The sequence below is a fragment of the Mycetocola spongiae genome, from assembly GCF_020424085.1.
Taxonomy (GTDB): domain Bacteria; phylum Actinomycetota; class Actinomycetes; order Actinomycetales; family Microbacteriaceae; genus Mycetocola; species Mycetocola spongiae.
This window is the reverse complement of record NZ_CP080203.1, coordinates 684,058-1,606,803: the sequence shown is the minus strand read 5'-3', so window position 1 is coordinate 1,606,803 and position 922,746 is coordinate 684,058. Positions and strand designations below refer to the sequence as shown.

Here is a 922,746-nt window from a genome sequence, read left to right as displayed (position 1 = left end):
TCGACCACGCGGCTCACGCTGCGCTCGCGCCACATCGCCGTCTTGGTGGCCGGGTCATCAAAGACCGCGGGCACGGGGAACTGCTGGATGGCCGCGCCAAAGGCGGCACCAAAGCGCTGCAGGATCTCGCTGGCATAGGCGATGCCGGTGGTGCGCGGATTGGCCGCGCCGTTGAGCTGCACGATGCGCGAGTTATGGGTGGGCTTGGAGGAGAGATTGCGGGAGATCGCGCTCATCGTGGAGCCCCAGGCCACACCCATCGACATATTGGAGTCAAAAAAGCCACCGAGAATCCGTGCAGCGTAGAGCGCGACCCGGTCGAGACGATCCACGTCGCTGATCTGATCGGGCACGGATACCACGTGGGCGACCACACCAAATTTTTGACGAATATCGTTTTCCAGCTGGCGCGGTGCGTCGAGCGGGGAACGCACCTGGATCTCCACGAGGCCCGTATCGCGGGCGTGGCCGAGGAGCCGGGAAACGCTGGAACGCGAGGTGTGCAGCTCCGCCGCGATCGCGTCCATCGTCAGATCCTGCAGGTAGTAGAGCTGGGCAGCGGTGAGCGCGTCGCGGGTCTTCCCGCTGAGCGAGAACGAGTCCGGAAGTGACATTATTGCTCCTTGCACGTTTGTGCACAGACTTTGCACGTTGTTGAATGGGGGGTGACAATCGAGGGGAACACTTAAAACTCTAGTGAAGGGCCCGCACGTTATGTCGTCTCAGTCGGAGAACCAGGGGATCACCCGAGCCTCGATCGAGGTGCTGCGATCCCACCCCGAATCTCAGGTTCTGATCATCGGGGGAGGGATCAACGGTCTAGCCACATTTCGCGACCTGGCTCTCCAGGGAATCGATGTGACTCTTATTGAGCGTAACGACTTTTGCTCGGGAGCGTCGGCCGCGTCGAGTCATATGATCCACGGCGGCATCCGCTACCTCGAAAATGGCGAGTTCCGGCTCGTGAAGGAATCGGTCCAGGAGCGCAACGGCCTGCTTAAGATCGCGCCCCATTATGTGAAGCCCCTCGAGACCACCGTGCCGATTTTTTCGACCTTCTCCGGCATCATCACCGCGCCGCTGCGCTTCCTCACCCATAAGCAGGGCAAGCCCAATGAGCGCGGCGCCCTCCTGATCAAAATGGGCCTGATGATGTACGACTCCTTCTCCCGCGATGGGGGCACCGTGCCGCGCCACCGATTCCACGGAAAAAAGAAGTCGCTCGCGGCGCTGCCGCACCTCAACGCCGACCTGAAATACACGGCCACATATTTTGACGCCTCGGTGCACGATCCCGAGCGCCTCGCCCTGGACGTGCTGCACGATGGTCTCGCCGCGGGCGAGCACGCGCGCGCCGCCAATTATCTTGAGGCCGTGGGGGCCGCCGAGGGCGGGGGAGTGCGCGTGCGCGATACCGTCAGCGGCGATACCTTTACGCTGCGCGCCGATGTGATCATCAACGCCTCCGGTCCCTGGACCGACCTCACCAATGCGGCACTCGGCGAGGGCACCACCTATATGGGCGGCACCAAGGGTTCACATATCGTGCTGGATAACCCCGAGCTGCTTGCGGCCACCGCCGGGCGCGAGATCTTCTTTGAGCACAGCGATGGCCGCATCGTGCTGATCTATCCGCTGAAGGATCGCGTGATGGTGGGTACCACTGACCTCGAGGCCGATCCCGCCGAGCCCGCGCGCTGCACCGAGGAGGAGGTGGACTACTTCTTTGAGTTGATCAACCACGTCTTCCCCGCCGTGGCCGTGAGCCGCGATGAGATCGTTTATCGCTTCTCGGGGATTCGCCCGCTGCCCGGCCACGGCGATACCCAGCCCGGATTTGTCTCGCGGGACTACCGCATCGTTCCCACCGAGCTCGGCGGCACCCCGCTGCTGAGCCTCGTGGGGGGCAAGTGGACCACGTTCCGCGCGCTCGCCGAGCACCTCGCCAATGAGGCGCTGGAGCGGCTCGGCCGCACCCGCACCTCCTCAACCGCGGGGCTGGCAATCGGTGGCGGCCGCGATTATCCGGCCACCGATTCCGCCCGCGAGCAGTGGGTGCGCTCGCGCGCCTCCCACCTGTCCACCGCGCGCGTGGAGCAGCTGCTCACGCGCTATGGCACCCGGGCCGAGCCGCTGATCCTGGCGCTCGCCGCGGGGGATACCGCGCTGCGCAGCGCACCGGATTATGGCGTGCAGGAGCTTGCGATCCTCGCGGCCGAGGAGCGCGTGGTGAGCCTGAGTGACATGATGAAGCGCCGCACGAGCCTGGCCTTCACCGGGCGCGGGCACCGCCCCGTGCTGGAGGAGGTGGCCGCGGCAATCGCGCCCGCCCTGGGCTGGGACGCGGAGCGCACGGCCGCCGAGGTGGCGGCCACCGTGGCCGAGCTGGCCGAGGATCACGGCATTCTTGACGCCGGTTGGGTGCGCCCGGCGCCGCGGCACGAGGATCTGCCCGTCGCCTAGGTAACTCCCGTGTGATAAATCACGCGGGAATATCCAGTCATACGCGGTTATCGCCCGGAATCCCGGGGGATAACCGCGTTTTGGCGTTCCGGGGTAAATATCTCACGAACGCCGCTTCGCGCCGCCTGGGGCCGAAAATCCGCGAGTTTCCGGGGGGTTATCCCTCGTTAACGGTTAACCCTTGTGTTAACTTACTCCCGATTTCACGCAAAATATCACGATTAGACACCGTTATCACGCTTCTGGTGCCGGTAAGCCTCACGAGTTGTGTTAGTTTGGGATAAGTAGATAACAACCAGATGACGCCGGACCACCCCAGTCTCGACGTTGACACCCGCGACAGTCGCCAATCAAAGCTGAATTGGTGACGGAAATGGCATTGACGAAGATGCGAGCAATAGTTTTCGATAAGGCACACGAGCTTTCGCTGACCGAGGTTGCGACCCCGAAGGCCGGGCCCAAGGACGTCATCATCAAGGTGGCCGCGGTTGGTATCTGCGGCACCGATACCCACGTCTTTGACGGCGAGTTCGAGGGCACCATCTACCCCCTGATCCCGGGCCACGAGGCCACCGGTGTGGTCACCGAGGTGGGCTCCGATGTGCACGACCTCAGCGTGGGCGACCACGTGGCGATCAACCCCTCCACCACCTGTGGCGAGTGTGAGTTCTGTCTCACCGGCCGCGGAAACCTCTGCCGCGCCTGGAACGGCCTCGGCGTGGTTGCCAGCGACGGAGCCTCCGCCGAATACGTCTCGGTGCCCCGCGCCAACGCCTTTAAGCTGCGCCCCGAGACCGACCTGAACTATGCGGCCCTGATCGAGCCCCTCGCCTGCGCCATCCGCGGCTATGACATCCTGCCCCGCAAGATGGGTGAGCACTACCTCATCTACGGTGCCGGCACCATGGGCCTCCTGATGGCCCAGCTTGCCCCCCGCGCCGGCGCCGCGAGCGTCACCGTGGTGGACCTCAACGAGAACCGCCTGCAGGCCGCCCGCGACGTCGGAGTCGAGCACACCCTGACCAACGCCGATGACTCCGAGCGCGAGAACTGGGACGTCGTTATCGACTGCACCGGCGTGATCGCCGCGATCGAGAACGCGCTTCCCCGTGTCAAGGCCGGCGGAACCTTCCAGCACTTCGGTGTGGCCCCCGCCGAGGCCAAGGCCGGCTATTCGCCCTTCCGCGTTTACCGCGACGAGATCAACATCGTGGGCACCATGGCCGTGCTGAACTCCTTCGGCCGCGCCGTCGAGATGTTCGAGGCCGGAGCCATCAAGCCCGAGGCCATGATCTCGCACTCCTTCACCCTGGACGACTATGAGCTCGCGCTCGAGAAGTTCCGCGCCGGAACCGGCCGCAAGCTCCAGATCCGTCCGAATGACACGCAGTCTCGCGTGTTCATGGACCTCTAAGCCCTCACGCAGCACGCTCACCCCCCCCAAGCAAATACTCGCAAAGACGCAGGCAGGAGATTTTACGTGTCTCAAGGAACGAAGAAGAAGTCCCATCGCGGGGCCTGGATCACCTCGGGGGTGATCGTGGTGCTCCTCGTCGCGATGGGAACATTGGGTACCAAGGTCATCAACGAGAACGACGTGGCCGCGGCCACCGCCTCGGGGCTTGACCCGCAGACCTTTGTCACCGAAAGCTATGACGACGTGATCGTCGGCGGCATCACCGAGCGCGCCGAGGACGTTGTGACCGTGGCCGAGGCCCTCCAGGCCGACCCGGCACAGGCAGCAAAGGACTTCGCCGTGGGCAGCGGCCCGACCGCGACCTACTCGGTGAAGTTCACCGGTATCGCCGGCGAGCTGGCCCCCAGCGGCTACCTCCCGATCACCGTGGAGGGCATGCCCGAGGGTGTGGGCGTCTCGGTGCAGACCGGACCCGCGCTGCTGGGAACCGCCCTGCGCGATGCCACCGGCAAGGCCACCTTTGAGATGTTCACCAACCAGCTCGACTTCCAGGGTGTGGGCGATAAGCTCAACGCCCAGATGAAGACCGAGCTGCTGGATAAGCTCGACATCAAGTCCCTCTCGGGCCAGGAGATCACCGTGGTTGGCGCCTTCCAGCCGCTCAACCCCAAGCTCCTGCTGGTCATGCCCGTCTCGATTGAGGTGGCCAAGTGACCGACTATAACGTCGGCGACGTCATCCTCCGGGCCCACGACATCACCAAGAACTACGGTGGTACGCGGGCGCTGAAGGGCGTGAACTTCGAGATTCACAAGGGCAAGGTCACCACGCTCTTTGGCGAGAACGGTGCCGGAAAGTCCACGCTCATGCGCATCCTCTCGGGTGTGGAGCAGCCCTCCAGCGGAACCCTGGAGCTCTACGATCGCCCCGTGACCTTCGACTCCACGAGCGAGGCCTCGGCGCAGGGTATCGGCATCATCCACCAGGAGCTGAGCCTGGCCCCGAACCTCAACGTTCGGGACAATATCTTCATGGGTCGCGAGATCATGACCCCCTTCGGAACCGTGGACTACGCGGCCGAGGAGAAGATCGTGCGCGAGCTCATGACGCAGCTTGAGGAGGACGTGGATCCCCGCACGCCCGTCTCGGACCTGCGCCTGGGCCAGCAGCAGATTGTGGAGATCGCCCGCGCGATCTCACAGGAGGCCCGCATCCTGATCATGGATGAGCCCACGAGTGCACTCTCCGCCGCCGAGGTTGAGGTGCTCTTTAAGGTCATCGACGATCTGACCGCCGCCGGTGTGTCGATCGTATATATCTCCCACCACCTCGAGGAGGCCCTGCAGGTCTCCGATTATGTGGTGGTCTTCCGTGACGGCTCGCTGGTCGCCACCGAGACCGCCGCGGATGTGGACCTGCCCTGGATCGTGGGCCACATGGTGGGAGCCAACTTCGACCTCGGAACCCCTCCCGATGAGGCAGGCTTCGGCGCGACCGCGCTGGAACTGACCGATATCAGCGTGGCCGATAAGAATAATCCCGACCGTATCGCCGTAAAAAACGTGGACCTCACCGTCCGCCGCGGCGAGATCGTCTGCATCTACGGCCTGATGGGTGCCGGCCGCACCGAGCTGCTGGAGGCCCTCGCGGGTCGCGGCGAACTGCTCACCGGAAAGATCGAGGTGGACGGCGAGAACCTCGTGGGCCTCAGCATCTCCGAGCGCATCGGCCGCGGACTGGCCCTCGTTCCCGAGGACCGTCAGCGCGACGGCATGGTCCAGGCCCTGAGCGTGGGACGTAACCTCTCGCTCGCGAGCCTCGGTGCGATCACCAAGCGCCTGGTCCTGAACCAGGGCAAGGAAAAAGAGCGCAACCTGAAGTCCATCGCGGATATCCACATCAAGACCGCAGGCCCCGATGCCCCGGTGACCTCCCTCTCGGGCGGAAACCAGCAGAAGGTGGTCATCGGCAAGATCCTGCAGACCGGCCCCAAGGTCATCCTGCTGGACGAGCCGAGCCGCGGCATCGACATCGGCGCAAAGACCGAGGTCTTTGCACTCCTCGCCGAGCTCGCTGCCGAGGGACTGGCCGTGGTCTACACCACATCCGAGGTCGTGGAATGCCTCGGTGTGGCCAACCGCGTCCTCGTGATGCGCAAGGGCGAATTTGCCGCCGAGTTCAGCTCGGCCAACGCCATCAAGGAAGACATTATGGCCGCCTCCGGTGAGGCTGTCGACATCGAAGACATGAACGGATCCGACAAATGACCAGCTCAACCGCTGCTACCGGGGGCAAGAAGGGCCTTCTCCCGGAGGGCATGACCATCGGGCGCCTGCTCCTTGAGGGACGCGCCTTTATCGCCCTGCTCGTCATCATTATTATCTTCTCCTCGCTGTCGCCGAACTTCTTCACCGCCGATAACCTCGTGGTGATGACCCGGCACGTGGCCGTGAACGCGATCCTCGCGATCGGTATGCTCATGGTGATCCTGAACGCCGGTATCGACCTCTCGGTGGGTTCCACCGTGGCACTCTCGGGCGTGGTGGCCGGTTATCTGCTGCAGGGTGTGAACCTGCCGTTCTGGGAGGCCGTGGCCTATCCCGCCGTCTGGGTTGTGGTGATCATCTCGATCGCCATCGGAGCCGCGGTCGGATACGTGAATGGAATACTGGTCTCCCGGTTTAAAGTGGCGCCGTTTGTGGCCACCCTGGGAATGATGTACGTGGTGCGTGGTATTGCACTGCTCATCACCAACGGCCTCACCTTCCCCAAGCTGGGCGGATCCGAGAGCCTCGGCAATACCGGTTTTGACTGGGTCGGCTTTAACACCGTCTTGATGGTTCCGGTCGGCGTGATCGTGATGATCATCATCGCCGGTGGCTCCAGCTTTGTCCTGAATAAGACCGCCTTCGGCCGCTGGCTCTACGCCTCCGGTGGAAACGAGCGCGCCGCCGAGCTGTCGGGTATCCCCGTGAAGCGCGTGAAGATCAGCGTTTATGTGATCTCGGGTGCCTTTGCCGCAATCGCCGGTCTGATCCTCACCTCGGAGCTCACGAGCGCCACCCCGCAGGCGGGTAACTCCTATGAGCTCACCGCAATCGCCGCCGTGGTTATCGGTGGAGCGAGCCTGATGGGCGGTAAGGGAACCATCCGCGGCACCCTGCTTGGTGCCTTTGTGATCGGCTTCCTCTCCGACGGCCTTGTCATCATCGGAATCTCCGAGTACTGGCAGATGGTCTTCAAGGGCGCGGTAATCATCCTCGCCGTAATGCTCAACGCCGTGGAATATAAGGCGAAGAAGTCCTCCAAGAAGGACAGCGCACTCAAAAAGGTCGGGGCCGCACCGGCACCCGTACCCACCCAGACCCCCGTGGCCGCCGCAGGCACCACGGACACCCCGAACAGCACCACCCGAAAGGAATAACATGTTTCGCTTGAAGGCAGCAAAGGCGCTGGCGATTGGTTCTATCGCCGCACTCGCACTCGCAGGATGTTCCTCGACCTCCGATGACAAGCCCGCAGCGGGCGGCGACACCAAGGGCGGACTCATCTCGCTCGTGACCTCGCCCCTCGACAACCCCTACTGGACCACCGAGGCAAACACGGTGAAGTCCGAGGGCGAGAAGCTGGGTTATAAGGTCAACGTGGCCTCGCATAACCAGGACCCCAAGAAGGAGTCCGACCTGATCGACACCGCGATCAGCAATAAGTCGGTTGCGATCGTCCTGGACCCGGCCGGTGCCGATTCCTCGATCGGTAACGTGAAGAAGGCCACCGACGCCGGAATCCCCGTATTCCTCGTCAACGCCGAGATCAACGAGTCGGGCATCGCCAAGGCTCAGCTGGTATCGAATAACGCGCAGGGTGCCGTGCTTGGCGCCCAGCAGTTTGTGGAGGCCATGGGCTCCACCGGTAAGTACGTCGAGATCAAGGGTCTGTCCACCGATACCAACGCCGAGGTTCGCTCGAGCGGTTATGCATCGGTGCTGGGCCAGTACCCCGACATGGAGCTCGTGCAGCAGGAGACCGCTGACTGGGACCAGAAGAAGGGCTTCGACAAGATGCAGCTGATGCTGCAGGCTCACCCCGACATCACCGGCGTAATCTCCGGTAACGACCAGATGGCCCTCGGTGCGATTGCCGCCCTGAAGCAGGCCGGCATGCTCGATAAGGTCGTTGTGGGTGGCTTTGATGGCGCCCCCGATGCCGTGACCGCGGTTGGTGCCGGCGAGATGGCCTATACCGTTGTGCAGCCCGTTGTGGACTTCTCCACCGCCGTGGTTGAGCAGATCGACTCCTACCTGAAGACCGGCAAGACCGGCGTGGACAACGAGAAGCAGAGCTTTGACTGCTTCCTCGTGACCAAGGACACCGCCTCCGAGTGGGTTGACTTCCAGCACAAGGGCTAGCTAGCCCCGGGTGGGGCGGCGCCCCGTGCGCCGCCCCACTCACCCCCGCAATACCCGTAATACCGCGTCTCAACACGCTCTGCCCCAGTACCTCATTTTCGAAGGAGCCCACCGCTCATGGCGTATATCTTCAACTCCGCAAGTGAATTCGCGGAGGAATCGATCGAGGGATTCCTCGACATCTATTCCGATATTGTTCGTCCCGTGCACGGCGGTGTGGCCCGCTCCTCGAAGACCCCGCGCGGAAACGTCGCCGTGGTCATCGGTGGAGGCTCCGGCCACTACCCGGCCTTTGGTGGCCTCGTGGGCCCCGGCCTCGCACACGGTGCGGCGATGGGAAACGTCTTTGCATCGCCCTCCGCACTCCAGATTTATTCCGTAGCCAAGTCCGTGGAAAACGGCGGCGGCGTGCTGCTCACCTATGGCAATTACGCCGGTGACGTCCTCAACTTTAACCAGGCCCAGGAGCGACTGCGCTCCGAGGGAATCGCGTGCGAGACCGTGGCCGTGACCGATGACATCTCCAGCGCCTCGCTCGCCGAGATTCATAAGCGCCGCGGCATCGCCGGCGACCTGGCCGTGTTTAAGGCCGCCGCCGTGGCCGCCGACGCCGGCCTCTCGCTCGAGGAGGTTGTGGCCGTGGCCGCCCGCGCCAATGCCCGCACCCGCACGTTTGGTGTGGCCTTCGGCGGCGCCACCCTCCCCGGTGCCGAGGATGCGCTCTTCAGCGTCCCCGCCGGCAAGATGGCCCTCGGCATGGGAATCCACGGCGAGCCCGGTATCGGCGAGGCCGATATGATGCGCGCCCGCGAGCTGGCCGACCTGATGTGGACCCGCGTCCTGGCCGAGAAGCCCGCGGAGGCCGGCGACCGCGCCGTGATCTTTGTGAACGGCCTCGGCTCGGTCAAAAACGAGGAACTTTTTGTCCTCTATAACGAGTTCCGCCAGCTTGCCGCACGCGATGGCGTCACGCTGCTCCAGCCCGAGGTGGGCGAGCTCGTGACCAGCTTCGAAATGGCCGGAGTATCCCTCACGCTGTTCTGGACCGATGAGGAACTCGAGTCCCTGTGGTCCGCCCCCGCCTATACCCCCGCCTACCGCAAGGGCTCGGTGATCGATTCCGGCGAGGCCGCAGACCGCACCGCCGAGGCCGAGGAGGAGCTGATCGTGGCTCCCGCAACCGATGACTCGCGCGGCGCCGCCGCGCGCATCGGCGAGCTGATCGCGCTGGTCGCCGCAACCGTGGACGAGCACGCCGAGGAGCTGGGCCGCCTCGACTCGATTGCCGGAGACGGCGATCACGGCATCGGTATGCAGCGCGGTTCGCGCGCCGCCGCCGCAGCCGTGGCACCCTACCTCGCCGCCGGAGCCGGCGCGCAGGGACTGCTGGTGGGTTCGGGCGATGCCTGGGCCGATCACGCCGGCGGAACCTCGGGAGCGCTCTGGGGAGCGATCCTCGGCACCCTCGGCCGCAGCCTCGGCAACGAGTCGACCCCGGACGCAGCGTCCGTCTCCGCCGCCGTGCGCGCCGCGAGCGATGCCGTCATGAAGTTTGGTGGCGCCCGCCCGGGAGATAAGACGATGGTTGACTCCCTCGTGGCCTTCGCCGATTCGCTCGAAAACCGCGTGGGTGCGGGCAGCGACCTGGTGCCCGCCTGGGTCGGAGCCGCCGCCGATGCCACCCGCGTGGCCCGCGAGACCGCCGACATGATGCCGAAGATGGGCCGCGCCCGTCCGCACGCCGAGAAGGCCCTCGGGACCCCCGATCCCGGCGCGATCTCCCTCGCGCTGATCGTGACCGCAATCGCCGAAAATCTTGAGAAGGAAGAGAACTAACATGACCGAAAAACTGCGTATTGTCGTCGGCTCGGACGAGGCCGGATTTGACTATAAAGAGGTCCTGAAGGCCGATCTTGAGGGCAATGACCTCGTGGCCTCGGTGACCGATGTGGGCGTAAACGCCGACGGTCACACCGCGTATCCCACGATCGCGATCGCGGCCGCCGAGATGGTGGCGCGCGGCGAGGCCGACCGCGCGCTCCTGGTCTGCGGCACCGGCCTGGGTGTGGCAATCGCCGCCAATAAGGTATCCGGCATCCGCGCCGTGACCGCCCACGATAGCTTCTCCGTGGAGCGCGCCATCCTGTCCAATAACGCCCAGGTTCTCACCTTCGGCCAGCGCGTGGTGGGCCTGGAGCTCGCCCGCCGCCTGGCCCGCGAGTGGCTCACCTACCGTTTCGACGAGACCTCCGCCTCGGCCGAGAAGGTTGCCGAGATCGTGGCCTATGAGTCCACGCACGGTACCCCCGGCGAGGGCGAAGGGCAGGGCTGCTAGGTGGCGGCACACCATACCTTCGTGGGTATCAGCCTCAAGATGTACCTGGGGCACCGCGCTACCCTCGACTGGACCCGCGCGGTGGTAGACATCGCACGGGCCGATCCCGGCGTGAGCGCCGGCCGCACCACCGTGGCGCTTCTGCCCACGTTTGTGTCGCTGGATGCCTCGCTCGCCCTGGCCGCGGGAACCCCCGTGGCCATCGGCGCCCAGGACCTGTTCTGGGAGGATAACGGAGCCTTCACCGGCGAGGTGAGCGGTCAGACGCTCGCCGAGATCGGCTGCGGCTACGTGGAGATCGGCCATGCGGAGCGTCGCTCGCTCTTTGGCGAGGACGAGGGTGTGGTGGCCCGCAAGCTCGCGGCCGCGGCGCGTAACGGCCTCGCGCCGATCCTGTGCGTGGGCGAGCCCGCGCACGGCAGCGCAGCCTCGGCCGCCGCCGTGAGCATCGCCCAGCTGCGCTCGGCCCTGTCCGAGCTTGAGGGCACCCTGGATCACCTCGTGGTGGCCTATGAGCCCGTCTGGGCAATCGGCGCGGCCAAGCCCGCCGATCCCGAGCATGTGCGCGCTGTCTGCCGCGAGATTCGGGCCGAGCTGGATTCCCATCCGCGCATCGGCCGCGGCACGGTAATCTATGGGGGAAGTGCCGGACCCGGTGTGCTGGACACGCTCGGCGAGGACGTGGATGGCCTGTTCCTGGGCCGCTTCGCGCATGACCCCGAGGCGCTGCGCAGCATCCTGGTGGAGGCCGATGCACAGCACGAAACGGTCTCACCGGCACACTAAAAACCAGCCACGGAGAAATGCAGGGACGCAGAGATGAGCATTATGGCGACGAATTCGCGTAACCATAAGAGAGACGACCGCCGCAAGGGCATCGCCGAGGCCGTCATGGAGCAGGGTGCCGTGCGCATCGAGGATCTCGCGGAGCGTTTTGATATCAGCCTGATGACCGTGCACCGCGACCTGGACGACCTCGAGGAGCGCGGGATTCTGCGCAAGTCTCGCGGTATCGCCACGGCCCTGGCCTCCACCCTGGTGGAGTCCAGCATCGTCTATCGGCAGGGGCAGCGCCTAGATAATAAGCGCTCGCTCGCGGCCGCCGCGCTGGACTATGTGGAGGCCGGACAATCGGTATTCCTCGATGATTCCACCACGGCCCATCAGCTGCTTCCCTTCCTCAAGGACCGCACCCCGCTCACCGTGATCACCAACTCCCTGGTGGCGATCAACGAGGTGAATACCATGTCCCGGATCTCCCTGATCGCGCTCGGCGGCACGTATCACAACTGGTGCTCCTCCTTTATGGGGCGGATGACCAATGACGCGATTCAGAAGCTGCGCGGCGACGTGGTGATCATGTCCGCCCCGGCCGTGACCGGCGGCACCCTGTATTTCCAGGCGCTGGAAACCGTGGATACCAAGCGGGCCATGCTTGATGCCGCGGCCACCCGCATCCTGCTGGTGGACCACACCAAATTTGCCAAGCGCGCACTGCACGCCCTCGCCCACCTGCGGGAGTTTGACGTGGTGATCGTGGACAGCCTCACCGAGACCGGCGAGATCGAGGCCCTGCGCGCCGAGGGCGTAAATATCGTGGTGGCCCCGCCCTATACGGGCCACCCCTAATCCCCCCAGCCTTATCAAGAACGAAGGAGAACACCCATGAGCCAGCTTCCCGAAACCATGCGTGCGAGCGTGCTGCTCGCCGCGGAGGAGCTCGAAATCCAGGACCGTGCGGTACCGGTTCCCGATGCCGACCAGGTCCTGGTGCGCATCGAGGCCGTGGGCGTGTGTGGCTCCGATGTTCACTTCTATCACGAGGGAAAGCTCGGCGACTGGATCGTTGAGGAGCCCCTCGTGCTGGGCCACGAATCGGCCGGTGTGATCGTGGCCGTGGGCGCCGATGTGGACCCCGCCCGCGTGGGCGAGCGCGTCTCGATCGAGCCGCAGCGTCCCGACCCCACCTCGCGCGAATCGCTCTCGGGTAATTACAACCTCGACCCGCACATGGAGTTTTATGCGGTTCCCGGCGTGGACGGTGCATTTGCGCAGTACGCCACGATCCAGAGCCACTTCGCCCACACGGTTCCCGATCACGTGAGCCTCGAGGCCGCCGCCCTGCTGGAGCCGCTCTCGGTGGCCATCGCCACCGCCCGCAAGGCCGGGTTCACCGTGGGTTCGCGCGTGCTGATCACCGGTGCCGGCCCGATCGGCATCATCACCGCCCAGGTGGCCAAGGCCTATGGCGCAAGCGAGATCATCGTGACCGATGTGGACGCCCGCCGCCGCGAGCAGGCCGAGCGCTTTGGTGCCACCAAGACCATCGACCCGATTGCGGAGCCCGTGGGCACGCTGGGCCTGGACGTGGACTCCTTCATCGACGCCTCGGGTGCCGCCGCCGCGGTGCGCTCGGGCTTCGGCGAGGTGCGCCCCGGAGGCACCGTGGTGCTGGTGGGTATGGGAGCCAGCGAGATTCCGCTGCCCGTGACCACGATTCAGAATAACGAGCTCATCGTTACCGGGATCTTCCGCTATAACAACACCTGGCCCACGGCCATCGAGCTGGTGGCCAGCGGCAAGGTGGACCTGGACGCCCTCGTGACCGGTCGCTTCGACCTGGATCACGTCGCGGATGCGCTGAACTCCACGCGCAACCCCGATACCCTGAAGTCCGTGGTCACGCCCAACGCCTAGGCCACACCCGTTTTACCCGGCGCGCCCGCCCCGCATCCCTCTCTCCGGATGCCGGGCCGGGCGCGCTGTGGTTTCTGCCGGGTGGGGGCGTCACGGAACGCCGTTTTTGAGGGGATTTATCCAAATCCCTTGCCAAAGGGTGCCTAATTTCGCAGAATCGGTGCACGGGGGGAAATAACTCACGGCCGTTCTGACAGCGAATGCGGGCGTGTCCCCTGAGAACGTTTTCCACAATACAGATTTGGGAAAGGCACCTCATGGACATAACGCTAGGGACGGTATTTATCTCGGAGGCGGTGGGCACCGCGCTGCTGACACTGCTCGGAGGAGGTGTGGTGGCCAATGTGCTGCTCACCAAAACCAAGGGCTTCGCCGGCGGCCCGCTGATGATTAATATCGGCTGGGGCCTGGCCGTATTTGCCGGTGTGATCGCGTCCTATGCCTCGGGTGCACATCTGAACCCCGCGGTTACGGTGGGCATCATCACCTCGGGTAATGAGTGGTTTGTGGACGGACAGATCGCCATCACGCTCGGGGCCACGCTGGTCTATTTTGCGGCTCAACTCCTCGGCGCCTTCCTGGGCGCCGTTTTTGTTTTCCTCGCCTATAAGAAGCATTTTGATATCACCGAGGACCCGGCACTGAAGCTCGGCGTCTTCTCCACCGGCCCCGAGATTCGCTCCTATGGCTGGAACCTGATCACCGAGATCATCGGCACGTTTGTGCTGGTCTTTGTGATTATCGGCTTTGGCCGCAACGGCGATGCCGCGGGTCTCGCGGCGCTCGGCGCACTGCCCGTGGCGCTGCTGGTGATCGCGATTGGTGTCTCTCTGGGTGGCCCCACCGGCTATGCGATTAACCCGGTGCGTGACCTGGGTCCGCGCATCGCACACGCGATCCTGCCCATTAAAAACAAGGGCACCAGCGACTGGTCCTATTCCTGGGTCCCCGTAGTGGGCCCGCTGATCGGCGGGGCCATCGCGGGATTTGCCGCACCGGTATTGCTCCCGTTGCTGAGCTAGACTGCGCGAACCGCGCCTTCATTATTTTTTATCATCGATAAGGGAGTAACTCATATGGCCGACTACGTTATCGCCATCGACCAGGGCACCACCTCCTCGCGGGCGATCATCTTTGATCACTCGGGAAATATTGTGTCCTCGGGACAGCTGGAGCACGAACAGATCTTTCCGCGGGCAGGCTGGGTGGAACACGACCCCAAGCAGATCTGGGACAATACCCGCGAGGCGATTGGGCAGGCGCTGTCCAAGGCCAATCTGACCCGGCACGATATCGCGGCCATCGGCATCACCAATCAGCGCGAGACCGCCGTGGTCTGGGATAAAAACACCGGCGAGCCCGTTTATAACGCGATTGTCTGGCAGGATACCCGCACCCAGGACATCGTGGAGCGACTCGCGGCCGATGGCGGCATCGAGCGCTTTAAAAAGACCGTGGGCCTGCCCCTGGCCACCTATTTTTCGGGCACCAAGATCGTCTGGATCCTCGAAAACGTGGAGGGTGCGCGCGAGCGCGCCGAGGCCGGGGACCTGATCTTCGGCACCACCGATACCTGGATCCTGTGGAACCTCACGGGCGGTGTGGAGGGCGGGTTGCACGTGACCGATGTCACCAATGCCAGCCGCACGCTGTTCCTCAACCTGGAAACCCTGGAATGGGATCACGAAATCCTGGAGGCCTTTGGAGTTCCCGCCTCGATGCTGCCCGAGGTGCGCTCCTCCTCCGAGGTATATGGCGAGGCCGATACCCATAGCCTGCTGCGCGAGGTACCCATTGCCGGTATCCTCGGCGATCAGCAGGCGGCCACATTTGGTCAGGCCGCGTTTGAGAAGGGCGAGGCCAAAAACACCTATGGCACCGGTAACTTCCTGATCTTTAACACCGGCACGGATATCATCCATTCGGAGAACGGGCTGCTCACCACGATCGGCTATAAGATCGGCGATGGCCCGACCCACTACGCGCTGGAGGGGTCGATTGCGGTGACCGGATCGCTCATCCAGTGGCTGCGCGATAACCTCGGGCTGATCAGCTCGGCCGCCGAGGTGGAGGAGCTGGCGCGCGGCGTGGAGGATAACGGCGGGGCGTATTTTGTCCCCGCGTTCTCGGGCCTCTTTGCGCCGTATTGGCGCTCGGATGCGCGCGGCGCGCTGGTGGGCCTGACCCGCTATGTCAATAAGGGCCATATTGCCCGGGCCGCGCTGGAATCGATCGCCTATCAGACGGCCGAGGTACTGGATGCGGTGAATGCCGATGCCGGGGTGGACCTGACCGAGCTGCGCGTGGACGGCGGGGCCACGGCCAATGACCTGCTGCTGCAGTTCCAGGCCGATATGCTCGGCGTTCCCGTGGTGCGTCCGGTGGTGGCCGAGACCACCGCGCTGGGGGCCGCCTATGCCGCGGGCCTGGCGGTGGGGTTCTGGAAGGACCTGGACGAGCTCTCCGCGAACTGGCAGGAGGATAAGCGCTGGCTGCCCGAGATGGACCGGGCCGAGCGCGACCGCCTCTATCGCTCGTGGAAGAAGGCCGTGACCAAGACCTTCGACTGGGTGGACGAGGACGTAAACTAACCTCCACCACGCGGGCAACGGCCCGGTATCCCGCGAGGGATACCGGGCCGTTGTGATGGGAGGACCCGCCGGCGCCCGGACGGGGGAGTGGCGCCGGAGGGTCGTGCGGGGACCTAGCCGACGGTGGTATCGATGCGGACGTCGATATTTCCGCGCGTGGCATTGGAATACGGGCAGACCTGGTGGGCGGTGGCCACGAGGCGATCGGCGGTGGCCTGATCGATATCGGCGAGCTCCACGTGGATCGCGGCCTCGAGGCCGTAGCCGCCCTGGCCGTTGGGCTTAATGCCGATATCGGCTACCACCGCGGAATCGTTCAGGGTGATCTTCTCGGCCGCGGCCACACCCTTCAGGGCCGAGTGGAAACAGGCGGCCCAGCCCGCGGCAAAAAGCTGCTCGGGGTTGGTTCCACCGCCGCGGCCACCCATCTCGGTGGGCACGGCGAGGGTGAGATCCAGTACGCCGTCGCTCGAGAGCACGCGGCCCCCGGCGCGGCCGTCTCCGGTGGACGTGGCAACGGCGGTATAGAGGGTATCTGTCATGATGATGCGTTCCTTTGGTCGAAGACGGGCGATGCGTGCCGGAAAAGCTATGTAGACGAACTAGTAACTCTACCAACGTGTTCTATACTGGAACAGGAATCAGCAAAACGCAAGTCACTGGAAAAACTCGGGGCAAAATGACATCTACGATCCGGAGCGCACCCGCTCCCGCCGCGGCGGTGGGCACGCGCGAGCGCATCCTCGAGGCCGCCTCCGAGCTGTTTTATCGCCAGGGATTGCGCGCGGTCAGCGCCGATAAGATCATCGCCGAGGTGGGCATCACCAAGGTGACCTTCTACCGCCATTTTCGTTCCAAGGACGACCTGATCGTGGCCTATCTGGAGCGGCTCGGGGAGCACGAGCGCCGCGCGGCCGAGGAGGTGGCCGAGCGCGAGGAGCGCCCCGAGGACGTGCTGCGGTCAATCGCGGAGGCCATCGGCTCGCGCAGTTGCCAACCGGGCTTCCGCGGTTGTGCCTTCCTGAATGCGGCGGCGGAGTTTGCCGATCCCGGGCATCCCGTGCGCCTCACCGTGCAGCGGCACCGGGAGTGGTTTCACGGCCTGCTTGCCGGGCTGCTCACCGAGATGGGCGTGGCGGAGCCCGCGGCGGTGGCCACGCAGCTGGTGATGCTCCGGGACGGGGCGATGATCGCCGGGAATCTCGATGATCCGCGCGCGGTACGGGAGGCGCTGCTCGCCTCGGGGCGCGCCATTATCGGGCGCTAGGAGCCGCCGCCGTTCCCGGCGGCGGGTCGGCGGCTCAGGGCGTGACGTAGGACGTGCGGGCGTGCTCCAGGAGGCGCACCACGCCGTTTTGCCAATTGGCCAGCAGGGCGGCCTTGGCCGCGGGCACATCCCCCGCGATCATGGCATCGGCGATCAGGGTGTGTTCGGCCGCCTCGCGCTCGATGGTATCCCGGTCGGCGGTGAGAACCGATTCATAGCGGTGCACCAGCTCGCGGTTATTGGCGATGACCTCGAGGAGGCGCTGATTGGGGCAGCCGCCAATCATGGTCTCGTGCCACTCATCGTCGAGGGATACGGCGAGCGAGGGCTCGGCCTCGCGGGCCTCGTTTGCGGCGGACATCGCGAGGAGGCGACGGCCGATGCCCTCAAGCTCCGCGGCGGGGGTGAGCTCGATTGCGAGGGCCTCGAGCGTGGCCATGATCGGGCCCAGCTCTGCAAAATCGGTGGCGCTCAGGCGTACAAAACGAAAGCCCTTGCCATTTTCGCTGGTGATCTGGCCCTCGGCCTCGAGGCCGATCAGCGCCTCGCGCAGCGGGGTGCGGCTCACGCCCAGCTCGGTGGCAAGAAGGACCTCGTTGATGCTCTCTCCGGGCTGCACGGCACCGGTGCGCATGCGCGCGAGGATCTCCTCGCGTACCTGGGAGCGAAGAGTTTTACGTTCGATGACCAATGCATCCTCCGAAATGAGTGGGTGCCCTTATTTTAGGGGGACTTTCGGCCGGTTTCTCGCCACTTTAGTGGGCAAAACGTGCAAAGTGGGGGCGGGAGGGCCCAAAAACCTCCCCGCAGCCCACTTTGGGGGGCGGGTTGCGGGGGTCCGGCCCGGGGAAGGCCCGCGGCGAGCAGCCGTTATGCACAGGGCGTGGCCCGTGGCCGGGTTCTCCACAGCGGCGCCGCGAGCCGTGCCCGGGCCGCGCGGAGGTGCTGGACTGGGGGCATGAATCATTCTCCCCTGAGCCCCACCCCGAGCGGTGCGCCGCTCCCGCTCCCCGTCCCCGCGGGTATCGGCCGGCCGCGCGGCCCGGGTTCTCGGTGCGTGCGCCGCCGGCTGCAGAAAACCTCCCGCGGCGGGGCCGCGCGGGCCCTACCGGGGAGGTCTTCTATATCGCTCGGTGCCGGGCGTTCGGCACCGGGTGTTCGGCGCCGGGCCGCGGCGGTTAGCCGCGGCGGAGCAGGCCCACCGCGTCATAGGCAGCGGCCAGGGTGGTCTGGGCCGCCTCATTTGCGCGATCGGCATTGCGCGAGAGCAGTCGATCCAGCTCCGCCGGGTCGGCCATCAGCTCGTGGGCGCGCTCGCGCACGGGGCCAAACTCGGCCACAACCAGCTCCGCGAGGTTTTTCTTCAGCGAGCCATAGCCCTGGCCCTCGTATTCCGCCACGATCTCGGGGATCGCCCGGCCGCTGAGCGAGGAATAGATCGACAGCAGGTTGGACACCCCGGGCTTCTTCTCGCGGTCATAGGCCACAACACCCTCATCATCGGTCACCGCGCGCATGATCTTCTTGGCGCTCACCGCGGGCTCGTCCAATACCCAGATCACCCCGGCCATCGACTCGGCCGATTTAGACATCTTCGAGGTGGGGTTCTGCAGGTCGTAGATGCGGGCGTCATCGCCGCCGATCAGCGCCTTGGGAATGGTGAAGGTCTTGCCAAAGCGGGAGTTAAAGCGCTCCGCGAGGTCGCGGGTGAGCTCCACGTGCTGGCGCTGATCGTCTCCCACCGGCACCACCTCCGTCTGATACAGCAAAATATCCGCGGCCATCAGCACGGGATAGGCAAATAGCCCCACGCTGGTGGCATCCGCTCCCTGGCGCGAAGACTTGTCCTTAAACTGCGTCATCCGCCCGGCCTCGCCAAATCCGGTGATGGTATTAAGAATCCAGGCCAGCTCGGTATGGGCGGGCACATGTGACTGCACATAGAGCGTGGACTTCTCGGGGGAGATTCCGGCGGCAATATACTGCGCGGCGGTGCGGCGAATCTTCTCGCGCAGCGTTGCCGGATCCTGCGGCACGGTCAGGGCGTGCAGATCCACCACGGAGAAGAACGCATCGTGCTCCTCCTGAAGCGCCTTCCAGGGCTTGAGCGCACCCACATAATTACCGAGCTGAAGGGAATCCGCGGAGGGCTGCATTCCGGAGTACAGGCGAGGCTTGGTCATCACAAATCCAATACTAAATAAAACGCGAAAAAGAGGAGAAAAGCGTGGTGTTAGAGCGCGTAGTCCACAACCACGGGGGAGTGGTCCGACCAGCGCTGGTCATAGGCCTCCGCGCGATCCACCCCATAATCCACCACGGTATGGGCGAGCGCGGGCGAGGCCATGTGATAGTCGATGCGCCAACCCGCGTCATTATCAAAGGCCTGTCCCCGGTAGGACCACCAGGTATAGGGGCCGTCCACCTCGCCGGCCCAGTTGCGGCCCACATCGGCCCAGCCGAGGCCGGTCCCGGTGCTGCCATCCACACACTCCACGGGCTGGCCCTCGGGGCCAAAGAACCGATCAAAATAGGCGCGCTCCTCGACCAGGAAGCCGGCGTTTTTACGATTGCCCTTCCAGTTTTTAATATCGAGTTCGCGGTGACCCACGTTCAGGTCGCCCACCACCACAACATGCTCCGAATGGGCACGCAGCTCGGGCAGGCGAATCAGCATGGCCTCGAGGAACTTATATTTCTCCACCTGCTTGGGGGTATCCACCTCGCCGGAGTGCACATAGGTGGAGACCACCGTCACGGCCTTGCCGTTAAATTCATAATCGGCCTCAAGCCAGCGGCCCGCGCTATCAAAATCATCGGCACCCAGCCGGGTGCGGTGCGCGAGCGGCGCGCTGCGGCTAATCAGGGCCACACCGGCGCGGCCCTTGGCGCTGGCCTCATCGTGCAGGATAAACCAGCCCTCGCCCACCAGCTTTTCCAGATCGGCATCGCCCGCGCGCACCTCCTGAAGCGCCACGATATCGGCGCCGCGGCCCTCAAGCCACTCACCCATACCCTTGCGATAGGCGGCACGGATGCCGTTGACGTTTACCGAAACCAGACGAAGAGGCGCGTGAGACATGCCCCCAGTTTAGTCCGTGGCGTCCCGCGCCGCGCGAAGACCTGCCCGCGCCCGTTCGAGGCGGCGGCGGGCGCGCAGCTTTCCCAGCCCGCGGGCCGCCCGCGCCTGCGCGCTGGCCTGCTCCAGCTCGGTCTTGGCCAGCAGCACCCGGGCCTCGCGCAGCGCTGCCAGGCGCTCCTCCTCGGTCTGCTCCTGCAGGACCACCCCGCGGCGGGCGAGGCCCTCCGCGATCCAGGCCCCGGCAATCAAAATCACGCGGCAGACGAGGTTAAACCAGATCAGCAGCGCGATAAACACCGCAAACGTGGCCAGCAGGGGGTTACGCGAGGCCCCGCCCAGCACCGCACCGCTCGCAATCGAGAGCACGGAGAGCGCCGCACTGCCGATCAGCGACCCGATCACCAGATCCTTCAACGGAATGGGGATGCGCGCCAGCACCCGGTAGAGCGAGGCAAGCGTCACGAGGTTCAGCCCCACCGAGACCGTCAGACCCACCGCACCCACGGCAAGATTGCCCCAATAGGAGTGCGAGTCCACCCCGATGAGCCCCAGAAGCCAGCTCACCGCCTGCGTGCTCAGCATCGAGGCAATGGCGGCGAGCACCAATACCACCCCAAAGCTCAACGCCAGCGCCAGGTCGCTCAGTTTTTTCAGGAAAAAATTGGTGCTGATCTTGGGCAGCTGAAAAATCGAGCGCACGGCCTGCCGCGTATAGGCCAACCATCCGATGGCCGTATAGAGCAGACCCACGAGGGCGATCGAACCGGTCCACCCAAAAATACCCAGGCCGGTCAGCGCGCTTTTTTGGATCAGCCCCTCGCCATTGGTGCCGATCAACCCGGGGATGGCCGTATTGATGATGTCGATCAGCGTGTCAAAGAGTTCCGAATTGGTGCTGATCCAAATGCCCGCCACGGCAAAACCCACATACAGGGCGGCAAATACCGCAAATACGGCCTGAAAGCTCATGCCCGCGGCCAGCAGATTTCCCTCGGCGGCGTTAAAGCGCAGGACGGTGCGCACCACGCGGGTCTTGGTCACCGTCTCCACCGCCCCCGAGGCCTTTTCGATGGGCTTCTCCAAGCGCTGCACCAGGGCGTTATCGCTCTTCCGGGCGGCGGCCATTAACGCGTTATCGTGCGCGGTGGGTGCAGGCTCGTCCCGGGGGAGACTGTGTTGGCGCTCGGTCATCCCAATACTGTATCGGCCCGCGGCCAGCCGTGCCCAGGATTACCCCGCGCGCGGGCAGCGCGAGGATGAATTGCCCGACACGTTTGCATCGGGAATCAAGACCGGGCATAGTCTGAGGACACGCGGAGTTTCCCGCGGGAGGAGTTCGGATGCGGTTACAGGGTGTGGGTGTGGGGCGCGGTGTGGTCACCGGACCCGTTCTGCGCATGCCCGAACCCCTGCCCGAACCCTCCGATAGTCCGCGCACCGTGAGCGCCGATGAGGAATACGAGCGGGCCGCGGCCGCGCTCAGGGCCACGGCCCTGGACCTCACCGAGCGGGCCGATCGGCTCGGCGGGGAGGGCAAGGATGTCCTGGAGGCCCAGGCGCTGATGGCCCAGGACCCCACCCTGCTGGAGGATGTCCGGGCGCGCATCGATGCCTCCAAAACGGCCGAAAGGGCCGTATTTGAGGCCTTTAATACGTTCCAACAGATGCTGCTGTCCATGGGCGGCTATATGGCCGAGCGGGCGAGCGACCTGGGGGATCTCTCCCAGCGCGCGATCGCCCACGTCCGCGGGGTGCCCATGCCCGAGGTGCCGCAGGTGGACTATCCGTTTATCCTCGTTGCGCGCGACCTGGCCGTGGCCGATACCGCCGATCTGGACCTCACCAAGGTTCTGGGGCTGATCACCGCGGGCGGCGGCCCCACCTCGCATACCGCCATTCTGGCCCGCTCCAAGTCCATCGTGGCCGTGGTGGGCGTGGCGGGGGCCGCCGATCTCGACGATGGTGTGCGGGTGCTGGTGGATGCCGGCGAGGGAGTTGTCACCACCAACCCCAGCGAGAAGGCCATCGAGGCGGCCCAGCGTCGCCTCAACCGGAGGCGGCTGAAGGTGCCGATTGGCCCGGGCTGCCTCGCCGATGACGTGGCGATTCCGCTGCTGGCCAACCTGGAGCGCGTGGAGGACGCCGAGCGCGCTCGCGAGCTGGGGGCCGAGGGGGTAGGCCTGTTCCGCACCGAGTTCCTCTTTTTGGGCTCCGAGGTCGCGCCCAGCCGCGAACGGCAGCACGAACACTATGCGCGCCTGCTGCGCGCCTTCCCCGGGCAAAAGGTTGTGGTGCGCACGCTGGATGCCGGGGCCGATAAGCCGCTGCCCTTCCTGCGTGGCGGCCCCGAGACCAATCCCGCACTGGGCCTGCGCGGGATCCGTGCAATGCGGGATAACGAGCAGATCCTGCGCGATCAGCTCGCGGCGCTTGCCCTGGCCGCGGCCGAGTCCTCGGCCGAGCTCTGGGTCATGGCCCCCATGATTGCCGATGCCGCCGAGACCGCCTATTTTGTGACGCTCGCGCGCGAATACGATCTGCCCGTGGCCGGGGTGATGGCGGAGGTGCCCTCCTCCGCGCTGCTGGCCGCGCAGATCCTCGGCATCGCCGATTTTGTGTCCATCGGCACCAATGACCTCACGCAGTATACGCTCGCGGCCGATCGGCTCCTGGGCACCGTGGCGCACTATCAGGACCCGTGGCATCCCGCCGTGCTGCGCCTGATCAAGATGCTCGGCGATGCGGGGGCCCAGTCCGGTCGTTCGGTGGGGGTCTGCGGGGAGGCCGCGGCCGATCCGCTGCTCGCCGTGATCCTCGTGGGCCTGGGCGTGACGAGCCTCTCGATGACCCCCGAGGCGATGGCCGATGTGCGCACCGAGCTGCGCCAGCACACCCTGGAACACGCCCGCGCGCTCGCCGTCCGCGCGCTCGCCGCCTCCACCGCGGGCGAGGCCCGTGCCGTGATGCTCGAAAGCTAGGCGGCATCCCGCGGCGGGTTTTGCGCCGGGAGATGGCGCTCGGGCCGCGTGGGATCGCGGGGGAGCCGGGCCGCACGCAGCCCGTTGGCGATGATCGCCACCTCGGCGAGCTCGTGAATCAGGACCACCTGGGTGAGGCCCAAGATCCCGAGGAACGCGAGCGGCACCAGGACCAGGATGATCGCGAGCGAGAGCAGAATATTCTGGGTCATGATGCGACGGCCGCGACGGGCGTGATCCAGGCCGCGGATCAGCAGCCGCAGGTCCGAGCCCGTGAAGACCACCTCGGCGGATTCGATCGCCGCCGCGGAGCCGCCCGCGCCCATCGCGATGCCCACATCGGCGAGGGCCAGCGCGGGTGCGTCGTTAATGCCATCGCCGATCATCGCGGTGACGGATCCGGGCGGGGCCTCGCGGACCGCCGCGGCCTTATCCTCGGGGAGAAGCTCCGCGCGAATATCGGTGATCCCGAGCGCATCGCCGAGGGCGCGGGCCGTGCGGGCATTATCCCCGGTGAGCATCAGCACGCTGCTGCCCCGCGCCCGCAGCGCGGCCACTGCCTCCGCGGCCTCCGCGCGGGGTTCATCGCGCAGGCCCAGCAGGCCCGCAACCGCGCCCCCGATCTCCACCACGATCACCGTGCATCCGGCGTCCTCCAGCCGGGAGGCAGCGGCTCCGAGGCCGCGGGGCGGCACCCAGCGCGGGCTGCCGAGGCGCACCTCGTCTTCGCCCACGATGCCCGTGAGACCGCGGCCCGGGTATTCGTGTACCCCGCGCGCGGTCGGGGATTCCGGGCCGCCCGCGGCCTCCCGGCCGGCCCGTTCGAGGACAGCCGCGGCCAGCGGATGGGTGCTCTCCGCCTCGAGCGCGGCGGCCGCGGACAGGAGCCGATCCGCGCAGACGCCCCCGGCGGTGACCACCTCCACCACGCGCGGCCGGTTGCGCGTGAGGGTGCCGGTTTTATCCAGCGCCACCCGGTTCACGGCCCCGAGCGTCTCGCAGGCCCGCCCCGAGGAGATCACCAGGCCCATGCGGCTGGCCCCGCCGATCACCGAGATCACCGTGACCGGGACGGCGAGGGCAAGCGCGCAGGGCGAGGCGGCGACCAGCACCACGAGGGCCCGCTCGGTCCAGGTGCCCGGATCGCCGCTCAGCAGCCCCCAGAGGAATACGGCGAGTGCCGCGAGGAGCACGGCCGGGACCAGGGGGCGTGCGATCCGATCCGCGAGGCGTGCCCGGGTGCCTCGGCGCTCCTGCGCGCCCTGCACCAGCTCCACGATGCGGGTCAGCGAGTTATCGCTTCCCGCGGCGGTGGCCTCCACCAGGAGCGGAGTTCCCCATGCGATCGACCCCGCGGGCACGGTATCGCCCGCGCCCACCTCGCGCGGTAGCGATTCCCCCGTGACCGCCGAGATATCCAGGGTGGCCGATTCCCCGCGCAGGATGCCATCGGTGGAGACCCTCTCGCCCGGGCGCACCCGGAGCAGATCACCCACCCGCACCTCGGCGCTCGCGACCGCGAGCTCGCGGCCATCACGCAGCACCCGGCTGCGATCGGGAATGAGCGCCAGGAGCGCGCGCAGCCCACCCTGCGCGCGCGAGAATGCGCGTTCCTCGAGGGCCTCCGCGAGCGAAAAGAGGAAGGCCAGGGCCGCGGCCTCCCCGGGATGGCCCAGCGCGAGTGCCCCCGCGGCGGCGATGGTCATCAGCAGGCCCACGCCGATCTTGCGGCGCAGGAGGCCCCGGATCGCGCCGGGGATAAACGTGCTGCCCCCGGCGATCAGGGCCAGGACCCAGACCGCGGCGGCCGCCGCCGGGGCCGGGGCGAGGCCATAACCCAGCGCCAGGAGAAGCCCGGAGAGCGCGGGGAGCAGAAGTGCCCGATCGCGCCACCAGGGGGTGGATCGCGGCTCCTCCCGGTCGGCGCTCTCCGCGGGGGAGGTGCCGCAGCACTCCTCGCTCATCGTTCCTCGGGGGCCGTGTTCGGCGCGGCGCAGCACTCGGAGGGGAGGCACTCGGGCCGGGTGCAGACGGTGCCCTCATCCACGGCAAGAACCACGTCCATCAGGAGGGAGAGGGCGCGCGTGAGGTGGCCATCGGCGATCTCATAGCGGGTGCTGCGTCCCTCGGGAACGGCCACGATGATGCCGCAGCCGCGCAGGCAGGCCAGGTGATTGGAGACATTGCTCCGGGTCAGCCCGAGGTCCCGTGCGAGCGCCCCGGGATAGCCGGGGGCGTCGAGGAGCGCCAGCAGGATGCGGGAGCGCGTGGGATCGGAGAGGGCGCGGCCGAGGCGGTTCATAACGTCCAGGCGGGCGGGAATGGTCAGCATACGCTGACTATACGTCGCGGGGCGGTGGCGCGCAATCCGCGAGGTTGGTGCCCGCGCGGGCCCGGGCTACTCTCTTGCGTCGAGCCGGCGGAGCACGCCGTGGGTGCCAAAATAGCCGGGAACGGTGGCGGCAATGGCCGAGAGGAGCGGAATCCAGCCCGGTTCCACATCGGCGGCGACCCCGCCCACAAGCACCAAAACGATGCCAAAAAGATTCAGGGCGACCAGCAGTGCGGCCAGATCTCCGCGGCGCTCGCGCAGGGATTTACGGGCATGGCCGCTGCGGAAGGACCAGACGGTGACCGCCGAGACGAGGAGGATAAACACCGCGATCAGCCAGGTGGGCGCATGGGTGGGGATGCCGGGACGGTCGGAGCCAAACTGGATGCGCACCGGGCCCGGGACCCAGAGGGCCAGGATGAGCCAGGCGAGCAGGCTCAGGGAGAGCAGGGTGGGGATGAGTCGGGTGCGCTCTGTGCGTGCGGTCACGGGAATCGGCTCCGAGGTAAAACGGACGCCGGATGCGACCGGCCCCCAGTTTATCGGGATCCGTCGCGGGGGCCGCCGGGCGGCGCGGGTCACAAATACATAACAAGTTACGTGAATTATGGGTGGCGGTCGTGCTTGGAGTCTGCTGTGAATTTAAAGCCCATTAGCATAAAACCCATAATGACTAATAATGAACCGTATTATGCACCCCCGGTAGCCCCCAATTATGCTCCGGGCACCGTCCCGAACCAGGCCAAGGGGCTCGCGATTGCCGCCCTCGTGGTGGGCATCGTGGCGTTCCTGCTGGGCCTTGTCCCGATCGCGGGAATCATCGTGGGAGCCGTGGCCGTGGTCCTCGGAATCATCGCGCTTGTGAAGAAGCAGCCCAAGGGCTTTGCCCTGACCGGTACCATCCTCGGTGGAGTCGGCCTGATCGTCTCGGTGATCGTGACGATCCTCGCCACCATCGTTGCCGGTGCCGTGGTGAGCTCGGTGGGCGAGCTCGCCCAGCAGACCCAGGTGGCCGTGGACGAGAACGCCGGAACCACCGGTTCGGGCGATGCCGGAACCCGCGAAAACCCGCTGGCCCTCGGTACCGAGGTTGCCGGCAAGGACTGGACCGTGACGATCAACTCCTTCACGCCCGATGCCACCGCCGATGTGATGGCCGCAAGCCCCATCAATAGCGAGCCCGAGGCCGGCATGGTTTATGGCCTGCTGAACGTATCCCTGGCCTATACCGGCGAGGGCTCCTCGAGCGTGCTGCTGGTTCCGTTCTCGTTTGTCACCACCGATGGCACCGTATATGACGCCTCCGTATTCCTGCCCGAGGCACCCGCCCCCGCGCTGGGCACGGGTGAGCTGTTCGCAGGCGCCGGTACCACCGGAAATATTGTGATCAGCCTGCCGGCCGGAGCCGAGGGTGCCCTGCGCGTATCCCCCGGAATCTTCGCCGATGACGTGTTTTATAACACCAAGTAGTAACCCGGCACCATAACACCGCCGCCCGGGGTGGGACAGCATTCTGTCCCACCCCGGGCGGCGGTGTTTTAAGTCGCGGGCCTAGAGCCGGGTGGCGTCCTCCACCTCGCCCACCAGCTCCTCGATAATATCCTCAAGAAATAGCACCCCCGTGGTCTCGCCCGCGGCATCCAGGACCCGGGCCACGTGGGTGCCCGTGCGGCGCATCGACGCGAGTGCATCCTCGAGCTCGCTCTCGCGGAATACCGCGGCCAGGCGGCGGATACGCTTGGCCGGGACCGGCAGCTTAAAGCGTTCCGGCTCGGTCAGGGTGAGGACATCCTTCAGGTGCAGATAGCCCGAGGGCACGCCCGCGGTATCGGTGAGGATATAACGCGAGAATCCGTGCTCGGCCACGGCCGCCTGGATATCGGCCGGCGAGGCGTTTTCGGGCAGCAGGACCATCTGGGAGATGGGCACCTCCACCTCGGCCACGCGCTTGCTGGTGAACTCAAATGCGGCGCCGAGTGCGCCCGTGGAATCCACCAGCACACCCTCGCGCGTGGACTGCTCCACGATGGTGGCCACCTCATCCAGCGTATAGGCGCTCGTGGCGCCATCCTTGGGTTGCACCCGGAACAGGCGCAGCACCCCGTTGGCGATGGTATTCAGCGTCCAGATGATCGGTCGCACGATCTTGGAGACCAGCACCAGCGGCGGGGCGAGGATCAGGGCGGCCCGGGTGGGCACCGAGAAGGAGATATTTTTGGGTACCATCTCGCCCAGCACCACGTGCAGGAAGGTCACCAAGAGCAGCGCCACGATAAACGCGATCACCCCGATGGCCTCCCCCGAGAGCGTGGTGAAGCCCAGCGGAATCTCCAGCAGGTGATGGATCGCCGGCTCGGACACATTCAGGATCACGAGCGAGCAGACGGTAATACCCAGCTGGCTTGTGGCCAGCATCAGGGTGGCATTTTCCATCGCCCAGAGCGTGGTCTGCGCGGCGCGGCTGCCCGCCTCGGCGCGCGGTTCGATCTGCGAGCGGCGCGCGGAGATCACCGCAAACTCGGCGCCCACAAAAAAGGCGTTAACGATCAGCAGGACAAAAAGCCAGATGATTCCGGGCAGATACTCGCTCATCGGGTGCGACCCTTCTCGGGGGTTACGGCGGGGATCGGGGCGGGGATAAAGCGGATCCGCTCCACATGGGTGCCCTCCACGCGCTCCACGCGCAGCATTCCGCCGTCGATGGCGACCTCCTCGCCCACCGCGGGAATGCGGTCCAGGCGGTCGGTCACAAAGCCGGCCATCGTGTCATAATCGCCGTGGGCGGGCACGCGGATACCCGCGCGTTCGGCCAGCTCATCGGGACGAAGCGAGGCATCAAAAACTACGGTGCCGGAGCTGCGCACGATATCGATGCGGGCGCGGTCATGCTCATCCTCCAGCTCGCCCACGATCTCCTCCACCAGATCTTCCAGGGTCACGATTCCGGCGGTGCCGCCGTGCTCATCGGAGACCACCGCGATCTGAAGACCCTGCTGGCGCAGCAGGCCCAGGAGCGTATCCACGCCCATCGACTCGGGCACGCGCAGCGCGGGCACCATCAGGCTCGCGGCATCCACGGCCGCGGCCTCGGCCAGGGGGACGGCAAATGCATGCTTGACGTGCACGACCCCGAGGATGTCATCGGTATCGCGCCCGATCACCGGGAAGCGCGAGTACCCGGTGGCCACGGCGGCCGCCAGGATCTCGTGGGCGTTTGCGGTGTGCGGCACGGTTGCCACCCGCACGCGCGGGGTCAGCACATCCGCGGCGCTGCGATCGGAGAAGCGCAGCGTGCGATGCAGCAGCTCGGCATGATCCCGGTCGAGGATTCCCTCGAGGGCCGAGCGGCGCACAAGCGAGGTGAGTTCCTCGGCGCTGCGGGCCCCGGAGAGCTCCTCGCGTGGCTCTATGCCCACGGCGCGAATCAGCGCATTTGCGGTGTTGTTAAACAGTCGGATCACGGGGCCAAAGACCGTGGTGAATGCCGCCTGGAACGGCACCACAAATTTTGCGGTGGCGAGGGGCAGGGCGAGGGCGAAGTTTTTGGGAACCAGCTCGCCGATCACCATCGAGAAGAACGTGGCGAGCAGGATACCCACGACCGAGCCCACTCCGGGCACGAGGCCCGCGGGAAGCCCGGCGGATTCGAGGGGGCCGCGCAGGAGGGAGCTCACGGCCGGTTCAAATGTATAGCCGGTCAGCAGCGTGGTGAGGGTGATCCCGAGCTGCGCGCCGGAGAGGTGCGTGGACGTGATCTTCAGGGCCTTGATGGTGGGGCCCAGGCGTTTTTCGCCGCGGGCCTGCCGGGCCTCAAGTTCGTGCCGGTCGAGGTTGACGAGCGCAAACTCGCTGGCCACAAACATTCCGGTTCCGGCGGTCAGCACGAGGCCGATCGCTACGAGGAGCCACTCATTCATGGGGGAGGCGCTCCTTCCGGGCGGTGGCCGCATGCGCGGTCAGGGGCGGAAGGAGCCTGGGACTATGAGAAGGAATATCATCCATTATGGGACCGATATTAGCGGAGGTTTCCTGAAAAAGTTCCCAGAAAATCTTCAGGCTCGGGTCGGCGCCGACCCGCGGCGTACCCGCGGCACGCAAAACGCCCGCCTCCCCGCAAAACTTCGCGGGGAAACGGGCGTCGAGACGGCGAGCGTTAGGGCTTGCCGCGCATGATTGCCGACTTGACCTCGGCGATCGCCTGCGTGACCTGGATGCCACGGGGGCAGGCCTCGGAGCAGTTGAAGGTGGTGCGGCAGCGCCACACACCCTCCTTATCGTTGAGGATGTCCAGGCGCACCTTGGCCTGGTCGTCGCGGCTATCAAAGATGAAGCGGTGGGCGTTGACAATTGCGGCCGGGCCGAAGTACTGGCCATCGGTCCAGAACACGGGGCAGGACGAGGTACACGCTGCGCACAGGATGCACTTGGTGGTGTCGTCGAAGCGGGCGCGGTCGGCCACCGACTGCACGCGCTCCTTGCCCGCACCCGGGGCCGAGGAGGCCTGCAGGAACGGCTGAACCTCGCGGAAGGACTCGAAGAACGGCTCCATGTCCACGATCAGGTCCTTCTCGAGGGGCAGACCCTTAATGGCCTCAACATAGATCGGCTTCGAAATATCGAGGTCCTTGATCAGCGTCTTGCAGGCCAGGCGGTTGCGGCCGTTGATGCGCATGGCATCCGAACCACAGATGCCGTGGGCGCAGGAGCGACGGAACGTGAGCGTGCCGTCCTGCTCCCACTTGATCTTATGCAGCGCGTCGAGCACCCGGTCGGTGCCGTAGAGCTCCACATCGAAGTCCTCCCAGCGCGGCTCATCGTCCACCTCGGGGTTGAACCGGCGGATGATGAGGGTCACGGTGAAGGACGGAATCGCGTCGGAATCCGGGGTGGCGACGGCGGAGGCAGCGGTAGCCATGATTAGTACTTCCTCTCCATGGGCTGGTAACGCGTGACAACCACGGGCTTCCAGTCCAGCGTGATGTGGTCACCGGCGTCGGCGGAGTGCGGGTCACCCGTGAGATACGCCATGGTGTGCTTCATATAGTTTTCGTCGTCACGGTTCGGATAGTCGTCGCGCATGTGGCCGCCGCGGCTCTCCTTACGGTTCCGGGCGGAGAAGACAACAACCTCGGCGAGGTCCAGCAGGAAGCCGAGCTCGATGGCCTCAAGCAGGTCGGTGTTAAACCGCTTGCCCTTATCCTGCACACCGATGTTTTTATAGCGCTCGCGCAGCGTGTGGATGGTCTGCGTGACCTCGGCCAGCGACTCATCGGTACGGAATACCTGTGCGCTGCGGTCCATGTGCTCCTGGAGCTCGCGACGCAGGTCGGCGATGCGCTCGGAGCCGTCGTTGCTGCGCACGTGCTCGATGAGCTCGCGCACCTCCTTGGCGGGATCCTCGGGCAGCGGGACAAACTCGGCGGTCTTGACATACTCGACGGCGTTATTGCCGGCGCGCTTACCAAAAACGTTGATATCCAGCAGCGAGTTGGTGCCCAGGCGGTTGGAGCCGTGCACCGAGACACACGCACACTCACCCGCGGCATAGAGGCCGGGGATGACGGTGGTGTTATCGCGCAGGACCTCGGCGTTCACGTTGGTCGGGATGCCACCCATCGCATAATGAGCGGTGGGCATCACGGGGACGGGCTCAACCACGGGGTCCACGCCCAGATAGGTGCGCGCAAACTCGGTGATATCGGGCAGCTTGGTCTCCAGCACCTCGGCACCGAGGTGTGTGCAGTCCAGGTAGACATAGTCCTTATGGGGTCCGGCGCCGCGGCCCTCGGCCACCTCCTGAACCATGCAGCGTGCGACGATATCGCGCGGTGCGAGGTCCTTAATGGTGGGGGCATAGCGCTCCATGAAGCGCTCACCCGAGGCATTACGCAGGATGGCTCCCTCGCCGCGGGCACCCTCGGTGAGGAGGATTCCCAGGCCGGCCAGGCCGGTCGGGTGGAACTGGAAGAACTCCATGTCCTCCAGCGGGAGGCCCTTGCGCCAGATGATTCCCACGCCGTCACCCGTGAGGGTGTGGGCGTTGGAGGTGGTCTTATAGATCTTTCCAAAACCACCGGTGGCGAAGATCATCGCCTTGGCCTGGAAGACGTGCAGCTCACCCGTGGACAGGTCATAGGCCACAACGCCGGAGGGCTGCTTAACGCCGTCCACCTCGGTCATGATCAGGTCCAGCACATAGAACTCGTTAAAGAAGTTGATGCCGTGCTTCACGCAGTTCTGATACAGCGTCTGCAGGATCATGTGCCCGGTGCGGTCGGCGGCATAGCAGGCGCGGCGAACCGGGGCCTTACCGTGATCGCGGGTATGGCCACCGAAGCGGCGCTGATCGATCTTGCCCTCGGGCGTACGGTTGAACGGAAGGCCCATGTTTTCGAGGTCGATGACCGCGTCGATGGCCTCCTTCGCGAGGATCTCGGCGGCATCCTGGTCTACCAGGTAGTCGCCACCCTTCACGGTGTCAAACGTGTGCCACTCCCAGGAGTCCTCCTCGACGTTGGCGAGGGCGGCGGCCATGCCGCCCTGGGCCGCACCGGTGTGGGAGCGCGTGGGATAGAGCTTGGAGATAACGGCGGTCTTGGCGCCGGGACCGGCCTCGATCGCGGCACGCATACCGGCGCCACCGGCACCGATGATGACGATGTCGAACTGGTGATAGTGCACACCGTCGATGATCGTGGAGTCTGAGTTCTCGTTAGTCACTGATGTATCCAATGTTGAAACTATTTGCAGAACGACGGGAGAAGCTCGGCCGGGCCACCGGTCGGGCAGGGATCAAACGTGAATACCACGAGGGTACCCAGGATGATGAGGATGGCGACGGCGGCCAGGATGGCCACCTTGAGGACGCCGCGCGTGGTCTTGCCCCGGGCGTAGTCGTTCACGATCGTGCGCATGCCGTTGCCGCCGTGGATCAGGGCGAGCCAGAGCATGGCCACATCCCACCACTGCCAGAACGGCTCGGCCCACTTACCGGCCACAAAACCAAAGTTGATGGCGCTGACGCCGGTGCCCGACCACAGGTTCACAAAGAGGTGACCGAAGATCAGGACCACGAGGATAACGCCGGAGACTCGCATATAGAGCCAGCCCCATTTTTCCCAGTTAACACCGGTGGAGCGGCCGCGCGCGCTGCGGGGGGCCTGGAGTGCTGTTGAAGTCATAATGAAGCTCCCCGTTCTAGTGACTGAACACGTTGATCAGGTGCCGCGGCACAAAGGCGAGCATCGTGATGACCCAGAGGGCGATCACGACCCAGAACATCAGCTTCTGATAGCGCGTTCCCTTGGACCAGAAGTCCACGAGGATGATGCGGATACCGTTAAACGCGTGGAAAACGATGGCGCCCACGAGGCCCACCTCGCCCAGACCCATGATCGGCGTCTGATACGTTCCGATGACGGCGTTATACGCCTCCGGCGATACTCGCACCAGGGCAGTGTCCAGCACGTGTACGAGGAGGAAGAAGAAGATAGCCACACCGGTAATTCGGTGCAGTACCCACGACCACATTCCCTCGCGACCCCGGTACAGAGTACCCGCGGGTCGAGGTGCCTTTTTATTTGCCTTCGGCGGAGTCCCTGCAGTCTGCACTGACACGAACGGCCCTCCCATTTTTGAAGCCTCAATACGGCTGCCACACGGGCCGCCGTGCGTCTTTTAGGCGCTAGTGCCTAATTGTAGGCCGACAGTGCGTCGGTTACAGCTAAGGCGACCCTTAGTTGTCGGGTTTTGCGTGGCCGGATTTCCGCGGAAAACGGGTGTTCTTGGCCCCGGGCGGCCCGCCGCTCCGGCGATTGCCCGGGCCGCCGGTTAAGCTAGGGCCCATGAGATCCGCACTAGATCGTTTCTATAGCGTTATTCCGGCCGGGGGAGTGGGGTCCCGTCTGTGGCCGCTCTCCCGGGCCGACGCTCCCAAGTTTTTGCACGACCTGACCGGATCGGGCAGCACCCTGCTGCGCGCCACCTGGGATCGGCTCGCGCCGATCGCGGGTGACCAAAAAATCATGGTGGTCACCGGCCGCGCGCACCGCGCCGCCGTGGAAAAGCAGCTCCCGGGGCTGGCCGATAGCAATATTGTGCTCGAGGCAGACCCGCGCGATTCCTCGGTGGCCATCGGCCTGGCCGCCGCGATCCTCGTGCGCCGCGACCCCGATGTGATCATCGGCTCCTTCGCCGCCGACCACGTGATCTCGGGCGACCGGCTGTTCCGCGCCGCTGTAAACGAGGCCGTGCTGGCCGCCGATGCCGGCTTCATCGCCACGATCGGTATCACCCCCACCGAACCCGCCGTGGGCTTTGGCTATATCAAGTCCTCCGGGGCGCTGGATATCGCCGGCGCCGGCAGCGCCCTCGGCGTGGAGTGCTTTGTGGAAAAGCCCGATCTGGCCACCGCGCAGGGCTATCTGAGCGATGGCGGCTACCTCTGGAACGCCGGAATGTTCATCACCCGCGCGGATGTGCTGCTGGAGGAACTGGGCCGCAATCAGCCCGAGCTGCGCGATACCCTCCTGGAGCTCGCGGCCGCCTGGGACGATGCCGCTACCCGGGGCCCCGCCGTGGACCGGCTCTGGCCCACGCTCAAAAAGATCGCGATCGATTATTCGGTGGCCGAGCCCGCCGCCGCCGCGGGCCGCCTCGCGGTGATCCCCGGCGAGTTTAAATGGGACGATGTGGGAGATTTTGCCTCGCTCGCGAAGCTGAATACCAATGGCAACTCCGGGGACCTCGCGATCCTCGGCGAGAATGCCCGCGTGCTGGCCGATTCCTCGAGCGGAATCGTTGTGAGCGAAACCGGCCGCGTGATCAGCCTGATCGGCGTAAAAAACATCGTGGTGGTGGATACCGAGGATGCCCTGCTGGTGACCACAAGCGAGAATGCCCAGCGCGTAAAAAGCGTGGTGGACGCGCTGAAAATCTCGGGACGTAACGACCTACTCTAAATACCTTCGGGAGGGGACCCCATGTCGCAGAACCGGAACGAGCCCTTTGCGGCCGTGGATATTATCGGCATAAAGCGCGAGGGCGGGGTGCTCTCCGGCGAACAGATTCGCTGGGTCGTGGACGCGTTCACGCGCGGCTATGTGGCACCCGAACAGATGTCGGCGCTCGCGATGGCGATCCTGCTTAACGGCTGCGACCGCCGCGAGATCCGCGATCTGACCCTCGCGATGGTGGACTCGGGGGAGCGGCTGGACTTCTCCGGCCTCGGAAAACCCACCACCGATAAACACTCCACGGGCGGCGTGGGCGATAAAACCACGCTGCCCCTGATGCCGCTCGTGGCGAGCTTTGGCGTGGCGGTGCCCCAGCTCTCCGGCCGCGGCCTGGGGCATACCGGCGGCACCCTGGATAAGCTCGAAGCGATTCCCGGCTGGCGCGCGGATCTGACCCGCGAGGAGATGTTTGCGGCGCTGCGCGAGGTTGGCGGCGTGGTCTGCGCCGCGACCGCGGAGCTGGCCCCCGCCGATCGCGAGCTCTACCGGCTGCGCGATGCCACGGGAACCGTGCGCTCGATCCCGCTGATCGCCTCAAGCATCATGTCCAAGAAGATCGCGGAGGGCACCGGCGCACTGGTGCTCGACGTAAAATTTGGCGCGGGCGCGTTTATGGTGGGACGCGCGGATGCGCGCGAGCTGGCCCGCACGATGGTGGAGCTGGGAACCGACGCGGGCGTGAGCACGCGCGCGCTACTGACCCGGATGGACTCCCCGCTGGGCCTGGCCATCGGCAATGCCAATGAGGTGCGCGAGGCGGTGGAGGTCCTGGCCGGGGGCGGCCCCGCGGATGTGCGCGAGCTGGTGCTGGAACTGGCCCGGGAGATGCTCTCGGCGGCCGGGCGCGATGGCGAGGACGTGGCCGCCGCGCTGGATGACGGCCGCGCGATGGACCGCTGGCGGCGCGCGGTGCGCGCGCAGGGCGGCGATCCCGATGCGCCGCTGGCCCGCGCGCCCGAGCGCCACGAGGTGCGTGCGGCGCGCGATGGCATCCTCACCCGCCAGGACGCGCTGGCCTTTGGCCTGGCCGCGTGGAGGCTGGGCGCGGGCCGGGCCCGCGCCCAGGATCCGGTGCTGCACGATGTGGGAATCGACCTCGCGGCCAAGCCCGGGGATGCCGTGCGCACGGGGGATCTCCTGTTCACGCTGTCCGCGCGCTCGGAGGATCGTTTCCCCGCGGCGCTTGAGGCCCTGCAGAATGCCTGGGATATTTCCCCCGTGGGCACCAATTATCGCGCGGAACCGCTGATCGCCGAGCGCCTCGCCTGACGCCGCGCGGGGCGCGCGTGCACACCCTGTCGAATGAGTTAATTTACCGCCATCACGGGCGTGTCGCGCACTAGACTAATTACGTGAGTAATTCAGCGAAGTACACCCTGCCCGGCGGTATCGACCTGGGCGCCCTGCCCAAGGTATCCCTGCACGACCACCTCGACGGTGGCCTGCGCCCGCAGACCATCCTCGACCTGGCCGCGGCCATCGACCTGGACACCCCCGCCGATAACGCCGCCGACCTGGCCGAGTGGTTTCTCGACCAGTGCAACGCGGGCAACCTCGTGGACTACCTCAAAACCTTTGACCTCTCCACCGCCGTGATGCAGACCCGCGAGGGCCTCACGCGCGTGGCCCGCGAATTTGTTGAGGACCTCGCGGCCGATGGCGTGATCTACGGCGAGGTGCGCTGGGCCCCCGAGCAGCACCTGGCCCGCGGCCTGAGCCTGGACGAGGCCGTCGAGGCCGTGCAGGAGGGCCTGGAGCAGGGCGTCGACGCGATCCGCGCCATCGGCCGCGATATCGAGGTGGGCCAGCTGGTCACCGCGATGCGCCATGCCGACCGCGCGCTGGAGATCGCCGAGCTCGCCGTGCGCCACCGCGACCGCGGAGTGGTGGGCTTTGATATTGCCGGGGCCGAGGACGGCTTCCTGCCCTCCAAGCACCGCGTGGCCTTTGATTATCTGGCCCAGGAATACTTCCCCGTCACCGTGCACGCGGGAGAGGCCGCGGGCATCGAGTCGATTAAGAGCGCGCTCTTTGACGGCCGCGCCCTGCGCCTGGGCCACGGCGTGCGCCTGGCCGAGGATATCAACGTGGAGCGCAGCGACGACGATAACGTCTATGTGACCATGGGCAATCTCTCGCACTGGATCAACGACCGCGAGATCGTCCTGGAGCTCAGCCCCTCCTCCAACCTGCAGACCGGCGCCATCGAGGCCTGGGGCGAGGAACTGATCGACCACCCCTTTGACATGCTCTATCAGCTCGGCTTTAAGGTCACCGTCAACGTGGATAACCGCACGATGAGCGGCACCACCCTCACGCGCGAGCTGGCCCTCCTGGTCGAGGCCTTCGATTATGACCTGGAGGATCTGGAGATCCTGCAGCTCAACGCCGCGGCCGGAGCGTTTATGCCGGTCGAGGATCGCGAGTTCCTGATCGAGCAGATCAAGGCCGGATTTGATGCGGCGGCCAACGCATAGCGTCGATATACCCGAACTCCCAGGTCGGAACGGGTAGCCTGTTGCACAGAGAGCCCTAACCCAGGGTTCTCTCACCCGATTCGTCAGCATCACACAGCCCGTTTGAGGATCACAATGCCGTTGCCCCCGCTTCCCGATTCCGCCATCAGCCTGCACGCCGCCGCCGAGGACTGGCGCTCGGCGGTGCGCCTGGCCGGGGACGCGCTGGCCCATGCCGGGTTCACCACCGAGGAATACTCCGCCCGCATGGTGCAGGTGGTGGAGGAATACGGGGCCTATATTGTGATCGCTCCGGGCCTCGCGCTTGCCCATGCCCGGCCCGGCGCGGATGTGCTCTCCCCGGGCGTGAGCGTCGTGACGCTCTCCGAGCCTGTCAACTTCGGGCACCCGCATAATGATCCGGTGAACGTGCTGATCGGGCTGGCCGTGACCGGCGCCGAGGAACACGTCACGAGCGTGGCCGAGCTGGCCAATGTTTTTAACGATGCCCGGTCGATCCCGGCACTCGCGGAAGCCACCACCCCCGAACGCGTGCGCGAGATTCTGGGCGCCCGCGCGACCTCCGAGGAGTAATCATGATGCATATCGTGGCAATCTGTGGCGCCGGCGTGGGCACCTCCGGCATCCTCAAGGTGAATGCCGAGCGGGTATTGCAGCGCCTCGGCATCGAGGCCGAGGTCACGGCCTCCGATGCCGCCTCGGTGCAGACCGCCGCGGCCGATGCCCAGGTGATTCTGACCTCGCCCGAGCTGGTCTCGGCGATCGGAAAAACCTATGCCGATGTGGTTGTGATTAATAACTATTTTGACCTGGAGGAGCTCTCCGAGAAGCTGCTGCGCGCGCTCGGCTAGCCCCGCGCCGCGGCGGGCCGCCGGGCTAGAGCGTGCCCAGCGCCTCGGCGAGCGGCGCGACCTCGGGGTCCTCGCGGGCCTCGGCGAGCACGCGCTTCAGTGTGGCCTCGTGTACGGGGGCCGCCCGCGCGAGTAGATCGCGTCCCGCGGCGGTGAGTTCGGTATAGATTCCGCGGCGGTCATCGGCGCAGAGAATGCGGGTGAGGAGCCCCCGATCCTCGAGCCGGGTGACCAGGCGCGTGGTGGCGCTGGGGCTCAGGGCGGCCGCATGCGCGAGCTGCTGCATGCGCATATGCCAGCCGTCCTGGCGCTGGAGCGCGTCGAGCACTGTATATTCCACGACCGAGAGGGAGAGCTCCTCGCCGAGCGCGCGTTCGAGCGCACCCTCGATGCGGCCGTGCAGCGCGGCCAGCGTGCGCCAGCCCCGGGCGCGTAATTCCACGGCTCCGTCGGCGATACCCATGTGCGCTCCTTGGTATTTGGGGCGGGGGAGGACCCCGCCACGCAGATAGTTGCTTGCGCTGGATAGTTGCGTGTGCAATGATTTATCCCGCGCCTGCAACTAACTCTATCAAGACGGGGAAAAATCCGCATGACTTCCACTCGCTCGCTCCCGGCCGGGCTGATCGCCCTCGCGCTCGGGGGCTTTGGCATCGGGCTCACCGAATTTGTGATCATGGGTCTGCTGCCCGAGGTCGCCCGCGATTTTGCGGTCAGCGAGGCCGCCGCGGGCTGGCTGATCTCGGGCTATGCGCTGAGCGTGATCGCCGGGGCGCTGGGCCTCACCGTGCTCACCATCCGCCGCCCGCGCAAGGGGGTGCTCGCCTGGCTGTTGATCCTCTTTATCCTGGGCAACCTGATCAGCGCCCTCGCCCCGACCTATACGATCATGCTGCTCGGTCGGATCGTGGCCGCCCTGTGCCACGGCGCATTTTTTGGCATCGGCAGCGTGGTGGCCGCCAACCTGGTGGCCCCCGAGCGCCGCAATTTTGCCGTGGCCGTGATGTTTGGTGGGCTCACCACCGCCAATGTACTCGGCGTGCCTCTGGGAACCTTCCTCGGCCAGGCGGCCGGCTGGCGCTCCACGTTCTGGGCGATCACCGTGATCGGCGTGATCGCGCTGCTGGGCGTGCTCGCCCTGGTGCCACGCTCGGTTAATACCGGGGCGACGCCCTCGCTGCGCCGCGAGCTCTCCGCGTTCCGCAGCTCCCAGGTCTGGCTCACGCTCGGCGTGACCGTCTTTGGTTTTGGCGGCATGTTTGGGGCCTTCACCTATATCGCCTATACCCTCACCGAGGTGAGTGGATTCGCGGTGACGGCGGTGCCCTGGCTGCTGATCGTTTTTGGGCTGGGGCAGTTCCTGGGCAATATCGGCGGGGGCTGGGCCGCGGATCGTTTTGGCGACCGCGCCCTGATCGCCCTCTTTGCGCTGCTCGCGCTTGTGCTGGTGTTTTTTGCCCTCAGCGCGGCCTCGCCCCGGCTCACGATCCTCTCGCTGCTGCTGATGGGAGGCATCGGCTTTGGCTCGGTGCCCGGCCTTCAGACGCGCGTGATGATCTCTGCGCCGGGCGCACCCACGCTCGCCTCGGGCGCCAATATCGCCGCGTTTAACCTCGGTAATGCGCTGGGTGCCTGGCTCGGTGGGCTGGGCATCGCGGCGGGCCTGGGCTATGTCTCGCCGCTGTGGCTGGGGGCCGGGCTGGTGCTGATCGCGCTGATCCTGATGCTGCCCGCCGCGCGCGGGGCCGCGGCAGCGCGCGCACACGCCGCGTAGCCTCCCGCGGCGCGCGGCTAACCGAGCGCCGCGACCAGCTCGCCCACCGCTGTGCGCAGCTCGGCGAGCCGGATATCGGCCTCGGCCGCGCGCTCGGCCGGGGCCTGCACGTCCAGATAAAACTTAATCTTCGGCTCGGTGCCGCTCGGGCGGGCCATCAGGCGCGAACCATCGGCGAGGCTAAAGCGCAGCGCATCCGTGCCCGGGCCGCCGCCCGCGGGCCGCAGCATATCGGTCACGCCCGTCACGGCGGACCCGGCAAACTCGGTGGGAGGGGCGGCCCGCAGCGCGGCCATCAGGCGCGGAATCTTGGCGGTATCGGATACCCTGATTGCCACCTGATCGCTCGCAAAATAGCCAAAGAGCCGCGTGAACTCGGCCAGCAGATCGTGCACGGTTTTACCGGCCCGCCGGGCGCGCGAGGCGAGCGCTAAAAACGCCAGGCCCGCCGAGATGCCGTCCTTATCGCGCACTGTCTGCGGGTTTACCAGATAGCCGATGGCCTCCTCATAACCAAAGATCAGCCCGGGCACACGCGATACCCACTTAAAGCCGGTGAGCGTCTCGACAAAATCGAGACCATAGTGTGCCGCGACCGTGCCGAGTGCGGGGGAGGACACGATGGTGCACGCGAGCGTGCCCGTGCCGCCCGCGCCGCGGGCCGCCTCCCAGCCCAGCAGCAGGCCGATCTGATTGCCCGTGAGCTGCAGATAGCCCTCGGGCCGGGTGGGGTCGGGGATCGCGATGGAGCAGCGATCGGCATCGGGATCATTCGCGATGATCAGATCGGCACCCACCTCGCGCGCCCGCCGATAGCTCAGCTCCAGCGCGCCGTCCTCCTCGGGATTGGGGAAATCCACGGTGGGGAACGCGGGATCGGGATCGCGCTGGGCGGGCACCACCTCGGGCACCGGGAACCCCGCGGCGGGCAGCACCCGCGAGAACGTCTCCCAGCCCACGCCGTGCATCGCGGTATACACCACGTTCAGCGGAACCTCCGGGTGCACGGGGGCCTCGCCGATCAGCGCCGCGGTGGCCCGCACATACTCCTCCAGCACCGCATCATCGGCTGTGTGATACTCCGTGGAACGCGGCAGGTCCCCCACCGGGCCCGCCGCGGCCACCGCGCGGATATGCCCGGCGATCTCCGCATCCACGGGGGAGATGATCTGCGAGCCGGCATCGGCATCACCCAGATAGACCTTATAGCCGTTATCGGCGGGGGGATTATGGCTCGCGGTGACCATGACCCCCGCGGATACCCCAAAATAGCGCACCGCAAACGCGAGCACGGGCGTGGGCAGCGCGCGCGGAAGCAGGATCACGTTCAGGCCCGCGCCCGCCGCAATCTCGGCGCTATCCAGCGCGAAGATCCGCGAGTTTTTGCGGCCGTCATAGCCGATCACGAGGCTCGGGCGCTCATCCAGCGGGCGCGCATTCAGATAGGCCGAGAGCCCCGCCGCGGCCCGGGCCACCACGACCCGGTTCATCCGGGTGGGGCCGGCGGCAAGCGCGCCGCGCAATCCGGCGGTACCAAAGCTCAGGGTGCCCGCAAAACGCTCGCGCAGCACGGCCAGCGCGACCTCGCCCTCCGCGGCCTCGGCGATCAGCTCGGCGAGCTCGGCGCGGGTCTCGGGATCGGGATCCTCGGCCAGCCACCGCTCCGCCTGCGCGAAGAGTTCCGCGCGCTCCGCGGCGCTCATGCCCAAAATCCCGCGCCGCACGGGCATACGACTCGGGGAGCGGGGAGCGGGTTTAAGAACTGTTCTGACATTGAAGATACTCTAACGGGCCCCGCGCCCAAACGGGCCGACACCGGGCGAAAAATCAGGAAACCGCGGCCGGTAATCCACACCCATGTGACCGCCCATGGTGCACTACGCGCACTTCCGGCCCCGAGGCCGCCAGACTCACATACCCTGCAACGGTGTTCGTCTATGCCGATTCCGCGAGTTCGCAGCCGGGTTATGCCGTTGCCACGGGCCCGCGACTGTGTTTATTGCCGCCCTCCGCCTCGCCCGAAATCGCGCGCGAGGTCTTTTTGCTGCTCGCGCGCGCGAGGCACGATGCTGAACTCACGGCCGAAAATCTGGTGCGCCAACTCGCCTCCCGTTGCGGCGAGATTCCGTTTGGACTCGTGACGCTGGTGCCCCAGGCCCAGGGCGGCGAACGGATGGGGCTCGCCGGGGATCTGGAACTCCACGGTTATGCCGAGCGCCCGCTGCTCTCCCTCCCCGGCCACGGCGAGGACGGCCCCTCCGCGGAGCTGAGCCTGCTGCCGCTGGGACACGGCATCGTCCGCGCCGCCCTGGTGGGCGTGCGCACCGCCGAGCGGGGAGGCTATGGTGCCGCGCGCGCCGGCATAGGCAACCCCGGGGCCGTGGCGCTGGCAGCCCCGGCCGCCGCCCCCGTGCTGGACCCCAATGCCTTTGCCGTGATGTTCCCCTCGGATGAACCCGCGCCCTGCACCGATCCCGTGCCCACCGAGAGTAACTGGTGGCTGGGATTCCCCGATGGGCGGGAACTGCTCGTGGATCAGCGCATCCGCTTCGGTCGCCGCCGCGGGTCCCCCGATGACGGAACGCGCGGCGGCGACGGGCTGATTCGGATCCGGATCGGGTCACCGCGCCGCGAGATCTCCGCCCGACACCTCGAATTGGTGCCCACTGCGGTGGGCCTGCTGGCGCGCGACCTCGCCTCCAAAAACGGCACCCTGGTGAACGGCGCGCATGGCACCACCCACCTGATCGAGGGCGCCGAGACCACCCTGCGCGATGGCGACCGGCTGGAACTCGGCGAGGATTTTGAGATTCGCGTGATCGACCGGAGCGGGGAGAGTACCGAGGGCCCGCGCTCGCCCGAAACCCAGGACACCGGGGAGGACCCGAAATGACCCGCCGCACCCCGCGCACCCCACCGGTGATCGCCGGCCATACCTATGTGCGCCCGCTCGGCGCCGGGGGCTTTGCCGAGGTATTCCTCTATGAGCAGGACATGCCGCGCCGCGTGGTCGCGGTGAAGGTGCTGGACGGCACGGCGTGGACCGAACGCACCCGGCATGCCTTCCAGGCCGAGGCCGATGTGATGGCCCGGCTGAGCGCGCATCCCGCGATCATCTCGATCTATCAGGCGAGCATCTCCGCGGATGGGCGCGCGTTTATCGCGATGGAGTTCTGCCCCGAGACCATGCGCACGCGGATGAAGGCCACCCCGCTGACCCTGGAACAGATCCTCGACGTGGGCGTGCGCCTATGTGGCGCGCTGGAAACCGCGCATCGCAGCGGCGTATTACACCGCGATATTAAACCCTCCAATGTGCTGGTCACCGCGCTGGGCCGCCCGGTCCTGGCCGATTTTGGCATCGCCGAGGTGCGCGGCGCCGTGCGCGAACACGAGCAGATCGCGCTGTCCTATCCCTGGGCCGCCCCCGAGGTGGTGGAGACCAAAATCTCCGGTTCTGTCGCGAGCGAGATCTGGTCGCTCGGCGCCACCCTCTATACCTTCGCCGCCGGAAGATCGCCGTTTGAATCCCCGGACCGGGAACAAAACGAGCGCCGCCGCCTCGCGGCCCGCATCAGCCGCGCCCTCTATGTGGGGCTGCCCAATGGCGAATCCTATGGCCAGCTGGACGAGGTACTCTCGCGGGCCCTGCGGAAAAACCCCGAGGAACGCTATGGCAGCATGCTGGAATTTGCCGAGGCGCTGCGGGCGATGCAGCGGCTCTACGGCTATGACGTGACCCCGGTGGATGTGATCTCCGAGGAGTGGGCCGGCGCGGCCCCGCGCGGCGATGACGATCGTTTGCGCGGCCCCGTGGTCTCCACGGTGCGCCCGGATTCGCGCCGCGTGGCCCGCGAAAATGCCCGCGGCCAGGCCACAACCTCGCGCACAGCGACGCGCGCCCGGCCCGAGAAAAAACGTTCGCTGTCCACGGGGGCCGCGCTGGGCCTCGGCGCCGGCGGCATGCTGATCCTGGGCCTCGCCGGATTCCTCCTGACCCGCGTGCTCGGCGGGGGTGCCTAGTGTCCTGGCTCTCCACGCGCGGCGCGCGCAAAGCCCGCATCGGCGGCAGAAAAAAACTCATCGCGGGGATCGCGGGCGGCGTGGCCGTGCTGATGCTTGTGACCCTCGCGGTTTTTGCCGAGGGCTTTGATACCCGCGAGCTGCCCCGGCTGGAAACCTCCGTCTGGGTGACCCGGGACTCCGGCCAGTATGCCCGGGTGAATACCGAAACCGGCGAGATTGATACCGTGCGTCAGGCGGTGGAGCCCGCGCAGGTCCTGCAATCGGGAGAAAACGGCATCATCCTGGGTTCCGGGCTGAGCCGGGCCTGGCCCATCAACCCGGCATTCCCCGCCGATTTTGCCCTGGATACCGCGGGCTCCGGCGATTCCGAGGCGGGGGATCAGGGCGCCAGCGCGGCGAGCGAGGCCCGCTCCACCCAGGCCGAGAACACCCCGAGTGGAACCCGCGAGGTGCTGAGCGCGGGACCCTATTTTGCGCTGCGCACCGAAAACGGCGAGGTTTATGCCGGGCGCCTGGAGGATAATCCCGGGCAGGCCGCGGAGGGGGGACTCTCGCTGCGCGAGGGCACCGCCGCGGGCCGGATCGCCGGGGCCACCCGGATCGACCCGCTCGCCGGCACCGCGGCGGCGGGCCCCGAGGAACCCGACGCCGAGCAGTCGGCGGGGGATACCGAGAGCGCCGGTTCGGGCGAGAGCAACGCGGGCTATCTGGCCACGGCCATCGCCCTGGACGAGCGCGGGCGGCTGGCCCTGTTCTCCGCGGAGGAACGCGCCGTGCGCACCTATGACGCAGCCAGCGGCGAGTTCACGGGCGGCACGCGCGCGGTCCCCCGGGAGGCCGCCGCGGCACGCGACCCCCAGCTGACCCTGAGCGGCGGCGACTGGGCCCTGCTGGAACCCGAATCGGGCACCCTCTGGCGGCAGGGAATCGGCCAGCCCGTGACCCTGGAGCTGGGCGAGGACGCCAAATTACAGCATGCCTCGGCGGGCAGCGAGGAACCGCTCCTGATCGCCGATAGCCGCGGACTCTGGCAGGTCGCCGGCGGCGAGGCCCCCGAACGCCTGGTCGAGGCCGCGGGGATTCCCGCGCGCCCGCGCGGCGTGGACGGGCAGCGCTATGCCGCGTGGCTCGACGCCGCCGAGGGCACCCTGTGGTCCTCCGCGAGCGGCGCGACCACCACCCTGGACTATGACCCCGAGGCCGGGGCCGCGGGCCGCCGCCTGAACCCGGTGATCCAGAGCAATGGCAGCCGAGCGGTGCTGAGCGAACGCGATACCGGAATGCTGTGGACCCTGCCCGCGGGCACCCTGATCCCGCTCTCGCTGTGGACGCTCGCGCAGCCCCCGCGCGAGGACAGCGGAACCGTGGTGGTGGAGGATGTGAGCGAATCGCTGCCGCCCGTGGCCGTGCCCGATAGCTTCGGGGTGCGCGCGGGAGGACACGCGCTGCTGCCCGTGCTGTTGAATGATTATGACCCCAACCGCAAGGACATCCTCACGATTATCCCCGAGCTGATCGGAGCGATCAGCCCCGCCGAATTTGGTGCCGTGGAGGTGCTCCCGGGCGCGCAGGGACTCGCGATCAGGGTGGCCGAAAACGCCGGTGGAACGGCGAGCTTTAGCTATCAGATCACCGATGGCACCCACGTCTCGGAACCCGCGACGGTCACGCTCACGGTGGCCCCCGAGGGCACCGATAGCGCGCCTGAATGGTGTGGCGTGGAGGGCTGCCAGCTGGCCTGGCCGAGCCCCGAACTGACCCCCGGCGGCACGCTGGTGCTGCCGATTCTCGCCGGCTGGGTGGACCCCCAGGGCGATCCGCTATTTCTCGCCTCGGCCCGCGCGCGCGATCCCGAGGCCCCCGTGCGCGTGGTGGCCACCGAGGACGGCCGCGTCGCCGTGCGCCATACCGATCCCAATGCCGCCGATGCAGCGATTGCAGTGGATATCGTGGTGCGCGATGCCAATGGCAACGAGCGCGAACGCACCCTGATGTTGAATATTCTCGCTGCAGCGAGCGCCCGGATGGAATCCGCTGCCGTCACGATTCCCGTGGGCCAGCGCCTGAGCCTGCACCCGCTGGAGCAGGCCAGCGGCGGCTCCGGTTCGTTCCAGCTCGTGGACGCCGTGCTGCCCCAGGGGGCCGGGTCCTCCGAGCTGCGGCTCACCCCGCAGCCGGGCACCGCGACCCTCGAGGTGGAACCCTCCGTCGCGGGCTCCTTCGACGTGCAGCTCACGGTGCGCGATACCCTCACCCAGACCGAATTTGGCGGGCAGCTGCGGGTGATCGCGACCGAGACCGCGCCGCGGCTGACCCTGCCGCCCACGCGCGCCTATGTGCGCGCCCAGCAGGACACCATCGTGAACGTGCTGGACGCGGTGCCCGATCCCGGCGACCGGGTGCTACTACTGGAAGACGCGAGCGTGAGCTCGGGCGATCTGGCCGTGCAGACCCTGAACCAGGAGCGGCTGCGTGTGACCGGCTATAGCCCCGATGGGGCGGCGGGCCGCGTGGGCACCGCCGAGCTACGCATCGGCGATGGCTCGGGGGAGCAGGCCACGGGCCAGCTCACCGTATTTCAGCTCCCCGAGGTGAGCGATTCCGCGGTGATCGCCGTGGCCGATTATGCCACCGTGCGCGCCGGCAGCGTCGTGGATATCGACGTGCTTGCCAATGATGTCAGCACGGGCGCCGAACGCCTGCTGCTGGACCCCGTGGTGGGCGGCTCGGGTGCGGAGGGCGAGCTCGCCTTTATCTCCGGCGATACGCTGCGCTATCTGGCCCCGAATCGGCCCGGCGTTTATACCCTGACCTACTCCAGCTATCTGGAAAACTCGCCCGAGCGCCGCGATACCGGCCAGGTGCGGGTCAACGTGATCGCCGAGGATAATAACCGCGCGCCCCAGCCCGCGGTGCTCACCGCGCGGCTGGTGCCGGGACAAAATACCCGCGTCGCCGTCCCGCTCACCGGGGTGGACCCCGATGGGGACCGCGTGCGCCTGATCGCGGTGGACTCCTCCGAACGGATCACCGCGACCGTGGCCGCCACCGGCGATGAGATCCTCGTGGAGGCCTCCGAGGATGCCGAACCCGGCGTGCTCCGCCTCGGCTATACCGTGCGCGATGGCTTTGGGGCCGATGCCACCGGCGAGCTGCGCGTCGCCGTGAGCGCCGCCGCCGAGCGGGATAGCGCGCCGATCACGGTGAGCGATCAGGTGCGCCTGATGCGCGGAACCTCCGCGACCACCACCGTGGAACCGCTGCTAAACGACGTGGACCCCACGCTGGGCACGCTTGAACTGATCTCGGTGGAACCCAATGTTTCCGGTGCCGCCGGCACCCCCGAATACGATCGCCTGCGCGCGATGATCACCCTCGATGACCTCGCCTCCGGCCGCGTGGTACTGCACTCCGGGCCGGATGCCGGAAGCCACTCCTATCGCTATACCGTGCGTTCCACGCGCAGCGGCAGCACCGCGGAGGGCCTGATCGTGGTGCAGATCTCGGACCGGGTGGGAACCCAGGCCCCGATCGTGGCCGATACCACGCTCACCGCGCGCGATCGCGCGGTGCTCGCGGGGGCCGGCGTGGATGTGCTGACCGGCCGCGTGCGCTGGTCCTCGGGAGATCCCGAGGGGCTTGCGCTGAGCGTCTGGGGAGACGCGGCCTCGCGCTTCCGGGTGGCCGGACCGCGGCTGATCGGAGAGTATCGCGCGAGCGGCGACCTGGTGCCCTTCCGACTTGCGGGAACCGATAATACCGGGGCCGCCGTGGAAACCTTCGGCTTCCTGGTGGTGCCTCCGCTCGAGGAGATCCGGGTGGGCCTGCGTGCGGGCCTGCGCCCGATTGAGGTGGACGAAAATAACTCCGTGACCGTATCGGTGGAGGACGTGGTGGAGCGCGTCCCGGGGGAGCGGATCGAGCTGCGCCCGGGCGCCCTGCCCACCCAGCGCGCCGCCGCCTCCTGCAGCGCCTCCGGCCAGGATATTCGCTATTCGGCGGGGGCCGAGGCCCCGTGGCAGGACCGCTGCCTGATCGATGTTCGGCTGCCGGGCCAGAACCGCTGGACCGCGCTATCCCTGCCGATCCAGATCAGCCCGCGCGAACCGCAGGTGGAACTGGACGGGCTGACCCGGGTGATCCGCCCGGGCGGCGAGGAGAGCGTGGATCTTGCCGCCGATATGGTGCGCTGGCAGGGTGGCCGCGTGGGCGATATGTCCGCGCTGCGCTTCTCCCTCGGCGAGCGGGGCTCGCTCTTCCAGCTCAGCCAGGAGGGCACCGTGCTGCGCGTGGTGGCGCGCGCGGATGCTCCGCCCGGCTCCGAGGAGCGCGTGATCGTGGACGTGCGCGGCGCCGGCGAGGGCCGGGCCACGCTGATCCTGCGCGTGGGGGATGCCCCGCGCGAAACCCCGCGGGGCGCCACCGTGTCCTCGCAGTGCACGGTGGGCGCGGGCGGATGCCGCGTGCGCGTCGTGGGAGTTCCGGGGGAATTTGATCCCTTTGCCGGGCGACCCGGCGGCGGGCTGGTGCTCGACTCGATCAGCGGCTCCTCCTGCCCCGTGGCCCGTTTTGGCCGCGCGGGCGAGGACGCCGTGGAGATCACCTGGCCCTCGGGCCAGACCAATGGGGCCACCTGTACCGTGCCGTTTACCGTGCGCGATTCGCAGGGTCGCCTGGGTGAGGGCCGCATCGAATTTGATGCCCAGGGCCTGCCGCAGGCCCCCGCCGCGATCACCACGGCCGCCTATACCGGCTCCTCACTCACGCTGGACGTGGCGCTCGGCGAGGCGCTGGGCGCCCATCCCGAGGTGACCGGCGTGCGCCTGGGCGGGGACGGATCCTCCTCCGCGAGCTGCGCCCCGTCCACCCCGGGCACGTATCGCTGCGAGGTCACGGGACTGACCAACGGCCAGCAGCATCGCTTCACCGCGCGCGCGGTGAACGCGGTGGGAGCCTCGGCGGAGACCAGCCCGGTCACCGCCTGGGCCTATCAGGCCCCGCGCATCGACTCCGTGAATGCCGCGCCCCGCTATGAGCCGGGCGTGACCTCCGAGTCGCAGGGCTCGGTCCGGGTGAGCATCGCCGCGGCCGCGGATACCCGAGCGTTCCGCATCGACGGACGCGAGGGCGAGGTGCCGCGCTCGGGCGGGACAACCATCATCGATATGACCCTGCCCGTGGGCTCCACCCAGATTCGGGTGACCCCGCTGAGCGCCTTTGAACCCCCGATGCCGGGGGGAAACGCGGAGGGCGACCGCGGAACCGCCGCGGTCACGGTGGCCGGTGCGCCGCGGATCACGGGCCGTCTCGGCGTGCGCGCCGAGGGAGATACCGGCCTCGTGGCCTCGGGAATCGGCGGCGATGCCAATGGCAGCGACCGGCCCCTGAGCGTGATCTATCGGGTGGCCGAGCGGCCCGCCGCGGTGCCCGAATGCCGCGTGGACGATGGCGGGGCGCTGATCGCCGAGAGCGGCGATCTGGCCTCGGGCGAGTTCTCCGGGCTCAGCCGCCGCCGGCATCACGATGTGCGCGCCTGCGTGAGCAACGGCTATGGCGTGGTGGGCAGCGACGTGGTGTCGATGCGCACGGGAGGTAAACTCCCCACCCCGGTGGTGGTCTCCGGCTATGAGGTCGCCACCACGCCCACGCGCACCCCCGAGGGGGACTATGCATATCGCCTGCGCACCGCCCCCGTGGTGGAGGTGCTCTCGGATATGGTGCTGCAATACCGGCAGCAGGGCGCCGACTGGCGATCCGAGCTGGTGCTGGACCCGAACTCGCGCGCGACCCGCGTGGAGGCACGGCAGTGTTTTGCCGATGAGCTTACGCGCTGTTCCGATCCGGTCCCGGTGGGGGCGCTCACGGTACCCACCGAGGTGATCGTGAGCGGCATCGCCGAGTGTGTGGCCGCGGATCAGACCGTGCTGCGGCCGCTTCCGACGGTGACCGCGGGCGCGAACCGCGATGCGCGCGTCTCCGATCTGATGAGCGATCCCTCCCGCCCCGGGCTGCGTTTTGCGATGATCACGTGGAGCGGCGCGTTCTCCGCGCTGCCACCCCTGGAACTGAGCTTCCCGCTGTGTACTGTCCCGCCCGAGGACCCGGACGAGGACGATAAATGATTCACCACTCGTGGTATTCCCGAAAGGACACCCCCTCATGACCGCATCCGGCGCACTCAGCACCGAACAGGCAGCCTGGATTCACGGCGTGCAACGCGCCGTGGTGGATAATATGGAGCAGGCCATCCACGGTAAACGCCGCGTCCTGCAGCTGGTATTTGCCACGGCCCTGGCCGGCGGCCACGTGCTGCTTGAGGACGTGCCCGGCACCGGAAAAACCGCGCTCGCGCGGGCCCTCGCCCAATCGGTGGAGGGCACCGATTCGCGCATCCAGTTCACGCCCGATCTGCTGCCCGGGGATGTCACCGGCATCACCGTATTTGATCAGTCCGCGAATGTTTTTGAGTTTCATCCGGGGCCGATCTTCGCCAATGTGGTGCTGGCCGATGAGATTAACCGGGCAAGCCCCAAAACCCAGTCGGCACTGCTGGAGGTCATGGCCGAGCGCCAGGTGACCGTGGACGGCACCACCCACCGCATCGACGCACCCTTCCTCGTGATTGCGACGCAGAACCCGGTGGAGCAGGCGGGCACCTATCGGCTGCCCGAGGCCCAGCTGGACCGGTTTATGATCAAAACCTCGATTGGCTATCCCGATGGTGCGGCGATGATGCGCATCCTGCAGGGGCTCAACCGCGATCAGGACGACCTGAACCCGGTGATCTCCACCGCTAACCTCGTGGAGGCAGCGGCACTCGCCCGGCAGGCCTATGTGAGCCCGCTGATCTCCGATTACATCATGCGGATCGTGGACGCCACGCGCGCGGCCACCGAGGTGCGCCTGGGCTCGAGCGTGCGCGGCGCGGTTGCGCTCTCGCGCCTGGCGATGGCCTGGGCCGCCTGCCAGGGCCGCGCCTATGTGCTGCCCGAGGACGTGCGGGAGCTGGCCGTGGCGGTGCTCGCGCACCGCCTGGTACTGGAACCCGAGGCCGAGTTTGACGGTGTCAGCGCGGTGGACGTGATCGGTCAGGTATTGATGGACGTGCCCGTGCCCGAGGAGAACCCGGCGGAGTGAGCGAGAACACGGAGCGCGGCACCGGCTCGACCCGGCACCGCACGCGGAGAAAAACCTCGACCACCCGGACCCGGGGTGCGGGGGAATATACGGCCACCGTGACCCGGACCGCGGTGCGTTCGGCCGCGCCGGGACGCGGCGAGCTGCTGCGTCGCCGCGCCGCAAGGCTGCTGCGCCGCGCGCGCGTGCGGCTTATCCGCGTGCAGAAAAACATCGCCGAGCTGGTCACCGCGACCGGCTGGTTTGTGCTGGCCTGCGGCGCGGCCGGGCTGCTGGCCGGCGCGCTGCTGGGCTGGGTGGAGGGCTGGTTTTTGGCGGGGCTCAGCCTCGCGCTGGTGCTGCTCGCGGGACCGTTTTTGCTCGGCGGGCGCGCCTATGCCATGACGCTGGGGCTGGAACGGGACCGGGTATTTGCGGGCGAGGACACCGCCGCCTGGCTCGAGGTGCGTAATCTGGCCGCGGGCCCGGCGCTGCCCGCGATTGCGGAGCTCGGCGTGGGCCCGGCGATCCTGCAAATCCCGGTGCCGTTGCTCGGGCCGCGGGCCGAACGCCGCATCCCGGTGCCGCTGCGGGCGCCGCGGCGCGGGGTGATCCCGGTGGGCCCGGTCACCGTGTCCCGGCGCGATCCGATTGGGCTGTTTCGTCGCGCGGTCACCTGGAATCAACGCCACCTCCTGCACGTACATCCAGCGATCGCGGCCCTGCCCCAAAATAGCGCGGGGATGGTGCGCGATCTGGAGGGCCAGTCCAGCCGCCGGCTGACCGATTCCGATCTGTCCTTTCACGCCGTGCGCGCCTATGTGCGCGGCGATTCCTTCCGCCACGTGCACTGGCGTTCCACCGCGAAGACCGGCGCGCTGATGGTGCGCCAATACGAGGAGTCCCAGCTCTCCCGCGTCGCGGTGCTTTTTGATGCGGTGCGCGCGGAATACGCCTCGGATGAGGAGTTTGAATTGGCCGTGAGCGCCGCCGCCTCGCTCTCGGTGCAGGCAGTGCGCAACGGGCGCGATCGGTATATCGCCTCCGCCTGGTGCCCCGACCGCGGACGCCCGGGACCGCTCGGGGTCACCGAGATCGGCGGGCTGGGGGTGCCCGCGCTCCTGGACTCCTGGGCCGAGCTGGAGGCGGTGGCCTCGGGGCCGCGGCTGGAGCGCCTCGCCGCGACCGTGGCCCAGGGCCAGGCACACCTGTCGATCGTATATATCGTGACCGGGTCGATCCCGGATATGTCCCGGCTGCGCCGCGCCGCCTCCGCCTTTGCCGCGAATATCGGCGTGGTTGTGGTGCGCGCGCAGCAGCTGGCCGAACCGGCAGCGCTGCGCGTGGATACCGGAACCGTGCTGACCGTGGGGGCCGTGGGCGACCTCGGACAGCTGCTGATCCGGGGGAATAACTGATGTCAAAGCGTACCCGGGAGACCCCCGCGCTCTCGCGCTATCTGGCGCAGGTGCTGCTGATGCTGGCCTTTGCCGCGCTCGCGGTGGCGGCCGCCTGGCCGATCTATCGCAGCGAGCGGCTCTGGCTGATCGCCGCCACCATCAGCGTGATGGCCGCGGCCCTGCTCTGGGCGCGCACCCGCCTGGGCTGGTCGCCGCGGCGGATCCTTCTGATCGCCCCGCTTATTTTTGTGCTGGCCGTGGTGCCGCTCGCGGTGCCCTCGGCGCTCGGCGGCAGCCCGCGCGGGATCCTCCTGGGGGAACGCGACGGGCTGGTCACCGTGGTCACCGGCTGGAAACAGCTGCTCACGCTGGGCCTGCCGGTGGGCGAGTATCAGGCCGTGCTGGTGCCGTTTTTTGTGGTGCTCCTGGCCGCCCAAACCGGCGCGGTGCTGCTGCTGGGCGGCGGGCCGCGGGCCTCCTCGCTCGCGGTCCTTCCCCTCTTTGCCCCTCTACTATTTGGCCTGATCTGGGGCGGGAGCGAGCTGAGCGCCCCGGTGCTGATACCGGGAATCGGGGCGAGCATCCCCGCGCCCCGGGAGATCGGCCTGTGGGGGATGGCCTTTATCCTGGCGCTGGCCTGGGTGCGGGTGGCCTCGGAATCCGGGCGGCGTGCGGCGCTGCGCCGCGGCCGCGGGCTGGCCGGTGCGGATACCGCGTCCGCGCGCCGGACCCGTGGTGCCCTCTGGCGGCCCGTGGCCGGAATCCTGCTGCTTGCGCTCGCCGTGGGGGCCGCGCTGACCGCCGCGCCCGTGCTGGCCGAGGCGGGTGAACGCCGGGTACCGCGCGAATATATCGATCCCGATCTGGTGGTGCAGTCCCAGCCGGGCCCGCTCGCCGGCTATCGCATCTGGAAGCGCGATATCGAATTTGATCGGCCCCTGTTTCGGGTGTCCTCCTCGGGGGCGCTCCCCGAGCGGCTGCGCATCGCCGTGCTGGATAGCTTCGATGGCAGCGAGTTTCATGTGGCCGATGGCGCCTCCGGGGGCGAGCGCTATACGCGCTATCCGGGCGGGATCGGCGGCGAGGATACCGTGGAGCTGAGCGTGCAGATCGAGGCCGGCTATGAGCAGATCTGGTTGCCGCTGCCCGCGCAGATCGCCGAGCCGCCGCGGTTCCGCGGCCCGCGCGCCGAGGCCCTCGCGGATACCTTTTATATTAACCGCGCCACGGGCTCGGGCATCGTGACCCCCGTGCCCGAGGACCCGGAAAACGGCGTGCGTGACGGGGATGGCTATCGGGTGCGCGCGGTGCCCACCGCTCCCGGCGCGGGCGCGCTCGGCGCACCGGCGCATTCCGGGCCGCAGATCGATGCGGAGGCGCTCCCCGAACTGACCGCCTGGATTCGGGCGCAGGATCAGCCGCGCGATGAGCGCGGCCTGCTCACCCTGATCGAGCGGCTGCGCGAGCGGGGATTCCTGAGCCATTCGATCACCGCCGAGGAGGGCAGTTCGCGCTGGATCGCCGCGCTGGCCGAGACCGATGGTTACCGTTTTGCGCCGAGCTTCGCGGGCCATAACGGCTCTCGCCTCGAGGGCCTCTTCTCCGATCTGAACCGGCAGCAGCGCGTGGTGGGCGACGGCCAGGACGGCGCCCAGCTGGTCGCGGCGGTGGGCGATGACGAACAATTTGCCGCCGCCGCGGCGCTGATTGCCCGCGCCCTGGGCTATGACTCCCGCGTGGTTGTGGGCGTGCGGCTCGGCGAGAACGCCGGCGTTCCGGGGGTCCCGGCATGTATCGAGGAGTGCACGGGCGAGAATATGGCGGCGTGGATCGAGGTGCGCGGCGCGGATCGGAACTGGCGCAGCATCGACGCGACCCCGCAACACGATAATATTCCGATCGAGCTGATCGAGGGTGAGCAGCTGCCCGAGTTTGCCACCGTGCCCGAGGACCTGAACGCGCAGTCCAGCGATCCGCTGCTGAGCCAGGGCGAGGGTGAGGCGGGCGAGGCCGATGCCGATCGTGGCCCCTCCTGGTGGCTCGCGGTATGGCCCGTGCTGCGCCCGATCCTGCTGGGGACGGGGGCGCTGCTCCTGCTCCTGCTGCCGGTGCTGTTCCTGCCGGTGGCTAAACGGATCCGGTATCGGCGGCGACGCGCGCAGGGCTCCCCGGAGATCCGGGCGCTCGGCGCCTGGGCGGAGCTGCTGGATAGGCAGCGCGATGCCGGAATGGCGGTTACCGCGGGGCTGCCGCGCGCGGCCCAGGCCGAACAGATCGGCGGCCCGCGGGCCGGGCAGATCGCGGCCGGGGTGGACCGCGCGGTTTTTGCCCGCGGCGATATCTCCGAATCCGCGGTGGACCGCCTCTGGGAGGACACCGAGGCCGAATTGGCCGAGCTGGACGCGGAGACCACGCGCCGCGAACGGCTGCGGCGGGCGCTGAGCCCGCGGTCGCTGCTGGGCGGAATCGATCCGCGCGCGATGCTGCGCGGGCTACCCTCCGCGATCCGCCGGTCAGCGCGCCGGCCCCATCAACCCACAGCCGCGGATACCCCCGCGGATTAAAGGAGACACAGGTGAAAAACACATATCCCGGACAGACTCCGGGCGCGATGGTCCCACCCCCGCCGCCCCCCGCCGAAAACGACTGGGAGATTTCCGGTCCGGCCGTGCTGGAAAACTCCTATTGGAGGGCCGCGCCGCCCCTGCCCACCTATGTGGATCCGGGCGAGGGCGGGGTGGCTCCCGAGGAGGGCACGGTGATGATCGCGCCGCTGTCGGCGGGGACCGAGGAGGACGATGCCACCGTCTTTGTGGATCGCACCCCGCCGCCGCGCTGGCGGCTGGTGCCGGAGGAGGGCGCGGCGCTGGAGCTGCCCGCGGAGGACCTGATCCTGGGCCGCAAGCCGCGCGCGCTGGCCGGGACCGAGGCGCTGATCATTCCCGATCCCAGCCGCACCATCTCCAAGACCCATGCCCGGCTGCGGTTTGTGGAGGACTCCTGGCTGATCACCGATCTGGGCGCGACCAATGGTGTGCTGCTCTGTGCCGACGACGGCACGGAGGTGCCGATCGAGCCGCATATTGAGACGCCGGTGCTGGGCAGCATGCTGATCGGGACCGTGTGTATGCGCATCGAGCGGATAGCCGATGCGCCGGCGGACGGGGCGGCGCGTTGAGTGCCGCCGCGGTGCCGTGGAGCGGGGAGAGTGTGCTCTCGGAGCGGGTGTCCTGCGAGGCCGCGGCGCTGAGCGATGCCGGGCGCACGCGCACCCGGAACGAGGATTCGATCGCGGTGGGCGGTCCGTATTTTTTGGTGGCCGATGGGATGGGCGGCTACGATGCGGGGGATCGCGCGAGCCGAGCGGTGACCGAGGCGTTTTTGGCGGGTTTGCCGGAATCGGCGCCGGCCACGCTGGATCAGGTATGGGCGGCGCTTGAGGACGCCCGGCGCGAGGTGCGTGGCGTGGCCGCGGATACGCCGCGCGGCGCGGGGAGCACGGTTTCGGGGCTGATCCTGATTCGGCACGAGGAGCGGCTGAACTGGCTACTGTTAAACGTGGGGGATTCGCGGGTATATCAGCATGTGGGCAGCGAGCTGGTGCAGCTGACCGCGGATCATTCGCTGCGTGCGGAGATGATCGCGCGCGGGGTGACCGGGGATTCCCCGAGCCTTCCGGCGCGCAATATCATCACCCGGGCGATTGGTTCGGAGGAGAGCGTGCCGGATTCCTGGCTGCTGCCGCTGGTGCCGGGGGTGCGCTTTTTGATCTGCACGGATGGCCTGCACGATGAGCTCACGGAGGAGCGTATTCGCGCGGTCCTGACGATGTCGGGGCGGCCGCGCTCGGCGGTATCGGAGCTGGTGCGGCTCGCCAATGAGGCGGGGGGTCGGGATAATATTTCGGCCATCGTGGTGGATGTGCATGCGCGCGAGGGCGCGCCCATGCGCCGCGAGAATACCTCCGGGGGTACCGCCTCGGGCTGGGAGCACTCGGTCACGGCGACCGCGGAGGTACGGAGGACCGATGACTAACCGGGACGAGGCCACGCCGGGGGAGTCCGGGTCCGGGGAATCCTCGCGCCGCGCGGCACGCGAGCGCGCGCGGGCGGTCAGGGAGACGGAGGGGACCGCGGGGATCCCCGCGACCGCAGACGGCGGAGACGGCGCAGACGCCGGAGCGGGCAGCGCGCCGGGATCGCGTCGCTCCCGGGGCGTATCCGCGGGGGAGCAGGAATCGGCGTCCGCCGCGGTTCCCGCCTCCGCGGAGGCTGCGGAGCCCGAGGAGGCGACGGTCTTTGTGGCGCGCCGCGGTGGTGCCGTTGACGAGGCGGTGCCGGGCGCTGCCTCGGCAGAATCCGGGGATGAGTCCGGTGCGGATGAGGCGACAGTGTTTGTCCAGCGGATGCGCGCGGAGGCGGCGGTGTCCGTCGAGGCTTCTGCTGCGGCGGAGGCGGAAGATGCGGAGCCCGAGGAGGCGACGGTCTTTGTGGCGCGTCGTGGTGATGCCGTTGACGAGGCGGTGCCGGGCGCTGCCTCGGCAGAATCCGTGGATGAGTCTGATGTGGATGAGGTGACCGTTTTTGTCCCGCGGATGAGTGCCGCGGCGGTGTCCGTCGAGATGCCCACTGGTGCGCAGAGAGAAGATGCGGAGCCCGAGGAGGCGACGGTCTTTCTCGCGCGTCGCGATGATGCCACCGGCGAGGCCGTGCCAGACGTCGCCTCCGGGGAGCCCGTGGATGAGGCCGGTTCGGAGGAAGCGACAGTGTTTGTCCCGCGGATGCGCGCGGAGGGCTCGGCATCCGTCGAGGTTTCTGCTGCCGCGGAGATGGAAGATGCGGAGCCCGAGGAGGCGACGGTCTTTGTGGCGCGTCGCGGTGGTGCCGTTGACGAGGCCGTGCCGGGCGCTGCCTCGGCAGAATCCGCGGAAGAGTCCGGTATGGATGAGGCGACCGTTTTTGTGCCGCGGATGCGCGCGGAGGGCTCGGCGTCCGTCGAGGTTTCTGCTGCCGCGGAGGTGGAAGATGCGGAGCCCGAGGAGGCGACGGTCTTTGTGGCGCGCCGTGGAGCCACCGTTGACGAGGCCGTGCCAGATGTTGCTTCCGGGGAGCCCGTGGATGAGGCCGGTTCGGATGAGGCGACCGTGTTTGTCCCGCGGATGCGCGCGGAGGCGGCGGTACCCGTCGCGGTTCCCGTTTCCGCTGAGAACGACGGTGAACCCGAGGAGGCCACGGTCTTTGTGGCGCGTCGTGGTGCCGCGGGCGAGGCCGGGCCAAACATCGCGTCCGGGGAGTCCGCGGAAGAGGTCGGTTCGGAGGAGGACGGCGGGGGAGAGGCGACGGTGTTTATCCCGCGCCGGGACATCGAGGCCCCCGCGCCCGCCGCAGTCCCCCAGGCCCCGTCCGATGAGCAGGGGGAGGCGACGGTGTTTATCCCGAGCCGCGGAACCGCCGGTGCTCCCGCGGAGCGGATAACCGAAGAGGGCGAGGAGCCCGCCGAGGAGGCCACCGTTTTTGTCCCGCGGGACGTCGCGACGCGCGATGCGCCCGCCGCGGATCGCGCCCCGGTGATGTCGGACGAGTCGAAAGAGGAGGCCGAGGCCGGGGAGGCCACGGTCTTCATCTCGCGCCGTGCCGCCGCGGGCAAGAAGACCCCCCTGCCCGTCTCGCCGCCGGACGGGGAGGAGCCGGGCGAGGCGACCGTGTTTATCCCGCGGGAGGCTGCCGGATCGACGCCGGGGGAGACCCCGGGCGAGATACCGGCAGGGTCCGCGTCGGCCGCGCAGCCCACCCCGGGCCCGGAATCCCCGGGACCCGCCGAGGCCGGCGCCTCACCCGCGGGCGGCGCCGATCCCGCCCCGGCTTCAGCCGGGCCGAACGGTTCGGCGCCCAAATCCGAGCACGAGCCCGCGTCTGTTCCCAAGTCCGAGCCCGAAACGGACCTTGTTCCCGAGTCCGAAACGGACCCTGTTCCCGAGTCCGAGTCCGAGCCCGTTCCCAAGTCCATCCCCGAGCCCAACCCCGAAACGGACCCCGAACCGACCCCCGTGGCATCGGCCTCCGCACCCGCCCCGACCGCGTCCGCGGCCGCACCCTCCCCGAGCTATACCGTGCAACCGGCCACCCCCGCGCTGCCCGCGGCCCATCCGGCCCCGGTGGGCCCGCCGCCCGCGCGCTCGCCGTTTCAGCGCGCGCCCGATACGGATGCCGGGACCGCGGCCCGCGCGGAGCCTGCCGCCGCGCGCCGCATCCTCGGCCCCGGCGTGGGAAGCGCTCCCTCCCCGGTGCCGCCGCCCCCGCCGCGCGCGGGTGCGGGTCCCGTCTCGGCGCGGGCGCGCGATGACCGCTTCCGGGTGCTCACCCTCGCGGGTTTCGCGGGCACCGTGCTGCTGTGCGCCGCGGGGCTGGCCGGGATCGTTATCGCGTTCCTCAGCTAGCCCGCGCGCCGCGTCCTAGCGCGCCGCCGCGGCCTCGCGGCGGCGGCGCAGGATGCGCGTGCCGAGCCCCAGCATGGTGAGTACCGCGAGCAGCGCGGAACCGCCGATCACCGCGATCGTGGTTGCTGCCTCGCGCGGCCGCGGCGTATCGCCCACCGTGAGGTGCACCGCGGGCGGGATGATCGCGCTCCCGGCGTTTTCCATAAACGGGCTCGCCGGGCCGCGGGTATCGCTCGCGGGCAGCAGCGCAATCGCATCAAACGGTCGGATCATGCCCCAGCCGCGCTCGGTATCGGAGCGGTCGGCCTGGGGCCGGTCGGCGGTGGCCTTAAGCCGATACGCCCACTGCTCGGGGGTCTCCCCGGGGTGTTCCTCCACGATCAGTGCCGCGGCGGCCGCCGCATAGCCGGTCGCGAAACTCGTGGACGGGGCCTCCACCGCATAGCGGCAGTCCCCGGCGCCGGTGGCCGTGGTCAGCACGTCCTGCCCCGGCGCGGCCACGTCGATATGATCGCCGTGAATCGAATCGGTGGTGGGCAGCCCAATCGCGTTTACAGCGGTCACGCTGAGCACCCCCGGATATGCCGCCGGATAGCGGGTGCTGTCGATCTGATTGGTGGTGGTGGCCCGGTTTCCCGCGCTGGCCACCACGAGGGCCCCGGCCGCGGTGGCCTCCTCCACGGCGGAGCGCAGCTCGGCGGTCTCCACATCGTCACTCATCGCCACCGTGATCACGCGCGCACCGTGGGCCGTGGCATAGCGGATGCCCTCGGCGATGCGCACGGCATCGGGCCCAACGCCGTCCTTTTGGCTCTGCTCATCGCTGCCGCGGAAGACCCGCACCGAAAGCAGCTGTGCCTCGGGGGCGAGCCCCACCACGCCGGACCCGGCGGCGGCGCGCGCCCCGATAATCCCGGCGATGGCCGTTCCGTGCCCGTTGGGATCGCCAAAACCATCGGGTCGTTCGCCGTCGTTGATCAGCGAGACGCCGCCGATCACGGCCTCGGCCAGCTGGGGCCGGGTGATATCAATCCCGGAATCCACCACCGCGACGATCACGCCGCTTCCGCGCGGGCCGGGCTCCATCGGATCGGCCTCAAGCAGGTCAAAGGCCGCGGGAGGCCCGGGAATGCGCCCGATAATCCCGGGCGTGCAGTCATCCGCCGCGCGTGCGGCACCCAGGGCCGGCGGCAGCGGGTTCAGGACGAGTCCCGCGCCCAGCAGCGCGGAGGCCCCCACCACGCCGAGCAGGCGCCGCGGCAGGCGGGTCATCCCGCGGCCGCCGGGGTGCTTGCGGCCGCGACCGCGGTGAGCTCGGGACCGGAGGGGATCAGCCGCAGCCACGGGGCCGGCACCACACTAATATCCTCTGAGGTATAGCCCAGCTGGATCACCACATCCTCGGTGGCTCCCGGGACGGCATAGGCGATTCCGGTGGAGTCGATCACCGTGACCGAGCCCGCGGTGCCGCCGCGCACAAGCGCGCCGCCGCCGCGCGCCACGCTGACGGTATTTACCACGCGCTCCTCGCTGCCGCTCTGGGTGCGGATCGTGGATTCCGCGAGCATCGTGCCGCGGATAGTGCCCTCGCCGAGGGTCGCGCACGGCAGCGTGCGTTCGGCCTCGGCAAGCGGGGTGAGCAGCCGGGTGGGCCAGTCGCTGCCGCCCGCGGCCTCGGCATTGCGCAGCGCGGCCAGGTCGGCGGGCGGGCGGGCCACGGCCTCGCCCAGGCTCCCGGCATTACCCAGCAGGAACAGGCGATAGGCCACGGGGCCCAGCGGCGCGAGGGAACCATCGGCGCGCAGCAGATAGCGTTCCTCCTCGGGGCTGCCCACGGGGTGAATCACGCTGCCCGCGGGCAGGTTGATCCCGGGCACGGCCGATCCGGCGCCGTCCAGGTTCAGGGGGGCCAGATCGGTTCCGGGCTCAAAGAGGTTCAGCCAGTCGCCGGTCACGGGCACGGGCCGCTGGGCGTCCAGGCCCACGGCGCGCAGCACCGCGGCGCTCTGCGCGGGGTCCACGGCAAAGCGGTGCCCGCCGGAAATAACAAAAATATCCTCCTCGCGGGTCACCACGAGCCCGCGGTCGCTCGCGGCCGGGCGCGGATTTTTCCCGCCGATGCGCAGCTGCGTGGAGCGGTCGGCTACGCAGGCCTCCCAGGCCCCGTCCTCGAGTGCCGCCGAGGAGGGCAGCGCATCCGGGCCGCCGAGGATTCCGATGGTCTCGCCGATTGGAACGCCGGAGAGGGAGCCCTGCGAGACGGTGACCACGGAGAACTCATTGGCGGGGATCAGCAGCCGCGCACTGACGGTATTGATCACGGGATGCAGGGTGCCGTCCACGGAGAGATAGCGGGCCCCGGTGTCCTTGGCCACGATCAGGCGGTTATTTTCCCACCCATCGGGCAGGCCCGGGCTGATCAGGCCAAAAAACAGCCCGCCCAGCACCACCATGGCCGAGAGGGCCACGCCCGCGATGACCGCGCGCAGCGGCTTGGCCGGTTCCAGCTCCTTGCCGCCCGGGGCCCCGCCGGTGAAGGCCGAGAGCAGCCGGCGGCGGCTGAAACCCTGGGCCTCGGTCAGGTCTTTTTTGGTCGCCATGATTAGGCGATCCCGGCCGCGATAACACCCAGCGGCAGCAGCAGCGTGAGCAGGATGATCTCCACGGTATCGGCCAGCGTGCTCAGCCGCAGGCGGACCCGATCGCTGAGCAGGGTGAGGCCCACCACGAGCGCGGTGGCCGTGATCAGCACGATCAGCAGCAGCGTGGTCTGTTCGGGATGGGCCAGCAGCGTGACCAGCCCCGCGGCGCCCACGATTGCGGTGCCGCAGGTCAGCAGCGCGAGCACCGAACCGCGCGCGCCCGATTGCCGGGACTGGAACATCAGCACGGCCCCGCACAGCACGCTGAGGATCGCCCCGGCCCAGGACTCCGCGGCCACGAGCGGAATCGCGGCGAGGATCGTGAGCCCCAGCGCGAGGCGCAGCGCGATCAGCAGGCGCTGGCCGGAACGGATGCGTTCGGCCACGCGCTCGGCGTTAATGGGTTCGGGGGTATCAAACATTTCCTGCTCGCTCTGCGGCGAGAGCACGGTGATCCGGGTGCTGGCGAGGGCCAGCCAGGGCAGGCTTCCGGCGAGGGCCCCGCAGGCGGCCACGGCCACGGCAAAGCTCGCGGCGGCGGGCGCGTCAAAGGCGGCATGCACCGCGGCGGGGATGCCCAGCGCCAGGCCCAGGGTCATCGGGGCCACGAGATATTCGATCGGGCGCACGGCGATAAGCATCGCGAGTGCACCCCCGAGTACCGCGCCGAGCCCGGCGGCGGCCAGCGGCCACCCCCAGAGATCCCCCGCGGGCACCAGCAGATAGCCGGTGAGCCCGGCAAATACCGAGGCGGAAATCCCAAAGGCGATGCCCGCTCCCTGCTGGCCGAGGCGGCCCAGCGTCGCGGTGAGGGTGAGCAGCACGGCGGTGCCGGCCGCGGCGATCAGCGCGGTGATCAGGTTGCCGGGGCCCTGCGTGGTGAGCACGAGGGCGCAGAGCGCGAGCAGGGTCAGGCTCACGGCGGTCGCGGTGCGCGCGGCATCCTCGGGACGCCAGACGCCGTGCTGATCGGCGCTGGCGTCGATCACGGCCTCCACCACATCGTCATAAACCTTGCTGGTGGCGACAAGCTCACCGCGCATCAGCGTGAGGACCTCGCCGGGGGTGATGCCCTGGGCGAGCGCCCCGCCCGTGGGGCTGAGCGGCCGACCATTGGCGCGGATCAGCCCATAACCGCCGTGGACAAGCGTGGGATCCAGCACCCCGAGGCTGCGGGCCATGCCCGGTATTAATTCGATTAACGGCAGCTGCCCGGGCACGGCCAGGTCGATTCTGCGGTCGGCATGGACCACGGATACACGAATGATCGTATCCGCGTCCTGAGTCATATTCTGCGCCACGTGGGTCCCCCTTGATGAGCTTGCGGAGAGGCCTGTGCGAAACGACAACGTTCTTTCGGTGACAGGGGCCTCGTCAACGTGCCACTTAGAGAATAGGTTTACGCGCGATGGTTTGTTCGTTTTATGGGGCTAAGTGACGCATCACGCGACGCATCGACGGGGCAATTCTGCTCAGGCCACGGCCATCCACGGAAAAAACTAGCAAAGGAGGCAGAGTTGGCAAACGTCATCTCCGCAGAAGAAGGAGCCCTGCGCCGCGGTGCGCAGGCAGTCAACACGACCAAGGCCGGCATCGACCAGCACGTGAAGAAGGTGCGGGGCGAGATTGAACAGCTCCGTGGTTTCTGGACCGGTGGGGCGGCCACCGCATTCACCGGCATGATGAACCGCTGGGACGAGGAGGCACGCAAGCTTAACGACGTGCTGATCACCCTGGAGGACGCCCTGGCCGGAACCGAGCGCGATCAGGCTCGCAGCGAGCAGGATCACCAGCAGGCCATTTCCGGCCTCGGCGCGATGATGTCCGGCGCCTAGGCGCACGGGTCCGATCACCACAACTAAGGAGTCATTTTATGATGCAGTCAATGTCGGTTCAGTCCGCACAGGTAAGCGCACTCTCGCAGGAGATCCGTGGCGGTGCCCGTAATATTCGTGCCGAGCTCGATGGTCTCGAATCCGAGATCGGTCGCCTGCGCTCATCGTGGAGCGGTGAGGCACAGAACGCCTATGACGAGGCACAGCGCCGCTGGAACGCGTCGCTTTCGCAGATGCAGGAGCTGCTGGAGCGTATCTCCACCAGCACCGAGCAGATCGCTCAGGGATATACCCAGACCGATAAGAACGCCGCCGGACGCTTCGCGCTCTAACGGTAACCGGTCGGGTATCCGCGATCCTATGATCGCGGATACCCGGCCTCCCAGGTTTTGAGGGTGCACTGCGTGTGCCCAATTTCAGGTGAAGGACCCCAGTGTTTAACGTCTTATCGCGCGGTTTCCGCGCCCGTACCCGCAGTGTCGCGGGGACGGCTGGCGACCCGGGCGCTCGCCGCGGGGCCGGGCTGCCCGTGCGCGCCGGAGCGCTCGCCGCGGTGATGCTGGGGGCGCTGGCCGTGGAGGTGCCGGTGCAGGCGGTGCCGCGGGGTGTGCCCTCGGCGCAGGAGCGTGAGGCGGGGCTGTGGTATTTGGATGCGTTGGGTATTGATGCCGCGCGCGAACGAGGTCTAACCGGTCAGGGGATGAAGATCGCGGTGGTGGATACCGCAATTAATCTTTCTGCTCCGGAGCTGGCGGGTGCGAATATTCGTATTGGTGCGAGTGTGTGTGTTGATCCGAAGACGGGTTCGCCGTATCCGGCGGATACCACGGACCCGAATATGGCGAGTCATGGCACGTCTGTGGTGGCGATGTTGGTGGGTAGTGGTGTGGCCGCGGATGGTGGTCAGGGCACGGTGGGTATTGTTCCGGATGCGGAGATCGTGTTTTATGCCACTGGACCGGGCGAGCCGCAGGGATATGAGCGTTGTTTTGTGGATGATGCCAAGAACGATGTTCGCGAGCCGTCGATGATGAATGCGATTCGTCAGGCTGTGGATGATGGGGCCGATGTGATTTCAGTGTCACAGGGTGATGGACATAGCAATACTAAGGAAGTGCTGGCGAGAGCCGCGGTAAAGGGTATTGCCGTGGTTGCCGGGACAATGAATCCTCAGACTCCGCCCGATGCAGGGAGATTCCCCGCAGCGGCGAATGGTTCGGTGGCTGTGGGGGCGGTGGATTCCGATGCCGAGATTATTGGAAAAAAGACAGGCTTGACCCCGACCCCGTTGCGGAATATGGCTGTGATGGCTCCGGGTGTGGGGTTATTGACCACGAGTCAGTTGAGTTGGGATCCGGAGATTGGTGAGGGGACGTCTTTGGCGACGCCGTTGGTGGCGGGGGCTTTGGCGTTGACGAAGCAGGCGCATCCGGAGGCGTCGATGTTTCAGGTGATTCAGTCGCTGATTCGGACCACCGATGCCGGGAGCCATGCGGAGCTTTCTCATGATCGTGATTATGGCTATGGTGTGATGTCGTTACGGACGATGTTGGATTCGGATCCGCTGTCCTATCCGGACGAAAACCCGCTGTTTGTGACCAGTGCGGAGGATCCCCGTTGTGAGGGCGGGCTCTTTGATGTGCACTCGGGGGACGGCCTGGAACGTTGCGTATGGGCGGATATTCCGTCGCCGGCGGATGTGCAGGCGGTTAGGGATGCCGATGCAGGGATCGTGCCCAGTGCCGAGCCCGAGGAAAATAACGGCGGCGAAGATGTGGCTGCCCCGTTTGTGCTGATGGGTATTGCCCCGGGCGTGGTTGTGCTGGCGGGGATTGTGGTGGCGCTGGTGTTGATCCTGCGTGCGCGTTCGCGCCGCCGGGCCGCCGCGCCGGTCGCGGCATCGTATCCGCCGGCACCCGTGCCCGGAATACCCGCGTCCGCGCAACCGGGCGCCGCTCACCAGCCGCCGTCCGCGGCCCGCGCGCAGCCACCCGCGGGAGGCTATCCGCCCGCGGATCGGCCCGCCGCCCCGCCCGCCGTGCCGCCGCCGGGTTATCCACCCGCGGGTGCGCCCGGCCCGGGCTATCCGCCCTGGGTCGCGGCGGGACCACCGGCCGCGCCGGGTCCCCGCCCGCCCGCGAACCCCCAAGATTTCACCCCTCAACAACCCCCTATCCAAGGAGAGCACCAGTGACTGCCAAGAAAAAGATCGGCTACCGGGACGAATCGCGCGCACTCGCCCGCAAAACCGCCCAGGTCGCCGAGGTGATCCCCTCCACGGGCGAGATTCGCCAGCACTACGGTGTTCGTGTAGGGACTGCTCAGGTTTATCGAGATTCGATGGAAGGAACCCTGGACTTTCTTGCGACAGAAGTCGAAAAGGCCACGCGCGAACTTGCGGAGTTCTCGACCGCCGCCGAGGCCACGATCAACCAGCTTCAGGTTGCCGATGAATCCAATCTTGAGCACCTGAACTCGCTCCTGGCCAATTTTGAGGATGTTGACCTGCCGCAGGCCCAGCCGGTGGCGCAGGCCCCGGCCGCCTCCGGTGTGGGTTCCGATGAGCCGAAACGGACGTTCTGATGTTGGGTATGGGGGTTGCTGTGCGTCGTGGTGTGATCGCGGCGGGTGCCGCGGCGATGCTGGGTGCGCTGTCCGTGGCGGTGCCGGTGCAGGCGGTGCCGCGGGGTGTGCCCTCGGCGCAGGAGCGTGAGGCGGGTCTATGGTATTTGGATGCGCTGGGCATTGATGCCGCGCGCGAGCGTGGGCTGACTGGCCGGGGGATGAAGATCGCGGTGGTGGATACCGGGATTAATCTTTCTGCTCCCGAGCTGGCGGGGGCGAATATTCGTATCGGTGCGAGTGTGTGTGTTGATCCGAAGACGGGTTCGCCGTATCCGGCGGATACCACCGATCCGAAAATGGCGAGTCATGGCACGTCCGTGGTTGCGATGCTGGTGGGCAGCGGTGTGGCCGCGGATGGTGGTCAGGGCACGGTGGGTATTGTTCCGGATGCTGAAATCGTGTTTTATGCCACTGGTCCGGATGAGCCGCAAGGATATGAACGTTGTTTTGTGGATAACGAAAAAACGGGGGAACAGGAAATAGCCCTATCCAGTGCGCTACGACGTGCGGTGGATGACGGTGCCGATGCGATCTCTATCTCTCAACTGGACGGTCTTGGAAGTACTCGGGAGGTGCTGGCGAGAGCCTTTAATAAGGGCATTGCTGTGGTTGCGGGCACCTTGAATCCCCAGACTCCCCCAGATGTGGGACGTTATCCGGCTGCGGCCAATGGCTCTGTGGCTGTGGGTGCGGTGGATTCGGATGCCGAGATTATTGGGGAAAAGCAGGGCTGGACGCCGACCCCGCTGCGGAATATGGCGGTGGTGGCTCCGGGTGTGGGGTTGTTGACCACGAGTCAGTTGAGTTGGGACCCGGAGATTGGTGAGGGGACGTCTTTGGCGACGCCGTTGGTTGCCGGAGCCTTGGCGTTGACGAAACAGGCGCATCCGGAGGCGTCGATGTTTCAGGTGATTCAGTCGCTGATTCGGACCACGGATGCCGGGAGCCATGCGGAGCTTTCTCATGATCGTGACTATGGCTATGGTGTGATGTCGTTGCGGATGATGTTGGATTCGGATCCGTTGTCTTATCCGGATGAGAATCCGCTGTTTGTGACCAGTGCGGAGGATCCCCGCTGCGAGGGCGGTCTTTTTGATGTGCACTCGGGGGACGGCCTGGAGCGCTGTAAATGGGCGGATATTCCGTCGCCCGCGGACGTGCAGGCGGTCAGGGATGCCGATGCGGGGATCCTGCCCAGTGCCGAGCCCGAGGAAAATAATGGCGGCGAAAACCTGGCTGCCCCGTTTGTGCTGATGGGTATTGCCCTGGGCGTGGTTGTGCTGGCGGGGATTGTGGTGGCTTTGGTGTTGATCCTGCGTGCGCGTTCGCGCCGCCGGGCCGCTGGCTCGCTCGCGCCGGTCACGGCACCGTATCAGCAGATGCCGCAGCAGGGCGGCTATCAGCAAAACCCGTTGCCGCCCCACGTTTCGGGGGAGCCGCCGCTACCGGGACGTCCGCCGCAGGGCCCACCCCCGGCCGCGTCCGCCCCCCGGCCGTTGCCACCCGAGACGGACAACACCTTTCCCCATAACAACCCCGAACAGGGAGGACACTAATGGTTTCGCGGAGTTCCGCCGAGGGAATCCTCGCCGAATACGCCCACGGCACGGCCTGGACCGCGCCCAATCTGACCCAGCTCGAAAACGCGCTGGAAAAGGCACGCACCGACCTGGAGCGCATCAGCACCGAACTACTCGCGGGCTGGACCGGCGAGGCCGCCGATCAGGCCCGGGAAATCGCGATCCCGAAGCTGCGGCAAAAGCTCTATGCGCTGGAGCAGATGAGCGATATCGCCAGGAAGAGAATTAAACGCGATGATGCGGAGCGCGCCGCGATGGCGGCGGGGGCGCTAAAATCGCTGCCGAGTGCCGAGGTACCCCAGAGCTGGCTGCGCTCGCTCGCCGAGGGCGCGACGATTGTGATCCCCGCGCTGGGGCCGATCACCGAGACCGGACTTTCTGTTGTGGGAGCTCATCTCGCGGGTGAGCGGGCAAAGGCCGCGCAGGAGGCACTAGATCGGATCGATAATCAGATTCGCGCCCGTGCCAACGAACTGCCCAAGCGCGCAGCGATTAAGCCGCTCCCCGACCTGGACTTCCCGGGCCCCGCTGCGGTCGGCCCCAATTTCCCCGGCCCGGGGAAACTCGGCGGCGGCCCCGGCGGCGGTTGGGGTTCCGGCAGCGGAGTCGGCGGAGGAAGCCTCGGTTCGCCCGTGCTGCCGGGAATGGTTCCGGGCGCGGGCGCGGGTGCAGGTGCCGGTGCCGGTTCGGGCGCGGGTCGCGCGCCGGCCGGCTCGGGTTCCGGTAACGGTTCCGGCAACGGTTCGGGAGATCGCGACGGTTATAACCCCGGCGGCGAGTGGTCCGGCGGGCGTGTTCCCGGCGGTTCGGGCGGCGGGCTGATGCCCGGGCTGCCCGAGAGTCGACCGGGTGGCGGTTCGCTGCCCGAGTTTGGTGGCGGATCCTATCAGCCCGGCCGCGGGCCGAGCGTGGACTCCGGGATGAGCGGCATCGGCGGTTCGGGTTCCGCTGACGGCCTCGCGGGTGGCCTGCGCGGCGGCGTGATGGGGGCCGCCGGGCTGGCGGCGGGCAGCAAGCTCGCCGGTGGCGGCCTGATCGCGGGTGCCGGTGGCCTCCTGGGCGGCGCGGGTGCCGGCGGGGCCGGGCTCGCGGGTGGCCCCGGCGGGGCCGGTGCGGGCGGTGCCGGCGCGGGTGGCATGGCCGGTTCGAGTTCCGCGGGTGCCGCGGCCGGAAAGGCGGGGGGCGCGGCGGGCAGCGGCGGCTCCTCCTCCGGTGGCGCCCGCCCGGGCGGCATGATGGGCGGCCAGGGTGGCGCCCCCGCCGAGAAGAAAAACAGCAAATCCGGTGGCGGCGGCTATCTCGCCCCGAAGTTTGAGGAGGCCGCGGAGCGCGGCCCCGCGGCACTCGCCTCGCGTGCCGGAAGTCGAAAGAAGAAGGAGGACCGTTCATGAGTGCAACGACGTTTTCTGTGACATCAGATGTACTGGATGATTCGGCCAATTTTCAGGGCGAAATCTCCGAGCAGTTTATGGCGGTGAATCAATATCTGAACCGGCACTGCGTGCTTGAGGGAAGCTTCGGGTTGTTTACCGCGGGTTTTATCCAGCCGCACCTGGCCTGCCGCAATGCGATCATGGACAATTTTGATGCGCTACACGACATGTTCGCCACGAGCCGCCGAGAGATCACGGAATTTAAGCGCGAGCTGAAGGAATACGAAGACAGCGTCGAACAGAAGTGTGACGACATATGTAAGGAAATTGCAGAGACCTGCAGCCCGGCCGGGTCCGGTAGTGGGACCGGCGGCGGCGGTTTTGGTGGCGGCGGTGGCGGCGGTTTTGGCGGCGGGGCCCCGGTATCGGGCCTGCCGGAGTTTGAGGCCGCGCCCCCTGCCCCCGGGCTGACCGAGGACCTCGATATTCCGGATATTGCGGTGCCGACCGTACCCGAGAACTGCATCGACCCCGAGGATAAGGACGATATCGGCTCGGAGGACGGCGACGAGAACGAGGACGGCGACGAGGACGAGAACGAAGACGAAGACGGCGAAGACGACGGCGACGAAGACGGCGAAGACGACGGCGACGAAGACGGCGACGAAGACGAAGACGGCGACGAAGACGAAGACGGCGACGAAGACGAAGACGGCGAAGACGACGGCGAAGACAACGAGGACGAGGACGATAAAGACACAGACATCCCCGGCCTCCCCGACCCCGAGGAACGGTTCCCCGAGGGCGCCCAGATCGACTGGAACTCCATCGTGGCAAACGACCCCCTGGGTCGCTCCCCGGAGGAGCTGCTTGCGCTCTGGGAGCACCGCGAGCCGATCGTCGTGACCCTCCCGGAGTCCAACGTCATCGGATTTGATCAGGTAGACGTTGATACCCACTTCACGGCAGGTCTGAATGTCAATCTCAATTTTAGTTCGCAGGTCTTTGCGGCCTATGGAAAGAATCAGAGGAACTGAGCATGAGTTTTAGCCCAGCCGGCGATGTGCACGCCGTACTCTCCGCACCCGAGGTGTCCCAGGAGGCCCTCGATAAGCGTCTTATCTCCCAGGCCGGCAATATCTTTGGTCTGGCGGATAGCATCGCCCAAATTTTATTGAACTTCAGCCCGCTGAACGAGTGGGTTCTGAAGCCATTTATGGGCGATTGGCAGGCCTTCGACCGTTCGTCCACCGCCTGGAACCGCGCCGGTGACGCGCTGGAAATGGTGGAGTCAAACGTCTATCAGGTGCTCTCCGATGTGGGGGAGGACTGGCAGGGCGACGCGGCCAATGATTTCCGGGAAACGCAGCGGACCATTGGGGAACTCCTCCCCCCGCTCACCCAGCAGTGCCGGAACGCCTCGATGCTGTGCGCCGAACTGGTGAATTTTTGTACCGCGGCGGGCGACTTCATCCTGTCGGTACTCGACTACCTCGCCCGCACCCTGATGCGGCTCATGGCCGAGGCGGGTGTTCCCATCGTGGGCTGGGCCGTGATCGGCGGCGAGGTCTCCGTTCTGGTAGCGAAGTGTTTTCAGTGGACAAGCCAGATCCTGGACATGATCGCCAGCGCGGTCGCCTTCGCGGATCAGGCAAACGCCATCCTGACCGGAGTACAGAACGCCTATGCACAGTGCACGGATATTCTCCGACGCATGAACGTCCTGGTCCAGGTTGCGGGCAAGGGCGCGAGCCTGATTAAGCCGCCGAAGGCTAAAACCCCCGCGGGCTCCTCCTCCACGGGTGGTGGCTCCAAGACCACGGGCGGCACCCCGCCTCGCTCGGGTGGCAAGTCCTCCACGGGCGGCGGGGATGACTCGGACGATAGCTAGTTCCGGCATCGTGCATCACTCACCTTTCCAGCGGCCGGGAGGCTCACACCATGAATAATAATTTTTCCGAAGCTATTGAGCGTATGCGCGCCGCCACGGAGGATGTGCGCGCTCAAACCGCGGCGTTTGAGAAGCAGAGCCAGGCGGAACGCGGGGACTATGACGCCGCGATGAAGGAAATCGCGCGGGCCCGTCGCGCCGGGGAACACGGACAGGACTGGCGCGTTTTGCAGCAGCGCATCGACGTGTTTCAGACCACCGAAAGCGACATCATGAACGGCCTCGATCTGTCTCCGGAGGCGCGCGCCGTGCGGGAACTCCTGGGCAAGAATCTCGGCGTCCTGCGGCAGCAACAGCTCGACGCCGGGCCCGATGAGGATCAGATGCTTGCCGCGCAGAAGCTGCAGGAGGTTCAGGCCCGGCTGCTGAAAACCATCCAGGATCTGCGCCAGCCCTAGCCCCTTCCCGATTACCCCACCCCTCGAAACGGAGACCCCGCGATGAGCGAACTCACCGGCACGCGGCCCGCGCTGCGCCGCATCGTGGTTCGCGACGCCAAAAACCGGCATGATCTGGTGATCCCGCTGGGCAATACGCTCGCCCATGCGCTCGCGGTGCTGGGCACCGATCCGCATGCGGGGGACCGGGTGCTGGGCCCGTCCGGGGTCGAGGTGGGGGTGCATACCCTCGCCGCGGATCTGCGCGAGGGCGGGCTATATACGCTCACCGGCGCGGGCTCCCGGGCACAGCCGCGCGGTCGCGGGCGCACGCCCGGGGGCGCCGCCGCGCGGGGCGCGGGCATCGGACCGTGGTGGCCGCTGCTGGGCTGTGGCCTGCTGCTCGCGGGGCTGAGCGGGTTCAGCGCCACGGCGGTGCTGCCCGCGGCGCTGCTACTGATTTTTGCGGGCCTCTTCGGGGCGATTTTTGCGGTCCTCCGCGATGATGCCCGCGATCTTTTGCCCGGCCGCGCACTGCCGCTCGGGGCCTCGTTTTTTGTGCCCCCGGCGCTGGCCGCGCTCGGCACGGCCCTGCTGATTCCGCCCGCGATTACCGGCGCGGGACAGCTCGCGGTGGCCGCGGGGGCGGGGGCCGCGGCCCTGATCTGCTCGCTGATCACGGTGCTCTCCACCCGGCGTCCGCAGCGCGCCGCCGCCGGAACCCTCGTGGTGTTTTTGACCGCGATCGCCGTGGTCTGGGCGGGCAGCATCCTGATCGGCTGGACCCTGCCCCAGATCGCGATGATCAGCGCGGGCTGCGTGCCGCTGCTCCTGCGCGCGCTGCCGAGCATGTTCATCGAGGTGGACGAGGGCTATTCAATTGATTTTGGGCGGTTTATGACCGCCCGGTGGACCGTGCGCGGGCGCGTGCCCGCCTACCGCCCCACCGTGGACGATGCCGAGGTGCGCGAGATTGTGCAGGCAGCGAGCGCCCGGCTTCAGGCCGCAACGATCCTGCTCTCGCTGCTCGTGGCACTGTGCCTGCCCGCGGTTGTGGGCGCGCTGGCTGCCCCGGGCGCGATTCTGCGCTGGGCCGGCCTGGCCGAGACGATCCTCGTGCCGCTCGCGCTGCTGCTGGGCAGCCGGCGCGCCACCACCGCGATTTTGCGGCATCCCCCGCGGATCGCCGTGCTGCTGGCCCTCCCCGTGATCGCGCTGCTCGCGGCCCCGGCGCTGACCGAGCTGGGTGGCCTGGCCCTCGCGGGCGGGCTGCTGCTGGCCGCCACGATTGCCGCCGCCATTATCCTGCCGGTGGCCCGCGGCGGGCGCTCACTCGGCCTCTCCCGCACGGGCGATATTCTCGACAGCTTCACGCTGGCCTTTGCCCCGATGGCTGCCCTCCTGGCCGCCGATACCCTCACCCTAATGCAAGGAATGTTCTCCGGATGAGTGACTCTCGTTCCCCCGTTCGCGGCGTGCAGCGCCTCGATGAGGCCCTGCGACGCTCGCGTTCCTGGGCACGCCCCGCGCCCGTGGGGATGCGTCTGCTTGCCTTCACCCTGGACGTGATAGCGGTGGCGCTCCTCGCCGCCGCGGTGGGCGTATTTGCCCAGAGCTGGGTTTTGGCCCTCGTGGTGGCACTGGAACTCGCGGTGCTCCTGGGTGTGCTCGAGGCGCGCACCGGCCTGACCGTGGGAAACGCGTGCCTGCGCCTGCGCACCACGCGCGATGACTCCCCGTTTTCCCCGGGCGTGGGGGCGTCCGCGCTGCGCGCAGTGATCCACGGGTTTGGCCTGCTGATCGCGGGAATCGGCGGTTGGATCGTGGTGGCCACCGGCTGGGCCGATCCGCGCCGGGTGGGACGCAGCATCGCGGATCGGGCCGCGCATACCCTCGTGGTGAGTGTGCCCACGGCGCGCGAGCGTGAGGCTCAGCGGGATATGCCGGTCGTGGACTGGTCCCAGATTCCGCAGCCCGTGACCTCCGCCCCGGTCACGATGCAGGCGAGCGGCACCCCCTCGGCCACGACGCTGCTGGCCGGCCCGGCCGCGCCCGTGGCCCCGGCCGCGGCGGGGATGATCGCCGAGCACTCGGCGGTCATGGCCACCCGGGCCCCGCTGCGCGGTGGCGCGGGCGAGTCCACGGAGACCGGAAAACGCCGCGGGCGTCGCCCCTCGGCGCGCGCCCAGGAGCGCGCGGCCGCCGCGGCGGAGGCCGCGGCCCGGATGGGCGGGCAGCCCGCCGTGCCGGGAGCCCCCGCACCCGCCGCGGTTTCGGCCGCGCCGGGCAGTCAGGTGCCGGGAATGGGTATGGGGATGGCCGCACCGGGTATGCCACCCGCGGCGGGTGTCCCGGCCCCGGGTGTATCCTCGCAGCCGCCGGCGATGCCCGCGCAGGCTCCCGTCCCGGCCGCGGGCCCCGGTCCGGTCGCCCCCGGTCACGTCGCCCCCGGCCCGCACCCGGGTATGCGGCCCGAGTTTGCCGCGCCCGCCGCGGGCCCGGAGACCCCCGCACCCGTTCCTGTGCCCGAGGCTCCCGCGGTGGTTGACGCCCCCGCGCCCGTGCAGGCCCCCGCGCCCGAACCCAAGCCGGCCCCGTCTCCTGCTCCCGAGCCCGTGCAGGTCCCGGCTCCGGCTCCCGAACCCGTGCAGGCTCCGGCTCCCGAGCTCGAACCCGCGCAGGCCCCGGCTCCGGCGCCCGCGCCCGAGCCCGTACAGGCTCCGGCCCCCGAGTCGATTGCCGCCCCCGCACCCGCGGAGGCTCCGGCCCCCGAGGCGACCCCCGATCCCGATCCGGCCCCGCCGCGCTCCCGCGCGGCCGCCCGGGCACGCGCCGCCGCCACGCAGGCCGCACCCCCGATCCCGGTGCCGATCCCGCAGGGACCGCCGCCGGGTGCCGTGACCGCGATGCCCTCGGGCGGGGAGGATACCGGCACCGGTACCGTGCGCGAGGGTGAGCGGCTGCCCACCGGCGTGGTGCCCGTGGCGGCACCGATCGGCCAGGCCCGCCCCGTGCTCGCCCGCGCGGGCGAACTGCTCCTCGTTTTTGATAGCGGACAGCAGGCGCGCCTGCCCATCCCGGTCACCGTGAATCTCGGCCGCAAACCCGACCGCCGCGGCGACGGGGATCACCTCGTGGCCGTGATCGACTCCGAGGGCACCGTATCCAAGAACCACGCCCGCATCGAGTTCCAGCGCGGCAGCGCCTGGATCACCGACCTGGGCTCCACCAACGGCACCCGGGTGCTGGTGGATGATACCCAGACCGACGGCGAGAATATCCCCTCCGGCAGCCGCGTGCGCCTGGAACCGGGCTCGCGCATCCGCATCGGCAACCGCACGTTCACCCTGTCCACCACCACCAACGGAGAAGGCAATGCATAACAGGATTGCTCCGCCCCGCGTTCCCGGCGGCAATATCACGCTTCAGGTTCCGCCCGAGCTGGAGGCCTCCGATGGCGGTTCCAGCATCCTCACGTCCCTGATGCCGATGCTGGGCAGCGTGGGCGCGATTGTGATGGTCAGCATCAGCAATTCGGGCCCCACCGGTTTTATCACCGGCGGCATGTTCCTGATCTCCGCGCTTGGATTTGTTTTTGTGAACGGATGGCGGCAGCGCTCGCAGCGCCAGGCCTCCGTGCTCACGAGCCGCCGCGAGTATCTCGCCTATCTGAGCGATCTGCGCGCCACCGTGCGCGGCGCGGGCCGCGCCCAACGCCAGGAACGCAATTGGCGCTATCCGGCCCCGGAAACGCTGAGCTATTTTGCCGAGGAGGGCACCCGGGTCTGGGAGCGCACCCCCGGCGGGGAGGATCATCTCTCGGTGCGGCTGGGCACGTGCGATCAGCCGCTGTGTATCCGGTTGGAGGCCCCCGAGCTGCCGCCCGTGGCCAAGCTCGATCCGGTGTCCACCACCGCCGCGCACCGCTTTATCCTGACCCACGAGACCCAGCGCGCCCTGCCCAGTTCGCTGGAACTCTCCGAGTTTTCGGCGGTGCAGATCGTGGGCGAGGACGAGGATCGGGTGCGCGGCCTGGCCCGCGCCCTGGTGATGCACCTGGCCACGCTGGAGCATCCCGAAAACGTGCAGATTGTGATCGCCGCGGCCCCCGAAAACCTGCCGCTCTGGGAATGGGCGAAGTGGCTGCCGCATACCCAGTCCACGCGCGCCCACGACGCCCTGGGTGCCGCCCGGATGATCTCGCATGATGTGGAGGCCCTGGGCCGGATGATGCCCGCCGATGTGCGCGATCGCCCCCGGTTTTCCTCCTCCGCCACCGCCTCCCCGCTGCCGCACCTGATCATCGTGGTGGATGGCGTGGCCGTGCCGCCCACCGATCCGGTATTTGCCGGCGGGCTCCAGGGGGTCACGGTGCTGGATCTGCCCTCCAGCTGGGACGAAAACGACGATCCGCGCATCGCCCGCCTGATGATTAATGGTGCCACCACCCAGGTGGCCGCGGGCGTTGTGGCCCAGCGCGAGATCGCCCAGGACGAGCTGAGCCTGGTCGAGGCGGAGGCCGCCGCGCGCCGCCTCACCCCGCTCTATCAGGGCGGCGAGGAGGACCCCGGTGCAGGCAGCGCCCGCGGCTCCAACCGGCAGCTGGAACTCGTGGAACTGCTGGATATGCCCGATGTGCGCAATATCGACTTCGATACCGCCTGGGCGCTGCGCCCCGAGCGCGACCGGCTGCGGGTCCCGATCGGCCAGGACGTGAACGGCGTGCCCCTGGTGCTGGACATTAAGGAGTCCGCGAAGCAGGGTATGGGCCCGCACGGTATCCTCATCGGCGCGACCGGCTCGGGTAAATCCGAGGTGCTGCGCACGCTGGTGCTCTCGCTGGCGCTCTCGCACTCGCCCGAGGAACTGAACTTTGTGCTTGTGGACTTTAAGGGTGGTGCCACGTTTGCCGGAATGTCGGATATGCCGCATGTCTCGGCGATCATCACCAACCTCGGCGAGGAGATCAGCCTCGTGGACCGGATGCAGGATGCCCTGACCGGGGAGATGGTGCGCCGCCAGGAGCTGCTGCGCGCCACCGGCCCGTTTGGCAACGTCACCGAATACGAGAAGGCCCGCCGCGGCGGCCGCACCGATCTGGCGCCGCTCCCGGCGCTGCTGATCGTGGCCGATGAGTTCTCCGAGCTGCTGGAGGCCAAGCCCGAGTTTGTGGAATCCTTCGTGAATATCGGCCGCCTGGGCCGCTCCCTGCACGTGCATATCCTGCTCGCCTCGCAGCGCCTGGAGGAGCACCGGCTGAAGGGGCTGGACACCTATCTGTCCTATCGGATCGGTCTGCGCACGTTCTCCGCCGCGGAATCCCGCAGCGTCCTGGGGGTGCCCGATGCCTATCACCTGCCGCCCGAGCCCGGTGGCGGATTCCTCAAGGCCAATACCGAGGACCTGGTGCAGTTCCGTGCCGCCTATGTCTCCGGCCCGCCCAAGGGTCGCACCACGCAGACAGCGATCACCGCGGAGGCCGGCCCCGGCACGGTGCAGATCAGCCCGTTCACCGCGGCCCCCGTGATTCGCGAGGAGCCCGTGGTGGAGGAGGCCCCCGCGCCCGCGGCGGATACCGCCGTGGTGAAGGAAACCCGCAATACGTTTGAGATCGCGGTGGAGCGGATGTCGGGCCGCGGGCCCGCCGCCCACCAGGTATGGCTGCCGCCGCTCGAGGTGCCGCCCACCCTGGACGAGCTGATGGGGGAGCTCACCGTGACCTATGAGCTGGGCCTGCACTCCACCGCGTGGCGCACCGCACCGGCGCTGACCGTGCCGCTGGGCATGGTGGATGTGCCGCTTGAGCAGCGCCGCGATACCCTCACCGTGGACCTCTCGGGGGCCGCGGGACATATGGCCATCGTGGGTGGCCCGCTCTCGGGAAAGAGCACGCTCGCGCGCACGCTGGTCTCGGCACTCTCGCTGCGGCATACGCCCTATGAGGTGCAGTTTTTTGTGATCGATTTTGGTGGCAGCTTTGTGGGCTTGCGGGATCTGCCGCATCTCGCGGGCCTGGCCACGCGCACCGAATCCGATATCGTGCGCCGCACGGTGGCCGAGATCACCGGCCTGCTGGATGCCCGCGAGGAGTTTTTCCGGGTGAACGGAATCGACTCGATTGATACCTATCGTTCGCGTCGCGCGGCCGGGGGTGCCGATGACGGCTATGGCGATATTTTCCTGATCGTGGACGGCCTGGGCACCCTGCGCAGCGATTATGAGAGCCTGGAAACCCCGATCCAGCTGATCGCCGCGCGCGGCCTGAGCTACGGTGTGCACGTGATTGTCACGGCCAACCGCTGGATGGAGATCCGCCCCAACCTGAAGGACATGCTGGGATCGCGGATCGAGCTGCGGCTGGGTGATCCCACCGACTCCGAGGTGAACCGCAAATCCGCGCAGAACGTGAACGAGGGCCGGCCCGGCCGGGGCCTCGCGCCCTCGGGCCTGCAAATGCTCACCGGGCTGCCGCGCATCGACGGGGTCAGTACCGCGGCGAATCTGGTGGACGGCGTGGACGATCTGGTGGCCAAGATGGCCACCGCCTGGGTGCGCGAGCCCGCCCCCAAGCTGCGCCTGCTGCCCGAGGTCCTGCCGCTGGAGCAGATCCTGGCCAATCCGGCCGCCGATCCCGAGCGCCTGCTGCTGGGCATCGACGAGGCCTCGCTCGCGCCGTTTGGGCTGGACCCGCGCACCGAGCCACACGTATTCCTCTATGGCGATTCGGGTTCGGGTAAGTCCTCGATGCTGCGCGCCTATATTCACGAGATCATGCGCCGCTATGAGCCGAGCCAGGCGCGCATCTTTATGATCGATTATCGCCGTGCAAATCTCGGGGAGATCCCCGAGAACTATCTGGGCGCGTATATGACCGGGCATGAGCAGACCACCGATTCAATCGCGCAGCTCGTGGAGTTTTTCCGCGGCCGCCTGCCGGGCCCCGATGTCACGGCCGAACAGCTGCGGGCCCGCAGCTGGTGGACCGGGGCCGAGGGCTTTGTGCTGATCGACGATTATGATCTGGTGGCCACCTCGCAGGGTAACCCCGCGGCCCCGCTCGCGCAGCTGCTCGCGCAGGCCGCCGATGTGGGCCTGCACGTGGTGGTCACGCGGCGCTCGGGAGGTGCCTCGCGCGCGGCCTATGATCCGATCCTGCAGGGCATGACCGATCTGGGGGTCACCGGTATTCTGCTCAGCGGTAATCCCGAGGAGGGGCAGCTGATTGGCAAGGTCAAGGCGATGCCCGCGGTCCCCGGCCGCGCGCAGGTGATCAGCCGCGAGCGCGGGCACTTTATCGCCCAGCTGGGTTATGTCCCGGCCTCGGATGAGGCCACGACCGAGACCGAATAGCGGTTATCCGGTGGGGCGCGGGTCGGGGATTTTCCCGGCCCGCGCCCGCCTGTTTCCGGGTCCCGCCCGATTCCGGGCTAGGCCGGGTCCAGTGCCGCGATGATGCGCGCGAGCAGCGCGCCGATCACGGGTTCGGCCGCGCGCCCGGCCTCCACCACCTCGGCATGGCTGAGCGCCCCCGAGCCGATACCGGCGGCGGCATTGGTGACCAGCGAGAGCCCCAGTACCTCCAGGCCGGCCTCGCGTGCCGCGATGGCCTCAAGCGCCGTGGACATTCCGCAGAGGTCGCCGCCGATGATCCCGGCCATGCGCACCTCCGCGGGGGTTTCATAATTGGGTCCGCGGAACTGGCAGTACACGCCCTCGGCCAGGCCCGGATCGATCTGCCGGGCGATGCCGCGCAGCCGCCGCGAATACAGATCGGTGAGATCCACAAACGTGGCTCCCTCCAGCGGGGAGGACGCGGTGAGGTTGATATGGTCCGAGATCAGCACCGGGGTGCCGGGTGTCCACTCGGGGCGGATCCCGCCGGCCCCGTTGGTGAGCACCATGATGCGGGCGCCCGCGGCCGCCGCCGTGCGCACCGAGTGCACCACGCGGCGCACCCCGTGTCCCTCATAAAAATGGGTGCGCGCGCCGATGATCAGCGCGTGGCGGCCATCGGGGAGGCGCACCGAGGAAATCTTCCCGCCGTGTCCGGGCAGCGCGGGCCGGGAAAACCCGGCGATCTCCTCGGCGGGAATCTCGGCGATGGTCTCGCCGATCAGCCCCGCGGTGCTGCCCCAGCCCGAGCCGAGGGTCAGGGCGATATCGTGTCGCGGGACCCCGGTCCTCTCGGCGATCTGGGCGGCGGCGAGGGCGGCGAAGGCGAACGGATCGGTGGCGGGATCCTCAAGCGGATGCGGCGTGGACTCAGACATTCCCCCACTCTAATCGGCGCGCCCGGAAAATCCCACGGTCCGGCGGCCGTGCGCCACACCCCGCGGGCTTTGCCGTGCCCACGACACCTGACAGAATGGAGTTCATGGTCTACGACTTTGAACGCACCCAGAGAATCGCGGTAATTGGTGGAGGCCCCGGCGGCTATGAGGCCGCGCTGGCCGGGGCACAGCTGGGGGCTCAGGTCACCCTGATTGAGCGCATCGGGGTGGGCGGCTCGGCCGTGATCACCGATGTGGTTCCCTCCAAGTCCCTCATCGCTACCGCGGAGGCCACCACGGCGATCCGCGCGGCCAATGAGCTGGGTGTGCAGTTTTTCACCAAGGCCGAGGGCTCGGGTCGACCCGTGAAGCCCGAGGTGGCCGTGAACCTCGGGGCGGTGAATAAGCGCCTGCTGGGGATGGCCCACGCGCAGTCCGAGGATATGCGTGCCAACCTGCTCGAGGCGGGCGTGAAGATCATCGACGGCAATGGCCGTCTTGATGGCCGCGATGCCGTGATCGCGTCCACCGAGGCCGGCGGCACGGGGGCCGATTTTGATCGCATCGAGGCCGATACCGTGGTGGTTTCGGTGGGTGCCAGCCCGCGCATCCTCGATACGGCCGCTCCCGATGGGGAGCGCATCCTCACCTGGACCCAGCTCTATAACCTCAAGGCCATTCCCGAGCATCTGATCGTGGTGGGTTCGGGTGTGACCGGTGCCGAGTTTGCCTCGGCCTATCGTGCCCTGGGTTCCACCGTCACGCTGATTTCCAGCCGCGATCAGGTTTTGCCCGGCGAGGATGCCGATGCCGCGGCCGTGATCGAGAAGGTCTTTAAGCGCGGCGGCATGACCGTGCTGAATAAGTCCCGGGCCGAGTCGGTGGTGCGCGCGGGCGATGGCGTGATCGCCACCCTGTCCGATGGCCGCACCGTGGAGGGTTCCCATGCGCTGATCGCCGTGGGCTCGATCCCCAATACCGCGGGCCTCGGTCTCGAGGACGCCGGCGTGCAGATGAGCGAGACCGGTCATATCCGCGTGAACCGCGTGGCGCGCACCTCGGTCCCGAATATTTATGCCGCGGGCGACTGCACCAATTTCCTGCCGCTGGCCTCGGTGGCCTCGATGCAGGGCCGCACGGCCATCTATCACGCGATGGGTGATGCGGTGAACCCCACCGAGCTGCGCAATGTCGCCGCGAATGTATTTACCCAGCCCGAGATCGCCACGGTCGGCTGGAGCCAGCGCGAGATCGAGGAGGGCCTGGTGCGCGGGGAAATCTATAAGCTGCCCCTCGCCCAGAACCCGCGCGCGAAGATGATGGGCATCAAGGACGGCTTTGTGAAGCTCTTTGCGAGCATCGGTTCGGGTACGGTGATCGGCGGCGTGATCGTGGCCCCGAAGGCCTCCGAGCTGATCTTCCCGCTTGCGCTGGCCGTGGAGCATCGCCTCACGGTGGACCAGGTGGCCGAGGCCTTTGCCGTATATCCCTCCCTCGTGGGGTCGATTACGGACGCCGCGAAGGCCCTGCACCGCGTGGACTAATCCCCGCGATCGCGCTCCGCGCCCCGCCCACCCCTCGGGGAGGGCGGGGCGTTTTCGTAGCGCAGGTTCCTGAACGGGCCCCGACCGTGGGCGGCGTGATAACGGGATAGGTTATGGGGACCGCGGCCGCGGTAGATCCGTTTTCCCGAGAGGAGCCCCCGATGACCGACACCAAGAATAAAACCACCACCCCCGCTCCCGAGCCCCTCGCCTCCGATCCCGCGCTCTCCGATGAGCCCGGCCGGGACTGGACCGACGAGGGCGGGGCCACCGCCTATGGGGCGGCCACCGACGTGACCGAGCCGGTGCCGAGCGCCCGGCAGGCGCTCGCCGAGGACAGCGAGCTTCCCTAAGAAAAACGGGCCCCGCGCAGTGCGCGGGGCCCGTTCCAATTCCTATGCGGCGCTAGCCGGCAATCGTGAGCAGCTGGTGTCCGGAGGACACCGTCTCGCCCACGGGGGCACTGATATTGCCAACCACGCCATCCTTATGCGCGGTGATGGGCTGCTCCATCTTCATGGCCTCCAGCACCAGCACCAGGTCGCCCTTCACCACCTTCTGGCCCTCCTCCACCGCGAGCTTCACGACGGTGGCCTGCATCGGGGAGGTGACCGAATCACCCGTGGCGCGTGCGCCACCCGAGGCGGCCCCGGCACCGCGCCGCGGCGGCGGGGTGGCCGAGCGGCGGGCCGCGGAGCCCTGCGCGGGAAGCACGGACTCGGGCAGGCTCACCTCGAGGCGCTTACCCTGCACCTCCACCACCACGGTATTGCGGGCGGCGGGGGCCGAGGGGGCGGCCAGCTCGCCGTCCCAGGGCTCGATATCGTTTACAAACTCGGTCTCGATCCAGCGGGTATACACGCCAAAATGACCATCGGCCGCCACAAACGCGGGATCGCGCACGATCTTGCGGTGGAAGGGCAGGACCGTGGGCATACCCGAGACCTGGAACTCGTCCAGCGCGCGGCGCGAACGCTCAAGCGCCTCCTGGCGGTTCTTGCCGGTCACGATGAGCTTGCCGATCAGCGAGTCAAACGCGCCGGAGATCTCGTCTCCCGCGGTCACACCCGAGTCCAGGCGCACGCCGGGGCCACCGAAGGTTTTAAACTGGTGGATCGGGCCGGGCTGGGGCAGGAAGCCGCGACCCGGGTCCTCGCCATTAATGCGGAACTCGAAGGAGTGACCCAGTGCCTCGGGGTCGGCATAGTCGATCAGGCCGCCCTCGGCGATGCGGAACTGCTCGCGGACGAGGTCGATTCCGGTGATCTCCTCGGAGACGGTGTGCTCCACCTGCAGGCGGGTATTCACCTCGAGGAAGGAGATCGTGCCGTCCTTACCAATCAGGAACTCGCAGGTGCCGGCACCCACATAGCCCACGTCCTTAAGGATGGCCTTGGAGGCCGAATAGAGCAGGTCGTTCTGCTCCTGCGTGAGGAACGGCGCGGGGGCCTCCTCCACAAGCTTCTGGTGGCGGCGCTGCAGCGAGCAATCGCGCGTGGAAATAACCACCACATTGCCCTCGGCATCGGCGAGACACTGGGTCTCGACGTGGCGCGGCTGATCGAGGTATTTCTCGACAAAACATTCGCCGCGGCCAAAGGCCAGGACGGCCTCGCGGGTGGCCGACTCAAACATCTCCGGCACCTCCTCGCGGGTGCGTGCCACCTTGAGGCCACGACCGCCGCCGCCAAACGCCGCCTTAATGGCCACGGGTAGACCAAACTCATCCACAAAATCGAGGACCTCATCGGCGCCCGAGACGGGGTTCAGGGTTCCGGGGGCGAGGGGGGCTCCCACGCGCTCGGCCACGTGGCGGGCGGATACCTTATCGCCGAGCAGCTCGATCGCATCGGGGGAGGGCCCGATCCAGGTGAGGCCGGCACCGATTACGGCGCGGGCAAAATCGGCGTTCTCGGCGAGGAAACCATAGCCGGGGTGTACAGCATCGGCGCCCGAGCGGCGGGCCACCGAGAGGATCTTATCGATCACCAGATAGGTATCGGCGCTCGTGGAGCCGCCCAGCGCATAGGCCTCATCGGCGAGGCGCGCGTGGAGGGAGTCGCGGTCCTGATCGGCGTAGACCGCAACCGACCCGATTCCGGAGTCGCGGGCGGCACGAATCACGCGGACGGCGATCTCGCCGCGGTTGGCTATAAGAACTTTAGAAATACGAGGCACAGTTCTCTAGCATAGGCCCACCCGCGGGGGTTGTTTTGGTTGCCCCCCACAAAAAAGCGCGGGAGAATCCGTGAAACCCTACAGTCCGGCGTGGTTCCACAGCGTGGGCCACGACACACCAAGCTCCAAAAAGGACCCGCGCAGCGCGGGCAGGGATAAACCGATCACGGTGGAGGGATGCCCGGAGATCTCCCGGATGAAGGGGCCCGCGAGGCTATCGAGGGTAAACGCCCCCGCGACCTCCAGCGGTTCGCCCGAGGCCACATAGGCGTGGATCTCTTCCGCGCCCAGATCATCGGCAAAGGTGACGGTCGCGGTGGCCACCGCCCCCACGGCCGCGCGCGGGCTGCCGCCGCGGTGATCGATCAGCCAGTGCGCTGAATAGAGGGTGCCCGTTTTTCCGGCCTGCGCGCGCCAGCGCTCGGTCGCGGCCTCCGCTGTATGCGGCTTGCCATGCGCGATTCCATCCAGCTCAAAGGAGCTATCGCCGCCCAGGATAAAACCGTCCAGGGCGCCCCCGTGCTCATCGCGATCCACGGCCTCGGCCTTGGCCCGCGCCAGCAGCGCCACCATATCGGCCGTATCCAGGTGCCCGCGCAGCGCCTCGGCGGCGCGCACCGCGGCCGGTTCGTCCACATGCGAGGGGATAATCACGGGCTCGATTCCGGCCGAGCGCAGCAGCATCAGCCGGGCGGGGGAGGTGGAGGCAAGATACAGCGTCATGATGATTCTCCGGGTGTGAAATAGGCGGCAACCGGTATTCCGTGGGAAGCTCATAGTGTGAGTGAGCAATCCGAAACAAAACTGGTCGAACTAGACGTAACCAACGTAGCCCACGGCGGGGTCTTTATTGCCCGGCACGAGGGCCGTGTGGTGTTTATCGCCGACGCCATTCCCGGGGAGCGCGTTCTCGCCCGGGTCACCCAACAGAAGTCGAGCTTTTGGCGCGCCGAGACCGTGCAGGTCATCACCGCGTCCGAGCACCGGCGCGAGCACATCTGGTCCGCCGCGGGAATCGATCGCGATCCGGAGAACCGCGCCGGTGGGGCCGAGTTTGGGCATATCGCCCTCGCCCATCAGCGGGAACTTAAGCGGCAGGTGCTCTCCGAGGCGCTGGAACGCTTTGGCGGCATCGCTGATCTGCCCGTGGCCGTCGAGGCCCTGCCCGGGGACGATGAGGCAAACGGCCTGCACTGGCGCACCCGCGTGAGCCTGCAGATCGACGATGCCGGCCGCGTGGGCCCCTATGCCTCGCGCACCCATAACGTGATCACCGTCTCCGATCTGCCGCTGGCCACGCGCGCCGTGCAGCATGCAGCGCCCCTGGATCAGCAGCTGCGCGGGGCCGCCGGAGTGGATGTCCTGAGCACGTCCACCGGTGATACCCGTGTGCTGCCGCGCCAGGCCCCGCGCCGGCGCGGTTCCGCCCCGGCCCCCACCGGGGGAGCCCCGATCATCGAGCGCGTGGGTGACCGCGAGTTCTCGCTCGCCGAGGACGGCTTCTGGCAGGTGCATCACGGTGCCGCGCAGGCGCTCACCGGCGCCGTGCAGGATGCCGTGGACGATGCGCTATTTGATCCGCGCGCGGCAAACCTGGACCTCTACGGCGGCGTGGGCCTTCTGGCCGCGGCCCTCGGCGACCGCTTTGGTGCGGGTACCCGGATGACCTCGGTGGAATCCTCCACCGTGGCCACCGAGCACGCCTCGCGCAACCTCTCCGAATGGGTGGGGGCGCAGGCCGTGACCGGCCGCGTGGACCGCTATCTGGGCGAGCTGCTGGCCACCGCGGAGCGCGAGGACCGCTCGCGCCTGGCCGCCGGTACCGTGGTCCTGGACCCGCCGCGCTCGGGTGCGGGACGCCAGGTGGTGGAGCAGCTTGTGGAGCTGTCCCCGGCGCAGATCGTGTACGTGGCCTGCGATCCGGTGGCCCTCGCGCGCGATCTCGCGCTGCTGACCGCCGCGGGTTATGAGCTGCGCGGTGTGCGCGGACTCGATATGTTCCCGCATACCCATCACGTCGAGGCCGTGGCCTCGCTCGTGCGGGTCTAGCCGCGCCCGCCGGCGCCGGGCCACTCGCCCGGCGCCGGTCATGTGCGTACATTAACGACGGCGGCATGGACAACCGGCGCGGCGTTGCCGATAATGGGAATCGGCCGCCCGATCGCGGTCGCTTCCGGAAGATTAGGGGAACGTCCCATGGAGCGAGTCATTCGCGTCGCCGTCATCGACGATCACGAGTCCGTGCGGCTGGGGCTCTCCGCGGTCTGTGCCGCGGCGGGGCACCGCATTGTGTCCAGCACCCCGGATGTGGCAGGCTTCCTGCGTAATACGCTTCCCGTGGACGTTGTGGTCCTTGACCTCTCGCTGGGCGACGGCAGCTCGATCGCCGAGAACGTGCGCGCGGTATCGCGCGGCGGGGCCTCGGTCCTGATCCACAGCATCGCCGACCGGGTATCCCTCGTGCGCGAGGCCCTGGCCGCGGGTGCCGCCGGGGTGATCCCGAAGTCCTCGCCCGCCCATGATGTGACCGCCGCGATTGCCACCGTGGCGCGCGGCGAGGCCCTGAATAACCTGGAGTGGGCCAGCGCGATCGAGGCCGACCCAAATTTTAGCGTGGCCGCCCTCGGGCCGCGCGAGCGCGATGTCCTGAACCTCTACGCCTCGGGCCTGCCGCTCAAGGATGTGGCGCTGGAGCTGGGCATCGCGCCGTCCACGGTTAAGGAATACCTGAACCGGATTCGCGCCAAATATATCGAGGTGGGCCGCCCCGCGCGCACCAAGATTGATCTGCTGCGCCGCGCCGTGGAGGATGGCATCCTCGACGATATCGCGGGCACCGTTCCCGATAACGGCTCCTAGTGTCCACCGGGCGCGGCGGGTCCCTCGAAACCGTCCTCTCCTCGCTCGCCGCCGTCTCCTCGCTGGGCACGATGCGGGTGGAGCGCTGGATCGCGCGGGCCATCGGCATCATCGGGCTGCTCTACGGCTATTTTGCGCTGAGCGTGGCGCTGCCCGAATGGGATACCCGCTTTGAGACCCCGCAGCTCGGGGCGCTCCTGCTCACGATCGAATTGCTGCCGCTGGCCGTGGTGGTCGCCACCACGTCCTGGCCGCGCGTGCAGCGCCGCGCGAGCCTGCTCTTTGCGGGCACGTTCCTGCTGTCCATCCTGCTCTGGATCGCGCTGGTCCCGGATCCGCAGGCCGGTCCCTCCTGGACCTGGAACCTGTGTACCGTCGCGAGTGCGTGTGCCGCGCAGGCGATGGGCCGCCATGCCGCGGCCGCCTATACGGTGCTGATCGGGGTGCTGGTGGGCGTGGCCGGGGTGGTGGGGGAGCCGCTCTCGCGGCCGCTCGGGGCGCTGGCCCTGATGGACGCCGCCTATGTGCTGGGGCTGGGCCTCGTGGTGGTCACCCTGATCGATTTTTTCCGCGCCTCGGTGCTGCGCGCGGACCGGGCCGCGCGCGGGGCTCTCGAGGAGTATCGCATCACGGCGCTCCAGACGGCGGAGGAGAACGAACGCGCCGAGGTGGACGCCCTCGTGCACGATACGGTCCTCGCGGCGCTCCACGCGGCCGTGGAGGCCGATTCCGAGCAGCGGCGCAGCGTGGCCGCCGGGATGGCCCGGGACGCGATCACGCGCCTGGCCCAGTCCGTGGACCGCGCGAGCCCCGAGGAGGATCGGGTGCCACTCACGGTGCTTGTGGAGGAACTGGTCCTCTCGGCACACTCGCTCGGGGTGGAGACCGAGATCGATGACCGCGGGGTGCGCGATATGATCCTGCCCGGCGGCGTGGCCCGCGCGCTGCACCTGGCCGCGGTGCAGGCGCTCACCAATAGTGTGCAGCATGCGGGTGCGGGGCCGCGCGTGCGCCGCGTGCTCGCGGTGCGCATCGCGGCGGCCGGGGAGCTGATCGTGGAGGTCTCCGATAACGGGGTGGGCTTTAACCCCTCGCTGATCCCGCCGGGCCGCCTCGGTGTGCGGGTCTCGATTATTGCCCGGCTCGCGGCGGTGGGCGGCGAGGCGCGCATCCTGTCCGGTCGCGGCGCGGGTACCCGCGTGCGCCTGTACTGGCCAAGCCAGCAAACCGGGGGCATTCGATGAGCGGATTTTGGCACTGGCTGCCCGGCCCGGGCTCTCCCGAGTCGAGCCCCTCCGCGGCGGAGGAGTCTCCCGCCGAGCACGGGGCCGAGCGCGCGAGCGTGATGGATGCCGCGATGAGCGCGGATCGTACGCGGCTGCTTATTCTGGCGGCCGGGTTTTGTGGATTCCATCTGATCCCGGCGGCCCTGACCCTGCACCGCGCGGCCTCGCCCGGGCCCGTGCAGGTGGCGATTGCCCTGTATGTGCTGTGCAGCGTGCTGTGTGTTCTTCCCGGCTGGCGGCGCGGTATTCCCGCGGCCGTGGCATGGCCCGTGCTCGCGGGGACCGTGTTGATCACCTCGCTCGTGACCTCGCAGCTCACCGGCTCGGAGGTGAACGGCTATGCCACCTGGCATGTGGCGGCCGTCGGGACGCTCCTGGTGATTCTCCTGGTGCGCGGGCAGGAGCTGGTGGCCTGGATCGGGATGGCGTTTTTGATCGTGCAATCGGTGCTCTGGGCGGGCCCCGCGCATGCGGTGCTGATGGGCGTTCCCGGCTCGGCCGTCTGGGTGATCAGCGCGAGCCTGCTGACCCACTCGATGGTGCGGCTCTCCCGGGATAACCTGCGCCTGGCGCGCGCCGAGCGACAGACCACCCGGCTGCGCGCCCTGCGCGAGGCGCATCGGCGCGAGCGCCTGCTGCGGCTGCGGCAGACCGAGTCGCGGGCCGTGCCGATGCTGCGGCTGATCGTGGAATCGGACGGGGTCTTGGATGTGGCCGCGCGCCGCGAGTGTGTGCTGCTGGAGGCCGCGCTGCGCGATGAGATTCGCGGCCGGGTGCTGCTGAATGAGCGGGTGCGCGCGAGCGCGCAGGAGGCCCGCCGCCGCGGCGTGATCGTGCAGATGCTGGACGAGGGCACGCTGGATGGATTGGGTCCCGAGGAGCTGCACCGGATCGCTGAATCCGTGGCCGATGCACTGGATGCGATGGTGACCGAGACCGTGGGCAGCCGCGTGGTGGTGCGCACGGGCATCGGTTCCACGGCGGTCACGGTGGTGGGGCTCGCGCGCGATCGCGGCAGCAATGAGGACCGGCTGGTGCTGCGGCGCAGTATCCCCCGGGAGGATGCGCCGAGCGCGGGCGAACCGCCCGCGCCGGAAACGAAATAACCGGGTCGATTCTTGCGAATCGACCCGGTTATTCGGGCGAGAAGGGCTAACCCGAATAGCCTCTTCTCATCCTCCCCCCAAGACGCTGTCCTTACCCTAGAACGGTTGTCTTGGCAGATGCGGTTCGATGAACCGACACCTTGCCACCATTGTGGTGCAAGAACCGCCTCTTGCCTAGTCTGAATATTTCCTGCACGTCGACCGTGGGGAAAAGAACGGGGCTATTCCGCGAGTTTTCGCGAAATAGCCCCGTTAAAATATTTTCAGTTATGCATTGAATCCGCGCCAGTGGCCGCGGCCGGGCGTAATATTTGTTCGGATCGCGCGCTGCGAGCGGGCCCAGGCCGAGGGCGCGGTGCCCTCGGGAATCTCGGCGTGTGCGCGCTCCTCGGCCACGACCACCGCGAGCACCGCCGAGACCGCGGCGATCTCCTCCTCGGTGGGATTACCCGAGGTGATGCGAATATCCAGCACGCCCGTGTCTTCCTGCTCCGGGATCACAGCGGAATATTTCCGTGCTTCTTGGGCGGCAGGCTCGCGCGCTTGGTCTTCAGGGCGCGCAGGGCCTTGATCACCGAAACCCGCGTGGTGGCGGGCTCGATCACGCCATCCAGCTCGCCGCGCTCGGCCGCGAGGAACGGGCTGGCCACGTTATACGTGTACTCATTGGCCAGGCGCGTGCGCACGGCGGCCACGTCCTCGCCGTTCTCCTCGGCCTTTTTGATCTCGCCGCGATAGAGGATATTCACGGCACCCTGGCCGCCCATTACCGCGATCTCGGCGGTGGGCCAGGCGAGGTTAATATCGGCCCCGAGCTGCTTGGAGCCCATCACGATATACGCGCCGCCATAGGCCTTGCGCAGGATTACCGTGACCAGGGGCACGGTGGCCTCGGCATAGGCGTAGAGCAGTTTTGCGCCACGGCGGATCACACCGGTCCACTCCTGATCGGTGCCGGGCAGATAGCCGGGCACGTCCACAAGCGTGAGGATCGGGATGCTGAACGCATCGCAGAAGCGGACAAAGCGCGAGGCCTTTTCGCCGGCCTCGATATTCAGTGTGCCGGCCATGGCCTGCGGCTGATTGGCGACGATACCCACGGTGCGGCCCTCGACGCGGGCAAAACCGATCACGATATTCGGGGCAAACAGCGGCTGGACCTCCAGGAACTCGCCGCCGTCCACGACATGCTCGATCACGGTTTTTACGTCATAGGGCTGATTCGGGGAGTCCGGGATGACCGTGTTGAGCTTGCGGTCCTCATCGGTGGTCTCCAGCTCCACCTCGGTGGGGTACTCGGGGAGCTCGGCGAGGTTATTATCCGGCAGATAGCTGATCAGCGAGCGCGCATAGTCCAGCGCATCCGATTCGTCCTCGGCGAGATAATGGGCCACACCGGAACGGGTGTTATGGGTCAGGGCCCCACCCAGCTCCTCCATGCCCACGTCCTCGCCCGTGACGGTCTTGATGACATCGGGGCCGGTCACAAACATCTGGCTGGTCTTATCCACCATGATGACAAAATCGGTCAGCGCGGGGGAGTAGACGGCGCCACCGGCGGCCGGACCCATGATGATGGAAATCTGCGGGATCACCCCGGAGGCGGCGGTATTGCGGCGGAAGATCTCGCCGTATTTGCCGAGGGCCACCACACCCTCCTGGATGCGGGCCCCACCCGAGTCCAGGATGCCGAGGATCGGCACGCCGGTCTTCAGCGCAAGGTCCATGATCTTAATAATCTTCTCGCCGGCGACCTCGCCGAGCGAACCACCAAATACGGTGAAGTCCTGGGAGTAGACGGCCACCTGGCGGCCGTGGATCGTGCCGGTTCCGGTGACCACCGCATCGCCATAGGGCCGCGAGCGGTCCATGCCAAAGGCGGTGGTGCGGTGGCGCACGAACTCGTCGAGCTCCACAAAGCTTCCGGGGTCGAGGAGCTGCTCGATGCGGTCACGGGCCGTCTGCTTGCCCTTCGCGTGCTGCTTCTCGCGGGCCTTCTCGCTGGGGGCCGTGACGGCCTCCTCATAGCGACGCTTCAGGTCGGCGATGCGGCCGGCGGTGGTGGAGAGTTCCTCCATGGTGGCAGGGGGCTGCTGGGCTAGGTTGTCAGTCACACATTTCACTCTAGCCCGCCCGGACCCCCGACGGGGGCTAAACGATCCCTACAACGTGTTTGGTCGGTCGTTGTCGAAACCCCCAACGGTGAGTGTTTTTCGCCCCGGCGCGTATCCTGGGGGCATGACTGCCGACGCCCCCGCCCTTCCCCAATCCTCCGCCCTGGCCGCGCGCCTGGTCTGGCGCGCCGAATCGGAGTCCACCAATACAGAGCTGGTGCGCGAGGCCGGTGCCGACCCCGCGCAGTGGCCGCATTTTTCGGTTCTCCTGACCGATACCCAGCTTTCCGGCCGGGCGCGCCTGGACCGCACCTGGGCCTCGGCGCCCGGCTCGGGCCTGGCCATCTCCGTCCTGATTCGTCCGCAGTTCCCGGTGGAGAGCTACGGCTGGATCGCCCTGCTGGCGGGCATCGCGATGACCGAGGCCGTGGCCGCGGTGCTTGCCGAATCCGGCCTGGAGCCCGAACGCGCGGCCCTGAAATGGCCCAATGATGTGCTGGTGGATGGCAAAAAGATCTGCGGAACGCTCGCGGAGATCACGGGCGAGCGCGCCGTCGTGATCGGTGCGGGCCTGAATACCGAGATGAGCGCCGAGCAGCTGCCCGTGGCCCATGCCACCTCGCTTGCAGTGCTTGGTGCCCGGGTCACCCCCGATGCGATTGTCTCGCTTTATCTCTCGCGCTTCCGCGAGCTCTACGACGGCCTCGTGGCCGCGGGGGGCGATGCGGTGGCCTCGGGCCTGGCCGCGCGGGTCACCGCGCGCTGCGATACCCTCGGCCGCGATGTGCGCGTGGAGATGCCCGCGGGGCGCACCCTGCTGGGCCGTGCCGAGGGGATCGATCCCGGCGGCCGCCTGATCGTGCGCGATGCCACGAGCGGGGAGTCGACCCCGATCGCCGCGGGAGATATCACCCACCTCCGGTTCCCCACCCCGGGCGCGTAACCGGCACACCCGGTATCCCGGGGAGAACACCCCGAAGTTAGCGGGCTCCGCGGCGTTCCGCGGGGTCTCGCGGCCCGCAACCTGATAGGAATAGGTCATGGTCGATTCAACACGTGGATATCTCGGCGATGATCCCGCCCTGCAGATGAACCCCGTCGTGCCGACCGAACGGGTGGTTGCCCGCGTGCGCCGCCACGGTCGCGTGCTTATTCTGCCCGCGCTCTTTCTGATTCTGATCGCCGGGCTTTCCGCCTATGGGGTGGGGCTCTATCCCGAGGGCTGGGAAATGTGGAGCATCCTCGGCGGGGCAGTAGTGGCGTTTTTGCTGCTGGTGCTGTGGCCGTTCATGAACTGGCTGAATCGGCGTACCACCATCACCACGCGCCGGGTGATCGTGCGCAAGGGCTTTTTTGTGCGCGAGCGGCGCGAGATTTTTCATTCCCGCGGCTATGAGATCACGGTGCGCCGCGGGGCGCTCCAGGCCCTCACCGGTTCCGCCACGATCCTGCTGACCTCGGGCGTCGAGCGCCCGCTGGTGATTAAGAGCGTTCCGGGGGCCACTCTGATCGTGGATACCCTGCACCACCTGATCGAAAAAAACCAGGTGCTGATCGGCGGCACCTCGGCGCTGGGCGCCACCGGCCTGATGGCCCCGCCGCGACGCTAGGCTTCGGCGGGCGGCCGCGGCCTAGGAGGCGTGAACGCGGACGGTACCGGTATCGGTGTCGATCTCCGTGGTGGACGCGGTTTCCGCGGCGATTCCGCGGCGCTTGGGCGAGAAGACCCAGTAGCGGTAAAGCGCAAAGCGGAAGATGGAGCCGAGCGCGAGGCCCACAACATTCAGCGCGATATTATCGGCCAGCTGCGAGGTGAACCCCAGCACATCGTGGGAGATCCAGACACAGGCCGTGCCGATGCCCATTCCGACGAGGCTCACGGCAAAAAACTCCACACCCTCGCGGAACGTGCCGGAGGCGCGATGGGTCGCAAACGTCCAGAAGCGGTTTCCGAGCCAGTTGGTGATGATCGCGAGCGTCTGTGCGATGATCGTGGCGATGATCGAGCCACGGTGCACCACGCCCGGGGCGAGCGGACCGGTGATCAGAAGGTTAAACGTGACGATGGTGACAATCAGTCCCGCGCCACCCACCGCCCCGAATCGAAACAGCTGGCTAAAAAACGGATACCACCGGTGCGCTTTCAGATCGGAAAACGACATAGACCCTCCTCGGGGCTGAAAAACCATCCGCGCGGAGGTTGAAGTTAGCTGTGACGGCACACATGAGGAAAGATGGGTACCGAGCAGCTAGTGTAACCCGAGTTTTATAACATGAGCTTTGAATAGTCTGCGTGACCTCAGTTTAGACCTATGGCGGGAGCCCAAAAACGTGATACGAATCGGTGTAATCGGTGGCGGACAGCTGGCGCGCATGATGATCCCCGCCGCGATCAACCTCGGGCTGGACCTGCGGGTGCTCGCCGAGGCGGAGGGTTCCCCCGCCGCGCTCGCCGCCACCGCCGTGGGAGACTACCGCGACCTGGATACCGTGCTGGCCTTTGCCCGCGACGTGGATGTTGTCACGTTTGACCACGAACACGTCCCGCAGCATATCTTGGAGGCCCTGCTTGCGGCCGGTGTCGCGGTGCGCCCCGGACCCGGCGCGCTCTTCCACGCCCAGGACAAAATCGTGATGCGCACCCGGCTCGACGAGCTGGGTGTTCCCGGGCCCGCGTGGGCAGCCGTCCGCAATATTTCCGAGCTGGAGGCGTTCCTGGCCGAGCACGGCGGGGCCGCGGTCCTCAAGACCCCGCGCGGCGGATATGACGGCAAGGGTGTGCGCGTGGTGCGTGCCGCCCACGAGGCCACCGACTGGTTTGCGACCGTGGCCGAATCGGGTATCCCCGGCGCCCTCCTCGTGGAGGAACTGGTGGACTTCACGCGCGAACTCGCGCAGCTCGGCGCACGCCGCCCCGGGGGACAGGCCGCGTATTGGCCGCTCGCCGAGACCGTGCAGCGCGGCGGCGTATGTGCCGAGGTGGTGGCCCCGGCCTCCGGCTCGGCCGGCGCCCTCGCCGCCGAGGCGCGACGCATCGCGGAGCTGCTCGCGGACGGGCTGGACATCACCGGCACGTTTGCCGTGGAGCTCTTCGAGACACGCGATGGACGTCTGCTGGTGAACGAGATGGCGATGCGCCCGCATAACTCCGGGCACTGGACCCAGGACGGCGCGATCACGAGCCAGTTTGAGCAGCACCTCCGGGCCGTGGCCGATCTGCCGCTCGGGGCCACCGAGACCCGCGCCCCCGTGACCGTGATGGCCAATATTCTCGGCGGACCCGAGACCGGAACCCTCGAGGATCGCTATCCCGAGGCGATGGCGGCGTTCCCCGATGCCAAGATTCATAATTACGGCAAGACGCCGCGCCCGGGCCGTAAGGTGGGCCATATTAATGTCACGGGCACCGAGGAGACGGCCGTGCGCGAGCGCGCCCGGGCCGTGGAATCAGTATTTCTCAATCGGCGTGACTAAAATAACCCCCATGCCCTATCACGCCAGCAATTCTCCCCGGGTCGGCCTTGTCATGGGAAGCGATTCCGATTGGTCGGTCATGGCCGCGGCCTCGGCCCAGCTCACCGAATTTGGAATCGACCACGAGGTCGAGGTGGTCAGCGCGCACCGCACCCCGCATAAGCTCATCGCCTATGGCGAGGAGGCACGCGGCCGTGGGCTGAGCGTGATCATCGCCGGCGCCGGCGGTGCCGCGCACCTGCCCGGGATGCTGGCCTCGGTCACGGCCCTGCCGGTGATCGGCGTGCCCGTGCCGCTGAGCACGCTGGACGGCATGGACTCCCTGCTGTCGATCGTGCAGATGCCCGGCGGCATCCCCGTGGCCACGGTGTCCATCGGCGGGGCCAAAAACGCCGGAATCCTCGCGGCCCGAATCCTCGCCACCTCCGATACCGCGCTCGCCGAACGCCTCGAGGCGTATCAGCGCGAGCTCGCCGCGATGGTCGAGGAGAAAAACGCGGCCCTTAAAGCGCGCCTATGACCCTGCAGCTGGGCGAACCGATCCGCCACCCCAATACCGCCTCCCCCGAGGTCATGGGCCGCCGCGCCTGGTGGCTGGTGGTCCTGAACTTCCTGATCCCCGGATCGGCGCAGGTCCTCGCCGGCAACCGGCGGTTTGGGCGCTTTGGCCTGGGCAGCACGCTGCTGCTCTGGGTGCTGGTTCTGGCCGCCGTGGTGCTCTATTTTGCCTGGCCCACCCAGCTCTATTCGCTGCTCACCAACCCCTGGTTTCTGATCGGCGTGCAGGCGGTCCTGATCGCCTATGCCCTGATCTGGCTGGTCTTCGCCGTGGATACCTTCCGGCTGCTGCGCGTGGTGAAGGCCCGGCCGCTCGCGCGCGTTCTGGTGATTTTGCTGGCCCTGCTGCTCGCGGTGCTGTCCACCGGGGTGGCCTCCGCCGGCGCCTATTATGCCAATGTGGCGGGCCGCACCCTCGGGTCGATCTTTGGGCCGGGGGCCCCACCCGAGGAACCCACCGACGGTTATTATAATATTTTGCTGCTGGGCGGCGATGCCGGCCCCGACCGCGCGGGCCTGCGCCCCGATAGCCTCTCGGTGGTCTCGGTGAATGCCGATACCGGCCAGGCCACGATGATCGGCCTGCCGCGGGACATGCTCAACGTGCCGTTTGTGGAGAGCTCGCCGATGCATAAGCGCTATCCCAACGGCTATAAGCGCTGCGATGTCAGCGCGTGCAAGCTTAATTCCATTTATACCGAGGCCGAGACCTGGCATGCGGATTGGTATCCGGACGCCAAGGCCGAGGGCTCAACCCCCGGTATCGAGGCCACCAAGGATGCCGCGGAGGCCCTCACCGGGCTGCGCATCCCGTATTACGTGCTTGTGGACATGCAGGGCTTCGCCGATCTGATCGACGCGCTGGGCGGCGTGGAGGTCACGGTGGATAAGCGCCTGCCCATCGGCGGCGATGAGCAGCTGCGCGGGGTTGTGGAGTGGATCGAGCCGGGTGTGCAGCGCATGGACGGCTATCACGCGCAGTGGTTTGCCCGTTCCCGCCACGGCACAAGCGATTTTGATCGCATGGAGCGCCAGCGGCAGCTGCAATCGGCAATCATCGCGCAGTTCACCCCGCAGAACGTGATGTCCAAATTTGATGCCATCGCGAGCGCCGGAACCCAGGTGGTCACCACGGATATCCCGGGGGATATGCTCGGGTATTTTGTGAACCTGGCAACCAAAACCAAATCGGAACCGATCCAGACGCTGGAGCTGACCCCCGCAAACGGGATCAACCAGGATAATCCGGACGTGCCCGATATCCACGCAAAGATCAACGCGCTGCTGCACCCACCCGCCGCCGAATAGGCGCGGGTGGGGCAGCGGAGCTACATCTCGGCGTGCAGCGCCCAGACCCGCTCGGCGGAGTCGTTCCAGCCGAAGGCCTGGGCGCGATCCTGGCCCAGCACACGCAGGTGAGCGCGGCGCTCCTCATCGCCCAACACCTCGGCGAGGGCCGCCGCGAGGCGCTCGGGATAGCCCGGCCCGCCGGCCTCCACGGGATAGCCCGCGCCGCCGGCCACCTCCAGCAGTGCCGGATCATCCGAATGGATCACCGGGGTGCCCAGCGTGAGCGCCTCAAGCACGGGCAGGCCCGAGCTCTCGCGCGTGCTGGGATAGATAAACGCGCTCGCCCGGGCATACACCACGGCCAGATCGGCATCGCTGAGATAGCCGAGGGTGCGTACCCGGCCCTCGGCCAGGCCCGCCTCATCGGCGGCCTGCGCGACCGAGACCGCGCCCCACGTGGCCGGGCCCAGAATCAGCAGCGGCAGGTCCGGGGCATCGGGCAGCGCCAGAGCCTGCAGGAGCGGTTCGAGGCCGCGCCGCGGATCCAGGCTGCCCAGCGTGAGGATATAGTCAGCGGGTAGGTCGAGATTTCCCGCACGCCACTTGGCATCCGCGGGTACCACAAGCCCGGGGGAGACCGCGGGCGGGATGACCCGCACCCGGTCGCCCAGGTCCACGATCTGCGCGAGCTGCTCCGCGACCGCATGCGAGGGCACAATCACGGCATCGGCGTGTTTGCGCACGCGCTTCATGCTCTGCTTTTGCCATGTGACGCTGGCATGGGTCAGGGTCTTGGGCGCGTTCCAGGCCAGCGTATCGTGCACGGTGACCACCACCTGGGTGTGATCCAGTGAGCGATTATGGCGGCGCAGCGGGGCCAGCAGACCCGGCGCATGGATCATGCCGTCCCCGGCGCCCGAGGCCAACCCCAGCTGCCAGGCCGCCGCGAGCTCGCGCCGCGGCAGGGTGACCCGGTGTAGCTCGCCGAGGCCCGGAAGCCGGGCGGCGAGGGCCTCGATGCGCTCGGTAGGCTGCGCCGAGATGATGCCCTCGACCCGACAGCCGCGCGGGGCGGTGGCGATCAGCGCGCGCGTGAGCTCCTCGGCATAGCGGGCGATGCCGCCCGGCTCCGGGGAGATCGCCTGGTCGAGGACCATCTTAAGTACTGCACTCACGGGGTACCGCCCTTCGGTTGGTCGGATCGGGGAACGGGGCTAGGAGGCTTCCGGGGCCGCGACCGCGCCCGAGGCCACGGCCTCGTGCAGGGCCTCGCGCCACGGACGCATCGCGGGCAGGCCCACGGCCGCCCAGGCATCGTGACCCAGCACCGAGAACGCGGGGCGCGGGGCGGGACGCACAAAGCTGGCGCTATCGGTCTTCAGCACGCGCTCGGCATCCAGACCCGCCTCGGCAAACGTGGCCCGGGCGAAGTCGTACCAGCTTCCCGCGCCGGAGTTGGTGCCGTGATACGCGCCCGCGGGGGCATCGGACTCGGCGAGGGCCCGCAGCTGCCGGGCGAGGTCGAGGGTCCAGGTGGGCTGACCCACCTGATCGGCCACCACGGAGACCGTGGGGTTGCTGCCGGCCAGGCGCAGCATCGTGGCGGGGAAGTTTCCGCCGTGCTCGCCGTAGAGCCAGGCGGTGCGCACAATATAGGTGCCCCCGGGGTGCTCTGCCTGCGCAAATTCCTCGCCCGCGGCCTTGGTGCGGCCATAGGCGGAGACGGGCTCGCGCGCGGTGTCCTCGGGATAGGGCTCGGTGGCGGTGCCGTTAAACACATAGTCGGTGGAGACTTGGAGCAGCTTAGCCCCGGCCTCGCGCGCGGCAATCGCGAGGTTTTTTGCGCCCAGCGCATTCACCGCAAATGCGGCATCCTCATCGGTTTCGGCGTTGTCCACGGCTGTATACGCGGCGGCGTTAATGACCACATCGTGGCCGGCCACGGCGGCGCGCGTGGCCTCCAGATCGGTGATGTCCAGCTCGGCGCGGCCCAGGGCGGTAACGTCGCGGTCGGCCAAGACACTCTGCAGGTCGCGGCCGAGCATACCCGCGGCACCGGTAATCAAATATCGCATGTTTTCCTTCGATCGTGTTCGCTTCCGAGTCTAGGCGCTGTGGCCCGTCACGGGCGGGAGGGCGGCCGTGCAGGTAACGCCCAGAAGAAACGAATAACGTCACTTTTCGCACCCATAATTTTATGCCGTGGTGTTCTATTCGGGCCCAGACGCGGGGAGCTACAGAAGTGTTTGAACATCTACTGGACGTGAATATCATCTCCGGTGTGGTGCCCGTGCTGAGCTATGCGCTCTCCGCGGCCCTCCTGATCTATCTGCTGTGCCGGCGGCCCACCCGGCGCTGGCTATTCACGCTGGGCATCGGCCTCCTGGCCGGGATCGTCGTGGCTATTACGCTCCTGATCCTGGTGGAGCGCGTCTGGCATAGCTTTGGCGATCCGATCGGCACCCCGTCCCGCTTCTGGGTGGTGATCACGTGTGCCGCGCTCGCCGTGGCCGTGGTGAACCTCTGGCGCAGCCGCTGGTGGCGTAAGCTCCTCGCGATCCTCGCGATGCTCTCCTTCGCGCTGAGCTCGACCCTGCTCGTGAACGCGGCCTTCGGGCTGAACCCCACGGTGGGCTCCTTCCTGCATATCGTGCAACATAAGCCGCTGACACTCGCCGGGGGTGCGGCAATAACCGTCCCCGGGCCGCTTTATCGCAGTTGGAAACCACCCGCAGAAATGCCCTCCATCGGACAGACGGGGACGCAGGAAATACCCAACCCGGAATCGGGCTTTCAGGCGCGCCCCGCGGGAATCTATTTGCCCCCCGCCGCGCTTGTGCCCAACCCACCGGCCCTGCCGTTTGTCCTGATGATGATGGGGCAGCCGGGGGACCCCACTCCGCTCTATATTCAGCAGACGCTTGATGTCTATGCGCAGGAACATAATGGGCTTGCGCCCGTGGTGGTCGTGGCGGATCAGACGGGCAATCCCGACCAGGACCCGATGTGCCTGGATACCGCAAAATACGGAGCCGTGGAAACCTATCTCACAAAAGATGTGCTGAACTGGGCAAAACAAAACCTGCCCATCTCGCAAAATCCGGCGGATTGGACCGTGGCGGGATACTCCAATGGTGGGGAGTGTGCGATCTACCTGGGGGCAAAATATCCCGCGGTTTTCCATAATATTCTCGATATTTCGGGGGAACAGTCCCAGGGCTATGCCGTGCCCGACCTGGTGCTCCGGGATGGATTTAACGGTGATAGGGCCGCCTTTGAAGCGGCCAAACCATTGAATATTCTCGCCGCGCACCACTATCCGAATAGCACCGCAATCTTCACATTCGGCGGTGACGATCCGGTCTATGGTGCACAGGCCGCGGCGGTGGAAGCCGGCGCGCGCGCATCCGGAATGAAAACCACCCTTGCCGGGATCCCCGGGGCGGGGCACGGTGCGGACGCGCTGCTGGGAGGGCTCAGGATCGGCTTTGACGTGCTCTACCCCCGGCTGGGGCTCTCCGCTCCGCCGGAATAGGAGATGCCCGGTTGCCGCGTGTGTCCAATGTGGCTCGTCGTTCCCTCCCTCCCTCCCTCCCTCCCGAATCGGCATCGCATCCGGGCGGTATAAAATTCAGGTGCGGCCCGCGTCCGCGCTCCCATCCCCATTTACGAGGAGTATTTTCCCCATGACCGATCTGGCCACCTTCGCCCAGGGCCTTCCCAAGGCCGAACTGCACCTGCACCTCGAGGGCACCCTCGAGCCCGAACTGAAATTTGAGCTCGCCCGCCGCAATGGCATCGAGCTGGCCCAGAAGACCGTGGACGAGGTGCGTGCCACCTATAACTTCCACGACCTGACCAGCTTCCTCGCCGTGTACTATCCGGCGATGGATGTGCTGCGCACCGCCGATGACTTCCGCGATCTGGCCTATGCCTATCTGAAGAAGGCCGCGAGCCAGGGCACCAGGCACGCCGAAATGTTTTTTGACCCGCAGGCGCATACCGGCCGCGGCGTTCCCTTTGCCGATGTGATCGGTGGCTATCGCCGCGCGATCATCGAGGCGCGTGCCGATTTTGGCATCTCCGGGGAACTCATCCTGTGCATGCTGCGCGACCTGTCCGCGGAGTTTGCCATGGCCACGCTCATGGAGGCGCTGCCCTATCGCGAGTGGATCCTCGGCATCGGCCTGGACTCCGATGAGCGCGGCAACCCGCCCGCCAAATTTGCGGCCGTTTTTGCCCGGGCCAAGGCCGAGGGTTTCCTGCTCACGATGCACTGCGATATCGATCAGGAGGGATCGATCGAGCATATCCGTCAGGTCATCGAGGAGATCGGTGTGGACCGCATCGACCACGGCACCAATATTCTCGAAAACGAGGAGCTGGTGGAGGCTGCCAAGGCCCGCGGCCTGGGCTTTACGGCCTGCCCCGTGTCTAATTCCTTTGTCACCGAGCAGATGAAATCCGATGAGATTGTGGAGCTGCTGCGCCGCGGCCTGCGCGTGACCATCAACTCCGATGATCCCGCATATTTTGGCGGCTATATCGGCGATAACTATGTGGCGCTCGCCGAAAAGGCCGCCCTGACCCGCGAGGATCTGGCCCAGCTGGCCCGTAACTCCTTTGAGGCCTCCTGGCTGAGCGCCTCGCGCCGCGATGCCTATCTTGCCGAGGTAGATGCCTACCTCGCCGCCCACCCGGCATAGCCCGGCCGCCGGCCCGATACCTCAGCGGTATCGGGCCAGCAGTTCGGTGGCCTCCGCGCGGCTCCCCACGCCGAGCTTGGCGTAGAGATTATTCACATGGGTTTTTACCGTGGATACCGAGATGAAGAGCTCCTCCGCGATGACCCGATTGCTGCGGCCCTCCGCGAGCAATTCCAGCACCCGGGTCTCCCGCTCGGTGAGTCCGTGCTCGGAGGCGAGGCGTTCGCGCTCCCCGCGGGCCCGCATTCCGCGGCGCAGCAGCCCGGCCACCTCGGGGGAAAACGTGGACTGTCCGGCCGCGGTGGCCCGGAGTGCCGCGAGGATCTGCTCTCGCCCCGCGCTCTTGGTTAGGTAGCCACTCGCCCCGGCCTCCAGCGCGCCGAGGATCGAGGCGTCATCGGCATAGGTGGTGAGCACCAGGATGCCCATGGCGGGATGCTCGGCCCGGATCGCGGCGGTGGCCGCGACCCCGTCGGTTCCGGGCATCCGCAGATCCAGCAGCACAATATCCGGCCGCAGCTCGCGCGCCCGGAGGATGGCCTCGGCGCCGTCGCCGGCCGTGCCCACCACGCTCACGCCGGGCGCGAGCGAAAGAATCAGTTCCAGCCCGTCGCGCACGGCCGCCTGGTCATCGGCGATCAGGACCCGCAGTTCAGACCCGCTCATGTGTTCTCCGTTCGGTGCTCTCCCGCGGCACCCGCGCCTCGACGGTCCACGCGCCGTCCTCGATGCCGGCGCTGAAGGTGCCGCCCACCAGCAGGATGCGCTCGGCCATTCCCTCCAGCCCGTGTCCGCCCGAGGGCAGGCCGGATGATCCGCCGTGCGCGAGGGTGGTGATGCGCAGCGCGGTCTCGTCCCGGCCCCGGGTCACGAGGATCGCGCTGGCCGTGCCGGGGGAGTGTTTACGCGCATTGGTGAGTGCCTCGACGGCCACCGCGTATAGCGCATCGGCCTGCGCGGGGGCGGGCTCGGCCTCCCCGCGCACCTCGATGCGCACCTCGTGGCCGAGAGCGGCTGCCGAGTGTGCCAGGGAAAGAAGCGAATCGTCCAGGGGGCCCACCGGGGTGCGCAGCGCGTCCACGGCGCCGCGGGCCTCCTCCAGCCCGCCCAGCGCGAGGGTGCGCGCCGCAAGAATGCGCCGGCGCACCTCGGGATCGCCGGGCCGTGCCTCGGCGAGGGCGTCCAGCGCGTCGAGCTGCATCACCAGCCCGCCGAGGGTATGGGCCAGGACATCGTGCAGGTCCCGCGCGAGCCGGGCGCGCTCACCCAGGACGGCGTTCTCCGCGCGTTCCCGGGCGAGGGTCGCGGCGGCGCGGCCCAGGCCCGCGGAACGCCAGCGCAGGAGCCCAATCACCAGGCCCGCGGCCGTGCAGGACAGGACCGAAACCGTATTATCCGGTGTGGCCATTTCCGTGAGCCTGCCCAGCCCGTAGAGCAGCGTTGCGAGTATGAGGAGCAGGATTTTTTGCCGCCCACCGAGGCGCAGATCGGAGATCGTCAGGGCCAGGGCCACGGTGAGCACCACGCTGGCGCCGAGCGAACCCAGCCCACACGCGAGCGCGGCCGCCGCCAGAATCGCCGGCCAGGCCCAGGGCGCGAGGCCGCCGGGGAGCCCCCGGGAAAATAGGGCGAGTAGGGCCCAGAGCGCGAGTGCGGCCCCGAGGGCCCAGCGCTGGAGCGGGTCGTGCGCGCCCGCGCCGAGCTCCAGGGAGAGTGCGGATCCGATGCCCACCGCGTGCAGGCCCAGCCGGATCACGCGCCCGAGGGGTGTCTCCGCGCTATCGTTCATTCCCCCATTTTCCCCCGGATTGGACAGAAACCGCGCCCGTGCCACCCAATTCTGTACAACTTGATAGACTGCCCGGGTGCAGATCCGTGAATTGAAGATCCCAGACAGCTACGAGATCACCCCGAAACAGTTCGGTGATGAACGCGGCGCGTTCCTTGAGTGGTACCGTTTTGACCGCCTTGAGGAGGCCACCGGACGGTCCATCGACCTCCGCCAGGCCAATACCTCGGTGTCCAAGCGCGGTTCCGTGCGCGGCATCCACTTCGCCGATGTGCCGCCGAGCCAGGCTAAATACGTCACCGCCATGCACGGTGCCGTTCTTGATTTTGTGATCGATATCCGCGTGGGCTCGCCCACGTTTGGTGAGTGGGACTCGGTGCTCCTGGACGATGTGGATCGCCGCGCGATCTTCCTGTCCGAGGGTCTGGGACACTGCTTTGTTGCCCTGACCGAGGGTGCCACCGTGAGCTATCTGGTGAATGATGTCTATCGTCCCGATCGCGAGCACGGGATCAACCCGCTCGATGCCGAGATCGGTCTGGTCTTCCCGGAATCCGCCGGTCAACCGCTGCTGTCCGCAAAGGACACCGACGCCCCCGGACTGGCTCAGGCGGCCGCCGAGGGCCTGCTTCCCACCTGGGAGGCCACCCGCGCCTATTACGAGACCCTGAAGGGGAACTAACGCCATGAAGGGCATCATTCTCGCCGGTGGATCCGGCACCCGGCTCTGGCCGATCACCAAGGGCATTTCCAAGCAGCTCATGCCGATCTACGATAAGCCGATGGTGTACTACCCCCTGTCCACCCTGATGATGGCGGGAATCAACGAGATTCTTATCATCACCACCCCGGAATATAACGAGCAGTTCCGCAACCTCCTGGGCGATGGTTCCGACCTCGGTATCCGCCTCGAGTACGCGGTGCAGCCCTCCCCGGACGGCCTGGCCCAGGCCTTCATCATCGGCGAGGAGTTTATCGGCGACGATAGCGTGGCCCTGGTGCTCGGCGATAACATCTTCCACGGCACGGGCCTCGGCTCGGCGCTGCGCAACCACCACGAGATCGATGGCGCGGTGATCTTTGCCTATCCCGTAGCCGATCCCACCAGCTACGGTGTGGTGGAGTTTGACGAAAACTTCAACGCGATTTCCATCGAGGAAAAGCCCGTCGAGCCCAAGAGTACCTATGCGGTTCCGGGGCTCTACTTCTACGATAACTCGGTGATTGAAATCGCTAAAACCATCGAGCCTTCGGCGCGTGGCGAGCTGGAGATCTCCACCGTCAACGAGCGCTACCTTAATCAGGGAAACCTCTACGTACAGGTACTTGATCGAGGCACCGCCTGGCTGGACACCGGAACCTTTGAGTCCATGATGCAAGCGTCGGAATACGTCCGGGTCATCGAGGATCGTCAGGGTTTCAAGGTTGGTTGCATCGAGGAGATTGCCTGGCGTGCGGGCTGGATCAACGACGCCCAGCTCACGGCGTTGGCGGCTCCGCTCGTGAAGAGCGGCTACGGCAAATACCTCGCGGCCCTGGTTGAGCGCAAATAGCCTATACCGATAAGGTCGGCGGTCTTTCCCACCACGAGTGGGGAGGCCGCCGGCTTTTATTTTGCCCCGGTCCGGATCTGTGACAGGGCAAATCGAGTTCGAAGTCCGACGCGGATCACGAGGCGTAACGGGAACTGCCACCATCGAGAGTATTTTTTGCTCACAAAACGATACGCACTCTCGTGGTGGATGCGGAGCATTTGTGACGCGTTGGTGCGCGTGGATTCCCCACCTATATGAGTAGCGCGTGCTGCGGGCAGATAATCATTACTCCAGCCGGCGAGGCCCAATCGATACCCTAGATCTACGTCCTCGAAGTACATGAAATACTCCTCGTCAAAACCCGACAGCTGCTCAAATGCGCTTCGCCGCACGAGCAGACAGGCCCCGGAAAGCCAACCGGCCTGGCGAGGAGTTTCCGTATACTGGGCATCGGCCCGGTAGCGCTTGGACCAGGGATTTTTTGGCCAGACACCGGCAAAGAGTGCATGACCAATACCGTTGCGCAGCGAGGGTATAAGTCGGGCAGAGGGATAAACCGTGCCTGTTTCATCGAGGATCTGCGGGCCCACTGCGCCTGTTTGCGGATGGGTATCAAGCCAGTCGGCCATCAGCTTCACCGCGAGTGGCTCGAGGACCACGTCTGGGTTGCTGAGGAGAAGATAGCCGTCCTTCATGCTCAGGGCGGAGGCTCCACGATTCATCGCCGCCCCATAGCCTAGATTTTCGGGCAGGGCGATGAAACCCACCCCGAGCCGTTCAGCCTCACTCCGCGTTGCGGAGGACTCGGGGGAGGCATTCTCTACTACGAGAATCGACGATGCCGGAATACCTGCCTGAATCGTGGATTCAAGAAATGTGCCAATGAGAGCCTGTGAGTTATAGGTCACGGTGATCGCGCTCACGGGTGTGGGCCTGATTTTGGGCATCATTTTCTTCCGGCAGAGAGGGGCAACGTGGAGCTCATCAGGGGCGGCGAGGATCACCGTTCGCCGAAAAACTCCGATTCAAGATACATTGCTCCCCCAGCGGGGATCGGTGTCTCCGAATTAAACGAACTCGCCTGCGGTCGATCAAATAGATGCTGACCGGCGCGGTTGAGGATGGAAACGTTCACAAAATACTTGCCGTCACCAAAATTACAGTTTTTAAAGATAAAGCCAACGCGACGCTTTCCCTGAAGCGGAGCAAGCTCAACATCAAGAATAGCGGTTTTGGTGCCGGCCGCGGCGTGACCGCGGCTATCGTCGATCTGAACGGCGCATACCCAGTCGTCGATTACCTGGTCCACCTCGAAGTCCATGGTGATAATAAGGTCGTCCCCCAGACGGACGGTTCCGGGGTCCGCGGAATTATTCGAAACAGACGTCGTGCGGACGCTGTAGAAGGGCTCATGCGTGATCGGCTTTTGCTGTTCCGCATGGCGAGCTTCTTCGTCTTCGATCTCGGCAAGCCGACGCTCCTCGAGGAGGTCGCGGAATGCGGCGACAGCCTTCCGCGAATCTCCCGTATAAACGACCTCACCGCGGTTGAGTACTACGGCGGAGTCGCACAGCTCAACCACGGTGCCGAGGCTGTGGGTGACGAGGATAATTGTCCGGCCCTCCTCCTGGAACTCCTTGATTCGGTCCATGCATTTCCGCTGAAACGCCTCATCGCCCACCGCGAGGACCTCATCGACAAGGAGGATATCGGGATCTGTGTGTACGGCGACGGCGAAAGCAAGGCGCACATACATGCCGGAGGAATAGAATTTCACCTGGGTATCGATAAAATCGGAGATACCGGAGAACGCGAGAATATCGTCAAATCGTTCGTCGGTTTGTTCGCGGCTTAATCCGAGGATTGCCGCGTTTAGATACACATTTTCCCGGCCCGACAGATCGGGATGGAATCCCGCACCAAGTTCCAATAGGGCGGCCATGCGGCCCCGGCGCATCACCCGACCCGATGTGGGATCGATAATTCCGCCAATTACTTTGAGTAGCGTGGACTTTCCCGAACCGTTATGCCCGATAAGGCCGATCGTAGTTCCTGCTTTAATCTCCAGCGATACATCGCGCAGCGCCCAGAAATCCTCCTTATGCTTCTTCCCCCGGCCGGCGTTCACCACGCGTTCCTTGAGGGAGTTGTCCTTGCGAATAACAAATCGCTTGGAGACTGCTTCCACAGAGACCAGCACGGGAGCGTCCGTGTTCACGGATGATTCAGCCATTGGGAATACCTTTGAAAAGCGGATATCGGAAATTTCATTCTATCTTGCTGCGTCTGCGCTTGCCTGAGCGTATGGCTATCGAAGTTGGTGCAATTGCGTATCGCTGCCGGCGAAAACGGGTTCAGTGACGTATTCTCAGAGGGTGTCCATACAGTCTTTAAAATCACGACCCTCGGCGTCCTTCCTGGGCGTACTCGGTCTTATCGGCGTGCTGGCCGGTTTGTTCACCGGCGTGTCCTTCGTAAATGCCGGCTCGGCGAATGCTGCGGACCTGAGCAAATTCGATCCTGCCTACATCATTTCGGACGAAAACTTCTATAATTCCGGTTCGATGAGCGAACAGGATATCCAGCGGTTCCTGGAGTCTAAGGTTCCTAGCTGTCGGACCGGAAATACCTGCATGATTAACTATCGTGCGAGCACTGCGTCGCGACCAGCCGATACCCGATGCTCGGCATATGCGGGTGAGGCCAACGAGAGTGCGGCTCGGATCATTGCAAAGGTCTCGGCCGCCTGTGGGATTAACCCGCAGGTATTGCTTGTGCTGCTCCAAAAGGAGCAGGGTCTTATTCTGAACTCGGCACCCGGAACGGCAAACTCTAGCCGATGGCTCATCGCCACCGGTTATGCGTGCCCGGATACCGCGGCCTGCGACACCAGATATTACGGTTTCTATAACCAGGTATATATGGCTGCATGGCAGTTCAAGGTCTATACGAGTTCTTCGTTCTTCACCTGGTTCCCCGTGGGCCGGCCTTCGCAGGTCGGATACCACCCGAATGCCGCATGTGGTTCCAGCTCAGTGACCATCCGCAACGGGGCGACCTCGGCGCTTTATTACTACACGCCCTATCAGCCGAACCGCGCTTCATTGGCGGCGGGATACGGTACGGGCGATTCATGTTCCTCTTATGGAAATAGAAACTTCTATAACTACTACTCGGACTGGTTTGGTTCGCCCACCGGACAAAACGGTGACCGTCCGCCCTTTGGTGCATTTGATGTTGTTATTCCGGCTCCCGGAATGATCACGGTGCGGGGTTGGACGATCGATCCCGATACCACGGGTCCCGTGAACGTGCGGGTGGCGCTTAACGGTGTGACCCAGATCTATCCGGCGGAAGCCTTCCGTCCCGACGTGGGTGCCGCGTATCCCGGATTTGGGAATAATCATGGATTCGACATCGTGATCCCAATTATGAACGACCGAAACGTTAACGTTTGCGTGGAGGCGCTAGGGGATAAAGCGGGAGTAACTCCGGTGCAACTCGGATGTAAATCCGTTGCAATTCCCGACGGCCCGGCACCGGAACTTGGACGCGCACCCCTGGGCTCCTTGGATAGCGTGAACACCGGAATCGGCGAAGTTACCGTTGGTGGTTGGACGCTCGACCCCGATACCTACGACCCGATTAGAGTGCACGTCTATGTGGGGGAGCGTGGCACCGCCGCAATGGCAAACGGAGCTCGGTCCGATATCGCTCGTGCCTATCCGAAGTACGGTCCCAACCACGGATTTAACGTCCGAGTCACCGGTGTTTCTGGCACGCAAAACGTTTGTGCATACGGTATCGATAGCGCCGGAAAAATCAATACCACGCTGGGCTGTCGGGTCGTGACCATTGAAGCGCCGCTACTGGAAGAGGGCCGGGCACCGATCGGTAACCTTGAGGTCGTCCGTACCGGGGCCGACTCGGTAACGGTTGTGGGCTGGGCTATCGACCCGGACACCAGGGAACCGATCAGCGTGCACGTCTACGCCGGTGCACGAGGCCAGGCTTTCCGTGCCGACGTGCCGCGTTCGGATATTGCGACGCACTACCCCGTCTATGGCGCAAATCATGGGTTTAATGCCACGATGACGGGGCTCAGCGGAACACAAAATATTTGTGTCTATGCGATCGACTCCGCAGGGCGGGCTAATACGACGTTAGGTTGTCGTACCGTACAGATCGAGGCGCCGAATACGATGCCGATCGGTTCGCTGGATAATATCTCCGGCGGAAACGGCACCGTGGAGGTATCCGGATGGACGCTCGATCCCGATGCATGGACGTCGCAGCTCGCGGTTCACGTTTATGTTGGGGGCGCGGGGTATCCCATCCGAGCCAACCTTCCGCGGCCTGACCTGGTTCGGCACTATCCCGCGGCAGGCCCTGACCACGGGTTCTCCCGCAGCATTCCGGCTGTGGCAGGCAACCATAACGTGTGCGTGTACGCGCTAGACAGCGTGTCCGGCAACACCATGCTTGGATGCAAGGTGGTAACGGTGAACTAGTAGTTTCCTCGCCAGCGTGGGCACAGGCGGCCGTCACAGTATGTGGCGGCCGTTTTGTGTCGTCTAGGAGCCTGTGAAATGAGCGGAGCCCGGAGCCCGGAGCCCGGAGCTTGAAACACGTCGCAGGGGCGGATAGAAAACAGGCCGGAGGGCTCTCCTATCCATAGCCGAAATAAGAGCGCCGTGGAGCCCGTATAGACGCGCATACGCTGTGTTGTGCGGAGGTAGGGCGACCTTGGGACGCCGCTCGCTACACCCCGCCTAGTGCGTGCGGAACGAATGATCGGTCGGAATGACTCGGGAGGTGTTGACGGGTTTCCTAACAGAGAAGGCCAGCAACGTAAAACGTTGCTGGCCTTCTCTGTTAGTTCCCTAAAGAACGGATGTTGAGCTAGAGCATCTGGGCGAAGTTTCCTTGCAGACGTGCAAAGACACGCTGTGCGAGATAAACACATACGCAGCCGATAACCCCGGCGATCATGAGGCGCAGGGCAAGATCGGCAGGGTATTGTGCAAGCTGATCGGCCGCGGGGACACCGGGGACAGGCTTGCCCGCCATCCAGAACGAGCGCTGGAAGCCAAGAACAGCGAGCGTAATGGGGTTATTGGTATAGATATCAACGATCCACTGATGATTTACCAGCTTATCGGCGACCATCTTCCAGCTATACAGGATGGGCGACGCCCACATCATGACCATGATGATCACTTCAACCAGGTACTGAACGTCCCGCAAATATACGTTGAGCGCGGACAGCAGGAGCGCAAGCGCGGTGGAATAGAGGAGAAGTACGATAAGCGAAGGCAGGAAATAGGCCATGCCGGGGGAGATCGGGAATGCGCCAACGAGGAGCGTGGCGATAAGAAGAATTCCCAGTTGAATCAGGAAGTTAAAAAGGGCTCCTCCCACCGCGGCGAGCGGAAATAATTCCCGCGGCAGGTATACCTTTTTTACCAAGCCGGCATTTCCGAGAATAGAGGCGGTGCCGCCCATCACGATCTCGGAGAATAGGCCGTAGGCGGTGAGTCCGGTAAAGATGTAGATGGCGAACTGCGGGATACCACGCTCGGCACCGAGGAACTGACCGATCACTAAATAGTAGATCATGATCTGAGTCAACGGCTTGACCAGCGTCCAGGCAAAACCCAATGCGCTGTCCTTATACCGGGACTTCAGATCTCGCTTCACAAAGAGGCCGAGCATCCCGCGATTCTTGAGGATCAGGCGGGTCTGCGCCCAAAAGCCACGGGCGCCCTCCGCTGGAGTTCCAATCTCTTCGAATGGGAGCTTCGAGAGCGAAGCCATCCGCTCTTCAGGAGTCATATTTTTCTACTTCCTTACCGCGGAAGAAAATCGCGCAGTGATCGAATGTCTAGTCTAGCCGCCGGTTTGCTCGCGCAACGTGCACGGACGAATATCGGAACCCCGGCGAGAGCTAACGACTGAGACGGTTCTTAACCGAGTCCGCGAAACGAATGAGACGGCGAGACTTAAAAGCTTCGACCATCGCCTGGAGTTGCCGCGTTTCCGCTTTTAAACCGGCGATTTCTTCCCTCGAGTCGACGAGTGAGGACTCGAGCTGGACCATCCGCTCCTCTTTTGCTGTGAGTTGCTTCCGAAGGTCCCCAACCGCGTTCTCCGCAAGGTCGAGCCGCGCGAGTGAAAGTCCAACGGTCCTCTCATAGGTTTCCGTGTCGCCGTCAAACGAGGTATCGGGGACGGAGGACACGAGCGCCGAGCGCAATCTATGATCGGGCGTTAGATACGGATGCACGCCGCTTTCAGCCTGCTCAATTTCCGCGGTTGAAAGTGACCTCGCGATATAGCGTGCCCGAAGAGTTCCGTCTTTCAGGCTTCTATAGTCGCGCATTCCGTGGTGGTTAGGGCTTGGGGTCAGCTCCGGATTAGCCTCGTAGGCTCGTCCAGCGTTTTCCACCTTATGTCGGAATTGATCCCAGGATCGCCAGGGGAGGTGATACACCTCGAGTGCAAAGGCGGGATCGGGTGATCCCGCGGAAGAAATACTCACATAGTGATTGCCCTGGGCCACATTAATATCGGCAACGCCAATATGGACGCTGTCGTGGGTCGAATGGGCCCGGAGGCCAATGCTGCGAAGCTGTTCCTCGGGGCGGGTATCGCGGTAAAGAAGTCGTTCTATGCCACTGCCACTCTCGGCGGGCGCCCCCGTCATATCGATCACGGGAACAACAAAAGATCGCAGCGTTTTGGGGATATGTGAAAACGCATCGCGCAGGGTGAGATTGTGATCCTGGGCAACCCAGAACTCGTCGGCGTCTGCATTGAGTACCCAGTCTGCCCCGTAGAGCGTAAACGCATCACGGGCCATCTGAGTGACGGTGACCGACTGCTGTTTCCGGTGAACCGGGTCGTGTCGTAGATCCACCACTCCCGTATCGGCATAACCCTGGAGAACCTCTGTGGTGCCGTCGGTGGAGCCGTTATCGGTGACAATGAACTTATCGACCCCTTGGCCTAGATGATGGGTAATCATCGAGTCGATGATGTCTACCTCATCGCGCACCATAATTGTCATCACGATTTTCGAAGCCGTGAGGGAATCGTTAGTCATTTCATAATCCTATCTCGATCGCCTCGTAATGATCAGGCTGTTGGCGCCGCGCATTAGACTGGACCGTATTCATCGTTGACTGAAAGTGGATTATTGTGACTGAAACTGAACCGGCAAATATGTTTGAGGCGCCGGCAGACACACTAGATGAGGACAGCCTCCGCGACGGTTTCCGACGCCTGCAGCATGCACAGCTGGCGCTACGTGACCGTGTATTTGGGCTTGAGCAGGAAAATGCTCGCCTCCGCGAACTCATTCCTATGGTCAACTCCGTCTCTGCTTCCGAACGGTTAGAGGCGGGATGGCTTTTGGCCGAGAAACGCGAGGCCGAGATGAATGCGATGCGACACGAGATGGGTCAGGCCCTGAAGGCGCAGGAACAGTCGTTCCGAAACAGCGCCCGATGGAAGCTCGGTAGCGCGCTATTACGACCCGTCAACGCGCTTCGAGGCAAGCGATGATGAATATCACATCCGCTGTCATCGATGGAAGATTTTCCCCCGCCACCGCTCTGGAGGCGTCCCGCACCTCCCTGGTAAACGCCGGGCTTTCCCCCTCCCATATTTTTATGGTCGGTGACCGGGCAGACTACCCGGAAGGTGATTTTATACTCCTTCGTGCAGGGACACTCGTCACGGAAAAAACACTGCGGGTGCTCGGCGACGCTCTCGCCGAGCCCGGAACGATCCTGGCATATTCCGATTCGCTCGACGCCGATTCCTCGGATGAGCGTCTTCGACCCGAGTGGTCCCCCCACCGCCTAAAAAATAATTATTATCTCGGGACGCTAATAGCCATTTCGGGCAGCGTTGATGAGGCCACCCGCGTGGCACTGGGAACGACGGGGGCCGCATATGAGTGGGCTCTGGAGCTGGCCGTATCGACGGATGCAGCGCGGGTAGTGCATGTGAGCGAGCCCCTTTATCGCGAGCCCGGCGCCCGGATGAGCGCCGAAGAACACGCGGTTAATAGACGCCAATTACAGAGCCATCTCGTGCGTCACGATATGGCAGTCGTGGCCGACGATTCCGGGACGGCCGGGGTATTTCGGCTGGCGCGCGAGAAACAAGCTCAGAAACGCACCAGCATTATCATTCCCACTCGGGGCACCTCCGGGGTAGTTTTTGGCACGGAGCAGGTATTTGTTGTTGAAGCCGTCCGTTCGGTGCTTGAGCAGCACGTATTTGGCGACCTCGAGTTTGTGGTCGTTTACGACCCCTCAACACCCGATTCTGTGCTTACCGAGCTGAGGGAATTGGCGGGGGACCACCTCATCACGGTGTTATATGAGAAGCCGTTTAACTTTAGTGAAAAATGCAACCTCGGAATGCTCTTTGCCACGGGGGAGTACTTGGTGATGCTGAACGATGACGTACGAGCCGAGAGCCTGGACTTCATTGAGGAACTCGTCGCCCCCCTAGCGGACCCGCGGGTGGGTCTTACCGGCGGCTTTCTCAATTTCGAGGATGGAACCATCCAACATGTTGGGCACTGGTATGCGGGGCCTAGCCCCCGCCACTCGATGATTACTCAGGGCGCGCAGCAGGCAGGACCGCTGGACTCCCTCCTCGTGGAGAGAGAGGTCTCCGGGCTCACCGCGGCATGTATCGCTATGCGGCGCGATACATTCATCCGCGTGGGGGGCTTTTCCGAGGCTCTACCGGGCAACTATAACGACGTCGATTTTTCGTTAAAGGTCCGCAGCCTCGGGCTAGACCTGCTTTGGCTACCCCAGGTACGCGCATTTCATTTTGAATCAAAGACCCGTGATGGGACCGTTCATCAGTGGGAGCGCGACCTCTTGCGCGCACGCTGGGGTATCCCGGAATCTGACCGTTACTGGCCCTATCCCTCCTAGGAAGTTAGCGTCCCAGTCGACGCATTACGGCACGCAACGGTGCCGTGAGCTTCCACGACGTGCTGTTCTCGAGCCCCGCAACGCGAATCTCGAGGGCAGCACGTTGGCGGTTGCGTACCGTGGTTGCACCCGCAACCAGGTCGGGGGCGCGGCGAGGACTTGCGCAAAACTCCACCAGGGGCGCGAGGGAATCGGCCCAGGTCATTTTGCGAGCGATCCGTCGGGCGTTTTCGGCGTACTCGGCATAGTTATCGCCGTAAACCACGTCATCGATTGCGCGGGCGAGCGCGTCCACATCCTCAGGATCCACGGTGGCGCCTAGGCGTTCCCCCGTAATGATTGCATCGAAGGTGTCTCCGCCGGTTGCCACGATTGGGAGGCCGGCCCAGAGATAATCAAGAATCCGGGTGCGGAAGCTGAACGCGGTTTCGACATGTTCAAAATGTGTGGACACCCCTAGATCGGAATCGAGGAGATAGTTCACACGGTCGGCATACGCTACCCACTCGTTGTTAAAGAAGACGTGAGTGCCGTTAAGGCCCAGCTCATCGGCAAGTTCGCGAGCCTGCACGGACATTTCCATGATCGGAACATCCGGGTTGGGGTGGGCCATTCCGAGGAAAAAGAGGCGAAGGTTCGGACGCGTGGCGCGCAGAAGGTCTACGGCCTTGATCAGGGTGAGCGGATCAAACCAATTATAGATTCCGCCGCCCCACAGCAGCACCTTATCGTCCTCGTTAATCCCGGGCACGGTGCCTTTAAGCGCATGCCGAAGTTGCACCGGTTCCTCGTTGGTTACCCCAAAGGGTGCGACGGCGAGCAGGGAGCGAAGGCTCGCATCCTCGTCATAGGTGAGGGGGTTAATGCGCCCCATTGCGGCGAGCTGCCCGAGCCAAAAATCGCGCTGCTTCTCTGAGGCACAGAGCATAAAGTCCGCGCGTTCAATCTGCACATTCAGTACCTCGGTGGTCTGCAGCGTAAAGTCCATGCGGGCCTCATCCGCGAAGAACTTGCCCTGTTCAAGCGTCTCAAGGTGCATCGGGTCGTAGATATCCGCGACGATGATTTTATCCGTCTCCGCGATCCACGGGTGGTGGTGAATCACATGCCCCTGGAAAATAATCACCTCGCACCACTCGATCTGACGTCGAAGTTCGGCGTCATCCGCATAGAGGGTCATAAACTCTTCGGTCGCGATATCGCTCTTAGTAGTGGAGACCAGACGAACCTCCGCGACGGTCGATACTTCCTGGGCAATATGCCAGGCGCGCATGGCAGGACCGGCCATTTTGGCCCCCAGGGTATCGCCCGTGATGACGAGAATCTTATGGCGATAGTCGGTAGAGGTGAGGCTCATCATTAGCTTTCGTCGTGGCCGAGTACGGAGGAAATGCGACCTGGCTTACCGGGCTGGAAAACAGCGGCACCAGGGAAAGCGTGTTCCCAGGTACCAATCATAGCGGGCGAGGCTGCGCAGGGGATGAGCGGGCGCATTGCTAGGATTCAACGAGGGCATATTGGTAACGAGTAGTGAGGTATGGCATGGCCGAATGGCGAGCAGGGGTAGTTTCGGTAGTCCTAGTGAATTTCCGGGGTACCGATGACACCATCGATGCCATTCGCAACCTTCAGGCACTGGACTGGCCACGCGAGAGGCTCGAAATCATCGTGGTGGAGAACGCCTCCGGCGATGACAGCCTGGAGCGTCTCCGGCGCGAGGTGGACGGTATATCGCTCATCGTTTCAAAGGAGAATCTGGGTTTTGCCGGCGGCTGCAACCTCGGTGTGGCACGATCTCATGGTGAATATGTCGCCTTCCTGAATAACGATGCTCGACCCGATGGCAACTGGATCTCCGCAGCTATCTCCCGGTTTGAAAATTCGTCAAAGATCGGTGCAGTAGCGAGCCGGGTCCTGGACTGGGACGGTGAACTGGTCGACTTCATTGGCGCCGCGCTGACCTGGTACGGAATGGGCTATAAACCGCTCACCGCCGAGCCTGTTCCTTCGGTTCCGGATAAGGCCCACGATGTTCTTTTCGGAACGGGCGCCGCGATGTTTGTACGTCGCAGCGTTTTTGACGAGCTTGGCGGATTTGATGAGCGTTATTTCATGTTCTTTGAAGACGTTGATCTTGGATGGCGCCTGAACCTCGCGGGGCATCGTTTTGTGTATGAGCCGGGATCGGTGGCGTTCCATAAGCACCATGCCTCGATGAGTAAGTTTGGTTCTTTTAAAGAGACCTATCTCCTGGAACGAAACGCGTTATTCACCCTGTATAAGAACTTAGGTGAGGAGTCGCTGCACGAGAACCTTGCCGCGGCATTAGCCCTTAACGCACGGCGTGCTGTCGCAAGAGGAGAGCTTGATTCGCAGGAGTTCGACCTTCGCCGCGGCGGCAGCGACGCGGAGAGCACGGAAGTGGCTAAGTCCGCGCTCGCCACGCTCTACGGCGTTGACCAATTCGTCGCCAACCTCCCCAGCCTGCGGGAATCCCGGGCGCAGATCCAGCGCGATCGGGTGACGGGTGACGGTGCACTATGGAAGCTGTTTGGTGAGACGGACGCCCCCGCATTCCCCGGTGACTATTTCCACGAGGGGTACTCAAATATCGTTGATACATTCGCGGTGCTTGACGGCCCGCCCACCCGGAAAGTCCTGATCATTACGGGCGATCCGATCGGGGTAAAAATGGCGGGACCTGCCATCAGGGCATGGCATATGGCAGAGGCGCTGGCCGTGGAAAACGATGTCACGCTGGTCTCACTCGCCTCCGTTGAGCCCCTCGAAGCCGGTTTTGATATTGAGCATGTGGCGCCCGGGGACGAGCGGAGTATGCGCGCACTCGAGGCAACTGCCGACGTTATTATCTTCCAGGGCCTCGCGATGGCGTTGTTTAAATGCATTCGGGAGACTCGCAAGATCTTGGTCTGCGATATTTACGATCCGATGCATTTGGAGCATCTGGAGCAGGGCCGCGAGCATAATAACGCGGAGTGGACCCGACAGGTGTCATCGGCCACGGACGTCTTGAACGAGCAGCTGGAACGTGGCGACTTCTTCATTTGTGCCTCCGAACGGCAGCGTCATTTCTATTTAGGTCAGCTGGCGGCCCTTGGCCGGGTGAATCCCGCGAATTATGAGGATGATCCCGACCTTACCGGTCTCATCTCGGTGGTTCCCTTTGGTCTCTCCAGCGTTCCCCCGAAGCATGAGCGCCCGGTGCTCAAGGGCGTCTGGCCCGGTATCGGCGTGGACGATAAGGTGTTGCTATGGAGCGGGGGACTCTATAACTGGTTTGACCCGGAAAACCTGATTCGTGCGGTCGGCAAACTCGCACAGACCCGCCCCAACGTTCGTCTTTTTTTCCAGGGAACAAAGCATCCTCACCCCGGCGTACCGGAGATGGCCATTGTGGCCCGCTCGCGGGCGCTGGCAACCGAACTGGGGATTCTCGATGTCAACGTGTTTTTTAACTCATCTTGGGTTGACTACGCCGATCGACAGAACTATCTGACGGAGGCCGATGCCGGCGTCAGTACCCATTTCTCCCATATCGAAACCACGTTCTCTTTCCGTACACGCATTCTTGACTATCTCTGGGCAGATCTGCCCATGGTGGTGACGGAGGGCGATCATTTCGCGGAACTCGTGGAGCGACGTGAGCTTGGTGTTTCGGTGCCCGCGGAGGACGTTGAGGCGCTGACCGAGGCCTTGGAACGGGTGCTCTTCAACGACGACTTCGCCCAGAAGGCACGTAAGAATGTTGCCGAGGTGGCCTCGGAATACCGCTGGGAGAATGTACTGGCGCCGCTCACGGATTTTGTGCGCGAGGCACATTTTGCGGAGGACCGGGTGGCCGCGGGCGACGCCCGCGTGGGCGCACCGGCAGCGGGAGGCCGTTCTGTGCGTAAACGGAAACACGGCATCAGCAAGGACATTGAGCTAGTGGCTTTCTATCTGAAAAACGGAGGGCCCCGGGTTCTTGTGCATAAGGTGCGTGCGCGGCTCAGGCGCGGACGCAGTAAATGATCGGTGATGTCCTCAATGGCTGAGTCGCAGACGGTGGCCTCCCGCGGGCGGCGTTCCGGACTTCCCGTGGTTCTCGGCGCGACCGCGATTGCCGGTCTGCTGGGCTACGTGATTCAGGTTGGCATGGGTGCAGCCCTTGGCGACACCCCCAAATACACCATTTTTATGGCATTTTGGGCCGCGTTTTACCTGATCATCGGTGCTCTGGCGGGAATTCAACAGGAATTCGCGCGCGCCTTTTCGCGGATAGACGCGGAGCCCGCGGTGGGCACCGTGGGTGTACGACCTCAGAATTTTCTATTCGGCCTTGCCGGTACTCTCCTGGTAGTACTCGTAGGTTCCGGGTTTTTCTGGGGACCGCTGGTATTTGGTCAGGACGGGCAGATCGCGGCCGCCGTGATCGCGGTCGGCGCGGCAGCCTACGTTATTTTCTCGGGGCTCAGCGGCCAGCTATACGGCCAGGAACGCTGGGGTGTACTGGCAGTGGCCATCATCGCCGATCCGCTTCTGCGGGCGGTGCTTCTGGGGGCTGTTGTCTTAATCGGTGGGGGAATTCTTGACCTGCAGCTCGCGGTCACTATCCCCGTAGCTCTCACCACGATCGCCGTAGCTCTCCTCATGGTGCGGCGTCGACGTCCCGCTACCCGGATGGGCATGAGCGCCCGCGCACTTACCTGGAACTGTAGCCGTACCGTGGCCGGGTCGGTTTCGACCGCGGCGTTGATCAGCGGATTTCCGCTCTTCCTGAAGCTCGTGGGTGAAAACGACCCAGCGCTGGCAACAATCATTTTTGTGTTCACCGTGGTGCGGGCCCCCGTGGTCATCCCCCTGTTGGCACTTCAAAACTTCATGATTGTGCATTTTTCGAAGAACGCACAAGACCGGTTCGCCCGTGTAATTAAGCTGATTCTGGTGGTGGTGTTGGGCGCCGTGTTCCTGGGCGTGGTGGCCATGATCATCGGACCGGCTCTTGTGCAGTGGGTCACCGGTGGCGCATTCCTACCCGATCCGCTTCTCGTGGGGGGCATGGTCGCCGCCGCCGGCCTGACGGCGGCGCTCTGCGTGAGCGGGGCGGCGGTTCTTGCCGCCGATCTGCACGGGACGTTTGCCGCCGGCTGGACGGTAGCCGCGGTTGTCAGCATCGGATTGCTTCTTATCCCCGGACAACTCAGCACGGTAGCCCTCGTGGCCCTCACCGTGGGCCCCCTTCCCGGGCTTGCCTGCCACCTATTTGTGTTGCGGCGGAACTCCGCTGCTCCTTCTCCCTCCGCCGCCGAGACCGGCGCGGCTCTGGGTTCCTAACCGAGGCTCCTCGTCGAGGCTCCTCGGCGTCTTGCCCGGGCGGGTGCCGGGCCTATGACCCGATGCAGTTGTGCCGGCAATAGTCTGTTGACACCGCGCCCGTGGGACCCGATATAGCCGGGTGCCTATCGAATCCACGGGACGCCGTTTTCTGGCCCTTAGGGAGGCGGACGGCGGCGGTTTGCGTGGCGTGGCGAATACGCAAGGCCGGTGTACCCCGGCGCGAAAACGGCGCTCGCGATAATCGTCCAGGTGAGCCGGGACCGCAATAGCCCAACCCGTCGATCGCATAGACGACGGAGACGAGTTATCTAGCGTGTGTCCGGTTGAGCAACCGTTGCTTACGGTCTCGGCTCGCGTTTATTCTTTCTGCGACGTCGGTAGGAAACTGGATCGGACACGGGCGAGCGAGCCTGAGGCGAAATCTCGTTGAGCGCGGATACCGACGACTCCGGGAAACTCCGTATGGCCAGGCACGGTGCTCGGCCCGAGGAAGGGAGCGTTGTCAGCAGATGAGGTCCCTCGCCGGGTGCCGCGGGCGCGTCGGTGTGAAAGCCGGCGCGCTGCGGCCCGGGCGGCGCCCCAGAGCCTCTCCGAGGCTCTGGGGCGCGTTGTGCCCGCGTTGTGCCCGCGAGGTGCCCGCGTTCTGCCCGCGAGGTGCCCGGAGGCGCCGTTAGTCCTCGGCGCCCGGGGTCTCCCGTTCGCTGGGGAGCTCGATATCTGCCCGCGGGCTCTGCTCACCTAACGCCGATTCCAGGGCAACCAGGCGCATCTGATGAAGTGCGCTCTCCTCGGTAAGCACCCGTACGTTTTCCTCAAGGGTCGACAGCTCGGAACTGTGCTGGAGACACACGAGGAAAAGTACCGCTGCGCACGCAAAAAATACCAGGTTCAGAGGGATCGTGATGCCGAGTACTCCGGAAAACCACTCCAGAGTGCTCGGGGCCAGACTAGCAACCAGCGCAATGGTACCGGCGAGAAGCCACCAGGTCGCATGGCGTTCTTTTAGTCTGCGACGACGGAGCATTTCGATAACCAGGACGAGTATCAGGAGCGCCGCAAAAATCGCAAGCAGATGGGGGAGCCAGGTCACGAGAGTTTTCCTTCAGTCGAGGCAATCGAGATGGGCGGGCGAATCATCGCGAAGAGCAGGGCGATGAAAGCGCGACCGAGGTAGATCGCCGCCTTGATCGGGTTATGTGAGGGCACGCCTCCCGCACGGGGCCTCATCGAAACCGGGACCTGATGGACAACACATCCTGCCCGTGCTGCAATCACCAGAGCTTCGATCGTGTCTCCGAGGTATTCTGCGGGATAGTGCTTCGCGAATAGTCTCAGGGCCCGGGGGCCCGTGGATTTAAAGCCGCTGGTTGTATCGGTCAGCTTGGTCCCGCAGATTTTGCTGAGTATTGCCGACAGCACCTTCATTGCCCAGCGCCGAGGGCCGCGTACCGAATACTCGCCCTCTCCCGCAAACCGTGCGCCGATGACGATATCGGCGTTGGCGAGACCCGCGATGAGCTGGGGAAGCGCGCTTGGGTCATGCTGACCGTCTGCATCTATCTGCACGACGCAGTCATAGCCGTTTTCCAGGGCATAGCGAAAGCCAACCCGCATGGCGCCGCCCACTCCGAGGTTCAGCGGCAACGTTGCCACGAGGGCTCCTGCGTCGCGGGCCACCTCGCTTGTGCGGTCCGCGGAACCATCGTCAATAACCAGGCAAGGGATAGCGCCGAGCTTGGCCTGGATCTCCCGAAGAACATCCCCGAGTGCTTCCTCTTCGTTATACGCCGGAAGCACAATAAGGGGATTGGTCGGTGCGGTAATCATATGGCCTATCTTATCCAGGGTTTAAGGATGCGGAGTTTATGCGTTTAAGCTGTGGCTAGCGCCCAAAAGTGTGCCGAAGAAGTGATTTCACGGCCGCACCGGAACGCAGTTTAATCGCGACAGGAACTTCGCTCAGCGAGTTTGCCCGAGAGGTAATCCGCAATCGCGCCGCACGGCGAGTGCGTGACCAGCCGAGGAGTCGAGCTCGCTCGGCGGTCTCGCGAAAGACCAATCGTTCCTCAATGAACTTTTTCCCATCGGGGCCTCGCTTAGCCGACAGAGACTCCTCGTGGCGCCGGTATTGAAAAACTATTTTTTCATCCACAAGAAGCGACTCACCCGCCTCCACGATACTCATGATCATGTCGAGGTCCTGGACGACATCAAGGTCGCTGCGGAACCGACGTGATTCAAAGACATCCGCTCGCCAGACGAGGGAAGGGAAATAGAGCCAATTACCCCGTAACAGGCTGGTCGCTAGTCGCTCCCCGGAAAGGAGCCGGGTGCCGGTTCCTCGGGGACGACACCAGGCCTTGATCCGGTCGGCCAACGGTAATACAACCGTGCCGGAGGAATCGATGACTTCGACCCCGGGCTGGATGAGTGCTGCCTGCGGGTACTCCGCAATGAGAGCAGACACTCGAGAGACGTATTCCGGAAGGAGGATATCGTCGCAGCCCAGAATTACGGCGTGATCGTTGGCAATGAGGCGGATACTTTCGTTGAAGTTTCCACTAATTCGTAGGTTTACCTCATTGCGTTGATATGTGATTCGCTCATCGTCGAGGGCCTGAGCCCATTCGCCGGGACGAGGGTCGGGATACTGATCGTCGATGATGACCAGCCGCCAGTTGGGATCGGTCTGCGCTAGTACGCTCGACACGGCTTCCTTGAACTGACCAAAATCGCCATAAAAGGGCAACATAATGTCGAGGGGCATTATGCCACGATAGCAGGCAATCAATTCGACTATCATGGGGTGTTCGTAGGATGTCCCCTGGGAGGAATTGACGTGCAAAGGACCCCCGCGGTTTCTGTCGCTCTCGCCACGTATAACGGGGCGCGATACATTGAGGCCCAGCTTCGAAGCATCTGTTCGCAGACGATTCTCCCCGCCGAGATCATCCTTTCCGATGACGGATCCCGGGACGACACCATCGCATTAGCGATCGCCACGGTCTCCGATAGCGTGCCGCTTCGCATACTTCGGCACGACCGCAAGCTGGGGGTCCGGGGGAACTTCTCGGCCGCCATAGAAGCGGCCACGCATCCCATCGTCATCCTCGCGGATCAGGATGATTATTGGTACCCCACTCGCGTCGAAACGGCCGTGCAGGCGTTTATTGCCCAGCCCGAAGTTGATCTGCTGTTTGGCGACGCGGATCTCATCGATGGGCAGGATGGTTCCCTCGATACAACACTCTTCGAAACACTGCCGGTAACCGAATCGGAGCGCCAACAGATTCACGAGGGGCACGCATTCGGCCCGTTTTTGCGGCGGAATCTTGCCACCGGAATGACGGTGGCATTTCGCCGTAGTCTTTGGACGCGTGCCGCACCTATCCCGAGTGATTGGTTGCACGATGAGTGGCTCGCCATCATTGCTGCGGCAGAAAACCGTATTGGGATCATCGAAAAGCCGCTGATGGCCTATCGCATTCACGATCAGAACGCGATTGGTGTGAGACGTCCCACCGTGTGGGTGAAGACCAAGCGGGTATTGAGCCCGCGGGGTGAACGAAATGTGGTTTTGGAGCGACGAACCGCGGAGCTGGTGAACTATCTGGAAGCACGTCCCGCGCTTTTTGCGGCTCCCGTGCGTGAAGCAGCCCGAGGCAAACTGCGGGTGGAGGCCTTTCGGGCGGCACTTCCCCGTCGCCGCTGGGCCCGGATTATTCCGGTGCTTGGCGAACTGCCGCGTGGCGACTACGCTCGATATACATCACAGGGGCGGGTTGAGATTCTCAGAGATCTGTTTCAGCCCTCGTAGAGCGGTCGACGGCCTTCCGGCTCGATCGTGATTTTGGACTTTCGTCCGCGTGAATCTGCCAGGATTTCTGCTGGACCCAGTGGGAATTGGTAAACGATGACCAGACAGACACCACCAAAATCCGCACAGATGGCCGAGGCGGCGGCACAGCGTTGGGCCCGGATGGATGCCGCGACCCGGGAGATCGCCGCGCCCCTGCTGGCCGTGGATATCGACGCGTTTATCGCCAACGCCCATAACCTGGTGGCCCGGGCCGGCGGCAAGCCCATCCGGGTGGCGAGTAAATCGGTGCGCAGCCGGGACCTGATCCGCACCGTGCTGGAGATTCCCGGGTTTTCGGGAATCCTCGCGTTTAGCCTGCCCGAGGCCCTGTGGCTGGCCGAGGAATTTACCGATATTTTGGTGGCCTATCCCTCCCTAGATCGGGAGGCCTTCGCGCGCCTGGGCGCCTCCGAGACGCTGCGTGAACGCGTCTGCATCATGGTGGACGATATCGCGCACCTGGACGCCGTGGATGCCGTGCTGGGCTCCGGGCACGCCGAGATCCGGGTGGCCATGGACCTCGATGCGGCGGAGGACGTGCCGCTGCTGCCGCGGCTCGGCGTCTGGCGCTCGCCCATCCGCCATCCCGAGCAGGTGCTGGCACTCGCGCGGGAGATCGCCGCGCGGCCCGGCTTCCGGCTGATCGGGGCGATGAGCTATGAGGCGCAGATCGCCGGGGTCGGAAACGCACCCCCGGGACGCCCCGTGCGCGGCGCCCTGGTCTCCGCGATGCAGGCCCTGGTCTGGCCGCGGGTGCAGGAGCGGCGGCGTGTGCTTATCGCCGCGCTGCGCTCCGAGATCACCCCGGAGTTTATTAACGGTGGTGGCACCGGTTCCCTGGAGCTGAGCACCGCCGATCCCTCGCTCACCGAGCTCGCGGCCGGCAGCGGGCTCTACGGCCCGCACCTCTTTGACCACTATTCGCGCTTTCGACCGCTGCCCGCGTTTGGTTTTGCCGGCGAGGTGGTGCGTCGTCCCGCGGACGGGATCTCCACGGTACTCGGGGGCGGCTGGATCGCCTCCGGCCCGGGCGCACCCGATCGACTTCCCATCCCGGTATGGCCCGCGGGGCTGAGCCTGGTGGGGAGCGAGGGCGCGGGGGAGGTGCAGACGCCGCTGCGCGGATTGCCCAGCCTGCCGCACGGATCGCGGGTATGGTTCCGCCCGGCCAAGGCGGGTGAAACCTGCGAGCGCGTGAGTGAACTGCAGCTGGTATCGGGCACCCGCGTGATCGGTGTGGTTCCCACCTATCGCGGAGAGGGAAAGGCATTTTTATGAGCGCACCGGCACCCGTGGCCAACTGGGGACGCACCCAGGTATTTCGCCCGGTCCGGGCTCGCTCGGCCCTGAGCGAGGCCGAACTCTCGCAGATTATGCGCCGCGCGGCTCAGGAGCGCCTGCCCGTGAAGGCGGTGGGGGCCCGGCATAGTTTTTCGGGGGTGGCGCTGACCGAGGGTATCCAGGTGGATGTCGCGGCGCTGAGCGGACTGCTGCGGGTGGATGCCGACGCGGGCCTGGCCACATTTGGTGCGGGTACCCCGCTCAGCAGCGTGGGCCCCCTGCTCGCCCAGCACGGCCTGGCCCTGCCCAATATGGGCGATATCGATCGCCAGAGTCTGGCCGGGAGCCTGGCCACGGGCACCCACGGCACGGGCCTGGCCGCGCGCGGCATGTCCGCGAGCCTCGCCGCCGCGCGCGTGGTGTGTGCCGATGGCGAGGTGCGCGAGGTCAGCGACACAGATAACCCGTCCGCGCTCCCCGCGATCCGGCTCGGGCTCGGGGCCCTGGGGATCCTCTCGGAGATCACGCTGCGCTGTGTTCCGTCTTTTATGCTGGCCGCCCGGGAACGGCGAGAACCCGTGGACCACGTGATCGAGAGCTATCTGGAGCGCACCCGCACATCCGATCACTTCGAGTTTTTCTGGTTCCCGCATACCGATACCGTGCTGACCAAAACCAATACCCGGCTCGCCCCGGATGAGCCCGCGCGTCCGCTCGGACGGCTGCGCGGCTGGGTGGATGATCACGTCATGGCCAACCGCTTTTTTGCCGCGACCTGCCGCCTCGGCGCCGCCCTGCCGGGCACCATTCCGGCGATCAACCGGGTGGCCGCCAGGCTCACCGCGAGCCGGGAGTTTTCCGGCACCTCCTATCGGGTTTTTGTCTCGGAGCGTTCGGTGCGCTTCGCGGAGATGGAATATGCGGTGGAGCTGGAGCGGGTCCCCGAGATTCTGCGCGAGATCCGGGCGCTGATCTCCGCCCGGGACTGGAAGATTTCCTTCCCCGTGGAGGTGCGTTCAGCGGCGGCCGATGATATTTGGCTCTCCACCGCGCAGGGCCGGCAGACCGGCTATATCGCGGTGCATCAGTATTACCGCAGCGAGCCCGGCGAATATTTTCGCGCCGTGGAGGCGATTTTCCGCGCCCACGGCGGTCGGCCACACTGGGGCAAAATGCATACGGCGGAGGCCGAATACCTGCACTCGGTATATCCGCACCTCGCCGATTTTGTGCGGCTGCGATCCGAATGGGATCCCGAGGGGCGCTTTAATAACGACTATCTGCGCCGGGTGCTTGGCACCTAGCCCGTCGAGAGCGTTTCCGGGATTTTTCACACCGCGTCCGGAGTGCGCCGGCCGGAGCCAGGATGCCCGAGTTTTCTGGGCGAGTGGCGCCCCGAGCACAGCCGCCCCCGCACAACAAGGACCGGATGACGGGGCAGGCCTCGTTTTATCCCGGGTCCATAAAAGGCAGGAATGGCACGGGTCCCTTTTCCCCCGAAATAACACGCTCGGAGGAAAAGGGACCCTGAGGGGTTTGGGCCGGAAGCCACGCAACGCGCAGCCCCGATATACGAGGGAATATCCCGGTCCCTGCTCCGCCACACGGCTGCGCCGTTATCTCAGGCGCTACTCGCCGGCCCAGTACGCGGGAGGCCGGGATCACGGGTTCTTATCTCGCACAGAACATCCTCGCGAAGCCCCTGGGGGAGGGCCTTGCCGATTACACCCTTCCCGTGGAGCCCTCGCGGGGCCCGATACCGCACCGCGAACTCATGTCCACCCTCATCCCACAAAACTCCGCGGTGCGGCTTCAGCCACGCTCATGAGGCCCGCGAATGCTCAATATGATACGGATGCTCCGGGGATACCGATATTTCGGCGGAGCGCTGTTCCTCCCCGTCGGAGAGGGTAACGCTGTAAAGACCCGCTATTGCGATCTCCACGGTGCGAATATGGGGGGCCTCCGCCGTGTCAATGAGCAGTTCCCCGCTGTGAGGCTTGGAGATGCGCGCGATACAACGCCCCCCGGATTCGTTCACGCGCCAGAGTTCCCTTTCCTCACCGGTAGCTTCGCGGGTGATATCACAGGAACCCACCGAGATTAGTTTCTCCGTGTTGCCTGCGCCGGGGACGGGCTGGCCGAGGATCACCTCAACTTGAGCGTGTGAAGTGGCGACGGTTTCGTCCGGCAGCGTCGAGAGCGCTATCCAGATCCCCCCGGCCGCGACCGCGATCGGGACAGAGGCGATAGCAATTTTTGTGGGTAGGCGCAGGCTGAGAAACGTCGCGAGTATCCCACCAAAAACCGGTACCGCGGCTACCGCGGCGGGGGGCGCAAAGGTGAATCCCGAACCAACGAGCCCCGCGACCACGACGCCTGCGAGGAGAGTGCGTTCGCTGACTCCCAGTCGCTTTACGACGACGGAGCAGGTGGGGCATTCGCAGATATGTCGCGTGAGCGGGGTATCGGGTTTTGTGATCAGGGTGAGCAGGCGATCGCGGTTTAACAGACATTCCGGGTCCTCGCTCTTATGTACAGCGTCGTAGACGAAGGCTCGCCTGAGTTTCAGAATCGAACGCTGGTATATCCGTGTGGCCCGGACCGGGGTAATCGAGAGCTGCTTGGAGATTTCCACGGAGGGTATTCCCTCGACGACACGCAGCCAGAGAACACGTTGTTCTAGCTCTTCGAGCGCGTTAAACGAGACGGCCAACCACTCGGCGCCATCCGGTAATTCGGAGGCGTAGTCGACCGCATCTCTGCGCCATATTTCTTCGGCGAGGACGGTGAGCTCCTCGGGAGCATGGGTGCTCTCCAGGGATTTTTTATCAAGGAGGCGGAGTGCCGTGCTGCGCACCGTGCTGCGCAGATAATGGCTAAAAGAGACGGTTGGGCCCTTGCCTCGCCGAATCGCTTCAAGAATGCGAGTAAAAGATTCGAGGACAATGTCTTGAGCCTCGGTTTGGGACGATGTATAGCGTAATGCGATAGAAAAGGCCGCCGCCTCATATCGCTGATAGATCTCGCTGAAGGCTTCGGGGGCTCCCGAGCGGTGCCTTGCCAGCATTTCTTGGTCTTCAATAAATTGGCCAGTGAATTCCACCGATGAGGTTTTCTTCTTCATCCGCTATGCCTTCTTGCTCCTGCAATATTTGTTTGCCTGTTCGGTGGACGAATAATGCGGACGAGGGCTTCTTGGCCCTCGTCCGCAAGTGCCGCGTGGTTCCCTCCAATGAGGGAGCCACGCGGCATATTTATTGCGTCTTATAGGGGATTTACCTACTAGACGTTTTCTTGCTCCCTGGAGGTCCGGCGACGCTTGGCAAGGAACGAAGCCCCAATTCCAGCCAGCAATAGCAGCCCGGCCAGCAGGGTCAATACGGTCACTCCCTGCGCACCGGTGAGGCTGAGTCCGCCGAGGGGGCCGGAGCCGTTCTCGCCGGGCACGTTACCCCCGGAACCGTCTCCCGTGTTGACGGCCAACACCTCGAAGGCGATGTTTCCGCGCAGCTCCCGGGCGCCGTTCAGCAGCACGATTTCGTGCTTACCGGTCTCGGCCTGGGCCGGTACCTGCACCGTGAGCTTCCCGGTTCCGTCCGCCGCTGCGGTGAAAACACCCAACGGCAACGGCGACGAGTGAAGCTCTACGGCATACTCGGCTCCCGGAACGAGTCCGCCTGCGGTGAGGGTAACCTCGGTGTCGCCGGAGAACCCGGAGACAATATCGGAGGCGAACGTGGGGGCGGCGACGGTGAAGGTAGCGGTGATCTCCACTTCCTGTCCCAGATCATCCGAGATGGTTACCGTGGCCGTGTTCTTCCCCGCCCAGTTGCTTCGGTCGGTGGCGAAGACCACGCCCTCCTTATCCTTATCGATGCTCAGCTCTCCAACAAAGCCTTCGGGCTGCTTAACCGCGGTGACGGTCAACTGCTCGCCGGTGATACTGGCGGGACCGGTGAGATCGTTAATCTCGAGGTCGCCGTCCATCGGTACGGTGTAGTCGAAGGTCGCGCCCTCGGCCACGACGGGAGCCGCTACCACGATGAAGTTATACCCCACGGTTCCCGTTTGTCCGAGGGTGTCGGTCACCGTGATGCTGAACGATTCGGGGCCGCTATAGCCCTGTGCCGGGGTATAAACGACCTTCCCGTCAACGAGTTTCAGGCTTCCACCCTGGGTGGTTTGGCCCAGGCTTGCCTCCGAGAGGGCCTCCAACTTACCGGTTGTGGTGGATACGGACAGGGGGTCAAGCTTCACACCACGCTCTTGCGGGATGCGCTTTTCCTCCTGGGCCGAGCTGGTAGGCGGAGCCTGAACAACAACCGTGACGGTCACGGTATTCGAATCGTTTCCGGCCTTATCCTTCACCGTAAAGCTCACCGGATAGTTGCCGGCCGTGGTGTAGTCCACCGTCTGGGAGACGGCCCACGTATCGGCATCGATTCCCGAGCCCGCGGTATCGGTGGCCGATACCTGGAAGGCATCCAGCCACTGCTGCGTGGTCCACGCGGTTTCGGGCTGCGTCATAGCCTGGGCGAGCGTGTCGACCTTGGCCGAGGCCTTGGGCTTCTTGGTATCCACAACCAGCAGCTGCACGGTGGCGGTTGCCTTATTGCCGAGATTATCGGTGGCAGTGAACGTCACGGTATAGCCGGGAGCCGGGTTCCACGTGGTGAACTCCACGGCCGAGGAATCCGCCGTGATGCTCTTCAACGTAGTTCCCGCTGCAACCTCGGCGGTAACGCCGAACAGCTCGGCCCATTCCTTATCGGTGGTCGGCTGGGTGCCGCCCATCTCCCAGGATTTCTGGGTCGACACGATGTTGATCTTCGGGTCGCCCGCGAATTCAACCTTATAGCTGAGCGTCAGATTCGAGGTGTTTCCAGCCTCATCCGTTGCGGTGAAGACCACTCCGTAGTTACCAGCGGCGGTATAGGTCACCTTGCTGGCGTCTGCCGTCAGGGACTTGAGGCCGGTTCCACCGGTATCGGTTGCCCGAACACCAAAGAGATCAATCCAGGCCTGCGAGTCCGTCGGGTCGAGCTGAGTATCGCCCTTCTTATAAACAACGGTCTTCTCGGCGGAGCTGATCACCGGTGCGGTGGTGTCCCGCACCGTAATCTGTCCGGTTGTGCTTCCAACGGCTCCCAGCGAATCGGTGACCGTGAACGTCACGGGATAGGTGCCGGGGGTGCTGAAGTCAACCTGATCCGAGTTGATGACCCGGGTCTTTTCGCTCACACTCGAGTGCCCAAAGCTGACGGTTAGGTCCCCAAAGAGCTTCGTCCAGTCCGCGTTGGTGCTGGGCTCGGCATCTCCCATTTCGAACGTGGCGGCATTATTTTTCAGGACCAGCACGGGGTCTCCGGCATAGGCGACCGTATAAGTCACCTTCAGAGCATCCTTTGCGGCGGTGGTATTGCCCACGGAGTCAACCGCGGTGAATACTACCTCGTAGCTACCAGGCGTTGTCTTAACCTTGCTGGAGTCCACGGTGATGCCGCCATTTGCCGGCAAACCTGCTCCGGCGTCGGTGGCGGTCACGCCGTAGAGAGTGATCCAGCCGGCGGCGGTTGCGGGAGCCGCGGGGCTATCCTTCACAAACGTCTGCTCGGTGCTGGTGCTCGCCAGGTTCGGCGCGGACTTATCCACATTGAACGACACCAACGGAGCCGGTGCTGACACGTTGCCCACGAGGTCGGTGGCCGTCGCTTCCAGGGTATAGCTACCGTCGGCAAGGCCGCGGGGCATCACGAAGGAACCATCGCCACCGGCGATCGTGCCGCTGCCCGCCGTCTCATCGTTCTTTATGAGCTTCCAAGACTGCGTTGCAATCAGGGTTTCAGCATCGGTGGCCTTCAGCGATGCGCCGGTCGGGTTGAACGGAACACCACCCACATCGATGGCTCCGGTCAGCACCGGGGTCTGGCTCACGGGGAGCTTATCGTCCGTGTAGTAGACACGAATGCCACTTGCACCGATACCCGGCTGAAGGTTGTTGAGAGTGTACTCGCCATTGGCGAAGACCTGATCGTTATTCAGATCGGACTCAACCAGAACGCCGGCCTTGGACCCGGAAGCAAAGCTCAGGGTGTACTTACCGGGCACAACGCGGTCAAGATCCTCGAAGGAGAATACTCCGGAAGAGTTTGTCTTCACCGATTTATCTACGCCCTCGCCCTTAAGCGTGACGGTGTAGTCGTCCAGATAGGGGCCCATGGCACTATTCGGGGTCATCGGGGTTCCGTTTGCAGAGACAAGCTCCACGGTCCCCGATACGTTGGTGACGGCCTCTACCGGGAGCCGCAGGTCACGGATCCATTCGGACGCAACGCCGGCGGCCGTGCCTACGGCGAACTCCGACTTGCCGTTATAAGGCTCGGTATCCACAGAGCCGCCCGAGGAATTATTATTGATCGGGTCGTTGGCCAGCCAGTTGTATTTCAGGAAGCCCTCGCCGTCCAGCGCGTCAGCGTGGAACGAGATATTTGCATTGCTGCTGAGGGGCTTGATCTTATAGATGCCCTCTTCAAGCGCAACAAACGGGAAGATTCCATCAATACCGTTGTTCATATTCGGGGTGACCGGGCTGCCCTCGGCAGCGAATTTATTATCGGTTCCCTTCTTATACAGCTGCAGGCTGATTCCGGCGCCGTTAACTCCGGGCTCGCCATCGTCGAGCTTTCCGTTACCGTTGAGGTCCAGGTAGGCAAGCCCACTGAGCTCCACGTCTCCACTCGGTGCGGTTGATTTCAGCGAAACCAGCGGTGCCTCGGAGGCAATCCACTCACCGGAGGGGGTGGCAAAACGATACGGGATGGAGTTATTTGCCAGTTCCCCGTCACGCGGGGCGTTTGCCGGCAGAGTCGCGTCAAACGAGAGCGTGATCTTATCGCCGGGCAAGAATTCCACACCGTTTGCCAGGGTGACACGCAGCGCCTTGGCGCCGTTCACTGCTCCGGTATAGGGCAGCCAGCGAGCGTCGCCGACCACGTCCGCACCTGTTTGATCAAAGCGGTCGGGCTTCTCCGAAGTTGAGTATTCCAGGGTGGCCCCGGAAGAGACCTTCCCGTTCACCGCAACCCTCACGTTTCCGGACAGGGTCGTGGGGAACTGCGATCCTCGGGGAGTATTTTCCTCGATGGTATAGGTATCCCCAACATAGGGGAGCACATCAATGAACTGGAAGTTTTTATACGCGACGGAGCCCGTATTGGACACATCAACCTGATAGCCGACGGTTCCGCCGGGCTTAGCAACCGCAACCTTTCCGTTTCCGGGAGGAACGGGCTTGCCGTCCTCGCCGGTCACCGTGATCGAAGAGCCCACCGTGGTCGTTTGCGAGGCAGTGAAGCCCCGCTCACCCATCATTGCCAGGCCCTCGGTGTTAATACCAACGCCCGACAGCGCGTCCCGGATCTCCCCCGAAATCCCGGAAAAGGAGCCATAGGAGGCATCCTCGGACAGGGATTTTTTACCGTATGCGGCATGACTGCTGCGGCTTGAGGAGATAGTGAAATCGTCCGAGGCGGCCGAGCCGGCGCCAATCAAGACCTGGTGTTCTCCCGCCAACACGTGGTTCAGCGTGAACGTGGGGGCAACGTGCATCTGCGTCACCTGAAGGCGGCCGCCGTTGTTCAGCTCGCTATTTGTATCTTGGAAATAGTACAGCGTGGAACCATCGGAAAGGGTGATGCTCCCGTCCTCAAGCTCGGGGGTGGGAAAGAGCACCGGCGTACCATAAATACATCCTCCGTACGCATAGGGCCACGTAACGGGCTGACAGGTCTCGACCAGCTGCGTGGCGGCAGTCATCCCCTTGGGAACCACAAAAAATGTATAGGGCTTCGCGATCGGCTTGGTGCCCGTGGAACCGAGGAACAGCCTGCTCCGGAAGGAGTTGCCGTTGGCGAGTGTCTGATCGAAACTCGGGTCGGCACTGAAACCGGTGTCCTGCAGGGCGATTTCCATTTTGGCGTCTTTAGCCGGAATAATCGTGGTGCTTCCGCCCCAGTTTGCCGCCGCGGTCAGGGAGCTCTCACCGGCGACCGGGTCGATATAGGTAATCGACGACGCCTTCATCGAGATGGTGTCTCCGGCCTGCGGCGCATTGGGCTGCAGCGTCAGCGAGAAATAGGAGTATTCGGGGGAGGCCGTTGAGGTGATGTCGTTCATCACAAAGCGAATCCCGGTAATCTTCTCGGGGTTTGCCTGCGTAATCTCCCCGGAAACCCCGTTGGAAAGCTCCAGCGGCTTCCACCCTTCACTGGCTGCGGGATCGGCGGTCGTGAATTCCACGGACTTCGGTGCAACGCTCACATAGAGCGACGCCGCGAAAGCCTTCGGGGTGGTACCCTCCGGAATCGGGAGCGTTACCTGAAGGTCCTTGAGTGCCGCGGGAGGCGCGGGGACGCCGATAAACCCGCCCCATTCAAACGAGCTACCGATGGCCGTTTCGGCGGGAATGCGTGACCCGTTAAACGTGACTCTGGACTCGGTCGGTTCGGACACGGTGATCCGCAGTACGGACGTGGCCACAACCACTACGGTGCCATCGGCTCGGGTATCTTCCAAAGTACGCGTTACCGAGTAGGTGCCCGGCTTTGCATCGGCCGGTACGACAAAGGTCAGGTTGCTGAGTCCAGCGGCTACCAGGGGGCCGCCCTGGCTGCCCACCGAATAACGATTTTCCTCGTCATCGTTTCGCGTGGTCTCACCGATGGCCGTGACGCCACCCATGGCGGCCACCATGTGTCGACGCATCCAGCTCCTGGGCAATAGCTCATCGCCCTCAATACCCACGGACTGCCAGTGCACGGCCGTCTCGAGGTTATTAAAGGAGCGCGCCCCATCAACCACCTGAGTCAAACGGGGGTAAACCTGATCGGTTGCCCCCGGGAATAGAGTTCTCGAGATTCCGGCGATGGTCCAGTCACCGGCGGACACAGGCATAGTCCCCTCGGCGAAGACGCCCTCCTTAGCCTTCAGCGGGAGGCTGGTGGTGCGGGTATCGACCGGTCCGGTCGCTCCGGAACCATTCTCGGCGGTACCCACGGTCACCGCGGTGGCCGTGAAGGAGGAGGAAGCCACGGCAAGGGCCGAGGCCTTGGCGTTCAGGTTAACGCCGTAGAAGCCGCCGGAGAGCAGCGTATCCCAGGTCACGGTGAGTGTGCCGGTTGGTTCGTCCCAAACCTGCGATTTCGCGCCGGAGGGCAGGGTACCAAAGTTTGCCAGTTTCAGCGAGGGATCAAGGGTAAGCGTGGTGACACCACCGGCAAGAAGCGTATGTCCCACGGGCAAGCTAATGAGTGCCTCGATGGACACCACATCAGAATAGCCATCGATCGTGGTGCGGCCCCCGGTGCCAACGGTCTGGTTAACCGTCATTCCCGCTCGCTGATCATCGGCTTTCGAAACCTGTGTTGTGTCGGCGCCGGAAGAATCCGAGGCGCCGGGTGCGCCAGTGGCATAGGCCGCTGACGGGGAGCCCGTGAGCTGCCCGGTGAAAGCAAGTAACGTCACCATTGTGACGCCGAGTATGCTGTTCCGAAGTTTTTGGGTGCGTGGTATCGCAACCGGTGGCTGGTATGTGTTCCCCAAGCTGTTCCGATCTCTAGTAAATGTAGCTCAGCCGCTACTCATGACTATGTGCAACACTTGCGCGTTGCCACTAATAGAAGACCCGTCTCGGTTTCGAAAATTTCACCCCCCGAATGGGTTTCATGTTTTTGCCGCTTTAAGCCCGCCCAGACCCGCCCCGAGGAATCATCCGACTTACTGTCATGGCACCACTCAGCGTGGCCGATTGGGACTTTAACTCACGGACTTTGGCACAAAATGTCCCGTCGTTCGGCCCCGTCCTCCCGGATCCACCCGTTTATTGCGCCCCGGAAGCCGCGACGAAGCACGGACTTTGCGTGCCCACCCGGTCACTCTCTCCGGCGGGATAGTGCAGGGTCCACGCCCGATAATCGTGCAGCACACCCTGGTTTGAGTCGGTGGCGCATCCGCAAATTCAGGAGATCGGGTAGCCACCTCAACGCGCGCCGTTCGCCCGGGCGCCGTGACGCGGCAAAGGTGCTTCGGGGAGTGCGGCCGGGATATTCAACCGCGCCACACGTTCCTGGGGAGCGCATTTTGTCGAGCTGCTCTGCCATATCACGGGCGCGGGCGGGCTTAAACACGGTGGGTCCTCGGTGGCAGGCAGCGCTAGCGGAGAGCGCTCGCTCGATCCGCGGCCATCGGTTTAAACCCGGCTAACGGGGGAGGCGCTGCGGCCCGAAGCCCCGGGATCCAGCGCAATATGCAATTGCCCCGCACCTCGCAATGTGGCAGCTCCCGAAAAATGCCGGGTTCTCCGGTGATACCGGCGAGCGGGCATTCGGCGATAATGACCCGCCCCGTGTGTATCCGCGGGAAAAAGGACCTTCTGGCCGCCGCACAACCCTGATATCGCTCCCGAGCCGGGGGTGAACGTCGTTCGCCGGACCCAAAATATCCCCGGTTTTGCGGTGCCGCAGGGCGAGCTACTCGCGCGGAACCGGATCCATCGAGCGCCGGGTCTCCCGGAAGCGCAATAACCAGCCCGTGGAGCGCGAGGCCTGGGTGGCGCAGATCACCAGCAGGAGCCAGCCGCCCGAGGTCAGCACAAAGCTCTCGGCCACGCTCGTGACGATCAGGATCACCATGATCAGCGCGGGCCAGGTATAGGTGACCGTGCGCCGATTGCTGGCCAGCAGCCAGGAACGGATAAACGCCGTGACCACAAGCGCCAGAAACAGCAGGATTCCCACGATGCCCACCTGGATATAGACGTCCAGGAAGCCGTTCAGGCCCGAGCGGTGATTGCGCACCAGCAGGTAGTTGATGGTGTTATACGGGGCAACATCGGCGCGCCAGATGCCCACCCAGCCCCAGCCCTCCACGAGGTTCACCGGGATCAGCCGCCACATCTGGATCCAGAGCCGATAGCGGGTCAGGAACTCGCCGTTATTATTCAGCGCCGTGAGGATGGCCACGCGGTTGAAATAGATCAGGGCGATGCTCACCCCGGTCACGCTCAGGAGGGTCCACTGCAGGCCGCTGCGGCGGTCGGCGCGGGCCTTACGAATGCCATAGAGCGCCGCGGTGGCCACGAGCAGCATCAGCGCCACGAGCAGCATCACGGGGGAGCGGCTCAGCAGAAGCGCGGAGAGGGCGATGATCGCCGAGTAGATCGTGACCCCGCGCGGGACCGAGCGTGTGCGCCACTCGATCACAAACGTCACCAGCGCGATCATCGCGGCAAACGCGAGGAAATTACGGGTTCCGAAGACGCCCTGGATCGGTCCGCCCGCGGCGATCGCGCCGTCGATGCGCAGGAACTTAATCGGCACGTCGATCAGGATGCCGGAGAAGATCTCCAGCAGCAGGGATGCGGTCAACAGAATGCGCATCGCGGTGCCCACGGCGCGCACGATCTGGATGGTATCCCGGCTCAGCGCCACGGCCACCCCGAGGAAGGCAAAACCACACTGATAGGCGGCGCCCACCAGCGAGCCGGATGCGGTAGAGGACCACACCACCGAGAGCGCACACCAGGCCAGGAACAGAATAAGGGTGAGCGGCACGGCGCCGCCCCACTCGATATAGTCGCGCCGCGCCACGAGCAGCAGGCCCGCGAGCAGCATCAGCGTGATCAGGGCCGCGGCGACCCCGGCCCAGCCGAGAAACGCGCGGGTGAGCGGAACACAAAAGGACCACGCGATGATCGTGACCGCGAGGGCCTGGGCGCCCGGGGCGCCGGTCACCAGGGTGCGCAGGTGCAGGAGTGCGTCCCGACCCGGGCGGCGCGGAAGAATCACTCCGCCCGCTCCGTGCGGGTATAGCGTGCCGAGGCCGCGGCCGCGGCCTCGGGGGCAAGCGGCCCAAAGGCATCCATCAGCGGGCGGCGCTTACTGGCCACGGCCAGCAGCACGATCAGGACCCAACCCCACTCGATCAGCGGGCGGCTCTCGGCCGCGGACTGCACGAGCAGCACGATCAGCAGCAGCAGGGGCAGCATCGCGAGGGGCGTATAGGGGCGCGAGGCGTCCAGGTCCACGCGCGGGCGATCCACGGCCATGAACCAGGTGCGCCATAGCGTGGATACGCACACTGCCCCGAGCAGGACCACACCAATCACGCCGAGCTGCATCCAGATATCCAGCCAGGCATTATGCGCCTGCAACTGGACCACACCGTGGCGCACCACCAGCGAGTCGAAGGGCTCAAAGGCGGGGATCCAGGGGCTGGCATAACCATTGCCCACCACCGGGCTGCGCCGGGCCACCCCCGCGACGATATCCCAGATCTCGGAGCGGCCGGTCAGGTCCGAGCCCTTACCAAGCAGGCCAAATACGGTATCGCGCAGCGCGAGGGCCGCGCCGCCGCCGATCACCACAACACCGCCCACCCAGAGATAGACCCGCGTGCGGGCGGGGCCCGGGGCCGCGCGCCGGATCAGCAGCACGGCCGCGGCCACCACGATCACGGCGCCCAGCGCGAGGATCATCGTGGAGGAGCGGGACAGGGCAAACAGCAGCACGGCCAGCGCAAGCCAAAAAATGCCCCAGCCGCGCCCGCCCTCGCGCACCAGCAGACTCGCGGGCATCACGCGGCGCTGTGCGAGCTGGAGGGAAAATACGATGATGCCCAGCAGCGCAAGCGCGCCGAGCAGATTGGCATTGCCCACGATGCCCTGGATGCGGTCGCCGCCAAAGAGCTCATTACGCGACCAATACATCAGCAGCGGGGGCTTGGCCGGGAAGGCCTCGCCGGTGAGGGGGAAGACCGGCAGGACCGGGCGACGCAGCACCACCGAGACAAAAAGTTCAAAAAGAATCGAGAGCCCCAGCAGGGCCTTAAGCGCCAGCGAGAGCGCCGAGACCAGCTCGGTCCACGAGGTCACGAGCGCCAAAAAGAGGCCCAGAACCGTGCACAGGAGCATGCCCAGCAGCGTGATAACGGTGGCACCGGGCCAGCTGGACCATGCAAGCGAGGCGATCGCATACAGGATAAAGGCGGCGAGGGACCACGGCCAGGGGCCACGCAGGCCGCTGTGCCGCAGCTGCCTGAAGAGGAACGCGGCACTCGCGATTCCGAGCGCCGCGGCCACCACGATAAAGCCGGTGAGCCCGAGCGTATTGCGGATGGCATCGCCGCCGAGCGCCACAAATAGGGCCGCGGTGGCGATCGCGCGGATCCACAGTCGCTCCGTGGTGAGCGACGGGGGAGGAGACACGCGGTATTGAGCCATAACTACCAGGGTAGCGCTACCTCTCCGGATTGCGGTGGGGCCCGGCCGGGCGATCCCGGCCGGGCCCCACCGCGCTCCCCGCGGGGTTAAACAAATGCCGCCTTGCCGGTGATCGCGCGCCCCACGATCAGGGTATTCATCTCGCGCGTCCCCTCATAGGAATACAGCGCCTCGGCATCGGCGAAGAACCGGGCGGCACCATAGTCCAGCACGATGCCGTTGCCGCCAAAAATCTCCCGGGACCAGGCGACGGTCTCGCGCATGCGCGCCGTGCAGAAGGCCTTGGCCAGGGCCGAGTGCTCATCGGCCTGCACCCCCTGATCCTGCATCTCCGAGACCCGCACACACATCGCGATCGACGCCGTGATATTACCCAGGCACTTGGCCAGCAGATCCTGGATCAGCTGATGCGCGGCGATCGGCTTGCCAAATTGAACCCGCTCGGTGGCATAGCGCACCGCGGCCTCATAGGCGCCGATCGAGACACCCACGCTGGACCAGGCCACACCCGCCCGCGTCAGCCGCAGGACCTTCGCGGTATCGGCAAAGGAGTTTGCGTTTTCCAGCTTCAGGCTCGCCGGGATGCGCACGTTATCAAGCACGATATCGGCGTTCTGCACGATGCGGAGGCTAATCTTGCGCTCGATCTTGGTGGCGGTATAGCCGGGGGTATCGGTCGGCACGATAAAGCCCTTAACCTGCCCGTCGGCGGTGTCCTTGGCCCAGATGATGACAATATCGCTCCACGTGGCATTGCCGATCCAGCGCTTTTCGCCGTTGAGCACCCAGGTATCACCCTCGAGCGTGGCCGTGGTGGTGAGCCCGCGGGCGCTATCGGAGCCGGAGAGGGGTTCGGTGAGCCCAAAGGCCCCCACGATCTCGCCCGAGGCCAGGCGCGGCAGCCATTCGGCGCGCTGCGCCTCGGAGCCGCACAGGCCGATGGAGCCCATCGCGAGGCCCTCGGTCACCCCGAGGAACGTGGCCACCGAGGCGTCGATGCGGGAGAGTTCCAGGGCGATAAACCCGCGGAACACGGCGGAGTTTTTAAACGGGGCGGTCTCGGGCCAGGCCCAGCGCGCAACATCCGTGGCCATCAGCGGCTGCACGATCTGGTGCGGGAACTCGCCGCGATCCCAATAATCGGTGACCACGGGGGCGACCTCGGCCTCCAGATAGCCGCGCAGCGCGCCCAGTGCCTCGCGCTCGGGCTCGCTCAGCTGCGTCTCAAATCCGTAGAAGTCACTCGCGAGAGGGGTAAAAGACATCGTCTGCTCCTATGCATCCTGTGGGGGCGGACCCCCGGGAGGGCACCGCCGATGCGGCCAGCCTAGGGTTGCGCGGCGGGAGAGGAAAGATCATTGGCCGATCCGGCAATACGCTCCCGGAAGTTTTGGCACACGCTTGTATGGTGTTCATAACGGTTTGTGAAAGAGGATTTTTGTGTTTATAGAGCTGGAAAACACTCCCCGCGATTATGCGTGGGGCGCGCGGGATGCCGTCTCGGCCCTGCTCGGGCTCCCACTCACCGGGGCGCGCGAGGCCGAGCTCTGGATGGGGGCGCATGCCGGATCCCCGGCGCGCATCCTCGCCCCCGAGGCGGCGGCCGCCCACGGCACGTTGGATCGTTGGATCGCCGCCGATCCCGCCGCCGCGGGCCTGGACGAGGCACACCTTCCCTTTCTCTTTAAGATCCTGGCCGCGGGTGAACCGCTCTCGATTCAGGCGCATCCCGATGCCGCGGGCGCGCGCGAGGGTTTTGAGCGCGAAAACGCCGCGGGGATCGCGCTGGATGATCCCGCGCGCAATTATCGTGACCCCTATCCGAAACCCGAGCTGATCGTTGCGCTCGAGGATGGTTTTGAGGCCCTGTCCGGGTTCCGGCCGTTTCCCGGGATCCTCGCCGACCTGGACGACCTACTCTCGGCCGAGCTTTCGGGGGAGGACCGCGCGGCGCTGGGCGCGCTGCGCGCGCGCCTGGCCTCGGCCGGAACCGGCGAGAGCGAGCTGCTGCGCGGCGAGATTGTGGCCGCGCTCTCGGGTGAGCGAGGCGCGGCGGTGGCGGCCCTGAGCGCGGCCGCGCAGGCCGCGCCCGATCTGCGGATCTCGGATACCGTGCAGCGCCTGGCCACACGCTATCCGGGGGATCCGGGCATCCTGGTGGCGCTCTATCTGAACCGGGTGACGCTGGCCCGCGGCGAATCCCTCTTTCTAGACGCCGGAAACGTGCACGCCTATTTGGAGGGCCTCGGCCTGGAACTGATGACGGCCAGCGATAACGTCTTACGCGGCGGGATCACACCCAAGCACATCGACGTCGCCGAACTGCTGGGCGTCCTGAACTTCGGCACCGGCCCCGCGCCGTATCTGCCCGCGCGGGAAGAGGCGCCCGGGGTGTTGGCCTATCGGCCGGCGGAGGCAAATTTCGCACTATTACGCCTGGATCCGGCCGTCGTGGGAAGCTTTGAGGCCCCGGGACCGGCCATTTTCTTGCAGCTATCGGGCGTGTCGCACCTGGGGAACTCCTGTGAGAATCTGACCCTCGATCGAGGGGGGATTTGCTACCTTACCCCGCGGGAAAACCCGGTAGGAATCGCCGGTCACGGCGAGCTTTGGGTCGCGACCATCGCGGGCTAAACACCCTTTTGCGATTAATATTGACGTTCCGGCGCGTCGTGAACTCTCTACTGAATCTTGAGGGTTTACGATCTGCGACTTGACGTAGCCCTAACTACACGGGTGTAATTATGTAGGTGCTTCTACCGAATACACCGTAATACATTGGGGAAGGGGGTCGATATGACGTTGGATTATCGACAAGGGGTTCCCGACGACTGGTTCGTAGATCCGGTCCAGTTGGGGGTTCCGGGTGTTCGTCAGACGGAGGAGGAGAATCCGCTCGCCTGGCAGGCCGATTCTCTCTGCGCTCAGACGGACCCCGAGGCATTTTTTCCGGAAAAGGGCGGCTCCACGCGGGATGCCAAGCGCATCTGCACGTCCTGCGAGGTCCGGTCACAATGCCTGGAATATGCGCTCAAAAACGATGAACGTTTTGGCATCTGGGGTGGACTCTCCGAGCGCGAACGCCGCAAGTTGAAAAAGCGCGCGGGCTAGGTCTTTGGGGGTCGGTAGCGATTATGGCCGGCCCCACCCGCATTCCCGGGCGCGCCTAATTTCGGGGCACGCCGCCCTCATCGGGGGCACAATGGCCCCCCGCAACATAGTCTGGGACCAATGTCTCCTCGTGTTACCGCCATCATCGTCGTCCAAGACGGCGCCCGCGATGCTGCCCATTTACGGGTAACGCTCGCCGCGCTGGCCGCCCAGACCCGCCGTCCCGACCATATTATTGCGGTCGCGATGGCCTCTCCCACGCCCGTTCTGGAGCTGCTCACCGCCTCCGTTGTGGACCAGGTGGTGGCGCTGCGCGAGGTGCTGCCGTTTGGGCAGGCCGTGGCCGCGGGACTGCGCGCGAGCGCGGCCGGCCCCGCGGAAGACCCCACCCGCGAGGCCTATTGGCTGCTCGCGCAGGACACCGCCCCCGAGCCCGAGGCCCTCGCCCGGCTGGTCGGCGCGCTGGAACTCTCTCCCTCGGTGGCCATCGTCGGCCCAAAACTGGTGGACTGGGACCTCGGACAAACCATCATCTCCTTCGGGGAGTCGATGACGCGCCTCGGCGCGACCGTCTCCCTCGTGGAAAACGAACTCGATCAGGGCCAGCACGATACCGTGACCGATGTGCTGGGCGTTCCCGCCGCGGCACTCCTGATCCGGCGCGGGGCCTGGGAGGAAATCTCCGGATTTGATCCCGCGCTCGATCGCGCCGATGACGGGCTGGACCTCTCGGTGCGATCGCGCCTGGCCGGGCATCGTGTCTCCGTCGAGGGTCAGGCGCGCGTGCGCTGGGCCGGCGATGGCATCGTGGGGCCCTCGCGCTCGCGAAAGGGAGCGGTCCTGCGCCGCCAGGCGGGCCTCGCCCGCTCTGGGCAGCTGCATCGCCGCCTCACCTATGCCCGGGTCTCCGTGCTCTGGCTGCACTGGCTGAGCCTGCTGCCCATCGCCCTGTTCCGTGCGGTCTGGCGCCTGATCTCCAAGCAGCCCGAGGTTATCGCCCCGGAGGTGGGTGCCGCCCTGCGCGTGGCCTTTTCCCCGGGCCGTGTGCGTCGTTCGCGGAGGGTTCTTGCCGCGAGCAAACACGTCGGCTGGGGTGCGCTGAGCGAGCTGCGGATCCCACAATCCGAGGTGATCCGCCGCAGCCGGCTGCGGCGCGAGGCCGGGGCGGCACCCGTGGTGGTACACCGCGAGGACCTCAACTTCATCGGCGGGGGCGGCGGGTGGCTGGTATCCGGCGCGCTCGTGGTCTCGCTCATTCTCTTCTTTGGCATGATCGATGCGCGTGCCGTGGCGGGCGGGGCGCTGCTGCCCCTCTCCGACTCGGTCGCGCAGCTCTGGGGTAATACCGGATTTGGCTGGCGCGAGCTGGGCCTCGGATTCCTCGGTGCCGCCGATCCGTTTGCCTCGGTGCTCGCGGTGCTGGGAACGCTGACGTTCTGGAACCCGTCCTCGGCGCTGGTATTCCTCTATATTTTGGCCCTGCCGCTCGCGGCCCTCGGCGGCTGGTTTGCCGCCACCCGGCTCACCGAGCGCTCCGGCTATCGGCTATTCGCGGGTGCCCTCTGGGCGCTCTCGCCGAGCCTGCTGATCTCGCTCGCCGCGGGTGAGCCCGCCGCGATTATCGTGCACCTGCTGCTGCCGTGGCTGTTTTATACGGTGGCGGTCCTGGGCCGTTCCTGGGGTGCCACGGCGGTGGCCTCGATCCTGCTGGCCGGCATTCTGGCAAGCGCACCCTCGCTGATCGGCGCGGTGGCCGTGCTCTGGATCGTGCTGCTGGTCACCAATTGGCGTCATCTGGCGCGCGTGATCTGGCTCCTGATCCCCACGTTGACCCTCTTTGCCCCGCTGATCTGGCAGCAGGGTGTGCGCGCCGGAAACTGGTGGGGCCTGCTCGCCGATCCCGGCGCCGCGATTGCCGGTGCCGCCTCGACGCAGGGCTGGCGCATCGCGCTGGGTCTGCCCTCCTATACCGGGACCGTCTGGCCCGAGCTGACCTCCTCGCTGGGCATCGGCGGCGTGGCCGCCGACTGGCTGCTGCCCGTGCTGCTTGCACCCCTGGCCCTGCTGGCATTCTCCGCTCTCTTCCTGCGCGGATCGCTGCGCTCCGCGACCCTGCTGGGCGTGGCCGCGCTGGGCCTGGTCTCGGCCGTGGCCGCGGGGCAGATCCTCGTGACGCTGAGCGGACCCACGGCCCTGCCGATCTGGGCCGGCCCCGCGCTGAGCCTGTACTGGCTGGGACTCGTGGGCTCCTCCGTGGTGGGCCTGGACGCGATGCGCCGGGTGGGGCTGATCCCGGCGATTGTGGTGGGAGCCACCGTGGCCCTCGTGGCCGCCCCGCTGATCGTGGCCTTCCCCGCGGGCAAGACCCCGATCCACGCGAGCGATGGACGCACCCTTCCCGCCTATGTCACCGCGACCGCGGCCACCGACCCGCGCCAGGGCACGCTCGTGATTCGCCCCGAGGGCAGCGATGCGATCTCCGCGACCATCGTGCGCGGCTCGGGAACCACCCTCGACTCGCGCTCAACCCAGGTCTCCACGCGGCTCACCGAGACCCCCGAGGATCTGCGCATCGCCGAGCTCTCGGGCAACCTGATCTCCGCGAGCGGCCTGGATATCCAGGGCCACCTCGCCGATCTGGGTGTGCGGTTTGTGCTGCTGGCCCCGGCCGCCTCGGGCCTGGACGCCGCGGATGCGGCGGGCGCCGAGAATACGCTGGCCCGCGCCGCCTCCGCGCTGGATAGCGAGGGCGCACTGGGCCGGGTTGGCCCCACCGATCAGGGAACGCTCTGGCGTTTTGACGGCGAGATTCCCGCGCCGGCACCCGTGCCCACCTCCTGGGCCACGCCCGTGGTGGGCATCCTCACCGGGGTGATTTTCCTGGTGGCCCTGCTGATGTCGCTACCCACCGCTGCCTCCCGCCGCGTGGCGGAGTCCTCCCCGCGCACGATCGGCAGGCTCGCCCAGCCCGCCGCCACCGGGAGGCGCGCGCGCCGTTCCGGTCGCGAGCCCGGGCAGGGTCGCCGCGCCCGGCTGCGCGCCGAGCGGATGGCCGAGGCCCAGGCCGTGGCGGCCGTGGAGGCCGAGATTGAGGCCAAGACGCTGGCCCCCGAGGAACCCGAGCTGGCCGAGGCCATGCTGGAGGACGCCGCAATCGTGGACGCCGCGGAGGAGGCCCTCGTGGCCGAGGACGCTCATACAGCCGAGCGCGAGGAGGATGCCCGCATCCTGACGCGGGAGGACACCCCCGCCGCACCGGAGAGTGCGGAGCCCGCGCCCGAAACCCCGGAGCCCGCCGCGGAAAACCCCACCCCCACCACCGGTAATGACGCCGCGGACCCCGCCACCGGGAAGGACCGGATCTAATGCCCAGTTCCAAGAGTGTCGCCGTAATCTCCGGACGCATCCTCGCGGGTGTGGCCGGGGTGGGCATCGCCGGCCTGCTGGCCCTGACCCTCGGTCGCGTGGACCTCCCCGAGGTGCGCGCCCAGGCGCCGAGCGTGGAGATTAACCCGCTGGCCGCCGATCAGAGCCGGGTATGCGCGGGCCCGCTCCTGCAGCCCGCCTCCGTGGGGGGATCCGCCGCGGCCTTTGGCACCCCGGCCGTGGCCGTGACCGGCGATACCGATCCCGCGCTGACCGCCCTGACCACCCCGGATAACTCCACACCCGAGTTTGGTGCCCCCGGCGCCTATTCGCTGCCCGCAACCGGCTCCACCGTGCCGCTGCTGGCCGCCGCGCAGTCCCAGGCCGCGGGCCTGCCCGATCTCTCGGGCTTTGCCGCGAGCGCGTGCGCCGAGCCCGGGGCCGATGGTTGGCTCGTGGCCGGAAGCACCGCCGTGGGCCGCACCTCCCTGGTCCTGCTGAGCAATCCCGGGAAGGCCGATGCCACCGTGACGCTGGATATCATCGGCGAGGCCGGCGCCGTGGACGCACCGGGCGCCGGCGGCATCATCGTGCGCGCGGGGGAGCAGAAGGTGGTCTCGCTCGCGAGCCTCGCGCCGAATGTGGAAAAGCCCATCGTGCACGTGCAGACCGCGGGCGGCCACGTATTTGCCTCGCTCCAGCACTCCTCGGTGCGCGGGCTGACCCCCTCCGGGGTGGAGGTGGCCGGATTCTCCGCGCCCCCCGCACTGGAACAGAACATCGTGGGTGTGACCATCCCGGGCGAGCCCGCCCCGCTGGAATCCGATGACCACTATGACGACCGCGCGACCGCGCTGCGCCTGCTGGTGCCCGGCACCGAGCCCGCCAACCTCACCATTTCCTTTGTGAACGAGGGCGAGGGGGATACCCCGCTGCCACTCACCGCCGAGGGTGTTGAGCCCGGAATTGTGCACGAGATCTTCCTGGCCAATCTGCCCGGCGGAAGCTTCGACGTGAAGATCACCAGCGATCAGCCCACGGTATCCAGCGTGCGCGTGACCGATACCTCGGGGGCCGATTTTGCCTGGTTCCCGTCCTCGCTGCCCGTGGGACCCACCGCACGCCTGGCCGTGGCCGAGGGGGCGAACCCGGTGCTGCACCTGGCCAACCTCGGCACCTCCAATACCGATGTGCGCCTGGAATCCGAGGGCCGCGATACCGTGATCGTCTCGGTGCCCGCGGGTGGTGCCGCCACCACCGCGGTGGCCCCCGGCGCCGGCTATCACCTGTCCGGAACCGCCGATATCGCTGCCTCCGTGAGCTATACCGGCGAGGGCATCTTCTCGGCCTTTGCCGTGCAGCCCGCGAATCCGGGGGCAAGCACCGTGACGGTCTATCCGCGCTAGAGTGCCTGGGCCACCCAGCGGCCATTATGCTGTGCGATGCGGATCGGATAGTCAAAGCACTCGCTCACGCGCTCACTCGTGAGGACCTCCTGCACCGGGCCCGCGGACGTGAAGATCCCATCGCGGACCAGGAGCGCGTGCGTGGTGCTGCGCGGCAGCTCCTCGAGGTGATGGGTCACCAGGAGCGTCGCGAGCAGGGGATTATCCTCCACCAGCACATCCAGCGTGGCGAGGAGGCGCTCGCGCGCGGCCACGTCCAGCCCCGTGGACGGCTCGTCCAGGAGCAGGAGCGCGGGCTCGGTCACCAGGGCGCGGGCGATCAGCGTGCGCCCGCGTTCACCCTGGGACAGCGTGTCCCACGTGGCATCAAGCTTGGATTCCAGGCCCAGCAGCGCCGCGAGCTCGCGCGCGCGGACGCGCTGCCCCGCGCTGGGCTCCCAGCGCAGCATGCGCTCCACGGTGCCGGTCAGCCCGGTGAGAATCACATCCTCGATCCGCAGCCGGCTGTGCAGCGGATGGCGGGGATTTACGTGGCCGATCAGGGCACGCAGCTCGCGGATATCCACGCGACCCAGCCTCCGCCCGAGCACCGATACCTCGCCGCGGGAGGGGTGAACCACCGCCCCGCATAGGCTCAACAGCGTGCTTTTACCCGCACCATTGGCCCCGATCACGGCCCAGCGCTCGCCCGGATTCACGCGCAGGCTCACCCGATCCAGCAGGGCCCGGCCGCCGCGGATCAGCGAGACCTCCTCGATGTTCAGGACGGGGGTGGGGCTGAGGGATGACGCGGTCACGGGACGCCTTTCGCGGCAGGCACAGCCCGGGCGGGCGTGCGGCGGAGGGGAACCCCGGGCCGGGGGTTCGTGGGTCCGGTTCGCTGCGGGGCCGCCGGATGGGCGCACCGAGGATCTCGGAAAAAACGGGATACCTCAGTGTGTCATGAACCCGCCGCCCGCGCATGCGCCCGGGGCGTCGGCCTAGAGGAAGCGGAACCGTTCCGGGCCAAGATCCCAGGGATCGCGGTCCAGGTATTCGGCGGTGGCGCGGAATACGCAGCTCTCGATATACATCTGGCGGTGGATCTCATCGTTGACATGCAGGCGCGCGAGGCGCTGAATCGGCACCCGATAAAGGATGATTCGACGCTCGTTTTGCAGCGTATCCCAGCGCCGGATTCCCCCGGCCGCGGGCTCGCCCAGCGGCATTCCGCCGATCTCGAAGCTCACATCCTGGAGCTCATCGGGCCACATGCCGCGCAGGAAATCGGCGGTGCTGCCCACGATCAGGTCAAAAAAATCGATCCTTCCGCGCAGCGGCGGCAGGTGCGGGCCGGTCACGGAGCTGCGCCCGGAGCGACCGTGGCGGTCGTGGCGCACGGCCCGGCGCGGATCGGTGCGGGACGAGCGGGGGTGAGCAGGCATGGCTCCATTCTAGGCACTGTCACCGCGCGTCCGGGCGGCACGGGCTATCCTGAACTACGAAATGAGTGAACGCTACTGCTCCAAAATGGGGTGCGGCCGCGAGGCGGCGCATACCCTGACCTACGATTACACGGATTCGATGGCCGTAATCGGTCCGCTGGGCGCCGAAAAACGGCCGCACTGCTATGACATCTGCGCGTATCACGCGGCGCGGCAGACCGTGCCGCGCGGCTGGCAGCTGATCAGCTCGGTGCCCTCCACGCGCCGGCACTGACCGTTCCCGCCCGAGAAATTATCCCGTGAGATAGGCTTGATCAAATGAATAACACCGCAGCAGGAGACGCCCTCCGCGCCATCGTAAAGGCCTATGACGTCCGCGGGCTCGTGGGCAGTCAGCTCACCGCCGAGGTGGTGGCGGCACTCGGTGCCGGCTTCGCCGATGAGGTGGGGGCCGCCGGGGGCGACCTGATCGTGGGGCACGATATGCGCGATTCCTCGCCCGAGTTTGCCGCTGCCTTTGCGCGCGGCGCCGCTGCCCGCGGCGCGAATGTTATTTCGATCGGGCTGTGCTCAACCGATGAGAGCTATTACGCCTCGGGTGCGCTGGGTGCCCCCGCCGCGATGTTTACCGCAAGCCATAACCCCGCTGCCTATAACGGCATCAAGATGTCCCGCGCCGGGGCGCAGGCGATGAGCATCGATACCGGCCTGTCAGCGGTGCGCGATCGCGCAATCGGCTATCTGGACTCGGGCATCACCGAGGTGGCCACCCCGGGCACCGTGGGGGAGCGCGATGTGCTCGCCGAATATGCCGAATATCTGCGCACCCTCGTGGACCTCTCCGGTTCGCGCCCGCTGCGCATCGTGGTGGACGCCGGAAACGGCATGGGTGGGCTCACCGTCCCGGCCGTGCTGGGCACCGCCGCGGGGCTCGCGGCGCTGCCGTTTGAGATCATTCCCCTGTATTTTGAGCTGGACGGAACGTTCCCCAATCACGAGGCGAACCCGCTGGACCCCAAAAACCTGGTGGACCTGCAGGCGGCCGTCATCAAGCACGGCGCCGATCTGGGGCTGGCCTTTGACGGCGATGCCGATCGCTGCTTTGTGATCGACGAGCGCGGCGAGCCGGTATCGCCCTCCGCCGTGGCCGCGATTGTGGCCGAGCGCGAGGTGGCCCGCGAGCGCCTCACCCACCCGGACGAAGATATTTATGTGCTGCATAACCTGATCACCTCCCGCATCGTGGCCGAGACCATCGAGGCCGTGGGAGCGATCCCGGTGCGCACGCGCGTGGGTCACTCGCTGATTAAGGACGAGATGCGCCGCACGGGTGCGGTTTTCGGCGGCGAGCACTCCGCGCACTATTATTTCCGCGAGTTCTGGGGAGCCGATAACGGCATGCTGGCCGCGATGCATGTGCTCGCGGAACTCGGCTCGCAGCCGGGCACGCTCTCCGGTCTGGCCGAGCGCTTTGACCCCTATGCCGCCTCGGGAGAGATCAACTCCACCGTGGCCAACGTTCCCGAGGCCTATACCCGCATCGTGGAGGCCTTTGCCGATCGTGCCGAGTTTGACGAGTTTGACGGCCTGACCGTGACCGGAACCGGCCTGCCCGAGGACGAGTTCTGGTGGTTTAGCGTGCGCCCGTCCAATACCGAACCGCTGCTGCGCCTGAACGTGGAGGCCGCAACCCCGGCCATCATGGAGCGCCTGCGCGATGAGGCGCTTGCGCTGATTCGCGCCTAGGGAAATCATGCGGATTAAATACCTCATCTTTATGGCCTTCGGGGCGATTTTTATCGTCCGCGCGGGCTGGATCCTCGCCTCCGGGGAGACCGAGGCGATGAGCATCGTCACGGGCATCGTGCTGGTGCTTGCGGGGGGAATCTGCCTGTCCCGCGGCATCCGCGGCTGGCGGGCCACCGCCCCCGGGCGGGCCGGGGACGAGGCTCCCACACCCCGCCCGTAACATCCCGCGGGCATCTGCGAGAATAGGGACCATGACTCTTAGTCCCGAACTCACCACCGCCCTCCCCTTCCGCGTGGCGGATCTCTCGCTCGCGGAGGCGGGGCGGCACCAGCTGCGTCTCGCCGAAAACGAGATGCCCGGCCTGATGAGCCTGCGCGAGGAATTTGGCGCCAGCCAGCCCCTCGCCGGTGCCCGGATCGCCGGCTCGCTGCACATGACCGTGCAGACCGCCGTGCTTATCGAAACCCTCACCGCGCTGGGCGCCCAGGTGCGCTGGGCAAGCTGTAATATTTTCTCCACCCAGAACGAGGCCGCCGCCGCCGTGGCCGTGGGCCCCCACGGCACCCCGGAAAACCCCACCGGTATCCCCGTATTCGCCTGGAAGGGCGAAACGCTTGAGGAATACTGGTGGTGCACCAGCCGCATCTTCGACTGGTCGGCCGAGGCCGCCGCCGCGGGTGCCGACTGGATCGGCCCGAACCTGATCCTCGACGACGGCGGAGACGCCACGATGCTCGTGCACAATGGCCGCGATTTTGAGCTCGCCGGTGCCGTGCCCGCGACCACCGAGGCCGATAGCCACGAATACGGTGTTGTCCTGGAGCTGCTGCGCGGCTCGCTCGCCGAGAGCGGCGACCGCTGGACCCGCATCGCCGCCGAGCTGCAGGGCGTGACCGAGGAGACCACCACGGGTGTGCACCGCCTCTATGAGCTGGAGCGCGACGGCAAGCTGCTGTTCCCCGCGATCAACGTGAACGACTCGGTCACCAAGAGCAAATTTGATAACCGCTATGGCATCCGGCACTCGCTGCCCGATGGCCTCAACCGCGCCACCGATGTGCTCATCGGCGGCAAGGTGGCCTTTGTGGTGGGTTATGGCGATGTGGGTAAGGGTGCCGCCGAGGCGCTGCGCGGCCAGGGTGCCCGCGTGATCGTCTCCGAGGTTGACCCGATCTGCGCCCTTCAGGCCGCGATGGATGGCTTCCAGGTGGCCCGCGTGGAGTCCGTGGTGGAGAAGGTGGATATCTTCGTGACCACCACCGGAAACTTCAACGTGATCCGTCCCGAGCACATCCTCGCGATGAAGCACAACGCGATTGTCTCCAACGTGGGACACTTCGATAACGAGATCGACATGGCCGGCCTGGAAAAGATCGAGGGTGCCACGCGCATCGAGATCAAGCCGCAGGTGCACGAGTGGGCGCTGCCCAATGGCCGCAGCGTGCTCGTGCTCTCCGAGGGTCGCCTGATGAACCTCGGCAACGCCACGGGGCACCCGTCGTTTGTGATGAGCAACTCCTTCGCCAACCAGGTGCTGGCGCAGATCGAGCTGCACACGCGCCTGTCCGAGTATCCCGTGGGCGTCTATACGCTGCCCAAGCACCTCGACGAGAAGGTGGCGCGCCTGCACCTGGACGCCCTCGGTGTGGAGCTCACCCGCCTGAGCCCCGAGCAGGCCGCCTATATCGGTGTGAGCGTGGACGGGCCGTTTAAGCCCGAGCACTACCGCTACTAGCCCCGGGCCATCAACGCCCGTTCCTCCCCTCGGGGCGGGACGGGCGTTTTTGCTGGGGGCTAGCGCTCCACCCGATAGGGCAGGTCCAGCTCATCGCCGGGCAGCCCGCGAATACCCCAGTTTTCGCGCGGGGTCTCGGTGAGGGTGATCTCCACATCCCCGGGGGCGATGCCCAGTTCCGTCTCGAAGCGGCGGAAGATCTCGCCCATGAGCAGCGTCTTGGTTTCCCGGGTGCGCCCGGCAAAAAGCGAGACCTCGATGATCGTATAGTCCTCGCCGCGATCAGCGGGGATAATCAGATTCTCGCGCTGCATCGGAAAAAACCGGTGGAAGCGCTTGGTCTCGGGCAGGCCCAGCGCCGCCATCGCGGCCCCGTGCAGGGCGTCCGAGAGGGCCTCGCGGCGCGGGATCAGCGCCCGATCCAGGCCAAAAATCTTAAACTGTGCCATCCGCCCAGTATGGCAGGGGCCTAATAGCGGGAGAAGCCGTGCGGATTGCCGGTGAGCGCGGGACCGACCGCGGCCAGGCGGCGGGCCTGGGCGTCCAGGGAGCGCGCATCGCGGTCGCGGCGGATCGCGGCAATCGCGACCAGCAGCGTCTCGGGGTGCACGGGCGGAATGGGGGAGGTATAGGCGGCCGCCTCGCCCGCGAGCTCGGTGGCCAGGCGCTGGCGCGACTCGGGGGTAAAACGATCCGCCTGGGCCAGGAACTGCGAGATGCGCCGCTCCAGGGGCTCGGGCATGCGCGCCACATCGGCCACCGTGGCCCAGCCGGCGAGCTGGGGCGGCAGGGGCCGCACCATCCGGCGCACATGCGGAACCCGCTCGTGCTGGCTATAGGTGCCCGCCACCATATCGCCCAGGCGCTTGGAGCGGTCGCTGAGCAGCCCCACGATCGCGGCGAGACCCCCCAGGGTCATATACAGCTCCAGCACGCCCACGAGGGCGCGGGTGAGTGCGTGGCGATACTGGATGGCCCCGCCGTCATCGCGGACGATGCGCACGCCCACCGCGAGCTTGCCCAGCGAGCGGCCGCGGGTGAGGATCTCCACGGTGGAGGGCAGAATCACCAGGCCAAAGACCACGATGATGATGGACAGCGCGGTGCCCGTGGGCTCGTCGATATTAATCGACATCGCGATCCGGCCCAGAAACCAGAACAGGCCGATGATCACCAGAATCGACACCAGCACGTCGATGATGGTGCCGGCCGCGCGCAGGAGAAAGCTCGCCGGGCGGACGCTGAGCGCCACGGCCTCACCCGTAATCAGCTCATTCTGATCGATTATCGGGTCGGTGATGGGCGAAAAGGTCGCGGTCATGTCTATTATCTAATCAGATGGATCTTGACGCGTATCGTGCCGCGCACGAAAAAGAATGGACCCGCCTTGAGCAGCTCTCCTCAAAACGGGCGCTCAGTGGTGCCGAGGCGGATGAACTCATTGCCCGCTATCAGTCGGCAGCGAGCGATCTGTCGGTGCTCCAGGCCACGGCCGGTTCCACCGTGGATGGTGAACGCCTGAGCGTATTGCTCTCGCGTGCCCGGCTGCGCTTCACCTCGCCCGGCGCCAATGTGTGGACGCAGCTGGGTGAGTTTTTTGTGCTCCAGCTGCCCGCCGCGCTCTATCGGCTGCGCTGGCTCACCCTCGCGGTGGCGCTGGCCACCGTGGCGATCGCCGCCGCCTGGGCCATCTGGCTGATTAACGATCCCCAGCTGCTGCATAACCTCGGCAGCGAATCAGAGCTGCGGCAATTCGCCGACCACGATTTTGTGAATTATTATTCCGAGCACGCCTCGGCCTCCTTCGCCGGCCAGGTCTGGACCAATAACGCCTGGATCGCCGCGCAGTGTGTGGCCTTTGGCATCACGGGCATCTGGGTGCCCTATGTCATTGCGCAGAACGCGCAGGGCCTCGGTCAGTCCTTCGCGATCATGCACAGCTTCGACCGCGGCGGCGAGTTTTTCCTCTATATCGCCCCGCACGGAATGCTCGAACTTACCGCCATTTTTGTGGCCGCGGCCGCGGGCCTGCGCATCTTCTGGGCCTGGGTGGCCCCGGGCACACGCACGCGCGCGGCGGCGCTCGCCGAGGACGGCCGGGCGCTGATCACGGTGGCCCTGGGCCTGGTGATTGTGCTGTTTATCTCCGGACTGGTGGAGGGATTTGTGACGGGCTCCTCCCTGCCCTGGGCGGTCAAAATTGGCATTGGCGCGGCGGTGCTCGCGGCATTCCTGTTTTATATGATCGTGATCGGACGCCGCGCCACGCGCCTCGGCGCCACGGGAGACCTGAACGAGCAGGATGCGGGCGCGCGCCGCATCTACGCCGGATAGCGGGAGGCCCGATGCGGGAAATACCGGCGGACGCCGCTTCGCGGCGGGCTCTCTGGCGCAATCGCCTCGCGGTTGCGGTTATCCTCCTCGCCCTGCCCGCGATTATTTTCCTGACCGTATGGCTGCTGGGCCTGCTGCTGCCGGCCGATCTCTCAGCGCTGCGCGCGGTGCTCGGCTTGATGCTGTGCGTGGTGCTGATCTGGCTCTGGGGGCCGCGCGCTCAGGAGCGCCTGCGCGCGCTGAATCGGGAGCGTCGCGCGCTGCTGCATCCCCCCGCCACTCCCGGGGACGACGGCCTATAATTTGGGGATACCCCCAACCCGGTTTTGTCCTCCCGTGAAAGCTGCGCCATGAGTACCGCCCCCGCCGCGCATCCCGCGGAAACTGAGATTCATCCCGCGCATGTGCCGGAGCCGTTCCTGCTGACCACCCGCATCCTCGACGCGCCCACGCGCCGCGATTGGCGGCCGCATGTGCACGCCGAACACCTGCTGATCTGGGCCCAGGACGGCCCCGTGAGCGTCTCCGTGGCGGGCCAGACCTGGGCGCTGCTTCGCGGCTATGGGCTCTGGATTCCGGCGGGCACCACCCATCTGGGCATCACCGGTCGGGGGGCGCGGTTTGGGAGCACCTATTTTGTGGCCGGGCAGGCGGATCTGTTTTCCGCCGTGACGCTGGTGAGCGTGGGCGCCGTGCAGCGCGAGCTGCTGCTGCACCTGGCCGAGACGCCGATGCCCGCGGAGCGGCGCCTGCGCGCGCAGCGGGTCATCATGGATCTGACGCTCGCGGTTACCCCCGGCACCTTTGCGGTACCGCATCCGCAGGATCCGCGGATTCGGGACCTGGCCGATCGGGTGCTCGCCGATCCCGCGGATGACCGTTCGCTGGAATCCTGGGCGCGCGAATACGGGGTCAGCGAGCGCACGATGACCCGGGCGTTTAATGCCGAGCTGGGGCTGAATTTTGCGCGCTGGCGACTGCTGGTGCGAATCCGCGCGGCCCTGCTGCTGCTGGGTTCGGGGGTGCCCGTGGCCGAGGCGGCGCGGCTCGCCGGCTATTCCACGCCGAGCGCGTTTAGTGCCGCGTTTCGCCGCGTGCAGGGCGAAACACCCACGGAGTTTCTGGCCGGCCTGGAGCCATAATCCTCCCCGGGGACAACGGGCGGCAACGGAACGGTTAATTTCCGCCTATTTTTGAATTATTCAAAATAAGGGTGTTAGGGTGGGGGCATGACCACCACCGATGAGATGCTCTCCGACGCCATTCGTGGCGCCGGCCTGCGCCTCACGGCGCCGCGGCTTGAGGTCTTGCGCGCGCTGGGTGATCGGTCCCATGTCGACGCCGGAACGGTCTTTGCCACCGTGGCCCGCACGCTGCCGGATACCTCGGTGCAGGCGGTCTACGGGGTGTTGTCCGCCCTGACCGACGCGGGCCTGGTGCGGCGCATCGAACCGGCCGGGTCCCCGGCCCGGTATGAGCGCCGCGTGGACGATAACCACCACCACGTTGTCTGTTCCCGCTGCGGCGAGATCGCCGATGTGGACTGTGTGGTTGGCCAGGCCCCGTGCCTGGTGCCCAGCAATACCGCGGGCTACGCCGTGCATACCGCCGAGGTCACATTCTGGGGCATCTGCCCCGAGTGTCAGGCCGCGACGGCGGGGCATAACGCAGCCATCCCCGCGCCCTGAACCGCGCGCCAAACGCAGGACCTCATACCTTCCGTTTCACACTAAGGAGAGCTCACCATGACGGGTGTCCCCGCAAATATTCCCACCACGACCACCAACTCCGGTGCGCCGGTCACCGCCGACTCGCACTCGCTGGCCATCGGTGTTGACGGCGCGATTCCGCTGCACGATCACTACCTGGTCGAGAAGCTCGCCCAGTTCAACCGCGAGCGTGTCCCGGAGCGCGTGGTGCACGCCAAGGGTGGCGGCGCATTTGGTACCTTCACCACCACCCACGACGTCTCGGCCTATACCAAGGCGGCGCTGTTCCAGCCCGGCAAGACCACCGAGATGCTCGCCCGCTTCTCGACCGTCGCCGGTGAGCAGGGAAGCCCCGATACCTGGCGCGACCCCCGCGGTTTTGCGCTGAAGTTCTATACCGAGGAGGGAAATTACGACCTCGTCGGAAATAACACCCCGGTGTTCTTCATCCGCGATGGCATTAAATTCCCCGATTTCATCCACTCGCAGAAGCGTCTGCCCGGCAGCCACCTGCGCGATAACGACATGCAGTGGGACTTCTGGACCCTGTCCCCGGAGAGCGCCCACCAGGTCACCTGGCTCATGGGTGACCGCGGAATCCCCGCCAACTGGCGGCACATGGACGGCTTCGGCTCGCATACCTACCAGTGGATCAACGCCGCCGGCGAGCGCTTCTGGGTGAAGTACCACTTCCGCACCAACCAGGGCAATGCCTCGCTGACCGGTGCCCAGGCCGATGAGATCGCCGGCCACGATGCCGACTATATGATCCGCGACCTGCACTCGGCCATCGAGCGCGAGGAGTTCCCGAGCTGGACCCTCTCGGTCCAGGTCATGAGCTATGAGGACGCCAAGTCCTATCGCTTCAACCCGTTTGACCTCACCAAGGTATGGCCCAAGGCCGATTACCCGCTGATCGAGGTGGGCCAGATGCAGCTCAACCGCAACCCGGAGAACTATTTCGCGCAGATCGAGTCGGCCACGTTTGCCCCCTCGAACTTCGTGCCCGGAATCGGCGCCAGCCCCGACCGCATGCTGCTCGCGCGCATCTTCTCCTATGCCGATGCACACCGCTACCGCGTGGGTACGAACCACGCGCAGCTGCCGGTGAACGCCCCGAAAAACGAGGTGCACTCCTATTCCAAGGACGGCGCCGCACGCTATACGTTTAACTCCGCCGAGACCCCGGTCTACGCGCCCAACTCGCGCGGCGGTGCCGCGGGAGACCCGAGCCAGGCCATCAACGAGCGCGGCTGGGAGAACGACGGCGAGATGAGCCGCGCCGCCGTGACCCTGCACGCCGAGGACGATGACTTCGGTCAGGCCGGAACCCTCGTGCGCGAGGTCATGGACGACGCCCAGCGTGATCGCCTCGTGGAGACCCTCGTGGGTCACGTGGGTGCCGTGCAGGACGACGAGATCCGCGCCCGCGCCATCCAGTACTGGATGAACGTGGACGAGGGCATCGGCGGACGCCTCGCGACCGCCCTGGCCACCCGCTAGGTCATACCAATAGAAGGGCCCCTCCGCCGCGGCGGAGGGGCCCTTCTGCGTGTGGGGGTGGGCTAGAGCCGGCCCGCCGCCTTCAGCGCCAGATAATGATCGGCCAGCAGCGGGGGCAGCGCCTCGGGGGAGGCCGAAATGGCATCCGCCCGCACCTGGCGCAGCGCCGCCGAGACGCGGCTCGCGTCCACGAGCGCGCGCTCAGCGGCCGCGGCCTCATAGACCTGCTCGCGGTCCTCGCGCAGGGTGCGTGCCTCGAGGGCCTCGGGATCGGAGACCGAGGCCACCACCACGAGGTGGCGTTCGGTGAGCTCGGGGAGCGCGGCGATTAGTCCCGCGCTTGAGCCCGGGCTATCGGCAGCGGTCAGGATCACCACAAGCGAGCGCTGGGTGGTCACCGCGCGCACCTGCGCCGGGATCTCGGTCCAGTCGGTCTCCAGGATTTCAGGCTCGATATCGGCCATCGTATCAACCATCTTGGCCAGCAGATCGGCGCCCGTGGCCCCCTGTACGCGGCCGCGCACGCGGCGATCAAAACAGATCAGATCCACGCGGTCGCCCGCGCGGGTGGCCAGCGCCGCGAGCAGCAGCGCCGATTCAAATGCCGTATCCAGGCGCGGCTCATCGCCCACGCGCGCGGCCGAGGTGCGGCCCGTATCGATCACGATGATCACCCGGCGGTCCCGCTCGGGACGCCACGTGCGTACCACGAGGTGTTCGCCGCTATTGGCCTGCGGGCCCTGCCGGCGGGCACTCGCGCGCCAGTCGATCGAGCGCACATCATCTCCGCGCACGTAATCGCGCAGCGAATCAAACTCGGTGCCCTGGCCGCGCACCATCAGGCTCGTGGCGCCGTCCAGCTCGCGCAATCGGGCGAGCCGGGAGGGCAGGTGCTTGCGGGAGTTGAACGGCGGCAAGACCCGCAGCGTTCCGCGGCTGAGCAGCGTGGCCTGGCGTGCGCCGAGGCGCAGCGGGCCCAGCGAGCGCACCGTGAGCGATTCGGAGCGGCGCTCCCCGCGCCGCGTGGGCACCAGGATTGTGCTCAGTAGGCGGCGCTCACCCGCGGGAATGTCCAGTCGGCTGCGGGAACTCTGCGCGCCGGCGGAGGGTTGCCAGGCATCGCGGATGATTGCCGAGACGCGGCGGGAACCGGTATTGGTGAGATAGACCCGGGCCTCGGCGGGCACGCCTAGCCGCGTGCGCTCGGTACCCGAGCGCACGAGCCGGAGCGCACGCGGCGAACCCGCGAGCGCGATATCCAGCGCCAGCAGGGCCAGGCAGAGCAGGATCCAGGCCAGGAGAATCAGGCCGGGGGATAGCCCGGCCTCCCCGCCGAGGATCACCGGGATCACCCCGAACCCCAGCAGGATCACAAATACTCCGCTGATGACCATTTAGATGGGCACCTGTACCTGCTGCATGATCGAGCGCAGGATGGTGTCCGAGCCCACGCCCTCCAGCTCCGCCTCGGGGCGCAGCTGCAGGCGGTGCCGCCACACGGGAAGCACCATCGCCTGAACATGATCGGGGGTGACCGAGGAATAGCCGCTGAGCCAGGCCCAGGCCTTCGCGCTGGCCAGCAGCGCGGTGCTTCCGCGGGGGCTCACGCCCATCCGCACGGAGGGGCTCATTCGGGTGGCGCGGGCCAGATCCACGATATAGGTGAGCACGTCATCGCCGATTCCGATCGCCGCGGCGGCGTCCTGGGCGGCCGTGAGGTCCTCGGCGCTGAGCACGGCACTCACGCCGGCCCCCGAGAGATCGCGCGGGTTAAAGCCCGCGGCATGGCGGCGCAGCACCTCCACCTCGGCCCCGCGCTCGGGCAGGTCGAGGACAAGCTTCAGCAGGAAGCGGTCCAGCTGGGCCTCGGGCAGGGTATAGGTGCCCTCATATTCGATCGGGTTCATCGTGGCGGCCACGAGGAACGGGCTGGGCAGCGGCAGCGAGACGCCGTCCACCGACACCTGGCGCTCCTCCATGGCCTCCAGCAGAGCCGACTGGGTCTTCGGGGGTGTGCGGTTGATCTCATCCGCGAGCAAAATATTGGTAAAAACCGGGCCGCGGCGGAACTCAAAATCCCCGGCCTTGGCATCGTAGACGAGCGAACCGGTGACATCGCCGGGCATCAGATCGGGCGTGAACTGCACACGCTTGGTATCCAGGGAGAGCGCCTCGCTCAGCGTGCGCACCAGCAGGGTCTTGGCCACACCGGGCACACCCTCCAGCAGCACGTGGCCGCGGGCGAGCAGGGCGATGATCAGGCCGGTCACGGCCGCGTCCTGTCCTACCACGGACTTGCCAACCTCGGTGCGGACCTGGGCGAGCGTGCCGCGCAGGCGGTTATCGCGCTCGATACTCTCGGCGGGGGTCATGGTCATAGCTGTCAACTTCCGATCGATGGCGGGGTAGTGGGCGGGGCGGGGCAATCTGCACCGAGGCGTTAATGGCTGCCTCCAGTGCCGAGAGCGCGGCGGAGCCGGCCATGAGGTCGCGCTCCCCCCGGGGCAGGGTGTCAAAGAGGATGGCGTGGACCTCGGCGCGGGGCCGGCCCAGGCGGTCGGCCGCGGCGGCACTGACCTCGGTCACCGTGGCATGCCGGGGCAGGCCCAGGGCCGAGGCGATACGGTCGATAGTGCCGATGCGCAGCGCATCCAGGGCCCGCTCGCGGGCACCGAGCGATTGATAGAGCCGGGCCCGGCCGCGCATGGTCTCGGCGGCCGGCACAATCACGGGCAGGTCCTCGGCCACGAGCGCGCCAAAGCGGCGGCCGCGCCAGGCCATTGCGCCGAGCGCGGTCAGGAGGATCAACCCCAGGACCGACGTGAGCCAGACCGGGGTGGCCTCCGCCGCGGAGACCCCGGCGCCGCCGGTGACCTCCAGATCGGCCGTGGTGGGCTGATACCAGACGAGGCGCGGGGTGGAGCCCAGCAGGCCCAGGGCAAAGGCGGCGTTTTCGTGGTCCGCGATGCTCTCGTTTTGCAGGATCGCGGAGGCCCCGAGCAGGGCCGTGCGCCCGCCCGCGGGCGTTAGCAGGAGATAGCCCGTATCCGGGTCACCAAAGCAGCCGGTATCCGCGGGCGTGCCGCGATAGGCATTGCCCCCCGAGATTGAGGTGGCACGCGTGCACGCGGAGGCTGTCTGCTCGCCCAGGGTCCCGGCCATCGTGACGCCCGGGAAGAGCGCATCCAATACTAAAAAGCCCGGCTCCACCAGCACCGAGCGGTCGGCCTCGCCCAGGAGGCGCTCCACGCGTTCGGCGTTCAGATAGCGGTTTTCATCGGCGAGTAGCAGGGTGCTGCCGCCGCGCGCGAGCAATTCGCGGGCGGCGTCATAATCGGTGGCGATCTGCACGTCCACACCGCGATCGCGCAGGACCTGCACCACGGCGCGTGAGCCGCCCGGGCTGGAATCCTCGGCGCCCAGCCGGGTGCCGCGGGAGGCATCCGGGCGGGTCAGCGAGAGGGTCGCGGCGATCACCAGCAGGCCGCCGAGGACCACGATGATCCAGAACGCGGTGCGGCGCAGGGCCGCGCGCACCGTGGGGGTGCTGGAGTCCGGTCCGGGCGGGGTGTCCGGGTCGGGGGCCACCGCGGTGGGGGCGGCGGAAAACGCGGCGGGTGCGGCAAATCCGCGCGCGGCCTCGCGGGCTGCGCGGCGGGCGCGGCGGCCCTCGGGTACGGGGGGAGTACTCACGCCGGAACCATCCCCTCGGGAGCGTGCAGGATCGGGGTGGTGTTCTCCAGGGTGTGATCCAATTCGCTCAGAAACTCCCAGTCCGCGGTGCTCGCGGAGCCGTCCAGATAGCGCACCGCGTCGAAGAGCGCGGCGGAGCGGGCCAGGGCGGCGGCGTGCGCGGGGAATGCGGCCGAGGCCCGGGTGGTGGCCTCGCGGGCGGTCGAGCCGGGATCCAGCACGATGATGGTGCGTTCGGCGAGGCCGCGCGCGAGGGCGCGGAAGCGCTCGATCACCGCGAGGCTATAGTCTCCGGCCGCGGCCGCCGCCGCGGCGGCGCGACGAATCTGGGCCGCGCTGCGGCGATCCGTCTCGCCAAAGAGAATATTGCCCGCGGCGCGGACCCGGGCGCGGGCCCGCGGGCGGCCCCAGATGATGATGGCCACCACGATGCCCGCCACGATGACCAGCAGCAGGATCACGGGCAGCCAGTCGGTGGGCAGCGCCTTCCCGGGCGTGAAGAGCCGGCCGATCCAGTCCAGGAACGCGGTGACCGCGCGGTCCCACAGGGTGGGCCGCGCGGCGGCATATTCCGGCTTGGAGAGTTCGCGCAGGATCCACTCGTGGGCCTCGGGCCCGTCGGGGGTCACCGGGATGGCGCGCGGCGGCGCCGGAATCACGCATCCTCCCGCGGCGGGGCCGGGGGAGCCTGCTCGGGGCCGGGCTGTCCATAGGGGCTGCGCTGGCCATAGGGGCCGCTCGCGCCGGGCTGGGCGGGCGCGCCATAGCCGGGGGCGGCCTGCGGCGATCCGGGGTAAGCGTTCTGTCCGGGATAGCCTCCCGGTGCCGGATAGCCGCCCTGTCCGGGGTAGCCGGGCTGGCCCGGATAACCCTGTCCGGGGTAGCCCGGGGCCGGCGGATAGCCCTGGCCCGGATAGCCCTGGCCGGGACCCGCGGAGCGGTAGGCGCGGGCCGAGGCGGAGGTCTCGGGACGCACGGTCTCGAAGGGGTCGGCCATATCGGTGCGGCCGGCCTGGCGGTCCTCCACAAAGCGCAGCAGATCGATATCCAGGCCCTCCTTACGCATCCGCAGATCGATATAGATCAGGGCGGTGGCGGAGGACTGAATGACCATCGCAATCGAGCCAACCAGCAGCGAAATCACGCCGGTGATGATCGTGGAGACAATAAACGAGGTGCCCAGTTCGGTGGTGGCCGTTGCGGAGGTGGGATCCAGGAGGAACGGCAGGAACGAGCTAAAGAGCGTGACGGGCGTGAGCACCACATTCGAGGCGACCGAGACGATCACGCCGATCAGCAGCTGGATGCCCAGCGTCTTCCAGAAATAGCCATTGGTCAGCCGCCAGGAGCGCGCGATGGCCGCCACGGCCCCGCGCTTTTCCAGCACAATCACGCTGGGAACCAGCGAGGTTTTCACCACCAGCCAGGAGATCAGCACAAAGAGCACCAGGACGGTCAGGATTATGGTGAGCACGGTGACGGCGGTATTGCCATCGGTGGACCACAGAATAAACGCGATTGCGAGGCCCGAGAACAGACCCAGCACGGCCATTCCGATCGCCTGGAACAGCACAAAGAGCAGCAGCCAACCCAGGCGCGGCCACACGGCCTTCCAGAGCTCGGACATCCGGCGCTTTTCGCCCAGCGTGCCGCGGGAGACCTCGCTGATCATGACACCCTGCAGGAACGAGGAACTCACGACCTGCAGGAGCAGGGGAATCAGCGCGGAGAGCAGGATCGCGGCCATGCCGCCGGCCGAGACGGCGTCCAGATCGGTGCTCGTGGCGGAATCGATGCGGCCCAGTACCAGCGCGGTTACGACCCCGATGATCAGCACCGAGATCACGGAGATGCCGCCCTGCAGGATCAGCGCGCTGCCAAACGTGGCGCGCGGATTGCGGCTGAGCACCTGGAACGGGGCGCCCACAAAGGAGCCAAAGGACAGGGGACGCAGCGGGATCAGCCCGGGCTTGGGGGCTGCCTGCCAGGCGCCGGGGCCCGCGGGCGGGGGATAACCGCCGCCGGGCTGGGCACCCGGGGTGGGATAGCCGCCGGGGGCGGGATAGCCGCCGCCACCCGCGGGCATACCGGGGGCGGGATAGCCGCCGGGAGTCACGGTGGGACGATCGGTGGGGGCGGCCCAGGAGGGCAGATCCGAGGCGGGTGAAGACAAACCCGGATCCCCCTGCTGGGGCGCGCCCAGCGGGTCGGTATTTTGATCGCTCACCGGGTGACTCCTCTAATTGGTGGAAAACTCCTGGCTCCATCGTGTCATATCGGCCCAAAATCCGCGGTGAGCGACGACAAGAAATACTTAATACGTGCGGATGCGGGCGCGTCCGATAGTCTGGATGGAACTGTGCTTCCGCGTTTCACTCGGAAGGGGCACGCGGCAAGGAACGAGAACGAGATCGATGAACCCACGCATCCTGGTGGTAGATGACGACACGGCGCTGGCCGAGATGATCGGAATCGTCCTGCGCACCGAGGGCTTTGAGCCCGAGTTTTGCGCGGACGGCGCCGCCGCCGTGGGCGCGTTTCGCGAACATAAGCCCGACCTGGTGCTGCTGGATCTGATGCTTCCGGGCATGGACGGGATCGAGGTATGCCGCCAGCTGCGCCTGGAATCCGGCGTCCCGATCATCATGCTCACCGCCAAATCCGATACCTCCGATGTGGTGAAGGGCCTGGAATCCGGGGCCGATGACTACATCATTAAGCCGTTTAACCCCAAGGAACTGGTGGCCCGCGTGCGCACGCGCCTGCGCCCCGCCGCCGAGGATGCCCAGGACGAACTGGCCATCGGCGACCTGGTGCTGGACGTGGCCGGTCACGAGGTGCGCCGCGGATCCGAGCGCATCAACCTCACGCCCCTGGAATTTGATCTGCTGCTCGCCCTCGCCACCAAGCCGCAGCAGGTATTTAGCCGCGAAATGCTCCTGGAGCAGGTCTGGGGCTACCACTATAAGGCCGATACCCGGCTGGTGAACGTACACGTGCAGCGCCTGCGCTCCAAGGTGGAACTGGACGCCGATAACCCCCGCATTGTGATGACGGTTCGCGGCGTGGGCTATCGCGCCGGCGCCACGAGCGCCTAGGTCCACCCCGGCCATGTCCGAGGGGTTTTTTAGCGAGAGCCGCCTCCGGCGCTGGCGTCAGATACCGGAGCGGCTGGGGCTGAGCTGGCGGCGCTCGCTGCAGTTCCGCGCCGTCACGATCACGCTGATGCTCTCGGGCCTGGCGATCATCATCTCGAGCGGTTATATGACCATCTCGATCGGTAGCGATCTTTTCCAATCCCGCGCGGCCCAGGCCCAGGCGGATTCGCGCCGCGCGCTGGATACCGCGCAGCGCATCTTTGACTCCTCCACCGCCGAGACGCAGGTGGACCTGCAGGCCATCATGGAGACCGCCCGCAACGAGATTGCGCAGGCCTCGGAGAGCCGCCTGATCGCGGGATTCCGGGTGCCGGGTCAGGGCTTTAGCTCGGTGGCCCCGCAGGACTTTGTGAGCGCCGGATTGCAGGGTGATGCGATCAGCGAGGAGCTGCGCACGGCGGTGCAAAAAAACGCCGAGGGCCTGTGGTGGCAATCCACGGCGCTGAACGTGGGCGCCGAGCACGCCGCCCCCGGGGTGATCGTGGGCTCCCAGATCCTCCTGCCCGAGGGCAGTCATTATGAGCTGTATATCGGCTATGACCTCTCCGATACCGAGGAGACCCTGCGCTTTGTGCAGCGCTCCCTGGTGATTGGCGGCCTGGTGCTGCTGCTCCTGGTGGGTGGCGTGGCCTGGATCGTGGTGCGGATGGTGGCCGATCCGGTGCGGGTGGTGGCCGAGACCTCGGCGAAGCTCGCCGCGGGTGACCTCGAGGTGCGCATCCCGGTGCGCGGCGAGGACGAGCTGGCCACGCTGGCGCGCTCGTTTAACCGGATGGCCGAGAGCATGCAGGGGCAGATCTCCGAGCTGGCCGATCTCTCCCAGGTGCAGCAGCGTTTTGTGTCCGATGTCTCGCATGAGCTGAGGACACCGCTCACCACCATCCGCCTGGCCGGGGATGTCCTCTACGACCAGCGCGATACGTTCCCGCCCGCGACCGGGCGCACCGCCGAGCTGCTGCATACCCAGACCGAACGCTTTGAACTGCTGCTCGCCGACCTCCTGGAGATCAGCCGCTATGACGCGGGCTCCGTGCAGCTCGCGCTGGAACCCACCAACCTCGTGCACCTCGCCGAGGACTGCGTGCTGGGAATGGAACAGCTCGCCGAGCAAAAGGGTTCCGAGCTGCGCATCCTCGCGCCCGGCGGACACTCCGCGATCGAGATCGATCCACGCCGGATTCGCCGGATCGTAAATAACCTCGTGGGCAACGCGATCGAGCACGGCGAGGGCCGCCCCATCGTGGTGGCCGTGGACTCCACCGCCGATACCGTGGCGCTCACCGTGCGCGATTATGGCCTGGGCATGAGCGAGGATGACGCGGCACGCGCCTTTGACCGCTTCTGGCGGGCCGATCCCTCGCGTCGGCGCACCATCGGCGGAACCGGCCTCGGCCTGGCCATCGCCCTCGAGGACGCCCAGCTGCACGGCGGTACCCTGGAGGTGTGGTCCGAACCTGGGCGGGGATCCTGCTTCCGGCTGCTCCTGCCGCGCCACTCCACCCGACCCTATGGGCGCTCGCCGCTTCCGCTGCCGCCCGATGACGCCGGCGCGGAGGGCCCGGGCGATTCCGGCCAGCAGATCCTGAAGGAGGGGGACACCCCGTGAAACGCTCCAGATTCTCCGCCCTCGCACTGACGCTTGTGGCCGTGCTGGCCCTCGGCGGCTGCGCCAGCATCCCCCGCAGCGGCGGGGTGAATGCGGGCCACCCGATCGATCGCGCGCAGGACCCCGATGTTTTATATATCCCCCGCGGACCCGAGCGTGACGCCTCGCCCGAGGAAATCCTCAACGGCTTTATCGAGGCGGCATCAAGCCCGGCCAATAACTATGCCACCGCCCGCGAGTTCCTGGACGAGCGCCTCGCGGGCTCCTGGAAACCCGATGCCCGCGCGATCCTCGAGGAGGCCGAGCATCGCCGCCTGGAATTTGACGGCGAGGATCCCACGGCGGCCCGGCTCTCGGTGGTCCCGGTGGCCAATGTGGATGATCGTGGACAGTACACGGCCGAGACCAACGGCAGGCCGATGGTCATGGACTTTGGATTCCGTCAGGTGCAGGGTCAGTGGCGCATCTCCAAGGCACCCGATGGCGTGATCCTGGATCCGATTAAGTTCCGGGATGTATTTAAGCCCTATAGCCTGCGCTTTTTTGATCCGACCTGGACCCACCTGGTGCCCGAGGTGCGCTGGTTCCCCTCGCGGGCCTCCACCAGCACCAATATCGTGAAGGCCCTGCTCGCGGGCCCCAGCGAGTGGCTTGCCGGGGCGGTCTCCTCGGCGTTCCCCGAGGGTACGCGGCTGAGTGCCGATAGCGTGCCCACGGCCAATAGTGTTGCCGAGGTGGACCTGACCCGCGAGGCCTCGGGAATCGACGATCTTACGCTGCGCCGAATGCAGCTACAGCTCACCGCGAGCCTGTCCGATGTCACCGCGATCGACGCCGTAAATATGCGCATCAACGGGGTCCCGCAGGAGATCGCGCCGCTCACGCTCGCGGCCCCGCGCACCGATTCCCGCCCCCTGGTGCTGACCGAGGCCGGGTTTGGATTCCTGACCGAGGACATGCTGGAGCGGCTGCCGGTCGCGGCCCCCGCCGTGGAGGCACTAGACCCCGGGGCCGCCGCGGCCGGACCCGATCAGGAGGTCATCGCGGTGCGCTCGGCGGCGGGCGTCTCGGCCGTGCGGGCCGGGGCCGCCGTGGTCGTGGATGCCCGCGGCGGGCTGATCGGGCCCGCGGTGGACCCCTCGGGAATCATCTGGACGGTTCCGCAGGAATCTCCTAACGAGCTCTATGTGATTAATGCCGCCAATGAGCAGAAGCGGCTGCCGGTGAGCTGGCCCGAGGCCTCCGAGATCGTGTCGCTGCAGGTCTCTCAGGACGGTGCGCGCGTGCTTGCCCTCGTTCGCACGGGCGGAAAAAACTCGCTGCTGATCTCGGGGATTGAACGCGATAATACCGGGCTGCCGGTGCGGCTCGGGGAGCCGATCCGGGTGGCGGCGGCGGCCGGTAAGCCGCTCTCGGCCACATGGGTGGATGAGACGAGTGTTGCCTCGCTGGCCTCCTCGGAGAGTGGGCTGGGACAGATTGTGCACTCCACGGTGGGGGGCCGCAGCGATTCGCTGGTCTCGGTACCGGGGGCGGTGCAGCTCGTGGGGGGAAGCACGATTCAGCAGTTTCGGCTGCTGACCGAGGCGGGAGACCTGAAGGTGTGGCGCTCGGGGGCCTGGCAGGATGCGGCGGAAAATATTCTGTTGATCGCGCCAATGCAGGGGTCGGTGCGCTAGTACCCGGCGGCGGCGCTGGATCGGGGCAGGGGTCCGTGCGCTAATACCCCGCAGCGGCGGATCGGGGCGGGGATCGTGAGCCGGGGTCGGGGTGCCGGGGCGCGGGGTCGCGGGGTTTGCGGCGCTGGGTCGCGGCGGCGAGTAATTGCCGGGCCCGTTCTCCACAGCCCCGCCCACCTCCCCGTGTTTTCCACCGCATTGCCCGCCCCCTTCCCTCCCCGGCGACTCCCGCATTTACTGGGAACATGACCGTTTCAGCCCTCCTCCCCGTGTCCTCATCCACCGCCCCCGGCCCCGGCCCCGGTGCCGACCTCGACCTCGCCCCCGGTGCCGCCCTTGGTGCCGGCCGCAGTGCCGGCCCCGGTGCCGCGTCCGCCGCGCCGCGTGCCGTTTCCGGTGCGCCTCCCGGCTCCGCGGCAGCCCGCGGTGGCGCCCCGCCCGGTGCCTCCACCGCGGGCACGCCCGTCAGTGTCGTGCCCCCGCCTATAAGCCTCGCGCCCCTGCCTGCCAAGGCCGAGCCCCCGCCCGGTGCCTCCACCGCGTGCACGCCCGTCAGCGTTGTGCCTCCGCCTACCCGTGCCACGTGCCCACTCGGCGCCTCCATCATCCGCACACCCTCGCGCGTCATCACCGCGTCCCCGCCCGTGAGCGGCACGCCCTTGCCCGACCGGGCGGCGCCCCCTGCTGTCGGCGTCGTGCCTCCGCTGGCTCGTGCAGTGCCTCAGCCCGCCGGGGCTGCGCGAATACCGGGTGTGGTGAGGCGGGGCGGGCTTGCGCCGCGCGCCGCGTCCCGCTGCGTCTCCACGCTCCTGCCGCTGCCCTGCGCGGGCTGTGGCCGGCCCGGGTCCGGCCTCTGCCCCGCGTGTGGATCCGTCCTGGCCCGTTCCCCGGTGCTCTGCTCCGAGGGCAGCCCGCCCGTCTGGAGCGCCCTGCGCTATCGCGGCGATATCGCGCGCTGCGTGCTGGCGTTTAAAAACCACCAACGCACCGACCTCGCCGCCGCGCTCGCCCCGGCGCTGGCCCGCGCACTCAGCGCCGCGAGCCGGGGCCGGCGCGGTCCCGCGCTGGCCGTGGCCCTCCCCGCCCGGCGCGCATCCCTGCGCCGCCGCGGCTATGCGCCCGTGCCCCTCCTGCTCGCGCGGCTGGGCCTTCCCCGGGTGCCGCTGCTGGCCTGGGCGCGGCAGCCGCGCGAGCAGATCGGGCTGGGACTTGCCGCGCGCGAGGCAAACCTGCGCGGCGCCCTGCGGCTGCGCGGCCGCCCCGGCGGATTTCCCGGTGACACGCGCGGGCCGGTCACCCTCATTTTGGTAGACGACGTCCTCACCACGGGCGCCACCATGCGCGAGGCCCTGCGCGTCCTGGGGCGCGGAAACCTGCGGGTCGTGGGCATCGTCACGCTCGCCCGCGCGGGCGATCCGCGGGCCCCCCCTGAACCGTCCGCGGGCCCCCTCCCAAAAGTTTCTAATGACATCCACGGGGAGAGGGACTACGGTGGGGTCAAAGGCGTGAAAGGACCGCCCGGAACTACTGGCGGCACGTCCCAACAGGAGGTCTCCGTGGAAACAAACATCGTCGGATTTGGCCTAGGAATCACCGATCGCTTTCGCGATTATGCCGAGGAAAAATCGGAAAAGGTAGCCCACCTCGCCGACCGAGCCATCTCATTTGAGGTTAAGGTTTCGCGTCACGCAGAGAAGAGCGGAAAACGCGGGGGTGAGGATCGCGTGGAGCTCACGCTGATCGGCCCCGGTCCACTCATCCGCGCCGAGGCTTCCGGGTCGGATAAATATGTTGCGTTGGACCTGGCCATGGCCAAGCTCATGGAACGCGTGCGTCGCTCCAATGACCGCCGCAAGGTATTGCGTGGCAAGAAGCGCACCTCCCTGCACGAGGCCTCGGCCCAGGGCTTTGCCTCCAAGGCCATCGAGCCGGCCGATGCCGAGCTCATCCAGGCCGTGGCCACCGGCGCCGTCCCCATCGACGGCGTCGTCGAGGAAGACGAGGTCTACTCGCCGGTAGTCATCCGGGAAAAGCTCTTCCCCGCCGAGTGGATGACCACCGAGGAGGCCGTGGACCGCATGGAACTTGTGGGTCACGACTTCTTCCTCTTCATCGACGCCCGCACCGATCGCTCCAGCGTGGTCTACCGCCGCAAGGGCTGGGACTACGGCGTAATCGGTCTTGACGAGGAGGCCGAGGAGGCCAGCGCCTAGCGCCCCGAGTAATTAGTACCGGGTAATGGCGGGCGTTCGCGCACGGCATATCACCGGGAGATGGCGGCAATGTCGGGGAATTTTCCCCGCATTGCCGCCTCTTTTTCGACAAAAACACCCACATTCAGGGTGTGTGCAGTCGGCATCCCGCTAACATAGACATGGCCCTCGATGGTCCCATCGATGGCTGACCCGTACATCCGGTACGGCGATGCGCCACAGCGGCGCCCAAAGACAAGTGGAGAGCAAGTCGTGGCCTCAGTCCTGGAAAAAGTCCTTCGCGTTGGTGAAGGCCGAGTCATTCGGAAGCTGCAGAACCTGACCAAGGCGGTCAATGCGCTGGAGGATGACTTCACCGGTCTCAGCGATGATGAACTGCGCGAGGAAACCGCCGAGCTGCGCGGTCGCTATGCCGATGGCGAGACCCTGGACGACCTGCTGCCCGAGGCCTTCGCCGCGGTGCGCGAGGCCGCCAAGCGCACCCTCGGCCTGCGTCACTTCGACGTGCAGATCATGGGTGGAGCCGCGCTGCACCTCGGCAATATTGCCGAGATGAAGACCGGTGAGGGTAAAACCCTCGTGGCCACCCTCCCCGCCTACCTCAATGCCATCGCCGGCAAGGGTGTGCACGTGGTCACCGTGAACGACTTCCTCGCGAGCTATCAGTCGGAGCTCATGGGTCGCGTCTTCCGCGCCCTGGGCATGACCACCGGAGTCATCATCTCCGGCCAGACCCCCGCCGAGCGCCGCGAACAGTACCTCGCCGATATCACCTATGGCACCAATAACGAGTTCGGCTTCGACTTCCTGCGCGATAACATGGCGTGGCAGTCGCAGGACCTCGTGCAGCGCGGCCACTTCTTCGCCGTGGTAGACGAGGTGGACTCGATCCTCATCGATGAGGCCCGTACCCCGCTGATCATCTCCGGCCCGTCCTCGGGAGAGGCCAACCGTTGGTTCACCGAGTTTGCCCGCATGGCGAACCGACTGAAGCCCGGCGTGGACTATGAGGTGGACGAGAAGAAGCGCACCGTGGGTGTGCTGGAGCCCGGTATCGAAAAGGTCGAGGACTACCTCGGCATCGATAACCTCTACGAGTCCGCCAATACCCCGCTGATCTCCTTCCTGAATAACTCGATCAAGGCCGTGGCCCTGTTTAAGAAGGATAAGGACTACGTCGTGATGAACGGCGAGGTCATGATCGTAGACGAGCACACCGGCCGTATCCTCGCCGGCCGCCGCTATAACGAGGGTATTCACCAGGCCATCGAGGCCAAGGAGGGTGTCACGGTTAAGGCCGAGAACCAGACCCTCGCCACGGTGACCCTGCAGAATTATTTCCGCCTCTACGAGAAGCTCTCCGGCATGACCGGTACGGCCGATACCGAGGCCGCCGAGTTCATGTCCACCTATAAGCTCGGCGTGGTCCCCATCCCCACCAATAAGCCGATGCAGCGCATCGACCAGCCCGACCTCGTATATAAAAACGAGCAGGTCAAATTTGAGCAGGTGGCCGAGGACATCCAGGAGCGCCACGAAAAGGGCCAGCCCGTCCTGGTGGGAACCACCTCGGTGGAAAAGAGCGAGCACCTCTCCCGCCTGCTGGCGAAGAAGGGCATCCGCCACGAGGTCCTGAACGCCAAGAACCACGCCCGCGAGGCCGCGATTGTCGCGCAGGCAGGCCGCTATGGTTCGGTCACCGTGGCCACCAATATGGCCGGTCGTGGAACCGACGTGATGCTCGGTGGAAACGCCGAGTTCCTCGCCGTGGCCAAGATGACCGAAAAGGGCCTCAACCCCAACGAGACCCCCGAGGAATACGAGGCCGCGTGGGATGACGTCTTCGCCGCGGTGAAGGCCGAGGTAGCCGAGGAGGCCACCAAGGTGGTCGAGGCCGGTGGCCTCTATGTTCTGGGCACCGAGCGCCACGAATCGCGCCGCATCGATAACCAGCTGCGTGGTCGTTCCGGCCGTCAGGGTGACCCGGGCGAGAGCCGCTTTTATCTGTCGCTCACCGATGACCTGATGCGCCTGTTCAACTCGGGAGCCGCCGAGGCCCTGATGAACCGTTCGGGTACGCCCGATGATGTGGCCATCGAGTCCAAGATTGTCTCCCGTGCCATCCGCAGCGCACAGTCGCAGGTTGAGCAGCGCAACGCCGAGATCCGCAAGAACGTCCTGAAATACGATGACGTCCTGAACCGTCAGCGCGAGGCAATTTATGCCGACCGCCGTCACATCCTCGAGGGCGATGACCTGCACGACCGCGTGGATACCTTCCTGGAGAGCGTGGTAGACGAGGTCCTCGACGTGCACGTGAGCGAGGGTAACGGCGATGACTGGGACTTCGACGCGCTGTGGGTCGACCTGAAGCAGCTCTATCCCGTGGGTGTCACCATCGACGAGGTTATTGCCGAGGCCGGGCAGAAGGGCCGCGTGAACCGCGACTTTATCCGCCGCGAGATCCTCTCCGATGCCCGCGTCGCCTATGACCGCCGCGAGGCCCAGCTGGGCGAGAAGGCCATGCGCGAGCTCGAGCGCCGCGTGGTGCTCCAGGTGGTGGACCGCCGCTGGCGCGATCACCTCTACGAGATGGACTACCTGAAGGACGGCATCGGCCTGCGCGCCATGGCCCAGCGTGACCCGCTGGTCGAGTATCAGCGCGAGGGTTTTGCCATGTTCCAGCAGATGATGGGCCAGATCCGCGAGGAGTCCATCGGCTTCCTCTTCAACCTGGAGGTTGAGGTGAACGCCGCCCCGGTGGAGTCCGCCGATGCCCCCGTGGAGGTTGTGGCCAAGGGCCTCGAGCGCAATGAGCCCGAGCAGCAGAAGCTCAGCTATACCGCTCCCGGCGAGGACGGCGATGTTGAGGTGCGCGGTGCGGCCGGCCAGGTGAATAAGACCGCCACGGCCAAGGCGCAGCGCGCCGCCGCGGGCGAGGACGAGCCCACCTCGCGTGGCGCGTTTGGACAGAACACCGGCGGCAACCGCGCGGATCGTCGCAAGCGTAACTAACCCCGCGGGCCCCGCCCCAAACTGACGTCCGTTCCAGGCACCCGGTGCCTGGAACGGACGTTTTTTATAGGACGTGTATGGCGGTGGCGAGCCAGCGCGCCTGCGTCCCCTCGAAGCGAATTGCGATGGCCCGCGCCCGCACCCGATCCCGCACCACCACCGCGGCCTCAACCACTCCGGGGGCCGGGGAGCAGCGATGCACGGGCCCAAATCGATATGCCGGCACGGGGATCTCGGTGCCACGTAATTGGCGACCGCGTGCGGCCAGCGTGACCCGAATCCTTAATCGGTTAAACACCGGTTCGGCGATCCAGCGCGCAAGCTGTTCCACGGGCCGCGCCCCGCCCAGCACCTCCAGCAGGCTCGCGCAGAGCGCGCAGATCGTCTCGCCCGAGGGCTCGGGTATGGGGGGCGTAGCCACACCCGGCGGCGAGGGTGGGCGGAGGGGGCGTTCCGCGGGTGGGCGCGGGCGCCCGCCGCGCCGGGGGCCGCGGGCGGGTGCGCGGGGACGCGTGGGCGCCGGGACTGTGCGCTGCGGGGAGCGCAGCCCCGGCCCCGGAAGACGTGGATGCGCGGCGGGGCCCTCGGGGCGGGAAGGGTCGCCCCAGTCCAGGAGGTCGAAGCCCAGCAGGATCTGATCGCCGGATCGCGGCGCGGAGATCCGGGGTTCCCCGCGGGGCGCGGAGATCGGCCCGGTGGGGCGGGGCCGATAGGCCGAGCTGGCCGGTGCGGGCGGGGGAGCGGGGGAGAGCCCGGCATCCGCGAGCGGGCGAGGGTCCCGATCGCCGAGGTGGGCGCGGGCAGGTACGGGCCGGGGGAGGCGTGGCAGGCCCCCGGGTGGTACCGGTCTGGCGGGGTTGGGGGCGGCCGCCGGCGGGGAAAAATCGGGCCGCGGCGGCACATCCGGTCCGCCAAGTTCCGGCTTGCCGCCGGAGGGGGACGCGGCGCTGCGTCCGGGCGGCTGAATCCGGAGATCCGGCGGCGGGTATTCCGTGGCCCCGGTGCGGGATGCGGCGGCATCGCCCGCCCGCGTGCTGGCCGCGGGGGCATCGCCGTCCCCCGCGGCCGGATCGGCCCGCGCAGAACCCGGGGCCGCGCCCGGTGGCGCGCCTCTCCCCGGGGAGGATTCGGGGAGGCGGGCTCCCCGGGACGCGGCGGCGCGCGGCCGATCGGGCGGGCGGGGAAGCGGGGTATCACTCATTGCTGCTCCTCTCGAGGGCGGGCATACCCCTCGGGGATACCGGGGGTACCCCGGGGTGCCCGGCGGTTGGTTTGTCCACTCCACCAGCCGGGGGCGGCCGGGAACAGACCCGGGGTGCACGCTGTGGAAAACTCCGGGGCCCGCCCGCCGCGCCCCCAACCCGTCATTAAGACGCATATCGGGGGCCCGCGATCCCATCGCGGGCGGCCCCGGTGGGGCGTGCCTGCCCGCGCGGCGAGCCCATCGCGCGTGGCCTCGGTGGGGCATACCGGCCCGCGGTGCGGGCCCATCGCGCACATCACCGGCCCGCACCGCCGCCGATCCCGGCCGGGCCCGGAATATTGGGGCGGATATCGCGCGCCGCGTGCACACCTCACAACGTTTGGCATCCTAGACTGGAGCAATGTCAACACTCAGTGACCTCATCCACAGTCAGGGCCTCGCGGGCGAGGAAGATATCGACTGGTTGCACATGCTTGTGGGTGATGCCCAGCTGCTCGCCGATCTCGCCTTTGCCGATATCGTGCTGTGGGCCCCCACCGCCGATGGCAGCTTTGTCTCGGTCTCCCACTATCGACCCTCCAGCGCCGCCACCCTGTTTTATCGCGATGTTGTGGGTCAGCGGATTAAGCCGCAGTGGGCCACCCAGGTGTCCACCGCCTTTGAGACCGCCCATATCGTGGACTCGGCCTCACCCGATTGGTATGAGGAGACGCCCACGCGCGTGCGCGCCGTCCCGGTGATGCGCCGCCTGGCCTCCAATTCCTCGGTGAACGCCCCGAGCCCCATCGCCGTGCTCACCCGGCATACCAATCTCTCGGAGACGCGTACCCCGAGCCGCCAGGAGCTCACGTTTAACTCCTGTGCCGATGACCTCTTTGAGATGATTGCCGCGGGGGATTTCCCCGATCTGGGCGCACCCAGCGGACCGCGCCGCGGGGCACCGCGCGCCAATGACGGCCTGATCCGTCTTGATGTGGAGGGTGTCACCACCTTCGCAAGCCCGAATGCGCTCTCCGCGTTTAACCGGATGGGTTTTGTGGATGAGCTGGAGGGGGAATCCCTCGCCGAGGTCACCACCCAGATCCTGCCCGGCAAGCAGGATATCGACGAGTCCCTGCCGCTGGTGGTCACCGGCCGCGCGCCGTGGCGCACCGATATCGAGGCCCGCGGCGTGACCGTTTCGCTGCGCACGATCCCGCTGCGTCATCGGGGCGAGCGTAATGGCGCAATCGTGCTGTGCCGCGATGTATCCGAGCTGCGCCATCAGGAACGTGAGCTGATCACCAAGGACGCCACGATCCGCGAGATCCACCACCGCGTCAAAAATAACCTGCAGACCGTGGCCTCGCTGCTGCGCATCCAGGCCCGCCGCGCGCATACCGAGGAGGGCCGCGAGGCGCTGAGCCAGGCCATGCGCCGCGTCTCGGCAATCGCCGTGGTGCACGATACCCTGTCCGAGGGCCTGAACCAGGCCGTGGATTTTGACGATGTTTTTGAGCGCGTCCTGATGCTCATCGCCGAGGTCGCCTCCTCGCATAACACCAAGGTGCACCCGGTGAAGACCGGCACCTTTGGCGTGCTGCCGAGCGAATATGCCACGCCGCTGGCGCTGGCCCTGACAGAGCTGGTCACCAATGCCGTGGAGCACGGGCTCGCGGGTCGCGAGGGCAAGGTGGAGATCGTCGCTGCGCGCGATGCCGAGACGCTCACCGTGCTGGTGCGCGATAACGGCGTGGGCCTGCCCGAGGGCAAGGTGGGCGCGGGCCTGGGCACGCAGATCGTGCGCACCCTGATCCAGGGTGAGCTCTCGGGCCAGATCGACTGGCATACCGTGATGGGCTCGGGCACCGAGGTGACCATCGAGATCCCGATGCGCTTCATCACGGCCTAACCCGCGCAAAATACTGCCGGGCCTCCCCATGGGGAGGCCCGGCAGTATTGGTGAGGGGGCGCCTAGCCCAGGCGCAGCTCCTCCACGAAGCGCTGCACGGCGACCCCGCCGGGATCGCGCCGACCCACGGTGCGCTCGCCCTGCCAGGCCGCCCGGCCGCGCGCCGATTGCAGCGCCGTGGTACGGGTGACCGCCTCGGCCGCGGCCGAGCGCAGCGCGCCGGGTAGATCGGTTTCGGGGGTGGCCCCGGCGAGCACCGCGATCAGCGGATGCAGCACGTCCAGGAATGTTTTATCCCCGAGCACGGCCCCACCACGCTCCGAGATGCGGTTAAAGACCGCATTGAGGAAGCGCGCGGCGGCGGATGCATCCAGCGGGGTCCCGGGCTCGAGCACATCGGCGCCACCCATCAGCCCGCCACCCACGAGGGCGGCAAAGGTGGACGGGTTTGCGGTGGCAAAGGCCACCGCGGCGGTGCGAATGACCCCGGCCTCATCGGCATCCTCGGGTAGCGCCTCAAGCGCGGCGAGGATCGCGGCGCTGCCGGAACCCACGGTGATCCCCAGGTCGCCATCGCCCAGGGCTGCGTCCAGCTCGCGCAGTTCCTCGGTATGCGCGGCCATGCCCGGCAGCGTCGCGAGCAGTAGGGCCCGCGCGACGCTGGGCACGCCGGTGCCGCGCACGGCGGGGGCTAGCGGTGCCAGCTCGGGCACCTCCGCGGGGGCGGGTGCGGTCGTGGACTCATCCACGCTGCCCTGCCGGAAGAACGGGGAGGAGGCGGGATCCTCGATCAGCTCCTCCAGCTCCTCATCCAGCAGCATGATCGAGAGCGAGGCCCCCGCCATTTCCAGGCTGGTCACGTATTCGCCCACATAGCGGCGCACGATGCTCACCCCGCGCGCCTCAAGTTCGCGATGCACCCGGCGATACATCACATAGAGCTCCTCGAGCGGGGTGGATCCCAGCCCGTTGAGGAGCACCGCGACGCGGGCCCCGGCCACCAGGTCCAGCTCGCGGGAAATCTCGGCGAGGAAGCGGTCGGTGATCTGATCCGCGGTTTCCAGCGGCCCGCGATGCGTGCCCTGCTCGCCGTGGATGCCGATCCCGATCTCCATCTCGCCGGGTTCCAGCGTGAACGTGGCCTCGCCCGCGGCTGGGAGGATCGTGGGGGAGAGCCCCACGCCCATGGTGCGGGTGGCATCCGAGGCCTTCTGGGTCACGCGGGTCACCTCGGCCAGCGGCCAGAGGCGATCCGCGGCGGCCCCGGCCACCTTATACACCAGGACCAGCCCGGCCACGCCGCGGCGCGAGGCCGCCCTCTCGGGCGGGGCGGAGAGGATATCGTCGGTGCCCAGCACCGTGGCCACCTCGATGCCCTCGGCCCGGCACAGGTCCGCGGCGAGGTCGAAGTTATATACGTCTCCGCCGTAATTGCCATATAGGTAGAGCAGCCCGGCGTCCCCGGATACCGCGCGCGAGGCCGCATAGACCTGCGCGGAGGAGGGGGAGGAGAATACGTTTCCGATCGCCACGGCCGAGCATAGGCCGCGGCCCACATAGCCGAGGAAAAACGGCAGGTGTCCGGAGCCGCCGCCGGTCACGATGCCCACGCGGCCGGCCGCGGGTGCATCCGCGCGGATCAGCGTGCGCCGATCCGCGGTGGCGGGCCGCACCTGATCGGGATAGGCGAGGAAGATGCCCTCCATGACCTCGTCCACAAAAACCTGCGGGTCGTTAATGATCTTGCGCATGGTCATGACGGGGCTATCCGGCCTGGCGCTGCGCAAGCGCGATGATCGCGGCGCGGTCGGCATCGTCGGTGGGGGCCACGGCCGAGCGCACGGGGCTGCGCTGGAATCCGCGCGCCTCGATTCCGGCCTTGAGGTGGGTGAGGCTGCCCGCGCGCACGGCGCGCACGGCCTCGACCACGCGCTCCTGGTGGTGTGCGATGGCCTCCTCCTCGCCCGCGATGAGGGCATCGCGCAGATCGCGGAATGCCTCGGGATAGGCGGAGGAGACGCCCGAGACGATGCCGTGGCCGCCGGCCTGGATCAGCCAGCGGAAGGAGATATCGTTTCCGGAGAACACGGCAAAGCCCTCGGGGGCGGCGTCAAGATAGCGCTGCACCGACTCATCGGATTCCCCGCTGAGCTTCACCCCGGCCACGCCCACGGCCGCGAGGCGCTCCAGGATGCTCGGATCGGATACCGTGCTTGTGCGTGCCTCAAAGAGATAGGCGAAGATCAGGGCCTTGCCCTCGGCGGCCCGCACCAGGCGGTCATAATATTCCACCACCTGATCCGCGGGTGCGGGCTGGAAGAACGGCGTGATCGCGGCCATCCGGGTGGCGCCGCGGGCCACGCTGGAGCGCACGAGGTTTTCGGCCTGGCGGGCGGTCGCGGCACCCACGTGGATATATACGGAATCGGCGGGGAAGATCTCCAGCGCGATATCCAGGATCTGCAGCCGCTCGTCATCGGTCAGGCTCGGGAACTCCCCGGAGGTGCCGGCGGGAAAGAGCGCGTCCACGCCGGACTCGCGCAGCCAGGTGAGGTGGGCACGGGTCTGGTCGAGGTTCAGGGATTCATCGGCCCCGAAGAGCGACGGGGTGGCGGTGATCACGAGGGGGGTTGCGGGAATGGCAATCATGAGGGTTCTTTCTACGGGGTTAAACGGAGACGGTGGTGCGCGCGAGTCGGCGGGCCTTGCGGCGGGCCAGGAGCGGCGGAACGGTGATGGCGAGCACGCTGAAGATGAGGATGCTCATTGCGATGGGGCTGGTGAGGATATTTTCGATGCCGCCGATTTCCAGCGAGCGGCGCAGGTTTCCCTCGGCGAGCTTGCCCAGGATCAGGCCCAGGACCACGGGCCCGGCGGGGAAGCCATTGCGGCGCAGGAACAGCCCCACGAGGCCAAAGACCAGCATGATGCCAACATCAAAGACGCTGTTATTCACGGCGAAGGTGCCGACCATGCAGAATACGATGATGACGGTCCAGAGGAACGCGGGCTTGAGCTCGAGGAGCTTGGTGACGCCGCGCAGGCGCAGCAGGCTCAGGGCGAGCGTGAGGACCGTGGCGATGGCCATGATGCCCGCGATCGTATAAACCATATCGGGCCTGGTGGTGAAGAGCGCCGGGCCGGGCTGGATGCCCCAGACGATCAGCGAGCCGATCAGCACGGCCATGACCGAATCGCCGGGGATGCCCAGCGCCAGCGTGGTGGTGACCGAGGGGCCCAGCGTGGCATTGGAGGCGGTATCGGAGGCGGTGAGGCCCTCGAGCGAGCCCTTGCCAAATTCCTCCGGGGTCTTGGAGGCCTTTTTGGCGGCGGCCCAGGACATGATTCCGGCGATGTCTCCGCCGGCGGCGGGCACAATACCCACCACGCTGCCCACGCCCACACCCACGGCGGTGGGCTTGACCATCTGCTTTACCTCGGCCCGGTTGGGCCACCAGCGGCCGAAGTTCTTAATCGCGGTGAAGGTCTCGGGGCGATGGGTGAGCATCTGATCAAAAACATCGGCGATGCCAAAGAGGCCGATGATCGCGGCGATGAAGGGGATACCATCGCTCAGCTCCACCTGGCCAAATGTGAAACGGTCGGTTCCGGTGATCGGATCCCGGCCCACGCTGGCCAGGGCCAGGCCGAGGGCTCCGGCGATCAGGCCCTTGCCGATCTTGCCACCCGAGACACCCACCATCATGGTGAGTCCAAAGACCACCAGCGCAAACATCTCGGCGGGCCCAAATTTCAGGGCCACCTTGGCGAGGGGGACGGCGGCAAATACCAGCAGGATCAGGCCGCACAGGGTGCCGATGGCCGAGGCAAACGCACTGGTGGTCAGGGCCACCCCGGCGAGGCCCTTCTTTGCCATCGGGTAACCATCAAATGTGGTGGCAATCGAGGCGGGGGTACCGGGGGTATTAACGAGGATCGCGGGGATGCGATCGCCAAAATTCGCCGCAACATAGATGGTCAGCAGCACGGCGATGCCGGGGATCGGATCCATCGTAAGGGTGAAGCTGGAGGCCAGCGCCACCGACATCGTGGCGGTGATCCCGGGGAAGGCTCCCACGAGCATTCCCACGAGAGAGCCGATCAGGATACAGAGCAGAACAAAGGGGTCGGCGATCTGGCCCAGACCCTCGGCAACGGCATTCATAGTGGCACCTTCAGGAGAAGACCAAACAGGACATAGAGTACGCCCGTGGCCACGGCGGGGAAGAGCAGCAGGGCCTTCCAGCCGCGCTCGCCGAGGACCCAGACCATCGCGGCGAAGAGAATAAACGTGGCGATGGGGAAGGCGATGAAGTACCACAGCACGCCGTAGACGGCGATGGTGGCGAGGAAGGAGATAACCCGGATCACTCCGAGGCGGGTGGGCTCCTCGATATCGGAATCGGGGGCACCGGGGGCCACCACTTCTTTAATGGTCACCCCGATGCTCAGCAGCGTGAGCAGGATGCCCAGCATCTGGGGCCACCAGCGCGGGCTGAGCCCGGTGGGGATCTTCGGCTCGGCCACCGTGAGGGTCAGCGCGAGGAGGGCAAGACCGGCGAGGATGCCGGCCACGGGACCGATGAGCCGGCGCAGCAGGGATTCCTGTGCGCCGGCCTCGGGGGCCCGTTCGGTGACAATGGGGGAGGTCATGAACGGGGGTTATTTCTACTTCTCGGCGAAGAGGGTAGCGAAGCGCGAGGCCTCGGCGTTGTAGAAGGTCAGGAACTCGGCGGGAGCGGTATATACCGGGAGGTTTCCGGACTTATCGATCACGGCGGTGAAGGCCTCGGACTGGGCCGCGCTCTTAACCGCCTCCACGAGCTTCTTCTTGACGTCCTCGGGCAGTCCGGCGGGGGCGCCGATGGCTCCCCAGCCGCCGATGACCACGTCGGTGCCGAGGTCCTGGGCGGTCTTCACGCCGGGCAGGGCCTCGCTGGTGCTGGCATCAAGGATCGCAAGTACGCGCAGGCGGCCATCGGCTGCGGCCACGCTGGTCTCGGAGATTCCGGCGGCCACGGCATCCACCTGTCCACCCACGGCGGCGGTCACGGCGGGGGCTCCACCGTCGAAGGGAACGGGCTTAAGTTCCACACCCGCGGCCTCGTTCAGGGCGGTGGTGGCTGCCTGCCAGATCGATCCGGCGCCGGAGTTGGATACGGTCACGCCGCCCGGGTTTGCCTTGGCCGCGTCCAGCAGGTCCTGCAGGGACTGATACGGGCTATCGGCGCGCACGGCGATCGTGGCCGGGACCGACACAATCTGGCCCAGCACATCAAATGCGGCGGGGTCCAGGTCATAACCCTGGTGGCCGAGCATCACGGTCTCCACCGGCAGATAGCCGATGGTATATCCGTCGGCGGGGCGTGCCGAGAGATAGGTGAGGCCCACCGAGCCGGCGCCGCCGGTGCGGTTCTCGACCACGATGGACTGACCGAGGGTTTCCTCCATCTCCTTGGCCAGGGTGCGGGCCGAGAGATCGGAGGCGCCTCCGGCCTGATAGGGAACGATCATCGTGATGGTTTTGGCGGGGAAGTCCTCGGAGGAGGTGGTCTCGCCGCCGCGGTTGGCGCAGCCGCTTGCGGTCAGGGCGAGCGCGGCGATGGCCACGAGGGACAGGGGCTTCATGATCTTCATGAGGGAAATACCTTTCACGTCGGTGTGCTAGGGGTGGTGCTGTGGGACGGTGCCCGTGGGGGAAAAGCGTGCCGGTTAGTCGGCGTACTCGCGGCGCACGCGCACGCGAGAGTTATTGAGGTGGGTCTCGATCTCGGAACACACCAGGTCGGGGGAGCCCGCGGCGATCAGGTCGCGCAGCTCGAGGTGGCTCTGCAGGGAGGGGGCCAGGTCCACGTGGTCGAGGTTGGCCACCAGCAGGAGGTTTTCGATCGTGGGCTGATATTGCGACCAGACATCGCCGAGGCGGCGGTGGCCACTCGCGGCGAAGGAGGCGCTGTGGAACTGGAGGTCGGCGCGGGTGAACGCGTCGGGGTCCCCGGCGGTCACCGCGGCGGTCATCGCGGCGAGGGCCTGTTCGAGGGCCGCGGCGAGCCCGGCCGCGTTATCGCGCAGCGCGGTTTTCATGGCCAGCTGCTCCAGCGAGGTGCGCAGCGTGAATAGCTCGTCGATATCCCCGGCGTGCAGGCCCACGACGCTGGCGCTGCGCCCGGCGGTGGTCACGAGGCCCTCCTGGGTGAGGATGCGGATGGCATCGCGGATGGGGCCGCGGCTGACCGAAAAATCGGCCGCGAGTTTTTCCTCAACCAGCAGCGAGCCGGCGGCGCGTTCCTGGGTGACGATCTGTCGGCGGAGCACATCGGCGATCTGGTTGCCGAGTCCTACGGGCCGCTGCGGGAGCAGAGGTTGCATCATTGATTCCTCTCGTGTTTACGGTAAACAGTAAACAGTGAGGTGAATCTAACCCACGCGGGTTCCCCGTGTCAACCACGGATGGCACCCCGCGGATGGCCCGTTGCGTATGTCGCAACGGCGCCCGGGTGGCCGGTTGTGCGCGGCGCGGGGGTGGGGGGAAGGGCCAGATGAGCGCGTAATTTTGGTGGATATTTTGATGGCGCAGATTGGGATGAATCGCCGCGTATCCGGGGCGAATCCGATGGCGGTCCGCGCGCGAGTTGGCCCCCGCAGAGGGGGCAAAATTGGGGCCCGCGCGGGGGTCAATCCGCGGGCAGGCGGGAGGGAAAATCCAAAAAACCGCCCCGGTGGGCCCGGCCGAAGGAGCGGCCGGGCCCGCCGGGGCGGCGGGGGAGGTGATGCTAGGCGGAGGCCACCGGGGCCGGGGATACCGAGGTATTCAGGTCCACGGCCTCCGGGCGCTCGACCGTGGAGGCGATGCTCACGCCCGTACCTGACTGGGCCGAGAGAAGCACCGATTCCATGATTTCCAGGGCGTGTAGGGCCAGCTCGGCACCGGCCCGGTGCGGGCGGTTCTCGGCCGCGGCCACCGCGAGATCCTCGAGGCCCACCCCGCGCGAGGCGTCCACATAACCGGCCGAGACCGGCAGCACACTCCAGTCCTCGGCACCGATCTCGCGGATCGAGACATCCCCCGCAAAATGGTTGGGATCGGGCACGATGAGCGAGGCATTTTCCCCGTGCACCTCGATATTTGAGGAGCGGGTCGCGGCCGCATCGAAGCTCATAAACAGCGTCGAGAGCGCACCCGAGGCGTGGGTGAGGATGCCCGTGACATGGGAATCTGTGGTCACCGGAATCTTCTCGCCCGCGCGCGGACCGGTTTTGATCTCGCGCTCGCTGCGGGTATGGCTGGCCGCGCCGATCACCGAGACCACGGGACCCAGCAGGGTCACCAGGGCGGTGACATAATACGGGCCCATGTCCAGCAGCGGGCCGCCGCCGGGCACATAATAAAAGTCCGGGTTGGGGTGCCAGCGTTCGTGGCCGGGGGTGACCATCGTGGCCGAGGCGGAGATCGGGCGACCGATCAGGCCGTCATCCACCGCCCGGCGGGCGGTCTGCACACCGGTACCCAGCACGGTATCCGGGGCGCATCCCACGCGCACCCCCGCGGCCTGCGCCGCGGCGAGCACCTCAACGCCCTCGGCCACGGTGGCCGTGAGCGGCTTTTCGCCATAGACGTGCTTGCCCGCGGCAATCGCCTGCAGGGCGATCGGGGCGTGGGCGCGCGGAATCGTAAGGTTCAGCACGATGTCCACATCGGGATCGGCGATCAGCTCGTCCACGCCGAGTGCGCGCACGCCGGGGATGGTCTCATCCACCGAGCGGGCCACGGTCTCGGCCCGTTCGTGATCCAGGTCGGCCACGGCCACAAGCGTGACGTGATCCAGGTGCGGGAACGTGTTCAGATACTGCTGGGCGATGGCTCCCGCGCCCACCATACCCACGCGCAGCGGCGCGCCCATCAGCGGCTCGCCCACAGCAGGCCACGCTCGATGATCGTGCGCACATTGGGGTCCTCGAGGATCTCCACGCGGTGCCCCGGGGTCGAGACGAAGATGCGTCCCTTGCCCCAGGAACGCGTCCAGATCGCGGGGGAGGTCACCGGGCGGTTCCAGGCATCCCAGGGACGCACGGCCTGCGTGGTGGTCGCCAGCACGTCGATATAGTCATCGGTCAGTACCCAGTACTGCTCGCTGATAAGATCAAAATCCGAGAGGCCGGCCACGATCGGGTGCTCACTCGCCTCGGGCAGGATATTGATCGTATGCGGCATATAGTTATCCGCCTGCTCGCCCGTGAGCTCCTCGGGGGACTTCCCGGGGTGGCACGCAAACTGGCCACCGATCAGGTGCAGGTAATCGGAGTTATTGCGGTAGGAATCGGCGATTCCCCCGTGCCAGCCGCCCAGGCCGGTACCGGCCTCCACGGCCGCCCGCAGGCCCTCAAACTCGGCCTTTTCGATCGTGGTCATGGTGTTGCACTGCAGGATCAGGTCCACGCCCGCCATATAGTCGGCATCGGCATAGACGGCGGTGGACTCCTCCACCCGCACGCTATAGCCGTTTTCCTCCAGGAACGGGATGAATAGATCGGTGGCTTCGACGGGCTGATGTCCGTCCCAGCCGCCGCGCACAACCAGCGCGGATTTGGTGACCGAGGTCATAGCAACAACTTTCTTTTTATACGGAATGAGAGTTTTTAGAGGGCGGTGAATGCGCTATTCGCGGCGGCGCTGGTTTCCACTGCCTGCAGCACCCGCTGCACGCCGAGTGCATCGCGGAACGAGGGCGTGGGGGCCGTCTCCGAGCCGATTGCGCGCACGAGGTCCACCACCTGATGGGTGAATCCGTGCTCATAGCCGAGGCCGTGGCCCGCGGGCCACCAGTTCGCGGTATAGGGGTGTTCCGGCTCGGTCACGAGGATGCGCTGGAAGCCCTGCACGTGGGCGGGCAGTGTGGCGTCAAAAAACTCCAGCACGTTCATATCCTCAAAATCAAAGGCGAGGGAACCGAGGGTGCCGTTGATCTCCAGCCGGATGGCGTTTTTGCGGCCCAGCGCAAAGCGCGTGGCCTCGAAGATTCCCACGGCGTTATTCTCAAAGCGCGCGGTGAAGAGCGCGGCATCGTCCACGGTGACATCGGCATATTCGCCTGCGAGGTCGCCGCTGCCGCCGAGGCCCACCTTGGCCCCGGCCAGCGGGCGGCGGGTCACAAAGGTCTCGAGTAGGGCGGAGACCCCGGCGATATCGCTGCCGGTGACAAACTGGGCGGCGTCGATGATATGGGCGCCGATATCGCCGAGCGATCCGGAACCGGACTTGGTTTTATCCAGTCGCCACGTCATCGGTGCGTTCTCATCGCTGAGCCAGTCCTGCAGATACTGCGCCCGCACCTGGCGGATGGTGCCGATACGGCCCTCGTCCACCAGCTGCTTGGCGAGGGTCAGCGCGGGGGTGCGCCGATAGCTGAAGCCACACATCGAGTACACGCCGCGGGCCTGCGCCTCCTCGGCGGCGGCGGTCATCTCCTCGGCCTCGGCCACGGAATTTGCCAGCGGCTTTTCGCACAGGACGTGCTTGCCGGCGCGCAGCGCGGCGAGGGCGATCTCGCGGTGGGTATCTCCCGGGGTGCAGATATCGATCAGATCGATATCGTCCCTCTCGATCAGCTCGCGCCAATTAGTGCTGGACTCGGCCCAGCCGTATTTGGCCGCGGCCGCCGCGGTGCTCTGCGGATCGCGGCCGGCAATCACGGCCAGCTCGGGGGTGAGCGGGAGGTCAAAAAAGCGCGGTGCGGTGCGCCAGGCGTGGGAGTGCATGGCACCCATGAAGGCGTGGCCGATCATGCCAACGCGCAGTGTGGGGGAAGCGGACATGCGGGGTCCTTTCTATTTTCCGAAGCCGGCGGTGAGGCCGCTGAGCAGCTGGCGGCGACCCACCAGGTACAGGATCAGCAGTGGGATGCTGGAGAGCACCACGCTCGCGAGGATGGCGGGAATATTCACGGTGAACTCGCCCTGGAACGACCACAGCGAGAGCGGCAGGACGCGCGAGGCGGGGCTCTGGGTCAGCACCAGCGGGAACAGGAAGCCGTTCCATACCTGCAGGCCCTGATAGATACCCACCGTGACCAGTGCGGGCTTGGTCAGCGGCAGCGCGAGGCGCCACAGCATCTGCCAATTGGAGCAGCCGTCGAGGCGCATCGATTCAAAAAGCTCCTGCGGCACATTGCGCATGAAGGTATTCAGGATGATGATCGACAGCGGGATGGCAAACGCGATCGAGGGCAGGATCAGCGCGGGCAGGGTGTCATAGAGACCCGCCTTGGAGATCATGAAATAGATCGGCACGATCGTGGCCTGCACGGGAATCGCGAGCCCCAGCAGGAACAGCGTATTGGTGCCCGTGATGAAGCGGCTCTTTCCGCGCACCAGCGCATAGGAGGCCATGAAGGACACCAGCAGGATCGGGAATACCGAGCCCACGGTCACGATCGCGCTATTAATCAGATACCGGAAAAAATCGTTTTCCAGGACCAGCAGATAGTTGTCCAGCGTGGGCTGCGTGGGCGGCAGCATCGGGTTGGTGGAGAAATAATCGGCCTGCGGCTTGAGGCTGGTGATTACCACATAGTAGATGGGGATGATGATGATCGCGAGCCATATCCAGCCGCCGAGCCCGCCCAGAATATTGGGGCGGCCCACGGCGCGGGAGGTATCGGCGTGACCCTCGGTGGCCCTCTTGCGCGAGCGCGCGGTTGCCTGGCTGGTCATTATGCTCCCTCGGTCTGGTTCGCGGCGCGGTCCTTGCCGCCGAGGCGCTGCAGCATGAGTGCGAGCGCAAGCCCGATCACCACAAGAATCACGCCGAGTGCGCTGGCGGCACCCATGTCATTGGCTTTAAAGCCGGTCAGATACATCTGCAGCGGCAGCAGACGGGTGCTATAGCCCGGGCCACCGCCGGTGAGCACAAAGATCAGGTCAAAATAGGTGAGTGATCCCACGACCATCAGCGTCGAGGACGTGATGATCGTATATTTCAGCTGCGGCAGCGTGATGTGGAAGAACTGGGCCACGGTGCCGGCGCCGTCCAGGCGCGCGGCCTCATACATGCTCGCGGGGATCTGTCGCACGGCACCCTGATAGATGAGGGTATGGAACGGGACAAACTGCCAGGCGATCACAAAGATGACCACAAAAAGAACGAGGTCGGGGTTACCCAGCCAGTCCTGGGCGAGGAGCGGAATGCCCAGCCCGGCGCCGAGACCAAAATTGGGGTCCAGGAGGGCCTTAAACGCGATGGCCACGGCGGCCGAGCTGAGCAGTAGCGGGACAAAATAGAGCACGGCGAGCAGGGCCCGATAGCGCTGCTTCCCGGCCACAAACGCGCCAAGAAGGATACTGATCGGGGCCTGCACGACGTAGGAGAACACCATGATTTTGAGCGTTACCACGAGGGCATTTCCGGTGACCGGATCGGTGAGGACGTTGAGCCAGTTCCCCATACCGGCCCAGGTGATGGCGCCGATTCCGTTCCAGTTGGCAAAGCTCAGGGCGAGTACGCCCACGAGCGGGACGATGGCAAAGACGGTGAAGAAGATCAGCGCCGGTGCCGCGAACCACCCCGAGGGGCCCGTATCGCGTACCTTGCGGCGCGTGTCACGGGTCCCGCGGGTGGCGGGCTGTGTTGTTGAAGTCATGGTGTTTTCCCGGTAGGTCGGCTATTTGCCGAGCGTGGCGTTCATGGCGGTGGCAAACTGCTCGGGCGAGATCTGCTTGAGGAAGATCTGGTCGAGGTTTGTCAGCATGGCGTCTCCCTGGGAGGAGGGGAGGGCCTGGTCCCAGGACAGCTGGAAGTGCGGCGCATTGGACGCGAGCTCATAGGTGAAGGTGAGGAAATCGGCGTCGGGGCTCTTCTTGAGCTGGTCCTCGATACCGGTTACCACGGGAACGGCACCCGAGTCGATCAGACCCTGGATATATTCCTTATCAAACATGCCGTCCTTGATATAGGCCAGCGCGGTCTTCTTCTGCTCCGGGGTGGCCTTGCTGGACACCGAGAAGAAGTTGGAGGGGTTACCCACCACGTTGGTGGGGTCGCCCTTACCGCCGGCCACGGAGGGGAACGGCAGGAAGCCGAGCTTATCCTCCTTCATGAAGGCGGGGGCCTCGGTCACAAACGACTGATAGGACCAGGCGCCCTGCATCAGCATCGCTGCCTTACCGGTGTGCAGGAGGGCGCGGTCGGCGCCGCTATCGGCGGCGATCGAGGAGAAGCCGGTGATGAATCCGCCGGCGTCCACCAGCTCCTGGATCTTGGTCAGGGCCTCGATGATTGCGGGGTCGGACCAGGCATCGGGCTTGCCGTCGATGACGGCCTTAAAGACCTCGGGGCCGCCGATGCGGTCGGTGAGGTACTGGAGCCACATCAGGTTCGGCCACTTGGACTGACCGCCGAGGGCAAACGGGGCCACGCCCTGGTCGTTAAAGACCTTCACGAGGTCCATCAGTTCTTCCCAGGTCTTGGGCGGGGTCGCGCCGGCCTTCTCGAAAACGTCCTTATTGTAATAGATCATGACGGGCTGGTTATTGGTATTGGGGACCGCATAGGTCTTTCCGTCTACCTGGCCGGTCGCGAGCACGGAGGGGATATAGCGGTTGGCCACCTCGGGGTTTTCGGCGAGGAAATCGGAGAGGTCCTCGACCTGATCGGCCTCGACATAATCCCGCAGCACTCCACCGCCCCAGCCGTAGATGAACGTGGGGCCCTCGCCGGCGCCGATGGCGGTGCGAACCTTGGTCTTATAGGCGTCGTTGGCGAAGCTATCGGTCTTAATCTGCAGGGTCTCGTTGGCCTTATTCCAGCGCTCAACGGAGGCCTGGATAATGGGCTCGTTGCCGCCGGATACGGTCCACATCGTGGCCGAGCCCGAGGGCGCCGAGTCTCCGCCGCTACATGCGGAGAGGGTGAGGGCGAGGGCGGCCGCCCCGGCCACCAGCATGGGTATGGTACGTCGCTTCATATTTGCTCCATTGCTAGATCCGCGGCTGCTCTGCCGCGGATGAGTGAAACGTGATTCACCGGGGACCCGTGCGGCGGTGGGCCGCGGCGGATTTACCCGGGGGTGAAGGGGGCCTTCCCGGACACCTGCGTCGAAACTATTTCGCAAGTGTTTAGGAAGATTACGGGTACCCTATCCCCGGGATTGCATCCGCGTCAAGCGCCATTTCGGCGCGGTTGCGCCAAAAGATGTTGGCATCCGTCAAAATTCGCGGAATGGCCGCTACACTGGGACACCACTGAAACTATTTCGAACTTTAAGCCGAGGACTGTGATGACGGAAAAACGCGCGACCCTCGCCTTCGTGGCCGCCCAGGCCAACGTGTCCACCGCGACGGTATCCAAGGTTCTGAACGGCCGCGATGATGTGGCCCAGGACACCCGGCGCCGCGTTCAACTCGTTCTGGACCGCGTGGGATACGAGGCCCCGGGCCGGCGCAGGGTTGCGCCGAGCACGGGAAAACTGGTCAATTTTGTCTGCGAAAAACTCTCCAGCGATTATGCGTTGGAGGTGCTGCGCGGCGTGGTGGAATACGGCGCCCAGGCGGGCGTGGAGGTGGTGGTCTCCCAGGAGAGCGCGGCCGGACGCGATCCCGAGGAATGGGCCCAGGGGCTCGCCGATGCCGGGCGCACCGGGCTGGTCCTGATCACCTCGCATATGAATAGCGCCGCGCTGCGTTCCTTCCGCGATCGCTGTATTCCCGTGGTTGTGATCGACCCGCTGAGCCCCATCGACGATGGTTTTGTCAGCGTGGGGGCCACCAATTGGGCGGGCGGACGCGAGGCCGCTGACCATCTGATCGGGCTCGGGCATACCCGGATCGCCTATCTGGGTGGGCCCGAGGCCGCCGAGTGCCACGTGGCCCGCCTGCATGGCTATCTCGCCTCGCTGCGTGCGCATGACATCCCGGTGCGGCCCGAGTATATTCTGCCGGGCACGTTTGAGCAGGAGGCCGGGGTGCGCGGGATGGCCCAGCTGATGGATCTGCCCGAGCCCCCCACCGCAATCTTCGCCTCGGCCGATAGCATCGCCGTGGGGGTATTTGAGGAGGCCGCGCGCCGCGGCATGGTCATCCCGCGTGATATCAGCGTGGTCGGCTTTGACGGCACCGCGCTGGGCACCCGCACCCTCCCGCCGCTGACCACCGTGGCCCAGCCCCTGCGCAATATGGGTGAGACCGCGCTGCGCCTGGTGCTGCGCCAGGCCCAGGACGGCCTGATGGGTTCGCACCGGATGGAGCTGGCCACCACGCTGATCGAGCGCGCCTCGACCCGCGCCCTCTAACCCCGCTCGCGGGATTGCTCCGCCCGGGTGGGGCGCCATTGGGCATCCCCGCCGGGCGGTGCTGAGTGTCTCCTCCCGGTGCGGAAAATTTCCTTGACGCACGCGGAGGCGTCCGCTGGTGCTGGGAAAGGCGGCGGCGAGGCCCCGGTGACCGCCGGGCTCCTGGTGGCCTCGGGTCTCGGCCGGGCGGGATATGCGGGCTCGGCCGTGGTGCTGACCCTCGTGGCGGGGATCACCGCCACCCGGGGTGCCCTGCGCGGGCTGGGCCGGGCCGGCGAGGAGGACGGCTAGCGCCGCCACCCCTCCCGGTCCACGAGCGGGCTAGCGCCCGGGGTACACCATGGTCTTCAGCGAGGATTCCCGCGTGCTGACGCCCAGCGCCTCCTCAACCTCCTCCAGCCCAAAGCGCCCGGTGACCAGGCCGTCCAGGTCCACACGGCCCGCCGCCACCAGTGCGATCGCGAGGGGCCAGGTATTGGTATAGCGGAAGATGCCGGTGACAATGAGTTCGTTATTCTGGATCACCGAGACCGGCAGCGAGATCTCCGGGGCACCCATGCCCACCAGCACCACGCGGCCCGCCGGGCGCACGGCGCGCAGCCCCGCGGTGATGGCCGGGGCCGCGCCGGAGGCATCGATGAAGGCGTCCACCGCGAGGGTCGTGACGTCCTCGGTGCGCGGGTCCAGCGCCCGGGTAGCGCCAAATTTGAGGGCCTGCTCGCGGCGGGCCTCGCTCAGGTCACTGATGATGATCTCCAGCGCACCATAGGCACGCGCGACCTGGGCGATGATCACCCCGATGGGTCCGGCACCGGCGATCAGCACGCGCGAACCAGCGGTGATCTGGGCCTTGCGCGCCGCGGCGATTCCCACCGAGAGCGGCTCCATCAGGGCGGCCGCCTCATCGCTGACCTGCTCGGGGATATCGTGGGCGAAATGGGACTGAATCACCGCAAACTCGGCAAACGCGCCGTCGATCGGCGGGGTCGCATAAAACTCCATCTCCGGGTCGAGGTTATAGTTTCCCTCAAGCGTCTCGCGCGAGGTTGCGCCCGGGCGCTGGGGCTCGATCGAGACCCGGCTGCCGATGCGCGCGGGGTCCACGGCCGAGCCCACGGCGGCGATCACGCCCCCGGCCTCATGGCCCAGGATCATCGGGGCGTCCACGATAAAATCGCCGATTCGCCCCTCGTGGTAATAGTGCACATCGGAGCCGCAGATGCCCACGGCGCCCACGCGCACCAGCACCTGATCGAGGTCGAGCGCCGGGACGGGGCGCTCCTCGAGGATCAGCGAGCGATCGGGCAGGAGCACGCTCGCGCGCATCGTGGCCGGAGGGGTGGGGGAGTCTGTCGTCATTGAAGCGTCCTTGATCGTGACGGTGGAGCGACCCACCGCAATATGTTGTCTAAAACGCGTAATTGCGTTCAGGACTGAAACACTACCCGTAAACGGGCGCGGGCGACAGCCCCGGAAAGGATTTGAGGCCGGATTTTGCGCGCAAAAAACCGTCGGTCCCGCCTTCGCTCATAAACGAGCGGGGGAAAGGCGGGACCGACGGTTAAAACCTCGGTGACGGAAGGCGCGGATGGGGGATGCCGTGGCGGGGAGGCCAGGCGGCGTGACGCGCTCCCGGAGGGGAGGGTGCTGGAGCGGTGGTGCGGGTTAGGAGGCGCGGCGGGCGCGGGCTGCGCGACGCTTCAGGGCGCGACGCTCGTCTTCCGAGAGGCCACCCCAGACGCCGGAGTCCTGACCGGTCTCGAGTGCGTACTGAAGACAGACCTCGGTCACATTACAGCGACCACAGACGGCCTTAGCCTTCTCGATCTGATCGACGGCAGGGCCGGTGTTGCCGACCGGAAAGAAGAGTTCCGGGTCTGCGGTCAGGCAGGCAGCTTTATCGCGCCAATCCATTATTTTGCTCCTTTTTTGTTTACAGTTTCTAACCGGGTAAGGTCGGTTAGGATAGTGATTTCCGAGTCTCAGAGGTCGCGATCAGTTTTTACGCGGATCTGCTCACGACCCTGTGAGCGGCGACTCGGCCTCCAATATGCTCGCATAGTGGCCACCTCAAATCAAGAGTTTTCTAGGGGTTCATCAATGAATTATGGCCAGGACAGAGAGAATTCACACGGGGGTGGATCGGAAGGTGTCGCAAATCGTCCGATACCCGGTCGGAAAGTTGTACTTTATTTGCGCCTGCTCTCCCTGATCCTCGCGGTTGAGGCCCTGGTTATGGTCGGCGCGGTGGTGGTGCTCCTGGTTGACCTGATGACGCAACGCCCCGCCTCGATGAGCTCGGCCGTGGCGCTGACCGTTCTCGTGGGCCTGGGAGCTGCCTGGGTAGTTGCCCTGTTTTTTGCCTCGCTCCGTGCGAAGGTCTGGGTGCGCGGTGGGGCCCTGATCTGGCAGCTGATCCAGTTCGCGATCGCCGTGGGAACCTTCCAGGGGGAGACCGCGCAGCCGCTGATCGGCGTGCTCATTCTGATCCCCACGATCGCCGGCATCCTGATCCTGCTGAGCAAGCCCATCACCGTCGCGCTGCGCCGCGAGGTGCCCGGCGGATATCAGATGGAAAAGGATATTCCCTAACGGCATGGAAAAAGGGGGCGTCACCACAACCGTGGTGACGCCCCCTTTCTCTTGCCCGAATTAGCCGGCGAGGCCCAGCTTCTTGCGCAGCCCGGCAACGTGGCCGGTGGCCTTGACGTTATACCAGGGCAGCGTGACCACGCCGTTTTCGTCCAACACGATTGTGGAGCGAATCACGCCCTGCACGATCTTGCCGTAATTATTCTTTTCGCCATATGCGGCATAGGCGCGGTGCACCGTGAGCTCGGGATCGCTCAGCAGCGGGAACGTGAGGTGCTCGGCCTCCTGAAACTTCTTCAGCTTGGCCGGGGTGTCCTTGGAAATGCCCAGGACCACATAGCCCTCTCCCGTGAGGGAGGAGAGATTATCGCGGAAATCGCAGGCCTCGGTGGTGCAGCCGGGCGTCATCGCCGCGGGGTAGAAGTAGACGATGACCTTCTTGCCGCGGAAATCGGAGAGTGAGACGGGCGAGCCGTCCTGATCGGTGAGCGTAAAATCGGGGGCCGTTTCGCCGACGGTGAGGCGCGCGTTTTCAGTCATGATCCCAGCCTAGCGAGAATCCCGCGCCACCCCACGAAAAGAAACCGCGCGGTTCTCCCGCGGGGCCGGTGGCCTCGCGGATACCGGATCGGCCGACGCCGGGACACCTCGGTGCCCGCTCCCTGATCGCCTCTGCCGTGGGCCGGTTCTTCCGGGGTGCCCTCGCGGAACGCTATGGGGGGCGCCGGATCGTGACCCTCGGCTTGTTCGCCTCGGTCCGCGCGGCGCAACTCATGGGGATCGTGCCCGCGCTGCTACTGTTTTTCCCGCCAATGATCCTATTGGGGCTCGCGCAGGCCAGCGGCTGGGCTCCGCTTATGTCTGGGGCCGCTGCTGATGGCCCCTTCGGTCGGGGGCGTGAGCCTCCTGGTTGGCACGCCGATCCCGGCAGCCTGTGCCGCGGCGGGACTGCTCTCACCCGCGCCCGTGGCCGCGGGCTGGGCCTCCGACACACTCCTCGCAAGCAGCCGGATGCCCCGGCCATCCTGGTCCTGTGTGGCACCGTCCTGACGCCGCTGCAAATGGTCCCCGCCGCACGCACCGGGTTAGCGCTCGCCGCGGGGGAGTCCGGCACCCCCCGGGACCGCGGCGGGAACCGGGGGAATCATCGGCGGCCGAGGCGGTGCCGGGCGGCTGGCTCCCCGGGATCATCGGCGAGGATATCCTCTACCCGGCATTTGCCGGCGGAGGGGTGCTCGCGATCCTGCTTTTGCTCCCCGGCTGGCGGCGCGGGGCGCGGGCTATTCGTCCTTCTTCTGGCTCGCCGGGGCAAAAGTCTTCAGCAGGCGCTGCAGCGAGTCAAGGCGGGCGAGGCCGGAATCGCCCAGCGCGCCCGAGTGTGCCGCCGCGATGATCGCACAATCGCCGGCATCCTCCTGATGGGTACACCCGCGCGGACAGGTCGCCGCGATATCCGCAAAATCCCCAAAGGCCCGCAGAATATTCTCGGTGTTGATATGGCCGAGGCCAAAGGAGCGCACCCCCGGCGTATCCACGACCCACGCATTGCCCTCGGGCTGCGTGATCCGATACGACACCGTGGAGGAGGACGTATGGCGTCCGCGGCCGGTCACCGCGTTCACATGCCCCGTGGCGCGCTGGGCGGAGGGTACAAGGGCGTTTACGAGCGTGGACTTGCCCACACCCGAGTGGCCCACAAAGACCGTCTCATGCCCCACCAGGGCCTCGCGGATCTCCGCGAGCGGCATATCATCGCTGCCACTCGTGAAGACCTGAAGATCCAGGCCCACAAAATTGGCAAGGAACTCGCTCGGATCGGCCAGATCGGTCTTGGTCATCACCAGCATCGGGGTGACACCCGCATCAAATGCGGCGATCAGATAGCGGTCCACGAGCCGGGCGCGCGGCTCGGGATTGGCCGCGGCCACCACGATCAGCATCCGGTCGGCATTGGCCACGATGATCCGCTCCACCTCATCGGTATCATCTGCGCTGCGGCGCAGCAGCGTGGTGCGCGGCTGAATGCGCACGATGCGCGCGAGCGAGCCGGCGTCCCCGGAGAGATCACCCACCAGATCCACGCGGTCGCCCGTGACCACCGCCTGTTTGCGCAGCTCGGAGGCGCGCGTCGCGGTGATCGTGCGCTCGCGCTTGGTGTCCTCGTCGATCATGACCGCATAGCGGCCCCGATCCACCGAGAGCACGCGCCCACCCTCGGCATCCTCATGCTTGGGACGGGTCTTGGTGCGCGGGCGATTGGCCTTGGGATTGGGGCGGGTACGAATCCGGGACTCGTCAAAATAGTCCTCGTCCTCGTCCCCGCTTACCTCATCCCACCACGTCACAGGCTGCTCCCGAGGGTGAACCCCGTGGCGGCGGGGGCACCGCCGCCCGCGAGCATGCGGTGCCACATCTCGGGGAAGAGCGGCATGGTCTTCGCGGTGGTGGCGACGTTTTCGATCTCCACCCCCGGAACCCGCAGGCCGATGATCGCGCCCGCGGTGGCCATCCGGTGGTCGTGATAGCTGAGCCACTGGCCGCCGTGCAGGGGCTGCGGGGTGATGCGCAGGCCGTCCTCAAGCTCCTCAACCCGGCCGCCGAGCTTCTCGATCTCGGTGCGCAGGGCCGCGAGGCGGTCGGTCTCGTGATGGCGAATATGCCCGATACCGGTGAGGGTGGTGGGGGTTTCGGCGAGGGCCGCGAGGGCCGCGAGCGGGGGCGCGAGCTCCCCGCCGATGGTCAGGTCGATATCGGCACCCGTGATGGTTCCGGTGCCGCGCACCGTGAGTACGCCATCCTCCAGGCTCACCTCGGCGCCAAAGAGCGGAAGCAGTTCGGCCAGGTGCGCGCCCACCTGCGTGGTCTGGCTGGGCCATCCCGGGATGCTCACGCGGCCCCCCGTGGCCACGGCGGCCACGAGGAACGGTGCCGCATTGGAGAGGTCGGGCTCAATATCCACATCCGCGGCCCGGATCTCCTGCGGGGTCACGATCCAGTGACCGGGCTCGGGATTCTCCACCGTGACACCGTGCTGGGCGAGCACATCGATGGTCATATCGATATGCGGGATGCTCGGCAGGCGCTCGCCGGTATGGCGCAGATCCAGGCCCTCGTTAAAGCGCGCGGCCGAGAGCAGCAGGCCCGAGACAAACTGGCTCGACGCCGAGGCATCCACGGCCACCTCGCCGCCGCGGACGGAGCCCGTGCCGTGCACCGTGAAGGGCAGGGCGGCCCGGCCGTCGTCGTTAATATCCACGCCGAGGGTGCGCAGCGAGGCGATGATCGTGCCCATCGGGCGGCCGCGGGCGGCGCTATCGGCATCGATCATGGTGGGGCCCAGCGCGAGCGCCGCCACGGGAGGCAGGAAGCGCATCACGGTTCCGGCGAGGGCGCAGTCCACGGTGGTGGAGCCCATGAGCTCCTCCGCGGGAGTGATCCGCAGATCGGGTCCAAACGCCCCGGAACCGGCCGCGGGCACCTCCTCGATCCGGGTGCCCAGTGCGCGCAGCCCGGCGACCATGGCATCGCTGTCCATCGAGTGCAGCGGCGCGCGCAGCAGCGTGGGGCCATCGGCCAGCGCCGCAATAATCAGCTCCCGATTGGTGAGCGATTTGGAGCCGGGGAGCGGCACAATCGCGTCGATCGGGGCCTCGGCCGTGGGCGCGGGCCAGTCGCCGCCGTCCTCGCTGGGACGGTGGCGCGCGTAAATATCGAACTCAGGTGCGGAATATCGTGACTCAAGCATTGGTTATACAGTAACGGGACTTCGACAGAGATGGAGAAACGGTGTCGATACAGATAATTGAGGACACGACGTTTGACGACGTTGTGCGGGGCCTCGGCGACCCCGATCCGGGTATCGATTCCGGTTTCGACGTAGACTTAGCCCCGATGTCAGAAGAAGAAGCCACCGCCGCCTCGGCGCCCGCGCTCAACCCGCAGGCGCTCTTTGAGGAGCAGGCGCTACCCTTTATTGATCAGCTCTATGGAGCGGCGATGCGGATGACCAAAAATCCGCCCGACGCCCAGGACCTCGTGCAGGAGACCTTCGTGAAGGCCTATGCGGCGTTTGGGCAGTTCCGGCAGGGGACCAACCTCAAGGCCTGGCTCTATCGCATCCTGACCAATACCTATATCAACCAGTACCGCAAGAAGCAGCGTGAGCCCTATCAGGGCACAATCGATGATCTTGAGGACTGGCAGCTGGGTGGCGCCGAGTCCACCACCGCGCGCGCATCGCGCTCCGCCGAGGCCGAGGCCATCGACCGGATGCCCGATAGCGCCGTGAAGAACGCCCTGCAGTCCATCCCCGAAGACTTCCGCCTCGCGGTGTACTTCGCGGATGTGGAGGGGTTCGCCTATCAGGAAATCGCCGACATCATGAAAACCCCGGTGGGTACCGTGATGAGTCGGCTGCACCGCGGGCGTCGCCTCCTACGCGACCTGCTCGCCGATTATGCAATTGAACGCGGAATCAACACCGATCCCGCCGAGGCAAGGAGCGCCCAATGAGTGACTGCGGTTGCGAACAGGCCAAACGTAATTTGGAAGAGTATCTGCGCGATGAGGTCTGCAAGACCAACGCCGCGGATATCCGTCAGCACCTCGAGACCTGCACCGAGTGCCAGGACGAGGCCCATCTCGCGCGCACGCTCACCGAGGTGGTGCAGCGCGCCTGCCGCGAGCAGGCCCCCGAGGTTCTGCGCGATCAGGTGCTCTCGCGCCTGCGCAGCATCCAGGCGGAGCACGCCTAGCGGCCGAGTACCGAGCCCCCGCTGCGGCGTGGGTTCGGGGATATGGCGCGCGTAGCGCGCCCAATATGGCGAGCGTTTTGAGGTGCCGTGTCCGGTGTTTTCCGGACGTACTCGGGTGACTCCCGCCTGCGCGGGAACGCGCGGTGTTGCCCGGAGTTACACGCACCCGGGCGCGCAAGCCGATGGTCCCGGCCGGGCCCCGGGAACGGCGCGCGCCGCTCGCCGGGTTCCGCCGTGCCGGGTTCCGCCGTGCCGCGGCGGAAAGGCCCGCGGACACGCCCGTGATCCGGCCGGGAATCCGGCGCGATATATCGGTGCGGGACCCCGCGGGGCCTCAGGCAATGCGGGATGCCGGAATTGCCTAAAACGAGCCGCGGGCACCCGGGGCGACACCCACCGTCATAGTATGCGGGCTTCCTCCAATTACGAACTAAGTGGGGTAGGGTCGGAGCACAACACCGCCCTCACCATCGCTCATTTTTCTGGAGAACCCCGTGAATGCTTCCGCGTCCCGTCTGCCCGATACCCCCATCACCGGGCTCGGGCAGGGGGCCTGGAGTGCCGGCGCGCTCTTCCAGCTGGTGCGCACCGAACGCGCCGGATCGCGGGCCGAGCTGGCCCGAATCTCCGGGCTCTCCGCCTCGACCGTGGCGATGCGCGTGGAGGAACTCATCGACGCGGGCTACCTCGAGGAGACCGGCAAGGGGGAGTCCACGGGGGGCCGCAAGCCGCGTGCGCTGGCGCTGAAGGCGAGCCGGCACGTGGTGGTGGGCATCGACCTCGGCGAGCATCACGCCTCGCTCGGGGTGCTTGACCGCCGCGGGGAAATCATCGCCGATTCCCTCGAAACCGTCTCGCTCGCCGATGGCCCCGAGGCCGTGGTGACCCAGCTCGTGGAGCGCAGCCGCGCGCTGGTGGCCGCCCACGGCGAGGGCACGCTGGAGCTGACCGGTATCGCGATGGGCCTGCCCGGACCCGTGGATACCCGCACCGGCAAGCTCGTGGCCCCCACGCGGATGCCGGGCTGGAACGGCGTGGCCGTGCGCGAACTCCTGGAAAAAATCTCCGGGCTGCCCGCGCGCGTGGATAACGACGCCAATATCATGGCGCTCGGCGAGTTTGTCCATCGCGGGCAGGACATCGACAACCTGGTTTTTGTGAAGGCCGGCACGGGAATCGGTTGTGGCATCATCGCCTCCGGCGCGCTCTATCGCGGCTTCCGCGGGGTGGCCGGGGATATCAGCCATGTCACGCTCGCGGATGCCGATCCGGTGCCCTGCTCCTGCGGTCGCCTCGGCTGCCTCGACGTGATCGCAAGCGGCTCGGCCATCCTCGATAAGCTGCGCGAGCAGGGCGTGGAGCTGGAGAGCATGAACGACCTGATCAGTGTGGCGCGCGATGCGCACCCGCTGGCCACCCGCTATCTGCGTGATGCCGGGCGGCGCACGGGCGAGGTGCTGGCCACCATCGTGAACTTCTTTAACCCGCAGATGCTGGTGCTGGGCGGCAAGCTCTCGCAGTCCGAGGCCTTTGTCGCGGGGGTGCGCCAGGCGATCTATACCCAGTGTCTCCCGATGGCCACCGATTTTCTCGACGTCACGGTGAGCGAGGTGGGCTGGCTCGGTGGGGTCACCGGAATCGGCTGGTCGCTGCTGCAGGAGATCCTGGATCCCGCGCGCATCGATGAGGATCTGCGCTCGCGCGCCCGGGCCTGACCCAGTTTTTTCGAGTAGGGCCAAACTTACTTCGATTTTCGATCAAATATTACAGACATGTTACGTTTTGCCGTTTTGGGCCCGTTTCTGTTGTATCCACGCGGCGCGGCCCCAATGCTGGAGGTATGACTACCAAAACCGCGCGCAAGCCGCGCATCGCCATTGCCGGTTTTGCCATCGAGTCGAGCACGTTCTCGCCGCATCGCGCCGGGTTCCGGGACTTTCCCATCGTCGACGGCGACGCCCTCGTTAGCCGCTATGCCGTGATCGCCCCCGGCACACCCCTGCGCGACGCCGCGCACTGGCTGCCCGTGCTCGGCGCGCGCGCCATCCCCGGCGGTCCCGTGCTCGCCGAGGTCTACGCGGATATCCGCGGGCGCATCCTCGACGGCCTGTCCGCCCTGCTGGCCGAGGGTCCGCTGGACGGCGTCTTCCTTGATATCCACGGCGCCATGAGCGTGGACGGAATGGACGATGCCGAGGGCGAGTTCGTCTCGGCCGTGCGCGCCCTGGTGGGCCCCGATACCGTGATCTCCGCCTCGATGGACCTGCACGGAAACGTCACCAGGCCGCTCCTGGAGTCCGTGGACCTGATCACGTGTTTCCGGCTCGCGCCGCATGAGGACGCCTGGGAGACCCGCGATCGCGCGATCGTGAACCTCGTGGACTGCCTGCGCCGCGGCACCTCGCCGCTTAAGGCCTGGGTGCGCGTGCCGATCCTGCTCCCGGGTGAGAAGACCAGCACCCGGGTGGAGCCCGCGAAGGGGCTCTATGAGCGCATCCCCGCGGTTGAGGCCGATCCCAGCGTGGTGGACGCCGCGATCTGGGTGGGTTATGCCTGGGCCGATGAGCCGCGCTGTAATGCCACCGTGGTGGTCACCGGCTATGACGAGGAAATAATCGCCGCGCATGCCGAGAGCCTCGCCCGCGCCTTCTGGGACGTGCGCGAGGAATTCGAATTTGTGGGTCCCCCCGGCACCCTGGAGGAGGCCGTGCAGCGGGCACTCGCGAGCGAGACCACCCCGTATCTGATCAGCGACTCGGGGGATAACCCGGGCGCGGGCGGCACCGGGGACGTGACCTGGACGCTCGCCCACCTGCTGGATACCCCCGAGCTCACCGGCGAGGATTCCCCCACCACGTTTATCGCATCGATCTTTGATGCCCCCGCGATCGAGATCCTGGCCGGCCATGAGATCGGCGATGCCGTGAGCGTGGACGCCGGGGCCCGCGTGGACTCCGGCCCGCACGGCCCCGCCCATATCGAGGGCATCCTGGAGAACTTCACCGCGGGGGACCCCGCCGGGGGCCGCATCGCCGTGATCCGGGTGGGTGGCCTGCGTGTCATCGTGACCGAGTTCCGCAAGGCATATCACGATGTTGCCGATTTCCTGGCGCTTGGCCTGGATCCCGAGGCCGCGGATATCATCGTGACCAAGATCGGCTATCTGGAGCCCACGCTATATGACGTGCAGCGCGGCTGGACGCTTGCGCTCACCCCGGGCGGCGTGGACCAGAACCTGGAGCGCCTGGGCCACCACCGCATCGATCGCCCGATGTTCCCGTTTGACGGCTTTGATAGCGAGCCCGCGCTCGACGCGGTCATCCTGCCCTAATGCAGGGATAAACGGGGCCGGGGCGCGATCGCGGCCCGGCCCCGTTCTCCGTACCGGGGCGGCGCGCGCCACCCCCGCGCGAACCCGGTAGCGTGATATTCATCACCCACCCGAAACGGCCCCGGCCAAGAGGAAGAGCCCATCATGACCCAAAACACCGCCGCCCCCGTCACGCTGGAGCTTGCCATCGGCGATCCCCGCGGTGCCCGCATCGCCGCCGATCTGGGCATCGACCGGGTTGAGCTGTGTGTGGCGCTGGAGGTGGGGGGACTCTCTCCCTCGGACGGCCTGGTGGAGAGCGTGCTCGCGGTGGCCGCCGAGGCCCCGCGCCCGCTCGAGGTGCATCCGCTGGTGCGCATGCGCGCCGGCGGCTTTGACTATACCGACGAGGAGATCAACGTGATGGTGGCCGAGGTGGCCTCCTATGCGCGGCGCGGCGTGGACGGGGTGGTGATCGGGGCCCTGAAGAACGGCGCGCTGGATACCACTGCCATCGCGCGCCTGGTCGACGCGGCCGCGGGAATCCATGTGACCCTGCACCGCGCATTTGACTATCTGGACGACCGGCTCGCGGCGCTGGATGTGCTGCGGGAGGCCGGTATCGGTCGCGTCCTCACCTCGGGTGGGGCCAATACCGTGGGCGAGGGGCGCGAGCAGCTGCGCATCCTCGCCGAGAACGCGGGCGATATCACGATCATGGCCGGCGGCGGGCTGCGCCCCGAAAATGCCGTGGAGATCCGCGAGACCGGGGTGGGTGCGCTGCATTTTTCGGCCCGCACCTCGCGCGCCGCGGAGGCCGGAGCCTCGCTGGGTTCGGCCGCCGAAAACGGCCCCGGCCTGATCTGGGAGACCAACCGCGAGCTGGCCACGCGCTTCGTGGGCTTGCTCCGCCCGTAGCCTCGTAGCCCCGATAGCCGCCCGCCGCTGCCCGTGCAGCGGCGGGCGGTATTTTTTATGCCCGGCGGGTTCCCGGGGTGATTTCCCCGCATATACGCGGCCAGAAGTCTCTCTTGCGGCCGGTCGGCCGGGGAGCATCGGGGGAACCCGGGATACGTAACCGGATAATCGAACGCCGCGTCCACGCCGCAACCGGGTTCCGCGGCCGGGCACACCGAGGGGCTATCCGCGAGAGGGGCGTTAGGGAAACCGGCGGCGGTCGCGAATCGCGGCCAGGCCGCACCACGGCAAAGCGCGGGTGGCACCGAGCCCTATCGACGCCCCCGTATTTCCCCGCGGGGTGCGTCCCGCAGCGGGCATGTGCTCTCCGCGGGGCGGCGGCCGCACCCGCGAATTATTCCGCGCACCCCGCGTGTTGTTACCGGACCGTAACACGCCCGACTTCTCCGCGCGGTTTTTTCGTGGCATTGTGTACTTATCCCATTAATCGAAGTAACTTAGTGGAATTGATCACATTGTCAAAACAAGGAGGTTTGATGCGTACTGTAACGACGCGCAGCTGGCTGGCAACGGCCGCCGCTCTGACCGCGGCCGCGCTTGTGCTTACCGGCTGTGGCTCGGCCGATAACGCTGGCGGTAACGGTGGTGAGTCCAAGGACTCCGTGAGCTACGCGCTCCCGGCGGGAACCGGCCCCAACTGGCTGCTCCCGATGTCCCCGCCCGATAAGATGGCCACGCATAATAAGGCCCTGAAGTCCACCATGTGGGTTCCCCTCTTCGAGTTCGACGGCACCTCCGGGGTCATGGAGTGGGATAAGAAGGCATCCGCAACCGAGAGCTATAAGTTCTCCGAGGACGGCCAGTCCGTCCAGATCACCCTCGCCGACCTGGACTGGTCCGACGGAACCCCGGTCACGAGCCGCGACGTCGAGTTCTGGTACAACCTGGCGCGCTATAACAACACCAAGATCGGTGGCTACTCCGCGGGCAATATGCCCGATAACATCACCGCGTTTGAGATCAACGACGAGAAGAACTTCACCCTCACGTTCGATAAGGTCTATAACCAAGACTTCCTCCTCGCCAACCAGCTGACCCTCATCTACCCGATGCCTCAGCACGTGTGGGATAAGACCTCCGCCGATGAAAAGATCGGCGATTACGACCGCGATGAAGCGGGCGCACAGAAGGTCCTCGACTACCTCTTCTCCGAGGCCGAGGACATGTCCACCTATGCCAGCAACCCGCTGTGGAAGACCGTCTCCGGTCCCTATACCGTGGCCAAGTGGAGCGACGCCGGACAGGTGGAGCTCGCCGCCAACGAGAAGTACACCGGAACCGATAAGCCCAGCATCAAGAACGTCACGTTCATGCCCTTCACCTCGGCCGATGCCGAGATGAACGTCGTGCGCGCCGGCGATGTGGACTACGGCTATATCACGAGCGCCCAGCTCGACTCGAAGAAGCAGTTTGAGGACCTCGGCTACCGCGTGGACCCCTGGACCGGCTGGTCGATCACCTATATGCCCTATAACTTCGCCAACCCCGTGATGGGCCCGGTGTATAAGCAGCTCTACGTGCGTCAGGCACTGCAGCACGCTATCGACCAGGAGTCGATCTCCGAGGTCATCTGGAAGGGTGCCGCGAAGCCGGGCTATGGCCCGATCCCGCAGGAGCCGGCCACCGACTACCTCTCCGATGAGCAGAAGAATAACCCCTACCCCTTTGATACCAAGGTCTCGGAAAAGCTCTTCACCGATAACGGCTGGGCCAAGAACTCCGCCGGTGTCCTCACCTGTGAAAACGCCGGTACCGGCGCCGGTCAGTGTGGCGAGGGAATCCCCGCCGGCCAGGAAATGAACATCGTGGTCACCACCCAGAACGGCTCGCAGGAGACCGATAACATGATGGCCGAAATCCAGTCCTCGCTGCAGAAGATCGGCGTGAAGATGACGATTGACGCCGTGCCGCTGGACTCGGTTCTCACCGAGGCCCAGTCCTGCAAGACCGGCGGCGAGTGCAAGTGGGAGCTGGTGTTCTTCGGAACCGCCGGTAGCTGGTATTTCTCCGCCTACCCCAACGGTGAGCGCATCTTTGCCAAGGACACCAAGTGGAACGCCGGACAGTACGATAACCCGGCCGCCGAGGAGCTCATCACCGCGCTGACCTTCTCCACCGATAAGGACATCGCCAAGAAGTACTCGGCCCTGCTCGCCGAGGACCTCCCCGTGATGTGGATGCCGAACCCGGTTTACCAGGTCTCGGTCATCAAGAACGGTCTCGACCTGGGCGGTTCCCAGGACCCGGGTGCCTCGTTCTACCCGCAGCGCTGGTCCTGGAAGTAATTTCCGGGTCCTAATATCCACCACTAAATAAGCAGAGGGAACACCGTGAGCAAGATCAAAAAACCGAGAGGGTCGATCGGGACCTTCCTGGCCCGGCGTCTATTCCAGGCCGCGATAGTCATCCTGATCGTCACGCTCATCGTGTTTGCCCTGCTGCACCTCGCCCTACCCAACGGTCCCGCACTCGGGATCCTCGGAATGCAGGCAACCCAGGAGCAGATCGAGGCCTTCAACCAAAAGAACGGCTTCGATCTGCCCCTGTGGCAGCAATATCTGAACTTCCTCGCGCAGCTGCTGCGCGGCGACCTCGGGACCTCGTTCACCCTGAACCGGCCGGTATCCTCGGCCATCGGTCAGCGCCTCCCGAAGACCATGGTGCTGGCTCTGCTGTCGATGCTGGTGGCCCTCGCCGTGGCCCTGCCCATGGGAATCTTCCAGGCCACCCGCCGCGGCAAGGGCGCCGATGTGGCCCTCACCGCGTGGAATTTTGTGATCTACTCCACGCCCTCCTTCTTCCTGGGACTGATCCTCGTGATCGTCTTTGGCCAGTGGCTGCGCTGGTTCCCCTCGCAGGCGCCGCAGGGCGCCACCGTGGGCGAGGTGCTCTCCCAGCCCGCGGGCCTGATCCTGCCGATCCTCACGATGTCGCTCGGTATCATCGCGACCTTCTCGCGCTATATGCGCTCCGCCACGATCGATAACCTCTCCGAGGACTATGTGCGCACCGCGCGGGCCAAGGGCACGTCCTATCGCCGCGTGGTCACCGAGCACGTGGTGCGCAACTCCCTGACCCCCGTCATCGCGATGTTCGGCTACTACCTGCCCGTGATGTTTGGTGGCATGATCGTGGTCGAATCGCTGTTCAACTACCCCGGAATGGGCCTGCTGTTCTGGAGCGCCGCCCAGACCTCGGACTATCCGATCCTGCTCGGTTGTGTGCTGATCATCGCGATCGCCACGGTTATTGGATCGCTGCTGGCCGACCTGATTCAGGCCCTGCTGGATCCGCGTACCCGGGGGGAGCTGTCCTAATGACCCGTGTATTCCCCCAGTTCACCGCAGCACTCGCGCGAGGAGAAAAATCGTGACCGCAACACCCGCGCTGAGCGCGAAAAAACCCGGAAACCGCGCGCTGGCGCGCTTCACCTCCAACCGTCTTGCGCTCTTTGGCGTGGTTGTCCTCGCCTTCTTTGTGCTGTTCTGCTTCCTCGGCCCGCTGTTCTATCAGACCGATCAGGTGCATACCAACCTCTCCGAGGCATCGCTTAAGCCCGGCGTGAACGGCCACCCGCTGGGCACCGACGACGTGGGCTATGACGTGCTCGGACGCCTCATGATCGCCGGCCAAACCTCGATCACCATCGGCCTTGCGGCGGGTGTGCTCGCGACCCTCGTGGGCTCCCTCTGGGGCGCCGTCGCCGGCTATGTTGGCGGCTGGGTGGACGCGGTCATGATGCGCATCGTGGACGCCGGTATCGCGATCCCCGCGACCTTCCTGCTGCTGATCATCTCCACGATCGCCCGGCCCAGCGTGCCGCTGATGATCCTGGTGATCGGCCTGGTGTCCTGGCTGGTTCCGGCCCGCCTCGTGCGCGCCGAGTCCATCTCGCTGAAATCCCGCGAATACGTGCTCGCGATTAAGGCCATGGGTGGCACCCACTCCCGCGCCGTGGTGCGACACATCATCCCCAACTCGGTGGGCACAATCATCGTGAACGCCACGTTCCAGGTGGCCGACGCCATCCTGCTTGTGGCCTATATCTCCTTCCTCGGCATGGGCGTGCAGAAGCCCGCGACCGACTGGGGTGCCATGCTCACCAGCGGCATCTCCTATACCTATTCCGGGGCATGGTGGCTTATCCTGCCCGCCGGATTCTGCATCGTGCTGGTGGTCGTGGCCTTTAACTGCATCGGCGACGGCCTCCGTGACTACTTCGACGTGAAGGGACGCCTCAAGTGAGCACCCCCAAGGAAGCTCAGGACCGCACACCCGTGCTGAGCATTAACGATCTCACCGTGGACTTCCACACCGATAACGGCGTGATTCCCGCCGTGAAGGGGCTTAGCCTCGACCTCTACCCGGGCGAGGTTTTGGCCCTGGTGGGCGAATCGGGCTCCGGAAAATCCGTCACCTCGATGGCGATCCTGCGCCTGCTGCCGGGCACCGCCCGCGTGGGCGGCAGCATCACCTTCGACGGGAAGGACCTGGCCACGCTGAGCGAGCACGAGATGAACGACGTGCGCGGTGGCGATATTTCGATGGTCTTCCAGGAGCCGATGACGGCCCTGAACCCCACGATGCGCATCGGCGATCAGCTCACGGAATCGCTCCTGAACCATAAGATCTGCCCCAAGGACGAGGCCTGGGATCGCGCCGTGGAGCTGCTGCGCCGCGTGGGTATCCCCGAGCCCGAGCGCCGCGCGCAGGGCTTCCCGCACGAGATGTCCGGCGGGCAGCGCCAGCGCGTGGTCATCGCGATCGCCCTCGCCTGCAACCCGCGCGTGATCATCGCCGATGAGCCCACGACCGCCCTGGATGTTACGGTGCAGGCCGAGATTCTTGACCTGATCCGCGAACTCGCGGCCGGCTCCTCCAATACCGCGTTCCTGCTGGTCACCCACAACATGGGCGTGGTCGCGGATGTTGCCGACCGCGTGGCCGTGATGTACCGCGGAGACCTCGTGGAGGAGGGCCCCGCGCGCGAAATCCTGCTGCACCCGCAGGCCGAGTATTCGCGCCGCCTGCTGGACGCCGTGCCGCGCCTGCCCGAGGCGGCGTGGAACGAGATCGCCGGTACCGAGATTCCCGCGGGCAGCGCCGTTCCCGGCGAGGCCGAGGCCCGCGCGGAGGCACAGGCGCTGCTGATCCGCGAACGCGAGGAGCCCGTGCCGGCCCCCGCGCAGCGCACTGAACTCGCGCTGGATATGCGCGATGCCACCGTGGAATATACCCGCAAACGCTCCACGTTTAAGGCGCTGGACGGCGTGAGCCTGAGCATCGCCACGGGCGAGATTCTGGGCCTGGTGGGCGAGAGCGGATCGGGCAAGTCCACGCTCGGCCGCGCCGCGCTGGGGCTTGCGCCGCTCGCCTCCGGCAGCGTGGAAATCTTTGGTCGGCCCGTGCGCGATCGCGCGCTGCTGAACCGGGCCGAGCGCGAGGCGCGCTCCCGCGTGGGCGTGATCTTCCAGGACCCGGGTTCCTCCCTGGACCCGCGCATGACCATCGCCCAGTGCATCGCCGAGCCGCTCGCGGTTCACGGCTGGCGCGGCAAGCGCGCGAGTGCGGCCCTGCGCCGCGAGCGCGTGGCCGAGCTGCTTGACGCCGTGGAACTCCCGCGCGATTTTGCCGATCGCTATCCGCATGAGCTCTCGGGTGGGCAGCGCCAGCGGGTGGGCCTGGCGCGCTCGATTGCGCTGGAGCCCGGCCTGATCATCGCCGATGAGCCCACAAGCGCCCTGGACGTATCGGTGCAGGCCAGTGTGCTCGCGGTGCTGCGCGAACTCCAGGAACGCTATGGCTTTGCGTGCCTGTTCATCAGCCACGACCTCGCCGTGGTGCACGATATTTCGCACCGCGTGGCCGTGATGCTGCAGGGGCAGATCGTGGAGACAGGCCTCGGAGACGAGGTGCTGGTGCGCCCGCAACACCCCTATAGCAAGAGGCTGCTGGCCTCGGCACCCTCGCCCGATCCGGTTGAGCAGGCGCGCCGCCGTGCCGCCCGCGGCGTGCTGAGCGGACAGACCGCGTGAGCGGATACCCCGAGGTGGTCGCCGGTGTGGACATCGGCGGCACCTCCACCTCCGTGGTGCTGATCGACGCGGCGGGCGAGGTGCTGGCCGAGGCCTCGGCCGCGACGCCCGCGGCCGAGAGCGGCCGCGCCATGATGAACCTCGCCGTGGGCCTCACGCGCGATCTGGCCGCCGACCGCGGGCTCACCGTGACCGCGGTGGGGATCGGTGCGGCGGGCGTGGTGGATCCGATCACGCGCACCGTGGTGGCCGCGAGCTCCACGTTCAGCGGCTGGGCCGGATTTGATGTGGGGGCCACCCTGGATCACGCATTCGGGGTGCCCAATGCCCTCGTGAACGACGTCAACGCGTTCCTCTTGGGCGAGGTGGCCCACGGCTCCGCGCGCGGGCTGAGCAATGTTGCGGGCATCACGCTGGGCACCGGCGTGGGCGGGGCCCTCTATCTGGATGACCGGCTCTGGGACGGCCCGCACGGCGCCGCCGGCGAGCTGGGTCATACCCCCGGTTTTGTGGTTCCCGGGTTCCCCGAGGAGCCGTGCACATGTGGCCAATACGGACACCTGGAATCGATCGCCTCGGGCAGGTCGATCGCGCGGCGCTATCGCGAACGCGGCGGAGCGGACCTGGGCGGTGCGGAGATTGCCGCGCGCTCGGATCACGATGCCGATGCGCGTGCGGTGCTGCACGAGGCCGGCCTCATGGTGGGCCAGGCGGCGGTCAGCCTCGCCGTGATGCTGGATATCACCCATCTCGTGGTGGGTGGCGGCGTGGCCGGAGCCTGGGCCCAGATCTCGGGCGGCATCGACGCCTATATTGCCGAGCATCCGCCCGTGACCGGCGGCGTGGTCAGCGTGACCCCGTCCCTGCTCGGTGGCCGCGCGGTGGCCGTGGGCGCGGCGGCACAGGCGCGCGCCCTCCTCGGCTAGCCCCGGCGCCATAAAACGGCCCCCGCCCGCCCCGCTCTGCGGGTGGGCGGGGGCCGTTTTGGGCGGGGCTAATGCTCCTTGCTGCCCGAGGCATCCAGCACGATATCCTCGTTGTCCAGCAGATGCTGCACCACCGAGAGCCGCGGCGAGCTGTAATTTCCCGTGGACCGTGCATCCAGCAGGGCGCTGCGCTGCACGTCGAGGATCTCGCGGCGCAGCGCGCGATACTCCTCCGCGGCGGTCATTCCGGCCTCGGCCGCGGGGGCCGTGGCGGCGTTGATCCACTTATTTTGCACGTGGGTTTGCTTGCGCACCCGCTCGATCACCTCGGGGTGATAGCGCTGACCATCGGGCCGGCGCAGATCGGGGTTATCCAGCGCGGCATCACTCACGCTGGTGATCTCCTCCAGGAGGCTGGTCAGCTCGCGCTTCTGCGCCTCCGCGGTGGGGCCGGAGACCCCGAGCGTGCGGATCAGCCATGGGAGCGTGCCGCCCTGCACCATGAGGGTCATAAACGCCACGGTGAACGCGATCAGCACCAGCTCGGCACGATGCGGGGTATCCAGCGGAAGCGATTGAGCGGCCGCGAGCGTGACCACACCGCGCATGCCCGACCAGGCGATTACGGCCCCACCGCGCCAGCTCAGGCCCTCGCGCGTGAGGAAGGAGATATCGGCGCTGCGGCGGTTAAGCATGCGCCGGGCCTTGGCCTTGCGCTTATCGTCCCAGCGCTCACCACTGACCTGCTCCAGCTTGCTGCGGACGCTGTCCAGCCGCGGCCCCATCGCCTCGGCCCGGCGGCCCTCGGAGCGCATCTTCGCGATCATCGGTGCCACAAAAACGATGCGCATCACGATGAGGACGCCCGTGACGATGAGCCCCACCACGATGGTCCAGACGGTGCCGGTATCACCCGCGCGGGAATCGGCGAGGAGCCCGTTAAGCTGCATTCCCATCACCAGGAACACGCCGTTTTCGAGGAGGAACTGCACGGTGCGCCAGTTCAGGCGCTCGCTCACCCGATCCTGCGCGCGGAAATATTTGGCCCCGCGATGGCCCGTGATCAGCCCGGCCACCACCACCGAGAGCACACCCGAGGCATGGATCTCCTCGGCGGGAATATAGGCCACAAACGGCACCGCAAAGGACAGCGCCGTGGTGAGGACGGAATCGCTGATCTTGGAGCGAATCCAGACCGTAAGATAGCCCACCACGATGCCCATCGCGATGGCGGCGAGGGCCGCATAGATAAAGTCGCCCGCGGCGCCCCAGAGCGAGACGGCACCCGCGGTGGCGGCCACCGCGGTGCGCAGGAGCACCAGGGCCGAGGCGTCGTTCACGAGGCTCTCACCCTCGAGTACCGTGACCAGCCGCGGCGGCAGGCCCAGCCGCTTGGCAATCGAGGTGGCGGCCACCGCATCGGTGGGGCTCACCACGGCACCCAGGGCGATGCCCAGCGCGAGGCCCAGGCCAGGGATCAACCAGGTGAGCAGCAGCCCGATCAGGACGGCAGTGATGATGACCTGGACAAACGAGAGCCAGCCGATCGCCCCCACATTGCGGCGGAAATCCAGCAGCGGGACGTTCACCGCGGAGGAGTACAGCAGCGGGGGCAGCACCACCACCAGGACCACCGAGGGGTCCACCTGGAAATGATCGGGCATCCAGGGGAGGAAGCTCATGCCCACCCCCACCAGGACCAGGATCAGCGGGGCGGCCACGCCGAGCCGCTTGGCAAAAACATTCACCAGGACCAGGATGAACACGCCAAAAACGAGGATGAGGGCAAATTCCATGGGTTTAGTTTAGGAGACCGCCGCCCGCGCGCGCGGAGTATTTTCACTCGCTGATGCCGCAGAAGCCTGGCAATATACACGGAAGCGGGCCCCGAACCAGGGGTTCGGGGCCCGCTTCACGGGAAGACACAACCGACTAGAGGGTCAGGGCGCGCTCCATGATGTCTGCCTGCTCGGCCGCGTGACGCTTGGCCGAACCCGTGGCGGGCGAGGCCGCCGCGGCCCGGGAGATCACGCGCACCGGGCGACCGCCGAGGTGCTTCGTGGCCTCCAGGGCGATAAACGGCCAGGCTCCCTGGTTTTCCGGCTCATCCTGAACCCAGACCAGTTCCGCATTGGGATACTCGGCGATAACCGATGCCAGCTCGTCCTTGGGCAGCGGGTAATACTGCTCAACCCGCACCAGGGCGATCTTCTCGTTGGGGTTCTTCGCGAGCTCCCCGGCCAGATCCCAGTGGATCTTGCCGGCGTGCAGCAGCACGCGGGTCACGGCCGACTTATCGGAGATCCGGGCATCATCCAGCACGGGCTCAAACTTGCCGGTGGTGAAATCGGCAATCTCGCTCGTGGCTCCGCGCAGACGCAGCATGGCCTTCGGGGTGAAGACGATCAGCGGGCGGCGGGGACGCGCATAGGCCTGACGGCGCAGCAGGTGGAAATACGAGGCCGGGGTGGACGGGCGCGCCACGGTCATGTTGTTTTCCGCCGCGAGCTGCAGGAAGCGTTCGATCCGGGCCGAGGAGTGGTCGGGACCCTGGCCCTCGTAGCCGTGCGGCAGCAGCAGCACAACGCTCGAACGCTGGCCCCACTTCTGCTCGGCCGAGGCGATGAACTCATCGATGATGGTCTGCGCGCCGTTGGTGAAGTCACCAAACTGCGCCTCCCACAGCACGAGTGCATCGGGACGCTCCACCGAATAGCCGTATTCGAAGCCCATGACCGCATACTCGCTCAGCAGCGAGTCGTAGATCCAGAACCGCGCCTGCGACTCGGATAGGTTCACGAGGGGCAGCCACTCCTGACCGTTTACGCGGTCGTGCAGGACGGCGTGACGCTGCACAAACGTACCGCGGCGGCTGTCCTGGCCGCTCATGCGCACCGGGGTGCCCTCAAGCAGCAGAGAACCGAGGGCGAGCAGCTCGCCAAAGCCCCAGTCGATATTGCCGTTGCGGCTCATATCGAGGCGCTTCTGCAGCAGCTGCTGCAGCTTCGGGTGCACCGTGAAGCCCTCGGGCTTGTTGTTAAAGGCGTCACCGATCTGCTGCACAACGGCCTCGGCCACACCCGTGGTCGCGGGCTCTCCCGTATAGCCGTCGTCGTCCTGCTCCGTGGCAGAGGGAAGAACGATGGTATTCGAGGAGGTCTGCGCGGCGTGCGTCTCCATGAAGGCCCGCTCGAGGCGCTCCTGGAAATCGCGGTGCGCGGCGTCGTACTCGTCCTGAGTGATATCGCCGCGACCAACCAGGGCCTCGGTATAGAGCTTGCGGACGCTGCGCTTGGCCTCGATGAGGTTATACATCAGCGGCTGGGTCATCGAGGGATCGTCACCCTCGTTATGACCGCGGCGGCGGTAGCAGATGAGGTCGATGACAACATCCTTATGGAACTTCTGACGGAACTCAAACGCGAGTTCGGCCACGCGCACCACGGCCTCGGGATCATCGCCGTTCACGTGCCAGATCGGCGCCTGAATGGTCTTGGCCACATCGGTGGAATAGGTGGAGGTGCGACCCTCACCCGGCGTGGTGGTGAAGCCCACCTGGTTATTAACCACCACGTGGATGGTGCCACCCGTGCGGTAACCGCGCAGCTGCGACATCTGCATGGTCTCGAGGACCACACCCTGTCCGGCCATCGCGGCGTCACCGTGCACGAGGATCGGCAACGTGGTGAACGTGCCGATGGGCTGGCGGTCCTGCTTGGCGCGGACGATACCCTCCAGGACGCCGTCCACGGCCTCCAGGTGCGAGGGGTTCGCGGCCAGATATACCGGCAGCTCCTCACCCTCGGCGCTGCGGAAGATGCCCTCGGTACCGAGGTGGTACTTTACGTCACCCGAGCCGGAGGAATTATCGTTGACCTTGCCCTCAAACTCGCGGAAGATCTGACCGTAGGTCTTTCCCGCGATATTGGTGAGCACGTTCAGGCGACCGCGGTGGGCCATACCGATGGCGGCGCCATCCAGGCCGGCACCGGCGGCACCCGCAAGAATGGCATCCAGCAGGGCGATGGTGGACTCGCCACCCTCCAGGCTGAAGCGCTTCTGCCCCACGTATTTGGTCTGCAGGAAGGTCTCGAAGGCCTCGGCCTCGTTGAGCTTGCCGAGGATACGCAGCTGCTCATCGCGGGTGGGCTTGGCATAGGGCCGCTCCACCTGCTCCTGCAGCCACTTACGCTCGGTGGGGTTCTGGATGTGCATATACTCCATGCCGATGGTACGGCAGTAGGAGTCGCGCAGCACGCCGAGGATATCGCGCAGCTTTGCGGTGGGGGTGCCACCGAGGCCGCCCGTGACAAACTCGCGGTCCAGGTCCCAGAAGGTGAGGCCGTGGCTTGCGATATCGAGGTCGGGGTGGCTGCGCTGCACGTATTCCAGCGGATCCACATCGGCCATGAGGTGGCCGCGTACGCGGAATGCGTTGATGAGCTCCTGCACACGAGACGTCTTATTGAGGTTATCGCTCACGTCCACGGAGATATCCGGTGCCCACTTGATGGGGTCATAGGGAATGCGCAGAGCGGCAAAAATATCGCTATAGAATTCGCGCTGGCCCAGCAGCAGCTCGTGCACACGCTTCAGGAACTCGCCCGAGCCGGCGCCCTGGATCACGCGGTGATCGTAGGTGCTGGTGAGGGTGATGGTCTTGCCGATGCCGAGATCGGTGAGCGTCTTCTGGCTCGCGCCCTGGAACTCGGCGGGATAGTCGAGTGCTCCGGCACCGATGATGCATCCCTGGCCCGACATCAGGCGCGGAACCGAGTGCACGGTTCCGATTCCGCCGGGGTTGGTCAGTGAGATGGTGGTACCCGCATAATCGGGCATTCCGAGCTTATTGGCCCGGCCCCGCTTGATGAGGTCCTCATAGGCAGCGAGGTATTCGCTGAACGTCATCGTATCGGCGGCCTTGATGGACGGAACCACGAGGGAACGCGTGCCATCGGGCTTGGGAACGTCGATCGCAATGCCGAGGTTCACATGGGCCGGGGCCACCACGCTGGGCTTGCCGTCTACCTCTGCGTAGAAGACATTCTGGGTGGGGGTTTCCTTGAGCGCCTGGATGAGCGCCCACCCGATGAGGTGGGTGAAGCTGACCTTGCCGCCGCGGGTGCGGGCGAGGTGGTTATTGATGACGATGCGGTTATCGATCATCAGCTTGGCCGGGATGGTGCGCACACTGGTGGCGGTGGGGACCGCTACCGAGGCATCCATGTTTTTGGCCAGGGTTTTTGCCATTCCGCGCAGCGGCGTGACAACATCCTCCGGCGCCTGTGCCGGCTCATCGGTTGCGGCGGGCTCGGCCTTCTTCGGCGCGAGCGGCGCATCCGCGGGGATGGGAGCGGGCGAGGGACCACGAGACGTGGTCTTCGCGACGGGTTGGGCCCCCAGCACCGGAATCGGGGCCGTGACCGGGTGGGCTTGGGCAGCCCCCGCCGGTTCGGCCGCGGTGGACTTCTGCTGGTGATAACTCTCCAGCGTGGGCCACCATGACTTATCTACCGAATTTTTATCGACAACGAACTTTTCATAAAGTTCATCGACGAGCCATTCGTTAGCTCCGAACTCTCCGGACGAACCGTCTTGGGCTCCGACTCCGGTCAACTGGCTTGACACCGCCAGACCACCACTCTCTCCGTGACTTGCGAATTCAGCATCGTTGATCGCGACACTGCACTTCTAACTAACTAGCCTAAACCTTTTTCCGGGTACGCGGGCAAGTCTGGCGCGGCCAGTTCGCGAATTATCCCGTGCATTCGCCCTCGGGATTGACTATGCTTGGGGGCACAATGGACGACCCTCCTCCTTCTTCTTCCCGGCCCGGCCATCAACATCGCCCGGCATCTGCTCCTACGGCCACGCCCGTGACCCCCCGAGGGGAGGCGATCCGGTGTCCGAATGGGTATTGCTGGGCATAGGTCTGCTTCTCACCGTGGGCACCGGTTTATTTGTGGCCTCCGAGTTTGCGCTCGTGAATCTTGATCGCTCCGAGCTTGAGGCGCGCCGCGATCGGGGCGAACCCAAGCTGGGTCGCACCATCGGTGCGCTAAAACACACCTCCACGCATCTCTCCAGCGCACAGCTGGGCATCACGCTCACCACGCTGCTGGCCGGTTATACGCTTGAGCCCGGTATCTCCCGGCTCCTCGCGGATCCGTTTATCTCCTGGGGGGTGGACCCCGCCGCGGTGGGGCCGCTGTGCTCGGTCCTGGCCATCGTGATCGCCACACTGATCTCGATGATCATCGGCGAGCTGGTGCCCAAAAACCTGGCGCTTGCGCTTCCCCTGGCCACGGCCCGGATCGTGATGCCGTTCCAGACCACGTTTACCTCAGTCTTTAAACCCGCTGTCAGTGTGCTTAACGGAAGTGCCAACGGCGTGTTGCGTTCGTTTGGCATCGAGCCCAAGGAGGAACTCTCCGGTGCGCGCACCGCCGAGGAGCTCTCGAGCCTCGTGCGCCGCTCCGCGGGCGCCGGCACGCTGGAAAAGGACACCGCGACCCTGCTGGATCGCACCCTGCAATTCTCCACGCACGATGCCTCCGATGTGATGACGCCGCGGCTGCGGGTGGTTGCCGTGGAGCGCACCGCCCCGGCACAGGCAGTGCTGGATCTCGCGCGCGAGACCGGCTTTTCCCGGTTCCCCGTGATCGACGAGGACATCGACGATATCGTGGGGCTGGTCCACATTAAGCAGGCCATCTCGGTGCCGCGCGAAAAACGCGCCGATGTGCCCGTCTCGGCCCTGCAATTTGAGGTGCTGCGTGTTCCCGAGACCATGCGCCTGGACACCCTGCTGGGGGAGCTGCGCGGGCGCGGCTTCCAGATGGCGATTGTGGTGGACGAATACGGCGGAACCGCGGGGGTGGCCACGCTGGAGGATCTGGTGGAGGAGATCGTCGGCGAGGTCTCCGATGAGCATGACCGCACCAGCGCCGGGGTTGTGCGCTCGATCGAGGGTGTGGTGTTCCCCGGCAGCCTGCGCCCCGATGAGCTCCTGGAACGCACCGGAATCCACGTGCCGGAGGACGGCCCCTATGAGACCGTGGCCGGTTTCCTGATCTCCGAACTGGGGCGCCTGCCCGAGGTGGGTGCCGAGGTGGCCGTGCCCGAGGGTACGTTCCGGGTGGAGCGCATGGACGGCCACCGGGTGGACCGCATCCGGTTCCGTTCCTCCGAGGCGATTGCCGCCGAATCACATCCCGCGGCCCCCGCCGAGCTGATGCCCGCCGAGGGCCTGCGCGATGCCGAAAATAGCCCCGCCACCGATACCGTCGCGATTCCCCCGGGTTCGCGCGGGCGGCCGCAGCGTAAACGCGGCGAGGGTTCTCGAACGGGGGAGAAGCGATGAGCGACTGGGCGGGAATAGCCTGGCTGGTGGTGCTGCTCCTGGGCAACGCTTTCTTTGTGGGTGCCGAGTTTGCCGTGATTTCAGCGCGGCGTTCGCAGATCGAGCCGCTCGCCGAGCAGGGCAAGCGCAGCGCGATCACCGCGCTCTGGGCGATGGAACACGCCACGCTGATGCTCGCCGCCTGCCAGCTGGGTATCACGGTGTGTTCGCTGCTGATCCTGAACGTCTCCGAGCCGGCGATTCACCACCTGCTGGGATACCCGCTGGCCCTCACCGGCTGGCCGGAACCGGTCATCGGCACCATCGCGTTTATCGTGACGCTGCTGCTGGTGTCCTATCTGCACGTGGTCTTTGGCGAGATGGTGCCGAAGAACCTGTCGTTCTCGGTTCCGGATCGCGCGGTGCTGATCCTCGCGCCGCCGCTGGTCTTTATCGCCCGCATCTTTAAGCCGGTGATCTGGACGCTTAATGCCACGGCCAATGCGATCCTGCGCGCGCTCAAGGTGGTGCCCAAGGACGAGGCCAACTCCACGTTCACGCTGGATGAGGTGGCCACCATCGTGAGCCAGTCCACGCGTGAGGGTGTGCTGATGGATGCCTCGGGCGCGCTCACCGCGGCCTTTGAGTTCACGGGCAAGAAGGTCGCCGATGTGGCGGTCTCGCTCACCGATCTGGTGACGCTGCCCGAGGGCGTGACGGCCTCGGGGCTGGAGCGCGCGGTGGCCAAGAAGGGCTATTCCCGCTATGTGATCGTGGATGCCGAGGGCACCCTGCTGGGCTATCTGCACCTGAAGGACGTGCTGCGCTTTGATACCGGAGGCGATGAGGACGGGCCCGAGGAGCCGATCCCGGGCAAACGCATTCGCCGCCTGGTCTCGATCACCGAGGATACCGATCTGGAGGATGCGCTCGCGATCATGCGTCGCTCGGGGTCTCACCTCGCGCGCGCGGTGGACGCCGAGGGGCATACCACCGGGGTGCTCTTCCTGGAGGACATTATCGAGGAGCTCGTGGGCGAGGTCCACGACGCGACCCAGCGTCAGAACGGCCGCTAGTCCGGGGTCGATCCCCGCGGCCATCCGTCGCCCGAGCGACGGATGGCCGCGGTTGTTAAATATTCGTAATTTCGGCGTAGAAAGCGATCCTCATGACCCGGTTATCTCCCCTCCCCGAGCCCCGCGTGGGCATCATCGGCACGGGCCATATGGCGCAGACCCATGCCGCGGCCTGGAACCGCATCGGGGTATCCCCGGTGGCCGTATTGGCCCGGAGCGAGAGGCCGGCCCCCGAGGGGCTCGAGCGCGCGCGGGTATTCACCGATACCGTGGCGTTTTTCGCGGCCGTGGATGTGGTGGATATCTGCACCCCCACCGATAGTCACGTGTCCTATGCGCTCGCGGCGGCCGATGCGGGGCTGCCAACGATGTGCGAAAAACCCCTCGCGCGTACCGCGGAGGAGGCCGCGGATGTGGTGCGGGTTTTTGCCACGCGCGGGGTGCCGTTTCAGGTGGGACAGGTGCTGCGTTTCCACTCGGCCTATGCCGCGGCGCGCGAGGCGGTGGCGCTGGGGCGGATCGGCGAGCCGATCCTGCTGCGGCTCACCCGGCTCTCCTCCTCACCGACGGGCACGCGTCCCTGGTTTGCCGATGCCGCCAAATCCGGGGGAGTGATCGCGGACCTGATGGTGCACGATATGGACTTTGCGCGCTGGGTCGCGGGCGAGGTGGAGAGCGTCTCGGCCACGGTCTCGGGGCGCTCGAGCGTGCATCCGGGCCTGGCGACCTCGGCGGTGGCCGTGCTGACCCATCGGAGCGGTGCGGTGAGCCGGATCGAGGGCTCCTGGGACGCGCCGTTCCCGGGGTTTGAATCCGGGTTTGACGTGATCGGTGATGCCGCCACGGTCTCCTTTGAGGCCTCGCGTCGCCCGCTCCCGGGGCTGTGCCGCGCGGGAAATGACCGGTATGAGCCGCTGATCGAGCGCGCCGATGACCGCCTGGCTCCGTTTGCCCGCGCGGCCGCACACTTCCTGGCTACGCTGCGCGATCCGGAGCTTCCAGGTCCGCTGCTCCCGGCGGATGCCGTGGCGGCGGTGCGCCTTACCGAGGCCGCGCAGCGTTCGGCCGCGGAGGGACGCCCGGTTCGCCCCTAACCGCGCTTGCCGGACCGGGACGGCGGGGCCCGGGACGTGGAGGCATAACTAATACCGGGAGGGGCTGGGGCTCGGGGAGGTGCGGGCGCGTTCCTCTCGGATGAGGCGAGATTGGTAATCGCTGATCAGGCCGGAGTTGCCGCGGAAGCAGCCGGTATCGGCGGCGATGGTGGTCAGCATGTCCTGTTTGAGGCGGTAGGTGGTCACCGTGATGTTCCAGCCGTTGGCGTCCCGGGCAATGATGGCGTGGTGGTTGGGGGCGAAGGACTGGGGTGTGACGGTATAGCCGAGTTGTGAAAAATAGGTGGTGAGTTGTTCCGCTCCGGCGATGGGGTCGGGGAGGGCCTCGCTGCGAATGCGATCTCCGCTGTATTTATAGGTTTCTCTGTTGCTGCCCGGGCAGCTATTGGCGAGTGGGTCGTCGTGTTTTTCCCAGGTGCCGCCGAGGAGGTTTTGGATGTCGTCGAGTTCGGCCCAGAATTTGCCGCGTTGTTCCATGGCATCGGCGATGACCTGTTCCGTGGGGCGGGTCTCTGCGGGGGTGGTGCAGCCGGTGGGCAGGGTGGTGGCCAGGGCGAGGGTGCCCAGAATGCGCAGGAGGGTCGTGTGGAGTCGCGGGGTGGTTTTGTGTGGTGGGCTCATGGGGCTCAGTATCGGGAGGGGCTGGGGCTGGGGGAGGTGCGGGCGCGTTCCTCGTCGATGAGGCGTGATTGGTAGCGTGCGATGAGGACGGTTTTGCCGCGGAAGCAGCCGGTGTCGGCGGCGATGGTGGTCTGCATTTTTTCTTCGACGAGGTCGGTGGTGACCGTGATACGCCAGCCGTTGGCGTCCCGGGCAATGATCGCGTGATGGTATTTATCAAAGGACTGTGGTGTGACTGTATAGCCGAGTTGTAAAAAATACGTGGTGAGTTGTTCCGCTCCGGCGACGGGGTCGGGCAGGGCTTCGCTGCGAATGCGATCTCCGCTGTATTTATAGGTTTCTCTGTTGCTGCCCGGGCAGCTATTGGCGAGTGGGTCGTCGTGTTTTTCCCACGTGCCGCCGAGGAGGTTTTGGATATCGTCGAGTTCGGCCCAGAATTTGCCGCGTTGTTCCATGGCATCGGCGATGACCTGTTCCGTGGGGCGTTCCGGGCCCGGGGGAGGCGTGACCCGGGCGCATCCCGGCGCAGCGGCGAGAAACACGAGGGCCAGCGGGAGGCCAATAAGCAGCCGCGCCATAGTGCCGGGAGCCGCGGTTCGCGGGTATCGAGACGCGCGCGAGGCTCGCCGCGCTGCCGGGCCGCGCCACTTCCGGAACCCGCTAGTCATATTCGGACTCCTCCATCGAGTCCAGGGCGTCTTCGGTATCTCCCGCGGTGAGCCGATCAAAGTGCCCCGTGGTGATGAGCCGCAGGTTCCACAGGGCCTCGGTATCAGCATCCAGATAGGCGCCCGTATAGTGCCCGTCTCCGGCCACCGCCGCCCCGTGATCGGTGGTGGGCAGGAGCACCTCCCCGGTGGGGAGGGTGGTGCCGTCCGAACCAAAGGCAACCGCACCAAATTGGGGGTCCTCCGGGTTTTCCCGGAGGCTCCCGAGGCGCCCCAGATCGGCGGTGAAATCGCCCCACGGCTCGGTCACAAATACCCGCTCATCGGGCACCCCAAAATCCTGTACGCTAAAGCCCTGCGGGACACCCGCGGAGCCGAGCAGCGTGACCGAGTCCAGGCCCACCCGATTATCCGGAAGCGCATAGGCAAGCAGGGTGGTGCCATAGGAGTGCGCAATCACGCTCAGGCGGATCCGATCGCTGGAGCGCGCGGCGGCGATGCCGCTCAGCAGGGAGTTCAACCGGGGCGCGCCGGCCCGGGCCGAGTGCGGGAGGAATACGGTGGCCAAATTGGGGGCGTTATACCCCAAAAACAGCACGCCCGCCTGATGTGGTTTACCCTTGATCAGGTTTTTTATGCCCTCCAGGTATCCCTCGGGCTCGGCCGTGGAGCTGGACATTCCGGGCACAAATACCGGGATTTCGCGCGCCGCATCCAGATCGCCCAGGGCGATCGAGGCCAGAGGCGGCCCCGCCTCCGAGGGATCGTAGGCGATCAGGGTGCGCGGCGGGTCATAATTATGGGCGAGATCGGTACCAAAGATCTCCCAGAGTGCATTCATATCGGACAGGCTGGCCCGCAGCTCGTTCCGCTGCCTGCCGAGCTTCTGATACTCCTCGCTCCCGGTAACGGCGTTTTCCCGCAGGGCCTCCACCGTGGCAAGCTGCTCCGTGAGGCGCTCATGCTCGCGTTCGAGCGCAAGCACATTGCCGCGATGGCGCACGGCAAAGGGAATGCCATTAAGATTTCCGATATAGAGCGGAACCTTATCGATGAGCCGCTCGACCAGCCGCCCGGAAAGCAACGGCCAAAATCGCGCGCGCTCCTCCTCGCCCAGGGAATCCAGATACTCCCGCACCTGATCGGGGGTGCAGCGTTCCAGCGCGGACGCGAGGGCAACCGGGGTCAGCGAGGCGGGGTCCACCCGCGCGATACTGCCCACCCGGGAGACCGCGGCCCAGTCCGCGGGCAGCGCCGCGCGGAGCCGGGCCGCGCACGTGTCCTCGGACTCGTGGCGGCGGGTGGCCAGGCGGGCGATCTCGCGATCGGCGGCGCAGTATTCCTCCCAGCCGTTTATCGCCGGGGCGGGCCCGGGGGTGGGGGTCGGCGGCAGATCCAGGTGTTCCCCAAAGGCCTGCGCCGCGCGCAGTGCTGCCCGATACTCATCCAGCGCGCCCTCCCGCAGATGCTGCTGGCGGTGTACCCGGTAGAAGATATCGTCCAGGTCATAGCCGAACTCGCGCAGGATCCGGGCGAGGTTTTCCGAGACCTCCACCCGCCGCGCGATTTCCGCTGCCTGCTCGGCGATCAGCACGCGCCAGTTCTCGGCGCCAGGGCCCGTCCACACGGTCTCGGAAAAGGCGATCGCGGCGTGCAGGGATTCGATGGGATAGGCGAGCTCCTCCGCCTCGTTCTTCAGCGCGAGGGCCGTGCGTTGTAAACCCTCCAGCTCGCCCACGCCGGGGTCGTCCTCCGGCCACATCATCCGCCGGCCTCCTCCACCGAATCCGCCACGTGCCGGTCCTGGGCCACATAATACTCAGCGGTCTCCCGGGCGCGGGCCCACAGGGTATTCAGCGTCTCCTCCTCGGTGGCGCCCTCGCGATGCCGCCAGACCAGGACCTCGTTCAGTGCCTCCATGACCGGATCGCTGCGGGTCGCATAGCCATCATCCAGGCGCGGGGCGGCGAGCATCGGCGGGAGCGCCCCGAGCCCGGAGAGGAGCCCACCAAACTCATCGGTGTTAATCCAGAATTCCATAAAATACCCCGTTCTCCGCGGCCCGCCGCGCGGACCGTGATTCACGTATTTATGGAGATAAACCTAGACACCTACCGCGGATTTTTCACGAAAAACTTTTGGGGATACCGCCAAAATCTCTCGCGGGATGAGAGGCCGTGCACCGTGTTTTGCGGCGGAAACTCGGGGGACCCGGCGGCGGGGCTGCCCGATCGACATGACGCGCGCTCCCGGGGTCGGGCTGTCCTTGTTTTTCCTGTCGATCCGGGTGGGAGCCGCCGATCCGGAACCCTCGTGCGTATAAAAGCGGGGAGTGCCGCCGCCACGTTTCCGTGGCGGCGGCACTCCCCGCCGGGGGACGCCGCCGGCCTAGGCCCGCGGGCTCCGCACGTTCCGCCTCCGCAGCAGGAACCCGATACCCAGGAGCGCGACACCGAGCGCTGCCAGGATTCCCAGCGGGCCGCCGTCCAGACCCGTCTGCCCGAGGGCGGGCGGGAGTGCCGTGCCCGGGGTGGGCCCGGGGGTTCCCGGGATGCCGGGGGTCGGCGAGGGATCGGGCGCGGTGAACGTATTGGTGACCGCGAGCCGGGCGATCTCACCGCGCTGCACATTATTTTTATCGATCATAAAGTGCACCGGATCGGCAGTCGGGTTGCTGGATTCGCCACCCGCGGTATTGCTCTCCCAGAGGTCACACTCGGCACCCGCGGGGATACCCTGCACGTTTCCGGTCCCCTCTCCGGTGAGGGTCAGCGCCCCCGAGAGTACCGTGCGCTTTTCCTTTTCATCGGTCAGGGTACACAGATATTCGAATTCGAACTCCAGCGCCGCTGTGTTTAATCCGGAGCCGTTATCCACGATTTTCTTGCTGAGCTCAAACGCGCCATAGGCCACACCGATGCCCACCTTCAGCGGTTCGCGAATCGGCACGATCTCCGGGTCGCCGCCCACGTCGATCGTGCGTGCGCTGCGGGCAAGCGAGTTCCAGGCAATCGTGGGTCCCGTGGCCTGCTTCTGCGCGATCTGTTCCGGAGCCGTCATCTCGAACGTGATCGGGAAGGATTCTCCGGGCTCCAGCAGATCATTGGCGGGGAAGTTCATCTCCGCCTGGAAGGCCGTGGCCGTGGTGCTAAACGCGGGTGACCAGGCATCGGCGCAGCGCTCGGGGGTGGCCAGATCCAGATCGTCCAGGCACAGGTCCTGGGTGCTGGCATAGCCGAGGGTATTACGCGAGCCCTCGTGGTGAATCTCGGGGGCCGCCACGAGGGTGGGTGCGTTATCCCACTCCGTGCCGCGGCCCGTGGAGATCACGCCGTCATCGCCGGGCGCGGGCAGGCGATCCACGATCACCACGGTCTCGGCGGGCTGTGTACCCGAGTTGATCACATTAATCAGGTAGCGATAATCGCTGCCGGGGTGGGTCAGCGCCACACAGGGCGTGGTGGTATAGGTGATGCCCTCCACGGTGAGCACGGGGCAGGAGGCATCCCCGGTGGGGATAAACGCCTTGCGCGAGTTGTGATACCAGCCGAGGTCTGCATCGCCCGCTACCCACTTGCGGGTATCAAAGGCGGACCCGGCCTCGGTGGTGACCACCGCCGTATCGGTGCAGTACAGGCCCTCGCCCACGGTTCCGGTCTGACCGGACTCCGGGCGCTCGCACACCAGGCGATCGTTATCGGTCGAGGTTGCGCCGAGGGTATTGGTGATCCGATCGCCCGCGTGCACACCCGGGGCCAGGCCCGCGGCGATCTCGATCACAAACTCGCCACCCGGCGGCAGGACCCAGTCGCCGGGGAACGTCCAGGTGGCGGCGCTCACGTGATCGCCGTCGCGCGTGAGGCTCAGCGCGGGCGTGGGCACCGCGGGGGTTCCCTCGGGCAGGACCTGATCCACGATGCGATAGGGAAGCACCACGCCGTCCACGCTATCGCCCACAAAACTCTCGTCGAGCACGAGCTGATCGGGCAATGCATCGGTCACCCGCAGCCGGGGAATATCGCCCGTCCCTGTATTGCGCACAAGCAGCTTAAAGACCTGGTTGCTGCCCGGCTTGAGATTGGTATCGGGGGTCTTCTGCACGTCCAGCGTGACCGAGCCCGGCACCAGCGCGAGCGAGGCGTTCACATCCGGAATCGGCTTGGGGGCGGGGGCCTCGCCGGATTCGCTGAGCGTGGTGAACGTGCCGTTCACGGTATTCACGAGCGTCTTCGGGATGGCCGTGCCGGGGGAGCTGCGCAGATCCCCGCGCGGGTGCACGGCGAAGGTGAGCTCGCCGCGGCAGGCCGCGCCGTCCTTACACGGGGTGAGTACCGTGCCGCCGTTTTCCCCCAGGGGATCGCCGCTGAACTCGCCGCGCACCCCGCGCACGCGGTCCGCGCTGATTCCCTCGGGCAGCGCCTGGGCGCCGGTTTTTACCCCGGGGACCGGATCGGTCCAGGAGCCGTCCTCCAGCAGATAGCTCAGCGCCACCCGATCGGAGCCGGCCGGATAGCGCAGCTTGGTGATCTGCACAAAGTCCACGGCATCAAAAAATGCCTCGGTCTCATCCTTGACCATGAGGTTCTTGGCGTTGAGGTTACCCAGGTTGGTCACCGTCAGGGTGACATTGGCGGTCTGCTCGGGGCGACCCGGCACATATTCGGGCAGCGTCTCGGGAGAGATCGACTTTTTCAGTGCGGCCGCGGAGGAACGCGCCCCCGTGCTGACCTCGGGGGCACAGCTGGGGTCCACGGCGGCGAGGTTGCCGGAGTCAAACTGGAAACAATTGGACAGGGTGGTACCCAGCGGCTTACCGGGACGCAGCTCAAAGCGCAGATCCACGGTGAGCGACTGGGCGGGGTTTAGATTGCCGTCGAGGCTTGCCCGGATCGCGATGGCCCGGCTGAGAACCGCGGGAGAACTCTCATAATCGCGCCAGGTCTGATCGGGCATCAGGATCTCCAGGTGCACTGCATCCTCGGTCTTGGGGCTGATGACCGTGGCATTTTGCAGCACGAGGTTTTCAAAGATGCTGGTATAGCGCGGGTCCGGAATATTGGGGGAGCCCGGGGTCATCGGCGGATCCGAGAGCACGGGGGTGGTCATCGGAATAGTGCCGTTATTGGTGATATTCAGGCGGTAGGTCACCGGCTGGCCATCCACCACGACCGTCTGATTGGCGGTTTTTTTGCCGTTATATTCGGTGAACGGTTCGCTCACGGTGAGGTCCACGCAGACATCGCCGGCCACGCTGCCCGCACCGTTATCGGGATTGGCCACGCCGCTCACGGCCGCGCAATTGGTCACGCCCGGATCGGTGCCACCCGGCAGGTTTTCCGCGGTGAGCCGATCGCCCGGAATGATGCCGTGCACGTCCAGCCCCGCGACCGCATCCGGCGCGATGCTCGGATTTCCCTCGGCATCCACCCCGGTATAGGTGACCGAAATCTTCACGGGGCGCTCGCCCTCGGGCAGCTCCACGCTGCCATTTTTGCTGAACGGATACTCCCGCACCACGCCGCCGGGATACTCAACCTTGACCACGGCCGCGGTGGCACCCGCGGGGAAACGCACCCGCACATCGGTCACGGTGAGCTTATCGAAGTCGCCACCCGGGGTGGCCGGCTCGGTGATGGTCAGCTCGGACAGCGGGAAGGGCGCGGTGTTCTTGGCGTCGATCACCGCGCTAACGCCCGAGTCCACACCCACCACGGCATATTCGCCGGCATCGGCCGAAAAATTGCCGTTGCTATCCGGGAAATACTGCTTGGAGGGTTCCAGGGTGACGCTATTGGGATATACCGAGTGCACCACGCACGCGGGATCGCGCTGGATCACGCCGAGCTCGGCCTCATGTGCCTCGGGCACGGCACAGTTATTTACCGGCTGGCGCTGATCGGAGGCGATGGGCGTGCCGTTTGTGCGATGGGTATCGCGCAGCACCACGTCGAAGGATACGGCTCCGCCCGTGGGATCCACGGGCAGGACCTCGCCCGCGGAGTTGCTGAAGTCCACGGCCACGCCGATGATATCGGCGGCGGTGGCCGGCGGCGGGATGGTGAGGGCGCCGGTGTTGGACACGGCCGCGCCGGAGATCCAGCCGGTGGCGGTTTTTACGCGCAGCACCGCGCGATCGGCGCCCGCGGGGAAGGAATCGAGCGTGATCGAGGAGACATCAAAAAAATCGAAGGTCTCGGCCGAGTCATCGCTCACGCTCAGCCGGTCCACCTCGGCCGTGGCGGAGGAGGAGTTTTTTACGCCGAGTGTGATTGTGCTGGGATCATCGTGTCCGATAAACGAACCGGTGGGGGACCAGGACTTGGTGGCCTGCGGGAGCGCGATGCGCTCAACCTGCACGGTGACCGGGTTGGTATCGGTATCGGTCGAGCCATCGGCCGTGATCACCGCGGTGTTATCAAAGGATTCACCATCGGCCAGGGTGGTATCGGAGGGGATGCCCACCTGCACGGTGATGGTCTCATCGCTGCCCGCGGGAAGCCCGATGCCCTCGGGATTATTGGTGGGCGTGAGGAATTTCACGCGCAGCTCTCGGGTGTCCTCGTTATAGGTCACGGTATAGGCGGTGGTGCTCGCGGGCACCTGCTCCAGCGTGACCCACTCGGGCAGCACATCCACGATCTCGGCGTTGAGGCAGTCCACCTCGATGCCCGAGCAACCTGCCTTCAGCACATAGGAGAATTTTCCGCCCGGGGCCGCGGGCTGACCCTTGAGGGTATTGCTCTTTTCAATCGTGACACCCTGCGTGGGTTCGGCGGCGTTGACCGCGGGACCCCCCAGGACCAGTGCCCCCGCCGCGAGGAGTGCCACGGCCGCCCGAAAACTTTTTCTCATAGTGTTGATATTCCCCAGATCACGACAATTTCGACTCCGGGAAACGCCTGAGTGCCACCGGATACTTTTAATTTAGGGGTAATCCCGCGGGGAATACAGAATTGCCCCCGAAATATGACTAAAAATCCCGTTCAGGGGTCATATTGCGGGGGCACTGTGCCCCGAAATGGGGCTGGTAGGGGCGCTCTAGTTAGTGGCCATAGGCCCGCTCATAGGGCCCGGGAATAAGGCCCTCGGACCGGCCCAGCGTGGTGGCGGCCTCAAGCGCAAAATGCGGATTACGCAGGGCCTCCCGGCCGATCAACACCACATCGGCATCGCCCGAGGCAACGATCTCCTGGGCCTGCTCGGCCGTGGTGATCAGCCCCACCGCTCCCACCGGAACCGATACCTCGGCGCCAATATGCGCGGCGAGGGGCACCTGATAGCCCGGGCCCACCGGGATCCGGGCGCCGGGGATCAGCCCACCCGAGGAGATGTCGTAGAAGTCGGCGCCCGCCTCAACCGCGAGCCCCGCCACCGTGGCGATATCCTCGACGCTCAGGCCGCCCTCGGTCCAATCGGTTGCGGAGAAACGCACCAGAATGGGCACCTCACCCACGCGCGTGCGCACCTCGCGGATCACCGTGAGGAGCAGGCGCGCGCGGTTTTCCAGGCTGCCACCGAAGCTATCCCGGCGCAGGTTTGACAGCGGGGACAGGAACTGGTGCAACAGATAGCCGTGGGCCGCGTGGATTTCCAGGAGCTCAAATCCGGCATCCACCGCGCGCCGCGCGGCCGACGCAAAATCGCGGGCCACCCCGGCGATATCGGTCAGCGTCATCTCGCGCGGGACGGCATAACCCTCGAAGGCCACCGCCGAGGGTGCGAGGGTCTCCCAGCCGCCCTCGGCGGCGGGAACCGAGCCGGAACCCGCACCCTCGCCCCAGGGGGCGCGCGTGGAGGCCTTGCGGCCGGCATGCGCGAGCTGAATGCCCGGGGTGGCGCCGTGCGCGGAGAGGAACGCGGTGATCGGGGCCCAGGCCGCGGCCTGCTGATCGTTCCAGATGCCGGTATCCCGCGGCGAGATCCGGCCCTCGGGGCTCACCGCGGTGGCCTCCACGATGACCGCCCCCGCGCCGCCCAGCGCAAACTGGCCCAGGTGCACGGCATGCCAGGCGGTGGGTACGCCGTCCCGGCGCTCCACGGCGTACTGGCACATGGGGGAGATCCACACGCGGTTGCGCACGGTCACCGAGCGCAGGGTCAGGGGATCAAAGAGGTGGGTCATGGAGGCGGGGAGCCCTTCGGATCGGGATTAGTGTGTGGCGGAAGCGAGGTCGGAGAGGAAGGCACGCAGGCCCTCGGCCCCGGTGAAGACGTGGCCGGTGATCCCGAGGGAACGTGCCGCCTCGATATTCTCCGGCCTGTTATCAATGAACACCATGCGCTCCGCGGTAATTCCCAGCGCGGCGAGCGTGTACTCGTAGATATCGGCATGGGGCTTCACGAGGCCAATCTCCCCGCTCACGATGAACTCATCAAAATGATCGGCGAGCGGGCCAAAGCGGAAATATCCGCCAAAATCTGCCCCGGCATTGGAGAGCAGTGCCAGGCGCGTGCCTCCCGCGGTGAGATCCTCGATGATGCGAAATACCTCGGGGTTAATCGATAGCCAGCTGCGGTAATCGCTGATCCAGATCTCCTGAATCAGCGCGCGATCAAACTCGCGCCCGGATTCCCGGGCGATTTTCTGCCAGTACTCCTCGATGCTCAGGGTGCCGCAGTCGAGGGCCTCGCGATGACGCCAATAGGCGGGCCAAAACTCCGCGGCGGGAATGCCGGTGAGGGCGCGGGTATGCTCGGCCTCCGCCGGAATCTGCTCGCGGGAGATGACATCGCCGTAATCAAAAACCACGGTGCGGGGGTGCAGTGACAGGGAAGACAATTTTTGGGTCCTTTCCGGAAAACGGATGACGCAGGTTTCCCCAGAATCTAACGGTTCCACCTGCAAACCGGCCGTAGCCGTGCCGAGACGGGACACAACGGCACGGGATTCTTGGGGTGTGTCTCCTAGGATGAGACAGTGACTAGCCGAAACGCCCCCTATTGGGCCATCTTTGCCATCGTTCATCTCTGGACAATCTGGCTCTCCCTGAACGCAACCGGCTATCCCCTGGGGGACGTCACCGCCGTGTATCAGCCCTGGGCGGCCACCGCCCTGCAGGGCGGCGCGATCATGGGGATCACCCAGCCCTGGGTCTATCCGATCGCCGCGCTGCTGCCGATGCTGCCGCCGATGCTCCTGGGCGTCGCGGGCTATCCGCTGGGCTGGCTCCTGCTGGTCACGGTGCTGAACGCGGTGGCCTTCGCGTTCCTGATCGGCGAGAACCCCAATCAGGCGCGCCGCCGCGCGGGCCTGTGGTGGATGGCCTTCACCGTGGTGCTCGGTCCGATCGTTTTTGGCCGGGTGGATTCGATCACCGTGCCGATGGCGATCGTGGGGCTGCTCTTGCTGATGCGGCATCCGCGGGCGGCCACCATCGTGCTGAGCATCGCCACCTGGATGAAGATTTGGCCCGCCGCAATCATCGGTGGCGCGCTGCTTCTGCTGCGCGAACGCCTCCAGATTTTTTGGGTGGGGCTCGCGACCAGCGCCGCGATCGTGGTGCTGGCCATCGCGATCGGTGGCTTCCCAAACGTGTTTTCCTTTATCACCGAGCAGACCGGCCGCGGCATCCAGATCGAGGCCCCCGTGGCCGTGCCCTATCTCTGGCTCGCGGCGCTGGGCGGACCGGCCGAGGTTTATTATGACCGCGGCATCCTGACCTATCAGGTGCTGGGCTCGGGGGTGGACGTGCTCTCCGCCGTGATGACGCCGCTGCTTGTGGTCACCGTGGCGCTGATCGCGTTCCTCGCCCTGCGTGCCCGCCGCTTTGGCACACCCGTGCTGCGCATCCTGCCCGAGCTGGTGCTGGCGCTGGTCCTCGCGATGATCGTGATGAATAAGGTGGGTTCGCCGCAGTTTATGGTGTGGCTGATCGCGCCGGTGGTTTATGGGCTTGTGGTCTCCGGTCGGCGTTTTATGTTCCCGGCGATAGCCTCGCTGGTGCTCGCGGCGCTGACCCACCTGTTTTATCCGTATAACTACGGTTACGTCATCGGCGTCGAGACCTGGGCAGTCCTGGTGCTGACGCTGCGCAATATCGGTTCGATCGTGCTGCTGGTCTGGGCGATCCGCGAGCTCTGGCGCGCGGGAGCGGCCGAGCGGGCGGCCGTGCCGGGGCTCTGGGCCACGCTGCTGGGCCCGGACGAGCCGGCGGCGCCCGCAACGCGCGCCCCCGCCGCGACCGTTGCCGAGGCGCCCGTGGTCTGGGACGAGGAGATCCTGAACACGGTGCAGGAGAATGTGCGCGAGGAGCTTGAAGCCCAGAGTGCCGGGCGTGGGCTGGGGCTGGATCCCGCCACGACGGCGGCGCTCGCCGCCTCGGTCACCGCAAATCTGCGACATAGTTTTGAGATTCGCTGGGCCCCGCGCTGGACCCGGACGCCCCCGGCTGCCGCGGCCCCGCCGGAAGATTCCCCCGTCCCCGCCTCCAGCCGAGCCGCGGGGCCGCTGACCAACCCCGTTCACCTCACCACCGAAGAAAAGGGAAACCCCTCATGATCGTTGCATTCTCCGTTGCACCCTCCGGAACCGGCCGCGAGGACGGCTCCGTCCACGATGCCGTGGCCGCGGCCGTGAAGATCGTCCGCGACTCGGGCCTGCCCAACCGCACCGATTCGATGTTCACCACGATCGAGGGTGACTGGGATGAGGTCATGGCCGTGGTCAAGGCCGCGACAGAGGCCGTGGGGGCCTTTGGCTCGCGGGTCTCGCTGGTGTTAAAGGCGGATATCCGCCCCGGGTTCAGCGGTGAGATGACCGGCAAGCTGGACCGGCTCGAGCGCGCACTCGGCGACGCCTAGCCGCGCGGACGCCGCCGGGCGCTAGCGCGCGCCGGCGGCCCCGATATCCCGGGCCAGCGCCAGGACCGCAGCGGTAAATCCCGCGGGGTCCTCCTGCGGCGGGTTATGCCCGGCCCCGGGCAGCACCACGGTGCTAAAGGCCCCCGAGAAATGTGCGGCGTGTTCCGAGGAATCAAACCAACCGAACCCGTCCGCGCCGCTGTCTAGCGATACCGTGGGGGCGGCAATGGTGGGTGCCCCGGCGAGAATGCGCTCCAGCTCGGCATAGCGCGGATCGCCCTCGGCCAGGCCGCAGCGGTGCCGATAGGAGTGCACCACCACGTCCACAAAATCGGGGTTATGCAGGCTCGGTGCGGAGGCGGCAAACGCGGCCTCGGCGCCGGCCCACTCGGGCGACCACTCGCGCCAGAGCATCCCGCACAGGTCCTCGCGATAGCGTTCCAGGCCGCGCCGGCCGCGCTCGGAGTGGAAATAATACTGATACCAGGACAGCTTTTCCTCGGCGGGGGAATCCGGTTCCACCGAGCCGGCGATGTCCTGGATCGGATAGCCGGCGGCGGTGATCAGCCCGCTCACCCGCTCCGGAAACAGGGCCGCGGCCACACTCGCGGCGCGGCCGCCCCAGTCATAACCCGCGAGGATCGCGCGGTTGATCCCCAGCGCATCCAGGAGGTCAATCACATCGCGGCCCAGCGCCGCCTGCTGTCCCGAGCGTGGGGTCTCCCCGGAGAGGAAGCGCGTAGGCCCGTAGCCGCGCAGATAGGGGGCGATCACCCGGAAGCCCTCGCGGGCCAGCCGCGGGGCCACCTCGTCATAGGAGCGCACGTCATAGGGAAATCCGTGCAGCAGAATAATGGGCGTGCCGTCCGCCTCGCCCAGGCTCTCATAGCCGATGCGTAGCACGGGGGTATCCACGTAGGTGATCTCGCTGATGGGCATTCCGTGTTCCCTCGCTCTCCGGCGCGGCCCCGGTTTTGGGCCACCCTCCCTAGATTAGGCCCCGCGGGGCGGCCGCGACCGCGGGCGGCGGGCGCCCCGCCGATAGGGCGCGGTTGGGCTGCCCGGAGTGTGGATCGGCCCGCGCGCGGGATCCGCGCAAACAGGGGGATCGAATCGATTTGATTCGTCCCGTAGAATAGGACAAATGTCCCGTACATTTACTGATCCCGCCACGATCACGCCCGCGCGCGTGCGGCTATCCCTGTTTGTTTTGGCCATCGGATCCTTTGGCATCGGGACCACCGAGTTTGTGGCGATGGGGCTGCTGCCCAATATCGCCGCGGATCTGCTCCCCGATATCTACGCCGTGGATCCCTCCCAGGCCAATGCGCACGCCGGCTGGATGATCACGCTCTATGCGCTGGGTGTGGTGGTGGGGGCCCCGACCATCGCGGCGGCCGTGGCGCGCTGGTCGCGCAAGAGCGTGCTGTTTTGGCTCGGCGTGAGCTTCACCCTGGCCACGGTGGCCACCGCGCTCCTGCCCAGCTTCGGCGGGGTGCTGGTTGCGCGCTTTATTGCGGGCCTGCCGCACGGCGCCTATTTTGGCATTGCCGCGCTGGTGGCCGCGCAGCTGATGGGGCCCGCGCGCCGCGCCCGCGGTGTGTCCCTCGTGATGCTGGGACTCACGATCTCCAATATCGTGGGTGTCCCGCTGGGCACCGTGGTGGGGCAGCAGCTCGGCTGGCGGGCCGCCTATCTGCTGGTCGCCGTGATCTTTGCGGTCTCCACAATCGCGATTGCCCTCGTGGTGCCGCGCTTCCCCGGAAACCGCGAACAGACGATCCGTCGCGAGCTGCGGGTATTCCGCCGCGCCCAGGTCTGGTTTGCGCTGGGCATCGGTGCGATTGGATTTGGCGGCTTTTTTGCGGTGTACTCCTATCTCACGCCCCTCGCAACCGAGGTGGCCGGGGCCGCGGCGAGCACCGTCCCGTGGCTGCTGGCCACGATGGGAGTGGGCATGACCGCGGGTAACCTGATCGTGGGGCGCTTCGCCGACCGGAACCTGAAGGCCGCGCTTTATATCGCGTTCTTCTCGATGCTCGGCGTGTTTATTGTGCTCTATTTTGTGGCGTCGATCCTGCCGCTGCTCTTCCTCTTTGTTTTCCTCACCGGCGCGGCCTCCTCGGGGCTGGGCCCGGTGGTGCAGACCCGCTTTATGGATGTTGCGGGCGATGCCCAGTCGATTGCCGCGGCGCTGAACCACTCGGCGATGAATATCGGTAATGCCGCGGGGGCCTTCCTCGGCGGCCTCGTGATCGCCGGGGGACTCGGCTATCTTGCGCCGATCACGGTGGCCTGCGTGCTGACCACCCTCGGCATCCTCATCGCGGCGACCGGATTTCTGGTGGAAAAGCGCGAACGCCGCCTCGCATAACTGCGTGGCGGCGTTCGGGGCCGGAAACCGGCGGGGTCTTAGTCGACGATGATGCCGTCGATGATGGCGCGCTTGCGCAGCGCAACCTTGGTGCCCACATCGTGGCCCGCGCCGCGGTACTTCTCGCGGATGCGCTTAAGGTAGCTCTTGGCGGTCTCCTCGGAGATGCTGAGCTCAAAGGCCACCGATTTTACGGGCTCGCCCGCGGCATAGAGTGCCATGACCCGGCGCTCCTGCGCGCTGAGCTTGGGGACCCCGGAGCCGGTGTCCTCGCTCAGTGCGGTGTCCAGCTCGGCGGAGATAAAGCTTTCGCCCGCATAGGCCGCGCGGATGGCCTCCACGATCATCGTGGCATCCTCGCTCTTGGCCAGATAACCCATCGCACCCGCGGCGAGGGCCTCGCGCACCACGGCGGGCTCGGAATAGGTGCTCATCAGGACCGTGCGCACGCCCGTGGTATTCAGCGTGGCGATCTTCAGCGAGATCGGAATATTATCCTTGAGGTCCAGGTCGAGGAGAACCACGTCCACGGGGAACTCGGGGTGACCAAGCAGCTCGGGCCACGTGGTGACGGCGGTGACCATGTGAATATCATCGGCCGCGGCCCGGATCCACTCGGTGAGAGCGGATAGCAACATCCGATGATCGTCGACAATTGCCAGGCGTATCGGTGTGTCAGCGCTGCTCATGTGGGTTTCCTCTCCTCGGGTACGGCGGCGGGGCGAATTAGCGAAGGGCACTGCGCAACATAATCTTTACCCCGGTTGCGGTGCTTGTTACACCATATCGCCCAACCCGGTCTAAACCGGGCCAAGTTGCGGGTTCGATATTGAGTCGTGTCATACCCGTGAACGTCAATGTAATGCGCAGCGAGTCTGAACGCGGGCCGATACCTTCCCTAGAGAATTCTAAAGTTCCCTGAGGGGTTGTGTCACCGTCTGTGACGGAAAGAAGCCAGATTGCGGATAATAAACCATCGCGCTGCCCGGGATCCATCAGCCCGGCCAGGCCCTCCGGGTCCTCCACGGTGATCCGGCCGCGCAGCACATCGGACTCGTTGATCGCGTGTGCCAGCCAGGTATTCACGCGCCCGGCAATCAGGTGCGCGCGCAGCTCCGTGGCCAGCTCCCCGGCGCGCCGCGCACGCTCGGGAGACAGCGGCAGTGGCTCGCTCCCCGCCGCGACCGCGTCGAAGAGCTCCTCCACCTCCAGATCCAGCGCGGAGAGCTCCTGCTTCGCCCGCAGGCTCACGCCATAGGCCGGATCCTCCACCGTGCTCAACAGCAGGACCCGGTCCAGGGCCTGCGTGAGCATATTGCGATAGGTCCCCACCACCACGATCCCGATGCCCAGCGGCACCAGCGCAAAAACCGCCATTAATAACTCGGGTGCGCTGGTGCTGGGGGCCTGCGCCCCCTGGGCGATAAATACGGCGATAAAACCGATGGAAAGAATCGCCGAGACCCAGACCATCTCGCGCGTGGGGCGCAGCGTGGTGAGGGCCAAAAACACGCCACCCACCGCGACCGACGCGGTGGGATATACCCGGGTGGCGGTGAGCTCCCAGACCCCGGCCAGATCCAGCACGGAACACAGGATCAGGATGGCCGCAAAGATGAAAAATGCCGGCCGAGTCAGCCGCGCGGAGGTATAGCGCACCCAAAAAATCAGTGCCACCAGGGTCAGGCCCAGCAGGATCCAGGCCAGGAACGACAGATTACTCACCCGATATCCGGCCCAGTACTCGGCCACCCGGAGGAAGGACACCAGCACCACGATGCCGCCGGCCGCTGCCAGCCCGGTACCGAGCTGAACCGTGCTCAGCTGGGCCTTGGTCGCCGGTCCGCGCGGGCTCATGCGCCGACCCCCGCCCCGGGAGCGGGAACCTCCAGCATGATCGTGGTGCCGGCCCCCGGGGCGCTGAATACCCGGGTGGACCCGCCCACGGAGCGCAGGCGACCCACCACGGACTCGGCAAAACCGAGCCGGCCGGAGTCGATCGAGTCCGGGTCAAAACCCACACCGGAATCGGTCACCACGGCCCGCAGCAGATCGGCGGTGGCGCTAAGGGTGACATCCGCGTGATCCACGCCCGAGTGCCGGCGCACATTTTCCAGGCATTCGCCGATCGCGAGGATAAAGGCCTCGCCCGCGGCGGAGGACGCATCGATCTCGCCGGTGCCGTGCCAGGTCACGTTTAACCCCACCCGTTCAAAGCGCTCGCGCACCGGGCCCAGCGCATCCCCGGGGCTCGCGGCATCGGCGGTGGTGAGGCTATAGGCGCCCGAGGCGGAGGGGTTCACGTCCTCGCCCAGGCGCAAGCGGGTCAGCAGATCGCGATCCGATGCCGCCTGCGCGCGCATCGCCTCCTCGCTCACGCCGCGTCCCGAGTGCGCCAGCAGGGAGAGCGTGGCCAGCACGGTATCGTGCAGCAGGCGCGCATCGCGGTGCCGCTGCGCCTCGCTCTCGCTCGCGCGACGCTCGGTGGAATAGGCGCGGCCGATGCTGGAGATGCGGCGCATGCTGCGCGGGAACGTGCGCAGCAGCCACAGGCCAAAGGCCGTGGGGATCGCCCAGGCACCCACCAGCAAAATGGTGGGGGCGATGATCTCGCGCCCGAGGGGCCAGAGCGGAATCCAGAGATGGAATACGGTCACCATAAACAGGGCGATCAGAATCGCGACATGGCCGCGCGTGGAGACCAGCATCGTGGCCATCGACCCGATGCCCCAGCCGCCCACCGCGATCATCGCCGTCACGGTAGCCAGGTTCAGCCCCATGCCGGGATCGTTCCAGAGCGTCAGCATCAGCGCGCTGCCCACACAATAGGTGCTGATCGCCCAGAACGCGGTCTGGGTCAGATAAAGCGCAATATGGCTGGCGAGAAAACAACCCAGCAGGACAAGGGCCAGCGCGCGCGCACCCGGGGACATCACGCTGCCGGGCAGGATACAGACCAGGGTGGTCACCACCGAGGCCAACGCAAAGCCAAACGTGCTGCGCGTGATCAGTCGCGCGCGCTGCCACGTGAAGCGCTCCTGCTCGGCCTCGCTGATACCCTCGCCCGGCGATCTGCGGGGAGGGCGACCCACCCGGGTGGAGGGGAAAACATCCTCCGGGACTTTCGCGGTGACCATAGCCGCAGTATACGGCCGATTCCCAGCCTTATTCGAGTAGGCGCGCTATCGCGTCGCCCACCGCATCAAACTCGATCAAAAACCCGTCGTGGCCAAAAATCGAGGAGATCACGTGGGCGCTATCGCCGTGCAGGGTATCGCGGATACCCGCCGCGATCCGATGCTGACCCTCCACCGGAAACAGGCGATCGGAATCGATGCCAAGAACCAGCGTGCGGGCGGTGACCGTGGCCAGGGCCGCCTCGATGCCGCCGCGATCGCGCCCAATATCGTGGGAGTTCATGGCCTGCAAGAGCGTCAGATAGCTATTGGCGTCAAAGCGCCGCGTGAACTTATTGCCGTGGAAGTCCAGATAGGATTCCAGCGCAAAGCGGCCACCATCCCCGAGCGGGCTGATCGGGGACTGCCACGCGCGGTCAAAACGCTCATTCAGCTCATCGGGGGCGCGATAGCTCAGCAGGGCGATGCGCCGCGCGAGCGCGAGCCCCGCATGCGGACCCTCGCCGTCATCGGCGTCATAATAGCGGCCGCCCGCCCAGTGCGGATCCATCGTGATGGCCTGCATCTGGGTGAGGTTGCTGCCGATCTGATCCGAGCCGGTGGCCGGGGGAGCGGCGAGCACGCCGAGCCGCCGCACCCGCTCGGGATAGCTCACGGCCCATTCCAGCGCGTGCATTCCGCCCATCGAGCCGCCGATCACCGCATACCAGGAGTCGATCCCGAGGCTATCGGCCAGCAGGGCCTGCGCGCGCACCTGATCGCGGATGGTCACATAGGGGAAACGCTCGCCCCATTCGCGGCCATCGGGGGCAAAGGAGGACGGGCCCGTGGACCCCTGGCACCCACCGAGGATATTGGGGATCACCACAAAATACCGATCGCTGTCGATCGCGAGGCCCGGGCCCACAAGCTGCGACCACCAGCCGGCCGTATAGTGGCCCGGCCCGGCCTCGCCCGCGACATGGCTATCGCCAGTGAACGCGTGATCGATCAGGATCGCATTGGAGGCATCGGCGTTAAGCGTGCCGAGAGTCTCATAGGCCAGCCGGACAAAGGGCAGCGCGCCGCCGCGCTCAAGCTCAAACGGCCCGAGGCCCGCAAAAAGACGGCGCCCGGGGTTATCCCCATCGCGCCAGGCCCCCGTGGCCGGGGGCTTGCCCATGAGCGCCCGGGCGAGTTCCTCGGTGATAAAACTCGAGGGCACGGATTCTTCGGGTGTCTGCCAGTCCATGTCCTCATTCTGGACCACCCCGATACAACCGGCCACATTATGACGGGGCGGCCGGGGTTCCCGCGGGAAAGGCCCCGCTTCCGTGCGCCAGATGACGGCGCGCGGCGGGGGCGGGCGCCGCGGCTAGACTGGGGGGATGGCACCGTTGCGTACCCCGTTCCCCTCTCTGCGTTCACTCGGGAGGATCCCGCGCGCGCTACTCGTGCCCGCACTGACCATCGCCGCGGCCGCCTCGGTGGTCTCGGCAGCCTCCTGGGGGATGAGCCGCGTGCTGCGGCGCACCCGCGCGGGTGAACCCCGCCTCGAAGACCTCACCCCCGGCGCCCGCGCCCTGATCGAGGGCATGCTGGAATTCACGGGAGATCACGGCTCGGCCGCCCTGCGCGCGCAGCTGGCACTCGCGCGCGAGCGGGTTTATCCCGAGGGGGGACCCGAGGTCTGGCTCAGCGTGGACGAGCCCGCGGGGGCCGCGCTGCCGCTGGCCGTCCCGCACCGCTATACGTTCCCCGTCTCGGCACGGTTTATCAGCGATGGCGTGCCGATGCGCGCGCGGCTGGATATCGAGGAGGGGCGGCTGGATATTCTGCTGCTGGAGCCCGATCCCGAGGCCGGCGGCGCAGCGTCCTTTAGCGCACCGATCCCGTGGCCCGTGCGCGCCGATGTGACCTATTCCATCGATACCGCGGACCCGCGCTCGCTGCGTGATTAAAAACACCCGTGCCCGGTGGGACATCCTGGGGATGTCCCACCGGGCACGGGCGTTGAGGGCGTGGGCCTAGCGGCGCGATTCCACCAGGGCGCGGGCGGCCGCAAAACCGGCCTCCAGGTCGGCCTTGATATCGTCGATATTTTCCAGGCCCAGGGACAGGCGCACGAGGCCCGGGGTGACACCCGCGGACAGCTGGGCCTCGGGGCTCAGCTGCGAGTGCGTGGTCGAGGCCGGGTGAATCACGAGCGAGCGCACGTCACCGATATTGGCCAGGTGGGAGAACAGCGAGAGGTTATTTACCAGCTCGCGGCCGGCGTCCACCCCGCCCTTGAGCTCAAAGGAGAGCACGGCACCCACGCCGCGCGGCGCATATTTATTGGCCGCGGCATACCACGGGCTGGAGGGCAGCCCCGAGTAGTTGACCGAGGCCACATCCGGGTGGGCGTCGAGCCACTCGGCGATCTCCTGGGCATTGCTCACGTGGCGCTCGATACGCAGCGAGAGGGTCTCGATGCCCTGGATCAGCTGCCAGGCGCTATTCGGGGAGATGGCCGCACCGAGGTCGCGCAGCAGCTGCACGCGGGCCTTAATGATAAACGCAATCTCATCGCCCACCGCCTGCGAATAGGAGATGCCGTGATAGCTGGGGTCGGGCTCGGTCAGGCCCGGGAACTTCTCGACGTTCTGCGACCACTTAAACGTGCCGCCGTCCACGATCGCGCCACCCACCACGGTGCCGTGGCCGCCGAGGAACTTGGTGGCCGAGTGCACCACGATATCCGCGCCGTGCTCAAACGGACGGATCAGATACGGGGTGGCGATGGTGTTATCCACGACCAGGGGGATGCCCGCGACATGCGCGATATCGGCCACGAGGCGAATATCAAGCACGTTGATCTGCGGGTTTCCGATGGTCTCGGCAAAGAGCAGCTTGGTATTGGGGCGAATCGCGCGGCGCCACTCCTCGGCGTCGTCCTGATTGGCCACAAACGTGGTCTCGATGCCGAGGCGGGCGAGGGTATAGCGGAAGAGGTTAAACGTGCCGCCGTAGATGGACGAGGAGGATACGATGTGGTCCCCGGCCTGGGCGATATTTAGCACGGCATTGGTGGTGGCGGCCTGGCCCGAGGCCAGAAGCAGGGCGGCGGTGCCACCCTCAAGCGCGGCGATGCGCTGCTCCGCGACATCCTGCGTGGGGTTCTGGATGCGGGTATAGATATTGCCGGCCTCGGAGAGGTTAAAGAGGTTCTTGGCGTGATCGGCATCGCGGAACACATAGCTGGTGGTCTGGTAGATGGGGGTGGCCCGGGCACCGGTGACCGGGTCGGGGGCAGCGCCGGAGTGGATCTGCTTGGTTTCAAACCGCCAGTTTGCGGATGCTTCGGTCATGGTGGTCCTCTCAAAAACGTGCGTGGGGGAATGGGGGAGAAAATTTATCGGCTGAACAGAGGTTAGCGCGCCGGGCGGGCGCGTGCACCCCGAACGGACACGCGGCGTAACGCGTATCCTAAAGAAATGAGTGAACAGCGCAAAAATGCCCCCGGTCGTGTGATCGTCACGGGTGCCAGTTCGGGTATTGGTGCCGCCACCGTGCGGCTGTTTTGTGAGCGCGGCTGGGACGTGCTGGGTGTGGCCCGGCGCGCCGATCGGCTGAGCCAGCTCGCGCGCGAGACCGGTGCCGATGTTTTTGCCGCCGATCTCACCCGCGAGGACGACGTATCCGCGCTCGCCGAATACGTGCGCTCCAACGGTGGGGCGCAGGTGCTGGTGAATAACGCGGGTGGCGCGTTTGGGCTCGATAGCGTGGAGAACGGTTCGATCGAGGACTGGCGGCGGATGTTTGAGATCAACGTGCTCGGCACCAAGCGGGTGATCTCCGCGCTGCTGCCGATCCTGCGCCGCAGCACCCCCGCGGGCTCCTCCGCGTCGATCGTGGGGGTCACCTCGATCGCCGGACACGTGGCCTATGAGGGCGGCGGCGGATATAACGCGGCCAAATTTGCCGAGCGGGCCATGCTGGAGGTGCTGCGCCTGGAGCTCTCCGGCGAGCCGATCCGCGTGATCGAGGTGGCACCCGGAATGGTGCATACCGAGGAGTTCTCGCTCGTGCGCTTTGGCGGCGACCGGGAGCGCGCGGACGCCGTGTACTCCGAGGTTCCCGAGCCGCTCACCGCGGGGGATATCGCCGAGGCGATTGTGCACGCCGTGGAGCTGCCCGCGCACGTAAATATCGACTCGCTGATCGTGAAGCCCGTGGCCCAGGCCGCCCCGAGCAAGCTCGCTCGCGGCCCGCTGGCCATGAAAAAATGAGCGCCGGAACCACCCTGGAGGGCCCCGGAACCACGGTGCTGCGCCCGGCTACCCGGCGCGATGCCGCGTGGATCGCCGAGCTGCGCGCCGCCGCGATGCGCCCCGATCTGGAGCGCCTCGGCCGCTATAACCGGGTTTTTGTGCGCCGCCGTTTCCTGGACAGCTTTGACCCCGCCGATGCCCGCGTCCTGGAACTGGACGGCCGCGCGATCGGCGTGATCGCCGTGCGGGTGGCCGGGGAGCGCGCGTGGATTGAACACTTCTTCCTGGAACCGGCGCTCCAGGGGCGCGGGCTGGGCTCGATCCTGCTCGCCGATGCCCTGGCCCGGGTGGATGCGCTGGGGCTGGACTGCGAGCTGATTGCGCTCGCCGAAAGCGGTTCGATCCGGCTCTATCTGCGGCACGGGTTTCTGCCCACCCACCTCGATGGCGTGGATCAGCATATGTTGCGCGCGGGGGCCGGCCGCAACTAGGCCGCGGCCGGCACCACGCTCAGGGGCCGGTGCGTGGAGCGGGGTCCCGGGGCTCGGCGGCCGCGGTGCCCAGCTCAACCTCAAGCTCCAGGCCATCGCGCGGGGCCTGCGCGGCGGAGTCCACCGCGGGCTCCTCGGGGGCATCCGAGAACGAAAACTTCGGAACAAAAAACAGCAGCACCACGGCGACCGCCGCGGCGAGGCCACAGACTGCCCACACCGTCATATATCCCGCGAGCGAGGATGCCCCGGCGGTCACGGTGGTGGCCGCCCCTCCGATCAGCACGATGCCAAAGATCGCGGAGGAGAAGGAGCCTCCGATGGTTTTGGTGGTGCTGGTCATCGCCGAGGCGATACCTGTGCGCCCGGGGGGAGCCGCGGCCGCGGCGGCGGCCGGCAGGGCACCCACCAGCGCGCCCGAGCCGATTCCGGCAATCACCATACACATCAGCACCTCCCAGATTTCCAGGTGGAACGGGATCAGCAGGAGATAGCCCACGGCCACCAGGCCGGAGGCCCCGATCAGCGCAAGCCGCGGGGTCAACCGGCGCGAGACCATGGGGAAGAGCAGGGCGCCGATGATCATCGCGATCAGATACGCGCCGATCAGAATCGACAGCGAGCCCGCGCTCATTCCCAGGCCGTAGCCGTTCTCGCGCGGGGTACCGGCATAGGTGCTCAGCGGAACCTGCGCGCCGAGCACGCTGATTCCGGCGAGGCCCGCGGTGAGCTGAATGGGCCACATGCGCGGCTCGCGCATCAGGCGCAGATCCACGGCGGGATCCTTTTGCCGCAGCTCATAGCGGCCAAACGGGATAAACCCGAGGATGCCCACGAGGATCGGAATCCATACCCACCAGGTCTCCGCGCCGTTAAGCCGCAGCATCGACAGACCACCCGTGATCAGCACGATATTCACGCTCAGCATCGCAAAACCGGCCAGATCCAGGCTGCGCTCCTCGGGCCCGGGCACGGACTCCTTCACGCCAAAGAGGATCGCAAAAAATACCAGGGTCACGGCCACGGCGGGCACGGCCATCGTGACGGGGATATTGCCGCCGAGGGCCTCGAAGATTCGGCCGCCGCCGAGGGCGCCGAGGATCGCGCCGGTTTCCAGCGCGACGACCAGCAGGCCGGCCGCGCGACGGGTATCACCCGCGGCATTGCGGTTGCGGCGCCCGCGATCAAAGATCAGCGCGATCTCCAGCGGCAGCCAGACGGCATAAAACCCCTGAATGGCCCAGGCCGCCAAAAAAGCCCAAAAATTATCTGCGAGCACCAGGGCCCAGCTGCCGAGGGCCGTAAAGACCGTGGCGATCAGCAGCATGCGTTTATGCCCGTACATATCGCCGAGCTTGGCCATGACCGGGACGATCATCGCGGTCAGGAGCAGCTGCGCGGCCTCAAACCAGTTAAAGTCGGCATCATGAATACCCAGATGACGCACGATATCGGGTATCAGGGGGACATAAAATCCCTGGATGATTCCGCTGCAGATTTCGACCAGCACCAGGAAGCCGATCAACCCCGCGGTCACTCCGAGTGCGGTGGATTTACGGCTACGAGTACTTCGCTGTGCTTCGCCCATGTCGAAATAGTAGACCCATAACGGAGGTTTGTTTATCTGCGGCACGGGGTGTGCGATTCGAGGTGTGGACCAGGGATGGGTACGGTTAACCCATGAGCTCCGAAATCGACGCCTCGTCGTCTGTCGCGCCGGCCGTACCCGAACGCGAGGTACTGAGCTGGGACCTATTCGGCGAGGCCAGCCGCGAGCTGGCCGGGCAGGTGGTCCTGAGCGAGTTTGATCCCGAGATCGTGGTGGCCATCGCGCGCGGCGGGCTGCTGCTCGCGGGGTCGATCGCCTATGCGCTGGGGGTCAAGAGCTGCGGCAGCATGAACGTGGAGTTTTATACCGGAGTGGACGAGCGCCTGCCCGAGCCCCTGGTGATTCCGCCAATGCTGGACGGCCCCTCGCTGCGCGGCCGCCGGGTGCTCCTCGTGGACGATGTCTCCGATTCGGGCCGCACCCTCGCGCTTGTGCGCGGGATGCTCACCGCCGATAACGTCGATGTGCGCACCGTAACCCTGTACTCCAAGCCCCGCACCGTGCTGGTCCCGGACTTCGTCTGGCGCCATACCGATCGTTGGATCACGTTCCCGTGGTCCGCGCTCCCGCCGGTGACGCGGGCCGAAGCCCTAACCGCCCGGGAGGCGTAATACACATGGGAATCTATCTCTCCGGCGGACAGAACTCCGCCGCCACCTCGGCCGAGCTCTGGGGCCGTTTCATCTCCGAGGCGCGCACCCACGACGGTGAGGACACCACGGTGGCCGTGCTCGCCGCGGGTCCCGAGGCCGTGGCCGCCGCCGAGGCCATCATCGCCGAGGCGGAAAAGCACGGGCAGGCGCGGTTTATTGCCGTGACCTGCCAGGGCTCGTTTGGGTTGCCCGATATCGCCTCCGCCACCGCGCTCGTGGTGGCCGATGGTCCCGTGGCCGCCCTGCGCGCCGCGCTCGCCCCGCTCGAGGGTGAGATCCGCCGCCGCGTCTCGGGAGACGCCCCGTATTTTGGTATCGGAGCGGGGGCCCGCGTGGCCGCCGAGAAGATGATCGTCGGGGGCCACCTGATCGGCGGCGTTCCGGTCTGTCCCGCGGCCGCCGCCGCGGGCCTGGACGAGGTCACCGTGGAGCAGGGCCTGGGGCTGCTGGATCTGAGCATCGAGATCGCGCCCGCCGCCGAGGGTGTGCTGGGCCGGCTGGTGGCCGCGACCGAGGGCACCCTGATCGAGGGTGGCGTGGGCATCGATCACGATACCGCGCTGGTCATCGCCGATGGCAAGCTTGAGGTTGTGGGCTCGGGTAGCCTGTGGCAGGCCATCGCCTCCGAATACGGCGTAAGCGTGTCCACCCGCGGCGCATGAGTTTTTTCCCGGGCACGCTCGGGGAGCTGACCGAGCGGGGTTTTTTGCACCCCGAGTGGGCGGCGGAATTTGCGCCGGCGGCCGAGGCCTTTACCGAGGTGAGTGAGTTCCTCGCGGGGGTTCCCGAGTTTTTGCCGGGGCCCGAGCGCGTGCTGCGCGTATTTCGGCGACCCGTGTCCTCCACCCGGGTGCTGATCGTGGGCCAGGACCCCTATCCCACGCCCGGTCATGCCGTGGGGCTGGCGTTTGCGGCCGAACCCACGGTGCGGCCGCTGCCGCGCAGCGTGGCCAATATCTATCGGGAGCTCGGCAGCGATCTGGGGCTCCCCGCCCCGGATACCGCCGATCTGGGGCCCTGGGCGGAGCGCGGCGTGATGCTCCTGAACCGCGTGCTCACGGTGGGCCCGGGCGAGGCCGGCTCCCATCGTGGCCACGGCTGGGAGCGCATCACCGATCGCGCTATCGACGTGCTGGCCGCGCGGGACGCCCCGCTGGTATCGATCCTCTGGGGCCGGGATGCCCGCACACTCGCGCCGCGGCTCGCGCCCGCGGGGGCGGTCATCGAGGGAGTGCATCCGAGCCCGCTCTCGGCCTCGCGCGGATTTTTTGGGTCGCGGCCGTTTTCCGCGGCCAATGCGGCGCTGATCGCCGCCGGTGCCGAACCCGTGGACTGGGCGCTGCCCGCGACGCAGTCAGCGACCCTGTTTTAGCCGGGCGGATCGGATCGCGTATTCTGACTGAATGATCGAAATCCGCGCCGCCCGCGCCTCCGATGCCCCGGCCCTCGCCGAAATCTATAACGGCTATGTGGCCTCCTCCACCGCCACCTTCGACGAGGTTCCGCGCGATCCCGAGACCTGGGCGGGCAAGATCGCCGATGCAGATCGGGCGGGCCTGCCATTTCTTGTGGCGGTCGAGGGTTCGGCGCTGCTGGGCTATGCGCTGGTGACCCCGTGGAGCGATAAATCGGCGTTCCGCTATACCGTCGAAAACTCCATCTATCTGGCCCCGGAGGCCGCCGGGCGCGGCCTGGGTACCGCGCTGCTGGACGCGCTACTGACCGCCAGCCGGGATGCCGGGCTGCGGCAGATGATCGCCGTGATCACCTCCGAGGGCACCGAGGCCTCCCTCGCGCTGCACCGCCGATTTGGCTTTATCGAGACCGGTTCGCTGGAACGGGTGGGCAAAAAATTTGACCGTTGGCTCGGTGTGCGCTTCCTGCAAAAGGACCTCGCCGAATCCGAAGAGCACTAGTCTGGACCAATGGCAGAACTGCACGAACTCACCGCCCGCGAACAGAGCTTCCTCCTGCGCACCGGGGCCCTGAGGCCCGGCGAGCTGGTGGAGCACTATCTGTCCCGGATCGAAAAATATAACCACGACCTGGGCGCGTTTATCGCGCAGGATGCCGAGGGTGCGCGCGCGCGTGCCGCCGCGCTGGAGGCCGCGGGACACCCGCATGCCGCCCCCACCGGGTCCTTCACCCGGGTGGCCCCCAATTCCTTCCGGATCGAATCCCCGGGGGCCGAGCCCGAGCAGATCCTCTGGGGCCTGCCGCTGGCCGATAAGGACCTGACCGAGCGCGCCGGCCTGCCCACCACCTTTGGCTCGCGCGCCTTCGCGGGGCACGTCTCGACCCGGAGCGAGGAGCTGGTCCAGACGCTGGATGCCGCGGGTGCGGTGAGCCTCGGCAAGACCAATACACCCGAGTTTGGCCAGCATGGGTTCACCGAAAACCTGGTGGCCGGCCCCACCCGCAATCCCTATAACACCGCGCTACACGCGGGCGGATCCAGCGGCGGTGCGGCCGCCGCGGTGGCCGCGCGGCTGCTGCCCTTTGCGCCGGGCTCGGACGGCGGCGGCTCGATCCGCATTCCCGCCGCGGCCACCGGCCTGGTGGGTGTGAAGCCCTCGCGCGGCCGGGTCCCCGGGGGCTCCGCGATCGGCAGCGTGGGTGGCCTCGCGGTGGCCGGGCCGCTCGCGCGCACCGTGGGGGATGCCGCCCTGCTGCTGGAGGGCATGATTGGCACCCCCGATCCCGCCCGCTATGCGCTGCGCGCGCCCGAGCTCGCCCCGGGTGCGCTGCTGCATGCAGCGGATAACCCGCAGGGCCGGTTCCGGATTGCGGTGCTGCGCGATAGCCCGTGGGCCGATGATTATGAGATCGGCCTGGATGCCGCGGGGGAGCGATCCTTTGCCGAGGGCATCGAGCATCTGCGCGCGCTGGGTCACGTCCTAGAGGAGATTCCGCTGCTGCGCAGCGAGGGTTATTCCGCGGCGTTCCGCGTGCTCTGGCGCATGTTCCCCGCGGCCGTGCCGCTGGGGTCCGGCGGCGAGGCTCTCCTGGAACCGGTGACCGCCGCGCTGCGCGAGCGGGGGCGGCATGTGCCGGCGCTGGATCTGATGGGGGCCCTGGGCTTCTTTGCGCGTTTTGAGCGCGATGTGATTGAGCAGTTCTCGGGCTATGACGCGGTGCTCACCCCCGCGCTGGGGCAGAGCCCGCGGCCCGTGGGCTTTTATGATCTGGAGGATCCCGATGAGAGCTTCCGGCAGCAGGTGCTCTATTCCCCGTGGACCTCATTTGTGAATGTGGCGGGGCTTCCCGCGGTCTCGCTCCCGGTCTCGGTGGACGAGCAGGGCCTGCCCTCGGCGATTCAGCTGATCGGGCGACCCGGCGATGAGCCCACGCTGTTGCGGGTGGGTGCCCAGCTGGAGGATCGGATCCGCTGGCAGGAGCGCACGCCGCCCGGTTTCGCCTAGGCATCATCTAAAAAGGGCCTGTCCCCGACCGTGGTCGGGGACAGGCCCTTTTTCTCTGAGTGTGTTATGCGTTCCGGCGGCGGAGCGCATAGGCTCCGGCGAGCAGCAGGCCGAGGCCGCCGGCCAGGGCCGGCCAGGTCAGCTCGGCGCCGGTGCGGGCGAGGGTATCACCCGCGGTGCTGGTTCCGGTGCCACCCGCGGTGGTGCCGCCGCCGGTGACGGTGCCGCCGGGCGTGGTGGCACCGGGGGCCGGGGTTCCCGGAACCTCGGGCTCAACCGGGGCGGTGGACGCGGCGATGCTCAGGTCAAATGCCCGGCTCGCGCTGCCGAGGGAATCGGTCACGGTGATGGTCACGGCATAATCTCCCGCGGCGGTCGGGGTGCCGCTGAGCACACCCGTGGCGGGATCCAGCTCGAGGCCCGCGGGCAGCCCGGCGAGTGCGCGCTCGGCGCCGCCGATCGACCAGGAGAGGTCGGACTGTCCGCTCGCGGTGATACTCACGGGGCCATAGGCCTCGCCCTGCACACCGGCGGGCAGCCGGGTGTCCTCGAGCGTGATGACCGGGCCATCGGCGAGGGCCTTGGCGGGCGCGCTTTCGCCGCGGATTCCCCAGAAATCGTCGTTAAAGCGCAGGCGATAGGAGTCGTTCAGGTTCTCGGCGGTGACGGTGACGGTGAGGTCATTGCCCACCGCGCCCTCGATATCGGTCCAGGTTTCCCCATCGGGCGAGCTCTGCCAGATGACGCCGCCGCCGTGGCCGCGCTTGACGCCGGTCACGATGGAGGAGAAGGTGACCTCCTCGCCGAGGGCGCCGATGGTCACATCCGCGGGGTCGCTCACCGAGGGACGGTTGACCACGGTGATCGTGCTGCCGGGGATATGCCAGAAGCCGCGGTCGGCGGAGATGAGCTCCTTGGTCACGGGGTTGCGGACCAGGGCCGAGCCACCGTGCGGGTTCTCCCGCACACTCTCGGAGCGCTTGCCGGTGTTAAAGTCGGCGGCCATGATCATGTCCCAGTACAGCGAGACGGAATAGGCGCGGTTCAGCGAGTCATCGCCCACCGCATCCACCATGATGCTGCCGACCTCCATGCGCTGCTGCGCGATGCCGGTTGCGGGGTCGAGGATACCCACATACGCGGATCCACCGGCGCTATAGAGGGTATTGGGGTCCCGATCAAAACCAAACCCGGCAAAGCCATAGCGGGTGGGCTGGGGTGCGTCGAGGATGATCTCGAGGGTTTCCGCGTCGAAGATCGTATAAACGGCGCCCTCCGAGCCCTGACCCGAACGCCCCATGATGAAGCGGCTCTCGTCCGGGGTGAGGATTCCAGAGGAAGCGTTATTGGTTGGAACCCGCTGCGAGGCGAGGACCTTGCCCGTGGCGGTCTCGACCCGGGTGGCACCCCCGGCCATCTCCACCAGATAATACGAGGAGCCATCGGCGGTGAGCACGATGTCATTTGCTGTGCCCTCAAACGGCGTCTGCAATTCGATGATCGTCTCGGTGGTGAGGTCGAGGACAATCACGCCGAGGGCATCCACCAGGTTCTTCCCCACGACCACAACCGCGCGGGTGCCATCGGCACTGATGCTGATCTCACTGGAGGTGATGCCCGGCAGCTCGATGGTTTTTTTCAGCGTGCGGGTCGTGAGATCCACGATGAAAAAAGTATTGCTATCCAGCGAGGTGACATAGGCGGTGGTTCCGTCGGGAGAAACCGCGAGGCGGTGCGGCATGACGTTCTCGCCGAGGAAAATCTCGGTGGTCAGCTCGGAGACCAGCGGGGGCAGCGGCGTGCCCTCGCGGGTTGCGGGGGTTTCGGCGATATTGCCGAAGCTATCGCTGGGTACCGCGCTGGTGGACTCAACGGGTTTGCTCAGTGAGGTGGCGCCGCGTGCGGCCGATTTTTCGGCGTCCACGGCCTGGGCAGAGAGTGTGCCGCCGGCGATCAGGCCGACCGTCAGGAGACCACCGAGGGTGATCCTGGAGGCGCGGCGATTTTTCGTCAAAGACGTCATGCTGAAGAAATTTCCCATCTGTGCGTTGCCTCGACCCGGTACGCGCCTTGCGCGTCTGTGGGAGGGGGTGGGCATTCGCTCCGGGGTCTTGCGGGGCTTCCCTACGAGCTTCCACAAAACCATGTCCCCCGGAAGGGGGGCTACTACAAACGTAATATTACGTTCGTCATGCATACGAGGTCTGTCGCAAAATGGCCCATCTCGCGTCGCGTAATTACCCATCGTGATGCGCCCGCGATAACGCGGAAACCCCCGCCGTGACGGGGATCACGACGGGGGCTGCTGGTGGGCCGCGGGTTAGGCGGTGCGTCCGCGGCGGAGCGCATAGGCTCCGGCGAGGAGTAGTGCGAGTGCTCCGGCCAGCGCGGGCCAGGTCAGCTCGGCACCGGTGCGGGCGAGGTTACCGTCCACGGTCGGGGTGACCGGGGTGGTGACCTCGGGTGCCGGGGTTTCCGGGACGACGGTGGTGGGCGGGACGGCCGCCGCGGCCACGGTCAGGGGGAAGTCGCGGGTGGCGGTTCCGAAGACATCGGTCACGGTGATCGGGACGATATATTCGCCCGCGGTGGTCGGGGTTCCGGTGATCTCACCCGTGGTCGGGTTGAGTTCCAGGCCCTCGGGGAGGGCGGCCACGGCGCGTGTCTGATCGGAGCCGATCGACCAGGTGAGGTCGGGCTGTCCGGTGGCGGTCACAATGGTGGGGGTATAGGCGGTGCCCACGGTGCCGTCGGGCAGTGCGCCCTCGAGCGTGATGACCGGGCCGTCGGCGAGGGCCTTGGCGGGGGCGCTTTCGCCGCGGATTCCCCAGAAGTCGTCGTTAAAGCGCAGGCGGTAGGAGTCGTTGAAGTTTTCGGCGGTGACGGTGATGGTGAGGTCATTGCCCACTGCGCCCTCGATATCGGTCCAGGTTTCCCCGTCCGGGGAGCTCTGCCAGATGACGCCGCCGCCGTTGCCACGCTTGACGCCGGTGACGGCGGAGGAGAAGGTGATCTCCTCGCCGAGGGCGCTGATGGTCACGTTCGCGGGGTCACTCACCGAGGGCTTGGTGATCAGCGTGATTGAACTACCCGGGGCGCTATCGCTACCGCGGTTGGCGGTGACCAGTTCGCCCGTGACCGGGTTCTCCTCCAGCTTGGTGGCGCCGGCGCCGGTGTCGCGCACGCTCTCGGAACGGACTCCCTTGGCGAAATCCGCGGCCATGACCAATTTCCACTCCATTGCGGTCCCAAAGGCACGCTGCTCTTTATCGTGACCAATTACATCGGTCATCCGGCCTCCAACACCCACCGAGGCGGTGGGGTCTCCGGTGACGGGGTTGAGCTTCTTTAGGGCGACCCCGGAATTGGCAAGATAGAGCGTATTTGGGTCCCGATCAAAATCGAAACCACCATAAAGCCAGGTGGTTTTCTGGTCAGTGTCCAGAATGGTATCGAGTGTCTGGGCGTCAAATACGCTATAGATGCCTCCTCCTCCCAGGCCGGGATGGGTGGAGCGGCCGGTAATCAGGCGGCTCTGGTCGGGGGTCAGGATTCCGGTGGTGAGGTTACCGGGGGAGAGTCGGATATCGGCCATGACCTGGCCGCTCGCGGTGTCCACGCGGGTGATGCGTCCGTTTGAGTGCAGCAGGTAATAGGAGGCTCCGTCGGCCGTCATGATGATGTCACTGGCCGAGGAGGTGGGATCGATCTGGGTATCGATAATCTCGCCGGTTTGGAGATTCAGCACGGCCACCCCGAGCATATGGGTGTCATCCTGATCCAGCGTGACTACCGCGCGCGTGCGGTCGGCATTCATGGCCATATGGCGAGCGCCGGTCCCGGGAACGGGAATCTTCTTCTCGACTGCGCGGGTCTTCAGGTTAACGACATAAATGCCTGCGCTTTGACTTCCGGATACATAGGCTCGCGCACCATCGGCCGTGATGAGGACCCCGGCCGGCATGGCGTTTTGCTCCAGCATGATTTCCGCGCCGAGGTCGGAGACCAGCGGCGGAGCCGGGGTATCCGCGCGCGGCGAGGCGGCGGGCAGCGTGCCGTTTTCGGTGGATGGCGTGGCGGCCCGGGAGTCGACCGGGCGCGTGGACGGATCGGGGGACTGTACCCCCGAGGTTCCCGCGGCGGAGGTGCTGGAGGACCCGGCGGCCTGGGCGGAGAATGCGCCTCCGGCAAGCATTCCCGCGGCCAGGAGGCCACCGATGGCTATCCGCGAGCCACGGTGTTTTTTCGTCATGGACGTCATGTGTATAAAACTTTCCCCTCGTTGCGGCGTATCGTCCGGCGGCCGCGGTATTCGCGGGGCCGAAGGGAACGAACGCTCGCTCTGAGGATTTCCGGGGTTTCCCTACGAACACCCGAAAATCCGCCTCCCCCATCTGGGGGGTAGACGGAATAAATGTAAATATTTCCTTTTCCCTCGTCATCCCCTATGTCTCTTATGGGGTGTGATTTTGGCGTATCCCGTAGTTTTTTCCCGATATTTCAGTATTTACTGAGGCTGCTGGAGGGCTAAAGATGCCCGCCGGTGGTTATCTCCCGGCGCGTGGAAATATAAAACCCCCGCCGCGACGAGTGTCGCGGCGGGGGTGTTATCGGGCCGTGGGTTAGGCGGTGCGTCCGCGGCGGAGCGCATAGGCTCCGGCGAGGAGTAGTGCGAGTGCGCCGGCCAGCGCGGGCCAGGTCAGCTCGGCACCGGTGCGGGCGAGGTTACCGTCCGCGGTGGGTACACCGGTTCCCGGGGTGGTGGTGCCGGGGGTCGTGGTGCCGGGATCGGTGGGGGTGGTCGGTGCGCCGGAGGCAACCACGTTCAGGCCGAAATCGCGGGTATCGGTGCCAAAGGCATCGGTCACGGTCACCGAGACGATGTACTCGCCCGCGGTGGTCGGGGTTCCGGTGATCTCGCCCGTGGCGGGGTTGAGCTCCAGGCCCTCGGGCATTCCGGCGGTGGCGCGGGCCACCGCATCGCCGAGCGACCAGGCGAGATCGGGCTGTCCGGTCGCGGTCACGATCGTGGGGGTATAGGCGCCGCCCACGGTGCCGCCGGGCAGGTCACCCTCGAGGGTGATCGAGGGGCCGGTGGTGATGGCCTTGGCGGGGGCGCTTGCGCCGCGGATTCCCCAGAAGTCGTCGTTAAAGCGCAGGCGGTAGGAATCCGCGAAGTTCTCGGCGGTGACCGTGACGGTCAGGTTATTACCGAGGGCTCCCTCGATATCGGTCCAGGTTTCCCCGTCCGGGGAGCTCTGCCAGATGACGCCTCCGCCGTTGCCGCGCTTCACGCCGGTCACGGCCGAGGAGAAGGAGATCTCCTCGCCCACGGCATCCACCACAACATCCGTGGGGTCGGTCACGGCGGGCTTGGTGATCAGCGTGATCGTGCTGCCCTCATCGCCCCAGTACCCGCGGTTGGCGGTGACCAGGTCACCGGTCACGGGGTTCTTGCGAATCGTGGTTGCGCCCACCTCGGTTGCGCGATAGCTCTCCGAGCGCTCGCCCGTGTTGAAGTCGGCGGCCATGACCATGTCCCAGTTCAGCGAGGGTGAATAGGCGCGGTTCAGTGCGTCGTCACCGATGACATCGGTCATCATGCTTCCCACGCTCACGCGCTCCAGGGGGTCTCCGGTGGTGGGGTCGAGGATGGCCACCGAGGTGCCCGACTCGGCCAGGTACATCCGGCCGGGGTTCTGATCAAAATCGAATCCGCCATAGGCCCAGGTATCGGGTTTGGGAGCATCCAGGATCACGTCGAGGGTCTTGGGGTCCAGGACCGCATAGACGGTTCCGGTCAGGCCCTGGCCCGTGCGTCCCACGATCAGCCGGCTCTCGTCCGGGGTGAGGATCGCGGCGGTCGCGTTATTGGTGGGCATTGTGACCTGGGCGAGGATCTCGCCGCTGGTGGTATCCACGCGGGTCACGCGCGCATTCACGCCGATGGTATAGAAGGACGAGCCATCCGCGGTCATGACGATGTCATTGGCCCAGTCGGTCAAGTCCAGATAGGTCTGGATGACCGTGCGCTTTTCGAGGTCGATCAGGGCCACGCCGAGGGTGGTGGTGGGGGTGCCCTCCATGACCACCACGGCGCGGGTGCCGGCGGCGTTCATCGCGATATCGCGCGCGCCCGCGGCGGGGATCGCGATGGTGCTCTCGAGTGTGCGGGTCTGCAGGTTCACCACATAAACGAGTGCGGTTTCGGAGCCGGTGACATAGGCGTAGCGGCCATCGGGCGAGATGACGAGGTCATCGGGCATGGCCTTATCGCCGAGGAAGATATCCACGCCGAGGTCGCTGACCAGGGGCGGGGTGGGCGCGGCATCGCGGGTGAGGCGGGGCTCGGCGCTATTCCCGAAGGCGTCCACGGGCGAGACGCCGGTGGGCTCCAGGGGGCGCACGGTCGCGGTGGGATCCTGCGGGCCGGAGCGGTCCAGGCCGATCGCCTGGCTGGACAGGGCGCCCCCGGCGACCAGGCCGACGGCCAGAAGGCCGCCGATGGCCACCCGCGAGACGCGGCGGTTATTCGTCAAAGACGTCATGGTGGAGTTTTTCCCCTCGATGCGTTCCGATGTCCCGTATATGTGGCTGTGGGCGGGTGGACCTACGCGTGATGAAGGATGCGGCTTTCCCTACAAAGAACCACGATCCAGTGACCCCCAAACAGGGGTTATATATTCACCGTAATATCACGCCTGTGATGTTCGCCGAACCTGTCGCAAAACGCATGTTATCTTGGCGCCTAAACGGGGGGTATTTTGGTGGGCTTCTCGCCCGTTATCTCGGGCGAGGGGGCGCCCGTGGGGGAGGGGAAATTCGGTTGCATCCCGCGGTCTCGGTATGGGGAAAACCTGAAAAATGTGTGCGCGCACGGTGGCGGGCGCTCGCCGCGGAGGCATCGGTGCCGGAAGGCCGCGGGCAAAATAAAAGCACCCCGCGCCGTGGGGCGCGGGGTGCTTTGGGGTGGAGCCTAGTCGCGGAACGTCTCGATCGAGGCGCCGAGCGAGATCAGCCGCTCCTGCAACTGCTCATAACCGCGAGAGATGATATCCACATTGCGCAGCACGCTCGTGCCCTTGGCCGCGAGCATCGCGAGCAGGATCACCACGGCCGGGCGCAGCGCGGGAGGGCAGGAGACCTCGGCGCCGGACCAGTGGGTCGGGCCGGTCACGTCCAGGCGGTGCGGATCGCGCAGGCGCACCTGGGCCCCGAGGCGGGTGAGGTCGGTGAGGTGAATGGCGCGCCCCTCATAAACCCAGTCGTGGATGAGGGTATCGCCCGTGGCGCATGCCGCGATCACCACAAAAAACGGCAGGTTATCGATATTTAGCCCGGGGAAGGGCATCGGGTGAATCTTATCGATCGGCGCAATCAGCTCCGAGGGGTAGACCGTGACATCAACCAGCCGGGTGCGGCCGTTATGCGCCATATATTCGGCGGTCTGGCTATAGCGCAGCTTCATCTCCCCGAGGGTGGCCAGCTCGATCTCCATAAACTCGATCGGCACCCGCGTCACGGTGATCTCGGAGCCGGTCACGATGCCGGCGGTCAGCAGGCTCATGGCCTCCACCGGGTCCTCGCTGGGCCAGTAGTCCACATCGGCATTAATCGAGGAGCTGCCCGTGATGCGCAGCGTGGTGGTGCCGATGCCCTCGACGGAGATGCCCAGCAGCTCCAGATAGAAGCACAGGTCCTGCACCATATAGTTGGGGCTCGCATTGCGGATCACGGTCACGCCATCGCGCACGGCCGCGGCCATGATGGCGTTCTCGGTCACGGTATCACCGCGCTCGGTCAGGACCACGTTCAGCTCGCTCGGGACGTCGCGGTTTACGCTTGCGCGATACCAGCCGGTGGTGGCCTCCACGTCCAGGCCAAAGGGGCGCAGCGCGATCAGGTGCGGCTCCACGGTGCGGGTGCCTAGATCGCAGCCACCCGCATAGGGCAGCGAGAAATTATCAAAGCGGCCGATCAGCGGGCCGAGAAACATCAGGACGCTGCGCGTGCGGCGGCCGGCATCCTCGTCGATCTCGGCGAGGTTCAGATCCTCGGGGACCACGATCTCCACGCTGTTATCGTCGCCATACCAGGTGACCTTCACTCCCATGCTGCGCAGGACGTCGATGATGCGGTCCACCTCGACGATGCGGGCCACGCGGTGCAGGCGGGTGGTGCCGCGGTTGATCAGCGCGGCACAGAGCAGCGCGACCGCGCCGTTTTTGCTGGAGTTCACGGCAATCGAGCCGTGGAGTTTCTGGCCGCCGTGCACGCGGATATGGGAGGTCTTGGGGCGCTCGCCGAAGGAGATCAGCTCGCTCTTCAGCGCCACGCTCAGGCGGGCGAGGAGTTCAATCGAGATATTTTGGCTGCCCTGCTCGATGCGGTTGATCGCGCTCTGGCTGGTGCCCACCCGCTCGGCCAGCTGGGCCTGGGTGAGTTTGCGATCCACGCGGGCCGCCCGGATGAGTGCGCCCACCTGGCGCATCGGGTCGGCGGCGGTGATATCGACGGAACCGGTCTCGGTCTTGGCCGGTCCGATGATGTCGATGGAGGTGGTGTCCGTTGAGATAGCCATACCCCGATGCTATACCAGATTTGAGATATCGCCAGTGTCATTTTGGCTCATATCCCCCGATTGGGGGACCCGATGGGCCTAAATGGGGTGGAGGATAACTCGGATGCGGCATAAATTATGCGTCAGGTGGGTATCGTGGCGCGGTCGGGGGTGCGCCGCCCGGATAGGATGCCTGACGTCGTGACATCGGAAGGGGAGGCGGGGGATGAACCTGGGGGAGCTCGGCGCGCGTGCGCTCGGAGGAGGTGGCGCCGCACTGCTGATCATCCTCCTGATCTGGGTGCTCCTGCACGTGCTGGTCTCGATCCTCTGGGCGCGGGCCCTGGCCCCGGCGCTGGACCCGCTGGGATCTCCCCTGATTGCGCTGCTCCTGATCATCCTGCCCGGGCTGGGGGCCGCGATCTTCGCCGGCTATGCCGCCCTGCGCTCCGCGGGTCGCGGCGGATCCGCCCCCGCCCGCTGGCGGCCTGAACGCCCGCTCCGCGTGGGGATGCTGCTGAGTTTCGCTTTGCTGTTCTGTACTGTGCCGTTCCTCGGCTGGGCAGTGATCCGGTTGGGGCCGTTTCCCAACCTGCGCCTGGATGCCGTCCCGATTCTGGCGCTGTTTATCTGCGATGCGCTGCTCCTGTGTATCGCCGGCTATCTGGCCCGCGCCCGCGCCTCGGCCCGGGGCAGCCTGCTGCTGAGCGCCGTGGGGAGCGTGACCCTCGGGTTTAGCCTCACCATTCTGTGCGCCCTCACCGCCCTGAACTCCATCGCGGATTCCCTGAACGGGATGGGCCCCACCCTCGGGCAGGCCCTGGAATCCCAGGGGGTGCAGGCCCGGGAGATCGGGATCAGCATCTGGGGCCTGCGGCTCGACGGCGGCCTGCTTCCCCTGGATCTACCGCTCGGCGAGCTGAGCCTCGCGCCCGGGCCTGGGCTGATCCTGGCCGCGCTGCTCTCCGCCGCGCTCCTGGTCTGCGCCGCCGTGGATACGCCCCGCCGCGCGCCGCGCCCCGGCCCGGCGCCGGCTCCCGCGCCCGCCGCCTAGCCCGGGACCGGCCCGGCCCGCCGCGCCCCGACTTGTTGTGCGCGCCAAATATCCGCTATCATCGCCCACATGGCTATCTCACGCACTGCCCGCCCGGTTCAGGTTCTCTCACCTGCCACCGCGCGACGCCGCAGCCGCGTGCTCGCCGAGCGACGATAGTAGCAACGTACACTCCGCTCATCCTCACTCCCGGTGATGCCCCACCCTCCGCCGCACCGTGACCTGCGCCGCGTTCCCCATAATCGGAACGGACCTAGGGACACACGATCCGCGTCCGCGTCGAGGCAGGCCCCGGAAGGACCCCGGTACCGTTACCGGGGCGCGATGATGGGATCCGTGTCCGTTGCCGATACCCCAACTCTCTCCCTCGACCCCGAGCATTAAGGTAGTGTCATGTCCTTTACCGTTGCGGTAGCCGGTGCATCCGGTTACGCCGGAGGTGAGCTGCTGCGGCTTCTCGCGGCCCACCCCGAATTCATCCTGACCACCGTCACCGCGCATTCCAATGCCGGTCAGAGCGTGGGCAGCGTGCATCCGCACCTGCGCTCCCTGGCCGATATGGTGTTTGTGGAGACCACCCCCGAAAACCTCAACGGACACGATATTGTGTTCCTCGCCCTCCCGCACGGGGCCTCCGGCGCGCTCACCGCCCAGCTGGACGAGGGTGTCCTCGTGGTGGACTGCGGCGCCGATCACCGCCTCGAATCCGAGGAGGACTGGGCCGCGTTTTATGGCGGCGAGTTTTATGGCGCGTGGAGCTATGGCGTTCCCGAGCTTCTGCACGCGGACGGCACCCGCCAGCGCGATCGCCTGATCGGGGCCACCCGCATCGCCGCCCCCGGCTGCAATGCGTCCACCGTGGAACTCTCCCTGGCCCCCGGCATCGCCGCGGGCGTGATCGAGGCCACCGATATCGTCAGCGTTCTGGCCGTGGGCCCCTCGGGTGCCGGCCGCGCGCTGAAGACCAACCTGCTGGCCAGCGAGATTCTGGGCAGCGCCAATCCCTATGCCGTGGGCGGCACCCACCGGCATATCCCCGAGATCATCCAGGGGCTGCGCTGGGCCGGGGCCACCGAGGCCACCGTGTCCTTTACCCCCGTGCTTGTCCCGATGTCCCGCGGAATCCTCGCCACCACCACCGCGCGCCTCGCGCCGGGAGTGGATGCGGACGGTATCCGCGCGGCCTGGGAGGCGGCCTATGCCGAGGAACCGTTTGTGCACGTGCTGCCCGCCGGCTCCTTCCCGCGCACCGCGGATGTGCTAGGTGCCAATACCGCGCTGATCGGCCTCGCCGTGGACGAGGCAGCGGGCCGCGTCATCATCGTGACCGCCGTGGATAACCTGGCCAAGGGCACCGCGGGTGCCGCGATCCAGTCCGCGAATATCGCGCTGGGCCTGGCCGAGACCTGCGGCCTCAACATTAACGGGGTAGCCCCGTGATCGCATTCATTCAGAACGGAGTAGCAGCATGAGCGTCACCACACCCCAGGGATTTCTCGCCGCGGGCGTCGCCGCCGGGCTAAAGAGCACGGGCAAACCCGATCTTGCACTGATCGTAAACACGGGCCCCGCGCGCGCCGCCGCCGCGGTCTTCACCAGCAATCGCGCGCTGGCCAACCCGATCCTGTGGTCACGGGAGGTGATCCGGGACGGCCGGGTAGACGCCATCGTGCTGAACTCGGGCGGTGCCAATTGCTTCACGGGCTCCCAGGGTTTCCAGACCACGCATGCCACCGCCGAGGCCGTGGCCGCCGCGGTGGGGGCCTCCGCGACCGATATCCTCGTCTGCTCCACCGGACTGATCGGGGAACAGCTCGACCGGGATAAGCTCACCGCGGGCGTGACCGCTGCCGCCGCCGCCCTGAGCGAGACCGGCGGGGAGGATGCCGCCGCCGCGATCATGACCACCGATACGGTTCCCAAGACCAGCGAGTTCCTCGCCCCCGAGTGGTCCATCGGCGGCATCGCCAAGGGCGCCGGAATGCTCGCGCCCGGCCTCGCCACGATGCTTGTGGTGATCACCACCGATGCCGTCCTGGATTCCGCGGCACTGGATGCGGCGCTGCGCGAGGCCACCCGGGTGAGCTTTGACCGCCTCGACTCCGATGGCTGCATGTCCACCAACGACCAGGTGACCCTGCTGGCCTCGGGCGCCTCCGGGATCACCCCCGACCTCGCCGATTTCACCGGGGCACTCACGGGTGTTTGCCGCGATCTGGCCGAGCAGTTGCAGGGTGACGCCGAGGGAGCCAGCCACGATATCGCGATTGCCGTCTCGGGCGCCGCAACCGAGGAGGACGCCGTGGAGGTGGGCCGCTCGGTGGCCCGCAATAACCTCTTTAAGGCAGCGATCTACGGCAACGACCCCAACTGGGGCCGCGTGCTGGCAGCGATCGGAACCACCTCGGCCCCGTTTGACCCCTATAACGTGGACGTCGTGTTTAACGGTGTGCGGGTATGCCACGAGGGTGCACCCGATGCCAGCCGCGACCTCGTGGACCTCACCCCGCGGGCCGTGAATATCGAGATTCACCTGAATAACGGGTCGGCCTCGGCCACCATCCTGACCAATGACCTCACGCATGATTATGTGCATGAGAATAGCGCCTACGCGAGTTAGAGCATGCCCACTACTATCGAGGTTTCCCCGTCCGAGGCGGCCGCCAAGGCCGCCGTCCTGATCGAGGCCCTGCCCTGGCTGAAGCGCTATCACGGCGCAATCGTGGTCGTAAAATTTGGCGGCAACGCCATGGTCTCGCCCGAGCTGAGCGCCGCATTTGCCGAGGATATGGTGTTCCTGCACCACGCCGGCCTGCGCCCCGTGGTGGTCCACGGCGGCGGCCCGCAGATCTCCGCGGGCCTGGCAGAGAAGAATATCGCCAGCGAGTTCCGCGGCGGCTACCGCTATACCAGCCCCGAGGCCATCGGCGTGGTGCGCGATGTGCTGCGCAACCGCGTGAATAAGGAACTCGTGGCGCTGATTAACGAGCACGGCACGATTGCCCGCTCGATCGCCGGCGAGCACGGCAATCTATTTGGCGGCCGCACCCGCGGCGTGATCGTGGACGGCGTGGAGCTGGACCTCGGCCGCGTGGGCGATATCCTCGAGGTGGATCCCTCCTCCGTGATGGATGCCCTGGACGCCGGACGCATTCCCGTGATCACGTCGATCGCCTATGACCTCGACGATCCCGAGAAGCTGCTGAATATTAATGCCGATTCCGCGGCCGCCGCGGTGGCCGTGGCCCTGCAGGCGCAGAAGCTGCTGGTCCTCACGGATGTCGCGGGGCTCTATAGCGATTGGCCCAACCGGGATTCGCTGGTCTCGGTGATTAACACCGTGGAGCTGCGTGCCCTGCTGCCCGAGCTGGAATCGGGCATGATCCCCAAAATGAACGCCTGCCTGGACGCGGTGGAGGGTGGCGTGCCCAATGCCGCCATCATCGACGGCCGGATCGAACACTCGATCCTGCTGGAGGTCTTCACCCAGAACGGCATCGGCACCCAAGTAGTGAGCGAAGACGCATGATCACCTGGCACGATACCGAAGCCCAAAACATGATGAATACGTTTGGCCCGACCCAGGCGCTCCTGGTGCGCGGATCGGGCGCCCACGTGACCGATATCGACGGCCGCACCTATCTGGACTTCCTCGGCGGCATCGCCGTGAACTCCCTCGGGCACGCCCACCCCGCCGTGGTGGCCGCGGTCTCCGAGCAGGCCGGACGCCTCATGCACGTATCCAATTTTTTCTCCTCGCTGCCGCAGCTGGCCCTCGCCGAGAAGATTAAGCAGCTCGCGGGAACCGGCGAGAGTGGAAGGGTCTTTTTCACCAATTCCGGAACCGAGGCCAATGAGGCCGCGTTTAAGCTGGCACGGCTGCACGGCGGCACCGCCCGCCCGCGCATCCTCGCGCTGGAACAGGCATTCCACGGCCGGAGCATGGGCGCGCTAGCGCTCACCGCGAAGGCCGCGTATCGGGATCCGTTTGGCCCGATGCTCACCGGGGTGGAGCATATCCCGGCCACCATCGAGGCACTCGGGGAGGCCCTGGACGATACCGTCTCGGCGCTAATCATCGAGCCGATCCAGGGCGAGGCCGGGGTGGTTCCGCTGCCCGAGGGCTATCTGAGCGCCGCGCGTGAGCTCACCCGCAGCCACGGAGTCCTGCTGATCGTGGATGATATCCAGACGGGCGTGGGGCGCACGGGCGAGTGGTTTGGTTTCCAATCCGCGGGCATCATGCCCGATGCCTTCACCCTGGCCAAGGGCCTCGGCGGCGGTTTTCCCGTGGGGGCCCTGATCACCACGGGCGCCGCCTCCGAACTGCTTAAGCCCGGAAATCACGGCACCACATTTGGCGGCAACCCGCTCGCCACGGCCGTGGCCCTCGCGGTGCTCAACGAGATTGAAACCGCCGATCTGCTCACAAACGTGCGCGAGCGCGAGGCGCAGATCCGCGCCGAGATCGCCGCGCTGAACTCCCCGCTGATCTCCGGGATTCGCGGCAGCGGCCTGCTCCTGGGCATCGCCCTGACCCAGCCGATCGCGGCGGATCTGGCGCGCGAGGCCCTCGCCACGGGACTGATCATCAACCCGCCCAACCCGGATACGCTGCGGATCGCCCCGCCGCTGAATATCACCTCCGCGGACGTCACCGAGTTCACCACGCTGCTCGGTTCCGTTCTCGCCGCCCACGCATGACCCCCACGATAGGAGCCGCTATGACCCGCCATTTCCTTCGCGATGACGACCTCTCGCCCGCCGAGCAGGCCGAGGTTCTTGACCTGGCCATCGCGCTGAAGGCCGACCGCTATGCCCGCACGCCGCTGGCCGGCCCGCAGACCGTTTCGGTGTTTTTTGATAAGACCTCCACGCGCACCCGGATCTCCTTTGCCACCGGCATCGCCGATCTGGGCGGCTCGCCGCTGATCATCACCTCGGGGGATAGCCAGCTCGGGGCCAAGGAATCCGTGGCCGATACCGCGCGCGTGCTGGAACGCCAGGTCGCCGCGATCGTCTGGCGCACCTTCGCCCACTCGGGCCTCGAGGAGATGGCGGAGGGCACCACGATCCCCGTGATCAACGCGCTCTCCGATGATTTCCACCCGTGCCAGCTCCTCGCCGATCTGCAAACCATCCGCGAGCACCGCGGGGAGCTGGCCGGCCAGGTCCTGGCGTTCCTCGGCGATGGGGCCTGCAATATGGGTAACTCCTATCTGCTGGCCTGCGTGACCGCGGGAATGCACGTGCGCGTGGCCGCCCCGGCCGGGTTTGCCCCCGCCGCCGCGGTCATCGCCGATGCCGAGGCGATCGCCGCGACCACCGGGGGATCGGTCCTGATCACCACCGATCCGGCCCTGGCCGTGGCCGGTGCCGATGTGGTGGTCACCGATACCTGGGTCTCGATGGGTAAGGAGGACGAGAAGGCCGACCGCGAGGCGGCGTTCCGTCCCTATGCCGTGACCCAGGAGCTTTTTGACTCCGCCAAAAACGACGCCATTTTTATGCACTGCCTGCCCGCCTATCGCGGCTATGAGGTGGAGGCCTCCGTGATCGACGGCCCGCGCTCGGTGGTCTGGGACGAGGCGGAGAACCGCCTGCACGCGCAGAAGGCCCTCATGGTCTGGCTGCTGGAAAAGAACGCGGCCTAGTGTCCGTTTCCTCCGGCACACGAATCCGCGGCCTCGACCTGGCCCGGGGTCTGGCGATCCTGGGCATGTTTGTGGCGCATATTCTTGTGCCGGAGGAGCCCGTCGGGGCCTCCCCGGATACCTGGATCTCCCTCGTTAACGGGCGCTCGGCGGCGCTTTTTGCGGTGCTCGCGGGCGTCTCGCTGGCGCTGCTCTCGGGCCGGCAGACCCCGGCCACGGGCGTGGATCTGCTGCGCGCGCGGCTGCGCATCGGCACCCGGGCCGTGCTGATCTTTGCGCTGGGGGGAATCCTGGCGCTGGGCCCGCACTATATCGCGGTGATCCTGGAATATTATGCCGTGGCGTTTATTCTCGCGATCATGTTCCTGAGCTGGCGTCCGCGCAACCTCTTCCTGCTTGCGGGAGGTATCGCGCTCTTTGGTCCGCCGATTCAGGTGGGCCTCGCACTGGCTATCCGGGAGTGGGCGGGCCCCGGCAGCGCCTTCACCGAGCTGATGTTCACGGGCTATTATCCGGTGATCCTCTGGCTCGCGTTTATGCTCCTGGGCCTGGGTATCGGCCGCCTCGACCTGGGGTCTGCCACCATCCGCGCCCGCCTGGCACTCTTCGGGGCCGCGGGCACCGTGCTGGGTTATGGCGGGGCCGCGCTGCTGGGCAGCCTGGTGCGGGTCGAAACGCCGCAATACGTCCTGGGGATGCCCGATTGGGCCAACCTGCTGGGGGCGACCCCGCATAGCGGCAGCACGTTTGAGCTGATCGGCGCGGGCGGGGTGGCTCTCCTGGTGATCGCCGCGTGCCTGAGCCTGCCGGCGCCGGCCCACAGCATTCTTTTCCCCGTGGAGGCCACGGGAAAGATGGCGCTCACCGCCTATAGTGTGCACCTGATTGCCCTCGCGATCATCAACGCGAGTGGCTATTACGGCGTGGATACCGCGGCCCAGTTATTCTGGTTCATCGCGGTCACGCTGGTGATCTGCCCGCTCTGGATACTGCTCCTGAAGCGCGGCCCACTCGAGGCCCTGCTGACCCGCGCCAGTCGGGCGGCGGCCTCCGCGCCCGCACCCGCGGTCGCACCTCACTAGACTTACCTATTAACACCAAAATCAAGGAGAACAAGGACATGGCTGAACGCGTTGTACTCGCATACTCGGGCGGGCTCGACACCTCGGTAGGTATCGGCTGGCTCAAGGATGCCACCGGTAAAGAGGTTGTAGCACTCGCCATCGACGTCGGACAGGACGGCGAGGACATGGACGTGGTCCGTCAGCGCGCCCTGGACTGTGGCGCCGTGGAGTCCGTAGTGGTGGACGCCAAGGACGAATTCGCCAATGACTATCTGATGCCCGCGCTGAAGGCAAACGCGAAGTATCAGAAGCAGTATCCGCTGGTCTCGGCCCTGAGCCGCCCGCTGATCGCCAAATACCTCGCGCAGACCGCCCAGGAGCTGGGTGCCAACTCGGTGGCCCACGGTTGCACCGGTAAGGGCAACGACCAGGTGCGCTTCGAGGCCGCGGTCACCGCGATCGCCCCCGAGCTCACGAGCATCGCGCCCGTGCGTGACCTCGCGCTCACCCGCGATAAGGCCATCGTCTATGCGGCCGAGCACAACCTGCCCATCGAGCAGTCCAAGAAGAGCCCCTATTCGGTGGACCAGAACGTCTGGGGCCGCGCGGTCGAGACCGGTTTCCTGGAGGACCCGTGGAACGCCCCGATCGAGGACATCTACACCTATACCAAAAACCCCGCCGAGGCCGGTGCACCCACCGAGGTCATCATCACCTTTAACCAGGGCATCCCGGTGGCCATCGACGGCGAGAGCGTCACGCCGCTGCAGGCCGTGGAGATCATGAACCGTCTCGCGGGCGACCAGGGTGTGGGTCGCCTGGACATGGTTGAGGACCGCCTGGTGGGCATCAAGAGCCGCGAGGTTTATGAGGCCCCCGGCGCGATCGCCCTGATCGCCGCACACGAGGCCCTCGAGGACCTCACCGTGGAGCGCGACCTGGCCCGCTATAAGCGCGGCATCGAGGCCAAGTGGTCCGAGCTGGTATACGACGGCCTGTGGTTCTCGGGTCTGAAGCGTGCCCTGGACGTATTCATCGACGAGAGCCAGAAGTATGTCTCGGGCGATGTGCGCCTGAAGCTGCACGCCGGTACCGCCGTGGTCACCGGACGCCAGTCCAAGCAGAGCCTGTACGACTTTGAGCTGGCCACCTACGACACCGGCGATACCTTCGACCAGTCGCTGGCCAAGGGCTTCATCGACCTGTGGTCGCTGCCGAGCAAGATCGCCGCTCGTCGGGATCTCGCAAACTAGTGAGCGCCGAAAACACGGGAAACCGCGCGGGCGAATCGGGTGCCCTCTGGGGCGGCCGGTTCGCCAGCGGGCCCTCGCCCGAGCTCGCCCGGCTGAGCAAGTCCACGCAGTTTGACTGGGCCCTCGCCGGCTATGACATCGACGGTTCCAAGGCGCATGCAGTGGCGCTGAAGGATGCCGGTTATCTGGACGCCGATGAGCTGATCGCTATGCACGCGGCCCTCGAAACGCTGCGCGCCGATGTGCTCAGCGGCGCGTTTGCCGCAGCCGAATCCGATGAGGACGTGCACTCAGCCCTGGAGCGCGGCCTGGTTGAGCGCGCGGGCTCCCACCTCGGGGGCAAGCTGCGCGCGGGTCGCAGCCGCAACGACCAGATCGCCACGCTGGTGCGCCTGTACATGCTGGAGCATGAGGGCATTATCCGCGGGCTGCTGGTGCAGCTTGTGGAGATCCTGACCGAGCAGGCTCAGGCGCATATCGCGGCGATCATGCCGGGACGCACCCACCTGCAGCATGCGCAGCCCGTTCTGCTTGCCCATCAGCTGGCCGCCCACGCGTGGCCGCTCATGCGTGACCTGGAGCGCCTGCGCGATTGGTCGGCGCGCGCGCGTCGCTCGCCCTATGGTGCGGGGGCCCTCGCGGGTTCCTCGCTGGGCCTGGATCCGGCCCTCGTGGCCCGCGAGCTGGGCATGGGGGAGGCGCTCGAGAACTCCATCGACGCCACCGCCGCGCGGGATGTGGCCGCCGAGTTTGCGTTTATCCTGGCCCAGGTGGGCATTAACCTCTCGCGCCTGTCCGAGGAGATCATCCTCTGGAATACCCGCGAGTTTGGGTTTGTGCGCCTGCACGATAGCTTCTCCACCGGGTCGAGCATCATGCCGCAGAAGAAAAACCCGGATATCGCGGAGCTTGCGCGCGGAAAATCGGGTCGCCTGATCGGCAACCTCACGGGCCTGCTGGCCACGCTGAAGGCGCTGCCGCTGGCCTATAACCGGGATTTGCAGGAGGATAAGGAGCCGATTTTTGACTCCGTGGATACCCTCGAGGTTCTGCTGCCCGCGTTTAATGGCATGATCGCCACACTCACGTTTAACACCGAGCGCATGGCCGAGCTAGCCCCGCAGGGCTTCTCGCTCGCGACCGATGTGGCCGAGTGGCTCGTGAAGCAGGGTGTGGTCTTCCGCGATGCCCACGAGATCTCCGGGGAGCTTGTGCGTTTCTGCGAGGAGAACGGCCTGGAACTGCACGAGCCCACGGATGAGCAGCTGGCCGCGGTTTCCCCGCACCTGCTGCCCGCCGTGCGCGATGTGCTCACGGCCGAGGGCTCGGTGAATAGCCGCCTCGGCGTGGGTGGCACCGCCACGCCGCGCGTTCTGGAGCAGTTGGACGCGCTGCGCAGCCAGGTGGCGCTCTACCGCTAGGGTGAGCCGCCTCGACGCCGCCTCCGCCCTGTGGGGCGGGGGCGGCGTTTTTGCCCCCGCGAGTGCCTAGACTGGGAGGCATCATGAGTCCGATCCTCGCGCCCCCGGTCCCGGCCCCGCTCCGCGATGTGATGCCCCTGCTGCGCCGATTGGCGATCGAGCGGCCGGGTGGCGAATTTGATTTTGTCACGCCGCAGGCGGCGGGCGAGGCCGTGACGCCGTGGATTCTGCCCGCGGCCGGCAGCTCCGAGCTAGCCGCGCCGCTGCCGGGCCTGCGCGCATGGGCAGCCCCCGGCGACGGCGACCGCTTCGCGCTGACCCTGGACCGGCCCGGCGGCTCCCAGCTGGCCACGGTCCTGCCCGGCCCGGGCGCGGGAACCCGCATCGACTACACCCTGGATCTCCCCTCCGGTGCCACGCTTATCCACGAGTTTTCCGCCGATGCGGTATATCTGCGCGGGGCGCAAAACGAGTTTTTGGGCGGGGCCGCGGCGCCGTGGGCGATGGATGCGCGCGGCATCCCGATCAACACGTATTTTGTGGTGGCCGGGCGCGGGCTCTCCCAGGTGATCGAGCCGCGCGCGGAGCACAGCTATCCGTTTCTGGTGGATCCGCTTTTTGGCCGCCGATTAATCGCCGGGGTGCGCTGGAGCGAGCGCGATCCGCGCGGGCGCACGCTCGAGGTGCGGCCCACGTTCTGGAACCGGATCACGATGAATAATCCGTGGGCGATCCGCAGCGGCTGGGAGGAGGTCATCGCGCTGATGCCCGAGGCCGATACCGAGCAGCTCTTTTGGCAGTATCGCTGCCATCAGCAGTTTGCGCCGATTAAGCGCTCCTGGAATCTCGACGAGTGGATCGTGCGCGAGAGCTATCTGGATAGCTTCCGGCACCTGTGTAACTAGGCGCGCCGCAGGCGCAGCGCGGGCAGCCCGGCGAGGGTGCGGGCGGCGTCCTCCACGGCGCCCTCGGGCTCAAAGCCCCGCGCGGCGAGGAAGTGGCGGGCCCGAGAAAACGCGGCGGGCACCCAGGCGTGTATGGGCTCGGCCGGCAGCGCGCCCAGCAGGGCGGAACCGATGCCACGCCCGCGCTCGCCCGGTGCCACATAAAGATGCTGGAGTTCGCGGCCCGGGGCCACCGGGATGCCTGGGTGTTCGCGTTCCAGCGGGAGACCCAGGACCGCAAAACCGAGCACGTCATCCCCGTCCTCGGCGAGCAGCGCGATTCGCCGGGGATCGGCGCGGCGAATCAGGCGCTCCCACGCGCCGATCCGGCGCTCCTCGGTGGAGTGCAGCCAATAATCCTCGTCCACGTGGGGGCCATAGGCGTCGATCCAGCACTGCTGGTGGATGCGGCCCAGCAGCGCGGCGTCCTCGATCCGCGGCGTGCGGATGAGCGGGGAATCAGGCATCCACGATGCCGATGAAGCGGCTGCCGACGCCCGGGATCTCGGTGCGGGACAGGCCCGGTGCGGGATCGGGAAGGTTATAGTCGTAGTGGTCATCGCAGCTCAGATAGGTGAACTCGGGCCACCATTTTTTGGGCCGCGCCTGCTCGGTGAATCCGCATACGGTGCACACGAGCGCCACCCAGACCGGCTTTTTACCGGTGCGATTGGCGCGGGACTGCAGCAGCCAGGCCGGGGGAGTGGCCTCGATGGCGGCGAGGTCTTCCTCGCTGATCCGCGAGGGGATCCCGTGCCGGGAGGCCATCTCGAGGGGGATGTCCAGGCGGAGTGCGGCGTCGCGTCGTGTCAGCATTCGACCAATGATACCGGCTCGCGCGCGACCTGGGTGGGTCGCGCGCGAGCCGGGTGCGCGGCCACGGGATTAGATGATGCGCTCACCGCGCCTGCGCGATTCCCGCCACTCGGCAAAAAACGCGCGCGCGATATAAAACAGCGTGCCGGCCACGATCAGCGGCCAAATCAACACGTAACAGGTCATCCAGAACGCGGTCATACCCGTTCCCTCTCGGTTGTGCTTTCGGGGCGGTGGTCAAAATTGCCGGTGCGCTGCGCGATGGTCGCAAAATCGAAGTCGCGGGTATTCCGGAACGACATCAGATAACACACCACGGTGCTCACGGCATAGGCGATCAGCGATCCGCTGAGCACCGGATAGTCATGCAGGAAGCCGATCGCAAACGGGGCGGAGACCGCGATCGCGGCGATCCCGATGATCAGCGCGGGGCGCAGCCCAAAGAAGCCAAAAGACATCAGGCCCAGCACCACGCCGATTCCGATCACGGCGATCACATCGCTGATATAGCCGATGGCCCCGGTCATGGGGATCCACTCGAAGCGCACGGGCAGGAAGAGCGCCAGCGCCGCCAGTACCGAGACGGTGAAGGCAGCATTGGTGACCTTGGACCAGTAGAAGCTCGCGATCACGGGGAATACCAGGGCGCCCCAGAGCGCCCCCACAAAGACCAGCATGTCGAGGATATTCATCCGGGCGCTGGCAAAATAGAGCGCGGCCACGGTGGCGATAATCATCGTGAGCCGACCCACCAGCAGCATCGTGCGGGGGTTGGCGTTTTTTTTGCCCGCCACGGCCTGCCCATAAACATCGGTCATCATGATCGAGGACAGCGCGGCCAGATCGGAATCGGCGGTTGAGCACAGTGCCCCGATGATCATGATAAAAAACAGGCACAGCAGGAGCGGCCCCAGATAGGTCGCGGCCATCTGCGGGATCAGGTTATTCACGTCGCCGCCGAGCGGCTCGATGCCCAGGTAGAGCGCCATCACGCCGAGCATGCCGATGCCAATAATGGTGGCGCCATAGCCCACGGTGGCGGTGATAAAGGTCTTTTTGATCAGGTCCTCGCGCACCGCGAAGAGGCGCTGCGCGATGGTCTGATTGCCGATCGCATAGGCGAGGACCGCCGCGATATAGGGAGCTCCCTGATGCATGAAGGCATCGGAGGAGAAAAAATCACCCTGCTGGGGTGTGAGGTTTTTGGCGCCCGAGATAAACATATCGGGGCCGCCGGCGAGGAAAAAGATCGCCGGGATGATGATTACCACCGCGCCGAGCATCGCCACCACCTGCGCAAAATCGGTGAGTACCGAGGCGCGGAATCCCGACCACAGCGTATAGAGCAGCACGCCGCCGCCGATCACCACGATGCCGGTACCAAAGCTCATCGGCGTGAGCAGCGAGACCAGCGCGCCGCCGGCGATCAGGTTGGAGGTCAGGCTAATCACGCTGCCCAGCACATTGGAGCCGGCCAGCATGAGCTGGCTGGAGCGGCCGTGCCGGGCGAACATCACCTCGGCGAGGGTATGGGCGCGCGGGGCCACGGCGCGAATGCGCTTGCCAAAGGGGTAGATGAACAGGATCATCAAGGCGCCCCAGAGCCCGTAGTGGATGGGGCCGGAGATTCCGTAGGTATAGCCCGAGGTCGCGGAGGCGTACATCGACGCGGCCCAGATCCAGGTGGCGGTCATCGAGGCCGCCGAGATGCCAAAGCCGAGCTTATTGCCGGCGGTCATATAGTCGTCGGCGTTCTCGCGCTTGCGGCTGATCGCATAGGACATATAGAGGGTGCCACCGAAAAAGACGATGAGCAGAAGAATGGTGATTGGCCAGCCGAGTTGCTGGAGGGCAGAGCCTTCCGGTTCCATCGGTTTCCTTTCTGGATACTCGCGGGGCGCCGAAGTACTCCGCGGTGATCGGCGGCGTCGGGGTTCTGCGAGAAGGGCAGAAGGGTACGGCGGTAAAAACATGACGTCGCCGCGTTGCGCGCGTCCCTCCCGGGGGCGCAGGGGCTGTGCCCGGTCCGGGCGGCGCAGTGAAGCTCGGGAGTGCCGATCCCCGCCGCGGCGGCAATGCCTTCGGGCGCGATCGGCGCGAGCCGATCCGGAATCGGGCGCTCCCGCGGCGCCGCGGGAAACGTGGGTGGTTGGCCAGGTCTCGGGCACCCGCCCCGCATTCGCAAAACAAGTGGTATGAGATTGGCCAACATCCCTACCCTAGCAAGAGTCGGTGCCTCTGGGGCAACTCGGGGGCCACTCGAATGCCGCGCTCCCGCGCCATACCGGTCCCATAAAACGCAATTGACCTGCGCTAAATAATTTCCCCAAAAAATACGGCACGGCGCTCACTTCGTCCCGAGTTGCCTCCCGGGCAACTCGGCGGAGCCCCGCTGGTCAGCCCAATTCTTTTGTGCACACATGTCCGATATGTGTTAGAATGGGGGTCATGTCTACCCCGAATCGGCCGTCTTTACGGCAGACTCGCCGGGGTTCCCCCGACCCCCGTTCGGCGTCCACCCGGCAGGTCATTCTTGACGCCGTGGGCGAGCTCTCCCTCGCGGGGGCAGACGACTTCTCGGTGAGCGATATCGTGCGCCGCGCCGGCATCAGCCGCAGCTCCTTTTATGCGCACTTCGCCGATCTCGCGGCCGTGGCCGAGGAACTCCTCACCCAGGCCTTCTCCGAGGTGGTGGAGCTGGAGCGCACCCGCCGCCGCGATGACTACCTCACCGAATACCAGGCCACCCGCATCGGCTATCGCTATCTGGTGGATCACCTGGTAGATAATTTCTCCTTTTATGGCATGGCCTCGCGCTCGGCCCTCCTGCGCCCGGCCTATGACGAGACGCTCCTGCGCTATGCGCGCGAGCTGGTCCGCGACTCGGGCAACCTCGCCCAGGCCCTCTATGTCTCGGGCGGTGTCCTCACGGTCATCCGCTCCTGGATGGATGGCGATCTGGACCTCGACGACGATCAAATCGTGTCGGTTCTTGTGGAATTACATCCCGCGCTCGCGCGCGAGACCACCCCGTATTTTTAGCTCTCCCGTTCCACCCGGGCTCCCTCAACCGCGGGGGAATCCTCGGCGTCACTCCCTAAAGCTTTGCCCAAGAAGAGTCAGGAAAAACACATGAATTACACCGTCGGACACACCCTCGTTTACCCGCACCACGGGGCCGTCACCATCTCGGCCGTGGCCGAGCGCGTGATCAAGGGTGAAACCAAGACCTACCTGACCCTTCGTGTACACACCACCGAGCTGGAGATTCAGGTGCCCGTGGACAACCTGGAGCAGGTGGGCGTGCGCGAGGTCATCGATGAGGCCGGCGTGCAGGAGGTCTACGGAGTCCTGCGCGAGGAGGTCATCGAGGAGCCCGGTAACTGGTCGCGTCGTTTTAAGGCCAACCAGGAAAAGATGGCCTCCGGTAGCGTTCAGCGCATCGCCGAGGTTGTCCGCGACCTGTGGCGCCGCGATACCGAAAAGGGCGTGTCTCCCGGAGAGAAGCGCATGCTGCAGAAGGCCACCGAGGTGCTCGCCTCCGAGCTCGCCCTCGCCCGCGCCACCGGCGTCGAGGAGGCCACCGTGGAGCTGGAGGCCGTACTGGCCGCCGCCCCCGCGGCACCCGTCGCCTCCTAGCGGTTCCCGTCTCCGGTAAAGCCCGGTCGGTTCGCTCCCCTCGGGGGCGAATTGGCCGGGTTTTCGGCATTCCGGGCGGGTGCGCGCTGATAGGCTTGCCGGGTGTCTAATCCCATTTTTACCCAGCAGAGCAATGACTCCTCGTTTGAGACCCTGTGGGACGAACTGAACTGGCGTGGCCTGATTCATGTCTCCACCGATGCCGAGGAGCTGCGCACGCTCCTCGATGGCGAGCCGATCACGTATTATTGCGGATTTGACCCCACGGCCCCGAGCCTGCATCTCGGAAATTTTGTACAGCTGCTCCTGCTGCGCCGCCTGCAGCTGGCCGGCCACCGCCCGCTGGGCCTCGTGGGTGGCTCGACCGGCCTGATCGGCGACCCGCGGCCCACCGCCGAGCGCACCCTCAACTCTCCCGAGACCGTGGCCGCCTGGGTCACCCGGCTCCAGGCCCAGGTCTCCCGCTATGTGGATACCGAGGGGGAGAACGGCCTGCGCCTGGTGAATAACCTCGACTGGACGGCCCCGCTCACAGCGATCGAATTCCTGCGCGATATCGGCCAGTACTTCCGCGTGGGCACCATGATCAAAAAGGACGCGGTCTCCGCGCGGCTGAACTCCGAGGCCGGAATCAGCTATACCGAGTTCAGCTATCAGATCCTGCAGGCGCTGGACTTCCGCGAGCTGCACCGCAGCTATGGCTGCATGCTGCAGACCGGCGGCAGCGATCAGTGGGGCAACCTAATCGGCGGCGTGGAGCTTGTGCGCCGCTCGGACTCCGCCTCCGTGCACGCCATCGGCACCCCGCTGATCACCAATAGCGACGGAACCAAATTTGGCAAGAGCGAGGGCAATGCCATCTGGCTCGACGCCGAGATGTGCAGCCCCTATGCGATGTACCAGTTCTGGCTGAATACCGATGACGCCGATGTGGTGGATCGCCTGAAGGTCTTCACCTTCCTCACCCGCGCCGAGATCGAGGACTACGCCACCCAGGTGGCCGAGGCCCCGTTCCGTCGCGCCGCGCAGAAGCGCCTCGCGCTTGAGGTGGTCACCCTGGTGCACGGCGCCGAGGCGGCCGCGGCCGCGATCGCCGCCTCCGAGGCCCTCTTTGGCCAGGGCGAGCTGTCCACGCTGGATTCCGAGACGCTCCGCGCCGCGCTGCGCGAGCTGCCGCATGCCGAGGCCGCGCTGGGCACCGGGGTGGCCCAGCTGCTTGTGGATACCGGTCTTTGCGCGAGCCTCGGCGAGGCCCGCCGCGCGATCGCCCAGGGCGGCGTATCCCTGAATAACGTTAAGGTGGCCGATGAGCAGGCGGCGCTGACCGAGGCCCTGCCCGGAAATGTTGCGGTCCTGCGCCGCGGCAAAAAGACCCTCGCGGGGATCTTCCTCGCCTAGCCGATTCATAAACGGCGGCCCGCGTTCCCAATGGGGAACGCGGGCCGCCGCGTTTTATCCGCAGATTAGGCCGGGAGGGTGACCCCGGCATCGCGGGCCAGCAGCGCGCGAATATCCGCGCGTTGTTCCGCGGCGAGGGCATCCAGGCGCGCCTGCGTTAACACATCCGCGAGCGCGATGCGCCGCCCGGTCTCGGCCGAGGCCACCGCGGCCTCCACCATCGCGAGGCTAAGAATATTGGCATGCACCTCGGTCGCGGGCACGTGGCCATCGCGCAGCGCCGCAATAAACTCCGCGAGCGAGCCGTTGATCTCCTCGGGATAATCAATCTCCTCCGCGAGGTGTGCGGGCAGCTCGCCCACCGCACCCGCGGTATTCTCCACGACGGGTGAGCCATCGCCGTCCCAGGTCGCGGTGCCGTGCTCGCCGCCGATGCGCCAGCTGCCATTCCAGGAGGTTTCCTGCCCGGGGGTGCACCAGCTGCCGTGATAGACATAGCGCACGCCATCGGTGAACTCGAAGATTGCGCTGGCCGAGGCGGCGCCGGCATACCAGCTCCAGGCCGGGTTATATTCCTCGCAGTACACGGCCACCGGATCGCGATCCAGCAGATAGCGTGCAGCGTCAAAGGCGTGGATAGCCATGTCCACCAGAAGCACGTGGTCCATCTCATCGCGGAAGCCGCCAAAATGCGGCGCCTTGGCAAAGAGCGTGCTGGCATCGCCGAGGCGGCCCAGACCGCGCACCCCGTGCCGCAGCTCCTCGATCGCGCGATAGTGGCGGCGCGACTGGCTGGTCATCAGCAGCTGCCCGCTGGCCTCGGCGGCCCCCGCGAGCGAGAGCGCGGTGGCCACGGTTGGCGCGATCGGTTTTTCGCAGAGCACGGGCAGGCCCGCAAAGAGCGCCTCGGTACTGACCGGGTGATGTGCGACCGGCACGGTCACATTCACCACCGCCTGCGCCCCGGTGCGCCGGGCGAGCGCGGATACCGAGGTATCCACGGGCAGATGGCCCAGCCCGTATTCGCCGAGGGCCTCGGTCGCGGCCTCCAGGTTGAGGTCCACGAGGCCCACAACCTCGGCATCGGGGGAGCGGGTGAGCGCGCCGAGCCAGTTTTTGCCCATCGCGCCGGCCCCCACCAGGATGATGCGGACGGGGGTGTGCGGATCGGCGAGGGTGTGGTGGCTCATCGCTCCATCGCCCCGCGGTAGCCGCCGCCGTTATAAAAGTCCTCGGTCTCATAGCGCAGCAGCGTGGGGACCGCGCGCTCGGGGCGCAGGGTCTGCGCCCAGCTCACGCCATTGGCGATGACCCGGCGCACATCGCGGTGGTGATATACCGGATAGTCCTGATCGCCGGGGCTGAAGAAGAAGATCTTTCCAAAGCCGCGTCGCCACGTGCAGCCGCTGCGGAAGACCTCGCCGCCGGAGAACGTGCTCAGGAAGATCAGCTCATCGGGTGCGGGAATATCAAAAAACTCGCCGTACATTTCCTGCTGCGGAATGATAAACGGATGCGGCACGCCCTGCGCGATGGGGTGGGTGGGGTCCACGGTCCAGACGATCTCGCGGTCCTGTTCGCTGCGCCAGCGCAGGGTGCAGGAGGTACCCATGAGCTTCTGGAAGATCTTGGACCAGTGCCCCGAGTGCAGGACCAGCAGGCCCATGCCGGAGAGTACGTGGCGTTGCACGCGCTCCACGACCTCATCGGAGACCTCGGCATGCGCCGCGTGGCCCCACCAGACCAGCACATCGGTATCGTTCAGGACCTCCTCGGTGAGGCCGTGCTCGGGCTCGTCCAGCGTGGTGGTGTGCACGCGGGCGCCGGCACCGAGGTTCTCCTCGATACCCTCACGAATGGTGTTATGCATTCCCTGGGGATAGAGCTCGGCCACGGCCGGTTCCACCTGTTCGTGGCGGTTTTCGCCCCAGACGAGGACACGAATGGGTGCGGTGGGGGAACTAATCTGACTCATTATTTTTCCTTTATCGGAGAGAGGATGTTATTTCACGGCCCCGCCGGTGGCCCCGGCGGCAATGAATTTCTGCGCCAGCACCAGCAGGATGATGGCGGGAATCGAGGAGAGTACGGCGGTGGCCATCACGGCCGACCAATTGGAGACCTGGGTTCCCAGATACTGATAGATGCCGAGGGTCACGGGGCGCACCTCCTCGGTGGTGGTGAGCGTGAGCGCAAAGAGGAAATCGCTCCAGGAGAAGAGGAACGCAAACAGGGCCGCGGTGATCAGCACATTGCGGCTGATCGGGACCACCACGGACATAAAGGCGCGGACCAGCCCGGCGCCGTCGATGCGCGCGGCCTCGACGATTGAGGGTGGGATCGCGAGCATCGAGGTGCGCAGGATCAGGATCGCAAACGGGATCGCGTGGCTCGCATCGGCAAGGATCAGCCCGGCAAGCGAGTTCAGCATTCCCAGATCGTTATAGGCGCTATAGAGCGCGTTGGCGATCACCACGCCCGGCACCATCTGCGCCACGATGATGATCATGAGTGCGGCGCCGATCCAGCGGAAGCGGAACTGCGCAAGCGCATAGGCGGCGGGGGCCGCGATCAGGAGCGTCAGCACCACGGTTCCGGTGGCGATGATGAGGCTCGTGACGAGGTTGCCGCCCTGATCGCGCAGCGCCTTTTCATAACCTGAGAAATCCGGGTTCAGCGGGAAGAGGCCCGCGGTGAGGGTATTGCCCGAGGGCTGCAGCGAGGCGTTCACCATCCAATAGATGGGGAAGAGCATCACGGCGAGGATCAGCACGCCGATCAGCGAGTAGACCCAGGCGGGAATGCGCCGGCGCGCGGTGCCCGGCGCCGGGACCCGGAGCGGGGGTGCACTGAGTGTGGTCATGTTCTTCCGGCTCCTATTCATCCACCGCGCGCCGGTTGGCCCGCAGATAGATCACGGCAAAAATCAGCGAGACGAGGATCAGCACGTTGCTATAGGCCGAACCCACGCCGAACTGGAAGTTCACAAAGGACTCCTGATAGGAGCGCACCGCGAGGGTCTGGGTGGCATTGGCGGGCCCGCCGTTGGTGAGGCCGAGGATCACGTCCAGGACCTTGAGGGTATAGACCACTCCGAGCACAAGCACCACGCTCACGACGGGGCGCAGGCTGGGCCAGGTGATATGCCAGAACGCCTTCCAGCCGGTCGCGCCATCCAGCGCGGCCGCCTCGTAGAGTTCCTCGGGGATATCCTGCAGGCCGCCGTAGAGCAGCGCCACGTTAAAGGGGATGCCCACCCAGATATTCACGATGATCACGGCGATCAGGGCCACGGCGGGATCGGTGAGCCAGCCGATGGGCGCATCGGTCAGCCCAATCGCGCCGAGGAAACGGTTCAGGATTCCGCTGTCCTGGTCGAGGATCGAGCGCCAGGTGGCGCTGGACACGATCACGGGCAGCAGCCAGGGCAGCAGCATCATCGAACGCAGGAACCCGTTGAGCGGGAAGCGGCGTTTAAAGAACACGGCCAGGGCCATGCCGATGACAAACTGGCCGAGGATCGAGCCGAGCGTGAAGAGTGCGGTGTTCAGGAAGGCCGGGCCAAAGAGTGAGCTCGTGGTCACCGTCACATAATTGGCCAGTCCCACCCACGGGGCCTCGCCCGTGAAGAAGGTTTTGGTGGTGTATTCCTGCAGGCTCATCGTGAAGTTTTTCACGATCGGATAGCCGAAGAACGCGAGGATATACAGTGCGGCGGGGGCGATAAACAGGAGCCTGGTCCAGCGCTCGGGCGAGTGCCGGCGGCGGCGCCCGGGGGCCGGGGCGGCGGCCGCGGGGGCCACCGCCTCGGTCCGGGGTGCAACGATGGTCATCGGTACTATCCCGCCGTGGCCTTCGAGAAGGCGTCCTCGGGTGTGGCCTGGCCGGTGAGTCCCAGCTGGATGCCGGTATAGATCTGCGTCGCGGCCTTGGGCCAGCCGGTTCCGAGGATTCCGGTGCGCGAGCGGGCATTGGCTACCTGCTCGGTGAAGGATTCCATCTCGGGGCGGAGGGCCACATACTGCTCGGAGAGCGCGGTCTTGGTGGGCACGGTATAGCGGGCCTCGGCGAGGGCGAGCTGGTTTTCGTCGCTGGTGATGCACTCGATCAGCTGCGCGGCCTTGGCCTGCTTATCCTTATTGCCGGTCTGCGGCACGGTCCAGACCTCGCCGCCGAGCGGAGCCACGGCCTTCTGTCCGGCCTTATTAATCGGGATCTGCACGGTGTCCCACTCGATCGAGGGGTCCTCGCTGAGCGCGGGGATCTGCCACGGGCCGTTGATCATCATCGCGGCCTTGCCCGCCGCAAACTGGTCCTTCACATCGGACTGGCTCCAGTTCACGACGCTCTTGGAGGCCGAGCCCGCGTTCACGAGATCCACCTGGAGGGCGAGGGCCTCCGCGGCCTCGGGCGAGGTCAGGTCATCCTCGGAACCGCCGTTGGTCCAGAGCAGCGGCAGGAACTGCCAGCTGCCCTCATAGGTGGCAATCGAGGAGAAGGCGATGCCATAGCGGTCGCCGCTGGTGAGGGCAGCCGCGGTGCTCTTGAGTTCGTCCCAGGTCTTGGGTGCCTCCAGCCCGGCCTCGGCGAGCATCGCGGGGTTCACAAAGAGGCCCAGGGTGTTCACGGTGGGGGCGAGTCCGTAGACCTCGTTTTCATAGGTGGCGGCCTCGAGGATTCCCGGGGCGAAGCCCGCGGTATCCACATCAAACTGGCTGAGCGGGGCGAGGCCGCCGGTCGCGGCGATCTCCTGCAGGTCGGGGTTATCCAGCATCAGGACATCCGGAAGCGTTTTTGAGGAGGACATCTGCAGCACCTTCTGGATGAGGTCCTTTCCGGGGACCACGGTGCGGTCGAGCGTGACGTTGATGCTTGCGGCGCACTTATCCAGGGCGTCGCCGATCAGGCCCTTATCGGGGTCGTTATTGTAATAGTCAACAACGGTGAGGGAGTCGGCGCTGCCGGAGGCCTCGGGGGAGGCGGAGGAACCGCAGCCGGTGAGGATCAGCGGCGCGATGGCCAGACTCGCGAAAATCGGATAACGATATTTTTTCATCATGTTGCGGCTCCTTTGCCGTGGTGATTATGACGCGATGGTGCGGGATGTGCCGGGCTCGGGTCCGTCCCGGAGCCGCGTAGTTAACCGCTTTGATTTTTGATCGGCGGTGTTGATAACCCAAAACACATTTCGTGGATGGGGCAACAATCTCACGGTCCGCGGGTGATGTCAATAAAAAAGTAAAGCGGTTTACTTTGCCGGGTGCCTAAGCGTGTCCGTATGCCCCGAACGCCGCGACCTATGAGAGGCTACGGGCATAACCGATCAGAAAGTCAGGACCGATGGCAACTATGCGCGATGTCGCACGGCGGGCGGGGGTATCCCTCGCGACCGTGTCGTTTGCCATAAATAACACCAAGCCGGTAGCGCCGGCCACTCGCGAACGCGTGGAGGCGGCGATGGCCGAACTGGGCTACCGCCCCGACCCCATCGCCCGCGCCCTCGCCAGCCGGCGCACGCGCATCATCGCGCTGCTTTTCCCGGTCCTCCAGCACACGCTGGGCGGAACGGCACTGAAATTTTTCACAAGCGCCGCGGCCGCCGCCAATGATGCCGGCTATACGCTGATCCTCTGGCCCGGCAATAACGACGCCGAACAGATCGATACCCTCGTCTCGAAGGGGCTGATTGAGGGAGCCGTGCTGATGGAGGTGCACCTCGGCGATACCCGGGTGGACCGGCTGCGCGAGCTGGGCATCCCGTTTTCCCTGATCGGACGCACCGCGGATCTGACCGGGCTGAGCTATGTGGATGTGAACTTCGAGGGGGCCGTGATTGCGGGCCTCGACCGGCTGCGCGCGCTGGGACACCGCGATATCGGCCTCGTCTTCGGCGATGGGGGAGACCCCAATATTCACGATTACGGCCCGGTGGTGCGCACGCGCGAGACCTATATTGAGCGCATGCGTGCGCACGGAGAGACGCCGCGGGTCTTCTCCTGCGCGGAGTCCTCGGCCGCTGGCCGGGAGCTTGCGCCACGCATCCTCGCCGAGGCCCCGCATCTCACGGCCCTGCTGCTCCTGAACGAACAGGCCACCGCGGGAATCGTGGGGGCGCTCGCCCAGGCCGGATGCCCGGTACCGGAGGCGATCTCGATGCTGGCGCTGGGGTCCTCGCCCGAGATTTCCGGTGCCTCCAATCCGGAGATCTCCGTATATGAATCGCCCAGTCTTGAGCTCGGTCGGCGCGGCGTGGCCGCGCTGATCGCGATGCTGGAGGACCCGGGTACCGAGCCGGCCCGGGCGCTGGTGGACTGCCGCTATGTGGACTTTGGCTCCACCGCGCCTGCCCTCGCCCGCTGAGAACCTAAAACGGCCAGATCAGCGGGACCAGCAGCACCGCGACGGCAAGAAATAGGGCCAGGAGGGGCAGCCCAAGCCGCCAATAATCGGAAAAACGATATCCGCCCGGACCCATCACCATCATATTGACGGGGGTGGCTACCGGGGTCAGGAACGCGGCGGCACCGGTGACCGCGAGCGCCATCAAAAACGGCAGCAGCGAAAGGTTCATCTCACCCGCGATGGCGATCGCGATCGGCGCCATGATCAGCACGGTGGCGGTATTGCTGATGAGCTGACCCAGTATCGCAACCACCAGACACATCGCGAGAAGAATCATGTGGGGCCCGGCCGCGCCCACCGCAAGAATCAGGCCGTGGCCAATCACCTCGGCCGCCCCGGTCTCCAGGAACGCCGTGGACAGCGGAATCATCCCGGCCACGAGGATCACCGTGGTCCAGGAGATACTGCGATACGCCTGCCCCATCGATACCACCCGGGTCAGGATCATCGCACCCGCCCCGAGGAGCCCGGCCACGGCCGCCGGGACCGCCCCGCTGACCAGCAAAATAATCATGCCCAGCAGCACCGCGATCGCGGTATAGCCGGCCGGACCCAGCGGCAGTATCTGTCGCCGCCAGAGCGCGGGCTCGTCCACCGCGAGTACCCGATCCGAGGCTGTGAGCGCCTCGAGTGCCGCCCAGGGGCCCCGCACGAGGAGCGCATCGCCGCCCGCCAGGATCGTCTCGCGCGAACCGGTGTCCTTCCCGTTGCGCTGAATGGCCAGCACAATCAGTGCCCCCGAGGCGGAAACCATCCCGGGGAATGCGCGCTCGCCGATCAGCGAGGAGCGCGGGGCCACAATCACCTCGGCCACCCCCTCCTCCCCGCCCACGGTCTCCAGCGCGGGATCGGGGAGCAGGCTGGACACGGGCGAGGAATAGTGGCGGAAAAGCGTATCGGCATGCCCGCTGAGATCCCGCGGGAGGGCGCTCGCCGCGCGCTCGGGAACCAGTCCCCGGCCGCACAGCATGACGATTAGCACGGTTCCCACCACCAGCGGGACCCCTACCAGCCCAAATTCCAGGAACCCAAATCCGTGGCCGGTTTCCTCGCGCGCAATCTCGGATACGATCACGTTCACGGGGGAGCCCGTGAGCGCAAGCAATGAACCCGCATGCGCGGCAAAGGCGAGCGGTAGCAGCAGCCGCGCGGGTGGGAATCCGCTGCGCACCGCAATGATCACGGTCATCGGCAGGAGCGCCGCGACCGCACCATTTACGCTGATCAGCGCGGTCAGCGCCGCCACGATCAGCATGATTAACAGCAGCGCCCGCCGCGAATTGCCGCGGGACCGCGCGGCAATCGCGCGCCCAAGCAGGGCGGTCACCCCCGAGGAGTCCAGGCCCTCGCTCACGATAAATAGCGCCGCAATAAAGAGCACCGTGGGATCGCCAAACCCGGCCAGGGCATCCTGCAGGGGGAGGACCCCGCTGGCCCAGAGCGCGAGGCTGACCCCTACCGCGATCACCGCGAGCGGCAGCCGTCCCGAGAGAAAGGCGATGACCGCGGCCCCGAGGATCAAAAATGTCGCAAGAATGGGGTCCATAGCGAAGAAGGTTAGCGCCTGTTATTGCCCTCCGGGTGGGGGACAGTGTGGGTTTTGCGCCCGGGTAGAGGCAATCCCGCGACCGGCGGGGATTTCCCTATTCTTCCGCCGCAAATCCGCTGCTAGCGTGGCGCTCAGACGGGGTTCTTTTGGGGTATCCACCCCACTGCTCTCTCGGGAGGCGACCGCCGGATAACAGAAAACGAGGGCATCATGGGTACAGCAATCTCGGCCGCCACGCGTGCGGAACTGGACGCCAAAATTCGGTCACTTATGCCCGAGCTGCGCGAGGGGCTGGAGCGGCTTATCGCGATTCCCTCGGTGGCGTTCCCCGGGTTTCCGAGCGAACCCATCCACGAGGCCCACGACCTGGTGCGCGAGCTGGCCGCCGAGGCCGGCGTGATTCTGCGCGATTCCCTGCGGCTGCCCGATACCTCACCCGTGGTCTGGGGAGAGATTCCCGCTCCCCCCGGTGCACCCACCGTGTTGCTCTACTGCCACTATGACGTGGTCCCAGCGGGGGAGGAATCCGACTGGGAGTCGCCGCCGTTTATCGCAACCGAACGCGAGGGGGCCATCTACGGACGCGGTACCGCCGATTCCAAGTCAAATCTGATGGTGCATCTGGGTGCGCTGCGTGCGTTTGGGGGGCGACCGCCGGTGGGCATCAAACTTGTGATCGAGGGGCAGGAGGAGGCCGGAAGCGCCTTTGACTACTGGCCCGAGAAAAACCCCGAGTTTTTCCACGCCGATGCGATGGTGATCGCGGATGTGGGCAATGTCCGCCCGGGCGTTCCCACCCTCACGGTCGCGTTGCGCGGAGACGCCGCGGTCACGGTGGAGGTGAATACGCTGGGTTCGGCCAAACACAGCGGCCAGTTTGGGGGTGCCGCCCCCGATGCGCTTCTGGTGCTGATGCGGGCACTGGCGACCCTGCACGATGACAGCGGCGATGTGGCCGTGCCCGGACTGCTACGCACGGAATGGGCGGGAAGCAGCTATACCGAGGCCGAGTTTGCGGAGCTGGCCGAGATGCTCCCGGGGACCGTGCTTCAGGGAACCGGGGGGCTGGGGGAGCGGATCTGGTCCGGCCCCGCACTGACCGTGACCGGTATCGATGTTCCGAGCGTGGAGGGGGCGGTCAACGCCGTCTCCCCGCATGCCCGGGCCCGCATCAACCTGCGTGTGCATCCCGAGCAGGACGCCCGTGAGGCCCAGGCCGCCCTGATCGCATACCTGGAGGCGCAAACCCCGTTTGGCATCTCGCTGGAGGTCGCGGCGGGGGATACCGGCAACGGCTATTCCGCCGCCGAGGGGGGCCCGGCCTATCACGCGGCGCTCGCCGCCCTGGGCTCGGCCTGGGAGGCGGAGCCCACCACCGCGGCGATTGGGGGGTCAATTCCCCTCGTGAATTCGCTGCATCTGGCCGCACCCGAGGCGGAGATTCTGCTCTTTGGCACCGCCGATGGTTTCAGTCGGATCCATGCCCCGAATGAGCGCGTCCTGATCGATGAGTTTGAGCGCGCCATCCTGGCCGAGGCGCTGTTTCTCTCCGAATTAGCCAGCAGAAAGAACGCCTAATATGACCTCCACCGCCACGCCTCCGGTCCGGAGCCGCCGCAAATTTGAGTTTCCGAGCGCGTTCACCGTGCTGGTCATTGTGACCCTCCTGGTCTGGATCGCGGTGTTTTTCATCCCGAGCGGTCAGTACGAGAAGGAGGCCGATGGTTCGCCCATCGTGGGCACCTTCCAAAACGTGCCCGCCCCGCAAAATTTTGGCGAGCGGGTTATCGACTTTTTCCTCGCCCCGATCAACGGCCTCTACGGAATCCTGAATCACGAGACCGGCATGATCCAACCCTTCGGGGCCGGATCGCTCTTCGGCGCGGTGGGCGTATTCATGTTTGTTTTGGCAATCGGCGCCTTCATGACCGTGGTCTTTCAGACCGGGGCGATGGATCGCGGAATTGCCCGGCTGGCCTTCGCCACCCGCAAGCGCGGCTGGCTCCTCATCGCCTCGGTGATGGTGCTCTTCTCCCTGCTGGGATCCACGATGGGGTTCGCCGAGGAGACCCTCGGTTTTTATGCGCTGATCGTCCCGCTGATGCTGGCTCTGGGCTATGACCGCCTGGTTGCCGTGGGCTCCATCTTCCTCGCGGCGGGCGTCGGCGCGATGGCCTCCACGGTGAACCCGTTTTCGATCGGTGTGGCCTCGGGCGAGGCGGGGGTCTCGATCGGTGATGGCATCGTATTGCGCATCATCCTGTGGGTGGTACTCACCACGATCACGGTGCTCTACGTATTGCGCTATGCCCGCAAAATCAAGGCCAATCCCGCGGCCTCGATCCTGGCCGGCGATTCCGCGGCCGGGGCCGAGGAGCCCGGTGCGGCCCCGGGGATTCCGGAGGCCCTGAGCGGGCGGCAAAAGGCCGTCCTTGTGGTGACCGGGCTCGCCTTCGCCACGATGATCTTCTCGGTGATCCCCTGGTCCAGTGTCCTGCCCGTGGAGAAGGACTATCCGTTTGCCTGGGAGCTGGGCTGGTGGTTCCCCGAGCTCACCGCGCTGTTTATCGTGGGTGCCGTGGTGGTGGGCTTTATCGGTGGCCTGGGGGAAAAGGGCATCGCGGCCGCCATTGGAAAGGGCGCGGGTGATTTCATTTTTCCCGCGATCGTGATTCTCCTGGCCCGCGGTGTGACCGTGATCCTGAATAACACCCAGACTATCGACACGATGCTGCACGCGATGGAGCAGCTGGTGGTGGGGGCCTCCGCGGGGTTTTTCGCCGTGCTGGTATTCCTGATTAACGCCCCGCTGGCGATCCTGGTTCCCTCCTCCTCGGGGCATGCCACGCTCGCGATGCCCCTGCTGGCCCCGCTCGGGGACTTTGCCGGGATTGACCGCTCCCTCGTGATCACCGCCTGGAATGCCGGGGCCCGCTGGATGGGTCTGATCATGCCCACCAATGCGGTGCTCATGGGTGGCATCGCGCTCGCCGGGGTCGGCTATAACAAATACGCCAGATTTGTATTGCCCCTGATGGCGGTATTGCTGGTGGTTACGCTGGTCTTCCTGGTGATTGGGGCGTTGCTCTGAACCGCCGGATTCCGTCCGTGACCCCTAGGATGAACCTACAGATCAGCGGTGCGGGGCGAGCGAGTTCGGGAAGGGTGCGGCCGTGAAATCGGAGCGCTGGATTCCGCTGGGCAGGAGCGGGAATATCGAGGATGCCCACCGCATGCTGAACGGCAGGTTCCTGCGCAGCGAGGAGGACATCGTTGAGCGGGTGATCCGGGGTTCCTGGATTCCCGAGAATGGTGAGTACCGCTTTGATCTGCGAACGCGGTTGTGTTCCTTTGGTCTGGTGATGGAGAGCGAGCATACGGCGTTTCGGCTGCGCGGCCTGACCCGGCCGATGACCGAGCTGATTGATATCGGTTTTGTGCTGGAGGGGGAGGTCGAGATGACCACCGGCGGCAAAACCCACGTATTTGCGGCGGGCTCGATTTATGTCATTCCCTCCTGGAATCCGCCCGAGGTGCTGGTGCGCACGGGGGTAAAACACCTCCTGGTGCGTATTTCCCGCGAACGGTTACGCGATCGTGGGGTGCGGTCCGTGGAGAAATTTGCCCGATTTGATCCCGATTCCGCGCTCGCCCCACTGCTGCGGGTTGTGGCGCTGGAATATCTGCGCCTGCCCACGACCCTCGGAAAATTTGCGCAGTCCAGCGCTGATCGGGTACTCGAGGATCTGATCGTGGGCATGCTGCTGGAGACCGGGGGTTTTCGTTATGATCCCGCGGATATCAACGCGGGCATTCGCGCGCGGGCGCTCAGTATCATCGCGGCGGAGCATCGTGATCCCGAGCTGGACCCGGGGGGAGTGGCCGAGCGCATGCGCATGTCGCTGCGGCAGCTGCAGCGGGTATTCCAGGACGAAAAACCCGGACTGAGCGAACGGATCGGCCAGGCCCGGGTGCGTTCGGCCGCGGAAATGCTCAGCGCGCCCGGTGCCGCGGATCTCTCGGTCAACGAGATTGCGCGCAGGGTGGGGTTTGGGACGGGATTCCGGCTGCGGGCGGCGCTGCGGCGCGAGTTCAACAGCACACCCTCGGAGTATCGCCGGGGGATCGATACCCTCCCGGGGGATTTCGACGAGCCGAAAACTGTTATCGTTAAATAGAAGCTCATCGGTTATTTTCTTCCGATTTTTTCGTGATACTCGGCCCTCCCACCAACCCCCGATTCCGCGTCCGCGCGAAATTCCGTGGTGGCGGCCTCCTGAAGGGATGGTCATGACCGAATTGCTTAGCGCCGCCGACCGGCTGGATGAGGCCCTCGCCTCCGATGCCCTCCTTCAGGCCTCCGCCGTTCTCAGCGAGATGAGCCCGCGCGAGATTATCGCGGTGATCGAACGTAGTTCCTCGCGCCGGGCCGCCGTGGTTTTCCGGCTGCTGGCCAAGGATCGCGCGCTGGATGTTTTTGAACATCTGAACCCCACGGTGCAGGGGGAGCTGCTGCACGGGCTTCAGGCCGAGGATGTCACCGCGCTTTTTGCCGAGCTGGACCCCGATGACCGGGTCACGCTGATGGACGAGCTTCCCGCGGTGGTGGCCCGCCGGCTGCTGCTGGGCCTCGATCCGCATGAGCGCGCCCTGACCAATGTGATGCTGGGCTATCCTGCCCGCTCGATTGGTCGCCGGATGAGTCCCGAGTTTATCCGGGTGCACCCCGAGTTCACGGTCGCCCAGTCCCTCGAGCTGGTGCGCGATCGGGCCCGCTCGGCCGAGACCATCTATACGATCCCGGTCACGGATGCGCAAAAGCGCCTGGTGGGAATCGTGAGTTTGCGTGATCTGATCGCGGAGGAACCCCATATCCTGATCTCCGCGATCATGAACCGCGCCGAATATGCGATCGCGAGCGATGACGCCGAGGAGATCGCCCGGCGCTGTAGCGAGATGGAACTGCTCGCGATGCCGATCGTGGATAGCGAGATCCGGTTGATCGGAATCCTCACGGTGGATGACGCGCACGAGATTCTGCGCGATGCCGAGGAGGAGGACATGGCCCGCGCCGGCGCCTCCGAGCCGCTGCGCCGCCCCTATCTGTCTAGCTCGATCTTTCAGATCGCGCGCTCGCGTGTGGTGTGGCTTTTTGTCCTCGCGATCTCTGCCCTGCTCACCGTGCAGGTGCTGGGTATCTTCGAGGCCACCCTGGAACAGAAGGTGGTCCTTGCGCTTTTTATCCCGCTGCTGACCGGAACCGGGGGAAATACCGGGTCCCAGGCCGCCACCACAATTACCCGCGCACTCGCGATGGGCGAGGTGGGCCCGGGGGATGTGGGCAAGGTGCTCCTGCGCGAGGTGCGGGTGGGCACGATGCTGGGGTTGCTGCTGGGTACCGTGGGATTCACCCTCGCCTCGCTGGTATATGACGTGCCCACCGGGCTGGTGATTGGCACCACGCTGCTGTGTGTTTGTGCGCTGGCCGCCACGGTGGGTGGCGCGATGCCGCTGATCGCGAAGGCCATCCGGGTGGATCCGGCCGTATTCTCGACCCCGTTTATCACCACCTTCTGTGATGCCACGGGCCTGCTGATTTATTTCAGCCTCGCCAAGCTGATCCTGCAGATTTAGCCGGCCGCACCCCGAGCGCCCGGAATCAACACGCCCGGCGCACACGGCCTTCCGGCCGAGGCGCGACACTTTTCCCCAATTTTCTCCCGCCGGCGCCCCCGGCGCCAATACGGCGCCGCGGAGGGGATCCGCATGTTTCCGGGGGAGTGGTGATGCGACACGCCTAGCGATGTGGTCGATTTGCCGAGGTGGTGGATCGGACGTATAGTTTTACCTATCACCCCAAAGGTGCGGCCAAGCGGAATGCGGGTCGGCCTCAAGCGGGGATCATCCCCACCAAATATTCTGAACTTGTTTCGGTTGTGTTTGTGTGGCAGGATAGGAATCCTTCACTTCGGATGCCCCACTCAAAGCCTTTAGGTTTTGGAAGCGAGTTCGTGGTGGATGGTGATGTATATCGTGACCCCTAGGAGAAGCACCCGTTTGTGGTGTGGAAATGGGGAGTATCCGATCCTTGAGAACTCAACAGCGTGCACAATGTCAAATGCCAAAAACCTCGGCCACTTTTTAGTGGTGGAGATTCCTTTGGAAAACATTTAAACAACAAAGCAAGTCAGTAATGATTTGTTCTGTCAGTTTCAAACTCGCAGTTCTCGTCCTATTCCGGGCGGGTTCGGCATAAAATGTCCCGGCTTTTAGTCGTGGAGATAAACATTTACGGAGAGTTTGATCCTGGCTCAGGACGAACGCTGGCGGCGTGCTTAACACATGCAAGTCGAACGATGAAGCCCAGCTTGCTGGGTGGATTAGTGGCGAACGGGTGAGTAACACGTGAGTAACCTGCCCTCCACTCTGGGATAAGCGCTGGAAACGGCGTCTAATACCGGATATGAACTTCCACCGCATGGTGGGGGTTGGAAAGAATTTCGGTGGGGGATGGACTCGCGGCCTATCAGCTTGTTGGTGAGGTAATGGCTCACCAAGGCGACGACGGGTAGCCGGCCTGAGAGGGTGACCGGCCACACTGGGACTGAGACACGGCCCAGACTCCTACGGGAGGCAGCAGTGGGGAATATTGCACAATGGGCGAAAGCCTGATGCAGCAACGCCGCGTGAGGGACGACGGCCTTCGGGTTGTAAACCTCTTTTAGCAGGGAAGAAGCGAAAGTGACGGTACCTGCAGAAAAAGCACCGGCTAACTACGTGCCAGCAGCCGCGGTAATACGTAGGGTGCAAGCGTTGTCCGGAATTATTGGGCGTAAAGAGCTCGTAGGCGGTTTGTCGCGTCTGCTGTGAAAACCCGAGGCTCAACCTCGGGCCTGCAGTGGGTACGGGCAGACTAGAGTGCGGTAGGGGAGATTGGAATTCCTGGTGTAGCGGTGGAATGCGCAGATATCAGGAGGAACACCGATGGCGAAGGCAGATCTCTGGGCCGTAACTGACGCTGAGGAGCGAAAGGGTGGGGAGCAAACAGGCTTAGATACCCTGGTAGTCCACCCCGTAAACGTTGGGAACTAGATGTGGGGACCATTCCACGGTCTCCGTGTCGCAGCTAACGCATTAAGTTCCCCGCCTGGGGAGTACGGCCGCAAGGCTAAAACTCAAAGGAATTGACGGGGGCCCGCACAAGCGGCGGAGCATGCGGATTAATTCGATGCAACGCGAAGAACCTTACCAAGGCTTGACATATACCGGAAACGGCTAGAGATAGTCGCCCCGCAAGGTCGGTATACAGGTGGTGCATGGTTGTCGTCAGCTCGTGTCGTGAGATGTTGGGTTAAGTCCCGCAACGAGCGCAACCCTCGTTCTATGTTGCCAGCACGTTATGGTGGGAACTCATGGGATACTGCCGGGGTCAACTCGGAGGAAGGTGGGGACGACGTCAAATCATCATGCCCCTTATGTCTTGGGCTTCACGCATGCTACAATGGCCAGTACAATGGGCTGCGATACCGCAAGGTGGAGCGAATCCCAAAAAGCTGGTCCCAGTTCGGATTGAGGTCTGCAACTCGACCTCATGAAGTCGGAGTCGCTAGTAATCGCAGATCAGCAACGCTGCGGTGAATACGTTCCCGGGCCTTGTACACACCGCCCGTCAAGTCATGAAAGTCGGTAACACCCGACGCCGGTGGCCTAACCCGTAAGGGAGGGAGCCGTCTAAGGTGGGATTGGTAATTAGGACTAAGTCGTAACAAGGTAGCCGTACCGGAAGGTGCGGCTGGATCACCTCCTTTCTAAGGAGCAACTGGCACTTTATGTGTCCAGGCCCCAGATCAGAACGACTGTTTCTGCTGGGAGCTCATGGGTGGAACATTGACATTGCTGTGCATGAAGTTTTGTGTGGTTAGTACGTCTTCTTTGAGGATGGGAACGCTGTATGGGATGGAGTGTGCAGGTGCACGTTGTTGGGTCCTGAGGGACCGGGCCGAAATTTTGTTTCGGACGGCCTTCTGGGCTAAAGCTGAGGGACATTTTTTGTCGTGATGTTTTAGTACCGCCCGTACTTTGAGAACTACACAGTGGACGCGAGCATCTTAAAATTCAAAGCCTTTATGGTTTTGTTTTGATAATAAGATGATCTATTTATAGATCATTGGTCAATTTCTAAGAGATTTCTTTTAGGTTTGATCGATTTTTATACTCATGTGATTTCAAATTTTTAAGAGCAAACGGTGGATGCCTTGGCATCTGGAGCCGAAGAAGGACGTAGTAATCTGCGATAAGCCTCGGGGAGCTGATAAACAAGCTGTGAGCCGAGGATTTCCGAATGGGGAAACCCCGCTGCGCGTGGCAACATGACGTAGTGACTCCCGCCTGAATATATAGGGCGGGTAGAGGGAACGTGGGGAAGTGAAACATCTCAGTACCCACAGGAAGAGAAAACAATAGTGATTCCGTCAGTAGTGGCGAGCGAACGCGGATCAGGCTAAACCGAGCATGTGTGATATCCGGCAGGAGTTGCATGTTCGGGGTTGTGGGACTTTCCAGGATCATCTGCCGATGGTCGAACATTAGAGAGCGTTATAGACGAATGGTCTTGAAAGGCCAGCCAGAGACGGTGCCAGCCCGGTAGTTGAAATGACGTAATCGTGTGGAGAGTATCCCAAGTAGCACGGGGCCCGAGAAATCCCGTGTGAATCTGTCAGGACCACCTGATAAGCCTAAATACTCCCAGATGACCGATAGCGGACAAGTACCGTGAGGGAAAGGTGAAAAGTACCCCGGGAGGGGAGTGAAATAGTACCTGAAACCGTTTGCTTACAAACCGTCGGAGCCTCCTTGTTGGGGTGACGGCGTGCCTTTTGAAGAATGAGCCTGCGAGTTAGTGATATGTGGCGAGGTTAACCCGTGAGGGGAAGCCGTAGCGAAAGCGAGTCTGAATAGGGCGATTCAGTCGCATGTCCTAGACCCGAAGCGAAGTGATCTATCCATGGCCAGGTTGAAGCGTGTGTAAGAGCACGTGGAGGACCGAACCCACTTAGGTTGAAAACTGAGGGGATGAGCTGTGGATAGGGGTGAAAGGCCAATCAAACTTCGTGATAGCTGGTTCTCTCCGAAATGCATTTAGGTGCAGCGTTGCGTGTTTCTTGCCGGAGGTAGAGCTACTGGATGGCCGATGGGCCCTACAAGGTTACTGACGTCAGCCAAACTCCGAATGCCGGTAAGTGAGAGCGCAGCAGTGAGACAGTGGGGGATAAGCTTCATTGTCGAGAGGGAAACAACCCAGACCACCATCTAAGGTCCCTAAGCGCGTGCTAAGTGGGAAAGGATGTGGAGTTGCAGAGACAACCAGGAGGTTGGCTTAGAAGCAGCCACCCTTGAAAGAGTGCGTAATAGCTCACTGGTCAAGTGATTCCGCGCCGACAATTTAACGGGGCTCAAGCACGCCACCGAAGTTGTGGCATTAATATTTTTGGTAGGCCTTCGTGGTCCAGCCGTATTGATGGGTAGGAGAGCGTCGTGTGGCCAGCGAAGCGGCGGTGTAAACCAGCCGTGGAGGCTACACGAGTGAGAATGCAGGCATGAGTAGCGAAAGACGGGTGAGAAACCCGTCCTCCGAAAGACCAAGGTTTCCAGGGCCAGGCTAATCCGCCCTGGGTAAGTCGGGACCTAAGGCGAGGCCGACAGGCGTAGTCGATGGACAACGGGTTGATATTCCCGTACCGGCGAAGAACCGCCCAAGCTAATCCAGTACTGCTAAGTGTTTCGAAACCATGATGACCGAGCCCTTCGGGGTGGAGCTTTATGGCAACGCACACGACCCGATCTGGTGCGGTTAGCGTATTAACAGGTGTGACGCAGGAAGGTAGTCGGTCCTAGGCGATGGTTGTCCTAGGCCAAGATTGTAGGCCGGGAGATAGGCAAATCCGTCTCCCATATAGGCTGAGAATTGAAGGGGAACCCGTAAGGGTATGATCCGATGATCCTATGCTGCCAAGAAAAGCATCGACGCGAGGTTCTAGCTGCCCGTACCCCAAACCAACTCAGGTGGTCAGGTAGAGAATACTAAGGAGATCGAGATAATCACGGTTAAGGAACTCGGCAAAATGCCCCCGTAACTTCGGGATAAGGGGGGCCTAGCATGTCAATGGATTTACTCCAGGTAGCGTGTTTGGGCCGCAGAGACCAGTGGGAAGCGACTGTTTACTAAAAACACAGGTCCGTGCTAAGTCGCAAGACGATGTATACGGACTGACGCCTGCCCGGTGCTGGAAGGTTAAGAGGAACGGTTAGCCGTAAGGCGAAGCTGAGAATTTAAGCCCCAGTAAACGGCGGTGGTAACTATAACCATCCTAAGGTAGCGAAATTCCTTGTCGGGTAAGTTCCGACCTGCACGAATGGCGTAACGACTTCCCAGCTGTCTCAACCGTGAACTCGGCGAAATTGCATTACGAGTAAAGATGCTCGTTACGCGCAGCAGGACGGAAAGACCCCGTGACCTTTACTACAGCTTGGTATTGGTGTTCGGTGTGGCTTGTGTAGGATAGGTGGGAGACGTTGAAGCATGCACGCTAGTGTGTGTGGAGTCGAAAGTTGAAATACCACTCTGGTCATATTGGATATCTAACTTCGAACCGTGATCCGGTTCAGGGACAGTGCCTGGTGGGTAGTTTAACTGGGGCGGTTGCCTCCTAAAAAGTAACGGAGGCGCCCAAAGGTTCCCTCAATCTGGTTGGCAATCAGATGGCGAGTGTAAGTGCACAAGGGAGCTTGACTGTGAGACTGACAAGTCGAGCAGGGACGAAAGTCGGGACTAGTGATCCGGCAGTGGCTTGTGGAAGCGCTGTCGCTCAACGGATAAAAGGTACCTCGGGGATAACAGGCTGATCTTGCCCAAGAGTCCATATCGACGGCATGGTTTGGCACCTCGATGTCGGCTCGTCGCATCCTGGGGCTGGAGTAGGTCCCAAGGGTTGGGCTGTTCGCCCATTAAAGCGGTACGCGAGCTGGGTTTAGAACGTCGTGAGACAGTTCGGTCCCTATCCGCTGCGCGCGCAGGAAATTTGAGAGGATCTGACCCTAGTACGAGAGGACCGGGTTGGACGAACCTCTGGTGTGTCAGTTGTTCCGCCAGGAGCACCGCTGATTAGCTACGTTCGGGATGGATAACCGCTGAAAGCATCTAAGCGGGAAGCCGGCCTCGAGATGAGATTTCCATCCCTTAGGGGGAGAGGCTCCCAGTAGACTACTGGGTTGATAGGCCGGATGTGGAAGCGAGGACTACAGACTCGTGAAGCTGACCGGTACTAATAAGCCGATAATTTGATAATCATTACTCAGACACAGTTTTTAAAGGTTGGTGTCTGGGGTCCAGAGTGATGCCCGCGTCCACTGAGTGGTTCTCGATGTACGGTCGAGAACCAAACAACAAGTCACATATTTAGGTGTGTGGTGTGTTGTTTGATTCGTGATTGATATGTCTATGTTTGTTTCGGCGGCCATAGCGAGAGGGAAACGCCCGGTTACATTCCGAACCCGGAAGCTAAGACTCTTTGCGCCGATGGTACTGCAGGGGGGACCCTGTGGGAGAGTAGGACACCGCCGGACTTATTTTGAGAAAATGGCCACCCAATGCTTGGGTGGCCATTTTCGTTTAAGATCATTTATATAAAGCTATAAACCAATATGGAGGCAACACCTATGTCAGAACCCGAATCGGATAAGAATAAGAACACCGAGCGCGGTTCCGGCAAGCCTCCGTATAGCGAATCGCGCTCGAGCTCCGAGGGCTCGCGCGATTATGGCGACCGCGCCCGCAAGGCCAAGGACGATGCCCGTTCCAAGGAACGCGCCGCACGCTTTAAGGAGCGCTCCGCGGGGGATTCCGCGGGTCGCGGCTCCTCTCCTCGTGAGGGAGGCCAGGGCTCCTATCAGGGCGGTGGCCGCGCGCCGCAGTCCGACCGCCCGCAGGGTGAACGCCGCGAGGGCGGTTACCAGGGCAACCGTGATGGTGGACGTCCCACCTCCGGTGGCTATCAGGGTAACCGCGATGGTGGTCGTCCCGCTTCCGGTGGCTATCAGGGTAACCGTGATGGTGGTTCGCGTCCGCCGTTCCGGGGCAACTCGGATCGTCCGCAGGGTGAGCGCCGTGAGGGCGGTTATCAGGGTAACCGCGAAGGCGGATATCAGGGTAACCGCGATGGTGGTCGTCCCGCTTCCGGTGGCTATCAGGGTAACCGTGATGGTGGTTCGCGTCCGCCGTTCCGCGGTAACTCGGATCGTCCGCAGGGCGAGCGCCGCGAGGGTGGATACCAGGGCAACCGTGACGGTGGCCGTCCCGCCTCCGGCGGATATCAGGGCAACCGTGATGGTGGTTCGCGTCCGCCGTTCCGCGGCAACTCCGACCGCCCGCAGGGCGAGCGCCGCGAAGGTGGATACCAGGGCAATCGTGACGGTGGCCGCCCCGCCTCCGGCGGATATCAGGGCAACCGTGATGGTGGACGTCCCGCTTCCGGTGGGTATCAGGGTAACCGTGATGGTGGTTCGCGTCCGCCGTTCCGCGGCAACTCCGACCGCCCGCAGGGCGAGCGCCGCGAAGGTGGATACCAGGGTAACCGTGACGGTGGCCGTCCCGCCTCCGGCGGATATCAGGGCAACCGCGAGGGTGGTGAGCGCCGACAGCACGCCTCGCGTGGTGGTGCCGGTCGTGAGCGTCCCGAGGCGAAGCTGTGGACCAACCGCGAGGGCGCGCCCGCACGCGGCGACCGCGATGCCCACCGCGATGTGAATAAGTGGGTTGAGGAGCTGACCGATCAGGAACGGCTCGCGATGGAGCTGCGCTCGGTGCGCACCCGCCACGAGGACCCGGAGATTCCCGAATCGGTGAAAGAATCCGACCTGGACCGCATCGCCCGCAACGAACTTAAGACCTTGACCAAGGAAAACGCCGAATGGGTCGCGCGTCATATGGTGATGGCCGCCGGCCTGATCGATGAGGACCCCGAGCTGGCTCATCAGCACGCCACCTCGGCCGCGCGCCGCGCGGGCCGCATCGGCGTGGTGCGGGAGACCCTCGCGGTCACCGCCTATGCCACGGGCGACTATAACCTCGCGCTGCGCGAACTGCGCACGTTCCGCCGGATCACCGGCTCCAATGAGCAGCTTCCGCTGATGGTGGACAGCGAGCGCGCCGTGGGACGCCCCGAGCGGGCGCTGGAACTGGGCCGCAGCGTGGATGCCTCCACGCTGTCCACGCCCTCCCGCGTGGCGCTGGCCATCGCAATGTCCGGTGCCCGCCTCGACCAGGAGCAGACCGAACTGGCCCTCGCCGAACTGCAGATCCCGGAGCTTAACCCCAATAAGGCCTTCGAGTGGAGCGGCGACCTGTTCACCGCCTATGCGGACGTCCTGGGCGACCTGGGCCGCGAGGAGGAATCCGCGCAGTGGCGTAAGCGCGCAGCGGTGGCCGATGAGGCCATCGCCGAGCGGCTTGGACTCGCCGCCGCGGAGACCATCGAAATCTTCAGCATCTACGAGGACTACAGCCTCGAGGCCGAGGAGGAGGCACAGGCCAAGGCCGCGGCCGCCGGGGAGCGCTCGCTCGCCGAGCACGAGGAGGACACCGACGCGGAGGACGGCACCGCAACCGCCCCGGAGGCTACCGCGGACGCCCCGAGCGCCGCGGAGGTGGAGACCGCGGACGTACTCGCGAGTGTCGCCGCCACCGAGCTCTCCGTGCCCGCGGAAGAACCCGCACCCGAGGAAAACGAACCGGCCGCGACCGCGGACCCGGAAAACGCGGCGGAGGAATCCGCCACTTCAACGCAGGAGGACGTTCACGATGGCGCTGTTTCCGCAGAGGAAGACTCGCATGACGAGCCCGCTGAGCGGTAGGGACGCGGTCCTCGCGGACCTCGACGGTGTGGTCTATGCCGGTCCCGGCCCGATCGAGCACGCGATCGAATCGCTGAACCTCGCGGCCGAGACCATGCGCGTGGGCTATATCACCAATAACGCCTCTCGCACCGATGTGACCGTGGCCAACCACCTGAGCGAGCTGGGCCTGACCGTGGCCCCGAGCGATGTGGTCACCAGCCCGCAGGCGGCCGTTGGCCTGCTCGGCGATTATGTGCAGCCCGGCGCGAAGATCCTGGTGATCGGCGGCGACGGACTGGTCTCCGAGCTGGAAAAGGCCGGCTATGTGGTGACCCGCTCCGCGGATGATAACCCCGCCGCGGTCCTCCAGGGATTTGCGCCGGACGTGGGCTGGATCCACCTGGCCGAGGCTGCCTATGCCCTCGCCCCGCGCGAGGACGGCGTGGAGCTGCCCTGGATTGCGACCAATACCGACTGGACCATCCCGCAGGGCCGCGGCATCGCCCCGGGCAACGGGACCCTGGTCTCGGCCGTACACACGGCCGTGGGCCGGCTCGCGACCGTGGCCGGCAAGCCCGAGGTGCCGATCTTTGTGGAGGCCAAGAAGCGCTTCGGCGTGGAGAACCCGCTTATGGTCGGCGACCGCCTGGACACCGATATCCTCGGCGCCAACCGGGCCGGGATTGCCTCGGCACTGGTGCTCACCGGTATCGACCGCCCCAAGCACGTTCTGGCGGCCGATAAGGGCTCGCAGCCCACGTATATCCTCGGCGATCTGCGCGAGCTGCACCTGCCCTATCCCGAGACCACGTTCACCCGCGACGGCCAGACCGCGAAGGTGGGTAAGGCACAGGTCTCCATCCGCGGCAACGACCTCGTGGTGGATAACGATGGCGGAGATAAATTGAATCTGCTGCGCGCCGCATGCGCCGTGGTCTGGAACTCCGGGCGCGCCGTCTGGGGCTTCGAGGTTCCCGAGGAAATCTACAGCTAGCAGTATCCCTCCCGCCCCCGGGGCCGGTCCGCATGCGGACCGACCCCGGGGGCGGCGGCGGTTAAGGGGCCGGGAAACCCGCCCCCGGTGGGCGGCGTCGGCGGCGCACGATACCCTGGGAACGTGAGCGATATTCCAGACCCCCGCGCCGCGGACGGTACCACCCCGGGCCCGGCGCCCCGCGCGCCCTTCGCGCCTTCGCCAGAACCCGACCTCACGACCGCCCTCGGGCTCATCGAGGCCGCGCCCCTGGCCGAGCGCGCCGCCGGCTATAACGCCCTGCACGAGCGGCTCGGCACCCTCCTGGACTCCTCCGACCGCGAGGAATATCCCGCGTCCCGCATCAACGATGCCACCCGCACACTTCCCACCCCAACACCCGAGGACTACCGATGACACTCCGACTCGACGCCGCCCTGGCCGAACGCGGGCTCGCCCGCTCGCGCTCCGCCGCGGCCACCCTGATCGCGGAGGCCCGCGTGCGGGTGAACGGCGCCACCACGCTTAAGCCCTCGATGAAGGTGAACGACTCCCACGTCCTCACGATCGACGGCGACTCCCACTACGTGAGCCGCGCCGCGCATAAGCTCGTGAGCGCACTTGATGGATTCCCCGTGGATCCCCAAAACCGCGTGGCACTAGATGCCGGAGCCTCCACGGGCGGGTTCACCCAGGTGCTGCGCGAGCGCGGCGCCCGCGAGGTTGTGGCCGTGGACGTGGGGCACGATCAGCTTGCCGATGTGGTGCGCCAGGACCCGGGCGTGCGCGTGATCGAGGGGCTGAACGTGCGTGACCTGCAGGGCCAGCACCTGCGCCATATGAGCGCCACCGATGAGGCACCCTCGCTGGTCGTGGGTGATCTCTCCTTCATCTCGCTGAAGCTGGTCCTGCGCCCCCTGCGCGAGGCCGCGCTGCCCGATGCCGATTTTATTCTGCTGATTAAGCCGCAGTTTGAGGTGGGCCGCACGGGCATTAAGGAGGGCATCGTGCGCAAGGCCGATCTGCGCGCCGATGCGATCAACGGCGTGCTCTGGCATGCCTGGGACCTGGGGCTGGCCACCGCGGGCCTGCTGCCCTCCCCGATTACCGGGGGTGCCGGCAACCTCGAATACCTGGTGTGGTTCCGCGCGCGGGAAATTCATGACGCGGATACCACCACGGGCAGCGGAAACCCGACAGAATGGATGGAGACGGTGGCCAGGCTCGCCGCGGAGGGGAAAACCACGGCATGAGTGACGTATCGCGCGCGATCCTGGTGGTCTCACACACCGGAAGAGAAGACTCGATTGATGCCGCCCTGCACGTGATCCGGCAGCTGCGTCTCGGCGGAGCCATCCCGGTATTGCAGCGCGAGGAACGCGATGAGATCCTCGAATACGGGGTGGACCTCGGCGACGTGGCCCTGCTCGACGAGGATGTCACCGCCGATCAGCTCGAAATTGTTATCGTGCTGGGCGGCGACGGCACCATCCTGCGCGCCGCGGAGCTCGTGCGCGGCTTCTCCGCCCCGATGCTCGGCATAAACCTCGGCCATGTGGGTTTCCTCGCCGAGAGCGAGCGCGATGACCTCGACGAGGCCGTGCGGCGCGCGATCGACGGCCACTATGAGGTGGAGGAACGCCTGACCCTCTCGGTGAGCGTGCAGCTCGCGGGCGAGGTGGTATACGAGACCTGGGCGCTCAACGAGGCCACCGTGGAAAAGGCCAGCCGCGAACGCATGCTTGAGGTTCTGCTTGAGGTAGATACCCGCCCGCTGTCCTCCTTCGGCTGCGATGGTGTGGTGGTATCCACCCCCACCGGCTCCACCGCCTATGGCTTCTCCGCGGGCGGGCCGGTCATCTGGCCCACCGTCGAGGCGATCATGGTGGTGCCGCTGAGCGCGCACGCCCTCTTTGCCCGCCCCATCGTGGTGGGCCCGTCCTCCTCGATCGCGATCGACCTGCTCGAGCGCAACGTGGGCACCGGAGTGCTGTGGTGCGATGGCCGCCGCACGCATGAGCTCGCGCGCGGATCGCGCGTGGTGGTGCGCCGCTCCTCGGTGCCCGTGCGCCTCGCGCGCCTGCACCAGGGCCCGTTCACCGATCGACTTGTCCAAAAATTCCAATTGCCGGTCACCGGCTGGAGGGGCACCGGAAAATGATCGAGAGCATCGATATCCGCGACCTCGGGGTGATTGCCCAGGCCTCGCTCCCGCTGGGCCCCGGCTTCACCGCGATCACCGGCGAGACCGGCGCGGGTAAAACCATGGTGGTCACCGCCCTGGGGCTGCTGCTGGGCGGCCGCGCCGATCCCGCCGCCGTGCGCCGCGGCGCGAGCCAGGCCACCGTGGACGGCCGCTGGCTGATCGCCAATGAGGGTCCCATCATCGAGCGGGTGCGCGATGCCGGGGGGCTCCTGGACGAACTCGACGATGGGCGTGCCGAGCTGACCCTCGGCCGTTCCGTATCCGCCGAGGGTCGCAGCCGCGCGCAGGTGGGTGGCCGCGCCGCGCCGATCGGCGTGCTCGCGGAACTCGGCGAAAAACTGGTGGTTGTCCACGGGCAATCCGATCAGATGCGGCTGCGCTCCACCACCGCCCAGCGCGAGGCCCTCGACCGCTTTGCGGGCGAAAAGCTGCGCCGCGCCCTCGCCACCTATACCGCCGCCTTTGACCTCTGGCGGGAAACCCGCGAGACCCTCGCGATGCTGGTGGATCAGCGCGATCGCCGCGAGGCCGAGGCCGAGCGCCTGCGCCTCGCCCTGGACGAAATCGAGCGCGTGGACCCGCAGCCCGGCGAGGAGGAGGAACTCACCATCCTCGCCGAGCGCCTCACCAATGTGGAAGACCTGCGCCTGGCCGCCGCGAGTGCCCGCGAGGCGCTCTCCAGCGAGGAACTCGGCAGCGAGCCCGGCGAGACCGATGTCTCGGCCCTGCTTGATCACGCGCGCCGCCAGTTGGAGCGGGCGGTGGCGTTTGACGCCTCGCTGGCCCCGATCGTGGAACAGCTCACCGGCCTCGGCTATCAGGTGGCCGAGGTGGTGGGGGATCTCTCCAGCTATCTGGCGGCGCTGGATACCGACGGCGCACACGAACTGGAGCAGATCCAGGAGCGCCGCGCCATTCTCTCCGCCCTCGTGCGTAAACACGGCCCCGGCTATGCCGAGGTTTTGGAGCTGCGCGAGGTTGGGTCCTCCCGCCTCCTGGAACTCGATTCCGATGAGGATCGCATCGCCGAGCTTGGCGCGCGCGTGGATACCGAATACGCGGCCGTGCAGGCCGCCGCGGCCAAGCTCACGGCCGTGCGCCGCGCCGCGGGGGATAAGATCTCCCGGGCCATCTCCGAGGAGCTCACGGCCCTCGCCATGGCCCAGGCCCGGGTGAGCGTGGAGCTCGGGGAACTGGATGATTTCACCGCCCACGGCCGCGATCAGGTCACGTTCCTGCTCGCGCCGCATAATGGTGCCGAGCCGCGCCCGCTTGCCAAGGGTGCCTCGGGCGGCGAGCTCTCCCGCGTGATGCTGGCACTCGAGGTGGTCATCGCGAGTAACGATCCGCTGCCCACGTTTGTTTTTGACGAGGTGGATGCCGGCGTGGGTGGTGCCGCCGCAATCGAAATTGGCCGCCGCCTGGCCAAGCTGGCCGCGAGCGCCCAGGTGATCGTGGTGACCCACCTCGCGCAGGTCGCCGCATTTGCCAATAACCATCTTGCGGTGGTTAAGGCCGATGACGGCTCCGTGACCGCCTCCAGCGTGCGTCAGCTCCGCGGGGAGGAACGCCTCGCCGAGATGGCACGCCTGCTCTCGGGCCTCGCCGACTCCGATAACGCCCTGGCCCATGCCGGGGAACTTTTACAGCTCGCCTCCTCCGAATAATGCTGATAGGATCAAAGCCCGTGGTGAACAATATGAACGCGGCCTCGCACAGAGCACAGAACCAGCAGAATAACGACACAACCAAGCACATTTTTGTGACCGGTGGTGTCGTTTCTTCATTGGGCAAGGGGCTCACAGCCGCGAGCCTCGGTAACCTTTTGACCGCACGCGGTCTCCACGTGGTCATGCAGAAGCTTGACCCCTACCTGAACGTCGATCCCGGAACGATGAACCCGTTCCAGCACGGCGAGGTCTTTGTGACCGATGACGGCGCCGAGACCGACCTCGACATCGGCCACTACGAGCGCTTCCTCGACATCAACCTGTCGCAGGCCGCCAACGTCACGACCGGCCAGATCTACTCCACCGTGATCGCCAAGGAGCGTCGCGGCGAGTACCTCGGCGATACCGTGCAGGTCATCCCGCATATCACCGATGAGATCAAGCGCCGCATGCGCCTGCAGTCCACGGAGATCCCGCGCCCCGATGTGATCATCACCGAGGTGGGCGGCACCGTGGGCGATATCGAGTCTCAGCCGTTTATCGAGGCCGCGCGTCAGCTGCGCCACGAACTCGGCCGCCGCAACGTCTTTTTTGTGCACGTCTCGCTGGTGCCGTTTATGGCCGCCTCGGGTGAGCAGAAGACCAAGCCCACCCAGCACTCCGTGGCCACGCTGCGCTCGATCGGTATCCAGCCCGATGCCCTCGTGCTGCGCTCGGATCGGCCCGTGACCGAGGCCAATAAGCGCAAGATTGCGCTGATGTGTGATGTGGAGGAGGAGGGCGTGATCAACACCGTTGACGTGCCGTCCATCTACGATATCCCCACGATGCTCAATAACCAGGGCCTCGACAGCTATATCATCGACCAGCTGGGCCTGACCGCGGGCGAGGTGGACTGGTCGGGAGAATCCGGCTGGGACTCGCTCCTGGAATCGGTACACGAGCCCAAGCACCACCTCAACATCGGCCTGGTGGGCAAGTACATCGACCTGCCCGATGCCTATCTGTCCGTGACCGAGGCGCTGCGCGCCGGTGGCTTCGCCAATCAGGCCAAGGTTCAGCTGCACTGGATCCCCTCGGATGACTGCGAAACCCCCGAGGGTGCGGCCAAGGCCCTGGAGCACCTCGACGGCATCTGTGTCCCCGGAGGCTTTGGCATCCGCGGCATCGAGGGCAAGCTGGGCGCCCTGAAATTTGCGCGCGAAAATAAGATCCCCACGCTGGGCCTGTGCCTCGGCCTGCAGACCATGGTGATCGAGTTTGCCCGGAATAAGGCGGGCCTGGCCGGTGCCAGCTCGACCGAATTTGACGAGAACACGGCGTTCCCCGTGATCGCCACGATGGCCGAGCAGGTAGACATCATCGCGGGCGGCGACCTGGGTGGCACGATGCGCCTGGGCGAATATGCGGCCACGCTGGCCGAGGGTTCGCTCGCGGCGGAGGTCTACGGTTCCACCGAGATCACCGAGCGTCACCGCCACCGCTACGAGGTAAATAACCGCTATCGCGAGCAGATCGCCGAGGCCGGCCTGGTCTTCTCCGGCACCAGCCCCGATGGCGAACTGGTGGAATTTGTGGAGCTGCCCCGCGAGGAGCACCCCTATTACATCGCCACCCAGGCCCACCCCGAGCTGCGTTCGCGCCCGAACCGCGCCCACCCGCTGTTCCGTGGCCTGATCGCCGCCGCCCTCGAGCGTCATAACGCCGCGAAGCTGTTCACCAACGGCACCGAGAGCGCCACGGCCGAATAATGAGCGAACTGCCCCGGGACGTACCCTCAACCCCGCCCGTGACCCAAAGCGAGCGGGTATTTGAGGGTGCGGTCTGGGACATTCGCCGCGATGCGATCGACTATAACGGCTCGATTATTCATCGCGAATATATGGACCATACCGGCGCCGTCGCGGTGCTGGTGCTGGATGAGCGGGAGCGTGTGCTGCTCATCCGGCAGTATCGGCATCCGGTGCGTATGCTCGACTGGGAGATCCCGGCCGGGCTGCTGGATATCGCGGGCGAGGACCCCGTGGTGGGCGCGCGCCGCGAGCTCGCCGAGGAGGCCGATCTTGAGGCCAGCACCTGGCATCTGCTGAGCGAGATTTTTACGAGCCCCGGCGGCAGCAGCGAGGCCATCCGCATCTATCTGGCGCGGGGGCTGCGCGAGCTTCCCGCATTCGCCCGCGAGGACGAGGAGGCCGATATCGAAAAAATGTGGATCGACCTCGACGATGCCGTGACCGCGGTGCTGGAGCGCCGCATTCGTAACGGTGTGCTGGTGGCCGGTGTGCTCGCGGCCGATGCCGCGCGCCGCGCCGGCTGGGCCACGCTCGGCGATCCGCGGGAGCCGTGGACCACGCACCCCGGATACCACGCCGGGTCCTAGCCTGCCGTGAGCAGCGAGGGGATGGCCGCCGGGAGCGAGCGGCATCGCGCGGCCGAGGGCATGGCCCGCCAGCTGGACCGCTATCTGCGCCATCTAGCGATTGAGCGCGGGCTGTCCACTAATACCCTCGCGGCCTATAAACGTGATCTGAACCGCTATCTGGACTGGCTGGTGGAGCATGACGTGCGCGAGGTGACCGAGGTGGCCACCGGCATGATCACGGAATTTGGCCGCGATGCCGCCGCCACCCGGGAGAGGCCACTTTCGGCGGCCAGCTCGGCGCGCCTGCTGTCCTCGGTGCGCGGCTGGCATCGGTTCCTCCTGGAGGAGGGCGGGGTCGAGCGCGATGTGGCCCGCGAGATCCGGCCGCCCAAGCTGCCCTCGCGGCTACCCAAGGCGCTGCGCATCGACCAGGTTGAGGCGCTCCTGGAGGCCTGTTCCGGGGATGACCCGCAATCGCTGCGCGACCGGGCACTCCTGGAACTGCTTTATGCCACCGGTGCCCGCGTGAGCGAGGCCGTGGACCTGAACGTGGATGACGTGGTGGACGGCGATATCGTGCGCCTGCTGGGTAAGGGAAACCGGGAGCGTATTGTGCCCGTGGGCTCCTATGCCCGGCGCGCGCTGGATGCCTATCTGGTGCGCGCACGGCCGCTGTTTTCTGGACGGGGGGCGGCCACACCCGCCCTGTTTTTGGGTGCGCGCGGCGCGCGGGTATCCCGGCAGAACGCGTGGTTGATCATTCGCCGCGCGGCCGAGCGGGCGGGCCTCGGCGAGGAGGTCTCGCCGCATACCCTGCGGCACTCCTTCGCTACCCATCTGATGCAGGGTGGGGCCGATGTGCGTGTGGTGCAGGAGCTGCTGGGCCACTCCTCGGTGGCCACCACCCAGATTTATACGCGGGTCACGGCGGAATCGCTGCGGGAGATCTATAGCGAGGCGCATCCGCGCGCACGCTGAGCCTCGGCGCGCTTATGCTTCCTCCGGCGCGGGGCCGGGAAGGGTGGCGGCCCACTCGGCGAGCGCCCGCGTGCCCGGGCCCGGGACCTCCGGGGGGATCCGACCGATCCGGTTCGGGACGCGGATGATCTGGGGCAGCGCCGCCTCCGCGGAGAGCCGCGGATTCGCGGCGGGGGAGGGCTTCCCCGGGCGGCCTTCCGCGGCGGGCGCGGGATCGGCCTCGGGACCGAGGGGCGCAAACCTCGGGAGGGTCAATCCTTTTGGCAGGGGCCGCCCGCTCCTTGCGAGAAAAGAATCGGCGGAACACGGAACAGAGTGCGCCAGCGCGTAGCCTTTGCGCAGGTGCAGGCGTACCGTGGGAGGGGAGAGACAATGTTCGTTCCTCAGAATGGAGACAGCAGATGATGAAGGCCGTTCAATACGTCACGGTAGGCCAGGCGCCCGAGGTACGCGAGATCGAGAAGCCCGAGCCCGGCCCCGGCCAGGTGCGGCTTAGGGTCACCGCCGCGGGACTGTGCCACTCGGACTGGTTTGTGATGGGACTCCCCGCCGAACACGTCACCTTCCCCCTGCCGCTCACCCTCGGCCACGAGGTTGCGGGCATCGTGGATAAACTCGGCGATGGCGTGAGCGAATTTGCCGTGGGCGATGACGTGGCCGTTTACGGCCCCTGGGGCTGTGGCGCGTGTAGCGAGTGTGCCCGGGGCCGCGAAAACTATTGCCCGAATGCCGGACGCCTCGGCATCCACCCGCCCGGACTCGGCTCGCCCGGCGGAATGGCCGAATATGTCATCATCGATAACCCCCGCCACCTTGTCCCGCTGCTGGGCCTGGACCCCGTGGAGTTTGTCTCGCTGACCGATGCCGGGCTGACCCCGTATCACGCGGTGAAAAACGTGATCGATAAGCTCCCCGCGGGTTCCACCGCCGTGGTGATTGGTACCGGCGGGCTGGGCCACGTGGCCATTCAGCTGCTGCGCGCCCTGACCTCCGCGACCGTGATCGCGCTGGATGTGGCCGAGGATAAGCTTGAGCACGCCCGCACCGTGGGTGCCCAGCAGGCCCTGCTCTCGAACTCCGAGGCCCCGGCCAAGATCCGCGAACTCACCAACGGTATCGGCGCCGATGTGGTCTTCGATTTTGTGGGTGCCAAGCCCACCCTGGAGATTGCCCGCGCCTCCGTGCGCGTGGACGGCGCAATCGAGGCCGTGGGTATCGGTGGTGGCACCCTGCCCACCGGTTTTGGTTCCACGCCCTATGGCGTGAGCGTGCGTGCACCCTATTGGGGCAGCCGCAGCGAGCTGATGGAGGTGCTGGCGCTGGCCCGCTCCGGCCAGGTCAGCGTGAGCGTGGAGCGATTTGATATCGCCGATGCGCCCGAGGCCTATGCGCGCCTGCACGATGGAAAGATCACCGGCCGCGCCGTCGTCGTTCCGTAATATCACCACCTCGATGCCCGGATGATTCCCACCTGCGTGTGACATCATCCGGGCATCGTGCACCCCGAGGAGAAGGCAGCATCGTGACCCAAGACACCCCCACCACCCTGACCCCGCCCCAGTTCAATCGGGCCCGCTCGCTGCTGGATGCCTTCGAGCGCGTGATCCGCGAACACGGCCTGGACCCCCGTCTGGGAGCCGCGCCCACCGTGCTGCCCGAACTCTGTGTGGAACTGGTCACGCTGCCCCGCGTGGACGTGCGCACGGGTGGGGACGGCATCGGCTCCTGAACACGGGCCCGGTTTTTTCGCGGTGATTCCCCGCGGAGGGTATTGCCGGGACATCGGGGCGACCCGGTGCCAAAGAGAGTAGCCGTTACCGGGAGGGTATGCCCCGAGTGCAACCTCCCGGGCCTCGCCGAGGGGCGGGCTCACCCCCGCGATGGTGCAGTAACGGACAGTATTCTGCCGCAGGCTTCGGCGCCGCGAAGCGGATTATTAGCCTGGGCAGATGACGACCGAATTTTCCGCCGAGGACGCCGCCGCCGCAGGATACGAGGACCCCAACCGGTTAGGGCCCCGGGCGGAGGCCGCCGGTGGGTCGCCACAACCGGGGAACCCGTTGCCTCGGACTGTGCCGGCCCCGGCACACCCCGGTGCGTGGCATCCGCAGGGGGGATCCCCGGGTCACCCCGACCGGGCCGCGGCCCCGCAGACGGGCGTTCCGCGGCCGTTAACCGCGCCGTTTAGTGCGGGGCAGCCGGGCAGCGGAGGCCCGGGGATGATGCCCGCTCCGTGGGCCCCGGGGTATCCGGGGCAGCCCGCACCCGGGCAACCCTATGCTGGGCAGCCTGTTGCCGGGCAGCCGAGCGCATCGCAGCACTACCCGGGGCAACCCGTTCCGGGGCAGCCCCAGCACGAGCGTCCCTCTCTTGGGCAGCCTTCTCCGGGGCAGCCGGCCGGGACGCTCCCTCCCGGCGGGCAGCCGGGTATGGCGCAGCCCTATCCCGGGCAACCCATTGCGGGTCAGCCGGGCCAGCCGGGCGGGATGGTTCTTCCCGGGGCGCAGCCGAGCGCATCGCAGCACTATCCGGGCCAGTCGGGCGGGATGGTTTCTCCCGGGGCGCAACCGGGAATGTCTCAGCCCTACCCGGGGCAGTCGGGTGGGATGGTTTCTCCCGGGATGCAACCGGGAATGTCTCAGCCCTACCCGGGGCAGTCGGGTGGGATGGTTTCTCCCGGGATGCAACCGGGAATGTCTCAGCCCTACCCGGGGCAGCCGGGCGGGGCGGTCCCGCCCGGTCTGCACGCGAGTGCCCCGCAACCGTATTGGGGCGGGCCGGGAAGCGGCGGCCCGGCGATGATGCCAGCCCCCGCGGCCCCCGCCTATCCGGGTCAGCCCGTTCCGGGTCAGCCCGTTCCGGGTCAGCCCGTTCCGGGTCAGCCCGTTCCGGGTCAGCCCGTTCCGGGTCAGCCCGTTCCGGGTCAGCCCGTTCCGGGTCAGCCCGCTCCGGGGTACCCCCATAATTCCCCTCCGCCCGCGGCCCCTCCCCACCCGGGGGCGCACGCGGGTGGACCGATGATTCCGGGCTATCCGCTGGCCGCACAACCGGCCGCGGGGCCATATTCTGGGGGCCAGTACCCGTTCCCTCCCGGCGGGACCGGCGCAACCGGACACTATCCGTCGCCGGCGACCCCCGCCCGCCGCCCCGGTGAGCCCTTCACCTGGGTAAAACCACTCCGAAACCGGGAGCGTCGGGGATTTTGGCCGTATACGCTCGCGGAATCCGGCTATATGTTTGCGGGAGCCGCGGCCTCGGGCGCGTTATTCTCCCTGCAATTCCTCAATATTTTTGGGCTTATTGTGGCGGTGTGCTCGGTGATCCTCGCGATCATCTCGCTGTCCCGGCGGGGGCTTAACGCCCTCTTTTTGAGCTTTGCACTTTTTGGCCTAGTGATCGGAATCGTCTCGATCGTCCTCAAATTTATCTGGATCGGGTAGCGGCCGCGCGGCCCCGCGGGCACGTGCGCGGACCCGAAACCTGGCCGCCCCTTTTGCGCCGCGGCGCCGATGCCCGGGGCGAACCGTGACAGGATCGGCCCCATGAGCACCCCATATCCCCACGGGACTCCCGAAGACCAGCACCGCTGCGGCTGCGAGTCCGCCGCCGGGCATCCCGCGCACCCGGCCCCCGGCCACCCCGCCGCGCCCGCGGGAGGCTATCCGCCCGCGGCACCCGCACCGGCCGCGCCCACCGCCGGTGCCGGCAATACGCTCGCCGTGACCGGCCTGGTGCTGGGTGGTATTGCGCTTTTGCTTCCCGCCGCGCCGCAGGTTTTACCCTCGATTATTCCGTCCATCGCCCCCGCAGCCGTGGGCCTGGCGCTGTCGATCACCGGCCTCACCCGGGCGCGGGTTCTGCGCCGGGGGCGCGCGGTCGCGATCTGGGGAATTGTCCTCAGCTCCGTGGCGCTCTATCTGGTCTTTTAGCCGCTCCCGCGCGACGGAGCCCACCCGCGTGCCCTCTGGGCGATTGGTGATGCCGCCGCTAGAATCAAGGTGGCAAGCGCAGGAATTCGGCCGGACGTGAGGACACGCAGGTGGCAAAAGCAGGACAGGGCACACCGCTCGACGGAATGGACTTCGGACCCACCGGACGCCCGCTGACCGAGTTTCCCGAGCCCGCGCCGCTGGCCCAACACGGCCCCGCGCGCATCATCTCCCTGTGCAACCAGAAGGGTGGCGTGGGCAAAACCACCACCACCATCAGCATGGGTGCCGCACTGGCCGGTTACGGCCGCCGGGTGCTCGCCGTGGACTTTGACCCGCAGGGCGCGCTCTCCGCGGGCCTCGGCGTGAACTCGCACGATACCCCCACGATTTACGACCTGCTGCTGAACTCCAAGGCCGATCCGCACGAGGCCATCGTGGCCACCAAGGTGCCCGGCCTGGACCTGATCCCCGCCAATATTGATCTCTCCGCCGCGGAGGTACACCTCGTTAACGAGGTGGCCCGCGAACAGATCCTGGCCAGCGTGCTGCGCAAGGTCAGCCAGGATTATGACGTGATCCTCGTGGACTGCCAGCCCTCGCTGGGCCTGCTCACCGTAAACGCGCTCACCGCGAGCCACGGCGTCCTGATCCCGCTGGAATGCGAGTTTTTTGCCCTGCGCGGCGTGGCCCTGCTGATCGAAACCATCGAGAAGGTGCGCGACCGGCTGAACCCCGCCATCGTGCTGGATGGCATCCTCGCCACGATGTACGACTCGCGCACGCTGCACTCGCGCGAGGTCCTGGAGCGCGTGGTGGATGCCTTTGGTGATTCCGTGCTGGAGACCGTGATCGGTCGCACCGTGAAGTTCCCCGATGCCAGCGTGGCCGGGGTGCCGATCACCGAGTTCGCCCCGGAACACCAGGCCGCCAAGGCCTACCGTCAGCTGGCCCGCGAGCTGGTGGCGCGTGGTGCCGTCGCCTAATCTGGCACCCGCCGCCGAGACACACTCCGCGGCCACCCCGGTATTCCGGGTGGCCCTGGATAATTTTGACGGCCCGTTTGACCTGCTGCTCACGCTGATCGGTAAGCGCGAGCTGGATATCACCGAGATCGCCCTGTCGGCGGTGACCGATGAGTTCCTGGAATACCTGCGCGGCGTGGACTCCGAGCAGGAGATGGATCGCGCCTCCGAGTTCATCGTGGTCGCGGCCACCCTGCTGGACCTGAAGATCGCCGGGCTCCTGCCCCAGGGGGAGCTCGTGGATGCCGAGGACGTGGCGCTCCTGGAGGCGCGGGATCTGCTCTTTGCCCGCCTCCTCCAATACCGGGCGTTTAAAGAGGCCTCGGCCTGGTTTCTCGCCCGGCTGGAGGCCGAGACCACGCGGCATCCGCGCACGGTGCGCCTCGAGGAAAAATTCCGGGAGCGCACGCCCGAACTGGCCTGGACGCTGGGCCCGGAGGATTTTGCGGCGCTTGCGCTCCTGGCGCTGACCCCCGCGGAGATCCCCACGGTGGGCCTGGACCACCTGCATGCGCCGCTCGTGAGCCTCCGCGAGCAGGCCGCGTATGTGGTGACGCTGCTGCGCGAGGGGGAGCCGCTGAGCTTTCGCCGCCTCGTATCCGGCGCCACCCAAAAGGGCGTGATCATCGCGCGCTTCCTCGCGCTGCTGGAACTCTACCGTCACGCGGCCGTGAGCTTTGAACAGCAAGAACCGCTCGGGGAACTCATCGTCACCTGGGTGGCCGAGGACTGGAACTCCGAGAAACTGGCACACCTGGGGGCCGATTATGACAACTAATACCGAGTTTGAGGGCGAACAGCCGGCGTTTGTGCGTGCGCTCGCCGAGCGCGAGGACGGCTTCGTGAGCGATCTCGCGGCGGCCTTCCCCGAACGCGTGGATACCTCCGCGCCCGGCGGCGAACCCGCGCTTGCCCCGCATGCCGCCGCGGAGTTTCCCCTGGAGCGCGCGCTCGAATCCATCCTGATCATCGCCGATGAACCGCTCTCGCTGATCGAGCTGGCCACCGCCGTGGGCGCCCCCGTGAGCGAGGTGCGCCGGGCCGTGCTGGCGCTGGTCTCCGATTTTGACGGGCACCTCGCGGGCCCGCGGCGCGGCTTTGAGCTGCGCGAGGTGGGCGGCGGCTGGCGCATCTATGTGCGCACCGATTATGACGAGGTAGTGGCCGATTATGTGCACACCCAAAACCCCGCCAAACTCTCCCAGGCGGCGCTGGAAACCCTCGCCGTGATCGCCTATAAACAGCCCATCACCCGGGGAGCAATCGCGTCGATCCGTGCCGTCAACGTAGACTCGGTGGTGCGCACCCTCGCCGGGAGGGGCCTCATCACCGAGGTCTTCACCGATAGCGAGACCGGCGCCATCAACTACGGCACCACCGATCTGCTCCTCACCCAGCTGGGAATCAACTCCCTCGAGGAGCTCCCCCCGATCTCACCCCTGTTGGCCGATGGCTCGGAAGAGTTTGATACCCACCTGCGGTAACCCCCGATCTCCCTCCACAACAAAAGGAAATAACGCGGATGTCCGCTCATAAATTTGACGCCAATGACCAGCCCGAGGGCGTGCGCCTGCAAAAGGTGCTCGCGCAGAAGGGCGTGGCCTCGCGCCGCGTCTGCGAGGACATGATCGTGGCCGGCCGCATCGAGGTTAACGGCGAGGTCGTGACCGAGCTGGGCCGCCGCATCGATCCCGAAAACGATCTGGTGGCGGTGGACGGCCAGGCCGTGCAGCTCGACGAAACCAAGCGCTATGTGATGCTGAATAAGCCCGTGGGCATCGTCAGCTCCCTCGCCGATGAGCGCGGCCGCCCCGATCTGCGCCGCTATACCAATGATTTTGAGGAGCGCCTGTTTAACGTGGGCCGCCTCGATCAGGAGACCTCGGGCCTGCTGATCCTCACCAATGACGGCGATCTGGCGCATATTCTGGCGCATCCCTCGTTTGGCGTGACCAAAACCTATATTGCGCGCGTGGAGGGCGGCGTGACCCCGCAGACCATCGCCCGGCTCACCCGCGGCTTTGACCTCGAGGACGGCCCGATCCGCGCCGATAAGGCCCGCCTGCTCGGCAATAACGGCGATACCTCGATGGTGGAGATCTCGCTGCACTCCGGTAAAAACCGCATCGTGCGGCGGATGCTGGATTTTGTGGGCCACCCCGTGATCGACCTGGTGCGGCGCTCCTTCGGCCCGCTCAACCTCGGCACACTCGCCCAGGGTCAGTATCGCGACCTCTCCACCGCCGAGCTGGGCCGCGTGCTCACCATCTCCCGCGCCGCCGCCGATGCGGCCGGGAAAACCCCGGACGCCCCGGTTCCCGGGGAATAGGTTTGTGCGGCCCCGCCGCAGTGAGATAAACAGGACGTTATGAAGAACGAGAAAACCGCGGCCACCCGCACCCGCGGACCCGTGCGGATCGTGGGTGCCGGGCTGCTCGGTGCCAGCCTCGGGCTTGCGCTGCGCGGCAAGGGGGTTGAGGTCATCCTCGATGATGCCTCCCCGAGCAACCTGCGCCTGGCCGTGGACTATGGCGCCGGCCGCCTGCCCGCGCCCGGGGATAACCCGAGCATCGTGGTGGTCTGCGTGCCGCCCGATGTCACGGCCGATGCGATCCAGGCGGCGCTCGCCGCCTATCCCGGGGCCGTGGTGACCGATGTGGCAAGCGTGAAGCTGGAGCCCTATCTCACGCTGCGCGAACGCGGCGTGGACCTGACCCGCTATATCGGCTCGCATCCAATGGCCGGGCGCGAGCGCGGCGGGGCGATCTCGGCCCGCGCCGACCTGTTTTTTGGGCGTCCCTGGGTGATCTGCCGCGATGGCGAGACCCCGCGCGAGGACCTCGCCCTGATCGAGGACCTGGCGCTGGACGTGGGGGCCGTGCTCTCCGAGATGACCCCCGAGGAACACGATGCCTCGGTGGGCCTGGTCTCGCACCTGCCGCAGCTGGTATCCAGCATCCTCGCGGCGCAGCTCGTGGACGCCCCCGAGGAGGCCGTGCAGCTCGCCGGGCAGGGCCTGCGCGATACCACGCGCCTGGCCTCCAGCTCGCCCGAGCTCTGGCTGCAGATCCTCGCCTCCAATGCCACACCCGTGGTGCAGTCCCTGGAACGGATGATCGCGAGCCTGGGCTCCGTGGCCGAGGCGCTGCGCGATCCCGATGCCGCGGGCGCCCGCCGCGCCGTGGCCGATGTGATGGCCGCGGGCAATTCCGGCGTGGCCCGGCTGCCCGGTAAACACGGCCAGTCCCAGCGTTTTTCGTCCATCGTGGTCATGGTGGACGATACCCCCGGCCAACTCGGCCGCCTGCTCACCGAGCTTGGTGAGATTAATGTCAACATGGAAGACCTGCGCCTGGAGCACTCCCCGGGCGCGCAGATCGGCCTCGCCGAGATCGCGGTCCTTCCCGAGGTTAAGCAGCGCACCATCGAGGATCTCGAGGCGCGCGGCTGGAGAATCGCGAGCGTATAAATGTCATCCGTATTTGTAGTAGCCATCGACGGCCCCGCCGGCAGCGGCAAATCCTCCGTATCCAAGGCCGCGGCCCGCGGCCTCGGCTTCGCCTATCTGGACACCGGCGCTGCCTATCGCGCGCTGGCCTGGTATGTGGCCGATGCCGGCCTGGACGGTGAGGACTCCGCGGCGGTGATCGCGGCCCTGCCCGGTTTTGACTATGCCATCGGCACCGATCCCGATGAGTATTTTGTGCGCGTGGGGGAGAGCGATGTGACCGCGGCTATCCGCGATCCGCGCATCTCCGGGGGCGTCAGCGCAATCGCCCGGGTCCCCGAGGTGCGGGCATTCATTAATAAACTTTTCCGCTCCATTATTGCCGCCAGCCCAAAGCCGGGTATTGTAGTGGAGGGCCGCGATATCACAACCGTGGTGGCTCCGGACGCTCCCGTTCGGATTCTGCTCACCGCCTCGGAAGAGGTGCGTGCCGCCCGTCGCAGCGCCGAGCTTAGCGGTGACGCGGCAAAATCCGCGGCCGAGGCGCTGCACCGCCGGGATCGTGCCGATTCCGCCGTGGTTGATTTCCTCACCGCCGCCGAGGGCGTTTCTACCCTCGACACCACCCACCTCGATTTCCCGGCCACCGTTGCCGCCGTGATCAAGCTGGTGGAGTCCTCCCCGGAGTTCTCCCGCTAGGCAGCACCATCCGGGCTCGCAACACCTGAGCCCTTCACCCAAAAATGAACAGACCCGCAGGCGTCCACAGGCGTCGGCGGCACGGCCGCCCCGGCGGTCAACATCGAACTCGCAACACCTGAGTTCTCATCAGAAAGAGATACACCGCAGATGTCAGCTGACAACTACGAAGATTTGCCCGCATCCGACGATTTTGTCGAGCGCCTGGAAAATCTCGACGAAGACCTCGTCCTTCAGCGCGCGAGTGCCCTGCGCACCGGCCTGGAAGACTACGACCTGGACGAGGACGATTTTGACGTCCTCGCCGGCGTTACCGAAGACCCCAATGCGATCCGCTACCTCCCGGCCCTGCCGGTTGTGGCGATCGTGGGTCGCCCCAACGTGGGCAAATCCGCCCTCGTGAACCGTATCCTCGGCCGCCGCGAGGCCGTGGTTGAGGACACCCCCGGTGTGACCCGCGACCGCGTGACCTATAAGGCCGAGTGGAATGAGCGTCGCTTCTCCCTCGTGGACACCGGCGGCTGGGAGGCCGATGCCCGCGGTATCGACGCCTCCGTGGCCGCGCAGGCCGAGATCGCGATCGAGCTCTCCGACCTCGTGATGTTTGTGGTGGACTCCAATGTGGGCCCCACCAGCACCGATGAGCAGGTCGTGAAGATGCTCCGGAAGATGAATAAGCCCGTTTTCCTCGTGGCCAATAAGGTGGACGATGTTCGCCAGGAGCCGGGTGCCGCCGTGCTCTGGTCGCTGGGCCTCGGCGAGCCCTGGCCCGTGTCCGCCCTGCACGGGCGCGGCGTGGCCGATCTGCTCGACGCGATCATGGCCAAGCTGCCCGAGATCTCCGCCGTGGCCAAGGAGGAGGTGGGAGGCCCGCGCCGCGTGGCCCTCCTCGGACGCCCCAACGTGGGCAAGTCCAGCCTCCTGAATAAGGCCGCCGGTGAGGAGCGCGTGGTGGTCAACGACCTCGCCGGAACCACCCGCGACCCCGTGGATGAGCAGATTACGCTGGCCGGTAAGGTGTGGCGCTTTGTGGATACCGCCGGTATTCGCCGCCGCGTACACCTCGCCCAGGGAGCCGATTTTTATGCCTCGCTGCGCACCAGCGCCGCGCTGGAAAAGGCCGAGGTGGCCGTGGTCCTGATCGATGTCTCGCAGCCGATCTCGGAGCAGGACGTGCGCATCATCGACCTGGTTCTGGAATCCGGCCGCGCCCTGGTCCTCGCCTTTAATAAGTGGGACCTGCTGGATGATGACCGCCGCCGCTATCTGGAGCGCGAGATCGAGCAGGACCTGGCACACGTGTCCTGGGCCCCGCGCGTGAATATCTCCGCCCATACCGGTCGTCACCTGGAGAAGCTGGTTCCCGCGCTGGAAAAGGCGCTGGACTCCTGGGATACCCGCGTTCCCACCGGAAAGTTCAACGCGTTCCTGTCCGAGCTGGTCGCGGAGCACCCGCACCCGCTGCGTGGTGGCAAGCAGCCGCGCATCCTGTTTGGTACCCAGGCCACGAGCCGTCCGCCCACATTTGTGCTCTTCACCACGGGCTTCCTGGACCCCGGCTATCGCCGGTTTATCCAGCGCCGCCTGCGCGAGGTATACGGCTTCGAGGGTTCGCCCATCGTGCTGAATATGCGCGTGCGTGAGAAGCGCGACCGCTCCAAGAAGTAGCGCCCCCGCGGCCGTCCGGTATTTTATGCCGGGCGGCCGTTTTGCGTTTTTGGCAAAGGAAGTTGCCAGGCGGCCCGGCACGGTGTGAACTGGGGGCATGGACCCCACCCCGGAAACCGCCGCCGCCCTCGCGCGCGTGGCCCAGCGCCTGCGTGAACTGCGGATGAAACGCGATCTGACCCTCGTGGAGCTCGCCTCCGTGACCGGCATCTCGGTGAGCACCCTCTCCCGGCTGGAATCCGGGCAGCGTAAACCCAATCTGGAGCTGCTGCTCCCGCTCTCGGCGGCCCTCGGCGTGAGCCTGGACCGCATCGTGGAGGCCCCGCGCTTCGCCGATCCCCGGGTGAGCGTCCCCGCCCAGCGCGTACACGGCCGGCTGATCCAGCCGCTCACCCGGGCCGAGGGCGCTCTCCAGGCCTTTAAGATCAGCATCCCCGCGACCCAGTCCCGCCCCGATCCGCGCGTGCACGAGGGCTTCGAATGGATCTACGTGCTCTCGGGCACGCTGCGCCTCCAGGTGGACGGCCGGGATATCGAGCTGGGGGCGGGGGAGGTGGCGGAGTTTGATACCCGATTGCCACACTGGTTTGGGAGTACCGGTAGTGCTCCGGTGGAGATTCTGAGCCTATTTGGAAAACAGGGCGAGCGCATGCACGTTCGTGCCCTCGACGAGGCGGAATAGCCCGTCACCCGCGAGATTTTCCGGATGTGGGGCGTAAAAGGGTCGATGCGTTGGCGGGTAGGATGCGCCAATATTATGTTGCCTCCGCGGCAAAATCCGCTCGCGTGGCGCGGACTGACGCGGGTCGCGTGATGCGCGGGTGTGTGGCCCGCGCCCGGCGCTGAGTTGGGCCCCTAAAGTCCCCTGAAAGGGGGTGTAAGCCGGGCTACAATGAGCCTGTTATGAAAACGACCGACGGATTTTTTGGCCTTCCCGCCGAATCCCGATCAGTTTCGCGATGGACTCCGAATGTAATTCTCGGCGTTACGGGGGCGGCCACGCCCACCGTAATTTTCCCGCGCGTGGACGGGGCACGGTGAGTGCCCTTCACGACCCCGGAGACGCAACGCTGCTCACTCCGGGCGATACCGATGCCACCGAATCCACGATCCTCGGCGAGGGAACGCCCGCGCATACAGCGGAGGCGGAGGCCGAGGCGACCCTGTTTAACGCCACCTCGGGTGATGCCGGGGATACCGTCTTAAACGCACACTGGGTGGGTGTGCATGACGATACCATCCTGGTGGATGTGCGGGCGGCCGATTCCGATGCCACCGTGCTGAATGCCGGCTGGATCAACGATACCGATGACACCGTGCTCGGGGCACCCTTCGCGGCGCTGGCCGATCACACCCTTGTGGGTGGAATGGACAGGCTCCCGCCGCCGCAGGCGCCGGTGATCCCCAGCATTCCCCCGGTGCCCACCGCGGACGAGCCGAGCCCGGCCTCCGGGCTTCCCGCCCTGCGGGTGGAGATCACGGGCCACGGTGTGGTCACCCTCGACGGCGCGCTGATCCTCGGGCGTAGCCCCCGCTCCGCGCGCGTGCGCAGCGGGGCCCTGCCCACGCTTATCGCCGTGCCCTCACCCGCGGGAGAGATCTCCGGGAGCCACCTGCGCCTGTGGCAGGAGGGCCAGGCCCTCCTCGCCGAGGACCTGCACTCGGCCAATGGCACGATGCTCCTGGTGCCCGGTGGCCGATCTCAGCGCCTGCGCGCCGGGATCCCGGTGGTGGTGCTGCCGGGCAGCGTCCTGGACCTGGGCGAGGGCATCCGGGTGGGGACACTACCCGTCCGCGCGGAGGGGGACGCATGAGCGCCGCACCCGCGCCCGGACTGGGCGGGATATGGACCGCGCCCTCGCGGGAATGCTCGGTGATGCTCGGCTGGGCCGGGGGCACCGATACCGGGCTCACCCGCGAACGCAATGAGGATAGTTTTTTTGCCCGGGCGCCGCTCTTTGTGGTGGCCGATGGCATGGGCGGACACGCCGCCGGGGACCTGGCAAGTGCGGCGGTCACCGGTTCGCTCGCGGCGCTGCGCGAAACACCCATGGGTCCCGAACAGATTCAGGGTGGGCTCGCGCGCGCCACCGAGCTGATCGCGGAGCATACCGGTGTGATCGGCGGGGGCGGCGGCAGCACCGTGGTGGGCGTGACCGTGACCGAGCGCGCGGGCGCGCCGTATTGGATGTTCTTTAATCTCGGGGATTCCCGCGCCTATCTGCTCTCCGGGGAGGAGTTTTCCCGGGTCAGTGTGGATCACTCAGTGGTCCAGGCGCTTGTGGACGGGGGTGCGCTGACCACCGATCAGGCGGCCACCGACCGCAGGCGCAACGTGATCACCCGGGCCGTGGGATTTGAGGCGGACCCGGTGCCGGATTATTGGCTGATCCCCATCCTGGCGGGCAGCACCGTCCTCTGCTGCTCCGATGGGCTCACCGCGGAGGTGAGCGAGGAGAAAATCCATGCGATCCTCTCCGCGGCGCCCACGCCCCGGATCGCCGTGGACAGCCTGATCGCCGAGGCCCTCGCGGCGGGCGGCCGCGATAACGTAACCGCCGTGGTGGTGCGCGCCGGCGAGATTCGCGGGGCCGCACGCCGGACCCCTGGGGAGTCCGGCGGCGGCAGACACGCCCGCCCCCTCACCCATTCCCCACTCGATAACCACAACCGGCTCCCCGGAAAGGACGGATCATGACTACGCCACACGAACGGTGTGGGCACCCCGCCGTGCCCGGTAGCCTCTTTTGTGCCGAGTGCGGGATGCTCGCCGGAAGCGGCGGGATGGCCCCGGCCGCTCCCCGCGGCGCGACCGAGTCCACGCTGCCCCCCGAGCTACCCCCGCTGCCTCCCGTCCCCGGCGCGACGACCGCGGAGGAGCCGCCGATGCCCACGTTTAGCGTGGCCCCCTCGGTCACGCTGATCCTGCCCGATGGCACCCTGGTGCCGCCGCGCCCGCCGCTGCCCGGCACGGTCCCCGCGGAGCATCCCGCGGGGCGCTCGGCGCGGGAGGCCGCCACGAGCACCCGGGCGGGACGGCGCGAGGCCGGTGCGCTTGAGCGCACGGCGGGCCTGACCGATGCCGCCGAACTGTCCTATGCCTTTCCGATGTCCGAGGAGATGACCGCGGGCACCACGCGCGCCCAGCGCCGCACGGCCGCGGCCGCACATGCCGCCGAGCCGGACGGCGCCGAGAACATCGGTGCGGCACCCGCGATGGACCCCGCCGCCCTGGCGGAGACCACCCCGGCACCCGCGGCGACCCTTCCGCCCCTGCCGGGCACGGTCGAGCCCACAGTGCCCGCCGCGCCGGTCGTGCCCTCGATGCCGCAATTTGCCGAGCCCCTGCCTCCGGTGGCGGAGCTGACCGCGGTGGCGGGCGAGCCCGTGCTGCCGGACCTGCCGGTGATGCCGGTAATGCCCGCGATGCCGCCGGCGGCGGAGATGACCGCGATAGCGGGCGAGCCCGCGATGCCGATGATGCCGCGGGCGGAGATGACAGCGGTACTGGGCGAGCCCGCGGTCCCGGATCTGCCGGTGATGCCCGCGATGCCGCCTTCCGCCGAGCCGGGAGTATCGCCGGCCCCCGCGGCGGTTATCCCCGCGGAGGCTGCCGCGCCCGCGCGTCCCGCGGAGCCCGTATTGATCGCGCCCGCGCGTCCCGCCGAGCCCGCGACCCCCGACGTCTCGGCGGGCAGCGATGCGCCCGCGGAGGACTCGCCGCTGCCGATCCGGCCGATCCCCGTCCCGACCCCGGAAACCGTGCGTCTGGCCGCGGAGGCGCTTGCCCTGGCCGCCGAGCAGCGCGCGGCCCTCGCCCGATCGCTCAGCGCCGCGGAGGACCTCGCGCTTAACGGCGATACCGAGCCCACCGGTGCCGCCCCCGACTATGCCCACCGGGCCACCGCGGGTGCGCCCGTGCCGACCGTCTCGGCCATTCCCGCACCGACCCTGCCGGCGCCGACCCTTCCCGCACCGACCGTTCCCGCACCGCCGGTACCCCCGGTAGCGCCCGCGCCCGTGCCGGCCGCGCCCGCGGAGCCGACCCCCGCCGCGAATCCCCTCGCCCATACCCATCCCGAGGAGACCGGGGGCACGCCCGAAATATCGGCCACACTCGCGTCCGCCGTGGCGGCGGTGGCAGCATTCACCTCCATGATGCCGCCCGAGCCCTCGGCCCCGGGCCCCACCCCGCGCGCGATTCCCAAGCCCGGACCCGGTCCGCTTCCCGCCGCGCACCTCGGTGCAGCCGCCGGGGCGCGGCCCGCGCCGACCCCGCGACCGGCAAAAACCGGTGCGCCCGCCCTGCGCGAGCGTTCGGCCGCGCAGGAACGCCTGCAGGCGCAGGAACGGCTACAGCCGACCGGGCGCGAATCGGCCCCGGCCACCCCGGACGTCGGCGTGGAAGCGGCTGCCCGCGTGCCCGTGCAGGAGGCCCCGGCGATCCGACCCGAGTCGGCTATTGCGCCCGAGCCCGTAGCCGTACCCGAGCCGATGATGATGCCCGAGCCGGTTGCCGTGCCCGAGCCCGTTATTGCGCCCGAGCCGGCCGAGGCCGTCACGCCCGCGCCCGCGGACTCGGTCCCGCCGCTGCCCGCCCCGGCCCCGTCCGCGGTCGCGCCGCTGCCCGAGCCCGCCGCATTGCTGCCCGAGCCCACACCCGCCGCCGAACCCGTTATCGCGACGCCGGGCGGCCAGCTATCCGCGCCCACGCCCCCGGCGGGCATCGCCCCGCCCGAAACCCCCGCGGCCGCCGCGCCCACCCCCGCGGCCGGCATCCCCGCGGCCGGCGCCCCGACCCCGGGAAGCGGCACCTCGGTACCCACCGCCGGCCAGAACGTGATTTCGCGGCGGCGCATGCGGAGACGATCCGCAACCCGCTACGTCCTGCGATTTGGCTCGGGCCAGGAGTTTTGGGTCACCGGGGCCTCCCTGATGGGCCGCAAGCCCCTCGCCGGCCCCGATGAGCTCTTCACCGCGATGTTTATGGTCGCCGATCCCGCCCGCTCGGTCTCCAAAACCCACCTGGAGCTGGGCATCGAGGAGGGTGAGCTGTGGATCCGCGACCGCGGCTCCGGAAACGGCACCCGCGTGCGTTCCCCCCGCGCCACCGAGCAGGAACTGATCCCCGGCGAGCAGGTCTTTGTGGAGGTTGGCAGTCAGGTCGAGGTGGGAAATGAATTCTTTATCGTGACCGAGGCCGGATAGGCCCACCCCGCCACCCGCGCCCCGCCCGCAGCACTATTCAAAGGAAATCTTCGCCGTGACCGCACACCAGTCAATCGCGCCCCCGATCCTCTCCGGCTATCAGCACATCCGTGTGCTGGGCCGCGGAGGCTTCGCCTACGTGTATCTCTATGAGAAGGACTTCCCGCGCGGCGAGGTGGCCGTGAAGGTGCTGATGCCCAAGATCGCCGACGCCAAACAGCGCGCGATGTTCCTGTCCGAGGCGAACCTGATGTCGCAGCTGAAAAACCATCCCGCGGTGCTCACGGTGCACTCGGCGAGCATCGCCCCCGATGGCCGCCCCTATCTGGTGCTCGAATACTGCCCGTCCTCGCTCGGCTCGGGATATAAGGATGCGCCGCTCGGGGTGGACGAGGTGCTGCGCGTGGGGATCAAGATCGGCGGGGCCCTGGAGACCGCGCACCGCATCGGCTTCCTGCACCGGGATATTAAACCCTCCAATATTTTGTTGACCCAGTACGGCCATCCCGTGCTGGCCGATTTTGGTATTGCCGCTACCCTCGCGGCCTCGGCCAATGCGCAGGCCGAGGGCATGTCCGTGCCCTGGTCCGCACCCGAGGTCCTGCGCGAGGATACCCAGGGCACGCCGCGCAGCGAGGTTTATTCCCTCGCCGCGACCCTGTTTACGCTGCTGCGCGGGCGCTCTCCCTTTGAACACCCCGAGGATGAGCGCGCCGTGAATCGCCGCGAGCGCATCCATGCCCGCATCATCGGCCGCGATCGCCTGCAACCCCTCGGCCGCCTCGATGTGCCGCCGGAGCTCGAGGCCACGCTCGCCCGCGCGCTCTCCAAGGATCCCGCCGAGCGTCCCGCGACCATGCTTGAATTTGTCCGCGAATTGCAGCTCGCGGAGGCCGGCCTGGGCCTGGTACAGACCGTGGCCGAGATCGCCGATGACAACCGTATCGAGGATTCCCGCGCGGTCCTCGCCGCGCCCGTGGCCGAACCCCCGCGCCGCGCGGGGGCCTCGGGTGCGCCGCGCCGCTATCGGCACTCGGGCTCCGGCCGGAGCGTGGTGCAGGAGAGCAGTGGCATGGACAGCGCCCTGGGCGATAGCGCCCTCACGGTGCTGCGACCCGCGGGTTCCACCGTGACCCGCTCCCGCGAGGAGCGCCGCCGGCGCACGCGCACCGTATCGCTGATCGGGGGCATCGCGGCGCTCGCCGTGGTGGCCACCTCCGTGGGGCTGCTCTGGTTCTCCCGCTCGGATGAGCTGCCGATGGTCACCGAGATTAGCTCCACCCTGGAGGGCGGCGTGGTGGTCTTCACCTGGGCCGATCCGGGACTCTCCGAAAATGACCGCTATCTGGTGACGCCGCGCGAGGGCACCCCCGCCGCACAGGCCAACCGCGAGTTCCGCATCACCGCGGACGGCAGCGGCGCGCCCGTATGCATCAGCGTCGCGGTCACCCGCGATGGCAAGCCCGGGCCTGCCGGCCCCGAGACCTGCGCGGGCACCCGATGATCGCCGCGGTTCGCGCCTGGGTGCGCCGCAACCTCGCCCTCGCCTATGGATCGCTGGCGGCGGTCCTGGTGCTGACCCTGGTGGCCGTGATCGCTATTGCCTCGGGCGGCTATCGCACCGAACGCGTGGATCTGAACGACGCGGGAACCTGGGTCGTGAACGGCTCCGAGAACGCGATCGGGCGGCTGAATACCCAGATCCGCGCGCTGGATAGCGCCGAGCGCTCCGAGAACCGCGACGTGATCACCGTGCAAAACTCCGCGATGGTGCTCGTGCACGCCACGGCACAGAAGGAACTGGGGGTGGTGGACGAAACGCTCAGCACAATCGGCGAGCGGATCCAATTGCCCACCGATTCCTCGGAGGTGCTGCTGAGCGATCGCACGGTGGTGGTGCACGCCGCGCCCACCGGCCGGGTCTGGTTTATTAATCTCAACTCCCTGGACTCATTTGGGCCCGATTCCGAGCCGGATCTGGTGCTCGGAAAAAACTCGGCCGTGGCGGTGGACCGGGACGGCAATTTTGCCGGATACTCGGTGCAGAGCGGGCTGATTAAGACCTCGATTGATGCCACCGTGCGCCCCGAAAGCGGCACCCCGGTGGACCTGGGCAGCGAGGAAGACGAATATGCCGCGGCCGTGCTCTCGGGCCGCGCCGTGATCCTCAACCGCGAGAGCGGGGCGATCAGCGTGGACGGCGGTGCGGCAACCGAGAGCGGGGCCGCCCCGGGTGCGCGCCTGATCTCCTCAAGCGTGAGCGCCGAAACCATTTTTATTGCCGATAGCGAGGGGCTGCTCAGCCGCTCGTTTAGCGATGGCCGCGCGACCCGCGTGCTCTCGCTGGAGGACGCCGAACCGGCGGTCCCGGTGCTCGTGGATGGCTGCGTATTTGCCGCCTGGGGCGAGGGAACCCTGTGGAGTCAGTGTGGCACGCGCAGCCCCGAGACCACCCGCCTGGAGGGCCTCGGCGCGGGGGCGCAGCTGCGCTTTGTGGCGCGCTCGGGCGCCGTGGTGCTTAACGATGCCGGCACCGGCCGCGCCTGGATGATCCAGGACGCGGGCCAGCTCGTGAATAACTGGGACGAGATTCTCGACGATATCGAGGACCGCGATAAGGAGGAGATCAACGATCCCACCCTTCCCGCCGAGGTGGACCCCGTGCAGAAGCCGCCGGTCGCGGTGGACGATGTATTTGGTGCCCGCCCGGGCCGCACCAGCCCGCTCCCCGTGCTGCTCAACGATTTTGATCCCAATGGTGATGCCCTCTATATCGACGAGGTGACCGGTTTTCCCGAGGAGATGGGCTCGGTCGCGATCGTCCTGCACGGCCAGCAGCTGAGCGTGTCGCTGCGCGATAATGCCGCGGGAGAATTCACGTTTGGCTACGGCATTTCCGATGGCCACGGCGGGCGCGCGAGCGCCAATGTCACGGTGCAGGTGCGTACCTCGGCGGAGAATAACCCGCCCGTGCAGGCGCGGCGCACGGTGAATGCCATCCTGCCCGGCGGGGCCTTCCAGCGCGATATTCTCGCCGATTGGTATGACCCCGATGGTGACCCGTTTTTCCTCGCCGAGACGAGTATCGGCGCGCCCGATAGCGCGACCTTTGCCGCCTCCGGCACCGTGTACTATCAGGACTCCGGCGAGGGTGGGGCCAGCAAATCGGTGGGCCTGATCGTCTCCGATGGCCACTCCCAGGGCTCCGGCCTGCTGGATATCGAGGTGCTGGGCGCCGATGTGCCCATCATCGCCGAGCCGGTCACCGTGAGCGGGGTTGTGGGCAGCGAATTAATCGCCTCACCGCTGGAAATGGTGCGCGGCGGAAACGGCAACGTGCGCCTGATCGGCGTGCCCGTGGAGGATCGCGAGGGTATACGCCTGCGGGTGGATACCTCCAGCGGCGACGTGAGCTTCCAGGCCGGCGAACCCGGCACCTATCTCTTTGAATATCAGGTGGGTGATGGTGTGGTGGCCGCCTCGGGACACCTGCGCTTTGAGGTCACCGCGGCCCCCGAGGATAACCTGCCGCCGGTCGCGGTGGGGGCCTCGGCGTTCCTCTATCTGGGGCAGACCGATACCATCAATATCCTGGCCCGGGACTATGACCCCGCGGGCGGCGTCCTGGTGATCACCGACGTGATCTCGCCCCCGGGCATCGCGGGCCTGCTGGTGGAATCGCTTGGGCACTCGCTGCTGCGGGTCTCGCTGAGCGAGCCACTCCCGGACGGCCAGACCGAGTTTTCCTATGTGGTGAGCAACGGCGCCCAGAGCACCACGGGCACAGTCTCGGTGACCCAGGTGGAACCACCCGCGCGCGAAAAACCGCCCGTGGCGATGCCCGACCGCGCGATCGTGCGGGTGGGCGAGGTAGTGGATATCGACGTACTCAAAAACGATATTCACCCCGATGGGCTCCCGCTCACGCTGAGCCCCACCCTGGCCCGCGAGCTCTCGGAGGATGAGGGCCTGCTCTTCACCTCCGGCAATACCCTGCGCTATCTGGCCCCCGATAAGCCCGGCGAGTACTCCGCGACCTATGTGGTGGAGAGCCCGGGTGGCGAGAGCGCCTCGGCACCCGTGCAGATCTCGGTGCGCGAGGTGGATCGTGGATCCAATACCGCCCCGCAGCCGCATACGGTGACCGCGCGCGTGACCCAGGGAAATACCGTGCGGATTCAGATTCCCCTCTCGGGCATCGATGATGACGGCGATTCGGTGACCCTCACGGGCCTGCAATCGGCCCCGGAAAAGGGCATGATTGTGGCCACCGGCAAGGATTATTTTGACTATCGGGCGGGCGATGCCGAGTGGGGTACCGATGTATTTCACTATGCCGTGCGCGATGGGCTGGGCCTGAGCGGCACCGCCCAGATTCGGGTGGGTATCGCCGAGGCCTCGGCCATCGCCCGCGATCCCATTGCCCGCACCGATGTCCTCACCGTGAGCCCGGGAACCCGCTTCACCGTGCAGCCCCTGCTGAATGATTCCGATCCCGACGGGGGCGGACTCAAGATCGTGGACGTGGAACAGAGTGCGGAGATCCCCACCGAGTTCACCGAGGATACCGTGACCCTGGAGGTTCCCCGCGGGGAGGGGGTCCACAGCGTGCTCTATACGATCGAGAGCGCCGCGGGTGGCCGCAGTTCCGCGTGGATTCAGGTCAACGCGCGCGCGGACGCCCCGCCCGTGCGACCAATCGTGGAGGACACCGTCCTGACCCTGACCGATATCGCCAAGGTGCGCGAGACGCTCGCGGTGGACGTCTGGGACGGCGTGTTTTATGCCGAGGGGAAAAACTCCGATCTGGAGCTCTCAAGCGTCCCGCGCTGGGGCAAAAACCTCAGCGTGACCGCCGCCGGCAACATCGAGATTATCGTGACCCCGCAGGCGCAGATTCTGCCCTTTAAGGTATCCGTGCGCGATAATCCGGAGATCTCCAGCTACGGCTTTATCTGGGTTCCCGCCGCTGAAAGCAGCGTGCCCGAGCGCCGCGCCGATGCCAAAAACCTCACGGTGGCCTCGGGCGAGCGGCTGGTGATCCCGCTCGGGGAGCAGGTCATCGCCGCGGGGGACCGCCGCGTGCGCGTGGCCGATCCGGGCACCGTGCGGGCCACCAATTCCAATGGTGATAATCCCGTGGTGAACGATACAACGCTGCAATTCACGTCGCAGCAGGGCTATTCGGGTCCCGCGTCGATCCTGCTGGAGGTGGCGGATGGGGATCCCGCGGGCGATGCCAACCGGGCCACGATTGTGCTCCCGATCACGGTGACACCCGTGCATAATTCCCCGCCCGTGCTGCGCGGATCCACGCTTTCGCTGGAACCCTCCGCCTCGCGCACCCTGGACCTGCGCGACCTCACCATCTATCCCTATCCCGAGGATGCGGGAGACCTGGTCTGGAACCTGCCCGCGGGCGCCCCCGAGGGGGCGCAGGCGAGCCTGAGCGGCTCGCGGCTCACGCTGTCCCTCCCGCGCGATGCGACCGTCGGGGCCCACCATAACGTGCAGATCGGGGTGCGCGATGCCGAGAGCACCGTGGTGACCGCCTCGATCGAGGTGACCGTGGTGACCTCAACCAAGCCGCTCGCGCAGGCGCTGCCCGATACCATCGAGGTGCGCCGGGGCTCCTCGGCCACCGTGGACGTGCTGGCCAATGACGTGGGCCCCGCGGAGTTTATGCCGCTGAGCCTGATCAGCGTGGAGATGCAAAACGCCGTGCCCGGGCTCAGCGCCGTGGCCTCGGGCAACCGCTCGGTCACGGTGACGGCCACCCAAAACGCCGAGATCGCCTCGAATCTGCGCCTGACCTATCGGGTGCGCGATGCCAGCGGCGCGCGCGAGCGCGAGGTCACCGGAACCGTCACGATCGTGGTGGTGGATGTGCCCGAGGCACCCGGCGTGCCCACCTATCTGAAACAGGATCACTTCGGAAACGACGGGGCCCTGCGGATCAGCTTCGCGGGTTCGGCCTCAAGCAACGGCAAACCGATCACCGAGTATCGGCTGCGCAGCACCGATGGTTCGGTGCAGGTCTCCTGCGGGCTGGATACCTCCAGCTGTACGGTGACCGCCGGGCAGGCCCCGGTGGGGACGGCCCTGCGCTATGTGGCCACCGCGACCAACTCGGTGGGTACCTCCCCGGAGGGTCCCGCGAGCGCGCCGCTGCGGATCGACTTCATCCCCGAGGCGCCCACCGATATCACGGCGCGGCAGCAGCCCGCCGATGACCTATTTGCGCCCGGAAACCGCGGAGTCCTGGACATCTCCTGGACCGCATCGGTGACCCCGCGCGGCGGCACCCCGGCCAATAACTATATTGTGACCGTGGTGGCCGATGGCGCCCCGATGTGGACGGGTTCCACCGCGGGCACCTCGATCTCCACCCCCGCGGGGCTGCCCGCGCGCGGAGGCTATTCGGTGACCGTGGAGGCCCGCAATAATATCGATACCTCCACCTATGGTGCGATTCAGTGGAACGTGGGTACGGGCGGAGCCACCTCGATCCTGGACCGCCCCGGCGTCCCCACCCTCACCTATCGTGGGCATGCCGAGGACACCGCACTGACCGTGGACTGGACGCTGGATAATACCGGCGGGGGCACACCCACCTATGCCGCGGCCTGGGGAAATACAGCGCCCGAGTGTGCGGCGGCCACCGGCACCGCCACCTCGGCGAGCCTGCCCAATCCCGCGACCGGCACACATACCCTGCACGTGACCGTCTCCAATGGTTGGGGCTGTAATACGGCGAGCATCACGGTGGATTATTTTAAGAAGCCCGGTATGCCCGCCGCACCCAGCGTGACCGTGGGGGACTTTGTGGAGAACCGCACCCCCGTGAGCGTGAGCGTCGGGGCGGTGGCCGAGGGCGTGATCTATCGCCTGAAGATCGGCGCCCGCACCCTCGCGATCACCCCCGGCGTCCCGCTGAACCTCACCCCGGTGGACTATGACTATAACCGCACCAATGAGGCGCGGCTGGAGGTCTGTAACGGCGACCGCTGCGTGACCGGTCCGGCCGCCTCGTTCCTGCCGATGGACCTCTCCCTGTCCTGGGCCGGAGACGCCAATCAGTGCACACTGGCCGGCGCAATGCCGATGGCCATCGGGGCCGCCGGAATCGACGGCATCATTTATAGCTATAACGTCCGTCCGGGCGGCCGCGAGTACACCATCGCCGAGACTGCCAGGGTGCCGGCCATCGCCTATCAGGTGATCGCGCGGGCGCGATTGGGCAATGTGCGCACCCCGGATCCGCTGCTCTCGGCCCCGTGTGGGGTCTCCCGAACGCTCCTTGACCTCCCCGCCACTCCCGGCGCCGATTCCCCGGAAGAGAATAATGATTAACGCAGCACCCGAAGAAAAACAGTCGATGACCACGGAGCAGGCCGCGTGGTTTGCCGATGTGTTTAACCGCGTGGTGGTCAACGTGGAGGGTGCCCTGCTGGGCAAGACCCGCGTGATCCAGCTGGCCCTCACGGCGCTGATCTCCAACGGCCACCTGCTCCTTGAGGACTATCCTGGAACCGGAAAAACCTCGCTGGCCCGCGCCATCGCGCAGAGCGTACACGGCACAAGCAGCCGCATCCAGTTCACGCCCGATCTGCTGCCCGGCGATGTCACCGGAATGAGTATCTACGATCAGAAGCACGGCGAGTTTGAGTTCCACCAGGGCCCGATCTTCGCGAGCATCGTGCTGGCCGATGAGATCAACCGGGCCAGCCCCAAGACCCAGTCGGCGCTCCTGGAGGTCATGGAGGAGGGGCGGGTCACCGTGGACGGCGTGACCCATAACGTGGGCCGACCGTTTATGGTGATCGCGACCCAGAACCCCGTGGAGCAGGCCGGAACCTATCGCCTGCCCGAGGCGCAGCTCGACCGGTTCATGATGAAAACCTCGCTCGGCTATCCCGATCACCGGGCCACGCTGAATATCCTCGCCAATGCCGGGGTACGCGCCCACGATCAGGTACTGGCACCGATCATCACAAGCGAAAACGTGGCCGAGATGGCCGCGCTCGCGCAGACCGCGCATATGGAACCGGCGATCCTCGACTATATCGCCCGCCTCGTCGAGGCCACCCGCAGCGCCCCCGAGGTGCGCCTCGGGGTGAGTGTGCGCGGCGCCCTCGCGCTCGTGCGCTGCTCCAAGACCTGGGCCGCGGTGCAGGGCCGGCGCTATGTGCTGCCCGATGACGTGAAGGCCCTCGCCGGTCCGGTACTCACCCACCGGCTGATGCTGGATACCGAGGCCGAATTTGACGGGGTCACGGCCGATGCCGTGATCTCCCGGCTCCTGATCGAGGTCGCGCCGCCCTCGGAACGTGAAACCGTGGCGTGAGCGAAAAACGCCGCCACCCCCACGACACCGGAACCCGCTCGGTGCGCACGACCCGGCGCGGGTCAACCACGCGCGCCGGGGCCACCGTCACCTCGCTCACGGGTACCGGAATGGCCCGCCGCGTGCGCCTCCTGCGCGCGACCCGGCGGGCACGTTCGCAGACCCTGCGCACGCTCGGCCGCGCCCGCGACTGGGTAATGGCCACCGTGACCGGCCCCGGGCGGGCCGTGGCCTGCGTGGCCGTGCTGGGCCCGCTCCTCGGGCTCTGGCTGGGCTGGGTGGAGGCCATCTTTATGGGGGTAGCCGCGCTGGTATTTGCCGGCATTGCCGCACTGTTTATGATCGGCCGCAGCGTGTACTCGGTGGAGCTGGACCTGCACAGCCCGCGCGTGGTGGTGGGCGAGGACGCCCCGGGAGCCGTGCTCATCCGCAACCCCACCCGGCGCCGGCTAATGCCCGAAAGCATCGAGATTCCCGTGGGGGAGGGCCGGGCCGAGTTTCGCCTGCCCAGCCTCGCGGCCGGCGGGGAGTTCCGAGGCGAGTTCCGGGTACCCACCGTGCGCCGCTCGGTGATCACCGTGGGCCCGGTGCGCTCGGTGCGCCAGGACCCGCTGCACCTGCTGCGGCGCGAATTGATGTGGACGGCGGGCGCAACACTATTTGTGCACCCCGTGACCATCCCGGTGCCCTCGACCTCCACGGGATTAATCCGCGACCTCGAGGGCATGCCCAGCGGCGACCTGACCGAGAGCGATATCTCCTTTCACGCGCTGCGCGAATACGTGCCCGGGGACGATCGCCGCCATATTCACTGGAAGAGTACCGCCCGCACCGGCACGATGATGGTGCGGCAATTTGAGCAGACCCGGCGCAGCCAGCTGCTGATCGCACTCACCTGCGATAGCGCCGATTATTTCAGCGAGGAGGAGTTTGAACTGGCCGTGAGTGTGGCAGCCTCGCTCGGGGTGCGCGCGATCCGCGACGGCCGCGATACCACCGTGCTCTACTCGGGGGAACAGCCCGAATACGCTGCCTCCCCGCCGCATGCCGAGCATGCGCGCAGCACCAGCCCCTCCCGGCTCCTGGACGACCTCTCCGGGGTGGGCCACTCCGCCGCGAGCATCGGACTGCAGGTACTCACCCGGGTCAGCATGACCGAGGTACCGGATGTGTCGGTGGCCTTTTTGGTCTGCGGCTCGGTGCCCACCCTCACCCAGATCCGTTCCGCCGCACTCGCGTTTCCGCTGGGAACCGAGATCGTGGCGCTCGTGTGCAATCCCGGCGTGGTGCCCACTGTGCGGCACGTGGATAACCTCACGGTGCTCTCGATCGGCTATCTGGACGATCTGAAAAACTCGCTCTCCCGGGCGGCCGGAAAATGACCGGCCTGCGGCCCGAGCGCGGCCAACGCGCCCTGAATATCCTGTTTTTTATGGTCCTGATGATGCTCGCGCTGAGCACACTCTGGCCCATCTATCGCCATCCGCGGCTCTTCCTGATCGGCGGCATCGCGCTCGCCGCGGGTTGCGCCCTGGCGCTGTTCACCGCGGCCCGCCGCCGCGGATTCTGGGCCTCGCGCTGGCTGCCACCCGCGCTGTTACTCGTGGGGTATCTGGTAATTGGTGCGGGCGTGGTGCTGCCCAGCCACTCGCTCTGGGGCGTGCTGCCCACGGGGGAGTCCCTGCTGAAGCTGCTGCGCGAGACCGCGCTGTCCTGGAAACGACTACTCACCGTGGACGCGCCCGTGGGCGCGTATCAGGGCCTCCTGATCCCGCCGTTTTTGCTGCTCTATTTTCTGGGCTTTGGCGGATTGCTGCTTATATTACGGGCCCGCCGGACGGCCCCCCTGGGGGTGGCCGCGCCGCTTCTGGTGCTGATCTTTGGCATTCTTGCGGGGGTCTCCCGCCCCCTCTCGCCGATCGTGGGGCTGTCCCCCAACGCGCTCCTGGCGGCGCAGGGCGGCCTGTTTTTGGTGATCGCGCTGGTCTGGCTGATCTGGCGCGAACGCGTCCGCCGGGGCCGGGCCACCGCGATACTCGCGGCCACCGAGGGGGCCCCGATCGTGGGCACCGGCGGGGCCCGCGGCTCGGCGCGCTCGGTGCTCGCGGGTGCCCTGGTGGTGGCCGTGGGGCTCGGGGCCGCGGCGGCGGCGGTGGCCGCGCTGCCGGCGGATACGCCGCGCCTGGTGCTGCGTGACAGCATCGAACCGCCGTTTGATACTCGCGAATATGCCGCGCCGCTGTCCTCGTTCCGCGCCTATTTTAATGAGGACCGCCGGGAGGAGCGACAGTTCACCGTGAGCGGCCTGCCCGCCGGGGCCCGCATCCGCGTGGCCACCCTGGATACCTATGACGGGGTGTTTTATCGCGCCGGCTATCCCGAGGAACCCAGCGATACCGGGGACTTCCGGCGCGTGCCATACCGGATCGACCAGCCCGAGGTGGCGGGGGAGACCGAGCGGAGCGTGGAGATCACGATCGACGGCTATCGCGGGGTCTGGCTGCCCACCGCGGGCAGGCTGATCGCCGTGGACTTTTATGGTGACCGCTCCGCGACCCTGGATAACTCCTTCTTTTATAACCGCGGTGGGGGCACCGCGGCGGTGCGCTCCGGCGTGGCCGCGGGCGATAGCTATCGGCTGGATGCCCTGCTGGCCTCCCCGGATGACTCCGCGGATCTCTCGGCGCTGCGCCCGGGCCCGGGCCGCATGCAGCAGCTCGATGAGGTTCCGCCCGAGCTGCGCGCGCGCGTGCGCGAGTGGACCGCGGGGGTCACCGGCGACGGCGCGAAGCTCGCGGCGGTCGTGGCGGGATTGCGCGAGGGCTATATCAGCCACGGCGGACCCGGCGAGGTATATAGCCGTTCGGGGCACGCACTGGACCGGATGGCGCAGTTCCTGGGCGGACCGCGGCTGATCGGCGATGCCGAACAATATGCGGTAGCCGCCGCGCTACTGGCCGAGCAGCTGGGTTTTCCCGCGCGCGTGGTTTTTGGTTTCCTTCCCTCCGAGGAGGGCACGGTCACGGGCGAGGACGTGACCGCCTGGACCGAGGTGAGTACCCGCGAGGGCTGGGTCTCCCTGGACGCCACCCCGGAATGGCGCGAGGTCCCCGAGGAGGATCCGCTGGATCCCGAGCGGGTATCGCATCCGCTGAGCATCCCGCCGCCCCCCGCCCCCGAGAGCGATGATTCCGTTGTGCCCTATCGCCCGGATGGGCGCGAGCTCGAGGAGGAGCGGGAGGACTCCGCCTGGCTGGCAACCCTGCTCACCGTGCTTGGCTATGTGGCGCTGGGACTCGTGGTGCTGCTGATTCTTGCCTCCCCGATCCTGGCCACGGCCGGCACCAAGTTTTGGCGCCGGCGGGCCCGGCGCCGGCGCGAGGATCCGCGCGAACGCATCGCCGCGGGCTGGGAGGAGGCGGTGGACCTGGCCGTGGATCGCGGGGCCCCGCGCCCGGGTCCGGCCACGCGCCGCGAATATGCGCTCTCCCTCAACCGCGAGGGATTTGCCGAGCTCGCGCGCGAGGCGGACCGGGCAATATTTGACCTGGACCCGGTTGGCCCCGAGCGGGCGCAGGCCTATTGGGACGGCATCGCGGCTACCCGCGAGCGCTGGGATCACAGCCTCTCCCGCTGGGCGCGCCTGCGGGCCTGGCTCTCGCCGCGCTCCCTCGGGAAGCGGCGGGTGCGCGCGGCCGGGAGGCGCGAACGGCCCGCGCCCGTGCTCCCCACCCCCGCGTCCGAGTCCGCGCCCGGGCTGGACTGAGTCCGGTTGGCCCGGGCCGGCGCGCGCCGCGGGGATACGCGGCGCGCGTCGGCCCGAACGCGGCGGCCCAATTTCTGACAGACTAAACCGGTGACTGCACACGCTCAGGAAAACATTGCCCAGCTCATCGCCGCCGAGCTGGGGGTGGGCCCGGATCAGGTGACCGCCGCGATGGGCCTGCTGGATGGCGGGGCCACCGTGCCCTTCATCGCCCGCTATCGCAAGGAGGCCACGGGCCTGCTGGACGATACCCAGCTGCGCACCCTGGAGGAGCGCCTGCGCTATCTGCGCGAGCTTGCCGCGCGCCGCCTCGCGATCCTCGACGCGATCGCCGAGCAGGGAAAGCTCACCCCCGAGCTGAGCGCCGCGATCCGCGATGCGCAGACCAAGGCCGGGCTGGAAGATATCTATCTGCCGTTTAAAACCAAGCGCCGCACGCGCGCCCAGATCGCCCGCGAGGCGGGCCTCGAACCGCTCGCCGATGCGCTGCTGGGCAATCCCGGCCTGGACCCCGCCGCGACCGCGGCCGACTATGTCACGGCCGCGTCCGGCCTCGCCGATGCCGAGGCGGCGCTCGAGGGTGCCCGCTCGATCCTCACCGAGCGCTTCGGGGAGGACGCCGAGCTGATCGGGCGGCTGCGCGAGCGGCTGTGGAACGGCGGCGCGATGGTCTCCCGCGTGCGCCGCGGACGCGAGCAGGACGGCGCAAAATTCGCCGATTATTTTGAGTTCTCCGAGCCGCTGCCGAGGCTGCCCTCGCACCGCATCCTGGCGCTGTTTCGCGGGGCCAAGGAGGAGATCCTCTCCCTGGATATCGATCCGACCCCGGGCGTGAGCGAGGATCCCGATATCCCCACCGCCTATGAGGGGGCCATCGCGTCGCGCTTTGGCATCTCGCATCGCTCGCGTCCCGCCGATGACTGGCTGCGCGGCACGGTGCGCACTGCGTGGCGCGGCCGCATCCTCGCCCGGCTCGAGGGCGACCTGCGCACGCGGCTGCGCGAGCGCGCCGAGGAGGCAGCGATCGGCGTTTTTGCCGCCAATCTGCGCGATCTGCTGCTCGCCGCCCCGGCCGGGCCGCGGCCCACCCTGGGGCTGGACCCGGGGCTGCGCACCGGCACCAAGATCGCCGTGGTGGATGCCACCGGCAAGGTGCTTGCCCACGACACCATCTATCCGCATCAGCCGCATAACCGCCGCGAGGAATCGCTGGCCACGCTGGAAAAACTGGTGCGCGCGCACGGGGTCGAGCTGATCGCGATTGGCAATGGTACGGCCTCGCGCGAGACCGAGCGGCTCGCGGCGGAGCTGGTGGCGCGCCTGGCCGGGCCCGCGGCCCCCACCGCCGTGACCGTATCCGAGGCGGGGGCCTCGGTATATTCGGCCTCGGCCTTTGCCTCCCAGGAGCTGCCCGAGCTGGACGTATCCATCCGTGGGGCCGTCTCGATTGCCCGCCGCCTCCAGGATCCGCTCGCCGAGCTGGTGAAAATCGATCCGCGTTCGATTGGCGTGGGCCAGTATCAGCACGATCTGCCCGAGTTCCTGCTCTCGCGCTCGCTGGATGCCGTGGTGGAGGACTGCGTGAACGGCGTGGGTGTGGACCTGAATACAGCCTCGGCCCCGCTGCTGACCCGGGTCTCCGGGATCGGGCCGGGCCTGGCCGAGTCGATCGTGTCCTATCGAAACGAGCACGGCCCCTTCGCCTCCCGCCGCGCGCTGAGTGCGGTGCCGCGCCTGGGCCCGAAGGCCTTTGAGCTATGCGCGGGCTTCCTGCGGGTGCGCGGCGGGGAAAATCCGCTGGACGCCTCGGGTGTGCACCCGGAATCCTATCCGCTGGTGCAGAGCATCGCCCGGGCCACCGCGACCCCCGTGGCCGGGCTGCTGGGCAATACCGCGGTGCTATCGGCGGTGGGCGCCCGGGACCTGGTCAGCGAGCGCTTTGGCCTGCCCACCGTGAGGGATGTCTTGGCCGAGCTGGATAAGCCGGGCCGGGATCCGCGCCCCGAGTTTATTACCGCGCGCTTCACCGAGGGCATCGAGAAGATCTCCGATCTGGTCCCGGGCAGCATCGTGGAGGGCCAGGTCACCAATGTTGCCGCCTTTGGCGCGTTTGTGGATATCGGGGTGCACCAGGACGGCCTGGTACACGTATCCAAGCTCAGTAACCGGTTTATCGGCGATCCGCGCGAGGTCGTGAAGCCCGGCGATATTGTGCGGGCCAAGGTCATGGCGGTGGACGTGCAGCGCAAGCGCATCTCGCTGAGCCTGCGCCTGGACGATGAGCCCGAGGGCGACGCGGGCCCGGCCCGCGGGGAGCGACCCGCGCGCGCGGAGCGTCCCGCCCGCGGCGGTGCCCGCCCGCCCCGTCCCCGCCCCGAGAAGCCCGCCCCGGCCCCCGCCAACGGCGCGATGGCCGAGGCGCTGCGCCGCGCGGGCCTGGGCGGGGGCCCGTCCCGTGGCTAGCCTCGACGCCGAGTTTCTGCTCGCGGCGCGCCACGATACGCCCGAGGTCCTGCGCGGGCTTGCCGCGCGCGGCGCGGATGTGGACGCGCTCACCCCGAGCGGCGGGGAGGCCTTTAGCGAGGCGCTCGCGGGCGACCGCTATGAGAATCTCGCGGTGATCCACGAGCTGGGCCATCGCGCGCGCGATCATGCCGGTGCCGCGCTGCGCTCGGCGGTGGGCACGGGCGATGAACAGGCGGTGGCTATCCTGCTGGGGCTGGGGGCGGACCCGGATTATGCCGATCCGGATTCCGTATATCCCTGGGGCCCGGGCGCGCTCGGGGTCGCCGCGCGCTATGGCGAGCTGGACATGGTGCGCGCCCTGGTTGAGGCCGGGGCCACCGTGGACCAGGAGGAGGCCGAGGGCATGCGCCCCTATCTGATCGCGGTTGAGCGTGGCCGCGTGGAGATGGCCGAATATCTGCGCGAGTTTGAGTCCTGGGATCAACATGATCCCGAGGTGGTCGCGGAGCGCATCGCCGAATATCGGCTCCCGCAGACCCTGCGCGGGTTTTTGAGCGCCGCCGATCCGCTGCTGCGTGCCCCGCGCGGCGCGGCCGTGCGCTGGATCACGTTTTTCACCCTGGCCGATGCCGTGCCCTTTGAGGTGAACGGGCGCCGCGTGCTCAGGCTCAGCCGCGCGGTGGACGGTTATGAGACCCAGATTCTCTGGGATCGGGACGAGGGTCGCGTGATCGCCCGCGATACCTCCTGCGGGGAGAGCCTCGCGATACTGGGCACCTGGCCGCAGTTTTTTGCCGATCCGTTTAAACTTCTGGCCCGCTATTACGAGGGCGAGTTCGACGCCGGGTAAACTCGGGACCATGATCGAGCTCACCGAGGTGCGACGTCGCGCCGCCGCCGCCGAAGACCGCTTCCCCCTGCTGACCCTCGCCGAGTTTTTTGAGGGCAATACGGTGCAGGATTCCATTGCGCCCAATGAGTGGGGTTATGGCCGTCCGCCGCTCGCCGATTTCCTCGCCCGCTTCCGCGAGATCGAGGCCCGCCCCGAGGTGGCCTGGGTGCGGGTGCAGATTCACGAGGAGACCTTCGAGGAGCCCTTTGGGGTGCTCTCGGGTGAGGCCGTGGCGCTGTGCACCACCGCGAGTGCCGAGGAGTGCGAGGCCTGGACCTCGGGGCTGGATTCCACGGGGGTGAACGAGGGTTATGTTTATCCCGATGACTGGTTCACGGATGTGCCCGAGATCCCCGCGGGCGCGCGCGTCTACTCGGTGATCTGGGACTAATACCCCGCATAAAACGGCACCGCCGCCCGGAAGATATTCCGGGCGGCGGTGCCGTTTTGGCGCGGCGGGTTAGGACCCTGCGCGGGCGTTCAGCCGGGCCTCGCGGGCCGCGTGCCGGCGCTCGTTGCGCCCCTCGATCAGGCGATAGAGCACGGGCACCAGGATCAGCGTGAGGGCCGTGGAGGAGATCAGCCCGCCGATCACCACGATTGCGAGGTCCTGGGAGATGAACCCGCTGGACCCGGTCAGACCCAGCGCCATCGGAATCAGCGCAAAGATCGTCGCGAGTGCCGTCATCAGGATCGGCCGCAGGCGCTGCCGGGCCCCGTTGAACACGGCATCGGCCACGCTCTGCCCCTGGCGGCGGTACTGGTTGACGAGGTCGATCAGCACAATCGCGTTGGTCACCACCACCCCGATCAGCATCAGCATGCCGATCAGCGAGGCGATGCCCAGCGGGCGGCCCGTGGCCAGCAGCAGGGCGATGGCCCCGGTGGCGGCAAACGGGATCGAGACCAGCAGGATCAGCGGCTGAATCAGCGAACGGAACGTGGCCACCATCAGCAGGTAGACGATCGCGATTGCAATCAGCATGGCCAGACCCAGCTGCGAGAAGGCCTCGCTCTGGTCGGCGCTGAGGCCACCAACCTCGGCGCTGACTCCCGCGGGCAGATCCAGCTTATCCAGGGCCCGGGTGACCTGGCCGGTGACCTCCCCGAGCGCGCCCTCCTCGGGCGTGAGCGAGATGGTCGCAATCAGCTCGCCCTTATCGCGGGTGATGGTTGCGGGGGTATTGACCGTCTCCACGCTCGCGAGGGCGGTGAGCGGAACCATGCCGGTCATCGTCGGCAGGATCAGCGCCTCCAGCTCGGCCGGGGTGGTCGGCACGGTGCCGTTATTAATATAGATCGAGAGCTCGCTGCCGCCCAGGTGCACGCTGCCCACGCTTGAGGGCGAGAGGGTCGCGGCGATCATGCCGGTCACCTGGATCTCGGTCAGGCCCGCGGCCGCGGCGGCGGTGCGGTTCACATCGATGCGCAGCGAGGGCGTATCGGCGGCGCGGTCGCTGGCGACCTCGCTCACCTGATCGGTATCCTTCACGGCGTCATAGACCAGATCCGCGGCCGTGGCCAGGGCGTCGCCGTCCTCGTGGGCGCGCACAATCACGTCCACGCTGGAGCCGCCAAAGCCGGGGGAGGAGGCGCCGATGGTGATGTCTTCCGCGGCGTCAAGCTTCGCGAAGCGCTTCTTCAGGTCCTCCTGCAGGGCACCCTGATCGGCGTCCTTATCGGTATTGACCATAAAGGTGGCGGTTCCGCCACCGCCGCCCAGCATCGCGGCCATGCCGCCCGAGCCCGCGGTCAGCAGCACGGATTCCACACCCTCGGTTTCCAGGATGGCCTGTTCGGTGGCCTCGGTCTGGGCGCTCACGGCGTCCAGCTCGGAGCCGGTCCGGAATTCCTGGGTCACGATGACGCTGTTCTGGCCGGTGCTGCCGAGGAAGTCCACCTTCAGCATCGGAACCATCGCAAACGTCAGACCCAGCAGGACCACGGAGGATACCAGGGTGATCACGGGGTGCTTCTGGGTGCCGCGCAGCAGCGGAACATAGGCGCGCTGCAGGCGGCTCTTGCGTTCCTTCTCCTCGGCGGCGGCCTGAACCTCGGCCTCGTTAACGCCGCGCTGGGGCTCACCCAGGAACCAATAGGCCAGAACGGGAACGATCGTGAGGGCCACGAGCAGGGAGGAGGCCATCGCGATGGCCACGGTCAGGGCGAAGGGGCGGAAGAGCTCGCCCACCATGCCATCCACGAGGGCGATCGGCAGGAATACCATGATGGTGGTCAGGGTCGAGGCGGTGATTGCCCCGGCCACCTCGCGCACACCGGTGAGGATGGACTCGATCTTGGGCTTGCCATAGCTCAGGTGGCGGCGGATATTCTCGATCACCACGATCGAGTCGTCCACGACCCGGCCGATGGCAATCGTGAGCGCACCGAGGGTGAGCATATTCAGCGAATAGCCGCCGAGGTTCAGCCCGATAAACGTCACCAGGACCGAGAGCGGGATGGAGATCGCGGTGACGATGGTGGCGCGCACCGAGAACAGGAAGATCAGGATGATGAGCACGGCAAAGACCAGGCCCAGCAGGCCCTCGATCGCCAGGTGCGAGATGGACTCCTCGATAAAGGGGGCCTGATCGAAGATCGTGACCAGGCTCGCGCCCGCTCCCAGATCCGTGGTGATGCCGGGCAGGGCCGCGGTGACATCGTGGGAGATGGCCACGATATCGGCATCGGGCAGGGCGGTGATCGAGAGGGCCAGGCTCTCCTTGCCGTTGGTGCGGGTAATGGAGGTGGCATCCTCGGCGGTGATCTCCACGGTGGCCACGTCCCCGATGGTGGTGGGGGTGCCGGCGCCCAGGAGCGGCAGGCCGCGGATATCCTCCACGGAGTTCACGGCGGTGCCGGAGGTGACCGAGAGGGACGTGCCGTCCTCGCGCACGGTACCCACGGGCAGGGTGATGCCATTGGCCTCAAGTGCGTCGGCAATTGCGGTGGGGCTGAGCCCGGCTGCCGCGAGGGCGAGCGGGTTCGGGCTGATCGTGACGCGTTCCACGATGGCGCCGTTGACCTGCACCTCGCGCACACCCTCGATGCCCTCCAGGGCGGGGACGGCGATGCTCTGGAGCTTGGCGGCGAGTTCCTGCAGGCTTCCGTCCGCGGAGGCGGTGAGGGAGACCACGGGGATATCGGAGACGCTGCCGGCCATGATCTGCGGCTCGGCCTTCTCGGGCAGCGTGGTGACCGAGTCGATTGCCGCGCGAATATTGGCCTTGAGCTCGTTCTGGTCCACGCCAAATTTGGAGCCGACGGTGATGATCGAGGCATTGGCCGAGGACGTGGAGACCACGGACTCGACGTTTTCCACGTTTTTCAGCGCCTGGGACAGGGGCAGACCGATCTGCTCGTCCACAACCTCCGGGCTGGAGCCGGGGGAGACGGTGAGCACGCTGGTCTGCGGGATGCTGATGGACGGGATGAGCTCCTGCTTCAGGGAGGCCATCGAGAAGAGGCCCACGCCGGTGATGAGGAGGGTAAGTAACGCAACCACCGCGCGATTGGCTAGGCTGAGTTTGGCAAGTCTGTGCACTGTGGTGAACGTCCTTATAAAATAGGGATGGTTAGCAACGGGCTAAGATTAGCATGAGGCTAAGTAGTTTTTGGGGCGTGGGAACGCCGAGAGGAGGTCGCGATGTCGCGGTCCGAGCAGACCGAACGGGACGAGCTCATCGCCCGCTTTGGCGCATTTCAGCACGATACGGAGAACCGCCAGCTGAATAAATCGCTCAGCACACTCCTGGATCTCCCCCTTACTGTTAAACAGCTGAAGGTTTTGGGGATCATCATTATTCGCGAGGGCAAGGCCACCGCGCAGCAGCTCGGCGATACCCTCGGCATCACCCTGGCCACGGTCTCGGGCATCGTGGACCGGCTCGTGGAGCAGGGCATGGTGCGCCGCACCGCCGATGCCACCGATCGCCGCGTGCGCCACCTGGTGCCCACCGAATCAGGCCAGGCCGTGGTGCGCCAGCTGATCGTGACCGAGCCCGAGCTGCGCCGCACGGTATTCCACCTGATGTCGATGGAGGACCTGCGCGCGCTGGTACAGGGTGTGGAGGCACTGGGTCGGGCGATGTTCCTCGCCGATGAGGACGATGCCGAGCCCGCGGCCCCCGCGGGCGCCCCGACCCCGGCCTAAAATCGGGTTAGCCCGCACCCGAGCCGGATATCTATTAGCGCCGGCGCTTTCAACTTCCTATAAACCTGCCCCACGCGATCCGGCAGGCCCGGGATTTGCGGGGGAAATATCGGGGACGGCGATCGGGGGCGGGACCCGGACGAATGGGCGATAGCGTTGCCCACGGAGTTCACGCAGGCCTCGGGGGAGCGCCGGATCCGCACGGGGCCAGGCGGAGGCGTGGCGCGTTATGGGTATTCACCCTCCGCCCCGAGTATTCCGGTCCGCCCGCGATCAAGCGTGCCGAGGGCTAGCCGCCCCGATAGTCTCCCGCTGCCGCGGCGGGGTGCGGCCGTGGGGGAGTACACCCGGGGCTGCCCGGCCGCCGCCCTACCTCTCCGCGCATAGGCCGCCCATGCAGTTGCCCAATCAGCCCGGCGGCAGGGTCAGCGCCGAGGCCAGCAGCCGGGCCGTATAGGCCTCGGTGGGGGCCGCAAAAACCTCCGCCGTGCGACCGGATTCCACGATGCGGCCCTCGTGCATCACGGCCACGTTTTCGCAGAGCTCCTGCACCACTCCCAGATCATGGGAGACCAGGATCAGGCTCAGCCCCAGCTCCTCGCGCAGGCCCACCAGCAGCTCCAGGATCTGCGCCCGCACCGTGACATCCAGTGCACTCAGCGGCTCATCACCCACGAGCAGCGAGGGGCGATGCACGATCGCCCGGGCCAGGGCCACGCGCTGGCGCTGACCGCCCGAAAGCTGATGCGGATAGCGCGAGGCAAGCCCCGGCTCCAGGCCCACCTGGAGGAGTACCTCGCGCACGCGCTCCCGGCGATCGCCGCCGATGCCCAGGCCCCATAGCGGTTCGGCCACGATCTGCCCCACGCTCATTCGCGGGTCCAGGGAACTATACGGGTCCTGAAAAATCAGCCCGGTATGCCGCCGGAACCAGTGCAGGTCGCGCCCGCGCATGCCTGCCAGCGCGCGCCCATGAAACTCCACCCCGCCCGTGGTGGGGGCATCCAGGGCGGTGAGGAGCCGCACCAGCGTGGTCTTCCCGGAACCCGATTCGCCCACGATGCCCAGGCTTTCGCCCGCCTCCACAGTGAGATCGGTGGGGTGCAGCGCCACGCGCCGGCCGCCGCGCCCACGATAACTGCGCGAGACGCCGCTCGCGCGCAGCATCACCGGGCCCGGCAGCGCACGCACCGGCCCGGACTCGGGAGACTCGCTCGGGCTCATGGCCGCTCCGTTCCGGGGTGAAAGGCAGTGCGCCGCGCGGCCGCGAGCAGCCGCTTTCCCAGCTCCGAGGCGGGTGCGCTCAGCAGGGTCTCGACCGAGGTCTGCTCCACCACCCGGCCGTGCGAGAGCACCACCGCGGAATCGGCGATGCGCGCCAGCACCGAAAGATCATGGGTAATAAAAATTAGCGAGCTGCCGGTCTCGGTCACCAGCCGATCAAAGAGCGCCAGGATCTCCGATTGAACCGTGACATCCAGGGCGGTGGTGGGCTCATCGGCGATCAGCAGCCGCGGCCTGGCCGAGAGCGCCGCGGCAATGCTCACGCGCTGCCGCTGCCCGCCCGAGAGCTGATGCGGATAGCGGCGGAGCAGCTCGGCGGGCTCCGGCAGCCCCACCAGCGAGGCCATCCTCAGCGCCGTCTCCCGCGTCTGTGCCCGATTCAGGCGGCCGTGGATCCGGGCCGGCTCTGCTATCTGGCGGCCGATCACCCGCAGCGGATTCAGCGCGGTGCGCGGCTCCTGAAAGACCATCCCGATCCGGCCGCCGCGCAAACGGGCAACCTCACGATCGGGTCGGCCCAGAATCTCCTCGCCATCCACCCGGATGCTCCCGCTGGCCTCGGCCTCCGCGGGCAGCAATCCCAGGATGGCGAGGGCCGTCAGGGATTTCCCCGAACCTGACTCGCCCACGAGGCCCAGGCGCTCGCCCGGCCCCACCCGAAAACTCACGTCATCCACCACGGTGGTCGTGCCAAAACGAATACTCAGGTTTTCCACGCTCAGGCTCATGCCGTGGCCTCCCTACGGTCCAGGGTCGGATCGGTCACATCGCGCAGGCCATCGCCGAGCAGGTTAAAACCGAGCACCGTGATCGTGATCACCAGTCCCGGCCACAGCACCGAGAGCGGCTGCACCCCGATATAGGTTTGCAGCTCCGAGAGCAGCCGACCCCAGGAGGGCATGCTCGCGGGAGCGCCATAGCCCAGGTAGCTGAGTCCCGCCTCGGCGAGCACCGCGAGGGCCATGCACCAGGACAGCTGCACGATAAATACCGGTGCCACATTGGGCAGGATATGCCGCCACAGCACCCGCAGGTTGCTCAGCCCCGCGGCGCGCCCCGCCAGCACATAATCGGAGTGCAATACCGCGCGAATCTCGGGCCGCGTGATGCGGCCGATATTCACGCCAAAGCTGATGCCCACGGCCCCGATGACCACCGCGAGGGAGCCGCCCCAGGCCGCCGCGAGCAGCAGCGCAATCAGGATCGTGGGAAACGCGATTAATACGTCGATGAGCACCGCAATGGTCTCCCGGAACCAGCGCCGGGTGAGCGAGCCCAGCGCCGCCAGGATGATCCCGATCACGCCGGCCAGCGCGGCGGAGAAGACCGCCACGATCACGGTGACCCGGGACCCGGCGAGGATCAGGCTGAAGATATCCCGGCCCGAATTATCGGTGCCAAACGGGTGATTAAGGGAGGGGGTGAGCCAGCCATTGGCCGGATCGGTGAAAACGGGATCATGCGGTGTCCAGAGCAGCGAGACCGCCGCCGCGAGGCATACCAGCGCGGCGACCGTGAGCCCAAAGCCCCCGGCCGGATGGCGCAGCAGCCGCCCGATCATTCGGCGGCCTCGCGCTGTCGCGGGTCCAGGGCCCGATGCGTGATATCGATGAGGGTGCCGATGATCAGCACGAGTGCCGTGAGGATCAGGATCTCACTCTGCACCTTGGGGAGATCCCGATTGCCCACATCGGCCACAAGCATCCGGCCGATCCCGGGCAGGGTGAAGAGCTGCTCCACAAGCACGGTCCCTACCAGGAGCCCGGCCACCTGAATGCCCAGCACCGAGAGGGTTGAGAGCGCCACCGCGGGCATCCCCTGGGTGATCAGCGCGCGGGTGCGGGTCAGGCCGCCGGCCGCGGCGGTGCGCACATAATCGCGACCGATCGCGTCGATCGTGGAGGAGCGGATAAAGCGCAGCAACACCGCACCCTCCACCAGCCCAATCGTGATGGCCGGCAGTAGCAGCGCTGTCAACGCGCGGCCCGGATCGGCCCAGCCCTGGCGCGGGAAACCCTGCGCGGGAAGCCAGCCGAGCCAGAGCGAAAAAATAATCACCAGCATCATGCCGGCCCAGACCACGGGCACCGCGGCGAGGGCCTGCGCGCCGCCGCCGAGCAGCGTGCCCGAGAGCTTTCCGCGCCGCAGCGCGGAGGCCACCCCGAGCGGGACCGCGATCAGCAGGGCGATCAGCAGCGAGAGCAGCGCGAGCGGCACCGTGACCTCGGCCTTCTGCACCAGCTCGGAGGCCACCGGGGTCCCGGTGATCGCCGAGTTCCCAAAATCGCCGTGCAGAATCCCGCCGATCCAGGAACCGTACTGGGCCAGGAGCGGATCGTCCAGGTGCAGGCTCTCCCGGATATGCGCAAGCTGTTCGGGGGAGGAATCGGTACCCGCGATCACCTGCGCCACATCGCCCGGCAGCAGCCGCAGCGTAAAAAAGATCAGCAGGCTCGCCAGTGTCAGCCCCAGCGCAAGCAGGAGCAGACGGGTGAGGATAAAGCGGGTCACTCCGTGACGGCGAGATTGCCGAGATAGAGGCGGGAGGTGGTGGAATCGGTGGGGAACCCGGTGATGCCGTTGCGGATCGCGGTGATTGCGGTGCCGGTATAGAGCCAGTCGGCGGGGTTATCCTCGGCCACGATCAGCGCGGCCTCGCTCAGCTTTGCCGCGGCCTGCTCGGGCTCGATTGCGGCCACCGATTCGGCAAAAAGCTCCCGCACGCGAGGGTTGTTATAGCCGAAGTAATAATCGGGGTTGGTCCAGTTGCCAAAATCGCGGGACTCCGCATGGTTCACCATCGACAGGTCAAAATTATGGTTTTTATATACGTCGTTCAGCCAGGTGGGGAACTCCATGCGCTTCACCTCTAGCGTGACGCCGATGTTTTTGAACTGCGAGACCAGCACATTGGGGATATCGGTGCCGTAGTGGTTGGAAATGGACAGGCTGAGCTTCAGATCGGAGGCTCCGGCCTCGGCCAGCAGCGCGCGGGCGCGCTCGGGATCAAAGGGCAGCCGGTTGCTCAGGTCCTGATAGCCGGGATCAAGCTCGGGGATCGGGCCCCCGAGCGGCACACCCGCGCCGCCGATGGCCTGGATCAGCGCGGCATGGTCGATGCCCACGCGCAGCGCCTCGCGCACCCGCGGATCGCCCAGTGGCGCGCGCTCCTGGTTAAAAACCAGCGTGTATTTATCGGTGGTGAGGCCATCGGTCACGGTGAAATCGGGGGAGTTTTCGAGCTGGCTGCGCAGATTGGCGTTCACGCCGGTCTGGACGTCGAGATCGCCGCCCAGGGTGGCATTAACCGCGGCGGTGGCATCGGGGATGTACTGGAAGACCACCTCTTTTACGCCCGCCTTTTTTCCCCAGTAGCTATCGTTGCGGGTGAGGGTGAGGCTATCGCCCTGCTTCCAGGAACCGGCCTTGGCGGTATAGGGGCCCGTGCCATTGGCCGAGAGCGCCAGGTCATTGGCCGAGGACTCTTCGAGGATCTGGCCCACGCGGCCGCCGAGGGCCCACAGCAGATTGCTATCGGGCTCGCTCAGGGTGATCACGATGGTGCCCATATCGGGCGAGGTGATCGAGGCCACCTTGGACAGCAGCACGTGATCCTTGATGGTCTCATCGGTGCGCGCCTGATTCAGCGACCACAGCACATCGGAGGGGCTTAGCGGGCCGCCGTCGTGGAAGGTCACGCCGCTCGCGAGCTTAAAGGTATAGGTGAGGCCATCGGGGGAGACGCTGTGCTCGGTGGCGAGGGAGTCCACGATTGAGCCATCGGCATCGCGGCGCACCAGGCCCTCATAGACGTTATCTACCAGTACCTGGTCGAGGGCCACCCCGGAGGTCTTGCGGATATTCAGGTCGGTGGGCTCCAGGACCAGGCCAACGCGCACGCTGTCCGCGGCGGAGGTGCCCCCTCCGCCCGGCGCGGAGCAGCCGACCAGCGTGAGGCTCGCAATCAGTCCGAGGGCCAGAACGGCTCGGATACGAGATTTCTCCATGGGAACGCTTACCTTTCGCCTGCCGTTTGTGAAGGAGGCCTCGCATATCCTAACGCTCCCTCCCGGGAAAGTGGATGTTGCGCCGCCCGGGCCCGCACGCGGGGACCCAGACCCCATTTTGCCGTAGAAGGGGGCAATACAGCGATTCGTGACGGAATCGTGGCCGGGGTTTTCCCCGAGAAAAATCCACCCGACACGGCACTGGCGCTAAAGGTTAGGTAAGCCTATACTGAAACCGCTATGACAATTATGAACCCGGGCTCACACGCGCACTCCACGCTGCGTTCGGCGCGGGCGGCGCACTCGGCATCCGATCACGCGCACCGCCTGGCACACCTGATCTCCGGCGGTCTGAGCGACCTCCCCGAGATCGAGGCTCTGCTGGCCACGCTACCCATCTGCGCCACGGGCCGAGTTTTTATCGAGGTGGACACCCCCGAGCAGGTCTCGCAGCTGGGCGCCCCCTCGCGCATGGTGGTCAGCTGGCTTGTGCGCTCCGAGCGCAGCGGTGCCCCCGGCAGCGGTTTGCCGTGCGCCCCGGGCCAGGCCCTCGGCCGCGCCGTGATCGGCTGGGCCGGCGAGATGCTCTGTAGCCCCGAGGTGGAGCCCGCGGAGGCCCATGAGCCGCGGGCGCAGGTCTGGCTCGCCGGGCACTTCAGTGCCGTGGCCGATTCCTATGACTACCTCACCGATACGCTGGGCATGGACCCGGCCCATATTCATACGCCGCGCAAATACGGCATCGGCTCGCGCCACTAAAAAGAAACCCCGGCATCCTCTCGGATGCCGGGGTTCTTTTATTTTTCGATTTCCACCACGGGGGAATCCGCCGCATTTTTGCGCACCGACTCGATGCCGTTGAGCGCACTCGCCTTGGCCTTATATCCCTCGGATACGGCAATCACCTCGCCGTTGGCGGCCTTCAGCCGGAAGCGGTACTCGCCCGCCTTATCCGTATAGAGTTCAAATTTTCCCGACATGCTTTTCCCCTTCGCCCGTCGGGGCATCGTTTCCCCGAAACTGCTCACAGCGTACTGCGCCGGGGACGGGGCAATCTTTCCCCTAAACGGGGGTTATTTCCGCACGTAGCCGCCCTTTTCCAGGCCGGCCTCAATCTCGAAGCGGTTGCGCAACGGATTGCGGCCCGCAAAAAGATAGAGCAGCGGGAATGCCATGCCATAGCGCCGCCACTGCACGCGGTGCACGGCCTCGTGTTCGAGGACATCCGGCGTCACATTATGATCCGTCAGATAGCAGGCGCCCACGCAGGAGCCGCCGCGCCCAAACGTCCACGAGGGCATCCCGGTGAAGATAAACAGGCCGTTCTCGCGCCGTATTTTGCCCGTGGACCACAGCGCGCCCCAGGCCAGACCCACCGCCGTGGCATAGGCATAGCCGAGCCAGCTCAGCGGCGAATCTAGAAACAGCTTCACGCGGTGGTGTCCTCCCGATAGGTATCGATCAAGCGTAGCCAAATCTCGCTCATCGTGGGATACGCCGGCACCGCATGCCAGAGCCGATCCAGGGGAACCTCGCCCACCACGGCGATCGTAAACGCGTGCAGCAGCTCGGCGACGTCCTGACCCACGAGATGTGCGCCCAGGATCACCTCGCGATCCTCATCCACCGTGATCCGGGCGTGGCCGCGATAGCCGTCCGCGATCAGCGCGGCACCGGCCACCGCGCCCAGGTCAAAGTCCACCTCGCGCACGCTCAGACCACGGTCACCCGCCTCCTCGGCGGTGAGCCCCACATGGGCGATCTCCGGATCGCTGAAAATCACGGCGGGGATGGCCACATGATCGGCGGTGGCCGCGGTATCGCTAAACGCCGGGTTCGGCACGGGCAGGGTACCCGCGGCGCGCGCCAGGATACTCGCGGCCGCCACGCGGGCCTGATATTTGCCCTGATGGGTGAGGGGGGCGCGCCCGTTCACATCGCCAGCGGCATAAAACCACTCCTCATTGCAGTCCTCGGCCAGCATCTCGTCATCCACATAGATGGGATCTCCCGGGCGCAGCCCGAGGCGCTCCAGGCCCAGATCGGCGGTGGCCGGGCGCCGGCCCGTGGCCACAATAATCTCCGTGGCCGTATGGGTCTCCCCGGCCACGAGCACGCTGACCTTGCCCCCGGTGCGCTCCACCCGGGTCGGGGAATCGCGAATGATCCTGACGCCGGACTCGGTCAGCGCCTCCACCACGGCCTCGCGGGCAAACTCGGGCTGCGCGGCGAGAATCCCGCTGCGGGCGATCACGGTCACGGCGCTGCCCAGGCCGCGATAGATCGTGGCGAGCTCGGTGGCCACCACGCCGCCGCCGAGGATGATGACCGACTCCGGGACGGACGTGAGCGAGAGGGCCTCGCGGTTTGTCCACGGCCGGGCCTCGGCCAGCCCGGGAATCTCGGGGATCACGGGAACGCTGCCGGTGGCGACGGCCACGGCGCGGCGCGCGGTGAGGACCGTGCGGGAACCATCGGCGGCGGTCACGGTGACCTCACGCACCCCGCTGAGCCGGCCGCGACCGCGAATAAGGTCGATTCCGGCGCCCTCGAGCCAGGACACCTGTCCGGCGTCATCCCCGCGGGAGGTAAAACCATCGCGGCGGCCCAGGAGCGCGGCGATATCCAGCGGACCGGTCACGGACTGCGCCGCCCCGGCCACGCGCAGCGCGGCCGAGCGTGCGGTGATGCCGCGCAGCAGCGCCTTGGAGGGCATGCACGCCCAATAGGAGCACTCCCCGCCCACCAGCTCGGCCTCGATAATCACGGGGCGCAGGCCGCCGCGGCGGACATAATCGGCGATGTTCTCACCCACCGGGCCGGCCCCGATCACGATCACATCGTATTCGTTGCGGTTGGGGGAATCGGGAGTCTTTTGGGGGGTCATGCCGTGCCTTTCACAAATGCTACGGCCCGGGCAGATACCCCGCCCTCCGGGGAGAGGCGGGGGCCTTACCCGGGCCGTGGTTAAAATAACGAGGAGTGATTATGCTCCCGGGGTATACGGGGCGGAGGCGGGGGCCTCCACGGCGGGCGTGCTGCGCCCCGCCTTGAGGGCGGCGAGGCGGGCATCCACCTCGGAGAGCTCGCCGAGGTCATCGAGGCTCTCAAACTGGGCGTCGAGGCTGGAGGAGGCCAGCTCGGCGGCACCGCGCACCTTGGCCTCCTCGCGGCGGATCTTATCCTCGAAGCGGCTCACCTCGCTGGTGGGATCGAGGATATCGATGCTCTTGACGGCATCGGCCACCTTGGACTGGGCCTCGGCGGATTTGGCGCGCGCCACGAGCTCGCTGCGCTTGGACTTCAGCTCCTCCAGCTTCTGCTTCATGCTGGTCAATCCGGCCTTGAGCTTATTGACGATATCGGTCTGCGAGGCGATCTGCGGCTCGGCCGCGCGGGCCTCGTTCTCGGCCCCGATCTGGCGCTGGATGGCGATCTTCGCGAGGTTATCAAATTTATCGGCATCGGCGGCATTGCCCGCGGCGCGATACTCATCGGCCTTGGCGCTCGCCGCGAGGGCCTTGCCGCCCCATTCCGCGGCGGCATTAACGTCCATTTTATGATCGTCCTCAAGCAGGCGCAGGTTGCCGATGGTCTCGGCAATGGCGCTCTCGGCGTCGGCGATGGAATTGGTATAGTCCCGCACCAGCTGGTCAAGAATCTTCTGCGGGTCCTCGGCCGAATCGAGAAGTGCGTTGATATTGGCCTTCGCGAGCGTGGTGATCCGCCCGAAAATAGACTGCTTTGCCATGATGTTTCCTTTCGATTAGTGCTCTGTAGATGAAAGAGGAGAGGTCTTAGAAGCGGCCGCCGCCGCTGCGTCCGCGGCCGCCCGAGGAGCGTCCGCCGCCACCCGAGGAGCGACCCCCGGAGGAACCGCGGCCACCGGAGGAGCGTCCGCCGCCGGAGGGCCCACGATAGCCGCCACCATAGCCGCCGCCGCGGGAATTACCGCCGCCCAGGAGGGAGTTGATGATGATTCCGCCCAGCAGCGCGCCGCCCAGCCCGCCGCCGTTGCCGCCGGAGGTACCGCCGCCAAACATGCCGCCGCCCCCGCCGCCCTGGAATCCGCCCACATCGCGTTGGGCGAGGTTCAGTGCCTGACCGGCGAGCTGCTGGGCGCGCTGGGCGTGACCGAGTGCCGCCGCGGGATCCACCGCGGCGAGCTCGCGCGCCTGCACAAAGCTGCGGCCGCCCTCGGCCAGCGCGGTGCGGGCATCGGCCCCCACGGCCCCGCGCCGCGCGGTGATGTAATCCTCGGCCGCGGAGAGCTGGGACTGCGCCGCAATCAGGGTGGACTGAAGCGAGCTGGCGGCCCGCTCGGCGTTCACCTGCAGGCCGCGGGCCTGCGCGATAACGCCGTCCATCTCGGCGGTGGCCGCCTGGAGGGAGGCCAGATCGGCGACCGGATCTCCCGTGCCCGAGCGCGCGGCGGCCACCGCGCGTTCGGTGGTGGAGATTGCGCGCGCAAAGCGTCCCTCGGGATCGGGGAGTCCGCGGGCGGCCGCGAGGTCGTGTTCCAGATCGGAGAGCACTGCCTGCACCTGGCCCGCGGCGGCGGTCAGTTCGTCTCCGCGATGGGTGATGCCCTCGGTCAGGGCCAGCGCCTGTGCGGCCGAATCGCGGGCGGCGCGCAGCGCCACCGCGGCGCGCGAGCGATCCTCCGCGGCCAGGGCCTGCTGGGCAACACCCAGCGCTGTATCGGTGAAGGCGAGGCGCTCCCCGGCCTGCTCGATATTATCGGCCACGGGGGCGAGGGCGGCGGGGCTGAAGCGGGTGGTCAGCGCCGCGAGCGTGACGCGGGCGGCCTCCACCGCGGCGCTGGCGCGCTCGCGTTCGCTGCGAATCGATTCAATCAGCGCGGGGGCATCGGCCTCCATGGCTCGCAGCGCGCCGAAGGACTCGGTCTGTTCGGTGAGCTCCGCGATTGCGGAGCCGCAGAGCTGTCTGATCCGGGTATTCCACTCGCGCACCTCGGCCTCGGTATCGGGGATATCGTCGCTGAGTTTCTGCTTGAGTTTAAAGGCCTCGGCGAGGGTGGCGCGGGCGCGCACCAGGGTCGCCCCGAATTCCGTGGTGGAGTCCTCGCCGTATTGGGCGAGGGCAAAACCGAGCTCCTGTTCGGCGGTTTTTACGGCGTCATCGGCGGCGATCAGGGCGCTTCCCGCCTCGCGCTCGAGTTCCGCGATCGGGCGGGAGGCGGCGCCCCCGCCTTCCCGCGCGGTTCCGCTGCGGGCGCGGCGGCGACGCAGCCAGAAGAAAATCAGGATCGCGATGACCGCGATGACCAGGAGTAGGATCAGCACCCCGGCCCCGCCGCCCGAGGGGGCCCCGGGGGTTTTACCGGATACGGCCTCCTGGAGCCCGGTGACCGCGGCCAGCGCCGCCCCGGGGAAGTCGTTTTGGCGCAGTGCGGGCAGGATGAGCTTTTCCTCGATCTGCGAGAGCGCCGAATCGGAGACCGGCCCGGCGGAGTCCCCGGACAGATAATAATTGCGGCTCTCGGTGGCGATCGCGAGCAGATACTGGTTGCTTCCGAGCCCGTTCTTTTCGGCCACGGTATTGGCCCAGTCCGCGCGATCGGTGGGGTTATCAAAGGTATCCACATATACGACCCAGAGGTCCACCCCGGAGCGATCGCTCAGCTCGGTGATCCTCGTGGTGACGTCCTTTATTTGGCCGTTGGTGAGGACGTCCGAGGAGTCAATAATCCGGCCCTCACCCAGCTGCACGGGGGACTCGGCGGGGACCATGGCCGAGGCCGTGCCCGTGGCACCAAAGACCATCAGTACGGCAATTAAAGCCGCCCCCCAGCTCCATCGAATCCGCATGAGCCACCCTCCTCTGTCACGTGCGTAAGGCGAGTCTAGGGCCGCGACCGTCAAGTAGTCCACAAACGTTTGTGCAATTCTTCGGTCATCTCCCCGGGGGCCGCCCCGGTAACGCCCGGCCATCCCCGCGTGACGAAACATGACGACCGAGTGGAAATACCCGGGGGAGCCGTCCAGAATGGACACATACCGAACGGAGGAAAACCCATGAATGCTCGACCAATAATGGCAGTCATCGAAGTGATTTCCTCCCGACCCAATGCCCGCGACTATAACCGCTATACCGGCGCCATGATCGATACCCTCGTGCGCACCGCCTCCGCCTCGGGCTGGACCGTGCAGCGCCATTCCGCCGATGCCCTCGGCACCGTGGGCCTGCTCGCGGCCACCGCCGAGGCCGAGGCCATCGTGGTGTGCGGCGGCGAGGATATCGACCCCGTATTTTATGGCGGACAGAGCGGCTATGTGGGCGAGGGCACCCACTACCCCCGCGCCGATGCCGCCCAGATTGCGGTGGTGCGTCGCGCCGCCACCCGGGGCACGCCCCTTCTCGGAATCTGCCGCGGACACCAGATCATCAACGTGGCCCTCGGCGGCACCCTCGTGGAGCATATCGAGGCTCCCGGGCACCGCAACGAGGACCTCCCGGTGGAATATATCCTCACCGAGCACCCCGTGCTGCTGGACCCGAACTCGCGGCTGGCCTCCCTGCTGGGCGGCGAATACGTGCTTGTGCAGAGCGCCCACCACCAGGTCATTGCCTCCCTGGGTGAGGGCCTGAGCGTGGCGGGCTGGGCCCACGACGGCCTGCCCGAGGCCATCGAGCACCACAGCCTTCCGATCACGGGCGTGCAGTGGCACCCCGAGGCCCCGGCCGCCGTGCGTGGCCAGCTGGAACTGCTGATTAACGGGCTCTCCGCGCAGGCGGAGCTGGCCGATGCCCGGTTTTCGCGACGTCTTGTGGCCGCATAGGGCGCGTGTCGTTGAAAAGCCCCGCGGGCGCGGGCTAGATTTACCCTCGTGAGCTTTGACGATTATGGTAGCGATGTCCTCGCCGGAAACTGGCGCACACGCGGCACCCTGACCTCCGCCGAGTGCGAGGCCGTGCCGGGCCTGGTGGTGGAGGAGGTCTCCACCGGCTGGGTGGGCGCCGTGGTGGGTATCGAGACCCGGATGGTGCAGCTGGAGGATCGCCGCGGCAAGGTGCGGGTTTTCCCGCTCGGCCCGGGCTTCCACGTGGAGGGTAAGCCGGTGATCCTAGTTGTGCCGGGGGCCACGGCCGCACCGGTGCGGAAAAAAACCGCCTCGGGCTCCTTTGCGGTGGATAACGCACCGGCCCGGGTGGCCCGGGCGAGCCGAATCCTCGTGGAGGGCCGGCACGATGCCGAGCTGGTGGAAAAGGTCTGGGGGGATGACCTGCGCATCGAGGGTGTTGTGGTGGAATATCTCGGCGGAATCGACGACCTCTCCGGGCTGATCGCCGAATACGAGCCCTCCTCGCGGCGCCGCATCGGGGTGCTTGTGGACCATCTGGTTCCCGGGTCCAAGGAATCGCGTATCGCCGATGCGGTGCGCCGCGGTCCGCACGGCAAAAACGTGCTGGTGGTGGGGCATCCGTTTATCGATATCTGGCAGGCGGTGCGGCCCGAGCGTGTGGGGATCGCGCAGTGGCCGCAGATTCCGCGCAGTATCGAGTGGAAAAAGGGCATCTGTGCCTCGTTTGGTTGGCCCCATGAGGAGCAGGCGGATATCGCCCGCGCCTGGCAGGCCATCCTGGGGCGGGTGCGCAATTACACCGATCTGGAACCCGCGCTCCTCGGGCGCGTGGAGGAACTGATCGATTTTGTCACTGGGATTCCCGAGGACTAACCGGTATGGTGCGCGCGAGCGGGGGAGATTTCCCGTGTTTCCGCGGCCGGGGGCTTCGCGGGCGAGCGACGAAGACGTCCAGCGGCGGAAATCCTTCCGGATCCCCAGTGGATAATCGGCGTTTTTTCATATTCTGAAATACATCCCACGTCGGACCTTCGGGCCCCGCGGCTCGCGTTTTTCTCTCGCCTCCGTCAGTTCCGGTCCCGAGTCCCCGGGTCGTGGCAGCCTCGCCGGTTCCGGCTTCATCTGCCGTATGACGCCACCCCGGTGGCGGCATACGGGGCGGCCCGGGGGCGGCCGTCCCGGGCCCGGGACTCTCCGCCGCGCCCGCGGGATGCGAGCGGTCCGTACCCTCGCCCGGCCCTGCCCCGAGGAAAGGACACCCACCATGAAAACACCACTGAAGACGGCCCTGATTGCGGCCGCCTCCGCGCTGCTGATCGGGCTCGGTTCCGCCGCTCCCGCCCAGGCCGCCAGCTACGGCGGCAACGTCGGCTATGTCTGGCAGATTCTCGGCACCCCCGCGGAGGGGCTGAGCGATGTCACGTTCAGCACCCAGTTCCATCCGGATACCGCGCAAAAGCGGGGCACCTATATCGCGCATCAATTCTCGTTTAAGAACGTGCCCTCGGACCGTGCCTCGGTGGGCTATATCGGTCTGCAGCCGCAGTCCCCGGGCGCCGATGGCCCGAAGCTGCGCGCGATCTTCTCGAGCTTTGTTGCCGGAACCCGCACCACCAGCCCCACGTGCCGCGACGGGGCCGATGGCGGTGCGGGCGTGAGCTGCGCGCTGCTGATCGATGCCGACTATACGCATCGCTATACCCAGACGGTACAAAATATCGATGGCGACCTCTGGGCCGGCACGGTGCAGGATGAAACCACGGGCCAGCAGTGGGACATCGGGCAGTGGACGGTGCCGGAGGGCAGCGGCTATCTGCGCAATTGGCAGGGCGGTTTTATCGAGAACTTCAGCACCGAAAACGCCTCCACCGTGCAGCGCGTGGACGTGACCGTGGGGGCCCCCACCTCCGCGGGGCGGGTGGGCCGCTGGACCAATGTGCACGAATACGGCGCCTATCAGGGGCAGGCCAATTTTGAGTGGTCCGCCGAGGGCCGCGGCCTGCACATCACCCGTGGCTGGTCCACGCCGGTGGCCGGCTAGCCGCGCCACATATTGCAATACCGGGCCACAGGCGTGAAGATGAGGGCATGAGTCAAAACGCCCCCGTGAGCACCGCCGATCTCCTCAGCATCACCGATCACACCCTCCTGGCAGCCGATGCCACGGCCGAGCGGGTGGACGAGTTCCTCGCCGATGCGCGACGCCTCGGTGTGCGCCGGGTGTGCCTCTCGCCGAGTGTCCTGCCGGTGGAGAAGCACGGGCGCGAGATCGTCACCGTCGTGGGCTTCCCTTCGGGAGCCCACGCCGGTGTGGTGAAGGCCTTTGAGGCCACCCACGCGGTGGCCTGCGGGGCCGATGAGATCGATATGGTGGTCAACGCCGGCCTGGTAAAGGCCGCCGATTGGGCCGGGGTGCGGGCCGAGATCGCCGCGGTCCGCGCGGCCGTTCCCGCGCCGCTGATCCTCAAGGTCATCATCGAATCGGCGAGCCTGAGCGATGCGGAGATCGTGGCCACCTGCGAGATGGCGCGCGATGCCGGGGCCGATTTTGTGAAGACCTCCACGGGCTTCCATCCGGCCGGCGGCGCGAGCGTACACGCCGTATCGCTGATGGCCCGCACCGTGGGTCCCGCGGTGGGAGTGAAGGCCTCGGGTGGCATCCGCACGGCCCAGGCCGTGCGCGACATGCTGGATGCCGGCGCCACCCGCCTGGGCCTCTCCGGCACCGCCGCGATCCTCGCCGAATGGGAGGGCGCGGCGGTACCGGAGGCCACCGACTCCGGGTATTAGGCCGCCACGGGTAGCGCCCTGCGGGCGCGTCCCGAGGCATAATCCCGCGAGAGCAGCACGCCCAGCAGCAGGATCAGCAGCAGGATTCCTCCGCGCGCGAGCCCCTGCCAGTGGAACGAGAGCCCAATCAGATTCATGCCGTTGGTGAGTAGGGCAAATATCAGCACACCCACCAGCGTTCCCAACAGATTGGGGCGGCCAAAGCGGCTGAGCGTCGCGCCGATAAATACCGCGCCGATCGAATCCAGCACATAGAGCTGCCCGCTGGCCGGCACAAACCCGCTGGAGCGCGAGGCCAGGACAATACCCGCGATGGCCGCGATCAGTGCCGCAAAAATATACGCGGAGATGATCGCGGTGCGGGTGAGGCGGCCGGCGATCCGGGTGGCGGTGGGCTGGGCCCCCGCCGCGGTGAGCACCCGGCCCCAGCGGCTGCGCTCCAGGATCACCCAGACCAGCCCTAGCACCACCAGCGCGATCAGCACGGGGATCGCGATGCCCAGCACGCTGCCCGCCCCGATCTGCGCAAACCCGGGGGGAGTGCGCGGGCCCGAGAGATAGATGGGTGAGCCACCCCCGGTGGCGACCTGCTGCACGCCGGCGCCGATAAACCAGACGCTGAGCGTGGCCAGGAACGGACGGATTCCGAGGATCACGATCAGGAAGGCGTTAAGCGCGCCCACGCTCGCCCCGGCCAGCAGGCCAAAGAGCAGCGCATACCAGAGCACATAGCCATCGGCCAGGAGCGAGGCCACGGTAAGCGCCGCGATATCGATGGCCACACCGATCGAGAGGTCGATGCCGCCCGCGCGCACCACCACGGTCATCGCGATTGCCGCGAGCAGCAGCAGCGCGTTCTGGTTGAGCACCGAGAGCAGGTTTTCAGCGGTTAAAAAGCGGGGGCTGAGGATCGCAAAAAAGATCAGGATCACGGCCAGCGCCACCGGGGCGAGCAGGCGCGGGGCCGCCGCGGCCAGGCTGAAAAGGCGTTCTGGGGTGGGGGTTCCGTGGCTCATCGGCGCACGCTCCGTTCACGGATGGCGGCTACGGCCAGGACGATCAGAATAAGGGCTCCCTTGGCGATACCGATCCACTGGCTGCCCACACCAAGCTGGGTGAAGCCATTGGTGAGCACCGCCACAAAAACGGCACTAAAAAGTGTGCCCGTGATGGTGACCACCAGCCGGCGCGAGAACGCGATGGACATCAGCGAGGCCAGCAGAATATCAATCAGCATCTGCTCGCCGATTCCGGGCAGCGCGGCCGAGAGGCGCGCGGTCATCAGGACACCCGCGAGGGCCGCGAGGATCGACGCACAGACATAGCTGGTCACGGTATAGCGGGCGACCGAGATGCCGGCCACGCGCGCGGCCACCGGGTTTTGCCCCACGGCATAGGCCCGGGTGCCCCAGCGGGTGCGCCCGAGCAGGAATGCCACGATCGCAAAGACCACGATCAGCACCAGCACCGCGCCGGATAGGCCCGCGGGACCGCCATCGCGCAGTAGCGCAAACTCGGGCCCGGTGGCCGGAATCTTCACATTATTGGTGAGCACAATGGTGAGGCTCGCGACCATGCTCATCGTGGCGAGGGTCACCAGCAGCGGCCGCACCCCGGCCACCACCACGAGCCCGTTCAGCAGGCCGATCGCGGCACCCACGGCCAGGCCCGCGAGCACGGCCACGGGGAAGGGCGCGCCGGCGCCGGAGAGCAGCGCCACCACGGCGCCGGCCAGGCCCAGGGTTGCGCCAATCGAGAGATCGATGCCGCCGCGGATCACATCATCCCCGCCCACGGCCACCACGAGGGTCAGGCCAAAGGCGGCGATGGCGTAGACGGCCGCCTGCCCCAGGATCGTGGCGAGATTATCGGCGCTCAAAAAATGCGGGCTCGCCACGGAGAACAGGATGATCTCCGCGAGCACCACAAAATAGCCGATGCTGCCGAGCCAGCGGGAGGAACCGCGGCGCGCGAGGCGCGGGGCGGCGGGGGCGAGGGCGGTCATCGAAGGGTTCCTTCCCGGGACCCGGACGCGAGTGCCAGCACGGCGTCCACGGTGGCTTCGGCGCGCGGCAATTCGGCCACGATCTCGCCGCGATATAAAATGAGGACCCGATCGGAGAGCCCAATCAGCTCCTCCAGGTCGAGGCTGATCAGGAGCACCCCGGAGCCCGCGTCCACGGCCTCATCGATGCGCTCATAGATCTGCTCGCGCGAGCCGATATCCACGCCCGCGGTGGGCTGATCCAGGACAAATAGGCGCGAGCGGGCGGCGAGCCAGCGGCCCAACACCACCTTCTGCTGATTGCCCCCGGAGAGCGTTCCGGCCACGGCCTCGGGGCGTGCCGGACGGATGCCCAGCCGGGCCACGAGGTCGCGGGCCAGCGTGCGCTCGGCCGCGGCGCGGATCAGGCCCAGCGCCCCGGTGACCGCGCCAAGGCTCGCGAGGGAGAGATTCTCGCGCACGGTATGGCCCAGGAGCACACCATCGCGGCGGCGATCCGAGGGCACATAGGCGCCCCCCGCGGCCACAAAGGCGCGCGAGTTGCGCACGGGTTTCCCGGAGAGGGCCACCGAGCCGGCGCGCGCCTCGGCGCCGGTCACGGCATCCGCGAGACGCTCGATGCCGGAACCAACCAGCCCGGTTACCCCTACCACTTCGCCCGGATACACGCTCACGGCAAAGTTTTCCAGGCTGCCGGGCACGCCCAGCCGGGTGACCTCCAGCGCGGGGATTCCCGTCTGATCGGGGGCGGGGCGCGTGCGCGCCCCAAACTCGTTAACGCTGCGCCCGACCATGAGTTCCACGATGTGATCGAGGACCGGATCGGTCGTGCCCGCGGGCGGCGGGGAGACCCGCAGGTCCACATCGCCCACGCGCTCGCCGTTGCGCAGCACGAGTACCCGATCACTCACCTCCCGCACCTCGCGCAGATAATGCGAGATATAGATGATGGCCACACCCGCGTCGCGCAGGCGCTGCAGCGTGGCAAAGAGGCGCTCAACCTCGGCGGCGGCCAGCGGAGCGGTGGGCTCGTCGAGGATCAGCACGCGCGGGGTCACCAGGATCGCCGCGGCAATCTGGACCAGCTGCTGCTCGGCCACGGTGAGGTCATCGATCAGCAGATCGGCGGGCAGGTCCAGGCCCACGAGCCGGGAAAGATCCGCCTCGGCGCGACGAATCAGGCCGCGCCCGGAGATCAGCGGCACATCCGTGGCCCCCAGATACAGCTGTTCGGCCACGGTGAGGCGGCCCGCGAGATGCCGGTCCTGGTGGACCACCCGGATGCCCGCCCGCTCGGCATCGGCCGGGCTGGAAATATCCAGCTCGCTGCGGCCCAGCGTGATGCTTCCCTCCTCGCGCGAGTACAGCCCGGTGAGGATTTTAATCAGCGTGGACTTCCCGGCGCCGTTCTCGCCCACCAGTGCCAGCACCTCGCCCGGGGCCACCGTGAGATCCACGGAGTGCAAAACCCGGACGCCCCCGAAGTGCTTGGAGATTCCACGCAGTTCGAGGGCACCGGGGGTGGGGATATTACTCAAGTCCAAGTTCCTTGCGGCGCTCGGCCACATTGGCCTTATCCACCACAACCGCGTCCAGGTAGGTGCTCAGCGGCACGGAGTCCTGCTGGCCGCCCAGATAGCGGGCGACGTTCTCGGCGGAGGTCTTACCAAATAGGCTGGGCTGCTGGGCCACGGTCAGCGCATAGCTGGAATCGGGGTTGGCGATCAGGTCGAGGGCGCCGGGCTCGGCGTCCACGCCATAGGTCTTAATGGTCTTGATGCCGGCGGCGTCGATGGCCTGGGCGGCCCCGATCGCGGGCAGATCCCAGCAGGACCAGACGGCGTTGATATTTTCGGCGCCCTCGCGGGAGATTGCATCGGCGGTTTTGCGCTTGGCATCCTCGATGGTGCCCTCGTAGATATCCTGCAGCTCGGGCTCGATGATCTTAATATCCGGGTAGTTCTTCAGCACCAGGCGGAACTCGTCATAGCGAATCTGGCAGGGCACCACGTCATAGAAACCGTTAAAGACCAGCACGCTGCCGGTGCCGCGCAGATCCTCGGCGAGGGTGCGTGCCACGGTGGATCCAATATTCCAGTTATCGGAACCGATGTTATTAACCGAGTGGGGGCTGGCGTGGTCGATCGTGAACAGCGGGATCCCCGCGGCATCGGCCTTTTCCAGCGCGGGGGCGAGGGTGGTGGAATCCCCGAGGATCACCACGATCGCGTCGACCTTCTGCGAGATCAGGTTTTCGACATTGGCAACATGCTTATCGTCCTTGGCATCGGCCTGGGTGGCGATCACGGTGCCGCCCAGCTCGGTGACCCGGTCCTGCACGCTCTGATAGGTGAGGCGACCAAAATCGCGCACCACATCCTTCGCGGCGATACCGATGGTCTTGCCCTCGAGGGAGGGGACATCGGCGGAGGCGGCGGCGGGGGCTGCGGTTGCGGCCGCGGCGGGGGCCGGGGCCTCCTGCTTCACGCTGCAACCGGCGAGGAGGGCGCCGAGCGCGATTACGGCGCCGAGGCTCGCCCAGGTCTGGGATTTTTTCAACAAGGTTCTTCTCCAAGGGGATGAGTGGGGGTGTGACGGGGAGGACAAATATCCACTGATCGCCATGTTGCTGGACGCCGGGCCGGGCGCAAACTCCCGCGGTAATAATCGGCCCGCGGACCCCCGGTTTTTGTCACGCAAGGAAATAACGCGTCATATTCGGCGGGAACCCTCGGTAAATCGCCGCTGAGTGTGTAGGGACGCGGGGAGTGATCACCCCTGTTAACATGACAGGGTCCCCGTTTATCCCGCCCCTCCCGGAAGGCAGGCCCGCATGAGCGCCCCCTTTATCAAAATCTGTGGCCTGCAAACCGCGGAGACCGTGCGGGTCGCCGTGGACTCCGGGGCCGATGCCGTGGGTTTTGTTTTTGCCCCGGGCAGCCCGCGCACGGTGAGTGCCGAGCGGGCCGCCGAATTGGGCGCCGAGGTGGACCCGGGCGTGGAAACCGTGGGGGTATTCCGCAATCAGGACATCTCCGAGGTGCTGAACATCGCCCGCCGGGCCGCGCTGACCACCGTGCAGCTGCATGGCAACGAGACCGTCTCCGATCTGGAGCGCGTGGAGGGGGAGGGCTTCCGCACGATGCGTGCCTTGTCAGCGCCCGCCTATGCGGCGCTCGCCGCGGGGGAGCGCCGGGCCTGGGAGGGCCGCCGACTCCTGCTGGACGCGGTGGAACCCGGGGCCGGCGAGGTCTTTGATGCCGCGGTGCTCGGCGGCGAATTGCCGCGCGGTTTTTGGCTGCTCGCGGGCGGGCTGAACCCCGGGAACGTCGCGGGCCTCATCGCGGCCCTCGGCCCCGCGGGCGTGGATGTATCCAGCGGCGTGGAATCCAGCCGCGGCGTGAAGGACCCCGGGCTGATCCGCGCGTTTATCGCGGCCGCGCGCGGGGCCTCCACCCCCTAGCCCACGCCCGGCTGGATATTCCCGGGCACGCTCACTCGGAGACAGGCTGAGACGTGAGGCCCCGGAGTACTGCATCGAGTCCGGCGAGCCCGCTGGAGGCGGCGATATCCTCGCCGAGGGCGCGGCTGCGGGCGGCATAGCCGGGATCGGCGAGCACCCGGCGCACCGCCGCACCCACCGCCTCGGGGGTGGGCCTATTGGTGCGCAGATTCACCCCCACGCCGGACCACTGCACGCGGGCGGTGACCTCGGCCTTATCCTCGGTCATACCCGCGACCACGAGCGGGACCCCGTGTTCCAGCGCATAGTGCACACCCCCATAACCACCATTGCTCACATATACATCGGTGAGGGGCAGGAGCCGGTCGAAGGGTAAATATTCGGCCGCACGCACATTGGCGGGAAGCGGGGAGGGCAGGGTGGACAGCGCGCGCCCGCCCGTGGATACCACCACCAGCACATCGTCCGCGGCTAGCGCGGCCATCGTGGGTGCGATCAGCTCGTCATAATCGGCGTTTGCGATGGTGCCCTGGCTCACGTGTACCACCGGGCGCGAGCCGTCCAGCTCGGACCACCACTCGGGGACCTCCGCGTCACTCCGAGTGACGCGGGACATGGGGCCCACAAAGTGCACGGTCTTGGGGAGATCGCTGCGCGGATATTCAAATCCGGGCACCGTGAACTGCACGATTGCGTCGGCCCGCGATGCCCCGGTCATAAAAAACCCGTCGAGTTTTGTGCCCGTGGCATCCAGCATGATTTTTTCGGCCTGGCGCTGTACGCCGCCGAAGATGACCTTTTTGGTCAGGACCCCGAGTGCCGCGTTGCGCATCCGGCCGAGGGCCCCGGGGCGGGGAAGCCCGCCGAGCCCAAAGGGGGCGGTATCCACGCTCTCCACGCCGAGGGGGATGATCCCGAGGCTCAGGATGGCGGGGCGTTCCGCGCGGGGGCGCGCGAGGAGCCCCACCGCGCCGATAAACATATTCTCGATCAGGATGGCGTCCACCGGTTCCCGCGCGATCGCCTCGTCCACCGCGCGAATCTGCGCGGGCGCGGGGTTCAGGAAGATATTGCCGACGTCCCAGCGGATCCCGGCGACCCCGGACTTTCCCACCCGGCCCGGGAATGAGGCGTTCATATCGCGGTCGTCATAATCGGCCTCGGCGGGCAGCGGAAGAAACTCCGCACCGGTGGCGCGCACGGCATCGGCATAGCGGTGGCCGGTCAGGAAGCGTACCCGGTGGCCCTGCCGGGCGAGGTGGCGGGAGACGGCAAGAAGCGGGGTGACATGGCCGTGCACGGGGGTGCTACAGATCAGGATCGAGTTCATGGGGCCCTTTGGGGTATCGGGACAGGGTAGTCTGGCCCGAGGAAAGTATTCACTACCCCCGGAGGCAAGTCAATATGACGGGCGAAAAATCCAACCCCAATAATCGCCGCTATCACTCCGAGTTGCGCGCGAGTCAGGCCGCGCAGACTCGGCGGCGAATCCTGGACGCGGCGGCCACAAGATTTGCCTCCGCAGGGTATGCCGGAACGGCGCTGGCCGATATTGCGCGCGATGCCGGGGTCTCGATCGAGACGGTGAAGCTCGGCGGCCCCAAGCGGAGCCTGCTGCTGGCGGCGTTTGAGCAGAGCTTTGCCGGGAGTGAGGGCCTGGACTCGCTCGCCGATCACGATCCGGTGGCCCACATCACCGCCGCCGCTGATAATAAAACCTATCTCGCGGGCATCGTGCGCTTTGTGGCCGCATCAAATAGCCGCAGCAGCCGGCTCTGGTCGGCGCTCATTGCGGCGGCGGCCGCGGATGATGCGCTGGGGGTGGCGCTCGCCGAGCTTCAGGCCCGGCGCCACGCCGATACGCTGATATTGGTGGATGAGCTGCGTCGCCGCGGCCTGCTTAGGGGGGAGGCCCCGCGCGGGCGCTGCGCGGATGCCGTATCGTTCCTGCTCTCACCCGAGGGATATAACCAGCTTGTGCACGGCGCGGGCTGGAGTCGGGAGGAATACGAGGCGTGGCTGAGGCGCTCGATACCGCTTCTCGCGGGGCCGGCCGCCGCGGGGGACTAAGCGGGCGCTTCAGGCCCGGAAAAACACAACGACGACACGGTAGTCCGTGTCGTCGTTATATTTTATTGCCACTTCAGTGCCCCCGGAGGGATTCGAACCCCCGACCTGCGGTACCGGAAACCGACGCTCTATCCCCTGAGCTACGGAGGCGCACCAGAGAAAGAATAGCACCAATTGGCGGCGGTCCGCGCCGCCGTGCCGGTGTGCATCCGCGTCCCGGGCGTGGCGGATACGACGCGGATGCCGGATGGCCCGGGAAGCCGTTAGAGCCGAACCCGTGGCCGGGGAGCTACGCGGCCTTGAGGCGCGCGACGGCGGGGGTGGAGAGGGGCTCGATCTCGCCGGGCTCGATCAGCGGGAAGTCCTGGGACTCGATGACCATCCAAAAATTGCCCACGAAGATCTGGGCCTCGCCGGCCTCGGCCTTGCTCTCGAGCGTGGCCGAACCAAAATAGCCCTCGTCCGGGGTGAGCGTATAGGTGGGGACCTGGTGCAGGCTCAGCGCGGCGGCGTTTTTCAGGTCGGTGAGCTCGGCATCCTCAAGATGGGCCACCGCCACGTTTACGGTGTTTTTGGTCTCGGGGTTCTGCCACTGGCAGCTCAGGCCGCCGATATTGGCGATGGTCGCGGCGGTGCTGCCCGCGGGCTGGCTCGGGTGTGATACCGGGGTGAGCGCCGGGTTATAGGCGGCGATATCCGCGGGGGTGAGCAGCTCATCGCACGTGAAGAGCACCGAGGAGCTCTCCAGCGCGGGGGTGCTCGGCGAGGGCTCGGCCGAGGGATCGCCGCTATGTGCGGGAGCGGACGTGGGAGCCTTGCTCGACGCGGTGGGGCTGGCGGAGCTTTCGGGGGCCGGGCTGGAACAGCCGGCCAAGACGATAATGCCCGCTCCGAGTACGGCCAATGCGGACAGGGTGCGCGGTGCGCGGGCAAGCAGACGGGTCACGTTCGGTGTTCCTTTCAGGGCAGACACCCTCGACGTTAGCAACTTCACCCGGAGTTTGCCGACCCGGCGACGCCCTATCGAGGGTATTCACGGCTGTACACTGGATCGGTGACCCCTGATGACCTCGCCCTCGCCCTGTTCAATATTGTTGTGCCGCTGGCCGACGCCCACCGAGAGGGCGCATCCGCGGATATCGCCCGCGAAGACATCACCCTGGAGCGACCTAAGAACCGCGATCACGGTGACTGGGCCTCCAACCTCGCCATGAAACTCGGCAAGCGCCTGGGCATGAACCCGCGCGACCTGGCCACCGCCGTGGTCGCCGAACTGCCCGCAATCGACGGCGTCGCCTCGGCCGAGGTGGCCGGGCCCGGCTTTATTAATATCCGCCTGGATGCCGCCGCCGCGGGAGCGCTGGCCCGCACCATCGTGGACGCCGATGTGGCCTATGGCCGCGGCGATAGCCTGAGCGGCGAGTCCATCAACCTCGAGTTTGTCTCCGCCAACCCCACCGGTCCGCTGCATATCGGCCATACCCGCTGGGCCGCACTCGGAGACTCCCTCGCCCGCGTACTCGGTGCCGCCGGTGCCCGCGTGCAGAGCGAGTACTACATCAACGATGCCGGAAACCAGATGGATAATTTTGGGGCGTCCATCCTCGCCGCGCTGCGCGGCGAGCCCACCCCCGAGAACGGCTATCCGGGACAGTACATCACCGACCTCGCCGAGCGCGTGCGCGCCGAGGTGCCCGATATCCTCGACCGCGCGGACGCCCTGGACGTGGCCCGCGAGACCGGCTACGTGCTGCAGTTGGCCGATATCCGGGTATCGCTGGAAAAATTCAACGTGCACTTCGACGAGTGGTTCAGCGAGCGCACCCTGCACGCCGCGGGCCCGGGTGGCGAGCCCAGCGCGATCGATGCCTCGATCGACCGCCTGCGCGCCCAGGGTCACGTCTATGACCTCGACGATGCCGTATGGGTGCGCACCACCGATTTTGGCGACGATAAGGATCGGGTGATCCGCCGCGGCAACGGCATCTATACCTATTTTGCCGCCGATGCCGCCTATTACCTGAATAAGGGCGACCGCGGATTCCAGCATAAAATCTACCTGCTGGGCGCCGATCACCACGGCTATGTCCACCGCCTGAAGGCCGTGGCCGGGGCCGCGGGCGATGATCCCGAGCGCGATATCGAGGTGCTGATTGGCCAGCTCGTGAGCATCAACGGTGCCCGCCTGTCCAAGCGTGCCGGCAATATTATTGAGCTTGACGACCTGCGCGAGTGGATCGGCACCGATGCGCTGCGCTATTCGCTGGCCCGCTATCCCGCCGATTCGCCGCTCGCCCTCGACCCCGAGCTGCTGCGCAAGCGCACCAATGACAACCCGGTGTTTTATGTGCAGTACGCGCATGCGCGCACCCGCTCGGTGGCCCGCAATGCTGCCGAGGCCGGCGTGGACCGCTCCGCGTTTGCCCCCGAGTTGCTCGCCCACGAGAGCGAGTCCGCGCTGCTCGGCGCGCTCCAGGAGTTCCCGCGCATCGTGGCCCAGTCGGCCACGCTGCGCGAGCCGCACCGCGTGGCCCGCTATCTGGAAGAGGTCGCCGGTCTGTATCACCGCTGGTATGACGCATGCCGCGTGCTGCCCCTCGGCGAGGAGGAGATCACCGATCTGCAGCGCACCCGCCTCTGGCTGAACGATGCCACCGGCGTGGTCCTGCGCAATGGCCTGGACCTGCTGGGAGTTTCCGCGCCGGACCGGATGTAGCCATTCCCCTGACTCATGCCGCGCGATAGGATCGCGGCATGAGTCAGGAACAAAGCGATCTCACGCCCAATCAGCTGCTCTTTGCGCGCCTGAACGAGGCGCGCATCGAACAGGAGTCCGGCGGCGGGAAAAAACCGCGCAGCGCCGGTCGCCGCTGGGCCATCGCCGGAATCGTGACCGTCGTGATCGGCGGCGTGCTTTTTGGCGGCCTGATCCTGGCCAATAACCTCACCCGCGGCGTGGCCGAGGACGCCATCCGCTCCGTGGCCGCCTCGGGGGGCACGGGCTTTAAGGGCGATATCGACGTGACAATCGCGGGGGACTGGCCGCTATTTCAATTCCTCTCGGGCTCCCTGGAATCGGTGCACGTCACCTCGGATAACGCCGTGGTGGGCGGCACCCCGATGAAGCTGGATATCACCGCCAGCGATGTGCCCGTGGATCGCTCCAAACCCGCCGGTGCCGTGACGATGCTGACTACGCTGGATCAGCACACCTTCGACGAGATGGATAAATCCCCCACACCCACCGGCAAGCTGAGCCTCGGCGACGGCGTCTTCCACTACGGCGATAGCATCGCGGGCCCGTTTGGCATCGTCTTCTCCGCGGATATTTCCGCCACCCCCAGCGTGCAGGGCACCAGCCTGCTCCTCACCCCGGCCTCGGCCACCGTGAGCGCCTCAAGCGTGGGCATCGATGTGACCCCGGTGGTGGACGCCCTCCTCGGCCGCGAACCCGTGAATATCTGCCTCGCCGATCGGATGCCCGAGGGCGCCGAGCTGCAGGCCATCGCCGTGACACCCGAGGCGGCCACGCTCACCGTGCACATGAGGGACGTTGTCCTGAACACCGATCTGCTGCGCAACCGCGGCACCTGTTAGCGCCGTGGTTCGGGTGCGCATCGCGGCGGTGGTCCTGCTGCTGCTCGCCCCAACCCTGCTGCTGATGCTGCTGGGGGCGCTGTGGCTGCCCGGGCTGCCCGCGCAGATCCCCGCGCAATGGAACGCGGAGGATATCCGCAGCCTGGTGCCCACCGTGCCCTATTTTTTGCTGGTGCTTGCGCTTGCGCTCGGCGCGGCGATTTTTGGCCTGGTGAGCCTGGGCCCGGGCGGGGTCGAGACCCGGCGCGCGGTCTGCCTGGTATCGGGCAGCCTCGCGGCGTTCGCCTCCGCGGCGTGGATCGCGAGTGCCTCTGTATCCCGGCACGGCATTACGGAGGGCGCGGGCGGCTGGGCGCTGCTGATGGTTCTCTACGGCCTGATTCCGCTCGCCGTGGTGCCGCTGCCGCCGCGGCCCGATCCCTATGCCCGGGGCGAGGCCGCGGTCTAGGCCTCGCCCCAGCGATACTCCAGCTCGGGCCTGCCCGGGGTGCCATAGCGCGGCTCGCGCTGCACGCGCCGCTCCGCGGTAAGAAACTCCAGATAGCGACGCGCGGTGATCCGGGAGATGCCGAGGGCCGCCGTGACCTCCGCGGCCGAGAGCGCGCGTCCAGCATCGCGCAGCAGATCCTCGACCCCGGCGAGGGTATCGGGGGAGACCCCCTTGGGCAGCACCCGCTCGGGCACGCTACCGCGCAGCGAATCCAGCGCACGATCCACATCCGCCTGGTTAATCGTGCCCGTGTCCGGCGCGGCCGCGGGCGCGTCCCGCCGCCGGGCGCGATACACCTCCAGGCGCTCGCGAAACATCAGCTGGGTAAAGGGCTTAATCAGGTAGTGCACCACGCCGAGGGCGATGGCAGCGCGCACCACGGGGGCCTCCCGGGCCGCGGTCACCGCAATAATATCGGGCCGCCGCCCCGCCTCCCGGATGCGCCGGGCCAGCTCGATCCCGTGGGTATCGGGCAGATGAATATCCAGCAGGATCAGGTCCACGGCCACCCCCGGGTGCGCCAGGAGTCCCAGCGCCTCGGCACCGCTATGGGCGATGCCGGCCAGGATAAACCCCGGCAGCTCGCCCAGATACTCGGCATGGGCGAGCGCCACGAGCGGATCGTCCTCGATAATCAACACCCGAATATCAGTCATTTTTTATGTCCTCCGGGCGGCGCACCACCACGATAAAACGCGCACCCGCGCCGGTGACCGGGGAATCCTCGGCCTCCAGGGTGCCGCCGAGCCGCCGCACCGCGCGCGCCACGAGGGCCAGGCCGATACCGCCACCCACCGCCTTGGTACTAAACCCGCGCTGGGTCAGATCCGCGAGCGCCGCACCGCGCAGGCCGGGCCCGCTATCAAGCACCGCGATGCTCAGCTCCGCCGGGCCCGCGATGATCTCCACCTCGATCCAGCGCTCGGCGGTCTCGGGCATCCGGGCCAACGCCTCCAGGGCGTTATCAATCAGGTTGCCCAGCACCGAGAGCGTATCCATCGGGCCCAGAAAATAGCCCTCATCGGCCCCGTCAAAAACGATGCTGAGTTCGATCCCACGCTCGGAGGCCTCCGCGGCCTTCCCCAGCAGCAGGGCCGCGAGTGTCGGATCGGCCGAGGCATCGATCACGCTATCGGCCAGGCGCTGGCTCGCGCGCAGCTCACCCGTGGCGAGCGGCACAACCTCCGCCGAGCGGCCCATCTCCACCAGCGTGATGATGGTGTGCAGGCGGTTGGCATAGTCATGGGACTGCGAGCGCAGCGCGGTGGCGAGCGCCCGCGCGCCCTCGAGCTCGCCGCTGAGCCGCCGCAGCTCGGTATGATCGCGCACGATTGTCACCGTACCCAGCTGGACCGTTGCGGGCCGAGGGTGGGCGATCTCCTCGGCCTCCAGCCCCGGATGCGCGCGCAGCCACGGCGCGGGCTCGTCCACGCGGCCCAGGGCGGGATGCTGGGTGACCAGCAGCACCCGCTCCTCGGTGAAGATAATCTGATCGCTCACGCTGCGCCCCGAGCGCATGATCTCGCCCAGCTCGCTGGGCAGCGCGGGCTCGTGCGGGGCCGCGGGATCGGGCTCGGGCAGCCCCAGCAGGCGCGCCGCCTCGTGGTTATAGAGCACGATCCGGCCATCGGGGGCGGTCAGCAGCATCCCCTCCCGGGCCGAGCGCAGCGCCGCATCATAAAAGGCATAGATTTGGCCCAGCTGCTCGGGGCCCTGGCCCAGGGTGACCCGGTTCAGATAGCGCTGCACCGCCCAGGTGGCGAGGCCACCCAGCAGCGCGAGGATCGCGGCGATCAGCCCGGTGGCCAGGATCCGGGAATTGGCCGTCTCGGTGAGCGTGCGGGTGGTGGTACCGGCGGATACCATCCCCACCACGCCGCCCTCCGCGGAAAATACCGGCACCACCGCGCGCACCGAGGGGCCCAGCGTGCCGGTGAAGGTTTCGGTCTGCGCGCTGCCGCGTACCGCGCGATCGGTATTCCCGATGAACTCGGCGCCGATGCGCGCGGGATCGCGGTGGGTCAGCCGGGTGCGGTCGGGGGTCATGATCGTCACAAAATCGGCCGGCGCGGCGTCCATCAGCGCCTCCGCATAGGGCTGGAGGAGCGCCGATTCGGCCGCGAATTCGGTGGGGGCGAGCCGCAGCGCCTCCTCCACAAAGGGGTTTTTGGCCACGGCCGTGGCGAGCGTGAGCATCCGCGCGGTGGCCTCCTCGCGCACCCGGGTCTGCTCGTCCAGCGCCAGCACCGCGGAGATCACCGCGGTCAGGAACAGGATCACCGCAAACTGGCCGACAAAAAATCTTCGGGCTATGCTCCATCGCCTCATGTCTCCCATGATCGCACCGATGGGGGCCGGGCGCGCACCGGCATAAACAGTATGAACAGAACACCCCTTCGGGGGCCGGGCGGTTCCAGAATGGTCCACGAACCTCAAATGCCATCCAAACAAGGGAGTTGACATGGCCGTGCGTACCGCGCCGCGTAAAACACGCAAGCGACTGGATAAGTCGCATTATCTGTATATCGCCGTGATCATTGCGGTGATCGCGGGGGCCACGATCGGCCTGGTTTTCCCCGAGTTTGCCGTGACGCTGAAACCCCTCGGGGATGCGTTTATCGCGATGATTAAGATGATGATCGCCCCGGTGATTTTCTGTACGATCGCTCTGGGTGTGGGCTCAATCGCGAAGGCCGCCACGGTGGGCAAGGTGGGCGGGCTGGCGCTGGCCTATTTCATGGTGATGAGCATTTTTGCGCTGATCATCGGCCTGGTGGTGGGTAACCTGATCCACCCGGGTGAGGGCCTGAACCTCACGCTGACCCACTATGAGGCACCCGCCGAGCAATCGGGCGGCACCACCAATTTCCTGCTGGGCATCATCCCCACCTCGCTGCTGTCCTCGCTCACCGCGGGCAATATCCTGCAAACCCTGTTTGTGGCACTGCTGGTGGGTTTTGCGCTGCAAAAGCTCGGCCCGGCCGGTAAAAACGTGCTCAACGCGATCTCCGATGTGCAGGTCCTGGTGTTCCGCCTGCTGATCATGATCATGTGGCTCGCCCCGATCGGTGCGTTTGGCGCAATCTCCGCGGTGGTGGGGGCCACCGGTGTGAAGGCGATCCTCGGCATGGCCACCCTGATGATCGCGTTTTATATCACCTGCGCGCTGTTTATCGTGGTGATCCTCGGCGGGCTGCTCTACCTTGTGACCCGCGTGAATATCTTCTCGCTGATGAAATACCTCGGCCGCGAATACCTGCTGATCTTCTCCACGTCCTCCTCCGAGGCCGCGCTGCCGCGGCTGATCGCGAAGATGGAACACCTCGGGGTATCCAAGCCCGTGGTGGGTGTCACGGTACCCACCGGGTATTCGTTTAACCTCGACGGCACCGCGATCTATCTCACGATGGCCTCCCTGTTTGTGGCCTCGGCGATGGGCACCCCGCTCGCGCTGGGCGAGCAGGTCTCGCTGCTGATCTTTATGATCATCGCGTCCAAGGGCGCCGCCGGGGTCACCGGCGCGGGGCTGGCCACGCTCGCCGGGGGCCTGCAATCGCACCGCCCCGACCTCGTGGACGGCGTGGGCCTGATCGTGGGGATCGACCGCTTTATGTCCGAGGCCCGCGCGCTGACCAATTTCACCGGTAATGCCGTGGCCACCGTGCTGATTGGCACCTGGACCCGGGAGATCGACCGCGAGCGGGTGGGCGAGGTGCTCGCCGGGAAAATCCGCTTCGACGAGACCACGATGCTCGCCGGGCACGGCCACGGGCCGCAGGCCGAGGACGATGCCCCCGCGGCGGCCGCGCCCGCGGATATGGCGCGGATCGCACCCACACCCCAGACCACCGAGCGCACGCCCGAAACGGCGTCCGCGCGGTAAAAACTCGCCGTTCCCGGGGCTCGCCTGCGGGGGCAATGGGGGGACGAACCCCCGGGAACGGCGGATTCCCTGCCCGGCATACTTAATCTGGGAAAATGGTCGTGCGACCCTGGATAGAATGGTCGCAAATCCACCAACCACTACGATTGGTTTCCCACCCGTGGCCTCACACCCCCTCGCACCGTCCTGGATGAGTGTTCCCGAAGACGCAAACGATCTCGCCCCCGGGCTCTGGCCCCGCAACGCCGCGCGCGATGCCGAGGGTCGGCTGACCCTCGCCGGGATTGCCGTGGACGAGCTCGCCGAGCGTTTTGGCAGCCCGCTCTACGCCGTGGACGAGGAAGATTTCCGCGGCCGCGCCCGCGAGACCCACGCCGCGTTCCACGGCGAGGCAGCCCGCATCGGCACCACCGCCAAGGTGTATTACGCCGGTAAGTCCTTCCTCAGCGCCGAGATCGCGCGCTGGGTGAGCGAGGCCGGCCTCTATATCGACGTGTGCAGCGGCGGCGAACTTGCCGTGACGCTGGCCGCGGGAATCCCCGCGGACCACATCGGTTTGCACGGCAATAATAAGTCGCTGGCCGAGATCGACCGCGCCGTGGCCGCCGGAATCGGCACGATTGTGCTGGATAGCCTGCAGGAGATTGATCGCGTGGCCGATGCCGCCGCGCGTCACGGCCGCATCCAGAACGTGCGCCTGCGCGTGAACTCGGGCGTGCACGCCGAGACCCACGACTTCCTCGCCACCGCCCATGAGGACCAAAAATTTGGCATCACCCGCGCCAACGCTCCGGAGGCCGTGGCCCTGATCCGCGCGCGCAACGAGCTGAACTTCCTCGGCCTGCACTGCCATATCGGTTCGCAGATCTTTGGCGCCGCGGGCTTTGGCGAATCGGCCAAGCGCCTGCTGGAGCTGCACCGCGACCTGCTGGAGGGCGGCCCGGTTCCCGAGCTGAACCTCGGCGGTGGCTTCGGAATCGCCTATACCCGCGTGGATGACCCCACGCCGATCGGCGCGCTCGCCGCCGAAATTGCCGATGCGGTGGCCTCGGAATGTGCACGTTTGGGCATTCCCGTGCCCGTTCTGGCGTTTGAGCCGGGGCGCACCATCTCCGGACCCGGTACGCTGAGTCTGTACGAGGTTGGGACCACCAAGGATGTGGAGGTGTCCCTGCCCGAGGGCGGCACCGCGATCCGGCGCTACCTCTCCGTGGACGGCGGCATGAGCGACAACGCCCGGCCCGCACTCTACGGCGCACAGTATTCGGCCCGCCTGAGCAACCGCGTCTCGGACGCCGAGCCCGCGCTCTCCCGCGTGGCCGGGAAGCACTGTGAGTCCGGCGATATCGTCGTCTATAACGAGTTTCTGCCCGCGGATGCGGCCCCGGGCGATCGCCTGGCCGTACCCGCCGCCGGAGCGTATTGCTGGTCGCTGGCCAGCAACTATAACTACCTCGGTCGTCCCGCCGTGGTGGCCGTGAAAAACGGCCAGGCCCGCGTGATCGTGCGCGGCGAGACCGAGCAAGACCTACTGGCACGAGATGCCGGATTGGACACATCCCTGTGAGTGAACTTCGTACCCTGCGCGTCGCCCTGCTGGGCGCCGGCTCGGTCGGCAGCCAGGTAGCCCGCCTGCTGATCGAGGACGCCGCGGAGCTGAGCGCGCGCGCCGGAATCAGCATCGACCTCGTGGGTGTGGCCGTGCGTAGCCTCGATGCCGCGCGCGATTTTGATATTCCCGCGGCGCTGCTGACCACCGACGCCCATGAGCTGGTGCGCCGCGCCGATGTGGTCATCGAGCTGATCGGCGGCATCGAGCCCGCCCGCACGCTGATCCTGGAGGCCATCGCCTCGGGTGCCGATGTGGTCACGGGCAATAAGGCCCTGATCGCCGCGCATGGCGCGGAGCTTTTTGCCGCCGCCGCCCGCGTGGGCGCGCTGATCTCCTATGAGGCCGCCGTGGCCGGGGCCATCCCGATCATCCGCCCGCTGCGCGAGAGCCTCGCGGGGGACCGCATCGAGCGCATCCTCGCGATCGTGAACGGCTCCACCAATTTCATCCTCGACCGCATGGATCGCTTCGGCGACACCATGGAGCAGGCCCAGAAGACCGCGTTTGAGCTGGGCTTCCTCGAGGCCGATCCCACGCTGGATGTGGGCGGCTACGATGCCGCGCAGAAGGCCGCGATCCTCGCGCGCCTCGCCTTCCACGGCGAGGTTCCCGCGGACTCGGTCTACCGCGAGGGCATCGAGGATATCACCGCCGAGCAGATTGCGGCGGCCGCGAAGGCGGGCTGCACCATTAAGCTGCTTGCCATCACCGAGCGCGTCTCGGGCGCCGCCGGTGAGGGCATCTCCACCCGCGTATATCCCGCACTGATCCCGCGCGAGCACCCCCTTGCCTCGGTCCACGGCGGAAATAACGCTGTATTTGTGGAGGCCGCCGCGGCGGGCCCCCTGATGTTCTACGGCGCGGGTGCAGGCGGCGTGCAAACCGCCTCCGCCGTGCTCGGCGATCTTGTCTCGGCCGCGCGCCGGCACGTGGACGGTGGTCCCGGCCAGGCCGTGAACGCCGCGGCCGCGCTGCCGCTGCTGCCGTTTGGCGAGATCAGCACCAAATACCAGATCAGCCTCACGGTGATCGACCGGCCCGGTGTGCTCGCGCGCATCGCCGGGATCCTCGCCGAGGGTGGCGTCTCGGTGGAGACCGTTGAGCAGTCGGTCCCCGAGGAGGGCGAAAACGGCGAGGCCGTGGCCGTCCTGGTGATCGGTACCCATACCTCCCGGGAGGCCGCGGTGCAGGACACCGTCGCGTCTCTGCGGTCAAGTGACGCGGTGAAATCCGTGGTCAGCGTTCTACGATTTGAAGGAGCATAACGATGGCTAATCTTTGGCGCGGAGTCCTGCACGAATATGCAGACCGTCTTGATGTAACCGAAAAAACCCCCATCATCACCCTGGGTGAGGGTGGCACGCCGCTGATCGAGGCCCCCGCGCTGTCCAAGCGCACGGGCGCCCGGGTCTGGGTGAAATTTGAGGGCATGAACCCCACCGGTTCCTTTAAGGACCGCGGCATGACGATGGCCATCTCCAAGGCCGTGGAGGCCGGGGCCAAGGCCGTTATCTGTGCCTCGACCGGGAATACCTCCGCCTCCGCCGCGGCCTATGCCGCACACGCCGGAATCACCGCCGCGGTGCTGGTGCCCGAGGGCAAGATCGCGATGGGTAAGCTCAGCCAGGCGGTTGTGCACGATGGTTCGCTGATCCAGATCCAGGGAAACTTCGACGACTGCCTCGATATCGCGCGCGAGCTCGCCGAGCACTATCCCGTGCACCTGGTCAACTCGGTTAATAACGACCGCATCGAGGGCCAGAAGACCGCCGCATTTGAGATCGTGGACGTCCTCGGAGACGCCCCCGATTTCCACTATATCCCGGTGGGTAACGCCGGAAACTACACCGCCTATACCCGCGGCTATACCGAGGCCCTGGGCCACGGTGACTCCACCACCCTGCCGCGCATGTTTGGCTTCAGCGCCGCCGGCTCCGCCCCGATCGTCACCGGCCAGGTGGTGAAGAACCCCGAGACGATCGCCTCGGCGATCCGCATCGGTAACCCCGCGTCCTGGGAGCTGGCCCTGGCCGCCCGCGAGGCGACCAACGGTTATTTTGGGGCCATCGAGGACGCCAAGATCCTCGAGGCGCAGAAGATCCTCGCCGCCGAGGTGGGCATCTTTGTGGAGCCCGCATCGGCCATCTCGGTCGCCGGCCTGCTGGAGCGCGCCGATGCCGGCCAGGTTCCCGCCGGATCGCGCATCGTGCTGACCGTGACCGGTCACGGCCTGAAGGACCCGCAGTGGGCCCTGCGCGCCGCGGATGGTTCCGATATCACCCCCACCGTGGTTAAGGCCGAGACCACCGAGGTTGCCTCGGTGCTGGGCCTCGCGAAGGCTGGCGCGTGAGCGTCGACCCCCACATGATCGAGAACGCCGGGACCCCCGTGGGTCGCGGCGTTCGCGTTCGTGTGCCCGCGACCAGCGCCAACCTCGGCCCGGGCTTTGATACGCTGGGCCTCGCGCTGAGCGTCTATGACGAGATCACGGTCACGGTCCGCGAGGAGCCCGGTGCGCTGGTGGAGATCCACGGCGTGGGCGAGGGCACCGTACCCACCGATGAGACCAACCTCGTGGTGACGTCGATGGCCTATGCCTTTGCCGCATTTGGCCGCGAGGTCCCGGGCGTGCATATCGTGGCGCATAATACGATCCCGCACGGCCGCGGAATGGGCTCCTCGGGGGCCGCCGTGGTGGCCGGAATCATGGCCGCGAAGGGCCTGCTGGCGGGGGCCGTGGAGATCTCCGATGAGGCGCTCCTGCACCTCGCCACCGAGATCGAGGGGCACCCGGATAACGTGGCTCCCGCCCTCTTTGGTGGCCTCACGATCGCGTGGGAATCCGAGACCGGTCCGCGCCATAAGAAGCTTGCGGTGCATCGCGGCGTCTCGCCGCTGGTTTTGGTGCCCGAGCACACGCTGTCCACCAAGGTCGCGCGCGGACTCCAGCCCGAGAACGTGCCGCATATTGACGCCGTCTTTAACGTCTCGCGTTCGGCCCTGCTGATCGCCGCCCTGACCCAGAGCCCCGAGCTGCTGTGGGACGGCACCGCCGATCGCCTGCACCAGGACTACCGGGCCGAGGCGATGCCCGCGACCCACGCGCTGGTCACCGCGCTGCGCGAGGAGGGCCTGCCCGCCGTGGTATCGGGGGCCGGCCCCTCCGTGCTGGTGCTGGCCGATGGCACGGGCGAGCGCGCCCGGGCCGCCGCACTGGCCGCCGCGACGCCCGGCGCACCCTGGCGCGAGCTGATGCTCGCGGTGGATGTGCGCGGGGCGAGCGTAGACGCGCTCTAACCCGCCTCACCGATTCGACCCCGCCACCGGGCAACTCGCCGAGAATTTTCCGCGTGTATTTCCCGGTGAGCGGGGTCGAGGTGTTAGTGTGGAGCTAATCCCACACGGCAACACCCGAGTGAATGAGCATTTCTCACCCGGGTATCTCTGGCCGCGCGGGTCATTTCTGCAAATCTGAGCCATCGCATCTGCATCCCAGTTCTCCCGAGACACAGTTTCTCGGGTCCGGGTACGGCGCCGCTTTCTCTGTGTCGCCACCGCCGCGATGTGCCCTCCGGCATCATCTTCCCCTCTGTGGGGGAGAGAGCCTTTCCTGGGGAAGGAACCCTACGTGAATAACGTCACTACTTATGAAACCGCCGATGAGGCACTGCCCTCGCTGAAGGTCGCCGAGCTTCAGGCCCTGGCCACCCAGCTGGGTGTTGTCGGCTCCTCCAAGATGCGTAAGAGCGCCCTCGTGGATGCCATCACCGTTGCCCGCGCCGCTGCGGGTACCGGCGAGGCCGCCGCGAGCGAGGCTCCCGCAGCGGAGGCCGCCGCCGAGACGAGCCCGGAGGAGGCACCCGCCGCCACCGAGCCCGCCCGCAAGCGCGGCTCGCGCCGCGCGAGCACCGCCACGGTGACCGAGGAGGCCACGCCGGCCGCCGAAGACGCCGAGCCCACCGCGCCGGTATCGGCCCGCGGCCACGTCAACCACGACGGTGCCCCGCTGATCCCGGACGCCCCCGAGGCCGCCGCCGAGGAGACCGAGGCCGGCGAGGAGCGCGAGAACCCGCGCGGAAACCGCCGCGGTAACCGTCGCGGACGCGGCAACCGCAACCAGAACGACGACGTCACCGCCGAGTCCGGCGCCGAGGCCGAGGCCGAGCAGGCAGCCGATTCCGAGCAGTCCGAGACCGAACAGTCCGGCGCCGAGCCCCGCCAGAACGGCCGCAACCGCGGCCGCGGCCGCACCCGCAACGGTGTGGAGCGCGAGAGCACCGAGGGCTCCGATTCGGAGAACGGCCGCGGCAACCGCGATCAGAAGTCCGGCGCCGAGAACCGCGGCAACGACCGCAACGCCAATAACGACCGTGGCGGTAACGACCGCAATAACGGCAACGACCGCAACGCCAATAACGACCGTGGCGGCAACGACCGCAACGACCGCAACGACCGCAATAACGGTCCCGACCGCCAGAACGGCTCCGATCTGGACGACGCCGGCCGCGGCCGCGGACGCTACCGCGACCGCAAGCGCCGCGGACCCAATGAGGACGGCGAGATCGAGCTGTCCGAGGACGACGTGCTGCTGCCCGTGGCCGGTATCCTCGACGTCCTGGACAACTACGCATTTGTGCGCACCTCCGGCTACCTGCCCGGAACCAACGACGTCTACGTCTCGCTCGGCCAGGTCAAGAAGTACAACCTGCGCAAGGGAGACGCCGTGGTGGGCGCCATTCGCCAGCCGCGCGAGGGCGAGCACAATACCCGCCAGAAGTACAACGCCATCGTGAAGGTGGACTCGATCAACGGCCTGTCCGTCGAGGACGCCGCCAACCGCGTGGACTTCGGCGAGCTCACCCCGCTCTACCCGCAGGAGCGCCTGCGCATGGAGACCGAGCAGACCAAGCTCACCCAGCGCATCATCGACCTGGTGGCCCCGATCGGTAAGGGCCAGCGCGGCCTGATCGTCGCCCCGCCCAAGGCCGGTAAGACCATCGTCCTGCAGCAGATCGCCAATGCCATCGCGACGAATAACCCCGAGACCCACCTGATGGTGGTCCTCGTGGATGAGCGTCCCGAGGAGGTCACCGATATGCAGCGCACGGTCAACGGCGAGGTCATCGCCTCCACGTTTGACCGCCCCGCCGAGGACCACATCACGGTGGCCGAGCTGGCCATCGAGCGCGCCAAGCGCCTCGTCGAGATGGGCACCGATGTGGTGGTTCTCCTCGACTCGATCACCCGCCTCGGTCGCGCCTATAACCTGGCCGCTCCCACCTCGGGCCGCGTGCTCTCCGGAGGCGTGGACGCCGCCGCCCTGTATCCGCCCAAGCGCTTCTTTGGTGCCGCCCGCAATATCGAAAACGGCGGCTCGCTCACGATCCTCGCGACCGCCCTGGTCGAGACCGGGTCCAAGGCCGATGAGGTCATCTTTGAGGAGTTCAAGGGCACCGGTAACTCCGAGCTGCGCCTGAGCCGTCAGCTGGCCGATAAGCGTATCTTCCCGGCCGTGGACATCAACGCCTCCTCCACGCGTCGCGAGGAGATGCTGCTGGGTGCCGATGAGGTAAAGGTCACCTGGAAGCTGCGTCGCGCCCTCGCCGGCCTTGACCAGCAGCAGGCCCTCGAGGTGGTCCTGGGCAAGCTTAAGGAGACCTCGAGCAACGTCGAGTTCCTGATCCAGATGCAGAAGTCGATGCCGGCGCCCGCCGAGGGCAACGGTCGCGAGCACCGCTAGCTGTTTTTCCCGAACCCGTTTATCCCCGCGCCCCGGCGCGGAGATAGGCGGGTTCGGATTTTTTATTCTTCCGGCACATCCTCCACGAAGGGAAACACATGTTTGAATCAGTGCAAACACTGATCGAGGAACACGCCGATCTGCAGGTTCAACTGTCCGATCCGGCCGTGCACGCTGACCCCGCACGTTCCAAGAAGCTCAACCGCCGCTATGCCGAGCTGAGCAAGATCCTCGCCGCCCACGGCCGCTGGCTGGAGTCCGTAGAGGACCTCGAGGCCGCCCGCGAGCTCGCCCGCGAGGACGACGCCTTTGCCGAGGAAATCCCGGCACTCGAGGAAAACCTCGCCGAGAACCAGGAGAAGCTGCGCCGCCTGCTGATCCCGCGCGACCCGGACGATGCCCGCGACGTGATCATGGAGATCAAGGGCGGAGAGGGCGGGGCCGAGTCGGCCCTGTTCGCCGCCGATCTGCTGCGCATGTATATGCACTATGCGGAGTCCAAGGGCTGGAAGACCGAGCTGCTGGAGCGCAACGAGAGCGACCTGGGCGGATATAAGGACGTGCAGGTGGCGATTAAGTCCAATGCCACCGATCCCTCGCAGGGCGTCTGGGCGCACCTCAAATATGAGGGTGGTGTGCACCGCGTGCAGCGCGTTCCGGCCACCGAATCTCAGGGACGCATCCACACGTCCACCACCGGTGTGCTGGTCTTCCCCGAGGTGGACGCCCCGGAGGAGGTGGCGATCAGCCAGAACGATCTGAAGATCGACGTCTATCGCTCCTCGGGCCCCGGCGGCCAGTCGGTGAATACCACCGACTCCGCCGTGCGCATCACCCACCTGCCCACCGGTATCACCGTGGCGATGCAGAACGAGAAATCGCAGCTGCAAAACCGCGAGGCCGGTATGCGCGTGCTGCGCGCGCGTATCCTCGCGCACCAGCAGGAGCAGATCGACGCCGCGGCCTCGGATGCCCGCAAGAGCCAGATCCGCACGATGGACCGCTCCGAGCGCATTCGCACGTATAACTTCCCGGAGAACCGCATCGCGGATCACCGCACCGGTTATAAGGCCTATAACCTCGACGCCGTGATGAACGGCGCGCTGGACCCGATCATCGATTCGGCGATCACCGCCGATGAGGAGGCGCGTCTCGCCGTGATCGGCGATACCGATAAATAGGGTATAGCCCCGTCCACACCGGGCCGCCGGCCGTGCCCCCTCGCGGGGTGCCGCCGGCGGTTTTGTGTTCCCCCGGATTCCCAGCAGATAACAAGTGATACTACTGGCCGTTTGCTAAAACGCCCTTTATCGTTGCGGGGGCGAGGATTTCCCCTCGCCGGAATTGGGGGATTCATGGGCCGTATTCACGAAGTCACACGGCGCGTTTGGCAGCCGCGTCAGGCCATACCCTGTCCGGGCGCGGGGCGGGACTGCCCGTGCGGGCACGGGGCCTTCCTCCCCTATGCGGGCCCCGAGGTCACGAGCCTGATGGTGCGCCGCGGGGGAGTGCTGATCCTGGCGGCGCTCTTTGCCGCGCGCATCCCCGGCGATGCCGCATTTGCCCTGCGCTCCTCGAGCGCAACCGCGGCAATGCTCGCCGATGACGGCGCGCTGCTCGCGGTGATCGCCACGCTGGGCGCCGTGGCCACCTGCGCGATTCACCTGATCCCCACCGTGGTCTTCGGCGCGTTTGCCACCGCCCTGGAGCGCCGGCTATTTCCGCGCGGGCCGCTCTCGCGGCGCCGCCTGCGCGTGGGCCCCCTGTGGTGCGCGCTGCTCGCGGTCGCGCTGCCCCTCGCGCTGGCCCTCGTGGCCCCGGGGGCCAGCCCCACGTGGCTCTACGCGCTGCTGCCGCCGCTCGTGGCCGCGATCACCGCGGTCCTGTACCGGGCCGGCATCGCCGCCGAGCCGCGGGGATTTTTCGCCGCGATCGCGCTGATCTCCTGCCTCGCGCTGCTCACCGCGGTGGATGTGCCCTCCCTGCTGTGTGTGCGGGAGGCCACACGCTAGCGGCCGGATGACGCCGCGTGACGCGGCAGGGTTGAGCCTCGACGGCCCCGGCCGGAGCATGGAAGGGGGCCGCCGCGCGGGTGGCCCGGGGGAGGTGAGCGCGGATGGCGGGCGCGGCACACTACGGCCCCGAGACCGGCCGGCCGGACACCGCCGCCCGGCAACGCCGCCGCGTGCTCTGGGCCTCGCTCATCGGCACCACGGTGGAGTCTTATGATTTTTATCTCTATGCCACCGCCTCCGCGCTGATCTTCGCCCCGGTGTTTTTTCCGGAGTCCACCCCGCAGATCGCGCTCCTGCAGTCCTTCGCGGCCTATGGCGTGGGCTTCGCCGCGCGCCCCGTGGGCGGGATCCTCGCGGGACATCTGGGTGATCGCCTCGGCCGCGCCCGGGTCCTGATGCTCTCGCTGCTCGTGATGGGCGGGGCCAGCACCCTGATCGGCCTGCTGCCCGGCTACCGCTCCTGGGGCATCGGCGCGGTGGCCGCGCTGATTCTCCTGCGCCTGGTGCAGGGCCTGGCCTCGGGCGCGGAATGGGGCGGCTCCGCGCTGCTCTCGGTTGAGCATGCCCCCGCCGCGCGGCGCGGTCTCGCCGGCTCGGTGACGCAGATGGGTTCGGCCGCGGGCATGCTCCTGGCCACCGGCATCTTTGCGCTCTGCCGCCGGGTACTGGGCCCGGCGGCGTTCCTGGCCGGGGGCTGGCGGATCCCGTTTTTATTCAGCGTGCTGCTGGTCCTGGTGGGCCTCGTGATCCGCTCCCGGGTGGGTGACGGCGCGGAGTTTCGCCGGGTCGCCGAGACGGGAACCCGGCTGCGCGCGCCCCTACTCGCCGTGCTGCGCGGGCACTGGCGGGCCGTGCTGATCACCGCGGGGCTGCGCCTGGTCCAGCCCGCGCTCTATTCGATTCTCACCGTATATACCCTCGGCTATCTGCTCGAGCGGCGCGGCGATGGCGGGGCGGCGCTTGCCGGGATCCTGGTGGTGAGTGCGCTGGGCCTGGCCTCGACCCCGCTCTGGGGTGCGCTCTCGGATCGCGTGGGTCCGCGGATTCCGTGCGTATGCGCGGCCGCGGGTATCGCGCTCCTGATCTGGCCGTATTTTCTCTTCCTGGATCGCGGCCCCCTCGGGCTGCTGATCCCGGTATTCATCGTGATGATGAATATCCTGCACGATGCGATCTACGGCCCGCAGGCGGCCTGGTTTGCCCGGCAGTTTCCGGTGCGGGTGCGCTATAGCGGCATCTCGCTGGGATATCAGCTCGGGAGCGTCGTCTCGGTGGGGCTCACCCCGCTGCTGGCCGCGTGGCTCTACCGCATGGCGGGGGAAAACCCGTGGCCGATCTGCGCGTATATCTCGCTGCTGGGTGCGCTCAGCATCCTGGCGGCCCTGCGCGCTAAATAAAATACTCCGGGTTCAGCACGGTATCGGCACCGATCCGCCGCGGCCGCGCCGGAACACCCACCAGCAGCGAATCCGCGGGGGAGTCCCGGGTCACCACGGCATTGGCGCCCACCGCGCTGCGCGGCCCGATGCTGACCGGGCCAAGCACCTTCGCGCCCGCGCCAATCGTGACACCATCGCCGATCGTGGGATGGCGCTTTCCGTGGCTGAGTGATTTCCCGCCGAGGGTGACGCCGTGATAGAGCATCACGTCGTCACCCACCTCGGCGGTCTCGCCAATGACCACGCCCATGCCGTGGTCGATAAAAAAGCGACGCCCGATCGTGGCCCCGGGATGAATCTCGATGCCGGTCAGGAACCGCGTGAACTGCGATCCGATCCGGGCGGGGAGCTTCACTCCGTGGGTCCACAACCAGTGGTTCACCCGGTGGGCCCACACGGCGTGGACCCCCGAGTACACCAGGGCGATCTCAAAGCCGCTGCGGGCCGCCGGATCGTGGCGTCGCGCCGTGCGCAGGTCCTCCCGCACACGGGAAATGGGATTCATGGGTGGGGTACGGTCCTATTCGCCGAGGCCGGCCCACAGGGCGGTGGAGATATAGCGTTCACCGGTATCGGGGATGATCGCGACGATGGCCTTGCCGGCGTTCTCGGGACGCTTCGCCAGCTCCAGCGCGGCCCAGAGGATCGCTCCCGAGGAGATACCCGCGAGGATTCCCTCCTTGGCCGCGAGGTCGCGGGCCACGGTGAGCGAGTCCTCGAAGGACACGTCGATGACCTCGTCATAAACCTCGGTATCGAGGATCTCGGGGATGAAATTGGCGCCGATTCCCTGGATCTTATGCGGGCCGGGCTTGCCGCCGTTCAGGATGGGCGAGTCGATGGGCTCCACCGCCACCACCTGAATATTGGGGTTCAGCTCCTTGAGCCTTCCGCCGGCACCGGTCACGGTGCCTCCCGTGCCCACGCCGGCCACAAAGATATCCACGCCGCCCTCGGTATCGCGCCAGATCTCCTCGGCGGTGGTTTCGCGGTGGATCTGCACGTTGGCGGCATTGGCAAACTGCTCGGCGAGAATCGCGCCGGGGGTGTTCTCCACGATTTCGGCGGCCTTGGCCACGGCACCGCGCATGCCCTCGGCGGGCTCGGTAAGGACCAGCTCGGCACCATAGGCGCGCAGCAGCACGCGGCGCTCGATGCTCATCGAGGCGGGCATCGAGAGGATGACCTTATAGCCGCGCGCGGCACCCACCAGGGCGAGGCCAATCCCGGTATTTCCCGAGGTGCCCTCAACGATGGTGCCGCCGGGCTTGAGCGCACCCGAGGCCTCGGCGGCGTCGATGATCGCGATGGCCAGGCGGTCCTTCACGCTGGAACCGGGGTTAAAGAACTCCAGCTTGGCGAGGATGTCGGCGCCGGTGCCCTCGGCGAGACGGTTGATGCGCACCAGGGGAGTGTTCCCAAAGGTGCCGGTGATGTCATCGTGGATATATCCGGTCACGTGAATTTCCCTATCGATTATGGTCCAGAGTGAAGTGCTGCACGCCCAGCCTATTCAAACGCGGGGCGCACCGCGAGGTGGTCGCCCGGCAAGATAAGGTTTATTACGCTCCCGCTTCGCGATCTTCGAGAAATGATAACCACCATGCAGACCCCGTTCATTCCCGATGCCGGGCAGCCCGCCACCCCCGCCACACTTGATGCACTGCTGCGCGGGGCGCAATCGCGGCTCGAGGCGGTGGGGATTCCCGATGCCCGGGTGGATGCCGAGCTGCTGCTCGCCCACCTGGAGGAGATGGGCCGCGGGGAGCTCCAGGCGGCAATTATTACCGGCCGCGCCGCGCGGCAGGGCACCGCCGAGGCGCTGGATGCGCTGCTTGGCCGGCGCGAGGCGCGCGAACCGCTGCAGCATATTCTGGGCAGCGCCCCGTTTCGTTCGCTGGAGCTGCTGGTGGGTCCGGGCGTTTTTGTGCCCCGCCCCGAGACCGAGCTCGTGGTGCAATACGCGATTGACGCGCTGAACCTGCTGCCCGAGGAGGAGCCGATCGCGGTGGACCTGGGTACCGGAAGCGGCGCGATCGCCCTCGCGATGGCCACCGAGGTGCCGCGCGCCCGCGTTTATGCCCTCGAAAAAATCCCCGCGGCGCATGCGTGGGCCGCCCGCAATTTTGCGGCGATCGGCGCGCCCAATGCGAGCCTGCACCTCGGGGATATGGCCGAGGCCTTTCCCGAGCTGGACGGGCGCGTGGCGGTGCTGATCTCCAATCCGCCCTATGTTCCGGCGCGCGCGATCCCGCGCGATCCCGAGGTGCGGCTCTTTGACCCGCCCACCGCGCTCTACGGCGGCGAGGACGGCCTGGACCTGGTGCGCGCGCTCTCCGCGCGCGGGCTGGGGCTGCTGCGGCCCGGTGGCACGCTGATCATCGAGCACGGCGAATTGCAGGGCGAGGCGATCCGCGGAATTCTCACCGCCGATGGCTGGGGTGCCGCGGCCACATTCCGCGACCTCACCCAGCGCGATCGCGTCACCACCGCCCTGCGCTAGCGGCCGACCCCGTCCGGCACCCGCGGCCCTGGGCGCGGGTGTCGGCGGTGCGGCCTAGGCTCGGGGGTGTTGCCCGGCACGCGCCGGCACCACACAGAGCAAGGACCGCATGCCCCGCAATACGCGCACCACCCGTACCTCCCGTTCCCGCCGCCGCCCGCGCACCCCGTGGCTCTCGGCCCTGGCCCTCATTCCCGTTCTGGCCGTCTCGCTCTATGGCGCGGGTGTCTTCAACGGGGCGGGTGGGGCCACCGCCCGCGAGGATCTGGCGCCTGCGGCCCCGGGACAGACGCTTCCGGTCACGGCCCCGGCGGGCTTTGAGAGCGCGGGCCCCGCGCGGGAGCTGCTGGATACCCTGCCGGTTAAGGGGCGCGCGCCCAAGACCGGCTATGACCGCGTGCAGCGATTTGGCGTCGCCTGGTTTGATGCGGATCGCAACGGCTGCGATACCCGCAACGATATCCTCGCCCGCGATCTGACCGAGGTCACCACCCGCGGGGGCTGCCGCGTGCTCAGCGGGGTACTGAACGACCCCTATACCGGCTCCACCATCGCGTTTGAGCGCGGAGAAAAAACCTCCTCGCTGGTGCAGATCGACCATGTGGTGGCCCTGCTGAACTCCTGGGAGACCGGCGCCGCGCGGCTGGACGATGAGACGCGCCGCCTCCTCGCCAATGATCCGCTGAATCTGCTCGCCGTGGACGGGCCCACCAATACCCAAAAATCGGCCTCCGATGCGGCCACCTGGCTCCCGCCGCGGCGCGAATTCCGCTGCCCCTATGTGGCCCGCCAGGTCTCGGTCAAGGCCGCCTATGGCCTGTGGGTCACCCCCGCGGAGCATGCGGCAATGGCCGCGGTGCTGGATACCTGCCCGGGGCAGGAGGCGGCGCAATCGCGCCTGCGGCCCCCCGCCCCGACCCCCTAACCGATCAGGCTCGGTTGCAGATCGCGCAGCGTGCGGAAATGGGTCATCCGGGTCACGCCGACCGCCGCGATCACCAGGGCCCCCAGCGTGACGCAGGCCAGGATGATCGCGTCCTGCCCGGCCGCCGCGCCATTGCCGCCGTACATCAGCTGGCGCATGCCGTCCACGGCATAGGACATCGGCAGGAAGTGGTGCAGCCAGGCCAGCGGTGCCGGCAGCGTCTGCCACGGGAAGGTTCCGCCCGCGGTCACCAGCTGCACAACCATCAGGATCAGGCCGATGAACTGGCCCACGCTGCCCAGCCAGACATTCAGCGCGAGAATAATCGACGCGAAGGTCACCGAGGCGAGCGCCATCATGCCATAGGCTCCCACCGGATTAGAGACCTGGAAGCCCAGGGTGCCCGCGACGATTCCAAAGAGCGCAATCATCTGCACGGACCCGAGCAGCGCGGGTGTGAGCCATCCCGCGAGGGTGATCTTGATGGGGGAGTGCAGGGCGGTGATCGCGCGCCGCGAGACGGGCCGGAGGATCAGGAAGAGCGCATAAATGCCGATCCAGGCGGCGAGGCTCACAAAAAACGGCGCAAGCCCGGCGCCATAGGTACCGGCGCTGGTCACCGCTGTATTATGCAGCTGCACCGGATTGGCAATATTGGTGGCCTGTTGCAGCCGCAGATCCACCGAGGAATCGGGGATGCGCTGCGCCCCGGATTCGAGGCCCTCGGTGAGCGTGCCCAGCCCGTCATGGAGCGTGCCCAGGCCCGTGCCCAGATCGCCCAGCCCCTCGTGGAGCGTGCCCAGGCCCGCGGTGAGGTCGGTGGAGGCCCGCGCGGCCGCATCCGCGCCGGTGGAGAGCTCGCCCGCCCCCGCGGCCAGCCGGGAGATGCCGTCCGCGAGCTGCGGGGTGGCCCCCGCGAGCGTGGCCGTGCCGGCCGCGAGAGTAGCGGAGCCGGAACCCAGCTGATCCAGGCGGCCCACAACCGATTGCACCCGGGTATTACTCTCGGTAGCGAGGCTTCCCACCCGATCGGCCTCGGCGACAACCGAGGCGATCACCTCGGAATCCACCCCCGCCGCGGTGAGACTATTGATGATGCGCTGGCGCGCCTCGGGCACCTCGGCGACCAGCCGCGAGGATGCCCCGGCCACCTCATCACCCACGCGGGCGATCTCGGCGTTGCCCGCGGCGATCTGTCCCGCACCCGCGGCGAGCTGCCGGGTCTGCTCGGGCAGCTGCGCTGTCTGCGCGCGCAGCGTGTCCAGCCCGGCATCCAGCGTGTGGGCTCCCCCCGCGAGGGTGCCCAGGCCCGCGCCCAATTCGGCGGAACCCGCGCGCGCAGTCTCGGCCCCCGCACTCAGCTGCGCGGCCCCGTCCAGCGCGTCCCGCGCCCCCGTCCCCAGGCGGGTCCCGCCATCGGCGGCCTCCACGAGGTTTCCGCGAATCGTGCCCAGGGCGTCCAGGAATGACTGCGCCGCCTTTTTATTCACGGTGGCCACGATCTGGGTCTGAATGGTCTTGGCCGCCTGCTCGCCAATGGTGCCCGCGAGATAGCTATTGGCGTCATTGGTGGTTAGCAGCACCTCGGCCTGCCGCGGCTGCGCGGTCTGCGAGGAGGCCAGTGCCTCCGAGAAGTCCCGGGGGAGCGTGAGGGAAAAATCAAAATCACCGTTTTTTACGCCGCGCTCGGCCTCGGAGGCGGAGACCTCGGCCCAGGCAAACGTGCCGTCCGAGATCAGGCCCTCCGCCACATCCCGGCCGTAATTGGTGGTGACGCCGTTTTCCGTGGTGCCCGCATCGGCCACCACAAGCGCCACCGGCACCTGGTCGAGCCGGTCATAGGGGTCCTGATTGGCCCAGAGATAGAGGCCGCCATAGAGCAGCGGCACCACCATCAGGGCAAGAAACGCCAGGCGCGACATCGGGGTGGCCCAGAGCCGGGAAAACTCCGCCCGCACCATCGCAAAAACCTTCATCATGACCGCTTTCCGTCGAGGTTAAACAGCGGGACCGAGTCCGCCGATACGGTGCTGCGCGGCTCCTCCTGCGCGCTCGCGGCGATCGCCGACCGGGCCGCGACCCCGGCGATCACCAGCACCGCGAGATCCCGGGCCGCGAGTTCCCTGGCGATTTTCCACCAGGTTTCCGGGTCTCCGCCGTGCCGGTCCGGGGCCACCAGCACCAGGGCCTCCACCCCGGGGCGCAGCACGGCCAGCTCGGTGAGCAGCCGGATCCGGGCCTCGGGGGCCAGATCGGCCATATCCGTGGCGGATTCCCCGCGCAGCCCGAGCTCGTCCAGCTGCCGCGCGACCGCGCGCACATGCGTATGCCGCCCGGCAAACATCAGCTCCTCGGCCACCACCTCGCTCACCCGCACGTTTCCGGCGGGTTCGGAGACCACCGGGGCATCCACGAGGGCCACCACGCGGCGAATGCGCGCGGTATCGGGCTCCCCATCGATCATCACGGTTCCGGTATCGGGCCGCATCCGTCCCGAGGCGATCAGCCCCAGCACGGTGGGGCGCTGCTCGGTCTCGGCCATCGCAAACGTGGCCGCTCCGCGCTGGATCACGAGGCTGGTGGCGGGCAGCTGCGCGCCGCCGCGCCCCTTGCTCACGTCACGCAATTCAATCCGCATTTTGAGGTTCCTTCCCGCGGGGTGGGGCAACCGGGCGCACCCATCACGATTCCTATTCTGCGCCTTCACCCGCCGACCCGGCGAAAGGCCCACCCGGGTACCCGGGAATCCTCGGCGCATCCTCTCGGGGAATCGCGCTAGAATTAGCGGCAATGTCCCGCATCTATCACTGCTCCGAAGCCCCTCAGCTGCTCACCGGTTTAAGACTCGCCCGCACGTCCATCGCTCGCGGCGAGCTTATTGTCATCCCCACCGATACCGTTTATGGTCTCGCCGCCGACGCCTTTTCCCCCGCCGCGGTGCAGCGCCTGCTTGATGCCAAGGGGCGCACCCGGCAGTCGCCGCCGCCCGTGCTTGTGCCCGGAGTGGGCACGCTCGCGGCGCTGGTGGACGGCATCCCGGATGAGGTAAATAGCCTCGTGGAGGCCTTCTGGCCCGGGGGCCTCACGATCGTCATGAACGCCCAGCCCTCGCTGGCCTGGGACCTCGGAGATACCCACGGCACCGTCGCGGTGCGGATGCCCGATAACGAGATCGCGCTGGAACTGCTGCGCGATACCGGCCCGCTCGCGGTGTCCTCCGCGAACCTCACCGGCATGCCCGCGGCCACCACCGCGGAGGAGGCCGAGCTGATGCTCGGCAGCTCGGTACACATCTATCTGGATGGCGGCCCGGCGGGGGAGAACCCCTCCACGATCATCGACGCCACCGCGCTGGGTGGCCCGGGCGGCACCGTGCGGATCCTGCGCCAGGGAGTGGTGTCCCGCGAGGCCCTGCACGGCGTGCTGGGTGATCTTCTGGAGCCCGAGGCCCCGGCGGGAACCACGCCGGAATGATCCAATACGTTCTCGTCGCGGCATTCACGGCGATTATCACCGCGGTGCTGTCGTTTGTGGTGTGGAAATTTGCGCTGCGCTTTAAGCTGTATCCGCCCATCCGGGAACGCGATGTGCATACCCGCCCCACGCCCCGCCTGGGCGGGGTCGCGATGTTCCTCGGCGTGGTGGCCGCGTTTATCTACGCCCAGAATAATAAATTTCTGGGTCATACCTTCGACGATCCCGGCCAGATGTATGCCATCCTCGGCGCCGCCGCGCTGATCGTGGTGGTGGGTGTCCTCGATGACCTGATCGACCTGGACTGGATGATTAAACTCGCGGCGCAGTTTATCGCCGCGGGCATCATCGCCTTTTATGGCATCCAGATTTATTCGCTACCCATCGCGGGGCTCACCGTGGGCTCCAGCACGGCCTCGTTTGTGCTCACCGTATTTGTGCTGGTGCTGGTGATGAACGCCGTGAACTTCATCGACGGGCTGGACGGCCTGGTCGCCGGCGTCTGCCTGATCGCCAACGGCACGTTTTTTATCTACGGCTATCTGCTGGTGCGCTCGATGGGCCAGACCAGCTACTTCAACGTTCCCCTGCTGCTCTCGGCCATCCTGATCGGAATCTGCGCCGGCTTCCTGCCGTTTAACTGGCATCCCGCGCGGATGTTCATGGGCGATGCCGGGGCGCTGCTGATCGGATTGCTCATGGCCACCTCCGCGGTTGCGATCACCGGACAGATCGACCCCTCCGCGTTGGGCATCGGCCAGGAGGCCGCGACCGTGGGCCGCAGCCAGCTGATCGGTGCGTTTATCCCGATCATCCTGCCCGTCGCGATCCTCGTGGTTCCGCTGTTGGACTTCAGCCTCGCGGTCTATCGCCGCCTGCGCGCGGGTAAGTCGCCGTTCGCGGCCGACCGCAAACACCTGCATCACCGCCTCCTGGATATGGGGCACCGGCATTTTGGTGCCGTGCTGGTGTTTTATGCCTGGACCATCGTGATCTCCGCGGCCTGCCTCATGGCCTTTATCTTCCAGCCGTATTGGATCGCCGTGACCTTCCTTGTCCTGGGGGTCATCGGCTGTACCGTGCTGACCCTCATGCCCGTTCTTCGCGCGCGGCACGAACGCCGCCGCCAGGAGCGCCTCGCGGCCTCCGCCTAACCCAAAGGAACCCACCCCCATGAACGCGACCCCCATCTTCCGTAAGAGCCTGGCCTGGGGGGCCCTGCTGTCCCTCGCCATCGCCGTGGTGGGTGGTGGCATCGGCTTCGCCGTGGACGGCGTCCACGGGCTGATCTCCGCCCTCGTGGGGACCGCGATGGCCCTGGTTTTCCTCGGGATCACCGTGGTGAGCATTCTGGTGGCCAATCGCTATACCTCCTCCGACCTCTACGTTCCGATTTTTTTTGGCGTGGTCATGGGCGGCTGGATCGTGAAGTTTATTTTGTTCCTCGTCACGGCGTGGGTCATCTCGGATCAGCCCTGGGTCAATAAGCTTGTGCTCTTCCTGTGCCTAATTGTGGGCGTGATCGGCACACTCATCGTGGACTGTGTTGCGATCGCCAAGGGCCGCCTTCCCGCCGTGAGCGACATCGAATTGCCCACCTTTGAAGATCCCGATACAAAGACCGCCAACTAAATAGCGGTTTTATCGCAAAAACCGGCTGAGCGTGCCCTAAATATTTGATAGGGTAAGTGAAGTTCCCCCGCCGAAGTATGCAGTTTTTTTGCATGTGCGGGTTGGGGACGTCCATACATTCGTTGTCGCGAGAGCTCAGCTCCACGCCCGAAACAGGAGATAGCGCTGATAGTAAACGCTGTGCACCTGCTGGTCCCGACCGCTGGAAACGACGATGGTTTCCATGGCCCGTCCATTAATGAGTTCTTCCCGGAAGCTTTCCTATTCGTAGGAACTCCCTTCGAGATGAACCGCATTATGATGGTTCGCTTGATCGCCGTCGCGGCGCTTCTGGTGTTGTTCTGGATCGGTACCCGCAGGATGAAAATTGTCCCGGGCCGCTTCCAGAGCCTGGTAGAGATGGGACTCGACCTGGTTCGAGTCAACATCGGTGAGGATCTCCTCGGTAAGAAGGATGCTAAACGCTTCCTGCCGATCCTGACCACCATCTTCTTCATGGTGCTATTCATGAACATCACGGGAGTCATCCCGTTCCTGAATATCGCCGGAACCAGCGTCATCGGTGTCCCGCTGGTCCTTGCCCTGGTGTCTTATGTCACCTTCATTTATGCCGGTCTGAAAAAGAGCCCTGGCAAGTTCATTAAGAACTCGCTGTTCCCCGCCGGGGTTCCGTGGCCGGTCTATTTCATTGTTACCCCGATTGAGCTCGTCTCCACGTTCGTCATTCGCCCGGTCACCCTGACCTTGCGTCTGCTCATGAACATGCTCGTGGGTCACCTGCTGCTGGTGCTGTTCTTCGCGGCCACGCAGTTCTTCGTCTTTGCCGCCGGTGGGCTCTTCCCGCTGCTCGGCATCGGAAGCTTGGCCTTCGGCTTTGCTTTCACCCTGTTCGAAATCCTGGTTGCTGTACTCCAGGCCTACGTCTTCACCCTGCTTACCGCTGTCTATATTCAGCTCGCGGTAGCCGAAGAGCACTAATCGAGTTCGGCAACCGCCGTCTCAATCATCACGGAAGGAAACACTCGTGGACGCAACTACCGTTCTCGCTGACCTCAATGGAAACATCGCAACCGTAGGTTACGGTCTCGCCGCGATCGGACCCGCCATCGGTGTGGGTATCGTCGTTGGAAAGACGATCGAAGGTGTGGCTCGTCAGCCCGAGCTGCAGAGCCGCCTGCAGGTTCTCATGTGGATTGGTATCGCCTTTACCGAGGCCCTGGCCTTCATCGGTATCGCAACGTACTTCATCTTCCAGTAACCAACCCCTCGTAGACAATAAGGAGGCATCTTGCTTAACGCAGTAATTAAGGCTTCGGAGGCGGCGGCAGCGCCCAACCCGATGCTGCCTGCCACCTACGACATTGTTTATTCCGCAATCTGCTTCGTCATCATCCTGATCGCCTTCTGGAAGGTTTTCCTTCCGAAGATGCAGACCATGCTCGACGAGCGTGGCGCAGCGATCGAGGGAAACATCGCCAAGGCCGATGAGGCTCAGCGCGAGGCGGAGGCTGCTCTTGAGCAGTACACCGCCCAGCTCGCTGAGGCTCGCGCCGAGGCCGGTGTTATCCGCGAGTCCGCTCGTGAAGATGGCAAGAAGATCGTAGCCGAGGCCAAGGACCAGGCCACCGTCGAAGCAGCCCGGGTAACCGCCGCCGCACACACGCAGATTGAAGCCGAGCGCCAGAGCGCCCTCGTCTCGCTGCGCAGTGAGGTTGGAACCCTGGCCCTCGACCTGGCCGGCAACGTGATTGGTGAGACCCTGAGCGACGACAAGAAGGCCGCTGGCCTGGTCGACCGCTTCCTCGCCGACCTCGATGCCTCGCAGGCTTCGAACGTAGGAAAGAACTAAAACAATGGGTAGCGCAACCAGAGAAGCACTCGCCGCGGGAACGCAGGCGCTTGACGCAGCCGGTTCGATCGACCTGAAAACGGTCACGGACCTGTTTGCCGCCGGACGTGCCGTCGGTAACAGTGCACAGCTGCGCGCGCTGCTTTCGGACCCGTCCGCTGAGGCTGCCTTGAAGGCCGCCGCGGTCGACCAGGTGTTTGGAAAGGCCGTGGGCGAAAGCGCACGTGCCCTCCTGCGCCAGGCGGTGTCCCAGCGCTGGTCTTCCCCGGAAGACCTGCTCGAGGGCATTGAAGACCTCGGGCTTCGGGCCGCTGCCGTTTCCGCCGGTGCCGAGGCAACGATCACGAGCGAGCTCTTTGAGTTCGGTCGCATCGTTGCCTCGGATGCCGAGCTGGAACTGGCGCTCGGCTCCAAGCTCGGTAAGCCGAGCGAAAAGGTCGCCGTGACCGCGAAGCTCCTGCAGGGCAAGGCCCTGCCGGAGACCATCGCGATCGTGGAGCAGCTCGTGGCTCAGCCCCGTGGGCGTCGTATTCGTGAACTGCTGCGTACCGCAGCGGCCACGGTCGCCGACCAGCAGGGCTTTTCCATCGCCACCGTGACCAGCGCCTTGCCGCTGAGCGCGGCACAGGTCGAGCGGGTAGCCGCCGGCCTCACCGCTCAGTACGGTCGCAGCCTTCGGGTGAATCAGATCGTTGACCCCTCCATCATTGGTGGACTGCGGGTACAGATCGGCGACGACGTGTTCGACGGCAGCGTTTCGACGCGGCTTTCCGAACTTCGACTTCAACTTGCTGGCTAGGGCCAGAAAAGAAAACGCAGGAGGCTAACCGTCTCCGCACAGATAGGGAAGAAGATGGCAGAACTTACGATCAGCCCCGACGAGATCCGTGATGCTCTCAAGGACTTCGTATCGGCATACGAGCCCGGCTCGGCCGCAAAGACCGAGGTTGGCTACGTGGTTGACGCCGCGGACGGCATCGCTCACGTCGAGGGCCTCCCGGGCGTTATGGCCAACGAGCTCATCCGCTTTGCGGATGGCACGCTGGGCCTGGCCCAGAACCTCGATGAGGACGAGATTGGTGTTGTTGTGCTCGGCGAGTTCGGCGGCATCGTTGAGGGCCTCGAGGTAACCCGCACGGGTGAGGTGCTCTCGGTTCCCGTGGGCGACGCCTACCTCGGTCGCGTCGTGGACCCGATGGGTAACCCCATCGACGGCCTCGGCGAGATCGCCTCGGAGGGCATGCGTGCCCTCGAGCTGCAGGCACCCGGTGTCATGCAGCGTAAGAGTGTGCACGAGCCGATGATGACCGGTATCAAGGCAATTGACGCCATGATCCCCGTCGGTCGCGGTCAGCGTCAGCTGATCATTGGTGACCGTCAGACCGGTAAGACCGCAATTGCGATCGACACCATCATCAACCAGAAGGACAACTGGGCCACCGGAGACGCCACCAAGCAGGTTCGGTGCATCTACGTGGCAATCGGCCAGAAGGGCTCCACCATCGCCTCCGTGCGCGGTGCCCTCGAAGAGGCCGGCGCGATGGAGTACACCACCATCGTGGCCTCGCCCGCGTCCGACCCCGCAGGCTTCAAGTACCTGGCTCCCTACACCGGTTCGGCCATCGGCCAGCACTGGATGTACGCCGGCAAGCACGTTCTGATCGTGTTTGATGACCTGTCCAAGCAGGCCGAAGCATACCGTGCGGTATCGCTGCTGCTGCGTCGCCCGCCGGGACGTGAAGCCTACCCCGGTGACGTGTTCTACCTGCACTCCCGCCTGCTCGAGCGTTGCGCCAAGCTCTCGGATGAGCTCGGTGCCGGTTCGATGACCGGTCTTCCGATCATCGAGACCAAGGCAAACGACGTCTCGGCCTATATTCCGACCAACGTGATCTCGATCACCGACGGCCAGATCTTCCTCCAGTCCGACCTCTTCAACGCCAACCAGCGCCCCGCCGTAGACGTGGGTATCTCGGTATCGCGTGTGGGTGGAGACGCCCAGGTGAAGTCGATCAAGAAGGTCTCCGGAACCCTGAAGCTTGAGCTCGCTCAGTACCGCTCGCTCGAAGCCTTCGCGATGTTCGCCTCGGACCTGGACGCCGCCTCGCGTCGTCAGCTGGCCCGTGGTGCACGCCTGACCGAGCTCCTCAAGCAGCCCCAGTACTCGCCGATGCCGGTGGAGAACCAGGTTGCCTCGATCTGGGCCGGTACCAACGGCAAGTTCGATGAGGTGCCCGTGGTAGACGTGCTGCGTTTCGAAAAGGAAATGCACGACTACCTGGCTCGCAATACCGAGGTTCTGAACACGCTCCGTGCGACCAACGTTCTGGACGACGACACCCGCGACGCCATGGCTGCCGCAATTGACACCTTCTCCGCGGAGTTCATCTCCAGCGAAGACGCCGCCGACACCACCTCGTTTGACGAGCTGGCCGCCGATGACGTCAACCAGGAAAAGATCGTCAAGGGACGTCGATAGTCCATGGGTGCACAGCTCCGGGTCTATACGCAGAAGATTAAGTCTGCGCAGACGACCAAGAAGATCACTAAGGCGATGGAGCTGATCGCCGCGTCGCGCATTCAAAAAGCGCAGGCGCGCGTGGCAGCCTCCGGTCCCTATTCCCGGGCCATTACCCGGGCGGTCTCCGCGGTGGCGACGTACTCCAATGTGGAGCACGTCCTCACCACGGAGCCGGAGAAGATTACCCGCGCCGCGGTGCTGGTATTCACCTCGGACCGGGGTCTGGCCGGCGGCTTCAACTCGCAGATTCTGCGTGAAGCCGGCGAGCTGACCGAGCTGCTCCAGAGCGAAGGCAAGGAAGTTGTTCACTTCGCCTATGGCCGCAAGGCCGTGGCGAACTTCACCTTCCGCAAGGTGCCGCTGCGTGCGCAGTGGGTCGGCGAAGCCGAGAACCCCACCTTTGCCGCCGCCAAGGAAATCGGCGAGGCCCTCCTGGCGTCCTTCCTGAAGGACACCGCTGAGGGTGGAGTTGATGAGATCCACATCGTCTATAACCGCTTCATCAGCATGATGACGCAGACCCCCGAGGTTGTGCGTCTCCTGCCCCTGGAGGTAGTTGAGGGTGTTGAGGCTCCCGACGAGTCAGCGGTTCTGCCGCTGTACGAGTTTGAGCCCGACGCCGAGACGGTACTGGATGCCCTGCTTCCGGTGTATATCGAGAGCCGTATCTTCAACGCACTCCTGCAGTCGGCTGCCGCAAAGCACGCCGCCACGCAGAAGGCAATGAAGTCCGCCTCGGATAACGCCGACAAGCTCATCACCGACTACACCCGACTGCGCAATAATGCCCGTCAGGCCGAGATCACCCAGCAGATCTCCGAAATTGTTGGTGGCGCTGACGCGCTGTCCTCCTAGAAGTTTTTCGAGAACGAGAGAGAAGAAAGCTATGACAACCACCGCCGATGCCACGGCGACCGAGCAGAAGACCGCGTCCGTCGGTCGCGTCGCTCGCGTCACCGGCCCGGTCGTTGACATCGAGTTTCCGCACGATGCGATCCCCGGGATCTACAACGCGCTGAAGACCGAAATCACGATCGGTGAAGAGACCACGGTCCTGACCCTTGAGGTTGCCCAGCACCTGGGTGACGACCTGGTTCGCGCCATTGCCCTGAAGCCCACCGACGGTATCGTCCGTGGCCAGGAAGTGACCGACACCGGTTCGCCGATTTCCGTACCCGTTGGTGATGTCACCAAGGGTAAGGTTTTCAACGTTCTGGGTGAGGTGCTGAACGCCGAGCCCGGCGAGCAGCTGGAGATCACCGAGCGCTGGCCCATCCACCGCACGCCCCCGCCCTTCGACCAGCTCGAGTCCAAGACTCAGCTGTTTGAGACCGGCATTAAGTCGATCGACCTTCTGACCCCCTATGTACAGGGTGGAAAGATCGGTCTGTTCGGTGGAGCCGGTGTGGGAAAGACCGTTCTGATCCAGGAAATGATCCAGCGTGTTGCGCAGGATCACGGTGGAGTTTCGGTCTTCGCCGGTGTGGGAGAGCGTACCCGTGAGGGTAACGACCTGATCCACGAGATGGAAGAGGCGGGCGTTTTTGATAAGACCGCCCTCGTCTTCGGCCAGATGGATGAGCCGCCGGGAACGCGTCTGCGCGTCGCCCTGTCGGCCCTGACCATGGCGGAGTACTTCCGCGATGTTCAGAAGCAGGACGTTCTGCTCTTCATCGATAACATCTTCCGGTTCACCCAGGCCGGTTCCGAGGTATCCACCCTTCTGGGTCGTATGCCCTCGGCCGTGGGTTACCAGCCGAACCTCGCGGACGAGATGGGTCTCCTTCAGGAGCGCATCACCTCGACCCGTGGTCACTCGATTACGTCGCTGCAGGCCATTTATGTGCCCGCCGATGACTATACCGACCCGGCTCCCGCCACCACCTTCGCCCACCTCGATGCGACCACCGAGCTCTCTCGTGAAATCGCCTCGAAGGGTCTGTACCCCGCCATCGACCCGCTGACCTCCACGTCGCGGATCATGGACCCCCGGTACTTAGGTGAGGACCACTACCGCGTGGCCACCACGGTCAAGTCCATCCTGCAGAAGAACAAGGAACTCCAGGAGATCATCGCGATCCTCGGTGTTGACGAGCTCTCCGAGGAAGACAAGATCACCGTATCGCGCGCCCGTCGTATCGAGCAGTTCCTGTCCCAGAACACCTACATGGCGAAGAAGTTCACCGGTGTAGAGGGTTCGACCGTTCCGCTCACGGAGACCATCGAGTCCTTCGATGCCATCGCCAAGGGTGAGTTCGACCACGTGGCTGAGCAGGCCTTCTTCAACGTCGGTGGAATCTCCGACGTCGAAGAGAAGTGGGCTCAGATCCAGAAGGACAACGGTTAATCATGGCCGCACTCACCGTCAGCGTCGTTTCGGCCGAACAGGAAGTCTGGTCGGGCGAAGCGGTTCAGGTGATCGCCAGAACCGTCGAGGGTGAGATCGGTATTCTTGCCGGTCACGAGCCGCTGCTGGCCATTCTGGCCAGCGGTGAGGTTCGGATTACCCTCGCCTCGGGTGAGAAGATCACCGCTACCGCCAACGATGGATTCCTCTCGGTTGAAAATAACTCCGTGAGCGTCGTTGCCGGAACCGCGGCTCTTTCCGCCTAGTTCTTCTCGAACTTCTCTACAAAATACCCCCGTGCTCATTCTGCTGCCTCCCTCGGAGACCAAGCGACAGGATGAGCCGGGGGCTTTTTTGTCCCCCGGCACGGATATGCTGGCGGGGCTGAGCTTCCCGGAGCTCACGCCGATTCGGGCGGAATTATTGGCCGATCTCGGGGTTTTATGTGCCGATCCCGAGGCCGCGGCCCGCGCACTCAAGCTCGGGCCAAAGCTGGCACACGAGGTGGCGTTAAACCTGGGGCTGCGCTCGGCCCCGCTGATGCCGGCGCTGCAACGCTATACCGGCGTGCTCTTTGACGCCCTCGATTTTGACTCCCTGGACGCGGCGGCGCGGCGCTATGCCGCGGCGCATGTGCTGATCCAGTCCGCGCCCCTGGGCCCCGTGGGCGCCCTTGAGGGCATCCCCAATTATCGGCTGTCCGCGGCCGGGCGGGTACCGCCCACGGCGCTCAAGAAGCGCTGGGCGGCCGCCGGGAATGCGGCGCTGGCGGGCAGTGGCCGTTTTCTCTTGGACCTGCGTTCGGAGGCCTATGCGGCGCTTTCGCCGCTGCCCGCGCAGGGGTCGTCCGCGTATCTGCGGGTGGTGGGTGTGGGAAGCGTCTCGGCGGGGGAGCCGGTGCGGGCGCTGAATCACTTTAATAAAAAGACCAAGGGCCTGCTGTTGCGGGCGCTGCTGGAGGATCGGCCGCGCTGCGCGAGTGCCGCCGGGTTTATTGCCTGGGCGCAGGGGCGGGGTTTTTCCGTGTCCGAGCGGGGTTCGGAGATCCTGCTGGAGGAGATCGCGCGGCTCTAGGGCGCGCCCGGCGATAGGCTGAGGGTATGACTGAGATGACGTATTCTCCGCTGGGGCACAGCGGATTGATGGTGTCCGCGGTGGGCCTGGGCTGCAATAATTTTGGTCGGGCGGGCAGCCGCACCGAAACCCAGGAGGGCACCACGGCGGTGGTCGAGGCCGCGCTGGACGCGGGGGTGAACTTCCTGGATACCGCCGATATGTACGGGCGTGAGCCGGGCCTGAGCGAGACGCTGCTGGGCAATGCGCTGCGCGGGCGGCGCGCGGATGTGGTGTTGGCCACCAAATTTGGGCATGCCGATTTTGAGGCCGGTATTCCCTCCTGGGGAGCCAAGGGATCTCGCCGCTATGTGCGGCTCGCGGTCGAGGCCTCGCTGCGGCGGTTGCAAACCGAGTGGATCGATCTCTATCAGCTGCATACCCCCGATCCGATCACCCCCATCGAGGAGACCCTCGCGGCGCTGAACGAGCTGATCGACGAGGGTAAGGTGCGCTATATCGGGCACTCCAATTTTGCCGGCTGGCAGGTGGCGGAGGCCGAGTTTATGGCGCGCGAGGCCGGGGGAGCGCGGTTCATTTCGGCGCAGAACGAATATAACCTGCTCACCCGCGGTGCCGAGCGCGAGCTGCTGCCCGCCGTGAACGCGTATGGGCTGGGGTTTTTGCCGTGGTTCCCGCTGTATAACGGGCTCTTTACGGGCAAATTTGGGCGTGCGGGTGGGCCGAGCGATACCCGCATTATGCGGCAGCGCCCGCACCTGCTGGAAAACGCGCCCTGGGAGACCATCGAGACGTATCAGCGTTTTTGCGCCGACCGCGGGATTACCATGCTGCAGGCCACCTTTGAGTGGCTGCTCTCGCGCCCGGGGCTGAGCAGCGTGATCGCGGGGGCGACCACCCCGGAGCAGATCCGGCAAAACGTGGCGGAGGGGGCGTCCACCTCGCTGACCCCGGCCGAGCACACGTATATTTCGGAGCTCTTCACCGCCTCATAGCGGCAGGTTTTCCACAGCTGCCGCCGGTGCTGGAGTTTTCCACAGCCGGGGGAGTTTTGCCGCGCCGGGGGAGGCGGCGGCGAAAACTGGGGGCATGACTATTTTTTCTCTTCACCGCCCCGAACAGTTTTTAGCCCTCGTCCCCGCGCTGCTGGGGGAGCGGCCCGAGTCCGCGCTGGTGGTGGCGGGGATGCGCGGGCTGCACACCCGGGCGCTCCTCCGGCTCCGGCTGCCGCCGCCCGCGCGGGACGCACTCGCGGTCTCTGCCGAGGGCGCGGCGCGTGTGCCGCGGGTGGAGGAGCGTTTCTGTGTGGGGGATCGGGGCTGTATGGGGGATAGGGCGTTTGTGGAGAGCGCGGCGGGTGTGGCCTGTGTGGAGGGCGCGGTGGGTGGCCTGTGCCGCATTCCCGAGGCCGATCATGTCATCGCCGTGTTTTATACCCCGCGGGTTCTCGACCCGGCCTGGGGGCCCGATGCGCTGCCGGGCTTTCCCCTCATCGACCGGGTGCTCTCCCGGTTTGATGCCGCGGGCTTCCATCTCCACGACGCCCTGTGTGTGGGGCGTGGATCCGTGCCCGGGTACGACGCCTGGGCCAGCTATCTTGCGCCCGCCCACGCCCTCCCGGTGCGCCATCTTGCGGCCGGTCGGCCGCGGGAAGCGCCGGCCGGGCGCGATGCGGCGGAACGTGATCGTGCGGAACGTGATGGCGCGGAGCCGGTTGTATCGGTGCCCGATTCGGAGGTCCCCGATCTGGCCGTTCCCGATCCGGCGGTGCCCGCCCGGCCGTGGCCTGGGGTGGCAGAGCCTGCGCTCGGGTCTGAGCCTGAATCTGGGCCCACGGAGTCTGAGTCCACGAAGTCTGAGTCCACGGAGTCTGGGGCTACGGAGCCGGGGTCCACCGAGTCTGTTCTCCCGCTGCGCGACGTGGAGGTGACCGACTCGACGCTACCCGGGCCTACGGAATCTGATCTCCCGCCGTCCGACTCTGCGCCGCCAGGCTCTGCGCCGTCCGACTACGCGGTGACCGACACGGAGGAACAGAACTCCGCGCGGCCTGACCAGGATAAGCCTGTCTCGAAGAATCTCGACCCGAAGAATCTCGACTCGAAGAAGTCTGGGGTTACGGTGGGTGAATTCCCGCTGCGCGACCCGACGGTGCCCGGGTCTACGGAGTCTGATCTGCCGCCGCCCGACGCTACGCCGTCCGACTCTGTACTGCCCGATTCTGTGCCGTCCGACTCTGTGCTGCCCGATTCGGAGCTGCCCGACTCAGCGAGGCCCGTCCCCGCTGTTTCCCGCATTGCCGGGGCTCTCCCGGCTCCGGCAACCCCGTCTGCCGGGCGACGGACACTCCCCATGCCGGCCCCGACGCCGTCTCCCGCGCCCACGCTGGCGGCGCTCATAGGGGAACTGGAGGCCGCCCTGGAGCGGGTGTCTCCCGGGCAGGCCCGCGCGCTCCTGCTCCGCCCGGAACGATTTACGCTGCGCCCGAAACACCCCATCCCCGAGCCGCCCGCACCTACCCCTCCGTCGGTCACGCCGCGCTCCGCGGCCCGGGCCGCGACGCCTCCCACCGCGGCGCGGATCCGGACCGGATTGGGCGCCCCGTCCGCCTCGGATGCAGCCCCGGCCATAGCGCGGGCACCGGCCACGACGGCACCGGCTGTGCCTCCGCCCCACGAAGGTTCCCCTGGCACCGGGGAGATCCCCTCCCTGGTGGAGCTGGCCGAGCACGCCCTCACCCTCGCGCCGCACCGTATCGCGCCCGCGGTCCGGGCCCTCCTCGGCACCGTGCTCCACGACGGCCCGCTGCGCGATGTCCTCCTACACACCTGGGCCTGGGGGCCCGCGGCCGGCTGGGACCTGATCGCGGACCTGGAGGCACATCCCCCGCGGCTTCTCCGCGGCCTGCGATATCTCTGCGGGGACGCACCCACCCCACCGATCCCACACCGCCTGCATCGCTCACGCCTGCTGTGTTCCCACCTCGGCAACACTCTCCCCGATACCCGCCGCGAGGGTGCCCGGGAGGCCGGCGCGTGGCTCGCCTGGGCCGCGGGCGACCTCGCCGAAACCCAGCGGCTCCTCGGACACCCCGGGGCCCCGCACGCCAACCCCCGATTTGTCCACACACTCAAAAACGCCGTAAATCGCGGCGAAAAACCACGCTGGGGGTGCATTTCCGGCAATCCCCAATAAAAAGACCCGCCAAAGTCGCGCAGAGTTCCCTTCGGTCGGTAGACTCAGGCGACGGGAAGAGAACTCGGTGCCATAGTGTCGCCGTTGTGTGACATTTGGTCGAAAGGAAACCGTGTGAGCGAGCTTGACGTGCGTATCGGCTCGCAGCATGTTACCCGGGAGTCCCTCCCCGACGTGAGCATCAGCTGGGCAGTCGCCACCGATACCGGACGCAAACGTGAAGTCAATCAAGACTCCGTCATCGTCGAATTTCCCCTCTTCTCCGTGGCCGACGGCATGGGCGGACACGAGGCCGGCGAGGTCGCCAGCGCCGCCGTCGTCGACCACTTCCGCACCCTCATCGCCGAATCCCCCCGCGTCACCCGCGACGGCCTCGAACAGGCCCTCCGTGGCGCCGTCCACGATATGGCCGCCGCCGTCGGCGACTCCGAACTCGGCACCGGCACCACCGTCACCGGCGTACTCTACGGCGACGGCGACCCCACCGGAAACGGCTGGACCGTCTTCAACATCGGCGACTCCCGCGTCTACCGCCTCGTCGCCGGCGAACTTGAACAACTCACCGTAGACCACTCCGTGGTCCAGGAACTCCTCGCCGCCGGAGCAATCAGCGCCGAAGAAGCCGAAACCCACCCCCACGGCAACGTCATCACCCGCGCCGTAGGCCTCAACGAAGACCCCATCCCCGACTATCTGCACATCGACAACACCGATGGCGCCCGCTGGCTCGTCTGCTCCGACGGACTCACCAAAGAACTCACCGACTACGGCATCCAGCACTTCCTCACCGTCTCCGCACAACCCGCCGACGCCCTCCTCGCAATGTTCCGCGCCGCCCTGGATAACGGCGGACGCGATAACATCACCGCAATCGTCTTTGACGAACGCCTCCACCCGGAAACCCTCCCCACCGCCTAACCCGCGCCCCGGCCGGCCCGCAGCACCCCGGCCATACCACCGCGTATAGTCCGCACCGCGTCGGCGCGCACCCGCGCCCCTGCACGCACCCGCGCCCCTGCACGCAGCCGCGCTCCCGGGCACGCTCGCGCTCTGGCACGCACCCGTACCCCGGGGTGCACTCATGCCCCGGGAAGCATCCGTGATTCGGCGCACACCCGCGCTCCCGGTCGCACCCGCACTCTGGGGCGCACCTGCGCACCTGCGCGCTCCCTGGGTCCGGGGCGCATCCGTGTTCCTGCACACATCTATACCCTCGCGTGCACCTGTGCACCTGTGCTCTTGCGCGCAACCGTGGTCGGGGGCCCACCCGTGTTCCGGGGCGTATTCTTGCTCCTGCACATAGCTGTGCCCCTGCGTGTATCTGTGCTTTTGTGTGCACCCGCACTCACGGGCGCATCTGCGCTCCTGCACGCACCGGCGCTCCCGGGCGCACCTGTGCTCTTGAATACACCGGTGAGCCTGCGTGCACCTGTGTTCCTGCACGCACCTGTGCTCCTGCGTGCACCTATGCCCCTGCACGCACCCGTACCCCGAGGAGCACCCGCTCCCCGGCGCGCGCTCACGGCCGCAGCCTCCGGGTTTTGGGGAACGTACACACCCCTACCCGCCCCACGCAAAACGGGTATATGACCGCGGGAATTACCCACCGTCATATACCCGTTGGCCGCCGGGTGAACCCGGCATGAGGCTAGTGCGGAAGCTCCGCGAGCAGGCCCGCGCTATCCTTCTTCACCCGGCCGCCCTGGACCACGGCGATGATCTCGGAGGGATCGGCGAGGGCGTGAATCTCGGTGAGCGGATCCCGGCGCGTGAACACCAGATCCGCGAGCTTCCCCGCCTCGATCGTGCCCAGATCGGCATCCAGGCGCAGCAGCTCGGCCGCATTAATGGTGCCCGCCGCGAGCGCGCCCGCGGGGCTCATCCCCAGATCCACAAGATGACCCAGCTCGGTCAGGTTGGTGCCGTGCGGGCACACTCCCGAATCGGTGCCCAGCGCCACCCGCACCCCGGCGCGGATCGCCCGCGTCAGGTGCTCGCGGGCGATGGCCGACCAGCGGACCTTCTTGGCATAAAGCACCGGGGAGACCTTCTGCGGATCCGGCAGGCGCAGCGCGGAACTGAGCGTGGGCACCAGGAACGTGCCCTTTTCAATCATCAGGGCAATACCCTCATCATCGATCTCATACCCGTGCTCAATGCTGCTCACCCCGCCCCGAATGGCCTCCAGGATGCCCTCGGTGCCCTGCGCATGCGAGGTCACTGGCTGGCCCTGACGCCGCCCGGTCTCCTCCACCGCGATGGCCACCTGATGCTCCGGAACCCCCAGATCATGCGGGGTATCGGAGGGGCTGGACACGCCACCCGTGGTACACACCTTGATCACATCGGCCTCGCTGCGCACGAGCTCGCGCACCGTGAGCCGCATCTGATCATCGGTATCCACGATCCGCATAAAACCATCCGAGATGCCCGCGGTCGGGTCCACCCCATTGGCCAGATGCGAATCGGCATGCCCACCCGTGGGGGAGAGCACCGCGATGGCCAGGTGCAGCCGCGGACCATCAATCAGGCCCGCCGCAATCGCATTACGATAGCCCGCATCCAGCCCACCCAGGTCACGCACGGTGGTGATTCCGGCATGCAGGGTATCGCGCACGGTGCCCATCGCCAGGAAATGCTGCTGGCTCTCAAACTGACTCATCATCACCAGCGGATTGGTCTCCAGCGCAAACCGCAGGTGCACATGGGTATCGATGAACCCCGGAAGCACCGTCACGCCGCCAAGATCAATCGTGGGTCCCGCATCCACCGTGACCTCGGGACGGAACGCACCGGCATAGACGATCCGGTCGTCCACCACCTCGATCTCGCTACCGGGCTGCACGCTCTCGCCGGTGCCGGACCACAGGTTCACCCCGGTCAGGCGATACGTTCCGGAAAACGCGGGGGTACGCGGCAGGCGCGCGGCGTGATGGGGCTTCAGGGCTGTAGTCATCGTTTTAGATCTTCTCTTCCAGGTCGAGGGGCAGCTGAATAACGGTGGTCTGCGGGCGGTTCTGGCGCAGCGTGGGCAGCACCAGCAGGCCCACGAGGCAGGACGCCGCACAGACGATCCACACCGTGACATATCCGCCGAGCGAGGCGGCACCATATTCGGGCATCACAAACGAGGCGAGGATCAGGCCAAAGGCCGAACCGGCCACGGCGCCACCGAGGGTCTTCAGCGAGTTATACAGGCCGGTCGCGATACCGGTGGAATCCAGCGGAGCCTCCTCCGAGATCAGCGCGGGCAGCGCACCCAGCAGCAGACCCACACCCAGGCCGCTCACGATCAGCGACACAATGATCGCCGTGAGCGAGGTATTCAGCACGGCCATACCGATCTGGCCGATAAAGCCCGCCGAGAGACCAATCAGCAGCACCTTCAGCAGGCCGAGGCGCTTCGCGATCCGGGCAAAGGCAATCGAGGAGAGCATCGCCGGGAAAATCGAGACCAGGCTGATCAGCGAGAGCTTGCTCGCGGGCATCGAGAATCCATAACCCAGGCGTGCCGGGTCTCCCGCGAGGAACGTCATCAGAATCGTCTGCGTCCCCAGCGCGATCACACCCACAATGAAGGAGATGACATAGGCGGGCCACAGCTTGGACTGGGTGATCAGCGAGAGATCAATCGCCGGAACCTCGGCGCGACGCTCCCACCAGACCCAGACCAGGAAGACCACAACCGCGCCGATGATCGGCAGCAGCGTGCCCAGCGAGGCAAAACCGGCCTGCGAGGCCTGCTGCAGGCCCCAGAGCAGGAGCAGCATAAATACGGCGAGCCCGGCAAAGCCCCAGCCATCGATCTTCGGATTGGCGCGCTCGGTGGACTCGGGAACGGCCACAAAAACGGCCACGATGCAGAGCAGGAGGATGACCACGGGGATCAGCAGAACCGTGGTGAAGTTTTCCAGGTTCGAGGTGAAACCGGCGGAGATCGAACCGATCACGGCGCCCAGGGTGATGCTGGCCACCAGCATACCGATGGCCTTACGCGAGGACGCGAGGCTCAGGCGGCTGTGCACGATGGCGATTTCCAGGGGCAGCCATACCGCGAGCGGACCACACAGGATGCGGCCGAGCAGGGCGAGCGGGAACGAGGGCGACAGTGCCACGAGCGTTGCGCCGATCGCCACCGAAATCACGGTGAGCCGGAGGATCCGGCGGTGACCAAAAATATCTCCGAGCTTGGAGAGCACCGGAACACTCACGCCCGCGGCGAGGGTCTGCGCCGTCACAAACCAGGTGATCTGGGCGTCGGTGATATCCCAGTGTTCAATCATTCCGCCAAAGAGGGGCGAATAATAGCCCTGCAGAAAACCACTGCTCAACTCCACAAAGAGCAGAAACCCGACGATTGCGACGACCCGCTGCGCGGGCTGCGTCGACGAAGCGAGAGGGGAACCCGAGGAAGGATTCTTGGACATAGCGGTACGGCCTTTCACTGCGCGATAAGCTCACCGTCCGCCCTGGACGGGGAGAGATTTGTGCTACTTAAGTGTGTCTTCTCGTCGAAACGAGGACTACGCGGTGACGCGTAATGGTGGTGCCTGCGCAACCGAGCTGGCGATTTGGCGGAAGGTTTCCGGCGTCAGCTGCTCATCGCGGACGATCGTGCGATAAAACGCAAACCCCGCCACCATGTCCAGGAGGGCATCGGCGTCCGTCTCCGGGGGCAGCTCTCCGCGCCCTATCCCGCGGGCCACAATGGTGCGGCCACGATCGCGGCGATAGACGGTGAGATGCTGGGCGACGGCGCTGCGCACACCGGGTTCGGTGAGCACCGCCCACAGGGGTCGGGTGCCGGGGCGATCGCCATCGGCGCGGTGGTGAATCATGCTCTGTTCCTGGTGCAAAACCAGGTCCTCGACAAAGTCACCGGTATCGGGCTCGTCTCCGAGCGGGGAATAGCGCAGGATGATGTCCGCGGCCAGCCCCTCCATATCGGCCCAACGCCGGTAGATCGCGGTTTTGCCGCACCCCACCGTCGTGGCGATGGCGCCCACCCGCAGCCCGGAGAATCCGGAGACGCGCAGAACATCCTCGGCCGCATCAAGAATGCGTTCGGTCAGCTCGGCGTCCTGGACCCGGCCCGCGGTGGGTTTTGTCGTCATCGTCATCGGATAAGGAAAACACACATCCGTTCAATTCGCAACGCAACGTATCGGAAGGCGACATAATTGCTGTATTCTCGGATCAGAATTGCGATCCGAGTAGTTTCGTTATTATTGTTTTGAGCCAAGGAAGGCCCCAATGATGATTCCCCCTGCGCCCCCCGCCGCCGATCTTATTCACCTCCGCGATGGCCTGCGCAGCGGAGCGATTAACGCCGTGGACCTCCTCGCGGAAATGCGCGAACGCGCGCGCCGCTGGGACCCGCTGCTCGGCAGCTATCTGAGTATCTTCGACGAGGGCGCGCTGGCCGCCGCCCGGGAACACGAGCGGGCGCGGGAGGCCGGCGAGGTCCTCCCCGCACTCTCCGGGGTGCCGCTGGGTATTAAGGCGCTTTTTGCCACGGTGGAGGAACCGGCAAATGCGCAGAGCCTCGTTTTGGATCCGCGCCGCCGCGTGGGGGCCGATGCCGATGCCGTGGCCCGATTGCGCGCCGCGGGCGCGGTCATCACCGGACATAACACCATGGTGGAGCACGCGATGGGGCGTCCCGACCCCGCCAAGCCCTTCCCGATTCCCCGCAACCCCTGGGATCTCACCCGCTGGCCCGGGGGCTCCAGCTCGGGCACCGCCAATGGCCTGGCCGCCGGATTTTTTGCCGGCGGGCTGGGCACCGATACCACCGGGTCGATCCGGATCCCCGCGGCCATGTGTGGCCTCACCGGGCTTAAGCCCACCCACGGTGTGGTGCCCACCGGCGGCTGCCTGCCGGCAAGCCCCAGCCTGGATCACGCCGGACCGATCGTGCGCAGCGCCCGCGATGCCCGCCTCCTGATGGAGGTGCTTGCCCCCGGATTTGATGCCGCCACCCCCGCGGATCCGCTCCGCATCGGTGTGCCCGAGGAACTCCTCACCGCCGAGCGCGGAGTGAGCGACGATACGCTCGCGGCGGTGCGCCGCGCCCTGGGCCTGCTCTCCGAACGCGGCTATCACATCGAGCCGCTTGCGCTGCCCGAATTTGACGAGCTGATCTCGCTGACCTTTTGCATCGCGGTGGCCGAGACCTATGCCGAGCATGCCGAGCGCCTGCGCACCCAGTGGAACGATTATGGCCGTTCCTTCCGCCGCCTGATCGTGCTGGGGGCGGCCATCCCCGGGCCGGTGCTTGCGGGCGCCCGGGAACGCATCGCGCTCCTGCGCCGCGAGCTGGCCGAACGCCTCGCGGGGTTCACGGCGATCGCCACACCCACCTGGCCCACCGGGGCCGCGCCCTATGCTGCGAGCAGCATTCCCGCGGACCAAACCAATTTCACCGCCGCGTGGAGCGCCCTGGGATTCCCCTCGCTGAGCCTGCCCGCCGGATTCGACGAGAACGGCATGCCCGTGGGTCTGCTGCTGACGGGCGTGCCCGGGAGCGATGCCACGCTGCTGGGCGCGGGTGAGGCCCTGCAGGAGGTGGACGATACCCACCTGCGCGCACCAAATCTGGAGGTGACCGCGGCCGGCGATCCCGGGCCCGTACCCGATCCCGACCGGGACGCGGAGATCACGGGGGCCACCATCGCCCCCGCGGATCAGGCCCCGTGGCTCGCGGCGCTGGGGCTCACCCTGGACGCCCACGAATATGCGGTCATCGAGGCGACCAGCCGCGCGCTCTTCGCCGCCACCGCGCCGCGGTAGCTAGCCGGCGATGATGGTGGGGGAGACGCGAATCTCTCCCACCACGGCCCCGCCGCCCGAGAGCTGCAGCGGCAGCCGGGCGATCGTGGCCTCGGCCTGATCCTGGGGCACCGCACCGGCATCCACGAGCAGGCTCAGGCCCACAAGCGCCGCGGCCCGCGGGCTGCCGTCGAGGATCTTCACCGCGGCGGTGGTGCCATCCGGCGCGGCCATCGCGATGATGCCCTCGGCGCCGGTCTTGGTAAAGACTCCCAGCTGATCCACGATCACGGTATCCGGGCGGCCCGGGCCGTCGATGGCCCATCCCTCGGAGAGCACCGCATCGGCGAGGATGCCGGCATTACGATATAGGGCAAACGGCGAGGACGCCGAGGACGTGCGAATGCGCGCAAATCCGCGGGCGAGCCCCGCGAGGGAGATCGCAAATACCGGCGCACCGCAGCCGTCCACCCCGGTCAGGAGGGGGCGCTCGCCGCAGAAACGCTCGATCACATCGCGCACCTGAAGCTGCACGGGATGCTGGGGGTCCAGATAGTTTTCTATGGGCCAGCCGTTTTGGGCGCAGGCCAGCAGGAACGCGGCATGCTTACCCGAGCACTCCATATAGATGGGGGCGGGCTCGACGTTATCGCGCAGCAGCTCGGTGCGAGAGGCGTTATCGCGCGGCAGGGCGGGTGGGCACTGCAGCGCCGCCTCGGTCAGGCCGGCCTGCGCGATCATGCTGCGCACCACCGAGATATGCCGCTGCGTGCCGCAGTGGCTCGCGCTCGCGAGCACCGCGGCGGCCGAGCGTAGGCCCACACCCGAGTTCATGGCGGCGATGGCCTGGAAGGGCTTCAGCGCCGAGCGCGGAAAGACCGGGGCCTGCGGATCGCCGAGCGAGCGGATCACCTCGGCGTGCTGGTTCAGGACAATTGCCGAACCGATATGACGGGACTCCACAAAGCCGCTGCGCACCACCTGAGCCAGCTCGACGGCATGCGCCGCGCTAAATGTTTCGGCCAGGACGGGGGAAGCACTCTGAATTGGGGTCACCAATCCAGCGTACCCGGATCGCTCCGGCATGTCAGACTAGACACCATGTATGGCGAACACAATTATGAACTTGCCCTGCGCTGGGACGGCAATCGGGGAACGGGCACCAGCGGCTATCGGGATTATGGCCGCGATGTGCGGGTATCGGTCGCCGGAAAACCCGATCTGGAGGGCTCCGCGGATCGCCCGTTCCGCGGCGATCCCCAGAAATGGAACCCCGAGGATCTGCTGCTCGCGGCCCTCGCACAGTGCCATCTGCTGAGCTATCTGCACGTCGCCGTGACCGCGGGTGTGGTGGTCACCGATTATCGGGACGTGGCCACCGCGCTGATGCGCGAGGACGGCGCGGGCGGCGGCAATTTTATCGAGGCCGTGCTGCACCCCGTGGTCACGATCGAGCGGGAGTCGATGCGGGAGGCGGCGCTCGCCGCGCATCAGCGGGCCAATGAACTGTGTTTTATCGCGCGCTCGGTGAATTTCCCCGTGCGGCATGAACCCGAGATTCGGGTGCGCGGCTAGTCCTCCAGGAGCCGCTGGAGCGCGCCCAGATTATCGCGCATACCGTGCGCAAAGAGGCGTTCGGCCATGGGGGCGAGCAGCCGCACCGGGCCGGTGAGCCCCTCGGCCCCGATCGAGCCCGTGAGTTCCAGCGCGCATCCCCCGGATACCGGCTCCACGGTATAGCGGTAGCGAAACGGGGTGGGGCCCTGCACGGAGGTGAAGGTGACGGTTTTCCCCTCCTCGAAGTTGGTACGCGCCACCCGATTCCTCACGTCGCCTCCGGGGAGCGTGCGATACACCGCATATTCGGTGCCTGCTGCGCCGAGTTTTTCCACGCGCGTGACCGCCGCATACCAGCGCGGCATCGTGGCAAAATCGGCCACGAAGTTAAATACGCGCTCGGGGGAGGCGGCGATCTCCAGGTTCAGGGTAAACGTCATCTTATCCTCGGTGCTCTTCCCGCCGGCCACTGCGGCGCGGGGCGGGCCCCTCGAGAATAACAACGCTTGCCGCCGCCGGGGTGGCGCGCCGCCTGGGCGGCGGTTCCGGGATGGCGGATAGCCGCGGGGTGGGGGAGGCTAGAAGCGCTCGCGCCGCCAGACCGCGCGGCGAACCTTCTCGATCACATCGGCGGGCGGAGACTCGTTATATTCGTGGGCGAGCTCCTGCTCGCTCAGCGCGTGAATCGCGGCCATGATCTCATCGGTGGCGAGGCGTCGAGCCTTGCCGCTGGTGGCCGGGCCGTGCGCGCTCACGTCGATGGGCTCACCAAAGCGCAGCGTGACGCGCTTAAGTCGCGGAACCTTCGCGCCGATCGGCAGCATCTTATTGGTGCCGATCAGGCCCACCGGGACCACGGTGGCGCCCGTGGTCAGTGCAAGCCAGGCCACACCCGTGCGGCCCTTATAGAGGCGGCCATCCAGCGAGCGGGTGCCCTCGGGATAGATCGCAAACGCGTTGCCCCCCTCGAGGATCTGCTTTCCCTGGTCCAGGGCCTCCTGCGCGGCGGCCCCGGCGCCGCGGCGCACGCCCACGGCACCGATCGAGGTGAAGAAGATGCGGGAGAACCAGCCCTTAATGCCGGTCCCCTCAAAATAGGCCGATTTTGCCAGGAACTGCACGCGGCGCGGGGCCAGCACGGGAATGATGATGCTGTCGATAAAGGACAGGTGGTTGCTCGCGAGGATCACGGGACCCTCCAGCGGCACGTTTTTACGCCCCTCGATCCGCGGCCGATAAATGATCTTGGCGATCGGGATCATGACCGCGCGCCCCAGGTGGTATACAAACCCGGGCTTGGAGGCGGTGGTAATTTCTGCGTTCTCGGTCACTTCATCGAGGGTACTCTGCCGAGTATGCCCTCCGCGTTATGCGGTCGGCGCGGCGAAATTCCACGCATTTTCGCAATCGGCTCAGGCGAGATCCAGACTTATCGGGCAAACTAGGGATATCCCTATTGCCCCCAAGCGTTTGATGAAAGTTTTTTCGTGAAGATTCCCTCCTTTATTGCCCTGGCGGCGGCCACCTCGCTGCTGCTTGTCGGATGCTCCAGCGGCTCCGGCGATGCCGCCACGGACGAGGCCAGCTGTGTCCCGCTCTCCGCAGGCAAGGAGGTGGAATCGGCCAAGATCGATAAGGACTTCGGTAAGGTCCCGAATATCAGCATCGCAAAGGGCACCAAGGTGAGCACCTCGCAGGCGCGCACCGTGGTCGAGGGCAAGGGCGAGAAGACCGTGTCGGGAGACATCGTCACCGCCAATATCAGCCTCTATAACGCCACCACCGGCGATGCCACCCATACCTCGAAGTACGACGGCAGCGATTCCGATGTCCTCGCCCTGGATAAGGAAAAAATCCCCGCCGGCATCCTGGCCGCGCTGGGCTGCCATAACATCGGCTCGCGCATCGCGGTTCTCTCCACCCCCGCGGATATGTACGGCGAGCAGGGCTACCCGCAGCTGAACATCGGCGCCGATGACAGCCTGCTGATCGTGGCCGATATCGTTTCGGTGGAAAAGCCCCCGACCGACCGCCCGCTCTCGGGCGAATATAAGGACGCCCCCACGGTGTCCTTTAACGGCGAGCAGGTTCCCACCATCTCGCTGCCCGATACCAACCCGCCCAGCAAGCTCACGTTTGAGGAGCTGGAGGCCGGCGATGGCGAGCTGGTCCAGTCCGGCGATCAGGTCACCGTGAACTATATGGGCATGAACTGGCGCACCGGCCTGGTCTTCGACGATAGCTATAAGCGCGGCCAGCCCGCCACGTTTGGTTCCACCCAGGTCATCGAGGGCTTCAGCAAGGCCCTGGTGGATCATAAGGTCGGCTCGAAGACGCTTGTGGTCATCCCGCCCGCCGAGGGCTATGGCGCCAACGGAAACGCGCAGGCCGATATTAAGGGCACCGATACCCTGGTGTTCTATGTGGAGATCCTCGCTACCACGCGCTAATCGCGGCGACATATACGGCCCCGGAATTCTCCGGGGCCGTTTTGTCTGCCCCGGGGGCGGGGGATCGCGCTACGCTGGAGCGGTGGCGGCGAGCTCACCGGCACTTCCCCGGACGCAAGGAGTATTCGCCGCATGCGACGCATTATCATTCTCGGATCCACCGGTTCCATCGGCACCCAGGCGCTCGACGTGATTCGCGCCAACCGCACCCGCTTTGAGGTGGTGGGCCTCGCCGCGGGAACCGATGCGGTGACCCTCGCGGCCCAGGCCGAGGAGTTTGGGGTGGAACACACGGCCCTGGGCATCGCGGAATCGGAGCAGCTGGTGCGTGATGTGGAGGCCGATGTGGTGCTCAACGGCATCACCGGCTCGATCGGGCTGGGCCCCACCCTCGCCGCGCTGCGGGCCGGCCGTATCCTGGCGCTGGCCAATAAGGAGTCCCTGATCGTGGGCGGCGACCTCGTGCGTGACCTCGCCGCACCGGGCCAGATTGTGCCCGTGGACTCCGAACACTCGGCGATTGCGCAGGCGCTGCGCGGCGGCGAAAAGCATGAGGTGCGCCGCCTGATCCTGACCGCCTCGGGTGGCCCGTTCCGCGGCCGCTCGCGCGAATCGCTGCGCTCGGTCACGCCCGCGCAGGCCCTCGCCCATCCCACCTGGGATATGGGCCTGATGGTCACCACCAATTCCTCCACCCTGGTTAATAAGGGGCTCGAGGTGATCGAGGCGCACCTGCTCTTTGGTGTGCCCTATGACCGCATCGACGTGACCGTGCACCCGCAGTCGATTGTGCACTCGATGGTGGAGTTCATCGACGGCTCCACCCTGGCCCAGGCCTCGCCCCCGGATATGCGCCTGCCGATCTCGCTCGGGCTGGACTGGCCGCACCGCGTCGCGGGCGTGGGTGCGCCGCTGGACTGGACCCGCTCGCAGGCCTGGACCTTCGAGCCGCTGGACGATGAGGCATTCCCGGCGGTGGAGCTGGCCAAGACCGTGGGGCGTGCCGGTTCGAGCTTCCCCGCGGTATATAACGCCGCCAATGAGGAGGCCGTGCTGGCCTTCCACGCGGGGGCCCTGTCCTATCTGGGGATCCTGGATACCGTGCGGGCCGTGGTGGAGGCGCATGAGGCCAACGATGTGCTGAGCCTGGAATCGCTGGCCGAAGCCGAGACCTGGGCGCGCGAGAAGGCCCGCGCGCTGATTGCCCGCTAGGGCCGGCAGCCCGCCGCGGCAGGTTTAGTCGAGCCAGCCAAATTCGCGCAGGGCGGCGCGCGAGGCGTCCACCACGGAAAACGGACGTTCCACGCCGCCCACATCGCGATAGTCCTGCGAGGCCAGGCCGCACCACAGGATGGTGTCATTGGCGCCGGCACGCTCCACGGCGGTGCGGATTGCCCGCGCCGGATCGGGAACCTCGAGGATATGATCGGCGGTGACCTGGGTGCGTGCCCCCGCGACCAGCGCGGCGCGAATCTCGCCCGGGTTTTCGGTGCGGCTATGGTGATCGGTGATGATCAGCAGGTCGCTGCCGCGCGCGGCCTCCGCGCCCATCTCGGGGCGCTTGCTGGAATCGCGCCCGCCATCGGCGCCGGTGACCATGATCACGCGGCCCGGGGTCACGGCGCGCACTGCCTGCAGCGTTTTGGCAAAGGCATCCGGGGTATGGCCGGAGTCCACATAGAGGGTGGGACCGGAATCTCCCGAGACGCGCACGAGGCGGCCGGGCAATTCGGCGGAGATCTCGCCATCGGCGGCGAGTACCTGCGCGATGGTGGTGAGCTTCAGCCCGGCCTCCACCAGCATCGCGATGGCCAGCCCGGCATTGGAGGCCATATGGGCCCCGATCATCGGAATACGGGTGCGCACCGAGCCATGGGTCGGGTTATCCAGGAGGAACGTGGTGTGGGTGGGGTGTTCCTGCTCCACCGTGACCACCCAGTCGGTGACCGTGCCCGCGGGGGCCACGCCCGCGGTGGAGATTGTGGTCACGGGGATCTGCGCGCGATCGCGCACGGTCAGGCCCGCGGGGGTGTCCAGGCAGACCACGGCGCGGCGGGCATAGCGCGGTTCAAAGAGCTCGATCTTGGCGTCGAGATAATCGTCCATGCTGTCATAGTCGTCGAGGTGGTCGTGGCTGAGGTTGGTGAAACCAACCACATCAAATTTCACGCCGTTGATGCGGTGACGGGTCAGGGCGTGCGCGCTGACCTCGATCACCGCGGCATCCACCCCGGCCTCGATCATGCGCGCCAGGAGCGCGTGTACCTCGGGGGCCTCGGGGGTGGTCAGGTGGCTGATCACGGCCTCGGTGCCGATGCGCCGCTCGGCGGTGGAGCTCAGGCCCGTGATCAGGCCCAGCTGGCGCAGCAGCGCGTCGAGGAAATGGGCGGTGGAGGTTTTGCCGTTGGTGCCGGTGATGCCCAGCGTCAGGGCGTGGATGATATCGGTGCCATAGACGCGGGAGGCGAGGGTCCCGGCATATTCGCGCGGGTTATCGCGGCCGATAAATACTGGCAGCCGGCAATCGCCGGCCTCGGCGATCAGGCGCGCACCCTCGGCATCGGTGAGGACGGCGACAGCGCCGCGCTCCTGCGCCTGCGCGGCAAATTTGGCGCCGTGAAAGCGGGCGCCGGGAACGCCGAGGAAAAGATCCCCCGACTCCACCTCATTGCCGGCCATGCTCACGCCGGTCACGGTGATCGTGCGGGCCCGGGCGAGATCGCTGGGGCCGGTATCGCCGCCCGCGGCGGGGTCGGCGAGGATGCCGTCGATCAGATCGGCGAGGGTCGTGGCGGTGCGCTGTAGGGGTCTCACCCCCTAATCGTCTCATGATCGGGCCCCGCGCCTCCCCATCGCCTCACGGTGTTCTCCCAGCCCTTCACAGGGTTCTTACAGCGCTAATGGTCGGTATCCAAGAACCGCGCGGTAAAGTTCTGGGGTGGAAACCGTGCTGCTGTATATTTTGGGAATCCTGATCATCGTGATCGGGCTCGCCCTGTCCATTGGCCTACACGAAATCGGTCACCTGGTTCCGGCCAAGCTTTTTGGCGTGAAGGTCACCCAGTACATGGTGGGCTTTGGTAAAACACTGTGGTCGCGCAAAAAGGGCGAGACCGAATACGGTGTTAAGGCCATCCCGCTGGGTGGTTATATCGCCATGATCGGCATGTTTCCGCCCAAGGGCAATGAGAAGGCCCGTGCCTCAAGCACGGGATTCCTGCAATCGATGAGCGATGATCGCCCCGAGATTCTGCGCCGCCGCGGCCCCGCCCCGGTGGCCGTGGACGGGCCCGGGGAGGCCGAACCCGCCGAGGAAACCCGCCGCCGGCTCTTTGATGGGCTGGTCCAGGACGCCCGGGATTCCAGCGCCGAGACCATCGGTGAGGGCGAGGATGCGCGCTCGTTTTATCGCCTGGCCGTCTGGAAACGCATCATCGTGATGCTGGGCGGTCCGGCAATGAACCTTATATTGGCGTTTGTTTTTATGGCCATCCTGGTGATGGGTTTTGGTATTGCCCAGCCCAGCACCACCGTGGGGGTTGTTAACGCCTGTGTGGTGCCCGCGGGCAGCACCGCGACCGAATGCGATGATTCCTTCGCCGAGACGCCCGCCGCGGCCGCCGGGCTGCGGCCCGGGGACCACCTGGTTTCGCTCGGGGGAACGCCGCTGAGCGCCTGGGATCAGACCACCGAGATCATCCGCACCTCGCCCGGAAAAACCCTGCCGCTGGAGATCGAGCGCGCGGGCGAACCGATGACGCTCAGCATCACCCCGCTGCTGACCGAGCGCTATGTCTACGATAAAAACGGCGTGCAGGAGAAAAACCCCGACGGCAGCTTCCGCACCGAGGAGGTGGGTTTCATCGGCATGAGCCCCACCAATGAGGCCGTGCGCGGGGGCCTGAGCGATGTGGCCCCGATGGTGGGCAATAACGTCAGCGCCGTATTCCATATGATCATCAACCTGCCCGATCGCCTCGTGGGCGTGGCCAAGGCCGCGTTTGGCGCGGGGGAGCGCGATCCCAATGGCCCGATGAGCGTGGTGGGTGTGGGGCGCATCGCCGGCGAGCTGGTCTCGATGGATAGCGTCAGCGTCTCGGATAAGGCCGCCACCCTGGTGGGGCTGCTCGGCTCGCTTAACGTGGCCCTCTTTGCCTTTAACCTGATCCCGCTGATGCCCCTGGACGGCGGACACGTTGTGGCCGCCGCCTGGGAGGGCATCCGGCGCTTCTTTGCCAAGCTCTTTGGGCGTCCCGATCCGGGCCCCGTGGATGCCGCGAAGCTCATACCCCTCACGATGGTCATCGCGCTGCTGCTTGGTGGGATGACCGTGCTGCTCATTTTTGCGGACCTCGTGAACCCCATTCAGCTCTTTAAATAGGGCACCGTTCGTTCGTAGCGCAGTGGCGCGCGAGCACTCTAGCGAGAAGTCGGCGTAGGATAACAAAGTGGCTGCAATCAATTTAGGTCTTCCCAAGGTTCCCGAAACTCTGGCCCCGCGTCGCAAGTCGCGCCAGATTAAGGTGGGCAAGGTTCTTGTCGGTGGTGACGCTCAGGTGAGCGTCCAGTCGATGACCACCACCCCCACCACCGATATCAACGCGACGCTGCAACAGATCGCCGAGCTCACCGCGAGCGGCTGCGATATCGTGCGTGTGGCCGTCCCCAGCCGGGACGATGCCAAGGCTCTGCCGATCATCGCGATGAAGAGCCAGATCCCGGTGATCGCCGATATCCACTTCCAGCCGAACTACGTATTCCAGGCAATCGACGCCGGCTGTGCCGCGGTGCGCGTGAACCCCGGAAATATCCGGAAATTTGACGACCAGGTGGGGGAGATCGCCAAGCGGGCCAAGGCCGCGGGTGTCTCGCTGCGCATCGGTGTAAACGCCGGATCGCTGGACCCGCGCCTGCTGCAGAAATACGGCAAGGCCACCCCGGAGGCCCTCGTGGAATCCGCGGTCTGGGAGGCGAGCCTCTTTGAGGAACACGATTTCCACGATTTTAAAATTTCCGTGAAGCATAACGACCCCGTGGTGATGGTGAAGGCCTATCGCCTGCTCGCCGAGCGCGGCGACTGGCCCCTGCACCTCGGTGTGACCGAGGCCGGCCCGGCATTCCAGGGCACGATCAAATCCGCGACCGCCTTTGGCATCCTGCTCGGCGAGGGCATCGGCGATACCATTCGCGTTTCGCTCTCGGCCCCGCCCGCCGAGGAGATCAAGGTGGGCCTGCAGATCCTGCAGTCGCTGAACCTGCGCGAGCGCAAGCTGGAGATTGTCTCCTGCCCGAGCTGTGGCCGCGCCCAGGTGGACGTCTATACGCTCGCCGAGGATGTCACCGAGGGTCTTAAAGACATGACCGTTCCGCTGCGCGTGGCCGTGATGGGCTGTGTGGTGAACGGACCGGGAGAGGCCCGCGAGGCCGATCTCGGTGTGGCCTCCGGTAACGGCAAGGGCCAGATCTTTGTGAAGGGTGAGGTGATCAAGACCGTTCCCGAGTCCGAGATCGTCGCCACGCTGATCGAGGAGGCCAACCGGATCGCGGCCTCGATGCCCGTGGCCGAGGGCGGCGGAACCGGCAATGTTCAGGTGATGGTGGGCCCCAAGGGTTAATCATCGCCGTCGGGGCCCGCGAGTATTCTCGCGGGCCCCGACGTGTTTCTCGGGCCGATCCGGCCCCGGAATGCGCGCGGGTGCCGGTCGCGGCGGCTCGGGCTGGGCGCCCGCTGTGCTCCCGGCCGCGTAATCGGGCATGCGGCCGCCCCCGGTTGGGCACTAACATGGGTACGTGGTTACACGCCTTTCAAACTATTTCCTCCGTACACTGCGAGAAGACCCGGCCGACGCCGAGGTACAGAGCCACCGCCTTTTGGTGCGTGCTGGCTATATCCGCCGACAGGCGCCCGGCATTTTTGCCTGGCTGCCACTGGGCCTGAGGGTCAAGGCGAAGATCGAACAGATCGTTCGCGAAGAGATGGCCGCGGCCGGGGCGCACGAGGTGCACTTCCCGGCGCTGCTGCCGCGCGAGCCCTATGAGATCTCGGGTCGCTGGGAGGAATATGGCGAAAACCTGTTCCGCCTGAAGGACCGCAAGGGCTCCGATATGCTCCTCGCGCCCACGCACGAGGAGGCGTTTACGCTGCTCGTCAAGGACCTCTATAACTCCTATAAGGACCTGCCCCTGTCGATCTATCAGATCCAGGATAAGTACCGGGACGAGGCGCGCCCCCGCGCGGGCCTGCTCCGCGGACGCGAGTTCACGATGAAGGACGCCTATTCCTTCGATCACACCGATGCCGGCCTGGACGCCAGCTATCAGCTCCAGCGCGATGCCTATCAGCGCATCTTCACGCGCCTGGGCCTGGAATATGTGATCGTGAAGGCCGATGCCGGGGCCATGGGTGGCTCGCGCTCCGAGGAGTTCCTGCACCCCACCGTGATCGGTGAGGATACCTTTGTGCGCTCCGATGGCGGCTATGCGGCCAATGTTGAGGCCTATACCACCGAGGTTCCCGCGGCTATCGCAATCGAGGGACAGCCGGCCGCCGAGGTCTTTGATACCCCCGAGAGCGAAACCATCGAGAAGCTGGTGGCCGCCGCGAATGCGCAGCACCCGCGGGCCGATGGCCGCGAGTGGACCGCCGCCGATACCCTGAAAAACGTGGTGCTTGCGCTGACCCATATTGATGGATCGCGTGAGCTGATCGTGGTGGGCCTGCCCGGCAACCGCGAGGTGGACCTCAAGCGCGTGGAGGTCGCCGTGGCCCCCGCCGAGGTAGACGCCGCGGGCGAGGGAGATTTTGCGAAAAACCCCGGACTGGTCAAGGGCTATATCGGCCCCTGGTCGCCCGAGGGTGCCGTGCTCGGTGAGGAATCCGCCACCAAGATCCGCTATTTTGTGGACCCCCGCGTGGTGGAGGGAAGCTCCTGGATCACCGGTGCCAATGTGGACGGCAAGCACGTTTTTGGCCTCGTTTCCGGACGCGATTTTAGCCACGACGGCGTGATCGAGTGCGCCCAGGTTCTTGCGGGAGACCCCGCCCCCGATGGCTCCGGCCCGGTGGAACTCGCGCGCGGCGTGGAAATCGGACATATCTTCCAGCTCGGCCGCAAATACGCCGATGTGCTGGGTCTGAAGGTGCTCGACGAAAACGGCAAGCTGGTGACCGTGACCATGGGCTCCTATGGCATCGGTATCACCCGCGCGCTGGCGCTGCTTGCGGAAAAGAACAGCGATGAGAAGGGCCTGAGCTGGACGCCCAATATCGCGCCGTTTGACCTGCACGTGATCGCGACCGGTAAGGACGCCGCGGTCTTTGAGGCCGCCGAGGCCGCCGTGGCGGGGCTGGATGCCGCGGGCTTTGACGTGCTCTTTGACGATCGCCCGAAGGTATCTCCCGGCGTGAAATTTGGTGACGCCGAGCTGATCGGCCTTCCCACCATCGTGATCTTCGGCCGCGGCGTGGCCGAGGGCGAGGTGGAGCTGTGGGATCGCAAGAGCGGTGAGCGCACGCCCACCAAGATCGAGGATCTGCTCTCGGTCCTGAAGGCCGCCCGCGGATAGTCATCCGGGGTAATCCTCGCCGCCGCATTCCTCGTGAATGCGGCGGCGAGGGCGGTTAAGCGGGCAGCGCCGCGCCCAATCGGCGCGCCTGCGTCATCATGATCATAAAGATCACCGTATAGGCGGCCGCGCCGACCAGCAACGCGGTGCGCAGGCCCGCCCCGGTGGCGATTGCGCCGAGGACCGGGGCGGCGATTCCCTGCGCAAGATAGCCGATCAGATAGCCGCCGGAGACCATGCTCGCGCGATGTTGCGGCGGTGCATGCCGGGTCAGGATGATCAGTCCCGCGGTAAACGCGAGGCCATAGCCCAGCCCGGCGAGGGCCGAGGCGGCAAAATACAGCAGCAGGCTCGGGACGCTGCCGGTGAGATCAAAGAGCCACAGCCCCGCGATCAGGCTGCCGCCGGCGGCGAGGATCAGGCCGCGGGTGCTCCAGCCGCGGGTCAGCAGCGACCCGGCCGCCACCATCACCGGAAATACCGCCATCAGTGCGCCGGTGACCAGGGTATTGGTGGAGCCCGCGAGGGAGTGGGCGATCTGGGCGCCCAGCGGCAGAATCAGCGCGCCACACAGATAGGCCGCGCTGATCGTGAGCGCGCCGATGCCAAATGCGCGGCGCGAGGAGCGGGGGATCGCAATCGGGCGCACCCGCCAGCGCCCGGCCGGCTCGGCCGGGTTATGCCGCGGCAGCGCCGAGGCGAGCAGCATGACCCCCGCGGTGATGCCGGCGAGCACCAGGAAGCTCAGGTGCAGGGGAGCGGGGGCATATTGAATCAGGGCCCCGCCGACCAGGGTGGCCAGGGCCAGCCCCACGGCGGTCGCGGTGGTGGTGGCCGCGCCGGACGCGGCCCGCCTTGCCGGGGTGGAGAATTCCACCATGGCCACGCTCGCCGGGCTCAGGGCGAGGCCCACGCCCGCGCCGATAAACAGCCGGCCGAGGATAAGCCAGCCAAAATCGGGGGCCCCGGCGAAGATCAGCGAGCCGATCAGCTGCGCGCCCAGCCCCCAGAGGATCGTGGCGCGGCGGCCAATATAGTCCGAGAGATTGCCACACAGGATCAGGACCACGATCAGCATCGCGGGATAGGCGGCGAAGACCCAGGTGGAGGCGGCGGGGGAGAGTCCCCACTGCGCCTCATAGAGCGGATAGGCGAGCGTGGGGGCGGCGCTGGACCACAGAGCGAGGGCCGCGACGACGGCCGCGGTCCAAAAACCGGCGCGGGGGGAGAGTGTGGGCATGGGGATCCAATCGGGCGGCTGAGTAGTGAAATACAACTTAGGTCATCTGAGTAGATTTTTGCAACTCAGGTGGATACACTCTCGGTTATGACCCCCACGGAGCAGGCCCCCATACCCGAATACGATCCCGCGCTATGCCCGGTCGAGCGGGCACTGGAGATCGTGGGGGACCGCTGGGCGCTCCTGATCCTGCGCCGTGCTCTCCTGCGCGGCACCACGCGCTTCGCCGATTTTCGCGATGGCCTCGGCATCGCCCCCAATATCCTCACCGATCGCCTCGCGATGCTCGTGGAGGAGGGCATCATGGCCCGCCGCGGTTATCGCGAGCCCGGCTCGCGCGAACGCTTTGAATACCTGCTCACCGATGCCGGACGCGAGTTTAACCTGCTGGTCAGTGCGCTGGGCTACTGGGGAACTCGGCACCGCCCGCTCGCCGAGGGCCGCGAGGTTTTGGCCTATCGGGTCGGGGATAGCAGCGGGGTAGAGCTGGCCTATCTCACCGCGGACGGGGAACGCGTGGACCCCCTCGAAGTTTCCACGGTGCGCCGGGAGGCGGCCAACCCCTCCACGGATGGGGGCGCGTCCCTGCCCGCCGCGCGGGCGCCGCGGGCATAGCCTGACCGGTAGGGCCCGACCGGTAGGGCCACACGGGAACGAGCGGAGCGCGGCATGGAACTTGAACGGCGACATTTTTTGCTCCTGGGTGCCCTGGCGCTCACCGGCTGTGTGACCGGCACCGATCCCGGCCCCACCCCCGGCACCTCGGCGTCGCCGGGCCCCACCCCCGCGGGCCCACCCGACTGGGACGCGCTCGCGCGCACGCTCGGCGACCGGCTCCTGCGCCCCGGCGATCCCGAGTATCCGGCGGCGGTGCCCACGGAGATTCCCGTTTATGACGGCGCGGCCCCGCCCGGCATCGTGCGGGCCCGCGATTCCGCGGATATCGCCGCCGCGGTCTCCTTCGCGGCCGCCTCCGGGCTGCGGATTGCGGCCCGCTCGGGCGGACATAATTACGCCGGCTGGTCCTCCGGGGGTGGCGGCACTACCGGGCTCCCCGGGGAACTGGTGGTATCGCTTGCCGCGCTGAATACGGTGGACGTGGATGCCGCCAGCGGCATCGCCCGGATCGGTGCCGGGGCCCCGCTGGCCCTGGTTTATGAGCGCCTCGCGGCCTCGGGTCGGGCGATCGGCGGGGGCAGCTGCGGCACGGTGGGGATCGGCGGACTCGCGCTGGGCGGCGGCGTGGGGGTCCTGGCGCGGGAATTTGGGCTCACGAGCGATCAGGTCGCCGCGGTGGAGATCGTCACGGCCGACGGGAAGATCCGCACCGTGGACGCTGAAAACGATGCCGATATCTTCTGGGCCTGCCGCGGGGGAGGAGGCGGCCTACTCGGGGTGGTCACCGCATTTATGATGCGCACGCGCCCCGCCCCGCGCGTGACGATGTTTTTTCTCTCCTTCCCCGCCCAGGCCGCCCCCGCCGTGATCGCCGCGTGGCAGGACTGGGCCCCCGCGGCCGATCCGAGTATCTGGTCCACCCTGAAATATCTGGTGGGCGCGGATCATCCCCGCGGCGCCTCGCTGAGTGTATCGGGCACGTCCACGGGGGATCCCGCGGCGCTGCGCGCGGCCCTGGCGGGATTCACCGCGGGGCTGCCCGCTGCCCTGGATAATCAGGTGGTTCAGCGCGAGTATCTGGACGCGATGATGCGCTACGCCGGCTGCGCGGGGGGCGATGCCGCTGCCTGTGTCTCGGGCCCCGGAGGGCTGATCCGCCGGGTCTCATTTGTGGCCACCTCGGGGATCGCCACCCGGGCGCTGACCGGGCCCGAGATCGCGGCGCTGATCGCGGCGGCGGAGGCCGCGGGGGCCACCGCGGGCCTGAGCGAGGGAGGGTTCTCCCTTGATGCGCTCGGCGGCGCCGTGAATGCACCCGCGGGGGACCCCGGCGCATTTGGTCATCGCGGGGCCCTGTATAGCGCGCAATACACCGCCAATTTTGCCGATGGCTCCGATCCCGCGCCCTATCGCGCCGCGGTGCGCTCGCTGCGCGCGGTGAGCACACCCGCATGGGGCCCGGGGGCCTATGTGAACTATCCCGATCCCGGGCTGGAAAACCCCGCGGTTGCCTATTTTGGGGAGAACGCGCCGCGGCTCGCGCGGATCCACCGCGCCCAGGATCCGGGAGGGGTCTTCCCCGCCTGGCAGCTGGGATAGCCCGCGTAACCGGGCGGATACATCCGGGCTATTTCGGACAGTCCTCCCGGGTGGCGGGGCCGCGGGTGGGCGGGATCGGCGTCTTGGGGTGCCGGTGAATGCGCCGTATGTGGTGACGGGATGGGAAAATTTCCGGTACGGTTAGAGATCGACCCGCGCCACTGCGGCGGGCAAAAATTTAGTTGAATAGAGGAGGCCTCCGATGGACATCGACCTCAGTGTTTTGAAGATGATGGAACGGGAAAAAGAAATCCCGTTCGACGAGCTGGTGCAGATTATTGAGCAGGCCATTCAGACGGCCTATATCAAGCACGTCACCCAGGAGGAAGGCCAGGAGGAACCCCAGGTTCGCGTCCAGCTGGATCGCAAGAGCGGCCACGTTGCCGTCCTGGTTCCCGAGCTCGACGATGAGGGCCTGGTGATCGGTGAATCCGAGACCACCCCCGATGACTTCGGCCGCATCGCGGCCTATGCCGCCAAGCAGGTTATTAACCAGCGACTGCGCGATATCGCCGATGACGGAGTGCTCGGGGAGTTCAAGGACCGCGAGGGCGATATCGTCGCCGGCGTGATCCAGCAGGGCCCCAACCCGCGCATGATCCACGTGGACCTGGGCAGCATCGAGGCCATTCTTCCCCCCGAGGAGCAGGTGCCGGGCGAGAAATATGAGCACGGTCAGCGCATCCGCGTTTATGTCACCGCCGTGGCCAAGGGCCTGAAGGGTCCGCAGATCACCGTCTCGCGCACCCACCCCGGCCTGGTGCGTAAGCTTTTTGCGCTGGAGGTCCCCGAGATCGCCAACGGCCTGGTGGAAATCGTCTCGCTGGCCCGCGAGGCCGGTCACCGCACCAAGATCGCGGTGCGCGGAAACGACTCCTCGATTAACGCCAAGGGTGCCTGCATCGGGGAGATGGGTCGCCGCGTGCGGGCCGTCACCGAGGAGCTGGGTGCCGAGAAGATCGACATCGTGGACTATTCGCCGAATCTGGCGACGTTTGTGTCCAATGCGCTCTCGCCCGCGAAGGTATCCAGCGCGTTCATCCTGGACGAGTCGATTAAGGCCGTGCGCGCCCTCGTTCCCGACTACCAGCTCTCGCTGGCCATCGGTAAGGAAGGCCAGAACGCGCGACTCGCCGCCAAGCTCACCGGCGCAAAAATCGATATTCAGCCCGACAGCATTCTCGAAGGCGAATAACCCTACTTATTCCGCGGCGGTCCGTCCATGACCGCCGCGGAATTTCCCTGCCTGAAACCGTCTCGAATGGCGAAGCTTCCTAAAGGGGGTAAGATGGAACCCGTTAGAACGTGCGTTGGATGCCGCGTTCGCGCCTCACGATCCTCCCTGTTGAGGGTTGTGCTCCGAGAAAATGAGCTGGTGGTTGATGAGACCGCCTCTCTTTCCGGACGCGGGGCGTGGTTGCATCCAACATCGCAGTGTTTCAGTAACGCGGTGAAGCGTCGAGCTTTTGGGCGCGCGCTTCGATATAGCGGCACACTGGACGTACAAACCCTAGAGAACAGGCTGAACGGCTAATGGACAACTAATGAGCGGCTCGAAATGAGACCCGTCCGTTACTAACGGTCTACCCACACTGTCTGGGTAGGCCCAGACAGGAGAGAAGTGGCTGTAAAACAGCGCGTACACGAGATCGCAGCAGAGCTCGGTGTCGACAGCAAGGTAGCCCTTGCAAAATTGAAGGAACTCGGCGAATTTGTAAAGTCGCCGTCGTCCACCATTGAACCCCCCGTAGTGCGCAAGCTCCGCAGCGCACTCATCGCCGATGGCGCCGGTTCGGCTCCCGCCGAGGCAGCAGCCCCGGCCGCGGACGCCAAGCCCGCCGCCAAGGCCACCCCGGGTGCCGCTCCCGCGGCCCCCGCACCCTCGGCCGCGAAGCCCGGTGCGAAGCCCGCGGCCGCAAAGCCCGCGGCCAAGCCCGCCGAGAAGGCCGCACCCGCGGCCGCGGCGGCCCCGGCCCCCGCCGCTCCCGCGGCAAAGGCCGCCCCGGCACCCAAGGCGGCACCGGCAGCCCCCAAGGCTCCCGCCGCCAAGGCCACCCCGGAGGCTCCCGCCGCCGAGAAGCCCGCACCCGCTACCCCCGGCGCACCGTCGCCGGCAGCGGTAAAGCCCGGCGCACCCCGCCCCGGCAATAACCCCTTTGCCTCCTCGCAGGGCATGGGCCAGCGTCCCGCGGGTGCACCGCGTCCGGGTAATAACCCGTTTGCGTCCTCGCAGGGCATGGGCCAGCGCCCCAGCCCCGGCAATATTCCCCGTCCGCAGGCCCCGCGCCCGCAGGCACCCCGTCCCGGTTCGCCCCGTCCCGGAGCCCCGCGTCCCGCGGGTGGCGCCGGTCGTGGCGGCTTCCAGCGCCCCGGTGGCGCCGGAGCCCCGGGTCGTCCCGGTGGCGCAGCCGGTGGCGGTTTCCAGCGTCCCGGTGGTGCTCCCGGAGCACCCGCGGCCGGTGGATTCGCCCGTCCCGGTGGAGGCTTTAGCGGCCCCCGTCCCGGTGGTGGAGGACGCGGTCGTGGACCCGGTGGTGGAACCGCCGGAGCCTTCGGTCGTGGCGGCGGAAAGAGCAAGTCTCGTAAGTCGAAGCGGACGAAGCGGCAAGAGTTTGAGCTGCGGGAAGCCCCGTCGCTCGGCGGCGTCAGCGTTCCCCGTGGCGACGGCTCGACCGTCATCCGCCTGCGTCGCGGCGCGTCCATTGCGGACTTCGCGGACAAGATTGAGAACCTCACCGGTTTCCAGGTTCAGCCCGGAAACCTCGTAACGGTCCTGTTCCACCTCGGCGAGATGGCCACGGCCACCGAGTCGCTGGACGAGGCCACGTTTGAGGTGCTGGGTTCCGAGCTCGGCTATAAGATTCAGATGGTTTCGCCCGAGGACGAGGATCGCGAGCTGCTTGACGGCTTCGATATCGACCTCGACGCCGAGCTGGAGAACGAGACCGAGGAGATGCTGGTGGCTCGTCCGCCCGTCGTCACGGTCATGGGTCACGTTGACCACGGTAAGACCAGCCTGCTCGACGCCATCCGCAACGCGGATGTGGGAGCGGGCGAGGCCGGCGGCATCACCCAGCACATCGGTGCCTATCAGGTGGTGGCCCAGCACGAGGGCGTGGATCGTAAGATCACGTTCATCGATACCCCCGGTCACGAGGCGTTCACCGCCATGCGTGCCCGTGGTGCACAGGTCACCGATATCGCGATCCTCGTGGTCGCGGCCGATGACGGCATCATGCCGCAGACGGTTGAGGCCCTGAACCACGCCCAGGCGGCCAATGTGCCGATCGTGGTCGCGGTAAATAAGATCGATAAGGACGGCGCCAACTCCGGCAAGGTTCGTCAGCAGCTCACCGAATACGGTCTGCTCGCCGAGGAATACGGTGGAGAGGTCATGTTTGTGGACGTCTCGGCTCGCAAGAACATCGGTATCAAGGAACTCCTTGACGCCGTGCTCCTGACCGCCGATGCCGGCCTGGACCTGCGGGCCAACCCGGATAAGGACGCCCGCGGTGTGGCCATCGAGGCCAAGCTGGATAAGGGTCGCGGTGCGGTTGCTACCGTGCTGATCCAGTCCGGTACCCTCCGCGTCGGAGACGCCATCGTCGCCGGTACCGCCTATGGCCGCGTGCGTGCCATGGCCGATGAGAACGGCAATGCCGTGACCGAGGCCGGACCGTCGCGTCCCGTGCAGGTGCAGGGTCTGTCGAGCGTTCCCCGCGCCGGTGATACCTTCCTCGTTACCGAGGAGGACCGCACCGCGCGTCAGATCGCCGAGAAGCGTGAGGCTGCCGAGCGTAACGCCCAGCTGGCCAAGGCTCGCAAGCGCATCAGCCTGGAAGACTTCACCCGCGCACTCGAAGAGGGCAAGGTTGAGTCGCTTAACCTCATCATCAAGGGTGACGTTTCGGGTGCCGTTGAGGCCCTGGAAGAGTCGCTGCTGAAGATCGAGGTTGATGACAGCGTGCAGCTGCGCATCATCCACCGCGGTGTGGGTGCGGTGACCGAGTCCGATGTGAACCTCGCCACCATCGATAACGCCATCATCATCGGATTCAACGTCCGCCCCGATACGAAGGCGCGCGAACGTGCGGCTCGTGAGGGTGTGGACATCCGGTTCTACTCGGTCATCTACTCCGCTCTGGAAGATGTTGAGAACTCCCTCAAGGGAATGCTCAAGCCCGAGTACGAAGAGGTTCAGTCCGGTGTGGCCGAGATCCGCGAGGTCTTCCGTTCCTCCAAGTTCGGAAACATCGCCGGTGTTATCGTTCGCTCGGGTACGATCACCCGAAACGCCCGCGCCCGCGTTATTCGCGACGGCGTTGTGGTGGGAGACAACCTCGCTATCGAGTCGCTGCGTCGCTTCAAGGACGATGTCACCGAGGTCCGCACGGACTTCGAGGCCGGTATCGGCCTGGGCAAGTTCAACGACATTCAGATCGGTGATGAGATTGAGACCACCGAGATGAAGGAAAAGCCCCGCGTCTAAGCAGGGTTGATCCACGTCTGAGGGGCGGGCCGTTCCGGAATTTCCGGGGCGGCCCGCCCTTTCGCATTGGCCGGTGCCGCCCCAGCGTCGCCCGCGTGCCGGCCCACTACCGGGGCAGGGCGGTGCCCCGGAGAGCGATTCCGGGCGGAGTTCGCCAGCGGCGCACGATACGCGCCCGCGGGGATTCCGCGGCGATGCCCACCCGGCCCTAGACTGTTAAGGATCGTCCGCGCCCGCGGTCGAGAGGCAGGAGAACAACATGGCTAACCCCCGCGCGAAGAAGCTCGCCGACCGTATCAAAGAGGTCATCGCGAAGCGCCTCGATAAGGGTCTGCGCGATCAGCGCCTGGGCTTTGTCACCATCACCGATGTGCAGGTGACCGGCGACCTCCAGCACGCATCGATTTTTTATACCGTTTATGGCACCGATGAGGAGCGCGCGGATAGCGCCAAGGCCCTCGAGCGTGCCAAGGGTATGCTCCGCACCGAGGTGGGCCGCAATATCAACTCGCGGCTGACCCCGAGCCTGGAGTTCATCCCCGACGGCATCCCCGAGAACGCAATGCACATCGAGTCGCTGCTGAAGGAGGCCGCCGAGCGCGATGCCGATACCAGCTCGCAGGCCGCCGGCGCGCAGTATGCCGGCGACGCCGATCCCTATGTGAAGCCCCGCGAGATCGTGGAAGATGAGGAGACGAACTAGCGTTTGTCACCCCACCGAGAAATCCGCCCCACCGTTTACGGTGGGGCGGATTTTTTATCTCCGAGTGATTGGACATGGCCGGCGGTTTCTGGGACGTGTTTCGTGGGCGCATGTTCCAGTCCAGGCAGTGCATTATGAGGTTATAAAACAAGTTCGAACCCCTGTGTATTTGAGCTGATTACTGAGCGAATGAGCGACAGTGAGCCGGGCTATTTCGGCCACGTCTGTGGTGCTAATTTGACTCCACGCGGTAGTTTTGGACCCCATCCAAACGGGCACACTCCGGAAAGCGCAAAAGGAGAGAAATACCATATGTGAAACCTATAAAAGGTGAGGTTCCCACCCGCGAGGGCCTAACGACTCGATGCCCTAATTGACTCGCAGGCGCGTCGGAAAACACGCCTCCCGCATTGGCAAGGACGCCTCAGCATGGACGTACCAGCGCACGTCAGGGCCCGGTTCAGTGGGCCAAGCAAGCCGAATACTATCGCCTGTTTTTCCGGATCAACGCCGGGATCGTGAAATTTGGCCCGAGGCCGCCGCCGGGAGCTAGAGCTTCGGCACCATTTGACCTCCGCGTATGAGAAGGGCAGCAATGGGAAATCCAATAATTCACCGCATGCGATCCAATTTCTATTTGGGGAGTGCTCTTATCGATAACTCAACAGGACGGTTCGCCACGACATCAAAAAATGGCACTTTGCTCGGGTTCCGTTGTTGAGGATCCGCGGCGGTCTGAAGTACACAGCCTCATATCTTGAGAGGGAGCATCATGGCGTTTGTTGAGTCCTGGAAGAAGACCTCGTCGGTATCCGCCTATGAGGGATACGTCACGATCCGCCGCGATACCTATAGGGAGCCCGATTCGACCCTGTCCGACTGGGACATTATCGCGGGGGCGGACTCGGTTGCCGTACTCGCGTTTACCCCGGGGGATCATAGTTTCATTATTTTTGAGCAGTTTCGAGCCGGTCCCGAACGCATCCTTCAAGAGCTCCCGGGAGGCTATCTCAACTCGGGGGAGCGGCCGGTACAGGCGGGCCTGCGCGAACTTCGGGAGGAAACCGGATTTGAGTCACACACATTTTTTGATGCCGGCGGGGAGTGGTGGGCGGCGAATTCTTCACGGAGAAAACATCTGCTGATCGTTGCCGATGCCCGTCGCGTAGCCGAACCACACTGGGATGCCTCGGAGAGGGGAAGGATCGGTATTCTCCCCTTTGCCGAGTTGCGTGATTTTCTCCTCGCGGGGGACCTTACCGATGCGGGGCTTGCCTGCCGAGGACTGCTGCGCTTTGCGCACAGCAATCCCACGGATAGCGAATTGCTCTCTCTTCGAGATCATGTCCAGGGATTATTGTCCCGGGATTAGACCTCATTTCGAGGCTCGCACGCTAGGACTAGACGAGGGCAGATCAGGCGCCTCACACCAGCCTGGATTTAGGTATTCGGTTAGTCCGTTAAAACGGTTTTCTTCACGGAGAGAATGCGATGGGCGAGAGTGGGAAATTGCCTCGCTCAACGCATAGGTGATTGCAAAAAGTTGGTCACGATAGCAGCCCGCAGAATAATTTCACATCCGCCAAGCACTCTCATACCGTGGGAGAAATTCTCATTGATATGAACACTAGAGATCGCAAGCCTGCCGAGCGCATTCAAGAAAACATGCCCACGGATATCCAACTTAGGTTGGACGTAGCTGGGATCACACAGGGCGTCGAAGGATTTCTCCGTGAGGAGGGAGAGATGTTCTCCCCATGGGTGAGCCCTGCTGTGACGGTGAATGCCCCAGGGGATCTCAACACGACCAAGATTTTTTCGAGCGGATAATGAAGCTTCTATGATCGTCGCGGTGATTACCTGGCCTTCCGCCACGGGTATGCCCCGTTGCGCGGGGGCCGGTTAACACACCGCGGCCCGGATATGACCCCGTGGGGGAGATATCCGGGCCGCGGGACGGGGAGCGGGGTTAGGAGCCCTGCACCATGACCTTGGCGAGCAGATCGGGTGCGCGCCGGTCAAAGATCCGCGCGCCCCAGCGAACCCCGATCCAGAAGAACAGCGCGCCGCCGAGCACACCCACCAGCAGGGTGAGCCAGGCCCACAGCGGCTGAACCGTGATTCCGGCGATGATGGCACAGGCGATCGCGGGCAGCGAGATCACCAGCAACGCCCCATAGGAGCCGAGCATGCCCACCATGCTCAGCATGCCCGCGCCGGGCTTGGAGGCAAACGGGTTCTCCCCGGACTGCGGCACCGGCATCACAAAGATCGCCGAACAGACCGAGGACACCCCAAAGCCGCCCAGCGTCACCGCCGCGCAGAGCCCCAGCAGGGTGGGGAGCTGATCCCAGCGGCCCACGATGGCCGTGGTGACCACCGCGATAACCAGCACCGGCCCCACCGTGACCAGCGCATTGGCCCAGATTCGGCCCAGCCGGTCGTCGATGCCGCGCACACCGCGCATCACATGGGTGGAAAACGCGGTGCCGTCATAGGACACATCGGTGAACGTGCTGAGCGCGAGCAGCATCGCGAGGATCACGGTGGATCCGGGAAGCAGGATCGGCAGTTCGGTGGTGTGCGCCAGGAATGCAAACATCACCGGGAATACCAGCACCACAATCAGGCTCTGCAAATAGCGCGGATCGCGCAGCCAATAGGTGAGTGCGCGCGCCGCGATGGCCCCGCGCGGGGTGGCCGGGAAATGCCGGAACCAGCCCGTGCCGCTGCGCACAGTGGTGCGCGAGCCCTCGTTGCTGCTGCCGATATTGGTCAGGAAGAGCGGACGCCAGGCCAGGAAGAGCAAGGCAAGCGTGGCCAGGGCGATCAGCAGCTTTAGACCGGCCGGCCCCCAATGGCCCCCGGCGATCTCGGCCGGCACGGCCCAGACGGCGCCCAGCGGGGTCCAGGACAGCACGTTCGCGAGGCCCGGAAGCGCCTCGGCCAGGCTCATAAAGCCCGAGGTCACCCCGGAGAGGATCGGGCCGAGCAGGACGAGCAGCACAATCAGCACGCCCGCGATGATCTCCCGGAAGCGGCGGTTCGCGGCGAGCCGCGATAGCGCCGTGGTGGCCAGCTGGCAGGCCAGCACACACGTCATGGCGGCCACGGGCGCCAGCAGGACCGCGGCAATGGCCGCGACCGGATAGTGCAGCCACGTGCCCGCCGTGGTCAGCGAGAGCAGGAACGTAATGATGCCGGGGATGCCCAGCAGGCTCGCGGCGGCGATGCCGGTCATCAGGGTCTCGGGGCGCATCGGGAACGTCATCAGGCGGGCCGGATCGAGCGTGCGATCCATACCCGAGGACACAATCGGGCCGATGATCCAGCCCAGGATCAGCACCGAACCGGCAATGATCAGCGCGGTGCGGGCCAGCTCATAATCGGCCAGCGAGAGCGCAAAGAGGCCAATCACCGCGCCGGTGAGCAGGCCGAGGCCATAGAGCGCGCCGATGATGGCCCCCACCAGCTGCCATTTATGCCGCATCAGCGTATTGATCATGACCCGGAAGCGCAGCCTCACGAGCACCCGCACCATGCCCGCGGGGCTCGTGCGGACACCCGCGGCGACCGGGGCCTCGGCGAGGCCTAGGAGTGGCTGAGCCATGCGGGACCCTCCTGGTGGTGGCGGCCGCCCACAAGCTGGACAAAACGATCCTCAAGCGTGGACTCGCCGCGCACCTGATCCACCGTGCCCGCGGCGAGCACCTGGCCCGCGGCGATCACGGCCACGTGGTCACACATGCGCTGCACAAGATCCATCGAGTGGCTGGAGACGATCACGGTGCCGCCTCCGCGCACATAGCCCTGCAAAATATCGCGGATATTGGCCGCGGAAATGGGATCCACCGATTCAAACGGCTCGTCCAGCACCAGCAGGCGCGGGGCGTGGATCAGGGCGCAGGCCAGCGCGATCTTTTTGGTCATACCCGCGGAATAGTCCACCACCAGGGTGCTCCCGGCCTGGTGCAGGTCCAGCAGCGTCAGCAGATCGGTGGTGCGCCGGGCCACGGTCTCGGCATCCAGGCCCGAGAGCAGGCCGTTATAGGTGACCAGCTGCTCGCCGGTCAGCCGGTCAAAAAGCTTCACCCCATCCGCGAGGATCCCCACCAGCTTTTTGGCCTCAAGCGGGTTCTCCCAGACGTCCACGCCGTAGATGAATGCCTGGCCAAACTCGGGACGCAGCAGGCCCGTGGCCATCGAGAGCGTGGTGGTTTTACCGGCGCCATTGGGGCCCACGAGGCCATAAAGCGAGCCGCTGGGGATGGAGAGATTGATGCCGTTCACGGCGATCTTGTCACCAAATCGTTTGGCGAGCCCCCGAATATCGAGGGCGGGGACGCGAGTGTCTGTCATGATGCGGGAAATCCGATCGGTTGGCGGTCACAAAGATGAGTCCCAACCTACCAAGATCCGCGCAAACAACGATTAATCTCGACCATTTGACGACGTTATCCGCTCCAGGATAATCGAGCCATTCTGTAGCGGGATCAGCAGCCAGAGCACCAGATAGAGCCCCAGCCCGATCACGGGCAGGAGGAACAGGATCAGCGTGATAATGCGCACCACCGCGGGATTCCACCCGAATTTTTCGGCGATTCCCCCGCAAAGACCACCAAATACCCGGGAGGGACCGCGGCGAATGGGGGAGCGGCGAAGCGTGTCATAGAAGCGATTCATCGGTGGAGTCCTTTCGGTGGGAGCCGCGCAGCAGCGTGATACTGCCGGCGATGAGGAGGAGCGCGCCCGAGCCGAGCAACACGGCGATGACCACCTGGGTTGGGTCAAAGGAGATCCCCCAGATCAGCCGCGAGAGGACCAGGAGGGACACGGTGAGGGCGATCAGGCCCCAGACGATGGTCGGGGCGCTGGGCCCGGTGCGATATTCGGTGCTCATGGTATTAGTCCTCGTGCTTATCGGTAACGGTGATGGAGCTCATGGTGCCGCTGAGCGTGAGGATCAGATCGGGCGTGCGGCCCCCCTCGGCGAGCAGTGAGTTCTCCTGCAGGCTGCGGCCGAGGAGCACCCGCGATTCCACCTTTACGGTCAGGGAGCGCGGCACGATCACGGTGACATCGGACATCACCGAGGTCACGGGCACCTCCACGGGGATATCGCGGCGGGACACGCGCAGGGCACTCAGGTCCACGGTGCCATCGGCGGCGATAAAGGAATAGCCCCGCTGCGCCCCCTCCACCGTGGTCTCGCTAAACGAGGGCTGGCTCACCACACCCCAGCGCGCCTGCTGGCCGTTCATGCCCGTGAACAGGCAGGCGATAATCGCGACCGTGGCGGCAAAGCCGAGAAAACCGGAGCGGCGGCCGGACAGGCCCAGGCCGATGATGCCCAGCGCGAGAATCGCCAGGGCACTCGCGATCGCGGCCGGAACGGTATTGCGTCCGAGGTCGAGGACGCCGGTAAAGTCCAGGGCCACCATGGTTCCGCCCGCAAGCAGGGCCGCTCCCAGGATCAGGATAATCGCGCCGCCCGAGGCGGTGCGGCGGCGCGGCTTGCGCGGCGGGGCATAGGGGGCCGCGGTCGCGGAAACGGGAAGGCCCGGGCCCGCGGGCGGAACGGACCCCGGCGGCATGCTCGGCGCAGCGCCGATAAAACCGGACGGGGGATAGGCCTCCGTGGGGGCGGTGGAGCCGAAGGCGTGGGGAAGTGCGGTGGTGGGATAGGCGGTGGTATCGCCCGGAGCGGGCTCGATGATCGCCGTGTGCTCCGCGGGCTCCGACCCGGGACCGGGGGCGCTCGCCGCCTCCGTGGCGGCCTCCGCGGGGGCCTCCGTGTCGGCCTCGGGGGAGGGTTCGGGGATCGTCTCACCGCCCGCGGGGGCGGAGGCGTGCGGGGCCTCGGGAGCGGCCGGGGCAAACGGGGCTGCGGGATAGCCCGCGCCTCCCGGGGCACCGGCGGCGGGCGCGGCCGGGGGGAATCCGGGGGCGGGCGCGCCCGGCGGGGTATAGCCCGGCGCATAACCATAGGGGGCGCCGGAAGAAGGAGGGGTTGTGGAGCGGCCCCGGGCCGAGCGAATAATCATCCAGATCACCAGCACAATCGCGCCGATCCCGATCATGGTCCACAGCAGCGAGCCCAGGCCATAGCGGTTTCCGGACCAGTCAAAGAACCGAGGCATCAGGCCCAGCAGCACGGTGATCGTGGCGCCGGTCATGCCCCCGGACCAGTGTCCGCGGCCCACCTCCTCCACGGCGATGCGGCCATCGCGCGCGGGCAGCAGGGCCCAGGCGAGGCCATAAAACACCAGGCCGAGGCCGGAGAACATGGTGAGTACCACGAGGATTCCGCGCACCAGGAGCGGATCCAGGCCCGTGCGGGTGGCGATTCCCGCGGCCACACCGGCCACCCAGCGGTCCTCGCCGCGGACGATACCCAGGCCGCGCACCCAGCTCAGGAAGTTCTGCGGAGCCTGCGGGGCGGGGCCCTGGCCGCCGCTACTGTTTTCTGTCATAACTCGATCCTGTCACTCGGCCAGACCCGGCCACCATCGGGGTCCACCCTGAACCTACCCCGAGGTTATGCTCCGGGGGACCCCGGGGGTGGCCACCCGTGCTTATATGGAGTCATGCGCCCTCCCCTTATTCGCTCCGCCGACCGCGTCATCGCGGGTGTCTGCGCGGGCCTCGCCCAACACCTGGGGATGCGCGTGGGCACGGTGCGGGTGATCATGGCCGCGGGAATCCTCTTCGGCGGTGCGGGCGCGATCCTCTACGCCTGGCTCTGGCTCCTGGTTCCCAGCGCCGAGGATGCGCAGCGCGAGGAGAGTCGCTCATTTGACCCGCGAAATGTCGCCGAAAACTTTGCCCGCAACGTGGCCCCGTGGCTCGCGACGCGGCCCGGGACACCGCGGCCCCCCGCAACCGGCGCCGCTCCGGCCGAGCCCGCGGCGAAGGCCCCCGCGGGCGCAACCGCGGGCCCGGGGCCCGATCCCGAGGCCCCGCCCCGCGCCACCCCGCCCCGGGCCGGCCTGTTCTCCCGCCCGGGCCTGCGCGAGGCTGCCATCGGCGCGGCCCTGCTGCTGGCCGGCCTGGCCGTGGTGCTCCAGCTGCTCGGCGTTAATATTTCCTGGCAGACCTGGGTGCCGCTGCTGGCCATCGCCGCGGGTGCCGTGCTGTCCTGGATCCAGCTGGATGAATCCCGCCGCGATATGGCCGCGCGCGGCACGGGCTCCCTCGGTTTCCTGCGCCTCGCGGGTGGCCTCACCCTGGTGGCCATCGGAATCTTCTCCCTGCTGGGGGCGCTCACCGGCTTTGAACTGATGTGGCAATCGCTCCTGGCCACGCTCGCCATCCTGATCGGGCTGGCCCTCGTGGTGGCCCCGTGGGCCTATAAATACTGGCGCGAGCTGGGTCGGGAGCGCTCGGCGCGCGCCCGCGAGGCCGAGCGCGCCGATATCGCGGCGCACCTGCACGATTCGGTGCTGCAAACCCTCGCCCTGATCCAAAATCGCGCCGCGAACGAATCCGATGTATTGCGCCTGGCGCGCGCCCAGGAGCGCGAGCTGCGCGAGTGGCTGCATCGCGACCGGGAGCATAATACCGGCAAGCTCGCCGATCTCCTGCGCCGCATCGGGGCCGAGATCGAGGACGCCCACGGGCATCCCGTGGAATTTGTCACGGTGGGAGATGCCGATATGAACGAGCGCTTGGACCCGCTGCTCCAGGCCGCGCGCGAGGCCATCCAGAATGCCGCGCGGCATGCGGGGGGCCCGATCTCCGTATATCTGGAGTGCACCCCCGGCCGCGCGGAACTATTTATTCGCGACCGCGGTCCGGGCTTTGATCCGGACACGATCCCGGCCGACCGGCTGGGTGTGCGAGAATCACTCATCGGGCGGATGGAACGCCACGGCGGCTCCGCCCGCATTCGCAATACCGGAAACGGCACCGAGGTTGCGCTGATCATGACCTATGCCGAGGAGGCAACAGCCCAGCCATGAGTATGAATACCGCGTCCCCCACCCCCGCGCTGCGCGTTGTGGTGGTGGATGACCACGCCATCTTCCGCTCGGGCCTGCGCTCCGACCTCGACGCCGATATCGACGTGGTGGCCGAGGCGGCCACCGTGGAGCAGGCCATCGCCGCGATCCACGAGCATCGGCCCGCCGTGGTGCTCCTGGACGTGCACCTGCCGGGCGGCCGCGGGGGAGGCGGCGCCGAGGTGATCGCGGGCTGCGCCGCGCTGCTGGGCGAGACCCGCTTCCTCGCGCTCAGCGTCTCGGATGCCGCCGAGGACGTGGTCACCGTGATCCGGGCGGGCGCGCGCGGCTATGTCACCAAAACCATCTCGGGCGCGGAAATCTCCGATGCCGTGCGCCGCGTGGCCGCGGGGGATGCGGCATTTTCGCCGCGCCTGGCCGGCTTTGTACTGGATGCCTTTGGCACCGCCGCGGTGGCCCAGGTGGACGATGAGCTGGATAAGCTCTCGGCGCGCGAACTGGAGGTGATGCGGCTGATCGCCCGCGGCTATAGCTATAAGGAGGTCGCCGCCGACCTCTTTATCTCGATTAAAACCGTGGAATCGCACGTGTCCTCGGTGCTGCGCAAGCTGCAACTCTCCAATCGCCATGAGCTCACGCGCTGGGCCGTGGACCGGCGGATTCTCTAGGCCCGCCGGCCCGCGGCGGCGGGCTATTCGGCCAGCAGCTCGGGCGCACCCACGCGCAGGTCAAAGGCCCCCGCGAATTGGCGGTCAAACTCCTGCACCGAGCCCGAGATGCTGTGCGCAATAAACTCGGTGGCGCGCGGGCCGATCTCGCCGATCAGGGCCTGGATCACCTGGGCCACCGCGGCGGCCAGGGAGTCCTCATCGGCGCCGTTAAACACCGTGACATATTCGATATCCTCGGCGAAGGAAATCTCGGCATCCTCGGAGAGCACACTCTCATTGGCGGTGACCTGGAAGAACCAGCCGGGAACCTTCTCGGCGCCGCTGAGCTCCAGGCCCTCCTCGGGACGGTGCGCGGCGAGGGTGGCCTCGAGGTCTTCCGTATACAGGTATTCGGCCACAAAGAGCGGCGGCAGCACACCCTCCACGGCGAGCTCCGGCTCGGAATCGGAGACCACGTTAAATGCGGCCTGGGCCTCCTCCGGCAAAAACTCCTCGAAGGAGTCCTCGGGGGTGAATTCGGGGGACGGGGTTGAATCGCTCATTCCCCCAGTTTAGCCGCGAATCCGGCCGGGTTAGGGCAGCGTATAGCCGCCGTCCACGGCCACCGCGAGGCCATCGCCCAGCAGCCCGGCCAGCGCCCGCTCGCGCTGGGCGCTCTCGGGCCAGACCCCCTCGATCTCGGCCTCGGTTACCGGGATATGCGCGGCGCGCAGCTCGCGCAGGATGAGCCCGCGCACCTGCCGATCGCTGCCGGCAAACGTGGCCTGCACGGTTTTTTTCGGGCCAAAATATTCGGGGGAACCCGCGAGCTTCCACGCGCACTGCGCGCGCAGCGGGCACTCCTCGCAGAGCGGGGAACGCGCGGTACACACCACCTGACCTAGCTCCATGATCGCCACGTTAAACGCGCGGGCCTCCTCCCGATCCACCGGCAGCAGCGCCTCCATATCGGCGAGGTCGCGGGCGGCCGCGGGCGGCGCGGGTTCGGCCTGGCCGTGCACTGCCCGCGCGATCACACGTCGGCCATTGGTATCAACGACCGGATGCCTGTCGCCAAAGGCAAAAACCGCCACGGCCCGCGCCGTATAGTCGCCCACCCCGGTGAGCCCCAGCAGCGTGGGCACGTCCCGCGGCACAAGCCCGCCGTGTTCCTCCACGATCTGCACGGCCGCGCGGTGCAGCCAGAGTGCGCGCCGCGGATAGCCCAGATTGGACCAGGCCCGCACGGCCTCACCCGAGGGCTCGGCGGCCAGGTGTGCGGGGGTGGGCCAGCGCTCCAACCACTCGGCCAGGCGCGGAATGACGCGCGCGACCGGGGTCTGCTGAAGCATAAACTCGGAAACCAGGGTGCCCCAGGCGGGGAAACCCGGTTCGCGCCAGGGCAGGGGCCGGCCGTTTTGCGCAAACCAGTCGATCAGGGGGCGGGACAGGTCGGTGGAGGTCATCCCTCCCAGCCTAGGCGGTTATGGCCGGGTATTTCCCTGTGGGAGGATAGGTAATTGAGCGTTCAGGCGAGGAGAATCGGATGAGTTCAGGAATCGTCCTGGTGGATAAACCGGGCGGAATGACAAGTCATGATGTGGTGGCGCGCACCCGCCGCCTGGCCGGTACCCGCAAGGTGGGCCATGCCGGCACCCTCGACCCGATGGCCACGGGCCTGCTGATTCTTGGGCTGAACTCCGCCACGCGCCTCCTCACCTATGTGGTGGGCCTGGATAAGGAGTACACGGCCACGATTGTGCTTGGCGCCGATACCACCACCGATGACGCCGAGGGTGAGACCCTCACCGTGGCCTCTCCCGCCGCGATTTCAGCGGTCACCGAGGCCGCGATTGCCGCGGGCATCACCGCCCTCAGCGGCGATATTTTGCAGGTTCCCAGCTCGGTCAGCGCGATTAAGGTCAACGGCGAACGCGCCTATGCCCGGGTGCGTGCGGGCGAGACCGTGGAACTGAAATCCCGCCCGGTCACAATCTCCGCCTTTGAGGTCCTGGAGACGCGCCGCGGCGAGGACCGGATCGAACTCGATGTGCGCGTGGAATGCTCCACCGGAACCTATATTCGTGCCCTCGCGCGCGATCTGGGTGCGGGCCTGGGCGTGGGCGGGCATCTCAGCGCGCTGCGGCGCACGCGGATCGGGCCGTTTATGGTGGGCGATGCCGCGAGCCTTGAGGACCTGGCCCCCGCGCAACAGCTGATCGCCTCGGCCTCGGCCGCCGCGATGCTTTTCCCCACGGTCACCCTCGACGCCCAGCGCGCGGTGGACCTGGGCCACGGCAAAAGGATCGGCCTGGAGGGTTTCCCCGAGACCTCGGGCCCGATCGCCGCGCTGGCCCCCGGGGGACGCCTGATTGGGCTGGTCTCGGCCGGCTCCACAACCGCCCGCTGCATCGTGAACTTCCCCACCGATGCCGCGGCCGAGGACAGCCCGGAAGGACCCGCGCAGTCGTGATCGCCTGGTTTACCATCCTGCAGATCTGTGTGGCCACACTCGCGGGCGTGCTGTGTGTGGTGCTGGGCCTGATCGGCCGCAAACCCAGCGACCTGACCCTCGGCGGCGCGGCACTCGTGCAGCTGCTGATCATCGTGCAGCTGGTGGTGGCCATCGTGGCCCCCGCCACCGGCAATCAGAATCTTGGCTTTGTTCCGGAGTTTTACGCATACCTGATTTCGGCGGTTCTTTTGCCCGCCCTCGCGGTACTGTGGGGACTATTGGATCGCAGCCGTTGGAGCACCGTGATTGTGGGTGTGGCCTGCCTCGCCATCGCCGTCATGGTGTATCGAATGCACTATATCTGGGTAACTCCGGTCATCGGATAACCCCTCGCATCACGGAGAATTACAGGGAAATGACAAAAAACGGTTCGACCCCGACCACGGAGAGCCCCGCCCGCATCGGCGGCGTGGGGCGCGTTCTGGTGGCCGTCTACGGCATCCTCGCACTCGCCGCGACCGGAAGGTCGGTCTCGCAGATCCTGAGCCGCTTCGACGAGGCCCCGCTGGCCTATTCGCTCTCGGCCCTGGCCGCCGTTGTCTATATCCTGGCCACCATCGCGCTGATCGCGCCGGGTGTCGCCTGGCGTCGCATCGCCTGGATCACCATCGGCTTCGAGATGGCCGGTGTGCTGATCGTGGGCCTGCTGAGCGTATTTGATCCCGAGCTCTTCCCGCACGATACCGTCTGGTCGCACTTCGGCAGCGGCTATGTTTATATCCCCCTGGTCCTGCCCGCCCTCGGCCTGTTCTGGCTGTGGCGTGCGCGCGGGGCCCGGGCATGATTGTCTTCACCGATGTTGAGCAGATTCCGCTCGACTTTGGTGCCTCCGCCGTTACCATCGGCAAATTTGATGGTGTGCATGCCGGCCATCGCGCCGTGATCTCGGGCCTGCGGGCCATCGCCGATGCGCGCGGGCTGCGCTCGGTCGTGGTGACCTTCGACCGGCATCCGCTCGAAACGCTCGCCCCGGGCAAGGCCCCGCTGGCGCTTGTGGGCACCCGGCAGAAGCTGGACCTGCTGGAGGAGACCGGGGTGGATGCCGTGCTGGTCCTCACCTTCGATCGCCTGATGGCGGCCCTGGAACCCGAGACCTTTGTGCGCGCCATCCTGTGCAATACCCTCGACGCCAAGGTGGTGCTGGTGGGCGAGGACTTCCGCTATGGCCGCGGCGGCGCGGGCAGCGTGGCCACGCTCACCGAGCAGGGCAAGGCGGAGGGCTTTGACGTGATCGCGATCGACGATGTGGTGCCGCGCGAAAACCGCCGCCTATCCTCCACCTGGATCCGCGAACTGCTCTCCGAGGGCCGCGTGGACCTGGCCTCGGTGCTGCTGGGACACTATCCCAGCATGCGCGGAATCGTGGTGCACGGCGCCAAGCGCGGCCGCGAACTGGGCTTTCCCACCGCCAATCTCTCGCCCGAGTCCACGGGGTATATCCCCGCCGATGGCATCTATGCTGGCTGGCTGCGACACGGCGAGAACCGCTATCGTGCGGCGATCTCGGTGGGGAATAACCCCACCTTTGAGGGCGTGCCACAAAAGCAGGTTGAGGCCTTCCTCCCGGGGCAGGATATTGACCTCTACGATGCCGAGGTGGAACTGGACTTTGTGGAGCGGGTGCGCGGCATGGTCGCCTATGAGGGCGTGGGGCCGCTGATCGCGCAGATGCACCGCGATGTGGACGCCGTGAACGAGATTCTCGACGCCAAGAATCCCGCGGCCTAGCCGCCGTGGTTTCCTCGGATACCCGCGCCCTGTGGGCCGGGCGCACACTCGCGCTCCTCGGCATTATTTTTGCCGCGGCCACGCTGCGCTCCGCCGTGGCCTCGCTCTCTCCCATCATCGATCTGGTGACCCGGGAGGTGCCGTTATCCTCGCTGGTGATTGGCATCCTCGGCTCGATGCCTCCCGTGTGTTTTGCCGCCCTCGCGGTCATGACCCCCGCGGTGGTGCGCCGCTTCCGGCTGGAGCCCACGATGGTGGGTGTGCTGGCGCTGATCGCCGCGGGCCTGATCGTGCGCTCGGCCGCCCCAAACTCGGGCATCATCCTGCTGGGTACCGCGCTGGCCTGTGCCGGGCTGGGCGCGGGCAATGTGTTGATGCCCGCGCTGGTGAAAAAATACTTCCCGGACCGGGTGGGTCTGGTCACCACGATCTATGTCACTACAATTTCGTTTTCGACGTTTTTGCCGCCGCTGCTCGCGGTGCCCGTGGCCGAGGGCCTGGGCTGGCGGGTCTCGCTCGGCGGCTGGGCGCTCGTGGCGATCATGGCGATGGTGCCGTGGCTTGCGCTGCTGGGCAATGCCCGGCGCGGACCGGCGGCGGAGATCGAGGAGCCCGAGGCGGCGCTGGAGCATCGGCTGATCCGCTCGCCGATGACCTGGGCCGTGACCGTGATCTTTGCGACATCCTCGATTAACGCCTATTCGATGTTCGCCTGGCTGCCCACGATTGCGCGCGATCTCGCCGGGATGGACCCGCACGAGGGTGGCACGCTGCTCGCGGTATTTGGCTTCATGGGGCTGCCCGCGGCGCTCCTGGTGCCGATGCTTGCGGTGCGGCTGCGCTCGGTGGCCCCGATGGTCTGGCTGGGCGGGCTGTGTATCATCATCGGCTATACCGGGATGCTGTTTTTGCCCTCCGTGCCGATGCTGGTCTGGGTGATCATCGTGGGCAGCGGGCCGCTGCTCTTCCCGCTCGCGCTTACGCTGATTAATAAGCGCACCCGCACCCATGTGGGCGCGATTGCCCTGAGCGGTTTTGTGCAGGGGCCCGGCTATATCGTGGCCGCGCCCGGCCCGATCCTGGTGGGTCTGCTGCACGAGGGCACCGGGGGCTGGACCGTGCCGCTGCTGGGGCTCGCCCTCACCGGTGTGATCGTGATCGTGGCGGGGGCCGTGGCCTCGCGCCCGGTGTTTATCGAGGACGGCGCCTAGCGCGGTTATCGGATCGATGCCGGGCCGTGGCCGAACCGTTATCTGTGCCTGCTAGCGTGGATTTACGTCGGGCCCCCGCCCGGCTTTTTGTATTCCGAGAGGCTAGTTTCTCCCCGTGTCCCGCAGATTCACCCGCATATTTCTCCCGATCCTGATCGCGATTGCCCTGATCCTGGGCGGGGGAGTCTGGTGGTTTGCCCTCAATTCCCCGGAGGGATCCCCGGCCACGCCCTCCGCCTCGCCCGAGTCCTCCTGGGCCACCCGGGTCGACGCGCCCGAGCCGCTGCCCGAGGGGTCCATCGCCAATCTTGATTTGATCCAGTCCTCCACCTCGGATCAGCAGGATCAGCGCTCGGTGTCCTATGTCACCAGCAGCAGCGTGCCGCAGCTCTCCGATCTGATCCACTCCTTCGTGGACGCCCAGCGCGCCGAATACGATTCCGAGGCGGCACCCGCGGGTAATTCCCGGGAGCTCAACATCGGTTGGGAGATCGCCTCGGCCCGCGCCAATAACCTGGTGGAGCGCCTGATCGGCTATCGCTATGCGGGCGGCGCCAATGGCATCGGATTCTCCGCCACGTTCCACGCCCGGCTGGACACCGGCGAGGTCATCCCGGGCGAGGACGTGCTGAGCGAGGAGGGCCGCCGGACCGCGGCCGAGGAGATCCGGCGCGGGCTGCGCCTCGGCGGCCAGCTGCTGGAGGCCGACGCGGGCACCCCCTCGGCCTCGCCCGGGGCCACGCTTCCGGCCGAGCCGCCGCGCGAACTCTTCCGCGATACCGTGATCGAACCCGATGGCTCCCTGATCGTGACCCTACCCGAGCTGGTCTATACCCCGCATAGCGAGGGGCGTCCGGCGATGCGCCTGGCCGCGGATCACGTGGACGCCCTGCTCAGCCCCGCGGGCCGCGCGCTGCGCGTACAGGCGATGTCCGGGGTGCCGTTTGCGGGCCTCCCCGAAAGCCCCACGCCCGAGCCCACCCGGGCGCCCGCACCCCCGGCCGCCCCCGTGGACTGCGCCGTGGCCCGCTGCGTGGCGCTCACCTATGACGACGGGCCCGGCAAGGACACCGGCAAGCTCCTGGACGAACTGGCCGAGGCCGGCGCCCCGGCCACGTTTTTTATGGTCGGGAAAAACGCGGCACAAAAACCGCAGACACTCGCCCGGGCCCATGCCGAGGGGCACGAGATCGGCGGCCATACCTGGACCCACCCGGATCTGCGGAAACTCTCCGCGGAACAGATCGCGGGGGAGCTGAGCGATACGGCCGATGCCATCGAGCGCGCGGGTGTACCGCGGCCCACGCTGGTGCGCCCGCCCTATGGGGCGATTAACGAGGGTGTCTCCGAGGTTTTCCGGCAGCAGGGTGCCGCGGCGATTATCTGGAACGTGGATACCGAGGACTGGCGCAATCACAGCGTGGAGGAGACCACGCGGCGCGCGCTGGACGGCGCCAAGCCCGGCGCGATCATCCTGATGCACGATATCCACGAGACCAGCGTGGCCGCGGCCCCCGGGATCATCGCCGGGTTACGCGAGCGCGGCTTCACCCTCGTCACGGTCTCCCAGCTGCTCGGGCCCACCACGCCCGGCAGCAGCTATTTCCAGCGCCGCGATTAGCGACCGCCCACGCCACCGAGGCCCAACCCCAGCAGTGCCGCCTCGACCCGACTGGCGCTTCCGGTCTTGGCATAAATCGCGGTGAGATGGGTCTTCACGGTGGCCTCGCTGATGCCCAGCTCGCGGGCAATCGCGGCATTGCTGAGCCCGCCGCCCAGCGCGAGGAGCACCTCGCGTTCGCGCGGGGTCAGGCCGCTCGGTGGCTCGGGGGCCGGGGGACGCTCGGCCAGGGCCCGGAAGCCGCGGATGACCGTGGCCGTGACCTCGGGGGAGAGCACGGCCTCGCCGCGCGCGGTCTTGAGTACCGCGGCGATCAGCTCGGGCCCGGATACCGATTTTTGAAGGAACCCGGTAGCGCCCGCCAGCAGCGCGGCGGATACCGGCTCGTCCAGGCCAAACGTGCTCAGGATCAGCACCCGCGAGCGCGTTTCCGCCACGATCCGGGCGGTGGCCCAGATGCCGTCGCGCCCGGGCATGCGAATATCCATCAGCACCACATCGGGCTCGAGCGCGCGGGTCATCGCGAGGGCACTCGCGCCATCGCCGGCCTCGCCCACAACCCGCAGATCCGGATGGGTCTCCAGGATCAGGCGCAGGCCCGATCGGATGGCCCCGTGATCGTCCACCAGCAGCACCGCGATGCTCATCTCAGCCCTCCCTTCGCCGCGGAAGGGTCAGCGCGCAGAGCCACGTCCCGTCCGTTGTGCCGGGCCCCACAGAGAGCTCGCCGCCCAGCCGCGCGGCGCGCTCGCGCATATTCTTCAGGCCGCGCCCGTCGCCCGAGATGGTATTGGAATCCGGGATTCGATTTTCCAGCCGCACCGTGGCGCCGTGGATGCTCACGCGCGGGGAGTGGCCGTGCCGCAGCGCATTTGCGGTGGCCTCGCCCAGGAGGCGCCCGGCCTGCGTGCGCTGATCGGGGGAGAGCTGCCCGAGGAGCGCCTCCCAGGCGGCACGCACGGGCGCGGGAACGGCAAGCCGGGGGTCATCGATCCACTCGACGCCCGGGGCAGCGGGTGTGGCCTCACCGAGCAGCGCGATCATCTCGCCCAGCCGCCCGAGGGCGAGGGTTCCCGCCGTGGAAATCTCGCTCAGGGTGCGCTCGCTCACCGGATGGCCGGCGGCCAGGCGCAGCGCGGCGGCCTCGCTATGCAGGGTGATGATTGCGACCTGATTGGCCACCAGATCGTGTAGATCGCGCGCGGTCTCGGCGCGATGCTCGGCCTCGCGCGCCGCGCGTTCCAGCTCGGCCAGGCGCAGCGCCTCGCGGCCGTGCTCGCGCTCGGCGATGATCCGCAGGTCCCGGGTATGCATCATCCATCCCCAGCTCAGCGGCAGCAGCAGGAGCGCGCCGACCTGCAGCAGGGTCTGCCCGGCGCCGAGGGGATCGCGGGTGAGCAGCAGGACCAGCACCCCGGAGCCCAGCGCCCCGGCACCGCTCAGAATAAGCGTGACCAGGCGCAGCCGCGCGCCGCCGTAGAGGATCGCGGAATAGACCAGATCCATGCCGAGGGTGATCAGCACCAGATTGGGGCCGCCGATCATTGCGGCGGCCGCGGCGGGGAGCCCCATCCCGAGCGCCAGCGCGGGGCGCGAGGAGCGCAGCCCCGCCGCGGCGCAGGCCAGGAGCAGCAGCGCAAAATAGGGCCAGGGAGCGGCCTCAGCGGGCCGGAAGGCGATGCCCGCGAGTAAAAACAGCACGGCTATCCAGGGATCGCCGAGGCCCCGTCGTTTTATCGGTTGCACCGTGTCCATGCCGGATATTCTGTCATCTTGTCCGCGCTCCCGCGGCGGAGATCCCCCAAAGGTCGCAGACTCATGCGCACCCCGTGGCCGATGTGCCGGGTCGGGCCGCGCCCGAGACTGGGCGGATGAACCTTATTGCGGTGGGCATTCTGGCCTGCGAGATCGGATTTTGGATAATGCTCGCCGGCGGGCTGGCCGTGCGCTATCTCTGCCGCGCGCCGCGGGCCTCGACGCTCCTTTTACTGTGTGTGCCGCTCCTGGACGTGCTCCTGCTTGCGCTCATCTGCGGGGATCTCCTCGCGGGCGGGACCGCCGATTGGGCGCACGGGCTAGGGGCGCTCTATCTGGGGATCACCGTGGTTTTTGGCCACTCGATCGTCTCGCGCGTGGACGCCTGGGCCGCGCACCGCCTTGCCGACGGGCCCCCGCCGGCCAAGCGGCCCTCGCGCGGACGCGGCCGGGTGGGCTATGAGTGGCGGGAGTGGTCGCGGATGCTGCTGGTCCTGGCCATTGCCGCCGCGGTGGTGCTGGGAATCCAGCTGATCGTGGGGGATGAGGCCCGCACCGGCGCGCTCTGGGGCGGCGTGGAGCTGGCGCTCAAGGTCACCGTGATCTGGCTGCTTATCTCCCCGGTCTGGGAGACGGTGCGCTATCTGGCCGCGCCCGGCCGGGCCGATGCCGAGGCCCGGGTCGAGGCCGAGCGGCATCGGCTTGTGCTCCGGGACTGGGCGGCGCGCGGTTAGTCGAGGAAGCCGAGGAAAAGCCCGGGCTCGGCCCAGAGCAGCGAGCCTCCCACGCCGTCCACGATATGCCGGGTGGCGGTGGGGATGCGGCCCGCGAGCGAGAGGCCCAGATCGGGGGAGTGCACCGTATCGCGGTCGCCAAACCAGATGCTCACGGGCACCGTGATCGATTCCAGCGGCAGGTTCCAGCGCGAGAATGCGAGCAGCGTATCGGAGGCATAACCCGCGCTGCCCGGGCTCAGGGCCTCGTCCAGCGCGCGCCGATAGAGCGCCCGGAACGCGGGGTCGGCATAAACCTCCTCATCGGAGGGGTCCACGCTGCCCAGCGTGAGCGCCCAGATATCCTCTCCCGTAAACGAGGAGAAGCGCGCGAGCGAGCCCGCGGGATCCTCCGCCACATCCGCGACCAGGTCGGCCAGGGGTGCGGGCAGCAGCGGCGCGAGCGCGGGATGGGCCAGCTCATCGGCGGGCGATACCAGCGTGAGCGAGGACACCACCCCGGCGGCGGCGAGGGCCAGGCCAAACGGCGCACCCTGGGAATTGGCCACGGCCGCCACGGTGCCCAGGCCCAGCGCGGCGAGCAGCTCGCGCACGTCCTCGGCCACCCCGCGCAGGGTTTTTTCGGCCACGGGAGCGGAGGAGCCGAGGCCCGGTCGGTCAAAGGTGATGAGGCGAATATCCCGATCCCGGAGCAGCTCACCGCCGAAGTGCATCAGGCGGCCGGTCGCGGCCCCGGCAATAAAGAGGACGGGGGTTCCCTCGGGGGAACCAAACTCGGCGTATCCCAGGGCCCGGCCGTTCGTGAGTGTCACGGAATCGACGCGGGCCGGGGCTAAGTCGTAAGTATTCACGGAACCAGTGTAGGCGAGGACGGGGGTGCGCCCGGCGGGGTGCACCCCCTGCGTTCGCTAGGAGCTGTGTACCAGCGACCGATAAAACGCGATGCCCTCGAGCCAGGTGTGTACCCGAATCCGCTCGTTTACGGCGTGCAGGCCCGCGCGCTCCTCGAGTGTCATCCGGAATGGTGTGGCGCGATAAACATACTTCGAAATGCGCGCGAAGTGGCGCGCGTCGCTCGCCGCGAGCATCACATACGGGGTCACCAGGGCATCGGGTACGGCCACCCCCAGTGCGGCGGTGATCCGCTCCCAGGCCGGCCCGCTGCTCGGGGACACGGGCGAGGGTTCGGAGGCCTCGCGCACCTCGATATCCACACGAGGATCGCCGATTACCCGGCGCAGATAGCGGACGGTACCGGCCACGGAGGAGCCCACGGCAATGCGCACGTTCAGCGTCGCGGTGGCCCGCTCGGGCAGTGCGTTGGCCGCGGAGGCCCCCGAGAGCTGTGTCACCACGGTGGTGGTGCGCACCAGCGCGGCGGTCTCGGCGCCGAGGCGCGGCAGGATCCGGGTGATCACGGGCTTCAGCCGGTCGATATGCCGAGCGATAAACGGCAGCGGCGCGGCGGAGTGCGGGCCCAGCGTGCGCAGCAGCTCCACCGCGGGGGCGGCCATGCGGCCCGGGAAAGGATGGCTATTCACGGCGGTGATCGCCGCGGCCAGGCGCGCGGTGGCGGGCACCCGCGGCGGGGTCGAGGCGTGTCCGCCCTCCTGCTTCACGCTCAGCACAATGGTGGCGATGCCCTTCTCGGTGGTGCCCACCACGGCGACCTGGCGGGTCATGCCCGGCAGCGGCCCGGCCACCACCGCGCCGCCCTCATCCAGGACCAGCCCCGGGGTGATGCCGCGGGAGGCGAGGACATCCACCACGTGGGCCGCCCCCGAACCAAACGTCTCCTCGTTATGGCCAAAGCTCAGATAAAGATCACGTTCGGGCGTATGGCCCGCGAGGATCTCGGCCTCCACGGCCTCCAGGATCGCCACCACGGCACCCTTATCGTCGAGGGTGCCGCGGCCCCACAGCACTCGCTCCTCACCCTCGCCGGTGATCTCGGCGGCAAACGGCGGATGGGTCCACGGGATATCCTCCGCGCCGGTATTTACCGAAACCACGTCATAGTGGCCCATCAGCACGGTGGGATTCTCGGCCACGGCGCCGGGCCAGCGAAAGAGCAGCGAATAGCCGTCGATTTTTTCCAGGCTCAGCGTGCGGTGCACCTCGGGATAAAGCTCGGCGATGAGGGTGATAAACGCATCAAAGTGTTCCCACTCGATCAGCGATTCATCATCGCGGGACACGGTGGGCAGGCGCAGCAGGCTGCGGAAGCGTTCGACCGCCGCCTCGGGGGCGGGGACGCGGGGGATCGGGGTGCTCATTCCCCAATTTTATGACACTCGTTCTGGAAAATCGACCGGGCGTGGCGGAGGCAAATAGCGGCCGTTCCGCGGCCGCCACGCGACGCGCGCGTCAAGAAACTCCGCGCGGGTTTTCGTGAGGGCGGCCCGCGGTGTCGTACAATGAACCCGCGCCCGCCTTGTGCTCCGGGTGTTTGGCACGCGGTGAATCCACTCGACGGCGGCCCAACACACTCCACGCACAGCGCCGGCCGCAGTTTCGAATCCAGCCGAATCGGCTGGGCACTCGAGCGCTCAGGAGGAGCATGCCGAACACCGGTCAACGCCGTTCATCGGGCCGATCGTCGAATCGCAACGCGTCATCGCGGGGTTCGTCGAACCGTAAATCGGCCCCGCGTAACGCCGCGTCTCGTCACGACGAGGAAGCCCCCATCATCCCGATCCTCGCCCGCAAGGTGCGCGAGGTCGAGGCCAAGGCCCAAAAGGGCAAGGTGGGGCCGACCAACCGCACCAAGTTCCAGGTCATTGCGTTCCTCGTGCGCGAGGAGCGGGCCCGGGTAAAGGGCTCCACCGAGCTGAGCGAGTCGAGCAAGGCCGAGCTGCTGAAGCGCCTCGACGGTGTGGCCACGATCCTCGCCAAGACCGCCGCGCGCGATACCTCTCTGATCACGCTGCTGGAGGCCGATTCGGCCACCAACCCCGTGGCCCAGAAGATGCGCCGCGATTGGCTGCTGGAATCCGGTGCCGAGCTCAGCCCCGAGGAACTGATCATCACGACCCAGGCGCCCGCGCCCGAGCAGATCATCCCCGCCGAGCTCTCGCAGAAGCAGGTCCTCCCGGTCTCGGTGAAGGCCCGGCTGCGTTCCAATCCGTTCCTCGCCCCCGATACCACCCCGGTTTCCGCCGAGCCCGCCTCGCGCGGCCGCCTGGACAGCTGGGAGCTGATGGGGCCGCTGTATAAGTCCTTTGAGATGGGCTCGGGCGGTTCATCCGCGTGCATGCCCCTGCCGGAGGCACCGAAGATCGACCGCCTGGCACCCCCCGGCCGCGAGATCATGCGCCACCAGGCGCGTTTTGTGGAGGCCGTGAACCGCGGCCACCGCAGCTTCCTGCTGGCCGATGAGCCCGGACTGGGAAAGACCGCACAATCGCTGCTGGCCGCCTCGGTCGCGGGGGCGTATCCGCTGCTGGTGGTGGTGCCCAATGTGGTCAAGATGAACTGGGCCCGCGAGGTTGAGCGCTGGACGCCCGGCCGCCGCGCCACCGTGATCCACGGCGATGGCCGCGATATCGACGCCTTCGCCGATGTGTTTATCGTGAATTATGAGGTCCTGGATCGCCACCTCGCCTGGCTGAGCACGCTGGGCTTCCGCGGCATGGTGGTGGACGAGGCCCACTTTATTAAGAACCTGCACTCGCAGCGTTCGCAGCATGTGCTCTCGCTCGCCCAGCGCATCCGGCGCACAGCGCCCGGTGGCAAGCCGCTGCTGATGGCGCTCACGGGGACGCCGCTGATCAACGACGTGGAGGACTTTAACGCCATCTGGCAGTTCCTCGGCTGGACCACGGGTGATAAGCCCGGGCCCGAGCTGATGCGCAAGCTGGAGGAAAACGGCCTCACGCCCGCCGAGCCCGCGTTTTATCCCGAGGCCCGCGAGGCCGTGATCGAGATGGGTATCGTCCGCCGCAAGAAGATCGACGTGGCCAAGGACCTGCCCAGCAAGATGGTTGCCGATATCCCCGTGGAGCTGGACGATGACCTCGGCCGCTCGATCCGCGATGCCGAGCGCGAGCTGGGCCAGCGCCTGCTCGCCAAATATAACCGCATCATCGCGGCCCGCCCCGACCGCGAGAGCCGACCCGTGGGTCCCGATCTGGACATCATGCGCCTCGTGGCCCAGGGTGAGCTGGACGAGTCCAAGGCCGCCGGCGGCGGCGAGAACGTCTTTACGATGGTGCGCCGCATCGGTCAGGCCAAGGCCGTGCTGGCCGCCGACTATACCGCGCAGCTTGCCCACTCGGTGGGCAAGGTGGTGTTCTTCGCGAAGCATATCGACGTGATGGATACCGCCGAGCAGGTGCTTGCGGGCCGCGGCCTGCGCACCGTCTCGATCCGCGGAGACCAGTCCACCCCGGCGCGCCAGGAGGCCATCGACGCCTTTAACAACGATCCGGGCGTCTCGGTCGCGGTCTGTTCACTCACCGCCGCGGGCGTGGGCCTGAACCTTCAGGCCTCCTCCAACGTGGTGCTTGCGGAACTGAGCTGGACCGCCGCCGAGCAGACCCAGGCCATCGACCGCGTGCACCGCATCGGTCAGGCCGAGCCGGTCACCGCGTGGCGCATCATCGCCGCCCATACGATCGACTCCAAGATCGCCGAGCTGATCGATTCCAAGCAGGGCCTCGCGGCGCGCGCGCTGGACGGCAGCGATCAGGCCGTGGAGTCCAGCGATTCGGTGCAGCTGAATGCGCTGATCTCGCTGCTGCGCGACGCAATCGAGGAGTAGGCATGGCCAAAAACACCCCCGCCCGCGGATCCCAGGTGCCGGACTTCACCCGTCCGGCCCTGGCCCCCGGGCTGCTGTCGGCCGTGATTCTGATGGCCACCGTGGCGCTGCTGGATAACGATCTTTACTTCATCGTGCGGTTTATCGTGAGCATCCTCGTGGCGATCATGGCCGTCTTCGCGGTGAAGGCCGAGAAGCCGCTCTGGCTGATCGGCCTGGTGCCCGTGGTGCTGTTCTATAACCCGATCTTCCCGCTGCCCACGTGGCCGTTTACGATCGACCCGGGCATCCTGTTTATTATCACGATGACCGTGCCGCTGTTTTTGGCGGCCGCGGGGGTATTTATTAAGGTGCGCGATGAGACCGATCGGCGCAGCGGCGGGTCCCGCCGCTAATTAGCGGTCCCAGTCGATCCGGTTAAAGGCGGCGGTGAGCGCCGCCTCCCGGTCGGGGTTGAGCGCGGCGGCCCAGCCGATGCGCCCGCGCAGGTGAGCCCGGAAATCCGGGTGGCCCGCGCGGTTTTGAGACGCGGGGCCGTGCAGCGCGCAATTATGCAGGATCGCGCGCAGGAGATCGTATTCGCGGCGCGGCAAATTGGGGTGCCGATTTACCACGATTCCGGTCACGCGCTGGCTGATGGCGGCGGGCTGAACCCGGGTCTTGCGCGGGTTCAGGGCGTGCCCCTCCTCCGCGATGATCAGGTCCACGCCGCGGATAAAGCGGGTCGCGCGCGAGCGCAGGGCGCGGTCGCCGCTGAAGGTGAGATCATCGGCATAGCGGGTATAGGTAGCACCAAATTTTTGCGCCCAGCCGGCGAGGCGGCGATCCAGCCCGGCACTGACCAGATTGGCCAGGGCCGGGGAGGTGGGGGCGCCCTGAGGCAGGTGGCGCGCCGCGAGGGCCCGGCGGAGCGCAAAGCGTTCCTCGGGGCTGCCGCCCGGCGGCATCTCCCGCAGGATGCGCGGCGGCACGGCATGGGTGGACAGCCCCGCGATCAGCGTGGCAACCGCCTCGGTATGGCCCGCCGCGCGCAGCACCCGGAGAATCTGCGGATAGCCCACGCGCGCAAAAAATGTTCTTAGGTCCAGTCCGATCACCACGTCGCGCCCGGTATGCGCGGCGGCTCCCGAGCGCGCATCGCGTCCCGGAACAAAACCGTGGGCCGCGGGATGCACGGGCAGCTCGGCCAGCACGCAATCCAGCACGGAACGCTGCACCGCCCGCAGGCGTTCGCCCGGAATTTCCAGCAGCCGCGGTACGCGCCCCGGGCGTTCGAGCCATCGATAGCGATAGTGCTCGAGCCTATGCTGGTCGCCGGAAAGCCGCCGATTCCAGAGCCGCGTATCGGCGAACCACTCCAGCTGTCCGGGGGCGATCGAGCATAGCGCGGCGAGCTCCGCGGGATTCGCGGGCATGCCCCCGGGGGCGGCGCCGGGCTCGTGATAGACCGGATGCCGCGCGAGGCGCAGCGGCCGGCCGCGCTCCGCGGCGGCCTCGACGGCCGCGATCGGGCCCGGCGCGGAGGCTATCCATTCGCGCAGCTCCCGCAGCCCGCGCAGCGGCGGCCGGGGAAAGGCCCGCAGGACATCGTCCACAAGCGCGGGCAACCAGCGCCGGCGCGCCCCGAGCACGGCCGAACCCGCCGCGATCAGCGGGGCGCGCGCCCAATCGGCCTCGGTGCTCGCGGCCAAAAAGCCGTGGGCGAGCGCGGAGGAAATCATCCCAAGATCGGCGGCGGGGCGGCGCGCGAGTATCCGCGCCCCGGGGGAGGGGGAAGCGGCGGGCCCGCCGGGCGGTGACCCTGCACTGGTCTCGGATGCCGGGCTGCGCGAAGCGCTGCGGGGCACCCGAGGCGTGGATAATAGCTCGGACTGCGTGCCCCGGGGTAACCCCGGGGAGGATGTCACCATGATGTGGATCACCCGCCTCACCGCGCCGGAGAAAACCCGCCACTCGGGCCCCACTCTAAACCAGGATTGGCCCGCCCGGCAATGCCCGCGGCGGGACCGGCAGCCTAGAGTCCGAGGCGGTTCTTGACCTCGATCAGGGAGGGATTGGTGGCGGAGCTGCCATCGGGGAAGATGAGCGTGGGAACGGTCTGGTTGCCGCCGTTGAGGCTCGCAACGAGTTCCGCGGTGCCCGGGGTCTCCTCGATATTAATCTCGGTATAGCCGATACCGGCCTTGCCAAGCTGGGTCTTGAGTCGCTGGCAATAGCCACACCACGTGGTGGAGAACATGGTGATGCTGCCTTCTGCGGGTACGTAGTCCATGCCGCGATTCTACGCGCTCCCGGCGCGGGGTGCACAGATTCCCAATCCGCCAGCGCATTATCCTGTGGCACCCGTTACAAGATATTCTTCACTGAAGACGGTAGCGCGAACCCCGCTATCGCCGTTTTGCGCGCAAAAGGAAGTTATTCATGAGAATAGGTGTGCTCACCAGCGGTGGAGACTGCCCCGGACTCAATGCCGTTATTCGCGGTGTTGTGCTGAAGGGAACCGCGGTTTATAACCAGGAGTTTGTGGGAATTCGCGATGGCTGGAAGGGCGTGGTCGAGGGACTGACCATGCCGCTGAGCCGCCACGAGGTCCGCGGACTCTCCAAACAGGGCGGAACGGTACTGGGTACCAGCCGTACCAATCCCTTCGACGGCCCGCACGGCGGTCCCGAAAACGTCCAGGCCACGATGAACCGGCTGGGCATGGACGCGCTGATCGCGATCGGCGGAGAGGGCACGCTGGCCGCGGCCCGCCGCCTGACCGATGCCGGCCTGAATATTGTGGGCGTCCCGAAGACCATCGATAACGACCTCGATGCCACCGATTATTCGTTTGGTTTTAATACGGCGGTGGAGATCGCCACCGAGGCCATCGACCGGCTGCGCACCACGGGCGATTCGCATCGCCGCTGCATGGTTGTGGAGGTCATGGGCCGTCACGTGGGCTGGATCGCCCTGCACGCGGGTATGGCCGCGGGTGCCCACGGCATCCTCATCCCCGAGCAGCCCAAATCGATGGAGCAGATCCTGGAATGGGTCAACTCGGCCAATGATCGTGGCCGCGCGCCGATGATCGTGGTCTCCGAGGGCTTCACCCTGGACACTATGGAGACCCCGCACTCCGAGAAGGGCCTGGACGCCTTTAATCGTCCGCGCCTGGGCGGAATCGCGGATGTCCTCGCCCCGATCATCGAGCAGCGCACCGGCATCGAGTCCCGCGCCACGGTGCTCGGCCACCTCCAGCGCGGCGGCGTCCCGAGCGCCTATGACCGCGTGCTCGCTACCCGCCTCGGCATGGCGGCAATCGACTCGGTCATGGACCGCGAATGGGGCACGATGGTGGCGCTGCGCGGCACCGATATCGTGCGCGTTCCCTTCGCCGAGGCCCTCGGCGGGCTGAAGACCGTCCCCCAGGAGCGCTATGACGAGGCGGCGGTCCTCTTCGGCTAAACCCGGAAAACCACGGGGCCCCCGATCGATCCCAGCAGATCGATCGGGGGCCCTTTTCTGCGCCCTATTGCGGGGTCACGTAGGCCCCGGAGATGCCGCCGTCCACCAGGAAGGTATTGGCGGTCATAAACGAGGAGTCATCGCTCGCGAGGAACGCCACGGCGGCGGCCAGCTCCTCGGGCTCGGCGAAGCGGCCCAGCGGGATATGCACAAGCCGACGGGCCGCCTTCTCGGGGTCCTTGGCAAAAAGCTCCTTGAGTAGCGGGGTATTCACCGGTCCCGGGCAGAGCGCGTTCACGCGGATACCCTGGCGGGCAAATTCCACGCCCAGCTCGCGGCTCATCGCGAGCACGCCGCCCTTGGAGGCGCTATAGGAGATCTGCGAGGTGGCCGCCCCCATGACCGCCACAAACGATGCGGTATTAATGATCGAGCCCTTGCCCTGGCGCTGCATAAACGGCAGCGCATATTTGCAGCAGTAGTACACCGAGGTGAGGTTCACATCCTGCACTCGCCGCCACGCGTCGATGCCGGTTTCCAGGATTGAGGCGTCATCGGCGGGGGAGATTCCCGCGTTATTAAACGCGATATCCACGCTGCCATAGGTATCAAATGTGACCTGGTAGAGGTTTTTTACCTCCTCCTCATTGGTCACATCCACGCGCACAAAGATGCCACCCACCTCGGCGGCGGCCCGCTCGCCCGAGGCGGGATCGATATCGGCGATGACCACGTGGGCGCCCTCGGCGGCGAGCCGGCGCGCGGTGGCCAGGCCGATTCCGCTGGCCCCTCCGGTGATCACGGCGCTGCGTCCCTCAAGACGGTTAGAGATGATGTTTGTCATGATAGTTCCTTGATTTCTCGGGGGTTAGAGGGCAATAAATACGTTTTTGGTTTCGGTGAAGGCATCCAGCGCATCGGGCCCCAGCTCGCGGCCCAGCCCGGATTTTTTGAAGCCACCAAAGGGCGTGGAATAGCGCACCGAGGAGTGCGAGTTCACCGAGAGGTTTCCCGATTCCACGCCGCGCGCCGTGCGCAGGGCGCGGCCGATATCCCGGGACCAGATCGACCCGGACAGGCCATAATCGGAGTCATTGGCCAGCGCGATAGCCTCGGCCTCATCGCTAAAGGGCACCACCGAGACCACGGGGCCAAAGATCTCCTCGCGCCAGGCCCGCGAGTGTATGCCCGGGGTGAGCACGGTGGGGGCAAACCAGTGGCCGGGGCCGCTCGGGGCGCTCCCGCGGAACGCCACCTCGGTGTCATCCGGCACAAAGGAGGACACCGTCTCCCACTGCGAGCGCGAGATGAGCGGGCCCATCGCGGTATTTTCATCCAGCGGATCGCCCACCGAAAACTCGCGCACCGCGGGTTCCAGCAGCTCCATGAAGCGTTCATAGGCCCCGCGCTGCACCAGGATTCGGGAGCGCGCGCAACAGTCCTGGCCGGCGTTATCAAATGCGCCGCCGGGGGCCGCGGCGGCCGCGAGCTCCAGATCGGCATCGTCAAAGATGATATTCGCGCTCTTGCCGCCCAGTTCCAGCGTGACGGCCTTGACCTGTTCGGCGCAGCCGGCCATGATCCGGGTGCCCACCGCGGTGGACCCGGTGAATACCACCTTGCGCACCGCCGGATGGGTCACAAAACGATTGCCCACAACCGAGCCCTTGCCCGGCAGCACCTGGAAAACACCCTCGGGAATCCCCGCCTCCAGCGCGAGCTCCCCGAGCCGGATCGCCGTGAGCGGGGTGAGCTCCGCGGGCTTGAGCACCACGGTATTGCCCGCCGCGAGGGCCGGGGCAAAACCCCAGCCGGCGATCGGCATCGGGAAATTCCACGGCACGATGATGCCCACGACCCCGAGGCTCTCCTGGAAGGTCACGTTAATGCCACCCGCCACCGGGATCTGCCGACCAAAATTGCGCTCGGGTGCGGCGGAATAATATTCCAATACATCGCGCACATTGCCGGCCTCCCAGCGCGCATTGCCGATGGTATGGCCGGCCCCGGCCACCTCCAGCCGCGCGAGGTTTTCGAGATCGGCGTCCACGGCCGCGGCGAAGGCCCGCAGCAGGGCCGCGCGATCGGCGGGGGCCACCGTGCGCCAGCCGGCATAGGCAGCCTCGGCGCGGGCAATGGCCCGATCCGTATCGGCCAGATCGGCCAGCCGGATCTGGGTCACAACCTCCTCGGTGGCGGGGTTGAGGACCGCGATGAGATCGCCGTTCATGGGTGGTTCCTTTCTACGGAGGGGACGCGCCGGGAGTGGTGGAGCGCGGCGGCCTCCACAAAGGCCTCAAAGAGCCGCGCATCCGCCGGGTTTTGTTCGGGATGAAATTGCACACCGAGGACCCAGGAGGTATCCGTGGTTTCCACGGCCTCGATCGTGCCGTCGGCGGCGCGCGCACTCACGGTCAGCCCGGGGGCCAGCTCGGCGATGGACTGATGGTGATAGGCGGGGGCCGCGGCCCGGTCGCCCAGAATCGCGGCGGCGCGGGAGCCGGGGGTGGTCGAAAACTCCACATCGGTGAATACCCCGGGGGCCACCCGATAATCGCTGCCGGGCAGGATATCGGGAATGTGTTGATGCAGCGTGCCGCCGCCGGCCACGTTGAGGATCTGCGCGCCGCGGCAGATCGCAAACAGGGGGAGCCCGCGCGCGAGCGCCGCGGAGGTGAGCGCCAGATCGTGGGTATCGCGGTCGGGCTGCGGCTGGGTGAGTTCATGCCGGTCGTGCCCGTAGGTTGCGGGATCCACATCGGTTCCCCCGGCCACGATCAGGCCGTCCAGCATATCCAGCACGGATACCTCGGTGCCCAGGGGAGGGAGCATCACCGGATAGCCACCCGCGGCCTCCACCGTGCGCAGATAGGTGGCGGGCAGCAGGGCCGCCTCGCCGTCCCAGTCTCCCCAGGAGGCCCGCTGCAGATAGGTGGTGACGCCGATCAGCGGCCGGGATTTAGAGGCGTTCGAAGCCACGGCGGCGCTCCCAATCGGTGATGGCGGACTCGAAGGCGCCCAGCTCCACATCGGCGGTATGAACATAGTGATCCACCACGTCATCGCCGAACGCGGCGCGGGCCAGCGCGCTGCCGGCCAGCAGGTCGCGGGAATCGCGCAGCGTGGTGGGCAGGCGCTGCGCCCCACCCTCATAGGCATTGCCCTCGGTCACGGGCGGCAGCGGCAGGTTATTTTCGAGCCCGTGAATGGTCGCGGCGATCAGCGCGGCGGCCGCGAGGTAGGGGTTCACATCGCCCCCGCCCACCCGGTTTTCCACGCGCAGGCCCGCGCCGTGGCCCACGATGCGCAGCGCGCAGGAGCGGTTATCGATGCCCCAGGCGATTGCGGTGGGGGCAAAACTGCCCTCCACAAAGCGCTTATAGGAGTTGATCGTGGGGGCCACAAAATAGGTCAGTTCGCGCAGGGCGGCGATCTGTCCGGCCACGAGGCGTTCCATCACGGGGGAGAAGCCGTGCTCGCCCTCGCCGGCCAGAACGGGATTTCCCTCCAGATCGGTCAGGCTGAAGTGGATATGGCAGGAGTTTCCCTCGCGCTCATTAAATTTGGCCATATAGGTGATGGATTTGCCGTGCTGGGCGGCGATCTCCTTGGCGCCGTTTTTATAGGTGACATGGCCATCGCACGCGCGCAGCGCATCGGCATAGCGGAACGTGATCTCCTGCTGGCCGTCATTACACTCGCCCTTGGAGGATTCCACCACCATGCCCGCGCCCTCCATGCCGTTGCGGATATCGCGCAACACGGGTTCCAGGCGGCTGGTGGCCAGCAGCGAGTAGTCGATGTTATAGCGGCTGGCGGGGGTCAGCCCCGCATAGCCGCGGTCCCAGGCCTGCTCATAGGTATCGTCGAAGAGTAAAAACTCCAGCTCGGTGGCCAGATGCGCGCGATAGCCGAGGGCCTCCAGGCGGTCGATCTGGTGGCGCAGTACCTGCCGGGGCGAGGGGCGCACGGGGGAGCCGTCGAGCCACTGCACATCGCACTGCACCATCGCGGTGCCCGGCAGCCAGGGCACCACGTGCAGGGTATCAAAATCGGGTTTCATCACCAGGTCGCCATAGCCATTGGCCCAGGAGGAGATGCCATAGCCCTCGATGGTGGTATTTTCCACGTCCACGGCGAGCAGATAATTGCAGCCCTCGGCGCCCTGCTCGGCCACATCCTCGAGGAAGGAGCGGGCCCCGCAGCGCTTGCCCTGGAGCCGGCCCAGGTGATCGGTGATGGCCACGACGACCGTGTCGATGCTGCCCGAGATCACCGCCGCCCGGAGCTCGTCCAGGGTGAGTTTTCCGCGGCGGGGGAATTCTAGAGTTGACATGTTGTACCTCTCAAATAGCGGGAACAGAAAAACCGGGAATGACTAGCCGAGCTCCCTCTCGGCCTCTTCGAGGAGGGAGAACTCCTCCTCGGGCGCGCCACCCACGATGTGATGGCGGCTATAGAACCAGTAATAGGCGAGGCCCAGCAGGAAGATTCCGGCGGTGACCCCGGCGGCCGTGACATCCACCACAAACGTGGCGCAGACAGCGACGGCCGCCAGCAGCAGGGCCAGCGAGGTGGTGAAGATTCCCCCGGGGGTGCGATAGCCGCGCTCCAGATTGGGTTCGCGCACGCGCAGCACAATATGCGAGAGATTCAGCAGCACATAGGACACCGTGGCGCCAAATACCGCCACGTTCATCAGGAGCCCGCCGTTTCCGGTGAGGGCCGCAAGCGCAAAGCCAATCGTGCCGGGAACAATCAGGGCCAGATAGGGGGTGCGGCGCTTGCCGGTGAGGGAGAGCCAGCGCGGCAGATAGCCCGCGCGGGACAGGGCAAATAGCTGCCGGGAATAGGCGTAGATGATCGAGAAGAAGCTCGCGACCAGGCCGGCCAGGCCCGCATAATTCACAAATCCGGCGAGCCAGGAATTCTGGCCGTATACGTGGCGGAGGGCCTCGGGCAGCGGATTATCGGAGCCGCCGATCAGCTGGGCACCGGCCGCCCCGGGAACCAGCACCAGCATAAACGCGCCCGAGACAAAAAGCACCGCCATCGCCACGATGATCGCGCGCGGCATGTCCTTTTTGGGATTGGCGGTTTCCTCGGCGGCGAGCGGCACACCCTCCACGGCGAGAAAAAACCAGATGCCAAAGACCAGGCAACCCATGACCCCGGCAAAGCCCATAGGGAGGAAAGCGCTGGCACCCACCGCGTCATTGGGCACGATGTCAAAGAGGTTGCCGGGATCAAAATGCGGGATGAGACCAATCACCACGGCGATCAGCGCGACCACGGCGATGGCCGTGATCACAAACATCAGCTTCAGCGCCTCGCCCACGCCGCGGATATGGATGCCCACAAAGATCACATAGGTCACCAGATAGACGGGCCAGGAGTTGGTCATCCCAAAGAGGCCCAGCGCCTCGATATAGCCGCCGATAAACGTGGCGATCGCGGCGGGGGCCACGGCGTATTCGATCAGGACCGCGAGGCCCGTGGCAAACCCGCCGAGCGGGCCGAGTGCGCGCCGGGCGAAGCCATAACCGGCACCCGCGGTGGGGAGGGTGGAGGACATCTCGGCGAGGCCAAACACCATGCAGGCATACATTGTGCCCATGAGGAGGAATGCGATCAGGAGGCCACCCCAGCCGCCCTGGGCCAGGCCGAGGTTCCAGCCCGAGAAATCGCCGGAGATGGTATAGGCCACGCCGAGTCCGGCGAGCAGGATCCAGCCGGCGGCGCCGCGTTTGAGCTGGCGGTGGGCGAGATAGCCGGCCGTGCTCTCGGCCGCGCCGGGGGTGGAGGGGGAGGATGTACCGGTGCCAGCTTTTCGAGCGTCTTTGCGCGAATTTTTCATGCCGGAAGCCTTCTTTCGAAGATCGTTACGGGTGGGTTATGCGGTTATTTTTAAAGGACTGATTTCAGACCATCGTTGTGTTGGCTAGTCTTACCCACCCGTGCCGTGGGGTCAAGGGTTAATTTGAATTCACCCGCTCGGGGGCGCGTAAGTCGCGGAGAAACCCGCGGGACCCGGCGGTGGTTGTGTCCCGACGCGGGAGGGTTAATGGCCTGAAATGTCCGCTTTGGTCCGGGCGGGATGCGCTACGGTGACCCTATGGATATCAACGAGTTCAACTCCGGCCGGCCGCTCCTGCGCCCGGTGCGGCAGGGGAACGCGTTTGAGGAGACCATCGAGCGGCTCCTGCAGGGAATTAGGCTCGGTGTATTTCCCGCGGGCTCGCGCCTGCCCCCCGAGCGGGAACTCGCGGAGAGCCTCGGCATCTCCCGGGCCACGCTGCGCGATGCGCTCGCCGAATTACAAAAGGCCGGCTTTGTGGTGGTTCAGCGCGGACGCTACGGCGGAACCAGCGTGGCCGAACGGGTTCCGCGCGGTGCGGGCGAGGGCGAGGGTCCCGAATCCGGCGAGATTCGCGATGTGCTCATTTTCCGGCGCGTGGTGGAACCCGAGGCCGCCGCGCTCGCCGCGCAGGCCACGCTCACCGCATCCGAGCGCGCCCACCTGCTGGCCACGCTCGAGGAGGTCACCGCGGCCGATCGCGAGGGCTTTCGCCCGCGCGATGCCCGCTTCCATATCGCGATTGCCGAGCTCTCCGGCTCGCCCTCCCTCACCGCCGCGGTCCTCGACGCCCGCTCCCGGATCAGCGCCCTGCTGGACTTTATCCCGATGATCGAAACCAACCTGGAGCACTCCAACCGGCAGCATCGGGGGATCGTGGACGCCATCCTCAGCGGCGATTCCGAGGCGGCCCGCCGCGCCTGCGCGGATCACCTCGCCGGAACCGAGGCGCTGCTGCGCGGCTTCCTCGGCGACAGCCCCCGCGCCTAAGCGCTCCCGGCCGCGGCAGGCCACCCCCACGGCCGATATCATGAGGGGGTGCCCAGACCCCCACACCCGCTCCCCGAAACACCCCGCGAGGCAGACGCCCTCCCGGTACACGTGGAGACCCTCCTCGCGCGCACCGCCCGCGCCGGAAACCTCCTGCTGGCCGGCACCGTCTCCGAGGTGCACGGACACGGGCCGATCGCCGCGCTGCTCACCGAGCGGCTGCGCGCGCTGGGCTCGCGCGTGAGCCCCGGACCCGGGGCACGCTATCTTTTCCTCAGCGGGGAGGGCCTGCCCGCCGCGACCCCCGCCGACCTGGCCGGAATCGCCCCCGAGACGATCGTGATCGACGCGGCCGCGGATACCGCCACTCCCGGCCTCGACCGCCGTGCCTGGGGCGAGCCCGTGGACCGGCCGCGCCCCGAACTCACCCGCCACACCGCGGGCGGCGGGGATATCCTGCTGCTGAGCGAACCCGCCGCCGTTCCCGAGGCCGCCGCGGATGCGGGCCGCCGCCGGATCGCCTGGGCCCGCGAGCATATGCCGGTCACCCGGGATCTCGCCCGCGCGCTGGGGGCGGGCTCGGGGCTGGCCGGAATACACCTCGGCCTGTGCCTGATCCTGGAACCCAAAACCGCGGTGCTTGCCCTCGCCCTGCGCGAGGCCGGCGCCACCGTGAGCGTATTTGCCCCCGGTAACGAGACCGATCCCGAGGTGGCGCTTGCGCTTGCCGCCGCCGGGGTGCGCGTGCTGGCCCGGCCCGGCTCCACCCCGGAACAGGAGCGCGCGGCGGCCCTGGAACTGCTGGACGAGGCCCCCGACTATCTCATCGACGACGGCTCCAACCTGATCCGGCTCGCGCATACCGACCGTCCGAATATCCTCGCCACGCTGCGCGGTGCGGCCGAGGAAACCACGAGTGGCCTGCGGCCGCTGCGGGTCATGGCCGAGGCCGGAGAGCTCCGGGTTCCCGTGATCGCGGTGAACGATGCCCGGTGCAAAACCCTGTTTGATAACGCGCATGGCACCGGCCAGTCCAGCGTATTTGCGATCCTGGAGCTCCTGGCGCGCGAGCGCCCGGGCATCCCGTTTGCGGGAACCCGCGCGCTCGTGATCGGCTATGGGCCGGTGGGGCGCGGCGTCGCCCGCTTCCTCACCGGGCTCGGCGCGATCGTCACGATCAGCGAGGTGGACCCGGTGCGGGCCGCCGAGGCCACCTATGACGGCCTTGCGCTTGGTGCGCTCGCCGCGGAGGCCGGGCGAAACGAGCTGATCGTCTCGGCCACCGGCATCAAAAATACCCTCCCGCTGGACGTGCTTTCCGCCTGCGCCGACGGCACCTACCTCGCGGTGGCCGGGGGCGTGGACGAGGAGATCGCCCTCGCGGATGCCCGCGCGGCCGGCGCCCGCCGCGAACCCCACGCCGAACAGCACGAGATTCTGCGTCTCCCGGGCGGCCCGTGGCTGAACCTCCTGGCCGGCGGGGACGGCGTGAACTATACGGCGGGGGAGGGCAACCCCGTGGAGATCATGGACCTCTCCTTCGGCGTGCAGCTCTCCGCCCTCGCCCAGCTGCACACGGGCGCGCCCCTCGCCCCGGGAGTGCATCCGCTCTCGCGCGCCGCCGATGACGCCGTGGCCGCGGCCTATCTGGCGGCCCAGAATCTTCCCCTCGACCGGGCCAGCGCGCGCCAGCGCGAATCCGTGGCCGCGTGGACCCATACCCGCTTCAGCATCTCAAAGGACAACACCCCGTGAACGGAACACCGGCGATCATCGTCTACTCCGCCGATCTTGTACTCCCGATTACCGCGCCGCGCATCCACGACGGGGCGGTGGCCGTGCTGGGCGATCGCATCCTGCACGTGGGCGAGCGCGAGTGGGTGGTGGGGGCGCTGCGCGAGCGGGGCGTGGAGTTCCGCGAGCGGCACTGGCCCGGCATCCTCAGCCCGGGCCTCGTGAACGCCCATACCCACCTGCAATATTCGGGCATGGGCGAGGTGGCCCTCGGCAGCTATGACGGCTTTGAGGACTGGGGGGAGTCCTTCGACGAGGTATATGACCGGCAGGGTGATGACTGGGGTGTGCATGCCGCGACCGGCGCGCGCCTGGCCATCGCCACGGGCACCTCGGCCGCCGCGGATGTCGTGACCGATGCCGGCGCGCTGGACGCGCTGCACGATGCCAACCTGCACGGCATCGCCTACTGGGAGGTCATGGGCTGGGATAACGAGGGTTGGGGCACCCACGGGCGCGACCGCGTGCGCGATGAGATGCACCGCATCCCGCATACCCCGGGCGCGGGTGTATCCCCGCACGCCCCCTATTCCTTGGATATTCAGCCGCTCCTGGACATCCCCGATATTGTGCGCCAAAACGGCCTGCGCCTGCATATTCATCTCGCCGAATCCCGAATCGAACGCGGCGAATCCGCCCCGCACGACGGCTGGTCCCAGCTCGGCGCGGGCAGCTTCCGCGATCTGCGCCGCAAGGGCATCGGCGTCAGCTCCACCCAGTTTGTGGATCACCTCGGTGTGCTCGGCCCCGATTGCCATATCGCCCACGGTGTATACGTGGACGAGGCCGACCGGGAACTGCTGCGCCTGCGCGGCACCGCGGTGGCCCTCTGCCCGCGCTCCAACCGCACCATCGGCCTGGAAATGCCGCCCGTGGCCGCGTATCTTCAGGAGGGCAACCAGGTCTCGGTGGGCACCGACTCGCTCGCATCCTCACCCTCGCTGGACCTGATGGCCGATGTGGCGCTGCTCTACCGGATCGCGCGCGATCAGGGCTATCACGCCGCCAACCTGCATGCCCGGCTCTTTTCCGCCGCCACGCTCGGCGGCGCCGCGGCGATGGGCTTTAACGTGGGGCCGCGCCGCTTTGGCCACCTCGCGGTGGGGGCGCTCGCCGATCTGGCGTTTTTTGATATTCCGGTGACCGCCGAAAACGATGGCCTGGCCCAGCTGGTGGAGGCCGGCGAGGGAACCTGCGTGGCCACCGTGATCGCCGGCCGCGTCCGCTTTAGCGCCCCGGCCTGGGACCTAACCTCCGAGGAGAACTCCAATGACTGAACCGCTGCGCGCCGAGCGCACCACCGTGGACGGCGCCCATATCGAGTGGCTGGATGTGCCCGAGCGGGCGCGGCTGCTTGATCTTGCGCCGCATCCCGAGGGCGGCTGGTATCGCCGCACCTGGACGGGCGGCACTCCCGTGGATACCGCGGGCGGGGTGCGTCCCGCGGCCACCCTGATCCATTTTCTGTTGCCCGTGGGGGAGCAATCGCTGTGGCATAAGGTCGTCTCCGATGAGATCTGGCTCTGGCACGGCCCGGGCACGCTGACCCTGGAGCTTGGCGGCACGGGCGAGCATCCCGACATCGCCGAGAGCATCCGGCTGGGCCCGGACCTGGAGGCGGGGCAGGTCCTTCAGCTGCTGGTGCCCGCGGGGGTATGGCAGCGCACGCTTCCCGCGGCCGAGGAGACGCTCGTGAGCTGCGTCGTGTCACCCGGTTTTAGCTTCGAGGACTGGCAGCTCGAAAAATGACTCCAAACGTCACAAAATAACACGTTTCTTCACGCGGCGCTATGATTGCGTCGAGACTTCTTACGTTCCCGAAAGGTACATTCCCCATGTCCCGTATTTCTGTTTTGCGTGCCACGATCCTCGCGACCGTGGCCGCCACCGCCCTGGTTCTGAGCGGCTGCAGCTCCACGCCTGCCGCCGAGGGTGGTTCCGATACCGGGCTGGACACCGTCACCGCGGGTAAGCTCACGGTGGCCACGGGAGACCCGGGATATTTCCCCTGGATCATCGATAACGATCCTTCCAATGGTAAGGGCCTCGAGTCCGCCGTGGCCTATGCCGTGGCCGAGAAGCTCGGCTTCGCCAAGGAGGACGTGGTGTGGACCCGCACCAGCTTCGAATCGGCCATCGCGCCGGGCCCGAAGGACTGGGACCTGAACATGCAGCAGTACACCGCGACCGATGAGCGTCGGAACGCCGTGGACTTCTCCACCCCGTATTACACCACCGGCCAGGCCGTGGTGACCACCGAGGGCAGCGCCGCCGAGGGGGCCACCTCGCTCGCCGACCTGCGCGATCTGCGGATCGGCGTGACCGTGGGCTCCACGAGCTATAGCGCCGCGGAGGACATCATCAAGCCCGCCGCCGGAGTCTCCCCGTTTAACACCAATGAGGATGCCGTGATGGCCCTGAAGACCGGCCAGATCGACGCGATTGTGGTGGACACCCCCGTGGCGTTTTATGTGGTCGGCGATCAGCTCGAGGATAACGGCCTGATTGTGGGCCTGCTGGGCGGCGCCACCGATGGCGATGAGCTCTCGATTGTCCTGCCGAAGAAGTCCCCGCTGACCACCCCCGTCTCCGAAGCCCTGGACGCACTGCGCGCCGATGGCACCCTGGAGAAGATCGCCACCGAGTGGATGGCCGATGCGGGTAACACTCCGATCCTGAAGTAATCGCACTCCGATGAGTGTAGATACCACGTCTCCGAGCGCCATCGAGCTGGAACGGCGCGCGTTCCGACGCACCCAGAATATCCGCTCCGTCCTGATCAGCATGGTGTCAACCGTGGTGTTTGCGGTGGTGGTGTGGTTCGCCGTGATTAATACCGACGGCTGGGCCGAGGTTCAGCGGTCGTTCTTTAACTGGGACGTTTTTGTGGCGTCATTTCCCGCGGTTCTTAACGGGCTGTGGCTGAATATTCGGGTGCTGTTTTTTGCCTCGATTGGCATTGCGATTGGTGCCACGCTGCTTGCGGTGATCCGCACGCTGCGCGGCCCGGTATTTTTCCCGCTGCGGGTTTTGGCCGCGGGCTATACCGATATTTTCCGCGGTATTCCGCTGATTCTGGTGCTGTATCTGGTGGGCTTTGGCCTGCCCGGGCTGGACTTTTTGCCGCGGATGCCCGTGGAGTTTTGGGGATCGCTGGCGCTGATCCTCACCTATTCCGCCTATGTCTCCGAGGTGCTGCGCGCGGGTATCGAGGCCGTGAATCCCTCGCAGCGGATGGCCGCACGCTCGCTCGGGCTGAGCCACGCAAAGACCCTGCGCCTTGTGGTCATGCCGCAGGCGGTGCGCAAGGTCACCCCCGCCCTGATGAACGATTTTGTGTCTATTCAGAAGGATGTGGGCCTGATCTCGGTGCTGGGTGCGGTGGATGCCGTGCGCGCGGCGCAGATCCAGGTGGCCTCGACCTATAGCTTCACGCCCTATGTGGTGGCCGGACTGCTGTTTATCCTGATGAGTCTCCCGATGATTCGCCTCACCGATTGGTATACCGCCCGCGCCCAGAAGCGCGAGCAGATTGGTGGTCAGATTTGAGTACCCCGACCCCCGCGGGCGATATTGTCCTGCGCGTAAAAAACGTGGTGAAAAGCTTCGGCGAGACCACGGTGTTGCGCGGAGTGGATCTGGAGGTGGCCCGGCACGAGGTGGTGGTGCTGATTGGCGCGAGCGGTTCGGGCAAGTCCACGCTGCTCAAAACCATCAACCTGCTGGAGCGCATCGACGACGGCCAGATTTTTCTGCAGGAGCAGGATATCTCCGATCCCCGCGTGAAGGTGGATGCCGTGCGCGCCCGCATCGGCGTGGTTTTTCAGCACTATAACCTGTTCCCGCACCTGAACGTGCTGGATAACGTGACCCTGGCCGCGCGCAAGGTTCAGGGTGTCCCGCGCGCCGCCGCGGAGGCCCGCGGCATGGAGCTGTTGGAACGGATCGGCCTGGCCGCGAAGGCCAAGGATTTCCCCGATCGCCTCTCGGGTGGGCAGCAGCAGCGCGTCGCGATTGTGCGCGCGATCTCCACCAACCCGGAGCTCCTGCTCCTGGACGAGATCACCAGCGCCCTGGACCCGCAGCTGGTGGGGGAGGTGCTGGACCTCGTGCAGGATCTGAAGCGCGCGGGCAGCACCATCGTGATGGCCACCCATGAGATGTCCTTCGCCCGGCGCGTGGCCGATCGGGTGATTTTCCTGGAGCACGGCCGCATCGTGGAGCAGGGTCCGCCCGAGCAGATCTTTGATGCCCCGCAGCAGGAGGCCACCCGCGTGTTCCTCTCCCGGTTAAACGCGGGTTAGGTGCACGCGGGCACGGCCCGCTACCGCTCTCTAAAATAGCGGAATAGGTGTTTTTCGCGCACCAGCAGCAGCGAGAGGAGCGCGCCGAGTAGCGCCCCCAGGCCCGCGAGCACGGCGATTCTCGCCCCGAGGAGGAGGATCGATCCGGCGTCCTCCGCGGAGAATGAGCGGGCGAGCAGCGCGGTGAGGGCGAGCCCGATGATCGGCGCGGTCAGCGCCCAGGACGCCGTTTCCAGCAGCGCGCCCGTGGCCAGTGAGGCTCGGGGGACGCGGGCGTGCAGGGCGGAGGCCAATTCCAGCCGCCGAATCCGGATCGCAATGAATCCCAGGCTCAGGCCCAGCACCCCGGCGAGCGGTGCGGCCCAGCGGGTCAGCCGGTCCTCGAATTTTTGGGCGCCGTCGAAGGACTCGCCGAGCCGGGAGTTGAGCTGGGCCACCACGGGGGGCTTCTCGCCCGGGGCCGCGGTGAGCAGGAGCAGCCCGCGCAGATCGGGCACCTGTGGCCAGGAATCCACCCAGCATTCGTCATAGGGGGCGTCGCGATCGGAGCCGAGGAGCACCGCATAACCGAGCCCCGCCCGCCTGCCGTCCTCGGGATAGTCGAAGCTGCCGCGCACGATTAGCTGTTCCTCTCCCGCCCCGACGGTATCGCCCGGGCCCACGCCCAGGGATTGCGCGGTCTCGCTCGAGAGGAGGGCACCTCCGGAGGCGGTGACATCGGCCCGGAGCAGCGCGGGGAAGCCCGCGCTGAACTCAAACTGGGGTAGCGGGGCCTGCGGGAGGAGCGTGAGCCGGAGCGGATCGGGCAGCGCCCGCAGCGCTCCCGCCGCCCGCACCCCGGGCACGGCGTTCAGGGCCTCACACGCGGCTCCGGCGACGCGCCCCTCGGCGGTCATAATCAGGGTGGCGGCTCCCGCGGAGGCAAAGGCCTCGGACTCGCCGGTGATCTGGCGCACGGTGCCCAGATCGGCCAGCAGTAGTCCGGCGATGAGCGCGGAGAGGGTTAACCCAAAACCGGTGGCGCGGGTGGTGCCCGACCAGATATTGCGGGCTGCCTCGCGCCAGGTGGCGCGGGCGCGCATCATGCCTCGCCCTCCACACCGGTCTCGAGGTTTATCTGTGCATCGCAGGCATCCCGGGTATGGGCGTCATGGGTGGCCACTATCACGATGGTATGTTCATCGGCGGTGGCGGCCAGCGCGGCGTTCACGGTGCCCGCGGTGACGCGGTCGAGCTGCGCTGTGGGCTCGTCCACGAGCAGGAGGGCGGGGCGCGAGGCGATGCCGCGGGCGAGCATGAGCCGCTGGGCCTCGCCGCCGGAGAGTTCGCGGAAGAGCCGGTCGGCGCGGTCACGAAGCCCCACCCGGTCGAGGAGTTCGCGGGCGCGTGCGTCGGCGGCGCGCGGTGAGAGCCCGCGTGCCAGGAGCGGCAGGGCTACATGATCGGCGGCGCTGCGCCGGGCAACGCCGTGGGGGTTCTGGAAAATCCAGCCGATGGTGGTGTCCTCACCGCGTTCGAGTCGACCCTCGGCGGGCTCCACCCAGCCGGCCAGGATCCCGAGGAGGGTGCTTTTTCCGGAGCCGGAGGGACCGGTCAGCGCGTAGGTGCTGCCCGGGTGAAGGGTGATATCCAGCCCGCGGAAGAGCCAGGGGGAATCGGGAAAACGGTGCCCGATTCCGTGCAGGATTAGCGACACGCGGTTCGCCCCTCGGGACGCAGGTCCACGCTGCCGGGGCTCGGGGCCTCGCCCTCGGGATAAACGAGGGTTTGGCCGAGGCGGGAACCCAGGATGCGCACGGGCAGCGGCGTGCCCTCGGTCAGGACACAACCGCGCTGCCCGTCCAGGTCATAAACGGAGCCGGGTGGGACCACGGCGGCGAGGAGGGCATCGGCCAGTCGCAGCTTGGCGTTCAGCGGCTGGGCTTCGGATTCGGTATCGGCCAGGAGCGCACGATAGGCGCGGGTAGATTCGATCAGCGCCAGCGATTCTGGTTCGGTAATGGTGCCCTCCTCGGGGAGGGGAACGGATACGGAGTCGAGCACGATGTTATGGGGTCCGGGAAGGAGTTCGGTGGGGGTCACGGTCAGCGATACCGAGGACAGCGTGCCGGTGCTCACGGCGAGGGCCTCGCCGGAGGTGAGCATCGATCCGGTACCCAGCGCGCAGGAACTGAGCAGGGTAGCGGCGCGCGGCAGCCACAGGATGCGCGCCAGTTCCACGGATTCCGGGGGCGTGCTCCTCTCTCCCGCGGCGGTATAGAGGGCACCGAGTGCCCGCAGGGTGGCGGTATCCAGGGTGCCGCTGATGCGCACGGCTTGGCCGAGGCGGGCCAGTTCGGTTTGCACCGCCTGCACGTCGGTGCCACGGTCGCCCACCACCAGATCGCGCCAGAGCGGTATCGAGGTGGCCAGGGCGATCACGGGGCTGCCGTCCACAAACAGTGCGGCGCTGCCGGAGACCAGGGTGGTGCCAGCCCCGCACTCGAAGCGGGTGATTCTGCCGCTGGCCGTGGAGATCAGCGTGGTATCGGGTCCGCGCACCGGGATCAGCTCCACGGGGTATTCATCCCAAAACTCGCGCTCGCTCACCGCGATGCTCGGGGCGGCGGAGGCCGCCGTGAGCGATTCGGGGGTCGCGGATGGCAGCCAGAGCGCGGCCCCGCCCGCACCCAGTGCGAGCAGGAGTACCGCCGCGAGGGTCAGTATCCCGGCGGGGGCAAGACGAAACCCGGGTTTGCGCGCGGATCGATCGGGGGTGGGGTTCATCGTGGTTCCTTAAAACGGTGCGGGGATGGTTCTTTTCGGGACGGGCCTAGCGGGGCATGATGCCAAGGGGATCCCGCCGGCATCTATCGAGATCCGCCGCGCTTTTATCCGATCTGATGATCGGAAATTCCCGGGATAAATTGTCTTTTTGCCACTGGTTTACCGTGTAGTCGGGGGAGACCAGGCCCTCCCGGATGAAACAGGCAACCTCAAGCGTTCCGCGGTCCAGATGATCGGGGTTTTTCAGGGCACTGGAATAGAGGTAGTTGATCTCCCGCTCGCCCGTGCGCGCGGCGCACTCGTTGAGCTGATTTTCCCCGTCCTCATGACGCTCGCCCTCGGGCAGGTCATAATCGTGGGAGAAATCGGGGTTATAGCCTCGGAACCGAATTCCAAAGGATCTCAGGCAGGCACCATAGGCGGAGACCATCTCGGCATATTCGGCCTCGGTGATGTTCTCATCCGCGATGATGGCGCGCCCATCCTCGGATCTCAGCGTGCGATAGGCCTCGCGGTATTCCGCGGCATAGGGGCCGCCGAACTCCGGGATTGTGGACTCGTGCACCTCCGGCATCACCGAGGAGGACTCCGGCGTGGAATGCGGGGAGCAACCCCCGAGGATCATATATACGGGAAGCATCAGCACAGCGGCGCCGCGATGGGTCATGATTCTTCTCTCTTCCGGGTGGTTCCTTTTTCCCGCCTCGGGGCGGTACGGGATGATGCGCGCTCGGGGGACCTCGGTGCGGTCAGGGGCGGGCGGTTAGTATACGTACCAGTACGCGCGTGCGCCGGCCTCGCCCCCAAAGATGATTCCCGCCTCCGCCCAGTCACCGGGCCCGGCATCGGCCGATCGACGGCAGTGGGTATACGCGTAGCAGGCGGTTGAACGATGCTTCTTCGAGGGATGCCAATAATTGGACTTTGAGATCCACGTATTACCGCCAAATTTCTCGACGCCATATTCGAACGTACCGCCGCCGGCGTCCTCCGAGTGGAGAGCGGATGCGGGCGCCGCGATGCCCAGGATGGTGGCGGAACCGACGAGTGCGATCACGGTTCCGGCGAGTATTTTCTGCATAATTTCCTCGATTCATCACGAGATATGAACGGATGGGCACTGCCCCCGCGCCCCGCATTTGGGGGTATTTTGGGCTATGGTAGACGACTGCTGTTGGCCGGGGAAGTGTCGGGGCCGCAACTCTCAGCCTCGGACCCAAACCTGCCGGGGCGCGGGTGCGGTTCCGCCTCGTGAGGATCCCTCGGATGAGGTTTCAGGCGGCGATCGATCACAGCCACCGGGCAGCCAATAAGACACTGCGGGTTCCTCTCGGTGGCGGTATTGGCAGCGTGTCCTGGGGCGGTATCTACCCGCCCCCACGGCTACTCCCGCGCGGCGAGTATCCCCAGCGGGTCCTGAATACACTCATCGGTGCGCTTGAAATTATCGATATTTTGATCGATCAGATCGTCGTAGACCACCGGCTGGCTGTTATATCTTGCGGCGTTATAGCCCTTCTCCACCAGGCCACGATCCACGAGGCACTGGGCCAGAATCTTTGCTTCATCGAGGTTCTCCGGATTTTTACCTATTGCGTGATATAGCGCGCCGACCGTACTCTCACCGCTCTCATGTGCACACCGAATATCGATCTCCTGGGAGGTATCGCCGCCCATGCCGGCGGGTACGGTGTAGTCATAGCCGCCGCCGGGATTATCGGCGGTAATGCTGATCCCCGTGGCGCGCATGCACTCGAGAAAGTCGTTTTGGACCTCGGCGAATTCGGCCTCGCTGACTACCCCATCGGCGAGTGCACGCCGGTGATCCTCGGAGAGCGCCGTCCGATAGGCATCCTCAAATTCCGCGGCCCAGGGCCCCTCAAACTTTGGTTCGTTGATCGGCTCCCGCGGCTGCTGCCCCGCGGAGGAACCCGGCGGCATGGAGGCGCACGAGCTCATGCTCAGGAGCCCCACGGCCAATATCGGTGCAACATAACTGACGTGGCGCCATCGCCTGGGGATAGCTCTGATCTGTTTCCCAAACACTATTTTTTGTCCCAGTACGCTGTATTGCCGCGCGGGGTGGAACCGTAGCGGGTGGCGTTGGCCGTCTTGCCTCGGGTCCCGAAGTCTGCGCGTGCACACCGGATCTGCCCGTTGCAGGCCCGGGCATCATGTGACCTGGCCGTGGCCAACGGTTCTTGTGTCATGTTAATCTCCGTTGATTTCCATAAAGGAGGAGGCTCCGGAATATCCGCCCCCTCCCCGTTCGGGGTATGGGTAAACCTATCGGGCGAGACGAGTGGTGGGACCTATCGAGGGAGATGCTGGCGCAAACTGTGCGAAATTGATGACAAGAAGGGCGCCGCTCGCGGAGCAAAACGTCCGCATATTATGGGTGTGGGTGGTGCCCCAGATGACGGGCACCCCGCCCGCTCAGGCAGTTATTCGTGCGCGGCGAGTATCCCCAGCGGGTCCCGAATACACTCATCGGCGCGCTTGAAATTATCGATGTTTTGGTCGATTAGATCGTCGTAGACCACCGGTTGCGCGTCGTACCTTGAGGCGTTATAGCCTTTCTCTACAAGACCGCGATCCACGAGGCACTGGGCCACGATCCGTGAGTTATCAAGGTTCTCCGGGTTTCTCATTGTCCCTTGATATAAAGCACCAATGGTGCTCTCCCCGCTGCTGTGCGAACACCGGGTTTCAATCTCGTTGGCGGTGCCGGTACCCATCCCCGCGGGAGCCGTATAGCTTGCACCCCCTCCGTACTCATCCGGCGTGATCCTGATTCCCGTGGCGCGCACACACTCGAGATACTCGTCTTGTACCTCGGCGAATTCGGCCTCGCTGATTTTTCCATCGGCGAGTGCACGCCGGTGGTCATCCGAGAGTGCCGTCCGGTACTGATAGGAAAAATCCTCCGCCCAGTGCCCCTCAAAGACGGGCAGATTGGCAATTGAGCCCGGATTGGACGCGGCGGTAAGGGGTTTTTCGGGCGACCCGCAGCCCGTCAGCAGGAGGGTCGCAACCAGGCAGAGTCCCAGCGGTGCCGCCCAGCCGGACCGGCTCGGCACGGGGTACCGGGGGCGCGAACTACCCGCCCGATCGCCGCGGCGTATCTGGATTGAACCCGTATCCATAAACAACATCTCCGTTGAGGTTGTGGCATGAGAGCACGCTCCCACGACACCCGTTTGGGGTGTGTATTTAGGCTAGGGGGCGCCGGGTTTCGGGTAAAGAAAGCCGCCGAGACTGGCCGATTATGGAGCCTGGCGCGGGCGGGCCGGGAGGCCGCGCTCGGCCACGACGTGGCGCATCACGATGGTGGAGCGCACCTTTTCCACGCCCGGCAGGGCGGTGAGCACCTCGTCATAGAGCGCCTGATAGGTTTCCAGGCTCGCGGTGACGATGCGCAGCAAAAAATCGGGTTCCCCAAAGAGACGTTCGGCCTCGATGATCTCGGGTATCGCGGCGAGGCGGGACTCCAGGTCCACCACGGTGTCCTTATCGGTGCGTGCCATATAGACAAAAACCACGGCCTCAAAACCGAAGCCCGCGGCGGCCGGATCGGGCACCGCGCGATAGCCGCGGATCACGCCCGTTTCCTCCAGTGCCCGCACCCGGCGATGGCACGGCGAGACGCTGAGCCCCACGCGCGCGGCCAGATCGGTGATGCTCAGCCGGCCATCCTCCTGTAGCTCGGCAAGAATCTGCCAATCAATCTCGTCCATGCGCAAGATTCTACCGGGAAACGGCGGAAATTCGGCCAAGTTTAGAAAGAAACCCCGGGTAATTTGGCGATATTCTTGCCCTAATAGATACGGGGTTGGATGATGATGGATATACGCGGCGGGCACGGGCAGCCCCGATGAACGAGCAACTGCTCGGCGCATTTTTTCTGGTCAGCCTCGCGCTGGTATTCACCCCCGGGGCCGATTGGGCCTATATCTTCTCGCATAGCCGCTCGCGGCGCGATGCCCTGCTCGCGGTGGCGGGCCTGCTGCTGGGGCACCTCGGCCATACGCTCTTGGCCGCGGCCGGGCTGAGCCTCGCGCTCTCCCTCATCCCGGGGGCCCTCAGCGTGCTGACCCTGATCGGGGCCGGCTATCTGCTCTGGCTCGGAATCGCCACGCTGCGCAACCTGCCCTCGGGCCTGCCCGGGCCGGCCGTGACCGATCCCGATGCCGAGGCCCTGGCCCGCCCCAGCATGCGCTCCGTGCTCACCCGCGGCTTTGGTACCAGTGGGCTTAACCCCAAGGTGATCCTCGTTTATGTCTCGCTGATCCCGCAGTTCATCAGCGCCGCGGCCCCCTGGCCCGTGGGCGTGCAGGCGGCCACGCTGGGCGTCATCATGCTGGTGAATACCGCGCTGGTCTACTCGGCACTCGCGCTCTTCTCGGTGCGGGTGCTCGCGGCCAGGCCCCGCGTTTTTCGCCGCGTGAGCCTGGCCTCGGGCACCCTGATGATCCTGATCGCCACCGTGCTGGCCGGCGAACAGGTCATCGTGGCCCTCGCCTAGGGGCGCCCGGCGAGGCCCATCACATCGAGGATCCAGGCCAGCTCAAACGCGCGCTCGCGCCAGGAGTTATAGCGGCCGGTGACCCCGCCGTGCCCGGCCACCATCTCGGTTTTCAGGAGCACCGGGGCGCCCACCTCGCGCAGCCGCGCGACCCATTTTGCGGGCTCCACATAGAGCACCCGGGTATCGTTGAGGCTGGTCACCGCGAGGATTCGCGGATAGTCCACGCCCTCGCGCACGTTTTCATAGGGCGAGTATTCCTTCATATAGCGGTAGACCTCGGCGCCCTCCAGGGGGTTGCCCCACTCGTCCCATTCGATCACCGTGAGCGGCAGCTCGGGATCCAGAATGGAGGTGAGCGGATCCACAAACGGCACGGCCGCGAGGATCCCGGCAAAAAGCTCGGGGGCGAGGTTCGCCACCGCGCCCATCAGCAGGCCGCCCGCGCTGCCGCCCTCGGCCACGAGGGTCTCCGGGGTGGTATAGCCGGCGTCGATCAGGTGCCGCGCGCAGGCCACAAAATCGCTAAACGTGTTTTTCTTGGTGAGGGTCTTGCCGTTTTCATACCAGGCCCGGCCCATCTCCCCGCCGCCGCGGACATGCGCAATCGCAAACGTCACGCCGCGGTCCAGGAGCGAGAGCCGCGCCACCGAGAACGACGGATCCATGCTGGCCTCATAGGACCCATAGCCGTAGAGTTCCAGCGGGCCGGGGCGCGCGGCCCCGCGCTTCCACACCAGCGAAATGGGGATACGCGTGCCGTCCTCGGCCACCGCCCACTCGCGCGCCTGCTGGTATTCGCCCGGGTCGTAGCCGCCCAGCACCGGCTGGCGCTTCAGCAGCACCAGGGTGCCCGTGGCCACGTCCAGATCGTAAACCGTGGAGGGGGTGATCAGGGAGCCGAAGCCGAGCCGCAGCGTGGGCTGCACCCATTCCGGATTGGCGGCGGTGCCCACGGTATAGAGGGGCTCATCGAAGGTCACCTCGCGCGGGGCGAGGGTATCCAGCGTGCTGTGCTCATCCAGCGGCACAACCGAGAGCCGGGTGAGGCCCTCGCGGCGATAGTCGATCGCGAGGAAATGCTCAAAGGCGTCCACCGATTCCAGCCGCACATCCGCGCGGTGGGGGAGTACCACCGTGGCGTTCTCGGGGCCCGTTCCCGGGTTATCGGCGGGCACCGCCACCAGCTCAAAGTTTTCGGCACCGCTATTATGCACGATCAGCAGCAGGTCCTCGCCGCCGATCACCGCGTGCTCCACCTCATATTCCACGCCCTCGGTGCGCGGCCAGATCAGGCGCGGCTCGGAGCCGGGCACACTCTCGTCCAGCAGGTGCCACTCGGAGGTGATCGAGGAGCCAATCGCGATGGCCACGTATTTTCCACTCCGGGTCAGGCCCGCACCGAGGAAAAAGCTCTCATCGGGTTCATAAAAAACCTTCTCGTCGTGGCCCGGCGCCTCGGCGGTGGCGAGGGTATGCCGCCACAGCGTATCGGGCCGCCAGGAATCGTCCACGGTGGTGTAATAGGCGCGCGATCCATCGGCGGAGAAAAACGCCCCCGCGGAGGTGTTTTCCACGGTTTCCGGGAGCGGCTGCGGGGACTGCCCCGGGCCGCCGAGGCGCAAAAAGCTCAGCACATAGCGCTCATCGCCCACGATATCCACGGCATAGAGCAGCGTATGGCCGTCCTGGGACACATCGAAGGAGCCGAGGGAGAAAAACTCGTGCCCCTCGGCGAGGGCGTTGCCATCCAGCAGGATCTGCTCCCCGGGCACGGGCACCCCGGGCTCCAGCAGCGGCGGAATCCAGTCTTGTGCATCGGCCACGGGGGCGCGGCACTGCAGGGGATACTGGGCACCCTCGATCGTGCGGGCGTAATACCACCACTCGCCCTGGCGCGCGGGAACCGAGAGATCGGTCTCCAGGGTGCGCGAGCGGATCTCCTCAAAGATGGTCTCGCGCAGCGGCGCGAGGTGCGCGGTGCTCGCCTCGGTGAAGGCGTTTTCCGCCGCGAGATGCTCCAGCACCCGCGGCTCCTCCTTGGCCCGGAGCCACTCATAATTATCGATCACGGTATCGCCGTGGTGGATGCGGGTATGGGGCTCGCGGGCGGCCCGCGGAGCAGTCAGATCAGCCATGACTCCACGCTATCGCGCCGCGGCCAAACGCGCGCGGTCGGGGACGGACTCGGAAAGAAACTTTGGGCGCGCTCGCGGCGGGGCGCGTATCCTCAAGGGATGACTCGATATCCGGTAATTCCCCTGAACGACGGCCATCAGCTCCCCAGCATTGGGTTTGGAACCTATCCGCTCACGGGCGAGGAGGGCGCCGCCGCGGTGGCCTCCGCGCTGCGCACAGGCTATCGGCTGATCGATACCGCGGTGAATTATGAGAACGAGGAGGCGGTGGGTCGCGGGCTGCGCGAGTCCGGCATCGCCCGCGGCGAGGTCACCGTGACCACCAAGCTGCCCGGCCGCGATCACGGCTATGACAACACGCTGCGCTCCTTCGAGGGATCGCTCGAGCGCCTCGGCCTGGACCATATCGACCTCTACCTGATCCACTGGCCCAATCCGAGCGTGAATAAATATGCCGATTCCTGGCGGGCCATGGTGGAGCTGCGCGATCAGGGCCGCGTGGGCTCGATCGGCGTATCCAATTTCACCGAGGAGTTCCTGACCCGCCTGCTTGCCGAGACCGGCGTATTCCCGGCGGTCAACCAGGTGGAGCTGCACCCGTATTTTCCGCAGAAATCGCTCCTCGAGTTTCATCGTGAGCACGGCATCGCCACCGAAGCTTGGAGCCCCCTGGGCAAGCGTGCCGCGCCCTATAACGAGCCCGTGGTGGTTGAGATCGCCGCGGCCCACGGGGTCACCCCCGCGCAGGTGGTGCTGCGCTGGCACCTCGAGCGCGGGGTGGTGCCGCTGCCCAAATCGGCCTCGCCCGAGCGGCAGGCCGAGAACTTCGACGTCCTGGGCTTCTCGCTTGAGCGCTCCGAGATCGACGCGATCACCGCGCTCGGCCGCATCGATGGTCGTCTCTTCGGCGGCGACCCCAATACCCACGAGGAAATGTAGCGCCCGCGGGCTTTCGCGGACGGTTTGCGGCCGCGGATAGCGATCCACTCCTAGTATTAAGCGCATGAGCGTTCGAGAGTTTCGTCCCCGCAGGCCCCCGATGCATCGGGTGGCGGCAGCCGCGGCCCTGGCCGCGGGGGCCGTCCTCCTCGGGGCGCTGCCCGCGGCGGCGGCGCCCGCCCCGGGGGAGCCCGCCGCGGCGGCCGCGCCCCGGCTCGGGGTGGAGGATTTTGAGTTTGCCTCGTTTAGCGGCGAATATCGCCTCGGCCGCGATTCCGCGGGCCACTCCACGCTGGCCGCCACCGAGACCTTCGTGGCTGATTTTCCCGAATACGATCAAAATCGCGGCATCGTGCGGATGATGCCGCGCGGCTATCTCGGGGTGAACCTGCAGACCCGGATCGAATCGGTCACCGATGCCCAGGGCGCCCCCGTACCCTATGAGGTGGATACCTCCGAGAGCGATAAAATCATCCTCTCGCTCGGCGGCGATGATTATGTGCACGGTCTTCAGACCTATCGCATCTCCTATACCCAGGCGGATGTCACCCGCTATTTTGACAATACCGATACCGATGAGTTCTATCGGGACTCGATCGGCGTGCAGCTGCGCCAGGACGTGCGCGATGCGCGGATGAGCATCATCGTGGAGCCCGAGCTGATCCCCGCGCTTAACGGTGAGGCCGCGTGCTATCGGGGCGTCCAAGACTCCCGCGATCGCTGCGAGTTCTCCCGCGAGGACGGGCCCGAGGGAGCCGTATTCGCGAGCGCTCCGCAGGTGCTGACCCCGGGACAAAACATCACAATGGCGGTGGGCTTCCGTCCCGAGACATTTACCCCAGGCGAGGTCGCGGCGGAGCGCCCCGTATTTACCTGGCTGCCCGCGGGCATTGCCGGCACGGGAGTGCTTGCCGTGGTGGGCGCGAGTACCGCGCGCCGCCGCCCGACCCGCGGCCTGGTCGGCGACGGGATCGTGGTGGCCCAGTACTCGCCGCCGCCGGGCGTGGACCTGGCGGTGAGCGCCCAGCTCATCGGTGCGAGCACGCGCTTTCCCCAGGCCGGCATGATCGATCTTGCGGTGCGCGGCAATATTCGGATCGTGGATATTTCCACCAAACCCGGAAAAAATAAATTTGAGCTGGAATATCTCCACGATCGGGGTGTGGATGCGCCCCTGGCCGCCCTGCTGCGCGGGCTCTTTGGGAAAAAGCCCGCTCCCGGCAAGCGGCGGGCGATTAAGGAACCCAGCAAGCGCCTGACCCAGGCCGTGGAGAAGATCGCCGCGAATGCCCGCTCCGATGCCCGCGAACAGGGCCTCACCGTGCGGGTGGGGCTTCCCCGCGCGGGGCTGTGGATCCTGCTGGGTCTTGCCCTCACGATCGGCAGTGTGATCGTGATGATGCGCGCCTCGGGCGAGATGGCCGGCAACGGCTGGGTTTATGGCGGGCTTATGCTCACCATCCTCACGCTGGTGATCATCGCGGTGCTGGCCGTGCCCCGCGATGTGCTCACGGTGGAGGGACACCGCACCCGCGAATATCTGGAGGGCATGAAGCTTTATCTCAGCGTCGCGGAGAGCGAGCGCCTGCGCATTCTGCAATCCCCCGCGGGGGCCGAGCGGATCGAGGTGGCCGGCCCGATAGACCCGGTGCGCGTCCTGCACCTCTACGAGTCGCTGCTTCCGCTCGCGGTGCTCTGGCGGGTCGAGAAACAGTGGGGTGGAGTGCTTGCCCAGTATTACGTCACCGAATCGGTGGAACCCTATTGGTATGGCGGCAACTCCGCGTTTAACGCCGCGGTATTTGGCGCGACCCTCGGCAGCTTTGGTACCTCGGCCACCTCGGCCGCATCCTGGTCCCCGCCGAGCAGCAGCGGCGGTGGCGGCGCGGGCGGTGGCGGGTTCTCGGGCGGTGGTTCCGGGGGCGGCGGGGTCGGCGGCCGCTAGATTCCGGGAATCGCCGAAATCACCGGGAAAATCCTCGTGCTTTCGCGCGTCCAAAATCCCCATGTCGAGTTGACTGCGCGGGTATCGGGTGGAAGTATCGACTTGGCCATCAATCATGGCAACCTCGAAGACAAAAAATGTTCGTGAAATCCTGATGAACTGATTTTGAACGCGGGGGAGTCCCGACTCAGAGAAAAATGCCGGTGGACGTAACCCTCATCGTTATTCTTGTTATAGCGCTCGCGCTATTTTTCGACTTCACCAATGGTTTTCACGACACCGCGAATGCAATGGCGACCCCCATCGCCACCGGTGCCATGAAGCCAAAGGTCGCGGTGACACTCGCGGCCATCCTGAACCTGGTGGGAGCCTTCCTCTCCACCGAGGTCTCCAAAACCATTTCCCACGGCATTATTCGCGAGGGCGAGGGTGGGGTCTCAATATCCCCGGAACTCATCTTCGCGGGCCTGCTGGGCGCCATCATCTGGAATATGCTCACGTGGCTGCTGGGTCTTCCCTCCAGCTCCTCGCATGCCCTGTTTGGTGGCCTGATCGGTGCCGCAATCGTGGGTATCGGATTCACCTCTATTGACGGCGGTCAGCTGCTGTCCAAGGTGATCCTCCCGGCGATTTTGGCGCCATTTACCGCGGGGCTCATCGCCTTCCTGGCCACCCGCCTGGTCTATGCGATGACCCGCCGCTATGACGGCAAGCCCGATGGGCGCTCCGGTTTCCGCTATGGCCAGATCTTTACGTCCTCGCTGGTGGCACTCGCCCACGGAACCAATGACGCGCAGAAGACGATGGGTGTGATCACCCTGACCCTCGTGGCCGTGGGTGCGCAGTCCTCGGACGATACCAATCCGCAGTTCTGGGTGATCCTGGTCTGTGCCCTCGCAATCGCCCTGGGCACCTATGTGGGTGGCTGGCGCATCATTGCGACACTCGGAAGTGGCCTGACCGAGGTGAAGCCCGCCCAGGGCTTCGCCGCGGAAACCTCCACCGCCGCCACGATCCTCGCGTCGAGCCACCTCGGCTTTGCCCTGTCCACCACCCAGGTGGCCTCGGGATCGGTCATCGGCTCCGGCCTCGGCCGCCGCGGGTCCAAGGTGAAGTGGGGCACCGCCGGCCGGATCGGCATGGGCTGGCTCATGACGCTTCCCGCCGCCGCGATCGTGGGCGGAGGGGCCGCGTATCTCGCGGAGACCTTCGGCACCGCCGGTATCGTTTTTGACGCCGTGGTGGGCTTCAGCGCCGTGCTGTTCATCTACCTGTGGTCGCGCCGCACCAAGGAGTCCATCGTGGAATCCACCGTGGCCGATGTGGCCGAATCGGGACTGGCCGTGGTCATCCCCGAGGACGTGGAGCCCAAGAAGATCCCCGCAAAGGTTGAGGCCAAGCTGGAGGCACTCGCCGAGGCAAAGGCGGAGGCCAAGGCCGAGGCCAAGGAGGAAGCCAAGCTGGAGGCGGCCGCCCGGGCCGAGGAGCGCGCGGAGATCCGCGCCGAGGTCAAGGCCGAGGTCAAGGCCGAATTTAAGGCGGCGCAGCGGGCCAAGGCCCGTGCCGAGGCTAAGGCCCGCGCCAAGGCCGAGGCTAAGGCCCGCGAAGAGGCCACGGAAGACCGGGAGGACGGCAAATGAGCATCGACTGGATTGCATTCCTGACCGTGTTTATCGCCGCGCTCAGCGGAACCCTCGTGGTGGTCACGCTTTATGCCTCGGGCGTGCGCCTGCTGGTCGCCGCGGGCCGCGTGCCCGTGGTGATCCCCGCGGAGTTCACCGATGCGATCACCGTGTATACCAAATCGGAGATTCGGCAGGCGGAGAAGCGCGCGGCGAAGGCGGCCAAGAAAAACCCGCTGAGCCCGCTGCAGAAAAACATCGCCCGCTTTGGCGCCTATGCCTGCTTTGGCCTGTGTGCCGCGGTTGTGCTCTTTGGCATCTATCTGATCGTCCCGGCGCTGCACGGCGGCTAAACGAACACGATAAAACGGACGGCCACGCTCCCTCGGGAGTGTGGCCGTCCGTTTTACTTTGCGGCGGCTTTTAGAGCTCGCCCTGCATGGGCGTACCGGCCGGAATCGGGGCGAGGCGGGTGACCTCCACGGGGCGCGCCAGCAGGCCCTCAAGAGAGGCGTTCAGCGCGGCCACAGCCGGTCCGGCGCCGTGGATATCCAGCAGGTCGGTGCTGGTCCACTTTTCGATCATCAGCACGGTGCCGTCCGGGTGCTGATTAATCGCGTAGAGCTCGCAGCCCTCCTCCTCGTGCACGGCGGCAATGGCCGGGCGCAGCGCGGCGATGACCTCGTCCAGCTTTCCCTCGACGGGAATAAACAGGGCGGTAACAACTACGGGTTCACTCATTGGAATTCTCCAGATGTTTGATGGCGGATGGCGCTCCTTATCCTACCGATACGGCCCGCCTCTCCGGAGGGGAGGCGGGCCGCGGGGCGCTGCGAGGGGACTAGTTCTCCTCGGTGCCGCGCCACTTCGCGATGACGTTCATCAGGTGATAGAGCACAATCGCGGCGATCGAGCCGAGGGCGATCGAGTTAAACTCCACACCCTCCACGATCACGAGGTACTGGCCCACGCCGATGATCAGGGCCGAGGCGGCCGTGAACTGGTTCTTGGGCAGCGAGAAGTCCACCTTATTATCCAGCCAGATCTTGACACCGATGATGCCGATCAGGCCGTAGAGTGCCGTGGTGACACCGCCAAGCACGCCCGGGGGAATGGTCGCGATCAGCGCACCCACCTTGGGGGAGAGCGAGAGCAGGATCGCGGCGATACCGGCCACCCAATAGGCGGCGGTGGAATAGATCCGGGTCGCGGCCATCACGCCGATATTCTCGCCATAGGTGGTGGTGGCCGCGCCTCCGCCGGAGCCGGCGAAGATCGTCGCGAGGCCATCGGCAAAGAGCGCCCGACCCGTGAGCTTATTCAGCTCGGGCTGGTCCACCATCTGCGCCACACCACGAATATGGCCCACGTTCTCGGCAATCAGCACCAGCACCACGGGCAGGAACGCGGGCAGCACGCCCCAGATCGAGGCATCCATAAACGGGTTCGCCGGGGTGATAAACGTGGGCAGGCCAAATAGGTCCGCCTCGTGGAAAGCCGTGAAGTCGATCTCGCCGCGGAGCGCGGCAAAAACATAACCCACGATAACGCCCACAAAGATCGCCAGGCGGCCGAGGATTCCGCGGAAGATCACCGAGCAGATCACCACGGCAAAAAGCGTGATGAGCGCGGTGATCGGCGCCTCCTTGGTGTTATTCCAGGCGGCCGGGCCGAGGGCAAAACCGATCAGCGCCACGATCGAACCGGCTACCACCGGGGGCATCAGGCGGTCAATCCAGCCGGTCCCGGTCCAGTTCACCAGCAGGCCGATCAGGGCGAGCATGATGCCCACCACAACCACGCCCAGCAGCGCGCTGTCCTGGCCGTGGCTCGCGGTGGCCGCACCGATCGGCGCGATAAACGCAAACGAGGAACCCAGATAGCTGGGCAGCTTATTTTTCGTGATGATCAGGAAGAGCAGCGTGCCGATTCCCGAGAACAGCAGGGTGGTGCTCGGAGAGAATCCGGTGAGCACGGGCACCAGGAAGGTGGCACCAAACATGGCAACCACGTGCTGGGCACCAATACCGATGGTGCGGGGCCAGCTCAGTCGCTCGCCCGGGGCCACGATCTCGCGGGCCCCCACGTTCTTTCCATCGCCGTGCAGGGTCCAGGGTAAGGCCATGTATTTACTTTCTGTGAGTGCAGAATCTGAAGTCGTCAAGTCAGTCGAGGACACTCTATGCTATTTCACAGACATACTTTTTGAGAGGAGTGCCCAACTAGTGGCCTCAGAAAACGCGCCGAGCGTAAAATCCGGAATTGATACATTTTTTGAGATCACGAAGCGGGGCTCGACCATTGGCGCGGAAATCCGCGGCGGCCTGGTCACCTTCGTCACGATGGCCTATATCGTGGTGCTGAACCCGATCATTCTGGCCGGTCACGAGGATGTCGCGGGCAACGCCCTCGACTTCGCCCAGGTGAGTGCCGTCACGGCACTCACCGCGGGTGTCATGACCATTCTCTTTGGTGTTGTCGCCCGACTTCCCTTCGGTTTTGCCGCCGGACTGGGTATTAACTCCTTCCTCGCCGTGAGCGTTGTGGGCCAGGTCACGTGGCAGGAGGCCATGGGCCTCGTGGTCATCAACGGATTTATCATCGTGCTGCTGGCCGTGACCGGCCTGCGCCGCATGATCTTCGACGCCGTTCCCGTGCAGCTTAAGGTTGCCATCTCCGTGGGTATCGGCCTGTTTATCGCCTTCATCGGTTTTGTGAACGCCGGCTTTGTGACCTCCAGTGGTCTCTCCTCCCCGCCGATTGGCCTCGGCCAGGACGGCTCGATCACCACCGTTCCCACCGTGATGTTTATCATCGCCCTGCTGCTCACCGGTATCCTCGTGGCCCGCCGCGTGAAGGGTGCCCTGCTGATCGGCCTGGTCACGAGCACCGTGCTGGCGATCATCGCCGAGGCCATCTTCAAAATTGGTGCCTCCAACGGCGGCCAGAACCCCGGCGGCTGGAGCCTCACGGTTCCCGAGATCACCGGCAATATCGTGGCGCTGCCCGACCTGGGCCTGCTGGGTCAGTTCAACTTCGGCGGATTTGAGCGCCTCGGTGTGCTCGCCGGAGTCATGGTGGTCTTCACGCTTGTATTCTCCAATTTCTTTGACGCCATGGGCACCATGACCGGCCTGTCCAAGGAGGCCGGCCTGGCCGATGCCAAGGGCAATTTCCCCCGCCTGAAGTCCGCGCTTGTGGTTGAGGGTGTCGGAGCCATCGCCGGTGGTATGAGCTCGGGCTCCTCGAATACCGTATTTGTGGAATCCGGTGCCGGTATCGGCGAGGGTGCCCGCACGGGTCTGGCCAATATCGTGACCGGTGCGCTCTTCCTGCTCGCCGTATTCTTCACCCCGCTCACCCAGATCGTGCCCTCCGAGGTGGCCTCGGCCATGCTCGTCATCGTGGGTGCCATGATGATCGCGCAGATCAAGGAGATCGACTGGACCGAATACTCGGTGGCGCTGCCGGTCTTCCTCACGATCACCGTGATGCCGATGACCTACTCGATCGCCAACGGTATCGGCGTGGGCTTCATCTCCTGGGTTATCCTGCACGCGTTTGCCGGCAAGATCCGCCAGATCAGCCCGCTGCTGTGGATCGTGGCAATCGGCTTTGCCGTGTACTTCGCCCGCGGCCCCATCGAGGCGCTGATCGGCTAGCCTCACCGCACCGCATCCGCGGCCGGTCTCCCCAGGGAGGCCGGCCGCGTTTTTTACGAAAGTTGTCCGGGGGCATCCTTTGGTTGCCCAATAGGCATCCCCAGCGGTGTATTTCCGGCATTTCGGACGCAATTCCGGCGATCCCAAACGCCATCAAAATTTCGAGACTATGGTTGTCACGAGCCCCTTTCACAACACCAAGGGCAATGGAGCCACCGTGAATATCCTCATGGAATCCGACGCAGCTACAGAGCGAGGAAAAATGACTGAGAACACCGCAACCCGCACCGAATCCGATTCCCTGGGATCGGTAGAAATTCCGGCCGACGCCTACTGGGGGGTACATACCGCCCGCGCGCTGGAAAACTTCGATATCACCAAGCGACCGATTTCCGTATATCCCGACCTCGTGAACGGCCTCGCCGCCGTGAAGATGGCCGCGGCCCGCGCCAACGTGGAGCTGGGTGTGCTGAGCACCGAAAAGGGCCGGTATATCGAGGCCGCGTGTCAGCGCATCCTCGACGGAGAACTGCACGACCAGTTTGTGGTGGGCGTGATCCAGGGTGGGGCCGGAACCTCCACCAATATGAACGCCAATGAGGTCATCACCAACCTCGCCCTCGAAATCGCCGGCCGCGAAAAGGGCGATTATTCCTATATCTCCCCGCTGGACCACACCAACCGCAGCCAGTCCACCAACGACGTATATCCCACGTCGATTAAGATTGCGCTGGCGTTCTCCCTGCAGACCCTGCTCACCGAGCTGAAGGCCCTGCGCGGATCCTTTAACGCCAAGTCCGTGGAGTTCAACCACGTGCTTAAGGTGGGACGCACCCAGATGCAGGACGCCGTGCCGATGACCCTCGGCCAGGAGTTCCACGGCTTCGCCACCACCCTCGGCGAGGACTATGACCGCCTCCAGGAGACCCTGCCGCTGCTGGCCGAGATCAACCTCGGGGCCACCGCAATCGGCACCGGCATCACCGCGGACCCGCGCTATGCCGCGATCGTTGTGCGTCACCTCAACGACATCACCAGCCTGAAGCTCTCGACCGCCCCCGACCTGGTGGAGGCCACCAGCGACGTGGGTGGCTTTATGTCCTTCTCGGGCACGCTGAAGCGCTCGGCCGTGAAGCTCTCGAAGATCTGTAACGACCTGCGACTGCTCTCCTCGGGCCCGCAGGCAGGCTTCGGCGAGATCAACCTCCCGCCGCGCCAGGCCGGTTCCTCGATCATGCCGGGCAAGGTGAACCCCGTGATCCCCGAGGTGGTTAACCAGGTGGCCTTCTCCGTGGTGGGCGCCGATGTCACCGTGACCATGGCCGTGGAGGGTGGACAGCTTCAGCTCAACGCCTTCGAGCCGGTCATCGCACACTCGCTGCTGCAGTCGATCACGTGGATGGCCCGCGCCTGCAATACCCTGCGCGTGAACTGCATCGACGGCATCACCGCCAATGAGGAGCGCCTCGAGTCGATGGTGGGTGTCTCGGTGGGTGCGATCACCGCCCTCACGCCGTTCATCGGCTATTCCGCCGCCGCCGCGCTTGCCAAGACCGCGCTGCTCACGGGCCGCCGCGTCGCCGACCTGGTGGTCGAGGCCGACCTGATGACCCGCGAGGAGGTCACCAAGCAGCTCTCGCCCGCGCGCCTGTCAGGCATGGAGGCCATCACCACGTCGATTCCGATCATCCAGGCCTAGCCGGCATCACACTCGACCCGGTGTCGGGACCCGCGGGTCCCGACACCGGGTTTTGCGTCTGGCGTAACGTGTTCTTTTGACCTGGGGGCCGGGACGCGGTTTGATTGAGTCATGACCAATAACACGAAGCCCGAAATCGACGCACCCGTCGGCCCCGCACCCACCGAGCTTGAGGTCGTTGACCTCGTCATCGGCGAGGGCGACGAGGCCCAGGCCAGCTCCACCGTGGACGTACACTACCTCGGTGTGGCCTATGACTCCGGCGAGGAGTTTGACTCCTCGTGGAGCCGCGGCCAGTCCATCAACTTCCCCCTGCGCAACCTGATCTCCGGTTGGCAGGAGGGCATCCCCGGCATGAAGGTGGGCGGCCGTCGCCAGCTCACCGTCCCGCCGCACCTGGCCTATGGCCCCGCCGGCGGAGGCCACCCCCTCTCCGGTCAGACCCTGATCTTCGTGATCGACCTGCTGGGCGTGAAGTAACCCCTTGTCCGCAGCCGATCTGGTGCTGGAACACTCCGTCACCATCCAAGACTTTCCCAAGCCGGGAATCCTCTTCCGCGACCTCACCCCGGTTTTTGCCGATGCCGACGCCTATCGCGCCGTGATCGACGAGCTCGCCGGGGCCTTCGCGGGCGAGTATGACGCGGTGGCCGGTGTTGAGGCGCGGGGCTTCCTGCTGTCCTCGGCCGTGGCCTATGCCGCGCATAAACCGCTGATTGCCGTGCGCAAGGCGGGCAAACTCCCCGGCGAGGTGCTCCACCAGGAGTATCAGCTGGAATACGGCACGGCCGCCCTGGAGATTCGTCCCGGGCAGCTGCCGCAGGGAAGTCGCGTGCTCATCCTCGACGACGTCCTGGCCACCGGCGGAAGCTGCCTGGCCTCGGCGGCGCTGATCGAGCGCGCCGGATATACGGTGGCGGGCTTTGGCCTGGTGCTGGAGCTGGCGGGAATGACCGGGCGCGAGCGCCTGGAGGGTTACCGCGTGCACGCCATCATGAGCGAATAGGTTCCACCCGATCCTCGGCGCCGATTCACCCGCACGGGTGGATCGGCGCCGTTTCTGGTTTAGGGCACCGGGTTATGGGCGTCATAGCGCAGGAATCCGGGCTGCACCCGGATAAGCACGCCCACGAGGATGATGATGATCAGGCCGCCCGCGAGCGGCGGGAACCACAGCATCAGCGCGGTCGCGGCCAGGCCGCTATATAGATCGCCGAGCCGGGGGCCACCCGTGACCACCACCGTAAACAGGCCCTGCAATCGGCCGCGCACGGCATCCGGCACCGCGGATTGCAGCATGGTGCTGCGGAAAATCGCGCTCACGTTATCGGCGGCCCCCGATCCGGCCAGCGCAATCGAGGCCAGGATCAGCCCGGGCAGGTGGGCCTCGGAAAAGAGGTCACCCACGCGGGAGAGCCCGCTCAGGGCGATCACCGCGATCACCACCCCAAATAGCGCGATGCACAGGCCATAGGCGGCCACGGCCCAGGCGATGGCCCGCCCGTGATAGCGCACGCGGCCCAGCGGCCCCGAGAAGACACTGCCCAGCAGCATTCCCACGGCGGTGGCCGCGGTGAGCACCCCCACGGTGAGCGCACCCCCGCCCAGCAGCACGGCACCGAGGGCCGGGAAGATCACGCGCGGCTGGCCGAAGGTCATCGCGATGATATCGATCAGAAACGAGGAGCGCACATTGGGGGCGGTGCGCAGGAAGGTCCAGCCGTCCACGAGGCTGCGCAGCCCCGGAAGGCGGCGCGTGGCGCCATCGGGCACAATCGGGGGAAGCGCCGCGATGCCCCAGAACGCCGCGATAAACAGCACCAGGTCCACGGTATAGGTCCACGGGATACCCACCGTGGCCACGAGGACGCCGGCGAGCATCGGCCCAATCGTGACCGCCGCGCCCGCGCTGATCCCGCCGAGCGCCGAGGCCGCGGGCAGCAGCCGCGCCGGGAGGATCCGCGGCAGGATCGCCGACCGCGAGGTGCCCACCACGGTAGAGGACACCGCGTTGAGCGTGGTGAGGACATAGAGGGGCCAGACCACGCCCGAACCCGACCAGGCCAGCGCGGCGATGATCGCGGTGGAGACCCAGGTGACCGAGGCGGCGGCGAGGGCCAGTTTGCGCCGGTCCACGGCATCGGCCAGCATCCCGCCATAGAGGCCAAAAACGATCATCGGTACGAGGGCAAATACCCCCACCAGCGCCACGGCAAACGTATCCCGGGTGAGATCGTAAATATGCAGCCCCACCGCCACGATTGTCATTTGCCCGCCGATGCCGGTGATCGTGGAGCCGGCCCAGAGCTTCGCAAACGCGCGGCTATAGCGCAGCGGTTCCAGGTCCAGAAAGAGCCCGCGGTGCGTGCGTTCGGGGGTATCGGGGGAGGGGGTGGGATGGTCCGCGGGCATGACACGAGCCTAGTGCCGCCGGGGGACGGCAAAAAACGCGCCGAGATCCGAGCGCCCGGGAATGTTCGGGCGCCGCAAAAACTTATATTAGGTGGGCCCGCCGCACCGCGACGACGGCGCCCATTCGTTTGGGAGGAATACACATCTTGCAGCTGTCAATCTTGGATCTCGTTTCGGTACGTTCCGGACAAAACACCTCTCAGGCCCTCGAGGCCAGTATCGGCACGGCCCGATTCGCCGATGCCGCCGGGTTCACCCGCTACTGGGTGGCCGAGCATCATAATATGCCCGCGGTGGCCTCGACCAATCCGGCCATTCTGGCGGGTATTCTGGCCGCGCGTACCGAGCGTATCCGGGTGGGCTCGGGCGGCGTGATGCTGCCCAATCACGCTCCGCTGGTGGTTGCCGAACAGTTTGCGCTGCTGGAGGCCGCCTATCCCGGCCGGGTAGACCTCGGCATCGGTCGCGCCCCCGGCAGTGACCCCGTGGTGACCGCCGTGCTCAACCGCTCGGGAGCCACCTCGGATGTGAATCAGTTCCCGCAGTATGTGGACGAAATCCTGGGGCTTTTGCAGCCCGAGGGAATCGCCGTGAAGCTCAGCTCGGGGCGCGAATACGAGCTGAAAGCCACCCCCGAGGCCGCGAGTGTCCCGATGCTCTGGCTGCTGGGCTCCAGCGATTATTCGGCGCGCCTGGCCGCCGAAAACGGCCTGCCCTATGTTTTTGCCAATCACTTCGGCGGGATGAACGCGGCCCCCGCGATGGCGCAATATCGCACGGGCTTTAAGCCCTCCGATATCTTGGACGCCCCGCGCACGTTTATGACCATTAACGCCATTGCCGCCGATACCACCGAGGAGGCCGAGGCCCGCGCGCTCCCGCAGCTGGTGCAGATGTCGCGGCTGCGCAGCAATAAGCCGATGACCAAGATGCTCACGGTGGAGGAGGCCGCGGCCGAGGAGCTCAGCGATATGGAGCGCGAGATCATCGCGGGCATGCGCCAAAACTGGATCATCGGGGACGGCGATTTTGTGGCCGGCAAGATTCGCGAGTTTGCCGCCGAGCACGCCGTGGACGAGGTCATGATTTCCCCCGGTGTGGGCGAGGACGCGGCCACCGCCCCCGGGCAGGCCCCGGCCCGCATCCACAGCCTGAAGCTGATTTCGGACCGGCTGCTGGGCTAAACCACGGGGCGGGGAGCGGCGGCGGCGCGCGCGTCGATGGCGCCGCCTCCCCGCGGGCGTCACAATGGGAGAATGAGTATGCCCTCCCCCCGCCCCTCCCGCGTGGAACGCCTCGATCGGCTCCCGTTTACGCGGCAGCACCGCAAGCTCCTCTTTGGCTCGGGCGCCGGCTGGGCGCTGGATGCGCTGGACGTGGGCATGATCTCCTTTGTGCTGGCGGCCCTCGCGCAGTCCTGGGATCTGGGATCGGGCCAGCTGAGCCTGATCGCCTCGGCCGGTTTTTTGGGCATGGCAATCGGTGCGAGTGTGGGCGGCCTGCTCGCGGACCGCTTTGGTCGCCGCCAGATTTTTGCCGCCACGCTGCTGATCTTTGGCCTCGCCACCGGGGCCTCGGCACTCGCGGGCTCGGTGGCCGTGCTGATTCTGTTGCGCTTTATCGTGGGTTTGGGGCTCGGCGCGGAGCTGCCCGTGGCCTCGACGCTGGTGAGCGAGTTTGCACCCCCGCGCATCCGCGGCCGGATCGTGGTGCTGCTCGAGGCCTTCTGGGCCGTGGGCTGGCTCGGGGCCGCGCTGATTAGCTATTTTGTGGTTCCCGGTTCGGAGAACGGCTGGCGCTGGGCGCTCGCGATTGGCGCGATTCCCGCGATTTATGCCGCGGTGATCCGCTTTGGAATGCCCGAATCGGTGCGCTTCCTGGAATCGCGCGGACGTAATCTGGAGGCCGAGAATACCGTGCGGCGCTTCGAGCGCTCGGCGGGAATCACGGCGCCGGCGCTTCCGGAACTCGATGCCGCGGGGGAGGCCTCCGCGGCAGCGTTGCCGCGCGAACCCGCCCTGCGCGCGGGGGAGCGCCTCGCCGCGCTCTTCGCCCCGGTGCGGCGCCGGCAAACCATCGCGCTCTGGATCGTCTGGTTCTGCGTGAACTTCTCCTATTACGGCGCGTTTATCTGGCTGCCCACGATCCTGGTGGCCTCGGGGTTCTCCCTCGTGAAGTCCTTTGGATTCACCCTGATCATGACGCTCGCCCAGCTGCCCGGTTATGCTGTATCCGCGCTGCTCGTGGAAAAATGGGGGCGCAATCGCACGCTCGCCCTTTTCCTGGTGGGCTCCGCGTGTGCCGCGGGGGCATTTGGCCTGGCCACCGAGGACTGGCAGGTGATCGCCGCCGGAATGCTGCTGTCCTTCTTTAACCTCGGCGCCTGGGGTGCGCTCTATGCGATTACGCCCGAGCTGTATCCCACCGCGCTGCGCGGCACGGGTGCGGGCTGGGCCGCCGGGTTTGGCCGGATCGCGTCGATCATCGCGCCGCTGATCGTGCCGGTGGTGAGCCTGGGGCTGGGCACCGGCTGGCTCTTTGCGCTTTTTGGCGCGGTGTTTATCCTCGCGGCGCTGGCATCGATCGGGTTGCCGGATCGCCGCGGACACGCGCTGGAGGGATAGTCGAGGCGGGCGGGAATAATCCTCCCGCCACACAGGTTATGCTAGATATCTATTCAAATGGATAGAAAATACGACCCCGAGGATAGAGGCGACAACATGCAGTTTGGCATTTTTTCGGTGGGCGACGTCACCACCGACCCCACGACCGGCGCAACCCCCACCGAAAACGAACGCATCCGGGCCATGCTCACGATCGCCCAGAAGGCCGAGGAGGTGGGCCTGGATGTTTTTGCCACCGGCGAGCACCATAACCCTCCCTTTGTTCCGTCGAGCCCGACCACGATGCTGGGCTATCTCGCGGCCAAGACCAAGCGCATCATCCTCTCCACCTCCACCACGCTGATCACCACCAATGACCCGGTGAAAATCGCGGAGGACTTTGCGATGCTCCAGCACATCAGCGAGGGTCGGATGGACATCATGATGGGTCGCGGCAATACCGGACCCGTTTATCCCTGGTTTGGGAAGGATATCCGCGAGGGTATCTCGCTCGCCATCGAAAACTATGCGCTGCTGCACCGCCTGTGGCGCGAGGACTTTGTGGACTGGGAGGGGAAGTTCCGCACCCCCCTGCAGGGATTCCAGTCCACCCCTCGGCCGCTGGATGGCGTGCCGCCGTTTGTCTGGCACGGCTCGATCCGCAGCCCCCAGATTGCCGAGCAGGCGGCCTATTATGGCGATGGATTTTTCCATAATAATATTTTCTGGCCCCAGGAGCACACGGCCCAGATGATCAACCTCTACCGCGAGCGCTATGAGCACTACGGCCACGGCAGCGCGGATCAGGCCATCGTGGGTGTGGGTGGTCAGGTCTTTATGCGTAAGGACTCGCAGGCCGCCAAAAACGAATTCCGACCCTATTTTGATAACGCACCGGTCTACGGCCACGGGCCCTCGATGGAGGAATTCACCGCGCAGACCCCGCTCACCGTGGGATCCCCGCAGGAGGTCATCGACCGCTATGCGGGCCAGCGTGAACTCTATGGAAACTACCAGCGCCAGCTCTTCCTGATGGATCACGCGGGGCTGCCGCTGAAGACCGTGCTGGAGCAGCTGGACCTGCTTGGCTCCGAGGTGGTACCCGTGTTGCGCCGGGAATTTGAGAGTGGCCGCCCCGCACACGTGCCGGATGCCCCGACCCATGCCTCGCTGCTGGCCGCCCGAGGCGGCGCCGCGCGGGCCGCATCCCCCGTGGACGATGCCGCCTATGACACCGGATTTGGCGTGACCGGGATCGCCCCCGGTGCCGCGACCCTCCCGGAAGGAGCCTAGTCATGAACACCCGTCGTATCGCCGTGATCACGGCCGGGCTCGGCGAGCCCTCCTCCACGAGGATGCTCGCCGATGCCCTGGCCCGGGGCACGGCCGAGATTCTGGCCGAGCGCGATATCGCCACCGAGATCAACGTGATCGACCTGCGCCGGCACGCGCAGGACATCCTGTCCGCGCTGCTCACCGGCGCGCAATCGCCCGAGCTGCGCGCGGTCATGGCCACCCTCGCGGAGGCCGATGGGGTGGTGGCGGTGACGCCGATCTTCAGCACAAGCTATTCGGGGCTGTTTAAAATGTTCCTCGATATCGTGGATCGGGATGTGCTGACCGGCATCCCCGTGCTGCTGGGCGCCACCGCGGGTACCCCGCGGCACTCGCTCGCGATCGATTATGCGATCCGGCCGATCTTCACCTATCTGCACGCCGATCCGCTGCCCACCGCTGTATTTGCCGCCACCGCCGACTGGGGAAGCGAGGCCGATACCGTGGCCACCCTGCCGAGTCGCATCGCGCGCGGCGCGGGTGAGCTCGCGGCCCGGCTCCTGGGCTCCGCGCCCGTGCGTGCCGCCCGCGCCCCCGAGGTGCAGGCCCCCGCGGAGGTGCCGGGCAATGCGGCCTTCGACGGCGGATTTGTGCCGCTGGGGGAGTTGCTCGCGCGCTAGGCGAATCCCGGGCGGTGGGAGGGGTGCCCCGGGGCACCCCCCCACCGCCTTATGCGTTCCTAGGCGGGAGCCTCGGCATAATCATAAAAGCCCTGCCCGGTTTTTTTGCCCAGGTTTCCGGCCTCAACATACTCGCGCAGAATGCGCCGCGGGCCCTCCGGCAGATGCGGGTTTTCGGCGGCATAGTGCTCCTCGATATCCAGCACCACATCGAGTCCCACCTGGTCCATCAGCTCAAAAATGCCCACGGGGGAGTGGGTATTCACCTTCATCATCGCGTCGAATTCCCGCGGGGTGGTGACGCCCTCGGCCACCACCGCGAGCGCCTCGCGCTTAACCGCGGCCCAGACCCGGTTGAAGATAAAGCCCGTGCTCTGGGCCCGCGCCTCAAAGGGGAAGAGCCCATAGCCGGGAAGCTCCGCGAGGAGCAGGTCCAGGATGCCGCGGTCGGTATGACCGCTGGACATCAGGTCCAGCGCGTTCTGCTGGGGCGGCATATAAAAATGGGCATTAAGCACGCGCTCCGGGGTGCTCACCTCGGAGATGAACTCGGCCGAGGCATAGGAGGAGGAATTGCTCGCGAGGATGGTATCGGGCGCGGTGATCCGATCGAGCTCGCCAAAGATCTGCGTCTTGAGGTCCAGCCGCTCGGGGATGGCCTCCACCACCAGCCAGGCATTGGCCACGGCCTCGGTCAGGTCCGCGGCCCCGTCCACGGTGCCCACGCGGCCACCCTCGATGGTGTCCACAACGGCGGGAAGGGTGTCCCGGATATAGGTCAGAGCCTGTTCGCGCTGCTCCGCGGAGAGGTCGTAGAGCCGGACCAGGCCGCCGCGGGTGGCAAACATCATCGCGATGCGGCGGCCGAGTGTGCCGGCCCCGATCACGGTGACGGGGCGGTTGTGGATGTCTTGGGGAAGGTTAAAGGTCACGGTTGTCTCCTGCTTCGCGGATGGGGATGAAGGGACGCCATGCATTGAGATTCCGTGGGTTCGGGGACACAATGTAGACAGGATAAATTTTAGACTCGTCAGTATAAAAATGCGAGTCGGAAGGAAGGATTCCCATGATTCCCGAACGCGTTCCCTTCGCTTTTCCCGCCCCGCTCTCGGTACCGCTCTATCCGCTGCGCCCGGTGCGTTTCACCAATCGCGAGTACTTCAATATCGTGTATCGCACCGATCCGCGGGCCCTGCGGGCGGTGGTGCCCGAGCCGCTGGAGATCCCGGAGCCGCTGGTGCGCTTTGAGGTGATGCGGATGGGAGACGTGGAGGGTTATGGTCCCTATCTGGAATCGGGCCAGGTCATCCCGGTGCACTATCGCGGGGAGCGCGGCGAATACCTGCACTCGATGTATCTGGATAACCTCGCCGCCACCGCGGCCGGCCGCGAGCTCAGCGCCTATCCGAAGGTCTCGGGTAGCCCCGGTCTCCGGGTTGAGGAGGGTGCGCTGATCGGCACCCTGGATCGCGGGAGTGAGCGGGTGGCCACCGCCACGATGGCCTATAAGTGGCAGCCGATGGACCTCGACGAGGCGCGTGCGCAGATCGCCGTGCCCACGTATTCCGTGAAGCACTTCCCCAATCCCTATACCGGGGGCCTGGATGCGGTGGACCTGGTGCGCACCGAGATCACCGATGTCACCGTGACCGGGGCCTGGACGGGCCCGGCACGCCTGCAGCTATTTGAGCACGTGATGGCGCCGATGGCGGATCTGCCCGTGCTGGAGGTGATCTCCGCGAGCCATATCATGACCGATCTCACGCTCGCCCCGATCACGCGCCTCGAGGGCTATCCCCTCGGCCCGGTGGGGTAGGTGCCCGGGAGACCTGTTATAGTAGACAGGTTGCCGTGTAAACGGCCGCGGATAAAGAGAGCCGACACATCCCGTGATTGGCACCGCGCAACGAATTGAAAGGGGATCCCAAAATGGCAATTACCGACGAAGCCAAGAAGGCGATCATCGAAGAATACGCAACTCACCCCGGTGACACCGGATCCCCCGAGGTGCAGGTTGCTCTCCTGAGCGCCCGCATCAAGGACCTGACCGAGCACCTCAAGGAGCACAAGCACGACCACCACTCGCGTCGTGGACTGCTGCTCATGGTGGGTAAGCGTCGTCGTCTCCTGGGTTACCTCCAGGACGTCGAGATCGCTCGCTACCGTTCGCTCATCGAGCGTCTCGGCCTGCGCCGCTAGTCTTCGCGCCTTCTGACGCAGGACAGGCCGCCATTTCCACCCGGAGATGGCGGCCTTCTTTTTTATCACCACTCAATACCGCCGGGGGGTCGGGAAATGGGAACACTTCGAGGATCATTTTTTCGGGTTAAAAGCATCGAGGCATCGATAGCCGATACCGAATCCGAGGAGCGCAGTCTAAAGCGCACGCTCCGCACACGCGACCTGATGGTCATGGGGGTGGCCGTGGCTGTGGGGGCCGGCATCTTCTCCGTGGGGGCCAAGGCCGCGGGCCAATTTGCCGGGCCGAGCGTCACCCTCGCCTTTGTCCTGGCCGCACTCACCTGCGCGCTGGCCATCATGTGTTACGCCGAGTTCTCCTCGGCCGTGCCCGTGGCCGGCAGCGCCTATACCTTCACCTATGCCTCGCTCGGCGAGCTTGCCGCGTGGATCATCGGCTGGGATATTCTCCTGGAGCTCGCGATGGCGGGGTCCGTGATCGCGAAATACTGGGGCATCTACCTGGCCGAGGTATTCCGCATTCTGGGCGTGGATATCCCGAGCGAAATCAACGTGCTGGGCATCGGGGTGAGCTGGGCGTCGATGCTGATCGTGGTGGCCTTCACGATCATGCTGTGCCTGGGCACCAAGCTCTCGGCCCGGGTCAACGGTGTGCTCACCGTGGTGAAGGTGGCCACCGTGCTGTTTGTGGTGATCGTGGGCGCCTTTTTTATTAAGCTCGCAAATTTCTCGCCGTTCATTCCGCCGGCCCGGCCCGCGCCCGCCGAGGGGTCCGCGGGGGACCAATCGCTGCTCGCGATGATGGCGGGCCTGGAGCCCACCCAGTATGGCGTTTTTGGCCTGCTCTCGGCAGCCGCGCTGGTATTTTTTGCCTTTATCGGTTTTGACGTGGTGGCCTCCTCCTCAGAGGAAGTGGTGAACCCGCAAAAAACCATTCCGCGCGGCATCTTCGGGGGGCTCGCGATCGTCACGTTCCTGTATCTTGCGGTGACCCTGGTGATCACGGGCATGGTGCCCTATACCACCCTCGCGGCCGAGCCCGAGCCCTCGCTGGCCACGGCGTTTATCGCGGCCGGGCTGCCCTGGGCGGCGCAGATCATCTCGATCAGCATCCTCCTGGGCCTGAGCACGGTGGTGCTGGTCCTGCTGATGGGGCTGGCCCGGATCGTCTTTGCGATGAGCCGCGATGGCCTGCTGCCGCGCTCCTGGAGTAAAACCAGCCCCACCCGGAAAACCCCGATCCGCATCCAGATCGGCGGCGGAATCGTGGTGGCCCTCGTGGCCGGGGTGGTGAATGTGGACGCGCTCACCGAGATGATTAATATTGGAACGCTCTCGGCCTTTGTGCTGGTGAGTATCTCCGTGGTGGTGCTGCGCCGCAAGCGCCCCGATCTGAAGCGTGATTTCAGGGTGCCGTGGTCGCCGTTCCTGCCGCTGCTCTCGGCCGTGCTATGCCTCATCCTGATGCTGAACCTGAGCATCAACACCTGGCTGCGGTTCGCCGTGTGGCTGGTGGTGGGGCTGATCGTGTACCTTAGCTACGGTCGGCGACACTCGATGCTCGCCGCGCAAACCCCCAAGGACTGATATGCCCCGCGGCACCACCCCGACCCGACGCCACCGCCGAGAGCTGCACCGCTGGGACGGCTTCCCGTTCCTGGTGCTGCTGGCCTATATGGTGGTGGTCACCGTGGTGGTGGAGGCGATCCCGGAGAATATTCGCCCGATCGGCATGGGCATTTTTGTGCTCGGTGGGATCGCCATCCTGGTCTGGCTCTGGCGCTGGACTGCGCGGCCCGGCGCCGCACCGCGCCCGCTGACCACGCCCGAGGGGGCGGAGTTCATCGATACCGAGGATATTCCGGTGCACCGCCGGACCGCCGTGGACGAGTCCTATCTTTATCGCGGCTCGATCGCCGCGGCCCGCGCCTGGGTCGGCGATGATACCCGCGCCATCCTGGTGCCGGGCGTGACCCGGGGGCTGCGCCGCGAACTTCGTGTGGCCGTGCAGATCGAGGGAAACGGCCGGCTCTATACCGTGGGCTATTTGGCCCGTGATATCGACGGCGACTGGCAGGATGTGCTTCCCGAGGCGCCGCGCTTTATCCGGGTTCCCGCCCATATTCATCTCACCACCCGGGGCACACTCGCGGTGGACGTGGATCTCTCGGGCGTTCCCGACGCCCTCGGCATCGCGCACTAAAACACCTCACCCCCGCGGCCGCCGGCCACGGGGGTGAGGTGCATCTTGGGGGGATGTGCAGCGAGGCTGCACCCGCGAATGCGGCGCGTGAAGTCTTGGGTAGCGCCGCATCCGCGGGGTCTGGGGGAGGCTATGCGACGCGCGGTGTGCGGCGCAGCCGGGTCAGTCCCAGGCCCAGCGCGATGACGCCCGCGGCCGCGAGCAGCCAGCCGGTGGGCAGCGATCCACCCGTGCCGGGCAGCGCATTCACGGGTGCTCCCGCGAGCACACTGGCCGGGGGAGTGCCCGTGCCCGGGGGCAGGATCGGGCCCGGGGCCGGCGGGGTACTCGCCGGGGGTGCCGGAACCACCGCGGGGGCGGGCGGCGTCGCGGAGGGCGAGGGGACCGGCGGCGTCGGCGACGGTGCGGGGACGGACTCGCTCGGCGAGGGCGACGGGGTGGGGGTATCCACGCCCGTACCGGTTCCCCCCGATGTGACCGTATGGGTCTGGCCGGAGACGACCTCGCGATCCTGCGCACTCACGCGGTTGCCAAAAACGGTGCCCGCCGCGGTACCCGCGGCAAAGGACGTGGTGTACATAAACCCATAGGTGCGATCGCCCGAGGTATTGGGGGCGTTATAGGTCACGGAGAACGAGGTATTGCCGGGGGCCACCTGCACGTTTACGGTGTCTCCCGTGGTTCCGCGCGGGATCTCGGTGCGTGTGCCCTCGGCCCAGGCGCTATCCAGGATGCTGAAAAAGCTCAGGCTCTGGGGGTCCAGGGTCAGCCCCGGGTCAAACGTGTCCGTATAGGTGGTTCCCGGAACGATCAGATTGCCCGGCATCGCGACATACCAGGTGAGCGAGGTGCCATCCACATTGGGCCAGCCCCATTTCACGGGCTCGGTATAGGGGGCGCCCGGATCGCCCGGCTCACCCTCGCCCACGCCGCCACCCGGAGGGGACAGCAGGATCGGGGTGGAGCCCCCCGCGATAAACGTGACATCCCCGCTGAACGCGGTATTAAACATCGCGGTGAGCCACAGGGTTCCCCCCACACCGGTATGGGTATTCACATAGCTGCCGAGGGTGCAGGTGAAGTTTTCGCTCGTGACGACGCAGGTTCCTACCTCCCGGCCCGAGCCCTCCAGCAGCGGGAAGCTCGCGGCATAGCCGGTGATCTGGGTGGGATAGGCGAGGGTGAAGGTATCACCCTCGCGCGCGGTATCCGGCACGGCCCAGGTGGCGGCCAGGCCAAAGCTCTGCCAGATATCAAGCTCGGCGGTGGAGCCGTTTTCGGTGGTCAGGGTGACCCCGGTGATCGCGTTCAGCGACTGGGCCTGGGCGGGCACGGCCGCGCCCAGGATGCCGGCGGCGCCCAGGAGGCCAACCAGGGTGAGCGCCCACGCACGCTGGCGGGGCCGGGCAGTTTTCCGGCGGGGGAGGCCGGTATCGGGAGTATTCATCAGTGGTCTTTCGGGTGGGTTGGAGGCCGGGATTTATTGCCCCTCTACCGATGAGAGTGGCGGGTTCGCGAATCATGACGCGGCTTTTTGCCCCACCTTCGAGGGTCATGCCGGGCGGATGCGGCGTGCGCATTGCGTGTTCCCACGGTGAATGCCCGGGCGGCGGCGCTAGGCTTAACGGGTATTCGCGGTCGCCGCGAACGAAGGGGGACGGCTGGCCGATGGTAGATCGCGGGATTGGCCGCAGCCTGATTCGTTTCTCGCCCTCCCCTCCGCGCTGGCATCTTGCGCTCCAGGCGGCCATCGCGATGGCACTGCCGGTGGTGACCGGCACAGCCCTGGGCAATCAGGGGGCCGGGCTCCAGGCCTCGATCGGCGCGTTTACAGCGCTCTATTGCACGGCCATCTCGCGCCGCGACCGGGTGCGTGTGCTGCCGCTGATCATCGCCGGAATGGTGCTCGCCAGTGCGCTGGGTGTGCTGGGCTCGGGCAGTCATCTCCTGGGGCTGGTGATGCTCGTGGTTGTCGCCAGCGCCGCGGTTCTGCTGGTGACAGGCTTCCGGGTGGGCCCGCCCGGGGCGCTCATGTTTACCCTGGTCTGTGGGATCTCCACCCAGATCGCCGCCCCCACGGAGCTCGGGGGGCCCGGCGAAAACGGCCTGGTCCTAATTGCCCTGATCGCGGCGGGCGCGGTCACCGCGTATCTCGTGGTGATCTTCCCGCTGCTGCTGCCGCGGGTCTGGCGCGCGCAGGGCGAGCGCACCCCCGTTTCCGTGCTTTTTGGGGGTTTTATCCTCACCGCGAATGACCGCATCTCGGTGCTGCGCACGATCGCCGCGGTGATTCTTGCGGCGCTTGTGGCGGTGCCGCTGGATCAGCATCGTGGATATTGGATCATCTGCGCGGCGCTCGCGATCCTGAGCATCGGCCATAGCCGCCGGATGACCGTGCAGCGCGGTATTCATCGGGTGCTGGGTACCGTGGTGGGTTCGGGGCTGTTTCTGGTACTCGCCGGAATCGGGCCGCAGGGCTATTGGCTCGCGCTCACGCTGGGCCTGCTGCAGGCCTTTGTGGAACTTGTGGTGGTGCGTCACTATGCGCTGGCGCTGTGTGGGATCACCCCGCTCTCGCTGCTGATCGCCTCGGCCGCCCATGCCTCGGTGGAGGCCGTGGCGCTGGAGCGCGTGCTGGATACCCTCGCGGGGGCGCTTGTCGCGATGCTGGTTCTGCTCGTGGCGCTGCCCGGAAAAAACCGCGACGGCGCCTGATGTGCGCGGCGACGGCCCGAGGGGTTATGCTGGACCGTTGGATTGCACGTCCCGAGAGGAAAACTGATGGGTTGGTGGAACCGTCGTGCGGAGCACGGCATGCCCACGTGTACCGCGGCATTCGAGGCGGCCGAAGCCGCAAACGATGACGCCGCGATGGTGGACGCACTCATTCTGATTGCCCGCGAATACGACCGCCAGGACTCGCATCGGGGTGTCCGACACGCACTGGACTCGGCCTCCACGATCGCCACGGGATGCTCCGATCCCGAGCTGATCCGGCTGGTGGAAAGCGTGGAGACCGAACTCTACGGCGGCGCCGCGCGCAGCTAGCCGCAGCGCCGGTAAACGGTGAATGGCGCCCGGATGCATTCTCCGTGCCGGTTGCGCCCCCAATCCCGGGCGGGCGGCCCATGCTCTGCTAGGGTGGTTAACGGAGCTTCCCCCGGGAGGCTCCGCGAAATACCGCGCAGGGAGTCCGGCAGGAAGCTGGTCCTCGGTGGTAGGTTCCTCTCAGGCAACGGGTCTGCAGGGTGACTTTCTACTGGAGATCAGCCAGGCCGCATCTGTTTCGTGGCCTGAGCAAGTACCGCCCTCTGCCTTCGTGGTGTCCAATCGAGTCGCGCCCCGCCGAGTGCTGGGCGCGCGCTCTTGCACGAATGGAGTAGACCTGTGGAAGGTCCCGAAATCAAGTTCGCCGAGGCTGTCCTCGACAACGGCAAGTATGGAAAGCGCACCGTCCGGTTTGAAGCCGGCCGTCTCGCCCAGCAGGCACAGGGTGCCGTTGCCGCCTACCTCGACGAAGAAACCATGCTGCTGTCCGCCACGAGCGCGAGCAAGCACCCCAAGGAAAACTTCGACTTCTTCCCGCTCACGGTAGATGTCGAGGAGCGTAGCTACGCCGCCGGTAAGATCCCCGGCTCGTTCTTCCGTCGCGAGGGTCGCCCCTCGACCGAGGCCATCCTGGTCTGCCGCCTGATCGACCGCCCCCTGCGCCCGAGCTTCACCACCGGCCTGCGCAACGAGGTCCAGATCGTCATCACGGTCCTCTCGATTGCCCCGGGCGAGTTCTATGACGCCCTGGCCATCAACGCCGCGTCCGCATCCACCCAGATCTCCGGTCTGCCCTTCTCCGGCCCCATCGCCGGTGTGCGCCTGGCCCTGATCCCCGGCGTGAACAGCGCCGATGACCAGTGGGTTGTCTTCCCGACCGCCGCGCAGGTTGAGGACGCCGTATTTGACCTCACCGTCGCCGGTCGTGTTGTGACCGATGCCGCCGGTAACCAGGACGTCGCCATCATGATGGTGGAGGCCGAGGCTACCGAGAACAGCTGGAACCTCATCAAGGGTGGTGCCACCAAGCCCAATGAGGCCGTGGTCGCCGCAGGTCTTGAGGCCTCCAAGCCCTTCATCAAGCAGCTCGTGGAGGCCCAGGCCTCGCTCGCCGCTCAGGCAGCCAAGGAAATCGCCGACTACCCGGTATTCCTGCCCTATTCCGAGGAGGGCAAGGCCGTAGTTTCCGCCCTTGCACTCGAGGAGCTCACTGCCGTCTACCAGATCGCGGATAAGGTCGAGCGCCAGGACGCCGATGACGCCCTCAAGGACCGCGTGAAGGAGGCCGTGGCCGCCAAGGTTGAGGCCGGCGAGGTCGAGGACATCGTTCTCACCCAGTTCTCCGCCGCGTATAAGGCCGTGACCAAGGACGTCGTCCGTGGCCGCATCCTGCGCGATGGTGTCCGTATCGATGGTCGTGGGGCCGCGGATATCCGCGCGCTCGACGCCGAGGTTCAGGTCATCCCGCGCGTACACGGTTCCGCAATCTTCCAGCGCGGAGAGACCCAGATCCTGGGTGTCACCACGCTGAACATGCTCAAGATGGAGCAGCAGATCGACTCGCTGAGCCCGATCAAGAGCAAGCGTTACCTGCACCACTACAACTTCCCGCCCTATTCCACCGGTGAGACCGGTCGCGTGGGTAGCCCGAAGCGTCGCGAAATCGGTCACGGTTTCCTCGCCGAGCGCGCCCTCGTTCCCGTGCTGCCCAGCCGCGAGGAATTCCCCTATGCCATCCGTCAGGTATCCGAGGCGCTCAGCTCCAACGGATCCACCTCGATGGGTTCGGTCTGTGCCTCGACCCTGTCGCTGCTGAACGCCGGTGTGCCGCTGCGCGCACCCGTGGCCGGTATCGCCATGGGCCTGGTCTCGGATGAGGTAGACGGCCAGACCCGCTATGCGGCCCTGACCGATATCCTCGGTGCCGAGGACGCACTGGGCGATATGGACTTCAAGGTCGCCGGAACCTCCGAGTTCATCACCGCGATCCAGCTCGACACCAAGCTCGACGGCCTCCCCGCCTCCGTGCTGACCGCCGCGCTCTCGCAGGCCAAGGATGCCCGCACCAAGATCCTCGACGTGATCAACGCCGCGATCGACGCCCCCGATGAGATGGCTCCGACCGCGCCCCGCGTGATCAGCGTGAACATCCCCGTGGATAAGATCGGCGAGCTGATCGGCCCCAAGGGCAAGACGATCAACGCGATCCAGGACGAGACCGGTGCGGATATCTCGATCGAGGAAGACGGAACCGTGTATATCGGTGCCGTTGATGGTCCCTCGGCCGAGGCCGCACGCGCCCAGGTGAACGCGATTGCCAACCCCACCAACCCGGAGATCGGCGAGCAGTTCCTCGGAACCGTCGTGAAGATCGCCGCATTTGGTGCGTTTGTATCGCTGCTGCCCGGCAAGGACGGACTGCTGCACATCTCCGAGGTGCGCAAGCTTGCCGGTGGCAAGCGCGTGGAGAACGTCGAGGATATCCTCGGCGTGGGCCAGAAGGTCCTCGTGGAGATCACCAAGATTGACGACCGCGGCAAGCTTTCGCTCGCCCCGGTTGTGGCCGAGGATGCCGATGAGGCAGCCGAGGCCCCCGCGGAAGACTAGTCTCCCGCAGCACTAACCGCCCGTCCCGGATTCCGGGGCGGGCGGTTTTTGCCTGCCCGGCCGAAAAATATCGGGTGTTGCGTGCGCTCGGAGTCTTCCGCGCGGCGCGGTAAAACGCGCTTGACCTGGAGTGCGCTCCAGGGTCTATCGTTGCCGATATGAGCGATAAACATACCGCACTCTCGATCTCGCAGATGGCGCGCGAGACCGGCGTCTCCGTGGACACCCTGCGCTATTACGAGCGCGAGCAACTCCTCGTGGCACCGGTGGGGCGCACGGGCTCGGATCGCCGCGTCTACGGCGCACGCGACGTGGGTTGGGTGAACTTCATAACCCGGCTGCGCCGCACGGGCATGGGAATCGCGGATATCCGCGAATATACCCGGCTCGCCCGCCTCGGCGAGCGGACCAACCCCGAGCGCCTGGCGCTCCTGGAGGCCCATCGGATGCGTGTTATCGCCCAGCTGGAGGAGACTCAGTCGAGCCTCGACGCAATCACCTACAAGATTGCGGAGTATTCACGAAAGGTCGCATCATTATGAACACCACCACACTCGGATTTTTTGGCCGCACGGGCGAGGGGCTGACCGTATCGCGGCTGGGCCTGGGCTGCATGGGAATGTCGGCGTTTTATACCGGTGCCGGCAGCGATGACGCCGAGTCGATCCGCACGATCCACCGCGCGATTGAGCTCGGTGTCACCCTGCTGGATACCGCCGAGATATACGGGCCGCATAGCAATGAGGAACTGCTCGGGCGTGCGCTCGCCGGCCGCCGTGAGGACGTGCGGATCGCCACCAAATTTGGCATTGCCACGGCGGCGGAGGGGGAGCGTCGTTTTGATGGCACACCCGAGAATGTGCGCCGCTCGATCGAGGGATCGCTGCGGCGCCTCGGCACCGAGTATGTGGATCTTTATTATCTGCACCGCGTGGATCCCGCGGTCCCGATCGAGGATACCGTGGGCGCGATGGCCGAGCTGGTGACCGCCGGCAAGGTGCGCCACCTGGGCCTATCCGAGGCCGCCCCCGCGACCATTCGGCGCGCGCACGCCGTGCACCCGATTACAGCGGTGCAGACCGAATACTCGCTGTGGTCGCGCGATCCCGAGGCGGAGATCCTGCCCACGGTCCGCGAGCTGGGTATCGGTTTTGTGCCCTATTCGCCGCTCGGGCGGGGCTTCCTTACGGGAACCATCCGCTCGCTCTCCGATCTGGACGAAAACGACTTCCGCCGCTTTAACCCGCGTTTTGCCGGCGATAGCCTGGAGGCCAATATTCGCATCGTGGAGCAGGTGGATGCCGTGGCCCGCGAGGTGGGCGCGCTGCCCGGCCAGGTGGCCCTGGCCTGGCTGCTCTCGCGCGGCGAGGATATTATGCCGATTCCGGGTACCAAGCGCGTGAGCTATCTGGAACAGAATGTGGCCGCGGCCGGGCTGGTCCTGAGCCCCGCGCAGCGTGCGCAGCTGGACGCGGTGGCCGCGCCGGTCGGGGACCGCTATCCCGATATGTCTCCGCTGAACCGCTAGCGCGATCCGCGGGTGGGGCCCGGCCGGGCCCCACCCCTTATCTGGGCTAGCCCGCGATCCAGAGGAAACCAAGAACCGCGCTCGCGGCGCTGAGCACGGTGAGTGCCAGCACCGGGACGATGCTCTCGCGGTGCCGGGCATGCTCCCAGATCGCACCTGCCATGATGATCGCCAGGCCGATCGCGGCAATGGGCGTGAGCAGCGGGGCGATTCCGGTCAGCAGCGGCAGGAGCAGGCCGAGCCCACCCAGGACCTCGGCCGCACCGATTAGGCGCACCGCCGCGGCCGGATAGTGGTTCACAAAGTTCATGCCGCGCGCGGCGAGCATCGGGATCGGCGCAAATGTTTTCATTCCGCCGCTTCCGATAAATACGAGCGCGAGGAGGGAGTTCAGGATGATCAGGGCGATAAACACGGCGGTGGTGCTCCTTGGAAACGGGCTCCCGGCAGATCCGGGGCGTTGATCAGCGTAGACAGAAAAGCTTGAACGCGCAAGTATTGATGATTCAAAGATATCGGCTAGGCTGGGTTTATGGATACCACGCGCTGGCTCGACGATGGCGAGTTGATTCTCTGGAAGCGCCTCCAGGCCGTGGCGGAGTTTTTGCCCGCCTCGGTGGACGCCCAGCTGCGGGCCGATTCCGGCCTCACCCGGTTTGAATATTATGTGCTCGCGATGCTCTCCGAGGCCCCCGATCACACCCGGCCGATGAGCGCCCTCGCGCTCGTGACCAATGGCTCGCTCTCGCGCCTGTCCCATGCAGCAACCCGGCTCGAGCGGGAGGGATGGATCTCGCGCGCCAGGGTCCCCTCCGATCGCCGCGCCACCCTCGCCACCCTTACCGCCGCGGGCCTGCGGAAGCTTGAGGCCAGCGCGCCCGGCCACGTCGAGGAGGTGCGTCGTGTGCTCTTTGATCGCCTCAGCGTGGAGCAGGTCCGGGCGCTGAACGCGGCCCTCGCCCCCGTGATCGACGCGCTGGTCCCGGCCGGCGCGCTGGGGGAGTCCTGCCCCGGCTCCGCGGGCGCGGGGGAGTGCCCCCCAAACGGATGACGCCCGCAATGGCGCGGATCGCGGCGCCACGGCTTCCCATCACAGTGCGTATCCAAATTGTTATTATTGGCGGCGACTCGGGGGGCAATATTGCCCCGTAAAACGGGGGACCTGACATAAGCTACGGTCAGAGGGCACGGCTAGCGGGGGAGGAACCCGGCGCCACTGCCCACGGGGATACCGGGGATGTGACATTATGGCGAAGCGCTCGACCGACATGAGTGTCGACTCGATCCCGCTCACGCTCCCGGGCCTGCACCCCTCCACCCCGATCGATATCCTGCCGGGCACCCCCGGGGTGGGTACCGGCATTCGCCGCCCACTCGGCGGCACCGAACTCTCGGTCTTCCCCATCTCCCTCGGCACGAGCGTTTTTGGCTGGACCGCGCAGTCCTCCGATTGTGAAAAGATCCTGGACCGCTACGCCGAGGCGGGTGGAAACTTCATCGATACCGCCGATAGCTATTCGGCCGGACGCAGCGAACACTTCATCGGCAGCTGGATGTCGCGGCGCGGCAATCGCGATAGCACCGTAATCGCCACCAAGATCGGCCGCCACCCCGATAATCCCGGGCTCGGCTCGGTGAGCATGGTGCGCGCGGTGGAGGCCAGCCTGGAACGCCTGCAGACCGACCATATCGACGTGCTCTATTTCCACGACGACGATCCGCGTATCCCCATCGAGGACTATCTGGGCACCGCCGAATGGCTCATCGAAACCGGCAAGGTGCGCTATCTGGGCGCCTCCGCGTTCCGGCCCGAGCGCCTCGTCCAGGCACGCATCCTCGCGGCCTCGGGCTATCCGCGCTTCTCGGCGATCGGCACCCACTATAGCCTCCTGCATCGCAGCACCTATGAGGGCATGCTGGAGCTCGTGAGCCGCGGGCAGGGGCTCGCGGTTATGCCCTATCTCACGCTCGAAAACGGGTTTTTGAGCGGCAAATATCGTTCGCGCGCCACGCTCAGCGCCTCCGCACGCGGTTCCCGCGTATCGAGCCTGGTAAATCGGCAGGGCCTGCGGGTGCTGCAGGTGCTGGATCGCATCGCCGCGGAACACTCCGTTACCATCACCACAATCGCGCTGGCCTGGGTGCTCTCGCGCCCCGGGGTCACCGCGCCGGTGGTCAGCGCCAATAATCCCGATCAGGTGGATGCCCTCGTGGCGGCTCCCGGAATCACCCTGAGCCGCACCCAACGCGCCGAGTTGGAGCGGGTATGGCACTCCTAACGGGGTAGTGCGACACCCGGAGGATTTACCCCCGCGCCGCGGCTAGCGCACGTAATGTCCGCGCCCCGGTCTAGGCTGTTGCATGATGACTTCAGCCACTGAGTTCCCGCTGTCCCAGCCCGAAATGACCTTTGAGACCTCGGCAGGGTCCCTCATTCGGCGCACCGTATTGCCCAATGGGCTGCGGATTCTCAGCGAGGCCATGCCCGCGAGCAGCAGCGCCACCCTGGGTTTTTGGGTGGGGGTGGGCTCGCGCGATGAACTCGCGCAGGACCTCTCGGCGGGTGCCTCGGGCTTTGGCTCCACGCACTTCCTGGAGCACCTGCTGTTTAAGGGCACGCCCACGCGCAGCGCGCTCGATATCGCGATCGCCTTTGATTCCGTGGGCGGAGAGCATAACGCCCTCACCGCCAAGGAATATACCTGCTATTACGCGCGGGTTCGGGACGAGGACGTCTCGATGGCCACCACGGTCCTCGCCGATATGATCGCGTCCTCAGAGCTGGACCCCGAGGAGTTTGAGCGCGAACGCGGCGTCATCCTCGAGGAGCTCGCGATGCGCGAGGACGATCCGGGTACCGCCGTCTGGGAGCGCTTCTTTGAGGCCGTGCTGGGCGAGCACCCGCTGGCCCGCGCGATTGGCGGCACCCCGGATACCATCAACGCGTGCACGCGCGAGGCAGTCCTGGAGCACTATCGCCGAAACTATCGCCCCGAGGATGTGGTGATCTCCGCGGCCGGCGCGATCGATCACGATTCCCTGGTCGCGGATGTCAGCGCTGCCCTCGAGGCCGCCGGCTGGGACCTGAGCGTGCGCTCCGAGCCCGTGGCCCGACGCTCGCTGGTCGCGGTGGAAACCACGCGCGCCACGGACGTATTTGTGGAATACCGGCCCATCGAACAGGTGCACCTGCTGATCGGCGGCGCCGGAATCGCGATGCGCGATGAGCGTTGGCTTGTGATGAGCGTACTGAACTCCATTCTTGGCGGCGGCATGAGCTCGCGGCTCTTCCAGGAGATCCGGGAAAAGCGTGGCCTGGCCTATTCGGTCTACTCCTTCTCCACGTCCTATTCCGATACCGGGGTTTTTGGGTTGGGCGCCGCGTGCACCCCGGCCAAGACCCGCGAGGTCGCCGATCTGATGCTCGCGGAGCTGCGCCTGCTCGCCGAGGACGGCGTAACCGAGGAGGAAATGTCGCGCGCCCTGGGCCAGCTCTCAGGTGCCTCTGCGCTCGCCCTGGAAGACTCGGATGCGCGCATGTCGCGGCTGGGCCGCGCCGACCTCCTGGTGGGCGAGTTCCTCGACCTCGACGCCACGCTCGCACGCCTGTCCGCGGTCACCGCGGAGGACGTGCGGGATCTCGCCCGCGACCTCGCGGCGCGCCCGCTCACGATCACCGCCGTGGGCGCCATCGAGGAAAATATCTTTGCCGGCTTCGGAGAAAGCCCTGAGGGAAAGAACTAATCATGAGCCAGTTTTTATATTTGGTTCGGCACGGGGAACAGCAGGATGCCGAACACGGGTTGCCCGATGGGCCGCTCTCGCCGCGGGGACGCCGCCAGGCCACGCTCATTGCCGAGCGCCTGAGCGGGCTGCCGCTGACCGCCGCCTATCACTCCCCGCTGCAGCGCGCGGCCGAGACCGCCACGATCATCGCGGAGAAGCTGCCGTCGATCGAGCTGGAGCCCTCGGCCCTGCTCTTTGACTGCGTTCCCACCGGCAAAACCCCGGAGACCCCCTCGGCCTATGAGCCGTTTTTTGGTGCGGTCACCGAGGCCGAGACCGAGGCCGGGGCTGCGCAGATGACCGATGCGGTGGCCGAGTTTCTCGCGCCGCGCAGCGGGGATCGCCACGACCTCATCATCAGCCATAACTTCGTAATCGCCTGGTTTGTGCGCGAGGTGCTGGGAGCCCCCGATTGGCGCTGGATGGCCATGGATCAGGCCAATTGTGGCCTGACCATCATCCACCGCAAGCCGGGCCGCCCGTGGAACCTACTCACCCATAACGACCTCGCGCACCTGCCGATGGAATTGCGCACGGGCCTCCCGGACCCGCTGCCGGTCTAGGCGCGCGAAGGCGCGCTATCCGAGCGTCTTGCCAAACCAGTGGGTGGCGTTGGGATTATCGTTATACGGCTTAATCTCGGCATAGCCGCTGGCCCGGTAGAGGCCGCCGGCCGCCGCGAGGCTCGCATTGGTATCCAGCACGAGGCCCGTGGCGCCCAGCGCGCGTGCCTCGTGCTCCAGGCGGCCGAGCAGTTCCCGGCCCAGGCCGCGCCCGCGCGTCTCGGGCCGCAGATAGACGTGCTTAATCTCGAAGCTGCCGGCACCCAGATCGCGCACCCCGCCGCAGCCGAGCACCCGCTGTCCCTCGACCAGCAGGATAAACGCGCCGCGGGGCGGCAGAAATCGTGCCGGATCGGGGCGATTAACCAGATAGCCGCCGCCGGGAAAGCCCTCGGCTCGTTCGGCAAAATACTCGTCCAGGAGTTCGCTCGCCGCGGGGTCCGCGGGGGAAACGGTCTTAAAGGTGTGCACGTGCGGAATTCTATGCGCTTCCGGCGCGGGCTGCCACCCGGGAGTTGGTAGATTAGAGCACATGTCAATCAGCGTTGCGGTCGTAGGAGCAAGTGGCAAGATGGGGCGGCTATTTTGCCGCCTGATCGAGGAGAGCGCCGATTATGAGGTGCATTCGCGCCTCGGCTCGCGCAGCGCGCTGGAGGAGATGAACGGCGCCGATCTGGTGGTCGACGTGAGTAATCCCTCCGCGAGTGCCGAGATCGTGGCCCACGCCCTCGGCACCGGTGCCAATGTTCTGGTGGGCACATCCGGGTGGTCGGCCGAGCGCCTCGCCGCGCTGGGACGCTCGATCCCCGAGGGCCGCGGCGTGCTGGTCATCCCTAATTTTTCCGTGGGTTCGGTGCTGGGCACCACCCTCGCAAGTATCGCCTCGCGCTTTTATGAGTCGATTGAGATCATCGAGGCCCATGCCTCCACCAAGATCGATTCCCCGAGCGGCACCGCGGTGCGCACGGCCGAGCAGATCGATCGCGCCCGCTCGGGGCTCGGCCCGGTGGAGGCCCCGCATGCCGATCAGCGTGCGCGCGGCGAACTGATCGCCGGTATCCCGGTGCATAGCCTGCGCATGCGCGGAATCGTGGCCCAGCAGAGCGTGATCCTGGGCGGCCCGGGCGAGACCCTGACCATCACCCACGACACGATCGACCAGGGGGCCTATGAGCCGGGAATCCGGCTGGCGCTGGGCCGTGCCCGGGAGATCACGGGCCTCGTGGTGGGCCTGGAAAACGTCATCAACCTCGGCCTGGGCGAATAATGCGCACCCGCTTCGGCGTGATTCTGATCACCATTCTGATGGTCATCTGCCTGTTTTTGGTCAGCCAGAAGGCACTGATCGCGGTGGCCACGGGAGACCCGCTGGCCATCACGATTGGTGTGGCCCTGGTGGTCCTGGTGCTGGGCGGGATTTGGGCACTCGTCCGCGAGCTGCGCTTTGGCTCCGCCGCCTCGCGCCTCGGTGCACGCCTGGAGGGTGTGGGCCTGCTGCCCGAGGAGGAGGTCCCGGTATCCCCGAGCGGCCGCCGCGACCGTGCCGCCGTGGACGAGCTCTTCCCCGCCTATCGCAGCGCCGTGGAGCGCGCACCCGAGGACTGGGTGGCCTGGTATCGGCTCGGGATTGTGTATGACGCCGCGGGGGACCGCACGCGCGCCCGGCATGCGATCCGGCAGGCCATCCGCCTGGAGGGCAGCCCCGGGGGCTCCTAGTCAACCGATCGGTTGACGGCGCGTCCGTGAATCGGACGCTGGTGGGGGGCACGCCCGCCGCGCGAGGATGGGGGTATGACCTCACTCCCCGCGATTTCCGTGCGAAATCTCACTAAAACCTATCGCGGTGTACCCGCGGTCTCCAACCTCGGATTTGAGGTGGCCTCGGGCAGCCTCTGCGCGTTTCTGGGCACCAACGGGGCCGGGAAATCCACCACCATCTCCTGCATCACCACGCTGCTCGATTTTGACTCGGGCGAGATCAACGTGCTCGGGGAGCGGGTCGGCTCCGCGGCCGGCAATGAGCGCATTCGCCGCGGAATCGGCGTGGTCTTCCAAAACTCGGTCCTCGACCCGCGGCTGAGCGTGCGCGAAAACCTCGCCACCCGCGCCCGCATCTATGGCCTGAGCTCCGCGCAGATCCGCGCAAAGATCACCGAGCTGGTGGAGTTGATTGGCCTCGCCGAGGTGGTGGACCGCCGCTATGGCACCCTCTCGGGCGGGCAGCGCCGCCGCGCCGATATCGCCCGCGCGCTGGTGCACGACCCGCAGATTCTTTTTCTTGATGAGCCCACCACGGGCCTGGACCCCGGAAGCCGGGAGAAGGTCTGGGAGGCCATCCATGCGCTGCGCGCCGCGCGCGGCATCACCGTGTTGCTGACCACCCATTATCTGGCGGAGACCGAGCGGGCCGATGACGTCCTGATCATCCGCGCCGGCACACTCGCGGTGCGCGGCAGCGCCGCCGACCTGCGCGAACGCTATAGCTCAAGCCTGCTCACCGTGAGCTGCACCGATCCCGCCGGGCTGCGTGCAGCCTGCGCGGCCGCGGGCATCCCGGTGCACGAGGAGGGGGCGCGGCTGCTGATCCACACCCCGGATTCCGGGACGGCGCTTGACCTGATCCGGGCGCACCGCCCCACCCTGACCGATTTTGAATTCCGGCACGGAACGATGGACGATGTATTCCTCGCCGTGACCGGGGAGGCGTTTTCCGCCGCCGAAACCACCCCCGAGGAGCGTGTGGCATGAACGCCGTACTCACCCTGACCCACCGCAATCTGCGGGCCTTCTTCCGCGAGCGGATGCGGGTGTTTTTTTCGCTGCTCGCCGCGATCATCCTGGTGCTGCTCTACGTGTTTTTCCTGGGCGCGCAGATTTCCGCGAGCCTCACCGATCGGCTCCCCGGCGCACAGGCCGCCGATATCGACCTGTTTATGCGCTCCTGGGTTTTTGCCGGTGTGGTGATGATCACGACCCTGACAACCAGCCTCGGGGCCACCTCGGTATTTATCGAGGACCGGGTCTCGCATCGCTTTGACGACTTCCTGATCTCCCCGCTGCGCCGCACCCACCTCACGCTGGGCTATCTGCTCTCCGCCTTCGTGATCTCGGCCATAATTTCGTTGCTGATCCTCGCGATCGCCCAGGCCTATCTGCTGCTCAGCGGCGGGGGCATGAACGCGCCGCAGCTGCTGAGCGCGGTGGGGATCACCCTGCTGTGCTGCGCCTCCTTCTCGGCCCTCTCGGCGTTTATCGCGAGCCTGATCTCCTCGGAGGGAGCCTTCTCCGCGCTGTCCACGCTCGTGGGCACGATCTCCGGTTTCCTCGCCGGCGCCTATGTGCCGTTTGGGGCCCTGCCCGCGGCCGTGGGAAACGTGATGACCGCGCTGCCGTTTGCGCAGGCCGCGACCCTGATGCGCGGCCCGCTCACCGAGAATACCCTCGCCACGCTGACCGATTCCACGCCGGGTGCGGGAGCCGAGATCGGGGAGTATTTTGGCATCACCGCGAGCCTGGGGGATCTGAGCCTCACGCCGGGCCTGATCGTGACCTATCTGATCGTGCTGGGCGTGGTCTTCCTCGGCCTCGCGAGCTGGCGGATCGGGCGCAGCCTGCGCTAGCGCGCTGTGCCAGACTGGACGCTATGACACGGATTTCGGGCTGGACCCTCGCGATTGCGGGCGGCTGCACGGGCCTCGCGCTGATGGGCATCCTGACCGATGCCGGCGCGGGTACCGCGCTGCTGCCCGCGCCGACCCGGATCGCCCTGATGCTGGCGATGCTCGCCTGTATCCCGCTCTTTTATGTGCTGTGGGGCCGCCGGATGATGGCCCAGGAGGCCGCGTATAGGCTGGCCCCGTATCTGCTGATCCCGGTGGGCGGGGTCCTCGCCTTTTTGAACCCCAATATGCTGTGCGCCCAGGTATTGCTGCATCCGCTGTGGTGGTCCAGCACGCGCACCCGCGGCGCGGGCATCACGCTCAGCACGCTGGGGGTGCTCACGATGACCGCCGGCTCGATTCTGGGGCAGCAGGATCCGCACTGGGTCCCCACGATTCTCGTGGTCGCGGTGATCTCGCTCATTTTTGCGATTGCGATGGGCCTGTGGATCAGCCGCATCCAGGAGATCGGCCAGGAAAATGCGCACCTGGTGGCCGAGCTGCGCAGCCGCGAGGCACAGATCGCCGCGCTGAACCGGGACGTGGGGGCGGTGCAGGAGCGCGGGCGGCTCTCGCGGGACCTGCACGATACCGTGGCTCAAACCCTGACCGGGGTGGTGATGCTCTCCCGGCGCGCCCTGCGCCAGGCGGAGACCGGGGCCGCCGGCCTGACCGATACCGTGCGCCTGATCGAGACCAGCGCCGCCGAGGCGCTCGCCGAGACCCGCGCGCTGGTGGCCGCCGCCTCCTCGCTGGAGGGGTCAACCCTGTCCGATACCCTCACCCGGTTCTGTGAGCGGTTTGGGCGCGAGACCGGGATCGCCGTGCGGATCCGGGTCGCGGAGGACAGCACACTCTCGCGCGCCGCCGAGGTGATCCTGCTGCGCTGCGTGCAGGAGGGCTTGGCCAATATTCGTAAACACGCCCACGCCACCGACGCCGGCGTGGAACTGATCACCGATTCCGCGGGCAGCCGGCTGCGGATCACCGATAACGGGCGCGGTCCGGGCTCCGCCTCCCCGGCGACGGGCGGCCAGTTTGGGCTGGCCGGCCTGGCCGAGCGCCTCGCGGAGGCAGGGGGCAGCGTGGCGCTGGAGCCCGGAACCCGCGGCGGCGCACGGCTGACCGTGATCCTGCCCCCGAGCGCACCGAGGAATAATCATGACCGAACCTAAAATCCGAATCCTGGTGGTGGACGATCACCCGATCGTGCGCGCGGGCATCGCGGCAACCCTCGAGGACGCACCCGATCTGTGTGTGGTGGGGGACGCCGGAAGTGGCCCCGCGGCGCTGGAATTTTTGGCCCATACCGCCGCGGATGTGGTGCTTATGGATCTGCGCATGCCCGGGGGAGACGGGGTGCAGGCCACCGCGGGCATCCGCGAGCGGTATCCCGAGGTGCGCGTGCTGATCCTCACCACCTATGAGAGCGATGACGCGATCCTGGACGCGATTGAGGCGGGAGCCTCCGGCTATCTGCTGAAGGCGGCACCGGAGGAGGAGATTCTCGCGGGGGTGCGCGCCGTGAGCGTGGGGAAAACCGTGCTGGCCCCCGAGATCGCGGCATCGCTGGTGGCGCGCGTGCGGGCCCCGCGCGGGCCCCGGGTGATGCTGACTCCGCGCGAACGCGAGGTGCTGACGCTGGTCGCGGCGGGCCGCACCAATGGCCAGATCGCCCTGACCCTGGGCGTGACCGAGGCCACCGTAAAGACCCACCTGGTGCGCAGCTTTGAGAAACTGGGCGTGGGTGATCGCACGCGGGCCGTGACGCTCGCGCTGGAGCTGGGCCTGATCGGTTAGCCGTGCCGCGCGCGCCCGAGCGCCGTGTGCAGCGCCTCGGGAACCGTGGGATGGGTAAAAACGAAACCCTCCGCGAGCAGGACCTCCGGGGAGATGCGCTGATCCACCAGGATCAGATCCTCGGCGGCATCGCGCAGCAGCGCCCGAATCGCAAACCCGGGGGCGGGTAACCAATACGGTCGTTTTAGTTCGGAGGCGAGGGCGCGGCCGATGTCCCCGGCGGTGCTGGGGGTGGGGGCCACAATATTCACGGGACCGGTGACCGCCGAGTCCAGCAGAAACACCAGCGCAGCCACCTCGTCCTCGAGTGCCACCCACGGCCAATAGTTTTTGCCGCCGCCCAGCGGGCCACCCAGGCCGAGCCGGGTCAGCGCGATCATCGGGCCGATGGCCCCCGCGGGGTCGAGGACGATCCCGGTGCGGGCGAGTACCACCACGCAGCTATCGGCGGCCTCGAGGGCGGCCGCCTCCCAGCGCCGGGTGAGGTCGGCGAGGAAACCCGCGCCCGCGGTGCTGGACTCGTCCAGGTCCTCGCCCGGGCGGGAACCGTAGAAGCCCGAGGCGGAGGCGTTGATCAGGATGCGCGGGGGAATCGCGGCGGCGCGGATGGCCCCCACCACGGTGCGGGTGCAGTCCAGGCGCGAGCGGAGCAGTTCGCGGCGATACGCGGAGGTCCAGGGGAGCTTGCCGATGCTCGCGCCGGAAAGATTAATCACGGCGTCCACGCCGTCGAGGGCGCCCGCGGGAATACGGCCGGCGGCCGGGTCCCAGCGCAGCTCATTGGGGGATTGCGGTTCGCGCCGCACCAGGAGCCGCAGGGTGTGCCCCTCGGCCTCCAGGCGGGCGCGCAGGGCGGAACCGATGAGCCCGGAGGCCCCCGTCAGCAGGATCAGCATATGATCGATTCCGCCCGTGCGAGTTCTCGCTAGGCCAGGCTCGCCTCGAGGGTGATCTGGACGCCCGCGAGGGCCTGCGAGACGGGGCAACCCACCTTGGCCTCGCCCGCGATGCGGTCGAAGTCTTCGGTGGAGATGCCGGGGACCGTGGCGTTGACCAGCAGGTGGCTGCCGGTGATGCCGGTGCCGGGGATGAAGGTCACGGCGGCGGTGACGTGCAGGCGCTCGGGGGTGTGGCCGGCCTCGGTGAGGGCATTGGAGAAGGCCATCGAGAAGCACGAGGCGTGGGCGGCACCCAGGAGCTCCTCGGGGGTGGTGACGCGGTCGGAACCCTCCGAGCGGGCCTTCCAGTTCACGGCCAGATTGGCGGCGGAGGACGAGTCGAGGTTAACGGTGCCGGAGCCCTCGAAGAGCGATCCGGTCCAGACGGTGGTTGCTTCGCTGGTTACTGACATGGGGATTCCTCCAAGAAAGTGGTGCGGATTAAGAGACCGGACACGCTCCACCGGGAGGGTGAAGCCGCGAACTCCGAATATTTATTTGAGCCTATCCGGTTCGCCCCCACAAGAACACAGCTACCGCGGATTTTCCGCCGCGACGCGCGGATTTTCGGGGCGTGGATTGCCGCCCGGGATTGCTCCTCCCGGCGCGTCCCCGGACCCGATCCACTCGCCCCGTGGGATAGGGTGAGAGCGTGTCAGAGATTGAATTCCGAAGCGAAATGACGGTGGAGCTGGTCCGCGCAAGCGCCAGCGATTCCGATGTCCTGTTTGCGGCCCGGGTGTCCACCCAGGGTGAGCAGACCCTCGAATCCGCCCAGAGCGGCGACGAGGCCACGAGCCGCGACCGCGGACTCATCAACTACCTCATGCGGGACCGCCACGGCTCCCCGTTTGAGCACAACTCGATGACCTTCTACGTGCAGGCACCGATCTTTGTATTCCGCGAGTTCATGCGCCACCGCATGGCCAGCTATAACGAGGAATCGGGCCGCTATCGTCAGCTCAACCCCACGTTTTATGTGCCCTCGGCCGAGCGTAACCTGATCCAGGAGGGTAAGCCCGGAGCCTATAACTTCCTGCCCGGCACCCCCGAACAGACCGAGCTGGTACAGGCCGAGTCCAAGGCGCAGTCCATCGCGGCCTATGAGTCCTATCAGCGCATGCTGGATGCCGGTGTGGCCCGCGAGGTCGCCCGCATCGTGCTGCCGCTGAACCTGTACTCCTCGATGTATGTCACGGTCAACGCGCGCTCGATGATGAACTTCCTGAGCCTGCGCACCAAGCGCGAGGGCACACACTTCCCGTCGTTCCCGCAGCGCGAGATCGAGATGTGTGCCGAGCTCATGGAGAACCACTTCGCCGAGCTGATGCCCCTCACCTATGAGGCCTTTAATAAAAACGGCCGCGTTTCGCCGTAGTTATCTGAGGTGAAGAACCGTCCCGTACCGTGTGCCAGGCACCGGAGCGGGGCGGTTTTTCTTTATTAAAACACCTCCTCAAGGCTCGTTATCGGCTGGGAATGCAGACGAGCTCATGCCGCGGGCCCGGCGATCAACGCATACTCGACGCTAGGGAAAATGGAGAAGGGTTCGGGGAGGGGAAAATAATGCGGAGACGAATTCTTTTGCCCCGGCCTTCCGGAGGGGCCGATTCCGGGCCCGTGATCGATCCGGGCGAAGACACACGGAGGGCGCCTGTCTCGGGAGCATCCGGGGCGCCGATCCTGCGGATCTATCCGTTACTCCCGAGCGGGGGCACCTCATGCCCCTAAAAACCGGGCGCGGGCGGCGGGCCCACCGCGCGGGGTTCCGGGTTCCGGCGTGGCTGCTCGCCACGCTGGTGATCGCTCCGCTGCTGATATTTCAGCTTGCCGAATTTCTCGGTCACGGGCACGTGGGCCTGGAACAAAAGCTGCCGCTACTCGGAATAGACACCGTTTTCTGGGGTCTTTTGCTCCTGATCTTTGCAAAGGGCCCGGAAGCGGGGCGGAGATTCCGCCGCTCATGAGATGCCGTCCCGCTCGGGGCCCCGCTCGGCACGCACGGAGCGGGCCAAAGCGCACGTCTTAATCTGCCGCGGTGTGCACCACACACCGAATGAAGGTGCATAGCGACCACACAAACCGGTACTGTGGAAACGTGTCTACAGTCGAGAATCCCTTTGGTCAGGTCCTTGTCGCGCTTGTCACCCCCTTCACCGCCGATGGTGAAGTGGATTGGCCGGGCGTCGAAAAGCACATGGACGATGTCATCTCCGCCGGTGCCGACGGCATCGTCATCACCGGTACCACCGGGGAAACCTCCACGCTGACCGACCCGGAAAAGCTCCGCCTCGTGGAGGTGGGTAAGTCCGTCTCGGCCGGTCGCGCCAAGATCATCACGGGTGGTGGCTCCAATGAGACCGCCCATGCCATCGAGCTGTATAAGGCCAGCGAAAAGGCCGGCGCAGACGGTGTCATGATCGTCACGCCGTACTATAACAAGCCCACGCAGTCGGGAGTGCTCACGCATTTCCGGATGATCGCCGATGCCACCGATCTGCCCGTGATCCTCTACGATATCCCGGGCCGCACCGGTATTCCCATCCAGTACGAGACCATTCTGCGTGCCGCCAAGCACCCGAATATTCTCGCCGTGAAGGATGCCAAGGGCGATTTCTCCGAGGTGAGCCGGGTCCTGAACCAGACCGACCTGCTCTATTTCTCGGGAGACGACGCCAACGCACTCCCGCACCTGTCCATCGGCGCCTCCGGCCTGATCGGCGTGACCGGCAATATCGCCGCCACCCCGTATCGCCAGATCGTTGATGCCGTCAACGCCGGCGACCTGGCCACCGCCACGGCCGCCCACCAGGGCCTCGAGCCGCTCGTGCGTGCCGTCATGACGCATGTTCCCGGCACGGTGGCCGTGAAGTATATTCTGCAGGGCCTCGGGCGCATCGGTAGCGCCCGCGTGCGCCTGCCGCTCGTGGGCCCCGAGGACTTCGAGGCCGCCAAAATCGAGGACGATCTTGCCCTCGTCGGAGACATCCCCGGTGTCGACCTGCATAACTTCCGTCCCGACCGCAATGCTGCGGCCGGTGGCGCACTACCCAAGGTGCACGGAACCACGCGCTAGGAGGGGCTCGGGTTGGTTCGCCACCCCGTCCCGCTCCCCGCGGATGGTGCCTGCTGTGCATCGCAACACACAATGAGCGGATTTTGAACGCTCAACGATAAGGAGGGCGAATGCCCGTCACCGCCTATATGCCGCCGAAACTGAAAAAGGGAACCCTGCGGGTTACCCCGATCGGCGGACTCGGTGAAATTGGTCGCAATATGACGACCTTCGAAATCGACGGCAAGATTCTGATCGTGGACTGTGGTGTGCTCTTCCCCGAGGAGCACCAGCCCGGTGTTGATCTGATCCTGCCCGATTTTGGACCGATTAAGGACCGCCTGCAGGACATCGTGGGCGTGGTTTTGACCCACGGCCACGAGGACCACATCGGCGCCGTCCCCTACCTGCTGCGCCTGCGCCAGGATATTCCGCTGATCGGCTCCGGCCTGACCCTCGCACTCGTGGAGGCCAAGCTCAAGGAACACCGGATTAAGCCCTATACCCACACGGTGAAGGAGGGGGATACCGAGAAGCTTGGTCCGTTTGACCTCGAATTCATCGCCGTGAACCACTCGATCCCGGATGCCCTCGCGGTATTCATCCGCACCGAGGCCGGTACGGCCCTGGTCACGGGTGACTTCAAGATGGATCAGCTGCCCCTGGACGGTCGGATCACCGACCTGCGCGCGTTTGCCCGCGTCGGCGAGGAGGGCGTGGACCTGTTCCTGCCCGATTCCACCAACGCCGAGGTTCCCGGGTTCACCACGCCCGAGCGCGATATCGGACCGGTTCTGTCCTCCGTGATGGCCAAGACCAAGGGTCAGGTCATCGTGGCGAGCTTCTCGAGCCACGTTCACCGCGTGCAGCAGGTGCTGGATGCCGCCTACGAGAACGGCCGCCGCGTGGCCCTGCTGGGTCGTTCGATGGTGCGCAATATGACCATCGCCGCCGAGCTCGGCTATCTGCACGTCCCCGAGGGTGTGCTGGTGGACTTCAAGAAGACCAAGGGCATTCCCGATAATAAGATCGTCTTCATGTCCACGGGTTCGCAGGGCGAGCCGATGGCCGTGCTGAGCCGGATGGTCAACCAGGATCACCAGGTGGAGCCCCGCGAGGGCGATACCGTGATCCTCGCGTCGAGCCTGATCCCGGGTAACGAGAACGCCGTGTATCGCATCATCGACGGGCTCACCAAGCTCGGCGCCAATGTGGTGCATAAGGGCAACGCCAAGGTGCACGTCTCCGGACACGCCTCCGCCGGCGAGCTGCTCTACTGCTATAACATCCTCAAGCCCAAGAACGTGCTGCCCGTGCACGGCGAGCACCGCCACCTCTTTGCCAATGGCAAGCTCGCCAACCAGACCGGTGTTCCCGAGAAGAACACCATCCTCGGTCAGGACGGCATCGTTGTGGATCTGCGCGATGGTGTGGCCCGCGAGGTGGGTCAGCTCGATCTGAAGTTTGTCTACGTGGACGGCAAGACCGTCGGCGAGATCACCGAGGACGACCTGCGCGACCGCCGCGTGCTGGGCGAGGAGGGTTTCATCTCGATCCTCGTGGCCATCGACGGCAAGACCGGCCGGATCATCTCCGGTCCGCAGATCCAGGCCAAGGGCTTTGCCGAGGACGTCCGCGTCTTTGATAAGGTCAAGCCGAAGATCGTCGCCGCGATTAACGAGGCCGCCGATAACGGCGTACGCGACACCCACGCACTGAACCAGATCGTGCGCCGCACGATGGGTCGCTGGGTGGCCACGTCGCTGCGTCGCCGCCCGATGATCGTTCCGATGGTGGTTGCCGCATAACCGGTAACCCCATGCCAAAAACGGGCGCCCTCCTCACGGAGAGCGCCCGTTTTTTGTTGCCTAGCCAACCCGGTCGAAGTGGTCCACTTTGTTGTTTTGTGCGCCGTCATCCTGGAGTTGGGTACCCGACGGGAAATAGACAACTTCTTCCGAGATATTCGGACCCGCGATATTGCGCGCGGAATATCCAAATACAGAACCATTGATTGTCGACTGAGCTCGGTTATCCCCCACATCCACGACCTCGCCAATTCCTTCCGCGAGGACCGTGCCCTGGAAATTTCTGCTGTCCCATACCTCGAGCGTGCCCACGGCATTTGCGGCGAGTGTTCCCCCGAGCGTTGAGGCCATGATGAGTCCTGAAACGGTAACTGCCTTCATCCATGTATTGGTCATGATTTCTTCTCCTCGTGAACTTTTATGAGCGCGGTTGCTTGAAGTAGTGAGTTAAGAGCCGCGGCAGTCAACCTCACGCGTTACACGACACAAATAAGTGAGCTTCTGTCAGTTGAGTGCGGACGTAGGAGACTAATATCTGACCATAGTATTGGCCGGAACAGTCATACTGATATGCCGCCTGATCACGATTATTTTCTATTTTTCTTCGTGGAGAACCTATAGCGTGGCCCCATGAAAACTCGAACGGGTCATCGGTTAGTCGTGGTTGTGCTTTGTGCCTGCGTCTTATCCGGTTGTGGAGCACAAGCGGGGGATAAAAACATCCTCGGTTCGCAGCTTGGGCAATCACTTGATGAGGTAACGGGCATTCGCGATCCAGAAATATCGGTAAGTATCCTTGAAGATTCTCGGCTAGGCCAGAAGCTGGCCGCCGGAAGTACCGTGAACCCGGCTGAAGCCGGATGGGTCGTATCGGCGATCTGCGCCGATAACCCGTCCCTCCTCCCCGGGAGAACTAAAGAGATCCAGCTTTCGGTGATACGTGCAGAATTCCTCAACTCCAGTACAGCCGAAGAAGTGAAACAGGGGAAGTTCCAGGATGCCCGGATCTGTGGCAATACGGCCTCATACGGGCCGGAATGAGAACGTCCTAAAGAGCGCCAGATATTCGTCCTACGAAGAATGGAGATTTCTATGGAACGTCATGTTCAAGCGCCGGTACGGCTGTATCGCGTGCTGATTGCAATATTGAGTTTGGGCGTGCTGCTGTCGGGGTGTGCGGGCTCCCCGGAGGTCGCGGTGCCGCCGGACGTTGCTGCGGCCACCACCGAGCTCTCCCAGCTACCGCCCGATATTGGTCTCGCACGCACCATTGCGCGCGAGGGATGTATCAACGCCGCGGGCTATCCCGTGGTGGCTGGGCGGATCGTCGAGGGCGCTACCCGCGCGCAGGAGGGGGCCACGGTGGGGATTTGGGCGAGCGAGGATCGCGCCCGCAGCGGTGGCTATTCCACCACGTTGAAGGAGGAGTCCAGCACGCCGTTCCAGGCCTTCGGCGACGCCCTCCCGGAGCCGCAGCGCAACGAGTATTTTCACGCCCTGATGGGCGACAAAACAGACGTGGAAAAGTACACGACCGACGCGGGAATGGTGTTTAGTCGCGCCGCGGAGGGTTGTTTTGCGGATTCCGATCGCGAGATCTTCGGCACCCTTCAGGACGCGATGGCCATCGAACTTTTTATCAACGATCTCACGGCCCAACTCCGCGAGGGGGGCGCCTCATCGAGCGTGGGGGAATATATTGGCGATTATGAACGGTGCATGGCACAGGCGGGCTCCGCGGTGCACGGCCTGCACGCGGACACCCTGGCGGGTGAGAAATTTGGGCGCTATCGGGCCTTGGGTGAGCCGCCACGCGCCGAGGAGCAGGAGCTCGCGGTGACCGACTTCCGCTGCCAGGACTCCTCGGGGCTGGCGGCGAACGTGCGGGAAGCAAATCTGCGTACCGCGGGGGAGTGGCTCAAGAAAAACGAGCAACGCATCCTGACCCTAAAAGAGACACTCGCGCACAGCGTGGAGCGGGCCCAAAACATCATCAACGGGCATGGTTGACAGCGCCCGCTCTCACATCATCCTGTGTGGCATGACCGGCGCACTGCTCATCATGCTTGCCGTGTGTGGCGGACTGGCACTGGGAATTGCGATCCACAACCGGGAGAGTGCGACCCCCGCGCCCGCCGCGATGCCGCCGGTATTTGGAAAACTCACGGATGCCCCCGTGCTCGACAGGATCAGCGGTAGCGTCACGGTCTCCGCGGGGGCCACCCTCGCCGTGAGGGTCCCCGCGGGGGTAATCACACGGGCGGGGGCCGCCGCGGGCAGCGTCCTTGAAAACGAGGGTGAGGTATTGACCACCGTGAATGAGGTTCCCGTGCTGTTATGGCTCGGGGAGGTGCCAAACTATCGAGCGCTTGGACCGGGCAGCTCGGGGGCCGATGTGGCGCAGGTTCAGGGTGTGCTGCGCCGCGCGGGATATCGAATCTCCGACCCCGCAGGCGAGTTCGGGGAGCACACCGCCGAGGGCCTCTACCGCTATCTCCGGGAGCGACGGATCGTGCCTCGCGACCTGGGCGGCCAGCCGATTTCTGCCGAGGAGTGGCGCTCCGTGGGGGTGCCCCTCGGCATGGCCGTGTTTGTCCCGGAACTGCCGGTGCGCGTTTCCGGCGGGCCGTGCGGCACGCTCGGAGCCCAGACCGAAGCGGAGCTGTGCAGCCTGGAGTTCGGAGCCCCCGGATTTGTATTGGAGGTATCGGTCGCCGATGCGGGGCGTCTGGAACCCGGCGTGGCGGTCTCCTTTACGCTCGCGGGAAGCGTGGTCAGCGCGACCCTGGGCGAGCGTCTCCCGGCCACGATCGAGCCGGGCGCGCAAGGATCCGGGCCACCTGGCTCCGCGCCCCCCGCCGCGGCCGAGGGCGAGGCCACGGGTGGCGGCCCGCGCTTTGCCCTGCTGGTCCCGGCGGATGTGGCGGCGGTGGCCGGGCAGCAGAGTCGGGCCGAGGTGATTCTGGCGCGCTCGGGCGAGGGGTTCCTGCGAATCGAGGGGGCCGCGATCAGAGACCGCGCGGGAGGGGCCCCGTGGTTACGTGCACGCTCGGGGGAGCACCTGGCGATCGAGCCGGGCATCTGCGCCGAGGGCTATTGCGCGGTGAGCGGCGCGGATCTGCGCGCGGGCACAGAAATCCTCATCTCGGGGGAGCTCGAAGCGTCCGAGGCACCGGGGTGACGCAAGCGCGGGGCGAGGATGCCGCGCCCCTGATCCACGCGACGGGACTCGCCCGCCACTTCGAACCCGCTACCGTGGCGCTGCGCTCTGCCAACCTGCGCGTATATCCCGGGGAGTCGGTGGCCCTGACCGGGCCGAGTGGCGCCGGAAAATCCACGCTCCTATCGCTCCTTGGACTGCTGGACTCGCCGTCCGCGGGCAGCTATGAGCTTTGCGGCCGGGAGGTATCGCGCGCGGGAGCCCGGGAGCAGGCGCGGTTGCGAATGGAGACGATCGGTTTTGTCTTTCAGGCCTTTCATCTGGTGCCCCACCTGAGTGTCCTTCAGAACGTGGAGCTTGCCCCGCGCGCCCGCGGGTGGGGGCGGGCGCAGAGCCGGCGCCTCGCCGATGACGTCCTCAGCCGGGTGGGCCTCAGCCATCGCACCCGCGCGCGCCCCGGAACGCTCTCGGGAGGCGAGGCTCAGCGGGTGGCGATTGCGCGGGCTCTGTGTGTGCAACCAGCCGTGCTGCTGTGCGATGAGCCCACCGGAAATCTCGATAGCTCCTCGAGCCGGGCGATCCTGGATCTCATCCTGGCCGCGGTGGGGCCGCGCAGTGCCGTGTTGATTGTGACCCATGAGGCGGAGGTCGCCGCGTCCTGCGACCGGGTAATTCGGGTATCGGACGGCGTGACCGCGGAGATCGGGGCGCAAGATGTACGCGATTGAGCGCGCGTTACGCGGGGTGATGGGGCGCTGGCGGCGGAATGCCCTCGTGGTTTTTGCGGTGGCCCTGAGCGCCGCGTGTTTGGTGACGATGCTGGGGATCTCACTGGCCTCCAGCGATGCCATTATCGAATCCGTTAGTGGCGGCGAGACCACCCGAGTCCAGGCGGTTCTGCCGGCGGCGGCCTGGGCGGTGGAGGAGGAACCGCTGCTGAATAATAGCGGGAATATCGAGGGCGTGGACTCCGCCGGAACCCTGACCGGTGCCGAGGCTTCGGGGCTGAAGGCCAGGCTCGACTCGGTTGCACGACCGGAGGGAATTGCCGTGGGAATTGCCGTGGCCTCGCCACGGGGCCTCGCGCAACGCGATCTGGCCATTCTCGACGGTGCCATATCGCTCCCAGCCGACCCGGCAACCGCCACCGTCCTTCTGGGCTCGCGGGTGGCGCGTGACCTCGGGGTATCGGCCCGATCGGGCGATAACCGGATCCGAATAAACGGCTCGTGGGTGCTGGTGGCCGCCGTGCTTGAGGAGAGCGGCGAGAGCTCCGCACTCTCCGCCAGCGCGGTAATCTCCCCGGGAGCCCTGGGTCCTCTGGGGCTGACACCGGTTACCCGGGTGGTGGAACTGAGGGTGCAGACGGAGCGTGTGGGAAGCGCGCTGAAATACGTGGCGGGCTCGCTGTGGCCCGCCGATTCCGCGGCGGTCAGCCTGTCGGCGGCGCAGGACCCGAGGCAGCTGCGCGACCGGTTGGAGGGTGAGACGCTGGGGCTGGTTCTCGCGGTGACCTGGGTCATGATCGGGGTGGCTATCTTCCTGATTGCCAATACTATGCAGATCGCGATTGGCGAGCGGCATCGCGAGATCGGCGTGGAGCGAGCCTTCGGGATTGGGCGCGGCTCGATTGCGGGCCAGTTTTTCTGCGAGGCAGCGCTACTCGGGGGGATCGGGGCTATCGCGGGTCTGCTGCTCGGGGCGGGCGCGAGCGCCGCGGCGTGCCTGATCAACGGCTGGACGATTCTGCTTCCCCCGCTGGTACTGCTGGTGGTACCCGCGGGGCTGCTCCTGGGTGGGCTCGGCGGGAGCCTCCCCGCATGGACCGCGAGCCGGATCCGCCCGATCGAGCTGCTGCGCTAGCGCGGCCGCGGCGTGGGGAAGGCGGTGCGCGGGGCCTCGGTGCCCCAGAGGTTCATCTGGTCTAGCACCGGGCGCAGCCGATGGCCCAGCGGGGTCAGCTCGTAGATCACGCGCGGGGGAGTCTCGGCGAAGGCGGTGCGGGTGACCAGGCCGTGGGTCTCGAAGCGGCGCAGGCGGCTGGTGAGGGTATGGGCGCTGATGCCGGGCAGGGCCTCGCGCAGTTCGGTAAAACGATGCGGTCCATGCAGCAGTTCACGCACGATCAGCGTGGCCCACGGGCCATCCAACAGCAGCAGGAAGCGCGCCACGCCACACTCCGGGAGCGTATCCTCGGCGGTATTTTCACTCATTTTTTCTCGATTCCGCATGAATTTTGGCCAAATCCTATTAGTGCAGTTGACGTAACCGGTGCACCGTATGCACTAATAGAGACATGACTTATATCGTACATGGCGCCACCGGTGCCCAGGGTTCCCCCGTCCTCGCCGAGCTTATTGCCGCGGGGCATGATGTTTCCGCCGCGGTCCGCGATCCCCGCGGCCTGCCCGAGGGTGTACACGGCATCGCCGTGGACCTCGCCGATACCAACTCGCTGATCGCCGCCTATCGCGGGGCCGAGGGAGTCTTCATCCACCTGCCCCTGGGCGCACCCGATCAGATTCTTGGCTTTGCCCGATCGATCGTGGCCGCCGTGGCCGAGGCCAAGCCCGCGCGCGTGGTGGTCTCCACCAGCGGTGCGATCGTGGACGAGCCCGGGGCAGCCCTGCAGGCAGCCCCCGAGAGCGCGATCGCCACGCTCATTTCGGGCATCGCGGCCAGCGGCGTCTCGCTCGCCGTGGTGGCCCCGCGCCTCTACCTGGAAAACCTGCTGCTGCCGATGATCGCCGGGCCCGCCCGCGAGGAGGGTGTGCTGCGCTATCCGCTTCCCTCCGGTTATCCCGTGTCCTGGAGCTCGCACCTGGACGTGGCCGTGGTGGCCGCGCGCCTGCTGACCGATCCCACCGTGACCGGCACCGTCGCCGTGGGCGCGCTCCCCGGCCTCAGCGGCGAGGACCTGGCCGCTGGTTTTGCCGCGCACCTGGGCCGCGCCGTGAGCTTCGAGGCGATCAGCCCCGATCAGTTTGGTGAGCTCATCATCCCGATGTTTGGCCCCGAGGCCAGCGCACCGATCGTGGGGCTCTATCACGCCCTGGGCGAGCGCAACTCCAATGTGATCGCCGCCGAGAACTCGGCACAGACCCTGCTGGGCCTGCACCCGCGCAGCGTGGCACAGTGGCTTGCCGCGGTGGGCGCATAGCGTTTATCTCCCTGCTGCCGCCCCCGATCCCCGGATCGGGGGCGGCATTTTTTCCGGGGCCGCGCCGCGGCGAGCGCCTATAGCGTCCGTTGCACCAGCTCGCGCAGCAGATCCACCCCGTTCAGCAGATCCCGGTCCGCGGTGAACTCCCGCTCATTATGGGTGATACCGCCCGCGCTGGGGATAAAAAACAGCGACGTGGGCATATGCCGGGACAGCACCACGGCATCGTGACCGGCAATCGTGGGCCGCAGCACCGCCGTGAGCCCAAGCGATTCCGCGGCCTCCAGCACGCGCCGGGCACCCTCCGCATCCACCACGGCCGCGGGCCGCAGCGAGCGCTGAGTGATCACCACCTCGCAGACGGACTCCGCCGCACAGAGCTCGTGCTCAAAGACCCGTGTGGCCTCGGCGAGCAGCGCCGGGTCCTCGCAGCGAATCTCCGCGCGCAACCGCACCAGTGCGGGCACCACATTGGGCGAATTGGGGAGGACCTGCAACCAGCCCACCGAGGTATGGATAAGTCCCGGGGGAAACCGTTCCGGCAGCTCGGCCAGCCCCGTCACCAGCCGGGCGGCGGCGACCAGTGCGTCCCGGCGATCGGCCATGACCGTGGGCCCGGTATGGGCCTGCTCCCCACGCACCTCCACGCTCAGCTTGGCGGCACCCCAGCAGCGATCCACCGCGGCAATATTGAGCCCATGATCCTCCAGATAGCGGCCCTGCTCGACGTGCACCTCCAGGTATCCCGCGGGCGGCAGATGGAAGATCGGTGGCGCGAGCCCCGCGGGCATGCCAATATCGGCGAGGGCCTGCGCGAGGGTGATCCCCAGGTCATCGGTCGCGGCGAGCGCGGCCTCCGCGGGCAGATCCCCGCCAAAAACCGAGCTACCCATCACGGAGGGGGCAAAGCGTGCGCCCTCCTCATTGGTCCAGGACACCACCGCGAGGTTCACCCGGGGCCGGGTTGGAACCACCACACTCGCCGCGGCATGGGCCGCGGCGAGTACCCCGTATTGTCCGTCGAAGCGCCCGCCCGAGGGCTGGGAATCCAGGTGGGAGCCGAGCAGCAGATAGGGCAGCGCCGGATCAAATTCGCGCAGCCCAAATACGTTGCCCACGCGATCCACCCGCGGGTCCAAACCGTGCTCGCGAAACCAGGAGATCAGCCAGCGCCGGGCCTCGCCGTCCGCGGCGCCACCCGCGAGGCGGTGCAGGCCGCCCGAGGGCAGGGCACCCAGCGCGGAGAGCTCCCGGAAATCGGCCAGAAAATCAGCGCGGGTCATATCGCGTTAAACCAGGTGTTGTATTCGGGATGGCGGGTGATCGCAAAAACCCGTTGCAGCTTCCACAGCCCGTATTTAAAATAATCAAAATCCTCATCGCGCGAATGCGAGTTAATCATTCCCCAGAGGCCCCATTTGGTATCGGCCACGGCGCGCGAGATCTGCGCCCGGGCATAGAGCCGCTCATCGGGGCCTCCCGCATAATCGGCCACCAGCGTGCGCGCGTCCTCATCGGAGACAAACATCTCGGTGAGGATCAGCCCCAGCTCAAAACTGCGCTCATTATTGGAGGCATAGTCAAAATCGATCAGCTTCATCGGGGAGCCCTCGGCGACGAGGAAATTCCCGGGCATGGGATCGTTATGGGCGGGCACGATATCCAGCCCCGATTCCTCGAAGCGGGCGCGGATGCGCTCGTATTCGCCCAGGATCTCCGCGGTCCATTCGGGAAGCCTAATGCCATCCGCGTCTACCTGCTCCAGATGCTCATCCACCATGTCAAACATGGTTTTGGTCTGTTCCAGGCGGGGCGTGGAATGCCAGCGGCGGTAGAGCCCCATAACCTCGCGGCAGAAGTCCAGGGACTGGAAATCCCGCGTGGTGGCTGCCCGATAGCCCTCAAAAAATCCGGTGAATTCCACGCCGGTCTCGGGATCAAAAAAATGCACGCGCGGGCTGATATCCAGCTCCGCGGCCGCTGCCCCCGCGCTATTGGCCACCGCGCGGTCGATAAACCGCTCGGTGCCCAGCCCGGGGATCTTCACAAACATGCGCTGGGGCAGGCCGTCCACCGAGATCACATAGTTTTCATTGGTGATTCCGCCGCTCACGGGGTGCATCTGGATCGCGCGCCCGCGCCAGTTTTCGTTTTTATCCACGACGCTGCGGATCAGATCGTGTGCGCTGATGGTGCTCATTTCAGGACCCCCTCGTGGTTGCTGCGATAAAGACCCAGGGCCAGCTGGGCCTTGGTCATGCGCCAGAGCGCGTATTTGGTGACGTCAAGATCGGGATTGGGTTCGCGTTCGGCGCGCAGCACCAGCAGCATCGCCCAGCGCACATCATCCAGCAGCGCCAAAAGCTCCACCGCGGCAATCTCGCGCGCATCGGGCTCGCTATCGCGATATTCGCGCAGCAACGTGGGCACGGAAATCACCGCGGGGGTCAGCTCCGCGGCCAGCGTGGCGATCTCGCCCAGATCGGTCAGGGTGCAGGCCGAGCCCCAGCCCACAAGCTGGGCGGCGCGGGTATCGGAGATCATAAAATTGGAGACCGTTCCCTCGCCCGCGGAGGATACCCGGGGCCGCTCCGCGAGCAGCGTTTCGAGGCCCTCCCGATAGGGCTGAACCTCCTCGATCAGCGCAAGAATCCGAGGGTCCACGATAATATTTGCATCCAGCGCCTCATCCCGTGCGCCAAGAATCTCGGCATAATGATCGCGTTCGGGCAGGCCCAGCGCGAGCGCACCAAATGCCCGGCGTTCGGCGAGGACGCCGCGGCGCGTGCGCGGATCGGCCAGCAGATCCAGCCGGCCCACGCGCCAGCGGGCATCCAATTTTTCGTAGAGCACCACGCCGGTCGCGGGGTCGGCCGCAATCTGCCGCGGCCCGAGCCCGGCCTCTCCCGCGGCGCGGCCCGCGGCAAAGACCGGGCCGAGGTTACGGAAGGCCCAGGCCACGGGGCTGACCACCTTGGCGAGGATGGCCCGGCCATCGGCGGTGGTGGCCGAATAGATGGCGCTATCGGAGGCCCACCAGCTGGGGGAGGGCACCTGGGCCACGCTGGGCTTCCAGTCCAGGGCGGTGAGTTCGCCGTCAAATGCGGCGGAGCGCAGGGAATCTAGGGACATAATCGATACCTACTTTCGGGTGGCCGCGAGAGCCCGGATGCGGCGCTCCTCGGCGGTGGAATATTCGGCGATGGGAACCACGGGGATGCGGGCGGAGGAGTGCAGGGCCATGACCGAACCGATGATCACGATCACCAGCGGCAGGCTCAGCGGGATCAGGCCCCAGGCTCCCAAAAATTGGACGAGGGCCCCGTAGAGCACGGCCGAGGCGGCGCAGGCCACGAGGGTATAGATAAACGCGGCGATGCGCGGTTCGAGGGAGACCCCAAACAGGCAGATGGCCACAACCACCGCGTTATAGCCCCAGAGTCCCAGATAGATGGTGTGCCCGTCCGCCCCCATCAGCAGCGCTGTGAGCGCACCCGTGAGGGAGCCGAGGATCGCCATCCCGGCCGCCACGCGCGAACACACCAAAAACGCAAGCACAAGGATCACCCCGGTGATCACGTTATCGATCAGGAATACCTCGCTGACCCCGCGAAATACGGCGTTAAAGAGCCCGTCGAGCAGCGAAACCTGTTCACCCGAGGCTGTGCGCAGCGCGGTATCGGGGGCCCCGAGGGTGCGCTCCAGCGGGGCAAACATGGCAACATTTGCGAGGCTATTGGCCATCACCGGGGCCACCAGCAGCGCGGTGAGGCCCACAAAGGAGAACGTGGCCGAGAGCGCGGGGGCGTTGAGGGTGACGACAAAAAAGTGCACGGTGGCGTTCATCACGGGCACCGTGACGATTGCCGCGATGACCGCATAGACGAGGATGCGCGGCTCGCCCATCGGGGTTAAAAACGCCCCGGCGAGCAGGCCCATCAGCGCACCGTTAAAGGTGAACAGGCCCGCGCGGATCACGCCGCGGTCATAACCAAAGCCGTGCGCGGCCGCGGTGGCCGCGAGCCCGGCGAGGACAAAGCTCACGGCCAGCCAGGGGCTGGCCACGGCGATGGCCACCACCACGAGCAGGCCGGAGAGGGGATTATTCATCAGGCAGATCTGGCCAAAGCCGCGCAGCATCGAGTCGAGCAGGGCCAGCGCGGGATGGCGGTCCGCCCAGCGCGAGATGGCCGGCGCGGTGCCGGAGAGGGCGCGCAGCCCCGGTGGTTTTTGGATCGTTTGAGTCATGGTTATCTCGTCTCTTCATTGAGTCGGAGTGAACGGGGTGTGGCGGGTGGGGCCCTAGGCGCCGGGAATGACGCTGAGTGCCCCGCTCTGGGTGGGGTTTTCGGTGCGCACGCTGAGCCGGGTGCGATCGAGCCGGAAGAGGTCGATGGAGGTTTCAATCGGACGGTGATCGGCGTCATAGGCGATGCGGCGCACCAGGAAGGCCTGTCGCGCGGTGGGCAGCCCCAGTAGCGCGATGGCATGATCGGGAAGGTTATCCACTTCGATAACCTCCTCCGAATAGGCCACCCGGACACCAAAATGGGTATCCAGGATGTCGTAGAGGGAATGGGTGAGCTGCTGTTCCAGCAGATCGGGGAACCGCTCGAGGGGCAAAAACATCTGCTCCAGGGAGAGCGGCTGATCATCGGCGAAGCGCAGGCGACGCAGATTAATCACGGGGGAGTCCGGGGCGATGTCCAGGGCGAGCGCCACGGCGGCGGTGGCCTGCTCGATCGCGGTACCGATGATGCGGGTTCCCTCGCGGAACCCCTGGGCGCGCAACATCTGCGGCACACCAACCACTCCGTTGAGGCTGCGTTCGAGTTTGCGGGTCGCGGCCCCGGGGGTCAGGCCCCAGAGGTCCACATTCCCGGTGAGAAACGATCCGCCGCCGCGGCCAAGCACGCGGGTGATGATGCCGCGGCGCTCCAGGTTTTCCAGTGCGCGGCGCAGCGTGGTGCGTGAGGTGCCGAGGCTCGCGGCCAGTTCCCGTTCGGGTGGCAGCTTGGTCTGGCCCTCGCTGCGGGCCGCGCCCAATACCTCAAAGAGTGATTGTGTCACCTCATCCGTACTGGCCATGAATGGACCTTTCTAGGTATACCATTTAGCGTTTGGTTCACACTATCGGAACCGCTGTTGTGCAGTATAGGCTGAAAAATCACAACCTGTATACCCCGAATTTTTGGGGTGTTCCGATCGCCCCCAGGGGCCCGTGCCGGGGGATAATCCGATGTCACCAAGACTAGCCATACTCGCCGAACTGGGCCGCGATTTTCGCCGCGATTCCGCCGAAGTGCTCGCCGAGACGCGCAGAAATCTCGCGGCCGCCGAGGCCACCTCGGAAACCCTCAACGCCTTTATCGATCTGGATGAGTCGGGTGCCGAAGCGGCCGCCGGGGCAAGCGCCGAGCGGTATGCGCGCGGGGCTGAGATTGGTCCACTTGACGGTATACCAATTACGGTAAAGGACAGCTTCCACGTGCGCGGGCTCACCCGCTGGCACGGCTCGGCCTCCTCCACGGGCGCCGTGAGCCGGCACGATAGTGCACCCGTGCGCCGGCTGCGCGAGGCGGGCGCCGTGATCCTGGGCAAAACCACGATGCCCGATTTTGGGATGCTCGCGACAGGGATCGGCTCCCAATTTGGTATCACCCGCAACCCGTGGTCGCCCGCGCTGAGCCCGGGGGGCTCGAGCGCCGGGGCCGCGGCCGCGCTCGCCGCCGGGATCGGCGCGCTCGCCGTGGGCACCGATATTGCCGGTTCGGTCCGGCTCCCCGCGGCACACTGCGGACTCGTTGCGCTGAAACCCACGCAGGGCTCAATTGCCTATGCCCCCGAATCGATGATGCGCTCCGCCGGGCCCATGTCGCGCACGGTAGCCGATAATTATGCGCTCTTTAGTGTGATCGCGCGCCCCGACCCGGAGGACCCGTGGTGCCTGCCCGGGCGCGAGTGGCCCGCGCGGCTTCCCGCCGCCCCCGGGGGTGCCCGCATCGGGGTGATCTCCTCGATGGGCTACGGCACCGAGCCGGACCGGGAGACCCGCACCGTACTCGCGCATGCCGCCGAGACGCTCGCGGCCGCCGGATACCGGGTGACCGCGGTATCCCCGGGCCTCGGCGAGGAGGATTTTTTGGCCATCGACCTGGTGCTGCGGGTGAAGGCCGTGACCGAACGCCTGGGTTCCGCGTATCCCGAACGCACGCTGGCCCGGGTGCGCGAGTGGAGCGCCGGCGCTGAGTTCCTGAGCGCCGTGGATCTGGAGCGCGCCCACCACCATATCTCCGCGGCGGTCGCCCGGCTCCGCGAGGCCACCGCCGAGGTGGACTATCTGCTGGCCCCGGTGATCCCGGTGCATCGTTTTGCCGCGGAGGCCCACGGCCCCGACGACCACCCCACACTGCTGCACCATACGCAGTTCACCGCGTGGTTTAACCAGAGCGGGCAGCCCGCCCTCGCGCTGCCCGCGGGACTCAGCGCGGAGGGCCTTCCCCTCGGCGTGCAGGTGATCGGTGCGCGCGCCGATGACCTGGGCGTATACGCGCTGGGCGCACACCTCGAGTCCCTGCTGGGACTGGACCTGGACTGGCCCGTGGCGGCCCCCCTCACCCCGAAAGGACTCCGATGATCCCCTCGTTTTCCGCCCGCGCGAGCCGGGCCACACAGCTATTGCGCGAGGCCGGAGACCTGGCCCGGCACTGGTATGAATCCGATTCGTTTCGCATCGTGCAAAAGGGCGATGGCACCCCGGTGACCGAGGCCGATCGCGATGTGGAATCGCGGCTGCGCGGGTGGCTGCGCGAGGCCTTCCCCGAGGACGGCATCCTCGGCGAGGAATTTGGCGAGGAGGGTGGGGAGAGCGGGGGACGCTGGATCATCGACCCGATTGATGGCACCAAGTCCTTCATCCACCACGTCCCGCTGTACTCCACCCTGCTGGCCTATGAAAATGCCGCGGGGGAGATTGAATACGGCGGGATCTACGCACCCAGCGCGGGAATGCTTATCGAGGCCGAGCGCGGCCGCGGTGCCTGGAACGGCTCCGAGCGGCTCCATGTCTCGGAGCGGGCGCGGCTCGAGGGCGCGCATATTCTCTCCACCTGGATCGAGGACTGGTCACCCGCACAGTTTGCGCGGGTCCTGGAGGCCCGGGCCATTCCGCGCACCTGGGGTGATGCGTTTGGTTATGCGATGGTGGCCTCGGGGCGCGCGGAGGCCGTGATCGATTTCACCGTGCAGCCCTATGATCTCGCCCCGATGCCCGTGATTATCGGGGAGGCCGGGGGCGTATTTGGTGCGCTGGATGGCAGCGCGGGAATCTATGCGGGCACGGGAATCGCGAGCAATGGGCTATGCCACGAGGAGGTGCGCGCGATTTTTGCCACCCCGTAGGCGTGGCCGCGCGCTAATCCTCGGTTAGGCGCGAATAGGCCGCGAGGACCGTGCGCTCCGAGGTGACCAGATAGTCATCCAGCAGCGCCGCGGACGCGGCATTATTGCCGGCCTCAAAGAGCTCCAGGATCTCGCGGTTCTGGGTGACATACGGGGCGTGCAGAAACTCGGGATCGTCCAGGAGCCCAAAGGCGAGCCGCAGTTCCACCGCGATGCTGGAATAGAGCACGCCCAGCCGCTCGCTATCGGAGAGCGCCACGATCGCGCCGTGAAAGCGCATATTTTCGGTACCCACCGTGACCCAGTCGCCCAGGTCGCGGGCCGCCTCCTGCGCCTCGACCGCGGCCCGCATCCGGAAGCTCGCGGGGTGCCGCCGGGAGGCCATGATCACGGCCTGGCCCTCGATGATCCGGCGCACCCGATAGATATCGATGATTGCAGCGATCGACGGGGTGGCCACAAAAACACCCCGGTGTGGCACATGCGTGAGCAGGCCCTCCTGCGTGAGGATGCGGAAGCCCTCGCGTAGCGTATTGCGGGAGACCTCGAGGGTATGCGCAAGCGCGGTCTCGGAGAGCTGTTGGCCGGGTGCAAGCTCGCCGCGCACGAGCCGGCCGCGCAGATCGCTGGCCACCTGACCGGAGAGCCCAATCACGGCGATGGGGGAGGTCAGTGTGGGCTCGGCGGGGGGTGTGCGACGCGGCATGGCCCCAGTGTATCCGAGCCGATCCCGGGCCCCGTTTGTTTCGGCCAGATTAACATTGCTCAACAATCTTGGCTTAATTGTTCATCAGAGTATAGGATCGGGCAATACTCACTCCCGCACTCGGGCGACGGCACAGTGGCCGCCGGTCGGCGCGGGGGACGAGGCACGTACCTCGCTATCTGGCAGCCGTCACCCCGCCCGCGTTCCTTCCCCTGGAACCCCAAACCGGACAGAGACCCCATGACTGAACCCACCCCCCAGCCGCAGAGTTCCGCGGCACCCGCCGGGGATCCCGGCATCGGCGCCCAGGCCGCCGGCTTCGCCAAGGCCCGCAAGGCCTCGCTGATCGGCGCCATCTTCATGATGGCCACCTCGGCAATCGGCCCCGGCTTTATCACCCAGACCGCCACCTTCACCGCGACCATGGGTGCCGCCTTTGCCTTCGGAATCCTGGCGTCGATCCTGATCGACTTCATCGTCCAGCTCAATATTTGGCGCATCGTCACCGTGACCGGTAAGCGCGCCGCCGAGCTCGCCAATACCGCGATCCCCGGCAGCGGCTATCTGCTCGCCGTCCTGGTGATCTTCGGCGGCCTCGTCTTTAACATCGGAAATATGGGCGGTGCGGGCCTCGGCCTGAACGCCCTGCTCGGCTGGGATGCCAAGATCGGTGGCCTCCTGAGCGCCGCGATCGCCGTGGGCATCTTCCTCTCCCGCCGCGCGGGCATCGCCGTGGACCGCATCATGGTGGTCCTCGGCCTGCTGATGATCCTGCTCACCGTTTATGTGGCCATCGTCTCGGGCCCGCCCGTGGGCGAGGCGCTGCGCCAGACCGTCTGGCCCGATGAGATCAACTTCGCCACGATCACCACCATCGTGGGTGGAACCGTGGGTGGTTATATCACCTATGCCGGTGCGCATAAGCTCCTCGACTCGGGCACCGCCGGCGTCCACAACATCAAGGAGGTCTCGACCGCCGCCCTGAACGGCATCCTGGTGACCGGAATCATGCGCTACGTGCTGTTCCTCGCGATCCTCGGTGTGGTCGCCTCGGGAGTCATCATCGATACCTCGGGACAGGGCGCCAACCCCGCCGCACAGGCCTTCCAGGCCGCCGCGGGCGAGTTTGGTCTGCGCGCGTTTGGTCTTGTGCTGTGGTCGGCCGGTATCACCTCGATCATCGGTGCCGCCTATACCTCGATCTCCTTCATCACCGTCTTCAACGAGAAGATCACGCTGCGCGGACGCAACCTCGCCACGGTGGTCTTTATCGTGGTCTCCGCCGTGATCTTCGCGTTCCTCGGGACCGCCCCGGCGGCCCTGCTGGTCTTCGCGGGAGGCTTTAACGGCCTGATCCTGCCGATCGGTCTGACAATCTTTATGTATGTCGGCTGGTTCCGCCGCGACCTGATGAACGGATACCACTATCCGTACTGGCTGTTGCTGCTGGGCACCGCCGTGACCGGCCTCACCTGGTATATGGGCGTGGTCTCCGTGGTGCCGATCTTCGCGTTCCTCGGCATCGGTTCCTAACCTCAACTCGGGAGTACATCATGACCAGCATTGATCTTAATAGCGACCTCGGCGAGGGCTTCGGCCGGTGGACCCTGGGCGATGATCGAGCCATGCTTGATATCGTCTCTTCCACCAACGTGGCCTGCGGCTTCCACGCGGGAGACCCGCGCGGCATCATGCAGACCGTCCTCGGTGCGGTGGAAAAAAACGTCGTGATCGGGGCCCATGTGGGCTATCGCGATCTTGCCGGATTTGGCCGCCGCAATATGGACGTGGACAGCGCCGACCTCGTCGCCGATGTGATCTATCAGATCGGTGCACTGACCGGCATGGCCGCGGCGGTGGGGGGCAGCGTGCAGTATGTTAAGCCGCACGGTGCCCTCTATAACACCATCGCGCATGACGAGCGTCAGGCGAATGATGTGATTACCGCGGTCCAGGCCAGCAACCCCGCGCTGGTCCTGATGGGCCTCGCCGGATCCACCGTGCTGCGACTGGCCGCCGAGCGCGGCCTGCGCACCGTATCGGAGGCGTTTGCCGACCGCGCCTATACCCCCGAGGGGGTGCTGGTCTCGCGGCGCGAGCGCGGTGCCGTGCTGCACGATGCCGACCTCGTGGCCGAGCGGATGCTGCAGATGGTGACCGAGGGCACCATCACCGCAATCGACGGCAGCGTGATCCCGCTGACCGCCGATTCGATCTGTGTGCACGGCGATAGCGAGGGCGCGGTGCAGATGGCGCGGCGCGTGCGCGAACGCCTGCTCGCCGAGGGCGTCACGGTGTCCTCCTTTATCACCGGGGGTGGCAATTGAGCGCGCTCGCCGAGGCCGCGCGCGAGCGCTATCGCGCGGGGGCCGTGGAGCCCACCGCGGGCATCGCCCCCGGCATTACCCAGGCCAATATGATCTCGCTGCCGCGGGACTGGGCCTATGATTTTCTGCTCTACGCCCAGCGCAATCCCAAGGCCTGCCCCGTGCTGGATGTGACCGATGCCGGATCGCATCACACGGTGCTCGCCCCGGGCGCGGACCTGCGCACCGATATTCCGCTCTACCGGGTCTGGCGCGATGGCAAACTGGCCGAGGAGATCCCGGATGCGCGCGCGGTCTGGGCCGAATACCCCGACCTGGTGACGTTCCTGATCGGCTGTAGCTTCACGTTTGAGACCCCGCTGCGCGAGGCCGGAATCGACGTGCGCCACATCACCGATGGCACCAATGTGCCGATGTATCGCACCAACCGGCAGTGCCGTCCCGCGGGGCGCCTGCACGGCGAGATGGTGGTCTCGATGCGGCCCATCCCCGCCGACCGGGTGGCCGATGCCGCCACCATCAGCGGGCGCTTCCCCTCGGTACACGGTTCACCCGTGCACGTGGGTGAGCCCGGCCTGCTGGGTATCACGGATCTGGGCGCGCCCGATTTTGGTGATGCCGTGCGGATCGAACCGGGCGAGGTTCCCGTGTTCTGGGCCTGCGGGGTGACCCCGCAGGCGGCGGTCATGGCCTCGGGTGTTCCCTTCGCCATCACCCACTCACCGGGCCACATGTTTATCACCGACGTGCCCGATTCCTCGTATCACGTATAAAAGGAACCACATGCGTTTTCTGCCGGTAAATCTGGACGCGCTGCTGATCGAACTCGAGGACCTCGACGAGACGCTCGCGCTGCTGGACTCCCTCAACGGCGACCCCCTCCCCGGGGTCCTGGAACTCATCCCCGCCGCCCGCACCATCCTGGTGAGTTTTATGCCCTCCCGCACGAATGCGCGCGCGATCCGCGAGAATATCGCCGGGCGTTCCCTGGGCCGCGTGACCCGCGGCGATGGTGTGCTTGTGGAGCTACCCGTGCGCTATAGCGGGGAGGACCTCGCCGAGGTGGGGACGCTGCTCGGGGTCACCCCGGAGGAGGTCATCGCGCTGCATACCGGGCGCGACTATACGGTGGCCTTCACCGGTTTTGCCCCGGGCTTTGCCTATCTGGCCGGGGGACACCCCGCGCTGGACGTGCCGCGCCGCGCGACCCCGCGCACCCGCATCCCCGCCGGGGCCGTGGGCCTGGCCGGCACCTTCAGCGGCGTTTATCCGCAGGCCAGCCCGGGCGGCTGGCAGATCATCGGCGTGACCGATGTGCCGATGTGGGACCTCAACCGCGAGGTTCCCGCGCTGCTCCAGCCCGGTTTCCGCGTGCGCTTCCGCGATGCGGGTGCCGGGGCCGCCGTGGATCCGATCATCACAGGGGCCGCCTCCGGCACCGTCGCGGCCCCCGCGGCCGCGCACACCATAACCGCCCCCGCGCGGTCAGCCGCCGCGGTACTGGAGGTACTCACCCCCGGCATGCAGACCCTGTTCCAGGACCTCGGCCGCCCGGGCCAGGCGCGGCAGGGTGTCTCGGCCGCGGGCGCGCTTGACCGCCGCTCGCTGCGCGCGGCCAATCGCCTCGTGGGCAATGATCCGGCCGCACCCACCCTGGAAATTGTTTATGGCGGCCTCTCCGTGCGCGCCCTGCTGCCCGTGGTGCTGGCCATCACCGGGGCCGAGGCCGGGGCGCTCATCACCGCGGAAAGCGGGCATACCCGCACCGCGGGACCGGGCGTACCGTTTGCACTCGCCGCGGGCGAGAGCCTGGAACTATCCGCACCCACCCGCGGCCTGCGCAGCTATCTCGCCGTGCGCGGCGGATTTGCCGTGCAGCCCGTGCTGGGCAGCGCCTCCACCGATACCCTCGCCCGGGTGGGCCCCGAACCCGTGGCCGCGGGGGATACGCTGCACGCGCGGGTCGAGGCCGGTCCGCGCAGCAGCGTGGATGCCGGATATGATCCGGGACCGAGCTATCCCGCGGCCGGCGAGATCGTGGAACTCGACGTGGTTCTCGGACCGCGCACCGACTGGTTCACCCCCGCGGCCGTGGCGGCGCTCGCCGAACAGGAGTGGACCGTGACCCCGCAGTCCAACCGGGTGGGCCTGCGCCTCGCGGGAGAGACCGCGCTTGAACGAGAGATCACGCATGAGCTGCCCAGCGAGGGCACCGTTGTGGGCTCGATTCAGGTGCCGGCCAGCGGCCAGCCCGTGCTTTTCCTCGCCGATCATCCGCTCACCGGCGGCTATCCCGTGATCGGTGCTATCGCGCCGCATCACCTGGACCTGGCCGGCCAAATACCCATCGGCGCACGCATCCGCTTCCGCCCCATCACCCGCTTTACCGAGGACCAGTCGTGAAAAAAATCCTAATTGCCAACCGCGGCGAGATTGCCGTCCGTATCGCCCGCGCGGCGACCGATTATGGCGTGGAATCGGTGGCCGTTTATGCCGATGCCGATGCGCGCGCCCTGCACGTCTCGGCGGCCACCGAGGCCTATGCGCTGGACGGGCAGCGTCCCGCCGAGACCTATCTGAATATCCCCAAGCTGCTGGCCATCGCCGAGCGCTCGGGGGCCGATGCGGTCCACCCCGGCTATGGCTTCCTCTCCGAGAGCGCGGAGTTTGCCCGCGCGGTGCTCGACGCGGGCCTGATCTGGATCGGTCCCACCCCGGAGACCATTAACCTGCTGGGCGATAAGGTGCAGGCGCGTAAGATCGCCGAGCGCGTGGGAGCCCCGCTCGTGGCGGGCACCCCCGATCCCGTTTCGGGTCCCGAGGAGGTCCTCGCGTTTGCCGAGACCCACGGCCTGCCGATCGCGATTAAGGCAGCCTTTGGCGGCGGCGGGCGCGGGCTGAAGATTGCCACGCGCCTGGACGAGGTGGCCGAGCTCTTTGATTCCGCGGTGCGCGAGGCCGTGGCGGCCTTTGGTCGCGGCGAGTGTTTTGTGGAGCGCTTCCTGAGCAATCCGCGCCATATCGAGGCCCAGATCCTCGCCGATAATCACGGCACCGTGGTGGTGGTGGGCACCCGGGACTGCTCGCTGCAGCGCCGCAACCAGAAGCTGGTGGAGGAGGCCCCCGCGCCGTTCCTGACCCCGGAGCAGCGCGAGAATATTCACGATGCCTCGCGCCGGATCTGTGCCGAGGCCGGCTATCGCGGGGCCGGAACCGTGGAGTTCCTGCTCAGCGAGGACGGCACCATCTCCTTCCTCGAGGTGAATACGCGCCTCCAGGTGGAGCATCCCGTCACCGAGGAGACCGCGGGGATCGACCTCGTGATCGAGCAGCTGCGCATCGCCGATGGCCTGCCGCTGAGCATCACCGAGACGCCCGAGCCGCGCGGCCACTCCTTTGAGTTCCGGATTAACGCCGAGGATCCCGGCAGCGGCTTCCTGCCCACCCCCGGCGAGATCACCCGCTTCCGTGCCCCCTCGGGTCCCGGCATTCGCGTGGATAGCGGTGTTGAGACCGGTTCGAGCGTGGCGGCGTCCTTCGACTCGATGATGGCCAAGCTGATCGTGACCGGGGCCACCCGCGAGCAGGCCATTTCCCGCGCCCGCCGCGCCCTGGCCGAATTTGAGATCGAGGGCGTGGCCAGCGTGCTGCCCTTTGACCGCGCCGTGATGGAGCACCCCGATTTCACGGGTGGCGGCTTTGCCGTGCATACCCGCTGGATCGAGACGGTCTTCGCCGAGCAGATCACGATCGCCCCGCGCGTTCCGGAGACGGCCGGCGAGGGCCTGACCCGCACCTTTATCGAGGTGGATGGCCGCCGGGTGAGCCTGGGACTACCCTCCTCGCTGCTGGCCGGTCTGGGGAGTGCGGGTATGACCGCGGCCCCGGTCGCGCCGGCCGCGGCCGCGGATCCCGCCGAGCTTCCCGCGCCGATCACGGGCACGCTGGTGTCCTGGCTGGTGGCCGAGGGGGCGAGTGTTGCCGAGGGTGAGCAGGTCGCGGTGATGGAGGCCATGAAGATGGAGGCGCCCGTGCTGGCCCAGCGGTCGGGAACGATTGGACAGCTGCGGGAACCGGGCGAGTTTCTCTCCGCGGGGGCCGCGCTCGCGCATGTCGTAGGATAACGCCTTTTATGATGGATATCATCCTTCAGAGTGATGTTCGGACATGCGTCCGTCATTACTCTGAAGGTTGATTCTTTCATATTTATAAAGGGGTAAACGTGGGTGTATGGCGGCGCTGGATTTTTCCGAGCCTCAGAATTTTTGTGTTTGCGGCCATCGCCGTGGCGCTCGTGAAGCTGGCTTTTTTTCCGAGTACGGAATCGGAGGGAGCACTGCCGCTTCCCACCGGAAACGCCGATGACCAGGTGGTCGCGGTGAGCGTGGGCTCGATCGTGAACGAGATCAGCCTCGGCAGCACCGTGGTCGCGGACCCGGCCGTTCCGGCCCGCGCCGGCATGATCGGCGAGGTGGGCGAGCTCTCCGTGGCCCAGGGCGCCACCGTGGCCAAGGGTGCCGTGCTGGCCACCATCCGCCAGGAGATCGAGCAGGAGCCCATCGTGCGCACCGATGCCGAGGGCAATACCACCACCACCGCACCCAAGGCCAAATACCGCTATTCGCAGGTGGTTGCGCCCGAGGCCGGCATCATCAGCGCGCTGCCGCTGATCGTGGGCCAGGCCGTGGCCGTGGGCGATACCGTGGCCCAGATCGCGCCGCCCACCTTCTCGGTGACCGCCACGATCGACCCGGCCCAGCAGTTCCGCCTCGCCACCCAGCCCACCGAGGCGCGCGTCTCCGTGGTGGGTGGCCCCGCCGAGTTTACGTGCACGGGTCTCACGATCACCGCCCCGCTGGCCGGGGCCGCCCCGGGCGGCGATGAGTCCAACCCCGGCGCCCCGGCGGCCGGCAACGGCCCGCAGGTGCGCTGCGCGGTACCCGCCGATGTGCGCGTATTTGGTGGCCTCTCGGGCAAGCTTGTGCTGCCCGGAGGAAGCGCCGAAAACGTGCTGGTCCTCCCCGTGACCGCCGTAAAGGGAAGCTCGCAGTCGGGTTCGGTCTGGGTCATGAACGCCGAGGGCATCAGCGAGGAGCGCCCCGTATCGCTGGGCCTCAACGATGGTTCGCTCGTGCAGATCACCGAGGGCCTGGTCGAGGGAGATGAGGTGCTGGAGTTCATCCCCGTGGAGGACCCCACCAACGGCGGCCCGGGCAATGACTGTGTGGAACAGCCCAACGGCGAGATCATCTGCGGTGAAGAGGGATAATGGTGCTTCTTCACCTCGAGGGGGTAACCCGCACGGTGAGGCTCCCCGACGATGAATCACTCACGATTCTGTCGGATGTGAGCATCAGCGTGGATGCGGGGGAGCGGGTGTCCATCGTGGGCCGCTCGGGCTCCGGTAAATCCACCCTGCTGAATATTCTGGGGCTGCTGGATAACCCCACCACGGGTTCGCTCTATTTTGACGAGGGCGATGTTTCGGCGCTCTCCACGCGCAAGCGCGACCGCCTGCGCGGAAATAACGTGGGCTTTGTCTTCCAGCAGTTCAACCTGCTGGACGGCCGCACGGCACTCGAAAACGTCATGATGCCGCTGATGTATAGCACCGGCAGCGAGTTCTGGCGCCGCCGCATAATCGCCACCCGGATGCTGGAGCGCGTGGGCCTGGGCCACCGCCTGGGCTCGATGCCCAATAGCCTTTCGGGCGGTGAGCAGCAGCGCGTGGCCATTGCCCGCGCGCTCGTGCGCACACCGCGCCTGATCCTGGCCGATGAGCCCACGGGTGCACTGGACCTGGAAACGGGCCAGACCGTGATGGACCTGATGGACGAGGTTGTGGAACAGGACGGCGCCGCGCTCGTGACGATCACGCATGACGCGGCCATCGCCGAGCGCAGCGATCGCCACTTCCTGCTGGAAAAGGGTGTCCTGCGCCCCGAGACCGCGGAGGTGCGCGCATGAACGGCGCACTGACCGGTTTCATCGGCGCGATCTCCGATGCCTGGCAGGAGGTCCGCGTACACCGCGGCCGGGTCCTGCTGGCCCTCGTGGGAGTGGCCGCCGCCGTATGTGCCCTCTCCGTGTCGATGGCGGTGGCCGATATCACCGAGCGCACCGTGACCGAGCAGATCGAGCAGTACAACGGGCGTCCCGTGACGCTCTCGGTGCGCGCGATGTCGGAGCAGTCCCAGCTCTCGGTGGATCAGATCGAGCGCCTCGAATCGGCGTGGTTTGACATGATGGAGCGCTCCGATATCACCTATGCCACGCGCGAGTCGATGGACTACGGCCCCGTGCGCTTCCCGCACGGCTCGGTGGATTCGCAGTTTAAAATCGTGGACCAGAGCTACGGCCTGCTGCGCCACGTGCGCCTGCTGGAGGGCTCGTGGTTTGCCCCGGGAGACAGCGAACGGCTTGCGCCCGCGATCGTGGTGAGCAAGAAGTTCTGGGAGGAGATGGGCGAGCCCGATCTGCGCACCCACCCCACCGTGGTGAGCCCCCACCTGGATAACGCCCGCCTCGTGGTGATCGGCGTCTATGAGGGACAAAACTGGGAGGGAATGTCGCCCGAGGCGTATATCCTCAACGCCTCCTATCGTGCCGTGGCCCCCGAGCCGTTCCTGCCGGATGCCCAGGGCAATAGCAGCATGGAGATGTGGATTCCCGCCGACCTGGACCAGGCGCTGATGCAGCGCTTTGAGCAGTCCCTGAAGGCAGCCGCGGATCGCGGCACCTCGCTGCAATTCCAGAGCAATCGCCAGGGCGACTACGGCCCCGGCCAGGACCCGAGCGAGATGTTCCGGCTGCTCTCGCTGGGGATCGGCTCGATCATCCTGGTCCTGGGTGCGCTGGGCCTGGTCAATATCGCCATCGTCTCGGTGCGTCAGCGCATCCGGGAGATCGGGGTGCGCCGCAGCTTTGGGGCCAGCTCGGGCCGGGTCTTTTTCTCGGTCATGATGGAGAGCGTGGTGGCCACGGTGGTCGCGGGAATCGTGGGTGTCATGATCGCGGTATTGATCATGCGCATCCCCGCGGTATACGAGGTCTTTAACGGCGGCATCACCGGCCGCGGTGCCCCGGCATTCCCGGTGAATGCCGCGGTGATTGGGCTGGTGGCCGCCACGATCGTGGGCGCGCTGGCCGGACTGATTCCGGCACTGATCGCTACGCGCGTGAAGGTGATCGACGCGATCCGCTTCTAACGTGCGTATACCCGGCCCCGCCGCGTTCCCTCGGGGGCGCGGCGGGGCCATTTTTTTGGCGCGCAACACCCCCGCGCAACACCCCCGCGCGACGCGCCAGATTCCGCGTAAATCCGCGTCGATCCCGGCAAGAGTCGGTAGAGACAAGTAGCGTAGGGGCATGGCTACACGTTCTACACCCAGCGGTCCGCGCAAGAAGGCGTCCCCGGCGACCTCGTCCACGCGCGCGAGCGGGGCGGGTGCCGCCAAAAAATCGCCGGCCAAAACCCCCACCGCGGCCACCCAAAAACTGCCCGCGACCAAAAAAACTCCCACGCGCGCCGCCAAGTCCGGCGATCAGCCCACCGTGGCGTTCCGCGAGGAGGGTGCCCGCAATCCGCTGGTGGTGGCCTGGATGGCGGTGGCCCACCTGGTGGGTGGTGCGTTCCGCGCGTTTGGCGACGAAAAGCTCGAGCGTGAGCAGCGCCGCGACGGTGTGCCGTTCCTGCTGTTCCTGCTCGCCGTGATCGGCGCGGTTGTGGTGTGGTTCGGCGTGAATAACGACGTGGCCCAAAATCTTAATAGCTGGAGCTTTGGTGGCCTCTTTGGCCGCCTCGCCTTTGCGATGCCCGTGATCCTCACGCTGCTGGCGCTGTGGCTCTTCCGCAATCCCAGCTCGATTCACGATAACGGGCGCATCGGAATTGGTGTGTCCCTCGCCACCATCGCGGTGACGGGCCTGTGCCATACCTTCTCCTCCCTGCCCGATCCCTCCCAAGGCCTGCCCGCGCTGGCCGAGGCCGGCGGGCTGATCGGCTGGATGGTGGGCGGCCCGCTCACGTTCCTGCTCACCAAAATCGGCTCGGGAATCATCCTCTCGCTGCTCCTGGCCCTGAGCCTGCTGATCATCACCAAGACCCCGCCGAACCGGATCGGTTCGCGCCTGCGTGAGCTCTATGAGTGGCTCTTTGGCGCCCAGCTCTCGGCCGAGGAGGCCGCGGCCGAGGAGGACGGCACCGCGCCCGCCGCCGTGCCGCGCCGCGGCCGCCGCGCGGAGCCCGAGGAGGCCGCAAGCGCCTCCGAGCTGGAGGGCCTGGACGAGCTGGAGGCCGATCCCGCGGCGCTGCCGTGGTGGCGTCGGAATAACTCGCGCCGCGAGGAGGCCCCCGAATTTGAGTCGCCCGCGGCCTCCGAGGCGCTCACCGAGCTGCTTGGCGATGCCCCGCGCGGCGGCTTTGATAGCGCCCTGGAGACCGAGGCGGCCGCCGCCGCGGGGGCCACCGCGGCCATCGAACACCTCGCCGCGGCCGAGGCCGCGCTGGGCGGATACGCCCCCGCGGGAGACATCAGTGGCCTGCACGAGGACTCCGCGGAGGACCAGACCGAGGTGCTCCCCGAGCTATCCTCGTTGGGCCTGCGCGACGGCAGCACCACGGCCGAACTCGCGCGCGGGGGCATCCCCGAGCCCGCGGATCACCCGTATCGCCTGCCCTCCACCAGCACGCTCTCGGCGGGTACCCCACCCAAGGCGCGCTCGGCGGCCAATGACGAAATCGTCGCCGCCATCACCGAGGTATTTACGCAGTTTAAGGTGGATGCCACCGTGACCGGCTTTAGCCGCGGCCCCACCGTGACCCAGTACGAGATCGAGGTGGGCCCGGGTGTGAAGGTGGAGCGCATCACGGCCCTGCAAAATAACATCGCCTATTCGGTGGCCTCCAATGAGGTGCGCATCCTTGCCCCGATTCCGGGTAAGTCCGCGATTGGTGTGGAGATCCCCAATAGCGACCGCGAAATCGTCTCGCTCGGCGATGTGCTGCGCTCCGCCGCCAATACCAAGGCCACCCACCCGATGACCATCGGCGTGGGTAAGGACGTCGGCGGCGGTTTTGTGGTGGCCAATCTTGCCAAGATGCCCCACCTGCTTGTGGCCGGTTCCACCGGTTCGGGTAAGTCCAGCTTTGTGAACTCGATGATCACGAGCCTCCTGATGCGCGCCACCCCGCAGGAGGTGCGCATGGTCCTGATCGACCCCAAGCGCGTGGAGCTGGCACCCTATGCCGGTATCCCGCACCTGATCACCCCCATCATCACAAACGCCAAGAAGGCGGCCGAGGCGCTGCAGTGGGTCGTGAAGGAAATGGACATGCGCTACGACGATCTGGCGAGCTTCGGCTTCCGCCATATCGACGACTTCAACCGCGCTGTTATCGCGGGGGAGATGGTGCTGCCCGCCGGCTCCGAGCGCGTCCTGAAGCCCTATCCCTATCTGCTGGTGGTGGTGGACGAGCTGGCCGACCTGATGATGGTGGCCCCGCGCGATGTGGAGGACTCCATCGTGCGCATCACGCAGCTCGCGCGTGCCTCGGGAATCCACCTCGTGCTGGCCACCCAGCGCCCCTCGGTGGACGTGGTCACGGGCCTGATTAAGGCCAATGTGCCCTCGCGCCTGGCCTTTGCCGTCACGAGCGTCACCGATTCCCGCGTGATCCTCGACCAGCCCGGTGCCGATAAGCTCATCGGCCAGGGTGATGCCCTGTTCCTGCCGATGGGGGCCTCGAAGTCCATCCGCGTGCAGGGTGCCTGGGTGAACGAGGACGAGATCGAAAAGGTCGTGCAGCACGTCACGGCCCAGGCGCGCCCCGAGTATCGCAAGGACGTCGAGGCCGTGATCGAGAAGAAGGAGGTTGACGCCGATATCGGCGACGATCTTGAGCTTCTCTGTGAGGCCGTCACGCTGGTGGTGGGTACCCAGTTTGGCTCCACCTCGATGCTGCAGCGCAAGCTCCGGGTGGGCTTTGCCAAGGCCGGCCGCCTGATGGACCTGATGGAGTCCCGCGATATCGTGGGCCCCTCCGAGGGCTCAAAGGCCCGCGATGTGCTGGTCACCGCCGAACAGCTCCCCACCACAATCGCGATGCTGCGCGGCGATATCGCCAGCGCCCCGGCCCCCGCGGCCGAGGCCGCGCCGCGCCCCGCCGAGCCCGCCGCCCCCGCGCCCGTGGTTCCCGAGCGCCCGCCGCTGCCGATTGCCCCGCCGCTGAGCCTGGGCGAGCCCGAGGAGGCGGGGAAGGCCGCGGCCGAACCCGAGTGGATGGCGCACCCCGACCCGGCCCCGGCAGACTACGATCGATATGCCGGTGATCCCGTCGAGTCCCAATTCGATGGCTATGAACACATAAACGGCGATGACGAGGGCGACGAAGACGCCTGGGGACTGACAGGACGAGACTAAAACCGTGACCACACCCACCCCGGCGGTACGCCCGTCAAACTGGAATATTCCCAATGCCATCACCGTGGTGCGCATCCTGCTCGCCCCGCTGTTTATCTGGTGGCTGCTCGCGGATGACGGCGCCGATGGCCCGCTGCGCTGGGCCGCGGCCGTCCTCTTTATCGTGGCGATTGCCACCGATGGCATCGACGGCGCGATCGCCCGCCGCACGGGTACGGTCACGGATCTGGGCAAGCTGCTGGATCCCATTGCCGATAAAATCCTCACCGGCGGCGCACTCGTGGCGCTGTCGATCCTGGGCGAGCTGCCGTGGTGGGTCACCATCATCGTGCTGGTGCGCGAGGTGGGCATCACGGTGCACCGGATGATCGTGGTCAACGATCATGTGGTGGCCGCCGCCTGGATGGGCAAGCTGAAAACGGTCGCGCAGTCGGTCGCGATCTCGCTGGCACTGCTGCCGCTCTGGACGGTTGTGGGCGAGTGGATTCACTGGGTGAATACCGCCACCATGACCATCGCCGTGCTGCTGACCGTGGCCAGCGGCATCGACTATGTGATCACCGCGGTGCGGGGCAGCCGGAAATGAGTGCGGCCGCCGAGCTGCTGCGGGATCTCGCGCGCGCGGGCCTCACCGTGGCCACGGCGGAATCGCTCACGGGCGGCCTGCTGGCGGCCACGCTGATCGACGTGCCCGGGGCCTCGGCCGTGGTGCGCGGGGGAATTATCGCCTATGACACCGGGCTGAAGGAGTCGCTTCTCGGGGTGGAGGGCGCGCTGCTTGCGCGCAGCGGCCCCGTGCATCCCGAGGTGGCCCGGCAGATGGCGCGCGGTGTGCGCCGGGCGTGTGCGCTTGGGGTGGGCGAGCCGGCGATCGGCATCGCCACCACCGGTGTCGCGGGCCCCGATCCCGACCCGGCCACGGGGCAGGGTGCTGGCACCGTCTACCTGGGCATTTCGAGCGCGCGGGGCGAGCGTTGTGTGGCGCTAAAACTGGCGGGGGATCGCGGCCGGATCCGGGCGGATACCGTGGCGGCGGCGCTCGCGGAGATCGCGAGCGAGGCCGCGGAACTCGCCACATTCCCGCGAAGCTGAGAAATACCCGACAGCGGGGAATACCCGGGAGGGGGTACCCGTTGGAGATAGTGATACAACATCAGATGTCGGTTTTATTTCATAAGGCATTTTCTCAGGGATGCGTATAGTAATCTGAGTCATCCCTCGGTCTACAATGATCTAAGAACCGAGCAGCAGAAAGGGAGGGTCAAATGGTACTCGTACGTCAAGAGATCGGCGACGTTCTTCGTGACTTCCGCCTGCAGAAGGGGCGCACCCTCCGCCAGGTAGCCGGCAAGGCCAGTGTGGCACTGGGCTATTTGAGCGAGGTCGAGCGGGGCCAGAAAGAGGCATCCAGCGAGATTCTCGCCTCGGTAGCCGACGCACTGGACACGCCGATTTCGGTCATCATGCGCGAGGTGGGCGACCGCCTGGCAATCCTCGAGGGCATCGATCCGATCCCCGATACCGTGCCCGAGAGCTTCACCGCAGACATCGCCGCGGAACTGGCCATTCGCTAGTCCGTAGCCCGATAATCTCACCGGGATGGTGTTTTACCCCGGAAAAACGGCCTCTCAGAAATGAGGGGCCGTTTTTATGTGCCCGCGGGCGGAGGGCGTCGGCGGGAGTGGTTAGGCTAGACGCGTGAAACTCAGTGAGATGCGCCGGGCCGTGACGGATGAATTTGGCGAGGGCTATGGGGCCGTCGTGACGCGTGACCTTGTGCTGCGGGTGCTGGGCGGGAAAACCGCCGAGGAGGCCCTGGCCGCGGGAATCGCGCCGCGGGATGTCTGGCTTGCGCTCTGTGAGGAAACCGATGTTCCGCCCGAGCGGCGCTATGGTGTGGGGCTGCCGCCGCCGCGTAAATAGGCGGGCGTTTGCGCACGGGGCGCGGGTTAGCCGCCGGCCCCGGGCCTGCGCGCGGGCCGGGCCCGCGCCGGCGGCGGAGCGGATGGCCGCACCCGGAGGCGAAATCATCTTCGACACGCCGCGCCGCCCAGTCGAACATTCATTCGGATACGCGTATGCTCCTACACAGGAGATCGAGTCCTCGAAGTTTTCCACAGTGGGAGCGGATTCCGCCGCAATGTCGGTGGCTGCTCGTAGTGTCGAAATCACGAGATACATCGGTTCTCTAGCCTTGTCGGCGCAGCCTCCGCTGCGAGACAGTATGCAGGCGCAACCCACTTCCGAGCAGAAAAGAGTTAACATCATGGCTTCTCCCACGGACCGCGAAAAGGCCCTCGAAACCGCCCTCGCCCAGATTGACCGCCAGTTCGGTAAGGGCTCGGTTATGCGCCTCGGAAGTGACGAGCGTGCCCCCGTGGAGGTCATCCCCACCGGGTCGATTGCCCTGGATGTTGCGCTCGGCATTGGTGGGCTTCCGCGTGGCCGCATCATCGAGATCTACGGCCCCGAGTCCTCCGGTAAAACCACCCTCACGCTGCACGCCATTGCCAATGCCCAGAAGCTGGGTGGCATCGCCGCGTTCATCGACGCCGAGCACGCCCTCGACCCCGAGTACGCCAAGAAGCTGGGTGTAGACATCGACTCGCTCCTGGTCTCGCAGCCCGATACCGGAGAGCAGGCGCTGGAAATCGCCGATATGCTGATCCGCTCCGGCTCCATTGACCTCATCGTCATCGACTCCGTGGCCGCGCTGGTGCCCCGCGCCGAGATCGAGGGCGAGATGGGTGACTCGCACGTGGGTCTCCAGGCCCGCCTGATGTCGCAGGCCCTGCGAAAGATCACGGGTGGCCTCAACCAGACCAAAACCAGCATGATCTTCATCAACCAGCTGCGTGAAAAGATCGGTGTGTTCTTCGGAAGCCCCGAGACCACCTCGGGTGGTAAGGCCCTGAAGTTTTATGCCTCGGTTCGTCTGGATATCCGACGCATCGAAACCCTCAAGGATGGCACCGATGCGGTGGGTAACCGCACCCGCGTGAAGGTTGTAAAAAATAAGATGGCCCCGCCCTTTAAGCAGGCCGAGTTTGACATCCTCTACGGTGTGGGTATCTCCCGCGAGGGCAGCCTGATCGACTTTGGTGTTGACCACGGCATCGTGAAGAAGTCGGGTTCCTGGTATACCTACGACGGCGAGCAGCTGGGCCAGGGTAAGGAAAACTCCCGTAACTTCCTGCTGAAAAACACCGATGTGGCGCTTGAGATCGAGAATAAGCTTCTTGCCAAGCTGGGCATCGGCGCCGTGGGTGCCGCCGCCAAGGCCAAGGCAGACGCCGAGGCCGCCGCGGCCGCGAAGGCCGCCGAGGGCGCGCCCGCCGAGGCCCCCGCGGCCCCGGCCAAGGCCGCCGCGAAGGCTCCCGCGCTGAAGCGCGGGGCGTAGCTCACCGTGGTTCGCTTCGTAGACGAGGGCTCCGGCTCCGAGCCGGACCAGGCCGAGGAATCGGCACCTACCTCCTCCGCGGGGTGGGGCTTTCCCGGAACCGGCAACGGTTCCGCGGCGGGCTCCACCCCCTGGGGTCGCGCCGCCGCGCGCGCCCCGGGCCCGATCTTTGAGGATGAGCCCGCCTCCTCGACGGATGACTCGCTCACGGATGACCCGGCGGGGGAGTCCAGGGGCGGGGAAGCTTTAAACGCTGGGGCCGCGGGGTTTGGGCCCGCGGGCTCCGCGCGGCCGGGTGCCGGGCCGATTGGTTCCGAGCTGGCCGGTGCCCCGCACGCAGGAGCCGGGCCCGTGAGCTCTGGACCTGTGAGTTCTGGGCCGGTCGGTTTTGGGCCTGCCGATTCCGAGGCTGTTGGCTCTGGGCCGGTTGATGCTGGGGCGGTCGGTTTCGATCCGGCGGGTTCTGAGCGTGTCGGTTCCGAGCCAGTTGGTTCCGAGCCGGTTTCCGCGCGTTCGGGTTCCGCCCGCCGCGCCGCGCCGCGTGCCGCATCCGTATCAGCCGATAGCGCCGCATCCGATGCCGCCGAGACGCGGTCGGGTGTGGGCAGTACCGCCGAGTCCGCGCGCGGCACCGGGCCCGCCGCCCCCGCGGAAACGCTCGCCCCGGTGATCTCACTGGCCGCGCGCTGGGCATCCCGGGCAGAGTCCGGAGATTCTCCCGCCGGTGCCGAGTCCGCGCCCGAGGCCGCCCCGATCGACGCACCCGCCGAGGCCACACGCCCGAGGCTGCGGGCGCTTAATACGCACCCCGCTCCCGTCGCGGCCGCGGCGGAGGCCCCTCCCACGGAGTCCGCATCGCCCGCGGTATCCGGGCGGCCCGAGGCCGAGGCAGAGACCGCGCGCCCGTTGCGGGCGGCGGTGATTGCCGCCGAGACTCCGGTCACGGGCCTGGCCCCCGTGTCGCGGTTTCCCGCCCTCGGGGCGGTCCCCGAGGAGCCGGCGCTTCCGGCGTTTGTGGAATACGACGATCCCGAACCGGAAGAGGAGGAGCCCGAGCCGGTAGACCCCGAATGGGCCCTCGACCAGCTGGTGCGCCGACTCGCGCGCCGCGGCCTGAGCCGCGCCGAGGTTCTGACCGCGGCGCGCGACCTGGGCCTCGACGAGGAACAGGTCGAACAGGCCCGCGAACGCCTCGACGACCTGGGCTATCTTGACGACACCGTGCTCGCGGAGGAAATCAAACACAGCCTCTACGATCGCAAGGGCAAGTCCCGCACGGTTGTCGCCCGGGAAATGGCGCAGCGGAAGATTCCGCAGGAGGTCATCACCGAGGTGCTCTCCAGCGTGGAGGACGACGACGAACTCGCCGCCGCCACCGAGCTGGCCATTAAACGCATCGGCCAGCTCTCCTCCTATGACGATGCCACCGTGGATCGCCGCCTGAGCGGTTTCCTCTCCCGCCGCGGCTATAACGGCCAGATCGTGCGCGGCGCCATCAAGGCGGCGATGTCGTCGCGCGGCTCCCGCGTGCGCTTCCGCTAATCCCCGCCACCCCGGGGTGGCCCACCCCGTCCGCCCCGGGGGCCGCGACGCCCGGGGCGTTGCGGCGGGCCCGGGCGTCCGGGCAACCCCGGGCCTCGCCCGTGCAGCTCCGTTTTTGGTGTGGTCCTGCGGGGCCTGGGGCCTGAGGCCTGTGGGCGGTGTGCCGCGCTCTTCCGGGTCTGTTGGTGGTGTGCTTCCGTTCGGACTTGTTCATTGGGGGCTCCAACCCCGGTCTGCTCGCGGGGTGCTCCTGTTCCGGTTTGCTCGTGACGTGTTCCCGTGCAGCTCTGTTTTCGGTGTGGTCCTGCGGGGGCCTCTGGCGGCGTGCCGCGCTCTCCCGGGTCTGTTGCTGGCGTGCGCTCGTTGGGGCTTATTAGTGGTGTGTTTCTTCTGGGGCCCGTTTATGGTGTGCTCCCACTTTGACATGCTCGTGGTGTGGTCCCGCAGTGGCCTGTTTCTGGTGTGGTCTCGCTGTGGCCTATGGCCTTGTGGGCGGCGTGCTGCGCTCTCCCAGGCCTGTTTGTGGTGTGCTCACGTTGGGGCCTATTGATGGCGTGCTTCCGCTTCGAGTGGCTCGTGGAGTGCGCCGTCCCGTTTTAGCCCGTTTATGGTGTGCTTTCCCTTAGGCCTGCTTATGGTGTGCCTCCACCTTGGCTTGCTTATGGCGTGTTTCTTCCGGGGCCTGTGGGTGGTGTGCTCCCGCTCCGACTTATTTGTGGCGTTCGCCCCCATGAGCCCGTCGCGGTCACGGACAGGCAACGCGCCGCCGAATGATCGCCGGGATACGCGAAATATTGGGCGTTTGACCGCCGTTGTCGGCGAGAAATCGTTTTTGGAGCGGGGGGGTTCGTAGAATAGGGGTATGAGCATTTCCGTGAGCACCCCCACCGTGATTGCACCGTCGGTCGCCGCCACCGATGACGCCGGTCGTCGCCGCACCTATGAGGTGCGCACGTATGGCTGCCAGATGAACGTCCACGACTCCGAGCGCCTCAGCGGCTCCCTCGAGGCGGCGGGCTATGTTCCCGCGGCCGGTGCCCAGCCCGATGTGGTGGTCATCAATACCTGCGCGGTGCGCGAAAATGCCGATAATAAGCTCTACGGCAACCTCGGCCACCTGGCCACGGTAAAAAAGAAGCACGCCGGCATGCAGATCGCCGTGGGCGGCTGCCTCGCCCAGAAGGATAAAAACGTCATTCTGGAAAAGGCCCCGTGGGTGGACGTCGTCTTCGGAACCCACAACATGGGCTCGCTGCCGAGCCTGCTGGAGCGCGCGCGTCATAACGACGAGGCCCAGCTTGAGATCCTCGACTCCCTGGAAACCTTCCCGTCCACGCTGCCCACCAAGCGCGATTCCAGCTATAGCGGCTGGGTCTCCATCTCGGTCGGCTGCAATAACACCTGCACGTTCTGCATCGTGCCCACCCTGCGCGGCAAGGAAAAAGACCGCCGCCCGGGCGAGATCCTCGCCGAGGTACAGGCCCTTGTGGACGATGGCGCAATCGAGGTCACCCTCCTCGGCCAGAACGTCAACAGCTATGGCGTGGAATTCGGCGATCGTTTTGCCTTCAGCAAGCTGCTGCGTGCCGTGGCCGCAATCGACGGCCTCGAGCGCATCCGCTTCACGAGCCCGCACCCCGCCGCGTTCACCACCGATGTGATCGACGCGATGGCCGAGCTGCCCAATGTGATGCCGCAGCTGCACATGCCGCTGCAATCGGGTTCCGATACCATCCTGCGCGCGATGCGCCGCTCCTATCGCAGTAAAAAATTCCTCGGCATCCTCGACCAGGTGCGCGAAAAAATCCCGCACGCCGCCATCTCCACCGATATCATCGTGGGCTTCCCGGGCGAGACCGAGGAGGACTTCGAGGACACGCTGCGCGTGGTCGAGGCCTCGCGCTTTGCCACGGCGTTTACCTTCCAGTACTCCGTGCGCCCCGGAACCCCCGCGGGTGAGATGGAAAACCAGATCCCCAAGGAGATCGTGCAGGCCCGCTACGAGCGCCTCGCCGAGCTGCAGGACCGCATCTGCTGGGAGGAAAACCAGAAGCTTATTGGCCGCGAGGTGCAGCTGCTGGTTGCCACCGGCGAGGGCAAAAAGGACGCCGCCACCAACCGCATGTCGGGCCGCGCCGAGGACTCGCGCCTCGTCCACTTCGAGGTCCCCGAGGGTTCCGAGATTCCCCGCCCCGGAGACATCGTGACCGCCACGATCACCCAGGCCGCGCCGTTCCACCTGATCGCCGATTCCACCGATGGCTCCCCGTTGCAGATCCGTCGCACCCGCGCCGGCGACGCCTGGGATCGCAACCAGGCCGAGTCCTGCGGCGTCCCCGAGACCCCCGGCGATTCCGCGGCCCCCGCGGGTGGCCCGGTAAACCTCGGGTTCCCCTCGCTGCGCGTGGGTCCGCCCTCGGCGGGTCCCGGCGTGGGCACCGTCCCGATCTATAACACCAACGACGACCTGCGCTAGGTGGCCGCCTCAGCACAGCCCACGCCGCGCCTGATCGCGGTGGTGGGCGCCACCGGCACGGGCAAGAGCGATCTCTCGCTGGAGATCGCTCGCGTGCTGGCGGCGCGTGGCGCGCGCGCGGAGATCGTGAACGCCGATGCGATGCAGTTTTATCGCGGCATGGATATCGGCACGGCCAAGCTCACCGCCGCCGAGCGCTCCGAGTTCCCGCACCATATGTTTGACACGCTGGAGGTGAGCGAGGACGCCGCGGTGGCCCATTTTCAGCCCGCCGCCCGCGCGATCATCGCCGAGATTTTGGCCCGGGGTGCCTGGCCGATCCTCGTGGGCGGTTCGGGCCTCTACGTTTCCAGCGTGCTCTATGATTTTGAGTTCCCCGGACAGGACGATGCCATCCGGGCGCGGCTCGAGGCCGAACTGGCCGCCTCGGGTCCCGGCCTGCTCTTTCAGCGGCTGCGCGCGCTCAGCGCCGAGGCCGCCGAGAAGATTGGCCCGCATAATGGCCGCCGGATCGTGCGCGCCCTCGAGGTGGCCGAGCTCACCGGGTCCCCGCTTAACGGCATGCTCCCCGAGGAGCCGGAGTATTGGACGCCAACCCTGCTGATTGGGCTCTCCGCCCCGCGCGAGGTCCTGGTGGAGCGGTTGGATGCGCGCGTGCAGCGGATGTGGGACGCGGGACTTCTCGCCGAGGTCTCCGATCTCTTGGCCCGCGGCGTGGACGAGGGGGTCACCGCGCGGCGCGCGATTGGTTATGCCCAGGCCATCGGCGAGCTGCGCGGGGAGCTGACGCGGGACGCGGCGATCGAGGAGACCCGTGCGCTCACCCGGCGCTATGCGCGCCGCCAGGTGAGCTGGTTTAAACGCTATGCCGATACCCTTTGGTTTGATACCTCCGAGCGGGGGATCACCGAGATCGGTGTGCTGGTCGGCGAGCTGCTGTAGCCGCCAACGGTGGGGTGCGTCCCGCGGGACGCACCCCACCGTTGTGCGCTAGGCGGCGACGCTCCGGCGCGAGGCCCGCCGCCGCACGGCCTGCACAAGCGTGAACAGGATCGCCACGGCCATCAGCGAGTAGAGCGTGATGGTGATCGGGGAATCGATCAGGATCCCCAGGTCTCCCTCCGAGACCGTGAGCGCGCGCCGCAGCTCCGTCTCCGCGAGCGGGCCGAGGATCGCGGCGATCAGCACGGGCGCGAGCGGCACCGCAAACCGGCGCATGATAAAGCCCAGCACTCCGATGCCCAGCACCAGCCAGAGATCGGTCGGGGAGGAGGCAATCGCATAGACACCCAGCATCGCAAAGAGCGTGATCCCGGCGTAGAGATAGTGCTTGGGGATCAGCAGCAGGCGCGCCCAGACCGCCGCGAAGGGCAGGTTGATGGCCAGCAGGATCACCAGGCCTACAAAGAGGCTCGCGAGCAGCGGCCAGACCAGGTCCGCGCTGCGCTCAAAGAGCAGCGGCCCGGGCTGCATGCCGTATTGCTGGAACGCGGCCAGCATCATCGCGGCCGTGGCCGAGGTGGGCAGGCCCAGCGCAAGCAGCGCGCCCATGGCCGTGCCGGCCGTGGCGTTTCCGGCGGCCTCGGGGGCGGCCACACCCTGGATCGCCCCGCGCGTCCCAAAATCGGGGTCCTTGCGGCGTTGCGCGAGCTTCTTTTCCGTGCCATAGGCGAGGAATGTGGGCACCTCGGAGCCGCCCACCGGGATCGCCCCAAACGGAATACCAAACGAGGCACCACGCAGGAACGCCGGCAGGGCCTGCCGGAACTCGCGCAGCGTCAGGAATGGCGAGCCCTTCGCGGAAATCTGTTTGGCCAGGCCTCCGCGGTGAATCCGCGACGCAATATGCAGGACCTCCCCGAGCGCAAGCAGTCCCACCGTGATGACGATGATCGAGATGCCGTCAAAGAGCTGCGGCAGGCCCAGGGTGAAGCGGGCGGTGCCGCTGGGGCCGTCGATTCCCACCATCGCCAGCGCAAGTCCGATGCCCAGCGCGATCAGGCCGCGCAGCACCGATTCGGCCACCACCGAGGAGATCGCGATAAACGCGAAGGCCGCGAGCGCAAAATACTCGGCGGGCCCAAATAGCGTGGCCAGGCGCACCAGGTAGGGGCTGAAAAAGACCACGAGGGTGGTGGCGATCATGCCGCCGATAAACGCGCCGATGGCCGAGGTTCCGAGGGCCTTGGCCGCGCGTCCGCTGAGCGCCATCCGATGGCCCTCAAATGTGGTGGCGATGGCCGAGGAGTTCCCGGGGGTATTCAGCAGGATTCCGGCGGTGGAATCGCCAAAGAGCCCGCCAAAATAGATGCTCGCAAACATGATGAATGCGCCCGTGGGGTCCAGGCTGAACGTGACCGGGAGCAGCAGGGCCACGGCCATGGCCGAGCCCAGCCCGGGCAGCACGCCCACCGCGGTGCCCAGGACGGCACCGATCAGGAGCCAGAGCAGGTTGATGGGCGCGAGGGCCACGCCAAAGCCGTCAAGCAGGTGACCTAGCTGATCCATGGGAATACTCCAGACAGGATGCCGGAAGGCAGGGTGAGGCCCAGCCCCGCTGAAAACGCGAGCTGGATGGCGGAGGAGACGAGGAGCGAGATGCCCACGTCAAAGAGCGGCCGGCGGCTGCCGAGGGCGCGCGAGATCACCCAGAACAGGAGGGTGCCGGAGAAGATCCAGCCCACCGGTTCCAGGATCAGGATAAACACGATCAGCGCCCCCAGCACTGTGAGGAAGGTTTTCCAATCGGTGCCGGCTCGAGGCACGTTATCGCTGTTGGCCTCGCTGATCACGCGGATCTCGGACGTGGTATCGATATCGCCCAGGTCCTCCAGCAGGTCGGTGCTCATCTCCACGTCATCGCTGCCGCCGGCTCCCACCTCGCTGCGCGGGGAGCGGAATACGCTGACCGCCAGCAGGATACCGAGCACGGTCAGACCCACCGTGATGATGGTCGGGAAGAAGCGTGGGCCCGGGGTGCTGATACCCTCGGGTACCTCCATCGTGAGGGTGCCATAGCCGAGGCCGGCCGCGAGGGCCAAAACGATTCCGGCCATGACCAGTTCCTCGCGGCCGCGCCAGCGGGATACGGGCCGCGGGGTGGTGGGGGCGCTCATAGTCCGAGCTCCGTGATCAGGCCGCGCACGCGGGCATCCTCTTCCAGGAGGAACCGGTCAAATTCCTCGCCCGTGGAGAAGCTATCGCTCCAGTTATTGCGGTGCAGGGTATCGCGCCATTCGGAGGTGCCGTGCAGCTCGGTGACGATAGCTATGAGCTCGGCGCGGGCCTCCTCGCCGATGCCGGGCGGGGCCACATAGCCGCGCCAATTGGACATCTCCACGTCCACGCCGGATTCGATAAACGTGGGTACGTTTACCCCCTCCAGGCGTTCGGCGGAGGAGATGCCGAGGGCGCGCAGCGTGCCGGCCTCGATCTGATCGCGGAATTCGTTATAGCCCGAGATACCCGCGGCCGCGGTATTGGAGAGCATCGAGGCGAGCACCTCGCCGCCGCCGGAATAGGCCACATAATTCACCGTATGCGGTTCGATACCCACGGTGCGCCCGAGCAGGCCGCTGAGGAGGTGGTCGATGCTGCCGAGCGAGCCGCCCGCGATTGCGTGACCCCCGGGGTTTTTCCGCCAGGCCTCGATGAACTCGGGGAGCGAGTGATACGGCGAGGCGGCGGGCACCACGAGCACGCTATAGTCATCGGCGAGCCGGGCAATGGGCGTGCTATCGGCGAGGGTTTCGGGGGTCTTGGAGAGCGCGCTTGCGCCGATCATGACCGCCCCGGTGACCATCAGAATATCGTCGCGCCCGTCCATCTGGACCAGCTTGCTCAGCCCAATCGTGCCGCCCGCGCCGGGCACGTTAATGACCTGCGCGTTATTGACGATGCCGGCCCGGCGCAGCCCCTGCTGGGCCTCGCGGCCAAAGCCGTCCCATCCGCCTCCGGGGGCGGCCGGGGCCATGATCGTGAGCTTGCTCCGGGCCGAGGCCGTGGAGCCCGCGGCGCTGGCGTCCACCGCGGCCGCGGCAAAGACCCCCACGATCACGATTCCCAGGGCGGCGGAGAGAATCTTATTTCTCATCACATTTCCTTCCCACCGCGGCCACGGCATTGTGGCACATCCAGGCGGTTTCCCCCACCGTATGGGGGGCACGCGGGCCGATGCCAGTTCTGGCCTTTATGGTCTTAAGTGACCGCGGCGGGCGGCCCGCATCCGGGTGTGGCGCTGATAGCCTGGCAGGGGAACGCACTCATGGGCGAGGGCGGGAGGGGACACGCATGGAGAAGCACTCCACGGTCATCCCCGCACGCGGTCCGAGCCGGGTGGCGCTGCTTTTTGTGCAGGTGGGCATCGTCCTGATCTGTGTCCTGGTCACCGTGGTGGTGGCGCTGATCGTGCAGGAGCGCCAAATTCGTGAGGTCACCACCGAGCGCGTGACGCAGGTGGCGGAGAGCCTCGCGGCGCTGCCCACGGTGCGCGAGGGTATTCTGGGGGAGCATCCCGCGCAGGAGCTGCGCCAGATCGCGGATCTGGTGGCGCAGGCCGCGGGCGTGGACTATGTGGTGATCACGGATGACCGCGGGGTGCGGCTTACCCACCCCGATCCCGCGCTGATCGGCGGCACCGTATCCACCGATCACACCCGCGTGCTCGCGGGCGAGCGCTTCATCGGCACCGAGGTGGGCACGATCGGGCCCACACTGCGCGCGAAGATTCCCGTCTATGCCGGGGATACCGTGATCGGCACCGCCTCGGTGGGGATCCTGGAATCGGATCTGGCCGAGGATATGCACGAGGGTGTTGCGGGGCTGCTGCCCTGGGCGCTCGCGGCGCTGGTCTTTGGCATCCTGGCGGCCGCGGGGGTCACGGCGTTTATCGGCCGCCGGCTCGACCGGCTGGAGAGCGATGCCCGCGATCTGGCGGTGCAGCGCCGGCTGGCCGAGGCCCTCGGCGAGCAGTCCCATGAGTTCATTAACCGCCTGCATGTGATCCACGGCCTCCTGGAGGAGGAGGAATCCGCGGAGGCCCTCGACTATATTCGCACGCTGGTACCCGTGGATTCCGAGGTGCCGGTATCGGCCCCCGGGCCACATGCGATGTCCGTGGCGGGTCTGTCCCATCTGCTCGAGCGGCGTGCCCGCGAGCTCTCGGCCCACGGCGGGGCGCTGCACCTGGAGGGGCTCGGCTCCGGCGAGATCGTGGACGAGGACGAGCTTGCCATCATCGCCAACCTCGTGGGCAATGCGGTGGAGGCCGTGCCCGCGGGAGGCTGGGTGCGGGTGGAGCTGAGCCGCCAGGGGGAGGGCACCCTGATTATCGTGAGCGATAGCGGCCCGGGCATCGCGCCGGGGGAGCGCGACCGCGTTTTTGAGCGCGGTTTTAGTACCAAGCAGCCGCTGGAGCGCGGCGATACGGCGCTGCCGCGCGGGATTGGGCTGGCCCTGATCGCGGCGATCATCCGGCGCCGCGCGGGCCGGATCACGGTGGGTGAGGACGCGGGAGGCGGTGCGCGTTTTGAGGCCTGGCTGCCGCGGGTTGATCCCGCGCAGCAGCGAATTTTAGGGGAACATCATGATGATTAATGAGCTATCCGCCCCGGGGGAGCCCGGGCCCGGGAGCGCGCCGGCGCCGATCCGCACGCTGATCGTGGACGATGATCCCGCGGTATGCCGGATGCATGCGCGCGCCCTGGATAAGATCAGCGGCTTTAGCGTGGTGGCCACCGCGGCGAGCGGTGCGGAGGCCATCGAACGCATCCTTTCCGAGGAGGTGGATCTTGTCCTACTGGATATTCACCTGCCCGATTTCAGCGGCGTGGAGGTCCTGCACCGCTTGCGTCGGCTCAGCGATGACCCTGTGGATGTGATCGTGGTGAGCTCCGCCAACGATCCGATCACGGTGTCCCAGGCGGCCTCCGCGCGCATCCGCGATTATCTGGTGAAGCCGTTCTCCCGCACCGTTTTTGAGCAGAAGCTCGGGGCCTATCGGGAGGGCCGCGCGGCCCCCTCCCTCCCGGTGGAACCGGATCGGCTGGCCCAGGAGGATGTGAACGCGCTTATCCAGGCGGGGCTGCATCGCGAGCGTCGCCTCCCCAAGGGCCTCTCCGAGCCCACCGCCCGCCTGGTGGCCGCGGCGATCCCGGAGCACTCGGCGGTCTCGGCGCTGGATGTGGCCGCGGCCTGTGGCCTCTCCCGGATTACCGCGCGCCGCTATCTGGACCACCTCGTGCGCTCCGGAAGCCTGGCCCCGGAGCATCGTTATGGTCAGCGTGGCCGACCCGAAATCCTCTACCGCCGGCCCTGAGGTGCGCGGAGAATGAGGCGGCCTTTTGCTACGGAGACGTTGCGCCCACGACAGGCTGGGAGCAAAATGGGCGGAGAACCGGAGGGGCCGGCCCGCGACCCTCTTTGGCGAAAGACGCTTCCTTATTTAGATGATCTGGTGTGTCCTGACCGTCCGGGTATTGCCGGTAGCCGCTTTCCTCTCGTCCAGAAGTCGTTGCTGTTGTTCGCAGTACAGGGTTCTGGAATAGCGTGGGTGCGTAAAATCTCGGGCGACCCATTCCCAATAGGGAATATTGGGTTCCGTCTCGATGCGAAACCAAATCTGTCCCGCATAGAGCGTGGAGGCCGCGATGACGCCTAGGAAAAAAACGCCTGCGGAAAGCAGCGAGAGCCTGTCGAGCAGTTGTAGACCTACCACCCCGATGAGTATCAATAGCGTTGTACTTATCAGGGGTACCCAGCGAATCCGTGGAACCCGGGCCAGAGCGAGTTGCAACCCTAAACAGATACCGGCAATAAGAATAATAATCAGGTACATATTGCTTCCCTTCCTTTTATCGTGTGGTGCGGACCCTCGAGAATGCGTTATTGCGGAGACTCGTCTTATCGGCTGAATGAATCATCGACCACCACCAGAATCGGGGCAGGCGCACCGGCACTGAATAAGCAGCACGTATGTGTTCCCGCATGGTGAGCGTGAGGGAACCCGGAGGACCAGGCCCGGGTTGGGGTGGCAACGCGGGGAGAGATCGCGTTCCTGCGCGCGGAAACAACCTGAATCAAGCCCCGGACGTTTACCCCGTCCTGGGTATCTTCCTGCGCGTCACGAGCCTTTGGGTTTTCACCCCTCATCCGAATCATCCGGTCCCCGCGGTCCGGTGCCACCCGTTTAACGTGGGCGGAAATAGCTGTCACGGAGTTCTCTGGGCTCGCAGGCGCGGCGGGGGAACTCGTGGCAAGAAAAGCGCTGCCGACTACCGCCACGGGGGCATGAGCGGGACCGAAAATATGCGGCATGTTTTCCCTTGCGTCAGTGAAAGGTGAATCGTCACGTAATAAAAGCATCTTGGGTGGGCAGGGGGAATAACGAGCCATTGTTTTTGTCGCAAAGTGCACCCCGGATAAAATTCACCGGCCGGTCGTCACGCCCTCGGCGGGATCATTTACTCAGGGACGCGCCTTCCCATCTAACGGGCCGTGTCGAGACGCTTTTCGGGGAGGGGCGCAGGGGGTCATACACTGGGGGACATGGCGAATACTCTCGATTTCACTAAGGGACACGGCACCGGCAACGACTTTGTGCTGATTACCGATCCCGCCGGCGAGCGTGTGCTCACCCCCGGCCTGATTGCCGCGCTATGTGATCGCCATTTTGGCATCGGCGCCGATGGCCTGATTCGCGCCGTGCGCTCCGAATCGCTGCCCGCCGGGGAGGCCATCCTGGCCGAGGATCCCGGGGCCGAGTGGTTTATGGACTATTACAACGCCGATGGCTCCACCGCCGAAATGTGTGGCAACGGCATCCGCGTTTTTGTGAAGTATCTGATCGATACCGGCCTGGTCACCCCGGTGCGCGGGGAGACCCTCGCGATCGGCACCCGCGCCGGGGTGCGCGATGTTCAGGTATCCGCGCAGGGTTTCGCGGTGGATCTGGGCCGCTGGCGCCTGGACGAAAACGGCCCCCTGGTGCACCCGCGCGGTGTGCAGGTAGCCCGACCCGGGCTCGGCATTAACGTGGGCAATCCGCATGTGGTGGTGGCGCTCGCCGATGACTCCGAGCTGGAGGGCGCCGATCTGAGTGTCGCGCCGATTCTGGACCCGGCCCCGCCCGAGGGGGCGAATGTGGAACTGGTGGTTCCGCGCGCCCATCTGGTGCAGGACGGTGTGGGGCAGATTCGCATGCGCGTGCACGAGCGCGGTTCGGGGGAGACCCTGTCCTGCGGAACCGGTATTGCCGCGGCCGCCCTCGCCACCCGGCACTGGGCGGGCCCCGGGGCCCCGCATCAGTGGCGCGTGGAGGTACCCGGCGGCGTGGTGGCCGTGCGGATGTTCCCCACCGAGGAGGGTGAGCATGTCTCGCTCTCGGGTCCGGCAGAGCTGGTATATTCCGGCAGCGTGGACCTTGATCGCCTGCGCCGGGAGGGCTAGCCGTGGCGCGCATTTCGCTGGTTCAGGTGGTGGTGGATGACCTGCTGGATCGCATTATTTCGGGCACGCTACCCATCGATGCCGGGCTGCCAAGCGAGGCCGAGATCGGTGCCTCCCATCAGGTGAGCCGGATGACCGTGCGCGAGGCCATTAAGACGCTGCAGGCACAGGGTGTGATCCGGGTGGAATCGGGTCGGGGCAGCTTTGTGAATCCCGTGGCTACCTGGACCTCGATCGACGCGGTGCTGCGTTATGCGGTGGCCGGAAGCGGAGATAGCGATGTGGCCGTGCACCTGGTGGAGGTGCGTCGGCTCTTTGAGACGGGGGCCGCGGCGCTCGCCGCCCTCTCCCGCACCGAGGCCGATCTTGCGGAGCTGGGGGCGCAGCTCACGCTGATGCGCGACGCGCATACCGATAACGACGTGCAGAAATTTGTGGACGCCGATATCGCCTTTCACGATGTGATCCTGCACGCCTCGGGCAATGTTTTCCTGGGCGTGATGTTCCGCCCGCTCACCCGAATCCTCACCGAGCGCCGCGCGCAGACCTCGCGCGTGCCGGAGATCCAGTCCCATGCGATCGCCGAGCATCAGGGCATTCTGGATGCGATTACCGCGGGGGATGCCGAGGCCTCGCGCCTCGCGATGGACTCGCATATGGATCAGACTCTCGACGACCTGCGCCATTATGTGCTGGAGCCACCGAAGAAATAGCCGGGCGCGCCCCGCGGCAGAAAATAGATGTTTTTGTGTCGCATGATTCCGCGGCGGGATGCCCGAGTGGGAGTGTGGCGGCCGTGCGTCACCGGGGCGGGTCTGCCCCGATGATTTGCCCGGGTACCGCGGCGGTTTTTGCGTGCTGCTCGGCCCGGGTGCTGCCGCGCGCGGGCGCGTCATTCGGGCACCGCCCGCCCGCGGCGATTCCGCGCGGGGTGCTCGTGTTGCTCCCGTGATCGGAGGGGCGAGCCCGGGTCGGCGGTCCGTGGGGTACACCCGGCCGCGCGCCGATGATGGAGCCCGCGGCTGCCCGCCAAACGCGGCGCACCACCGATCCCCGGCCCGGCGGCCCGCCGGGGGCGTGGCCGGGGATCCGCACGCGGCCCGTCTCGCATGTTCACAAAAATACCGTAAGCTGTCAGACAGCTGACATCTGACGGCAAGTTGAGGCAGACGGTACAAAGGAGTAAACGATGGATGAAGCCACACTTCTCGCGCGCTTTCCGCGTGAGGTAGAAATTTCCGCGGAGGCGGTGGCCGAGCAGGCCGGCCGCTCCGGACGAGTACTGATTGTGCTTGATGACGACCCCACCGGCACGCAGTCGGTCGCCGATCTTCCCGTGCTCACCCGCTGGGAGACCGAGGATTTTGTCTGGGCCCTGCAACAGGATGCCCCCGCAATCTACGTCCTCACCAATACCCGCAGCCTGGCCCCGGACACCGCGGCCGAGCGCAACCGCGAGATCGTGCATGCCGCCACCGCGGCCGCCGCGATCGTGAACGCCACCCCGGGCTATCCGCGCCCGCTGACCCTCGGCTTTGTCAGCCGCAGCGATTCCACCCTGCGCGGACACTATCCGTTGGAAACCGATGTGCTGGCCGAGGAGATTCTCGCGGCCACCGGCACCCCCGTGGACGGCGTGGTCATGGTGCCCGCGTTCCCCGATGCCGGCCGGATCACGATCGGCGGCACACACTATATGCGCATCGACGGCACCCCGGTGCCCGTGGCCGAGACCGAGTTCGCCCGGGACGCCACGTTTGGCTTTAGCCACTCCGATCTGGCCTCCTATGTGGAGGAAAAATCCGCCGGCCGGTTCCGCGCCTCCGATGTGGTGGTCCTGGACCTCGGCATCATCCGGGCCGGAGCCGCGGCAATCGCGCGCGCCCTGAGCGGCGTGACCGGATCCACCCCGATCGCGGTGGATATTGTCACCGAAAACGACCTGCGCCTGCTCTCGCTGGGCCTGATCGAGGCCGAGGCCGCGGGCCTGAACCTGCTCTACCGCGTGGGACCGCCGCTTGTGCGCGCCCGCATCGGCCAGGCCCCGCGCTCCCCGCTCACCGCGGGGGAGATCTTCGCCGTGGCCGAGGATGCACCGGCCATCGCCGATGCCCGCAACCGCGCCCCGGGCGGGCTGATCGTGGTGGGCTCGCATGTGGGGCTGACCAGCCGTCAGCTGGCCCGCCTGCGCGAGGACCGCCCCGAGGCCCGCACGATTGAGCTCGACGTGACCCGCGTGATCGGTTCCGATATTCTCGACGGCGGTGCCACCGCGGCCGAGGCGGAGGCCTATCTCGCCGAGATCATCGCGGAGGTTGTGGCCGGCATTAACACCGGAGACGTGATCTTCCACACCAGCCGCCTGCTGATGAAAACCGAGAGCCCCGCCGAGAGCCTCGAAATCTCGCGCCGCGTGTCGTCCGCCGTGGTGGATGTGGTGCGCGGCACCCTCGCCCAGCGCCCGCCGCGCTTTGTGATCGCCAAGGGGGGCATCACCTCCAGCGATGTGGCAGCCCACGGCCTGTCCATCCGGCATGCGATCGTGCGTGGCCCGATGCTCCCCGGAATCGTTTCCCTGTGGGAGAGCGTGGACGGCCCGGCCCTCGGAATCCCCTATATCGTTTTTGCCGGCAATGTCGGCGACGACAACTCCCTCGCCGAGGTTGTTTCCATCCTCAGCTCCACCCGGAACCCGTAGAAAGAGAAAACATGTCTGACTATAACGTTGCCGTCCTCGGCCTCGGCGCGATGGGTCTGCCGATGGCCACCCGCCTCGCAAGCACCCTCGGTGTGCGCGGTTTTGATATCGATGCCGCCCGCCTGGACCTCGCCGCCGGCCACGGAATTATTCCGTGCGCCTCCGCCACCGAGGCCGTGGCCGGCGTGGACGCCGTGCTGCTCGCGGTGCGCAATGGCGCCCAGCTGGACGAGGTGCTTTTTGGCGAGAATGGCATCGCCGCGAGCCTGCGCCCCGGTTCCGTGGTGATCCTCACCTCCACCGTGGGAATGGACGGGATCCCCTCCGTGGTCTCCCGCCTGGAGCCCCATGGTGTGGAGCTTGTGGATGCGCCGCTCAGTGGCGGCCCGGTGCGCGCCGGCGAGGGTGACCTGCTGATCGTGGTGGGTGCCTCCCCGCGCGCCCGCGAGGCCGCGGCCCCCGTGCTGGAGCTGCTGGCCTCCACGCTCACCGTGATCGGTGACCGCCCCGGCGATGGGCAGGCGTTTAAGACCGTGAACCAGCTGCTGTGTGGCGTGCATATCGCCGCCGGGGCCGAGGCGCTGGCCCTCGCCGAATCGCTGGGGCTGAACGTCGAGGAGACGCTGAACACGCTGGCCGCGGGTGCCGCGGGCTCGTTTATGCTGGCCAACCGCGGGCCGCGCATGCTTGAGGCCTATGACCCCGAGGGGGCCGAGGTTCTCAGCCGCCTGGACATTTTTGTGAAGGATATGGGCATCGTGACCTCGGCCGCCCGCGCGCAGGGCCTGGCCACCCCGATCGCCGCCGCGGCCGAGCAGACCTATCTGCTGGGTGCCGCGCAGGGACTCGCCACCGCCGATGACTCGGCCGTGATTCGTGTCACCGCACCCCACCGCAAGCACTCCTAGTTTTGGTTCCGAAAGAGATTTAGATGTCTGTTCTGGCTCGTTTTGCCGCCGCCACCGATGCCATCGGTCCCGCGGTGGAGCTCAGCACCCCGCTGCTGCTGATCATTGCCGCGCTGGGTATCGCCCTGCTCCTGCTGCTGATCATTAAATTCCGTATCCACGCGTTTATTGCGCTGCTGGTGGTGAGCATCGTGGTGGCCATTGCCACGCGGATTCCGCTCGGTGATATCTTCACCCTGGTGGGTCAGGGCGTGGGCTCCACCATGACCAAGGTGGCGCTGATCATCGCGCTCGGGGCGATCCTCGGCCGCCTGATCGAGCTGAGCGGGGGAGTGCAATCGCTCGCCGATCACTTCACCGATCTGCTTGGACCCAAGCGGGTGGCCATCGCGCTGACGATCGTGGCGTTCCTCGTGGCGATTCCCGTGTTTTTTGAGGTGGGCGTGATCGTATTGGTCCCCATCATCTATGCCTTCTCCAAGGTCAACGGTTTCCACCCGATCAAATTTGGGCTGCCCATGGTGGGCATCATGCTCACGGTGCACGTGGTTATGCCGCCGCACCCGGGCATCGTGGCCGGCGCCGGAATCTTCGGAGCCGATATTGGGCTGGTAACCCTGGTGGCCCTGCCGATCTGTATCGTCCTGGGCTTCCTGTGCTACTGGATCGCGAGCATCATGAACCGCCGCGAATATGCGCTCTCGCCCTCGGTGGCCGCGCAGATCGCGGAGCTTGGTCAGGGCAGCACGGTGATCACCACCACCGATAAAAACGGTAACGTGATGGCTCCGCCGCGCGCGGGCCTGATCATTGCCCTCGTGGCGATCCCGATCGTGCAGATCCTGGTGGGTACCGTCGGCTCCCTCATGATCGAGGAGGGCACGTTTGCCCACGGCCTGTTTGTGTTTATTGGCACGCCGGTATTTGCGCTGCTGGTGGCCGTGGCCATCGCCTATTTCACGCTCGCGGTTCGTCGCGGCTGGGGTAAGGACCGCACCAATGAGGCGTTTGAGACGGCCATGCCGCCGATCGCGTCGATCCTGCTGGTGGTGGCCGGCGGTGGCATCTTTGGTCAGGTACTGCAGTCCAGCGGTATCGGTGGGGCGCTTGCCGAGGCCCTGGACGGCCTGGGTGTGCCGCTGATCCTGCTCGGTTTTGTGGTGTCGCTTGTGCTGCGTGCGGCGCAGGGTTCGGCCACCGTGGCGATCGTGACCACGGGTGGTTTGCTTTCGGCCGCGGTTCTTGGCGGGGACTTTAGTGCCCTGCAGATCGCGCTGATCACGGTGGCGGTGGGCTTTGGCTCGCTGGGCCTCTCGCATGTGACCGATGCCGGTTTCTGGGTGGTCACCCGCTATCTGGGGCTCACGGTGGCCGATGGTCTGCGCACCTGGACGGTGCTGACCACGCTGCTGGGCCTGGCCGGTTTTGCCCTGACCTGGCTGGTCTGGGGCATCACGGCGGGGATCGGCGCCTAGTGCACGCCCGCCTGGATACCCTGGCTCGCGAGCTGCTGGGGCGCGGGGGAGCGATTGCCGCGCTGACCGCCTATGACTATTCCACGGCGGCGGGTATTGTGGCCGCCGCGGAGGACCTGGGTGCGCCGGTGACCGTGCTGGTCACCCAGAACACCGTGGCCGAGCGTCACGGGCCGGGCTATGTGCGGGCATTGCGCGCGCTGGCCGATGCGGCGAGTGTGCCGGTGAGTGTGCAGCTGGATCATGCCACGGACCGGGCGCTGATCCTGGCCGCCGTGGAGGCGGGGGTGGACTCGGTGCTTGCGGATGGTTCGCGTCTTCCCGTGGCCCAGAACGCCGCCTTTGTCCGCGAGATCGTGGAGGCCACGGCCGCCGCGGGGATCGTGGTGGAGGCGGAGCTGGGGGCCCTGGCCGGGGACGAGGATTCCGCGATCGCTGTCAGCGCGTCGGGGAAAACCGATGCCTCCCTGGTGCGCGATTTTGTGGCCGAGAGCGGCTGCCACCTGCTGGCCGTGGCCGTGGGCAACGTGCACGGCGCATATCTGGGTACCCCCGAGTTGGACTGGGACCTGATTGCCGCGATCCGCGCGCAGACCGATGTGCCGCTCACGCTGCACGGCGCCTCGGGCCTGCCGGAGAGCGATATCGATCGTGCGCCGACCGCGGGTCTGGGCAAGATTAACGTGAATACGGAACTGCGTGCGGCGGGCCTTGATGCCCTCGCCGCGCAGCTCCCGCTGAGCCGCGACCGCGGGGATAACGTCTTTGACCTCGAGCGCGCCTGGCGCACCGCGGCCACCGAGTTTTCCCGCGGCGCCATCACCCGTATCGGCGGCGCGGCCCGCGCCTAACGCCCGCCCTATCCTCCCGTATCGGCCCCGCAGACCCCGAGTCTGCGGGGCCGTTGGTGTTTTCGGGTGGGATACGCGGCTCTGTCACGTGTGATTTTGCCCCGGGTACTCCCGCTCTGGCCGGCGTTTTCCGCGGTTGATCGTTCCCGGTGAGCCCGGTCATCCCCGGGCCGCACGGACCGGACGTGACCGGGTGACGGGCCGTAGTTGAGGGTATGAAGAATCGGGCGCATGGCGCGGACGTGACCCCTGCACGCGAACGGTCACGCGCCGTTTTAGTCGTGTTTTCCCTCGCCTCAGGGTGTGGGTCGTGGGGTGAGGGTTTCGGTGAAGGGTTGGCGGACGGGTTTGGTGACGGGGGTTTTGGGGAGTGTGGGGGCGGGGTCAAAATAGCCGATGGCGGCACCGGTGGCGTCGCATTTATCGCCGCCACCCCCGGAGACGTCGTAGTTGCCGTTGTCGAGTTTTCCCACGGTGTATGTGCGGAGTACGGCCCTGAAGATGCCGGAGTTATCGTTGCCTAGGCGAGGGCTTGCGCGGTCAAAGGGGACGGCGGGGAGGATCCAGTCGATTTGTGGTGCGGCGCAGATCGTGACTCTTCGGCCGCTGCTTGGCGGTTCTGCTCCGGGGGATGGTTCCGAGCTGATGACCACGAAGGGGCGTGGTGCGAGATAGACATAGGGGGCGTTGCCCTGCTGGGCGTAGGGACGGCTGATATCCTCGGGATATTCGACGACGGATGTGAGTTGGCTGATGGTGAAGTCTCCGGTATTCCAGGCCAGCGCTGTTCCGATTTCGTAGCGGCGCACGGCCTGGACCCATTCGTCGTCTTCGAGGGGACCGGAGGGCGTGATTCCGTCCTTCCAGATTTGTGTGGGTGTGTTGATGACGGTGGCGGGTTTTTCCGGTTCCGGTGTGGGTTCTTCCGGGGCACAGGCGGCGAGCCCGAGCACGGAGAGGAGCAACGCACCGGAGATGGTGCTGCGGATAAGGCGACGAGCGTTGAGGTTCATGGACTTTCCTAGGGTGTGGGATTGGTTTAGTGTTCCGTGCTGGAGGTGCTGGCGCCGTTGGCCAGGGCCCAGAGCCGGTCGGCAATATGATCCAGCGAGTGTTCGCTGGCGAGGTTTTCCCCGGGGAGTGCCGGGGGCTCTCCCGCGGAGGCCCGCAGCAGTGCGTCGATGGCGGCGGAGTGTTCCGCGATCACGGCGGCAATGGCTTCCTCATCGGTCGCGTCTCGCGGGAGTCCCGGGTATCCGAGGACATCTGCGGCGAGTTGCATGGTGCGATAGCGATGGAGTGCCTTTTGTTCGCGCAGGGACCCGGGCATCGTGGTCTCGACGCGTTCCAGGGTGCCGGTGTTAGGGTTAAACCAGCCCAGGTTTTCGAGCGATACGTCCCGAATTTTACCGAGACCCTGACCCAGGGCCTGCTTGGTCAGGGCGCCCCCGATTCCGCCACCGATCGAGGGGAAAGCCTGTCCTAGCAGTGCCGCGCCCCTGCCCACGGCCCCGCCGATGGGAATATTGCCAAGCAGGTTGATGGCCGCATCAATATCTGCCTGCCGATTTTTAGCCCAGGCGTCGCCGTGTTGGGCCTGTTTCAGCGTCAGGCCCATGGCCGTGCCGGTGAGGACACCATCCAACGTGGTGAGTCCGGCGAGGGCTTTGTCGAGGTATTCGCCGCGGAGCTCGGGGGAACAGCCGAGAAGAAAGAGTCGATAGGACTCCTGCATTTTTCCCTGGATGTGCATCAGGATCCCGTCGCCGCCCGGTGAGCTGCCCGCCACGCCCAGCAGGGTGGTGAGCTGATCCAGGCTCAGGTTGGGAATGTTGAGCCTCTGACCAACGGTGAATACATCCGACGTCGCATAGGGGTCGTTTTGTGAGGCGGTGCCGGTGAGCGGCGTGTCAAGGAAGCCGGGCATATGCGTTGCCAGGATGAAGGCGAGCCTGGTCTTCGCCTGATCGCTGAGATAATCGCCCCGATAGTCCTTGCCCAGCTGGCTCAGGGCGGAATCCCCGGGGTGAGCCCCAAAACCGCAGAGCTGACGCAGCGCAATGCTGGTGAACCGGGCGACCCGGTCCCAGGCGCCCGGGTCTATCGGGTTATCGCCATCGAGGGGGCCCCCGGGGATCCGGGTGGCGCCCTGCAGGAGGGCGAGGGCGCCCTCATAGCCATCTCGTGCACCTTGCTTCCCAAAAAGAAATTTAATGAGGGCGCTATCGGGCTTATCGTCGGCCCAGAGGAAATCGGCGGCGGCGGTGGGGAAGCGGCCGAGGGCCTTATAAATGGCCGAGGCCGGATCGAGCGCGCTCAGATCGGCGGGCGGAGTGAAGAGCGAGTTGGCAAGCATATCGTCGGCGCCGAGGGCGGGTTTACCATTGGACTCGATCTCGTAGATGCGGCGGGCCGCGGCAAGGGCGAGGTTTGCGGACATATGACCGCCGTCGCCAAAGAGATAGGCGATGACGCTGGAATCTTTGATACTGCTGGAATCGGGTCGCGGAGTGATGAGCGCATTAATAAAATCGGACGCTCGATTTGGGTCCCAGGCCGCGGTACCGATTTCCATCGCTGTGCGCACGTATCCGGCGTATTTTTGAAAGTCCTCACTATTCAGCGGGCTATCTGCTTCGAACGCAAATCTGGTGAGGACATCACGGATTTTATCGGGTCCGAGGCGGTCTACCAGGGCGGACATCGCTTCGGAATCATTGCCATAAAACTCAAAATAGGTATCGAGGTTTGCGAGCTGTTCCGCGGTGAGATCTTCCTGGGCGGCGTAGTCGCCGAGGAGGTCGGCGAGTTTTTTACCCGCCTCGCCGGGGGTCATTATGGTGACGTTGATGCCCAGGGAGGAGAGCGCGGCCCGGGTATTAATCCAGTCCTGCGGGAGGTGCGAGCGAATTCTGCCGGCAAATCCGGCAAATCGTTCTTTTTTGTTGAAGCCTGCCTCGATAACACAATCAGGATCATGGGCGCCGCTATTCATCACCGGCCCCAAAACGGTCGTATCGATCGCGGTATCGGGGTTTCCAACCGTGTTTACCACGAGAGGGTTGGTAGAAGCCTTGAGGGTAAAGCTCAACAGAAAACGTCTCGGGTCAAGCGTGTCTGTTCGTCCGGCTCGGAACATTCCCCAAAGCTCGTTCAGTTTTTTAACGCGTTCTTGGAACTCGGTTTCGAAGTTGCGGAGGCCGACAGCACGAGGAGGAGTCCCTGGGTGAATGCGGGGGTGAGTGGTGGACATTGTTGGTGGGGTGTTTAGGGTGTGGTGGGGAGGGGGTTGCCGTTGAGGTCGGTGGTGGCGACCCATTTTTTGAGGTTTTGGGGGCGAGTGCTGGGGGCTTCGCGTACTTCGTGATTTACCGGGGGTGTGGGGAGTGTGGGGGTGGTATCAAACAGGGCGAGTGGGACTTGTGTGTCCGGGCAGAGGTTTGAGGTTCCGTTACTTCGGTTTGTGATGGTCCCATCGGGGTGGTGATCGAGGGTATAGGTATAGATGCCGTTGCCGCGGCGGATGTCTGCGGGGAACTTTCCCATGCCGGGGGTTTCTGAAATGTAGTCTTCGTCCTGGCGTTGGCAGACTCTCACGATGACGCGTTCGCTGCCGTCCTCGGGTTGTTTTTCGTCCAGGGTGATGGTGAGCGGGGTGAAGGGGGCGGGACCTAAATACACAAAGGGGTAGTCTCGTTGCGATATATAAGAATTGGCGAGTCGTAAGGGTCGTGATTCGATGTTGGTGAGTTGGGGGATGGTGAAGTCTCCGATGTTCCAGGCGAGGGCTTCGCCGAGGCGTAGTTCGCGGATGTATTGGACGTAGATGGTGTTTTCGAGGGGGCCGGTGGGGGTGATGCCGTTTTCCCAGGTGAGGGTGGGGGTGTCTATTTGGGTGGGGGGCATGTCCTCGGGTTTGATTGGTGGGGTGCAGCCGGCTAGCGCGAGGATGAGCCCGAGGGTGAGTGCGCGGGCGAGGGCGTGTGGGTGAGTGGTGGGCATGGTGGGTGGGGTGTTTAGGGTGTGGTGGGGAGGGGGTTGCCGTTGAGGTCGGTGGTGGCGACCCATTTTTTGGTATCGGTGGATACCTCATAGGGTGCCTTGCGCACGGGTTTATTTACCGGGGGTGTGGGGAGTGTGGGGGTGGTATCAAACAGGGCGAGGGGCACTTGTGTGTCCGGGCAGAATGTCCCGGCGGCACCGAATGAATTCGTGATGGTGTTATCGGGGTGGTGGTCGAGGGTATAGGTAAAAATTTCGTTTCCTCGGTTGACGTCTCGATAATATTTTTCGGGATTCGGGGTTTCCCTGAGATAGTCCTCACTTTGCCGTTGGCAGACTCTCACGATGACGCGTTCGCTGCCGTCCTCGGGTTGTTTTTCCGCCCGGGTGATGGTGAGTGGGGTGAAGGGGGCAGGGCCGAGGAATACGAATGGAAGATCGCGTTGTGTGGAATACGAGACGGAAAGTCGAAATGGGTCGGATTCGATGTTGGTGAGTTGGGGGATGGTGAAGTCTCCGATGTTCCAGGCGAGGGCTTCGCCGAGGCGTAGTTCGCGGATGTATTGGACGTAGATGGTGTTTTCGAGGGGGCCGGTGGGGGTGATGCCGTTTTCCCAGGTGAGGGTGGGGGTGTCTATTTGGGTGGGGGGCATGTCCTCGGGTTTGATTGGTGGGGTGCAGCCGGCTAGCGCGAGGATGAGCCCGAGGGTGAGTGCGCGGGCGAGGGCGTGTGGGCGGCGGGATGCGGGTTTCATGTGTTCCTCAAGATAGGGTCGGGCCGGGATTAATAGTGGAAGGGATTATTTTCTTCCTCGCCCTGGTAGATCATTCCCCAGAGGTAATGGGGGCCGTTTTGTCGGGGGTGTAGGGCCTGGAAGGCGTCCTCGCAGCCCTGCCAGTTGTTTTTGACCCATTCGCGCATCGCCGTGGTATTGCCAAAATCTGGTTGATCGCCATCGGGCAGGGGCGTGGGGGTGTAGCCATAGGCGGCCTGGGCGTATTGGATGATGCGATACTGTTCCTGCAGGGCCAGCGTGGCGCGTCGATGGGCCGCGATGTCCTGGGCCTGGGTGAGGCCGGGGGGAGGGGAGCCCAGATCCACGGCGTCGTAGAATTTGATTTTGCTCGCTCCCCAGGTGGCATCGATGAGTGTGGCCGCGCCGCCCTTTACCACCGCCGTGCTCACGCCCTTTACCATCGTTGTTCCCACGGCCTTTGCCACCAGTGCGGAGGGGCCCATCGGGATGAGTGATAGAAGGCTCAGGGCCCGGTCGCGGGCCTGTTGTTTATGGGCCTCGGTGATGCCGGCGAATTTTTCCAGGGTGCCGAGCTGGTTGACGTCAAGGAGGCGGCGTAGTTGGACGAGGCGTTCGATCAGGTCGTTTCCCAGTGCCGGATCCACGCCCACCGCGTCCCGGGTCCAGGTGGTGTTGACCTTGTGATAGGCCAGGTCGAGCAGGGTTGATCCCGCGGCCGTTTGCCCGGCGATTCCCAACCAGAAGCCGAGATCCTCCTGCCCGATATTCGGCGAATAAAAATCGGGATCAAACTCGTTTTGGTGAAACGGGAATCCGAAGTTACCGGTGGTTTTTCCGGCGAGGGTGCCGTCCATAAACCCGGGCAGGTTGATGGCGAGAAACTCGGACATATTATCGCTGGTGGCCCCGGGGAAGATGACGCCGCCGTATTTATCTTTAAAATCGATCAGGCGCATGGCTTGGCCGGCGAGGCCGGCCGCCTGCCGTAGGCCCTCGGGGGTGGGGGGAGTCTCCAGCGGGCCGCCGGGGATTTTTTGGGTGCCCAATGCCAGGGCGGTCACGGCTTGGAGCCCGTCTTTCCAGGTGCGCTGGGCAAACCAATACTCGGTGCGCCTTGTGGATTCCTGGCCGAAGTCATCGGGGTTGAGGAAGTTGGCGGCCTTCTGGGGGTGGTGGGCGAGTTGTTGGAAGATGGCCGCCGCGGTATCGGCGGCGAAGAGGTCATCGCGGCCGCGTTCGAGCGGGGTCAGGGCCCGGGAGCCGTTAAATGCCCCGCCGTGGCCGCCGATGCGTTCATACCGGTCCAGGGCCTCGGCCAGGGCGTAGGCAATATTTTCTCCCAGCGGTTCCCGACCATCAAAGAGGAACGCGCCGGTCACGGGGGCGGGATGAGCGGGGAGGCCAAAAAAGGACTCGGCAAAAGCCCGTGCCTGGTGCTCGTCCCAACCCTGGGAACCCAGGGTGAACCCGTCGCGAATGCGCCGCGCGGTATCCAAAGCCCACTCGCGCTCCACGAGGCTGATGCTTTGATCCCCGGGATCGGGGCTGGAGCGTTCCAGATGCAGCAGCAGGTTATTGATCCGAGCCCCGCCCAGGGAGGAATACAGCTGGGACATGACCGCCGGGTCGCCGCCAAAAGCATCATAAAAATCGTTTATTTTTTGGGCATCACGTTCGCGAATATCCGCATTTGCCTCCCCGAGGTTGAGCCCGTCGAGGTCTTGGATAAAGGCCTCGGTGAGACGATATTTACTCATTTTTAGCGGATCGGTGAGGCCCATCGCGGTATACGCGGCGTGTTGCGCGGCCCAGGAGGCGGGGCGCTCCAGGGCCGCGCCGAGGGTGTTATCGGCCAGGCGGCGGCGCGCGGCGATCGCGTCGAGGTCCTGGGCGTGGCCGTTGAGGGCGCTTTGGGTGGAGCGCAGTTGTGCCTCAAGAACGGGGAGCTGTTCGGGGGTGATGAGTGCCCGGGTGGGGGTGATGGCGCACGTATAGTGGCCGCTTTGGGCGTCGCGTGTGGTGGTTATGCCGTTGTCGGTGCCCAGGGAGATGCTGCGGTGGGCGGTGGCGAGGTTTTGTGCGACGTCGGCCTTGATATTTCGTAGGGATGAGGCGTAGGCGAGGACGGCCTCGTTTCGGGTGCGGAAGGTGGTGGCCAGAGTTGAGGCGGCATCGATTTCCGGGCGGATCATTGCGTCCCAGGCCTCGGCGCTGGGGCCGGTCCAGTGGGTGGGGCGTTCGAGGAGGGCATCGTTTATGGAGCGGGCGCGCTGGTCGAGGGCCTCGGCGAGGTCGAGGAGGTTTTGGGCGTAGCGGGAGAGTGACGCGAGATCGCCGATTCCGGGATCGAGGGGAGTCCAGTTGGTCATGGGTGTCTCCTTTCACGGAGCTGGGTGGTACGTGGTTACGAGAATGTGGCTTCGATTGTGTCTCGGACGTGTTCGTCGGTACAGATGAACGCATTCGCGGCGTCATATGCGCCTAGGGCGGCTTTTCCGATGCCTGTGGCGCTGTCTGTGGTTTGTGAGACGAGCCAGATGCGGTCCTCGACAAGGGTGTCGTCTACGGTGTCGGCGCCAGAATCGAGGGCGATGTGCTGCTCAAAGGCGTCTTCCGATGCCGCGGGAATATGAGAGACCCTTAGGGAGAAATCGATTAGTGTGGTGCCGTTGGCCCAGGATTCGCTCATGAGTGGTTATTCTCCTCGGGGATAGTTTTGACGTTGGCGGGTGATGGTTTCGATTCGGCGTTGATTTATTGCGCACGATACTAACCCCGTTTAAGGGGGTCATAAATGGGGATTTGCACAGAATCGTAACGGCCTCCGAGGAGGATCGCGGCCCGTCCCGGCGGGTGCTGTCCGATGTGCTCCTTGGGTATGGTCGCGTTAAAAACAGTGGAGCCAATACTTGTTCCCGTGGGGGAGAGGAAAACTCCGATGCGGCCTTTTTTAGCTTCGGCGAGGAGGCCACTCATGCTGAAACCGGAGTCGGCTTCGTGGGCTGCCGCGATGATGGAGAGCTGCGGGAATCTATCGGTGAGCGTGTCCTCGACGGGGGAGCTCCGGAACTCGTTTATGTCGTCAACGAGGAGTACCGCGCGAGATAGCCCCGCCTTCGAGGCTGCTGCGATAGCCCTATCGGCGAGCTCCTGGACAGCCACCGGATCCGTGTCCGGATCGGAAATCAGGAGGTTATTATGCCCGTGAGCGTATTCATGGAGCGGTGACCGCGGGAGGGCCATGATGAGAAGCCCTCCGGGACGCTCGTTGAGTTGGGCGGCAAAGGTCACGAGGGTGCTGGAGCGCCCGGAACGCGAGGACCCGGTGATCACAAATCCGGGTTGGTTTTGTGGGCTGTACATGAGTCGAGACAGGGTGTTTCCTCCCACGGCGCAGATAATCCCGGTGGAGGCCGTGGCCTCATCACGAGGCAGATCCTGGGCCTGAGATAGCAGGATGAAGGAGGGCACCGGATCTAGCCGGAACGGTTTGGCCCAGTCCTTGGGGAGTGCCGCGCGATGGGTATGCGTGGCCCGCTCAAGGATGTGAATGTACTCGCTGGCCTGTGCCGCGCCGTCGGGCGCGGCGTTGAGCGTGGCAAATTGGTATTCCCGAGTGGGGCCCCCTCGATAGGCGCGCCCGGGTGGAATTTCCGCCGGAAGGTCTTTTGCCTTTATCCCGATTTGATCGTAATCGGCCGGATTGACCAGCGGTAGAAAATAGCTGTCAGGAATGAAGCTCTTGATGTTGTCAATAGCAAGACCCCGATCTCCGCTCATCAGGACGCGGATTCCCACGCCGGAGCCTTCGCGGAGGATTTTACGAAAATCCTCGCGAAAGGCATAGGCTTCGTCCTGGCCAAAATCGGAAACAAGCCGGTCCCAGCCCTCCAAAGCGACAATAAGATACGGCAGCGCCTCACCGGGGCGCGCGGACGCGCGCTGTTCTTGAATGCTGCCGAGCATACGATCGGCGAAAACACCCTGTCGTTGATCGATTTCCTGCTGCAGGCGTTCAAGGAGAGATCGAAGCCGCGGGATCTCCGAGGAAGAAATCGCGGCGCCGCAGTGTGGCACGCAGGCCGCGGGAAGCAACGCACCGGATCCCAGATCGATGACATAGAGGTGGAGTTCCTGTGGGCTCATCTTCTCGACAAGCTGGGAGATGATTACACGCATGGTTGTGGTTTTTCCGGAGCGAGCTCCGCCGACGAGGGCGAGGTGGCTGTCGCGGGTGGGGTCCCAGGTGAGGGGGCGTTGCGCCTGCTCGGAGGGGACGTCTTCGAGGCCCAGGAGGATGGCGGTGGGGGAGTCCGGGGCGGGGAGGGAATCCAGGGTGAGGAGCGGGGGCAGCGGATCCAGCCAGGGCGAGGGGTTTTTGGGGATGCCGGTTTTTTCGGCGGCGGTGGCGATGAGGTTAACGAGGGCGCGGAGATCGGTATCGTCGTGGTCGATCGCGGCCGACGGGTGGGGGGTGGCCGGCTCGGGGAAGATCGCCGGGATACCCTCGCTATTCCAGGTGCGGGTGATGGTACGGACGGGGGTGGTGGTGGTTTGAATCACGCCGGGGCGGCGGCCGGCGACGCGGGCGGTCTGGAAGGCCGCGGGTTGCGCGCCGATGCCGCGGCGGACATAACCGCGGCCGGGGGTGGAGGGTTTGATCGCGGAGGCCTCGGGGCTGCCCAGGATATCGCTGGAATCGGCCTTATCGGTGACGCGCAGGGCCACCCGAAGATTGGTATTGGATTGCATCTCGGGGGTGATGGCCCCCGAGGGGCGCTGGGTGGCCAAAATCAGATGCACGCCGAGGGAGCGGCCCACCCGGGCGATGCGGACGAGGCCATCAACAAAATCGGGGAGTTCGGTCTTCAACTCGGCAAATTCATCGATGACCAGCACGAGGCGCGCGAGGTTTTCGGCGGAGGCCCGCGCGGGGTTTTTTTCCCACGCCGCATTGGCATCCTTCGCGCCGAGATCCTTGAGAACGGTTTCGCGGCGTTTAAGCTCGGCATCCAGGGACTCCAGGGCGCGTTCGGTCTCGCGGCCGTCGAGATTGGTCACCAGGCCGACGGTATGCGGAAGCCATTCACAATCGGCAAAGGCCGACCCGCCCTTATAGTCAACAAGCACAAAATTGAGGGCATCGGGGCGGTTTGCCAGCGCCAGGGAGGTCACGAGGGTCTGCAGGAACTCGGATTTGCCGGCGCCGGTGGTGCCGGCCACCAGGCCGTGGGGGCCATCGGCGGCGAGATCCACCGCGAAGGGGCCGTCGGTTCCGGCCCCGATGATCGCCCGGGTATCGCGCGGGTTAAAGGCCCAGCGGGCCAGGAGCGGCGAGGGGTCGTCGAGGTCAAGACCCAGCAGTTCCACAAAGCGCACCGAGCCCGGGAGCAACACATTATCCCCCGCGCCGCCCACATGCACGATCGGCGCAAGCGCGCGGGCAGTGGCCTCGGCCTGGGTCACGGTGGTGCCGTCAAGAAGCACCGTGGGGGTGTGTCCATCGGCCGCGAGCACCTCCGCGCGGGTCACGATTTCCGGGTTGATGCGGATCTCGGTGCTGGACTCCTCGGGGAGTTTGGAACGGTCATTTTCGAGGGCGATGATGTGGATACCGTGGGCGGGACCCTGGGCGAGGAGGTTCACCATCCCCGGAAGCGTGCGATAGCTGCGGGCGTTATCGAGGATCACCACGAGATGGGAATCGGGGGACGCGGGGCGCGAGCCAGAGGAGGCGCGGCGTGATTCCAGCAGCGCGTTGAGCTCCTTAAGTCGGGCGCGGCGGGTGTCCTCGGTATTGCCGATGCGGGTCATCGAGTTAATCCCGGTATCGGCGTGCGGTAGCCAGCGGAACCAGGACCACTCGGCCGCGGCCTCATCGGCGCAGAAGAGAACGAGGGAGAGATCCCGGGGCGTGCGGCACACCGCGAGCGCGATGATCATGCTGCGCGCCACGGAGAGCGTCACGGGGCGCGGGCCGGCAATACCGGTCACGCCCTCCGCGAGATCCACGCAGAAGGGTGTGGGCGAGACCGCGAGGGTGACAGCCTCGCCGGCCCTGCGCACCCGGTGGCCCTCGAAACTCACGCGGAGTTCCTCCTCGGCGACCCCGATGCGGATGCTGAGGGCATCCGGATCATCGAGTCGACGCTCCCAGAGCCGCGAGGTGGGGGTGCGGGCAAAATCGGCGGTCTGTACCGGATCGAGCCGGGCCTGCCAGGCCTGCACCCGCTGCGTCTCGGCGATCGTATTAAGGTCGGCCCGGGCCTGGATAATCTCCGCCCGCCACTTCTCGGTGGTGCGTTTCCCGTTGCGTTTATTGGCCGTTTTTGAGGTGAAATAGGTGCCGATGACCATGAGGGGGCTCGCGACGGCGAATAGCAGCATCATCATGCGCCCAAAAACGAGGGCCGCGGTGATGCCGATGATCACGGGAATCAGCGCGGATAGCCAGGGCACGGGATTGGCCCGATCGGTATCGGGCCGTTCCCCGGGAAGCTTTACCGTGCGTGCGCCGGGGACGGGCAGGATGCGGGAGGCCCGGTTAAACGCCACGCGGCCCGGGGACTCGGGCATGATATTGGCATTGGGCAGGGGCTGCCGGCCGATCCGGAAGATGCTCTCGCCCACCTGGAGCACGTCCTCGGGGCCCAGCATGGTGGGCTCGTCCCGGAGCACCCCGTTGACCCAGATTTCTGCGCCCGGGGTGGCGGGAGCGATCCGCACACTCGCGGGTAATACGGCCGCGGCGGGCTGGGCGGGATCGGCCGGGGGTACCTCGATCAGCAGGTGGCGGTCCTCCAATGCGGGATCCAGCACGCGCAGCTGGCTGCCCGCGGCAAAACCGAGCAGGATCGAGGCTCCCCCGGGAAGCCCCACGCTTTCGCCCGCATAGGGGCCGCCCACGCACTCCCAGCGCAGGGTGCCCGCGGGCAATACCTGGGTGGGATGCTCGCCGAGGGTGCATCCCATCAGGACGCCGGTGGCGGAAAACTCCAGATCGGGGTCGATGCCCGGGAAGAGCTCGGCGGGATCGGCGCGCAGCGCTGCACCCAGCTCACGCACGGTGAGGGACTCATCGGCGTCTATCACGGCATCCACGGAGGGGGTGCCGGGGCTGGCCACGCGGGGATCAACACTAAAACGTAACTGCACGATGCTCCAATACCGGATACGAAAAAACGAGGCTAGGCGAGGGGGCCGCTGACATTCGCGATCACCTCACGAAACAGGGTGAATGAGCCAACCGAGCCGGGTGGCGGGGCCGAGATCCCAGGCCGGGCGAGCAGCGGCCTGATGCTGGTGCCCGGGGCCACCTCGGCCGCGGGGTGCGGATCTACCCCCACGCCCACCAGCACGGAACCCACGGTGTTTTCGCCCGTGTGCTCGCTGAAGAGGCGATAGCTGAACTGATCAACCCCGCTGAACCCGGGGTTGGGTGAGTAGGTATAGCCGCCGTCCGGGGTGCAGCGCACGATGCCATTTCCGGGCCGGCCGCAGGACACCAGCGCGCTGCTATCCGCGGGTGGGCGGAGATCGTTGTCCAGCGCGTTGCCCACGGCAGTTGTCCCCGCCTCCACGCCCATAAGATCGGTCACCGTGGTGGGGGTGGGCCCGCCCGCCGGGCGGATCGCGAGGACCAATTGCGCGGGGGCGGACTCCTGTCCGGTGCCATCGAGTACCGTGAATCCCACGGTGGCCGCGCCGCTAAAATCGGGGGCCGGCCGGAACTCCAGCCCCGTGGCGGCAAAGCGCAATATACCCGCCTCGCTCGGGTCCACGGAGGGGGACCGGAACTCGGGCAGCGTGGCCCCGCAGGCGTCGCAGGAGACCCGAAGATCGGCATAGGGGATGACGGCCGGGGTGCCCTGCGCGAGGGGAATGCCATAGCTGCCGCCGGTATTCACGGAGAGCGCGGGCGGCGCCAGGGAGACCCGATAGGTGAGGGTCTGCCGGGCCCCGGCATCGCTCAGGATGATCGTGACCGGCTGCGGCTCCTGATCGGCCAGATATCCGCTTGCGCCGAACTCCACCCGGTCGCCCGCGCAGTGTACGGCGATGAGGTTGGGGGAGGTGCCGGAGGGGCACTCGAGTGCACTCCATCCCTCGGGGAAGGACTGGCTCGCGGATCCGCCAAAGGGAATGGCCACGTCGAGCGTGGATCCGCCGCCGGGGGGAGCGGGGGAGGCCTGCGCCGCGCCCGGACCGAGGACCCCCAGGGAGAGAAAAAACAGCGAGATTACGCAGAAAATGGATAACAATTGCGGGCCGTTGTGGGGGCGCGGCATCGCGCGGCACGTCGACTCGCTCTGGATCATTCGGAAGCCCCCTTCCCACACCCGGCGCCAGAATTGAGACCCCCGAAGAAGGGGTGGGCGGGTTGCGTGGAAGGTATATTAGCATCACTATTTCTGGAAAAAGTAGGGGGAGAGACGGTGGGGAAATCGCAGGAATCGGCGGACGGGGCACGGCCCGAGCACTCCGCCTCCGGGGGCGCTCGGCGTCGGCCGATCCGGCTCCACGAGAGGCCCGTATTTCCGGCGGTTGAGCCGGGGGACGAGGCCACGGAGGCCCCCGCGGCGCCCCGCCCGCGAGTGCCCGCACGGTTCCCGGGACGCACCGATTCGTCTGGTCCTGAATTGTCCGCCACTCCGGGTGGCGAGCGGATCGGGGAGCCCAACCCGCGGCCCGCCTCGACCCCCGCCGCGGGGGTCTCCGCTGCGCCCGCCACCCGTGCCGCGCAGCGAGCCGCCGCGACCGGATATGCCCGCCCGCCCAGCGCCCCCGTGGCGGTGCAGCGCCCCCGGGCCGTGCCCTCCGCGGTGGCCCCGGCGCCCGCGGGCGAGCCGCCGGCGCTGCGCTCGGCCCCGCCCAAGATCGCCTCCGCGGTCCTCTCTGGGCTCACCCTCGGGGAGGGCCCCGATCGCCTCCAAATCGAGGGTTTTGGCGGATCCGCGCGGCGCGGACCGCGCGCGGCTCTGGCCCGGGAGCGCGATGTGCTTCCGGAACTGGCGGAGCCGCCCGCCCCACGAAAACTCACGCGCCAGCCCGCGTTTATCGTCTCGGTCGCCCTCGCCGCGGCTGCCGTGATCACCGTCATCCTGGTATTCCTTCTGCGCACCGTATTTGCGCCTCCCGCGCAGGTTGAGGGGCTCAGCATCGCCGATGTGGGTGGCAGTTATCACGTCACCTGGCAGGGGCCCAATGTGCCCTATGCCGCGGTGCGGGTCACCGCATCCACGCCTCCCGTGGACGTGAGTTCGCAGATTAAGGGCGGACGGGAGCTCTGGCTACCCAAGACCGGGGGCATCGTCCCGGCCGATAGCTGCTTTATCGTGGTGGAACTCTCCCGCCTGGAGGAGCTTAAGCCCGGCGGCTCCGCCGCGGAACTCGCGGCCGTGGGTGCGCAAAAAACCTGCGTGAGCGATGCGGTGCGGGGCGATGGTGGCTAGCCGCGCACCGCGCCTCCTTGCGCTAGCGGCCGCGCTGGGGACGCTGGCGGGATGCGGTTCGCCCGGGAATACCGCGCCGCCGCCGTTGGAGATCACCGCGCAATCCGGGGTGGCAAACGGCATCGACACGCTGGGCTCGGACGCGCTGGCCGCGCGGATCCTCGACGATGTGGAGGGGCAGGACTCCGTGCGGATCGAGGGCAGCTTCAGCGAGCCCGTGCCGGGCGAATATGATCGCGTACCGGCGCTGCGGCCGCCCGAAAAAATGCGGATGGAGCGCACCGGGACGCGCGCGGGATATCGGCTGGTTGTGGCCTCGGAGAGCCTCTCTGCGGACCTGATTATCCGGGGGTCCCGGGTCTGGGCGCGGGGGAATGCCGGGCTCGAAAAGCTGCTGGGGACTCCCGTCTCCGAGGAGGAATACGGCCTGGTTGAGGGCTCCCGCCCGGGCCTGGCCGCGCTGCTGCGACTCGGGGACCCGCGGGAATTGCTCGAGTCGATTCTCACTCCGCCGCGGGCCCGCGCCGAGTTCTCCGTCTCGGAGGTTCTGGGGGGAGAACATCCCGGCGTGCAATTTGCCGTGACCACCGCGGGCTCCCTCGCGGGCACGCTCACCGTATCCGGGGTGGATCGGGCCCTCCCCACCGAGATTGCCCTGAGCGATGGCACGGGATCGGCCACCCTGAGCCTCGAGGGCTGGGGAACCACGCCGGAGGTCGCCGCCCCGCCGGATAAATAATCGCTGTTATCAGGTGTTTCTTCCTGAAAAAATTCCGTGGGAGTGGGAGAAACTATCGCGATCGCTGGCCCCGGGTGTAACACTGGCGGGGTAATATCACCGTTCCTTTAGTCAATTCAGCCACTTAATCCAGGGGGAATAATCATGGCAAATATTCGCGTTTCATCCGAGAGTCTCCACCAGGCTTCCTCGCGTCTGCAATCGGGCGCCGGTGAGATTAACGGCCTCCTGAGCCAGCTGCGCAGCGTCGTGGATGGTCTCGGGTCCGAGTGGGAGGGCACCGGTTCCGCGGCGTTCACCTCGCTTTATGAGCAGTTCAACCGTGCGGGTCTTGAGCTTAACGAGTCGCTTGACGGCATCTCGGTTTTGCTTGGTCGCGCTGGCGATTACTATACCGAGTCCGAGGCCAACGTCACCCGGGCGTTCCAGGGCTAGGTATTTCTGGGGCCGCCGGCCGGCGGCCCCTGCGGGCGGGATCGCGTCATCGACACGGTCCCGTCCGGTCCGTTTATGTGTTTTTGGAGGGCCGCGCGGTCGCGTCCCTCCCATGACTCATAACCGTAGACAGAGTATTAGGGGTTTGCCCGGCGCGGACCTCGGTAGTGGTTTGGGGGCCAGTACGCATGTTCTTTTTCGAGTTTCCGCGGGCTCGCCTGCGCTCCGTGGTGCCGCCTGCGCGATGTCGGCCTTCCCTGTGTCGGCCTTCCCAGTGTCGATCTGCTCGGTGCCGGTCTCCCCGGTTCAGGCTTCCCCGGGGGAGCCGGGTATGAGCGCCCGGGCCCGCGTGGAACTGGCCGTGCCGGGAACGCTCTGGGTCGCGCCGGAGCGGGCACGCGCGGAGGGTTTTCGTTGCGAATACCTCGGGGCTACCCGGGTGCAGGTCTGGCTTGGTTCCGGCATGGTCCTGCGGGCCACCCGGCTCGGCGAGGCCAAAAGCATCCTGCTGCGCGGTGGGCTGCCCGAGGTGGAACTGACCAACATCACGGGGTTTGCGGTGGAAACCGCCGCGGCCGATCGCGGGCCGGGTGCTCAAAACACCGGCACGCGGGGACCACGCGCGGCGGGGCGCGGGGGCGCCCGCGGGCGGCGGGCCGGGGCTGCCCGCTCGGGTACAACCGCGGTGGTGAGCCCCGGTGGCCAACCGAGTGTTGCGGGGCGCAATGCCACGGCCTCTCCCGTGGCGCACGCACCCGCGTGTGCCACCGAGGCGGGGAGCCCCGGGGCGAGCACCCCCGACATACACCGTTTAGGCGAGTGCGCGGTCTGGTCCGCGGGCGACCCGGACCTGACCGTGGTGCGGCCCCAAAAAATGGAGGCCGGGTATGGCCTCGGGGAATCCGCCGCGCGGTCCAGCACCGCCGGTGGGGCCGCGGACGCCCCGGGGCCCGGCGCGCGTGATGTGGTCATCAACACGGACATCACGGGCGACCCCGACCAGACCGTGCTGCGCGCGGTTCCCGCCGGAACCACCGCCGAGCCCCCCGCGGAAGACTCGGACCTCACCGTGGTGCGCGGCCGCGGGGCGGAGCCCACGGGCTGCCCTGAAGAGACCATCATCCGCCGGCCCGCCCCGCGTGAAACACCCGCCCCGGGCCCCTCGGCGGTATCCGCTGAGGGGCCCGGGCCCGATCCGGAAAGCACCGTGCTGCGGGAGCACGCGGCCGCTCTGGCCGGCGATCCGGCGCCCGCGGCACACCGCGCCGCCCGCGCGCAGCGTCCGCGCGCGCGGACAACCCCCGTGCTCTCGGCCCGTCCGGTTGCCGCGGGGGCGGCGGGGGAGCGGGACCAGACCGACCCTTCCGCCTGGCTGCCCGCGGCCGCCGCCCACGGATGGTGCCTCGTCCTGAGTGCGGGCGGCACGGAGGAACGCTATCCGTTGCGCGGCACGGTCATCCTGGGGCGGGCACCCGAGCTGCCCCACGGGGCAGACCGCTCCCAAACCGAACTCATCGCCGTCCGCTCGCCCGGCGGGGAGGTCTCGGCAAATCATGTGCGCTTCCGCCACGAACACAACTCCGTGGTGGTGCGCGACCTCTGGACCAGCAACGGCACCATGGTCACCGTGGGGGCCGCCGCCCCGCATCCCGCGCCTCTCGCCCCCGCCGCGCTCGCCCCGCGGCACCGCCTGCGCTCGGGGGACGAGATCCCCCTCTCTCCCGGCAGCGTGGTTGAGCTGGGCGATGGGATCACCGTGACCCTCGAATATCACGCTTCTCAGCACCACCCCACATCTAAAGGGATCACATCCTGATGCGTCGACTGCCCAGCCCCCCGCCCGAACTCGCCGGGTATAGCTATCTGCGTGCCCTCGGTACCGGGGGCTTTGCCGATGTTTATCTCTACGAGCAAAACCTCCCGCGGCGCCAGGTTGCCGTGAAGGTGCTCACCCCCGGAATCTCCGATGAGGCGATGCGCGCCATGTTCCTCGTGGAAACCACCCTCATGGCCCAGCTCTCCGCGCATCCCGCCGTCCTCACCGTTTATGAGGCCAGCGTCGCGCCCGATGGCCGCCCGTACCTGGTCATGGAATACTGCCCGCGCGGCTATGGCGGGCGTTTCCGCACCGAATCAATCACGCTTGATGAGGTACTGGGCACCGGAATTGCCGTGGGCGGTGTGCTGGAAACCGCGCACCGCAACGGCCTCCTGCACCGCGATATGAAGCCCGCCAATATTCTGATCACCGGCTATGGCCGCGCCGTGGTCTCCGATTTTGGCATCGCCTCCAGCATCGTGCAGGCCGAAAGCGGGGGCGTGATGGGACTCTCGGTACCGTGGTCCGCCCCCGAGGTCATCGCCGGAACCACCACGGGTTCCGTGCGCAGCGAGGTCTGGGGCTTTGCCGCCACACTCTACGGGCTCCTCGCGGGCCGATCCCCCTTTGAACTCCCGGGCCGGGATAACTCGCGCGAGGCCATTGCCGCTCGCATTCTTGGCCGGATGGCCCTGCCCCCGCTGGGTCGCGCCGACGTGCCCGAGCGCCTCGAGCGCCTCATCGGCGAGGGCCTGGCCCGCGATCCCGAGCGCCGCCCCGCGAGCGTCCTGGACCTCGTGCGGGAACTGCAACTGGTGGAAACCGAGCTGGGCCTGCGCCCAAGCCCGGTGGACCTGATACAGGAGCGCCACCTCGATATCTCCGCGCTGGAGGCCGCCGCCCCCACCCGCTCCTCCACCACCACCGGCGGTCGCCTTCGCCGGGTGCGCCGCGAGAGCACCGGCACCGGCTCCGGCTCTTCCTCATCCTCGTCCCGAAACAGCGAGAGCGGGGTAAGCCAGGTTATCGACCGCACCGTCCTGCGCACGGCCGCGCGCGAGACCCACCGCGCACGCACCCTCCCGTGGCTGCTCGGGGCGGGGGCAGCGCTGCTGTGCGGCGGTGGTCTTACCGCGTTTATCCTCGCCGGGGAGGGCGGCGACCGGCAGATCCCCCGGGTGGACGGCGTGGAAAGCTCCCTCACCGCGACCGCCGCCCGCTTCGCCTGGCCCGACCCCGGGCTCGCGCCGGGCGACCGCTATCTGGTGCGGGTGAACGGCGGCAGCGGAATCGGCCAGGACGGCACCGAGATCTCGCTCGCCACGGATGAATATCCGGGCCGGGTCTGCATCACCATTGCCGTGGTGCGCGCGGGAGTATCCGGGCCTGTCAGCGCCGATAGCTGCGTGAGGAGCGAGCGATGAACCTGCGTGGGCTACTCTCGCGGCACGGCCGCACCCTGCTTGGCGGGGTGAGCGTGGCCAGCGTCCTGGCCCTGGTGGCCACGATTGGGCTGCTCGGCCGCGGATTTGATCATCTGAAACCCCTGCTCGACGATGGTTCGGCCTGGGTGGCCAATTCCTCCCAGGGCATGCTGGGCCATGCCAATACCGAGCTTTTGCGCCTGGATAGCGCGGCCACGGGGATCACCGGGGACCTCGACGTATTACAAAACGAGACCACCGTGGGCATCCATAATCGCTCCAAAAATACCCTCGACGTGCTGGACGCCGCGGCCGCCACGATCACCGAATCCGTACCGCTGCCCGCGGGCAGCCCCGAGGTCACGCTCACCACCACCCACTACATCATCTGGCAGCGCGAGAGCGGCGACGTATGGACCATCCCGGTGGCCGATATTCGTGACTTCAGCGCGCTCTCCGCACCCACCCTCAACCTCGGCACCCACATCACCCTCGCCGCGGACGACGCCGGGAACTTCGCGGGGTTCAGCTCCACGAGCGGCGATCTGGTGGTGGGCTCGCTCCGTGACGATGCAAAACCACTCACCACCCGGGTCCCGGTGGCCGCGGAGGACGGCGAGGTGCAGCTCAGCCTGCTGGGCGGAACCCCCGTGCTCTATCAGGCGGAGAATGCCGACCTGCTGATCGGCGATCGCCATCTTGATCTGGGCCCCCACCTGGAACGGCCCGAGAGCGCCCGCCTTCTGCGGCCCTCCGCCTCGGGCGGCGCGGTCCTGATCGCACACTCCGCGGGCGCACTCTCGATTGCCCCCGGCTCCTCCACCATCACCACCCTGGCCGCCCCCGAGGGCAGCGGCGGGGCCGCGAGCGCGCCCGTGCGCGTGGGCTCCTGCGAATACCTGGCCTGGTCGGCGGGGCTCGCGCAGCGTCGCTGCACCGACCGCGATACCCGGGAACTCACCCTGGCCTCCCCGGACGACTCCCGCACCGCGGAGTTTGCTGTGCGCGGTGCCACGGTGGTGCTCTCCGCACCCGGCTCGGGCCGGTCCTGGGCCGTGCAGCGCGGCGGCGAGCTTATCGATAACTGGGCCGATTTTATCCCCGACGATACCCCCACCGAAACCGTGGAAAATGACCGCGATGAGCCGCCCGAACTCACCGCGCAACAGCTTCCGCCCGTGGCCGTGGACGATGCCTTCGGCGCGCGCCCGGACCGCGGAAATGTATTGCCGGTGCTGCTCAACGATAGCGATCCCAACGGCGATGCCCTGATCGTCTCCGCGGTGACCGAGATGGCCCCCGAAACGGGAACACTCAGCATCATCGCCGACGGCCAGAAAATCCAGTTCCTGCCGGGGGCTGCACCCCCGCCCGAGCTCACGTTTGGTTATACGATCGACGACGGCTACGGCAATACCGATTCGGCCACGGTGACCGTCACGATGCGCAGCCCGGAGGAGAACTCCGCGCCCGTGCAGGCGCGCCCCACCCGCACCTCGGTGGAGCTGGGGGGAACCGTGCGCACCGACACCCTGGAAGACTGGGTGGACCCCGATTCCGATCCGATATTCCTCGCCGGGGCCAGCGTCGCCGCCCCCGATACCGTCACCTATGCCGCGGCCGGAACCCTCGGCTTCACCGAGGCCGGCGGCGCCGGAGAACTGCGCATCATCAGCATCGAGGTCTCCGATGGTTCGCTCGGCGGGGCGGGTAGCGTGACCGTGACCACGGGCGCACCCGGCACCATCCCGCTCGTGGCGGAGTCCTTCACCCGCGTGGGCTTTGCCCGCCAGGAAATCCTGATCGAGCCGCTTACCGTGGTGCGCGGGGGCTCGGGGGCCGCCACCCTCACCGGCGTCACCGCCCCCGGCCGCGAGGCCGAGGTGCGGCTCACTCCCGATTACGGCGCCGGAACCTTCACCGCCACCGCCAGCTCCCCGGGCAGCTATCTGCTCGAATATGCGGTGGCCGATGGGTCGCTCACCGCCACGGGAATCGTGAGGCTCGAGGTGGCCGCGGCCCCCGAGGGCCCGTCGATTCCGGTGACAGCCCCGGTCACAGCCTTCCTCTATCTGCAAAATACTGCGGTTGTGGACGTGCTGGCCTCCGCCTATGATCCCGGCGGGGGAGTACTCAGCATCGCCGGGGTGAATCAGCCCGCACCCGAGAGCGGCGTGCTGGTGGAAACCGTGGACCTGCGCATCCTCCGCGTCACGCTGCGCAACTCGCTGCACGGCACCCCGATCACCGTGGGTTTCACCGTATCCAACGGCGTGAATACCGCGCCCGGGACCCTCACCATCCTGGAAATTCCGGAACCGGTCCGCCTGCAACCGCCCGTGGCGGTGGCCGATTCCGCCGAGGTTCGGGTGGGCTCCGTCGTGGATATCCCCGTCCTCAAAAACGATAGCCAGCCCGATGGCAAGCCCCTGAGCCTCGAACCCGAGCTGGGTGCACCGCTCGGCGAGGGGGAGGGAACACTATTTATTTCCGGAGAAAAACTGCGCTATCTGGCCCCCGCCACCCCGGGAACCTATGTTGCCCGCTATCGGGTGAGCAGCACCGACGGGCAGTGGGCCGAGGCCCCCGTCACGCTCACTGTACGCGAGGTGGATGCGGCCAATAACCGCCCGCCCGTGCCGCGCACCCTGACCGCCAGGGTACTCGCGGGAAAAACCGTGCAGATCCCGGTGCTGCTGACAGGGATCGACCCCGATGGCGATACCGTAACCCTGGTGGGCGCCCCCAACCAGCCGCGGCTGGGCTCGATGGGAAGTGGCGGCCGCGATTATCTGGAATATACGGCATCCCCGTATTCCAGCGGCACGGACGAGGTGGAATATAGCGTCGTGGATGCCCTGGGCGCCCGCGGCACGGGGCTCGTGCGGATCGGCGTGATTCCCGCGGCCGAGACCGTGGCGCCGCCCGTGGCCGTGGACGATCTGGTCTCCGTGCGGCCGGGCGTGACCCTGGATATCCCGGTCACCGACAACGATTCCGATCCGGAAAACGCGGCGCTCGCCGTGATCTCCGTGGAGGCCTCCGCGGGGGGACTCCGGGAATCCTTCACCCCCGATTCCGTGAAGGTCACCGCCCCCGCCACGGCGGGCTCCTATGGCCTGCTCTATACGATTCGCAGCAGCCGCGGCGCCACCAGCAGCGCCTGGTTATATCTCCGGGTGAGCGCCGATGCGCCGCTGGCGCGCCCCGAGGCCGCCGATATTATCCTCGGCAGCCGCGATATTGCGCACCGAGATTCCGTGACCGTGGACCCCCTGGGATTCGCGCGGTTTAGCGAGGGAGGCCGCGCGGCCCTCGACCTGCGGCTGGTGCCCGGATATCCCGGAGCCACACGGGAAGCCGATGGCCGGGTGAGCGTGAGCGTGGACGCCCACTCCCATATTGTGCCCTTTGAGATTTTCCGCCGGGACGCCCCGACCGTCTCCAGCACGGCCCTGATCTGGGTGCCCGGAACCACCGATAGCCGCCCCGAGCTGAAACCCGGGGCTCCCGCGCTGAGTATCGCGGCGGGTGAGAGCCTGCGGATTGCACTGCGCGATTATGTGCTGAGCCCCACGGGTGGTCCGCTGCGCCTGGTGGAGGGGGCACCCGTATCGGCCAGCCATGCCGGCGGGGAGCCCCTCACCGCGGGCGATGACACCCTGCTCTACCGGTCGCTGCCCGAATACTGGGGGGCCGCCGCCATCACCTTCACCGTGACCGATAGCGAGGGAGATCAGGGCGGCACCAGCACGCTCACCCTTCCGATCACCGTGACGCCCTCGGACCGGCAACCGCCGATACTCACGGGGGCCAATATCAGCCTCGAACCGGGAGCGGAGCGCGTGGTGGAACTGCGCCAGCTCACCGATTTCCTCTATCCCGAGCGCGCCGATGCGCTGCGCTATGAGGCCAGCACCGATAATCCCTCCGTGGCCAGCGCCGTGATCTCCGGGCAGCGGCTCACGCTGCGCGCCGTGGATGGCGCCCATAGCGGGGCATCCGCCGCGGTGCTCGTCTCGGTTTTTGACGGCTCAACGGCCGGGAAATCCGCGGTGGTGCGGGTGCAGATCGTGAACTCCACGCGGCCCCTGGTCTCGCCCATCCCCGATACCGTCACGCTTCAGCGCGGCACCTCCGCGAGCGTGGCCGTGCTGGAAAACGACGAGGCCACAAACCCCTTCCCCGGAAAGCCCCTGCGGGTGGGCTCGGTGGGGGCCGGCAGCAGCCTACCCGCGGGTGTCGCGGTGGATACCAGCGCCGATCGCAGCACCGTGCGGGTGAGCATAAGCAAGGCCGCGGCCACGGGAACCATCACGATTCCCTATACCGTGCTGGACCTGACCGAGTCCCCCGAGCGCATGGCCACCGGCTATATCAGCGTGCAGATCCAGGACGTACCCGAGCCGCCCGGGGCCCCGCGGATCGTGAGCACCGACCTGGAAAAGGCCAGCGTGACCCTCGCGATCCCGCACGCCTTTGAAAACTTCTCGCCCATCACGGGCTATACCGTGAGTTCGGGCGGCACCGGTCCCGGCGCCAGCTGCGAGAACCCCGATCTCTGCGTGGTGAGTGGGCTCGAATACGGGACTAGCTATCAGTTCCGCGCCGCCGCAACCAATGCATTAGGCACGGGCGAGGCAGGGGTGCTCAGCGCCCCGATACTGATCGACGGCACCCCCGTGGCACCAACCGGGGTGACCCTCGCGCCCGCCAATCGCGCGGGCCAGCCCGCGCTGGTCGCCACGTGGGCCGCGGGCTCGGGCTCGGCCCCCGGCTCCGCCCTGATCGGCTATGACGTGAGCGTGAGCGGGCCCGGGGTGAGCATCGGCACATCCACGGCCGCCGGGGTGGGAACCCTGGAAATCACCGCGGGAGTGGTGGCGGCCCAAAAATATACGCTGAGCGTGGTGGCCCGAAATAAAACCCATGCCGGGCCCGCCGCGGCGGCCGGTGCCGTCGCGGTGGGGCCTCCCACGATCGGCTCGGTGGGGCTCAGGCCCTCCTATGGCATCGGATCGCGCGGGGCAGATGTCTACTGGACCGACGTAAACCTGCAGGGGGCCACCGCGGCCAAGATCCGGGTGGATAAGGCGGCGGACCATCCCGCGTGCTCGGTCACGCTGGAGTCCAATGTGCGCGGCGATAGCTTCCATATTGATCGGGTGGACTCCCAGGCCAGCTATGTGGTGTCGGTCTCAAACGGCCTATTCTGTACGCAAAAAACCTCAAATTCGATGCCGGAACCTCCGCAGATGGGGGGCAATACCGTGGCCCTCACCCAGACCGGGGCCGATGGTGATCAGCGCTATGCCATCCGCGGGCAAAGCGCCGATAGGGGCGATATCTTCCAGATCGCGATCGGGGCTCCCGGGAGTGCCGCGCCGGGTGTGGGCTCCGCCGCGTGGGTCACCTATGCGGGGCCCGTGCCCGCACGCGCCGATCAATTTGGTGTGGCACAGCAGATCTTTGTGCGGGCCTGCGAGACCCCCCAGGGCAGCTCCTGCTCGGTACCCGTGGCCGCGGGTGCCCCCGTCACGGCGTTCCGCACGCGGGCCCAGGTGCTGGGCTGTCCCGCGCCGGGGGGAGTGCTGAGCCTGCGCGGCCCCGCGAATAACGGCGTCGAGGCGCGAATCGAGGCGATGTACTACCAGAAGCACGGCGCCATCAGCACGCCGATCACGGGGGTCTGGGTGGCCGCCACCGAGCCCGTCCCGGCCTTCCCCGCGGGGGCCGAAAAAATGCAGGTGCGCCTGCGCACCGTGCTGGGTGGCCAAACCTATGAGGCCCCCGAAACGCTGAATACCGATTGCGCCGGAACCCCTCCGGCCCCGTAGGCACACCCCGTCCACATCCACCCCTTCCCGAAAGAGCCAGATGACCACGACCAAAAATCCCGCCATGACCGAGGCCGAGGCCCTGTGGTTCCTGGACACGTTTAACCAGCTGATCTCCGCCGTGGGGGAGGCCGTGCTGGGGAAGGAACACGTATTGCGCCTGGCGCTGACCACGATGCTCAGCGAGGGCCACCTGCTGCTGGAGGACGCTCCCGGAACCGGAAAAACCTCGCTCGCCCGCGCGCTCGCGCAGACCGTCGCGGGCACCAGCTCGCGGATCCAATTCACGCCCGACCTGCTGCCGGGAGACGTCACGGGCATGAGCATTTATAACCAGTCCTCCTCCGCGTTTATCTTTCATCCCGGCCCGGTTTTTGCCAATATCTGCCTGGCCGATGAGATCAACCGGGCCTCCCCCAAAACCCAGTCGGCGCTGCTGGAGGTCATGGAGGAGGGCCGGGTCACGGTGGATGGCATCTCCCATGAGGTGCCCGCGCCGTTTATGGCCATCGCCACCCAGAATCCCGTGGAGCAGGCGGGAACCTATAGCCTGCCCGAGGCCCAGCTTGACCGCTTCCTCATGAAAACATCGCTGGGCTATCCCGATGCGGCCTCCACCGTGCGCATCCTCGAGGGGGTGCGGATAAACCGGCACCGGCGCACGCTGCCCTCCATCCTGACGGTGGATAACCTCGTCTCGATGATCGAGGTGGCCAAGCTGGTGCATACCGAACCGGCGATCCTCGACTATGTCACGCGCCTCGTGGAGGCCACCCGCAGCGCCCCCGAGACCCGGCTCGGGGCGAGTATCCGCGGGGCGCTGGGCCTCTTGCGGGCGGCGATGACCTGGGCCGCGAGCGAGGGCCGCACGTTTGTGCTGCCGGACGATATTAAGCTTCTTGCGGAGCCCGTGCTAGCACACCGCCTGATTCTTGATCCCGAGGCCGAGTTTGACGGCGTCACCGGCAGCCAGATCATCGCTCAGATCCTCCTCGAGGTGGCCCCTCCGGCCGAGAAGATCAAGGTATAGGGATGGGTTCACCCACCACGGCGAGTGTGTCCCGGCCCGAGCCCACCGAGACGGGCTATTCGGGGACGGGAGTCCCGGGCGGAGCCCTCTCCCGCCGGTCCGGGCGGGCCGCCCGCTGGCGGCGCATCCTGCGGCGGCACCTGCGGCGGCTGCGCGGAGCACTGTCCCGCGCCGCCCACACGGCGCTCGCCGTGACCACGCTCCTCGGCTGGGGTGTGCTGCTGGCCTGCGTGCTGGGGCTCGCGGTGGGCCGCGCGCTCGGCTGGGCGGAGTTTTTTGCGCTCGGCTGTGCGCTGCTGATGCTCCTGGTGCTCGCCGCCCTGTTTCTCTGGGGAACCGGGCGCTTCGAGGCGGAACTGCGCGTCCCGGAGACCCGCACCAGCGTGGGAAGCGATCTTGGCGGCGAGGTGGTGCTGCGCCAGATCGGCCGGCTGCGGCTGATGCGGCCGCGGCTGGAGGTCACCGTGGGGGAGGAGGTGATCGCGCTGGCGATGCCGGGGGTGGGCGGCGCGGAGGGCGTGAGCGCGTTTAAGATCCCCGCGCGGCGGCGCGCGGTACTGCGGGTGGGGCCCGTGCGCACCGTGCGCGGCGATCCGCTGGGGCTATTTCGGCGCGTGGTGGTGTGGAGCGACTATGTGGACGTCTTTGTGCATCCGCTCACGGGGCAGGTGCCCGGCATGAGCACCGGATTCATCCGCGATCTGGAGGGTAGCCCCACCCCGGACCTGACCGCGAGCGATATTGCCTTTCACGCGCTGCGCGAATATCGGCCCGGCGATGATCGGCGGCATATCCACTGGAAGAGCACCGCCCGCACGGGCACGCTCATGGTGCGCCAATTTGAGGAGACGCGGCGCAGCCATATCGTGGTGGGGCTTCCGGGGGCTGCCGCGGATTATCGGGACGAGGCCGAGTTTGAGCTGGCCGTGAGCGCCGCGGCGTCGATTGCGCTGCGGGCCGTGCGGGATCGCCGCGATCTCTCGGTAGTGACCGGTCCGCCCACCGAGGCGAGCCTCGACCGCGAGGTGCGCGAACCGCTCCCCATTCCCTCCCGCACCGGCACGCTGCTCCTGGACGGCCTGAGCGAATTGCGCTGGGATAACAGCACGGTGGGTCTGGGGCAGCTTGCGGCGCTCGCCGCGGCCACCCTCAACGGCATCTCGCTTGTTTTTTTGCTGTGTGGATCGGCGGTCTCGGTGCGTCAGCTGCGCTCCTGGTCGCTGCGCTTACCGGCGGGAACCCAGATTGTGGCCGTGGTCTGTCGGCCCGGGGAGCGTCCGCGCCTGCAAAAAATTGAGGGACTGCACGTGGTGAGCATCGGCTATCTGGAGGATCTGCGGCACCTGATGGCCGGGGTGATGCGGCGATGAGGCGGGGCGGGCGGGGAGCCCGGGTGGCCGCGCGTTTCCGCGCCGGGGCGGGCAGGGTGGCGCCCCGCGATGCAATATCGCTCGCGGCGCTGCTGCTCGCGGCGGCCGCGCCGCTATGGGGGATCTATCGCGATATCCACCTCGGATATGTGGTGCTCGGGGCCGTGCTGATCCCGGGTGGGCTGGCGCTGGCCTGGGCGCGGCGGGGCTGGTCGGTGCTCTCGGGCCTGGCCCCGGCGTTTTTGGCGGGACTGTTTGCGGGGTTCCTCCTCGCGGTGCCCGATTTTTGGGGCGGCGGCCCGATAGCGCCGCTGCGAGTTTTTGCCGATGGTGCCACGTCCGGCTGGAAGCAACTCCTCACCGTGCAGCCCCCGCTGGGCACGTTCCAGGGCCTGCTGGTTCCGCCGTTTATTCTGATCTATGCCGCAAGTTTTCTGGCCTTCACGCTGCTGGCGCGCCGCCGCGCGGTGGGCTGGTCGCTGCTGCCGGCCCTGGGGATCTGGACCGTGAGTGTGCTGTGGGGTACCAGGATTGCGCCGGAGGCCGCGTGGTCCGGGACTCTCCTGATGTTATGCGCGCTGGGCTGGGCGCTCTGGCATTCGCTCCCGGGCAAAACCGCGCGCGGTGCGCGCCGCGCGCCGGGGCAGGGCCGGCGCGTGATCGCCGCCGTGGTACTGCTGGGGATCTCCGCGGCGGTGGGCGGCTCGGTCGCGGCCCGGGGCAACCTCCTGCCCGAGCGTGCGGTGCTGCGTGAGGCCGTGGGAATCCCGTTTGATCCGCGCGGCGAGGTGAGCCCCCTCGTGGGCTATCGCCGCTGGGTCGAGGCCCCGCAGGCCTCGGCCGAGCTGCTCACCGTAACCGGGCTGCCCGCGGGTGAGCGCCTGCGCCTGGCGGTGTTGGACCACTATGACGGCCAGGTATTTCGGATCGGCGATACCACCACTAACGAGGAATACGCGGGGTTTCAGCGCATCCCGGTGAGCGTCCCCGGGGTGCAGGAGGGGCGGGAGCGGGTGCGGATTCGCCTCGCGCGGGCGCAGGGCGTCTGGCTGCCGCTGCCCGAGGGGGTCTCCCGCGTGGAGTTCCGGGGTGAGCACGCCGCGGAATATCAGCGCGAGTTCTTTTTTAGCCCGCGGCTCGCGGCCGGCGCGGTGCGCACGGGCCCCGGAGCGGGCCTCGACTATACGGCGCTGGGAGCGTCCCGGCCCCTCGCCGAGGATACCCGCATCGACACGCTGCACCCCGGGCCCGACCGGGTATCAACCTCGGCGAGTGTGCCCGAGGATCTCCTGGCCGCCGCGCGCTCCCGCTCGGCTCCCACCGAGACCGCGGGAGGGGCGCTGCTTGCGGCCACCCGCTGGCTGCGCGAGGGCTATATCAGCCACGGCGGCCCCGGGGAACCCGCAAGCCTGCCGGGGCACTCGGTGGCGCGGCTGAACCGGCTGGCCACGGCCACCCCGATGCTCGGCGATGCCGAACAATACGCCGCCGCGCTCACGGTGATCGCCGCCGAGCTCGGGTTTCCGGCGCGGGTTGTGCTGGGCTATGCGCCCACGGGCGAGCAGGTATTTGGGGCCGATCTGACGGCCTGGACCGAGGTGCAGGATCGCGGCGGCGAGTGGGTGGGGATCGACCCGGTGCCCGAGGTGCGGCCGATTCCCGAGATCCATAAGGACCCCGAGGTGGTGCAGCCCCGCCCCGAGACGGTCATCCCGCCGCGGCCCCTGGATCCCGAGGATAATCAGGCTCAGCGCCGCAATGAGGACCAAAATAAACCGCCCGCGGAGGACCCGGCCTGGCTGCAGATTCTCCGCGCCGTGCTCGCGATCCTGCTGCCGCTCGCCACCGTGCTTGCGCTCCTGACCGCGCCGCTCTGGGGCTCGCTGCTGGGCGGCGAACTGCGCCGGCGGATGCGTCGGCGCGCGGATCTGCGCGATCTGACCCCGGCGGGTGCGTGGAACGAGGTGCGCGATGAGATCCTCGACCGCGGGGTGAGGGTGCCCGCCGCCGCCACCCGGCGCGAGGTGATAGCGGCGTGGGTCGAGCGGGAGGAACCCACCGCGGAGGATCGGGCGCTCGCGCGGGCGCTGACCGATCGCATCGACCGCCATGTATTTGCCCTTGCCGGGGCCGCCGCCGAGACCGCCGCTCCGGGCCGCGGGGAACCACCGGCGGGCCCCTCTCCCGGCGGCGCCGATCCCGATATCACCGAGATCTGGGCAGCGCTTCCCGCACTGCGGGCGGCACTTGCGCGCGGTGATACCCGGGCGGCGCGGCTGCTGCGCATCCTGCGTGCCCGCTCGCTTCGGCTCTGGCTGCGCGATGGGCTGCGCCGGGCCAGGCCCGCACTGCGCACCCTCGTGGCCCGCATCCGCGCGGCCAGGCAGGCCCGAGCCCTCGCGCGCGCCACCCCCGGCGGGCAGCACCCCACCCCGAAAGGACCCCGCCCATGAGCGTGAGCTATCAACTGCACTGCGATGACGGGCAGGAACCGATCATCGCGGGAATCACCGTGGTGGGTCGCCGCCCGAGCGCCGCGGGGCTCGGCGAGGAGCTTGACGGCGAGACCCGGCCGCGGCTGATCGAGGTAGCCGACCCCGAGCGTTCCGTCTCACGCGTGCACCTGCTCCTCGGTATTTTTGAGGGGGAGCTCTGGGTGCAGGACCTGGGCTCGGGTAACGGCACCCGGATCCACTATCCGGATGGCGCGAGCTATCCGTGTACCCCGGGTGAGCGCTTTGTGGTGGACCCGGGCTGCACCATCACCTGCGGCGACCGCACGTTCAGGGTGGGCGCCGCGCTCGGGGAAAACCCGGTGGGCTAGGCCACGCGATCGGCCAGCAGCACCCGGAAGCCCTTGCTGGTGGACACCCGGCTCACCTCGAAGTCTGCGCCGAGTGTCTCGGCAATCCACCGCTGCAGCGAATCCGCGCCCAGGTCCTTGGCCACCACAAGCCACGCCTCACCCTGTACCTCCAGGCGGGGAAGCCAGTGCTCCAGCATATTATGCAGCACCTCCTTGCCCACGCGGATCGGGGGGTTGGACCAGATCGCGGCAAACGTGATCTCGGCGGGGACCTGTTCCGGGGTCACGGCACGAATATTTTCCAGGCCCAGCGCCTGGGCATTGCGGCGCACCAGGTCCAGGGCACGCTCGTTCACGTCCACGGCCCAGATGGTGGCCTCGGGGCTCAGGATCGCAAGCTCCAGCGCGATCGGGCCCCAGCCCGCACCCAGATCCAAAATATTGCCGTGGGTGGGGGGCTCGGGTACGGCGTCCAGGAGGATGCGCGTTCCGCCGTCGATATGACCGGGGGAGAACACCTTATTGGCGGTGGTGACCTCGCGCTCGGCTCCGGCGATCCAGGCCGTGATCTGGCGGTAGCTGGCATCCCCACCGGGGAGGGCATCAAAATAGTGTTCCGTGGACATATCTCGACCGTAACCGAGAATGCCCCGCCGCGGCGACCCCGGTTCGGCGCGTGTTTGATCCCCGCCCCGAGATTACGGCGAATTTCCGCGCGGGACGTTCGCGCTCAGCGTGAGAAATTCACCGGGATTCCGGCCCCAAACGGGCCCCCAGCGGCTAGGCTGGCAGCAATGACTTCAGATGATCAGACCCCTGTTGAATATCCCGACTCCACCGGCACGGAAACCGTGCCCGAAGACTCCGCGGTGCCCGGTGTGCCCGCCGAGGACGGCGATGACGCCGTAGCCCGCGTATTGCGCGGAGCCCAGGCCCGCGCCGAGGGCTTTAGCCTGTTTGGTTCCTCTGCCGAGGCCCTACAGCGTGGACAGGGTGCCGATGGTACCCGCAGCGACGGCGATCAGTCCGAGCGTGCCGACCGCCAGGCGCTGCGCCGCGTGGCCGGGCTGTCCACCGAGCTGGAGGACGTCACCGAGGTTGAGTACCGTCAGCTGCGGCTGGAAAACGTGGTGCTGATCGGTGTTTATCCGCAGGGCCAGCAGGACGAGGCCGAGAACTCGCTGCGCGAGCTCGCGGCCCTCGCCGAGACCGCGGGTGCCGCGGTGCTGGACGGCCTCCTGCAGCGCCGCCCCAATCCCGATGCGTCCACCTATTTTGGAAGCGGTAAGGCCGCCGAACTCGCCGGAATCGTGAAGGCGCTCGGCGCCGATACGGTGGTGGCCGATACCGAGCTTTCGCCGAGCCAGCGCCGCGCCCTGGAGGATGTGGTGAAGGTGAAGGTCATCGACCGCACCGCCGTGATCCTCGATATTTTCAGCCAGCATGCCAAGAGCCGCGAGGGTAAGGCCCAGGTGGAGCTTGCGCAGCTGCAATATCTGCTGCCGCGCCTGCGCGGTTGGGGCGACTCGATGTCGCGCCAGGCCGGTGGCCAGGTGGGTGGCGCGGGAATGGGTTCGCGCGGTCCCGGTGAAACCAAGCTGGAGCTGGATCGCCGCCATATCCACATTCGGATGGCTAAGCTCCGCCGCCAAATCAAGGGCTTTGAGCCCGCGCGCGAGGCCAAGCGGGCCAATCGTGAGCGCTTTGAGGTGCCCTCGGTGGCCATTGCCGGATATACCAACGCCGGCAAGTCCAGCCTCCTGAACCGGATCACCCACGCCGGGGTGCTCGTGGAGAACGCGCTTTTTGCCACGCTGGACGCCACGGTGCGCAAGAATAAAACCGAGGATGGCCGGGTTTATACCCTCACCGATACCGTCGGTTTTGTGCGTAATCTGCCGCATCAGCTGGTTGAGGCCTTCCGCTCCACCCTGGAGGAGGTGGGTGATGCCGATGTGATCGTACACGTCGTGGATGCCGCGCATCCCGATCCCACCGCCCAGCTCACCACGGTGCGCGATGTGATTGGCGATGTCGGCGCGCGGGACGTGCCCGAGATCGTGGTGTTTAATAAGGCCGATCTGGTCTCCGAGGACGAGCGCCTGGTCCTGCGCGGCCTGGAGCCGCGCGCGATCTTCGCCTCGGCGCGTTCGGGGGAGGGCGTGGAGGAGATCCTCGCGCGCATCTCCGAATTGCTGCCAAGCCCCTCGGTGGAACTCACCCTGCTGGTGCCCTACGATCGCGGCGACGCGATCTCGCTGCTGCACCGCCGCGGCCGGGTCATCTCGCTGGACTATGCCGAGGACGGCACGCGGGTACACGCATTTGCCTCCCCCGAGGTGGCGGCGGGCCTGCGCGAGTTTGACGCATAAACAGCCCTTCCCCTGCGGGAGGGGCACGGCCTAGGCTGGGGTCACGGCAGATACGCGCCGTGGCCCGCTGCGGATGAGGATGTCCGGGGCGCCCGCGCAGCCGAGATCGGTTGGTGGCGCATCATGTTTCCACTCCTCTCCCGCGGGGCCCGCATTCTGGTGATCGGTGCCGGCATGGCCGGATTAACCGCCGCCGATGACCTCGTGCGGCGCGGCTATGATCCGCTGATCCTGGAGGCCCGCACGCGCGTGGGCGGCCGCATTCATACGCTGCGCGACTGGGCCCCGGGCCTGATCGCCGAGGCCGGGGCGATGCGCATCCCGCGCCGCCATAGCCTGACGCTGGGGCTCGTGCGCCGCTTTGGCCTCGAGGCGCGGCCGCTGGCCCCCGGCGCGCGCAATACGGTTTTTGCACGCGAGCGCCTGAGCGGGCCGGGCGAGCCCACCCCGTTTGAGGCCGATCCATCGTTTCCGCTGAGCCCCCATGAGCGCGCCCTCGGGGTACACCGGCTCTGGGAACACACGGTGCGGGAGGTGCGCGCGGAATATCGGGAGCTGAGCCCGCGCGAGTTTGTGCGGCGCTATGACCGCTATTCGCTGCGCGAGTTTCTGCGTTCGCGCGGCTGGTCGGAGGCAGCGATCGAACAATACGGGGTGGTGTCCTTCACCGAGTCCACGCTGAATACGTCGGTGATCCAGGAGTTCCGGGAATCCTTCGACGACCTCTACGGCGATCTACTGGAGCTGCCCGCGGGTATGGACTCCCTGCCGCGGGCGTTTTTACCCGAACTGGGTGCGCGGGTGAGGCTGGGCACCGAGGTGCTCTCGATCGGCCAGGACGGCCGCGGCGTGCGGGTGCGGGCGCGCACGGCGGGCGGGGAGCGGGAGTTTAGTGCGGAGGCCCTGATCTGTACGCTGCCGTTCTCGGTGCTGCGCGGAATCGAGCTGAACCCGGTGTTCTCCGCGGGCAAGATGCGCGCCATCCGCCAACTGCACTATGACGCGGCCACCAAGATTTTTTTGCAGTTTCGATCCCCGCTCTGGCAGGAGCGCGTGGGTGAGGGCGGCGGGGCCACCGCCACGGATCTGCCGGTGCGGCGCATCCAATATCCGGCGCATACCGCGGGGCCGGGGAGGCGCGCACTGCTGCTGGCAAGCTATACCTGGGGCCAGGACGCCCTGCAATGGGGTGCGCTGGAACCCGAGGATCGGGTGCGGCGCGCGCTGCTGGATATCACTCAGGTGCATCCCGGGGCCGCCGCCGAATGCGAATACGGTGCGTCCTATGCCTGGTCAAATGACCGCTTTTCGATGGGCGCCTATGCGCTGACCGAACCGGGTCAGCTCACAGCGCTCCAGGACGATGTCCTGGGGGAGGAGGGCCGGATATTTTTTGCCGGGGATCACTGCTCGCGCCTGCCCGCGTGGATCGAGGGGGCCGTGGAATCGGGGCTGGCCGCCGCGGCGGCGGTGGCGCGCCCGGCCTAATAGGCCGCGGCGGTCCACAGGTGCATCAGCGCATACGCGCGATACGGTCGCCATACCCGGGAGCGCTCCTCGGCCTCGCGCGCCGGGATCGAGCCGAGTGCGCGGCGCAGCACCAGGTCGCCCGGAACAAAACCATCGCGGTCCCCGAGCACCCGGACGCCCAGATAATCGGCGGTCCACGGCCCGATTCCCGGCACCGCAAGCAGGCCCGCGCGGGCGCGCACAGGATCCGCCCCGGGCCCGAGCTCCAGGCCGTCCGCGAGCGTACGCGCGAGGGCGATCACGGTCTTGGCGCGGGCACCGGTGAGGCCCACGGCGGCGCGCACCTCCTCCGGATCGCGCTCGGCCAGCAGCTCGGGGCGCGGGAACAGCCGGGTGGGGGTGCCCCCGGGCAGCGCCGGGCCATCCGCGCCGAAGGCCGCGACAAGCCGGCCCGAGAACGTGCGCGCGGCCGCGAGGGATACCTGCTGACCCAGCACCGTGACCAGCGCGGTCTCGGCCGGGTCGGGGCTGCCGATCACCCGCAGGCCGGGCCGCGCGGCCAAGAGCGGGGCGAGCAGCGCATCGCCGCCGAGGGAGTGCGCGATCGCCTCCGTATCGGCGTCCAGATCAAACCAGGTGCGCACCGCGCCGGTCAACTCCGCGCGGGCATCCGGCGACAGCGAGGCCGTCTCCACGCGGACTCCCTCCGCATGCGGGGTGATCCGCGCGGCCAGGATCCGGCCCGAGGGCAGGCGCAGGGCGCGCGAGAGCGTGGAGCCCTCGATGATATCCAGCGCGGGGATCGCGTGCGCGCCGAGCGAGCCCAGGGCGGGGCCCACGGCCAGCGGCGCGGAGCCGGTCAGGTGCAGCGTTTCGGTGGCGGACACGGCGGGCTAGAACAGCCGCGAGGCGCGGGCGGAATCGCTCTCCTCGAGCTCCAGGAGGAAGGCCTTGCGTGTGGTGCCCCCGGCAAAGCCGGTCAGGGTGCCATCGGAACCCAGGACGCGATGGCACGGCACGATGATGCTGAGCGGATTGCGTCCCACGGCCCCGCCCACGGCCTGGGCATAGGAGCGCCCGCCGAGGTGCTCGGCCAGGGCGCCGTAGCGCGTGGTGGAACCATAGGGGATCTCGCGCAGCAGCATCCAGACCCGCACGGCAAACTCCTCGCCCACGGGGTCCAGCGGCAGATCAAATGCTGTGCGCTCTCCCGCAAAATACTCGTTGAGCTGGGCGCGGGTGCGTGCCAGGAGCGGATCCCGCGTGCCATCCACCACGGGTCCGCACTCGGCGGCGGACGGGCGACGGATATGGCCGTCAAAATACACGGCGGCCAGGGCCTCGCCGCGCGCCACGAGGGTGAGCTCGCCCACGGGGGAGTCCATGACGGCCTGCCGCGGGGAGGGGATACTTCCGGTCACGGGCCTAGACGGAGCGCAGAACGGCCACGATCTTGCCCAGGACTTCGGCATGATCGCCCAGGATGGGCTCAAAATTGGAGTTTCGCGGCAGCAGCCAGGTATGGCCATCGCGCTGCCGGAAGACCTTCACGGTGGCCTCGCCATCGAGCATCGCCGCGACAATATCGCCGTTTTCGGCCGTGTGCTGCTGGCGCACAACAACCCAGTCGCCATCGCAGATGGCGGCGTCGATCATCGATTCGCCCTGCACCTTCAGCATAAAAAGATCGCCCTTACCCACGAGCTGGCGGGGGAGGGGGAAGACCTCCTCGACCTGCTGCTCGGCGGTGATCGGGCTGCCCGCGGCGATCTGGCCCACAAGCGGCACCATCGCGGCATCGCCGATGGGCGGGGCGGTGGATTCAAAATCGGCGGAGGATACCGGGGTGCCGGGAAGATCGATGAGGATTTCCAGGGCGCGCGGGCGATTGGGGTCGCGGCGCAGGTAGCCGCTGAGCTCAAGCTGGTTGAGCTGATGCGTGACGCTGGACAGGGAGGCCAGGCCCACGGCATCGCCGATCTCGCGCATGCTCGGCGGATAGCCCTGATCGGTGACGGAGCGGGAGATGAACTCCATGATCGAGAGCTGCTTGGCGCTCAGGCTCTTGCGGCGGCGCGTGCCGGGCTTTGCCCGGGTGCCATCGCCCGCATCGGGGAGTGCCGCGGCGCTGAGAGGCGCGGCCGGGCCGGATGCCGGGGCATCCGCGGTCTGCTGCTTTTTCGCGGCCATAATGTTCCGTCCTGACGCCGTATCGGGGCAATGTCGGTGGTGGTTGGTTGAGTAATCCCAACAGTCGAAACTGTATCCAGCAATTCACGTAAAAACAAACACCTATTCGAGTGTGTCGGCAAAAAGATTCGAAAATATTCGAACACCGGCTTGAATCTTCGACAATTCGAATATATATTCGAAACACAGGTTCGAATACGGGTTCCCGGGTGCAATGGCCAGCAGCGCAGGTTTTTGCACAGAGTGATTTCGCACAAAGTGTTTTCACACAGAGTGTGTTCACGCAACGGGTATTCGCACAGCAGGTTTATTCGCAGAGAAGTAGGAGGCACGCATGAGTACAGCAGTCCTGAGTCGTCCCGGCGGCAGTATCGGTTCGCGTAGCGGTGGGGCAACCGCCTCCGCGCTGCCCGGCAATGTCATCGCCTTCCCCGAGGGGCGGGTCTTCCGCACCAACGCCCCGGGCCTGCGGGCCGCATCCCCGGCCGAGTCCGGTGCACCCGCATTTGCCGCCCGCTCCATCGTCACCGCCGCCCGCACCGCGCCTCCCGCCCCGGCACGGGTGCCCGGCAGCGGCAAGCTCCGCCTCACCCGCCGCGGCCGCATCGTTTTCACCCTCCTCGCGGCCCTGCCCGTGGTCATCGGCGTAGTGGCCATCGGCCTGAACGCCGGGGGAGCCGTGGCCAGCTCCACGGTGGTCGAAACCAATTTTGAATACGCCACCATCGGCGCCGGGGAAACCCTGTGGCAGCTCGCGGTCTCTCTCGCCCCCAATGCAGACCCCCGCGATGTCATCGCCGAGATCAAAAGCCTCAACGGCCTGAACAGTTCCGCGGTGCAGGCGGGTCAGCGCCTCGCGATCCCCCTGCGCTATACCGCGCAGTAGTGTGACGGTGCGGTAGCCCGGCCGCCCAGTAGTGTGACGGAGCGGTAGCGTAACGGCCTGTGGCAGCTCGCGGTCTCTCTCCCCTAATCCTGGCCCCTATGCCGATCTCCGCGATGTGATCGCCGAGATCAAAGGCCTCCACGGCCCGAGCGGTTCCGCGGTGCAGGCAGGTCGGCGCCTCACGATTCCTCTGCGCTAAATGACGCAGCAGCGTGACAGGGCGCTAGCGCGACGTAGTAATACCGTGACAGCCTGTGGCAACTCGCGGTCTCTCTCCCATAACCCTGGCCCCTATGCCGATCTCCGCGATGTGATCGCCGAGATCAAAAGCCTGCTCGGCCCGAGCGGTTCCGCGGTGCAGGCAGGTCGGCGCCTCACGATCCCCCTTCGCTATATGACGTAGCAGCGTGCCAGAGCAGTAATGCGACAGAGCAGTAATACGACGGAATAGTAGTGAGGCTGCCTGAGGCAGCTCGCGGTCTCTCTCGCCCATAATCCTGCCCAGTGCCGATCTCCGCGATGTGATCGCCGAAATCTAAAGCCTGCTCGGTCTGAGTGGTTCCGCGGTGCAGGCAGGTCGGCGCCTCACGATCTCCCTGCGCCATACCGCCCAGTAGCGCGACCGCGCAGTAATGAGACAGGGCGCTAGCGTGACACGGCGCCAGCGTGACGGAGTACTAGCGTGACGGAGGGCGCCGCCCCCTCGCTAAGCTAGATCCGTGACTACTCTTAACGACCTGCCCATCCGCGACGACCTGCGCGGCCAGATCCCCTACGGTGCCCCCCAGCTGAGCGTGCCCGTGGCCCTGAACGTTAACGAGAACACCCATCGCATCCCCGAGCAGGTGGCGCAGGACATCGTGGCCCGCGTGGCCGCCGCCGTGCTCGGAGTGAACCGCTATCCCGATCGTGAGTTCCTCGGCCTGCGCACCCGCCTCGCCGAGTATCTTAACCGCGAGACCGGGGCGCCCTCCTCCGCGGCCGGCCCCGCCCTCACTGCGGAAAATCTCTGGGCAGCCAATGGCTCCAATGAGGTTCTTCAGCACGTCCTACAGGCCTTTGGTGGCCCCGGCCGCTCGCTCCTGGGTTTTGTACCCACCTATTCCATGTACTCGATCCTCGCCTCGGGCAGCGGCACCGCCTGGATTCCCGCGCAGCGCGATGCCGATTATGAGCTCACCCCCGAGACCGCCGCCGCCGCGGTGCGCGAGGCCGCCCCGGATATCGTGTTTTTATGCTCGCCGAATAACCCCACGGGCACCCCGCTCTCCCTCGAAACGATCGCCGCGGTCTACGATGCCGCCCCCGGAATCGTGGTGGTTGACGAGGCCTATGCCGAGTTTGCGCCCGATGACGCCGCGAGCGCCCTGACCCTCCTGCCCGGCCGGGAGCGTCTGCTCATCTCCCGCACTATGAGCAAGGCATTTGCGTTTGCGGGCGTGCGCCTGGGATATCTGGCCGCCGATCCGGCCGTGATCGACGCCCTGCGCCTGGTCCGCCTGCCCTATCACCTCTCCGCCCTCACCCAGGCCGCCGCCGAGGCCGCGCTTGATCACTCCGATGCGATGCTCGCGATGGTGGATGACATCCGTGGACAGCGCGATCGCATCGTCACCGAGCTCACGGAGCTGGGCTATACCCCGCACCGCTCGCACTCGAATTTTGTGCTGTTTGGGGGAGTGGAGGATCCCGCGGCCACGTTCCAGGCGCTCCTGGACCAGGGAATCCTCATCCGCGATGTGGGCATTCCCGGGCACCTGCGCGTGAGCGCCGGCACCGCCTCCGAGACCGGCGCGTTCCTCGACGCGCTGCGAGCACTAAGCTCATAGCATGACTACCGCACCCCGCACCGCGACGGTTACGCGCGCGACGAGCGAATCCTCCATCGAACTCGAGATCAACCTCGACGGCACCGGCCGCAGCGAGATTAATACCACGGTCCCGTTTTATGACCACATGCTCACGGCCTTCGCGAAGCACTCGCTGACCGATCTGCGCGTGGTGGCCACGGGCGATACGCATATCGACGTGCACCACACCGTCGAGGACATCGGCATCGCGCTGGGTATGGCCATCCGCGAGGCGCTGGGCGATAAGGCCGGAATTGCCCGCTATGGCGATGCGCTGTGCCCGCTGGATGAGGCGCTCGCGCAGGCCGTGGTGGATATCTCCGGCCGTCCCTATCTTGTGCACACCGGTGAGCCCGCAGGGTTTGAGTTCCACCTGATCGGTGGCCACTTCACCGGGTCGATGGTGCGCCACGTATTTGAGGCCATCACGTTTAACGCCGGCCTCACCGTGCACATCAACGTGGTGAGCGGGCGCGATCCGCACCACATTGCCGAGGCCGAGTTTAAGGCCTTTGCGCGCGCATTCCGGGTGGCCAAGGCCTTCGACCCGCTGGTGGAGGGCATCCCCTCCACCAAGGGCAAGCTGTGACCGGGGAGCGTCGCCCCAACGTTGTTGTTTTTGATTATGGATCCGGCAACGTTCACTCGGCGGTGAAGGCCCTCGAGGCCGCCGGTGCCAACGTCACCCTGAGCGGGGATTTTGCCACCGCGATGGCCGCCGACGGCCTGTTTGTCCCCGGCGTGGGGGCATTTAGCGCCGTGATGGAGGCCCTGGAGGCCTCGGGCGGTGCCCGCATCATCGATAAGCGCATCGCCGGTGCCAAGCCGGTGCTGGGCGTGTGCGTGGGCCTGCAGGTCATGTTCGAAAACGGTACCGAGCGCGGCGAAACCACCGAGGGCCTGGGCCAGTGGCCCGGGGATATCACGGCGCTTCCCGCCGCGGTGGTTCCGCATATGGGCTGGAATACGGTGTCCGCTCCCGAGGACTCCGTGCTGTTCCGTGGCCTCCACTATGAGCGTTTTTATTTTGTTCACTCCTATGCGGCGCAGCAGTGGAGCCTGGACGTTATGCCTCCCTTCCCGGAGCCGGCCCTCACCTGGGCCGAACACGGTGCCCCCTTCCTGGCCGCGATCGAAAACGGACCGCTCACGGCCACCCAATTCCACCCGGAAAAATCGGGTGAGGCGGGCATTCAGCTGCTCCGGAATTGGCTCGGCACCCTCCCCACTGATTAACATCGGGTCGGGCCGCCCCGGCGGCCCCATCCACTCACAGCGATTTCAAGGACAACATGAGCGAGTTCAATAACACCCCAGGCCTGGAGCTTTTGCCCGCCGTGGACGTGGCCGGCGGTAAGGCCGTGCGCCTGACCCAGGGCGAGGCCGGTTCCGAGACGAATTATGGCGATCCCGTGGCCGCGGCCGAGGACTGGGCCTCCCAGGGGGCCGAGTGGATCCACCTCGTGGATCTGGATGCGGCATTTGGTCGCGGCAATAACTCCGCCGTCATCCGCAAGCTGATCAAGTCGGTGCACGGCGTGCAGGTGGAGCTCTCCGGTGGCATCCGCGATGACGAGAGCCTCGAGGCGGCCCTCGCCACGGGCGCGACCCGCATCAACCTCGGCACCGCGGCTCTGGAAAACCCCGAGTGGGCGGCAAGCGTGATCGGCCAGTATGGCGAGGCCATCGCCGTGGGCCTGGATGTGCGCGGCACCACGCTGTCTGCCCGCGGCTGGACCAAGGACGGCGGCGATCTGTGGACCGTCCTGGACCGCCTCGAAAAGGCCGGCTGCGCCCGCTATGTGGTGACCGATGTCACCAAGGACGGCACGCTGCAGGGCCCGAACCTTGAACTGCTGAAGCAGGTCATGGAGCGCACCGTGCGCCCCGTGGTGGCCTCGGGTGGCATCTCCAACCTCGACGATATTGCCGCGCTGCGCGCACTGGTGCCGCTGGGACTCGAGGGTGCCATCATCGGCAAGGCACTTTATAACGGTAACTTCACGCTTGCAGAGGCCCTGGATGTCGCTTCCGACTAATCCCACCCCGCCCGGCGACCGCCCGCACGAGAGTGCGGGCGGCCCCGCCGGTCACGCCGGAAACGGCGAGGACCCCACGGGTATCCGCGCACGCCTCGCGGCCCTCGCCGGCAATACCGGCGATAGCGCCGACCGCCCGTGGGAGGGACGCACGTTCCAGGCGCACGATAACGCCTATGCCGGAGATGACGGCACCGCGCCCGAGCTCCTGGCCGAATCCCAGCGCCGCTTCCGCGCCCATGAGGTCACCGAGGCCGAGGTGGTGGATGCCTTCCGCAGTGCACGCCTCCTGATCCCGCTGATCGCCCATGCCGGCGATATCGGCTATAACGATGCCGGGCAGCAGGTGGATAAAACCCAGGAGCTCTCGATCATCACGGTCGCGGGCCCCGATGGCCGCAATGTTCTGCCCGTGTTTTCCTCCGTGGACGCGATGCGCGCCTGGAATCCCGAGGCGCGCCCGGTTCCCGCCGATGGAACGCGCGTGGCATTGGCCGCGGCCGAGGAGAATACCGAGCTGGTGGTCTTGGATGCCACCACCGAACTCGAGTTTGTGCTGCGCCGCCCCGCGCTCTGGGCCGTTGCCCAGCAGCAGCCCTGGGTGCCAAGCTTTCACGACCCCGAGGTGTTTACCGCGTTTGCCCGGTCAATCACCACCGAACTCTCCGTAATCGACGTCTCGCTGAGCGCGGGTGATCCCGAGGCGCGCCTGCACGGCTCGGAGCTCCTGGTCACCCTGACGCTGGTGGACGGGCTGGACCGCTCGATGCTGGATACCGTTCTGGGCCGTCTCGCCCAGCGCTGGGCCGCCGATGAGATCATCGCGACCCGCGTGGATTCGCTCCGGGTAAGCCTGCGCGCGAGCTCCTAGCCCGCGTCGCCACGCAAAACGCCCGCCACCCCGAGGGGTGACGGGCGTTCTGCATTTATCGCGGACCCCGCCGATCAGCGTCCAGCCGCGGGGCGCGCGGGAAAAAATTCGGCGAAGAGCCGCCGCGGAACCGGATCGCGCAGGAGCACCATGCCGAGCACAAACGTGCCCCCGCAGACCGCGGCCAGCACCGCGGAGAGCAGCAGCGCCTCCGCCCTCTCGGACATTCCCCAATCGCCGAGCAGGGAGCCCAGCGGAAGCGCTATCGCGGCGCTCGCGAGCATCGCGATCAGGGCCCGACCGATCGAGGGAAGCGCGCGACGCACCCCCATCGGGCCCACCCGACGTCGCAACAGCCAGGCGGCGATGAGCACCTGCACCGTGGCGGCGAGCGATTGCACGGCGGCCACCGCGGCGGTGAGATAGGCCAGCTCGACCAGCCCCGGCAGCAGCAGGGTCCCGGTGAGGAGCGCTGCCGCCTGCACACAGGTATAAACGAAGGGCGTGCGGGCATCGCCCAGCGCATAAAACGCGCGCTGAAACAGGAACAGGAACGACAGGGGAAGGAGGGAGACCAAAAACGCCATCAGGACCAGGGCCAGGGCCTGCGCATTTTCCGCGGTATTGGTGAAAAAGCGGCTGAGGGGAAGGGCCACGATCATCATCACCGTGAAGGCCCCCAGCATCGCTACCGCCAGCACACGCACGGGCCACGCGAGTTCGGCGGCGAGATCCCCCGTCCGTCCCGCCTGGGCATGCCGGCTCAACCGGGTGAAATAGAGGGTGCCGATCGATACCGCGATCACGGAATAGGGCAGCATAAATACCAGCCACGCGGTGATCAGTGCGGACGCGGAGGCGTTTTGCCCGGAGGCGGCCCCCACGATATTTGTTTGCACAACCCCGAGGACCTGGCCGATGATCACCAGCCCAAACGTCCACTTGGCCGCGCGCGTGGCGGTGCCAAGCGAGGCACCCCGCCAGCGGAAATTTGGGGAAAACCGGATCCCGGCGCGATACATGGCCAGGGCCACCACGGCGGCCTGACCGGCCACCCCGAGCGAGCTGCCTCCCGCGAGCAGCGCAATCATGCCCGGCGTCCACCCCTCCACCGCCGCCGTGGCCTGCGGGAAGACCCCAAACGCCCAGGCAAAAACGCCCAGGGTGGCCAGGGAGATCACGCTATTCACGAGCGGCGCCCAGGCAGCCGGCGCAAAATGTCCGCGAGAGTTCAGCGTCTCACCACACAGCGAGAAGACCCCATAAAAGAAGATCTGCGGGAAACACCAGAGCGCGAAGGCGACCGCCAGGTTGATCCGGGCGGGGCTCCACTCGCTCACATAGAGGTGCACCAGCGCGGGCGCCAGGAACAGCGCCGCGACCGTAGCGAGCGCCATGATGATCAGCCCCAGGGTCAGCAGCCGGTTCAGATGCGCGGCACCGCCGTCCGGATCCCGGCGCGAGCGCACCAGCTCCGGGATGAGGATCGCGGAGAAGACCCCGCTGGAGATCAGCCAGAAGATATTATTGGGCAGCTGACTGGCGATGGCAAAGGCATCCGCGCTCTCGCTGGCCACGGTTCCGATGACCGCGGCCAGGACCGCGGTTCGGATGAAACCCAGAACGCGGGACACCACCGTGCCGCCGCCCAGGTGCAGCCCGCCGCGGTGCGCGCTCCTCCGGTCCTCGCCGCGTGGGGCCTCGCCCGATACGCTCAGATTGCCCGCTCCCGGGCGCGCGCGGGTTGAGCTCCCGCGGGTGATACCGGTCGAACGGTGACCACGCGGCCGCGGCGATTGTGGGGCGCGAGGAGCGATCCTAACACCGCGCCTTAGTGCGGGGGAGGGCCGGGCCCGGAGCCGGCGCGAGGCGCGGATCGGAGGCGGCGCGGCGGATCGGCGCGGGCGCGACCCGCGGCCCCGCGAGGCTGCTTCCCAACGAGTGCATAAATTCTCCTTTGAATCGATCCGAGCACGCTACACCGCGTTTGACGCTTTGCCCCTAAATGTCGCTTTTGGTTCCCCGTGCTGGCGCGAGGGATGCCCCGCGGGAGCCGCTTCCCGGTGTCCCCGCGCCGCCACGCAAAACGCCCGCCACCCCGAGGGGGTGGCGGGCGTTCTGCATGTGACTTCTTAGTTAACCGGGCCGGTCCACTTCTCGCCCGGACCCTTGCCGAGGGCATCGGGGATCACGGAGGCCTCGCGGAACGCGAGCTGAAGCGAGCGCAGGCCATCGCGCAGGCTGCGGGCGTGCATATCGCTCACCTCGGGGGCGGCGGCGGTGATAAGGCCGGCCAGGGCGTTGATCAGCTTGCGGGCCTCGTCGAGGTCCTGCTGGGTCTCGGGGTCATCGGCCAGGCCGCATTTCACGGCGGCCGCGCTCAGCAGGTGCACGCAGGCGGTGGTGATCACCTCGACCGCGGGAACATCGGCGATATCCCGGGTGGCCTCCTGTACGGCGGCAATTTCCTCGGGGCTGGGGGCTTGGTTTTCCGACACTGTATTCCTCTGCTAGACTGATCGCGGCTACAAGACATCTGTCTTGTTACGAAAGAGGATATTCTCCCACCCGCGTTTGACCGTAGTACTAGGTTACCGGGTAGTTACACTCCGCCAGGCCACTCCCTCCGGGGGGATCGGTCGGGTAGATAAGGGTGTGTGCCGGGTAGTGATTTATTCACAAGAATCCGGTGTGTAATTTTCTCTCTCGCCTCGGCTCGAATTTTTTCGGACAGAGTGGCTTCGAGTTTTCAATCAGAGGAGTTACGCATTAGCGATCCCCGTACCAACGACCGCATCCGGGTCCCAGAAGTTCGCCTTGTTGGCCCCGCCGGAGAACAGGTTGGCGTCGTCAAAATTGAGGTAGCCCTGCGCCTGGCGCAGGAAGCCGATCTCGATCTGGTAGAGGTCGCACCGACCTCTAAGCCGCCGGTGGCGAAGATCATGGACTACGGCAAGTTTAAGTACGAGGCCGCTCAGAAGGCTAAGGAAGCACGCCGTAACCAGGCAAACACCATCCTCAAAGAGGTGCGCTTCCGCCTGAAGATTGATGCTCACGATTACGAAACCAAGCGCAAGCGCGCCGAGGGTTTCCTCAAGGCCGGTGACAAGGTGAAGGCAATGATCCTGTTCCGTGGCCGCGAGCAGTCCCGCCCCGAGCAGGGTGTGCGTCTGCTGCATAAGTTTGCAGAGGACGTTGCCGAGTTCGGCGTAATCGAGTCCAACCCCACCATCGATGGCCGCAATATGGTCATGGTGATTGGGCCGCTCAAGAATAAGTCCGAGGCGAAAGCCGAGGCCAACGCAAACCGTGCCGCAAGTAAGAAGGCGGCAAAGCAGGAGGAAAATAATGCCTAAGCAGAAGACCCACTCGGGCGCTAAGAAGCGCTTTAAGCTCACGGGCTCCGGCAAGATCAAGAAGCAGCAGTCGGGCATGCGCCACAACCTCGAGGTCAAGTCGAGCCAGCGCAAGCGCCGTCTGAACCAGGATCAGCTGGTTTCGAAGGCCGACACCAAGAACATCAAGAAGCTTCTCGGTCACTAAGACGCCCCGTAAGCTACAGAGAAAGATTAAAAAGTAATGGCAAGAGTAAAGCGGGCGGTTAACGCCCACAAGAAGCGTCGGGTTATCCTTGAGCGGGCATCCGGTTACCGCGGTCAGCGTTCGCGCCTGTACCGCAAGGCCAAGGAGCAGCTGAACCACTCCTTCGTTTATAACTATAACGACCGTAAGAAGCGTAAGAACGACTTCCGTCGCCTGTGGATCCAGCGTATCAACGCCGCATCCCGCGCCAACGGCCTCACCTATAACCGCCTGATCCAGGGTCTGGGTCTCGCCGGTATCGAGGTTGACCGTCGCATGCTGGCCGAGCTCGCCGTAAACGAGCCCGCCACCTTCGCCGCCCTGGTTGAGAGCGCCAAGAAGGCCCTCCCCGCCGACACCTCGGCACCCAAGGCTGCAGCCTAAGCATTAGCTTCCTTCGCAAGACCCCCGCATCCTCGATGCGGGGGTTTTTGCGTATTACCGGCGGGGCCCGCGGCCGGGCGGCTTGCCGCTCCGCGCCCCGCTCGCGCCAAAGTCCGCGTAGAATGGGGGTCGTGCTAGATAATCCCCGTGCTCCCCGTATCCGCGCCGTAGCCAAGCTCGCCAAGCGAGCCGCCCGCGTCGAGACCGGCCTGTTCCTACTCGAAGGCCCCCAGGCCGTGACCGAGGCGCTGATGTATCGCTCCGAGGTCATGATCGAGCTTTATGCCACCCCCACCGCGCTAGAGCGCTATGAGGACCTCGCCAATGCGGCGATCGCCGCCGGCATGGACGTGGAGTTTGTCACCGAAGAAGTGCTGAACGCCATGGCCGATACCGTGACCCCGCAGGGTGTCATCGCGGTGGCCCGCCAGTTCCCCACCTCGGCCAAGGACATCTTCGCCGGCTCGCCCAAGCTCATCGCGATCCTCGAGGAGGTGCGTGACCCGGGCAACCTGGGCACCATCATCCGCGCGGCCGATGCCGCGGGAGCCGATGGGGTCATCCTCACCGGCCGCAGCGTGGACCTGTATAACCCCAAGGTGGTGCGCTCCACCACCGGCTCGCTCTTCCACCTTCCCGTGGCCGTGGGCCTGGAACTGCCCGAGGTCCTGCGCCAGGCCCGCGATGCCAATATGAGCGTCATCGCCGCCGATACCAAGGGCGAGAGCCTGCTGGATGTGCGCAATACCGGTGTGCTGGCCGAACCCACCGCATGGCTCTTCGGCAACGAGGCCCGCGGACTGGAGGACGACGTGCTGCCGCTGGCCGAGCGCGTGGTGTCCGTGCCGCTCTTTGGTCACGCCGAGTCGATGAACCTCGCCACCGCGGCCTCGGTCTGCCTCTACGAGACGGCCTTCGCGCAGCGTTCCTAAAAATAGTCTGCGTCAATCGACGCCAACCGGTCCCTCGCACTCTCGCGGGGGGCCGGTTTTTTTATGCCCGCGGGCCGACAGTGCACGGTCGAGATTTTTCCGGATGACTATATTCCCGCGGCGGCATAGGCTAGACTTCCGCGTCACTCCTTGGGGGGTAAATTACCGCCAAAATCCGCGGTATTAAAGGGCTGTCTCGTTTGTGTTACATCTCGGTAACAAGCGTGTTTATGATGGCCAATCGCGCGCGATGTTGTTTAGCGTGGGTGACATGGATTCAACGTTGATACCAAAGACAAGCAGCATCCCCATCGCCAAGCTGGGGGAGCCCCTCGTGGTGCTGGATGCCGTGAATAAGCACTATGGCGAATTGCACGTGCTAAAAAATATCTCGGCCACGGTCGCGCGCGGCGAGGTGGTGGTGGTCATCGGGCCCTCGGGTTCGGGCAAGTCCACGTTCTGCCGGGCGATCAACCGCCTGGAGACCATCGACAGCGGCACGATCACAATCGACGGCGACCGCCTCCCCGAGGAGGGCGCGGGGCTGGCCAAGCTGCGCGCCGATGTGGGCATGGTCTTCCAGTCGTTTAACCTCTTCGCCCATAAAACCGTGCTGGAAAACGTCACGCTGGGCCCGATCAAGGTTAAGGGCATGTCCAAAAAGGACGCCACCGACCGGGCCATGACCCTCTTGGAGCGCGTGGGCGTGGCCAATCAGGCGCAGAAGATGCCCGCCCAGCTCTCGGGTGGGCAGCAGCAGCGCGTGGCCATCGCCCGCTCCCTCGCGATGAGCCCCAAGCTGATCTTGATGGACGAGCCCACGAGCGCGCTTGACCCCGAGATGATCAACGAGGTCCTCGACGTCATGGTGGGCCTGGCCAAGGAGGGCATGACCATGATCGTGGTGACCCACGAGATGGGCTTCGCCCGCAAGGCCGCCGACCGGGTGCTGTTTATGGCCGACGGCGAGATCGTGGAGGACGCCACCCCGGAGACATTTTTCACCAACCCGCAATCGCCGCGGGCCCGGGATTTCCTCTCCAAAATCCTCGAACGCTAAACCACATCCATATAGAACCGCCAGATACCAATTCAACGAAGAAGGAATATTCTCATGAAGCGTTCCAAGTTTTCCCTGATCGCCCTCGCCGGCGTGACCCTGCTTGCGCTGTCCGCCTGTTCCGGCGGCGGCGATGACACCAAGGCCGGCTCGGGCGATAACCCCACCGTGGTGGCCAGCCCCAGCTTTGAGGCCGGCACCACAATGGAGAAGCTGTCCAAGGCCGGAAAGATCACCGTGGGGGTGAAATTTGATCAGCCCCTCTTTGGCGAGAAGGGTCTCAACGGCGAGGAGGGCTTTGACGTGGAGATCGCGAAGATCATCGCCGGTCAGCTCGGAATCCCCGCCGATAAGATCGAGTGGAAGGAAGCCGTCTCGGCCAACCGCGAGCCGTTTATCGAAAACGGCGAGGTGGACATGATCGTGGCCACCTATACGATCAACGATAAGCGCAAGGAAGTCATCGACTTCGCGGGCCCGTATTACATCGCCGGGCAGTCGCTGCTGGTGAAGGCCGATAACACCGATATTAAGTCCGAAAAGGACATCGTGGGCAAGCCCGTATGCTCGGTCACCGGCTCCACCCCGGCCGAGAATATCGCGAAGCTGGGCGCCGACCCCGTCCTGACCGATACCTATAGCAACTGCCTCGAGCCGCTGCGCTCGGGCAAGGTTGTGGCGGTGTCCACCGATAACGTGATTCTTGCCGGGCTGGCCGCCAAAAACGAGGGCGAGTTTAAGCTCGCCGGCGACCTCTTCACCAAGGAGCCCTATGGAATCGGCCTGAAGAAGGGCGATACCGCATTCCAGGAGTTCATTAATAAGGCGCTGGAGCAGTCCTATAAGGACGGCGCCTATAAGGCCGCCTGGGAGAAGACCGCCGGCACAATCCTGCCGTTTGTGGAGGGCCCCACGCCCGATCAGTAGGCTGCGCGTCGCGGTCCTGGGGCGGGCGGGGAGACCCCGCCCGCCCCAGGACCGCCCCGGACCCCTCACCCCACTCTCTTGAAAGGAGGCCACACAGATGAACGTTGTCCTGGACAACCTTGATCGCTATCTCTCGGGTTTTGCCCTGACCCTTCAGCTCTTCCTCGTGGCCGGAATCGCGGCCCTGGTGCTGGGCGCCATCATCGCGATCATGCGAATCTCACCGGTGAGTTCGCTGCGCGTGGTGGCCACCGCATATACCGAACTGGTGCGTAATACCCCGCTCACCCTGATCCTGTTTTTCTTCGCGTTTGTGGCCCCGCAGCTGGGCCTACAGCTGGACTATAAATTCCTCGCGATGATCGGCCTGAGCCTCTATACCTCGCCGTTTGTGGCCGAGGCGCTGCGCTCGGGCATTAACGGTGTGCCGCTCGGGCAGGCCGAGGCCGCCCGCAGTATCGGCCTGGGCTTTGGCCAGACCGTGACCCAGGTGGTGCTGCCGCAGGCCGTGCGGATGACCGTACCGCCGCTGATTAACGTCATGATCGCCCTGGTTAAAAACACCTCGGTGGCCGGCGGATTTTTTGTGGCCGAGCTATTCACGATCGGTAAGGAGCTGGCCAATGCCAATGGCAACGCGGTGATCGCGGTGCTGCTGGGTGTGGCCACGTTCTATCTGCTGATCACCATTCCGCTGGGACTGCTCGCGGGATATCTGGAAAAGAAATGGTTGGTATCGCGATGACCGGCTCTTCCGTCCTCTTTGACGCCCCGGGCCCCAAGGCCCGCCGGCGCTCGCTGATCCTCTCGATTGTGATCGCGCTGATCGTCATCGGCGCGCTGATCGGCGCGATTCTTGTCCTGGGCCGCCCGCGCGATTCCGGCGGCGTGATGCTCTCGGGCCTGTGGGATCCCTCGCGCTGGGACGTGCTGGGCAACCCCGTGCTCTGGGAACAGATCGGGCAGGGTGTCCTGAACACCCTCAAGGCCGCGGCCGCCGCGGCCGTGCTCGCCCTGATCCTCGGCGTGGTCTTTGCCCTGCTGCGCTCGGCGCAGACCCGCTGGGTACGCATCCCGGCCGCGATCGTGCTGGAATTTGTGCGCGGCATGCCCGTGCTGCTGATGATGCTGTTTATTCTGCTGGCGTTTTCCAGCGGAGCCTATCTGGCCGTGGTGCTGGGCCTGGGGCTCTATAACGGTGCGATCATCGGCGAGGCGCTGCGCGCGGGACTCACCTCCCTGCCGCGCGGGCAGCGCGAGGCGGGGCTGAGTATCGGCCTGACGCCGTTTGCCACGCGCATGATCGTGGAATTTCCGCAGGCGTTCCGGCAGATGTTGCCGATCATCGTCGCCCAGCTGGTGGTGCTACTTAAGGACACCTCGCTCGGATTTATCGTGGGCTATCCCGAGCTCATCCGGACCACGATGAATAACCTCGGAAACGCGCTGGGCAATAAATATCTGTTTACGCTTTTCCTGGTGACGCTGGTGATCTACCTGCTGATGAACCTCTCGCTCTCGGCGGTAGCCCGCTGGCTCGCCAAGCGCAGCGATTCCGCGGCGCGCGGCGAGGGCGGAAAGCGCCGCCGCCGCGGAAACCCGGCCCCGGCCGGCCCCGCGGCGCCCGCCGCGGTCGCGGCACCCGCGGCACCGGCACAGGGCTCCTAGCGCCCTACCCGCAGTCCCGCCGCGGCGGATGGTCCCGAAGCCGGGATCATCCGCCGCGGTTTTGGGCTCCGGGGCCCGCACCGGCCCGCCCATTGGGTAGAATTGACTCTTGTGTCTGACCCTCAACTGATTTCCGAAGAAAGCGTCGCCGCCGCGATCGATGCGGCCCTGGCCGATATCGCCGCCGTTGTCGATTCCGCCGGCCTCAAGCAGGCCCGATCCGCGCACCTCGTGGAGGGCTCGCCGCTCGCGAACCTCAACGCGGCGCTGCGCAGCGTCCCGAACGACCAGAAGGCCGCCCTGGGTAAGCTTGTGGGCCAGGCCCGCGGGCGCGTGAATAAGGCCTATGCCGATGCCGAGGCGCGTATCCTCGAGGCCGAGAACGCCCGCCGCCTGGTCGAGGAGACCGTGGATGTCACGGCCCTCCCGAGCCTGTACCGTGCCGGTGCCCGGCACCCCCTCGCGCTGCTCCAGGAGCGCGTCGAGGATATCTTCACGGGCATGGGCTGGGAGGTGGCCGAGGGGCCCGAGGTGGAGAGCGAGTGGTTTAACTTCGACGCCCTCAACTTCGACGCCGATCACCCCGCGCGCGCAATGCAGGACACCTTCTTTGTGGACCCGCCCAGCTCGCACCTCGTGATGCGCACCCATACGTCGCCCGTTCAGGTGCGCACGATGCTCGACCGCGAGGTCCCCATCTATGTGCTTGCACCTGGCCGCGTTTACCGCACCGATGAGCTTGACGCCACCCATACCCCCGTTTTTATGCAGTTTGAGGGCCTCGCCGTGGATAAGGGCCTCACGATGGCCCACCTGCGCGGCACGCTGGACCACTTCGTAAAATCCGTATTCGGCGATGAGGCAAAGATTCGCCTGCGCCCGAGCTTCTTCCCGTTCACCGAGCCCAGCGCCGAGCTGGACTTCTGGCACCCCACGTTTAAGGACGGCCCGCGCTGGATCGAGTGGGGCGGCTGCGGCATGATCCACCCGAACGTGCTGCGCGCCGCCGGCATCGACCCCGAGGTCTATTCGGGCTTTGCCTTTGGTATGGGCGTGGAGCGTGGCCTGATGCTGCGCGACGGGGTACAGGACATGCGGGACATGGTTGAGGGCGATATTCGCTTCTCGCAGCAATTCGGAATGGTGGTGTAGTCGTGCGGGTTCCCCTGAGCTGGCTGGCTGAATACGTAGATCTTGAGCCCGGCTCGACCCCCGAGTCGGTGCAGGCCGCCCTCGTGAAGGTCGGCCTGGAAGAGGAGGACATCCACGGTTTTGATCTGAGTGGACCCATCGTGGTGGGTGAGGTGCTGGAGTTCACCCCCGAGGAGCAGTCCAACGGCAAGACCATCAACTGGTGCCGCGTGCGCGTGGCCGAGGACGGTGAGGTCGCCGCCGATGGTGGTGAGCCCGTCCACGGCATCGTCTGTGGCGCCCATAACTTCCGCGTGGGAGACAAGGTGGTGGTGACCCTCCCCGGTGCCGTCCTGCCCGGAGACTTTAAGATCGCCCCGCGCAAGACCTATGGCCACGTTTCCGAGGGCATGATGGCCTCGGCACGCGAGCTGGGCCTGGGCGAGGAATCCGATGGCATTATTGTGCTCGCCAATTACGGCATCGATGCACCCGTGGGTACGCCCGCGCTGCCGCTGCTGGGCCTGGACGATAGCGGCGTGGAGCTGAACGTGACGCCCGACCGCGGCTATGCGTTCTCGGTGCGCGGTGTGGCCCGCGAATACTCGCATGCCACGGGAGCTGCCTTCCGCGATCCCGCACTCGCCCCCCAGATCGTCGAGGCCTCGGGCTTCGAGGTGAGCGTAAACGATGAGGCTCCGATCCGCGGCACCGTGGGCTCCACCGTGTTCATCACGCGCGTGGTGCGCGGCGTTAACCCGCAGGCTCCCACCCCGCCGTGGATGATCGCCCGGCTCAGCCTGGCCGGAATCCGGTCGATCTCGGTGCTCGTGGACATCACCAATTACGTCATGCTGGAGCTGGGTCAGCCCATCCACGGCTATGACCTGGATAAGATCAGCGGCGGCCTGGTTGTGCGTCGCGCCGCGAAGGGCGAGACCCTGGTCACGCTCGACGGCACCGAGCGCACCCTGCACCCCGAGGATCTGCTGATCACCGATGGTTCGGGCCCGATCGGCCTGGCCGGTGTGATGGGTGGGGCCTCCACCGAGATCACCTCCGAGACCCGCAATGTGCTGATCGAGGCCGCGCACTTCGAGTCCGTCTCGATCGCGCGCAGTGCGCGCCGGCATAAGCTGCCCAGCGAGGCCTCCAAACGCTATGAGCGCGGGGTGGATCCGCGCATTGCCCGGGCCGCCGCCGCGCGTGCCGCGCAGCTCATGGTGGACCTGGCCGGGGGCGAGCTGGATTCGCTTGGTTCGGTGCTGGATTCCTCCACCACCCGCGAGCCCATCGCGCTGGCCGCCGGCTATATCTCCGCCCTGATCGGTACCGAGTTCAGCGCCGAGGAGATTCGTTCCTCGCTCGCCGAGATCGGCGCCCTGGTGGAGGACACCGCGGAGGGCTTCCGGGTCACACCCCCGACCTGGCGCTCGGACATCACCGATCCCTGCGATCTGGCCGAGGAGGTCGCCCGCATCGTGGGTTATGACCGCATTCCCTCGCGCCTGCCCGTGGCCCCTCCCGGCCGCGGACTGACCGCCGAGCAGCGCGCGCGTCGCCGCGTGGCGCAGACCCTCGCGGCCGCCGGTTCCACCGAGGTCCTGTCCTATCCGTTTGTGGGCCTGGAGGCCAATAACCTCTTTGGTGCACCGGGTGCCGGTGCGGTTCCCGCCGTGAAGCTGGCCAATCCGCTGGACTCGCGCGAGCCCTTCCTGCGCACCTCGCTGCTGCCGGGCCTGATCGGTGTGGCCAAGCGGAATCTCTCGCGCGGCCTCGTGGATCTGAATATCTTCGAAGCCGGCCTGGTTTTCCTGCCCGAGGAGGGCAAGGCCTATGGCCAGGCCACGCTTCCCGTGGGCAATGAGCGTCCCTCGCCCGAGCAGCTCGCCGAGCTGGTGGAGGGCATCCCCGCGCAGCCGCATCACGTGGCCGTGCTGATCCTTGGTGCCAGCACCCCGCGCCAGGCCGGTCAGGCCCAGGTGAACTCGGGTGTGGCCGATGCGCTGGATGCCGTGCGTCAGATTGCGCTGGGTGCCGGTGCGGAGATCACCGTGCGCCAGGGCCGCCACCAGGCGATGCACCCGGGCCGCACGGCCGAGCTGCTGGCCGGCGACCGGGTCATCGGTTATGCGGGCGAACTGCTGCCCGCCTATGCCGAGGAGGCCGATCTGCCGCGCACCGTGGCCGTGGCCGAGATCAACCTGGATGCCGTGCTGGCCGCGGTTCCCGCGGTGATTGATGCGCAGCCGATCCGCACCTATCCCGCGGCCACCCAAGACCTCTCGCTCGTGGTTCCGGCCAATGTGCCCGCCGTGGACGTGCTGGATGCCGTGCGCGAGGGTGCGGGGGACCTGCTGGAGGACGTGCGCCTCGTGGATGATTACCGCGGGCAGGGCCTGCCCGAGGGGCGCAAATCGCTCAGCTTTGCGCTGCGCTTCCGCGCCCCCGATCGCACGCTGACCGCGGCCGAGGCCTCGGAGTCTCGCCTCGCGGGTGTGGCCGTGGCCGCCGAGCGCTTTGGCGCGACGCTGCGCGAGTAGCCACCCCGATACCACCGCGGCCCCCGGTCTCTGCAGAGACCGGGGGCCGCGGTGTTTTTACGGGTGGGAGTGCCCTAGCGCGGCGGGGTCCAGCCGAGTTCCTGCGCCATCCAGACCAGGCCATAGGGCATCATCGTGCGCGCCGCGGTCCAGTTATGTTGCAGCCCTTTAAACTCCCGCAGCGTGCTGGTGAGCCCGTGCTCGCGGAACTTCGCGGCGAGTTTTTGCATCTCCGGGAGCGATTTTCCGTCGTTTTGGCCCAGGAAGATGCGCGGGCCGGTGCCCGCGGGCAGGCGATCCAGCAGGTTTTCCGGGGTGGTCGCGGCCAGGGCCTCGGGATTATTTTTAATCGCATCCGAATAGGGGGTTGCATAGCCGATCAGTGCGATTGTCCCGGCAAAAATATCGGGATGACCCAGCCCATAATTCAGCGCACCCATCGCCCCCGAGGACATCCCGGCGATCACGCGCTGCCCGCTCTCGGGGAGCGTGCGCAGGTTTTTATCGGCCCATCCCACCACATCGTTCACCACAAAATCCTCCATCTGCGGCCCACCCGGTTGATTAAGCGGTTCCTGGCCGCTGCGGCCCGCGCCCGCGTTGAGGTCAGGGGCCACCACGATGGCCGGGGGAAATAGGCCGTCGCGGATCAGGATGTCCAGGGAACCGTCGATGCGCCCGCCGCTGAACCAATCGGGGGAGCTGCCGGGGGAGCCGTGCAGTGCATAGATCACGGGGTAGCGGGTGGTATTTCCGGGCTTATCGTAGTCCGGCGGCAGATAGACCCAGGCCGCGGAGGCGGGGACGCTCGGGGTGCTGGAGGGGACCGAGTCCATAAACGCATAGCCGTGGCCGGCATCGGTATGGCGCTCGGTGGAGCCCGCCGAGGGCAGCACCACGGGGCCCTCCGGGGTGGCCGCGATCCAGCGCTGCACGGCCGCCACCGAGGGCAGATAGCCCACCCAGGTATTTACGCCCAGCGCGAGCCCCAGGACCAGGGCGATCGAGGCCGGCACCCACCAGAGGAAGGCGCGGCGCACGCGGCGCGAGGCGTGATCGGGATCGCGGCGGGCGCGATAGATCCAGACGGCCACGGCGAGGGCGGCCAGGCCCAGGGCGATTCCCGCGGGCCAATACGTGGCCAAAAGATCGGTACCCACGTCCCCCGTGGTCAGCTCGGGCGGCAGCGTGAGTTCGCGGTCCGGGTCCATCTGGTGTTCCTTTGTATCGGGGCGCCCGGCTGTCCGTGCGCCATCGGCTCACCGATTCTATGGTGGGCCCGGAACGCCGTGGGGCTGTGCCGGGCCGCGCGCCCCCGAGTCCCGCGGAATCACGCGGGAACAGCCCTAATCTCCCAGCGAATTCCCGGCGGACGCACCGCCGGAGGACAGCGGGGCAATCAGCGTGAGTAGCCGCGCCAGCGCATCGGTCGCGAGCGCATAGGCGTCCTCGGAGTGGATGCTATTGGCATAGGTCAGGGCGCTGTCCAGCAGCAGCGCCACCAGCTCCACATCGGCAAATTGGGGATAGCCGCTGCGCTCGAGGGCGGTCTCCAGGGCGGCCACGAGTGCGGGCCGCGAGTCGTTCATGATGCGGCGCAGCTCGGGGCTGTGCAGCGCGTCGATCATGGGTTCAAGCCGGGCCCGCACCACGTCGTGATCCACGTGCGGGGCATACCAGGTGCGGATCAGCAGATCGGCGGTCGCGGCGGGGGAGCGGTGCTCCCGCGGCAGCCCGCGGGCAAACTCGGTGGCGGCCCGCACCCGCGAGGCCTCGGCGGCCTCCACGGCAAAGGCATAGAGCTGCGCGCGGCTCGGGAAAAAATAATTGGCCGAGCCGAGGGGTACGCCGGCGGCCTCGGCCACGCGGCGATGGGTGATCGCGGAGGGGCCGCTCTCGATCAGGAGGTGGGCGGCGGCTTCCACCATGCGCTCGCGCGCGGAGGGGTCGTTTCGGGAGATGCTGGCCTCGCTTCTATCGCGGAACTGACCCCTCCATTACACCACGCTATACGCCCGTATAGACACCCGGGCTATACGTGCGTATACTCGCGATGTGCGTGGGGCCACCCGCAGCAGGCAGCGTCGCCCGTGGCCGCATACTCTCCCCCTCCATTGAAAGGAAATACCCGTGTTCGCTCTCGAAGCGCAGGGGCTGGTCATTGACTGGACCCAGATGCCCACCTATAACACCATCATGTCCCTGGCCGCCGGTGCCGGGCTGATCACGCTCGTCTATTTTGCGCGTGCCCTCGCGACCGATCGCGAGGTGCACCTGGAGTCCTGGGCCCTGGCCTTTGCCGCGCCCGGCATCATCCTCTTCACCACCGGCCTGCACATGACCCTGACCTGGCCCTTTGCCAAGTACTTCCCGTTTGACAACATCATCTTTGGCGAGCCCAGCCTCGGCTTTGGCGTGGTCCTGCTGATCGCCGCGTTTTATCTGTGGAAGCGCTCCACCCAGATTGCCGCGGGCGGCGATAGCGCCGCCTATCTGGCGAAGGTGGCCCGCCCCCTCTCGCTGCTCGTGGTGGGCCTGGGCCTGTGCCTGATCGCGATTGCCTTCGCCGGCGTGATCTTCCAGCTCTTTGCCGCCCCGCCCGAGGAGCCCATCTCGGGAGCCTTTGCCGAGTACCCGATGGTGGAGGCCATCTTTATGTCGGGCCTGTTTGCCCTCGTGGGTGTGGGCGCAATCCTGTTCCCGTTTGCGCTGCGCGGCTTCTCGCTCGGGGCAAAGTTCACGCGGGTGCAGTGGATCGTGGGTATCGTCTGGGGCCTGTCCGGCCTCGGCTTCTTCCTGTTTGGTGCGCTGAACTTCTTCACCCATATCGGCCTGATCGTGAATACGATGGGCTAATTTATCCCCAATCGGGCACGGATCCGGGGCGGTTTGCCCGGATCCGTGCCAAGCTGGAGGGGTGTCCGGTCCCGTAGATTCTCGTCCCAGCCCCAACGACAGCGGAGACGCCTGGGTTTTTGCCCCCGACGGCCGCCAGTTCTGGGGTACCTTTGGTGCCGCGGGCCTGCTCGCGCATGATCGCGAGCGCGGAGTCCTGCTCCAGCATCGCGTGGAATGGTCGCATTTTGGCGGCACATGGGCGCTACCCGGCGGGGCCCGCCACCGCGAGGAAACCGCGGTGCAGGCGGCCTTCCGCGAGGCCGCCGAGGAGGCGGGTGTGCCCGAAGCCGCCGTGCGCCCGCGCTTTAGCGCCGTGACCGACCTGGGCTTCTGGTCCTATACCACCGTGATCGCCGATGTCCTGGAGCCCTTTGAGCCCGTGATCAGCGATCCCGAGAGCCTCGAACTGCGCTGGGTTCCCGTGGCCGAGGTGGAGACCCTGCCGCTGCATCCAGGCTTTGAGGCATCCTGGCCCGCGCTGCGTGCCGAGCTGGAGCGCTCCGAGACCCTCGTGATCGACGCCGCCAACGTGATTGGTGCCCGCCCGGACGGCTGGTGGAAGGACCGTCGTGCCGCCGCCGAACGCCTGCTGGCCGCCGCCGCCGAGCTGTGTATCGCGGGGGTTCCCGCCCGCGCCCTGGGGCTGGGGCAGGATCACTGGTGGCCGCGCGTGCGTGTGGTCCTGGAGGGCGGTGCGCGCGGCGCGAGCCTGCCCGATCCGCTGCCCGCGGGCCTGAGCGTGGTTGAGGCCCCGGGCGAGGGTGACCCGGCGATCATCGCCGAGGTGGACAGCCTCGGACGGGACGCTCCCGTGCAGACGGTTTGGACGGTAACATCCGATCGAGAGCTTCAGGAACGCGTCGCGTCCCGGGGCTCCCGCGTACTGGGTGCACGCTGGTTCTGGGAACGCCTGGACGAGCGTGGTGCCGAGGAATAAAACGAGCCGTGGGCGGGCAGGACGCCCGATTTCAAGGGGGAAACGGTATGGGTAAGGGAACACGCCTGCACGGGGCCACGGTAGTGGTCACCGGCGCGGGAAGCGGAATCGGCCGGCTGATGGCGCTCGGCGCGGCCCGGCGCGGGGCGCGCGTGATCATCTGGGATCTCTCCGCCGAGCGCGGCGAGGCCGTGCGCGATGAAATCCTGGGCCGCGGCGGCCGGGCGCACTCCGCTGTGGTAAACGTGGCCAACCGCGAGGCCGTGGAGGAGGCAGCGCGCGCGGTGCTATCGGATATCGGCGCGGTGGACGTCCTGATTAATAACGCCGGTGTCGTCACCGGCAAGCCCCTGCTGGAGGCCGATCCCGCCTCGATCCAGCGCACCATGGACGTAAACGCCACCGCGCTATTTTGGACCACGCGGGCCTTCCTGCCCGGGATGATCGAGCGCCAGCGGGGCAGCATCGTCACCATCGCAAGCGCCGCCGGTTTTGTGGCCGTGGCCCGGCAAACCGACTACTCGGCGAGCAAATTTGCCGCCGTGGGTTTCACCGAGGCGCTGCGGGCCGAGCTGCGCGCCGCGGGGGATAACGTGCATACACTCCTGGTCTGCCCCTATTACATCGATACCGGCATGTTCGCCGGGGTGCGCACGCGGTTCCCGCTGCTGCTGCCGATCCTGCAGGAGAGCGCGGTAGCCCTGCGCATCCTCGATTCGATCGAGGCCGGCCGCGCCCAGATCATGCTGCCGCGCACGGTGCGCCTGGTCTCGGCCCTGCGTCTGCTGCCCGTGGCACTCTCGGATCGGCTGCTCGATTTTGCGGGCCTGAACCGCGGGATGGACCACTTCACGGGGCGCGCGGCGGAACGGAAAGGCACGGAATATGTTTCATAGCTATGTCGCGATCGGCGATAGCTTCAGCGAGGGCATGGGCGATAACCTGCCCGGGGATCGGGTGCGCGGCTGGGCCGATCTGGTGGCCCTCGGGCTGAGCCTGGCGGCCGAGGAGCCGGTGCGCTATGCCAATCTGGCCATTCGCGGCAAAAAGCTGGATCCGATCATCGACGAGCAGCTGGACCGGGCCATCGCGCTGGGGCCGGAGCTGATGAGCATAAACGGCGGCGGCAACGACATCATGCGGCCGCGGATCTCGATCGATCATGTGGCCGACCGGCTGCTGGGCGCGGTGGAGACAGCGCGCGCCGCGGGCATCCACGTGCTCCTGCTGAGTGGGGCCAATCCGAGCGAGCAGATGCCTATGGGTTCACTGATGTCCTCGCGCGGGGATGTTCTCGCGCGCAAGGTCATGGAGCGTGCTCCGCGCGAGGGTGTGACCGTCGTGGATAACTGGAGCGATGAGGGCCTGCGGGATGCGCGCTATTGGTCAGTGGACCGGATCCATCTGAACCCGCAGGGCCACGCCCGTGTGGCCGCCAATGTGCTGCGTGGTCTGGGCGTGGCGGTGCCCGAGTCCTGGGGCGTGGAGGCGGTGGCCCAGGCCCCCGCGATGCCGCCCGCGCGGCGGGATCGCGCGTATTATCGCGAGCACGTCCTGCCGTGGATTGGCCGCCGCCTCACGGGCCGCTCCTCGGGCGATGGACGGCTGCCCAAATATGCCACGCTGGAGCCGGTGAGCGTGCTCCCGCCGGCCTAGGCGGGGCGCACTAAAACACCCTAGGCCACCCCACTTTCCGGGGGTATGTTGGCCGCTGAACCTGTGTATCTGCCGTATCGTAACCGTATAGTGACCGGTTTCCAGCCTTCCGGCTTTGCCCCGCGATCGGGTTCGCTTAGCATCGAAGAATGACCGCAAATCGCACCTCCCTGCTGGCCCTCGTGGCCGCCGCGGGAGTACTGTCGATTCTCACCGGTTGTGCCACAATCGGTGCCGCGCTCCCGGGCTCGCGGGCCCAGGCCAACCCCACGCCTACCGTCTCGGATGCGATCCCCGAGGGTGTGGCCCGGGTGACCGGCTATGCGGTGGGCGAGGTGCCCGCGATCCCGATTCTGCGCCTGCCCGACCTCACGTTTCAGGACGAGAGCTATGGTGGGCTTGGTGTGAGCCTCTCCCGCGAGCTGGGCTCGCTGGACGGCGCCGATCTGCGCCCCGCGCAATGTGATTCCGGTGTGCCCGTGGCCCGCCGCGGGGGCGACCTCCTCTACGGCGGTTCCGCCACACCCACCCCCGCCGCACGCGAGGCGGGCTTTATTCTGAACGGCATCCCCGCGGTGCTGGACTCCGATGGCAGCGGCTCCTATCAGTCCCGCTCGCTGGAGCTGTGGAGCGACGGCGAGGGCGCCGGCAGCTGGAACGATCCGCAAAACGGCACCGAAATCTGGGTCTCCGGGGACGGCGCCGGCACCAGCCAGATCGGCCCCGTGGAGATTAACGTTTATGGAAACGGCGCGGGGGACTACCGTAATTCCGAGACCGGCGTGGAGATTAACAACTACGGCCACGGCGCGGGGGACTACCGCGATAGTGCCGCCGAAATCACCGTGATCAACTACGGCGATGGCACGGGAACGGTGAACGGCATCGAGGTGCCGATGGAGCCGCTGGCCCCCGTGGTGGCGGTGGGCAAGTTCCCGGCGCTGGACACGCTGCGTCCCGTGGACTCCTGCGGCTCGCTGCTCTCGCTGAGCGATGAACTGCTCTTTGACGTGGACGCGGTGGACCTGCGGGATGGCGCCAATGCCGTGCTCGCGCGCATCGCCACCGAGCTGGCCGCCCGGGATATCCCCAGTGCCGAGGTGATCGGCCATAGCGATGCCGGGGTGGCCGAGGGCGATGCGCTCTCCGCCCAGCGCGCCCAGGCGGTTGCCCAGCGGCTCACCGAGCTGGGTGCCCCGACGCAGCTGAGCGCCGCGGGGCGTGGTTCCCGCGATCCCGTGGTGTCCTTTTCCAATCCGCTCGCGGCCGATCCGGCCTGTCGCGCGCTGAACCAGCGCGTGGAAATCCTGATCCCGCAGCCCGTCGCGGAGAGCGTCACGGTGGATGCCGCCCCCTCGGTTGGCGGGTGACCACGATCCGGAGACGGCGGGTCCTGCCGCTTAAACGTTTTTTGCTGGTGCCGCTGGGCGGGGCCGTGATCCTGGGTGTCACCCTGTATTTGCCCGCCGGCTCCCCGGCGTTTTTACCACTCACGGGCCTGCTTGCCGCCTGGTGGCTGATCGGCGCCGTGATCTGCGGGGGTGTGCCGCTGGCCCTGGGCGCCCCGGGCTTCCGGGCCCCGCTGCGGGTGCCGCGCCCGGTGGGGACCGAATCCTTTGGTGATCGCGCGCGGCCCGGTGTGCTGCGCACCCTGCTGTCCGAGTCGCGGGGGACACGGCTGCTGCGGCATGTGGGCGAGCCGCTCTGTGCTGCGGCGCTGCTCGCGGGGATCTTTGCGCTGGGCGCGCTTTTTGCCTCCCATGTTCCGGTGCTGCGCGCGGCGATCGCGCAGGTCACCGCGCATGTGGGGGCGGGGCCGCTCTGGGTGGTGGCACTCGCGGCCTGCGCCGCGGGCATCGCCGAGGAGGCCTATTTTCGGGGCAGCGTTTATACCGCGTGTGCCGGGCGGTCGCCGATCCTGCTCAGTACGCTGCTCTATGCCCTGATAACGGCCGCTTCGGGCAACCTGTTGCTCGTGCTTGCGGCGCTGCTTCTCGGGGCCGTGGCGGCGCTGCTGCGGGCGCGTTCGGGGGCGATCTGGGCCCCAATGATTCTGCACGCCGCGTGGTCGCTCGCGATGCTGTGGGTGCTTCCCCTCGCGCTCGGCTAGGCCGCCGCGAGGGGAAGCGCGCCGGGGCTAGCCCAGCAGGGCTGCCTCTACCTCGTCGAGGAAGGCCATATGGGCGCTCGGGGAACCAAAGAGCATCTGCAGGTCGTGGGCGTGTACAGCCTTATTCTGCACAAACGGCAGCGCCTCCCACAGGGAGTTGCCGGCGAGTTCCGCAAACGGGTCCTCCTTTTTGACCAGGCCCTGCGGGGTCATCGTGGTGAAGGCAAAATCGATGCCCGAGAGCTGGTCGACCTCTTCGAGGCTCAGCGTGGTGCCCTCCTGGCCCTCGGCAAGGGGCTCGATGCGCAGGCCCAGATCGGCAAAGACCAGGCAGGGCACGCCATAGCAGCTCACGTTAATCTCATCGCCCATCGGCGAGACGGGGGAGACCACGGGGTCGATGCCGCGCTCGGTGAGCTGCGCGCGGATCTCGGCCACGCGCGCGTCATAGGTATCCACCCAGGCCTGATATTCCTTTTCGCGGTCCAGCGCCACGGCGATCTTCTTAAACGGGATGCGCCAGTCGGTCCCGGCAAAGGCGTCGATGCTATAGGTGGGGGCGATCTCGGGCAGGCGCTTAACCACGTCCTCCTCATAGCCGATGCCGTTCAGGATGAAATCGGGATCGGCCTGGAGGACCTCCTCGAAGTTATATTCGGGGAAATTGGTGAACGTGGTGACGTTTTTGATCGCGTCCTGATCAAAGAAGCTCGGGAAGGTCTCGTAGCCGTTCACGCCGCGGATCGGCTGACGGTCGGCCAGGGGGATGCCCAGCGTGATCAGGATGTCCACATCGGTGGTATAAAAACCCACGGCGTGCTGCGGGTTAACGGGCAGGCTGACCGTGCCAAAATCGCTGGCCACCTCGTGCATCGGGGCCTCGGACTGGGCGTCGGCGGGGGCGGCCGAGCAGCCGGAGAGGATCAGGGCGCCGGCGGCGAGGGAGGACAGGGTGGCGGCGAGCTTGAGGGAAAGGGTCGTCATGATTCTCTCTGAACGGAGGGGGAAGTATTAGGTATACCTATCCTAAGGTTGTCCGGCTTGCTCGATCCGCCGTTTTATATCGCTAACCGGCCAGGCTATGTGGCTCGGCAGACGGCGTGTACTGGCCGGGGGTATGGCCCATGATTTTGCGGAACGCCTGCACAAACGCACTCGGGGTGCGATAGCCCACCCGGCGCGAGACGGTATTCACGGCCTCTCCCGAGGCCAGGAGCGCAACCGCGACTCGCATTCGGGCGTGCAGGCGCCACTGCTCAAACGTGAGTCCGGTCTCGCGCTGGAAGAGGCGCGAGAGATTGCGGGCGCTGCCGCCCACGCGCTGACCCCAGGCCTCGAGGGAGCGCATGTCGTCGGGATGCGCGATCAGGTGTCGGCAGATCGCCGCGAGGCGCTCATCGCGGGGGAGGGGGAGTGTGATGGCCTGGGTGGCCACGGGCTCCAGCAGGCGCGCGAGCAGCAGCTCGGACTGGCGGCGCAGATCCGGCTCCATATCGTTTTCGTGGCCGTGCAGGATCAGCGCGCGAATCAGCGGCGTGAGGCCCACCGCGGTGGTGCGCCCGGCGAGTCCCGGATGCACGGGAAGGGCCACATGGGTGCAATAAAACCCGGTGCGTCCGGCGGCGCGCACGGCATGCTCAACCCCCGCGGGGATCCACAGCCCCATCATCGCGGGAACCGCAAAGAGCCCCTCGGCCGTTTCCACCGCGAGTGAACCCTCGTTGCCCCAGAGCAGCTCCTGGCTGGCATGGGTATGCGGCGACCACTGGGTATTATCGGCCACGTCGAAGCGGATCGTGAGCACCCCAAACGGCGCATCCTCCCCGGCGGGGGTGGCGGCGGTGGGGGAGGGATCGGGGGAAATCACGGGCTTCTCCGAACGGGGTGGGGGCGAGGGGGCTCGCAGGAATAGTATCGCGAGCGGGGAGGCCCGGATATCCGCGGGGCGGTGGCGCGGCCCGGGAATTCTTGGGGAGGGAGCGCGCCCGGGCCCGCCGTGCGCTCCCGTGTGGGGCGTGAGGGGCGGCGGAATCCGCGTGCCACCCTGGTGTGGGTTATCCGCGGGGAGTAATCTGGCCCGGGAGCCCCCGCGGGGGTGGATCCCCGCGGCCGTCCCGAATGCGGGGCGTCCCTAATCGAGAGTGAGCGTGCGCGCGTGAGTGCGATTCCCCGAGTGGATGTGACCGGCGAGGAACTCGTGGAGTGGGCCGCCGAATTGGCGCAGGCGGGGCAGCGGCGCATCCTGGGTATCACCGGTTCGCCGGGAGTGGGCAAGTCCACGGTGGCCGCGGAGCTGGTCGCGGCGCTCGGCGATCGTGCCGCGCTCGTGGGCATGGACGGTTTTCATCTTTCCGGGCGTGTGCTCAACGATCTGGGGCGGGCCGATCGTAAGGGCGCGCCGGATACGTTTGATGCGCGCGGCTATCTGGCGCTGCTGGATCGGCTGCGCCTGGCGCGGGAGACCGTCTATGTGCCGGCATTTGATCGCGGGCTGGAGGAGTCCATTGCCGCGGCCGAGGGGATTTCTCCGGAGGTGCCGTTGATTATCACCGAGGGCAATTATCTGCTGTTGGAGAGCCCGGACTGGGTGGACGTGCGCGGCCGGCTCGACGAGGTGTGGTTTTTGCGGGTTCCCGAGGAGCTGCGCCGCACCCGGCTGATCGCCCGGCATGAGCGTTATGGGCGCAGCCCAGAGGAGGCCGCGGCCTGGGCCCTGGGCAGCGATGAGCGCAATGCGCGCGCCGTGGAGGAGTCCCGGCATCGCGCGGATCTGATCATCACGCCCCGCGTGCATTCCGGAGTATGACAAAAAATTATTTTGCGCCCCGGGCAAAAGATACGATCGGGGCAGGCAGAGTGACGCTTATGTCACGGGAACTAAGGGAGCAGCATGCTGGTTGATCGGGATATCGAGTGGGTGCGCGAGTATCGCGGATCCAGTACGGCACCGGGGGACCTCGCGGAGTTTTGGCGCGGGACCCTCGAGGAGGCCGCGGCGGCCGCGTGGGAGCCCCGGTTCACGCCGGTGCCCACCGCGCTCACGCTCATCGATATCTATGACGTGAGTTTTGCGGGTTTCGCGGGCAGCGAGGTGCGCGGCTGGCTGCGGGTGCCCGCCGGCACCGATCTGAACGGCGCCGCGAGCCTGCCGGGTGTGGTCACCTATGTGGGTTATGGGGGAGGCCGCGGCGAACCCGAGGATAATCTGCTCTGGGTCGCGGCGGGCTTTGCCCACCTGCAGATGGATACCCGCGGGCAGGGTGCCAAGTGGAGCCGCGGCGATACCGAGGATGTGGGTACCGCCGGCCCGGGTGTCCCCGGCATGATGACGCGGGGCATCCGGTCACGCGAGGATTATTATTATCGCCGCCTGATCACCGATGCGGTGCGCGCGGTGGATACCGCCCGCGCGATCCCCGTGATCGATAATGAGCGCCTGTCGGTGCACGGTCACAGCCAGGGCGGCGGGCTTGCGCTCGCCGTGGCCTCGCTGCGCTCGGACCTCGCGGCCGTGGTGGCGCTGGAGCCGTTTCTTTCCGATTTTCCGCGGGCGGTGCGCATCACCGATTCCGCCCCGTATCGGGAGATCACGGACTATCTGGCGATCCATCGCGGCGAGGCCGAGTCCGTGCATCATGTGCTGAGCTATTTTGACGTGACCAACCTGGTGCCCGCGGCCACTGCCCCGGCCCTGATCACGGTGGCCCTGATGGACGCGATCTGCCCGCCCTCCACGGTTTATGCCGCGCATAATGCCTATGGCGGCCCGCGCCGCATCATCGAGTGGGAGTATAACTCCCACGAGGGTGGCCAAACCGATGCCGCCCGCGAGGCCATCGCGTTTATCCTCGCCACCCTGAAACCCTGATTTCCCGCGGCTTTTCGCCCCTCCGCCACCGCGACACGCGAAGGCGAACCCTCGTTTGTACATTTGCCCCAAAACCGCGCTAATATAAACGAGTTGCCAGCAACGGTAACGGGCTGTGGCGCAGCTTGGTAGCGCACTTGACTGGGGGTCAAGGGGTCGCAGGTTCAAATCCTGTCAGCCCGACCACAAACCCTCCGAAATCCGCAAGAACATGCGGATTTCGGAGGGTTATTTTTTATCTAAAACCTCGACAGACAGCAGATAGCCAACGTGACCGTGTGCTGTGGACTACCATCGCCAGAACTCGATAGCGGAGCCTGCGCCGTGCCCCGGGTGGGCTCTGCGCTTCGCGACGAACTGGGTGTCGATCGTCGCCTGGGAATCCAACGGAATTCGTGACGTCACTAGACTGCCGGTAATCGTCGCAGGGGTGCAGTTGGCGAATAGTCGCTGCTGGCCGGCCACATGGTTAAGGTTGAGTCGTGCGCCCAGCCTCACAGCGCTGTACGACGCCGATGCGCCCACACGGTACTCAGGTGCGCCCACACGGTACTCCGGTGCACCCGCGGCACGCTTCCCGACGATTGGATAGCTACCAGTGCCCAGAGCCTTAGAACTGGTGCCATCGGTAAACGACGCATTCGACAGCACAACGTTGCCCCTCAACACGGTCGGCGACACGGCCACCGTGAGGGTGCCATTGAACTGATCGTCCATGCTTATTGACACATCCACAGACGGGTTCATCGTATGATTCGCATTCGCTTGGGCGCCCATTGTTGCGAGGTTCCCCAACACAGTTGCCCGATTCGCCACGGGGACGCGGCCGATGTACCAAGCATCACCATTCATCCCATGCGAATGATAGGTAACCGGGTCGGCCTCTGCCCAGACGTACATCTGCACCGCAGCAGTAACATCCCGATCCGAAGAATCACCCCACCTCGCCAACACATAATTCAACTTCGCCAACGTCGTCCGAGATAGCTGCTGTCCCGTATAGCTGACAAGAGCAGCCACCGTCGTGGGACCAGTCGTCACACCCCACGGCGCAGCCGCACCCGCATCAATGCATTACACCTGACGCGCATCGGACTCAGCGATGAACGCACCGACCATACCAGTCGTATTCAGATCCCCGTGACCCGGCCCAAGCGAAGCAGCACTAGCTGCAGTAGACGACCCCACCACAACACAACTGAGAAGCACCGCACCCGCCGCGAGGAGAGCGCCGAGGCGGCTGAGCCGATCACGCCACGAGCTTCGGCGTGAAGTTTCGGGCGGCACCCCCGGGTTTTGCGTTGGAGGGGCTGTTGATGTTCGTATTCCGTACCTCTGTTCCCACCTGCTACCGAAGTGAGCTGGTGAATCTGCGTGGACGCCACCACCACAGCAGTGGCCGCCAGCAGACAGGTACGCGCCTGAGGCCTTCGCTCGGAGCTATTCAGCCTCGCCTGCGTGGCGCGTGGTCCTAACAATCGGAGCACCCGCCGAGCGGAACACACGAGCCGTGCCACTTGCAGCGGATGAGGGGGCCTCTCTCGTTCATCTGACCGTTGATGCGATCCGCAACGTTCGCACCCAGGTGGTTGGCATTGATTCGATCCACTTCTTCATCGCAAGACCGGTATGCTGCGCCTTCTTGCTCGGAACAGCCATAGCCACGCTGCCGCCCATCACGACATACGAGTACGACACCTCGACCGCCCTATACGTACCTGCGGCAACATTCACGAGTAGACTGATAATCATGGTTGAGTTTGAATGCTCAGTTCCGCAGCCTGCGGGTGTCGATGTGTATGTGATCACCTACGACGAAGATGACAACGAGAGACGATTGCTCCCATCCGAGGTCACCGACGAGATCTTGGATCGGTCACGAAGCTTCGGCATAGACAAGGAAACAGGGATCATCTCGCGGATCAAGCATGGCCCGCTGGTCGCAGCCGAGTCCGAGCTTGGACTCGCCAACGTCGGCAGTCTTGGCAGAGCCATCAATGACAACTACTACGGCACGCTACTTATTGTGGACCAGACAAGTCCTCCCGTCAACGAGGACGTCTGGGACATTGATGAGCGTTACGACATCGACGTCAGAGATGGAGCCATTGTTGCGCTAGTGACGCATCGTTACCCAGACCAGCCGGAGCAGACGCCGCAGGAGATCGCTGATGGGCTCGCGCGCCTTGCGGCTGCCTACGAGTGCTGCATAGCGGGGGTAGAGTTCCTGCTTCCGGGCGGCGACAAGCCAGAGAGCTGGCTCGCTCAGTGGGATGGTGATGATGAATGGTCTGAGCGCTTCCGACAGAAGGTCGTCGAGACGCTGGCCGTGACTGCGCACGACGTAGTTATCCATGTAGCTACCGACCCCGCGAACACCATGGCGACCCTCATGGAAGGTGCCGCCGCGATTGCAGACTTCCTAAAAGCAACGCAGAATGGACCGCTCGATGCAGCCGACGTTCTAAACCTTCTGCGCGGTAAGCACTTCAAGGCTCTTATCGGGGAGGCAGAGTCAAACTACCTCGAGGTCAAGACTCAGATGCACCCGATCTCTGCCCCCGGCGAGGCCGGTAAACGCGCAAAGGTGGAACTCGCACAAGACATTGCGCGGTTTGCTAACGGAGATGTCGATGCAATCCTCATCATTGGTTACAAGGAAGCGTCAGGCGGAGGAAATAAGATCGGGAGCCTTACGCCCGTTGTGGATACCATGTTCAACATTCCGCAGATTCAAGATCTGCTAGACGCACGGATTGTGCCACCCGTCGATGGCCTGGTAATCGAGAAGTTCCCGGTAACCGAGACCGAGAGCGTACTTGCAATCTTTGTCCCCAAGCAACCCGACGAGATGCAACCATACCTCGTACACGGCGTGGTAGCTGAAGGCAAGATTGAGGGCGCATTTTTCAGTATTGTCCGTCGTCGCGGAGAGGGATCCATCACCACGTCTCCGCAGCAGATACATGCGTACATCGTTGCTGGGAAGCGGTATCTCCGGGGCCGCGACTAGAGGACGTGATACTGCAAAGCGTCGGTATTCGCTGGCTCGCGCATGGCAGAGAGGCTAGGTTCCGGCTGGCGAACTTGGGCTTGTCAGGTCTGCGGGTAGGCCCCCAATTTTGGAGCCGGTGGTAGCCCAACGGCTAACGCATGAATTATGAGTGGACGACGATCAAAGGCAGCGCGGCTGACGCCCTTGGCGGAACAGCCCGCGCGTATCATCGCGACGGCTGATCGAATGCTTGCCCTTGATTTGTCCTCCATGCCGGCCGCGTACGATTCTTAGTTCATCATTGGATGGATGCGAGCGGCCTACGACCAGTCCCGAGTGATCGCGACGCTGGCTGCGCAGGGGCTCGGCCATGCTGCAGCCCCGAATCGACGTGCGTTCGTGGAGATCGCATTCAGGCTTCTCCGGATCCGAACGCTCGACGTGGAGGCGCGCGGCCCGGTACTCGAAACGTTCGTGGCGAGAGAAAAGAACCTCACGACGGTTTTCTTTGACACCAGGAAGGAAATGGGTTAGAATCACGATCCAGGAAAGAAATGGGTTAGAACCACGATATAGACCTCAGCGCGATGGAGAACGTCGTAGCAGAAATGATGGCCGACAAAGAACGCAAGCAGTAGGTGAAAGCCGTCACAGACGCAGCGAAGGCCGCACCCATCACGCTGGGTTTGTATACGGCCTGGCGCGAGGAAACGTAGTACACGCATGCGACGGGTCATCTAGCCGTTGCCTACGCCCCAAAAACAGAGGCCGACCGCGTCCGCTGCGATGAGCCGCCAGCGCAGCACGGCGACCTCAACACGCATCACATGATTACGCTGCTGGTCGGAACCCTAACTGCTGAGCTTCTAAAGGACGCCGGACTGCCGCAGAAAGCTGTGGAGCCGATTCTATTCACAGCCTGGGACGCCCTCTGAACTCGAGCTTCGGCACTGTCGCCATCATGCGGCGGAACGGTTGAAAATGCCAGAGATGATCAAGTTGGGAGGCCTGATTCCTTGTGGAACTATTTGCTCGATAACGTTGAGACAAACGCTCCTGAGGCCTCGATACGTAGTTCGTGTGACTTGAACCACTGGAATGCATCGCCAACGACAGATTGCCAATTCTGCGCAAGATCACCGCTTGGTACCACGATGTTCGCGACTAGAAGACGAACGGTGGCTGCGGCGACCTGGCTGACCAGGAACGTCTCCTCTCCAGCGGGGAAGTCGTCACTTGCGTCGTAGTGCTTAATCTGGCGGTAGTTGTTGGCGACGGCGCGTGCAATGCCGACGTTTGAGTCGGCAACGTCACTCCAATCGACATCCAGCGAAGACAGGCAGCGGTAAACATAAGTGGCCATGGTTTCAGGGTGTCGACCCGTCTTGTACGTGGCTTCTTCACCGTCTTTCCGGCCGAGGATCTGGCCCGCCGCTTCCAGGCACATTGAGAGGCTGATCACCCGATCTTCGAGCATCGCTCGCTCACGGCCAAAGATCGCGGCTGCTGGATGGATGACGCGCTTCCAAATCTCGAATTCTGAGCCCCAGCGGGCGAGCCCTTCACTGCCAATCGATGCGAGACGACCGACGCACTTCTGGAAGGTCGCATTCTCCACCGGCGGGCGCGAGCGTTCCCGGAAAGTGCGCGATGCGTATAGCGACCGGCCTGACCGAGAGTAGACGTGCCCATCGCCGGTGCGTGGGTAGTACCTCTCGTCTTGGATCTCGTGGCGTCGAAATGGGATGTCCGCGCCGTAGAGGATCACGAGCAGTCTGCGGATCTTCTCATGCTCGTGCATGTGGTCATCGACAGGCCTTGGCGAAGTGAACGTGCTTTGCAGGACGGCCCATTCGTTGACATGGAACCCCGGCTGGCTGTTGTCGGTTTGCCATGTTGAGGTGAGGCGCATCTCGGCATCACCTTGCGTCCAGGTGACGTCTTCGGTGGTTTCTACCACGGCCTCAAGGTGCTCCACAAAGCCATGTTCGTCGGTGATGCTCTTATATGTTGCCGCGGTGAACGCTGTCCAGTGCTGGAGCGCGTCCATGTGTGATTGGAGGCCCGTCACGGCGAGGCCGTTTTGTGCGTGTGTCGACTGGTCCCCGCCGACGAGATGATGAGCAGACAAGGTCCCCAGGCTGACGTTCCCGTTCTCTCGATAGCCTGCCCAACGGATCCCAGAGAGCGTGAACTGGTGCCCTGCTGACACAAAGACGAGGCATGTTGGTGTCATCTGATGGACGAACCATCCGCGGATTACATCGAAGCGTTCGTCAGCACCGAAATGCAGGTACGGCACTGTGAGACGTGCGCCCTGGTAATCAAAAGTGAGCGTGGCGGGTGCAGCTTCTGATCCACCGCCACCTCCAAAGATCATGCCGAGATGCGTGGCCTGTGTATCTAGCGGATCGTCAGCCACGAGAATTCTCCTCGTATGCGGGTGACGTTCGGGGCGCAGCTCTTTTTGGGGCGTATCACGGTTCCATCCGCTCAAGTCCTATTTCGGCGACAGCCCGGTTGCAGTTGCTTATGCGAGATTTTGGAATCCCTGTGGCGGTCATGCGGCTTTTTCCCGTTGCCCAAGATCGAGCTGGTACACGGTTACAAGGAGAGACGCCATAAGCATGACGGCGACGACGCAGTTGCGTTCGTTGACCTGGTCCTCGCCGAGCCGGTGTGAGACGACATGCCGGGTCAGATGAGAAGGGCGGGGCTTGCCAGACTGCGGGTTCCAGTCATCGTAAAAGAGCACGAGAGGAGCACGAGTCGCTTGCTCCAGCAGCATCGGGTATGGCGTATCCATCTTTAGAAGATGATGTTTCACAACCCGCTGCCGGTCACTGACCCATCGCAAGGACTCCACGATGCTGTGGGTAACTTGAACCGCTGAGATAGCCCCGACCTTCCAGAGACCCATTCGGCAGGCCTCGAGCGCCTCACGAGCAATCGGAAGCACAGGCTCCAGCACTGGATCGCTGAGGTCGTCGACCCAACGTGAGCAGTCCTCGAGGATTTCCGCTCGGCGGAGAACCAGCACCTCGGAGCGCTGATTCCCGGGCGAAGCGGCGAGTAGTGCGTTGAGCACGTCGGCGCGCGGCACCCAGGCCGCAGGGATACCGTCTTGGTTGACCAGTTCCATGAGCGTAGGTAGTTTTTCATCTATGTCATCCGGCCAGTTATCCGGAACTTGCTGCCGTCGGCTGACCGCGTCCCAATCGATTGAACGCAGCATCTCTGTGATCGGCCGCATCAGCGACGTCAAGTCGACTTGCGGTTGAATCGCAGCAAACCAGTCCTTCGTGATCCCACCGAGAACGTGCGAATAGTCGGGCATGCTCGCAAACAGCGACTGTTGGGCAGCCAAAATCTCGGAGATCGCTGTCTTCGGCATGATCGCCTGGAGGCTGAGTTCGGAGAGTGCGCTGGTGATGTTGAGCGCAGGCACTAGGGCATCGATCTTCGGTAGCACGCCTTGCGCATTCGCGATCGAGGCCAGCACATTCGCATCGATCTGGGGCATCACTGATGCGAAGTCGAATGCCGGAATGAGCGCGGAGACATCGACCTTCGGCATGACGGCCGTGTATGCGTCCAAGATCGACTGCGCGCTCCTGGTAAGGACCACCGGATCATTCACGATACTTCTCGGCGCCAGCTCGTTTCCATCATCATCTGGAACGATGACGATCTTCGTCGAACTCATCTGAAACCTCCATGCTTCGTAGCGACCGCTGGATCGGGTGTCGCCATGAAGTGCGGTCTACAGGGTCACAACTCAATTTGACCACCAGCGTCCGACATCGAATAGCCGACACGCAGGATCCACCTCGATAGGCGTGGGGCTGCCAGAAGGACGGCGTGAGCGGTTCAGCGTTTGTTACCACTGTTGCCCCGGAAGGAAAAGTTGCCATGAGAGAGAGTTTCGACAGGCACGTCACCGATCTGGCGGCCAAGTGAGGGAGCCCATCTCGGGGCGAGCGCGCCTACTCGAAGCAACAGCTCGTTTACGAAGAGCCCGTCGAGGTGGACGCGGCCGTCGGGAGGGCGCGCCGCAGGCGGGAACTCCTGTGGGGAGTAGGACTGTCGCCGCGTACCTGATTGGAGCGGAGCCTGCGGGTGGCCCTTACGTAAACCCCACGTAAACCCCCTCCGAACGTGCGGAGATCTAACGAGAGCCGGGACCAAAACGGGACCAGAACCATGCAAACCATGCAATTCATGACGTGAAATGGGGCCTTCTGAGGGGCAGAGATGCCCGGAAAATCAAGGAATTAGGTCTTCAAGGATACTTGGGGGTCAAGGGGCCGCAGGTTCAAATCCTGTCAGCCCGACTAGAGAGAAATACCCGATCAGAAATTATTTTTAAGAGGTCGAAAGATCGGTGTTCGTGCCGGTCTTGTACCCAAAACTGTACCCCCTGAACCCCTTGACTCGACATGGTCAAGGAGTTCAGCCGTTTCTAGCTGCTCATCCCGCCTCCCGAAGGTGGGTTATCGGCCAAAAAGAGTGGATAGCTCGGGTAGGTCATCCTCGTCCTTCCCATCCACTGCGTGGCCAGAGGCCTTCATGTGCGCTGAGTGCCGTGTCGTAGAGGGCGGGCAAGTCGACGTCGTCTGATTCATTCATCTGAGCCGTGTCCGGTGCTGAGGCCTTCGCGGGCAGTGCGTATTTCCAGGCTTCGTCGAAGCCGAGCACGCGATTACTACGCGCGGCGAGAGCGAACGGACGTGGGAGGAATTCGCTGCGTTCACCGTCAACGTATTAGCACCAGAGTGGACCCTGTTTGAGAAGCTTGCCGCCGTGCATGACGCGGCAAGCCGAGCCGACAGGGACGCACTCCTCAAGCACGGCCGTCACTTCTACGACATCCACTGTCTCCTCAAGGACAAACAATTAACAGACGCACTTGAGGCTCTTGGCCGCGAAGGGATCAAAGCGCTGGTCGATGATATCGATAGCCAAAGCGCCGCCGCCGACTTCTCCTATACACCGCGGCCTATCGAAGGCTACGCGCACAGTCCTGCCTTTGATCGCGAACATACAACGCGTGACACGATCGAAACGGGCTATGAGGCAGCCCAAGCGCTTATTTATGGAGAGCTCGTCCCAATTGATGTGGTCATTAACACCGTGAACCATCGACGTGAGTTGCTGTGATAACACATGCTGGGTGCCTTCGTGCGATAATTGCGCTTGGCCTCTGGTGTCCGCGGCGATGGAAAGCCCGCTCTTCATACTGATCCCCAACCTCTGGAACCCCACCGTCCGCCAATATTCGAGGTGTTGACGACGTTGTTGCGGGACCGGAGTGATGAAAGGGCCACGTTGCTTGAATGTAAGGAAATTGATTGGGAGCCCGATAGGATCGGAGTACCGATCAAAGTTGCCGGCATGCTGCCTAGATGGAGGAGAGCATGACCGGAGAGTGGAACGGCCGCGAGTGGCAGGACTACTGTGTCTTGCTCCTCCAAAAACGGTACGCGATGCTAAACGCGCACAGTCTTCAGCTCGTCCCTGATCGCCATCAGGGGGATTTAGGAATCGAAGCATTCGCGCATGACGGTATCGCGTATCAGTGTTATGCCGCAGAAGAGCCACTCTCGGTGAACGAACGCTACGAGAAGCAGCGCGGTAAGCTCACGGCTGACCTCGGAAAACTGCTCTCCAACCAAGCACTTCTCGCGACGATGCTGGGTTCGATCAGCATCCATCGCTATGTTTTTATCGTGCACAGGCACGATTCCCGGAAACTAATTGCGCATGCGGCCACGAAGGCAGCCGAGGTCCGGGGTTGGGGCCTATCCTTCATCAGCGATGAATTCTCTATCGTTGTCGAAACTGCAGACGATTATGCTGTTGAACGCACCGCGATCCATGCCATTCCTGCTCCTCTCATCCAGACACCTGTGATTGCGGGTGGAGTTAAGGACGAGTGGAGTGCGCAGAATCAAGATCTTCGTTCAACCGCTCGGCGTAAACTCAGCAAGGTGACGAGCTCATCGTCCAAGCGGGAGAGAGTGCTTGAATCTCTCACAAGCCAGTACCTACAAGGAGAGAACACGCTCGACAGGCTCCGCGCCGTTGTCCCGGAAGTCCATCGCGGAATCCTCTCGACTAAGGCGCATCGAGAAGATCTTCTCGTGCTTGAGTATCTAACGGGTCAGGACACGTCTCAGGCTAAGCTTGCCGAGATTGCCAAAGATTTTTCTGTACTACTCCGCGAGGACTATCCGGTGCTGACCGAGCAGATCGCTACAACGCTCGCATGGTCGGCGGTTGCTGATTGGCTAATGAGATGCCCACTCGACTTCTAGGACTTCAATGAACAGCGATATCGAGAGCCTCATCCAGTTCTTTGATGAAATACCCGCCTCCCCACGCTTCACCCGACGCGCCGTGAACATACCAGGTGACTTTCGGACCGCGTGGAGACTTTCAGTACTCACTATGCTTCTCGCACGTGGCCGCGCGAACGCTCTTGCAATTGATCACCTGCACGTTCTTTGGTGGGCTATCCGCACACCTAAAACTCGCGAGCTATTCCTTCGATGGTTACAGGGAGACAAAGGCCCGGACGAGTTGCTGGTGCGGTTTGACCCCTCGCTCACGGTCACGGTCGATCTAGCGATTGGTGAAGGCCTTGTGGCGAAGGAAACCAGCGCCAATATTCGTTTGACAGCCGCAGGCGAGGCACTTGCTGCCGAAGCGGAATCGGACGAAAACGTTCTTCGAGTTGAGAAAACTTTCCTTGAATCGCTACCTCGACGCATAACCCAACGCCAGATTCGAAAACTCCTGGAGTGGACATGAACCCGAAAATAAGACTGCGCGCGCTCAACCTGCACGCCGAAACTCACGTGGGGCAAGTGGGTCGAGTGATCCGATTTGAAGACGGGCTTAACTTACTCCGTGCCGACAACACGGCAGGTAAATCGACAGCTCTGCAGGCGATCGTCTATGCACTTGGACTCGAAGGAATGCTTAGTCCGAGCCAGAGAATTCCACTCGCCCACGCGATGACTGACAGCGTCGCTATCAACGGCGTGGAGGGTCGAATCATCGAGTCAGGCGTTGAACTTGAGCTGGAAAACGGGAGTGGTGAGATCATCACGGTCGCACGATCCGTCGTCAGCCTGAAACGTGATCGGCACCTGATTACCGTCCGTGACGGTGGTGGCTTAACACAAGGGCAAACTGGCGACGTCGCCGACTACTTCGTCCGCCGCAAGGGGGCAGCACAAAACTTGGCGGGCTTTCACCGTTTCCTTGCCGAGTTCCTCGGTCTTGATCTCCCGCGTGTTACGCGCATGGACGGAACCGAGGGGCCGCTGTACCTGGAGACACTGTTTCCCTATTTCTTCGTTGAGCAGAAGCACGGGTGGAGCGGAATTCAGGCCAGGATTCCCACGTATTTGGGAATCCGTGACGTCGGGAAACGGTCCGCCGAGTTCATCCTTGGTCTTGACGTATTCGAACGTACGCTCCAGCGTCAACGCATCCGCTCCAACATGAGCGAGCTCGAAGCCGAATGGCGGACAGCTTCCAGCCAGCTATCTGAATCTGCAAAAATCAGCCGTGTCGTGATTGAAAGTCTTCCTGTCCGTGTCCAGCAAGGGGTAGGGGATGATGACATCAGGCCGGTGGTTGCTGTAGGAACTCATTGGCACCCCATCGGAGTCGCGGTGCAGGCCATGCAGGCTGAGTTGTCTAAGCTTGTCAGTTCTCCGGTGCCGACGGCGGGTGCAGCTGCCGTAGGCGTGGAGGACGACCTTGTGCATCTTGACCATGCATTGCGGAGCTCCTTAGCGGTCGCTGTGTCGCTCGCAGAAGAACGCGGGGAGCTGGAACGGTACCAGTCTCAGGTCTCCCTCAGGCTCGAGGCATTGCGGGAGGACCTGCAGCGTCACAAAGACGCTCAAGTCCTCGAGAGATTCGGCTCAGAGCATGCACGTGCTCTGCTTACGGACCACATATGCCCAACCTGTCATCAGCATCTGGAGGACGGTGCCGATATCTCGTCGCATGCTATGACAACAGAAGAGAGCATCGACTTCATCCAGAAGCAGATCTCGACTTTTGAAAGCATGCAGAACGACCACGCGCGAGTCATTCGTGCGCTCGCGATTCGTCAGGAGAGCCTGGGTATTCAGGTTCACGATTATCGTGATGGCATTAGGGCAGCGAAGGAGACATTGAGCGCGGCAAACTCGGCACCCTCAGTCGCCGAGATTTCGAGACGGTTGACCCTTGAAAACCGCATTGCGGAGCTCGAGTCCAGATCGACGGAACTCAGCGTTTCACGAGAGAATCTGCGAGGGATCAGTGAGCGATGGGCGGAGCAACGAAGTCTACTTGCGATGGTTGAGCGCGACGACCTGTCCGAGTCAGACGTCGCAAAGTTGGCTCAAGTTCAGTCGATTCTCCAGCAACAACTCCACGAGTATGGATTTGAATCTCTTGATCCCCAAGACGTAGAAATCGACAAGACCACCTATCGTCCCGTGCACGAAGGATTCGACCTCGGGTTTGATCTTTCCGCGAGCGATATGATCCGCGTCATCTGGGCCTATCTGTTCTCGATACTGAGAGTAGGTCAGACAGACGGCGGAAACCATCTAGGGCTGCTTGTCTTCGATGAGCCCCGGCAGCAGGAGACCGCTCATTCCAGCTACAGCGCGCTGCTTGCGCAAGCGTCATCGGCTGGCCTCGGGGGAGCCCAGGTTCTCTTCGCTACAAGCGAGCCGCTCACAAGCCTTGAAGAGATGCTTCAGGGGCACAGCTACAATTTGATCAGCCTAGCGGCGGGCGAAAAGCTACTACAGCCGATCGTTCCACTTGAAGAATCGCTGTAGCCCTACCGGGATCGACTGTAAACCACTGGGTGCCTACAGTTGAGGCTATGACGGCGTCGCTCACCAGGGGCTACCCAAACATTTGATATGTGCCGGTGGTAAGCGTTCGAATCTCTCGGGTTAGGTCCTGTCACGCACCAGAAACGGCTCTAGCAGAGCGCGTCTAGCGGCAAAATTTCTACGGATACGGTGGAACGAGGCAACGAGCCTCGCCTATGTCGCAGCGTCACGTTGCATTGATTGAGTGAGATTTGATCAAGGCTTTACTGTCGCGCGACATTGGGGCGAGCCAACTGCGTCGGGGGACCAAAAGGGGACCAGAACCATGCAAACCATGCAATGCATGACGTTATTTGAACCGTTCTGCGCACCTCTGCGCCCCGGAAAATCAACGATCTTGGCTATTAGGGCTACCTGGGGGTCAAGGGGTCGCAGGTTCAAATCCTGTCAGCCCGACCACAAACCCTCCGAAATCCGCAAGAAAATGCGGATTTCGGAGGGTTTTTTCGTCTGAAACCGCGCCAGACAACAGATCGACAACATGGCAATTCTCACTCGGCTTCGGACAACGCCTTTTCTCGAGCATTATCAAATGCGGCGGTGACCTCATCAAGCCGATTCGGCCATAAATGCCCATACGTGTTCCCTCGAGGTGATTGAGGTTGCGAAGCTGTGTTGAAGGCGTGGTAACGGTGATCGTCATGCCGTCGTCGAGCGTAACTCCAACGTCGATGACCCAGCGGGCGGTGACTCAGGCTCTCCGCGTTTAACGGTACAGGCAACTACTGGCATTTTTGAGCCCATTTAGGGCTTCGGTGGTGAGCGCTCAGGAGGGCGCTACCGCTTGAGGGAAGCTGATAGGGCCAAATGCGAATCCCATACCCGATCCGGCGCGACCATATTTAGCCGAATCATCAGGTGGGTCGTCAGGACAGGTCAGTCGCGCTGAGCGTTCATGATTCGCGCGTCGCCTATTATCCACTGCTCTGTCCCCGATTCTCTTATTGCCCCGGGAGCCCCCATTATGAAAGGACCCGGAGGTGGGCGGCATCCCGACGCGCGATCCAGCGGTTCGGACGGCACAGCTGATGAGCCAGCGGGTACTGAGTGGCGCCCCCACGACAGCCGCCTTCAGCGGTCTGGCCGGCGCAGTTGCATACCCCCTGATTTGAAACCCGATAACTGATGTGGCAGGGTGGAACACTCACCGACGGGGGACCCATTTGAGCCACACGCCAGGTCTACCAGAGCCCAATTCGGTGAGTGCTCCGGCGCCCGAGCACGTCGGAAGGAAGACGCCCGAACAGATACGCGCCTCAAAACGCGGCACCCTTATTCAGGCACTCGCGGGCGCAGTGTTGGGCGTAGCCACCCTGCCTGTGATGTATTTTGTGCTGCTGTGGGGATACCTGGATGAGGCCTTCGGGATACTGTTTCTCGTGCCGGTAATCCCGGTCGTCACTTTCTGGGGGCTCGATGCCTTCATGAACGAAACGCGGTGGAGTCTCCTGCGCGGCCTCATCGCCGGTGTGTGCGTGACCCTCGGTATCCTGGTTGTCTTCCAGCTGCGGGTAAACCTGATGAATCTGATTTTTGTCGGTGCGTTCGGCGGCATTATCGGAGTACTCCTCTCCCGGGTGCGTGACTTGGTCCGCCGCCCCTCCTCTGGGCTGTAGGCCACGCCCTCGAAGCTCGTCGGCCGCGAACTTCCCCGGCCGCCTCCATCCACCGTATCGCCGGGAATACCCCTATCGCTGCGACAGAATGACCTCGACCGTGGTGATCCCGACATTTCAAATCACGGCATATACGCACGTGGGCGGGAGAATACCGATGCTAGGCACCATGGACTCATTAGGGACGCTTATTCGCAGCCACGCCTGACCGGGGCTACAGGGACGAGGTGTAGTGACAGGTGAGGACCGTGCGCACGGCCGCTCTCGACCGCCTCCTCGCGCTCGCCGGTGTGTGGTCATGTGTGTCGATCTGCAAATCCGGATGGTTGACTCGGAGCCTAGTCTCACCCACATCGAGCGCGCTAAAAAGTTGACGATCCAGTACCCCGCGATCGCACGCGTTGAACCTCGGGCGGACACAATTGATTCGAGCGCACTACGATCAGGTCGCGGCACCCTAATTCGGGCCGCCCGGAAAATCAGGGGTCATAATTTCTGGGGTAGCTCGTGGAGCAATGCCGAAGGTGAGACCCGTGAAACACCCTCCGCCCAATTACGTTAAGGATTTGAGCCCCGGCATGCTGCTGAAGTCGGGGGCGATTGGGGCTCAAGAGGGGCTTTCTGTGGAGGGGCTGTTGGGGAATCGGTGTGGGAGCACGCGCTGGAGCGATGCATAGAGGCTTAACGGAGTCCGGTTTTATAAGAGCAGAAAGCGAGTTTCCGTGAGGCTGAGGAAATCAGGGATTTGTGATCAGCGAGAGAAAAACACGCTTAGGCGGACGCCGAAAAAATGAATTAAGCCCGGGCATGAATGGGGCAGTTGAGCGTGTTCTCATGCTTCTGAGAGCGACCCCTCAACGCAGCCCCGACATTTGCCAGGCGAACGTGAATCACTCTTGGGCCTGCCCACGCACTTCCTCTGCCGCTGTGCGCGGCTGGGGGTAATGAACGTGCACTCAAAACCGCCCTTGAGATCAGGGAGCTCATCGGGAGTAGCCGTGCCACGAACGATCGGGAGACGCGTAGTAGCCACCGGCCGGTGTACTCCTCGGTGGTCGCGCCTCCAACCAGCTATCGGATAAAGGCCCGCGGCCCCGGGATGGGTGCGGGGAAGGGGGTAGCGGGTAGCGGCGACGTAGCTCGGTGTGAATTCATCATCGGGGTGCCCGTGGGAGTCGTCGTGGCAAGTCTGCGGAATAGTTACTCGCCTGACGCGTGCACCTGCACTCACGTGTCAGCGCAGGAATGGAGGACTCGGTGTCCTCTAAAGCTCGGAGACCCGGTTCACCTCCGGGGGGACAACGCGAGGTTCAGCACCTATGGAAGCCTAAGAAGGGCGCCAACTAGCGGTATGGCTGGGCCGCCTCCCCATAGACAGGATCGCCTCGCGGGCCACCCTAGACCGGCCAGTTTAGGCACCGATGCGGCCGGGCGCCTAATCTACCTCGGCCGTAATTATTCGGTGTACCTGCATTCGGGACATGCGGATCTCCCGGGCGATCTGCACGACCGGCACCCCGGCTGCGTGCGCGGCAAGGATCGCCGCGTCACGCTCGGCCAGAGCTCTGGCCAGTGCATCGGCCGCAACACTGAGCCGCTCGATGCTATCCACGACGGTTCTTCACCGCGAGGACAAGCGCGACCACGGCTACGATGAGTGCAGCGATCGACACGGTGATGGTGATTGCTTCCATTTTCTCTCCCAAAAAGGTTACGGGCATCGCCCTGCGAGGCTGGTTCTCTCTCGGGGCTTATGCTGGCTGGTTCTTGCGCCTTCGCTTGTCCGTTTATCGCGTGATCAGCTGGTGATCGTTACGGTGAGGACTCCAATAGTCTCCATCGGGTTCCCCCACCCTGAGGGGGCATCCCGCTGAATTATATGTAACATGATGTTGCGCATGAGTTAGCCCCGCCAGGCAGGCACCATCCTCACCAATCGGGACGCCGCGGCCGGCTATGCGCATCGTGCGCTTCACCCCGTGTGCGCCGCTGAATATCCGTCACAGACACCGACCGCTGAACATGATGAAGTCGATCGAGTGCAGCATGCGCACAACCCGCGATGGCTGGTTGCGCGGCCCTGAATGTGAGTCGCGGCGACATTTGGGAAGGTAATATTGATCGCTCATACCGATACCCGCTAGTGAGAGTCTGGACTGCGAGTTTTGGGATGCCTCGCGGCGGGGACGGCGCGCTGATCAGCACCGCCTTGCCGGGCGCGTATGTGTTGGCTTTCCATGCCGTCCACGGTGAAGTCCTAAACGGTGGTTGCACGATTGTCGACCACGTTTTCCCGTACACCGTCGTTGCGATGGCTGTAAGGGGGGCTGGGTCGCTCGCGGTGTGCGCCGCCAAAGGGCTCGATGGAGGACGTCTTGAACCTTCTGTTCACGTCTGTGTCGCGACAGAGACAGGTCTAAGCCGATGACACTCAATAAGCGCCGCGACTGGTGGTCATCATCTGGCATATCGGCCCGTGACGATATCAACTCCTGGCTGCAGGCGTATGGGGTTGTCGGTAGATAACGCTGCCCGATCCATTGCGATCTTGGAGACGCCATATTGAAGCTCGGGGCAGGGGAAGGTCGACGTCCCTTCGAAGCGGGCGCCTTGCAATCCACCGCCACGGTATCGTCACAGTATCGAGTGGTGCTAGAGCAGGATTAACCGCCCGTGCGATCCAGATACACATCTTCCGGTGGGATTCACCCGTCGGGAGGGTGAGGGAACGTAGTGACGCACGCCCAAATCACCGCGACCGGTGGAAGAGCGGTACACACGGGGGCTCATCCGAGGTTTCGGAGCCGACAGTATGTAGGAATATGTGTGCGCCGATAATTGGCACTCAACTGGGATCGGTACGGTGGCATTGAAATTGCGGCGCTCGGTTTGGGATATCAAAACCCTCGGGCGGTCCTGCGGATCGACGGAGGAAACCTGCCCCGGGATGCCCTGAATCACCGACTCCGAGGACATGCTAGCGGCCCCCTCGTCCACGCCTGCCCCGGATAGGCTACGCCGATCGGTGGGTGCGCATGGGGGCGCAAGAGGTTTGAGAGGGCACGGGAAAAAGATCCCGAGGATGGGTGCGATCCCCAGCTATGGCGTCTAGCGTAAAGAAATTGTTTGAGTGAATCGGAAGAATTCGGAGGGGACGTGTGCCACATAAACCGGGATGGATGAATAGTCACTCGCCCACGCCTGCATCGGCGCTAAGAATTGCCGGCGGGCTCGCGGACTTATTCACCGGCCGAGCCGGAGAAGCCCACCGCGGGTGTTCCGATACGAATGCCGTTCCTGACCCAGGGGCCGAGGGACATAAAAAATGATGAGTGGCCGGACCCCGTGGATGCATCATCAATCGATGACCCCGTACGATGCCTACCGAGAAATCATTCACGCAAACGGCGACATTATTGCCGAGGGGGCCTCTTTGAGTAGGCCGCGAGGCGGTTTCATACTCGCGCGAATTACCACTTTTGGTACGGGACGTGAGAGTTTTACCGTTGTGTGCCTTGGGCCAGCTCTCGGTGTGATTCCGGGTCAGGGCTGAGATCAGCATGTTCACAGGGCCCGGACTACCTCGAAAATTTTGGGCGCTATGGTCTGCCTACCTGGTGAATCGCCTCGCGCTGGTCTCACCCGCGTTCCTGTCGCTGTTTATGCTCGCAATCGATATCCCAGTCACGCAGGCAATTGCGCTGATGCTGTTCTCCTCGGGGCTCGGCCAGGTGATCGGCGGGTTCTTCGGAGGGGTGCTCTCCGATAGATACGGGCCGCGAAGAATCATCTTCGCGAGCCAGGCCCTGTACATCATGACCTGCGCGGGAATTCTCCTGTCCCCACCACCTTCGCTTCTGGGAATACTCGTGGGTGGCGCGGGACTGGCCGCGGCGCTTCCCCGCGCCGCGGCATTTACCCTGGCCACGCGGCTCGTGCAAAAGGAACAACGCACACGGGCCTATGGCTACCTATATTGGGGAAATAACATCGGTTCAACCCTATCCTCGGTCATTTCTGGACTGCTCATTCAAATATGGCCGCACCTCCTATTCCTGCTCTCGATCCTCGGCGCAATCTATTACATACTCATCGCGCTGAGGCTTCCGGCGGCTGCGGCCGGCGCGGAAGAACGGAACCCGCTCTCGGTTCGCCAATTCATGAGGGATACGCTGCATCCGTTTGGTGCCACGGGAATGAGGATGTTTCTGCTCTGGACGTTCCTCATCTCCTGCGTGTATATGCAAAAGCTGGGCGTGCTGCCCCTGCAGATGACTGCGCTCGGGATAGCGCCCGCTGTGATTGGGGCGGTGCTGGCGGTAAACGCGGTGGTAGTAATCGCCTGCCAGCCAGTCCTGATGCGGTGGTCCTCCCGGCTTGGCCTCGGAACCACTCTGATGAGCGGGGCCCTCCTGATCGCCGTGGGTTTTGGGGCCTATACCTTCGCCACGGACGTGTATTTTTTTATCCCGTGTGTGATGATCTGGACCGTCGGAGAGATGTTTCTGGTACCCGGTTCATCCGCCTATATCGCGGCCGCCGCACCCGGCAACCGGATCGGAAGCTACCAGAGTTCTTATGCGCTCGCCTGGAGCTCGGGCCTCTCCGTCGGCACCCCCATCGGGCAGCTGATCTGGGCGGCGGCGGGGAGCACCCCCATATGGATCGCGGCATTACTACTGGGCGGTATCGCGGCACTCGGATTTCGAAGACTTAAGCCCCCGACCTGATACCGGGCGGCCCGCGGGCCGAGGTGCCGCCGCCGCCGATCCGGGATGCCACACGCGGATGACGTGCCATGGCCGAGCCAAATCCGGGGCCTGAGCCTCGGGACACCCCGAAGCGGCGGGGCGGGCGAACCGGTCAGGGGGTGGTGCGGGGTTCGCGCAGTGAGATCAGGATAAGGAGTGGGATCAGGCCGAGGGCCACCATCGCGGCGCCCACCGCGGGCGGCCCGGCGACGCCCAGACCGGAGGCCATGGCCAGGCCGGCCACCCAGGAACCGAGGGCCACCCCGCCGTTATAGGCGGCGACGGACGAGGCCGCCGCGAGGGTCGGGGCCGAGGAGGCATAGCGAATGGACAGTCCCGTCGCGAGGGGAGGCACACAGAGCCCCGCCGCGCCGATGAGGAAAAACAGCATAAAGGTCGCGATCACGCCGGTGGAAAACGGCACGAGCAGCGCGAGGGCGAGCGCGCCGATCGCGGTCGCCCCGAGGAACGTCCCCACCGCATGCCTCTTGCCGAGCCGGCCGGCGATATTGGTGCCCAGCAGACAACCCAGACCAAATACCACCAGGGCGATCGGCACGGCCCACTGCTCCAGGCCCGTGCGGAGGATCAGCAGCGGCTGAATATAACTAAATGCGGCCATCACCCCGCCACTGACCACGGCCGTGGCGGCCAAGACCAGCCAGATCCGCCCCTGGGCGAAGGCCCGCAGCTCGGTGCGGATCGGCGCAATATTCTGGGGAGCCGTCGCGGGCGCCACGCGGGCAATAACCGCCGCGGCCACGAGGGTGAGCGCGGTGAGTACCCAGAACGTTCCGCGCCAGCCGATGAGCTGACCGAGGAACGCACCCAGCGGCACACCGGCCACGGTGGCCAGGCCCACCCCGCTCATCATCAGGCCGAGGGCGCGGGAGGCCAGGCGTGGCCCCGCCGCGGTGGTGGCGGACACGGCGGCCACCGCCCAAAACGCGCCGGTGGCGACCGCGGAAATAAAGCGGGCGATCAGGCTCATCTCATAGCTGCTGCTGAGCGCGGTGAACGCGTGTCCCGCCGCGAAAATCAGCAGTGCCACGACCAGCGTGGCGCGGGGAGAGACCCGGCGCGTGGCGATGGCCATCACCGGGGCGCCGATCACCATACCAATCGCGAAGATCGTGATGAGCATGCCGGCGGCGGACTCCGAAACCGCAAGATCCGCGGAGATCTGGGTCAGCAGACCGGCGATAATATTTTCGGTGGTACACATCAGGAACGCACCGATCATCAGGATCGGCACGATCAGGGGCATCCGGGGTGTGGCCGCGGGGCGGCCGGGAGTATCGGATATCAAACGGGGATCCTGTCTTCGAGGGGAGGGACACAAAAGTCCGGAGGGGAAGATGCGCCGCGGCTCCGGGGTGTACCTCCAGAAAACAGCCCCGCGGGGCAGCGCGGAACACCCTGTTGTGACGTGGTCTCTCAGGGCACCCCAAAGCGGCGATCGCGGATCTAAGCTGACAGGGTGGATAAAAAAGCAGAGATCAAGACGTTTTTGGCCTCCCGCCGCGCCAAGCTTTCGCCCGAGGAGGCCGGGGTACCGATCTTCGGCGGGCTGCGCCGGGTGCCCGGCCTGCGCCGCGAGGAGGTCGCCCACCTCGCCGGGGTGAGCGTGGACTATTACGCGCGCATCGAGCGCGGCCAGACCCGAGGGGTATCCAGCGACGTCTTAAACGCGATCGCAAACGCGCTGCAGCTTGACGACGCCGAGCGGGAACACCTGGTAGACCTGGTGCAACCCACCGGCCCCGCCGACTCCGTCCGCCGCCTCTCGCGGCGGGTGACCCGATCGCGGGTATCGGCCAGCATCCAGCTGGTCTTGGATGCGATCACCGTGCCCGCGATCGTCCAGAATATTCGCGGCGATCACGTGGCCACCAACGCACTGGGCCGCGCACTCTACGGGCATGCGGAGGACGACCACTCCGTGCCGTTTAACTACTCCCGGTTTGTGTTTTTAAATCCGCGCGCCACCGATTTCTACCGCGACCTTCCCCAGATGAAACGCAATAACGTCGCGCTCCTGCGCCAGGCCGTGGGGCGCGCACCGCACGATGACGGGCTGATCCGGCTGGTGGGCGAGCTCTCGACCGCGAGCGGGGAATTCCGGGAGATGTGGGCCTCCCATAACGTGCTCCGCTATAAGTCCGGAACCAAGCGCTACCATCACGAACTGGTGGGGGACGTGGAATTTGGTTATGAGTCCTTTGAACTCACCAGCGATCCCGAACTCCTGCTGCTGGTATATACCGTGGAGCCCGAGTCCCATACCGCCCAGGCGATGCAACTGCTCGCCAATTGGAACCTCAATAAGCCGGCGCAGATCACCCCCACACCTACCCGCCGGCCGCACGACGCCTAGCCGCGCGGCCGGGGAGGACGCCCGCTCCTAGCGGTCGTTTATCTCGGGGGAATCCGCGGAATCGTTGGGTAGCTCCGGCACCGCGGCGGAATCGGAATCATCGCGTTTCCGGGGAAGGCGTTCCGCAAGATGGGCGGAGGCCACGGTCGTGAACTCCCTCACCTGCGCAAGGGCCCCGGCGCCGAAGCGGGCCGTGGCGCTCGCACCGGCCTCCGCGGTCTGCACCACGCCGTCTCGCATATCGCCGACCGCCTCGCTCCAGCGCCTGGCCTCCAGCGCCTCGCGGCCCTGCGTGATACCCAGGCGGGTGTTAAAAGTGGCCACATCCACCCCCACCTCATTGCCCGAACGCACGATGGCATTGGCCTTTATCGGGTTGAGCAGCACCTTGGTATTTGCGATCCCGGACGCGGCATCCATCCGCTCCAGCAGGCGGTGCGTGCTGGCCGCGATCAGATCGCGGCGCCTGCGGCGCCCGGCGTTAATCGCCTCCCGATGCCGATCTAGCTCATCGGGGGAGGAATCAAGCACCCGGTCGAGTTCCAAAACCGCCAGCCCATCCTGAAGCTGAACGCAGCGCGCCAGCACGGATAGCCACTCTTCGACCTCCCGCTCCGCCTCCCCGGACACCCTCAGAAGATCCGGGATCTTATGATTTTGCTCCAGCTTCTCCGCGAGCGCATCCAGCCGGCGGAGCGCATAGGACTGTGCCGTGGCGATGGCCTGGGCCGCGCCGTGCAGGCTCGACCAGGTCACCTCGGAGACCCGGCCAACATGCTCGCGCTTCAGCATGGCATCATCGATGACCAGCCCCACGCCGATCATCTCGGCGAGGGCTGCGTCCTTTTGCGCGCGCAATACGTCGTCCACCTTCGCGTCGATAGACGCCAGGTATTGGGTGATCTCCTCCATGGCCTGCTGCATGGCAAGCTGGGCCATGAGCCCCGAGACACCCGCGAGCATCGCCGGGTTGGTCAGGAGGGTGCTAAACGACCCCGGCTTAATGAACTCCAGGATCTTGCTGGTCTTGCCCTTTGCCGTGGTGATAATGGCCCGGCTGACACCGTCCGAGGACCCCTTCATCGCCTGACCGAGTTTCAGTGCCTTGGCGGATTCCTCCGTGAGCTTCACCCAGCGCCCCGAGTTCGCCGCGATCTGCGAGCCCGCCTGGGCCGCGCCGGATCCCGCGCTCAGGGTGGAACCGATTGATGACCGCACCGCGAGCGCGCGCGAGGCCACACCGGCCGTTAACAGAAACCGCTCGACATCGTGCGGATCGCCAAATACGGCGATGCCTTCGCCGTCGCTGACCAACTCGATCTCGCTGCTCATAACCATCTCTTCCCTGGGGTGGTGAAACCGCGGTTTTTCGGGAAATCCGAGGGGACCACATCGCCCCGACTGCCGAGGCAATGCCGCCACCGAAATAATGCCCCAGCCTATCGTGATCGCCGCGCCATATGGGGCCCGATGCGCGGGCGAGGATCGTGGATCGCCGGGCTATCGATTCCCCTAAAGGCATTCGGTCCCGGGACTCACCCGCCGGGACCGGATTCGGAGACCCGGCAACAGCGCCCCACCGGGAATGGGGCGCCTATGCCCGCGTCGGTGCTGGGGAGAGAATCGCGCGCATGTCGCCCGAAGAAAAAACGACGGGCACGTGAACCGATGGCGGCGCTTCAGCGGCCGCGCCGGACCCGGATCGGGGTCCGGCGCGGCCGGTAGTGCTGTGCCGCTCCGGGCGCAGGATTATGCGGTGTGGCCCAACGGGCGTCGTCTCCGGGCAATCAGCAGGCCCGCACCCAGCAGGGCAAGCGCCCCCGCGAGGCCCAGGAGGCCGGTGGGTGCGTTTGCGCCGGTACCGGCGAGGCCGGTTCCGCCACCGTCACCGCCGCCGGGGGTGGTGGGGGCGACGGTGGAGGGGGAGGGCGCGGGGGAGACGGCGGCGGTGGTCAGCTCGACCCGATAGGTGGCCGTATCCGAACCCGCGGCGTTCACGGCGGTGACGCGCACGGTGAATATACCCACCTCGGTGGAGTTTCCCGAGATGACTCCGGTAGCCGGATCAATCCGCAGACCGGCGGGAAGGCCCTCGGCGGAAAACGTGATCACGGGATCGCCGCTTGCGGTCACCGTGAACGGGCCATACTCGGCGCCGGCCACACCATTGGGCAGGGGCCCGGAGGTGATCACGGGCGGTGCGGCCCGGCCCCCCACCGTGAGGAGCGCGGGAGTGCTATAGCCGCGGGCCCCGGTGAAGGTATCGTGATAGCCGATCCGATAGAGATTGCCGTTATCCGCGGAGGCGGCGATAAAACTCAGTGTTTCCTCATCGGCGTCGGGCACCGCGGCCCAGCTGGCCCCCTCATCGCTGGAAACCTCCCAGGTCAGGGTCACCGTGGACGGATAAATATTTGAGGCATCGGAGGAGAAGGTTGCCTCCTCGGCATCCTCCACCGTGACGGGGGCGGGGTTGGTGATCGCCGGGAAATCGAGGAAGCTCAGCGTATCGGCCCAACGGTCGGTGACCACCGCATAGCTGCGCGTGGGATCCACCGCCACATCAAAGGCCCCCGCGCCCATGGTTCGTGCCGAATTCGACCGGGTATTGGTCGCGGTATCCACCGAGAGGAGATACTCCCAGGACAGGCTCGGGGTCAGAACCACGTTATTCTCGGGGATGGCCGCGACCCGATAGACGCCGGGCCCCGCGCTCACGGACGCGGTAATGCTCATGCTCGCCACGTCCACCGTGCGAATTTTTGCGCCATAGCCGGTGGCCACATAGAGCGTTGTGCCATCCGGCGTGAGATCAGTACCCCCGACCTCCTCGCTGTCGCCATCGGGAAGCGGAAGTGTGCGTGTCACCGCGGGAATCGACAGGTCAATCTCCGCGATCATGGGGGTATCCTTGAAGGCTCCGTCGAGCCCCACATAGGCGCGCGTGCCATCGGGGCTCACCTGCACGGAGTGGGCGTTTTGACCGGGGAGGGGAATAACAGCCCTTACCGCGAGGGTATCCGCGGCGATCACCGAGAGTGTGCCATCGATGCCCACCACATAAACGGAGGCGTCATCGGCGGATACCGCTACGCCCTGCGCTTCCGAGGGAATAAAAACGGTGCCGGTCACCGATCCGCTCGCGAGATCAATCACCTGCATCCGTGCTCCCATCCCCGAGACCCAGTCCGTTGTTGAAACATATAGCGTGTCATTGGCGCCGTTTATGGCCAGATAGCCCGGATCGGCCGCGCCGATATCAATATGGCCGGTCACCGTGCGGGCAATCATATCCACCACGGCAATCTCGCCCACGGTTTTGTTTAGCGTGACATAACCCCGGGTGCCCGTGTTATTCAGCACGATGGATTCGGGGGTATCACCAACCGTGAGCGTGGCGGGCAGCCCCACGGAGGAGGGGGCCGGTTTCACCGGGTCATCGGCCGCGGCCGCGGGCGCAATACCCAGGGCATATCCGGCAATTAATACGCCACCACCCAGCAGTGCCGCGAGGCGCGTGCTGCGCGAACGCTGGGTGTTATTTCTCAAAAAAGTCACGATTATCCCCCGAATAAACAACGATGTTTCAGTCAAGATAACACTTGTTGTCTTTCTTGGATAGGGGGCTCCGTGCTCGCCGCCGGTATTGGCGCCGCGCATAGCGGATACGCGCCCCGCGGCTCAGCCCTCCCGGGAATCCTCCGCAACGAGCGCGGTGGCAAGCGCATGGGTGCGGGCCAGGACATCCAGCTGAGCCTCGTTATAAATCTCCACGATGGTCGCCAGGAAGGCCTCGCGGGTGAGCCGCGGCCCCTTGGGTAGCCGTCCCGCGGGATTCGCCAGCCAGGTATATTCGCGCAGATGCCGGGCGAGCTGTGGCGCGAGGGCCTCCGCCAGAAGCTGCCGGGTGGACTCGGCGGCCTCCGCGGGCAGCGCCTCAAATGCGGCATCGGCGGCATCCGGCGTGACCGCCACCATGCGCTTCACATCCTCCAGCGAGGACTCATCGTAGAGCTGCGCATAAACCAGCACCAGCGAGCGCTCGGGGGCGGAGAGATGCGCTGTGAGATTTTCAAATCCCGCGGGAACATCGGTACCCGCGGTGCCCTCGAGAACCGCGCGAATCTCCGCGCGCGCCCGCTCCAGCCGGGCGATACTCGCGGCCAGGCCCGCATCAATCTCGCGCAGCGCCTCCGCGGGAGGCTGCTCGCCAAAACCCACCGCCTCGATCCGGGCCAGCGGCACCCCCAGGTCACGCAGCCGGCGGATCTGCAAAAGCCGCATCAGATGCCGGGCCCCGTACTGCTTATAGCCGTTGGAGAGCCGATCGGGCTGGCCAAGCAGGCCCTCGCGATGATAGTGGCGAATCGTATTTACCGTGGTATCGGCCAGGTCCGCCAGCTCGCGGGTGCTCCATGCCATGCGCGTGTTCCTCCCGGGATCGTTATGACCATTCAAGACCATGTTGTGGGAACACGGTCAAGGGCACGCGCCGCGGGGGCGGGGAATTGACCCGGTTCCGGGAACACGGTCTTAACTACGGGGGAGGGCCGCGGAAAACCAGCCGGATGCCGCGCCCGCTATCGAAAGGACACAGCATGGATAATCCCTATCAGTGGTTGCAGGAATTCCTTGGACAGGTGCCCGGGCTCCTGCAACCGGTGATCGTGGCCGCCGCCGCGTTCATCCCCTATATCGAGGGTGCGGGTGCCGCGGCGCTGGGGGTGCTGGCCGGGATCAACCCCGTGACGGCCGCGCTCGCCGCCATCGCCGGCAACCTGCTCTGCGTGATCGGGGTGGTGCTGCTGGGGGAGCGCATTCGCGCCCGCCTACTGCGCCGCCGCGCGGAACGCACCGTCCCCTCGCCTCCCGCGGAGCTCGCGGCCGCCCCGGAAACCGCGGGTACCCGCCCCGCCGCGGTCCTCACCGCGACCCCAAAACCCGGCCACGGTTCCCGGGGACGCACGCGCCTGCGCCGCTGGGTGCTGCGCTTTGGGGTGCCCGGGGCGAGTATCCTGGCCCCCGCGGTCCTGCCCACCATGCTGACCGCGGCATTTTTTATCGGCACGGGTGTGCCCCGCGGCTGGGTGATTCTTTGGCAGGCCATCGCGATCATCCTCTGGACCGCGGTGGTCACGATCCTCACCACGGGCGCGCTCTCCCTGCTGGGCTGGTGAGCGCTAACGCTCCCGATGGGCCGCCGCCGCGCGCGTGGTGCGGGAGGTGGCCTCGGCGCTCCACGGATCCTCGGGCCAGGGATGCTTGGGATAGCGGCCGCGCATCTCGCGCCGCACCTCCCGATACGGGCCGTTCCAGAACGAGGCCAGATCCGCGGTGATCGCGAGCGGTTTTTGCGCGGGCGAGAGCAGATGGAACAGCACGGGCACCCGCCCCTCCACCAGCCGGGGCGTCTCGGCCAGGCCAAATAGCTCCTGAAGCTTCACGGCCACCACCGGGCGTTCCGCGTGATCCGCGGTGCCGGGATCGGGATAGCGGATGCGCACACGCGAGCCCGAGGGCACCGCCAGGTGCTCGGGAACCAGGCTCTCCAGCCGGGTGGCCTCGGGCCAGGGCAGGAGCCTGCGCAGGGCCTGCGCCATATCCAGGCCCCGCAGCGAGGAGGTGGGGGAGAGTCGTTCCAGGTCCGGGCCCAACCACTCGGGCAGGGAGTCCAGCAGCGATGCATCGTCCATCGCGGGCCAGGGAGCGCCGAGTTCGCGCTGCAGCAGCCCCAGCCGGGCGCGCAGCGCGGAGGCACCCTCGCCCCAGTGCAGCGCGGATAACCCCGCCTCGCGCAGGTGGCCGGCAAACGCGGGCCCGGTATCGCCCGCGAGGGGGGATACCGGCGTGCTGGAGAGCAGGATCGCGCCGAGCATCCGCCGCTCCTGCACGCGCACCCGGCCCTCGGTGACGCGGGCCGCACGCTCGTTTTCCCGCAGCGGGGCCCCCAGGCGCAGGGCCTCGGCCTCGTCGAGCGGCGCGGCCAGCCTGATCACCGCGCCGGTGCCATCCGCCACCCGGCCGTCCACGCGCTGCACATCGCGGATCGCCAGCCACTCGGACGCGGCCAGGGCGCTGCCCTCGGGAAGCGCCGCACGCGTGCCGCTGGCCAGGAGATAGCTGCGGGAGTGCTCACCCGTGCGCCGCGCGATCCACTCGGGCCGGGCGGTCGCCGCCACGAGGCCCGCAAGATTCTCCGGGCGGGAAGCCGGGGCCACCCCCGGGGCCTCCGCCTCGGCAATCCGGGTGAGTCGGGATACCTCGGCCCGCCAGCGCCGGGCCCCGGGGATACGCCCCGCGCGCAGCTCGCGCAGCAGGTGTGGAAGATCGGCCCCGGGATCGCGGAAATCCCCGGAGATCGCGGCCACAACCTCCGCGACGGCCGCCGGATCGCCGACCTCGGCGGTGCCCGAGAGCAGGGCGCGCGCCTCGCGCACCCCCACCGGCAGCCCGGCCACGCGGCGGCCCAGCGCGGTGAGCGCCCCCGAGTCCTCGGCCAGCCCCAGCGCGCATAGATCCCGCACCGCCTGGGCCATCGCGGCCGAAGGCGGCGGGGTGAGCAGGCGCAGCCCCGCGCCGCCGGGTGTGCCCCAGGCGGCCAGCAGCAGCGCGGCGTCGAGGAGATCCGCGGAGGCAATCTCGGGGGCCGCCGCGGCGGGCATCCGGGCAAACTCCGGTTCCGAATAGGCGCGCACGGCCCGCCCGGGACCCTGCCGTGCCGCGCGTCCCGCCCGCTGCTCGGCGCTCGCCCGCGACGCGCTGCGCGTGACCAGCCCGGCCATATCCCGCCCGCGGTCGCGGCGCACCTCGCGGGATAATCCCGCGTCGATCACGAGTCGCACCCCGGGAACTGTGAGCGAGCTCTCCGCGAGCGCGGTACTCACCACGATCCGCGGCGGCGCACCCGCGGGGGCGCCCGAGACCGCGCGATCCTGCTCCTCGGGGGAGAGCCTGCCGTGCAGCGCCAGCACCTCCACGCGGCCCGGATCGGCGAGTTCGCGCGCGTGCTGCACCACCGCATCCACCTCGCGCGCACCCGGCAAAAATACCAGCGCATCGTGGCCGGATGCGCCCTGCTCGATCACGGCCACGCGCGCCACATGGCGCAAAAACTCGCGGGTCACGCCGCGCTCATCCAGCCGCGGGATCGCGGCCGGGACATAGTCGATTTCGAGCGGATGCAGCGGGGCGGGAACATGCACCACGGGGGCGTCCAGCAGCTCCGAGAGGCCCGAGGCATCCAGCGTGGCCGACATCGCGATCAGCACCAGGTCCGGGCGCAGCTCGCGCACCTCGGTGAGGAAACCCAGCAGCAGGTCTCCGTCCACCGAGCGCTCATGCACCTCGTCCAGGATCACCGCACCCACCCCGGCCAGCTCGGGATCGGTCAGCAGCCGGCGCAATAAAATTCCGGGGGTCAGCACCTCGACCCGGGTGGCGGCGGAGACCCGCCTCTCGCCGCGCACCGTGAAGCCCACGGCCTCACCCACCGCGGAACCGTCCAGGGCGGCGAGCCGTCGGGCCGCGGCCCGGACAGCGACGCGGCGCGGCTGGCTCAGCAGCACCCGGCCCGTGCCGCCCGCCTCGGCAAGAAGCGTGGCCAGCAGCGGGGGAACATAGGTGGTTTTACCGGTGCCCGGGGGAGCTGTGATGACGGCGCTGCCGGTGGAAATGGCCCGCGCCAGCTCGGCATGGGCCGCGGCCACCGGGAGGCCCGCGCCGATTGCGGCCAGATTAAACAGGGGTGCGCTCACCCCTCCATCCTATGCGGGCGCCGCGTGATGCCCCGCGCGGGCGGATGCCGGCCGTGCCCGGGCGAATCGCCCGCGATCCCGGGGGTGTGGTGCATAATCTCCGCGCCCGGTCCCGGTGCACCGCGCCGTTTTCCGTCCGCGGAGGGGGAATTTTGCGCCTTGCGGGAATACCCCCATGGGGTATACGGTTATGATCAATTGATACCCAGCAGGGGTACAACGATAAGGAAGAGGAACGGCGATGACAACCACCGAATATCAGGTCACGGGAATGACGTGCGGACACTGCGAGATGTCCGTGCGCGAAGAGGTTGAACAGATCGACGGCGTGGAGACCATCGTGGTGAGCGCCCAGGACGGCACCCTCGCCGTGACCGGCCCCGGCGAGATTAACGACGCGCTGGTACTGGCCGCCGTGGAGGAGGCCGGCTACTCCGCCGTGCGCGCGCGGTGAATACCCCCGCACGCCTCGGGCTCTACGGCCTCGGACTGATCGTGGCCTTCGGCGGGGCCTTTGGCCTCGCCGGGGCGCTGGTCCCGGAAAGCACCGTCTCCGGCTGGAGTGAGCGGGTGGACTCCGCCGAACACGGCACCACCGCGACCCCCGATGCCGGCCAGGGCGATGGCTATACGCTCGACCGGATCAGCGCACCCGGCGGCGTGGGCGTCCCGGGCGTACTCTCGCTGGGCATCCTGGATAAGAGTGGCCGGCCGGTATCCGCCACGGCGGAGCGCGACCTGAACCTCGTAATCCTGCGCGGCGATGGCTCCGCCCCGCTCCGCGTGCACCCCGTGCCCGATCCCCAGACCGATACCTGGGCCACCCCGTGGCAGTGGCGCGCCGGCGGAACCTACCGGATCTTCGCCGAGCTCGCCCCGGGCGCGGGGGAATCCTCCGCGGTGCCGGCAAGCGGCACGGTCAACGTGGCCGGGGACTTCACCCCGGAGATCCCCGCCCCGCGGCGGAGCGCCGAGGTGGACGGTTATACCGTGAGCCTCTCGGGCGACCTGATCGCGGGTTCCGCGTCCACGCTGACCCTGGGTGCCGAGCGCGCGGGAGTACCCGTTGCGGGTCTCGAATCCGCGCCCTCCCGCCCCCTGGCCCTGCGCCTGGACACCCTGACCGACGTGCCCGCGCAATCCAGCGATGCCGCCGTGCTGATCACGGCCCCCGCGGCCGGACGCTATCTGATCTCCCTGGAGTTTCGGGTGGATGGCCACACCCACGCCGCCGAGTTTTATCTCAACGCCGCCCCCGCACATTCCGCGGGGCATTAGTACCACCCCCTCCGTCCCGAAAGGACACCGCCATGAGCACCCCCGCCCCCACGAGCCTCGGCTCCGGTATCGAACTGGATATCGGTGGGATGACCTGCGCATCCTGCGCGATGCGGATCGAAAAAAAGCTCAATAAACTCGACGGCGTCAGCGCCACGGTGAACTATGCCACCGAAAAGGCCCGCGTGAGCGTGCCCGCGGGTTATGACCCCGCCCTGCTGATCGCCGAGATCGAAAAAACCGGCTATAGCGCCGAACTGCCCGCCCCGCCCGGAAAACCGGCGGCTGCCGAGGGTGAGGAAACCGATCCCGAGCTGGCCTCGCTGCGCACCCGGCTGATCGCCTCGATCATCCTGACCGTGCCCGTGATCGCGATGGCGATGGTCCCGGCCTGGCAGTTCACCTATTGGCAGTGGGCCTCGCTGGCGCTGGCCGCACCCGTGATCCTCTGGGGCGCGTGGCCGTTCCATCGCGCGGCCTGGATCAACCTGAAACACGGTGCCGCCACGATGGACACCCTGATCTCGATGGGCACCTCCGCGGCCTTCCTCTGGTCGCTCTATGCGCTGTTTTGGGGCACCGCCGGAACCCCGGGGATGACACACGCCTTCGAGTTTTCCCTCGCCCCCTCCGATGGCGCCGCCAATATCTATCTGGAGGTGGGCGCGGGGGTCACCATGTTTATCCTCGCCGGACGCTATTTTGAAAAGCGTTCCAAAAAACAGGCCGGGGCCGCGCTGCGCGCCCTGCTGGAGCTCGGCGCCAAGGAGGTCGCGGTGCTGCGCGGCGGCACCGAGACGCGGATCCCGGTGGAGGATCTGCGGGTGGGGGACGAGTTTATTATCCGCCCGGGCGAGAAAATCGCCACCGATGGTGTGGTGGTCTCCGGCAGTTCCGCGGTGGACGCCTCGATGCTCACCGGCGAATCCGTGCCCGTGGAGGTGGCCGAGGGGGATCCCGTGACCGGGGCCACCACCAATGTGGGGGGCCGCCTCGTGGTGCGTGCCACCCGGATCGGCTCCGATACCCAGCTGGCGCAGATGGCCCGCCTGGTGGAGGACGCCCAGACCGGAAAGGCGCAGGTGCAGCGCCTCGCCGACCGCATCTCGGGCATCTTTGTGCCCATCGTGATCGTGATTGCCGTGGCCACCCTGGGCGGCTGGCTGGGTGCCGGGTTCCCGGCGACCGCCGCGTTCACCGCGGCCGTGGCCGTGCTGGTGATCGCATGCCCGTGTGCCCTGGGCCTGGCCACCCCCACCGCGCTGCTCGTGGGCACCGGCCGCGGCGCACAGATGGGCGTGCTGATTAAGGGACCCGAGGTGCTGGAATCCACGCGCCGCATCGATACCGTGGTGCTGGATAAGACCGGAACCGTGACCACCGGAAAGATGACCCTCGTCGAGGCGATCACCGAGCCCGGCACGGAACGCGCCGATCTGCTGCGCCTGGCCGGGGCACTCGAGGACGCCTCCGAGCATCCGATTGCGCAGGCAATCGCCCGTGCCGCCACCGCCGAGGTGGGGGAGCTGCCCGCGGCCGAGGACTTCGTGAATGTGACCGGCAAGGGAGTGCGCGGAATCGTGGACTCCCATGCGGTGCTGGTGGGCCGCGATTCGCTGCTCGCCGAGTGGTCGCTGGCGCTCAGCCCCGCGCTGGCCGGGGCCAAGGCCGCGGCCGAGGGCGAGGGAAAAACCGTGGTGGCGGTGGCCTGGGATGGTGCCGCGCGCGGCATCCTCGTGGTGGCCGATACGGTTAAGCCCACGAGTGCCACGGCGATTGCCGAGCTGCGCGCCCTCGGGCTTAACCCGATCCTGCTCACCGGCGATAACGAGGCCGTGGCCCGGCGGATCGCCGCCGAGGTGGGCATCACCGAGGTCATCGCGGAGGTGCTGCCCAGCGAGAAGGTGGACGTGATTGCCCGCCTCCAGGCCGAGGGCAAAATCGTCGCGATGATCGGCGATGGCATCAACGATGCCCCCGCGCTGGCCCTGGCCGATCTGGGGCTCGCGATGGGCACCGGCGCCGATGTGGCGATCGAGGCCTCCGATATCACGCTGGTGCGCGGGGACCTGCGCGGCGCGGTGGACGCGATCAGGCTGGCCCGCAAGACGCTGGGCACGATCAAAACCAACCTGTTTTGGGCCTTCGCCTATAACGTGGCGGCGATCCCCGTGGCGGCGCTGGGCATGCTCAACCCGATGCTCGCGGGGGCCGCGATGGCGCTCTCCAGCGTGTTTGTGGTGGGCAATAGCCTGCGGCTGCGCGGCTTTAAGAGCGTGACCGCCGCGGATCGCGCACCCCGGGCATAGCGGCCCGCGCGGGATGCCGGCCCCGGCATCCCGCGCCCGCGGCCGGGCGGACCGCCGCGGATATGAGATCCTGGGGTTATGGACCTCGAGATTTCCCCGGCGCTGAGCGTGCCCTCGGGTGAACTCGAATGGCGCTTCTCGCGCTCCTCGGGCCCGGGCGGCCAGCACGTAAATACCTCCGATAGCCGGGTGGAGCTGACCTGGAATATCGCCGAATCGCCAACCCCGACCGAGTCCCAGCGCGAGCGCCTGCTGCAAAAACTCTCCGGCCGGCTGGTGGGCGGCTCGCTCACGGTCTCCTCCGCGGAGCAGCGCTCCCAGCTGCGCAATCGCGAGACCGCGCGTGCCAAGCTCGCGGCGCTCCTGCGCACGGCCCTGGCCCCGGATGGGCCGCCGCGGCGGCCCACCAAGCCCACGCGCGGCTCGCAGCGCCGCCGGCTGGAGGCCAAGGGGCAGCGCTCGGATACCAAGCGCGGCCGCCGCCGCCCCTCCGCCTCGGACTAGGCGGCGGGAGCGCTATTCCACGAGCTTGCCCGCGGTGGATACCTCGCCGATCAGGGCCGCGATCTCGGCCGGAACCGGCGGGATCGCCTCGCGCGTAATGCCGTGCGTGGGTGACCACACCAGGTTAACCGTGAGGTTGGGATCGGTCAGCGGATAATCGCTGCGGTTATGGCAGCCGCGCGTCTCCCGGCGCTCGAGGGCCGCCTCAAGCGTGGCGCGCGCCGCGAGGGCCGAGGCCTTCAGGTCAAACGCATGCGCGAGATCCTGGAAGCCCGCGATATCGGGGTGGATGCCCACGCGGGTCATCCGCTCCTCGATCTGCGAGAGCGTGCCCAGCCCGGCCAGCAGGCCCTCCTCATCGCGCACCACCCCGGCGCGCTCGGTCATCATATTGCGAATCTCCCGCTGCAGCGCCCGCACGTTTTCGGGCCCATCCGCGGCCAGGAGGTCGTTTATCTCGGCGCGGGCGGCATCCAGCGCGGCGGCCGAGCGCGGCTGGGACTCGAGCGCCGCCGAGTATTCGCGCGCGGCCTGGGCCACGATCCGCCCATAAACCAGCAGCTCGATCAGCGAGTTGCCGCCCAGGCGGTTGGCCCCGTGCAGGCCGCTGGACGCCTCGCCGATCGCATAGAGCCCGTCCACATCGGTGCTGTGATCCGTGGAGCGCACCCAGACGCCGCCCATCGAATAATGGGCGGTCGGCGCGATCTCGATGGGCTCGCGCGTGATATCCAGCATCTGTAGCTCGATCATGGTCTGGTATACCCGCGGCAGCCGCTCCATGATCACCTCGCGCGGCAGGTGGGAGACATCCAGCCAGACGCCGCCATTGGCCGTGCCGCGCCCCTCGGCGATCTCGGTATAGGCCGCGAGGGCCACCCGGTCGCGCGTGGACAGCTCCATCCGCTCGGGATCGTAGCGCTCCATGAAGCGCTCGCCGAGGGCATTACGCAGGATGCCTCCCTCGCCGCGCGCGGCCTCGGAGATCAGGGTGCCCGCGGCGTTTTCGGGTTCGATGATGCCCGAGGGATGGAACTGCACCAGCTCGGGATCGCGCAGCCTGGCCCCGGCATCCACCGCGAGCCGGAAGGAATCGCCGGTGTTCTCATCGCGCCGCGAGGACGTGCGACGCCAGATGCGGTTATGCCCGCCCGCGGCGAGGATCACCGCATCGGCGTGGACCACATAGCGCATCCCGGTATTCAGGTCGAAGCCATAGGCCCCAAATACCCGGTTATCGCGCACCAGCAGCCGGGTGATATACACCTCGTCGAGGATGGGGATCTCCAACTGGGCGGCGCGGTTGACCAGGGTGCGTTGAATCTCCAGGCCCGTATAGTCCCCGGCGAAGGCCGTGCGGCGGTAGGTATGCGCGCCGAAGAAGCGCTGCGAGATGCGGCCATCGGCCTCGCGCGCAAAGGGCATGCCATAGCGTTCCAGATCGCGGATGCCGCGCTCGGCCCCGCGCGCCACGGTTTCGACGGTATGCGGATTGGCCAGGTCGTAGCTTTCCTTGATGGTATCGGCGGCGTGCTGCTGCCAGGAGTCCTCGTGGTCCATCGTGCCGAGGGCGGCGTTAATGCCGCCCGCGGCCAGGGAGGTATGGGCATCCGAGCGCGGGCGCTTGCCCACCGCAAGAACATCGGTGCCCAGCTCGGCCAGCTCGATCGCGGCGCGCAGGCCGGAGCCGCCCGTGCCGATCACGAGGACCGTGGTAGAAATCTGTTTTTCCGTGGGGTGTGTGGGGGTCATGGGCTCCACGCTAGGTTCCCCCAGTTGATTCGTCCAATGAATGATTTTCCTTGATTTGATGCTGTTACGCTATCGACATGAATCTTGAACAGCTGCGCAGCTTTGTGGAGGTGGCCCGGATCGGCCACTTCACGCGGGCCGCGGCGCAGCTCCATCTTGCCCAGCCCTCGCTGAGCCGCCAGATTTCCGCGCTCGAGGCCGACCTGGGCACCGAGCTCTTTCACCGCGTGCGCGGCAATATCTCGCTGACCGCGGCGGGGGAATCGCTGCTGCCGCTGGCCACGCGGATGCTCGCGGATGCCGAGGCCGTGCGCCACGAAATGCAGGAATTGGCCGGGTTGGGCCGCGGCCGGGTGCGGCTCGGCGCCACCCCCACGCTGTGCCTGAGCCTCGTCGCCGAGGTGCTGGTGGCCTTCCATGCGAGCTATCCCGGGATCGGGCTGCACCTGAGCGAGGGGGGATCGCGCGGCCTGCTGGAGGACCTCGCCGGGGGAGCGCTGGACCTCGCGCTGATCACCACCTCCGAGGAGGGGGCGCCGCGCGGAAACCTGGAGCGCATTCCGCTGCTGACCGAGGAACTGGTGGTGATTAGTGCGGCCGCCAGCCCGGTGCTGGGACGGGGCGGGGCGCTGAGTCTCGCGCAGCTCGCGCGGCTGCCGCAGATCACGTTTCACGAGAGCTATGACGTGCGCGCGGCCACGATGGCAGCGTTTGCCCAGGCCGGGCTCACCCCGCATATAGTGCTTGAGGGTTCGGAGATGGATGCCGTGCTGCGCTGCGTGGAGCGCGGGCTGGGGGTCGCGGTGGTGCCCGCGATGGTCCTCGCCGACCGCCCGGGCCTGCGCGCGGTGCGGCTGCGCGGCGCGGGGCTGGATCGCACCATCAGCCTCGCCCATCGCGCCGATGTGCCGCTGTCCCGGGCCGCGCGCGCGATGCGGGACCTCGTCATCTCCACCGCGCATGCCCTCGCGATCTCCACCCCGGAGGGGGAGGCCCTGATCGCCCGCCCGGCACCGGCGCACTAATCCGGGTCGTGGACCGGCGCCGGCCCGCGTCACCGCAGATAATCTGCGGTGACGCGGGCCGGGCGGGGAGTGCAGGGGTGTGTTATCCGGTGATCCGCACGCGGCGGCGGAGCATTCCGATGCCCGCGAGGAGCAATACCGCGGCCAGCGCGACCACGCCCAGCACCGACTCCGCCCCGGAATCAGCGAGCTTTTTGGTGGAGTGCGGCGTGCTCGCGGCAACGGTATCGACCTTCGCCCCGGGAGCCTGCGTATTCTCGGGAATCACCGCGGGGGGCGTGGCGGTGGTGACGGGGGTGGAATCGATCACGGGTGTGGCCGGGGCAAGCACGGTGAAGTCAAAATAGAAGACGAGATCGGCAAACCGCAGCTCGAGGTGATGGGGGCCGGGCCGGGCATCCGCCGGAATGGTCACCGTATGGCTATCGATATCCGCCCGCTCGGAGGCCGGCAGGAGCGCAATCTGGCGCTGGGAATTGGCCGAGGAGAGCACCACGCTGATATCTTCCGTATGCAACTCGGCGGGGATGGTGATCAGCTGCTCGGCACCCGCGCGCAGCGCCGCGTCCCGCAGCGAGAGCGGAATGGCCGCATCGGGTGCCAGTTCGGCGAGACTGCTCAGATTGGCCAGTGCGAGGGTTTGACCCGACCAGAATTGCGCGGTATCGGCGGAGTCCACGGCGCCAAACGCGAGATACAGAAATCCGATGCCGCTCGTTTCCTCGTTCAGCTGCAAGACGGTGGTGCCGTTTTCGAAGACCGCGGTGGTGCTGAGGGCGGTATCGGTCAGGTCGCCCCAGTAGGTGAACTGATAGTTCACCCGGACCGTACCGTTCAGCGGACCCGCGGCCGTGGAGCCCGTGACGATCAGGGTATGACGGGAGGCCGGGCCGGCGCTCAGATCAAATTTTGCGCGGATATTCGGCGCGGGAACCTCCGGAACATTCACGGCCCCGCCCTCGCGGAGAGTATTCGCGGTGGGCGGCGCGGCGGGGACATCTCCCGCGGGGGAGGGCGGGAGCGTCGAGGGGGACGGAAGCGAAGTCTCCGGGACCTCGGGAATCGCGGGGACGGTATCCTCCTCCGGGATAAGCCCCGTGAGGAGGTCCTCGGCCGGGTTGGCGGCCTCGTTTTCCGCGCCGGGGGCGGCCTGGGCGATGAGTGGACCACTCCCCAATATCAGGGTGAGTGAGGCGATCAGGGTAAGCGTGCTGAGTTTTTTCACTGGGCTTCCGTACGTCGGCGTTCGGGGACATAAAATGAGCGGACCGTGCGCAGGGAGCGCACGTCGTCGCGGGGTCTCGGTGACAGCATTTACGCTGATCACGCTTAAATTACCTGTGTTTTAAAAAAGAATAGGTGAATCCGGGGGAGGCTACCGACCCCAGTGCGAGTGCCCCCCGACGGGCACGTAGATCCTGCCCGTCGCGGCAATCCGCCCCGCCGCGCGCCTCCCGCGACACGCGGGGAATCCGCGGGCCGTGCGCCCGGCGCCGACCGGGCGCGGGCCGCGCGTGACGTAAAGTTGGGGGATACGGACACCCGGGAACCCGGGTGTTTTTCTGTGCGGAGAGAAAGCGGTTCGGATGAGCCTGGTTCGGTTTAACGATGTTGAGGTTTGGTTTGAGAACGCGCAGATCCTGCGGGAGGCGTTTTTCCGGCTCGATGCGGGGGACCGGGTGGGGCTGATCGGGCGCAACGGCTCGGGTAAAACCACCCTGCTGAGGCTGGTCCTGGACCAGATCCAGCCCGATCGCGGCGAGGTCAGCGTGGACCCCGATATCCGCATCGGCTATTTTTCACAGTTTTCCGAGCTGGACGGCACCGCCACCATCAGCGAGGTCCTGGACGCACTTTTTGTTGAGGTGCACGCGGTGGAGGCCGAACTGGCCACGATCGACGCCGCGATTGCGGCCGATCCGATGGGCGATCTGGACGCCCTGATCCTGCGCCAGTCCGAGCTTTTTGTGGAGATGGACCGCATCGACGGCTGGGATTATCAGCGCAAGATCGACCGCGCCCTCACCACGCTGGGCTTCACCGAGGCGCACCGCATCTGCGCGATCGACGAGCTCTCGGGTGGATGGCGCAACCGCGCGGCGCTGGCCAAGATCCTGCTGGAGGAGCCCGATGTGCTGCTGCTGGACGAGCCCACCAACTTCCTCGATGTGCCCGGCGTGGAGTGGCTCGAATCCTGGTTCCGCGACTTTAAGGGGGCCGCGATCATCGTGTCCCACGACCGGAAATTCCTCGATGCCGTGGCCACCCGGATCGTGGAGGTGGAAAATTATCACCTGCATGAATACCCCGGGAATTTTGCCGAATATATCGTGCAGAAGCAGTTCCGCCTGAAGACGCTTGAGACCCAGTTCCAGCACGAATCCGAGCTGCTGGCATTTGAGGCCGAGGGGATCGCCGACCGCCGCGAGGCCGCCAAAAACGCCAGTAAAAACCTCGGCAAGCAGCTGGCCGGCATTAAAAAGGCGCGCGCCCCGCGGCCCGTGGACGAGATTCTCACCGAGATCTACGGCGGCCTGCACGTGAAGGAAATCCTGTGCCGCGTGAGCGGGCTGGAAAAATCCTATGGCGAGCGCACTCTCTTCCGCGATGTGGAATTTGAGCTGCGCCGCGGCAACCGCCTCGTGGTGCTGGGCGCCAACGGCAGCGGAAAATCCACGCTGCTGCGCGTGCTCACGGGGGAGGAGCGCGCCGATTCCGGCAGCGTGGCCTGGGCCGGCGGCATTAAGACCGTGTCCTATAACCGGATGTTGGAGGAGCTTGACCTCGACGATACCGTGACCCACGCGGTGAACGGGCTGCCCGATAGCCTCGCGCTCACCGCCACGCGGAAATCCGTGGGCCGCTTCCTGTCGATGTTCCAGTTCTCGGAGGCCGATAAGAAAAAGCGCATCCGCGAGCTCTCGGGTGGTCAGCGTGCCCGCGTGGCGATGGCGCAGTGCCTGCTCTCCGGGGCCTCCGTGCTGATCCTGGATGAGCCCACCAACCACCTCGACCTCGCCAGCACCCAGGTCATGGAGCGCGCGCTGGTGCACTTCCCGGGCGCGGTGATTGTGGTCAGCCACGACCGGTTCTTCACCGAGAAGGTCGCCAATCGGCTGCTGGTTTTTGGTGCCGAGGGCGCCGGGCCGGGCGAGATTCTCGCGCGCGCCGTCTAGGCGGCGGGGGCCTCGGTGGGGCGATTTACGAGGGCCACGAGGAAACGAATAAATACCGCGATCCAGGAAAAGATGAGGGTGAAAACGACCACCTCAAATGCGGTTAACCCAAAATAGCCCTCGATAAACAGGATCACCGAGAGAATCGTGATCGCCAGAAACGCCCAGGCCGAGAGAAAATAGGTGCGCGGCATTCCGCGCAGAATCCACGGGCTTGCGGCGAGCAGCCCAATAAACATCGCCGCCATCCCCATTGCACTGAGATTATGCACGGGCTCGATCAGGTTCACCGGAACCAGACCCACCCCCGCGAGCATCACTCCCATGATCACGAGCATCGTGGAGACCGTGCGCGGGGCGCGGGGAGCGGTCACAATGCCGCGACCAACCAGGGTGCCCAGGTCGTTATCCAGGTAGATCGCAAACGCCATCACCAGGAGGCCCCCGATGATCAGCGTGCCGTTAAACAGCAGGCTGGACAGGGACCAGAATGTGCCGAGGTGACTGAAATGGATGCGCCACCACCCGGGATCGGGCGTGGTGGTCATCGCGGTGAGGGTGCCCAGCGCGATAAAGGACACCAGCAGGCTCGACATGCGCTGGGTGCTGATGCGTGAGGCGGAGAGCCACACAAAATACGCGCTCAGGCCCGCGGCGCAGGCCACGAGGGTCACGCTCCAAAAGGCATCCATGGTGGCCCCGATAAACGCGCGCGAGAGCAGAAGAAACACGGCAAAAAGCGCGAGTACCGCGAGCGAAACATGCGCAAGAACCACCGAGAGGATATTCACCACGGCCTTCCAGCGCGGCAGATTTTGCCGCCAGTGCTGCTCGGCGGTGCCGCGCGAGCGCCAATAACCGAGGGTTCCGGCGGCCAGGGCCGCGAGGCCCCCGGAGAGCGCGGCGATGCTCGCGAGCGAGCCGGGCCCCCACAGTGGAAGCAGGCGTCCCCAGGAGGCGAGGAGGCCGGCCAGGCCGCCGAGGGTCCCCAGAATTAGGGCGCTATAGACCGCCTCCGATTCCACCCGAACGGCGGTCGAGACTGGGGTGGGGCGGGTCATATCGAAAGTGTAGGACGATTCGAACGGGGCGGGGACCCGGGGGAGAATAATGCACTTTCCCCGTTAGCTATGCTTAATTGGTAATTGCCTACTATGCTTAGGTTTGTCAGTAAAGGAGACATCATGGCACGAGCCGGACTCACCCCCGAGCGCCTCACCCGCGCCGCGGCGCAGATCGCCGATGAGCGCGGATTTGATGCGGTCACCGTGGCCGAACTCGCCCGCCACTTCGACGTGAAACCCGCAAGCCTCTACTCGCATATCGCGAGCACGGGCGACCTGCGGGCGCGCGTCGCGATGCTCGCGCTGGAGGAGATGGCCGGTCTCTCCGCCGAGGCGGTGGCCGGCCGCGCCCGCGCCGAGGCCGTGAGCGCGCTGGGCAATTCCTATCGCGATTATGCCCGCGCGCATCCGGGACGCTTCGCCGCGACCCAGTATCGCCTCGACCCCGCCGCGGCGGCCGCGAGCGCGGGCCCGCGCCACTCCGCGCTCAGCCGGGCCATCCTGCGCGGCTATGACCTGGGGCAGGAGGAGGCCACCCATGCGGTGCGCCTCCTGGGCTCCACGTTCCGCGGCTTTGTGGATCTGGAACGCGCGGGCGGCTTTGCCCACGGCGCCCCCGATGCCGAGGAGAGCTGGAATGCGATTCTCCTCGGGCTGCACACCCTCCTGGCCCACTGGCCCTCCCACCCCGCACCCGAAGGACCCCACGTATGACCATAAACTCCCGGATAAAAATCTCTCCCCCCACCGCCGACCTGATCCGCGGGGCCCAGGAGCTGGAGCGCACCGAGCACGGTGTGCTCCCGCACCGGCTGCCCGCGCTCGCGGTGCGGCAATCCGCCGATCCGCAGCTGCGCCTGGCCGAGGCCCAGCCCTCCGGCGTGCGCGTGGTCTTCCGGACCACCGCGACCACCATCGAGTTGGATACCGTGCGTTCGCGCACCACCTATGCGGGGCTGCCCGCGCGCCCGGACGGCGTGATCGAGCTGGTGGTGGACGGTCTCCTGGTGGAGTCCATCACCACCGCGGGCGGCGTTACCACCACGGTCTCGATGGCCACCGGTACCGCCACGGTGGAGGAGGGGCCGGTCTGGACCTCGCGCTTCACCGGGCTGGCGCCGGATGCAAAAAACGTGGAGATCTGGCTGCCGCATAACGAGATCACCGAGCTGCGGGAGCTGCGTGCCTCCGCGCCGATCCACGCGGCCGAGCCCTCCGGGCGACCGGTCTGGGTGCATCACGGAAGCTCGATTAGCCACGGCTCAAATGCCCTCCGCCCCACCGAGACCTGGCCCGCGCGGGCCGCGCGGCTCGGCGAGGTGGAGCTGATCAACCGCGGCTTCGGCGGCAGCGCACTGCTGGATCAGTTCACGGCGCGTGCCCTGCGCGATACCCCGGCCGATCTGATCAGCCTCAAGCTGGGCATCAACGTGGTGAATACCGACCTGATGCGCCTGCGCGCGTTCCGCTCGGCGCTGCACGGCTTCCTGGATACCGTGCGCGATGGGCATCCCGAGACGCCGCTGCTGCTGATCTCCCCGATCTTCTGCGGCATCCACGAGGACACCCCGGGCCCCGGCGCGTTTGATACCGATGCCCTGGCCGCGGGGGAGCTGCGCTTCCGCGCCACGGGCGACCCGGCGGCGGTGGCCGCGGGGGCCCTCACCCTGCGGGTGATCCGCGAGGAAATGCGGCGCGTGGTGGCCGAGCGTGCGGAAACCGATGCCCACCTGCACTATCTGGACGGGCTGGAACTCTTTGCCGAGGCCGATGAGCTCCTGCACCCGCTGCCGGATGCCCTGCACCCGGATGCCGCCTCCCATGTCCTGATCGGCGATCGTTTTGCCGCGCTGGCATTTGGCCCGGGCGGCGCGCTGAGTTCCTAGCCGCGCGGGGCGGCACCCGCGCCACCCGGCGTCGGTGCCGCCGCGTATCCTGGGGCACAGGATGAGAACATCCGGTCCGCGGACCGGGGAACCGAGGACGATCATGGACGAACAGCGAGACCCCCTGATCGTGGCCGATGCCGCCGCCTGGCGGGCCTGGCTCGACGAGCGCGAGTTCACCTCCGATGGTGTGTGGCTCATCCTCGCCAAGAAGGGCACGCTCAGCCCCACCTCGCTCGGCTATGCCCAGGCCCTCGAGGAGGCGCTGTGCAGCGGCTGGATCGACGGCCAAAAAAAGAGCGTGGATTCCGCCACGTTTATGCAGCGCTTCACGCCGCGCCGGCGCGCCTCGATGTGGTCCCAGCGCAATATCGGCATCGTGGGGCAGTTGATCCACGCCGGCCGGATGCGCGAGCGCGGCCACGCCGAGATCACCCGCGCCCGCGAGGACGGCCGCTGGGACCGCGCCTATGCCGGTGCGGCCGCGATCGAGGTGCCGGAGGATCTGCTCGCGGCCCTCGCCGCCTCGCCCCGGGCCGCCGCGGCCTTCGCCGCCCTCGGCTCCTCGGCGCGCTATTCGATCCTGCACCCCATCGTCACCGCGGCCACCGCCCCCACCCGCGCGGCCCGCATCGCGCGCGCCCGGGAGCGGCTTGAGGGCTAGCCCGCCTTACCAGGTGAAGGCACGAAGGTACTCCCTGAGCACGGGATCCACCACATAAACATAGGTGCCTCGAATTCCTCGGGTGAGAAGCACTCCATAAATATTAAGGACGTATTCAAGAATGTCCTTATCCGTATAGATAATCCCTCGCGCGCGGTTATTTTCCTTACCCTTGGCGTCAAAATAATTCTCGCGGTTAAAAAGAAACTCACCGGTTTTGGGATCCATCCGCAACTCGCCGCCGATGATCACCCCTGCATAATTAAGGTCATAACCCTGCACCGTGTGGATTGATCCCACCTCGTATTCCGACCCCGGGGAGTTAATCCAATCGGTATCGGTCTGATTCCAGCGCAACCGATACCCCTCGATCTCAATGTCGTAGGCATCGGGATTCTTCTTGGTAATCCAGGGCCAGGCAAAACCGGCAATAAGCCGGGACAGGCCATGGCGCGCGTCCTGCGCGAGTATCGCCTCATGCATCTCCCTGGCACTGTTGAACATCCGAAACTCGTAGGTTTCGGAGGATTGGTGCTCGGGCGGAGTTGCGCTCAGGAAGGCACGCACATACTCGATATATTCGTTGCCCCCGCGTACCCGCATCTGGGATCGCAGGCGGAAATGGCGATGTTCGGAGCGAGCGACGCCAATCAGATCCGTCAGTATCCTGCGGGGTAGATCGGCCGGGCGCACACTCTGGGCCTCGTCGATAAGGAGCAGCTGATGGGTGCTTTGTTTCCTAATCCAATCCAGCTGTGTGATTTCCCGGTCATCGTGTCCAAAGAGCCGGGTCGTGATCTCGGAGAACTGCTTATTCAGCCCACCGGCGGATTGATTTGCCCGGTGGTTCAGCCGGTGAGCTTCGTCCACGATCAGGAGATCAAATTTCTCCTTACTCGCTCCCGCCTGAAACGGTGTGAGAACCATCGTTGCACTCAGCCCCGGAGTCTTCTTAAAAATCGCTGCCACCGATTTCCGCAGCGACTGTTGCGGGATGACCAGCCCAATCCGAAGCCCCCGGAGTTTCTCTCGGTAGCCCGCGGTGAAGAACTCGGTAAAGAGGGACTCGCTGTCCTGCACCGCATCCACGGGATCGGTCAGTTCGATGTCTCGGAGGAGCTTCATAAGGTGAATCGCGATTACGGTTTTACCCGTTCCCGGTTCGCCTTGAACAATAAGCGTTCCTCCCCGGCCGGCATCAAGATCGGCGAAGAGGCCCTCGAGGATATTCTCTACCGCGGCGGCCTGATCGCTATTCAGCGCCTTAAACGGAGAGAGCTTAAAGAGATCACTATTGATGATCTCGGGGATTGTCCGGGTAAAAATTCCGGCCGAACGGAGCTCGTCAAAAATCTCGTCAAAATCGGTCCGATAGCGCTCACGATCAAAATAATCGGAGTCCAGCATTCCCGCATTGCGATTGAGGACCTTATAGCGTCCGTCGCCGTCCAACATCTGGATGAGGTAGGACTCCAGGTCGAGACAGACCGACTTATTAAACTGCTCGTTTACGATTACCCTCACCTCGGTGAGGCGCTGTTTCTCGGGTGAAGAAAGATGCTGTTGCATCCGCACCGTGGCGTTGCGAGTTTCGCCAACATAAACCTCGCGTTTATTCTCGAGGAGATATACCACGGGCCAGTTATTCAAATATGGGTCGAGGGCGGCCCAGGTCCCGATCTCGCGTGGGGAAAAACCGTGCCGGCGAATGCTAGAGCCGGTCATATTTTTCCGATCGGCCGCGGGAACGCTCAATCGGATATTTGACGCGTGTGATCTCGAGTTTTTCGCGAATAATCGTCTCCGCGTCCAGGCCCAAACGGTTGGCCATCATCAGGCAATACGTGAGCACATCGGCGAGTTCGTGACGCACGTCGTCTTCGCGGGAATCCGGGCCCCATTGAAAACACTCCAGGAGCTCGGCCGCCTCGATCGAGATGCTTTTTGCGAGGTTTTCTGGCGTATGGAACGACTGCCACTCGCGTTCGGCGGCGAAGGCGCGCAGGTCTTCCTGAAGCGTATTTATGGTCACGAGCCCAGCCTAGCGGGAGCCGTCCCGGTGAGGGTTAGCCCGCCACATACTCCGCGAGGTACTGGCCCGTGAGGGTGCTGCGATCCGCGACCAGCCGCGCGGGGGTTCCCTCAAAGACGATCGTGCCGCCCTCGTGGCCCGCGCCCGGGCCGATATCGATGATCCAGTCCGCATGCGCCATGACGGCCTGGTGATGCTCGATCACGATAACCGATTTGCCCGAGTCCACGAGGCGATCCAGCAGGCCCAATAGCTGCTCCACATCCGCTAGGTGCAGGCCCGTGGTGGGCTCATCCAGAATATAAATATCGCCCTTCTCGGCCATCTGATTGGCCAGCTTCAGCCGCTGCCGTTCACCACCCGAGAGCGTGGTGAGCGGCTGACCCAGGCTGATATAGCCCAGGCCCACGTCCACGAGGCGCTCGAGGATGCGATGCGCCGCGGGCGTGCGGGCCTCACCCGCGGCAAAAAACTCCGCCGCCTCGGCCACCGGCATCGCCAGGACCTCGCTGATATCGCGCCCACCGAGGCGATACTCAAGCACCTCCGCCTGGAAGCGGCGGCCCTCGCAGACCTCACATACCGTGGCCACGCTCGCCATGACCCCCAGATCGGTATAGATCATGCCGTTTCCATTACACACCGGGCAGGCGCCCTCGGAATTGGAGCTAAACAGCGCGGGCTTCACCCCGTTGGCCTTGGCAAACGCCTTTCGGATCGGTTCCAGCAGGCCCGTATAGGTGGCCGGATTGGAGCGCCGCGATCCGCGAATCGCCCCCTGATCGATCGAGACGATCGACGCATCGCGCGGCAGCGATCCATTCACGAGCGAGCTTTTCCCCGAGCCCGCAACCCCTGTGATCACCGTGAGAATCCCCAACGGAATATCCACGTTTATATCGCGCAGGTTATGGGTCTGTGCCCCGCGAATCTCTAGAGCCCCGCGCGGGGAGCGCACCGCGTCCTTCAGCCGGGCCCGATCGTCCAGGTGTCGCCCCGTGGGGGTATCGGCCGCCCGCAAACCCCGCACGCTGCCCTCAAAACAGATCTCGCCGCCCGCGGTGCCCGCGCCCGGTCCGATATCAATCACATGATCGGCAATCGCGATCATCTCGGGCTTATGCTCCACCACCAGCACGGTATTGCCCTTATCGCGCAGGCGCAGCAGCAGCTCGTTCATCCGCTGGATATCGTGCGGATGCAGCCCGATCGTGGGCTCATCAAAGATATAGGTGACATCGGTGAGGGAGCTGCCCAGATGACGGATCATCTTGGTGCGCTGGGCCTCGCCGCCCGAGAGTGTGCCGGCGGGGCGATCCAGCGAAAGATAGCCCAGGCCGATCTGCACAAAGGAATCCAGCGTCTGCGAGAGCGCGCTCAGCAGCGGGGCCACCGAGGGATCGTCGATTTTTTCCACCCAGGCGGCCAGATCGCTGATCTGCATCGCGCAGGCCTCGGCAATATTCAGCCCCGCGACCCGGGAGGAACGCGCACCCTCATTCAGCCGCGTGCCCAGGCACTCGGAACACGTGGTGAAGGTCACCGCGCGGTCCACAAACGCCCGAATATGCGGCTGCATGGCCTCGCGGTCCTTGGACAGCATCGATTTTTGGACCCGCGGAATCAGGCCCTCATAGGTCATATTAATATCGCCCACCTTGACCTTGGTGGGCTCGTGATACAGAAAATTATGCAGCTCGCGTTCGCTATATTCGCGGATGGGCTTATCGGGATCCAGCATCCCCGAGCCCGTATAGAGCTTCACGCCCCAACCATCCGGGGTATAACCGGGGATGGTCATCGCGCCCTCGTTCAGCGATTTGGAATCGTCATAAAGCTGGGTCAGATCGATATCGTTAACCCGTCCCATGCCCTCGCAGCGCGGACACATTCCGCCGGTCACCGAGAAGCTGCGCCGCTCCTTCACCGTGCGCCCCGCCTTTTCCAGCGTGACCGCGCCCGCGCCACTGACCGAGGGCACGTTAAAGGCAAAGGCCTGCGGGGACCCAATATGCGGATCACCCAGCCGGCTGAAGACGATCCGCAGCATCGCGTTAACATCGGTCGCGGTGCCCACGGTGGAGCGGGAATTGGCACCCATGCGCTCCTGATCCACGATGATCGCCGTGGTCAGCCCCGCCAGAAGATCCACATCGGGGCGGTTCAGATTGGGCATAAACCCCTGCAGAAACGCGCTATAGGTCTCGTTAATCATGCGCTGGGATTCCGCGGCAATCGTGCCAAAAACCAGCGAGCTTTTCCCCGAACCGGATACACCCGTGAAGACCGTGAGCCGGCGCTTCGGGATATCCACCGAAATATTCTTGAGGTTATTTTCGCGCGCCCCCTGCACCCGCAGCAGGTCGTGGCTATCGGCGGGATGCCCGGGCGTGGGGGTGGTCGAGGCCATCAGAATCTCCATCGGTGAGGACGGGAGGGCACTGGCCCCGGCCCGTGGATCGGTGCATGCCCGCGGCAACCAACCACGAACATCAAGACCGATTTTCCTCGGGAGTGTGGTCGCTGTCTACCCGGGGCGTCGTGTCGGGGTCGCGCGGCGATATCCGCACCCCGCGAGGGGGGAGGAATTGGGGTGGGATATCGCCGCGGGAGCGGGGTGCGGACGGACAGCGTCACGCCGGGTACCGTAGCGTCCCGGCCCCGATACCCATTCTGTTGTGGCGGGCGGCCGCGGGCATCGGTGGTCAATACGTATTCCGGGCAGAACACAACGGCGGTAGCGGAGCCGGGGGAAGCTCCACTACCGCCGTCGCGGGTCGGGGGTTAGCGGGCCGGGAGTGCGTCCAGGAAGGACACGGTCTCGGCCGCGATCTGCGGGGCCAGGGTGTGGTGCAGATAGTGGTCGCCGTCCATCAGGATCATGCGGCCCGTGGTCTGCGCGGCAATCTGCTCCTCGTGCAGGGGAATCCAGCCCTCCACATCCTCGCCCTCGCTCACCACAAAGAGGAGCACGGGCAGATCCGCGGGGAAGCTCAGCTCGCGGGCCGCGGCAAAATTCTCGCCGGCGAGGTTCATCTCGCTGCCCAGGTCATCGCTGGCCGCGTGGCGCAGCGCAAGCACATGCATCTGATCCTTCATCTCGGGCGTATAGTCCAGGTCCGTATACATGTCCGGGGCCAGGCCATCCAGCACCCGGAGCAGGCCAAGCGCCTTGAGCTGCTGCATCGACTCCGTGGGATATTCCGAATCGGCGCCGGGCTGGTTCGGGACACTCGAATCGATTCCGATAAACGCCGTGACCTCCTCGGGGAACTCATTCACATAGGTGAGGGCGTAGATGCCCGCGATCGAGTGACCCATCAGGCTATAGCTGCGCACCCCCATCGTGGACAGGGCGCCGTGCACCTCCCGGGCGATATTTTCGCTCGTGCGCGCGGTGCCCGCCTCATCGCTCAGGCCCGTGCCCAGCGGCTCGACCGCGATCACCCGGAAGCGGTCCTCCAGCTGCGCGATCAGCGGCTCAAAGTCCAGGCCGGGGGCCGCGGTACCCAGGCCCGGCAGCAGCACAATGGTCTGCTCCCCGGCGCCGCGATCCACGACGTTCATGTTTTTGCCATCCACCTCGATCAGCTCCCCATAGGGCTTCAGGTTTTTCGTCTCGGAGCCGGTGGCCACCGCGTTCACCACAGTGGTGGTCCCCAGGCCCAGCGCAAAGAGCGCCAAAATCGTGCCGATGACGATCGCAGTGACCTTCAGAAATTTTTTCACTATGTGCCCCCGTGTGGGTAGAGGTGGTGGCCCGGAAACCGTGTGTTCCGGCGATGGTTCCAGTCTGCGGCCCCGCGCGGGAACCCGATAGTGCCGCGATGTCACGGCCACCCGTGACATCTGTCACCCCGCGCCGCGGGGGAGAACGCTGCCCGAAGATGCGCCCGGCGTGCGCAAAATATAGACTACGTATCGTCGTGTCTCACCGATCGAGTCATTTCCGGTTGGTGCCGTCCGAATCCCTACCCCCGGGGTCTCGAGACGCGAAACCTCCCCCGAGAGCAGCACCCATGGTTAAGATCCCGTTTGCCCCCCGCCCGCGGATGTCGCGGCGATGAGCGGCGGAATTCGACCCGGACACCTGCGCCGCGGCGGCCGCTTCTGGGGCCGACGCACCCTGATCGGCTCGGTTGTGCATGCCGTGGAGCGGCCCGGCGGAAACGCCCTTCTGATTGGCGCGGGCGGAATCGGTAAAACCTCGCTTGCGTTGCGCAGCATGGACGAGCTGCTGGCCCGGGAAAGCGGCGTCTATCTTGCGCATTTTGCGGCCACCACCGCCACCCGGGAATCGCCGCTGGCCGTATTTGTCTCCGCGCTCGGGGACTATGAACGCTTCACCGAGCAGAGCGTGGACCGGGTGGGGCAGGCCATCATCCGCGACTGCGTGCAGCGCGCCGAGGAGGAGGGCAAAAAGGCCAGCCCGGGCCGCCTCCTGATCCTGATCGACGATGTTCCCCTGCTGGATAGCATGAGCGCGCTGGTAGTGGACTATCTGGTCTCGCGCACCGATGTGCGGGTGATCCTCACCTGCCGCTCCACGCCGGGACCCTCCGCCGGGCTGATCAGCGCGTGGCGCGCCGGAAACCTGGAACGCATCGTGGTGCCCTCGCTCACTGTGGAGGAGGTGGCCGAGATCTCCGCGGAGCTGCTGAGCCCGCGCCTGCTCGCCCCGGAAACCCAGGCCCGGCTCGCCGAGGTCACCGGAGGCAATGCGCTTTTTCTCACGGAGCTGCTGCGCTCGCTGGATGCCTCCGCCGCCTTTGAAACCCGGCACGGGCTCTCCGTCTGGCGGCGACCACTGCCCGCGGAGACCACCCTGAGCGATATCATCCGCGCCGAACTGACCGGGCTGGCCCCGGAAAAACGCGCGGCCTTTGAAACGGTTGCGCTGTGCGCACCCGTGCCGCTGCGCCTGCTCCAGGGACACGTGCATAGCGCCGCGCTGGCCGCGCTGGCCGATGACGGCCTGATCGTCTTTGGCACGCGCCGCGGGCGCGAACAGGACCCCGTGATCACGCTCGCCCATCCGATCTACGGCGAAACCATGTCGGGCCTGCTGAATGCAGCACAGGTCTGGGCACGCTTCGGCGAGCTTTATGACGCGGTGGTGGGCGGCACCACCACAACCGGGCCGTGGCGCGGGGAAACCGCCGATCTGCTCACGGTGGTGTTTTGGGGCCTGGGCGGCGGGCGCACCGTGCCGCTGCCCATCCTGGATCAGGCCTGCGCCCTGGCCCGCTCACTCGCCGATTATGACGCCCGGATTCGGCTTTCCAGCGCCCTGCTGCTGCATCCCGAGGCGAGCCATGGCCAGCGCATCCGCGCCTATATCGACCGCATCGAGGCGTATCGGTTTCGCAATAACCCCGCGGGCGCGGAGGAGGATTTTCTCCCCGCGCGGGAGCTCTGTGAGCTGCTGCCCGCGGGACCCGAGCGCGCCGAACTGGCCACCGCCCTGGCCCTGATCACCGCCGAGGCGGCCGTGATGCAGAGCGGCCGCTGGCGCGCGGGCCTGGACCACCTGGACTGGGCCGAGGGCCTGCTCGGGGACGAGCCCGAGGACGGTGCGCGGCTGCGCCGCCTGGAGATCGCCCGCGGCATCTATCTCGCCTATGGTGGCGCGATGCACGAGGCCGCCGGCATGCATAATCACCTCTATGCGCAGGCGCGTTCGGCCACCGATTTTCTGCCGCTGGCCTCCAGCATGATCATCTCCCTCGCCCAGCGCGGGGAGGTGAAACGGGCCCGCGCGGTGGGCCGCCAACAGCTCACCCTCGCGGTGCGCTCCACGCGGGAGCAGCCGCTCGCAATCGGCGATATCGTGGGCGCCTGGTGCCTGGCCGATATGTTTGCCGGAAACGTGCGCGAGGCCTCGGCGATCTACGCCTTCCTAAACCTCACGATGGAACGCAACCCGGGACACGTCCGGGTGCGGCAATCGCTGGTGGCCTTCGGCCGCGGGCTGATCTCGATCAACCTGGGCGAGTGGGGCACCGCCGTGACCAACCTGAAGATCGCCTATGCCGAGCTGGAGGATTTTGCCGGAACCGCCTCGGAGGGCCTGCTGCTCGCGGTGCTCTCGCTTGCGCTGGGTGCCACCGGCGATCTTGAGGGTTCCGCGGATGCAGCCCGCCAGCTGCGCCTGCTGCGCGGGCGCACCAGCGCACTGCTGGAAATGCCCGAGCGTTATTACGCGCTGCTCGGGGCGCTCTATCAGCCCGGGGGAGCCTCGCCGGTGGAGGCCCGCGAGATCGTAGAACGCTCCCGGGAATACGGTTTTACGCTGATGGAACTGCGGGGGCTCCACGCCGTGGCGCTCTGCGCACCCGAGGGTCCGAGCACGGCCGAGCTGGAGCGGGCGCGGGAGATCGCGGGCCAGGTGGAGACCCCCCTCGCAGCGCTCCTGCTGGGCAGCCTGGAACATATCGTGCGGGGAGGCGAGCGCAACGGGGGCTCCGAGGCGCGCGCCCTGGCCCGCCGCGGCCTGTTTATCCCCGCGGGTAGGCCGCATGCCGACCTGACCGGACGCGAACAGCAGCTGGCGGAGCTGCTGGCGCTGGGCTTTTCCAATAAGGACATCGCCAAGCGGCTGACCATTTCCAAGCGCACCGTGGAGACCCACGCCGCGAAGATCCTGCAAAAGCTTCAGGTATCCTCGCGCGATGATGTGGCCGAGGCGCTCGCGGCCCGGGATTAACGCACGGGGCCGCGCACCATAAGCGGTGCGCGGCCCCGTGGGGTTCCAAACCTAGGGCGTGACGCCCGCGTTCAGATCGGCCATGAAGGCCTCAAAATCGGCGGCGATCTCCGCCGATTTGCTGTGGTGCAGATAGTGATCGGCATCGAGCAGAACCACGGTGCCGTTATCCACGGTGGCCGCCTGCTCCTCGTGCAACTCAACCCAGCCCGCGACACTCTTATTATCGGCCTGCGCAAAGAGCAGGACCGGGAGGGTCTGCGGGAAGGTCAGGCGGCGGGCCTCCACGAAGTTCGGATAGATATGCTTCATCTCATCCACATAGGTATCGGTGAGGTTGTTCTGGAAGGCGATCAGCTTCATCTGGTCCTTGGTGTGCTCATCAAAGTCCATCCCGGCGAGGGTATCGCCGCTCAGCTCGGTGATGATGCGGGCGATGCCGAGGAATTTTGCGGCCTGCATCGCGCCGGTGGGGAACTGCACGTCCATCCCGGGCTGGGTGGGAACGCTGCTGTCGATTCCCACAAAGGCGGTGAGCTCATCGCCGTATTTATTGGCGTATTCGAGGCCGTAGATGCCGGCGATCGAGTGACCCATCAGCACGTATTTTTCCAGGCCCAGGCCGGAGACGGCCTCGTGGATCTCGGTCACGATATTCTCGGACGTGCGCTCCTTATCGGTCTGATCGCTCAGGCCATAACCGAAGGGCTCCACCACCACCACGCGGTTCTCGGTCTCCAGGCGCTTAATCAGCGGGCTGAAATCCAGGGCGGGGGAGGCGGTACCAAAACCGGGGATCAGGACGATGGTATTTTCGCCGGAACCGGAGATCACCACGTTCATGTTTTTGCCGTCCACGGGGACCAGCTGACCATAGGTATCGATGCGCGATTTTTCCGAGCCGGTGGCCACGGCGTTGACGACCGTGGTGGTGGTCAGGACCAGCGCGATCACCGCGATGATCGACAGGACCACCCGCAGTGCGATTTTGAGAAACTTCTTCATGTTTATTCCGATGTGATTGGCATGGTTAATAAACCGTTACGTTAGGGCGCCGGGCCGGATCGGCTCGCCACCCCAGTGGTCTCTCCGGCGCGCGCGTCTTTAGGCACAACCGGAGGGCTCGATCTCCGATTATCCACCGGCCGAGACGCGCTCGTCGCGGCGGAAAATCGCCCCCAGATCAAACGCGCGGGGGAGGCCGGAACCGACTTCACCGGCCGCGCGTAGCTGCGGGTCCCGCGGGACCCGCACCCAGCCTATGCGGCCGTGACTGGCTAAACGCTGTGGATCTTTTCCGCGCCTACCTGGAAGCCGCGGAACCATGCGGGGCCGCGGCGGCGCTGTCCCGCGAATTGGGACCAGGCGGGTGGGCCCGGCGCGGGACTAAACCCACTCGGCGGACTCGGGGTCCACGCCGTGGGCCCGCGCATTGGCGTGGATCACCGCCACCAGCCAATCGGTGAGCCCCGGATCCCGCGCCTCAAAATGGGCCCGGAATCGCCCGTCCTCGCGATAGAGCGTGGCCAGGCATGCGTGCATCGAATGCGAGCAGGCGAACGCCGTGCCGATCACGGCGCGATGACGCTCGGCCAGCTCGGCCGCCGCGGCGCTGCCCGGGGCAATCCCCGCGCGCCTTCCCGCGATCAGCGCGGCGTTCACGGCCTCGCCCGCGCGCGCGGCCTCGGCGCGGCCCGCGGAACCCAGCCGCGCGGTATTCGCCTCAAACTCGCCCCAGGCGGGACTCCCGCCCCAGCGCCGCTTGGCCTCCTCGGCCCAGTCGGGGCGCCAGGGCCCGCCAAAAATCTCCGCGCGCTCGCGGGCCGAGAGCCGGGCATCGGCCGCGCGCGCCTCGAGCAGCCGGTCGATGCCCGCTATCATCCTGCCGGCGCACAGCTCGCGCTCGGCCAGGAGCTCGCGCTGGCGGCGCAGATGGGCGATCTCGGAGACGGCGGGATCGGCGAGGATCTCGGTCACGGCCGCGAGCGAGAGCCCCAGCTCGCGATAGACCAGCACGCGGTGCAGCCGCAGTAGATCGGCCTCGGTATAGAGGCGATAATTGGCGTGCGAGCGGCCCGCCGGGCGCACCAGGCCGATCTCATCCCAGTGGTGCAGGGTGCGCACGCTCACGCCGAGGAGGGAGGCGGCGGCCCCCACCGAGAGCGGGGTGGAGGAATCGGAATCCGGGGTCATCCCCCCAGTACTAACCCTTCCGCCGCGTGAGGGTCAAGCCCGGGTGCAGCTAGGCGCTCGCGCGATGCCGGGCCGGGGTATGCCCAAAGCGGCGATGGAACGCGGCAATAAACCCGCTCACGCTGGCATAGCCCACCTGCGCGGAGACGTGCATGACCGGCATGCCCTCCGCGAGCAGCGGAAGCGCCGCCGAGAGCCGGGCCGCCGAACGCCACTCCGGGAAACGCATGCTGGTCTCGTTGAGGAAACAGCGCTGCAGCGTCTTGGAGCTGGTATGCACCTGCGCGGCCCACTGCTCCAGCGTGAACGGGGTGGCCGGGCGCGCCAAGAGCGATTCGGCCACCTCCAGCGCCCGCGGGTCCACCGGCATCGGCAGGCGCACCGAGGTCTGGGCGAGCGCGGGCAGCAGGCTCAGCATCGAGGACTCGGCCTCGCGGATATCCGCGGGGGCGATCAGGCCCGGCTGGAGCTTAATCTGCGCGAGCCGATTCAGCAGCGGCGTGCGGTGAATGGCGGTGGGCTCCTGTGCCAGCGCCGGGGGCGCAACCGCATCAAAAAACAGCGGAAATACCAGCGAACCCTGCTGCGGGATGACGAGGTGTTCGATGCCCGCGGGGATCCACAGCGCCTGCTCGGTGGTGAGCCGCCAGCGCGAGTGCCCAATCTCGATCACCACCGAGCCCTCGCAGACCCAGGTCAGCTCGTGGGCCTCGTGGCCGTGCACGCGGCTCGGGGAGAGGGAGGGGAGGGGAATGACGGTAGACACGGCGACTCTCTGGACGGGGCATGGTGGCGAGCCGCGGGTTGTCTGGTTTTCCCTATGGGCTGTCCGGCAAAGCTCACCATGCACTTTTAGGTAAGGCTAGGCTAACACACGATCGCGGGCCCCGGTCTCCCCGATTCCCCGGAAATCCGGGCCCGCGAGCGTTTGAACCCCCGAAAGCTAAGGACACCCATGACCTCCGTTACCCGTCGGCTCCTCGCCGCCGCGACCGTCGGCCTGCTCGCGCTCGCCGCGACCGGCTGCACCAGCGCTGCCGCCCCGACCGAGACCGATTCCCCCGCCGCCGAGGCCGGGGCCTGGCCGCGCACCGTGACCCATGAGCTGGGCGAGACCACCATCCCGAGCCAGCCCAAAAAAATCGTCTCGACCTCGCTCACGATCACCGGAACCCTCCTCGCGATTGACGCGCCCGTGATCGCCAGCGCCGCCACAACCCCCGGGGATGGCAGCGATGAGCGCGGCTTCTTTGATCAGTGGTCCGCGGTGGCCACCGAGCGCGGGCTCGACGTGCTGTATCCCGACCTGGAGGTGGATATCGAATCCATCATCGCCGCCGATCCCGACCTGATCGTGGTCTCCACCAGCGGCGCCGATAGCGCGGCCGCCAACTATAAGGAGCTCCAGGACATCGCCCCCACCGTGGTCTATAACTACGGGGATAAGACATGGGAGGCGCTCGCCGCGCAGCTCGGCGAGGCCACCGGCCTCGAGGAGAACGCCGCGACCGTCGCGGCCGATTTTGATGCCCGGGTCCGCGAGGTTGCCGGGGAGATCACCGTGCCCGCGGGAGATACCAATGTGATCGTGTATAACGGACCCGAATATGACACCGCCTTTGCCAAGCCCGGCGGATCGCACGGCACCCTGCTGAACGCCCTCGGCTTCCGCGTGGCCGGCGCCCCCGATGAGTTTGATACCAGCGAGCGGGCCCGCCAGGACTTCGCGTTCCTCTCCCTGGAAAACACCACGGCCGCGCTGACCGGCTCCACCGTGTTTATCGTGAGTGGCACCGAGGAGAATAAAAAGCTACTCCAGGACACCTCGGTACTGGCCAATGCGCCGGCCGTGGCCTCGGGCGCGATCTATCCCCTCGGCAACTCCTCGTTCCGAATCGACTACTACAGCGGCTCGCAGATCGTCGATCAGGTCGAATCGCTCTTTGCCTCCTAGCGTGGGCGTCCGCCTCCCCTCGGCCCCCCGCGGGCGCACGGCCCCTCGCCGCGCACCCGCGGGGGGTCCCGCGCGCACCCTGCACCGGCGGCGACGCCGCGGAATCCTGATCGGCCTGCTGCTGCTCCTGGTACTCTCGGTCCTCAGCGTGGCCTCCGGCTCGCGCCCGCTGGACCTGGATACCGTATGGCGCGCACTCACCGCGTTTGACCCGGGCAATGATCAACACCTCATCGTGCGGGAGCTGCGCATCCCGCGCACCCTGCTGGGCATCCTCGTGGGGGCGGCACTCGGGGTGGCCGGGGCCGTGATGCAGGCGATCACCCGCAATCCGCTGGCCGAGCCCGGCCTGCTCGGCGTGAATGCCGGGGCCGCCGCGGCCGTGGTCACCGGAATCGCCGTTTTTGGCGTCGTGGATACCTCCGGCTATATCTGGTTTGCGTTTCTCGGGGCCGCGCTCGCCGCGGTGCTGGTTTATGCGCTGGGTGGGGCCTTTGCCGAGGGATCCAATCCGGTCAAGCTGCTGCTGGCCGGGGCCGCGCTGAGCGTGGTCCTCGGGGCCTATACCACCGCGGTGGTGCTGAATTTCCCCAGCGTATTTCGCACGTTCAGGTTCTGGTCGGTGGGCTCGCTGCAGGGACGCTCCTGGACCACGCTCTGGCCCGTGCTGGGTTTTATCCTGCTGGGCATCCTGATCGCCCTGCTGATCACCCGCTCGCTGAACGCGCTCGCGCTGGGCAAGGAAATGGGGGCGGCGCTGGGGGTCTCCTCGCGCGGCACCTGGTTTCTCGCGGCGCTGGTGGTGGTGCTCCTGGCCGGGGCCGCCACGGCCGCCGCCGGCCCGATCGGTTTTATTGGCCTGACCGCGCCGCTGATCGCGCGGATGGTGGTGGGTCCCGATTATCGCTGGGTGCTGCCCTATTCCATCCTGATCGCCGCCAATATTGTGCTCGCCGCCGATATTCTGGGCCGCCTCGTGGCCTTCCCGGGCGAGGTGCAGACCGCGATCATCACGGCCCTGATTGGCGGGCCCTTTTTTATCGCCCTTGTTCGTAAACGAAAGCTGGCCCGGCTATGACCCGCGCGCTCACCCCCGCCCCTCCCGAAGAATTCAGCGCGGGCGGGCATCTGCCCGGGCGCATCTGGCGCTCGCGCGCGGGTGCGCTCTCGATCCGGGTGCGCCCGCGCACGCTGCTGATCTGCGCCATCCTGGCGCTGATCGCGGCCGCGCTGGGTATCGGCGTGCTGATGACCGGCAGCCTGGGCCTCGGCGCGGGCGAGGTCTGGGCCGCGCTGACCGGCCGCGGCGAACCGCGCGCCGAACGCGTGGTGCTCACGCTGCGCCTGCCGCGGCTCGTCGCGGGGCTGTGCGTGGGGGCGTGCCTGGGTGTGGCGGGGGCGGTATTCCAATCGCTCTCGCGCAACCCCCTGGGCTCGCCGGATATCATCGGCTTTATGAGCGGGGCCGCAACGGGCGCGATCATTCAGATCGTGGTGCTCGGTGGCGGCCCGGTCGCGGTGGCGCTCAGCGCGGTGGCCTCGGGCCTGATCACCGCGGCGCTGGTATATGCCCTGTCCTTTCGGGGGCGGGCCACGGGCGGCTATCGGCTGATCCTGGTGGGCATCGGCGTGGGGGCGGTGCTACAGGCACTGAACTCGCTGCTGCTCACGCGCAGCGCCGAGGATACCGCGATCCTCGCCCAGCTCTGGCTCACCGGTAGCCTCAACGCCCGCAACTGGGGCCATGCCCTGCCCGTGGCCGCGGCGCTGATCCTGCTGCTGCCCGTGCTGCTGCTCGCCGCGCGCCGGATCAACATGATTGAGCTCGGGGATGACCTGGGCCAGCAGCTGGGTGTGCACGTGGAATCCACCCGGCTGATCATGATGTCCGCGGCGGTGGGGATGACCGCGGTCGCGGTGGCCGCCGCCGGCCCCATCTCCTTTGTGGCCCTCGCCGCGCCCCATGTGGTGCGCCAACTCACCCGCTCTCCCACGATTCCGCTGCTGCCCTCGGCCCTGATGGGCGCGGTATTGCTGGTCGCGGCGGATCTCGCCTCGCAGCATCTCCCGCTCGGGCTGGCCGTGCCGGTGGGGCTCCTCACCGGGCTTTTTGGCGGTTTTTATCTGCTCTGGCTCCTCGCCCGAAGCGCCCGACTCTAGTTCTCGAAAGGTCTCCCTGATGGAATCCTCCCGCCTCCGCGGCGAAAACCTCACGCTCGCCTATGATCAGCGCGTGATCTCCACCGATCTGAACGTCGCCATCCCCGATGGCGGATTCACCGTGATTATGGGGTCCAATGCGTGTGGGAAATCCACGCTGCTGCGCTCGCTCGCGCGCATTCTTTTGCCCCGTTCGGGCGCGGTCTACCTGGATGATCGGCCGATCACCGAGTATCGCTCCAAGGATGTCGCGCGCCGGCTGGGCCTGCTGCCGCAGAGCTCACTCGCGCCCGAGGGCATCACCGTGACCGATCTGATTGCGCGCGGCCGCTTTCCGCATCAGCGCCTGCTGAGGCAGTGGTCGGAGGAGGACGATCGGGCGGTGAGCGAGGCGATGCGCGCGACCAATGTGACCGATCTGGCCGGGCGCAGCCTCGACGAGCTCTCGGGCGGCCAGCGCCAGCGGGTCTGGCTCGCGATGGTGCTTGCGCAGGAGACCCCGCTATTGCTCCTGGACGAGCCCACCACGTTCCTGGATATCGCCCACCAGATCGAGGTTTTGGACCTGTGTCGCACGCTGAACGAGGAGACGGGCCGCACGATTGTGGCGGTGCTGCACGACCTGAATCACGCGTGCCGCTATGCCTCGCATATCATCGCGATGCGCGAGGGGAGGGTGCTCGCCCACGGCGCACCGGAGGAGATTATTACCGAGGAGCGGGTGCGGGAGATCTTTGGCCTGGACTGCCGGATCATCCCCGACCCGGTCTCGGGCACCCCGCTGGTGGTGCCGCTGGGCAGCCATTTTGCCCGCGAGGCGGCCACCCGATGAGCGGGCCCGACGTGCCTCCCGCGGCCGTATCCGCCGGCCCCACCCCCGCGGGGCCCGGCGGCGCACCGCTGGCCGTACCCACCCCGTTGCTTGCGGGGGTGCGGGAGCGGCTGGCCGCCGATCCCTCCGCCCGCGAGCGGATCCTGGAGGAGTTTTGGGCCGCGCATCCGCGCACCCCCGTGGCCGGCGCGACCCGGACGCGGCAGGGCGTGGTATTGCGGGAGACCACCTTCCTGTGGCGCGGGGAGCCCGGGCGCGGACAGATCCACGATGTGATGCTGCATATCAACTCCCTTAACGACCGGCATCGGGAGAATATTGAACCCGCGCTGCTCGCCCGGGAGCCCGGGACCGATATCTGGCATCTGACCTATCTGCTGCCGCCCGAATTAATCGCCAGCTATCGGCTGGTGATCGGCGCGGGGGAGCACGGCCCGCTGCCGCGCTCGGGCGGAAATGATCGTGCGCACTGGATGCGGATTCACGCGCTGGGCGCACCCGATCCGCGTAATCCGGGTGCGCTGCGTAATCCCCTGGGTGCCACGTCCTCGGTGCTGACCCTGGATGCCGCGCGCCCGCATCCGGCCTGGGGGGAGGCGCCGTTCCGGCGCGGCAGCACCGTGCAGGTGCATAACCTGGTGGAGCCCGATGGTTCGCCGCGCCGGGTCTGGATCTATCGGCCGCTCGGGGAGGGCGGCCCGGGCAAGCTCCTGGTGCTATTTGACGGCGAGGTCTGGCGCGAGATCGGCATCCAGGATGCGCTGGATCGCTGGGCGGGCCCGGGTATCGCCGTGGTGCTGGTGTCCTCGATGGGCTCCGAGCGGCGCGGCGCGGATCTGCCCGTGCCCGAGCGCGTGGCCACGCTCCTGGAACACACCGTGCTCCCGGCCGCGCGCGCGGCGCTCGGCCATGACTATCGCGCCGCGGATATCATCGCCTCCGGGCAGAGCTATGGCGGATTGGCGGCGGCCGGTCTGCTGATCACCCGCCCCGATCTGGTGGGCTCGGCCGTGGCACAATCGGCGTCGTTTCACTATCGCGAGGGGGAGGCGCTGCGGCGCGAGGAGACGCGCCCGGGCACCCTCAGCGACCGCCTGGCCCGGGAGGGCGCAAGCGGCAGGATGGTGTTAGCCGTGGGCCTGGAGGAGGGGATCCTCCTGGATCAGGCGCGGCTTTTGGTGCGCCGCGCCGCCCGCACCGGGCTTGGGCTGACCTATCGCGAGGTGCGTGGGGGGCACGATTATGCGTGGTGGCGGCACGGGCTGCTGGAGGGCCTGGATGAGCTTGCCTCCGAGTGGTGAGCCGCGGTGGGCCGGGGCGAATCTGGGGGTTGTCCCGGCCCGGGGTGCCTTGTGTAACCCCGGGACTATGCCTATGCTAAGTGTGCGATAGGGGAACACTACGTTCAACTATCGAACATGCGGCGTCCATGGTGGCCCCCGCATTCACAATGATGTGAGGAGAATCCAGCGTGCAATTTCACCACCACGGTTATGTTTCCGGCAATCCGCTGCTGCGCGATGCGGCCGGCACGGGGCTGGATCGCCCCGCCGAACTGCCCGCGGAGGTGGACGTCCTGATTATTGGTTCCGGCCCCGCCGGAATGCTCGCCGCGGCCCAGCTCGCGCAATTCCCCGAGATTAATACCCGCATCATCGAGCGCCGCGAGGGCCGCCTGGAAATCGGTCAGGCCGATGGAATCCAGGCCCGCAGCGTGGAAACCTTTCAGGCATTTGGCTTCGCCGGGCGCATCACCGAGGAGGCCTATCGCATCACCGAGATGGCCTTCTGGAAGCCCGACCCCGCCGATCCCTCCCGCATCCACCGCGCGGCCCGCGCCGTGGACGACCCCACCGGGATCAGCGAATTCCCGCACCTGATTGTTAACCAGGCCCGGGTCCTGGACTATTTTGCCGAGGTCATGGCCAATTCCCCCACCCGGATGACACCCGATTATGGCCTGGAGTTTCGTGGACTCGAGATCGCGGATTCGGGCGAATATCCCGTGAGTATCACGCTCGCGGATGCCGCCGGAAACCCGCGCAGCGTGCGCGCCAAATACGTGATCGGCGCGGATGGGGCCCGCAGCGGCGTGCGCGCCGCGATCGGCTGCACCCTGGCCGGGGACCAGGCCGCGCACGCCTGGGGCGTGATGGACGCCCTCGCCGTGACCGATTTCCCCGATATCCGCACCAAGTGCGCGATCCAATCCGAGGACGGCGGCAATATTCTGCTGATCCCGCGCGAGGGTGGGCATCTTTTCCGGATGTATGTGGACCTGGGCGAGGTCCCCGAGGGTGATCACGGGGCCGTGCGCGCCACGGGCATCGAGGAGATCATCGACCGCGCCAACCGCATCCTCGCGCCCTATGCGCTCGACGTAAAAAACATCGCCTGGCACAGCGTCTATGAGGTGGGCCACCGCCTCACCGACCGCTTCGATGATGTGCCCACCGAGCTGATCGGCACCCGCTCGCCGCGCGTTTTTATCACCGGGGACGCCTGCCATACCCATAGCGCCAAGGCGGGCCAGGGCATGAATGTCTCGATGCAGGACGGCTTTAACCTCGGCTGGAAGCTGGGACATGTGCTGAGCGGGCGCGGGCCGGAGGCGCTGCTGGCCACCTATTCCGCCGAGCGCCAGGTGATCGCCAAAAACCTGATCGACTTCGACCGCGAGTGGTCCACCCTGATGGCCACCCGCCCCGAGGACCTCGCCGATCCCACCGAGCTTGAGGATTTTTATGTGCGCACCGCCGAGTTCCCCGCGGGATTTATGACCCAGTATCCGCCGTCGATCCTCACCGGCGAGGCCACCCATCAGGGGCTCGCCGCGGGCTTCCCGATCGGCAAACGCTTTAAATCCGCCCCCGTCATCCGCGTGGCCGATGCCAATCCCGTGCATCTTGGCCACCTGCATCTCGCCGATGGCCGCTGGCGCATCTACGTTTTTGCCGATCGCGCCGGGCGGGCCGCGGAGGACTGGGCCGCGTGGGCACTCACGGATGAGCGCTCACCCCTGCGGGTTTATGCCGCCGAGGGCGAGGACCTGGACGCGCTTTTTGACGTGAAGATCATCTATCCGGGCGCGCATACCGCCGTGGACCTGGGGGCGGTGCCGCCGGTATTTCTGCCGCGCAGCGGGCCGCTTGGCCTGATCGACTATGAGAAGGTTTTTGCCGCGGGGGAGGCAGGCGAGGATATCTTCTCCGCGCGCTCGATCGCCGCGGAGGGTGCCGTGGTGGTGGTGCGCCCGGATCAATACGTGGCACATGTATTGCCGCTTGAGTCCACCACCGGGCTGGCCGAGTTTTTTGCGGGCAATCTGAACGCGCGCTAGGCCGGGCGGCGGGAGGCGGGCCGCGGTGCCTCCCGCCGCGTCCAAAAACCGCACCATCCTGTCCACCTGGGTGAAGTGGACAGCCCTAGCATGGAGGAGGTAAGGCAAACCTTGCCTTAGAAAACTAAGCGAAAGTTCCCCTCCCCGCCATGAGTCACCCCCCTAAATCATTCCGTTCCCTCCGCCTCGGCGCCGTGGCCCTGCTGGCCGCCGCCGCGCTTGGACTGGGCGGCTGCGCCACCACATTCTCCGCCGAGCCCGGGGGAGAGCGCGTGGCCACCCGCACCGTGGATACCCATTTTGGCCAGGTTGAGGTCCCCGAAAAACCGCTGCGCGTGGTGGCCGTATCCTATGACACCGTATGGCAGCTGCGCTCGGTGGGCGTGAGCGCCGTGGCCGCCCAGGACTATAGCGCCTATGAGGGCCAGTTCACCGCCGAGGACACCTCCTTTGTGGAGGGCATGCCCACCATCGGGTCGTTTTTTGAGCTGAACTTTGAATCCATCGTGAAGGCCGATCCCGATCTGATCGTGGGCGATTCCGTGGAGATCGACGAGGACACCTATAAGCGCCTCTCCGATATCGCCCCCACCGCGATCTATTCCGCCGAATACCGCGGCGACTGGCAGGTGATCGGCAAGGGGGTCGCCGATGCCGTGAACCGCGCAAGCGAATTTGATGCCCTCGCCGCGCAGTATCAGACCCGCCTGGACGAGGTGAAAACCACCTATGCCCGCGAGCTCACCGAGAAAAACTGGGCCGCGGTCTCCGAGGGGAGCGAGGAGGACGCCTTCACGATCCTCTTCCCCACGGGGGTCGTGGGTGCCCTCTGGTTTAACGATCTGGGGGCCACCCTCGCCCCCGGGGTTCCCGAGTCCAATGGCAAGGGTTTTGACTATATCTCCGCGGAGCATACCGATACCGTGCTGGGCCGGGCCGATGTGATCGTGGCCCCCGCGCAGGCCGATGGCACGCTGCATGAACGCATCACCGCGGTGATCAACGAGCCGCTGTTTAAAATGCTGCCCGCCGCGCAGGCCGATAATGTGTACTGGGTGTACAGCACCGTGACCGATTATTCGAGTGCCCTGAGGTGGCTGGATGCCGCCGAGGAATCCGTACTGAAGCCCCTCCAGGCAAAATCTTAGAAAGAATCGGCAACACTATGACGGCGGAGGCGCCCGCGCGCGAGGTGGAGGATCCGTGGATCATGTCCACCTGGATCCTGCGCGGCGCCGACGCCGGCTCCTGGCCGATGCATACCCACCTGGAGCACTGCCTGATCTGGTCCGAGGGTGGCACGGTCACGGTGGAGGCGGATGGCCGGTTCTGGGTGGTGGCCCCCGGGCTGGGAATCTGGGTGCCCGCGGGCATGCCGCACCGGATGACCGCCGCGGGCGGCTCCCATCTCTCCATCACCTATTTTCATGCCGGGCGCTCCCGCGTGGCCTGGGACGCGGTCACCGGCATCACCCTCACGGGCGCTGTGCGCGAGCTGATGCTGCTGAATAAGCGCGAGGCGATGCCCGAGGAGCGCCGCCTGCGCCTGCAGGCGCTCACCGTGGACCTGCTGGTGCCCGTGGAAACGGCCTCGCTGCGCATCCGCCTCCCCTCCGATCGTGCACTGCGCCGCGTGGCCGAGGAGATCCTGGCCAATCCGGCCGATGATCGCACGGCCGAGGCCTGGGCGCATGAGCTGCGCATGAGTGCCCGCACGCTCTCCCGCGGATTCATTCGGGAGACCGGGTTTAGCCTCACCCAGTGGCGCATCCTGGTGCGCATCCGCTCGGCCCTGATTGACCTCTCGGCCGGCGTGCCGGTATCCGCGGTCGCGCGCGGCCTGGGCTATTCCAATCGCAGCGCCTTTATCGACGTATTTCGGCGCACCACGGGCCAGACGCCGGCCGCATATTTTCCCTCCTTCTCCCGGATACCCGAGTCAGAGTAGGATCGTTATGTGCTCCGCTCGGGCGGGCGTCAACCCCCGAGTGAGAGGATCATTATGCGCAGATTTATGCGCCGAAATCAGGAAAAAATGCCGCTGAAGGCCATTCTCCTGGCCGGATTGGGAACCTTTTTTGTGGTCGCGGTGATCGCCTGGTGGGGCGAAAATACCGCGCTTCCCCTCCTGATTGCCTCGCTCGGTAGCTCCTGCGCGCTGGTATTTATTTTGCCCTCGAGCCCGCTGGCCCAGCCCGCCAATGTGGTGGGTGGCCAGCTGATCTGCACCCTCAGCGGCCTGGTCACGGCGCTGGTGCTGCCCACCGCATGGTGGAGCATCAGCCTGGCCGTGGGGATATCCGTGATCGTGATGACGCTGCTGCGGGTCACCCATCCGCCGGCCGGGGCCAATGCGATCATCGTGATGACCACCGCCGCCACCTGGACCGAGGCCGTTGTGCCGATCGGGATCGGGGCGCTGGGTATCGTGGTTTTGGCCTCGATTTATTTCCGCATCATCGGCGTGGAATACCCGATCAGGGGCGCCCAGGAGGGGGAATCGGCGCAACCCTAATGCGCCAGTGGGCCGTTTATCCGCCGCCAGCATTTCCCCCATATGGGGGACACATGTTATTTTCGGTGTCAATTCAAGATTGACGGTGGAGAGATGGCAATGTGCGATGAACTGTTCCGGGGTGATCATTGTCCCCGCGCATGAGGGACGAGGGCCGCTCCGAAATCTGGTGGCTCCCCGATGCGCGCCTGGCCGTAAACGGCCCCGCGGAGGCCATTCTTAACCTCACCGCCGCGGCGCTTAAACACCAGCATTTTCAGGTGCATGCGGGCCCCGAGGGAAGGCTGGAGGCCCGCCAGGATGGTGTCCTCGGTTCGATCCTGCCCGGCGGCCATCGCGGAAGGCTGCTCACCCTCGAGGTCACCGTGCGTGCGGTGGCCGCGGAATCCTGCGTGGTCTATTTTGATGTGAAGCGCGCCGCGGTGGCACCACACCGACAATTTGAGCGCACCCTGGACCTGGTGGTCACCGAATATCATCGCGGCGGCTATACCGTGACCGAGGAGCCCGATCACTCGCTGCGCACGTAGCGTCCGTGCCGCCCGCTAGGCTGGGCGGGAGCGCCGGAGACACCGCGCGCGGAGGACGGGACCATGGTCGAGGATATCGAGCTGGCGCTCTATGAGCGCTGGGATGCCGATCTGCTCTCGCGCCCGGGCAGCGAGGCCAGCTATCCGTTTATGCCCGGTGCGCGCGTATATAAGGTCCTCGGCAAGATGTTTGCGCTGCTCTCGGAGGAGCATATTCCGTTGCGGCTCAACCTCAAGGGCGATCCGATCCGCAACCAGTTTTTATGCCGGGACTATCCGGCGATCACCCCGGGCTATCACATGAATAAGACCCACTGGATCTCGGTGCACCTGGATGGCACGGTGCCCGATGAGCTCCTGGAAAACCTCATCGACGAGTCCTATCGGCTGGTCGCGGCGGGCCTGGCCCGCGCCGAAAAAATCAGGCTCGCGGCGCTCGGCGGTTAACGCGCCGCGGGGTGTGGGAAGGCTGCCTGAGGCATCTCCCACACCCCGCGGGTGCGTGCGGTGTTTAGGCGCGGCGGCGGCTCAGGATTCGCGTGGCCAGGCCGGCCAGCAGCAGCGCGAGTGCGCCGATACCCACCGCGAGGGGGGCATCGCTACCGGTGCCGGGCAGGGCCCCACCGGCGTTGCCGGAGCCGAGGCTGGGGCTCGGCGTGGAGGTGCCGGTCTCGCCCCCGGTCGGGGTGGGCGACGGGGTGGTGATGGCTTCCGCGGCAATGACCAGGGTGAACTCCTGGGTGATGGTATTGCCCAGGCTGTCCCGGGCGCTCAGGGTGCGGCTAAACGAGCCGGCCTCGGTGGGGGTGCCGCTCAGGACTCCCGCGGCGGAGAGGCTCAGGCCGGGGATCGGCTCGTTGAGCTCCCAGGCGCTGGTCGGGAAGCCCTCGGTGGTGGTGAAGCCGTGGCTCAGGGCGGTACCCACGGTGCCGGCGGCGGGAGCGGTGGAGGTGATCTCCGACCAGACGATTGCGCGCTTCACAAAGCCGTTCATCTCCTGCACCGCCTCGGCCTGCTCGGGGGAGGTGATCTCGGCGAGGCTCGCGGGAATGGGGCTGGTATAAATCTCGCCGTCAACATCCGTGACAAAACCGCCGGCGAGCTCCTGCAGGTCGGGGGTGATCGCCCACGTGCGGGTGGGCTCGGTCAGGAGGGTCTCGGAGTCCCAGTCATAGCCCACGAGGGTCACGCTGGTCTCGGTGGGCCCGGGCACGCGCGGCTTCAGGGAATCGGGTAGGTTCTCGCCGATATAGGAGGACGCTCCCCGCGGAACATAAACGGGGCCCGCGTCGATGGTCTGTGCCCCGAGGAAGGTATCCGTGCTGGAGGAGGTGCGCACATCAAGAACCGAGAAATCGGCGATCCGGTTAAAAACCAGAATCAATTCCGTAAGGTTTGCGCTCCCGGCCAGCGCGGATACATCATCGATCCGGTTATCCGCGGCGATCAGGGTCTCCAGCGTGGGGATCGTGGCGAGGGTGGAGATATCGCTGATCTGGTTCTGATGGATATCCAGGTCCAATAGTGCGGGGAAATCCGCCAGATCGGAGATATCGGTGAGCTTATTATCGGCGATATTGAGATACCACAGCGCGGGAAGCCCGCGGAGCACGCTGAGATCGGCGTGCACGCTGCTGGGAAGAGAGAGGTGCTCGAGCTTCTCGAGGCTCGCGATGGGGCTGACATCGGAAATATCCCCGTTGCCGATGGCGATATTGGTGAGGTTTTTTGCGTTCTCCAGCCCGGCGAGGCTGGTGATCTGGGAGGTTGAGCTCTGCAGATAGGTCAGGTTGTCCAGGTGTTCCTGGGTGAGCGGTACCGTGGGCCCGATATTCAGGGATTCCCGGATCGCGTCCTCAAGCGCGGGATCGGGAATGAGCGGCGCATCGGCCGCGCGAAAAACGGTGCCAAAGGCGGTGGCGGTGGCGGTGGCCGCGGCCGGTGCGGGGGCCGCGGTGGCGGGGACTGCGGCGAGGGCGAGGCCCGAGGCGAGCGTGCCCACGGCCAGGGCGGAGAAGGGAAGCCTGAGTTTCACGGTGTCCTTAGTGCTGTGTTTTGTGGCTCCCCGTGCGGAGGGGCCGTAATTTTGATATTTTTCTGGGTCCAGTGTCCCGCATGGGCGCGGAAAAGTGAAGCCCCCGGCATGGGGCCAGGATCTGGGTGATGATCCGCGCGGGAAGCCCCGGGTCTAGCGGCGGCCGCGCAGCGGGCGGCGCAGCGTGGCGAGGCCGGCCAGCAGCAGCGCAAGCGCGGCGGCTCCGACCGCGAGCGGCAGATCGCTACCCGTATCGGGCAGGGTTCCGCCGTTTCCGCCGCCGGGGGGCGGAGTGGCGGTGCCGGTCCCTCCGCCGGGCGGGGTTGGCGAGGGAGGCGTGGTGGCACCCGCGGTAACGACCAGGGTGAAGCGGTGGTTGATGGTATTGCCGTAGCTATCGCGGATGCTGATCGTGCGTTCAAAGGAGCCGGCCTCGGTCGGGGTGCCGGAGAACACGCCGTCGGCGCCCAGCGTGAGTCCCGGAATTGCGGAGTCTAGCTGCCAGTTGGTGGCGGGGAAACCCTCGGTCACGGTGAAGTCATGGTTATATGCCACGTCCACGGGGGCCTCGGCGGGATTCTTAGAAGTAACCTCGGACCAGATGATCGGCCGGGTAACGGTGCCCTTCGTCTCGATCAGGTCGGAGAGCATGCTGGGATCGGTGATCTCCGCGAGGCTTCCTGGAATTGGCTCGGTATTGATAAGACCGTCCCTATCGGTGACAAATCCCCCGCGCAGCACGGTATCCGATTCACTCACCGCCCAGCTCCGGGTCGGGGCCTCGTGCAGCGTGGCGGAATCCCAGTCGTATCCCACAACGTGCACGTCCATTTCCCAGGTGAAGGCCTCGCGTGGCCGCAGGGTATCGGGTAGTGTCTGGGTCAAATATGTCTGGGCATCGCGGGGAACGTAGGCGGGTGGCCCGGAAACCTCCTGGCCTCCGAGTACAAACTCCTTGCCGTCCATGCTACCGAGGGCGGAAAAATCGGCGATTTTATTCAGCGCAAGGACGAGGTTATTCAGGGTCGGGTGCCCGTTTAGTGCCGAGACGTCGCTGATTCTGTTTTCCATGGCCTCAAGTGAGGCGAGGGTGGGGATCGAGGCGAGTACGGAAATATCCTCGATTTTATTTCCCGAAATATTCAGCACTTCCATTGCCGGCATATTGGCAAGAGCCCCAATATCGCTCAGGTCGTTATCGCGCAGATTAAGAAAACGGAGCTTGGGCAACTCGCTCAGCGGCGATAGGTCGGCTTTCACGCTGTGCGCAAGGGTAATATCCTCGAGCTTATCGAGACCGAGTAGCGGGCTCAGATCGGTGATCTGCGCGTTTTCGATCGAAATATAGGTGAGGTTGGCCGCACCCGTGATCCCGGTCAGATCGGTGATGGGCTCCTCGGTGCTCATCAGGAAGTCGAGCCGATCCAGGTGTTCCTGGGTTATGGGTTCCGAGTCGGACAGATCGAGGGCAAAACGAATTGCTGCCTGCAACGCGGGGTCGGGAATGAGCGGCGCATCGGCCGCGCGAAACACGGTGCCAAAGGCGGTGGCCTGGGCGGGGGCCGGTGCGGGGGCCGCGGTGGCGGGGACTGCGGCGAGGGCGAGGCCCGAGGCGAGCGTGCCCACGGCCAGGGCGGAGAGGGGGAGCCTGAGTTTCACGGTGTCCTTAGTGCTGTGTTTTGTGGCTCCCCGTGCGGAGGGGCCGTAATTTTTGATATTTTTGTGGGTCCAGTGTTCCGCACGGACGCGGAAAAGTGAAGCCCCCGGGATGGGGCCAGGATCTGGGTGATGATCCGCGCGGGAAGCCCCGGGTCTAGCGGCGGCCGCGCAGCGGGCGGCGCAGCGTGGCGAGGCCGGCCAGCAGCAGCGCAAGCGCCGCGGCGGCTCCGGCGGCGATTCCCGTCGCGCCGGTGCGGGCGAGCCCGCCGGGAGGCGTGGGGGCGGCGGACTCGTTCGCGCCGGTTTCCTCGCCGCCCGAGGCCGGGGGCGGCGGCGTGGGGAGCGCGGCGGCGGTCACCTCCAGCGTGAGCGCCTGGGTGAGGGTATTGCCGTGGGAATCCGCGGCGCTCACCGTGACGTGGTGGCTGCCCGCCCCGGTGGGGGTTCCGGAGAGTACCCCATCGGCGTCCAGGTGCAGGCCGGGAATCGTGGCATCCAGCGTCCAGGAGGCGGCCGGGAAGCCCTCCGTGGTGCGAAAAACATGCCGATAGGCGGTTCCGACGGCGGCCGGGGCCGGGGCCGCGGACGTGATTTCGGAGCGGATGATCGGGCGGGTAATTATGCCCTTGGCCTCGGTCAGCGCCTCGCCATTGGCGGGGTTCTCCAGGTCCTCGGGTACCGGATCGGTATTAGCGACGCCATCCACCGCGGTGATGAAGCCGATGTCGAGGGTGGTCTGCCCGGGGGTGAGGGTCCAGTCCCGGGTGGGGGTGTCCAGCAGGGTCTGCGTGTCCCAGTCATAGCCGATGCTGCGCACCTCGTGCTCGCCGGCGCGGGGCAGGCGGGCGTGCAGGCTATCCGGCAGGGTCGTGGTGCGGAAACGGGTGGCCTCGCGGGGCACATATACCGGCTCGGCCGAAATATCCTGGCCGCCGAGGAGCGTAATCTTTCCGGTGAGATCGCCGAGGACGGCAAAATCGGAGATGGCATTGCCGGAGAGGGCCAGGGCCTGGAGGGAGGCCATGCCGGCCAGGGGTGCCACGCCGGTGAGTCGGTTCTGCACGGCCAGCAGCAGGCGCAGCCGGGGCAGGCCCGCCAGCGGGGTGAGGTCCTCGACCCTATTCCAGGAGACGTTGAGCTCCTCAAGCGCGGTGAGCCCGGACAGGGGAGAGAGATCGCCGAGGGTGTTATGGCGCAGATCGAGCGAGCGCAGGCCGGTCAGGTGGGCGAGTGGGCGCAGATCGGTCACGGCATTGCCGTTCACCGCGAGGGTCTCCAGCCGGGTCAGGTTGGCGAGGGGGGAGAGATCGTGGAGGCGTGCGCCGGACAGGGCCAGATCGCGCAGGTTGATGGCGGCCTCCAGCCCGGTCAGATCGGCGATGGGTGCGTCTACGGTCCAAAAATAGGTCAGACGTTCCAGGTCGGCGCGGGTGATCGGGGCATCCGCCGGGAGCCCGAGTTGTTCGCGCAGCGCCTCGGTCAGGGCGGCATCGGGCACGGCGACCTCCGCCGCCGGGTCCGCCGCGCGCCAGGATATCGCGGCGGGGCTGGCGGCTGGCGCGGGGGTGGTTCCCGGGGTAGGGACCGAAGCTAGCGCGGGGGTGGTTCCGAGGGTAAGGGTGGAGGCGAGGGTCGCGGCGCTCAGCGCCAGGAGGGGGAGTTTCACGGGTTCCTTTGGGGGATAGGGTCCCCTTTTTGGGGGGCATTTCTATCCTGCCGCGCCCGCGGTGCCGGGGTCAAGCGCGGCCATCCGGGGATGCCAGAAAACCCCCGTTTTGACGGATTATGCACGCCCGGGTGTCGCGCGGATGGCTCGGGTTATGCATCCGCGTGCCGTACAGTTAAGGGTCGTTGCCCGGCCGCTCGGTCGGGGTGTGGGCGCCCGGCCCGCCCGGGGCCCCGCGCTCCCGCCACCCGCGAAGCGGAGGATCATGTCGCAGTACACGCCGGAGAGCGCCGATGCGGTGCGCCGCGGGCGCATCTACTCCTGGAGTGTGTTTTGCGCCGCGGTCATCGTTTTTATCGCGGCCTATCTGCTGGGTGTGCAGAGCGCGGCGGGTCAGCGGGCCGAGAACTCGCTGCTGGGTGCAAGCGAGTTTCTCTCCGATGTTCCCGCCCCCCTGGGCTGGGTCTCGATCGCCTCGATCCTCGGCAGCGGCGTGGTCATCGCGATCCTCGCGCTGCTCCGCGGATCCTGGCGCGCCGCCGTGCAGGTGGGCCTGGGAATCGGGGCGACCATTCTCTCCAGTCAGCTGTTAAAAAACTGGCTCCTGGAACGGCCCGATTTTCATGCCGTTAACCAGTCCAATTCCTTTCCGAGTGGGCATGCCTCGGTGGTCGCGGCCCTGGTGTTTGGGCTCCTGATCGTGGTGCCCGCCACCGCGCGCTGGATCCTCGCGATCCCCGGCGTCATCCTGCTCTCGGTGGTGAGCTGGCAATTGCTGGCCTTCGGCTGGCACCGACCCAGCGATGTGATCGGCGGGATCGCGCTGGCCTGCGGCTTCCTCGCGCTCGGCTGTGCGCTGCGCCCCGGCGGGTCCCCGCGCGCCGCGGGCCCCGGGGTGCACGCGCTCAGGCGCGTGCGGCTGGCGCTGGGAATGCTGGGCCTGATCGGGGCGATTCTTGCCGCGGTGATTGCGCTGGTTGGTGTGCGGATCATCGAGTCGGTGGGCGAGCCCCTGCTGCTCTCCGGGGAGGTCGCCGGGGTGGCCGGCGCGCTGGTGGCCACCGCGATCGTCTGTGGCCTGCCCGTGCGCCGCGCCCAGGCCCGGCGGAATACCCGTGGGGCCCCCGGCCAACTACGCTAGTTGATTGGCCCGCGCCGGGAATTCGCCGCGTGGATATGCCGTTTCATTCGGCGGGAGGCAGGAATAATCATGGCTGAAAATCCCCTATCCGCCGGCCCGGATCCGATCATTGCCGAGCAGGCGCACCTGGATCGGCTGCGCGCGGTAATCGACCGCCTCGAACGCGAGGAGTCCGGCCGGATCTCCGATCTGCTGGCCTCCCCGACCACCGATCTGACCGAGCGCGATGACCGCATCGCGCATCACGGCGGCCGCCTCGCGCGCCTGCGCGCAGCCCGCTTTGGCCTGCTCTTTGGCGCGATCCAGACCGAGGAGGGGGAGTGGTTTCGGATCGGGCGGATCGGCCTGGCCGATCCCGAGGGTGGCGCGCGCCTGCTTGTGGACTGGCGCGCCCCGGTCTCGCGCGCGTTTTATACCGCGACGCCGCTGCACCGCGATGGCATCCGCGCCCGTCGCCGGATAAGCTCCACGGGCAGCACGGTCACCGCGGTCTATGATGAACCCCTGATCCTGGAGGATCTGGAGGGGGCCGCCAGCGGCCCCGATACCGCGCTGATGGCGGCACTGGAACAGCCCCGCAGCGCCCATATGGGCGATATTGTCGGCACGATTCAGCGCGAACAGGACGCGATCATCCGCGCACCCCTCCCGGGCACCCTCGTGGTACAGGGCGGCCCGGGCACCGGAAAAACCGCCGTGGCCCTGCACCGCGCCGCGTATCTGCTCTATGAGCACCGCGAACGCCTGGAAAAAAGCGTGGTGTTGATCCTCGGCCCCACCCCAACCTTCCTCGACTATATTGGCCAGGTGTTGCCCTCGCTGGGCGAGGATAGCGCGGTGCTGATGACCCCGGGAACGCTTATGCCCGGATATGAGGCCACGGGCGTGGACCCCGAGGGGATCGCCGCGATTAAGGGCTCGCTGGAGATGGCGCGGGTGCTGAGCGACTATATTGCGCGCCTGCAGGTGCCCGCCGCGGAACCCTCCGTGATCTCCACCTCGGGCAGCGGCACCCTGCGGGTGACCCCCGCGGTTCTTGGCCGCGTGCGCACCCGCATCCGGAAGCTGGGCCTGGGGCATAATGCCGCCCGGCCGCGCTTTGAAACCGCATATCTGGCCGAGATCATTCGGCAGGAGAATCGTGCCCTCGCCGAGGTGGTTGAGTTCCTCGGGGATGCCGCCGAGCGTCGCCGGGAATGGGCCGCCGATCCCGCGGTGCGTGCCGAATTTGCCCGGCTCTGGCCCCTGCTGGAGCCCGAGGCCGTGCTGCGCGATCTGCTCTCGGATGAGCGCGCCCTCGCCGAGCTGATGCCCGGGCTGGGGGAGGAGGAGCGCGCACGCCTGCTCCGGGGGCGGGACGCCGAGCTGACCCCCGCCGATATCGTGCTGATCGATGAGCTCTCCGAGCTGCTGGGCACCGATCCGCGCCCCGCGGCCGCGGCCCGGGCCCGCGCCCGGCGCGCCCGCCAGCGCGAGATGGAATATGCCCACGGCGTGCTGGATATGCTCTCCGATACCACCGCGGAGGAGGGCGGCGGCGGGTCCTTCCTCGGCGTGCAGGCGATGGTGGACCGGCAGGCCGAGACCGATGATCGCAGCCCCGCCGAGCGGGCGGCCGCCGATCGGGAATGGGTCTACGGTCATGTGATCGTGGACGAGGCCCAGGAGATCAGCCCGCTGCTGCTGCGCGCGCTGCTGCGGCGCTGCCCCACGCGCTCGATGACGCTGGTGGGCGATGCGCATCAATATACGGCCTCCGCCGCGGGCTTCAGCTGGGAGGGCCTGCTGGCCCCCGCGCTGAAGACCTGGGAGATGCGCACGCTGAGCGTGAACTATCGCACGCCCGGCACGATCATGGAGCTCGCCTCGGCGCTGCTGGCGCGCTTCGCGCCGGGGGAGCCCGCGGCGGTCTCGATTCGCGAGGGTGCGCATGCCCCCAAGATTCACCGGGTGCCGCGCGCGGACCTGCCCGCCGCGGCGCGCGAGCTTGCGCGCGTGGCCGCCGCGGGCAATCCCGGCACGGTGGCGCTGATCGGCGCCCATCTACCCGCGCTGGGGGGCGTTTGGGTGGGGGACGGGGATGCCAGCAAGGGCCTGGAATTTGATACCGTGATCGTGGTGCTGGACCCGCCGGTGGACCCCGGGCCCGCCGATTGGGCCCGGCTCTATGTGGCCCTCACCCGGCCCACGCAGCGGCTGCACGTGGTGGTCCCGGAGGATCGGGTCGCCGGGCTGTCCTGGCTGCCGGGGCTCTAGCGCCGGCCCGGATCAGGCAAAGGCGGTGGACAGCAGCGCCACATTCACGCCCGTGCCCACAAAAATACTGAGCAGGGCATTGCCGCGCCAGAGCTGCAGTCCGATCGTGACGTTCAGCGCGATCAGCGTGGGCAGTACGTCCGGCGCGGAGGTCAGGTCCACCCCGCGCAGGCAGTACATCACGAGGATCACCATGATCCCGACCGGCAGATGCTCGGAGAGAAAAAGCACCGCGGGGCTGCGCCGCAGCGTGCCGATCACGGTAAACGGCAGCGCCCGCAGCGCCCAGGTGATGCCTCCCGAGATCAGCAGCGAGGCGAGGATATAGCCCGGGTTGCTCATGCCCGTACCCCCGCGCGGGCGCGGCGACACAGCAGGCCATAGCGCGCGAGCAGGCCCGCGGTGAGCAGCGCCATCGCGATGGGGAGCATATTCTCGGCGGAGATCAGCAGGGCGATCACCGCGGCGAGGAGGGCGATCACGGGGGTGGGGATATCGCGCTTGGCGCGGAATGCCTCGATCGCGAGCACAATAAACAGCGCGGTCAGGGTGAAGTCTAGCCCCGGCAGTTCCAGCCCGAGCGCGCCGCCCGCGAGCGCGCCCAGCGTGCCGCCGATCACCCAATAGGCCTGGCAGAACAGCTGCAAAAACAGGATCCGGGCGTGGGTCCAGTTTTCCTCCGGGCGCGCCGTGGTGATCGCATAGGCCTCATCGGTCAGGGCAAACGTGGAATAGGCCCGGCCCCAGCCTGGGCGCACCCGGTGCAGCGGAAAGGACAGGGCATAAAACACGTGGCGCAGATTCACCAGGAACGAGGTGAGCGCGATCTGCGAGAGCGGTGCGGCCGCGGCCACGAGCCCCACCAGCAGAAACTCCAGGGAGCCGGCATAGATAAACGCGGTAAATGCGGTGGCCCACCACCAGTCAAATCCGGCGTGTGTCATCAGCATTCCGAAGGCGAGCCCAAGCGGGAAGAGGGCCCCGCCGGCCCCCGCGCTATCCAAAAAGGCCAGCCGCGCGGCGCTCGCGCGGGGCCGGGTGGCAAGGACGGGGATAGGGACCGTGGTCGGTTCGATAGACACCTAGCAATATTAGGGAAAAATTGCCCTTATTTTGTACCTAAATTATGCGTAATATGGTCGTCATGAGCAATAAACTTACCCTCGACGCGATAGATCGTGAAATTTTAGAACTTCTGGCCCATGACGGCCGGATGTCCAATGTGGATCTGGCCCGCCGGGTGGGGCTCACCCCGCCCCCGTGCCTGCGTCGCGTGCGCCGCCTCGAGGAGGCCGGGATCATCTCGGGCTATGGCGCGCAGGTGGATTATGCCGCGATGGGCCGCGGTTTTGAGGTGGTGGTCTCCGTGGATATCGGGGTGAATGACCGCGCCACGATGGAAAAATTTGAGCAGGACGTCATCGGCATGGACGAGGTGGTGGAGGTGCGGCGCATGTTTGGCCGGCCGGATTATTATATTCGCGTGGCCGTGGTGGACTCGGATGCCTATGAGGGCTTCCTGACCGCAAAGCTCTCCTCGCTCGCGCCCGTGGTGCGTATCGACTCGCATCTCACCATGAAGCTCTTTACCGAGATCGCGCCCGAGGGTGAATCGCGCTCCCTGACCGGCCCGGTCTAGGCGTCACGCACGCTGCGCCACGCGGTGATGCTCACCGGGATATGGCCGGCCGCGAGCACCACCGTGGCGCCCAGCAGGAGGATCGAGCCCGACCAGGCCGAGGCGGCCGCGAACGCGGCAATCGGGGTCAGGGCCAGCGGGATCGGGACCGCGCCGAGCGGGCCAAAAAGCAGTGCCAGTGTGCGCCCGCCGCGCAGATAGCGCAGCCAGAGCGCCCAATAGCCGGCCACCAGCAGGACGGCGAGGATGAGCCAGGCCGGGCGGGTGCCCGCGGTTGCGCCGGATAGCGAAAGGAGTATGAGGCAGCCCATCTGCCCCGAGCGCTCGATGCCCTCGGCCACGGGGCTCGCGCGCATGACGCGGTCCAGGCTCTCGACCGGGGGGAAGCGCAGCAGGAGCAGCGAGGGTGCGAGGATCGCGAGCGCCAGCAATAGTCCCGGCGTGGAGAATACGGGAAAAAAATCCATGGCGCGGGGTCCCCCTCGGATCGGATCGGCCTGTGTCTAGCCTAGGGCCCGGCCATAAACAAAAGATTTCCCTCGCCAAACGCCCCCGATCACTGATATGTTGCATGAAACATCAAAGTGGATGTGCCGAAGGGAACACCGTGTTGAACTCCTCACCCGCGCTGCGGGTAGCCATGATCGGCGCCGGATTTATGGGGGCCGCGCACTCCCAGGGCTGGCGGGTTGCCCCGAGCTTTTTTGACCTAAACGGACCCGTGGAGATGGCCCTCCTGGTGGGCCGCGATCCCGAAAAAACCGCCGCCGCGGCCGAACAATGGGGCTGGGCCGAGAGCGGCGTGGACTGGCGCGCCGCGATCGCCCGCGAGGATATCGACATCGTGGATATCGTGACCCCGGGCGACTCCCACGCCGAGATCGCCCTCGCGGCACTCGCCGCCGGAAAACACGTGCTGTGTGAAAAACCCCTGGCCAATACCGTGGCCGAGGCCGCCGAGATGACCCGCGCCGCGGAGCGGGCCGAGGCCGCGGGCGTGCGCTCGATGGTGGGCTTCACCTATCGCCGGGTGCCCGCGGTGGCCCTCGCCCGCGAGCTGGTGCGGGCAGGACGCATCGGCACCGTGCGCCAGGTGCGTGCCTCCTATCTTCAGGACTGGCTCACCGAGGAGAGCGATCCGCTGGCCTGGCGGTTGCAGCGCGAGCACGCCGGCTCGGGGGCGCTCGGCGATATCGGGGCGCATGCGATTGACCTCGCCCAGTACATCACCGGGGATCAGATCGAGGGGGTCTCCGGAACCCTGCAGACCATCGTGCCCGAGCGGCCGCTGACCGCGGGCGGCAGCCACTACGGTCCGGTCACGGTGGACGACCTGGCGCTGTTTACCGCGCGCTTTGGCCCGGGCTATCTGGGCTCCTTTGAGGCCACCCGCTTTGCCACCGGACGCAAAAACTCGCTGCGGATCGAGATTGCCGGCTCGCGCGGGGCGCTCAGCTTTGACCTGGAATCCCTCAACGAGCTGGGCCTCTACGACTCCACCGAACCGGCCACCGAGCAGGGGTTTAAACGGATCATGGTGACCGATCCGGGGCATCCCTATCTGGAGGCCTGGTGGCCCGCGGGACACCTGCTGGGCTATGAGCACGGCTTTTCCCATCAGGCCCGGGACCTGGTGCTGGCCATTCGCGCGGGCGAGAACCCCGCGCCCAGCTTTGCCGAGGGCCTGCGCGTGCAGCGCGTGCTGACGGCGGTGGAGGAGAGCGCCGATAACGGCAGCGCCTGGACCACGGTTTAAACCCATCACCATCACGATAGCGAGGAAGGCAGCGTCATGACGCGACCGATCACCCTGTTCACCGGCCAGTGGGCCGATCTTCCCTTTGAGGAGGTGGCCCGCCTGGCCTCCGGTTGGGGCTATGACGGGCTGGAGATAGCCTGCTGGGGCGACCACCTGGATAGCAGTCGTTGGGATGACGACGCATATATCGCCGACCGGCTGGCGATCCTCAAAAAATATAATCTCGACGTGTATGCGATCTCGAATCATCTCACCGGGCAGGCCGTATGTGATGACCCGATCGATTCCCGCCACCGCGATGTGCTGAGCGATGCGGTCTGGGGCGATGGCGAGCCCGAGGGGGTGCGCCGCCGCGCCGCGGAGGCGATGAAGGATACCGCGCGCCTGGCCGCGAGGCTCGGCGTAAAAACCGTGGTGGGCTTCACCGGCTCCAGTATCTGGAAATATGTGGCGATGTTCCCGCCGGTATCGCAGGAGCTGGTGGACGCCGGCTATACCGATTTTGCGGACCGCTGGAATCCGATCCTCGATGTTTTTGACGAGGTGGGGGTGCGCTTTGCACACGAGGTACACCCGAGCGAGATCGCATATGACTATTGGACCACGGTGCGCACGCTGGAGGCCATCGGGCATCGCGAGGCCTTTGGGCTGAACTGGGACCCGAGCCATTTCATCTGGCAGGAACTGGACCCGGTGGGTTTTATCGTGGAATTTGCCGAGCGGATCTACCACGTGGACTGCAAGGACGTGAAGCTCAACGTGGGCAATGGCCGCAACGGGCGGCTCGGCTCGCACCTGGCCTGGGCGGATCCGCGCCGCGGCTGGGACTTCATCTCCACGGGCCGCGGGGACGTGCCGTGGGAGGCGAGCTTCCGCGCGCTGAACAGCATCGGCTATGCGGGCCCGATCTCGGTGGAGTGGGAGGACGCCGGGATGGATCGGCTCCTCGGCGCGCCCGAGGCGCTTGAGTTCATTCGACGCAATGCCTTTGCGGCCCCCGAGGCCGCCTTCGACGCCGCGTTCAGCGCGCGCTAAACCGGGGGAGCGCCCGGGTGGGGGACCCGGGCGCGGGCGGCACGGTGCGGGGATATTCAGCGCCGTGCCGCCCGCAGCGAGGCGGTAGAGGAATTATTCGGGTAGCGCGGTCGCCAGGTGCAGCAGCGGAAAGGGGCGTCCCTCTCCGTCGGTGGCCGAGCGCCCGATGCGGATAAATCCGCGCGCGAGATAAAACCCCACGGCCGCGGGATTCTCCTCGTTCACGTCCACGGTCAGGGCCGGGAAGCGGCCCCGGGCCTCGGCGAGCAGCGCGCTGCCCACGCCCCGCCCGTGCCAGGCCGGATCGATAAAAAGCATCTCCAGGTTTCCCGCGTGGGTTCCGGAAAAGCCCAGGATCTGCTCCCCGCGCTGCGCCACCGCGAGGGTCACCTGCGGGAAATAATCCCGCAGCAGCCGCCCCTCATAGCCGGCGATATCCGCCGGGGTCAGGAACGCATGGGTGGCCTCCACGGCCGCGCGCCAGAGGGGTACCAACTCGGGATGGCGCGCGGGATCGGGGTTCAGTACGATGCGGATCGGCGGGGAATTCACCCCAAAATCCTAGCAGTGGCCGGCTAGAGCGCGGCAAAACCGATCAGTCCCAGCGCCGCCACCGCGCCCAGGCCGAGGCGGATCAGCCGAGGCACGGTGCGCCGGCGGGCTCGCAGCCACGGCAGATTCGCCCAGCGCAGCACCAGGGCGAGCACGGCGGTCGCGAGGAAGGCCACCGCGAGGATCCACAGCAGCACGGGGGCCCGCGACCAGTCCACGAGCAGCGCGCCGGCCGCAAATACGGCCGCGACACCGAGTAGCTCGGCGAGTGCACCCACCCGGTCGCGCAGGCTAAACCGGCCCTGGCGCCAGGCCCGGAGCAGGAAGAGCGCGGAAAATACGGCCGGGAGGCCCGCAAGAATCAGATTCAGGACAGTCATTATTTTTCCGTTCCGGTGAGGATGTTATAGGCCACGGCGGGGTGCTGCGCGGCGGTATTGCTCAGGGTGATCACGCCGCGACCGGCCTCGCGGTCGAGCATCAGAAACGAGGAGAAACCGCCGGTCTGGCCGTTGTGCACGGTCAGGGTCTGGTCCGTTTCGGTGTCCAGGATCATCCAGGCCAGGCCGCCCTCCGTGCCCGGAACCGGGTCCAGCGCCGCCATACCCGGTGCGGTGCCCGCAAGCAGCGCCACCACATAGCTGGACATATCCGCGGCGGTTGAGCGCACGCCCCCAGCCGGAACATAGCCGCCGATGGCCCAGGCGTTCTCGTGCACACCCGTGGCGCTGAACCCGGTCGTGGCATTTTTGCCCTCCTCGCCCGGGAGCGTGGTGACGCGGGTATCGCCCATTCCCAGCGGCTCAAAGAGCCGGGTCCGGATCAGGTCGGCATAATCGATTCCGGCCGTGCGGGCCAGGGCCTGGCCCAGCAGCGCGGTCCCCAGGTTGGAATACACGTATTCCCCCGGGGTGGTCAGCTCTTCGGCGGTGGCCAGGGTGATCATTTCCGCGGTATCCACGTGATAGGGATTTTGGTGCCGCAGCGAATCGAGCAGCACCCCGAGCATCGAGCCGGCGTCCGTGGGTAGCCCGGGCAGGCCCGAGGTATGGGTGGCCAGATCGCGCAGGATCACGCCGCCCGCCGGGGTACCCAGCAGCTCGGGCAGGAGCTCCTCCAGGCGGTCGGTGGGCCGGACCTCCCCGCGGTCGATTGCGTCCTGGAAAAGCTGGGCGTTCATCGCCTTGGTGATTGATCCGATCTCAAACTCGGTATCGCTCTCGGCACCAAAGCCGGTGAAGGTCACGTTTATGCCGTCCACCACGGCCACGGCCGCGCGGTCCAGCGCGCCGGCCTCAAGAAAATCGGGGCGCAGCGATTCGCCAAGCGCGCGGTCGCCGGTGATCGAGGTGGAAAAGCTCGGGGGAGTGGGCATGGCCGCGATGCCGAGGGCCAGGACGGCGGCGGGCGCGAGGATCGCGGCGAGGATACGGGGAGGGGGAAATGCTGTCATGGTTCCAGCCTGGCCGGGGCCGGGCGGGCCGGGAAGTGTCGCGATGTCACGGCCACCCGTGACCGGTGTCACGGGTGCGTCGATTCGCGTCGCCGACCGTGACAGATGTCACTATCGCTAGGCTGGGCAGCATGACAGATACCGGGCACACCTGGGGCCCCGAACCGAGCGGGATCGCGCCGAGCGCACCCGAAGCGCGCGGCTCCGAACCGGAATCGGTGCGCACCAGCCGCAGCGACCTGGGCCGGGTGCGCCGCTATACCGTGGCGACCCTGTGGTTTGTGAACCTGTGTTTTGTGGGCACCCAGCTGCTGATCGCCACGGATTCCCCCGTGGACGCCCGGATCATCGCGCTCACGCTGCTGAGCGTGCTGAGCCTGATCAGCATGTCGCTGCTGATCCCGCGGCTGCTGCGGGACGAGCCGGAACCGCTGCCCGCGATGCTCTGGGTCCTGCTGGCCTCCGCCGCGGCCACGTGGATCCTCGCCAATATCGGGGAGTTCGCCGGCTGGAACTGGTCGATGACCGCGGCCGCCGGCGCGGGAATCGTGATCTGCCTGGTGCCCGCCTGGTGGCGCGTGGGAATCTATCTGGGCGCGATGCTGCTGATCGCGGCGGTGCGCCTCGCGGCCGTGCTGGCCGCGGGCGAGGACCCCACCCGGGCCGCGTTTACCGCGGAGGAGCCCACGTTTATCGTATTTGCGCTCTCGCTGATTCTGATCCCGCTCACCTATGTCTCGGTGGTGTGGAGCCTGCACGTGCTTGCGCGCATGGATCGCGCCCGCGCGCTGGCCTCCGAGCTGGCGATCGCGCGCGAGCGCCTGCGCTTCGCCACCGACCTGCACGACATCCAGGGTCATAACCTGCAGGTGATCGCGCTGAAGAGCGAGCTCGCTGAGCGGCTCCTGATCGCGGACCCCGCGGCGGCGGCGCGCGAGCTCGGGCAGATCCGCACGATCAGCCGGGAGGCGCTCGAGGATACCCGCGCCGTGGTGAATAATTATCGCACCGTGACCGTCGCGGTGGAGGCCCGCAATGCCGCGTCGATCCTGCGCTCCGCCGGCATCAACTGCACGCTGAATATCGGGGCCGAAAATATCCCCGAGCCCGCCGGGACCGTGCTGGCCGTGGCCATCCGCGAGGCCACCACCAACCTGCTGCGCCATTCCCGTGCCACGCGCGCCGCGATCACCCTGGACGCCGTGGACGGCGGCCGGGCCTATCTGCTGAGCGTGGAAAACGACGGCGCCTCCGCGCGCGCGGGGGGCGGCACGGGGCTGCGCGGGCTCACCGCGCGGGCCGCCGCGATCCACGGAAGCGTCCACGCCGAGCGCGCGGGCGGCACCTTCACCCTGACCGTGCGCATCCCCGCACCCGCCGAGAGGACCCATAACCGATGATCCGCATCCTGATTGCCGATGACGAGGAGCTGATCCGCGGGGCGCTGGTGGCGCTGCTGGGGCTGGAACCCGATCTGCAGGTGGTGGCCGATGTGGCCGATGGTGAGGCCGCCGTGGCCGCCGCGGTGGAGCATCGCCCCGATGTGGTGCTCCTGGATCTGGAGATGCCGCGCCTGGACGGCGTGGACGCCGCCACACAGATCCTGCGCCGGGTCACCACGCGCGCGGTGCTCGTGACGCGGCACGCCCGCCCGGGCACCCTGAAGCGCGCGCTGGGGGCGGGAATCAGCGGATTTGTGCCGAAGTCCACGCCCGCCTCCGAGCTCGCGCAGATCATTCGCGCGGTGGCCGGGGGAGACCGCTATATCGATCCGAGCCTGGCCGCGGCCGCGCTGACCGAGGCGGAGAGCCCGCTGACCGCGCGCGAGCGCGATGTTTTGAGGCTGACCCGGGAGGGGCTCTCCACCAAGCTGGTGGCCAAATCGCTGAACCTCGCGCACGGCACGGTGCGTAATCACACGTCCTCCGCGATGATGAAGCTACACGCCGATTCGCGCATTAGCGCGGCGGCGCTCGCATGGGAGCGCGGCTGGATTTAGCCGGAGCGGGGCCGCGGGGCGCCGCCGGGGCTAGTGCCCGGCGAGGGCAGCCTCGATGGCCGCGCGAATATCGCCGAAGGCCGTGAGATGCACGGGCTCATCGTTCACAAAAAACGTGGGGGTGCCGGTGACGCCGAGCATCTTGCCCGCGTCCATATCGGCGATCACACGCTCGCGCGTGGCGGGATCGGCCACCGCCGCATCATAGGCGGCCATGTCCAGGCCAAGGTCCTGGGCGAACTGCCGGAACGTGGCGGCCTCGCTGTCCTGCTTCTCGCCCCAGGTTTCCTGGCTCTCAAAGAGCAGCGTGGACATCTCATCCAGCCGGCCCTGGCCCGCGGCCGCCTCGGCGGCGAGGGCAGCGGTCATCGAGTTTTTATGTCCCGGCAGCGGGAAATAGCGCTGTACAAACGTGACCTCCCCGGCAAAATCGGTGCGCAGCTGCTCCACGATCGGGTGGAACGCGGCACAGGTCTCACACTCAAAATCGAGGAACTCCACCACCACGACCCGCTCATTGGGTGCGGAGGAGAGCACATGGCTGGACGCATCCACCGCGGAGGGCCGCGTCGCACCGGGCTCGGCCGCGGGCGCGGAGGGGCGGGTGAGGACGATCACGGCGAGCACGCCGGCGATGAGGGCGCAGAGGATCGCGGTGATCAGGGTGATGCGGCGGGCAGAGGGGCTCATGAGGGTGTCTCCGGGGGATCTCGGGGGCAGGGGAGGGCGGGGCCCGCGGCGGGGCCGGTTTCGGGCAGAAAAAACGCGCCCGCGCCTCCCATCCTCTCCCGAAACGGGAGCCGAGGGAAACGCGGGCGCGCGGGGCGCGTGGACCTAGCGGTCGTAGCTGCGACGCGGCGGGCGACGGTCGCCGCGGTCGTCGTCAAACGAGCGGCGGGCCGGGGCCCCGCGGTCGGGGCGGATCTCGATGAGCTTGCCACCGATGCGGGTATTCTCCAGGCGGCCCAGCACATCACCGGGCATATCGGCCGGCAGCTCCACGAGGGAGAAATCGGGACGAATCTGGATCGCGCCGAAGTCCTCGCGGCTCAGGCCACCCTCATTGGCGAGGGCGCCCACGATCTGGCGCGGCTCAACCTTCTGGCGCTTGCCCACCGCGATGCGATAGGAGGACATGGGACGCTCGCTGGAACGCGGGCGACGCTCGGGACGCTCGCTGCGGGCCCCGCGGTCATCGCGATCAAATTTACGCGGGCCGCGGTCATCGCGACGCTCACCCGTGCGGGCCGTGCGCTCGCGGTCGCGCTCGTCGCGATCGCGGCGCTGCTGGGCGCGCTCGTCCTCGGCCGAGAGCAGCAGCGGGGTCTCACCCTGGGCCACCACGGCGAGGGCCGCGGCCACATCGGCCTCGGGTACGTCGTGGTGCTCCACATAGTGGCCGATGATCTCGCGGAAACGCTCGATCCGGCTGGTCTGACCCAGCGCCTCGGTGATGGCGTCATCAAAGCGGGTGAGGCGCGTGGCGTTGACGTTATCCACGCTGGGCAGCTGCATCTGCTCGAGCGGCTGGCGCGTGGCGCGCTCAATCGCGGTGAGCAGGCGACGCTCGCGCGGCGTGACAAAGGAGATGGCCACACCGGAACGGCCGGCGCGACCCGTGCGACCGATGCGGTGCACATAGGACTCGGTGTCGATCGGGATATCGAAGTTCACCACGTGGCTGATGCGCTCCACGTCGAGACCACGCGCCGCCACATCGGTGGCCACGAGGATATCAAGCTTGCCCGATTTGAGCTGGTTCACGGTGCGCTCACGCTGGGCCTGGGCCACGTCACCGTTGATGGCCGCCGCGGAATAGCCGCGCGCACGCAGCTTCTCGGCGAGGGTCTCGGTCTCGTTTTTGGTGCGCGTGAAGATGATCATGCCCTCGAAGTTTTCCACCTCGAGGATCCGGGTCAGGGCGTCCACCTTCTGCGGGTAGCCCACCACCAGATAGCGCTGCGTGGTGTTGACCGAGGTGGTGGTCTTATTTTTGACCGTGATCTCTTCGGGATCGTTCAGGTACTTCTTCGAGATGCGGCGAATCTGGGGCGGCATCGTGGCTGAGAACAGGGCCACCTGCTTATCGTCCGGGGTATCGGCCAGGATGGTCTCGACGTCCTCCGCGAAGCCCATCTTGAGCATCTCATCGGCCTCGTCCAGCACCAGGTACTTCAGCTCGGACAGGTCCAGCGTGCCCTTATTGAGGTGGTCCATGATGCGGCCGGGGGTACCCACCACAACCTGGACGCCGCGGCGCAGCGCGGAGAGCTGAACGCCGTAGCCCTGTCCGCCATAAACGGGGAGCACGCGCACACCCTTCAGGTGGGCTGCATAGCGTTCAAACGCCTCGCAGACCTGAAGGGCCAGTTCGCGGGTGGGAGCAAGCACGAGGGCCTGCGGGGTCTTCTGGGTGGCATCGAGGCGCGAGAGAATCGGCAGCGCGAAGGCTGCGGTCTTTCCGGTTCCGGTCTGGGCCAGGCCCACAACGTCACGACCGGCAAGAAGCGGAGGAATGGTGGCGGCCTGGATGGCCGAGGGGGTCTCGTACCCGACGTCCTTGAGTGCCTTCAGTACGGCGTCATCGAGGCCAAGCTCGGTGAAAGTCTGTGCTGCGCGGGCAGTGTCTGCCTCGCCGTGCGGCGTGTTGTCAGGGGATGTCATACTCTAACGATAGTCGCTCGCGGCCGTCCCCGTGCGGCCATACCGTCCCGCTTTTTGATCAAAAATGATCCCGGGCGGTAATTGTGCTGACTGCAAACCGGGGTTTCCCGCGGCCACGGCCCGCCCCGCGACCGCGCCCGGGCCCGCAATTTACGCGGATATTTCCGCGAGATTCCGCGCAAAGCCGGGGGATTTTTGCAGGCGATGCGCCATCCGCTGCCGCCGGAACGGGGGACGCGCCCGGGGTCGGCCCGGGGTCGGGTGGGCGCGCCGGGCGGCGCCGATTTCTCTCCGAATGAGTTGCCCGGGCGCTGCGAGTTTGGGCGTGGGGTGTCGCCGCGCGGCCCCGGGATGTCCTATGCTGACCCCCGCGCACCGCCCCCGGCGGCGACGCGCCGGGGCGATCGGGGGCCCGAGGCCGGCAGGGGCCGCCCGTCCCGGCGGGCGCGGCGGGCGGGTATGCTGTGAGAATCACACGCTCCGGGAAAGGGGGAACACCATGCTTCGCGAGTTCGGAATCATCGGCCACTACCTCACGGTGCTGATGGACCAGTTCATCAACGCCCAGTCCCTCGGCGCGCTGGCCGCCACCGGCGTGGTGGGCCTGCTGATGCTCACGCTCACCCTGTGTGCAATGAAGGTGCTGCCCGCGATGGGTTTTATCGTGGCCTCCTCGATGCGCAACCGGCTCCGCCATCGCGAAAATAGCTATCGCGTTCCGAGCCAGAGCGATCCCAATGCGGCGGGTAAATCGCGTCCGCGAGCGCCCACGGCGCCCCTCGCGGTCGCCTAAGACGCCCCGAGCCTCGCGCTGCCCGCCCGGGTACGGCGTTAATCGGTGACCATACGGAACCCCCACCCGTTTGATCACAGGATTGATATACCCATGGACCTTTATTCGTTCCCGCCCATCGCGCTACTGCTAGATGGGGCGTATTGGCTGGTTTCCCGGCTACAGGAATTTGTTACCCCGTTTGCCGGCGAGGCCTCCGCGGCCCTCGCCCTGGTCATTCTCACCGTGCTGATTCGCACGGCCCTCATCCCCGTGGGGCGCTCCCAGGTGAAGGCGGAGATCAGCCGCAAACGCCTCGCTCCGATGATCGCGGAGCTGCAGAAAAAATATAAAAACCGCGAGACGCTGCAGCGCAAAACGATGGAGCTTTATCAGCGCGAGGGCACCTCCCCGCTCGCCGGGTGCCTCCCGCTGCTGCTGCAAATCCCGGTGCTCTCGGCCATCTACGGGCTGTTTATTAAACCCACCATCCACGATCGACCCAATGAGCTGCTTCAGGCCACCCTCGGCGGGCTGCCGCTGAGCCATAACCTCCCGACCCTGCTCGGCGGCGGGGACGCCTGGCCGCGGATCCTCATCTATGTGGCCCTGCTCGGGTTTATGATCGTGATCGCCGAGCTGCAGCGCCGCTATCTGGCCCCGCCGCAGGCCCCCACGCCCACGCCGCCCACCCCGGCTCCCGGCGCCCCGGCGATGCCTGACCTGGGTGGCCTGATGAAGGCCATGCGCTGGATGCCCTATCTCACGGTGGTGATTGCCGCGAGCGTGCCGCTGGCCGCCGGAATCTATCTGGCGCTGACCAGCACCTGGACCCTCGCCGAGCGGCTCATCCTGCGCCGCGTGCTCGGGGCCCGGGCCGAGCGCGAGGCCAGCGGTCCCGCCGCGGTATCCGCCTGATCCGGGTGGTACCGTAGCGCCATGACAGCCACCACCGAGGAGTCCTATCTGGTTCCCGAGCTCACGGTCACCGATATCCGGGCGAGCCTCGCGTTCTGGGTGGGCCTGTGCGGCTTTTCCGTGCGCTATAGCCGCCCCGAGGAGGGGTTTGCCTATCTTCAGCGCGGCGGCATCCGGGTGATGCTGGAGCAGCTCATCCCCGGCCGCAACTGGGTCACGGGCCACCTCGAGCCGCCCCTGGGCCGCGGAATGAACCTCGAGATGACCGTGGCCGAGAGCGCACCCATCCTGGCGGCGCTGCGCGGCGCGGGCATCGCGCTCTATCGCGAGCCCGAGGAGCAGTGGTATCGGGCCGGGGAGAGCGAGACGGGGGTGCACCAGTTTTTGGTGCAGGACCCCGACGGCTATCTGCTGCGCTTTTCGCAGCCCCTCGGCTCGCGCCCCCTCGCCTAACCCGCGACGGGATACGCGCATCCTCCCCGGCGGCGCGGTACCCTAAACCTCCACCCCATCGTCACCGTTATAGAGGATCCCCTCATGGAACAAATCATCATCCTTGTCCTCGCGCTGCTGGTCATCGCGGGGGCCACCGTGATTGGGCCCCGCGTGGGCGTGGCCACCCCGCTGCTGCTGGTGTTGGTGGGTATCGGCGTGAGCTTCCTGCCGTTTGTGCCCGCAATCAGCATCGAGCCGGAGTGGATCCTCGCCGGGATTCTGCCGCCGCTGCTGTACTCGGCCTCGGTCTCGATGCCCACGATGGACTTTAAACGCGAGTTCACGGCGATCGGGGGACTCTCGGTGGCACTGGTGGTCATCAGCGCCGTGGTCCTGGGCTTCTTCTTCCACTGGGTGATCCCGGATATGAGCCTGTGGTGGGGCATCGCGCTGGGGGCCGTGGTGAGCCCCACCGATGCGGTGGCCACCTCAATCGTGAAGCGCTCCGGCGTGGGCGGCCGCGTGGTCGCGGTGCTCGAGGGCGAGAGCCTGCTCAACGATGCCACCGCGCTGGTGCTGCTGCGCGCAGCGATCGCGGGGGCCGCCGCCTCGGTCTCACTCTGGGGAGTGGTGGGGAGCTTTATCTTCTCGGTGGTGGTGGCCAGCGTGATCGGCGTGATTATCGGCAGGGTGAATCTGGCCCTCCGCGCGCGCGTGAGCGATTCCACCGTAAATACCGTGCTGTCCTTTACCGTGCCCTTCCTGGCCTCGATCCCCGCCGAGCTCCTGGGGGCCTCGGGCCTCGTGGCAGCGGTGGTGGCCGGGCTGGTCACGGGGCACGGGGCGGCCCGCCGCCTCTCGCCGCAGCACCGCTTCTCGGATGCCCAAAACTGGCGCACCGTGGAGCTGGTGCTTGAGGGCACCATTTTTCTGATCATGGGGCTGGAACTTTCGGGCATCCTGATCGAGGTGGCCGATGAACATAACGGATTTCTCAGTGCGGCGCTGATTGCGGCGGGCGCGCTGCTGATCACCCTGCTGATCCGGGCGGCCTATGTGGCGCCGCTGATCGCCGGCCTGCGTCGCCGCGCGCGCCGCGGCGAGCGGATGAAACCGCGAATCGAACGCATCCAGGAGGTCCTGGACGATCCGCAGAAGCTCGCGAGCTTCCGCGGTCCGGGCCGGGTGGAGATCTCCCCGGCCGCGGAGAGCGATGCCGCCGATTCAGCGGCCCCCGGCGGCGAGATCCTCTCGCTGAGCGGCCGCGATACCGGGCCCGGACCCCGCCCCGGGGGCCCGCGCGGGGCCGCGCGCCGCGGCGGCCCGGACCCGGCCGTATCCTCGGAGCGCCTCGCGCGCGGCCGCACCCGGCTGCGCCGCGCGCTGGCCGATATCGATTATTTCCTCGCCGCCCCGCTGGGCTGGCGCGAGGGCACCGTGATCGTCTGGGCGGGAATGCGCGGGGCCGTGACCCTCGCCGCGGCGCAGACCATCCCCGAGAATGCCCCGCATCGCTCGCTGATCATCCTGATCGCGTTCCTCGTGGCAGCCTCCTCGCTGCTGATTCAGGGTGGCACGCTGGGCCGGGTGGTGCGCCGGGTTAAGCCCGCGACCAAGGACCCGATGCTGGGCACCGAGCATGCCGAGATCTTTGCGATCCTCGCCGAGGCCGCCGAGCGCGGCCGCGCCGACTATGACACGCTCCTGGCCGAGCGCGGCCTCGACGCGGGGGAGGACCCCGAGCACTCCCGCGAAAAGGGGCGGCAGCTCGCGGCTATCCGCGCCCAGCGCGAGGCCCTTTTGGACGTGCGTGATGACGGGCTTTTTGACGCCGAGGTGCTCAATAGCGCACTGGCCACGCTGGATAACGATCAGATGAGTCTGGAGGCGCGGGGAGGCCCCGCGCACGCCTAGGCGCGCTCGGCGATCCGCGGGCTCAGCGCCAGCGCGGCGACCGCGAGCAGCGCGGCAAAGGCAAAGACCGGCGCAAACGGACCCACCCCGGCGATAATCACGCTCGTGAAGATCACCCCGGCAATCGCGAGTGAGATCGCGCTTCCGAAGGAATCAGCGATGGTCAGCGCGGCCGAGTTAAAGCCCTGATCCTTCTCGGTGGAATGGGAGAGCGTGAGCACGCTCAGCCGCGGATACAGCGTCCCGAGCCCCGCGCCCGCAAATGTCCAGGCCACGATCACCACTACCGGGCTCAGATGCAGCAGGGCGGTCACGCCCAGCGTGAGGATCGCCAGCAGCGTCATCCAGGAGCCAAAACGCGTGGCCGCGGCATTGCTGATCCGATCGGCAAAGCGCCCCTGCGCGGCCGAACCCAGCGCCCAGCTGATTGCGCTGCCGGTGATCGCGAGGCCCGCCGCGGTGGGAGAAAAATCATAATCGGTCACCAGCAGATACGGGATATAGATCTCCGCACCAAAAAACGCCGCCGCGATGATGCCGCGCATGCGGATCACCCCGGGCAGGCCGCGGCGCAGCCCGAGGGTGCCGCGCGGCAGCAGCGGACGCACCGCGATCAGCGCCACGATCAGGGCGCCGAGCGAGATCAGCGGACCCCAGGGTCGCAGCTCCCCGGCCATGCTCAGCGTGAGGACCGCGAGCGCGGCGAGCACGGCCCAGGCCGCGCGCGGCAGGTCCCAGGGCACCGGGGTCGCGGGGCGCGGGGCCTTGGCGAGCACCCGCAGGGTGGGCATCACCATCGCCATCGAGGCGGCCACGAGGCCCACCACGCCGAGGAATACCCAGTGCCAGCTCCAGACCTCGGCCACGGCCCCGGCCACCACGGGCCCCACCAGCGAGGGCAGCACCCAGGCGGTGGCAAATCCGGCAAAAATCTTGGGGTGCAGCACCGGGGGAAGGGCGCGCGCGACCACCACATAGAGGGCCACGGTGATCGCCCCGGAGCCGAGGCCCTGGGCAAGACGCCCGGCAATAAACGGATACATATTGGTGGACAGGCCGGAGATGAGCAGGCCGATCACAAAGAGCACCCCGGCGGTATAGAGCGGGCCGACCGGGCCGGAGCGATCCGACCAATTACCCGCGATGACCATCCCGATCACGCTTGTGGCCAGGGGGCCGGCAAATGCCAGGGCGTAGAGCGCCGCCCCGTCCAGATCGGCACTCACCACGGGCATGATCGTGGTGACCGCCATCGACTCAAAGGCACCCAAAAACACCAGTGCGCAGGAGCCGAGGGTCACCCACAGATATTCGCGGGAAAACAGGGACGGAGAGGGGGAAGAAAGGGAGGACACCACAGGAGCTTAGCGGGCGGAGACCCTCATCCGCATGCGGGCGGGCGGCCCGCGCCCACCCCCGCGGCTAGCGCGGCTCCGCCGGGACGATCCGGGGTTCCCGGGGTGTGCCGGAAAAGCGCGCGGCGGCCCGCATCCACGGGATCGCATCGGGGCGGCGATAGCGCAGCACCGATCCGCCGCGGCGCGGTGCCGGGGCCGGGGGCGGGGGCGTATGCGACGCGGGGGTTTCGGGTGGGGGAATGGGCATCCAGGGACTCGCTCTCCGCGACCGTGGGGTCGCACTCGGACGCAGCCTTGCTGCACCCTTCACGCTAGTGCGGAGAGTTCTCGGCGAGATTCCGGTCGTGTTAACGGCGCGTAACGTCGCCTAGCCGGCGAGGAGGGCGCGCGCGTTCTCGAGGCCGGCCGGGGCATCCACGGAGACCACAATATTGCCGGTGCGAATGAGCTGCTCGGGGGTAATGCCAAAGGATTCCACGCTCTCCAGGAACCCCTCATAGGCTGCCTGATCGGCAAACTCATAAACCTGAACCCGGGATCCCTCAAACGTTCCCGAACCCCAGCGCGTGGCAAAAGGCGCCACGGTGGGCGACTGCGAGAAGTCTCCCACCCCCAGGATTTCCAGGACGCTCTCGATCGAGGGCTCGGCGGCCGCCTCGGGGGTGGCCTCCGCGGTGGGTGAGGCGGCGGGGGTATCCGCGGTCGAGGCGTCCGGGGCCGGAGACTCCGCGGAGCCGCATGCGGACAGGGACAGGGCCAGCGCCGCGGTCAGCGCGAGGACGCCCGCGCGAGAAATAACAGTCATAGCGGCATTCTAGGGGGTGCGGGGGCGCGGGTCTTCGGTCTCCGGGGAGGCCGCGGGGCGAGCCGATTCCAGGATTGCCGCGAGGGCCGGGGCGCCGTCCACGGTGACCGCAAATAGTCGCCCATTCCCGCGGGTGATAAGCAGGGCGGGGCCCGCGCGCAGGATGATTGCCGAGCGGCCCGAGAGGATGCGATAACCCCAGCCGCCCCAGTCCCGGGGCAGGATCGTCTCGGCGGTGGCCGAGGCGATGCGCTCCGCGGGTATGAGCTGCACGGGGAATCGGAATAGCACCGAGGTGATCCGCAGTCCATCGCGATCGGCGCGCACCCTGACCGCGGCGAAGGCCAGGATCAGCGCCGCGGCGAGTAGGGCAACGGGCAGCAGCGCACCGGATGCGGAGGTGCCCAGCGTCACGGGGATCAGGACGGCCGGGACCGCGAGCCCGAGCGCCAGCATCCCCGGGGAGATCATCCGCACCGACAGCGAGGAAACGTCTCCGGGCGGTGCGGGGAGGGGCTGCTCCAGGCGCGACCGAGCGGGTTCGGCCGCGGCCTCCCGGGGCAGCAGGATCGCCGGCAGCAGCCCATAAACGATCGCCAGCATGACCACCAGAAATCCCGCCCCGAGGCGCACCGTGCGCGGATCCCCGGCGAGCAGGGTCAGCCCCGCGGATACGGCCCAGGTGGCGGTGGCGCAAGCGGCAACCGAGGCCGCAATACCCACCACGCCCCGGCGCACCCCCGGGGGCAGCGTGCGGGGAATCAGCGCCGCGAGCCCCAGTGCCGTGCAGATCATCGCGAGGATCAGGCACGTGCGATAGAGCGCCGCGGCCTCGGTAAAACCATCCGCGGGTCCCGCCCCGCTCCAGTGTGAGGGCAGGAGATCGGGGAGATCCGGCGACCAGGCGGAGTTCAGCAGCAGCTGCACGCTCACCGGCAGCAGGAGTGTTGCGGCGGCCAGCGTGATGCGCGCGGCCCGCGGCACGGGGGTGCTCATGCGCTGATCCCGCGGGGCGAGAGGAGAAGAATATGGCGCAGCGGGTCCCCTGAAAGCATGATTATGAGGTTAGCGGGCCCGTCGCACCCGGTGCAAGAACGGTCCTAGACTCGAGGGGTGAGTGAACAGCCCCGGATCCTCGACCCACATCCCCGCGTGCGCGCCATCCTTGATGCCGCCGTGGAGCGGCTGGCCGCGGCCGGGGCACGCACCGAGGCGCTGGGGGAGTTTATCCCCGCGCAGAGGAAGCTCCTGATTACCCGCAAGGCGCGCCTGATCGATCGCGGCCGGGTGTGGCGGCTGGGCGTATTTTTACTCTCGGCCGATGGTGTGCTGCGGCTCGTGGGTATCACCACGCGGGCCGTTGCGCCGGGCTGGCCCGGGCATCAATCGCTCTCCGCCGAGACCCGCCGCGAATATCGGGACGCCGCGCATCGGGGCCCGTTTCGCGAGGGCGAGACCATAAATTTTGATGCGCCCGTGCTGGATCTGGACGAGCGCAGCCTCGCGCACTCCCGCGGGGTGTTTTTCCTGCGCGAGGGGCTGCCCGTGGTGCGCTGGAGCGCGGATGCGCCCGCCGATTCGGCCCGCGATCTGGGGGACTATCTGGCGGAGCGCATCGCGCTCCTGATCGATCCGCCCGCGGGGGCCTAGGCGATTCCGCCGTTCACATAGAGCACCTGGCCGTTCACCCAGCGCGCGGGGCCCGCGAGGAAGGCCACCTGTTCGGCGATATCCGCGGGCGTGCCGAGGCGCTCGAGCGGGGCGGCCTTGGCCATCCCGGCGATCGTGGCCTCGTCCTTGCCGTTGAGGAAGAGTTCGGTCGCGGTGGGGCCGGGGGCCACCGCGTTCACGGTGATATCGCGGCCGCGCAGCTCGCGCGCGAGCACCAGGGTCAGGGCCTCCACGGCCCCCTTGCTGGCGGCATAGGCTGCATAGCCGGGCAGGGCCAGGCGCGTGATCGAGGTGGAGAAATTAATGATTGCCCCGCCCTCGCGCACGGTGCGCGCGGCGTGCTGATCCACGATAAACGTGCCGCGGATATTGGTGCGGTGCATGCGATCCAGCGCGTCCAGGTCAAAATCGGCGAGCGGGCCGAGCGTCATGATTCCCGCGGTATTTACCACCACGTCGATGCCGCCAAGGGCCTCGGTGGTTGCGGCGAAGGCCGCGGCCATCTCGGCCTCCTCGGCCACATCGCCGCGCACGGCAATCGCGGTGCCGCCCGCGGCGGTGATGGCCGCGACCACGGACTCGGCGCGCTCGCGATTGCCGGCATAGTGCACGGCCACGGCAAAGCCGTCCCGGGCGAGGCGTTCGGCCACCGCGCGGCCGATGCCGCCGGAACCGCCGGTGATCAGGGCGACGCGGGGGGAGGAGGATGTGGTCATGAGGGGTTCCTTTCGGGGGCGCGGCTTGCGCGTTTTCCGGGGCGGAAAAGCGCGGATATCGGCGCCGCTGTAATCACGATAACACCATAGTGTTATCAGTGCAAACAGTTTGCCGTTATCCGCGCTTTTCCCCGGGAAACCCCGCCGCTAGGACACCTGGGTGATGCCGCGCAGCTCCGGGAACTCGCTATCGCGCCACTCGACGCAGGTCACCTCGCCGCGCGCGGCAGCCTCCTCGCGCTCCCGCAGCTCCACCCGGCGAATCTTGCCGGAGATGGTCTTGGGGAGCTCAAAAAACTCGATCCGGCGCAGGCGCTGGAACGGCGCGAGCCGCTCGCGCGCATAGGCCAGGATCGAGCGCGCCGTCTCATCGTTCCGGGGATAACCCGCGGCCAGGGAAATATAGGCCTTGGGGACCGCGAGGCGCAGCGGATCGGGTGCGGGCACCACGGCGGCCTCAACCACCGCGGGATGCTCCACCAGCACACTCTCCAGCTCAAACGGGCTGATCTTATAATCGGAGGCCTTAAACACATCATCGGTGCGCCCGATATAGGTGATATGCCCCTCGGCATCCCGGGAGGCCACATCGCCGGTGTGATAGTAGCCGCCGCGCGTGGCCTCGGCATTGCGCTCGGGATCGGCAACATAGCCGCTCATCAGGAACACGGGGCGGGTGGATAGATCCAGGCAGATCTCGCCCTCCTCCGCGGGGAGGCCGCCGATCGGGTCGATCAGCACCACGGGTGCGCCCGGGAGCGGCCGCCCCATCGAGCCATCGCGCATATCGGCGCCCGGGGGATTGGCCACCACCGCGGTCATCTCGGTCTGGCCATAACCATCGCGGATGACCCGGCCCCAGCCGCGGCGCACCTGCTCAATCACCTCGGGGTTCAGCGGCTCGCCCGCCGAAACGGTCTCGCGCAGGTCGCCGGGGCCCGCGCCCAGGTCCAGCTGGATGATCATGCGCCAGACGGTGGGCGGCGCGCAGAACGTGGTCACGCGCTCCTCGCGCAGGACACGCAGCAGCGCGGCGGCATCAAAGCGGCCGTAGTTATACACAAATACGGTGGCCTCGGCGATCCACGGCGCGAAAAAATTGCTCCACGCATGCTTGGCCCAGCCGGGCGAGCTGATTGCCATATGCACGTCCCCCGGGCGCAGCCCCAGCCAGTACATCGTGCTGAGGTGACCCACGGGATAGCTCACCTGGCTGTGCTCCACCAGCTTGGGGCGACTCGTGGTGCCCGAGGTGAAATAGCGCAGCTGCGGATCGGTCGAGGCTGTTCCGGGATGCGGCAGCGGTGCGGCCTCACCCGCGAGGCCCTCGGCGAGGTCCCGCCAGCCCGCGGCGGCGCCCGCCCCGACGGCGATCCGGGTATAGTCCCCGGGGGCATGGGCAAATTTATGGGTATCCGCGGCGGCCACGATCACGTGGCGGATCTCGGCGCGGTCGAGGCGGTCGATCAGATCGCTGCCGCCCACCGCGGTGGTGGTGGGGGCGATGACCGCGCCGAGCTTCAGTAGCGCCAGCATCGACTCCCAGAGCTCCACCTGGTTATCAAGCATGAGCATCACGGCATCGCCGCGGGCCACGCCAAGCTCGGCCAGCCAGGTGCCGAGGGCATCCGAGCGGCGCGCGAGCTCATCAAAGCTGCGCTCGGTGCGCGAGCCGTCCTCCTCCACGATCACGAGGGCGCGGCCGTGATTGCCGCGGGCGATCACGTCAAACCAGTCGATGGCCCAGTTAAAGGAGTCGCCCACGTCGGGCCAGGAGAATTCGGCCTCGGCGCGGGCACGATCCTCCCGGGTGGAGATCAATAAATCGCGGGCGGCCCGATAGGCCTGTGTTGCCGATGAGGGTGTCATGGGTATGTGTCCTTGCCTGTTTTTCCGCGCGCGGGGCCTGGCCTTCCGCGCGCCTCCGGATCAATATACTCGGGCCCGCCGGGTCGGGGGTTCTCCCGCGCCGATTCCGGAAGGGGGTTGTGCCGTGCCTTGTTCTGGGGTAATGTTGCTCAAGCCGCTTTTTTGAACTTAATCCGCCGCCCCTCTAGCCGCGATTATTCAGCACTGCACGGAGCCTCCCACCTGGAGATGAATCCGTCGAGCAGGCCACCACCTCGATTCAGGGATATCGCGTTGCAGCGATCGTCCCCGCACGAAGACTGTAATAAGGAACTACCATTTTGACGAATACCATTTTGGCTCCCCGGAGCCTCGAAAACCAGAACACCGATCGCGGCCCCACGGCCGCCCGAAACCCCGCCACCGAGTATTTTCTTGAGGGCTTTGACGCCGCCACCCGGGCGGCCACCCGCCGCGGCACCCGCGGCCGCGGTACCGGCGACTGGCGCGGTTCGCGCGGCCAGGCGCTGCTGAACTGGCGCACCACCCACGCCCACCTGGGCTATAAGGAGCAGGCCGCCGGCCTGGCCGAGGTTCGCCGCGGCTGGGATACCGCCGTGGCCCTGCGCCGCGGCCTGCGCACCCCCTAGGGGCTGCCTGCCGAGCCATACCCCCGGCCCGATCCACTGGATCGGGCCGGGGGTATGGCGGTTAACGGGCGAGAAAATCCCGGTGCATCGCGGTCTGGGCCAGCGCGGAGAGCCGCGAGGCGGCGGGGAGGTTCTCCCAGCCCCCGCTCCACGGGAGCCGGGAGGCGATCTGCCAGACCGAGGTCCCCGGGGCCTCGCGCAGCGCGGCGGCCACCGCCCGGGTGCGGCCGCGGTGATGCTCGGCGAGGGCCGCTCCGCGCCGCGCGAGCCCGCGGAACGGGGCCTCGTGGCCCGGGCAGACGAGGGGATCACCGAGGGCGGCCAGGCGCCCCAGGGAATCCAGATAGGACGCCAGCGGATTTTCCGGCGTGGGGCCGCCCAGGCCGATGCCCGGGTTTATCCCGGGCAGCACGTGATCGCCGGTGAAGACCAGGCCGGCCCCCTCCTCGACCAGACAGATATGGCCGGGGGTATGGCCCGGGGTGTGGATCACGCGCACCCGGCGGCCGGGGATGGGCAGATACTCGCCGTCCCGGAGGGGATCGGCCGCGGGGACCTGCGGGATCCCGCGGAAGATCTCCTCCGGGCCGGGAAGCGCGGCGTGGCCGGCGGGTATGCCCCAGCCGGCGATCTCCGCGCGCCGGGCAGCGGCATATCCGGGGTCCGCGAGGGTCGCGAGTGCGGCGGATTCGGTGGGGTGGAGGAGGAGCCGCGCGGGGGAGCGGTCGAGGATAAACGCCGCGAGCCCCAGATGATCGGGGTGCAGGTGGGTGGCCGTGACGGTGCGGATCGCCGCCGGGTCCGCTCCGAGCGCGCGCAGCGCCGCGCGCAGGAGTTCGCGATTCTGGGTGGTATCGGAGCCGGGGTCAATCACGTGGATCCCGCCGCCGGAATCCTCCAGTAGATAGCAGAGACTATAGGGGGGAGCTCCGCCGGGGAGGGGAAGTGCAAGCATCGTGACACCCGGAGCGATCGTGGTCGTGGGTGTGGGGGAGGCCGCGGCCGCGTCGGGGTGGTGCGGGTGCATGCTGGGTCCTCCCGGAACGCGCGATGGGGTCGTGACCGAGGTTACGCGAATAGGGCAGCGTTTCGCACGACAGAGCTGGGTCTATCGCGCGACGAGGATACCGTCAGATTTGGTCGCGGCCGCGGAACGTCGCGGCGCGTTCGCATAGGCTGACCCCCGGAGTGGGCATGGTGCTCCATTCGGGGAAAAGGGGGTGCGCGGTGGTTTTAAGGACAACCGGTGAGCACAATAACGATCTTTCGGCTGCGACATCCGCGGCACAGGCGGCCCAAAAGGCCGGGATCGCCACGACCGCGGCGAAGAAGCCCGCGGCAAAAAAGCCCGCGGCAAAAAAATCCGCGACACAAAAACCCGCCGAGTCTGCGGCCTCGGCCGAGCCGATGCCGACCCCAAAAAGCACCCCCGAGGGTGAGCCCACCGTGGCCACTCCCGCGGCGAAGAAGCCCGCGGTAAAAAAATCGGCGGCAAAGAAGCCCGCCGAGAAAAAGCCCGCCGAGAAAAAGGCCACGGAGAAAAAGTCCGCGGCGAAGTCGCCCGTGAAAAAATCCGCTGCGGGGGCCGCGGCCGAGAAGCCTGCGACGAAAAAGCCCGCGGCCGAGAAGCCCGCGGCGAAAACTCCCGCGGTGAAGACTCCCGCGACCGCGCAGGCGGCGGGCACCGCGGTCCCCGCCAAGAAAAAGACCGCCCAAAAATCCGCCGCCCCCCGGGCAGTGGAACCAAGCGCGGCGACCCCGGCTCGCCCCAAGAGCCCCTTTGAACGCCCCGTCGCCGAGGAGGCCACACCGGCTATCCCGCGGGAGGCGCCCTCGGCTCCCGCCCCGGCCCCGGTTCCGGTGGACTCCGTGTTTCGGGGCCCCGTAGAGGTCACCGAGACGGGCCCGATCGTGCGCTCGACCGAGGACTCGGATACCGTGGACCTGGACGTGACCGTGCGGATCGACGCCCGCGCAAAAAACTCGAAGCCGACCCCCGGGATCGAGCCCGCGACCGAGGCTACCCCGGTCCACGCCCCCGCCGGCGTATCGGGAAAGCCCGCCGCGATGGTCGCGGACGCCCCGGTGGAAGATACCCCGGTGGCAGATACCCCGGTGGCGGCGGCCCCGGAAAAGGACACCCCCGTAACGGAGACCCCCGTAACGGAGACCCCCGTGGCGGAGACCCCCGCGAAGAAAACCCCGGCGGCGGAGGCTCCCGTGGTGGAAACCCCCGCGGCGCAGACCCCGGAAGTGGACACCCCCGCCGCGGTTGCCCCCGCGCGTTCCGCCGCGGCACGCAACGCGGCCGCGCTGCTGAGTGGCCCCCGTGCCGCCCAGCCCCTCTCCACGACCCCCGGGAGCCGCGGCGAGCCCGGGGAAGATCCCGAACCCGTCACGCGGCCGGTGGCCCGGATCGAGCCGGCCGGGAACCGGGCCGAACCGGCGACGGCCCCGACCCCCGGGGCCGCCACCCCGGGCACCGCGGCAAAAATCGAGGAACCCGTCTCCGAGAAACCCGTCCCCGCGGAACCCGCCAAGGATATTGCGGAACCCGCCGAGGATATTGCGGAACCCGCCGAGGATATCGACCGTGAAGACACCGAGTCCGCGGGCCCGGCCGGGCCCCGCTCCGCGGAATCGCACTCGAGCGATGCCGATCCGGCGCAGACCTCCGTCAGCGCGCCCCCGCGGCCGCGCCGCCGCCTGCCCTCGCTGAATCCCGTGCGCGCGGTGCGCCGACAATTTGCCCCTCCCGGGCCCCGCCGCACCCCCAATGCCGGGGTGCAGGAGGAGGGTATCCCGCTCCTGGAACTGCTGGGTTTCCCCGCCGAGGGTGATTCCGCGGCGGTGGCCGATGGCATCCACGAGCAGACCCGCTCCTCCGCACACCTCAACGCCTCGGTCTCCCCGTGGGGAGCCGAGGGTCCCGTGGTGCAGCCGCCGCGCCGCTCGCTGCGTGTGCCCCTCGTGATCGCGGGCGGACTGATCCTGCTCTGCGCCACCCTGGCACTAGCCTGGGTTCTGATCGCCGATGCGTTCTCCCCCTCCTCCGTGGTCTCCGGGTATACCGGCGATCTGGCCGCGGGTAATCTGGAGGAGGCCCTGGAGCGGGCGGGGATCGAGCGCGGTCCCGAGGACGTCCTGCTCACCGATGAGGTCTATCGTGCGCTCCCCGAGCGCATCACCGAGGCCCGGGTGGTTGATACCGAGCTCAGCGGCTCGCGCGCGCGCGTGAGCGCCGAGCTCATCCTCGCTTCGGGTGGTGAACCGCTGCGCCAGGAGTTCACGCTGGAGCGCGTGGGTAGTTTCCTCGGGCTCCTGGACCGCTGGGAGATGTCGAGTCCCGATCCGGGCACGCTCTCGCTGGAAAATATCACCGTCCCCGAGCGCGGAGACCTCACCATCGCGGGGGTATCCCTGGGCGATAGCCCGGCCGCACGGGCACCCCTGCGGGCCTTCCCCGGTACCTATCAGATCGCCCTGGCCCCGAGCACCGCGTATCGTGCCGAACCGGTGAGCGTCACCGTGGATGCCCTCGGTGTCGCGGCCGTGGCCGAGGCGCTGACCCCCGAACTCACCGCGGCCGGGCGCACCTCCATCACCACGGCGGTAAACACCTATCTGGAGGAGTGCGCAGCGAGTGGGGAACTGGAGCCGCGCGGATGCCCCTTTGGTGTGCGCGGCTCCGATCTGGGACTGAACTACGACAATATTCAGTGGACGCTGCAGTCCACTCCCGAGCTGGAAATCGGTGAGTATACGGGCGCCGATTGGCGCGTGGAGACCCGCCGCGCGGGCTCCGCCAGCCTGAGCGCCGATACCCTCAACGCCCAGGGGCAGACCATTGGTAAATCCGGCACCCGCACGCCCCTCGCCGTGAACGTCATTGCCGAGGTCACCGGTTTCAGCGGAGACGCCGCGATCCTGAAGATCGCCGCCGCACCCACCACCCCCTAAGTTTTATCCGCCAGGCCGTGATACAAATTCACAAGATTTTCCGCGGCCCGGCGGGAATCCGGACATTATGGATCGATCCCGCCTCCGGAAGAGGCAATACACCCGAGGAGTATTCCGATTGACGAAATCCACACGCACGCTGGTTTTGCCCGCCCTGGGGCTCGCCGCCGCGGTTGGCCTGTCTACCCTGCTGAGTGCACCGGCGCACGCCGCACCCCTGAGTTTTAGCGATCCCGTGCTGCTGGCCTGCGTGGAGCGCAGCCTCGGCGAGGCCCCCACCGCGGAGAATATCGCCAGCCTGAGCACCCTCGACTGTGCCGTGCCCGCCAATAGCGATCAGGTGCGTTCGCTTGAGGGCATGCAGGCCATGACCTCGCTGCAATATGTGCACCTGCAGAATCAGCGCGTGAGTGACCTCACGCCGCTTGCCGATCTGCCCGCGTTGCGCAATGTCTGGCTGGACGGCAATAAGCTCACCGATATTTCCCCGCTCGCGCGGCTGAAATCCCTGCAGATCCTGGCCATTCAGGATAACGAAGTCTCGGATATCTCCGCGCTGGGCGAGCTTCCCGATCTGCGCTGGTTGGATGCCTCCGAAAACCACATCGGCGACTGGACCGCCGCGCGCAACGTCACGTTCCTGACCGGAAAAAACCAGACTGTGGTGGAGCCGCGTGCCACGGCCGGGGAGCCCTATCAGCTGAACTACCGCGGACCCTCCGATTCCGCAATGGTGCTCACCGATACCGCGGGTACCGCCCTGACCGCCACCTCCACCCCGATCGCCTTCGATGGCGTGAGCGTGACCCATGCAACCGAGGAGCGGGAAACCCGCAATTATGTGGCGCGCTTCGAGGGCATCGACAATATCGGGACCGTGGATATTAACGTGACCCAGGAGGTCGCCATCTTCCCCGGCGAGCCCGTGATCCTGGGCGATGAGTCCCTCGGCGAGTGCCTGAGCGAGCAGTTGGACGGGCAGGCCATCGGGGAAAACACCCTGGCCGAGCTGACCGAGCTGAGCTGCGCCCCCGGAACCGAGCCGATTGAATCGCTTGAGGGCCTGGAAAACCTCGTTAACCTGCGCACCCTGAGCCTCGCCGATAACCACATCAGCGACCTCACCCCGCTTGCCGCGCTGCCCGTCCTGAGCAGCGTGGACGTCGCGGGTAACCGCGTAACCGATGCCTCGGTCCTGGCTCCGAGCGCGAGCCTGCGCACCCTGGTCCTGGATCGCAACGGCGTGAGCGACCTCTCGGCCTTTGCCCAGTCCGATGCGACCGTGAGTGCCGTGGAGCAGAGCGTGGAGCTGGCCGATGCGATGAGCGGCGAGCCCTTCGCCCTGCCGCTGCGCGATGCCCGCGGCCTGGTTCCCACCCCCGTGGGCCTGATCGCCGGGGCGACCTTCGCCGATGGTGCCGTGACCTATGGCCCGCAGGTGGCGCTGGGCCGCCTGCCCGCCCTGCGCTTCGCCAATGAGGCGGGTACGTTTAGTGGCTCCGCCGTGCAGACGCTGATCCCCTCGGATCGCCCGAGCACGCTGATCCCGGGAAACCCCAACCTGGGTGACCTCGCCGATATCACCGATTCCACCCCGCGGCTGAGCCTGCTTGCCCCGGGAACCTCCCGCAAGGCGACCTCGGGCCTGGCCCTGACCGGTATGGAACTGCCGATCGTGCCGATGGGTATGGCCACCCTGGCGCTCTTTGTGGGGGCGGCGCTGCTCTTCCGTCGCCGCCCGACCGAGGGCTAGCCCCCCGGTTATCCCGAAAAACCGCCGTCACCCCTCGGGGTGGCGGCGGTTTTTATTATGCGGGCCGGGGTGCGCCGGTATCCGTGTGCAGGGTGGCCCGATAGGGGTCCCAGTCCGCGGGGAGGGCGGGGGCTACGGTGACCGAGCTGTGCACGGTGACCGGTTCCCCGCTGCTGGCCGATTCGGCGGTGGAGACCATGATGTCCAGTACGTGATAGGCGAGGTCTCCCGAGGCGCGCTCGGGTACCCCGGCCCGCAGGGAGCGGGCCAGGTCCAGCACGCCCAGCCCGCGGCCGGCCGAGGGGCCCTCCTCGGGCAGGATCTGCCGGGTCTCGGGGGAGGTGACCAGTTCACTCTCGCCAAAGAAGTGGTTGGGATCGGGCAGAATCAGGGTGCCCTCCACCCCGGCCACCTCAAAGAGCAGGCGTTTGAGCGCGGAATCAAAGCTCAGGATGGTCTGCGCGATGGCGCCCCCGGCAAACTCGAGTGACACGCTGATATGGGTGGGGACGGTCACCGGGAAGGTTTCCCCGGCGCGCGGGCCCGAGCCGATCACGCGGGTATCGCGGGCGCGCGAGGACGTGGTGTGCACGCGTGTCACCGGGCCCAGCAGCTGCACAAGCGTGGTGAAATAATACGGGCCCACGTCAAAGAGCGGCCCGGCGCCGGGCTGGAACAGAAAATCGGGGTTGGGATGCCAGCTCTCCGGGCCCGGGGACTGCAGGATGGTCAGGGCCGTGAGCGGGGTGCCGATCCGCCCGGCCTCGATCTGGCGTCGGGCCGATTGGATGCCCGCGCCGAGGAAGGTATCGGGGGCGCAGGCCGCGCGCAATCCGAGTTTTTTGGCCTGTTCCAGTAGCTCGCGGCCGCTCTCGCGGTCCAGGGCGAAGGGCTTTTCGCTCCACACGTGTTTTCCGGCGGCGAGGATCTGCATGCCCACCTCGGCGTGTACGCGCGGGATGGTGAGGTTCACCACGATTTCGATCCGCGGATCGGCGAGGAGTTCCGCGACGCTTCCCGCGCCGGGGATCGCGTATTTGGCGGCCTGGGCGGCGGCGCGCTCCACGTCCAGATCGGCGATAAAAAGCACGGTGAGGTCGGGGAAGGTGGTCATTATCGCGAGATACTCATCGCTGATGACTCCCGCCCCGATCAGGCCGATCCCCACGCTCATGCGTGGGCTCCGGCGGGCATTGGGGGACGGGGGATGGGCAACGTCATTATCGCTCCTGGGGTCGGTTCTGCTTATGGTGGAGTCTAGTGAACTTTTAGTTATTTGTGTTAAAAGGGCGAATTGAATCGGAAACGCCGATGCGCTAGCGTTACGGGTAAATTAGGTAGACCGTTACACGGGGAAGAGATGATGCGCAACACTCCGGAAATCCACCCCCTCCCGCGCCTGGTGGCCGCGCTCAACGCGCACCACGATCGGCCCGGCGATAACGGCGCGCTCGGGGAGGCCCTGGGTGGATTTCGGGGCGGCGAGGGGCCGTTCCCCGCGGGCGCACTGGAGGAGGTGCGCCGGGGCCTGGACGACCTGAACCCGATTTTTGACCTCGGTGATGCCGCCGCCGCTGCCCCCGTCCTGAACGACCTGCTGGCGCGCAGCTCCGGCGCCCCGCGGCTGAGCGACCACGACGGATCACGCTGGCATCTGCATACCGATCTGCCCGCGTTCTCCTGGTGGAACTGGTGTGTTGCCTCAGGTGCGCTGGGGCTGGCCACAGCCCTCAGCGAGCGCGGCCGGGTCGCCTGGGGGCGCTGCGATGCCGCGGGCTGCGCGCGCGTCTATCTGAATACCGGGAGCGGGGCCGATCGGCGCTATTGCTCCACCACCTGTGGCTCGCGCATGCGCGTGGCCCGGCAGCGGCGCCTGCGCGCCGAGAGGGAGTCCACCGCATGAGCTTCACCCCCTATCCCGATCCGCGTCCGCTGGATTCGCCCTGGCCCGCGGCCCGGGATCCGCGCGAGATGGCCGCCCGGGACCTAATCGGCGCCGGCCTCCGGCTGAGTCCCTATGATCCCCGCCGCGATGCGGCCGAACTTTTTGCGGCGCTGGATCACGATGCCTGCTGGGCGCATGTGCGCCGGCGGCCGGATACCCCGGAGGAGCATGCCGCCACGCTTCTTTCCGCGGCCGCGGCGGGGGAACGGGTGCCCTGGGTGGTGCGCCTGGGGCGCCCCCTTGCCGGCCTGGCCGCCGGCGCGGTGGTGGGCACCACCTCGTTTCTGGATATTGTGCCCGCGGATGCCCGGCTCGAGATTGGCAGCACCGCGTATACCCCGGCGGCCTGGGGAGGTCGGGTGAACCCCGAGGCCAAGCTGCTGCTGCTCACCCACGCCTTTGAGGCGCTGGGCATGGGGCGCGTGCAGATTAAGACCGATGTGCGTAATGAGCGCTCGCAGCGGGCCATCGCGCGGCTGGGTGCGCGGCCCGAGGGGGTCCTGCGCCGCCATATGCGCCGCGAGGACGGCAGCGTGCGCGATACCGCGATGTTCTCGATCATCGCCGAGGACTGGCCGCGGGTGCGCGCCGGGCTCGAGGCGCGCCTGGCCTAGTCGCCCGCCCGCGCGGCCTCCAGGAGCTCGCGGATGCGCGGCTCGGCGGCCCGCGCGGCGGCGGGGGTAAACGCCAGCCGGGTGCGCCGCTCGAGGATATCCTCCACGCGATGCGCCCCCTCGGCGCGCAGCGCAAAAATCACCTCGGCCCCGCGATAGTCCACCCCCGGGGCCACCGGCTCGCCCAGGCCGGGATCCGCGCGGATGAGCTCGCGGATTGTTGTGGCCTCGGTGCCATAGCGGCGGGCCAGGGTATCCGCCGCATCGCCCCGGCCCGCGCCGCCGCCCACCAGCACAATTTTCCGCGTGCCGCAGGGCCGACGCCGGCCGAGCCGCTCGGCCGCGGCATCCACCGCATCCTCGGCCATGCGCCGATAGGTGGTGAGCTTGCCGCCGATAATGCCGATCGGCTGGCCGGGGCGATCCACCAGCAGGTGATGGCGCGAGACATCCGCGGTGGGCCCACCCGCACCCACGAGCGGGCGCAGCCCGGCAAAGCGGCCCAGGATGGCCGAGGCGGGTAGCTCCGCGCCGAGGGTATCCGCGAGCAGGCTCAGCAGGAATCGCTCATCCTCCTCGGGAATATGTGGGGCATAACCATCGGCGCGGGGATCGGCCTCATCGGTCAGGCCCAGATAACAGACCCCGCCCGGCTGGGGGAGCACAAAGAGGAAGCGGCCAAATTTTCCGGGCACCGGAATGGTAAACGCGGCGCGCGGATTTCCGAGTGCCGCGGCATCCAGCACGAGGTGGGTGCCGCGGCTCGGCGAGAGCCCCAGCACGGGGGTGAGGGTATCGGCCCAGACGCCGGTGGCGTTGATCACCACGCGGGCGCGGGCGCGGTGCCTCGTGCCGGTGCGGGTATCCTCAAATTCCGCGGTTGTCTCGGTGCAGGAGAGCACCCGCGCATCGCGAATAATCTGGGCGCCGTGGGCGGCCGCGGTGCGGGCCACGGCGATCACGAGGCGCGCGTCATCCTCCACCTGGCCGTCCCAGTAGAGCAGCCCGCCGCGCAGCCCGGCCTCGGGGAGTGCGGGTATCAGCTCCCGGGTGGCCGCGGGGCCCAGCACCCGCGGGCGCGGTAGGACCGCTGAGGAGAGCCCGGAGGCCCGCCGCAGCAGGTCGGCCAGCCGCACCCCCAGCGAGGTCAGTGCGGTCTCCAGTCGGCCCGAGCCCGCGGTGCGCGGCACCAAAAACCCGAGGGGGCGGGTGAGATGGGGGGCGATGCGCGCCATCAGATAGCGGCGCTCGAGTGCCGATTCCCAGGCCAGGCCCAGATCGCCCTTGGCGAGATAGCGCAGGCCGCCGTGCACCAGTTTGGAGCTGAAGCCACTTGTGCCGCTGGCCAGGTCCCGGGCCTCCAGGAGCGCCACCGAGAAGCCGCGACTCGCGGCATCCAGCGCCACCCCGGCCCCGGTGATCCCGCCGCCGATTACGATAATATCCACGGGTTTTTCCGTGACCCGCGCCAGGGATCGCGCGCGCTGGGCATCGTTCAGGAGTGAGCTGGCGGGGGGCTGCATGATGATTTCCCTTCGGGTTCCGGGCTAGTCCCGGGTGAGATAGGCGTGAAGCATGTCCCCGAGCCGCTCGATTGCCGCGTCCAGCTGGCCCGTGCGGCGCAGCATGCGCGAGGCCACGGCCACGCCCTGAATCGCGAGCAGGATGCTGAGCTCATCACCCGGGCGGGGCGAGAGGGAGCCATCCCGCACACCCTCCGCGAGCAGGCCCGCGATGGCATCAAGGACGATGTCCTGGCTGTGTCCGAGGCGATCGGAGAGATAGGGGGTGAGGAGTTCGGGATCGCTCTCGCGCACCGCGGTTATCAGCTCGGAGCGCTCAAAGGCGAGGATTCCGGCGGTGCCGAGGTGCACCAGGCGCTCGCGCGCGGTTCCGGCGGGGGCGGAGGCGAGGACGGCGTTGATCTCGCGCCGAAACTCGCGCGTGAGGGTGGCCAGCACGGCGCTGTCCACGCTGCCCATCGCGCGGTAGAAGGTCATCCGGGAAATGCCCGCGGCATCGGCAATATCCTGCGCGGTGGTGCGGCGCACCCCGTAGCGAATCACGAGGCCGCGGGCGGCGTCGAGGATCGCCAGATCGCGCGCTCCCGTCGCGCTGTCCGCAACCGGGCCGGGGGTGGTACGTTGTGCCGTCATGTGTAACACTGTATCGCATGGGTGCAAATATTTCCGAGTCGATTCCTCATTCCGTCTGGTGGGGCTGGGGTGACCCCGCGCGGGCCACGCCGCTCTCGCCCGAAATCCTCACGCTCCTGCGCGAGCGCTTCCACTACAACGCCGATGCCATCCTCTCCCCGCCCGTGGCGCTCGAGGATGTGGTGCTGGGCGAGGGGGCGCTGGATGCCGAATCGGAGGAGCTGCTGCGCGGAATCGTGGGTGCCCCCTATATTTCCGCCGCGCGCCTGGACCGCGTGGTCCACGCCGGGGGCAAAAATACCCCCGATCTCCTGCGCCGCCGCGGGGGAGACGCCCGCGATGCCCCGGATGCCGTGGTTTATCCCGGCTCGGCCGCCGAGGTCCTCGCCGTGCTGGCGCTCTGCTCCGAGCGGCGCATCGCCGTGGTTCCCTTCGGGGGAGGCACCAGCGTTGTGGGTGGGGTCGAGCCGCTGCGTGACCGCTTCACCCACCTGATCACCCTCGACCTCTCCCGGCTAAACCGCCTGCTGAGCGTGGACCCGGTCTCGCGCACCGCCACCTTTGAGGCCGGCATCCGCGGCCCCGCGATCGAGGCCGCCCTCGCCGCCCATAATTTCACCCTCGGGCACCTGCCGCAGAGCCATCAGGAGGCCAGCCTCGGCGGTTATGCCGCCACGCGCTCGGCCGGCCAGGCCTCCACGGGCTATGGCTCAAGCGATGAGCTGATCACCGGCCTGCGCGTGCAGACCCCGCGCGGCGAACTGCGCCTGGGGGGCCGCGCACCGGCCAGTGCCGCGGGCCCCGATCTGCGCGAGCTCTTCCTCGGCAGCGAGGGGGTGCTGGGGGTGATCACGGAGGTCACGGTGCGAATCAGCCCGCGGGTCACCGCCAAGAGCTATGGGGCGTGGGCGTTCAGCAGTTTTGAGGCGGGGGCCGAGGCGCTGCGCCGGCTCGCCCAGGACGCCCCGGCCGGGGATATCCCCGAGGTCTGTCGGCTCAGCGATGCGGAGGAGACCGAACTAAACCTCGCGATGTCGGGTTCCTCCTCGGTGCGCACGCTGCGGCGCTATCTGGCGGCCCGCGGCCTGACCCACCCGGCACTTGCGCTCTTTGTCTGGGAGGGCAGCGATGGGCGCACCCGCTCCCGCCGCCGGCGCATCTCGCGGCTGCTGCGCCGCGCGGGTGGCGTCTGGGTCACGGCCGGCCCGGCGCAGGCCTGGGACCGGGGGCGTTTTGGTGCTCCCTATCTGCGTGATGAGCTGCTGGGCCGCGGGGTATTTGTGGAAACGCTCGAGACGGCGGCGCTCTGGTCCAATCTGGCCGCCACGCATGCGGCCGTGTCCGGGGCCATCCGTGCGGCGCTGGTAGAGGGGGATGCCCCGTGTGCGATCCAGGGGCATATCTCGCACCTCTATCCCGAGGGGGCCTCGCTGTATTTCACGTTCATCGCGGCGGCCGAATCCGATCCCTTTGCGCAATACGCCCGGGTGAAGGCCGCGGCCTCGGAGGCCATCGTTGCGGCCGGGGCCACGATCTCGCATCATCACGCGGTGGGGCTTGAACACGCACCCTATCTGGAGGCCGAGATCGGTGCCCTGGGCGTGCGGGCGCTCGCCGGGGTCAAGGCGGTGCTGGATCCCGAGGGCATCCTTAACCCGCGCAAGCTGCTCGGCTAGTCCGGCAGTGTCCGCGAAGGTCTCCCGCGCTGGCGCATCCGGCCGGGCGGGTGGCCCGCGGAATCGCGCGGCGCGGCCCCCGTGGCCCGCGCGGGGCAGGTATTGCGGCCCCGCGCAGGGGCCCACCCCCGGGATTTCGCTGTTAGTGTGATGTGGTTCGGCACGGCTTTGCGGGGGAGATATGGCACGGAATAGGCGGGTAATGCGAGGTCGCGCACACGCCGCTATAGTCCTGGGCGGGGCGGGCCTTATGCTCCTCACCGGCTGCAGCGGCGCGATGGACACGGCCGCCGCGGCCCCCTCCGAGGCCCACGAGGACCCCGCCGCGGTGCGCTCCGAGTTGCAGGGGCAGATTCAGTCGCTCCAGGACAGCCTCGGCGGCGGCTGGAACGACCGCGATAACCCGCTGGCCCAGCGCTGCCCCGAGGGCTATTATTTTTCGGGCCTGCGCGTGGCGCAGGCCCCCGGTGGTGGCACCGCCGAGGCGGCCGATCGCGTGGTGTCGCTGCTGAAGGAACGCGGGCTGCGGGTGGTGCGCACAAGCTTCGCCGCCGGGCATATCAGCGTGAGCGCCACGGCCGAGGACGGCGCGCGGATCCGGCTCACGGCCGAGGGAGAGGCAAGCCCCGTGCGCATCGAGGCGCAGACCGGATGCCTCCCCGGTGATGCCGGCGAACTGGCCTCGCGGGAGCTCGCGCAGCTGCGCGGCATCCCACTCCCCGAGGGCCCCTAGGCCTCGGCCAGGAGCCCTGCGTGCTCGGGATGTTCGGCAAACCAGCCGCGCACATAACCGCACGTGGGCACGATCCGGCGGGCGGGATCCGCGGCCACATCCGCGGTGGCAAACTCCACCAGCCGGGCCGCGAGGCCGCGGCCCCGATAGGCCGGATCGGTGAAACTATACGTAAAAAACACCGTATTCTCGCGCACCGTATAGGCGAGGGTGGCGGCCAATACGCCCCCGGTGTGCAGGGTATAGCGCCCGCGCCCGGTCTCATTGGCGAAAGTCTCGGTCATGACCCCAGCCTAGCCGCGCGCGCCCCGCGGCGATACGGGCAGCGCTGTCCGGTGCGCAACAGCATCTGACCGACGGGCGGATTATCACCCCGCTATTCTCGAAGAGTGGTGAGCATAGGCTTACCTATTCTTTTGCGCCCCGAGTTCTGGAGTAGTCATGTCCTTTTGTGAGTCCGCCCGCGTCGTCTCCGTGGAAACCATCACGCCACATATGATCCGCATTGGCATGGAGCCGATCGGCGGCTGGACCTGGAATACCGATGGTTGGGGCGACGAGCGCGTGGACGTGGCATTCCCCGTTCCGGGCGAGACCATCGCCGATGTGGCCTACTTTAACCAGGAGGGCTACGGCGAGGGCGTGCTGGGCGGCACCGAGCCGCCGTGGCGGCACTATACGGTGCGCCGCGTGGAAAACGAGGGCCGCCTGGTCTTTATCGATTTTGTGGTGCACGAGGGTGGCCTCGCCTCCGACTGGGCCTCGCGCGCCGAGCCCGGTCATATCCTCGGCCTATTTGCCGAGGGTCCCGCGCGGGCGCACTATCGCCGCGAGCAGGTCCGCGACTGGCAGCTGCTTGTGGCCGATGCCACCGGCCTGCCCGGGCTAGGCCGCATCGTTGAGGGCCTGGCGCCGGGGGAGCGCGCGCATGCAATCATTGAGGTGCAGACCCCCGAGGATCGCCAAACCCTGGTCACCCAGGGCGATGTGGAATATACCTGGCTCTACGGCTCGGGCCTGGGCACCTCACCCAGCGCCCTGGCGGAGGCCGTGGCCGCGCTCCCGGAGTTCCCCGAGGGCGATATTTACGCCTGGGTCGCCTGCGAGGCCTCCGCGAGCCGCGCGATCCGCAAACACCTGCGGCGCGAGCGCGGAATGTCCCGCGATAGCCATAACGCGATCGGCTATTGGAGCGATGGCAATACCGGCCATGTACACGGCATTAACCGCGATGAGGAACCCGCGGTGGCCTAGGCCCGCGGTTCCACCCCGGGCAGCAGCGCCAGCTCCTCGGCGCGGGTGAGCCCGGCCCGGCGCGGGGCCCGGTCCAGCCCGCGCCGCAGCTCGCCCACGAGGGCACCCCGCAGGGTATCGCTCACGGGGCGCAGGGTGCCCTCGGAGCGCCGAAACCGGGTATTGCTGCGCAGCGAAAATCCGGCATCCGCGCGCGGAAGCCAGAGCGGCAGCGAGCGCGGACCGGCCCAATAGCCGATACCCTCCGCGAGCAGCCGCTCATCGGAAACGGTGATCACGGGGCCGCTATGGCCCGCGACCGCCCGCGCGAGCATCAAAAAATCGGCCAGCGGAAGCGCATGGCCCACGGCGTTGATGATTCCCGTGGTGCCGCGCCGCCCCGAGCGGGCCACCCAGCCCGCGAGGTCCTCCGCGTCGATCGCCTGCGCAAAACGCCCGGCGGTATCGGGGATGAGCACGGGACCGGCCCCGGCCAGCGCAAATCTTCCCACCCAGTAGCCAAAACGATCCGAGGGATCCTCCCCGCCCGCGATCAGTCCGGGGCGGGCTATCAGCGCCCGCTCCCCGAGCGCCGCCCGGGTCAGCGCCTCGCCGTGTGCCTTCCGGGCGGCATAGTCTCCCGCCGGATCGGCGGCCACGATGCGCGCGAGCTCGGTGGCTCCCGGGGTGGAGTTCTCGGCGTAGACGGACACGCTGGAGATAAACGTCCAGTGCCGGGCGCGCGGCGCGAGCGCGGCGAGCGCACCGGCCACCAGCGCGGGCTCCAGCGCCAGCTCGATCACGGCGTCCCAGTCGTGGCGCGCCACGCGGTCATAGGCGCGGGGATCGCTGCGGTTGATCCGCAGCGGCTCCACACCCTCCGGAAACTCCCCGCTGTCCCCGCGGGCGAGGGCTGTCACCGCGTGGCCCTCGGTGAGCAGTGCCCGGGCGATTGCGCGCCCGAGCATTCCGTTGCCGCCGAGGAGGAGGGTGCCGGGCATCGTGGTCCTTTCGCGCGAGTGATGAGGCCCAGTCTAGGCGTGATCGGCGATCTCCACCCTTTTCTCCACCCCGCCGGCCGATGTGCACCACCCGGGTCCGGGGCGATCCTAAAGACATGACTTCTACAACCCTGATTAGCGGTATTCTCAGCATTTTGATTCTGGCCTGGCTCCTGACCAACCAGCTGCGGTTGCGGCCCCTGCGCTCGCTGCGGCGGCGCTCAATGATCGGCATCGCGCTGATCGTGGGCGGGATATTCCAGGCCCTGCCGTTCCTGCAGACGCACCCCCTGAACGCGGTCGATTTTGCCCTGCTGGCGCTGAGCCTGCTGATCGGTATGGGCCTCGCCACGGTGCGTGCCCGGACGATTAATTTTTTCCCGCGCGAGGACCGGCTCTATATTCGCGGCACCTGGCTCACCGCCGCGCTCTGGATCGTGGGTATCGCCCAGCACCTGCTCATGGATGCGCTGATCACCCCGGGGCTGGGTATGGCCACCCTGACGCTCTATTTTGGCCCGGTATTACTCGCCCAGGCCGCGGTGGTCTCGCTGCGTGCGCGCCGCCTGGAGCCCGCCGCGGCCTGAGCCGCGGCGGCCGCGTCCGTCCGTGATTCCCCTTCCGCCAGCCCGGGTATCTCCCGGAAAAGGCTTGTTAGGCTGGGCGTGCGGCAGGCACCGGGCCGCCGGGGTTGGGCCGATCGGTCAGGCCACGGGGTCTCGGCCGTGCGCGGCATCGGCCGATTTCGCGCGAGAGGCACACAGCATTCCGGAGCGCCGCGATCCCGGCCTCCGGTCCAGGGAGAATCCATCATCATGACCATGAGCCCCGCCCGTACCCCACATATTGCCCGCCAGCTGCGTCGCGGGGGAGTTCTTCTTGCCGCGGCGGCCCTGGCCCTGGGCCTCTCCGGCTGTGGCGCGTCCACCCCGGAACCGGCCGCGAGCCCCGCGGGTGCCGCGCCCGCCGCCCCCGTGGAAATGCGGGTGGGGGCGGAGCCCGGCGCCGCGGGTGTGCCCGATGTGGAGATCTACGCCGATTATGCCTGCCACTGGTGTGCCGCGATGGATATTGCCGTGTCCGATTATCTGGATCGGGCGGTAGCGGATGATGCCATCTCGCTGCGCTATCACCCGGTGGCGATCCTCGGCGGGGCCGATTCGCTCTCGCGCAATGGCGTGGCCGTGGCCGGCTGCGTGGCCGATGCGGATGTTACGGCCTTCCCGGCCTTCCATAACGCGATGTTCCACGCCCAGGACCCCGATAATATGCGCGATATTCCGGTATCGGAGATGCTCACGTTTGCGGAGAACGCCGGGGTACTCGATATGGACGGCGTGCGCTCCTGCGTGCAGGCGGGCACCTATCTGCCCTGGGCCGAGGCCCAGGCGGAACTCGCGCGCACCCAGCCGCTGCCCGGCACCGGCAGCCCGCTGAAGTCGGTGCCCACGATCCTCGTGAACGGCGAGGCCTATTCGGGGTCCCCGCTTGAGGTGAACGAGCTGCGCGCGTTTATCGAATCCCACGCCTCCTAGTCGAGCTGATCCAGATAGCGCATGATGACGCCCTCGCGCAGCGCCCAGGGGGAGACCTCGAGGCGCGGCGCCTGGAGCACGGTCATCGCCTCGCGCAGCACGATGCCGCCCGCGGCGATCTGAAACGCCCGGTCCTCGGTGATGCCGGGGAGGGCGTGCCGGGCCGAGGCGGGAATCTGGGCCACGCGCGGCACCCAGCCGGAGAGCTTTTTGAGGCTCAGGTGGGTGCGATCATCCGCGCCGATTCCCTCGCTGGTGCGTCCCGCGAGTTTCGCGAGCGAGCGGATGGTCTTGGAGGAACCCACGATATGATCCGGGACCGGCTGCCCGGCAAAAAGTGGAAGCACGGAGGAGATCACGGAGTGGGCATGCTCGGCAAGGCCCAGTGTCTGCTCCTCGGTGGGGGGATCATCGTGCAGGAAGGATACGGTGGTGCGTCCCGCGCCGAGCGGGAGGCTCACGGCCACATCGGGATATTCATCGCTGCCCTGGCTGATTTCCAGCGAGCCGCCGCCGATATCAAAGACCAAAATATTGCCCGCGGACCAGCCGTACCAGCGCCGGATCGCGAGGAAGGTGAGCCGGGCCTCCTCCTCGCCGCTGAGCACCTGAAGGGTGATCCCGGTCTCGGTGGCGATGCGCTCCAAGACGGCCTCGCCGTTGCTCGCCTCGCGGATCGCGGAGGTGGCCATCGGCAGCAGGTGATCAATATTCTGGGCGGCGGCCACCTCGGCCCCCGTGCGCACGGCCTCGATCAGGGCGCGCACGCCGATCTCGCTGATCGACCCATCGGCCTGGATATAACGCATCAGGCGCAATACCGATTTATGATCCGTGGTGGGAACCGGGCCCGCGCCCGGATGCGCGTCCACCACCAACAGATGAACGGTATTGGAACCGACGTCAAGCACACCTAATCGCATGAACACACAGTACCCCCTCGACGGCCCCATCCGGGGGCCCCGGGCGGGACCGGCATCCCGCCCGAAAGCGTGCGATATCGGAGCCGGGCATACCATCGCTCCCGAACGGGGGTAGGCTTTCGCCCCGTGGCCCCCAAAGATCAGCCCCGAGGGGGATGTTCCGCGTCGGCGGCCCGCGCTACGATAAACACCCCCGTGGGAGTTGCGCCCATGGATTCATACGTTGCCTGAACCAAACCAGGATGGTTATTACATGCTCTTGCGACTCCTCCTGCAATACTCGCGCCCCTATAAGGCGTGGATTATTGCCGTTGTCGTTCTTCAACTCGTGGCTACCATAGCCGCGCTCTACCTGCCCAGCCTGAACGCCCAGATCATCGATCGCGGCGTGGCCCAGGGTGATACCAACTTCATCTGGAATACCGGCGCCCTGATGCTGGCCGTATGCCTCGTGCAGGTGGTGGCCGCGATCGGTGGCGTTTATTTTGGCGCCAAGACGGCCATGGCCGTGGGCCGCGATCTGCGGCGCGGCGTCTTCTCCCAGGTCGGCGAGTTTAGCGCCCAGGAGATGGGCACCTTTGGTGCCCCCACGCTGATCACCCGCGGTACCAACGACGTCCAGCAGGTGCAGATGCTCCTGCTGATGACGCTGAACTTCATGGTATCCACCCCGATCATGTGCATCGGCGGCATCATCATGGCGCTGCGCGAGGACGCCGGCCTGTCCTGGCTGGTCTGGGTCTCGGTGCCGGTCCTGATCGCCGTGGTGGGCCTGCTGGTTGTTCGCCTCATGCCCCTGTTCCGCTCGATGCAGGAAAAGATCGACAACATCAACGGCGTGCTGCGCGAGCAGATCATCGGTATCCGCGTGGTGCGTGCGTTTGTGCGCGAGCGCTTCGAGACCGAGCGCTTCGGCGATGCCAACCAGGCCATCACCCAGGTATCCCTCAAGGTGGGTGCCCTGTTTGTCCTGATGTTCCCGCTGATTGGCATGATCCTGCACGTGGCCACCGCCGCGGTGCTGTGGTTCGGTGGGCACCGCGTGGACGCGGGCAATATCGAGGTGGGTTCCCTCACAGCCTTCCTGCAGTATCTGCTGCAGATTCTCGCCGCGGTCATGATGGGCACGTTTATGGTCATGATGATTCCGCGCGCCGTGGTCTGTGCCGAGCGCATCGGCGAGGTCCTGGACGTGGAGCCCGGAATGCACGATGCCGAGCGGGAGCGCGAGCTTCCCGAGACCCGCGGCGTGGTGGAGTTCCGCGATGTGAGCTTCGGCTATCCGGGCGCGGAAAAGCCCGTGCTCTCGGGCCTGAGCTTCACCGCCGAGCCCGGGCAGACCACCGCCATTATCGGATCCACCGGTTCCGGTAAAACCACCCTGCTGAACCTCATCCCGCGGCTCTATGACACCAGCGCGGGCGAGGTCCTGATCGACGGCGTGCCCGTGCGGGAGCACTCCCGCGCCCAGCTCTCCGAGCGGGTATCAATCGTGCCGCAGCGCCCGTTCCTGTTCTCGGGTACCGTGGCCAGCAACCTGCGCTTTGGCAAGGCCGAGGCGAGCGATGACGAGGTATGGCATGCGCTCACCGTGGCCCAGGGCGCCGATTTTGTGCGCGCCAAGGAGGAGGGCCTGGAAACCCCGATTTCCCAGGGCGGCACCAATGTCTCGGGCGGTCAGCGCCAGCGGCTGTGTATCGCCCGGGCACTCGTGGTCAAGCCCGCCGTTTATCTTTTTGACGACTCGTTCTCCGCGCTGGATGTGGCCACCGATGCCCGCCTGCGGGCGGCGCTGAAGCCCGAGACCCGCGGGGCCACCGTGATCATCGTGGCGCAGCGGGTGTCCACCATCACCGATGCCGACCAGATCATCGTCATGGACGATGGCGCGATCGTGGGTCGAGGTACCCATGAGGAGCTCCTGGAAAGCAATGAGACCTATCGCGAGATCGTTCATTCGCAGCTGAGCGTTGAGGAGGTGGCATAACCATGGCTAAAAAACCCCAGGATCCGGTAGTGGAAACCATTATCGAGGAGGAATTTGACGAGCGTGAGCTCACCGCCGGCGGAAGCGACGATATGTTCGGAGGCGGTGCGCCGCCCAAAAAGGCCAAGCATTTTTGGCCCTCCGCCAAGCGCCTGATGGGCCTGCTCTCCACGCAGCGCCTCGGCGTGAGCATCGTGGTGGGCATGGTGGTGATCTCGGTGGTGCTCAGCGTGATCGCCCCGAAGATTCTAGGTATGGCATTTGACGTCATCAATACCGGCGTGATCTCCAAGCTCCTGCCCGCCGGGCAGAGCAAGGAGGCGGTCATCGCCGGGCTGCGTGCAGCGGGCGAAAACGACCGTGCCGCGCAGCTCGAAAAGCTCAATATCGTTCCCGGTGAGGGCATCGATTTTGCGAGCCTGAGCCGCATCATCTTCCTCGTATTGCTGATGTATCTGGTGGCGTCCATCTTCATGTGGGCCCAGGGCTATATCCTCAATAAGCTCGTGATGAGCTCGGTGTTTAAGCTGCGCCGCGATGTGGAAGCCAAGCTGAATAAGCTGCCGCTGAACTATTTTGATACCCGGCAGCGCGGCGATCTGCTCTCCCGCGTCACCAACGATGTGGATAATATCCAAAACGCCCTGCAACAGGCGTTTGCCCAGCTGATCCAGGCGGCCCTGACCGTGGTGGGCATCGTGATCATGATGTTCATCGTGTCCTGGCAGCTTGCCCTGATCGCCCTGGTGGCACTCCCGCTCTCGGCCATCGTGGCCGGCGTGATCGGTGTGCGCTCCCAGAAGCTTTTTGCGGCCCAGTGGAAAAACACCGGGCGGCTGAACGGCCAGATCGAGGAGTCCTTCTCCGGTCACGACCTGGTCACCGTTTTTGGTCGCCAGAAGGACATGATGGAGACCTTCGACGAGCGCAATACGGAGCTCTATAAGGCCTCGTTTGGTGCCCAGTTTGTCTCAGGCATGATCATGCCGGCGATGCAGTTTGTCTCCTATCTGTCCTATGTGGGCATCGCGGTGGTGGGTGGCCTGCGGGTCGCCACCGGGCAGATGAGCCTGGGAGACGCCGTGGCGTTTATCCAGTACTCGCGTGAGTTCACGCAGCCGCTGAGCCAGATTGCCGGCATGGCCAATATGCTGCAATCGGGTGTGGCCAGCGCCGAGCGCACGTTTGAGCTGCTGGATGCCGAGGAGCAGACCCCGGATATCGCCACCGCCGAGCTGCCCGCCCGCGCCGATGGACACGTGGAATTCGAAAACGTCACGTTCTCCTATAACCCGGAGAACCCGCTGATCGAGGACCTCTCCTTTGAGGCCCAGCCCGGGCATACCATCGCCATCGTGGGGCCCACGGGTGCGGGTAAAACCACGCTGGTGAACCTCGTGATGCGCTTTTATGAGCTGCAATCGGGTCGCATCCTCGTGGACGGCACCGATATCACCCGGGTCTCGCGGCACGATCTGCGTTCCAAGGTGGGCATGGTGTTGCAGGATGCCTGGCTCTTTGAGGGCAGCATTCGCGAGAATATTCGCTATGGACGCCTGGACGCCACGGAGGAGGAGATCATCGCGGCCGCGCAGGCCACCTTTGTGGACCGCTTTGTGCGCCAGCTGCCCGATGGCTATGACACCGTGATCGATAACGAGGGCGGTAATGTTTCGGCCGGCGAGAAGCAGCTGATCACGATTGCGCGGGCCTTCCTCGCGCAGCCGTCTCTGCTGATCCTGGACGAGGCCACCTCCTCGGTGGATACCCGCACGGAGCTGCTGGTACAGCAGGCCATGGCGGCGCTGCGTCACGACCGCACCTCGTTTGTGATCGCGCACCGCCTGTCCACGATCCGCGATGCCAATACCATCCTGGTGATGGAGGCGGGCCGCATCGTGGAGCAGGGCTCACACGCCCAGCTGCTTGAGGCCAAGGGTGCCTATTACGATCTGTATATGACCCAGTTCTCGGGTGCAATCGACGACGGTGCGGCCCCCGCGACCGGCGCGATTACCGTGACCGAGGGGTCCCCGGTGGCCGAGGCCTAGGCCGCATCACCCCGGAAATGCCGCGGGCGTTTGGCTCCCCTCGGGGGCTAAACGCCCGCGGTGTTTTGCGGAGGCTATGGGGAATCCGGCGCAGTTTCGCGCGGATCGTGGCGTTCCAAAAACGCCACCACCTCGGGCCGGTCCACGCCCGAGAACATCTCGGTGGGCATCGTGGCCAGCAGCGAGGAGTTTAGGCGCGCACTCGGAAAGGCGTTATTTTCCCATTTTTGGGCGAGCTCCGCGGGCGGGGTGCGGCAGCACTGCGGATCGGGACAGCGCGAGGCAAAGCGCACCTCGGTCTCGCGCCCCCGAAACCAGCGCGAATGCGCAAAATCGGTGCCCACGCTGATGGAAAACTGGCCCTGCGAGGTGGCCTGAATCTGCGAGGTGCACCAGTAGGTGCCCGCGGGTTTATCGGTGTACTGATAATAGGGGCTGAAGCGATCCTCGGCCCCAAATACCTGGCGGGCGCTCCACCTGCGGCATACTATCTGTCCCTCCACCGCGCCCAGCGCATCGGTGGGAAACTGCACGGCATCGTTTTCATAGGCCTTATGGACCACGCCGCTGGAGTGCACCTTCAGGAAGTGCACCGGGATGTCCAGGTGGGTGCTGGCCAGATTGGTGAAGCGATGCGCGGCGGTTTCATAGCTCACCGCAAATGCATCGCGCAGATCCTCGATGGAGAGGGCGCGGGCCTCCCGGGCCGCGCCCAGAAACTCCACGGCCCCGGGCTCGGGAATCAGGAGCGCCCCGGCCAGGTAATTGGCCTCGACCCGCTGGCGCAGGAAGTCATCGTAATTATGCGGCTCGCGGTGGTGCAGGACGTGCGCGGCGAGGGCCTGCAGGATGACCGAGCGCGGATCGGCATCGGGGGAGAGCGCGGGGGAGACATAGAGGCGGCCATTGGCCAGGTCGGTGACCGAGCGGGTGGAGGAGGGCAGGTCGTTAACCGTATGCAGGCTGAAGCCGAGGTGGCCGGCGAGGTCGGTGGTGCTGCGCTGGGTGAGTGGGCCCCCGTCGTGGCCGATTGCGCGCAGCAGACCCGCGGCCACCTCCTCCAGCTCGGGATAGTGATTTGAGCGCGCGCGCATCGTGCGGCGCAGCTCGGTATTGGCCCGGCGGGCCTCCTCGGGGGTCGCGGCACGCTCGGTATAGACGGTGGTGAGTGCGTCGTGCAGCCCGAGGATGGTGCTGATCGCCTCATCGCTGAGGGTTTTGCGCGCGGGAAGCGGGGGGAGGCCCAGTGAGGAATAGAGCGGCCCGCGCTGGGCGCGCTCGAGGGCGATCTCAAGCGCGGCGCGGGGGCTGGGGGCCTCGGGACTGAGCAGCTCGGCGGGCTCCACCTCGAGCGCTTGCGCGAGGCGTTGGATCTCCGCGAGCCGCAGATCGCGGCGGCCATTTTCGATCACCGAAACCTGCGAGGCTGCGCGGCCGATGCGGGTGCCCAGCTCGGCCACCGTGAGCCCGCGGTCGAGGCGGAGCTGGCGCACGCGGTGGCCGATGATCAGGGGATCGTACATGGCTCCATCCTCGTCCCGGCGCGGCGGGCGCGGGTGACTTCCCCCAGTGTGACATTGCGAGTTCTTGCGCGAAATAGAAATAGCTGTTTTTTTCTGTGAGTGTGGGCGGGATCCGGGGTGCGGCCTCCCGCGGGTTTTCCGGCCGCGCCGCCGCCACCCGGGGTGCCGCCCGCGATTTCGGGGAGGCCGCCGCCCGCCGCCGGATCACGGGCGTATCGCGCCACTGCAGAAAATCTGAGGGCCAGAATAACCCGCCAAGTTTTAGCGAGATGGTGGGGTCACCGCGGCCCTCCCGGGCGGAGAGTGGACACAGAACACCCCATCAGTCAAGCAAAGGAGCTCCCCATGAATACCCGTCCCGGAGACCAAAACCAGACCGCAGAGCAGCTTGAGACCGCCTGGAAAACCGAGGCCCGCTGGAACGGAATCCGCCGCGATTATTCGGCGGAGGACGTGGTAGCCCTGCGCGGCACCGTGGGCGAGGAACACACGCTCGCCCGTCGCGGCGCGGAAAACCTATGGAACCTCATCAACCGCACGGACGGCTCCTGGGTACACGCCCTCGGCGCCCTGACCGGCAACCAGGCGGTGCAGCAGGTGCGAGCCGGGCTGGAGGCCATCTATCTCTCCGGCTGGCAGGTGGCCGCCGATGCCAACCTCTCGGGGCAGACCTATCCCGATCAGAGCCTCTATCCGGCCAATTCCGTGCCGCAGGTGGTGCGCCGCATTAATAACGCGCTGCTGCGGGCCGATCAGATCGATACCGCCGAGGGCAGCACCGCACGCGAGTGGCTCGCCCCGATCGTGGCCGATGCCGAGGCCGGATTTGGGGGGCCGCTCAACGCCTATGAGCTGATGTCCTCGATGATCGCGGCCGGCGCGGCCGGGGTGCACTGGGAGGATCAGCTCGCGAGCGAGAAAAAATGTGGACATATGGGGGGCAAGGTTTTGGTGCCCACCGCGCAGCATATCCGTACGCTCAACGCCGCACGCCTCGCCGCCGATGCGGCCGGGGTGCCCAGCATCATCATCGCCCGCACCGATTCACTCGCGGCCAATCTGATCACCAGCGATGTGGATGCGCGCGATCGGCCGTTCCTGAGTGGCGGGCGCACGGCCGAGGGCTTTTATGAGACCACCCCCGGCATTAATACCGTCCTCGCCCGAGGCCACGCCTATGCCCCCTATGCCGATCTGCTCTGGGTGGAATCGGCCGAGCCCGATCTGGAGCTCGCGCGGCGCTTTGCCGAGAGCATCCATGCCGAGTTCCCGGGGAAAAAGCTCGCCTATAACTGCTCGCCCTCCTTCAACTGGAAGAGCCATCTCGACGATACCCAGATCGCGAGTTTCCAGCGCGAACTGGCCGCGATGGGCTATGCGTTCCAGTTCATCACCCTGGCCGGTTTCCACTCGCTGAACCACTCCATGTATACGCTCTCCCGCGGCTATCACGAGCGCCAAATGAGCGCCTATGTGGAACTCCAGGAGGCCGAGTTTGCCTCCGAGGCCGATGGCTATACCGCCACCCGGCATCAGCGCGAGGTGGGCACCGGCTATTTTGATCGCATCGCCACGGCACTCAACCCCGAAAGCGTCACCCTGGCCCTTGTGGGCTCCACCGAATCCGAACAGTTCTAACTCACCGAAAGGCTCCGATCATGACCGCTTATACCCGCATCACCGTCCTCGGTGAGCGCACCGAGGACTTCAACCGGATCCTCGGCGATGACGCACTGGATTTTGTGGCCCGGCTGCACGATCATTTTGCCGGTCGCCGCCACGAGCGGCTGCGCGCAAGAATGGGAGCCCGCGAGGCCGTGGCCAATGGCCGCAACCTGCGCTTCCTGCCCGAGACCGCGGCGGTCCGCGAGGATCCGCGCTGGCGGGTGGCCGGGGCGGGGCCCGGGCTCGAGGACCGGCGCGTGGAGATCACCGGCCCCACCGATCGCAAGATGACCATTAACGCCCTGAACTCCGGGGCGCGCGGCTGGCTCGCCGATCTGGAGGACGCCACGAGCCCCACCTGGGAAAACATAATGGGCGGGCAGGTTTCGCTCCACGATGCAATCCGCGGCAGGATCGACTTCACCAGCCCCGAGGGCAAGGAATATCGGGTGGGGGAGAATACCCCCACGATCATCCTGCGTCCGCGCGGCTGGCACCTCGTGGAAAAGCACGTACTCTTCACCGACCGGGCGGGCATCGAATCCTCCGCCTCCGCCTCGCTCTGGGATTTTGGGCTCTACCTATTCCATAATGCGCGGGCCCTGATCGACGGCGGCCGCGGGCCCTATTTTTATCTCCCGAAGATCGAAAACCATCTGGAGGCGCGGCTCTGGGACGATATCTTCACCTTCTCGGAGAATGCGCTGGGCCTGCCCCATGGCATCATCCGGGCCACCGTCCTGATCGAAACCATCACCGCCGCCTTCGAGATGGAGGAGATTCTTTATGAGCTGCGCGAGCACTGCGCGGGCCTTAACGCCGGGCGCTGGGACTATATCTTCAGCCTGATCAAGACCTTCCGCTCCCGCGGTGGCGAGTTCCTCCTCCCCGACCGCGAGAAGATCACCATGACGGTGCCGTTTATGCGGGCCTATACCGATCTGCTGGTGGCCACATGCCACCGCCGCGGGGCGCATGCGATCGGGGGGATGAGCGCGTTTATCCCCAATCGGCGCGATCCCGAGGTCACCGAGCGGGCCTTCGAACGGGTGCGCGAGGATAAGCGCCGCGAGGCGGAGGCGGGATTTGACGGCACCTGGGTGGCCCATCCCGATCTGGTGCCGATCGCCGAGGAGGAGTTCACGCGGGTGCTGGGCTCCCGGCCCAATCAGCTGGAGGTGCTGCGCGAGGATGTGCGGATAAGCGCTCCCGACCTGCTTAATATGGCGGGCATCGACCGGGCCGTGAGCGATGCCGGGGTGCGCGGCAATGTTTCGGTGGCCCTGCGCTATCTGGAGAGCTGGCTGCGCGGAATCGGAGCGGCCGCGATTGATAACCTCATGGAGGATGCCGCCACGGCCGAGATCTCCCGCTCCCAGCTCTGGCAGTGGATCCACTACGGCGTGATCACCACCGAGGGCACCCCGATTACCCGGGAATGGGTGGCGGCACTGCTGGCCGAGGAGAGCGCCACCCTGGGTGAGGCCGCCGGTGCCGGCAACCGCTTCGCCGAGGCCGCCGGGCTGGTGCGGGCGGTGGCGCTGGAGGAGGATTTCCCCACGTTCCTCACGATCGCCGCCTATACGCAGTATCTGGTCGCCGTGCCCGAGGCGGTCGCCGCCTAGGGGCGCCGGTATGCAGCCCGCCCGTCCTTCCCTGCCCGGGGGAGGACGGGCGGGCCGCTGTCTGCCCGTCGCTGTCTTTCGTCGTGGGCGGGGTGCCGGCGGGCGTTGATCGGGCGTTGTATATGGCCGAGTCCGCGGCTCGCGGTGCTGCCCTCCGCTGGACGCCGCTCTCCGCGGGGTGCTCGGGCGGTCGTCTGTTCCTTTGTGGGGAATCATGGACGACGCCCGAATGCCCGAATGCCCGGGTGCGCGGCGCTCGCGGTCCGCCCGGCCGGGTGCGCGGACACAGCGGGGTGGGCCGCGGGGATTATCGGGACCGTGCGTTCCGGGGAGTCACCAAGAGAGGGCTATGGATAGCGAGAGACTTCCGGGTGGGAGGGCCTCCCGGCCACGGTCGAAAGGAATGGACGGTGCCGCGCGGCCCGCGCCTCCCGAGCCCGGCCGATCTCGGCGCCACCCGGACGGAGAAATGCCAACAGCGGCGGCCGAGGCCCGTGCCCGAGGGTGCCCGGCGCGTGCATGATTGCCGGGGTGCCCGAGGTACCTGATCGGTGTGGTCTCCGGGGTCTGGCAGGCCGCAGCGCCGGGCGGCGCGATGCGCCCGGATTCGCCGGGCAGGATGGGTGCCGCTCACCCGCCGTGGAGGACGGGTGCTGCTCACTCGTGGTTGAGGATGGGTATTGGCCACTCGCCGTGGAGGATCGGCTATCCGGCTATTTAGCTTGCGAGTCAGCTCGCTCACCCGCCGTGGAGGATGGGTGTTGCTCACTCGACGTGACGATGGGTGTTGCTCACTCGACGTGACGATGGGTGTTGCTCACTCGTGGTGGAGGATTGGCTATCTGGCTATCTGGCTATCTGGCTTGCGAGTTAGCTCGCTCGCTCGCCCGCCGGGGAAGCGGGTTGCGTCGTGATCGCACCGGGAGGATGGGTGTTGCTCACTCGACGTGAGGATGGGTGTTGCTCACTCGTCGTGGAGGATTGGCCATCTGGCCATCTGGCTATCTGGCTATCTGGCTTGCGAGTTAGCTCGCTCGCTCGCCCGCCGGCGAAGCGGGTTGCGTCGTGATCGCACCGGGAGGCTGGGTGGCGCTCACTCGATGCTGAGGAATAGCTAGCTCGCCGGGGAGGATGGGCCGGGCCTCTCGCCCGCCGCGGGGGTACGCAGCGCGGCAATGAGGCCGGGGAGGAGCATGTCAAGACCCTCAAGAAAAAGCGCGCGCGGGGTGCCCAGCGGATAGGTGAGAAAGCGCGCGGCGCGGCTGAGGCCCTCCTCGGCCAGGCCCCGACGGACCTTCACGGCCAGATCGGAGTCGGGATCGGGTGGCAGGGCCGCGGGGCGCTGCGTGATCAGCGCCCCAAGCGTATAGTTCCACAACGTGCGGTAGGCGGCCATTCCCGTGGACTCATCGGCCCCCAGCTCATCGGCCGCGGCCAGGATCTCCTCGGTGAGATGCAGCGCGCCCGCACCAACCTGACCACCGCGGCGCAGCACATCCACCACCCAGGGCCGTTCGCACAGCACGTCATAGATCTCCACCGCGAGGATCCGGAGCCGCTGCTCGGGGGTGCCGGTGGGGGTGACCAAAACCAGATCCTCGGCGGCACGGTCCAGGACCGCGCCAAGCACGGCCTCCTTATCGCCCAGATGACGGTAGATCGCCGCCAGGGCGGTGCCCGAGGCGGCCGCGAGGGAGCGCATCGAGAGCCCCTCCACACCCGAGGCCTCCAGGATCAGCTGGGCCGCATCCAATACCGACGCGGACTCAAATTCCACGGGACGCCCGACGCCGCGCGTGCGCGGGGAGGAATCCAGCGGGGGAGGGGGGATGCTCATAACCCCATCCTCTCGCGTTTATCCGCCCCGCGCAATAATTATGAGAACAGTGTTGCATAATTGGGTTTTTGGATTTAGGCTCAACTCGTCGCCGGGAGCGTCCCGCCTCGTGAAAGGTCCCATGTCCCCCCTCAAAACCCCGTCCCCCGCCACCCCGATAAAGCGCCCCCAGGTGGGCCTGATGCTGGGGGCCGTATTCCTGGTGTATCTGGCGCAGATGACACTGAATCCGATCATTGCCCCGCTGGCCCGCGAGGTGGGCCTCGCGGAGTGGCAGGTGGGGGTGATGATCAGCGTGGCGGCAATCTGCATCATGATCTCCAGCCAGTTCTGGGGGAGGAAATCGCTGTCCTGGGGGCGAAAGCCCGTGCTGATCGGGGCACTCACCCTCGCGATGCTCTCGATGGTGGCCTTTGCCCTCCTTGCGCGCCTCGGCATGGCCGGCATTCTCGGTGGAGTGGGGCTATTCCTGCTGCTGGTCTTGGTCCGCGGTGTGTTTTTTGGGCTGGCCATGGCCGCGGTGCCGCCCACCGCGCAGGCCTATATCGCCGATGTCACCGAGACCGAGGAGGCCCGGGTTAGGGGTATGGCCGGGATGGGCGCGGTGCAGGGGATTGCGATGATCTCGGGGTCCATAATCGGTGGTCTCCTTGCCGGCTTTGGGCTGATGGTGCCGCTGATCTTTGTGCCCTGTGTGCTCGCGGTTGGCGCGCTGCTGGTTCTGGTTCTCTTGCGCCGGGAGAGCCCGCGGGAGCTGCTGGAAAACCCGCCGCATGTGCGGCTCTGGGATTCTCGGGTCTGGCCGTTCCTCGCCGCGGGCTTTGGCATGTTTACGGCCCTCGGGCTGATCCAGGTGATCGCCGGTTTTATTATTCAGGACAGGTTTAGCCTGGATTCTCGAGCCACCGCCGTGGCCACGGCCGCGGCCTTCCTGGTATCGGGGATCGGGCTGGCGGGCGCACAGGCGGTATTGGTGCCGCGCCTGGGCTGGCATCCCCACCGCCTGCTGCGCGCGGGGGCCGCCGTGGCGCTGCTGGGTTTTGCCGTGATGATCCCCACCGCCGGTATCTGGCTTTTCCTGCTGGGCATGCTGGGTGTCGGGCTCGGGCTTGGGTTGGCAATGCCGGGTTATGTGGCCGGGCCCTCGCTGTTGATGACCCGCGAGGAGCAGGGGGCCATGGCGGGGCTGATTGGCGCCAATAATGCCGCCACGTTTGTGCTGGCGCCCACGATCGGCACCGCGCTCTATACGCTTTGGCCCCCGCTCACGCTGATTCTGAGCGCCGTGCTGATGCTCGCGGTGCTGTGTTTCACAAGCCTGCACCCGCGGTTCCGCGTGATACCGGCGGAGGTCAACGTCGAATCCTAGCCTGGTGCCCCTTCCCGTGCCCGCTTCCATGCCCATGCCCGGTACCCACACCCGGTACCCACACCCGGTACCCACACCCGGTACCCACACCCGTTTCCGTTCCTGTGCCGGTTCCGGTCCCGTTCCCGTGCCGGTTCCGGTCCGGTTCCCGTTCCCGTGCCGGTTCTGGTCCCGGTTCCGTTCCTGTGCCGGTTCCGGTTCCGTTCTCGTTCTGGTTCCGTTCTCGTGCCGGTCCCGTTCCCGTTCCCGTTCCCGTGTCGAGGTTAGCGACCGCGCCCATGCTGGTGCCCGTGTCTTTATTTGTGCCCGCGTCCGTGCCCTTGTCCGCGTTTATGTTCGTGCAGGTTTACCCGTTGGTACCCGTTTCTGCGGGCAGTGCCTGCGCCCGCGGGGTGCCGTCCTCGGCCCATAGGCCGGAGCAGCCGCGGCGGTGGCTGCCCAGCAGGTGAGTGTCCACGATGCCCACCGCCTCCATGAGCGCAAACATCGTGGTGGGGCCAATAAAGGAAAATCCGAGGGAGCGCAGGCGGCGGGCGAGCGCGATGGACTCGGGGGAGGTGGTGGGAATCTCGGTGTGGGTGCGCGGAAGCGGGGTGAGTGCGGGGCGCGCGTCCCAGATCACCCGGGCCAGCCCGCCCTCGGGGCGCAGGGCCAGCACTGCCCGGGCGTTGCCGATCGTGGCGGTGATTTTGGCCCGATTACGGATGATGCCGGGATTCTCCATGAGCCGGGTGAACTCCGGCTCGCCAAATGCGGCGACACGCTCCGGGTCAAATTGGGCAAAGGCCTCCCGAAATGCGGGCCGTTTCCGCAGGATGGTGGCCCAGGAGAGCCCGGACTGAAAGGCCTCCAGGCTGATCCGTTCAAAGAGCCCACGCTCATCGGTGACGGGGACGCCCCATTCGGTGTCGTAATACTCGCGCAATAGCGGATCGGTGGCGGCCCAGGCCGGACGATTCAGGCCGTCCGCTCCCCGGACCGGGCCTGCGTCGGGCGGCGTGCTGGGGGAGGAGGTTTCCATAGGCTAATTTTAGCGGGCTCCCTCCAGCCTCAGCAGCGCTAGCTTGGCTCGGCTGCCGCCGAGATAGGTGCCGAGGCCGCCGCTGGAACGGATGACCCGATGGCATGGGATGAGGATGGGAACCGGGTTATGTGAGCAGGCGTTGCTCACGGCGCGGGTGGCCAGGGGGCTGCCCACGGCCTCGGCCACGGAGCCGTAGCTCGCGGTATGCCCGTAGCGCAGCCGCGGCAGGAACTCGAGGACCGTGCCGCGGAAGCCGCGCAGCGCGCGGCGATCGATGGCGGAGGTAAAACGGCGCAGGGTTCCGGCAAAATAGCTGTCGAGTTCGCGCAGGAGAACGGCATGGGCCGCGGGGTTTTCCCGCGGGGTGAGGCCGTGGCTATAGCCGAGCTCGGCCAGCACCGCGGGCTGGTCCTCGGTATCAAAGACCAGGCGACGCACCCCAAACGCGCTTCCGATGAGCAGGAGGGGGCCCACGGGCGAGGGGTAATAGGTGTAGTTGAGTAGGCCCGGCCGCTCGCCGTCGGAGGGGGCTCCTGGCGCGGGAGGACGATAGGCGGGCGGGCAAGGCGCGGAGGCGTGATGCGTGGGAGGACGGTGTGCCGGTTCCGCCGGTGCCGGAACCCGAGACGGGAGGGGGCGGTGCGGTTCCAGGAGCGGGGGTGTGATTATCGCAACCCGCACGGGACGTCCCGCCGCCGGCACCGGCTTCGTGTGTGGCAGCGGGGGCACCGGCGATACCGGCGACACTCGGGAGAGCGGCGGTACCGGGCGCAGGCGGGTCGCGCCGGGAAGGAGGGCGCCGGGGGTGCGGCCCGGCCGTGGGACGGAGGCGTTCCCCGGGGGAGTGCTCCCGGCTGTTGCGCCGCTCCCTGTGACGCGGCTGCCGGTGATGCCGCTGCGTGGGACGCCACTGCCGGTGACGCCAATATCGGTGGCTCGGCTGCCGGTGATGCCACTACGCGGGACGCCACTGCCTGTGGCGCCAATAGTGATGACGCGACTCCCTGTATTGTCGCTGCCGGAGGCGACGGCGAGGCCACGCAGGTTGGCCCCGACCCGATGCTCGTTCTCTGCCGGACCCGCGGCGCCGCCAGCGGGGTGGTCCTCGGGTTCGTATCCGCCCGCTGCTCCCGGGAGGATTGTGGAGTCGGTACCGGGTGCATTCTGACCTGCGGGTGCACTCTGACCTGCGGGTGAACTCTGGCCTGCGGGTGCGCTGCCGGACACGGGCCGGGATACGGGCTTGACCTGGGCTGTGGGCTCGGCCCGGGGTGCGGTAGCGACGTGGGGCGTGGGCTCGGCCCGGGCAGCGGGCTCGGTTTTGCTGGGGCTCATATTATTCGCGGGGTTCACGCTGCCTGTGCGCGGCCAACTGCCTGTGCCGTCCGAGCTCACCCTGCGCTCCGGACTAGCCCTGCGCTCCGGACTAGCCCTGCGATCCGAGCTAGCCCTGCGATCCGAGCTAGCCTTGCGTTCCAAACTAGCCTTGCGCTCCGGACTAGCCCTGCGATCCAAACTAGCCTTGTGCTCCGAGCTAGCCGTGGGGTCCAAACTAACCGTGCGTTCCAAACTAACCGTGGTGGACATGGGCTCTCCTAGCCTCGTGGGGATGTTAACTCCCGCGGAAAAGCGGGGTGTATCCAGTAAAAGGGGCGAGGCGGGGAGAGGGCAGGGGGGGCTAGTGGAACTGTGGAAAGATGGTGCAGCTTGAGGTGCTGTGGATATCGGGAGTTTCCCGGCGCAGGAGGCCCGCAAACTCCGTGAAGAGGGTGTCACCCGCGGCCCGGGCCGCCGGGGAGAGCGCATCAAAATTCACAAAGCCGTGCAGGAGTGTGGGAAAGAGGCGATCGTGAACCACCGTGCCCTGGGCACGCAGGCGCTCGGCCAGGGCCTGCCCCTCATCAACCAGGGGATCGTATCCCGCGCGGCCGAGCAGAACCGTGGGCAGGGGCGGAAAGCGTGCCTGGAGCGGACTAAATCGGGCCAGGGCGCGCGGTGAGCGCGAGGGGAGCCAGGACGCAATATTTCCGCGCAATTCCTCGGCGTCCAAGCCCCAACCAAATCCAAACTCCTCCACGCTGGGAAGCGAGAGCGTCAGATCGGCATTGGGGGTGATCAGCAGTAGCGGCGCCAGGCGCGCGCCCTCGGCCAGGAGTAGCCGTGCCGCCAGGAGCGCAATCAGGCCACCCGCGCTATCCCCGGCCAGCGCGGGAATGCCTCCCGCATCGGTGATCCCGCGGCAGGCCAAGAGGACATCATCAAGCGCCGCTGGGGCGGGGTGCTCGGGCGCTCGCCGATAGTCCAGGGCCAGCACCTCGTATTCGGTGCTCAGGGCGATTCGGCGGCAGGCCCGATCATGCGTATCCAGATCGCCGCCGATAAAGGATCCGCCGTGAATATAAACCACCGTGATGCCGGGTGGGGTGCCCTCGCTTGCCACCGGCCGTGAGCGGTACCGGCGGCAGGGGAGTTCCGAGCCATCGGGGCGCCGCAGCGCGAGGTTATTTACGCTCTCCAGCTCGGGACCCGCCGGGCGAAAGCGTGGCCGTCCCGGGGTGCCGTGACGCGGGGCATTCGCCAGCCAATGCGCAAGATTGGGGTCGAGGCGCGGGGAGAGCATGTCTTCTATTCTGCGGGGAAAACCGGCCGCCCGGCGGTTGCCACCCGGACGTTCCGGGGATTCGCGGGGAAAACCAGCATTCGCGGAAAAATTATCCGAAAGGTTCTTTACTAATAAGATTCTTTCCTGATACATTGGCGGACACCACCACCATTCCACTGAGGGGATTTCGGCGTTGACCATTCGATCGCTTCCCGGCACACCGTCCTGGCTCGGCGCCACCAATGATCGCACGGCCCTGGCCCTGTTTCTTCAGCATGGCGCCCTGACCCGCAATCAGCTCGGGGAACTCTCCGGGCTCTCCAAGCCCACGGCCTCACAGATGATCGCCCGGCTCGAATCCGCCGCGCTGATAGAGGCGGTGGGGGAGCTCTCCGGGGGGCGCGGCCCCAATGCTGTGTCCTATGGTGTGCGCCGGGGACATACCTGGGGGGTGGCCATCGATGTGCAGCCCGAGGTGATTCGCTCCTGCGTGGTGGATGCCGTGGGTGGCGTGGGCCCGGTGGTGGAATATCGGCCGCAGCCCGGCGCCTCCGCGCCCGGTGCCGCCGCGGAGCTGCGGGACGCGATCGCGCGGGCCTGCGAGGCCGCCGGCGCCAATCACACCGCCGTGGCCGTGGCCGCCGTGGGGCTGCAGGGGGCAGTGAACCCACAGACCGATGAGCTGAACTTCACCGATGAGCTCCCGGGCTGGCCCCGGCACGAGGTGCGGGCCACGCTGGAACGTGAACTGGGCCTGGATCTCCTGCTCTCCAATGACGTGAACCTCGCGGCCGTGGCCGAGCGCACCGATGCCTCCGGCGCGGGCGCGGAGGCCGGCGGATTTGCGCTGTTTTGGGTGGGCAACGGCCTGGGCCTCGCGGTGGATATCGGCGGTGTACTGCATGCGGGAGCCTCCGGGGGAGCCGGCGAAATGGGGTATCTTGCCGTGCCCCGCGCCGCCACCGAGATTGACCCCGAGGCGCGCGATCTGCAGGATCTGATCAGCGGGGATGCGCTGATCGGGATAGCCCGCGCCCACGGCCTGACCGCCACGGGCTTCGAGAGTATGCTTGCCGAGATCCAGGCCCATCCCGCGCGCAGCGCGATCCTGAGCGAGTTTGCCCCGCGGATTGCCCTGGGAATCGCGCCGGTACTGGCGGTACTCGACCCCGAACTTCTGCTGCTGGGCGGCCCCACCGGGGCACTCGGCGGCGAGGAGCTCGCGACCCTCGTGAGTGAACATATCCGCGCCCATACCCGCTGGTCCCCGCGGATCAGCCCGGCCGGCGTGGTAACCCATCCCGTGCTCAGCGGCGCCCGCTGGGTGCTGATAAACGAGCTGCGCGAAAGACTTTTTCTGGCGGTGACCCCCGGCTAGCGGGTCCCCCGAAAAGCACGCCCCCGGGCGTGAACACTTTCCCCGCCGCCCGGCGGCGGTGATTGTGTTGCCAAAAACCGGCCGCCCCCGCGGCCGTCCCCGATAAAACACCCAATGAAGAGTGAGGCTAATTCGATGCAACGACGCACCGCTACACACCGCCCGTGGCTGCTATCCACGGCGCTGATCGCCGGATCGGTGGTGGCCCTGATGGGCTGTTCCTCCGGCGGCCCCGGGGCTGGAATGGAAGAATCCGCCCCGGAAAAACTCGAGGGAACCGTGTCGCTCTGGCACTTCTTCTCCGACCGGGAGGGCGCCGTTATCCAGTCGGTGGTGGATGATTTTGAGGCCAAGAACCCCGGCGTGAAGGTGGATGTTCACGACGGCCAGGACGACGAAAAAATGCGCAAGGTCATCGCGGCCGGCGGCAATATCGACGTGGGGCTGTCCTATTCCACCGATGTGGTGGGTAATTTCTGTTCCACCGGGGCCTTCCGCGATTTGGGGCCCTATATCGAACGCGATGACGTGGACCTCTCGCAGTTCTCGGATACCGTCAAAAACTATACGGAATACGATGACGTGCGCTGTGCGATGCCCATCCTCTCCGATGTAAACGCGCTGTTTTATAACCAGGACATGTTTGATGCCGCGGGCATCACCGAGCCGCCGAAGACCCTCGCGGAGCTGGAGCAGGTGGCCGAGAAGCTCACCGTGCTGAACCCCGATGGCTCGATTAAAACGCTTGGCTTTAACCCGTTCATGGGCATGTACGAAAACACCCCCTCGCATTTTGGTCCCGCGGTGGGTGGCGAATGGCTTAACGCCGATAGCACCAGCGCGATTGGCTCGGATAAAAACTGGCCCGTGCTGATGGAATGGCAAAAAAACTACGTGGATAAGATCGGCTACGACAAGCTACAGGCGTTCACCGCGGGCCTGGGCCAGGAGTTCTCGGCGGATAACGCCTTTCAGACCGGGCAGCTTGCGATGCAGATCGACGGCGAATACCGCACCGCGTTCCTCGAGGCCCAGGCCCCCGATGTGCGCTATGGCACCGCTCCCTTCCCCACCGCGGTGGGCTATGAGGATCTCTACGGCGCCGGCTATATCACCGGCAATGTGATCGGTATCGCCAAGGGTTCCAAGGTTCCGGAGCTGTCCTGGGCGCTACTGAAATATCTGACCACCGATACCGAGGCCCTGGTGAAGATGGCCAACGGCCTGAAAAACCTGCCCACAACCCACGCGGCACTGACCTCCCCGGATCTGCAGGTCACCGAGCAGTATCAGACCTTCATCGATATTGCCGAGCACCCCAAAACCGCCTCGAACCCCTCCAGCCCCAACGGCGGGGGATTCCAGCAGGCCTTTGGTGACTACTGGGTGAAGTATCAGTCGGGTAAGGGTGGCGATCTCACCGAGGGCCTCAAGGGCGTGGATAAGCAGATCGATGATGCGCTTGACCTGGTGAACGGTCCCTAATATGACCCCGATCACGATCTCGGAGGGGCGGGCAGATTCCCGGACCCGCCCCTCCGCCCGCCCCGAGGCAGCGCCCTCCCTCGCGTCGCCGCGCCCGCGGCGCGTGAACTGGGCCGTCCTGGCGATGATTGCGCCGGCCGTGCTGGGCATCCTGGTGTTTTTTGGCTATCCGCTGCTGGCCAGTGTGTACTATTCCTTCACCCGTTTTGACCTGGTCTCCCCGCCCGAATGGATCGGGCTGCGCAATTATGAATACCTCTTCACCAAGGACCCGATGGTGTGGACCGCCGCGCTGAATACGCTGTGGTTTATCCTCATCCTGACCCCGGTGAAGCTGGTGACCGCCCTGCTGACCGCGGGTCTCCTGGCCCGGGCTAAGCGGGCCACCGGCCTCTGGCGCACCCTGTTTTATCTGCCCGCCCTGGTGCCTCCCGTGGCCTCGGTCGTGGCGTTTGTCTTCCTGTTTAACCCCGGAACGGGCCCGGTAAACCTGATCCTCAAATCCATCGGCATCCAGGGCCCCCTGTGGTTTAACGATCCCGATTGGTCCAAGCCCTCGCTGCTGCTCCTGGGCATCTGGGTCATGGGCGATATCATGATCATTTTCCTCGCCGCGCTCCTGGATGTGCCCCGGGATCAATACGAGGCCTCCGCGCTGGACGGCGCGGGAGCATTTGCGCAGGTGCGCTATGTCACGCTGCCCAATATCACCCCGGTGCTGGTCTTCGCCCTGATCACGGGGGTGATCGCGGCGCTGCAATACTTCACGGAGGCCGCGGTGGCCAGCGCCGTGGCCTCGGGCAAGGCCACGGTAGGGCAGGGCGCGGGCGTCACGCTGGGATATCCCGATGGCTCCCTGCTCACCTATACCCAGTGGCTATATGTCCGCGGGTTCGGCCAGTATCAGCTCGGTTATGCCTCCGCGCTGGCCGTGCTGCTTTTTATCGTCGCCGCGATCTTCCTCGTGCTCCTCATGCGCAAGGTCAAGGCCTTTTCGCCCGAGGGGGCATCATGACCGCACTGACCGCGCGCTCCACCCCAACCACCTCCCGGATAAAGCCGCGTCGCCGCGGGAAATCCCTCGCCGCCTGGGTGGCCGAGCATCTGGTGCTCTCGATCCTCGCGGTGCTGTTTATCGCCCCGATCGTCTTTGTTTTTCTCACCTCGCTGATGCCCAGCGATCAGGCCCTCACCGCCTCGATCTGGCCGCGCAGCTGGGAGTGGGGCAACTATCTCACGGTATTTGAGAAGGCCCCGCTGGGCCGCTGGTTTGCCAATTCCGCGTTTTATGCGATCACCGCCACGCTGCTGATGCTGCTGTCCTCGGTGCCCGCCGCGTATGTCTTGGCCAAGATTAAAATCCCCGGGGCGAATATCATCTTTTTGGCGATCATCGTCGCGATGCTCTTGCCGCCGCAGGTCACCGCGGTACCCGTATATGTCTTGTGGAGCAACCTGGGTCTCACCGGCACGCTGTGGCCGCTGATCCTTCCCAATCTGCTCGGGGACGCGTTTTCGATCTTCCTGCTGCGCCAGTTTTTCCTCACCGTTCCCAAGGAATACGCCGATGCCGCCCGCCTGGACGGCTGTAGCGAATGGGGCGTGCTGCTGCGGGTGGTGGTGCCGATGGCCAAGCCGGGTATCGCCGCCGCCGGAATTTTCGCGTTTTTCCACTCCTGGAACGATTATTACGGTCCGCTGCTCTATGCCTCGGAGAGCCCGCAGTGGTGGCCCGTGGCCTATGGGCTGGCGACCTTCCGCGGCGCCCACGGCACCGACTGGGGCCTGACCATGGCGATGACCATGCTGGTTATGGTGCCGGTTGTCCTGATCTTCTTTTTTGCTCAAAAAATCTTTGTCGAGGGAATCACCCTCACCGGAGTTAAAGGCTAAACATCATGAAATTGACCATTATCGGTGGCGGGTCCACCTATACCCCCGAACTGATCGACGGCTTCGCCCGGCTGCGCGAGATCCTACCCCTCGAGGAGGTGTGGCTTGTGGACCCCAGCGAGGAGCGCCGCCGCCTGGTGGGCGGCATGGCCCGGCGGATGTTTGCCGCGGCCGGGCACCCCGGCACGGTCACCGCCACCGAGGATCTGGTGGCGGGCGTGGCGGGTGCGGATGTGGTACTGATTCAGCTGCGCATCGGCGGCCAGGCCGCCCGGCATACCGATGAGACCTGGCCCCATGAGGCCTGCTGCATCGGCCAGGAGACCACCGGACCGGGGGGCTTTGCCAAGGCGCTGCGCACCGTGCCCGTGGTACTGCGGGTGGCCGAGACCATTCGGCAATATGCCAAGCCCAATGCGTGGATCGTGGACTTCACCAATCCCGTGGGCATCGTCACGCGGGCGCTGCTGAACGAGGGCCACCGCGCCGTGGGGCTGTGTAATGTGGCGATCGGATTCCAGCGCAAATTTGCGCGGGTGCTGGGCGTGGACCACCGCGATATTACCCTCGGTCATGTGGGCCTGAACCATCTCACCTGGGAGCGTCAGGTCTTCCTGAACGAGGGCGGTATCCGGCGCGATGTGCTGCCCGAGCTGCTGGCCACGCGCCTGCCGGAGCTGGCCGAGGAGGTGCACCTGCCCGAGACGCTGCTGGCGCTGCAGGGCACCATTCCGTCCTATTATCTGCGCTATTTTTATGCCCATGACGAGGTGCTGCGCGAGCAGCGTGACTCACCCACCCGGGCGGAGGCGGTAATGGCCGTGGAGCAGACCCTGCTGGAGCTCTATGCCGATCCGAGTGTGCAGACCAAGCCCGAGATTCTGGCCCAGCGCGGCGGGGCCTTTTATTCCGAGGCGGCGGTGGATCTGATCGCCTCGCTGCACGGCGATCGCCGGGACGAGCAGGTGGTCAACCTGCAAAACAACGGTATTTTGCCGTTCCTGCCCGATGATCACGTGATCGAGGTGCCCGCGATCATCGGGGCCGACGGGGTGCATGCCCTGCCGGTTCCCGAGGTGGAGCCCGATCTGGCCGGAACCATCGCGCATGTTGCCGGCTATGAGCGCCTGGCGCTGGACGCGGCGATTCACGGTGGACGCGACCGGGTGCTGCGGGCGATGCTCGCGCATCCGCTGGTGCAGCAATTTGATCGCGCCGAAAAGCTCACCGATTTGCTCCTTGCGGCCAATGCCGATTATCTGCCCTGGGTGCGTTAATGGGCGTCATCATTGCCGTGGACGGGGGCGGCTCCAAAACGGATGCCGTGGCCCTGAACCGGCACGGGGAGGTGCTGGGGCGCGCCCGGGGAACCGGGACCAGCCCGCACCTGATCGGCCTGGACGCGGCGGTCTCCCAGATTCGTGAGCTGATCCTCGGGGCCGCGGCCGGGCAACGGATCGAGCGGGTCCACGTCTATCTTTCCGGCCTGGATCTGCCGATCGAGATCGTGGAATTTGCCGAGGGGCTCGCCGCGGCATTCCCGCACGGGGAGCTGGGCCACCTGGTCGTGGATAATGATCTCTTTGCGCTGCTGCGGGCCGGCACAGCGGAACCGGATGCGGTGGCGATCGTCTGCGGCACCGGGATCAACTGTGTGGGGGTGCGCGCGGACGGAGAAACCGTGCGTTTCCCGGCCCTGGGCATGATCTCCGGGGACTGGGGTGGTGGCTTTTCGATCGGCGAGTGGGGGCTCTGGCATGCTGCCCGTAGCGCCGATGGCCGCGGCCCGCGCAGCACCCTTGAACATACCGTGCCCGCCGCGCTGGGGCTTCCCGATGTCTCGGCGGTCACCGAGGCGCTGCATTTTGGCCGGATCGAACGCACCACGCTTGCGGCGCTGAGCCCGGTGGTTTTTGCCGAATCGGATGCGGGGGACCCGGTCGCGGGCTCGGTGGTGGATCGTCAGGCGGAAGAGATCGTGGCGCTGGCCACGGCCACGCTGCGCCGGCTGGGATTCCTGGGTTCCGCGGTGCCCGTGGTGCTCGGCGGCGGGGTGATCGCCTCGGATAATCGGCGGCTGCTGGCCGGCATCGCCTCCGGGATTTATGCCGAGGACCCCGCGGCGCGCATCGAGATCGTGCGCGAACCGCCGATTCTGGGGGCGAGCCTGCTGGCGCTGGCCGCCGCGGGGGTGGGGCCGGAGATCCTGGGGATCGCGCGGGAGCGGGTGCGCGTATCCCTCGCGAGCCCGGTCGGTTAGCGGGGGCCGGGGCGGGCGTGGGGCCCGCCCCGGAGCGACCGGAGGCTAGCGGTTGGATTCGTCCGAGGCGGCCTGGGCCTCGGCATACTCGGCCTCGCTCAGGGCCCCGACCACGGAACGGCGGCGGCTATACCCCAGGTAGACGGCGGCCCCCACCAGCATCCAGAGCAGGAAAACGATCCAGGTGGTGGTGCCAAGCGTGATCATCAGATAAACACAAAAGCCAAAGCCCAGCAGCGGCACCACGGGAAATAGCGGCACGCGGAATGTGCGCGGCAGGGCGGGCCGCTTCCAGCGCAGATAGATCACCGAGAGGTTCACCAGGGCAAAGGCAAATAGGGTGCCGATGCTGGTGGCATCGGCCAGCTCGCCGAGTGGGATCAGGGCCGCGGTGATCGCCACGGCCACACTCACGATCACGGTGCCGGCCACGGGGGTGTGGGTGCGCGGGGAGATGCGCGCAAAAATACTCGGCACCATGCCGTCGCGGGCCATGCTCATCAGGATGCGGGTCTGCCCGTAGAGCACAGTGAGGACCACGCTGGCAATAGCGATCACCGCGCCGATGGCCATCACCAGGGCGATCCACGGCGTCTGCGTAATATCGTTCAGGATGGCCGCGAGCGTGGGGCCGTTATCGCTGAAGGTATCCCAGGGGCGGGCCCCGATCGCGGCCACGGCCACCAGAATATAAACCACCGTGACGATGCCCAGCGAGAGCAGGATCGCGCGCGGCATATCCCGCTGCGGGTTTTTGGCCTCCTCGCCCGCGGTGGATGCGGCATCAAAGCCGATATAGGAGAAAAATACCCGCGAGGCGGCGGCGGAGATTCCGGCGGCACCCATCGGCGCGAGCGGCTCGAAGTTTTGGGCGTGGAAGGCGGTGAAGGCGATCGCCACAAACATCAGCATCACGGCGATCTTCAGCACCACCATGATGGTGTTGATCGCGATGGACTCGCGGGTGCCGCGGATCAGCAGCACCATCGCGAGCAGCACAATCGCCGCGGCGGGCAGATTGACGATTCCGCCATCGCCCGGGGCCCCGGCAATCGCCGCGGGCAGGTGGATGCCAAATAGGCCCAGGGCATCGTTAATATATTCGCCCGAGCCCACGGCCACGGCCGCCACCGAGACCGCGTATTCCAGGACCAGGCACCAGCCACATACCCAGGCCAGGCCCTCGCCGAGGGTCGCATAGGCATAGGAATAGCTCGAGCCCGATACCGGGACGCTTCCGGCCATCTCGGCATAGGAGAGCGCGGAGAGCAGCGCGGTAAATCCCGCGATGATAAACGCGATCCACACGGCCGGCCCGGCCATCGGGACCGCGGTGCCCAGGACCACAAATACCCCGGTGCCCAGGGTGGCGCCGATCGAGATCATCGTGAGCTGCCACAGGCCCATGCTTCGGCGCAGGCCGGTATTCTCCTCGGCCGTGGCCGCCGCCACGGGAAGCGGCTTGCGGCGGGAAAGCTGGGCGCCGAGCCGGGTGCGGGCGGGCAATTCGGTGGTCACGGGATACGTCCAAGCGGGTTCAAACGGAAAATAACCACACTACTGCCTCCGGGCGCGGATCGCCCGAGCGGGCCGACCACGCGCCGGGCGCCCGTCGCGCCGGAACGGAAAGGGCCCCGCGGAGCAACTCCGCGGGGCCCTTATCTCACACCGGCTAGTGTGCGGCGTGAATCTTGCCGTCGGCGCCCGGGGCATCGGCGGGCTTGGCAATAAACGGGCCGATGATCACGGCCACCACCGAGAGGCAGGCGCCGATGAAAAAGGCCGAGCCCACTCCGGAGGTCACGGCCTCCTCCATGCCGGCCCCGGCCTGCGCGCGCTGTGCCGACTGCAGGGACATCACCGTCACAAAGAGCGCGGTCCCGGCGGCACCGGCCACCTGCTGCACGGTACCCACGATGGCGCTGGCATGCGAGTACAGCGGGGGAGCCACCGAGGCCATGCTCGCCGTGAACAGCGGCGTGAAGAGCAGGGCCAGGCCCAGGCTCAGCACGATATGCGCGGCCAGCAGCACACCAAAGGTGGTCTCGGTGTTAATCGTGGACAGGAACCACAGCACCGCGCTGACGATCACGGTACCGGGGATCACCAGCGGGCGCGGGCCCACGGCATCATAGAGCCGACCCACAAACGGGGCCATGAGCCCCATCAGCAGGCCACCGGGCAGCATAAACAGGCCGATCTGGATTGTATCCAGGTGCAGGGCCTGCGTCATGAAGATCGGGAACAGCACAATCGTGCCAAAAAGCGCGGCCATCGAGATGACCATCATCAGCACGCTCGCGGTGAAGATCGGGGAGAGGAACGTGCGCAGGTCCAGCAGTGCGCGGTTCTGGCGCTGCAATACCAGCTGTCGCAGCACAAACGCGATCAGGGCAACCGCGCCGATCACGAGCGAGGCGATCAGCAGGGTATTGCTCTCGGCGGTGGTCTCACCGATGCGGCTAATCCCAAAGATCAGCCCACCAAAGCCCAGCGCGGACAGCACCACGCTGAGCACATCGATCGGAACCACGCGCGGCTCGGTCACGTTCACCACGTTGCGGATACCCACGATCAGCATGATCAGGGCGATCGGAAGCACGATCCAGAACATCCAGCGCCAGGACAGATAGTGCAGGATCAGGCCCGAGATGGTGGGACCAATCGCGGGGGCCACCGAAATCACGATGGACACACTGCCCATCATGCGGCCGCGCCGCGCGGGTTCCACCAGCGTCATCAGCGTGGTCATCAGCAGCGGCATCATGATGGCCGTACCGCTGGCCTGCACGATACGACCGGCCAGCAGCACCTCAAACCCCGGGGCAAGCCCGGCGATCAGGGTACCGGTGGAAAACAGCGACATTGCGGCAATAAAAATGGTGCGGGTACTGAAGCGCTGCAGCAGGAAGCCGGTGATCGGGATCACCACGGCCATGGTGAGCATAAACCCGGTGGTGAGCCACTGCGCGGTGGCCAGGGTGATGCTCAGGTCGCGGGTCAGCTCGGGCAGCGCCACGCTCATGATGGTTTCGTTCAGGATGACCACAAACGCGGCGGCAATCAGGAGGGCGATCACGCGGTTATTGCGTCGGGTGATCGCGGCGTCGAGCACGGGGGTCTCGGCGGTTGAAGAGGTCAAAAAGGAGTCCTTAAAGGTTCTGCGGATAGCGACAGGGAGGGATAACTCTCGCGGCGCGCAATCTATTCCATAATCTCGGTATCGTGAAGTCATGAGAATACTGCACACCTCCGACTGGCATGTGGGTCGCTCGTTTCACGGAGCATCCACCCTCGCCCATCTGGAGGACGTGTTACTGACCCTCGCGCAACAGGTGGTTGAACGGCGGGTGGACGTTGTGCTGGTGGCCGGCGATATCTTTGATACCGGGATGCCCTCCGCGGAGTCCTATGCGATGCTGGGCCGGGTCCTCGCCCGGCTCCAGGCCACCGGGGCGCGCATCATCCTCACCTCGGGCAATCACGATTCGCCCGCCCGCCTGGGTTTCCTCGCCGAATTTGCCGCGCTCGCCGGGGTGCATATCCTCGCCGATCCCACCCGGCTGGACACCCCGATCGAACTCGAGGATGAGCACGGAACGGTCCTGCTCTACGGCATCCCCTATCTGGAACCCGCGCTGCTGCGGCACCGCTATCCCGAACAGACCCTGCGCACCCAGGAGGACACGCTGCGCTTTGCGCTCGCGCGCATCCGCGCCGACCTCGCCGCCCGGCCGCCGGCCCGCAGCGTGCTGGCCGCGCACTGTTTTGCCAGCGGCGCGAGCGGGGGAGACGGGGAGCGCGATATCACGGCCGGTGGTGTGGAATCCGTGCCGCTGGATGTTTTTGAGGGCGTGGACTATGCCGCCCTTGGTCATATCCACGGCCGCGCGGTGCTTGCACCCCACCTGCGCTATAGCGGCGCACCCCTGCACTATTCCTTCTCCGAGGCGGGCAAGCCGCGCGGCTCCTGGCTCGTGGACCTCGGCGCGCACGGGGTGGAGGAGATCACCTGGCTGGATCTGCCCATCCCGCGGCCCCTGAGTATCCTGCGCGGAACCCTCGCCGAGCTCCTGGCCGATCCCGCCCACGAGGCGGTGCGCGAGCACTGGATCTCCGTGATCCTCACCGATCGGGTGCGCCCGGTGGAGCCCATGCGGGAACTGCAAAAACGCTTCCCCCATGCGGTCACCCTCGAACACGAACCCGAGCATCTCGAGGCCATCACCGAGGGGGGCTATGCCGGCCGGGTCCGCGAGCGCGGGGACGCCGAGATCATGGCCGAGTTTCTCGGATTTGTGCGCAATGGGGAGGGGCCCAACGCGCAGGAACAGGCAGTGCTTGCCGCCCTGATCGCCCAGGAAAATAACGAGGCTATCCGATGAAGATTCACCGCCTGAGCATCACCGGCTTTGGGCCGTTCCATCACACCCAGACCGTGGACTTTGATTCCTTCGAGGATGACGGCCTCTTCCTGATCGCCGGGAAAACCGGCGCCGGAAAATCCAGCATCCTCGATGCGATCAGCTTTGCCCTCTACGATTCCGTGCCGCGCTATGACGGCCAGGCCGCCCGGCTGCGCAGCGATCACTGCGGGCCGGGGGACCCCACCGCGGTGGAGCTGGAGTTCAGCGCCGGGGAGGAACGCTATCGGGTGCTGCGCTCGCCCGCCTATGAGCGTCCCAAATCCCGCGGGGAGGGCACCACGCTGCAAAAGGCCAGCGCGGAACTGTGGATCCTGCGCCCGACGGGCTGGGAGGCACTCTCCACCCTGGCCCGCGATGTGGGGATCCGGCTCGGCGAGATCGTGCAGCTGCGGCGGGAGCAATTCCTCCAGGTGATCCTGCTGGCCCAGAATCGTTTTGGCGAGTTCCTGCGGGCGCAGAGTGGTGAACGCCTGGAACTGCTGCGCACCCTGTTTGGCACGGCCCGCTTTGAACGCTATGAGCGTACCCTCGCCGAGAGTGTCCGCGAGGCCGAGCAGGAGCTCTCCGCGGTCCGCGCCGGCTATGCCGCACTCCTTGCCCAGCTCGGGGGTGTACTGGCCGCCGAGGAACACGCGGAGGAGATCCCGGAGGCGCCCACGGAGGAGTGGTTTGGGGACCGCCTGGCAGCTTCCGCCGCGCAGGAGCGGGACGCGCGTGCCGGGAGGGAAACCGCGGCCGGGCGCGCCACCCTGGCCGAGCAGGCGCTCGCCGCGGCGCGGCTCACCGCCTCGCGGCAGGCCAAACGGGCCGAGGCCACCGCCCGCCTCGCCGAGCTGACCGCGGCCGAGGATGCCATCACCGCCGAGCGGGAGGCCCTGGCCGCGGCCGAACGGGCCGCCGCCGCGACCCCCGCGGTGCGTGCCGCCGAGCGGGCCACCGCGGCCCTGACGGCGGCCCGGGATACCCACCGTTCCGCGCTCGCCGGCTATCTGGAGGGCGCGCAGGCGGAGGAACCCGGCGCCGAGGAACTCGCGCGGGGAATCGAATCCCTCACCCGCACGCTCGGCGCGCTGGAGGCCCTGGCCGCGGAGGAGACGCGCCTCGGCACGCTGGAGGCGGAGATCGCCGCCGCGGACCGGGAAATCCTCGGGGCCGGGGAGGCCTCCGCCGAGATGACCCGCCGGGCCGCGGAAATACCCGTCGTTCTTCAGGGTGCACGCGGGGACCGGGAGGAGGCACTGCGCCTCGCCCACGGGGTGCCGGCACTCGATACCGAGCGCCTGAGATTGCGGGCGATGCTTGACGCCGCGCGCGAGGCCGAGGACCTGGAGCTCTCGCTCGCCCGGGCCCGTGCCGCCATGGTCTCCGCCACCGCCGAACAGGATGCCGCCACACGCGCCCAGCGGGACCTGGTGACCCGCCAGCTTCAGGGCTATGCGGGCACCCTCGCGGCCGAGCTTACGGAGGGTGAACCCTGTCCGGTCTGTGGTGCAACCGCGCACCCGCAGCCCGCGGAACCCGGGGAAGCCCCCGTGACCGAGGCCGATATTGCCGCCGCCCGCAGTGCCGTGGAACGCAGCGGTACCGCGCTCGCCGAGTGTGCGTCCGCGTTTTATACCCGGGAGAGTGAGCTGGCCGCGCGCCGCGCCATCACCGGCGATACCGCGGTGCCGGATCTGCTGGCCGCCGAGCGCGGTATCGAGACCGATCTGGCCGCCGCCCGCGAGGCCGAGACCCGTGCCGGTGCACTCGCCGCGCACATCTTCGCCCTGGAAACCGAGGCCGAGGATCTGCACGCCGCGCGCGAAACTCACCGCGCCGCCGCGGAGGAGCGCGCCGCGCAATATGCGGGCCTGCTCAGCGAGCGGGCGGGGATACGCACGCGCCTGGACGAGGGTCGTGGCGGGGACGCCTCGGTAGCCGAGGCGATCACCCGGCATACCCGCGAACGCTCGCGCGCCCGCGAACTCGGGGAGGCGCAGGCAGCCGTGACCCGGGCGCTTGCGGAGCACGGCCGGGCCGACGCGGCCCTCCGGGATACCCTGATCGAATATATGTTCGAAGACCTTGCTGCCTGGGGTGCGGCGCTGCGCGAGGACCGGGAACCGCTGCGCATACGCGTGCGCGACCACGAAAACGCCGTGCTGGCAGCCCGCACCATCCTGGGGGACCCCGAGCTGGTGGCGCTGCCCGCCGAGGCGATGGACCTCGCCCCCCTGGAGGAGGAATCCACGCTCGCGCGCGCCGCGGCCGAGACCGCCGCCGAATCCGCGGCCGCCGCCACGCAGCGCCACCGCGCACTCGGGGACCTGATCGACCGGGCGCGCACCCTGCTCGCGGGCTCCGCCGAGCGCCACGCCGAATACGAGCGCCTGCGCGCACTCTCGATGGCGCTGAGCGGGGGAAAAAATAATACCCGCAGGATGCGCCTGGAGAGCTTTGTGCTCGCGGCCGAGCTCGAGGAGATCGTGGCCGCGGCCAATCTGCGCCTCCAGGAGATGAGTTCGGGACGCTTCAGCCTCGAACACGATGATTCGGTGCAATACCGTAATGCGCAGTCCGGCCTGGGGCTGAGCGTATATGACGCATTCACCGGCGCGGCCCGCCCCACCCAGTCACTCTCGGGGGGCGAGACCTTCCTCGCCTCGCTGGCGCTTGCCCTCGGGCTGGCCGAGGTGGTCAGCCAGCGCGCGGGAGGCATTCGCCTGGATACGCTGTTTATCGACGAGGGCTTCGGCTCGCTGGATCAGGAAACCCTGGATATCGCGATGGAGACCCTGGACGGGCTACGCGCGGGAGGACGCACCGTCGGGGTTATCAGCCACGTCCCGGCCATGCAGGAGCGCATTCCGGCCCGGTTGACCGTGAGCACCACCGCCGGGGGAGCCAGCCGAATCTCCTGACCCTCAGCGCTTGCCCGGGGCGGCGGCGAGCTACGCGCTCGCCGCCTCCCGCGTGCGCAGGAGCGCGTCCAGTACCCGGTCGCGCAGAATATCCGAGCGTGTGGTGAATGCTCTCTGGGCGGCCACATATTCGGCCTTACCCGCGTCCGTTTCGATCGGCACCGCCGAATACCCCCAGGCGCCGATGTCATAGGGCGAGGCTCGCATATCCAGGATTCGGATCTCCCGGGCCAGCTCAAAGCAGTCCAGGAGCAGCTCACCCGGCAGCGCGGGGCCCAGCTTGGAGGCCCATTTATAAAGATCCATGCCGGCGTGGAGGCAGCCGCGCTGCTCCAGCAGTGGCTGGTTCTCCCGGGTGGGGGAGAGCCGATTAAGCCCACTGGCCTCGGGGGTGAAAAACCTGAACGCGTCAAAATGGCTGCAGGCAATATTATGGCGTTCCACCACGGCATCCGTTTCGGCGGGGGTGAGCCGCAGTGGGGTGGATTCATGGCGTACCCGCTCGGGGTCCAGCTTATAAACCATCGCCCACTCGTGCAGGCCAAAGCAGCCGTATTGCGCGGGGCGTTCGCGTGTGCCGCGCAGCAGCCGGTGGATAAATCCCAGGAGGGGGCCGCGGGCGTCGAGGAGCGCCGCGGCGTCCACGATCAGATCGGCATCGCCGCTAGCGGCATACCAGCGCGGAATCTCCTCGCCGCGGGCATCCTCCAGGATCACGCCGGAGCCGGGATGCCAGGCCCGCAGGCGCGCGGGTTTAATCGGATAGTAGGTGAACAGAAAGTCCTCGATCGGATCGTTTATGCCCGCGGCCCGGCGCGCGATCCGGCCCGCGGTTAGCCTCTCGGCCCGCTCGGCATGGGCCGCTGCCCGCTGCCGCCACGTGGCCGCGTCGAGCCGGTCCGGCATCTGGTTATTTCTGTCCACCCCCTCAGTTTAGGCTCGTGTCGCCCGGCCCCGATTCATCCGGCGGCCCGTGCACGCATGATCGCCCCAAATTGCCTTTTTGTTAAGAAACGAATTTCTTCTACGTAAAAAGGCCCAAATTCTGAGAATTCTTTCGATTGCCTGGCCTAGCATCGGGGGAGCGGTCGCAAGATCGCCCGATAATCATCGCTCTTCCCGCACCGCCCCACCCGGGTGGCCGGGGAAATAAAAGGATCAACGTGGACCAGACTTTTGATGCTCACCGCCAGCTGTGGGTCGATCGTGAGGAGCGGGCGGAACGCCTCATCTCCCTCATCGGCGGCCTCTATCGTAATCACGGGGTGGTGACCTCGCTGCGCGGGCAGCGCCTGATTAACCTCTCCGCAATCGGCATCCTTAATGCCGTCACCTTTGCCCAGCAGACCTATGGCGATGGCGCCGATCTGGAGGGCCTGGAAAACGTCCTGCTCGCGCTGCGCGAGATCGGTCCCGGGGAGGCCTCGCTGGATCTCTCCCGCCTCTACGCCGGATTCCAGGAGGCGGGTTCGGAGGACCTCGAGGCCTATCTGCGTGCCGAGCTGGCGCCGGTCCTCGGCTCGGATGCCCCCGCGGCCCCCACCGATGTGGTGCTTTATGGCTTTGGCCGGATCGGTCGCCTGCTGGCCCGCATCCTGATCTCCCACGCCGGCAACGGAGACGGCCTGCGCCTGCGCGCCGTGGTGGTGCGCCGCGGTTCCGATAACGACCTCATGAAGCGCGCGAGCCTGCTCCAGCGCGACTCGGTGCACGGCCCCTTCCAGGGCACGGTCACGGTGGATGAGGAGCACAATACCATCCTCGCCAATGGCACCCTCATCCAGGTGATCTATGCGGATGATCCCGCCGCCATCGACTATACGAGCTACGGCATCCACGATGCGATCGTGGTGGATAATACCGGCCGCTGGCGTGATGAGGAGGGGCTGTCCCAGCACCTGCGCTCCGCGGGTGTGGCCCGGGTGCTGCTCACCGCCCCCGGCAAGGGTGCGCTGAAAAACATCGTGCACGGCATTAACGATGCGACGATCACCGCCGAGGATCGCATCGTTTCGGCCGCGTCCTGCACCACCAATGCGATCACCCCGGTCCTGAAGGTCATAAACGATGCCTATGGTGTGGTGCACGGACACGTGGAGACCGTACACTCCTTCACCAATGATCAGAACCTCATCGATAATTTCCATAAGGGCGACCGCCGCGGCCGCTCCGCGGCACTGAATATGGTGATCACCGAGACCGGGGCGGCCACCGCGGTGGCCAAGGCCCTGCCCGAGCTGGAGGGGCGACTCTCGGGAAGCTCGATCCGCGTGCCCACCCCCGATGTTTCGCTTGCGATCCTGAACCTCACGCTGGAACGGGCCACCACCCGCGATGCGGTAAACGACCTGCTGCGTGATATCGCCCGCAACTCCTCGCTGCGGCAGCAGATAGATTTTATCGAGTCACCCGAGGTGGTCTCGAGCGATTTTGTGGGCTCGCATCGCGCGGGCATCGTGGACGGACTGGCCACGATTTCCCACGAAAAAAACCTCATACTATACGTCTGGTATGACAACGAGTTCGGCTATAGCTGTCAGGTGGTGCGCGTGCTGGAGCGCATCGCCGGGTCGCATCCTCGGGTCCTGCCCGAGCGCGTCCCCGCCTAGCCGAGCAACAGAAACGCCGTCGCGCAAAACGGCGAATGGGCGCCCCCTCGCGGGGGCGCCCATTCCTTTATGAGTGGCGCCCGTTTCTGTGTGGCGGGGGCGCCCATTCCTTTATTATTGCGGGGGCGTCCACTCCTTTATGAGTGGCGCCCGTTCCTGTCTGGCGGGGGTGCCCATTCCGGTTTCCGGGGCACCCGTTCCCCTCATGGGGATGCTAGGCCGCGCGGTTGCCACCCTGCCACAGCGCATCAAACGGTGCATTGGAGGCCACGCGGTTTTTGATTCCCGCGGTCACAAATGCCTTGGCGGTGCGTGCGGCCTCGAGCGGCGTGGCACCCTTGGCCAGCTCCGCGGTGATCGCGGCGGCGAGGGAACAGCCGGCACCCGATACGGCCACCTCGCCCACCTTGGGGGCGCTCAGCAGCTCGGTGGTGGTGCCGTCATAAAATACGTCCACCGCGTTCTCGCCCGCGAGGCGCACGCCACCCTTGGCCAGCACGGTGGCCCCGCTGATCTCGTGGATGATGCGCGCGGCCTCGGTCAGGTCTTCCACCGAGTTAATGGAGATTCCCGAAAGCGATTCGGCCTCGAAGTGGTTCGGCGTGACAAACGTGGCCAGCGGCAGGATCTGCGCCTTCAGCGCGAGATCGGTATCCAGGGCGTGGCCCGGCTCCTGGCCCTTGCAGATCAGTACCGGGTCGAGCACCACGTTTTTCCAGGACTGATTGCCCAGGGCGGTGGCCACGGTGGAGATCGTGGCGGGGCTGCCCAGCATGCCGATCTTTACGGTATCCAGCGAGCCCGCGTAGCAGGTCTGGATGGCCTCAAGCTGATCCGCAATGACCTGCGGCTCCACGGGCATAAAGCGGTGGTTCCAGTTATCGGCCGGGTTAAAGGACACGATGCAGGTGAGGGCAATAACGCCGTATACCCCGAGCTCCTGGAAGGTCTTCAGGTCGGCCTGGGCGCCGGCGCCGCCGGTGGCTTCGGATCCGGCAATGGTCAGGGTGATCGCGGGGGCCGCGGCATATTCGGTGGAGGACATGACCACCATTTTAGGACCCGGAACGGGCCAATCCGCCGTGAAAAGCAGTCCACTTCGGGGAAAGTGGCCGCGCCCCGGGTGCCATCGGGCCCCCGGGGCGCGGCCACGCGGGTTAGAGCCCGGCGCCCGAGGGCGAGACCAGGATCTTCACGGCGGTTTCGTTATGGTGAATCAGGGTATCAAAGCCCTTATCCACGATCTCGTCCAGCCCAATCTTGCCCGTGATAAACGGCTTCAGGTCGATCTTGCCTGACTGCACCAGGCGGATCGTCTCGGGGTGATTGCCCATATAGCCAATCGTGCCGCGCAGGTCCACCTCTTTAAGAACCAGCTTCTGCATATCAAGCTGGGCGGGCTTGCCCCAGATCGAGACCACCACGATGACCCCGCCCGCGCGCACGGCGTCAAAGAGGGTATCCAGTACCACGTTCACGGACGTACACTCAAAGGCCACATCGGCCCCGGCGCCGTCGGTCAGGCCACGAACCTCCTCGGCCACGTCCACGGTACTCGGGTCAAACGCATAATCGGCCACCCCGGAATCCAGTGCCTTCTGGCGGCGCAGCGCGCTCAGCTCGGAGATGGCCACGGTCAGCCCCTGGGCCTTCAGCACCGCGGCGGTGAGTAGGCCGATGGGTCCGGCCCCGCCGATCAGGGCAAAATCGCCCTCCCCGGCCCCGCTGCGCACATAGGCGTGATAGCCCACCGAGAGGGGCTCGATCAGCGCCGCCTCATCCAGGGGAATATCGTTGCCAATCGGGTGCACCCAGCGGCGCTCCACGGTGATCTTCTCGCCCAGTCCGCCCCCGCGGCCGCCCAGCCCGATGAAGTTCATATTGGGGGTGAGGTGATAATTGGTGCCGGGCTCGGTGGAATACTGCGGGTCGATAATATAGGGCTCCACCACCACGTGGTCGCCCACAGCGAGGTCGTTAACACCCTCGCCCACGGCATAAACCACGCCGGACATTTCGTGACCCAGGGTGACAGGGGCCGACTCGCCCGAGATCGGGTGCGGATGGCCATGCGCCGGGACAAAAATCGGTCCGTCAAGATATTCGTGCAGGTCGGTGCCGCAGATACCGCACCAGGCGACGTCGATTCCCACGGTTCCGGGGGTGACCTCGGGAACCGGAATATCTTCGATCCGGATGTCTCCGCGGTCGTAATAGCGAGCAGCCTTCATGGTGTTCTCCTTCGTGCGTGCCGGAATATGTGGCCACACGGTGTTGTGGCCAACACATTTTTGCGGGGTGATTGCCCCGTCTTAATCCTAACCAAACGGACGATATGCGCCAGGGGGTGTGGGTCTCGGGCGCGTCCCGGCCGTTCCGATACGCCTAAACGGGCTCAATACCTATGGTTTGTCTGCCAGGTAGGTACGCTAGGGGACATGAAAACAGAAGAGAAGTCTCCTCCGTTTAGCCGCTGGGTATTTTGGCCAGCCGCCATAATCGTTGTGTTGTTCGTAGCGTTCGCGATGATCGCGCCGGACACCGCGGAGTCCACCTTCGCCGCCATCCAGTCGGGCATCGTTAAGAACTTTAACTGGTATTACGTCCTCATCGCCGCGTTTTTTGTCTTCTTCTGTCTCTGGATTGGCTTCGGCAAATTTGGAGATATCAAGCTGGGCAAGGACGATGATGAGCCGGAGTTTTCGCTGGGTTCCTGGTTCTCGCTGCTCTTTGCGGCCGGAATGGGAATCGGGCTGGTGTTTTATGGTGTGAGTGAGCCGCTGAGCCACTTCGCCAACCCGCGTCCCGGTGTCACCGGCGATGATGTGCAGCTCGCGCAGCAGGCCATGTCGCAGACCTATCTGCACTGGGGAGTGCACGCCTGGGCCATCTACGTGATCATCGGTCTTGCGCTGGCCTATGCGATTCACCGCCGCGGCCGCCCCATCTCGATCCGCTGGGCGCTTGAGCCCGTGCTGGGCCGCCACGTCCGCGGGGCCTGGGGCAATATCATCGACGTGATTGCGCTCGTGGGCACGATGTTTGGTGTGGCCACATCGCTGGGATTTGGAGTATTGCAGATCGGCGCGGGGCTCGAGCACGCGGGACTGTTTAAATCCACCGATTTCACCAACGTGATTCTCATCGTGATTATCACCGGGGGTGTGCTGTTCTCGGTGGTCTCGGGTGTCAGCAAGGGCATGAAATGGCTGTCCAATTTTAACCTCGTGCTGGCCGCCCTGATGGTGCTGGTGATCCTGGCCGTGGGCCCGACCCAGTTCCTGCTGCGCGATTTTGTCCAGTCGATCGGTAATTATCTACAGAACTTCCTCGGCCTGACCTTTAACGTGAGTGCCTTCTCGGGCACCGCGGGCGAGGAATGGCAGGCCGCCTGGACCACGTTCTACTGGGGCTGGTGGATCTCCTGGGCACCGTTTGTGGGAATCTTCATCGCGCGTATCTCGCGCGGCCGCACGGTGCGCGAGTTTATTACCGGCGTGATTCTGGTGCCCACGCTGATCACCTTCCTCTGGTTCTCCGTGCTCGGCGGAACCGCGCTCTACCAGGCACTGAACGGGGGCGGGGGCCTGATCGGTCCTGGCAATACCGTGGATGTGGAGGGTGCGCTCTTCCAGATGCTCAGCAACCTGCCCGGAGGTTCGATCCTGACGGTCGGCGCAATAGTGCTGATCGCGATCTTCTTTATTACCTCCGCGGACTCCGGTGCGCTGGTGATGGGAATGATCGCCACGGGTGGGCAGGCCGAACCCAAGCGCTGGATCCGCGTGGTCTTCGCGTGTGCCTCCTCGCTGCTGGCCATCGCCCTCCTGCTCTCGGGCGGGCTACAGGCACTGAAAACGGCGGCGATTATTATCGCGCTACCGTTCAGCGTGATCATGCTGGGCATCTGTTGGTCCACGGCCCTCGCCTTTAAGCGAGAGATACGTGCCTATGAGCGGGCCAACCGTGCCGCCTTTGTGGACCATATCGGTGACTACTACGGGCTGGAGGTGGAGGAGCCGCTGAATAGTGGCCCGCTCGCCACCTTCGGGGCCCGCTTCCTGCGCCGTCGCCGCGGGCTGCCCTCGGTGCAGGTATCCACGCCCACCAATGACGTCGCCGCCCCGGCGCCGGCCGATGCGGGGGTCACCCTGGATACCAGCACGATCGAGATCGCGGTGATCGCGCCGGCCGCCGCGCGCGAGGACGAGGGACCGGCCGATGCCGGGGTCACGTTCACGCCGGGGGAGGACTATCCCGGCAGCGAAACGGAGCGCACCGAGCGCCCCTAACCCGATCGCCTGCGCCGCCGTTATCCCGGATCCTCCGGGATAACGGCGGCGTTTTCGTGGGGTCGCGACAAATTATTGGGCAACACCGTCCGGACACGGGACACGCGCCCGCGGTCAACGCTACGATGGTTGCGGTCCCCGTGCCCGCATCGGCACCCGGGATCGTTATTTTACGCGCAGACATATATACGAGGTTTAGCCTTTCGCCCGCGTGCGGAAGAGGAAAAGAGTTCTTGAGATGGCCGATGTAGTTCATACCGAAGCAACCCCGACCGGAACGGTATCCATCATGGGTTCCGGCAACGGTGCCGTGCGGCGCCAGGGGGTTCCGGCAGATCTCGCCCGCTCCTGGCTGCTGGTGAATGCCACCCAGCCCGATCTGATCACCCAGGCCGTGCGCTCCTCGGCCGATGCCGTGGTCCTGGATATCGAAGACGCCGTGGACCCCTCCCGCAAGGCCGAGGCTCGCGATTATGTGGCCGCCTGGCTGCGTGAAGAGGGCAATGTCGCCTGGGTTCGCATCAACGATTACACCACGCCGTTTTGGCGCGATGACCTGGAGGCACTGCGCGGGGCCCCCGGGCTCCTCGGCGTGATGCTGGCCAAGACCGAGAGCCCCGAGCAGATCACCGCGACCCACCAGATTCTCGGCGGCGAGCTGCCCATCGTGGCACTGGTGGAATCGGCCCTGGGTATCGAGGATGCCGCGCTGATCGCCCGCGCCCCGGGTGCGTTCCGCCTGGCCTTCGGCTCGGGAGACTTCCGCCGCGATACCGGCATGAGCGCCGACCGCGAGGCCATGGCCTATCCGCGCGCGCGCCTCGTGGTGGCCAGCCGTGCCGCGGGCCTGCCCGGACCGATCGACGGACCCACGGTGGGCGAGAGCCACCCGATCCTGCGTGAGCAGTCGGGAATCACCGTGATGATGGGTATGACCGGCAAGCTCTGCCTGAGCTCGGACCAGACCCCGGTGGTGAACGAGGTCATCAGCCCGACCCGCACCGATGTGAGCTGGGCGAGTTCCTTCCTGCAGGACTTCACCGCGCGCGGGGAGATCGTGCGCGACGGAAGTGACCTGCCCCGCCTGGGCCGCGCCCGCAAGATCATGGCCCTCGCCGAGGCCTTTAACGTAAAGCCGTTTGACGCGGAATAATCTCCGGGTCCGCGCCGCGACGCGGGCGGAATAAACGGACCGGATCGGAATACTTCGATCCGGCCCGTTTTATTTTTTATCGGGCCATCCGCCGGGCCCGGTCTTGCGTGTGGATTATGACGGTTGTCCCGTGCGCTCATGCCAGAGCACCACGCCCACGGTGCCGAGGAGTGACAGCGTGAGCGGGATGATGAGGTGCACGTCCAGGAGTATTTCAAGAAGGGACGTGGTAAAGATGAGGGGCAGCAATACCAGGATCTCGACCGTCGCGACGGCGTAGAGGGAGGCCAGGGCCCGCCGCAGTGGCGAGGCGCTCCGGTGAGCGACGAGGCGCGCCCCGCCCCAGGCCACGAGCCCAAGTGCACCCCCGCCGAACGCAAAGTAGAGGTTAATAAACATCCATTCGGCCACGCCGGGGTAGACATAGGTCTCAAGATCGCGCGGGCTGGAACCGGCCGTATAGATGAGCAGTGCGATCATGATCGCCGCCCCGGCAGATAGCCCAGCAAAAGGCCCCAGGCGCAATAGCGCTGCGGGGAACCCCGCATCGTGCTCGCCGACGGGCCCCCGGAGCCGGTCCAGGGAAATGGGGAGGCGGTGTGCCCGCTCCCGACCGTCTCGGGGAGGAAGGGGCCGCGTGCGGCGGCGGAGTTCTTGCCGGTGGGTGGCCCCGCATCGGGCGCGGTCTCGGACTGTTGATAGGACATATATCCCTCGTTTATGTCTGCGTATTGGGGTGCTGGCGCTTGCGCCGATTATGCGCCAAATTATGAACCCTCAACAACGCCCGTTGCGTCCACCCGCCACCGCGTGCCGCGGCAAAAACCCGCGTGATTCCGGCCTAAATTGGGAGATAAGCGGCACGGAGGGAGTGAAAAATCCCCGCTCCCGCTGTCCGCGGATTTCCGCAAAAACGCCTCGGGGCGATGAACCGGAAGGTCCATCGCCCCGAGGCGTTCGCGGGAGTCCCGCGGAATCGTGGTGCCTAGAGGAAAACCGCAAACACGATGTTCAGTACGGTCAGGCCGAGGATCGTGGGGATAACCCAGCCGGCCACCGGGTCCTTCTTTTTATAGATCAGCGAGATCAGCAGGATGGCCACCAGCACGAGGAGCTTAATGCCGACCTTCATGTGGTTCACCTCGCCATCGCCCATCTCCAGGAGGACTACCAGGCCCAGGCCGCTGACCAGCTGCAGCCAGGAACCGTGCAGGATTCCGGGAACAACCCGGGCCGTGCCGGTCTTGATGCCCTTAATCTGTGTCATCGCGCCGCCGAGGATGGCCGCGAATCCGATGAAGTGAAGTACCAATAAGACATTGCGCAGGATTTCCATGCCTCCATGATATCCGACATGCTGTCGGAATCATTCCCCGTTTTTGCGCCCGATGAGGGATAATTTGATTATGCCCAAGATTTCCGCGCCCACCGTAGCCGAGCACCGCTCGCGCCGACGTGACGAGCTGATCCGGGCGGCCACCGACGAACTGCTGGAATCCGGGGTAGACGCCGTCACCCTGGCCCGTGTAGGCAAGCGCATTGGGCTCGCCCGCAGCAGCGTTTATGAGTACTTCAACTCCGCCACCGATCTGCTCGCGGAGATAGCCCTGAGCTCCTTTGCCGAGTGGACGGGTGAGATCGAGCGGGCGCTGGCCGGTTCGGCCAGCGCGGCCGAGCGCCTCGATGGCTATATTCTGACCAGCCTTCGCCTCGTGGCCGAGGGCAAACACGATATCGCCGATGCCCTCGGTGGAACGCGCCTTCCCGACTATCATCGCCGCGAGGTCATCGAGCTGCATGTTGCGCTGATGTCCCCGCTGCGCGATGCGGTAGACCAGATGGGCGTGGAAAATCCCACGCTCATGGTGGAATTGATTCAGGGCATGGTGGAGGCGGGCTCGCGTCGCATCGCCCGTGGTGACGACTATATGCGGGTCGCCCGCGCCACCATCTCCCTCGTGCATAGCGGCCTGGTGCCCGTGGCCCCGGCCGAGTCCACCCCCGCGCTGCGCATCCCGCGCTAGCGGAACCCCCGTACCAGGCCGCGCACGAAGCCGCGCGCCGCGCCCGGGCGAGGGGTCTAGGCTTCGCGCGGGAGCGCGAGCAAACGATGCGCCGTGGCTGTATCGGTCACCAGCGAGTTCACCAGCCCGCTGCGCAGCACCGCATGGATCGCGGAGGTCTTGCGCGCGCCACCGGCCAGCGCGATCACCGTGGGTACCCGCCTCAGCTCCGGTTCCGAGATGGCGATCGTGCGATCATCCAGATCGGTGATGATGGTGCCATCCGCGGCAATAAGCGTGGCGCCGATCTCGGCGCGCACGCCGGCCGCGAGGAGTTGATCCCGATCGGCCGTGGTGAGGGCCGGGTTATGGATCATCTGCGAGTCCTCGGGCTTCCAGCTTCCCACGGCCACCACCGCGACACTCACGCGGCGGTACTGCTCAAATGTGCGCTTGGTATCGTGCTGGCGCAGGATGGCGCGCGCCGATTCGGCATCGCTGACCACCAGCGGGGAATACACGGCCCAGGGCTGCACGCGCGCGACCGAGCTCACCCGGCGCATCACCTCGATGCCCGTCTCCTGGATGGCCCCGGCTACGCCCGCGAGCTGCACCACATCGCAGTGCGGCAGCTCCTGTAGCGCCCGGGCGAGCGCGCCAATTGTGCGGCCCGAGGTGAGGCCCAGCACGTCGTCCTCGGTCAGGATCTCCTCCAGGAGCCGCGCGCCGGCCTGCCCCAGCCGATCCTGAATATCCCCGGGTTCCTCGGTGGCGACCTCAACAACGAGGCTGTGCTGGAGGCCATAATGCTTCTGGAGTTCCACGGAGAGCGCGAGGTTGATGCCGGGCGGGCTGGCAATCTCAAATTTGACGATCCCGTGCTCGATGGCCTCCTCGAGCAGACGGCCTACCTTAAACCGGCTCAGCCCCGTTTCCTCGGCGATCTCGATCCGGGTGCGCCCCTGAACAAAATGGCGTTGAGCGATATAGGCGAGCTGGACCTGCTGGTCCGGCCCCAGGGTATGTGCTGTCACGCGCGGGATTCCCTTCGTCACCCAACTTTGGGTACTGATCGTTGACCCGAGCCTAGCGGAATGCGACGCCGCCATCGGACATTTTCTGCTCATGTGAGCACTCATGTTGCTAGTAAGTGCAAATCGGTGCATACTCGGTGTGACGGAGCAACGCGCCCTCGTTCCTCCTCGGGAGCAACGAGCACCACGGGCGCGCTGAATAAAAGCAAAGGAGCTTCGAAAGTGGCAGAACCAGACCCGGTGGCCTCACCCACCCCGGCGCAGGTCCCAACCGGGCCCGGTGTCCCCGCCCTCCTGGAATGCGTGGATATTCGCATGGGATTTGGCGGCATTCCGGTCCTGAAGGGCATCAACCTCTCACTCGCCCCCGGATCGGTGACGGCCCTGGCCGGAGAGAACGGCGCGGGCAAGTCCACGCTCATGAAGATCGCCTCGGGGCAGTACCGCCCCGATGAGGGTTCCGTGACCGTGGCCGGAACGCCGCTTCCCGCCGGTAACGCGCAGGCCGCACACCGGCTCGGCGTGGGAATCGTGCCGCAGGAGCTTGCCTCGATTCCGGATATGTCCGTGGCCGAGAACCTGTTCATCGGGCGCGAGATTCGCTTCCGCACCGGGCTGCTGAACCGCCGCGCGATGGTGGCCAAGTCCCGCGAATATCTCGGGGAGTTTGGTCTCACCGTGGATCCCAATAGCCAGATGGGCGCGCTGCCCGTGGGTATCCGCCAGATCATCGAGATCATCAAGGCCTCGAGCCGCGGCGCCAAGGTGCTGCTGCTGGACGAGCCCACCAGCGCGATCGCCGAGCGCGAGGTTGCCCAGCTGGCCGAGGTGGTGCGCACGCTGCGCGACCGCGGAGTGGCCATGCTATTCACGACCCATAAGATGGAGGAAATCCGGGCCATGGCCGATCGTGTGATCGTGCTGCGGGACGGAATGCTTGTTGAGGATAAGCCCCTCACCGAGCTCAGTGATGACGATATTGTGCACGCAATGATCGGCCGCGAGCTCGATAGCCTCTTCCCCGAGGTAGCCCCGGCCGGGGATAAAACCGTGATTCGGCTCGACGAGGTGCGACTCACCGAGGCCAGCGCCCCGATCTCGCTGGAGGTACGTCGCGGAGAGATCATCGGACTGGCCGGGCTGGTCGGCGCGGGACGTACCGAGCTGATCGAATCCATCTTTGGCGTGCGGAAAATGAACTCCGGCGCCGTGATCGTGAACGGTGAGCCCCTGCGCCTGGGCAGCCCCACCGCCGCGATCGCCCGCAATATCGCGCTGGTCCCCGAGGATCGGAAGCACTCGGGTGCCGTGCTCGAAATGAGCGTGCTCGATAACGCGACCCTCCCGCGCCTGGGCAATTTCAGCACCCTGGGTTGGCTGAATAACCGGCGCCGCAGCACGGAGATCGGCGAGGTCATGGCCTCGATCCGGCTCAAGAGCCGCGGCCTGGGCCAGAGCATGGAGACCCTCTCCGGGGGAAACCAGCAGAAGGTGGTTTTTGGCCGCTGGCTCACCGGCCCCGTGGACGTGCTGCTGCTGGACGAACCCACGCGCGGCGTGGACGTGGGCGCGCGCAGCGAAATCTATCGCATCATCGTGGACCTCGCCGCGGCCGGCATGGCCGTGATCATGGCCTCGAGCGATATGCCCGAAATCATCAGCCTCTCCCATCGCGCACTCGTGATGCGGGATCTTGCGGTGGCGGGGGAACTCACCGCCGCGGATCTCCAGCAGGACACCGCGCAGGACACCATTTTCCGCCTCGCCTCCGGCCAGGAAGCCACCACCTCGAAGGACAGCAAACATGACCACTAACGCCACGGCCTCCGCCACTAAGCCCAGGTTTGGCTGGAAGAATATCCAGGACCTCGCCGTGCGTCACGCCATGGTGGTCGTGATGCTGGTGGTGGTGTGTTTCTTCCTCTATAAGAGCGCGCGCTTCGGCACCGCCGATAATATGGTCACGATCCTGATCGCCGCCGCGCCCTTTGCGCTGATCGCACTCGGTCAGACCCTCGTGATCCTCACGGGAGGTATCGACCTCTCGGTGGGTAGCGTGATCGCCGCCAGCGCGATGGCCGCGGCCTTCACCGCCAAGGCCAACCCGGAAAACCTCTGGCTGCCAATGCTGGTCGCCGTGGTGGTGGGCCTGCTCGCGGGCTCGATTAACGGATTTGTGGTCAGCCGGATGAACGTGCCACCGTTTATTGCCACACTCGGTATGCTCACGCTGGCCTCCGGATTTGCCTATGTCATCGGTGGGGGAGCCCCCATCAACGGCCTTCCCGCCTCGTTTGGCACGATCGCCAATACCGAGGTGCTGGGCGTGAAGATCCCCGTGATCCTGATGTTCCTCGCCATCATCGGCCTCGCCGTGATCATGAAGCGCACATCCTATGGAATGCGCGTTTATGCCGTGGGTGGCAACCGGATGGCCGCCGAGATCGCCGGAGTGAAGTCCAAAAACATCTTGTTCAGCGCCTACGCCATCAGCGGCCTGCTCGCCGGTATCTCCGGCCTTGTGCTCGCCTCGCGCGTGATCTCCGGTGCACCCAACCTCGGCCAGGGCTATGAGCTTGACGCGATCGCCGCCGTGGTGATCGGTGGCGCGAGCCTCATGGGTGGGCGCGGCAGCATCTGGGGCACCGCGATCGGTCTGCTCCTGATCCAGACCCTGAATAACGGTCTCGACCTGCTGTTGGTGCCGAGCTACTGGCAGAACGTGATTAAGGGAATCCTGATCGTGGCCGCCGTGGCCATCGATATCTGGGCCTCCAAGCGTAAAACCTCCTAATTCTTTTTCTCCCCATCCACTACAGGAAGCGAAATATCATGAAGAAAACGTCAATGACGACACGGGTCCTCTCCGGAATCGCCCTCTCCGCCGCGAGTGTGCTGGTCCTCTCCGGTTGCGGCGCGGGGGATACCTCCGCCTCGGGTGATGGTGATTCCGTCACGATCGGTGTGACCGTCTACGATATGTCCTCGTTTATCACCCAGGGCAAGGAGGGCATGGAGGCCTACGCCAAGGCCAATAACATCAAGCTGCTCTGGAACTCCGCCAACCTTGATGTGGCCACCCAGGCCACGCAGGTGGATCAGTATATTAACCAGAAGGTTGACGCGATCCTGATCAACCCGGTGCAGGCCGATTCGCTCAGCCCGCAGGTGAACGCCGCCAAGAACGCCGGAATCCCGGTAATTGACGTGAATACCTCGCTCTCGGGCGTGACCCTCGACGGCAGCGTGCAGCCCGATGACGTGGCCGCGGGCGAGCAGGAGGCCCAGATGATGGTGGACGCCCTGGGCGGCACCGGCAAGGTTGTCATCCTGGAGGGCCCCCTCGGTGGATCCTCGCAGATCGACCGCGGCAAGGGCATCGATAACGTCCTCGCCAAGAACCCCGGCATCGAGGTCCTGGCCAAGGACACCGCCAACTGGAAGCGCGATGAGTCGGTTAATAAGATGAAAAACTGGATCTCCGCCTTCGGCGATGAGATCGACGGCGTCATCTCGCAGAACGACGACATGGGCCTCGGCGCCGTGCAGGCGCTGAAGGAGTCGGGTAAGACCGGCGTGAAGGTGGTTGGCATCGACGGTATCGAGGACGGCCTGAACGCCGTGAAGAACGGCGAGTTCATCGGTACCTCCCTCCAGCACGGCACCGTGGAGATGGCGGCCGGACTGGCCGTGGCCGCCAAGATCGCCCGCGGCGAGAAGGTCACCGATACCCCGCGTTACATCATGCCCGCAATCAGCAAGGACAACGTTGAGGTGGCCCTCAAGAACGTCGTGACCGAGCGTGCCGAGTTCCTCAAGACGCTGCCCAAGCTGATCGACGACAACCTCGCCTCGGGCAATATCGCCTATGAGGGTCTGCCGGGTCAGACCAAGTAATTTCCCTCCCCTCACCCGCACCGCAATCAAAGGAAACGCATCATCATGACCACCCTGTTTAATGACCCCGCGGATTTTGCCGAAGATCAGTTTGAGGGCTTCCTGAATCTGTATTCGGACCGCCTGCGCGGGGTCCCCGGCGGAGCCGTGGCACACCGCGAGCGGGGTGCGCAGCCGCAGGTGGCCGTGGTGATCGGTGGCGGCTCGGGACACTATCCAGCCTTCTGTGGCCTGGTTGGTCCCGGGTTTGCCACCGGTGCGGTGGTGGGAAATATCTTCACCTCACCCTCCGCGGCCCACGTCTATTCGGTGGCCAAGGCCGCCGATCAGGGCCGCGGAGTGGTGCTGAGCTTCGGCAATTACGCCGGAGATAATATGAACTTTGGCATCGCCGCCACGCGCCTGCGCGCCGAGGGAATCGACGTGCGCATCGTGGTCGTCACCGATGACATCGCCTCGGCCTCCGAGGAGAATAAGCGCCGCGGCATCGCGGGAGACTTCACGGTGTTTAAGGCGCTGGGTGCGGCCGCGGCCCGCGGGCTGGACCTGGACGAGGTCGAGCGGCTGGGAAACCTCGCGAATGCGCGCACCCGCACGCTCGGCGTGGCCTTCTCGGGATGCACCATGCCCGGCGCGGAACACCCGCTCTTTGGCGTCCCCGAGGGACACCTCGGGCTGGGGCTGGGCATCCATGGTGAGCCCGGCATTCGTGATGAGCCGCTGCCCAGCGCCCGCGACCTCGCCACGCTGCTGGTGGGCGATGTGCTCGCGGCGGCCCCCGCCAATCCGGGCAACCGGGTGGGCGTGATCGTGAACGGGCTGGGCACCACCAAATACGAGGAGCTTTTCCTGCTCTGGGCCAGTATCGCCCCGCTCCTGGCCGAGGCCGGCCTGGAGGTGGTGGACGCCGAGGTGGGTGAGCTGGTGACCAGCCTGGACATGGGCGGATGCTCGCTGACGCTGCTGTGGCTGGACGATGAGCTGGAACCGCTCTGGCGCGCGGATGCCTATGCCCCCGCGTATCGGAAGCAGGCGGCCCCCGTGGCCGCACTGATTATCCCCGAGCCCGGGGCGATTGCCGAGGCCGATAGCGTGGAGATTCCCGCGGCCTCGGCCGCGTCCCTCGCGCTGGCCCCGGCCGCCGTGGGCGCGCTGGCCACCGTCTCCACCACCCTGCACACCCACGAGGTGCGCCTGGGCGAGATCGACGCGGTGGCCGGGGACGGCGATCACGGACGCGGAATGGTGAAGGGCATCGACGCGGCACTCGTGGCCGCCCGCGCGGCGGCCGAGGCCGGCGGCGGCGTGGCCTATGTGATCCGCGCCGCCGGACGGGCCTGGGCGGAGTTTGCCGGAGGCACCTCGGGAGTGCTGTGGGGTGCGGCGCTGGAGGGCTTCGCCGCCGCACTGGGCGATGACCGTGAGCACTATGGCGCGGCCGAGCTGGCGGCGGCCGTGACCGGCTTTGAGTCCGCGATCCTCGAGCTGGGTGGGGCCCGCCCGGGGGATAAAACCCTCGTGGACGCGCTGGTGCCCTTCGCCGCCGAGCTGCGCTCGCGCATCACCGCGGGCGAGCCCGCCGGCGCGGCCTGGGTCGCCGCCGCCCAGGTGGCCACCGCCGCGGCCGCGGATACCGCACCGCTGCGGCCCCGCCTGGGGCGCGCGCGCCCGCTGGCCGAGAAGAGCGTGGGTACCCCGGATGCCGGAGCGACCTCGCTCGCCCTGATCGTGACCGATCTGGCCCGCACCGCGGGCACGGAAAATAACTAGACGGAAGGCCAAGAGACATGACACAGGAATTTGAGGGCCGGACGGCCATCGTCACCGGCGCGGCAAGCGGAATTGGCCTCGCGGTCGCCACCTATCTGGCCGAGCGCGGCGCCCGCATCGCGGGTGTGGATCTGGGCGCCGGTCTCGAGGACGCCATGGCGGCGCTTCCGGGCACGGGACACCTCGCGCTGATGCGGGATCTGACCGCGCCGCGCGCCGCCGATGACGTGGTCAGTGCCGTGGTGGCCGAGACCGGGCGGCTGGATATCCTCGTGAACTCCGCGGGCGTGGTGAAGCTGGCCAAGGCCGTGGACCTGAGTGATGAGGCCTGGGATATGACCATCGCCGTGAACCTCACCGCGAGCTTTAAAATGGCTCGCGCGGCCGGTGCCGTGATGACCGCCGCGGGTTATGGGCGCGTGATTAATCTCGCCTCCCAGGCCAGCGTGGTGGGCATCGATGAGCACGTCGCCTATTGCGCGAGCAAGTCCGGCATCCTCGGGATGACCCGCGTGCTGGCGCTGGAATGGGGCGGCGCGGGTGTGACCGTTAACGCCGTCTCGCCCACCGTGGTGGAGACCCCGCTGGGCAAGCTGGCCTGGGCCGGGGAAAAGGGCGAGCGTCACCGCGCCGAGATTCCCGTGGGACGCTTTGCCCAGCCCGAGGAGATTGCCGCGATGATCGCCTATCTGGCGGGAACCGAGGCGGCCATGGTCACCGGGCAGAACCTGGTGATTGACGGTGGTTTCACCATCGTCTAAAGAGAATTCCGGGGGTTCGCCGGAATAGTCGGGTCCGCTCGTCCCTCGGGACGGGCGGGCCCTTTTTAGTCCTGTTCGGGCATCGGCAGGCGATCGTAGCCGCGCAGCGCATCAAGCTCGCGCCGCTCCCGCTTGGTGGGGCGTCCGGCGCCACGATCGCGATAGATGGGGGCCGCGGTATCCAGCTTGCTGGGGCGCGGGGGAGTTTTATCCAGGGCCGCGAGGGCGGCGGCCGGGGCACCCACACGCTTTGTGATCAGGCCGGTGACCTCAAGGATCGAGTCAAAGCCCGCAACCCGCACCCGCACCTCATCGCCGATCTTGAGCCGGGTGGAGGGCTTCACCGGATCGCCGTTCACGCGCACATGGCCCGCGCGGCAGGCGGTGGTGGCCTGGGAGCGGGTTTTATAACGTCGCACGGCCCAGAGCCAGCTGTCCAGTCGTACCGATCCACTCTCGCTCATGGCCCCAGCCTATCGCCCCCGATAGCCAAAAAACGCCCCCACCCTCCCGAGGGAGAGTAGGGGCGTTTTGAATGCGCTAGCGGGGGACCGGGGTCACCCGCCCGAACATCACGGTTCTAATGAAATTAGACGCCGCGGATGTTCTCGGCCTGCAGGCCCTTCGGACCGGTGACGGTCTCGAACTCAACGCGCTGGTTCTCGTCGAGCGAGCGGAAGCCGCTGCTGGCGATAGCAGAGTAGTGAGCGAAGACGTCGGCGGAGCCGTCGTCGGGGGTGATGAAGCCGAAGCCCTTTTCAGCGTTGAACCACTTTACGGTACCAGTAGCCATGATTATCTCTTTTCTTTAGGTGACCCGGTCCGAGAAAACGGACCGGTTCGTCGCGGTGTTCTGTGCTCGCTCCTGAAGAAAAGCTCTCATGCTTCCAGAGGAAGACCTGATCGCCCCAAAACCTGTGCAATACAACAACTGTGCGACAACGTTCACGGAGGATACTGCCAGAGATCGGTCAAGACCGATAGCCGGAGCATCCCGTGTGAACGAGTATGAAGACGCGCGGGGAGTCGTACCATCTGCGGTACGGCCCGAGCGAGGGTGGAGTGAACACGGGGGAACGCAGTCGTGTTCGGCCTGCGCCGGGCCGCCGGGACTGACCGCAAAAAAGCGGGGCCGGGCGTGCCTGGGTCCTGCGGGCACTGAGGCCGGTTCAGGAATGGTCATGCGTGACATCTATAAAAGGAAGTTTTCTGTTGATGTTCCCCTGGTGCTGACTAGGGTCCATCGGTCTAAAAGTGAAGGCCTGCGAGCGGTGGGACTTCCGAATCGATGCACATCGAACCGAACCGCGAGACAAACTGCGCTTGCTCGTTCACACTAGCGCACATATGAAGATAAAAACACTTATTTGTGCACAAACTGGCAATATTCCTTATCCGGAACATGTTCGAGGGTGGACCGAGTAGCCTGGGACCATCTCCAGAGCACCCGCTCTTCTCCCGCCGACTGGGAAGTCGAAACAACCCGTCAGGCAAAGGTGCTTATGTCCTCCGAGGCTACCCTGGGCGCGATTCGCGCAACCACTCCCCGTCGTGCGGACCGCACGAATATCACCAGCAGCTATTCCGCGCTGCTGAAGACCGTGCGCGATGAGGGGCTCCTCGGGCGCAAGCGACTGTTCTACGCGGTGAACCTGGGCGTACTCACGCTCGCCCTCGCGGGGGCCGTGGCCGGGTTCATCCTGCTCGGCGATTCCTGGTTCCAGCTGTTGATCGCCGGGGCCCTGGGGCTGATTTTCACCCAGTTTGCCTTTGTGGCCCACGAGGCCTCGCACCGCCAGGTTCTGGAATCCGGCCCCGCGAATGACCGCCTCGGCCGCTTCCTGGCCGCCGGCGTGGTGGGCATCAGCTATTCCTGGTGGATGACCAAGCACACCCGCCACCACGCCAATCCGAATACCATCGGCAAGGACCCGGATATCGACATCGATACGATCTCGTTTATCCCGGAGGACGCCGCCAAGGCGCGCGGCCTGCTCGCGATGATTACCCGCCGCCAGGGCTATCTATTTTTCCCCCTGCTCACGCTGGAGGGCCTGAACCTGCACTATCGCTCGCTCGGCACGCTTTTTGCCAAGGGCAAGCTGCCCGGGCGTGGCGCGGAGCTCACGATGATCGCGATTCGCCTGATCGGTTATGTGGCCGTGCTGTTCTGGTTCCTGCCCCTCGGCATGGCCTTCGCGTTCATCGGCGTGCAGATGGCCGTATTTGGTGTGTATATGGGGGCCTCGTTTGCGCCGAACCATAAGGGAATGCCGCTGATCCCCGCCGGGGTTAAGGTGGACTTCCTGAGCAAGCAGGTTCTCACCTCGCGCAATATCTCCGGTGGAATGCCGATGAGCATCTTCATGGGTGGGCTGAACTACCAGGTGGAGCACCACCTGTTCCCGAGCATGCCGCGCCCGCACCTCGCGCGGGCCCGCGAGATTGTGATCGAATACTGCCGCACCCATGATGTGCTGTATACCGAGACCAATCTGGTGAACTCCTATCGCATCGTGATCGAGTATCTGAACCGGGTGGGTCTCTCGGCCCGCGACCCGTTCGACTGCCCGATGATGAACGATCTGCGCCGCCGCTAATATTCGCGGCCAGGCTCCGTTGCGCCCCACCCCTTCCCGGCTAAACTATGGGCCATGGTAGATAAAGCAGAGGACGAGGTCTCCGACCACATCCTGACCCTGCCCAATCTGCTGAGCTTCCTCCGGCTCGCGCTGGTACCGGTATTCCTGGTCCTGCTCGTGGAGGGGCATGACCTTGAGGCGCTGGTGATCCTCGCCATCTCGGGGATCACCGATTTCCTGGACGGCTATCTGGCCCGAAAGCTCAACCAGGTCTCCAAGCTGGGTAAGCTCCTGGACCCCGCGGCCGACCGCCTGTATATTTTGGCGGCACTGCTTGGGCTCGCCTGGCGCGAGATGATCCCGTGGTGGCTCGTGGTGGCCATCCTCGGCCGCGATGTCATGCTGGTGGGACTGGGTGCCGTTTTGGCCCGGCTCAAGCATCCGCCGCTGCCCGTGAATTGGGTGGGAAAATGGGCCACCGCGTGCCTGTTTATCGGCTTCCCGCTGCTGATGCTCGCGGCATATCTGGAAAAGACGCCGGGCGTATTGCATATGATCGGCCTGGGTATTGCGCTCATCGGCGCGGCCCTGTACTGGTGGGCGGGGATTTTATATCTGATCGCCACCGTCAAAATCTCTCGCCAAAATCGGTCCGACAGCGAGGTCGGGGGGTCCCACGAGGGTCCCCAATCCGATAGGCTAAATAACTAGGAGGTCCACGGTGTCCATTCATGAAGACAAGAATCCGCAAACGGGATCGTTTTTGCGCCAGCCCGCGAGTGAGCAGGCCGCCGGTGAGCGCGCCGTAGACGCCACCGCTGCCTATAGCCAGGATCTCGGGTTGGCCGTTTCGCCCATCGACCGCGAAATCACTGCCGCCGAGCAGGATGCAATCAACGCGCTGCCCTCGGGCTCCGCACTGCTGATCGTGCGTCGCGGCCCCAATGCCGGGGCTCGGTTCCTCCTGGATGCCGATCTGGCCACGGTGGGTCGCCACCCCAATGCCAATGTTTTTCTCGACGATGTCACGGTCTCCCGGCGCCACGCCGAGTTCCGCCGCCAGGGCACGCGATTTGAGCTGCACGATCTGAACTCCCTCAACGGCACGTATTATGCCGGTGAGCGCATCGATAGCGTGGAGCTCTACGACGGCGCCGAGGTGCAGGTGGGCAAGTTCCGCCTCACGTTCTATCCGTCGCGGCACGACCTGTTCGTTCCGGGCGACGCCTAAACCGTGTCGGCTCGCGCGGCGCAGGGTGCGGCCTCCCCGGCCGCGAGTCTGCTCTCGATCGGGCAGGTCTTGGCCAGGCTCTCCGGAGATTTCCCCGACCTGTCCAATTCAAAATTGCGTTTCCTCGAGGAGCGCGGCCTGGTCACGCCCGAGCGCACCAAATCCGGGTATCGGAAGTTTTCGCCGGCCGATGTGGAGCGGCTGCGGTTGATTCTCTCGCTGCAGCGCGACCACTATCTGCCGCTGAAGGTGATTCGTGGTTATCTGGCCGATCTTGATGCCGGGGTCACCCCGGTGATTCCCGGCGTCGGGGCCACCATCCTGCCGGGTGTGCGCCGCTATACCCGCGAGGAGATTCTCTCCGAGACGGGCGCCTCCAGCACCCTGTTTAGCGAGGCCGTGAGTGCTGGATTAATCGCGCCGGGTGAGAGCTTCGGCGAGGACGCCCTCTCGATGGCCGCCGCGCTGGTGGGGCTGCAGTCCCAGGGCATCGAGCCGCGACACCTGCGGGGTTTTCATACCCAGGTGGAGCGCGAGATGAGCCTGATTGAGCGCGCCCTGATTCCGCTCAACGCGCGCAAGGATGCCGCGAGCCGGGCCAAGGCCGCGGAGCAGAGCGCCGAGATTGCCTCGCAATTTGACGTGGTGCGCACCACCCTGTTGCGCGCCGCGCTCGACCGTATCACCCGCTAGCCGCCGCGCCGCGCGGGGGAGTGGCGGTCGCCCGCCCCACCCGGGATGCCGGGTATGCGCGCCCGCCGCCCCGTGCGGGAGGCCGCCCCGGGATGCCGGGTATTTTTGCGCGCCGGTAGTTCCGCGCGATCCGCGCGCGTTTCCGCGACCCCTGCGTGGGCGGCAGGCAGCCCCGGGGGACGGCGGCGATCCCGCCGCCGTCGAGGTGCGCATTGACAGTCTTACTTTATTCACTGCATAATGTAAGTATGTCGACGACGTCACCCACCACCGCACCCACCGGACGCGAGGCCCTGCGCCGCATTCGGGTGGAGGCCGTGTGCTCCACGCTGCTGGCCGAGAGCCCGCTCTCGCGCACCGATCTTGCCCGCCACACCGGTTATAGCCAGTCGGCCGTGACCGGCATCGTGCAGGAGCTCATCGAAGCCGGCTATGTGCGCGAGGCGGGCCAGACCGAATCCACCGGCGGCCGCCGCAGCACCCTGATTGAACTGGACCGCGCCGCGCTGACCGTGGCCGTGGTGGGCCTGCGCGGGGAAACCGTCTGGGCCGCCCTGATCGACCTGACCGCCGCCGAGGTGGCCCGCGTCGAGCGGCCGTTTAACGCCGCCCTGCCCGTGGAGAGCACCATCGAGTGCCTCTCCGAGCTGCTCGCCGGCGCGGCGATCCCGCCCACCCATATTGTGGTCTCGGTATCCGGCGTGGTGGCCGCGGATGGCTCGCTGAGCCTCGCACCCGCCTTCGCCCGGGCACCCGGGGTGCGGCTGGCCGCGGCGATCGAGGAGCGCGTGGGTATCCATACCACCGTGGAAAACGACGTTAACCTGATCGCCCACGGGGAGCGCATCGCCGGCGCCGGAATCGGCCAGGACGATCTGGTCCTGGTGCATATCGGCGAGGGCCTGGGAGCCACGATCATCATCGGCGGCCGGGTCTTGGCCGGAGCCACCCGCTCGGCCGGAGAAATCGGATTCCTGCCCGAGGACCTGGACGGCGCCGAGCACGGCGACCGCGGGGAGTTTGAAAAACGCTGGAGCACCCCCGGCCTCCTCGAAAACGCCGCGCGGGCAGGGATCAAGCTTGACCCCGAGCGTGTGATCGCCGATCTCTGTGCCCGCGAGGACGCCGCCTCGGCGGCGCTCCTGGACGACGCGGTGCGCGCGTGGGCCTTCGCCGCCGTGGTCTGCATCTGCGTGGTTAACCCCGGCAGTGTCATTTTTTCCGGCGAGGCGGGGGACCTGGGCGATGCCGCCCGGGCCACCCTGCGTCGCCGCGTGGACGCGGGAGCCCCCTCGCCCACCCAGGTAAGTTTCGCCTCGCTCGGAAACGCCTCGATCCTGCACGGGGCCATCGCCACCGTGCTCGCGGATCCCGTCGTGCTTTTTTCCGCGCTGGCCGAATAACCGGGCATCCCACCGCGGCGCAGCAGCGCGGGCCCGACGCAGTATCACCCCCACCCCCACTAGGAGATGCAATGAAGCCTCAACGTAAACACCTCGCCGTTCTCGCCGGCGCGGCAGCCCTCGTGCTGTCGCTATCCGCCTGTGGACTCGATGCCAAGCCCAGCTCCGAGAGCAGCTCCGGCGGCGATGTTACCCCGATCACCATTTATACCGCCCGCGATAAGGGCCTGGCCGATGCCGTCGTAGCCGATTTCATCGCGGCCAACCCCGACTACACCGGCAAGGTGGAGGTCCTGACCCTCGGCGCCCAGGAAGCACTCGAGCGGATCAAGGCCGAAAAGTCCAACCCCCAGGGTGATATCTGGTGGGGAGCCACGAGCGGTCAGATGCAGCAGGCGGCCGCCGCCGATCTGCTGGCCAAGGCACCCGAGGCCGTGATCGAGGCGGTTCCCGCCGAGCAGCGCGATCCCGATGGTCTCTGGGTTGGCGAAATGAAGCTCGCCGAGGTGATCGTTTATAACCACGACATGCTGGACGAGGCCTCCGCCCCCAAGGACTGGGACGATCTGATCGCCCCGGAAATGAAGGATAAGCTCGTGATCCGCGATGTCCAGGCCTCGGGCACCATGCGCTCGATCTACTCCGCCATGATCGACCGCGAGATGGGAACCGGCACCGACCCGGCCCCCGGCTTCGACTGGCTGCGCAAGCTCGACGCCAATACCAAGGTCTACGCCGCCAACCCCACCGACCTCTACCTGCGCCTCTCGCGCCAGGAGGCGGCCGTGACCGCCTGGAACCTGCAGGATGTCATGCTGCAGATTGAAACCCAGAAGTCCCCGTTCACCCCCGTGGTTCCCACCTCGGGCGCCCCGATGCTCGTGGACGGCGTGGCCAAGATCAAGGGTGGCCCCTCGCCCGAGGGTGCCGATGCCTTCCTCGAGTTCCTGCTGAGCGAGAAGAACCAGGCCAAGCTCGCCGAGACCTACTTCCAGATCCCCACCATCACGCTGAGCGAGGAGCCCGCCTGGCTCGCACCGCTCAAGCTGAAGGAAATGGACGTGGACTGGAAGCGCGTCGCCGAGAACGAGACCGAGTGGATCGCCTACTGGGCGGCCAATATCAAGGACCAGGGCTAACCCCAGCCCGCTCTTCCACCGCCCGACGGCACGGCCCGCGTCCCACACATAGCGTGGGCCCTGCCGCCGGGCGGTCCCCTTTTCCTCCCCAATTTCTGTTTCCCCAGCCCTTCGGAGCCAACATGACGCGCGTCCTCCTCGACGACATTACAAAGCAGTACGGCAGTGCCTCGCCCTCGGTGGCCAATCTGAGCCTCGATATCGAGGACGGCGAATTTTTCACCCTGCTGGGCCCCTCGGGCTGTGGCAAGTCCACCACGCTGCGCATGGTCGCGGGCTTCATCGCACCCTCCAGCGGAAGCATCCACTTTGATGACCGCGATGTGACCACGGCCGCGCCGAATAAGCGCGATACCGGCATGGTCTTCCAAAACTATGCACTCTTTCCGCATATGACCGTAAACGCCAACGTGGCCTATGGCCTCGGCGTGCGCAAGGTCGCCGCCGCCGAAAAGCGCGAGCGCGTGGCCCGCGCCCTGGTTCAGGTGGGCCTCGAGGGTTATGGCGAGCGCCGCATCGATATGCTCTCGGGCGGCCAGCAGCAGCGCGTGGCACTCGCCCGCGCCCTCGTGATCAGCCCCTCGGTGCTGCTCCTGGACGAGCCGCTGTCCAACCTCGACGCGAAGCTGCGCGAGGAGACCCGCGCCGAGATTCGCGCGACCCAGAAGGCCGCCGGAATCACGTGTTTATATGTCACCCACGATCAGGCCGAGGCCATGGCGATGAGTGACCGGGTCGCGGTACTTGAGGCCGGCCACCTCCACCAGGTGGCGAGCCCGCGCGAGGTATATCACCGCCCCGCGACCAGCTTTGTGGCGCGCTTCATCGGCCGCTCCAATGTGCTGCCCTGCACGGTTTTGGGCATCGAGGACGATACCGTGGTGGTTCGCCTGGGTGACGGCGCCGTGCTGCGGGCCCCGCGCGTGACGGGCACCGCCTCCGCCGCGGTAACCGTGGGGGAGGAGACCGCCGTTTCGATCCGCCCCGAGGCCGTGGCCCTGCGCGTGAACCCCACGCTCGTGGCCGAGAACGAGCTGCGCGGACGCGTGCTCACGGCCGAGTTCACGGGGGCCGTGAATATTTATGAGATCGCCTGGAACGACCAGAAGCTCATCGTCTCCGTGCCGGATGCGCTGGAGCGCGCCGAGCCCGGCGATGAGGTTGCCATCGTTCCCGCCCACGAGCGCGTCTGGCTGGTGAAGCCGTGACGGTGGGTCTGAGTCGCTTCCGTAAGCGCTCCGATATCACCTCCTCCGATCGTTTTATCTACTGGCTCGCCGTTCCGCTGGTCCTGGTGCTGCTGGTATATATCGTCATCCCGATGATCGCCACCGCCACCACCAGCCTCGAAAACGGCGGGGCCGCCTACTCCGGCTTTTTGAGCGGTAGCTCCAGCCGGGCGCTGGGCCTCTCGGTGGGGATCTCGGTGGTCTCCGTGCTCACCACGGGAATCATCGGAACGGCCCTGGCCGTGCTGCTGACCCGCTTTGATTTCCCGGGCCGTAACGCCCTACGCATCTTCGCGATGCTCCCGATGGCCCTGCCGCCGCTGATCGGCGCCGTATCCTTCTACTTCCTCTACTCGGAGAGCGGAATCCTGCCGCGCTTCCTCTCGCAGTATTTTGGGATGGACGCCGCCTCGATCTCGGCCAACGGCGTGATGGGTGTGATCCTCGTGCATACGATGACCATGTACCCGTATTTTTATCTCGCCGTCTCCTCGGGCCTCGCGGGCTCGGACGCCTCGATGGAGGAGGCCGCGCTGAACCTCGGCGCGAGCCGCTTCCGGCTGTGGCGCACGGTCCTGCTGCCGATGCTCACCCCCGCGCTGGTCTCCGGCGCGCTGCTGACCTTTATGGTTTCGATGGCCTCGTTTACCGCGCCACAGTTTTATAACGTCCAGACGCTGACGATGCAGATCGTCTCCTCGCGCACCAGCGGCGATTATCCGCTCGCGGCCTCCCAGTCAGTGGTGCTCTCGCTGGTCTCGATCCTGTTCCTGCTGGGCATGCGCTGGTATGAGGGACGCCGCCTGCACCGCGGGGCCTCCAAGGGCACCCCGCAGGCGATCCGCGTGATTCACGGCTTCCTGCCGCGCCTCTCGGCCGGCGTGGGCTCCCTGATCCTCGTGATTATTCTGATGGCACCCGCCGCGACCATCGCGCTCCTGGCCTTCACGGTGGACGGCTCCTGGACCATCCAGATCCTGCCGCCCGAATATACCTGGGATAATTTTGCCCGGATCTTCACCGATCCGGCCACGCTGCGCCCGATCCTGGTGAGCACGCAGATGGCGTTTCTTGCGATGATCGGCTGTGTGCTGGTCGGCGTGATCGCGTCCTGGGTGGTCACGCGCTGGAAGGGCCCGGGCAAGGCCGTGCTTGACGTGATGGTGATGATTCCCTGGGCGCTGCCCGGCACGGTGATCGGTGTGAACCTCGTGACGGCCTTTGCCAGCCCCAGCCCGTTTAACCTCGGCCAGGTGCTGATCGGGTCGCTCTGGATCCTGCCCGTGGCGTATTTTGTGCGCTTCCTGCCGCTGGTATTCCGCTCCGCGAACGCCGCACTGGCGCAGATCGATCCCTCGGTGGAGGAGGCCGCCCGCAGCCTCGGCGCCGGCCCGTGGCGCGCCCTGCGCACCGTGACCGTGCCGCTGATGTATCGCGGAATCCTCGCCGGAGCCCTGATGGCCTTCATCCAGGGATTTGGGGAATACGTGGCCTCCGTGGTGGTCTATCCAGCCCGGTTTGCCCCGCTCTCCGTGGAGATCTATAACCGCATCTATTCCAATCAGTTTGGAACGGCGGCGGCCTATGGCACGCTGCAGATGATCGCGATCCTGATCGTGCTGATCGTCTCCCAGCGTCTCGAAAAGCCGCGCGGCCTACGCCGCCGCCCGCGCCGCACCACGATCGACGGGACCCCCGCGGTCTCCGCGCCCGTGGTGCCCGTCTCGGCCCCGCTGGCCGGCGCCGGCACCGCCGCCCCCGCGAACGCGGCGCAATAGCGCCGCCCCATCCTTTCCGCTATCCGAATCCGGTGATAAAAATGACCACATCCCCCCTCACTCCGCGCGTCCCGCTCGTGGATAACCCCGAACTCTCGATCTACTGGGATAACCACCTGCGTGATGCCTTCCTCGAGGCCGCCCCGGTGATCTACCCTCCGTTTGTGGAGGCCAGCATCGCGCATGTTTATATGCTGTGCGAGACCGGGATTCTCTCCCGGGACCGCGCGACCCGCCTCATCTCCGGCCTGCTCACCCTCTGGACGCGTCATGCCGAGGGCCATCAGGACTATGTTTTTGACGGCTCCGTGGAGGACCCCTATTATTTCCTCGAGCAGCAGCTCGCCGCCGCCTGCGGGATCGGCACCGCCGAATTGGATGTGCAGCTCGCCCGCAGCCGCAATGACCTCGACGCCGGGGCCTTCCGCATGGTCCTGCGCCGACAGCTCCTGGACCAGGCCGACCTGGTAGTCCAGGCGGCCCGCGATGCCGCCGAGCTCGCCGAGGCGCATACCGAGAGCCTGATTATCGGGTTCACCCACCGCCGGCCCGCGCAGCCCACCACGATCGGCCACGTACTCTCGGGCTTTGCCGAGGCGCTGCTGAGCCAGGCCGATGAGATGCTCAGCGTCTATGACGAGCTGAACGTCTCCCCGCTTGGTTCCGCTGCCTTCACCGGCACCGATCTGCCCATCGACTCCGCCCTGGTGGGCAGGCTCCTGGGCTTCGACCGCTCGTTCACCGCCAGCTATGAGGCCGTGGCCGGGGCCGAACACTTTATGCGCCTGGCCGCCGTGCAGGCCCGCAGCGCCGCGACCGGGGCCCGGCTCTCCCGGGTCCTGCTGGAATGGATGACCTTCCGCTGGATCGCGACGCCCACCCCGTTCACGCAGGGCTCCTCGATCATGCCGCAAAAGAAAAACCCCGTGGTGCTGGAACATATGGTGTCCATGGCCGGGGCCTCCGCGGCCGATATGGCGGCGGTCTTTGCCAATATCGGTGCGGGTTGGTACGAGGACTCCAATAACGCCACCACCGATGTGCAAAAGCATCTGTGGCGGGCGGGGGAGCGCGGCGTGCGCTTTATGCGCATGCTGGACGGGCTTTTTATCGGCCTGGAGCTCGCCGAGCTGCCCTCGATCGAGTTCATCGTGAAGTCCGGTGCCACCACCACGGCCGTGGCCGAGGCCCTGGCCGCGCGCGGTGTGCCGTGGCGCGCCGCCCACGATGTCGTGGGAACGCTTGTGCGCGCCCAGGACCCGACGGCCTGGACGGCCGAGGACGTGGAGAGGGCGTTTATCGGCGCCGGCCTCGAGGTGAACGAGGAGCTGACCGCGCTCACGCTGGGCGCCGGTCAGCGCCCCGAACGGATTCTGGAGCGCGAGCAGGTGGGAAGCCCCGGGCGCGAGGCCGTGCGGGTGGCCGCCGGGCTGGCCCTGGGCCGGGCCGAGGAGCTGGCCGCCGGATTTGCCGCGCGGCGCGGCCACCTGGACGATACCCGGGAGGCGCTGCTCTCGCTCGCCACCACGATCTCCGAGGGTGACCAGTGGCCCAGCACACGATAACCGTCATCGGCAATACCAACCTGGACATCATGGTGTCCGGCGTGGCCGATCTTCCCGCCCCGGGCACCGAACGCATTGTGCCCGGGATCGATATCCGCGTCGGCGGCTCCGCCGGCAACTTGGCGATTCGCTGCGCCGGACTTGGCCAGCCCACCACGCTGATCAGCCGCGTGGGCCGCGATGAGTCCACGGTGCTGGTGCGCAGTGCACTGGAAATCAACCACCTGGAGAGCATCCTGGTGCTTGATGAGGAGCTGCCCAGTGCCGTGACCGTGGCCGTGGAATCACCCGGCATCGACCGGGCCTTCCTCTCCTCGCTCGGCGCGATGGCGTCCGCGGGGCTCGATGATGTTCCGGCCGCCGCGCTCTCCGCGGAATTTGTGGTGCTCGCGGGATATTTCCTGCTGCCGGGCTTCCGGGGGAAAAACCTCGAGGCGCTCTGCGATCGGGCCCGGGCCGCGGGTGCGCGCACCGTGCTGGATACCGGCTGGCCCCCGCAGGGTTGGACCGAGCCGGTGCGAGCGGAGCTGCTGGCCGCGCTGCGCACCGTGGATGTTTTCCTGCCCAATGACGATGAGCTGCTGGGCCTGACCGATGCCGGCTCGGTGCGCGAGGGTGCCCTGGCCCTGGCCGCGGAGACCAATACCGTGATCGCCGTGAAGCTGGGCTCGCGCGGCGCCGCCCTGGCCACCCCCGAGGGGCAGTGGTACGAGGAATCCACCCGGCCCGTGCGGGTCGTGGATTCCACCGGCGCGGGGGACGGCTTTAACGCCGCCCTGCTGGTCTCGGTGATTCGGGGATCCTCCTGGCCCGAGGCCCTGCGCATCGCCGTGGCCTATGCCACCACCCTGGTATCCACCCCCGCGGCCCAGCGCCCGGGAGTTTCCCTGCCCGAGGTGACCCGTGCATAATCCCGTGATCGCCGGGCGACCCACCGTGCAGGGGATCTCCATCATCGATTTTCATCTGCACTTCCGGATGGGTCAGGACCCGCTCACCCGCAGCCTCAGCGGCGGACAGCTCGGCGCGAGCGGGGGACCCGCGGAATCCATCTGCGATATCCACGCGGGCGGCCTCGCCACGCGCGAGGCCGCGGTGCGCGAGACCTCGGCGCAGTGGCGCCGGTCCTGGGACTTCGCCGATCCCGAGGCGGCCGAGCTGGATCGCGGCAGCCTCGGCGAGGCCCTGCGCTGGCGCGAGGAGCTGGCCCGCAACGGCGTGGAGCATGCGGCATTTGTCACGGCCGGGGGAGACGGGGAGATGCGCGAGCTTGTGGAGCGCGGCGAGGGGCAGTTCAGCGGGATGGCCGCGATGGCCGATCCGTTTGCCCCGGGCGCCGCGGCCGCGGCCGAGCGCGCATTTGGCGAGCTGGGGCTGCGCGGGCTGAAGATATTTGCGCCGCTCATGACCCGCCGCATTGACGACCCCGGCGCCGATCCGGTCTGGGCCCTGGCGGCGCAATATAACGTGCCCGTGCTGATCCATTTTGGGCACTGCGGATCGGCCGGGGGAATCGCTCATAACGACTTTATTGAACCCGCGTGGCTCGAGGCCGTGGCCAAGCGGTTCCCCTCAGTGACGTTTGTGATTCCGCATTTTGGGATTCAGCACGTGCAGCAGGTGCTGTTTTTGATGTGGGCATGCCCCAATGTGATCGTGGATACCTCGGGATCCAATCAGTGGGTGCGCTATATGGCGCAGAAGCTCACGCTGGAGGATCTCTTCCGCCGCTTTTATGAGACCTTTGGTCCCGAGCGCGTGGTTTTTGGCTCCGATTCCTCCTGGTTCCCCCGGGGGTTTGCGCGCCGATATCTCACCGATCAGCTCCGCATCTGTTGGGAGATGGGTATGCCGGCGCGCGATATTCAGGCGATCTTCGGGGGCAACGCGGCCCGGCTCCTCGGGCTCGGCGACTGGGTCCCCGCGGATAGCACTCTGGCCTGATCGTTTTTTGTGACACCCCGCGCCGGGACCGGATCGCCCGGACCGGCGCGGGGCGCGCTGAACGCAATTCGGAGACATCTTGGTCGGATGTGCAGGCCATAAAACCGGGGTGTTTCGGGGGCCGCCGCGGACCCGCTGCCCCCGCGGCCCGGACCGGATAAAACCCTGGTAATTCCGCCGCGCTCGGCCTAAACTAACGGGAGTTGCCGAGGCCGCGGCGGGGGTCCGCGGGCCCCATATTTGGGTCACAAATCGGTCACGACTGCCAGGAAACACCCGACACGCCGCCGTACGATCCGTGGCGGTTCCCCGGAACCCGCGCCGACACCGGTAGCGTGTAGATATCGCAATCACATAGAAGAACGAAGGGAGCAGGCGGATGAACGAACCGGGCACGGGCCAGAGCCCTCGCTACGATTTGGGTCTCCTGTTCACCGACGGACTTCCCGAGCTGGACGCCGATGCCGGCTACCGCGGGGCAATCGCCGCGAAGGCCGCCGGGATCACCTACCGTCAGCTCGACTACTGGGCCCGCACGGGCCTGGTGGAACCCACCGTGCGCGGTGCGGCCGGATCCGGAAGCCAGCGTCTCTACGGCTTCCGCGATATTTTGGTCCTGAAGCTTGTGAAGCGCCTGCTGGATACCGGCATCTCCCTGCAGCAGATCCGCACCGCCGTGGATCAGCTGCGCGAGGCCGGGGTTCACGACCTCGCCCAGACCACGCTCATGAGCGATGGCGCGAGTGTCTACCTGTGCACCTCCAATGACGAGGTCATCGACCTAGTCAGCCGCGGTCAGGGCGTATTTGGTATTGCCGTGGGCAAGGTGCTGCGCGAGGTGGAGTCCACGCTGGTGGAGTTTGACCGCCAGGCCTCCGATCCCGGCGATGAGCTGGCCCAGCGCCGCAAGAAGCGCTCCGCCTCCTAGCCTCCAGAGGCACCCGGCCCCGCCGATCACCCCGCACCCCCGGTGCGGGGTTTTATCTGCCCAGGGCGCCAAAACCGGCGCCGGGATAGCGCCGGAATAACAACCCCCGGAATGCGACGCCGCATGCATAAAAATCGGCGCGACGCTCCCGAACAGTGTCATAAAGGGGCGTTTTTGGGTCCCCGGGGGGAAGACGGGAAAATGTGCAGACACGCAAAAAGCCCGGCCGGAGCCGGGCTTTTTGCGGAGAAAAACTAGTTCTTTTCGATGGCCTTAGCGGTGCTATCGGCGTATTCGCCCACGCGTCCGGTGCGCAGAACGCGGTCGAGGAGCTGATCGAAGTACTTCGCCATCTCCTGGGCGCTATCGCCGGGCCAAATGTGCAGCGGTTTCGCGGCACCCTGCGCCTGCTGCAGCGAGGTGCGCTCGGGCAGCTGCGGGCTCAGGACCAGCGGGCCAAACATATCCCGGAGCTCCTTAATGCGGAACTGATGCTCCATGGACTGCGAACGCACGCGGTTCACAATGATGCCGAGGGGCTGCAGGCGCGGGCTCAGGCCGCGGCGGATCTCCTCGATCGCGCGCAGGGCGCGGTCGGCGGCGGCCACGGAGAACAGGCCGGGCTCGGTGACCACACAGACCCGGTCGCTGGCTGCCCACGCCGTGCGCGTGAGGGCATTAAGCGACGGGGCGCAGTCGATAAGCACCAGGTCATAATCGTCCTCGACGTAGGCCAGGGCCTCCTCGAGCTTCCAAATATCGCGGATGGACGGGTGCGGGCCGTCGAAGTTAATCGCGGACGGGCTCCCGATCAAAACATCCAGTGTTCCCGGGTGAGTTTTGGTCCAGCCGGAGGGCGCAATGGCCTGCCGAACTGTCTTCTCCTTCGGGGAGGCCAGGACATCCGCTACATTGAGTCGACCGGCAACCGCAATGTCCATGCCCGTGGACACATCGGACTGCGGGTCAAGGTCAACGACAAGGGTTCGAATACCCTTAGCGAAGGCTGCGGAGGCAAGGCCGAGGCTGACGGTAGTCTTTCCGACGCCGCCCTTGAGGCTAGAAACGCTAAGTACATGCACAAAAATAGATATTACCGTCACTAAGCTGTCTACACCTAAAATATGCCTGATAAGCAGGTTGGCACAGGTGCCAGAAAGGTTTACATGTTTCAGAAGATCCTCGTAGCCAACCGCGGCGAAATCGCGATTCGCGCTTTTCGGGCCGCCTATGAGCTGGGCGCCAAGACGGTAGCCGTTTTCCCCTATGAAGACCGCAACTCGATGCACCGACTGAAGGCAGACGAGGCCTATCAGATCGGCGAAAAGGGTCATCCCGTGCGCGCCTATCTGGACGTCTCCGAGATTATTCGGGTGGCCGTGGAGAGTGGCGCCGACGCTATCTACCCCGGTTATGGCTTCCTCTCCGAGAATCCCGACCTCGCCGCCGAGGCCGCCAAGCACGGCATCAAGTTCATCGGCCCGGCCAATAACGTGCTGGAAATGGCCGGCAATAAGGTCACGGCCAAAGAGTACGCGATCGCCGCGGGTGTGCCCGTGCTGCGCTCCACCCCGGCCTCGCAGGACGTTGAGGCCCTGCTCGCTGGTGCCGAGGAAATCGGATTCCCGCTCTTTGCCAAGGCCGTCGCCGGTGGCGGTGGCCGCGGTATGCGCCGCGTGGAAACCTTCGGTGAGCTGCGCGCCGCGCTGACCGAGGCGATGCACGAGGCCGATAGCGCGTTTGGTGACCCCACGATGTTCCTGGAGCAGGCGGTCCTGCGCCCGCGCCATATCGAGGTGCAGATCCTCGCCGATGAGCGGGGCAATACCATGCATCTCTTTGAGCGCGACTGCTCGGTGCAGCGCCGCAACCAGAAGGTTGTGGAGATCGCCCCGGCCCCGAATATCAGCGAGGAGCTGCGTCAGGCGCTCTATCGTGATGCGGTGGCCTTTGCCCGCTCGATCAACTATGCCAACGCCGGAACCGTGGAGTTCCTCGTGGATACCGCGGGCGAGCGCGCCGGAGAGCACGTGTTCATCGAGATGAACCCGCGCATCCAGGTGGAACACACCGTGACCGAGGAGATCACCGATGTGGACCTCGTGCAGGCGCAGATGCGCATTGCGGCGGGGGATACCCTCGAGGATATTGGCCTGAGCCAGGACACCCTGGTGATCCGCGGGGCCGCGCTGCAGTGCCGCATCACCACCGAGGATCCCACGCAGGGCTTCCGCCCGGATACCGGAAAGATCACCACGTATCGCTCGCCGGGCGGTGGCGGAATCCGCCTCGATGGTGGAACCATTAACGCCGGCGCGCAGATCAGCCCGCACTTCGACTCGATGCTCGCAAAGCTGACGTGCCGCGGACGCGATTTCCCCGCCGCGGTGGTGCGTGCCAAGCGCGCCCTCGCCGAGTTCCGAATTCGCGGCGTCTCCACGAATATCCCGTTCCTGCAGGCGGTACTCGAGGACCCCTCGTTTGAGGCCGGGGACCTCAGCACGTCGTTTATCGACGAGCGCCCGCAGCTGCTGGCCGGCCACGTGTCCAAGGACCGCGGCACCAAGATCCTGAACTGGCTCGCCGATGTCACCGTGAATAAGCCCTATGGTGCGCGCCCGATCCAGATCGACCCGGCCGAGAAGCTACCGACCCTGGACCTGAGCGCCCCCGTGCCGCTGGGTTCGCGCGAGCGCCTGCTGGAGCTGGGCCCCGTCGGTTTTGCCGCGGCCCTGCGCGCGCAGACCGCCCTCGGCGTGACCGAGACCACGTTCCGCGATGCCCACCAGTCGCTGCTGGCCACCCGCGTGCGTACCCGCGATCTTGTGGCCGCCGCGCCCTATGTGGCCCGGATGACCCCGGGGCTGCTCTCGGTGGAGGCCTGGGGCGGCGCGACCTATGACGTGGCGCTGCGTTTCCTCGGGGAGGACCCCTGGGAGCGCCTCGTGAAGCTGCGCGAGGCGATGCCCAATGTGCCGATTCAGATGCTGCTGCGCGGCCGCAATACCGTGGGGTATACTCCCTATCCCACGAGCGTGACCGACGCGTTTGTGCGCGAGGCGGCCGAGAGCGGTGTGGATATTTTCCGCATCTTCGACGCGCTTAACGACGTGGAACAGATGCGTCCCGCGATCGAGGCCGTGCTCGCCACGGGCACCGCCGTGGCCCAGGTCGCACTGTGCTATACCGGCGACCTGCTGGACCCCGCCGAGGACCTGTATACCCTCGACTACTACCTGGAGCTCGCCCAGCAGATCGTTGATGCCGGCGCGCATATGCTCGCGATTAAGGACATGGCGGGTCTGCTGCGTCCCGCGGCGGCCGCACGCCTGGTATCGGCGCTGCGCGAGCGCTTTGACCTGCCCGTGGTGGTGCACACGCACGATACCGCCGGCGGCCAGCTCGCGACGCTGCTCGCGGCCTCGCAGGCCGGCGCGGATGCCGTGGATGTGGCCAGCGCCCCGATGGCCGGCACCACCAGCCAGCCCTCGTTCTCCTCGCTGGTGGCCGCCCTGGCCCATACCGATCGCGATACGGGCCTCAGCCTGCGCGCCGTGGCCGATCTGGAGCCCTATTGGGAGGCCGTGCGCAATATTTATAAGCCCTTCGAATCGGGCCTGTCCGGCCCGACCGGCCGGGTATACCACCACGAGATCCCGGGTGGCCAGCTCTCCAACCTGCGCCAGCAGGCCATCGCGCTGGGCCTCGCGGATGACTTTGAATTGATCGAGGACATGTACGCCGCGGCCAATAAGATCCTCGGCCGTGTGCCCAAGGTCACGCCGTCCTCCAAGGTTGTGGGTGACCTCGCGCTGCACCTCGCGGCGGTGCGCGCCGACCCCGCGGAGTTTGAGCAGAACCCGGAGCGTTTTGATATTCCGGATTCCGTGGTGGGCTTCATGGCGGGCGAGCTGGGCGATCTGCCCGGCGGCTGGCCCGAGCCCTTCCGCAGCAAGGTCCTGGCCGGTCGCAACATCAACATCGAGGTGGAGGAGGTCTCCGCCGCGGATGCCGCGCTGCTGGATGGCACCTCGGCCGAGCGGCGCGCGACGCTGAACCGTCTGCTCTTCCCGGCCCCGACCGCGACCTATGAGCGCTCCAATGAGCAGTATGGTGACCTGTCGATCCTGGCCACCGCCGATTATCTCTACGGCCTCGAGCAGGGCGAGGAGACGGTAGTGGAGTTCTCCAAGGGAGTGCGCCTATATACCGGGCTGGAGGCCATCGGTGCCCCCGATAGCAAGGGCATGCGCACGGTCATGACGATCATGAACGGGCAGCTGCGACCGGTATTCATCCGCGACCGTTCCATTGCCGTGGAAACCGCCGTGGCGGAGAAGGCCGACCCCTCGAATCCCGGTCATGTTTCGGCACCCTTCTCCGGAGTTGTTACTCTTAAGGGTCAGGTTGGCGATGTGGTGGCGGCGGGAACTCCCGTGGCCTCCATTGAGGCGATGAAAATGGAGGCCGCAATTACGGCTTCCATTGCTGGAAAAATTGAGCGACTGGCGATGAGCGGCACCCAGCAGGTGGAGGCCGGCGATCTCATCGCGGTAATCAGCGCGAGCGAATAAGGCACGAACTAAACGGTTCGTGCTCAGATAGCTGGAGGCAAGGCAAATGGCATCAAAGGCCGATCAGGGCTCTGCCATGGACGAGCACGAATACGTAATTCCGCCGCTCGATGACGTGGACCCCGGTGCCGTAACCATGAGTGTTACGGCACCGGCCACGGTATCGATCCCCGTGGCGGGACTCATGAACTATGAGGATGAGGACGATTACGACGAGGATGTCCTCGGCGATGACCTCATCGATCCCTCCGAGCAGGGCGAGAGCGAGGCGTCCGAACGCCCCAGCCCCCTCTCGGTTGACGAGATGCACGCCGCGGAGGACGCGGCGCTGGTGGCCCTGGAGGCGGCCGAGGTACGCATCGCGGAGGAGGCTGCCGAGCGCGAGCGCGTGGAGCAGGCCGAACGCGAGGCCGAGGAGGCCGCCGAGGCCGAGGAGGCCGCCGAGGCCGAGCGTGTTGCGGAAGCCGAGCGTGTGGCCGAGGCTGAGCGTGTGGCCGAGGCTGAGCGTGTGGCTGAAGCTGAGCGTGCTGCTGAGATCGAGCGCTTGGCCGAGGAGGAGCGTGTTGCGGAAGCAGAGCGTGTAGCTGAGGCTGAGCGTGTGGCTGAGGCTGAGCGTGTAGCTGAGGCTGAGCGTCTGGCCGAGGAGGAGCGTGTTGCGGAAGCCGAGCGTGTAGCTGAAGCTGAGCGCGTAGCTGAGGCCGAGCGTGTGGCTGAGGCCGAGCGTGTGGCTGAGGTCGAACGTCTGGCCGAGGAGGAGCGTGTTGCGGAAGCCGAGCGTGTTGCGGAAGCTGAGCGTGTAGCTGAGGCTGAGCGTGTAGCGGAAGCTGAGCGTGTGGCTGAGGCTGAGCGTGTGGCTGAGGCCGAGCGTGTGGCTGAGGCCGAGCGTGTGGCTGAGGCCGAGCGCGTTGCTGAGGCCGAGCGTGTAGCTGAGGCCGAGCGCGTTGCCGAGGTCGAGCGCGTGGCGGAAGCCGAGCGTGTTGCCGAGGCCGAGCGCCTGGCCGAGGAGGAGCGCGAATTTGAGCGTGAACTCGAGGCGGAACGCCTGGCCGAGGCAGAAAAGGATGCTGCCGTGGCGCGTCAGGAGGCCGAGTGGGCCGCGGAGCTTCTCCGCGCCGCCGAGGCTGCCCGCGAACAGCAGGAGCGCGAGGCCGCCGCGGCCCGCGAGATCCCCGAGTCCCGGGCCGCCGAGCCCGAGGCCACAGCGGAGGCCCCCGCTCCCGCCCCCGTGCAGGAGGCCGCCCCGGCAAAGACGAAATCCAAGGCAAAAACCAAGTCCAAGGGCAAGTCCAAGGCCGCCGCGGAGGCCATAATCCCCGCCGAGCCGGACGCCGCCGAACCGGCCGTGACCGAGCCCGCCGAGCCGGCCGCCGTGGACGCCATAACGGCGGGGGAGAACCCCGGAGGCGACAGCGCCAACAGCGGGAGCGGTCCCGTGGAAAGCGTCGCCGATAATTCAGGCACTAGTGTCGAGGCGGATAAGCGTGCAGACGCCGACTCCGATTCGGTCGCGGATAACGCCACCGAATCCTCCACCACCGACATCACCGGCGAGAGCGCCGCGACTGCCCCCGCGCAGCCCGCGGCCGCGGCTCCCGCCCCAGAAAGCCAGGAAATGACCGAGCAGTCAGGTACCCCCGCGAGCAGCACCAAAACCCGTCCCGCCGAGGGAGCCGTTCCGGTTCCCGTCTCCTCGGCCGCCGTGGCCGCGACCCGTCCCACGGGTTCGGGCCACGGGGCGAAGACCGGAACGGCCGTGGGTCCCGAATCCGCGGCGCTCCTGACCGCCGATCGCCTGCTGGATAACCGGCCCTCCCGCCGCCCACACCCCACCGGATTCTGGCGTCGCTTTACCTATGGCATCTCGGGGCACCTGATTAACCTGGGTGACGCCAAGCCCGAGCGCCTGCGCAAGGAGCTGGACGCCAAGATCGGTCGCCCCCTCACCGGAGGGGCGCGCTTCATTCCGGTCCTCACCCGCAAGGGTGGCGTCGGAAAGACCACGATCACCGCGCTGCTGGGCATGGCCCTCGCGGATGCCCGCAGCGATCGTGTCATCGCGATTGATGCCAATCCCGATCGGGGTACCCTCGCCGAGCGCATCGCCCATCAGAGCCGCTATACGGTGCGCGATGTGGTGCGCGATGCCAAAACCATCGACGGATATAACGAGTTCTCCGATCACGTGGCTCGCGATGCCACGCGCCTGGACGTGCTGGCCTCCGATACCGATCCGAGCCGCTCCGAGGCCTTCAGCGCGCACGAGTATAACGTTGTAGCCGATCTGGCCTCGAAGTATTATTCGCTGATTCTCACCGATTGTGGCACCGGCATCGTCCACTCCGTGATGACCCCCACCCTGGAGCGCGCGGATACCATCGTGATTATCAGCGGTGGCAGCGTGGACGAGGCGAAGCTCGCCTCCGAAACCCTCACCTGGCTGGACCTGAACGGCTATTCCGAACTCGTGAAGAACGCCGTGGTGGTCCTCAATGCCACCTCCCACGGGACCAAGGTGGTCCGCCTGGACGAGATCGAACGCCACTTTGCCACGCGCGTGCGCGCCGTGGTTCGTGTGCCCTTTGATCCGCAGCTGGCCGCGGGTTCCGCGATCGCGTTTGAGCACCTGCAGCCCGAAACCCGCCTCGCTGCCCGCAAGCTCGCCGCGCTTGTGGTTGAGGGTTTGCCCGCCGTTCCCACCCACCGCGCAAATAATGAGGCCAAATGAGCGAACGCGAAATTCGGATCTTCGGAGACCCGGTCCTGAAGACCGTCTCCGATCCGGTCGAGCAGATTGACGACCGCGTGCGCGGCCTCGTGCAGGATCTGCTGGACTCGGTGCGGCTGCCCGGACGCGCCGGTGTGGCGGCGAGCCAGATCGGTGTGAACCTGCGGGCCTTCAGCTATAACGTGGACGGCGAGATCGGCTATCTGATCAACCCCACGATCGTGGAGGTTTCCGGGGAGAAGGAGTTTGTGGACGAGGGCTGTCTCTCGGTTCCCGAGCTCTGGTACCCGGTGGAGCGCTATCCCTTTGCGCGCGCCGTGGGTATCGATCTGGACGGTAATACCGTTGAGGTCGCGGGCACGGGTGTGCTCGCCCAGGCATTGCAGCACGAGGTGGACCATCTTGACGGGCTGCTCTATCTGGACCGCCTGACCAAGGAAAACCGGCGTGCGGCCATGAAGCAGATCCGCGAGAGCTCCTGGTTCTAAAGATCCCGGCGTTTTTACGACCCCCATCCATCGGATGGGGGTCGTTCTTTTTTGCCCGCGGGGTTGCGCCGCGTGCCCCGGGTTGCTAGGTTCATTACTGCAGTAACTAACCAATGAAGAAGGGGGTTCCGTGGAAGACGATATTCGTCCCATATTTCTTCGCATCGCCGAACTCATCGAGAACGGCATCGTCGCGGGTACCTATGCCACGGGCGACCAGGTGCCCTCCACCACGGAGCTCGCCGCGTTCCACCGCATCAACCCGGCCACGGTGGGCAAAGGACTTAACCAGCTCGTGGACCGGGGCATCCTGCATAAGCGGCGCGGCCTCGGAATGTTTGTCAGCGAGGGGGCCCGCGACGCCCTGATCGCCGAACGAAGCGCCGAATTTCACGGCACCTATATTCGCCCGCTCCTGATCGAGGCCGAACGCCTCGGGCTGGATACCACCGATATCATCGCCCTCATTTCCAGAAAGGACCACCCATGACCGAGACGGCCATTCGACTCAAGGGGGTATCGCGCTCCTTTGGCCCCACACTCGCCCTGAGCGATATTACGCTCGACGTGCCGCGCGATTCGATCACCGGCCTGCTGGGCCGAAACGGAGCGGGCAAAACCACGCTGATGTCCCTGATCGCGGGGCACGACCGTCCCGGCTCGGGCACCGTGCGGGTATTCGGGGAGAACCCCTTCGAAAACGCCGCCGTGGACTCCCGGCTGAGCTTCCTGCGGGATAACCAGCGCTACCCGGATGATCTCACCCTGACCCACGCCCTGCGGATCGCCCCGCGCTTCCACGCCGCCTGGTCCGCCGAACTCGCCGCCGAACTGGTGGCGGCATTTCGACTGCCCGCGCGCATCGACGTCCGTAAGTTCTCGCGCGGACAGCTCTCCTCCCTCGGTATCGTGCTGGGCCTCGCGAGCCGCGCCGAGGTCACCATCTTTGATGAGCCCTATCTGGGCCTGGACGCCACCGCCCGCCGGATTTTTTATGATGCGCTGCTGCGCGATTATGCGGCCCACCCCCGCACGATGCTGATCTCCACGCACCTGATCGACGAGATGGAGGCCATCTTTGAATCCGTGATTGTGGTGGAGGCCGGCCGCGTTGTGCTGGCCGCCGGAGTGGAGGAGGCCCTCGCCTCCGCCTATACCGTGAGCGGCCCCGCCGCCGTGGTTCTTGCCCAGGTTGAGGGTCGGAAGATCCTGCATACGCACCGCGTGGGCGGCCTCGCGGCCGTGACCATCGCCGGGCGCCTGCTGCCCGCCGAGGCGGCCGCGGCCCGCGAACGCGGCCTCGAAACCGCCGCCGCGAGCCTGCAGGAGCTGGTTGCCACCTATGGCTCCGTTGATACCACCACCGATTCGGAGGCCCGCTCATGAGCGCCACATCCACCGCACTCGACGTTCTCCGCCTGCACTATGTGCGCCGCAAGCTGATGTTTGGGATGCCCGTGTTTACGATCATCCTGACGCTGCTGATCTCCGGCGTGATCACGTTTATCTTCTATCGCCTGGGCTCCACGCCGGGATCGGCAGAGTGGATCCAGGGTTCGCGTTCCAATCCCGCGATGCTGTGGGCCCTCGGTGGATTTTTTGGCTATCTGGGGGTGCAATCGGTCGCGACCACGTTCCCGTTTGCGCTGAGCCTCGGCTCCACCCGGCGCAATTTTAGCCTCGGCACCCTGCTGAGCCACGTACTCACCGCCGCCTATGCGGCGCTCCTCCTGCTGGCGGCACTCGGGCTGGAAAAACTGACCAATCAGTGGTTCTCCCACGCCTACCTCGTGGACGTGTATATCCTCGGCGGGGGAGACCCGGTGCGGCTCGTCGCGATTGTATTCCTCGGGGTACTCACGGTGCTGAGCCTCGGCGGCGTATTTGGTGCGGCCCACGTGCGCTTTGGCACGCGCGGACCGCTCCTGCTCGGCGCAGGCCTGGTGATTATCCTGGGCCTGTTGGCGGGAATCCTCCTGCCGATCCTCCTGGAATCCGGGCTGTTTACGCTGGGCTGGCTCGCGGCGGCGGCCGGAATCACCATCGTGCTGGCCTGCATCGGAAACTACGTGCTGCTGCGCTCGGCCTCGGTGCGCTAGCGCACACAGAAAAATTGCCCCCGGTCCACGCGGACCGGGGGCAATTTTAGTGCCGCTATTTCAGCGAGACATTCTGGGTGGGGGTGGCGGCGTAGATTCCATCCACCACATCCGCATAATCCTTCATGATCTCGCCGCGCTTAATGCTCATCTTCGGCGTGAGGTGACCGCTGGCCTCGGTGAAGTCATGGGTCAGGATCACAAATTTGCGAATGGACTCGGCGCGGGACACCCGGGTATTGGCGGCATCGATGGCCCCCTGGATCTCGGCAAGGACCGCGGGATTATGTGCTGCCTGCTCCACCGTGAGCGAGGTATCGGCGCCGTTATTTTTGAGCCAGGTGGGCAGCATCTCCGCGTCGATCGTGATCAGGGCGGCGATAAACGGGCGGCGATCGCCCACCACCACGATCTGGCTCACGAGCGGATTGGCCCGGACCGGGTCCTCCAGCGCGGCCGGCGCGACGTTTTTACCGCCGGCCGTGACGATGATCTCCTTCTTGCGGCCCGTGACCGTGAGATAGCCCTCGGAATCAAACTCGCCCAGGTCGCCCGTGCGGAACCAGCCGTCGTTAAACGCCTCCTCCGTGGCCTCGGGGTTATTCCAATACTCCTTGAAGACGCAGTTTCCGCGCACCTCGATCTCGCCATCGGGGGCGGTGCGCACGGCGGTGCCGGGCATCGGGATTCCCACGGTGCCAATTTTGGTCTTCTCGGGGCGGTTGACCGTGGCCGGGGCGGTGGTTTCGGTGAGGCCATAGCCCTCAAGCACGGTGAGCCCCAGGGCCTTAAAGAAGTGCCCGAGGCGCGGGCCGAGCGGCGCGGAACCGGATACCGCATATTCCACGTTGCCGCCCATTGCCGCCCGCAGCTTGGAGAGCACCAGGGTGTCATAGAGCTTAAACCGGGCGCGCAGGCCAAACGAGACCTTGCCCGCGTCGAGGGCCTTGGAATATTCGATTGCCGTGGCGCTGGCCTTGCGGAAAATCTTGCCCTTGCCGCCGGTCTCCGCCTTCTGCTCGGCGGAGTTATATACCTTCTCCAGCACGCGCGGCACCACCAGCAGGAAGGTGGGTTTAAACGTGGCCAGCGCGGGCATGAGCTTGGTGGTGTCGTGCTGGTGGCCCGTGCGCACACCCGCATACATCGCGAGTACCGAGATGAAACGCGCAAATACGTGGGCCAGGGTGAGGAAGATCACGGTGGAGGCGCCGGGCGTCTCCACCACCTTGGACAGCCCCACCGCGGCATTGCGGGAGAGCTCCACAAAATTGGAGTGCATGATGACGCAGCCCTTGGGGCGGCCGGTGGAACCGGACGTATAAATCAGGGTGGCCATGTCCTCGCCGCGGGCCAGATTGCGGCGGCGCTCGATCTCCTCATCGGGCACCGCGGCACCGGCAGCGACGAGCTTATCCAGCGCACCCAGGTCCAGCTGCAGGACCGGGCCGATCAGCGGCAGATCCGCGTGCACCTCGTCAAAACGGGCAAAGTGCTCGGCGGTCTCCACGATCACGGCGGTGGCCTCGGAATCGCTCAGGATCCACTGAATCTGCGTGGGGGAGCTGGTCTCGTAGATGGGAACCAGCACGGCACCGGCGAACCAGGTGGCGAAGTCGATCAGCGTCCACTGATAGCTGGTCTTGGCGAGCAGGCCGATCTTCTGGCCGGGCTCCACTCCGCTCGCGACCAGTCCCTTGGCGAGGGCCACCACCTGGCTGAGGAACTCGGTGGCGGTGACATCGTCCCATCCGTCGCCGTTGGGGATGGAGAACAGAACTCGGTCCGGGGTGAGGCGCACGCGCTCAATCAGCAGGTCTGTTGTATTGGCTTCCGGGTCGGCGGGGACGACGGCGGGAATCTCAAACTGTGCCACGGTATCTCCTTTGTTACCTTTTGGTCAGGTTCCTCCAGTGTAGTTTGCCGCACGCCTGTGAGGGCAAAGTCGCCACGTTGGCCCGAGGATTTGTATGTTCCGTGCACGGGAGGGCCCCGTGCGGGGCGTTGCGTGGGCTGATCCATCCGAAATCATCCGCGGGGCGTTTGGGTATCGCCCGGGCGCGCCGGGAGCATACGCCGCGCCGAGAGTGCACAAATGCGCGCCGACCCGAACGTGCGCGAATGTTATCGCTGACACTAAACTCGGTCAGGTGCCCGGAACCAACCCGGAGCCCTCGACCATCATCCCCGTTCCGCCCCTCCCGAAAGGTCTCCTTCCCCCATGCATGCAATCGGTATAGACATCGGCGGAACCAAGATTGCCGGCGCCGTGGTGGATGAGGGTGGCCAGATCCTGGAGGCACTGCGGGTGCCCACCGCCGCGACCGATGCCGCGAGCATCGAGGCCGCCGTGGTGGAGATGGTGCTGGAACTCTCCGCGCGGCACGAGGTGTGCGCCGTGGGTGTGGCCGCCGCGGGCTTTGTGGACGCCGCCCAGTCCTCGATGTATTACGCCCCCAATATCGCCTGGCGCAATGAGCCCCTGCGGCAGAAGCTCTCCGAGAAAATCACGCTTCCGATCATCATCGAAAACGACGCCAATGCCGCGGGCTGGGCCGAGTTTGTTTATGGTGCCGGTGCGCTCACCAGCGATATGGTCATGCTCACCATCGGAACCGGCGTGGGGGGTGCCATCGTGATTAACGATCGCCTGATCCGCGGCGGCTTTGGTGTGGCCGCCGAGCTGGGACATATGCGCCTGGTTCCCGGGGGCCTGCCCTGCGGCTGTGGCGCCGAGGGCTGCTTTGAACAATATGCCTCGGGCCGCGCCCTGCAGCGCTATTGTGAGGAGCTTGCCGATGCCGGTTCCCCCGAGCTGGCCCGCGTCCGCGCCGAACATAACGGACTAAACGGCGCACTGATCGGCGACCTGATCACCGCGCAGGACCCCGGCGCGCTGGCCGCCCTGGACACCCTCGGCACCCGGATCGGCGAGGCCGCGGCGAGCCTCGGCGCGGTCCTGGACCCGCAGCTCTTTGTGATCGGCGGGGGAGTGGCCCAGGCCGGCGAGCTCTTGCTGGATCCCATCCGGAGGGCGTATCGTGCTCATCATCCGGCACACGGATACCACCCCGAGGCCGAGTTTGTGATTGCCCAGCTGGTCAACGACGCCGGCGTGGTGGGTGCGGCCGATATTGCGCGGCGTTTCGCCGAACGCGTACCGGCCTAGGGGAAAGAGGAACACATGTTTTATCGGATTATGAAGTCGTGCATCATTGCACCCCTTTTGAAGCCGCTGTTTCGTGTGTGGGTGGTGGGCGCGGAGAATATCCCCGAGAACGGCGCCGCCATTCTTGCGAGCAATCACCTGTCCGTTGTGGACTCCATTTTTCTTCCGCTCTATCTTCGCCGCCGCGTCACGTTCCTCGCGAAGAGCGATTATTTCACGGGCAAGGGCCTGAAGGGCTGGGCCGTGAAGACGTTTATGAACGCGGCCGGCCAGCTGCCGATCGACCGTTCGGGCGGGAAGGCCTCCGAGGCAGCCCTCAATACGGGCCTCGGCGTGCTCTCTCGCGGCGAACTATTGGGCATCTACCCCGAGGGCACCCGCAGCCCCGATGGGCGCATGTATCGCGGCCGCACGGGTGTGGCGCGGATGGTATTGGAATCCGGCGTGACCGTGATTCCCGTGGCGATGATTGATACCGAGAAGGCCATGCCGATCGGCAAACGACTGCCGCGGCCGCGCCGCCTGGGCATCATCATCGGCGAGCCCCTGGACTTCAGCCGGTTTGAGGGCATGGAGGGCGACCGCTTCATCCTGCGCTCGGTGACCGATGAACTGATGAGCGAAATGCAGCGCCTGAGCCGCCAGGAATACGTGGACGTATACGCAAGCACGCTGAAGAATAAAATCCCGGCCAACACGCGCTAGGCTGTGTGTCAACGTCTCGCTCCTGAGACGGTAGCAAAACGCCCCTTTTAAGAATTAGGAATTGCCGTGGGAAATCCATTAGAACCGGTTGTGCAAGCAGATGCCTCTGTGATCGCCGGACTGGATTATTGGCGCGAACTGCCGATTAAGCAGCAACCAAGCTGGCCCAACCCCGACGCAGTCGTGGCGGCCTCAAATACCATTTCCTCGCTTCCCCCGCTGGTTTTTGCGGGCGAGGTGGATGTGCTGCGCGAGCGTCTCGCCGCGGCCGCCAGCGGAAAGGCCTTCCTGTTGCAGGGAGGCGATTGCGCCGAGACTTTCGCCGGCGCCACCGCCGACCAGATCCGCGACCGCGTGCGCACGCTGCTGCAGATGGCCGTGGTCCTCACCTATGGTGCCTCGATGCCCGTGGTGAAGATGGGCCGCATGGCGGGCCAGTTTGCCAAGCCGCGCTCGAGCGATAACGAGACTCGCGATGGCGTGACCCTTCCCGCCTACCGCGGCGATATCGTCAACGGCTATGACTTCACCCCCGAGTCGCGTGCGGCCAACCCGGACCGCCTGGTCCAGGGCTACCACACCGCCGCGTCCACGCTGAACCTGATCCGCGCGTTCACGCAGGGTGGGTTTGCCGATCTGCGCGAGGTGCACCGCTGGAATCAGGGCTTTGCCAAGAACCCTGCCAATGCCCGCTACGAGAAGGTGGCCAAGGAAATCGACCGCGCCATCCGCTTCATGGAGGCCGCGGGAGCCGATTTTAACTCGCTGCGCGGTGTGGAGTTCTACACCGGCCACGAGGGTCTGCTGATGGACTATGAGCGGCCGATGACGCGCATCGACTCGCGCACCGGTACGCCCTATAACACCTCGGCACACTTCATCTGGATCGGTGAGCGTACGCGCGAGATCGACGGTGCACACGTGGACTTCCTGTCCCGGGTGCGCAACCCGATCGGTGTGAAGCTTGGGCCCACCACCTCCACCGAGGACATGCTGCGCCTCGTGGATAAGCTGGACCCCGAGCGCGAGCCCGGACGCCTGACCTTCATCACGCGGATGGGCGCGGGCAAGATCCGCGAGGCCCTGCCGCCGCTGCTGGAGGCCATTAAGGCCGAGGGTTCCACGCCGCTCTGGGTCACCGACCCGATGCACGGCAACGGCTTCTCCACGCCCAATGGCTTTAAGACCCGTCGTTTTGACGATGTGGTGGATGAGGTTAAGGGATTCTTTGAGGCGCACCGCCAGGTGGGTACGTTCCCCGGTGGAATCCACGTGGAGCTCACGGGTGATGACGTAACCGAGTGCCTGGGTGGTGCCGAGCATATCGATGAGGCCGACCTCGCGACGCGCTATGAGTCGCTGTGCGACCCGCGCCTGAACCATAAGCAGTCCCTGGAACTTGCGTTCCTGGTGGCCGAGGAGCTCACCGCCCGCGCGGGCGAGTAGCCCCGGAACACCCGCGGCCCGCCGCTCCCCTCGGGGAGTGGCGGGCCGTTTTAGTTTTGGGAGGTGGCCGGCGATGCCGGGGCCGCCCAATCGTGGCGCGGAAGGCCACCGCGGGCGGCGGGATTCCGAGACGGGGCGCGGCTAGAAGTTGGCCTGGATGGTGATCGCGGAACCGCGCTTGACCTTTTCTCCGCCGCCGGGGCTGGTGGAGCGCACCGTGAAGGCATCGCCCAGCAGATCGGAAACAGCCTGCGGAATATCGGATTTTACGGTCACGGTAAATCCGGCATCGGTGAGGGTCTGCCGCGCGGCCTTCACGGGCTTACCCGCGACGTCCGGAACGGCCACCAGATCGGGGCCCTTGGAGACCGTGAGGGTCACGGTGGAGCCCTTCTCCAGGGTGGCCCCATCGCGGATCTCCACCACGCCCAGCACGATGCCGGCGGCCACGTCGTCGTTAAACTCCTGCCGCGCCTCGGCGGCCACGTTCAGGCCGATGGCCGTGAGCTTGGCGCGGGCCTCGGGCTCGCCGAGCCCCGTGACCTGCGGGATCGAGCCCGCCGAGATCACAAAGTCGAGGGTCTGGCCCCAGTGGGTATCTCCCGAGGCGGTGATGTCCTCGCCCGCCGAGGAGGCGGTGATGACGGTGCCGGCGGGGGCCTTGGCCGAGAAGCGTTCGGTGATGGTGCCCTCGGTGAGATTATTCTCCGCCAGGATGGGCCGCAGCTCCTCGATTGCCCGGCCCGCGAGCGGACCCAGCGCCACGGGCTTGAGCCCCAGCGAGACGGTCACGGTGACCGCGGTATCGCGCGCGAGCCGCGCGGGGCCCGCGGGATCGGTGGAGATCACGGTGCCCGCGGGCACGCTCAGGCTGTAGTCCTCGGCGCGGTTGGGAACCAGCTCCAGCTCGGTGAGCGTGGCGATGGCCTCCTCGGCACTGCGGTTTTCCAGCGCGGGCATCTCGATCATTCCGCCGGGGCCCGCGCTGAAATACCAGCCCGTGGTGCCCGCTCCCACCGCAAGCATCAGCACGATGATGAGTGCCCACCAGCCGGTACGAGCCCGGCGGTTGGCCTTCACGCTCAGTGCCGAGGTGGGGTCGTGGGGGTCGATTGGCCCGGTGCGCACCGCGGAGGAGGTGAGGACCTGGGTCAGCTCGGCGCTATCGCCGCCGCCGATCAGGGTGGGGAATACGGTGGTGGCCCCGGTCACGGGGGCCGGAACGGCGCTCAGGCCAAGCGAACGCTCAACCTCGCGCAGCCGCTCCAGGAGTTCGCCGGCGTCCAGGGGACGCTCGGAGGGCTCGCGTTCGGTGGCCCACAGCACCAGGTCGTCCAGATCCGCGGGGATCGTGGAGACCCGGGCGCTCGGGCGCGGCACCGATTCATTGGCGTGCTGATAGGCGATCTGCATCGGCTGCTCGCCCTTATAGGGCTGTTCGCCGGTGAGCATCTCGTACATCATGATGCCCAGGGCGTAGATATCGCTGCGGGCATCGGCCTCGCCGCGGGTGACCAGCTCGGGGGAGAGATAGGCGATGGTGCCCAGCAGGGCCTGGCCGCTGCCGGTCTGCGCGGTCACGGCGCGCGCGAGACCAAAATCGCCGATCTTAATGCGGCCGTCATCGGCGAGGAGAACATTTTCGGGCTTAAGATCGCGGTGCACGATGCCATTGCGGTGCGCCGCGGCGAGGCCGCTCGTGACGGCATCCATGATGTCGATGACCTGGCGCGCGGTGAGCTTGCCGTGATCACGCAGCAACTCGCGCAGGGTGATGCCGGGCAGGTACTCCATGACCAGATAGGCCATATCGTGATCCTGGCCCTGGTCAAAAACGCTCACCACATTGGGGTCGGCCAGGCGCGCCGCCGAGCGGGCCTCCTGGATAAACCGGTTTTTGAAATTGGTGTCATCGGAGAGATGGCCGTGCATCACCTTAAGTGCAACGCGGCGCTCGAGGCGCAGATCGGTTGCGAGATACACCGTGGCCATGCCGCCGCGCGCGATGCGCGAGCGCACCTGATAGCGGTCGTCGATAAGACGGCCGATCATCGGGTCAGTCTGCTGGCTAGAGGTCACCCTGCAAGCTTATGCGTACGCCCCCGAATGGGAGCGTCAAAACACCGCCCGTGGCGCTTAATCCACGGTGAATTTACGCGCTACGCAAAAATTTCCCCGGGAACGTCGAAACGCGGGCCCCTCGCGTGGGAGACTTATTGCGTGACTGACGCAATTTCGCAGCGAGAGTGGCTCTCGATTCCTGCCCTGGTAGACCTATTAGACCTAACCCCCAGCCGTATCCGGCGCCTCATCGAGGATAAGCATCTCCTGGCCATTCGCCATGAGGGTGTCCTGAGCGTGCCGGCCGATTTCCTGCGCGATGGTGAACCCCTCGTTTATCTGCGGGGCACCCTGTTCCTCCTGGAGGACGCCGGTTTCAGCACCGAGGAGGCCATGTCCTGGTTGCTCGAGGTGGATGACGCCCTCGGCGTGGCTCCCATCGACGCCCTGAATGCCGGTCGCAAGACCGAGGTTCGCCGCGTCGCCCAGGCCCTGGCCTAGGCCACCATCCGTTGTGCTGGGGGCGCCGCTAGCGCCCCCAGTTATCCCGGATAAACACATCCCGCGGAAGAATCCGCACCCAGGCCGCGCCCATGAGTGCCGGCCACAGAATATCCAGCACCGCCTCGATGCCAATTTCTCCGATGATCGTGGCAAATGTGGGGGCATCCATCACATTGAGGATGAGCCCCATCATGAGTGCCACCGCCGCGAGCGGAAATGCCGCGGCGGCACCCGCGGCCACCGCGCCCGCCCAGGCCGTGCGGTGACCAAAGAGGTTAAACAGCAGGTGCTGCACGCCAAAGAAAAATGCGGAGGCGGGCAGGGAGAGGATCGCGATCATCGCGATCATCTGTCCCGCCGTGGGATCTCCCTCCGCGGGATTAAGCGTTCCCAGCTGGGCGCCCTCCAGGAGTACGGTAATCCCGAGGATCCCCAGCGTGGAGGTCACCGTCACCGCGAGGCTATAACGCAGCCTGGCCTGTCGGCGACGCGAATCGTGATCGATCGCGCCGGTAGCTGCCGCGCCACGGAAGGGCACTAGGCGTCCCGGGCGCTAACTTTATCCGCGAGGAGCAGAAGCTCGCGCACCGAGGTCTCCCCGAGGGGAGCGCCCACGAGGGCGGCCTTACCCGCGGCCACGGAATCGGCGATGAGCGCCTCCACCGCATCCAGCGCACCCGTGCGGCGCATGACCTCCTGCAGGTGGCTCACCTGGGTAGCGCTAAGCGTCGGATCGCCCACGAGCCGATCAAATTCGGCCCGCTCCCGACCCGCGAGTTCGGCGCGGGCCAGCGCAACCAGCACCGTGCGCTTGCCCTCGCGCAGGTCATCGCCGCTGGGCTTGCCCGTAATCTGGGCATCGCCAAATACGCCCAGGACGTCATCGCGCAGCTGAAAGGCCACCCCCACGGGGAGCCCGTATTCGCGCAGCGCACGCACCTGCTCCTCCGTGCCGCCGGCGCCGAGGGAGCCGAGCGCAAGCGGGGCTTCCACACTGTATTTGGCGGACTTATAGGTGAGGATGCGGTGGGCGCGCTCCACCAGCTCGGCGTCGCTATAACCCTGCCAGGCGTTTTCCTCCAGGATGTCGAGATACTGTCCCGCGGTCACCTCGGTGCGCATCATCGAGTATTCGGCGCGCACGGCGGCGGCCCAGTCGCGGCGGTCCAGGGAATCGATGGTGTCGTTCATGAGCTCATCGCTCCAGGACAGCAGCATATCGCCGTAGAGCACGGCCGAGCCCACGCCAAACTCGGCGTGGATTCCGGTCCAGCCGCCCGCGGCCGCGAGTGCCTCGAATCGGCGGTGGATCGCGGGGGCCCCGCGCCGGGTATCGGAGTTATCGATGATGTCGTCGTGGACGAGGGCCGCGGCGTGGAACATTTCCACGGCGCTGCCGATCCCAATGATCTCGGCGCGGGCGCGCTCCTCGTGCAGGCGGGAGGGGGCTGAGTGCTCGGTTACGGCGCGCCATCCCCACAGCGCGAAGGTGGCGCGAAATCGCTTGCCTCCACTGAGAAAGGTCTGGGAGAAATCTGAAAACGGCGCAAGGTCGGGGGAGATGCGCGAGAGAATTGTCCTGCGGTCGGCCAGGAAGGCCTCGGTCCGCGTTTGAACCTGGTCACGAAGCTGCACGGTTTCATTCACGCGTCTAGCTTAGCTTTCCCGAGACGGCTAGACTGAGGTAGGCGCATAAGCGCAGAACTTAAGTAGGAGGCGATGGGTATGCCACTATCCGAGCAGGAGCAGCGTCTTCTCGACGAGATGGAACGCAATCTCTACGGTCACGACGCCGATTTTGTGTCGACCGCGGGCGATAAGCGTGGAAGGCCGAGCTATCGGAGCATTGCTCTGGGCGCACTAATTGCGATTCTGGGCATCGGTGCCCTCATCGTGGGTGTGGTCCTGCAGCAGCCCGTGATCGGCATCATCGGCTTCATCGCCATGCTCGGTGGGGTCATGGTTGCCATCACCCCGTCCAAGAATGCCGTGGCCAAGGTGGAGCCCGAGCAGTTTTTTGCAAGCAATAAGTCCGGCGGCCGTCAGGCCCCCGCCTCCTCCGGCGGCTTCATGGATCGCATGAACGATCGCTGGGATAAGCGCGACGATAACCAGCGCTAGCTTTTAGAACGCGGCCGGCCCCTCGGGGTCGGCCGTTTTTTATGTCCGCGGCTTCTCCGCCCCCGCCCCGCCCCCGAGGCGGGGTTTTTTTATGCCCCGGCGACGCGCCGAGGGGGGAGGGTTCCATCCGGGTATGTGGGAACTCCCAGGTGAATAAAATTGCGGCACTCCACTTCCCTCCCCGAGCGCCTCCCCTCCGCGAAAGGAGGGGCGGATGACCCCCGTTTGCCCGCGGTTTTGCGGCCAAACGGGATATTTTTTTTGCCCATTTTCTCCACCGGGGTGAAAATGCCTCCATTTCCCTCCACTAACAACTTCCTTATAAATAAAGGGCACGCGGCGCAAATTGACGTCAAAACTGTCGCAAATCCTAGGAAAGTGGTAGATCGTGGAGTAAAGTGGGGGTAATTGGTGTTGGGGTCCGATTCGGGGAAGGGCGGGGTGGTCATGTTTCTTGGCACGTATGCTCCCAAACTCGATGAAAAGGGCCGCCTCATCCTGCCGGCGAAGTTCCGCGAGGAACTCGCCGGGGGAGTCGTCATGACCCGCGGGCAGGAACGCTGCATCTATGTGTTCAGCAACCGCGAGTTTGAGTCGATGCACGAAAAGATTCGGCAGGCCCCGGTCACGAGCAAGCAGGCCCGGGACTACCTCCGGGTATTTTTATCCGGCGCCAGCGCCGAAACCCCCGATAAACAAAATCGGATCAGCATCCCGGCCCCCCTGCGCAATTACGCGGGGCTCAGCCGGGAGCTCACGGTCATCGGCGCGGGAAGCCGCGCCGAAATTTGGGATACCGACGCCTGGGAGGCCTACCTGGCCGAGCAGGAGGTCGCCTTCGCCGATACCGCGGAGGAGGTGATTCCGGGACTGTTTTAGTCCCTGAACCCCGACCCCCCACGCCGTTTGATTCTCCAGCCACACTTCCCCGGTGGCTGGCGGGAACGGATGGGGATCAGGATCCAGGGGCAGTACGGAGAAGATTATGGAATTTGACAACATTCACACCCCCGTCATGTTGGAGCGCTGCATCGGCCTGCTGGAGCCCGCGCTCTCGCGTCCCGGTGCCGTGGTTCTCGACGGCACGCTGGGAATGGGCGGCCACTCGGTGGCCATGCTTACCCGGTTCCCGGAACTGCGCCTGATCGGGCTGGACCGCGACCGCGATGCCCTCGCCATCGCCGGGCAGCGCCTGGAGCAGGCGGGGGTCGCCGATCGCGCACACCTCGTACACACCGTTTATGACGGCATTCCCGCCGCGCTGGAAAGCGCCGGGGTAGCCCGGATCGACGCGGTGCTCTTTGACCTCGGGGTGTCCTCGCTGCAACTGGACCGCGCCGAGCGCGGCTTCTCCTATTCGCAGGACGCGCCGCTGGATATGCGCATGGACGATACCAGCGAACTCACCGCCGAAACCATTCTTGCCACGTATAACGAGGGCAATATGCGGCGAATCTTTGAGGACTTCGGCGAGGAGAAGCTCGCCGGACGCTACGCCCGGGCCATCATTGCGGCCCGCCAGGTGGAGCCCATTACCCGTTCGGGGCAGCTTGTGCAGATCCTGCAGGACGCCACCCCGGCCGCGATCTCGCGCCAGGGCCACCCGGCCAAGCGCGTATTCCAGGCGCTGCGCATCGAGGTCAACACCGAGCTCAGCGTTCTGGAAACGGCCATCCCGGCCGCGCTGAACGCGCTCAACGTGGGGGGACGCATCGTGGTGCTGTCCTATCAGTCCCTCGAGGATCGCATCGTGAAGCGCAACCTGGCGAAGGCCACCACCTCCACGGCACCGGCCGGGCTCCCGATGGAGCTGCCGGAGCACGCGGCGAAGTTTAAACTCCTCGTGCGCGGCGCCGAGCTGGCCACGGAAACCGAAATAGAAGAGAATCCCCGCGCCAAGCCCGTAAGGCTGCGCGCGGCGGAACGACTGCGGGCGGGCGGAATAAATGAGTGACAACCTGGCACGAAACGATCTTGCGGCCACCGGAATCGGCTGGTCCGCTCTTCCCGAGGCCCCGGAGACCCCGGCCGAGCGCCGCCTGCGGGCGGTCCTGCCGGGTGCCGGCGCTGGAATGCGGCGCAAGCCCAAGCTGGTCTACGCACTCATCTCGCTCGGCGCCCTCGGCGCAATCGTTGTGGTGCAGCTGATCCTCAGCGTGGGCCTGAGCCACGGCGCGTATCAGCTGGATGCGCTGCAGACCCAGCACCGCGAATTTGGCTGGCAGCGACAGGCGCTATCCAATGACCTCGCATCGATTTCCTCGCCCCAGTACATCGCGGCCAATGCCGAGGCCATCGGGATGACCCTCGGCGGTACCCCCGCCTATCTCACCCTGAGCACGGGTGAGGTCACGGGAGTGCCCGCGCCGGGTGGAGCGGTCAAGCAGGGTCCGTCCTCGCTGATTCCGAACTCCGCAATCGCCGGGGAGCCGCTCGCCACCAAGCCCGACGCGAGTGTGGTCAATCCGGGCGCGGCGGAGGTTGCGATTGCAACCGGGCCCGTATCGTTGGACGGGGGACTTCCGTCTCCCACCACACGATAGGGAACCTTCCCGCAATAGCAGTGCACCACCCGAGAGTTCTTCGCAGTAAGGGGAGAGAATAGTGACCTCAGAAGCAGTCTCGACACGGCGGCGGATCATGGCCGCCATGGTGGTTATCCTCCTGGTAGTTGTCCTGTTTGTGATCCGCCTGATCGATATTCAGGTGGTGCGTGCCGAGAGCCTTAAGGCCGACGCGCTGGAAAAAATGAGCTCCACCACCACGCTCTTCGCCCCGCGCGGGGACATCGTGGATACCAATGGAACGGTCCTCGCCTCCTCGATCGATACGTTTGAGATCCTGACCTCCCCCAAGGACGTCACGGAGTTTAAGCGCAAAAACGACGAGGGCAAATGGGTAAAGGTTCCCGTGGCCCAGGCCATGCAGGAGGTCGCGGGGGTGCTCGGGGTTTCCCCCGAGTCCCTGCAGACCATCGTGGATGACGCCCTCGCGAAGGACCCCAATTCCTCCTATGCGGTCCTCAATAAGGGGGTGGACTTCGAGACCTTCGAGAAGATTCGCGCCCTGAAGATCGACTGGCTCATCATCCCGCGGACCTTCGGCCGAAGCTATCCCAACGGTGCCATCGCGGGCAATATTGTGGGCTTTGTCGGGGCCGATAACGAGGGTCAGGCGGGCATGGAGCTGGCCATGGAGCAGTGCCTGCGCGGCGAGAGCGGCCTGCAATTCGCGCAGCGCTCCAAGGACCGCGTTGCTCTCCCCGGAACCACCGAGATCCTCAGCGAGCCCAAGCCCGGCGGGACGCTCCAGCTCACGCTGGATCGCGACCTGAACTGGGCAATGGCCCAGCTGGTGGCCTCGCAGGTGCAGGAGACCAAGGCTCAATACGGTATCGCGATGGTCACCGAGGTGAAAACGGGCAAGATCCGTGCCCTCGCCGAGGCCCCGAGCGTGGACCCCGCCGACGTGGACGGAACGCCCGCCGAGTTCCGCGGCTCCAAGGCCTTCCAGGCCCCGTTTGAGCCCGGCTCCATTTTTAAGCCACTCACCGCGGCCATGCTGATCGACAGCGGCAATGCCACCCCCAATGACCAGGTGGTCGCGGAATACCGCTATCACCCCAAGCCCGGGGTCACCATCCGCGATGCTCTCCCGCACGACCCGATGAACCTCACGCTGACCGGTGTATTGCAGCAGTCCTCCAATACCGGACTGAGCATCCTCGGCGAGCGGATGACCTCCGAGGCCCGCCACGACTATCTCGAAAAATTTGGCATCGGAAGCCCCAGCGGGCTGAAGTTCCCCGGTGAATCCTCGGGTGTCATGCGTCCCGCAAAGGACTGGGATGGCCAGACCGATTATGTGACCATGTTTGGTCAGGGCCTGTCCACCACCGCCGTGCAGATGGCCCATATCTATCAGGGCATCGCCAATAAGGGCGTCATGCTTCCCCTGCAGCTTGTGGAGGGATGCAGCTATCCCGATGGCACCGTGACCGATGTGCCCGAGCCGAGCGAGGGGGAGCGGGTACTCTCCGAGAAGGCCGCCACCGAAACCATCCAGATGATGGAGACAGTGGTGACCGATGGCTTCCTCGCCGATCAGCTCAGAATGCCCGGCTATCGCGTGGCGGCCAAATCGGGAACCGGTGAGCAGTTTGTGAACGGTAAACTACAGACGACCTTTGTTGCCTCGATGGCCGGTGCCGTGCCGGCCGATGATCCCGAGTATGTGATCACCGTTCACCTCTACTCGCCCCTCACCTCCCGGTCGTCCGCGGCGGCGGCCCCCGTGTTCAAGGAAGCCGTGGCCCAGGTCATCAAAAAATACGGAATTGCCCCGGCCACCACCCCCGGCCCGGACCTGAAGGGGCGCTTTTAGCCCCGCGTTGACCGGACTGGCGAGCCCGCCAGGCCGACATACGACATAAACAGAGTGCGCGCGGCCCGCGACGCACATGAAAGACAGTAAGACATCATGATTGCACTAACCCTCGCCGAGATAGCCACGATCACCGGAGGTGACCTCCGGAGTGCCCCGGGCACCCTCGGCGCGGAGGACACGGTCTCCGGGGCCGTGGACACCGATTCCCGCCTGATCGGGCCGGGAGATATCTTTATCGCCAAGCCCGGCGAGACCACCGACGGCCATAATTTTGTGGGTACCGCACTTGAACGCGGCGCTATATTGGCGCTGGTGGAGCGCGCGGTGGACGCCAAGATCGCGCAGATCATCGTGCCCGATGTGGTGCTGGCGATCGCCGATCTGGCCCGCGAGGCCGTGGCCCGCGTGCGCGCGGCCGGCCCGCTGGAGGTCATCGGAATCACCGGCTCCAACGGCAAAACCACAACCAAAAACATGCTCGATGCGATCCTGTCGGCCGAGGCAAATACGGTGGCCCCGCGCGCCTCGTTTAATAACCATGTGGGCGCGCCGCTGACCATCCTGCGCACCGATTATGACACTCGTTACCTAATCGTTGAAATGGGTGCCAGCCATATCGGCGACATCACCCGACTCGTGAATATCGCCCGCCCGGATATCGGGGTGGTCCTGAAGGTGGGCCTCGCCCACGCCGGGGAATTTGGCGGCGTGGAATCCACCGTGAAGGCCAAGACCGAGATGGTCTCGGACCTGCCCGCCACGGGGGTGGCCATCCTGAACGCCGATGACCATCGCGTGATTGGAATGGCGGAGAAAACCGCCGCGACCGTGCGCACCTTCGCCGTGGACGGTGCGGGCACTTTCCGCGCCTCGCGGATCCTCAGCACCCGCACGGGAACCACGTTCACGCTGCACGGCCCCGATGGCGACGAATACCCCGTACACCTGCGGATTCTCGGCGAACACCACGTATATAACGCGCTGGCCGCCCTCACCGTGGCCGATACGCTCGGCGTGGATATCGGCCGGGCCATCGCGGCCCTCGAGGGCCTGGGACGCGCCGAGCGCTGGCGCATGGAGGTACTCGGTGGGCGCGAGGACGTCACCATCATCAACGACGCCTATAACGCAAGCCCCGATTCCATGGCCGCGGCCATCCGCACCCTCGCCCAGATCACCCCGCGCGAGAAGCGCACCGTGGCGGTCCTCGGGGCGATGACCGAGCTCGGCGACCTGGCCGGGGACGAGTACGATCGCATCGCCCTGCAACTGGTGCGGCTGAACATTTCCCTGCTCGTGGTGGTGGGTGCCGACGCGCGCCGCCTCTACATCAGCTCCATCAACGAGGGCTCATGGGACGGAGAGTCGGTATATTGTGAGGATGCAGATGCCGCCTATGAGTACCTGTCTACCTCGATCCGCGAGGGCGATACGGTTCTCGTGAAATCGTCCAACTCCGCGGGTCTACGTTTGCTCGGTGATCGACTGGGAGAATTTTTCACGTGCTAGCCCTTCTTTTGGCCGTCGTTTTATCGATGGTCTTCTCCCTCACACTGACTCCGGTCTTTGTGAAGCTTTTCCATAAGCTGCAGTGGGGACAGTTCATCCGTAGCGATGGGCCCGAGTCTCACCACTCCAAGCGGGGAACCGCCACCATGGGTGGCATCGTCATCATCATCGGTACGCTCTTTGGCTATTTCCTGGCCAAACTGATCACCGGCGAATCGGTCTCGGTCTCGGCCATGCTGGTGCTGTTTATGATGGTGGGCCTGGGAATCGTTGGATTCCTGGACGACTTCCTCAAGGTGCGCAAGCAGCAGAGCCTCGGCCTGGGCGGCTGGTCCAAGATCGCCGGGCAGCTCATCGTGGCCGTGCTCTTTGGCATCATGGCGCTGAACTTCGCCAATTCCAGCGGCGTGACACCGGCCACCACGGCCATCTCGTTCACGCGCGACCTCAACTTCAACCTCATCTTCGCGGGCCCGGTCATCGGCTATATTCTCTACCTGATCTGGACCAGCTTCCTCGTGGTGGGAACCTCCAACGGGGTGAACCTCACGGACGGCCTGGACGGCCTGGCCACCGGTGCCACCATCCTCGCCCTCGGCTCCTATATCATCATCGGCTTCTGGCAGTTCAACCAGAACTGCCTGAACCCCTCGCTGGCCGCGGATGTGGCCCATAAGTGCTATAACGTGCGAGATCCGCTGGATCTGGCAATCGTCGCTGCCGCGATCTCGGGGGCCCTGATCGGCTTCCTGTGGTGGAATACCTCGCCCGCCGATATCTTCCTCGGGGATACCGGATCCCTCGCCCTCGGTGGTGCCGTGGTATCGCTCGCGATCCTCACCCACACCGAGCTGCTGCTGGTCCTGATCGGCGGTCTCTACGTGATCGAGGCTGGCTCCGTGATCATCCAGCGGGCATATTTCAAAATCACCCACGGAAAACGCATCTTCCGAATGTCGCCCATTCACCATCACTTCGAGCTCAAGGGTTGGGCCGAGGTCACCGTGGTGGTGCGCTTCTGGATTATCGCCGGGCTGCTCTGTGCCGCCGGTGTGGGTGTCTTTTATCTCGAATGGTTCTACCGGTAGGCCGGAAAGCGCAGCATGACTACAGACCTGAATTCCCTGACCAGCTGGTACTCGGAGTGGAAGGGCCTGCGCGTTGCCGTCCTCGGACTGGGCAATACGGGCTTTTCCGTCGCCGATACCCTCACCGAGCTGGGCGCCAGCGTGCTGGTGGTGGCCGCCGCCGCCGAGGACGATCGCGCGCGATTGATCCCCGTGATCGGCGCGACGCTCTATACCGGCGATCTATCCACGGTGCCCATCGAACTCACCGAGTTCCGCCCCGAGGTCATCGTGACCTCGCCCGGTTTCCGCCCCGATCACACCCTGATCCGCTGGGCCGCCGAGGCCGGTATCCCGGTCTGGGGTGACGTGGAGCTCGCGTGGCGCGTGCGCGATAAAACCGGCACGCCCGCGGAGTGGATCCTGGTGACCGGAACCAACGGCAAAACCACCACCACCCAGCTCACCGCGGCCATGCTGGCCGCGGGGGGCGCCCGCGTGGCGCCCTGCGGCAATATCGGCGTGCCGGTGCTGGATGCCGTGCGCGATCCGGCCGGCTTTGACGTGTTTGTGGTGGAGCTCTCAAGCTTCCAGCTGCACTATCTGGCGCAGTCCACGCTGCCCGAGCCGCTGTCGCCGTTCTCCTCGGTCTGCCTGAATATCGCCGATGATCACCTCGACTGGCACGGTTCGCGCGAGGCCTATATCGCCGCAAAGGGCCTGGTCTTTGAAAACGTGCGCCATGCGTGTGTTTATAATAAGGCCGATCCGGTGACCGAGCACATGGTGCGCGAGGCCGATGTGGCCGATGGTGCCCGGGCGATTGGCTTTGACCTGGGTGTACCCGGCCCAAGCGATGTGGGCGTGGTGGAGGGAATCCTCGTGGACCGCGCCTTCCACGCCGACCGGCATCACTCGGCGCTGGAGATCATCACGGTGGAGGAGCTCTCCCATACCGGCATGAGCGCCCCGCACCTCGTGGAGGATGTGCTTGCGGCCACTGCCCTGGCCCGCTCCTATGGCATCGCGCCCGAGGAGATCAACCTGGCGCTGCGCGGCTTCCGGGCGGACGCCCACCGCGTGGAGACCGTACTCACCGCGCAGGAGGTGACCTGGATCGACGATTCCAAGGCCACCAATACCCATGCGGCGCGCGCCTCGCTCGGCGCATTCCCCTCGATTGTCTGGATTGCCGGCGGCCTACTTAAGGGTGCCGACCCCGCCGAACTGGTGCGCGATTTTGCCCCGCGCCTGCGCGGAGCCGTGCTGATCGGAACCGATCGCACGGAGCTGCGGGCGGCTTTCGCGCGACACGCCCCCGAGGTGAGTGTGCTTGAGGTCGAAGCGACGGACACTAGAGGGGTGATGACGGTTGCGGTGGAACTCGCCGCGACCCTGGCCCGCCCGGGAGACACCGTGCTCCTGGCCCCCGCGGCCGCATCCATGGATCAGTTCAGCAGCTATAACGACCGTGGTGAGAAATTCGCCGCGGCGGTTACCGAGAAGTGGGGAGGTGCGGCAGCGCATGACGGCCACACCGACCGACCCCACACCCACTAGCCGCACGGCTCGGGTGAGCGTAGGGAAACTCTTCGCCGCCGAGTCCTCAAATTATTATCTGATCCTCGGCACCACGATCTTCCTGGTCCTGATCGGTCTGGTTATGGTGCTCTCCGCGTCCAGCGTGGACTCCTGGCTCGACGATAAGGGCTTTTTTGGCGGCTTCTGGAAACAGGCAACCTGGGCCGTGATCGGTATTCCGCTGATGCTGATCATCAGCCGGTTTCGGATTACCTTCTGGAAAAAATGGGCCTGGTGGCTGCTCGGGGCCTCCCTGGTCCTGCAGGGTCTGGTCTTTTCCCCGCTGGGCTTCGAAGACGGTGGAAACCGAAACTGGATCGCGCTCGGTCCGATCAGCGCGCAGCCCTCGGAGGCCGTGAAGCTTGCGCTGTGTATCTGGCTCGGGGTGGTGCTCGGCCGCAAATACGATCTGCTGGGCGATTGGCGCCACGTACTGATCCCGGCGCTGCCGGTGGCCGCGATTGCGCTGGGCCTGGTCCTCGCCGGTCACGACCTCGGAACCGTGATGATCATGGCCGGGCTCGTTTTTGGTGGCCTCTTTTTTGCCAATATCCGGATGCGCTATCTGCTGGTGCCCCTGGGCATCGGCGCGCTTATGGTGCTGGTATTTGTGTTGATCAGCCAGAACCGCCTCGACCGTATCGGCAGCTTTTTTGGCGAGACCGACGATTATGAGGGGCTCGACTGGCAGCCCCTGCACGGCACGTGGGCGCTGGCCAACGGCGGCATCTTTGGGCTGGGGCTCGGCAACTCCCGGGAGAAGTATTCCTGGCTGCCGGCCGCCTCCAATGACTATATTTTTGCGATCGTCGGTGAGGAACTGGGCATCATCGGCGCTATCGTGGTGATCGGCCTCTTTGTGATGCTCACGATCGGCTTCATCCGTGTGATTCGCTCGGCGCAGGATCCCATGGTTCGCATCACCACCGGTGCGATCATGGTGTGGATTATTGGGCAGGCAGTGGTGAATATCGCCGTGGTACTGCGCATCCTGCCGGTGCTGGGGGTTCCCCTCCCGATGCTCTCGGCGGGTGGAACCGCGCTGATCACGTCTTTGGCGGCGATCGGAGTGGTGCTATCCTTCGCGCGGGGACAGTCTCAGGAAATTTCGCGGGATACCTTCACGGTGACCGCCCAGAATCGGAGTATTTGATGACAAACTATCTTCTTGCCGGGGGTGGCACCGCGGGGCATGTGAATCCGCTGCTGGCCACCGCCGACGCCCTGCGGGCCCGCGATCCCCACGCGGTCATCTACGTTCTGGGCACCAAGGAGGGCCTCGAGGCGCGGCTGGTTCCCGCCCGCGGCTATGACCTCTTAACGATCGAGCGACTCCCGTTCCCGCGCCGCATCAACGGCGCGGCCCTGAGCTTCCCCGCTCGTTTCCGCGCCGCTGTGCGCGATGTGGAAAAGATCATTCGCGAGAAAAATATCGACGTGGTGGTGGGTTATGGTGGCTATGCCTCCGCACCCGCCTATCGCGCGGCCAAGCGCACCAAGACCCCGCTGGTAATCCACGAGGCCAATGCCAAGCCCGGCATGGCCAATAAGGCGGGCTCGCGCTATACGGACTATATCGGTGTGGCCTTCCACGGCACGCGCCTGCGCAAGTCCAGCTATGTGGGCATGCCGCTGCGCGCCGAGATCGTCTCGCAGCAGCGCGATGTGGCGCGGGCCGAGGGCTATGCGGCATTTAACCTCGATCCCACCCGGCGCACCCTGCTGGTGACCGGTGGCTCCACGGGCGCCCGCAAGCTGAACCAGACCATTACCGGTTCGCAGGAGGCCATCGTGGCCGCTGGCTATCAGATCCTGCATATCGTCGGCGGGCGCAGCGACCTGCGCGATACCGGGGCCGATCACTATCGCGTGATCGAATACTGCGACCGCATGGACCTGGCCCTCGCCGTGGCCGATTTTGCGGTCTCCCGGGCCGGTGCCGCCACGGTCAGCGAAATGTCCGCGCTGGGCATCCCCGCGGTATATATTCCCTATCCCGTGGGCAATGGCGAGCAGCGCTTTAACGCCGCCGATGCCGTGCGTGCCGGGGGAGCCCTGCTCGTGGACGATGCCGAGTTCACCCCGGAGTGGGTGCGCGAAACGCTGATCCCGCTGCTGCGCGACACCACCCGGGTGCACGATATGGCCGTGCAGTCGCGGCTGATGGGCAGCCTCGACGGTACCGAGCGCCTGCTGGCGCTGATCGATGCCGCCGAGGCAGGCCTCCCGGTATCCGCCTAAACGTTCCACCGTATGTCCCGATTCGGCGGGAAAACCCCGCCGAATCGACCCAGAGATGAAAAGAGCCACACCCCGTGATTAAGCCCGACCTCAGCGTTGTCATTCCCGAATACCTCGGGCACCTGCACTTCGTGGGTGTGGGCGGTTCCGGGATGAGCGGCATTGCCCGGATGTATCTGCAGGCCGGCTTCTCGGTGAGCGGCTCGGACCGCGATGAATCGCCCAAGCTGGACGAGCTGCGTGCACTCGGGGCCACCATCAGCGTGGGTCATGACGCCAAAAACGCGGAGGGCGCCTCGACGCTTGTGGTCACCAGCGCGCTGTGGCCCGAGAACCCCGAGTACCGCTATGCGATCGAAAATAATATTCCGATCCTGCACCGCTCGCAGGCCCTCGCCGCGCTGGGCCGCGGCAAGCGCCTGGTGGCCGTGGCCGGGGCCCACGGAAAAACCACGTCCACGGGCATGCTGGTCTCCGGCATGCTTGCCCTCGGGGAGAGCCCCAGCTTTGTGAACGGTGGTGTCATCGAGCCGCTCGGCGTGTCGAGCGATGGCGGCACGGGTGACCTCTTTGTGATCGAGGCCGATGAATCGGACGGCTCGTTCCTGCTCTATGACACCGCGGTGGCCCTGATCACCAATGTGGACAGCGATCACCTCGACCACTACGGCAGCCTCGAGGCATTTGATGAGGCGTTTATTGATTTTGCCGATCGCACCAACGAGTTTGTGGCGATCTCCTCGGATGATCCCGGCGCCCTGCGCATCACCGCGCGCCTCGCCCCCGAGACCCGCGTGCTGACCTTCGGCGAGGCCGCCGACGCCGACGTGCGGGTGCACTCGATTATCACCGACGGCCCGGTGCGGTTCTCGGTGCACTATGACGGCGCCGATTATTCCACCGAGCTCCGCGTGCCCGGACACCATAATGCGCTCAACGCCGCGGGAGCCTTTACCGTGCTGGTGGGGCTGGGTTTTGACCCCGCCGCCTCGCTCGCGGCGGTGGCCACGTTTGGCGGAACCCAGCGTCGTTTTGAGCTGCACGGCACGGTCGGGGGCGTGAGCGTTTATGACGATTATGCACACCACCCCACCGAGGTGGATGCAGCCCTGACCGCCGCCCGCAGCGTGGTGGGCGAGGGTCGGATCATCGCGGTGCAGCAGCCGCACCTCTTCAGCCGCACGATGGCCCTCGCGGGCGAATTTGCCGAGACGCTTGAGCGCGTGGCCGATCATACGGTTGTGCTGGATATTTGCGCCGCGCGCGAGGACCCGATCCCCGGGATCACCGGCGAGATCGTCTCCGAGCGCTGGCAGGACCCCACGCGGGTTCATTATGAGGCCGATTGGCAGGCCGCGGCCGATTATGTGGCATCGGTGGCCCGCCCGGGTGATTTTGTGATCACGCTGGGCTGCGGTGACGTTTATAAGCTTGTACCGCAGCTGCTCGCCTCCCTCGAAAACGGCGGTCGGTAGCCGGTGAAGCGCCCCTCCGGAGTTCCCGGCCCCACCCCCGGATCGGAGCCCACGCCCCCCGCGCGCCCCGAGCCGACGGTTCCCGCGACCCCGTTCACGCGGCCGCGTGGCACGGAGGATTCTCCGGAGCGGGTGCCCGCGGATATTGGTGATGCCGATACCCTCGATCTCTCCGAGCTGCGCTCACTGATCGACGGCACCCCCGCGCCGGCCACGGAGGAGGAGTCGGCGGGGGAGAGCGGCGCGACCGTGCGCCGCAGCCTGCGCGATCGCCTCCGCCGCCCCGGCGCGGGTGTGGGGACCGCGGCGGAGCCGACCCCGACCCCCGAACCCATGCCGGAACCCGATCCGCTCTCTCCCGAGCGGGTGAGGGGCACCCTGCGCACGGCCAAGCGCGAGCGTAAGCGCTGGCAGCGCACTCAGGTGCGCCGCTTTACGGCGCGGCAGCGCCGCCGCCGTCGCTCCTGGCTGATCGGCATCGGCGCGGTCCTGGCCGTGGCGGTCCTGGCCGTGCTCATGGCCTATACGCCGATCATGTCGGTGCGGGAAATCCGGGTGGAGGGTGCCGAGCGCGTGAGCGCGGAGGCCCTCTCCCAGGATCTGGCGGGCCAGCTGGGTTCGCCGTTCCCGATGGTGGACGAGGGCGAGATCAAGGCGGTCCTGACCGGCTATCCGCTGATCGAGTCCTATAACGTCGAGGCGCGCCCCCCGAGCACCCTCGTGGTGCGGATCGTGGAGCGCCGCCCGATCGGCGTGGTGGCGGCCGAGGGCGGATTTGAGATCGTGGATGCCGCCGGCATCGTGATCGAACGCTCCGCCGAGCATCCCGCGGGCTTCCCCCTGATCGAGGTGGATCGCCTCGCCGAGCCCGCCGCCTTCCGGGCCGCCGCCGCTGTGCTGCGCTCGATGCCCGCGGAGCTTCTTGCGCGGGTCACCACGATCACGGCGACCACGCGCGATGACGTCTCCTTTGGGCTCAGCGATAGCGCCGCGCGGGTCCTCTGGGGCGATGATAGCGAGGGCGCTGTGAAGGCCACCCTGCTCGAGGCGCTGATGCGGGCCCAGCCCGAGGCCACGCTGTATAACGTCACTTCCACGGATGTTGGGGTTGTGGGCTAGGGCCACACGCGACCCCTCCGTCGAGTACGAGTGTTTTGCGTGCGTTCATTCACCGTTTATGTGACTGAACCAGGCTGTGGGAGGCGGGCTTCTGCCCGCCCCGACGAAAGGCACAACCCCCGTGTTGACCCCCACACGCAGACCGCTGCGACGCCTGGCAGTGCCGGCGATTATTATCCTGCCGCTGCTGGCAGCGGGCCTGCCCGCACTCGCTGCCCAGGCCGCACCCGAGAGCCCGGTGCGTATCAACGAGGTTGAGTCCGATGGGGGAGTGCCCGGGGACTGGATCGAGCTGATGAATACCGGCACTGAGGCCGCGGATGTCTCCGGCATGATCCTGCGCGATAACGATGACACGCATACCCTGGTGCTGCCCGCGGGAACAAGCATCGCCGCGGGTGGTTTTCTGGCGGTGGACACCGAGGTCGAATACGGCCTGGGGAAGGCCGATTCCGCGCGCCTCTTCGCCGCGGATGGCTCAACCCTGATCGACTCCTATACCTGGACCGCCCACGCGCGCACCACATATGGCCGCTGCCCCGATGGGGTGGGGGAGTTTCTGACCACCGTCGCCCCCACCAAGGGCGCCGCGAATGATTGTGGCACCACAACCCCGAGTGCCACCCCAACCCCGAGTAACACCGCGAGCCCGGGGCCCACCGCGGTTCCGGTGACCGCGCGTGCCTGGCCCGGTGGATCCGAGGTGAGTACGCTCGATGTGGCCAATTCCTTCGGCGATAACCTCAGCGGCCTGGACTATGAGGCCGGGGCGACCGCGGCACAGGATGCCATCTGGGCCGTACGCAACGGACCCAGCACCCTGTACCGGCTGGTACCCAACGCGCAGGGCTGGGGCCCGGATTCCTCCGGAGCGATCGCGCTGCGCTATGCCGATGGCACGGGAGACCCCGATGCCGAGGGTGTCACCCTGACCGATGCCGGGGCCGCGGGGGGAGTCTTTGTCTCGACCGAGCGCAATAACTCCGCGAGCAAGATCAGCCGCCCCTCGGTGCTGCGTTTTGATGTCTCCTCACCCGCAGCCACGCTGAACGCAAGCATGGAGTGGAACCTGGTTTCCGATCTGCCCGCGGTGGCCCCCAATAGTGGCCTCGAGGCAATTGAATGGATCCCGGACGCGGCGCTGGTCGCCGCGGGCTTCCGCGATGAGCGCAGCGGTGCCGCCTATGACCCGGCCCTGTACCCGGATCACGGAACCGGGCTGTTTTTTGTTGGGCTTGAGGCCAACGGAAATATTTATGCCTATGCCCTGAACCAGGTGAACGGCTCGTTCCACCGTGTGGCCACCCTGAGCAGCGGCTTTCCCGGGGTCATGGACCTCGAATATGAGGCCGAGACCGGCGCACTCTGGGCCGCTTGCGACGATACCTGCAACGGCCGTACCGCGCTGCTGCGCGTGGGTGATAACGGCGCCTTTGCGGTGACCGAGCTTAATGAGCGTCCCGGAAATATGCCCAATGTAAATAACGAGGGTTTCACCTTTGCGCCGGATACCCGCTGCGAAAACGGCGTGAAGCCCGTGTTCTGGTCGGATGATAATCAGACCGATGGTCACGCGCTGCGCGGAGGCACCCTGGCCTGCGCCGCGGTCACCCCGGAACCCTCGGTCTCGCCGAGCCCAACCGTGTCTCCCGAGCCGAGTGTGTCGCCGAGCCCGACCGTGTCTCCCGAGCCGACCGTGTCTCCCGAGCCGAGTGTGTCACCCGAGCCGAGTGTGTCACCCGAGCCGAGTGTTTCGCCCAGCCCGAGCGTGAGCCCGTCGCCGACGGCCTCCTCGACCCCCTCCGCCACGTCCATGCCGAGCGGCACCGCCGGTCCGTCCACCCAGCCCACCGCTCCCGCAGGCTCCGCCGTGGTGCCCTCCGAGCGCGCGCTCACCCCGGCCCTGTCCGGGCTGATCTCGGCCCCGGCCGCGGCGAGCCCCGGGCAGACCGTACGCGTGTCGGTGGGCACCGCGCGTGCCGGTGAATCCGTGGAGATGTGGCTGTTCTCCACGCCCGTGCACCTTGGCACCTTTATCGTCGCCGCCGATGGCACGATCCAGGTGACCCTACCGGGCACCATCCCCACCGGGGCTCACCGCCTCGTCCTGGCCACCCCGGCCGGTGAGGTCTTGGGATGGACGCCGATCACGATCGGCGGCGCCCCCGCGGGCCTGGCCGGCACCGGAGCGGAGGCCGTGCTCCCGCTCGCACTGGTTGCGCTGCTCCTGCTCGGCGGCGGCCTGATCCTGCGACGCCGCTCCGCCACCTCGGCCGCCTAGCCGCCCGCAACCGGCCGCACCTACGCCGCACGCCCCTCGGGGCGTGCGGCGCATGCCGTTTCCGCACCCGCCACGCGGAGCCCAAACTCCGCCGCGGGAGCAAAAGTGCCCGATCTGCCCCCGAAGTTGCCGACTCGCGGGCGTGTCGGCGGCGCGGCACCCTCCCTGGGGCCTAACGTCAAAGGAAGGAAATGCATACTGAGCATAACTTTAAACCTAAAGTAGAGGTTGAGAGTTCTCACCGGAGGTCGACGTGACATCAAACCAGAACTACCTCGCCGAGATCAAGGTCGTCGGCATTGGCGGAGGCGGCGTTAACGCCGTAAACCGCATGATCGAACTTGGCCTCCGCGGAGTAGAGTTCATCGCTATTAACACCGACGCACAGGCGCTCCTGATGAGCGACGCCGACGTCAAGCTTGATGTGGGCCGCGAGCTCACCCGGGGACTCGGCGCCGGTGCCGACCCCGAGGTTGGCCGTCGCGCCGCCGAGGATCACGCCGAGGAGATCGAGAACGCCCTCGCGGGTGCCGATATGGTCTTTGTCACCGCGGGTGAGGGAGGCGGAACCGGCACCGGTGGAGCCCCCGTCGTGGCGCGCATCGCCAAGTCCATCGGCGCACTCACCATCGGTGTGGTCACCAAGCCCTTCGGCTTTGAGGGCCGCCGCCGTCAGGCTCAGGCCGAGCTTGGTGTTGCCAAGCTGAAGGAGGAGGTGGACACCCTCATCGTGGTGCCCAACGACCGCCTCCTGGAGATTAGCGACCGCGGAATCTCGATGATCGAGGCCTTCGCCACCGCCGACCAGGTCCTGCTTGCCGGCGTTCAGGGCATCACCGACCTGATCACCACCCCGGGCCTGATTAACCTCGACTTCGCCGACGTGAAATCCGTGATGCAGGGCGCCGGATCGGCCCTGATGGGTATCGGCTCCTCGCGCGGCGCCGACCGTGCCATTAAGGCGGCCGAGCTCGCCGTGGCCTCGCCCCTGCTGGAGGCCTCGATCGAGGGCGCACACGGAGTGCTGCTGTCGATTCAGGGTGGCTCCAACCTGGGTATCTTCGAGATCAACGATGCCGCCCGCCTGGTGCAGGAGGCCGTCCACCCCGAGGCCAATATCATCTTCGGAACCGTTATCGACGATAGCCTCGGCGACGAGGTTCGGGTCACCGTTATCGCCGCCGGTTTTGACGGCGGCGAGCCGCCCGTGAAAAACGCCGACGCGCTTAAGGATGCCAAGATTGGCGCCGGCGGGGTCCTCACCTCCACCGAGGAGGTGGCCTCCACCGAGATGATCGTGGATGAGCCCGCCGCCGGCTGGAACGTGGCCTCCGAAAACCTCGATACCCCTCCGGCTACCGCCGACCCCGCCTTCGCGGACTCCGGGGAACTCGATATTCCGGATTTCCTGAAGTAAATCATGGCGCTCAGTGTGGAGCCCGGCGGCGAGAATCACGATCTCGCCGCCGGGCTCGCCCGAATTAACGCCGGGGTAGCCGATGCGGCCCGTGCCGCGCACCGCGACCCCGCCGAGATCACCACGATTGTGGTCACCAAATTTCATCCCGCCTCCCTCGTGCGTGACCTCTACGCCCTCGGGGTGCGCGACGTGGGGGAGAACCGCCATCAGGAGGCCCGGGCCAAGGCCGAGGAGACCTCCGACCTGGAGGGGCTGCGCTGGAATTTCATCGGCCAGCTTCAGTCCAAGAAGGCCCGCCAGGTGCGGCGCTATGCCGCGGCCGTACACTCGCTGGACCGCGAATCGGTGATCGCCGCGCTGGCCGATCCCGATCCGGACTATCCCGAGGCCGCGCCCCTTCCCGGATTCCTGCAGATTAATCTCACGGATGATCCCGGGCGCGGGGGAGTGAACCCCGCCGAGGTTGAGGCCGCCGCCACGCGCGTCCTGGAATCCGCCGCGCTGGACCTGCGCGGGGTCATGGCCGTGGCCCCGCTGGACGAGGAACCGCGTGTCGCCTTTGCGCGCCTGCGGGAGATCTCGGAGAGAGTGCGTAGACTCAAGCCTGAGGCCCGATTTATTTCGGCCGGTATGTCTCACGACTATGCCGCCGCCATTGCCGAGGGTGCGACACACCTTCGAATTGGATCGGCAATCACCGGAAAACGACCGGAACAACGTTAATGTTCTCTATAAGAACCGCGCAAAATCGGAGGTAGCAATGTCCAACCCGCTCAAGAAGACCATGGTCTACCTTGGCCTGGCCGATGACGACCTCGATTACCAGGAGGCGTCACAGAAGGGCCAGCAGGCAGCCGAACAGGCTCCGGCCGCCCCCGCCGCCGCTGCCAGCCCGGTGACCGCTGAATCCCACGTGAACGCCGCCCCCGCGCCCAGCGCGCCGCGCGCCTCGGTTACGCCCCTGCGTCGCCCCACAGCCACGCGCCAGGCCGCCCCGGCCTCGCTCAGCGAGATCCTCACCGTGCACCCCAAGCAGTATAAGGACGCACAGGTGATCGCTGAGACGTTCCGCGATGGTGTACCGGTAATTATCAACCTCTCGCAGATGAGCGATGGCGATGCCCGCCGCCTCATCGACTTCGCAAGTGGTCTTTCACAGGGACTTAACGGCAAGATCGAGCGAGTGACCTCAAAGGTATTCCTCCTGTCCCCGCAGCACGTTGCGGTTCTCGGCGAGTCCGGTGGCGAAGCCGCCGACGTCGAGGGCACGTTCTTCGCCCAGCAATAAGCGACGTGGAGAGCATTATCGGCCTCGTCCGATTCGTCCTTTATACCGCGCTTCTCATCTATTTCATGATGTTATGGGCCCGGTTTGTACTCGACCTCTATCGCTCGATTAAGCCCGGATGGCGCCCGCAGAAAACGGTCCTCATCCTCGCCGAGCTGGTCTTTACCCTCACCGATCCGCCCATCCGATTCTTCCGCAGGATTCTCCCTCCGGTGCGAATCGGTGGCGCCGCGCTCGATTTTGGGTGGAGTATCACCATGTTTTGTGTCCTCATTGCGATGACACTCGTTAATAACTTTGTCCGTGTGTAGGTGCTTCGCGGTATTGTGAAGTGTCACGTATTCGCTCAACGAGCGGAAACAACCGAACCGATCGACGTCGGCAGCCCAAACTGTTGGCACCGTCGGTCACAACCAGTCGTAATGAGTAAGGGTGGGAAGCCATGGCGCTAACTCCGGAAGATGTTGTTAATAAGCAGTTCCAGCAGACGAAGTTCCGCGAGGGCTATGACCAGGACGAGGTAGACGATTTCCTCGATGAGGTCGTTGTTGAACTCCGTCGCCTCGTGCAGGAGAACCAGGAGCTCACCGAGCGCCTGAAGGCAGCCGAGGCGGGTGCCGGTGCACCCAAGAGCGCCACGGCCCCCATCGCCGCGGTTCCCGCTCCCGTATCGGCCGTTGCCGCCGCCGCTCCCGCGGCATCCGGCGACGACGCCGAGAGCTCCTCGAGCCTGCTGCAGCTGGCCCGTCGTCTCCACGACGAGCACGTCAAGGAGGGCACCGAGAAGCGCGATGCGCTTATCGCCGAGGGTCACGCCACCGCCGCCCGCGTGGTTGCCGAGACCGAGGCCAAGCAGCGCGCCCAGGTTGAAATCCTGGAGAAGCAGAAGAGCGTTCTCGAGAATAAGATCGACGAACTGCGTGTCTTCGAGCGCGACTACCGCAAGCAGCTGCGCGGCTATATCGAGGGCCAGCTGAAGGAGCTCGACGAAGCGTCGGGCACCGGCTCCTCCAAGTAGATTCTTGTCTCAAGAATCTCGCACTCACTCCGGTCGGTGGACACTCCCGCTGTTGGCCCTCGTGGCCCTCGCGGGGGTGGCCGCCGACCAGGTGAGCAAATACCTGGTGGTGAATAACCTCACCCTGCACGAGAGCGTCCCCGTTCTGGGCAACGCACTCTCCCTGTACTTCATTAAAAACTCCGGTGCGGCATTTTCGCTGGCCAGCGGGAGCACGTGGATCTTCTCGATCCTGGCCTCGCTAGTGGTCATCGCGATCATCGTTTTTGCCCGCAAGATTCGCTCCACCGCCTGGGCCGTTGTGATCGGCCTGCTGCTCGGCGGTGTGCTCGGAAACCTGATCGATCGCCTGTTCCGGGAGCCCTCGTTTGGCCTGGGCCACGTGGTGGATTTCATCTCCACCCCCTGGCTTGTCCCCGCCGTATATAACGTGGCCGATATCCTCATCGTGGGATCGATGATTCTTTTCCTGATCCTCACGTTCCTGGGCATAAATATCGACGGAACCCGCACCCCCTCCAAGAAGCAGCGCCTCGCCGATGAGCGGGCCGCCGCGGAGGAGAACACCCCCGTAACCGTGGACGATGTCCACACAGAGGAACACACCGATGCAAAGCCGTAGCCTTCCCGTCCCCGACGGTCTGGAGGGGGCCCGCGTAGACCAGGGCCTGGCCAAACTGCTGGGCTTCTCCCGCAGCTTCGCCGCGGAGGTCGCCGAGGCCGGCGGCGTCAGCCAGGGCGGCAAGGTCCTGGGCAAGTCCGATCGGCTCAGCGCCGGCGATTGGCTCGAGGTGTCCTGGACGCCCAAGGCCGAGCCCACGATCGTTCCGGTGGTGCTGGATAACCTCGACATCATCCACGATGACGACGATATAATCGTGATCTCCAAGCCCACCGGCGTCGCGGCCCATCCCTCGATGGGCTGGAGCGGACCCACCGTCCTGGGCGCCCTCGCGGGTGCCGGCTTCACGGTGTCCACCTCGGGTGCCGCCGAGCGCGCGGGAATCGTGCACCGCCTGGACGTGGGCACGTCCGGGCTTATGGTGGTGGCCAAATCCGAGCGCGCCTATACCGAGCTGAAGCGGCAGTTCCACGACCGCGAGGTGGAGAAGATCTATCACGCGATTGTGCAGGGCCGCCCCGATCCGCTCGCGGGCACAATCGACGCCCCCATCGGGCGCCACCCGCGCCACGACTGGAAATTCGCGATCACCGCGGATGGCAAGCACTCGGTCACGCACTATGAGACCATGGAGGCCTTTGTCCGCGGCGCGCTGCTCAAGATCCACCTGGAGACCGGCCGCACACACCAGATCCGTGTACATATGGCCGCGCAGCACCACCCCTGCGTGGGCGATCCGCTCTACGGCGGCGACCCGCAGCTGGCCGAGCGCCTCGGCCTGACCCGGCAGTGGCTGCACGCCACCGAGCTGGAGTTCACCCATCCGGGTTCGGGGGAGCGCGTGCGCTTCACCGCCCCGTATCCCGAGGATCTCTCGCATGCGCTGGATCTCCTGCGCCTCGACTAGGCCATCCCCCTTGCACAGCCCCCGCGCGTTTCGCCGGGGGCTGTGTGTTTTGGGCCACCCGGCCACCCGGGTATTGCTGGCCCGATCCTCGCCCCGCCGTGCCCATAACGGGAGCACGCGGGGTAGTCTTAACATTCCACATCTAGGTGAGTAGCGGAGAAGTTTTTGGCCCCCACTGATAATCAGTTTGTCCATCTGCACGTCCACAGCGAGTACTCGATGCTCGATGGTGCCGCACGCGTAAAACCCCTCGTGGCCGCCGCCGCGGAGGCCGGTATGCCGGCCGTGGCCGTGACCGACCACGGCAACGTCTTTGGGGCGTTCGATTTTTGGAAATCCGCCACCGATGCCGGCGTGAAGCCCATCATCGGCACCGAGGCGTATATCACCCCCGGCACGCACCGCTCGGATCGCACGCGAATCCGCTGGGGCGATGGCTCGCGCGATGACGTCTCGGGCTCGGGAGCCTATACCCATATGACGCTGCTGTCCGAGACCACCGAGGGCATGCACAACCTGTTCCGGCTCAACTCGCTGGCCTCGATCGAGGGCTATTATTTTAAGCCGCGCATGGACCGCGAACTGCTGGAAACCTACGGCAAGGGCCTGATCGCCACCACCGGCTGCCCGTCCAGCGAGATCCAGACCCGGCTTCGCCTGGGGCAATACGACGAGGCACGCAAGGCCGCCGCCGAATATCAGGACATCTTCGGCAAGGAAAATTATTTCTGCGAGATCATGGACCACGGTCTGGATATCGAGCGCCGTGTCATCGGCGATCTCCTGAAGATCGCCAAGGACCTTCAGATTCCGCTCGTGGCCACCAACGACCTGCACTATACCCATGAGCACGATGCCAAATCGCATTCGGCCCTGCTGTGTGTGCAGTCGGGCAGCACGATGGACGATCCCAACCGCTTTAAATTTGACGGCGAATCCTATTATCTGAAAACCGCCGAGGAGATGCGTGATCTCTTCCGCGATCACCCGGATGCCTGCGATAACACGCTGCTCATCGCCGAGCGCTGCAACGTCGAATTTAATACCAAGGCCAACTATATGCCGCGGTTCCCGGTGCCCCCGGGAGAAAACGAGGACAGCTGGTTCATCAAGGAGACCGAGAAGGGCCTGCACGAGCGCTATCCGAACGGTATCCCCGCAAATGTGCGCGAGCGTGCCGATTATGAGGTGGGCGTCATCATCCAGATGGGCTTCCCCGGGTATTTCCTCGTGGTGGCCGACTTCATCAACTGGTCCAAGGAGAACGGCATTCGGGTGGGTCCCGGGCGTGGTTCGGGTGCCGGTTCGATGGTGGCCTATGTGATGAAAATCACCGATCTGGATCCCATCCAGCACGGCCTGATCTTCGAGCGGTTCCTCAACCCCGAGCGTGTGTCGATGCCCGACTTCGATGTGGACTTCGATGATCGTCGCCGCGGCGAGGTCATCACCTATGTGACCGAAAAATACGGCGATGAGCGCGTGGCCCAGATCGTGACCTATGGCACGATTAAGGCCAAGCAGGCGCTGAAGGACTCCTCGCGTGTGCTGGGCTTCCCCTATGGCATGGGAGAGAAGCTCACCAAGGCCATGCCCCCCGCGATCATGGGTAAGGATATCCCGCTCACCGGGATCTTCGATAAGGACCACCCGCGCTATAAGGAGGCCGTGGATATCCGCTCGGTGATCGAATCCGATCCCGAGGCACGCACGGTATTTGATACAGCGCTGGGCCTGGAAAACCTGAAGCGCCAGTGGGGTGTACACGCCGCCGGTGTGATCATGTCCTCCGAGCCGCTGATCGACATCGTGCCGATCATGAAGCGCGAGCAGGACGGCCAGATCGTCACCCAGTTTGACTACCCCGCGTGTGAGAGCCTGGGCCTGATCAAGATGGACTTCCTGGGGTTGCGCAACCTCACGATCATCGACGATGCCCTGGATAATATCCGCTCCAACCGCAACGAGGAGCTGGTGCTCGAGGACCTCACGCTCGATGATGTGGCCGCCTATGAGCTGCTGGCCCGCGGCGATACCCTCGGGGTATTCCAGCTGGATGGTGGGCCCATGCGCTCGCTCCTGCGCCTGATGAAGCCCGATAATTTTGAGGACATCTCGGCCGTGCTGGCGCTCTACCGCCCGGGCCCGATGGGTGTGAACTCGCATACCAACTATGCGCTGCGTAAAAATAAGCAGCAGGAGATCGTGCCGATCCACCCCGAGCTGGAGGAGCCGCTGCACGAGATCCTGGGCGGTACCTATGGCCTGATCGTATATCAGGAGCAGGTCATGAGTGCGGCGCAGAAGCTCGCCGGGTTTAGCCTCGGCCAGGCCGATGTGCTGCGCCGCGCGATGGGTAAAAAGAAGAAGTCTGAGCTGGATAAGCAGCAGGCCGATTTCTTTGGTGGAATGGCGGCCAATGGCTATTCCCAGGAGGCCATGGACGCGCTCTGGAAGGTCCTGGAATCCTTCGCCGACTACGCCTTTAACAAGGCACATACGGCGGCCTACGGGCTGGTGTCCTATTGGACCGCCTATCTTAAGGCGCATTTCCCGGCCGAGTATATGGCGGCGCTGCTGACCAGCGTGGGCGATTCCAAGGATAAGCTCGCGATTTATCTTAACGAGTGCCGCCGCATGGGCATTAAGGTCCTGCCGCCGGATGTGAACGAGTCGATCGGCTTTTTTGCCGCCGTGGGCGAGGATATTCGCTTTGGGCTGGGGGCCGTGCGCAACGTGGGCACCAACGTGGTGGAGGGGATCCGAAGCGCGCGCGCCGAAAAGGGCCGCTATGAGAACTTCCACGACTATCTCGCGAAGGTGCCGATGCAGGCCACCAATAAGCGCAGCGTGGAATCACTGATTAAGGCCGGCGCCTTTGACTCGCTGGGCAATACCCGGCGCGCACTGGTGGAGATCCACGAGGACGCCGTGGATTCCGCGGTGGGTCTTAAGCGCAACGAGGCCAAGGGCCAGGTGGATCTTTTTGCCGGGATCTTTGACCTGGACGAGGTGAACTCGCAGGTACCCGATCGGCCCGAGTGGAATAAGCGCGATAAGCTCGCGTTTGAGCGCGAGATGCTGGGCCTTTATGTCTCCGATCATCCGCTCGCCGGGCTCGAATTGCAGCTGGCCAAGCACGCCTCCACCACGATCACCGATCTGATGGCCTCCGAGGCCACCCAGGACGGCGATACCGTGACCATCGCCGGGCTGGTGACCGGGGTACAGCACCGCGTGGCCAAGCAGTCCGGAAATCAGTACGGCATGATCACCGTGGAGGACTTCGGTGGCGAGATCACCGTGATGTTCATGGGTAAGGGCTATCAGGAGTTCTCCCAGCAGCTGATTGCCGACTCGATTGTGGTGGTGCGCGGGCGGGTGAGCATGCGAGATGACGGCATGAATCTGCACGCCTATAGCCTGATCGCCCCCGAGTTTGAGCAGTCCGATAATCTGGGCCTGCTTCACCTATCGATGCCGGATTCCCGGGCGAGTACCCAGCTGATCGGGGAGCTGCGCGAGGTTTTGCTGCGCCACCCGGGCGAGAGTGAGCTGAGGATACGTTTGATTCGCGGCGATGTTGCGCGCGTCTTCGAGGTACCGAACTATCCTGTACGGGTGAGCCCGGACCTCTTCGGCGAGCTGAAATCTCTGCTCGGCCCGAACTGTTTGAGCTAAACGATTTTCGGAATTTTTTAGAGACAGGACACGAGATGACTTTCTCCGATCACCCGGGCGGACCCCGGCCCGGCCCCGCGGGGCAGTTTCCCGGGGCCCATCCCGGCCCGGCCCCGCGTGGGCCGATCGCCGTAGGGGTATTTACGCTCCGCGAGGTGCTCTTTCTGGGTGTGACGGTCCTGGTGCTGGTCACCACCTTCCTGCCGCTGATCTCGGTCAGCCTGGGGCGGGGTGGCCAAACGGGTTCGATCACGATGTGGCAGGGCGGCCTGGCCTGGCTGCTGCTTCCCGCCGTGGGGATGCTGCTCGCGGCCGCGGTGCTGATCGTGCTGCGCCGGGTCCTGCCCGATCTCCGCCTGCGGGTGGGGTCGTTCTCGGTGGATCAATTTGCGTCGATGGCGGCCGTGTTTACGCTTGGTGTGCAGCTGGGCCTGCTGATTCTTGGTGTCCAGCTCATCCGCGTGGTTGAGGGTCTGGGTGGGCTCTTCTCCGGGGGAATGGCCGGGCTGAGCATCGGCCTGGGGCCGATTCTTGCGGTGGTTTTCCTGCTGGGCGGCGTGGCCGTGACCACCTTCGCCAATCGCATCCCGGGCCTGCGGGCCGATTTTGAGGGGCGCGCCGAGATTCCCGCGCACCCCTACGCCCGGCCGGTGGCGGCCGTGCCCCGCGCGGCACGTCCCGCCGCGCAGCCAGCCGCGGGTTATCCGGCCGCGGGTTATGGCCAGCCGGCCCACACCGGCATGGCCCCGGGGGCGCCCGCTCAGGCGGCCCAGGCCCAGGCCCAGCCTCAGGCGCCGGGTGCAGCCGCCCCGGTTGCCCCCGCGGGCGATCGCGACCGGGCGTGGCAGAGTGCCGCGCAGGAGGTTCGCGGACGCCAGGGGCACGGCCCCGTCCCGACCGCCCCGGGCGCAGCGGCCCCGCATGCCCCCGTCGCGGATCACACGGCCACGGCCACCCCGGCCGGCGCCCACCCTCCGGCCTTCGCGGCACAGACCCCTGCCTCGGCACAGACCCCTGCCTCGACACAGGCTCCCGCGGCACAGACCCCTCCCGTGGCGCTGACCCCCACCCCCGCCCAGGCTCAGGAGCTCGCCCAGGCGCGTGCCCTTGCCGAGGCCCAGGCGCTTGCGCAGGAACAGGCCCGCGCCGAGGCCGAGGCCCGTGCCGCCGCCGAGGCCGAGGCCGCCGCTCGGGCCCGGGCCGCTGCCCATGCCCGCGAGCAGGCCGAGGCGGCGGCGCAGGCCGAGGCCGCCGCCCGTGAGGCCGAGCCCGTGGCGGCCCCGCTGCCCGCGGGACCGTTCTGGGTCTACTCGCCCGTGCCGCGTCCCGTATTTGATCGCGTAAGCGGCGACACCCTCTTTGAGATCGGTCCGCTCGCCTGGGCCCTCGCGCTCGAGGATCACGGCAGCGAACTGGTCATCCGCCACGATGACGGACGCATCGGCGTCCTGCGCGACGTCGCGGGCCTCACCCGCGGCTAACCACCGGCTCCGGCTAAGATTAGTGATGACATGATTCAGACCATTGATCTTCGCCAGCAGAGCCCCTCTCGTTCCGAGCTCACCGCCCTCCTCCCGCGCCCCACCGTTGACGTCTCGGTGGCCTCCCAGGCCGCCGCCGCGCTCATCGCCGAGGTGCGGGAGGGCGGCGAGAGCGCATTGCGCGAGCATGCGCGTCGCTTTGACGGGGCCGAGCCCACCCATATCCGCGTGCCCCTCGCCGAGATCGAGGCCGCGGTGGCCGCACTCGACCCGGCCGTGCGCGCGGCACTGGAGACGGCCATCGCGCGCGTGCGGCTCGCCTCGGCCGCGCAGGTGCCCGCGGAGATCACCACCACCATCGCCGCCGACTCGCGGATTATCCAGCGCTGGCAGCCCGTGGACCGGGTGGGCCTCTATGTGCCCGGCGGTAAGGCCGTTTATCCCTCCAGCGTGGTCATGAACGTGGTTCCCGCGCAGGTCGCGGGTGTGGCCTCGCTCGCGCTGGCCTCGCCCGGCCAGAGCGAGTTCGGTGGGGGAGTGCACCCCGTGATCCTGGGGGCCGCGGGCCTGCTGGGAATCACCGAGGTTTATGCCATGGGAGGGGCCAGCGCGATTGGCGCCCTCGCCTATGGTGTGCCCGAGATTGGCCTGGAACCCGTGGATATCGTCACGGGTCCCGGCAATATTTATGTGGCCGCCGCTAAGCGCCTGGTCAAGGGCCAGGTGGGTATCGATTCCGAGGCCGGCACCACCGAGATCCTGGTGATCGCCGATGCCGCTGCCAGCGCCCGCCTGGTGGCCGCCGATCTGATCAGCCAGGCCGAGCACGATGAGGCTGCCGCATCGCTGCTGGTCACCGACTCGGCCGAATTTGCCCAGGAGGTCACCGCTGAACTCGCCGCCCAGGCGGCAACCACCGCGCACTCAGCCCGCGTCCTGCAGGCCCTCGCCGGCCCGCAGTCGGCGATTGTGCTGGTTTCCGATCTGGCCGCGGCCGCCCGGTTTAGCAATGCCTACGGCCCCGAACACCTCGAAATCCAAACCGCGGATGACGCCGCGGTGCTCGCCCAGATCACCAGTGCCGGCGCGATCTTCCTCGGCGCGCACTCTCCCGTGAGCCTCGGTGATTATCTGGCCGGTTCCAACCACGTTCTCCCCACCGGCGGCCAGAGCCGCTTCTCCGCGGGGCTCGGCGCGGCCACCTTCCTGCGCCCGCAGCAGATCATCGAGTATGGTCGAGTCGGCCTCGGCGAGGTCGCCGCGGGTATCCGCGCACTCTCGGATGCCGAGGCCCTGCCCGCACACGGCGATGCCGTGGCCATCCGCTTCTCCGAGCCCTCCAACTAAGTCTGGTCTGTAGTTATGCACTGTCCCTTTTGCCGACACCCCGATTCCCGCGTCATCGACTCGCGCACAAGCGATGACGGCCTCTCTATTCGCCGTCGCCGGCAGTGCCCCGAGTGCGGGGGGCGCTTCAGCACCTCCGAGACCGCAAGCCTGAACGTGATTAAGCGCAGCGGCGTGGTGGAGCCCTTCAGCCGCGAGAAGGTGGTGTCGGGAGTGCGTAAGGCCTGCCAGGGCCGCCCCGTGACCGACCCCGATCTGGCGATGCTCGCACAGACCGTGGAGGAGGTCATCCGGCAGACCGGCACCAGCCAGATCGAGGCCAACGAGATTGGCCTGGCCATTTTGCAGCCCCTGCGCGAACTCGACGAGGTGGCGTATCTGCGCTTCGCGAGCGTCTATCAGGCCTTTGAATCCCTCGAGGATTTTGAGGCCGCCATTGCCCAGCTGCGCGCCGACGCGGCCGCCTCGGCCTAGCCGACCCACCCAGGAACACACATGTACCCCTTTTTCTTTAAAACAGTGCTCACGCGGTTTTCCCCGGAACGGGCACACCACCTGGCCGCCACCGCGATCACCGCGGTTCCCCGGCTGGGGCTCTCCCGGGCGGCCGATCGCCTGACCGCGGCCGGTTCCGATCTCTCGGTGCGCGCCCTGGGCCTGACCTTCCCCACCCCCTTTGGTGTGGCCGCGGGTTTTGATAAGGACGCCACGATGGTGCGCGGCCTGGGCGACCTGGGCTTTGGCCACGTCGAGGTGGGCACGCTGACCGCGCACTCCCAGCCCGGCAACCCCGGTCCGCGCCTATTCCGCCTGCCCGCCGACCGTGCGCTGATCAACCGAATGGGCTTTAATAACGGCGGTGCCGAGCGTGCGGCCCGGCGGATTATTGCGCTGCGGGCCACGGGAAAGAAGCTCCCGATCATTGGCGTGAATATCGGCAAGAGCCGCGTGGTAGACGTGGATGATGCCGTAGAGGACTATCTGGAATCCACGCGCCTGCTGGCACCGGTGGCCGATTATCTGGTCATCAACGTGAGCTCTCCCAATACGCCCGGGCTGCGCGGGCTGCAGGAATTGGACCGGCTGGAGCCGCTGCTGACGGCCGTGAAGGCGGCGGCCGGGCGCACCCCGCTGCTGCTCAAGATCGCGCCCGATCTTGAGGACGAGGCCGTGACGCGGATCGCCGAACTGGTGGTGCGCACGGGCCTGGACGGGATCATCGCGACCAATACCACGATCTCGCGCGAGGGCCTGCGGACCCCCGCCCGCGACGTGGAAAAAATGGGCGCCGGGGGGCTCTCGGGCGCGCCGCTTAAGGCACGCTCGCTTGAGGTCCTGCACCTGATTCGTGCCGCCGTTCCCGCCGAGCTGTGTGTGATCTCGGTCGGGGGAGTGGAGACCGCCGAGGAGGTAAACGCCCGCCTCGAGGCCGGCGCCACCCTGGTCCAGGGCTATTCGGCGTTTATCTATCGTGGCCCGCTCTGGGGCCGCGAGATCAACCGTGGCCTCGCCGCGCTGCGCGCCGCGCGCCGCGTCTAGCCATAAAAAATACCGCCCGTCGTCCGGAATGGACGACGGGCGGTATGTATTTTCCCCTAGGAGGGGAACTGCCAGCGCTTCACCTGCGGCTTGGGCAGGCGCAGGAAGCGCATCTGCAGGGCGCGCATCGTGGCGTACCAGCGCACACCCTTCTCGGCCTCGCCGTATTTCTCGGCGAGCTTACGACGCAGGCGGAATCCGAGGATTACGCAGTCGATGATCGCCAGGAATACGATGCCCCACAGCGCAAAGAACGTATAGTTGGCGGCCTGGTTATTCTGGAACATCGAGACGATGATCACCACAAACATCAGCGGGATCAGCCACTCGCCCACGCTGAAGCGCGCGTCCACATAATCGCGCACAAATTTGCGCTGCGGTCCGCGGTCACGCACGGGCAGATAGCGCTCATCGCCGGCGGCCAGGCCGAGGCGCGCCTTTTCGCGCTCCTGGGCCATCTGCTCGCGGGCGCGCTTATTCGCTTCCTTGCGATCATTGGGAACGAGCGGACGCTTATTGGCCGCCTCACGCTCCTTACGCGTTGGGGTGGGTCGACCCTTGCCCGTGCCGGCCGCGAGGCGGGCCTGGGTTTCGTCAAGAGTTTCGGTCTCCGGCTTTGCCGGAGTGCCTTCATTTTGCTTAGTCACACTCGGTCCTTGGATTGGCTACGGGTTAAGATTACCCGTATGAACGCACACAACGGCACTTCTCCGGCCACATTGACCTCCGCATTGGATATTGCGTTGGCCGAATCCGTCAAAACCGCCCTCCCCACCACCCTCGGGGAACTTGGCGATCTTGTCCGCATCCCCAGCGTAGCCTGGGATGGCTTTGATCACGCACTTGTCCAGCGCAGCGCAGAGGCCATTGCCGATCTCGCGCGCGGCACGGGCGTCTTCGAAAACGTCAGCATCTCGCATGCGCGCCTCCCCGATAGTGATGAGCTGGGGCAGCCCGCGATCCTCGCGACACGCCCGGCAAAGAACGGCGCGCCGACGGTCCTGCTTTATGCCCACCACGACGTGCAGCCCCCCGGGGCCGAGGCCGATTGGGATACCCCCGCCTATGAGCCCACCGTGATCGGTGATCGCCTCTATGGTCGCGGTGCCGCCGACGATAAGGCCGGCGTGATGTCCCATATCGCCGCGATCCGCGCCCTGCGTGATGCGGCGGGCGAGGACTTCGACCTGGGCCTTACCCTGTTCATCGAGGGGGAGGAGGAGTTTGGTTCCCGCTCCTTTGCCAATTTCCTCGTGCAGCACCGCTCCGAACTCGCCGCGGATGCGATCGTGGTGGCCGATTCCAATAACTGGGATGAGCTCACCCCGGCGCTCACCGTCGCGCTGCGCGGAAACGTCACGTTCCGCCTCACGGTGCGCACCCTGGATCATGCCTCGCACTCGGGCATGTTTGGCGGGGCCGTGCCCGATGCCATGCTGGCCACGGTGCGACTGCTGGATACCCTCTGGGATGAGCAGGGGAGTGTGGCCGTGGCCGGACTGATCTCGCGCGATGCCCAGACCCCCGCCTATGACGAGGCGCAGCTGCGCGCCGAGACGGGCCTGAGCGAGGGCGTCAGCCCGATCGGTACGGGGTCGATCCTCGGCCGCATCTGGGATAAGCCCTCGATCAGCATCACCGGCATCGACGCGCCCAGCGTGCAGAACGCCTCGAATACCCTGATTCCGGCCGTGAGTGTGCGCGTGAGCGTGCGGATCGCCCCGGGCCAGGACGCCGAGCAGGCCGCCGAGGCCATCGCAACCCACCTGCGCGCTCACGCCCCGTATGGTGCCCAGTTGAGCATCGACGATGTGGACACCGGCAGCCCGTTCCTCGTGGATACCAGCCACCCGCTGGTGGCCGCCGCCAAGCAGGCCATGGCCGATGCCTGGCAGGTGGCGCCCGTGGAGCTGGGTATCGGCGGATCGATCCCCTTCATTGCCGACCTGGTGCGCGAGTTCCCGGAGGCCGCGATCCTGGTGACCGGTGTGGAGGACCCGCACTCGCGCGCGCATAGCCCAAATGAATCGCTGCACCTCGGCGTCTTTGAGCGCTCAACCCTCGCCGAGGCGCTGCTGCTGGGCCGGCTGAACGAGTCCGCGGGAAAATAATTTCCCGCTCGGGGAATCCGTGGGGCCCGGAAGTGGTTAGGCTGTTATAAGACTACGATCGTCGATTTTGGCGAGATGTAAAGAAGGAGAGTCATGAGCGAGGCAACGTTGACCGAAACCGAGGCATCCGCCCCGGTGCTGGCATCCACCACGGAGGAGACCCCCGCCCACGGCGTGGGCCTCACCGTGACCGCCGCCGATAAGGTGAAGAGCCTTCTTGGTCAGGAGGGTCGCGATGATCTGCGCCTGCGCGTGGCCGTGCAGCCCGGCGGCTGTTCGGGTCTCATTTATCAGCTGTATTTCGATGAGCGCTTCATGGACGGCGATGTCACCGTTGACTTCGGCGGCGTTGAGGTCATCGTGGATGGCATGAGTGTTCCCTACCTGGACGGTGCCACGATCGACTTCGAGGACACCATCCAGAAGCAGGGTTTCACGATTGATAACCCCAATGCCGGCGGAAGCTGCGCCTGCGGGGATAGCTTCAGCTAAATATTCACGTCGAGTCGCCACGCGACACACCGACCGAGAGGGACGCCAAAAGGCGTCCCTTTCGGCGTTTTTACAGCTTTTGTTGGCAGGATGACGGCATCTATGTACCGGAATTTCGGGGAATGGTCCCGAACCGGTGTCGGTATCGGGCTAGACTGGACGCTGAACCAATAGTATTTTTGCGAAAGGTCCCAGGTGCGCTCGAATCGTAGACTCCGCTGGGCTTCACTGCCGGTAGCGCTCACGCTTGTCGTGATCCTTGCCGGGTGTACCCAGGCCGAGCTTCACGGCTATCTCCCCGGCTTCGTCGAGGGCGAGAAGCCGGTAACAAACCACACCGAGAGGGTCGCCGGTCTCTGGACAACCTCTTGGATTGTCCTCCTCGCGGTCGGTGTGATCACATGGGGTCTCATTATTTGGGCCATCGTTGTGTACCGCCGCCGCAAGGGTCAGACCGGTCTTCCGGTACAGATGCGCTATAACATGCCCATCGAAATTCTTTATACGATCATCCCGCTGATCCTCGTGATGGGCTTCTTTGCCTTCACCGCTCGCGATCAGGCGGCCATCGAAGCTCAGTTCGATGACCCGGACGTTCAGGTCCAGGTCTTCGGCAAGCAGTGGTCGTGGGACTTCGTATACCCCGACGCCGTTGACGGCGAGGACGTCTGGACTGCCGGTGTGCAGACCCGCCAGGTAGAGGGCGGCGAGTTCGATCCGAACACCGTCCCCACCCTGTACCTCCCCGTTGACAAGAAGGTCAAGATCGCTCTCGAGTCCCGAGACGTGATCCACTCCTTCTGGGTCATCGACTTCCTCTATAAGAAGGACATGTACCCGGGTAAGACCAACTACATGTCGTTCATCCCGGAGCGCATCGGCGAGTATAAGGGTAAGTGTGCCGAGCTTTGTGGCCAGGACCACTCGATGATGCTCTTCAACGTCAAGGTCGTCTCTCAGGCCGATTACGATGCGCACCTCGCCGAGCTTAAGGCCGCGGGGAACGTGGGTAACTTCGGTTCGGAGTACAACCGCAACCAGAACCTCCCGGGCATCGCGCCGGCCGAGGGTACCGTCAAGGAAGAGGGCAAGTAACCTATGTCCACCGTGACAGACATCCCCGCTGGCCAGGCCAGCGTGCTCAACCGTTCCAAGGTTGAGCACAAGGGAAATATCTTGGTGAAGTGGATTACCTCCACCGACCACAAGACCATCGGGTACATGTACCTGATCGCATCATTTATCTTCTTCTGCATCGGTGGCGTGATGGCCCTGCTCATCCGCGCCCAGCTCTTTGAGCCCGGTCTCACCATCGTGGAGACCAAGGAACAGTACAACCAGCTGTTCACGATGCACGGAACGATCATGCTGCTCATGTTCGCCACCCCGCTGTTCTCCGGCTTTGCAAACGCACTGATGCCGCTGCAGATCGGTGCCCCCGATGTGGCGTTCCCCCGACTGAACGCCTTTGCCCTGTGGCTCTATGTTTTTGGTAGCCTCATCGCCGTGGGTGGATTCCTCACCCCGCAGGGTGCAGCGTCGTTTGGTTGGTTTGCCTATGCGCCACTGTCGAGTACAACATTCTCGCCAGGTATAGGTGGAAACCTCTGGGTGCTGGGTCTGGCGATGTCCGGATTCGGAACCATTCTGGGTGCCGTGAACTTCATCACCACGATCATCACGATGCGTGCCCCGGGTATGACGATGTGGCGTATGCCCATCTTCACCTGGAATACCCTCGTGACCTCGCTGCTGATCCTCATGGCCTTCCCGGTCCTCGCCGCCGCCCTGTTTGCGCTGGGTGCCGACCGAGTATTTGGTGCCCATATCTTCGACGCCGAAAACGGCGGAGTGATGCTGTGGCAGCACATGTTCTGGTTCTTCGGTCACCCCGAGGTTTACATCATCGCGCTGCCGTTCTTCGGTATCGTCTCGGAGATCTTCCCGGTATTTAGCCGCAAGCCGATCTTCGGATATAAGACGCTGGTTTATGCCACCATCGCGATCGCCGCCCTGTCCGTGACCGTGTGGGCCCACCACATGTACGTCACCGGTTCGGTGCTCCTGCCGTTCTTCGCCCTGATGACGATGCTGATCGCGGTTCCGACCGGTGTGAAGATCTTCAACTGGATCGGTACCATGTGGCGCGGTTCGGTCACCTTCGAGACCCCGATGATCTGGTCGCTCGGCTTCCTGATTACCTTCGTCTTCGGTGGTCTGACCGGTGTCATCCTGGCATCGCCCCCGCTGGACTTCCACGTCTCGGATACCTACTTCGTGATCGCCCACTTCCACTACGTGGTATTTGGCACCGTGGTATTTGCCATGTTCGCCGGCTTCTACTTCTGGTGGCCCAAGTGGACCGGCAAGATGCTCAACGAGAAGCTGGGTTATTGGCACTTCTGGCTGCTGTTTATCGGTTTCCACACCACGTTCCTGATCCAGCACTGGATCGGCGTGATGGGCTTCCCGCGTCGTTATTACACGTATGCGCCCTCCGATAACATCACCTGGATGAACCAGCTGTCGACGATCGGTTCGTTTATCCTCGCCGTATCGCTGATCCCGTTCTTCCTGAACGTATACATCACGGCCCGCAAGGCGCCGAAGGTCACCGTGAACGACCCCTGGGGTTATGGTGGATCGCTTGAGTGGGCCACCTCGTGCCCGCCCCCGCGCCACAACTTCACGTCGATCCCGCGTATCCGCTCCGAGCGTCCCGCGTTTGACCTGAACCACCCCGAGGCGGCAGAGCACTCCGTGCCCGCGCCGGTCGCGGAACAGACCCGGCTGAACCCTTCCGATGGAAAGGTGAACTAACCCATGAAATCCAATATCAACATCCTTTGGATCCTCGCGGTCTTCTGCTTCATCCTGTGTGGCGTGTACACGTTCTGGAACCTCGCCGATGCTGCCCACGGCCGCGTCGAGTGGGTCGGAACCGTTACGCTCGCACTGTCGGGTATCCTGAGCGCGTTTGTCGCCTTCTACCTGCGTCTTGTTTATAAGAAGCAGGGTGGGGAACTCCCCGAGGACAACATCGCAGCCAATATCGATGACGCCGATCCCGAGATCGGACACTTCGCTCCCTGGAGCTGGTGGCCCATCGTTCTGGTGGGTGCCATCTCGGTGGTCATCATCGGAATGTCGATCGGTCAGAACGGCAACTTCTGGCTCGCCTGGTTCGGTGGCCCGCTGGTTCTGGTCGGCATCGTCGGCTGGGTCTACGAGTTCTACCGCGGACGTTTCGCACACTAGGTACTATTACAAAAAGGTCCACACTCTCCCCCGGGAGGGTGTGGACCTTTTGTGTTTCCCTGGGCGCATAATGGGAACCATGAGTGGATCAGTGCAGGGCGCCGCCGTGGTTCCGGAACTCCTCGCGGCGCTGGGCCCCGCGCTCGGGCGCGGGGTCGCCCCCGCAAACCGGGGCGGCCCGCGCATCTGGTGGGCGGATCGCCGGTTGGATGTGGAGGGCCTGGCCCTGGGTTCGGTGCAGGCGCTGGCCTCGGCCGTGAACGCCCGCGTGCCGGGCGCGCGGATCGGCCTGGATGCGGCCGGTGTTGCCGCATCCTTTGACTCCTTCTCGCGGCTGCGCGTGAACGGACGCGCCCCCACGGCGTTTGCCCCGCTCTCGGGCTTCCACGAAGTGGCGGATGGCTGGGTGCGGATACACGCCAATTACCCGCATCACGAGGCGGCCCTGCTGCGGGCGCTCGGCGTGGACGGCGCCCGGGCCGCGCGCGAGGCGCTGGCGCGGCTCACGGCGGGCGAGATCGAGGATCGGGTATCCGCGGCCGGGGGAGTGGCCGCGGCGGTGCGTAGCGAGAGCGCCTGGGCCGCGACGCCGGGCGCCCGTGCCCTCGCCGACGAGCCCTGGATCAGATTTGATTCCGTGAACCGGGCGATGCCCCGTCCCCGGCCCGCCCGCGGCGGGGGCCTGCCGCTCGCGGGCGTTCGGGTGCTTGCGCTGACCCGGGTGATCGCGGGCCCGGCCGCCGGCCGCATCCTGGGCGCCCTGGGCGCGGATGTGCTGCGCATCGACCCTCCCCGGATGCCTGAATTGCCCGATCAGTTTCTGGATACCGGATGGGATACCCGCAGCGCCGAGGCGGATCTGCGGGAGGGCCCGGCGGCGGGGCGCGTGCGGGAGCTCCTGGCGGGCGCCGATATCGTGCTGCTGGGCTATCGGCCGCGGGGACTGGCCGCGCTGGGGCTCACACCCGCCGAGCTGGCCCGCGACTATCCGGGCCTGGCCGTGGTTGCGCTGGATGCCTGGGGAGATGTCGGACCACTTGCCGACCGCCGCGGTTTTGACAGCATCGTGCAGGCGGCCGTGGGGATCGCGGATCTCTACGCCTCGGGCGCGGGCCCGGGAGCACTCCCCGTGCAGGCGCTTGATCACGCAACGGGCATGGGGATGGCGGCGGCCGCCGTGGCCCTCCTGCGGGATCGGGAGGGCGAGGGAGGGGGAGTGGCGCATCTTTCGCTGGCCGCGACCGCACACGCGCTCCTGCGGCTTCCCCGGCCCGCCGGCGGCGAGGGCTTACGAGACCTGGAAACGCGCGAGCGTGTGCTGTCCGGAGCGGAGGGCTCGCTCACCTATGCCCCGCCCGCCCTGCTGCGCCGTGGTGCGCCGCTGGAGTTCCGGGTCGGACCGCCGGCCTATGGCTCCGGCACCCTGCGCTGGCTGAGCGAATAGGGCCTCCCACCGTCGCGGCGGGGGAGGGGAGCGGTTGCGGCCGTGAAATACAGAACGGGCGTTGAACTCCTCCGAAGAGAAGTTCAACGCCCGTTGCGTTATTGAATCAGACCCTAGTGGTGGTCCTCATCGCCGTGTGCCTTATCCAGCTCGGTCTGCGAGACCGGAGCGATCCGGTCCTCGAAGAACCAGCGGGACAGGGATACGCGGAGGCGCTCACCCGCGGTGATCTTGCCCTGCGCGTTGGGGCGCAGCATGATCGGGGCGTTGTCCTTATAGCTGACCAGTTCCCAGCGCTCATAGTCCGAGACCTGCTCGTGAACCTCGATGTACTCGCCACCGGGGAGGCGGACGATGCGTCCGGTCTCATAGCCGTGGAGGGCAATCTCGCGGTCCTTCTTCTGCAGGCCGAGGCATACGCGCTTCGTGATGAAGTAGGCGATGAACGGTCCGAAGATAAGCAGGAACTGCAGGGTGTGAATGACACCCTCCATGGTCACCATGAAGTGCGTGGCGATCAGGTCGGAGCTGGCCGCGGCCCACATGACGGCGTAGAAGGTCACGCCGGCTGCACCGATAGCGGTACGGGTCGGGGCGTTGCGGGGGCGGTCGAGGATGTGGTGCTCGCGCTTATCTCCGGTGATCCACGCCTCAATGAAGGGGTAGATCAGGACGGTGACAATGAACAGACCCAGGATGATCACGGGGATCAGGATGCCGAAGCTCCAGGTGTGGTTCAACCAGACAAACTCGAGGTGCGGGGGAGCCAGACGCAACATTCCATCGGCAAAACCGATATACCAGTCGGGCTGGGTACCCGCTGAAACCGGCGAGGGGTCATACGGTCCGTAGTTCCAGATCGGGTTGATCTGGAAGAACGTCGCGATGGCCATGATGACACCGAAGACGATGAAGAAGAATCCACCGGCCTTGGCGGCATATACGGGGAGCACGGGGAAACCAACAACGTTACCCTCGGTGCGGCCCGGGCCAGGGTACTGCGTGTGCTTGTGAACAACCACAAACAGCAGGTGCATCGCGATGAAGACCAGCAGCATGGCCGGCAGGATCATGATGTGCAGCGAGTAGAGGCGGCCCACGATATCGGTGCCCGGGAACTCCCCACCAAACAGGAGGAAGGAGATCCAGGTGCCGACCAGCGGGAAGCCCTTGATCATTCCGTCGATGATGCGCAGACCGTTACCGGAGAGCAGGTCATCGGGGAGCGAATAGCCGGTGAATCCCTCGGCCATGGCGAGGATAAACAGGACAAAACCGATGACCCAGTTCAGCTCGCGGGGCTTGCGGAAGGCGCCGGTGAAGAAGATGCGCAGCATGTGCAGACCGATGGACGCCACGAACAGCAGGGCCGCCCAGTGGTGTACCTGGCGCATGAGCAGACCACCGCGGATATCAAACGAGATATCCAGGGTGGAGGCCATGGCCGCCGACATATGAATGCCGTTCATCGGAACATAGGAGCCCTCATAGGCCACGTGGGTCATCGATGCGTCGAAGAAGAACGTCAGGAACGTTCCCGAGAGCAGGATGACAACGAAGCAGTAGAGTGCTACCTCACCGAGCAGGAAGGACCAGTGGTCCGGGAAAACCTTGCGACCAAACTCCTTGACGGCACCGGAGATGCTGGTGCGCTCGTCAAGATAGTTTGCCGCCTTGGCGGTGAATCCACCCGAATTCTTAGATGCGGCCGGGTTGGTGGGTGCAGGGGCCGTTGTGGTACTCAATGACGCTCCCAGAAGCTCGGTCCGACAGGCTCGGTGAAGTCGCTCTGAGCGATGAGGTAACCCTCATCGTCCACGGCGATCGGGAGCTGCGGCAGGGGACGGGCGGCCGGTCCGAAGATAACGGCACAGTGGTTGGTGACATCAAACTGCGACTGGTGGCAGGGGCACAGCAGGTGGTGCGTCTGCTGCTCATAAAGAGCAACGGGGCAACCCACGTGTGTACAAACCTTCGAGTACGCAACGATGCCGTTATAGGACCAGTCCTTGCGCTCGGGGAGCTCATTCAGGTCCTCGGGCTTCAGGCGCATGAGGAGGACGATGGCCTTGGCCTTCTCCTCCAGCATGTTTTCGGCGGTGCTGAGGTCCTCGGGGATGACGTGGAACGCCGATCCGAGGGTGACATCCGAGGCCTTGATGGGCGTACCGGAGGGGTCACGTGCCAGGCGGGTGCCCTTCTTCCACATGGTCTGCTTCAGCAGCTCTACCGGGTCCTCGTCATACGGTGCAAGACCGCGGAAGAGGGCGACGGCGGGAAGGGGGAAGACCACCAGTGCGCCGATCAGCGAGTTGCGAATGAGTGAGCGACGACCGAAGCCGGACTCCTCATTTGCCTCCTCGAAGATCTCGATGGCGCGGGCGCGGGTCTCGTCGGTTCCGCGAACCGGGTGGCGCTCGTCCACCGATTCGTGATCGGCCATGAGGGCCTTGCCCCAGTGCACGGCGCCGATACCCAGGGCCAGCAGTGCCAGCGTGGCACCCAGACCGATGAAGAGGTTATTGGCGCGTACCGTCTCCATGTTGGCGCTGTCGATCGGGAAGAGCATATAGGCGGCTACCGCCCACAGGCTTCCCACGGCCGACAGGAAGAACAGGGTATAAACGGTGCGCTCGGCCTGCTTATCCTTCTTCGGATCGAGGTCCGTGACGCGCGGGCGGTGCGGGGGATGCCCGGGGTTCTCAACGGCGTCCTTGCTCACCACGCCCACACCGGTGTCGACCGGTGCGACGTCATGCGAGGAGGAGTTCGCAGCGGCGAGATCCTTGCCGCTGTTATCGTCCTGTGCCATTGTGCTCCTTACGTGATTGCTGTGTCATGATCATGGTGTCCGTATCGCTAGTTGGACTTGGCCGTGATCCAGACCGTCAGAGCCACAATGGCGCCGAGGCCGAAAATCCAGATGAACAGACCCTCGGCAACGGGGCCGAGCGATCCGAGTCCGATACCACCGACGTTGCCCATGTTCTCCTGGTACTTCAGCGCGGTGATGATATCGCGCTTGCCCTCGGGAGAGATGTTCATGTCGTTGAAGACGGGCATGTTCTGCGGGCCGGTGATCATGGCCTCGTAGAGGTGAGTGGGGGTTACTCCCACCAGGCTGGGGGCGAACTTACCCTCGGTAAGCGCTCCACCCGAACCGGCCACGTTATGGCACATGGCGCAGTTGATGCGGAAGAGTTCCGCGCCATTGGCTGCATCGCCGTCGGCGTCCAGGTACTTGGCGTCGGGGATCGAGGGGCCGGGGCCCGTGCTTCCCACATAGACGGCCAGCTGGTCGATCTGGTCCTGGGTGAACTGAACCGGCTTCTTCTGCGCCTGCGGGCCGTGGCCCTGCATGGGCATACGGCCGGTTCCTACCTGGAAGTCGACCGCGGCCGCTCCCACACCGACGAGGCTGGGCCCGTCGGGGCTACCCTCGGCCTGGAGGCCGTGGCAGGTAGCACAGTTGGCCTGGAAGAGCTTGGAGCCCTCCTCTACGGCCGACGCGGAGGTGGCCACGGGAGCGGTTTCGGCCGCTGCAGTGGTGGCACTTACCGCGGCATAGGCGCCACCGGTGAACAGAAGGCCCATGGCAATAAGCGCGGCAGCGGCCGCCGGCGAACGGCGTCCGGTGCGGCGGCCCTTACCGGCGGCGGGTGTTGACAATTTGCGTGACATGGCGTTTAGCAGACTCTCGTATTTCTTATCTCAGGACGTAAACGATGAGGAAGAGGGCGATCCAGACCACATCGACGAAGTGCCAGTAATAGGACACAACGATGGCGCTCGACGCTTCCTTATGACCAAAGTTCTTCACGGCGTAGCCGCGACCGATGATCAGGAGGAAGGCGATAAGACCGCCGATAACGTGGATGCCGTGGAAGCCGGTCGTCATGTAGAACGCGGAGCCATAGGCGTCGGAGTTCAGCGCGATTCCCTCGCTGACCAGGGTGGCGTACTCCCAGATCTGGCCGGCTACGAAGATCGCACCGAGAGCATAGGTGAGGAAGAACCACTCAACCATGCCCCACTGCGAGGGCTTCGGACCAGTCGACCGAGCCTGGAGCCTCTCCGCTGCGAACACGCCGGCCTGACAGGTGAAGGATGAAGACACCAGGATCAGCGTGTTGGTAAACGCAAACGGGAAGTTCAGTACGGACGTTCCGTGCTCCCACAAATCGGGGGCTACGGAACGCAGGGTGAAGTAGATCGCGAATAGACCCGCGAAAAACATGACCTCACTACCGAGCCATACGATTGTTCCTACGGCTACGTTATTGGGTCTGTTGATCTTCGGGGCTTTCGCCGCATAGTTCAAAGAAGTGCTCGTCACTCCTCCATTATGGCCGATTTGGCGGGAACTTTTTCCCATTGACATAGCCTTTCAACCGTTATTCGGGGTTAGGTTCACCTAAGTCTCTGCCGTGAATATCCCGTGAGTCTGCATGATTACGCGGTTTTCCGGTCTGCGCGTCGGCAAAAAGATGATGTTAAGGATTAACCATGTCCGGAGATTCGTGTCCGGAGCAATATGATTTTACGTATGTTGGATTCCTTTTCCTGGCCCGAAGTCCTGTCCGCGCTCCTTTCCGGGGAGGACCTCAGCGTGGCCGAGGCCACCTGGGCAATGCAGGAGATCGTCTCGGGCGGCGCGACCCAGGCGCAGATTGCCGCCTTCCTGATCGCGCTGCGCGGCAAGGGCGAGACCGTGGACGAGGTGGTAGGTTTCCGCGATGCCATCCTCGATCACGCCGTGCCGCTGCCCCTGGATTCGATGGCGCTGGACATCGTGGGCACCGGCGGTGACCGATTTGGCACGGTGAATATCTCCACGATGGCCTCGGTGGTCGCGGCCGCCTCCGGCGTTCCCGTGATTAAGCATGGAAACCGGGCCGCCAGCTCGAGCTCGGGGTCAAGCGATGTGCTGTCGGCCCTGGGAATCGACCTCACCCTCTCGCCCGAGGACGTGGCGGGTGTGCTGGGCGAGACCGGGGTGACCTTCGCCTATGCGTCCGCATTCCATCCGGGATTCGCCCATGCCGCCCCGGTGCGGCGCGAGCTGGGCATCCCCACCGTGTTTAACTTCCTGGGCCCCCTGACCAACCCGGCGCGTCCCGAGGCCTCGGCCGTGGGTGTGGCCCAGGCCGACCGGGTTCCCCTTATTACCGGGGTATTCCAGACCCGCGGCGCCACCGCGCTGGTATTCCGCGGCGATGACGGGCTCGACGAGCTCACCACCACCGGGCACTCACATATCTGGGAGATCAGCCGCGGTCGCGTGACCGAGCACGACCTGGATCCCCGCGATTTGGGTATCCCCGTGGCGAAGATGGCGGATCTGGTGGGTGGAGATCCCGCGGCCAATGCCGCGATTGTGCGCCGCGTGTTTGAGGGCGAGACCGGTCCCGTGCGCGATATTGTGCTGCTGAACGCCGCCGCCGGCATCGTGGCCTATCGTCTCGCGGAGGATCACACCCGCATGGAGGAGCCCATCCTGGAGCGCTTCGCCGCGGAACTGGCCACCGCGCGGGAGACCATCGACTCGGGCGCGGCGCTGGCCAAGCTGGACCAGTGGGTCGCCGCCACCCGGCGCCGCTCAACCCCCGCCGTTTAGCTCACCCCTTCCCCTCGGGCCCCTCGCGGACCTAGGTTGGGAGGTCACGGGCAGGGCGCAGTGGGCGCAACACCCAGGAGGAATTCCGATGAAAAAGTTCATGAACGATCCGCGGTCGCTGGTGACCGAATCGCTGGCGGGCTATGTGCGGGCACACTCCGACCTGTTGCGCGCAGTCCCGGAAACCCCCGCGGCGGTGCGTCGCGCGGGTTCACTCCCGGGCACCGTGGCCGTTATCTCCGGTGGCGGGAGCGGGCATGAGCCTCTGCCGCTGGGCTTTATCGGCGAGGGCATGCTCGCGGCGGGGGTCTGCGGCGAGATCTTCAGCTCACCCACCCCGGACGCGATAATTCGCACCGCCCGGATGGCCGATAGCGGCGCGGGTGTGCTTTTTCTCGTGAATAACTACACGGGTGACGTGATGAACTTCGAGATCGCCGCGGAGCTGCTGGCGGGATTTGGCATCGAGGTGCGCACGGTACTCGCGGACGATGATGCGGCCCTGGACCGCGAACCCGGGGGTCCGGGGCGACGCGGCATCATGGGTATTGTGGTGGCCGCGAAGATTGCCGGGGCCGCCGCCGAGCGCGGAGAGGACCTCGATGCCGTGGCCGCTCTCGCCCGGGACGCCGTGGCGCGCACGGCCACCGTGGGCGTGGGGCTGCGGGCGGGTATCCTCCCGCTCAGCGGCCGACCCAGCTTCGACGTGGGCGAGACGGAGATGGAGGTGGGGATCGGGATTCATGGCGAGCCCGGCCGCGAGCGTCGCCCGGTCCTGCGTGTGGACGACCTGCTGGCGGATCTGCTGGCGCCGAGCCTCGCGGCGCTGGCCCCCGAACCGGGTGCTGATCTGATTTTGATCGTGAACGGACTCGGTGCCACGCCCCTGGCCGAACTCTCCGTACTCTCCGGCGCCGCCGATCGGGCCCTCACGGAGCGGGGCTTTCACCCCGCGCGCGGGCTGCTCGGAAATTATGTGACCTCGCTTGATATGCAGGGCGCGTCGATATCGCTTTTCCGGGCCGATAGCGAGATGCTGGGACTCTGGGATGCTCCCGTGCATACGCCGGCGCTGAGCTGGGGTCAAACGAGGTAGATCCCCGACCTGGATAATCCCATGGACAAAGGAGTGACGATGGGTCTCACCGGAAATTGGGCCGCCGCCTGGCTGCGCGAGAGCGCGGATGTGCTGGAGGCCAATCGGGAGCGCTTAAGCGAGCTGGACCGGGAAATCGGCGATGGCGATCACGGCGATAATATGGCGCGTGGTTTTTCGGCCGTGCGGGCGGCGCTTCCCGATCCCGGCCTGGCACCGACCCCCGCGACGCTTTTTCATCTGACGGCAATGACGCTGATCTCCACCGTGGGCGGGGCTTCGGGCCCCCTTTATGGCACCGCGTTTCTGAAGGCCTCGGGGGTTGTGGGTTCCGCAACCGAGCTGGGCTCCTCGGCGGTTGTGGCGCTCCTCACGGCGGCCCGGGACGGCGTGCAAACGCGCGGCAAGGCCCAGGAAAACGATAAGACCATGCTGGATGCCTGGGGGCCCGCCGTGCGTGCCGCCGCCGACGCTGCCCGCGCGGGCGCGAGTCCCCGCGAGGTGTTGCGGGCGGCCGCGGAAGCCGCGGCGCGGGGTTCCGCGGCGACCATTCCGCTGCTCGCCCATCAGGGCCGCGCGAGCTATCTGGGGGAGCGCTCGATCGGGCATGAGGACCCCGGTGCGGCCTCGACCGCGTTGATCCTGGCGGCCGCCGTGACCGCCGCCGAGCGCGTGGGGGAGGGCGAATGAGCCCGGCCGCGCGCGTGGGCCTGGTTTTTGTCTCGCATAGCGCAAAGATCGCCGAGGGAATCGTGGATCTCACCGCGCAGATGGCTGCCGATATCGCGCTCCTGCCCGCCGGCGGCACCGCCGCGGGGGGCATCGGGACCGATTTTGCCCGCGTGAGCGACGCGATTCAGGCGGCGGAGAGTGGTGCCGGGGTGCTGGTGCTCTGCGATCTGGGTTCCGCCGTGCTCACCGCGGAGACCGCGCTGGATTTTCTGGACGAGGAGCAGCGCGCCCGCGTCCTGATCTCCCCGGCCCCGCTCGTGGAGGGAGCCGTGGCCGCCGCGGTGGCCGCGCAGATCGGCCGCACGCTCGCGGACGTGGCCGCCGCCGCGCTGACCGCGATCTCCGTGGTCGATTCGGTTCCCGGGAGTGCCCCGGCGCTGGGCGAGGTGGCTCCGCCACTGGGCGGGGATTATCGCCGCCGGGTTGTGATCGTTAATAGGGACGGCCTCCACGCGCGTCCCGCGGCCGAGTTCTCGAAGCTGGCCGCCACCTTCCCGGTGCGGGTGCTGGTGAACGGGCGCGATGCCAAGAGCCTGCTCCTCGTGATGTCCCTCGGGCTGCTTCCGGGCATGGAGGCCGAGATTTCCAGCTCCGACCCCGAGGGTCGCCGCGCGGTGGACGCGCTGGCGGACCTGATCGAGGACGGTTTCGGGGAGCGCTAAGCGAACCCGGGCGCTGCCGACCCGGGACAGGGCGGGATCACCGGCGCGGAGCCGGGTGACGCGCGGCCCGGGTTCGGGCCGGCGCCACCCGGATATGCGCTAGCGGTGCTGGGCGCCGCCAAACTCGCCAAGGCCGGTCAGGAGCGCGCGGCCGAGGGTGTGGAAGTGCAGGTTAAAGCCGAGGACCGTCGGGGTGAGTGTGGGGTCGATGTCCAGGGTGGGCACATCCACCGCGTGCACGGCAAAGATATAGCGGTGCACGCCGGTTCCCTCGGGCGGGCCCGCCCCGGCGAAGGCGGGTACGCGGGCATCATTGGGGAGCGTGATTGCGCCCTCGGGGAGCAGATCGCTATCGGGGGAGCCGGCCCCGGCCGCCAGCTCGGTGACGTCCAGCGGGAGATTAAATACGGCCCAGTGCCAGTAGCCGGCCCCGGTGGGAGCATCGGGATCAAAGCATGTCACGGCGAAGCTCCGGGTCTGCTCCGGGAAGTCGCTCCAGCGCAGGTGCGGTGACAGGTCGCCGCCACCCGCGGCGGCCCCGTACTGGGCAAGCGCGAGGGGCTGATTGGCGTCCAGGTCATCGCTGCGCAGCGCAAAAGACGGCACGGTATCAAGTAGCTCATAGGGGTTATAGGCGAGCATTATTCTCCGATGTTAGGCGGGATGGTGTGAGGGGATTCTAGTCCCCCACCCCGGGAAAGTGACCGGGTCCTGGCCGATGGGGCACCGTGCGAGCCCGCCCGGGGCGGCCGGGCTCGTGACCCACCGCACGAGCCGCGGAGGCGTGCCTCCGCGCCGGAATTACGGGGGTATTGACCCCAACTTAGACAAAGTGGAGGCGCGCCTACGGGGTGCCGAGATTCGGATCCAGTTCCACGCGGCGCGCCCCCGGGCCCTCCTGGCCGAGCCGATCCTGCGGGTTGAGTAGGGTGCAGTGGTCGGCCGAGAGGCAGCCGCATCCGAGGCAGCCCGTGAGCTCCGCGCGCATGCGCTCAAGCATCGCCGCCCGCCGCGCCAATTGCTCCTGCCAGCCGAGGGAGATACGCTCCCAATCGGCCTGTGTGGGTGGCTTATGTGCCGGAAGGGTGGCAAAGACCTCGGCCACGTCCGCGAGCGAGATTCCCAATCGCGAGGCAATCTGAATCAGGGAGATGCGACGCAATACGTGGCGGCGAAACAGGCGGGCGTTACCCGCCCCGCGTTCGGCGGGCAGGAGCCCGATGTCCTCGTAATAGCGCACGGCCGAGACGGCCGCCCCGCTGCGGCGGGCCACCTCGCCAATGCTCAGAAGATCGTTTTTATCGCGCATATCGCCGCCCGTCGGTTGACCTCAAGTGTACTTGAGATCCTAGCCTGGCGACCATGACTATTCTTGATCCTTCGCCCGGCACCTGGGGCGATCTGCTGGGGCGTCGCTACCTGGGCACCTCGGTTGTCCTGGCCGGCGGCGTGGCACTCTGCGCGATAAACGTTTACCTGACCACAAGCCTGCTGCCCACCGCCGTGAACGAGATCGGCGGTGAGCACTATTATTCGCTGGCCTCCAGCGTGTATCTGATCGCATCGGTGATCGCCGCACTCACCGTGGGTGCCGTATTGCTGCGGCTGGGCCCGCGCGCCTCCTATCTCCTGGGCCTTGGGATCTTTGCCGCCGGGGTTCTGGCCTGCTTTTTGGCTCCCACGATGGAGGTATTTCTGCTCGCCCGCGTGGTGCAGGGCCTGGGTGGGGGACTCCTCGCGGGCCTCGGCTATGCGGTCATTAACGCGGTGCTGCCGCGGGAACTCTGGACCCGGGCCAGTGCCCTTGTCTCGATGATGTGGGGAGTGGGAACGCTTGTGGGCCCCATCGTGGGTGGATTATTTGCCCAGCTGGGGCAGTGGCGGGCCGCCTATCTGGTGCTTCTGATCGTGACGCTCTGCGTGGCGGTGCTTGTCCCCTTCTCCCTGCCGCGCGGCACGGGGGAGCGCGCCGGCGTGGTCCGGGTGCCCTATCTGGCGCTTGTGATTCTGACGGCGTCCACCGCGCTCATCAGTGCCGCGAGCGTGGTGGAGGCCCCGCTGTCCAAAATTGCAGCGGTGATCCTGGCGTTGATCCTGCTTGCGGTTTTCCTCCTCGCGGATCGGCGTGCCGCGGACGGTGTTTTCCCGCGGGCAACCTTCGGTGCGGGCGCGCTGAAGTGGATCTATGTCACGATCGCCGTGCTCTCGGCGGCGTCCACCGCGGAAATCTTCATCCCCCTATTTGGGCAGCGCCTCGGTGGCCTCTCCCCGCTGCTGGCCGGTTTTCTCGGTGCGGTACTCGCGGTGGGGTGGACGCTGGGTGAGATCTGGTCCGCGGAGAAGCATCGTCCCGGTACCGTACGCCGGATCGTGATCGCCGGCCCCCTCCTGGTCGCGGGGGGACTGGCGGCGGTGGCGGCATTCCAGAACCTCGCTGTCTCGCTGCCCGTGCTGCTCCTCTGGGCCCTGGGGTTGCTGCTGGCCGGGGCGGGAATTGGGATCGCCTGGCCGCATCTCGCCGCCGCGGCGATGGGGGCGGTGGCCGATCCCGTGGAGGGGGCCAAGGCCTCCGCCGCCATTAGTACCGTGCAGCTGATTGCCAATGCCTTTGGTGCGGCGATCGCGGGGCTGCTGGTGAGCTTTGGGTCGAGCACGCTGGCCTCGGCGAATCTGCTCTACGCGGGGTTTGCCGCGCTTGCGGCGCTGGTGTGCTGCGCCGCGGTGCGCGCAATTCCGCGCGTGCGCTCCCGGGCCTAAGAGGTCTCCGCGGTGACGGGCCCCGGCGTGGCGAAATATTCGCCCCGACCGGGTGGCCGCGGCCGGGCGTCCGGCTCGCGTCGTGCCCACCCGATGGTCACAGAGATATCAAATGCTATGTACTGCCCCGGGATGACGGCGATTTTGCGACAGTCGAGGTGCCCTTTTCCGGGATGCCATCCCGGCGGGTTGGGCATAATCCGCGGCGGGACGCGGCCGGGCACGAAAAAATTCGGCCGCCATGACTCGTCATAACCCTTGTATGTGAAACGAATTTTGCAGTAATCTCTGGGCGAAGCTTCGGATATCCCGGGGCTCCCGAAAAAGGGGTTAATAATGGGTTTCTGGGAAAACATCTGGAACATTCTTCTGGTCTTCCTATACGCAATCGTTGTCATCAGCTATCTGTTTGCGCTGATCTCCGTGATCGGGGATCTGTTCCGCGATCACAAGCTCTCGGGCTGGGCGAAGGCGCTTTGGATCATCGGCCTCATCTTCATCCCGTTCCTTACCCTGGTGGTCTACCTGATCGCCCGCGGTAACGGAATGGCTCGCCGTTCGGCCGAGGCCCAGCGCGATGCGCAGACCGCCACCGACGCGTATATCCGCGAGGCCGCCGGGCGCGCAACGCCCAGCGATGAGATCGCCACCGCCAAGGCGCTCCTCGACTCCGGTGCAATCAGCACCGAGGAGTTTGAGCACCTCAAGGCCAAGGCCCTCGCCCGCTCCTAGGGAATAGTGCGCGGAGGATTGCCCTCCCGCGTGTGGCCCATCGCGTTTCGACGCGGTGGGCCACACCCGTATTTAATCGGTGCGACACGGGGAGCACCCGTTAGGCGCTTAACGTTCTGCACGTTTTTCCGGGGTTTTGCGCGGCCCCGCGGCCCGCTGCGCCCGCCCGGGAAATAAAAAAATCCCTCCGAATTCCGCGTAAACACGCGAAAAACGAGGGGATGAGGTGGTGCCGGTGGTGGGACTCGAACCCACACGTCCTTTCGAACAAAGCATTTTGAGTGCTCCGCGTCTGCCATTCCGCCACACCGGCATACAACAACATTACAAACATTACCGTACAATCGAGGTGTGACTGAGCAAGAAGCAACTACCCCCGCCCCGCGACGCGTTGTCGTCGCCGAGGACGAGTCCCTCATCCGTATGGACATCGTGGAGATCCTCCGCGATAACGGTTTCGAGGTGGTCGGCGAGGCCGGCGACGGCGAGACCGCTGTGGCCCTGGCCACCGAGCTGCGACCCGATCTGGTCGTCATGGATGTGAAGATGCCTCAGCTCGACGGAATCTCCGCGGCCGAGCGCCTGCATAAAAATAATATTGCCCCCGTGGTGCTGCTCACCGCGTTCAGCCAGAAGGAACTGGTGGAGCGCGCGAGCGAGGCCGGTGCGCTGGCCTATGTGGTCAAGCCGTTCACCCCGAACGACCTGCTCCCCGCGATTGAGATCGCCCTGAGCCGCCACCAGCAGATCATCACGCTGGAGGCCGAGGTTGCCGATATGGTCGAGCGCTTCGAGACCCGCAAGCTGGTGGACCGCGCCAAGGGCCTGCTGAACGAGAAGATGGGCCTGACCGAGCCCGAGGCCTTCCGCTGGATCCAGAAGGCGTCGATGGATCGTCGCCTCACGATGCACGATGTGGCCCAGGCCATCATCGAGCAGCTCAGCGCAAAGAGCTAATACCCCGCACGTATATGGGGGGCCTCCCGGATCATCCGGGAGGCCCCCTATGGGTTAAGCGGGGTGGGTATCAGCGCGGGTCCGCCGCGGGGGAGTCGTCCCGCGGCTCGGCGGCGTTCGGCTGCTCGGCCGGAGGGGATACGTGTGGGGGCCGAGCGGCATCCCGTGCCGGGGTGGCCTCCTCGGCGAGGCGGGTCTCGGCAGCGATTCGCGCGGAGGAGCTCCGCGCGAAATACCGATAGAGGAAGAGTGCGCCGATCAGCACGCCGATCAGCAGCGCCGCCGCGATGATATAGCCGAGTGGATTGCCCATTTTATGCTCCTCTGCCGCTGGATCCGCGGGGACCCCGGAAGGCCAGTCTACGGCTGGCGCGGCCCTAGCGGGAAAACTCGTGATGTAGCTCACCGAGGTGGGTCCGCGCGAGCGCACCCGCCTCCTCGGCGCGGCGATCGCGCACCGCGGAGAGAATCTCTCCGTGGGCATCGTGGTCGTGGCGGCGGCGCGGTGTCTGCCGGGTGAGGCGCAGCATATCGATCATGGCGGCGCGGCCGCGCGGGATAAACGCATCAAAGATGCCCAGGAGAACCTCGTTATGCGCGGCCGCGACCATCGCGCGATGAAAGGCGGTATCGGCGTCCACATAGGCGGCGTCGTCACCCTCGCGTGCCGCCGCCTCGCGATGCTCCAGCGCCACCCGGAGCGCGCGCAGATCGGCCGGGGTGCGCCGGGCCGCCGCGAGCCGGGCGGCCTCGCACTCGATGCCCATCCGGGCCTCGATCACCTCGAGGATCCCGGCGCGGCGCAGGACGATGTCCCAGTCCTCGCGCGGCTCCACCGAGAGAACAAAAACACCCGCACCCTGGCGGGGTTCCAGCATGCCGCGTCCGGCAAGTTCCCGAATGGCCTCGCGTATCGTGGAGCGCCCCACGCCGAGGGTGGCGGCGAGGGTGGTCTCCCCGGGGAGTTTATGTCCCACAGCCCATTCCCCCGCGGCGAGGCGGGTCAGTAGGGCGGCCACCACCTGGTCGGTGAGGGGGTTTCGTCGAATCGTGGAGGCCATCGTTACCTATCAGCTTGTCTGAGGAGTTGGATATCTGTATCGTAGCGGAAACCACCCCCGATAGGAAAGACCTACGCCGATGACCCTCACCCCGCCCACCCCCGCGCACTGGAATCAACAGCGCCCCTCCGGAATGCCCTCCTACCGCTATCGCGACGTCCACGATCGCGTGGATATTCCGCTACGGGAGCGCACCTGGCCCACCCGCAGGCTGAGCGCCGCGCCGCTCTGGGTCCCCGTGGACCTGCGCGATGGTAATCAGGCGCTGGCCGAACCAATGGACCCCGCACGCAAGCGCCGATTTTTTGAACTCATGGTGCGGATGGGATATACGGAAATCGAGGTGGGTTATCCCTCGGCCTCCCGTACCGATTTTGATTTTGTGCGCCTGATCGCCGAGACCGATATCGCGCCCGAGCACGTGACAATCGTGGTCTTCACCGCGGCCCGCGCCGACCTGATCGATCGCACCATCGCCTCGATCGCGGGCATCCGCAACCCGGTGGTGATCCACGTTTATGCCGCCACCGCACCCGCCTGGCGCGATGTGGTGCTGGGGAAAACCCGCGCCGAACTCTCCGCGCTGGTGCTGGCCGCGGGCGAGCGCGTGCTGCGCGGCACGGAACGGCTACCCAATGTGCGGTGTGAATTCTCTCCCGAGGTCTTTAACCTCACCGAACCCGATTATGTCCTGGACCTCTGTGATCGCATGACCGAGCTCTGGGATGCCACCCCGGAGCGGCCCGTGATTCTGAATCTCCCGGCCACCGTGGAGATCGCCTCACCCAATGTTTATGCGGATCAAATCGAATATATGAGCCAAAATCTCGCCCGGCGCGAGGGCGTGATCCTCTCGGTACATCCGCATAATGATCGTGGAACCGGTATTGCGTGTGCCGAGCTCGCGGTGCTCGCCGGGGCACAGCGCGTGGAGGGCTGCATCTTTGGCAACGGGGAGCGCACGGGCAATGTGGATATCGCGACGCTCGCGCTGAACCTGCACGCGCAGGGGATCGACCCGATGATCGATTTTTCCGATATCGACGAGGTGCGCCGCACGGTGGAATACTGCACGCGCATGCCGGTATCCGAGCGCCATCCCTATGTGGGAGACCTGGTTTATACGGCCTTCTCCGGCACGCATCAGGACGCCATTAAAAAGGGCCTCGCCTGGCATCACGCGCGCGCCGCGGAGGAGGGCGTGGATCCGGCCACCCGGGCCTGGTCGGTGCCGTATCTGCCGATCGACCCGGCGGATGTGGGGCGCTCCTATGACGCCGTGATCCGGGTGAATAGCCAGTCGGGCAAGGGAGGGATCGCCTATCTGCTGCTCACCGATCACGGGCTGGACCTGCCGCGCCGCCTGCAGATCGACTTCTCCGCCCGCGTGCAGCGCCATACCGAAAGCTCGGGGGCGGAGATCAACTCCTCCACCCTGCGCACCCTCTTTGATGAGGCCTATCTGGGTGCTGGCGGCGGCGTGCGGGTCCTGAGCTGGGAAACCCGCACCGGGGAGGACGGTTCCGAGGTGGCCGGCGGCATGCTGAGCATCAACGGCCAAAACCGCGTGGTCGAGCGCCGCGGACAGGGCCCCATCGACGCGCTAATCTCGGCCCTGGACGAGGCTGGAATCCGGATCGAGGTGCACGGGCTGACCCAGCAATCGCTCGAACGGGGGAGTGCGGGCCGCGCCGTGACCTACCTGGAATACGGATCCGGCGATACCGTGGCCTGGTCCGCGGGAATCGCCGGATCGGTCCTCGCCGCTAGCGTGGCGGCCGTGGCGGCCGCCGCCTCGGCGGTTAGCCGGGCTGCGGGGCGTCCTTAATCAGGTTGGTGATCCGAATCGTGGAGCAGCGGCGGCCCCGCTCATCGGTCACGATAATCTCGTGAACGGTGAGCGTGCGGCCGAGGTGGATCGGGGTGCATACCCCGGTGACAATCCCCGAGGTGGCCGAGCCGGTATGGGTGGCGTTGATATCCACGCCCACGGCCACCCGGTTGGCACCCGCATAGAGATTTGCGGACATCGATCCGAGCGACTCACCTAGAACCACATAGGCCCCGCCGTGCAGGAGGCCGATGGGCTGGGTATTGCCCTCCACCGGCATCGTGGCCACCGAGCGCTGCACCGTAAACTCGGTGATCTGGATGCCCATTTTTTCGGCCAGTGCGCCGATTCCGCGCTCGGCGAGATAGTCGAGACTGCTGTTTTCCGGGGTGGTCACGATGTGCCTTCCGTTCTCTAGGGGCTATTTGATAAAGCCGATGGCCGCGAGGAAACCAAATAGGCTTCCCGCGACGAGGGCGAAGGCCACGAGGGCCGCAATCAGTCCGCGGCGACGGCGGCGACGCTCGCGCACCGCCCGCTCGGCCGGCGTGTACTCGTCTTCGATGCTATAGCCGCTCACTGGGGATCCTCGGGGGTTGCGCCGTTCGGGAAAGTGAACGATCGCCTCGATGGTCTCATAACTTGGCCCCGGTCTGCATCTTGTGCGCGGCGACCGGGCGGGTGTCGCCCGTGTCTTATAGGCTGTGGGGGTGTCGGAAAATAAAAAGCCTACCCTCCTGATCATCGATGGCCACTCGCTGGCCTTCCGAGCCTTCTACGCGCTCCCGGTCGACAGCTTCCAAACCCGCGACGGGCAGCACACCAATGCCATTCACGGCTTCGTATCGATGCTGCTGAACCTGCTAAAAAACGAGAATCCCACCCACGTGGCCGTGGCCTTTGATATCTCGCGCTTCAGCTTCCGCACCCGCGAATATCCCGAATATAAGGGCACGCGTGGCGAGACCCCCTCCGAGTTCATCGGGCAGATTCCCCTGCTGCAGGAGGTGCTGGCCGCCATGAATATCGTGACCATCACCAAGGAGGACTACGAGGCCGATGACATCCTGGCCACGCTATCCGTGCAGGGCACCGAGGCCGGCTATCGGGTGCTTGTGGTCTCGGGTGACCGCGATGCCATCCAGCTGGTCAACGATAACGTCACCCTCCTCTACCCCTCGCGGCAGGGAGTCTCCGACCTCACCCGCTACGATCCGGCCAAGGTGCAGGAGCGCTATGGCATCCGTCCCGAGCAGTATCCCGATGTGGCGGCACTCGTGGGCGAGACCAGCGATAACCTGATCGGCGTGCCCAAGGTGGGCGAGAAGACCGCCGTGAAGTGGCTGGGCCTCTACGGCAGCCTCGACGGCATCCTCGAGAACGCCGAGAATATCGGCGGCAAGGTGGGGGAGAGCTTCCGCGAGCATAAGGAAAACGCGGTGCGTAACCGCCGCCTGAACCACCTCGTTACCGATGTGGAGCTTCCGTTCACGGTGCAGCAGCTGGAGCGCAAGCCCATCAACGAGGAGGGCGTGCGCGAGATGTTTGCGCGCCTGGAGTTCCGCACGCTGCTCGACCGCGTCTTTAAGCTTGAGGGCATCACCGGCTCCGCGGAGCCCGAGGCCCCGGCGGTGGAGGCGCCCGCCGCCCCCGCCATTCAGGAGCTCCTCGACGAGGAGCTGGGGGCCTGGCTCGCCCGTAATTCCGCCGCACACCCGGGTGGCCTCGCGCTGCAGTTTGAGCTGCACGACGGCCTGCCCGTGGCCATCGGTATCGCCTCCGCCTCCGAGTCCACGCTGCTGGCCTGGCATGCGGGCAGCGCCGATTATGCGCCGTTTGAGGCCTGGCTCGCGGGCGAGAGCCCCAAGATTATCCACGATGCCAAGCCCGTATTAAAGGCCCTCGCGCATGCACAGCTGCCCATCGGCGGGTTGCAGACCGATACGCTCATCGCCGGGTGGATCCTGCGCCCCGCGAGCCCCGATAAGACCCTCGGCGAACTGGTCACCCGCTATCTCGACGAGCATATGCCCGTGGCCGATCCCAATCAGCTGGTGCCCGAGGATAACGCCGATAACCCGGCGCTTCAGGCCTGGTATGTGGCCCGCGTGGCCGCGGCCCAGATTGCAATCCTCGACGAGGGTTCGGCCTCGGTGCTGCGGGATATCGAGATCCCCTCCACGCCGATCCTCGCCCAGATGGAGGAATACGGCGTGGCCGTGAACCACGGCGAACTCGCGGCGCTCTCCGCGCAGCTGGGAACCACGGCGGCCGATCTGGCCGAGCGGGCCTATGCCGAGATCGGGCGCGAGGTGAACCTCGGTTCCCCCAAGCAGCTCCAGGAAGTGCTCTTTGATCAGCTGGGCATGCCCAAGACCCGGGCCAATAAATCGGGATATTCCACCGATGCCAGCTCGCTCGCCGATCTGCAGGCCAAGAGCCCGCACCCGTTCCTCGGGCTGCTGCTGGAGCACCGCGATGCCACCAAGCTGCGCCAGATCGTGGAGACCCTCGATAAGGCGATTGCGCCCGATCACCGCGTGCATACCACCTATATCCAGACCGGAACAAGCACCGGGCGGCTGTCCTCCGCCGACCCAAACCTGCAGAATATTCCGGTGCGCAGCGCCGAGGGTCGCCATATCCGTGCGGCCTTCCAGGTGGGTGAGGGTTTTGAGTCCCTCCTCACCGCCGATTACTCTCAGATTGAAATGCGCATCATGGCGCATCTCTCCGGCGATGAGGGCCTGATCGAGGCGTTCCGCACGGGCGAGGACCTGCACCGCTTTGTGGGTGCCCGCATCTTTGGTGTGGAGCCCGCCGAGGTCAGCAACGAAATGCGTACCAAGGTGAAGGCGATGTCCTATGGGCTGGCCTATGGCCTGAGCGCGTTTGGCCTGTCCAAGCAGCTGCGGATCGATACCGGCGAGGCCAAAAAGCTGATGTCCGATTATTTTGAGCGCTTTGGTGCCGTGCGCGATTATCTGCGCGATGTGGTGGAGCAGGCCAAGATCGACGGCTATACCACCACGATCTTCGGCCGTCGTCGCCTGTTCCCCGATCTGGCCAGCCCCAACCGGGTGCTCCGGGATAACGCCGCTCGCGCCGCGCTAAACGCCCCGATTCAGGGCAGCGCCGCCGATATTATGAAGATCGCGATGATCAACGTCGCGGCCGATATGCGCGAGGCGCAGCTGGAGAGTCGGATGCTGCTCCAGGTACACGATGAGTTGATCTTTGAGGTGGCCACCGGCGAGGCCGAGGCGCTGGAAAAGATCGTGCGCGAGCGCATGGCCGGCGCGGCCGAGCTCACCGTGCCGCTTGAGGTGCAGGTGGGGCACGGTTCCAACTGGGACGAGGCCGCACACTAGCGCAGCCCCACCCCGAAAGCGGCCGTTCCACCCCGGGTGGAACGGCCGCTTTATGCATTGCCGGGGCAGCCCCGCGGCGTGAGCGCTAGCCCGCGGCCGGTGCGCCGGCCCGCGGGTGTCCGATCCAGGCGACCACCAGGGTGAGCGCCGCGGCCAGGGCGAGCCCGACCGAGAGGTGGAGCAGGAGTGTGGCCGCACCCGTGAGTGCCCCGAGTCCGATCAGGGAGATCGCGAGTACCCGGCGCTGCCAGCGGGCGCCGGTTCCGCCGGCCAGGCGCGAGTCGGCAGCGAGCCCGGTGATTGTGGAGGTGACCACCACGGTGGTGATATCCGCTACCGCCAGGTGGCGAGCGGTGGCGGCCTGGATTCCCATGCCGAGTCCCAGGAGCCCGGTGACCAGGAACTGCACGGTCTCGCTCTCCGCGGCGGGGCTGATCGCGCAGATTACGGCGGTGCCGGCGAGGATGAGGCCGGTGATCGCGATCATCAGCGTGGAGCGTACCGTCCAGCCCTCGGCGATGGGCCGCAGGGCGCGGCCGCCAATCACGGCCCCGATAATGAAGGCTGCCAGCGCGATCAGTGGGCCGACCACGGGCAGATCATCGGCGCCGAGGATTCCCATGCCCAGGATGACGACGTTGCCGGTCATATTTCCGGTGAACACGCGGTCCAGCCCGAGATAGCCCACGGCGTCAATGATTCCGGTGGAAAAGGTAAGGGCGAGCATGAGGATCAGGTGGAGGCGATCCCGGGAGGCGGGTGGTGGCGTGGGCATCTTGGGTCCTTATTCTGTGGTTTCAGGCAACACAAACGGCGCTTCCGGTGGCGCAAATTTTCCGGAAATCCGGTCTTGTTTTGGGTCTGAGGGGTGCGGTACTGTGATCAAAATCCAATTCTGTTCATTGTGAGATTAATGAGAACAACAGTCTATCCCCGGGAGGCCAACCGCAGTGCGGTTTTGGCCCAATTACTTTCCGGAAAAGAATTTGAACGGCAAAACCTGGTCGGCGAGACCGGGCTGAGCCGCGCCACAGTCTTTCGCGTGATTGACGAGATTATGTCGGCAAATCTCGCCCGGGAGGGCGAGATTGTGGTGCGCACCGGCCCCGGCCGGCATGCCACCACGGTGCGCTTTAACGCGGAGGCGGCCCTGGTCTGCGGCGTGGATCTGGGCGGTACCAACTGCCGGATCGTGGTGGCCGATGCGATGGGCAACTCGCTCATCCGCGGGCGCTTTGCCACACCGCGGGATTCCTCCGCAGCCGAGCTAGGATCCTGGATCGCCCGGCACGTCCACTCGCTCGTGGCCAAGACGGCCTCGGGGAGTGAACTCGGTGCCGTGGCGATCGGCGTGCCCGGAGCCGTTTCGGGCGACCGGAGGCGCGTGGTTGGCTCGCATAACCTCGGGCAAATCCTCGGCGAGGATTTCATTCGCGAGGTGACCGCGGCGCTCGGGGTCCCCACCAGGATCGAGAACGATTCCAACCTGGCCCTGCTGGGGGAGCTGCGCTATGGCGAGCTCGCCGAGGATCAGACCACGGTGCTTTTTGCGCTGGGAACCGGACTCGGTTCGGCCGTATCGCTCGACGGGGGCATCCTCGCCGGCGAGACCGGGCTACTCGGCGAATTTGGGCGGCTTCCGGTACCCGGATCCAGCCTGCGCCTGCGTGACCTGCTCTCGGGCGCCGGCCTGCTGGCCACCGCCCGGGCCCGCGGCTATGTGCTGGACTCGGCGCGCGAGATCTTTGACCACCCCGAGAATTTTGGGGATCTTGAATCCGAAATTCACGCGGGTTTGCGGCACCTGGTCTCGATCATCGCGCTGGCCTATGAACCCCGCACGGTGCTCTTCACCGGGGGATTTTCCGAATCGCTCGCCCGCGAGGTATTTTCCGCGACCGCCGCGGCCGTGGAGGAGGCCGTGGGTGTGCGGGCCACCCTGCGCCATGCCGATCTGGAGGATTCCGCCGGACTGCTCGGCGCCCTCGCCGCCTCGCTTGAGGTGCTCTACGGCTCGCTCGGCGTGACCGTGGAACACCTTCCCCTGATCCATATTGACCAAACGCGTGTGGTGGAAAGCCTGCACGCGTGTCCCCTGGGCGCCTAGCGCTCCCACCCAACCCCAGAAAAACGAACGGAATACTGATGCGATCAACAACGAAGTTTTTGGCAACTCTGGCCGTGGGCACCCTCGCCCTGACCGGATGCTCGGCCTCCGCCCCGGAGAGCACCCCGGAAAAGCTCACGATTTGGATGATGACCGGCGGCCCCGGCGATAACGCGCTCATCCAGGAGGTGAACGAGGAGTTTAAGAAGAAGTATCCCGATACCACCGTGAATATCGAGATTCAGCAGTGGGACAGCATCGCGACCAAGCTCACCACCGCCCTAGCCTCGAATAACTCCCCGGATATCGTGGAGATGGGTAACACCCAGACCCCGCTGCAGACCTATTCCGGTGGGCTCAGTAATATCACCGAATATAAAAAGGACTTCGAGGACTCCGCGCAGTGGCTTCCCGGCCTCGCCGCCCCCTCGACATACGACGGCGACCTCTATGCCACCCCGCTCTACGGAGGCACCAAGGTGGTCATGTATAACACCGAACTCTTTACCGCCGCGGGGATCACCACGCCGCCGAGTACGCTCGAGGAGCTACTGGCCAATTGCGATACGCTGGCCGCCTCCCAGGCCGGGGTGGATAGCTTTGCGCCCTTCTATATGCCCGGGCAGTACTGGTTCGCCGGAGCCCCGTTTGTTTTTGCGGCCGGCGGCGAGATCGCCACCGAGAAGGACGGCACCTGGGCCGCCGAGATGTCCTCCGAAAAATCCCAGCGGGGCCTCGCCGACTGGCGTAATTTCCATGAGACCTGCTCGATTCCCTCCTCGGTGGGCGTAAATACCAATAACCCGGATCAGACCCAGCTCTTTGCCGATGGCAAGGCCGCGATGCTGTATGTCAAGGCCTGGGAGCCCGCGAGCGTGCTGGAGAAGAACCCCGCGCTTGAGGGCAAGATCGGGTTCTTTGCGATGCCCGGAAACGAGGCCGACAGGACCCAGCCCGTGATTGTTGCCGGATCCACGATTGGTATTGCCACCCAGAGCAAAAACCAGGAGCAGGCACGCGATTGGCTCACCATCGTCACGGGTAAGAAGTTCCAGCAGCGCATGGCCACCGAGCTGAACCTGCTGCCGATTGTCCCCGAGTTCATCCCCTCCTCCGGGGTAACCGAGCAGCTGCAGATCGCGGCCGAGGCCGCCACCGTCTCCAAGGCGCTGCCCGCGAGCCCCGGCTGGGCCGCACTCGAGAGCGAGCGCTATAACGAGCAGTTCTTCTCGAGCATTGCCGGGGGAGCCGATATTCCCGCCGCCGCGGCCGAGTATGACCGCTATGTGAGTGAAGCGTTGAACTCGCTGAAGCGCTAACGCTCCTAACCTTGTCCTCCTCCCTCCACGCAACGATGCTGAAACGGGTTTAGCCTCATGATAATTTCACCCCCGGCCCCGCCGAAGCGGCGGCGTCCCACGGAGCCGGCGCGCCCCGTGGGCCGCCGCCGCCCGGGATCCCGGATCGGCGGTCCGCGCAGCCTGCCCTACCTCATGGTGGGGCCGGCCGTGCTGATCCTCCTGATCATCCTCGGATTTCCCCTGGTCCGCCTCGCGATGCTCTCCTTCGAGGACTTTGGTCCCCGCTCGCTGTTTACCGGAACGGCCGATTTTATCGGCTTCGGCAACTACCTGAAGATCCTCGGTGATCCCGTGTTCTGGCAGGTGGTGCTGCGCACCGTGGTGGTGACCGTATGCTGCGTGGCCAGCATGATGATCGCCGGATTGGCGCTTGCCCATCTCCTGAAGCGGGTCACCACGTGGGCGCGGCTCACCCTGACCGTGGTGCTGGTCCTGGTCTGGGCGATGCCGATGGTCTCGGCCACCCTGGTCTGGCAGTGGCTGTTCCAGCCGCAATACGGCGTGATGAACTGGATCCTCACCCAGTTTCGTATTTTTGGCGACCTCACCGCGCATGACTGGTTCTCCCGGCCCGGCGAGGGGCTGGCCCTGATCATCCTGCTGATCGTCTGGAAGGGTCTGCCCTTTGTGGTGCTTACGATGTATGCCTCGCTGGGGCAGATCCCCGAGGAACTCTACGAGGCGTCGAGCCTGGACGGCGCGGGCTCCTTCCGTGCCTTCCGTGATATCACTCTGCCCATGATGCGCCCGATCCTGGCGATCCTCATCGTGCTTGAGGTGATCTGGTCGGTGAACTCCTTCACCCCGGTCTGGGTGCTCACCCAGGGTGGGCCCGGGGGACAGACCATGACGCTGGGCGTGTACTCCTATGTCACAGCATTCACCAAAAACGACTATGGGACCGGTGCGGCGATCGCGATGATCACCGTCGCGCTGCTCGCGGTATTCGCGAGCATCTACGTGAAGAAGCTAGCGGCCCAGGGAGGACCCAAATGAGCGCACGAGGTTTTGCCCGGAAAAGCCGGACCCGCGCCAATATCATCGCGCTGATTATCTCCGTGATCCTGGTCTTCCCGGTGTACTGGATGTTTGCCACTTCGCTCAAGTCCCCGGGGCAGATCATGAGCAGCACCCCGCAGTTCCTGCCCTGGCCGATCAGCCTGGATAATTATTCCCGGGCCTTTGACCACGCCGATTTTTGGGTTTTTGCGCGGAACTCGCTGATCGTCTCGCTGGTCACGGTGCTGCTCTCGATGGTGGTATCGCTTGGTGCGGCCGTGGCCGCCGTGCGCTTCCGCTTCCTCGGGCGTCGTGTGCTGCTTGTGGTATTGATCCTGGTGCAGATGATCCCCAGCTCCGCGATGGTCATCCCGCTCTATCTGATGCTGCGCAGCCTAGGGGCGCTGGACTATCTCCCGGGCCTGATCCTCACCTATCTCACGTTTGTCTTGCCGTTTAGCGTGTGGACGCTGCGTGGCTTTGTTGAGGGCATCCCGATCGACCTCGAGGAGGCCGCCATGATCGATGGGTGCAGCCGCTTCCAGTCCTTTGTGAAGGTGCTATTCCCGCTCCTGGCCCCGGGAATTGTGGCCACCTCGATTTTTGCCTTTATTAACGCCTGGGACGACTTCATCTTCGCCTATGTTCTGATGAGCTCCAAGGGCAATTACACGCTGCCGGTCTGGCTCGTTTCATTCCAGACCTCAGAGGGAGTGGACTATGGCGCGATGATCGCGGCCTCGGCAATCTTCTCCCTCCCCGTATTGATCTTCTTCCTCTTTGTTCAGCGCAAGCTGGTCGGCGGCATGACCAGCGGCGCCGTCAAGGGCTAACCCGAAAGACCCCAGATATGACTGATATTTTGAGACTCGCCCAAGGCGTATTATTCCCCGGCGTGGGACGCAAGACCCTGCCGCGCTGGGCCTCGGAACGCCTCGACCGCGGCCTCGGTGGATTTGTGGTTTATGGCAAGGACATCGTGTCCTCCAAGCAGCTGCATGCGCTCACCGCGGAAATCCATCGGCTCGCCCCCGGCGCGATCATCGCGGCGGATGAGGAGGGCGGGGACGTAAACCGCCTGGAGAATAATGGCGGCACGTCCGTGCCGGGTAATTTTGCTCTCGGCCGGGTGGACGATCTGGAACGCACCGAGCGCGCGGCGCAGCAACTCGGGCTCACCCTGGTTCGTGCCGGAATCGATTGGAACCTCGCGCCCGCGGTGGATACCGCCGTAAACCCGTTCAGCCCCAACGGAATCCGCTGCTTCGGCCCGGATCGGGAACGCGTGGCCCAACACTCCGCGGCCTGGGTGCGCGGGCTGCAGGGCGCGGGCGTGAGCGCCTGTGCCAAGCATTTTCCCGGTCACGGTAAGAGCGGCACCGACGCCCACCTGGGCACGCCTCGCTTGGAGATCTCCCGCGAGGAGCTTCTCTCCGGATATCTTGCACCGTTCCGCGCCGCGATTGCCGCGGGGGTGGACAGCATCATGGTCTCCCATGTGCTGCTCACGGAGATCGACGATGTGCCGGCCACCATCTCCCGGGCCGTGCTCACCGGAATCCTGCGCGAGGAGCTGGGATTCACCGGCGTGATCATCACCGATGCGTTGGAGATGCGCGGCATTGCCGATTTTGCGCCGCTCCCCGAGGCCGCCGTGCGCGCGCTGGTGGCCGGGGCCGATGCGCTCTGCCTGGGATCCTGGGCCTTCCAGCGGGACGTGGATGCGGCGGCCGAGGCGATCTGCGCCGCGGTGGCCGACGGAACGCTCCCGCTCGAGCGGCTTCAAGAGGCCAATGAGCGCATCGCGCGGTTGGGTACCCGCCCGCGCGGGGATATCTCCCTGATCGATGACGCGGTTGGTGCGCGGCTCGCCGCCGATGTGGTGCGCTCGCACGGCAATACCCGGCTGGCGGGGGAGAACGTGCTCTTGATCTCCCTGGAGCCCACCCACTCGCCCGCCGCCGGAAGCCCCGGTGGCGCTGTGGCCCCGCTGCTGGCCGGGCGGGGCCAGCGGGTGGAAACCCTGCCGATGGCCGAGGATACCTATAACGGGCTTGGGATGGTGATCGCCGAAACCTCCCAGTTCCGGGATGAATTTGGCGCGGCGGGGGAGGTGGTGCTGCTTATCCGCAGCCCCCACCGCTTTGCCTGGCAGGCCGAGGCAATCGCCGCGATACTGGACACGCATCCCGAGACCATCGTCCTGGATATGGGGGTGCCGCATGAGGATTTCTCGGCCGCGCGCGGCTGGATCCAAACCTTTGGTGCCTCCCGGGTATGCGCGGAGGCCGCCGTTAACGTGCTGCTGGGCGCGGACGGTTGATGGACGCCGGCCGGCTTCTCCGCGGCGCCCAGGACGCCCGGGGGAATCCGCTGTGGCTGCGGATTCGTGCGGGTAAAATCGCGGCACGCGGGGCGGGCGAGCCGCCCGCTCCCGAGCCCGGGGAAATCCTCGAGGACTTGGCGGGGCTGCGGCTGCTCCCGGGGTTGATTGACGTGCACTGCCACGGCGGCGGGGGGTTTGCGATGAACGCGGGCTCACCCGAGGCCGTGGTCGCGGCGGCGCGCGCGCATCTGGCGCATGGAACCACCGCGCTCCTGGCCTCGGTGGGGAGTGGCCCGGCCGAGCGGATGCTCGCGGCGGCCCGCGCGATCGCCGCCGCCATCGACTCGGGGCGGGCCCCCACCGTCCTGGGAATTCACTTCGAGGGGCCGTTCCTCTCGGCCGAGCGGGCGGGCGCACACTCCCCGGAGGTGCTGCGCGCGCCCGATCCCGCATTCCTGGCCGAGTTGCTCGCGGCTTCCGGTGGTTATGCACGCAGTATGACAATCGCCCCGGAGCTCCCCGGCGCCACCGAGCTGATCTCGCTGTTTGCCGATCGCCTGCTTTTTAGTGCGGGGCATACGGCGGTGGATGCCGGGGGTTTTCGGGACAGCGTGGGCGCGGGGGTGAGCGGTATGACCCACGTGTTTAACGCGATGCCCGCGCTGGGTCATCGGGATCCGGGTCCGATCCCGGTGGCGCTGGTGGATGACCGGATGAGCATCGAGGTGATCGCCGATGGCCACCACCTGGCCCCGGAGATTATCGACCTGGTGATCGCCGCGGCGGGGGCGCGGCGCGTCATGCTGATCACCGATGCCTCCGCGGTGGCGGGCCTGGGGGACGGCGAGTTTGACCTGATCGATCGTCGCGTGAGCGTGCGCAACGGTGCCGTGACCCTGCGCGGAAGTGCAACCCTCGCCGGTTCGAGCCTGACCCTGGACCTCGCCCTGGCCCGGCTGCGGGGGCGCGGATATGACTTCCCCGATCTTGCGGAGCTGGGTTCCGGGACCGCCGCGCGGTTCCTCGGCGAGGAGGCGCGTGGACACCTGGAAGTGGGTGCCCGCGCGGATATCATCGCGCTGACCGAGGCCGCCGGGGTGGGGGTCGTATACCTGGCGGGGGAGCCGGTCTTGGGGATAATTCCCGCGGAGACGGGGCATAGCATCAACCGGAGGGGCAGCTCCCGAGGCGGCGGAGCATAAACTCCGCCGCCGCCCCTCCGGGGGCCGAGCCCCCGCCGCGCGGGCGACCCCTCGGCTTTGGCGGGGTGCGGCGATAGGGTGGAAACATGACCACACAGCCCTCTCGCCCCCAGACTCGGATCGACCAGATCGCGGAAGACTGGGTAGACACCCTCGTTCAGCTTGACCCCACCGTCGGAACCTATATCGGGCGTAATGAGGTGAATGATCGCCTCGGCGATTATTCCCCCGCGGGCCTCGAGGCCTCCCGCGCCGCCGCGGTTGCCACGATTGCCGCTCTCGACGCCGAGACGCCCACCGATTCCGTGGACGAGGTGACCCACGCCGATCTGCGCGCGAGCCTCGCCCTGTCCGTGGAGACCCACGACGCGCAGTTGCCCCTGCGCAACCTCAACGTGATCGCCTCGCCCGCCCAGGAGATTCGCGACGGCTTTGACCTGATGCCCACCGAGTCCGAGGAGGACTGGTCGGTGATCGCGCGCCGACTCGACGCCGTACCCGCCGCGATCGCGGGCTATATCAGCACGCTGCGGCTCGGCATCGAGCGGGGCGTCACCCCCGCCCGCCGCCAGGTACTGGAGGTTGCCGATCAGGTGGCCCGCCAGGGCGCAACCGATGGATTCTTCACCGGCTTTGTGGCCGGGGGAGCCGAGGCCCGCCCGGCGAGCCTAAACGCCGACCTGGAGCGCGGGGCCGCCGCCGCGGGCTCCGCCTATCGCAGCCTCGCCGCGTTCCTCACGGAGGACCTGGCCCCCGTGGCCACCACCCGCGATGCGATTGGGCGCGAGAATTATGCGCTCTTCTCGCGCCAGTTCCTCGGTGCCGAGATTGACCTCGACGAGACCTATGAATGGGGCCGCGAGGAGCTGGCCCGCATGGTGAGCGAGCAGGAGAGCGTGGCGCGCGAGATCCTCCCCGGGGCCAGCGTGGAGGAGGCCATTGCCTTCCTCGATCGCGACCCCTCCCGCAAGCTGCACGGCACCGATGCCCTGCAGAAGTGGATGCAGGAGACCAGCGACCGCGCCGTGGCCGAGCTGGGTGCCACCCAGTTTGATATCCCCGAGGAGATTCGCACGCTGGAGTGCATGATCGCCCCCACGCAGGAGGGTGGCATCTATTACACCGGGCCCACCGATGACTTCTCCCGCGCCGGACGCATGTGGTGGTCGGTGCCGCGCGGCGTCACCGAGTTTGATACCTGGCGCGAGCTCACCACGGTCTATCACGAGGGTGTCCCCGGACACCACCTGCAGATCGGCCAGGCCGTATATAACCGCGGCAAGCTGAATACCTGGCGCCGCCAGCTCGCGGGCACCTCGGGGCACGCCGAGGGATGGGCCCTATATGCCGAGCGCCTGATGGAGCAGCTGGGCTATCTTGACGACCCCGCGGATCGTCTCGGCATGCTTGACGGGCAGCGCATGCGCGCCGCCCGCGTGGTGTTGGATATCGGCGTGCACCTGGAAAAGGAGCTGCCCGGCGGTGGCGGCACCTGGGATGCGGCGCATGCGCTGGAGTTCTTTGGCAAAAACGTCAATATGAACGAGGGCTTTGTGAAATTTGAGGTCAACCGCTATCTCGGCTGGCCCGGCCAGGCCCCGTCCTATAAGGTCGGTCAGCGCATCTGGGAGCAGCTGCGCGATGCCTATGCCGCCGCGGCGGGTGAAGCCTTTGATATTCGCGATTTCCACCGCGAGGCCCTGGATATCGGTGGCGTGGGCCTGGATACCCTGCGCGCCACCCTGCTCGGCCGCGGCTAGTGCTGGGTTCCCGGGGTTCGTATGGGCCCCGGGAATCGCCGCTCCGGGCGGCGATCCGGCCCGGGTATCGGGCCCCAAAATTCCGCGCCGGCGGATGCTTTTTCCGCGCGCGGGTGTTGATAAAAATCGTTTCCGAACCCGCGATCCGGAAACCGCGCTCCGACAGATCGTCGGCGGGTTGAAAAGCGGGGCCAAACAGGGTTAGGATGGTGTGTCACATCTGTGACAAATCTATCCGTTCTGCCGCCGCGAAATACCGTGCGTTCATCCATATGGACACCCTGTTCGCGACCGGCCCGAAACCCTGTCCATTCTGGAGCAACCACTAAATGACAAGCGAAACGACCGCCTCGACCCCCAAGCAGGTCGCGATCAACGATATCGGAACTGCTGAAGACTTCCTGGCCGCGGTCGAGAAGACTCTGAAGTTCTTCAACGACGGAGACCTCATCGAGGGAACCGTAGTGAAGATCGACCGCGACGAGGTCCTCCTCGACGTCGGTTATAAGACCGAGGGTGTTATCCCCTCCCGCGAACTTTCCATCAAGCATGATGTTGACCCGAGCGAGGTCGTCAATGTTGGCGACTCGGTCGAGGCCCTCGTTCTCCAGAAGGAGGACAAGGAAGGTCGCCTCATCCTGTCCAAGAAGCGTGCTCAGTACGAGCGTGCCTGGGGCGATGTGGAAAAGATCAAGGACACCGATGGCGTCGTGACCGGTCAGGTCATCGAGGTTGTCAAGGGTGGACTTATCGTTGACATCGGACTCCGCGGATTCCTGCCGGCCTCGCTCATCGAGCTGCGCCGCGTCCGCGACCTGACCCCGTACCTGGGCCAGGAGATCGAGGCCAAGATCCTCGAGCTCGACAAGAACCGCAACAACGTTGTGCTCTCGCGTCGCGCCCTCCTGGAGCAGACTCAGTCCGAGTCGCGCACCACGTTCCTCAACAACCTCCAGAAGGGACAGGTCCGCAAGGGTGTTGTCTCCTCGATCGTCAACTTCGGTGCCTTTGTTGACCTGGGTGGCGTAGACGGTCTCGTCCACGTTTCCGAGCTCAGCTGGAAGCACATTGAGCACGCCTCCGAGGTAGTCGAGGTTGGCCAGGAAGTTACCGTGGAGATCCTCGAGGTTGACCTCGACCGCGAGCGCGTGTCGCTCTCGCTCAAGGCAACCCAGGAAGACCCGTGGCAGGTATTTGCCCGCACCCACGCCATCGGCCAGGTTGCACCGGGTAAGGTCACCAAGCTCGTTCCCTTCGGTGCGTTTGTTCGCGTCGCCGACGGCATCGAGGGCCTCGTTCACATCTCCGAGCTCTCCGGCAAGCACGTTGAGCTCGCCGAGCAGGTTGTCTCGGTTGGCGAAGAGGTCTTCGTGAAGGTCATCGACATCGACCTCGAGCGTCGCCGCATCTCGCTGAGCCTCAAGCAGGCCAACGAGGGTGTAGACCCCGAGGGCACCGAGTTCGACCCGGCACTCTACGGAATGCTCACCGAGTACGACGAGCAGGGTAACTATAAGTACCCCGAGGGCTTCGACTCCGAGACCAACGAGTGGCGCGAGGGCTTCGAGACCCAGCGCGAGAAGTGGGAGCAGGACTACGCTGCCGCCCAGGCTCGTTGGGAGCTGCACAAGAAGCAGGTTGCCGCCGCAGCGATCGAGGAAGCAAACGCTCCCGACGTCCCCGCCGGTGCATCCACCTTCTCGAGCGAGTCGGCTGGCGCCGGCACCCTCGCGGACGACGAGTCGCTCGCCGCTCTGCGCGAGAAGCTCTCCAGCACCAACTAACTAGCACCAACTAATCGGCTCTAGCCGATTGGCTGGTCCGCCGGTCAAAACGGGTCGTTCCTCCCTCGGGAGGGGCGGCCCGTTTTGTTTTGCCCGCGCGCCGCCGTGGAGCGAATGCTAGTGTGTGAGGGCACCCATCCGGGGTGGCAGAGGGAGTCGCAACGCGTGTATCTGATCGGCCTGACCGGCGGCATCGCCTCCGGTAAATCCACCATTTCCCGCCGCCTCGCCGCACGTGGAGCCGTGCACCTCGACGCCGACCGCATCGCCCGCGAGGTGGTTGAGCCCGGCACGCCCGCCCTCGATGCAATCCGCGAACGCTTCGGGAGTGACGTCATCTCCGCGGATGGATCGCTGAATCGCCCCGCCCTGGGTGCCATCGTATTTCGCGATCCCGAGGAGCTCGCGGCACTGAACGCGATAGTGCATCCCGCCGTGCAGGCGCGCACCCGCGCCCTCTTCGCCGAGGCCGAGCGGGCCACGCCCGGCGCCATCGTGATCTACGATGTGCCGCTGCTTGTGGAGGCCAAGCTGCCCTATGACTTTGATCGGGTGGTGGTGGCCGAGGCCGATCCCGAGGTACGCGTGGAGCGCATGATTCGGCTGCGCGGAATGGAGGAGGCCGAGGCGCGCAGGCGCATCGCCGCGCAGGCCAGCGATGCCGAGCGCCGCGCGATCGCCGATGTCATCATCCCCACCGGGGGAACCCTCGCCGAAACCCGCGCGGCCACCGATGCCTTCGCGGCAACCCTGCCCTGGCCTGCCGGCACGCGGGTGCGCCGACTCTAGGCGACGTCGGCGGCGAGCAGCGCCACCACCACGCTGTTATTTTTGGTGGACTGCGTGCCCACCCGGTGAAAGCCCAGCCGCTGATGGAACGCGAGAGAACGCGGATTGGGCGGCTCCAGATTTACCTCGCACGTGATCTCGGCCAGGCCCGCCGCGACGGCGGCCGCAAATACGGCGCGATAGAGCACCGGGCCCAGGCCCAGGCTGCGCGCGTCCTCCGCGACCACAATCCGATCCACGTAGAGGAAATTTTCGCCGCGCCCGGAGAACCAGAGATAATTCTCGCTGGCGTAGTCCGCGCCCGGGGCGAAGGCGAGAATAAATCCCAGGATTATATCGGGTGAGTCCTCGGCCACCACGGCGAGGGCCACCCGTGCGCCCCGGATCAGGGTGGCCAGTTCCGGGGCCGTCAGGGCATTTACGGCGGGTACCGCGGCGTTATTCAGCGCCAGAAGCGCGTATAGCTCGGCCGGGTTCTCGGGGTGTAATGCGCGGGTGAGTGGGTTCACCCCTCCAGTCTAGGCTCCCGCGGGGTGGCCCCCATCCGGCAATAGCAGACAGCCGTGCCCGCGCAGTGGATCGCTGCTGTTATGAAGGGGGGAGGGGTGGCGACCGTCACCGCGGGAGGGTGATGACTCATCATGAAAAAACTGTATATTGCCGCACTGTGCTATCTGATCGCCGGGCTCGGGGCGGGGGTGTTTTATCGCGAGTTCACGAAGCTGAATGATTTTCACGGCGATACCCAGCTCTCGGTGGCCCATACCCACCTCCTGGCCCTGGGAATGCTGGTATTTCTGATTGCACTCGCACTGGATCGGGTTTTTGACCTCTCCGGCGAGGACCTGTTTAACTCGTTTTTCTGGCTGTATAACGCTGGGCTGATCATCGCCGTGGGAATGATGTTCACACACGGCATCATGCAGGTCTACGGCGTCCCCGATTCCGCGGCGATCTCCGGAATTGCCGGGCTGGGTCACATCATTCTCTCGCTTGGCCTGGTGCTGTTTTTTGTGGTCCTCGGGCGCCGCGTGGGCGATCTGGCGGAGGAGCGCTCCGCGACGGCCGAGGATACGCCGGCGCAGCCCTAGGCGGAGGCCGTCACCGCGGGTGTGTTTTTATCCCGGCGTGCCCGTTCGCGGCGGGCACCGAGCCCCAGAAGGACCAGGCCCAGTGCCGTCCAGCCGGCCAGGACCAGCCACGGGCCCGCGGTCGGGGCATCCGGGAAATAGGAGATATTGCGCAGCAGGGTCGCGGATGCGCCCGGAACAAAATATTGGCCGATGGCACCCCACGCGCCCGGGAGGAAACTCGCGGGCGCGGTGGCGGCGGAGATCGGGTTACCCACAAAGAGGGTGATCACCGCGCCGACCCCGATACCGGCCGGGCCGATCAGGGTGGCAAGGCCCACGATCAGGGCCGAGGTGGCCAGCAGCGCGGCACCCGCGGCCGCGGCGTTGAGGAGCAGGGACCCCTGGAGGATCCCCAGCGGCCCCTGGAGCAGTACCGCGATCAGTGCGCCGCCGATCGCGGCATAGGCCAGCAGTGCGGTCAGGCGTCGCCGCGCCCCCACCACCGCGCCGGCGATCAGGACGCCGCCGATCATTCCCCCCAGCGTGAGTGGGAAGGCGGCGGTGGTGAGCCCGGCCCCGCGCGGATCGGAGTCGCTCAGCGGCACAATATCGGTGAGCGCCACGGTGGCCCCCGGTATCTTTTCGGAGAGTGTCTGTTCCAGCTCCGCGCGCACGCTGCCAAGCATCGTATCGATCACGGGGCTGCCCGCGGAGGCCGTGAGTACCTCGGGCTGGGCGCCCAGGATGATCGCGCCGGCGACCTCGCGGGTGTGGATATCGCGCACGGCCTGGGCCCGGTCCGTCGCGGGCACGAGGGTGAATATCTCGCCCGCGAGGGCCTGCTCAATCGGGGCAGTTTGGGTCTCGGGGCCCACGAGGGCCAGCCGAATATCGCGCGGCTCGGAGGTGACGCTGGGCCAGGTGAAGGCCAGCAGCAATACGCCCACCACGGCGCTGGCCGCGAGGGCCAGGCCGAGGGTGCGCTTCCAGCTGCTGACCGGCGGGACGGGTGTGGTCATCGGGACTCCTTAAAAAGAATGAACGTTCTTTATTGTGCGCAAGCGTGTGCCTCTTGTCAAGAACGAACGTTCGGTTTAGGGTGGCGGTATGCCCAGAGTGAGTGATGAATATCGGGAGCGCAAGCGTTCCGAGATTGCCCAGGCGGCCCTGCGCTGCTTTGCCCGGCGCGGCTTTCAGGCCACGTCCATGGCCGATATCATCGCCGAGTCCGGGCTCTCCGCGGGGGCGATTTACGGCCACTATAAAAATAAGGACGACCTGATCGAGGCCGTGGCCGGCGAGGTGCTCACCGTGCGCTGGTCCCTGATTGAGGGCATGAACTCGGGGGAGTCGATCCCCCCGCCCCACGAGATGATGCGCGCGATTTTTGTGGATTTCCCCGAGGATTTTGTGGAGTTTGGGCTGGTGGTGCAGGTCTGGTCCGAGGCCGTTGTGGAGGAGGCGCTGCATGTGCACGCTATCCGCGCGATCGACGGTTTTATCGGCTATTTCTCCGCGTATTTGGAGCGCTGGTTTATCCAGGATCGCGGCCTGGATGCCGAGCGGGCGCGGCGCCATGCCGCACGGCTCGCGCCCGGGCTGGCCTCGCTGGGGCAGGGATTCATCCTGCAATCGGCCCTGCTCCCGGGCTTCGACCCCGAGGCCTATCTGGACTCCCTGGAGTCCTTCCTCGCGTTCCCCGAGGTGCGGGCGGCCTGATCGCCCCCGTTAGTCGCGCGGGGCGAACTCGGGGAGGAGGGACAGCCCCGTGCGCTCCTCGCTCAGCGACCAGATGCGCGCAGCCAGGTTTTCGGCGCGCAGGCGGCGGGGGAGCCGCGCGCGCACCGGGGCCCCGCGGCTCGCGAGGAACCGCGGCCCCCAGAGGGAGCCGCCCTGCGCCGCCGGATCCAGCGTGGCGCGGACCGCGGGCCAGGCCCCGGCATCCTTTCCCTGGAAGAGGAGGCGCGCTGTGCGCGCCCGGAGCGGGGCCCACGGCCGATACGGGGGCGCGGGCTCGCGGCGCGGGCCGAGTTCGTCCAGGGCCACCCCCGGCTGGGCGATCAGGCTGCGCGTTCCCATGCCGGCCGCGCGCAGGCGGCGATCCAGCTCCCGGGCCGTGAGCATCTGCGCGTATTTGGAGGCGGTATAGGTGGCCAGCCCCGCATAGGAGCCCGCCCGGTGATCCACGTCCCGCGGGTCAAGCCGGGCCACCAGATAGCCCAGGCTGCCCATCGTGATGATGCGCGCCCCGGGCCGGCGCTCCAGGGCGTCCAGCACGCGTGCAATGAGGGCAAAATTTCCCAGCTGATTGGTGCCAAAGACGAGTTCCTCACCCGCGCGGGTCTCGGCGCGGGTGTCCACAATCTTGGCCCCGCCGTTGAGGATCAGGCCGTCCACGCGGGGAAGCGCACGGATATCCGCCGCCGCCGCGGTGATGCTCGCGGGATCGGCCAGGTCGAGGCGGATAAAACCGAGGCGGCCGTGGGGCTTATGGGCACTCAGGGTGGTGATCGCCGCGGCGGCCCGCTCCTCGCTGCGGCAGGCGAGGATGACCTCGGCCCCGGTATCCAGCAATTGCTCGGCGATAAAAAACCCGATGCCCGCGTTGCCGCCGGTCACCACGAAGGTTTTTTCGGGGGAGTGGGGCAGATTGGCGGGGGTCCACGGATGCATACTGCGACGCTACCGCGTGCGCGCCCGGCGCGCACGAATCCACCCGTGTAGCCCGTGGCGAACATTCGCGCCAATGTCGGTGGTGGTGCCTAGACTTGAGGCATGGAACCCACCCGTTCAGTCCGCCCGTTTGAGGTCATCAGCGAATATACCCCGAGCGGTGATCAGCCCGCCGCCATTGCCGATCTTGCGCAGCGTATCAACGCCGGTGAGGCCGACGTGGTGCTATTGGGTGCCACGGGTACCGGTAAGTCCGCCACCACCGCCTGGCTCATCGAGCAGGTGCAGCGGCCCACGCTGGTGATGGCGCATAATAAAACGCTTGCTGCCCAGCTGGCCAATGAGTTCCGCGAGCTCTTACCCAATAACGCCGTGGAATATTTTGTCTCCTATTACGATTATTACCAGCCCGAGGCCTACGTCCCGCAGACCGATACCTTCATCGAAAAAGACTCCTCGGTCAACGCCGAGGTGGAGCGCCTGCGCCACTCCACCACCAATTCGCTGCTGAGTCGGCGCGATGTGGTGGTGGTCTCCACGGTGTCGTGTATCTATGGCCTGGGTGCGGCCGAGGAGTATTTAGAGGCCATGGTGGCGCTGCAGGTGGGCGAAAATGTGGGGCGGGACCGCCTCATTCGCCGCTTTGTGGGGATGCAGTACAACCGCAACGATATCGATTTTTCCCGCGGAAACTTCCGGGTGCGCGGCGATACCATCGAGATCATTCCGGTCTATGAGGAGCTCGCCATTCGCATCGAGCTTTTTGGCGATGAGATCGAGGCCATCTATTCGCTGCACCCGCTCACGGGCGAGATCGTGCAGAAGCTTGATGCCATTTCCGTATTCCCGGCCACCCACTACGCCGCGAGCCCCGAGACCATGCAGCGCGCCATGAAAACCATCGAGGAGGAGCTTGAGATTCGGCTCGAGGAGCTTGAGGGCCAGGGCAAGCTGCTCGAGGCCCAGCGGCTGCGCATGCGCACCACGTTTGACCTCGAGATGATGCAGCAGATTGGTTTCTGCTCCGGCATCGAGAACTACTCGCGCCATATTGACGCCCGCAGTCCCGGCGAGGCCCCCAACTGCCTGCTCGATTATTTCCCCGATGACTTCCTCACCGTTATCGACGAGTCCCACGTCACCGTTCCGCAGATCGGCGCGATGTTTGAGGGTGATGCCTCGCGCAAGCGCACGCTGGTAGACCACGGTTTCCGCCTGCCCAGCGCCATGGATAACCGCCCGCTGACGTTCTCCGAGTTTAAAAACCGCGTGGGCCAGACCGTATACCTCTCGGCCACCCCGGGCAAATACGAGATGGGCATCGCCGATGGCGTGGTGGAGCAGATCATCCGCCCCACGGGCCTGATCGACCCCGAGATCATCCTGAAGCCCTCGGAGGGGCAGATCGACGACCTGCTGGAGGAGATCCGCGCCCGGGCCGAGCGCGATGAGCGCGTCCTGGTCACCACCCTCACCAAAAAAATGGCCGAGGAGCTCACCGACTTCCTCACCGAGGCCGGTGTCCGGGTGCGCTATCTGCACTCCGATGTGGATACCCTGCGCCGCGTGGAGCTGCTGACCGAGCTGCGCCAGGGTGTTTATGACGTCCTGGTGGGCATCAACCTGCTGCGGGAGGGTCTGGACCTTCCCGAGGTATCGCTGGTGGCCATCCTGGATGCCGATAAGGAGGGCTTCCTGCGCTCCTCCACATCGCTGATCCAGACCATCGGTCGTGCGGCCCGAAACGTCTCGGGTCAGGTGCATATGTATGCCGATAAGATCACTCCCTCCATGCGGCAGGCCATCGACGAGACCGATCGTCGCCGCGAAAAGCAGGTGGCCTATAACACCTTGCACGGCATCGACCCTCAGCCGCTGCGCAAGAAGATCGCCGATATCACCGATCAGCTGCTGCGCGAGGGCGCGGATACCGCCGAGTTGCTCGCGGGCAAATACGACGAAAAGAAAAAATCCCCCACCCCGCAGCTGCGCCGCGAGGGCATCGCGGCCGAGGGCGCCGCCGAGCTGGAATCGCTGATCGGCGATCTTAACGCGCAGATGCTCGCGGCCGCGGCCGAGCTGAAATTTGAGCTCGCGGGCCGGCTTCGCGATGAGGTGCAGGACCTCAAAAAGGAGCTCCGCCAAATGTCCAAGGCGGGCCATATCTAGCGGATTTACCAAGAGAAGCCCCGGGGGCCCATCCAGAAGGATGGGCCCCCGAGGTTTTTCTGGACGGGAGCACCCCACCCCGATATACTTTCCTTAGGAAAATAGTTTAAGGGGGAGACGATGGCGCGAAGGCTGGACGCACATCGCGGCGCGGGGGAGTATGAGCCCGGGGTCACCTATGACTCGCCCTTGCTCACCTCGCTGATCCGGGTGATCACCCACTGGTCACACCCGGATACCATGGCGCATATCGCCCGCGAGTCTGGGGTGGACGTGGAGACCACCGATATCCCCTGCCTCTTTGCCCTGGCGCGGGTGAGCCGGCTGCGCCCCGGGGACCTCGCGCATGAGCTGCGGCTGACGGCCTCCTCGATGAGTAAGCAGCTCGCGCGCCTCGCCGCCGCGGGGCTGGTGGTGCGGCTTCCCGATCCCGAGGACGCGCGGGCCTCGCTAGTTTCACTCACCCCCGCCGGCGTATCGGTGGCGGAGCGGCTCAGCGCCGGGGGAGACCGCATGATCGCGGAAATCCTCGCCGAGTGGAGCGAGCCCGATATCGCGGTGCTCACCGAATATTTTGGTCGTTTTGCGCGCCGCGCCACGGCCCCTCTAGACGCCGCGGTACCCGCCGCGACCCCCAAAAAATAACGCAAGGAGAAGCACATGTCGCTCTATGTTGTCACCGGATCCGGGTCGGGGATGGGGCGCGCAAGCGCCGAGCAGTTGATCGCCCAGGGCCACGAGGTGCTGGGCATCGACCTGCGCGATGCCGATATCATCGCCGATCTCTCCACCGCCGAGGGCCGCGCGCAGGCCGTGGCCACCGTCCTGGAAAAATCCGCTGGACGCCTCGATGGCGCCGTATTGGCCGCGGGAGTGGGCCCGATCCCGGGTCGCGAAATGCTCACCGCAAGCGTGAACTATCTGGGCGTGACCGAGCTGCTGCTGGGGCTGCGCCCGGCACTCGCGGCCGCGGGAAACTCAAAGGTTGTGGTGTACGCCTCCAATGCTGCCACCACCACCCCGGGCGTTCCCGACGCCCTGGTTTCGGCGTTCCTGGATAATAATCTCGAGGCCATCCCGGAGCTGATCGCTCCCTTTGGCGAGTATGCCTCCGCGCTGGTGTACGGCGCCTCCAAGCTGGCGCTGAGCCGCTGGCTGCGCCGCACGGCCGTGACCCCGGAGTGGGCGGGCAGCGGGATTCGCCTGAACGCGATTGCGCCGGGGGCGATCCTGACTCCGCTTCTGCAGAGCCAGCTGGACGGACCCAACGGCGATGCCGTGCGCTCGTTCCCGATCCCGATCGGCTCCTTCGGCAGTGCCGAGCAGATCGCGGCCTGGACCACGTTTATGCTCAGCCCCGCGGCCGATTTTATGGCCGGTGCCATCGTCTTTGTGGATGGCGGAACCGATGCGCTGATCCGCGCAAACGACTGGCCCGTCGCGGCCGCACTGCCCTCCGCATAGGTCATCCCCGGTCGGCCACCCGCGGGTGGCCGACCGATACCGCGTCCCCGAGGAGGCCCGTTTTTAATCCCGTTGTTACCAAAATTCATCGCGTGATCACTCCTGGCGTAACCAATGTGATCCCAATGTCGGTGGTCCCGCGTAGACTTCAGGGGTGTCGATTTCAAAGGTAGATTCCCTTAATACTCTGAGTGTCCGCGGTGCCCGGGTGCATAACCTGCGCAACGTTAATCTGGACATCCCGCGCAACTCGCTTGTGGTCTTCACGGGCCTGTCCGGCTCGGGAAAATCCTCACTCGCGTTTGACACCATCTTCGCCGAGGGGCAGCGCCGCTATGTGGAGTCGCTCTCGGCCTATGCCCGCCAGTTTTTGGGCCAGGTGGATCGCCCGGACGTGGACTTCATCGAGGGGCTGAGCCCCGCGGTATCCATCGACCAAAAATCCACCAACCGCAACCCGCGCTCCACCGTCGGCACCATCACCGAGGTCTGGGACTATATGCGCCTGCTCTGGGCGCGCATCGGCGTGCCGCACTGCCCGCAGTGTGGCGAGCCCATCCAAAAACAAACGGTTCAGCAGATCGCCGATCAGCTCATGGAGCTGGAATCCGGCACCCGCTATATGGTCATGAGCCCCGTGGTTTCGCAGAAGAAGGGCGAGTTTGTTGACCTCTTCGCCGAGCTGGCCGCCGCGGGCTATTCGCGCGCAGTGGTTGACGGCGAGCAGATCCAGCTGAGCGAGCCGCCCAAGCTCAAAAAGAGCTTTAAGCACGATATCTCCGTGGTGGTAGACCGCCTCGTGGCCGGCCCCGAGCTGATGGGCCGCCTCACCGACTCCCTCGAAACGGCCCTGCGCCTGACCGATGGCATCGTGCAGATCAAATTTGTGGACATCGAGGGCGAGGAGGGGCTGCGCAGCTATAGCGAGAAGCTCTCCTGCCCCAATAATCACCCCATCAGCCTCACCGAGATTGAGCCGCGCACATTCTCGTTTAACGCCCCGTTTGGTGCCTGCCCCGAGTGCACCGGCCTCGGCACCCGGATGAGCGTGGACGAAGACCTCCTGATCGGCGATCCCGAGGCCAGCATCAGCGAGGGCGTGATTGTCCCGTGGTCCACGCAGGGTAAGGGCCTCTATCAGTACTACGAGAAGCTGCTTGTGGGCCTGTCCGAGGACCTCGATTTCTCCCTGAAGACCCCGTGGAACGAGTTGCCCGAGGAGACCCGCGAGGCCGTGCTGCGCGGCAATAACTTCAAGGTCAAGGTGCGCTATAAAAACCGCTTCGGCCGCGAGATGTCCTATACCTCCGGCTTTGAGGGCGTCATGCCCTATATCGAGCGGCAGTATATGCAGGCCGAGACCGATGCCCAGCGTCAGCGCTGGACCGAATACCTGCGCGAGGTGCCGTGCCACGTATGTCACGGCAAGCGGCTGAAGCCCGAGGTGCTCTCGGTGCTGATCAACGGCGAAAACATCTCCGATATCGCCGAGCTGAGCCTCATCGACTCGCGCGCGTTTATGGACACCATGGTGCTCACCGAGCGCGAGGCCAAGATCGGCGCGCAGGTATTGCGCGAGATTAAGCTGCGCCTCGACTTCCTGATCCAGGTGGGCCTCAACTACCTCAACCTCGCGCGCTCCGCGGGCTCGCTCTCGGGTGGCGAGGCGCAGCGAATTCGCCTGGCCACGCAGATCGGCTCGGGCCTGACCGGTGTGCTTTATGTTTTGGACGAGCCGAGCATCGGCCTGCACCAGCGCGATAACCGTCGCCTCATCGAAACCCTCATCACCCTGCGCGATCTGGGCAATACCCTGATCGTGGTGGAGCACGATGAGGACACCATCCGCACCGCCGACTGGATCGTAGACATCGGCCCCGGCGCGGGTGTAAACGGCGGCCGCGTGGTGCACTCGGGCGATTATGAGGGGCTGCTGGCCAATACCGAGTCCTTCACGGGCGATTACCTCTCGGGTCGCCGCGCCATCTCGCCGCCCAGCGTGCGCCGCCCGATCGATCGCTCGCGCATGCTGCACGTTGTGGGTGCGCAGGAAAATAACCTGCGCAAGGTAGACGCCGATTTCCCGCTGGGCACGTTTGTGGCCGTCACCGGGGTATCCGGATCGGGTAAGTCCACGCTGGTCAACGACATCCTGTACCGGGTGCTTGCCAATAAGCTCAACGGCGCGCGCCGCGTGGCCGGCAAGCACGTGCGGGTCACCGGCCTGGAGCACCTCGATAAGGTCATCCACGTGGACCAGGCCCCCATCGGCCGCACCCCGCGCTCCAACCCCGCCACCTATACCGGCGTTTTTGATCGCATCCGCACGCTGTTCTCGGAAACCAATGAGGCCAAGGTGCGCGGCTATCTGCCCGGGCGCTTTAGCTTCAACGTTAAGGGCGGGCGCTGCGAGGCCTGCTCGGGCGATGGCACGATCAAGATCGAGATGAACTTCCTGCCCGATGTTTATGTGGCCTGTGAGGTATGCCACGGTGCGCGATATAACCGCGATACCCTCGCGGTGCACTATAAGGGCAAAAACATCGCCGAGGTGCTGGATATGCCCATCGCCGAGGCGGCCGAGTTCTTCGAGCCGATCACCGCGATTCACCGCTTCCTGAAGACCCTCGTGGAGGTGGGCCTGGGCTATGTGCGCCTCGGTCAGAGCGCCACAACCCTCTCGGGCGGCGAGGCGCAGCGCGTGAAGCTTGCCACCGAGCTGCAGAAGCGCACCAATGGCCGCAGCGTATATGTGCTGGATGAGCCCACCACGGGCTTGCACTTCGAGGATGTGCGTAAGCTCCTGCTGGTGCTTGACGGCCTGGTAGATAAGGGCAATACCGTCATCACGATCGAGCATAATCTCGACGTCATTAAATCCGCCGACTGGGTGATCGACATGGGTCCCGAGGGTGGTGCCGGCGGCGGTACCATCATCGCCACGGGCACGCCCGAGCAGGTGGCCGCGGTGCCCGAGAGCTTCACGGGGCAGTTCCTGAAGGAAATCTTCGACGCCAATCCGGTGCGCTTTGAGCGCACGCTCCCCAAGGCCGTTCAGGCCCCGGTGGCGCCCGCAAAGAAGGGCGCCAAGAAGGCCCCCGCCAAGAAGGCGGCACCCAAGAAGGCTGCACCGAAAAAAACGGCCGCGGCATCCGCCGGGGCCGGCGGCGAGGCTCCCGCCCCGAAGGCTGCGCCCAAGCGTGGGCGCTCCTCCAAGGTGGTCACCACGCAGGGCGCCCCCACCAAAACGGCACGCGCGGCCCGGAATACCCCCGACGCATAAATGGCCGACACCCTCAGCTATCGCCCGAAGGCGGGGGAGATCCCCACCAGCCCCGGCGTCTATCGGTTTTCCGATGCGTCGGGGCGGGTGCTCTACGTGGGCAAGGCCAAAAACCTGCGTGCCCGCCTGAGCAATTATTTTGCACCCCTGCGCAGCCTGCATGAGCGCACGCGGCGTATGGTCACCTCCGCGGCGGGGGTGGACTGGACCGTGGTGGGCAGCGACGTCGAGGCGCTGCAGCTCGAATTCACCTGGATCAAGGAGTTTGATCCGCCCTTTAACGTGAAATTCCGCGACGATAAAACCTACCCCTATCTCGCGGTCACGATGGCCGATGAGGCCCCCCGGGTCACGGTCACGCGCAATAAAAAGATTCGCGGTGCCAAGTATTTTGGCCCGTATCCAAAAATCTGGGCGGTGCACGAAACCATCGCGCTGATGTTAAAGGCCTTCCCGATCCGCACGTGTTCCGATTCCAACTATAAGCGCGCGATGACCTCCGGCCGCCCCTGTTTTGCCGGCCAGATCGGCAAGTGTGGGGGGCCGTGCTCGGGCAAGGTGACCATCGAGGAGCACCGCAAGATCGTCAACGATTTTGTGGCCTTCCTCGGGGGCGGCGATCGCCGCTTTGTCACCGAGCTGACCCGCAAAATGAAGGCCGCCTCCGCCGAGATGGACTATGAGGCCGCCGCCAAATATCGCGATGGCCTGCTCTCGCTTGAGGCCGTGCTGGAAAAGAGCGCCGTGGTGCTCAGCGAATCGATGGACGCCGATGTATTTGGGCTGGCCCACGACGAACTCTCCGCCGCTGTGCACCAGTTCATGGTGCGACAGGGACGCATCCGCGGCGTGAAGTCCTGGACGGTGGATAAGGAGATGGAGCTCGACGCGGGGGAACTCGTGGACGGCATCATCCAGCGCGTCTATATCGAGGCCGATGCCGCGGAGATCCCGCGGCAGATCATCGTGCCCGAGCTGCCCGAGGATCACGAGGCCCTGGAGGATATCCTCACGGCTCGCCGCGGGGGAGGGCGCGTGGAGCTGCGTGCCGCGCAGCGCGGCGAAAAGGCCGCCCTGATGCAGACGGCCACAATCAACGCGCAAAACGCCCTCAAACTGTATAAAACGCGGCGCACGGCCGATTTTGCCGCGCGTTCCCAGGCCCTCGCCGATATCCAGGAGGCCATCGGCATGGATAATGCGCCCCTGCGCATCGAATGTTATGACGCCTCACACCTGCAGGGCACCAATATCGTGGCCTCGATGGTGGTTTTTGAGGACGGCCTGCCGCGCAAGGATCAATACCGCCGCTTTAACGTGGCGGAGTCCACCGACGATACCGATTCGCTCTATCAGGTGATCAGCCGCCGGCTCGCGTATCTCGGCGAGGAGAGCGCCGAGCCCGAGATTCTCGACCCGGGGGAGGTGGTCGCGAAGCCCCAAAAATTCGCCTATCCTCCCCAGCTACTCATCGTGGATGGAGGCCAGCCCCAGGTGGCCGCGGCCGCGCGCGCCCTCGCCGAAGCGGGCCGCACCGATATTCAGCTCGCGGGCATCGCCAAGCGGCTCGAGGAGCTCTGGCTGCCCGATAGCGATTATCCCGTGATTTTGCCGAGAAATAGTGAGGCACTTTTCCTCATTCAGCGCGTGCGAGACGAGGCACACCGCTTTGCAATTACGCATCAGCGGGCGCGTCGCAAGAACGACATCGGCACGGTATTGGGCACGGTTCCGGGCCTCGGACCCACCCGCAGCGCGGCACTCCTGAAACACTTCGGATCGGTCACGCGCCTGCGGGCAGCCACCCCCGAGGCCATCCAGGAGGTGGCCGGAATTGGGCCCGCTCTTGCCGAGGCCATCCACGAAACGCTCCAAGCCCGATAAGCTGGAAGCTACGCGTGTCACGCAGGACACGCCGAAGGGACACGGCATATGAGTACCGAAATCGACGACGTTCCGCAGCAGGAGGTTCTGATTGTCACCGGCATGTCCGGCGCCGGTCGCTCCACCGTTGCCAACGCGCTGGAGGACCTCGACTGGTATGTGGTGGATAACCTCCCCCCGCAGATGCTGCGTCCCCTGGTGGACCTCGCCGAGCGTGCCGAGGGAGCACTGCCCAAGATCGCCGTGATCGTGGACGTGCGCGGCCGCGATTTTTTTGGTGACCTTCAGGCCATGATCCAGAGCCTGCGCGAGGGCACCAAGCTGCGGGTGATCTTCCTCGATGCCTCCGATGCGGTGCTGGTGCGCCGCTTCGAGGCCGTGCGCCGGCCGCACCCGTTGCAGGGCGGCGGAACCACGCTGGATGGCATCGCCACCGAGCGTGCACGTTTGGCCACGATTCGCGAATCCAGCGATATCGTGATCGATACCACCGACCTGAATGTGCACCAGCTCTCCACCAAAATTCGCGATTATTTCGCCGCCGAGGGCACCCCCGGGGTGCAGCTCTCGGTGATGAGTTTTGGTTTCAAATATGGATTACCGCCCGACGCCGATATGGTTGCAGATGCACGTTTCATTCCGAACCCCTTCTGGATTCCAGAATTGCGCCCGTTCACCGGGCAAGATTCGGCGGTCAGTGAATACGTGTTCTCCCAGCCGGGCGTCGAGGAATTCGTCGCCAGCTACCTAAACGTGTTGGGGCCGGTACTCGCCGGCTACCAGCGTGAAAACAAGCGGCACGCCATGCTTGCAATCGGGTGCACGGGCGGTAAACACCGTTCCGTCGCGATTGCAACCAAGATTGCCGCCGCCCTGGCGGAGTTCCCGGGTGTTGCGGTGAGCCTTTCTCACCGAGACCTGGGGCGCGAATAGTGCCGGGCAAATCTAAATCCTCAGATTCAACGATTGGAACACGCGTGGCATTGACCGACGAGGTCAAAAAAGAACTCACCTCGGTTGTCTCGACCAAGACGACCGTGCGCGCAGCGGAGCTCACCAGCATCCTGCGCTTTAGTGGTGGACTTCACCTGATTAACCAGCGACTGGCCATTGAGGCCGAGGTCGATACCCCCGAATTAGTACGTCGCGTACGCAAGGACCTGGCGGAGCTGTACGGCATCCGCAGCGAGGCCGGACGGATTGCCCCCTCGGGCTCCCGCCGCGCCGAGTATTTCCTCGTCCGGGTCCTGGATGGCGAGACCCTCGCCCGCCAGACCGGGCTCATGGATCAGCGTCGTCGCCCCATCCGCGGCCTGCCGAATAAGCTCACCACCGGAGGCCGCGAGGAACTCGCCGGCATCTGGCGTGGGGCCTTCCTGGCCCGGGGAACGCTCACCGATCCGGGTCGCAGTGCGGCCCTCGAAATCACCTGCCCCACCAATGAGTCGGCCATGGCCCTCGTGGGTGCCGCCGGCCGCCTGGGTATCCCCGCCAAGGCGCGCGAGGTGCGGGGCATTCACCGCGTGGTCATCCGTGACGGCGAGGCCATCGGCGCGATGCTTGTGCAGATGGGTGCCGCGGGAACCGTGGCCGAGTGGGAGGCACTGCGTCAGCGCCGCGAGGTGCGCGCCACAGCCAACCGCCTGGTGAACTTCGACGATGCAAACCTCCGCCGCTCGGCCCAGGCCGCCGTTGCGGCTTGCGCCCGCGTGGAGCGCGCCATGGAGATCCTCGGCGAGGACATCCCCGATCACCTCAAATATGCGGGCCAGCTGCGTCTGGCACACCGCGAGGCGAGCCTCGATGAGCTGGGCCACCAGGCCGAGCCGCCGATGACAAAGGACGCAATCGCCGGTCGCATCCGTCGCCTGCTGGCGATGGCCGATAAGCGCGCGCAGGAAAAGGGCATTCCCGGTACGGATGCCAACCTGCCCGGAGACCTCGACGAGGTTTAAAACATCTGCCGGGAATATTTCGTTCGCACATAGCGGACGGAATATTCCCGGCATTCTGCATGTTGCCTAAAGTAGGCTGAGTACATCACTCAACAGTGTCCCGCGAAGAATATTCGCGGTGAAGAGGAAAAAGAGGAGAACGGTTTAATGGCTATTTACACCCTTCCGGACCTGGGTTACGACTACGGAGCACTGGAGCCCGCGATCAGCGGTCGGATCATGGAGCTGCACCACTCCAAGCACCACCAGGCATATGTGACGGGAGCCAATACGGCCCTCGAGCAGCTTGCCGAGGCCCGCGACGCCGGAAACCTCGCCAACGTGAATAAGCTTCAGAAGGACCTCGCGTTTAACCTCGGTGGCCACATCAACCACTCGATCTTCTGGACCAATATGTCGGCCGAGGGTGGGGATAAGCCCACCGGTGAGCTCGCCGCCGCGATTGATAACTTCTTCGGTTCATTCGAGAAGTTCCAGGCCCACTTCACCGCCGCCGCACTCGGCGTGCAGGGCTCGGGATGGTCGGTTCTGGCCTGGGACGCCGTGGGCCAGCAGCTCATCGTCCAGCAGTTCTTTGACCAGCAGTCAAACTTCCCCGCCGGCATCATTCCCGTGCTGATGCTTGACGTGTGGGAGCACGCGTATTACCTGGACTACCAGAACGTGCGCGCCGACTACGTGAAGGCCTTCTGGAACATCGTGGACTGGGAAAACGTGCAGAAGCGTTTCGAGAACGCACGGTCTAACGCGAATGGCCTCCTGGTACTCTCGTAAGTGACAGAGAAGTCCCGGACAGCTCCTGCTGTCCGGGACTTTTCCCGTTTTTGCGCAACGGCTTTACACACAAAAAATGAGCGCCAACTCGGCGCCACCAGCGACTGGAGAAATCCTTGACCGTCAAAATCGGTATTAACGGCTTTGGCCGTATCGGCCGTAACTACTTCCGTGCCGCCCTCGCCAAGGGCAGCGACATTGAGATCGTCGCCGTCAACGACCTGACCGACAATAAGACTCTCGCCCACCTCCTCAAGTACGACTCCATCACCGGTCGTCTTGACGCCGAGGTTTCGTTCACCGATGACGCCATCGTGGTGGACGGTACCGAGATCAAGTCCTTCGCCGAGCGCGACCCCGCCAACATCCCCTGGGGCGAGCTCGGAGTGGACATCGTCATCGAGTCCACCGGCTTCTTCACCAAGGCCGACCTGGCCCGCAAGCACATCGAGGCCGGCGCCAAGAAGGTCCTCATCTCCGCTCCCGCGAGCGGCGAGGACGCCACGTTTGTCATGGGTGTTAACGACCACCTGTACGACCCCGAGAACCACCACATCATCTCGAACGCCTCGTGCACCACGAACTGCCTCGCGCCCCTGGCCAAGGTATTCAACGATAACTTCGGCATCGAGCGTGGCCTGATGACCACCATCCACGCCTATACCGCAGACCAGAACCTGCAGGACGGCCCGCACAGCGACCTGCGCCGCGCCCGCGCCGCCGGCGTAAACATCGTGCCGACCTCCACCGGTGCCGCCAAGGCCATCGGCGTGGTTATGCCCGAGCTCAAGGGCAAGCTGGACGGCTTCGCCCTGCGCGTGCCGGTACCCACCGGTTCGATCACCGACCTCACCGTGGAGGCCTCGCGCGAGGTCACCGTCGAGGAGATCAAGGCCGCCTATAAGGCTGCCGCCGAGTCCGGCCCGCTGAAGGGTATCCTGAAGTACACCGAGGACGAGATCGTATCCAGCGATATCGTCACCGACCCGCACTCCTCGATCTTCGATGCCGGCCTCATCCGCGTGCACGGTAACCAGGTGAAGCTGTCGTCCTGGTACGACAACGAGTGGGGCTACTCCAACCGCCTCGTGGACCTCACCGTCCTCGTCGGTTCCAAGCTCTAACCAAACTGAAGGAAGCTCGCGAAGCCATGACGCTCCGTACTCTTGACACCCTGGGTGATCTCGCTGGAAAGCGTGTCATCGTCCGCGCCGATCTTAACGTCCCCCTAAAGGACGGCGAGATCACCGACGATGGCCGCATCCGCGCCTCACTGCCCACCATCAACGCGCTCCTCTCGCAGGGTGCGCGCGTGATCCTGATCTCCCACCTGGGCCGCCCCAAGGGCGCCCCGGAGGCCCAGTACTCCCTCGCCCCCGTGGCCGTTCGGCTTGCCGAACTGCTGGGGCGCGAGGTGGACTTCGCCACCGATACCGTGGGTGATAGCGCCCATGAGGTTGTGGATCAGCTCACCGATGGATCCGTGGCACTGCTGGAAAACCTCCGCTTCAACGCGGGGGAGACCGCCAAGGAAGAGTCCGAGCGTCGTGGCTTCGCGGGCGAACTCGCCGGCCTGGGAGACGCCCTTGTCTCCGATGGTTTTGGCGTTGTTCACCGCAAGCAGGCGAGCGTTTATGAGCTCGCCGAATTGCTCCCGAGCGCCGCGGGCCTGCTGATTGCCGCGGAACTCACGGTCCTCGACCGCCTGACCGAGACCCCCGAGCGCCCCTATGCGGTGGTTCTGGGTGGCTCGAAGGTCTCCGATAAGCTCGGCGTGATTGGGCACCTGCTGCCCAAGGTGGATCGCCTGCTGATCGGCGGCGGAATGCTCTTTACCTTCCTCGCCGCCCAGGGCTATAAGGTGGGCGCGAGCCTGCTGGAGGCCGACCAGATCGAGACCGTGCGCGGTTATCTGGCCGAGGCCACGCGCCTGGGCGTGGATATCGTCCTGCCCACCGATGTGGTGGTGGCCGCGGCCTTTGCGCCCGATGCCGCACACGAGGTGCGCCCCGTGGAATCCATCGAGGACGCCACGTTTGGCGCCTCGGGCCTGGGCCTGGATATCGGTCCCGATACCGCCGCCAATTTTGCCCGCATCATCGCGTCCTCCAAGACCGTATTCTGGAACGGCCCGATGGGCGTCTTCGAATTTGATGCCTTCGCCGGCGGCACGCGTGCCGTGGCCCAGTCTCTCACCGAGGTTGACGGCCTGAGCGTGGTGGGCGGGGGAGACTCCGCCGCCGCCGTGCGCGCGCTAGGCTTTAGCGACGATCAGTTCGGACACATTTCTACCGGTGGTGGCGCGAGCCTCGAATTCCTCGAGGGAAAGCGCCTGCCGGGCCTGGAGGTTTTGGGATGGTAAACACTCGCACCGCGCTTATTGCCGGTAACTGGAAGATGAACCTGGATCACCTCCAGGCCATCGCGTTTGTACAGAAGCTCGCCTGGGCGCTGGACGATGCCAAGCACGATTACGCCGCCGTGGAGGTCGCCGTATTCCCCCCGTTCACCGATCTGCGCAGCGTACAGACGCTGATCTCGGCCGATAAGCTGAAGGTCGCCTTTGGCGCCCAGGACGTATCGGCTCAGGAGTCCGGTGCCTATACCGGCGAGATCTCGGCCGCATTCCTGGCCAAGCTTGACGCGCAGTATGTCATCATCGGGCACTCCGAGCGACGCACGCTGCATAACGAGACCGACGAGGTGGTGGCGGCCAAGACCGCCGCGGCCCTGAAGCATAAGCTCGTCCCCGTGATCTGCGTGGGCGAGACCGCCGAGGACCTCGAGAAGCACGGCCCGAGCGCCGTGCCCGTGGCACAGCTTGAGGTTGCCCTCGGCCAGGTGTCCGCGGACTCCGAGATCGTGGTGGCCTATGAGCCCGTCTGGGCCATCGGCTCCGGCCAGGCGGCCACGCCCGAGCAGGCCGAGCAGGTCTGCGCCGCGCTGCGGAGCACGCTGCGCGAGAAGCTCGGCGATGCCATCGCCGACCGCACCCGCATCCTCTACGGTGGCTCGGTGAAGTCCAGCAATATCGCCGGCTTCATGCGCGAACCCAATGTGGACGGCGCCCTCGTGGGCGGCGCAAGCCTCGACGTGAACGAGTTCGCGGGCATCGCCCGTTTCCCGCAGCACGTCGGTCTCTAAAAAACTCCGGTTCGTCATCCGTGGCCGTGTCCACGGATGACGAACCTTTTCTTCGGGTGTGGTGCTATTTCGCGGCGTGGTCCGCGGGGTGTCCCGCGGCACCGGGTAGAATAGCCAGAGATGTGCGTCGGAATCCCGCCGATGTCACGGTATACTTGAGCGGATCGCGCGACCGCGTGTTCCGCCGCATGAAAGGTCCTTCGTGGAGATTCTTCAGGTCGTCCTGCAGGTGTTGCTGGGCATTACCAGCCTCCTGCTCACATTCCTCATCCTGCTGCACAAGGGGCGTGGTGGCGGACTCTCCGACATGTTCGGTGGTGGAGTTTCCTCCAACCTCGGCGCGTCCGGTGTGGCCGAGCGCAACCTTAACCGCATCACGGTCATCCTTGGCCTCGTGTGGTTTGCATCAATCGTGGCGCTGGGCTTGATCACCAAGTTCCAGTCCGTCATCTAAGTAGGAGTAAATATGGCTGCCGGAGGTAGTGCAATTCGGGGATCCCGCGTCGGTGCGGGTCCCATGGGCGAGCAGGATCACGGCTATCACGCCGAGCGCGTGGCGGTGTCGTACTGGGATGCCCTGGGCAATCAGACGGTTCGTTATTTCGCGGCAAATCTGCCCGATGAGGAAATCCCCGAGACCATCGATAGCCCCGCAAGTGGGCTGCCCGCCGGTCGCGATAAGGAAAACCCGCCGGAGCTGGCGAAGCTTGAGCCGTATAAAACCCACCTCGCGTACGTGAAGGAGCGTCGCACCGAGGAGGAGGCAGCCGGCCTGCTGGAGGACGCCCTGCAGCAGCTGCGCGAGCGTCGCGGAACGGCCACGGCCAAGAAATAATTTGAGCGGGAGACCGCTGCGCACTGCCCCCGAGGAGAAATCCTCGGGGGCAGTTTTGTGTTTTCGGGTGTTTCCTCTGAGCGCATTGAACCCAATTTCAGGGGAGTGTTCAGGCGCGTTTGTTTGTATCTCCTTACCCTCGGGTTGTGGTCTCGGACCCCGTTTATGGCATCTCGTGGGCAGGAGATGACAATTTCAGTCGATGAACGGAGTAAAGCATGAGAAAAACTATGAGCACCGTGGCCGCCGTAGTGGCTTTAACCGGCGACGCCATCGTAGTGGCGGCACCCGCACACGCCGGGATCCATCTCTACGACCACGCCTATTACGGCGGATACCGTGGCGACCAGGGTCGAGGCCCCACGCCATACATGGGCGACGATGCGAACGACCGGAGCAGTTCACCGAGGGTGACCTCTCCGGCGCGTTCCACGATTCTCTCTAAGGATCGAAACTACGGGGGCCGGCGCCCTGTTGAGTCCTATATCGGCACCGATCACCTCGGCACATACGGCTACGACGTCAACGATAAAACCTCGAGCCTTCGTTAATGGTTGCGGTGGGTGGCCGAGAGAAAGGTGTGGCCGCCCACCGCCCGGCCCTCCGTGAAAGTACGTTAAGAATGAAGAGAATTTGCATGTCGATAATCGCGGGCGCGATGGTTACTGCCCTGGGGGTTGTACTGGTTTCCTGTGCTGGCTCCCCGGGTGATCCAGAACCAAACGATGCCGCCTCGAGCCTTCCCCGGGTCTCGATCGACGAATTTGCGGGAGTCACTGCGCACCTTGATTTTATCGCGGGCACCGTGGAGCTACCGCTCGCTAGCCTCAGCACGCAGTCGGCTCCGTATGTGACGCGCGTTAACCGGGCAATCGATGCCCTTACCGATTCCTGCATGCAGCAGAAGGGGTTTTTGAGCCCGCCGTCCCCGGATCGGAACTCGGAATTTGCCGAGTCCGAAAACCGCGAGTTTGGTCAGTGGAGTGTATCGATTGCCTCGGAATTTGGTTTTGCACTACCCCCTAATACCGGGCATCCACCAACGGATACGCTTGCTTTGGGCGTCCCCTATAACGCGGATTTCCCCGGCTGCATGGAGGACGCCAAACAACAGCTCATCGATTCTTTGGAATATTTGGAGGCGCCCAATATCGATTTTCAGATCGGTCGCGATGCCCATCAATTTGTCGTGGAAAGCACGGAAGGCAGGGAGGCCCTTGGGCGGCGCGCGGAGTGCATCGAGCAGAAGGGCGTAATCCTCGACCCAAACCGGATTGAACTCTCCGAACAATATCTCCAGCAGCCACCGGAAACCCAGATCGCCGCGGCCACCGCGGAGGCCGAATGTGCTGTGTCCACCGGGGCGATTCAGGAGCTATTTAACCTGCAGGCGCGCTATCAATCGGCTCTCATGCGTGATCACGAGGCCGCGCTGGAGGAACACCGCACCCGGATGGATCAGATCGCCCGCACCCTCGACTCCGTGATTCGCGAGGGGAAGGTGCGATGAGACCGCGGGCACTGGCGCTACTGGCCGTTTTCACCTGCGCCCTCGCCGGGTGCTCGGCCCTGCCCGGCGAGAAGGACACGCACGCGAGCGCGATACTCGATTTTGAACGCGGGTCCGCGGCGCTCCCACTCGATGATTATCGGGCCGACCTCCCCGCGTTTCAGGCAAAATATCGGCATGCGCTGGCGCTGGATGTGGACGCCTGCCTCGCGGCGCAGGGGCTCTCGACCCAGGCCGATTCGGTGGACTGGAGCGCCTCGGCGCCACGCGACGCCCGGGAGTTTGGGGTATGGAGCCTGCCGCTTGCCGAGAGGGATGGGCCCGAGCCGGGGCCGTTGACCAACTATATTGCCGACGTGGGATTCTCGCCATCGCCCGAACACGAGGCGGCGAGCAAACGCTGTGTGGAGGCAGCGGAACCCCGGTTCGCCGCCGTCACCAACCTGATCCACGGAAACGACCCCGCGCGCAGGCTCGCCGAGGAGGCCGCCGCGGCGGTTGCCCCCAGCAGCGAGGGCAGCGCGTTCTTCGCGCGGATCGAAAACTGCCTCACCGAGGCGGACATCCCCATCGACGAAGCCTCCCGTCGGGCCCGGTATCCCTCGATGCGCAGTGATCCCGAACGTGCGCGGGCCTATGCCGTTATCGACGCCCGTTGCGCGGTGGAAACCGGCGCCATTCAGGGCCTTTTTGACCTGGAGGCGGTGCGACAGTCCGAGCTGCTCGGCGAGAACCGCGAGGAGTTGGAGGCCACTCGCGGCGAGCGGCAACGGATCGAGGCCGATCTGGACCGGCTGATTGCGGAGGGGGAACAGCGGTGACGGCGCACGGCGTAGTCCTGCGGAGCATCCGCCATCCGCTGCGACTCACCGCGTTCCTCGGCATCATTATTCTCTTGCTGATCGCGGCATTTCTGCTGGGATCGATCATGGTGAGCCCCGAGGATCGCGCGCTACATAACGCGGACGATACCGTGCCCGTCCTGGCGCAGGTGGAGACGCGGGTCGTGGGGGAGGACGAGCGACTGCCCGGCACCGTGAGTGCCGGGCAGTCCTTCTCTCTGAAGCTCACCGCCGGTCCAGCCGAGGGCTCCGGGCCTACGGTGATCAGCGGTGTGCGGGTCGCCCCCGGGGATACGCTCGCGCCCGGGAGCATTCCCCTGGAGATCTCCGGTCGCCCCCGAATTACCGTTCCCCCCGAGGTGCCGCTCTACCGCGATGTGCTGGAGGGGGACCGCGGAAACGATGTGCGCGCGCTCCAGCTGCTCCTCCGAGATCTGGGGGCCCGCGGCGTTCGGGTCACGGGCGTAGCGGATCGCGCCACGCTTGATGCGATAGGCCATATTTATGTCCGGGCCGGCTATTCCGCACCGGTCACGGCCGAGGGGGCGGCCGTGATCTTATGGTCGGAGTTTATCCATATTCCCGCCGGGGGAGCAGTCCTGAAGTCAATCTCACCGGTTGGTACCGTGCTCTCCGGCGAGAGCGAGGTACTGAGCCTGCGGCTGTCCCCCGATATCATCAGCACCCGCGTCACCGCAAGGCAGCTGGCCCGCTATCCGGTGGGAACCCCGGTACGGATCTCCGCGGGAACCGGCGAACCGGCGGAATCTTCCGTCATCGCCGTGGGCGAATTTAACACCGATAGCAGCGGTGCCGGCGGATACGACATAACACTGAGCCTGCCACCCCAGCTGGGGCTCGGGGTGGACGCGGCGGTGCAGATCCTCCCGGCCGCGGTGACCGCCGAGACCCCGGCCGTGCCGCTCACGGCCGTGCGCCAGGATGGCGGAAAAAGCTACGTGGAACTTGCCCCGGCCGAGGGAGCAAAAGCTACACCGTCCCCTCGCCGCATCGAGATCCGGATCACCGCGCAGGGCGGTGGCTGGGCCGCGATTGAACCACGGGAGGACCTCCCCGTGGGCACCAGCATTCGGGTGGGACCGTGACCGGCCCTTCGCGGCCCCTCCTGCGGGTGAGCGGCCTCCAAAAATACTACGGTTCCGGCCCGGAACGGGTTTTTGCGTTGCGCTCGGTGAATCTCAGCGTGGGCGTGGGGGAGTTTATTGCCATCATGGGCCCCTCGGGCGCCGGCAAATCCACCCTCCTGAATCTTCTGGGGTTGCTTGATACCGCAAGTGGCGGGACCTATGAATTTGACGGTACGGACGTATCGGGCCTGCGCGAGTCGGAGCAAAACCTCCTGCGTGCCCACGTCATCGGGTTTGTCTTCCAACAGTCGCACGTGCTCCTCGCCGATTCCGCCGCCGATAATGCCGCGCTGGGCCTGCGCGTGCAGGGCGTGCGTAGGCGCGAGCGCGAGGAGCGGGTCACCCGGGCGTTGGACCTGCTGGACCTCCTCCCGCGATCCGAGGAACTGGGAAAAAATCTCTCGGGCGGCGAGCGGCAGCGGGTGGCTATCGCCCGGGCGGTGGCCACACGACCGAGGCTGATCCTCGCGGATGAACCCACCGGGGCGCTGGACAGCGCCAACTCGGCCCGTATCATGAGCTATCTGCGCGGGCTGAACCGCGGCGGGGTTAGCGTGATCCTGATCACCCATGACCGCGAGGTTGCGGCCGCGGCCGACCGCACCGTGCACCTCGTTGACGGCGTCCTGGGCGACGGCAGCGCGGGGCGGAAACCCGATAGCGCCCTCCCCGCCGAGAGGGCAGAGGTCCCGTCCAGGCCCGGCGTCCAGCGCGGCGGGGGCTGGCCGCGCCGCGCGCTCGACGAGATCGCGCAGGCACTCTCGATACACACCGGAAAACCCGGGCGTTCGCTCCTGCTTCTCCTCGCCTTTCTCCTGGGAACCGGCGGACTGGTGGCCTCGATGGGGCTGAACGAGAGTGCCGCCGCCCAGGTCAGCGAACGCATTACCCGGGCGGGGCTCGATGAGGTTGTGGTATCGGGGAAGGACCCCACCCTCGCAGAATCCGCCGATACCGCCGCACGGATCCGCGCCCTGGAGGGCGTGAGCGGTGTGGGATATCGTGCCATAATCGCCACCGCCGATGCGCGCGTCTCCCTGCTGCCGCCGGACTCCGTTCCGGGAGCGGCACGCTTTACCGGCCGCATTCAGCTGGCCGATCCCGATTATGTCCGGCTACAGGCGCCCAGCATCGTACCGAACGGCGCATCGACCCTATTAGAAAATGACTGGGGAGGAAATATCGCACTCCTGGGCCGGGACGCCGCCCGAGACCTCGGCATTCACTCTGCCGGACCCGGCAAACAGATCTGGGTGGGCGGAATCGCACTGGATGTGGTGGGCATCATCTCCGATCCGGGCCGGGACGAGCTGCTGGCCAATACCATCCTGCTGTCCCCGGGCCTGCGCGATCGACTTCCCGTGAGCGAACCCGAACTGTTGGTGCGCACCCAACCCGGGTTCCCGGCGGCCGTGGCCGAGGCCATCCCACTCGCGGTTTCCCCGGGGGATCCCGCCGCGGTCAGGGTATCCACGGTGGCCGATCTCCGCAACCTCGGCCGCGGGGTATCCACCGACCTGGGCACGCTGATGGGAATAATCGCGGGGGTTCTTTTGGCATTGGCCTCGCTCAGCGCGGCCACCGCAATGTATCTTTCCGTGCAGGCACGTGCCGCGGAGATCGCGCTGCGACGCGCGATCGGGGCGAGTCGCGCGTCGATCTGGCGAATGTTCACCCTGGAGGGGCTCACGATTGGGCTCGGGGGCGGCATCGCGGGAAGCGCGGTGGGCATGATGGGGGTGTTGATCGCATGTGCCGCGCAGGGCTGGACCCCCACCCTCGCGCCGAGCGCCGTGGGGGTTGGCATCGGCGCGGGGGCGATCACCGGGATCCTGGCCTCGGCCTATCCGGCGCTGGTGGCGGCGCGTGCGCATCCAGCCGATGCGATCCGTGGATAGTCCCGACACACCCGGGCGGCGCGATGATAGCCTGGCAGCCATGAGCGCTTTACCCGAATGGATCCCGCACCGCCGCCCCGATGGCGAGCTACTGGGATGGATGTCCCCGCGAGGCGAGGGCTTTATCGTGATTGACCTGCTTGGACGCGAACGTACCCCCGAGCTGGACTGGCTCGCGGCCGAGGAGTACCTCGAGGAGCTGGGCATCGGCTATCTCGCCGATCCCTTTGAACTGCGGCTTCCCGAGGGAACCTGGCTGCGCGTGCGGCTCACCGAGGTATCGGAGAGCGCAATCCGCGTGAAAAAAGACGACTGGGGCGATATCAACGCGACCCCGCTGGAATTCCTGCTGCCGTTCCCGCTCCCTGACACGCTGCGGCCGCTCGCGGCCGATGCGCCCACCCCGGAACTGCCGTGGGATGCGCCCCCGGCCCACACCGCCCACTAAACATAAAAATGGCCCCTCTCCCGCGGGAGAGGGGCCGGATTTTTATGCCTAGTAGCTCTGCGTGATGAGGTTCTCGGGAACCTCGGCAGCGGCCGCCTGGTCGATGAAAAACACCGTGCGGCGACGACCCTTAATGCCGGCAATCGGCACATCCGCATAGGAGGCGCCCGCGAGGGCGAGCCCCAGCGACGTGGCCTTCTCGGCGCCGGCGAGCTCCACCCAGACCCGCTGCGAGCTATTCAGCGCGGAGCGGGTCAGCGTGATGCGATCGGAGGGCGGCTTCGGCGAATTGCGCACCGGAAGCACCGAGTGATCCTTATCCTGTACCTCGGCAAAGCCGGGGAACAGCGAGGCCGTGTGGCCGTCCGGGCCCACACCGAGGAACGTGATGTCGAAGCGCGGCACGGTGGCATCGCTATCGGCAAAACGGTTCAGCTCCGCGGAATAGGCCTGGGCGGCCTCATCCAGCGTGAGGCCGGAATCGGTCGAGGGCATCGCATGGATATTTTCCGCGGGGATCTGCACGTGATCAAGCAGGGCCGCGCGGGCCTTCAGATCGCTGCGGTCATCGCTGTCCGCGGCCACATAACGCTCATCGCCCCACCAGAAGTGCACACGCGACCAGTCGAGACTATCGCGGGCGGGGGAGGCGTTGATCGACTCGAGAACCGCAATTCCCACCCGACCGCCCTCAAGGACAATATTTACCCGATCAAATTCATCAAGCAAGTCCAGCGTTTTGGTGAGGAAGCGCGCGGCAAGTGCAGCCGTGAGCGCCTCGCTGTCCTTATGGATAAGGACGCGGCGTTCGTTGGTCATCATTGATCCTTTTCTTTACGCGGTTTCGGCCAGCAGCGCGGGCAGGCCCACGGTGATGACGTCTCCGTAGAGTGCGTCGGGGTCGAGCCGACGCAGTTCCTCGGCCAGGCAGTCACGCAGGCTCCGGCGCGGCATCGCAATTTCATGCTGCGGCTGGTTGGGGAGCGTGAGGGTGGCCGAGATACTGGTGAACGGGCGGGCAATCTCCACATCGCCACTCGGGCGAACCAGGCGGACGCTGTGGATTCCGGTCTCCCCGGAACCGCGCGGCGTGTGCTCCTGGGTGACCGGGGCATCCAGCTGACGACGCAGCCACGCCGCGAGCAGCGTGGTGGACGGCGAGTCCGAGGCGCCGGCTACCACCACGGCGGTCACGGGCTCATACGGCGGCTGATCCAGCACCGCGGCGAGCTGAGCGCGCCACAGCGTGAGACGGGTCCAGGCGAAATCGGTATCGCCCGGAGAATAGTTCTGCGAGAGCAGCTCCAGCGCGGCCGTGGGATCCTCGCATACCGAGGCATCCGTGATCCGGCGCTGAGCCATCCGGCCCAGGGCGGTCTGGGCGACACCCGCGGGTGCCACACCGGGCCACCAGGCCACGACGGGAGCATCGGGCAGCAGGAGCCCGGTGATCAGCGACTCCTGGCTGCGTGCGGCATCGCCATAAACGCTCAGGATGATGACCTCGCTCGCGCCGGCGTCGCCGCCCACACGAATCTGGGCGTCCAGTCGCGCCTCGCCCGAGACGGCGTTTGCCGGCTCATTGGAGACCACGATGACCCGCATGGGGTGCTCGCGGGAGGCCTCGTTGGCGGCCGCAATGGCCTCCTCCTCCTGGCCGTGCTCGGAGACAATCACGAGGGTCAGGACGCGGCCCAGGGCCACGGCTCCGCCGTCCTCGCGCAGGGTCACCAGACGCTTGGATACCGCACTGACGGTGGTATCGGGCAGTTCGACAATCACGGGCGTCTCCAATTCCGGCCATCACGCTGGAGAAGGTCATCGGCCGAGGCCGGCCCCCAGGATCCGGGCTGATACTGATCTAGCGGGCCACCCTGTGCGGCCCAGTACTCCTCGATCGGGTCGAGGATCTTCCAGGAGAGCTCAACCTCCTCGTGGCGCGGGAACAGGGGCGGATCGCCGAGCAGAACGTCAAGAATCAGGCGCTCATAGGCCTCGGGGCTCGCCTCGGTGAACGCGTGGCCATAACCGAAGTCCATGGTCACATCGCGCACCTGCATGCCGGCACCGGGCACCTTGGAACCAAAACGAATCGTGACACCCTCATCGGGCTGCACCCGAATCACGAGGGCGTTCTCGCCGAGCTCCGCGGTCTGGCTCTCCTCAAAGAGATACTGCGGGGCGCGCTTAAAGACCACGGCGATCTCCGTGACGCGGCGACCCAGACGCTTACCGCTGCGCAGATAAAACGGCACACCGGCCCAACGGCGGGTATTAATGTCCAGGCGCATCGCGGCATAGGTCTCGGTGGTGGATTCCGGGTTCATGCCGTCCTCCTCGAGGAAGCCGGGAACCTGCTCACCGCCCTGCCATCCGCCGGCGTACTGGCCGCGCGCGGTGGCGGTACCCAGGTCGGCGGGCAGGCGAACGGCCGCGAGGACCTTCTCCTTTTCCGCACGCAGATCCGCGGCATCGAAGGAGTTGGGCTCCTCCATGGCGGTGAGCGCCAGCAGCTGCAGGATGTGGTTCTGGATGACGTCGCGGGCGGCGCCGATACCGTCGTAATAGCCCGCGCGACCACCCACGCCGATGTCCTCGGCCATGGTGATCTGCACGTGGTCAACATATTTGGCGTTCCATAGCGGCTCAAAGAGCTGATTGGCAAAGCGCAGCGCAAGAATATTCTGCACCGTCTCCTTGCCCAGGTAGTGGTCGATACGGAAAACCGAATCGGGAGGGAACACCGACTCCACCACGGCGTTGAGCTCGCGGGCGGTCTTCAGGTCCGAACCAAACGGCTTCTCGATGACCACACGACGCCAGGAACCCTCGGTCTGGTCGGCGAGGCCGCTGCGGCGCAGCTGCTCGGTGACCTGGGGGAAGGCCTTGGGCGGGATCGACAGATAGAACGCGTGGTTCCCCATCGTGCCGCGCTCGAGGTCAAGCTTTTCAATGGTCTGCTTCAGGCGATCAAACGCCTCATCGTCACCAAACTCACCCGGAACAAAACGGATTCCCTGGGCGAGCTGGTTCCATACTTCCTCACGGAACTCGGTCCGGGCGTGATCCCGGACCGAGTCGTGAACAACCTGCATGAAGTCCTGGTCTTCCCAGTCCCGACGGGCGAACCCGACGAGGGAAAAGCCCGGGGGCAGCAGCCCCCGGTTGGCCAGGTCATAGACCGCCGGCATCAGTTTCTTGCGGGACAGATCACCGGTAACACCGAAAATGATCAGTCCGCTCGGACCGGCGATACGATTCAATCGCCGATCCGAGCTCAGCCGGAGCGGATTAAACTCTGGCGTAATATCCACGGGGGACATGGGACTCCTAGAAGAGGGTTGCTTTAATTAGCGCGCGATGGACGCGAACAGTGTTTCGATGGTGCTGGCCGGATCGGTCAGCGTGAGGGTGACCACGGGACGTCCGTGGTCGGCCAGCACGCTGGCATCACCCTGGGCCTGGGCCTGGATCAGCTGTCCGAAGGTGAACGGACGATCCGGAACCTCGAGGTCCACCGGGGCGGTCTCGGTGATCTGCAGGAAGACTCCCACGGCCGGTCCACCCTTGTGGAACTGGCCGGTGGAGTGCAGGAACCGGGGGCCCCAGCCGAAGGTCACCGGGCGACCGGAGATCGCGGCGAGCTGATCGCGCACACCCTGCAGCTGCGGGGAGGCCACGCGATCCACATAGGCCTGAACGGCGAGATAGCCGTCCTCACCCAGTGCGGCAACCAGGTTGCCGAGGACCTCGCGCACGGTGGTCGCCTCGCCGAGGATCGCGGCGGGGCCGCGCACCTCGATGCCGTCCTCCACAAAATTTGCGGGGGTCGGCTCGGGGCGGGAGTCCAGCAGGCCGCGCGTGGCGATCTTGGCGGACTCCACATCGGGCTGATCAAACGGGTCGATTCCGAGCAGGCGTCCGGCCACAACCGTGGCGTATTCCCACACCATCATCTGGCCACCCAGCGTGCCGGAGACGAGGATCTCGCCGTCGCGGCGGTGCTTCTGCGCGTGGGTATGGGCGTTTTCCACGAGGCGCACAATCTGAGTATCGGCATAGCCGGCCTCAACCTCGGTGGACAGCGGCTCCAGGACTACGGGGAGAACCCCGGTGCCCTGCTTGCCGGTGGACTCGGCGATGAGCTGCTCGGCCCAGTCGGCGAAGCCCACGATATGGGTGCCATCGGCGACGATACCCAGCTTGGACTTCGCGGCCATGGCGGCACCGAGGATCAGGCCGGGGTTGCTCGGCTCATCCACCGAGAGCTCCACGAGGGCGGCATCCGCCTCGTCGAGCAGCTCGGTGAGGTCCACGCCGGCCAGGCCCGAGGGGACCAGGCCAAATGCGGTGAGCGCGGAATAACGGCCGCCCACGTTGGGGTCGGCGTTAAACACGCGGTAGCCGGCCTCGCGGGCCGAACCGTCCAGGGGCGAACCCGGGTCGGTGACCACGATGATGCGCTCGCGCGGGTCGATTCCGGCCTCGGTAAAGGCCTTCTCGAAGATGCGACGCTGGCTATCGGTCTCCACGGTGGAGCCCGACTTGGAGGACACCACGAGGGCGGTCTCGGTCAGGCGGTCGTTCAGTGCCGAGAGCACCTGGCCGGGGGAGGTCGAGTCCAGAACGGTGAGCTCCACGCCCATCGTATTGGTGATGACCTCGGGGGCCAGCGAGGAGCCACCCATGCCCGCGAGGGCAATATGGGTCACTCCGGCCGCGCGCAGTTCCTCGCGCAGCGCCTCGATCTCGGGAACGAGGGGACGCGAGATCGCGGCCGCCTCGGTCCAGCCCAGGCGCACGGAGGCCTCGGCCTCGGCGTCGGGGCCCCACAGCGTGGGGTTCTGAGCGGTGATCGCGGAGGCGACCATATCGGCAACCAGCGCCGGAACGGCGGCGTCTACCGCGTCCTTTGCCGCGCCGGAGAGGTGGATTTCGAAGCTCACTTGGAGGCCTCCAGGGCGGTGTTCACCGTCTCCAGGAGCTCGTTCCAGGAGACGATGAACTTCTCCACGCCCTCCTTCTCGAGAAGAGCGGTGACCTCATCATAGGAGACACCCTGTGCGGCCACGGCATCCATGACGGCGTTGGCGGACGCATAGGAACCGGTGACTGTGTCACCCGTGATGACACCGTGGTCGGCCGTGGCCTCCAGGGTCTTCTCGGGCATGGTGTTGACAACACCCGGGGCCACCAGCTCGGTGACGTACAGGGTATCGGGCAGCGCGGCATCCTTGACACCGGTCGAGGCCCACAGCGGACGCTGCTTATTGGCGCCGGCGGCGATCAGGGTGGCGGCACGCTCGGAGGCGAATGCCTGCTCAAAGACCTCATAGGCGAGCTGAGCGTTGGCCACGCCGGCCTTGCTCTTGAGCTCGATGGCCTCGGGGGTTCCGACGGCCGCGAGGCGGGTGTTGATCTCGCTGTCCACGCGGGACACAAAGAACGACGCCACGGAGTGGATACCGGAGATGTCGATGCCGTTGGCCTTGGCCTGCTCCAGGCCGGTGAGGAACGCGTTGATCACGGCGCGGTAGCGCTCGAGCGAGAAGATCAGCGTGACGTTTACGCTGATGCCCTCGGCGATCACGGCGGTGATGGCCTCGAGACCCTCGAGGGTCGCGGGGATCTTGATCATGGCGTTGGGGCGGTTGACCTTGGCCCACAGCTCCTTGGCCTGGGCGATGGTGGCGGCGGCATCGTGGGCGAAGCCGGGCTCCACCTCGATCGAGACGCGGCCGTCATAGCCCTTCGAGGAGGCATAGATATCGGCGAAGATATCGCTTGCTGCCGCGACGTCATCGGTGGTGATCTCAAATACGGCCTTCGA

Annotated in this window: 786 protein-coding genes, 3 tRNA genes and 3 rRNA genes (2 of these 792 cut by a window edge); 508 read left to right on the top strand and 284 right to left on the bottom strand. The window is 66.3% G+C overall.

The genetic code is table 11. The features are described 5' to 3' along the window. Positions 1–614, bottom strand: the 5' portion of a protein-coding gene (locus KXZ72_RS07245; RefSeq protein WP_226079679.1) for a sugar-binding transcriptional regulator. Its footprint begins 373 nt before the window's first position; 614 of the gene's 987 nt are visible here — the first part of the coding sequence; the start codon lies at positions 612–614; its stop codon lies beyond the left edge, outside the window. 100 nt (positions 615–714) lie between these two features. On the opposite strand from KXZ72_RS07245, the gene KXZ72_RS07240 reads away from it, so the two are divergent. The 13 genes from KXZ72_RS07240 (at position 715) to glpK (ending at position 15,912) form a co-directional block, all read left to right on the top strand. Beyond that, positions 715–2,463, top strand: coding sequence for a glycerol-3-phosphate dehydrogenase/oxidase (locus tag KXZ72_RS07240; RefSeq protein WP_226079677.1), 1,749 nt, complete (start codon positions 715–717; stop codon positions 2,461–2,463). Positions 2,464–2,851: 388 nt separating this feature from the next. Next, positions 2,852–3,877: a zinc-dependent alcohol dehydrogenase family protein gene (locus tag KXZ72_RS07235; RefSeq protein WP_226079675.1), complete on the top strand. Its 1,026-nt coding sequence runs from the start codon at positions 2,852–2,854 to the stop codon at positions 3,875–3,877. Positions 3,878–3,943: 66 nt separating this feature from the next. Next, positions 3,944–4,594, top strand: coding sequence for a DUF2291 family protein (locus KXZ72_RS07230; protein WP_226079673.1), 651 nt, complete (start codon positions 3,944–3,946; stop codon positions 4,592–4,594). Continuing rightward, the gene (locus tag KXZ72_RS07225) at positions 4,591–6,147 is read left to right on the top strand and encodes a sugar ABC transporter ATP-binding protein (RefSeq protein ID WP_226079671.1); all 1,557 of its coding nucleotides are present in this window, start codon (positions 4,591–4,593) and stop codon (positions 6,145–6,147) included. The genes KXZ72_RS07230 and KXZ72_RS07225 overlap by 4 nt, the downstream gene beginning before the upstream one ends. Continuing rightward, entirely contained in the window at positions 6,144–7,304 is a 1,161-nt protein-coding gene (locus tag KXZ72_RS07220; RefSeq protein ID WP_226079669.1) for an ABC transporter permease, read from the top strand. The genes KXZ72_RS07225 and KXZ72_RS07220 overlap by 4 nt, the downstream gene beginning before the upstream one ends. A 1-nt stretch (position 7,305) precedes the next feature. After that, positions 7,306–8,289, top strand: coding sequence for a D-ribose ABC transporter substrate-binding protein (locus tag KXZ72_RS07215; protein WP_226079667.1), 984 nt, complete (start codon positions 7,306–7,308; stop codon positions 8,287–8,289). Positions 8,290–8,406: 117 nt separating this feature from the next. Next, the gene (locus KXZ72_RS07210; protein ID WP_226083377.1) at positions 8,407–10,125 is read left to right on the top strand and encodes a dihydroxyacetone kinase family protein; all 1,719 of its coding nucleotides are present in this window, start codon (positions 8,407–8,409) and stop codon (positions 10,123–10,125) included. A 1-nt stretch (position 10,126) separates the two neighbouring features. Beyond that, positions 10,127–10,624, top strand: coding sequence for a ribose-5-phosphate isomerase (locus KXZ72_RS07205; RefSeq protein WP_226083376.1), 498 nt, complete (start codon positions 10,127–10,129; stop codon positions 10,622–10,624). A 21-nt stretch (positions 10,625–10,645) separates the two neighbouring features. Further along, positions 10,646–11,410, top strand: a complete 765-nt coding sequence (locus KXZ72_RS07200; RefSeq protein ID WP_264159490.1) for a triose-phosphate isomerase family protein — start codon at positions 10,646–10,648, stop codon at positions 11,408–11,410. Between the two features lie 42 nt (positions 11,411–11,452). Then, complete coding sequence (locus KXZ72_RS07195; protein WP_226083372.1) at positions 11,453–12,253, top strand: DeoR/GlpR family DNA-binding transcription regulator; 801 nt, start codon at positions 11,453–11,455, stop codon at positions 12,251–12,253. A gap of 36 nt (positions 12,254–12,289) precedes the next feature. Then, positions 12,290–13,321, top strand: coding sequence for an NAD(P)-dependent alcohol dehydrogenase (locus KXZ72_RS07190; protein ID WP_226083370.1), 1,032 nt, complete (start codon positions 12,290–12,292; stop codon positions 13,319–13,321). 257 nt (positions 13,322–13,578) lie between these two features. Beyond that, complete coding sequence (locus KXZ72_RS07185; protein ID WP_226083364.1) at positions 13,579–14,343, top strand: MIP/aquaporin family protein; 765 nt, start codon at positions 13,579–13,581, stop codon at positions 14,341–14,343. 54 nt (positions 14,344–14,397) lie between these two features. Beyond that, entirely contained in the window at positions 14,398–15,912 is a 1,515-nt protein-coding gene (gene glpK, locus KXZ72_RS07180) for a glycerol kinase GlpK (protein ID WP_226083362.1), read from the top strand. A 113-nt stretch (positions 15,913–16,025) separates the two neighbouring features. Here the strand turns inward: glpK and KXZ72_RS07175 are convergent, their stop codons facing one another. Then, positions 16,026–16,454: an organic hydroperoxide resistance protein gene (locus KXZ72_RS07175; RefSeq protein WP_226083360.1), complete on the bottom strand. Its 429-nt coding sequence runs from the start codon at positions 16,452–16,454 to the stop codon at positions 16,026–16,028. A 137-nt stretch (positions 16,455–16,591) separates the two neighbouring features. Between KXZ72_RS07175 and KXZ72_RS07170 the strand changes: the two genes are divergently transcribed. Next, complete coding sequence (locus KXZ72_RS07170) at positions 16,592–17,179, top strand: TetR/AcrR family transcriptional regulator (protein WP_226083358.1); 588 nt, start codon at positions 16,592–16,594, stop codon at positions 17,177–17,179. A 34-nt stretch (positions 17,180–17,213) separates the two neighbouring features. On the opposite strand, the gene KXZ72_RS07165 is transcribed toward KXZ72_RS07170, so the two are convergent. The 4 genes from KXZ72_RS07165 to KXZ72_RS07150 form a co-directional block, all read right to left on the bottom strand. Continuing rightward, a complete protein-coding gene (locus KXZ72_RS07165; protein WP_226083357.1) occupies positions 17,214–17,870 on the bottom strand; it encodes a GntR family transcriptional regulator in 657 nt (218 codons plus the stop codon). 487 nt (positions 17,871–18,357) lie between these two features. Beyond that, positions 18,358–19,362 (bottom strand): tryptophan--tRNA ligase, encoded by a 1,005-nt coding sequence (gene trpS, locus KXZ72_RS07160; protein WP_226083355.1) that lies wholly within the window; start codon positions 19,360–19,362, stop codon positions 18,358–18,360. Positions 19,363–19,412: 50 nt separating this feature from the next. After that, the gene (locus KXZ72_RS07155) at positions 19,413–20,261 is read right to left on the bottom strand and encodes an exodeoxyribonuclease III (RefSeq protein ID WP_226083353.1); all 849 of its coding nucleotides are present in this window, start codon (positions 20,259–20,261) and stop codon (positions 19,413–19,415) included. 9 nt (positions 20,262–20,270) lie between these two features. Continuing rightward, complete coding sequence (locus KXZ72_RS07150) at positions 20,271–21,452, bottom strand: YihY/virulence factor BrkB family protein (RefSeq protein ID WP_226083352.1); 1,182 nt, start codon at positions 21,450–21,452, stop codon at positions 20,271–20,273. 149 nt (positions 21,453–21,601) lie between these two features. On the opposite strand from KXZ72_RS07150, the gene ptsP reads away from it, so the two are divergent. Continuing rightward, positions 21,602–23,239, top strand: a complete 1,638-nt coding sequence (ptsP, locus tag KXZ72_RS07145; protein WP_226083343.1) for a phosphoenolpyruvate--protein phosphotransferase — start codon at positions 21,602–21,604, stop codon at positions 23,237–23,239. On the opposite strand, the gene KXZ72_RS07140 is transcribed toward ptsP, so the two are convergent. From KXZ72_RS07140 to KXZ72_RS07130, 3 genes are all read right to left on the bottom strand, one after another. Beyond that, a complete protein-coding gene (locus tag KXZ72_RS07140; protein WP_226083340.1) occupies positions 23,236–25,203 on the bottom strand; it encodes a heavy metal translocating P-type ATPase in 1,968 nt (655 codons plus the stop codon). The two genes, ptsP and KXZ72_RS07140, sit on opposite strands and share 4 nt — an antisense overlap. Continuing rightward, positions 25,200–25,571, bottom strand: a complete 372-nt coding sequence (gene cmtR / locus KXZ72_RS07135; RefSeq protein ID WP_226083338.1) for a Cd(II)/Pb(II)-sensing metalloregulatory transcriptional regulator CmtR — start codon at positions 25,569–25,571, stop codon at positions 25,200–25,202. Before cmtR ends, KXZ72_RS07140 begins: the two co-directional genes overlap by 4 nt. Before the next feature lie 66 nt (positions 25,572–25,637). Continuing rightward, complete coding sequence (locus KXZ72_RS07130) at positions 25,638–26,060, bottom strand: hypothetical protein (RefSeq protein ID WP_226083337.1); 423 nt, start codon at positions 26,058–26,060, stop codon at positions 25,638–25,640. 180 nt (positions 26,061–26,240) lie between these two features. Between KXZ72_RS07130 and KXZ72_RS07125 the strand changes: the two genes are divergently transcribed. Continuing rightward, positions 26,241–27,041, top strand: a complete 801-nt coding sequence (locus KXZ72_RS07125) for a DUF4190 domain-containing protein (RefSeq protein ID WP_226083335.1) — start codon at positions 26,241–26,243, stop codon at positions 27,039–27,041. 81 nt (positions 27,042–27,122) lie between these two features. On the opposite strand, the gene KXZ72_RS07120 is transcribed toward KXZ72_RS07125, so the two are convergent. The 6 genes from KXZ72_RS07120 to sdhC all read right to left on the bottom strand — a co-directional run bounded on the left by KXZ72_RS07120 (position 27,123) and on the right by sdhC (position 33,101). Then, complete coding sequence (locus tag KXZ72_RS07120; RefSeq protein WP_226083334.1) at positions 27,123–28,163, bottom strand: hemolysin family protein; 1,041 nt, start codon at positions 28,161–28,163, stop codon at positions 27,123–27,125. Beyond that, positions 28,160–29,488, bottom strand: a complete 1,329-nt coding sequence (locus tag KXZ72_RS07115) for a hemolysin family protein (RefSeq protein ID WP_226083333.1) — start codon at positions 29,486–29,488, stop codon at positions 28,160–28,162. The genes KXZ72_RS07120 and KXZ72_RS07115 overlap by 4 nt, the downstream gene beginning before the upstream one ends. A gap of 236 nt (positions 29,489–29,724) precedes the next feature. Further along, positions 29,725–30,486, bottom strand: coding sequence for a succinate dehydrogenase iron-sulfur subunit (locus KXZ72_RS07110; RefSeq protein WP_226083332.1), 762 nt, complete (start codon positions 30,484–30,486; stop codon positions 29,725–29,727). A 2-nt stretch (positions 30,487–30,488) separates the two neighbouring features. Further along, on the bottom strand, positions 30,489–32,291 hold the full coding sequence (gene sdhA, locus KXZ72_RS07105; protein ID WP_226083331.1) for a succinate dehydrogenase flavoprotein subunit: 1,803 nt from the start codon (positions 32,289–32,291) through the stop codon (positions 30,489–30,491). 20 nt (positions 32,292–32,311) lie between these two features. Further along, positions 32,312–32,752 carry a succinate dehydrogenase hydrophobic membrane anchor subunit gene (locus tag KXZ72_RS07100; RefSeq protein WP_226083330.1) on the bottom strand — a complete coding sequence of 147 codons (441 nt, stop codon included), beginning with the start codon at positions 32,750–32,752 and terminating at the stop codon, positions 32,312–32,314. Positions 32,753–32,768: 16 nt separating this feature from the next. After that, positions 32,769–33,101, bottom strand: coding sequence for a succinate dehydrogenase, cytochrome b556 subunit (gene sdhC / locus KXZ72_RS07095; protein WP_264159488.1), 333 nt, complete (start codon positions 33,099–33,101; stop codon positions 32,769–32,771). Positions 33,102–33,415: 314 nt separating this feature from the next. Between sdhC and KXZ72_RS07090 the strand changes: the two genes are divergently transcribed. From KXZ72_RS07090 to KXZ72_RS07070, 5 genes are all read left to right on the top strand, one after another. Next, on the top strand, positions 33,416–34,531 hold the full coding sequence (locus KXZ72_RS07090) for a mannose-1-phosphate guanylyltransferase (RefSeq protein ID WP_226083328.1): 1,116 nt from the start codon (positions 33,416–33,418) through the stop codon (positions 34,529–34,531). A gap of 21 nt (positions 34,532–34,552) precedes the next feature. After that, a complete protein-coding gene (locus tag KXZ72_RS07085; protein ID WP_226083327.1) occupies positions 34,553–35,854 on the top strand; it encodes a thymidine phosphorylase in 1,302 nt (433 codons plus the stop codon). Positions 35,855–35,937: 83 nt separating this feature from the next. Continuing rightward, the gene (locus KXZ72_RS07080; protein WP_226083326.1) at positions 35,938–37,062 is read left to right on the top strand and encodes an adenosine deaminase; all 1,125 of its coding nucleotides are present in this window, start codon (positions 35,938–35,940) and stop codon (positions 37,060–37,062) included. A 114-nt stretch (positions 37,063–37,176) separates the two neighbouring features. Then, a complete protein-coding gene (locus KXZ72_RS07075) occupies positions 37,177–37,635 on the top strand; it encodes a PTS sugar transporter subunit IIA (protein ID WP_226083324.1) in 459 nt (152 codons plus the stop codon). 5 nt (positions 37,636–37,640) lie between these two features. Then, entirely contained in the window at positions 37,641–37,913 is a 273-nt protein-coding gene (locus tag KXZ72_RS07070; RefSeq protein ID WP_226083469.1) for a PTS sugar transporter subunit IIB, read from the top strand. A 25-nt stretch (positions 37,914–37,938) separates the two neighbouring features. On the opposite strand, the gene KXZ72_RS07065 is transcribed toward KXZ72_RS07070, so the two are convergent. Next, positions 37,939–38,376 carry a MarR family winged helix-turn-helix transcriptional regulator gene (locus KXZ72_RS07065; protein ID WP_226083323.1) on the bottom strand — a complete coding sequence of 146 codons (438 nt, stop codon included), beginning with the start codon at positions 38,374–38,376 and terminating at the stop codon, positions 37,939–37,941. A 129-nt stretch (positions 38,377–38,505) separates the two neighbouring features. On the opposite strand from KXZ72_RS07065, the gene KXZ72_RS07060 reads away from it, so the two are divergent. Continuing rightward, complete coding sequence (locus KXZ72_RS07060; RefSeq protein WP_226083321.1) at positions 38,506–39,687, top strand: MFS transporter; 1,182 nt, start codon at positions 38,506–38,508, stop codon at positions 39,685–39,687. Between the two features lie 17 nt (positions 39,688–39,704). On the opposite strand, the gene KXZ72_RS07055 is transcribed toward KXZ72_RS07060, so the two are convergent. After that, a complete protein-coding gene (locus tag KXZ72_RS07055) occupies positions 39,705–41,390 on the bottom strand; it encodes a phospho-sugar mutase (protein WP_226083319.1) in 1,686 nt (561 codons plus the stop codon). A 224-nt stretch (positions 41,391–41,614) separates the two neighbouring features. Here KXZ72_RS07055 and KXZ72_RS07050 point away from each other — a divergent pair, with 224 nt between their 5' ends. Genes KXZ72_RS07050 through KXZ72_RS07010 form a run of 9 tightly spaced genes read left to right on the top strand, consistent with a single transcriptional unit; the run spans position 41,615 to position 58,665 of the window. Further along, complete coding sequence (locus KXZ72_RS07050; protein ID WP_226083318.1) at positions 41,615–42,580, top strand: FHA domain-containing protein; 966 nt, start codon at positions 41,615–41,617, stop codon at positions 42,578–42,580. Beyond that, positions 42,577–43,710 (top strand): serine/threonine-protein kinase, encoded by a 1,134-nt coding sequence (locus tag KXZ72_RS07045; protein WP_226083317.1) that lies wholly within the window; start codon positions 42,577–42,579, stop codon positions 43,708–43,710. Before KXZ72_RS07050 ends, KXZ72_RS07045 begins: the two co-directional genes overlap by 4 nt. After that, positions 43,710–49,835: an Ig-like domain-containing protein gene (locus KXZ72_RS07040; RefSeq protein WP_226083316.1), complete on the top strand. Its 6,126-nt coding sequence runs from the start codon at positions 43,710–43,712 to the stop codon at positions 49,833–49,835. Before KXZ72_RS07045 ends, KXZ72_RS07040 begins: the two co-directional genes overlap by 1 nt. Positions 49,836–49,872: 37 nt before the next feature. After that, positions 49,873–50,850, top strand: coding sequence for an AAA family ATPase (locus KXZ72_RS07035; RefSeq protein ID WP_226083311.1), 978 nt, complete (start codon positions 49,873–49,875; stop codon positions 50,848–50,850). Continuing rightward, positions 50,847–52,247 (top strand): DUF58 domain-containing protein, encoded by a 1,401-nt coding sequence (locus KXZ72_RS07030; protein WP_226083309.1) that lies wholly within the window; start codon positions 50,847–50,849, stop codon positions 52,245–52,247. Before KXZ72_RS07035 ends, KXZ72_RS07030 begins: the two co-directional genes overlap by 4 nt. Next, positions 52,247–54,793 (top strand): DUF3488 domain-containing protein, encoded by a 2,547-nt coding sequence (locus KXZ72_RS07025; protein ID WP_226083307.1) that lies wholly within the window; start codon positions 52,247–52,249, stop codon positions 54,791–54,793. The genes KXZ72_RS07030 and KXZ72_RS07025 overlap by 1 nt, the downstream gene beginning before the upstream one ends. Before the next feature lie 11 nt (positions 54,794–54,804). Next, positions 54,805–55,407, top strand: coding sequence for an FHA domain-containing protein (locus tag KXZ72_RS07020; protein WP_226083306.1), 603 nt, complete (start codon positions 54,805–54,807; stop codon positions 55,405–55,407). Then, complete coding sequence (locus KXZ72_RS07015) at positions 55,404–56,264, top strand: PP2C family protein-serine/threonine phosphatase (protein WP_226083304.1); 861 nt, start codon at positions 55,404–55,406, stop codon at positions 56,262–56,264. The genes KXZ72_RS07020 and KXZ72_RS07015 overlap by 4 nt, the downstream gene beginning before the upstream one ends. Beyond that, a complete protein-coding gene (locus tag KXZ72_RS07010; RefSeq protein WP_226083297.1) occupies positions 56,257–58,665 on the top strand; it encodes a hypothetical protein in 2,409 nt (802 codons plus the stop codon). Before KXZ72_RS07015 ends, KXZ72_RS07010 begins: the two co-directional genes overlap by 8 nt. 15 nt (positions 58,666–58,680) lie before the next feature. On the opposite strand, the gene KXZ72_RS07005 is transcribed toward KXZ72_RS07010, so the two are convergent. From KXZ72_RS07005 to eccD, 3 genes are read right to left on the bottom strand one after another with little or no spacing between them, the layout of a single operon-like run. Continuing rightward, positions 58,681–59,937 carry a S8 family serine peptidase gene (locus KXZ72_RS07005; protein ID WP_226083295.1) on the bottom strand — a complete coding sequence of 419 codons (1,257 nt, stop codon included), beginning with the start codon at positions 59,935–59,937 and terminating at the stop codon, positions 58,681–58,683. Continuing rightward, complete coding sequence (gene eccB, locus KXZ72_RS07000) at positions 59,934–61,265, bottom strand: type VII secretion protein EccB (RefSeq protein ID WP_226083294.1); 1,332 nt, start codon at positions 61,263–61,265, stop codon at positions 59,934–59,936. The genes KXZ72_RS07005 and eccB overlap by 4 nt, the downstream gene beginning before the upstream one ends. A gap of 2 nt (positions 61,266–61,267) precedes the next feature. Continuing rightward, positions 61,268–62,596: a type VII secretion integral membrane protein EccD gene (eccD, locus tag KXZ72_RS06995; RefSeq protein WP_226083293.1), complete on the bottom strand. Its 1,329-nt coding sequence runs from the start codon at positions 62,594–62,596 to the stop codon at positions 61,268–61,270. A gap of 228 nt (positions 62,597–62,824) precedes the next feature. Here eccD and KXZ72_RS06990 point away from each other — a divergent pair, with 228 nt between their 5' ends. The 12 genes from KXZ72_RS06990 (at position 62,825) to eccCa (ending at position 78,398) form a co-directional block, all read left to right on the top strand. Further along, entirely contained in the window at positions 62,825–63,142 is a 318-nt protein-coding gene (locus tag KXZ72_RS06990; RefSeq protein WP_226083292.1) for a WXG100 family type VII secretion target, read from the top strand. Positions 63,143–63,192: 50 nt separating this feature from the next. Further along, complete coding sequence (locus KXZ72_RS06985) at positions 63,193–63,474, top strand: WXG100 family type VII secretion target (RefSeq protein WP_264159486.1); 282 nt, start codon at positions 63,193–63,195, stop codon at positions 63,472–63,474. 197 nt (positions 63,475–63,671) lie between these two features. Then, on the top strand, positions 63,672–65,336 hold the full coding sequence (locus tag KXZ72_RS06980) for a S8 family peptidase (protein ID WP_226083290.1): 1,665 nt from the start codon (positions 63,672–63,674) through the stop codon (positions 65,334–65,336). After that, the gene (locus tag KXZ72_RS06975; RefSeq protein ID WP_226083289.1) at positions 65,333–65,725 is read left to right on the top strand and encodes a hypothetical protein; all 393 of its coding nucleotides are present in this window, start codon (positions 65,333–65,335) and stop codon (positions 65,723–65,725) included. Before KXZ72_RS06980 ends, KXZ72_RS06975 begins: the two co-directional genes overlap by 4 nt. Further along, a complete protein-coding gene (locus KXZ72_RS06970) occupies positions 65,725–67,323 on the top strand; it encodes a S8 family peptidase (RefSeq protein ID WP_226083288.1) in 1,599 nt (532 codons plus the stop codon). Before KXZ72_RS06975 ends, KXZ72_RS06970 begins: the two co-directional genes overlap by 1 nt. Continuing rightward, entirely contained in the window at positions 67,323–68,738 is a 1,416-nt protein-coding gene (locus KXZ72_RS06965; protein WP_226083281.1) for a hypothetical protein, read from the top strand. The genes KXZ72_RS06970 and KXZ72_RS06965 overlap by 1 nt, the downstream gene beginning before the upstream one ends. Next, complete coding sequence (locus KXZ72_RS06960; RefSeq protein ID WP_226083279.1) at positions 68,735–69,757, top strand: hypothetical protein; 1,023 nt, start codon at positions 68,735–68,737, stop codon at positions 69,755–69,757. The genes KXZ72_RS06965 and KXZ72_RS06960 overlap by 4 nt, the downstream gene beginning before the upstream one ends. A 2-nt stretch (positions 69,758–69,759) precedes the next feature. Further along, entirely contained in the window at positions 69,760–70,611 is an 852-nt protein-coding gene (locus KXZ72_RS06955; RefSeq protein WP_226083277.1) for a hypothetical protein, read from the top strand. A 50-nt stretch (positions 70,612–70,661) separates the two neighbouring features. After that, complete coding sequence (locus KXZ72_RS06950) at positions 70,662–71,069, top strand: hypothetical protein (protein WP_226083276.1); 408 nt, start codon at positions 70,662–70,664, stop codon at positions 71,067–71,069. A 42-nt stretch (positions 71,070–71,111) separates the two neighbouring features. Continuing rightward, positions 71,112–72,497 carry a hypothetical protein gene (locus tag KXZ72_RS06945; RefSeq protein ID WP_226083274.1) on the top strand — a complete coding sequence of 462 codons (1,386 nt, stop codon included), beginning with the start codon at positions 71,112–71,114 and terminating at the stop codon, positions 72,495–72,497. Next, the gene (locus tag KXZ72_RS06940) at positions 72,494–74,431 is read left to right on the top strand and encodes an FHA domain-containing protein (protein WP_226083272.1); all 1,938 of its coding nucleotides are present in this window, start codon (positions 72,494–72,496) and stop codon (positions 74,429–74,431) included. Before KXZ72_RS06945 ends, KXZ72_RS06940 begins: the two co-directional genes overlap by 4 nt. Further along, a complete protein-coding gene (gene eccCa / locus KXZ72_RS06935) occupies positions 74,424–78,398 on the top strand; it encodes a type VII secretion protein EccCa (protein ID WP_226083271.1) in 3,975 nt (1,324 codons plus the stop codon). Before KXZ72_RS06940 ends, eccCa begins: the two co-directional genes overlap by 8 nt. Before the next feature lie 77 nt (positions 78,399–78,475). Here the strand turns inward: eccCa and KXZ72_RS06930 are convergent, their stop codons facing one another. Further along, positions 78,476–79,318 carry a purine-nucleoside phosphorylase gene (locus KXZ72_RS06930; protein WP_226083269.1) on the bottom strand — a complete coding sequence of 281 codons (843 nt, stop codon included), beginning with the start codon at positions 79,316–79,318 and terminating at the stop codon, positions 78,476–78,478. Between the two features lie 104 nt (positions 79,319–79,422). Between KXZ72_RS06930 and KXZ72_RS06925 the strand changes: the two genes are divergently transcribed. Together KXZ72_RS06925 and KXZ72_RS06920 are read left to right on the top strand one after the other, a co-directional pair. Then, positions 79,423–80,862 carry an NAD(P)H-quinone dehydrogenase gene (locus tag KXZ72_RS06925; RefSeq protein WP_226083267.1) on the top strand — a complete coding sequence of 480 codons (1,440 nt, stop codon included), beginning with the start codon at positions 79,423–79,425 and terminating at the stop codon, positions 80,860–80,862. A 161-nt stretch (positions 80,863–81,023) separates the two neighbouring features. Next, on the top strand, positions 81,024–81,215 hold the full coding sequence (locus tag KXZ72_RS06920; protein WP_226083266.1) for a hypothetical protein: 192 nt from the start codon (positions 81,024–81,026) through the stop codon (positions 81,213–81,215). Positions 81,216–81,267: 52 nt separating this feature from the next. Here KXZ72_RS06920 and KXZ72_RS06915 read toward each other — a convergent pair whose 3' ends face one another. Together KXZ72_RS06915 and KXZ72_RS06910 are read right to left on the bottom strand one after the other, a co-directional pair. Continuing rightward, positions 81,268–83,040, bottom strand: a complete 1,773-nt coding sequence (locus tag KXZ72_RS06915) for an acetyl/propionyl/methylcrotonyl-CoA carboxylase subunit alpha (protein WP_226083265.1) — start codon at positions 83,038–83,040, stop codon at positions 81,268–81,270. A gap of 78 nt (positions 83,041–83,118) precedes the next feature. Beyond that, the gene (locus KXZ72_RS06910; protein WP_226083264.1) at positions 83,119–83,763 is read right to left on the bottom strand and encodes a Maf family protein; all 645 of its coding nucleotides are present in this window, start codon (positions 83,761–83,763) and stop codon (positions 83,119–83,121) included. A gap of 57 nt (positions 83,764–83,820) precedes the next feature. Here KXZ72_RS06910 and KXZ72_RS06905 point away from each other — a divergent pair, with 57 nt between their 5' ends. From KXZ72_RS06905 to KXZ72_RS06890, 4 genes are all read left to right on the top strand, one after another. After that, positions 83,821–85,089 (top strand): class I SAM-dependent RNA methyltransferase, encoded by a 1,269-nt coding sequence (locus tag KXZ72_RS06905; RefSeq protein ID WP_226083263.1) that lies wholly within the window; start codon positions 83,821–83,823, stop codon positions 85,087–85,089. Positions 85,090–85,236: 147 nt separating this feature from the next. Then, complete coding sequence (locus tag KXZ72_RS06900) at positions 85,237–85,899, top strand: response regulator transcription factor (RefSeq protein WP_226083262.1); 663 nt, start codon at positions 85,237–85,239, stop codon at positions 85,897–85,899. Further along, complete coding sequence (locus tag KXZ72_RS06895; protein WP_226083261.1) at positions 85,899–87,143, top strand: sensor histidine kinase; 1,245 nt, start codon at positions 85,899–85,901, stop codon at positions 87,141–87,143. The genes KXZ72_RS06900 and KXZ72_RS06895 overlap by 1 nt, the downstream gene beginning before the upstream one ends. After that, the gene (locus tag KXZ72_RS06890; protein ID WP_226083260.1) at positions 87,140–88,291 is read left to right on the top strand and encodes a hypothetical protein; all 1,152 of its coding nucleotides are present in this window, start codon (positions 87,140–87,142) and stop codon (positions 88,289–88,291) included. The genes KXZ72_RS06895 and KXZ72_RS06890 overlap by 4 nt, the downstream gene beginning before the upstream one ends. 267 nt (positions 88,292–88,558) lie before the next feature. Here KXZ72_RS06890 and KXZ72_RS06885 read toward each other — a convergent pair whose 3' ends face one another. Further along, entirely contained in the window at positions 88,559–88,792 is a 234-nt protein-coding gene (locus KXZ72_RS06885) for an acyl-CoA carboxylase epsilon subunit (protein WP_226083253.1), read from the bottom strand. After that, on the bottom strand, positions 88,789–90,369 hold the full coding sequence (locus KXZ72_RS06880; RefSeq protein WP_226083467.1) for an acyl-CoA carboxylase subunit beta: 1,581 nt from the start codon (positions 90,367–90,369) through the stop codon (positions 88,789–88,791). Before KXZ72_RS06880 ends, KXZ72_RS06885 begins: the two co-directional genes overlap by 4 nt. 160 nt (positions 90,370–90,529) lie before the next feature. On the opposite strand from KXZ72_RS06880, the gene KXZ72_RS06875 reads away from it, so the two are divergent. After that, complete coding sequence (locus KXZ72_RS06875; protein WP_226083251.1) at positions 90,530–91,348, top strand: biotin--[acetyl-CoA-carboxylase] ligase; 819 nt, start codon at positions 90,530–90,532, stop codon at positions 91,346–91,348. Positions 91,349–91,445: 97 nt separating this feature from the next. After that, positions 91,446–92,015: a PH domain-containing protein gene (locus KXZ72_RS06870; RefSeq protein ID WP_226083244.1), complete on the top strand. Its 570-nt coding sequence runs from the start codon at positions 91,446–91,448 to the stop codon at positions 92,013–92,015. A 21-nt stretch (positions 92,016–92,036) separates the two neighbouring features. Here KXZ72_RS06870 and KXZ72_RS06865 read toward each other — a convergent pair whose 3' ends face one another. Next, positions 92,037–92,498, bottom strand: coding sequence for a GtrA family protein (locus KXZ72_RS06865; protein WP_264159484.1), 462 nt, complete (start codon positions 92,496–92,498; stop codon positions 92,037–92,039). A gap of 280 nt (positions 92,499–92,778) precedes the next feature. On the opposite strand from KXZ72_RS06865, the gene KXZ72_RS06860 reads away from it, so the two are divergent. The 3 genes from KXZ72_RS06860 to KXZ72_RS06850 are packed head-to-tail and all read left to right on the top strand — an operon-like array spanning position 92,779 to position 95,745. Continuing rightward, positions 92,779–93,879 carry a 5-(carboxyamino)imidazole ribonucleotide synthase gene (locus tag KXZ72_RS06860; protein WP_264159499.1) on the top strand — a complete coding sequence of 367 codons (1,101 nt, stop codon included), beginning with the start codon at positions 92,779–92,781 and terminating at the stop codon, positions 93,877–93,879. A gap of 10 nt (positions 93,880–93,889) precedes the next feature. Beyond that, positions 93,890–94,399, top strand: coding sequence for a 5-(carboxyamino)imidazole ribonucleotide mutase (gene purE / locus KXZ72_RS06855; protein WP_226083240.1), 510 nt, complete (start codon positions 93,890–93,892; stop codon positions 94,397–94,399). Then, on the top strand, positions 94,396–95,745 hold the full coding sequence (locus KXZ72_RS06850; protein WP_226083239.1) for an LCP family protein: 1,350 nt from the start codon (positions 94,396–94,398) through the stop codon (positions 95,743–95,745). The genes purE and KXZ72_RS06850 overlap by 4 nt, the downstream gene beginning before the upstream one ends. A gap of 20 nt (positions 95,746–95,765) precedes the next feature. Here KXZ72_RS06850 and KXZ72_RS06845 read toward each other — a convergent pair whose 3' ends face one another. Both KXZ72_RS06845 and rfbD read right to left on the bottom strand, forming a co-directional pair. After that, positions 95,766–96,902, bottom strand: coding sequence for a glycosyltransferase family 4 protein (locus KXZ72_RS06845; RefSeq protein WP_226083238.1), 1,137 nt, complete (start codon positions 96,900–96,902; stop codon positions 95,766–95,768). 39 nt (positions 96,903–96,941) lie between these two features. After that, positions 96,942–97,802, bottom strand: coding sequence for a dTDP-4-dehydrorhamnose reductase (rfbD, locus tag KXZ72_RS06840; protein WP_226083237.1), 861 nt, complete (start codon positions 97,800–97,802; stop codon positions 96,942–96,944). A gap of 167 nt (positions 97,803–97,969) precedes the next feature. On the opposite strand from rfbD, the gene KXZ72_RS06835 reads away from it, so the two are divergent. Next, on the top strand, positions 97,970–99,262 hold the full coding sequence (locus KXZ72_RS06835) for an alpha/beta hydrolase-fold protein (RefSeq protein ID WP_226083236.1): 1,293 nt from the start codon (positions 97,970–97,972) through the stop codon (positions 99,260–99,262). A 151-nt stretch (positions 99,263–99,413) separates the two neighbouring features. Continuing rightward, a complete protein-coding gene (gene add, locus KXZ72_RS06830) occupies positions 99,414–100,433 on the top strand; it encodes an adenosine deaminase (RefSeq protein ID WP_226083235.1) in 1,020 nt (339 codons plus the stop codon). A 21-nt stretch (positions 100,434–100,454) separates the two neighbouring features. On the opposite strand, the gene KXZ72_RS06825 is transcribed toward add, so the two are convergent. After that, positions 100,455–101,099: a response regulator gene (locus KXZ72_RS06825; protein WP_226083234.1), complete on the bottom strand. Its 645-nt coding sequence runs from the start codon at positions 101,097–101,099 to the stop codon at positions 100,455–100,457. Further along, positions 101,086–102,222, bottom strand: a complete 1,137-nt coding sequence (locus KXZ72_RS06820; protein WP_226083232.1) for a sensor histidine kinase — start codon at positions 102,220–102,222, stop codon at positions 101,086–101,088. Before KXZ72_RS06820 ends, KXZ72_RS06825 begins: the two co-directional genes overlap by 14 nt. Before the next feature lie 76 nt (positions 102,223–102,298). Here KXZ72_RS06820 and KXZ72_RS06815 point away from each other — a divergent pair, with 76 nt between their 5' ends. Both KXZ72_RS06815 and rfbA read left to right on the top strand, forming a co-directional pair. Beyond that, a complete protein-coding gene (locus tag KXZ72_RS06815; RefSeq protein WP_226083230.1) occupies positions 102,299–102,904 on the top strand; it encodes a dTDP-4-dehydrorhamnose 3,5-epimerase family protein in 606 nt (201 codons plus the stop codon). Positions 102,905–102,908: 4 nt separating this feature from the next. Next, positions 102,909–103,775: a glucose-1-phosphate thymidylyltransferase RfbA gene (gene rfbA, locus KXZ72_RS06810; protein WP_226083229.1), complete on the top strand. Its 867-nt coding sequence runs from the start codon at positions 102,909–102,911 to the stop codon at positions 103,773–103,775. A gap of 56 nt (positions 103,776–103,831) precedes the next feature. Here rfbA and KXZ72_RS06805 read toward each other — a convergent pair whose 3' ends face one another. Continuing rightward, the gene (locus KXZ72_RS06805; protein ID WP_226083227.1) at positions 103,832–104,680 is read right to left on the bottom strand and encodes a glycosyltransferase family 2 protein; all 849 of its coding nucleotides are present in this window, start codon (positions 104,678–104,680) and stop codon (positions 103,832–103,834) included. A gap of 77 nt (positions 104,681–104,757) precedes the next feature. Beyond that, entirely contained in the window at positions 104,758–105,990 is a 1,233-nt protein-coding gene (locus tag KXZ72_RS06800) for an ABC transporter ATP-binding protein (protein ID WP_226083225.1), read from the bottom strand. A gap of 142 nt (positions 105,991–106,132) precedes the next feature. On the opposite strand from KXZ72_RS06800, the gene KXZ72_RS06795 reads away from it, so the two are divergent. After that, positions 106,133–108,268, top strand: a complete 2,136-nt coding sequence (locus KXZ72_RS06795) for a hypothetical protein (protein WP_226083224.1) — start codon at positions 106,133–106,135, stop codon at positions 108,266–108,268. A gap of 391 nt (positions 108,269–108,659) precedes the next feature. On the opposite strand, the gene KXZ72_RS06790 is transcribed toward KXZ72_RS06795, so the two are convergent. Continuing rightward, positions 108,660–109,592, bottom strand: coding sequence for an ABC transporter permease (locus KXZ72_RS06790; protein WP_226083222.1), 933 nt, complete (start codon positions 109,590–109,592; stop codon positions 108,660–108,662). 112 nt (positions 109,593–109,704) lie between these two features. After that, positions 109,705–110,862 (bottom strand): glycosyltransferase family 2 protein, encoded by a 1,158-nt coding sequence (locus tag KXZ72_RS06785; protein ID WP_226083221.1) that lies wholly within the window; start codon positions 110,860–110,862, stop codon positions 109,705–109,707. A gap of 95 nt (positions 110,863–110,957) precedes the next feature. Here KXZ72_RS06785 and KXZ72_RS06780 point away from each other — a divergent pair, with 95 nt between their 5' ends. After that, positions 110,958–111,323, top strand: coding sequence for a hypothetical protein (locus tag KXZ72_RS06780; RefSeq protein WP_226083219.1), 366 nt, complete (start codon positions 110,958–110,960; stop codon positions 111,321–111,323). Then, the gene (locus KXZ72_RS06775; protein WP_226083217.1) at positions 111,320–112,720 is read left to right on the top strand and encodes a glycosyltransferase; all 1,401 of its coding nucleotides are present in this window, start codon (positions 111,320–111,322) and stop codon (positions 112,718–112,720) included. The genes KXZ72_RS06780 and KXZ72_RS06775 overlap by 4 nt, the downstream gene beginning before the upstream one ends. A 4-nt stretch (positions 112,721–112,724) precedes the next feature. On the opposite strand, the gene KXZ72_RS06770 is transcribed toward KXZ72_RS06775, so the two are convergent. After that, entirely contained in the window at positions 112,725–114,080 is a 1,356-nt protein-coding gene (locus KXZ72_RS06770; protein ID WP_226083215.1) for a glycosyltransferase, read from the bottom strand. 182 nt (positions 114,081–114,262) lie between these two features. Between KXZ72_RS06770 and KXZ72_RS06765 the strand changes: the two genes are divergently transcribed. Next, complete coding sequence (locus tag KXZ72_RS06765; RefSeq protein WP_226083213.1) at positions 114,263–116,752, top strand: glycosyltransferase; 2,490 nt, start codon at positions 114,263–114,265, stop codon at positions 116,750–116,752. 66 nt (positions 116,753–116,818) lie between these two features. After that, positions 116,819–118,054, top strand: a complete 1,236-nt coding sequence (locus KXZ72_RS06760) for a hypothetical protein (RefSeq protein WP_226083212.1) — start codon at positions 116,819–116,821, stop codon at positions 118,052–118,054. A 673-nt stretch (positions 118,055–118,727) separates the two neighbouring features. Here the strand turns inward: KXZ72_RS06760 and KXZ72_RS06755 are convergent. Genes KXZ72_RS06755 through KXZ72_RS06745 form a run of 3 tightly spaced genes read right to left on the bottom strand, consistent with a single transcriptional unit; the run spans position 118,728 to position 120,824 of the window. Beyond that, positions 118,728–119,147, bottom strand: coding sequence for a DUF2304 domain-containing protein (locus KXZ72_RS06755; RefSeq protein WP_226083210.1), 420 nt, complete (start codon positions 119,145–119,147; stop codon positions 118,728–118,730). Next, positions 119,144–119,884, bottom strand: a complete 741-nt coding sequence (locus tag KXZ72_RS06750) for a glycosyltransferase family 2 protein (RefSeq protein WP_226083208.1) — start codon at positions 119,882–119,884, stop codon at positions 119,144–119,146. Before KXZ72_RS06750 ends, KXZ72_RS06755 begins: the two co-directional genes overlap by 4 nt. Before the next feature lie 55 nt (positions 119,885–119,939). Beyond that, positions 119,940–120,824 (bottom strand): glycosyltransferase, encoded by an 885-nt coding sequence (locus KXZ72_RS06745; protein ID WP_226083207.1) that lies wholly within the window; start codon positions 120,822–120,824, stop codon positions 119,940–119,942. A 72-nt stretch (positions 120,825–120,896) separates the two neighbouring features. Between KXZ72_RS06745 and KXZ72_RS06740 the strand changes: the two genes are divergently transcribed. The 3 genes from KXZ72_RS06740 (at position 120,897) to KXZ72_RS06730 (ending at position 124,501) form a co-directional block, all read left to right on the top strand. Then, on the top strand, positions 120,897–121,874 hold the full coding sequence (locus tag KXZ72_RS06740) for a glycosyltransferase family 2 protein (RefSeq protein ID WP_226083205.1): 978 nt from the start codon (positions 120,897–120,899) through the stop codon (positions 121,872–121,874). Positions 121,875–121,970: 96 nt separating this feature from the next. Beyond that, positions 121,971–123,194 carry an amino acid deaminase/aldolase gene (locus KXZ72_RS06735; RefSeq protein ID WP_226083204.1) on the top strand — a complete coding sequence of 408 codons (1,224 nt, stop codon included), beginning with the start codon at positions 121,971–121,973 and terminating at the stop codon, positions 123,192–123,194. Beyond that, complete coding sequence (locus KXZ72_RS06730) at positions 123,191–124,501, top strand: D-arabinono-1,4-lactone oxidase (RefSeq protein ID WP_226083202.1); 1,311 nt, start codon at positions 123,191–123,193, stop codon at positions 124,499–124,501. Before KXZ72_RS06735 ends, KXZ72_RS06730 begins: the two co-directional genes overlap by 4 nt. Before the next feature lie 518 nt (positions 124,502–125,019). Here KXZ72_RS06730 and KXZ72_RS06725 read toward each other — a convergent pair. The 5 genes from KXZ72_RS06725 to KXZ72_RS06705 all read right to left on the bottom strand — a co-directional run bounded on the left by KXZ72_RS06725 (position 125,020) and on the right by KXZ72_RS06705 (position 137,741). Beyond that, a complete protein-coding gene (locus tag KXZ72_RS06725; RefSeq protein ID WP_226083195.1) occupies positions 125,020–126,324 on the bottom strand; it encodes an RNA polymerase sigma factor in 1,305 nt (434 codons plus the stop codon). A gap of 158 nt (positions 126,325–126,482) precedes the next feature. After that, complete coding sequence (locus KXZ72_RS06720) at positions 126,483–132,587, bottom strand: Ig-like domain-containing protein (RefSeq protein WP_226083193.1); 6,105 nt, start codon at positions 132,585–132,587, stop codon at positions 126,483–126,485. A gap of 1,139 nt (positions 132,588–133,726) precedes the next feature. Then, the gene (locus KXZ72_RS06715) at positions 133,727–135,043 is read right to left on the bottom strand and encodes an O-antigen ligase family protein (protein ID WP_226083191.1); all 1,317 of its coding nucleotides are present in this window, start codon (positions 135,041–135,043) and stop codon (positions 133,727–133,729) included. Further along, positions 135,040–136,476 carry an O-antigen ligase family protein gene (locus KXZ72_RS06710; RefSeq protein ID WP_226083189.1) on the bottom strand — a complete coding sequence of 479 codons (1,437 nt, stop codon included), beginning with the start codon at positions 136,474–136,476 and terminating at the stop codon, positions 135,040–135,042. Before KXZ72_RS06710 ends, KXZ72_RS06715 begins: the two co-directional genes overlap by 4 nt. Positions 136,477–136,562: 86 nt before the next feature. Further along, entirely contained in the window at positions 136,563–137,741 is a 1,179-nt protein-coding gene (locus KXZ72_RS06705) for an acyl-CoA dehydrogenase family protein (RefSeq protein WP_226083188.1), read from the bottom strand. Positions 137,742–137,916: 175 nt separating this feature from the next. Between KXZ72_RS06705 and manA the strand changes: the two genes are divergently transcribed. The 4 genes from manA to KXZ72_RS06685 all read left to right on the top strand — a co-directional run bounded on the left by manA (position 137,917) and on the right by KXZ72_RS06685 (position 144,359). Then, entirely contained in the window at positions 137,917–139,110 is a 1,194-nt protein-coding gene (manA, locus tag KXZ72_RS06700) for a mannose-6-phosphate isomerase, class I (protein ID WP_226083187.1), read from the top strand. Between the two features lie 162 nt (positions 139,111–139,272). Beyond that, positions 139,273–139,587 carry a WhiB family transcriptional regulator gene (locus tag KXZ72_RS06695; RefSeq protein WP_226083186.1) on the top strand — a complete coding sequence of 105 codons (315 nt, stop codon included), beginning with the start codon at positions 139,273–139,275 and terminating at the stop codon, positions 139,585–139,587. A 120-nt stretch (positions 139,588–139,707) separates the two neighbouring features. Continuing rightward, complete coding sequence (locus tag KXZ72_RS06690; protein ID WP_226083184.1) at positions 139,708–142,953, top strand: glycosyltransferase; 3,246 nt, start codon at positions 139,708–139,710, stop codon at positions 142,951–142,953. After that, positions 142,953–144,359, top strand: a complete 1,407-nt coding sequence (locus KXZ72_RS06685; RefSeq protein ID WP_226083183.1) for a DUF5719 family protein — start codon at positions 142,953–142,955, stop codon at positions 144,357–144,359. Before KXZ72_RS06690 ends, KXZ72_RS06685 begins: the two co-directional genes overlap by 1 nt. On the opposite strand, the gene KXZ72_RS06680 is transcribed toward KXZ72_RS06685, so the two are convergent. Together KXZ72_RS06680 and KXZ72_RS06675 are read right to left on the bottom strand one after the other, a co-directional pair. Then, positions 144,356–145,156, bottom strand: coding sequence for an ABC transporter ATP-binding protein (locus KXZ72_RS06680; protein WP_226083181.1), 801 nt, complete (start codon positions 145,154–145,156; stop codon positions 144,356–144,358). The two genes, KXZ72_RS06685 and KXZ72_RS06680, sit on opposite strands and share 4 nt — an antisense overlap. Before the next feature lie 183 nt (positions 145,157–145,339). Continuing rightward, a complete protein-coding gene (locus KXZ72_RS06675) occupies positions 145,340–145,783 on the bottom strand; it encodes a metallopeptidase family protein (protein WP_226083180.1) in 444 nt (147 codons plus the stop codon). 61 nt (positions 145,784–145,844) lie between these two features. Between KXZ72_RS06675 and KXZ72_RS06670 the strand changes: the two genes are divergently transcribed. The 4 genes from KXZ72_RS06670 to ahcY are packed head-to-tail and all read left to right on the top strand — an operon-like array spanning position 145,845 to position 149,268. Next, positions 145,845–146,057, top strand: a complete 213-nt coding sequence (locus KXZ72_RS06670) for a DUF3499 family protein (protein WP_226083178.1) — start codon at positions 145,845–145,847, stop codon at positions 146,055–146,057. Positions 146,058–146,101: 44 nt separating this feature from the next. Beyond that, entirely contained in the window at positions 146,102–147,529 is a 1,428-nt protein-coding gene (locus KXZ72_RS06665) for a phosphomannomutase/phosphoglucomutase (RefSeq protein ID WP_226083176.1), read from the top strand. Between the two features lie 7 nt (positions 147,530–147,536). After that, positions 147,537–147,752 (top strand): hypothetical protein, encoded by a 216-nt coding sequence (locus KXZ72_RS06660; protein ID WP_226083175.1) that lies wholly within the window; start codon positions 147,537–147,539, stop codon positions 147,750–147,752. Between the two features lie 31 nt (positions 147,753–147,783). Then, positions 147,784–149,268 (top strand): adenosylhomocysteinase, encoded by a 1,485-nt coding sequence (ahcY, locus tag KXZ72_RS06655; RefSeq protein WP_226083173.1) that lies wholly within the window; start codon positions 147,784–147,786, stop codon positions 149,266–149,268. Positions 149,269–149,327: 59 nt separating this feature from the next. Here ahcY and KXZ72_RS06650 read toward each other — a convergent pair whose 3' ends face one another. Together KXZ72_RS06650 and KXZ72_RS06645 are read right to left on the bottom strand one after the other, a co-directional pair. Next, positions 149,328–149,717 (bottom strand): tautomerase family protein, encoded by a 390-nt coding sequence (locus tag KXZ72_RS06650; protein ID WP_226083171.1) that lies wholly within the window; start codon positions 149,715–149,717, stop codon positions 149,328–149,330. 20 nt (positions 149,718–149,737) lie between these two features. Next, positions 149,738–150,589 (bottom strand): RDD family protein, encoded by an 852-nt coding sequence (locus tag KXZ72_RS06645; RefSeq protein ID WP_226083169.1) that lies wholly within the window; start codon positions 150,587–150,589, stop codon positions 149,738–149,740. Positions 150,590–150,606: 17 nt separating this feature from the next. On the opposite strand from KXZ72_RS06645, the gene KXZ72_RS06640 reads away from it, so the two are divergent. The 5 genes from KXZ72_RS06640 to KXZ72_RS06620 all read left to right on the top strand — a co-directional run bounded on the left by KXZ72_RS06640 (position 150,607) and on the right by KXZ72_RS06620 (position 154,814). Further along, on the top strand, positions 150,607–151,602 hold the full coding sequence (locus tag KXZ72_RS06640) for a stage II sporulation protein M (protein ID WP_226083168.1): 996 nt from the start codon (positions 150,607–150,609) through the stop codon (positions 151,600–151,602). 11 nt (positions 151,603–151,613) lie between these two features. Further along, positions 151,614–151,904: a hypothetical protein gene (locus KXZ72_RS06635; RefSeq protein WP_226083166.1), complete on the top strand. Its 291-nt coding sequence runs from the start codon at positions 151,614–151,616 to the stop codon at positions 151,902–151,904. Between the two features lie 48 nt (positions 151,905–151,952). Further along, positions 151,953–152,744 carry a helix-turn-helix domain-containing protein gene (locus KXZ72_RS06630; RefSeq protein ID WP_226083165.1) on the top strand — a complete coding sequence of 264 codons (792 nt, stop codon included), beginning with the start codon at positions 151,953–151,955 and terminating at the stop codon, positions 152,742–152,744. Between the two features lie 87 nt (positions 152,745–152,831). Further along, a complete protein-coding gene (locus KXZ72_RS06625) occupies positions 152,832–153,290 on the top strand; it encodes a Fur family transcriptional regulator (RefSeq protein WP_226083163.1) in 459 nt (152 codons plus the stop codon). A 57-nt stretch (positions 153,291–153,347) separates the two neighbouring features. After that, entirely contained in the window at positions 153,348–154,814 is a 1,467-nt protein-coding gene (locus KXZ72_RS06620; protein ID WP_226083161.1) for a catalase, read from the top strand. 62 nt (positions 154,815–154,876) lie between these two features. On the opposite strand, the gene KXZ72_RS06615 is transcribed toward KXZ72_RS06620, so the two are convergent. Genes KXZ72_RS06615 through KXZ72_RS06595 form a run of 5 tightly spaced genes read right to left on the bottom strand, consistent with a single transcriptional unit; the run spans position 154,877 to position 160,734 of the window. Next, the gene (locus KXZ72_RS06615) at positions 154,877–156,208 is read right to left on the bottom strand and encodes a DUF58 domain-containing protein (protein WP_226083159.1); all 1,332 of its coding nucleotides are present in this window, start codon (positions 156,206–156,208) and stop codon (positions 154,877–154,879) included. Beyond that, positions 156,209–157,186, bottom strand: coding sequence for an AAA family ATPase (locus KXZ72_RS06610; RefSeq protein ID WP_226083465.1), 978 nt, complete (start codon positions 157,184–157,186; stop codon positions 156,209–156,211). It abuts the gene before it with no gap. Further along, the gene (locus KXZ72_RS06605; RefSeq protein WP_226083157.1) at positions 157,155–158,507 is read right to left on the bottom strand and encodes a DUF4350 domain-containing protein; all 1,353 of its coding nucleotides are present in this window, start codon (positions 158,505–158,507) and stop codon (positions 157,155–157,157) included. Before KXZ72_RS06605 ends, KXZ72_RS06610 begins: the two co-directional genes overlap by 32 nt. After that, entirely contained in the window at positions 158,504–159,166 is a 663-nt protein-coding gene (locus KXZ72_RS06600; RefSeq protein WP_226083155.1) for a DUF4129 domain-containing protein, read from the bottom strand. The genes KXZ72_RS06605 and KXZ72_RS06600 overlap by 4 nt, the downstream gene beginning before the upstream one ends. Continuing rightward, positions 159,163–160,734 carry a hypothetical protein gene (locus KXZ72_RS06595; protein ID WP_226083149.1) on the bottom strand — a complete coding sequence of 524 codons (1,572 nt, stop codon included), beginning with the start codon at positions 160,732–160,734 and terminating at the stop codon, positions 159,163–159,165. Before KXZ72_RS06595 ends, KXZ72_RS06600 begins: the two co-directional genes overlap by 4 nt. 187 nt (positions 160,735–160,921) lie before the next feature. On the opposite strand from KXZ72_RS06595, the gene mtrA reads away from it, so the two are divergent. The 5 genes from mtrA to secA all read left to right on the top strand — a co-directional run bounded on the left by mtrA (position 160,922) and on the right by secA (position 170,178). Then, complete coding sequence (gene mtrA / locus KXZ72_RS06590; RefSeq protein ID WP_226083147.1) at positions 160,922–161,605, top strand: MtrAB system response regulator MtrA; 684 nt, start codon at positions 160,922–160,924, stop codon at positions 161,603–161,605. 13 nt (positions 161,606–161,618) lie between these two features. After that, on the top strand, positions 161,619–163,271 hold the full coding sequence (mtrB, locus tag KXZ72_RS06585) for an MtrAB system histidine kinase MtrB (protein ID WP_226083146.1): 1,653 nt from the start codon (positions 161,619–161,621) through the stop codon (positions 163,269–163,271). After that, entirely contained in the window at positions 163,268–164,950 is a 1,683-nt protein-coding gene (locus tag KXZ72_RS06580) for a GerMN domain-containing protein (RefSeq protein WP_226083142.1), read from the top strand. The genes mtrB and KXZ72_RS06580 overlap by 4 nt, the downstream gene beginning before the upstream one ends. 752 nt (positions 164,951–165,702) lie before the next feature. Beyond that, positions 165,703–167,163, top strand: coding sequence for a ribosome hibernation-promoting factor, HPF/YfiA family (gene hpf, locus KXZ72_RS14740; RefSeq protein ID WP_318999890.1), 1,461 nt, complete (start codon positions 165,703–165,705; stop codon positions 167,161–167,163). A 252-nt stretch (positions 167,164–167,415) separates the two neighbouring features. After that, positions 167,416–170,178 (top strand): preprotein translocase subunit SecA, encoded by a 2,763-nt coding sequence (secA, locus tag KXZ72_RS06565; protein WP_226083141.1) that lies wholly within the window; start codon positions 167,416–167,418, stop codon positions 170,176–170,178. A 64-nt stretch (positions 170,179–170,242) separates the two neighbouring features. On the opposite strand, the gene KXZ72_RS06560 is transcribed toward secA, so the two are convergent. Continuing rightward, a complete protein-coding gene (locus tag KXZ72_RS06560; RefSeq protein WP_226083140.1) occupies positions 170,243–170,599 on the bottom strand; it encodes an Rv3235 family protein in 357 nt (118 codons plus the stop codon). Between the two features lie 1,183 nt (positions 170,600–171,782). Here KXZ72_RS06560 and KXZ72_RS06555 point away from each other — a divergent pair. Continuing rightward, positions 171,783–173,273 carry a sensor histidine kinase gene (locus KXZ72_RS06555; protein ID WP_226083139.1) on the top strand — a complete coding sequence of 497 codons (1,491 nt, stop codon included), beginning with the start codon at positions 171,783–171,785 and terminating at the stop codon, positions 173,271–173,273. A gap of 62 nt (positions 173,274–173,335) precedes the next feature. Here the strand turns inward: KXZ72_RS06555 and KXZ72_RS06550 are convergent, their stop codons facing one another. From KXZ72_RS06550 to KXZ72_RS06495, 12 genes are all read right to left on the bottom strand, one after another. Next, positions 173,336–175,030: a dihydroxyacetone kinase family protein gene (locus tag KXZ72_RS06550; RefSeq protein WP_226083138.1), complete on the bottom strand. Its 1,695-nt coding sequence runs from the start codon at positions 175,028–175,030 to the stop codon at positions 173,336–173,338. Between the two features lie 7 nt (positions 175,031–175,037). Beyond that, positions 175,038–175,922, bottom strand: coding sequence for a dihydrodipicolinate synthase family protein (locus KXZ72_RS06545; protein ID WP_226083137.1), 885 nt, complete (start codon positions 175,920–175,922; stop codon positions 175,038–175,040). A gap of 19 nt (positions 175,923–175,941) precedes the next feature. Then, the gene (locus tag KXZ72_RS06540) at positions 175,942–177,438 is read right to left on the bottom strand and encodes a tripartite tricarboxylate transporter permease (protein ID WP_226083135.1); all 1,497 of its coding nucleotides are present in this window, start codon (positions 177,436–177,438) and stop codon (positions 175,942–175,944) included. Then, entirely contained in the window at positions 177,435–177,926 is a 492-nt protein-coding gene (locus tag KXZ72_RS06535) for a tripartite tricarboxylate transporter TctB family protein (protein ID WP_226083133.1), read from the bottom strand. Before KXZ72_RS06535 ends, KXZ72_RS06540 begins: the two co-directional genes overlap by 4 nt. 15 nt (positions 177,927–177,941) lie before the next feature. Further along, positions 177,942–178,928, bottom strand: coding sequence for a tripartite tricarboxylate transporter substrate binding protein (locus KXZ72_RS06530; RefSeq protein ID WP_226083132.1), 987 nt, complete (start codon positions 178,926–178,928; stop codon positions 177,942–177,944). A 57-nt stretch (positions 178,929–178,985) separates the two neighbouring features. Beyond that, positions 178,986–179,645, bottom strand: coding sequence for a GntR family transcriptional regulator (locus tag KXZ72_RS06525; RefSeq protein ID WP_226083130.1), 660 nt, complete (start codon positions 179,643–179,645; stop codon positions 178,986–178,988). Positions 179,646–180,046: 401 nt separating this feature from the next. Beyond that, positions 180,047–181,174 carry a Gfo/Idh/MocA family protein gene (locus KXZ72_RS06520; protein ID WP_226083462.1) on the bottom strand — a complete coding sequence of 376 codons (1,128 nt, stop codon included), beginning with the start codon at positions 181,172–181,174 and terminating at the stop codon, positions 180,047–180,049. Next, complete coding sequence (locus KXZ72_RS06515; protein ID WP_226083128.1) at positions 181,174–181,875, bottom strand: ThuA domain-containing protein; 702 nt, start codon at positions 181,873–181,875, stop codon at positions 181,174–181,176. Before KXZ72_RS06515 ends, KXZ72_RS06520 begins: the two co-directional genes overlap by 1 nt. A 35-nt stretch (positions 181,876–181,910) precedes the next feature. Beyond that, entirely contained in the window at positions 181,911–183,086 is a 1,176-nt protein-coding gene (locus KXZ72_RS06510; protein WP_226083126.1) for a Gfo/Idh/MocA family protein, read from the bottom strand. A gap of 12 nt (positions 183,087–183,098) precedes the next feature. After that, on the bottom strand, positions 183,099–183,983 hold the full coding sequence (locus KXZ72_RS06505; RefSeq protein WP_226083124.1) for a carbohydrate ABC transporter permease: 885 nt from the start codon (positions 183,981–183,983) through the stop codon (positions 183,099–183,101). Further along, positions 183,983–184,909 carry a carbohydrate ABC transporter permease gene (locus tag KXZ72_RS06500; protein ID WP_226083122.1) on the bottom strand — a complete coding sequence of 309 codons (927 nt, stop codon included), beginning with the start codon at positions 184,907–184,909 and terminating at the stop codon, positions 183,983–183,985. Before KXZ72_RS06500 ends, KXZ72_RS06505 begins: the two co-directional genes overlap by 1 nt. Before the next feature lie 21 nt (positions 184,910–184,930). Further along, the gene (locus KXZ72_RS06495; RefSeq protein ID WP_226083121.1) at positions 184,931–186,232 is read right to left on the bottom strand and encodes an extracellular solute-binding protein; all 1,302 of its coding nucleotides are present in this window, start codon (positions 186,230–186,232) and stop codon (positions 184,931–184,933) included. A gap of 312 nt (positions 186,233–186,544) precedes the next feature. On the opposite strand from KXZ72_RS06495, the gene KXZ72_RS06490 reads away from it, so the two are divergent. Then, positions 186,545–187,555 (top strand): LacI family DNA-binding transcriptional regulator, encoded by a 1,011-nt coding sequence (locus tag KXZ72_RS06490; protein WP_226083120.1) that lies wholly within the window; start codon positions 186,545–186,547, stop codon positions 187,553–187,555. A 147-nt stretch (positions 187,556–187,702) separates the two neighbouring features. Further along, positions 187,703–187,846 (top strand): hypothetical protein, encoded by a 144-nt coding sequence (locus KXZ72_RS06485; protein ID WP_226083119.1) that lies wholly within the window; start codon positions 187,703–187,705, stop codon positions 187,844–187,846. Between the two features lie 30 nt (positions 187,847–187,876). Here KXZ72_RS06485 and KXZ72_RS06480 read toward each other — a convergent pair whose 3' ends face one another. Both KXZ72_RS06480 and KXZ72_RS06475 read right to left on the bottom strand, forming a co-directional pair. Beyond that, on the bottom strand, positions 187,877–188,914 hold the full coding sequence (locus tag KXZ72_RS06480; RefSeq protein ID WP_226083118.1) for an NAD(P)-dependent alcohol dehydrogenase: 1,038 nt from the start codon (positions 188,912–188,914) through the stop codon (positions 187,877–187,879). A gap of 306 nt (positions 188,915–189,220) precedes the next feature. Then, the gene (locus KXZ72_RS06475) at positions 189,221–189,469 is read right to left on the bottom strand and encodes a WhiB family transcriptional regulator (RefSeq protein ID WP_226083117.1); all 249 of its coding nucleotides are present in this window, start codon (positions 189,467–189,469) and stop codon (positions 189,221–189,223) included. A gap of 279 nt (positions 189,470–189,748) precedes the next feature. On the opposite strand from KXZ72_RS06475, the gene KXZ72_RS06470 reads away from it, so the two are divergent. Then, the gene (locus KXZ72_RS06470; protein ID WP_226083115.1) at positions 189,749–190,147 is read left to right on the top strand and encodes a hypothetical protein; all 399 of its coding nucleotides are present in this window, start codon (positions 189,749–189,751) and stop codon (positions 190,145–190,147) included. A gap of 60 nt (positions 190,148–190,207) precedes the next feature. On the opposite strand, the gene bcp is transcribed toward KXZ72_RS06470, so the two are convergent. From bcp to aroA, 3 genes are all read right to left on the bottom strand, one after another. After that, positions 190,208–190,687: a thioredoxin-dependent thiol peroxidase gene (bcp, locus tag KXZ72_RS06465; RefSeq protein WP_226083114.1), complete on the bottom strand. Its 480-nt coding sequence runs from the start codon at positions 190,685–190,687 to the stop codon at positions 190,208–190,210. Positions 190,688–191,427: 740 nt separating this feature from the next. Then, positions 191,428–192,492 (bottom strand): ribosome small subunit-dependent GTPase A, encoded by a 1,065-nt coding sequence (rsgA, locus tag KXZ72_RS06460; protein ID WP_226083113.1) that lies wholly within the window; start codon positions 192,490–192,492, stop codon positions 191,428–191,430. Continuing rightward, positions 192,489–193,892 carry a 3-phosphoshikimate 1-carboxyvinyltransferase gene (aroA, locus tag KXZ72_RS06455; RefSeq protein ID WP_226083111.1) on the bottom strand — a complete coding sequence of 468 codons (1,404 nt, stop codon included), beginning with the start codon at positions 193,890–193,892 and terminating at the stop codon, positions 192,489–192,491. The genes rsgA and aroA overlap by 4 nt, the downstream gene beginning before the upstream one ends. A 146-nt stretch (positions 193,893–194,038) precedes the next feature. Here aroA and KXZ72_RS06450 point away from each other — a divergent pair, with 146 nt between their 5' ends. From KXZ72_RS06450 to KXZ72_RS06405, 10 genes are all read left to right on the top strand, one after another. After that, positions 194,039–194,659, top strand: coding sequence for a sigma-70 family RNA polymerase sigma factor (locus tag KXZ72_RS06450; protein ID WP_226083105.1), 621 nt, complete (start codon positions 194,039–194,041; stop codon positions 194,657–194,659). Continuing rightward, the gene (locus KXZ72_RS06445; protein WP_226083103.1) at positions 194,656–194,901 is read left to right on the top strand and encodes a zf-HC2 domain-containing protein; all 246 of its coding nucleotides are present in this window, start codon (positions 194,656–194,658) and stop codon (positions 194,899–194,901) included. Before KXZ72_RS06450 ends, KXZ72_RS06445 begins: the two co-directional genes overlap by 4 nt. Positions 194,902–195,395: 494 nt before the next feature. Continuing rightward, positions 195,396–196,616, top strand: coding sequence for an ROK family transcriptional regulator (locus KXZ72_RS06440; protein ID WP_226083101.1), 1,221 nt, complete (start codon positions 195,396–195,398; stop codon positions 196,614–196,616). 125 nt (positions 196,617–196,741) lie between these two features. Beyond that, entirely contained in the window at positions 196,742–198,232 is a 1,491-nt protein-coding gene (locus tag KXZ72_RS06435) for a M81 family metallopeptidase (RefSeq protein WP_226083099.1), read from the top strand. 144 nt (positions 198,233–198,376) lie between these two features. Continuing rightward, positions 198,377–199,129, top strand: a complete 753-nt coding sequence (locus tag KXZ72_RS06430) for a copper homeostasis protein CutC (protein WP_226083098.1) — start codon at positions 198,377–198,379, stop codon at positions 199,127–199,129. Positions 199,130–199,665: 536 nt separating this feature from the next. Further along, entirely contained in the window at positions 199,666–201,474 is a 1,809-nt protein-coding gene (locus tag KXZ72_RS06425) for a peptide ABC transporter substrate-binding protein (protein WP_226083096.1), read from the top strand. 45 nt (positions 201,475–201,519) lie between these two features. After that, positions 201,520–202,506, top strand: a complete 987-nt coding sequence (locus KXZ72_RS06420) for an ABC transporter permease (protein WP_226083095.1) — start codon at positions 201,520–201,522, stop codon at positions 202,504–202,506. A gap of 52 nt (positions 202,507–202,558) precedes the next feature. Further along, a complete protein-coding gene (locus tag KXZ72_RS06415) occupies positions 202,559–203,434 on the top strand; it encodes an ABC transporter permease (RefSeq protein ID WP_226083094.1) in 876 nt (291 codons plus the stop codon). Further along, positions 203,431–205,224, top strand: coding sequence for an ABC transporter ATP-binding protein (locus tag KXZ72_RS06410; protein ID WP_226083093.1), 1,794 nt, complete (start codon positions 203,431–203,433; stop codon positions 205,222–205,224). The genes KXZ72_RS06415 and KXZ72_RS06410 overlap by 4 nt, the downstream gene beginning before the upstream one ends. Next, positions 205,221–206,150, top strand: coding sequence for an ROK family protein (locus tag KXZ72_RS06405; protein WP_226083090.1), 930 nt, complete (start codon positions 205,221–205,223; stop codon positions 206,148–206,150). Before KXZ72_RS06410 ends, KXZ72_RS06405 begins: the two co-directional genes overlap by 4 nt. A 68-nt stretch (positions 206,151–206,218) precedes the next feature. Here the strand turns inward: KXZ72_RS06405 and KXZ72_RS06400 are convergent, their stop codons facing one another. After that, on the bottom strand, positions 206,219–207,946 hold the full coding sequence (locus KXZ72_RS06400) for a cation:proton antiporter (RefSeq protein ID WP_226083089.1): 1,728 nt from the start codon (positions 207,944–207,946) through the stop codon (positions 206,219–206,221). Between the two features lie 136 nt (positions 207,947–208,082). Further along, positions 208,083–211,778, bottom strand: a complete 3,696-nt coding sequence (locus KXZ72_RS06395) for a multifunctional oxoglutarate decarboxylase/oxoglutarate dehydrogenase thiamine pyrophosphate-binding subunit/dihydrolipoyllysine-residue succinyltransferase subunit (RefSeq protein WP_226083088.1) — start codon at positions 211,776–211,778, stop codon at positions 208,083–208,085. Positions 211,779–212,052: 274 nt separating this feature from the next. Between KXZ72_RS06395 and KXZ72_RS06390 the strand changes: the two genes are divergently transcribed. From KXZ72_RS06390 to KXZ72_RS06380, 3 genes are all read left to right on the top strand, one after another. Continuing rightward, positions 212,053–213,513: a hemolysin family protein gene (locus KXZ72_RS06390; protein ID WP_226083087.1), complete on the top strand. Its 1,461-nt coding sequence runs from the start codon at positions 212,053–212,055 to the stop codon at positions 213,511–213,513. Beyond that, entirely contained in the window at positions 213,510–214,568 is a 1,059-nt protein-coding gene (locus tag KXZ72_RS06385; RefSeq protein WP_226083086.1) for a hemolysin family protein, read from the top strand. Before KXZ72_RS06390 ends, KXZ72_RS06385 begins: the two co-directional genes overlap by 4 nt. 92 nt (positions 214,569–214,660) lie before the next feature. Beyond that, the gene (locus KXZ72_RS06380) at positions 214,661–215,662 is read left to right on the top strand and encodes a Gfo/Idh/MocA family protein (RefSeq protein ID WP_226083085.1); all 1,002 of its coding nucleotides are present in this window, start codon (positions 214,661–214,663) and stop codon (positions 215,660–215,662) included. A gap of 48 nt (positions 215,663–215,710) precedes the next feature. Here KXZ72_RS06380 and KXZ72_RS06375 read toward each other — a convergent pair whose 3' ends face one another. The 7 genes from KXZ72_RS06375 to KXZ72_RS06345 form a co-directional block, all read right to left on the bottom strand. Further along, positions 215,711–216,304 (bottom strand): hypothetical protein, encoded by a 594-nt coding sequence (locus KXZ72_RS06375; protein WP_226083084.1) that lies wholly within the window; start codon positions 216,302–216,304, stop codon positions 215,711–215,713. Positions 216,305–216,309: 5 nt separating this feature from the next. Continuing rightward, the gene (locus KXZ72_RS06370; protein WP_226083083.1) at positions 216,310–216,882 is read right to left on the bottom strand and encodes a hypothetical protein; all 573 of its coding nucleotides are present in this window, start codon (positions 216,880–216,882) and stop codon (positions 216,310–216,312) included. Positions 216,883–216,964: 82 nt separating this feature from the next. After that, positions 216,965–218,737, bottom strand: a complete 1,773-nt coding sequence (locus KXZ72_RS06365; protein ID WP_226083082.1) for an alpha/beta hydrolase — start codon at positions 218,735–218,737, stop codon at positions 216,965–216,967. Then, entirely contained in the window at positions 218,734–219,012 is a 279-nt protein-coding gene (locus KXZ72_RS06360; protein WP_226083080.1) for a hypothetical protein, read from the bottom strand. Before KXZ72_RS06360 ends, KXZ72_RS06365 begins: the two co-directional genes overlap by 4 nt. A gap of 348 nt (positions 219,013–219,360) precedes the next feature. Beyond that, a complete protein-coding gene (locus KXZ72_RS06355) occupies positions 219,361–223,824 on the bottom strand; it encodes a DUF5979 domain-containing protein (protein WP_226083078.1) in 4,464 nt (1,487 codons plus the stop codon). Positions 223,825–224,014: 190 nt separating this feature from the next. Continuing rightward, positions 224,015–225,094, bottom strand: a complete 1,080-nt coding sequence (locus tag KXZ72_RS06350; RefSeq protein ID WP_226083076.1) for an NADH:flavin oxidoreductase/NADH oxidase — start codon at positions 225,092–225,094, stop codon at positions 224,015–224,017. 27 nt (positions 225,095–225,121) lie between these two features. After that, positions 225,122–225,751 carry an HAD family hydrolase gene (locus tag KXZ72_RS06345; protein WP_226083074.1) on the bottom strand — a complete coding sequence of 210 codons (630 nt, stop codon included), beginning with the start codon at positions 225,749–225,751 and terminating at the stop codon, positions 225,122–225,124. A 138-nt stretch (positions 225,752–225,889) separates the two neighbouring features. Between KXZ72_RS06345 and KXZ72_RS06340 the strand changes: the two genes are divergently transcribed. Together KXZ72_RS06340 and KXZ72_RS06335 are read left to right on the top strand one after the other, a co-directional pair. Next, positions 225,890–227,470 (top strand): glycosyltransferase 87 family protein, encoded by a 1,581-nt coding sequence (locus tag KXZ72_RS06340; protein ID WP_226083073.1) that lies wholly within the window; start codon positions 225,890–225,892, stop codon positions 227,468–227,470. Further along, entirely contained in the window at positions 227,467–227,772 is a 306-nt protein-coding gene (locus KXZ72_RS06335) for a thiamine-binding protein (RefSeq protein ID WP_226083072.1), read from the top strand. The genes KXZ72_RS06340 and KXZ72_RS06335 overlap by 4 nt, the downstream gene beginning before the upstream one ends. 21 nt (positions 227,773–227,793) lie before the next feature. On the opposite strand, the gene KXZ72_RS06330 is transcribed toward KXZ72_RS06335, so the two are convergent. Then, positions 227,794–228,711, bottom strand: coding sequence for an alpha/beta fold hydrolase (locus KXZ72_RS06330; protein ID WP_226083071.1), 918 nt, complete (start codon positions 228,709–228,711; stop codon positions 227,794–227,796). 205 nt (positions 228,712–228,916) lie between these two features. On the opposite strand from KXZ72_RS06330, the gene KXZ72_RS06325 reads away from it, so the two are divergent. Beyond that, on the top strand, positions 228,917–230,146 hold the full coding sequence (locus KXZ72_RS06325; protein WP_226083069.1) for an MFS transporter: 1,230 nt from the start codon (positions 228,917–228,919) through the stop codon (positions 230,144–230,146). A gap of 38 nt (positions 230,147–230,184) precedes the next feature. Here KXZ72_RS06325 and KXZ72_RS06320 read toward each other — a convergent pair whose 3' ends face one another. The 4 genes from KXZ72_RS06320 to metX form a co-directional block, all read right to left on the bottom strand. After that, on the bottom strand, positions 230,185–230,784 hold the full coding sequence (locus KXZ72_RS06320) for a LuxR C-terminal-related transcriptional regulator (RefSeq protein WP_404823673.1): 600 nt from the start codon (positions 230,782–230,784) through the stop codon (positions 230,185–230,187). Between the two features lie 88 nt (positions 230,785–230,872). Further along, positions 230,873–232,003 carry a hypothetical protein gene (locus KXZ72_RS06315; protein WP_226083066.1) on the bottom strand — a complete coding sequence of 377 codons (1,131 nt, stop codon included), beginning with the start codon at positions 232,001–232,003 and terminating at the stop codon, positions 230,873–230,875. Next, positions 232,000–233,283 carry a sensor histidine kinase gene (locus KXZ72_RS06310; RefSeq protein ID WP_226083064.1) on the bottom strand — a complete coding sequence of 428 codons (1,284 nt, stop codon included), beginning with the start codon at positions 233,281–233,283 and terminating at the stop codon, positions 232,000–232,002. The genes KXZ72_RS06315 and KXZ72_RS06310 overlap by 4 nt, the downstream gene beginning before the upstream one ends. 28 nt (positions 233,284–233,311) lie before the next feature. Further along, positions 233,312–234,514: a homoserine O-acetyltransferase MetX gene (gene metX / locus KXZ72_RS06305; protein ID WP_226083062.1), complete on the bottom strand. Its 1,203-nt coding sequence runs from the start codon at positions 234,512–234,514 to the stop codon at positions 233,312–233,314. 136 nt (positions 234,515–234,650) lie between these two features. Here metX and KXZ72_RS06300 point away from each other — a divergent pair, with 136 nt between their 5' ends. Continuing rightward, entirely contained in the window at positions 234,651–235,223 is a 573-nt protein-coding gene (locus tag KXZ72_RS06300; RefSeq protein WP_226083060.1) for a hypothetical protein, read from the top strand. A gap of 66 nt (positions 235,224–235,289) precedes the next feature. On the opposite strand, the gene KXZ72_RS06295 is transcribed toward KXZ72_RS06300, so the two are convergent. Beyond that, the gene (locus KXZ72_RS06295; RefSeq protein WP_226083058.1) at positions 235,290–236,612 is read right to left on the bottom strand and encodes a bifunctional o-acetylhomoserine/o-acetylserine sulfhydrylase; all 1,323 of its coding nucleotides are present in this window, start codon (positions 236,610–236,612) and stop codon (positions 235,290–235,292) included. Positions 236,613–236,738: 126 nt separating this feature from the next. Here KXZ72_RS06295 and KXZ72_RS06290 point away from each other — a divergent pair, with 126 nt between their 5' ends. Then, on the top strand, positions 236,739–237,533 hold the full coding sequence (locus KXZ72_RS06290; RefSeq protein ID WP_226083056.1) for an SDR family oxidoreductase: 795 nt from the start codon (positions 236,739–236,741) through the stop codon (positions 237,531–237,533). Continuing rightward, positions 237,530–238,006, top strand: a complete 477-nt coding sequence (locus tag KXZ72_RS06285) for a GNAT family N-acetyltransferase (RefSeq protein WP_226083055.1) — start codon at positions 237,530–237,532, stop codon at positions 238,004–238,006. The genes KXZ72_RS06290 and KXZ72_RS06285 overlap by 4 nt, the downstream gene beginning before the upstream one ends. 19 nt (positions 238,007–238,025) lie before the next feature. Here the strand turns inward: KXZ72_RS06285 and KXZ72_RS06280 are convergent, their stop codons facing one another. Further along, positions 238,026–239,594, bottom strand: a complete 1,569-nt coding sequence (locus KXZ72_RS06280) for an MFS transporter (RefSeq protein WP_226083053.1) — start codon at positions 239,592–239,594, stop codon at positions 238,026–238,028. Positions 239,595–239,686: 92 nt separating this feature from the next. Here KXZ72_RS06280 and KXZ72_RS06275 point away from each other — a divergent pair, with 92 nt between their 5' ends. Genes KXZ72_RS06275 through KXZ72_RS06255 form a run of 5 tightly spaced genes read left to right on the top strand, consistent with a single transcriptional unit; the run spans position 239,687 to position 243,690 of the window. Continuing rightward, on the top strand, positions 239,687–240,226 hold the full coding sequence (locus KXZ72_RS06275) for a phosphoribosyltransferase (RefSeq protein ID WP_226083052.1): 540 nt from the start codon (positions 239,687–239,689) through the stop codon (positions 240,224–240,226). A 5-nt stretch (positions 240,227–240,231) separates the two neighbouring features. After that, positions 240,232–240,930 (top strand): type 1 glutamine amidotransferase family protein, encoded by a 699-nt coding sequence (locus tag KXZ72_RS06270; RefSeq protein WP_226083050.1) that lies wholly within the window; start codon positions 240,232–240,234, stop codon positions 240,928–240,930. After that, on the top strand, positions 240,927–241,640 hold the full coding sequence (locus tag KXZ72_RS06265) for a uracil-DNA glycosylase (protein WP_226083049.1): 714 nt from the start codon (positions 240,927–240,929) through the stop codon (positions 241,638–241,640). The genes KXZ72_RS06270 and KXZ72_RS06265 overlap by 4 nt, the downstream gene beginning before the upstream one ends. Positions 241,641–241,671: 31 nt before the next feature. Beyond that, positions 241,672–242,184, top strand: a complete 513-nt coding sequence (locus KXZ72_RS06260) for a GNAT family N-acetyltransferase (RefSeq protein ID WP_226083047.1) — start codon at positions 241,672–241,674, stop codon at positions 242,182–242,184. Positions 242,185–242,193: 9 nt separating this feature from the next. Beyond that, complete coding sequence (locus tag KXZ72_RS06255) at positions 242,194–243,690, top strand: amidase (RefSeq protein ID WP_226083045.1); 1,497 nt, start codon at positions 242,194–242,196, stop codon at positions 243,688–243,690. Positions 243,691–243,754: 64 nt separating this feature from the next. Here KXZ72_RS06255 and KXZ72_RS06250 read toward each other — a convergent pair whose 3' ends face one another. The 4 genes from KXZ72_RS06250 to KXZ72_RS06235 form a co-directional block, all read right to left on the bottom strand. Continuing rightward, positions 243,755–245,713 carry a putative Ig domain-containing protein gene (locus KXZ72_RS06250; protein ID WP_226083044.1) on the bottom strand — a complete coding sequence of 653 codons (1,959 nt, stop codon included), beginning with the start codon at positions 245,711–245,713 and terminating at the stop codon, positions 243,755–243,757. A 297-nt stretch (positions 245,714–246,010) separates the two neighbouring features. Then, positions 246,011–247,942: a putative Ig domain-containing protein gene (locus tag KXZ72_RS06245; protein WP_226083042.1), complete on the bottom strand. Its 1,932-nt coding sequence runs from the start codon at positions 247,940–247,942 to the stop codon at positions 246,011–246,013. 370 nt (positions 247,943–248,312) lie between these two features. Next, positions 248,313–250,238, bottom strand: coding sequence for a putative Ig domain-containing protein (locus tag KXZ72_RS14715; protein ID WP_264159479.1), 1,926 nt, complete (start codon positions 250,236–250,238; stop codon positions 248,313–248,315). 428 nt (positions 250,239–250,666) lie between these two features. Beyond that, positions 250,667–252,271, bottom strand: coding sequence for a helix-turn-helix domain-containing protein (locus KXZ72_RS06235; RefSeq protein ID WP_404823672.1), 1,605 nt, complete (start codon positions 252,269–252,271; stop codon positions 250,667–250,669). 205 nt (positions 252,272–252,476) lie between these two features. Between KXZ72_RS06235 and KXZ72_RS06230 the strand changes: the two genes are divergently transcribed. From KXZ72_RS06230 to KXZ72_RS06185, 10 genes are all read left to right on the top strand, one after another. Continuing rightward, on the top strand, positions 252,477–253,304 hold the full coding sequence (locus KXZ72_RS06230; protein WP_226083040.1) for a hypothetical protein: 828 nt from the start codon (positions 252,477–252,479) through the stop codon (positions 253,302–253,304). Positions 253,305–253,697: 393 nt separating this feature from the next. Next, complete coding sequence (gene argC, locus KXZ72_RS06225; protein WP_226083034.1) at positions 253,698–254,744, top strand: N-acetyl-gamma-glutamyl-phosphate reductase; 1,047 nt, start codon at positions 253,698–253,700, stop codon at positions 254,742–254,744. A 28-nt stretch (positions 254,745–254,772) separates the two neighbouring features. Beyond that, positions 254,773–255,924: a bifunctional glutamate N-acetyltransferase/amino-acid acetyltransferase ArgJ gene (gene argJ, locus KXZ72_RS06220; RefSeq protein WP_226083033.1), complete on the top strand. Its 1,152-nt coding sequence runs from the start codon at positions 254,773–254,775 to the stop codon at positions 255,922–255,924. A gap of 3 nt (positions 255,925–255,927) precedes the next feature. After that, complete coding sequence (gene argB, locus KXZ72_RS06215) at positions 255,928–256,833, top strand: acetylglutamate kinase (protein ID WP_226083031.1); 906 nt, start codon at positions 255,928–255,930, stop codon at positions 256,831–256,833. Next, the gene (locus KXZ72_RS06210; protein WP_226083030.1) at positions 256,830–258,008 is read left to right on the top strand and encodes an acetylornithine transaminase; all 1,179 of its coding nucleotides are present in this window, start codon (positions 256,830–256,832) and stop codon (positions 258,006–258,008) included. The genes argB and KXZ72_RS06210 overlap by 4 nt, the downstream gene beginning before the upstream one ends. 20 nt (positions 258,009–258,028) lie before the next feature. Continuing rightward, positions 258,029–258,958 carry an ornithine carbamoyltransferase gene (gene argF, locus KXZ72_RS06205; protein WP_226083029.1) on the top strand — a complete coding sequence of 310 codons (930 nt, stop codon included), beginning with the start codon at positions 258,029–258,031 and terminating at the stop codon, positions 258,956–258,958. Next, a complete protein-coding gene (locus KXZ72_RS06200) occupies positions 258,958–260,040 on the top strand; it encodes a heparan-alpha-glucosaminide N-acetyltransferase domain-containing protein (RefSeq protein WP_226083027.1) in 1,083 nt (360 codons plus the stop codon). Before argF ends, KXZ72_RS06200 begins: the two co-directional genes overlap by 1 nt. A gap of 38 nt (positions 260,041–260,078) precedes the next feature. Further along, the gene (locus tag KXZ72_RS06195; protein WP_226083025.1) at positions 260,079–261,275 is read left to right on the top strand and encodes an argininosuccinate synthase; all 1,197 of its coding nucleotides are present in this window, start codon (positions 260,079–260,081) and stop codon (positions 261,273–261,275) included. Beyond that, positions 261,275–262,696 carry an argininosuccinate lyase gene (gene argH, locus KXZ72_RS06190; protein ID WP_226083023.1) on the top strand — a complete coding sequence of 474 codons (1,422 nt, stop codon included), beginning with the start codon at positions 261,275–261,277 and terminating at the stop codon, positions 262,694–262,696. Before KXZ72_RS06195 ends, argH begins: the two co-directional genes overlap by 1 nt. Positions 262,697–262,779: 83 nt before the next feature. Continuing rightward, positions 262,780–263,601 (top strand): DUF2599 domain-containing protein, encoded by an 822-nt coding sequence (locus KXZ72_RS06185; protein ID WP_226083022.1) that lies wholly within the window; start codon positions 262,780–262,782, stop codon positions 263,599–263,601. Here KXZ72_RS06185 and KXZ72_RS06180 read toward each other — a convergent pair. The 4 genes from KXZ72_RS06180 to KXZ72_RS06165 form a co-directional block, all read right to left on the bottom strand. Then, positions 263,598–264,107 (bottom strand): GNAT family N-acetyltransferase, encoded by a 510-nt coding sequence (locus tag KXZ72_RS06180; protein ID WP_226083020.1) that lies wholly within the window; start codon positions 264,105–264,107, stop codon positions 263,598–263,600. The two genes, KXZ72_RS06185 and KXZ72_RS06180, sit on opposite strands and share 4 nt — an antisense overlap. Continuing rightward, complete coding sequence (locus KXZ72_RS06175; RefSeq protein WP_226083018.1) at positions 264,100–264,456, bottom strand: hypothetical protein; 357 nt, start codon at positions 264,454–264,456, stop codon at positions 264,100–264,102. The genes KXZ72_RS06180 and KXZ72_RS06175 overlap by 8 nt, the downstream gene beginning before the upstream one ends. 69 nt (positions 264,457–264,525) lie before the next feature. Next, positions 264,526–264,657: a putative transporter small subunit gene (locus KXZ72_RS06170; RefSeq protein ID WP_226083016.1), complete on the bottom strand. Its 132-nt coding sequence runs from the start codon at positions 264,655–264,657 to the stop codon at positions 264,526–264,528. After that, the gene (locus KXZ72_RS06165) at positions 264,654–266,327 is read right to left on the bottom strand and encodes a sodium:solute symporter family protein (RefSeq protein WP_226083014.1); all 1,674 of its coding nucleotides are present in this window, start codon (positions 266,325–266,327) and stop codon (positions 264,654–264,656) included. The genes KXZ72_RS06170 and KXZ72_RS06165 overlap by 4 nt, the downstream gene beginning before the upstream one ends. 577 nt (positions 266,328–266,904) lie before the next feature. Between KXZ72_RS06165 and KXZ72_RS06160 the strand changes: the two genes are divergently transcribed. From KXZ72_RS06160 to tyrS, 3 genes are all read left to right on the top strand, one after another. After that, complete coding sequence (locus KXZ72_RS06160) at positions 266,905–267,498, top strand: TetR/AcrR family transcriptional regulator (RefSeq protein WP_226083012.1); 594 nt, start codon at positions 266,905–266,907, stop codon at positions 267,496–267,498. A 90-nt stretch (positions 267,499–267,588) separates the two neighbouring features. Next, positions 267,589–268,095, top strand: a complete 507-nt coding sequence (locus tag KXZ72_RS06155) for a CarD family transcriptional regulator (protein WP_226083010.1) — start codon at positions 267,589–267,591, stop codon at positions 268,093–268,095. 102 nt (positions 268,096–268,197) lie between these two features. Further along, complete coding sequence (gene tyrS, locus KXZ72_RS06150; RefSeq protein ID WP_226083004.1) at positions 268,198–269,493, top strand: tyrosine--tRNA ligase; 1,296 nt, start codon at positions 268,198–268,200, stop codon at positions 269,491–269,493. 65 nt (positions 269,494–269,558) lie between these two features. Here tyrS and KXZ72_RS06145 read toward each other — a convergent pair whose 3' ends face one another. Genes KXZ72_RS06145 through KXZ72_RS06125 form a run of 5 tightly spaced genes read right to left on the bottom strand, consistent with a single transcriptional unit; the run spans position 269,559 to position 274,552 of the window. After that, positions 269,559–270,683, bottom strand: coding sequence for a Gfo/Idh/MocA family protein (locus KXZ72_RS06145; RefSeq protein WP_226083002.1), 1,125 nt, complete (start codon positions 270,681–270,683; stop codon positions 269,559–269,561). Then, positions 270,680–271,468 carry a ThuA domain-containing protein gene (locus tag KXZ72_RS06140; RefSeq protein ID WP_226083000.1) on the bottom strand — a complete coding sequence of 263 codons (789 nt, stop codon included), beginning with the start codon at positions 271,466–271,468 and terminating at the stop codon, positions 270,680–270,682. The genes KXZ72_RS06145 and KXZ72_RS06140 overlap by 4 nt, the downstream gene beginning before the upstream one ends. A 27-nt stretch (positions 271,469–271,495) precedes the next feature. After that, positions 271,496–272,356: a carbohydrate ABC transporter permease gene (locus tag KXZ72_RS06135; RefSeq protein WP_404823671.1), complete on the bottom strand. Its 861-nt coding sequence runs from the start codon at positions 272,354–272,356 to the stop codon at positions 271,496–271,498. 13 nt (positions 272,357–272,369) lie between these two features. Continuing rightward, on the bottom strand, positions 272,370–273,326 hold the full coding sequence (locus tag KXZ72_RS06130; protein ID WP_226082998.1) for a carbohydrate ABC transporter permease: 957 nt from the start codon (positions 273,324–273,326) through the stop codon (positions 272,370–272,372). A 5-nt stretch (positions 273,327–273,331) separates the two neighbouring features. Further along, positions 273,332–274,552, bottom strand: coding sequence for a sugar ABC transporter substrate-binding protein (locus KXZ72_RS06125; RefSeq protein ID WP_226082997.1), 1,221 nt, complete (start codon positions 274,550–274,552; stop codon positions 273,332–273,334). Between the two features lie 281 nt (positions 274,553–274,833). On the opposite strand from KXZ72_RS06125, the gene KXZ72_RS06120 reads away from it, so the two are divergent. Continuing rightward, the gene (locus KXZ72_RS06120) at positions 274,834–275,853 is read left to right on the top strand and encodes a LacI family DNA-binding transcriptional regulator (RefSeq protein WP_226082995.1); all 1,020 of its coding nucleotides are present in this window, start codon (positions 274,834–274,836) and stop codon (positions 275,851–275,853) included. A gap of 4 nt (positions 275,854–275,857) precedes the next feature. Here KXZ72_RS06120 and KXZ72_RS06115 read toward each other — a convergent pair whose 3' ends face one another. Continuing rightward, on the bottom strand, positions 275,858–277,441 hold the full coding sequence (locus KXZ72_RS06115; protein ID WP_226082993.1) for an SLC13 family permease: 1,584 nt from the start codon (positions 277,439–277,441) through the stop codon (positions 275,858–275,860). Positions 277,442–277,654: 213 nt separating this feature from the next. Here KXZ72_RS06115 and KXZ72_RS06110 point away from each other — a divergent pair, with 213 nt between their 5' ends. From KXZ72_RS06110 to xerD, 16 genes are all read left to right on the top strand, one after another. Then, positions 277,655–279,022 (top strand): M20/M25/M40 family metallo-hydrolase, encoded by a 1,368-nt coding sequence (locus KXZ72_RS06110; protein ID WP_226082987.1) that lies wholly within the window; start codon positions 277,655–277,657, stop codon positions 279,020–279,022. Between the two features lies 1 nt (position 279,023). Continuing rightward, on the top strand, positions 279,024–280,535 hold the full coding sequence (locus KXZ72_RS06105) for a YfcC family protein (protein ID WP_226082985.1): 1,512 nt from the start codon (positions 279,024–279,026) through the stop codon (positions 280,533–280,535). Positions 280,536–280,617: 82 nt separating this feature from the next. Further along, positions 280,618–281,622: a helix-turn-helix domain-containing protein gene (locus tag KXZ72_RS06100; protein WP_226082983.1), complete on the top strand. Its 1,005-nt coding sequence runs from the start codon at positions 280,618–280,620 to the stop codon at positions 281,620–281,622. A gap of 112 nt (positions 281,623–281,734) precedes the next feature. Further along, positions 281,735–283,078, top strand: coding sequence for a magnesium transporter (gene mgtE / locus KXZ72_RS06095; RefSeq protein WP_226082982.1), 1,344 nt, complete (start codon positions 281,735–281,737; stop codon positions 283,076–283,078). 654 nt (positions 283,079–283,732) lie between these two features. After that, a 16S ribosomal RNA gene (locus tag KXZ72_RS06090) occupies positions 283,733–285,252 on the top strand. 415 nt (positions 285,253–285,667) lie between these two features. Next, a 23S ribosomal RNA gene (locus KXZ72_RS06085) occupies positions 285,668–288,789 on the top strand. Positions 288,790–288,949: 160 nt separating this feature from the next. Beyond that, positions 288,950–289,066: ribosomal RNA gene (gene rrf, locus KXZ72_RS06080) — 5S ribosomal RNA — on the top strand. The 16S, 23S and 5S rRNA genes sit together here, the layout of an rRNA operon. A gap of 93 nt (positions 289,067–289,159) precedes the next feature. Further along, a complete protein-coding gene (locus KXZ72_RS06075; protein ID WP_226082980.1) occupies positions 289,160–291,352 on the top strand; it encodes a hypothetical protein in 2,193 nt (730 codons plus the stop codon). After that, the gene (locus KXZ72_RS06070; RefSeq protein WP_226082979.1) at positions 291,300–292,328 is read left to right on the top strand and encodes an HAD-IIA family hydrolase; all 1,029 of its coding nucleotides are present in this window, start codon (positions 291,300–291,302) and stop codon (positions 292,326–292,328) included. Before KXZ72_RS06075 ends, KXZ72_RS06070 begins: the two co-directional genes overlap by 53 nt. Before the next feature lie 123 nt (positions 292,329–292,451). Continuing rightward, a complete protein-coding gene (locus tag KXZ72_RS06065) occupies positions 292,452–292,724 on the top strand; it encodes a hypothetical protein (protein ID WP_226082978.1) in 273 nt (90 codons plus the stop codon). After that, positions 292,721–293,560: a TlyA family RNA methyltransferase gene (locus KXZ72_RS06060; protein WP_226082977.1), complete on the top strand. Its 840-nt coding sequence runs from the start codon at positions 292,721–292,723 to the stop codon at positions 293,558–293,560. The genes KXZ72_RS06065 and KXZ72_RS06060 overlap by 4 nt, the downstream gene beginning before the upstream one ends. After that, complete coding sequence (locus KXZ72_RS06055; protein ID WP_226082975.1) at positions 293,557–294,468, top strand: NAD kinase; 912 nt, start codon at positions 293,557–293,559, stop codon at positions 294,466–294,468. The genes KXZ72_RS06060 and KXZ72_RS06055 overlap by 4 nt, the downstream gene beginning before the upstream one ends. Continuing rightward, positions 294,465–296,180, top strand: a complete 1,716-nt coding sequence (gene recN / locus KXZ72_RS06050) for a DNA repair protein RecN (RefSeq protein ID WP_226082973.1) — start codon at positions 294,465–294,467, stop codon at positions 296,178–296,180. Before KXZ72_RS06055 ends, recN begins: the two co-directional genes overlap by 4 nt. Before the next feature lie 32 nt (positions 296,181–296,212). Beyond that, entirely contained in the window at positions 296,213–297,934 is a 1,722-nt protein-coding gene (locus tag KXZ72_RS06045) for a CTP synthase (protein ID WP_226083456.1), read from the top strand. Then, positions 297,934–298,563 carry an NUDIX domain-containing protein gene (locus tag KXZ72_RS06040; RefSeq protein WP_226082971.1) on the top strand — a complete coding sequence of 210 codons (630 nt, stop codon included), beginning with the start codon at positions 297,934–297,936 and terminating at the stop codon, positions 298,561–298,563. Before KXZ72_RS06045 ends, KXZ72_RS06040 begins: the two co-directional genes overlap by 1 nt. Positions 298,564–298,584: 21 nt before the next feature. Next, positions 298,585–299,523, top strand: a complete 939-nt coding sequence (gene xerD, locus KXZ72_RS06035; RefSeq protein WP_404823682.1) for a site-specific tyrosine recombinase XerD — start codon at positions 298,585–298,587, stop codon at positions 299,521–299,523. Positions 299,524–299,535: 12 nt separating this feature from the next. Here xerD and KXZ72_RS06030 read toward each other — a convergent pair whose 3' ends face one another. Next, positions 299,536–299,778: a hypothetical protein gene (locus tag KXZ72_RS06030; protein ID WP_226082970.1), complete on the bottom strand. Its 243-nt coding sequence runs from the start codon at positions 299,776–299,778 to the stop codon at positions 299,536–299,538. 149 nt (positions 299,779–299,927) lie between these two features. Between KXZ72_RS06030 and KXZ72_RS06025 the strand changes: the two genes are divergently transcribed. The 23 genes from KXZ72_RS06025 to KXZ72_RS05905 all read left to right on the top strand — a co-directional run bounded on the left by KXZ72_RS06025 (position 299,928) and on the right by KXZ72_RS05905 (position 331,362). Continuing rightward, complete coding sequence (locus KXZ72_RS06025) at positions 299,928–300,962, top strand: NAD(P)-dependent alcohol dehydrogenase (protein ID WP_226083452.1); 1,035 nt, start codon at positions 299,928–299,930, stop codon at positions 300,960–300,962. Between the two features lie 83 nt (positions 300,963–301,045). Continuing rightward, on the top strand, positions 301,046–301,252 hold the full coding sequence (locus KXZ72_RS06020; RefSeq protein WP_226082968.1) for a hypothetical protein: 207 nt from the start codon (positions 301,046–301,048) through the stop codon (positions 301,250–301,252). 1,504 nt (positions 301,253–302,756) lie between these two features. Next, entirely contained in the window at positions 302,757–302,963 is a 207-nt protein-coding gene (locus KXZ72_RS06005; protein WP_226083558.1) for a hypothetical protein, read from the top strand. Between the two features lie 102 nt (positions 302,964–303,065). Further along, positions 303,066–303,452, top strand: coding sequence for a hypothetical protein (locus KXZ72_RS06000; RefSeq protein WP_226082967.1), 387 nt, complete (start codon positions 303,066–303,068; stop codon positions 303,450–303,452). Positions 303,453–303,598: 146 nt separating this feature from the next. Then, positions 303,599–304,438 (top strand): ParA family protein, encoded by an 840-nt coding sequence (locus tag KXZ72_RS05995; protein WP_226083449.1) that lies wholly within the window; start codon positions 303,599–303,601, stop codon positions 304,436–304,438. Beyond that, the gene (locus tag KXZ72_RS05990) at positions 304,422–305,255 is read left to right on the top strand and encodes a segregation and condensation protein A (protein WP_404823670.1); all 834 of its coding nucleotides are present in this window, start codon (positions 304,422–304,424) and stop codon (positions 305,253–305,255) included. The genes KXZ72_RS05995 and KXZ72_RS05990 overlap by 17 nt, the downstream gene beginning before the upstream one ends. Then, entirely contained in the window at positions 305,245–305,961 is a 717-nt protein-coding gene (gene scpB, locus KXZ72_RS05985; RefSeq protein ID WP_226082963.1) for an SMC-Scp complex subunit ScpB, read from the top strand. The genes KXZ72_RS05990 and scpB overlap by 11 nt, the downstream gene beginning before the upstream one ends. Positions 305,962–305,999: 38 nt before the next feature. Beyond that, complete coding sequence (locus KXZ72_RS05980) at positions 306,000–306,806, top strand: pseudouridine synthase (RefSeq protein ID WP_226082961.1); 807 nt, start codon at positions 306,000–306,002, stop codon at positions 306,804–306,806. Positions 306,807–306,845: 39 nt separating this feature from the next. Then, positions 306,846–307,946, top strand: a complete 1,101-nt coding sequence (locus KXZ72_RS05975) for a prephenate dehydrogenase (protein WP_226082959.1) — start codon at positions 306,846–306,848, stop codon at positions 307,944–307,946. Further along, positions 307,947–308,624, top strand: coding sequence for a (d)CMP kinase (gene cmk / locus KXZ72_RS05970; protein WP_226082957.1), 678 nt, complete (start codon positions 307,947–307,949; stop codon positions 308,622–308,624). Between the two features lie 150 nt (positions 308,625–308,774). Continuing rightward, positions 308,775–310,292: a ribosome biogenesis GTPase Der gene (gene der, locus KXZ72_RS05965; RefSeq protein WP_226082954.1), complete on the top strand. Its 1,518-nt coding sequence runs from the start codon at positions 308,775–308,777 to the stop codon at positions 310,290–310,292. 97 nt (positions 310,293–310,389) lie between these two features. Beyond that, the gene (locus KXZ72_RS05960; protein ID WP_226082952.1) at positions 310,390–310,974 is read left to right on the top strand and encodes a helix-turn-helix domain-containing protein; all 585 of its coding nucleotides are present in this window, start codon (positions 310,390–310,392) and stop codon (positions 310,972–310,974) included. Between the two features lie 355 nt (positions 310,975–311,329). After that, positions 311,330–312,106 carry an FHA domain-containing protein gene (locus KXZ72_RS05955; protein ID WP_226082950.1) on the top strand — a complete coding sequence of 259 codons (777 nt, stop codon included), beginning with the start codon at positions 311,330–311,332 and terminating at the stop codon, positions 312,104–312,106. After that, positions 312,103–312,990, top strand: a complete 888-nt coding sequence (locus KXZ72_RS05950; protein WP_226082947.1) for a PP2C family protein-serine/threonine phosphatase — start codon at positions 312,103–312,105, stop codon at positions 312,988–312,990. The genes KXZ72_RS05955 and KXZ72_RS05950 overlap by 4 nt, the downstream gene beginning before the upstream one ends. After that, positions 312,987–315,500: an FHA domain-containing protein gene (locus KXZ72_RS14710; RefSeq protein ID WP_264159474.1), complete on the top strand. Its 2,514-nt coding sequence runs from the start codon at positions 312,987–312,989 to the stop codon at positions 315,498–315,500. Before KXZ72_RS05950 ends, KXZ72_RS14710 begins: the two co-directional genes overlap by 4 nt. 55 nt (positions 315,501–315,555) lie before the next feature. Next, entirely contained in the window at positions 315,556–317,004 is a 1,449-nt protein-coding gene (locus KXZ72_RS05940) for a serine/threonine-protein kinase (RefSeq protein WP_226082939.1), read from the top strand. After that, the gene (locus KXZ72_RS05935; RefSeq protein ID WP_226082938.1) at positions 317,001–322,853 is read left to right on the top strand and encodes an Ig-like domain-containing protein; all 5,853 of its coding nucleotides are present in this window, start codon (positions 317,001–317,003) and stop codon (positions 322,851–322,853) included. The genes KXZ72_RS05940 and KXZ72_RS05935 overlap by 4 nt, the downstream gene beginning before the upstream one ends. Beyond that, complete coding sequence (locus KXZ72_RS05930) at positions 322,846–323,847, top strand: AAA family ATPase (RefSeq protein ID WP_226082932.1); 1,002 nt, start codon at positions 322,846–322,848, stop codon at positions 323,845–323,847. The genes KXZ72_RS05935 and KXZ72_RS05930 overlap by 8 nt, the downstream gene beginning before the upstream one ends. Further along, positions 323,844–325,229, top strand: coding sequence for a DUF58 domain-containing protein (locus tag KXZ72_RS05925; protein ID WP_226082931.1), 1,386 nt, complete (start codon positions 323,844–323,846; stop codon positions 325,227–325,229). The genes KXZ72_RS05930 and KXZ72_RS05925 overlap by 4 nt, the downstream gene beginning before the upstream one ends. Continuing rightward, on the top strand, positions 325,226–327,613 hold the full coding sequence (locus KXZ72_RS05920; protein WP_226082930.1) for a transglutaminase-like domain-containing protein: 2,388 nt from the start codon (positions 325,226–325,228) through the stop codon (positions 327,611–327,613). The genes KXZ72_RS05925 and KXZ72_RS05920 overlap by 4 nt, the downstream gene beginning before the upstream one ends. Before the next feature lie 90 nt (positions 327,614–327,703). Further along, positions 327,704–330,076, top strand: coding sequence for a Tex family protein (locus KXZ72_RS05915; protein WP_226082929.1), 2,373 nt, complete (start codon positions 327,704–327,706; stop codon positions 330,074–330,076). Further along, on the top strand, positions 330,069–330,929 hold the full coding sequence (locus KXZ72_RS05910) for an ankyrin repeat domain-containing protein (RefSeq protein WP_226082927.1): 861 nt from the start codon (positions 330,069–330,071) through the stop codon (positions 330,927–330,929). Before KXZ72_RS05915 ends, KXZ72_RS05910 begins: the two co-directional genes overlap by 8 nt. A gap of 10 nt (positions 330,930–330,939) precedes the next feature. Continuing rightward, positions 330,940–331,362, top strand: a complete 423-nt coding sequence (locus KXZ72_RS05905; RefSeq protein WP_226082925.1) for a hypothetical protein — start codon at positions 330,940–330,942, stop codon at positions 331,360–331,362. Between the two features lie 69 nt (positions 331,363–331,431). Here the strand turns inward: KXZ72_RS05905 and KXZ72_RS05900 are convergent, their stop codons facing one another. Continuing rightward, on the bottom strand, positions 331,432–334,476 hold the full coding sequence (locus tag KXZ72_RS05900; RefSeq protein WP_264159472.1) for an efflux RND transporter permease subunit: 3,045 nt from the start codon (positions 334,474–334,476) through the stop codon (positions 331,432–331,434). A 141-nt stretch (positions 334,477–334,617) separates the two neighbouring features. Between KXZ72_RS05900 and KXZ72_RS05895 the strand changes: the two genes are divergently transcribed. Then, positions 334,618–335,124, top strand: coding sequence for a MarR family winged helix-turn-helix transcriptional regulator (locus KXZ72_RS05895; protein ID WP_226082921.1), 507 nt, complete (start codon positions 334,618–334,620; stop codon positions 335,122–335,124). 408 nt (positions 335,125–335,532) lie between these two features. On the opposite strand, the gene KXZ72_RS05890 is transcribed toward KXZ72_RS05895, so the two are convergent. Genes KXZ72_RS05890 through KXZ72_RS05870 form a run of 5 tightly spaced genes read right to left on the bottom strand, consistent with a single transcriptional unit; the run spans position 335,533 to position 340,415 of the window. After that, positions 335,533–336,348, bottom strand: coding sequence for an ABC transporter ATP-binding protein (locus tag KXZ72_RS05890; RefSeq protein ID WP_226082920.1), 816 nt, complete (start codon positions 336,346–336,348; stop codon positions 335,533–335,535). Continuing rightward, positions 336,345–337,136, bottom strand: coding sequence for an ABC transporter ATP-binding protein (locus KXZ72_RS05885; protein WP_226082918.1), 792 nt, complete (start codon positions 337,134–337,136; stop codon positions 336,345–336,347). The genes KXZ72_RS05890 and KXZ72_RS05885 overlap by 4 nt, the downstream gene beginning before the upstream one ends. Continuing rightward, positions 337,133–337,969, bottom strand: a complete 837-nt coding sequence (locus KXZ72_RS05880) for an ABC transporter permease (RefSeq protein WP_226082915.1) — start codon at positions 337,967–337,969, stop codon at positions 337,133–337,135. Before KXZ72_RS05880 ends, KXZ72_RS05885 begins: the two co-directional genes overlap by 4 nt. Beyond that, entirely contained in the window at positions 337,966–338,919 is a 954-nt protein-coding gene (locus KXZ72_RS05875) for an ABC transporter permease (RefSeq protein WP_226082914.1), read from the bottom strand. The genes KXZ72_RS05880 and KXZ72_RS05875 overlap by 4 nt, the downstream gene beginning before the upstream one ends. After that, complete coding sequence (locus tag KXZ72_RS05870) at positions 338,916–340,415, bottom strand: ABC transporter substrate-binding protein (protein WP_226082913.1); 1,500 nt, start codon at positions 340,413–340,415, stop codon at positions 338,916–338,918. Before KXZ72_RS05870 ends, KXZ72_RS05875 begins: the two co-directional genes overlap by 4 nt. Before the next feature lie 240 nt (positions 340,416–340,655). On the opposite strand from KXZ72_RS05870, the gene KXZ72_RS05865 reads away from it, so the two are divergent. Beyond that, positions 340,656–341,174: an SIP domain-containing protein gene (locus tag KXZ72_RS05865; protein WP_226082911.1), complete on the top strand. Its 519-nt coding sequence runs from the start codon at positions 340,656–340,658 to the stop codon at positions 341,172–341,174. Between the two features lie 38 nt (positions 341,175–341,212). Here the strand turns inward: KXZ72_RS05865 and KXZ72_RS05860 are convergent, their stop codons facing one another. The 5 genes from KXZ72_RS05860 to KXZ72_RS05840 all read right to left on the bottom strand — a co-directional run bounded on the left by KXZ72_RS05860 (position 341,213) and on the right by KXZ72_RS05840 (position 346,201). After that, positions 341,213–341,395: a YegP family protein gene (locus tag KXZ72_RS05860; RefSeq protein WP_226082910.1), complete on the bottom strand. Its 183-nt coding sequence runs from the start codon at positions 341,393–341,395 to the stop codon at positions 341,213–341,215. A 93-nt stretch (positions 341,396–341,488) separates the two neighbouring features. After that, positions 341,489–341,848: a Fe-S oxidoreductase gene (locus KXZ72_RS05855; protein ID WP_226082909.1), complete on the bottom strand. Its 360-nt coding sequence runs from the start codon at positions 341,846–341,848 to the stop codon at positions 341,489–341,491. Beyond that, complete coding sequence (locus KXZ72_RS05850; RefSeq protein WP_226082906.1) at positions 341,845–343,302, bottom strand: dihydrolipoyl dehydrogenase family protein; 1,458 nt, start codon at positions 343,300–343,302, stop codon at positions 341,845–341,847. The genes KXZ72_RS05855 and KXZ72_RS05850 overlap by 4 nt, the downstream gene beginning before the upstream one ends. 99 nt (positions 343,303–343,401) lie before the next feature. After that, positions 343,402–344,166 (bottom strand): PspA/IM30 family protein, encoded by a 765-nt coding sequence (locus KXZ72_RS05845; RefSeq protein WP_226082905.1) that lies wholly within the window; start codon positions 344,164–344,166, stop codon positions 343,402–343,404. A gap of 46 nt (positions 344,167–344,212) precedes the next feature. Further along, positions 344,213–346,201 (bottom strand): TPM domain-containing protein, encoded by a 1,989-nt coding sequence (locus tag KXZ72_RS05840; protein ID WP_226082904.1) that lies wholly within the window; start codon positions 346,199–346,201, stop codon positions 344,213–344,215. A gap of 270 nt (positions 346,202–346,471) precedes the next feature. On the opposite strand from KXZ72_RS05840, the gene KXZ72_RS05835 reads away from it, so the two are divergent. The 4 genes from KXZ72_RS05835 (at position 346,472) to deoC (ending at position 350,032) form a co-directional block, all read left to right on the top strand. After that, complete coding sequence (locus KXZ72_RS05835) at positions 346,472–347,218, top strand: gamma-glutamyl-gamma-aminobutyrate hydrolase family protein (RefSeq protein WP_226082903.1); 747 nt, start codon at positions 346,472–346,474, stop codon at positions 347,216–347,218. 48 nt (positions 347,219–347,266) lie between these two features. Beyond that, entirely contained in the window at positions 347,267–348,115 is an 849-nt protein-coding gene (locus tag KXZ72_RS05830) for a DUF3097 domain-containing protein (protein ID WP_226082902.1), read from the top strand. A gap of 391 nt (positions 348,116–348,506) precedes the next feature. Further along, a complete protein-coding gene (locus tag KXZ72_RS05825; protein WP_226082900.1) occupies positions 348,507–349,283 on the top strand; it encodes a hypothetical protein in 777 nt (258 codons plus the stop codon). 47 nt (positions 349,284–349,330) lie between these two features. Continuing rightward, on the top strand, positions 349,331–350,032 hold the full coding sequence (gene deoC / locus KXZ72_RS05820; protein WP_226082894.1) for a deoxyribose-phosphate aldolase: 702 nt from the start codon (positions 349,331–349,333) through the stop codon (positions 350,030–350,032). Here the strand turns inward: deoC and KXZ72_RS05815 are convergent. The 4 genes from KXZ72_RS05815 to KXZ72_RS05800 are packed head-to-tail and all read right to left on the bottom strand — an operon-like array spanning position 350,029 to position 354,599. After that, positions 350,029–351,048 (bottom strand): ABC transporter permease, encoded by a 1,020-nt coding sequence (locus KXZ72_RS05815; protein WP_226082892.1) that lies wholly within the window; start codon positions 351,046–351,048, stop codon positions 350,029–350,031. The two genes, deoC and KXZ72_RS05815, sit on opposite strands and share 4 nt — an antisense overlap. Beyond that, positions 351,045–352,037, bottom strand: a complete 993-nt coding sequence (locus KXZ72_RS05810; RefSeq protein WP_226082891.1) for an ABC transporter permease — start codon at positions 352,035–352,037, stop codon at positions 351,045–351,047. Before KXZ72_RS05810 ends, KXZ72_RS05815 begins: the two co-directional genes overlap by 4 nt. Continuing rightward, entirely contained in the window at positions 352,034–353,575 is a 1,542-nt protein-coding gene (locus tag KXZ72_RS05805; protein ID WP_226082889.1) for a sugar ABC transporter ATP-binding protein, read from the bottom strand. Before KXZ72_RS05805 ends, KXZ72_RS05810 begins: the two co-directional genes overlap by 4 nt. After that, on the bottom strand, positions 353,568–354,599 hold the full coding sequence (locus tag KXZ72_RS05800; protein ID WP_226082888.1) for a substrate-binding domain-containing protein: 1,032 nt from the start codon (positions 354,597–354,599) through the stop codon (positions 353,568–353,570). The genes KXZ72_RS05805 and KXZ72_RS05800 overlap by 8 nt, the downstream gene beginning before the upstream one ends. 271 nt (positions 354,600–354,870) lie before the next feature. On the opposite strand from KXZ72_RS05800, the gene KXZ72_RS05795 reads away from it, so the two are divergent. Continuing rightward, a complete protein-coding gene (locus KXZ72_RS05795; RefSeq protein WP_226082883.1) occupies positions 354,871–355,500 on the top strand; it encodes a phosphoribosylanthranilate isomerase in 630 nt (209 codons plus the stop codon). Positions 355,501–355,531: 31 nt separating this feature from the next. On the opposite strand, the gene KXZ72_RS05790 is transcribed toward KXZ72_RS05795, so the two are convergent. After that, entirely contained in the window at positions 355,532–356,830 is a 1,299-nt protein-coding gene (locus KXZ72_RS05790) for a glycosyltransferase (RefSeq protein WP_226082882.1), read from the bottom strand. Between the two features lie 74 nt (positions 356,831–356,904). Here KXZ72_RS05790 and KXZ72_RS05785 point away from each other — a divergent pair, with 74 nt between their 5' ends. Then, entirely contained in the window at positions 356,905–357,570 is a 666-nt protein-coding gene (locus tag KXZ72_RS05785; RefSeq protein ID WP_226082881.1) for a TetR/AcrR family transcriptional regulator, read from the top strand. A gap of 77 nt (positions 357,571–357,647) precedes the next feature. Here the strand turns inward: KXZ72_RS05785 and KXZ72_RS05780 are convergent. Both KXZ72_RS05780 and KXZ72_RS05775 read right to left on the bottom strand, forming a co-directional pair. Continuing rightward, a tRNA-Arg gene (locus KXZ72_RS05780) sits at positions 357,648–357,720 on the bottom strand. A 139-nt stretch (positions 357,721–357,859) separates the two neighbouring features. Continuing rightward, positions 357,860–358,516 (bottom strand): hypothetical protein, encoded by a 657-nt coding sequence (locus KXZ72_RS05775; protein ID WP_226082880.1) that lies wholly within the window; start codon positions 358,514–358,516, stop codon positions 357,860–357,862. 108 nt (positions 358,517–358,624) lie between these two features. On the opposite strand from KXZ72_RS05775, the gene argS reads away from it, so the two are divergent. From argS to KXZ72_RS05760, 3 genes are read left to right on the top strand one after another with little or no spacing between them, the layout of a single operon-like run. After that, positions 358,625–360,286, top strand: coding sequence for an arginine--tRNA ligase (argS, locus tag KXZ72_RS05770; protein ID WP_226082879.1), 1,662 nt, complete (start codon positions 358,625–358,627; stop codon positions 360,284–360,286). Between the two features lie 38 nt (positions 360,287–360,324). Continuing rightward, positions 360,325–361,167, top strand: a complete 843-nt coding sequence (locus KXZ72_RS05765) for an LmeA family phospholipid-binding protein (RefSeq protein ID WP_226082878.1) — start codon at positions 360,325–360,327, stop codon at positions 361,165–361,167. Positions 361,168–361,171: 4 nt separating this feature from the next. Beyond that, on the top strand, positions 361,172–361,615 hold the full coding sequence (locus KXZ72_RS05760; RefSeq protein ID WP_226082876.1) for a hypothetical protein: 444 nt from the start codon (positions 361,172–361,174) through the stop codon (positions 361,613–361,615). Here KXZ72_RS05760 and KXZ72_RS05755 read toward each other — a convergent pair. Together KXZ72_RS05755 and KXZ72_RS05750 are read right to left on the bottom strand one after the other, a co-directional pair. Then, complete coding sequence (locus KXZ72_RS05755) at positions 361,612–362,313, bottom strand: response regulator (protein ID WP_226082874.1); 702 nt, start codon at positions 362,311–362,313, stop codon at positions 361,612–361,614. The two genes, KXZ72_RS05760 and KXZ72_RS05755, sit on opposite strands and share 4 nt — an antisense overlap. Further along, positions 362,306–363,985 carry a sensor histidine kinase gene (locus KXZ72_RS05750; protein WP_226082869.1) on the bottom strand — a complete coding sequence of 560 codons (1,680 nt, stop codon included), beginning with the start codon at positions 363,983–363,985 and terminating at the stop codon, positions 362,306–362,308. Before KXZ72_RS05750 ends, KXZ72_RS05755 begins: the two co-directional genes overlap by 8 nt. A gap of 133 nt (positions 363,986–364,118) precedes the next feature. Between KXZ72_RS05750 and KXZ72_RS05745 the strand changes: the two genes are divergently transcribed. From KXZ72_RS05745 to KXZ72_RS05705, 9 genes are all read left to right on the top strand, one after another. Continuing rightward, positions 364,119–365,540 (top strand): cation:dicarboxylate symporter family transporter, encoded by a 1,422-nt coding sequence (locus tag KXZ72_RS05745; protein ID WP_226082868.1) that lies wholly within the window; start codon positions 364,119–364,121, stop codon positions 365,538–365,540. A gap of 190 nt (positions 365,541–365,730) precedes the next feature. Next, positions 365,731–367,107 (top strand): diaminopimelate decarboxylase, encoded by a 1,377-nt coding sequence (gene lysA, locus KXZ72_RS05740; protein ID WP_226082867.1) that lies wholly within the window; start codon positions 365,731–365,733, stop codon positions 367,105–367,107. Beyond that, positions 367,104–368,417: a homoserine dehydrogenase gene (locus KXZ72_RS05735; protein WP_226082866.1), complete on the top strand. Its 1,314-nt coding sequence runs from the start codon at positions 367,104–367,106 to the stop codon at positions 368,415–368,417. Before lysA ends, KXZ72_RS05735 begins: the two co-directional genes overlap by 4 nt. Positions 368,418–368,419: 2 nt before the next feature. Next, complete coding sequence (gene thrC / locus KXZ72_RS05730) at positions 368,420–369,502, top strand: threonine synthase (RefSeq protein ID WP_226082865.1); 1,083 nt, start codon at positions 368,420–368,422, stop codon at positions 369,500–369,502. A gap of 14 nt (positions 369,503–369,516) precedes the next feature. Further along, positions 369,517–370,449: a homoserine kinase gene (gene thrB / locus KXZ72_RS05725; RefSeq protein WP_226083447.1), complete on the top strand. Its 933-nt coding sequence runs from the start codon at positions 369,517–369,519 to the stop codon at positions 370,447–370,449. 265 nt (positions 370,450–370,714) lie between these two features. Further along, positions 370,715–372,892 (top strand): transcription termination factor Rho, encoded by a 2,178-nt coding sequence (gene rho / locus KXZ72_RS05720; RefSeq protein ID WP_449867481.1) that lies wholly within the window; start codon positions 370,715–370,717, stop codon positions 372,890–372,892. Between the two features lie 98 nt (positions 372,893–372,990). Further along, positions 372,991–374,073 carry a peptide chain release factor 1 gene (prfA, locus tag KXZ72_RS05715; protein ID WP_226082862.1) on the top strand — a complete coding sequence of 361 codons (1,083 nt, stop codon included), beginning with the start codon at positions 372,991–372,993 and terminating at the stop codon, positions 374,071–374,073. Positions 374,074–374,247: 174 nt separating this feature from the next. Further along, positions 374,248–374,904, top strand: coding sequence for a hypothetical protein (locus KXZ72_RS05710; RefSeq protein WP_226082860.1), 657 nt, complete (start codon positions 374,248–374,250; stop codon positions 374,902–374,904). A 104-nt stretch (positions 374,905–375,008) separates the two neighbouring features. After that, on the top strand, positions 375,009–376,304 hold the full coding sequence (locus KXZ72_RS05705) for an MFS transporter (protein ID WP_226082858.1): 1,296 nt from the start codon (positions 375,009–375,011) through the stop codon (positions 376,302–376,304). Here the strand turns inward: KXZ72_RS05705 and epsC are convergent. Continuing rightward, a complete protein-coding gene (gene epsC / locus KXZ72_RS05700; RefSeq protein ID WP_226082857.1) occupies positions 376,297–376,851 on the bottom strand; it encodes a serine O-acetyltransferase EpsC in 555 nt (184 codons plus the stop codon). The genes KXZ72_RS05705 and epsC overlap by 8 nt on opposite strands. 15 nt (positions 376,852–376,866) lie before the next feature. Next, entirely contained in the window at positions 376,867–377,805 is a 939-nt protein-coding gene (cysK, locus tag KXZ72_RS05695; RefSeq protein ID WP_226082855.1) for a cysteine synthase A, read from the bottom strand. Between the two features lie 144 nt (positions 377,806–377,949). On the opposite strand from cysK, the gene prmC reads away from it, so the two are divergent. Together prmC and KXZ72_RS05685 are read left to right on the top strand one after the other, a co-directional pair. Further along, positions 377,950–378,849, top strand: coding sequence for a peptide chain release factor N(5)-glutamine methyltransferase (gene prmC / locus KXZ72_RS05690; protein WP_226082853.1), 900 nt, complete (start codon positions 377,950–377,952; stop codon positions 378,847–378,849). Positions 378,850–378,958: 109 nt separating this feature from the next. Further along, positions 378,959–379,774 carry an HNH endonuclease family protein gene (locus KXZ72_RS05685; RefSeq protein ID WP_226082852.1) on the top strand — a complete coding sequence of 272 codons (816 nt, stop codon included), beginning with the start codon at positions 378,959–378,961 and terminating at the stop codon, positions 379,772–379,774. Here the strand turns inward: KXZ72_RS05685 and KXZ72_RS05680 are convergent. Next, positions 379,771–381,750 (bottom strand): YhgE/Pip family protein, encoded by a 1,980-nt coding sequence (locus tag KXZ72_RS05680; protein WP_226083441.1) that lies wholly within the window; start codon positions 381,748–381,750, stop codon positions 379,771–379,773. The two genes, KXZ72_RS05685 and KXZ72_RS05680, sit on opposite strands and share 4 nt — an antisense overlap. After that, positions 381,750–382,412 carry a P-loop NTPase family protein gene (locus KXZ72_RS05675; protein WP_226082850.1) on the bottom strand — a complete coding sequence of 221 codons (663 nt, stop codon included), beginning with the start codon at positions 382,410–382,412 and terminating at the stop codon, positions 381,750–381,752. Before KXZ72_RS05675 ends, KXZ72_RS05680 begins: the two co-directional genes overlap by 1 nt. Positions 382,413–382,564: 152 nt before the next feature. Here KXZ72_RS05675 and KXZ72_RS05670 point away from each other — a divergent pair, with 152 nt between their 5' ends. From KXZ72_RS05670 to KXZ72_RS05595, 15 genes are all read left to right on the top strand, one after another. Further along, positions 382,565–383,248, top strand: coding sequence for an L-threonylcarbamoyladenylate synthase (locus tag KXZ72_RS05670; RefSeq protein ID WP_226082848.1), 684 nt, complete (start codon positions 382,565–382,567; stop codon positions 383,246–383,248). Further along, on the top strand, positions 383,245–384,402 hold the full coding sequence (locus tag KXZ72_RS05665; RefSeq protein ID WP_226082843.1) for an MraY family glycosyltransferase: 1,158 nt from the start codon (positions 383,245–383,247) through the stop codon (positions 384,400–384,402). Before KXZ72_RS05670 ends, KXZ72_RS05665 begins: the two co-directional genes overlap by 4 nt. A 19-nt stretch (positions 384,403–384,421) precedes the next feature. After that, complete coding sequence (locus tag KXZ72_RS05660; RefSeq protein ID WP_226082841.1) at positions 384,422–384,880, top strand: hypothetical protein; 459 nt, start codon at positions 384,422–384,424, stop codon at positions 384,878–384,880. Positions 384,881–385,060: 180 nt separating this feature from the next. Then, positions 385,061–385,858: a F0F1 ATP synthase subunit A gene (atpB, locus tag KXZ72_RS05655; RefSeq protein ID WP_226082840.1), complete on the top strand. Its 798-nt coding sequence runs from the start codon at positions 385,061–385,063 to the stop codon at positions 385,856–385,858. 46 nt (positions 385,859–385,904) lie between these two features. Next, positions 385,905–386,138: an ATP synthase F0 subunit C gene (gene atpE / locus KXZ72_RS05650; RefSeq protein ID WP_226082839.1), complete on the top strand. Its 234-nt coding sequence runs from the start codon at positions 385,905–385,907 to the stop codon at positions 386,136–386,138. A gap of 30 nt (positions 386,139–386,168) precedes the next feature. Next, the gene (locus tag KXZ72_RS05645) at positions 386,169–386,729 is read left to right on the top strand and encodes a F0F1 ATP synthase subunit B (protein WP_226082837.1); all 561 of its coding nucleotides are present in this window, start codon (positions 386,169–386,171) and stop codon (positions 386,727–386,729) included. Between the two features lie 4 nt (positions 386,730–386,733). Beyond that, complete coding sequence (locus tag KXZ72_RS05640; protein WP_226082835.1) at positions 386,734–387,528, top strand: F0F1 ATP synthase subunit delta; 795 nt, start codon at positions 386,734–386,736, stop codon at positions 387,526–387,528. A gap of 54 nt (positions 387,529–387,582) precedes the next feature. Continuing rightward, positions 387,583–389,208, top strand: a complete 1,626-nt coding sequence (gene atpA, locus KXZ72_RS05635; RefSeq protein ID WP_226082833.1) for a F0F1 ATP synthase subunit alpha — start codon at positions 387,583–387,585, stop codon at positions 389,206–389,208. A 3-nt stretch (positions 389,209–389,211) separates the two neighbouring features. Further along, complete coding sequence (locus KXZ72_RS05630; protein ID WP_226082832.1) at positions 389,212–390,105, top strand: F0F1 ATP synthase subunit gamma; 894 nt, start codon at positions 389,212–389,214, stop codon at positions 390,103–390,105. Between the two features lie 31 nt (positions 390,106–390,136). After that, positions 390,137–391,597 carry a F0F1 ATP synthase subunit beta gene (gene atpD, locus KXZ72_RS05625; protein WP_226082830.1) on the top strand — a complete coding sequence of 487 codons (1,461 nt, stop codon included), beginning with the start codon at positions 390,137–390,139 and terminating at the stop codon, positions 391,595–391,597. A 2-nt stretch (positions 391,598–391,599) separates the two neighbouring features. Beyond that, the gene (locus tag KXZ72_RS05620) at positions 391,600–391,863 is read left to right on the top strand and encodes a F0F1 ATP synthase subunit epsilon (RefSeq protein WP_226082828.1); all 264 of its coding nucleotides are present in this window, start codon (positions 391,600–391,602) and stop codon (positions 391,861–391,863) included. Positions 391,864–391,894: 31 nt separating this feature from the next. Beyond that, a complete protein-coding gene (locus tag KXZ72_RS05615; RefSeq protein WP_226082827.1) occupies positions 391,895–392,671 on the top strand; it encodes a YaaA family protein in 777 nt (258 codons plus the stop codon). 26 nt (positions 392,672–392,697) lie between these two features. Continuing rightward, positions 392,698–393,666 carry an aldo/keto reductase gene (locus KXZ72_RS05610; RefSeq protein WP_226082826.1) on the top strand — a complete coding sequence of 323 codons (969 nt, stop codon included), beginning with the start codon at positions 392,698–392,700 and terminating at the stop codon, positions 393,664–393,666. 1,666 nt (positions 393,667–395,332) lie between these two features. Beyond that, a complete protein-coding gene (locus KXZ72_RS05600) occupies positions 395,333–395,866 on the top strand; it encodes a hypothetical protein (RefSeq protein ID WP_226083556.1) in 534 nt (177 codons plus the stop codon). Between the two features lie 114 nt (positions 395,867–395,980). Continuing rightward, positions 395,981–396,784 (top strand): PP2C family protein-serine/threonine phosphatase, encoded by an 804-nt coding sequence (locus KXZ72_RS05595; RefSeq protein ID WP_226082821.1) that lies wholly within the window; start codon positions 395,981–395,983, stop codon positions 396,782–396,784. A 730-nt stretch (positions 396,785–397,514) separates the two neighbouring features. Here KXZ72_RS05595 and KXZ72_RS05590 read toward each other — a convergent pair. From KXZ72_RS05590 to KXZ72_RS05580, 3 genes are all read right to left on the bottom strand, one after another. Beyond that, positions 397,515–398,822, bottom strand: a complete 1,308-nt coding sequence (locus KXZ72_RS05590; RefSeq protein WP_226082819.1) for a metal-dependent hydrolase family protein — start codon at positions 398,820–398,822, stop codon at positions 397,515–397,517. Positions 398,823–398,826: 4 nt separating this feature from the next. After that, entirely contained in the window at positions 398,827–400,293 is a 1,467-nt protein-coding gene (locus KXZ72_RS05585) for an MFS transporter (RefSeq protein WP_226082817.1), read from the bottom strand. 96 nt (positions 400,294–400,389) lie between these two features. Then, entirely contained in the window at positions 400,390–400,980 is a 591-nt protein-coding gene (locus KXZ72_RS05580) for a TetR/AcrR family transcriptional regulator (protein WP_226082815.1), read from the bottom strand. A 139-nt stretch (positions 400,981–401,119) separates the two neighbouring features. Here KXZ72_RS05580 and KXZ72_RS05575 point away from each other — a divergent pair, with 139 nt between their 5' ends. After that, positions 401,120–402,658, top strand: a complete 1,539-nt coding sequence (locus KXZ72_RS05575) for an amidase (RefSeq protein WP_226082813.1) — start codon at positions 401,120–401,122, stop codon at positions 402,656–402,658. Here the strand turns inward: KXZ72_RS05575 and KXZ72_RS05570 are convergent, their stop codons facing one another. Further along, positions 402,659–403,693: an asparaginase gene (locus KXZ72_RS05570; protein WP_226082812.1), complete on the bottom strand. Its 1,035-nt coding sequence runs from the start codon at positions 403,691–403,693 to the stop codon at positions 402,659–402,661. A 45-nt stretch (positions 403,694–403,738) separates the two neighbouring features. Here KXZ72_RS05570 and KXZ72_RS05565 point away from each other — a divergent pair, with 45 nt between their 5' ends. After that, positions 403,739–404,212, top strand: coding sequence for an OsmC family protein (locus tag KXZ72_RS05565; protein ID WP_226082810.1), 474 nt, complete (start codon positions 403,739–403,741; stop codon positions 404,210–404,212). On the opposite strand, the gene KXZ72_RS05560 is transcribed toward KXZ72_RS05565, so the two are convergent. After that, positions 404,209–404,634 (bottom strand): SRPBCC family protein, encoded by a 426-nt coding sequence (locus tag KXZ72_RS05560; protein ID WP_226082808.1) that lies wholly within the window; start codon positions 404,632–404,634, stop codon positions 404,209–404,211. The genes KXZ72_RS05565 and KXZ72_RS05560 overlap by 4 nt on opposite strands. A 138-nt stretch (positions 404,635–404,772) precedes the next feature. Then, positions 404,773–405,456: a lysophospholipid acyltransferase family protein gene (locus tag KXZ72_RS05555; protein ID WP_226083440.1), complete on the bottom strand. Its 684-nt coding sequence runs from the start codon at positions 405,454–405,456 to the stop codon at positions 404,773–404,775. 225 nt (positions 405,457–405,681) lie between these two features. Between KXZ72_RS05555 and KXZ72_RS05550 the strand changes: the two genes are divergently transcribed. Both KXZ72_RS05550 and KXZ72_RS05545 read left to right on the top strand, forming a co-directional pair. Further along, positions 405,682–406,644 carry an FKBP-type peptidyl-prolyl cis-trans isomerase gene (locus KXZ72_RS05550; protein ID WP_226082806.1) on the top strand — a complete coding sequence of 321 codons (963 nt, stop codon included), beginning with the start codon at positions 405,682–405,684 and terminating at the stop codon, positions 406,642–406,644. A gap of 132 nt (positions 406,645–406,776) precedes the next feature. Further along, positions 406,777–407,856, top strand: a complete 1,080-nt coding sequence (locus KXZ72_RS05545) for a 1-deoxy-D-xylulose-5-phosphate reductoisomerase (RefSeq protein ID WP_226082805.1) — start codon at positions 406,777–406,779, stop codon at positions 407,854–407,856. 24 nt (positions 407,857–407,880) lie between these two features. On the opposite strand, the gene KXZ72_RS05540 is transcribed toward KXZ72_RS05545, so the two are convergent. Further along, entirely contained in the window at positions 407,881–409,458 is a 1,578-nt protein-coding gene (locus KXZ72_RS05540) for a Mur ligase family protein (RefSeq protein ID WP_226082804.1), read from the bottom strand. 133 nt (positions 409,459–409,591) lie between these two features. On the opposite strand from KXZ72_RS05540, the gene KXZ72_RS05535 reads away from it, so the two are divergent. From KXZ72_RS05535 to KXZ72_RS05525, 3 genes are all read left to right on the top strand, one after another. Beyond that, positions 409,592–411,025, top strand: coding sequence for a M50 family metallopeptidase (locus tag KXZ72_RS05535; protein ID WP_404823681.1), 1,434 nt, complete (start codon positions 409,592–409,594; stop codon positions 411,023–411,025). Positions 411,026–411,092: 67 nt separating this feature from the next. Beyond that, a complete protein-coding gene (gene ispG / locus KXZ72_RS05530) occupies positions 411,093–412,259 on the top strand; it encodes a flavodoxin-dependent (E)-4-hydroxy-3-methylbut-2-enyl-diphosphate synthase (RefSeq protein ID WP_226082802.1) in 1,167 nt (388 codons plus the stop codon). 175 nt (positions 412,260–412,434) lie between these two features. Next, positions 412,435–414,210 carry a proline--tRNA ligase gene (locus KXZ72_RS05525; protein ID WP_226082801.1) on the top strand — a complete coding sequence of 592 codons (1,776 nt, stop codon included), beginning with the start codon at positions 412,435–412,437 and terminating at the stop codon, positions 414,208–414,210. A 55-nt stretch (positions 414,211–414,265) separates the two neighbouring features. On the opposite strand, the gene KXZ72_RS05520 is transcribed toward KXZ72_RS05525, so the two are convergent. Next, the gene (locus tag KXZ72_RS05520; RefSeq protein WP_226082799.1) at positions 414,266–415,450 is read right to left on the bottom strand and encodes an MFS transporter; all 1,185 of its coding nucleotides are present in this window, start codon (positions 415,448–415,450) and stop codon (positions 414,266–414,268) included. Positions 415,451–415,537: 87 nt separating this feature from the next. On the opposite strand from KXZ72_RS05520, the gene KXZ72_RS05515 reads away from it, so the two are divergent. The 7 genes from KXZ72_RS05515 (at position 415,538) to KXZ72_RS05485 (ending at position 424,231) form a co-directional block, all read left to right on the top strand. Continuing rightward, on the top strand, positions 415,538–416,065 hold the full coding sequence (locus KXZ72_RS05515; protein WP_226082798.1) for a winged helix-turn-helix transcriptional regulator: 528 nt from the start codon (positions 415,538–415,540) through the stop codon (positions 416,063–416,065). Between the two features lie 54 nt (positions 416,066–416,119). After that, positions 416,120–417,667, top strand: a complete 1,548-nt coding sequence (locus KXZ72_RS05510) for an FAD-binding oxidoreductase (RefSeq protein WP_226082796.1) — start codon at positions 416,120–416,122, stop codon at positions 417,665–417,667. 202 nt (positions 417,668–417,869) lie between these two features. After that, positions 417,870–418,862, top strand: a complete 993-nt coding sequence (gene nusA / locus KXZ72_RS05505; protein WP_226082795.1) for a transcription termination factor NusA — start codon at positions 417,870–417,872, stop codon at positions 418,860–418,862. A 27-nt stretch (positions 418,863–418,889) separates the two neighbouring features. After that, positions 418,890–419,201, top strand: a complete 312-nt coding sequence (locus tag KXZ72_RS05500; protein WP_318999888.1) for a YlxR family protein — start codon at positions 418,890–418,892, stop codon at positions 419,199–419,201. An 87-nt stretch (positions 419,202–419,288) separates the two neighbouring features. After that, entirely contained in the window at positions 419,289–422,156 is a 2,868-nt protein-coding gene (gene infB / locus KXZ72_RS05495; RefSeq protein WP_226082793.1) for a translation initiation factor IF-2, read from the top strand. A 259-nt stretch (positions 422,157–422,415) separates the two neighbouring features. Continuing rightward, complete coding sequence (gene rbfA, locus KXZ72_RS05490; protein WP_226082791.1) at positions 422,416–422,859, top strand: 30S ribosome-binding factor RbfA; 444 nt, start codon at positions 422,416–422,418, stop codon at positions 422,857–422,859. 772 nt (positions 422,860–423,631) lie between these two features. Next, the gene (locus tag KXZ72_RS05485) at positions 423,632–424,231 is read left to right on the top strand and encodes an NUDIX hydrolase (RefSeq protein ID WP_226082790.1); all 600 of its coding nucleotides are present in this window, start codon (positions 423,632–423,634) and stop codon (positions 424,229–424,231) included. Between the two features lie 597 nt (positions 424,232–424,828). Here KXZ72_RS05485 and KXZ72_RS05480 read toward each other — a convergent pair. The 5 genes from KXZ72_RS05480 to KXZ72_RS05460 form a co-directional block, all read right to left on the bottom strand. After that, on the bottom strand, positions 424,829–426,469 hold the full coding sequence (locus KXZ72_RS05480; protein WP_226082789.1) for a transporter: 1,641 nt from the start codon (positions 426,467–426,469) through the stop codon (positions 424,829–424,831). Then, complete coding sequence (locus KXZ72_RS05475; protein WP_226082788.1) at positions 426,451–427,218, bottom strand: ABC transporter ATP-binding protein; 768 nt, start codon at positions 427,216–427,218, stop codon at positions 426,451–426,453. Before KXZ72_RS05475 ends, KXZ72_RS05480 begins: the two co-directional genes overlap by 19 nt. A gap of 72 nt (positions 427,219–427,290) precedes the next feature. Further along, the gene (locus tag KXZ72_RS05470; protein WP_226082786.1) at positions 427,291–427,542 is read right to left on the bottom strand and encodes a PspC domain-containing protein; all 252 of its coding nucleotides are present in this window, start codon (positions 427,540–427,542) and stop codon (positions 427,291–427,293) included. Beyond that, a complete protein-coding gene (locus KXZ72_RS05465; RefSeq protein ID WP_226082784.1) occupies positions 427,526–427,759 on the bottom strand; it encodes a hypothetical protein in 234 nt (77 codons plus the stop codon). The genes KXZ72_RS05470 and KXZ72_RS05465 overlap by 17 nt, the downstream gene beginning before the upstream one ends. A 4-nt stretch (positions 427,760–427,763) precedes the next feature. After that, positions 427,764–429,332, bottom strand: coding sequence for a PspC domain-containing protein (locus tag KXZ72_RS05460; RefSeq protein ID WP_226082782.1), 1,569 nt, complete (start codon positions 429,330–429,332; stop codon positions 427,764–427,766). A gap of 114 nt (positions 429,333–429,446) precedes the next feature. Here KXZ72_RS05460 and KXZ72_RS05455 point away from each other — a divergent pair, with 114 nt between their 5' ends. Continuing rightward, positions 429,447–430,820: an ATP-binding protein gene (locus KXZ72_RS05455; protein WP_226082781.1), complete on the top strand. Its 1,374-nt coding sequence runs from the start codon at positions 429,447–429,449 to the stop codon at positions 430,818–430,820. Continuing rightward, complete coding sequence (locus KXZ72_RS05450; protein ID WP_404823668.1) at positions 430,817–431,488, top strand: LuxR C-terminal-related transcriptional regulator; 672 nt, start codon at positions 430,817–430,819, stop codon at positions 431,486–431,488. Before KXZ72_RS05455 ends, KXZ72_RS05450 begins: the two co-directional genes overlap by 4 nt. A 23-nt stretch (positions 431,489–431,511) precedes the next feature. Here the strand turns inward: KXZ72_RS05450 and KXZ72_RS05445 are convergent, their stop codons facing one another. Next, positions 431,512–432,033, bottom strand: coding sequence for a hypothetical protein (locus KXZ72_RS05445; RefSeq protein WP_226082779.1), 522 nt, complete (start codon positions 432,031–432,033; stop codon positions 431,512–431,514). A gap of 30 nt (positions 432,034–432,063) precedes the next feature. Next, a complete protein-coding gene (locus tag KXZ72_RS05440; RefSeq protein ID WP_226082777.1) occupies positions 432,064–432,936 on the bottom strand; it encodes an HhH-GPD family protein in 873 nt (290 codons plus the stop codon). An 80-nt stretch (positions 432,937–433,016) separates the two neighbouring features. On the opposite strand from KXZ72_RS05440, the gene truB reads away from it, so the two are divergent. The 6 genes from truB (at position 433,017) to KXZ72_RS05410 (ending at position 438,545) form a co-directional block, all read left to right on the top strand. After that, the gene (truB, locus tag KXZ72_RS05435) at positions 433,017–433,943 is read left to right on the top strand and encodes a tRNA pseudouridine(55) synthase TruB (RefSeq protein ID WP_226082776.1); all 927 of its coding nucleotides are present in this window, start codon (positions 433,017–433,019) and stop codon (positions 433,941–433,943) included. After that, positions 433,940–434,311, top strand: coding sequence for a hypothetical protein (locus KXZ72_RS05430; RefSeq protein WP_226082775.1), 372 nt, complete (start codon positions 433,940–433,942; stop codon positions 434,309–434,311). Before truB ends, KXZ72_RS05430 begins: the two co-directional genes overlap by 4 nt. 29 nt (positions 434,312–434,340) lie before the next feature. Beyond that, the gene (locus KXZ72_RS05425) at positions 434,341–434,769 is read left to right on the top strand and encodes a hypothetical protein (RefSeq protein ID WP_226082773.1); all 429 of its coding nucleotides are present in this window, start codon (positions 434,341–434,343) and stop codon (positions 434,767–434,769) included. After that, entirely contained in the window at positions 434,766–435,713 is a 948-nt protein-coding gene (locus KXZ72_RS05420) for a bifunctional riboflavin kinase/FAD synthetase (RefSeq protein ID WP_226082772.1), read from the top strand. The genes KXZ72_RS05425 and KXZ72_RS05420 overlap by 4 nt, the downstream gene beginning before the upstream one ends. 5 nt (positions 435,714–435,718) lie before the next feature. Beyond that, complete coding sequence (locus KXZ72_RS05415) at positions 435,719–436,924, top strand: MFS transporter (protein ID WP_226082770.1); 1,206 nt, start codon at positions 435,719–435,721, stop codon at positions 436,922–436,924. A 115-nt stretch (positions 436,925–437,039) separates the two neighbouring features. Beyond that, the gene (locus tag KXZ72_RS05410) at positions 437,040–438,545 is read left to right on the top strand and encodes a polysaccharide deacetylase family protein (RefSeq protein WP_226082769.1); all 1,506 of its coding nucleotides are present in this window, start codon (positions 437,040–437,042) and stop codon (positions 438,543–438,545) included. Here the strand turns inward: KXZ72_RS05410 and KXZ72_RS05405 are convergent. Together KXZ72_RS05405 and KXZ72_RS05400 are read right to left on the bottom strand one after the other, a co-directional pair. Further along, positions 438,542–439,192, bottom strand: a complete 651-nt coding sequence (locus KXZ72_RS05405) for a response regulator (RefSeq protein WP_226082760.1) — start codon at positions 439,190–439,192, stop codon at positions 438,542–438,544. The genes KXZ72_RS05410 and KXZ72_RS05405 overlap by 4 nt on opposite strands. Before the next feature lies 1 nt (position 439,193). After that, positions 439,194–440,300 carry a sensor histidine kinase gene (locus tag KXZ72_RS05400; RefSeq protein WP_226082758.1) on the bottom strand — a complete coding sequence of 369 codons (1,107 nt, stop codon included), beginning with the start codon at positions 440,298–440,300 and terminating at the stop codon, positions 439,194–439,196. Between the two features lie 116 nt (positions 440,301–440,416). Here KXZ72_RS05400 and KXZ72_RS05395 point away from each other — a divergent pair, with 116 nt between their 5' ends. After that, the gene (locus KXZ72_RS05395) at positions 440,417–441,034 is read left to right on the top strand and encodes a hypothetical protein (protein WP_226082757.1); all 618 of its coding nucleotides are present in this window, start codon (positions 440,417–440,419) and stop codon (positions 441,032–441,034) included. Here the strand turns inward: KXZ72_RS05395 and KXZ72_RS05390 are convergent. Next, positions 441,031–441,885, bottom strand: a complete 855-nt coding sequence (locus tag KXZ72_RS05390) for an alpha/beta fold hydrolase (protein ID WP_226082755.1) — start codon at positions 441,883–441,885, stop codon at positions 441,031–441,033. The two genes, KXZ72_RS05395 and KXZ72_RS05390, sit on opposite strands and share 4 nt — an antisense overlap. 57 nt (positions 441,886–441,942) lie before the next feature. Beyond that, positions 441,943–443,310, bottom strand: coding sequence for a M20/M25/M40 family metallo-hydrolase (locus tag KXZ72_RS05385; protein ID WP_226082747.1), 1,368 nt, complete (start codon positions 443,308–443,310; stop codon positions 441,943–441,945). Between the two features lie 284 nt (positions 443,311–443,594). Here KXZ72_RS05385 and KXZ72_RS05380 point away from each other — a divergent pair, with 284 nt between their 5' ends. Both KXZ72_RS05380 and KXZ72_RS05375 read left to right on the top strand, forming a co-directional pair. Further along, positions 443,595–445,796 carry a DEAD/DEAH box helicase gene (locus tag KXZ72_RS05380; RefSeq protein WP_226082745.1) on the top strand — a complete coding sequence of 734 codons (2,202 nt, stop codon included), beginning with the start codon at positions 443,595–443,597 and terminating at the stop codon, positions 445,794–445,796. 2 nt (positions 445,797–445,798) lie between these two features. Beyond that, on the top strand, positions 445,799–446,191 hold the full coding sequence (locus KXZ72_RS05375; RefSeq protein WP_226082743.1) for a DUF6804 family protein: 393 nt from the start codon (positions 445,799–445,801) through the stop codon (positions 446,189–446,191). On the opposite strand, the gene KXZ72_RS05370 is transcribed toward KXZ72_RS05375, so the two are convergent. Both KXZ72_RS05370 and KXZ72_RS05365 read right to left on the bottom strand, forming a co-directional pair. Next, complete coding sequence (locus KXZ72_RS05370; protein ID WP_226082742.1) at positions 446,192–447,517, bottom strand: reverse transcriptase family protein; 1,326 nt, start codon at positions 447,515–447,517, stop codon at positions 446,192–446,194. 293 nt (positions 447,518–447,810) lie between these two features. After that, complete coding sequence (locus KXZ72_RS05365) at positions 447,811–448,068, bottom strand: mycoredoxin (protein ID WP_226082740.1); 258 nt, start codon at positions 448,066–448,068, stop codon at positions 447,811–447,813. A 149-nt stretch (positions 448,069–448,217) separates the two neighbouring features. Here KXZ72_RS05365 and KXZ72_RS05360 point away from each other — a divergent pair, with 149 nt between their 5' ends. Then, positions 448,218–449,246 (top strand): 6-phosphofructokinase, encoded by a 1,029-nt coding sequence (locus KXZ72_RS05360; protein WP_226082738.1) that lies wholly within the window; start codon positions 448,218–448,220, stop codon positions 449,244–449,246. 64 nt (positions 449,247–449,310) lie between these two features. Here the strand turns inward: KXZ72_RS05360 and KXZ72_RS05355 are convergent, their stop codons facing one another. The 5 genes from KXZ72_RS05355 to eat are packed head-to-tail and all read right to left on the bottom strand — an operon-like array spanning position 449,311 to position 455,103. Further along, a complete protein-coding gene (locus KXZ72_RS05355; protein WP_226082737.1) occupies positions 449,311–450,090 on the bottom strand; it encodes a 3-oxoacyl-ACP reductase in 780 nt (259 codons plus the stop codon). A gap of 24 nt (positions 450,091–450,114) precedes the next feature. Then, a complete protein-coding gene (locus KXZ72_RS05350; protein WP_226082735.1) occupies positions 450,115–451,476 on the bottom strand; it encodes an aldehyde dehydrogenase family protein in 1,362 nt (453 codons plus the stop codon). Continuing rightward, positions 451,473–452,225: a gamma-glutamyl-gamma-aminobutyrate hydrolase family protein gene (locus KXZ72_RS05345; protein ID WP_226082733.1), complete on the bottom strand. Its 753-nt coding sequence runs from the start codon at positions 452,223–452,225 to the stop codon at positions 451,473–451,475. The genes KXZ72_RS05350 and KXZ72_RS05345 overlap by 4 nt, the downstream gene beginning before the upstream one ends. Then, positions 452,206–453,582: a glutamine synthetase family protein gene (locus KXZ72_RS05340; RefSeq protein ID WP_226082731.1), complete on the bottom strand. Its 1,377-nt coding sequence runs from the start codon at positions 453,580–453,582 to the stop codon at positions 452,206–452,208. The genes KXZ72_RS05345 and KXZ72_RS05340 overlap by 20 nt, the downstream gene beginning before the upstream one ends. A gap of 42 nt (positions 453,583–453,624) precedes the next feature. Further along, positions 453,625–455,103: an ethanolamine permease gene (gene eat, locus KXZ72_RS05335; protein WP_226082729.1), complete on the bottom strand. Its 1,479-nt coding sequence runs from the start codon at positions 455,101–455,103 to the stop codon at positions 453,625–453,627. A 258-nt stretch (positions 455,104–455,361) separates the two neighbouring features. Between eat and KXZ72_RS05330 the strand changes: the two genes are divergently transcribed. The 7 genes from KXZ72_RS05330 (at position 455,362) to KXZ72_RS05300 (ending at position 462,191) form a co-directional block, all read left to right on the top strand. Continuing rightward, positions 455,362–456,093, top strand: a complete 732-nt coding sequence (locus KXZ72_RS05330; protein WP_226082727.1) for a FadR/GntR family transcriptional regulator — start codon at positions 455,362–455,364, stop codon at positions 456,091–456,093. A 48-nt stretch (positions 456,094–456,141) separates the two neighbouring features. Then, a complete protein-coding gene (locus KXZ72_RS05325) occupies positions 456,142–457,848 on the top strand; it encodes an adenosylhomocysteinase (protein WP_226082726.1) in 1,707 nt (568 codons plus the stop codon). Continuing rightward, the gene (locus tag KXZ72_RS05320; protein ID WP_226082724.1) at positions 457,845–459,164 is read left to right on the top strand and encodes an amidohydrolase family protein; all 1,320 of its coding nucleotides are present in this window, start codon (positions 457,845–457,847) and stop codon (positions 459,162–459,164) included. The genes KXZ72_RS05325 and KXZ72_RS05320 overlap by 4 nt, the downstream gene beginning before the upstream one ends. Then, positions 459,157–459,636 (top strand): cupin domain-containing protein, encoded by a 480-nt coding sequence (locus KXZ72_RS05315; RefSeq protein ID WP_226082722.1) that lies wholly within the window; start codon positions 459,157–459,159, stop codon positions 459,634–459,636. Before KXZ72_RS05320 ends, KXZ72_RS05315 begins: the two co-directional genes overlap by 8 nt. An 86-nt stretch (positions 459,637–459,722) precedes the next feature. After that, positions 459,723–460,571, top strand: coding sequence for an ABC transporter substrate-binding protein (locus KXZ72_RS05310; RefSeq protein WP_226082721.1), 849 nt, complete (start codon positions 459,723–459,725; stop codon positions 460,569–460,571). A gap of 10 nt (positions 460,572–460,581) precedes the next feature. Next, on the top strand, positions 460,582–461,436 hold the full coding sequence (locus tag KXZ72_RS05305) for an amino acid ABC transporter permease (RefSeq protein WP_226082719.1): 855 nt from the start codon (positions 460,582–460,584) through the stop codon (positions 461,434–461,436). Continuing rightward, entirely contained in the window at positions 461,433–462,191 is a 759-nt protein-coding gene (locus KXZ72_RS05300) for an amino acid ABC transporter ATP-binding protein (protein WP_226082717.1), read from the top strand. Before KXZ72_RS05305 ends, KXZ72_RS05300 begins: the two co-directional genes overlap by 4 nt. 20 nt (positions 462,192–462,211) lie before the next feature. Here the strand turns inward: KXZ72_RS05300 and KXZ72_RS05295 are convergent, their stop codons facing one another. From KXZ72_RS05295 to KXZ72_RS05260, 8 genes are all read right to left on the bottom strand, one after another. After that, positions 462,212–463,276, bottom strand: coding sequence for a hypothetical protein (locus tag KXZ72_RS05295; protein ID WP_226082716.1), 1,065 nt, complete (start codon positions 463,274–463,276; stop codon positions 462,212–462,214). Then, on the bottom strand, positions 463,273–463,887 hold the full coding sequence (locus tag KXZ72_RS05290; protein ID WP_226082714.1) for an ABC transporter ATP-binding protein: 615 nt from the start codon (positions 463,885–463,887) through the stop codon (positions 463,273–463,275). Before KXZ72_RS05290 ends, KXZ72_RS05295 begins: the two co-directional genes overlap by 4 nt. Continuing rightward, a complete protein-coding gene (locus KXZ72_RS05285) occupies positions 463,878–464,957 on the bottom strand; it encodes a hypothetical protein (RefSeq protein ID WP_226082712.1) in 1,080 nt (359 codons plus the stop codon). The genes KXZ72_RS05290 and KXZ72_RS05285 overlap by 10 nt, the downstream gene beginning before the upstream one ends. Before the next feature lie 46 nt (positions 464,958–465,003). Then, positions 465,004–465,624, bottom strand: coding sequence for a hypothetical protein (locus KXZ72_RS05280; RefSeq protein WP_226082710.1), 621 nt, complete (start codon positions 465,622–465,624; stop codon positions 465,004–465,006). 96 nt (positions 465,625–465,720) lie between these two features. Next, positions 465,721–466,038, bottom strand: a complete 318-nt coding sequence (locus KXZ72_RS05275; RefSeq protein ID WP_226082708.1) for a lactococcin 972 family bacteriocin — start codon at positions 466,036–466,038, stop codon at positions 465,721–465,723. Between the two features lie 302 nt (positions 466,039–466,340). Beyond that, positions 466,341–466,916 (bottom strand): hypothetical protein, encoded by a 576-nt coding sequence (locus tag KXZ72_RS05270; protein ID WP_226082701.1) that lies wholly within the window; start codon positions 466,914–466,916, stop codon positions 466,341–466,343. A gap of 485 nt (positions 466,917–467,401) precedes the next feature. Then, on the bottom strand, positions 467,402–468,103 hold the full coding sequence (locus KXZ72_RS05265; RefSeq protein ID WP_226082699.1) for a hypothetical protein: 702 nt from the start codon (positions 468,101–468,103) through the stop codon (positions 467,402–467,404). A gap of 120 nt (positions 468,104–468,223) precedes the next feature. Further along, positions 468,224–468,694, bottom strand: coding sequence for an Lrp/AsnC family transcriptional regulator (locus tag KXZ72_RS05260; protein ID WP_226082698.1), 471 nt, complete (start codon positions 468,692–468,694; stop codon positions 468,224–468,226). 137 nt (positions 468,695–468,831) lie between these two features. On the opposite strand from KXZ72_RS05260, the gene KXZ72_RS05255 reads away from it, so the two are divergent. Next, positions 468,832–469,482, top strand: coding sequence for a LysE family translocator (locus KXZ72_RS05255; protein WP_226082696.1), 651 nt, complete (start codon positions 468,832–468,834; stop codon positions 469,480–469,482). Here the strand turns inward: KXZ72_RS05255 and KXZ72_RS05250 are convergent. Beyond that, entirely contained in the window at positions 469,479–471,620 is a 2,142-nt protein-coding gene (locus KXZ72_RS05250; protein ID WP_226082694.1) for a S9 family peptidase, read from the bottom strand. The genes KXZ72_RS05255 and KXZ72_RS05250 overlap by 4 nt on opposite strands. Positions 471,621–471,719: 99 nt before the next feature. Between KXZ72_RS05250 and KXZ72_RS05245 the strand changes: the two genes are divergently transcribed. From KXZ72_RS05245 to KXZ72_RS05230, 4 genes are all read left to right on the top strand, one after another. Next, on the top strand, positions 471,720–472,559 hold the full coding sequence (locus KXZ72_RS05245) for an aldo/keto reductase (RefSeq protein WP_226082693.1): 840 nt from the start codon (positions 471,720–471,722) through the stop codon (positions 472,557–472,559). Between the two features lie 64 nt (positions 472,560–472,623). Then, positions 472,624–474,504 (top strand): DUF2207 family protein, encoded by a 1,881-nt coding sequence (locus KXZ72_RS05240; RefSeq protein WP_226082691.1) that lies wholly within the window; start codon positions 472,624–472,626, stop codon positions 474,502–474,504. Positions 474,505–474,707: 203 nt separating this feature from the next. Then, positions 474,708–476,144 (top strand): inorganic phosphate transporter, encoded by a 1,437-nt coding sequence (locus KXZ72_RS05235; protein ID WP_404823680.1) that lies wholly within the window; start codon positions 474,708–474,710, stop codon positions 476,142–476,144. Next, entirely contained in the window at positions 476,141–476,479 is a 339-nt protein-coding gene (locus KXZ72_RS05230) for a peptidase (RefSeq protein ID WP_226082688.1), read from the top strand. The genes KXZ72_RS05235 and KXZ72_RS05230 overlap by 4 nt, the downstream gene beginning before the upstream one ends. A 70-nt stretch (positions 476,480–476,549) precedes the next feature. Here the strand turns inward: KXZ72_RS05230 and KXZ72_RS05225 are convergent, their stop codons facing one another. Next, positions 476,550–476,867, bottom strand: a complete 318-nt coding sequence (locus KXZ72_RS05225; RefSeq protein WP_226082686.1) for a putative quinol monooxygenase — start codon at positions 476,865–476,867, stop codon at positions 476,550–476,552. 100 nt (positions 476,868–476,967) lie between these two features. After that, positions 476,968–478,251 (bottom strand): uracil-xanthine permease family protein, encoded by a 1,284-nt coding sequence (locus tag KXZ72_RS05220; RefSeq protein WP_226082685.1) that lies wholly within the window; start codon positions 478,249–478,251, stop codon positions 476,968–476,970. 100 nt (positions 478,252–478,351) lie between these two features. Here KXZ72_RS05220 and KXZ72_RS05215 point away from each other — a divergent pair, with 100 nt between their 5' ends. The 4 genes from KXZ72_RS05215 (at position 478,352) to KXZ72_RS05200 (ending at position 482,493) form a co-directional block, all read left to right on the top strand. Continuing rightward, positions 478,352–479,788, top strand: a complete 1,437-nt coding sequence (locus tag KXZ72_RS05215) for an NCS2 family permease (RefSeq protein ID WP_226082679.1) — start codon at positions 478,352–478,354, stop codon at positions 479,786–479,788. Positions 479,789–480,050: 262 nt separating this feature from the next. Continuing rightward, a complete protein-coding gene (locus tag KXZ72_RS05210; RefSeq protein ID WP_226082677.1) occupies positions 480,051–481,487 on the top strand; it encodes an aspartate ammonia-lyase in 1,437 nt (478 codons plus the stop codon). Between the two features lie 111 nt (positions 481,488–481,598). Then, a complete protein-coding gene (locus tag KXZ72_RS05205) occupies positions 481,599–481,967 on the top strand; it encodes an FKBP-type peptidyl-prolyl cis-trans isomerase (protein WP_226082676.1) in 369 nt (122 codons plus the stop codon). Positions 481,968–481,971: 4 nt separating this feature from the next. Then, positions 481,972–482,493, top strand: coding sequence for an adenine phosphoribosyltransferase (locus tag KXZ72_RS05200; RefSeq protein ID WP_226082675.1), 522 nt, complete (start codon positions 481,972–481,974; stop codon positions 482,491–482,493). A 59-nt stretch (positions 482,494–482,552) separates the two neighbouring features. Here KXZ72_RS05200 and KXZ72_RS05195 read toward each other — a convergent pair whose 3' ends face one another. After that, positions 482,553–483,899, bottom strand: a complete 1,347-nt coding sequence (locus tag KXZ72_RS05195; RefSeq protein ID WP_226082674.1) for an MFS transporter — start codon at positions 483,897–483,899, stop codon at positions 482,553–482,555. Positions 483,900–484,045: 146 nt separating this feature from the next. On the opposite strand from KXZ72_RS05195, the gene KXZ72_RS05190 reads away from it, so the two are divergent. The 4 genes from KXZ72_RS05190 to KXZ72_RS05175 all read left to right on the top strand — a co-directional run bounded on the left by KXZ72_RS05190 (position 484,046) and on the right by KXZ72_RS05175 (position 488,457). Further along, positions 484,046–485,083, top strand: a complete 1,038-nt coding sequence (locus KXZ72_RS05190) for an LLM class flavin-dependent oxidoreductase (RefSeq protein WP_226082673.1) — start codon at positions 484,046–484,048, stop codon at positions 485,081–485,083. Between the two features lie 72 nt (positions 485,084–485,155). Then, a complete protein-coding gene (locus KXZ72_RS05185; protein WP_226082672.1) occupies positions 485,156–486,523 on the top strand; it encodes an MFS transporter in 1,368 nt (455 codons plus the stop codon). A 96-nt stretch (positions 486,524–486,619) separates the two neighbouring features. After that, positions 486,620–487,795, top strand: a complete 1,176-nt coding sequence (locus KXZ72_RS05180) for an LLM class flavin-dependent oxidoreductase (RefSeq protein ID WP_226082671.1) — start codon at positions 486,620–486,622, stop codon at positions 487,793–487,795. Positions 487,796–487,797: 2 nt separating this feature from the next. Then, on the top strand, positions 487,798–488,457 hold the full coding sequence (locus KXZ72_RS05175) for a CE1759 family FMN reductase (protein ID WP_226082670.1): 660 nt from the start codon (positions 487,798–487,800) through the stop codon (positions 488,455–488,457). Between the two features lie 59 nt (positions 488,458–488,516). Here the strand turns inward: KXZ72_RS05175 and KXZ72_RS05170 are convergent, their stop codons facing one another. Then, positions 488,517–489,389, bottom strand: coding sequence for a 3-hydroxyacyl-CoA dehydrogenase family protein (locus KXZ72_RS05170; RefSeq protein ID WP_226082669.1), 873 nt, complete (start codon positions 489,387–489,389; stop codon positions 488,517–488,519). A gap of 134 nt (positions 489,390–489,523) precedes the next feature. Here KXZ72_RS05170 and KXZ72_RS05165 point away from each other — a divergent pair, with 134 nt between their 5' ends. The 4 genes from KXZ72_RS05165 (at position 489,524) to KXZ72_RS05150 (ending at position 492,859) form a co-directional block, all read left to right on the top strand. Continuing rightward, positions 489,524–490,273 carry an acetoacetate decarboxylase gene (locus tag KXZ72_RS05165; protein WP_226082668.1) on the top strand — a complete coding sequence of 250 codons (750 nt, stop codon included), beginning with the start codon at positions 489,524–489,526 and terminating at the stop codon, positions 490,271–490,273. Between the two features lie 113 nt (positions 490,274–490,386). After that, positions 490,387–490,656, top strand: coding sequence for a 30S ribosomal protein S15 (gene rpsO, locus KXZ72_RS05160; RefSeq protein ID WP_226082667.1), 270 nt, complete (start codon positions 490,387–490,389; stop codon positions 490,654–490,656). Positions 490,657–490,752: 96 nt separating this feature from the next. Continuing rightward, positions 490,753–492,243 (top strand): amino acid permease, encoded by a 1,491-nt coding sequence (locus tag KXZ72_RS05155; protein WP_226082666.1) that lies wholly within the window; start codon positions 490,753–490,755, stop codon positions 492,241–492,243. Position 492,244: 1 nt separating this feature from the next. Further along, positions 492,245–492,859: a hypothetical protein gene (locus KXZ72_RS05150; protein ID WP_226082665.1), complete on the top strand. Its 615-nt coding sequence runs from the start codon at positions 492,245–492,247 to the stop codon at positions 492,857–492,859. A gap of 130 nt (positions 492,860–492,989) precedes the next feature. On the opposite strand, the gene KXZ72_RS05145 is transcribed toward KXZ72_RS05150, so the two are convergent. Continuing rightward, entirely contained in the window at positions 492,990–494,306 is a 1,317-nt protein-coding gene (locus KXZ72_RS05145) for an Ig-like domain-containing protein (RefSeq protein WP_226082664.1), read from the bottom strand. Positions 494,307–494,527: 221 nt separating this feature from the next. Between KXZ72_RS05145 and KXZ72_RS05140 the strand changes: the two genes are divergently transcribed. From KXZ72_RS05140 to KXZ72_RS05120, 5 genes are all read left to right on the top strand, one after another. Further along, positions 494,528–495,574 carry an FUSC family protein gene (locus tag KXZ72_RS05140; protein WP_226082663.1) on the top strand — a complete coding sequence of 349 codons (1,047 nt, stop codon included), beginning with the start codon at positions 494,528–494,530 and terminating at the stop codon, positions 495,572–495,574. 66 nt (positions 495,575–495,640) lie between these two features. Further along, positions 495,641–495,907 (top strand): hypothetical protein, encoded by a 267-nt coding sequence (locus KXZ72_RS05135; protein ID WP_226082662.1) that lies wholly within the window; start codon positions 495,641–495,643, stop codon positions 495,905–495,907. A gap of 339 nt (positions 495,908–496,246) precedes the next feature. After that, entirely contained in the window at positions 496,247–498,514 is a 2,268-nt protein-coding gene (locus tag KXZ72_RS05130) for a polyribonucleotide nucleotidyltransferase (RefSeq protein ID WP_226082661.1), read from the top strand. A 158-nt stretch (positions 498,515–498,672) separates the two neighbouring features. Continuing rightward, complete coding sequence (locus KXZ72_RS05125) at positions 498,673–499,056, top strand: MerR family transcriptional regulator (RefSeq protein ID WP_226082660.1); 384 nt, start codon at positions 498,673–498,675, stop codon at positions 499,054–499,056. After that, entirely contained in the window at positions 499,053–500,042 is a 990-nt protein-coding gene (locus KXZ72_RS05120; protein ID WP_226082659.1) for an aldo/keto reductase, read from the top strand. The genes KXZ72_RS05125 and KXZ72_RS05120 overlap by 4 nt, the downstream gene beginning before the upstream one ends. A gap of 46 nt (positions 500,043–500,088) precedes the next feature. Here KXZ72_RS05120 and KXZ72_RS05115 read toward each other — a convergent pair whose 3' ends face one another. Next, positions 500,089–500,457: a DoxX family protein gene (locus tag KXZ72_RS05115; RefSeq protein ID WP_226082658.1), complete on the bottom strand. Its 369-nt coding sequence runs from the start codon at positions 500,455–500,457 to the stop codon at positions 500,089–500,091. Between the two features lie 117 nt (positions 500,458–500,574). On the opposite strand from KXZ72_RS05115, the gene KXZ72_RS05110 reads away from it, so the two are divergent. The 4 genes from KXZ72_RS05110 (at position 500,575) to KXZ72_RS05095 (ending at position 504,391) form a co-directional block, all read left to right on the top strand. After that, positions 500,575–501,093: a MarR family winged helix-turn-helix transcriptional regulator gene (locus KXZ72_RS05110; protein WP_226082657.1), complete on the top strand. Its 519-nt coding sequence runs from the start codon at positions 500,575–500,577 to the stop codon at positions 501,091–501,093. Between the two features lie 217 nt (positions 501,094–501,310). After that, the gene (locus tag KXZ72_RS05105) at positions 501,311–502,321 is read left to right on the top strand and encodes an aldo/keto reductase (protein ID WP_226082656.1); all 1,011 of its coding nucleotides are present in this window, start codon (positions 501,311–501,313) and stop codon (positions 502,319–502,321) included. 85 nt (positions 502,322–502,406) lie between these two features. Further along, positions 502,407–503,786, top strand: a complete 1,380-nt coding sequence (locus tag KXZ72_RS05100) for a M16 family metallopeptidase (RefSeq protein WP_226083437.1) — start codon at positions 502,407–502,409, stop codon at positions 503,784–503,786. Positions 503,787–503,788: 2 nt separating this feature from the next. Continuing rightward, positions 503,789–504,391, top strand: coding sequence for a histidine phosphatase family protein (locus KXZ72_RS05095; protein ID WP_226082655.1), 603 nt, complete (start codon positions 503,789–503,791; stop codon positions 504,389–504,391). Between the two features lie 15 nt (positions 504,392–504,406). Here KXZ72_RS05095 and KXZ72_RS05090 read toward each other — a convergent pair whose 3' ends face one another. Next, on the bottom strand, positions 504,407–504,862 hold the full coding sequence (locus KXZ72_RS05090) for a GNAT family N-acetyltransferase (protein ID WP_226082654.1): 456 nt from the start codon (positions 504,860–504,862) through the stop codon (positions 504,407–504,409). Positions 504,863–504,923: 61 nt separating this feature from the next. Here KXZ72_RS05090 and dapB point away from each other — a divergent pair, with 61 nt between their 5' ends. The 6 genes from dapB (at position 504,924) to KXZ72_RS05060 (ending at position 509,850) form a co-directional block, all read left to right on the top strand. Further along, positions 504,924–505,658, top strand: coding sequence for a 4-hydroxy-tetrahydrodipicolinate reductase (gene dapB / locus KXZ72_RS05085; RefSeq protein ID WP_226082653.1), 735 nt, complete (start codon positions 504,924–504,926; stop codon positions 505,656–505,658). Further along, positions 505,658–506,107 carry a tetratricopeptide repeat protein gene (locus KXZ72_RS05080; protein WP_226082652.1) on the top strand — a complete coding sequence of 150 codons (450 nt, stop codon included), beginning with the start codon at positions 505,658–505,660 and terminating at the stop codon, positions 506,105–506,107. Before dapB ends, KXZ72_RS05080 begins: the two co-directional genes overlap by 1 nt. A 75-nt stretch (positions 506,108–506,182) precedes the next feature. Beyond that, complete coding sequence (locus tag KXZ72_RS05075) at positions 506,183–507,139, top strand: ABC transporter ATP-binding protein (RefSeq protein WP_226082651.1); 957 nt, start codon at positions 506,183–506,185, stop codon at positions 507,137–507,139. Next, the gene (locus tag KXZ72_RS05070; protein ID WP_226082650.1) at positions 507,136–508,011 is read left to right on the top strand and encodes an ABC transporter permease; all 876 of its coding nucleotides are present in this window, start codon (positions 507,136–507,138) and stop codon (positions 508,009–508,011) included. Before KXZ72_RS05075 ends, KXZ72_RS05070 begins: the two co-directional genes overlap by 4 nt. Positions 508,012–508,034: 23 nt before the next feature. Continuing rightward, positions 508,035–509,225, top strand: coding sequence for a sensor histidine kinase (locus tag KXZ72_RS05065; RefSeq protein WP_226082649.1), 1,191 nt, complete (start codon positions 508,035–508,037; stop codon positions 509,223–509,225). Further along, positions 509,212–509,850, top strand: coding sequence for a response regulator (locus tag KXZ72_RS05060; RefSeq protein WP_226082648.1), 639 nt, complete (start codon positions 509,212–509,214; stop codon positions 509,848–509,850). Before KXZ72_RS05065 ends, KXZ72_RS05060 begins: the two co-directional genes overlap by 14 nt. Here KXZ72_RS05060 and KXZ72_RS05055 read toward each other — a convergent pair. After that, positions 509,847–510,746, bottom strand: a complete 900-nt coding sequence (locus tag KXZ72_RS05055) for a TIGR01777 family oxidoreductase (protein WP_226082647.1) — start codon at positions 510,744–510,746, stop codon at positions 509,847–509,849. The two genes, KXZ72_RS05060 and KXZ72_RS05055, sit on opposite strands and share 4 nt — an antisense overlap. Positions 510,747–510,775: 29 nt before the next feature. Further along, entirely contained in the window at positions 510,776–511,201 is a 426-nt protein-coding gene (locus tag KXZ72_RS05050; RefSeq protein WP_226082646.1) for an OsmC family peroxiredoxin, read from the bottom strand. Between the two features lie 266 nt (positions 511,202–511,467). On the opposite strand from KXZ72_RS05050, the gene thyX reads away from it, so the two are divergent. From thyX to KXZ72_RS05030, 4 genes are all read left to right on the top strand, one after another. Beyond that, positions 511,468–512,166 (top strand): FAD-dependent thymidylate synthase, encoded by a 699-nt coding sequence (gene thyX / locus KXZ72_RS05045; RefSeq protein ID WP_226083436.1) that lies wholly within the window; start codon positions 511,468–511,470, stop codon positions 512,164–512,166. 343 nt (positions 512,167–512,509) lie between these two features. Continuing rightward, the gene (locus KXZ72_RS05040; protein WP_226082645.1) at positions 512,510–512,755 is read left to right on the top strand and encodes a hypothetical protein; all 246 of its coding nucleotides are present in this window, start codon (positions 512,510–512,512) and stop codon (positions 512,753–512,755) included. An 89-nt stretch (positions 512,756–512,844) separates the two neighbouring features. Next, positions 512,845–513,864, top strand: a complete 1,020-nt coding sequence (gene dapA, locus KXZ72_RS05035; protein WP_404823667.1) for a 4-hydroxy-tetrahydrodipicolinate synthase — start codon at positions 512,845–512,847, stop codon at positions 513,862–513,864. Positions 513,865–513,974: 110 nt separating this feature from the next. Next, positions 513,975–515,651, top strand: coding sequence for a ribonuclease J (locus tag KXZ72_RS05030; protein WP_226082643.1), 1,677 nt, complete (start codon positions 513,975–513,977; stop codon positions 515,649–515,651). A 60-nt stretch (positions 515,652–515,711) separates the two neighbouring features. Here KXZ72_RS05030 and KXZ72_RS05025 read toward each other — a convergent pair whose 3' ends face one another. Beyond that, positions 515,712–516,047, bottom strand: a complete 336-nt coding sequence (locus KXZ72_RS05025; RefSeq protein WP_226082642.1) for a hypothetical protein — start codon at positions 516,045–516,047, stop codon at positions 515,712–515,714. A gap of 234 nt (positions 516,048–516,281) precedes the next feature. Here KXZ72_RS05025 and KXZ72_RS05020 point away from each other — a divergent pair, with 234 nt between their 5' ends. From KXZ72_RS05020 to KXZ72_RS05000, 5 genes are read left to right on the top strand one after another with little or no spacing between them, the layout of a single operon-like run. After that, on the top strand, positions 516,282–516,692 hold the full coding sequence (locus KXZ72_RS05020; RefSeq protein WP_226082641.1) for a hypothetical protein: 411 nt from the start codon (positions 516,282–516,284) through the stop codon (positions 516,690–516,692). 51 nt (positions 516,693–516,743) lie between these two features. Further along, positions 516,744–517,661, top strand: a complete 918-nt coding sequence (locus KXZ72_RS05015) for a hypothetical protein (RefSeq protein ID WP_226082640.1) — start codon at positions 516,744–516,746, stop codon at positions 517,659–517,661. Positions 517,662–517,692: 31 nt separating this feature from the next. Further along, positions 517,693–518,832, top strand: a complete 1,140-nt coding sequence (locus KXZ72_RS05010) for a peptidoglycan-binding domain-containing protein (RefSeq protein ID WP_226082639.1) — start codon at positions 517,693–517,695, stop codon at positions 518,830–518,832. After that, the gene (locus KXZ72_RS05005; protein WP_226082638.1) at positions 518,829–519,539 is read left to right on the top strand and encodes an ABC transporter ATP-binding protein; all 711 of its coding nucleotides are present in this window, start codon (positions 518,829–518,831) and stop codon (positions 519,537–519,539) included. Before KXZ72_RS05010 ends, KXZ72_RS05005 begins: the two co-directional genes overlap by 4 nt. After that, complete coding sequence (locus KXZ72_RS05000) at positions 519,526–520,674, top strand: ABC transporter permease (protein ID WP_226082637.1); 1,149 nt, start codon at positions 519,526–519,528, stop codon at positions 520,672–520,674. Before KXZ72_RS05005 ends, KXZ72_RS05000 begins: the two co-directional genes overlap by 14 nt. Here KXZ72_RS05000 and KXZ72_RS04995 read toward each other — a convergent pair. Further along, on the bottom strand, positions 520,671–521,024 hold the full coding sequence (locus tag KXZ72_RS04995) for a winged helix-turn-helix transcriptional regulator (RefSeq protein WP_226082636.1): 354 nt from the start codon (positions 521,022–521,024) through the stop codon (positions 520,671–520,673). The genes KXZ72_RS05000 and KXZ72_RS04995 overlap by 4 nt on opposite strands. Positions 521,025–521,107: 83 nt before the next feature. Between KXZ72_RS04995 and KXZ72_RS04990 the strand changes: the two genes are divergently transcribed. Next, positions 521,108–521,971 carry an SDR family oxidoreductase gene (locus tag KXZ72_RS04990; protein ID WP_226082635.1) on the top strand — a complete coding sequence of 288 codons (864 nt, stop codon included), beginning with the start codon at positions 521,108–521,110 and terminating at the stop codon, positions 521,969–521,971. 77 nt (positions 521,972–522,048) lie between these two features. Here the strand turns inward: KXZ72_RS04990 and KXZ72_RS04985 are convergent, their stop codons facing one another. Genes KXZ72_RS04985 through KXZ72_RS04965 form a run of 5 tightly spaced genes read right to left on the bottom strand, consistent with a single transcriptional unit; the run spans position 522,049 to position 527,062 of the window. Further along, positions 522,049–523,257 (bottom strand): M20 family metallo-hydrolase, encoded by a 1,209-nt coding sequence (locus KXZ72_RS04985; protein ID WP_226082634.1) that lies wholly within the window; start codon positions 523,255–523,257, stop codon positions 522,049–522,051. After that, positions 523,254–524,174, bottom strand: a complete 921-nt coding sequence (locus tag KXZ72_RS04980) for a choline kinase family protein (protein ID WP_226082633.1) — start codon at positions 524,172–524,174, stop codon at positions 523,254–523,256. Before KXZ72_RS04980 ends, KXZ72_RS04985 begins: the two co-directional genes overlap by 4 nt. After that, the gene (locus KXZ72_RS04975) at positions 524,171–525,106 is read right to left on the bottom strand and encodes a hypothetical protein (protein ID WP_226082632.1); all 936 of its coding nucleotides are present in this window, start codon (positions 525,104–525,106) and stop codon (positions 524,171–524,173) included. Before KXZ72_RS04975 ends, KXZ72_RS04980 begins: the two co-directional genes overlap by 4 nt. Positions 525,107–525,115: 9 nt before the next feature. Further along, the gene (locus KXZ72_RS04970; RefSeq protein WP_226082631.1) at positions 525,116–526,222 is read right to left on the bottom strand and encodes an urea transporter; all 1,107 of its coding nucleotides are present in this window, start codon (positions 526,220–526,222) and stop codon (positions 525,116–525,118) included. 54 nt (positions 526,223–526,276) lie between these two features. Further along, on the bottom strand, positions 526,277–527,062 hold the full coding sequence (locus KXZ72_RS04965; protein WP_226082630.1) for a GntR family transcriptional regulator: 786 nt from the start codon (positions 527,060–527,062) through the stop codon (positions 526,277–526,279). 151 nt (positions 527,063–527,213) lie between these two features. On the opposite strand from KXZ72_RS04965, the gene KXZ72_RS04960 reads away from it, so the two are divergent. Together KXZ72_RS04960 and KXZ72_RS04955 are read left to right on the top strand one after the other, a co-directional pair. Next, entirely contained in the window at positions 527,214–528,611 is a 1,398-nt protein-coding gene (locus KXZ72_RS04960) for an amidase (protein WP_226082629.1), read from the top strand. Further along, entirely contained in the window at positions 528,608–529,375 is a 768-nt protein-coding gene (locus KXZ72_RS04955) for an inositol monophosphatase family protein (protein ID WP_226082628.1), read from the top strand. The genes KXZ72_RS04960 and KXZ72_RS04955 overlap by 4 nt, the downstream gene beginning before the upstream one ends. 13 nt (positions 529,376–529,388) lie before the next feature. On the opposite strand, the gene KXZ72_RS04950 is transcribed toward KXZ72_RS04955, so the two are convergent. Beyond that, positions 529,389–530,081, bottom strand: coding sequence for a GntR family transcriptional regulator (locus KXZ72_RS04950; protein WP_226082627.1), 693 nt, complete (start codon positions 530,079–530,081; stop codon positions 529,389–529,391). A gap of 240 nt (positions 530,082–530,321) precedes the next feature. Here KXZ72_RS04950 and KXZ72_RS04945 point away from each other — a divergent pair, with 240 nt between their 5' ends. From KXZ72_RS04945 to miaA, 17 genes are all read left to right on the top strand, one after another. Then, positions 530,322–531,614, top strand: coding sequence for an NRAMP family divalent metal transporter (locus KXZ72_RS04945; RefSeq protein WP_404823666.1), 1,293 nt, complete (start codon positions 530,322–530,324; stop codon positions 531,612–531,614). Positions 531,615–531,634: 20 nt separating this feature from the next. After that, positions 531,635–532,408, top strand: coding sequence for a LamB/YcsF family protein (locus KXZ72_RS04940; protein ID WP_226082626.1), 774 nt, complete (start codon positions 531,635–531,637; stop codon positions 532,406–532,408). Beyond that, entirely contained in the window at positions 532,405–533,181 is a 777-nt protein-coding gene (locus KXZ72_RS04935; RefSeq protein WP_226082625.1) for a putative hydro-lyase, read from the top strand. Before KXZ72_RS04940 ends, KXZ72_RS04935 begins: the two co-directional genes overlap by 4 nt. 10 nt (positions 533,182–533,191) lie before the next feature. Beyond that, a complete protein-coding gene (locus KXZ72_RS04930) occupies positions 533,192–534,811 on the top strand; it encodes a 5-oxoprolinase subunit B/C family protein (RefSeq protein ID WP_226082624.1) in 1,620 nt (539 codons plus the stop codon). Then, positions 534,808–536,532, top strand: a complete 1,725-nt coding sequence (locus KXZ72_RS04925; RefSeq protein ID WP_226082623.1) for an acetyl/propionyl/methylcrotonyl-CoA carboxylase subunit alpha — start codon at positions 534,808–534,810, stop codon at positions 536,530–536,532. The genes KXZ72_RS04930 and KXZ72_RS04925 overlap by 4 nt, the downstream gene beginning before the upstream one ends. 143 nt (positions 536,533–536,675) lie before the next feature. Further along, on the top strand, positions 536,676–537,677 hold the full coding sequence (locus tag KXZ72_RS04920; protein ID WP_226082622.1) for an efflux RND transporter periplasmic adaptor subunit: 1,002 nt from the start codon (positions 536,676–536,678) through the stop codon (positions 537,675–537,677). Then, positions 537,677–538,375 (top strand): ABC transporter ATP-binding protein, encoded by a 699-nt coding sequence (locus tag KXZ72_RS04915; RefSeq protein ID WP_226082621.1) that lies wholly within the window; start codon positions 537,677–537,679, stop codon positions 538,373–538,375. The genes KXZ72_RS04920 and KXZ72_RS04915 overlap by 1 nt, the downstream gene beginning before the upstream one ends. After that, positions 538,372–539,616 carry an ABC transporter permease gene (locus KXZ72_RS04910; protein ID WP_226082620.1) on the top strand — a complete coding sequence of 415 codons (1,245 nt, stop codon included), beginning with the start codon at positions 538,372–538,374 and terminating at the stop codon, positions 539,614–539,616. The genes KXZ72_RS04915 and KXZ72_RS04910 overlap by 4 nt, the downstream gene beginning before the upstream one ends. Before the next feature lie 160 nt (positions 539,617–539,776). Beyond that, entirely contained in the window at positions 539,777–542,830 is a 3,054-nt protein-coding gene (locus tag KXZ72_RS04905; RefSeq protein ID WP_226082619.1) for an FtsK/SpoIIIE family DNA translocase, read from the top strand. A 4-nt stretch (positions 542,831–542,834) separates the two neighbouring features. Further along, positions 542,835–543,416, top strand: coding sequence for a CDP-diacylglycerol--glycerol-3-phosphate 3-phosphatidyltransferase (pgsA, locus tag KXZ72_RS04900; protein WP_226082618.1), 582 nt, complete (start codon positions 542,835–542,837; stop codon positions 543,414–543,416). Then, positions 543,413–543,922, top strand: coding sequence for a CinA family protein (locus tag KXZ72_RS04895; RefSeq protein ID WP_226082617.1), 510 nt, complete (start codon positions 543,413–543,415; stop codon positions 543,920–543,922). The genes pgsA (KXZ72_RS04900) and KXZ72_RS04895 overlap by 4 nt, the downstream gene beginning before the upstream one ends. A 173-nt stretch (positions 543,923–544,095) precedes the next feature. Then, complete coding sequence (locus KXZ72_RS04890) at positions 544,096–544,404, top strand: helix-turn-helix domain-containing protein (RefSeq protein WP_226082616.1); 309 nt, start codon at positions 544,096–544,098, stop codon at positions 544,402–544,404. Positions 544,405–544,528: 124 nt separating this feature from the next. Beyond that, positions 544,529–544,753, top strand: a complete 225-nt coding sequence (locus tag KXZ72_RS04885; RefSeq protein ID WP_226082615.1) for a DUF3046 domain-containing protein — start codon at positions 544,529–544,531, stop codon at positions 544,751–544,753. Between the two features lie 343 nt (positions 544,754–545,096). Continuing rightward, on the top strand, positions 545,097–546,230 hold the full coding sequence (gene recA, locus KXZ72_RS04880; protein WP_226082614.1) for a recombinase RecA: 1,134 nt from the start codon (positions 545,097–545,099) through the stop codon (positions 546,228–546,230). A gap of 600 nt (positions 546,231–546,830) precedes the next feature. Continuing rightward, positions 546,831–547,772, top strand: coding sequence for a regulatory protein RecX (locus KXZ72_RS04875; RefSeq protein ID WP_226082613.1), 942 nt, complete (start codon positions 546,831–546,833; stop codon positions 547,770–547,772). 862 nt (positions 547,773–548,634) lie between these two features. Next, a complete protein-coding gene (gene miaB / locus KXZ72_RS04870; protein WP_226082612.1) occupies positions 548,635–550,248 on the top strand; it encodes a tRNA (N6-isopentenyl adenosine(37)-C2)-methylthiotransferase MiaB in 1,614 nt (537 codons plus the stop codon). Continuing rightward, positions 550,249–551,190, top strand: a complete 942-nt coding sequence (gene miaA, locus KXZ72_RS04865; RefSeq protein WP_226082611.1) for a tRNA (adenosine(37)-N6)-dimethylallyltransferase MiaA — start codon at positions 550,249–550,251, stop codon at positions 551,188–551,190. 48 nt (positions 551,191–551,238) lie between these two features. Here miaA and KXZ72_RS04860 read toward each other — a convergent pair whose 3' ends face one another. Genes KXZ72_RS04860 through KXZ72_RS04850 form a run of 3 tightly spaced genes read right to left on the bottom strand, consistent with a single transcriptional unit; the run spans position 551,239 to position 554,341 of the window. Further along, positions 551,239–552,756: a tripartite tricarboxylate transporter permease gene (locus KXZ72_RS04860; RefSeq protein ID WP_226082610.1), complete on the bottom strand. Its 1,518-nt coding sequence runs from the start codon at positions 552,754–552,756 to the stop codon at positions 551,239–551,241. Further along, positions 552,744–553,364 carry a tripartite tricarboxylate transporter TctB family protein gene (locus tag KXZ72_RS04855; RefSeq protein ID WP_226082609.1) on the bottom strand — a complete coding sequence of 207 codons (621 nt, stop codon included), beginning with the start codon at positions 553,362–553,364 and terminating at the stop codon, positions 552,744–552,746. The genes KXZ72_RS04860 and KXZ72_RS04855 overlap by 13 nt, the downstream gene beginning before the upstream one ends. Then, positions 553,361–554,341, bottom strand: a complete 981-nt coding sequence (locus KXZ72_RS04850) for a Bug family tripartite tricarboxylate transporter substrate binding protein (RefSeq protein ID WP_226082608.1) — start codon at positions 554,339–554,341, stop codon at positions 553,361–553,363. The genes KXZ72_RS04855 and KXZ72_RS04850 overlap by 4 nt, the downstream gene beginning before the upstream one ends. Before the next feature lie 197 nt (positions 554,342–554,538). Between KXZ72_RS04850 and KXZ72_RS04845 the strand changes: the two genes are divergently transcribed. Continuing rightward, positions 554,539–555,843 carry a sensor histidine kinase gene (locus KXZ72_RS04845; protein ID WP_226082607.1) on the top strand — a complete coding sequence of 435 codons (1,305 nt, stop codon included), beginning with the start codon at positions 554,539–554,541 and terminating at the stop codon, positions 555,841–555,843. Beyond that, positions 555,833–556,564, top strand: a complete 732-nt coding sequence (locus KXZ72_RS04840; protein WP_226082606.1) for a response regulator — start codon at positions 555,833–555,835, stop codon at positions 556,562–556,564. The genes KXZ72_RS04845 and KXZ72_RS04840 overlap by 11 nt, the downstream gene beginning before the upstream one ends. A gap of 126 nt (positions 556,565–556,690) precedes the next feature. Here KXZ72_RS04840 and KXZ72_RS04835 read toward each other — a convergent pair whose 3' ends face one another. Further along, on the bottom strand, positions 556,691–557,083 hold the full coding sequence (locus KXZ72_RS04835) for a hypothetical protein (RefSeq protein WP_226082605.1): 393 nt from the start codon (positions 557,081–557,083) through the stop codon (positions 556,691–556,693). 710 nt (positions 557,084–557,793) lie between these two features. On the opposite strand from KXZ72_RS04835, the gene dapF reads away from it, so the two are divergent. The 6 genes from dapF (at position 557,794) to KXZ72_RS04805 (ending at position 564,625) form a co-directional block, all read left to right on the top strand. After that, positions 557,794–558,693, top strand: coding sequence for a diaminopimelate epimerase (dapF, locus tag KXZ72_RS04830; protein WP_226082604.1), 900 nt, complete (start codon positions 557,794–557,796; stop codon positions 558,691–558,693). A 2-nt stretch (positions 558,694–558,695) separates the two neighbouring features. Next, complete coding sequence (locus KXZ72_RS04825; protein ID WP_226082603.1) at positions 558,696–559,406, top strand: FadR/GntR family transcriptional regulator; 711 nt, start codon at positions 558,696–558,698, stop codon at positions 559,404–559,406. A 476-nt stretch (positions 559,407–559,882) separates the two neighbouring features. Next, a complete protein-coding gene (locus KXZ72_RS04820) occupies positions 559,883–561,391 on the top strand; it encodes a four-carbon acid sugar kinase family protein (protein ID WP_226082602.1) in 1,509 nt (502 codons plus the stop codon). A gap of 11 nt (positions 561,392–561,402) precedes the next feature. Further along, the gene (locus KXZ72_RS04815) at positions 561,403–562,299 is read left to right on the top strand and encodes an NAD(P)-dependent oxidoreductase (protein WP_226082601.1); all 897 of its coding nucleotides are present in this window, start codon (positions 561,403–561,405) and stop codon (positions 562,297–562,299) included. A 23-nt stretch (positions 562,300–562,322) separates the two neighbouring features. Further along, complete coding sequence (locus tag KXZ72_RS04810; protein WP_226082600.1) at positions 562,323–563,774, top strand: GntP family transporter; 1,452 nt, start codon at positions 562,323–562,325, stop codon at positions 563,772–563,774. Continuing rightward, positions 563,774–564,625 carry a class II fructose-bisphosphate aldolase gene (locus KXZ72_RS04805; protein WP_226082599.1) on the top strand — a complete coding sequence of 284 codons (852 nt, stop codon included), beginning with the start codon at positions 563,774–563,776 and terminating at the stop codon, positions 564,623–564,625. The genes KXZ72_RS04810 and KXZ72_RS04805 overlap by 1 nt, the downstream gene beginning before the upstream one ends. 296 nt (positions 564,626–564,921) lie before the next feature. Here KXZ72_RS04805 and KXZ72_RS04800 read toward each other — a convergent pair whose 3' ends face one another. The 8 genes from KXZ72_RS04800 to KXZ72_RS04765 all read right to left on the bottom strand — a co-directional run bounded on the left by KXZ72_RS04800 (position 564,922) and on the right by KXZ72_RS04765 (position 577,703). Continuing rightward, a complete protein-coding gene (locus KXZ72_RS04800; RefSeq protein ID WP_226082598.1) occupies positions 564,922–565,638 on the bottom strand; it encodes a hypothetical protein in 717 nt (238 codons plus the stop codon). A 26-nt stretch (positions 565,639–565,664) separates the two neighbouring features. Next, positions 565,665–567,680 (bottom strand): hypothetical protein, encoded by a 2,016-nt coding sequence (locus KXZ72_RS04795; RefSeq protein ID WP_226082597.1) that lies wholly within the window; start codon positions 567,678–567,680, stop codon positions 565,665–565,667. Between the two features lie 212 nt (positions 567,681–567,892). Then, positions 567,893–568,627, bottom strand: coding sequence for a hypothetical protein (locus tag KXZ72_RS04790; RefSeq protein WP_226082596.1), 735 nt, complete (start codon positions 568,625–568,627; stop codon positions 567,893–567,895). A gap of 14 nt (positions 568,628–568,641) precedes the next feature. After that, positions 568,642–569,382, bottom strand: coding sequence for a hypothetical protein (locus tag KXZ72_RS04785; protein WP_226082595.1), 741 nt, complete (start codon positions 569,380–569,382; stop codon positions 568,642–568,644). 29 nt (positions 569,383–569,411) lie between these two features. Further along, entirely contained in the window at positions 569,412–571,754 is a 2,343-nt protein-coding gene (locus KXZ72_RS04780; RefSeq protein WP_226082594.1) for a hypothetical protein, read from the bottom strand. Between the two features lie 35 nt (positions 571,755–571,789). Beyond that, positions 571,790–572,074, bottom strand: coding sequence for a hypothetical protein (locus KXZ72_RS04775; protein WP_226082593.1), 285 nt, complete (start codon positions 572,072–572,074; stop codon positions 571,790–571,792). 80 nt (positions 572,075–572,154) lie between these two features. After that, positions 572,155–576,540 (bottom strand): FtsK/SpoIIIE domain-containing protein, encoded by a 4,386-nt coding sequence (locus tag KXZ72_RS04770; RefSeq protein ID WP_226082592.1) that lies wholly within the window; start codon positions 576,538–576,540, stop codon positions 572,155–572,157. Positions 576,541–576,572: 32 nt separating this feature from the next. Next, entirely contained in the window at positions 576,573–577,703 is a 1,131-nt protein-coding gene (locus tag KXZ72_RS04765) for an Ig-like domain-containing protein (RefSeq protein WP_226082591.1), read from the bottom strand. Between the two features lie 321 nt (positions 577,704–578,024). Here KXZ72_RS04765 and KXZ72_RS04760 point away from each other — a divergent pair, with 321 nt between their 5' ends. The 10 genes from KXZ72_RS04760 to KXZ72_RS04710 all read left to right on the top strand — a co-directional run bounded on the left by KXZ72_RS04760 (position 578,025) and on the right by KXZ72_RS04710 (position 594,315). Further along, positions 578,025–578,837 (top strand): hypothetical protein, encoded by an 813-nt coding sequence (locus KXZ72_RS04760; protein ID WP_226082590.1) that lies wholly within the window; start codon positions 578,025–578,027, stop codon positions 578,835–578,837. After that, positions 578,827–579,576, top strand: coding sequence for a hypothetical protein (locus KXZ72_RS04755; protein WP_226082589.1), 750 nt, complete (start codon positions 578,827–578,829; stop codon positions 579,574–579,576). Before KXZ72_RS04760 ends, KXZ72_RS04755 begins: the two co-directional genes overlap by 11 nt. A gap of 144 nt (positions 579,577–579,720) precedes the next feature. Then, positions 579,721–580,011: a WXG100 family type VII secretion target gene (locus tag KXZ72_RS04750; protein ID WP_226082588.1), complete on the top strand. Its 291-nt coding sequence runs from the start codon at positions 579,721–579,723 to the stop codon at positions 580,009–580,011. Between the two features lie 331 nt (positions 580,012–580,342). After that, positions 580,343–581,827, top strand: a complete 1,485-nt coding sequence (locus KXZ72_RS04745) for an FHA domain-containing protein (RefSeq protein WP_226082587.1) — start codon at positions 580,343–580,345, stop codon at positions 581,825–581,827. Next, entirely contained in the window at positions 581,827–583,254 is a 1,428-nt protein-coding gene (locus KXZ72_RS04740; RefSeq protein WP_226082586.1) for a serine/threonine-protein kinase, read from the top strand. Before KXZ72_RS04745 ends, KXZ72_RS04740 begins: the two co-directional genes overlap by 1 nt. Beyond that, positions 583,251–589,091, top strand: a complete 5,841-nt coding sequence (locus KXZ72_RS04730; protein ID WP_264159462.1) for an Ig-like domain-containing protein — start codon at positions 583,251–583,253, stop codon at positions 589,089–589,091. The genes KXZ72_RS04740 and KXZ72_RS04730 overlap by 4 nt, the downstream gene beginning before the upstream one ends. Before the next feature lie 40 nt (positions 589,092–589,131). Continuing rightward, a complete protein-coding gene (locus KXZ72_RS04725; RefSeq protein WP_226082585.1) occupies positions 589,132–590,121 on the top strand; it encodes an AAA family ATPase in 990 nt (329 codons plus the stop codon). A 2-nt stretch (positions 590,122–590,123) separates the two neighbouring features. Then, positions 590,124–591,491, top strand: coding sequence for a DUF58 domain-containing protein (locus KXZ72_RS04720; protein WP_226082584.1), 1,368 nt, complete (start codon positions 590,124–590,126; stop codon positions 591,489–591,491). A gap of 56 nt (positions 591,492–591,547) precedes the next feature. Beyond that, positions 591,548–593,944, top strand: coding sequence for a transglutaminase family protein (locus KXZ72_RS04715; protein ID WP_226082583.1), 2,397 nt, complete (start codon positions 591,548–591,550; stop codon positions 593,942–593,944). Continuing rightward, entirely contained in the window at positions 593,941–594,315 is a 375-nt protein-coding gene (locus KXZ72_RS04710) for an FHA domain-containing protein (RefSeq protein ID WP_226082582.1), read from the top strand. Before KXZ72_RS04715 ends, KXZ72_RS04710 begins: the two co-directional genes overlap by 4 nt. Here KXZ72_RS04710 and KXZ72_RS04705 read toward each other — a convergent pair. Continuing rightward, positions 594,312–594,923: a class I SAM-dependent methyltransferase gene (locus KXZ72_RS04705; protein ID WP_226082581.1), complete on the bottom strand. Its 612-nt coding sequence runs from the start codon at positions 594,921–594,923 to the stop codon at positions 594,312–594,314. The genes KXZ72_RS04710 and KXZ72_RS04705 overlap by 4 nt on opposite strands. Before the next feature lie 168 nt (positions 594,924–595,091). Here KXZ72_RS04705 and hflX point away from each other — a divergent pair, with 168 nt between their 5' ends. Then, positions 595,092–596,669, top strand: a complete 1,578-nt coding sequence (gene hflX / locus KXZ72_RS04700) for a GTPase HflX (RefSeq protein ID WP_226082580.1) — start codon at positions 595,092–595,094, stop codon at positions 596,667–596,669. 123 nt (positions 596,670–596,792) lie between these two features. After that, complete coding sequence (locus tag KXZ72_RS04695; protein ID WP_226082579.1) at positions 596,793–598,157, top strand: flavin monoamine oxidase family protein; 1,365 nt, start codon at positions 596,793–596,795, stop codon at positions 598,155–598,157. Here KXZ72_RS04695 and KXZ72_RS04690 read toward each other — a convergent pair. Genes KXZ72_RS04690 through lexA form a run of 3 tightly spaced genes read right to left on the bottom strand, consistent with a single transcriptional unit; the run spans position 598,154 to position 600,176 of the window. Continuing rightward, positions 598,154–599,026, bottom strand: a complete 873-nt coding sequence (locus KXZ72_RS04690; protein ID WP_226082578.1) for a DNA-3-methyladenine glycosylase family protein — start codon at positions 599,024–599,026, stop codon at positions 598,154–598,156. The genes KXZ72_RS04695 and KXZ72_RS04690 overlap by 4 nt on opposite strands. A gap of 6 nt (positions 599,027–599,032) precedes the next feature. After that, entirely contained in the window at positions 599,033–599,560 is a 528-nt protein-coding gene (locus KXZ72_RS04685) for a methylated-DNA--[protein]-cysteine S-methyltransferase (RefSeq protein WP_318999887.1), read from the bottom strand. Positions 599,561–599,564: 4 nt separating this feature from the next. Beyond that, positions 599,565–600,176 (bottom strand): transcriptional repressor LexA, encoded by a 612-nt coding sequence (lexA, locus tag KXZ72_RS04680; protein ID WP_264159497.1) that lies wholly within the window; start codon positions 600,174–600,176, stop codon positions 599,565–599,567. A 487-nt stretch (positions 600,177–600,663) separates the two neighbouring features. Here lexA and KXZ72_RS04675 point away from each other — a divergent pair, with 487 nt between their 5' ends. From KXZ72_RS04675 to KXZ72_RS04650, 6 genes are all read left to right on the top strand, one after another. Next, a complete protein-coding gene (locus tag KXZ72_RS04675) occupies positions 600,664–601,215 on the top strand; it encodes a LysM peptidoglycan-binding domain-containing protein (protein WP_226082576.1) in 552 nt (183 codons plus the stop codon). Between the two features lie 719 nt (positions 601,216–601,934). Continuing rightward, positions 601,935–603,044 (top strand): histidinol-phosphate transaminase, encoded by a 1,110-nt coding sequence (locus KXZ72_RS04670; protein ID WP_226082575.1) that lies wholly within the window; start codon positions 601,935–601,937, stop codon positions 603,042–603,044. A 1-nt stretch (position 603,045) separates the two neighbouring features. Continuing rightward, a complete protein-coding gene (gene hisB, locus KXZ72_RS04665) occupies positions 603,046–603,654 on the top strand; it encodes an imidazoleglycerol-phosphate dehydratase HisB (protein ID WP_226082574.1) in 609 nt (202 codons plus the stop codon). Continuing rightward, a complete protein-coding gene (hisH, locus tag KXZ72_RS04660; RefSeq protein ID WP_226082573.1) occupies positions 603,651–604,301 on the top strand; it encodes an imidazole glycerol phosphate synthase subunit HisH in 651 nt (216 codons plus the stop codon). The genes hisB and hisH overlap by 4 nt, the downstream gene beginning before the upstream one ends. Positions 604,302–604,357: 56 nt before the next feature. Beyond that, a complete protein-coding gene (priA, locus tag KXZ72_RS04655) occupies positions 604,358–605,104 on the top strand; it encodes a bifunctional 1-(5-phosphoribosyl)-5-((5-phosphoribosylamino)methylideneamino)imidazole-4-carboxamide isomerase/phosphoribosylanthranilate isomerase PriA (protein WP_226082572.1) in 747 nt (248 codons plus the stop codon). Then, positions 605,088–605,975 carry an SseB family protein gene (locus KXZ72_RS04650; RefSeq protein ID WP_226082571.1) on the top strand — a complete coding sequence of 296 codons (888 nt, stop codon included), beginning with the start codon at positions 605,088–605,090 and terminating at the stop codon, positions 605,973–605,975. Before priA ends, KXZ72_RS04650 begins: the two co-directional genes overlap by 17 nt. 74 nt (positions 605,976–606,049) lie before the next feature. Here KXZ72_RS04650 and murJ read toward each other — a convergent pair whose 3' ends face one another. Both murJ and KXZ72_RS04640 read right to left on the bottom strand, forming a co-directional pair. Next, a complete protein-coding gene (gene murJ, locus KXZ72_RS04645; RefSeq protein ID WP_226082570.1) occupies positions 606,050–607,612 on the bottom strand; it encodes a murein biosynthesis integral membrane protein MurJ in 1,563 nt (520 codons plus the stop codon). A 495-nt stretch (positions 607,613–608,107) separates the two neighbouring features. Beyond that, the gene (locus KXZ72_RS04640) at positions 608,108–608,473 is read right to left on the bottom strand and encodes a DUF1844 domain-containing protein (RefSeq protein ID WP_226082569.1); all 366 of its coding nucleotides are present in this window, start codon (positions 608,471–608,473) and stop codon (positions 608,108–608,110) included. Between the two features lie 237 nt (positions 608,474–608,710). On the opposite strand from KXZ72_RS04640, the gene infC reads away from it, so the two are divergent. The 10 genes from infC (at position 608,711) to pheT (ending at position 618,202) form a co-directional block, all read left to right on the top strand. Continuing rightward, positions 608,711–609,331 (top strand): translation initiation factor IF-3, encoded by a 621-nt coding sequence (gene infC, locus KXZ72_RS04635; protein WP_226082568.1) that lies wholly within the window; start codon positions 608,711–608,713, stop codon positions 609,329–609,331. After that, positions 609,324–609,518, top strand: coding sequence for a 50S ribosomal protein L35 (gene rpmI / locus KXZ72_RS04630; RefSeq protein WP_226082567.1), 195 nt, complete (start codon positions 609,324–609,326; stop codon positions 609,516–609,518). Before infC ends, rpmI begins: the two co-directional genes overlap by 8 nt. Before the next feature lie 36 nt (positions 609,519–609,554). Beyond that, positions 609,555–609,941: a 50S ribosomal protein L20 gene (gene rplT, locus KXZ72_RS04625; RefSeq protein ID WP_226082566.1), complete on the top strand. Its 387-nt coding sequence runs from the start codon at positions 609,555–609,557 to the stop codon at positions 609,939–609,941. A gap of 131 nt (positions 609,942–610,072) precedes the next feature. Then, a complete protein-coding gene (locus KXZ72_RS04620) occupies positions 610,073–610,873 on the top strand; it encodes a TrmH family RNA methyltransferase (protein ID WP_226082565.1) in 801 nt (266 codons plus the stop codon). A gap of 271 nt (positions 610,874–611,144) precedes the next feature. Then, positions 611,145–611,933, top strand: a complete 789-nt coding sequence (locus KXZ72_RS04615) for an amino acid ABC transporter ATP-binding protein (protein ID WP_226082564.1) — start codon at positions 611,145–611,147, stop codon at positions 611,931–611,933. Positions 611,934–611,987: 54 nt separating this feature from the next. Then, complete coding sequence (locus KXZ72_RS04610; protein WP_226082563.1) at positions 611,988–612,860, top strand: glutamate ABC transporter substrate-binding protein; 873 nt, start codon at positions 611,988–611,990, stop codon at positions 612,858–612,860. A 97-nt stretch (positions 612,861–612,957) separates the two neighbouring features. Continuing rightward, positions 612,958–613,605: an amino acid ABC transporter permease gene (locus KXZ72_RS04605; RefSeq protein ID WP_226082562.1), complete on the top strand. Its 648-nt coding sequence runs from the start codon at positions 612,958–612,960 to the stop codon at positions 613,603–613,605. Further along, positions 613,602–614,528: an amino acid ABC transporter permease gene (locus KXZ72_RS04600; protein ID WP_226082561.1), complete on the top strand. Its 927-nt coding sequence runs from the start codon at positions 613,602–613,604 to the stop codon at positions 614,526–614,528. The genes KXZ72_RS04605 and KXZ72_RS04600 overlap by 4 nt, the downstream gene beginning before the upstream one ends. A gap of 111 nt (positions 614,529–614,639) precedes the next feature. Further along, on the top strand, positions 614,640–615,680 hold the full coding sequence (pheS, locus tag KXZ72_RS04595; RefSeq protein ID WP_226082560.1) for a phenylalanine--tRNA ligase subunit alpha: 1,041 nt from the start codon (positions 614,640–614,642) through the stop codon (positions 615,678–615,680). 2 nt (positions 615,681–615,682) lie between these two features. Continuing rightward, a complete protein-coding gene (gene pheT, locus KXZ72_RS04590; RefSeq protein ID WP_226082559.1) occupies positions 615,683–618,202 on the top strand; it encodes a phenylalanine--tRNA ligase subunit beta in 2,520 nt (839 codons plus the stop codon). 74 nt (positions 618,203–618,276) lie between these two features. On the opposite strand, the gene KXZ72_RS04585 is transcribed toward pheT, so the two are convergent. Together KXZ72_RS04585 and KXZ72_RS04580 are read right to left on the bottom strand one after the other, a co-directional pair. After that, complete coding sequence (locus KXZ72_RS04585) at positions 618,277–619,413, bottom strand: alpha/beta hydrolase (RefSeq protein ID WP_226082558.1); 1,137 nt, start codon at positions 619,411–619,413, stop codon at positions 618,277–618,279. A 135-nt stretch (positions 619,414–619,548) separates the two neighbouring features. After that, positions 619,549–620,130, bottom strand: coding sequence for a TetR/AcrR family transcriptional regulator (locus KXZ72_RS04580; RefSeq protein ID WP_226082557.1), 582 nt, complete (start codon positions 620,128–620,130; stop codon positions 619,549–619,551). 202 nt (positions 620,131–620,332) lie between these two features. On the opposite strand from KXZ72_RS04580, the gene KXZ72_RS04575 reads away from it, so the two are divergent. The 6 genes from KXZ72_RS04575 (at position 620,333) to KXZ72_RS04550 (ending at position 625,803) form a co-directional block, all read left to right on the top strand. After that, the gene (locus KXZ72_RS04575; RefSeq protein ID WP_226082556.1) at positions 620,333–621,058 is read left to right on the top strand and encodes a DUF981 family protein; all 726 of its coding nucleotides are present in this window, start codon (positions 620,333–620,335) and stop codon (positions 621,056–621,058) included. A gap of 61 nt (positions 621,059–621,119) precedes the next feature. Next, entirely contained in the window at positions 621,120–622,037 is a 918-nt protein-coding gene (locus KXZ72_RS04570; protein ID WP_226082555.1) for an NUDIX hydrolase, read from the top strand. 47 nt (positions 622,038–622,084) lie between these two features. Continuing rightward, positions 622,085–622,933, top strand: a complete 849-nt coding sequence (locus tag KXZ72_RS04565) for an SDR family oxidoreductase (RefSeq protein WP_226082554.1) — start codon at positions 622,085–622,087, stop codon at positions 622,931–622,933. Next, on the top strand, positions 622,923–623,693 hold the full coding sequence (locus KXZ72_RS04560) for an SGNH/GDSL hydrolase family protein (RefSeq protein WP_226082553.1): 771 nt from the start codon (positions 622,923–622,925) through the stop codon (positions 623,691–623,693). The genes KXZ72_RS04565 and KXZ72_RS04560 overlap by 11 nt, the downstream gene beginning before the upstream one ends. Before the next feature lie 149 nt (positions 623,694–623,842). Next, positions 623,843–625,063 carry an OmpA family protein gene (locus tag KXZ72_RS04555; RefSeq protein ID WP_226082552.1) on the top strand — a complete coding sequence of 407 codons (1,221 nt, stop codon included), beginning with the start codon at positions 623,843–623,845 and terminating at the stop codon, positions 625,061–625,063. Continuing rightward, positions 625,060–625,803, top strand: coding sequence for a CPBP family glutamic-type intramembrane protease (locus KXZ72_RS04550; protein WP_226082551.1), 744 nt, complete (start codon positions 625,060–625,062; stop codon positions 625,801–625,803). The genes KXZ72_RS04555 and KXZ72_RS04550 overlap by 4 nt, the downstream gene beginning before the upstream one ends. 27 nt (positions 625,804–625,830) lie before the next feature. Here KXZ72_RS04550 and KXZ72_RS04545 read toward each other — a convergent pair whose 3' ends face one another. Together KXZ72_RS04545 and KXZ72_RS04540 are read right to left on the bottom strand one after the other, a co-directional pair. After that, positions 625,831–626,787, bottom strand: a complete 957-nt coding sequence (locus KXZ72_RS04545) for an ABC transporter substrate-binding protein (protein ID WP_226082550.1) — start codon at positions 626,785–626,787, stop codon at positions 625,831–625,833. An 82-nt stretch (positions 626,788–626,869) separates the two neighbouring features. Continuing rightward, positions 626,870–627,670, bottom strand: coding sequence for a helix-turn-helix transcriptional regulator (locus KXZ72_RS04540; RefSeq protein ID WP_226082549.1), 801 nt, complete (start codon positions 627,668–627,670; stop codon positions 626,870–626,872). Between the two features lie 288 nt (positions 627,671–627,958). Between KXZ72_RS04540 and KXZ72_RS04535 the strand changes: the two genes are divergently transcribed. From KXZ72_RS04535 to KXZ72_RS04525, 3 genes are all read left to right on the top strand, one after another. Next, entirely contained in the window at positions 627,959–628,609 is a 651-nt protein-coding gene (locus KXZ72_RS04535; protein WP_226082548.1) for a nucleoside/nucleotide kinase family protein, read from the top strand. 84 nt (positions 628,610–628,693) lie between these two features. Continuing rightward, positions 628,694–629,671 carry an acetylxylan esterase gene (locus KXZ72_RS04530; RefSeq protein ID WP_226082547.1) on the top strand — a complete coding sequence of 326 codons (978 nt, stop codon included), beginning with the start codon at positions 628,694–628,696 and terminating at the stop codon, positions 629,669–629,671. Positions 629,672–629,780: 109 nt separating this feature from the next. Next, positions 629,781–629,857: transfer RNA gene (locus KXZ72_RS04525), tRNA-Pro, on the top strand. A 102-nt stretch (positions 629,858–629,959) separates the two neighbouring features. Here the strand turns inward: KXZ72_RS04525 and KXZ72_RS04520 are convergent. Continuing rightward, positions 629,960–630,388, bottom strand: a complete 429-nt coding sequence (locus tag KXZ72_RS04520; protein WP_226082546.1) for a hypothetical protein — start codon at positions 630,386–630,388, stop codon at positions 629,960–629,962. Between the two features lie 793 nt (positions 630,389–631,181). Here KXZ72_RS04520 and KXZ72_RS04515 point away from each other — a divergent pair. Continuing rightward, entirely contained in the window at positions 631,182–632,684 is a 1,503-nt protein-coding gene (locus KXZ72_RS04515) for an SAVED domain-containing protein (RefSeq protein ID WP_264159459.1), read from the top strand. Between the two features lie 318 nt (positions 632,685–633,002). Then, positions 633,003–633,200 (top strand): hypothetical protein, encoded by a 198-nt coding sequence (locus KXZ72_RS04510; protein WP_226082544.1) that lies wholly within the window; start codon positions 633,003–633,005, stop codon positions 633,198–633,200. 490 nt (positions 633,201–633,690) lie between these two features. Here the strand turns inward: KXZ72_RS04510 and KXZ72_RS04505 are convergent, their stop codons facing one another. Both KXZ72_RS04505 and KXZ72_RS04500 read right to left on the bottom strand, forming a co-directional pair. After that, positions 633,691–635,088 carry an ApeA N-terminal domain 1-containing protein gene (locus KXZ72_RS04505; RefSeq protein WP_226082543.1) on the bottom strand — a complete coding sequence of 466 codons (1,398 nt, stop codon included), beginning with the start codon at positions 635,086–635,088 and terminating at the stop codon, positions 633,691–633,693. A gap of 138 nt (positions 635,089–635,226) precedes the next feature. Next, positions 635,227–636,372 (bottom strand): hypothetical protein, encoded by a 1,146-nt coding sequence (locus KXZ72_RS04500; protein ID WP_226082542.1) that lies wholly within the window; start codon positions 636,370–636,372, stop codon positions 635,227–635,229. 995 nt (positions 636,373–637,367) lie between these two features. On the opposite strand from KXZ72_RS04500, the gene KXZ72_RS04495 reads away from it, so the two are divergent. The 4 genes from KXZ72_RS04495 (at position 637,368) to KXZ72_RS04480 (ending at position 641,521) form a co-directional block, all read left to right on the top strand. Next, positions 637,368–637,826, top strand: a complete 459-nt coding sequence (locus KXZ72_RS04495; RefSeq protein WP_226083432.1) for a nucleotidyl transferase AbiEii/AbiGii toxin family protein — start codon at positions 637,368–637,370, stop codon at positions 637,824–637,826. A 245-nt stretch (positions 637,827–638,071) separates the two neighbouring features. Beyond that, a complete protein-coding gene (locus KXZ72_RS04490) occupies positions 638,072–638,983 on the top strand; it encodes a hypothetical protein (RefSeq protein WP_226082541.1) in 912 nt (303 codons plus the stop codon). Positions 638,984–638,990: 7 nt separating this feature from the next. Next, the gene (locus KXZ72_RS04485) at positions 638,991–639,479 is read left to right on the top strand and encodes a hypothetical protein (protein ID WP_226082540.1); all 489 of its coding nucleotides are present in this window, start codon (positions 638,991–638,993) and stop codon (positions 639,477–639,479) included. Then, positions 639,476–641,521: an ATP-binding protein gene (locus tag KXZ72_RS04480; RefSeq protein WP_226083430.1), complete on the top strand. Its 2,046-nt coding sequence runs from the start codon at positions 639,476–639,478 to the stop codon at positions 641,519–641,521. Before KXZ72_RS04485 ends, KXZ72_RS04480 begins: the two co-directional genes overlap by 4 nt. 421 nt (positions 641,522–641,942) lie before the next feature. Here KXZ72_RS04480 and KXZ72_RS04475 read toward each other — a convergent pair whose 3' ends face one another. Next, entirely contained in the window at positions 641,943–642,224 is a 282-nt protein-coding gene (locus KXZ72_RS04475) for a hypothetical protein (protein ID WP_226082539.1), read from the bottom strand. Positions 642,225–642,780: 556 nt separating this feature from the next. Between KXZ72_RS04475 and KXZ72_RS04470 the strand changes: the two genes are divergently transcribed. Then, positions 642,781–643,197, top strand: a complete 417-nt coding sequence (locus KXZ72_RS04470) for a hypothetical protein (protein ID WP_226082538.1) — start codon at positions 642,781–642,783, stop codon at positions 643,195–643,197. Between the two features lie 1,435 nt (positions 643,198–644,632). Here KXZ72_RS04470 and KXZ72_RS04465 read toward each other — a convergent pair. Further along, positions 644,633–644,809 (bottom strand): helix-turn-helix domain-containing protein, encoded by a 177-nt coding sequence (locus KXZ72_RS04465; RefSeq protein WP_226082537.1) that lies wholly within the window; start codon positions 644,807–644,809, stop codon positions 644,633–644,635. Positions 644,810–646,814: 2,005 nt separating this feature from the next. Here KXZ72_RS04465 and KXZ72_RS04460 point away from each other — a divergent pair. Further along, the gene (locus KXZ72_RS04460) at positions 646,815–647,927 is read left to right on the top strand and encodes an MFS transporter (protein ID WP_226082536.1); all 1,113 of its coding nucleotides are present in this window, start codon (positions 646,815–646,817) and stop codon (positions 647,925–647,927) included. Positions 647,928–648,060: 133 nt separating this feature from the next. Here KXZ72_RS04460 and KXZ72_RS04455 read toward each other — a convergent pair whose 3' ends face one another. Continuing rightward, the gene (locus KXZ72_RS04455) at positions 648,061–649,257 is read right to left on the bottom strand and encodes an MFS transporter (protein ID WP_226082535.1); all 1,197 of its coding nucleotides are present in this window, start codon (positions 649,255–649,257) and stop codon (positions 648,061–648,063) included. 171 nt (positions 649,258–649,428) lie between these two features. Here KXZ72_RS04455 and KXZ72_RS04450 point away from each other — a divergent pair, with 171 nt between their 5' ends. Next, positions 649,429–650,325 (top strand): helix-turn-helix transcriptional regulator, encoded by an 897-nt coding sequence (locus tag KXZ72_RS04450; protein WP_226082534.1) that lies wholly within the window; start codon positions 649,429–649,431, stop codon positions 650,323–650,325. Positions 650,326–650,352: 27 nt separating this feature from the next. Here KXZ72_RS04450 and KXZ72_RS04445 read toward each other — a convergent pair whose 3' ends face one another. The 3 genes from KXZ72_RS04445 to KXZ72_RS04435 form a co-directional block, all read right to left on the bottom strand. Further along, positions 650,353–651,657, bottom strand: a complete 1,305-nt coding sequence (locus tag KXZ72_RS04445) for a hypothetical protein (RefSeq protein WP_226082533.1) — start codon at positions 651,655–651,657, stop codon at positions 650,353–650,355. A gap of 417 nt (positions 651,658–652,074) precedes the next feature. After that, the gene (locus KXZ72_RS04440; RefSeq protein WP_226082532.1) at positions 652,075–653,883 is read right to left on the bottom strand and encodes a putative Ig domain-containing protein; all 1,809 of its coding nucleotides are present in this window, start codon (positions 653,881–653,883) and stop codon (positions 652,075–652,077) included. A gap of 123 nt (positions 653,884–654,006) precedes the next feature. Beyond that, the gene (locus tag KXZ72_RS04435; protein WP_226082531.1) at positions 654,007–654,747 is read right to left on the bottom strand and encodes a helix-turn-helix domain-containing protein; all 741 of its coding nucleotides are present in this window, start codon (positions 654,745–654,747) and stop codon (positions 654,007–654,009) included. Positions 654,748–654,923: 176 nt separating this feature from the next. Between KXZ72_RS04435 and KXZ72_RS04430 the strand changes: the two genes are divergently transcribed. Beyond that, the gene (locus tag KXZ72_RS04430; protein ID WP_226082530.1) at positions 654,924–655,502 is read left to right on the top strand and encodes a small multidrug efflux protein; all 579 of its coding nucleotides are present in this window, start codon (positions 654,924–654,926) and stop codon (positions 655,500–655,502) included. Between the two features lie 3 nt (positions 655,503–655,505). Here KXZ72_RS04430 and hrpB read toward each other — a convergent pair whose 3' ends face one another. Continuing rightward, positions 655,506–658,079 (bottom strand): ATP-dependent helicase HrpB, encoded by a 2,574-nt coding sequence (gene hrpB / locus KXZ72_RS04425; protein WP_226082529.1) that lies wholly within the window; start codon positions 658,077–658,079, stop codon positions 655,506–655,508. 241 nt (positions 658,080–658,320) lie between these two features. Between hrpB and KXZ72_RS04420 the strand changes: the two genes are divergently transcribed. The 4 genes from KXZ72_RS04420 (at position 658,321) to arfB (ending at position 662,170) form a co-directional block, all read left to right on the top strand. Beyond that, the gene (locus tag KXZ72_RS04420) at positions 658,321–658,533 is read left to right on the top strand and encodes a heavy-metal-associated domain-containing protein (RefSeq protein ID WP_226082528.1); all 213 of its coding nucleotides are present in this window, start codon (positions 658,321–658,323) and stop codon (positions 658,531–658,533) included. After that, positions 658,530–659,357, top strand: coding sequence for a heavy-metal-associated domain-containing protein (locus KXZ72_RS04415; protein WP_226082527.1), 828 nt, complete (start codon positions 658,530–658,532; stop codon positions 659,355–659,357). The genes KXZ72_RS04420 and KXZ72_RS04415 overlap by 4 nt, the downstream gene beginning before the upstream one ends. A gap of 32 nt (positions 659,358–659,389) precedes the next feature. Continuing rightward, positions 659,390–661,666 carry a heavy metal translocating P-type ATPase gene (locus KXZ72_RS04410; protein ID WP_226082526.1) on the top strand — a complete coding sequence of 759 codons (2,277 nt, stop codon included), beginning with the start codon at positions 659,390–659,392 and terminating at the stop codon, positions 661,664–661,666. 78 nt (positions 661,667–661,744) lie between these two features. Further along, positions 661,745–662,170, top strand: a complete 426-nt coding sequence (gene arfB / locus KXZ72_RS04405; protein ID WP_226082525.1) for an alternative ribosome rescue aminoacyl-tRNA hydrolase ArfB — start codon at positions 661,745–661,747, stop codon at positions 662,168–662,170. Between the two features lie 12 nt (positions 662,171–662,182). Here the strand turns inward: arfB and KXZ72_RS04400 are convergent, their stop codons facing one another. Next, positions 662,183–663,922, bottom strand: coding sequence for an L-aspartate oxidase (locus tag KXZ72_RS04400; RefSeq protein WP_226082524.1), 1,740 nt, complete (start codon positions 663,920–663,922; stop codon positions 662,183–662,185). 77 nt (positions 663,923–663,999) lie between these two features. On the opposite strand from KXZ72_RS04400, the gene KXZ72_RS04395 reads away from it, so the two are divergent. Further along, positions 664,000–664,947: a LysR family transcriptional regulator gene (locus KXZ72_RS04395; protein ID WP_226082523.1), complete on the top strand. Its 948-nt coding sequence runs from the start codon at positions 664,000–664,002 to the stop codon at positions 664,945–664,947. A gap of 82 nt (positions 664,948–665,029) precedes the next feature. On the opposite strand, the gene KXZ72_RS04390 is transcribed toward KXZ72_RS04395, so the two are convergent. Beyond that, the gene (locus tag KXZ72_RS04390) at positions 665,030–666,172 is read right to left on the bottom strand and encodes a hypothetical protein (RefSeq protein ID WP_226082522.1); all 1,143 of its coding nucleotides are present in this window, start codon (positions 666,170–666,172) and stop codon (positions 665,030–665,032) included. Positions 666,173–666,533: 361 nt separating this feature from the next. Between KXZ72_RS04390 and KXZ72_RS04385 the strand changes: the two genes are divergently transcribed. Continuing rightward, positions 666,534–668,123: an ABC-F family ATP-binding cassette domain-containing protein gene (locus tag KXZ72_RS04385; RefSeq protein ID WP_226082521.1), complete on the top strand. Its 1,590-nt coding sequence runs from the start codon at positions 666,534–666,536 to the stop codon at positions 668,121–668,123. Here the strand turns inward: KXZ72_RS04385 and KXZ72_RS04380 are convergent. Next, complete coding sequence (locus KXZ72_RS04380; protein WP_226082520.1) at positions 668,120–669,184, bottom strand: hypothetical protein; 1,065 nt, start codon at positions 669,182–669,184, stop codon at positions 668,120–668,122. The genes KXZ72_RS04385 and KXZ72_RS04380 overlap by 4 nt on opposite strands. Before the next feature lie 123 nt (positions 669,185–669,307). Between KXZ72_RS04380 and KXZ72_RS04375 the strand changes: the two genes are divergently transcribed. The 3 genes from KXZ72_RS04375 (at position 669,308) to KXZ72_RS04365 (ending at position 671,737) form a co-directional block, all read left to right on the top strand. Next, positions 669,308–669,901, top strand: coding sequence for a TetR/AcrR family transcriptional regulator (locus KXZ72_RS04375; protein ID WP_226082519.1), 594 nt, complete (start codon positions 669,308–669,310; stop codon positions 669,899–669,901). Then, positions 669,898–671,073: a GDSL-type esterase/lipase family protein gene (locus tag KXZ72_RS04370; protein ID WP_226082518.1), complete on the top strand. Its 1,176-nt coding sequence runs from the start codon at positions 669,898–669,900 to the stop codon at positions 671,071–671,073. Before KXZ72_RS04375 ends, KXZ72_RS04370 begins: the two co-directional genes overlap by 4 nt. A 103-nt stretch (positions 671,074–671,176) precedes the next feature. Continuing rightward, on the top strand, positions 671,177–671,737 hold the full coding sequence (locus tag KXZ72_RS04365) for a YdeI/OmpD-associated family protein (RefSeq protein WP_226082517.1): 561 nt from the start codon (positions 671,177–671,179) through the stop codon (positions 671,735–671,737). 6 nt (positions 671,738–671,743) lie between these two features. On the opposite strand, the gene KXZ72_RS04360 is transcribed toward KXZ72_RS04365, so the two are convergent. From KXZ72_RS04360 to KXZ72_RS04345, 4 genes are all read right to left on the bottom strand, one after another. Continuing rightward, on the bottom strand, positions 671,744–673,462 hold the full coding sequence (locus KXZ72_RS04360) for a DUF2075 domain-containing protein (RefSeq protein ID WP_226082516.1): 1,719 nt from the start codon (positions 673,460–673,462) through the stop codon (positions 671,744–671,746). Further along, the gene (locus tag KXZ72_RS04355; RefSeq protein WP_226082515.1) at positions 673,449–673,769 is read right to left on the bottom strand and encodes a nucleotide pyrophosphohydrolase; all 321 of its coding nucleotides are present in this window, start codon (positions 673,767–673,769) and stop codon (positions 673,449–673,451) included. The genes KXZ72_RS04360 and KXZ72_RS04355 overlap by 14 nt, the downstream gene beginning before the upstream one ends. A gap of 34 nt (positions 673,770–673,803) precedes the next feature. Continuing rightward, a complete protein-coding gene (locus KXZ72_RS04350; protein WP_226082514.1) occupies positions 673,804–676,179 on the bottom strand; it encodes an ATP-binding cassette domain-containing protein in 2,376 nt (791 codons plus the stop codon). A 374-nt stretch (positions 676,180–676,553) separates the two neighbouring features. Then, positions 676,554–677,498 (bottom strand): alpha/beta hydrolase, encoded by a 945-nt coding sequence (locus KXZ72_RS04345; RefSeq protein ID WP_226082513.1) that lies wholly within the window; start codon positions 677,496–677,498, stop codon positions 676,554–676,556. 334 nt (positions 677,499–677,832) lie between these two features. Here KXZ72_RS04345 and KXZ72_RS04340 point away from each other — a divergent pair, with 334 nt between their 5' ends. After that, positions 677,833–680,475, top strand: a complete 2,643-nt coding sequence (locus KXZ72_RS04340) for a LuxR C-terminal-related transcriptional regulator (RefSeq protein WP_226082512.1) — start codon at positions 677,833–677,835, stop codon at positions 680,473–680,475. Between the two features lie 51 nt (positions 680,476–680,526). Here KXZ72_RS04340 and KXZ72_RS04335 read toward each other — a convergent pair whose 3' ends face one another. From KXZ72_RS04335 to KXZ72_RS04325, 3 genes are all read right to left on the bottom strand, one after another. Further along, the gene (locus tag KXZ72_RS04335; protein WP_226082511.1) at positions 680,527–681,480 is read right to left on the bottom strand and encodes an alpha/beta fold hydrolase; all 954 of its coding nucleotides are present in this window, start codon (positions 681,478–681,480) and stop codon (positions 680,527–680,529) included. Positions 681,481–681,861: 381 nt separating this feature from the next. Continuing rightward, positions 681,862–682,668 carry a MerR family transcriptional regulator gene (locus KXZ72_RS04330; RefSeq protein WP_226082510.1) on the bottom strand — a complete coding sequence of 269 codons (807 nt, stop codon included), beginning with the start codon at positions 682,666–682,668 and terminating at the stop codon, positions 681,862–681,864. 49 nt (positions 682,669–682,717) lie between these two features. Further along, on the bottom strand, positions 682,718–683,434 hold the full coding sequence (locus tag KXZ72_RS04325; protein WP_226082509.1) for a helix-turn-helix transcriptional regulator: 717 nt from the start codon (positions 683,432–683,434) through the stop codon (positions 682,718–682,720). Positions 683,435–683,623: 189 nt separating this feature from the next. On the opposite strand from KXZ72_RS04325, the gene fepB reads away from it, so the two are divergent. The 11 genes from fepB to KXZ72_RS04270 all read left to right on the top strand — a co-directional run bounded on the left by fepB (position 683,624) and on the right by KXZ72_RS04270 (position 694,446). Further along, complete coding sequence (gene fepB / locus KXZ72_RS04320) at positions 683,624–684,622, top strand: Fe2+-enterobactin ABC transporter substrate-binding protein (protein ID WP_226082508.1); 999 nt, start codon at positions 683,624–683,626, stop codon at positions 684,620–684,622. 1 nt (position 684,623) lies between these two features. Continuing rightward, positions 684,624–685,700 carry a FecCD family ABC transporter permease gene (locus KXZ72_RS04315; RefSeq protein ID WP_226082507.1) on the top strand — a complete coding sequence of 359 codons (1,077 nt, stop codon included), beginning with the start codon at positions 684,624–684,626 and terminating at the stop codon, positions 685,698–685,700. Next, positions 685,697–686,782, top strand: coding sequence for a FecCD family ABC transporter permease (locus KXZ72_RS04310; protein WP_226082506.1), 1,086 nt, complete (start codon positions 685,697–685,699; stop codon positions 686,780–686,782). The genes KXZ72_RS04315 and KXZ72_RS04310 overlap by 4 nt, the downstream gene beginning before the upstream one ends. A gap of 19 nt (positions 686,783–686,801) precedes the next feature. After that, positions 686,802–687,614 carry an ABC transporter ATP-binding protein gene (locus KXZ72_RS04305; protein WP_226082505.1) on the top strand — a complete coding sequence of 271 codons (813 nt, stop codon included), beginning with the start codon at positions 686,802–686,804 and terminating at the stop codon, positions 687,612–687,614. Then, positions 687,611–688,915 carry an enterochelin esterase domain-containing protein gene (locus tag KXZ72_RS04300; RefSeq protein ID WP_226082504.1) on the top strand — a complete coding sequence of 435 codons (1,305 nt, stop codon included), beginning with the start codon at positions 687,611–687,613 and terminating at the stop codon, positions 688,913–688,915. The genes KXZ72_RS04305 and KXZ72_RS04300 overlap by 4 nt, the downstream gene beginning before the upstream one ends. A gap of 170 nt (positions 688,916–689,085) precedes the next feature. Then, positions 689,086–690,954: an FAD-binding monooxygenase gene (locus tag KXZ72_RS04295; protein WP_226082503.1), complete on the top strand. Its 1,869-nt coding sequence runs from the start codon at positions 689,086–689,088 to the stop codon at positions 690,952–690,954. A gap of 149 nt (positions 690,955–691,103) precedes the next feature. Beyond that, positions 691,104–692,102 (top strand): ABC transporter substrate-binding protein, encoded by a 999-nt coding sequence (locus tag KXZ72_RS04290; protein WP_226082502.1) that lies wholly within the window; start codon positions 691,104–691,106, stop codon positions 692,100–692,102. Positions 692,103–692,119: 17 nt separating this feature from the next. Further along, a complete protein-coding gene (locus tag KXZ72_RS04285) occupies positions 692,120–692,902 on the top strand; it encodes a helix-turn-helix domain-containing protein (RefSeq protein WP_226082501.1) in 783 nt (260 codons plus the stop codon). Positions 692,903–692,968: 66 nt separating this feature from the next. Next, positions 692,969–693,469 (top strand): HPP family protein, encoded by a 501-nt coding sequence (locus KXZ72_RS04280; protein WP_226082500.1) that lies wholly within the window; start codon positions 692,969–692,971, stop codon positions 693,467–693,469. Positions 693,470–693,609: 140 nt separating this feature from the next. After that, positions 693,610–693,999, top strand: a complete 390-nt coding sequence (locus KXZ72_RS04275; protein ID WP_226082499.1) for a hypothetical protein — start codon at positions 693,610–693,612, stop codon at positions 693,997–693,999. Positions 694,000–694,062: 63 nt separating this feature from the next. Beyond that, positions 694,063–694,446: an MmcQ/YjbR family DNA-binding protein gene (locus KXZ72_RS04270; RefSeq protein ID WP_226082498.1), complete on the top strand. Its 384-nt coding sequence runs from the start codon at positions 694,063–694,065 to the stop codon at positions 694,444–694,446. 64 nt (positions 694,447–694,510) lie between these two features. Here the strand turns inward: KXZ72_RS04270 and KXZ72_RS04265 are convergent, their stop codons facing one another. The 3 genes from KXZ72_RS04265 to KXZ72_RS04250 form a co-directional block, all read right to left on the bottom strand. Continuing rightward, a complete protein-coding gene (locus KXZ72_RS04265; protein ID WP_226082497.1) occupies positions 694,511–696,034 on the bottom strand; it encodes a leucine-rich repeat domain-containing protein in 1,524 nt (507 codons plus the stop codon). A 153-nt stretch (positions 696,035–696,187) separates the two neighbouring features. Then, positions 696,188–697,693, bottom strand: coding sequence for a leucine-rich repeat domain-containing protein (locus tag KXZ72_RS04260; protein WP_264159458.1), 1,506 nt, complete (start codon positions 697,691–697,693; stop codon positions 696,188–696,190). A 154-nt stretch (positions 697,694–697,847) separates the two neighbouring features. After that, complete coding sequence (locus KXZ72_RS04250; protein WP_226082495.1) at positions 697,848–699,359, bottom strand: leucine-rich repeat domain-containing protein; 1,512 nt, start codon at positions 699,357–699,359, stop codon at positions 697,848–697,850. A gap of 265 nt (positions 699,360–699,624) precedes the next feature. On the opposite strand from KXZ72_RS04250, the gene KXZ72_RS04245 reads away from it, so the two are divergent. Further along, positions 699,625–700,500 (top strand): phosphatase PAP2 family protein, encoded by an 876-nt coding sequence (locus KXZ72_RS04245; protein ID WP_226082494.1) that lies wholly within the window; start codon positions 699,625–699,627, stop codon positions 700,498–700,500. A 69-nt stretch (positions 700,501–700,569) separates the two neighbouring features. Next, positions 700,570–702,756, top strand: coding sequence for a HelD family protein (locus tag KXZ72_RS04240; RefSeq protein ID WP_226082493.1), 2,187 nt, complete (start codon positions 700,570–700,572; stop codon positions 702,754–702,756). Between the two features lie 12 nt (positions 702,757–702,768). Here KXZ72_RS04240 and KXZ72_RS04235 read toward each other — a convergent pair whose 3' ends face one another. After that, a complete protein-coding gene (locus KXZ72_RS04235; protein ID WP_226082492.1) occupies positions 702,769–703,098 on the bottom strand; it encodes a branched-chain amino acid transporter permease in 330 nt (109 codons plus the stop codon). Then, positions 703,095–703,838 carry an AzlC family ABC transporter permease gene (locus KXZ72_RS04230; RefSeq protein ID WP_226082491.1) on the bottom strand — a complete coding sequence of 248 codons (744 nt, stop codon included), beginning with the start codon at positions 703,836–703,838 and terminating at the stop codon, positions 703,095–703,097. The genes KXZ72_RS04235 and KXZ72_RS04230 overlap by 4 nt, the downstream gene beginning before the upstream one ends. A gap of 62 nt (positions 703,839–703,900) precedes the next feature. On the opposite strand from KXZ72_RS04230, the gene KXZ72_RS04225 reads away from it, so the two are divergent. Then, positions 703,901–704,395 carry an Lrp/AsnC family transcriptional regulator gene (locus tag KXZ72_RS04225; protein WP_226082490.1) on the top strand — a complete coding sequence of 165 codons (495 nt, stop codon included), beginning with the start codon at positions 703,901–703,903 and terminating at the stop codon, positions 704,393–704,395. On the opposite strand, the gene KXZ72_RS04220 is transcribed toward KXZ72_RS04225, so the two are convergent. Continuing rightward, positions 704,392–704,862 (bottom strand): hypothetical protein, encoded by a 471-nt coding sequence (locus KXZ72_RS04220; protein ID WP_226082489.1) that lies wholly within the window; start codon positions 704,860–704,862, stop codon positions 704,392–704,394. The two genes, KXZ72_RS04225 and KXZ72_RS04220, sit on opposite strands and share 4 nt — an antisense overlap. A gap of 173 nt (positions 704,863–705,035) precedes the next feature. Here KXZ72_RS04220 and KXZ72_RS04215 point away from each other — a divergent pair, with 173 nt between their 5' ends. Together KXZ72_RS04215 and KXZ72_RS04210 are read left to right on the top strand one after the other, a co-directional pair. Next, the gene (locus KXZ72_RS04215; RefSeq protein ID WP_226083428.1) at positions 705,036–706,151 is read left to right on the top strand and encodes a Gfo/Idh/MocA family protein; all 1,116 of its coding nucleotides are present in this window, start codon (positions 705,036–705,038) and stop codon (positions 706,149–706,151) included. 36 nt (positions 706,152–706,187) lie between these two features. Next, complete coding sequence (locus KXZ72_RS04210) at positions 706,188–707,189, top strand: sugar phosphate isomerase/epimerase family protein (protein WP_226082488.1); 1,002 nt, start codon at positions 706,188–706,190, stop codon at positions 707,187–707,189. 93 nt (positions 707,190–707,282) lie between these two features. Here the strand turns inward: KXZ72_RS04210 and KXZ72_RS04205 are convergent, their stop codons facing one another. Genes KXZ72_RS04205 through KXZ72_RS04195 form a run of 3 tightly spaced genes read right to left on the bottom strand, consistent with a single transcriptional unit; the run spans position 707,283 to position 709,194 of the window. Next, positions 707,283–707,741, bottom strand: coding sequence for a GNAT family N-acetyltransferase (locus tag KXZ72_RS04205; protein WP_226082487.1), 459 nt, complete (start codon positions 707,739–707,741; stop codon positions 707,283–707,285). Between the two features lie 23 nt (positions 707,742–707,764). Further along, positions 707,765–708,121, bottom strand: a complete 357-nt coding sequence (locus KXZ72_RS04200) for a hypothetical protein (protein ID WP_226082486.1) — start codon at positions 708,119–708,121, stop codon at positions 707,765–707,767. Continuing rightward, positions 708,121–709,194 carry a serine hydrolase domain-containing protein gene (locus KXZ72_RS04195; protein ID WP_226082485.1) on the bottom strand — a complete coding sequence of 358 codons (1,074 nt, stop codon included), beginning with the start codon at positions 709,192–709,194 and terminating at the stop codon, positions 708,121–708,123. Before KXZ72_RS04195 ends, KXZ72_RS04200 begins: the two co-directional genes overlap by 1 nt. Before the next feature lie 131 nt (positions 709,195–709,325). Here KXZ72_RS04195 and KXZ72_RS04190 point away from each other — a divergent pair, with 131 nt between their 5' ends. Together KXZ72_RS04190 and KXZ72_RS04185 are read left to right on the top strand one after the other, a co-directional pair. Beyond that, the gene (locus KXZ72_RS04190; RefSeq protein WP_226082484.1) at positions 709,326–710,594 is read left to right on the top strand and encodes a sensor histidine kinase; all 1,269 of its coding nucleotides are present in this window, start codon (positions 709,326–709,328) and stop codon (positions 710,592–710,594) included. Further along, positions 710,591–711,193 carry a response regulator transcription factor gene (locus tag KXZ72_RS04185; protein ID WP_226082483.1) on the top strand — a complete coding sequence of 201 codons (603 nt, stop codon included), beginning with the start codon at positions 710,591–710,593 and terminating at the stop codon, positions 711,191–711,193. The genes KXZ72_RS04190 and KXZ72_RS04185 overlap by 4 nt, the downstream gene beginning before the upstream one ends. 30 nt (positions 711,194–711,223) lie before the next feature. Here KXZ72_RS04185 and KXZ72_RS04180 read toward each other — a convergent pair whose 3' ends face one another. Together KXZ72_RS04180 and KXZ72_RS04175 are read right to left on the bottom strand one after the other, a co-directional pair. Continuing rightward, on the bottom strand, positions 711,224–711,883 hold the full coding sequence (locus KXZ72_RS04180; RefSeq protein WP_226082482.1) for a DsbA family protein: 660 nt from the start codon (positions 711,881–711,883) through the stop codon (positions 711,224–711,226). Between the two features lie 144 nt (positions 711,884–712,027). After that, positions 712,028–713,857 (bottom strand): DEAD/DEAH box helicase, encoded by a 1,830-nt coding sequence (locus KXZ72_RS04175; protein WP_226082481.1) that lies wholly within the window; start codon positions 713,855–713,857, stop codon positions 712,028–712,030. A 499-nt stretch (positions 713,858–714,356) separates the two neighbouring features. Between KXZ72_RS04175 and KXZ72_RS04170 the strand changes: the two genes are divergently transcribed. The 4 genes from KXZ72_RS04170 to KXZ72_RS04155 all read left to right on the top strand — a co-directional run bounded on the left by KXZ72_RS04170 (position 714,357) and on the right by KXZ72_RS04155 (position 717,896). After that, a complete protein-coding gene (locus tag KXZ72_RS04170) occupies positions 714,357–714,650 on the top strand; it encodes a DUF6412 domain-containing protein (RefSeq protein ID WP_226082480.1) in 294 nt (97 codons plus the stop codon). Between the two features lie 93 nt (positions 714,651–714,743). Further along, a complete protein-coding gene (locus KXZ72_RS04165; RefSeq protein ID WP_226082479.1) occupies positions 714,744–715,547 on the top strand; it encodes a YidC/Oxa1 family membrane protein insertase in 804 nt (267 codons plus the stop codon). 21 nt (positions 715,548–715,568) lie between these two features. Beyond that, on the top strand, positions 715,569–716,000 hold the full coding sequence (locus KXZ72_RS04160; RefSeq protein WP_226082478.1) for a bleomycin resistance protein: 432 nt from the start codon (positions 715,569–715,571) through the stop codon (positions 715,998–716,000). Positions 716,001–716,084: 84 nt separating this feature from the next. Continuing rightward, the gene (locus KXZ72_RS04155; protein ID WP_226082477.1) at positions 716,085–717,896 is read left to right on the top strand and encodes a cation:proton antiporter; all 1,812 of its coding nucleotides are present in this window, start codon (positions 716,085–716,087) and stop codon (positions 717,894–717,896) included. Here the strand turns inward: KXZ72_RS04155 and KXZ72_RS04150 are convergent. From KXZ72_RS04150 to KXZ72_RS04135, 4 genes are all read right to left on the bottom strand, one after another. Continuing rightward, a complete protein-coding gene (locus KXZ72_RS04150; protein WP_226082476.1) occupies positions 717,893–719,251 on the bottom strand; it encodes an MFS transporter in 1,359 nt (452 codons plus the stop codon). The genes KXZ72_RS04155 and KXZ72_RS04150 overlap by 4 nt on opposite strands. A 67-nt stretch (positions 719,252–719,318) precedes the next feature. Next, positions 719,319–719,501, bottom strand: a complete 183-nt coding sequence (locus tag KXZ72_RS04145; RefSeq protein ID WP_226082475.1) for a hypothetical protein — start codon at positions 719,499–719,501, stop codon at positions 719,319–719,321. Between the two features lie 120 nt (positions 719,502–719,621). Beyond that, positions 719,622–720,059, bottom strand: coding sequence for a hypothetical protein (locus KXZ72_RS04140; protein WP_226082474.1), 438 nt, complete (start codon positions 720,057–720,059; stop codon positions 719,622–719,624). 9 nt (positions 720,060–720,068) lie between these two features. Further along, the gene (locus KXZ72_RS04135) at positions 720,069–721,055 is read right to left on the bottom strand and encodes a hypothetical protein (RefSeq protein ID WP_226082473.1); all 987 of its coding nucleotides are present in this window, start codon (positions 721,053–721,055) and stop codon (positions 720,069–720,071) included. Positions 721,056–721,172: 117 nt separating this feature from the next. Between KXZ72_RS04135 and KXZ72_RS04130 the strand changes: the two genes are divergently transcribed. After that, a complete protein-coding gene (locus KXZ72_RS04130; protein ID WP_226082472.1) occupies positions 721,173–721,709 on the top strand; it encodes a hypothetical protein in 537 nt (178 codons plus the stop codon). On the opposite strand, the gene KXZ72_RS04125 is transcribed toward KXZ72_RS04130, so the two are convergent. Both KXZ72_RS04125 and KXZ72_RS04120 read right to left on the bottom strand, forming a co-directional pair. Next, positions 721,706–722,446: an SDR family oxidoreductase gene (locus tag KXZ72_RS04125; protein WP_226082471.1), complete on the bottom strand. Its 741-nt coding sequence runs from the start codon at positions 722,444–722,446 to the stop codon at positions 721,706–721,708. The two genes, KXZ72_RS04130 and KXZ72_RS04125, sit on opposite strands and share 4 nt — an antisense overlap. Before the next feature lie 147 nt (positions 722,447–722,593). After that, positions 722,594–724,315: an AMP-binding protein gene (locus tag KXZ72_RS04120; RefSeq protein ID WP_226082470.1), complete on the bottom strand. Its 1,722-nt coding sequence runs from the start codon at positions 724,313–724,315 to the stop codon at positions 722,594–722,596. Positions 724,316–724,635: 320 nt separating this feature from the next. Between KXZ72_RS04120 and KXZ72_RS04115 the strand changes: the two genes are divergently transcribed. Next, positions 724,636–724,944 (top strand): hypothetical protein, encoded by a 309-nt coding sequence (locus KXZ72_RS04115; protein ID WP_226082469.1) that lies wholly within the window; start codon positions 724,636–724,638, stop codon positions 724,942–724,944. 61 nt (positions 724,945–725,005) lie between these two features. On the opposite strand, the gene KXZ72_RS04110 is transcribed toward KXZ72_RS04115, so the two are convergent. Further along, the gene (locus KXZ72_RS04110) at positions 725,006–725,971 is read right to left on the bottom strand and encodes an MBL fold metallo-hydrolase (protein WP_226082468.1); all 966 of its coding nucleotides are present in this window, start codon (positions 725,969–725,971) and stop codon (positions 725,006–725,008) included. Positions 725,972–726,171: 200 nt separating this feature from the next. Between KXZ72_RS04110 and KXZ72_RS04105 the strand changes: the two genes are divergently transcribed. After that, positions 726,172–728,904, top strand: coding sequence for a hypothetical protein (locus KXZ72_RS04105; RefSeq protein ID WP_226082467.1), 2,733 nt, complete (start codon positions 726,172–726,174; stop codon positions 728,902–728,904). Positions 728,905–729,022: 118 nt separating this feature from the next. After that, the gene (locus KXZ72_RS04100; protein WP_226082466.1) at positions 729,023–730,657 is read left to right on the top strand and encodes a leucine-rich repeat domain-containing protein; all 1,635 of its coding nucleotides are present in this window, start codon (positions 729,023–729,025) and stop codon (positions 730,655–730,657) included. Positions 730,658–730,712: 55 nt separating this feature from the next. Here the strand turns inward: KXZ72_RS04100 and KXZ72_RS04095 are convergent, their stop codons facing one another. Beyond that, positions 730,713–731,831 (bottom strand): Gfo/Idh/MocA family protein, encoded by a 1,119-nt coding sequence (locus KXZ72_RS04095; protein WP_226082465.1) that lies wholly within the window; start codon positions 731,829–731,831, stop codon positions 730,713–730,715. Between the two features lie 186 nt (positions 731,832–732,017). Here KXZ72_RS04095 and KXZ72_RS04090 point away from each other — a divergent pair, with 186 nt between their 5' ends. Further along, positions 732,018–732,560: a CGNR zinc finger domain-containing protein gene (locus KXZ72_RS04090; RefSeq protein ID WP_226082464.1), complete on the top strand. Its 543-nt coding sequence runs from the start codon at positions 732,018–732,020 to the stop codon at positions 732,558–732,560. Continuing rightward, positions 732,557–733,216, top strand: coding sequence for a GNAT family N-acetyltransferase (locus KXZ72_RS04085; protein WP_226082463.1), 660 nt, complete (start codon positions 732,557–732,559; stop codon positions 733,214–733,216). Before KXZ72_RS04090 ends, KXZ72_RS04085 begins: the two co-directional genes overlap by 4 nt. Here KXZ72_RS04085 and KXZ72_RS04080 read toward each other — a convergent pair. Together KXZ72_RS04080 and KXZ72_RS04075 are read right to left on the bottom strand one after the other, a co-directional pair. Then, positions 733,213–734,739 carry a glycerol-3-phosphate dehydrogenase/oxidase gene (locus KXZ72_RS04080; RefSeq protein ID WP_226082462.1) on the bottom strand — a complete coding sequence of 509 codons (1,527 nt, stop codon included), beginning with the start codon at positions 734,737–734,739 and terminating at the stop codon, positions 733,213–733,215. The two genes, KXZ72_RS04085 and KXZ72_RS04080, sit on opposite strands and share 4 nt — an antisense overlap. A 24-nt stretch (positions 734,740–734,763) precedes the next feature. Continuing rightward, positions 734,764–735,372, bottom strand: a complete 609-nt coding sequence (locus KXZ72_RS04075) for a TetR/AcrR family transcriptional regulator (protein ID WP_226082461.1) — start codon at positions 735,370–735,372, stop codon at positions 734,764–734,766. Between the two features lie 17 nt (positions 735,373–735,389). On the opposite strand from KXZ72_RS04075, the gene KXZ72_RS04070 reads away from it, so the two are divergent. Together KXZ72_RS04070 and KXZ72_RS04065 are read left to right on the top strand one after the other, a co-directional pair. After that, positions 735,390–737,048 (top strand): FAD-binding oxidoreductase, encoded by a 1,659-nt coding sequence (locus tag KXZ72_RS04070; RefSeq protein WP_226082460.1) that lies wholly within the window; start codon positions 735,390–735,392, stop codon positions 737,046–737,048. Between the two features lie 250 nt (positions 737,049–737,298). Then, positions 737,299–737,781 (top strand): hypothetical protein, encoded by a 483-nt coding sequence (locus KXZ72_RS04065; protein ID WP_226082459.1) that lies wholly within the window; start codon positions 737,299–737,301, stop codon positions 737,779–737,781. On the opposite strand, the gene KXZ72_RS04060 is transcribed toward KXZ72_RS04065, so the two are convergent. After that, on the bottom strand, positions 737,778–738,065 hold the full coding sequence (locus KXZ72_RS04060) for a GNAT family N-acetyltransferase (RefSeq protein ID WP_226082458.1): 288 nt from the start codon (positions 738,063–738,065) through the stop codon (positions 737,778–737,780). The two genes, KXZ72_RS04065 and KXZ72_RS04060, sit on opposite strands and share 4 nt — an antisense overlap. 157 nt (positions 738,066–738,222) lie before the next feature. Between KXZ72_RS04060 and KXZ72_RS04055 the strand changes: the two genes are divergently transcribed. Next, on the top strand, positions 738,223–739,035 hold the full coding sequence (locus tag KXZ72_RS04055; protein WP_226082457.1) for a siderophore-interacting protein: 813 nt from the start codon (positions 738,223–738,225) through the stop codon (positions 739,033–739,035). Here KXZ72_RS04055 and KXZ72_RS04050 read toward each other — a convergent pair. Then, on the bottom strand, positions 739,032–740,015 hold the full coding sequence (locus KXZ72_RS04050) for an NAD-dependent epimerase/dehydratase family protein (protein ID WP_226082456.1): 984 nt from the start codon (positions 740,013–740,015) through the stop codon (positions 739,032–739,034). The genes KXZ72_RS04055 and KXZ72_RS04050 overlap by 4 nt on opposite strands. Before the next feature lie 116 nt (positions 740,016–740,131). Here KXZ72_RS04050 and KXZ72_RS04045 point away from each other — a divergent pair, with 116 nt between their 5' ends. Both KXZ72_RS04045 and KXZ72_RS04040 read left to right on the top strand, forming a co-directional pair. Further along, positions 740,132–740,602 (top strand): hypothetical protein, encoded by a 471-nt coding sequence (locus KXZ72_RS04045; RefSeq protein WP_226082455.1) that lies wholly within the window; start codon positions 740,132–740,134, stop codon positions 740,600–740,602. Positions 740,603–740,830: 228 nt separating this feature from the next. Beyond that, on the top strand, positions 740,831–741,550 hold the full coding sequence (locus tag KXZ72_RS04040; RefSeq protein ID WP_226082454.1) for a DsbA family protein: 720 nt from the start codon (positions 740,831–740,833) through the stop codon (positions 741,548–741,550). On the opposite strand, the gene KXZ72_RS04035 is transcribed toward KXZ72_RS04040, so the two are convergent. Further along, the gene (locus KXZ72_RS04035; RefSeq protein WP_226082453.1) at positions 741,547–742,473 is read right to left on the bottom strand and encodes a Ppx/GppA phosphatase family protein; all 927 of its coding nucleotides are present in this window, start codon (positions 742,471–742,473) and stop codon (positions 741,547–741,549) included. The genes KXZ72_RS04040 and KXZ72_RS04035 overlap by 4 nt on opposite strands. A gap of 253 nt (positions 742,474–742,726) precedes the next feature. Here KXZ72_RS04035 and KXZ72_RS04030 point away from each other — a divergent pair, with 253 nt between their 5' ends. Next, positions 742,727–744,460 carry an ABC transporter ATP-binding protein gene (locus KXZ72_RS04030; RefSeq protein WP_226082452.1) on the top strand — a complete coding sequence of 578 codons (1,734 nt, stop codon included), beginning with the start codon at positions 742,727–742,729 and terminating at the stop codon, positions 744,458–744,460. 2 nt (positions 744,461–744,462) lie between these two features. Continuing rightward, entirely contained in the window at positions 744,463–746,511 is a 2,049-nt protein-coding gene (locus KXZ72_RS04025; RefSeq protein WP_318999886.1) for an ABC transporter ATP-binding protein, read from the top strand. A 74-nt stretch (positions 746,512–746,585) separates the two neighbouring features. Here the strand turns inward: KXZ72_RS04025 and KXZ72_RS04020 are convergent, their stop codons facing one another. Continuing rightward, positions 746,586–748,034, bottom strand: coding sequence for a helix-turn-helix transcriptional regulator (locus KXZ72_RS04020; RefSeq protein WP_226082451.1), 1,449 nt, complete (start codon positions 748,032–748,034; stop codon positions 746,586–746,588). Between the two features lie 345 nt (positions 748,035–748,379). On the opposite strand from KXZ72_RS04020, the gene aceA reads away from it, so the two are divergent. Further along, complete coding sequence (gene aceA / locus KXZ72_RS04015; RefSeq protein ID WP_226082450.1) at positions 748,380–749,672, top strand: isocitrate lyase; 1,293 nt, start codon at positions 748,380–748,382, stop codon at positions 749,670–749,672. 20 nt (positions 749,673–749,692) lie between these two features. Beyond that, positions 749,693–751,324 (top strand): malate synthase A, encoded by a 1,632-nt coding sequence (gene aceB, locus KXZ72_RS04010; RefSeq protein ID WP_226082449.1) that lies wholly within the window; start codon positions 749,693–749,695, stop codon positions 751,322–751,324. Between the two features lie 1,114 nt (positions 751,325–752,438). On the opposite strand, the gene KXZ72_RS04005 is transcribed toward aceB, so the two are convergent. After that, positions 752,439–753,161 (bottom strand): TetR/AcrR family transcriptional regulator, encoded by a 723-nt coding sequence (locus tag KXZ72_RS04005; protein ID WP_226082448.1) that lies wholly within the window; start codon positions 753,159–753,161, stop codon positions 752,439–752,441. Positions 753,162–753,282: 121 nt separating this feature from the next. Between KXZ72_RS04005 and KXZ72_RS04000 the strand changes: the two genes are divergently transcribed. After that, the gene (locus KXZ72_RS04000; RefSeq protein WP_226082447.1) at positions 753,283–754,530 is read left to right on the top strand and encodes an MFS transporter; all 1,248 of its coding nucleotides are present in this window, start codon (positions 753,283–753,285) and stop codon (positions 754,528–754,530) included. A gap of 346 nt (positions 754,531–754,876) precedes the next feature. Here KXZ72_RS04000 and KXZ72_RS03995 read toward each other — a convergent pair whose 3' ends face one another. The 3 genes from KXZ72_RS03995 to KXZ72_RS03985 form a co-directional block, all read right to left on the bottom strand. After that, a complete protein-coding gene (locus tag KXZ72_RS03995) occupies positions 754,877–755,551 on the bottom strand; it encodes a DNA-3-methyladenine glycosylase I (protein ID WP_226082446.1) in 675 nt (224 codons plus the stop codon). A gap of 9 nt (positions 755,552–755,560) precedes the next feature. Beyond that, a complete protein-coding gene (locus tag KXZ72_RS14705; protein ID WP_264159455.1) occupies positions 755,561–756,028 on the bottom strand; it encodes a methylated-DNA--[protein]-cysteine S-methyltransferase in 468 nt (155 codons plus the stop codon). A gap of 1,204 nt (positions 756,029–757,232) precedes the next feature. Next, complete coding sequence (locus KXZ72_RS03985; RefSeq protein WP_226082444.1) at positions 757,233–758,174, bottom strand: alpha/beta hydrolase fold domain-containing protein; 942 nt, start codon at positions 758,172–758,174, stop codon at positions 757,233–757,235. A gap of 175 nt (positions 758,175–758,349) precedes the next feature. Here KXZ72_RS03985 and KXZ72_RS03980 point away from each other — a divergent pair, with 175 nt between their 5' ends. From KXZ72_RS03980 to KXZ72_RS03955, 6 genes are all read left to right on the top strand, one after another. Next, the gene (locus KXZ72_RS03980) at positions 758,350–759,534 is read left to right on the top strand and encodes an ROK family transcriptional regulator (RefSeq protein ID WP_226082443.1); all 1,185 of its coding nucleotides are present in this window, start codon (positions 758,350–758,352) and stop codon (positions 759,532–759,534) included. 135 nt (positions 759,535–759,669) lie between these two features. Then, positions 759,670–761,019 carry an extracellular solute-binding protein gene (locus KXZ72_RS03975; RefSeq protein ID WP_226082442.1) on the top strand — a complete coding sequence of 450 codons (1,350 nt, stop codon included), beginning with the start codon at positions 759,670–759,672 and terminating at the stop codon, positions 761,017–761,019. Between the two features lies 1 nt (position 761,020). Continuing rightward, on the top strand, positions 761,021–762,034 hold the full coding sequence (locus KXZ72_RS03970; protein ID WP_226082441.1) for a carbohydrate ABC transporter permease: 1,014 nt from the start codon (positions 761,021–761,023) through the stop codon (positions 762,032–762,034). Then, complete coding sequence (locus KXZ72_RS03965; RefSeq protein ID WP_226082440.1) at positions 762,031–762,912, top strand: carbohydrate ABC transporter permease; 882 nt, start codon at positions 762,031–762,033, stop codon at positions 762,910–762,912. The genes KXZ72_RS03970 and KXZ72_RS03965 overlap by 4 nt, the downstream gene beginning before the upstream one ends. A gap of 5 nt (positions 762,913–762,917) precedes the next feature. Beyond that, positions 762,918–764,189, top strand: a complete 1,272-nt coding sequence (locus tag KXZ72_RS03960) for a 6-phospho-beta-glucosidase (protein ID WP_226082439.1) — start codon at positions 762,918–762,920, stop codon at positions 764,187–764,189. Beyond that, positions 764,189–765,172: an N-acetylglucosamine kinase gene (locus KXZ72_RS03955; protein ID WP_226082438.1), complete on the top strand. Its 984-nt coding sequence runs from the start codon at positions 764,189–764,191 to the stop codon at positions 765,170–765,172. The genes KXZ72_RS03960 and KXZ72_RS03955 overlap by 1 nt, the downstream gene beginning before the upstream one ends. A gap of 45 nt (positions 765,173–765,217) precedes the next feature. Here the strand turns inward: KXZ72_RS03955 and KXZ72_RS03950 are convergent, their stop codons facing one another. Both KXZ72_RS03950 and KXZ72_RS03945 read right to left on the bottom strand, forming a co-directional pair. Further along, a complete protein-coding gene (locus KXZ72_RS03950) occupies positions 765,218–766,690 on the bottom strand; it encodes an amino acid permease (RefSeq protein WP_226082437.1) in 1,473 nt (490 codons plus the stop codon). Between the two features lie 154 nt (positions 766,691–766,844). Further along, entirely contained in the window at positions 766,845–768,314 is a 1,470-nt protein-coding gene (locus tag KXZ72_RS03945) for a DHA2 family efflux MFS transporter permease subunit (RefSeq protein WP_226082436.1), read from the bottom strand. Between the two features lie 91 nt (positions 768,315–768,405). Here KXZ72_RS03945 and KXZ72_RS03940 point away from each other — a divergent pair, with 91 nt between their 5' ends. Both KXZ72_RS03940 and KXZ72_RS03935 read left to right on the top strand, forming a co-directional pair. Beyond that, the gene (locus KXZ72_RS03940) at positions 768,406–769,557 is read left to right on the top strand and encodes an exonuclease SbcCD subunit D (protein WP_226082435.1); all 1,152 of its coding nucleotides are present in this window, start codon (positions 768,406–768,408) and stop codon (positions 769,555–769,557) included. After that, a complete protein-coding gene (locus KXZ72_RS03935; RefSeq protein ID WP_226082434.1) occupies positions 769,554–772,502 on the top strand; it encodes an AAA family ATPase in 2,949 nt (982 codons plus the stop codon). Before KXZ72_RS03940 ends, KXZ72_RS03935 begins: the two co-directional genes overlap by 4 nt. A gap of 30 nt (positions 772,503–772,532) precedes the next feature. On the opposite strand, the gene KXZ72_RS03930 is transcribed toward KXZ72_RS03935, so the two are convergent. Then, complete coding sequence (locus tag KXZ72_RS03930; RefSeq protein WP_318999885.1) at positions 772,533–773,426, bottom strand: 3-methyladenine DNA glycosylase; 894 nt, start codon at positions 773,424–773,426, stop codon at positions 772,533–772,535. 239 nt (positions 773,427–773,665) lie between these two features. Between KXZ72_RS03930 and KXZ72_RS03925 the strand changes: the two genes are divergently transcribed. Next, on the top strand, positions 773,666–775,111 hold the full coding sequence (locus KXZ72_RS03925) for a glyceraldehyde-3-phosphate dehydrogenase (RefSeq protein WP_226082433.1): 1,446 nt from the start codon (positions 773,666–773,668) through the stop codon (positions 775,109–775,111). Positions 775,112–775,325: 214 nt separating this feature from the next. Here KXZ72_RS03925 and thiD read toward each other — a convergent pair whose 3' ends face one another. Continuing rightward, positions 775,326–776,156 carry a bifunctional hydroxymethylpyrimidine kinase/phosphomethylpyrimidine kinase gene (gene thiD / locus KXZ72_RS03920; protein ID WP_226082432.1) on the bottom strand — a complete coding sequence of 277 codons (831 nt, stop codon included), beginning with the start codon at positions 776,154–776,156 and terminating at the stop codon, positions 775,326–775,328. A gap of 112 nt (positions 776,157–776,268) precedes the next feature. Next, positions 776,269–777,342, bottom strand: coding sequence for a 2,3-butanediol dehydrogenase (locus KXZ72_RS03915; protein ID WP_226082431.1), 1,074 nt, complete (start codon positions 777,340–777,342; stop codon positions 776,269–776,271). Between the two features lie 207 nt (positions 777,343–777,549). Between KXZ72_RS03915 and KXZ72_RS03910 the strand changes: the two genes are divergently transcribed. Both KXZ72_RS03910 and KXZ72_RS03905 read left to right on the top strand, forming a co-directional pair. Next, a complete protein-coding gene (locus tag KXZ72_RS03910) occupies positions 777,550–779,403 on the top strand; it encodes a BCCT family transporter (RefSeq protein WP_226082430.1) in 1,854 nt (617 codons plus the stop codon). A gap of 289 nt (positions 779,404–779,692) precedes the next feature. Further along, on the top strand, positions 779,693–780,556 hold the full coding sequence (locus tag KXZ72_RS03905) for an HpcH/HpaI aldolase/citrate lyase family protein (protein WP_226083423.1): 864 nt from the start codon (positions 779,693–779,695) through the stop codon (positions 780,554–780,556). Positions 780,557–780,670: 114 nt separating this feature from the next. Here KXZ72_RS03905 and KXZ72_RS03900 read toward each other — a convergent pair whose 3' ends face one another. Then, the gene (locus KXZ72_RS03900) at positions 780,671–781,036 is read right to left on the bottom strand and encodes a hypothetical protein (RefSeq protein ID WP_226082429.1); all 366 of its coding nucleotides are present in this window, start codon (positions 781,034–781,036) and stop codon (positions 780,671–780,673) included. Positions 781,037–781,541: 505 nt separating this feature from the next. Next, positions 781,542–781,892: a hypothetical protein gene (locus KXZ72_RS03895; protein ID WP_226082428.1), complete on the bottom strand. Its 351-nt coding sequence runs from the start codon at positions 781,890–781,892 to the stop codon at positions 781,542–781,544. Positions 781,893–781,962: 70 nt separating this feature from the next. Here KXZ72_RS03895 and KXZ72_RS03890 point away from each other — a divergent pair, with 70 nt between their 5' ends. After that, complete coding sequence (locus KXZ72_RS03890) at positions 781,963–782,580, top strand: TetR/AcrR family transcriptional regulator (RefSeq protein ID WP_226082427.1); 618 nt, start codon at positions 781,963–781,965, stop codon at positions 782,578–782,580. Between the two features lie 56 nt (positions 782,581–782,636). Here KXZ72_RS03890 and KXZ72_RS03885 read toward each other — a convergent pair whose 3' ends face one another. Continuing rightward, positions 782,637–783,593, bottom strand: a complete 957-nt coding sequence (locus KXZ72_RS03885) for a sugar-binding transcriptional regulator (RefSeq protein WP_226082426.1) — start codon at positions 783,591–783,593, stop codon at positions 782,637–782,639. A 222-nt stretch (positions 783,594–783,815) separates the two neighbouring features. On the opposite strand from KXZ72_RS03885, the gene KXZ72_RS03880 reads away from it, so the two are divergent. From KXZ72_RS03880 to KXZ72_RS03860, 5 genes are read left to right on the top strand one after another with little or no spacing between them, the layout of a single operon-like run. Then, on the top strand, positions 783,816–785,408 hold the full coding sequence (locus tag KXZ72_RS03880) for a sugar ABC transporter ATP-binding protein (protein WP_226082425.1): 1,593 nt from the start codon (positions 783,816–783,818) through the stop codon (positions 785,406–785,408). Further along, positions 785,398–786,387: an ABC transporter permease gene (locus KXZ72_RS03875; RefSeq protein ID WP_226082424.1), complete on the top strand. Its 990-nt coding sequence runs from the start codon at positions 785,398–785,400 to the stop codon at positions 786,385–786,387. The genes KXZ72_RS03880 and KXZ72_RS03875 overlap by 11 nt, the downstream gene beginning before the upstream one ends. A 53-nt stretch (positions 786,388–786,440) precedes the next feature. Beyond that, complete coding sequence (locus tag KXZ72_RS03870; RefSeq protein ID WP_226082423.1) at positions 786,441–787,490, top strand: substrate-binding domain-containing protein; 1,050 nt, start codon at positions 786,441–786,443, stop codon at positions 787,488–787,490. Between the two features lie 45 nt (positions 787,491–787,535). After that, the gene (locus KXZ72_RS03865; protein ID WP_226082422.1) at positions 787,536–789,260 is read left to right on the top strand and encodes a dihydroxyacetone kinase family protein; all 1,725 of its coding nucleotides are present in this window, start codon (positions 787,536–787,538) and stop codon (positions 789,258–789,260) included. A 17-nt stretch (positions 789,261–789,277) separates the two neighbouring features. Continuing rightward, complete coding sequence (locus tag KXZ72_RS03860; protein WP_226082421.1) at positions 789,278–790,021, top strand: GolD/DthD family dehydrogenase; 744 nt, start codon at positions 789,278–789,280, stop codon at positions 790,019–790,021. A gap of 65 nt (positions 790,022–790,086) precedes the next feature. Here KXZ72_RS03860 and KXZ72_RS03855 read toward each other — a convergent pair whose 3' ends face one another. Both KXZ72_RS03855 and KXZ72_RS03850 read right to left on the bottom strand, forming a co-directional pair. After that, complete coding sequence (locus KXZ72_RS03855; protein ID WP_226082420.1) at positions 790,087–790,485, bottom strand: RNA-binding S4 domain-containing protein; 399 nt, start codon at positions 790,483–790,485, stop codon at positions 790,087–790,089. Positions 790,486–790,610: 125 nt separating this feature from the next. Continuing rightward, positions 790,611–790,814 carry a cold-shock protein gene (locus KXZ72_RS03850; RefSeq protein ID WP_226082419.1) on the bottom strand — a complete coding sequence of 68 codons (204 nt, stop codon included), beginning with the start codon at positions 790,812–790,814 and terminating at the stop codon, positions 790,611–790,613. A 709-nt stretch (positions 790,815–791,523) separates the two neighbouring features. On the opposite strand from KXZ72_RS03850, the gene KXZ72_RS03845 reads away from it, so the two are divergent. The 12 genes from KXZ72_RS03845 to KXZ72_RS03790 all read left to right on the top strand — a co-directional run bounded on the left by KXZ72_RS03845 (position 791,524) and on the right by KXZ72_RS03790 (position 804,513). Further along, positions 791,524–792,621: a fatty acid desaturase family protein gene (locus tag KXZ72_RS03845; protein WP_226082418.1), complete on the top strand. Its 1,098-nt coding sequence runs from the start codon at positions 791,524–791,526 to the stop codon at positions 792,619–792,621. A 54-nt stretch (positions 792,622–792,675) separates the two neighbouring features. Further along, the gene (gene pgsA, locus KXZ72_RS03840) at positions 792,676–793,314 is read left to right on the top strand and encodes a CDP-diacylglycerol--glycerol-3-phosphate 3-phosphatidyltransferase (protein ID WP_226082417.1); all 639 of its coding nucleotides are present in this window, start codon (positions 792,676–792,678) and stop codon (positions 793,312–793,314) included. Between the two features lie 16 nt (positions 793,315–793,330). Then, positions 793,331–793,834 carry an FHA domain-containing protein gene (locus KXZ72_RS03835; RefSeq protein WP_404823679.1) on the top strand — a complete coding sequence of 168 codons (504 nt, stop codon included), beginning with the start codon at positions 793,331–793,333 and terminating at the stop codon, positions 793,832–793,834. A 3-nt stretch (positions 793,835–793,837) separates the two neighbouring features. Further along, positions 793,838–794,527 (top strand): transcriptional regulator FtsR, encoded by a 690-nt coding sequence (gene ftsR / locus KXZ72_RS03830; protein ID WP_226082416.1) that lies wholly within the window; start codon positions 793,838–793,840, stop codon positions 794,525–794,527. A 248-nt stretch (positions 794,528–794,775) separates the two neighbouring features. Continuing rightward, positions 794,776–795,930: an ROK family transcriptional regulator gene (locus KXZ72_RS03825; protein WP_226082415.1), complete on the top strand. Its 1,155-nt coding sequence runs from the start codon at positions 794,776–794,778 to the stop codon at positions 795,928–795,930. Positions 795,931–796,001: 71 nt separating this feature from the next. After that, positions 796,002–797,069: an extracellular solute-binding protein gene (locus KXZ72_RS03820; protein WP_226082414.1), complete on the top strand. Its 1,068-nt coding sequence runs from the start codon at positions 796,002–796,004 to the stop codon at positions 797,067–797,069. Between the two features lie 122 nt (positions 797,070–797,191). After that, on the top strand, positions 797,192–798,277 hold the full coding sequence (locus KXZ72_RS03815) for an ABC transporter ATP-binding protein (RefSeq protein WP_226082413.1): 1,086 nt from the start codon (positions 797,192–797,194) through the stop codon (positions 798,275–798,277). Positions 798,278–798,279: 2 nt separating this feature from the next. Continuing rightward, positions 798,280–800,076: an ABC transporter permease gene (locus KXZ72_RS03810; protein WP_226082412.1), complete on the top strand. Its 1,797-nt coding sequence runs from the start codon at positions 798,280–798,282 to the stop codon at positions 800,074–800,076. A gap of 41 nt (positions 800,077–800,117) precedes the next feature. Then, complete coding sequence (locus KXZ72_RS03805) at positions 800,118–801,641, top strand: lyase family protein (RefSeq protein WP_226082411.1); 1,524 nt, start codon at positions 800,118–800,120, stop codon at positions 801,639–801,641. Next, positions 801,623–802,552 carry a carbohydrate kinase family protein gene (locus KXZ72_RS03800; protein ID WP_226082410.1) on the top strand — a complete coding sequence of 310 codons (930 nt, stop codon included), beginning with the start codon at positions 801,623–801,625 and terminating at the stop codon, positions 802,550–802,552. Before KXZ72_RS03805 ends, KXZ72_RS03800 begins: the two co-directional genes overlap by 19 nt. Then, complete coding sequence (locus tag KXZ72_RS03795; RefSeq protein ID WP_226082409.1) at positions 802,545–803,585, top strand: amidohydrolase family protein; 1,041 nt, start codon at positions 802,545–802,547, stop codon at positions 803,583–803,585. The genes KXZ72_RS03800 and KXZ72_RS03795 overlap by 8 nt, the downstream gene beginning before the upstream one ends. 379 nt (positions 803,586–803,964) lie before the next feature. Further along, complete coding sequence (locus KXZ72_RS03790) at positions 803,965–804,513, top strand: MerR family transcriptional regulator (protein WP_226082408.1); 549 nt, start codon at positions 803,965–803,967, stop codon at positions 804,511–804,513. 254 nt (positions 804,514–804,767) lie between these two features. On the opposite strand, the gene KXZ72_RS03785 is transcribed toward KXZ72_RS03790, so the two are convergent. Beyond that, on the bottom strand, positions 804,768–805,595 hold the full coding sequence (locus KXZ72_RS03785; protein WP_226082407.1) for a ParA family protein: 828 nt from the start codon (positions 805,593–805,595) through the stop codon (positions 804,768–804,770). Between the two features lie 84 nt (positions 805,596–805,679). Here KXZ72_RS03785 and KXZ72_RS03780 point away from each other — a divergent pair, with 84 nt between their 5' ends. The 6 genes from KXZ72_RS03780 (at position 805,680) to KXZ72_RS03755 (ending at position 814,399) form a co-directional block, all read left to right on the top strand. Further along, on the top strand, positions 805,680–809,087 hold the full coding sequence (locus KXZ72_RS03780) for a pyruvate carboxylase (RefSeq protein WP_226082406.1): 3,408 nt from the start codon (positions 805,680–805,682) through the stop codon (positions 809,085–809,087). Between the two features lie 46 nt (positions 809,088–809,133). Then, positions 809,134–811,812 carry a MinD/ParA family ATP-binding protein gene (locus tag KXZ72_RS03775; RefSeq protein WP_226082405.1) on the top strand — a complete coding sequence of 893 codons (2,679 nt, stop codon included), beginning with the start codon at positions 809,134–809,136 and terminating at the stop codon, positions 811,810–811,812. Continuing rightward, positions 811,809–812,300 carry a peptide deformylase gene (def, locus tag KXZ72_RS03770; RefSeq protein ID WP_226082404.1) on the top strand — a complete coding sequence of 164 codons (492 nt, stop codon included), beginning with the start codon at positions 811,809–811,811 and terminating at the stop codon, positions 812,298–812,300. Before KXZ72_RS03775 ends, def begins: the two co-directional genes overlap by 4 nt. Before the next feature lie 130 nt (positions 812,301–812,430). After that, the gene (locus KXZ72_RS03765) at positions 812,431–812,790 is read left to right on the top strand and encodes a GntR family transcriptional regulator (RefSeq protein ID WP_226082403.1); all 360 of its coding nucleotides are present in this window, start codon (positions 812,431–812,433) and stop codon (positions 812,788–812,790) included. After that, complete coding sequence (locus KXZ72_RS03760; RefSeq protein ID WP_226082402.1) at positions 812,787–813,686, top strand: ATP-binding cassette domain-containing protein; 900 nt, start codon at positions 812,787–812,789, stop codon at positions 813,684–813,686. The genes KXZ72_RS03765 and KXZ72_RS03760 overlap by 4 nt, the downstream gene beginning before the upstream one ends. Further along, positions 813,683–814,399: a hypothetical protein gene (locus KXZ72_RS03755; protein ID WP_226082401.1), complete on the top strand. Its 717-nt coding sequence runs from the start codon at positions 813,683–813,685 to the stop codon at positions 814,397–814,399. The genes KXZ72_RS03760 and KXZ72_RS03755 overlap by 4 nt, the downstream gene beginning before the upstream one ends. Before the next feature lie 55 nt (positions 814,400–814,454). On the opposite strand, the gene KXZ72_RS03750 is transcribed toward KXZ72_RS03755, so the two are convergent. Further along, a complete protein-coding gene (locus tag KXZ72_RS03750; RefSeq protein ID WP_226082400.1) occupies positions 814,455–816,275 on the bottom strand; it encodes an AMP-dependent synthetase/ligase in 1,821 nt (606 codons plus the stop codon). Positions 816,276–816,620: 345 nt separating this feature from the next. Between KXZ72_RS03750 and KXZ72_RS03745 the strand changes: the two genes are divergently transcribed. From KXZ72_RS03745 to KXZ72_RS03735, 3 genes are all read left to right on the top strand, one after another. Next, on the top strand, positions 816,621–817,568 hold the full coding sequence (locus KXZ72_RS03745) for an ROK family glucokinase (protein WP_226082399.1): 948 nt from the start codon (positions 816,621–816,623) through the stop codon (positions 817,566–817,568). A gap of 15 nt (positions 817,569–817,583) precedes the next feature. After that, a complete protein-coding gene (locus KXZ72_RS03740) occupies positions 817,584–818,273 on the top strand; it encodes a lysophospholipid acyltransferase family protein (RefSeq protein ID WP_226082395.1) in 690 nt (229 codons plus the stop codon). A gap of 108 nt (positions 818,274–818,381) precedes the next feature. Continuing rightward, a complete protein-coding gene (locus KXZ72_RS03735; protein WP_226082394.1) occupies positions 818,382–819,719 on the top strand; it encodes a class II 3-deoxy-7-phosphoheptulonate synthase in 1,338 nt (445 codons plus the stop codon). A 141-nt stretch (positions 819,720–819,860) separates the two neighbouring features. Here KXZ72_RS03735 and pknB read toward each other — a convergent pair whose 3' ends face one another. After that, positions 819,861–821,771, bottom strand: coding sequence for a Stk1 family PASTA domain-containing Ser/Thr kinase (gene pknB / locus KXZ72_RS03730; protein ID WP_226082392.1), 1,911 nt, complete (start codon positions 821,769–821,771; stop codon positions 819,861–819,863). Positions 821,772–821,939: 168 nt separating this feature from the next. On the opposite strand from pknB, the gene KXZ72_RS03725 reads away from it, so the two are divergent. After that, a complete protein-coding gene (locus KXZ72_RS03725) occupies positions 821,940–822,281 on the top strand; it encodes an Rv2175c family DNA-binding protein (protein WP_226082391.1) in 342 nt (113 codons plus the stop codon). 28 nt (positions 822,282–822,309) lie between these two features. On the opposite strand, the gene KXZ72_RS03720 is transcribed toward KXZ72_RS03725, so the two are convergent. Together KXZ72_RS03720 and KXZ72_RS03715 are read right to left on the bottom strand one after the other, a co-directional pair. Beyond that, a complete protein-coding gene (locus tag KXZ72_RS03720) occupies positions 822,310–822,732 on the bottom strand; it encodes a hypothetical protein (RefSeq protein ID WP_226082390.1) in 423 nt (140 codons plus the stop codon). A gap of 89 nt (positions 822,733–822,821) precedes the next feature. Then, a complete protein-coding gene (locus KXZ72_RS03715) occupies positions 822,822–823,931 on the bottom strand; it encodes a polyprenyl synthetase family protein (protein ID WP_226082389.1) in 1,110 nt (369 codons plus the stop codon). 72 nt (positions 823,932–824,003) lie between these two features. Between KXZ72_RS03715 and KXZ72_RS03710 the strand changes: the two genes are divergently transcribed. From KXZ72_RS03710 to KXZ72_RS03590, 25 genes are all read left to right on the top strand, one after another. Continuing rightward, a complete protein-coding gene (locus tag KXZ72_RS03710) occupies positions 824,004–824,405 on the top strand; it encodes a DUF3040 domain-containing protein (RefSeq protein ID WP_318999883.1) in 402 nt (133 codons plus the stop codon). Between the two features lie 447 nt (positions 824,406–824,852). After that, complete coding sequence (gene mraZ, locus KXZ72_RS03705) at positions 824,853–825,284, top strand: division/cell wall cluster transcriptional repressor MraZ (RefSeq protein ID WP_226082388.1); 432 nt, start codon at positions 824,853–824,855, stop codon at positions 825,282–825,284. A 106-nt stretch (positions 825,285–825,390) separates the two neighbouring features. Further along, positions 825,391–826,359: a 16S rRNA (cytosine(1402)-N(4))-methyltransferase RsmH gene (gene rsmH / locus KXZ72_RS03700; protein ID WP_226082386.1), complete on the top strand. Its 969-nt coding sequence runs from the start codon at positions 825,391–825,393 to the stop codon at positions 826,357–826,359. After that, a complete protein-coding gene (locus KXZ72_RS03695; RefSeq protein WP_226082383.1) occupies positions 826,352–826,948 on the top strand; it encodes a hypothetical protein in 597 nt (198 codons plus the stop codon). Before rsmH ends, KXZ72_RS03695 begins: the two co-directional genes overlap by 8 nt. A gap of 61 nt (positions 826,949–827,009) precedes the next feature. Further along, positions 827,010–828,788, top strand: coding sequence for a peptidoglycan D,D-transpeptidase FtsI family protein (locus tag KXZ72_RS03690; protein ID WP_226082382.1), 1,779 nt, complete (start codon positions 827,010–827,012; stop codon positions 828,786–828,788). 96 nt (positions 828,789–828,884) lie between these two features. Further along, positions 828,885–830,300, top strand: a complete 1,416-nt coding sequence (locus KXZ72_RS03685) for a UDP-N-acetylmuramoyl-tripeptide--D-alanyl-D-alanine ligase (protein ID WP_226082381.1) — start codon at positions 828,885–828,887, stop codon at positions 830,298–830,300. Continuing rightward, entirely contained in the window at positions 830,294–831,388 is a 1,095-nt protein-coding gene (gene mraY / locus KXZ72_RS03680) for a phospho-N-acetylmuramoyl-pentapeptide-transferase (RefSeq protein WP_226082380.1), read from the top strand. The genes KXZ72_RS03685 and mraY overlap by 7 nt, the downstream gene beginning before the upstream one ends. 15 nt (positions 831,389–831,403) lie before the next feature. Further along, on the top strand, positions 831,404–832,927 hold the full coding sequence (murD, locus tag KXZ72_RS03675; protein ID WP_226082379.1) for a UDP-N-acetylmuramoyl-L-alanine--D-glutamate ligase: 1,524 nt from the start codon (positions 831,404–831,406) through the stop codon (positions 832,925–832,927). Beyond that, the gene (gene ftsW / locus KXZ72_RS03670) at positions 832,893–834,101 is read left to right on the top strand and encodes a putative lipid II flippase FtsW (RefSeq protein WP_226082378.1); all 1,209 of its coding nucleotides are present in this window, start codon (positions 832,893–832,895) and stop codon (positions 834,099–834,101) included. The genes murD and ftsW overlap by 35 nt, the downstream gene beginning before the upstream one ends. After that, positions 834,101–835,189: a UDP-N-acetylglucosamine--N-acetylmuramyl-(pentapeptide) pyrophosphoryl-undecaprenol N-acetylglucosamine transferase gene (locus KXZ72_RS03665; protein ID WP_226082377.1), complete on the top strand. Its 1,089-nt coding sequence runs from the start codon at positions 834,101–834,103 to the stop codon at positions 835,187–835,189. Before ftsW ends, KXZ72_RS03665 begins: the two co-directional genes overlap by 1 nt. 74 nt (positions 835,190–835,263) lie before the next feature. Beyond that, complete coding sequence (murC, locus tag KXZ72_RS03660) at positions 835,264–836,664, top strand: UDP-N-acetylmuramate--L-alanine ligase (RefSeq protein WP_226082376.1); 1,401 nt, start codon at positions 835,264–835,266, stop codon at positions 836,662–836,664. Positions 836,665–836,796: 132 nt separating this feature from the next. Next, positions 836,797–837,783, top strand: coding sequence for an FtsQ-type POTRA domain-containing protein (locus tag KXZ72_RS03655; RefSeq protein WP_226082375.1), 987 nt, complete (start codon positions 836,797–836,799; stop codon positions 837,781–837,783). Positions 837,784–837,943: 160 nt separating this feature from the next. Beyond that, positions 837,944–840,064, top strand: coding sequence for a lamin tail domain-containing protein (locus tag KXZ72_RS03650; protein WP_226082374.1), 2,121 nt, complete (start codon positions 837,944–837,946; stop codon positions 840,062–840,064). 253 nt (positions 840,065–840,317) lie between these two features. Next, positions 840,318–841,481 carry a cell division protein FtsZ gene (ftsZ, locus tag KXZ72_RS03645; protein WP_226082373.1) on the top strand — a complete coding sequence of 388 codons (1,164 nt, stop codon included), beginning with the start codon at positions 840,318–840,320 and terminating at the stop codon, positions 841,479–841,481. A 3-nt stretch (positions 841,482–841,484) separates the two neighbouring features. Then, complete coding sequence (locus KXZ72_RS03640; RefSeq protein WP_226082372.1) at positions 841,485–842,207, top strand: YggS family pyridoxal phosphate-dependent enzyme; 723 nt, start codon at positions 841,485–841,487, stop codon at positions 842,205–842,207. Between the two features lie 37 nt (positions 842,208–842,244). After that, complete coding sequence (locus tag KXZ72_RS03635; protein WP_226082371.1) at positions 842,245–842,772, top strand: cell division protein SepF; 528 nt, start codon at positions 842,245–842,247, stop codon at positions 842,770–842,772. Positions 842,773–842,837: 65 nt separating this feature from the next. After that, complete coding sequence (locus KXZ72_RS03630) at positions 842,838–843,083, top strand: YggT family protein (protein ID WP_264159451.1); 246 nt, start codon at positions 842,838–842,840, stop codon at positions 843,081–843,083. Between the two features lie 131 nt (positions 843,084–843,214). Further along, complete coding sequence (locus tag KXZ72_RS03625; protein ID WP_226082369.1) at positions 843,215–843,790, top strand: DivIVA domain-containing protein; 576 nt, start codon at positions 843,215–843,217, stop codon at positions 843,788–843,790. Positions 843,791–843,851: 61 nt separating this feature from the next. Then, positions 843,852–844,412, top strand: coding sequence for a signal peptidase II (gene lspA / locus KXZ72_RS03620; RefSeq protein WP_264159496.1), 561 nt, complete (start codon positions 843,852–843,854; stop codon positions 844,410–844,412). Continuing rightward, a complete protein-coding gene (locus KXZ72_RS03615; protein WP_226082367.1) occupies positions 844,399–845,319 on the top strand; it encodes an RluA family pseudouridine synthase in 921 nt (306 codons plus the stop codon). The genes lspA and KXZ72_RS03615 overlap by 14 nt, the downstream gene beginning before the upstream one ends. Before the next feature lie 219 nt (positions 845,320–845,538). Next, on the top strand, positions 845,539–849,000 hold the full coding sequence (gene dnaE / locus KXZ72_RS03610) for a DNA polymerase III subunit alpha (RefSeq protein WP_264159495.1): 3,462 nt from the start codon (positions 845,539–845,541) through the stop codon (positions 848,998–849,000). 35 nt (positions 849,001–849,035) lie between these two features. Next, a complete protein-coding gene (locus KXZ72_RS03605; RefSeq protein ID WP_226082365.1) occupies positions 849,036–850,481 on the top strand; it encodes a hypothetical protein in 1,446 nt (481 codons plus the stop codon). A gap of 30 nt (positions 850,482–850,511) precedes the next feature. Then, positions 850,512–851,828, top strand: coding sequence for a histidinol dehydrogenase (gene hisD, locus KXZ72_RS03600; protein ID WP_226082364.1), 1,317 nt, complete (start codon positions 850,512–850,514; stop codon positions 851,826–851,828). A gap of 15 nt (positions 851,829–851,843) precedes the next feature. After that, positions 851,844–852,302 (top strand): transcriptional regulator NrdR, encoded by a 459-nt coding sequence (gene nrdR / locus KXZ72_RS03595; RefSeq protein WP_226082363.1) that lies wholly within the window; start codon positions 851,844–851,846, stop codon positions 852,300–852,302. 21 nt (positions 852,303–852,323) lie between these two features. Further along, positions 852,324–853,367 (top strand): quinone-dependent dihydroorotate dehydrogenase, encoded by a 1,044-nt coding sequence (locus KXZ72_RS03590; RefSeq protein ID WP_226082362.1) that lies wholly within the window; start codon positions 852,324–852,326, stop codon positions 853,365–853,367. 56 nt (positions 853,368–853,423) lie between these two features. On the opposite strand, the gene KXZ72_RS03585 is transcribed toward KXZ72_RS03590, so the two are convergent. Next, a complete protein-coding gene (locus tag KXZ72_RS03585; protein ID WP_226082361.1) occupies positions 853,424–854,014 on the bottom strand; it encodes a DUF3043 domain-containing protein in 591 nt (196 codons plus the stop codon). Positions 854,015–854,053: 39 nt separating this feature from the next. Here KXZ72_RS03585 and KXZ72_RS03580 point away from each other — a divergent pair, with 39 nt between their 5' ends. From KXZ72_RS03580 to KXZ72_RS03555, 6 genes are all read left to right on the top strand, one after another. Further along, on the top strand, positions 854,054–855,478 hold the full coding sequence (locus tag KXZ72_RS03580; protein ID WP_226082360.1) for a dipeptidase: 1,425 nt from the start codon (positions 854,054–854,056) through the stop codon (positions 855,476–855,478). Positions 855,479–855,571: 93 nt separating this feature from the next. After that, on the top strand, positions 855,572–855,970 hold the full coding sequence (locus KXZ72_RS03575; RefSeq protein ID WP_404823663.1) for a HesB/IscA family protein: 399 nt from the start codon (positions 855,572–855,574) through the stop codon (positions 855,968–855,970). A gap of 195 nt (positions 855,971–856,165) precedes the next feature. Beyond that, on the top strand, positions 856,166–857,065 hold the full coding sequence (gene ctaC / locus KXZ72_RS03570; protein ID WP_226082359.1) for an aa3-type cytochrome oxidase subunit II: 900 nt from the start codon (positions 856,166–856,168) through the stop codon (positions 857,063–857,065). Positions 857,066–857,068: 3 nt separating this feature from the next. Next, positions 857,069–858,790 (top strand): aa3-type cytochrome oxidase subunit I, encoded by a 1,722-nt coding sequence (gene ctaD, locus KXZ72_RS03565; RefSeq protein WP_226082358.1) that lies wholly within the window; start codon positions 857,069–857,071, stop codon positions 858,788–858,790. A gap of 3 nt (positions 858,791–858,793) precedes the next feature. Beyond that, positions 858,794–859,228 (top strand): aa3-type cytochrome oxidase subunit IV, encoded by a 435-nt coding sequence (gene ctaF, locus KXZ72_RS03560; protein WP_226082357.1) that lies wholly within the window; start codon positions 858,794–858,796, stop codon positions 859,226–859,228. 79 nt (positions 859,229–859,307) lie between these two features. Continuing rightward, on the top strand, positions 859,308–860,672 hold the full coding sequence (locus tag KXZ72_RS03555; RefSeq protein WP_226082356.1) for a CoA transferase: 1,365 nt from the start codon (positions 859,308–859,310) through the stop codon (positions 860,670–860,672). 113 nt (positions 860,673–860,785) lie between these two features. Here the strand turns inward: KXZ72_RS03555 and qcrB are convergent, their stop codons facing one another. From qcrB to ctaE, 4 genes are read right to left on the bottom strand one after another with little or no spacing between them, the layout of a single operon-like run. Continuing rightward, complete coding sequence (gene qcrB / locus KXZ72_RS03550; RefSeq protein WP_226082355.1) at positions 860,786–862,417, bottom strand: cytochrome bc1 complex cytochrome b subunit; 1,632 nt, start codon at positions 862,415–862,417, stop codon at positions 860,786–860,788. Further along, positions 862,414–863,484, bottom strand: coding sequence for a cytochrome bc1 complex Rieske iron-sulfur subunit (qcrA, locus tag KXZ72_RS03545; protein ID WP_226082354.1), 1,071 nt, complete (start codon positions 863,482–863,484; stop codon positions 862,414–862,416). The genes qcrB and qcrA overlap by 4 nt, the downstream gene beginning before the upstream one ends. Positions 863,485–863,531: 47 nt before the next feature. Next, positions 863,532–864,353 carry a cytochrome bc1 complex diheme cytochrome c subunit gene (qcrC, locus tag KXZ72_RS03540; protein ID WP_226082353.1) on the bottom strand — a complete coding sequence of 274 codons (822 nt, stop codon included), beginning with the start codon at positions 864,351–864,353 and terminating at the stop codon, positions 863,532–863,534. Positions 864,354–864,378: 25 nt separating this feature from the next. After that, positions 864,379–865,047, bottom strand: coding sequence for an aa3-type cytochrome oxidase subunit III (gene ctaE, locus KXZ72_RS03535; protein ID WP_404823662.1), 669 nt, complete (start codon positions 865,045–865,047; stop codon positions 864,379–864,381). Between the two features lie 171 nt (positions 865,048–865,218). Here ctaE and trpD point away from each other — a divergent pair, with 171 nt between their 5' ends. From trpD to dhaM, 4 genes are all read left to right on the top strand, one after another. Further along, a complete protein-coding gene (gene trpD, locus KXZ72_RS03530; RefSeq protein WP_226082351.1) occupies positions 865,219–866,289 on the top strand; it encodes an anthranilate phosphoribosyltransferase in 1,071 nt (356 codons plus the stop codon). A gap of 88 nt (positions 866,290–866,377) precedes the next feature. Next, positions 866,378–867,385 carry a dihydroxyacetone kinase subunit DhaK gene (locus KXZ72_RS03525; RefSeq protein WP_226082350.1) on the top strand — a complete coding sequence of 336 codons (1,008 nt, stop codon included), beginning with the start codon at positions 866,378–866,380 and terminating at the stop codon, positions 867,383–867,385. A 39-nt stretch (positions 867,386–867,424) separates the two neighbouring features. Continuing rightward, positions 867,425–868,075 (top strand): dihydroxyacetone kinase subunit DhaL, encoded by a 651-nt coding sequence (dhaL, locus tag KXZ72_RS03520; RefSeq protein ID WP_226082349.1) that lies wholly within the window; start codon positions 867,425–867,427, stop codon positions 868,073–868,075. Next, positions 868,072–868,779 (top strand): dihydroxyacetone kinase phosphoryl donor subunit DhaM, encoded by a 708-nt coding sequence (gene dhaM, locus KXZ72_RS03515; protein ID WP_226082348.1) that lies wholly within the window; start codon positions 868,072–868,074, stop codon positions 868,777–868,779. Before dhaL ends, dhaM begins: the two co-directional genes overlap by 4 nt. 99 nt (positions 868,780–868,878) lie before the next feature. On the opposite strand, the gene KXZ72_RS03510 is transcribed toward dhaM, so the two are convergent. Together KXZ72_RS03510 and soxR are read right to left on the bottom strand one after the other, a co-directional pair. Continuing rightward, entirely contained in the window at positions 868,879–869,421 is a 543-nt protein-coding gene (locus tag KXZ72_RS03510) for a YbhB/YbcL family Raf kinase inhibitor-like protein (RefSeq protein ID WP_226082347.1), read from the bottom strand. A gap of 202 nt (positions 869,422–869,623) precedes the next feature. Further along, complete coding sequence (gene soxR / locus KXZ72_RS03505; protein WP_226082346.1) at positions 869,624–870,088, bottom strand: redox-sensitive transcriptional activator SoxR; 465 nt, start codon at positions 870,086–870,088, stop codon at positions 869,624–869,626. A gap of 53 nt (positions 870,089–870,141) precedes the next feature. On the opposite strand from soxR, the gene KXZ72_RS03500 reads away from it, so the two are divergent. Both KXZ72_RS03500 and KXZ72_RS03495 read left to right on the top strand, forming a co-directional pair. Beyond that, positions 870,142–871,536 (top strand): MFS transporter, encoded by a 1,395-nt coding sequence (locus tag KXZ72_RS03500; protein WP_226082345.1) that lies wholly within the window; start codon positions 870,142–870,144, stop codon positions 871,534–871,536. A 336-nt stretch (positions 871,537–871,872) separates the two neighbouring features. Continuing rightward, positions 871,873–872,268, top strand: a complete 396-nt coding sequence (locus tag KXZ72_RS03495; protein ID WP_226082344.1) for an SHOCT domain-containing protein — start codon at positions 871,873–871,875, stop codon at positions 872,266–872,268. 227 nt (positions 872,269–872,495) lie between these two features. Here KXZ72_RS03495 and KXZ72_RS03490 read toward each other — a convergent pair. Further along, positions 872,496–872,581: transfer RNA gene (locus KXZ72_RS03490), tRNA-Leu, on the bottom strand. A gap of 38 nt (positions 872,582–872,619) precedes the next feature. On the opposite strand from KXZ72_RS03490, the gene KXZ72_RS03485 reads away from it, so the two are divergent. After that, positions 872,620–873,225, top strand: coding sequence for an ANTAR domain-containing response regulator (locus tag KXZ72_RS03485; protein ID WP_226082343.1), 606 nt, complete (start codon positions 872,620–872,622; stop codon positions 873,223–873,225). Between the two features lie 70 nt (positions 873,226–873,295). Here KXZ72_RS03485 and KXZ72_RS03480 read toward each other — a convergent pair whose 3' ends face one another. Both KXZ72_RS03480 and KXZ72_RS03475 read right to left on the bottom strand, forming a co-directional pair. Then, positions 873,296–873,538 carry a hypothetical protein gene (locus KXZ72_RS03480; RefSeq protein ID WP_226082342.1) on the bottom strand — a complete coding sequence of 81 codons (243 nt, stop codon included), beginning with the start codon at positions 873,536–873,538 and terminating at the stop codon, positions 873,296–873,298. A gap of 64 nt (positions 873,539–873,602) precedes the next feature. Further along, positions 873,603–874,286: a FadR/GntR family transcriptional regulator gene (locus tag KXZ72_RS03475; protein WP_226082341.1), complete on the bottom strand. Its 684-nt coding sequence runs from the start codon at positions 874,284–874,286 to the stop codon at positions 873,603–873,605. Between the two features lie 79 nt (positions 874,287–874,365). Between KXZ72_RS03475 and KXZ72_RS03470 the strand changes: the two genes are divergently transcribed. Then, complete coding sequence (locus KXZ72_RS03470) at positions 874,366–876,114, top strand: 2-isopropylmalate synthase (protein ID WP_226082340.1); 1,749 nt, start codon at positions 874,366–874,368, stop codon at positions 876,112–876,114. Here the strand turns inward: KXZ72_RS03470 and KXZ72_RS03465 are convergent. Continuing rightward, on the bottom strand, positions 876,089–876,445 hold the full coding sequence (locus KXZ72_RS03465; protein ID WP_226083416.1) for a hotdog fold thioesterase: 357 nt from the start codon (positions 876,443–876,445) through the stop codon (positions 876,089–876,091). The two genes, KXZ72_RS03470 and KXZ72_RS03465, sit on opposite strands and share 26 nt — an antisense overlap. 93 nt (positions 876,446–876,538) lie before the next feature. Beyond that, on the bottom strand, positions 876,539–876,697 hold the full coding sequence (locus KXZ72_RS03460) for a hypothetical protein (RefSeq protein ID WP_226082339.1): 159 nt from the start codon (positions 876,695–876,697) through the stop codon (positions 876,539–876,541). Between the two features lie 130 nt (positions 876,698–876,827). Between KXZ72_RS03460 and polA the strand changes: the two genes are divergently transcribed. Next, entirely contained in the window at positions 876,828–879,488 is a 2,661-nt protein-coding gene (gene polA / locus KXZ72_RS03455) for a DNA polymerase I (protein ID WP_226082338.1), read from the top strand. A gap of 85 nt (positions 879,489–879,573) precedes the next feature. On the opposite strand, the gene KXZ72_RS03450 is transcribed toward polA, so the two are convergent. Next, positions 879,574–880,263, bottom strand: a complete 690-nt coding sequence (locus KXZ72_RS03450) for a YoaK family protein (protein ID WP_226082337.1) — start codon at positions 880,261–880,263, stop codon at positions 879,574–879,576. A gap of 267 nt (positions 880,264–880,530) precedes the next feature. Here KXZ72_RS03450 and KXZ72_RS03445 point away from each other — a divergent pair, with 267 nt between their 5' ends. From KXZ72_RS03445 to coaE, 9 genes are all read left to right on the top strand, one after another. Then, the gene (locus KXZ72_RS03445; protein WP_226082336.1) at positions 880,531–881,595 is read left to right on the top strand and encodes an ROK family protein; all 1,065 of its coding nucleotides are present in this window, start codon (positions 880,531–880,533) and stop codon (positions 881,593–881,595) included. A gap of 59 nt (positions 881,596–881,654) precedes the next feature. Then, complete coding sequence (locus KXZ72_RS03440; RefSeq protein WP_226082335.1) at positions 881,655–882,914, top strand: extracellular solute-binding protein; 1,260 nt, start codon at positions 881,655–881,657, stop codon at positions 882,912–882,914. 57 nt (positions 882,915–882,971) lie between these two features. After that, positions 882,972–883,952 carry a carbohydrate ABC transporter permease gene (locus KXZ72_RS03435; protein ID WP_226082334.1) on the top strand — a complete coding sequence of 327 codons (981 nt, stop codon included), beginning with the start codon at positions 882,972–882,974 and terminating at the stop codon, positions 883,950–883,952. Then, entirely contained in the window at positions 883,949–884,788 is an 840-nt protein-coding gene (locus tag KXZ72_RS03430) for a carbohydrate ABC transporter permease (RefSeq protein ID WP_226082333.1), read from the top strand. The genes KXZ72_RS03435 and KXZ72_RS03430 overlap by 4 nt, the downstream gene beginning before the upstream one ends. Positions 884,789–884,805: 17 nt before the next feature. Next, on the top strand, positions 884,806–886,278 hold the full coding sequence (locus KXZ72_RS03425) for a glycoside hydrolase family 3 protein (protein ID WP_226082332.1): 1,473 nt from the start codon (positions 884,806–884,808) through the stop codon (positions 886,276–886,278). Next, a complete protein-coding gene (locus KXZ72_RS03420) occupies positions 886,278–887,483 on the top strand; it encodes an N-acetylglucosamine-6-phosphate deacetylase (RefSeq protein WP_226083414.1) in 1,206 nt (401 codons plus the stop codon). Before KXZ72_RS03425 ends, KXZ72_RS03420 begins: the two co-directional genes overlap by 1 nt. An 86-nt stretch (positions 887,484–887,569) precedes the next feature. After that, positions 887,570–889,243 carry a DUF885 domain-containing protein gene (locus tag KXZ72_RS03415; protein WP_226082331.1) on the top strand — a complete coding sequence of 558 codons (1,674 nt, stop codon included), beginning with the start codon at positions 887,570–887,572 and terminating at the stop codon, positions 889,241–889,243. A 329-nt stretch (positions 889,244–889,572) separates the two neighbouring features. Next, on the top strand, positions 889,573–891,027 hold the full coding sequence (gene rpsA, locus KXZ72_RS03410) for a 30S ribosomal protein S1 (protein WP_226082330.1): 1,455 nt from the start codon (positions 889,573–889,575) through the stop codon (positions 891,025–891,027). Between the two features lie 165 nt (positions 891,028–891,192). Beyond that, positions 891,193–891,816, top strand: a complete 624-nt coding sequence (coaE, locus tag KXZ72_RS03405; protein ID WP_226082329.1) for a dephospho-CoA kinase — start codon at positions 891,193–891,195, stop codon at positions 891,814–891,816. On the opposite strand, the gene KXZ72_RS03400 is transcribed toward coaE, so the two are convergent. Continuing rightward, positions 891,813–892,325 carry a GNAT family N-acetyltransferase gene (locus KXZ72_RS03400; RefSeq protein ID WP_226082328.1) on the bottom strand — a complete coding sequence of 171 codons (513 nt, stop codon included), beginning with the start codon at positions 892,323–892,325 and terminating at the stop codon, positions 891,813–891,815. The two genes, coaE and KXZ72_RS03400, sit on opposite strands and share 4 nt — an antisense overlap. 132 nt (positions 892,326–892,457) lie before the next feature. On the opposite strand from KXZ72_RS03400, the gene KXZ72_RS03395 reads away from it, so the two are divergent. Further along, complete coding sequence (locus KXZ72_RS03395; protein WP_226082327.1) at positions 892,458–892,907, top strand: DUF2871 domain-containing protein; 450 nt, start codon at positions 892,458–892,460, stop codon at positions 892,905–892,907. Here KXZ72_RS03395 and KXZ72_RS03390 read toward each other — a convergent pair. Then, a complete protein-coding gene (locus KXZ72_RS03390) occupies positions 892,904–893,908 on the bottom strand; it encodes a hypothetical protein (RefSeq protein WP_226082326.1) in 1,005 nt (334 codons plus the stop codon). The two genes, KXZ72_RS03395 and KXZ72_RS03390, sit on opposite strands and share 4 nt — an antisense overlap. A gap of 88 nt (positions 893,909–893,996) precedes the next feature. Between KXZ72_RS03390 and KXZ72_RS03385 the strand changes: the two genes are divergently transcribed. After that, positions 893,997–894,608: a TetR/AcrR family transcriptional regulator gene (locus tag KXZ72_RS03385; protein WP_226082325.1), complete on the top strand. Its 612-nt coding sequence runs from the start codon at positions 893,997–893,999 to the stop codon at positions 894,606–894,608. 9 nt (positions 894,609–894,617) lie between these two features. Here KXZ72_RS03385 and KXZ72_RS03380 read toward each other — a convergent pair whose 3' ends face one another. Further along, positions 894,618–895,562, bottom strand: coding sequence for an SDR family NAD(P)-dependent oxidoreductase (locus KXZ72_RS03380; RefSeq protein ID WP_226082324.1), 945 nt, complete (start codon positions 895,560–895,562; stop codon positions 894,618–894,620). A 102-nt stretch (positions 895,563–895,664) separates the two neighbouring features. Between KXZ72_RS03380 and uvrB the strand changes: the two genes are divergently transcribed. From uvrB to KXZ72_RS03285, 19 genes are all read left to right on the top strand, one after another. Beyond that, positions 895,665–897,731, top strand: coding sequence for an excinuclease ABC subunit UvrB (gene uvrB / locus KXZ72_RS03375; RefSeq protein ID WP_226082323.1), 2,067 nt, complete (start codon positions 895,665–895,667; stop codon positions 897,729–897,731). Between the two features lie 120 nt (positions 897,732–897,851). Then, the gene (locus KXZ72_RS03370) at positions 897,852–898,376 is read left to right on the top strand and encodes a MarR family winged helix-turn-helix transcriptional regulator (protein WP_226082322.1); all 525 of its coding nucleotides are present in this window, start codon (positions 897,852–897,854) and stop codon (positions 898,374–898,376) included. Between the two features lie 15 nt (positions 898,377–898,391). Then, the gene (locus KXZ72_RS03365) at positions 898,392–899,195 is read left to right on the top strand and encodes an SDR family oxidoreductase (protein WP_226082321.1); all 804 of its coding nucleotides are present in this window, start codon (positions 898,392–898,394) and stop codon (positions 899,193–899,195) included. Between the two features lie 154 nt (positions 899,196–899,349). Next, complete coding sequence (gene uvrA, locus KXZ72_RS03360) at positions 899,350–902,478, top strand: excinuclease ABC subunit UvrA (protein ID WP_226082320.1); 3,129 nt, start codon at positions 899,350–899,352, stop codon at positions 902,476–902,478. Next, positions 902,479–904,362, top strand: a complete 1,884-nt coding sequence (gene uvrC / locus KXZ72_RS03355) for an excinuclease ABC subunit UvrC (protein ID WP_226082319.1) — start codon at positions 902,479–902,481, stop codon at positions 904,360–904,362. 48 nt (positions 904,363–904,410) lie between these two features. Further along, positions 904,411–905,295, top strand: coding sequence for an RNase adapter RapZ (gene rapZ, locus KXZ72_RS03350; protein WP_226082318.1), 885 nt, complete (start codon positions 904,411–904,413; stop codon positions 905,293–905,295). A gap of 44 nt (positions 905,296–905,339) precedes the next feature. Continuing rightward, positions 905,340–906,317, top strand: a complete 978-nt coding sequence (gene whiA, locus KXZ72_RS03345; protein ID WP_226082317.1) for a DNA-binding protein WhiA — start codon at positions 905,340–905,342, stop codon at positions 906,315–906,317. 147 nt (positions 906,318–906,464) lie between these two features. After that, the gene (locus KXZ72_RS03340) at positions 906,465–907,091 is read left to right on the top strand and encodes a superoxide dismutase (RefSeq protein ID WP_226082316.1); all 627 of its coding nucleotides are present in this window, start codon (positions 906,465–906,467) and stop codon (positions 907,089–907,091) included. Positions 907,092–907,207: 116 nt separating this feature from the next. Next, positions 907,208–908,215 (top strand): type I glyceraldehyde-3-phosphate dehydrogenase, encoded by a 1,008-nt coding sequence (gene gap / locus KXZ72_RS03335; protein WP_226082315.1) that lies wholly within the window; start codon positions 907,208–907,210, stop codon positions 908,213–908,215. 26 nt (positions 908,216–908,241) lie between these two features. After that, the gene (locus KXZ72_RS03330) at positions 908,242–909,453 is read left to right on the top strand and encodes a phosphoglycerate kinase (protein WP_226082314.1); all 1,212 of its coding nucleotides are present in this window, start codon (positions 908,242–908,244) and stop codon (positions 909,451–909,453) included. Further along, positions 909,447–910,235, top strand: a complete 789-nt coding sequence (gene tpiA, locus KXZ72_RS03325) for a triose-phosphate isomerase (RefSeq protein WP_226082313.1) — start codon at positions 909,447–909,449, stop codon at positions 910,233–910,235. Before KXZ72_RS03330 ends, tpiA begins: the two co-directional genes overlap by 7 nt. 202 nt (positions 910,236–910,437) lie before the next feature. After that, positions 910,438–910,689, top strand: coding sequence for a preprotein translocase subunit SecG (gene secG, locus KXZ72_RS03320; protein ID WP_226082312.1), 252 nt, complete (start codon positions 910,438–910,440; stop codon positions 910,687–910,689). A 12-nt stretch (positions 910,690–910,701) separates the two neighbouring features. Then, positions 910,702–911,070, top strand: a complete 369-nt coding sequence (locus KXZ72_RS03315) for an RNA polymerase-binding protein RbpA (RefSeq protein ID WP_226082311.1) — start codon at positions 910,702–910,704, stop codon at positions 911,068–911,070. A 230-nt stretch (positions 911,071–911,300) separates the two neighbouring features. Further along, positions 911,301–911,621: a hypothetical protein gene (locus KXZ72_RS03310; RefSeq protein WP_226082310.1), complete on the top strand. Its 321-nt coding sequence runs from the start codon at positions 911,301–911,303 to the stop codon at positions 911,619–911,621. Next, entirely contained in the window at positions 911,621–912,580 is a 960-nt protein-coding gene (locus KXZ72_RS03305) for a hypothetical protein (protein WP_226082309.1), read from the top strand. Before KXZ72_RS03310 ends, KXZ72_RS03305 begins: the two co-directional genes overlap by 1 nt. Continuing rightward, on the top strand, positions 912,577–913,401 hold the full coding sequence (locus KXZ72_RS03300) for a hypothetical protein (protein ID WP_226082308.1): 825 nt from the start codon (positions 912,577–912,579) through the stop codon (positions 913,399–913,401). Before KXZ72_RS03305 ends, KXZ72_RS03300 begins: the two co-directional genes overlap by 4 nt. Beyond that, entirely contained in the window at positions 913,398–914,528 is a 1,131-nt protein-coding gene (locus tag KXZ72_RS03295) for a hypothetical protein (RefSeq protein WP_226082307.1), read from the top strand. Before KXZ72_RS03300 ends, KXZ72_RS03295 begins: the two co-directional genes overlap by 4 nt. Then, complete coding sequence (locus KXZ72_RS03290; protein ID WP_226082306.1) at positions 914,525–916,468, top strand: ABC transporter ATP-binding protein/permease; 1,944 nt, start codon at positions 914,525–914,527, stop codon at positions 916,466–916,468. The genes KXZ72_RS03295 and KXZ72_RS03290 overlap by 4 nt, the downstream gene beginning before the upstream one ends. A gap of 40 nt (positions 916,469–916,508) precedes the next feature. Further along, positions 916,509–916,916, top strand: coding sequence for a hypothetical protein (locus tag KXZ72_RS03285; protein WP_226082305.1), 408 nt, complete (start codon positions 916,509–916,511; stop codon positions 916,914–916,916). Positions 916,917–916,964: 48 nt separating this feature from the next. On the opposite strand, the gene pgl is transcribed toward KXZ72_RS03285, so the two are convergent. The 5 genes in view from pgl to tal are tightly spaced (at most 27 nt apart) and all read right to left on the bottom strand, a layout consistent with a single transcriptional unit that may run on beyond the window. Beyond that, positions 916,965–917,735 carry a 6-phosphogluconolactonase gene (gene pgl / locus KXZ72_RS03280; protein WP_226083411.1) on the bottom strand — a complete coding sequence of 257 codons (771 nt, stop codon included), beginning with the start codon at positions 917,733–917,735 and terminating at the stop codon, positions 916,965–916,967. Between the two features lie 15 nt (positions 917,736–917,750). Then, on the bottom strand, positions 917,751–918,698 hold the full coding sequence (locus KXZ72_RS03275) for a glucose-6-phosphate dehydrogenase assembly protein OpcA (protein WP_226082304.1): 948 nt from the start codon (positions 918,696–918,698) through the stop codon (positions 917,751–917,753). Then, a complete protein-coding gene (gene zwf / locus KXZ72_RS03270; protein WP_226082303.1) occupies positions 918,695–920,239 on the bottom strand; it encodes a glucose-6-phosphate dehydrogenase in 1,545 nt (514 codons plus the stop codon). Before zwf ends, KXZ72_RS03275 begins: the two co-directional genes overlap by 4 nt. Positions 920,240–920,266: 27 nt before the next feature. Beyond that, the gene (locus KXZ72_RS03265; protein ID WP_226082302.1) at positions 920,267–921,862 is read right to left on the bottom strand and encodes a glucose-6-phosphate isomerase; all 1,596 of its coding nucleotides are present in this window, start codon (positions 921,860–921,862) and stop codon (positions 920,267–920,269) included. Further along, positions 921,859–922,746 carry the 3' portion of a transaldolase gene (gene tal / locus KXZ72_RS03260; protein WP_226082301.1) on the bottom strand. It continues 222 nt past the right edge of the window, so the window shows 888 of its 1,110 coding nt (coding positions 223–1,110); its start codon lies beyond the right edge, outside the window; the stop codon is at positions 921,859–921,861. Before tal ends, KXZ72_RS03265 begins: the two co-directional genes overlap by 4 nt.

What these genes read in the sequence shown, in the direction of transcription:
- KXZ72_RS04845 (WP_226082607.1), top strand. Translation starts at nt 554,539, where the DNA reads ATGGAGAAGCACTCCACGGTCATCCCCGCACGCGGTCCGAGCCGGGTG.
- KXZ72_RS03865 (WP_226082422.1), top strand. Translation starts at nt 787,536, where the DNA reads ATGACCACCCTGTTTAATGACCCCGCGGATTTTGCCGAAGATCAGTTT.
- KXZ72_RS05510 (WP_226082796.1), top strand. Translation starts at nt 416,120, where the DNA reads ATGGAACTTGAACGGCGACATTTTTTGCTCCTGGGTGCCCTGGCGCTC.
- KXZ72_RS06350 (WP_226083076.1), bottom strand. Translation starts at nt 225,094, where the DNA reads ATGACCCACCTCTTTGATCCCCTGACCCTGCGCTCGGTGACCGTGCGC.
- KXZ72_RS04395 (WP_226082523.1), top strand. Translation starts at nt 664,000, where the DNA reads ATGAATCTTGAACAGCTGCGCAGCTTTGTGGAGGTGGCCCGGATCGGC.
- eccD (WP_226083293.1), bottom strand. Translation starts at nt 62,596, where the DNA reads ATGACTCAGGACGCGGATACGATCATTCGTGTATCCGTGGTCCATGCC.
- KXZ72_RS05905 (WP_226082925.1), top strand. Translation starts at nt 330,940, where the DNA reads ATGATCGAGCTCACCGAGGTGCGACGTCGCGCCGCCGCCGCCGAAGAC.
- KXZ72_RS04435 (WP_226082531.1), bottom strand. Translation starts at nt 654,747, where the DNA reads ATGGCATGGAGCACCCGCGAGCTGGCGGACCTGGCCGATACCACGGTA.
- KXZ72_RS06790 (WP_226083222.1), bottom strand. Translation starts at nt 109,592, where the DNA reads ATGACTCCTGAAGAGCGGATGGCTTCGCTCTCGAAGCTCCCATTCGAA.
- KXZ72_RS04025 (WP_318999886.1), top strand. Translation starts at nt 744,463, where the DNA reads ATGGCTAAAAAACCCCAGGATCCGGTAGTGGAAACCATTATCGAGGAG.
- KXZ72_RS05205 (WP_226082676.1), top strand. Translation starts at nt 481,599, where the DNA reads ATGACCAATAACACGAAGCCCGAAATCGACGCACCCGTCGGCCCCGCA.
- KXZ72_RS04500 (WP_226082542.1), bottom strand. Translation starts at nt 636,372, where the DNA reads ATGAGTTCGACGAAGATCGTCATCGTTCCAGATGATGATGGAAACGAG.
- KXZ72_RS04820 (WP_226082602.1), top strand. Translation starts at nt 559,883, where the DNA reads ATGGATGAAGCCACACTTCTCGCGCGCTTTCCGCGTGAGGTAGAAATT.
- KXZ72_RS04840 (WP_226082606.1), top strand. Translation starts at nt 555,833, where the DNA reads ATGATGATTAATGAGCTATCCGCCCCGGGGGAGCCCGGGCCCGGGAGC.
- KXZ72_RS03425 (WP_226082332.1), top strand. Translation starts at nt 884,806, where the DNA reads ATGACTGATATTTTGAGACTCGCCCAAGGCGTATTATTCCCCGGCGTG.
- mraZ (WP_226082388.1), top strand. Translation starts at nt 824,853, where the DNA reads ATGTTTCTTGGCACGTATGCTCCCAAACTCGATGAAAAGGGCCGCCTC.
- KXZ72_RS04750 (WP_226082588.1), top strand. Translation starts at nt 579,721, where the DNA reads ATGGCAAATATTCGCGTTTCATCCGAGAGTCTCCACCAGGCTTCCTCG.
- tpiA (WP_226082313.1), top strand. Translation starts at nt 909,447, where the DNA reads ATGGTAAACACTCGCACCGCGCTTATTGCCGGTAACTGGAAGATGAAC.
- KXZ72_RS05285 (WP_226082712.1), bottom strand. Translation starts at nt 464,957, where the DNA reads ATGAACCCCACCCCCGATCGATCCGCGCGCAAACCCGGGTTTCGTCTT.
- KXZ72_RS05975 (WP_226082959.1), top strand. Translation starts at nt 306,846, where the DNA reads ATGAAGAACGAGAAAACCGCGGCCACCCGCACCCGCGGACCCGTGCGG.
- KXZ72_RS05370 (WP_226082742.1), bottom strand. Translation starts at nt 447,517, where the DNA reads ATGATTTCCTCCGCGCTCGCCCACGGCTTTTTGGCCGCGAGCACCGAG.
- argB (WP_226083031.1), top strand. Translation starts at nt 255,928, where the DNA reads ATGCCCACTACTATCGAGGTTTCCCCGTCCGAGGCGGCCGCCAAGGCC.
- KXZ72_RS06210 (WP_226083030.1), top strand. Translation starts at nt 256,830, where the DNA reads ATGATCACCTGGCACGATACCGAAGCCCAAAACATGATGAATACGTTT.
- KXZ72_RS04945 (WP_404823666.1), top strand. Translation starts at nt 530,322, where the DNA reads ATGACTGAACCCACCCCCCAGCCGCAGAGTTCCGCGGCACCCGCCGGG.
- KXZ72_RS05080 (WP_226082652.1), top strand. Translation starts at nt 505,658, where the DNA reads ATGCGCACCCGCTTCGGCGTGATTCTGATCACCATTCTGATGGTCATC.
- arfB (WP_226082525.1), top strand. Translation starts at nt 661,745, where the DNA reads ATGGACCTCGAGATTTCCCCGGCGCTGAGCGTGCCCTCGGGTGAACTC.
- KXZ72_RS04125 (WP_226082471.1), bottom strand. Translation starts at nt 722,446, where the DNA reads ATGACCACATCCTCCTCCCCCCGCGTCGCCCTGATCACCGGCGGTTCC.
- KXZ72_RS05560 (WP_226082808.1), bottom strand. Translation starts at nt 404,634, where the DNA reads ATGACGTTTACCCTGAACCTGGAGATCGCCGCCTCCCCCGAGCGCGTA.
- KXZ72_RS03685 (WP_226082381.1), top strand. Translation starts at nt 828,885, where the DNA reads ATGATTGCACTAACCCTCGCCGAGATAGCCACGATCACCGGAGGTGAC.
- KXZ72_RS06155 (WP_226083010.1), top strand. Translation starts at nt 267,589, where the DNA reads ATGAATTACACCGTCGGACACACCCTCGTTTACCCGCACCACGGGGCC.
- KXZ72_RS06475 (WP_226083117.1), bottom strand. Translation starts at nt 189,469, where the DNA reads ATGGATTGGCGCGATAAAGCTGCCTGCCTGACCGCAGACCCGGAACTC.
- KXZ72_RS05025 (WP_226082642.1), bottom strand. Translation starts at nt 516,047, where the DNA reads ATGACCAATACATGGATGAAGGCAGTTACCGTTTCAGGACTCATCATG.
- KXZ72_RS04245 (WP_226082494.1), top strand. Translation starts at nt 699,625, where the DNA reads ATGTCGCAGTACACGCCGGAGAGCGCCGATGCGGTGCGCCGCGGGCGC.
- KXZ72_RS06185 (WP_226083022.1), top strand. Translation starts at nt 262,780, where the DNA reads ATGAGTCCGATCCTCGCGCCCCCGGTCCCGGCCCCGCTCCGCGATGTG.
- KXZ72_RS05665 (WP_226082843.1), top strand. Translation starts at nt 383,245, where the DNA reads ATGATCCAATACGTTCTCGTCGCGGCATTCACGGCGATTATCACCGCG.
- KXZ72_RS04605 (WP_226082562.1), top strand. Translation starts at nt 612,958, where the DNA reads ATGAACGTTGTCCTGGACAACCTTGATCGCTATCTCTCGGGTTTTGCC.
- KXZ72_RS06370 (WP_226083083.1), bottom strand. Translation starts at nt 216,882, where the DNA reads ATGGCGCGGCTGCTTATTGGCCTCCCGCTGGCCCTCGTGTTTCTCGCC.
- KXZ72_RS06500 (WP_226083122.1), bottom strand. Translation starts at nt 184,909, where the DNA reads ATGACTTCAACAACACAGCCCGCCACCCGCGGGACCCGTGACACGCGC.
- KXZ72_RS04065 (WP_226082459.1), top strand. Translation starts at nt 737,299, where the DNA reads ATGCTCCTCACCGGCTGCAGCGGCGCGATGGACACGGCCGCCGCGGCC.
- KXZ72_RS05885 (WP_226082918.1), bottom strand. Translation starts at nt 337,136, where the DNA reads ATGAGCCTGAGCGTGGAAAACCTGAGTATTCGTTTTGGCACGACCACC.
- KXZ72_RS07085 (WP_226083327.1), top strand. Translation starts at nt 34,553, where the DNA reads ATGTCGCAGAACCGGAACGAGCCCTTTGCGGCCGTGGATATTATCGGC.
- KXZ72_RS04000 (WP_226082447.1), top strand. Translation starts at nt 753,283, where the DNA reads ATGTCCCCCCTCAAAACCCCGTCCCCCGCCACCCCGATAAAGCGCCCC.
- KXZ72_RS04480 (WP_226083430.1), top strand. Translation starts at nt 639,476, where the DNA reads ATGAACCCGAAAATAAGACTGCGCGCGCTCAACCTGCACGCCGAAACT.
- KXZ72_RS07155 (WP_226083353.1), bottom strand. Translation starts at nt 20,261, where the DNA reads ATGTCTCACGCGCCTCTTCGTCTGGTTTCGGTAAACGTCAACGGCATC.
- KXZ72_RS03745 (WP_226082399.1), top strand. Translation starts at nt 816,621, where the DNA reads ATGCATGCAATCGGTATAGACATCGGCGGAACCAAGATTGCCGGCGCC.
- KXZ72_RS06275 (WP_226083052.1), top strand. Translation starts at nt 239,687, where the DNA reads ATGAGCTCCGAAATCGACGCCTCGTCGTCTGTCGCGCCGGCCGTACCC.
- metX (WP_226083062.1), bottom strand. Translation starts at nt 234,514, where the DNA reads ATGGACTGGCAGACACCCGAAGAATCCGTGCCCTCGAGTTTTATCACC.
- KXZ72_RS03340 (WP_226082316.1), top strand. Translation starts at nt 906,465, where the DNA reads ATGGCTATTTACACCCTTCCGGACCTGGGTTACGACTACGGAGCACTG.
- KXZ72_RS04160 (WP_226082478.1), top strand. Translation starts at nt 715,569, where the DNA reads ATGACAGCCACCACCGAGGAGTCCTATCTGGTTCCCGAGCTCACGGTC.
- KXZ72_RS05555 (WP_226083440.1), bottom strand. Translation starts at nt 405,456, where the DNA reads ATGATCCCGATCGCCAAGATCATTTATCGGCCGCGGATCGAGGGGCGT.
- KXZ72_RS03790 (WP_226082408.1), top strand. Translation starts at nt 803,965, where the DNA reads ATGAACGAACCGGGCACGGGCCAGAGCCCTCGCTACGATTTGGGTCTC.
- KXZ72_RS05935 (WP_226082938.1), top strand. Translation starts at nt 317,001, where the DNA reads ATGATCGCCGCGGTTCGCGCCTGGGTGCGCCGCAACCTCGCCCTCGCC.
- KXZ72_RS05445 (WP_226082779.1), bottom strand. Translation starts at nt 432,033, where the DNA reads ATGAGCGATTCAACCCCGTCCCCCGAATTCACCCCCGAGGACTCCTTC.
- KXZ72_RS04285 (WP_226082501.1), top strand. Translation starts at nt 692,120, where the DNA reads ATGACGGCGGAGGCGCCCGCGCGCGAGGTGGAGGATCCGTGGATCATG.
- argJ (WP_226083033.1), top strand. Translation starts at nt 254,773, where the DNA reads ATGAGCGTCACCACACCCCAGGGATTTCTCGCCGCGGGCGTCGCCGCC.
- KXZ72_RS03665 (WP_226082377.1), top strand. Translation starts at nt 834,101, where the DNA reads ATGACAAACTATCTTCTTGCCGGGGGTGGCACCGCGGGGCATGTGAAT.
- KXZ72_RS05480 (WP_226082789.1), bottom strand. Translation starts at nt 426,469, where the DNA reads ATGGCTCAGCCACTCCTAGGCCTCGCCGAGGCCCCGGTCGCCGCGGGT.
- KXZ72_RS05400 (WP_226082758.1), bottom strand. Translation starts at nt 440,300, where the DNA reads ATGGACACGGTGCAACCGATAAAACGACGGGGCCTCGGCGATCCCTGG.
- KXZ72_RS07120 (WP_226083334.1), bottom strand. Translation starts at nt 28,163, where the DNA reads ATGAGCGAGTATCTGCCCGGAATCATCTGGCTTTTTGTCCTGCTGATC.
- KXZ72_RS03615 (WP_226082367.1), top strand. Translation starts at nt 844,399, where the DNA reads ATGCAAAGCCGTAGCCTTCCCGTCCCCGACGGTCTGGAGGGGGCCCGC.
- aceB (WP_226082449.1), top strand. Translation starts at nt 749,693, where the DNA reads ATGACCGCTTATACCCGCATCACCGTCCTCGGTGAGCGCACCGAGGAC.
- KXZ72_RS04860 (WP_226082610.1), bottom strand. Translation starts at nt 552,756, where the DNA reads ATGGATCAGCTAGGTCACCTGCTTGACGGCTTTGGCGTGGCCCTCGCG.
- KXZ72_RS06025 (WP_226083452.1), top strand. Translation starts at nt 299,928, where the DNA reads ATGAAGGCCGTTCAATACGTCACGGTAGGCCAGGCGCCCGAGGTACGC.
- KXZ72_RS04075 (WP_226082461.1), bottom strand. Translation starts at nt 735,372, where the DNA reads ATGACGGCACAACGTACCACCCCCGGCCCGGTTGCGGACAGCGCGACG.
- soxR (WP_226082346.1), bottom strand. Translation starts at nt 870,088, where the DNA reads ATGCGCGATAAAAACGATCTTCTGAGCATTGGCGAGGTGGCCCGCCGC.
- KXZ72_RS06625 (WP_226083163.1), top strand. Translation starts at nt 152,832, where the DNA reads ATGACCACCACCGATGAGATGCTCTCCGACGCCATTCGTGGCGCCGGC.
- KXZ72_RS06355 (WP_226083078.1), bottom strand. Translation starts at nt 223,824, where the DNA reads ATGAGAAAAAGTTTTCGGGCGGCCGTGGCACTCCTCGCGGCGGGGGCA.
- KXZ72_RS07205 (WP_226083376.1), top strand. Translation starts at nt 10,127, where the DNA reads ATGACCGAAAAACTGCGTATTGTCGTCGGCTCGGACGAGGCCGGATTT.
- KXZ72_RS06265 (WP_226083049.1), top strand. Translation starts at nt 240,927, where the DNA reads ATGAGTTTTTTCCCGGGCACGCTCGGGGAGCTGACCGAGCGGGGTTTT.
- rho (WP_449867481.1), top strand. Translation starts at nt 370,715, where the DNA reads ATGTGCCCTCCGGCATCATCTTCCCCTCTGTGGGGGAGAGAGCCTTTC.
- KXZ72_RS03815 (WP_226082413.1), top strand. Translation starts at nt 797,192, where the DNA reads ATGACGCGCGTCCTCCTCGACGACATTACAAAGCAGTACGGCAGTGCC.
- KXZ72_RS06695 (WP_226083186.1), top strand. Translation starts at nt 139,273, where the DNA reads ATGACGTTGGATTATCGACAAGGGGTTCCCGACGACTGGTTCGTAGAT.
- KXZ72_RS03480 (WP_226082342.1), bottom strand. Translation starts at nt 873,538, where the DNA reads ATGGGCAATCCACTCGGCTATATCATCGCGGCGGCGCTGCTGATCGGC.
- dhaM (WP_226082348.1), top strand. Translation starts at nt 868,072, where the DNA reads ATGAGCCCGGCCGCGCGCGTGGGCCTGGTTTTTGTCTCGCATAGCGCA.
- miaB (WP_226082612.1), top strand. Translation starts at nt 548,635, where the DNA reads ATGAGCATTTCCGTGAGCACCCCCACCGTGATTGCACCGTCGGTCGCC.
- KXZ72_RS06875 (WP_226083251.1), top strand. Translation starts at nt 90,530, where the DNA reads ATGACTGCCGACGCCCCCGCCCTTCCCCAATCCTCCGCCCTGGCCGCG.
- KXZ72_RS06445 (WP_226083103.1), top strand. Translation starts at nt 194,656, where the DNA reads ATGAGTGACTGCGGTTGCGAACAGGCCAAACGTAATTTGGAAGAGTAT.
- KXZ72_RS05245 (WP_226082693.1), top strand. Translation starts at nt 471,720, where the DNA reads ATGACTCGATATCCGGTAATTCCCCTGAACGACGGCCATCAGCTCCCC.
- ftsW (WP_226082378.1), top strand. Translation starts at nt 832,893, where the DNA reads ATGACGGCCACACCGACCGACCCCACACCCACTAGCCGCACGGCTCGG.
- KXZ72_RS04775 (WP_226082593.1), bottom strand. Translation starts at nt 572,074, where the DNA reads ATGAGCGAATCCTGGGCCAACGGCACCACACTAATCGATTTCTCCCTA.
- KXZ72_RS03470 (WP_226082340.1), top strand. Translation starts at nt 874,366, where the DNA reads ATGACCCTCACCCCGCCCACCCCCGCGCACTGGAATCAACAGCGCCCC.
- KXZ72_RS06850 (WP_226083239.1), top strand. Translation starts at nt 94,396, where the DNA reads ATGACCCTGCAGCTGGGCGAACCGATCCGCCACCCCAATACCGCCTCC.
- KXZ72_RS05065 (WP_226082649.1), top strand. Translation starts at nt 508,035, where the DNA reads ATGACACGGATTTCGGGCTGGACCCTCGCGATTGCGGGCGGCTGCACG.
- KXZ72_RS05185 (WP_226082672.1), top strand. Translation starts at nt 485,156, where the DNA reads ATGAGTATGCCCTCCCCCCGCCCCTCCCGCGTGGAACGCCTCGATCGG.
- KXZ72_RS06720 (WP_226083193.1), bottom strand. Translation starts at nt 132,587, where the DNA reads ATGACGGTTAACCAGACCGTTGGCACCGGGGGCCGCACCACGATCGAT.
- KXZ72_RS05210 (WP_226082677.1), top strand. Translation starts at nt 480,051, where the DNA reads ATGACTGAGAACACCGCAACCCGCACCGAATCCGATTCCCTGGGATCG.
- KXZ72_RS06750 (WP_226083208.1), bottom strand. Translation starts at nt 119,884, where the DNA reads ATGATTACCGCACCGACCAATCCCCTTATTGTGCTTCCGGCGTATAAC.
- sdhC (WP_264159488.1), bottom strand. Translation starts at nt 33,101, where the DNA reads ATGTGGTCGTGGGTACTGCACCGAATTACCGGTGTGGCTATCTTCTTC.
- KXZ72_RS04855 (WP_226082609.1), bottom strand. Translation starts at nt 553,364, where the DNA reads ATGAGCGCCCCCACCACCCCGCGGCCCGTATCCCGCTGGCGCGGCCGC.
- KXZ72_RS06060 (WP_226082977.1), top strand. Translation starts at nt 292,721, where the DNA reads ATGACACTCCGACTCGACGCCGCCCTGGCCGAACGCGGGCTCGCCCGC.
- KXZ72_RS04045 (WP_226082455.1), top strand. Translation starts at nt 740,132, where the DNA reads ATGACTTCTACAACCCTGATTAGCGGTATTCTCAGCATTTTGATTCTG.
- KXZ72_RS04155 (WP_226082477.1), top strand. Translation starts at nt 716,085, where the DNA reads ATGGAACAAATCATCATCCTTGTCCTCGCGCTGCTGGTCATCGCGGGG.
- deoC (WP_226082894.1), top strand. Translation starts at nt 349,331, where the DNA reads ATGAGTCAAAACGCCCCCGTGAGCACCGCCGATCTCCTCAGCATCACC.
- thyX (WP_226083436.1), top strand. Translation starts at nt 511,468, where the DNA reads ATGACGGTGGAGCTGGTCCGCGCAAGCGCCAGCGATTCCGATGTCCTG.
- KXZ72_RS03755 (WP_226082401.1), top strand. Translation starts at nt 813,683, where the DNA reads ATGAGCGCCACATCCACCGCACTCGACGTTCTCCGCCTGCACTATGTG.
- KXZ72_RS03385 (WP_226082325.1), top strand. Translation starts at nt 893,997, where the DNA reads ATGCCCAGAGTGAGTGATGAATATCGGGAGCGCAAGCGTTCCGAGATT.
- KXZ72_RS04725 (WP_226082585.1), top strand. Translation starts at nt 589,132, where the DNA reads ATGACCACGACCAAAAATCCCGCCATGACCGAGGCCGAGGCCCTGTGG.
- KXZ72_RS04710 (WP_226082582.1), top strand. Translation starts at nt 593,941, where the DNA reads ATGAGCGTGAGCTATCAACTGCACTGCGATGACGGGCAGGAACCGATC.
- KXZ72_RS05295 (WP_226082716.1), bottom strand. Translation starts at nt 463,276, where the DNA reads ATGATGCGCGCCCGCGCCACCTGGCGCGAGGCAGCCCGCAATATCTGG.
- KXZ72_RS03580 (WP_226082360.1), top strand. Translation starts at nt 854,054, where the DNA reads ATGAACGCACACAACGGCACTTCTCCGGCCACATTGACCTCCGCATTG.
- dapB (WP_226082653.1), top strand. Translation starts at nt 504,924, where the DNA reads ATGTCAATCAGCGTTGCGGTCGTAGGAGCAAGTGGCAAGATGGGGCGG.
- KXZ72_RS05095 (WP_226082655.1), top strand. Translation starts at nt 503,789, where the DNA reads ATGAGCCAGTTTTTATATTTGGTTCGGCACGGGGAACAGCAGGATGCC.
- KXZ72_RS05145 (WP_226082664.1), bottom strand. Translation starts at nt 494,306, where the DNA reads ATGAATACTCCCGATACCGGCCTCCCCCGCCGGAAAACTGCCCGGCCC.
- KXZ72_RS03510 (WP_226082347.1), bottom strand. Translation starts at nt 869,421, where the DNA reads ATGCTCGCCTATAACCCCTATGAGCTACTTGATACCGTGCCGTCTTTT.
- KXZ72_RS06260 (WP_226083047.1), top strand. Translation starts at nt 241,672, where the DNA reads ATGATCGAAATCCGCGCCGCCCGCGCCTCCGATGCCCCGGCCCTCGCC.
- KXZ72_RS06235 (WP_404823672.1), bottom strand. Translation starts at nt 252,271, where the DNA reads ATGGCTATCTCAACGGACACCACCTCCATCGACATCATCGGACCGGCC.
- KXZ72_RS04070 (WP_226082460.1), top strand. Translation starts at nt 735,390, where the DNA reads ATGGGTGCAAATATTTCCGAGTCGATTCCTCATTCCGTCTGGTGGGGC.
- KXZ72_RS04280 (WP_226082500.1), top strand. Translation starts at nt 692,969, where the DNA reads ATGCGCCGAAATCAGGAAAAAATGCCGCTGAAGGCCATTCTCCTGGCC.
- KXZ72_RS05260 (WP_226082698.1), bottom strand. Translation starts at nt 468,694, where the DNA reads ATGGACGAGATTGATTGGCAGATTCTTGCCGAGCTACAGGAGGATGGC.
- KXZ72_RS03380 (WP_226082324.1), bottom strand. Translation starts at nt 895,562, where the DNA reads ATGCATCCGTGGACCCCCGCCAATCTGCCCCACTCCCCCGAAAAAACC.
- KXZ72_RS04975 (WP_226082632.1), bottom strand. Translation starts at nt 525,106, where the DNA reads ATGTCCCTAGATTCCCTGCGCTCCGCCGCATTTGACGGCGAACTCACC.
- mgtE (WP_226082982.1), top strand. Translation starts at nt 281,735, where the DNA reads ATGACCGAATTGCTTAGCGCCGCCGACCGGCTGGATGAGGCCCTCGCC.
- priA (WP_226082572.1), top strand. Translation starts at nt 604,358, where the DNA reads ATGAGCGAGTTCAATAACACCCCAGGCCTGGAGCTTTTGCCCGCCGTG.
- KXZ72_RS04275 (WP_226082499.1), top strand. Translation starts at nt 693,610, where the DNA reads ATGAGGGACGAGGGCCGCTCCGAAATCTGGTGGCTCCCCGATGCGCGC.
- KXZ72_RS05620 (WP_226082828.1), top strand. Translation starts at nt 391,600, where the DNA reads ATGGCCGCACTCACCGTCAGCGTCGTTTCGGCCGAACAGGAAGTCTGG.
- KXZ72_RS05000 (WP_226082637.1), top strand. Translation starts at nt 519,526, where the DNA reads ATGTACGCGATTGAGCGCGCGTTACGCGGGGTGATGGGGCGCTGGCGG.
- KXZ72_RS03500 (WP_226082345.1), top strand. Translation starts at nt 870,142, where the DNA reads ATGACTATTCTTGATCCTTCGCCCGGCACCTGGGGCGATCTGCTGGGG.
- KXZ72_RS05835 (WP_226082903.1), top strand. Translation starts at nt 346,472, where the DNA reads ATGGCAGTCATCGAAGTGATTTCCTCCCGACCCAATGCCCGCGACTAT.
- KXZ72_RS06280 (WP_226083053.1), bottom strand. Translation starts at nt 239,594, where the DNA reads ATGGGCGAAGCACAGCGAAGTACTCGTAGCCGTAAATCCACCGCACTC.
- KXZ72_RS05050 (WP_226082646.1), bottom strand. Translation starts at nt 511,201, where the DNA reads ATGTCAGTAACCAGCGAAGCAACCACCGTCTGGACCGGATCGCTCTTC.
- KXZ72_RS03955 (WP_226082438.1), top strand. Translation starts at nt 764,189, where the DNA reads ATGGGCGTCATCATTGCCGTGGACGGGGGCGGCTCCAAAACGGATGCC.
- KXZ72_RS06505 (WP_226083124.1), bottom strand. Translation starts at nt 183,983, where the DNA reads ATGACCAGCCAGGCAACCGCGCGCTCGCGCAAGAGGGCCACCGAGGGT.
- KXZ72_RS05630 (WP_226082832.1), top strand. Translation starts at nt 389,212, where the DNA reads ATGGGTGCACAGCTCCGGGTCTATACGCAGAAGATTAAGTCTGCGCAG.
- KXZ72_RS04610 (WP_226082563.1), top strand. Translation starts at nt 611,988, where the DNA reads ATGAAGCGTTCCAAGTTTTCCCTGATCGCCCTCGCCGGCGTGACCCTG.
- KXZ72_RS05195 (WP_226082674.1), bottom strand. Translation starts at nt 483,899, where the DNA reads ATGCCCGCGGACCATCCCACCCCCTCCCCCGATACCCCCGAACGCACG.
- KXZ72_RS06860 (WP_264159499.1), top strand. Translation starts at nt 92,779, where the DNA reads ATGATGATCCCCGCCGCGATCAACCTCGGGCTGGACCTGCGGGTGCTC.
- KXZ72_RS04365 (WP_226082517.1), top strand. Translation starts at nt 671,177, where the DNA reads ATGGACGAACAGCGAGACCCCCTGATCGTGGCCGATGCCGCCGCCTGG.
- KXZ72_RS05920 (WP_226082930.1), top strand. Translation starts at nt 325,226, where the DNA reads ATGACCGGCCTGCGGCCCGAGCGCGGCCAACGCGCCCTGAATATCCTG.
- KXZ72_RS04110 (WP_226082468.1), bottom strand. Translation starts at nt 725,971, where the DNA reads ATGCACCCGCACCACCCCGACGCGGCCGCGGCCTCCCCCACACCCACG.
- KXZ72_RS04485 (WP_226082540.1), top strand. Translation starts at nt 638,991, where the DNA reads ATGAACAGCGATATCGAGAGCCTCATCCAGTTCTTTGATGAAATACCC.
- KXZ72_RS07045 (WP_226083317.1), top strand. Translation starts at nt 42,577, where the DNA reads ATGACCCGCCGCACCCCGCGCACCCCACCGGTGATCGCCGGCCATACC.
- KXZ72_RS03625 (WP_226082369.1), top strand. Translation starts at nt 843,215, where the DNA reads ATGGCGCTAACTCCGGAAGATGTTGTTAATAAGCAGTTCCAGCAGACG.
- KXZ72_RS07035 (WP_226083311.1), top strand. Translation starts at nt 49,873, where the DNA reads ATGACCGCATCCGGCGCACTCAGCACCGAACAGGCAGCCTGGATTCAC.
- KXZ72_RS06825 (WP_226083234.1), bottom strand. Translation starts at nt 101,099, where the DNA reads ATGAGCGGGTCTGAACTGCGGGTCCTGATCGCCGATGACCAGGCGGCC.
- KXZ72_RS06925 (WP_226083267.1), top strand. Translation starts at nt 79,423, where the DNA reads ATGGTCTACGACTTTGAACGCACCCAGAGAATCGCGGTAATTGGTGGA.
- KXZ72_RS07100 (WP_226083330.1), bottom strand. Translation starts at nt 32,752, where the DNA reads ATGACTTCAACAGCACTCCAGGCCCCCCGCAGCGCGCGCGGCCGCTCC.
- KXZ72_RS04020 (WP_226082451.1), bottom strand. Translation starts at nt 748,034, where the DNA reads ATGTACGATCCCCTGATCATCGGCCACCGCGTGCGCCAGCTCCGCCTC.
- prmC (WP_226082853.1), top strand. Translation starts at nt 377,950, where the DNA reads ATGCAGACCCCGTTCATTCCCGATGCCGGGCAGCCCGCCACCCCCGCC.
- KXZ72_RS05030 (WP_226082643.1), top strand. Translation starts at nt 513,975, where the DNA reads ATGCCCGTCACCGCCTATATGCCGCCGAAACTGAAAAAGGGAACCCTG.
- KXZ72_RS07150 (WP_226083352.1), bottom strand. Translation starts at nt 21,452, where the DNA reads ATGACCGAGCGCCAACACAGTCTCCCCCGGGACGAGCCTGCACCCACC.
- KXZ72_RS06785 (WP_226083221.1), bottom strand. Translation starts at nt 110,862, where the DNA reads ATGACTAACGATTCCCTCACGGCTTCGAAAATCGTGATGACAATTATG.
- KXZ72_RS03855 (WP_226082420.1), bottom strand. Translation starts at nt 790,485, where the DNA reads ATGAGCGAGAGTGGATCGGTACGACTGGACAGCTGGCTCTGGGCCGTG.
- KXZ72_RS06770 (WP_226083215.1), bottom strand. Translation starts at nt 114,080, where the DNA reads ATGATGAGCCTCACCTCTACCGACTATCGCCATAAGATTCTCGTCATC.
- KXZ72_RS04095 (WP_226082465.1), bottom strand. Translation starts at nt 731,831, where the DNA reads ATGAGCGTGGGGATCGGCCTGATCGGGGCGGGAGTCATCAGCGATGAG.
- ctaE (WP_404823662.1), bottom strand. Translation starts at nt 865,047, where the DNA reads ATGGGAAAAAGTTCCCGCCAAATCGGCCATAATGGAGGAGTGACGAGC.
- KXZ72_RS06055 (WP_226082975.1), top strand. Translation starts at nt 293,557, where the DNA reads ATGAGTGACGTATCGCGCGCGATCCTGGTGGTCTCACACACCGGAAGA.
- KXZ72_RS06170 (WP_226083016.1), bottom strand. Translation starts at nt 264,657, where the DNA reads ATGACCGCGTTCTGGATGACCTGTTACGTGTTGATTTGGCCGCTGATC.
- KXZ72_RS05455 (WP_226082781.1), top strand. Translation starts at nt 429,447, where the DNA reads ATGCGCCCTCCCCTTATTCGCTCCGCCGACCGCGTCATCGCGGGTGTC.
- KXZ72_RS06620 (WP_226083161.1), top strand. Translation starts at nt 153,348, where the DNA reads ATGACGGGTGTCCCCGCAAATATTCCCACCACGACCACCAACTCCGGT.
- KXZ72_RS07065 (WP_226083323.1), bottom strand. Translation starts at nt 38,376, where the DNA reads ATGGGTATCGCCGACGGAGCCGTGGAATTACGCGCCCGGGGCTGGCGC.
- KXZ72_RS04545 (WP_226082550.1), bottom strand. Translation starts at nt 626,787, where the DNA reads ATGACGACCCTTTCCCTCAAGCTCGCCGCCACCCTGTCCTCCCTCGCC.
- KXZ72_RS04995 (WP_226082636.1), bottom strand. Translation starts at nt 521,024, where the DNA reads ATGAGTGAAAATACCGCCGAGGATACGCTCCCGGAGTGTGGCGTGGCG.
- KXZ72_RS03420 (WP_226083414.1), top strand. Translation starts at nt 886,278, where the DNA reads ATGGACGCCGGCCGGCTTCTCCGCGGCGCCCAGGACGCCCGGGGGAAT.
- KXZ72_RS03900 (WP_226082429.1), bottom strand. Translation starts at nt 781,036, where the DNA reads ATGATCGCACTGCTCATCTATACGGCCGGTTCCAGCCCGCGCGATCTT.
- KXZ72_RS04985 (WP_226082634.1), bottom strand. Translation starts at nt 523,257, where the DNA reads ATGACCCGCGCTGATTTTCTGGCCGATTTCCGGGAGCTCTCCGCGCTG.
- KXZ72_RS03870 (WP_226082423.1), top strand. Translation starts at nt 786,441, where the DNA reads ATGACGACACGGGTCCTCTCCGGAATCGCCCTCTCCGCCGCGAGTGTG.
- xerD (WP_404823682.1), top strand. Translation starts at nt 298,585, where the DNA reads ATGGCCGCCGGGAGCGAGCGGCATCGCGCGGCCGAGGGCATGGCCCGC.
- KXZ72_RS05275 (WP_226082708.1), bottom strand. Translation starts at nt 466,038, where the DNA reads ATGCAGAAAATACTCGCCGGAACCGTGATCGCACTCGTCGGTTCCGCC.
- KXZ72_RS06480 (WP_226083118.1), bottom strand. Translation starts at nt 188,914, where the DNA reads ATGACGACAGACTCCCCCACCCCTCCGGCCACGATGCGCGCGAGCGTG.
- KXZ72_RS03935 (WP_226082434.1), top strand. Translation starts at nt 769,554, where the DNA reads ATGAAGATTCACCGCCTGAGCATCACCGGCTTTGGGCCGTTCCATCAC.
- KXZ72_RS04140 (WP_226082474.1), bottom strand. Translation starts at nt 720,059, where the DNA reads ATGACTGTTATTTCTCGCGCGGGCGTCCTCGCGCTGACCGCGGCGCTG.
- KXZ72_RS07010 (WP_226083297.1), top strand. Translation starts at nt 56,257, where the DNA reads ATGACTAACCGGGACGAGGCCACGCCGGGGGAGTCCGGGTCCGGGGAA.
- KXZ72_RS05125 (WP_226082660.1), top strand. Translation starts at nt 498,673, where the DNA reads ATGAGCGATAAACATACCGCACTCTCGATCTCGCAGATGGCGCGCGAG.
- KXZ72_RS04050 (WP_226082456.1), bottom strand. Translation starts at nt 740,015, where the DNA reads ATGCCCGGCACCCTCCTCCTCGGCGGCAACGGAATGCTCGGGCGCGCA.
- KXZ72_RS06115 (WP_226082993.1), bottom strand. Translation starts at nt 277,441, where the DNA reads ATGGACCCCATTCTTGCGACATTTTTGATCCTCGGGGCCGCGGTCATC.
- KXZ72_RS05755 (WP_226082874.1), bottom strand. Translation starts at nt 362,313, where the DNA reads ATGACTGATATTCGGGTGTTGATTATCGAGGACGATCCGCTCGTGGCG.
- KXZ72_RS05745 (WP_226082868.1), top strand. Translation starts at nt 364,119, where the DNA reads ATGGCCGTGCGTACCGCGCCGCGTAAAACACGCAAGCGACTGGATAAG.
- KXZ72_RS05515 (WP_226082798.1), top strand. Translation starts at nt 415,538, where the DNA reads ATGACCCCCACGGAGCAGGCCCCCATACCCGAATACGATCCCGCGCTA.
- KXZ72_RS05140 (WP_226082663.1), top strand. Translation starts at nt 494,528, where the DNA reads ATGGTAGATCGCGGGATTGGCCGCAGCCTGATTCGTTTCTCGCCCTCC.
- eccB (WP_226083294.1), bottom strand. Translation starts at nt 61,265, where the DNA reads ATGGCGACCAAAAAAGACCTGACCGAGGCCCAGGGTTTCAGCCGCCGC.
- KXZ72_RS05270 (WP_226082701.1), bottom strand. Translation starts at nt 466,916, where the DNA reads ATGAGCTCGTGCGCCTCCATGCCGCCGGGTTCCTCCGCGGGGCAGCAG.
- KXZ72_RS04815 (WP_226082601.1), top strand. Translation starts at nt 561,403, where the DNA reads ATGTCTGACTATAACGTTGCCGTCCTCGGCCTCGGCGCGATGGGTCTG.
- thrB (WP_226083447.1), top strand. Translation starts at nt 369,517, where the DNA reads ATGATCGAGAACGCCGGGACCCCCGTGGGTCGCGGCGTTCGCGTTCGT.
- ctaF (WP_226082357.1), top strand. Translation starts at nt 858,794, where the DNA reads ATGAAATCCAATATCAACATCCTTTGGATCCTCGCGGTCTTCTGCTTC.
- KXZ72_RS06520 (WP_226083462.1), bottom strand. Translation starts at nt 181,174, where the DNA reads ATGGGCGCGCCGCTGCGCGTGGGTATGGTGGGCGCGGGAGCCATCGCC.
- KXZ72_RS06000 (WP_226082967.1), top strand. Translation starts at nt 303,066, where the DNA reads ATGAGCACCCCATATCCCCACGGGACTCCCGAAGACCAGCACCGCTGC.
- argC (WP_226083034.1), top strand. Translation starts at nt 253,698, where the DNA reads ATGTCCTTTACCGTTGCGGTAGCCGGTGCATCCGGTTACGCCGGAGGT.
- KXZ72_RS03330 (WP_226082314.1), top strand. Translation starts at nt 908,242, where the DNA reads ATGACGCTCCGTACTCTTGACACCCTGGGTGATCTCGCTGGAAAGCGT.
- KXZ72_RS04600 (WP_226082561.1), top strand. Translation starts at nt 613,602, where the DNA reads ATGACCGGCTCTTCCGTCCTCTTTGACGCCCCGGGCCCCAAGGCCCGC.
- KXZ72_RS04705 (WP_226082581.1), bottom strand. Translation starts at nt 594,923, where the DNA reads ATGTCCACGGAACACTATTTTGATGCCCTCCCCGGTGGGGATGCCAGC.
- KXZ72_RS04555 (WP_226082552.1), top strand. Translation starts at nt 623,843, where the DNA reads ATGACCGCAAATCGCACCTCCCTGCTGGCCCTCGTGGCCGCCGCGGGA.
- KXZ72_RS05120 (WP_226082659.1), top strand. Translation starts at nt 499,053, where the DNA reads ATGAACACCACCACACTCGGATTTTTTGGCCGCACGGGCGAGGGGCTG.
- KXZ72_RS06610 (WP_226083465.1), bottom strand. Translation starts at nt 157,186, where the DNA reads ATGACCCCCGCCGAGAGTATCGAGCGCGATAACCGCCTGCGCGGCACG.
- KXZ72_RS05315 (WP_226082722.1), top strand. Translation starts at nt 459,157, where the DNA reads ATGACTGAACCGCTGCGCGCCGAGCGCACCACCGTGGACGGCGCCCAT.
- KXZ72_RS04890 (WP_226082616.1), top strand. Translation starts at nt 544,096, where the DNA reads ATGGTACTCGTACGTCAAGAGATCGGCGACGTTCTTCGTGACTTCCGC.
- KXZ72_RS03435 (WP_226082334.1), top strand. Translation starts at nt 882,972, where the DNA reads ATGATAATTTCACCCCCGGCCCCGCCGAAGCGGCGGCGTCCCACGGAG.
- KXZ72_RS05305 (WP_226082719.1), top strand. Translation starts at nt 460,582, where the DNA reads ATGAGTGTAGATACCACGTCTCCGAGCGCCATCGAGCTGGAACGGCGC.
- KXZ72_RS05680 (WP_226083441.1), bottom strand. Translation starts at nt 381,750, where the DNA reads ATGAAGGTTTTTGCGATGGTGCGGGCGGAGTTTTCCCGGCTCTGGGCC.
- KXZ72_RS07190 (WP_226083370.1), top strand. Translation starts at nt 12,290, where the DNA reads ATGAGCCAGCTTCCCGAAACCATGCGTGCGAGCGTGCTGCTCGCCGCG.
- add (WP_226083235.1), top strand. Translation starts at nt 99,414, where the DNA reads ATGACCGATCTGGCCACCTTCGCCCAGGGCCTTCCCAAGGCCGAACTG.
- KXZ72_RS05675 (WP_226082850.1), bottom strand. Translation starts at nt 382,412, where the DNA reads ATGCGGATTGAATTGCGTGACGTGAGCAAGGGGCGCGGCGGCGCGCAG.
- KXZ72_RS05385 (WP_226082747.1), bottom strand. Translation starts at nt 443,310, where the DNA reads ATGAGCACCCCGATCCCCCGCGTCCCCGCCCCCGAGGCGGCGGTCGAA.
- KXZ72_RS04080 (WP_226082462.1), bottom strand. Translation starts at nt 734,739, where the DNA reads ATGCAGCCCCCCGCCAGCTCACTCCTGAACGATGCCCAGCGCGCGCGA.
- KXZ72_RS06690 (WP_226083184.1), top strand. Translation starts at nt 139,708, where the DNA reads ATGTCTCCTCGTGTTACCGCCATCATCGTCGTCCAAGACGGCGCCCGC.
- KXZ72_RS04695 (WP_226082579.1), top strand. Translation starts at nt 596,793, where the DNA reads ATGTTTCCACTCCTCTCCCGCGGGGCCCGCATTCTGGTGATCGGTGCC.
- KXZ72_RS04560 (WP_226082553.1), top strand. Translation starts at nt 622,923, where the DNA reads ATGTTTCATAGCTATGTCGCGATCGGCGATAGCTTCAGCGAGGGCATG.
- cmtR (WP_226083338.1), bottom strand. Translation starts at nt 25,571, where the DNA reads ATGCTGACCATTCCCGCCCGCCTGGACGTTATGAACCGCCTCGGCCGC.
- truB (WP_226082776.1), top strand. Translation starts at nt 433,017, where the DNA reads ATGAGTTCAGGAATCGTCCTGGTGGATAAACCGGGCGGAATGACAAGT.
- KXZ72_RS03315 (WP_226082311.1), top strand. Translation starts at nt 910,702, where the DNA reads ATGGCTGCCGGAGGTAGTGCAATTCGGGGATCCCGCGTCGGTGCGGGT.
- def (WP_226082404.1), top strand. Translation starts at nt 811,809, where the DNA reads ATGAGCGAACGCGAAATTCGGATCTTCGGAGACCCGGTCCTGAAGACC.
- KXZ72_RS04790 (WP_226082596.1), bottom strand. Translation starts at nt 568,627, where the DNA reads ATGCCCACCACTCACCCACACGCCCTCGCCCGCGCACTCACCCTCGGG.
- KXZ72_RS04350 (WP_226082514.1), bottom strand. Translation starts at nt 676,179, where the DNA reads ATGGCCTCGACCACCCCCACGCCCGGGCATCCCGCCGATAGCCACGAC.
- KXZ72_RS03475 (WP_226082341.1), bottom strand. Translation starts at nt 874,286, where the DNA reads ATGGCCTCCACGATTCGACGAAACCCCCTCACCGACCAGGTGGTGGCC.
- KXZ72_RS04530 (WP_226082547.1), top strand. Translation starts at nt 628,694, where the DNA reads ATGCTGGTTGATCGGGATATCGAGTGGGTGCGCGAGTATCGCGGATCC.
- KXZ72_RS04210 (WP_226082488.1), top strand. Translation starts at nt 706,188, where the DNA reads ATGACGCGACCGATCACCCTGTTCACCGGCCAGTGGGCCGATCTTCCC.
- ptsP (WP_226083343.1), top strand. Translation starts at nt 21,602, where the DNA reads ATGCGGTTACAGGGTGTGGGTGTGGGGCGCGGTGTGGTCACCGGACCC.
- KXZ72_RS04235 (WP_226082492.1), bottom strand. Translation starts at nt 703,098, where the DNA reads ATGAGCAACCCGGGCTATATCCTCGCCTCGCTGCTGATCTCGGGAGGC.
- scpB (WP_226082963.1), top strand. Translation starts at nt 305,245, where the DNA reads ATGACAACTAATACCGAGTTTGAGGGCGAACAGCCGGCGTTTGTGCGT.
- KXZ72_RS06880 (WP_226083467.1), bottom strand. Translation starts at nt 90,369, where the DNA reads ATGGAGGAACTCTCCACCACCGCCGGCCGCATCGCCGACCTGAAGCGT.
- KXZ72_RS03590 (WP_226082362.1), top strand. Translation starts at nt 852,324, where the DNA reads ATGTACCCCTTTTTCTTTAAAACAGTGCTCACGCGGTTTTCCCCGGAA.
- KXZ72_RS06650 (WP_226083171.1), bottom strand. Translation starts at nt 149,717, where the DNA reads ATGGCACAGTTTAAGATTTTTGGCCTGGATCGGGCGCTGATCCCGCGC.
- KXZ72_RS06195 (WP_226083025.1), top strand. Translation starts at nt 260,079, where the DNA reads ATGGCTGAACGCGTTGTACTCGCATACTCGGGCGGGCTCGACACCTCG.
- KXZ72_RS06930 (WP_226083269.1), bottom strand. Translation starts at nt 79,318, where the DNA reads ATGTCTGAGTCCACGCCGCATCCGCTTGAGGATCCCGCCACCGATCCG.
- KXZ72_RS04780 (WP_226082594.1), bottom strand. Translation starts at nt 571,754, where the DNA reads ATGACCAACTGGACTCCCCTCGATCCCGGAATCGGCGATCTCGCGTCA.
- KXZ72_RS05330 (WP_226082727.1), top strand. Translation starts at nt 455,362, where the DNA reads ATGGATATCAACGAGTTCAACTCCGGCCGGCCGCTCCTGCGCCCGGTG.
- KXZ72_RS04905 (WP_226082619.1), top strand. Translation starts at nt 539,777, where the DNA reads ATGGCTACACGTTCTACACCCAGCGGTCCGCGCAAGAAGGCGTCCCCG.
- KXZ72_RS03605 (WP_226082365.1), top strand. Translation starts at nt 849,036, where the DNA reads ATGACTTTCTCCGATCACCCGGGCGGACCCCGGCCCGGCCCCGCGGGG.
- KXZ72_RS05575 (WP_226082813.1), top strand. Translation starts at nt 401,120, where the DNA reads ATGATGATTCCCCCTGCGCCCCCCGCCGCCGATCTTATTCACCTCCGC.
- KXZ72_RS05360 (WP_226082738.1), top strand. Translation starts at nt 448,218, where the DNA reads ATGAGAATAGGTGTGCTCACCAGCGGTGGAGACTGCCCCGGACTCAAT.
- rplT (WP_226082566.1), top strand. Translation starts at nt 609,555, where the DNA reads ATGGCAAGAGTAAAGCGGGCGGTTAACGCCCACAAGAAGCGTCGGGTT.
- KXZ72_RS04720 (WP_226082584.1), top strand. Translation starts at nt 590,124, where the DNA reads ATGGGTTCACCCACCACGGCGAGTGTGTCCCGGCCCGAGCCCACCGAG.
- KXZ72_RS04580 (WP_226082557.1), bottom strand. Translation starts at nt 620,130, where the DNA reads ATGGTGGAAGCCGCCGCCCACCTCCTGATCGAGAGCGGCCCCTCCGCG.
- glpK (WP_226083362.1), top strand. Translation starts at nt 14,398, where the DNA reads ATGGCCGACTACGTTATCGCCATCGACCAGGGCACCACCTCCTCGCGG.
- KXZ72_RS05150 (WP_226082665.1), top strand. Translation starts at nt 492,245, where the DNA reads ATGCCCCGCGGCACCACCCCGACCCGACGCCACCGCCGAGAGCTGCAC.
- KXZ72_RS06380 (WP_226083085.1), top strand. Translation starts at nt 214,661, where the DNA reads ATGACCCGGTTATCTCCCCTCCCCGAGCCCCGCGTGGGCATCATCGGC.
- KXZ72_RS05880 (WP_226082915.1), bottom strand. Translation starts at nt 337,969, where the DNA reads ATGATCGGGCGGCTGCTGCGCCATCCGGCCGGGGGCTTTGGGCTCACG.
- KXZ72_RS06430 (WP_226083098.1), top strand. Translation starts at nt 198,377, where the DNA reads ATGACCCAAAACACCGCCGCCCCCGTCACGCTGGAGCTTGCCATCGGC.
- KXZ72_RS06730 (WP_226083202.1), top strand. Translation starts at nt 123,191, where the DNA reads ATGAGCGCACCGGCACCCGTGGCCAACTGGGGACGCACCCAGGTATTT.
- KXZ72_RS04220 (WP_226082489.1), bottom strand. Translation starts at nt 704,862, where the DNA reads ATGGATTTTTTTCCCGTATTCTCCACGCCGGGACTATTGCTGGCGCTC.
- KXZ72_RS05950 (WP_226082947.1), top strand. Translation starts at nt 312,103, where the DNA reads ATGAGCGCCGCACCCGCGCCCGGACTGGGCGGGATATGGACCGCGCCC.
- KXZ72_RS03310 (WP_226082310.1), top strand. Translation starts at nt 911,301, where the DNA reads ATGAGCACCGTGGCCGCCGTAGTGGCTTTAACCGGCGACGCCATCGTA.
- eat (WP_226082729.1), bottom strand. Translation starts at nt 455,103, where the DNA reads ATGAAAAATTCGCGCAAAGACGCTCGAAAAGCTGGCACCGGTACATCC.
- KXZ72_RS06175 (WP_226083018.1), bottom strand. Translation starts at nt 264,456, where the DNA reads ATGCTGACACGACGCGACGCCGCACTCCGCCTGGACATCCCCCTCGAG.
- KXZ72_RS03845 (WP_226082418.1), top strand. Translation starts at nt 791,524, where the DNA reads ATGTCCTCCGAGGCTACCCTGGGCGCGATTCGCGCAACCACTCCCCGT.
- KXZ72_RS05375 (WP_226082743.1), top strand. Translation starts at nt 445,799, where the DNA reads ATGGCCAAAAACACCCCCGCCCGCGGATCCCAGGTGCCGGACTTCACC.
- KXZ72_RS04290 (WP_226082502.1), top strand. Translation starts at nt 691,104, where the DNA reads ATGAGTCACCCCCCTAAATCATTCCGTTCCCTCCGCCTCGGCGCCGTG.
- KXZ72_RS05055 (WP_226082647.1), bottom strand. Translation starts at nt 510,746, where the DNA reads ATGCTGATCCTGCTGACGGGGGCCTCCGGGCTCATCGGTTCCGCCCTG.
- KXZ72_RS05070 (WP_226082650.1), top strand. Translation starts at nt 507,136, where the DNA reads ATGAACGCCGTACTCACCCTGACCCACCGCAATCTGCGGGCCTTCTTC.
- KXZ72_RS06490 (WP_226083120.1), top strand. Translation starts at nt 186,545, where the DNA reads ATGACGGAAAAACGCGCGACCCTCGCCTTCGTGGCCGCCCAGGCCAAC.
- rpsO (WP_226082667.1), top strand. Translation starts at nt 490,387, where the DNA reads ATGGCAATTACCGACGAAGCCAAGAAGGCGATCATCGAAGAATACGCA.
- KXZ72_RS06495 (WP_226083121.1), bottom strand. Translation starts at nt 186,232, where the DNA reads ATGAAGCGACGTACCATACCCATGCTGGTGGCCGGGGCGGCCGCCCTC.
- KXZ72_RS07090 (WP_226083328.1), top strand. Translation starts at nt 33,416, where the DNA reads ATGAGATCCGCACTAGATCGTTTCTATAGCGTTATTCCGGCCGGGGGA.
- KXZ72_RS03825 (WP_226082415.1), top strand. Translation starts at nt 794,776, where the DNA reads ATGTCGACGACGTCACCCACCACCGCACCCACCGGACGCGAGGCCCTG.
- KXZ72_RS06165 (WP_226083014.1), bottom strand. Translation starts at nt 266,327, where the DNA reads ATGGAACCGGAAGGCTCTGCCCTCCAGCAACTCGGCTGGCCAATCACC.
- KXZ72_RS05845 (WP_226082905.1), bottom strand. Translation starts at nt 344,166, where the DNA reads ATGGCAAAGCAGTCTATTTTCGGGCGGATCACCACGCTCGCGAAGGCC.
- KXZ72_RS03905 (WP_226083423.1), top strand. Translation starts at nt 779,693, where the DNA reads ATGGGTTCCGGCAACGGTGCCGTGCGGCGCCAGGGGGTTCCGGCAGAT.
- KXZ72_RS06135 (WP_404823671.1), bottom strand. Translation starts at nt 272,356, where the DNA reads ATGACCACACTCAGTGCACCCCCGCTCCGGGTCCCGGCGCCGGGCACC.
- KXZ72_RS05810 (WP_226082891.1), bottom strand. Translation starts at nt 352,037, where the DNA reads ATGACCGCCCTCGCCCCCGCCGCCCCGCGCCTCGCGCGCCGCGGTTCC.
- KXZ72_RS05100 (WP_226083437.1), top strand. Translation starts at nt 502,407, where the DNA reads ATGACTTCAGCCACTGAGTTCCCGCTGTCCCAGCCCGAAATGACCTTT.
- KXZ72_RS07140 (WP_226083340.1), bottom strand. Translation starts at nt 25,203, where the DNA reads ATGAGCGAGGAGTGCTGCGGCACCTCCCCCGCGGAGAGCGCCGACCGG.
- KXZ72_RS03780 (WP_226082406.1), top strand. Translation starts at nt 805,680, where the DNA reads ATGTTTCAGAAGATCCTCGTAGCCAACCGCGGCGAAATCGCGATTCGC.
- KXZ72_RS03415 (WP_226082331.1), top strand. Translation starts at nt 887,570, where the DNA reads ATGACCACACAGCCCTCTCGCCCCCAGACTCGGATCGACCAGATCGCG.
- KXZ72_RS05475 (WP_226082788.1), bottom strand. Translation starts at nt 427,218, where the DNA reads ATGACAGACACTCGCGTCCCCGCCCTCGATATTCGGGGGCTCGCCAAA.
- KXZ72_RS04960 (WP_226082629.1), top strand. Translation starts at nt 527,214, where the DNA reads ATGTCACCAAGACTAGCCATACTCGCCGAACTGGGCCGCGATTTTCGC.
- KXZ72_RS06545 (WP_226083137.1), bottom strand. Translation starts at nt 175,922, where the DNA reads ATGATTGCCATTCCCGCAACCCCCCTCGTGATCACCGCCACCCCGTCG.
- KXZ72_RS03890 (WP_226082427.1), top strand. Translation starts at nt 781,963, where the DNA reads ATGCCCAAGATTTCCGCGCCCACCGTAGCCGAGCACCGCTCGCGCCGA.
- KXZ72_RS06735 (WP_226083204.1), top strand. Translation starts at nt 121,971, where the DNA reads ATGACCAGACAGACACCACCAAAATCCGCACAGATGGCCGAGGCGGCG.
- KXZ72_RS05865 (WP_226082911.1), top strand. Translation starts at nt 340,656, where the DNA reads ATGACAATTATGAACCCGGGCTCACACGCGCACTCCACGCTGCGTTCG.
- lysA (WP_226082867.1), top strand. Translation starts at nt 365,731, where the DNA reads ATGAGTGTTCCCGAAGACGCAAACGATCTCGCCCCCGGGCTCTGGCCC.
- KXZ72_RS06005 (WP_226083558.1), top strand. Translation starts at nt 302,757, where the DNA reads ATGTTTGCGGGAGCCGCGGCCTCGGGCGCGTTATTCTCCCTGCAATTC.
- KXZ72_RS03635 (WP_226082371.1), top strand. Translation starts at nt 842,245, where the DNA reads ATGTCCAACCCGCTCAAGAAGACCATGGTCTACCTTGGCCTGGCCGAT.
- qcrC (WP_226082353.1), bottom strand. Translation starts at nt 864,353, where the DNA reads ATGTCACGCAAATTGTCAACACCCGCCGCCGGTAAGGGCCGCCGCACC.
- KXZ72_RS04785 (WP_226082595.1), bottom strand. Translation starts at nt 569,382, where the DNA reads ATGAAACCCGCATCCCGCCGCCCACACGCCCTCGCCCGCGCACTCACC.
- KXZ72_RS06640 (WP_226083168.1), top strand. Translation starts at nt 150,607, where the DNA reads ATGGATCTTGACGCGTATCGTGCCGCGCACGAAAAAGAATGGACCCGC.
- KXZ72_RS03820 (WP_226082414.1), top strand. Translation starts at nt 796,002, where the DNA reads ATGAAGCCTCAACGTAAACACCTCGCCGTTCTCGCCGGCGCGGCAGCC.
- KXZ72_RS05405 (WP_226082760.1), bottom strand. Translation starts at nt 439,192, where the DNA reads ATGAGCATCGCGGTGCTGCTGGTGGACGATCACGGGGCCATCCGATCG.
- KXZ72_RS04175 (WP_226082481.1), bottom strand. Translation starts at nt 713,857, where the DNA reads ATGACATCCCCTGACAACACGCCGCACGGCGAGGCAGACACTGCCCGC.
- KXZ72_RS06960 (WP_226083279.1), top strand. Translation starts at nt 68,735, where the DNA reads ATGAGTGCAACGACGTTTTCTGTGACATCAGATGTACTGGATGATTCG.
- KXZ72_RS03740 (WP_226082395.1), top strand. Translation starts at nt 817,584, where the DNA reads ATGTTTTATCGGATTATGAAGTCGTGCATCATTGCACCCCTTTTGAAG.
- KXZ72_RS05610 (WP_226082826.1), top strand. Translation starts at nt 392,698, where the DNA reads ATGACTGAGATGACGTATTCTCCGCTGGGGCACAGCGGATTGATGGTG.
- uvrB (WP_226082323.1), top strand. Translation starts at nt 895,665, where the DNA reads ATGGAACCCACCCGTTCAGTCCGCCCGTTTGAGGTCATCAGCGAATAT.
- KXZ72_RS05870 (WP_226082913.1), bottom strand. Translation starts at nt 340,415, where the DNA reads ATGGAGAAATCTCGTATCCGAGCCGTTCTGGCCCTCGGACTGATTGCG.
- KXZ72_RS06890 (WP_226083260.1), top strand. Translation starts at nt 87,140, where the DNA reads ATGAGCGGATTTTGGCACTGGCTGCCCGGCCCGGGCTCTCCCGAGTCG.
- KXZ72_RS05750 (WP_226082869.1), bottom strand. Translation starts at nt 363,985, where the DNA reads ATGAGGCGATGGAGCATAGCCCGAAGATTTTTTGTCGGCCAGTTTGCG.
- KXZ72_RS05670 (WP_226082848.1), top strand. Translation starts at nt 382,565, where the DNA reads ATGTCCCGCATCTATCACTGCTCCGAAGCCCCTCAGCTGCTCACCGGT.
- KXZ72_RS05705 (WP_226082858.1), top strand. Translation starts at nt 375,009, where the DNA reads ATGGCGGGCGCGGCACACTACGGCCCCGAGACCGGCCGGCCGGACACC.
- KXZ72_RS05590 (WP_226082819.1), bottom strand. Translation starts at nt 398,822, where the DNA reads ATGACTACAGCCCTGAAGCCCCATCACGCCGCGCGCCTGCCGCGTACC.
- KXZ72_RS04035 (WP_226082453.1), bottom strand. Translation starts at nt 742,473, where the DNA reads ATGCGATTAGGTGTGCTTGACGTCGGTTCCAATACCGTTCATCTGTTG.
- KXZ72_RS03985 (WP_226082444.1), bottom strand. Translation starts at nt 758,174, where the DNA reads ATGCTCTCCCCGCGCCTCGACCCCAATCTTGCGCATTGGCTGGCGAAT.
- KXZ72_RS05110 (WP_226082657.1), top strand. Translation starts at nt 500,575, where the DNA reads ATGGATACCACGCGCTGGCTCGACGATGGCGAGTTGATTCTCTGGAAG.
- KXZ72_RS03975 (WP_226082442.1), top strand. Translation starts at nt 759,670, where the DNA reads ATGCAACGACGCACCGCTACACACCGCCCGTGGCTGCTATCCACGGCG.
- KXZ72_RS04755 (WP_226082589.1), top strand. Translation starts at nt 578,827, where the DNA reads ATGGTGGCTAGCCGCGCACCGCGCCTCCTTGCGCTAGCGGCCGCGCTG.
- KXZ72_RS06255 (WP_226083045.1), top strand. Translation starts at nt 242,194, where the DNA reads ATGGCAGAACTGCACGAACTCACCGCCCGCGAACAGAGCTTCCTCCTG.
- KXZ72_RS04965 (WP_226082630.1), bottom strand. Translation starts at nt 527,062, where the DNA reads ATGGCCAGTACGGATGAGGTGACACAATCACTCTTTGAGGTATTGGGC.
- KXZ72_RS07075 (WP_226083324.1), top strand. Translation starts at nt 37,177, where the DNA reads ATGCCGTTGCCCCCGCTTCCCGATTCCGCCATCAGCCTGCACGCCGCC.
- KXZ72_RS04200 (WP_226082486.1), bottom strand. Translation starts at nt 708,121, where the DNA reads ATGACTGTCCTGAATCTGATTCTTGCGGGCCTCCCGGCCGTATTTTCC.
- aroA (WP_226083111.1), bottom strand. Translation starts at nt 193,892, where the DNA reads ATGCTTGAGTCACGATATTCCGCACCTGAGTTCGATATTTACGCGCGC.
- KXZ72_RS04810 (WP_226082600.1), top strand. Translation starts at nt 562,323, where the DNA reads ATGTCTGTTCTGGCTCGTTTTGCCGCCGCCACCGATGCCATCGGTCCC.
- KXZ72_RS06615 (WP_226083159.1), bottom strand. Translation starts at nt 156,208, where the DNA reads ATGGTCATCAGCGGAGTATTTGTGATCCTGCTGGGGTTCGGGGTGATC.
- KXZ72_RS04270 (WP_226082498.1), top strand. Translation starts at nt 694,063, where the DNA reads ATGGTCGAGGATATCGAGCTGGCGCTCTATGAGCGCTGGGATGCCGAT.
- thiD (WP_226082432.1), bottom strand. Translation starts at nt 776,156, where the DNA reads ATGTCCTCCACCGAATATGCCGCGGCCCCCGCGATCACCCTGACCATT.
- KXZ72_RS06985 (WP_264159486.1), top strand. Translation starts at nt 63,193, where the DNA reads ATGTCGGTTCAGTCCGCACAGGTAAGCGCACTCTCGCAGGAGATCCGT.
- KXZ72_RS05380 (WP_226082745.1), top strand. Translation starts at nt 443,595, where the DNA reads ATGCCGAACACCGGTCAACGCCGTTCATCGGGCCGATCGTCGAATCGC.
- KXZ72_RS04195 (WP_226082485.1), bottom strand. Translation starts at nt 709,194, where the DNA reads ATGACAGCATTTCCCCCTCCCCGTATCCTCGCCGCGATCCTCGCGCCC.
- KXZ72_RS05895 (WP_226082921.1), top strand. Translation starts at nt 334,618, where the DNA reads ATGTCGCGGTCCGAGCAGACCGAACGGGACGAGCTCATCGCCCGCTTT.
- KXZ72_RS06045 (WP_226083456.1), top strand. Translation starts at nt 296,213, where the DNA reads ATGAACGCGGCCTCGCACAGAGCACAGAACCAGCAGAATAACGACACA.
- KXZ72_RS04850 (WP_226082608.1), bottom strand. Translation starts at nt 554,341, where the DNA reads ATGAGAAATAAGATTCTCTCCGCCGCCCTGGGAATCGTGATCGTGGGG.
- KXZ72_RS04300 (WP_226082504.1), top strand. Translation starts at nt 687,611, where the DNA reads ATGAGCGGGCCCGACGTGCCTCCCGCGGCCGTATCCGCCGGCCCCACC.
- eccCa (WP_226083271.1), top strand. Translation starts at nt 74,424, where the DNA reads ATGCATAACAGGATTGCTCCGCCCCGCGTTCCCGGCGGCAATATCACG.
- KXZ72_RS03365 (WP_226082321.1), top strand. Translation starts at nt 898,392, where the DNA reads ATGTCGCTCTATGTTGTCACCGGATCCGGGTCGGGGATGGGGCGCGCA.
- KXZ72_RS05165 (WP_226082668.1), top strand. Translation starts at nt 489,524, where the DNA reads ATGATTCCCGAACGCGTTCCCTTCGCTTTTCCCGCCCCGCTCTCGGTA.
- KXZ72_RS06180 (WP_226083020.1), bottom strand. Translation starts at nt 264,107, where the DNA reads ATGCCTGATTCCCCGCTCATCCGCACGCCGCGGATCGAGGACGCCGCG.
- KXZ72_RS05040 (WP_226082645.1), top strand. Translation starts at nt 512,510, where the DNA reads ATGCCCCTAAAAACCGGGCGCGGGCGGCGGGCCCACCGCGCGGGGTTC.
- KXZ72_RS04565 (WP_226082554.1), top strand. Translation starts at nt 622,085, where the DNA reads ATGGGTAAGGGAACACGCCTGCACGGGGCCACGGTAGTGGTCACCGGC.
- KXZ72_RS07235 (WP_226079675.1), top strand. Translation starts at nt 2,852, where the DNA reads ATGCGAGCAATAGTTTTCGATAAGGCACACGAGCTTTCGCTGACCGAG.
- KXZ72_RS04895 (WP_226082617.1), top strand. Translation starts at nt 543,413, where the DNA reads ATGAGTGCGGCCGCCGAGCTGCTGCGGGATCTCGCGCGCGCGGGCCTC.
- KXZ72_RS04385 (WP_226082521.1), top strand. Translation starts at nt 666,534, where the DNA reads ATGAGCCTGGTTCGGTTTAACGATGTTGAGGTTTGGTTTGAGAACGCG.
- KXZ72_RS03860 (WP_226082421.1), top strand. Translation starts at nt 789,278, where the DNA reads ATGACACAGGAATTTGAGGGCCGGACGGCCATCGTCACCGGCGCGGCA.
- KXZ72_RS04490 (WP_226082541.1), top strand. Translation starts at nt 638,072, where the DNA reads ATGGAGGAGAGCATGACCGGAGAGTGGAACGGCCGCGAGTGGCAGGAC.
- rsmH (WP_226082386.1), top strand. Translation starts at nt 825,391, where the DNA reads ATGGAATTTGACAACATTCACACCCCCGTCATGTTGGAGCGCTGCATC.
- KXZ72_RS04420 (WP_226082528.1), top strand. Translation starts at nt 658,321, where the DNA reads ATGACAACCACCGAATATCAGGTCACGGGAATGACGTGCGGACACTGC.
- KXZ72_RS03450 (WP_226082337.1), bottom strand. Translation starts at nt 880,263, where the DNA reads ATGCCCACGCCACCACCCGCCTCCCGGGATCGCCTCCACCTGATCCTC.
- KXZ72_RS06145 (WP_226083002.1), bottom strand. Translation starts at nt 270,683, where the DNA reads ATGAGCCACCACACCCTCGCCGATCCGCACACCCCCGTCCGCATCATC.
- KXZ72_RS06335 (WP_226083072.1), top strand. Translation starts at nt 227,467, where the DNA reads ATGATCGTTGCATTCTCCGTTGCACCCTCCGGAACCGGCCGCGAGGAC.
- trpS (WP_226083355.1), bottom strand. Translation starts at nt 19,362, where the DNA reads ATGACCAAGCCTCGCCTGTACTCCGGAATGCAGCCCTCCGCGGATTCC.
- KXZ72_RS05500 (WP_318999888.1), top strand. Translation starts at nt 418,890, where the DNA reads ATGACCGCCGCGGAATTTCCCTGCCTGAAACCGTCTCGAATGGCGAAG.
- KXZ72_RS06685 (WP_226083183.1), top strand. Translation starts at nt 142,953, where the DNA reads ATGCCCAGTTCCAAGAGTGTCGCCGTAATCTCCGGACGCATCCTCGCG.
- ctaD (WP_226082358.1), top strand. Translation starts at nt 857,069, where the DNA reads ATGTCCACCGTGACAGACATCCCCGCTGGCCAGGCCAGCGTGCTCAAC.
- KXZ72_RS06665 (WP_226083176.1), top strand. Translation starts at nt 146,102, where the DNA reads ATGAATAACACCGCAGCAGGAGACGCCCTCCGCGCCATCGTAAAGGCC.
- KXZ72_RS06705 (WP_226083188.1), bottom strand. Translation starts at nt 137,741, where the DNA reads ATGTCTTTTACCCCTCTCGCGAGTGACTTCTACGGATTTGAGACGCAG.
- KXZ72_RS07115 (WP_226083333.1), bottom strand. Translation starts at nt 29,488, where the DNA reads ATGAATGAGTGGCTCCTCGTAGCGATCGGCCTCGTGCTGACCGCCGGA.
- KXZ72_RS06120 (WP_226082995.1), top strand. Translation starts at nt 274,834, where the DNA reads ATGGCAACTATGCGCGATGTCGCACGGCGGGCGGGGGTATCCCTCGCG.
- KXZ72_RS04980 (WP_226082633.1), bottom strand. Translation starts at nt 524,174, where the DNA reads ATGAGCACCATCAGCGCACACGATCTGATCCGCAGCGTCGTGGATAAA.
- KXZ72_RS06105 (WP_226082985.1), top strand. Translation starts at nt 279,024, where the DNA reads ATGACCTCCACCGCCACGCCTCCGGTCCGGAGCCGCCGCAAATTTGAG.
- KXZ72_RS07240 (WP_226079677.1), top strand. Translation starts at nt 715, where the DNA reads ATGTCGTCTCAGTCGGAGAACCAGGGGATCACCCGAGCCTCGATCGAG.
- KXZ72_RS06435 (WP_226083099.1), top strand. Translation starts at nt 196,742, where the DNA reads ATGACTACCAAAACCGCGCGCAAGCCGCGCATCGCCATTGCCGGTTTT.
- KXZ72_RS07025 (WP_226083307.1), top strand. Translation starts at nt 52,247, where the DNA reads ATGTCAAAGCGTACCCGGGAGACCCCCGCGCTCTCGCGCTATCTGGCG.
- ahcY (WP_226083173.1), top strand. Translation starts at nt 147,784, where the DNA reads ATGACTCTTAGTCCCGAACTCACCACCGCCCTCCCCTTCCGCGTGGCG.
- KXZ72_RS04835 (WP_226082605.1), bottom strand. Translation starts at nt 557,083, where the DNA reads ATGTACCTGATTATTATTCTTATTGCCGGTATCTGTTTAGGGTTGCAA.
- KXZ72_RS04165 (WP_226082479.1), top strand. Translation starts at nt 714,744, where the DNA reads ATGGACCTTTATTCGTTCCCGCCCATCGCGCTACTGCTAGATGGGGCG.
- bcp (WP_226083114.1), bottom strand. Translation starts at nt 190,687, where the DNA reads ATGACTGAAAACGCGCGCCTCACCGTCGGCGAAACGGCCCCCGATTTT.
- KXZ72_RS05520 (WP_226082799.1), bottom strand. Translation starts at nt 415,450, where the DNA reads ATGCCCACACTCTCCCCCCGCGCCGGTTTTTGGACCGCGGCCGTCGTC.
- KXZ72_RS06230 (WP_226083040.1), top strand. Translation starts at nt 252,477, where the DNA reads ATGAACCTGGGGGAGCTCGGCGCGCGTGCGCTCGGAGGAGGTGGCGCC.
- KXZ72_RS06285 (WP_226083055.1), top strand. Translation starts at nt 237,530, where the DNA reads ATGAGCGCCGGAACCACCCTGGAGGGCCCCGGAACCACGGTGCTGCGC.
- KXZ72_RS06315 (WP_226083066.1), bottom strand. Translation starts at nt 232,003, where the DNA reads ATGAGCCCGCGCGGACCGGCGACCAAGGCCCAGCTGAGCACGGTTCAG.
- KXZ72_RS05395 (WP_226082757.1), top strand. Translation starts at nt 440,417, where the DNA reads ATGAACCTTATTGCGGTGGGCATTCTGGCCTGCGAGATCGGATTTTGG.
- KXZ72_RS05795 (WP_226082883.1), top strand. Translation starts at nt 354,871, where the DNA reads ATGAGCGCCCCCTTTATCAAAATCTGTGGCCTGCAAACCGCGGAGACC.
- KXZ72_RS06140 (WP_226083000.1), bottom strand. Translation starts at nt 271,468, where the DNA reads ATGAGTCAGATTAGTTCCCCCACCGCACCCATTCGTGTCCTCGTCTGG.
- KXZ72_RS05465 (WP_226082784.1), bottom strand. Translation starts at nt 427,759, where the DNA reads ATGAGCACCGAATATCGCACCGGGCCCAGCGCCCCGACCATCGTCTGG.
- KXZ72_RS05355 (WP_226082737.1), bottom strand. Translation starts at nt 450,090, where the DNA reads ATGACAAACATCATCTCTAACCGTCTTGAGGGACGCAGCGCCGTGATC.
- KXZ72_RS06325 (WP_226083069.1), top strand. Translation starts at nt 228,917, where the DNA reads ATGTCCCGTACATTTACTGATCCCGCCACGATCACGCCCGCGCGCGTG.
- KXZ72_RS06040 (WP_226082971.1), top strand. Translation starts at nt 297,934, where the DNA reads ATGAGCGAACTGCCCCGGGACGTACCCTCAACCCCGCCCGTGACCCAA.
- rpmI (WP_226082567.1), top strand. Translation starts at nt 609,324, where the DNA reads ATGCCTAAGCAGAAGACCCACTCGGGCGCTAAGAAGCGCTTTAAGCTC.
- qcrA (WP_226082354.1), bottom strand. Translation starts at nt 863,484, where the DNA reads ATGGCACAGGACGATAACAGCGGCAAGGATCTCGCCGCTGCGAACTCC.
- KXZ72_RS04305 (WP_226082505.1), top strand. Translation starts at nt 686,802, where the DNA reads ATGGAATCCTCCCGCCTCCGCGGCGAAAACCTCACGCTCGCCTATGAT.
- KXZ72_RS06910 (WP_226083264.1), bottom strand. Translation starts at nt 83,763, where the DNA reads ATGACGCTGTATCTTGCCTCCACCTCCCCCGCCCGGCTGATGCTGCTG.
- KXZ72_RS06870 (WP_226083244.1), top strand. Translation starts at nt 91,446, where the DNA reads ATGGTCGATTCAACACGTGGATATCTCGGCGATGATCCCGCCCTGCAG.
- KXZ72_RS05585 (WP_226082817.1), bottom strand. Translation starts at nt 400,293, where the DNA reads ATGTCCAAGAATCCTTCCTCGGGTTCCCCTCTCGCTTCGTCGACGCAG.
- KXZ72_RS06540 (WP_226083135.1), bottom strand. Translation starts at nt 177,438, where the DNA reads ATGAATGCCGTTGCCGAGGGTCTGGGCCAGATCGCCGACCCCTTTGTT.
- KXZ72_RS04135 (WP_226082473.1), bottom strand. Translation starts at nt 721,055, where the DNA reads ATGAGCACCCCCGTGCCGCGGGCCGCGCGCATCACGCTGGCCGCCGCA.
- KXZ72_RS03305 (WP_226082309.1), top strand. Translation starts at nt 911,621, where the DNA reads ATGGTTGCGGTGGGTGGCCGAGAGAAAGGTGTGGCCGCCCACCGCCCG.
- dapA (WP_404823667.1), top strand. Translation starts at nt 512,845, where the DNA reads ATGAAGGTGCATAGCGACCACACAAACCGGTACTGTGGAAACGTGTCT.
- rapZ (WP_226082318.1), top strand. Translation starts at nt 904,411, where the DNA reads ATGAGTACCGAAATCGACGACGTTCCGCAGCAGGAGGTTCTGATTGTC.
- fepB (WP_226082508.1), top strand. Translation starts at nt 683,624, where the DNA reads ATGACCTCCGTTACCCGTCGGCTCCTCGCCGCCGCGACCGTCGGCCTG.
- KXZ72_RS03805 (WP_226082411.1), top strand. Translation starts at nt 800,118, where the DNA reads ATGACCACATCCCCCCTCACTCCGCGCGTCCCGCTCGTGGATAACCCC.
- KXZ72_RS07215 (WP_226079667.1), top strand. Translation starts at nt 7,306, where the DNA reads ATGTTTCGCTTGAAGGCAGCAAAGGCGCTGGCGATTGGTTCTATCGCC.
- KXZ72_RS06295 (WP_226083058.1), bottom strand. Translation starts at nt 236,612, where the DNA reads ATGACCGAAGCATCCGCAAACTGGCGGTTTGAAACCAAGCAGATCCAC.
- KXZ72_RS04955 (WP_226082628.1), top strand. Translation starts at nt 528,608, where the DNA reads ATGATCCCCTCGTTTTCCGCCCGCGCGAGCCGGGCCACACAGCTATTG.
- KXZ72_RS05310 (WP_226082721.1), top strand. Translation starts at nt 459,723, where the DNA reads ATGTCCCGTATTTCTGTTTTGCGTGCCACGATCCTCGCGACCGTGGCC.
- KXZ72_RS03895 (WP_226082428.1), bottom strand. Translation starts at nt 781,892, where the DNA reads ATGGAAATCCTGCGCAATGTCTTATTGGTACTTCACTTCATCGGATTC.
- rbfA (WP_226082791.1), top strand. Translation starts at nt 422,416, where the DNA reads ATGGCTAACCCCCGCGCGAAGAAGCTCGCCGACCGTATCAAAGAGGTC.
- KXZ72_RS04970 (WP_226082631.1), bottom strand. Translation starts at nt 526,222, where the DNA reads ATGACTCAAACGATCCAAAAACCACCGGGGCTGCGCGCCCTCTCCGGC.
- KXZ72_RS05995 (WP_226083449.1), top strand. Translation starts at nt 303,599, where the DNA reads ATGGACTTCGGACCCACCGGACGCCCGCTGACCGAGTTTCCCGAGCCC.
- KXZ72_RS07210 (WP_226083377.1), top strand. Translation starts at nt 8,407, where the DNA reads ATGGCGTATATCTTCAACTCCGCAAGTGAATTCGCGGAGGAATCGATC.
- KXZ72_RS04585 (WP_226082558.1), bottom strand. Translation starts at nt 619,413, where the DNA reads ATGGACCCGGACCGCGAACTCACGCTGCCGCCCGAGCTGACCACGGGG.
- KXZ72_RS04370 (WP_226082518.1), top strand. Translation starts at nt 669,898, where the DNA reads ATGACCATAAACTCCCGGATAAAAATCTCTCCCCCCACCGCCGACCTG.
- KXZ72_RS05010 (WP_226082639.1), top strand. Translation starts at nt 517,693, where the DNA reads ATGACCGGCGCACTGCTCATCATGCTTGCCGTGTGTGGCGGACTGGCA.
- KXZ72_RS04400 (WP_226082524.1), bottom strand. Translation starts at nt 663,922, where the DNA reads ATGACCCCCACACACCCCACGGAAAAACAGATTTCTACCACGGTCCTC.
- KXZ72_RS06125 (WP_226082997.1), bottom strand. Translation starts at nt 274,552, where the DNA reads ATGATGAAAAAATATCGTTATCCGATTTTCGCGAGTCTGGCCATCGCG.
- KXZ72_RS05230 (WP_226082688.1), top strand. Translation starts at nt 476,141, where the DNA reads ATGAGCATCGACTGGATTGCATTCCTGACCGTGTTTATCGCCGCGCTC.
- KXZ72_RS06900 (WP_226083262.1), top strand. Translation starts at nt 85,237, where the DNA reads ATGGAGCGAGTCATTCGCGTCGCCGTCATCGACGATCACGAGTCCGTG.
- KXZ72_RS06510 (WP_226083126.1), bottom strand. Translation starts at nt 183,086, where the DNA reads ATGTCCGCTTCCCCCACACTGCGCGTTGGCATGATCGGCCACGCCTTC.
- recN (WP_226082973.1), top strand. Translation starts at nt 294,465, where the DNA reads ATGATCGAGAGCATCGATATCCGCGACCTCGGGGTGATTGCCCAGGCC.
- KXZ72_RS06300 (WP_226083060.1), top strand. Translation starts at nt 234,651, where the DNA reads ATGGCACCGTTGCGTACCCCGTTCCCCTCTCTGCGTTCACTCGGGAGG.
- KXZ72_RS04730 (WP_264159462.1), top strand. Translation starts at nt 583,251, where the DNA reads ATGAACCTGCGTGGGCTACTCTCGCGGCACGGCCGCACCCTGCTTGGC.
- KXZ72_RS06710 (WP_226083189.1), bottom strand. Translation starts at nt 136,476, where the DNA reads ATGGCTCAATACCGCGTGTCTCCTCCCCCGTCGCTCACCACGGAGCGA.
- KXZ72_RS07170 (WP_226083358.1), top strand. Translation starts at nt 16,592, where the DNA reads ATGACATCTACGATCCGGAGCGCACCCGCTCCCGCCGCGGCGGTGGGC.
- KXZ72_RS04090 (WP_226082464.1), top strand. Translation starts at nt 732,018, where the DNA reads ATGATGCGCAACACTCCGGAAATCCACCCCCTCCCGCGCCTGGTGGCC.
- KXZ72_RS06745 (WP_226083207.1), bottom strand. Translation starts at nt 120,824, where the DNA reads ATGCCCCTCGACATTATGTTGCCCTTTTATGGCGATTTTGGTCAGTTC.
- KXZ72_RS06630 (WP_226083165.1), top strand. Translation starts at nt 151,953, where the DNA reads ATGAGTACCGCCCCCGCCGCGCATCCCGCGGAAACTGAGATTCATCCC.
- KXZ72_RS07220 (WP_226079669.1), top strand. Translation starts at nt 6,144, where the DNA reads ATGACCAGCTCAACCGCTGCTACCGGGGGCAAGAAGGGCCTTCTCCCG.
- KXZ72_RS03285 (WP_226082305.1), top strand. Translation starts at nt 916,509, where the DNA reads ATGAGCGCTTTACCCGAATGGATCCCGCACCGCCGCCCCGATGGCGAG.
- KXZ72_RS05470 (WP_226082786.1), bottom strand. Translation starts at nt 427,542, where the DNA reads ATGAATCGCTTCTATGACACGCTTCGCCGCTCCCCCATTCGCCGCGGT.
- KXZ72_RS05365 (WP_226082740.1), bottom strand. Translation starts at nt 448,068, where the DNA reads ATGGACTACGTACCCGCAGAAGGCAGCATCACCATGTTCTCCACCACG.
- KXZ72_RS05685 (WP_226082852.1), top strand. Translation starts at nt 378,959, where the DNA reads ATGCCCCGCAATACGCGCACCACCCGTACCTCCCGTTCCCGCCGCCGC.
- KXZ72_RS04040 (WP_226082454.1), top strand. Translation starts at nt 740,831, where the DNA reads ATGACCATGAGCCCCGCCCGTACCCCACATATTGCCCGCCAGCTGCGT.
- KXZ72_RS06515 (WP_226083128.1), bottom strand. Translation starts at nt 181,875, where the DNA reads ATGACCTCGGTCACCAAATCCGCGCTGGTTGTGCGCGGCGGCTGGGAC.
- KXZ72_RS06955 (WP_226083277.1), top strand. Translation starts at nt 69,760, where the DNA reads ATGAGTTTTAGCCCAGCCGGCGATGTGCACGCCGTACTCTCCGCACCC.
- KXZ72_RS04185 (WP_226082483.1), top strand. Translation starts at nt 710,591, where the DNA reads ATGATCCGCATCCTGATTGCCGATGACGAGGAGCTGATCCGCGGGGCG.
- KXZ72_RS06525 (WP_226083130.1), bottom strand. Translation starts at nt 179,645, where the DNA reads ATGATGCAACCTCTGCTCCCGCAGCGGCCCGTAGGACTCGGCAACCAG.
- KXZ72_RS03525 (WP_226082350.1), top strand. Translation starts at nt 866,378, where the DNA reads ATGAAAAAGTTCATGAACGATCCGCGGTCGCTGGTGACCGAATCGCTG.
- KXZ72_RS03575 (WP_404823663.1), top strand. Translation starts at nt 855,572, where the DNA reads ATGAGCGAGGCAACGTTGACCGAAACCGAGGCATCCGCCCCGGTGCTG.
- KXZ72_RS06945 (WP_226083274.1), top strand. Translation starts at nt 71,112, where the DNA reads ATGAGCGAACTCACCGGCACGCGGCCCGCGCTGCGCCGCATCGTGGTT.
- KXZ72_RS04335 (WP_226082511.1), bottom strand. Translation starts at nt 681,480, where the DNA reads ATGAAGAAGTTTCTCAAAATCGCACTGCGGGTGGTCCTGTCGATCATC.
- KXZ72_RS05790 (WP_226082882.1), bottom strand. Translation starts at nt 356,830, where the DNA reads ATGAACTCGATCCTGATCTGTAGCACCCCCGTGCACGGCCATGTCACC.
- KXZ72_RS06400 (WP_226083089.1), bottom strand. Translation starts at nt 207,946, where the DNA reads ATGGAATTTGCCCTCATCCTCGTTTTTGGCGTGTTCATCCTGGTCCTG.
- KXZ72_RS05825 (WP_226082900.1), top strand. Translation starts at nt 348,507, where the DNA reads ATGAAAACACCACTGAAGACGGCCCTGATTGCGGCCGCCTCCGCGCTG.
- KXZ72_RS04615 (WP_226082564.1), top strand. Translation starts at nt 611,145, where the DNA reads ATGGATTCAACGTTGATACCAAAGACAAGCAGCATCCCCATCGCCAAG.
- KXZ72_RS04910 (WP_226082620.1), top strand. Translation starts at nt 538,372, where the DNA reads ATGAACGGCGCACTGACCGGTTTCATCGGCGCGATCTCCGATGCCTGG.
- KXZ72_RS04330 (WP_226082510.1), bottom strand. Translation starts at nt 682,668, where the DNA reads ATGACCCCGGATTCCGATTCCTCCACCCCGCTCTCGGTGGGGGCCGCC.
- argF (WP_226083029.1), top strand. Translation starts at nt 258,029, where the DNA reads ATGACCCGCCATTTCCTTCGCGATGACGACCTCTCGCCCGCCGAGCAG.
- thrC (WP_226082865.1), top strand. Translation starts at nt 368,420, where the DNA reads ATGGCTAATCTTTGGCGCGGAGTCCTGCACGAATATGCAGACCGTCTT.
- KXZ72_RS04745 (WP_226082587.1), top strand. Translation starts at nt 580,343, where the DNA reads ATGAGCGCCCGGGCCCGCGTGGAACTGGCCGTGCCGGGAACGCTCTGG.
- KXZ72_RS04990 (WP_226082635.1), top strand. Translation starts at nt 521,108, where the DNA reads ATGACTTATATCGTACATGGCGCCACCGGTGCCCAGGGTTCCCCCGTC.
- KXZ72_RS03395 (WP_226082327.1), top strand. Translation starts at nt 892,458, where the DNA reads ATGAAAAAACTGTATATTGCCGCACTGTGCTATCTGATCGCCGGGCTC.
- KXZ72_RS06635 (WP_226083166.1), top strand. Translation starts at nt 151,614, where the DNA reads ATGCGGGAAATACCGGCGGACGCCGCTTCGCGGCGGGCTCTCTGGCGC.
- KXZ72_RS04800 (WP_226082598.1), bottom strand. Translation starts at nt 565,638, where the DNA reads ATGAACCTCAACGCTCGTCGCCTTATCCGCAGCACCATCTCCGGTGCG.
- rpsA (WP_226082330.1), top strand. Translation starts at nt 889,573, where the DNA reads ATGACAAGCGAAACGACCGCCTCGACCCCCAAGCAGGTCGCGATCAAC.
- KXZ72_RS03875 (WP_226082424.1), top strand. Translation starts at nt 785,398, where the DNA reads ATGACCACTAACGCCACGGCCTCCGCCACTAAGCCCAGGTTTGGCTGG.
- KXZ72_RS04030 (WP_226082452.1), top strand. Translation starts at nt 742,727, where the DNA reads ATGCTCTTGCGACTCCTCCTGCAATACTCGCGCCCCTATAAGGCGTGG.
- KXZ72_RS05640 (WP_226082835.1), top strand. Translation starts at nt 386,734, where the DNA reads ATGGGTAGCGCAACCAGAGAAGCACTCGCCGCGGGAACGCAGGCGCTT.
- KXZ72_RS05255 (WP_226082696.1), top strand. Translation starts at nt 468,832, where the DNA reads ATGAACGAGCAACTGCTCGGCGCATTTTTTCTGGTCAGCCTCGCGCTG.
- KXZ72_RS05545 (WP_226082805.1), top strand. Translation starts at nt 406,777, where the DNA reads ATGCGACGCATTATCATTCTCGGATCCACCGGTTCCATCGGCACCCAG.
- KXZ72_RS03915 (WP_226082431.1), bottom strand. Translation starts at nt 777,342, where the DNA reads ATGAAGGCTGCTCGCTATTACGACCGCGGAGACATCCGGATCGAAGAT.
- KXZ72_RS04170 (WP_226082480.1), top strand. Translation starts at nt 714,357, where the DNA reads ATGCTTCGCGAGTTCGGAATCATCGGCCACTACCTCACGGTGCTGATG.
- KXZ72_RS06310 (WP_226083064.1), bottom strand. Translation starts at nt 233,283, where the DNA reads ATGGTCACCGCGAAAGTCCCGGAGGATGTTTTCCCCTCCACCCGGGTG.
- KXZ72_RS06160 (WP_226083012.1), top strand. Translation starts at nt 266,905, where the DNA reads ATGTCTACCCCGAATCGGCCGTCTTTACGGCAGACTCGCCGGGGTTCC.
- KXZ72_RS06270 (WP_226083050.1), top strand. Translation starts at nt 240,232, where the DNA reads ATGGGAATCTATCTCTCCGGCGGACAGAACTCCGCCGCCACCTCGGCC.
- KXZ72_RS07005 (WP_226083295.1), bottom strand. Translation starts at nt 59,937, where the DNA reads ATGACCCGCCTGCCGCGGCGCCTGCTCGGCGTGGTGGGGGCCTCCGCG.
- KXZ72_RS04940 (WP_226082626.1), top strand. Translation starts at nt 531,635, where the DNA reads ATGACCAGCATTGATCTTAATAGCGACCTCGGCGAGGGCTTCGGCCGG.
- KXZ72_RS03710 (WP_318999883.1), top strand. Translation starts at nt 824,004, where the DNA reads ATGGGTATGCCACTATCCGAGCAGGAGCAGCGTCTTCTCGACGAGATG.
- KXZ72_RS06320 (WP_404823673.1), bottom strand. Translation starts at nt 230,784, where the DNA reads ATGTTGCTATCCGCTCTCACCGAGTGGATCCGGGCCGCGGCCGATGAT.
- KXZ72_RS06110 (WP_226082987.1), top strand. Translation starts at nt 277,655, where the DNA reads ATGGGTACAGCAATCTCGGCCGCCACGCGTGCGGAACTGGACGCCAAA.
- KXZ72_RS06920 (WP_226083266.1), top strand. Translation starts at nt 81,024, where the DNA reads ATGACCGACACCAAGAATAAAACCACCACCCCCGCTCCCGAGCCCCTC.
- KXZ72_RS07070 (WP_226083469.1), top strand. Translation starts at nt 37,641, where the DNA reads ATGCATATCGTGGCAATCTGTGGCGCCGGCGTGGGCACCTCCGGCATC.
- KXZ72_RS05420 (WP_226082772.1), top strand. Translation starts at nt 434,766, where the DNA reads ATGATTGTCTTCACCGATGTTGAGCAGATTCCGCTCGACTTTGGTGCC.
- KXZ72_RS04005 (WP_226082448.1), bottom strand. Translation starts at nt 753,161, where the DNA reads ATGAGCATCCCCCCTCCCCCGCTGGATTCCTCCCCGCGCACGCGCGGC.
- KXZ72_RS03555 (WP_226082356.1), top strand. Translation starts at nt 859,308, where the DNA reads ATGAGTGGATCAGTGCAGGGCGCCGCCGTGGTTCCGGAACTCCTCGCG.
- KXZ72_RS03995 (WP_226082446.1), bottom strand. Translation starts at nt 755,551, where the DNA reads ATGGAAACCTCCTCCCCCAGCACGCCGCCCGACGCAGGCCCGGTCCGG.
- KXZ72_RS05930 (WP_226082932.1), top strand. Translation starts at nt 322,846, where the DNA reads ATGATTAACGCAGCACCCGAAGAAAAACAGTCGATGACCACGGAGCAG.
- rfbD (WP_226083237.1), bottom strand. Translation starts at nt 97,802, where the DNA reads ATGCGATATTTGATTACCGGTGCCGCGGGTATGCTCGGCCGCGACCTG.
- KXZ72_RS05340 (WP_226082731.1), bottom strand. Translation starts at nt 453,582, where the DNA reads ATGTCAACTCTAGAATTCCCCCGCCGCGGAAAACTCACCCTGGACGAG.
- atpD (WP_226082830.1), top strand. Translation starts at nt 390,137, where the DNA reads ATGACAACCACCGCCGATGCCACGGCGACCGAGCAGAAGACCGCGTCC.
- KXZ72_RS06725 (WP_226083195.1), bottom strand. Translation starts at nt 126,324, where the DNA reads ATGAAGAAGAAAACCTCATCGGTGGAATTCACTGGCCAATTTATTGAA.
- mtrA (WP_226083147.1), top strand. Translation starts at nt 160,922, where the DNA reads ATGAACCCACGCATCCTGGTGGTAGATGACGACACGGCGCTGGCCGAG.
- murD (WP_226082379.1), top strand. Translation starts at nt 831,404, where the DNA reads ATGACTACAGACCTGAATTCCCTGACCAGCTGGTACTCGGAGTGGAAG.
- KXZ72_RS04340 (WP_226082512.1), top strand. Translation starts at nt 677,833, where the DNA reads ATGAGCGGCGGAATTCGACCCGGACACCTGCGCCGCGGCGGCCGCTTC.
- KXZ72_RS04410 (WP_226082526.1), top strand. Translation starts at nt 659,390, where the DNA reads ATGAGCACCCCCGCCCCCACGAGCCTCGGCTCCGGTATCGAACTGGAT.
- KXZ72_RS03695 (WP_226082383.1), top strand. Translation starts at nt 826,352, where the DNA reads ATGAGTGACAACCTGGCACGAAACGATCTTGCGGCCACCGGAATCGGC.
- KXZ72_RS04085 (WP_226082463.1), top strand. Translation starts at nt 732,557, where the DNA reads ATGAGCTTCACCCCCTATCCCGATCCGCGTCCGCTGGATTCGCCCTGG.
- KXZ72_RS04930 (WP_226082624.1), top strand. Translation starts at nt 533,192, where the DNA reads ATGCGTTTTCTGCCGGTAAATCTGGACGCGCTGCTGATCGAACTCGAG.
- mtrB (WP_226083146.1), top strand. Translation starts at nt 161,619, where the DNA reads ATGTCCGAGGGGTTTTTTAGCGAGAGCCGCCTCCGGCGCTGGCGTCAG.
- KXZ72_RS04520 (WP_226082546.1), bottom strand. Translation starts at nt 630,388, where the DNA reads ATGGACGATCAGTTCAATGGCACCCTCACGGTGGCCGTGTCGCCGACC.
- KXZ72_RS05240 (WP_226082691.1), top strand. Translation starts at nt 472,624, where the DNA reads ATGAGCGTTCGAGAGTTTCGTCCCCGCAGGCCCCCGATGCATCGGGTG.
- KXZ72_RS06660 (WP_226083175.1), top strand. Translation starts at nt 147,537, where the DNA reads ATGCGGATTAAATACCTCATCTTTATGGCCTTCGGGGCGATTTTTATC.
- KXZ72_RS04475 (WP_226082539.1), bottom strand. Translation starts at nt 642,224, where the DNA reads ATGACGATCACCGTTACCACGCCTTCAACACAGCTTCGCAACCTCAAT.
- KXZ72_RS14710 (WP_264159474.1), top strand. Translation starts at nt 312,987, where the DNA reads ATGACTACGCCACACGAACGGTGTGGGCACCCCGCCGTGCCCGGTAGC.
- KXZ72_RS05565 (WP_226082810.1), top strand. Translation starts at nt 403,739, where the DNA reads ATGTATGGCGAACACAATTATGAACTTGCCCTGCGCTGGGACGGCAAT.
- KXZ72_RS07060 (WP_226083321.1), top strand. Translation starts at nt 38,506, where the DNA reads ATGACTTCCACTCGCTCGCTCCCGGCCGGGCTGATCGCCCTCGCGCTC.
- KXZ72_RS04055 (WP_226082457.1), top strand. Translation starts at nt 738,223, where the DNA reads ATGTCCTTTTGTGAGTCCGCCCGCGTCGTCTCCGTGGAAACCATCACG.
- KXZ72_RS04145 (WP_226082475.1), bottom strand. Translation starts at nt 719,501, where the DNA reads ATGCCCATTCCCCCACCCGAAACCCCCGCGTCGCATACGCCCCCGCCC.
- KXZ72_RS04120 (WP_226082470.1), bottom strand. Translation starts at nt 724,315, where the DNA reads ATGACACCCTCATCGGCAACACAGGCCTATCGGGCCGCCCGCGATTTA.
- KXZ72_RS06245 (WP_226083042.1), bottom strand. Translation starts at nt 247,942, where the DNA reads ATGACGAAAAAACACCGTGGCTCGCGGATAGCCATCGGTGGCCTCCTG.
- KXZ72_RS03390 (WP_226082326.1), bottom strand. Translation starts at nt 893,908, where the DNA reads ATGACCACACCCGTCCCGCCGGTCAGCAGCTGGAAGCGCACCCTCGGC.
- KXZ72_RS04740 (WP_226082586.1), top strand. Translation starts at nt 581,827, where the DNA reads ATGCGTCGACTGCCCAGCCCCCCGCCCGAACTCGCCGGGTATAGCTAT.
- KXZ72_RS04430 (WP_226082530.1), top strand. Translation starts at nt 654,924, where the DNA reads ATGGATAATCCCTATCAGTGGTTGCAGGAATTCCTTGGACAGGTGCCC.
- KXZ72_RS04950 (WP_226082627.1), bottom strand. Translation starts at nt 530,081, where the DNA reads ATGCCGCGTCGCACACCCCCCGCCGAGCCCACACTGACCTCCCCCATC.
- KXZ72_RS05440 (WP_226082777.1), bottom strand. Translation starts at nt 432,936, where the DNA reads ATGACCTCCACCGACCTGTCCCGCCCCCTGATCGACTGGTTTGCGCAA.
- KXZ72_RS04360 (WP_226082516.1), bottom strand. Translation starts at nt 673,462, where the DNA reads ATGACCGGCTCTAGCATTCGCCGGCACGGTTTTTCCCCACGCGAGATC.
- pgl (WP_226083411.1), bottom strand. Translation starts at nt 917,735, where the DNA reads ATGACCAACGAACGCCGCGTCCTTATCCATAAGGACAGCGAGGCGCTC.
- zwf (WP_226082303.1), bottom strand. Translation starts at nt 920,239, where the DNA reads ATGTCCCCCGTGGATATTACGCCAGAGTTTAATCCGCTCCGGCTGAGC.
- KXZ72_RS05350 (WP_226082735.1), bottom strand. Translation starts at nt 451,476, where the DNA reads ATGAACGGCGATCTCATCGCGGTCCTCAACCCCGCCACCGAGGAGGTT.
- KXZ72_RS05135 (WP_226082662.1), top strand. Translation starts at nt 495,641, where the DNA reads ATGGGTTGGTGGAACCGTCGTGCGGAGCACGGCATGCCCACGTGTACC.
- KXZ72_RS03940 (WP_226082435.1), top strand. Translation starts at nt 768,406, where the DNA reads ATGAGAATACTGCACACCTCCGACTGGCATGTGGGTCGCTCGTTTCAC.
- atpA (WP_226082833.1), top strand. Translation starts at nt 387,583, where the DNA reads ATGGCAGAACTTACGATCAGCCCCGACGAGATCCGTGATGCTCTCAAG.
- KXZ72_RS04190 (WP_226082484.1), top strand. Translation starts at nt 709,326, where the DNA reads ATGACAGATACCGGGCACACCTGGGGCCCCGAACCGAGCGGGATCGCG.
- KXZ72_RS05580 (WP_226082815.1), bottom strand. Translation starts at nt 400,980, where the DNA reads ATGACGACAAAACCCACCGCGGGCCGGGTCCAGGACGCCGAGCTGACC.
- KXZ72_RS05840 (WP_226082904.1), bottom strand. Translation starts at nt 346,201, where the DNA reads ATGGTCTTTGGTGCCACGGGCACGGCCTCGGCCATGGTCCCCGCCGAG.
- KXZ72_RS05485 (WP_226082790.1), top strand. Translation starts at nt 423,632, where the DNA reads ATGGCGTTTGTTGAGTCCTGGAAGAAGACCTCGTCGGTATCCGCCTAT.
- KXZ72_RS06965 (WP_226083281.1), top strand. Translation starts at nt 67,323, where the DNA reads ATGGTTTCGCGGAGTTCCGCCGAGGGAATCCTCGCCGAATACGCCCAC.
- nusA (WP_226082795.1), top strand. Translation starts at nt 417,870, where the DNA reads ATGGACATCGACCTCAGTGTTTTGAAGATGATGGAACGGGAAAAAGAA.
- KXZ72_RS04445 (WP_226082533.1), bottom strand. Translation starts at nt 651,657, where the DNA reads ATGAGCAGCGAGATCGAGTTGGTCAGCGACGGCGAAGGCATCGCCGTA.
- KXZ72_RS05280 (WP_226082710.1), bottom strand. Translation starts at nt 465,624, where the DNA reads ATGACCCATCGCGGCGCCGCTGTGCTGATGCTTCCCGTATATATGATC.
- KXZ72_RS07110 (WP_226083332.1), bottom strand. Translation starts at nt 30,486, where the DNA reads ATGGCTACCGCTGCCTCCGCCGTCGCCACCCCGGATTCCGACGCGATT.
- nrdR (WP_226082363.1), top strand. Translation starts at nt 851,844, where the DNA reads ATGCACTGTCCCTTTTGCCGACACCCCGATTCCCGCGTCATCGACTCG.
- KXZ72_RS03760 (WP_226082402.1), top strand. Translation starts at nt 812,787, where the DNA reads ATGACCGAGACGGCCATTCGACTCAAGGGGGTATCGCGCTCCTTTGGC.
- KXZ72_RS04375 (WP_226082519.1), top strand. Translation starts at nt 669,308, where the DNA reads ATGGCACGAGCCGGACTCACCCCCGAGCGCCTCACCCGCGCCGCGGCG.
- KXZ72_RS03850 (WP_226082419.1), bottom strand. Translation starts at nt 790,814, where the DNA reads ATGGCTACTGGTACCGTAAAGTGGTTCAACGCTGAAAAGGGCTTCGGC.
- KXZ72_RS04240 (WP_226082493.1), top strand. Translation starts at nt 700,570, where the DNA reads ATGGCTGAAAATCCCCTATCCGCCGGCCCGGATCCGATCATTGCCGAG.
- KXZ72_RS04060 (WP_226082458.1), bottom strand. Translation starts at nt 738,065, where the DNA reads ATGACCGAGACTTTCGCCAATGAGACCGGGCGCGGGCGCTATACCCTG.
- KXZ72_RS06365 (WP_226083082.1), bottom strand. Translation starts at nt 218,737, where the DNA reads ATGATGTGGCCGGAGGACGACCCCGGCGTGGGCGAGCTGGAGGGTTTA.
- KXZ72_RS06675 (WP_226083180.1), bottom strand. Translation starts at nt 145,783, where the DNA reads ATGCCTGCTCACCCCCGCTCGTCCCGCACCGATCCGCGCCGGGCCGTG.
- KXZ72_RS03630 (WP_264159451.1), top strand. Translation starts at nt 842,838, where the DNA reads ATGATGTTATGGGCCCGGTTTGTACTCGACCTCTATCGCTCGATTAAG.
- KXZ72_RS05710 (WP_226082860.1), top strand. Translation starts at nt 374,248, where the DNA reads ATGGGCCGTATTCACGAAGTCACACGGCGCGTTTGGCAGCCGCGTCAG.
- KXZ72_RS05815 (WP_226082892.1), bottom strand. Translation starts at nt 351,048, where the DNA reads ATGAGCCACGGAACCCCCACCCCAGAACGCCTTTTCAGCCTGGCCGCG.
- KXZ72_RS05175 (WP_226082670.1), top strand. Translation starts at nt 487,798, where the DNA reads ATGAACACCCGTCGTATCGCCGTGATCACGGCCGGGCTCGGCGAGCCC.
- KXZ72_RS06765 (WP_226083213.1), top strand. Translation starts at nt 114,263, where the DNA reads ATGGCCGAATGGCGAGCAGGGGTAGTTTCGGTAGTCCTAGTGAATTTC.
- dapF (WP_226082604.1), top strand. Translation starts at nt 557,794, where the DNA reads ATGGCGAATACTCTCGATTTCACTAAGGGACACGGCACCGGCAACGAC.
- KXZ72_RS06330 (WP_226083071.1), bottom strand. Translation starts at nt 228,711, where the DNA reads ATGCCCATCAGCGAGATCACCTACGTGGATACCCCCGTGCTACGCATC.
- pknB (WP_226082392.1), bottom strand. Translation starts at nt 821,771, where the DNA reads ATGATCGGCCGTCTTATCGACGACCGCTATCAGGTGCGCTCGCGCATC.
- KXZ72_RS04675 (WP_226082576.1), top strand. Translation starts at nt 600,664, where the DNA reads ATGAGTACAGCAGTCCTGAGTCGTCCCGGCGGCAGTATCGGTTCGCGT.
- epsC (WP_226082857.1), bottom strand. Translation starts at nt 376,851, where the DNA reads ATGAATCCCATTTCCCGTGTGCGGGAGGACCTGCGCACGGCGCGACGC.
- KXZ72_RS05105 (WP_226082656.1), top strand. Translation starts at nt 501,311, where the DNA reads ATGAGTGTCGACTCGATCCCGCTCACGCTCCCGGGCCTGCACCCCTCC.
- KXZ72_RS05265 (WP_226082699.1), bottom strand. Translation starts at nt 468,103, where the DNA reads ATGGATACGGGTTCAATCCAGATACGCCGCGGCGATCGGGCGGGTAGT.
- KXZ72_RS05020 (WP_226082641.1), top strand. Translation starts at nt 516,282, where the DNA reads ATGAAAACTCGAACGGGTCATCGGTTAGTCGTGGTTGTGCTTTGTGCC.
- KXZ72_RS04180 (WP_226082482.1), bottom strand. Translation starts at nt 711,883, where the DNA reads ATGAGCCCCTCTGCCCGCCGCATCACCCTGATCACCGCGATCCTCTGC.
- KXZ72_RS14715 (WP_264159479.1), bottom strand. Translation starts at nt 250,238, where the DNA reads ATGACGTCTTTGACGAATAACCGCCGCGTCTCGCGGGTGGCCATCGGC.
- KXZ72_RS05450 (WP_404823668.1), top strand. Translation starts at nt 430,817, where the DNA reads ATGAGTATGAATACCGCGTCCCCCACCCCCGCGCTGCGCGTTGTGGTG.
- KXZ72_RS06250 (WP_226083044.1), bottom strand. Translation starts at nt 245,713, where the DNA reads ATGACGTCTTTGACGAAAAATCGCCGCGCCTCCAGGATCACCCTCGGT.
- KXZ72_RS03495 (WP_226082344.1), top strand. Translation starts at nt 871,873, where the DNA reads ATGGGTTTCTGGGAAAACATCTGGAACATTCTTCTGGTCTTCCTATAC.
- KXZ72_RS05860 (WP_226082910.1), bottom strand. Translation starts at nt 341,395, where the DNA reads ATGTCGGGAAAATTTGAACTCTATACGGATAAGGCGGGCGAGTACCGC.
- KXZ72_RS05660 (WP_226082841.1), top strand. Translation starts at nt 384,422, where the DNA reads ATGAACGCGACCCCCATCTTCCGTAAGAGCCTGGCCTGGGGGGCCCTG.
- KXZ72_RS05060 (WP_226082648.1), top strand. Translation starts at nt 509,212, where the DNA reads ATGACCGAACCTAAAATCCGAATCCTGGTGGTGGACGATCACCCGATC.
- hisD (WP_226082364.1), top strand. Translation starts at nt 850,512, where the DNA reads ATGATTCAGACCATTGATCTTCGCCAGCAGAGCCCCTCTCGTTCCGAG.
- KXZ72_RS04380 (WP_226082520.1), bottom strand. Translation starts at nt 669,184, where the DNA reads ATGACCCGCCCCACCCCAGTCTCGACCGCCGTTCGGGTGGAATCGGAG.
- KXZ72_RS03370 (WP_226082322.1), top strand. Translation starts at nt 897,852, where the DNA reads ATGGCGCGAAGGCTGGACGCACATCGCGGCGCGGGGGAGTATGAGCCC.
- KXZ72_RS06070 (WP_226082979.1), top strand. Translation starts at nt 291,300, where the DNA reads ATGGCGCTGTTTCCGCAGAGGAAGACTCGCATGACGAGCCCGCTGAGC.
- KXZ72_RS06820 (WP_226083232.1), bottom strand. Translation starts at nt 102,222, where the DNA reads ATGAACGATAGCGCGGAGACACCCCTCGGGCGCGTGATCCGGCTGGGC.
- KXZ72_RS03640 (WP_226082372.1), top strand. Translation starts at nt 841,485, where the DNA reads ATGGCGCTCAGTGTGGAGCCCGGCGGCGAGAATCACGATCTCGCCGCC.
- KXZ72_RS06940 (WP_226083272.1), top strand. Translation starts at nt 72,494, where the DNA reads ATGAGTGACTCTCGTTCCCCCGTTCGCGGCGTGCAGCGCCTCGATGAG.
- KXZ72_RS07125 (WP_226083335.1), top strand. Translation starts at nt 26,241, where the DNA reads ATGACTAATAATGAACCGTATTATGCACCCCCGGTAGCCCCCAATTAT.
- KXZ72_RS05960 (WP_226082952.1), top strand. Translation starts at nt 310,390, where the DNA reads ATGGACCCCACCCCGGAAACCGCCGCCGCCCTCGCGCGCGTGGCCCAG.
- cmk (WP_226082957.1), top strand. Translation starts at nt 307,947, where the DNA reads ATGTCATCCGTATTTGTAGTAGCCATCGACGGCCCCGCCGGCAGCGGC.
- KXZ72_RS06970 (WP_226083288.1), top strand. Translation starts at nt 65,725, where the DNA reads ATGTTGGGTATGGGGGTTGCTGTGCGTCGTGGTGTGATCGCGGCGGGT.
- KXZ72_RS05765 (WP_226082878.1), top strand. Translation starts at nt 360,325, where the DNA reads ATGAGTCAGGAACAAAGCGATCTCACGCCCAATCAGCTGCTCTTTGCG.
- trpD (WP_226082351.1), top strand. Translation starts at nt 865,219, where the DNA reads ATGTTGGATTCCTTTTCCTGGCCCGAAGTCCTGTCCGCGCTCCTTTCC.
- KXZ72_RS07185 (WP_226083364.1), top strand. Translation starts at nt 13,579, where the DNA reads ATGGACATAACGCTAGGGACGGTATTTATCTCGGAGGCGGTGGGCACC.
- KXZ72_RS06535 (WP_226083133.1), bottom strand. Translation starts at nt 177,926, where the DNA reads ATGACCTCCCCCATTGTCACCGAACGGGCCCCCGAGGCCGGCGCACAG.
- rfbA (WP_226083229.1), top strand. Translation starts at nt 102,909, where the DNA reads ATGAAGGGCATCATTCTCGCCGGTGGATCCGGCACCCGGCTCTGGCCG.
- der (WP_226082954.1), top strand. Translation starts at nt 308,775, where the DNA reads ATGTCAGCTGACAACTACGAAGATTTGCCCGCATCCGACGATTTTGTC.
- KXZ72_RS05075 (WP_226082651.1), top strand. Translation starts at nt 506,183, where the DNA reads ATGACCTCACTCCCCGCGATTTCCGTGCGAAATCTCACTAAAACCTAT.
- KXZ72_RS06290 (WP_226083056.1), top strand. Translation starts at nt 236,739, where the DNA reads ATGAGTGAACAGCGCAAAAATGCCCCCGGTCGTGTGATCGTCACGGGT.
- KXZ72_RS04650 (WP_226082571.1), top strand. Translation starts at nt 605,088, where the DNA reads ATGTCGCTTCCGACTAATCCCACCCCGCCCGGCGACCGCCCGCACGAG.
- KXZ72_RS06645 (WP_226083169.1), bottom strand. Translation starts at nt 150,589, where the DNA reads ATGACCGCGACCTTTTCGCCCATCACCGACCCGATAATCGATCAGAAT.
- KXZ72_RS07195 (WP_226083372.1), top strand. Translation starts at nt 11,453, where the DNA reads ATGGCGACGAATTCGCGTAACCATAAGAGAGACGACCGCCGCAAGGGC.
- KXZ72_RS05425 (WP_226082773.1), top strand. Translation starts at nt 434,341, where the DNA reads ATGACAAAAAACGGTTCGACCCCGACCACGGAGAGCCCCGCCCGCATC.
- dnaE (WP_264159495.1), top strand. Translation starts at nt 845,539, where the DNA reads ATGCTCGATGGTGCCGCACGCGTAAAACCCCTCGTGGCCGCCGCCGCG.
- KXZ72_RS03960 (WP_226082439.1), top strand. Translation starts at nt 762,918, where the DNA reads ATGAAATTGACCATTATCGGTGGCGGGTCCACCTATACCCCCGAACTG.
- KXZ72_RS05155 (WP_226082666.1), top strand. Translation starts at nt 490,753, where the DNA reads ATGGGAACACTTCGAGGATCATTTTTTCGGGTTAAAAGCATCGAGGCA.
- prfA (WP_226082862.1), top strand. Translation starts at nt 372,991, where the DNA reads ATGTTTGAATCAGTGCAAACACTGATCGAGGAACACGCCGATCTGCAG.
- KXZ72_RS03970 (WP_226082441.1), top strand. Translation starts at nt 761,021, where the DNA reads ATGACCCCGATCACGATCTCGGAGGGGCGGGCAGATTCCCGGACCCGC.
- recA (WP_226082614.1), top strand. Translation starts at nt 545,097, where the DNA reads ATGGCTTCTCCCACGGACCGCGAAAAGGCCCTCGAAACCGCCCTCGCC.
- KXZ72_RS04225 (WP_226082490.1), top strand. Translation starts at nt 703,901, where the DNA reads ATGAGCAATAAACTTACCCTCGACGCGATAGATCGTGAAATTTTAGAA.
- KXZ72_RS06375 (WP_226083084.1), bottom strand. Translation starts at nt 216,304, where the DNA reads ATGAGCCCACCACACAAAACCACCCCGCGACTCCACACGACCCTCCTG.
- uvrC (WP_226082319.1), top strand. Translation starts at nt 902,479, where the DNA reads ATGGCCGACACCCTCAGCTATCGCCCGAAGGCGGGGGAGATCCCCACC.
- KXZ72_RS06555 (WP_226083139.1), top strand. Translation starts at nt 171,783, where the DNA reads ATGTCAACACTCAGTGACCTCATCCACAGTCAGGGCCTCGCGGGCGAG.
- hisB (WP_226082574.1), top strand. Translation starts at nt 603,046, where the DNA reads ATGACTACCGCACCCCGCACCGCGACGGTTACGCGCGCGACGAGCGAA.
- KXZ72_RS06800 (WP_226083225.1), bottom strand. Translation starts at nt 105,990, where the DNA reads ATGGCTGAATCATCCGTGAACACGGACGCTCCCGTGCTGGTCTCTGTG.
- KXZ72_RS05015 (WP_226082640.1), top strand. Translation starts at nt 516,744, where the DNA reads ATGGAACGTCATGTTCAAGCGCCGGTACGGCTGTATCGCGTGCTGATT.
- pgsA (WP_226082417.1), top strand. Translation starts at nt 792,676, where the DNA reads ATGGTAGATAAAGCAGAGGACGAGGTCTCCGACCACATCCTGACCCTG.
- KXZ72_RS04915 (WP_226082621.1), top strand. Translation starts at nt 537,677, where the DNA reads ATGGTGCTTCTTCACCTCGAGGGGGTAACCCGCACGGTGAGGCTCCCC.
- hflX (WP_226082580.1), top strand. Translation starts at nt 595,092, where the DNA reads ATGACTTCAGATGATCAGACCCCTGTTGAATATCCCGACTCCACCGGC.
- KXZ72_RS03300 (WP_226082308.1), top strand. Translation starts at nt 912,577, where the DNA reads ATGAGACCGCGGGCACTGGCGCTACTGGCCGTTTTCACCTGCGCCCTC.
- KXZ72_RS05250 (WP_226082694.1), bottom strand. Translation starts at nt 471,620, where the DNA reads ATGGCTGATCTGACTGCTCCGCGGGCCGCCCGCGAGCCCCATACCCGC.
- KXZ72_RS03910 (WP_226082430.1), top strand. Translation starts at nt 777,550, where the DNA reads ATGAAAACAGAAGAGAAGTCTCCTCCGTTTAGCCGCTGGGTATTTTGG.
- KXZ72_RS06385 (WP_226083086.1), top strand. Translation starts at nt 213,510, where the DNA reads ATGAGCGACTGGGCGGGAATAGCCTGGCTGGTGGTGCTGCTCCTGGGC.
- KXZ72_RS05850 (WP_226082906.1), bottom strand. Translation starts at nt 343,302, where the DNA reads ATGACCCCCCAAAAGACTCCCGATTCCCCCAACCGCAACGAATACGAT.
- KXZ72_RS03965 (WP_226082440.1), top strand. Translation starts at nt 762,031, where the DNA reads ATGACCGCACTGACCGCGCGCTCCACCCCAACCACCTCCCGGATAAAG.
- KXZ72_RS06550 (WP_226083138.1), bottom strand. Translation starts at nt 175,030, where the DNA reads ATGACCATGCGCAAGATCATTAACGACCCGCAGGTTTTTGTGGACGAG.
- KXZ72_RS06450 (WP_226083105.1), top strand. Translation starts at nt 194,039, where the DNA reads ATGTCAGAAGAAGAAGCCACCGCCGCCTCGGCGCCCGCGCTCAACCCG.
- KXZ72_RS03465 (WP_226083416.1), bottom strand. Translation starts at nt 876,445, where the DNA reads ATGGGCATCCAGATCACCGAGTTTACGGTGCAGCGCTCGGTGGCCACG.
- KXZ72_RS03775 (WP_226082405.1), top strand. Translation starts at nt 809,134, where the DNA reads ATGGCATCAAAGGCCGATCAGGGCTCTGCCATGGACGAGCACGAATAC.
- KXZ72_RS04765 (WP_226082591.1), bottom strand. Translation starts at nt 577,703, where the DNA reads ATGATCCAGAGCGAGTCGACGTGCCGCGCGATGCCGCGCCCCCACAAC.
- purE (WP_226083240.1), top strand. Translation starts at nt 93,890, where the DNA reads ATGCCCTATCACGCCAGCAATTCTCCCCGGGTCGGCCTTGTCATGGGA.
- KXZ72_RS06425 (WP_226083096.1), top strand. Translation starts at nt 199,666, where the DNA reads ATGCGTACTGTAACGACGCGCAGCTGGCTGGCAACGGCCGCCGCTCTG.
- KXZ72_RS05180 (WP_226082671.1), top strand. Translation starts at nt 486,620, where the DNA reads ATGCAGTTTGGCATTTTTTCGGTGGGCGACGTCACCACCGACCCCACG.
- lexA (WP_264159497.1), bottom strand. Translation starts at nt 600,176, where the DNA reads ATGGAGTTCATCTCCCGCTCCGTCACCGATCAGGGCTATCCGCCGAGC.
- KXZ72_RS07175 (WP_226083360.1), bottom strand. Translation starts at nt 16,454, where the DNA reads ATGACAGATACCCTCTATACCGCCGTTGCCACGTCCACCGGAGACGGC.
- KXZ72_RS05220 (WP_226082685.1), bottom strand. Translation starts at nt 478,251, where the DNA reads ATGGCCTTACCCTGGACCCTGCACGGCGATGGAAAGAACGTGGGGGCC.
- KXZ72_RS05980 (WP_226082961.1), top strand. Translation starts at nt 306,000, where the DNA reads ATGTCCGCTCATAAATTTGACGCCAATGACCAGCCCGAGGGCGTGCGC.
- KXZ72_RS05785 (WP_226082881.1), top strand. Translation starts at nt 356,905, where the DNA reads ATGACGGGCGAAAAATCCAACCCCAATAATCGCCGCTATCACTCCGAG.
- KXZ72_RS05225 (WP_226082686.1), bottom strand. Translation starts at nt 476,867, where the DNA reads ATGAGTGAACCCGTAGTTGTTACCGCCCTGTTTATTCCCGTCGAGGGA.
- KXZ72_RS05890 (WP_226082920.1), bottom strand. Translation starts at nt 336,348, where the DNA reads ATGAGCCCGAGCGAGTCTCCCGAGTCCGGGCCGGTGCGTGCGCTGCCG.
- KXZ72_RS07055 (WP_226083319.1), bottom strand. Translation starts at nt 41,390, where the DNA reads ATGAGCGCCGCGGAGCGCGCGGAACTCTTCGCGCAGGCGGAGCGGTGG.
- aceA (WP_226082450.1), top strand. Translation starts at nt 748,380, where the DNA reads ATGAATACCCGTCCCGGAGACCAAAACCAGACCGCAGAGCAGCTTGAG.
- KXZ72_RS04310 (WP_226082506.1), top strand. Translation starts at nt 685,697, where the DNA reads ATGACCCGCGCGCTCACCCCCGCCCCTCCCGAAGAATTCAGCGCGGGC.
- KXZ72_RS06360 (WP_226083080.1), bottom strand. Translation starts at nt 219,012, where the DNA reads ATGGAATTCTGGATTAACACCGATGAGTTTGGTGGGCTCCTCTCCGGG.
- KXZ72_RS06775 (WP_226083217.1), top strand. Translation starts at nt 111,320, where the DNA reads ATGATGAATATCACATCCGCTGTCATCGATGGAAGATTTTCCCCCGCC.
- KXZ72_RS06075 (WP_226082980.1), top strand. Translation starts at nt 289,160, where the DNA reads ATGTCAGAACCCGAATCGGATAAGAATAAGAACACCGAGCGCGGTTCC.
- KXZ72_RS06130 (WP_226082998.1), bottom strand. Translation starts at nt 273,326, where the DNA reads ATGACCATCGTTGCACCCCGGACCGAGGCGGTGGCCCCCGCGGCCGCC.
- KXZ72_RS05460 (WP_226082782.1), bottom strand. Translation starts at nt 429,332, where the DNA reads ATGACAGAAAACAGTAGCGGCGGCCAGGGCCCCGCCCCGCAGGCTCCG.
- dhaL (WP_226082349.1), top strand. Translation starts at nt 867,425, where the DNA reads ATGGGTCTCACCGGAAATTGGGCCGCCGCCTGGCTGCGCGAGAGCGCG.
- KXZ72_RS04215 (WP_226083428.1), top strand. Translation starts at nt 705,036, where the DNA reads ATGATCGGCGCCGGATTTATGGGGGCCGCGCACTCCCAGGGCTGGCGG.
- KXZ72_RS06670 (WP_226083178.1), top strand. Translation starts at nt 145,845, where the DNA reads ATGAGTGAACGCTACTGCTCCAAAATGGGGTGCGGCCGCGAGGCGGCG.
- KXZ72_RS06950 (WP_226083276.1), top strand. Translation starts at nt 70,662, where the DNA reads ATGAATAATAATTTTTCCGAAGCTATTGAGCGTATGCGCGCCGCCACG.
- KXZ72_RS03430 (WP_226082333.1), top strand. Translation starts at nt 883,949, where the DNA reads ATGAGCGCACGAGGTTTTGCCCGGAAAAGCCGGACCCGCGCCAATATC.